Source organism: Paraflavitalea sp. CAU 1676 (assembly GCF_029223285.1).
Classification (GTDB): Bacteria; Bacteroidota; Bacteroidia; order Chitinophagales; family Chitinophagaceae; genus Paraflavitalea.
Window position 1 is genome coordinate 403,699 of sequence record NZ_JARHUJ010000002.1, and the last position, 653,472, is coordinate 1,057,170.

The following is a 653,472-nucleotide window of genomic DNA, read 5'->3' on the forward strand; positions in this document are numbered from 1 at the left end:
GCAGCATCGACTCCATCATCGCGTAATAATCCACCGGTCCTTCGGGCCAGCGGTATACTTCATCACTATTCGCAAGCGCCCAAATGGCACAGCCGATCGCATTGCCGCCATAGCTGTTGCGAACGGACAGCGAAGCCCCACGGTCCATCAGCAATTCAATAATGGCCGCATGGCCGCCTACCAGTCCCCAATGCAGCCCATACATACCATCTACCGCCATATTGGGATCGAGGCCACGGTCGAGCAGGAAGGCCACCACTTGCGGATGGCCATATTCACAGGCCCAGACAAAGCCATTTTCCAACTGATGGCGGGTAGCATCGGGCTTCAGCGTACCATCGGCATTGAAATACTCCTTTACCCGGTCCAGTTGTCCCGTACCGGCCGCCCCTTCCAGATCGGTAGGCGCTCCTTTGCGGAGCAGGTAATCGGCCGCTTCGGGGCGGCCGTTGTGCAGGCATCCGTTGATCAGCGAATCGCCATTACCGGCTATGCGTGGGTGCGAGAAGCTCGCACCGGCTGCTATCAGCAAATCGAGCATGGGTATCAGTATACCTGCCTTGGCAGGATGAATACTCGTAGCTACCAAACCAAAAGTGGTGCTGCCGCCATACATATCGGCCACGGCGTCTACTTCCGCACCTGCTGCCAATAAAAGTTGTAATACTTCAATGCCATTGGCCGGATACTTTTGCCGGTATCCCTCCACACCGTTGGTGCCACAATAATGCAATAAGGTGGAGTGATGAGAACGCACCGACCTATCACTGATCAACGTGGGATTTGCCTGCAACAAGGCCTTCAGTAAGGAAATGTTGCCCTCCACGATGGCGTCTACGGCCTGCTCAAATACCTGAACATCCGAACCCCTGGTCGTGACGGCTGTATTCCAGCTCACCAGTTCATCCCAGCTTTCAAACGAATACAACCAGGCCACCACCAACTGAATATCGGCGGGTGTTACCGACAAACGCAGAAATTCATTGTCCGTCAAACGCCACCATGCCGGGTGGCCTTCCTTAACCTGGCGCATAGCCTTTTTATCGCCGGCGCCATAGGCAGCCAGCAAGGCCACACCCTGTGCTTCGTACTCGCCGATACGGGCCGTAATAGGTAACGCTTCGAGCCTCATGGTTATTGATGCGTTTATGATTGGGCGCCTGCTGCACGCAACAGGTTGCCAATATGTACATGTCCTTTATGGTTGGCCCAGGCAAGTGGGGTAGACCAGGGTGCCCCGCTTTTGTTAGGGTCGGCGCCGCTATCGAGCAACAACTCTACCATTTCGGCCTGTCCCCAGCGCGCAGCCAAGCCCAGTGGGGTCGACTGGTATTCATCGTCTATGTCATCGAGCCTCGCGCCATGCTTCAGCAGCAGTTGTGCTTTTTCCAGCTCTCCCTTCTGCGCCATATCGTGCAATACCGTTACATGATGCCAGCTCATGGTGTTGGGGTCCATGCCCCTTTCCAGCAAAAAGGCTGCCTGCTCGTAACGCTCCAGGTAATAGAACTGCGCCCACTTCAGCACTTTGGGCACCACCGCGCCGTACTGCATCAGCAATTCAATCATCGGATAATTGCCATCTTTGGCCGGCATGGTCAAAATACCTTCACTCCAGAAAAAGGTAAGGTCCTGCGCCAGGGCGGGATTGCCTTTCAATAGGTCAGCCACTTCGTCGATCCTTCCTTCGTCCACGGCTTGTTCAAAAGCGTTGGCCTCTTCGCTGCGGTTATAGTGTATCTCACCATGATCACCGCGGTACTTTACATGCGCGTCATCGTGCAGGTATTCCTGTAAGAGCGCTGCAATATGATGGTGGTTCCTGTCGAGGGCGATGGTGAGCAGGGTATCGAGAAAAGGATAAATTCGGTAGGTGAGGTCAAGCGCTCCCTGGTTCAATAGATACTCCGTGAGGGGCAGGTGCCCTTCCCGTACGGCAAAATGAATGGGCGGGGTATAATTGTATTGGGCGTACAGCAGTCCGGGTTCTGTAGCCGCCAGAGCTTTTACCTTGTCGAGGTTACCGGCATGACTTGCCTCCAACACCTCCCATACCTTGGTGGTAGTAGACAGGCCGCCCGGAATGCTCATGGGCAATTCAACACTCAATTCGATGGGCTTGATCATATGTACCGGTTAATCGATGGGGCAAATGGCGGCAAGTTTCTCCAGGTCGGGCCAGCCATAGCCTCCGTGAAATTCGCCTTTCTTATCGTACAGGCGCTCACCGCGCAATGTTTCATAGAAACGGTTGGAGGGGTTCTGCGGAACGCCAAAAAGGACCATGGAGCCGATGCCCATGCCGAGGAATTTGCGGGCAACATGACCCATCAGCAGACGGCCAAGACCCAGGCGCTGGTATTCGAGCAACAGGTAGATCTGGCTTAGCTGACCGCTGAAATCGGGCAGGTCTTCATGCGCGTACTTCACACCGTGTGCAAAGCCGATGAGATTTCCTTCCCGGTTTTGGATTACAAAGCAAAACCAACTGCCATCCTTGTTGGCGAAAATTTCCCGCCACTGGCTTTCCCTCGTTTCATAAGTAGGTGGGTTGCGGACGGTCCAATAGGTATCGGCCCAGGTTTGAACATGCAGCGCCACCAGGGCCGGGATGTCTTTAGCTTCTGTTTCGCGGATCGTGAACGATTCAAGGGTATTGCCCCATTCGCGCAGCCTACGCAGACTGCTTGCTTTAGTAGGGCGCTTAAGGCCCATGATGAATCGGCCGATGCTCATTTGTATGCGGTTCATGACTATAACGTAACAGCTTTTAAATGCAATAGCGGTTACTTTAAAGTTAACCAATTGCCGGCACCGGTACGCTTTTCGAATGGGTAAAAGGCAATAAAACAGGGCTGCCCGGCCGGGCTGTTGAGCACTGTTGATTGGCTATACTTTCCCTTTACAGTCTGGCCAACCGATGGCAGCAGCCTGTATCCTGAAGTTGGTGCTTAGCGGCTGCTCAAAAAAACATTTTTGATGCCCGGACCGGTTTATTACGTGAACAGCCCGATTACCGGGAAATGCGGAACAGGCGCCAAAGATGGGCACCGGGTGTAGGTCTTTTTCAATTAGATTTACAATGCAACCGGCTAACGCCGTTCCCCTCACCTAATCAATCAACGATGGGTACCACACAGGCGAATCAAACCATGGTATTGCGCAATGCAGACAAAGAACAACTGGAACAGGCCGTGGCCGACAATCACCGTCAATTGTTTTCCTGCAACGCGAAAGCGGTCGGTGGTTTTGTTAATACCATCGATGGGCTTTCCTATTCCTGGACGACGGCCAACGGATCGGCGGTAGCATTCCCTGAACTCTCTACGGGCAATGTGGGCAGCCACCTTGATGCTATGATGGAAGATTACCGGGCGCACGATGCGACAAATATCGGCTACTGGTCGCTCCAGCCGCCGAAGCCTTCCAATATCGGCATCTATTTGTTGGCACGGGGCTTCCAGCCGGGCTGGCAGCCCTGCTGGATGGCGGTCGAGCGACCTGCCCTCCAAACTGGTTTTGCCATGCCGGCCGGACTGGAGATACGTGCCGATAATGACACCAACATTCATGACGTGGCCGGACTTCCTTACGGAGACAATCATGGCGCTTTTTCGGATGCCCTGTTCAAGGCTTATCCCGGCCGGGCGCAAAGATTTGTTGCCTGGCTCGATGGCGTGATCGTGGGACAAACCTGCCTTTTCTTCACCACGGGCGCACTGGGCATTGCGGGCATGTACAATGTGGGAGTATTGCCCATCTTCCAGCGCCGGGGTATCGGCAAAGCGATCGTAGCGGCTGCCTGTCAGTTTGCTTTTGCAAAGGGCTATCACTATGTAATGCTCAATGCCAACCATATCGGCCGGCGCACCTACGAGCAGGTAGGCTTCCGATTCATCAGTTTTGGATGCACGTGGTGGCTGCTCGACAGGAGCTATATTACAAGACCACCATCGCCCGCAATAGTACTGCTGGCTGAAGCCACGGGCAAGGGAAATATTGCTGCCATGGAGACGGCAGGCAAGGAACTTACAACACAGGATCTGGATGAGCCACTGGCCAATGGCATGACCTTGATCCAACTGGCTGCCCATTTCAAACAACCGGCTGCCGCCGAATGGTTATTGCAACAAGGCGCAGCCTGCACGCCGCTGAATGCCTGGGACCTTGGTTGGAAAGATCGCGCTGCCGCCTTATTGAATAACGACCCCGCTGTCGTTAATAGAACCTATTATGATTTTAAAGGCACCCTGTTGCATATAGCTGCAGAAAGGAACGATACGGAACTCGCCAAACTGGCGCTGCAGGCAGGCGTCGACCTGTCAATAAAAGACATACACCATGACTCTACCGGTATGGGCTGGGCCCAGTACTTTGGACGTTTCGCCATCATGGCACTGATCAAAGACAGGCAGCTTAAAGCGGGAGAAACCCAATGATAGCATCAAAAGCAAACGGATTGCGAACGCTCTTTCAAAAGAACAACCTGTTCCATTCCATCTTCTGGCTCATGTACATCATCTGCAGTCGTCACCACGCGTGAGTCCGGGAGGCTACGCCAAAAACTCAGGGGCCGCTCCCCGGGTTTATCCGGATTACGACCCCTGCATAGTGAAAGGTTATGTGGCTGGTTAATGATTAACTCATCACGCCGATCTTCTGTCCCTTCCATTCGGGAAACAGCACCGTATCGTTGTTGATGCGCAGGTGCTTGTCGGCCACTTCGCTAAATACGGCCCTGAAGTCGGTGGTAACGGCCAGGTCGCGACCGTCTTCGAGATTCTCTACGGCCAGTGGATTCACCAAACCATGCACTTTGCCCCCATTTACATCATTGCCCAGGATGAAATTGCAGGAGCCACGGCCATGGTCGGTGCCGCCGGTGCCGTTCTGTTTTACGGTGCGGCCAAACTCGGTCATGGTCATAACGGTAACCTCATCCTGGTAGGCTGCAAGATCGCTCCAGAACGCCTGGATGCAATTGCTGAGGTCCATCACGTTGCGGGAGAAGATACCCGTCATGGCGCCCTGGTTGAAATGGGTGTCCCATCCGCCGGATTCGGCAAAAGCTACTTCCATGCCCACTTCCATCTTGATGAGCTGGGCGATCTGCTTGAGCGAATTGCCCAGCGCACTGGCTGGATATACTATGCCGTTAGCCGGCTTGTAATTCTTGACATCTGTTTTCTGCAACAGCTTGATGGCGTCAAAACTCTCTTTGCCGGTTTTGTTGAGCAGGGCAGAGGAAGTTTGATCATACAGGTCTTCAAAACTTTTAGCAGCCAGGTTGGTACCTGCCGGGTTACCACGCATCTGGATGGCAAAATCCTGCAGGTTGCTGATGGCCACTGAAGGGTTATCGCCGTAAAAAGAACGTGGCATGGAAGAGGTAAGGCTCACGGCGCGGAAGGGCGTGGCATCGTGCCCCAGCAAGCCTACCGCGCGGTTGAGCCATCCGCTCGAAGTGCCCTTGTTGAAAGGGGTACCCGATTCCATGTAATCCTGTGCATCGAAATGCGAACGCGTATTGTTGGGCGAGCCGATGCCATGCACAATGGCCAGTCTTTTTTCGCGGAACAAAGGCTCAAATACCGACATGGATGGGTGCAGGCCAAAGCGCCCGTCGAGGTCGATCAATTGCCCGTTCATGCTGGCCTTGGCGGCTGTCATGAACAGGGTAGGGCGCGCAGCCTTCAGGTAGTCATCCGTAAAAGGCGTAACGGCCATGAGGCCATCCATCGCGCCCCGTTGAAATATGCAGACAAGTATCTTGTTCTTCTTATAAGGACCAATGATCTTCTGGCTTTCGGCTGCCCGGGCAATGAACGTAGGTACGCCACCTACGCCGATCCCAAACAAGGCCAGGCCACCTGATTTCAAAAATGCTCTTCTGTTAGACATAAGATGATGGTTTATTATTTGCGTTGAAATTCCGGTGAGCCAATAATGATACCTACTACCTGCGACAACATCGTATTGTTGCCTTTCGCCATGGGCAGGACAGCATAACTGCTCTTATTGGGGTTCTTCGGAATTTTGTCGGGATTCTTACGAACCTTGTTGCCGTTGCCTTTTTTGGCAAGTTCACCAATTTTGCCAGGTGCACCGGCCTCCGATGCCTCTTCCATCACGACTGCTTCTTCATTAGCCTGCATCATGTTGGCCTGTTGCGAGCTGGTCGTTCTGCCGGCGGCTTCGTCTACTTTTTTATCGAGGTCGGGCGCATTGAGCAATGGCGTCAGTAATTTGATCGAGGGCGCGAGGTTGCGCTCGGGCATGATCATTTTGCCATACGTGCTCAGGGCTGCTTCAGCACTTTCAGGTTCGTGGTGATCGTTCAAGGCATACAGGTCGACTGTAATGCCGGGTATGCGGTTAGAGGCAAGCGCCAGGCCGAAGTTCATGCGGTTCAGCAGAGAACCGGTATTGATCCAGTATTTACCATTGTCGGGGAAGCCCGTAGGCGCCTGGTAATAATAAAGGCGCTGTCCCATCTTGTTGATCCAGTTGTACAATTGGTATGGCTGCCTGATGGTGGCGTTGAGGTTGCGCACCGAACTGATGGCCAGTTCAAAGGGCGACTTCGTTTTCTCGCGCAACGCTTCTTTGCTCCAGAATTCGGGCGCCGTAACCATCGTGATCAACACTTCCCGGATATTGCCATCCTTGGCGAGGAAGGTCTTCGCCATTTTATCGATGAGACTTTTGGGTGGATTGTCGTTGACAAAACGTACCGCGATCTTTTTAGAGATAAACTTTGCAGTAGAAGGATGATGCGCCAGCATATCGAGCAATTCAACCCCTTCTTCATAACCACCGCCATTGAATTTTTTACCCAACACTACTTTGTTGCTGATGTCGTGCCGGTTGGCGGCAAAAAGGAAATCACCGTCGCGCACATATCCCTGGCGGGCCATTTTTTCTTCACCCAATCTTTCCAGTTGTTTGCGGGCAGCATTGGCGCCGTAGTCGTTGAAGGGATAAACCGTCCAGCCGGTCAGTACTTTCGCAGCCTGGGTAACATCCTGTTGCGAATATCCGCCATCAACACCCAGCGTATGCAGCTCCATGACCTCACGCGCATAATTCTCATTGAGGCCACGGGTCTTGCGCAGTTGTTGTTGCTTTTTAAAAGCCATTGCTTTGGCTGAAGTATCCGATTCCATTTCTTTAGCACGGGCTTCCATAGCCTGTTGCAGTTTTGCGGCACGCGGATTGGCCGCCGCCACCTCTTCACCCATACTGGTGAAGTTGTCGAGGTAATACAACATCGCCGGCGATTTGGCGGTAGCTACCAGCATCTTTTCAAAATCACCCAGCACATTGGGGCGTATCACATCCCGCTCATAGGGCAATACGTACGGACCGCAATCATTTTTCGTGAGCGAAACATTGAAATGGTTGAACCAGAAATCGGTGAGCACTTCCTGCAATTGGTTCTCAGAATAAGTGGCCCTCAGTATTTTCTGGTTGAAGAGTTGCGTATACAGGGTTTGCAGGGGTTTCATGTTCTTCTCCTTCATATACGCCTGCAATTTCTCGCGATAAGCCTTCTGGTCCGTATCGTTGACGGAGTCTTTGTTGATGTATCCATCACGCACCGCCATGCGCACGAGCTGGCCTCCCTTGGGATAGATGTCGGAGATCTCTTCGTTGGTAAGCTGGAGAGCGTCGAAAGGAACAAGCAGCTGGCGCAGCGTATCGCTGGTGAGGCCGGCTTCCAGTTGTAGTTTCAGCCATTTTTCGAGGCCCATATCTACCACGCGGTCCACATCGCCAGGCCTTGGCCCGAAGGTAAACCGGTTGAGCAGGTGTGCGGCAGCCTGTCTTTCGGTAAGGCCGGCTTTCTTATACGGTAAACTGAAGTGAACATTCTCCGCAGCAGGTCGCAGCGCAAAGGAACAGGCGATGGCGCCCATTACCAATACCAGGAAGCTGTTGCTGAAAATGCTGATCGCTTTTTTCATATGAGGATTTATTGCTGGTTGAACTCAATACTGTCGGTTGCTGATCGGGGTCATTGTATAGGCGACAAAAAAGAAGCCACAAATGAATAAAACACACTTCCGGTCTTACCCGGACTGTCTTTAACGCTTGCCACTCACTTCAGACCCTGCCCGCTGGGAGAAGTTTAACGTGATTTTAAATTTAATTATTGGGCTGGCCTTATTAACCGCCTGTTAACCAGGGGCCGCAAATGAGAATATCAAACCATGGTTGCCAAGTAATAATGAGGTATCTTTAGGGGGTCGCTGCAGCAATCTTCCAGATGCAGCGGTGAAGGGTCGACAATAGATTTCAAAAGTCTTATATTCAACCAGTAGTGCATGTTGATAGATGCTTATAAGAGGGTTCATGATTATCTGAGGATCTCACTTACCGACAGTTGCAACCTGCGGTGTTTCTATTGTATGCCCGATGAAAAGATATCCTGCATGCCGCACAAGCACCTGATGCAGCCCGATGAGATCGATCATATTGCGGCCTTGTTCGTGCAACTGGGCGTAAAGAAGATCAGGCTCACCGGTGGCGAACCGCTGGTGCGCAAAGAAGCCGGCACCATTATCCGCCACCTTGGTAAATATCCGGTGGAGCTTACCATGACCACCAACGGAGTGCGCCTGCACGAGTTTGCCGATGACCTCCGGGACGCCGGGTTACGCTCTATCAACATCAGCCTCGATACACTGCAGGAAGAAACGTTCAAATTCCTTACACGCCGCGACCATTTCCATCAGGTATACAAGAATATCCTGGAGGCCGCACAGCAGGGAATGCGCGTAAAGGTGAATGTAGTGGCCATGAAAGGCATCAACGATGGCGAGATCAACGATTTTGTGGCACTCACCAAAGACCTGCCGCTGCACATCCGCTTTATCGAATTCATGCCCTTTACCGGCAACCATTGGGATCATGCCAAAGTGATCGGTCTGGATGAGATACTCGAAATTGTCGGCAGGCAATACGCCTTTGAACCGATCAAGCATAAAAAGCACGATACAGCCAAGAACTTCCAGGTAGCTGGTCATACAGGCACCTTTGCGGTGATCAGCACCATGACCAAACCCTTCTGTGATGATTGCAACCGGATGAGGCTGACGGCAGATGGCAAAATGAAGAACTGTCTGTTCTCCAAAACCGAGACCGACCTGCTGGGCGCCCTGCGCAGAGGAGAAGACCTGGTACCCCTCATCAAAGAATGTATCGCCAACAAGGCTGCCGAAAGAGGCGGTCAGATGGGGGAAGACCTTGATCATCTCGATCCGGATCGTATACAGAATCGCTCCATGATCGCTATTGGAGGATAAGCCTGTATCCAAACCATAAATAACCTGTACTGCATGACCAAACCTACCATTACCATTGAGTACTGCCCCAAGTGCGGCTGGATGCTGAGAGCCGCTTACATGGCACAGGAACTGCTCACCACCTTCAGCGAAGAACTTAAAAGCGTAACCTTATTGCCTTCCGAAACAGGCGGCCGCTATACTGTATACATCAACGACGAGGTCGTGTTCGACCGCAAGGAAACCGGCCACTTTCCCGAGATCAAAGAATTGAAACAACTGGTACGTGATGTAGTGAACCCCGCCAAAAGCCTTGGCCATTCCGATAAGAAATGATGAACCCAAAGCAAGAAACACCCGGAATGCTGCCCGTGCAGGAAGCGCGGCAGCTGATATCGTCGCATACATCACTGCGAACAGCGGTCAATACACCGCTCGAGCAAACCCTGGGCCGCGTATTAGCCACCACCTTGTACGCCCCGGTTTCCATACCCATTTATGAGCAATCGGCCATGGATGGTTATGCACTGCAGTTTGATGGATGGCAACAACAGGAGCACCTGGAAATAGCAGGCGAAATGGCGGCAGGAGCCACCAGCAGACTGTCCATCGCCCCGCACCAGGCTGCGCGCATCTTTACTGGTGCACCGCTGCCCGATGGAGCCGATACCGTCGTGATGCAGGAGAAGGTAAGGGTGCATGGTGATCGCCTTCTCATCGAAGATGCCGAACTCGCCAAGGGATCGAATGTACGGGCGGTGGGCTCCGAGATCATCGAAGGGGCGCTGGCTTTGCCACAAGGCGCCTTGCTGACGCCGGCAGCCATTGGGTACCTCGCCGGCATGGGCATTCGCGAACTGCCGGTATATCCTGCACCACGCATTACCGTCATTGTAACGGGCGATGAATTGCAGGCGCCCGGCAAACCCCTTCAGTTTGGGCAGGTATACGAATCCAATTCCTATACCCTGCGCATGGCGCTGCTGCAAATGCAGATCCACCACATTAACTTCCTGTCGGTAGCCGATGATTTCGACCAGCTACTGCACATCATAGCGCAGGCGCTCGGTAATTCCGATATGGTATTGCTGACAGGCGGCGTAAGTGTAGGCAATTACGATTATGTGGCAAAAGCCCTCGAAACCTGTGGCGTAACGCCCGTGTTCCATAAACTAAAACAAAAGCCCGGTAAGCCGCTCTTCTTTGGCGTACGTGATCAGCAACAGGTGTTTGGCTTGCCCGGTAATCCCTCCTCGGTGCTCACCTGCTTTTATGAGTATGTATATCCCTGCATCCGCGAGCAGATGGGGTATGGGCAAACCAACCTCACCACGGTGAAGTTGCCCCTGCTGAACGATTACAGCAAGAAAGCGGGACTTACACACTACCTCAAAGGATACGTAAATGACGAGGGGGTTAAAGTGCTGCAGGCGCAGGAATCGTACCGCATGCATTCGTTTGCCGTTTGCAATGGATTGATCGTGTTGCCCGAATCGATAGAAACGGTGAGTGAAGGCGACCTGGTTGAAGTACATTTATTGCCGCAATAACTGAAGATCTATCTACACTTATGGGAGCAACGGAAATCCTCTTTTACTGCCTGTTATTACTGGTCGCTTTTTTATACGCTTCGGTAGGTCATGGTGGCGCCAGTGGCTACCTCGCCCTGATGGCCCTGTTTGGCGTAGCGCCGGCAGTGATGAAACCAACAGCGCTGGTATTGAACCTCTTTGTAGCCGGCGTATCCTTTTTCCAGTTTTACCGCGCAAAGCATTTTCGAAAAGAGATCTGCTGGCCGCTGGTACTGGCATCCATACCAATGGCATTTATTGGGGGCATGATCACCATCGACGCACACATCTATAAACGAATATTGGGCGCAGTATTGCTGATCTCTGTAATCCGGTTCCTGATGCCCGATTCGAAGTACGGTGGCAAATTAAAGGAAGCCGACCGTACCTGGCTCTTCATCATTGGCGGTGCTATCGGATTGCTCTCAGGCCTTATCGGTATTGGCGGAGGCATTATTCTATCGCCTGTTTTACTGCTACTGCGGTGGACCGACGTTAAGCAATCGGCGGCCATCAGCGCCATCTTTATATTCGTCAACTCCCTGTCTGGTCTCGCTGGTCAGCTCACTAAATCGGTGTCCTTCACTCCGTCCATGTATGCCTATATTGGCATCGCCTTTATTGGCGGCCTCGCAGGGGCCTGGCTGGGTGCTGCGCGATTCAAAAACAGTGTATTGAAATACATACTGGCAGCAGTATTGCTGCTGGCTGTATTCAAACTCCTGTTTACCCAGGCATAGTGGGGAGAAACAGGTCTCCGTCCGACCGCTATAAAGTAGTAGTTTTGTGGGGCAATGGAACAGCAAGCAAGCGTACATACCAATACCATCAACATCCGGCTGTTTGGCCAGTTTGCGGAAATGGCCGGCAGTCAGTCCATCGACGTAGACTGGGTGGCTGATACCGATTCCTTACGCCGCGTGCTGGAAGCCCGGTTCCCTACCTTGCAGCAACTGCCTTACCTGGTAGCGGTCGATAAGGATATTGCATCCGACAATATGGTCCTTCATCCTCATGCCGTCGTTGCCTTATTACCTCCCTATTCGGGTGGCTAACCCTTTCATCGCAATCATTATGGAAAAAAAGGTGAAGAATATATTTGTGCAGGGACCCATTGCGGCATCCTTTGTGGCCGACAGCATCCAAAAGCACAACACGAAAACAAATATTGGCGCGCACAGCATCTTCCTGGGGCAGGTGAGGAATGATGTGGTGGATGGCAAAACAGTTGTAGCCATCGACTATACCGCCTACGAAGAAATGGCGCTGGAGAAAATGCACGTGATCCGGGAAGAGATCTTTCAGAAATATCCGCTTACCTGCATGCATATACACCACAGCCTCGGCAGGATCGAAGCGGGAGCGCTTTGCCTCTTTGTATTTACCTCTTCTGGCCACCGCAAGGCGGCCATCGATGCCTGTGAAGAGGTCGTAGAACGCATCAAGAAAGAATTGCCCATCTGGGGAAAGGAATTGTTTGACAACGCCACCCACCAGTGGAAGGAAAATAGCTAAAGCATGGTCAACATCACACACAAGGTTAGCAGTTTGCGCATCGCAATAGCAGTAGCGCGCCTCAAAGTATCGAAGCCCGAAACGATCCACGCCATACAGAACAGGCTGGTGCCGAAAGGGGATGTATTTGAATTTGGCCGGGCAGCCGGACTGCTGGCCGTTAAGAAAACCAGCGATGTGATACCCGATTGTCACCCCCTGCCGGTCGAGTACACGGCTATTACCTATGCTATCGAGGACCTGACGGTAGTTATTTCGGTAGAAGTACACACCATCTATAAGACCGGGGTAGAAGTGGAAGCCATGCACGGAGCGTCCGTAACGGCGCTTACCATGTACGATATGCTCAAGCCCATCGACAAAGGCATCGAGATTACTTCTATAGCCCTGCAGGAGAAGAAAGGCGGCAAAACCGATTTCAAACAAAGCCTCACCGGCAGCCTCCGCTGCGCCGTGATCGTATGTTCCGATAGTGTGGCGGCGGGTTCCAAACAGGATGCTGCCGGTAAAGCGATCATCGATAAACTGCAGCAACACGGCCTCGCTACAGCCACCTACGAGATCATCCCCGATGAGTTTGCCCTGATACAGGAAAAAGCCGGCGCCCTCAGCAATGAAGGGTATAACCTCATATTGTTTACCGGTGGTACCGGGCTTTCACCGCGCGACGTAACACCCGAAGCCATCACACCACTCATCGATCGCAATATACCCGGCATCATGGAAGCCGCCCGTAGCTATGGCCAGGAGCGCACACCCTACGCCATGCTCAGCAGGGGCGTAGCAGGTTTTATCGGCAATTCGCTGGTAATTACCTTGCCGGGCTCTACCCGTGGCGCCATCGAAACGATGGACGCCCTGTTTCCCTATATCATTCACATATTCCGTGTAGCAGAAGGAATGCGGCACGATTAACCGGGCGGATTTTAATAGCTTTATACACGAACCAAATACAAAACGACCGATCATGGTGGGTGTAGTATTATCTGGCGGACAAAGCTCCCGTATGGGAACCGATAAAGGCCTCATCAGGCTCGAGGCGCGCAACTGGGCGCAAACGGCCTGCGAAAAGCTGACAGCCCTTTCCCTGCCTGTGGTAGTATCGGTGAATGCTGCCCAGTACGAAACCTATGCATCCATATTTGTTGAAGAACAGTTGGTGAAAGATGATGAACAGCTTGCGCTGAAAGGGCCTTTACTGGGTGTGCTGAGTGCGCATGAGCTGTATCCGCAGGATGACCTGTTCGTACTCGCCTGCGATATGCCACTGATGGAGCAGCCCGTGCTGGAACAATTACTGGTAGCCTGGCAGGCCTTATGTGAAGAAGGTTCAGATGCGCCCTCGAAAGATGCCTGCCTGTACACCAACCACGACCAGGCCGAGCCGCTTTGCGCTATCTACAGCGCCCGGGCATTGGCAATTATCTTACAGCTTTGTCAGGCCCGGCAATTAGAAAAGTTCAGTATGAAATATATGCTGCAACAACTCGATGGGCATTACCTGCCAATACCACCCGCGCAGGAACGGTCGTTCCGCAATTTCAACGCGCATGCTGAGTTGAATGGGCTGTAACCGGCGCACCGGCAATTCCCGGTCAGGCCAGTTGCACACCCGGCTTCGTTACCAGCTTGAAATCTTCCTTGCCCGATTCACATACAGGGCAGCAATAACCGGCCGGCAGCTGCGCAAAAGCTGTTCCCTTCGGAATATCGTTGGCTGGTTCTCCAAAAGTCTCGTCGTATACCGAGAAACAGTGCTTGCATTGGTACACCTGTGCCTTGCGCTCGCTCACGGCAGGAGCTTCCTTCTTGGGCGCAGCGGCTTTTTCACTGGCAGAAATGGAGTTGAGTTGCTGGCGATAGTACTGTAAGATGGCCCGGCGTATCTGTTCGGTGAGCAGGAACTTCGGGTTATTCTGGCTGAACACCGTGCCGGTACGTTCGTTGGGGTTGAAGTCTTGCGCACACAAAATATCGTATACGAAAAACAATTCTATGCCCGCAATGCGCACCAATGGCCGGCGCCTCACGAGAATGCTACTGAACACCTCGCTTTTGCGGCGGGTCTTGATGCCGATACAAATACCGAAAGTGCGGGTGTCATCATTGTTCAGTTGACGCAACAGGTAATGCTTCAATTGCAACCCTTCCTGGCAGTTGTCCTCCACCTGGAAGTTGAGCTCATTGGCAGCATGGCGCACATTGATCTGGTGCTTGGCCAGCAGGTTGTTCCACAGGTGACGATCCTTTTCCGTAATGTTTTTTATGATCAGCGATTTCCAGGGGGTCGAGCACAGCAAACCGATCTTGGTCTGGAGACATAAGCGGCAAATATCTTTCAGGAACGAAATGCTGAACAGTTCATCCCTGCGGTAAATGCCGAGCCAGTATTTGTCGTGGTAGCGGTTCAGCCCTTCATAATAAGGCAGGTTGAACGAAGGTAGCCTGGCCGGCGCCCCGGCGGTTTTGGTGATATAACTTTCCCGGGTAACCAGTTTGAACAGCTCATCGCCATTGGCCTGCGCGTTGTCGTAGAATTGACCGGCATGCTCAAAGATCAATGCTTCTATATGCTTCGACATGCGCGCCACATCGTTGGTATACACCATTTCGCTCCATTCATAGATCACGTTGGTGCGTGGAAAGCGGATGAACAGGTGCCAGAAATGCTGGGCATCGGCAGAGGCTACCCAGTTTATATTACCGGTTAGCAACGGCGTAAAGCTCTGGTTGCTGTCGGAGATATTGATCTTCAGGCGCGGCTGATAATCGACCAGGTCGAAGATATCTTTGTACACACCCTCACTCAACCAGGTTTGGTTGATGAACACCTCTTCGGCAGGGTAGGAGCTCACCATATTGGGAAAGCGGTCGCCGTCCACTTCATAGTCCACGCCCAGCTGCAGCAATTCAGCCTGCAATAGGGCATAGTCTTCGTCGACCACGTCAAACAACAACTGCTGCCGCAAGCCAAAACGTACGTCGGTAATACCGGCTTTGCCGGCAGCGATCAGAATGTTCAGCAGGTCGCCGGGAGAAATGATGCCTCCCCGGAAATTGATCTTGATGGTATGGGTGTACTTCATGAGGTAAGTTCAGTTGGTTGAGCGATCAGCTCCAATTGTTTGTCAAGAATAGCCTGCACTTCAGGGCGGCAGCTGCCGCAACCGAGTCCGGCGCCGCTGCCCTGGCACAAGGCCTTCAGTTCGGTACAGCCTTCCCTGATCTTGTTCACGATATTGCCTTCGCCGACATTGCCGCAACTGCACACCAGTTTGCCGATCACTGCTTCGGCCTTCTTGCCCGAGCGCAGCAGCTGCAGGCGTTTATCACTCAGCTCCATCTTGTTCTGGATGAGGTCGCGGAATTCGAGGAACTCCGATTTATCGCCGATCAGGATAGCGCCTACCAGGCGGTCATTGTGAATGATACATTTCTTGTAGTATCGTTTCGCCTTGTCGATGAATACCACTTCTTCATAAGCGGGATCGGCAGGGCATTCGGCCAGTCCGAGCGACACCAGGTCGGTGCCATGCATCTTGAGAATATTCATCAGCAGCGAGCCATCGTAGAACTTAGAGATGTCACCGGCCAGGTAACGGGCCACGATATCGGCCTGTTGTTCTGCCGCAGCAGTAATTCCATAGAGAAATCCTTTGAATTCGGCAATCTCACCCACAGCAAACACATGCGGATCACTGGTGCGCAGGTATTCATCCACCACTACACCGCGTTTGCAATCCAGACCGCTGGCACGCGCCAGTTCAATATTGGGCACCGTACCGATCGCCATAACGATGGCCTGACAATTGATCATCAAACCACTCTTCAGGCGAATGCCTTCAATCTGGTGTGTACCCAGGAAACGTTCTATTTCATCATTGTAGTAAATGTCGATGCCTTTGTCGGTGAGCTCTTCATGCAACAACTGACTGCCCAGCGGATCCAGTTGGCGGTCCATAAGACGGGAGATACGTTGAATAACGACCACCTCTACATTCACTTCGCGCAAAGAAGCTGCCAGTTCTATGCCGAGCAGACCACCGCCAACGATCACCACCTTGCCATTCTCAGCCTTCACGTGGTGTTTGAAATTGTCGGCATCCACGCGGCTGCGCATCGTGAAGATGCCTTGTATCTCAGGAATGTCGCGCAGCATGGCAGCCCGGCTGCCCGTAGCCATCAGCAGCAGGTCGTAGTGATGCACCCGGCCATGGCTGTCGGTAACGGTTTTGGCGCCCCTGTCTACCTGCTCCACACTTACACCACGGTGCAGGGTGATATTATAATCATATTCTTCCTGGTCGGTCATCTTCACCAGCTGATGCCATTCTTGTGTGCCGCTGATATAATCGGGCAGCATCACCCGGTTATAGAACGGGAAATTCTCTTTGCTGAAGATCACGATCTCGTCCTCCGCATTCAGGGCCCTGTAGCTCCTTACAAAACCACAGGCGCCGGCGCCCGCACCGATCACGATGATCTTTTGTTTGGGCTTGCGATAGCGTTGAACCTGCACAGCGCTGAATTTGAAATCGGGCTCCTTGCTCTTGGGGTCGATCAGGTTATTGGTGAGGTTATTGGCGCGGTTGAGATCGCTGTTCAAAACCTTGCCCCAGTGCATGGGGAGGAAGACCACGCCGGGTTTGATATCGGTCGTGAGTTTTGCCTTTACCCTTACTTCTCCCCGGCGGCTATGGATCACTACCACTTCATTCTCCCGGATATTACGGGCGTCTGCATCATCGGGATGTATCTCGAGGAAAGATTCACCCATATGCTGTTTCAGCTTATTGACCTTGCCGGTCTTGCTCATCGTATGCCACTGGTCGCGGATACGCCCGGTCGTAAGGATCAACGGGAAATCGTCGTCGGGCAGTTCCGATTCATTGCCATCAGCTACCGTATGAATGATGGCCTTGCGGGAGGGCGTGTAAAATTGTTTGTCCGCAAATAGACGGGGTGTGCCATACCCATTGATCGCCTTGGTATAAGGCCATTGTACACTTCTCTTGTCCTTTAAAATATCGTAGTTAAGGTCGCTGATATCGATACGTGTGCCGGCGGTGAGGGCCGCATGCTCGCGATAGATGTCTGCAAATCCCGGATAATCGAAACCTTTATAACCCATCTTACGGGCAAAGCGGCAAATGATCTCCACATCGGGCAAAGCCTCACCCGGCGCGTCTACCACTTTTTGCAGGTAACTGATGCGGCGCTCGGAATTGGTCATCGTTCCTTCCTTCTCTGTCCACGCTGCCGCCGGCAAAACCACATCGGCATAAGCGAGCGTTTCAGGTTTATTGCTGATGTCCTGCACCACTACAAACTTCGCTTTCTTCAATCCCTCCTCGGCCAGCCTTACATCGGGCAAGCTGATGAGCGGATTCGTACAAACGATCCAGATCGCCTTGAGCCGCCCGTCGTTCAGCGCTTCAAACATTTCTGTAGCGGTGAGGCCCGGTTTCGGCGCAATCTTACCGCCACCCCAAAAGCGCTCTACCTCTTCCCGGTGTTGCGCATTCTGCAGGTCGCGGTGCGCCGGCAATAAGTTCGATAAGCCACCCACTTCACGGCCGCCCATGGCATTGGGCTGTCCCGTCAGGGAGAATGGCCCCGAGCCGGGCTTGCCGATATGCCCGGTGATCAGGTTGAGGTTGATCAGACTGAGGTTCTTGTTGACACCGATCACACTTTGGTTAAGGCCCATTGTCCACATCGTGAGGAAACCTTTGGCCTTGCCGATATAAGACGCTGCCAGACGGATATCCGATTCTTCTACGCCGCAGATCACGGCCGCTTCCGCCACACTGCGCTCGAATACGCTGTGGCGGTACTTCTCGTACCCCTCGGTATGCTGACTAACGAAACTATGGTCGATCTGGTCTTCTTCAATCAGGCAGCGGCCAATAGCATGGTGCAGCACCACATCGGTACCGGGATTCAACTGCAGGTGTACATTGGCCAGTGAACAGGTTTGTGTTTTCCGCGGGTCGCTCACGATGATCTTCAGGTTGGGGTTGGCAGCCCGCGCGGCTTCAACCCGGCGCCACAGGATGGGGTGGCACCACGCAGGGTTGGCGCCTGCCACCAGGATCACATCGGCCAGTTCAATATCATCGTAACAAATAGGTACACTGTCTTCACCAAGGGACATCTTATAACCCACCACAGCACTGCTCATACACAGGCGGGAATTGGTGTCGATATTGTTACTGCCGATAAACCCTTTAATGAGCTTGTTGAGCACATAATACTCTTCGGTAAGGCACTGACCCGAGGCATAAAAAGCCACTGAGTCAGGACCATACTTCTCGATAAAGGTTTTGAAAACGGCGGCGGTACGGTCAAGCGCATCGTCCCACGACACCCGTTGCCTGGGTTGGTGCCGGCTATAGCGCATTTCAGGATAAAGCAAGCGATCGCTGGTGTCCATTACGGTGTAATGCAGGTTCATGCCCTTGCTGCACAACATGCCCTTGTTCACCGGGTGCGAAGGATCGCCCTCTACCCGGATGCTGCCATTCTTCTCCTTGTGTACGACAATGCCACAGCCTACACCGCAATAACAACAGGTTGATTTGAAAGATTCAGTCATAAATTATATATCGGTTCCAATTCGTTGCACAACTAGTCCTTGCTCAAATACTACTTCAAAGGTTGCAGGGCCGGCGCCACTTCGGCTTTCGGCTCTTCCTTGCTCACCAGTCTATAGATCAAAATGATGACGCCTACCGCCAGTACACCGGTACCGAGGTAAAAGAAGGCATCCGCATAATTCATCGATTTAAACAAAAAGCCGATCAGCATCGCGCCCACATTACCGCCAGCGCCTACTATACCAGCTACACTGCCAATTGCTTTGGGATTGATGAAGGGTACAATGCTATAGGTGGCGCCATTCGCCATCTTGAGGCAAAGGCCAAAAAAGAACATGAGGGTGATCGCCAGCGTGAGGTTGCCAGCTTTAGCAAATAAAATGATGCCGACGCCTTCCAGCAGAAGCAGGATCGTAAGCAGGTTTACCTTGCCGGCAAAACCAAAACGGTTGCCCACCTTATCGCTCACGATGCCGCCCACGGCGCGGGCAAAGATGTTGAGCCAGCCAAAGATGCTGGCCATCAGTCCGGCCATGATGAGGCTTGCGCTGTATTCGTCATGGAAATAAGTAGCTGCAAAATTGTCGATCGTGATCTCTACACCAAAGCAGGCCGCGTAAGCGATCGTAAGGACCCAGGTACGGTAATCTTTCGCCGCGAGCAGAAAAGTATTTTCCTTCTTGCCGGTGTTGCGGTCGATCTCATCAAAATTGCCTTGTGGCGTATCCTTGGTATAACGATAATAGAGAAAAGCCATCACCAGCAGGAAGAATCCGGGAATAACCATCGCATAACGCCAGCTGTCTTCTTTACTTACCCAGCCAAAGCCTACTAAGCCCGCAGCGATCAGCGGCATGATGATCTGCGTGGCGCCGCCACCCGTATTGCCCCAGCCACCGGCTACCGCATTGGCCGTACCCTTGATATTGGGGGCAAACATCACGGAGGTATGGAACTGTGTCAATACGAACGAAGCACCGATCACGCCAATGGCCAGGCGGAAGATCAGGAAGCTCGTATAGCTGTTGGCCAGGCCGATCAGCATCACCGGAATAGAACATAGAACCAGCAGCACCGTATAGGTTCTGCGTGGACCCCAGGCGTCGCACAAACGGCCAACGATCAACCGCGCAATAATGGTGGCCGACACCGAAGCGATCCCGATATTCCCCTTTTGTGCCTTGGTAAGATGCAATTGTTCGCTTACCAGTGGCATCAGCGGAGCAATGCCAAACCAGGCAAAAAAACAGAAGAAGAACGTGAGCCAGGTAATGTGAAAGGTTTTCATCTGTACCCCTTTCAGCGAAAAGATGTTTAATGTCGAAAGCGGTTGATTGTTGGCCATAGTCAGTATTTAAATAAGTTCATTAAGCGTGAATGTCATCAATGGAAAACTTCTCGATCAGCAGGTTCAGCAGCCGGTCGTGAATACGGATATACTCCGGGTCATGTACGATCTCCTTTTTGTTGCGCGGCCTGGGCAAAGGCACGTCTACGATCTCGCGGATGGTGGCGGCCGGGCCGTTATTCATCACCACCACACGGTCCGATAAAAAGATCGCTTCTTCAATGTCATGGGTAACCATCACGATCGTCTTCTCCCGGTTATCGAGGTTCCAGAGCTTCAGCAGCTCCAGGTGCATATTGCTCTTGGTGAGCGCATCCAGCGCACCGAATGGTTCATCGAGCAATAGGATAGAGGGGTTGATGGCAAAAGCCCGTGCAATCGCCACCCGTTGTTTCATGCCGCCCGATAAATGCGCGGGCAGCTTGTCTTTGTGTGGCAACAGGTTCACCATTTTAAGGTTGTGCTCTACCAGTGCTTTCTTTTCGCTGGCCGACTTGCGCGGCAAAGCAGCATCAACCGCCTCATAGATGTTGCGGTACACGCTCAGCCAGGGCAGCAGCGAATAGTTCTGGAAAACGATGCCCCTGTCGGGCCCCGGTTGTGTAACTACCTGTCCATTGGCGATGACGGTGCCCTTGCTGGGCTTCACCATGCCGCTGATGGTGCCCATCAGCGTCGACTTGCCGCAACCCGAGTGGCCGATGAGGCTCACGATCTCACCTTTTTTGATGGTGAGTGAAATATCCTGAACGGCCGTATACAGGCCTTTGGCTGATTTGAAACTTACCGTAACATCCTTCACTTCGATGCAGTCCTGGTGCAGGGCCGGATTGATGATCTCCTGGTCGATCGCCGCCAGCTTATTGTCGGCAGCAGAAACGGGAAATTGACGCATACTGATCATTTTTGTAGGTTGATAATTGGTGTTGGCTGGTTTATTTATTGAGCATAGGAGAACCGCTTTTGCAGGCTCATAAAGAATTTATCCAGCAACAACCCCACGATACCGATGATGATGATCGCAACGAGGATCTTCGCCACGCTGCCACCATTAAACCCTTCTTCCCAAACAAAATACCCCAGACCGATACCGCCCGAAAGCATTTCGCCGGCAACGATCACCATCCAGGCCACGCCGATCGAGAGCCGCAATCCCGTAAGGATATGCGGCAGGCTGAAGGGTAATACGATGCGGGTTAAATATTTCCAGGCGGAGAAACCGAATGCTTTGCTCACGTTCTTATGATCCTGTGGGATATGCGAAACGCCAAAAGCGGCATTGATCAGCGTGGGCCACAAAGAGCAAATGAAGATCATGAAGATGCTGGCTTTGGGCGAATCCTGGAAGATCGCTAGTCCCAGCGGAAACCAGGCCAGGGGAGACACAGGACGCAGCAATTGCACCATAGGATTTATGATGTTCATGACCGCTTTGCTCGAGCCCATGAGGAGTCCGAGTGGAATGGCCACCAGGCTGCCCAGGCCGAAGCCCGTAGCTACCCGGCCCAGTGAGCTCAGTAATTTGGTGCCGATACCTTTATAGTCAGGGTCGTCCTGGAAGGGATTGTTCATCACTTCCTTAAACACGGCCCAGGTCATTTTAGGAGAAGGGATCTCATTTTTGGTGAGGCTGGCGATCAGTTCCCAGATGCCGCCCATCAACGCTATGCCTGCAGCGAAGTAGAGAATAGAGACCAGCGTTTTATAGGAGAATATGCTTTTCATACCTGTTGTTTTACGGTGATCATCTTTTGGTGGCTTTTAAATAGGCGCCCACGTTATTAGGATCGAATGAAATGTCGTAGTTCGTTTTAAAGGCCTGCATGTCGGGCTGTACCGGAACACTCATTTCTTTGGCTACTTCACTGAACACGTCATCCAGGATCAGCTTCTCGGCAATCCCTTTGTAGTCTGGGTCGGTCTTCAGCATGCCAAACCGTACATACTGCGCCAGGAACCAGATGCCATGCGACTTGTGCGGCGTGTTCACCACACCATTGTTGTAAAAGGTCATGTAATCGTCGCGGTATTTTTGAACGCCCAGTTCGCAGCCGATGTCATAAGAACCAGCCAGTCTAGCTTCTATCACCTGCAGGGGAGCATTCACGTAGTTGGGTTTGGTAAGCCAGCCAGCCGCTTTCTTGCGGTTGCTCATATTGTCGAGCCACTTGCAGGCTTCAATAACAGCCTTCATCACTTTCTTGAGGTCTTCTCTATCGGTAGCGGCAAAGTTGGCATTTACGACCAGCGCTTTTTCCGGGTGGTGTTTCCACAGGTCTTGCGTAGCCAGGTGGGTGAAGCCGATGTTCTGCGCGGCCGCCAGCCCGTTCCAGGGTTCGCCTACGCAATAGCCTTCCATATTGTCAACCCGCATATTCGCTACCATCTGCGGAGGAGGGATGGTGATGATGCCTACGGATTTTTGATTGATGCCGGCCGCTGCCATCCAGTAGCGCAGCCATATATCGTGCGTACCGCCAGGGAAGGTCATAGCGAAGGTCACTTCCTTCCTGCCTTGTACGTTCTTCACGGCCGCCGCCGCCTTGTTCACTTCGCGGAAACCGGTAAGTCCGCAGAAATCTTTGGAGAGGGTGATAGCCTGACCATTATTGTTAAGCACCATCGCGATCTTCATTTCCGCCCCGGCTTTACCGCCGATGCCGGTGTATACCGAGAAGGGCATGGAAAAAAGGCAATGGGCGCCATCGAGTTCGCCATTCAGTATTTTATCGCGCACATTGGCCCAGGAGGCCTCTTTCGATAACTCAACGTCTACGCCATACTTGGCAAACAAACCCAGTTCCTTTGCTGCCACCAAAGGGGCGCAGTCGGTGAGGGGAATAAACCCCAGGCGGATCTTACGGGCAGGAGTAGGTAGTTTAAAAGAACTTACGCCCGAGAATAAGACCACCAGGCCGATGAATAGAATAGTATGTTTTATAATACGGTTCATGTTGTTGCATTTTTTCATCCTGAATCTTGTTTTCTTCGCAGCAGTGGTTGATTACTGCTTAATGGCTACCGGCTTGGTAAAGAAAAAGTCGGGCCTGATGTTCAGCATCGCGTAAAACCAGGTGCCTGTGCGGCGATACGTATCAGCCACTGCATCGGTAGTAGCTTGTCCTTTTGCAAAGGCCATGCTGCTGGTAGCTTTCATCACAGAATAACCCAGTTCGATATTGGTAAACTTGTTCAGGTTGTAATTCAGTAGAAAATCCACTTCTGTGCCGAGGTTTTTGTCGATCACGCTGCCATCGGCTTTCTTCATATCCTTGTTAAGCCAAAAGCCATGAACATCTACACCGGCACTCCAGGCATTGGCAGTATATTTCAGCTTGCCATACAGGTTCTGCAAACCACCTGCGGGCGAACCGGTACCTACGTAGAAATAATCCATATAACCCCAGTGGCGGTGAGGTGTACCATATAAAGGATCAAATCGGTTGTTTTTGCCGGAAGGGTTCACCGCATCATTGCCAGAGAGAACATCATAACCGGGTCCGATGCTCCATTTGCCTTTTTGATACAGACCGGAGATCGTATAGTGATAGGCATCGAGCGAAACTCCATCGCGGTCCTTGCCCGATTGCGCATAATACGCAGCCTGCAGGGCGATCTTACCAAAGCCCGAAGCATTGCCGAGGGTATGGTTGATCATCAGTCCATAAGTAAATCGGCTGCTGGTGCCGCTATAGTCGAACGCATCTTCTTTTCCGGAAGCGGCGAAACGCCGTCCGTAAACGTAACCACCATTGGAGGTTACAGAATCAGTTTTGTATTTGCCAAAATTGTCGTTGAAGAAAAGAGCAGAGAATTTGGTCTGGTTGAACTTACGGCTGATATACAGGCTCGTAAATGATTTGTAATCCTGGGTCGCAGCATTGGTGCTGGGCGGATTGGCGAAAACAGGGGCGCCACTCTTCACGCTGTTGTTGGCAAGGCTGCCGCCAGCAGTAAGTGGTATAAGGCCGGCCGGGGTAGGCACGAGGGTGCCGGCAGAATTCTTGATATATGCAGGCACATTGCCGGGAACATAGGACGTGCCCGTGGTGCCAAAGGCATCGGTGTTTTGATTAAAGGCATAGCCGGCATCTACCTGCCATCCTTTGTGTAGTAATTTTACCAGCACCATGTCATGACGACGGCCCTGTTGCAGCCAATCGAGGTTGCCGATCAGGCGCACATCATCATATACCAGTTCCTGGCGGCCGATCTTCACCGATAGCTGATCTACTAATTTGAATTTGATAGTCGTGTCCGCCTTGTTGGCGAGCACAATGTCGGCCCAGCCTTCATGCAGCATCAGCCGGTTGCCATCGGCATTGGAAATGGACGAAGCATCCTGACCCCATACACGTACATCCTGGATCGAAACGCCAAAGGTTACGCGATCCCATTTGTAACCGAAATTGAGGCGGGTGCGTTGAGAAGTGAAAACAGCTGTTTTTGACCCTACCGGAACCAGGTTGCCCAGTCCATTACGTACCTCGGTGCGGGTACGCAATTGCCCATTCAGGGTAAACTGGCCCCGTGTAACGAGGCTGCATAGGCCCAGACAAACAAAAAGGGTGCATTTTGCAATGAAATTCTTCATAGCTTTGTTTTGGTTTTAGATTGTTTGCGATTTAAGATCATTGCCCGTGTGCGACGCCAATCTGCACGGGCTTTTTTATTGGTAGCGGGTCATGTAAGCAGTTAGGTCATGACCCAATAACAATCATTCTTCCACGCCAATGTATACCAGTCCGTTCTCCACTTTCACAGGATAGGTCTTGATCACATAGTCATCGCCACTTAAACATTCACCCGAACGCAGCGAGAAGGTTTTCTTGTGAAAAGGACAGGCTACTTTAGGCTCCTCTTCGTGCGAACCGATCATGCCGCGGCTCAAAGCCATTTGCTGACGGTGCGGACAAAGGTTTTGAGTGGCATACCATTCTTCTCTGCGGGTAAAGTGGAACAAAGCGATCTGTTCGTCTTTGTACTTCACGCATACACCGCCGTTCTCCGGAACGTCTTCCACGCGGCAGGCGGTAAACCAGGTCATTGTTTGATCGAGTGTGAGCATAATTGTAAAGTTTGGTCAATAAGGGCCTTGTACCCGGTCCCGCACAGGTTGCGGGACGGTACTAAGTAGGCTAGCTGGCAATCATTAGAGGAATAATATGTAAAAGCACTGCGGCAGGAGGGACATCAAAGGAAGCCGCAGGCGATGGCAATCACATTATTTCCATTCAGTGGCTCGTTTCTGACTTCTCATGGGTTGAAATTGAATGGTAGGATCTTTTTCTTCCGGTGCGTTGACGAAATGGTTGAAGCGTTTGCGCAGCGCAGGATCATCCACCACCTCTTTCCATTCGCACTTGTAGTTGTCTACCAGTAACTGCATTTCTGCTTCCAGTTGATCGGCAATGCCCAGACTGTCATTTATAACCACATTCTTCAGGTAGGAAATGCCGCCTTCCATTTTGTTGAGCCAGGTGGCTGTTCTTGTCAATGGATCGGCAGTCTTTATATAGAACATGAGAAAACGATCGATGTATTTGAGGCAGGTAGCGCTGTCCACATCGGTAGCCAGCAACAACGCATGTTGTGGTTTTGAACCGCCGTTACCGCATACATAAAGGTTCCAGCCCTTCTCGGTAGCAATGATGCCAAAGTCCTTCGACTGTGCTTCGGCACATTCGCGGATACAACCCGACACGGCCGACTTCAATTTATGGGGAGCGCGCAGGCCACGGTACCTTTCTTCGATCTCGATGGCGAAGCTGACGCTGTCGTGCAAACCGAATCGGCACCAGGTGCTGCCAACGCAACTCTTCACCGTACGCAGGGCCTTGCCATAAGCATGGCCGCTCTCAAAACCAGCCGCGATCAGTTCTTCCCAGATAGCCGGCAGGTCACTCACGTGTGCACCGAAAAGATCGATACGTTGACCACCGGTGATCTTGGTGTAGAGATTGTATTTCACGGCTACCTGGCCGATCACGATGAGCTTTTCAGGCGTGATCTCACCGCCCGGAATACGGGGCACTACCGAGTACGTGCCGCCTTTTTGAATATTGGCGAGGTAACGGTCGTTGGAGTCTTGTGCAGTGGCATTGCCCTTTTGCAGGATCATCTCATTCCACAAGCTGGCAATGATAGAAGCAACCGCAGGCTTACAGGTCTCGCAGCCATCGCCCTTGCCCAATTTGTCCAGCACAGCGTCGAAGCTCTTCAGTTCGTGCACTTTTACAAGGTCAAACAGCTCCTGGCGGCTATAGGAAAAATGTTCGCACAAAACATTGCGTACATATTTACCGGTGGCTTTCAATGTATGGTTCACCAGGTCTTTCACCATGGGTACACAACCACCGCAACCCGTACCGGCCTTGGTGCATTTCTTCACGGCATCGAGGGTTTCGCATCCTTTCTCGCTCACCGCCTGGCAAATGTCGAGTTTGCTGATGCTTTCGCAGCTGCAAATAAGTGCATCATCAGGCAGGCTGGTAACACCGGCGCCACCTTCCACAGCACCGCCGCGGGCGCCCAGGATCACATCTTCCGGATTGGGAGGTAAAACGACTTTATTCTTACAGGTCTGCAACAACATATTGTATTGGTCGGCATCTCCTACGAGGATACCGCCCAGCAAATGCTTGCCGTCCTGACTGATGTTGATTCTTTTGTAAACGCCTTTGAGGGTGTCTTCCCATACAATGGTGCGACCGTCTTTGTTAGATACAAAGGGATCACCAAAGCTGGCAACATCCACACCGATCAGCTTGAGCTTGGTGCTCATGTCAAAACCGGTAAAGGACTTGGCGCCGCCGCAGAGATTGGCAGCTACCACATCGGCCATATCGTAGCCGGGAGCCACGAGGCCATAGATCATGCCTTTGTGCAAGGCACATTCTCCGATAGCGAATATATAGGGATCGTTTGTTTCGAGATGGTCGTTCACGACGATACCGCCGCGATGTCCTGTTTCCAGACCGCTGAGCTTAGCCAGCTCATCCCGGGGTTTGATACCCGCAGAGATCACGAGCATATCCACGTCGATCTTCGTGTTGTCGGCAAACTCCATGGCGGTGATGCGGTCATCACCCAAAATGGCGGTGGTATTGGTGTTGGTGCGAATGTGCAGACCAAGCGATTCAAGTTTGGTGCGAAGCGTGTTGGAACCGGCATCGTCAATCTGCCGGGGCATGAGACGGGGGGCAAATTCGATCACCTGCGTGTCGGTAATACCCAGGTCGAGCATCGCCTTGGCAGCTTCCAGACCAAGCAGGCCACCGCCGATCACCGCGCCTTTCCTGGCATGGCGGGCATAATCGGTCATCATCTCCAGGTCCTCGATAGTGCGGTAAATGAATACGCCCTCTTTTTCGACGCCGGGGATAGGTGGCACAAAAGCAGCCGATCCGGTAGCAAGCACCAGGTAATCGTAGCTTTCGGTGATACCCTTAAATGAATGTACTGTCTTGTGAACACGGTCGATACTTTGAACTGGATCGCCCAGGTGGAGCGCAATACCATTGTCGACATACCATTTGGCAGGAGCGAGTGTCAGTTCGTCTGCTGATTTGCCGGCAAAGTATTCGCTGAGGTGCACCCTGTCGTAAGCAGGCCTCATTTCTTCCCCGAATACTACCAGTTCAAAAGACTGGGTCCCTTTCTTGGCGAGCAGTTTTTCGCAAAACTTGTAGCCCACCATTCCATTACCAATAATGACGATTTTCATTGCAGTGCCCTGATTTTAAGTGTTAAATGGCAACTAACAAACAAGCATTAGAAAAAGATACATATAAGACTATGGCAAGAAATCGTCAAAGAACTATGTGAAATGTGTTACTTATGTCATAAATTTAGGAATAATTAATGATTGATACAAAGAAAAATATTTCACGGAACATATAAATAATTAAACGATATATGTCAATCCCTCAATTAACCCTTGTTGGAGCTGGACCCGGAGATCCGGAATTGATAACCCTGAAGGCCGTAAAAACCCTTCAGCAGGCTGATGTAATATTATATGATGCCCTCGCCAACGACGCCCTGCTTCAATATGCCCGCCCCGGCGCCATTACCCGATTTGTAGGCAAAAGATATGGCTGCCACGCCCTTTCTCAACAGGAGATCAACCACCTCATCATAGAAATGGCACAAAGGCACGGGCATGTAGTGCGCCTGAAGGGCGGTGATCCCTTCGTGTTTGGCCGGGCCCAGGAAGAGATCGAAGCTGCCCGCGCCGTCGGCATCCCGGTAGCCGTAGTGCCCGGCATTTCCAGTGCCCTGGCCGTACCCGCCAGTCAGATGGTCCCGTTAACCTGTCGCGGTATCAACGAAAGCTTTTGGGTAACTACCGGCACTACCCAATCAGGTGAGATATCTGCCGATATCAAACTGGCCGCCCAGTCATCCGCCACAGTTATAATATTAATGGCCATGAGCAAGCTCGAAACGATCATGGACATCTTTGCCGCCAACGGAAAGGCCGAAACGCCCGTCGCCATCATCCAGGAGGGAACCACCACCCGCCAAAAAATGGTAACAGGTACAGTAAGGGACATTGCCTTCAAAGCCCAATATGCGGGCCTGGGCAATCCGTCCATTATTGTAGTAGGAGAGGTGGTGAGCCTGCAGGCATCCAACATAAAAGCGCAGGTACAGCACGAGCTGCTGCGGGTATCCGCAAGATGATTTATCTTCACGGCCTATGAAGCTGGTTAAGACTACTTGTGATCAACAGAGCTGTTTCCTGTGCAAGCGTTGTTTAAAAGAATGGATCCCGGCCATCGAGGCCAATAAGAAAAGCTATCAGTTTAAGAAAGGGGAAATCATCTTCCACGAAGGTGAGCCCGTAACCGGCATCTATTTCCTGTACGACGGAAAAGCCAAAGTGCACAAGAAATGGGGGGAAGAAAAAGAACTCAACATACGTTTTGCCCGCAAAGGCGACATCATCGGTCACCGTGGACTGGGCAAGGAAACCACTTACCCCGTATCTGCCACAGCACTCGAAACCTGTACCGTCTGCTTCATCGATCTGGCATTCTTTAAGACCACCCTCAAAGTCAATACCGATTTCACCTACGACCTGCTGATGTTTTATGCCGAAGAGCTGCAGGAATCGGAGAAGCGCATGCGCAACCTGGCCCACATGCCGGTAAAAGGCCGCATCGCCTACGCCTTTTTAATATTAAAGGAGAAGTTTGGCCTCACCCCCGAAGGGTTCATCAATATATCCCTCACCAGGCAGGATATAGCCTCCTATGCCGGTACTACCTACGAAACAGTATTTCGGATCGTCACCGAACTCACGCAGTCCAACATCATCACCATCGATAATAAGGACATCACCATCCTCGATGAAGAGGCCCTGCGCCGCATCATGCAGGAAGCAGAGAACGGCGCCTAGTTACCTTGCCTTCATCATCTCATTTGCCCCGCTCGTCTACACATAAACAACGAACGGGAACTTAGCGCTACATTGCAGCCATGAACACCCGCTCCAGCTACATGGGCCCCGGATTGCACATCGCTATATGGGCAGTCGTGTTCACGGTGCCCGCCATCGTGTTCCACAGCATCGCTGTCGACACCGGTTTGCCTCCATCGTTCTTTATCCTGGGCAATCTCTACCATATCGGGCTGTTCTATTTCAACGCATATTACCTGTATCCCAGGCTGCTCACCCGCCGCTATTGGCCACTCTATATAGTGGCGCTGGCCATTGTGGTCATAGCCTCTTATTTGATCAAGACTTTGCTCATATACTGGTTTGCCCGCAATATCCTGGTGCATGGCTTAAATCCCTATGTGCTGTTTTTTCCACCCATTCCGTTCCTGGTGGCCTCGGTCATTTACCGCCTCATTTACGATCGCATCAGGGCCGATAAGGCCAAGAGAGAAGCGGAGGCAGAAAGGTTGTCCACCGAACTAAAGCTTCTGCGCTCGCAGGTGAGCCCGCATTTTCTATTCAATGTATTGACCAATATGGTTTCCCTGGCCCGGCAACGATCTCCCTTGCTCGAGCCTGCACTCATCCGCCTGTCGGATATGATGCGGTATATGCTTTATGAAACCAATGGCGAACGCTTTCCACTCGATAAGGAAGTGGAGTACCTGCGCAACTACATAGAACTGCAGCAGATGCGTTTTGGAGAAGATGTGGAACTGCTCACCACCATCGACGTGGATGCACAACCCTATACCATCGAACCCATGTTACTCATTCCCTTTGTGGAGAACGCCTTCAAGCATGGCATAGGGTTGGTAGATCACGCTTATATACACATCAGTCTGGTGGTGAAGGAAGGTAAACTGGAGTTCCGCGTTCTCAATAACTACAATGGCGGCAACCGGTCCAAAGATGCCGTGTCCGGCATCGGGCTGGCCAACGTTCGCAACCGGCTGCAGTTATTATATGGAGAAAAGCATAACTTGACAATACAGGATCATGGATCCATATACGATATAACCCTAAAGCTGGTACTCTCATGATGAAGTGTATTGCGGTAGATGACGAAAAACTGGTACTCGACCTCCTGGTCGATAATATACAGCAGATGCCTTACCTGCAACTGGTAAAGCGTTGCCGCAATGCGATGGAAGCAGCTGAAGCCCTGCATGCCCATGATGTTGATCTGATCTTTCTCGATATTCAAATGCCGGGATTAAATGGATTGCAGTTCCTGCAATCATTGAAGCATCCGCCCAAGGTGATCCTGATTACGGCATACCCCGAATATGCCATCGAAGGATTCAACCTCGATGTGGTCGATTACCTGTTGAAGCCAGTGTCGTTCGAACGTTTCCTGAAAGCCTGCAACAAGGCATTGGAGCTTCACCGGCTGCAGCAAAAGCCTGTAGCGAAAGAAGACCTGCCCGATTATTTTTTCGTGTACGTGGAGTACATACAGGTAAAAGTGTCCATCCCGGCTATCGTCTATATCGAAGGGATGAAAGACTATGTGAAGATATACCTCGATAATACCACGAAGCCTGTCATCACCAAAATAAGCCTCAAAGCCATACAGGAAAAGCTCGCTGGTTTCCGTTTTGCACGCACGCATAAGTCCTACATCGTTGCAGCCGATAAAGTAACAGCTGTTAAACGCGATCTCGTTTGCCTGGGTGGGCTAGAGCTTCCCCTCAGTGAAAGCTACAAAGCAGCAGTCGGCGACATGCTGACACTCTAAGCGCGGTCTCCTCATCTCCCTGTTTGGTCTACACCTTTCCTGCAACATATCTATTCTACGGTGGCCGCTCCGGTCCGTGCTGATACTTTTGGGTCCTATTTATCACGCAAAAGGAATCAGCCATGCCATCCACCTGCAGCATCATCCCGCTTATACTGTTCCTGTTCGTTGGCGTACAACTACAGGGCCAGACAAGCCTGCGCGGCCGCCTGTCAAATGCACAAGGACAGCCAGTGGTCGCCGCCAGCATCCAGGTAAAGCAGGGCCGCTCCGGCGCCACCACCGACTCGGCCGGATGCTTCAGGCTGCCATTGAGCACCAGCGGTAACGTGATACTGAAAATATCGTCGGTGGGTTATAGATCAAAAGATACGCTGGTCAATACACTCGATACAGCCTTGCTGGAGATCGTGCTGGAAGAAGCAGGCGTCAACCTGGGTGAAGTCGTGGTAGTAGGCGCCGGCACATTTGAAGCGAGCGATAAGGCGAAAGGCGCCTCGCTCACACCCATCGATGCTGTAACCGTGGCGGGCAATGGAGGCGACATCGCCAATGCATTACGATCGCTGCCCGGGGCCCAACAGATAGGGGAGACCGAAGGCTTATTGGTAAGGGGCGGCGCCGGCAATGAAGCAAAGCAATTTGTCGATGGAGCACTACTGCCGCACCCCAACTTCTCTGCCATACCCGGCATCCCACAGCCCGCCCGCCTCAATCCATTTTTGTTTAAGGGAATCCTCTTCAGTACAGGTGGCTACTCTGCCTTGTACGGCCAGGCCATGAGCAGCGCCCTCGTACTGGAAACGGTCGACCTGCCCGATCAGTCATCCGCCAGTGTGCAGTTGTTTCCTATGATGGTGGGCGCTGGCATTCAGCAACTGTCCCGTGATCATAAAAGCAGCTACGGCGTCAATGCCCGCTATGGCAATTCAACAGGCTACAACAAACTCATCGATGCAAGGCCCGATTTTACGCACGGTCCGGAATATGCCAGCGGTGATGCCAACTTTCGCATAAAGACAGGCAAGGCAGGCATGCTGAAGTTCTATACCAACTACGGATACAATCATACCGGCATCAACAATCCCGATGCCGACAGTGCCGGCTGGTGGAACAGCTACGTCCTGAAAGGCATCAACAGTTACAGTAATCTGTCCTGGCGCAGCCCCGTGGGCACGGGCTGGAAAATAGAGGCCGTTCTCGCTTATAATTATTACAAGGAAGATGTGTACCATCAACTACTGGATGCAAAGAAATCCCCTGTCGTTTTACCTGGTGATTGGGCGGCTAAAAAGAATGCTGTCCATCATACCCGGAGCGATCTCGCGCAGGCGCGCACGGTCCTGAGCAGAACTTACCGCCGTCGGCAGGCCCTCCGGGTCGGTGCCGAATACTTCTACGCCAAAGATGGATACCGCGTCGATGATACGGCACAAAGCCTGCAGGATCACCTCGTCGCCTTATTCGCAGAAACCGATCTCTACATCATCCGCAACCTGGCGTTTAAGGTCGGATTGCGTACCGAATCCTCCACCTTGCTGCAGCAGCTCAATTGGGCGCCGCGCATCGGCCTTGCCTATCGCTTCAAAGAAGGCGGACAGCTCAATGCAGCTTATGGCATCTTTTACCAGAAGCCCGAAAACAGGTACCTCCTGCAACAGGAGGCACTGACATATACCCGGTCCGATCATTTTATCCTTAATTACCAATACAAATTCAGCAACCGCCTCCTGCGTCTGGAAGCCTACTATAAAAAATATTACGACCTCATCACCACCACGCCCGGGGCGAAGAATGAAGGCGACGGATACGCAAAAGGGGTAGAACTGTTCTTTCGCGATAAGCGCACTTTCAAAAATGTCGATTACTGGGTCTCCTACACCTACCTCGATACCAAAAGGCAATACCTGGATTATCCCGCACGGTTGCAGCCGGCATTCGCCACACCACATACTGTATCGTTGGCGGTGAAGCGCTTCTTTCGGCAACTCAACCTGAGCGCCAATGGCAGCTTCACCTGGGCCACCGGCCGGCCTTATTATAACCTGCAAAAGGATGCTACCGGTACTGCTTATGTATTTGATCAGGGAACAACCAATCAGTATGCGGCACTCAACCTGAGCTTTGCCTACCTCTTCACGATGTTCAAAGGATGGAAGAACAAAGACTTCTCTGGAATTGGCTTTGGTATGAACAATGTATTCGGCAGGCAACAGGTGTTTGGGTACAACTACAGTTTCGATGGATTGACCAAACTGCCCGTCACCCAACCCGCGCTGCGCACCTGGTATGCCGGACTCTTCATGAGTTTTGGCATCGATCGCCGCGATGACCTTATCAATGAAAATCTATAACAAACCATAAAAACAGAAAAGTATGAAAAGATCACTCCCTGTATGGCTCATAGCTAGTCTGATGACAATAGGCGCAATAGCGCAGGACAAAACAGAAGCATCCCTGCAGGCGGCAGTGGGAAAACTCGATAACGCCACCACGGCCAAAGAGTATCAGCAACTGGCCACCGAGTTTGCCGCCATTGCCCGCCAGTCGCCCACATCCTGGCTGGCCTGGTATTATGCCGCGTACAGTAATGCGAAAACTGGTTGGCTGTATGAAAATGACGGCGATAAAATAGAACCCTTTGCCAGGCTGGCCGAAGAGCAGGGCAAAAAAGCGCTCGCGCTGCTCGATACCGCCCGGCAAAAAGAGGAGACCTCCGAATTGTATTGTGTGCTCAGCATGGCCAACCGTGCCTGGGTATTCATCAATCCCATGAGTTATGGGCGCAAATACGGACCCATCGCAGGACAGTATGTACAGAAAGCGAAAGCAGCGAACCCCGCCAATCCCCGGGCGCTTTACCTCGAAGGCTGGGAGAAATATGCAACGCCCAAAATGTGGGGTGGCGATAAAAAGAAAGCAAAGGAGTTGCTGGAGCACGCACAGCAAGAGTTAACGGCCCGGTCGGCTACCGGCAATGCACCACACTGGGGAAAGCGGGAAGTAGAAGAGCTGTTGTCGAAACTTAAGTAAAAGGGTGGGGCGGAAGCCCCACACCTATTCAATCATCTTTAAATCATGCGTTATGCCATTCGTATTCATCATCCTGCTACGCATACTGTTTGTAGCGTGCATGGTATTCATCATCGGTTATGTATTCGGAGGATTCTCAAAAAAGCCCGCGTTGGTAACCATCACCAAAGTAGCCGTCATTATGGCCATCCTCCTGTTTATTACCACGAACTTCCTGTCGATGCGGGCCGGATTCCGGCACCAGCGCTATGGACAGCAGGCGGATTGCGGCTGGTACCAGCGCGATTCGGTCAATGCGCCGCACCATTGATCAGGCGGCCAGGACAAACTCCGATAACAGGAACTCGATCCTGATGGAACTGCCTTCGGAGGAAGAGTCTATATGCACTGTTCCTCCGAAAGGTTCCATGCGCTGGGAAAGCCCCCGTAAGCCTAAGCTGCCGCCTGCCTGCAACGAGGCCGGGTCAAACCCCTTGCCATTGTCTTCAACAGTAATGGAGAACATATCCCGGAAGAAGGAGAGCTGCACGATCACTGCAGAAGCATTGGCATGTTTGATTACATTGTTTAGCAGCTCCTGGATCGTATGAAAGGTGAGCAATTCAAAATGATACTTGAAACGTTCTGGCTGTCCATGCGATTGAAACGAAACAGAAAGCTGATGATTGCGCCCGATCTTGTCGCAATAAGCCTGCACCGCATCTCGGAGGCCCTTATCCTGTAAAATGACTGGCTGTAGATTATGGGCCGCTTCGCGGATGGAAGCGGTGGCATCCTTCAGCAGGCCCAGGGATTCCCGGTAAGGTGCCAGTGCAGATAGATGACCTTGTTGTATACCAAGCGCATCCATCTTGAGTCGCGCAGCCGATACGGCACTGGCAACGCCATCATGCAGGTAGCGCGCTATGCGGCCTCTTTCTCTTTCTTCACCTTCCATCATCGCCTGCATAACCCGCAGATCATATTCCCGTTGTAAGGTCAATAATTTTTGCTGTTGCAGCAGTCTTTGCTGGCGGTAGTAGAACCAGCCGACTGCGCCGGTGATGAGTACTACCAAAGTGATACACGCCCAGATGAGGGTCCAGGTATCCTTTTGTTTCAGGGCCAGGTCACGCTGCGCAATAGCCAGCTGTTGCTCTCCGATGGCTTTGTCTTTTTGCAGGGTCCGGAATCTCGTTTCAAGCGTGTTGACCTGGTTGGTCACTTCTTCATTGCGCAGGCTGTCGCTGTACAACTGGTATTTTTGGAAGGCATCGAGACTGGCAGCCTTCATGCCCAAAGAAGTATACACGATGGTGAGGTAGTCATAAGCGCGCTGCAGGTTTTGTTTTTGATGAATGGGAGTGGCAATGGCGACCGATTTCAGTAGATATTCCTTGGCGCGTGCATATTGCTTCAGCCCCTTATACGCTTTGGCAAAACCCAGGTAGATGCCGCTAAGGTAATAGGGATCGCCCGATCGAATGGCCAGGGACTCCGCTACACGCAGGTAATTCAGGGCCGGGTCGTACTGGTTGAAATTACACAGGTCGTCCGATAGGTTCAACCTCGTCAGGTACCTGCCCACCAGATATTCCTTCCGGTCGCTCAGGTGCATGGCAGCCTGCGTGGTTTCAAGAAATGCAGGCCTGCGGCCGAGCGTCTTATAACTGACCGCTTTGGCGATGAGCGCAATCACCACACGAACAGTATCCTTGTTCTGCCGGGCAATAGCTTCCGCTTTATCGATGTATTGTAAAGATTTCGCCGGCTGATCCAGCTTTTGAAAGATCGTGCCGATATTACAGTATACCGGAGCCAGTAGGTGGCGTGTTGACGTTTTTTCCAACAGCGAGGCTGCCTTCAGATAGCCGTCCATGGCTTCCTGCAGCAAGCCCTGGAAATTGTACAGGTTGGCCATATTGTTATAAACCTTCCCCAATTCAATATCGTTGTGCAATTTTTCGAAATATGGGATTGCCCGGGTGAAGAGTATCTTGGCGCTGTCGTACAGCCCGCGGTCCGATAAGATCATGCCTTTGAGTAAGTGCGACCTTGCGATGCCATACGGATAGTCGAGTCCCGTGCTCATCTCGTAAGTTCGTTCAAGCAACCGCAATGAACTGTCTCCCTCCACATCCATCAGATCGTAGCAGTAAGCGAGCAGGTGATTGATGGAGGCTGTATCATTCCTGATATCGGCTGTCTGCGCCCGGTATTTGTCGTGCACAGCTTGCGGAGTTTGGGCATTAGCTGGAGGTAAAGTAATAATACAGGCCAACAGCAGCACTAAACTGCAGCAACCGGGTCGCACGGCTATCAGCAAATGGAATGGGCGCATAGCGTGCAAATTAAAAAAGCCGCTTCGCCCGGCGAGCTCCACCGCTTGCCGTTCATCCGCTTTCGGCATTTTGGCGGTCTGAACGACCTGATAGGGGCGCTGAAATGCCTTATTCAATAGTTCGATTACAACCTTCTGTCAAAGGTCTTATGTCTAACAGCGCAGTAGGTCGCCCTGCTGCGCTGTTACCTTATCTGTAAGGCATTTCGCTATTGATCTGGTACAAAATCGGTAAGCACTTTTTTACCCGTTGGTCGGCAGACTCGTTCTTATTTTCCAAGCGCCTTGACGATCGCTTCCCCAACGCCCTTGGCCGATTGCGGGTTTTGGCCAGTGATCAACCGCCCGTCTACCGTAACATGAGGCTGCCACAAACCCGATTTCTCAAATTGACCGCCACGCTCGATCAGTTTGTTCTCCAGCAGGAAAGGAACAACTTTCTCCAGCTTTACCGCAGTTTCTTCTTCATTGGTGAAGGCATTGATCTTTTTACCCTTTACCAGGTAATCGCCATTGCTTAATTTGATATTGACCAGCCCGGCAGGGCCATGACATACCGCACTCACAATACCTCCTTGTTCATAGATAGCGGTAGCGATCTTTGCGAGGACTGTATTGTCGGCCAGGTCCCACATAGCGCCATGCCCGCCCGCATAGAAGATCGCAGCGTACTGGCTGGCATCTACCTCGTCCGGCTTCATAGAATGTTCGATCTTATCGCGGTATTTCTTGTCTTCCCAGAAAGCCTTGTTGGCGGCATCGTCCAGGTTGAACCCGTCGACCGGCGGTTTACCGCCCTGCGGGCTCACAAAATCTATTTCATAACCCGCTTCCTTTAATACTTCCCAGGGATGTGAAACTTCGCCCAGGTAATAACCGGTCGGCTCGCCGGTGCTGCCTTTTTTGTCGTGGCTGGTAACCACAAAGAGGATCTTCTTTTTCATATTTACTGATTGACGCGTTTGAGCAACAGTCTGTCCCACGCCAGTGGTCAGCAGGGCCAGGACCATTACAGAATGAAATAATTGCTTAGTTGATAGTTGCATAATGTGGTAATGAATTGACCACACAAAGCTCGGGAAGGGGAAGGGCCCGGCACAGGAGCCAGCGCACAAATTTGGTGTGATCTATATCACACTAGGCGCCATGTAAACGGCTGAGGGTTTCACGCGACACGCCCAGGTAAGCGGCGATCATCGTTTTGGGCAGGCGTTGGGTAAGGGTAGGGTACTGTAGCAGGAACTGTTCGTAACGTTCTTTGGCGCTGCTGTCGAGCAGGCTGATGATGCGTCGCTGTAAAGCTACATAACCGTTGCTGGTCTTTACGCGGAAACAATGCTCGATCTTATGCAGCTCCGAACACAGCTTTTCGCGATTGTGCAGCGACAAACACAGCACTTCCGTTTCTTCAAGGCAGTCGATATTGATGGTGGCGGCAGCCTGGTTGAAATGCGCCTGGTAATCGGAGATCCACCAGTCCTCCATCGCAAATTGCAGAATGTGCTCCTTGCCGTCTTGCGAAGTATGCGTAGCCTTGAGCAATCCCTTCAGCACAAAGTGATCGTTGGGCACCGCGTTGCCTTCCTGCACCAGGAACTGGTGTTTCTTCAACTTCTTCGTCGTGAAGTGAGACAGGATATAATCGAACTCCGCATCGCTGAACGGACTGATTTTCTCCAGGTGTATGCGTAACGGGTGACTCATATTCGCTCCTTTAATGCCGTAAACAAAGCTAAACAATTGGGTCCTGGGCTGGTTGCGCTGGCTGTGTTTGCAGGTGGATCTTCCCCATCATCCACAAAATGATCACGCCCAGCAACGACATCAACGCAAACGACCACCGCAGGTTCGAAGCCTGAGCAATAAAACCCACCACCGGCGGCACGATCAGGAAACCAAAATAGCCCACTGTCGATACTGCAGCAATCGCCGGACCTCCACTCATATTGGGCACCTTGCCCGCCATGCTGAACGCCATAGGCACCACACACGAAACGCCAAAGCCTACCAGCAGGAAGCCAAAGGCGGCAATATAGGTATAGGGCAACAGCGCCGCCAGCAACAAGCCGGCAAACATCAGCGAACCACTGTAGGTGAGCAGTTTCCGGATACCGATCTTGTTCGCTACCCGGTCACCGGCAAACCGGCCCGTCGTCATCGCGACCATATAAATAGCATAACCGGCAGTAGCCAGACCAGGCGCCGCGCCCGTCGCTTTGCGCAGGTAAATGGCCGCCCAATCGTACATCGTGCCTTCGCAGGCCATCGAGGCAAAACACACCAGGCCAAATTTCAGCATCGTACGGTCGGGCATCACAAAACTGCCCTTCCTTTCATGGGGCGAGGGCAATTGGTGCACACTGTCCTTGAAGAAATAACAACATAAGCTCGTCAGCACCACGCTTACGGTAAGCAGATGCCAGGAAGTGGCAATACCAGCCGATACCGCCAGCGTACCCATCGCGGCGGCTGCAAAACCCGCGGTACTCCAGATGCCGTGCAACGAGGCGATGATTGATTTGGAGAACATGGCTTGCACACCCAATGATTGGGCATTGGCCGAAATATTGAAGAGGTTGCGCGAAGAACCAAAGAAGAACAACACCAGCACCAGTTGCCAGGTCTCATTTACAAAACCCACCAGGCACATCATCAGGTTAAAAAGGATCGCCCCACCCATCATCACATAGCGGCTGCTGATGCGGCGCAACAGGAAACCTGTCAGCGGCAGCGTCAGCATCAACCCCGCCGGCATGGCAAACAGCACAGCGCCCAGTTCGGCCTCATTAAGATTCAGATGGTGCTGGATAGACGGAATACGCGAAGCCCAGGAGGCAAAGCCAAAGCCTGATACGAAAAAAAACACGGCAATTGCGATACGGGCCTGTCGGGGAGAAGCTAAATCCGGGTCACCAGTCATCATTACAATTATGCTTAATGTGAAGGTGCTAAGATAATCAAAACCAGCCAGCAGGAGGGAGACATTAGCCCCACCTGTCGAATTATCTTGCTCACGTGCAATCGTTTGAGCAGATCCCGGCAAAACGCAAAATCAAAGATTGCGCACACGGTTGTACAGCCAACACAATCGTTTGCAATTAAGATGTGCATTTTTCACCATGCATGGCGAGCCGGTTTATCTTCTAAATTCAAGGCGTATTTAAAAGGATAGCAGCAAAAAAACGGAAACATCAACACCTGCTATTACGCCAAATAAACAAGCTTATGAGATTAAAGTCGCTATTGCCAGCGAAAAGCATCGCTTTTTGCGCCTTGCTCATTGTGAACGCCCGGCCCGCCGCAAAAGCCTACACTGGTTACCAGGCAGCCCCACCCGCAAGCAACGGTAAGGACACCATCCCGGTTACCGACACCACGCTGGCAGCAAAAGCAGCACCCCAACAGATCGCGACCCAGGCTACCTTCTCCAAAGATGGAAAGGTCAACGTTCGCACCCTCAGTTTCACACCCTTTATTTCGGTTCAGCAGTACGTAAAAGGCAATTTGGCCGGCGTATATGTACAAGAGCCCTCCGGCGAACCCGGTACCGAACAGAACCTATTTATCCGTGGCATCTCGATGCCACTCCTCAGCAAAAGGGAACTCTTCGACAACCAGGCAGCCGTATACCTCAATGGAGTACCCCTGGCCGCCGACAATCCTTTTGCTTACGAGATACAGCAATACGATTTTAACCGCATTGGCCCCGCCACCAACCTGCTCGCGGCATTGAACATCGATAATGTGGAGTCCATCGAGGTCATCAAAGATCCCGCACGACTCGCCATCCTGGGTCCTGTAGCAGCCAATGGCGCCATCTGGATCACCACCAAAGCCGCGAAGTCTGGCCGTCGCCAGATCAATATCAACGGCTACGTGGGTTTTGCACCACAGCAACAGGTAACACCTGTTAATGGCGTATACGAAAACAATTTCCGCCTGCCTTTCTATAATAAATACGGCACCCTCAACGACCGCTTTAATTATCCAGCCTACCTGAAAGATTCATCCAATGCTGATTATTACGGTCGCTCCAACTGGACCGATAGCTATTACAAGAACCAGGCGCTGTACAACCTCGACCTGAGTCTCACAGGTGGTTCCGAAAGGGCCAACTTCCGCTTCTTTGGCGGCGCCACCCGCAACGCCAACACGGCCGATGAAACAGCCCTCCAGCGTTACAATGCTTCGTTCTCGATCAACGTGCTGCCGCTAAAGTGGGTCACCGCTTCAGCCATGATCAACGCCACGCACATGATCCGCAACCGCAACCGCAATTTCGTCGATCGCCTCGCCGAAGCACGCTACCTGCCCGACGTATCCAATCCGTTACCGCCCAATAAATCGGTGTACGAACAATACCTCGGCCAGTTCGATGAGAATGTAAAGGACGATAACAAGACCACCGCCGTACAGGGTTACTTCAATATCCTTGCCCAAATGAAAGGATTCCGCTACACCGGTGGCCTCTCTTTCGATTATAACGAAGGCACACGCGATGTGTTCTATCCCACGCAACTGCTCGAAGGCAACAACTTTGTATCGAACTATTTCGGCTTCAACCAGCGCTTCATATTCAGCAATGCAGTGGGATATACCTGGAACATCGATACGCAGAACAAGCTCGATTTCGAAGCCGGACAAACCTACCAGTCAACCCGTAATAAGTTCGAGTATGCCTATGGATACAATGGCCCCAACAACTTCATTAAGCTCAATATTGTAAACGGTGATCCCAATGCCACCGACTACCTCCAGTCCAATGGCTTTGATGTATTTTACCATCCTTCCAACCAGAAAGTAGCAATAGCCGCATTCTTCGGAAAGGCCAACTGGGCATACAATGATATCCTCGACGTTACCGCTGTTGTACGCCGCGATGGAGCATCCGTCATGCAGCCCGACAATCGCTGGTACACCGGCTATGGCCTTACAGCCACACTCGATCTGTACAAGACCGTAGTAAAGAATGCCGATTTCCTCAGCAACCTAGACCTTACAGCATCCTATGGCAGAAACGGCAAACTCCTGTCAGATGATCGCTTTGCAGGTGGTCCCAACTACCGCTCCGATCTTTCCTGGACAGGCGCCCCCACCATCGGTAGCTTCGCGGGTCTGCCTGGCCTTTCCCGCCCCTACAACTCCGGTTGGGTAGGGTATGGCATACCTTGGGCCTATGTAGAACAGCTGAGCGCTGGCATCAAAGCAGGCTTTCTGCAAAACAAACTCCAGGTAGGTATCGACGTATACAGCAAAACCGATAAGGACATGATGCTGCCCGTACCGGTACCGGCTGAATATGGTTACAAAACAGCCTATGCAAGCGGCCTCGATGTAAACAACAGCGGCGTAGACCTTACCCTGCATGCAGGCGTGTTGACAGAAGCTGCCAATAAACCAGGCCTCAGCCTCCATGCCAACCTGAACTACAATAAGAATGAACTGAAGGCACTGCCCAACGGACTGCAGCGCCTCGTGATCAACGATCACCTGCTGCAGGTGGGTCAACCCATCGATGCCTTTTGGGTATATAAGAATGAAGGGATCTACAACACGAATGCAGAAGTGCCCGTTAAACCCGGCACATCGCAGCCCCTCACATACCAGGGCGTAGCGCTCAAAGCAGGCGATGCACGCTGGCAGGATGTGAACGGCGACTATACCATCAATGAAGATGACAAGGTAATGGTGGGCAACTCCCTGCCTAAGATCACCGGCGGATTTGGCGGCAACCTGGCATACCGCTCCTTCAACCTCGATTTCAACTTCTATTTCGCACTCGGCCACAAACTGCTCAATAAATATGCGGCACAAAGGCTCGACTTCATCAATACCGATGCCAGCAGCTCGATCGACGGCGTAAAGGAGATCACCTTCTGGGAAAAGAAGATGGACCTCGGCGCCTATCCCATGTACAACCCCTGGAGCAACACCATTCCTTACCGCCTCGATCAGGACCTGTTCCTCGACAAAGCATCCTTCGTGAAGCTGCGCTCCGTGACACTGTCCTACAACCTCGTTAGCGGCTGGAAAGGAAAAGGCAAGAGCAATGTGTTCAAAGAAGCAACGGTATACCTCACCGGCGCCAACCTGTTTACCATCACCTCGTTCAAGGGCGACGATCCCGAGCTGGTACAGTACAATGGCTTGTACACCGGCGCAGGATTGCCCATCCAACGCTCCTTTATCCTCGGTTTCAAATTAGAGTTATAATCATTCAACATATTAATATCCCCATAGTATGATAGGGAAAAAAATAGCAACTGTTTCACTCACCGCCCTGCTGTTCGCCGGAACGCTGCCGTTCACAGCCTGCAACAAACAGCTCGACGTAAATTCCACCCGCCAGTCGGATGAAGCCAAAAGCTGGAAAACCATCGACGATGCCCGCTCAAGTCTCATGGGCATCTACGGACTGTTCCGCGCAGCCGTAGCCGACAACAACGCGCATTGGCTTTTCGGTGAACTGCGCAATGGCGACTTCACCGCACTTAAGCGTCCCGATCTCAAAGCCATTATAGAAGGGAAACTCAATGCATCATATCCCGTAATCGAAAGTATTGCCAACTGGCGCCGTTTCTATGCCGCCATCAATGCCTGCAACCTCTTCATCGAGCGTTCGGGCGAAGCGTTGGCCGATACCCGCTACACCGAGATCAACCACAAGGTCGATGTAGCCCAGGCCAGGGTACTGCGCGCATTCATGTACTACTATATCGTACGCATCTGGGGCGATGTGCCCTTGCTCACCAAATCCTACGATAACGGATCCTTCAAACAATTTCCCCGCAGCAGTAAGGAAGATGTGCTGGGATTTGCCGTGCGGGAGATAGAAGAAGCAGCACCCATGCTGCCGTTTGCCTATGGCGCTGCCGATCCCAAAATGCCCGGGGAGGTGTACCACACCAAAACTTATACAGAATGGAAGAACATGCTGATCAATAAAGTGTCGGCTTACGCCATTCTCGCACACATCACCGCACTGCAGGGAAACTACTATGCAACAGCCGGCTATACCGACTACGTGATGCAGAACTACAACCGCATCGCCATCAACTACCTGTCGGTAGGTGACCTCACCGGCAGAACCGGTATATTCAACGAGCTGGCCGATGACCTGGGGACCGATCAAAATCAGTTCATCTCCTTCAATTTCCTCCGGGGAATGGGAGAGTTGTCCGTATCAGGCCACATCGAGCAACTCACCCTGGCATACCCGCTGGTATCAAAACAATCGCCCGATATTTACATTACAAAAGATACACTGGCATCCATGTTCCCCACCAGCAACGGACAGGATCTCCGCTTTGGTACCGATACCTCCAGCGTCGATCAGGGAACGCCTACCTTATACCGGAATGCCTACATCACCAACTACGGTGAAGAAATTCCCATCTTCAGCAAGGTTAAATCCATCAACGCAGGGGTAGCCGGCGAACAACAGTTCAACGTGTTCACCAGCGCCATCCTGTTTACCCGCCTTGAAGAAATAGTCCTGTTGCGCGCAGAAGCACTCGCGGTGCTGGGCCACGAATCAGATGCAGCCACCCTGCTCAATAATATCCGTTCCCGCCGCAACGTAAAAGCCTTCGACGGTGAAGAGGCCGGAGCCGATCTCATCAAAGAAATATTCGAAGAACGTCGCCGGGAACTGGTAGGAGAGGGCTGGCGTTGGTATGACCTTGTACGGTACAATAAGATCAAAAAGAACAACCCCGCCTTCAACGCCCTCATCAGCAATGGCGGCATCTATTGGCCCGTATCGAGAGACGTCCTCAACAACAACGCACTCATCACCCAGAACAATTACTGGAAATAATTGCCGCAACGACTTCACCTGAAAAAGAGAACGATCATGAACATCAACTATAAAAAACTCGCACTGGCCGCAGCCATCGCCTGCATCGCCATCGTAGGTTGTAAAAAGGATGAAACCTGGTACAACTACGACAAAGAGACCAGTGTATTCAATGGAAACAGCTACCAGTACCTGCAGAATGGCAACGGACTGTTCGATTCCATGCTCCTGGTCATCAACCGCCTGTCGGGATTGAAAGATTCCCTCACGAAAGGCAATGTGACCCTCTTCGCGGTCAACAACAACAGCTTCAACCTGGCCATGAAGAACCTCAACCTGCGCAGGGCCACCATGGTGCCGGCAAGGCCGCCACTCACCCTGGCCACCCTCGATTCCACCCAACTCGATACGCTCGCCTGCCGATACATTTTGGCTGGCATGTACAATACCGATCGCGTGGTCGACAATGCCGATGGTGTCCTGGCACCCGCTATCAAATACAGTTACAATATGAACCTGCTGTACGAAAGGATCAATGCCGCCGGTTACCAGGGCGGTGGCCCGCAGCAGCTGTTCTTCAGCGACCCCAAACAAACTCCCTTCGAAGTGTTCTGGGTAACCACCAAAACACAGATCGTGAACGTAAAGACCAGCAATGGCATCGTACACGTGCTGTCATCGGGGCACGACTTCGGTTTCGGGAATGAATTCGTAGAAAGAATGAACCGCTAACCCCACAAACACTCATCCCAAAACAAACGACTTATGAATAATAAACAATGGCGGCTCTTCACTGGCACCCTGTTGGCTGGCGCCTTCCTGCTGGCCCTCACTGCCTGTAACAAATTGGTACCCACCTACCGCGATGCACTCAGCGCAGAGGCCGGCTTCTCCCAAACCACCTTCGAGCCGGTGGTAGGACGTACCACCCAGTACTCCAACGTATTTGTGAACCCCAACAACGGGTCTACCTATCCCATCGACTTTACCATCGTGAATGCCCGTCGCTTCAGCGGCGAAGCAGCGCCCGAACTGTCAGATATATTTCCCGTAAAGGTCTGGAAGCAGGCCTACACCGGCACCGAAACCAGTATTGCGGAGATCGAAGGCAAACGTGCAACCGAATACCACAATGTATTTGAAGTGCGCAAGCATTCCGGCGACTTTGTATTGTGGTCCTCATCAACCTCGCGCATCCTGCGTTGTCAGGCCGACTCCGGATATGTATTCGATGTAGAAATGAGCAATAGCGGCGGCCGTCGCTACTTCCGCAACATGCGCCTCATGCCATTCCGCGAACGCCCTTATGAACCATCCAACCTCAACCCGGTCACCGGCCAGTCGGTATCCAATGGTATCTATCCTTCTTATATGTTGAATGTAAGAGGCGATTCCTCCAACAACTACCTCACCGCCGCCGATGTGGATGTGTATATCCGTAAATCATCGGAAACTGGTAAAACGCCGGGCAATACCATATCCTTCATGTTCCTGGACAAATACTTCAAGCCCATCGATCCGGCAAAGTTCGCCCTCACCGACTGGAATAATCTCCTGCACGGTTTCAACGTGAAGAAGACTGCTACCCGCGTAACCTACGATGTAGCATTCCCCGTTCCCCTGGCACAGTTACCTACCCGTTTCACAACGGCTGATGGAAGGAGAACAAGCGTAAAGTTTGGTTACTCACGCATCGGCTTTGGTGGCTTCCGCCAGGATGCGGTGATCGGACTTGACTTTGCCATTTATGAACCCGGCGATTGGGAGATCGTATTCGCCTTTAAAAATGACAGCCCCAAATTCTCCAATGACTAATCCAAACGCTATAACAATGAAAAGTAATACCAACATAAGGACATCATACCTGGCCTGCATCCTGTTGTTACTGCTGGTTGGCATTAGCCCGTTGGGAGCCTTCGCACAGGAAAAGATCAAGGTGCAGGGCATCGTGCTCGGCAAAGGCGACAATGCCCCCAAATCCGGCGTAACCATCTCTGTTGGAAAAAAATCGATCGCAGCTACAGATAAAGACGGCCGATTTACCGTAATGGTAGATCCCGGCGCTACACTCACGTTCACGTTCAGCGGTTTCGGCGCTGAGAAGAAAGTAGTGCAACGCGCAACCGCCAACCTCGAGATCGTCATGGCGCCCAAAGACGAAGCCATGCGCGAGATCGTGGTACAGGGCTTTAAGAGAGCCACCCGCGAAACCACCACCGGTTCTACCGTAGTGATCAGCGGAAAGCAATTGCAGGACGTACCCGTATCCAACGTACTCGAACTGTTGCAGGGAAAAGTAGCGGGCGTTAACATCCAGAACAATACCGGTTCACCCGGCGCCATGGGTACCATCAACATTCGCGGTGTATCCAGCGCACAGGTAAACTCCAGCGGCTTCCTCACGCCAACATCACCACTCTTCGTGATCGACGGTGTACCCGTTGACATGAACACCAACTATGAATACGGATTTCAGGGCGGTGGTCCCGGCATCAGCCCCCTCTCACTGATACCGCCCGAAGACATCGAGTCGGTAGAGTTCCTGAAAGACGCCGCCGCCACTTCTCAATACGGTTCAAGAGGCGCCTACGGGGTGATCATCATCACCACCAAGCGTGGCCGTTCCAAAGTGCCCATCGTATCTTATTCAGGTTCTTATTTCGTGAGTTATGCTCCCGCCCAGCGCAAGGTAATGGGCGGTAATGAAGAACGTCGGTTCAGGATCAACCAGATCCTCAATTACGATACGTCGTACGCCCAGGGAATGAGCCTGATCAATATTACGCCGTTCCTGGCCGACTCGCTCAATCCTTACTTCAACAATTCAACCGACTGGCAGAAGCTGTTCTTCCGCACCACCAACAACCAAACGCACAACGTCAACATATCTGGTGGCGACCAGACCTTCAATTACAAGACCAACCTCAACTATTATTCAGAGGAAGGTATCTTGCGGAATACTGGCTTCAAGCGCTATACCCTGGGCATGGACGCACTGTACCAGCCGTCCGATCGCTTCAGGATGGTGGCCAACCTGAAAGGGGCCATGGGGCAGCGCAACAACGGTAGCGGAATGGGATTGCAGCAGGTCAATATCAAGAATGCCTCCAACCTGTCTTCTCTCGTGTCCCCGGCCTATTATGCCGATTTCAACCAGGCAGCCGACGGCAAAGAGGTACGTGATGATAATAAGAACATCAACGTGTCCACATCACTCGACCTTCAATACGAACCCATCAAAGGATTGCGCTTCTCGAACCTGTTTACCTACAACATTATCACAGGCAGCTCCAGCAAGTTCAGCCCATCCTTTATCAATGATAATATACCGGAATACTACGCCTACAACGATAAAACCTACAACCTCTACGACCGGGCAGCCATCAACTATATCCGTTCTATTGGCAATCACAACCTGAATTTCTTTGTATTCAACGAAGTATCGTCCTATGGATTCCGGGCCAACGCGTCACTGCTCACACAAACGGCCAATGACCAGATCGAAGGTCCTGTTGGGTACAGCTGGTACCGCTCCAAAGGAGGTACCCTCGACAATGCCAAGGATACACGTATCCATGGTTTTGGTGGAAGCATCTCCTACAACTACGATACAAAATACGTGGTCGATATTAGCTATCGCCTCGATGGAACCTCCACCAACGGACCCTCTACCGGTTACACCGTCAACCCGTCCATCAGCGCACGCTGGAACTTCAACCGCGAGAATTTCCTGTCAGACCTGCCCTGGCTTAGCTATGGATCGATCCGCGGTAGCTGGGGTCGCAATATTGTACCAACAGGCAGCATCTTCGATGTGTTCGGTACCTATCGCATCGGTAACAACTACAACGACGACCCAACGGTATACATCGACTGGGGTAATATTCCCAACGATGCCTTCAAGCCGGTCACAAAAACCAAATTCAACCTGGGGTTAGACCTCGGCTTGTTCAACAATGCAATAAGCACGGTCATCGAACCCTACTATGAGACTACGGATAATGAGGTGATGGATGTAAGCCTGGCCAACGTCAACGGCTTTACCAAGATCAAATCCAACGCACGCAGCGTCGCCAACTATGGAATCGATGCGTCGCTCACCTGGCGCGTGTTGCCGCAGAACCGTGCAGTCCAGTGGACAGTGTCTGGAAATATAGCATGGGTGAATCCCATCCTGAGCAAGTTGCCCAATGGTGAACGCCAAACGATCCTCTCATTCACCGATGCAGACAACGCTAAGTTGCCCCTCGTCTATCGCCTGGGTAAAGCACCTTTCGCCAACCAGTTGTACAATAATGAAGGCGTATATGCCAGCACGGCCGATGTACCGGTGAATCCCCAAACAGGCCTGCGCCTGCAGAATGGCCGTAACACAGGGATCTTCTTCCAGGGCGGCGATCCCATCTGGACCGACATCAACGGTGACTACATCATCGACGAGCAAGACCTCGTAACGGCGGGTAACCCCTGGCCAAAATTCACCGGTGGTATGAACTCCATGTTGACCTATAAGAACTGGACCTTCAATATGAACGTTTCTTATACCCTCGTAAGAGATGTTTTGAACATACCATTGGCGCAAACCTTCCAGAATTTTTATAACCCAACCGTGCCCCAGGCCCTGGTGCCCATCAATGAGTATGATATCTGGAAACCAGGTGGCTCCAAAACATCAGGCAGCCTGAACGCCAAATACCCCAATCCTTTCGATTTCAGAAGGGCAGGGCAGATCAACCCGTACCGCGCCGATCAAACCCTCTTCCAGGAAGACGGCTCTTACTGGAAGATCAACCAGATGACGTTCAAATACAATTTCAACAGGACCTGGACCAAGCGCATAGGAGTAACCTCAGCCGCAGTATATGTAACACTCAACAACGTCTATACTTTTTCAAACTATTCCGGACCCGATCCCGAGTTGGTGACCCAACTGGGCCGCGACATCTCCGGTGGTTATCCCAACCGCCGCAGCATGGCCCTCGGTGCAAACATCCAATTCTGATCTGCCATAACCGGCATCAACGAAAACAAGAAAAAGAAGAACATGAAAAAGACGCTCATCCATACCATCGCAATAATAGCCCTGCTGTTCACTGGAACGGGTTGTAAGAAATTCCTCAACCTCGATCCGCTCAGCAACCTGTCGGGCAATAACTTCTGGCAAACAGAAGCTGATGTGGACAATTACACCAACGGATTATTCGAATTGTACCGGGCAGCCACCTTCCGCAGCAATATGAAAGCAGGCGGCGGTACCGACGAATTTCCCTTCTTCGCCTTTAGTGGCGACATGCGCTTTGCGCCGATCTATGAACCCTCCAATAGTGGTTGGAACCGAACCTACGTACAGTTCCTGCGCACCAACAACCTCAATCCCATCGTACGGGGTAACTACAACTGGGGTGGCAACAACTGGTCAAGCATATTCACCACTTCCCGTTTCATGAACTGGGACCGACTGTTCAAAGTGGTAGCCGGCGCCAATATCCTGGTAGCTGAGGTAGACGATGTGCCTGGCCTTACCCCCGAAAAGAAGGCAAAGTATAAAGCAGAAGGTGTGTTCATGCGTAATATGGCTTACTTCACCATGGTCAGGATCTTTGGTGACGTTCCTTATTATACCAACGCATACAACGCTACAGCATTACCCAGAACGCCGATGGTGGAAGTGTTGAAGAAATGTGTGGAAGATATGGCCGCTTATGAAAAAGACCTGCCCTGGACCTATGATGATGCAGCCCGTCGCGCCGTTCGTGGCATGCGTGGTGGCGCCCTGGCCCTCCTCATGCACATGAAAATGTGGCTCGCCTCCTTCGATGGCGCCAATGCATTCAACCATTACAACGATGCCATCGCTTACGGCGAAGAACTCCTCAAAGAGAACAAAGGCGCTTATGAACTGATCCCATATGTTAACCGCGGGTTCCGCACCGTATTCCGCGGCCGTTCCAAAGAAGGGCTGTTCGAAATGCCGCAGAACTCCAACTACGGCGAGAGTTTTGGCTGGTCATTCTACAGCGACCACATTACCCGCTACCGCGTTAACGCCACCGAAACGCGAAATACCTATCTGTACTACGCGCAAACTTATCTCGATGAGATCTATCCACCCGGACAGCCCGACATTCGCCGCAGCGAATGGTATGTAGATATTTATTCCACTACCGGCCGTTTCTGGCTCACCAAGTACAGCAATATCTTCCAAACGGAGAACAACTCCAGCTATGTCGACGATAGCCAGATCGTATTCCGCCTCGGCGAATCATACCTGCTGCTGGCCGAAGCTTACGCCAATGTTGACCGTAACACGGAAGCTGTAGCTGCGCTCAACGCCATTCGCGATAGGGCAGGCGCTACGCCGTATAGCGGACAGTCTGGTGATGAATTGAAGAAAGCTATCTGGTACGAACGCTGCAAGGAACTCATCGGCGAGGGACATTTCTCGTACGATATGATCCGTACAAAGAATGTGCTCGATCCGAAATTGTCCTTCGGGAATTCCATTTCTGTAGAAGACTACAAGAACGGAGCCTGGACCTGGCCCCTCAGCAATGCCGTACGGGCCAACAATCCTACCATTACTTTAAATAACTACTGGAACTGATCCGGCTTAACAGATAAACTATGATCTCGATCAAAAAGATACTACCACTCGCCGCCTTCGGGCTGATCCTGATGAGCAGTTGCTCCAAAAGTAACTACCAGGATGGTGGAACACTCGACCCCGCTTTTAAGGGCTCCTCATTCGACTACCTCGTATCGAGGCCCGAGTTGTTTGATTCCCTCACCAAAGTGATACGGCTCGCTGGAATGGAACAGATCCTTCGCCAGGAAGAAGTGACCTTCTTTGCGCCGCCTTCTCAATCCATCATGAAAAGTGTGACGGTGCTCAACGACGACCTCAAAAGGGTAGGCGCAGATACCGTTTATAACCTCCGGCAGATCAAACCCGCCGTGTGGAAGAAGTTCCTGAACCGATACCTCTTCAAACACAAGAAATCGCTCACCGATTATCCGCAGGTCGATTTTGAAAATATCCCGGTATATCCCGGACAGCCCTACGTATCCTACGGCAATGATGTCATGAACATCGGAGTATCTTACAACGATGCAAGTGGAATACAGTATGCCGGGCCAAGGTTCCTGTACCTCTCTTACATTCAATCATTGTCCTCACCAACCACTTCCTGGCTCAGTACGCCGGTGGCTACATCCAATATTCTCACTACGAATGGCTATGTACATGTGTTGAGGTATGCATCACCCATTACCATCACCGGGGTCGATATCATCAACCTCACCGAGCACCATTTCGGCTTCAACCCGTTCCAGTTTGAACTCGAAGCCTTGAATGCGGGGATAGACAGATAGCCAGCAGAAAACAACTAACACATTTAAAGGAAGCTTATGAAATTTGTACGAAATCCTTATAACAAAATAAACTGGCTGATGCCGGCCCTGGCAATCTGCCTCTTTGTAGCCTGTAAGAAAGACGACCCGGCAAGGGTACAGATCTATCCCGATGGCCCCAAAGCCGAAGTACAGTTCCTCGATGGAATACCTTCCCCTTCTCAAGGCAGGGCGGGAGCAGTGGTTACATTCAAAATAAAGGGGTTGAAAGGGAAAGAAAATAAATTCAAGTTCCTCATCGGTCAACTGGAGTCGGAAGTGTTGAGTGTGGCCGACAGTACCGTGTCGGTGCGTGTACCGGCCGATGCCATCACCGGTGGTGCTGCCGTAATATTTGACAATCAGTATTATTTCGGACCCGAATTTCGCGTTCGGGGCGATCTGATAATAGATCCCACATTTGTAGGGTTCAATGGAACCAATGGACCAATAAATGATATCGTGAATGCCACCAGTGAACTGGGCTCCTATGTGATCGCCGGTAGCTTTAGCAACTATAATAACCAGTTCACCCTCACAAACCCCATCTTCGATATAGCCAAGATCGATAAAACGGGCAATATTGCATCCAGCAACCGGTTCATCACCCGTGCAGGCACAGGAGGGGGCACCATTTATTCACTCACGCGCCTTGCGTCGGGCAACTACCTGCCCGCTGGATTCTTCACCAAATACAATGACCGCACCGGGCCCAACTCCATTACCAGGGTATACCAGCGCGGCCAGCTCGATACCATGACGGTTGATCTCGTAAATCCCGATCCCATCAACAACCCCAACGACAATAAGGATACGGTGGCTACCTTCAACGGCGGCGTAAATGGCATCATTCAGTACGCCTATGAAACGGCAGGCGGGCAAATCGTTGCAGTAGGATCCTTCACGGAATATAGAAGTATCTACTACACCAGGTCAACCAAAGCCAGTAAGATACCGAATCGCGTATTGATGAACCAGGTGCTCAAAATGAACGCCGATGGATCGCTCGATTCTTCCTTCAACTACGACCTCACCCTGCACAAAGGAAAGCCCGGGCCCAACGGACCCATCCTGGCGGCCATGAAAATATCCAACAACAGGATCGTATTGGTAGGCGCCTTCACCAACTACAACGGTGTACCGGCCCGCGGCATCGTTTGTATTGATGAGTCCGACGGTAAAGTGAGCCCCACTTTCTCTACTGGTTCAGGACCCGATGCGCCCATCGGTACGGTAACCTTCAATGAAAAGACCAACAAGATCCTGGTCACCGGAGGCTTCCGTTCATTCAATGGAATACCCGCCGGTGGAGTGGTCATGTTAAATGCCGACGGCAGTGTAGACGAATCATTCTCGATAAAGCCGGTTAGCGGCGGTTCGATCAATTACGCAGCGCAATTGAATTCCGGCAATATCATGATCGCCGGCAGCTTCCAGCGCTATAACGATAAGGTCCGTCCAGGTTTCGCATTCCTCGATGCAACCGGCGTTGCAACCCCGGCTTATAACACCACCGGAACCTTTACCGGCAATATATACAAGATGCTCGAACGCACAACCGACCTCGGCTATCCCGGTGTGATCCTGGTAGGTAGCTTCTCGAAATTCGACAATACCGACGTACGCAATATTGTTTACCTCGAGATCAGGAAATAGCCTCATTACAGACATACAACAACATAAACATGCAAGCAAAGAACAAAACATACAAAGGCCGCGCTGCAAGAAGATGGTGGTCTGTAGGACTCCTGGCAATCCTGGGGGCAACCTCCACCCTGATCGCCTGCAACAAAACATTCGAAAACACCCTTGAGCAGGATTATGGCGCAGATGGTGGTGCAGGAAAAAAACAAAAGACCCTCGTGATCATCGTCGATGGGGCGGTCGGTCTCGAAGTGCAGAAAACACGCGCGCCTTACCTCACCGTATTGGCCGATAATGCCATTTATTCCTGGAACGGACTCACCGATACCCGGAAGGATGCCGTAACCAACGCACTGGGCTGGACAACCCTCCTCACAGGCGTAACATCCAACAAACATAAGGTGACCGGTGAAGATTTTGCCGGCAACGATCTGCAGCAATACCCCACGTTGTTTGCCCGTATCAAACAGCAAAAGCCCACTGCAAGAACCGTGGCCATCGGAGCATCTGCAGCCTTCATACAAAACCTGGCGGCCGATGCAACCGAGAAAAAGACATTGGCTACTGATGCCGCAGTAAAGGATGCAGCAGTAACCGAACTTACTACTGGCAATGCCGACCTGGTAGTAGCCCAGTTTCATGAAGTGGATGCCGCGGGTGTAGCTGGCGCTTACGTCGCTGAAGATGCCGGCTACAAAGCGGCTATCCTTCAAACGGATGAGCACGTTAAAACGATCGTGGAAACACTGGCGCGCCGTGCAACCTATACGCTGGAAAACTGGATGATCATCGTTACCTCTAACAAAGGTTCCATATTGGCATCCAACCCCGCAGCGGCCGATAAACTCGCCTATGATGATTCCCGTCGCAATACATTCTTTATTTGCTATGCACCTAATCTTAAGGTCTCCTACAAGCCTGGTTCATTGCCCTTCTCCGGCACAACACCGGCCTATCAGGGATCATCGGCTGCGGCTACCAAAGCACAGGGCTCCAACATCGGCAACCTGCTCGATATTGGCGCATCTGGCAGCTACACCATCGAATGCAAGGTGAAAATGCCCACCGGCAACTTTAACTATCCGGCATTCCTCGGTAAAAGAGCTTCGTTTACCAGCGGAGTAGTTGGCTGGGTACTCTTCCTCGAAGGCAATTACTGGCAGATCAACTTCGGACAAACCAGTCTTGGCAACAGGCAGATCAGGGGAGCTACAATCTCTGATGGTAAATGGCATACCCTGACCGTAACCATCCGTCAGGTGGATGCAACTACCCGCCGGGTTGAAACATTTACAGATGGTGTGTATTATGATGGAGGGATCTCCGATGCAAACCGGAACATCAACTCCTATGGCAACCTCAACAGTCCTGCGCCTTTCCAGATCGGTCAATTTGGCACCGACAATACGACCAGCCTCACCAACTACAACGTAACCGATGTAAAGATGTACGACACCGCCTTTGGCCGCGATTACATCCAGGCCAACAATTGCCGCACATCCATACCAGCCGACGATCCGTATTACAAGAACCTCATCAGCTATTGGTCGGGCCGCGAAATAGCAACCCTCGGTGGTAAAAAGGTATTGGCTGGCACATCAGGCAAATACAAGAATGGAGAGAATGGCTTTACCAACGATAAATTGGCGCTCACGCTCAGTGGAAACTATGGCACCAGCAGTTTTGTGGAAGTAGTGAACAATATCTGCCCCACACCCGATGCCAACTCGTATAAAGTGGTGCCCAATTCAGTAGATCTGGTAGCACAGACACTAGCCTGGCTCGGCATCAACCAGGAAGCGGGCTGGAACCTCGACGGCAGCACCTGGCTGACCTCTTTCATGAATTTATAACAACGAAACACTACGACTATCTATATGAGAAAGAATATAATGCTGATAGCCTGCACAACAATTGTCCTTGCGCATTGCGCAAAGAACAAGGAAGTATTTCAGGACGGCAGGGACGAAGGTGGACACCCTGAGCCCAAGGTAACGGTAGATACCAGCAGCGCCGTGGTAGACGTGAGCAAGTATGCCCAGGCAAGGGTATTCCCTGGCCTCATCTGTAGCTCGGAGCCGCGCCTGAAGAACCAGGCCCTCACCATGAACCTGAACTACAACTACGTAAAGGAAAACCTGCGCATACAGGTGGCACCGGAGCCAATGTTCAGCACCGGGTTCTATGCAGCGCCCGGCGAACTGGTCACCATCGATGTGCCCGCCGACTATTCCTTGTCGGTACAGGTAGGCGCCTGGGACGATAACCTGCAATCGGTCCTCAACGCACCACGTGATCCGTTGATCTTTACCCGCATGCAGTTGGCGCCCGGCCGCAACTATGTGCGCAACCTATACGGAGGCCATATCTACATCTTTGCCGCAAGACCCGTAGCAACACCGGTTACGCTCACCTTCTCGGGAGTGGTCAAATCACCCGACTTCGTATTGGGTAAAAGCACCAACGCCGAGTGGACCGCAGCCATCAAAACATCCTGCGTGCCTTACCTCGAGTTGAGGAGCAAGAACATCATCTTCGTAGTACCCCGCGACTATTGTGTAACCTATAATGTAACCGATCCCGAAGCCATCATGCAGGAATGGGATCGTTCCATCGATCTCGATTATTACCAGTGGGAAGGCCTGCAGGAGAATCCTGCCGAAGCCTACGACCTGGCGCCCATCTTGCCATGGCGCGTGGTACAGGATATCAAGCCATCTGTAGGATATGGACACAGCGGCTATCCTGTAGTTACCTACAACGACTTTGGCTGGTTCAACGAGTTCACCAACCTTACCAATATCCGTAAGGGCTGGGCATGGGGCACCTACCACGAGATAGGCCACAACAACCAGCAACCCCGTTACTGGAGCTGGGGCTCATTGGGCGAGACCTCCAACAATCTCTTTAATTTTAAAGCAGCCCACCGCCAAAGCATCGAACACGGCAATCCGGCTGCATGGCCTCCATACCATCCTGCAGTGAACAGCATGTTCCCACAGGCACTGGCATTCGCAGCAGCAACTGGTACAAAGGATTTCGACGGAACCGATGCCCGCATCAACGATCCCTTTGCCCGCATCACGCCATTTGTACAGATATTCGATAAGATCCCTGCCGACTGGGGTTATCCCGGACAGCCCGATGGCTGGTCATTCATGGGTGAACTCTACAAGAGGGCACGTCGTGCTAAGTTTCAGTCAAACAACGATCAGGATAAACGTGACTTCGTATACGAAACACTCTGCGATTTCACCAAAACCGATTGGCGCTTGTTCTTTAGTGCATGGGGCATCAACATCAGTTCCGTATCGCTCAATGCCATCGAAGCAAAGGCCTACAGGATGCTGACACAGGAGATATGGAAATACAATCCCATCACACGCACCGGTGGTGATACCTTCCTCGATCTCTATGCCCGCGCCAACTGGACCGTTACCGTGAACTCGGTAAACCCCGAAGGTGGTGGTAAGGATGTGATCAAAGATGGCGACGTAGCCACCTACTGGCACAGCGCTTATGGCCCCACGGCACCAGTAGTCGGAACGATCGATATGGGGCGGAAGCTGGAGATCAAAGGATTCAAATTCACCCAAAGGCAGGGAGGCGCCCGTAACATCAAGAACCTGAAAGTGGAAGTGAGCAATGACAATACCAACTGGACGCCCATCGCCGGTAGCCCGCTCCTGTTGCAGAAGATGGACGCACAGCAAAGCTTTTTATTGCCATCCAGCATCAGTGTACGGTATTTCAGACTCACCATCAGTGCTGCAGCAGATACCTATAATACAGACGGATCGCTCAATACCAGTTTGGCCGAGGTCGATGTGATCAAGCCATAAACAACAAAACAACTTTCCTTTACTGAATCATATACGAACATGAACAACAGGAAACAAATTACAGGGATAGCATTGCTGGCGGCGGCCGTTATCGGCAGCATCTCGATCCCCGCATGTAAAAAGTACGACGATCCGCCTCCCTTCTTCGAAGAAGATGATACCACAGTAGTGTTGTCCTCGCGGAAAACATTGCTGGTCGTGATCGATGGGGGAGTGGCCGAAGCTTTCCGGACCATCGCACCGCCAAGCATCACCACCATGCTCACACATGGCAAGTATACCTATACAGGCCGCACGGAAGATGTATCGACCGACGGGGCCTCCTGGAAATCCCTGGCATCGGGCGTATCCTATACCCGCCACAAGATATCCGATAGCTCGCTGGTATTTTCGGCGCCCTCCGGCGGCGACCTCCACGATGCTCCTGCCAACTTTCCATCCTTTATGCAGTTCATATTAACCTCCAGCCGCTCCGATATCCAGACGACGGTGATCAGCCCCTGGGGTTATATGATCAATAAACTGTTCCCCGAAGCGGAGAAGCCGATCGCAGTAACAAGCGACGCAGCCGTAAAGGACAGCGCAGTGGCCCAGTTGAAGAATGGCAATCCCGATCTGATGATCACCCATTTCAATGGCATCAGCGCAGCCGGAAAGGAATTCGGATTCGATGCAAACGTAGCCGAATACAAAGCAGCGGTGCTGAAAGTAGATGGATACATCAATGAGATCATGACCGCCCTCAAGGCGCGTAAGGAGTACAATAAAAAGGAAGAATGGCTGGTGATCGTTACCACCTCGCATGGTGGCCTCGGTAAGTCGTTTGGGGGTAGTTCAGCCGCTGAGACCAATGTGTTCACGCTTTACTACAACGAGAACATCAAGAAGCAGGAACTGATCCGCGGCGGATATGTAGGGGTGCAGATGAAGGGAAAAGATGCCACAGCTATTGCTGCTAGCCTCGCCGATGGAACCCAATACAACCCCGAGCGTAACCAGCAAACGGTACAGATCAGGGTAAAAGGAACATCGGGCGCTTATCCGCACTTCTTCTCCAAGATGCAGCGCTGGCCATCTACACCAGGGTGGTCGATGTTCTCCTCCGGGTCCAACTGGTCGATATCTGTACGATCTACCACCAGTGGAGAGCTTCGTATACAGCCGGGATCACCTACGGTGTTCAATAACCAGTGGCATACCATTACGATCGTGTTTGCTGATAGCGCTTCCAAGCGTTGGCTGAGAAGGTATACCGATGGCGTGCGCCACGACCAAACGGAGCTCACGTCCCAATATGCGAATGGTGGCACGTACACGAATTCCTCACCGCTCACAATAGGATTCGGATCCGATCCTACCTATACCAGTTCCGTGTTCTATTCCGCCGACGCGATGGTATTCAATACCGCGCTCACGGATGCGGAGATCAAGGATAATATTTGCCTGCGCGATCTTACGAAGCATCCGCAGTATGCAAGCCTGGTGGGTTACTGGCCCGGTTCGGATGGTTACGGCGGACAGTTTATCAACAAGGCGCCCAACCAAACCAACAACTTTGTCCTGAAAGGATCCTATAAATGGGATGGTCTCAGCGATGTGCCCTGTACCCTCGATCCGCTCACGACTACCCAGGTGGCAGTACAGCCCGCCAACGTAGATGTGGTAGCGCAGATCTTCTACTGGATGCGTATTACCATCAAGTCCGACTGGAGCCTCGATGGCGGATCCTGGATCAAGTCCTTCGAAAGAGAGTTCATCAAGCTATAAGATTGTGTTGTGCTGTTAGTAAGGGCCTGTATCATAGATACGGGCCTTTTTGTTGTTGGCCGGTCCGGTGGTCCCTCCGGCCCACACTGTTGGGCCGCCTAAGTCGCCTGTTTCCCCGGTTTTGCATCTTTACCCACGTGCATGCTGGCCTCCCTGTTCGTGCCCCACAGACCCTCCACCACCGCTATATCGCCATACAACACCCTGCCTCCGCCCCACATGGAGGTATAACCTTTTTTTAGTAAGTTCGACACCAGTTAAACAACCGGAAACCCCATAAGCCTTATGTCATTCTTCAAGAAACTATTCGGCAAAAAAGAAAAGCCTCAACAAGAGGAAGTCGTGCTTCCATGGCTGGAGGCCGCGAAAAGTCCCTGGGGTGTCAGGCTGCTTGACCTGCGGCCCTATACGCATCAAATGATATCCACCACAACGGAGAAGCGGCTGGCCGAAAATGCGGCCTCTTACATGTCGGATGATGGCTTGTCATTTGTAGGCATCCAGCCTCCGGAACAAGAGACGATTGCGGCAGACATTTGCTTTAAACTCGAAAAGTCGCTACTGCCGGGAGTCTTATTTATTCCGGCAATGATGGAGCACAAGTGGGCAATCTACTATCATGGGGAGAAAATAATCTTTGTGCGGAGTTGGCTGCGGGAGGTGTGGGTTACTGCGGAGACAGTGCAGGAAAACGGTCAGTTAAGAGTGACCTCCATTACAGGGAAGTTTCTGGAAAGTGAACCACCGGAATTTACCCGGCGGCTGTTGAAAGCAATTCTGGCAACGCATGCGATGCGGGAAACGGTACCGGTACCATTACCTTCGGAACTGGTTGAAGAGCCCATAGAGGCAGCGCAATGGGCTTTTTCGGTATTGGGCAATCTGGCCGATTGCGGAGTGTTTGAGGACGATTTCGATTATGAACTGACCAGACCGTTACGTTCCAGTTCTTTAATGCATATCGCAGTAGCAAGAGGCGATCTTCACGAGGTTCATAAGTTCATACAACAGGGAATTGATATCAATACGCTGGCGGCGGATGGTATGTCAGCCTTGCATTGGTCAAATGCCCCCCAGGGCACGGAAGCGATGAGCACGCTGTTGGAGCTCGGAGCCGACCCCAATGTTCGGTCAGCCGAAGGCGCAACGCCATTGATGAATGCGGTGCAGTCGAACAAGGCAGCACATGCCGGCGTGCTATTAAAAGCCGGAGCAGATGTGAACGCTAAAGACATCCGCGGATTCACGTCCTTGCACAGGGCGGCCGAAATGGGGCATGTTGACATGGTGAAGTTGCTACTCGCTGCAGGCGCCGATAAAGCGATAGCCGCAGGCGGCTACACCGCCCTTTCGCTGGCAGAGCATCGTGGAAACAGGGAGATCATCAAGTTGCTGCGGGGGTGACGCATCCGAAAAATGGATAATATTGTGCGAGTAGGTGTAGGTGACAGAACTTTAACACAAAATAGCTGACAGGAATTATCATGTCTCAGCAAATTTATGTAATATGATTTTCGATGAGTTGTCATTCCATGATGCGCGGATCCTTGAAGTAAAGGAGGATACTGCTACACAGACTTTGGATTTCGTGCTTTATTTTCCAGTTGACTGGGAGAATAACAAGTTCGAAAAGAAAGTGCTTCGGTTTAAAGATGCCATTGTGTATGTCAAAAAAGAAATCCTGTTTGCTGGTTGTCCCACAATCATGGAGGTGAAGGAGCAGCATTCACACAAGCATACTTATACATTTGCAGATGGCATTACCGTAAGTTCAAAATACAAAATCAAAATTGAAACTAATGCAGGCGATCGCTTTGTAGAGTTTAATGAAGCTGAATTGTTAGATGTTTGAGGCAAATCCACAGGTTGCACTTGAAAATAAACCATAGATGTCATCAAAATCGGATAAAGCTAAAGGGGCGTTTTTCGGCTCTACGGAAAGGGAGCTGGAACAATTCTTTGTGGGACTTGGAGAAGTCTCATTCGGCGAAGACGCTGTGACTTTCAAAAATTATCCGTTTGATAAATCGTCTGCTTCAGTCAAAATTGAAATTACTTCGAAAGACATAATAAATATTTGCACGAAAACTGCTCCGCCGACGATTAGGGTGGGCGACGAGTTGATATTTGTTTCAGCCGAACACCGGCAGGAACTTAATGATTTTGCGGTTCGCCATAAAATTCCGGTAGTAGACAGAGTCGAGCTGTGGGATTGGATACTGGAACCATTTCTTGACACGGAATTTCCAAAAGAACAAGAGGATAGGACATACTGGTTGTTAGAAAGGTATGCCCTGAGTAGGCAGGAGGTTGATCTACTAAGGAAGACAGTGAAAGATCAGATGATGAAGTACAATTTTGACACAATGATTTGGGAGTGGGTAACGTTTGGCGCATTGGATGTGTTGACAGCAATGAGGCCGAAACTGACTCCTGAAGATTTTAATTCGTTTTACAAGCAGGTCATTGAAATTGCGATACGGCCAGATTCAATGAATAAATGCGATATAACTAATTCGTGACAACCATAACAAGCCTTTCTTTTGTATGGCAAAAGCTGTGATAGTGCTTTTCTTGTTATTCTTTTTAACAGCAAACTTTTCGTTTGCCCAAACTTCTCCGAAGTTGGATGCGACAATGGCATTCATAAAATCAAAAGGAATCAGGTTGAATACAGTAACACCGCCACCTGGGTTTACTGTCTATTACGATTGTGACTCTTTATTATTTATGAAGGGTATATTCGGCGATACCATTAAGATCTGGACACCAGCAGTGGATTCGCATCAGGAACTCGAAGATTTTCATGGCATTATTGAGAATGAAAGTTTTGGGGTGACGCAGTTTGCAAAAAACATAGACAATGATGGTCGCATCATTGTATCATCCTATTATCAGACTGACTTTATATACAGGAATGATTCCTTGTTTGAGATTCGGAATTCAAATCCGGCACGACCAGGGACCCTGATCAAACTTTTTGACGACTACTTTAACAAGAAAATAGACAAGGATACTTATGAAACCCGGTTGGATAGCCTTAACAAGATCGAAGAAAGTCAGGCAGTCTACACGCCGAAATTGATATTTGCGAAAAAGATGTTTCAAAAAGGCAAAAAGGTAAAGCTGCCAAAGAAATTGAATTTCGAAAGAGATGAAATTGAGTTGGAAAGTCAGTGGCAGGAAAACGGCAAAACCTGCTACCTGGTAAGGATCAATAATAAGGTAGATGGCCAGGAGACTACCTATGCTTATGCCATTGATCAGGATATGAAATTTGTCTACTGGGAAGGCTGCGCCGGACGGTCATCGCCTGGGGGCAGCAAATAAGGAGCGACCACCCTCAATTCCCCATCGGGTTTGTGTATATTTATGGATCGCAAACCAATTAACTGCAACCCCTTTTTATGACAGCAAAGACCACCATCGAAATCCCGCTTAGCAAAGTAAAACTGACTAAACTTGTGTTTTACTGCGTTTTGTTCCTGGCCGGTGGACTTTGGATGATTATATCCAACCCGCAAACAAGTAATCCTGTTTTTAACAATCCTTTTGTCAAGGCAGTATCCGCCTATGGTGGCGTATTAATGGGGATATTGGGGATCATTTTCATAGGCAGGAAGTTATTCGATAACGAACCGGGTCTCGTGCTTAGCGAGCAGGGGATCATTGATAATGCAAGTACTTACAAATTCGGGTTGATCCCCTGGTCAGATATTTCTCAGATATATGACAGAACGGTTCAGGCATCCATAACTTCGAAGCAACGTTTCGTGACAATAGGCCTGGAAAATCCTGATAAATACATTTCCAGAGAAACAAATGTTCTAAAGAGGAAACTATTACAAGCAAACGCCAAAAACTATGGTTCGCCCATTCACATTTCAACAAATGGGCTAAAGACAAGCCATAAAGAGTTACTGAACTTAGTAAACTCTTATTTTGAAAAATACAAACAGGTTGATTGATAGGGTAGGGGCGTCTCAATAGTTTCATAAACCACTGTTGTGCAGGCGACAGCATAGTTGCCTTATTGGCTGAGTTCCTCCTGCATTTGTTCTAGTTCACTAAGCTGAATGCTAAGCTGATTGATACCGGCCTTGAGGATCTCTTTAGCCTTTTTCTTGTTGGAAGAGTTATGGTCGATATAATTGGCAGCATCGATGTAGGCGTTCAGGTATAAATTGCTTAATGTCAGAAAGCTATCATAAAGAGCTTCGATGTCCTCGGGTTCAAATTGCTCTGCAACAGTAGGGTCGCTGGCAAATTGCAGGGTGTGTGCGAACGTTAAAGTTAGAATCGAATTGTTTTTAGAATCCTTTAGCTGATTTGCGTACTTCAAAATGGCTTCGTCAGCACTGAGGGAATAGGTTGCTTTAACAAATTCTAAAACGGCTTTATTCTGTATGATGAGGTTGTTGATAGAATCCTTAAGCGTCATCTTGCTGAAAGTTTAGTTAGTTATTTCACGTTCCCTCTTTACGTAGATTTTATCTGGTAAATGACCAAATACAAACTCAGTTACCTCGCATAGCCACATTGTTATGTTTATCTCCTGGCCTTCGTAGGTCCACATTTTATAGTATCCGCCACCGATCATAGGGTCACATATTTCGATAAGGTCAAGCAAGTCTGAACCTTCAAAAAACTGTGTGGAGATTTGGAGGCTGACAGACGTCGAGTTTTCTGCCATCAGATCAAGCATGGTGTCTGCGCCATCCACCATTTGCAGGGCGCCCATGCTGCCTCCTTGTTCGAGGTAGGCTGGAAGGTCAATATACCACTCGTCTCCCCGTTTAATAAACTTGTAAATGCTCATGCTGAATTGAGGTTTAGTACATTTCACCGCGTAGGCTCCCAAACATAGTTCCCGGTTTTATCGAACTCGTCGGAAAATGAAGTGACCGCGTCAAATTCAAAATCTATGACAACCTTACCTTTGCAGTCGATAAAACCCGACTTACCATCTTTAGTAACGGGAAACAGGTCCTGATGAGGATCTTTCATATTTACCTTTACTGATTCGAAATAGATGTGTAAGTCTATGCAAGCTGTAAACAATTGATCTACACCTCAGCCGATTCAATAACTTCAAAAAGCTGTGCCTTGGGACTTGTTATAACGGTGCCTTGAACCTTATTCCACAAAGTCTGTAACTTCTGTAATGTTAGCTCCGCCTCAGCGGGATTGTCAAATTCAAGGTCCACCACAACATGGTTGGGGTCGGTCACTGATCGGTATACCGTGTACCTTCTTACGCCCGAGGCCTTTCTGTCAATCGGGTCAGCGTCGAATGTCTTTTTCCAGCCGTCATAGCTGGGAACCGGATGTTCGATATGAAGAACTACCATAACATGAGTTTGAGAGTTTTATTGCCCAGGTTGGTACGCTGGAGTATTGAGACATATAGGTATATGATATAATAACTAAAGGTAATTTATAAACGGGGTTTGTAATTAATTATTCAGTAAAAGGCGTCAAATCCTGACCCAATTGATGGAGCATTCCGAGAAAATCATATTGATTCCAGGCTTCGGCAACCCTCCCGTCTTTGATCCTCACCATACAAAGGCCCGAAAAGTTAACGGTCTTACCGGTTTTTCTATGCAACGCAGTTACCTCCGTCAGAGCGCATTCCATATCATCCTGGGATATTACATCTTTAGTGGTGACATGAATATTCTCGAACTGCTGCCTGAAACCTCTGTAAAAAAACTTGAAGCCTTCAGGTCCTCTAGGTTGTTCTGGAGATAATATGCCATGCGCATAGGAGTCTGGTGTCATAAGTTCGTCTATCGACTCTTCGCGGTTTTGATTCCACACCTCTTCAAACCAGCGATTCAGGAGTGTTGATTTGATGTCTCGCATGACGTTAATTCTACTTGAAAAATTGGCAGCTGTCGATATGTTTCAAATCTACGGGCAGTAATCAGAGAATCGGATATATCATTTCACTATTTCGTCAACAATCCACTTGCTAGTGATCTGATCGGACAAAAATTACAAAAAAACCAGCTGCTTGCCAACTGTATTTGCCGGATGCCGGATTAAATTGGTCCGTTGGTCGCTGGATTGCTGGCGTCACTACATTGTTGAGCGTAGGAGGCCTTAAGAGTAATAAAACGATTCAGGTTCCTCCTTTCTGCCTCTTAAATTCGGAAATCTGGCTTCGGTGAGCTTCCGATTGCGCGGTTTTCTCCCAATGATCGATAAGGTCATTGATCTCCTGGTCCTTCGGGTCGAGGGAGTAGTAAAGAAGCGCAGCATTGATCCTGTGCGTTTCTTCAAGTGATCCTGTTAATTCTTCACCGTCAATGCTGAAGGTTTCATTTCCGGCCTCGTCATATGATAGTATGGCACCATCAAGTAGGGGAGACCTGTCCTCAATGTCTTCGCCTTTTGCCAGGGCTTTGATGAATGATAGTTTTTCGATTGCCTCCTGCGGATAGTTGATGGATAATAGCCTGAGTATAGCGAGCCCATCGATGGGATCGTCTGCTGAATACTCTTCAAAAACAGCAAGCATGATGCTGGGTACTTGTTTATTGCCTGGAATGGAAGACAGCGATGCTATTGATGGAAATACCGCTTCATACCTGAAAGACTGTATTTTTTCGCCAATATCATTAATTATATTGTCGGTTTGTATTCCTTCTTTTGCTAGCCGGCACAATACATGAATTGCCTTATATTGTGTCCAGTCGTATTCCCCAAATCCAATTGAATATAAGGTAGGGATCGATTGTTCTTTATAGTTGAATAAGATCTCAAATACTGCGTTCTGGCAAATATTCATCCATACGCCAAACAGTCCATACTTGACCGTTTTGCTTTTCAGGTGTTCAGGTTCGGGCGGATTTTTATGAAAGAACCTGGTAAGGCCTTTGGCCTCATTGAAACTCAGACGGGAGGCTACCTCTTGCGCTTTTGTTCTGAACCGATCCTCGTCCTCGAACTCCTGGGCTACCTCTATCAGTAATTCCCCTGGATCTAGCCGTTTATTAGACGCGTCGAAGGATGGATGCCCGCCCTTCTCTGATGGCTCTTTATCATCGGTCTTCCTGGTGATTCCTAATTTTTCTAGTATCCTTCTGATCATTTGAAAGATGTTTTTGAATTGTTCATTGGGTATGCGTCCACACCCAACTGCATGGCTAAGAATGCCAGTCTGAGGCTTCAAAGAAAAAGCCCTTGGCTCCGGTTAGAAGGTATCGCCTGCCGCCCCAGCCATTCAGTGGTCCTTTTTGGTACATACCGGCTACCCGGATAACGATATGTTGCTGAATTCCGTCCCTGTCGAATATTTTGCAACGTCCTTTTTCAATCAGTTGGTCTAGCGAAATGGATGAACCTAATCCAACTTTGTTAAACGTATGTTGCGACACATATAGAGTATCCTGCTTCGAGATCAATCCCCTGGCAGAGCGATACATGGAATCTAAAACACGCCAGCGTGGCTCATAATCCGGATTGATGTATTCTCCGGGCTTGGCGCTTGTTACATATTTCATTCCGTTTTTATAGTGTTTCCACAAGGGTTGCAGGTCTTTGATGTAGTCCTTGTAGTTGATGTAAATGGTGAGGCCCAATAGCGTATAAGACACAACTTTTGAATCTGTTGCTGAATTCAGTCGGAGAGTGTCGACTCTATACTTGTCGAGGCCTTGGTTATCGTAGTTTATAGCCGGGGCATGGCTGGGTATGGGCTACCCGCGGGAATAGATACCGGTCAGCAACAGGGTAAATAGGAAGATCAATCGCATAAGTAAATAGTTTGAATAGAACGCTGCTTTGCTTACTGTTCAATGATTCGTGGGTAAACGAACTTCACAGGTCTCATACGCGGGAGTTCCGATGCCGAATAGCCAAAGTATTTTCGTTGCATGATCACCACAGGAAGTGATATTTTCCTGGCTGAATCGGAAATATAAGAATTGAGAATGGAAAGGTATCTGTCCAATTGGCTTTTTATTTGTGCTTTACAATTTTGGTCGAACTGCTCTTTCGTACTATCGGTCCATTCATTCGGTAACTGGAAGGTGGCCCGGAACTGAATATCATTAAATACTGTTTTGGAACCGCTGTAGTATTTTGATACATTCTTAAAGCCCTTCGGCGGATTCTTCCGAAGCCCACGACTGATTTGGTCGAACTGTGTGCTGTCAATATCGATTACCCAAAAGAGGAAATTTGGATTAGGATTGTCGTGCGCGGAAGAGAAATATACCTGCGCCGGGGTTATGGAAAGAATATAATAGCCGTCAGTGCAGTCTGAGTTCCAGTTGAATTCGATCGGCCTTGTCTTCCTGCCTGTCTTGTTGTCTATCATTGTTGGGTGACTAACTCCATGAACTGAGTCTGCCAGGGCAGATGGCGGAATATAGAAGTAACTTCCCCGGTCTACAGTTTCAACGATTACAGGGCGGTCGCTCGTCTGCCCATACAGTCCTTCAACCGATAGTAATAACGCTACCAGCATAAGACTGACTATTCTGATTGAATAACGCCGGGCAAGAATCTTGCGGATTAAAATGGTCGTCATAGTTTAAGTCTGTTGTGGACCTTCAACGTCATACCTGGTTTCAATTTTCCAATTGAAATTCAATGCCCCGCATTTTGGACAATGCATGTATTCGTCATCGAGTTTGTCATAGCGGCACCGGTTGCATCGGCCGTATTGTTTATTGATATGTAAAGCGGTGTATTTTGCATCTCTTTGGCTTAGGTTAAATTGGCTGGTCAGGTACTTTATAGAATGAATAGGGGAGTTGCACGCCAATTCATGAAGTCGCATTTTGTCAGTTTGACTAAATGCTGGAATGTCGATTCCCTCTTCTGGCAAACAATGTTTGCAGGTAACTTTCATGTCTTATTGGAATTGGTTAAAACTTACTGACAGCACTTTGGGTATTAAAATGCTTGATTTACCACGCCCCCATAGGCGCTTTCATATAGCGCTTCCAGCCATCGTCGTTCCGTTGATAAAAGAACAGGTAGTCGAATCCTCCGGATGCGTCGAGCATTTCAGACAGCCTGAAAACTGCCATGGAGCTATCCCTGAAATAGACGACACGGCTAAAGCGAAAATATCTTTTGTATTTCTTCCCGTTTTCCGATGGCAATAGTTTCTGTTGGTAGTATTCAATGGAATCCGAAGAAGTCCTGACAGAATTGGCAAACATATGCGCTGGCCATACAAGATCGGTTTCCTTCTTGAACTCTCTGTTTAGCCATTTGATCTCGTCTTTTTTCAAACGAAGCACAACTTTGGTATTGTCCAGGTAGCCGGTAATAAACCCTTTTGACGGTCTTCTGCCAATCTGGTGGTAAATAGTCGTCCCCCGGTCAATATAAAGAATGGTGTTTTGTTCTTGTAAACTGAGCACTGCATCTTCAATCATAGAAGCCGCACTGTCCTGTTGAGCAAAACTAGAAATGCTTATTGTAAATGTTGAAATGATGATAATAAGAGTCTTCATAGTAACAGTTTACTTTTTCGCCTTGCCATTCTCTTCCCCCACAGCTTCGCCACCTTAGTCACAGATCGTAACTTAAGTGCCGACAGGGAACCTGTGTCCTGGTCTTTCACAAATGTACATCACTCTTTATCGCGCAAAAAAGCGTTCTGCATTCAGGTAATATACCTTGTTTTTTTGTTCCTTCGTCAGAAATGCAAGGCCTTCAACAGCACGGGTCACCTTGTCTATTTCGCCATTGTCTGTGCCGAACATCAGTCGGTCCTCCAATCCCTCTTTGATAAAAGCCTGCATAATTTCGGCGAGGCGGGCGGCTGGTACAATATCCGGATTGGAGATCACTGAAATATCGGCGTATAATGTAGCATATCGCTTCATGAGCGTAATAGTCTCTTTGTAATATTGGTCTCCCGCATGCATGATCCATATTTCAAACCCGGAAACCTGTATATTAAAGGTTCAACAAATAGCGGGTTGCCCAGCTTCAGGTTGAAATTCGGCGCACCATGATTGGGGCCAGCTCCCCCGGTGTGAATGCCTACGGGTAAACGATACTTCACCGCCAAAGCGTAATAAGGTAACATGGAAGAATCTCCCGGGTATATTCCAAAATACTGCGTCAATACCTCTCCGATAAAATCTATTTTGCCGGCTTTTATCTGAGCTTCTGTCCACGCAAGGCCAGGCCACGCTGCACCGTTTGAATAACAGGGTTGAAGGCTGTAAGGCACCTTGCCATTCGGACAAGGAAGCATAAGCCCATAGAGCAACTTTACCTTTGGATCATTATAAGTTACTTGCTGATCCCAGGAAGTACTGAGCGCTGCTTTGTAAACATGAGCGCGGCCCAATTGCTGCAATTGACCTGCAGGATCCTTACTCCCATGAAGGTGAACATCAAAGATCTTTTGGGAGTAAACAGGCCGGTAGCATAGGTGTAACAAGAAAAGAACCAACAGGGGAGCAATCGATCTCATGTGAAAGCACCAATTTTTATAACGTTATTTAATAATTCAGTAGGTCGCATCGAAACAAAATGTACTAAAAAGCAACGCATTGGCCAAATGCTTTTACCAGCTTTTTGTCTCAATACCCCCGTTGAATTGTCTCAATACCACCCGGTCAGCTACCACGGTAGACACTAGTTTTGGCTACCAGAATAATAGCCATGACAAACACGATAGTCCTTAAAGGCCGGATGAAGCCTGCGGAATTCATTGCCTTAAGTGCCAGTACCATGATGCTCACAGCATTGGGCATAGACATCATGCTGCCTGCCCTCGCGCAGGTTCGCCACCACTTTGGGTTGACACCCGAATCAACCGATGCTTCGCAGATCATCACCTTCTTTTTCACCGGACAGGTAGCCCAGATCATATTCGGTATCCTGTCAGACCGCTATGGACGCCTGCCGATCCTGCGTCTCGGGTTTCCGCTGTACATCGTGGGAGGCATCGCAGCCACCTATGCGCCCAGCCTCACCGTGATGTATGTAGCCAGGTTCATCGCTGGCATGGGCGCCTCCGCAGTACTGATGACCACCATCGCCGGCGTACGCGATCGCTTTGTCGGCGATCAGATGGCGCGGGTAATGTCGCTCGTCTTTACCATATTCCTTTTTGTTCCCATCCTCGCCCCATTCCTGGGGATGGCAATACTGTCCGTAGCATCCTGGAAAGTGGTATTCCTCACGCCGCCGCTGTTTGCCGTCCTCATCTTCGCCTGGTCCCTGAGGTTGGAAGAGTCCCTGCCCCGCCACCAGCGTACCACCCTGAAAGGAACGGTCATCCTCCAATCGATACGACAGGTTCTAAGTAACAAAACTTTCCTCCGCTACACAATTACCACCACCATCCTGTTCAGCACCCTTAGCTCCTTTGTTTCCAGTTCCGAGCACATGGTGGGAGAGATCTACGGCAGGCCGCAATTGTTTCCCTGGATCTTTGGAGGCATCGGGCTGTTGATGGCCTGCTTCACGCTCATGAATGCCCGCTTTTCGGCCCGCTTTGGCGCCCGCCGCAGCCTCAAAACCTTGCTGCTGGTGTATGCGGCTATCGCTACGCTGTTGTTTGCGTTTACGCTGGCGACGGGCGATCCGCCGCCGATGGGCATTTTCTTTGCCGCTATAGCCTTGCTCATGGGCATTAACCTCGCCATCGAACCAAACAGCAGTGCCCTCGCCCTCGAACCCCTGGGCAATTTGGCCGGCCTCGCTGCCTCTGTCTATGGAACCATATTCTTTTTCATCGGCGGCTCCCTCGGGTCCATCATCAGTGTGCGGCTCACCCACGGCGTATGGCCCCTGGTGCTGAGTTATTTCATTATCGGCTTCCTCACGATAGGCCTGGTGTTCAGCGACCGTAGACCTTTGCAATAGGTCCACTTTCGCCACATCCAGGGGTTCCCTGGCGTCGCCGGGTATCACCTTAGCATCCTCGTGGATCTTCATGGCGCCGCCAGGTATCACCTTAGCAACCTCCAGTATTTTCATGACGCCACCCGGAATCACTTTGGCCGATCCAATGGCTGCCTGTTGGTAAAACACAATTCCGGTAGTCAGGAACAAGCATCCATCTGCCAGGGGGGCCATCGTATCCTCGAGCAACAGGCGTTCGGTTTCCACCGCATCGAGTGGCAGCAATCCCGATTCTTTACTATCCCACTTGAACGACTTTTTATCAAATTGGATCACCGCCGTATTCATCACCACTTTGAAATGCGTGGCGCCTTTCGGAGCAATCAGCCGTTGCTGCGGATTAAACGGCTCAATGAGTAACGACATGGCTCCCGTATCGGCATCGATCCTGCTTTGAAGATCCATCATCGCCACCGATGCAAACGCAGTCTCCTCGAAGAACTCAAACTCCTTCACCAATGCTATTTGCCCGTTCGAAAAAAGCCGCTCGCCACGCCAACTCACCGGGTCCGATTTCACCACGCGGTGCATAATGCCATTCACCCTACCCGATAATTCACCATCTGCCAGCTTGTAACCTTTGATCAGGGTATACAAACACCGTCGCAGCAGCGTGCTGCCCTTGATGGCACGGCCAAAATCGGAGGAGTTTTCACGCGTACGCACAAAGTTCTTACCCTTCAAAACCTGCTCGCGGGTCGGACCGCCTTTGGCCCGTACATAATACTTGTCTTTCTTTTTGTACCCAACAGTTCCGTCGAGAGAACCCACGTAAGGGTGTTTACCGGCTTGCCGTGCCATAGCTTTTTAATTTATTGGTTTTAAATATGATGTCGATCGGGTCAATGCAGCCTGTCTTCTTGGTCCAAAGCCTGGATCACGCCCGGAACTACACCACGACTCCTACGCATACTAACAGGCCGTTAGTGCATATACGTAGGGTGTCTGGTGCATTCGGGTAGAATGTCCAGTGAGTAGAACCCGAAGAATAGATGAATACCCCTTACTTATAAGATGCAGAAACCCCGCTTTTTCCATACCGAAAAGCAGGTAAAATGTAGGCGGGACGCGGTTTTTTCAACGCGTCGGAGTGGTGATGGTGCGAAGTTTTGGAGAGTATCGACCGATTAAAGCTAATGACGACCGTTATGTGGTCCGGGGAGCGTTTTGAGCTGTTTTGTGGCTGGTCCGAACGGCTTAGAGCGTCGTCTCCCAGCTCCGGCACCGCGGTTTTTGCGTCGTCCCTGATCATCCGCTCATATCCGTCTGATGGCCGCCTCATCAGCCGCTCATCGCCCTCTAAGCTACTCCCGGTCATCTCCTCAGTAAGTCGTGGGTAAATCCCGGGCATGAGCAGCCTTGTAGTAGCCATATAGTAGCATAGTAGTAGCCTCCTAGTAGCTGGAGGCCTGGTGCCGCTAAGCATCAACCCGGCCGAATGGCCGGGTTGATGCAGTATCAAACCACTATGGTGATAGGTCAGTTTCATCTCAAAGCGAAGAAAAAAGCGCCCGACAGAAAGCCGGAAACACAGCTAATGCTTCTACCATAATGTACGAAAAAAAGAGGGCATCTCATCACTTTAAGGAGGAAATATTTAGCTGGTCCCCGATGATGCGGTTTACGAGATTGGCCCCGCCTGGTTTAACACCGGCATCGCGCGAAGCGTCCATTTCCGCTAACATGCTCAGGTAGGCAGGATCGAATTGCTCCGGCAATTTCAACACCGCATCCGCAGCCTCCTGCTTCAACAACCGTTTACAATGCTCATAATGATCCACGAAGATCAGGTAGTAGCGCGAATCCCGGTCCTCACTCAAAAAATCGTGCAGGTAAGGCAATTGCACCAGTTTCTTCCACGCAAAGTCCGGCGCGGGCGGAATAGGAGTGTCGGGCCTCAGTTGAAGTCCCTGTTCCGATGTCGACAATCGTCCGATAAACAATTCCTTTTGTTTTTGCTGCACCGCCTCCTGGAAAAACTGGCTATTGCTGATATCACGATACTGCTCCTCATATTCGTTTCCCAATGCCGTGAGGTAAGCGATCATATAGTGCAGGCTCACCCGTAGCTTCGCCAGCATGTGATGGTCAACCGAATTTTGGGAATCGACCAGGCTACGTTTAATATCATACAGGGTAGTGATGGAGGGCAGGATGTTTTCACGCACCCGTTCACCATAAGTCTTGGCCGACCGGTGTGCTTTGATCAGCAACCGGCTCGCGTCCACCGCATCGAAAGTGCCGCGCAACCGCGTCAGCAGGTCCCGCCTGAACTCCTTCCTGCGCGTGTACTTCCTGCCTTCTTCCTGGTACGAGTCAACGAAGAACTTGACCAGTCCGCCAATGATGACCGACATGCCCAGCGTCAGTACGCCTTCACCCACTTCCTTATGCCAGTCGGTGCTCTTTTTGTGATTGATCAAGACCCACGACAGGGCGACAAACCCACCGGCTATTGCGATCAATAACAACAGTATGACGAATTTCCTGTGTTTGTTGAACATGATAGACCCGTTTAACGGTGAAGTGAACAAGGCCGGAACGAGCGGGGGAGAGGAATACACTAATATACAAAAAAATAGCCGGGAGTAAGAATACACCCGGCTTGTGCAAGAAATCAAAAGTCAAGAAGACTGGCAGATAGACCAGTGAAAAGAAGCATCTTTATCAGTTGTTATTACTATCGGCGTTTACTTTCTTTTCGAGGATCGAGATATAGTTCTGTGCATCCTTATTGGCGGGATCGATCTCCAGGATCTTTTGCAGGTGCCCGATAGCATCAGCATAATCTTTTTCCTGGTTGGTTTCATAGGCCGCGATATATCCATACGCTTCTACCAGCCACTTTTTCGTGGTAGCGGTAGCATTCGCACTGTCTTTCTCCAATTTCTCTATGAGGTTGTTGTAGTGTTGAATGGCCAGCCCTTTTTCCATGGCCGAATCCTTCAGCGAATTGGCCCTGGCCCGCCAGTAGTAACCAAAGCTTTGCTCCGGATACTTGCCGATATATTGACCAAACACCGTATCGGCCATATCATATTGCTCAGCTTTAAAATGGGCAATCCCCCAATTGAAAAGATCGATATTGGTAGCCTTCGCATTGTTGGTGTAATACCTGCCCAGCCAGATAGCCTGGTTGGCATTGTCCTTTTTCTCCTTATACAGATCGCTTAACTTTTTGTAATAAGTAAACAAAGCAGCAGAATCGGTGATCTTCGTTACCGCCGTTTGGTAAAATACCAGGGCCGAATCTTCTTTGCCCGGCGTAGCATTGTACAGGTCGGCCATAAGCTCATAATCCTTTACCACGAAATGGCTATCATCCTCCTGCGCAAAATAAGCGATCATCGAAGTCAGCGCGCTCGCCGTATCCTTGAGGCCGGAATAACTATAAGCCATCAGCTTGTGCAGGCGGGGCATCGAATCTGCCGGTAAACCCGCCAGCGTGGACTTCGCCATAGCGATGGCCGAGTCGTATCGCTTGTTCAGGTACAACAGGTCAATAAGCTGATAATGATTTTCCGTACTGTAGTCACTTACGGCGAGGTATTGACGAAAGTAATCCAATGCCTTGGCCGCATCCTTGAAATAAGTGTCGTAATACAACTCATACCAGGCCGGAGCATACAAAGGATCCGCGGCGATCGTTTTATTGAAATACCCGAGATAGCTTTCTGCATTTTGCTGGGCCAGGAAGATCTTGCCCATCTGGAACAACGCTTCGGCATTTTTGCCATCCTCATTCAACGCTGCCTGGTAAGCTCGATACGCTTCAGTACCATTGGCCAGCTTGCGATAAGCATTACCGCGCACCACATTCATAGCAGGCGCGTCGATATCTTTCTTGCCCGCCTGAGTCAAAACCTGCAACGCCCTATGGGGATCGGCATTCTTTTCACTCACATAGGCATTCGCAACAGCCAGCAGGATAGCGGCATCCTTTTTCCGCCCATCGCCAATGGCCTGGTCAAAGTACAGTTTGGCACTGTCGGGTTTTTGACTGGCCAGCAATAATTGTCCGTACGCTACTTTATAATAAGGCTGTTCCTTCACCGCAGCAGGCGCGCATTGTAAAGTGTCCAACAAAGCACGTGTTTGCTTCAAGGGCAGGTAGGCCTGCGACAACCGGTACCAGGCCTCGGCATTGTTGGCGTCTGCTTGCAGGATCGTGTGCAGCGCCGCCTGCGCACTGTGATACCGTTCGTGGTAAAGGAGTTGCGTGGCGTCGGGCAGGGTTTGAGCTGCCAGCGCAGCCGATATACAGAGCCCGCTCATCAGTAAGTACGTCTTTTTCATTGTCTGTTAGAGTTGCCCACAACTTAAAATGTCCTCATTAGGCATTCATTAGGGCCGTATTAGAATAATATTAGAAATGCGCGCCCTGTATGCCGCCAGCGCTGCGCCAAGGCCCGTCAGCGCGGCCGGCCCGGCCTCCGCCACACCGCAGTTCCGGCATTTGCTCGTACCTTCGGGCCCGTAAACATATCAGTAGCAGCCTATGGAGGAAAGGAAGATACTTATTGTAGAAGACGAACATAAGATTGCCGATACGTTGAAGACCGGCCTCGCAGAGAATGGATATCATGTAGAAGTAGCGTACGACGGGAAGATAGGGGAGCGCCTTTTCATGGCGCACGATTTCAACCTCGTGATACTCGATATCAACCTGCCCGGCATCAATGGCTACGAGCTCTGTAAGATCATCCGCAGCCGCAATGCCCACGTGCCCGTCATCATGCTCACCTCGCTGGGCAGGCTCAACGACAAAACGGAGGGCTACGATGCAGGCGCCGATGATTACCTCGTAAAACCCTTCGAGTTCAAAGAACTCCTGCTCAAGATCAGGGTGCTGCTGCGGCGTACCATGAACCAGCAGCTGCCCGTTGGCAATGTGCTCAGCGCCGCCGACCTCACGATGGACCTCGACCGCAAGGAAGTCATGCGCGCCGGTAATGCCATCACCCTCACCATGAAAGAGTTCCAGTTGCTCGAATACTTGTTGCGCAACAAGAACAGGGTGGTGTCGAGGGCCGATATAGCCGTAAACGTATGGGAGATCGATTTCGATACCAATACCAATGTGATCGACGTATACATCAATTACCTGCGCAATAAGATCGATCGCAAATACGAGCAAAAGCTGATCCAGACGCAGGTAGGAATGGGATATGTTCTAAAAGAAAGCTGAAGCCAATGCCGGTTAGACTGAGGATCACCCTGCTGTTCGGATGCATCGTATTGTTCATACTGCTGCTGGTATGCGGCTCGGTATATTATTTCTCCCGTACAGAGCGCACCCGCGATACCCGCCTGCGCCTCGTGAACCGCGCCATCACCCGCGCCCGCCTGCTGGCACACCCCACGTATTTCGATGCAGAACAACTGCGCATCCTCGATTCCTCTACCATGATGGCCCTGCAGGACAAATCACTCCAGGCCTACAACTACAAAGGCGAAAAAGTATACAGCTACAGCGAAGAGCCGGAAGATACCCTCGCGGTCGACAATAAATTATTAGACGAAGCCCGCATAAAAGGAACGGTCTATTTCCGGATCGGTAAAAAAGAAGCCGTGGCTTATCACCACGTCGATAGTAATATGCGGGTAGTGGTAGTTGCGGCCGCCTACGATGAAATGGGTCTGAAGAAGCTGCACGAGCTCGAGAACATCCTGCTCATCAGCTTTATCACCGGCAGCATCGTGGCATTTGCCGCAGGGTATATATTCTCGGGCCGCCTCCTGCGCCCCATTAAGAAGATCGCAGACGATATACAGGTCATATCTGCCCAGGAGTTGAACCGCCGGATAGACGGAGGCGATGCCAACGACGAATGGCGCTACCTCTCCGAAACGATCAATCAATTGCTCAACCGCCTGCAGGAAAGCTTCGACATGCAACGTCGCTTTATTGCCAACGCATCACACGAACTCTCAACGCCGCTTACCTCCATCTCCAGCCAGTTGGAGGTATCGCTCTCGCGCGACCGCGAGGCCGATAAATACCGTACCGTGATGCAGAGTGTGTACCAGGATGTACGCCACCTCGGCAAGCTCACCCAAACCCTGCTCGAATTTGCCCAGGCCTCCGGCGATCCCGGTGGACTCACCATACAACCCGTGCGCATCGACGAAATATTACTCGAAATGCCGGCCGATGTCAACAAGCTGAATCCCGAATACACCGTGTCGCTCGCCTTTGGCGACATGCCGCCCGAAGAAGAAGCGCTCATCGTGGTAGGTAATAACGAACTCCTCTCGCTCGCCGTGCGCAATATCGTCATCAACGCCTGCAAATATTCTCCCGATCATAAAGCCAATGTGCACCTCGAAGTGGCCGATCGCCAGCTGGTGATCTCCATATCCGACAAAGGCGTCGGGATACCCGAGGCAGACCTTAAATACATCTTTCAACCCTTTTACCGGGTTAACCACACCGGACCCGAATTGGGTTTTGGCCTGGGCCTCTCGCTGGCCCACCGCATCGTCAAACTGCACAAAGGCACCATAGAAGTGCAATCCACCCCCGGAGAAGGCTCCCTGTTCACCCTCCGGCTACCGGCTGCGCAATTCTAATCAGATTCTAATGTCATACTAAGGGCCGGCTAATCACCCGGTTACAATTTGCTTCCGAAAGAAGGCCGGGTATGAAAATCAATTATTCTTTGTTCCTGATATTCGTCATCATGGGGCTGCTGGCCCTTAGCGGATGCCTTTTTAAACAAAGCACCACCTACCGGTTACACAACCGGGAACTGATACTGGAAAACGATTCGCTGATCTCCGTGACCATCGAGCTCAGGAAAGAATTGGAGAAGGTGCAGCACGGTGGAGCACCGCAACGCAAAAGATCAACAGCAAGTTCAAAATAACATTGTTTCATGGTCCCATAGACTGAGCGTATGATAAAGAACATCGTGGTGCCCATCGATTATAGTGAAGCATCGCTCAACGCATTGGAAACTGCCGGCTACGTAGCAACACAGCAACGTAGCCGGGTGCAATTGCTGCATGTGCAGGAAACGGATGAGGCCTACCTCGATCAGGCGGCCCTTACCATGCCCTCACATGCCCGCAGTGTGGCCGATGCCATCGCGGCAGGCTTTCATCAAAAGCAGGGCATTAACCCAAGCATTGTTTTCAGGACCGGATTTGCCGGGCCTACCATTGTCAAGGCTGCACACGACCTCAAGGCCGACCTCATCGTATTGGGCGCGCATGGCGCTTCTGGTATGCGTGAGCAATTCATTGGCACTACGGCTTATTATGTTGTGAAGTATGCCAATTGCCCCGTACTCATCATACCCGAGGGCAGCAAGTGGCCGGGGTTCAGTAAAGTGCTGTTTCCCCTGCGTACCAGCTTCGGATCCTATAAACGCTACGAGTTCATCAAAGCCCTGAGCGGTGACCGTGGCGCACACCTGGAAATATTCGCCCTCTCGCTCGACCGTGATCCTGTAGAAGGCCAGGCACTAGAGCTCATGCGTCAGCGGCTCAATGCCGGCAACCCCAAAAACGACATTACCCTTTCCCTTCACCACAGTGAGCATAAGAATATATCCAAGGAAGTGCTGGACCGGGCCGATCGTACGCTCGCCAACCTCATCGTATTATCGCCGGCAGTAGATGTAGTGAATAAACAATTCTTTGTAGGCCCCTTCTGTCAGCGCATTATTCACCATGCCCGGGTGCCGGTGCTATATGTGCGTTAACGGCATAATGGCGAGGTATTAATACATAAGTGGTACCTTTAACGGGTCGGCTCATGGCCGCAGATACTAACCCGTTATGCGATTGACCAGATTGTTCAATGAGTTTTTTCACAGCGAAAAGGCCGGTGGTCTTTTATTGGTTGGCTGCACACTCATCTCGTTGTTGATAGCCAACACCGCTATTGGCGATAGTTACATCCATTTCTGGCATACCAACCTGGGGCCAAAGCCTGTCGAGTTTTGGGTGAACGATGTGTTGATGAGCATCTTCTTTCTGCTCGTTGGCCTGGAGATCGAGAGAGAACTCTACATCGGTGAAATGTCCGACCTCCGCCGGGCCATGTTGCCGGTGTTTGCTGCCATTGGAGGTATGGCCGTGCCAGCGCTCATTCATTATCTGTTTAACCACGGTACAGCGTCTCAGGGTGGGGTAGCCATCCCCATGGCCACCGATATCGCCTTCTCACTGGGTATCTTGTCGCTGCTGGGTAATCGCGTGCCCGCGGCACTCAAAGTATTTCTCACCGCCCTGGCCATTATCGACGACCTGGGTTCCATACTCGTAATTGCCCTGTTTTATGCACACGGCATATCTACAACCAACCTGCTCATCGCCGGAGGGATCTATGCCGTAATGCTGGTGCTCAATAAATTCAAAGTATACCGTACCTGGATATATCTGCTGCTGGGAGTAGTGATGTGGGTCTTTATGTACCGTTCTGGTGTACACGCTACCATCACCGGCGTATTGGTAGCCGCCGCCATACCGTTTGGCAATGGCGATGAGCATTCACCATCCTATCAACTGCAGCATCGTTTGCACAAGCCGGTCGCTTTTGTGATATTGCCCATTTTTGCCCTCGCCAATACCGCCATCGCCATTCCCGCTACCTGGATGGATGACCTCGGCTCGCCCAACAGCCTCGGTATCATGCTGGGCCTGCTCGCCGGCAAGCCGGCAGGTATCTTCCTGTTCAGTATGATCCCTTTTTGGCTGGGCCTGGCCAGTTTACCGGCGGGTATTAAACGGGTGCACCTCCTGTGGACGGGCTTGCTGGCTGGCATCGGCTTTACCATGTCCATCTTCATCACCCACCTGGCCTTTGCCGATGAAACCCTGGTGGTAAGCTCTAAGATCGCCATTATGCTGGGTTCGGTGACAGCTGGCCTGCTGGGTTTGCTGCTGCTGAAAGCGTCACTTAAACAGGCAGCCGACCCGCTTTCGGAGGCCGAAACCACCTGAGCAGAATTACCAGCGAATAAATCGTTTTACATACTACCTTTGCTCTCAATTATTTCAACTATGGCATTACCTAAATTCATGATCGCCGACGACCCGGTGACCGATCCCGACAACGAGTATATCTTCCACACACAGGAGCCTCGCTTTATTGCGAAAAGGGTGGAGGATGATGACGAGAATGCGCATATCGACATCGTGGAAGAGATCGATGATGTGGCCGGTTTCTTCAACAACGATCCGGTACAGCTGCAGGTATTGCTCGATGAGCTCGGAGAGTGGTACAGCGACTATATGGACTGGCTCGAAGAAGATGAACTGGACGAAGAAGGCTAATCCGGCCGGGCTGGGCGAAGCAGCGGTTTGGTATATCCTTTTGTCAGGGTAAATAAAACCATGCGCGCCCGCCATATTTTCTCCTGCATACTGGCAGTCTCCCTGGCCCTCACTGCCTGCAAAAAGGACAAAGAAGGATATACGCAATCCTGCCAGGACGTTAAGGAAGCCCTGAAGAATGAAAGTAAGGAGGTTTTGAGAGCGCAGATAGACCGGTTGATCGGTCAGTTAAGCGACAAGCACCACAACCAGGCCAACCTGGAGGCGCTGGTAACGGCGATCAATGGGCAGTGTGGGTTGCAGGCCGCCATCCTCTGCGTTCAGTGTATAAAGACCCTTCCTCCACAATCAGAAATATCCATCACCTTCAGCGAAAACGGTAGCCAGATCAGGCGGACCATCGATATCAGTTCCACCCAATCGGATGATATGCGGTTTAGCAGCGTACACCAGTGATCGGTTTATTCCGATCTCAAACTCTTTACCGGGTTCGCAACCGCCGCTTTAATAGCGTTGAAGCTTACCGTGATCAATGCAATAAGGATCACCAGCAACGCGCCCAGTGCCAACATCCACCAGCTCATATGAATGCGGTATGGATAATTCTCCAGCCATTTATTCGCAGCGAACCAGGCCAGCGGCAGGGAAAATACCAGCGCCAGCGATACCAGCTTCATGAAATCTTTGGAGAGGATCGCTACTACATTACTTACAGAAGCGCCCAGTACTTTGCGCACACCAATCTCCTTCACGCGTTTCTCGGCCGATAGTACCGACAATCCGAACAAGCCAATACAGGATACGAAAATGGTGAGCACAGCACCAAAGAGAATAATGTTCTTCCAGCGTGCTTCCCATTCGTAATACTTGAGGTTCTCATCATCCTTGAATACATAAGCATAAGGGTTGAGCGGGTAGAGGCTTCTCGATACCTTTTCAATATGCCGCAACGCAGCGGTGGCGGTGCCAGGTTTTATCTTGATATAGGCGCGTCCATAGGAGTGCGAAGGTTTCATCGTGAACAACTGCGGTTTGATCTCCATCGACAGCGATTCGAAATGATAATTCTTGACCACGCCCACCACGGTGTATTTCTCATTGTTGTTGTACCAGAAATTCACTTCTTGTCCGATCGGCGATTTCCAGCCGGCACGCTTTACAAATTCTTCATTGACTACCACCGCTTTTGTCGAGTCCGAAACATGAGCGCCCGAGAAATTCCTGCCCTGTATCACCGGTATCTTTAGCGAAGGAATATACGTGTCATCGATCGTTTCATAGGCAAAACTGGTCTCTTTGTCTCCATTTACTTTGGCAACCGTAAACCAGCCACCGCCGTTTTTGAACGATACCTGCGTAATGGCATTGTTCTTCAACAACTCGTTGCGGTACACCTGTGCTTGTGCGCCATGGATATTGGGCAGGCCCACCCATACCAAGTTACTGTCGTCATAGCCCAACGGCTCCCTGGTAAGGTAATTGAACTGTGTATAGATCACGATAGTGCCCACGATCAGAAAAGAAGCCAGGCCGAACTGCAATACAACCAGGCTCTTCTGCAAATAGTTCTTACCCGCCAGCGTAAACCGGCTGTATAGGGTTTTGACGGGATTGTAGGCCGACAACACCAGCGAAGGATAGAAACCGGCGAGCAGCGTCGTCACCAAAAACAAACCGATAAAGCCAGCCACCAGCTTGAAGTCGAGCAGATACGAAAGCGACAGCGCCTTGTTGGCCATCTTATTGAACATAGGCAAAGACAGTTGCACCAGCGCAATGGCCAACAGAAAAGCTAGCAGGCTCAGGAAAAACGATTCTCCCAGGAACTGGAAAATAAGCTGCCGCCGCTCGCCGCCGATCACCTTCCGGATGCCAATTTCTTTTGCCCGCTTGATCGAGCGGGCCACCGTCAGGTTCACAAAATTGATGCAGGCGATCAGCAGAATGAACAACGCGATGCCGGATAGTATATAAGAGTAGGTAGGATTGCTGGCGTCGGTGAGCCCGTTCTCTGCCTTATAGTCTTTGCTGAGGTGAATATCGGTGAGCGGCTGCAGATTGTAAAAGGTCGCCGAGTTGTCCCCGTAATCTTTGGCGGCCTGTAGGATCGCGTCTTTTGCGTCGGCCTCGTACACCCGCTTCATCTTTGCTTCCACGGCTTTCGTATCAGCGCCGGGCTGCATCACCACAAACGTGTTCAGGAAGAAGTTCAGCCAGTTCATGCCCTGCGCTTCCTCTTTGGCCGATACCACGAGCGGCAGCAGCACCTTGAACTTGAGAGAGGAGTTTTGCGGGCATTCCTTTGCCACCCCCGTTACGGTATAGGGAATCAGTTTGTCTTCCTCGTCTCTGATCATGATGGTTTTGCCCATCGCCTCAGTGGTGCCAAACTGCCGCTCGGCAATCTCCTCCGTGATCACCACCGATTGAGGATCCCGTAATGCTGTACGGGGATTGCCGCTCAAAAGCGGGAAGGAAAATACCGAGAAGAAATTGGAGTCGACCAGGTGTACCCCTTGCGATTTCATATCCTGACCGGTTTGCACGTCGCGCTCGTTGGCTTGTACCCGCACAAAAGCCCGGATCTCAGGAATATTGGCTTTGAAACGCGGACCGGGAAAATAACCGGTATAACCACCCATGCCGTCAACAGAACCATCGGGTTTTATCCGTTTCATGCCGATCCGGTAGATATTATCTTTCTGAACATGGAAACGATCGAAACTCAGTTCGTCCTTCACATACAAAATGATCAGCATGCCGCAGGCCAGGCCAATACTCAAACCAAGAATATTGATGATCGAATAGGCCTTGTTGCGCCGGAAATTGCGGAAAGCAGTTTTAAAGTAGTTCCTGAACATGTAATGAAGTTATGGTTGTCTTAATAACACAAAAATTGTGGCACATTTTAGGGGTATGGTTTTCAGTAGGTTGCAAACAACCAACTTTTTCCACTGTTCGGTTTCGATACACCGTGTGTACGCGTCCAAACATATAATTCGATAATTTAGCCCTTCGTCGCTGGTGGTGAGTCTATTAGAGAGTCCAACCCGCTGTCCGAACAAGTAATTTACTGACCCAAATCAATGACTGTCCCTGCATGAAGAAAAGAACCCTGGCATTGGCTATTTGTTGCATCGCCCTGGCCGAATTCTCAACGGCCCAGGAAGTTTTTTTTAAGAATGGATTGATCGCCAACCTGCCCAGCCGCTATGGCCGCGAAGCCGTGTACAGCGATGAGCTGGCTTACCGCCTCTATACCGGAACCCTGAAAACACCCGTGGCCGGCGACACCATCGGCACCACTGAAAGAAACCAACCCATCGTATGGATGCCCATCGAAGCCGATAGCACCAACCGCCTGCGCGTACGCGGCGGCAATTTCCGGGGCGGGGCACCAGCCGGTCCCGGCGTAACACCAGGCGCCATCCGGGGCGGACTCGGCGCTGGCGGCAGCTATATCTACCTCACGTACACCTCACCCAAAGCACAAACCGCCCTGCTCAACATCAAAGGCAATAGCGGCGTATTTGTGAATGGCGCCCAGCATACCGGCGACCCCTATAGCATGGGGTACCTGAATATACCCGTGCAACTGAAAAAGGGACTTAACGAGTTCTATGTACGCGGCGCAAGCGCGGTAGCAAGCCTCCTCTTTCCCGCTAAACCCGTATTGGTCAACACCGACGACCCTACCTTGCCCTTCGTGGTGCCCGGCCAGCAGGCCGGCGTACAGCAGGGAGCCGTAGTGGTGATCAATACCACCAACAAGCCCCTCAAAGGATTCCTGATCATCAGCAACCTGGAAGGCAAAGAGGTATCGATCGGCGTGCCCGAGATACCCGCATTGGCCTCCCGCAAAGTGCCCTTCAGCTTCGATGGCAGCAACATCACCACAAAAGGCAAATACCCTTGTAAAATTATCCTCACCAACAAAGGCGTAATAAAGGATGTAAATACCGTCAACATAGAAGCCGTGAACCCCGGTGAGCAATACAACAGCACCTTCACGAGCGCCATCGATGGCAGCCTGCAGTATTATTCCGTAACACCGCAGTCCGCCACCCCCAACGCCAACAGCGCACTCTTCCTCAGTGTGCATGGCGCCGGCGTAGAAGCCATCAACCAGGCACGTGCCTACAAACCGAAAGACTGGGGCACACTGGTAGCAGCCACCAACCGCCGGCCAAGGGGTTTCAATTGGGAAGACTGGGGCCGCCTGGATGCCCTCGAAGTGCTGGGCATCGCCAAACAACGGTATCAACCCAATCCACAAAATATCTACCTCACCGGCCACTCCATGGGCGGTCATGGTACCTGGTTCCTCGGCGTAACCTATCCCGACCAGTGGGCAGCCATAGCCCCCTGCGCCGGTTACCCCACCATGAAAGGATATGGCTCGGCAGATGGCCTTATACCAGACAGCAGCGGCAATCCGCTCGAGCAACTGCTCCTGCGCTCCGGCAACCAAAGCGATGTGCCCAAGCTCGCCACCAACTACAAAGCACACGGAGTGTATGTGTTTCATGGCGATGACGACCGCACCGTACCCGTTACCTATGCCCGCCAGATGCGCAAGCAGCTGGGCGAGTTTCATCCCGACCTCAGCTACTATGAATATCCCGGCGGCAGCCATTGGTTTGGCGACCATAGCGTAGACTGGAAGCCATTGTTCGATTTCTTTCAATGGCACCACCGCCTGCCCGATAGTAGCGTCAATACCATTGATTTCAGTACTGCGAGCCCCGGCATATCAGCCACTTTCCGTTGGGCTACCATCCTGCAGCAAAGCAATGCACTCGCTTACAGCCGCATCCAGTTGCGCAGGGATAAGGCAGCCGGTACCATCACCGGCACTGTAGAGAATACACGTTTGCTGAAACTGCACCTGAAAGATTTTGCCACAGGCAAAGCCGTAAAGATCACCCTCGATGGCGCCGCCGCTGTGAGCTATACAGTACAGGGTGCACAGGACAGCATCGTGTTACAAAAGGAAGGCAATAGCTGGACCCTGGCAGCACAGCCTGGCTTGCAGCAAAAAGGACCGCACCGCTATGGCACCCTGAAGGATGCATTCAACAATCGCATGATACTGGTATATGGCACGGCCGGCAATGCAGCCGAAAATGCCTGGAGCCTGGAGAAAGCCCTTTTCGATGCGGAAACCTGGTACTACCGCGGTAATGGCGCTGTAGATATCATTGCCGATAAAGACTATTCCCCCGGGAAATACAAAGACCGTGGGGTGATCCTCTATGGCAATAAGTCGACCAACAGTGCCTGGAAAGTATTACTGGAAGATTGTCCCGTGCAGGTAGACCGCAACCTGGTGACCGCAGGTGCCAAACGTTTGCCCGGCGACGACCATGCAGCCTATATTGTATGGCCCATTAAGAACTCCAACATCGCATCCGTAGCGGTAATTGGTGGCACTGGACTTAAAGGCATGCAAGCCGCATCGGCCAATCAGTATTTCGCCGGCGCCAGCGGATTCCCCGACTTCATGGTCTTTAACCTCGAAATGCTGCACAGCGGCGCCGGTTCGCTCGAAATAGCCGGATTCTATGATCACAACTGGCAGATCGATACTGTCAATACTGCTTACAAACCATAACCTGATCAATTGCACGAAATGCGAATCAACTATTACCTGTTCCTGCTGCTGTTACTTGGTAACAGCGCAGTATTTGGCCAGAATACCATCCATCCGGTTTCCATAGCCTACGAAGCACCCACCGATCCACAAGTGAAGGCCAAGCTCGATAAATGGCAGGACCAGAAGTTCGGGATGATCATACACTGGGGTCTGTATGCCGTGCCCGGCATGATCGAGTCCTGGGCCCTCTGTTCCGAAGACTGGATCGACCGCGACAGCAATACCGCCTACGACGATTTCAAGAAATGGTACTGGGGACTCAGCAAAACATTCAACCCAACAAAGTTCGATCCCGCTTCCTGGGCCGCTGCCGGAAAACAGGCAGGCATGCGCTACCTGGTGTTTACCACCAAACACCACGACGGGTTCAATATGTTCGATACCAAACAAACCGATTTCAGTATAGCGAAAGGACCTTTTGCGAATAACCCCAAAGCCGACGTGGCCAAATATGTATTCGAGTCGTTCCGCAACGAAGGTTTTATGATCGGGGCCTATTTCTCCAAGCCCGATTGGCATACGGAGTACTACTGGTGGCCTAAATACGCAACCGCCAACCGCAATAACAACTATGATATCCGTCGCTTTCCCTGGCGCTGGAACAAATACAAGGAATTTACCTACAACCAGATCCAGGAGTTGATGAGCAATTATGGAGCGGTAGATATACTGTGGCTCGATGGAGGCTGGGTGCGCCCCCGCGAATCCGTAACCGCAGAAGTGCTGTCCTGGGGAGCGCCAATCCCCGATTGGAGCCAGGACATCGATATGCCGAAGATCGCAGCTATGGCCCGCAGCAAGCAGCCGGGCATCCTCATGGTCGACCGTACCGTGCATGGACCGTATGAAAATTACCAGACGCCCGAACAACGCATTCCCGACAAACAACTCGACCATCCCTGGGAAAGCTGTATGACCCTGGCCAATAACTGGGGTTGGGTGCCCAACGATCAGTTCAAGTCGCCTACCAAGGTGATCCATTCCCTGATAGAGATCGTGGCAAAAGGCGGAAGCCTCTTACTGGGTGTAGGCCCCAAGGCCGATGGCACCTTGCCACAAGAAGCCATCGACCGGCTCGCGGCCATTGGTGAGTGGACAAAAGTAAATGGAGCAGCCATCTATGGCACACGCACCGTACCCGACTACCAGCAAGGCAATATTTACTTTACCCGTAGCAAGGACAATACTAACCTGTATGCACTGGTGTGTGTGAAGGAAGGAGAAGCCATACCGGCATCGGTAGAATGGAAAGGCAACCTGCCGAAGAAAGGCAGCAAAGTAACATTATTGCAAACCGGCCAGTCTGTTAAATGGAAGATCACCGATGGGGTAGTAAAGGTTGAACTCCCCGCAGCCTTGTTGAAGAAAGAAGTGCAAACACCCGCACTGGCTTTTGCATTTAATCCTGCACAATAACCATGAAGAAGTTACTGATAGGTATATTGATCGGAGTGCCTTATTGGCTGATGGCACAGTATCGTACTGAACTGAACAAGGGTTGGCAGTACGCGCGTGCCGACAAGGTGAAGGAAGGGGGAGCTGCCCTCTCTCAACCAATCCACGCGTTGGCTGGCTTCCGGCCTGCACAGGTGCCCGGTACCGTGCTCACCAATATGCTGCGCGACAAAGAAGTGCCCGATCCCTTTTATGGCATGAACAACGAACGCATCCCGGATATCTACCATACGGGTCCTGCTCATTATACCTATTGGTTCGTCAACGATTTTAAAGAGAAAGCGGTGCAGGGCAAAGATGTCTTCCTGCACCTGCGGGGCGTAAACTATGCCTGTGATGTATTCGTCAACAATAAGAAGTTGAACGACGCTACACACAAAGGCATGTACCTGCGGCAAACCTATAATATCAGCAGCCTGCTCAATGCCAATGGCAATAACCGGCTCGCCATCATCGTATATCCGCCCGATCCGCCCGGCAATCCCAATGGCGGACAGGGAGGTGATGGCAGGATCGCCAAAAGTGTATCGCACCAATATGTGGCAGGGTGGGATTGGATACAACCCATCCGCGACCGCAATACCGGCATCTGGGACAAAGTGTACATCGAAAGAACGGGGATAGTAGATGTGCGCAATCCGCATGTGATAACGCTGGTGCCCGGCGTGCGCAAGCCCAACGGCCCACAGCAACCGGCCACCCTCAAAGTGTCTGCCGAATTGTTGAACAATGCCGGCCGCGAGGTAAAGGGCAGTCTGCAATACACCATTGCAGGCAAAAAGGTCTCAAAACCCGTGTCGCTGTCTCCACATGAATTGAAAGAGATCCAATTGCCCGACCTGAAGATGGAGAACCCCAAACTTTGGTGGCCCGCCGGTTATGGTAAACAGGACCTCTACAAACTCGACCTGCAGTTCATAGAGCAAGGTAAGGTCACTGATAAAGAAGTCGTGAATGTAGGCGTGCGCGAAATACAACGGGTTTGGAATGCTACCACCCTCAGCAGTGAGTTTCGCGTAAACGGACAAAAGATATTCATCAAGGGCGGCAACTGGATCATCTCCGATGCCATGCTGCGCCTCAGCGATGAACGCTACGATGCAGAGATACGCTATCACCGCGACATGAACCTGAACCTCATCCGTATCTGGGGTGGCGCCCTGCTCGAAAGGCCGGAGTTTTACAAAGCCTGCGATAAATACGGCTTGCTCGTGTTCCAGGACTTCTGGATGTCGGGCGATTGCAATGGCCGCTGGGTGGATCCCAAGAAAGCGGAAGACCAGGATACCCGGCGCAAATACCCCGATGATCATGGCCTCTTCCTGCGTTCAGTAGTCGATGGTATAAAACTCATTCGCAATCATCCCTCGCTCGCCATTTGGTGCGGCGGCAACGAGATCACCCCGCCCGATGATATCCTCGCTGCTATGCGCGATTCGTTATTGCCACAGCTCGACGGCACGCGGGTGTTCTTCGACTATTCCAACTCCGATAGCATGTCGATGAAGATACTCGGCGGCAATGGCGATGGTCCGTACAATATTCAACCCACCGACACCTTCTGGAAGTTCCGCACCTATCCATTTAATTCTGAAGTAGGTTCCGTGGGCACCGGTGACTATGAATCGTTGAAAAGATTCATCCCGGCTGAGAATATGACACCGCCAGTCTATACACCGGCGGCCGGCGATCAGCGTGCCCGCGAGAAAGCCGATTCTGTATGGGAATACCATAAGTACATTGGCTACAGCAAATACATCAGCCCCTATGGTCCTGTAAGAGATGTACCCGACTTTGCCAACAAAGCGCAAATCGTCAACTACGATCAGTACCGCGCCCTCATGGAAGGCTTCAGTGCACACATGTGGAGCTGGTACACCGGCACCATCATCTGGAAAACACAGAACCCCTGGACAGCCTTGCGCGGACAGATGTATGATTATTACCTCGACCCCAATGCCTGCCTATATGGCTTGCGCGCTGGCGGAGAGCCAGTACACGTAATGTACAATCCGGTGGAGGGAAATGTAATGGTCGTCAACAATGGGTTTACCGATCTTAACAATGCGACTGTACGTTTCGAAGCCTGGACCATGAATGGAGAGAAAATACCGATAGGCCATAGCCTGGCACAATTGCCGGCCACCTCGGTCATCACCTCGTTAAACATTAAGGCTAAGGTCGATGAACTCCGCGCACAACAGGGCATCTTTCTGCGCCTTCAGTTGGAGAATGACGCGAAGAAAGGGTTGAGCGAAAACATTTATTGGTTGCCCGATGCCAGCGGTGAGTACAGCGGCCTGCAACGCATTCAACCTGCCGCCCTGGCCGTAACAGCCCGGCATATAAAAGCCGGTAAGGTAGAAGTGATGCTCTCCAATAAAGCAGGCAACCCGGTGTCCTTCTTCAACAGGATATCTTTACTGCATCCGGCAACGAAAGAAAGAATATTGCCGGCCTTCTATACCGATAACTATATCACCGTATTGCCAGGTGCAACGAGAACGATCCAGGTTGAGTATGATGAGCATGCCATCAAACCCATCCTAAGCGTAGAAGGATGGAATTCACCAATAAAAACCGTTATTCCAGCAAGCCCGGTTAACCCCAAATGAGTAGCTTTGTGGTCCTATGCAAGACATACAGAACCGGGAAGACATAACCTTGCTCGTAAATGAGTTCTATAAAAAAGTGATACCCGATCGCATGATCGGGCATTTCTTTACCCGGGTGGTCCATTTCTCCTGGGAATCGCACATACCCATCATGATCAACTTTTGGGAGTCGGTATTGTTTGCGGAACCTTCCTACAAAGGCAATCCGATGATCAAGCACCTCGACCTCGATGCCTTGTATCCCCTCGATCCGCTGCACTTTGATCGGTGGCTCTACCTGTGGCAGGAAACTGTACGGCAAAACTTTGCCGGCGATAAGGCCAACGAGGCCATCGATCGCGCACAATCCATCGCAAAGATCATGAAAGCAAAGATCGCCGCCCGGCGTGGATCGGAAGGTTGAACTACCGCTTCCTGTAAGCTTCTATAAAAGCCTTGGTCTGATCGGCGTAGATACCGGTCTTATGCGTCCGCACCAGGTTGGCATTGGCTTCCGTTTTGTCTTCTTCTTTTAAAGAGATGGCGCTCGAAGGCAGCGCAGGCATATGACAATCGATACAATTGCTGTTGATCGCATTGGCAGGTAGCTGTTGGGTAAAGCTATGCGTTACGGAAGTGTGGCAGGTGGTGCAGCGTTGCGACAAGGCAGCCAGGTTCTCTCTTTCCTGCACGTGCGGGTCGTGGCAGGAGGTGCAGGTCAGCACATCGCTCTTGATATAACAGGCGCTGGCGGTCATCAGTTGGTACTGGTTGCCATGTACGTCGAGGTTACCGGCCTTGGCGCCCGTTTGCACGGCAGAGGAAAAGTACTGCGACAGAGAATCGCCTGGTTTGAAATAGAAGATGGAATTATGCGAAGTATGGCCGCCGGAATGGCATTGGGCACAAAGATCAAGCTGTTGCTGCCGGGGCAGTTTCTTGTACAGCGCAATATGCTGCGGCTGTTTCTCTTCCGGGTGGGCAGTATGAAAGTTTACATGGGCGGCCGCAGGTCCATGGCAGCGTTCGCAGTCCATACCATAGATTACTTTGGATTTGTCGAAATAGTCTACCTGCCGGTTGCCTTCCTGTTGTGTGCCCTTGCGTTCGATATAAGAACCATGACATTCAAAACAGCCGATATTGATGAGGCGGTCGAAGCGAACCTTGTCGGCCGGATAGCTCGGACTGTTCACCCAGGCCGCTGCATTGACCGAATAGGAGACTGGTAACTGAAAGGCATTATCATCGAGCCAGTACAGGTAGGTTTGCGCCTTGCGGCCCGAACCGACTACCACACCAAAAGGGAAAGCCTGCTTTTCTACATCGTTCATATAAGCTACCTGGTACAAGCCAGTGGCCCGCTGTTCCATCTGCACCTTCACGTTCTGCCTGTAATGAAAAGCATTCTTTCCCGGCTCGAAAGAGCCTTTGATCGTGGCGGGCGAAGGAGAGGCGGATGTATTCCGGTGGGCGGTGGCTAACCAGCTTTGGTGAATGTCCTGGTGACATTTATTACAGGCATCGGCGCCCGCATAAGCTGCGCCGCGCAGGTCAGATAAAGCCGATTCTGGCGGCGCATCCATGCACTGAGAAAGGCCCAGGATTAGCAACACAAAGCAGGTGGCAATAAGAAGTTGGGTTCGTTTCATGGGTTTAATAAAGGAAGAAAACCCCTTGTAAAAACAAGGGGTTTACCAAAACTAACTGCTATATGAGTGATTGAGTAAGCCATTATCTGTAATCGGAGTTCTGCTGCAGGTTGGGGTTCTTGTCGATCTCCACCTGCGGAATGGGGAACAGGGTACGTGGCTTGCCGTCGAGTTTAGGACGGTGGTTAAACCAGATCTTGCGACTATAAACACCAAAGCGGATCAGTTGCTGACGACGCTGGCCTTCCGCAGCGAATTCCCAGCCCAGCTCATCGAGCATGCGGCCAAAAGGAATATCGGCGCCTCCTTGCAGGTCGGCAATGGAGCCATCCACATTCTGCCAGCCGTATTTGTAAGAGCTGCCCAATTGTAATTGAGCACCGGTTACAGTTGCTTTTGCAGGAGTGGCAAGGAAAGCCCTTTTGCGTACATCTGTAACCAGCACGGCTGCTTCATCGGGCTTCCCGGTACGCAATAGCGCTTCCGCTTTCATCAACATGATACCGGCCAGGCGGAATACAGGGTAGTCCACACTCAGGCCACCGCGGGCGCCTGCCTTGATCTCATACTTTCCAATGCGGAAGCCGTCGAAGAACTGGGTATTGTCGATGCTGGGTACAGCCTTGGTATAGGTAAGGATCAATTCACCAGTCCTTACGTTACGCTGAGGTCCCTGTATCCAGGTATCCTTCATACGGGTATCGTCCGGATCGTAGGTGTCGATGAACTGTGGTACAGCGCAGTTGCCGCCCCATGGTTGCGCAGCCAGGTCGAGCACGTTACGGTGAGCCGTGGCGAGCGTTTTCATGTGGATGCTGTTCTGCGTAGCGAAGATCTCATCAAAAGGAACCGCGAAGATCAGCTCCTTGGACGTGTTATTGGTAGTCGTGAAATTGTTCTTAAAGGCAGGTTCCAGCACAAAGGGACCTTTGGTGATGATCTCGTTACATTGGTCGATACATTTCTGCCACTGTGCGGTACCGGTGTATACTTCAGCATTGAGATAAAGCCGGGCCAGGGTGGCATGGGCAGCCCACTTGTTCATCCGGCCATAGTTGCTGTTATCAGACTTGGTACTAAGCTTTGGAAGCGCTTCCGTCAATTCCTTCTCAATGAAGGTGTACACTTCCAGCCTGGTACTTTGTTTAGGACGTACGGTGTCGGTAAAGCTGGTTACGATAGGCACATTTCCATGGTTGTCGACCAGCATGGAATAATAGAAGGCCCGGGCCGCCTTTAACTCGGCGATCACTTCATCCTTACCGTTGGTGACGGGGATAGAACCACCTTCAATCTGGGCAATGATCCTGTTTACCGTGTTGATGCCCCTGAAATTCTGGTTCCAGGAATTGATGGGTTGCCATTCGTCGGCCCTCCATTCGTGCTTGTGCATCCGTTGGTAAGTACCACCGTCGTACCATCCATTGGGGCGTACCGGTGTTACAATAATATCAGCCGGCTCTTCCTGCAGGTCGAAATCTCCCTGCCAGCCTACCATCACAGTGCGAAGGGGAACATAAGCGGCGCCTAGAATAGAAGGAAGATCTGCTTCTGTAGGTTTAAAAGAAGTTTCCAGTACCTGGTCGTACACATGTTCGTCCAGTTTGGTACACGAGCCCAGCATGAGCGAAACGCCCATCGCCATATATATCGCTGTAAAGAATTGTTGCTTTTTCATATAGTGAGTTGTAAGCTTGGATTAGAATGTCATATTTAAACCCAGGGTAAATGTGCGCATCGTAGGATACTTATCCCTGGAGTCATTACCCGGATCGAGCCCCAGTCGCGTAACTTCCGGATCGAGGCCCTTATAGCCGGTAATGCTGACCAGGTTAAGGGTCGATACATATACGCGAAGATTCTTCAGGTATTTAGCGCCGCCGTTGATGACATTGTAGCCAAGGGTTACGTTGTCGATCTTCCAGTGGTCACCATCCTCGATGTAGTGCGATACATAGGCGAGGGGAGAGTTAAGTCTCTTCTTGCCATACACGAGATCCATCGCACTCTTCAGCATATTATATTCTTTCACACTTGGGTTTTCATAATACATGCGCTGGAAATTGAGGATCTGGTAATCGAATGCACCACGCATACCGATAGCCAGGTCAAGTTTCTTGTAGCGGAAATTCAGGTTTAAGCCGGCAGTGTGCTTAGGGATACCATTGCCCAGGTATTTTTTGTCATTTACTTTCGCATCCTTGATCGGCTTGGGTTTTCCATCCTCTCCTTCAATGATCCATCCGCCGTTCTCATCAACATCGATCGAACGGTATCCGTAGAACATACCAACCGGACCGCCTACTAAAGTACGGTGTGTAGCTGTTTGGATGGGCTCACCGGTATATCCCGCCTCAAGAAACTGACTGGCCAGTTGGAATTTGGGATCAGATGAGATAGAAACCAACGTGTTCTTGTTGTATGACCAGGTGAGATTGGCATTCACTTCAAAATCGCGGGTACGGTAAACCTCAGCATTCAATAACACTTCGAAACCGGTATTCTTCATTTCGCCGGCATTGGCGGTGGTGAAGCCGTTCAGGTTGGGTGGCACAGGCACGGGGAAGTCATAGAGCATGTCGACCGTGTTACGTTGATACCAGTCGAGGCTACCGCTGATACGGTTCTTCCAGATCGCAAAGTCCAGACCAACGTTGTATTCTGTTTTCTTCTCCCAGCGAAGGTCCGGGTTGGGATTACGGGCTGGTTCAATGGGCTGTATCCACTGACCGTTGTACAGGAAACGGTTATTGCTGTAAACCATGCTGATCAGCGACAGGTACGAAGCAGTAGGCGTGGTACCGGTTACACCGACACCAGCCCTCAACTTAAGATCGTTGATGAAAGTGGCATTGGCCATGAAGTCCTCCCGGTTGATGCGCCAGCCGATAGAAGCGCCGGGGAAACTACCCCGTTTGTAATTCTCTCCGAACTTGGTAGAGCCTTCATTCCGTAAGCTCAGCATCACCATATACTTATCGTCAAATACATAATTCGCCCGCGCAAAGAAACCGATCAGGCGGTAATTATTCTTATAACTGCTCATGCCCACAGCGCCATTCTGCAACAGCAGGGCATCACCCGATTGTAATACGTTGTAAGAGTACAGGTCAGTAGGGAAATTGGAGTTGTTGGCACCGAAACCTTCATTGGTCACACTTTGCCAGCTATAGCCACCCAGCAGGGTCACCCGGTGCTGGTTGAAGCTACGGGTATAGTCGGCCGTGATCTCCATCAGGTTGTCGCGCATGTAATCCGTGCCACGGGATGCATAGCCGGTCCTTCTCAAGGTTTCAGAAGCCCGGTGTTTGTTGTTTTCAGCATAGCCGCTCAGCCCCGTCTGCTTAACGGTTGAAAGAAGCAGTTTGGCATTCAAACCTTTGATGGGCGAGTAGATGACATTGGCGCTATAACGGGTTTCATTCTGGACCGTTTCGCCGTCCACTTCCATAATGGGGCGAAGCGGGTTGTCGTAGTTATAGGCATTTGGATCTTCGCGGTAAAACCCGGCAGCATTGTATACACTATCTGTCGGGTTGCGGATTATAGCCTGCCGGTATATATACGCATAGTTGGGCGCAGCAAAGTAAGTACGGTTGCGGCCAATGATGTTCAGGTTGAACTTCAGCTTATTGTCGAGCATGGAATGGTTTACATCCACACGGCCGAGCAGCTGTTCGTTTTCGGAGCGCTTGAAGAAACCCTGCCATTGACGCACATTCACCGAGGCGATATAATTGGTTTGTGCGTTGCCGCCCTGCAGCGACAAGTTATGGGTATGACTTACAGGATTCCGGCTGATAACATCGAGCCAGTCTGTGGAAGTACCTTTGTCGAAGCTGGCGGGGAAAATGCCGTCTTTAATACCCTGGCGATATCCATCGGCATCCAGGAATTCCATCTTACGGGCAATGGTTTGAATATTCACCTGGCCTTCGTAATTAACGGTAGCCGGGCGGCTTCCTTTCTTGCGGGTGGTGATCAATACTACACCATTGGTACCCCGTGTGCCATAGATCGCCGCAGCCGATCCGTCTTTCAAAACGTCGATGGCTTCAATATCTTCCGGCGCTACGGTATTCAATGCTCCAGGGATACCATCGATCAAAACCAGTGGTTGGGTGGATGCAAAGATCGTGCTGTTGCCGCGAAGAGAGATCTGGGTGGTAGAGTTGGGATCACCGCTGGCAGTAACTACCGCTACACCGGCAACCTTGCCTTGTATCAACTGGCCCGCATCGCGGGCAAACCCCTTCGTGAAGTCTTCGGCCTTAACGCTGCCGATCGAACTGGTTACATCTCCTTTCCTTTGCTTGCCATAACCTACCACCACCACCTCATCGAGATTGCCGGTACGGTTTTGCATGGTTATCGAGAGCGTGGTTTGGGTGCCCACCTTCAGCTCTTGAGTGGCAAGGCCAGTTGCCGAGAATACCAGGATACTTTCGCCGTCTGTTACCTCGATAGAAAAAGCACCTCTGGCGTCGGTATAGGTGCCGCGCGGAGAATCCTTCACCTGTACCGAAACACTGGGAAGTGGAGTGCCCTTTGCGTCTTTTACAGTACCGGTAACCGTAATGGCAACCTTGCCCTTCTTGTGGAGGGGCCGGTCGGAGGCAAATGCGCTGACAGTGGCCGGTGATAAGCATAGCCAGGACGCTATGCCTACGCCAGCAATTAGCTTGATCATAAGCAATTTGATTTGTTTGTTTAGTGTTTATGTACAATCGTCACTTTCTGCTAGGAAAGGGTGTTATAGTTTATTTACTAAATGATTAGGGTACACTAAGTGATCGGGGCGATAAGGCGTATGGCAAAATGAGTCCCCGCCGGGTTTCACGGCCTTTGATTCAATGCATTTATAAAGGATATAACGAAAGTATTCCTTAGCAACAAATTATCGTTTATGGCATTTAACCGGCTATTGTCGGAAATTAACTTTAATTGTAAACAAGACAATTAATGAGCTGCCTGTGGGGTACTACCCTGGTTATACCGTTATGCTAAAACGTGATAGTGTGTTCTTGATGGGTATTTGCAAACGTTTCCGTTAATAAACAGGCAGTTGTGTAAAAAAAGATTGAACTTGGTATAGGTCTTCTAACGACCATACTAACTAAAACTATTGCTATGCCCAAGACAAGATTACTATTGGTGATCCTTGTATTGTTGGGGGCCATGAACGTTATTGCCCAAAACAAACAGGTATCCGGGAAAGTGCTTTCGCCCGACAACAAACCCCTCGCCGGTGTAACCGTGCAGATCAAAAACGCCAACCTCTTTACGACTACTGCCGACGATGGCAGCTTCACCTTGCAGACAACCAACGATAGGGTTGTGCTTCGCTTCTCCATGGTCGGCTTCCTGCAGCAGGAGTTGACCGTCAATGCCGGTTCGCCAGTTACCGTGTCCCTGAAAGAGGAAGTAAAGGACCTCGCCGATGTGGTTGTGGTGGGCTATGGAACGCAACGCAAGACGGATCTAACGGGCGCTGTAAGCTCCATGCGGGGCGATAAACTCCGTGAAATGCCCGTGGTGAGTGTTGAGCAGGCCATGCAGGGACGCATGCCCGGCGTGCAGGTACAGCAAACATCCGGACAGCCCGGCGCAGGGATCAGTATCCGCGTTCGCGGAGTATCATCCATAGCAGGCGGCAACGAACCGTTATACGTTATTGATGGATTGCCGCAGTTCAACGACGATGTGCGCGGCGCCAACGGCCTCGCCACCATCAATCCCTCCGATATAGAATCCATCGAAGTATTGAAAGATGCATCGGCAACAGCTATCTACGGCTCCAGGGGCGCCAACGGTGTGGTAATGGTTACCACTAAATCCGGTAAGGCCGGTCAGCCACGGATCGTATTGGAGAGTTCCTTCGGATTGCAGCAGGTACGCAAGAAGTTGGAAATGATGAACAGTACGGAGTATGTTGACTTTGCCAAAAGGTATTACGTCAATTCCGGTCAGGCGGCACCGGCAGAGCTCGCCAACTTCACGCCAACGATCAGTACCGATTGGCAGGATGAGGTATTCCGGACCGCCCCCTTGCTCAATACCAGCCTCAGCGTATCGGGCGGCACCGACAAGGGCCGGTATTATATATCCGGTGGATATACCGATCAGCAGGGCATCGTGCTGAATAGTGGCTACAAACGCGGCTCCATACGGGTTAATCTGGATAATAAGCTCAGCGATCATTTCAGCATACAAACACGCTTCACCGTATCCCGCGCCATACAGAACGGTTTTTCTCCTGCCGTAGGAGACAATACCCGCAACTTCGGCAAATCGGGTATTGGTTCCGTACTTCGTTCCATCTCTACCGTGGGTATTCAGAATGCCGATGGAACCTATACCGACACATCGCCTTTCGGCTTTAACGGTATCGATGTCGAAAACCCGGTGGCCGTGGCAAAAGAAGTGCTCGACCGCAATACCACCACCCGTATACAGGGGGGCATCGATATCCGCTGGACGATCGCGAAAGGACTTACCAACACCGCCAGGATATCCGGCGACTTCTACCATATTCGGCGCGATCTTTATTTCCCGCGCATACTTCCCCGCCTGGGTAATAATATTGGTTCAGCTGAGTTGGGCCAGTATGATAAGACCTCAGCACTGGCAGAGGATTTCCTGGAATACAAACACAGCTTCGGTAAAGACCTTACTATGGAAGCGATTGGAGGGGTGTCTTTTCAACGCGACCGCTACAACCAGACAGACCTGGCCGCCTCGGGTTTTGGCAGCGACGACCTCAAGAACTATAACTTCAGTTCGGCCAATACCGTTAGTAAACCCCTTACCGATGTTACAGAAAACACCATCATCTCCGCCTTCGGTAGGGTGAGGTTCAACCTGAAGGATAAATACCTGCTGGCCGCCAGCATACGCCGCGACGGTGCCTCGGTATTTGCCGAGAACAATAAGTACGGCGTATTCCCTTCCGTATCGGCCGCCTGGCGCGTTTCGGGCGAAGAGTTTATGGAACGCTTCGGTTGGCTGTCGAACCTGAAGCTGCGCGCCAGCTGGGGACAGGCAGGCAATCCCGCCATCAAGCCCTATCAGTCGCTGTTGCTCGGCAAAACGGTCAATACCGGTCAGGGAGCCGGTTCCGGACTGGCCGTGGGCGTGGCGCCCACTTTTCCCAATCCCAACCTGAAGTGGGAAACGACCGCCCAAACCAATATTGGGGTGGATCTTGGTTTATTGAGCGATCGGTTCCGGTTCACCTTTGATTACTATATCAAAAAGACGACCGACCTGCTGGCCCTGGTACAATTACCGCCGTCGGCAGGGGTTGGCTCGGGCATTGGTACCGGCCCCGGACAGATCATCGACAACGTAGGAGAAGTGGAGAACAAAGGCTGGGAGCTGTCGCTGGGCGCCAATATTATCAATTCGGAAGACTGGACCTTATCCGTTGATCTCAATTTCTCACAGAACAAGAATAAGGTCACTAAAACAAAGGACAACAAAGACATCCCCACCATCGCCGGCGGTAACGATGCCTCGGGTTCCAACAGTATCATCCGCGCCGGTCAGCCACTATCCGCGTTCCTTGGACCCAGGTTCCTGGGCCTCGACAAGGACGGCATACCCCTGCATGAAAACCTAAACGGTGATAAAGACAACAATGGCCGCGACATCATCAATGCGCTCGACAACCAGATACTGGGAAGTCCGTACCCCGATCTCTATTACGGTATATCGCCAACGCTTCGGTACAAAAAGCTATCCTTTAGCATGATCTGGGCTGGCGTAAGTGGTTCGCTGATCAATAATGTTGCGCTCTTCGAACTCACTACGCCGGTTATCTCCAACCAGTTCAATAAACTGAAAGCTGCCAATGAGTTTTATCCCAAGCCAAGTCTGTTGGCGGGTAACGCACATTTACGCTCCTCACGGTTTATGGAGAAAGCCGATTTCTTCCGCATGCGCAATATCCGGCTGGATTACACCTTCAACCTGAACAGCAGGGCTATTAAGAGTCTCAATGTGTATGTGAGTGGACAAAACCTCATCACCATCACCGATTATTCAGGATTCGATCCGGAAGTAAACACCTTCAATGGCAACGACCGGCGTCAGGGGGTAGATCTCGGCGCATACCCTTCTGCCAAAACCTATACCCTCGGATTCAGTATCAGTTTTTAACACCCTCCAATACCATAAATTTTTAAGATATGAGACCGACTAATTTATATGTGCTACTCATAACGCTGCTGTTGGTTGGCATCAGCCAGACCGGCTGCGATAAAATGCTGGAAGAAAAACCCAAAGCCACCTTGACCCTCGGACAGCTCACGCCTGATATCCTTGACCAAACACTCACCGGTGTGTATGAACCCCTCACCAGGAGCCGTGGCCGGCTTTGGGAATCAACGGTTGGCCTGGGAATAGAGCTGATGAGTGAGTATGCCGATGGAGGCCCTACGCAGGTAGCCTGGAGCAACTATAACAATATCATGAACAATCCAAACAGTCTGGGACAGCCGTGGACAACCCTGTACGAAGCAATAGGGCGTGCTAATTACCTGCTGGTGGCGCTGGATGCCAATACCACCCTGAGCAAGGATATCAAAGACAAGGCATATGGAGAAGCACGGTTTGTACGGGCTATCTGTTATTATTTTGCCGTACGGGTTTGGGGTAAAGTGCCATTGCGGTTAACGCCGATCGTCAACTCAAGCGATGTGGCGCTCGCCAAATCGGAAGTGCCGGTGATCTATAAACAGATCGTGGACGACCTGCAGTTTGCAGAAGGCGTACTGCCCAACAAAACCAGCGCGCCGGGACGTGCCACCAAAGGGGCTGCCAAAGTAGCCCTGGCCGATGTTTACCTCACGCAGGGAGATTACCCAAAAGCCAGGGAGAAAAGCAAAGAGGTCATCGATAACAAAGCCGTCTATGGTTATAACCTCGAAGCATCGCTGGCAACGGTCTATTCACCAACACTGCCCACCAACCTCGAAGATGTATTTTCATTGAAGTTTTCGCAGGTATTGGACAGGGGCGCATTCATGGCATCTTATTGGGCTGATTCTAAAGCAAAAGCCGCCGGCTATTCCGTGAGTGGCAATAAATTCGGCGGTATCATATCACAGGCGCCTTTGATCAAGAACTGGGATACCAAAGACCTGCGCCGCCAGTTCAGCCTGTATGATTCATACATCATCAACGGGGTAGTGACCAAAGCCGAAACAGAGTTGGATATGTACGAACTGCGCATGGGTAAATACAAAGATCCCAATGCACCTATCGATACCGGCAATGGCAATGACTTTTACCTGTACCGCTTTGCCGATATACTGCTGATCTATGCAGAAGCAGAAAACAAGGTGAATGGACCTACAGCCGCCGCTTACGAAGCGATCAACAAGGTACGCAGAAGGGCCTATGGAGTGCCATTTGATGACCCAAGCCTGCTGGCCGATCTGCCCGCCGCTTTGTCACAAACGGCCTTTGACGATATGGTCTTCCGCGAAAGAGGCTATGAATTCATTGGCGAATCGAAGCGCTGGTTCGATATGGTGCGTACCGGTCGCGCTGCCACACTGATTACCGAAGTGCGTAGCGTGATCAAACAGCCGGTTCGCAAACCAACACCCAATAAAACCATATTTGCATTGCCCGATGTAGAGTTGCAGAACAATCCATTGGCAAACTGATCGCACGAACAGAAAAAACATAGAATGGCTTGCGGCATTTTGCGTGCTGCAAGCCATTTTAGTGTAGGGTATTTTCGATACATTTAAGCAACGGTTGTTCACCACTCAATGCTATATGTAATGAAAATACCTGCTATCCTTTTGTTGTTCATTTGTTCCTTCGCCAACGCCCGGCAAACAGCCATCAATCCTGCACTGCTCAAAGATCAGTGGAAAGCCAGCTGGATAACCTGTCCGGATATCGCCGGTCGCGCCTATGGTGTCTATCATTTCCGGAAGACCTTTCAGGTAACCGCCAGGCCAGCCCGGTTCGTAGTGCATGTATCTGCCGATAACCGGTATCGCCTGTTCGTAAATGGCAAAGCCGTTTGTAATGGCCCGGCCAGGGGCGACCTGTACAACTGGTACTATGAAACCATCGATATCGCACCCTTCCTGCAGGCGGGCGCCAACACCATCGCAGCGCAGGTATGGAATATGGGCGAGCACGCCGCTGTAGCACAGATATCCAATCAAACCGCTTTCCTGCTCCAGGGCGACGCCGAACAGGAGCAGGTGATCAACACCAACCGCTCCTGGAAGGTATCGCAGAACAAAGCCTATTATCCCTGTTCCCTGGATAATGGTCCGCGCCTGCACACGTATATGGTAATAGGGCCGGGCGATAGTGTGGTGGCTGCGCAATACCCCTGGCAATGGGAAGGAGCCGGTTACAATGATGGTGCATGGACAACGGCAACTACGATCACATCACCGGTACCTGTGGGATATGGTACCGATAATTTGTGGACACTGGCCCCGCGCAACATACCCTTGATGGAAGAAAAGCAACAGCGTATACCATCGGTGCGGAGATCGGCAGGTATAGAGGCTTCCGGGGCATTCCTCGGGGGCAATCAGCCGTTGATGATACCTGCCCATCAAACAGTGAGCATACTCCTCGATCAAACGTACAATACAGTAGCCTATCCCGAACTCGTACTCAGCCGCGGCAAAGGCGCCCGGGTAAAACTCACGTATGCGGAAGCCCTCTTTGGTCCCGGTGGCAAAGCCAACAGGAATGAAATAGAAGGCAAACAGATCCAGGGGAATTTTGATGTGTTTGAAACCGATGGGGGAGAGAAGCGCCTGTTCAGACCACTTTGGCTGCGCACCTATCGTTACCTGCAGCTGGATATCACCACGAAAGAGGAACCCCTGGTGCTGGACGATCTGTATGGCATGTATACCGGTTATCCGTTCGAAGCAAAAGCCTCCTTCAGCAGCAATGATGCGTCCTTGCAGGAGATCTGGAAGGTGGGTTGGCGTACCGCGCGACTCTGCGCAGGAGAAACCTATTACGATTGCCCTTACTATGAGCAATTGCAATATGAAGGTGATACGCGAATACAGTCGCTTATATCACTTTATGTGGCGGGCGACGACCGGCTCATGCGAAAGGCCCTGCTCGACTTTTATTATTCGCGGGTGCCCGAAGGATTGACACAGGGGCGTTATCCCAGCAACAGGTTGCAGGTGATACCACCGTTCTCACTCTATTGGGTGTCTATGGTGTACGACTATTTCATGCATCGCCGTGACGAAGCCTTCCTTGGTCAGTTCCTGACAGGGGTTGAAGGAGTACTGAATTGGTACGAGAAACATATCGACAACAGCCGGCAGATGCTTGGCCCTATGAAGTGGTGGAACTTCACCGACTGGAATCATGCCTTCCCCATGGGAGTGCCCGATGGCGCCACTGATGGCAACTCCTCCATCCTTACGCTGCAATATGTGTACACCCTCAGGCAGGCTGCTGAGCTGTTTACCTATTTTAAGAAACCGGTCCAGGCGGCTCGCTACACGAAAACTGCGGCTGATCTTGCGCGGGGCACCTTCCAGGCATGCTTCGATACCAGCCGTCAGCTGATGGCCAATACACCTGCACGCAATACCTTCAGTCAGCATGCCGGTATTATGGGTGTGCTAACCGGAGCCGTGCCGGCACAACAGCAGCAGGCGGTGATGAACAAGGTGCTATATGATAAGTCGCTAAGTCAGGCTACCTTTTACTATAGGTTCTACCTCACCCTCGCATTAAAAAAGGCAGGCATGGGACAGTTGTATTACTCCCAGTTGAAGCCCTGGCGCGATATGCTGACGAACGGGCTCACCACCTTTGCTGAAAATCCCGATCCCACGCGCAGCGATTGCCATGCCTGGAGTGCAAGCCCCAATTATGATTTCCTGGCCACCATTTGCGGTATTACTCCGGGCGAACCGGGTTTTAAAAAGGTTCAGGTGATGCCACAACTGGGCGAACTGCAACAGGTAAGCGGTCGCATGCCACACCCTGATGGTGAAATTGTCGTGATGGTGCAGCGAAAAGGAAATAAGGGTGTACATGCCACCGTTATACTGCCCGGCACATTGACAGGCACATTTATTTGGAATGGCATTAAGAAAACATTGCATGCGGGATCGCAGGAAATAGACCTGTGATGCCCGGTTAGGCTTCGGTTATGGGTTTGCGATTGCAATTCGGTACACTGAAATTGTGCCTGATTACATTAATCTGCTGGTTCGGTCGGCTTGCGATTCAAATTGACGTGGAAAGTTGTCTATTTGGTTTAATCTTTTATTAACCAAAGCACAAGTTCACATGTCAAGAATCCTATCGCTATTTACCCTGCTGCTTATGTATGGGGTGATGGCCGTGGCTCAGACCAGAACCGTTACGGGGAAGGTCATCGATGAGAAAGGAGCTCCCATCCCTTTTGCCTCGATCCTCATTGAAGGTACCTCGAAAGGTACATCTACCAACGAACAAGGCTCTTTTTCAGTCGAAGCACAGCAGGGCGCTGTACTGGTTATTTCTGCCGCCGGCATGGAGTCCGAAAGGATCACGGTAAAGGCAGCCAATACCTATTCCGTTAGTCTTAAGAAGAGCGGAACGCTGGATGAAGTAGTTGTTACGGCACTTGGTATTCGTCGTAAACCCAAAGAATTGGGTTATTCGGCTTCCACGATCAAAAGTGAACAGATCACTGCCGCCAATAACCCCAACCTCGCCAGTGCATTGACCGGCAAGGTTTCGGGACTGATGATTACAAACGTTAACTCCAGTGTGCAGGGCAATACGCGGGTGGTTTTACGCGGCAATCGTTCAATCACGGGTAATAACCAGGCGCTGATTGTGGTAGACGGTGTACCGGTACCCAATAGCACGCTCGATTACCTCAATCCGAATGATATTGAAAGCGTAACTACCTTGAAAGGTGGTCAGGCGGCCACTTTGTATGGTTCGGATGGTGTTAATGGTGCCATTGTGATCAATACCAAGAAGGGTCGCAGCGGCCGTAATGTGGTAACCCTTACAAGCTCCGCGAACCTGGAACAGGTGAGTTTTATGCCCGAGTTCCAGAACGAATTTGGTAACGGTTCCGGATATGCTTATACTCCTGAACAGAATTTCAGATCATTCGAAAACCAGTCTTATGGAGCCAGATATGACGGTTCCCGGAGACCTCTTGGAAGGGTTACTGAAGATAATGACACCCTGATGGTGCCCTACACCGCCCGCCCCAATGAAAAAAGAAAGATCTGGGACCTGGGCAATGTGGTTCAGAACGATATATCTGTTTCCGGCGGAGACGAAAAAAGCTCTTTCTATATGTCCTTTCAGGATGCGTTGATTTCAGGTGTAACGCCTGGAGATAACCGTCGCAGGGATGCATTCCGGTTCAACGGAAGCAGAACTGTTGGCAAATTGAAGGCTGGCTTCCAGGCAACCTATGCACAGGATCGTTTTGATCGTACCAACGCAGATTTTTATAGTGCTGTACTGAATGCCGCAGCCCACGTTCCTTTAACGGAGCTGCGCGACTGGCAAACCAATAAGTTTGCAAATCCCAATGGTTATTACAATGACTATGTAAACAACCCCTGGTTCAACCTCGATAACCAGAGATGGAGAGGTAATACCAAGAGCTTCAATGGAAGCTTTGACCTGCAATACAGTCCAGTTAGCTGGTTTGGCGCCACTTACAGGTTGGGCCTTACGAATACAAACCTCGAAGAGAAGATCACAACCGGACAGTTCCTGTACTCCAACTGGGCAAAGAACGACGCTTATGTGCCTAAACCTTGGTCCAACGATTATGACGGGATCGATAGGGCTGGTGCCGATATTCTTGGCGGCGTGAGAGACAGGATCAATTCTGCCAACAGGGTTAACTCCGATCTGTTGGTCACATTCAAAAAGGATTTTGAAAATATTACTACCAGTTTGATCCTGGGTAACAACATCCAACAGCGTACTACCAATTACCTCAACGTTCAGTCAGGTTCAATTGTAATTCCAGAACTGTACAATATATCCAACAGGACTGGTGAGTTAGTCGGTGACCAAACTTACACCATGCAGAGAAAGTATGGCTTCTATGGCGACCTGACGGTTGGTTTAAATGATTACCTCTTTTTACATACCGCTGCCAGGAGAGATGGAACTTCTTTGTTCTTTAAGGAAGGTGCCGACAAATCATCTTACCAGTATTGGTATTATGGAGCAGATCTTTCGTTTGTCGTTACGGACGCGATCCCCTCACTGAAAACAGGCATACTTGACTATTTAAAAGTAAGAGCGGGATACAATAAGAATGCCAACGATAATATTGGAACGTATTCACTCGACCTGGTATATAACCTGGGTGCCGGCTTCCCCTATGGATCGTTACCGGGAACTACCGTTGACAATACATTTCCATCTGCTTCCTTGAAACCTGAGTTTGTAAAATCATTCGAGGGTGGCTTTGAATTGCAGTTGTTGAAAAACAGGATCGGTCTTGACTTTACTTACTACTACCAGGTATCCGACGGACAGATCATCGATGTCGATATGAGCGCTGGTACCGGTTATCGTCGTGCCCGTCTCAATGCAGGTCGTATGGACAATAAGGGTTTTGAAGCAGAACTGAAGGTACAGGCAGTGAAGACGAAGAATGTAAGCTGGGACGTGAACATCAACTACAGCTACAATGACAATGTGGTGAAAGAACTGTATGGTAATATGTCTGCGCTTTCACTCGGCACCAGTTATACAGAGTCCGGAGTTGTCACAGCCAATACGTATGCGGAAAAAGGAAACTCTTATCCATACCTGAAGGTTACGGCTTTCAAAAGAGATAGCCTGGGCCGTATTGTTGTGAATGCAACTACGGGATATCCGGTCAGGTCTACGGAAATGATGTCTATCGGTCGCACCATTCCCAAGCACAACCTGGGCATTACATCACGGGTTACTTATAAGAATTTTGCCCTTTCAGCGACCGCAGAGTATCGTGGTGGTCATTATGTTTTCCATGGTCTTGGCTCTACTATGACCTTTACAGGTGTTGCGGCGGTAACTACAAAATATGGTCGTGAGAACTTCGTGGTTCCCAATTCTTCTTATGATGATGGTACCGGTAAGTTTGTACCCAATACGTCAATTGCCGTAGCCGATGGTCACTGGGCATTTTGGGATAGCCATTTCAAATATGCGGGCGAAAACTTCGTGACCAAAGGTGATTTCTGGAAGTTGCGTGAAGTAAACCTTACATATTCACTTCCCGCTGCCATTGTGAACAAAGTTCGTTACCTGAAAAGCGCGTCCTTCAGCCTGATCGGTCGCAACCTGCTGACCCTGTTGCCCAAAGACAATGTCTATACCGATCCTGAGTTTGCCAGCACAACAGGTAATGGCGTTGGTATCAACAATACACTCAATACACCTCCTGTGCGTTCCTATGGCGCTACATTGGCGCTCACTTTCTAAAATGCACTTGATTAATCAACCTTGTATAGATAATAAAGAAACTAAGAGTATATGAAACTATATAAAAGTATTTGGGTTGTGGCAGCCTTAGCCGGGATGGCCGGTACCGGGTGCCAGAAATTCATCGATGTGAATAAGAACCCGAACCTGGCAACAACAGCAGATCCGGCATTGGTGTTCACCAATGCGCTGAATCAAACAGCCTATTTTGCTCCCCGCGGCGGTAATTTGCTCGGAAGTTATTGGAGCGGCTATTGGGGCCATTCTACCAGCTATACAACCGGTACGCCGGAAAAGACGTACAGTTTTTCGAATGGTGATTTTACCTATTGGGGAGATATATTCGACAACCTGAATGATTACCAATTGGTGATCAATTCGGCCGATGCGAAAAAAGTATCATTTCTGAAGGGGCCGGCCAAGATCATGAAGGCATTACGCTATCAGGAATTGGTTGACCTGTATGGAAACGTTCCTTATTCAGAAGCTTTCAAGGGTATCGAACTGTTTCAACCTAAATACGACAAAGCGCAGGATGTCTACGATTCGCTGATCGTCTTGCTGACCGGAGCGATCGCTGATCTTAAGGCGAACGCACTGCCCGCTTCCCTGGGCGCTAACATCTTTTATATTGGCGGTGGTAAAACTTCTGCCGATTGGATAAAGTTTGCCAACACACTCAAGCTGCGTATCCTCATGCGCCAAAGCCTGGTGACTGCCCGCCAGAATTTCATAAAGGATGAGATCCAGAAGATCCTGACAGAAGGAAGCGGATTCCTCACGGAGGGGATGGATGTAGCTTGTCAGCCCGGCTATGCAAAAACATCCGGAAAGCTGAATCCTGTTTACGCGTATACTGGTTTCGACCAGAATGATGCATCTGTTCAGGGCCGGGACTTGTATAGGATCAGTAAACACCTGATCGATACGCTGATCGCTTCAGACGATACTGTCCGCTTAAAGTACATTGCAGATGTGGCACCCGGAAAAAGGCCCGCCAATGCACCTGCCTTCTACCAGGGACTTAAAGAAGATTACGTTGGTGTAGAATTTGGTGGAGAAGGTGATGAATACCTGGCTCCCAAAACTTCGCCCATCGGTCCTGGTCTGGTGGTTAGAGGAGAGGGAACAAAAGCACAGGTCGTGTTCACGGCTGCCGAGAGTTATTTCCTGCAAGCCGAGGCTGCCGAGCGTTTGGGTATAGCGGCATTGGGTAGCAGCAAGGCTTTGTACGAAAAAGGGATCAGGGAGTCCTTCCGCTTATTAGGAGCTCCTGCTTCGGCTGCCACAGAACTCATAGGAGGAAGTGCAGATTTCGATGCGGCAGCAAACAAGATAGAAGCCATCCTCTATCAGAAATGGGTAGCCCTCGCAAACTTCAATGGACTGGAAGCCTGGGCCGAATACCGTAGAAATGACTATCCGGCTGTACCATTCTCGGTCAATAGCGGTCAGATTGGCAAGAAACCTGTGCGTTTGTATTATCCGCAGGACGAAGTGGCGACCAACGGCGATGTTGTAAAGGCACAGGGAACCATAGATGTATATACGTCTCGCTTATTCTGGGATGTACGATAGAAATTACCAAAAAGTTAATAAGGACAATCATGAAGATCAAACACATAATATTCACGATGTATATGGGGCTGGCAGCCTCCCTGCTCACAGGTTGCTTAAAAAAAGTCGACAATTTTGCAAACGACCTGATCGATACGCCAATGCCCAATATGGTGGAAATGCTGCGCAAAGGCCAGCAACAAGCCTTGAATGCGACCACTTATAGCATTGCCCTCACAGCCAGCTTGCCGGAAGAGGACGTACTGGTAGGTTTTGTACGTTATGCATCGGTTGATTTGCCAACTGCCCCTGTTACGGTAAAGCTCAAATTGAACAATGCGCTGCTTCCGGCTACCGCTACAGCATTGCCGGCAGACGCTTATACCCTGGTTAAACCGTTGGATCAAATAACGGTGCCTGCTGGCGGTCGCATGGCAGAGATCAGGATCGTGTTGAAGAAATCGAAGCTCACACCCGGCAAAACCTATGGCCTCGTGTTCGAGTTCGAAGAGCCTACAGCTGGCTACACGATCAATGGAAGGGCGAAAACCTTCAAAACCACCTACAAGGTGTAATGGCCGAACGGCTGGCGGGATAACTGCCAGCCGTTGATAATGGCGATAGAATCCCGAATAGCACGATGAAATGCGGCGGCCGCATTCATCGTGCTATTTTGGCGTTGGTAGGTCTTGGGCGGTGTAAGAGGTTGCTGCAGGGTAATTTGCATTGTCATCTATCCAAGTAACAGAAGCACTTTAGCCATGCAACAAGAAACCAACACCAGGACCGCTCTGCCAATCACGCATTTGAAGGGAAAAAGCGATCCGCCCGCCGATGAGACTTCCTCCGATCAGGAAATAAACCAGCTGTTCCATAAACTGAAATCAATGGAGCCGGAATTGATACGACGGCTCCTGAAATCATGTGCCGCCATGTTGTTGCAGGAGCATCAGCAGGGTAGTGGGTACCAGGCAGAAAAAGAACGGTTCCTGGTGAAAACAGGCAGGCACCTCACTTCCATTCACATTAACCAGGTGGCGTTTTTCTATTGCGAGAACAAGACGGTGTACCTTAAAACCAAGGATGACAGAAATCATATATTGAAGGCGAGCATCGAAGAGATCGAACATACCGTATCTCCGCGCGACTTCTTCCGGATCAGCCGGCAGATCATAGTGAGCAGGTCATCGATCAAAAAGATCGTGATCTGGTTCAATGGAACGTTGAGGATCGACCTGGCTCCCGGCGACCACGCGAATATTATCATCAGCAAGTTGCGTGCACCCCAGTTCAGACAGTGGCTGGGTGAGTAAGTGTTTTTTATAAGCAGTCTAATAAAAAGTGCCCCTGGTAAGGCACTTTGATCACAAAACAAGGGTTTCAAATTTTTCTCATGTGCAAAGTTTTTTGCTGCGGAGGGCCATTCATGGCCCTCTTATGTTTTTATAAGGGTGATCAGTGGCCATCTGCACAATTTCAACAAGTTAAGCTCGTTGGCTGCCCGACGGTCCTACAATTTTAACCCCTCTTTAAACTTTTTGTCCCCGGCACGGTCTGAATTGTTCAGGAACCACGGGGTAAAAAGGTCACCCGGACTGTAACAAGCGTTTACAGACGTAAATGATTCCCTTAACTTAAAAGCAAACGTATTACCATGAAGAAGTATGTTATTGCATTGTGCGTTGTCCTGCTTACAGGATTGTCCATGGTCCAGGCACAGGATCAGCCGGCCGATAAAACGGCCGCTGCCAAACGTATTACGGATTCCATGACGGTAAAACTACACCTCACCACCGAACAGGTGCCGAAAGTGCAGGCCATCAATGAAAGCTTTACCGCAAAGGCTGCTGTTGTCAAAACCGAAGGAGGCGATAGAGCCACCAAGATGAAGAAACTGAAGGAAGCCAACCAGGAACGTGAAAAAGCACTCAAAGAAGTATTGACCAGCGAGCAGTTTCAGGCGTACAAAGAAAACAAGAAAGAGATGCGGTCCGACGCCCGTGAAAGATACAAGGGCAAAAAAAGAACTGCCTAGCATTAGTTACAGATGATGATACAATAGAAAAAGCCGCGCCAGATGGGTCGCGGCTTTTTGCTGTTAGGGTGGTTTTTCTTAGTCTTTCAGAAACCTTGCCACCTGTTTCTCCTGGTGCTCGTCGATATACTGCAGGAAGTAGATGCCCGCAGGCTGTTTGGCCACATTGATCTCGAGCAGGTTATTGCCGGTGTTGAATCGTGCGGACTGGCGGTGCACGATCCTGCCCGCCGCGTCAACGACCACTAGCTGACTGGCAAAGGCTCTTTCTGCGCGCAGGAACAACGTAACCTGGTCGCGTGCCGGGCTGGTTACATACTGCAATCCACTGCGGGTGGCGTCGCCTATAACGACCCTTACCATTTTTGAATACGAGTAACGGCCATCAAGATCCACTTGCTTTATGCGGTACCATGCCGTGGTATAGGGCACGCTACGGTGGAGGAAGGAATAGTGCTGCTCCAGGTCAGTAGTGCGGGCGCCGGGTACACGGCCAAGTTCTGTAAAGTCGGCCCCATTGGGAGATACTTCAACAGCGAAATACTCATTGTCCGTTTCATTGGTCGTTGACCACGAGATCAGGTTATCGCGCCCCTTGTTCTCTGCGCTTACGGAAAGCCAGGTGACCGGCAAGGCCAGGTTCGAACTAACCGCAAAAGGTGAGAAACTGGTAAAGCCCGATCTGCTGAGCGTATAAGGATCGCTGCCACTGGCCGACAAGCTACTGGAACCATATTCCCAACCGCCTGTCCAGAAGTGTGCCAGCCGGCTTACAGACCGCAGGAAGGCCGGCAGTTCAAGTACACCTGGCCACTGCAATGTGATGGTAGCGTTGGAGCCGCCCGGTACCGCTTCACTGACCAGCCAGGTAGCATCCACAGCACCATTGGTAATCACACCGCCCGTTTCGCCCTGCGTATAAGCATGGTCAAGCACACGCACCGAAATATTGTCGGTAGTGGCTCCACCAGCCTGTGCCACAGTAGCCGGTATAAAATGATTGGCTGTACCCACCGGATAGGTTTTCGTACTGCCTCCGTTGATCGTTTGCACCAGCGCGCCGGAATTGTCAGCTACCAGGTAATTGGTAGCGTTGGCGCCCGTAACACTGGCAGCCGTGCCCAACGTAAGGTTGTTATTCTTCAACCACAGACGGCCGCTGGTAAACGTAAGTGTGCCATTGATCGTAACGGGGCTGGCCAGCACCGAAGGGCCGCTGCCTTTGTTGATGGTGAGGTTGCTGAAGGCGCCACTCGAAGCGATATACTGCGTGTCGACGCCATTCAGCTGAATGGTAGTGCCTGTATTGGTGTAGGTGCCACTGGTCATGTTCCAGTCGCCCCCCAGCAGGTGGGTAAAATTGCCGCCTGTAAAAGTACCATTGCTTAGGTTGAAGTCATGCAGCAAGGTAAGGGCAGCTCCAGGTGTCTTGATGCCTGCAGCCGATACGGTTAAGTTGCCATAGATAACATTGGTGGCAATGCTTTGCGTAGAGCCGGCATAGTCGACCGTGCTGAGGGTGTCGAGTACGTATGAATCAAAAACAGGTAAGGTATTCGTGCCGCCAATCTTTAGCGTGGCACTGTCTTCGATCAGCAACTCTCCGAGGTCAACCGCATCCTGGGTAAGTGTAAAGGTGCCGATATCAAAAGTGCCGCGGCTGATGCGAACGCTGCTGATGTCGGCCAGGTTGCGCGCCAGCGTTACAGGGATATTGTATCCTTTGTTGATGATCACCTGGGCAATGTTCGAAGGGTTGGTAGTGCCGCCAATACTGCCCGGTGTATTGCCCGTCATCACCAATTCTCCTTCCGTAGCGTCGATCGTTCCATTATTGGTGAAATCGTGCGAAACCTGAAAGTTATTGTTTGCGGTAGCATTACCGGTAATGGTGAAGTTGTAGAAGTTGGTACCGGGACTGCCCGTGAGGAGGCCCGTTGCGGAGGTCATGATGAAAGTAGATGTGCCACCGTTCAAAATGCCATTGCTCTCAATATTGCCGCCAACCGTATAGGTGTTGGCACCCGCATTGAAGATTGCATCACTGTTGACGGTGAAGTTGCCATTCATCGTCCAGCCCGTGGGTGGCGTAATCCCGGCCGTACTTTCAATATCCACATGCTGCAGCGAAGTGGGCGTGCCTTGCAGGGTAATGACGCCAGAACCATCGAGGATCAAGGTTCCGGTACTTGAAAAGGAACTACCCACATTGACGGTGACTGCAGTGGCTGGATCGAATAACAATACCCCCGAACTGGTTACCGAGCCATTGTTGGTGAAATTACCTTTAATGGTGTGGGTAAGTGAGCCGCCATTGAACGAGGCACCGCTACCGATGGAGAAATTGCCCAGTACCAGCCAATTCACACTGGGGTTAACCCCGCCGGTATTGTTGATATTAAGATTAGCGTAAGTGGGCGTACTGGTCGAGTTTAAAATAGGAGAAACCGTGCCGTTGAAGTTGATGACACCCGATGAGTTGGAGACGAGCGCATTGAGAAAGCGGATCGTTTGTTGTGTAGTGCCGCTAAAGGTAGTGACCCCATTGCTGATCAAACTGCCACTATTGATAAGATCGCCGCTTACCGTTGCATTGCCTGCCCCTCCGTCATAACTACCGGTACTGGTAACATTCAGTAAGCCATTGTAAGTGATATCACTTCCGCTCACGGCATAACTTCCATATACCGTAACCCGGTTAAAGGTGGTATTGCCGCTGATGGTTTTGGACGAACCAAGCAGCAACACAGTACTGGTAGCGGGCGCGAAAGTGCCATTGTTGACCCAGTTACCGTTAAGGCCGATATTATAAGTGGCGCCATTAAAAGTAGCCCCGCTGCCAATCGTTAAGTTGCCATTCACGGTAGTATTGCCCGCCAAAGTTTTGGTGCCACCGTTGGATAGCTGCAGGTTGCCATAATTAACACCTGTAACCGATTGGGCGGAAGCTGCATTGTAATTGACGGTGCTGCCTGCGTTGATATTGTAGGTAGTATAATTGCCTGGGAAGTTGGCCGCGCCGCCTACGGTGAGGGTGGCGCCCGCGCCGAGGGTGAACGTGCCGCCGGGCGCACTTCGCGACGCACTGAAGCTGCCTATATCGAAACTGCCTGTTGTGACAGCCAGATCATTGTTGATCGTGCTGATACCGGTAAGGGTAGCCGTACCTCCGCTCTTGGTGATCGTGAGGTTATAGAAAGGTGACGCGGAAACTGACTGCGCTCCGCTGCCATTGAGCAATACCGTGCTGTTGGCAGGCATGAAAGTACCGCCGTTGCTCCAATTGCCTCCCGTGGTGAGGGTAATATTACCCGCACTCAGTATGCTGCCGGCATTGATGGTAGCGTTGCCGGTTACGGAGGTGTTGGCATTTAGATTCAGCGCGCCGCCCTGCAACAGAAAGTTGCCTGCAATAGTGGTGGCCGTAGCTGCTGCAGCAATGCCCCCGCTTTTGTTGATGGTTAGGTTATTGTAACCCAGACCGGCAACAGTTTGCGCATTGGCGCCATTGTAAACAACAGTCCCTGTTCCCGGCGTAAAGGTGCCACTGCTATAAGTGTAATTGTTGCCGATGGCCAACGTTCCACTGCCGGCGAAAGTAACATTGGCGCCGCCCGATTGAGTGAGATTACCAGTTACACTTACATAGCCGGTGCCGATGGATAAATTGATGGCATGCCCTGCGGTGCCATCACTCAGCGTAAGATCGCCATTTACGTTGATGGCCTGGCCGCCTGCGTTGATGGTGTGCGTATTGTTGGCAGCCCACATGCCGCCGATATTACCAGCAGTGGTGAGAGAGCCGCCGGCATTAAGGGTAAGGGTAGCAGCCTGGGCACTGCCAAACAAAATGCCTTTGGCATTGGCAGCCGTGCCGATAGCGGGTTGATTGGTGAAAGCAACAACACCGATTTCAACAATATCGTTGGCGGTGGGTACGGCGCCCGGGCTTCCCTGAATAGCTGTCCAGTTCCCGGGGGTATTCCAGTCGCTGCTGGCAGCACCCGTCCATCGGGTTACATTGGGCGCATCAGAAAGCGTCCACCGGGTGTCAATATTGGAGAGGCCACCCAACTCTACATAATTATTGGTCGTGTTGTTGGTAGTCTTACCCACATTGGCCCAGGCGCTTCCTGCATAATTCCACAATGGCATACTTGATTCCGCATTGCCATTCAGTTCATCATCTTCATAGTGAAGCCTGAGCGTGGCCGTATAGGTACCCGAAGGGATGGAAATATTATAAACCCGGTTGATGGAACTGCCAAAAGGGAAATCTCCCAGAGCACCCGGGGTTACCGCTACCGTAACATTGGTCACCGGCACCGTGATGGAGTTGAACGTGATCGTATTGTTGGGGCTTTCAAAGGCATAGGTTGTGCCGGCCACAAAAGCATGCAGTCGTTGAATAATACCGGTGATAATGCCGTTACCGTTCCTGGTATTGGTGATGGTAAGGGTATTGGCACCTGTACGCACAATGCCCGAAGTCATATTGATGATGGCGGCGGTGGTACCGTTCAGTAACTCAACAACAGTGGTCGGAGATGTCTTATTGATCGTAAGGGTGTTGAACGTATTGGTGCCTGATATGGAGGCGGGGGATGTGCCGGTTAGTGCGATCGTGCCGAGGCCCGCAACAAAACTACCCTGGTTGCTCCAGTTGCCCTGCACGGTATGAATGCTTCCGCCGGCAGCGAAGGAGGCGCCAAGTCCGATGGAAAAGTTGCCATTGGTGGTAATAGCGCCGCCGGCTGTTTTTGCGCCAGTGTTCGTTAGTTGGAGGTGGTGATAAGTGCCTCCGTTCACGGATTGTGGAATGGTGCCATTGAAGTTGACCGTGTTGGGTATAGTGGCCGTAACATTCAAGGTGCCGGCAGTAACCGTGTAAGCACCTGCAATACCCAGCGTAGCATTGGCTGCCAGTTGCAGGGAAGTTCCATTCAGTGTAACATTAAATAGGTTGGCGGTGCCATTTACCGTAGAGGTGCCGGCGAAAGTAACGGTACCAGCGGTGGCAGTGACGCTGCCACCTACATCGAGGCCGCTATTGATGGTAAAGTTCACGGCGGTAGTAACCGATCCCGGGATCGACAGGGTAGCAAATGTTTTGGTGCCGGCGCCACTGATCGTTTTGCTGGCGCCATTCATGGTGAACGTACCGGCCGTTTGGTTCAGTGTACCGGCTACAGCGAGATTGCCGGTTACAGTGAGCGTGCTTGCTGTGGTGATGCTGCCGGATACGGTGAGGTTGTCGAGCGTAATGCCGGTGCCGCTGACGGTTTTGGAGGTGCCGGATAGGGTAGTAGTGCCTCCCGGCAGATGGGTGAACACGCCGGCCCCTGTAGTGCTGAGATCGCCCGACAAATTGAGACTGGTCGCGGCCGCTGCTGTAATGTTCGAAGCGGCCAGGTTGAGATTGTAAAAGTTCTGTGCGCCGCTGCCGCTCACCACCGTACCCGCACCATTGAGCGTAATGGTACTGGTATTGCCGGTAAACGTGCCGTTGTTGGTCCAGTTGCCGGAGACGATATGCGTGGCACTACCGCCGTTAAAAGTGGTAGAAGCGCCAATGCTGACCTGTCCGTTGATGGTCAGTGCGGCGCCGGCTGTAAAAGAAACCGCGGTTCCTGTGCCAATGGCACTGGTAAGGTTGCCGGCAATGGTGAACGGCGTTGCCGGAAATGTTTTGGTGACTGAGCCACCCGAGCTGGTCAGCAAGAGGTTCCCATAAGTCAGTGCGGCCACCGTTTGTGCGGTACCACTGTATTCAACGGTGCTGGTGAGGCCCAGGTTCTTCGTGGCATAGTTGGCGGGGAAAGAATTGGTGCCACCTATTTTTAAGGCTGCGCCGTTCAGTACGGTAAAAGTGCCGCCAGTTGTGGTGGCCCCTCTGTTGGCGGTAAAACTGCTCAGGTCCAGCGTGCCAGCTGCCACATAGATATTTCCATACGCGGCGGCACTGGAGGCGAGCGAGGTCAGGTTGCCGGCAAGTGTTTTCGTGCCGGATCCGCTGATGCGTAAAGTACCATAAGTATAGGAATTGCTGACAGTTTGATTGCCGGCGGCCGCATATTCAACGGTGCTGCCGGCATGCAGGGTGGTAGTACCTGTTATGGTATAATTGGCGGCGAAGGTGGCGGCATTGACCTTCAACAGCGAATTGATATCCGTCGTTAAAGCACCGGCAGTAGCCAGGAAGCCGGCACCGGTACCCGGATCAAAGGTTCCTTTTACAGTGAGCAGACTACTGGAGCCGGTCACATTAACTGCGCGACCTAAGGTAACTACGCTGCCCGCATTAACCGTCAGTCGCCTGTACGTAGTGGTAACGCTGCCGCCAATTATTTGCGCAATGCCTGCCATTACAGTGAGCGAACTGGTGGTGGTAGCTGCATACACGCCATTGTTGGTCCAGTTGCCGGTAAAGGTAACCGTTCCTTTGCCGTGCGACATCGTACCGTTGCTGTTGATGAGGATGGCCCCCGAAACTGTGAGGTTGCGGCTGATGGTCAAAGTAGATGCTTTAGTGCCGCCAAGTGTAAGCGACCTGGCTGTTGCCGATCGGGAAATGAGTGGCTGAAAGGAGCCCGTAAAATTCGCGTCGCCAATGATGGCATCTTTGGTAGAGGACGGGATGCCGTTGGTCCAGTTGGAAGTGCTTCGCCAGGAGCTGCTGTAGGTTCCTTTCCAACTGGTAGATTGTGCAAATAATAGAGTAGGGCAAAGCAATAGCATGCTTAGCACCCTTAGCAGCGTGTAAATGTTCACCATGGATCAGTGTTTTTTATTGTGCAGATACCTACGGAGAAAGGGTCGGAGTATGGTAGGAAAGTGCATGCACATGACGTGCCGATCACTCACCAGTTATATGTCGGTGTAAATAAAAGTTGACGAACTTGCTACTAATTGAATGGGGCTGCAATAAACCAACAACGGTTATGATTGGGAAGAGGCGCTTTGTTGTATAAATGTAAATAAATCAGGCATTCGTTATTCAACACCAACCATTATTTTTTTATTGCAACAATATATTGAACGGATTCGGGTACTGGTACGATGAATGGTCAGTTGTAGGAGTGATCTGATTCAGGTATATGAAAGTTGCGTGGCTGGTCGTATGCGTGATCGGATTTGGGTACTAGTGAACGCCATACCCGATCATGATCTTTTTTACCAGGGCAATGCGTTCTCTCAAAAATCCGGTATTGAAGAAGTGAGTGGAGAAATCATCGAAGTTTTCATAGTGAAAACCCAGGTAAAAGATCCAGAAACAAAAATTAAGGTAGGGGATCGCCTGTACCTCTTCATTGCTTAATGGACGATACTCTCTGTATGTATTCACAAACAAATCGAAAGCCACATCTGCTTCGTCGCGTGTCATGCGACCCATTACCGTGTACAAAGCAAAATGAACCCAATAGGTCATGAGGTCGTTGACGAGCCAGCCATGGCCGGCAAAGTCGAAGTCGAAAAAGGTAAGTTCGTTCTCTTCACCGAAGTGAAAGTTTTTGGGCATAAAGTCGTAATGGCAATAGCCAGCCGCAAAAGTGTCGGCGTGCAGGCTATTCAGTTTGTTCATCACGAGCTGTGCCGTATCCTGGATATATTGGTATTCATCCGGGAGTTCATGAAAGGCGGGCGCCAATAGTTGGATGGGATTAATAAGTATGGACTCGTAATTATATATGGGGCGTGTATGGGATAGCTTTATACTTGAGCTGATGTTGTGCACCCTGGCCATTTCCCGGGCTGTAAGGATGATCTGCTCAGTGGTGGGCTTAAGGGAAGGCTTGCCTTCAGCATAGCTAAACAATACGCCATAGCGAGTACCCTCTGCCGCTTGAAAAGTTTGGATTTGATGGCCTTCCCGATCAGCAATGGGATAGGAGACACGCGCACTTCCTTCCTTCAAAATATTTAGCAGCTCCACCTCGCCTTTTATCTGCTCTAGGCTGCGGTGCATGTCCCGGTAAATCTTCAATATGAACTTGCCACCCTGTCCTTCGATCTTATAAGTATCGCTTACACCACGCAAAAGGTATTGGCAGGTAGCACCTTTCAGGTTATACTGATTGGCAACAAAATTACCCAGGGCTTGGGCGCTCAACGTAGAGTATTGCGTAGGGAAGATGTTCATGATAAAAGGATAGGTGGGGCGCGAATGTAGGGAAAAGGGGGCAAAATGCAAACAGGCGACATCGTAAGGTGCCGCCTGTTCAATTTATGGTGAATATGTCTTTACTTATTCCCCTCCTCCTTGATCCACACGGCCGACTGTGCCGTGCGGTCCATACGCGCCTGTGGAGGCTCGTTCGGCCGTGTAGGGGCCGTCTGGTTTTCGTTGGATGGTACAGGTGTAGTCGCCAGTCTGTTCAGCCGTGCATAGTTGGGTATGGCGATCAGCGGCGTGCCATCACTCCAGGTGCCTTTGATCGTCATCACACCATTGAGGAAAGTGGGTTTCCACTCCATCGTGAGCGGACCTTTTCCGATCGCCCGGTTGATGTCGCCATTGTTATCCTGTGTTTCTACATTGTAAATGAGTGGTCCCACACGCAGTGCCACGCGGCCCCTGTCGGCCTCGATCTTATCATCGGCCCTGATCTTCTGGATATCCATCGGCAGTACCACTTCAATCTTATCACCCGCCTTCCAGGTCCGGGTAATGGCAACGTAACCATTTTCAATCTTCACCGGCACTGCTTTGCCATTTACCTTGAGCGATTTTAAACCGCTCACCGCCGGCACAGGTGTATACAGTTCGCTCGTAGTGCGGTTGGGTACGCGCACATATACCGTGAAGCTTTTGGATACTTTGGGATTTACAGTGATCGCTACATGTCCACTCCAGGGATAATCGGTTTTCTGCACCATCTCTACATCTGTACCCACCACCCTTTCAACTTTGATGGTGCTGCCTACGTACATATTTACATAGATGCCTTTATCGCCGGTTACATAGGTCCAGGTAGGGATCATCAACAGCGTACGGGGAATATTTCCCACGCAGCATGGACACACATGCCACTGGTAGCGCGCCTGCGCCGAGGAGAGCGGGTTGGTATACAGGAAGTTCTTACCCTCGAGGTCAATGGAACCCAATAAAGCATTGTACATGCTTTCCTCGTACAGGTCGGCATATTTGGCATCGTGGTAAGCGAGGTTCATCTTGTATTGGAAGAAGATGAGGCCCGCACTCGAGCAGGATTCGCAATAAGCACTGTTGCGCAGCGAATAGTTTCCGCCAAAACCTTCAGATGTTTCACCGCTGCCAATGCCACCCGTGAGGTAATACTTCTTGTTGATCATATTGTCCCACAGCGACATCACCGCGCTCTGATAATCTACATCTCCAGTCTCTGCCGCTACATCAGCCATGGCGGAATAATTATACGTCGCACGCACGGCATGACCTACTGCTTCATATTGTTGCTGCACCGGCACATGGCTTTGATCGTATTCACTGCCATCTTTACGGTTATCCAGCAGGAACTTTGCCAGGTTGATATAGCTGTCACCATGGCTGCCCTTACCTTCCATGTCATTCACGAAACGGCCAAAACGTACCAGCGCCTGCTCCATTTCCTGGTGTCCATCGTACCAGGCCTTTTTACCCGGACCAATATTCGCCACCCAGCAGTCAGCCAGTTTCTTTGCCGCATCATACAAGCGTTTATCCCTTCCTTCGGTGAGTGTATAATGGTTGATAGCACTCTCGATGAAATAACCCGCTACATATCCTTCATGGTCGCCACGGTTGCGCACCGCCCACCTTTCTTTCCAGCGGGCAGTGTCTCGCAAGGTATAAGCAGTGTGCAGATAGCCATCAGGCTCCTGTGCCGCGAGTATAATAGGGATCCATTTCTCGAGGGAGGCTTTCATGCGCTCCTGCGAAGCGATCACAGCAGCATCGCCTTGCGGATCAACCATCAAAGCGATACAGATGGATTCGATCGTTTGGTGCACCCAGGCATTGGAGAATACATAGCCCTTGTGCTTCGCGTGTGGTTCGCCGCGCAATGCTTTCGCTGCTTCAATAAAGTTGTCCAAACCGCCTTCACCGGTGGTGAGGTCTGTACGCTCGCACTGATCGATACACCAGGGTATCCAGTTTACGATCATCGCTTTCGCGCGGTCGCTCCACAGCTTGCTGTCGATCTTGTATCGTTTGGTATACACCACATCAAGGCGCTTGTCTTTCGGTGGCATATGCACCTTCACCTTGATGGTGGAGGAGGCAGCCAGCTTTCCTTCTCCGGCCGTCAGTTGCAATACATAATTACCCGGTGAGGTGAAAGTAGCTGTACCGTCTTTCCCGGCGGAATTGCTGAAGTTGACGGCACCCGGACCGGAAACCTTAATCCAGGAAGTTTTACCAACGGGGGTAACCGATTTGATGGTAGAAGACAGCCAGGTGCGTCCACCCACCATTACGTCACGATCGCCATTGGCGAGTACCACCGGGGCAGGTGTGGGTGAATTGGGCGATTGATATACGGCCCATTCGAGTAGGGTAGCCGTAGCCCGGTCGGCCGAGTCCAGCTCGAGCCTGATCTTCGTCGTCTTTATTTCATCGAAGCTGGTCTTGTTGTATTGATTGTTGGCGAGGCCAAGACCCGATGCGTTCTTAACCGGTACATAGGCATTACCATCCCAGTATTGAATGCGGTAGCCTTCAGGTAACCGGAGGTTGCTGCTGTAATCCCACCAATACACAGCGATCTCGCTGGTAGTAACAGGCTGCGCCCATTGGTACTCTACCCAAAATTGCGAGCGGGGGAATCTCCTGCCGCCGCCGCGGTTATTACCGGAAGGGGTAGGTGTAAGTCCATCATTCAAGGCGTCGAGTGAAGCACCAAATCTACCGGAAGCAGCGGGTGTGGCCACAATAGCCAGGTTGGGCTTGGGTGATGGAGCTGCAGCCGGTGTGGGCTGACTAAAGCCATCGGATGAAGCAGCGCCTATAGCAATCAGGGCTGCCAGTGAGCCCCGCTTAACAGTACGTGTTATTAGCATGGTACAAGTCGTTGTGGTGAATCATTGAGAAACCTGTTCAAATGTAGGTTAGTGCAAACGATTGCTATACGCCGATTTTAACCAATGAAAGGTGTTTATTAACCTGCCGGAAAATGCTAACTTGGTGCCGCATGACGTTTTCAGGTGTATTGAATACAATTATAATGCTGGGTGCGATCCAGGGCTTTATCGCCGGGGGATTATTGTTTTGGGGCGCGCGCAACCGGAAAGCCAATCGCTTCCTGGCCATCATGCTATGGCTGTTTTCTCTGGCCAGTCTTGAACTCCGCATGTACCAGGAGTCTTTCCTGTATACGACAACCATCGGCGGCTTTATCGACGCATTCATACCACGCATGATCATCATGCCCATCGGCCCGCTCCTGTATTTTTATATCAGGGCCAGTGTGGAACCGGGTTTCAGGTGGGAAAAGAAATACCGGAAGCATTTCTACAGTGTAGTACTCGACCTGATGCCTCATATGGTAGCGATCATTTATGTCTGTGGCATCGTGATCGGGTTTGTAAAGAAGGCGATCCCCCTCGGCTACTATACCGATGTATATAACATTTATGTCGACATACCCCGCTGGCTATCGTTGACACTGTATGTATGGTGGTCGGCCAAATACCTGGCGGCAAACAAACCCTCACAGGCATCTCCATCCAATACAGCCAATTCCAACAGTATCTCCTTCCGCTGGCTGCAACAATTCGTGCGCCTGTTCCTGGTGATGCAGGTAATATGGTTCCTTTACCTCATACCATACGTGATCCCTGCCTGGAGCGACAAACTATTGAATGCGGTGAGCTGGTACCCCGTTTATATACCCCTCGCCATCCTCATCTATTGGGTAGGCATCAAGGCCCTGGTGGTCACCTACAATGTTCCCTTATTGCAGGCAAAGAACACCGCTCGCACCCAACCGCTCCCTGCCGATACAGTCGCGCAGTCGCTGGAGATACTCAAAAAAGCCATGGAGCAGGAGAAGCTCTACCTCGATCCGGCACTTAGTTTAAGTTCCCTCTCACAGCATATGGGCATCGCCCCCAAAAACATTTCCGCCATCCTCAATCAACACCTGCAAACCAATTTCAACGAATTTGTAAATACTTATCGTGTCCGGGAATTTCAGCGGCGGGTGCTGTTGCCCGACTTCCAGCACTTCAACATCACCAGTATCGCCTTCGACTGCGGCTTCAACTCGCAGGCTACCTTTCAGCGAACCTTCAAGCAAATGACCGGCATGTCACCGACTGAATATCGCAAATCGGCCAACAGTCAGCCGCAGTAGGCAATCATTTTGAGGCAGAACACCATCCAAATCGCGATTTGAATAGGTTAAAAGCCTCTTTTTCAGGTGTTTTGCCCGTAAAATATTCCTCTATATGAAAATGATCGCGATAGCCATCTACTTGTCCCTGTCCGCGTTCTCCGCTGCCGTTGCCCAGTCAAAAGAAGTCCACCTCGTGGCGAAAGGCCCGTCAGGGGACCATGCTGCAGACAAACCCGCCACCAGAACACTTCAACGCGCTGCAAATCCAGCGGGCAATATCGTCAGCCAATCATCAGTCACTTCGCTTCCAAACACCGTCAATACAACCGGTCAACACGTCATCAGTTCGTCCACCACCTCCTATGCAAGTCCTGCCGAACCCGCCGTCACCAAATCCCTCGACTCCCTCCTGCGCCCCGCCTTTAAAGACGATGAGCCGGGCATCGTCGTTTTTGTAGCCCGCAAAGGCCAGGTCATTTATGAGAAGGCCTACGGAAGCGCCAACCTCGAACAGCAGGTGCCCCTGAAGCCCGATATGGTATTCCGCATCGGCTCCATCTCCAAACAGTTTACCGCCATCGCCATCCTGCAACTGGTAGAGCAGGGGCGGCTCCAATTGTCAGACAGCGTGCAGCAATACATTAAAGATTTCCCCTCCAAAGGCCATACCATCACCATCGAGCAGCTGCTCACGCATACAGCCGGACTGCCCGACTACATGCAGATCGACCATCCCGATCACTTTATCATGCGGCATGATGTAACACCTCAATTCATCATCGACCACTTCAAGCAGGCCCCCCTGCAGTTTACACCCGGCACCCGTTTCGCCTACAGCAATTCGGGGTATGTGCTGCTGGCGAATATCGTCGAAAAAGTGAGCGGTAAGCCCTATCATGATTACCTGCAAAAGGAGGTGCTGAAAAAGGCAGGCCTTGAGCATACGTACTATGCAAAAGAAGAAACCATCGTGCCCGGCCGCGTAAATGGCTACACCCGCGATGCAGGTTATTATCAAAATACCTATTACCAAACCCTCTCCATTGGTTACGGAGCGGGCGACCTGTTGAGCACTGCGCAGGATCTTTACAAATGGACCGCTGCCTTGTGGGCGTATAAACTGGTGAAGAAAGAAACGCTCGTTAAAGCTTTTACCGCTCACCGCCTGCCAAACGGTCAATCCACTGGTTATGGATATGGCTGGTACGTTAACGACCGGTTTGGTACCCGTTGCATAAAACACGAAGGGTCGGTGAGCGGATTTATCTCGAGCGAAACCTATTTTCCTGACCATGATGTTTTTATTGCGACCCTAACGAATGTGAAGTCTGGCGAAGACAGGACCAGCTTCAGCGATGAGCGCTTCATGTTATTTGGTCAGATACCCCGCCTCGTGCTGAGCAGCACCATGCCCCCTGCCTTGCCAGTACCTGAAGCCATCCAATTATCCTACATCGGGAAATACAAAGTACAGAATGGCCAGAAGGTGATTGCGGTTAAGCGAGTGGGGGATCAGCTGTACCTTGTCGATGGCCTGGATTTCAAATTGCATCCCCTTACAACCTCCAGGTTCAGCGTGTACGATGTGCCCATGGAAACGACCATCGAGTTTACAAAAGATGGGGCAGGAAAGGTAACGGGCCTAACCGCCATCCAGGCCGGCGGCGAATACAGATGGGTGAAGGTCGAATAAGCGGCATGCCCTCGGCCGCCCTGGCAAAAAAGGTAACTTTCAAATATCAGGCATGGGTAGTATCTTGTAGCAAGTACAACACTACCCATGCCAAACTGCCCTACACCCGGTCGGAAATACCACAGCATATTGTTGTTGTTGGCGCTTATGCTCTTTTCCTGCCAATTGATCGCACAACCCCTTATCAATAGTCTCAGTCCGTTGGCTGCACCTGTCGGCGCAACCATCACGATCACGGGTAGTCAGTTCAATACCGTGGCTGCGAACAACATCGTTTATTTTGGCACCGTGCGGGCTTCTGTGGAATCCGCCGGTGCCAGCTCCCTGACAGTTAAGGTTCCTGCAGGCGCCTCGTACAAGCCGGTATCTGTAACGGTGAACGGACTTACAGGCTGGTCGGCACAATCATTTAGTACCACCTATTCACCCACCGCCGATTTCGGCCCCAGTAGCCTCGAGTACCATTCCGGTACTCCAACCGGCCTATATTGTTCAACGATCGCAGCGGCAGATTTCGATGGCGATGGCTCGCCCGACCTCCTTACCGGCAATAGTTTCAATACGGCCGGGGCTGCTTCCGTATCTGTGCTCAGGAATACCAGCACGGGCAATACCATTTCATTTGCGCCAAAGCTGGATCTAACCACAGGCGCCCTTTCCGGCGCAGTGGCCGTTGCCGACCTCGATGGTGATGGAAAGCCCGATATCATAGCCGGCTCGGTAGTCGATCAGAACATATCCGTATTCCGCAATACCAGCACTACGGGTAACCTCTCATTTGCCTCGAAGGTGAATTTTGCAGCAGGTGACGCTCCACAGCAAATAGCCGTAGCCGACTTCGACCGCGATGGCAAACCAGATCTCGCCATCGTACACACATTCTCTAATGCGGTTACACTTCTCAGAAATACCAGCACAACCGGCAATTGCTCCTTCACCGCCAAAGCAGATTTAGTCACCGGACTGGTGCCCATCAGCGTGGCCAGCGGCGATATCGATGGCGATGGAAAAGCCGATATAGCCGTAGTGAGTGATGTAGGTAAAAAGATAGCCGTGTTTCGCAACACCAGCACAACAGGCGCTCTCTCGTTTGCAGCGCATGTTGAATTTGGGGCCGGATTTTCGCCCAATGCTATCGCGATAGGCGATGTCGATGGTGACGGCAAAAGCGATGTGCTGGTATCCGACAAATTAACCACTGCATTTTCCGTATTCAGGAATACCAGCACCTCAGGGGCAGTTTCATTTGCTACAAGAAATGATTTCCTCTCCGAATCCGGCAGGGCCATCGCATTGGGTGATTTGAATGGCGATGGCAAACCCGATGTCGTCCTGGCTGGTTTAAATGCCGCCCTACACCAAAACAACAGTAGCCCCGGCAGCATCTCATTTGGCGCAGCGGTGAAACCGTTTTATGAACCGGACCTGTTCGGTGCCACCATCGTTGACCTCAACGGCGATGGGAAGAATGATTTTGTAGGAACCATGCTTTCAGGCAGCAAACTCCTGATACGCCGAAACAGGAACAACGAACCTTATATCGATAGCTTTACACCCGCTATAGCGGGCGAAGGAGCCGAAGTGACCATTAGTGGTAAAAACCTGCTGGGCACTACCTCCGTTAAGTTTGGCGGTGTTGAAGCCGCTTCTTTTACGATTACCAATGCAACGACCATAAAAGCCATCGTGGGCAAAGCCACCTCAGGCGATGTGGAGGTCGCCAATCCGCAGGGATCGCACTTGCGTACAGGATTTACCTTCACCGGTCCGCCCGTTATTCAATCTTTCACACCGGTCAATGCAGAACTCAATACGGAAGTCACGATAACAGGGCTCAATTTCTACGGTACAACGGCGGTATCTTTTGGCGGAGTACCGGCTAAGTATTTCACCATCGTATCTGCCACTACCATCAAAGCAACCGTTGATGCGGGCGCTTCGGGTAGTATAAAGGTCGTTAACCCCTGGGGAGAGCATAGCCTGGCAGGCTTTGGCATGTTGCCATCGCTGTATTCGTTTAAGCCGGAGACGGCGCCCTCTGGCGCAACCATCACCATCACCGGTAATTACCTTAATTCAGTAACAGGCGTCAACTTCGGTGGAACCCCAGCCGCATCCTTCGTCAAAGTATCCGACAATACGATCACTGCCGTAATCGCCAATGGGGCGTCAGGCAACGCAGAGCTCGTTAACGCACACGGAACTGTTGCTAAACCCGGCTTTACTTATATCGATCCACCGGTTATAACTTCCTTTACGCCCGATAAAGCAGGGAATAGTGCTACGGTTACCATTACCGGTAATTATTTTACTGATGCGTCGCAGGTGTGGTTTGGTAACTACCAGGCTGCTTCCTTCACCGTACAATCTGCCACTACTATCACGGCCAGGATCGGGCCCGCAACATCAGGCAATATCAAGGTAGTAACGCCCGGCGGCGTCGCAGAAAAAGCAGGCTTTACGTTCGTGCAGCTGCCAACGATTACCGCCTATTCACCCAATATTATAGGCCCCGGCGTTAAAGTAACAATCACCGGTACCAACCTCGACAATACCACCGGCGTGTTGTTTGGCGAAACGCCCGCAGCGTCCTTTACAACGATCAATGCCAGCACCATCGAAGCCATCGTAGGAACCGGCAGTGTTGGATATATTACTGTCAAAACGTTGGGGGGCACGGCCACTTCGGCAAGAACACTCAACTTCACTACCTATCCGCTGATCAATTATTTCACGCCGGCTGCCGGTAACGTAGGCGCTACTGTTACCATCAATGGCGCAAATTTCAGCACCAGCGCTGCGAACAATACCGTTTACTTCGGTACGCTGAAGGCAACGATCTCCTCAGCCACGGCCAATCAGCTGGTGGTGAAAGTACCGCCAGGCGCTATTACGCAGCCCATCACCGTCAGCGCCAATAATAACAGCTTTACGACAGAGCAGGCCTTCCGTGTCACCTTTGCCGGAGGCGGAGCCTTTACGCCCGAAGCCTTTGCCGGCAGGGTCGATTTTCCCACAGGCATCAAACCATACAAGATGGTGGCCGGTGATATCGATGGCGATGGCCGCGCCGACCTCGTCGTGGCTAACCGCGGCTCGCATAACTTGTCTATCTATAGAAACACCAGCACAGGTGGAAAATTATCCTTTGCTGAAAGGGTGGATGTGATGGCAGGCGACCAACCCTGGGGGCTCGACCTGGGCGATCTCGACGGAGATGGTAAACCCGATATCGCAGTAGCTGACCTGGGTGGCGATCAAAACGGAAGAGTGCTTCATATATTCAGGAATACCAGCACCTCCGGAACTATCGCATTCGATCAGCCGATCGTGTTGCCCACGCTTACCGGACCGTATAATATTGCTATCCGCGATATGAGCCTCGATGGTAAGCCCGACCTGGTGATATCGAACCACGTAAGCCGTACCTTCAGCACGTATGATAACCTGAGCACGCCGGGTGCGATCAGTTTTCGCCAGCGTTTCGATGTCTATCTTCCGCCCGGGCACCCCGAAATGACCTATATCGGATCGTTTACCGAATTCGGTATCTGGGATATGAACAATGACAATATACCCGATATAGCAGCGGGTAACGGCGGTACCGATCTCATGATATTCTATGGCACCTGGCCTTGGGCACGCCTGGAAGCCAAAGCGCTCGACTGGCATTCATTTGGCGATGGATACCGCGACCTGCTGGCGGCAGATTTCAACAACGATGGCCGCACCGACATCGTTACAACCCACAAATGGGGCACGAATAAGGCTACAGGTTGGGATTTGGCAGATCATATCTATTTTGGCCGTGCCAATGCGGCCGCCGGAGACCTTGATGGCGATGGGAATGTAGAATACATAAAACCGATTGAAGAAAACAATACGGTGATGGTGCACAAAAATGCCAGCGGATCCGGAGGAGCCCTATACCTGCTCGATGGTGTAAGCTATGGCACCGGCAAAAAGCCCGGCGCTGTTTGCGTGGCCGATTTCAACCAGGATGGAAAACCGGATATGGCCGTCACCAATTTCGACGACAATACCGTTTCCATACTGCTTAACCAAAACGGCGCAACACCCGAAGCGGCCATCACATCATTTGCACCGGCAACTGGCCCGCAAAACACCGAAGTGGTGATCACCGGTAACGGATTTACCGGCGTTACCCAAGTGTACTTCGGCGATAAACCGGCAACATCTTTTACAGTAGTGTCATCAACACAAATAAAAGCAACTGCAGGAGCAGGCGCCACCGGCAATGTGCGTGTAGTGACCGGTACACAGGATCTCGCGCTCGGCTGGTTTGAATTTGTGCCACCAGCGCCCACGATCACTTCCTTTACACCCACGACGGCGATCGACTGGGCAACGGTGACCATTACAGGAACCAACTTCATAGATGTCAAAAGCGTTAAGTTCGGTACAGCCCTTGCCTATACCTTTAAAGTAAATTCCCCCACCAGCATTACGGCCACCGTTTACGGAGGCGCAAGCGGCAATGTTACCGTTACCACAGCAGGCGGCACAGCTACTGCACCCGGAACATTCACATACATCAATCCGCCCAATATTTATGAAATGAAGCCCAACAGGGCAGCTTCGCTCGATACGGTAATATTGAAAGGCGGCTTCCTGACAGGCGTTAAGTCGGTCACTTTCGGAGGTGTTCCCGCCGAATCATTTTTGATCAGGAACCCGGAAGAAATTGCGGCAGTAGTGGGGGCTGGCGGCAGTGGAACCGTAAAGGTGAGCGGCGATCACGGTATCGATACCCTGCAGTTTTTCACTTACCTCAATACACCAGCCCTCAAATCATTTACACCTACCAGCGGACCCGTAGGAACAGTTGTCACGATCAGTGGATTCAACCTGCAAAATGTAACAGTGGTAAAGTTTGGCGGTGTAGCGGCGACATTTACAATTGTAGACGATAAAACGATCAAGGCAACGGTGCCACTAGGGGGAGACGGAGCGATCAGTATCACCACCACATTCGGGACCGTTTCAATACCAGGTTATGCGTTGACGGTAGTCACAGGTATTGGCGATCCTACGACAGGAGAGGAGGGTATTACGCTGTTCCCCAATCCGGCAACCACCCCATCGGTGGCTGTCAACCATCCGGCATCGGCATCGCCCGCCATCATTCGCGTGGTAGATTTTACCGGCAAGACCTTAAAAACAATTGCCTGCACAAGGCAGGCAACGCAAACGATCATATCAATCGGCCAACTGGCCCGGGGAGTATACAGTATTGTTTGGAGCAACGGTAAGAAAGAATTGTCGAAGACCCTGCTGGTGCCTTAGCAATAAGGCGCCGGTTAGGCGATCTCCATATCTTCTTCCGCCATCAGTTTAAAGACGGCGCCGCTCATGTGCTCATCCACCCGCAGCTGGCACGCAAGCCTGCTGGTTGGGGTAGCATCGGGCAGGGTATCGAGCATGTCCAGTTCGGCATCGCTGTGCGAAGCCATATTGTCCATACCTTCCAAAACCTGTACATGGCAGGTGCCGCACATGGCCATGCCACCACAGGTAGCCAGCACATTGTATTCATTGGCTTTGAGGATCTCCATCAGGTTCAACCCCATGTCTTCCGGTACTTCCAGTACCTTTTCTTCACCAACCTTGTTGAGTACGGTAATGTTGATCATAATTTTCCTTTCTGATTAAAATGCGTTCACCCCGTTTACAGTCGTATACTTAAAGCTCAAACGCTGGTTGGGATAAACGTGCTTGAAAGCGCTTTGCGCCATCAGGGCCGATTCATGAAAACCACACAGGATAAGCTTCAGCTTACCGGGATAAGTATTGATGTCGCCAATGGCATAAATACCTTCTACATTGGTAGAGTAGTCGAATGTATTTACACTGATGGCCGATTTGTCGATGTTGAGTCCCCAGTCGGCAATAGGTCCCAGTTTGGGGCTCAGGCCGAATAAGGGAATAAGGTAGTCTGTACTCATCGTAGTGATCGCCTTATCAGCGCCCTCGATATGCACTTCATTGAGTTTACCATTGCCGCCGATCTTCACGATGTTCGATTTCAGCACCAGGTTGATCTTGCCGGCTTCTGCCAGGTGAAATACTTTCTCCGCAGAATCGGGTGCACCACGGAATGTTTCACCACGGTGAACAAGTGTTACCGATTTAGCAACGTTAGAAAGGTAGATCGTCCAGTCGAGGGCAGAGTCGCCGCCACCGGCTAATACGATATCCTTATCGCGGAAGAGTTCGGGGTCTTTAACCATATAGGTTACGCCCTTGCCTTCAAACTGCTCGAGTTGCTCGATTGCAGGTTTGCGGGGCTCAAAGCAACCTAAGCCACCGGCAATCGAGATCACTTTACAGTGGATCTTAGTACCGTCGGAAGTAGAAACGATAAACGATTTGTCTTCCTGGCGCTCGATGGTCTCCACGCGCTCGCCGAGGCTGAAAGTGGGCGCAAAAGGCTCTATCTGCTTCATCAGATTATCGACGAGCTCCTGGGCTTTGATCTCCGGGGCACCCGGAATATCATAGATCGGTTTTAGAGGGTAGATCTCGGAAAGCTGACCGCCCACCTGGGGCAAAGCGTCCACGAGATGGCATCTCATCTTCAATAAACCTGCTTCAAAAACAGAGAACAAACCTACAGGGCCGGCGCCAATAATACAGATATCAGTAGTAATCATTATGTATAATGCTTCTAAAATTTAACGAAATGCGAACCTTGATCACCAAAGCTCACCGCAAGCACTCGTTGTAAAAATCCTGGTTAAACCTTTTTAACCGGGTGCAAAATTACGACGCAGATACTTCATTATCAACCCAATTTGGAAATCCTGTTTACGCAATCAGAAAAAACACCTGAACCGCTGCGTCGCAAACCTCCATAATAACATCTCCCGGAGCAGTTAGTTCGCTGATTGCCAAACGCTTTACACGCAGGTGACAGAGTTACCACCCGTGAAAAAAGCTTTAAGTGTACTCACTTAAAGCTTTCACAATTTTTTTCCGGAGGCTTCTTGCCGTCTTTTACTTGCGACGGCTGTGCTACCCTTACGAAGGCCCGGCGTTGATCGCTTCCAAAGAACGTCAATATCCGAACGCCCTGTTTTATTCCTGGTCGATGAAAGTAATAATGTCCTTTGCTTTTTTGACAGCCGCCTCATAGGCCCTGATGTTGACCTGGAAATTTTGAGAGGCCAGCATCAGCAGGGAGCGCATCCTGCGGGTCGACGCAAAGGCGGTGAGTGAAGTGGCGTCGTTGCGATCGATGGCCAGGTCGATGATCTTGACCTGCACCGAGTTCACATAGTTTTCGCCATAGTTGATATCGGGAATGTTTTGCTGATAATACTCCAGGATAGTTTGCTTCAGGTGCTCGTCTTCGATGCTGCCGATCTTGCCGCTCGATTTGAAACCTTCATAGCGGCCGACGGCCGGACGGGTAACCGGTATTTCAAACACGAGGTTGCGCGATATGATGCTGTCGTTGAAAGGGCCAGCATGCGACGGGCCTTCGATGCGGAGGATGGATTGAAAGTTGTTGTCCAGCCCGCCAATGATGCCTTTCTGCTTTTCCAATAAGGCGATGTCTTTGGCAAGGTCTTCCTTGAGTCCTGTCAAAAAGGCTTTTACCTCCTGCTGCTCATGGCGGTGTTCGGACCAGCCATGGAACCAGATAGAAAGCGAAACGGCAAATACGATAATACAAATTTCAATGAGGATCTCTTTTGCCTTCTCGGTGAAGGTGTGACTGGATGATTTCATGGTGTGAAAGATCTTGCGGCCGTGTTTAGTTAATTCTTCCTGCATAAACTATTGTTACCGGCGATGCGCCGGTGGGCGACTAAAATAGGAAAAATTACCAATTGCACAACACATGCAATCATTGCACCCATCCAAACACCTGCTTGCAAAACCACAAGTAAAGTACAGTGGCTTATTTCTTCAGCAACCCATCCTTCACCAATTGCTCCACGAGTTTTTTGGGATAATCCCGCACGAAGTTGTCGATGCTGCCCGGATTCACCGTCTCTGACTGGGCACTCCACAACAGCTTCTCATTGCTGGCATCATACAGGTTGGTTTCCATGAAATAGGTTTTATCGGTGGTATAATAACCCGGGTCCCACAGGTTGGGATACCAATAGTTGTAGTAAGTGTACAGACCGCCATACCAGCGGTAATTGGGGTAGGGGGCGTAATAGCGGTTATTACCCGGCACATACCGTGTTTCACTTTCCTTGTTGATCAGTGAAACGGTGAGCACCGCATCCACTCCGGTTTGTTTGATCTTGTCGAGCACTTCTTCGCGGGGAGGCAGCTTTTCATAAAAAGTGGGCGCAAAGAACTCCGTGCTTTTAACCACCTTGATATTGCGCATGGCAGCCTGCGCGGCCAGGGCATTTTCCAGTTTGGTGCGCACTTCCATATTTCGGCTCAGGGAAGCAATGAAAACGCTGGCGTTTTCTTCGACATGTCCCTTGATATCCGGGTCGATCCAGGAACCTGTAATACGCGTGTTGGAGCCGCAGGACAATACAACAACGAAGAAAGCGGTGAGAAGGACCGCAGGTAGAGATCGTTTCATAAGCATATAGCCTGGTTTGATGAAGAATACAGCTGATCGTTTCCGCTGCCGGAAACCTACGGTGTAAGAAGAAAGGGGAGGTAATAGCCGGGCGTCGCTGCCGGTTAACTCGCTAATTATGTGGCGCTAAACAAATATACATAAACAAAATGTAAAGGTAATTGTGGGTGGTGATCGCTTTTGTAAAAAGCAACCAGAGGCGCCTCATGACGACTGCAGCGGCCTGCATCCGAACAGCAGTTTCCCTCTCTTTGCAAAGAAAATGGGCGTGGGTGAAACTTTTTGAGGCCGGGTTCCGTACATATACAGCATCTGATTACTTTATCACTTTTGAAAGGCGCACCCACATATACGGAACAGGAACTGGTTGGTTTGCTAAAGCAACGTACACAAAAGGCTTTCAGCTATCTGTACGATCATTATGCACCTACGTTAAACGGCATCATCCTGGGTATTATCCAGGATCATGAAGTGGCCGGTGATGTATTACAGGAAGTGTTTGTGAAAATATGGCGGCAGATCGAGCAGTATGATGCAGCCAAGGGGCGGCTGTTCACCTGGATGTACAATATAGCCCGCACTACCTCGATCGATATGCTGCGCAGCCGCGACTGGAAGAATAGCCACCGCAATCATTCGCTCACAGAAGATCATGCGGAATTGCCCGATCGGCGAACGAACTACGGGGAAGAACTGGGCCTTCGGAGAATCATTCAAACATTAAAAGACGATCATAAAATATTGGTGGAGCTTTCCTATTTTCAGGGGTATACCCAGGAGGAGATTGCGGGCATGTTGAACATACCGTTGGGCACAGTGAAGACGAGGATACGCGCAGCCATTGTTCTATTAAGACAACAGGTTAAATTGTAAAGTGGATATTCAGGCATACATACAAAGCGGAGTCATTGAAAGCTATGTGTTGGGCATAGCCAATGAACAGGAGGTGGCCGAGCTGCAAAGGTTGCAGCACGAGTACCCCGATATCGCCGCCGCTGTGGCCAAATGTGAAGCCTGGCTTTCGCAAACGCTGCCCTCCTTTGCAGAACCGGTAGCGCCTCCCGACAAAGAAAAAATATGGGCGGCCCTCCAGGAACCTGCGGCAGTCATAAACAAAGGCGCCCGCGAGATACCTATGCAGCCCGCTGGCGCAAAAAGGGTAGCAATGCCAGCACGTTATGTAGCCGCAGCCTCCGTGGTGCTTTTACTCGCCAGTGCAGCCTTCAATATCTACTTGTATGGAAAATACACGAAGGCCAACCAGGAATACCTGGGCCTGCTAAACGAACGCACCAACCTCTTATCGGATAATAAGATCTATCAAACGAAGCTGAGCACGCTGCAGGAGAATATGCAGCTCATGACCGCCCCCGAAATGCTGAAGGTAACCATGCCGGGCATAGCCGGTAAGGAGCAAAGCCTTGCTACCGTTTACTGGAATACCAGCAACAAAAAGGTATACCTCATGGTCAATAACCTGCCTGCCGCGCCTGCGGGTAAGCAGTATCAATTATGGGCACTCGTAGATGGCAAACCCATCGATGCCGGTATGCTCGAAGATTGCAAAAACCTCTGCCCTTTAAAAACCATTGAAAGGGCTGAGGCATTCGCCATCACCCTCGAAAAAGAAGGCGGCAGCCCCATACCCGATCTTTCACAACTCTTTGTGATGGGCAAAGTACAATCCTAAAAGTCTGGCTCTAAAAACTTCCCGGTTTAAAACTTTCGCGGCTACACACATCGTATATATAATACACCACACAACTACAATTCGTACATAAAGCAGGTTATGATCATTGCAAGGCTTCTTGCAATTCGATACACCGCTACATCATCATTTTTCATATTAAATCATCAAACAATGAAAAGGACAATTCGCCTGATGGCTATTGGCATGCCTCTACTTTTAGCATCGTACACTGGTTTGCAGGCTGCCGCTACAACAACGCCCGCAATTACATACACCATTACGGTGGGTGATTGGATGAAATCGACTACCGGAACCTGGCCCGGCATGAAAGACGGGGCTACCTATTGGTATAAGCTCGATAAAAAGGGCGGACTGTGGTGGAGCACCGACGGTAAGAAATGGGCTGCCGTGAAAGAAGGAGCCTGGGCCGATAAGGATGGTAAATGGCTCAAGATTCACGACAAGAAACTCGTGTGGAGCACAGATGGCAACACCTGGGCAGAAGTGCCGGAATGGAAATGGCTGGGATCGGATGGTAAATGGTACAAGTTCGATAGCAATTGGACATTGTGGGTGAATGGATAAGGGATCCTTATGAGACCGTTCCCTTGTCAACAGCCCGTTAGGCAAACGCTTAACGGGTTTTTTATTGCCACCCAACATCAATAGGAAAAGCGCCCCGTTGAAAGAGCGCTACCCTCTATTCGCCATTGTGTAATCTGCCCGTTCACGGTACACCGCTCAGTGATAAGGATTGGTCAATGGTACAAACCGGTAAAAGTCTTACAGCAAGGAGTCAGGAAAAATCCTTGTCGAATAGTTTTATGATCAAACTGCAGGGAACGTCCAGCAGCTGGCTCATTTGTTTAATATCCTTATAGCGGAGATCGATGGGATTGGCAATAATATCGTCGATCCGGCTGGTATTTTTTCTTAATGCCCTTGCCAGGGTTGATTTGGGAAGTGTATCGAAGATCTGTGCAAACTCTGTTATGCTGCCAGTTCGGATAAGGTCTCTGATGGCTTTGTAACGTACATCCTTATGCATTATCGAAAGTAAAATAAGTCGATGGCTTTCTATGGTACATTTTAGTATTTTCTTTGGTACGACACGTACCTTATTCAATACAAAGTGTACTGTATGGAATACAGATAGTCTTATGCAACGACACCATCAACGATTAAAGGGCTTCCTGCAGTACAGGAAGGTCTTCATATACAAAGGGAGCAGCCGGATCGATGGCCTCCCGGAAGTCCTTGGCAATGCTATAGGCGGCCATTTGTGCCGGAGGGTATTGATAACGCGCTATTTCAAGGATACGCTCTTCTGAAAGATCACCGAGTAGCCATTCAAAAGCCAGGTCTTCGGGTAGTATGGTGGGCATACGGCGCTTACTGTTGTGCACCTGGTCCATCAGGGTATTGGCAGCAGTAGTGATAATTGCAAAGGTCTCCACGTATTCACCGGTCGATTGATCGGTCCACGGTTGCCACACACCAGCCATGAAGAAATAGGGCTGGTCCTTCACGGAGATATGGTAAGGATATTTCACTGCCGTTTTTACCGGCTTACCTGTCTTCTTACTGAGCGGAAACAGGTGACGCCATTCGTAGAAGCCGGTTGACAGTACCAGGCAACGACGCTGTAAGGCTGCCTGCCGGTAGATCTTGCGCGGTTGCAGCAATTCTTCCGAAACAGCATTCAGCGTGGTGATCATGGGGTGAAACACGCCCTGCTCGTCTTTGTAGCCAAAGCGCATCTTGTTGGCAGCATCGCGGTCTTTGATATAAGAAGGGATGAAGCCCCATTCCATTTGCACCAGGTCGAAATCTTTCCCTTCCGCCTGTTTTTTCAATACGGGGTGGGGGGCATACTCAAAGCCTACATGGAGGGGATTGCTAAGGAAGTCATAGTTGGCGATCAGTTTCTCCAATTGCTTCAGCCTGATATATTCGATGCGTGTCACCTTCACGCCGTTGTAATAACACATACTATTTGTTTTTTTGGAAGTGCGCTTCGATCAGTTGGCCGATGGATGCTGCCAGTGCCTGCTGGCCTTCGGGGATAGAGGTCCAGAACACCTGGCCCTCTGAACCGGTAGCTGTCGTGATCACCAGCGGCTTTTTACCCGCTACCGGCACCACAAACATCGGCCTGCCCGAAAGTGATAACTCCTGTATCACCAGCGGCCTGTCCTGGTAGATGATCTCAAAACTGTTTACAGCATTCATGCTAAATGATTGTAGGCGCACTTACTGAACCATAAAAATACGCCATACTAAAGTAGTTAGCAAGTCGGCGGGCCAAAATATCCGGGCGCATCGTTAAACCTTTGAATGTTGCGGCCAGTCTCAGGAATACTATAGAAGCTGCTTTTCCGTTTATAGGAGCAACTGTAATATATAAAGTGCAAAACATGAACCCACTGCAAAGGAAGAAGAATACCTGTTATGTTCTGATGGCTGTCATGGTAATGGGCCTTTCAAGCGCCTGCGACAAGCAAAAGGATGACGACGGTAAGAAATACCAGGTGGGTGGAACCTTGCAGATCGATGGTCTCAGCCGCACTTATTGGCTCAACCTGCCACCGGGGTTCGACAAAGGAAAAGACTATCCCCTGGTGATTGCCCTGCACGGAGGAGGCGGATCGGGACAGCAGTTTGAAACTTCTTCAAGGCTCACCGAAAAGGCGGATGCAGAAAAATTCATCGTTGTGTATCCCGATGGGGTAAAAGGCGATGGCTTGCTGCAGGCCCGCACCTGGAATGCCGGCAACTGCTGCGAATATGCGGTAGAGCACAATATCAACGATGTAAAGTTTATCTCGACACTCATCGATGAACTCGTTGCCAAATACAAAGTGAATGCGAAACGTGTGTATGCCACGGGCCACTCCAATGGTGGAATGATGTCATACCGGCTCGCGGCAGAATTATCCAATAAGATTGCAGCTATAGCCCCCAATGCCACCACGATGGTGATGAAGCAGCCCATAGCGCCTGCGAGAGCCGTGCCCATCCTGCACATGCATTCGGTGCTCGACAACAATGTACCTTACCAGGGTGGGGTAGGGGATGGATTTACGAAGGTCCATTTTCCACCAGTCGATTCCGTGCTCAATGTATGGTCAACAAAAAACAGCTGCTCTACGAAGGCGCAGGTGGTAACGAACAATGCTAGTTACAAACTAACTCAGTGGACCAACTGCAGCAACAGTGTAACCATTCAGTATTACCTTACACAGGATGGCGGCCATGCTTGGCCCGGCGGACTACCCGGCACCATTACCGGCGATAAGCCTTCGAAAGTGATCAATGCAAATGATCTGCTGTGGGAATTCTTCAAACAGTATCAACTACCCTAACTTTATCCGTTCACCGGCATTGAAATTCTTGCTCCTGTTTATTACTTTTACCGCCTCATATGGCAAGGAACAAGTATGTGCGTCAATGGCATCGTCAAATCAGTGTACCCAAGGAGATCTTTTTGGCATCCTTTCATCAGGTAATAACGCCACTATCCAGGGATTGGCGCTTAGTAACGCGTTCTGGTTTTGGAATGGATAAGCAACGGGATTTTGAAGGGGAAATAAGAGATGGCCAGGTCTTCATAAAAAGGGTACCGGGCTTATCCGATCGAAAGCCTGTATTTTCTCTCCGGGGCGAGTTTTCCAATCAGGGCGGTTTATTGACGTTGAGTATCGTAAAACAGGGATACGTTGGCCTGGCGGGAGCAATATTTCTATTTTCGCTTATTGGCACCGTTTTGTTGTGGGATCTTAGCTCAACTTCTTTGGATAATAGGGATTTACCTCCGTTTCTAAACATCAGCCTGTTAATTGCGCTTTTTTTGTCGCTTTCCTATGTAGGATGGCGTGCGTACAATTGGTAGATCAGGCGAACTATTGAAAAGCTTTACCTGGTGTTCGATTCGATTATTACAGATATAGAAGCAGTTGCCAGCGATCATCATCCACAACTTTAATCATTTTACAGTTCTGGCGGGAGGTCTTGGTTATCTCCAAAATGCTAAGTAATTTAGCGTCGTGAAAGGGGAAATAACAGTACGTATCGAGGGTTATATGCGGCGTTACCCGGTGGAGCGGATCAACGCCACGCCGCGCTTTGAGCAGTTCCGGGTCATCGGCCGCAACGGTTCTATCGTATTCCAGAGCAACCGCCCTTTGCTCCGCAGCAATGGCCTGCGTATGAAACGCATTGAATGGAAGCTCATCGAAGGCACCCTTCGCAGCATGAGCGCCAAAGACGCCCTTGCCAACAGTCTCGACGAATACGTGAAACGCCTCGAGAAAGAAGGCAAACTTTAGAAAACAATTCGCCTCATGTCCCGTCTCCATTAACCTTCCACGAAGTCCTTCCCCGCACCAATCCACTTTAACATCGCTTAAAGGTATCTTTTTCTAAATTGATCCCGAAGCCAGGCTTATAAGCTGCTACCCCTCAATGATGCGCCTACTCTCCTTTATCTGTTTGCTATTACTGGCAGGTTATTCCTGCAAAACGCCGGGCAAAACCCAAAATGCTGCCAAAGACTGGTATTCTTTTCAGTCGAACCTGGTGGATCTTGCCTGGAATGAGGATACCCTGCAACCAGTTCAATTCAGTTATTTTCGGGACCTGACTTTTCTCTATACGATTCACCAGGCAGATGAGGTGACTGGTCGGTCAATCCGAACGCAATACGAAGGGAAAGTTGAGTTTTCGGGTGATACGCTCTTTTTGCATTACTGGAAAAACAAGCCGGCGAACTGGGCAAACTTTCTTATCCAGGAAATGTCCGGCGGATACTGGATCCAGTATTCATCGGACCATACAAGTCGTTTCTTCCTGCGAAGGTTCGGTTTTGGACAACATGGGATGCTGTTTCCCCGATAGATGACTAGAAGTCATTGTTTCTCCCCGACAACCAGTAAATTTACCGGTACTAATCTTTATTGCCATGTCGAAGAACTCTCTCATGATCCTCGTTGCCGGACCTTATCGCTCCGGAACCAATGACGACCCCGCGCTCATTGCCGCCAACGTAAAACATATGACCGATACCGCTCTCGAAATATACCGCATGGGGCACCTGCCCGTACTCGGCGAGTGGTTTGCCCTGCCGCTCCTGGAAGCAGCCGGCAGCAAAGCCATCGGGGATGCTGTTTTCAATGAGATATTCCATCCTTCGGCCATCCGGCTCATCGACCACTGCGACGCCGTATTGCGCATCGGAGGGCCTTCTGGCGGGGCCGATGAAATGGTCAACACCGGCAAAGCCAGGGGCAAGATCATCTTCCTCGACAAGGCAGAAATTCCCCCGCCAAAGTATTGACACGAACATTTGTTAGTTTATGTGGTAAATTCTATTATTTTTGTCCCTTATCACATTAAAAACAGACAGGCCATATGCAATTCCAGCTTTCCGAAGAACACCTCATGATCCGCAATGCCGCCCGCGATTTTGCACGCCAGGAGTGCCTGCCGGGCGTTATTGAAAGGGACGAACACCAGAAATTTCCCAAAGAACAGGTCCTCAAACTCGCCGAACTGGGATTCATGGGCATGATGGTCGACCCCAAATACGGTGGCAGCGGCCTCGATACCCTCAGCTACGTGCTGGCCATGGAAGAGATCAGTAAGATCGACGCCAGCGTAAGCGTATGCATGAGTGTCAACAACAGCCTCGTGAGCTGGGGCCTGGAAGCCTACGGTTCCGAAGAACAAAAACAAAAATACCTGACCCCGCTGGCCCAGGGCCGCAAAGACGGCGAACTCTATATCGGCGCCTTCCTGCTTAGTGAACCCGAAGCTGGCAGCGACGCCACTTCCCAGCGCACGACCGCCGAAGACAAAGGCGATCACTATTTACTGAACGGTACCAAGAACTGGATCACCAACGGCTCCTCCGCCTCGGTTTATCTCGTAATGGCCCAAACCGATGTATCGAAAGGCAGCAAGGGAATCAATACTTTTATTGTTGAAAAGAGCTGGCCCGGTGTAGTAGTGGGTGCTAAAGAAAACAAACTCGGCATCCGCGGCAGCGATACCCACACCATTATGTTCAACGACGTGAAAGTGCCCAAGGAAAACCGCATCGGCGCCGATGGCTTTGGCTTCACCTTCGCCATGAAAACATTGGCCGGCGGACGTATCGGCATTGCCTCGCAAGCCCTCGGCATCGCCAGCGGCGCCTACGAGCTTGCATTGAACTACTCGAAAGAACGCAAGGCATTTGGAAAAGAGATCAGTCAGCACCAGGCCATCCAGTTCAAACTGGCCGATATGGCTACCCGCATAGAAGCAGCCCGCCTGCTTTGCCTCCGCGCAGCGTGGGATAAAGACCAGGGCAACGACTATGCACTCAGTTCTTCCATGGCAAAGGTGTACTCCAGCGAAACAGCCATGTGGACCACCGTAGAAGCCGTACAGATCCATGGCGGTTACGGTTATGTAAAAGAATATCACGTGGAAAGACTCATGCGCGATGCCAAGATCACACAGATCTATGAAGGCACTTCCGAAGTGCAGCGCATCGTGATCAGCCGATCCATCCTCAAATAGGTTTTAGCCAACACTATCTGTTAGTTCCTGCCGGTGGCGATATGCTACCGGCATATTTTTTTGTGGAATACATTAGTTTTGACACCTGTTTCAACACAACACCCGGAATAAGCATACAAACCATGGCGATCAACGTAGAGCAATACAACCAGATCAAAGAAGCATTAGGAGACAAAGCAGTACTCGTAGCCGTATCCAAGACCAAACCCGCCGACGATATCCTCGAACTCTATAAACTCGGGCAACGGGATTTTGGAGAGAATTACGTACAGGAACTGGCAGAAAAGCAACTGGTGCTGCCCAACGATATCCGCTGGCATTTTATCGGCCACCTGCAATCGAATAAAGTAAAATACATCGCTCCCTTCGTGCACCTCATTCACGGAGTCGATAGCTATAAATTATTGCTGGAGATAGACAAGCAGGCGGGCAAACACAAACGCATCATCAATTGCCTGTTACAGGTGCACATAGCACAGGAGGAAACCAAATTCGGTTTTAGCCAGGAGGAACTGGCCGAAGCCATGAAGAGCATCAATGCCAGCCAACAATCGGGCTTATTACAAAACATCCGGGTGGCTGGTCTCATGGGCATGGCCTCCTTCACGGAAGACCAGCAACATATTCAAAAGGAATTCATATACCTCAAAGGCCTGTTTGACGAATATTTTCCGGCTAGCTCAGCACCCGATGCGGTACTTTCCATGGGCATGAGCAGCGACTACGCACTGGCCGTCAACAATGGCAGCAATATGGTGCGCATCGGCAGCCTGCTTTTCGGCGCCCGCTCCAAACCTTGAAAAAAACACGACAACGGGTAAATCACCCCATTCAACTCCTCTTTACCGTCAAACACCGAATAAATTGCGAATACCGCCCCCCGGGCGGTAGTTTTACTATGCAAATCAGGATATAAGATAGTGTTTTTCATAGGTTATTGATTAATGGTTAAGGGCTGTGTCTACAGCCTTTTTTTATTTCCCGCCAGCCATACCTCCTCCGCCCCAAAGCCGGTTCTCCCTATGTTCTTCTTTGAGTTTCGCTCGGGACTTCTTCGTGTTTCATTCGGTGTTAAAGCGCACTTTCCTAAGCAAACACCGAACAAATACCGAACGAGGGACGAATAAAACAATAACAAATCCCTCCCTAAAATCCCAAAAACAGCTCAACCGGTTCATTCATCCGGCAAACCGTTTCAGCCGTCGAATAGATTATGAAAGCGCCCCTTTCGCGGGTAGTTTTACAGCGTATTAAAGGCAAAAAGATAGTGTTTTTCATAGGTTATTGATTAATGAATACAGGGGCTGTTTCTACAGCCCTTTTTTCGTGGGATAACCCGGGATATTTAATCCCAGCACGATATCGCGCCTTGCCACCAGCATACCATTTTCCTTCACCGGCTTCAGGATACCGCTGCCGCCATACAGGGGCTGTTTACGGCGCTCTTCGGCCGAAAGCAGCGGATCGTCGTCAAACAGGAATTCATCGACATAATAGGGCTGCATATCGCTCTCCTTGAGCACCGGGTGTATATGGGCAGGGATCTTTTCGCGCGGATAAGCTGCCGGGCGAAGGGTATAGAAAGAATACCGGCCATCGGCTCCGGTCCTGATCCATCCGCGTATATACCCGTGGCGCTTCGCCCAGCCTTTTTCATCGCCCTTTTTGGCATAGATGCCATACTGATCGGTATGATAGATATACAGCACCACATTATTCGCCGGTGTTTTGCCATCCGCTTCATAAATGATGCCTGTTACCAGCATTTTGGCGCCGGCATCGTTGAAATCGGGTAGGGTATCCACCGCATTGAGCTGTTCCCAAGGCACGGTACTTTCGAAGATCGCCTCACAGCCCTCGCAGTTCAGCTTGAAACTACTGCGTGCATTCGTTTGTGCGCAACTGGTAAAGACTGCCAGCATCAGCGGGAGGAGATAGAATAGCCGTTTCATAAAACCTTATTTTGGGTGAACTGATTGTTTACTCAAAATGACCACATCGGCACGGAGCGCTGAAAAAACTTACACCTCAGGTATTAATCCCTTGATGAAAGGCTTGAATAGATACCTGCAATGTATCCAGAAAACAGCCGGAATTGCTCCCGCCTGTAAAGTTCTGTTCAATAAGACTGTAACCACTACCATAGCATTGATCGGGCCGCAAGCGTCTTTCCCTGCATTTCATGTAGCCATACCCCCGGCATGTGTAAGAAAAAGCGCCGGCTGGTTTTTGTATATTTATTTTGAAGTATGAATCAGACATCTATATTCAGGCGCTACAAACTGGACCACCTGCTGGGCTGGCTCCTCCTGTTTGGCGCCTGGCATTTTTTCCGTTACCAGGATTATCCGCGCAACGTCAGCTGGCTTATCTCCGCCCTCAAAGTGGTCGACCTCGCCATTATGGTGTACATCACCAATTACCTGCTCATACCGCAATTGCTGTATAAAAGAAAGTATGTATTGTTTGCCATTGTTTACCTGGTCATGATCACCGGATTCAGTTGGCTGAAAATGTACGTGCAGGGGCAGCTGATCAACAGGCCGTCCCTCTTCAATGTACTCGACAAAGGCCGCTTCTACGATAACGTGATCCCGCACATCCTGCTGGTGAGTACAGGCGCTGCCATCAAACTGTTGATAGATCACGCCCGTTCGCAACGCAGGCTGGGGGAGCTGTCGAAGGAAAAAGCAGAAGCCGAACTCAATTTCCTCAAGTCACAGATCAATCCGCATTTTCTCTTCAACTCACTCAATGCGATCTATTTCCTGATCGATAAGCAGAATACGACGGCGCGGCAAACACTGCTACAGTTCTCCGACCTGCTCCGGTACCAACTCTACGACTGCAATGCACCCGTGATCGAAATTGAGAAAGAAGTGGCCTATCTGCAGGATTATATCCGGTTGCAACAGCTGCGCAAAGACCATCACTACGATGTAAATGTAGCTGTGGATGCCGGTGTACGTGGCTTTAGCATTACCCCCTTGCTGCTGATCCCCTTTGTAGAGAATGCTTTCAAACACGTCTCGCACCACCCCGATCAGCCCAATTTTGTACATGTAAGCATGGGGCGCGAAAACGGTTCGTTCCTTTTCCAGGTGGAGAACTCCAAAGAAACACATCAGCGTACCACCGAGCCACCCGGCGGCATCGGACTTAATAATGTAAAGCGGAGGCTCGAGTTGCTGTACCCCGGCAAATATGAATTGCAGATCGATAATAATGATACTACCTTTAAAGTAGCGCTAAACCTTCATTTGTCATGACACTACAGTGCATCATCATCGACGATGAACCAATAGCCCGCACGGGCCTGAAGGAGTATATCCAGGACACTGCTTTTCTGCAACTGGCCGGCGAATTCGACAATCCCATGAAGGCCATCGATACGTTACAGCAACAAAAGATCGACCTCATCTTCCTCGATATACAAATGCCCCGGATGACGGGACTGGAATTCCTGAAAACGCTCAGCCACCCGCCCCTGGTCATATTCACAACGGCTTATCCGAACTATGCAGTAGAGGGATTTGAACTCAATGCCGTCGACTATCTCCTCAAACCTTTCTCTTTCGAGCGCTTTTGGAAAGCGGCAACCAAAGCGAAGGCGCAATGTGAAGCGGCAGCACAACCGGCAACACCCGCCGGCGCAGAGCCCGATTACTTCTTCATCAAAAGCGACAGCAAGCTCATCAAGATCAAATACGACGAGATACTGTTCGTGGAAGCCTTGCAGAATTATGTGGCCGTCTACACGACCGACAAAAAATACATCACTTACCTCACGTTTCGCAGCATCGAGGAATACCTGCCCGCCAGTCGCTTCGTACGCACCCATAAATCGTTTATCGTGGCCGCCGCCAAAGTAGAAAGCATCGAAGGCAACGATATCCGCATTGGCCAGCACCATATCCCCATCAGCCGCACCGAGCGGGAAGCCGTACTGCAACAGCTTCTGCAAAACCGCCTGCTCAAGCGGTAAAAGGTCACATTTTCAGTCATTTATGACCCGTCAAATCTCCGGCCATCCTTCCCCGTCACGGAATTTTTCGTACATTCGCGTTTACCATATGCCACGGGCGTCGATAGACCGTGGCATATTTGTAAATACCGGTACAATGACTGAGATTAAAAAGACAGAAGAAAAAAGCCTCAATTTCATCGAGGAGATCGTCGAAGAGGACCTGAAGGCGGGGAAGTACAAAACCATCGCTACCCGTTTTCCGCCGGAGCCCAATGGTTACCTGCACATTGGTCACGCGAAGAGCATTTGCCTCAACTTTGGTTTGGCCCTCAAATATGGCGGCACTACCAACCTGCGTTTCGACGACACCAACCCGATCACAGAAGACACAGAGTATGTAGAAAGCATAAAGGCCGACGTGCAATGGCTCGGATTTCAATGGGCCAACGAATTATACGCCTCCGATTATTTTGAGCAACTCTATGGCTTTGCCGTTGCGCTGATCAAAAAAGGACTGGCTTATGTAGACGACTCTACTGCCGAGCAGATCGCTTTGCAAAAGGGAACGCCAACCATGCCTGGTACCAGGAATCAATTTGCCGATAGAAGCGTTGAGGAAAACCTGCGCCTGTTTGAAGACATGCGTAATGGGAAATACAAGGATGGCGAAAAAGTGCTGCGCGCGAAGATCGATATCACTTCGCCCAACATGCACTTCCGCGATCCCATCCTGTACCGCATCAAACATGCTCACCACCACCGTACCGGTGATGCCTGGTGCATTTATCCCATGTACGATTTTGCACATGGTCAAAGCGATTCCATCGAACACATCACGCACTCAATCTGTACGCTGGAGTTCATACCGCATCGCCCCTTGTACAACTGGATGATCGAGCAACTGGAAATATTCCCTTCGCATCAATATGAGTTTGCGCGCCTCAACCTCAATTACACCGTAATGAGCAAGCGCAAACTGAAGCAATTGGTGGAAGAGAAATTTGTAACCGGTTGGGATGATCCCCGTATGCCTACCATCAGCGGATTTCGCAGAAGGGGCTATACGCCGGAGTCGATCCGCGATTTCTGCGACCGCGTGGGGGTGGCCAAGCGTGATAATATCATTGAATACTCGCTGCTGGAATTCTGTATCCGTGAGCACCTTAATAAGATTGCACAACGCCGCATGGTGGTGTTCGATCCCTTGAAGGTAACCATCACCAACTATCCCGCCGGAGAAGTCGAAATGCTGAAGAGTGAAGACAATCCCGAAGATGCCAATGCGGCCCACCGCGATGTGCCCTTCAGCGGGGAGATCTATATCGAGCGGGAAGACTTTATGGAGAATCCTCCCAAGAAGTTCTTCCGCCTGGCGCCCGGTTCGATGGTGCGCCTCAAGAGCGCTTATATCATCAAGTGCGAAGAGGTGATCAAAGATGCCGAGGGTAAAGTGATCGAACTGAAATGTTCTTATTTCCCCGAAAGCAAGAGCGGATCGGATACTACAGGGCTCAAAGTGCAAGGCACCCTGCATTGGGTAAGTGTGGCACAAGCCATCAGCGTAGAAGTGAGAGAGTACGACCGCCTGTTCAAGGTAGAAGATCCTGCCAGCGAAGAGGGCGACTTCAAAGACTATATCAATGCCGATTCGTTGAAAGTGGTGGGTACGGCTTATGCCGAGCCTGCATTGAAAACGGCGAAGTTCGAGGAGCGCTATCAGTTCCTGCGCAAAGGTTATTTCTGCCTGGATCGCGACACGTCCGAAGAGCGTATGGTGTTCAACCGTACCGTTACGTTGAAAGACGCGTGGGCGAAGGAACAGAAGAAGCATTAAAGAGATATCCTCTATAAACGAACAAAGTCAGGCTGCATCGTCAGCTTGACTTTTTTTATGACCTGTAATGGTCATCATACATTGTTAAATACTTGGCCGGTTAAGGCGCTGTAGCTGATTTCAAGACGCTACTACTACACTCGTAACATCAGAGTTATCAATCACCACCACCTCCGCATCCACCACCACATCCGCTGCTGCATCCGCCATCACCGCTGCAACCGCTTCCGCCTCCGCCGTTACAGCCGGTATTACCGCCGCAACCTGCGCATCCACCGCCACATCCTCCGGCTTTATGATTACGATCCCTCCGGTAAGCATCCCAGGTACCTTCACCGTAAGTGTCGAATGACATGTTCCTGAGCACATATTGAAGTAGCAGGATGATCCCAGCGCCCCCAAGTATGATGAGGAACGCAAAGTTCCAACTAGCCAGGCTCACCAGTATTCCCAGCACCACCAGGGCGATCCCGGCGATATGCCGGTGCCAGGGTTGCTTAAGGATGATCCAGTGGGTGATCTTGTTGGCCCTTACATAATCATCATCGCCAAATCGCTTGTGCGTGGGTGGCCAGATGTCGTCGGGAGGTTCGTGGCCAAATTTGTCGCGGTAAAGTTGTAAGGTCGCTTCGTAGTAATTCGTGAACTTGTCTCTTTCGGCGGAGCCGCCTTCGGTGGGCGTGTGGTGGATGTCTTTTCCGAGGATGTCTTTGCAGAGGTCGTTCCAGTAGGATTTGGTGTACACAAGGTGCAGGTGCCAGGCCTGGTCTACTTCATCGGAGGGCGTTACGGGGTGAGGGCTGATCATGCATAAGAAGAGGAACTTTTTGTACTCTGCGATCACTCGCTCCGTAAAGAAGATTGGCCATCCATTTTCGCGGGCCAACCTCTGAGAAAAACTGAATGCATCAGTTGGGTTGTCTGGTGAGTAAGCCTCCAGCTTACTCCACAGTTGGGTTTCATTCATTAACATAAAGAACTCTTTTTCAAAAATAGCTCGCCAATATTACCCCAATGTTAAGTGTTATGCCGTCTGCGAAAATCTCCCACACATAGCATCGGCTTAAATACATACGCCCTTCTGGCTGAAGCAGAAGGGCGTAGAAAAATATTCCAGGTATCAGAACCCTCTATTGGAAGTAGTCTTACCGGCGGCGCCACCTTTCAGGCGGGCATAATCGAATACCAGCTGGCAAAATGCTTTGACGCCCACATCGAGGCGACTATCATCGATATAAAAATCGGGAGTATGATGGGGTGGAGCATTTTCCTTTTTCGTTCCCTTGGGCATGCCGCCAAAATATACAAATAAAGCCGGGGCCTTGGTGCCGAAGTAGGAGAAGTCTTCGGAGCCGGTAACCCATTCACGCTCGGTTACATTGCCTTTGCCTGCTGCCGTTTCGAGCGAAGGCAGCATCAATTTCGTTAGCTCAGGATCATTGTAGGTAACCAGGGTTTTTGTATCGATGCTCACTTCAGCCACCGCGCCCATCGCTTCTGCAACGGTCGTGGCTACCTTTTTGATGCGCTCGTGGGTTTCCTGTTGCATCTTGCTGTCGAGCGTACGGATGGTGCCTTCCAGTATCGCTTCTTCCGGAATGATATTGGGCCGCACGCCACTATGGAATTTACCCACAGTGATCACTACGGGCGCTTTGGTAAGCTCCGACTGGCGGCTCACGATCGTTTGCAACGTATTGATGATCTCTGTAGAAACTACGATAGGGTCGATGCCTTTCCAGGGCTGCGAGCCATGCGATTGTTTTCCCTTCACTTTGATGGTAAACCAATCGGAGGAAGCCATGAAGGCGCCGGGCTTATATTCGAATTTGCCGATCTCAATATCGGCCTCGATATGAAATCCGAAAACGGCATCTACTTTTGGATTGTCCATCACGCCTTCCTTCACCATCAGGGACGCACCACCTTCTTCCGTTCCGGGCGGACCTTCTTCAGCAGGCTGAAAGAAGAACTTCACCGTACCCGGTACGTCTTTCTTCATCGCTGCCAGCACTTCTGCCGTTCCCATCAGCATGGCCACATGGCTATCGTGACCACAGGCATGCATCACCGGCACCTTTTGTCCGAGGTAATCAGCCGTAACGGTCGATTTGAAGGGAATATCCACGCGCTCCTGTACCGGTAAAGCGTCCATGTCAGCACGCAGGGCCACCACGGGGCCTGGTTTGCCGCCTTTCAGAATTGCGACAACACCTGTTTTGGCCACGCCGGTTTGCACTTCCAATCCCAGTGCTTTCAAATGGGCGGCTACAAACTCGGCAGTTTTATATTCACGGTTCGATAATTCGGGGTGCTGGTGCAGGTAACGACGCCATTCTATGATCTTAGGAAGTAAGGCAGTTGCTTTTTGTTCAATAAGCGGGGCCAGGTTTTGCTGGGCAATGCCCGAAGCGGAGATCAATAGCAGTAACGGAATTAATAGTTTTGGTACTGAACGCATGCAGGAATGTTTAAGCATTCAATTTAACCAATAAATCCTTACCGCCAATCCCAGATCACCATATTCCAGGTATCTGTGCTATCTGTATAGGTATGTACGGTTTCAAAGCCCACCCGGTTATGCGCCTGTATAGAGCGATAGTTGGAGGTGGAAATTTCGGTGATGATAAAATCAAACCGGGGACTGTACACCTCTTTATGGTGTTGGTACAGCATATCAAAGAGGCCCTTGCCGCGATGCTCCTTGCTTACACACACCTGTCCCATAACATAGAACCGATAATCGTGCAGCGGCTTGCCTTTCCATTGCAACCGCTCGAAGCTGGCAAACATGGCCTCCAACAATGCGTATTCGGCCCGGCTTTCCAGCAGCACCGTCATGGCATAAGCCACCACTTCACCGCCGTGTTTGATGATGATGCTGGGTGCAATGGCATGTAGCTTTTGCAGCATGGGCAGGTCGAAGGGAATGGTGAGGAAGCCCTGCGCATCCTTTTCTTCCTGCGAAATGAATTGCTTGAGGTTCTTGCGTTGCAATTGCAGTATCTGCTCCAACTCCTGGTCGGTCGAGACGGTGGTGGCGGTATACATACCACAATATTACGAAGAAGCAAAGAAAAGAGGCCACCGCCTGAGCCAGTGACCTCTCTTATTGATAGAACAAATTAAGGCTGTTCGTTGCTTCATGGCTGCTGCCCGTAGCCTTTGTCCGGCGCCGGGCTATCAGCCTATTTGTATTCCCCATAAACCTCGCGCAACGTGTCGGCGATCTCGCCCAGTGTACATTTTTGCTCCACCGCTTCAACAACGGTAGGCATAATGTTCTCATCGCTGCCGGCTTTGTCGGCCAGTAACTGCAACAGCTGATCGCATTTGGCATGATCGCGCTGGTGACGAAGGCGATCCAGCTTCTCGCTTTGTACCTGCCGAATGGAATCATCGATCTTGAACGGGGGAGGAGGGTTGTTGTCTGCCGCCTGGAATTTGTTGACACCTACAATGATCTTCTCATTGCGTTCTACCTGGCGCTGGTAGTCGTACGCGCTGCGGGCAATTTCATCCTGGATAAATCCTTGTTCGATGGCACTCACGCTGCCACCCATAGCATCGATCTTGCCGATGAGCTTCCAGGCTTCTTCCTCTACCTGTTTGGTAAGCGATTCTACATAATAAGAACCCGCCAGCGGGTCCACCGTATCGGCTGCACCGCTTTCGAAGGCAACGATCTGTTGTGTGCGAAGGGCAATTCGTGCTGCTTCTTCGGTAGGCAGACTCAGCGCTTCATCGTACCCATTGGTATGGAGCGATTGCGTGCCACCCAGCACCGCGGCCAGGGTTTGTACGGTAACCCGCGAAATATTGTTGAGCGGCTGCTGCGCCGTGAGCGTGCTGCCGCCTGTTTGCGTATGGAAGCGCAACATCATCGCTTTGGGATCGGTGGCGCCCAGTTCTTTCATCATCGTAGCCCACATGGTGCGGGCGGCGCGGAACTTGGCCACTTCTTCAAAGAGATTGTTGTGCGAATTGAAGAAAAAGGAGAGACGTTTGCCGAATACATTGATGTCGAGACCTTTTTCCAATGCGGCTTTAACGTAGGCTTTTCCATTGCTAAGCGTAAAGGCAATCTCCTGCACGGCCGTGCTGCCCGCTTCGCGGATATGGTAGCCCGAAATTGAGATGGTATTCCACTTGGGAAGGTCGGTACTGCACCACTCGAAAATATCGGTAATGATGCGCATGGATGGCTTGGGCGGATAGATATACGTGCCCCTGGCCGCGTATTCTTTCAGGATGTCGTTTTGAATAGTACCGGAGATCTTTTTGAGATCGGCGCCTTGTTGTTTGGCCAGCGCCACATAGAAACTAAGGAGGATGAAGCCAGTGGCATTGATCGTCATGGAGGTAGAAACATCTTCCAGCTTGATGCCCTGGAAGAGCGTTTGCATGTCTTCGATGCTGTCGATGGCTACGCCTACTTTACCTACTTCGCCTTCGGCGAGGGCGTGGTCGCTGTCGTACCCGATCTGGGTGGGCAGGTCAAAGGCCACGCTAAGCCCCATTACGCCCTGCGACAATAGGTAATGATAACGTTTGTTGCTTTCTTCGGCCGTACTGAAACCTGCGTATTGACGCATGGTCCACAGTTTGCCGCGGTACATATCGGGTTGTACCCCCCTTGTAAAAGGAAAATCCCCGGGAGGCGGCAGGGGAGGTAGCCCCTGCAGGTTCCGGGCATCATACAGTTCATTGATCTCAATTCCGCTGTCGGTAAAGACCTTTTTTTCTGGCATAAGCAAGCATTAATTTCTAAATAGGGAGGGTCTTTGTCAGACCATCAGTTTGCGGGCCTCATAGCTCAGCGCATCGGATACGATGGTGTGCAGGGAGGCTTTGGGATTTTGCATCAGCATCTCAAGGATGCTCCGGTTAAGGTCCTGTGCAGTTGCCTCGGCAGGCAGGAATGAGGTGATCTGGTTTACGATCAGCATATTCTGGTCTTTCAGGTTACGTATTGCTTCCCAGGCTTCCTGGGTTACATACATTTGCTGAGTAACGTTGTATTCGAATTCGGTCTTGATATTATGGATCAATACGGCCTGCATTTCGCGGGCGCTAAGGCCGGGCTCATTGAGGCGGGCTACCAGGTTGGGCAGGGCCAGGCGGTCGGCCAGCAGGATCAATCTTTCATAAGATTGCAGCTGCATCTGCTTGGTGGAGGTGGCAGCGGCTGTTTCCTGGGCTTCGGCCAGTTTCTTTACATCCTGCGCCATCTTGATTTCCTTCCGTTGTTTCCAGAACAGATAGGCAAGGGTACCCCCCAGGGCAAAGGCGATGATCAGTTGCCAGATAAGTTCATTAGGGTTCAGGGTATTCCGGAGTAAAACAAACAAAAAAGCCATTCGGGTTAGTTTTTTGAGTCAACAAATGTAGTGAATAGATAATTGAGTTCTCTTTAACGGATTTTATAGGTATTATAGTCTGCCAGGTCGCATGATTGTCAATTGTTTGTCGAGCCATTGACGAAAAGGGGCATTATTTGTAAGTTTGCTCAAAATTGGTGAACATGGAAATAGCTACACCCCCCGTACAATTTACGCCCGGTGCCCGTACCGAGTTGCTCCGGCTGATGAACGATCCCGGTTTCGATACCAGCAAACACCTGCGGATCGGCGTAAAAGGGGGCGGCTGCTCGGGTCTTAGCTATGTGTTGGGCTTCGACGACAAGCAGAGCGAAGATGAAGAATATGAGGTGGACGGACTTCGGTTTATCATGAACAAATCCCACGGACTCTACCTGATGGGCATGCAGGTTGATTGGCTCGATGGCCTCAGCGCCAGAGGGTTCTCCTTCACCAATCCCAATGCCAGCAAGACCTGCGGTTGCGGAACTTCGTTTTCGGTATAGTATCGGCTAAACGAATTAGGCTTATTTCAGTGTTTGCTGGTAGGTCTTACTCACCTGGTCCACGCCTTCCTTTTTCAGCTTTTCATATTCTTCGTCGCTCACCATATTTGGGCTGAAAAGGGAGATGCTGCAACAGCTTCGCGCCATGCCATCTACTTCAACAGCTTCTTCGTAAACGCGGCGCTGCGCTCCACGCAGGCAAGGTCATTGGGCACATAATTGTTGCCTTGCTCCACATACATATGTTTTACGCCAGCATCACCGGCATAGGGGATCAGTTTGGTGAAGTCGATATCGCCGTCGCCCATGGTGGTATGCAAATCCGGGTTCTTCCTGTCTTTGTCTTTAAGGTGCCACAGCGGAAAGCGGCCAGGTTGCTTTTTGAAGAGGGCAGGAAGATCCTGCTTCATAAAGGTAGACCAGTATAGATCGAGTTCCAGTTTTACATAGTTGGGATCACTGTCGCGCAACAGGATGCCGTAGCCGGTTTCGCCGTTCTGCTCAATGAACTCGAAGTTGTGGTTGTGATAGGCGAACTGCAACCCTGCTTTGGTCACTCGTTCACCAACTTTGTTCAACGCAGCAACCACTTCTTTGAATTGCTCGATGGGGCGCATTGGTTCATCCACCCAGGGCCACACGATATAGGTTTGTTTCAGTATGAGCGCTCCTTGAATGCAATCATCCACATAGCGCATCAGCTCGTCGGGCTTGGTGCCCGGACCAATGTATTTATTGAGCTCATAATGTCCACTGGGACTGGTGAGGTTATTATTGTTGAGTAGTGACTTGAATTCAGCTGGTGTGAATTTGTAATACTGGCGATTGTAGCCATAGGTCTCTACTTCCTCATATCCATAAGAAGCGATCTTAGTCAGCGTGCCTCTGGTATCATTGGCCAGCGCTTCACGGATGGTATAGAGTTGAAGGCCCAGTTTATATCTTGATTTAAGAATGCTGGAAGGGTCGATCATCATACCGGCAGCGAATACACCGGATTGGCGGATAAAATCTCTACGGTTGGTCATGCAATCTGAATTAGGCAGTAAGGATACAAAATTTAATTAAGATTTCTTTCCAACAATCAGTTAATCTGCATCTTAGTCGGGAGATTATTCCTGTTTACCGAGGCATTGGCGGCTGGTAAAAAAATACAAGATGTTTTTGCTGCAAGAAGTATCACTGCCTCGAAGACCACTTGGAAATTGTTGCGTTGCTGTATTTACGCGTAACTGATAGGTTGCCCGAAAGACTTGTTTACCCCCTCGTTTTGTCGCACCTGCACCGCACCTGAATGCAGCAATAGCATTAAGTTTGTGGTGCCTTCCGTACCCGCCCAACTTTCCACCAAACACCACATCATACTATGCTTATGAAATCTATTGCTACTGGATTACACTTGCTGATTCCAATCACCTTAATTATCTTCTTTATGAGTAACGTCAATAATGCTATGGCGCAGGGCCCCACCTTACAGGTAGAACTTACCCGTCAGTTTGATGCGCCGGTGGCGCGGGTGTTCAAGGCCTGGCATGATTCAGTCGATGTAAAGCGCTGGTGGCAACCTGATGGTTTTACGACACCCGTCGCCAATATGAATTTCAAAGAAGGCGGAAAATCCTTACTTTGTATGCGTTCGCCCGATGGACAGGATATGTACAATACCTGGACCTATTCGAAGATCGTACCCAATGAGCGCATCGAGTTTGTGCTAAACTTTTCCGACAAGGATGGTAAGGCGTTTGATCCTGCGCAGGTTGGCCTGGCGGGAATACCGAAAGATGTACGACATGTGATCACGTTCAAGTCGCTGGGCGCCAACAAGAGTGAAATAACGGTTACAGAGTATGGTTATACCTCACCCGAAGTGGTAGAGATGTCGAAGGCCGGATTGATCCAATGTATCAATAAGATGGCTGCAATCGTACAATAAACCCTCGCACGATATGGCAAAAACTGCTGGTACTACGAAGAACAAAGCGGTAAAAAAGGAAGCTGCTAAGAAACCAACCAAGCGGGCAGCGCTTTCAAAAGCTTCACCAGCTAAAGGGGCTCCGGCTAAAAAGAAGGCGCCGCCGGTAAAGGCAGTGGCGGCACGTTCGTCAGCTACTAGCTCATCAGGGAAGCCGGCGGTTGCAAAGAAAACTTCAGTTGTGCGGGCTGCTTCGCATGGTTCTCCTGCGAAGAAAGTCTCGCCGGTCAAGGTTGCGGTAGTCCGCTCAACATTGAACGGTTCTCCTGCAAAAGCTTCAGCTGGTCGTTCACCCCGCCCCTCAATCCGCGTAGCGCCCGCTGGCCGCGCCGAACTTACGGCCAAGGCCTTCGTAGAGGTATTGATGACCTACCAGTCTAATGCCGAGCTGAAGAAATATGAGCGTTACTTTAGCTTCAGCGATGACAAGCCATTGGTGGGAGATCAGTTTGTTGGCGTGCGTATGGGGCATGTGTTTGAAGTAGCGAAACTCTTTGTCGATATGCCGGTGAAGGAGATCGAGAAACTGATGGAAAGTCCGATCCATGAAGTCAGAGCCGGTGCGATGAGCATCATGGGTAAGGCGGCCTCGGCCAAAAAAGTGTCACCCGAAAGATTGAAAGAATTATACGACCTCTACCTGCGCCGGCACGACCGGGTAAACAGTTGGGACCTCGTAGACCTTGCAGCGCACCAGGTAGTAGGTCATTATCTCAACGATAAGCCGCGAGAGGTGTTGTATAAGCTGGCGAAATCAAAAAGCCCGTATGAAAGACGTACAGCGATACTGGCCACGGCGCATTTCATCAGGCAGGGCGAGGTAGGGGAAACGTTTAAGATCGCCGCGCTGCTCATGAAAGACGAAGATGAAACCGTGAATAAAGCTTCCGGCTGGATGTTGCGTTATGCCGGCAAGGATCGTCAGCAGCTGAAGAAGTTCCTCGATCAATATGCGGCCACCATGCCGCGCTCGGCTTTGCGCAATGCGCTCGAACATTTCGATAGCAAGGAGAAAGCCCATTACATGGGATTGAAGAAAGGGTAGGGAGGATAGCGGGCGCCACGTGGTTGAGGTGCAATCCTGGGTCTACGAGTTAAACACCGGGCACAATTAATAGTTCGATCAATGAAGAACCACCTCTATAAAAGAGAAAGCCGGGCACTCACCCGGCTTTCACATTATATCAATTGCATTTTGGCTACTTTGGGATCGACCTCTACGCGGTCGTCTTCGAAGTTGAGTTTGATGCGCCACTTTTGCATCGTGGCCGCACCGAGGATGATTTCTTCACTTAAACCTGGGACCACCAGGAATTCATCGCTAAGCAATATGTCATCTACATAGAAGTCTAATCTTACAACTTCCTTAACCTCGATGTAATGCCCTTCACTGGCATTGGCGATTTGCCTTATTCGGCCCAAAGGTTGCGCCTCGGTTAAATCTTCCACAAAATCTGGACTAATGCACGACAAATTAGCACCGCTGTCAAACAGCGTATACAAAGTTCTCTCTCCTTTCGATCCTACATATAGTAGTGGATGTTTCAAAATCGACATTGGTTAATCTTTGCCGAAGATACGAAAATTCCCTATGGCCGGATGTGGGCAGGTGCCAAAGCAAAAGCCGGGCACCAGGCCCGGCTTCCACCAATATATCTTACTGATTATTATTTCAGCTTCGCGAGGGCAGCGATGATGCGCTTCCAGGCTTCTTCGATCTTCTCCATGCTGTTGGCAAATGAGATACGGATCGCCGTAGGCTCACCAAATGCACGACCGGTTACAGTGCTCACATGCGCCTTGTTGAGGAGGTACATGCAAAGATCATCCGCATCCTTGATCGTCTCTTCGCCATCGCTCTTGCCAAAGTACTGGCTCACGGTGGGGAATACATAGAAAGCACCATCGGGTTCAGCATACTTGAAACCAGCAATGCTGTCCATCAGTTCCAGTACACGCTTCTTACGACGCTCGAACTCCTTGTTCATTTCCTGAGAAGGACGGAGGTCGCCGGTGAAGGCAACGATCGCAGCGCGCTGGGTGATACTGTTGGTACCGCTGGTCATCTGACCCTGCAGTTTTTCGCAAGCCTTCACCACATCGGGGTGAGCAGCTACGATACCCAGGCGGTAACCAGTCATGGCGAAACCTTTACTCAAACCGTTCACGATGATCACACGGTCTTTCAGGTCTTCGAACTGGGCAATACTCTCGTGCTTGCCTACGAAGTTGATATACTCATAGATCTCGTCGGAGAGGATGAACACGTTAGGGAACTTGCGCAGTACTGCAGCCAATCCTTCCAGTTCAGCCTTGCTGTACACAGAACCACTAGGGTTGCAGGGTGAAGAGAACATCACCAAACGTGTCTTCTCAGACAGTGCTGCTTCCAGTTCTGCAGGCGTGATCTTGTATTTGTTGTCGATTGAGGTAGTAACCAGTTTCACCACACCTTCGCCCAGCTTAACGATCTCGGAGTAAGTAACCCAGTAAGGAGTAGGGATTACTACTTCGTCGCCCTTGCTGATCACTGCCCATACCGCGTTGGCCAGACTTTGCTTGGCACCGGTAGAAACGATGATGTTTTCTGGCTTATAGTCGAGGTTATTGTCGCGCTTCAGTTTCACGCAAACAGCCTCGCGGAGGTCGAGGTAACCGGCTACAGGCGTATAGTGGCTGTAGTTGTCGTCGATAGCTTTCTTGGCAGCGTCCTTAATGTGTTGCGGCGTGTCGAAATCGGGTTCACCCAAACTAAGGTCGATCACATCGATACCTTTGGCCCTTAACTCACGTCCGAGTTTTGCCATCTTCAACGTTTCAGGTTCGTTGAAAAGTTGTAATCTGGTTGATAGTTGCATAATTAAAAGTGTCGTTGCTTGCTTTTTTTAAACGAATGGCGCAAAAGTAATACAGTTTGAGGTTATTGTCGATAGTTTTTAGCGTATTCTCTGCCCCCCGAAAAGGGGAGGGCAGCGACACAAAAAAGCCCTGCTTCCAACTGGTAAACAGGGCCACTATAGGAAAATAGAAAGGCTTATTCAGAACGCAGGCTGGCCGAGGGCTTTACGAGCGCCGCCCGGATGCCGTGAAAGCTCACCGTAGCCACCGCGATGAACGTTACCGTCAATCCCGCCACGGCAAACATCCACCAGGCCAGACTGATGCGGTAATCCCAATTTTGCAGCATCGTGTGCAGGGCCCAGCCCGCCAGCGGAGCGGCCAGCAGAAATGCCGCCATCACCGGCTTCAGAAAATCCTTCGACAAGATCAGCCAAACCTGGGCAACATTGGCCCCCAATACCTTGCGCACGCCAATTTCCTTTTGGCGGCGTTCGGCCAGGAAGGCCGACAGGCCAAATAACCCCAGGCAGGAAATAAAAATGGCCAGTATGCCCACTAAATTGGTGAACTGACTGGTATACCGGATGCCTTTGAGCCGCTTTTGAAACTGCTCGCCCACAAAATGATACCTGAACGGGGTCTGACTATCCACTTTCTTGATGGCCTGCTCTATCCGGTCAACGGTACCCTGCCACTGATCATCGTTTGTGATGCGCACAAACAGGTGGTTTACATGAGCTCTTGTTAATTTTATATACATCGGTTTGGGAGTCGCCAGCGGACTGTTGTACACAAAGTCCTTCACCACGCCGATCACCGTAGAACCACCCACCCGGGTTCCTACGACAGGTGATTTCAGCCTCATTTTCTTTACAGCTACTTCGTTGAGCAAAACAGCATTCGAATCGGTTCCATAGGCCGGATCAAACTCCCTGCCTTCAGCCATGGTAAGCCCGGCAGTTTTCACCCAGCCATATTGCACATCCGTAAGGGTAACCCACATCCTTTCATTGGTGCCGCGCCCCGGCCAGCTGATGCCATCGGTGGCTCCGCCAAAGTTGATGAGGTTGTTGCCGCCCCCCGACACACTGACCACACCGGGCACCTGCTTCAACTCACTGCTGAGCAGGGCGTATTTATTCCCAATCTCACCCCGCAGCGGGATCTCCAGCAAATTGGAGGCTTCGTACCCGATCGGCCTGTTCTCTGCATGGCGCAATTGTTTATAGATAACGATGGTCGCTATGATGAGGAAAATGGAAATCATGAATTGGAATGTCACGAGCCCCTTCCGCAATGCCGAGCCACCTTGCCTGTTCCCGATAATTCCCTTCAATACCAGCACCGGCTTAAAGCTGCTGAGGAAGAAGGCAGGGTAACTGCCGGCTACCAGGCCGGTAAACAGTACCATGGCCAGCAGGGATACCCACAGTTGCCACTTGGTGAAGTCGAACTGCATTTCCTTTTCGGTAAAATAGTTCAGCATTGGCAAGGCTATCCTCGCCAGCAATAAGCCCAACACAAGAGAGATAACCGCCAGCAGCATCGCTTCGCAGAGGAACTGAATGATCACCTGCTTGCGCATGGCGCCCATCACTTTTCGTACGCCCACTTCCCGTGCGCGACGCTCCGAGCGGGCGGTGGAAAGGTTCATGAAGTTGACACAAGCTACCAGCAGTACGAAAATGCCAATGATACCAAACAGGTATACGGCGTAAATTCTGCCTCCACTGGGTTTGCCGTTCTGGAAATCGCCATACAACCAGACATCGGCAAATGGATAAGCAAACAGACCTGCCTCTTTATCATCTAATCGTGCCTGGATCAGTTTGGCCAGCTTTTCATTGACGGCGGTAAGATTGGCCGTTGGCTGTAATTCAAGCCAGGTCGCGATCTGGTTATTATCCCATTTGTGGATCCATCCCAGGTTTTGCTGTTCGAAGACACTAAAGGGGATCGCCACATCAAATTCCTGGCTGCTGTTTTCCGGAATGTCTTTGATAACAGCCGCTACCTGCAGCGGGATCTGGTTATTATAATTGATCAATTGACCGATGGCATTCGCCTTGCCGAAAAGCTTGATAGCCGTGCGTTCGGTGATGACCACCGAACCAGGTTGTTCCATAGCTTTAACAGGATCGCCCACCAGGGCAGGGAAGGTCATCATCCTGAAATAATCCGGCTCTACAAAGACCGCGTTTTCATAAATGCCTTTCTCACTGGTATTGAGCAAGGCATTTCCTCCGGTGGCCAAACGCGAAATATGTTTTATTTCGGGAATATTGGCGCGCATGTCCGGCGCCAGGGGTACCGGCACCGAAGTACCTACGCCTATATCACCACCCACCTTGATGCTCTTCATGAGGGAATACAGGTTGGGCAGGTTTTTATGGAATTTGTCGTAACTGATCATGTCCAGGATGGCCGTCATGATCAGGATGCTGATGGCAAGTCCCACAGCCAATCCGCTGATATTAATAAAGGAGGAAACCTTATTCTTGGTGAGGCTGCGCCAGGCGATCTTAATGTAATTTTTTAGCATATATGGATGGATCGGGTTTCATTACGGATTCAAGCCCGATGCCAAAAATATAATACCTTAAGTATTAATAGAATGGATATGATGTCGAACTGACAACTGTACTGTTTCGATACAAAGACTGTTCGTTTTGTTCTGGCTCTCTGGTGGAAACTTTTCATGCAGATCGGCTACTGACCAAATGATTAGCGCTTGGCAGGTACATAATGCGCTTGTTTGGCCAGCGCTCCTGGCAAGGTTTTCACCGCCTCGTTGAGCCGGGCAATAAGACCTGGAAACACTTTTTTATCATTACGATGATAGGCATAATTGATGAATAGGTAATATATAAGAATGCGGTTGTAGCTGTCGAGTTCGGAGTCCCTGATCATGTTCAGCATCAACTCCTCCATCCTGGTCGTATCCTGACTTTCAGCAAGGGCCCGGCCCAGCCTGTTGATGGAACCGAAGTAGTGATGCTGGGCAGGATTGTCGACCCGCAAACTGATGCCGAGCATCAGATCGGGTACGTTGATATCAAGCACTTCCAGTTCTTTTATATAGGTCTCCCGTTTCGCCCAGGCATAACTGCCGTCGGACACCCGCTCGAAACGATCGTTCATGATGTCGAGGTGTGCACGAAGGAACGTCTCCCAATTCACAGTTTCGGCCGAAAGTCGCGCAATAGCCTGTGCGTGATACCGTGGACTTTGATCCTGGCTGCATCCACCCACCACGATGCGGTTGCGCTTCAACGCAAGGCTCGCTTGGGGAGAAATATAGGTTTCCACATATTCTTCAAGTTCGTCGAGCGAGTTGCCTATTACCTTTGCCTCCTCGAAAGCAGCGGTCAGCAATTCCCGGAAAGCCGGTTGATGGGCGAGTGTGTCCCGTATATAGATCGCTTTACGCAGTTCCCACTTTTTATGAGCATCAAAATAGGCTTCTGTTTGCGCCCTGGACCCCTTAATGGGATACTGTGGACCGGGAGGCACTTCCTTATGAAGGAATTGCATGAAGCGGGGCACATTCATTAGTTTGGCGCTACCACTGTCTTCATACAGGTATCTATAAATGCCGCCGGTGTATTTGGCACCCTCCAAATAAATACCGGTAGTCGTATCGACGAGGCAGTCAACATATTGAACCAGTCGGGCGTATCGATCGGGCAGGAGAGGGGTTTCGAATTCTGTCAGGCAATAGATCGCATACAGGGAAGCTTCGCCATAGGTCTTCTTGCCATAATACTTATAAATCCATTTCCCTTTCAGGTTCGACAGGTATTTGGCAGAATCTCCCGTAAGGTCTACCCTGGGGTCGCTATTAATATCGAATCGCTGACAGGAAAATACCGTTTCCGTATCACGCTCTCTTCTATAAACCGACCGGGTCACCAGGAGGTCTTTTATGGTTTTGGCGGTAGGATATTTGGCCTGAAATTCAGCAAAAGGCAATTGTGCGTCCAGATCCTGCCTCGCTTTTGTCGCCAGGGGCCCTTCTAGCGTCACGTAATGCCCGGTGGCCTGCGGTAAAGCCGTATAACGCCGGTTCAGTTCGCATACTTTAAACTTCAGGTTCAACGAGTCGACAATATGCTTCAGCTGCCGGATGGTATTGTCACCATAGATAAGTCCGTTTTCCGTACTGCCAAATTCAGTGGAGGTTTTTGCAGGCTGTGCCTGGCTGCCGGCAATAATTGCCAGCAGGCAAATTACAGTGAGGGAATATCTCATAGCGATGGTTTTATAGCTGTTAGATGCAGAAAAACGAAAAATACATATTGCTATTTCCTAAAAATTGTTAAATTGAGGCCTTTACGACCTGATACCATAAGTATTTAATTAAGAGATTTTTATGTTTGATTGTGAGAAAATCGATGCTTGCCCGCTGCGCAGAAGGATGATCCTGAACGAACCCACTTCCTCCAGGTACCTTATACCCATCCACTCCTGAATGCATAAGGCCCGGGTATCCGTAAACGCCCGTGGAAACCTCCTATAAGCCTCATTTTCAGGCTTATTTTGCAGTTTCGGATTCTGTTTGAAAACCCTATCTTTGCCAACTCCTAAAAAATAAACAACATTGCAATGAGAGCACTGGTTAGCATTTTTGCTGGATTATTGATCCTGATATCCCTTTACCAGCTATCCTTTACCTGGTTCGTGAACAAACATGAGAGTAGTTTGGAGGCCAAAGCTGCTGCGTACATCAAGAAGAACTACACTGCTGCCGCTACAAAATATCCTGGCGACAAAGAGGCACAAGCCGCTTACCAGGATTCTCTCGATACTTACAAGACCGACTATTACGACAGCCTGCGCCTTGCTACCAAAGACACCAAGATCACCTGGTGGGGACAAAGCTACCAGAAAGCCAAAGAGAGCGAACTGCTCCTCGGTCTCGACTTGCAGGGAGGTATCAACGTAACCATGGATATCGCGTTGGACGGTTTGATCAAAGGCCTGAGCAACAATCCCAACGATCCCCAGATCAAAAACGCCATTGCAGAAGCACAACGTTTGAAGCTGACCAGTGACCAGAACTTCATCAACTTGTTTGTGACTGCCTTTAAGAATGTAAATCCAGGTGCTAAACTCGCTCCTCACTTTGCAAAACCAGGTTCTGCCCTTACTGCCGCTTCCAGCGACAACCAGGTTGTAGCCTACATCAATGATAAAGCCAAAGCGGCGATGTCTCAAACCTACCAGGTTCTGAGAAAGCGTATCGATAAATTCGGTGTTGCCCAGCCTACCATCAGCCTTGATGAGAATAAAGGTATCATCACCGTAGAACTGGCCGGCGCCAGCGACCCCGAGCGTGTACGTAAATACCTCCAGTCTACTGCCAACCTGCAGTTCTGGGAAGTGTACACCCTCAACGATAATGTAATGCAAACCGGCCTCGTAAATGCCGACAAGGCATTGGAAGCCGCTTTATATGGTGTACCTGTTGTAGATTCTGCCGCCCTCAAGGCGATCGACTCTCTGCAGGGTACTGCCAAAGATTCAGCCCGCAAAGCACTGGACAGCATCACAGCTGCCAGCCGCCAGAACCCCCTGTTCCGCGTGTTGAACCCTGCCCGTCCTTACCAGAATGGCGGCCTGCCCGGTTATATCGGTCTGGCAATGTTGAAAGACACTGGCAAAGTCAACCAATACCTGGCCCTGCCTGCTGTTAAGAACAACTTCCCCGGCAATGTAAAATTCGTCTGGGGAAAACAGGAGCGCGACGACAAAGGTGTGTTGAGCCAGGTGCTCACACTCTATGCCGTGAAGACCATCCCCGGTAAAGAAGGTGCACAACTCGAAGGCAGCGCGATTGAAGACGCCCGCCAGGAGTTTGACCAAACGACCAACGAAGTACTCGTTACCATGGATATGAACGATGCCGGCGGCCGCGTATGGTCTTTGATGACCGAGCGCAACATCGGTAAGCCCATCGCCATCGTACTCGATGATATTGTTTATACAGCTCCCAACGTAAACCAAAAGATCGACGGCGGCCGCTCACGCATCACTATGGGTGGTGGCAATGCCAAGAACAGGGCACTCGTTGTGGAAGAAGCACAGGATATCGCCAACATCCTGAAATCTGGTAAAGTAGAAGCTGCTGCTAAGATCGTTCAGGAGCAAGTGGTAGGTCCTACACTCGGTGAAGAAGCCGTAAAGGGTGGTATGATGTCGTTCGGCATCTCCTTTGTGGTGATCTTCCTGCTGATGATCGTATATTATAATACCGCTGGTATCGTAGCCAATATCGCCCTTATCCTCAACCTGCTCTTTACGATCGGTGTGTTAAGTGCCCTGGGCGCTACCCTTACCGCTCCCGGTATTGCCGGTCTGGTACTGACCATCGGTATGGCGGTGGATACCAACGTAATCATCTTTGAGCGTATCAAGGACGAGCTGGCGCATGGTAAATCGCACGAACAGGCAGTTAAAGACGGTTACCGCCGTTCATTGCCGCCCGTACTCGATGCGCACATCACCACCTTGCTGACTGCGATCATCCTTGCTGTATACGGACTCGGTCCGGTACTGGGTTTTGCAACTACGCAGATCATCGGTATCCTGCTGTCACTGTTCTGCGGTATCCTTGTATCCCGCCTGATCACTGACTTCTACACCAACAAGAACCGTCACTTCAAATATTTCACTGGCCTTTCCAAGAAGATCTTCGCTCATGCTGCTTACAAGTTCATCGAGTTCCGTAAGATCGCTTATGGTATCTCTGTGGTGGTATTGATCCTCGGTGTGGCTGCTATCTTCAATGGCTTCGACGAAGGCGTTGAGTTCAAAGGCGGTAGAAGCTATGTAGTGAACTTTGGTAAACCGGTTGACGAAGAAAAGGTGCGTGAATCACTCGACAAGGTTTTCGAGAAAACACCTCAGCTTAAAACTTACGGTAGCCCCAACAAACTGGAGATCATCACCGACTACCGTATCAATGAAGAGGGACTGGCCATCGACTCAGCGGTACGCAATACCCTGTTTGCCGGACTGAAACCTTTCCTCCCCACAAACATTACAGCGGCAGAATTTGCCACCAACAAATATGTAGAAGGAACCAAGAAAGTAGATCCCACGATCTCCGATGACTTGAAATCAGGTGCACAATGGGCTACCTTCTGGTCACTGCTGATCATCGCGATCTATATCTTTATCCGTTTCCGCGACTGGCGTTATTCACTGGGTACCATCGTGGCGCTCTTGCACGACGTATTGGTAACCCTCGCCGTATTCTCGTTCCTGAAAGGCGTGGTGCCCTTCCCGCTCGAGATCGACCAGCACTTTATCGCTGCGATCCTGACGGTGATCGGTTTCTCGATGAACGATACGGTAATCGTGTACGACCGTGTACGGGAGTACAGCCACAGTCAGCATAACATGACCAAAGAAACCCTCATCAACAAGGCCATCAATGATACGCTGAGCCGTACCATCATGACCTCGCTGACGGTGTTCCTGACCATCCTGATCCTGTTCCTGGTAGGTGGTGAAGTAACCAAGGGATTTGCCTTTGCGATGCTGATCGGTGTGGTAACCGGTACTTACTCTTCTATCTTCGTAGCTGCCCCCATGCTGGTTGACCTGGCTAAGAGCAAGCCCCTCGGAGAAGCGGATACCAAGTCTGGCGCTGCTGTGCCTGCTGCCAAAGCAAAAGCACCTGCTGCTGCCGCTAAAAAAGCATAAACCAATTGCTTAAATACTCGAAAGCCTGTGGCGACTGCCACAGGCTTTTTTTATGGGTCTACAGGTCGCCCGCGAACAGCGACAAGAAATATCAAAACGCCGGTGGATTTTCGCCTGGACAAAACGTTTCCATTCACGTCAGTCTCCACCTTACTACACCTGAAACCGTTTCACCCCCTTCTGCAGTACCTCCAAAAAGGGAAGGGCACCTGATCACGGAAATCCAACACCCGTAGCTGCCTCGCAAACCCGGGCGGTTGCCCAAAAATGAAACCACATCCACCCAAAAAAATCAAACGTTCCAAACCACATTAATAACTACCCGTTTTTCCCAAAAAGAAACAACGTCCGTTCACGCGCAAAAAGAAACGTCGCCTTCCTCGAAAAACAACGTCCTAACCTTATCACCCGGTTCCGGCACCCGCACCTAAAAAAAGAAACGCAGGCCACTCCGAAACCCAGGGCTCAATCTCACCACGTCGAACCCGCAGCCATTCCCAAAAAAAGAAACGTCGTCCACCCACGGACGACGTTCATAAACCCTAACAAAACCGACCTTGCTTTATCTAAATCGTCACGATTGCTTGGGAGCTTTCGTATGTTTTTTATGGTGATGGGAGCCGGACTTCTTGGCATCCTTCGTTTTATCATCCTTGGCTACTTCGCCCTTCGCAGGAGCAGTAGCTTCCTTCTTCTGAGGTGCCTTCGCGGCTGGTTTGGGGGTTGTTTGAGCCATTGTGAGCCCTGTAATGGCAAACGCCAGAGCAGCTAACAGGAAAACCTTTTTCATTGCATTGACATTTATGTGGTGATGAATAATTGTTGAATAAAGCTATCTATTAAAAGCCACCGCAGTACATTTTTAGGCATGCTTAACCGCCGTTTAACTTCTGTTAATGAATTGTTCATGAGGGGCCAACTATTTTGTAACTTCCCTTAACGATCGGTTAACCAGATAAAAAATAATAGATAGATAATGCATAGCAAATTTGCCGGAGGTATTTATGTAAAAGGTATGCGGTCATCAACCCTCAGGTGGATTATATTGCTGGCGTCTTTCCTCATTGCCCTGATGACAGGGGTACAGTTGTTCTGGCTGAACAAGATCTATTCGTTCGAACACAAGACTTTCAACACCAATGTGGTGAAAAGCATCCGCGGTCTCTATGAAGACCTCCCCATTGCCGATACGCCTGCCAACCATCTGCAGGACCTCATAGAACATCCTGCGCCCGATTATTTCCTCTTCCGCGTCGATACCGATCACCTGCATTACGATTCATTGGTGTATTACCTGAAGCATGAGCTGAATGATTTCGATGTACTAACGGATGCGCATATAGGATTGTACGACAGTAAGGCCGGCAAGTATGTTTCCGAACAGTACATACCGGCTGCGGCAGCACGCTACGATCCATCGCATACCGTATTGCCCAATTACCACCGCAATAACGATTATGTAGTATTGTATTTTCCGCACCGCAATAAATACGTACTGGCCCAGATGAATTTCTGGTTCATCAGTGCGGGCATCCTGTTCCTGGTACTGATCGGACTGGCCATCATACTGTTTTACTTTTATCGCCAGAAATTCCTGGCCGAGGTACAAAAGGATTTTGTCAATAACTTTACCCATGAATTCAAGACCCCGCTGGCGGTGATGAAGATATCGGCCGAGGTATTACTGCAGGAAAAGATCGTGCACCAACCCGACAGGCTCTTTAAATACGCCAACATCATCCAGCACCAAACCGAGCACCTGCAAAGCCAGGTAGAACGGTTGCTGCACATCGCCTCCACCGACCGGCGCGATATACCGATCGAAAAGGTGAAAGTGCCGGTAAAAGAGATCATCGAACAGGCCGTAGCGAAGGTCCAACCCCTGGTAGACGACAAAGGCGCCCAGGTAGAGATACAGGCCCCCGAAGAACCGGGATTTGCCATCCTGGCCGACCGCGTACACCTCGAGCTGGCCGTGGTAAACCTGCTCGAAAATGCCCTTAAATACTCCACCAAACCCCACGTGATCATCAGTACCGGTGAAGAAGACGGACACCTGTTCATTTCTGTCAAAGACAATGGAATAGGGATCGAAAAGAAATACCAGAAAAATTTGTTCAAAAAGTTCTACCGTGTGCCCACCGGCGACGTACATAATGTAAAGGGATTCGGTCTTGGACTGAATTTTGTAAAACGGATCATCGATGCCCACCACGGCACCATCCGGGTTAACAGCCTCCCGGGCATCGGAACCGAATTCAAAATGCTATTCCCGCTCTAACAAAAACTATACATGTCATGGCAACAAGAAAAGGGAAGGTTTTATTGGCTGAAGACGATCTTGCCTTAAGCTACGTGATCAAAGATAACCTCGTAGATGCCGGCTACGACGTAACCGTATGTCCCGACGGCCAGTCGGCCATCGACCAGTTTGAAAGAGGCCGGTACGATATCTGTTTGCTCGATGTGATGATGCCCTTTAAGGACGGATTCACCGTGGCCAAGAAGATCCGCCAGCACAGCGATGTGATCCCCATACTCTTCCTCACCGCCCGCTCGATGGAAGAAGACCGCATCAAAGGGTTTCTCTCCGGTGCAGACGATTATATCACCAAACCATTCAGCATGCAGGAACTCCTGCTGCGGATGGATGTGTTCATGCGCCGCACCCGCAAACTCTCGGCCGATAATGTACTGCAGTACCTCATCGGCAAGCTCAGCTTCTCGTACTCCGACCTCCGACTGGATGCCCCGGGCGAAAGCTTCACCCTCACCCAAAAAGAGGCCGACCTGCTCAAGTTCCTGTGCGAGCACGCCAACCATATCCTCAAGCGGGAGGAAGTGTTGCTCAATGTGTGGGGTAAGGACGACTATTTCCTCGGCCGGAGCATGGACGTATTCATGACCAAGCTCCGCAAATATTTCAAAGCCGACCCCGATGTGGTGCTGGAAACCATTCATGGCATAGGTTTCCGGTTCAATGCCGCCGTACAGGTGCCGGCTTAATTAGTAAATCGAAACAAGGCAAGTAAACACCACTAAATCAATAGTAAAGCCTCCGCAATACGCGGAGGCTTTTGTTTTGGCGGATGGGCTGGTGTAGGTTGCTGCCGGTATCCGTTGTGGCCTGTGAGGTACATTTTGATGTACTTCGTTGTGACTTTGGGATGAATTAAAAGATGTGCCGTATTTAAGCCGATCATGTCAGGTTGTTGTCCCGTAGATATCCCGTATCTATAAGAGACGAGACATATACGAGACATCTACGGAACATAAACGGGACATATACGAGACATCTACAATTTCAGCGACAAGTAGTGGAACCTGCACGATACAATACGGCAGGAGCCGATACGTTTCACGCAAAACCGGCAATAAATCATCCTTTCGGAGGAGGCAGCCGGTCATTCAGATTGCTATTTTTGTAGCGATAAAACCTACCAACATGACCCTCTCAACAGTAATGAAGGAACTGGAAGCCAAGGGCAGCAAAGACGCCAAAACCCGGTGGAGTAAACACGGGGCCCGGGAACCCTTCTTTGGAGTAAAGGTGGAAGACCTGAAGAAAATAGGCAAGCAGATCAAAAACGATCAGCAGCTGGCCATGGACCTGTACGCCACCGGTAATGCTGATGCGATGTACCTGGCCGGCCTGGTGGCCAATGGCGCCAAAATGAGCCGGAAGGAACTGCAAACCTGGGTCGAGACGGCGCCCTGGTACATGATCAGCGAATACACCGTACCCTGGGTTGCGGCAGAAAATGAACACGGCTACGAACTCGGCCTGGAATGGATTGAATCGAAGGAAGATCATATTGCCGCTTCGGGCTGGTGTACGCTGGCCGGATTGCTTGCGCTGAAGTCCGACGAAGAGATCAATACATACGAAATAAGAACCCTGCTGACACGGATCGCACAAACCATTCACCAGTCATCGAACCGCACAAAATATGCCATGAATGGCTTTGTAATAGCAGCCGGAGCCTATATTCCTGCACTCACGAACGAGGCCATAGCCATCGGCAAAAAGATCGGGGCGGTGCAGGTCAATATGGGCGACACGGCCTGTAAAGTACCCTCTTCGCCCGAGTATATCCAGAAAATGAAAGACAAAGGGTATATCGGTAAAAAGCGTAAGACCATCAGGTGCTGAGCCATGAGGGGCGTGTTTACCATTTAACTGGAAGAAGGTTTAGGCGGCCTGCGTGCCAGGAAAAGGCGGTAGCCACAGGAGGCAGGGAAGCGCATGGCGCTCCCTCACTGGTTTTTGTCGTTCGTAAACAACCCATTGATGAACGCAGCCATCTCCTCTGCCGGCAGGATATGATGCGCGAGGCCCTGTTCAATAGCCTGGGCCGGCATATAACTTACTTCAGCTGTTGAAGGATCCTGTACCACACAGGTGCCGCCATTCGACCGCACCCGTTTCATGCCCGCCACTCCATCCGCGTTAGCCCCCGAGAGCAGGATGGCCACCAGGCCTTCTCCATATACTTCAGCCGCCGACTCGAAAGTGATATCGATACTGGGCCGGCTATAGTTCACCTTTTCCGATACATCGAGCGAGAATGTAAAGTCCTTTTCAATGAGCAAGTGGTAATCGCTGGGCGCTACGTAAATAGCATGCGGGGCTACCGGCTCTTTCTCTTCAGCCTCCCGCACGGGCCAGCTGCCACGGCTGTTCAGCAGATCCACGAGCAGGTCCTCGCTGGAAGCCTTGCGGTGCGTAACGATCAAAATGGCAACAGGCAGGGAAGGCGCAAGAGCCGGCATCAGCTTCAATATCACGTCCAGGCTGCCCGCGGAGCCGCCAATAACGATCAATTGAATGGGTTTCACTATGCTATTTTGCGCCATATCCTTTCTTTATTCTCCAGTTGCTTATACTTACGGAAAATGGTGGAGTACTTCAGGTTCTCCTTGGCGCCAAGTGCCAGGAAACCCAGGGTATCGAGGCTGTCATCAAACAACTGCAGTGCCCGGTTTTGCAGGTTGCGGTCGAAGTAGATGAGCACATTGCGGCAAAAGATGAGCTGAAACTCATTGAACGACCGGTCGCTCACGAGGTTGTGCGTGGCCACCACCATTTTGGCGGTCAGCTGCTCATCAAACTTGGCCCAGTCGTATTTGGCGGTATAGTACCGCGAAAAGTCGTCCTTGCCGCCCGATTGTATGTAATTCTCCGAATACTGCTTGATGAAACGCAACGGGAAGATGCCTTTCTTCAATCGCTCCAAAACTCCCGGGTTGATATCGGTTGCGTACAGCAGCGATTTCTTCAGTAAGCCTGCTTCCCGCAGCAGAATGGCCATCGAATACACTTCTTCGCCCGTTGAACATCCTGCATGCCAGATGCGGATGAAAGGATGCGTAGCCAGCACCGGCAGCACTTCCTCCCGAAGGATACGGTAGAAGGAAGGATCCCGGAACATTTCTGTAACGTTGACCGTTATCTCTTCTACGAAACGGCGGAAGTAGATGCTGTCTGTTTGTATCTGTTTCCGGAACAGGGCAAACGAAGGGAATTTGTCGAGCGAATACAAGCGGTTGATCCTGCGCTTGAGCGAGGCTTTTGAATAATCCGTAAAATCATACCCGTATCTTTCCTGCAGGTCCTGCAGGAGTAATTCTATTTCATCATCTTGAATCTCAAACTCCACAGCTATTGTTTTTGATTGATCATTTTCCTGCATCGTACAGCCAAACCCGTAGTAACGACAGCAACTGATCTATATCTACGGGTTTACTGATATAGTCGGATGCCCCGGCCTCGATACATTTTTCGCGGTCGCCGGTCATCGCTTTGGCTGTTACGGCGATCACCGGCAATTTACGGAAGGCAGGATTGGCTTTGATCCGTTTGGTGGATTCGTAACCGTCCATTTCGGGCATCATCATATCCATCAGCACGATGTCGACTTCCGGATGTTCCTGCAATTGCCTGAGGGCCTCCTTACCGTCTACTGCCGACACCACTTTCATCTGGAACGTTTCGAGGGCCTTGGTAAGGGAATAGATATTGCGTACATCATCGTCGGCAATGAGCACTGTTTTTCCTTTCAATACCTCCTGCAGTACACCCAGGTTGTTCGATGGTTTGGACGGAGCTCCTTTTTCTTCCACGAGGTGCAGGAAAAGCGATACTTCATCCAGAATGCGTTGGTAGGAGTGGGCCGTTTTAATCACGATCGAATCGGCATACTGCCTGATCTTCGCTTCTTCGGGGCGCGACAGATTCTTGCCTGTAAAGATGATGATGGGAATATTTTCCAGTCCGGGTGTCTTCTTCACTTCATCGAGTGTGTCGTACGATTTCTGGTTGGGGATGCCCATATCGAGGATCACGCAGTTCACTTCTTTCCGGAGCAGGGCCTGCACACTGCTGTTGACCGTGTTCTTGATCTCGGTATTGACCTGGAAATTCTCCAGGTAGTAGGCGAGGGCCTTGGCATGTTTCAGGTTCTCCTCTACGATGAGCACCTTACGCGGGTTGTTGGCGAGCATGTACTCGATGCGCGAGAAGATGTCCTGCATCTGCTCAAAGGCTACCGGCTTGTTGATGAAGTCTACGGCTCCTTTCGAGAGGCTCTTGTATTTACCATCATAGGCACTCATCATATGCACCGGGATATGCCGGGTCGCAATATTGTTCTTGAGTTCTTCCATGATCTCCCAGCCGTCTTTCACCGGCAACTGGATATCGAGCAGGATGCCCACAGGCATGTATTCCAGCGTGAGGGGCAGGGCTTCATCGCCCCGCACACATACCACCCCTTTGTATCCTTTGGCGCGGGTATATTCCAGCAACGATTTGGCAAAATTGGTATCGTCTTCCACGATCAGGATCACCTTATCGCGATGGCCGATGGTGAGGCGATCGTCGGGCACATTATCGGGGATCACTTCACTGAGGTATCGTTGGCGCAATTCAGGGGCGGGGGCTGCAGCGGCTAACGGCACCGGGGTAACCTCTACTGCTTCGACAGCTTCGCTGGTGCGAACGTAAGTTGCGATGGCTTTGGACGCGGGAATGCATAGCGAGAATGAGCTGCCCTGTCCGGGCTCGCTCTCCAGCAGTATTTCACCGCCCAACAGGCGGGCCAGTTCGCGGCTGATGGAGAGTCCCAGGCCCGTGCCGCCATATTTACGACGGGTAGAGCCATCGGCCTGCTGAAAGGCTTCGAAGATCACCTGTTGTTTATCGCGCGAGATACCAATGCCGGTATCTTTCACCGTAAACATGACCCGGTGATCGTTGCTGGCCGGCATGGTGATGCTTAATTGTACATATCCTTTAGACGTGAACTTGAGTGCATTGGCAATCAGGTTCTTCAGTATCTGCTCGAGCCGCAGTCGATCGGTCTCTATGATGCCCGGTACTTCGCTGCCAATTTGTGCCTTGAATGTGATGCCCTTCTCTTTGGCGATAGGGTCGAAGAGGGCAATCATACCCTGCACCATATCCTGGACGGCCACATCGCCATAATGCAGTTCCATTTTACCGGCCTCAATGCGGGACAGGTCGAGTATCTCATCGATCAGCGAGAGCAGTCCCTGCCCGGAGCTTTGTATCACCTTAGCATATTCTATTTGTTCGTTGGAGCGGTTGGTTTCATTGTTCTCCGACATGAGCCTCGACAGCAACAGGATGGAGTTGAGCGGCGTGCGCAGTTCGTGCGACATATTGGCGAGGAACTCCGATTTGTAACGGGTGCTTTGCTCCAGTTCTTCCGCTTTCCGCTGTATCTCGAGGTTGCGTTCGAATACCAGTTGGTTCTTTTCTTCAAGCTGGCGGGCCCGCTCTTCGAGTTCGCCATTGGCTTCCATGAGTTCTTCCTGCTGTACCTTCAGCTCTTCTTCGGAGGCCTGCAATCTTTCGGTCTGCGCTTCCAGTTCGCTGTTGACGTTCTCCATCTCATTGTGCTGTGCCTGCAATTCTTCCGACTGCGATTGGGTCTCTTCGAGCAGCTCTTGTAAGCGGCGGCGGTTTTCGATGCCGTTCACCGCTGTACCGATGTTGTGGCCGGCTGCTTCGAGAAAAGCAATTTCATTGGCGGTATAGGGTTTGATCGACGCCAGCTCTATCACACCCATGATTCTCCTTTCGTGAAACAGCGGGAAGGCAATGATCTGTAGCGGACTGATGGCGCCAGTAGCATGCGTTATTGTGAGCAGGTTGGGCGGCACTTCGGTGAGGTGGATAATGGCGGCGCTTTCGGCAGCACGTCCAGGCAGCCCTTCGCCAAAAGCAAAGCGGCTTTTGGTTTGGTGCTGGCCCAGCGCAAACCCCTTTACGAATCGCAGACTGGAATTGTCTTCTGCTACGTACAGGGCGCCTACCTGGCTATGGGTGTAGTTGGCAATATAAGCAAGTACCTGGGCCGACATGACCGGCAATTCGTTTTCGCCCAGCATCTTTTCGCTGAGGCTGGCGATGCCGGTTTGCAACCATTCCTTATCGGCCAGCGTATTGAAGGAGTAATCGAGACTGGAAGCCATTTTATTCAGCGAAACGGATAGATTACCCAGTCCGTCGGCTCCTTCGTCCTGCACCCGGATGGTATAATCGCCGGCCGAGATCTTGTTGGCTACTTCCTGTATGATACCGATGCGCCGGGTAATATCGACATCCTTATCGGCCAGCTCCTGCTGCAGGCGTGATGTGCGTTCATAATCGCTGTTTACGCGCGCAAAAAACACAACAGTAATTATTAGCGAAAGCAATGCCGCCACCAGTACCAGTATGGGCGTGTAGGTAGCGAACCGGTTCATTTCTGCCGTTCGTTCTGCCAGCAACCTTTCTTCTTCGTCGATCATGGCATTGACCACGCCGCGGGCTTCGTCCATATGCTTCTTGCCTTCCAGTAATTTCTCGGTGCTTGGGGCGATGCCGTTCTTCTTTTCCAGGATACGGCTGCCAAGGCTGGTCATGCGTAGCGACACGATCTCCTGCAGGCGATTGGCCCGTGTAAGCTGATCGTTGTTGTCGCTGACCATTTTCTTAAGACTTCTGACATAAGCTCCGGCACTATCGATGGAGCCGGTGTACGGACCCAGGAACCGGTCGTCGTCGGTGAGCAGGTAACCACGCTGGCCGGTCTCTGCATCTTTCAGTGTCGACATGATCTTTTCCACCAGTTGCTTTACCTCATTGGTGTGCCGTACGTCGCTGGCGCTGCTGAGCAGGTTGCTGATGCTTACGTAGGAGGCCACAGAGCTCACGATCACCAGGAAAAGGGAGACGCCAAAGCCGATGAGCAGGTTACGTTTAAAGCTTGATTTCATGAGTTATGAATAGATGCCTTTATAATGGTCAATGATTGTTGAGTTGTTTGCCGGGCAACAGCATAATAAAGGTGCTGCCCTTTCCTTCTTCGCTGCGCGCGGTGATCACCCCTCCATGCGTATCCATGATCTTTTTTACGATCGCCAGTCCGATACCGGTTCCTTCGTACTCCTCTTTCGAGTGCAGGCGCTGGAAGATGGAGAATATCTTATTGAGGTAAACCTCATTAAATCCTATGCCATTATCGCTCACGGTAATGCGGCACCAGGGGCCGCTGCCAGCCGCATCGCTGTGTGGTTCCTTGTCGGTAACCCATTCGGAGCCGATGTGGATCTCCGGCTTGCCTTGTTTGCTGGAGAACTTGAGGGCGTTACTGAGGATGTTCTGGAATACCTGCCGTATCTGGGCGGGTATCACTTCCAGCGTGGGGATAGTACCGGTGTGGATGATGGCCTGCTTTTCCAATATCAGCAATTCCATATCGTCCAGTATCTCCTGGATCACCTGGTTGATATTGGTAGCTTCAAATACACCGGTGATGGAAAGACGGGAGTAGTTGAGTACATCGGTGATGAGCTTGTTCATCCGTTCGGACGAATGAATAAGCCGGTTGATATAGTTGACGGCATCGTCGTTGCCGGTAAGGAATTTGTCTTTGATGAGGTGGCTGAACACCTGGATCTTGCGGAGAGGTTCTTTCAGGTCGTGCGAAGCTACGTAAGCAAACTGCTGCAACTCGTGGTTGCTGCTTTCGAGTTCCTGGTTGGCCAGCATGAGCTCCTGCGTGCGTTCCTGTACGCGTTGCTCGAGCAATTGATTCGCCAGGCGTTGTTCATGGATATCGGAAAATATGCCTACCCATTTGAGTATCTGGTCATCCTTTTTCACCGGCGTAAGGGTTAGGAGGTGGATGCGGTATTCTTCCGATTTCAGGGGCCTGATGCGGAGTTCGGTTTCCTGCTGCAACCCGGTAACGATGGCCCTGGCTATACAGGATGCCACGGACGTTGAATCGGGTGGTGTTTGCGGAAACATGTCCTTGCCAAAGGAATATTGGTACCAGTACCGGTTTACGAACTCTATATGTCCTGATGTATCGCAGGTGAAAGCTATTTGCGGAACAGATTCCAGCACCGATCTTAATTCTTCTACACTCTGGTGCAAGGCTGTTTGCGCTTGTTTACGCACTTCTATTTCCTCGCGTAATGTTTTTTGAATGTCGTTGAGTTCCCGTGTCTGCAGATGAAGGCGATAAAAGGTTTTTACTTTCAACAGCAGGATATCGGGATCGAAGGGTTTGGTAACATAATCGATGGCGCCCGAGGAATAACCTTTGGTGATGAATTTCTTGTCGGTGTTGACTGCTGACAGGAATATGATAGGGATGTCTTTCGATTTGCTGTAACCACTAATGGCTTCTGCTACTTCGAAGCCATCCATGCCCGGCATCTGCACGTCGAGGATGATGAGAAAATATGACTGCTTGAGTACCTTGCGTAATGCTTCCTCTCCGGAAGCAGCAGTGTCTACCTGGAAATGATGCAGCTCCAGTAGCTTTTGTAATGAAAAAAGGTTTTCAGGCCGGTCATCGACAATGAGTATCATAATCAGCTAAATAAGAGCAAATCGCCCAGATAATAATAGCTGCTATGAAAAAAAGCATGTAGAAATATATCTACATGAAACTGCCTGGCACCCACTAAAATTTGATGCCACCAGTAATGACGCGTATTACAGCGGATGGAAAGGAGAGCGTACGAATTTTCAGAATGCGATGCTTACTTCGTTTACTTCCATGTAACAGTTCATGAAGCATCTTTCGTGGAGATTTTGGATGGCCATGGCGCCTGCTTTATTGTCCATTTCTATATAACCACAACCGAGGGATTGACGCGTATCATCGTCCATAATGAGGCGAACTGAATTGACTTTACCAAATTGCAGGAACAGTTGGAATAGCTGGCGTGCAGTCGTCTTTTTGTTAAGATTAGTAACAAAAATGTTCATAGAAGTGGCTTTTGAAAGTGGTTAATGATACGGAGAAGGTGCTATAGGGGGTGACTATTGAAGTTAATTAAATAGTATGCACAAACCTAATTTGTTTTGAGGAAGAATTTAATCAGTAGCCAAAATTGGCTTGAAAAAGAATTAGTTAGATATGATATTATTTAATTGTTTCGTGTGGTGGGGTGCTGCGCCGGGGCTACTATTTCAGTTGGCTTTCGGTTCGATGGTGCGTTATTGATGCCCCGAAACTGGCAACACCGCGATCATTTTAAAGTGGCGCCATCCTGGTCTGGCCAAAGCCGCGCTTCCCGACGGCAGGGGAAACAGTGGCTGCGATCCGATTGCACGTATGCGAAAGGGATATGGCTGTATGTTATATTTTTCAATTGCCAATAGAGCTTAGTAAACTGTTAATCGGATTAACCTGTATTTGACATTTATGGTGTTATTTCATAAAGTGAACGATTGTTAAAACCAAAAACTGCCACTATTATGAAAAAATGCAACTTCGATTGTTCCTGACCGGGCCATGATTGCCCCAAAACGCCACTGAATTCCTGTTGTACCTTCGATCAACTCTCCGCAATCAAATCCCTCATGTATTCTTCAAACGGCTGCAAACAGGAATCCGGGATTACCATGCTATAAGTGAATAAGACGCGCCGGGCTGTGCTATAGCCCTTTACATTACTGCTGCCTTTGCTGCAGGGACCGCTATTCCCTGCGGGAAACTTTTTTGACTATGCCTGAACGCCTGGCCGGTACAGACATGGATTGCCATATCCATGCGCTGCCACCGGTACGGGGGCAGATCAGGGTTCTATTCACTTATAAAACCTAATTATGAGACAATTCTATGCACTTTCCCTTTTGCTGTTACTGCACATTGCCATTAACGCACAAACTACGCTTAGTGCCGATGGTCCCGGCAACACTTATGAACTGATCGAATCGAAGGGATTTGGAGTAGAGAATCCCGATTGCGTACATGGTACGTTTGGTCCACACGTTACAGAAGTGTTCGACAACACGCTGAATAAATATGTATTCGTATTTCATAGCCATGCAGAAGCCGATAACGACCGCTGCACCAATTTCGACCGGGTACGTATGGAGATCAAAGGCGGCAGCGGATCGCCTGCCGATATGCAGCATACGTCGGGGCAAACTGCTTATTACCGCTGGAAGTTTAAGCTGGATGCCGGCTTTATTCCATCGAGTCGTTTCACCCACATCTTCCAGATCAAAGCGATCGATGGGGATGACGGTGCTCCGTTGATCACCATCACACCACGAGCAGGTACGCCGCAAAAGATGCAGATCATCCATAGTGCGGGAGAAGGAAGCGGTAGCCTCGGAACCGTGGAAGAAGTTGACCTGGCTCCTTTTAAAGGCACCTGGGTAGAGGCCTATGTAAAATACAAGAGCAGTGAAGGAAGCGCCGGTACAGTAGAAGTTGTTCTGAAAAGGTTAAGCGATGGTGCTACTTTATTGTCCTACACCAATTCCTCACTCGATATGTGGCGTACGGGCGCCAGTTACAACCGGGGCAAATGGGGTGTTTACCGTGGTAAGGACGCGGTACTGCGTGATGAGCAGGTACGGTTTGCCGACTTCTGCGTTACGGAAACCGGTGCCAGCCTTTGCCCCAGTGATGTCGGGAGCAACCAGTCGCCAACCGTAAGCGTTACTGCACCAGCCAACAATGCCAGCTTCACAGCACCGGCCAATGTAACGATCAACGCGACAGCGGCTGATGCGGATGGTATAGTGAGCCTGGTCGAGTTCTACAATGGCAGCACCAAGATAGGGGAGGATGCCACGTCGCCCTACAGTTTTACCTGGACAGGTGTAGCGGCCGGCAGCTATGTGCTAACGGCCAAAGCTACCGATAACAATAATGCTGCTACCACATCGGCAACCGTAGGTATTACAGTAACGGTGCCGCCAACCTGCCCGGCGGTGATAGCCAGTGCCGACGATGGCAATGTGCCCGCCAATGTGCTCGACAATAACCTGGCCACCCGCTGGAGCGCAAGCGGTGATGGACAGTGGATCCAATTTTGCCTGAGTTCTCCGGCAACCGTGACTGGCGTACAGATCGCTTTCTACAATGGCAATGCCCGCAGTTCTACTTTCGATGTACTTACGGGCAACGACGGCAATACCTGGACCACGGCTGCAGCAGGACGTGTAAGCAGCGGCACCTCGCTCAACCTGGAAACCTTTACGTTCCCGGCGCAATCGGCCAAATACGTGCGCATTGTTGGCCATGGCAACAGTGTGAACTTATGGAACAGTTATACTGAAGTAAAAATACAAACCGGTTCGGGAGGCGGACAAACGCTTACCCTTGCTCCAACACATGATGCCTATGTACGCAATGGCACCAATGCCGATGTTACCCATGGTACTACCGATGCTGCTATCCTCATCACCAAATTGAATGCCACGGCATCTGCGGGCAATGACCGGCATACCTATCTGCGTTTTGATGCATCTACCGCTGGTGCTTCCATCAGCTCGGCAGTATTGCGGCTCTATGGAAAGATCGACGATGACCGTGCCTCCAATATACCGGTGAGTGTGCAGGCTGTCTCCAATACAAGCTGGACAGAATCTGCCATCACCTGGAACAATAAGCCGGCAACGGGAGCGTCCCTGCAAACAGCTACCGTAACCGACGCCACTGCCCGGTACTATACCTGGAATATTACCGCTTATGTACAATCGGAACTGGCGGCAGGGCGTACGCAGATCTCGTTGGCACTGTTAAGCGGCCTTGCGACCGATCCGCGGATTACCTGGAACTCGAAAGAAACAGGGAGCAATGCGCCCGAACTGGTGATCACAACGGCCAGCTCGCTATTGGCTGAACAAACCCGTTCGCTCACTGCCGGTAACGAAGTGACAAACACAAAGATGCTGCAGGTTTATCCCAATCCATTCCGCAGTGTCAATACAGTATCGATCAACCTGGAAAAGGAAGGTCATACCCAGGTAGCTGCCTATGACCTAACCGGCCGACTGGTGGCAACGCTGGTAAATGGCCGCTTATCGGCTGGGTTGCATCGCCTCCATTTCGATGCCAGCGGAATACCAGCCGGCCTGTATATCCTTCGACTTACCGCCAATGGCAAAACCATTACCCAAAAACTGATCAAAGAATAACACGTCAACACCAGGACGAACAGAAAGCCGTACCCGTTCGTCCTGGTTAACCATTAAACATTTATCAAAACCAATCTGTATGAAAAAGATCTTTCACCTGAACAAAATGTGGCAACTCCTGCTATGCTGTTGCCTAATCCTGTTTCATCAAAAGAGCATTGCTCAAACATTACCCACCAATTTTCAACGCGTACTGGTGACGGGCAGTTTGACCAACTCAACGGCGATGGCCTTTACGCCCGATGGCCGCGCACTGGTATGCCAGCAGAATGGGCAACTACGCGTCGTGAAGAACGGTAGCCTGCTGTCAACGCCGGCGGTAACCCTTTCGGTCAATACCAGTGGTGAGCGCGGGCTCATCGGTGTGGCTGTAGATCCCAACTTTGCCACCAACCAGTATATCTATCTCTACTATACACATACCAGCGGACCACACAATCGCCTGAGCCGGTTTACTATGAGCGGCGATGTGGCGGGATCGGAACTGGCGCTGCTCGATTTTCCCACGCTCGTAGGCATCTATCACAATGGTGGCGGCCTGGCTTTTGGCAATGATGGTAAGCTTTATGTAGCCATCGGGGAAAACCAGGTGGGCTCCAATTCGCAGAACCTGGATACCTATTTGGGTAAACTCCTGCGCATCAACAGCGATGGTACCGCGGCTGCAGGCAACCCCTTTAGTGGTAATGCCGTGCGCAGCCGCATTTGGGCCTATGGCTTGAGAAACCCTTTTACCATCGCATCCGATCCGGTGAGTGGTAAGATTTACGTGAACGACGTGGGCAACGCCACCTGGGAGGAGATCAACGATGCCACAACAAGTGGTAAGAATTTTGGCTGGCCCGATAAGGAAGGCATGTGCACCAGCGGATGTACAGGCTATACCAATCCTATCTATGTTTACGCCACCAACCGTACCGATCCGCCGCCGGCGGGCCAGGGCTGTGCCGTCAATGGCGGCACCTTCTTTAATGGCGCCATCAGCAATTGGCCTGCCGTGTATGGAGGAAAGTATTTCTTTCTCGATTACTGTGGCTCCTGGGTCGATTATATCAATCCTTCTTCTCCATCCAGGGTGTCGTTTGGCACCAGCCTGGGCGGAGGCATGGTGTACCTGAAGCAGGGTACTGATGGCAATCTCTATTTCCTCAACCGCGACAACAGTTCGCTGTACAGGATCGTGTATACGGGCAACCAGGCGCCTACTATTACCGCGCAGCCGCAAAATGTATCGGTACCTGTAGGTGGCACGGCCACGTTTACGGTTAGTGCTACAGGTAGTCCGGCCCCCACTTACCAGTGGCGAAAAGGAACGACCAATATTGCAGGTGCTACGGCCAACAGTTATACGATCACCAATGTACAGGCATCCCAAGCGGGTCAATACAATGTGGTGGTCTCGAACAGTGCCGGATCTGTTACCAGCAGCAATGCAACCCTTGCCGTTACGCAGCCCAATACCTTACCGGTAGCTACGATCAATACGCCCGCCAATGGAGCGCTATTTCGCTCGGGTAATGTGATCAGCTTTAGCGGTAGCGCTACGGATGCAGAAGATGGTACAGTACCGGCCGCCACTTTTGAGTGGTGGGTCGATTTTCACCATGCTACCCACGTGCATCCGGGGCCACAACTTACGGATGGCACCAGCAGCGGCTCTTTTACGGCCGACCTTTCGGGTCACAATGAAACGAATATCTGGTACAGGATCTACCTCGCGGTGCAGGATAGTCAGGGTGGACGGGATACGACTTATGTGGAGATATTCCCCGTTACGTCCAATCTTACGCTGCAAACACAACCTGCCGGCTTACAGGTGAGGCTCGATGCTGTTCCCTTCACGGCCCCCTATACCACAGAAGCTATATCCGGTGCTTCGAGGCCCATTGTTGCCATATCCCCGCAAACCCTGAATGGAGTTACCTATATATTCGATCACTGGAGCCAGGGCGGCGCTGCGGCGCAGAACATTGTTATTACCGACAACGATGTTACCTATACCGCTCACTACCGGGTAGCACCACCACCCATCAACCTTATGCCTACCCACGATGCGTATGTACGTGACGGCACCAATGCATCCATTACACATGGAACCACCGACTCCACATTACTCATCACCAAGGTGTCGCCCGCTGGCCAGCTCAACAATGCCCGCGAATCGTACCTCTTGTTTGACCTGGCGTCCATTGCCGGCAATATATCATCCGTTTCGCTGAAGGTGTACGGTAAGGTAGATCTTACCACGGTGCCTTCTGTGCTGGTGGGTGTTTATCCGGTGGCCAACACGACCTGGAATGAAAACACCCTTACCTGGAACAACAAACCGGCAGCAGGCACCACCGAGTTGGCCAATAATACGGTCACCAATACGGCCTACCAGTATATCAACTGGGATGTAACCAATTATGTAAAAAGTGAACTGCTGGCCGGACGCACCAAGGTCTCCTTTTTGATGAAGAGCCTTGTTGCTCATGATCCACGTGTATTCTGGAATTCATCAGAGTTCGGTTCCAATCCGCCGCTCCTGTCGGTCATTGCCGACGGTGGTAACGTGCCGCCGACTGTGAGCATTACGGCTCCGGCAAACAATGCCAGCTTTACTGCGCCGGCTTCCATCACTATCAATGCAACGGCAGCCGACAGTGATGGCACGGTGACAGGGGTTGAATTCTTCAATGGCACCACCAGCCTCGGTGTCGATAATACTGCTCCTTATTCCTTAACCTGGAACAATGTGCCAGTGGGTACTTATACCATCACGGCCAGGGCAACAGACGACAGCAGTGCTGTAACGACATCTGCACCAGTAGCCGTTATCGTACAGGCGGCTCCCAGCTGTACACCGGTTACCGCCAGCGGCGACGATGGTAATGTACCGGCCAATGTGCTCGACAATAACCTGTCCACCCGCTGGAGCGCCAACGGCGACGGGCAGTGGATCCAATTGTGCCTGGATGATACGGTCAATGTGACGGGCGTACAGATCGCCTTCCACAATGGCAATACCCGCACCTCTACGTTCGACGTACTGGTGGGGAATAACGGTACCACCTGGACCACCGCGGCTGCAGGACGCGTAAGCAGTGGCACTTCGCTCAACCTGGAGACATTCACCTTCGCGACGCAAAGCGGTAAATACGTTCGCATCGTTGGACACGGCAACAGTGTGAACTTATGGAACAGCTACACGGAGATAAAAGTGCAAACCAGTCAGGGAAGTCAGCAGTTTACCCTGGCACCAGCGCATGATGCCTATGTGCGCAACGGCACTTCTGCAGACATTACGCATGGCACTACCGACGCAACCATACTGATCAGTAAGCTCAATTCAAATCCTGCTGCAGGCAATGACCGCCAAACCTACCTGCGTTTCGACGCCAGTGGCGTAAGCGGCGCTGTAAGTAGTGCGGTAGTACGGATATATGGCAAGCTCGATGATAACCGCAATACCAATGTGCCTGTCAATGCTGTTGCTGTATCCAATACTACGTGGACCGAGTCGGCGATCACCTGGAACAACAAGCCGGCCACGGGGGCCATTTTGAGTAGTGCCACGGTAACTGATTCGATTGCCCGTTATTATACCTGGGATATTACGTCGTACGTACAGGCGGAACTGGCGGCAGGCCGCACTCAGATTTCGCTGGCTTTGCTGAGCACGATCGCTACCAGTCCGCGGATAACCTGGAACTCAAAAGAAACAGGCAGCAATGCACCGCAACTGGTGATCACTGCGGGCACCCAATTGCTGGCCGGCGGTACCACGACCGGGCTGTCCATCGGGGATGTTTCCGCAACGGCTGGCGGCATGAAGCTGAACAGCTATCCCAATCCATTTGGCGCCAGCAGCACCATTCGTTTCTCCCTGGAGCGCGGTGGTACTACGCGACTGGCAGTATATGATCTGCAGGGCAGGGAAGTGAGCCTGTTGCTGCAGCATAACCTCGCAGCCGGTGACCATACCGTGCGCTTTGAACCCGGCCAACTGGCTTCGGGGGTATATGTATTGCGACTGATGCAATCCGGAAAATCAGTAACGAAAAAACTATTGAAAGAATAGTGCAGGGCTATGGACCGGTGGTAACACTGCCGGTCCTTCCTATTTGCACCAGTAACCTTTTATTCACTAAAACAATCACAATGACCAGAAATTCTAACTCTTGTTCGGCTTTTATGAGATCGGCTTGGCTTAAAACGATTGCATGTTCCATTTTTCTTTCCGTTACCTGGGTGGGTATATCGTGGGCGGCAACGATCAACGTATCTTCTTTATCGGCTTTGCAAACAGCCATCAATAATGCCGTTGCCGGTGATGTCATCATACTGGCCAACGGTAACTACACGGCATCAACAGACATTACCATCAGCAAGCAGGGTACAGCTACACAACCCATTACGATCAAAGCCCAATCGATCGGCGGTGCGGTGATCGGCGGCACGGCAGGGTTTAACATTGTTAGTCCGGCCAAATACATCATTATACAAGGATTCAAATTCACCCACAATGCCTCGCAGGCCACCATGGCCAGCGGCACCAGTTTTTGCCGGTGGACGAGGAATATATTTGATACGCCGGGTACGGGCGAGCATCTGTTGTTGAATGGCAATGATCATGAAGTAGACTACAACACCTTTCAACATAAAAATGCGCTGGGACGCTTTATCGCCGTACGCGGAAGCGGTAGCCAGATCGCGCAGCGGTTATACATTCACCACAACTATTTCTTCGATCAGCAACCACAAACCGCCAATGGCGCGGAAACCCTCCAGTTTGGATTAAGTGGCTACAGCCTCTCTTCCAGCAACAGCATTGTGGAATATAACCTGTTCGAGGACTGTCAGGGTGAAAATGAGATGATCTCGGTGAAAGCGTCGGCCGTTACATTACGGTATAATACCATCCGGGACTGCAATTCTCAGTTTACTTTGCGTCATGGAAATTTCTGCCAGGTGTATGGCAACTACTTCCTGAATACGCAGGGTATCCGCATTTTTGGTGATGACCACAAAGTGTTCAGTAATCATTTCGAGAATTGCACGCCGGCCATCAATATCGGTAACGGTGATGGAGAAGTAGCCGATGGTGATGCGTTGACGGTGCATGACCGGCCCGACCGTTGCCTGATTGCTTACAATACCCTGGTCGATAATCCGTCGAACATTACACAAAGCGGACGTACCAATGGCCTGGGGGCTACAGCCACTACGGTTGCAAATAACATTATACAGGGTGGGGGAGCAGCGGCTTCTATTGCGGGGCCGTATACCGGTGCTGTGTGGAACGGTAATATGCTGTACAATACGAATGGCGCCGGCTCGATGCCTGCGGCGGGTTATACAACCGCCAATCCACTGCTGGCGAGGGATGCCACAGGTACCTATCATTTACAGGCAGGAAGCCCGGCCATCAATACAGGAACGGGCTCATACCCCTCCGTCACCTTCGATATGGACGGGCAGCCGCGCACATCGCCGCTGGATAAAGGGGCCGATGAAGTATCGGCGGTAGCGCCGGAGGCGCGTATCCTGACCCCTGCCATGGTGGGCCATAACGGAAACTACACCCCGCCAACACCAGCCTGTGTGCCGGTGAGCGCCAGTGCCGATGATGGCAATGTACCTGCCAATGTGCTGGACAATGATCTCAATACCCGGTGGAGCGCGAATGGCGACGGTCAGTGGATACAGTTCTGCTTAAGTGATACGCAACTCGTCAATGGCGTGCAGATCGCGTTCTATAGCGGTAATACACGTACTTCCACTTTCGATATCCTCACGGGCTTGGATGGTGTTAACTGGACTACGGCAGCCGCCGGCCGGGTGAGCAGTGGTACGTCACTGAACCTGGAAACTTTCTCTTTTACTGCAAGGAATGCTAAATATGTACGGATCGTAGGGCATGGCAACAGCGTGAACCTGTGGAACAGTTATTCCGAGGTGAAGGTGCAGACGCAAGTGCCCGGAGGCACCACCACGCTCAACCCCACGCATGATGCCTATGTGCGCAATGGCACCAATGCCGGTGTTACGCATGGTACTACGGATCCCGCGATCTTGCTTACCAAGCTGAATGCCACTGCCTCTGCAGGCAATGACCGGCATACTTACCTGCAGTTCAACACCAGCGCAGCAACTGGTACGGTGACCTCAGCGGTGTTAAGGTTATATGGTGCATTGGATGATAACCGTGATAACAATATACCGGTGAATGTGTATGGCGTGAGCAATACCACCTGGACCGAATCGACCATTACCTGGAACAATAAGCCGGCTACCGGCGATTCCCTGCAACGGGTAGTGGTTACCGATTCCATAGAACGGTATTATACCTGGGATATTACGGCGTATGTGCAGGCAGAGAAAGCCGCAGGCCGCCATACGATCTCGCTGGCCCTGCTGGCGCGGCTCGCTACCGACCCACGCATAGCCTGGAATTCGAAAGAAACGGGCAGCAATCCGCCTCAACTGGTGATCACTACAGGTTCTGGCGCCCGGAAAGCGGTCACTAATCTTCCGGCCGTTAAATCGGCTCCTGTGCAACAGAAAGGTTTGATCGTTTATCCCAATCCATTGAAACAATACAATACGATCAGTTTTATAGTGGAAAAGGCGGGCCACACACAAGTGGGCGTGTATGATCTGCAAGGGCGTTTGGTGCAATCACTGGTCAATAATTATCTCGAAGCCGGTCAATACCGCCGGGCTTTCAATACGGCGGGTCAGGCAGCAGGTATATATATCGTGAAGCTGGTTCAGCATGGAAAAGTAACTACACAGAAGATCGTAAAAGAACAATAGTCAAACAATCAAAATCAACAGACATGAAGATCAAGTTTCCAGTTTCCACATTACTAGTTGCGACAGCACTTTGCGGGGCATTGCCCTCACAGGCTCAATTGGGCAGCGGCTGGGTTTCCTATTCGCCTACGAAGAAGATCCACCTCGATAATGAGTCGGGTTTGCAGACCTTCAACTGGAGTGCTTACCAATCGGTATGCAGTCCGGCTTGTGCCGACTATACCTATACGAGCAGCGATGACACGGAGCAGTTCAGGCTATTTGACAACCGCACCAACCGTGCGGAGATCAGGCTGCAAAATGAGTATTCCACCGGAAGCCGCCAGTTTGAGGGCTATGTGACGATCTATGCGCCCCTTGAGGACGAGAGCCTGATGCAGATATTCGGCAGCTCATCCGGTGCCACACAGATGATGATCCGCGGCTATGCAGCCGATGGGGGATCACTACGCGGTGCCGGGCAAACGCTGGCTACCGGCATATACGGGGTAGAGCTACGCATCAATGTTATACATCTGCAGGAGGACGTGGGTAACAAGATCATTATTTATGTAAATGGCATCAAGAAGGCCGAGATCGCCGACAATGAAGCTGTCACCAATTACCACAAATATGGTAATTATGGCACGCTTACCACCGACGAAGCCGTGGTGAAATGGCGTAAGGCCCGGTTCTTCCGCGATGGCGATGCGCCTTCGACTGGTACGGTGACGAACCTGGCCTTGAACAGGCCTGTTACTGCTACCTCACAGCCGCAGCCCGAGAATCCGGCCAGTTCGGCGGTGGATGGCAACACAGGCACCAGGTGGTCGGCCACTGGATATCCTCAATCGCTCGAGGTAGATCTCGGTGCTGTATATGTGCTGGATCATTCGGAATTGGTTTGTTACCTCGACCGCGCTTATCAATATACGATACAAACCAAAACAACGTCGGGCGGTACTTATTCGCAGGTCGTAAACCGCAGCAGCAATACTACGCCGGGCAGTGTTGCGGCGCCGATCACCGATCAACTAGGCGGGGTGAGCGCCAGGTATGTTAAGATCAATGTAACCGGTGCTTCGGGGTACACGGGTCCCTGGGCCAGTTTATCGGAGTTCAGGGTATTTGGGTCTAACACCGCTTTGAATGCATCTGGTAGCACAACGTTGTTGGCTGCCGCTACTACCGATGAAGCGGCGAAAGATGCAGCAACGGAATTAGTCGTGAGTCCCAACCCGGTAAGCGGAGGGCTAGCGACGATCAGGTACGTGGTGAATAAAACAGGCCGGATACGCCTGGCTGTTTATAATGCAAGCGGTCAACCAACCCTGTTGCAGGATGAACATAAAACACCCGGCACTTATGTGGCAACATGGAATACGGCGGGTAAAGCAGCCGGCCTGTACATTGTGCAATTGACCGGGGCAGACCAGCGCAGCACTGCGCGGCTACTGGTGAAATAACACCCACTGATTTAATAATTACCATTAACCAACCTTTTCCTCATCATTAAAAATGAAATCCTCATGAAAAAAAGAATCCAAGGGTTCCTGCACGTGATGAGCCTACTATGGCTTCTACTACTTGCTGCGGCACCTGTTAAAGCGCAAACTCCGGTAGCCAAGAATGGGCAACTGCGGGTTATCGGTTTGAAATTATGCAACCAGTACGGCAACCCCATCCAGTTGCGGGGTATGAGTACGCATGGTATCCAGTGGTATGGCTGGAACAGCTGCCTTACCGAGGCATCGCTCGATGCCCTGGCGAATGACTGGGGCGCCGATATCCTGCGCATCTCCCTGTATGTGCAGGAGGGAGGATATGATACCGATCCCACTGGGTTTACCAACCAGGTTAGCCGGTTGATCGATGAATCAACAGAACGGGGGATGTATGCGCTGGTTGACTGGCACCAGCTTGATCCCGGAGATCCCAACGACAACCTGGCCAAGGCCAAAACCTTTTTCACGGCCATTGCCAACGCGCATAAGAACAAGAACAACATCATCTATGATGTTTGCAACGAACCTAACGGCGTTACCTGGGCCAGGATCAAGACCTATGCCGACCAGATCATTCCGGTGATCCGCGCCATCGATGCCGATGCCCCGATCTTTATCGGTACGCATGGTTGGGCCTCCTTCGGCGTGTCGGACGGTCGTTCGGCACAGGACATTGTGAGCAACCCGCTTAGTTTTTCCAATATCATGTACACGTTCCACTTTTATGCAGCCTCTCATGGACAGGAATACCTCGACGAGCTCAACTGGGCTTCTGACCGATTGCCAGTGTTCGTGACCGAGTTTGGAACACAGACTGCCTCTGGCGACGGGACCAACAATTTTACCAGGAGCCAGCAGTATATCGACCTGATGCGCACCAAGAAGATCGGGTGGACCAACTGGAACTACTCGGATGACTTCCGCAGCGGGGCGGTTTGGAACACGGGAACCTGTTCGGGTGGTCCGTGGACGGTGGCCAACCTCAAGCCGGCAGGCGCCTGGATCAGGGACCGTATGCGTACACCGGCCGATGATTTTCCAGGCGGGGGTACGCCCACCTGTGAGCCTGTTACCGCCAGTGCCGACGATGGTAATGTGGCCGCCAACGTACTGGATAATAACCTGGCTACGCGGTGGAGTGCCAGTGGCGATGGCCAATGGATCCAGTTCTGCTTATCCGATACCATGAATGTAACCGGTGTGCAGATCGCATTTTACAACGGTAATACCCGGACATCGTCCTTTGATGTGTTGGTTGGCAACGACGGAGCCACCTGGACCACCGCATCTGCCGGCAGGGTGAGCAATGGTACTTCCACCAACCTGGAAACCTTCAGCTTTACCCCCCGCGATGCCAAATATGTGCGGATCGTGGGACATGGCAACAGCGTGAACTTATGGAACAGTTATACGGAAGTGAAGATACTGACCGGTAGTACTGGTGGTCAGCAATACACGCTGGCCCCGCTGCACGATGCGTACGTGCGGAATGGTACCTACGCTGCCATTACACACGGTACAACTGATCCTGCCATTTTGATCAGTAAGCTGAACAGCAATCCGGCCACCGGCAACGACCGGCATACCTACCTGCGCTTTGATGCGGCGGGTGTGAGCGGCGCTATTTCATCGGCCGTATTACGGGTATACGGAAAGCTGGACGACAACCGGAACAGCAATATCCCCGTGAATTGTCATTCGGTTTCTAACACTACCTGGACCGAGTCGGCCATTACCTGGAATAATAAACCCGCCACAGGCAGCTCGCTGGTGAGCGCTACGGTAACGGATTCCATCGGCAGGTATTATACCTGGGATATTACGGCGTACGTAGCGGCCGAGAAGGCAGCAGGCCGCAATGGCATCTCTCTGGCATTGCTGAGCACGGTAGTTACCAGTCCGCGGATCACCTGGAACTCGAAAGAAACGGGCAGTAATCCGCCTCAATTGGTGATTACAACGGCTTCATCGCTCAACGCCGGCACGCTGGTGCAAAATGGCCTGGCGGGAGAGGATGTCGCGGCTTCTGCCGTCATGCTCAAGAGCTTTCCCAATCCTTTCCGGGAAAGCAATACGATCAGTTTTTACTTGGAGAAGGGTGGATTTGCCAACCTGACCGTATTCGACCTGCTGGGCAGGCGGGTAGCGGTGTTGGTGAATGGCAATTTACCGGCGGGCCAGCACCGGGCGATCTTCAAACCAGTGGGTATGGGGCCGGCCGTTTATACGATCCGGCTGGTGCACGACAGGAAGGTGGTTACCCGGAAGCTGGTGAGGGAGTAGGCGTTCTTATTTCACATATAGCAATTAACGGCCGGGTACGTCTGTACCTGGCCTTCTTTTTTGATCGGCATGGCCTTGTTGTACCGGGCGACATTGGCGGCTGACTTTGGTTGCCCGGATACCCTGAAATTCCCCGTTCGGGCATGCACAAGATGACGTCAACTCGCCCGGCTTGCCTATCTTTGCGAAAAATCAATAGTATGGGAATCGCAGATAAATTGTTCCAAATGAAGAATGAAAAAGCAGCTGCCAACCTGAAGGCTGGTCAGGATTTTTTAGAAGCCAACAAGCAAAAGCCAGGAGTGGTGAGTTTGCCCAGTGGTTTGCAATACGAGATCATGACGGAAGGCACCGGGCCAAAGCCTTTGGCTACCAATAAAGTTACTTGTCATTACCATGGAACGCTCATCGATGGTACGGTATTCGACAGTTCCGTAAAACGCGGACAGCCGGCTACTTTCCCGCTCAACATGGTGATCAAGGGCTGGACTGAGGGCTTACAGCTGATGCCTCAGGGTAGCAAGTGGCGTTTCTTTATTCCTGCCGATCTTGGTTATGGCGATCGCCAGGTTAGTGCACAGATTGGACCGAATAGTACGCTCATTTTTGAAGTAGAGTTGCTTGGTATTTCTTAAATAATTTTATCATATGCAGGTTCCGATTGCAGGAACTTTGCCACGAATCGCACAAAATCCTGTGCGATTCGTTTTTTTTAGATATTGGTGGCAAGTATTTGGTTATATTTAAGTTGGAAGTCTGAAAATGATTTGCAAACATTAAAATCAAATGCTATGCTACACAATTCTACTCCGCGAGTGGTTGCTATACTGCTAGCTGCATCGTTGCTATTTGCCTATTGCAAAAAGGGAGATGAAGGTCCAGCCGGACCAGCGGGTCCCGCCGGACCAGCCGGCCCAGCAGGCCCAGCGGGAGCGGCTGGCACAGCTAATGTGATTTACTCTAACTGGCTCGATCTTGACTTTCTTCCTGATAAGGATCCGGCTACCGGGGATACCCTGGGATATTTTGTCGACATTACTGCTTCGAAGCTTACCGCCGATATTCTGACAAAGGGTGATATGAAGGTATTCGTCAACGTAGGTACACCAACACAGCCCCAGATCTATGCTTTGCCATATTGGGACCCCTGGTTTGGGATCATCATTGATGCTGCCTACCATACGCAGAAGATTACACTGTATTCGAATATTGAAGCAGATTCCTATACTGAAGGTGGCGTAAAACGACAGCAATATCGTTATGTGCTGGTACCGGGAGGTACGCAAGCCCGTATGGCTATTGACTGGAGTGATTACAACAAAGTGAAGGCTGCGTTGAATATTCCTGATTAGGCCATTTTCTGAAAGACGAACCGTAGTTTTGCCATATGTTGACCCGGACAGCCTTAACTGTCCGGGTTATTTTTGAACCCACCACAATAGCCAGTATCACATGTACGACCAACTCGATGCTTCGGTAGCTAAATATGTGCAGTTAAATGATGAGGAGCGGGCTTTGTTCCACTCGATGTTCAGGCACAAGCAGGTGAAGAAAAAACAATTCCTGCTGCAGGAAGGAGAGGTGTGTGCTTTCGAAGCTTATATTTTGAAGGGGTGCGTACGGGTGTATTTTATCGATAAGGAGGGTGTAGAAACCATCCTGCATTTTGCCGTGGAGAACTGGTGGGTGAGCGATCTCATTAGTTTTATGGATCAGCAACCATCGAACCAATTCATAGAGACCCTGGAAGATTGCGAATTGCTGGTATTGGACTACCGCTCGAAAGCTGAATTGCTTGAAAAGATTCCCAAGCTTGAAAAGTTCTACCGTAACTTATTACAGCGCAATCTCGGCGTATTGCAACAACGCTTTTATGCTTCCGTATCACAAACGGCAGAAGAGCGGTTCAAAGCCTTCATAGAAAAATACCCGCAATTGGTGCAGCGTGTTCCGCAGCACCAGATTGCAAGGTATCTTGGTGTTTCCCCTGAATTTTTAAGTAAGGTAAAAAGCAGTCTCTATAAAAAATCCTGACCTCCTAAGCTCCCGGAACTGCCAATGCCGCTTCTATTTCATTCTCCAATAGTCCACTTCCTCCTCCATAATGCCTGATCACTTTCGTCATGGGGTTGATCTGTGCTATCTTGTTCCTCAGGTTCTTTTCCGCTTCTTCATCGATGCCAGCACAAAGCATCACCAGGTCGAACGTTTCTTTTTGCCATGCTGCCTCTGCTTCTTCATCTGTTGTAACTGCTACGCCTGATCTTTTGTCGGGTACGTTGATCAACCTTTGCATTACCTCCATGATCTCTGCATTACGGCCAATGGCCAGGATCTTTATAGGCTGCCTGCTCATGAGTACGGAATATTAATTCATTAAGGATGTAAATTCTTCGAGGGCCTTGCGTGTACGCGGGCTGATCTCCCGGCTCTTGTAGGGCTCCTGCAACTTTTCAGCGGCATCTGTATAACCCAGCGCCATAATGCTCACGGCTTCTTCATTCTCTGGCAGGTTCAGCAACTCTGCCAGCTTACGTTTATCGAATCCAGCCATCAGGTGGCCATAAATATTCATCGATTGCGCCTGCAACAGCAGGAATGAATTGAACATGCCTACATCGTGCAGGTAATAGGCATTCTTTTGTTGTGTATCGGGCAGTTCTTTTATGCCGATGCTTACCACCAGTGCAGCCGCGTCTTTCGTCCACGGTTGGTTACCAGGTAACAGTGTATTCCATATCTTTTCAAACCCTTCTGTACCCTTGAAGGCATATACATGACGCCAGGGTTGTGAGTTGTTGGCACTGGGCGCCCAGGAGCCTGCTTCGAGGATGGTCAACATATCCGCTTCAGCGATGGGTTTGTTCGAGAAAGAGCGAGGACTCCAACGTTTTTTGATAAGGTCAATTACGGGGTATTGTGTATTGGCTGTTTTTATCGTGCTCATAGCTTGTTGTTTTATTGTTATTCAAAGTTACTACCGGTGCAAAGCCCGTTCCATTGAAGTAGATTAAGAAATCGGCTGCCAGTTTGGGCTTTCTTAACCGGGATACGGCAGTCGCCGGCGTCAATTTGACGATGGCTTCATAGGTACTTCAATGATCAGGAGTTCGGCTTTGTCGCTTGTAGCTACTATGTTCACCGTTGCAGGGTTCTCTATGGCGAGCGCATCACGCGCGTCCAGTAAATGGCCATCTACGGTGAAGCTGCCGCTGATGACGAATGCATACACACCGTTGCCGGTACTGTGCACGTCATAACTGGTCGTTTTACCGTTGTCGAAGATGCCGGAACTGAACCAGGCATCCTGTTGAATATAAGTGCCTCCGTCAGCCGATTCCGGACTGATAAAGGGCAGGAGGGTATTCTGCATCCTGGTGCGATCGAGTATTATCTGATCGTAGCGTGGCGCTATATTCAATTGTTTAGGGAATACCCATATCTGCAGGAACTGTGCTTCCTGGTCGGCGTTGTGATTGTACTCGCTGTGGAATACGCCGGTGCCGGTGCTCATCACCTGTACCTCACCCTGGCTGATCACCCTGGTATTGCCCATGTTGTCTTTGTGCTCCAGGGCTCCCTTGAGGGGGATACTGATGATCTCCATATTGTCGTGCGGGTGCAGGCCAAAACCTTTACCGCCTGCCACGACATCATCGTTGAGCACGCGGAGCGCGCCAAAATTGATACGCTCAGGATTGTAGTATCCCGCAAAACTGAAACTCTGATAGCTGTTGAGCCAGCCATGATCGGCGTGGCCTCTCGTATTGGCTTTATGTTCTATATAGGTTGCCATGCTCTATGTTTTATGGTTTTGTGCTTTATTTCTTACACAAAGGTGCAGCCAGGCAGGGCGAGCATCCATTAATCTGGTTTAAGAAATGGACTTAACCTACATTAAGTACATAAAACAGGAGATTTAAAAGTCCGGGCAGGAGGGGACCGAAAACGTATCCGAAAACGTTTCAGTAAATAAATTGCTAATTTCTGAAAACGATTCCAGCTTTTTTTATCAAGTTTGAGTTAGCTATATTCTAACATATAAACTGATTGCTTATGCCACAGACTCTCCATCTGCGGACGAAGGTTCCTTTGTCCGTGATCCAGCTGTTTTGTTTGTTTTTTCTACTCCCCCTTTTTTCATTAGCACAACTGAAAACGATTTCAGGTACCGTAAAGGACGAAACCGGCGCTCCTTTGCCTGATATCACCGTCATGGTGCGTGGTGCCGCTGCAGGCACCAAAACCGACGAAAAGGGTGCTTTTACGATCAGCGCGGCCAATGGCGCCGAGCTTATTTTCTCCTCTACCACCCACGAAACGGTTACGTTGAAGGTAGACGAGCGCGCCGAGTACAATGTTGCGCTGAAATTAAAGGTGACCTCCATGACCGATGTGGTAGTGGTAGGTTATGGCCGCCAGAAGAAGGTGAACCTGGTGGGAGCCGTTTCCACCGTAACAGTCGATGAAAAACTGACCAGCCGTTCGGTACCCAACGTTTCCTCGGGCCTGAGTGGTCTGGTGCCGGGTTTACAGGCTACCCAATCGACGGGTATGGCCGGCCGTAACGGCGCTTCCCTGGTGATCCGCGGTTTGGGTACGGTCAACAATGCCAGTCCGCTGATCGTGGTGGACGGTATGCCTGATATCGATATCAACCGCGTGAACGTGAACGATATCGAATCGGTTTCGATCCTGAAGGATGCGACCTCTGCTTCGGTGTATGGATCCCGTGCGGCGAATGGTGTTATCCTCATCACGACCAAGTCGGGCAAGGGCGCCAAGAAAACCGCCATCAATTTCAACAGCAATATGGCGTTGAATAAGCCAGTGAAGGCTTATTCGTTCATGGCCGATTATCCCCGGGCGCTGCAATTGCAAAGGCAAAGAACGGCTGTCAACACACTGCCCAGCAACCAGTTGTTCAGGTTGGGTACCATCGACCAGTGGATGGCCATGGGTATGATCGATCCGCTGAAATTTCCCAACACCGATTGGTGGGATGTGATCACCCAGGACGGTGCTTTCCAGAACTACAACCTGTCGGCTTCCGGTGGCAGCGATAAATCGAACTTCTTTGCTTCTGTGGGCATGCGTGATGAAAAGGGCCTTCAGATCAACAACAACTATAAGCAATACAATGCCCGCTTCAACTTCGATTACAAAGTGAAGAACAACATGAACACGGGCGTTAAATTCAATGGCAACTGGTCCGAGTTCCTGTATGCCCTCGAAGAAGGGTTTACCGATTCAGATCCGGCCAATACAGCAGGTACCGATATGCAATATGCCATTGCCGGTATTACGCCTTATGATCCCGCTTCCAATAAGTTTGGTGGCGTTATGGCTTATGGCGAAGATCCCCAGGCATACAATCCGTATACCGTGTATCAGAATATGCTGAACCGCCAAACCAGGCAAGAGATGAATGCAATGATGTACTGGGACTGGACACCGTTTAAAGGGCTGACCGGTACTATTGATTACTCACTTAACTATTACAACCAGTTTAACTGGCAGGCCAATACCCCCAACCAGGCCTTTAACTTCCAGACAAATACTTTCGGTAGCCGTGTGTATGTAGGCCCCAATGCTCCCATCGTCAACAATACCTTTACCGGTTATAAGACAATGCTGAATGGTCGCCTGAACTATCATACCACCATCGCTGCCGACCACGACATCAGCGCATTGTTTGTATACAGCGAAGAGTTCTGGTACGACCGTTTCCAGAACAGCTCCCGCAACGACCGGTTGAATCCCGGATTGCATGAAGTAGATGCAGCATTGACCAGTCTGGTAGGGACCGGCGGTAACTCGAGCCGTGAGGGTCTGCGTTCGTACATCGGACGTTTGAACTATACTGCTTACAATAAGTATCTCCTGGAAGCCAACTTCCGCGTGGATGGTTCTTCGAAATTTCTGCCCGGCAGCCAATATGGTTTCTTTCCTTCTGTAGCCCTGGGCTGGCGCTTTATCGAAGAAAATTTTATCAACAAGTTTACCGGTAACTGGCTTACCAACGGTAAGCTCCGGGTTTCTTATGGTACACTGGGTAACAACAGTGGAGTAGGGCGCTATGAGCAACAAGCCACACTGGGAGCCTATCATTATGTGCTGAACAGTGATGTGCAACGTGGTTTAATCAACAACAAGCTCCTCAACCAGAGCCTGACCTGGGAAGAAACGGCGGTGTTGAACGTTGGCCTTGAACTTGGTTTCCTGGACAACAGGCTGACCGCTGAGTTTGATTACTACGATCGTTTGACGACGGGTATGAACAGGCCTTCAGAGTTATCGATCATGCTCGATGGAGCTTTCAACGCACCCCGTACGAATATCGGCAACCTGCGCAACCGCGGTATCGAGACCACCATCGGCTGGAAAGACAAAGTGGGTAACATCAACTATGGTTTGAGCCTGAATGCATCTTACAACAGGACCAACCTGGAGAAATGGAATGAATTCCTGACGCGCGGTTGGGTATTCCTCGATATGCCTTACCATTTTGTGTACACCTATGAAGACAAAGGGATTGCACAAACCTGGCAGGATATTTACAACAACACCCCGCAGGGCGCACAACCAGGCGATATCATCCGTAAGGACATCAATGGCGACGGCCGTATCGATGGTAATGATATGACAGCCGACGTCAACAGTCAGCGTGACAGGCCTACTACTTTCGCAGCCCTGAATGGTTATGTATCCTGGAAAGGATTTGATGTAAGCTTCCTGTTGCAGGCAGCTGCGGGAAGAAAGGATTACTGGCTCAATGCTTTCAACAATACCAATTTCGCAGCATCGCGTTATGCAGCAACCTGGGATCACTGGAACAATCCTTGGTCTCTTGACAATCGCAACGGTGCGTGGCCCCGCCTGGGTGGCAGCGGCAACAACAGGGCGGAAACCACTTTCTGGCTCGACAACCTGAACTATATGCGCCTGAAGAATGTGCAGGTAGGTTACTCTGTACCAGGCAACCTGTTGCGCAGGGTACACCTCAACAGTCTGCGCATTGCAGGTTCTGCTGAGAACCTCGCTACGGTAACCAGCTTCAGAGGTCTTGATCCTGAAAAAGGTGGTAGCGCCAACAACATGTACCCGCTTGTTAAATCCTATGCCCTGTCTGTTCAACTGGGCTTCTAAATTGCTGCAACATGAAAAAGATAACAAATCATACTATACTAACTACGATATTGATCCTTTCCGGTGCGATGCTGTTCATGCCCGCCTGCCGGAAAGGTCTGCTGGATCAGTCGCCGACGACTGAAGTATTGCAAAATGAATTCTGGCTAACAGAAAGCGATGCCACAGTAGCATTGATGGGTGCATATGCCGCTACACGTCCGTGTTTCGACCGGGACTATTACTTTGATGGGCAAGGCGAGTTTGTGCGTGCCCGCGGCACCAGCACCACCAGCGGCAACCTCCGCCTGGGTGATGCTTATAACGGCGGCAACTTTGGCCCATCGGGTTATGCCTCCAGCTTCGACAAAATGTACCGCTACCTGTATGGTTCCGTAAACAGGACCAACTATGTGGTGAACAATATCAACCGCATGATTGAATCGAATGTCGGTAACCGCGCTACACTGGAAGTGTTGATCGGAGAGGCAAAGCTTTTGCGTGCGCTGACTTATTTCAAGTTGATCTCCATGTATGGTGACGTTCCTTACTTTACCAAGACAGTGAGTAATGTTGCTTCGGAGGCGAATAAAGATATGTTGAGCCAGACAAGGCTTCCGATTGGTCAGGTGAAGGACTCTATTTTGCTGGATATCGATTATGCCGTAAGCAAACTGCCGGTGAAGGGTGCTGCCCTGGGCCGCTTGAGCAAGCCTGCGGCTTTATCGCTTCGTGGTAAAGTGAACCTGTACTGGGGTAGCTGGAAGAAAAACGGCTGGCCCGAACTGGAAGGATTTACCCAGGATATCTCGGCTGCCAATGCAGCTTTCACTGCAGCAGCGGCTGACTTCAAATCTGTGATCAATGATTTTGGCCTCACCTTGTACATGGGCGGAGATCCTGGTTACCTGGGTCAATTGGGTACTGCCGATTCTTTGCCCAACTATTATCACCTGTTTACTCCCAAGGCCAATGGCAATCCTGAAATGATCTTCGTATTTACCCACGGAGGCAATGCCACCAGCCAGGGGGAAGAGCTGATGCGTGATTTCGCCGGCCGTTCGCACGAAGGCTCTCAGTGCTGGGTATCTCCCCGCTACGAGATCGCCGATAGATACCAAACACTCACTACGGGTGAATTTGCTACCAAACTCGTGGGCATGAATCCGACGACCAATGGAAGTGCGCGTACGGCTCCCAACTCCGCTGTAAATCCACAATCCTATCTGAACCGCGACTATCGTTTGAAGGCTACCCTTCAATGGGATTATGAAGTGAGTGTAGGAATGGTATCCCTCCAATCTACGGGTATGTGTCCCTTTATTTATCAAACATGGGGCGCCAATGTTACCATCAACGGCACGCCTTACATCACCTATAATACCGATGGTGTGAACTCGGGTTACGTGTTCCGCAAGTTCGTTCGCAACTACTCGGGTCAGGGCCGCAGCGATGGTGACTTTGCCTGGCCGGTTATCCGCCTGGCAGACGTGTTCCTGATGTATGCAGAAGCGACCAACGAAGTGAATGGCCCGCAAGCAGATGCGATCGAAGCTGTCAATAAAGTACGCCGCCGGGGTAAACTGCCGGATCTGACGCCTGCGATGATCGCAGACAAAACCGCTTTCTTCAATGCTATCGAGCAGGAACGCATCGTAGAGTTGATCGGAGAAGGTCAGCGTTCTTTCGATATCCGCCGTTGGAGGGCCATTGAAAGGATCTGGGGTGCTCCTGGTACCGCCGGTGTGTGGAGGAGAGATACCTGGGGTGCAGATCGCGAGCGTTACTACCAGAATGCTTCTGACAGGACCTACGAGCAGAACTACATTTTCCGTATTCCACCGTCTGAGCGTGACCTGAATCCGAATCTTACCCAAAACACGCCCTGGCGTTAAGTGGCTGAACCATTAAAGAGAACTTTAAATGTTTGCAACAATGAAAAAGTATATCAATATAGCATGCGCCGTTTTACTGATGACCTTCGTGATCACGGCCTGCAAAAAAGATAACCCGATCGACGAGGATGGTTTGCTGATCACCTCGAGACAAGAATGTTTCGTGAGCAACTTTGAATTACTGGGCACCGACTTCGTGACTGTGCGCACCAAAGCTGCCACCATCGATACTACGGCTCAGACCGTCAATGTAACCGTGATGTTCGGCACCGACCTGAAAAACCTGTATCCCCAGTTCACACTGGCGCAGGATTGTAAGCTGGAGCCCAAGATCACCGGCAGGACCGACTTTTCGGACCTGGCCAATCCAAAGGTATACACGGTGGTATCGGGCAACCGGAAGATCAGGAAGGATTATAAAGTATTGATCACCGTACAGCCCCGCTAATTCATTCTTACATTATTAAATCAGCAATCATGAAACGTAGTCATAAATATATTCTTCCCCTGGTACTTCTGGGTGTAGCGCTTACCGGATTGACGAGTTGCGATAAAAAGGACTATGCGTTACCAGCAGCCAAAGATGTGTTGCAGAATGATGCCATGAAACGCACGTTGGGTCCGAGCATAGTAGCAGATACCGTTGAGTTTGTATACGCCATGGGTATCCTGCCTTCGAAGGGCAAATTGGTGTCGGCCGAAGTAGAAGCTACCATTGAAGGTGCTACCGGCACGTTCCTGGAACACCGCTCCTTCTATACCAATAACACCGGTACGGATATTCCCGTAGAAGTAGGTGCGCCCAGTGTTAGCTCGAAGGGTATCACTACCGTTAATTTCAATAAGGATACTTCCGCAGCAGCATTAAGGTATTATTACATCGTTCCGGAAGCTGCCCGTGGTAAAGAGGTTTCTTTCACCTTCCGGGCAAAAAGCAGCAATGGAGAAACTGCCACTTACAAGCTGGGACCCTATAAGGTTTCCAAGATGGATATGAAGCGCCTGATTCCCGTGAGCGATGGCAACAATATGTACATCTCCATTGAAGACATGGCTGTCTACAATACTGCCGGAGCAACCGCGAACCCCGGCAAGATCGATCTGGTATACCTGTACCGCACGTTTACCAGTACATTCAAGCACGCACTGGTGGCACCTGCGGCAGATCCTATCTACCTGCCGGGTGTTACCCTGCCTACGGGGGTGAACAGGGATGCAAAGATCCAACGGGTGTTTGGGTTACAGGATTATAACCTGGCCCGTCTTCAGTTTGGTATCTACATCGACGACAAGGATTTCGAAACGCTCGATATTTCCAATGGCGTAAACTATGCCGTCAACATGAAGGCGGAAGCCGGTATCTGGATCCAGACGGCAGATAAGAAATACCTCGCTTATGTGTATTTCAATTCAGCAAACGACAACAACAAGAACGCGGTGATCAGCATCAAGCGTTATGCGTTGTAATGAGCAGGGCCGCAACGATGCCTTTCGAGGCAGATGTTGCGTTCAAGCCCTTCCCGCTGGCAGCAGTTAGTTATTTTATAGCAAGAACGAAGGATAGCCCTCAAGGGGGCTATTCCTTTTTACAGCATAAACGATCTATTAAAGCTTTTATCCATGCAATTCATTTTACGCGTAAGTATCCTGGCTATCGTATGTACCCTGACTCTTTTATGTCCGGTATCGATGCGGGGGCAGGCATTCATCCATCCAGGGATCGATCAAACGGCTAAGGACCTGCTCCACATGAAGCAGCAGGCATTGAAAAGCTCCGGACGTTGGAAAGATGCTTTCGACCGGTTGAAGGCTGCTACCGATACTGCTTTTACGCCGGCTGCCCATGCCTATGTGTTGCGCGGGCCCTATGGTAAGCCCAATATCGGCGGCAATGAACTCTCGCGCAGCGCCTCCATGGCGTATAACTATGCGTTGATATGGTATATCACGGGTGAGAAGAACTATGCGCATAAAGCTATCGCCATACTCGATAGCTGGTCGCCCGCATTATGGCAGTTTGATTATAACGACGCCAAACTGCTGGCGGCCTGGACGGGTCATCAACTGTGCAATGCCGCCGAATTGTTACGTTATACCGGTGCCGGCTGGAAGACTGAAAGTATCGACCAATTTAAAGAAATGCTGACCACCGTTTACTATCCTTTGCTGCGTTATTATTATCCGCAGGCGAACGGCAACTGGGATGGCGCCATTATCCATTCCCTGGTGGCAATGGGCATCTTTCTCGATAACAGGGCTATGTTCAACAATGCCATTGATCATTTTCTGCATGCACCGGTGAACGGCAGTTTATTCAAATACATTTATGCCAGTGGTCAGTGCCAGGAAACCATGCGCGACCAGGGACATGTGCAGCTGGGGCTGGGGGAGTTTGCCGGCGCCGCACAAGTGGCTTTTACGCAGGGGGTAGACCTGTTTTCTAACCTGCGGCTGGCGTTGGGTTACGAGTATACGGCCAAATTCCTGCTGGGAGAGAAACCGCACAGCTATGGACCGATCTCCGAAAGAGCCAAAGAACTGCGGGACGATTACGAGTATGTCTATTGGCACTACAAGGCTCGCAATATTAATCTGCCTTTCACCGAAAGGGCGGCCGACAGTGTAAGGCCACGCGCGTCGCGCAGTGTGCTCACCGCTGTGCGGGCGCCATTGGGTATTCCCGTTACAAAAGGCAAAACCCCTGTAGCAGGTGTATGGGCTTCCGTAAGGGGCGCCACTATAGCTGATGTGTTTCCCGAAGATGCTGTTTTCGTTGCGCCGGGGCAATCTCTGCAGCAGGCTCTCGATGGTGCTGCTGGTACCAGGCGTTGGGTGGTGGCGCAAGCTGGTGTGCATACCCTGCCGGCACCACTTAGAATACCAGGCGGTGTGCGTCTATCGGGCGTGGGACTGGCGACGGTGCTGTTTCTCGATCCGGCCTCGGGCGCCCGGGAAACCATCGTGAACGGTTCCGACAATATGAGTAATGTGGTGATCCGCGACCTCGTCATAGAGGGTTCCAATACTACCTCCATACCCAGCGATCCCAACAGTTCGCGTTCGTACCGGGGTGGTTATAACCGCGGTGGCATCCTGTTCAGGGCACCCAAGGAAGGGATGATGCAGGACGTTGCGCTGGTCAATCTTACTGTCCGCAACTGTACTTTCAATGGGGTATTGATCAGTGGCGCAACGGGCGTTGAGGTATCGGGTTGCGACCTGAGCGAGAATGGTGTGAGTGTACCGCCGGGTCAAAAACTTTTGCACAACCTTCAGCTGCTTCATTGCCAGGACGCCAGGGTAACTAAGTGCCGGTTGGTAACTTCTCCTTTAGGCAGCGGCATTGCGATCGATCAAAGCACCAAAGTCATCATAGACTCCTGTGAAATTGCACGTAATGGTTATTACGGCGTATTGATCGCCGAAAGTAAGCATGTCTCTGTCTTGAATAGTCTTATTGAAGCCAATGACCGCAGTGGGGTAATGGTGGAATTTCTTTATCGCGGATCCACGAACATTACTGCCACCGGCAATAAGATACAGTTCAATGCCGGTTATGGTATTGCTGCTTATGGCGCCGGTAATACGCGTTTCGAAAAGAATACCCTGTTATCAAATGGAAACAGCACTGACCAACAAAAGATCAGTGCTGCAAGATCTATCCAAATGGAATAAGTCAGGGCTTCCAGGTGGCCGTGGCTCCGGCATAAGGGGGAGTGGGCAACGCGATATCGATGGTCTTTTCTTGTATTGTCTTATCGTGGTTTTCTGCTCCTCCACCTGGTGAAGCTTTACGTTGTTGTTGTAAGCTTAGCCGGAGTGTTCCGAGTTTTTGCGTAGGATCACTGGCTGCTATCTGCATTACCTGGCCCGCTCGCATACTCACCAGCAGGATACAGGGCTGATCGGCTGTCAAGGTGATCTGTTCAGTGAGCTTGATCTGACCGGGGGTGTAGAACACAATACCTGTTTGCTGAAGCGTTTTGTGGCGTACAGCCTGCAATGACGGTGTATTGCTGATGATCTCTATTGCTTGTTGTTTTCTATAGGCCTCGACATCTTTAGCGGCGATGGCCGGCACGGCTATCCAGGCGTAGCTGGCTTGCTGTGGTTGCGTGCCATGATCGAGCCAAAGCGTGAATGTCTTCTTTGTTACCGGTTCGTCGGTTGCCCAGGCCTGGTGGTTGATCTGGCGCCAGGATCCGGTAGCTTCTGCGTTCCTGAGCTGCACGGCGGCCGGCTGCGGGAAGATATAGGCAATGCTATCGTGCCATACCCAGTTTACGGTTGGCAAGTTGTGCGCGCCGTTGGTGAGCGTAGTGATCTTGCTGCCGGCAGCTACTGTCACCGATCCGTTCAGGTAGCTTTGGTTGAGGGTGGTGGCAACGTCTAGCGCGGAGTCGGTATGGATACCCGCACCGAGGCAAACGACTTCTTTATCGAAGAGAAACCAGGCTTTATGGGCTTTCAATGGCTCATGCACGCTGGCGAAATCAAACGCCGCTACACCGTTACGGCCGTCTGTAGCTCCGCCGGCAAACTCCGTAAGTCCTTTCTTTGCCAGTTGTTTGAAGTGCGGAAAGCTACTGCGTTGAATGGTGGTGGTGCCGGGCACCTTGCGCCAGTCCCACACGGGAAAGATATTGTTGTACTCGTTGGTGCTTCTTGTGATGAAGAGCGCCCCGTCGCCGTAAAAATGATTCTTAACTCCTTCTTCATTGTGCGGCTCTTCCATATTGTTGGCCCTGGAGGAGTGCATCCTTACCGACGCAAAATAGTTTGGACGCTGGTGGGTATAGTAATGCGAGTAATAGAAATAGCGGTCGCTGGTGATGTCGGGTTTCATTTTCCCTTCTCTTATTGCGATCACCTTTTTCAGTTCGGCTGCCCGGTAGCCGGAGGCTGCCAACAGGTTTTCGGCCAGGTCTACGTCTTCAGGCGCAAGGGCATTGCGACGGCTGATATCGCGGTTCATGGCGCCGGGATCGGGCCAGGTGGAATATACGAGCGATTGGCAGATACCGTCGAGGAAATAGTCTGTTACGAGGCGTAAGGAACTATCAGGAAAGGAAAAGCCGGCGCCTTTGATCCTGGCTGCCCAGTATGCAAAGGAACTGGCATAATTGGTGCCATAGGTGAGGGTAGAGATCACGTTGTCGGTACGGTGGTGAAAGCTCTTGTCGGGCTTCATGCCGCGGCCTGTGCTGGTATGCATATCCGATGCCATCGCTGTCAATGCCTTGTTGAGGGTATCGGCATTGTTGAGGAATAATCCCTGCTTGGCAAACATACCGGCAATGGGCATCAGATCGCCTCCCGGGCGCGCACCAAAGGTTTCCATATTGGCGCGGTGCGCGATGGCAGTGCCACCTGTCCGTTGTTGTGCCGTGAGGTCGCTGTCCATCACCAGGAGAATATTGACCATGAGGTTGGGCGTTCCCATTTCATTCCACCACCAGTTCTCGCAACGGTAATCCTTTTCGATCCAGTGATCGAGTGCGGGTCCGAAGGCCCTCATTACATTAGCATCGTGGTATAGCGGGCTGCCCGGCTTTTTGTAGGCGCGGGCCAGCTCGAGCATGTTGTCGAGGTGTTGTTTGTGCTGAAAACCGGTGCGGGACACGTCCTTGTAATCGATGCCCGGCCAGGTGCCATCGGGCCGGATGGTTTGAACGATCGACTGTATGGCGGTTTGGTTGACCGGTGGTGCGAGCAGGTCATCGACCACCCGTTGTTTGATCAGGGAGGTATTTTGTGCGTAGGTGCTATGCGCGGCGGCCAGCAAGGTAAAGGCTGCAGCATAGCGGGCTATTCGTTTGTTGAGCATAGTTTGTAGTCGTTGGTTATCGAACTGGTACAGGATGTTGGGTTGATGGTGTCATATCGTAAGGCAGCTGATATACCTGCCCTTTGTCGTTGGTAAAGTATAAGACCGATTTCGAGAGACTGTCTGCGTTTCCATCGGCCCAAAATGCATAGAAGCCTGGATGAGCATTTAATGGCCGCCGGGCATAGGAATGATTTCGTTGACTATGATGCGTAAGCACTTGCGGTCTTCTCCAGGTTTGTCCATTGTCGGCACTTTCCCACTTCACCATTTCGCCGCCGGTACCCCAGCGTTGCGGACCGGTTTCGGTGGGACCAATGATCGTCCACCGGTTCTTGTCGAAGTACAAGGACCCCATATCGTAATTATGGGTGGAAGTGGTAATGGTGTTGAAATGCCACTTCCCCTTTTTCCAGTGCATGGTAACCCATTCGCGCGGATCGCCTTGTGGGCCGGGTGCGTGATGCCGGCTAATGACAGCCAGTATTACGGGGTTGCCTTCGGCATCGAAGTTGAGGTCGTTGAGGTATACCATTTTGCCTTCCGCTTCATAGTCCTTTACCAACGCCGGGTGCTGTTTGTTGGTGAGCGGTGTTTGAACGGGCTTGCCATCGATGGTGGTCCAGGTGTTGCCCATATCGGCGCTTTTCAACAGGTAACAATTGGTACGCTTGTCGACATTTCCACCAGGATGGTAATTGAAGACGGTATATAGTGTTCCGTTGTGCATGTTGGAAACCTGGTAGTGTCCGCCCATGCCGGCGAGTTTTTGGTCGGGCGTCCAGGTGCGTCCATCAGCGCTCGTTGACCAGTAGAGTTCCCGGCCTTTGGTGTATTTGGTGAACAGGTGGATGAAGCCTTTTCCGGTTACCCACCAGGGCTGGGGGTAGGTGATCTCAGCTTCCCGTATCTGCTCAAAATCGTCAATGCTATAGGGCTGTTTGCTTTTGAATATAAGTCCGAGTCGGGAAGTATTGCGGCCGCTCACATAGACCCAGATGTACCCCTGCTCATCGATCGAGAGTGAGGCATTGTCGTGCGGATCATCGACTCCCTTCTTGTCATACACGATCACGGGTTTAGGGACTTCGTTTTTTGCATGATCATAATAGGATAACATGATCAATAGGTGGCGATCTTTCTCTCCGGTGGTGCCGCCGTACACAAAGAATGTTTTGTCAACCGATTTGGCATAAATGGCTACCGGCACGTGGCTGGAGGTGTAGGTACCCAATCCGCCGGAGTATTTATCGCCATACTGTGTTACCTGACCAAGGGTAAACCAAATGCCTTTATAGCCATCGGCGCGGGGCAGTTGTGCCAGTAAAGTGGCCTGACAGTTAAGGAGCAGCAGGGTGACAGATAATTTCAGGTATTTCATCGCCTCAATCCTTTTTCCAGTTGTCCAATGGGCCTAATGTTTTTGTCTTTGCCTTTGCAGCTTTTATAGGCTTCATCGTAGTAACGATGGTAGCCTTGGTGTTTGCCGGCAGGGTGAGTTCGAAACCGGTGAGTATGGTGCCGGGATTGGGTGCATCGTAGCTATTGGGCGGATCGGTTGACCACGTTTTCATGGTGAGCTTGCCGGGCGCGTTCACTTCGAGTTGCAGTTGTTTGCCGTCTTTCGAAAGCAAGGCGGTATTGTTGCCTGTGATCTTCACCTCTGCAGGGGTGAGTAAGGTGAACCGGATGGTGGTGGGCGTATCGAGCGTTACTACTTCATCCTGCACCACGACATATGCTTTATCGACGATAGCGATACCGCGATTGGCTTTGGCGAGTGCTCCCTTGTACACAGGCGTCATATCGGTTGTGGCCTGCATGAAGGCTGGCAGGGTAGATGTGCTGGTGATGGGCGCATAACCCACTACGCGCTGGTGCTGGTTGTTTACGGTAAGGGTGTTGTGTACGAGGTTGGTGAGGCGGAATACCGTCCACCGCTCGGCATCCTGGGTGCGTCCAAACAGTTTGATGCCTTTCGACTCAAGCGATTCGTAGTCTTGCATACCAAAGTCCATGGCCCAGCGTACCCCGTCTGCTTCCATCACAAAGGAGCCGATGTCCATATGCGCGTGGTTCACGGATACCGAACCGCCTTTCATGCCTACAAAGAGGGCATTGGGATCGGTCCAGGAGCTGCGCATCAGGGCTACGGGGTTCTTGCCTTTGCCTACCCACATGGTAGTGGCGGGTGCTTTCGCTTTATCGATACTGATACCGGCGCCCCAGAGCATGATGGCGGGCAGCAGGCGATTACTTACATGTGATTGTGGATCGGTGTTCTGTAAACGGCTTTTCTCCACCCACAACAGGGATGGATCTTTTTGTTTGTTGGCAAACCAGAACATCGCAGGTTGCAGGCCGCCATTTCCGCCTGCATCGGAGTAGTTAAATGGTTTACCCGAGGGGCCGGTCATATTTTCGAGGTAGCCGGCAGTCTTCAGGAAACCAGGCTGACTGTTGAGGCCAAAGTCTTTGCCAAACAACTTTTCAATGGCACTATTGAACATTACATTGAAGCTGGTGCCATAACCCCAGTAGCCATAACCTTCGGGATAGGCGCCATCGGGGGCGTAATCGGCCATGGGGCGGGTGATGGTTTCGATGGCGCGGTTGATGATCTGCCGGGCCAGTGCTGGTTCATCTTCGTAGATGGCCATGGCGCCGTATGTCATGCCTGCATTGCAGACCTGGTTCCAGTTGTGCTCCGCCTTTAACCAGCTATTGTATTTGGCCTCCAGGGATGGTTCTATACCTTTCTTGAGTATGGCTTCTTTGATGGCTGTGCGGGAGGTGGGCGATAGCTGATCATATAGCCAGTCGTACCCAATGGCCATGGCCATCGTCATTTCAGCCACGTCGAGGAAGTGGGTGGGGTTCCAATCGGAGAAGGCCGCGATGGCGAGCATTTCCTTTTCGGCTCTTTGTTGATACACAGCTTGCTGCGTGAGGCGATAGGAGTAGGAGAGGAAGAAGAGCCGGCGGATGGCTTCCCTTGATTTATCGAGTAGGCGGCGGCCGATCTGGATACGTTCTATGGGCGCGGCTTTTACGATGATGTCTGATTCATTCAGGATGGCCTGGTGCAGACGGCTCCAGGTTTGATCACCACTGATGGTGGCCTTGATCTTGCTTTCTTCGCCCTTTATCAATAGTATACGTGGATGTGCGGGAGCGGTTTTAAAGCTACCAAGATGGTCTGTTTGTGCGTTCGCTGGTACGGTGGCCATGAACGCCAGGGCCAGCAGGCCAGGCAGTAATGTTCTTATTCGCATACGGCAATCGTGTTTCGCAGGTGGTGAATACTTTCGGTAAATTAGACATTCTGTGGGATTGGAAACCTTCGCTGCGGGGGTATATATTTACGAAAACGTTTCAGTAAATAAAAAGTGTCAAACTGAAAACGATTCCAGCTTTTTTCCCCAAGTTTACCCGGCTATTTGTTAACCCTAAAAAACGATTGCTTATGCTATTGACTTCTCCACGTGTAAACACTGGTCCTGCAACTCAAGTGGCAGCCTAAGCACTTCACGGAACGCAAATTGCCCGGATAAACTGGAAACGATTTCAGCAACTATTAAACCTGCGGGTTTATATGGTATCCTTACCGTGAATGCCTGCCGACTATGAAGAAAAAGAACAACAAGAAAAACTCTATTCAGGATATTGCAGAGGCCCTGCAATTATCGCCCGCCACCATATCGAGGGTGTTGAACAATCACCCGCATGTGCACGAGTCAACCCGTTCCAAGGTGATGACCATGGTGGAACAGGTTGGGTATAAGCGCAATATTATGGCTTCGGGCTTGCGTACCAACAAGACGAATACCATTGGCTTGATCGTTCCGCGTATTTCCATGTTTGTACATACGGAGATCATTACGGCCATCCAGAATGGTTTGCATACGCAGGGGTATAACCTGATCATTTGTCAATCGAACGATTCACTCGAGATCGAGAAAGACCTGGCGCATACCTTGTATGCGTCGCGGGTGGATGCCGTGATCGTTGCGTGCACCCTGTTCACGTCCGATTTCAGTCATTTTGATATACTTACACAAAACGATATTCCCGTTCTGTTCTATGACCGGGTGCCGGTGAAGCCTTATCCTGCCTGTATTATCAAAGGCGATGATTCGCGTGGCGCCTATCTGGCCACTTCTCACCTGATCGAGCTGGGAAGCCGGCGCATCGCTTATATATCGGGCCCGATGAGCTGCAATATCTACATTGACAGGTATGCCGGTTTTCAGCAAGCGATGCGGCAGCATGGTATAAGTATCCAGCAGGAGTTGGTATTCTATCACGAGCTGACGGTCGACAATGCGCGGAAGACGCTGCATAAGTTGTTTGCCCGCGAGCCCTATCCGGATGCCGTATTGTGTGCCAATGACCTTACCGCATTGACGGTTTTGAGCTTTGCCAAAGAGAAAGGTATGTCTGTGCCGCAGGACCTGCGGATCGTGGGTTACTCGAATGATCCCCGGTCGTCGATCGTTACGCCTTCCATCACTACCGTAGAGCAGTTTCCGGGGCGTATCGGCAATGTGATCGTGAGTGAAGTGCTGAAGTTGCTGAAGAACGGGTACGACATGGCCGCGTTGGATACCACGCCGATCGTTACGCCGGTGGAGTTGATCAGGAGAATGTCGACGTAATCACTTATTTACACTACACTACTTAATAATTTATATGAAAAGGTTTAACCTGGCCCTGGTGGGTCTGCTGGCTGCACACCTGGTATCGGCGCAGAGCGATAAGAAAGCCATGAAGCTGCTGATCGACGAAAATATGCAATTTGCTGCGAAACAGTACAAGGTGCTGGCTTCTAAAGTACCGGCTACCCTGATGCCCCGCAGTTACAATGCAGAGAAAGATTCACTGGTGACGAGCAACACCAAATGGTGGTGCAGCGGTTTTTATCCCGGCACTTTGTGGATGATCTACGATGGTACGAAAGACGCTGCCATTAAAGAAGAAGCCGAGAAAAGACTGGGCATCCTCGAAAAGGAAAAGACCTATACCGGCAACCATGATCTTGGCTTCATGATGTTCTGCAGCTTTGGTACTGCTTATTCCATTACCAGGAATCCTGCTTACAAGGACGTTGTGTTTACCGCTGCCAATTCCCTGTCGACAAGGTATCGCCCTTCTATCCAGGCTATCCAGTCGTGGGATTCGAGCAGGAATTTCAAGTGTCCGGTGATCATCGATAATATGATGAACCTCGAGTTGCTGGAATGGGTAACAAAGAATGGTGGTGAAAAACGTCTCCACGAGATTGCCGTGACGCATTCAAATACTACTTTAAAGAATCATTTCCGGGCTGATAATAGTTCGTACCATGTTATCGACTACAATCTCTCTACCGGCGGCGTATCGCGCAAAGTAACCCACCAGGGTTTTGCCGATGAATCGGCCTGGGCGCGGGGACAAGCCTGGGGTTTGTATGGCTACACCGTGATGTATCGTTTTACCAAAGATCAAGCGTACCTGGCTCAGGCACAGAAGATCGCAGCGTATATGCTGAAGCATCCGAATTTACCGGCCGACAAAGTTCCTTACTGGGATTACAACGCCCCGGATGTTCCGGGTGCAAAACGCGACGCTTCTGCGGGTTCTATCATGGCATCGGCCTTATTGGAACTCGCCCAGTATACCAAAGGGCAGCAACGCAATGAGTACATTGGTGCTGCTGAAGTGGTGCTGAAGGCGCTGGGATCACCTGCCTACCGCGCGCCGCTGGGTGCCAACGGTGGTTTCATCCTGTTGCACAGCGTAGGTTCTTTGCCGCATAAATCGGAAGTGGATGTTCCGCTTACGTATGCCGATTATTATTTCATCGAAGCATTGAGCCGGTACAAACAATGGTACTTGTAATATAAGCGGTCCTTAAGATGTTATAGCGGGGCCTCCGCTGGCAGTCAGATACTGCTGGTGGAGGCCCTTTGTATGAGGGATGACTTGAAGACGATGCTTTCATTGGCGAGCGGCGCGTGTTTCTTCTCCAGGTTGTTGAGCAAACGGGCAGCCGCTTCCTTGCCAATATCGAAGGCTGGTTGCGTGATGGTTGTGAGTGATGGGTTGAGAAAGGAGGCAATGCGGAGGTTAGAGAAGCTGAGCACTTTTACATCCTGTGGTATGCGCAGGTTAAGGCGGCTGCATACTTCGTACCCATCCATGGCATAACGTTCTACGGCGGCAAATATGCCGTCTGGTTTCTCCCGCCTGAATAGCTCTTCGATCATTTCAATATCCCTGTCGTCGTCATTGATGCATTCCACGATCAGCGAATCGCTGACGGGTAAGTGATGATCTGCCATTGCCTGCAGGTATCCGCGCTTTCTTTTGTTGCCGATGGAGAGTTTACTGGAAATGGCGAAATGGGTGATCTTTTTGCATCCCTGGCCGATGAGGTGTTTGGTAGCCAGGTAGCTACTCTCGAAATCGTCTGTCGTTACTTTCAGCGTATCGATCTCGTCACATACACGGTCGAAGAATACAATGGGCAGGCCTTTATCGCGCAGGTTCTTGAAATGGGTATAGTCGGTGGTGGTGCCGGCTACCGAGATCAATGCTCCATCGACACGGCCATTGAACAGTTCACGGGCAAAGGCCACTTCCCGTTTATAATCTTCGTGCGTAAGGTAAATGAGTACATGGTAGCCTTTTTCCTGGGCAACGCTTTCGATGCCATTGATGGCCAGGGTGAAATAGTTGTTGGCGATCTCCGGTATGATCACCGCTATGGTTTTGCTTTTATGCTTGCGCAAACTGCTGGCATGGGGATTGGGCTGGTAATTGAGCTCATTGGCGAGCGCCACCACCTTTTCCTTGGTTTCCTTGCTGATGTCATAGCTGTCGCGCAATGCCTTGGATACGGTTGCTATGGACAGGTTGAGCAGCTGCGCGAGTTTCTTGATGTTGACTGGCTCCATATGTTTTACTCAAACGATTGCGCTGTAAGCTAAGCATCTTTTGAATACGTAACTGTCCTATCAGAAGCTATGTGGAAAAGAAATAGTGTATCATTAACGCTTTAAGAATTCGATCACTACATTGGCGAATTGTTGACTGGAAGCTGCATTGTTGTGGTTGCCTGGTACGGATGCCAGTGTTGCACGGGGAAACAGCTTCGCGAGATCGGCTGCAGAGCCACTGTCGGCGTCTTCTGTGCCGCATATCACGAGTATGGGTTTCTTGATCGTAGCGAGTGTTTCCTTACTGGTGGAGGGTTGTTCTTTCTGTAGTAACGCGAGCGCTGTTTGATCGAGGCCCGACTTCTGTACATATTCCACCAGTCCTTTTAATTCGGGAATGGAGTCGCCGGAGAGGGCGCGGTAAAACATAATGCGGCGTGGCCAATCGGGGTTGGTGAAATCGGTGCCCATACCACCGAGTATCGCTTTGTTGATCCGTTTATCGAGGGTAAGCAAGCGCGCTGTGATGATGGATCCGCGTGAATAGCCCAGCACATCATATTTTTTAATACCGAGGTGGAAGAGGAGACCGATGAGGTCTTTGGCTTCCGCATCGTTCGCATAAGCCGCAGCTTCATGCGGCTTGTCGGACTTGCCATTGCCGCGCAGATCGGCGGTGATGACCTGATAACCGGCTTCCTGCAGACTTGTGTATAGGGCCGCTTTTTTCCACGTGCTGCTGTTGACGATGAACCCATGTACCAAGAGGATAGGTTTACCGGTGCCTTTTACTTCGTAGTAGATCTTTGTACCATCAAAAGAGGTAAAGTAATCAGTGGAGTCGTGTTGGGCATATACGCTGCCGGCAACAAGTAAGGCGGTCAAGTGCGTGATTAGCTGTTTCATGTGTTTTGGTATTGGCTTTTAGTTGAGTGTATCGGGGCGTGCCAATGGCCCGCCGGGCGCGGATCCTGACAATTTATGGGCCTTTCCAAACGTTAGTAATATGCACAATTCCTATCAATAAACCCAACCAAACATGAGAAAAATTGTCATATCGGCACTATTTCTAATAGCTAATGCTGCTCATGCACAATCCCTTCCCCGGGAATTTGAGGGTGTCATCACCTACAAAACGACCATCGTTCTCAAAGATAAAAGTCTCAATTTGGATAAGTTGTACGAGATGTTTGGAAAAGAAAGGCAGTATTTCTTCAAAGCCGGTAAATACAAGTGGGTGCCGAAAGCCGTAAAGCTGGAATACGAGATCTTCAATCCTGTCCTTTCGCCCTCCCTGATCATTGACAAATATCATTCCACCGATACGCTTTACTACCGGGATGCGAAAAAAGATCCTGACACGGTGCAGAACGTTTATGAGGGAGCCTCCAAAACGATCCTGAATATTCCCTGTCATTCGAGCGTGTTTACCGTATACAATACAGTGAGTAAAGATGAAATACGCAGAACTATCTATTACCCTTCAGACTCCCTGCAGTATGCACGACCTTATTACGACCAGCATGTTGCCATGGGGCAGGGTTTTATTGCGCGATACACCAAGGCGTTGCCATTAAGGATGGAGCTTGATATGAAAACAGTTCCTTTCACCATCATTTATGAAGCCACGAAGATTGAATGGAAACCTGTTTCGGATAGCGAGTTTGCGGTTAATGAGCGGCTGCCGGTCAGGAAGTAAATGAACAAACTAATTCTAAATAATCTGCTATAAGTAAAAAGGCAACCCAAACGGGCTGCCTTTTTTGTCTTCACGGGACCGCGATTCTGGGTAACCGGATGTTTCCCGACGGGTACGAGATCGCGGGTACAGTACTTAGTTATCCTTAGGGTTTCAATAACATGTCTATCTGAAGCCGCAGCTTCATTTCTACATCAGGACCTTCAAAGCCGATATTCGCAAACTGGATATTGCCGGAAGGGTCGATCACGTAGGTGGCGGGGATGACGGTAAACTTGAATTTGTCGCCCACCGCTGGATCATTGGTGTAATACACCGGGAAGCTGTATTTCTTATTGCCAAACCAACCCTGCGCATCGGCCAGCGTATTGCGTGCGCCGCTGTTCACGATCATGAACTGCACATTGGGATTGTCCTTGTACTTATCGTACAACTTCTGGATATAGGGCATTTCCTGCATACAGGGCACACACCAGGTGGCCCAGAAGTCGATGATCACTACTTTGTTCTTCCAGGTGCTTTCCGGCACTGGTTGTCCTTTCAGGTCAACGAAAGCGGCGAGGGAAGGAGCAGGGCGGCTGATGCGCTGCGTTTTTACCTTGGTGAGCATTTGTTGTTCGCGCAGGGATTCCAGCTGCTGTAGTTTGGCTGTGTTGCCGGTTTGCCTATAGAGAGTCCCGACATTGTCCAGCGTTTCTTTGTCCGTTGACTTTTGCATGGCCGCTTCCATATGCCCATTGGCATCCGTAAGGCGGTTCTGCTTCAGGGCGATCAAGCCCAACATAGATTGCACATTACCGGCTGCTTTATTGTAAGCTGCCTGCCTGGTGCTATCGTCTACGTAGGGATAGATGTAGCCTGTTTCCGGGAAGTAACGAATGACGCCGACGGGGAATTGATTGCTGAGCGCAAGCGTACGTTCTGCATAGGCGCGGGCTGTATCAAGCGCCAGTTCATTATCCAACAGTGTTTGAGCGATCTCCTTCAGCGTTAAAGGACGGTACGGGTTTTCATCATCTACCGCAATCTTGCGGGCATGTAACAAAGCCTTGGGGCCGTCTTTTCGCGCTGCATAGATATTGAACAAGCGCTCATGCATTTCAATGAATGATTTTGCATTGGCTGCCTTTTCTTTCTTCAGTTCCTTTTCGAACAACTGTATCTGTTCTGCCGTATCTTTTTCTTTGGCGATATAGCTGGTGTAGAGTTCACGGCCCAGTTCAGTATCGGGATACTTCTCCCGTACTACTTTGCGAATGGAATCCAGGCGGCTGTTCTCGCCGATGATCAGGTAGCCCATGGTCACCTTATTCATGTTGCCTGCTACAGTAGGGGCACTGTTGAATTTATCGGCGATGACCTTCAATGCCTGCTGCCTTACCTTTTCTTTGTCGGCGCCGTTGGCCTTGTTCATTTCATAAGTAAGCAAGCGTAGTTTGGCTTCATAATTATCAGGATACAGGGCCAGCTCTTCTTTGTATTGTGCTGCCTGCCTTTCGCTCAGGTTGGGTGCTTTACCCATTTGCGCGCTGAGGCTGTACCCTTTGTACAAATGGCCGTCGCGTACGGTGCGTTGACCGTCGTACACAGCCAGTTCATAATGCCGGTCGGCGGCCGGCTTATCGATGGCTTCACCGCTTTGCAGGTAGAAGGTGGCAAAGGTGGCATAGCGCGCCAGTTTAAAACTGGTGGTCCACACGGCGCCCTGTTGCTGCATCGGTACCCGGTAGGCTACATCGTATAAGTTGGAATAGGAGAACACCAGGGTTACCGCTTTCGCGCCGGCGGGGATGGTGGCGCCTGCCTTCGCAGGATCGTAAGTGATGGTAACTGTCGTACCGCGTTCCGGCTGCAACGGCGCTATGGTAACCCGATCCTGCGCCTGCATGCTTATGCAGGAAAGGGCTACCACGATTGCCATTGTTATATGTCTAACTGTCTGCTTGTTCATTTCTATATGCGATTAAAGTTGCCCCGGCCCGACCGGCTTCCGCAGCCTTGCTGTGTGCCAGGGCTATGACTTTAGTTATTTGTATCCATCGTTTTGGTCGAGGTAAATATTCGTCCTTCTGGCGTCGCTGGGGATCGGGTAGAGGGTATCGGTAGTTTGCCAGTTGGGTGCTTTAAGCGGACCCAATACTGCATTCGCCCGGTTGGTACGTTTAAGATCGAACCAGCGATGGCCCCATTCAACGAACAATTCTACTTTGCGTTCCTGCTCCACAGCCAACAACAATGCTGCTTTATCAAGCGACGCATCCAGTTTTGTCAGGCCCGCACGTACCCGGATGGAATCGAGGTCGGCCCGGCCATCGGCCAGTTTATCCTGTTGTATCCGGGCTTCGGCACGGATGAGGTATTGCTCTGCCAGGCGCATCACCATGGAGTATTCGGTAACAGTCGTTACGCCTGTTGCATTGGTACGTATCTTGTATTTCCAGGGGAAATACACAGTAGCTCCTGTAGTTGTTTTGCGCCAGCCGGTCCAGTTGGCCAGGCGGAGGTCGCCTGCTTCGAACTTCTTAATGAGGTTGATGGTATCCAGTCTGAAGGCGGGTTGCGCAACAGCTGTGGCCGGCGTAGAGGTGAATCCTTCCCAGGTATTTCTGCCGCCGGCTACGTTTACCGGCTGCAATTGCCAGATCGCTTCTTTGCTATTGGCCAGGAACACGGTATTGAGGTCTTTCAGCAAGGCATACTGGCTATTGTTGAGTACAAGACCTGCTTCTGCCTCAGCCGCTGCCCATTGCTTGTTGTACAGGTAGACGCGTGCGAGCAGGCCAGTGGCTGCTGCCTTGTTGGGACGTACCCTGTTGGCGCTCGGATAATTATCGGCCATCAGTTTTTTAGCTTCCAGGAGGTCTTTGATGATCTGATCATATACCAGCGTTGCCTTGGTACGGGGCATTACATTGTTAACGGTTGTATTGGTGGTAGTGATCAACGGTACATCGCCATACATGTTTACCAGGTAAAAGTGCAGGAAGGCGCGCATGAAATAGGCTTCGCCGAGTAACTGGTCTTTTACAGATTGGGAAAGGGCCTGCGCTTGCGTCAAACCTTCTATACATGCGTTGGCATGGAAGATATAGGCATACTGATCGCGCCACATGCTTTGCACGTACTGGCTATTGGGCAACAGGGTGTTGTTGCGAAACACATCATAGTTGGCAAATGCGGCGAGGTAATAGAGATCATCTGCCTGCATGGCAGTAAGGTAGTTCATGAGCACATTCGCATAAAAGTAATTGAATGAGTTCATGTCACTGTATAGGCCCACCATGGCAGCGGTGGCCGTTTTATCATCTGTAAACACGAGGCCCGACACCAGTTCGTTCTTAGGCAGGGGCGTGTCTACATACTTTGTGCACGACAGCGAGCCAGCAAGGGCCAACACTGTTATATATAGATGGATGCGTTTCATTGTTTTTTCTTTGGGTTAATTAAAAGGAGAATTGCAGGCCTGCGGTAATGGTCTTCATGGGCGGCATCACGAGTCCCTGTGTTTCGGGATCAAAGCCGTCATAATTGGTGATCGTTACCAGGTTCTGTCCCAGCACATACACGCTCAGGTTGCTGATCTTGTACCGCTTCACGAATTTGGACAGGTCGTAGCGCAGGGAAACATTCTTCAGCCTGATATACGACGCGTCGCCCCACACAGCTGATGACAGCCTGTACTGATCGTACAGCACGTTGGAGGCGAGGGTGGTGGCTTTGGGTACCGGCGCATAATCGCCGGCCTTCTGCCAACGGTTGAGCGCGCTTTCGTCTTTGTTCTTCATGATGCCGTATACATACGAGAGGTACCCGTAATTAACACCGGGCCCTTCCTGCTTCACGAACTGAACAAGGAAGTCGAGTTCGAAACCTTTATAGCTGAAACTATTCTGGAGACCGCCATAGTAGTCGGGCATGGTTTTACCCAACACCACATAATCAGAATTCTCCGTCAAACTGGCGGGGTTGCCGTCGATATCCTGGAAGGTGGCTTTACCGGTTTGCGGATCTACTCCGGTAGACTTGTATCCTTTCATGATCGTCAATGATTTCCCGATCACGTAGTTATTGGTATACGCAGAAGATTCGAAGTTGTCGAATTCCTTGAGCTCGTTCTTGTTGACGGTGATGTTGAAGGAGGTCTTCCAACGGAAACTCCTGTTGTCGATATTGGTGGTGGTGAGGTCAAATTCCCAACCGGAGTTCAATACGGTGGCGGGGAAGTTGGCTACCAGCGATTCCCAACCTGTTTGCGGACTTACTGCATATTCGACCAATTGGTTCGTCGATATATTGCGGTAATAGTTGGTGTTCAACAATACGCGGTTCTTCCAAAAACCGAGTTCCAGGGCAGCTTCCAGTTTGCGGTTCTCTTCCCAATGATAGTTGTCGTTGAACAAGCGCGACACCGACAATCCGGCTATACCATCGTAGGGATAGGCAGTAGAGGTCCAGCTATCGAGGTATTGGTAGTCACCCACCAGGTCGTTGCCGGTAGTGCCATAGCTGCTGCGCAGCTTACCAAACGTAAGGATGTCGGTAGATGGGAAGAAGGATTCGTTGGTGAATACCCAGGCTGCACCAATGGCGCCGAAATTACCAAAGCGCTTACCGGGGCCGAAGCGGGTAGACCCATCGCGGCGGGCAGTGGCGTTGAGGATATAACGCTCGTCATAGTTATAAGTAACCCTTCCGAAAAAGGCGTTGTACCGGTAGAAGCGATAGGTTGAAGGCCGGGCGGTGAGTTTGCCGGCTGCTTTGATGTCTTCCAGCAGGGCATCGCTTGAGAAGTTTTCGCCCGTTACCCCAGTGCCTTCGCGGATACTCTCCTGCCAGGTGGCGCCTGCCATGACCGACAGGTTGCCTTGGCCAATGGCACGGCGGTAGTCTACCTGCGGCTCCACGATATAGGAGTTGGTGCTGGCATCGCCAAAATAGGTCATGCTACCGGTTGACGTGGTGGGGTTAAAGGTGGCGTTGGGATATACCTGTAATTGATCGAGGGTAGTGCGGGTGTAGCCCAGGTTTACTTTAGCATCCAGACCGGGTATAATGGTATACCGGATGTTAGCATTGCTCACCAGGTTATTGGTACGGTTATTTGACCTTCTCAATAAGTATGCAGCTGGGTTCTGTTCGTTCAGGAACCAGTAATACTTTCCATTGGCATCGTACAAAGGATAGTTGGGCGCCAGGTTGTAGAAGGAGGTAAGATCGCTGGCCAGTGAATTATCGCGGGTGTTGGTATAGTTGACCGAGGCGCTTACATTGAATTTTCCATCGAACGCAGTATGATCCACATTGAAGTGTACACCACCACGTTTCCAGGCCAGGTCGTTGGGGAGTACGGTGGTTTCGCGGCGATAGGATCCACTGAGGAGGAAACGGGTTTTGTCGTTGCCACCCGATACGGAGCCCTGCACATCGGTAATGCCGGCAGTGTGGCCCATCATATAGTCCTGCCAATCGGTTGTTTTGTTTTGATCCCAGGTTACGAGATCGGGGGCCGTGGTAGCGTCGTAGGTTTTACCATCGTTGGCAAAGGCTTGCTTGCGCATAGCGATGTATTCGGGCGTGGACAGCATATTGAGCTTGTTGACCACTTTGCTACCACCAGCGTAGGCGTTAAAATTGAAGCGGGTGGTGCCTGCTTTTCCCTTTTTGGTGGTAATGAGGATGACCCCGTTGGCGCCTCTAGATCCATAGATAGCAGTAGCGTCTGCATCCTTCAGGACGTCAATCCGTTCAATATCGGCCGTGTTGATGGACGACAGGGGGCTTTGGTTGCCATTGGCTGTGGTGAACTGGTTGAGTGGCTCGGAGAAGAAGGGGACACCATCGATGATATAGAGTGGTTCATTGCCACCGCCGATGGAGTTTTGACCGCGCAACATTACTTTAAAGCTGGAGCCAGGGAGACCGTTGGAGGAGGCTACAAAGAAACCGGATACGCGGCCCTGCAGGGCTGCCAGTGGATCGCTCACGGGCTGTGATACCAGGTCCCTGCTTTTTACGGTTGACACGCTTCCGGTATTGCTACGGCGGATGGCAGTTCCGTAACCAATCACTACCGACTCATCGAGCTCGCTGTTGGCGGGGGTGAGTTGGACGTTGATGGTGGCGGAGTTGGCTACTTTCACTTCCTGTAACTGGAAACCGACGTAGGAGAATACAAGTATTTGACCTGGATCAGCGTGTAGTTTATACACACCTGCTGCATTGGTTGCAGTACCATTAGTTGATCCTTTGATATTGATGCTTACGCCGGGTAATGGAACGCCGGAAGGATCGGTGACGGTACCGGTAATCTCCTGGCGAACGGGTGCGGCAGCACTAAGGGGAATGGGTATTATTGATGCTGGCTGTGCCCGGCTGATGATGATTGTTTTTCCTTCAATAGCATAGTCCAGGGGTTTGCCGTTCAATATGTTCCTGAGAAAACTCTCGAGGGGCTGATTGACCGCCTGAACGCTGATGGGCGCCATTCCCTGCACCTGCTTATAGTCATAGAATACAACGAAGCCGGTTTGCTTCTTGATGGCAGTAAAGACCTTTTCCAGCGAAGCCTCGCGGGCGGTATAGGTAATGGTTTGGGCGGTGGTTTTGGCACTCACCTGCAACATGGTAACAGTTAATAAGAGAACAGTCAGCTTCATCACTAACAGCATTTGTTGGTTGACCACAGACCCGGGCAAAAATCTCCTGCCGGGCCCCTGATCGAAAAGAGCCTTTAATTGCATACTTTCGTAGTGTTTTGGTTTAACAATAAACATCCTTACATCCCGATTCTTCGGGACATTGTTTAACCCGCCTTTCTTTGGTGTTACAGCGGGCTGTTAACCGGAACGATCCCCGGAAAGTGCCGCGAACACTTTCCGGTTTTTTTTATCCGGTAATTCGTTTCCATACCGATGGTATGAGGCTGTATGTTCCGGAGATTACCGGAACAGCAATGTTGATGTGCTTTCTTAGGATAGATCCTTTGTTCTATTGTGAGGTGCGGACGAGGTTCAATGGCTTAGTGTACGATCAACTTTTTATCTTCTATCGAGCATTCAATGCCCATTCGTTTCAATATCTTAATGACCTGCGACAATTGCAGGTTGCGTTCTATTTCGCCCCCGAATAAGCGGTCGGGTACCGGTCCGCGGTACTGCACTTCCACATCGTACCAGCGCGCCAGTTGCCGCATGACGGTGGGCAGGTCGGCTTTTTGAAAGTTAAACAGACCATTCTTCCAGGCAACTACCTGGTCTACGTCTACCTGTTGAATGCGGATAGCACCGGATGCCTGTTGACCTGCTGATGCTATCATGGCCTGCTCGCCGGGTTGCAGTATCTTTTCCTGCGCGAGCGTTTTTCCTGCTGTTGCCTGAGCCCTTACCCTCACTTTCCCTTCGAGCAAGGTTGTTTTGATGGAAGGCTCATCGGCATAGGCGTTAATATTAAAATGTGTTCCCAGCACTTCTACTGCCATGCTGCCGGTTTCCACGATAAAAGGCATTTTATGCGTTGCGGTTAACAGGGTGGCGACTTCGAAATAGGCTTCTCCTTTCATAGTAACCTTTCTTTCGTTACCGGTAAAGGCAACGGGGTAGGTAAGGGAGCTACCGGCGTTGAGCCATACCCTGGTACCATCGGGTAATACTACCTGGAACTGGCGGCCCCTGGGGGTACTGATGGTATTGGTGGCCGTGAGGGACGGTGTTTCTTTGGAAGCCTGCTGGTAATTAAGTTGTCCATCGTGCAGCAACACCTGTGTGTTGCCCTGGGTGGCTACGGTTCCCTGACCGGCACTGTCCAACACGAGTTGGGATCCGTCGGCAAGGGTGAGGATGGCGCCAGATTTACCAGGGGCGGCATCATAAACGGGAAATGATGGCCGCCCCTTGACGGTAATCGCATTATTATGCTGTTGGAGGGAAAACCAGGTAATGGCGCCGGTGAGCAGCAGGAATACGGCGGCTGCGGCCCAGCGGTTACGTCGAAGCCAGTTCAGGCGTACTACCCGCTGTTGAGGCTGCGAGATACGCTGCCGCAATTGCTGCAGGATGATCTCCTTTTCGCCGGGTGCTGCGTTGCCGGTTGTTTCTTGCAATAGCTCATCGATCTTATGCGGCAGGGGGCTATCGTTTTCCCTGATCAAATGCAGGAATTCGGCGAGTTCTGCTTCTGTAAGCAGTCCTTCCCGGTAGCCCTTCCATAATGTTTCAAATCTATTCATACGATGTGCTGTTGGTAAAGACGGGGTTTATGAGGGCTGGTATGACAAGCTGGAAAAATATTTTTTTACTGCCATATTTCCAGCAGGGTCATGATGAGCAAAATGCCCTGCGCATGGGTGAGCAGGTATTCGCGAATGGCAGTCAGGGCGCGCGACATATGGGTTTTCACGGTGTTCTTAGACACCTGCAGGTGTTGGGCGATCTCATCCTGCGTCCAGCCACTTTCGCGGGTCAGCAGGTATACCTGGCGTTGTTGTTCGGGCAGTTGAGCGATGGCTTTGTGCACGAGCGTCTGCGATTCCTGGTAGAGCAGGCGTTGATCGGCCCCGAGGGGACTTTCTGTGAACCAGGTTTGAAGGTGTGTGGCGAACGGTTGTTCGTTCAGTTTCTTGCGGAGCTCGTCGTAGATATGGTTGCGGGCAACGATAAACAGAAAGCCGGTAAAATTGTCTTTGTGGGGCAGTTCTTCGCGCACGAGCCAGAGCTTGAGGAAGATCTCCTGCACCATATCCCGGGCGATTTCGCGCGATTTGGTGAGGGTAAAGGCTACTTCATAGATGCCCTGCCAGTAATAGTCGAAGAGTTGTTCAAAGGCCGCCCCATCGCCGCCTGCAATGCGCGATAACAATTCTTTTTCATTATGTAATGGGTTGATAGGCACGGGTTACTGTCCTGCAATTGAAAATTAAGGCTTGATGAATATATGTTCCAGGACAGGTTTAGGCTAAACGGTAAAGATACATAAAAGCAGGGTTTTTATCCGTGCAATAGGGCAGGGTAGGCAAAAGCACCAAAAAATGATTATCTTGATCCGGTTTCGTATATAGCTAACTGTTCCATAACCCACACCCTCAACGTGAAACAGCTCCGCATTAACCAGGCAACTGCCGCTTTATCCGGCGCCCTTATTATTATTCTATTTACGTGGTTTGGCCTGAAGGGTCAACGATACTTTCCGCAGGCATCCCTGACAGCAACCACTGCGCCATCACTGACAGATCCCGATATGACGGCGACTGTGTTGCCACAGATAGATCCCGCTATTGATGCGGAGATTTTGCCGCCGGGTACAGCTCCTGTTATTACCTCTTTTTCGCCCTTGTCGGCTCATGTTGGAAGCACTGTGACCATTGCAGGCAGCGGGTTTGACGCGGTGCCGGAAAGCAATGTGGTGTATTTTGGTGCGGTGCGTGCCGTTGTTCAGTCTGCCTCTACCAGCTCTCTGGTGGTAACCGTGCCGGCGGGCGCCAGCTATGCACCGATAAGAGTTACGAGCTTTCAATTGAATGCCTGGTCGGCCCAACCCTTTGTGGTTACGTTTGCCGGCGGCGGCAGCATCCATGCAGCTTCCTTTACAGAGAAGATTGCGCTGAACCTTGCACCGGCTATTCCGCTCCATATTACACAAGGCGATATCGATGGCGATGGTAAAACCGACCTGGTGGTAACGAAGGCGGTGCTGGGATCGGCAGCCGATAGCGGTTTCCTGGTATTCAGGAATACCAGCACCACCACCACGGTTTCATTCGCGAACCCTGTTGCCTATTCCATGCGCCAATGCCGCGCTACTGCCATGGAGGATGTGGATGGTGATGGGGTGCCCGATGTAGTGGCGGTGGGCGGCGATTCGATCTATCTATACAAGAACAATTCAACAGCCGGCAATATTTCGATTAGCCTACAACACCGCAAGGTGAGTTATGCCGCCCTGCTGGATGTGGCGTTGCGCGATATGGATGGGGATGGTAAAACCGATGTGATCGTTCATAAAATAGGGGCGGAGGAATTTGACTACTCTTTTGTCTTTGCTTATCCTAATACCAGCACTGCCGGTACGATCAGTTTTAGCAATTTTACCAATTCCAGTTCCCTATCGGGGCAGAGCCGCTTTTTACAGGTGGCAGAACTTAATAATGATGGCAAGCCTGATATGCTGGCAAATGCGATCATCCGCAATAAAAGCACGAAAGGAAATATATCGCTGTACGACCCGGTAGGGTTGAGTCTGCCCTGGCATGCTGCTGCTGCCACCGGTGATATCGATCAGGATGGATTGATCGACCTGGTGTACATCGACAGCATTGCGCACAAAGTGAGTGTTGCACGCAATGTGTCTTCGGGCGGCACTATCAGCTTTGCCGCACCTGTAGAGCTCATCGCTACAGCGTCGCCCGATGGGGTGGCCATCAATGATCTCGATGGCGATGGCAAAGCCGAGATCATCCTGGCGTTGAGCAACTATAACTATGGCGTATTTAAGAATATCAGTACGGCTGGTTCGCCGGCATTCTTACCCATGCAGGCCTTTAAGGCTGGCAACTATCGTGGGCGGCGGCTGGTGGTAGCTTCAGATATCAATGGAGACGGGAAAGCAGATGTAGTGACGGGCTCTGCTGAAGGCAGGTCTGTAAACGTATTTATCAATGAGGTAAAGGCTGCTCCTGTTATCTATGGTTTTACCCCGACGATTGGTGAAGCCGGTACTGAAGTGACGATCAGCGGCGCCAATTTCGATGGCAGTACGGGCGTGAGCTTTGGCGGGGTGGCTGCGGCTTCTTACCAGGTTGTTTCTTCTTCGACGATAAAAGCCACTATAGGAACAGGTGCTACCGGTGCCGTGGTCGTGACCAACGCGCAGGGCGCTGGTGAACTGGGCGGCTTTGTATTTGGACTGCCTCCCCGGATAAGCTCCATCGCTCCCTTGCAAGGCCCCATTGGCGCTACGGTTACCATTACGGGCGATCATTTCAGTCCGGTGGCTGCAAGCAATATTGTTTATTTCGGAGGCGTGAAAGCGAAGGTGAATAGCGCGACCGCCAATGCTATACAAGTAACTGTACCGGTAGGGGCAGGCTATCGTCCGCTTTCTGTTACTACCAATGGCAGAACAGCCAGTTCGACCCAGGTCTTTACGGTGACCTTTCCCGGCGCCACCGACACTTTTTCGCGTGCATCGCTCGCGGGGCCCTGGGAAAAAAATGTCGCCAGCACCTATGAAATGACCGATATGGATGGCGATGGTTTACCCGATATGGTGGGCACCTTGTCTTTTTATGCAGGGCAGGGCGTAAGTATTTTGAGGAATATGAGTGTGCCTGGCAATTTTGCGTTTGGCAACGCCCATATATTTCCCACTGCGGCGCTGAACCGGGTGATAACGGCCGACCTGGATGGAGATGGGCTTCAGGATGCGATTACCACAGGTTCTTCCAATATTTCGGTGCTGCGCAATACCAGTACACCCGGCAATTTTGTATTGAGTGCCCCTACCTATTATAAGACCGGACATTTTGCTACCCGGCCGTGGAATGTACGGGTGGAGGATGTAGATGGCGATGGAAAACCGGATGTGATCGTGGCCAATGACATCAGCCGAACCGTTGCGATCCTGAAGAATATCAGTACAGAAAATGCCATTGCACTTGCGGAGCCGGTAGAGTTCGTTACGCCTGCCTATCCCGATGATGTTGAGTTCGGTGACCTGGACGGCGATGGTAAGCCCGAAATGGTCGTAGCCTCGCCCAGCTATAGGTATGAAATATATGTTTTCCTGAATACCGGAAAGCCGGGTACGATCGCTTTTGCGCCGTATAAGGCCATTCCGATCGGTTCTGCCGGTATAGACGTTTCAGTAGCTGATATGGATAACGACCAGAAAAACGATATCCTGGTGGAGGGGAGTCTGGCGATGTCCGTGCTGGCCAATCAAAGCACGGCAGGTAATCTCTCGTTTACACGCTTGAATTTCCCGGCAGAGAATTACGGGAATGCTAAGGGCATCGGTGATCTCGATGGAGACGGCCGGCCCGAAGTGGTGACGGCGAATGCCTGGTTGGGCTCGAATAAGTGGTTTACCGTTCTCAAGAATAACAGCACGCCGGGTAACCCTTCTTTGCTCAAGCCTACTGTATTTACCCCCAGCGACGAGTACGGTCAACCCATTGTGGTGGATGCGGATGGCGACAGCCTGCCCGACCTCATTCTTCCCTGGGGCAGTGCGACCATTATTTACCGCAATATCATTGGCAAATCGGCCCTGGTGCGGTATTGTGTCAATGGCAATACTTCCATCAAGGCCGGCATCACCGGCAGCGGCTATCAATGGCAGCAAAAAACAGGCAGCGGGTATGTCAACATTGCTGATAACAGCAATTTTGAGGGCGCCAATAAAGAGCAGCTGCAGGTTAAAAGTATTCCGGCCGACTGGGACAGCAAACAATTGCGTTGTATCATCGACGGGAAACATGAAGGGGTTGTGTACAAACTGGTAGCAAGCCCAGCAGTAACGCCTGCGGTGACGATCGCTGCAACAGCTACGACTATTTGCACCGGGGTGCCGGTGACTTTTACTTCCACCATTGCGAACGGGGGGAATCAACCCACGTTTGAGTGGGCGAAGAACGGGTCAACATTCGGCAACAACTGGCATACGGTCACTGTCGATAAACTGGTGGACGGTGATGCCATTACGGCTAAGCTATATAGTAATGCCTTGTGTGCGACCAGTAGCCAGGTTACCAGTAATACGATCAAGATCAGAGTCAATGCGGCTGCAGCCTCTGTGTCTATTGCCGGTAATACCGTGGTAGAGCAGGGCAAGAGCGCCGATCTGACTGCCACGATCGTTAATGGGGGCAGCTCACCGGCAGTTCAATGGCAGGACAGCACCGATACACGTGGCTGGGTCAATATAGCCGGCGCCACCAATAATGTTATTACCTACAAGCCAGCCGTAACGGGCGTGCGGTTGCGCGCCCAGCTTATCAGTAATTCCAATTGCGTATCGACGAATCCGTGGTTGAGCAATGTGCTCCAATTTACCGTAACGGCGGTGACGGCGATCGGGCCGGAGCCTGCAGCCAATTGGGGTATCCGGTATTATCCCAATCCGGTTACGACAGAATTGATCATCGATAGCCTGCGCCGGCAGGATCAGTGGGAATCTGTTGCTGTGACGGGGGTGAATGGCAAGCAGGTCATTTTAACGAAGGCTGTTAACGGACAAAGCAGGGTAGTGGTGCCCACCGCGTCGCTTGCCAAAGGTTACTATGTGGCGATCCTGCGGCGCAAGCGTGGCGCGCCGGTATACTTCCGGTTCATGAAACTATAAGGTCGTCTCTTAAAAAAAACGTCTGCAGGACTTGCGTGCTGCAGACGTTTTTATTTATTGCCGGTATAATTTCTATCCGAGCTTTTCGAGGCGCAGGTCCATGCGCTTATCTTTCTTAAAGTATTCAAGGATCATGACAGAACCTGCCTTGGCCGGGAATACTTTCATGTTGCTGGCCTTGGACTTCAGTTCGATCTTGTCGGTACTGAACTTGGTGCCGTTGAAGCGAATGGCGTTGAAGGTTTGGCCTTTGTATTCTGAGCTTCTTACCCAGTCGCTGTAACAAATGGTGAAGGCGCTGTTGTCCTGTTCGGCTGTCGTGAACTCATAATCGAACGAACCCCACATCTTGAGGTACATGGCGATGGCATGCTGGCTATTGTAGTCGCTGATATTACTCAACATGGCATCATTTTGTTGCTTCTCATAGATCTTAGCGTTGGACACTTTATACTTCTCATTGAACTCCATCAATACCATGTCGGTGATCACGATCTTGGTAACGCCTGCGGTGCTTCTGCCGCCGGCCAATACGGTAAGACCGATTCCCAGTGCACTGGCTTTTCTCTTATAGCCTTCGCCCACCACATAGAGTTTGCCATTGGGCGCTTTGATCAGTTTATGGATAAAGAGGAAACCAACATCATCGATCTTTCCTTTGGAATTCGTAGGGAGGTATTTGGCAAAATCGCCACCCCAGGAGTTGTAGGTTTTGTTAATGATCTTGCCTTTGCCATCGACTTCATAAATAGCGAGGCCGAGGCTGGCATCTTTGGCAATATTGGCATTGCCGGGAAAGTAACTGCCCATTACCACCATTTTACCGGTGCCTGGCAGTTTGATCACGCTGGTAGGCAGGAATTTGTATTCGTTGTCTTCGGTTTCTTCAATTTCAAACTCTTTCTTTTTAGTGACGAAATTGATGCCGATGAGGCTGGCGCCTACTTTACCGCTCAACATTCTTCTTTTCTTCATTACTTCCAATACGATCAGGCTGTCGGTGCTGCCGAGGAACTCCGCCTGCGCATATCTTTCTTCATCATCCGTGGGAACATAGGTCCACTGCTTTTTGTTGGTGGCTGAATAAAAATCCACTTCGTAGGTTCTTTGTTTACCATCGCGCAGCGGCAGTACGGATGCATATCCCTGTTCGCCCAGGTCGAATACGTTCTGATTGGTGCCCTCATCGGTACGGAGGGTTTCATATTGTTTCATCAGATCGTCGGTCCTGCTGTCGTATTCACGGGTATAGGAATATTTCAACTTGCCATCGAGGGTATACAATTTCATCTCCAGCACCTTGGAATCTGTGTTCTTGAACAGGAAGGCCAGGGTAGCGCCATTGTAGGCAGCTTCGAGCAGGAGGATGTTCTTCGAGTCCTGGAATTTGATGTCCTTCACCTTGTTGAGGTTCTCATCCAGGATCTGGAGGGTGTATTCGTTGGTGCGTCTGTCTATTTTATCGCTCTGGTACAGGAAGAAATAACCACGGATCTGGTTATTCTCCATAATGGTACCGCTGTTGCGCAAATAGGTGGAATACACTTTGTCGATGCTCAGTTTCTGCTGCGCATACAAGGTATGGCCGGCAGAACCGAAACAGAGGGCGGCGATCAAAAGCTTTTTAATCATTTTCTGTTGTTTAGGTGGTTCGTTTTGGGTGTTTAATTACTCTTTTACTATCTGGGCGCTTTTACTATAGGCTTCTTTGAAGGGAGCGTAGGCAGTTAGTGTGGCCTGATGACGGCCCAGGAAATGATAGCCGATGGCGGCCATATCTTCCCGGTGCAGGTTTTGTACGAACTGCAATACCAGATTATAGCTGGATGCATAACCAGGTGCGGGCAGGTCGATGCTTCTGCCGAGTGTATGTGCTTTTTGTGCATCGTACATGGCGTTGAACAGGTTGCCGGCGTGGGTTATGAGCCAGGGATCGGCCGGGTTTTCTTTGAGCACCAGGATGGTGAGGTAAAGACTACGGGTGTAATTGTTTGCTTTGTAGGTATGCGCTACCATCTCATACCGGAACTCCTGCCGCAGTTTATTGAACGTGCTTTTGCTAATGACATCGGTTTGGCGGGCCCTGGCAGCCTGCCCGGCCAGTATGGTTTGTACTTGTTGAATGCGCAGCTGGCAATCGGGGTGAGTCTTGAGTGAATCGGCCAGGGGCTCCTCTTCTTTGAGCTCGGCATGGCCTCCCAGCAATCCCTGCTGCTTTGCGATCCATTTCTTTTGAAAAGGATAGCCGGGGCTATGGAACGCGGACTGCAGCGCTTCGGCGGTATTGAACCGGTCGACGTCGATGGTATCGAGCAGGGCGAGGGTACCGACGGCTCCCTGCGGATCAAAGCGGGTATTGCTCATGAGCGCTACCGCTACGGAATCGGCTTCGGATTCGTGGTCGCGGCTATGGCGGCGGTTGCTGAACGTGAGCCCTTTTACGAGCTTCTCAAACTGCTCACGCTTGCCGTACTCGCTGCCTTTTATTTTGCGCAGTTCTTCCTGTATCTCTTTCGAGTTGACCCTGGTAACATAATTATTGATGGCGTTCTCGCTGTGGTTCATGAGGTAGTGCGCTATTTCGTGGGCGATGACGAAGGCTGCCTGACTTTCATTATCGAGCCGGTGAAACAGGCCCATATTGATCAGTATGATGCCTTGCCCGATATAGCTGGCATTGGGTACTGAGGAGCGGGAGAAATAGCAGCGGAAATCCTTGTGCATGAGCACGGGATTGCTCTGGCGGATCTCATTGACGAGCTCATCGAGGTATTGCTGGGCTGCTTTATCGGTATGGATCTCCTTATCATCGAAGCGGGCCTTGATATTTTCCCAGCGGCTCTGGTAGATCTTTTTATAATCATCGCGGTATTGCGTGGGCAGGCTGGCCAGGCGGGCCTTGTGTTGGGCTTCGTATTGGGTGAAGAGTTGCTTCAGGAGGCTTTCATCTTCCTGCGCCGGCTGATAGGGCAGGTTTTGCGCCTGTACCGTCATGTACAGGGTTATCGTACAAACAAGTGAAAGCAGACGTATCCTTAACGGATACCAGGTTTGGCTGGCCGGTTGGCAGGGTTTCATAACGAGGGGTTGGTTGCTATTGCTGCAAATAACGTTAAAAAATAGCTGGTTTCGCCAATCTGGATTGAATAACGTTTATTGGTAGTATTTATTATTGAATTGCCCTGTATGGCGTTTGAATTGTTGTGCGGGTTAACCAACTGTTTTTGGATGGTCTGGGCCTGTAGCTGGTGGGCGGCTGGTGTGCCAATCGCTGGTTCGTGTTTATATTTAGACCAAATTGCCCTTTATTTCGACAAACGGTAAAGATGGGGGCTTTGTGACGCCTTTAAATTGCCTAACTTTATTGCACTCAAAATGAAATCCTTATGGCTCTTTTTAAGCTTACTGTAAACGGTAAAGAACGGCAGGTGGACGTAGAAGCCGATACCCCGTTGTTGTGGGTATTGCGCGACAGCCTGCACCTGGTGGGTACCAAATACGGTTGTGGGGTTGCACAGTGCGGCGCCTGTACCGTGCATATGAATGGTGCGGCCGTGCGTTCGTGTATCCTTCCGGTATCGGCCGTTAAATCGCCTATCACTACGATCGAAGGTTTGTCGGAGAACGGCGACCATCCTGTGCAGCAGGCCTGGGATGAGGTAGACGTGCCGCAATGCGGTTATTGCCAGGCAGGACAGATGATGACTGCTGCCGCCTTCCTCAAAACTAATCCGAAGCCTACCCTGGAAGAGGTAGCCAGTGCGATGCACGGTAATCTTTGCCGTTGTGGCGCCTATCATAGAATCCGCGAAGCCGTTTTAGTAGCCAGCAAAAAAAAGTAACACATGGAAAGCACTCAACAACATACTAGCAGAAGGGACTTTCTTAAATGGTCCACGTTCACTGCCGGGGGCCTCGTACTGGGCTTCAAATGGAGCGGCGCTGAGGCACAAACTGCCGAGGTGTTTGCTGCCGCCCCCAGCGCCGCGCCGGTGGCGATGAACCACTATCTGTCGATCGGTACCGATGGTATCGTTACGATCTTTTCGCCCAATCCGGAGCTGGGGCAAAACATCCTGACCTCTTTTCCGATGATCGTAGCCGATGAGCTCGATGCGGACTGGAAGCAGGTGAAAGTGTTGCAAGCTCCTTTCGATAAACGCTTTGACCGCCAGTTGACCGGTGGCAGTGGTGCGGTGCCGCATTCCTGGCCCTTGCTGCGCAAGGCCGGCGCCACCGCACGCGCCATGCTTATTGCTGCTGCCGCTAAACGCTGGGGTGTTCCTGAATCGGAATGTACAGCCAGCGACAGCTTTGTGATCCACACACCCAGTGGCAAGAAGCTGGGATATGGTGAGCTGGCAACAGAGGCTGCCGCTATTCCGGTGCCCACTACGGTGAAGCTGAAGGATAAGAAGGATTTCAAACTGATCGGTACTGCCGTGAAGAATGTCGCGAATAAAGATATTCTAACCGGTAAGCCATTATATGGTCTTGACTTTTACCGCGAGGGGATGTTGTATGCGATGATCCAGCGGCCACCGTCTTTCGGTACCAAGGTAAAATCGTTCGATGCGACGGCGGTGAAGGCTATGCCAGGCATTATCGATGTGGTGCAGACTCAGAATGGCGTTGCTGTGGTGGGCAAATCGACCTGGCAGGTGATGAAGGCTAAGAAAGCACTGAAGATCACCTACGAGAAAAGTGGCAATATTGAATCGTCTGCCGATCATGATAGAATTTTCCTGGAGCAACTCGATCATGGCAAAGCTGTTGTTAAAAGACAGGATGGCGATGTAGAGGCTGCTTTCAAGAATGCGGCTAAGGTGGTGAAGAAGGATTATCAATGTCCGTTCCTGCCACACAACCCGCTGGAGCCGATGAATTTCTTTGCGCATGTGAAAGAGGATGGGGTAGAGCTGGTAGGCCCTTGCCAGATCCCGGGCAGTGCACGTACAGCTGTTTCCAAACTGCTGAATATTCCGGAAGACAAGATCACGCTGGAGCTTACCCGGTTGGGTGGTGGTTTTGGTCGCCGGTTGTACAATGACTATGTGGTAGAAGCTGCTGAGGTTTCTTCGCTGGTGAAGGCTCCGGTAAAACTGATCTGGTCGAGAGAAGATGATATGATGGGTGGCACGTACCGCTCGGCCATGCGGTATCGCTTTGAGGCGGCGCTGGATGATAAAGGCAATATGATCGGTTATAAGTTGCGGGGTGTTGGTATGAACGACAACAACACTACCCGTGAACATAATTTCCCTTCGGGCGCTATCGACAATCTGCTGATTGAAACGATCAACAACCCTACGCCTATCACCACTGGTGCGTGGCGTGCACCAGTGACCAACTTCCTCGCGTATGCTGAACAAGCTTTCATCGATGAGGTGGCGCAGGCGGCGGGTAAGGACCCGGTTGAGTTCCGCCTGGAGTTATTAGAGAAAGTTAAGGCCAAACCTGTTGGCCGTACGGACTATAATGTAAACCGGATGATCGATGTTACAAAGCGCGTAGCTGAACGTTCGGGCTGGGGTAAAAAGAAAGGTGTGTTCCAGGGTTTCAGTGTTTACTATTCGCACCGCTCTTATGTAGCACAGGTGGCGGAAGTTGTGCTTGAAAAAGGTAAGCCTGTGGTGAAGAAGATCTATGCGGTAGCCGATTGCGGTCAGGTGGTGAACCTGGGCGGCGCCCAGCAGCAGGTGATGGGTGGTATCGTGGATGGCATGGGCCACGCGTTGTATGGCAAGTTCACCTTCAAGGAAGGTGCTGCCGAACAAAACAACTTCCATAATTACCGGCTGATCCGTATGAAGGAGATCCCTGAGATCGACCTGTTCTTTGTAGACAGCGGTTTCGACCCTACGGGATTGGGAGAACCTGCCTTGCCGCCTACTGGTGGCGCGGTTGCTAATGCCATCTTCAAGGCTACCGGCAAGCGCATGTATTCGCAACCCTTCCTTGAGACGGATGTGTTTACCAGCACGAGTGGAAAGAAGACATTCTAAGTCAAGGTTGACATAGACAGTAATAAACAGGGCGGCTGGATAGCCGCCCTGTCCTTTTATCTGCCATTACAGCCTTTCGTACAATTGGCTGGCTGGCTTCATGATAATCAATAGACCATTTTCTGCCTATAACTTGCAATCAATCTGTTGTTTACGGATCAAGAAAAGGATAATACAACAACTATTCATGTAGACCGACATTCGTACAACGAAAACCTTCGTTCATGGATCGGACCATTTCCCCAATGTACACACTGAATTTGTAACCGCCTGTTTACCGCAGCTATTGCGGCAGCTATGGCCCTGAATGGCTCATCAGCAAACCTTTCCTGATCCATTTGGGACGATGTAATACTGCTTCTGCCAGCGGATTTGTCTGGATAATTTCAGGGTAGACAAAAACTAATCATTATGAGAAGAGTTCTATTCTCTCTCGTGGCGATCTTGTTTTTCTGTACCTCCCTACAGGCGCAAACAAGATCGGTAAGCGGTAAGGTCACCGATTCGAAGACCGGCAATCCTATCCAGGGCGCCACCGTTACCGTGCAGGGCAGTGCAACTGCTGTGCAAACCGATGCCAACGGACGTTACACCCTCAATAATTTTCCTTCCAATGCCACGCTGTTGTTCAGCATTGTTGGTTATGGGCAAAAAGCATTGAAGCCGGGCGCTTCGGCCACCTTCGATGTTGCGCTCGAAGAAAGCGCTACACAGCTCACCGAGGTGGTTGTTACTGCGCTGGGACAATCGCGCGAAAAGAAATCGCTTGGTTATTCTACGACCACGTTCAAGACCGACGATATCAACCGGACCTCGCCCGTGAGTATGTTTGATGGCTTGCAGGGCAAGGTGGCCGGCGTGGATATCTCCAACGTGAGCGGTAACCCGGGTGGCTCGACCAAAGTAATCCTGCGTGGCTACAGTTCGCTGGGTGGCAACAACCAACCACTCTATGTGGTGGATGGGGTGCCGGTGAGTGATGTGCGGCCGGGTTCGGAAGGCATCGATCCCGATGGTACCAACAATAAGGGTACCGGGCAGGATATCATCGGCGTTCCGGGTTACGATTTCGGTAATACGGCCAACGATATCAACCCCAATGATATTGAAAGCATGACGGTGCTGAAAGGCGCTGCTGCTACCTCTTTGTACGGATCGCGGGCCAGCAATGGGGTCATCATCATTACCACCAAGAAAGGGAAGAGCGGCCGCCTCAAGGTCGACTTTAGCTCTTCGGCCATCTTCTCCGATCCGTTGATATTGCCTAAGATGCAGGATCAATTTGGTCAGGGATGGGAAGCCTCTTTTATCCCTTCTGAAAATGGCAGCTGGGGTCCACGGCTCGATGGCGTTAATCGCTTGTGGGGTGCCCCGGTCGATAATTCGCAATTGCTGAAACCCTTCTCCTTTGTGAAGGATAATTTCCGTGATGCGTATGAAACCGGCCGCGAGTTCAACAACACGGTCTCGTTCCAGGGCGGTAATAACAATACAACGTTCTTCTTCTCGTATGGCAACGCTTTCAGCGATGGTATTGTGCCGAGCGACAATGACTCGTACCGGCGTAACTCGCTTTCGTTGCGTACCACTACCCGCATCGACCGGTTTACCGGTGAGGGTTCTTTCAACTACGTCAACAAAGCACAGCGATTTGTGGAAGTGGGACAGTCGGCCAGCGGGGTAGGCGGTTCCTTCTTCGAGCAGTTGCTGCAGATACCGGTTGACATTCCAATAAAGGATCACCGCGACTACAAGAACAAGTTCTTCAATGTAGACAACTTCTTTACACCTTTTGCAGAGAACCCTTACTATACATTGTTCGAGAATGGCGGCCGCAGCCGCAACGACCGGTTCTTCGGCAATATCAACCTGCAGTATAAGATCATGGATGGTATTACGATCCAGGCACAACAAGGTATCGACAATTCGAACAGTACTACCAAAACCTGGCGCAATAAGAATGCCCCCACACCGGGTAGCTGGAATGCCGGCAATAACCCGGAGAGTGCGGCACGTTCGGCCGATATCGGCAGCGTACAGGAAGGCTCGCAGAAATATTATGAATACGATACCAAGCTGGATGTGCTCGTCAAGAAACGCATCAATGACGATTTCGATATCGACGCCATTGCAGGGGCTAATTACAATGAACGGGGCAGCGATGTGTTGTATACCTATATTGAAGACCTGGCCCTGCCTGGTTTCTTCGATATTTCGAATGGTGTAAACCCGCCACAAAGTTCGCATTACAAGAGCAAGCAATCGATATTTGGGGTGTTTGGTTCGGCCACCCTGAACTACAAGGATTTCCTCTATTTAACGCTCACCGGTCGTAACGACTGGAGCTCCACGCTGCCGAAGGGCAAGAACAGTTATTTCTATCCCAGTGCCAACGTCTCTGTATTGCTCACGAACCTGCTTGACCCCAGTGTGAAGGAGATCGTGAACTATGCCAAGATACGCGCCAGTCTGGGCCGCACAGGTAAAGATGCTCCCATCTATCGTGTGTATGACGTGATCTCTTCGCAAGTCGTGTTGCTTCCTTTTGGACAGATCAGTTTCCCGTTCAGTGGCGTACCTGGTTATACATTGAACGACAGGTTGGGTAATCAGACGCTGAAACCGGAGATCAGCCGGGAATGGGAACTGGGCGGTGAATTCAAGCTGTGGGACAGCCGCATCGGTATCGATATCGCTTACTATCATAAAGTATCTGATGGGCAGATCATCAATGTACCGATCGCGCCTACCACGGGCTATACTTCTGTAACCCTCAACTTTGGTCAGGTGCGCAACCAGGGTATTGAACTGAGTGCACAGATCACCCCGGTAAGGCTGAAACAATTTACCTGGGATATCAATTATGTGTTTACCCAAAACCGTAACGAGGTGTTGGAACTGCCCACCGGCCTCGATCGCGTTACGCTCAACAATGCGTATGACGCGAACCTGGAAGCGAGACTCAATCAGCCCCTTGGTGTTTTCTATGCGCCATCGGTACGCAGAGATCCGGAAGGGCGTGTGATCGTGGATGCCAATACAGGTTTTCCGGCAGTAACTACGGAAGATGTGTATTTCGGTACCGCGCAAAGAGACTATACCATGGGCCTCTCCAATACTTTGACGTATAAGAACCTGCGGCTCGGCTTCTCCTTAGATTACCGTAAGGGTGGTGTGTTCTATTCCAGCACTTCGGAGCTGTTGCTGTTTACCGGCAACCATTACAGCACAGTGTACAATGGCAGGAAACCTTTCATTATTCCGAACTCGGTCAACGAATCGTTCGACGCGCAGGGTAAGCCTGTGTATACCGAGAATAAGACCGTATTGGACGAAGTGCACCAGGATGATTACTACTATCAGAATTCGAACAGAGGTATGTTTTACGACCGCACGATACTCGACAAAACTTTCCTGAAGCTGCGGGATGTAACGTTGAGCTACACCTTGCCGAGTACCTGGGCCAAGAAGATCTCTGCAGACCGTATCGTGGTGACTGCTATAGGAAGAAACCTGTGGGTTAGTTTGCCCAAGAGCAATAAGATCGTCGATCCGGAGTCGTCGAACTTCGGTCGTGATATTGCCAGTGAGTTTGGTGAGTTTAGGGTTGGTCCTACTCCACGGTCTTACGGTGCCTCTGTACGCATTTCCTTCTAATCTAAAATGGTCTTTATGAAACTGATCAATCAATATAACCTGTACATCTTGTTGCTGGCCTGCGGGCTGATGGCTGGCTGCAGCAAGATCACGGAAGACAATATCGACCCCAACAATCCTTCGGTCGATAAAGCCACTCCGCAGTTGCTGCTGCCTTCGGCCTTTATGTGCACGGCGGGACAAATAGGCGGAGAGTATGCTATCACGGGCGGACTTTGGTCGCAGTACTATACGCAGAGTGCTTTTGCGAGCCAGTACCGTACTATCGATGCCTACAATATGGTTTCTTCTGATAACAATATTGCTTACCGGGAGGTTTTCCGCAATGCCCTGATCGATTATAAGAAGGTCCAGGACCTGTCGGAGGAAGCAAGCAACTGGCCTTTTTACATGATGGCTACGGTGATGAAAGCATACACGTACCATGTGGTCGTTGACCTGTATGACCAGGTGCCTTATTCGGAAGCGCTTGGAGGCTCTACCAACCTGCAGCCAAAGTTTGATGATGGCTATTCCATCTACACAGGTTTGCTGGGAGAGATCAATAACGCTATGTCGAAGAATTACAAAGTGGGTGTTTCTGCGAGTGATGCAGTGAGCGACATCATCTTTGGCGGGGATATGGCACAATGGGAACGTTTTGCCAATACGCTGAAGCTGAAATTGTACCTCCGTATGGTGAATGCCAAAGCGAGTGAAGCGCAAACGGGTATTACGGCCCTGTACACGGCCAATGCTCCGTTTTTAGAAGATGGTGCAGGGATTACCATTTTCGAGGACAGGCCCAATTACAGCAATCCTTTCTATGAACAGAATATACGGCGCCTGAACACCAATGACAACCTGCGCGCCAGTTATACGTTCGTGAGCTGGCTGCGGAAGAACAATGATCCGCGGGTGGTGAGTTATTTTGGTTCGGCCAACCCCGGTACTATTCACCAGGGCGACTACACGAGCAATAACCCAGCTTATGCTTCGGCGGCGGTGTTTGTGCAACATGCTACCGACCCGGTTTGGTTTATCTCTAAGGCTGAGTCCTATTTGATGCAAGCAGAAGCGCGGGCGAGGTATTTTGCCGGCGCCGGCGCGAAGGCTTTGTATGATGAAGGTGTGACAGCTGCTTTTGCCCAGTTGAACCTGACACCGGGTACTTTGCTAACGGGCGCTTATGCTTTCCCGGACGGCGGTACGCTGGAACAAAAGATCGAAGCCATCAGTACGCAAAAGTGGGCTTCGTTTCCCGGTACGCACGACCTGGAAGGGTTCTTTGAACAGAACCGTACGGGTTATCCAAAGAACAGTCCGGTTTATTCCACTGCTCCCACGTATGTGGCTGGTCAGTTTGCTTATTCGGCCAACGGTGTTACCGGTGGGTTGTTTCCCAAACGACTGTTGTTTCCCGAAATAGAAAGAAGCCGCAATATCAATACGCCTGGGGAAGAGCCGATCACTAAGAAAGTATGGTGGGCGAAATAATCAACTCAATCAAACTGTATGAAACAATCTATCATAAAGCTGTCTATGTTCATGCTGGTGCTGGTGTTGTTACAGGCCTGCGCCAAAGAGCCCGACTTCAATTATCCCGAAGGCTATGTGGGTATTTCGAAGGTGGTGGACTTTCCTTCTATCGCGATCAAAGGAGAGCGGCTCATTATCCAGGACCAGGGAGTGCCTTATACGGAGCCAGGCGCCGAGGCATTTTTGAAAGGGCAGTCGGTGACCTATGCTACCAATGGTACGGTCAATACCAGTACGCCGGGTGTGTATGAGCTGGAGTATTCTGCCAGTTCGCCCGATGGGTTTACGGCTACCGATTTCAGAACGGTGGTGATCATGTCTACGGCTGCTGATGTTACCAATAACAATTTTGCAGGCACCTACAACCGGGAGCTGACGGGTTTGAATTCTACCTGGACGAAAACGGGTCGCGGCATCTATGATGTAGAGAATCCTGGCGGTGCGGCGGCTGGCGTGGGCTTCGTGGTGAAGCTGGTGAACTATACAGGAACAAAAGTGTCCATTCCCAAACAACAGGCCTTTGATCCTTCTATTGGAGGTTTGAACACGATCAAGTCGACAAGTGAGGTGTACCGCGCTACAGCGGTGCCGGTTACAGTAGACTGGATCTTGCTGGCGGGTGGTTATGGTAATGGTCTGCGTACTTTCAAAAAACTCTAAAACTTTATTATATGCTCAGGCAATCTTTTACGGTTTTGCTTTTGGCAATGATGGCTGGCTTTACGTTATCCAGCTGCGAAAAGGATGATGAAATTGGTGGTACTGCCGTTGAAAAGTTATCGGGGGAGTGGTGGGTGCAGCTTTCAGTAGACAATGCCCTGGTGGTACCCAATTTCTTTGAATTGCGGACTTACAATACGGCGGACAACGTAGGCAACAAGATGTGGCTGGATGATAATGAGGACCTGTGGCCTTATAAGTTCAAGGTGGATGTGGATCCAACTGCACAGACCTTCTCGGCGACCGATGCGCAGAGCGAGTACACCAATATCAAGGTGACGGTGAAGAATGGTAAGGTATTGTCGGGCGTGAGTAAGGGACCAGTGTCGCAGGCGGTTACCGACAGTATCTATTTCGAGGCCGAGTTCTCGGACGACCCGGGTACTACTTATCAGCTGCATGGGTACCGGCGTACAAGGTTTACGGAGGATGATCATTGAGGGAAGGCAGTGAGGCAGCAAGGCAATCCCGACATGCGTCGGGACATCGAGGTGTTAAGGCATTCCCGACATGCGTCGAGACATCGAGGCAACTGAAGAAGAAAGGCAGCGAGGCTGGAGCAGGAAGGCAATCGCGGCGTGATGACAAAATAGTTAGATTTCGTGTTTGTATTACCGGTTATGTAACCGATTTATGCCAATAGTTTTTCGTATCTTAGGAGGAGCTGGCCAGTTATACGTGGCCAGCTTTGTTTTAGGCTTTCTTTTATGTCTGCGACTCCAAACTATATTATCTCCATTTCGAGCAAACCCTTTGTGGGCTTGCTTTCGCCATTTTACGGCGCAATAAATCAGCGTCTGTACTGGATTTGAGGCCGATCGGCCCGGTGTTGGCCCGGACTTCTCCCGGCATTGAGCCGGCCTTCCTGGGGAATTGATCACGAACATCTCATAAGGTACTATGGAGTAACTATGGAGCTACTATACGAGTGCTCCTGACGGCCTGTTTGGGCACTTTTCCTGAAGACTCCGGGGCCGACAGGGAAATTCTGTACGAGACCTCGACGGCTTTTTCGGGTGTTGGTGCAGGGACTAGTGTATGTGTTGGAGTAATCGGTTTCGATGAACATTTGTGCCAGAAAGCTACCTGTATGGGTTGCTTTTTTCGTTGGGAATACACGTTAACGTCAAACAAGACCTGTCATGTCATGACAAAATATGACAAATGCGCCATTATGAACATGAACATTTTGAAACGACATGGGAAGTTCGGAAATTTATAGAAATCTAATATTTATGGCAAGATATTACGGTCCGGTCAAGATCAGGGGCTCCGTTGGCGGCCTCACTTATTATGAAAACGAGGAAGGGCAATTCGTTAAAGAGAAGGGCAGTCCGCGGGAGTGCAGGATGCAATATGGTGAAGAGTTTATGCGCTCGCGCCGGTATGCAGCCGAATTCCAGGGTGCGACGGCGGTTGCCCGGCAATTGCGGGATGCCATGGGCAATCTGACCATCGGTGTGCGATCGATGCGTGCGTCGTCGAACATGACGACCTGGCTGTTATCTGTGGCGCATACGGACCCTGTGAGCGACTGGGGCGAGCGGAAGGTATGGTTGGGTGATCTCTCGCTGTTGCAAGGATATGAGTTCAATAAAAACAATAAGCTGGACGATGCGCTACCGGTGCCCTTGTGGGATAACTGCCGGTTGGTGGATGGAAAGGCTACGGTGAAGCTGCCGGGTTTTCGGTTGCGCCGCAAGAAAAACCTTCCTGACAATGCCTCTCATTTCAGGATGGTGAGTGCAGTATTGTACCTGGATGCGGGAAAGAAGACCTATAAGCGTGATTTGAAGGAGGGGACGCTATGTGAGATCGGCAATAAAGCGGGGCCAGCCTTTGAAGCGGAGCATGAGATCGCCGCTGGTGAGGGCCAGCTTGTTTTGTGGCTGGTGGGTATTGAATACCTGGGCATGGGCAAGAAGAGAATGGAGGTGTTGAAAGGTGGAGCGATGCGCGTGATGGGATGTGGGCTGGGAGGATTGGTGGATTATGAGCGGCTGGGGGAGGATGTGGAAAGTGTAGGAGAGGTGCGTGGTGAGCGAGTGGTTGAAAGGAGGGATGAGGATGTGGTTGATAGTGAAGCGTTGGCAGCTTCCATGAATAGTCAAATCAATGAGGCAGACTTGAATAGGAGTTCATCTACATCTGAATGTAAGCATTGCAATATGATATCTGAAAATCTGGGCACAACCATTCAAAAAGTCAGCAGTTATTGGGAAAGCCAGGGCATCAAGCTCGAGGTCGTGCCTCCGCAAGCAATTGTGAACACTATTCAGGAAAATGGGTTGTCTGTACCGGATGACTTCAAGCATTTTTATTCGGTCGTAAATGGGATGCCTTTTTGGCCCGGCTACAGCGAGACGGATGAAAATTGCTTTTTATTTTATGAATTAAAGCAAATAACAACCCTTGAAAAGGACTTGAATAGGATTTCCTGTCTCCCGGAAAAAGACAATGTCTATGTGTTTGCCGACTATATGACCCGATCCTGGTGGTATGGTTACCGGTACATCAACGAGCGCGAGTATGTAATTGGGATCATTCCATACCATGATACATTTACGCCTATCACTAACTCTCTTGAAGAGTTTTTACAGTTGTACCTGGAGGATTCGGAGAGGTTATACCAGTATTAGTGTTATCCTAACATGTTCTCAGCGCAGTTTGGTCAAACTCTTGCTTTCCCATTTACCTAATCCCGTATTGTATTGAATACTATATGCGTGTGATCCATCGGATACAACATAAAAATTAGACGGGGCTGGCAACTTCGGTTCGCCGCCTTTCGCATATGCGGCATTCCCTTTAACTGCGAATATTAATATCGATACGGAAAGGATAAAAGCAGAAATGCTCATGATGATTTTGAAATAATTTGTCATAATAAACTTTTGCATGATTGACATTTTATTAGATGATTGAATAATCCAGAACTCCCAGTAAAGGTAGGTGTCAATATTTCCACCGATAAGCGTCTTTGTACGGGTAAAAAAAAGGTGTTTTCACTGCCAGGAACTAGTATTGAGAATTTCTCTGGGCAACGCCAAGCAACTGGTTAAAGGAAGCGTTCCGTCTCTGGGCATAATTTTGCACGTTGCTGCTACCTCGCCTGATGACCTAAGAAACGCGCTGATTGATTTTTCGAAAATTCAAGACGTTACAGGTGTGGTGACCATGTATATCCGAAATACTTAGATCAAGAAATAGCTCCTGATGCGAACGCTGATTCTTTAGACTTACCGAATTACTGCAACTGCTCCACATTGAAAATGCCCCTGGTCTTTAGTGTGCCATATATTAAAAGCAGATCCCTTCATGGCTGAAGGGATCTGCGAGTAGTTTTCAATATGTATATACTGTTACCAGTTCGGACTTTGTTTTAATGTGGGTGCATTGGAAAGCTCACTGACTACCAGCGGCCAATAATAATTCTTAGATGTGAACACCCTGCTCTCCAGTTTGAAGCGCTGCATTTTATAATTCACTCCCCCTACTACCATTGTGCCGGTAGGATCGGCTACAGGCCGCATTCCATGCGCAGCTCTTTGCGTTCTGGCATAAGGCCACACATCGGCAGGTGTAGGCGACGCTTTGTAGGCTGCTTCCTGGGCGAGCTCCGAAGGTGAATCAGACTCGAGGTTCCAACGGGCATAGAAGTAGCGTTTGTTCTCGTAGAAATGTTCTACGCGGCGTTCGCGCTGTATGTATTTGTGTAATTCTTCCTCATTAAGTCCGGGTGGTACAGGGGCCATGAATGAACGTGCGCGCAAGGCATTGAGGATCGTATAGATCTCTGCGCTGGGGCCACTGTACTTATTCATAGCCTCGCAATAGATCAACTGGATCTCGGGCAGGCGGATGGAAGGAAAATGGAGGGGCCAGCTGCCACTTCTTTTCCAGTCTTCATGATAAAACTTGCGTAAGTAGTAACCGGTAGAAGTAGCATTGCTAGCCCCGATCTTATCGGCGCCGGTGGCTGTATTGATAATCTTGTTTTGATACGTACATCCGTGGTACATGATATCGGAATAAAAACGGGGGTCGCGTTTGTCATAAGGCAGGTTGGGGTCCCATCCTTTGGCGACCGCCTGCGGGTCGTAGGTAGCATAACCAAATCCGTCATTGCCGACAAATTCGTATTCATCCACCTGTTCCTGCAGGGGTTGGAGTCGTGAGCCGCCGCCATAGGAGGGAGGTATGTGATCACCCTGCCAGGACTCTGCCTTGTTGTTGGAGATGATCAATATCCATTCGTTTTGGATCGACGCCCCATCGATATAGATCTGCTTGATGCGGGCATATACCTTGTTGTTACTTTCGGCCTGAAAATCGCTGCCTTTGCCCATATACAAGCTATACCTGGAGTTGCCGTTGTGCTTGAGGTCCATCAAGGCTTTGGCGGCATCGGCTGCCAGTTTCCATTTTCCCTTATCGTAGGACGCATACTGATCCTTACCTGCCCGGGTATCATTTCCCGGCAATTTGCCACCATTGTAGAGCGGGCTCGCATTCATATACAGCACGATTGCTTTCAGGGCCATAGCTGCGCCTTTGTCAATTCTTCCATATTCAATGTCACGGTGACGAGCGGGCAATTGTTCTATAGCGAAGTTGAGGTCGGCAAGGATTTTCTTCACGAACTCGGTCCAGGGCTGCCGAACGAATTGTTCATTAGCTGTGAGGTCGGCCACATGGTCCATGTACACAATGTCTCCATACCAGCGTGCTGCGAGCCAGTGAAAGTAGGCACGGAAGAAGTGTGCTTCGGCTACCCTGTTCCTGAGGTCGCCCGTGTCGAGCGGATTATCGGGTGATTTGTATTTTTCCACGCCGGTGATGAACACGTTGGCTTTGCGGATAGAGTTGTAGAAATCGTTCCAGTACATACCATTTGCCTTGCTGGGCATGCCAATGGAAGGACCGAAGCCACCGAAGTTGAATTGATCGGGTATGGCTTGTTCAACCTGTGTTCCCTTACATTCATCCGTGATACCGGAAATGGAAAAGTCTTGCAGGCCTACGATGCCGCGGTCGCGGTCGCGCATCTCGCGGTAGAGTTTGTTGGCTTCGCCGTTTACTTTGTCCCAATTGCTAAAGACGGTTTCTTCATTTATTTTATTGTCGGGCTGCCTGTCGAGAAATTTATCGCAGGAGGTCGCCATTACAATAAGACTGAGCCCTATATAGGAGATGTATTTTCTATTTTTCATAATACGCAGATTAAAAAGTTACGTAAACACCCATGTTAAATACTTTCTGAATGGGATACCAGTCGCCGCCCGAATTGGTTTCGGGATCTACATCGAATTTTGATAATTTATCAAAGGTGAGGAGGTTCAATCCCTGGAGGTAAAAGCGGGTTTTGGTAAAACCAAACTTTTTGAGGAACGTATTTGGGATAGAATACCCTATCTCTACACTTTTTAGCCGGATGTAGGAGGCATCCATCAGGAATAGTGAGCTATTGGGATTTTTGTTGTTCAGATAGGTGCCGTAATGCAGGGCTGGATAAGTAGCTGTAGCGGCTGTAGACGGCGTCCAACGATCGAGGTGGATCTTTTTTACCCTACCAATGATGTCCTGGCCATAAGTAGGAAAGTCGTAAGCAGCGGCCTCTGTCAACTGTACGCTAGTTCTGGTTGAGCCCTGGAAGAGCAAGCTAACGTCAAATCCCTTGTAGGAGGCGCCTACTGGAATGCCAAACTGTATTTCGGGGTTGCGTGGGTTGCCCATCGCTACGCGGTCTTCCTGGTCGGTGATCTGACCGTCCCCGTTCTGGTCTTTGTACACCACATCTCCGGGTATCAACTTATCATACCATTTCTGGTAACCGCTGGCATTGAGCTGATCAGCTTCTGCCTGATCCTTTATGAAGTGATCAAATACATAGACGAATTGCTGCCCGATGCGTTTTCCGGTGCGACGTGCATAATCCACATTCTTCCCATTTGGTGCAATACGATCTATTTCATTGATGAAGATGATCTTGTTCCTGGCGAAGGACACATTGGGTTTGATGTAATAGCTGAAATTCTTTCCAATTTTATCGTTCCAGCCTACCTCGAGGTCGAAGCCTTTGTTGTCTACGATGCCGAGGTTGAGTTGGGGAGAGCTTTGACCGACCACTGCCGACAGGTTCCTACTGCCATTAGTGCCGGGCTGTGTAAGGATATCGTACCGGTGCTCCTTGAACACATCTAAAGTAAAACTAAGTCTGTTCTTCAAGGTCCTTAACTCCAAGCCGATATTGGCCTTTTTGGCTTTTTCCCAGGTGAGATCGGGATTGGCGAGCGGACCCTCAAATACATTGGCTGGTACTCCGGAGATGAGGTCCATGCCCAGGTTATAGGTGTTGCCATCCACATTGAAGAATTGCAGGTAGCCAAACCTTTCTCCCGGCAGCTGATCACTACCTACGAGTCCAAACGAACCACGGAGTTTGAGGTAGTCGATAGCCCAGGATTTTTTCATGAATGCTTCGTTGCTGATGACCCAGCCAGCGGCAACTGCAGGGAATAAGCCATAGCGGCGACCTTTGGCAAAGTTTTCGGAGCCATTGTAGGCTGCATTCACTTCAAAAAGGTAGCGTTCATCGAAGTTGTACGTGGAACGGAATGCCAGCCCCTGGTTGGTGAATGGTACGTCGTTCTGATAGGTGCGTTTTTGCTGGGTTCCCAGCAATAGTCCGGATACATTATGACGGCCGAATGAACGGGCATAGTTTAAGGTAACCTGTACATTATTCTTGCGTTGCGGTGGAGGCGTCGAGGCATTGTAGCCATTGTTCATGGTATTGTTCTCAACGCGACGGGGTGAGCCATAAGCGCCCTGGTAGTGCCCGCCATTCATGAACACATCGACTCCGTCTTTGGGAAAGAATGTAGCATAACCTCCATATTCCCGGTAGCCTTCCGTTTCGTGTGGGATGGTTCTGTCGACGGTATTGCCGGACTGTATATCGTATGAATATTGTACTTCAAAAGTGAGCCCCTTGGTGATGAAGTCGAGCTTGTGGCCCAGTGCAAAACTTCCATCCATGAATGTTTTGTACTCGTTGATGAAACCAGAGTAGGCTAACTCACCGAGAATATTGTAACGATAGAACTGTGTACCGAAGAGCAAGCCTTCGGGATGTTTGGTGATGTACGATTTATTGAGAGGGTTATCGTTGTTCTCGAGTATAACCGGATAAATCGAGGGTTGTGTATTGGCTATGTTCACCACCCTGGCGGCTGTGGTGCCGGGTGCGATCCTGTTCTGGATACGACCTCCAAGGTTGAGCTTTGCATATAAATTATCGGTGATGTTGATGTCGATATTGGACCTGAAATTGTAGCGCTTGAACACGGCGTTGGTATTATAGTTTCCCTCTTTGGTGTGCTTATAGTTACCATTCTGGTTCATATAACCTGCCATTACGAAGTACTTGACGACCTTGTTGCCTCCCTGGATGCTTAGGTTGTAGTCTTGCTGCATACTTGGCTTAAAGGCATAGTCGAACAGGTCGATATCGTATCCGAGCCCATCAGAGTTATCGCCTTTGGCTTTCCGGTAATTTTCTATTTGTTCAGGTGTAAAAAGAGTGACCGACTTTTTATCATTCAACATTGCTTCATTATACAGCATGGCATAGTCGGCCGAACCGAGGTATTCCGGAAACTTGATAGGAGAGGAGAGGCCGGTAGCGGCTTTGAAAGTAACGTTGGCTTTGTCCATGACCTTACCCCTGCGGGTGGTGACCAGGATAACGCCATTGGCTCCTCTTACTCCATATACCGCTGTGGCTGATGCGTCTTTGAGAATTGTAAAGGTTTCCACTTCTTCAGGGTTGAGGTACTGGAAATCCCTTTCAATGCCATCGACCATTACAATGGGCTTTTGGGCATTGTTGCCGGTATTGTAGGTAGACATGCCACGGATGAAGATCTCACTCTGGTCGACACCTGGTTCGCCACCTATGAACTGGTTTACCATGAGGCCTGCCATACGACCGGCCAACGCGTTGGATAAATTGGTGGTGGGGCTTTGCCTCAGCTCGGTAGTGCCAATGGAAGTAATGGCGCCAACCACGGATATCTTTTTCTGTGTTCCAAAACCTACGACCACAACATCGGCCAATGCCTCTGCATCGGGTTTCATAGCGATATCCAGCAGGGTTGTGTTCTTTCCGATCCGGACCATTTCCGGCTTGAATCCTACGAAGGAGAAGGTTAATACTCCATTGTCGGGAACATTGATGGTGAAGTTCCCATTCTCATCGGTAGTGACGCCGGTTTTAGAGCCTAATACCGACACGGATACACCATGCAGCGGTTTGCCAGCCTGGTCCTTTACCTTCCCTTTGATCTCAACAGGAGGAGCAGGTGGCGGAGCGTTGGGCGTTTTTATTTCTTCCTTTTTCTTGATGGTGATAGAGTTCTCGGTGATCGTAAACATCAGCGGCTGATCGCGGAAACAGATCTCCAGTACCTGAGGTATTGTGGCATTTTTGACCTCGACGGTGACTTTTTTGGCCTGACTCAACAGTTCATCCTGGTAGAAAAACTGGTAGCCGGTTTTGCGATGAATCTCTTTGAATACTTTTTCCAATGTAGTGTTGCGCTGAGATATGGTAACAGTTTGCCCAATCGTTTTAGCACTTACCTGTAAAAAGGCAATGAGCATGATTGCTGTTAATCTCATCATCAGCCATGTTTTGGTGAAAACCCGTGCAGGTGTCTGGGTTAATGCAAGTGGTCGTTTTTTCATATTGTTTAGCAGTTGATGTGCAATGAGCAGTCGATGTTTGCCGGTTTATACAAAAGATTTCCTGTGCATGTGGCACATGCATGCGCAACCTGGTGCTGAACCTGGCTATATTCTTATTTACTGTTTGGTGTTACTGTGGATTGCTGGTAACTATTACCTTTCTGCCATCAATACTGAAGTGCACGCTGCTTCCCTGCATGATCTTCAATACCTGGGCGATGTTATTTTTGCGGCTTACTATGCCGGAAAAATGCCCGGCGGGGATTGGTCCTTTGTAGACTACGTCTACATCATACCATCTCGCTACCTGCCGCATGATCGTTTCAATGTCTGCTGAGTTAAACAAAAACCAGCCGTTCTTCCAGGCCATCACTTCTTCTGTATCGGCTTCTTTTATATTTATCTGTCCTGATCTTGTTATCTGAGATTGTTGTCCGGGCAGGAGCAACTTTTTCTGACCACCCTGGTATATTTTTACCGATCCTTCAAGCAGGGTGGTATTGAGTGTATGTTCATCCTCGTAGGCCATGACGTTAAAATGCGTTCCCAATACCTTCACCGTGGCATCCTTTACGGTAACTGTAAATGGCATCGCTGCATTTTTTGCCACTTCGAAATAGGCTTCGCCTGTAATGGATACATTCCTTTCTTTACCGGTGAAGGTTACCGGAAACCGTATGGATGATGAGGCATTGAGCCAGACATTCGTTCCGTCTGCCAACTGCAACTGGTATTGTCCTCCGCGAGGGGTAGACAATGTGTTGTATACAATTTCTTCGTTACTATCGCTTCCTTCATTGTAGGCCAATACAGCCGCATTCACATTAATGACCTTAGCGTTTCCCTGTTGGGTGAGTGTTCCCTGCCGGGTAGTATCCAAAATAATCCTGGAGCCATTGGCCAGGGTGAGTACGGCTTTGTCGCTACCTGGAGCAATGGCAGTTTGTGCTACAGGCTGGTTGCTGGTTGATGATTGTCCTGCTTGCCTGCCCGTTAGCCAGAAATAACCACCTGTGCCGATAACCAGTAGAATAGCTGCTGCGGCTGCAACCCTGCGCCACCCGATCGAAGCGGACTTTGTGGCAATAACCGGGGCGACCTTGCCTGACCTGCTTTGCTGCAGGATGGCAGATAGCATTTCCTCACCCTGGCTTTCGGTAAATGGCTGGCTTTGGCTGCTGTACTGCTCCCAGGTATGGGACAACATCTCTTTTGCGCGCTCCTCATTTTCTGGTTGTTCCAGCCATACCATTAATTCATCCTGCTCTGCTGCTGTTGCAGTTTTATGGATAAAAGCCTGAAATAGATAAGCCAGCCTTGAATGATTCATAGTATAATAACATGATAAGACAACGGAAATATCCCAAAGAGGTAATGGATGGCCATATTTTTTTTAATGGCGAAAAGAAGTGGTGATAATCAGGATGAGGATATTGATATTGGTGCGGAGATGGGTCTTCAAAAACCTAAGGGCCAATACCATATGCTTTTTGACGGTGCCATGGGAAATGTTCAGCCTTTTGGCTATTCCTTCATGGCTGATGCCTTCCTGCCGGCTGAGGAGGTATACATTTTTTTGCTGTGGTGGCAGTAATTCAACGGCTTCTTCGAGGAGCTTTCCGGCATCGGGTGCTGTATTACCAGACATTGTTTCGTGTTGGCCGCTGACTGCCTGGTGTAAGACGGTGTCGGTCCATTGTTTCTGGCGGCTTTTTTCGCGGGCTATCTGTTTGAGGCAGTTGTAGGCATGGTTCCTGGCCACTACCATAAGATAAGCTTTAAAGCAGCTTATGGCAGGCAGGGTGCTGCGGTTGATCCATATTTTCAGGAAGACATCCTGGACAATTTCCTGGGTAAGTGGCTTTGACTCTGTAATGCGGTAGATGAAATCGCCCAACTGGTTGTAGTGCAATTTAAACAGCTGCGCGAAGGCTTGTTCATCGCCTTCGGCTACCTGCACGAGCAGGCTTTTTACATCATTGATGGAATGAGTAGACAAGCAGTTAGTTTAGTTCGTTTCCGGGTAGACCGGGACTAAATTAAAGATTTTTGGTTAAAAAGAAAGCACCGGGGGAATTTCTAAGTATCTGGGGCTAATACTGATTTTTGTGAAAAATTGAACCCTCAGTTGATAATACTCATGATTGAATGTACATTCAATGACTGTATTCATTAAATATGCCAACACTAAAAAGTCTTAAAAACGCCCTGTCCGTATTAATTGCGGTACTGTTGACGAACAATTTCTGCGTTGCCCAATCAAAAGATACTACGGACAAAGTCTCCGTGACGGTTGAGGTGATATCCAAAGGCAGTTCTGATTATTATAAGGAGAAAGCAGAAGGCTATTTTATCAGAGCATCTGTATCAAATACACAGGACACGGCCATTAGCTTTGTAGTTATGACTTGTTCGTGGCCAAGTGATAATTGGGCAACCAATAATCTAGCTATTTTAATGTCGGGGCGTGGGTGTGATAGCAACTCCCCGGAAAGAATCACGCTGGAGCCTCAGCAATCGATCAGTTTCAATGGGTTCATCATGGATACCCATCAAAAATTAGCGGGCAAAAAATTCAGGTTCGCATTCTTGTATTATGACAATTTCGATGACCTGTTGGTGTTTTATAAAGAAAGAAAGCCCAAGAAAGAAATTCCAGCATTTTGGAGTAATGAAGTTCGATTGGAAGACAACATCTTTAGCTATAAGGTTGATACTGTTACAATTTCGGCTAATCCGAAATTAGCTAAAAAATAAGGGGCTGTTCACCTGTGATATTTTCCCTGGCCGTGCGAATAATGATCAGCGCAATCATTATTTATGGGAAAATATCTTCTACCGATCTCCATTTGGCTTTTAACCGTTTTGTTAAACGGCCCCCTGGCACCTCCGGTTTCCGCTGTTAGGGATGCTGTGAGCGAGATACCCCTGTTTTTCCTTATTTTGGCAGCGCCAACGAGCCTGTCAGGATTCCTTACCATCAATCTATTACGATGCCTGTAGCCAGCAATCCCCCATCTTTTCTCGACCTGGTGGAGGCGCACAAGGGCATCATCTTTAAGGTTGCCAACGCCTATTGCCGCGACGCCGAAAACAGGAAAGACCTGATCCAGGAGATCATGGTGCAGCTGTGGCTATCCTTTTCCAAATATGATGATCGATATGCCATCACCACCTGGATGTACCGCATTGCCCTGAATGTGTCTATTTCCTTTTACCGTAAGGAAAGCCGTCGCGGCGACATCAATCATCCCTTACCAAATCAGCTATTAAGTTTGAAAGAAGAAGAGCAACCTTTCGATGGGCAGGCTGCTATCGATCAGTTGTACCGCTTTATCCGTGATCTAAAAGAGATCGACCGCGCCGTGATGCTCCTGTACCTTGAAGAGAACGATCAGCAAACTATTGCAGACATCCTGGGCCTTTCCGTATCGAATGTTTCGACCAAGGTAGGCAGGATCAAACAGCAACTGCGGAAATCATTTACTCAACACAAAATCGATCAAGATGGAAGATAAAGACATTCTCACAATGTGGCGTTCGTACGACGAAAGGCTGCAAGAGAGCCTTACCCTGAACAGGAAGAACGCCGAGGAGATCACGCGTATGAAAGTGCAATCATTCCTGGCCTCCATGAAGCCGATGAAGATCTTTACGCTCATTGCAGGTATCCTGTGGGTGCTGCTCGTTGACTTTATCCTGGTGGCCAGTTTCCGGTCGGCCAGCCCGTTCTTTTATGTGTCGATGGGCATCCAGGTGTTGCTGACCAAACTGGCTATTGGTGTTTACATCTATCAGCTCTATTTATTGAATCGCGCAGATATCGGCGAGCCGGTGCTCGAGACCCAGGAAAAGATCGCCCGTCTGCAATCTTCCACCATTTGGGTTACCCGCTTATTGTTCCTACAACTGCCGGTGTGGACCACTTTCTTCTGGAGCAAGCGCCTGTTTGCAGATGCGAATGCTTTGCAAATCGCTATCCCGGTGGTGATCGCAGCATTGTTTACCTGGGCGGCGGTATGGCTGTTCATCAACATTCGCTTCGAGAATAAGGATAAAAAATGGTTCCGCCTGATCTTCCGCGGCAAGGAGTGGGACCCCATGCTCAAAGCCAATGACCTGCTGCACCAGGTGCAGGATTACAAGTGATTTACTTCGCTTCTACGAGTTGCTTGATCTGGTCGAGGATCGGCTGCCAACCCAATCCATTGTTGTATGATTCTTCGTAGCGCCTTTGTCCCTCCGCTACTTTTGCATAATCGCCCTGCGTTACGGTGAACAGTGTTTGCCCGTTCTGTGGCTCGAGCGTATAGGTTACGGTGAGGTAATTCTCGGAGGTGTCATCGATATTCGAGTTGGGATCGATGGTGGTATAAGACAGGAAACGGTCGGGTTCGATCTCTACGATACTCCCTTTTACAAAGACCATGGATTTGCCTTCGTATTCGCCCACCCAATCGAGAGAACTGCCGGGCTTCCAGTCGGACACGGTTTCGCATCCAAACATATATTTCTTCGTTTGCACCGGGTTGACGAGGGCATCCCAAACGATGTTGGCAGGGGCATCGATGGTAATGGTGTTGGTAATAATTAGTGGCTGGCTCATAACTGTTTTGTTTTTATTGACTACACAAACCTAGAAAGAATATAGGGGGGCGGATTGCATTTTACGGATTATTTCTTGCGGTAGCCGGAGTAATGCCAAATTTCTTGCGGAAGGCATTGCTGAAATGCTGGGGGGTGGCATAACCCAGCTCGTACGATATCTCGGCAGCTGTTTTGCGGGTGTCGCGCAGGTAACGGTGCGCCAGGTGCAGGCGCTGCTCGGACAGGTAACCAAATACGGTATTGTTGAACACTTCCTTGAACCCGCGCTTCAGTTTGTATTCATTAAGGCCAACGATACGGGCTATCTGGGTAAGGTTGGGCGGATCCTGTACCCGTTCGTTGATGAGGTCGCGCACGGCGATCAGTTTTTCCTTATCGGCCTTATTCTTTACAAACTGCTCCTGCTGCGTATGCTCATAGGCTTCGGCGCAAAGCACCAGCAGTTCAATGCTCTTGGACAGCAGAAAGAGCTTCTTAAGATCGTCGTTGTACTTGCAATGGATGATCTGCTGCAGTACTTGCTGTATGGGGGAGTCGATAGCGCCCCAGCGGCTGGACAACATTACATCTTTACCAGCCAGTATATCGGCAGCAAAACGTTTGAGGCTATCGCTCGCGTTTTGGGTGAACTGGATGAATAACTGCGTGGGGAACTGTATGCCGAAGGTTTCCAGCTTCAGCGTCTTATTAAACACCGTGATATCGAAGTCTTTCGAGTACATGATATTGTGGTGGCCGCCGATGAGGTCGTAGGTTTGCCCCAGTTGCTTATAGGTAAACGCATAGTTACCCTTCATGCCAAAATGCATACGTACCACATCCTTTTGGCTGCTGCCGCTAAAACTGGTGAGTTCCTTAAAAGTTTGCACGCCATGCCCCAATACGATGCCATCGCACTCCCAGGTTACGCTGGTCATGCTGCCGTATTCGTTGCTGATGGTCTTCCTTTCTTCCATGGAGGCTTAAAGGTACAGGCTTATGGCTGCAAGGACATCAGCCTCTACTTTAAATCTGGTGGGATGGGTCGCTCGGTGCCTTTCTGCAAAATACCACCCATTAATGGATCGGTTTTGGAGTTGCGGCCTGTTTCCACGCGTCCGGCATAGCGGCTTTCGAAGTCGGCCAACCCTTTTACGGTGATGGTGATATCGTACCAGCCATGGCTGGTGGCCAGGTCGAGTGAAACGACATTCCTTTGTCCGCCTTTCAATACCACGGTTTTGGCCGCTTGTTTATAGGCATTGTCCTTTATCTCGATGGTTTGCGCCGCTTTGGTGTCGTTGTGCAGTTCGAGTATCAGTTTATTGGCGAGCTGACCTTTTGCTGCGGGAGAAGCCTGATAGGTTGCTTTGATGGCTGGCGCGCCTTCCTTGCCGTTGCCTTTGAATTGCCGGAAGAATCCATTGGGTCCATAGACCTGCAGGAAATAATGGTCCTGGTCGAATTCGGCGATGCGCCAACGATCGGCCAATGATTTGCCGGCGGCCACGGCATAGTTGCGCGACAGCATGGTCTTTCCCTGGTAGCTTTCGGGTGTATAGACCAGGAAGGGTGAACCCACTGCATTTTTTAGGAGCCCGTTGCCGGCTGTAAACTCCAGTTCGAGCGTTTGCCGATCGGTACTCAGCCGGCATTCCGCATACAGTTCATAGGGCAGGGCATTGGCATTGCGGATGCCTTTTTCCTGGTGGGGCATATAGGCGGCCTTCAGCGGATTCGTGTTTGCCTGTGCCACTTCTTCTGCGCTGAGTTTGTAGAAGTTGGAGGGCAGCGGTTTGAATTTTGCTTTATGTATGCTTTCTATAAAAGGATCGCGCTCGATGGGAGCCGGTGTGCTAAAGTTTTCGCCATCATAAGGACGGAATATCGAGGTAAGGTCGCCGCACACGGTGCGCCGCCAGCTGCTGATATTAGGTTCGGTAACAGGCTTGCCCAGTTTGTGCGACAGGAATTGCTCCAGGAACTGCAGGGCAGAGGTGTGGTCAAACACCTGCGAGTTCACCCAGCCACCACGCGACCAGGGGGAGGCGATGACCAAGGGCACCCGGTAGCCGAGTCCGATGGGGCTTTCGCGCATTTCATTAGCGCCAGATGACTGCTGGGCTTTGGTCACGTATTCCACGCCTGTATCGATACCGGGAGTGGTGAGGCCGCTCTGTTTATCTTTGGGATTGGGTGCTACGAATGGCGGTACGTGATCGAAGTAACCATCGTTCTCGTCGTAGGTGAGCACCAGGATGGTCTTTTTCCATACTTCGGGATTCTTAGTGAGGATGTCCATTACTTCGCTCAGGTACCAGGCGCCGTACCAGGCCGCGCCGGGGTGGTCGGAGAAATTTTCCGGGGCCACGATCCAGGATACGGTGGGCAGTTTGCCTTCATTGACGTCGCTGCGGAACTGGTGCAGGATATCGCCTTTGGGCAATTGTACCTCGCGATCCGTATCGCCATCCTTATACTTCAGGGTGGCGAGCTTGTGGTAATCGGGATCGTGCCGGTTGGTGGTAAAGGCTTTTTCGTGCAGGGCCTTTTCGCGTGCCGATAGCTGCCCGTATTTTTCGAGGGTAAAGTTCTTTTGGTCTTCGAGGTTCTCGGTGAGGCGGCGTCTCAATCCGTCGAGTCGCTTTTGTGCTTTAGCGGCCTGCTCTGAACCAGCCACCAGTTTGCTCAATTCTTCTTCCTGTTTGCTGATGGCCGCCTTCAATTTCTCCGCATCTTTTGGGAGGTTATTGATGTAGCCTGCAGCCAGTTTTACATGGTATTGAGAAAAGAACTCGAGGGGGTTGTCGGTAAAGTTGGCGAGCCAGGCATCTTCTTCGCCTTCAAAACCTACACCAACGCTGATCTCGTTCTGGTACACTTTCCACGACACGTTCTGGTCTTCCAGGCGCTCGGGGAAGGTGGTCCAGTTGGCCCAGTTGCCATAATCGGCATCGCCATTCCATACGCGGGCCAGTACATTTTGATCGGGCTTTTCGCGGATGGTGCCCGACCAGAAGTAAAGCCTGTTGGGCGTGGTGCCGGTGAGGGAAGAGCAGAAGTTCTGATCGCATACCGTGAAGGCATCGGCCAGGGCATAATAGAACGGAATATCGTGGCGGTTGTGGTAGCCCATGGTGAGGGGCATTTTTTTATAGTCCTGGTTGCCGGATCGCTTTGCCTGCAGCCAGCCATCGTATTTACCGTCGTTGCGTGCATCGACCTGGTTGCTCCAGGAGTGGGGGAGCGAGTTCATCCAGGTTGCTTTGGTATTGCGGATATCGAGGTGAAAGGGGGCGTAGGTTTCGCCGGCGGCATTGGTTTGCAGCCATACCTTATTCTTGTTGGGTAAGGTGATGGCGCGGGGATCGTTGAAACCCCGTACACCTTGCAGGCTTCCATAAGTATGGTCGAAGGAGCGGTTTTCCTGCATGAGGAAAACGACGTGTTCAGCATCGCGCCAGGTGCTGCCCGGTGCGGGGTTGATGGCCATGGCACGGGCGATGGAGGCCGGTAATACCTGTAACATGCCTGCGCCGCCTGATAATAACGATGCCTTCTTTAAGAACGATCTCCTTGTTTCCATAGTGGAATAGCAATTGGTGAATGAAATGGTTGAAGCGATAAAAGTATTCGATCGTTACCGAATACATCTGAGCAATTTAAGATTTAAAAGGAAAGTAACATTGTGCAATCGTTAGCCCATCAACTTTTTATAGTCGGCCGGACTGAGGTATTCCAGGATATCACCGGGCTGGCATTCGAGTGCTTTACAGATCTCTTCGAGCGTAGAAAAGCGGATGGCCTTGGCTTTACCGCTTTTGAGGATGCTGAGGTTGGCCATGGTGATATCTACTTTTTCACTCAGTTCGGTGAGCGTCATTTTGCGTTTGGCCAGCATTACGTCGAGGTTGACTACGATGGGCATGGGTGCTGGTTGATTAAATGGTTAAGCTTTGTTCTTCTTGCAGCATGCGACCGCGTTTGAAGGCGCGGGCCACGGCCCAGAATACTAAACCTCCTACGATGAATGGTTGGTAGTTTCTCAATGTCTGAATGGGCATCAGCTCAACATCGTCCGTAATGTATCCATGAAACAGCCAACTATTTATATATTGTATAGCTATAATGATCAATGGCGGCAACAGCCAACAGCGGGCTGCCAGCAATAAACGGCTTTCGTTATAGGCAGTAAATATCTCGCCTTTTGAAATATAGATAAGAATCCTTATTGGTACGAACAGTCCAAAGTAAACCAACAGGAGCGCGGCAAGTGTTATTATAATACCCCAGGGGATGGCTGCGTATTTGTAAAAGGAAGCGCTGATGGGAACCATGATACTTATCTCGCGTCTTTCACCAATTTCTTCGCTTTTCATGCGCAATCGGGCTGGTAGTTTCTTGTAGGCAAATTCATTCCAGGGGTCAACACTGTCTGACTTTCCTTGCCAGCCTTGCCATTTTCTGTAAGCAATCCAGGGCTCTCCTTTGCTCACAAACACATTGTTTTCTCCATTGCTTAATGTGAACCCGGGCAGCAATAAGTAGTAGGAAATGTCTGGGCTACTATGCTCTCTTTGATAAAAGGAGTCGACCGATGTGCAATCATTACATTCCTCCAGCTTTGTAAATCCAACTATAGGGCTTTCGATAGAGCTGCCCGACCTGCCTTCATTGATCCTTTTCTGAAGATCTTCTGCCTCGGAACGTTCGTTTAAAAGTGTTTTCCATTCCGAATAGGTGATCGGTTTTTGAGAGCCGTATTCGGGATTGGGCTGATAAGCCATGATATCGCCCTGGACTGGTACCGCCATCCCATCATTATAATGGTCTACCGTTAGCCAAAGGTAGAGGTTGGCTAGTGCAACTATAATAACAACCACAGAAATAACCGGCTTGTTGATGCGGTCAATGAATTCACGGATCATTGAAAAGGAGGTTTAGGCCCCAAGATATCATTATTTATCGATTATCGATAAATAATGGTTGCTTATCGATAGCGTTAGACACCTGTTGCCGAATAAACTGACGGCGGAACACCGGTATGTGTAAATAAATTGCGAAATAATCGATAGCAGGCAGAATATTATTCGGAATAATTCTATCTTTACGAAAATTAATTCTGTATGACTGTTGAACTGGATGACATTGACCTGCAGATACTGGACCTGATGCAGGCCAATGCCCGCATTTCCAACGTAGACCTGGCCAAGCAATTGTCGATGGCGCCGTCGGCCGTGCTGGAAAGGGTCAAAAAGCTGGAACAGAAAAAGGTGATCCTTCAATACAACACAGCGATTAATCCACAAGCGATCAACCAAAAATTGCTGGCCTTCATTTTCATCAAGACCAAGGAGCTCGAGTCGGACGCGAAGATTGCCACTTCGCTGGCAAGGATCCCCGAAGTGCAGGAAGTGCACATCATTGCCGGTGAGGATTGCTTTCTCGTGAAGGTGCGCACCGAAGATTCCGCTTCCCTCATGGCCCTGATGCGGAAGGACATCAAAAAGGTACCTAATGTGATCTCCACTAAAACAACCATTGTTCTCGAAACCGTGAAAGAGCAACAACAAGTGGTCATCCGCAAAACTTAACTTTATGTCATTAGCCGAAAAACAAAAACAATCTTCCTTACTCATCCTTGTCGCCTTTGCCACGGTGTACATTGTATGGGGTTCTACGTATTTTTTTATCGCCAAAGCCGTTGCGCATATCCCTCCTTTCATTCTTGGTATGATGCGCTATATGGCAGCAGGTATTTTATTGCTCCTTTGGTGCGCCATCAAGAGAGAAAAACTGTTCGATCTTAAACAGCTCAAGCACGCTTCCGTGACCGGCATTATGTTGCTGTTCATCGGTAATGGCGCTGTGATCTGGGTAGAGAAAACGCTTCCCAGCTCGCTGGTGGGCGTACTGATCGCCTCACAGGCCATCTGGTTGGTGCTGATCGATAAGGACAACTGGAAAGTGAACCTATCCAACCGCAATACGGTTATTGGCCTGCTGATCGGCTTTGCCGGTGTGGTGCTGCTATTCTTTGAGAGTGCCGCTGATGTGGTGTCTCATGCCGGTGGCGCCGGTTCGGTGATCAGCTTTATTATCCTGCTCGTGGGTATGTTGAGCTGGTCGGGCGGTTCTGTTTATTCCAAGAAACACTCCAGCGGTTCTACCACGGTCAACTCGGCCTGGCAGATGCTCATTGCCGGATTGGTCTTTATACCCGCCACCTTTATCAACAACGAATGGGCTTCCTTCGACGTGAGCGCTGTGCCTGCCGAATCGTGGTTTGCTGCTGCTTACCTGGTCGTGTTTGGTTCTCTCGCTGCGTATAGTGCCTATGTTTGGTTGCTGAGTGTGCGATCGGTTACCCAGGTTAGTACCCACGTGTATGTAAACCCCGTAGTAGCCGTGCTGCTCGGTGTGCTGTTTGCCGGTGAGCACATGAGCTGGGTGCAGATCGTTGGTTTGGCGATCATCCTGACCAGTGTATTGCTGATCAATTTATCCAAATACCGGAAGTCGGGCAATAGCAAGGCCACTGCGCCCGCTAACCAATTCAAGATGGCCGGGCCGGCCGGTAAAGTAGCCTGTGCCGACTAGCCTCTAACATAGTTTTAGTATAGCGATGAAAAACAACGGAACGCATCAGTATTGCTGCTTTTAGCCAGGCAGCTGCACCTACACTGTTCGTTCAACAAAAAACGGGAGGCCTGTTGGTCTCCCGTTTTGCGTAGAATGATGTGTGCCGGCTTGAGAAGCGCCGCATAATGTTAAGCGCCAACTCCCCCGAAACGGCTATCGTCCGCCCGACAACATATACGCCATCACGATATTCCTGATATCATTGGGTAATTTGTTTTGCCGGAAGGCATTGGGTTTACAGTAGCTATAATTCTTCAGGAACTTCAGGTTGTCTTCATTGCCCGCAGCCAGGAACTCGGGCAGCAGGATGCAATAGGTTCGCTGCGGTTTCATTTTCTTCCTGCCTACATACCAGGTCCCTTTCTTTTGGGTGATGTTGATGCGTTGGATAAATCCGCCGGAACCCCGGTTGATGCCGTCGCTGATCGTTAAGATGCTATCGAGCTGTGCGCCGGTGAGCTGCATCAATACGAGCGGGCCGCCATAGGGGAGGGTGCGCAACACCGAGTACTGCGTGACGTTGCCCCTGAGTTCATCATCGAGCCGGATCGATCCGCTGTTGTACATAGCTGCATCGACGCCGGGGGCTGCAAACAGGAGCGAGCGGCTGATGAGGTTGGTATAGTTGGTGGTATCGTTGCGGACTTTACTCTCGCGTCCATCCAGGGGCACGGCAGTAGTCATCAATACTTGTTCGGGTATAAAGCCGTTCCTGCGGGTGATGGTATCTGCCCGCTTCATCCATTTGTCGACGATCGCTTTAGTGGCTTCATCGGAAGGGATGGCGTCATCGATCATCTTGAGGGTCGACTGCACGGTTACCTGTTTAGTGGCCGGCGTAAAGCTGATGGTGTGTATGTACACGGACTTTACGTTTGCATCGGCCTTGCAAATAGTGAGGTTGCCCACTGGCACTTTCATATTCTCGTGTTCGTGCCCGCCCATGATGAGGTGCAGGCCGGGCACCATGGTGGCGAGGGTTGAGTCGGAACGCCGCGCGAGGTGCGTTAAACCGATCACTACATCACATTGCTCACGGATATTCTCGTACACGCGTTTGAAGGTGCTCAGCTCTTCATCGTAGGCGATGTAATCCTTTTTCGTGAAATCGATGGTACTGCCGATGAACCCGACGCGCACTACCTGGCCATCGGGAAATGGAACAGCGCGTATCATATAGGATGGTATCCGGTTGGTGATGCCGTTCTGCGTTTTGGTGAACGGCTCCCGGTTGCCGTTTACCACATGGTAAACATTGCTGTTGATCCAATCGAATGCCGACTCGTTGATGCGCTGTTGCAGGTCGTTGAAGGATACATCAAATTCATGGTTGCCGAAGGTAACCAGGTCGACGCCGGTTTGGTTGAGCACTTCCACCATGTGTTTGCCGGCGATGGGCACTTCAGGGCCACCGGCAGGATCCTTGTATTTGAGCGTGGCGATGAACGAGGGGCTGAGAAAGTCGCCCGCCAGCACCATCATCGTATTAGGATCTTTTTCCTGCAACTGTTTACGCACCGTGGCTACGCGGGCCAGTCCGCCCTCTTTGCCCTGGGCCAGCGGTATGATCTCGTACACGTCATTGATCTGCAAAATGGTGAAGCTGTGCGGCTGCGTGGGGCCCTGGGCCAGGGAACCCATTGGCTGCAAGGAGAACAGGACAATCGATAGCCAGCACGCTGTGCGGTAGCCCTTATTTTTCATAGCATTGATTATTTGGCTAATGTATTGTTTTCGCGGCTGGATGAAAAAGGTTTTTTATACCTTTTTTTAACAGTGAAATGTTTTGGCGGCTGACCATTTTTATTACTTTCACCTCCGCAAATGGAACATACCCGGTTTCATTTTCCGGTCGGTAATCTAAATTATGCAGAAAGCTCTGCCAATTTGTTTCCTTTTTTCGCACGATTAACGACCAATCCTGTACACCTTCCAGGCGCCCGTTCAAAAACAGTACTGTACTTATCCTTATATGAAAGTTTTACGCTCCCTACTGAAACGACACTTCTCCGGATCAAATGGTATTCCCGTATTTTCTCCAGCAGGTGACTCCATAACCTGACCTGCCGGAATGTATAGGCGTACCGGATATAGCAAATCTCCAATTGTTCACTTTAAATTCAGGTTTATGAGTATTAATGAATCAACAGCTGCAGAAGCGCAGGCAAACAACATTGCGCCTACTGCTCCCAAAGGCTACGGCAAATGGTTCACTGCCGAGTACAAAGACATTCCCACCGAACCCACCATTAGTCAACGCAAAGAAGCGATCGAAGCTTATTTCGCTGGCTATACGGCTTGTTACAATGAGATCAAGGGCCGGGAATATACTCCCTATTTCGAGTGGACAGATGAGGTAAGTCTGCTGGCAGATTGCAGGACTTACACGCTGCACGTGTTCGTAACGCCGCCTCCCACCATTATCAAATCGGGAACCCTCAGCGCACTTGCTTCGGCCCCGATCACCGGTATGTCAAGTGGTGATGGTGACGGTATCGATCCGCCCACGCCGCCGCCTCCGCCGCCTCCACGTCTCTGATCAACGTAATCGGATAATACTAAACAGGAATATGTCCCGGAATGCTGCCCTCCCCAGGGTTGGCTTCCGGGACAATATGTTTATTATGACTAACTTTAACCGCCATGGTAAAGAAAGTCAGCCTCCTGTTTTGCAGCCTTTTAATGATCCTTATGCTCCAGGGCCAGTGCCCCAACCGGGACTCCCTTTGGCAGCGGATCGGCGAGTTGCGGAATGATGAGGTGATGCCACCACAAACGATCCGCAGCCGGTTATTCGAACTGGAGCAAAAAATGATTCCCTGCGATGTCTGGCAGGATTCTACCCGGGTATTCCTGTACCGCGCCATTGCCAGCACCTATATGGCCCAGGGCAATTACCTGGAAGTGATCCGCTATCTGGGTCAGGCAGCCGACTTCATCAAAACCACTCCCCTTAAAACGGCCGTGAAGGAAGCTGATCTGGCTACGCTCTACTATTATATTTCATTCTGCTATCAACTGATCAATAATGTGCCGGAGCGGATGAAGGCGCTGGAAAATTGCATTGCCGTGAGCCGGCGTTTGAATTTCGTGGACCGCACCATTTTACTCGCGCTGTACAACCGTGGCGAATACTTTTTCGATCTGGGCGATTATCACCACTGTATCGAATACTTCAAAGAGTGCAATGCACGCTCCATTCAGCATCTTCCTGCCGCGATCGATCGGGAAGACAGTGCCGATCTCGTTTCCTATAGTCTCAGCAGTTTCGTGTGGCAGGTGAATGCCCATATACGGCTGCGCGAATATGAAACCGCTGAAACCTTGCTGAACAGCCAGGTGGGGCAGCACGGGATGCCGCAGCTGGCCGCCTACAAGGGTACTTTCTATGGCGTGCGGGCAGAAATGGAATTGCACAAAGGCAACTATGAACAGGCGATCAGCAGTTTCAGGAAGGCGCTGTCGGTAGAGAAAAGCAATTTCAGCCGCAAGCAACTGCTCAATACGATGGCCAACGAAGTGTATTTCCGGCATTATCAACAGTACGATAAGGCAATGGCGATGTTCCGGGAGGCGCTTGCCCTAAAGAATACCGACAAGGCCAAGCAGAAAGTAGATGCTTTCGAATCGCTCAATATCCTGTCGAACATGGGAGAGCTTTACGCGCGGCAGGGCAACTTTGACCAGGCCTTTGTTTGCTATCGCAAAGCCCTCGATCATATCCAACCGGGCATTACCACCGCAGAGATCGTATCGAGCCCGCCGGCTGCTTTTGTAGACAAAAAGAAAACACATTACCTCACCGGACTTTTTATTGAGCAGGCCAATACCTGGCAAAGGAAGTACGGCCATACGCGTAATCCCGACGATCTCTATAAGGCCATTGCCGCTTACAAAGAAGCTGACAGGCTGGTAAACCGCATCAAGGGCGAGCAGGCCAACCTCAACTCTAAATTATTCTGGCGCAGCAACAGTCATGGTCTATACGAGCAGGCCTTACAGGCCTGTTATGCCTCGGGCAATATGGAAGATGCTTTTTACTTCTTCGAGAAAAGCCGGGCTGTGTTGCTCAATGATCAGCTGGCCGATCAACGCTGGATGGGAGAGCAGGACATCCAACAACAAACGCAGGCCCTGAAGCGGATCAGTACGCTCAACCGCGCCCTGGAGAGTCCGATCCTGCCGCCGGCCACCCGCAACAGCTATGAAGCGGAGCGTGCGGAGAACCAGCAATTGCTCGACCGGCTCACGGCCAATATCAAAGAGCGCAACCCGTTTTATTATCAAAACTTCCTCGATAGCAATTTCGTGAGTTTGCAACAGGTAAAGTTGTCGATGTTTAAAGACTATGGCGCTTTGATCGAAGTGTTTGCGGGCGATAGTGCCGTTTATGTGATGGTGGTGGATGCCGGCAATACCCGTTTGCGCAGGATCGACAAACAAATCTATGAAGGGCTGGCCAACGAGTTCATCCGGTACCTCACCAATTACGATCTGCAGAACAACCGGTACGAGGATTTTGCGTCAATCTCCCGGCAACTATACCAATTGATCTTCGATCAACTGCCGCTGCCGAAAGGCCGCCTGATCATTTCGCCGGACGGTGCTTATTTCCCCTTCGAAGCTTTGCTGACCAGCGATCGCCCGGGGGCTTTTCTGCTCAGTAATCATGCGATCAGCTATACTTATTCGGCCCGCTACCTGCTCAACGATTTTTCGGCCAATGCCAGCCGAAAAGCACGCCCCTTTATGGGCTTTGCGCCTGTTCAATATGCCGGTACTCAATTGCCGGAATTGCTGGAAAGCGACCGATCGCTGCAGTCGCTTACCAGTTACTTCAGCGGAGCCGATAATTATATAGGTAAAGAGGCTTCGCGCAGGAATTTTCTACAGCATTTTACCGACTACCGCATTATTCAGCTCTATACCCATGCGATGGACAACAAGGAGCTGGGGGAGCCGGTGATCTATTTTGCGGATTCGCTGCTGTACCTGTCGGACCTGGTGAGCAATAAGCGGCCGGCTACGAGCCTGGTGGTGTTGTCGGCCTGTGAAACGGGGGCGGGTAGATTTTACCAGGGCGAAGGGGTGTTCAGTTTTAACCGGGGATTTGCGGCCCTGGGCATTCCAGCTGCCATCACGAGCCTGTGGAAGGCAGATAATAAGAAGACCTATGCACTCACTTCTTTGTTCTATAAATTCCTGTCGGCCGGTGAGCCCGCCGATGTGGCGCTGCAACACGCCAAGCTCGAATTCATGAAGGGATCGAAAGAAAATATGCTGCCGTACTATTGGGCAGTTCCTGTTTTGACGGGAAAGATCATGGAGATTCCGCCTCCGGAGGGTATGTCTTTGTGGCTGATCGTGCCTGCTATTGCATTGGGGATCATCTTGCTGATGGTGGGCTTTCGCTGGTGGAAGGGAAGTCGAGCGGCCCGCCGCTTGCAGCAACCGCTCGTAGAATAACGTTCATTCTATCACCGGGCCTGTATGCCCAACGCTTCCTTCATGGCTATAATCTGTTTACAAATGGCTAATATTTCACGGGGATGCTCGAGCAAATTGAGCTCCTGTAGTTCGGCTTCCAGTGCCTTGAGTTTTGCAAGGTGATGGTCGCGCCTCGCTTCGTGTGAGTCGTACGGCAGGCTGTCCTCGATCATCTGCATGTTGTCCACTTTCATAGAAGGTAGTCTTGTACTGTCTGGTTAAATGTTGTCGGCTGCTTGACCGTGGTCAATATTACTGTCTGGCAGTATGGCTATAAAGCCCTCGCAGAAGCGGGGGCTTTATGATATAGCACTGCAAATCCCTGCCGCGCAGTAATTTTACAATAGGCTTTGTTCAGGTTTAATGGCAATGGCGCTTCATTTCTTGCTCTACTGGTTTAGTCCGGAACACCGGCATGGCTTGTGGGTTGAGATCAGCTGAAACGCAATGGGGTAACACTTTTATCAGGAATGTGACAAAACTGTTACAAATGAATGACTGCTTCAGCTCCTGCTTAGATAAGCGTTAATGGCAGAGGGTTAGTGCGATCCTGTAATATTGGTCGTAGAATGGATTAAGTGGGGAAACAGTAGAGCTGAATTAATTTTGGGAGTATTTTTGCTATCTTACATGTAACTGCCACATTTCTATAATGAATGAATCTAAACATTTACCTGCCGCAGATCTCCGGATACTGGAAAATCTCACCCGCGGCGGTATTGATCGAAGGAAGGGCGAAGAGGAGTTATTCACCACATATATGTATTTCATACAGGAAGGCATGCGCAAATATCCGCTTAGCGAGGATGAGTCGTTCGATGCCTTTTCCGACACCATCCTGTCGGCCATCGACAAGATAACCGATGGCAGCTTTGAGCGGGCTTCCTCCCTCAAAACCTGGCTTTATAAAATATTTCAGAACAAATGCGTTGACCTGCTGCGCAAAAAGACGACTAATAAGAATAAGGTGCATCAAACGGTTTCTATCACGGACATGCTGATGCATGTTTCGGATGCCGCCAAATCCGTCGTGCAAAAGCTCGCAGATCAAGCAGATGAACAGTTGCTGAAGCGAAGACTGGCTGAAGTAGGAGATACCTGCCAGCAGTTATTACAGCTCTCAGCCGAAGGCCATACAGACAAGGAAATAGCTGCCCTGATGGAATATAAGACAGCCGATGTGGTAAAAACCAGCAGGCTCCGTTGCCTGGAAAAGCTGCGCCGATTATACAATCCGACATAAAGGTCACATGAAACACCTGGAATACATTGACGATTATTTCAAGGGGGCTCAAACCGGCACCCTCAACCGGCAATTCGAACAAAGATTGCTGGACGATCCCGCCTTTGCTGAAGAGGTAGCTTTTTACCTCACTGCACAGCGCGTATTTCAACAGCAGGCCCGGGACGAAAAGGTCGCCCGCTTCCGGAAGCTCTATGTAGAGAGGCCTGCCACGCCCGTAGTGGCCATGAAACAGCCCCGTCGTGCCTGGTATTATGTGGCAGCCGCGGCCGTTGTGATCGGGATCATCTTCACGGTTACCCTTTTGTCGCCGCCTTCCAAGCAGCAACTGGCCGACCGCTACATTCGCCAGGAGCTGAGTGACCTTGGCATCAGCATGAGCGGCACCGTAGACAGCATCGAACTCGTACGCACTTTATACAACAAAGGAAAATTCTCTGAAGCCCTCGGTATTTCGGAGGCCATCATCAACCGCAGTCCGGCCAACCTGAAAGCCCTTGAATATGCCGGCGTATCGAACCTCCGCCTCCAGCAATACGACCGGGCGCTCGCCTGGTTCAAACAAATGGCGGCACATAAAGGATACAGCAATAAAGGCACTTTCTACCAGGCGCTCACCCTCATCAAAAGAGACAAACCCGGCGATCTTCCACAGGCTAAGATCCTGCTCGAGCAAGTCGTGCATGAAGACCTCGAAGGCAGAGAGATTGCCCGCGAATGGCTGGCTAAATGGTAAAAAGCAAACAGCTCCTTAACGGAGCTGCCAGCGATTGCGTTCTTCTTTTGGAGTAGCCTGTTTATCTTTCATGACTGTAAAAGAAAAGCGTCGTCCCGTCGATGCGGCCGCCCTCAATACGGCATCTATCACCTCTTTGATCTCCACTGTTGCTTTTCGTTTAAAAGTGAGGTTACCCGTGTAACCTTCCTCGTGGCCGGTAATGAACAATTCCCGTTTCATGGCGCGGATCAATTGCCGGTAGTCGTCTGCCCCGGCCTGGTGCAGTTCTACCTGTGCGGTAAAGTACTTCATGGACTGATTTTTTACGTTAAGAATGCGGGAGATAATCCCTTTGCACCGGTAAATCAGACCTGAACGACTTGTTATTTAAGAAATGTACTATTTCTTTCTCGATCACTTCAAACTCCAGCAGGAATCCATCGTGGCCATACAGCGAATGGATCACCGAAAAGCGTGCGCCCGGTATGTGTTTGGCCAGGTACTCCTGTTCGGACAACGGGAATAAGATATCCGTTTCTATACCGATCACGAGCGTACGCGCGGTGATGCGCTGCAAGGCTATGGCGGCATCGAAACGGCCGCGCCCCACATGGTGACTGTCCATGCTGCTGCTAAGCCGGTGATAACTGAAGGCATTGAAGCGCTTCGCCAGCTTTTCGCCCTGGTAACGCTGGTAAGATCCCGCTTTGTACTCCGCTGTACCAAATGGTGCTTCATCGTTTTGGAACAGGTCGTAGGTTTGGTAATGGCGATAGGAGAGCAGGGCCATACTGCGTGCCACCTTCATGCCCTGCATGCCCGCCTCGGGATGTTCGTTGCGCCAGGTGGTATCGCTCTCGATGGCCCAGCGCTGCGAGGCATTGAAGGCCTTTCCCCAGGCACTGTGCCAGGCATTGGTGGCAATAGGGACAATATGCTCAAAGGTGCCGGGCTCTTCGATGGCCCATTCCAGCAGCTGCTGACCGCCCATCGATCCGCCAATGCCCATATAGATCTTCCCGATGCCGAGGTACTGACGCAATACCTGGTACATGTGCACCATATCGCGGATGGTGAGTTCCGGAAAATCGTGCAGGTACAATTCTTCACTGGCCGGCTTTTTCTCCAGCGGCCCCACACTGCCGTAGCAACTGCCAGGCATATTGACGCACACGATATAATGCGTGGATGGATCGAATAACTTACCCGTGCCTACCAGTCCCGGCCACCAACTGGCTGCATCGCTGTTGGCGGTAAGGGCATGAAATACCCATACCACGTTATTGCGCTGCTCATTCAACCGGCCATAGGTGTGATAAGCGAGGTGAAAGCCCGCCAGCTTTTGGCCGCTTTCGAGCTGAAAGGGTGTATTGTATACAAATAATTGTTGCTCACTCATGATGGATCTCTTCATTATAGGTATAGCAATCACCCGGCGCCGTTACCAGCGCCAGGTGGTTAGCGACACCTTATATCTACGATACAAGTTCTTTAGCAAATACTTTTTCAATGGCTTGTTCGAAATCGGCGATGATATCGCTGATGTGCTCGATGCCTGCACTTACGCGGACCTGGTTGGGGCGTACACCCGATACCAACTGTTCTTCCGCGCTTAACTGTTCGTGCGTGGTAGATGCCGGATGAATGACGAGTGTTTTTGCATCGCCTACATTGGCGAGGTGACTGGCCAGTTTAAGCGCATCGATCAACTGGCTTGCTTTCTCTTTACCGCCCTTGATGCCGAAGTTGAGGATGCCACCAAATCCATGCTGCAGGTATTTCGCTGCCAGTGTATGATAGGGATCGTTCTTGAGGCCGGGATATTCTACGAACTCCACCTGCGGATGTTTCTCGAGCCAGGTGGCGAGCGCCAGCGCATTGTCTACAGTACGTTGTACACGCAGCGACAGTGTTTCAAGTCCCTGCAACAGCAGGAAGGAGTTGAACGGCGCCAATGACGGACCGAAGTCGCGCAGACCTTCTACCCGTGCACGGATGGCGAACGCTACATTGGGCAGGCCGAGGGGATTGCCTTCTCCAAACACTTCCCAGAACTTAAGGCCATGATAACCTTCGGAGGGTTCGGTGAACTGCGGGAACTTACCATTGCCCCAGTTATAATTGCCGCCATCAACGACTACGCCACCGATCGAGGTGCCATGACCGCCGATCCATTTGGTGGCCGATTCAACCACTATGTTGGCGCCATGTTCGATAGGACGGAATAAAAAGCCACCGGCTCCGAATGTATTGTCTACCACCAATGGCAGGTCGTACTCGCGCGCCAGCTGGGCAAACTTTTCGAAATCAGGAATATTCAGTCTTGGGTTGCCGATGGTCTCCAGATAGATTGCCTTGGTATTCTTATCGATGCGGCGGGCAAACTCATTGGGATCGTCGCCATCTACAAAACGGGCTTCAATACCGAGACGCTTAAACGCTACTTTGAACTGGTTGTAGGTGCCACCATATAAATAGGAGGTAGAAATAAAATTATCCCCTGCCTGCAGGATATTGGTGAGCGCCAGGAATTGTGCTGCCTGTCCCGAACTGGTGGCCACTGCCGCTACACCACCTTCCAGCGCTGCGATCCTTTGCTCAAATACATCGGTGGTGGGGTTCATGATGCGGGTATAGATATTACCAAACTTGCGCAGGCCAAACAGGTCGGCCGCATGCGCTGCATTGTCGAATGCGTAGGAGGTGGTTTGGTAAATAGGTACGGCTCTTGCTTTGGTGTGAGGGTCAACCTGTTGACCGGCATGCAATTGTAAGGTGTCGAAGTGCCACTGCTGACTCATAAGAATACTATTTTAATAAGTAATGGAATACGTTAAAAGAAGTCGATGATGTATGGGTATTGGACGGGTGTGCTTATTCGCAGCAGCAACCCATCATTGGCTGACTGCTACAACAGCACGAAGTATGATATGACTTAATTAATAGCAGGAGGAGTTCTTATTAGTCCACAAGATAAGTGGGTTAGTAGATACCTCCAAAATTATTTTATCATCATCCTGTTAAAGGTACAGGCGATGCATTCCGTTACGTTACCCTATTGAGTTGAAGAAGGTGCTCCTTGAGTGCAGGAAAACTTTTATTGAGCAGAGGGGCCACGATGGGCCGTTCAGGCACACCGGGCAAGCCATTTATCTGATCCAGGAATTACCACTTAGTGGTAGTTGATGGGGGGCAGTTGTTGCTTGCGCAACTCGCGTTTATAGTGCTTTATGTATTTCTTGTTGCTCTTGGCGCCAATGCTGGTGCCGGCGCCGCTCAACAACATCTTGATCATATAGTTGAATATGGAGCGGTCGCGCAGGCGCTCGAAATAGATGATACCCGTTTTACCCCGGTTGCGGCTTTTGATCACGAAGGCGTTGGCTACGAAAGTGATGGCCTTGGTCATGAAGTTCTTCTTCTCCCCATCACCACCTTGCAGGAATTCGACGTTTAGCTGTCGATACATCATGTGCATTTCCCCATATGACAGATATTCCCGGCCAATGGCGCGCATGGTGAGCGTATCGAGATAACCCGAACGGATGCGCACGGAGGCCAATGGCTCTACGGCACTATTGAGCAACAATAGGTTGGCACGCCCGATGCGGGTGGTCATCAGGAAGGCCGCCAGGCTGTCGGAATAGGATTCATGCAGGCGGAGCGACACTTCGATGGAATCGAAGAGGGCGGCGCGGGCCTGTAGTTTGAGGCTATCGTGCTGCTCGTGTGCATAGCTTTTCACATTCAATAAGGTGGCATTCAGGCGCCCGATGGGTATGATGCCCGATTTATTAGTCTTCTCACTATGTTCTTCATACTGCACTTTACCCTCCGCTACGATCACGCTGTCCATCTTCAATTTGAACGGCAGTCCTTTGAGCTGGTTTACAGGGAGGTCGCGGATCACGTTGGGTTGCCGGGGCGGACGCTTGTCGCGGTACACCGATATAAACGGCGACTGCACTTTAACCATCGAGATATGCACCATTGAATCGTTCAGCAACCGATGCAGGTCAAGCCGGTGCAGGTCGATACGGCCAGTGTTGAGTTGTATGTAATCGGTTTGCCAGGGCTGGGCCGCTACCCAGTCATCCCGTTCCAATACAGGCCGGTAGGCGAATGAATCGACCTGCAGCAAGCGTTGCTGCTGGTGATACCGCAGTCCCTGCCAGCGGAAGTCATTTTTGGTGGAATGCAGGTCGCCCGAGAGGTCGCGGAGGTAGAAATGCGGACTGTTATCGAGCCATTCCTGCGGCTTCTGGCCGGCCTGCAGGTGCAGCTGCTCCAGCGTCAGGGACGCGAGGTTGAGCCGGCCGCTGTCTTTGCCAATGCCATCGAGGCGCAGATCCCGGAGGTCGAAATGGCTAACGATGGTTGACCAGGGAATGTCGTGGTGCGTGCCTGCTGCCAGTTTGGTATTCGTGAGCACCAGCTGAATACGCTGGGGTTTTAACAACAAGGATTTGGCCGAATGACGGGTGAAGGATACATCCGTACCAGAAAGGGCCAGTTTGCCGATGGTAAGGGGCTCCTTACCATTATGTTTAATTTCTTCGACGACCCACTGGTTGTGGGCCGGGTCCTTCCCCTGGTTCCACTGTAACCGCAAGGCATGCGAATCCTTTTCCTGTTCGATATGGATGACGGGCTGCGCCAATGTTATTTTCCCGATATGCAGTACGGGCAATGGTTTTGCGGTAGGAGGCGCTGATGCGGCCTTGGCTACCGGCGCACTCAGTTTGGCCCATACCGAGGGAGTTTGCAGCGATACGCTGCCAGCCACGATATGCCCCTCCAGCAGCGCCGCTATATCGGGTACCAGGTCTACCCGCGGCACGGCTGCTATAAAAGAATCGCGATCGTTCTGGTGCGTGATGCGCAGGTTATTGATATACGATGGCGCCCGGTCGCGCAGGGCATAATCGCCGGTATTGCATAGCAGGTCTTTGCCGGTAAACTGTAAATGCTTTCCTTCTATGATCACGGCACCGGTCTTTATCGGTGTGCCCGCGTTGCGCGCTACATCACGCAATGATAGCTTCGTTATCAATGTGTGGAGGGTACTGCCAGGTGTAGTGAGCGATAATTGGGTATTGGCCCCCTCTATGCGGCTGGCCAATACACTGAGTGCGGGTGGCGCTGCTGTTTTTTCTGTAGGGGCCCCGGTTCGGATCGCTACGTTGGCTTCTTTCCAACCGAGTGACCCGATCGAAATATGCTCGCTGCTGTCGTTGATGGCAATATCGGCCATGTGCAGGCCTTTGGCCCGGATGGTGAGGTTGCCGGCCAGGTTGCGAATGGTAGCGTCCTCAGCCTGCAAGCGCGTGCCATTGCCGGTAAAACTTCCATTGGTAATGGAGGCCTGTAGTTTGCCCGTATGGATGCTGCCGGTTTTGAAATGCAGGGAATCTACGGCATCACCCAACATGCCGGTACTGCGTGCAGCGAGGAAGCGGTTGGTTTGCACCGTGAGGTCGACCTGGTGCAATTGCAATTTGGTCGTTGGATTGGGTTCGAAGAAGACGTTGCCATCTATGATCCGTATGCGTTCGAGCGACATTATCTTGTCGATCGAATTGAGCATGGAGTACAGCGACAATTTGCGGCCGCTCTTTGACCTGATCATTTTTGTATAGTGGATCTCGGGGCGGTACAGGATGGCCTGCTTTGCCTGTACGTGGCGGTGGAAGATCAGCTCTTCCCACGAAAGGCTATCCAGCTCGAGCAGGGGCAACTGGTGGTGCCTTACCACAGGCGCTTTTTCGAGGCTGTTGATAGAGAAATTGTTCAGCAGGATGTTGGAGTTGACAATGCGGATGCTGTCGAACTTGAAGCGATAGGTACTGTCTTTGTTCAAACTGGTATAGCCCCTGATGGCCATATCGAAGCGGCCCACCGATACCGGTTCTTTTGCATGGCGTTCGATGACGAGGTCGCGCATCTCGAAATCATCGCCATTGGTTTTGAAGGTGGCCGATTGTACGCCGTGATCAGTGACCACGGAGGTGCTCACGTTTTTGACCCCCATATACTTCAGGCGCGTATTGACTCCGAGGTGACGAAGCAGTGTGTCCATGCGCACGGGTGGTGCGTTCCGTTGCCGGGTGCTATCGATCTTCACGTGCAGGTTGAGCACGGGGTTGGTAGCATACATCGAATCGGCCTGGATCATCCCATTGCCATACAGTGCGGGGAAATCGATATTGATGAAACGGAGTTTATCGAAGAACAGGTGAACGTCTACGGCCTGTTGGCGCAAGCCGGTTGTTTTGATGGTACAACTGTCGAGAGCTATTTCACCATTCCTGACGTGTATCCTGAATTTACCAAAGGACATGCGGTAGCGCTGGTCGGGGAAGGTGATGACCTGGTGATCGGTGCGGAATTCTATGTCGTCGGTGAAATGGAAAACGTTGTCATCTTTTTTGCCGCCACCTACCTGTATATGGTTGATGGCAAAGAATATATTGGAAATGCTGACTGGCTGCCAGTCGACCCGGGCGCGGTTATCGAGCGAGAAGCGGCCATTGGCGATGCGGAAATGATCGATCTGGAAAAGGTTCAGCGCCTGTTGGATGGAGTGGTATACATCGCCGATCTCGCGGGCGAGGGAACCGTGTCTTTTTTCGGCGGTATCGAACTTCATGACGGAGATGTCGGGATCGTTGATGAGGATGCTGTCGATGACCAGTTCGCGGTGCAGCAGCAGGGGCCTGAGTTTGTGCAACTGCAGACTGAGGTTTTTGACCTTGATCCGGTAGGCGGTTTTCGTGCTGACGGAATCGGTATTGAAGATGATGGCCTCTTTGAGGTTGAGCCGGCGTTCGCCGAAGTTGTAGGTGATGCTTTTAAGCGTAAGATCGACGGTGCCATTGGATTTGGACGAAACGATCTCACGGATGATGCTCTCGGCATGGCGCACAAACCAGAAATAGGCCACCACCAGCAACACCAGCAGGATCCCCATGCCTATTCCAGCTATCTTCAACAGCTTCCTTACCAATGGTTTAACGGCCATATTGTAAGATACGTTTTTTTTATATCTTACAGGAGGTAACAAATGATCCGTACCGTTGATATACGCACAGATACCTTAAACGGCTGAACATGATGAGACGAACCCGACTGCTGATGCCGGTGATGAGCATACTCCTGTATGCCCTGCCGGTAGTAGCCCAGATCAACGATACGCTGCCCGCAGTGGTGGAACCACAGATAGAAGACAACCGCGTGAAGTTTACTTCCCAGCTGCGTGCCCTGCGCGGTGTGGCGGGCGCCCCGGCGCCTTTTTATACCTATTTCTGGGAGTTTGGCGATGGTACCTACAGTTTTGAGAAAGAGCCGGTACATGTGTACCGCGATACCGGCGACTATCCTATACGGCTATATGCCACCAATAATTACGATGACGGCAAGAAACCACCTACGCGCCTTAAGAAGATCAAAGTAGGGAAGAAGAGCATGCTGGCGGCCAATACGGCGCCTCCTTTCTTCAAGGGGGCCGGTTCGCTGGAAATGATCACCAACCAGCTGGCCAAACCGGGCGAAGACATGGTGTTGCTGCTGGGCTATCGCAACAAGGAAGCCCATGCACGCCCCGTAAGCGGCTCGGTGATGCTGTTGTACAATGAAAAGCAATTTGCCCAGAACAGTTTCGACCTGGCCGAGGCCCGTATGTACCACGAAGAGAGGAGCATCGGGCTCGACTCCCTGCTGGCCTATGCGCCGGCAGAAGCATGGCGTACTCCTGAAGAAGGCAGCCGCGCAAAGGGTTTGTTCGTGGCGGGTGGCCAGCAAGCGGCTATTGCCGATGCCAGGCCGCAGTTGCGTCAATTACTGAAACAGCAGATGGAGGGTTTTCGCAAACACCATATCTGGCGCATCGACCAGGTGGAGCAGGGGCAGCAGCAGTTCATGTTCCTGCAATTGAATACCCTGCCCGAGATGATCAAAGACACCAATGCGGTGGTAACGATCACCGGGCTGTTCATTCCCGACGATCCATCGCAGGATGTAGAGCAATACAACCTCGAATTACAGATCGTGGCCTCGCACGACCCCAACCGGCTGATGCTGAAGAACCGCCGGCTTAATTATCGGTTCACCGGCAGGAACCGGGCTAATATTTACAAAGTGCAGTTCCAGAATACCGGCAAGGGGCCCGCTAAAAAAGTGGCGGTCACGGTGACCATTCCGGGTATGCTCAATACCGGTACGGTGGAGCTGGTTGATATGAAGCCGGCCTGCGTGTGGTGCGATTCGGCCTATGCCAACCAAAGCTGTATCGATACCATCCTGACGAAAGACAGTATTCAATTTGTGTTCCGGAATATCTACCTGCCGGGTACGCAGCAGGAGGGCATCAATGATCCCGATTCGACGATGGGTTATATACGCTATAAACTACGTTTCAATAAAGGCATGAAGAAGCTGCCCTTTACCAGCAGCGCCTCCATCGTATTTGATAAAAATGAACCCATCTATACCAACCGATCGGTAGGGCGCTTCAAGCGCGGACTTTCGCCGGGTGTTGTGCTGGGGTATAATTTCCTGCCGGGCAGTAAGCCGTCGGATATACTGCCGCAGAACTATGTGCTGGGTTTTACGTTATCGGAATACAAGGCCTACCGTAAATATTTTCAATGGGAGTTGTACCTGCAAAAGTCGCGCAGCTATGAATCATTTGAAGGGCGGCGCACGGGCGGTGATACGGTGATCAATGGAGCGGGGTACAAGGTCGAGTACCGCGATGCTTACCTCAAACAAAAAGTATTGGCGCTGGAAGCCATCCCAGTTTTTCTGCGTTATAATATCAATAGCTTTCTCGTAGCGGGCGCCGGAGCATTGGTGGGTGTGGAAGTGGAGCGTTCGACAGAAGCGAGGGTAGAGACCTATGTGCAAAGGCCCAATGGTCAGGGGTTGCAACAACTAACAGGCACCCGCGGTCCGCAAACAGAATCGTTTACCAACTGGCGCGGGGCACTCTTCGCCGACCTGCAGATAGGACTGGTGCGGGCCGGACCTGCCGCCGGTATCCGCTTCCTGCAATACAGCAACCCATCACACCAACGCTTATTCCTCTATGCCAGCTGGAAGCTATAGAGCGCAACATACCCGCTTATTTTTACGCTGCCTGTACCGGGCAGCTTTGCTTTTTTATATACTATGCTATGGTGCACCGACAGTGCAGGGGGCAGATAGCCTCCAGCTGCCGGCTTCGTTGCAGCAGCAGTTAACGATGCTGCAGCAGCAAGACAACCTGGAGAAATGGTTGTATGCCCGCATCGATTATGTGGATGCGGCGCCGGTGGCGCGCATCGGTTTCCTGATGAATACGCAACAGGCTGCCTGGCGATCGTACAAGAGCTACGATGAACGGCTGGCCTGGTTCAACCTGCTGATACTACAAGGCTATTATCAATTGCAAACGGGCAATATCCTGTCGTCTATCAACGGTTACGAGGCGGCACTGCAGTTCTACGATGCCTATCCTTTGCCCGATGCCGATAATGTGACGGATTACCTGTTAAAGCCGTTGGGCAACAATTATACAAGACTCGGCGATTACAATACGGCGTTATACATTCATGATAAAGTGTTGCAGCTTGCCCGGAAAAAGGGCCATCAACAGGAGGTAGCGGCAGCTTACAGCAATATGGCCACCTGTGCCCGCTGGAAGGGCGACCTGGCGGCTGCCAGCCAGTACGCGCAGGCCGGTTTGCGGGCGGTATCGCGGCAATCGGCCCTGTATGGTTTACTGTTAAGTACCCGTGCAGAAGTGCTGGCCGAAGAAGGGCGGTATGATACGGCCGCCCTGGTGAGTGCACAGGCTTTGCAATGGCTGGCAAAGCATCGCCGTGAGCCGGAGGCTGCTTATTGGTATGGCAGTGCCCTGCAGCTGGCTGCTCAGATCGCACTGAAGCAACAGCAAGTAAAGAATGCTGTAAGGTTTGCGCTCGATGCCCAGCGATGGCTGCAGCAACAATATCCCAACACCCGCCAGCGCGAGAAAGCCAAAACGGCTGTGTTGCTGGGGGCTGTTTACCTGCAGGCGGGCGATCTGAAGCCTGCTTTGCTGGCTTACCAGGCCGCTTTGCAAGGTTTGCTGCCGCAATGGAATCCGCCAAACCCCGATGCTGTGCCTGATATGCGATTACTCTACAGCGAGAGCCTGCTAACGGATGCGCTTGCCGGCAAAGCGGCCGTACTGGAGCGGATGCAGCAACCTCAAACAGCACTAGCACATTACCTGATCGTATTTAATGCGGTGCATAGGTTGCAGGGCGTTTTTTACACCAATGCGGCCAAACTGAAAGAGCAGGAACTGGCCAAAGCGAGGGCAGGGGCTGCGATGCAACTGGCTTACAGGCTTTGGAAGAAGACCGGTGCACCCGGCTATAAAGAACAACTGCTGCTGATTGCAGAATGGTCGAAAGCGCAGCTGCTGGCGCAGGAACGCTCGCTGCGCGCGCCCACGCATGCGATCGATGATAGTGTGGCCCGGCGGATTCAACAACTGGAAGAAGCAACTGCCTATTACCAGCGCGAACTGGCCACCAATCCCCGCAACAATACTATTGCCGGCAACCTGCAGTCTACCGAATATGAACTATCCCTGCTGCGCAAAGGATCGCAACAGCCCGCAGGACCTTCCGTTGATCATACGGTGCTTACTGCAGAAAGTTTGCACCAATATTTACAGGCACTGCCCGCGGGAGTAACCTTGCTGGAATTCTTTGCAGGGCGCGATACGAGTTTTATTATCGAGGCCAATAACCAATCCATCAAAGACATTCGTGTAATTGCGCACAGCGCGCCGCTGCAGGATACCATTGCACAATTTGTGCGGCGGTGGTATTTACAAGGCGCGGGGGCCATGCTCAATGCGCCCAGGAAGTATTTTGAGGAAAGTGCTGCGCTGTACCGGGCGCTGTTTGGCGACTATGCCTGGCAGGCAGGTAAACGTTATCTCCTGATACCGGACGGACAATTCAGTTACCTGCCCTTCGATGCGTTACCGACAAACGATCGATACAGTCATCAGTTTGGCGACTGGCCCTTCCTGATGAAACAAGTTACCCTATCGCAGGCCTGGTCATTGCAGACCTGGTATCAGCAGCAGAGCGCCACTTATCCCATACACCGGTTTACGGGCTTTTTTGTGGCGAAGGGAAAAGACCAGCCCCAGCCGGCGTTGGCGGTGGAGGAGGAATACAAGGCCATACAGGCTTTGGTGCAGGGAGACTATTACCTCGACACGGCGGCTACCTGGCGACAGTTTACCCGGCAGGCCGGCACGCTCGGTGTGGTGCACATCAGCAGCCATGCTGCCGGAGCGCCGCAGGGGGCCTATGCTTACCTGCAGTTGTACGACCAGCCCTTTTACTTATTCGATCTGCGCAACCGGCATTTTGCCCCCTCGCTGGTGGTGCTGGGTGCCTGTAAAACGGCCGATGGCGCCTGGCTCGATGGGGAAGGGGTTAACAGTCTGGCCCGGGGCTTTACGGCTGCCGGTGCGGGTGGAGTAGTGGCGGGCCTTTGGAATGTGCACGACGATGCGGCCCGCGTGATACTGCAGGAGTTTTACGGCCAATTGGGCCGGCAGCAGGACGCTGGGCTTGCCATGCAGCAGGCCAAACTGCATTGGTTGCATGCGCACCCGGAGCAACCTGCCTTATTGTTGCCCTATTACTGGGCGGCTATGCAATACAGCGGACACCTGCAGCGGGTGCCGTTGCAACCTCCTGCGCGACCGATTTCCTGGCTTTATTGGGTGGGAGGGATTGTGTTACTAACGGCGACCGGCCTGTTCTTAAAAAAGAAGTATCTTGCCTGAGCACATTGTTCGTCCCGATGTTCAACACCACCCGAACCAATTACTTACTGCTCTTACTGTTACTGCTATCTGCAGAATATACTGCCATTGCACAAACAAAACCACAAAGAGTATTTACCTCTGCCACCGTACGGGATACGATTTATATAGAAGGCGGTAAAGTGGTGTACCATGAACGTATTTCATCTACAGGCCAATTACCAGCTCAACAGCAAGCGCGTTCTTTACCGGCCGGCAGGAATATTGCGCCCTCTGCTACTGCGCGGTCAGCAGCACCACTACTCATTTCAGCCAGCAGTACACCGGGTACCTGCCAACGCTATACGGGACAGGTCACCATCACCGCCTCGGGGGGTACGCCGCCTTATACTTACAATATGGATGGGGCTTTTTACCAGAGCAGTGCGGTATATTTTGTATCAGGCCCTTCCACGCATGTTATGGGTGTTAAGGATGCCCTCGGCGCCACGGCTACCACGACTGTTTCTGTGAGTAATAATTTCCTGGCGCCCACCGTCAACATACAGAGTGCCGTAAACCCAACGGGTTGTGCTACCAGAGATGGCTCCGTTACGGTGGCTGCTTCTGGCGGTGCTGCGCCGTATACCTATTCACTGGATGGTATCAGTTTTCAAACATCCAATGTATTCACCGGCCTTGCGCCAGGCACCTATTACCCGATCGTAAAAGATGCCAATGGATGCACAGGCGTCTATCCTTTCATTTCTTCTTTAAGTGCCCCTGGTTGTTCGAGACCCCTTGGTATGGGCTATAGCCAATACAGTTGCACGAACGAGGGCAATATTACCATCACTCCATTTTGGGCAGATGCCCCATTTATGCTCTCGCTGGATGGTATCAGCTATCAGTCATCCAACACCTTGAGTAACCTGCCACCTGGTATGCACACGTTCTATATCAAAGGCAATTCGGGCCAGGTGAGTCTTTGGACCATCGCTATCTGGCCCAATTGCGACATGGTCTTAAACGCTACGGTTACCAAAGCAAGCTGTGGCCTGACCGATGGCAGCATTACAGTCACCGTAAGTCGTGGTACTGCACCGTATCAGTATTCCATCGATGGCCTCAATTTTCAATCGTCGAATGCATTTACCGGTTTGGCTACCGGGTATTATATCGTCACGGTTAGGGATGCTAACGGCTCCGTGCAAACCCAATTCGCTGAAGTACAGGATGATTGTCCGCAGGTGACCACCGTCGTTAACGATGCGCTTTGTGGCGCGTCGGATGGGGTGATCACCGCTTCGCCGGTAGGTGGTGTGGGTCCTTATACTTACAGCATCGATGGCGGTAGCAATTATCAGGCAAGTACGGTATTCAGCGGACTGGCTCCCGGCAACTATACAATCATGATCAAGGATTCGCGCGGACTCGCCGGTAGCACGCAAGCTACCGTGAAGGATCGCTGTATGCAATTTACCCTTACACCTTCCAGTTCTATCTGTGGCAACCACAATGGCAGCATTGTAGTAAACGTAACTAACGGCACCGCACCTTTTCAGTACTCGCTCGATGGCAGTACCTGGCAGGGCACTCCTATATTTAACGGCCTTGCTTCGGGCAACTATATGGTCACCGTAAAAGATAATACGTCACTCACTATTACTAAATCCGTTACGGTGGCCAATATTGCAGGTCCGGGTATCCAGGTTACTCCACAGCCAGCCGGTTGAAATGGCCAGGGCGGTTCGCTGACGATCACGGGCACTGGAGGCACAGGGCCTTATACCTATGCGATCGATGGTGGATTTCAATACCAGGCAAGCAATCAATTCAACAACCTGAAGGCGGGCGACTATACAGTATTGGTGAAAGACGCTAATCAATGTACGGCAGTAGGTCAGGTCAAGATCGTGCCGGATATGTCGAACACACCAACGTTGACAGCCACTACCATCGCTGCGGGATGTGGCAACAATGAGGGAGCTATTCAGTTGCAGCCCGCCGGAGGAACGGCGCCTTTTGAATTTTCGCTATACGGCACCTTGTGGCAACAGGATCCTTCCTTCAGCAACCTGCCATCGGGCAATTATATGATCAGGGTGCGTGATGCGCGTGGCTGCCTCAACAATCAGCCGGTATCGGTTCCTTTTGTGAATACGGTTACTTTGGAAGCCGGTAATGACCTTACCATCTGCGAAGGCAAATCGGTGACCTTGCCGGTGCAAACCAATGCTTCGGCAGGTTCGTTCAGCTGGTCGCCGGCCGCAGGGCTCGATAATACACAGGCCTGGCAACCCAAAGCGTCTCCCATTACGACGACCAAATACTACGTTACGCTGGGCATCGGTATTTGTCAGGTGAAGGACTCTGTGGTGGTACGCGTAAACCGGGCACCGGTAGCGGATGCAGGAGACAAAATTACCATCTGCTCGGGCAAGTCGGTTCAATTGAACGGCAGCGGCGGGTTGACTTATCAATGGCAGCCGACTACTTACCTCGACAATGCAGCGACCGCCGGGCCTACGGTGCAAGCGCCCGCGAAATCTATTACTTACTACCTTTCCGTCACCGATGGCAATCATTGCACATCGCTGGCGGAAGACGCGGTTACGGTGACGGTTACACCACCCGGGGTAATATTTGCCGGAAAAGATACCGCCATCATGGCGCGGCAACCGCTGCCCCTGTATGCGCAGGACGTGAACCGTAGCGGCTTTACCAGTTACAGCTGGTCGCCAGGCACGGGACTTGACAACGCATCGATACAAGCGCCCGTGGCGACGCTCAACAACGATATCACGTACAAAGTAAAGGGCACTACGCCCGAAGGCTGTCAGGGTGAGGGTACGATCGCTATTAAAGTGTACCAGGTAGCAGACATCTTTGTGCCCAATGCATTTTCGCCCAATGGCGACCGCAACCATGATACCTTCAAGGCCATACCGATCGGCATGAAAAGTTTCAAATACCTCATGGTCTTTAACCGCTTTGGCGAACAGGTGTTCTTTACGAGCCGCGCCGAAAGGGGATGGGATGGCCTGTACCGGGGGGCATTGCAAACGGGCACGTTTGTGTGGGTGGCTGCCGGCTTTGACCTGATGAACCGCCCGGTTCAACGCCGGGGTACGGTTACCATTGTGCGGTGATGGAGTGCTGTCGGCTTCAGCTGCGCCGCCCGGTCTACTTTCTCGTCATCAGGGCTTTTTTGATCACTGCTTTTTCGTCCAGCATTTCTTTATCGGTTAGTATAATGTCAGGCACCAGTCGGTTACCATCTTTGGTCTCCTTGCCGGCCGGCCTGATCCATTCTTTGACGCCAAAGCGCAGGTCGATCTTCGTATGCGGGAGTTTGGTATTGTACATTTCACCAAAATGATTAGGGTGACCATCTGCGGGCTCCTGACCGGCAATGGGGGCGATCGCATTGTCTTTGATCAGCGTAGCGAACAGGATAGCGCTGGAGAAGGTATGCTTGCCTACCAATACCATCACTTTGCCGGTAAAAGGGTAGGGCACTACTGGTGGTGTAACGGTGCCGGGTTGAAATTGTATGGTCTCACCGATGGGTGTATTGTTGTATTGTTCATTCTTAAAGCCCCATGACTCGTACAGGCGCTGGTATTCGGCACTGCGTTTCCAGGTAGATCGATAATCCTGATAGGGCTTTCTGTTGATGTATGCGATGAGGTAATCACCCACTGCTGAATTACCGCCTTCGTTATTGCTCACATCGATCACCAGGTTCTTTATGCCTGTCTCTTTGATGACATTGAAAATGCTGTCGATCCTGGCGCGGATGGTATTGAGCGTGTAGGGCCCGGTTTTCTTGGCATCGAAAGAGCAGGCATCGATAAAGCCGGTGTTGCCGGTTTGGTGATAGCGTATCCTTTCTGTGCAATTGGTTTTGCCGGCCTGCTGATCGTAATAAACATTCCAGGCTTCGAGGTCAACGCCGGCTACGCGGTAGGTTTTACCTTCCAGCAGGCGGATGCTGAAACTGGTATCGTTGCGGGTGTTGGCCCAGCCGAAATAGTAGCCAAAACGACGCACGACTGTTGCTGCTCTTTGATCGGCATATCCGCTGGCAAAATTGGCGCAGCGATCTATCCAGGTGTTGATGTCTACCCCGTTTATCTCTGCGATGGCCTGTCCTGATTTCACCAGGTGATTGCCTGCCAGGAGATCTGCCACGTAGTAAAAAGCTCCCTTTTTCTCCAGGGTAAAAGGCAGGAATACCGGCTGCACATTGAGCGCCGCCGTAAGCCGGCTTTGCGGCATGCCGATATTGGCATGTTCATCGGCCAGGTGAGCGATGGCAGGTTTTAAAAGGCGCAGGAAGGCGGTGGCGTTCAACGGATGGGTAATCTGCGATTGGAGGCTATTGAATAGCTGATCGTATTGTGCCCGGTTGTATTCAGTATGCGGAAACGCGTGCACATCATATACCTGTTTTTTAAGATAGGCGAGGTCTTCCTGTAAATGCGCTACGCTGTACAAACTGTCGCTGGGAGTAACCTGCGCGTGGAGGGCCTGCCATCCGGCGAGGCAAGTCAAGAATAGAAGGGTTGTTTTCATTGGAAACAGTGAGGCTTGGTGTTACAAGCGGTTATGCTTACAAGATAATGCCTGTACCCATATCTGTTGCACCGCCTCAGACATATTTAACATTCTAATGGAAGTCATGCCAGCTCATGATCAGTTGGTGGGCTTGCGAAATGCACGGTCTGCTGTAACTTCGACGAGTAACCTGCGACTAAAGGATTACTGAAGTACCTATGACCCCACGATCCGAAAAATATAAATATCTGTACTGGCCATTTGTGATCATCCTGTTCACCTGCATTGGCGGTTATTCATTGTTGCACTGGCTATGGGTTTCGGTATTTGCCTGGAGCGATCCGCACATTCAACTCTCTCATTGGGTGTTGCCTATCATATTGGTGTGGACTGTTTCAAGCCTTTATTTCATCAAACGGGTTAACCTGCTGGAGGGCCCTAAAAAGTACCGCAATGACCGTTCGGGCTATTTGGCGGTGATCGGCATCCTGGTTGTGGGCCCGATGGTGTCCAGCCAGTATCTACTGATGGATATAGCAGGGCAACGCAAGCAGCTGAATGATCCATCGGAGGTGCTGAGTCAGCAAGGCGCCAGGTATTATACGATCAAGGATCATAAAGCCGATCGTTACAATACCTATAGAAGGGAATTCATCACTTATTCAGGCGGAAGAAGAACCAGCACGAAAAATACGCTGGTGATCGTATTGCCCGTATATGCAACCAAGGATTTCCCCCTACAGTCGCTTCAAAAAGATGCCTGGCAGATCGATACTGCCTCCAGGGAGTTTCAAACAGGCAATTTGTATGCTAAAAATGAAAGTGCCGGAAATGTTAAAAAGCCTCAACCCGGCACAGTTTCAGCGATATGGCTTTGCTTTATGTACGATACTTCTATCAGCCGGGATATAAGTGAGTTCAGGCGGAAAGCGGCTATGGAGCGATTCATTCAACATTCGATCGAAGACTTCCAGCGACACGATCCGGATAACTTCTCCTACCTGGTGCGTCCTGCTAACAATGACGATCGCTTACAACTGGAGGTAACAGTACGGGAAGCCTTTCGTGACTACGAGCAAACACCTTTCGTGGTGATGCCTGTATTCGAACCGTATCATAACCGTTATTCGACGTCGATGGGGTATTTTGTCATATTCACTGCTGCGGCTTTGATTTTATGGCTACTGCAATTGGCCACCGTAAAGGTCGATAAAAAAGGATGGCAACAATACGTTGCAAACCGCAGGCGCGCACCTTTACGGGGAGCAACCACGTATAGCTAACCCAGATCGCGCCCGGTAGTAGATTCCCGCACCACCAGTGCCGATGGCACTACGACCGTCTCGGCCTTGAGTGTTACATTCGTTTTCTTCAGACTATTGAACAATACTTCCGCAGCCAGTTTGCCCATCGCGAATGCCGGCTGGGTAATGGTAGTCAGTGAAGGATTGAGTATGGGCGCCGTCGTCTGGTTCGAGAAGCTGATCACTTTCAGCTTACCCGGTATAGCGATTTTCAATTCTTTACAGGCCAGGTATACCGCCGCCGTTAATTTCTCTACCGAAGCAATGATGCCATCGGGGCGATCCTTGCGTTGCAAGAGCTCCTTGATGATCCGCAGGTTCTCTTCCTCATTATCTGTACACATCACCAGGTTGCGCTCATTAAAAGGGGTACGATGCGCTGTGAGCGCCTGCTTTACGCCCGCCAGCCGGTTGCGGCTGATGGACAGGCTGCCGGAGATGGTGAGGTAGGCAATGTTGCGGCAGCCCTGGTCTATGAGGTGCTGGGCGGCGAGCTGTCCGCTTTCGCGGTCGTTGGTAGTAATGCGGGTGGTGGCCGTTTCTTCACAAACGCGGTCGAAGAATACCACGGGTATTCCCCGTTGCATCATATCGATGATGTGCTCGTCGTTGGTCGTTTCGTTCGAAATGGAGATCAATACACCATCTACCCGGCCGCTCTGGAAGTCGGACAGGATGGCCTGTTCGCGTTCCATCTGTTCATGGGTGAGATAGATCAATACATGGTAGCCTTTTTCGCGGGCGATGGATTCTATACCATTGATGGCCATGGAAAAGAAGCTGTCGGCCACTTCGGGCAATACCACGGCAATGGTTTTGCTTTTCCTTTTGCGCAGACTGCTGGCATAAGGGTTGGGAACGTAATTGAGCTTTTTCGCAAGGGCCAGCACCTTCTGTTTGGTTTGCTCACTGATCTCATGACTGTCAGTGAACACCTTCGACACGGTCGATACGGAGAGTTGCAGTTCCTTCGCTAATAGCTTCATGCTGATATTAGGCATAGGGCGCTGAGTATGATTCAAATGTAACCATTTCCCCGCAACCGGTTTCGTAAATAAATAGGTAAAAAATTGATCATATACTCCGAAATCGGTGCAAATTAGAGGTAGCGATCCCGCCTTATTATATTGAATAAACCATCATTTGCCGTATGACACCAGTCAACAAATTAACGGAAGCCGAAATCAATCCTTTGAAAAGTCTGGACGAATGGGAAGACGCCGTACTCGAGCGCTATCCCGATCCGGATTCAATTGCCACCAGCAAGAAGACCGAAGAATACCGTAATTATGAAGCGCCGGTACGCGACACCGTGCGTGAATTCTACCGGCTCAACCACACTTACCAGACTTACGATTTCGTACAGGATAAAAAAGCGAACTATCTCAAATTCGATAAAAAGGAAATGCCCGTGTGGGACGCCTTCCAGTTCCTCAACCAACTGGTAGATGATTCCGATCCCGATACGGACCTCGATCAGTTTCAGCACCTGCTGCAAACATCTGAAGCCATCCGTGCCGACGGGCATCCCGATTGGATGGTGATGGTGGGTCTCATGCACGACATGGGTAAAGTGCTTTGCCTCTTTGGCGAGCCGCAATGGGCGGTTGTGGGCGATACCTTCCCGGTAGGTTGCGCCTACTCGGATAAGATCGTGTATCCCGAGTTCTTCAGCAACAATCCTGATTATGCCGACGAACGTTTCAATACAAAATATGGTGTTTACAGTGAAGGCTGTGGTCTAAGGAATGTAGACATGTCATGGGGTCACGACGAGTATGTGTACCAGATGATGAAAGACTACCTGCCCGAACCAGGTTTGTACATGTTGCGTTATCACTCATTTTATGCCTGGCATAGAGAAGGGGAGTACGACCACCTGCTCGATGACCACGACCGCGAAATGCTGAAATGGGTGAAACTCTTTAATCCATACGACCTCTATTCCAAGAACCCGACGCCGCCCAACTGGAACGAGCTGCGTCCCTATTACCAGGAACTGGCGAACAAGTACCTGCCCGATAGACTAAAGTTCTAAGCTGCCTCGCAATGGCAAAGGCCCAAGGGGGATATAGCTTGCCATTGCCGGGGCCGCCCGCTCTCCCGTCTTCAATCTGTTTTCAAAGGTCACATAAGATCAGAACGACACTGAAGGACCGGTTGCAGCTATAAGTTTATTAACTTGTAGCTGCATCGGACCTCAGTAATACTGCTGTATGAATAAACTACAAACTGCTGACTACATCGTCTTCCTGGTGTATTTTGTCCTCGTTACCCTCTACGGACTTTACATCTATACCAAAAAGAAAAAAGCCACTACCGATTCCAAAGATTTTTTCCTCGCCGAAGGGTCGCTCACCTGGTGGGCCATCGGGGCCAGTTTAATTGCCTCGAACATCTCGGCCGAGCACTTCATCGGCATGTCGGGCTCGGGCTTTGCCCTCGGCCTGGCGATCTCCACCTACGAATGGATGGCTGCAGCTACACTGATCATTGTAGCTGTTTTTTTTATACCCCTGTACCTCAAGAACAGGATCATTACCATGCCCCAGTTCCTGGCGCAACGGTACAACGATAAGGTGAGTACCATCATGGCGGTGTTCTGGTTGCTGGTGTATGTATTCGTGAACCTTACCTCCATCATTTACCTCGGCGCCATTGCCATCAATTCCATTACCGGCATCGGTTTTGGCTGGTGTATCGCAGGGCTAAGTATTTGCTCGGTGATCGTTACGCTGGGCGGTATGAAGGTGATCGGGTATACCGATGTGATACAGGTGCTGGTGCTGATTGCGGGTGGCCTGATCACGACGTATCTCGCGCTTACTTTATTGTCGGAAAAGTTTGGCTATGGTACCGATGTGCTGAAAGGACTTTCGTTGCTAAGACAGGAGGCCGACAGCCATTTCCATATGATCTTTAAGGATGACCATCCTTACTACAAAGATCTCCCTGGCTTATCGGTACTGATAGGCGGTATGTGGATCAACAACCTGGCTTACTGGGGATGTAACCAGTACATTACGCAGCGCGCATTGGGCGCCGATCTGAAAACTGCGCGCAGCGGTATCCTCTTCGCAGCATTCCTTAAACTATTGATACCGGTGATTGCTGTACTGCCGGGCATTGCCATGTACGTGATGCACCAGAAAGGGATGTTCCAGCAGGAGATGGTGGATGCGGCCGGCAATATCAAGCCCGACCATGCGTATCCTACGTTGATGAACCTGTTGCCTGCCGGCCTGAAGGGCATGGCATTTGCGGCGCTTACGGCGGCGGTGGTAGCATCGCTGGCTGGTAAAACCAATAGCATTGCCACGATCTACTCGCTCGATATCTATAAGAAATTTTTCAACAAAGAGGCATCGGAGAAACAGGTAGTGCGTACCGGCCGCTGGGCGGTAATCATTTCTATGCTGATTGCAGCGATTGTGGCGCCAGCATTGCGTACGCTCGACCAGGCCTACCAGTTTATACAGGAGTATGTAGGCTTTATATCGCCGGGTGTACTGGCGATCTTCTTATTGGGGTTGTTCTGGAAGCGCACTACGGCCGCTGCTGCGCTGGCGGGTACACTGCTCACGATCCCTATTTCCACCGTTCTAAAGTTCCTGCCTTCCTGGACCGGCGGCGCCTTCCCGGACTATCCTTTCCTGGACCGTATGACGATCACCTTTGGGCTCATCATACTGGTAATGGTAACCATGAGCCTCGCTACGCCCAGGCAAGCCCATCACGAAGAGGGCGTGGTAATCGATAGATCGATGTACAAGGTAACACCGGGTTTTATGATCGGCTCGGTGATCATTTGCGGTATTCTCGCGGCTTTGTATACGGTTTTCTGGTAACATGGGGTGCGTTTAGGAGTGAATCAGCCAGCAGCATTTAGTTTTGCTATCAACCTGGTGAGCAGGGGGGCTATATATTTGTTATGCAGCTTTTCATTTTCGGGGACGTACTCGTTGAAATCGGCCCATTCATGGAAGTAGTAGTGATAGCCGCCTTCTCCTTTAATACCGGGCACCGCTGCATCGGGAATATCTTTGTTGCCCGAGCCAATCGCTCCCAAATATATGATCTTATAGACGCGGTCGGCCATGGAATCGTCCATTGAGCCTTCTTCCACGTCGTATTCGGATACCAGTTCTACCAGGTCGGCTAAGGCTACCAGTGGTGCATATTCACGTTCGCAGGAAGCGGGAAATGTTTCATCAATATCTTCCAGCCACATAGTAAGCTCAGCAAGCTGTTCATGAACTGCTTCCAGTTTATCGACCAGTTTGCCGGAGGCCAGCGATGAAAACTGTTCATCGGCGATGGTGCGCAATAAAGTAAAGGATTTCTGAATGGCCTTTTTCGCATTGATGCGAATATCCCGATCGGCCATTTCGGCCTCAAATTCTTCTTCAAATTGTGTTATCCATTGCAGCAGGCTTGCTTCGTGAATCGATACAAGCCGGTACATTAGTTGAAATTTCTGTGTATCAGGGAGCTTGAAAAAAGTTTCTTTCATAATAATCGGTAAAGCAGGGGAGAACCCGGGGTACCGGATGGCCTTCTTTAACCGATGTATGAACGTTTATACGAGCCCCGCATTATGAGGTATACTGCTTAACCTGCCTGAAGTGCCAGGAACGATGATTGAAATAACACCTCACAACCCCGTTTTTCCATCGGCCCAGTAGGCATCGGTACGTATCTGTACCGCATCCACGCCTTTTCCCAGCAGGTATTTCCTGAAACGGTTTATTGACAAGCCTCTACCAGTGAGGTAAAACGTAGCACCCTTCCAGGCGGCCCAGCAATCGGGGTGCATGTCTTCCATCCAGTCGATGGCATTCACAGCGGGCGCATCTGCCAGGGAATGTACATTGTCGACCATGATCTTCAAGGAGCTCAGGGCTCCTTCGTGCTGCGGATGCAATTCCAACACCCCGAAGTACTCATGACTGCAGGCCAATGCCGTCGTTTTATACCAGTTGAATAAGCCGAGACTGGTTTCATCTCCAAAGAAGAAATGATGTTTGGCTTCGTCATTGTAACGAAGTGTTGCTTCACCGGCGCGGAACTTTACAGGCTGGCCGGTACGCAGGTTGGCTGCCCACTCGCTGCCGGGTCCTTTGCCGTGTAAGTAGAACAATACGGAGCAGGTGCTGTCCTTTTTGTTGAAAGCCGACAGCGTGTACTGGCGGAAGTTGGACTCATCGACTCTGAACTGAACGGTTTTGCCTGGTAAGAAGTTTTCATGATCGAAGTCGCCCTTGAAGGTGATCAGCTTGAGTTCGTCGGAGACCATGGAGGTATGCGTCACCACTGCATTACGCAACCAGGGGTTGGCTACTGAAGTCATAGTATCGGCCAACCATTTGGGTATTTGACACATGTTGTTATGGTATTTATCAATGGTTGATTAACTTTACAAAATTATCGTTGCCGTGTATAGCCATTTTTATACGAAACGGATAATGATTTACACTAAACGGATTTTATGCAAATCAGCGTTAGTGATGGTAAAGGCACCGACTTTATCCTGCATGACACTTTTTACCGTGACAACATTGGAAATCTACTCGTAGCAGAATTGCGCGAGGTCTACAGTTTCCCCTTTGGCGATGCCGAGTTGGTACGCCTTACGTTTCCCGGCATCTATATTGTTTATGGCGACATGGTGATGAAAGAAGCACGCCAACTGCACTTTAGTATGGAAGACCATACGGAACTGGTAGAAATGCACTTCAGCCTATTGGGATCGGGCGTGGTGGTGAACGATCTCAATGGTGGAACATACGATTTCAGGCCCAATGAGCACAATATGCATTATACGCCGGACTTCAAAGGCTCTGGTGAATATGAAGAAAATGCCCGCTATAAATTCTTCGAGGTACATTTCACCAAGCAGTTCTTTCTGGAGCTAGCGCAATCGGGAAGTCCGGGCCTGCGCCGCTTTGCCGAAATGATTGCTGCGGGAAAAGTCTCGCAGTTCAGCCGAAGCAATATGCCCATTTCTTTTGCGATGCACCAATGCATCCGGGATGTAATGAACTGTAGCTGCGAAGGCGGTCTCAAGTTATTGTTTCTCCAATCAAAATGTATAGAGCTGCTCACCCTGCAGGCGCAGATGTATGAGAATACGGAAAGGAAGATCGTTGTATCACCATCGATCGTTGATAAGGACCGCATCTGTTTTGCGCGTGACTATTTGGTGGATCATGTTTTGCAGCCGCCGTCCTTAACCGAGCTGGCGAAGATTGCCGGCATCAATGAGTTCAAGCTGAAGCAGGGCTTTAAGCAGGTGTTCAACAATACCGTATATGGCTACCTGAGTGATTACAAACTGGAGCAGGCGCGTGAGCAACTGCTCGGCGGACATATCGCCATCAAGGAAGTGGCCGATCACCTTGGCTATTCGTCGGTGCAGCATTTCAGCAATGCCTTCCGCAAGAAGTTTGGCCTGCCACCGGGGCAGGTGAGGAAGTAGAGGGAGCGGCAAAGCATCAGGCGACAGCCTATTATTCAAGCGTATGGATATTCAATATAGTTTTGACAAACGACCAACGGCAGACCAGATCATTGAGTTATACGACAATGCGGGTTTGCCGAGGCCTACCAAAGACAAGGACAGGATCCAAAAGATGTTTGACAACTCCAACTTAATTGTAACTGCCTGGGACAATGACTTATTGGTTGGTGTTTCACGCTCTATTACCGACTGGGTTTGGGCTTGTTACCTATCGGACCTTGCAGTGCGGCATGAGTACAAAAAAGAAGGTATCGGCAAGCAACTGATCAATCTGACCAAAGAAAAAGTTGGTGAACAATCCATGGTGTTGCTTTTATCGGTTCCAACGGCCATGGACTATTATCCCAAAGTGGGATTTGTTAAGCAGGAAAGCAGTTTTATCATCAACAGAGCTGACTGGTGGTAGATACCACAAAGCTTTTTGAGGTTGGAAATCTGCAGCGGGCCGGGTTTACCCGATCACGTTCGACTGCAGGTAACGAAGCAGGACCACTACCTGTTACTGCTCATAAGTGGGAGGTTCGTTGCCGAAGATGTACAACTCATTGGAGAACCATGCATATCTTTTTACTCCGAGCTCCTGGATAGTATTTAATAGATAGTATACATCGCCAAAGGTGATCTCTTCTCCAAATTCCACCTTTATCACAGATCGGCTATTGTTAGTAAATGTGACACGTTCCACTTCTCGGCGGATCAGGTTTAACTTGCCTTGTTTTATCATTTGGTGGTGGTGGCCAGGAAGGAACTCATGGAATGAAACTGTCGTTATTAATTTCCCTTTGAAGTCATCCTTTATAGCACATTTGTCGAAATATCTAACGTGAGGTCGTACTATGCAATCATCCATTGGCATAAACAACCTGATCATTTTAGGCGGTGACACAGAAGGGGCATCTGAGATCAGCCAAAATACCAGCAGCGGGAACCCCAACAGGCTCACCATGCCCGGATAGTAATAACGAAGCAGTTTATTCATACTATAAGGATGCAGCCAGGTTCATATTCCACAACTAGATTTCCCGGATTCCGATATTGGGAAGGTCGAAGCGCAGCCACTCTGTTTGCTAGTATACTCCGTGTGTTATTCGGGTGTCCTCCTCTCATAACGGCACTGATATCCACTACAAACCGCACTGGCATCCACTAAACAGTGCAGTTACTGCTATTTACCGGTGCTGGTGTTGTAGGGATAACGTGCATATAGTCAGGCAGTTGGCGTGAATAACATATGGATAACGCAAGAACCCCAGTGCCGTTCTGCACTTATTACGCCTTACAACTAATTAAGAGCCTGCTACTTATGAGTAAGATTCAAAATTAAAAATTCAGTAACTAAGTCGGTTTAACGGCCAATTCCGTACATCCTCTTCAAAACAGAGATTTCTATGCCGCGGAGAAAATCAAATCCCCTGACCAGAAAAAGGCTGTTGAAAGATCCGGCCTTTGAACGTAGCCGTGAAAACATGGCCGACTTTGCCCGGGCGGGCAGTGCCAATAAATTATTGAGGAGAGCCCTTAGACCAATTATCCCATTATGCGCCGACAGGTATCTATCGGGCCGCTTAACCAAAAGGATGGCTGCGATCGTATACAGCGATCCAGCGGGATCAAGGGGAGCCCAAAAGATAACCCGTGAAGCGCTGCCCATACTAACTGGCTTCAATTTAAACAAAGCAAAGTATCTGCAGGACGCTTTCTATGCCTGTTACGAAGTAACAGCTGACCTAGATAACGGAAAAATTGAATTGTATGTCCCTTACCTGATGGCGTCCACCATGTTCAATGCACCATCGTCTACACACCAGGTCGAAGTGATGGCCTGCGCGGCCAGTGTTGATTTCGATCGTCAGGAAATCCATTACCTCGAAACCGCCAGGCAGCAGTTCGCCGTCAACGATACAGCCATAAGATCTGTCCGGCTTGCGATAGACGTTGGTAAAGAGACAACAGACCCAATCATTGTTTTGCTGGGCATTAATTACCTCACCGCAGTATGCGACAATAAAATGGCCATCATCGACAAAGCCCTCAATGCAATGGCGGTAGTGAAAGTGTTCACCTGATCACGATCGACTGCAGGTAATGATGATCACCGCATAGGATGGCGACCTTGTATACGCCACTGCGTATGTAATGCGGTAAGTTGATGGTGTGGGTGGAGAAATGATCCTTATGCGCCACGAATGCCTTAAACAGCATGTAACCACTCAGGGTATAAAAGTAAATGGCCATCACGCTGCGGTCCATATTGTACAACTGGAGCCAGAACCGCCTTTCGGTAACCAGGGTAGGGTACAGGGTAATACGCTGGGATCCTACTAAAAAACGAGCCGCCGGAAGTAAAGCTTCTTTCATAGGGTAACACTTGTATTGGTTTGTACGGATGGGTAGGGGCTCCACTGTCCGGCCCATGCCGGTGAAAGGGGCGCTCAAAAGTAATTCCCCCATCCCCTGATTGCAATAGTAGAGTTATGAAGCTGCCCGGTAAAATTACCGTGTCGGAAATATCCTAACTCCCACAACTCGTCGGCGATTACCTGCATTCTGTCTATTCTACCCCTGCTTTAACCACTGATTAAAGTATTATCAACTATATTGCCAACCGGGAAATTCAGCCGGTATGCCCATGGCCTTACCGGTTGCTGCAATGAGGCTCTTTATGTTGAAAAGTAATACTATCTGCAACGAAAGGTGGCTTTTGGGGGTCAATACAACTATGCGTTCAAGTGTAGCCGTTTTCGTATTGATCTTATTGCTATCCAACCGCTTACAGGCCCAAACCTGCACCACCCTGGGACAAACCCCGTCTACCGCCTTTCCTGTTTGCGGCACCAGCGCTTTTTCCCAGGCCAACGTGCCCATCTGCGAAAATAGTCCCGTTGCGGTACCTGGTTGCAACGGCAATTTGGGCTACACCGATAAAAACCCGTTCTGGTACCGGTTTACCTGCTACAGTTCCGGCACACTTTCGTTCCTCATCACCCCCAACGATCTCAGCGACGATTACGATTGGATGCTGTATGATATTACCGGTAAAGATGCCAACGATGTTTTCACGAATGTCAACCTCATCGTAACCGGCAACTGGTCGGGTTCATCGGGGCTTACCGGGGCTTCTGCGAGTGGCGTGAATTTCATTCAATGCGGCTCCAATCCCGGTGAGGACAAACCAAGGTTTGCCAAATCGCCGAATCTTATTGAAGGGCATACCTACCTGTTGCTGGTAAGCCATTTTACCGACTCCCAGAGCGGCTATAAGCTCGATTTTGGCGGTGGTACAGCAGTGATCACCGACCCCAAAGATCCCGCCCTGCAGAGCGCTTCTGCGGCCTGTGGCGGCAGCATTCTGCGGGTGAAGCTCAACAAGAAGATGAAGTGCCCAACGCTGGCCACCAACGGCAGCGACTTTATCCTTTCGCCTGCTGTAGGCACCATCGTGAGCGCCATGGCCATTGGTTGCAACAACAGCTTCGATATGGACAGCGTGGAGCTGCGGGTTGACCGCATCCTGCCACCCGGCAACTACGATATCGTGATGAAGAAGGGCAGCGATGGCAATAGCCTCAAAGACAATTGCGATCGTGAAATACCCAACGGCGACAAAGTAGCAGTGACCGTTTTCCCGATCTTCCCTACACCGATGGACAGCATCAAGCCGGTTGGCTGCGCACCCATCGAACTGCAATTGGTTTTCAAGAACAATATCCGTTGCAATTCCATTGCCGCCAACGGCAGCGATTTCATGCTTGCGGGCGCACCGGTCACGATTACCGGGGCTTCGGGTGTTTGTAACAACGGGCTTTCTTCCATCATCAAATTACAACTATCGGCCCCGCTTCAACGGGCAGGTACCTGGACCATTCAACTCGTACGCGGCAGCGATGGCAATACCATCATCGACGAGTGCGGTATGGAAACACCGGCTGGTGCCACCATTAGCTTTACCACCGCCGACACGGTCAATGCCGACTTCATGTACAACGTACTTTGGGGCTGTGTAAAAGATACGGTGCAGTTCTATCATCCGGGCGCCAACGGCGTCAACGACTGGACCTGGAGTTTTCACAGCAATGGTTTCAGCAAGGACCAGAATCCTTCGTATGTATTTCCCACCTTCGGTGAAAAGATGATCCGCTTAATCGTTACCAACGGCGTATGTTCCGATACAGCCAATACGGTGGTGAACCTCGACAATGCGATGGAGGCAAAGTTTGGTGCGCCGGAATATCATTGTCCGGAGGACATGGCGGTTTTCACCGACAGCAGTACGGGCAAGATCATGAACTGGAACTGGTCTTTCGGTAATGGCAGCGGCAGTTCGCAGCCAGTGCCGGAACCGCAACGGTATGTGCGACCGAGGCCGAGATCGCAGATAGTCACCATTCAGCTCATCATAGAGAATGATAAGAACTGCTTCGATACCGCTTACCGCAAAATGGAAGTGGTAACCTCTTGTTATATTACCGTGCCAAGCGCCTTTACGCCCAATGGCGATAACAACAACGATTTGCTGTATCCCCTCAATGCATTTAAAGCTACCAACCTCGAGTTCAAGGTCTATAATCGTTATGGCCAGATCGTGTTTGAAACGACCGACTGGAAGAAACGGTGGGATGGGACGGTGAACGGACAGAAGCAGGCCAGCGGTACCTATGTGTGGACGCTCCGATTTATTCATGTAGATACCAAGCAGCAGATCTTTCAGAAGGGGGCTACGCAATTGATACGGTAGAGGTGCGCAAACCATTGCGCAACTAATTCACATAGGGGGCTGACGTTGGTCAAAATTGTACATTTGTCGCCAATCTTCCGATTCGAACGAAACTATTGAGCTCAAGTATGAAAAAGACCCTGCTGCGCGCCTCCGGCCTATCGTTATTGCTTGCCTCTACAGTCCTACAACCTGCCCGGGCGCAGGTGAATATTCATCCCGATTCGATACGTACGAAAATGCAGTGGTTTGCGGATGCCAAGCTGGGCATCTTCATTCATTGGGGCATTTATGCCGTGAAGGGCATTGACGAAAGCTGGAGTTTTCACAATAAGAAGATCAGTCATGCCGACTACATGAAGCAACTCGATGGCTTCACGGCTACCAAATACGACCCCAATGCCTGGGCCGCCCTCATCAAAGAAAGCGGCGCGCGCTATGCGGTGATGACCACCAAGCACCACGATGGCGTGGCGCTGTGGCCTACTGCCGAAAACCATTATAGCGTTCCCAAAAACACGCCGGCCCGCCGTGATGTGCTGACGCCTTTTTACCAGGCGCTCGACAAACAGGGCATCAAACGGGGCGCTTATTTCTCCCTCATCGACTGGAGCCATCCGGACTATCCCGGCTTTTTGAAAGACAGCTCGCGCTACAAGGTGGCCGACGATCCCCAACGCTGGCAGCGTTTCCAAACCTTCATGCAGGCACAGATCAATGAGCTCAACAAGGGTTACCATCCGGCGCTTTGGTGGTTTGATGGCGACTGGGAACACAGTGCAGCAGAGTGGGGGGCAGCGGGTGTACGCAGCAGCATTCTGCAAGGTACTCCCGGAGCTATCTTAAACAGTCGGCTGCAGGGCTATGGAGATTATGAAACGCCCGAGCAGAACTTCCCGGTTACCCGGCCGAAGTACAATTGGTGGGAGCTGTGCATGACCAGCAACAACAACTGGGGCTACCAGCCACAGGATACGGCCTGGAAAACGCCTTATGAAGTGATCACCATTTTCGCGGACGTGATCTGTAACGGGGGCAATATGTTGCTGGACATGGGTCCGAAGGCTGATGGCACCATACCGACACAGCAGGTGCATATTTTAAAAGAGCTGGGCAAATGGAATAAGAAGCATTCCGAAGCGATCTTCAGTACCCTGGGCGGTTTGCCGCAGGGGCATTTCTATGGACCCACGACCCTTTCCAAAGATTCCTCGACCCTCTATCTCTTCCTGCCTGGCAAAGTGACCGGCCAGGTGGTGATCAAGGGATTGAAAAACAAGATACAGGACATCAAAGTAGTGGGCGGTGGTCAAAAGCTGACCCATAAAATTGTGGGCAAGATTTCCTGGAGCCCGGTGCCGGGTTTGGTTTATATTACAGTGCCGCCGGCCGTGCAGGATCAATACATGACGGTGCTGGCGGTGAAGCTCGATGGACCGGTGCAATTGTACAAAGGGCATGGAGGTTTGCAATAGACGGGGAGGTATTGTGCGAAAGAAGTCGGCCCATATTGTCGTCTTATGCCGGTTATCGATCTCTATACCAAACCGCGCAAGAACTCAATTATGTCAGCTGGAAAAATCAGGGCCATCATTACCGGGGCTACCGGGATGGTTGGCGAGGGCGTGTTGCACGAATGCCTGCAGCACCCGTTGGTAGAGGCAGTACTGGTCATCAACCGCAAACCGGGTGTTGTTAGTCACCCGAAACTGAAAGAGATCGTCCACAAGGACTTCTTCAACCTGACGGCGATCGAAGACCAGTTGAAAGGTTATAACGCCTGTTATTTTTGTCTGGGCATTTCTTCTGTAGGCGTTAAGAAAGACGAATATTATAAGATCACTTACGTGCTTACCATGCACGTGGCCGGCACGCTGGCGCGGTATAATCCCGATATGACCTTCGTGTACGTATCTGGCGCTGGCACCGACAGCAGCGAAAGAGGCCGGGTGAACTGGGCCCGTGTGAAGGGCAAAACGGAGAACGACCTGATGAAGCTGCCCTTCAAAAAGGTGTTCCCCTTCAGGCCCGGGTTTATGAAGCCTACCAAAGGACTCAAGAATACGCTTTCCTTTTACAAATACATTGGATGGTTATACCCGCTCGGGCGAGCCATTTCTCCCAACAATTACTGCACGCTACGCGAAGTGGGGTTGGCCATGATCCATGTGGTCAATTCGCCCGACAACCGCAAGATCATTACCGGCCGCGATATTATTGAGTTGGCGAAGGCGGGATAGTATTTCATTTTCCGAATAAAACAATAAACAGGTCTTGCAAGCAGCAACCAAGTATTTACTTGTTCTTTTATGTTGTTATGGATGTAATCCAGCCAAATTTACCCAAATGGTGCCCAAACAACCGGTACCCGATTCCTACCATCTAAGTCGTGAGGTAGGCTCCGGACCGGTAGGCAGCCTTGATACCGCACATGTATATGTATTTGAAAATGATGTTATTTGGAATTACCCGAATGGCAACTTTGAATTTGTCCATACCTATAAGTATTTGAAGTTTTCTCCTCGCGGGATCGCTTTATTCAGCGCCGATAGCCGGGATTCAATAAGTTCAATAAATGTTGTGGGCATTGCGGTGCAATATTGTTTTTACAAAATTGCCGGAGACAACCTGACTTTAGAGTTCTACGATGTTTTGGATAGGAAGTTTCATCTTTGGTATGGAAAGGTCTATCCCGATAAAATACAATTTTACAAAGACAAATTAAGGGTGTTCAATGGCGGGAGGAGTAAACTGGATGGTAAGTACTACAAAAAAAACATCCGGTACAACTGGCCTATCAAATGGCCGGAATAACACATAGTTATGGGTTTGCTATTGACAGGAAAGGCGAAATGCTGTTATTTCGCGGCATGAATCGCTGCAACCGACTCCTGATCCTCTTGATGTTCCTTGCAAATTGCGCACAAAGTCAGCAAGAAAAACCCGACTACCTGGTCACTTTTCAGGGTGATACCGTTTATGGTACCCTTAAAAGTGATTTGTTTGACCGGGTTCGACTGATCACGCCCAGCGAAAAGTTTGTTTGCGATCCAGACAAATGCCGCGCACTCTATGATTCAACGGCTCATGCAGTATACCGGTCGGCACTGCCGGACGCGGCACTTTCGCGGGTCTGGCTGCGTGTTGTCGAGGACGGTACTATTAAACTGTACAATCAAGTGACCTCTATCCGGTCCGGCGCCAGTGGGGCCGGGGATGTCTGGTACATATCGAAAGGCGACAGTCCGGTGGTGAAGGTGAAAACACTTGGGATAGGAGGTAATCGAAGCAAACAACAAACCTATCTTGCTACTTTCTTCGGGGATGACACGTTAGTGCTCCATGCTTTTGAGGATATGCGGTCGTTCAATATGGAAAATATCTGGTCGCTCATCAGGACCTACAACCGACGCGGCAACAAGGAGGACAAGACTGCGACTTTGCCGATCAATTTGCCCCCCATGCACACCCGGTATGGGAAAAGAGACTTTGTTATCAACTCAAAAGGCGACACCCTGTACGGAGTCATTAAAACCGATCTTGCATTTGGCCGTACCAGGTTATTTACCGGCACCGACACCATCACGTGTCGCCCGCCGGAATACAGGGCATTCTATACAGCGGTCGACAGTAGTTACTTTGAAACCATTCTGTCAGCTTTATCTGGAGCCCCTGCCTGGATGAAAGTAGTAAGCCGTGGCAGCATCACCCTGTACCATATTCCCAATGAGGCCCCGGAGCAATTATATGCCCGTAAATACCTGACAGATGAAGTGGTCGACATCACGAGTGGGGCGCTTGGCGGCAACAGGGCCCGTAAGGACCGCATCCGGATGCTGATTGCCGATGATAAGGAGGTATTACAGGAATTCACCGCCAATGGCGAGTTGAACTATGCCTACCTGCTTGAATTGATCAGTATCTACAATAAACGTGCACAGCAACGGGCCGACAAGCAGGCTAAAACTGCGTCAAGGTAGCTTCATTGATTTCCTTACGCATTTCAGACAGTTTGATGGCGTAGGCCTGCAGCTTCTTTTCTTCATCGGTTTGCGGTACCCAGGCTGGAACGGGTACCGTTTTGCCATCATCATCTACGGCAGCAAAGACGATCACGCAATGCGTTGTTTTGGTTTCTTCTTTCGTGCGCGGATCGATCGCTTTGATGTCGACCGCTATGTGCATGCTTGTGCGGCCGGTATAAATGATCCGGGCTTGCACTTCCACAATATCACCAATGCGTATGGGGTTCAGGAAACGGATGCCGCCCACATACACGGTTACACAGTACTGGCTGCTCCAGTTTACGGCACAGGTATACGCCGTTTGGTCGATCCATTTCATCACGGCGCCTCCGTGCACTTTACCACCAAAATTTACATCCGAAGGCTGACTCAAAAAACGGAACTTAACGATAGGGTCTGTCATGCGGGCAACAATTGATCACGTAAGGTAAATAAAATAAAAGTTCCAGTCCCCCGCTTCGTCAATCTATAGGGGCCGGGAATGCTGCTGGTTTGTTAACACGGGGGTATGCTGTTGGTTAGCTTCTTTTCTGCTTGCTTAACTGTTGTAAGATCGCCTGAAGCTTTGCGGGCGAAGAAAGATAGGGAGCCAGGTCAAACAACTCCACTTTCCTGAATTCAACCGGATGGCTTTCACTTTGCAATGAGATGGTGCCCTGTTTTATGGTTTCACCACCTTTCAGGTTGGCTTTTTTTACCCATTTGTCGTTGGGATCGTATTGTGGTTTAGAATACACCAGCACCGTATCGCCTTCCACGATGTGCTTGATGATAGAATCTTTGATGACCAATACCGCGGCGCGCACCCATTGGTCGCCATGATAGGTTTTAGAGGTAGAATTCACGCAGTGTGGCGTAAACAGGTTTCCGTTCATGATCACATTGGTACCTGGTGTGCACAGATTATTCGTTGTGCGCTCATCCTTCCCATTGCCTCCCAACAATTGTGCTTCCATGGAAATGGGGAAATCCTGGTCGAGCGCCATGCTTTCGGGTGTTTGCCCGTGCAGCATCATGCCGCTGTTGCGAATGGCCCAGCCGGGGCCATCTTTTATCTGCTCGCCGGTAAACCGGTATTCCACCACGAGGAGGTAGGCGCTGTATTGCTTTTTATAGAATATATGCCCAAACTGGCTTTTGAACTGTCCGCCGTACTGATCGTAGCTTACTTTAAGCACTCCATTTTCCACCCGGAATGTATTGCCCCAATTGTCGCCTACGGGATGATCCTGGATCTTGACGGTCCAATCGTTGAGGTCTTTTCCATTGAAGAGTTGGATCCATTTACCGTTCTTCTCCTTTTGGGCTGAAGTTGTCAGGGCAAGGAGCGACAATACGGTAAACGTTACTATTTTCAGGGCACCGGTATAGGCCGCGTGGTAGGGCTGACTTAAAAACCTGGACTTTACGATTGGATCTGTCATGATTCCTTTATTTATTTGCGGAAGATAATTAATAACAAAGAACATATCGCCAATATTAGATCTATATACCCATGAAAAAGCAATTATTCAATTCTCTATTCGCCATCGCTTTGTTAAGCAGCCTCCATGGCACAGCCCAGCAACCGAATTCTATGGCACAAAGCATCCAAGCTGCGGCTGGTTTAGAGCTAGACGTGAACGATGCCGCCAACCGTCAGTTAAGCGGCCTATCAAACCTGGAATTATTTGATATAGACGGTGACACGCTCTTTATCGTCAACAAAAACAATCTGGTACAGGTAAACCTTCGTACGGGCGTAACGAGCACCCATGTCAAAGTCTCGGCTTTCCTCGCAAAACAATTACGTAAAAACCATTGGGCCAGCCAGCTGGTTCGTTCTGGCAACGGCTTTTATATAGCATTTTTTAATGAACTGTATGAAGTATCCGGGGGAGGAGATGCCCGCATGATCTACGACAATAAAAGCCTCATTGCCGATCTGCATCTAACCACTTCGGGAATCCTGACGGCTTCGCTGGATTCCGTTAAAGTTATCTCCCCGAAGGGGAAGCTGTTGTCTTCAGCTGCTTTTAGTTTTACGAATACAGGATTCGCCAGGACTTCGCGTGGCATCTGCTATAATTCCGTCTATCAGGACGATGTTTATGTCTTTACCGAGAAGCCAGGCATCGAGCTGAAGCCTGCCATATATCCATCCTTAAGTCTCAACAAGGAAATGGCAGAACCATTTATGGCTTATGCTTCGGAAGATTATTTGTTTGCGTTCGACTACTGGAAAAGAAAGGCTATCTACGTGTTGCGAAAGGAGAGTAAGGTCAACAAACTCACCAAAACAGTCTCTCTAAAACCCCTGCAATATGCTCCCACCATGGCAGAGATGGAAAAAGAAGAAGGGATACCCAATTTTAAAGTCGGATTCAGCAATGGCACTTACTACGTGATCGCGTTGCACAAAAACAAACTGAAGATATTTCCCTTTAAGTTGTAATACCTTCTGCCTACCCAAAAATACAAGAGGCCATCTGCTTTCGCAGACAGCCCCTTGAGCAAGTGCAACACCAAAAAAAACAGTTGTTATGCTATAGCTTGATGAGCTTGATGGTTTGTGTATTGTTACCTTGTTTAACCTGCAGGAAATAAGTACCTGGTGCATAGCTGTTACCCAGCGTGAGTATTCCGCTTGGCGCTACGCCGGTCCTTGCTTCTACTACGCTTCCCGCACTATTCGTTACCTGGATGTTCAGCGGCTTCAGCGAGGTACTTACTGTGAGCACATAGAACTGGCCGGGCGATGGGTTGGGGAAGGCCTTGATGGTGAGTATACCATCGGGGAACGGATTGTTGGGCAGGCGCGGTACCGTTACCTGCACATTTTGCGTACTGCTGTTGCCAGCCGTATCGGTAGCAGTGATGGTAATGGTATAGATGCGGCCATCTCCGAATACGCCTCGCTCCGCACGCAGCTTCACGTGATGATTATCGACCACTACCCAGTCGGGCGCGTTGTTGTAATAACCGGTACCGGTTACGGGCTCATTGCTGGTTACAGTCAGTGAGGTGGTAACAGGTCCGCAGTTGTCGGTTGCTTCGTAATCGACCGTTACATCCTTCAGCTGGAAGTTTGGCGGCCACAGTTCGGCCGGGTTGGCAGCTGCGCTGGTGATCAGCGGTGCTTCTTCATCCGCTACAGTTACTGTATAAGTAAAGGTGCTGGCATTGCCGGCATCGTCGGTTACCGTCCAGCTTACGAGCGTTGCGCCGGGCTGGAATACCACGCCCTGCAGGCTGGTGGCTGTTACCGGCGCCGAGGTAGTGCCTTTGTAGGTAAGGGTATACGTAAACGCTAAGGACGCATCACAACCATCGAGCGCCGTGATGTCGAGCTGCGTGCCGGCGGTGAAGGTGCAGGCTGCAGAATCGGTGGCAAACAATTTCGCTCCACCGTTTACGATGCTGTTGTCCAATGCGGTGATCAACGGCGCTGTTACATCCTTCACCGATACGATGAATGAACAGGTACCCGTATTGCCGGCTGCATCGGTTGCCGTCAGTGTGATCGTTACTTCACCACTGTTGTTCAGCACGGTGCCTGCTGCAGGACTCTGCGTTACGACTACACCCGGTACAGCAGCTTGTCCGTTCACGAGTGCCTGCGACGTATAATCTGGTAGTATAGCAGCGCAAGTGGCATCGAGGTTAAGCGTTTGCGCCTCCGGACAAGTGATGGCCGGTGGCAGGTTAGATGTGGTATTGGAGGCTCCGCTCTCATTATGATAACGATCGAGCGATGTTACGGCATAATAATAGGTGGTGCCGGCTACGCCGCTTTTATCGGAGAAATTGGTGGTATCGTTGTTGGTAATGGCCAGGATATTGTTCGCGTTGGTAAAGTCGATGGTTGGTTCTTCCGAACGGTATACCACGAACTGGCGTACTTTATCGAGTACTCCGGTGGCGGCAGGCTTCACCCAATTCAATACTGCTGAATCGCCGGGATATTTCACCACGGTGAGCGCTGCAGGTGCTTCGGGCGCTATGCTATCCCTCCAGGGCATACGCGGCAACAAGGCCGGCTTCTGGTAGAAGAACAAACGCAGCGAATCGCGGAAACCCAACCGGGTGGTGGCGCGCATGCTGCTGGTATTGTAAATGGCCTGTCCGTATACATTGGGGAAAGTTCTGTTGAGGCGCATTTCATTGGGTATCTGCGAAGGGTTGGCCCAGTTGGCGCCCTGTGCTGCATCGTTTACTTTGTAACCGGCCATGCCGATATAAATATGACGGCCATTGTTGGCCTGGTTGTTCCACCAGGGTACGATGGCGGCATAGTTGGCGCCCGGTTGTCCGATGTACCAATACACCTGTGGGGCGATATAATCCACCCAACCTGCCTGCAGCCATTTCTTCGTATCGGCATATAAGGTAGTATAGTGTTCGAGACCACTTGTAGGCGTACCGATCTCAGGATTGGTGCTGTTGCGATAAATGCCGGAAGGTGATACGCCAAACTTCACGGCGGGCTTCAATGTCTGGATGGTATCGTTGAGGCGCTTGATGAGCATGCTCACGTTGTCGCGGCGCCAGTCGCCCCGTACGGTAAAGCCACGCGGATCGAGCGTGTAGGACGAATCATCATTGTAAGGTGTAGTACCTGCGGGCGCTGCGGGTGGATAGAAATAATCATCGAAGTGAATGCCATCTACTTCGTAGCGGTTCACGATATCGACGATGACACTGGTAATGTAATCGCGTACTACGGCCAGTCCGGGATCGAGCACCCGAAGTGTGCCTTGCGTCAATAACCAATCGGGATGCGCCTTGGTTACGTGGTTGGCCGCAAAGCCGGGAATGTTGTTGGAGTTGCCGGCTGCGCGGTAAGGATTGATCCAGGCATGGAACTCGATGCCGCGTTTGTGGCACTCATCGATCATGAATTGCATGGGATCCCAGAAGGTGCTGGGTTCTTTGCCCTGTGTGCCGGTAAGGTCGGCCGACCAGGGCTCAATGGCGCTGGGGTACATGGCATCGCACTGACTGCGTACCTGGATGTAGAGGGTGTTCAACCCGGTCGCTTTGTGGTGATCGATGATGGAGAGGAAGGCGGCACGCTGTTGAGCGGGTGTCTGCGTGCGGTTGGGCCAGTCGATGTTGGAGTAAGTGGCTATCCATGCTCCGCGCATTTCGCGCTTGGGAGGCTGCTGGCCAAATACCAGCATACTCATGCAAACCAGCCATACAGCAAGTAAAGATCTTTTCATAAACGTTTAGTTTTGCAGGTTTATGCTAAAATTAGCGAAAGCGCGTGCAAAGAATTGCGAGAATAGGGGCATGTGGATATTAAAATATCCTGCAAATACACGCATGAGTAGACGCTGTAATATCAGAGATCCCCAGGAGGGAATCCGTTGGTATGCTGCAATAGGTAGCGATGCCGCCTGAGTGGAGGAGCGTGCTGACAGTTGGGCCGTGAATAATGTCGTTTAGACCACCGATTTAGCCAGATTGGGCGAAACGTTGGAGATGAAGACATCCAGGCCGGTATCTTCCAGGAACTTATTGCTGAAGAGTTTGGCCGTCTTCTCGTTCAGTAATGCGCTCCGGTGTTCCATCCAGGTGATGGCCTTGTTGCCATACATATGTTGTACCAGGCCGGGAAAAGACCAGTCGGCATTTTTACCCCAATGGATCGTAAAAGGTATGTTAGCGTTCTTCAATACTTCTATGGTGCGGGTGCAAAACTCTTCCAGGCTGATGAGTTTGTTCTTCTTCCCCTTCCAGATCAATCCATCGATCTCCAGCATACACGTAACGGGAAACCGTGTAAAGGCCATCGTGGCTTTGGATTGCTTCACAAAACGCATGGCATAGATGCCGGGTATGGGACCTTCTTCCCGCGCCAGTTTGCAGAGCAGGTCGAGGGCCCTGGGCGCATTGGCGTTATCGATACCCACTGCGATCGCATAGGCAGGGCCCTGGAAGGGTGCATCCCAGAATATTTCGCCCAAGGTGCCGGTCACTTCCAGATCTACCGGTGGCAATACCGATGCCTGCAATACCTTGATCAGCTTGGGTATGCTGTTCTTGAACTTCTCGGCGATCTTCATGAAGAGTATGATGAGGTCGCGATAGACAGCGGTCTTTATGCGTGGCAGCGGATCGGGATAAGCCAGCACGAAGGGCTTTTTGTAGATCGCCTCTACCACATACTCCGGATCATCTACATACGGGTTGATGAATATCTTGTAATGGAAGGGGCGATTGCCCTTGCCGTTGGCATCGGTTTCGCCCGGTATGGTAAAGGTGGAATTGGCAAAATCCATGGTGGCAGCCAGTTGCAGCGCTACGTCTTTGTTGATCCGTTTTACATAGCGCTTGAGCAGGTAACGATCTTCGGTATGGATCACTACGCCGTGTATGAATCCGAAGGAGCCCAATCCTACGAGGGCGGCGTTGAAGAGTTCATCGTTGCGGATCACGCGGGCTTTGATGCGCCCGGCAAATACGGCATTGAGCGCGGGATCGGTATGACGTTCGAGGTACACGATATCGTCCGGATTGGGACCAATAATGAGGTTCAACCCCACGACCCAATCCTGTACGGCGCCCACATCGAGGGCCGATCCATGCACGCCGGTGGAGAGGCAGCCGCCGATGGTTTGGCCGTTACTGGCTCCGGTACACCGGAGTGATTTACCATGGTCGAATGCGAACTGATGCAGGTCTTTAATCACGTTGCCACATTGCACAAAGAACAGGTTGGCGAACTGATAGACTGAGCCTGCTTGCATTTCATCTTCCAGCACCGGTTTCTTCAGGTTCATCAGGGCATTGAAATGCATATTGTCTTTCTGGTGGGCGATATTATTCATCGACCAACGCGATCCGAAGGCACGGAAGCCTTCGCCGGCATCGAGTGCGGTTTTGAGGAGGCGCTGCATTTCGGCTGCCGCATCGTTGTAACGGTCTATGAGGGAAGGCATGTTACCCTTGCCTTCGAGAGAGGTATTGTACTGTACTTTAGTGGGGAAGGGCCCATTGTGGTGGAATGTATCCCAGGTGCCAACCTCGTGTTTGGTGGTGGTAGCCATACTATCGGGTTATTGAGTGGTAGGTAAATTATTTGCTGATTGGTGCTTGCGGGCGCTTTATTGCTCTTTCATGCACACGTACTTGATGCGCACCTGCCGCTTACGCCCGAAGGTGATGGCGCTCAGCAGCACTCCACCGAAGGTAACGCGGTATTGAAAGGCATAAAAGCCACGTGCATTACAGGACTCCAGGAACATGGGGTCGCCGAGGTGGGGTTTGAGCGTTATCGTGGTGTCGAGTGTGGTCACTTTTAGTCCCCTGAAAAAGGGATCATCCGATGTACTGAACGGATCGGGTTCGCCGGTGCCGCGCTTATCGACGAAGCGGACGGAGTAGCAGGAGGTCAGCAGCAAGCCGCAGGTGATAACGAGCAATAAGAACTGGATGGAAACCGGGCTTTTGGCAAATGGTCTATGCATGATGAACAGTTTTAGTAATGGTAGCAGGTGCGGAGTAAGTTTGATCGCGCGGGAGGTCTGGTTGGGATGCCTGGTTAAATATCCGTATTATTTCTCTATCTACCACTACCACAAAGTGGTAGTTAGTTACCTTGAAGGGGCATTTTCGACGACCGAATGACGCCAGATCGCGTATATAAAGGGCCGTTCCGGACAATATAAGGGTGTATCTTTAGCAAAAGTACCTAGCCATGAAACATGTATCCATCCTCGTGCTGGAGGGTCAGAACAATATCAGCAGCATGATCGGTCCGTATAAAATCCTGCTACGCGCCAATGAATATTGGAAGAGTCTGGGCCGTGAATCGGTATTTCGTGTAGAGATGGTAGGGTTATCAAAAGAGCTGGAGCTGTACGACGGGCTGTTCACCATCAGGCCCCATGCCACCCTCCACGAGATCAAACAAACCGACCTCATTATTATTCCCTCCCTGCACCGCGATTATCCTACCAAGGTGCAGCTCAACCTGCCGTATGCCGAATGGATCAAGGATCATTATACCAAAGGCGCTGAAGTGGCCAGCATCTGTACCGGGGCTTTTATCCTGGCTTCTACCGGTCTGCTCAATGGCAAGAGTTGTTCTACGCACTGGGTGGCGGCCAATACCTTCCGGCAGTTGTTTCCTGAGGTGGCCGTGATACCCGAAAAGATCGTGACCGATGAAAACGGGATTTATACCAATGGCGGCGCCTATTCTTTCCTGCACCTGATGATGCACCTGGTGGAGAAATACTTCGACCGGCCTACAGCCATCTGGTGTTCGAAGATCTTCCAGATCGACCTGGACCGTTATAGCCAAAGTCCGTTTGCGATCTTCTCCCCCCAAAAGGATCACGAAGACGAGCTGGTGCTGCAAGCGCAGTTGTATATGGAAACGCATATCGGCGATAAGATCTCCGTGGATCAGTTGGCGACCAGTTACCATATCAACCGCCGCAGCTTCGACCGGCGCTTTATCAAAGCCACCGGCAATACCCCGCTCGAATACCTGCAGCGGGTACGTATAGAAGCTGCGAAGAAGAGCCTGGAGACCTCGCAGCATTCGGTCAACGACGTGTTGTACGAGGTAGGCTATAGCGATATTAAATCCTTCCGTGAAGTATTCCGGAAGATCACCGGACTGTCGCCGCTCGAGTACCGGGCGCGGTATAATAAGACGGCGGCGGTGCAGCATGGGGCCTATCCGATAGTTTGATGAGGGAGCGGACGTAAAAGAAAGTTAAAAGCGTTTAACAGTGTGGGCTACCGCAGGAGGATTCGGTACATTTAAGTATTCACCAAACCTCCTGTCATGAGAACGATACTATCGCTTTGCTTTGCCCTCATTAGCTACAGCGTGATTGGCCAGGATAAACTGACCGAATATGTTGCCTACAGAAGATTGATCGAGATGACCGGCACCGAGTATGTACTTGCTGCGGTGCAGCAGCGCACGAAGGTGCGTAGTGAAGGAGAATATTTGTTGTTCATCAACACCAAAACGGGCGAAAACCTACAGGTCAATATTCCGCCGGATTCCTATATAGAAAAGATAGAGCAGATCAAACTCGACACCCTGCAGATCAACCGCGTGGTTGTTTCGGGCAGGATGGTGAACCTCAACAATGATAAATCGATCGACTACTACGATCCCGAGCAGATCATGGTGCTTTCTACCGACGGGAAGGAGCAGATCAAGATAACGCCCGACAATTACTTTGTAAGCAGTTACGCCATCAACCGTCAAACGGGGGTGATCGTCGTGACGGGACATGTAGACTCCAATAACAATAAGAAGTGGGATCGTACAGATAAGAATGAGATCTTCCTGTACGACCTAAAGGCTTTGAAGCTCGTGGCAAAATTATAAGGAGGAGCGCCTCAGGATGGTTTATCCTTTGTGTTCCTGATCAATCCCATGCCCGTAAAGAAAAAGATGGCGCCCAGTACCGCATAAATGACGATGCTCTTCACGTTGCGGGTGCCTTCACCGCCGTTGATGAAGTTTACAGCCGCCATGATAAGTCCCACGGCGCCCAGCAGGGTGAACAGGATGCCCAAGATCCGTTTTTCCATATCAACTTTTGTCATATCCATCGCAATTCACGTGCCCGGGGGCTGCACGGCACCTAACGACCTGTTTTTCCTCATTTAGTAAACGAATTTTCCGATCGAGTCCTTCATCCCGATCTCATTACAGGAATTTTGCACCACAATTCTATTTACTAACTGTAATGATGGTCATGACAAAACACCTTTCACTGATCGCAATTCTTAGCTGCCTGGTAAGTTTTCTGCAGGCACAGGATAATCAATCTAAAAACGCCACGGTTCAGGGCACCGTTACCACCAGCGATGGTAAACCAGCCGCACTCGTTACCCTGCGTATCGAACGTACCAAATGGGCCACTACCGCCAATGAGCAAGGCGAATACCTTTTGAAGAACGTTAAACCCGGCACTTATACCCTCAAGGCTACGGCCATTGGCACCATCACCCAGGAAAAGTCCATTACAGTGGCTGCCGGTGAGTCGGTGACCATTCATTTCACCCTCAAAGAAAACGCCAGTCAGCTGGCAGAAGTAGTTGTTACCACCCGCAACCTCAACAAGGAAACCAGGACGGTAGCCAAAATGCCGCTGAAGAACCTCGAGAACCCGCAGGTGTACAGCACCGTTTCGTCCGAAATTTTGAAACAACAGGCCATCACCAATTATGATGAGGCACTGCGCAACGTGCCTGGTATTTCCCGCACCTGGGAGTCGACCGGCAGGGCAGGGGACGGCGCTGCTTATTTCGCCTTGCGTGGTTTTGAAGCACAACCAACGCTCGTAAACGGATTGCCCGGTCTCGTGAGCGGCAACCTCGATCCCGCCAATATCGAAGAGATACAAGTACTGAAGGGACCTTCGGGCACTTTGTTCGGCGGCAGCTTTTACGCTTATGGTGGTATGATCAACACCATCACCAAGAAACCCTACTTCACTACTGGCGGAGAAGTGGCTTATAATTTTGGCAGCTTCGGACTGAACCGCGTAACCGCCGATTTCAACACGCCGTTGAGCCAACAGGAAAAGATCGCGCTGCGCGTGAACACGGCTTACCATAGCGAGAACAGTTTCCAGGACGCCGGTTTCAAGAAGTCTTTCTTCCTTGCACCTTCTGTTGCCTATGAAGTGAACGACCGCCTGAGCTTTCTGCTGGTGACCGAGTTCCTCGATGAGGAAAGGGCCGTTGCGCCGGTGTTCTTCCACTCGGACCGCTCATCACCCCTCGACTTCAAGAATATTGGAGAGCTGAACCTCAACAACGAGCTGTCCTTTACCAGCAATGATCTTACGATCAAGAATCCCCGGTTCAACCTGCAGAGCCAGATGACCTATAAGCTGTCGGACAAATGGACATCGCAGACGGTGTTCTCCCGCGGTACCGTAAAATCGAACGGCATTTATACCTATATCTGGGACGATGTGGCGGGCGACAACTGGTTCAGCCAGTATTTCCACAAGGAGCAGCAAACGCTTAACACCACCGATATCCAGCAAAACTTCAATGGTGATTTCCATATCGGCAAGATGCGGAACCGTTTGCTGATCGGTTTCGATTATTACAACCGGAATATCGTTGACAACGGGTCGGGCTGGGCCTGGGCGCGTAATGTAACACCACAGGGCGATGTGAACTACAAGGATCCGTTCACCGGCGATGAGCAAGCCCCTGTTTATCTTACCAAAGAAGCCATCGGTAACCTGCTGGCTTCTACCCAACCCGCGAGCAGCAATATCAGCAACTATTCTTACAGTGCTTATGTGTCGGATGTAGTAAACATTATTCCGGGTGTGATGGCCATGGTGAGCCTGCGTGCCGATTATTTCGACAGCAAAGGACAGCGTGGTACGAAAGACGACGACTATGATCAGTTTACCGTTTCGCCCAAGTTCGGATTGATCTACCAGCCCATCCAGGATAAGGTGTCGATCTTCGCGAACTATATGAATGCGTTCATCAATGTGGCGCCGCAGCAGGTGTCGGACCCGGACGGTTCCAATACGCATGTAAAATCCTTTAAGCCTGAGCATGCCGACCAAAAAGAGTTTGGTGTGAAGACCAACCTGCTGGCCGGTAAACTGAGCGCTACCGTTTCTTATTACGATGTGAAGGTTTCTAACCGCGTGATGCCCGACGCCAGCAACCCCAACAGCGTAACGCAGGGTGGCAAAGTAGGCAGCAAGGGTTTTGAATTTGACCTGAAGGCTAACCCGGCCCCCGGCCTCAGCCTCATTGCCGGCTATAGCTATAACCATACGAAGATCATCGAGGGTGCGCCGTTGGATTTTTATGGTCAGCCAGGTCGTGCGCCTGGTGGTCAGGGTCCGCAGAACCTTGCCAACCTGTGGGCTACCTATAAGTTTCCCGAGCGGCTGCTCAAGAATTTTGGCGTGGGCGTAGGTGGGAACTATGCGAGCGAGTACCGGGTGATCGACAATGCCGAGACCGGTATCTTCGACCTGCCCAGCTATACATTGATCAATGCGAGTGTGTTTTACAACTCCAACCATGTGCGTGTTTCGCTGAACGTAAACAATGTGGGCAATGAAACCTATTACATTGGTTACTGGTCGGTGAATCCGCAAAGGCCCCGCAATTTTGTGGTGAGCATGGCGTATAAGTTCTAACCCAACCAATCTATAGAGGAAAGGCCTCCGGCAACGGGGGCCTTTCTTTTTTGCACAAAAATTTGCAGAGTAGTATAGAATAGGATAGATTTGCCTTCATCGACGGTGGTATAGCCACCGCGAGCTCACTACAAACGATGCCATATGGATGATGTATATAAGCAGATCTATGAGATGGAAGGGGTAAGCAGCCTCTCCAAACACGAACAGCTCGTTAATGGCATTCTTGGCGCCATTCAGAACAAATCCCTGTCGCAAGGCGATCCCCTGCCTTCGGTCAATAACCTCATCAATGAATTTGGCTTTGCCCGCGAAACCATCGCCAAGGCTTACAAGGACCTCGTAAAAAGGGGCATTGTGGAGTCGAAGAACCGGGTAGGGTTCTTTGTTTCCAATAACAATGTGAACCAGCACCTGCGGGTGGCGCTGGTACTTTTTGCCTTCGACGCCTTCCAGGAAACCTTTTACAAGACCTTCCGCTCGCGCCTTGGCGCGGGGGTGCACATCGATGTTTTCTTCCACCACAACAATATCAACGTGCTGGAGAGCATTGTGCAAACGATCCGGGGCCGCTATGGCATGTATGTGGTGGCGCCCATTCCTCATAAAAAGACCGCTTCTATTCTCGATACCCTGCCGATGGATTCGTTCCTGATGATCGACCGCTACGAAAAGCTGTCGGGCGAGTTCTCTTATATCGCGCAGGAGTTTAAAGACACTTCGTACCGCGTTTTCTGCGAACTGAGTGATACCATCAAGCAGTACGACGGCATGATCTATTACCACCGGCCGAATGCCGATACGCCCATCGAAATATTGCAGGCGTTCAAGTCCTTTGTGAAGGATTATAAGATCAAACACGAGATCCTCGACGAATACCTGCCCGGTACGCTCAAGAGAGGCATGGTGCATTTTACCATCAACAATACCGAGCTGTGGAGTATGCTGAAGGATTGTAAAGTGATGAAGCTGAAACCCGGTAAAGATGTAGGCATCCTGTCGCACAACGATGAGGTGGTGAAAGAACTCATTTTCGATGGCATCACTACCTACACGGCCGACTTTAAACGCATGGCAGAGCGGGCCGCCGCTTTTGTGCTGAAGCGTGAACAGATACAGGAGATATTGCCGATGGTGCTCATCCGGCGTAAGTCTTTGTAACCCGTTTCCCATCTACCCGATACTCCATGAACCTGACAGGATTTATCTGCTTTTGGCTGTTCCTGGCCCTGGTGGCTTCGATCTCCTTCCTCAAGGCGAGGAAGATACGATTGAACACGACGGCTGCCTATTTCATGGGCAACCGGACGCTGGGCTTTTGGATGGTGGGGTTCTCGCTCTTCCTCACCAACCTGAGCTGCAACCAGTTTGTGGGCGAAAATGAGTTTGTGTATGTGAACGATATGACCGTCATGGCCTGGGGCATGAGCTCCATACTCGCCATGCTGGTAGTGGCGGAATTCTTTTTACCCATCTACCTGAAGATGGGCGCGGTGACAACGCCCGATTATCTGGGGCATCGATTTGGTCCGCGGTTGAAGAAGCTGGTTTCGCTCATCTTTCTCATTAGCTACCTGGTTACACTTATACCCACGATCTTATACGGCAGCGCGGTGGCGCTTAACGGCATCTTCCACATCGATGAAGCATTGGGCATTCCTTATTTCCCGGCCATCTGGCTGCTGGTGGTAATGGTGGGCGTAATAGGTTGTTGTTATACAGTGATCGGCGGGTTTAAGGCCATTACCGTGTCGGACCTGGTACAGGGTGCCGGACTCCTGGCAGGCGGCATTGCGTTGATCTGGTACAGCCTGCGCTACCTGGGCGGGGGTGATGCGGTGCATGGCATTCAAACCATACTGGGTTCTAAGAAAGAACACTTAAATGCGATTGGCAGTGCACAAGACCCGATACCCTTCAGCACGTTGTTTACCGGTATGTTCCTCATCAACCTGTACTACTGGGGCATGGAACAATACATTATGCAACAGGCGCTGGCGGCTAAGAGTTTGTCGCAGGGACAGAAAGGTATGTCGCTGGCAGCTGTTGGCAAACTGATCTCGCCTTTGTTGCTGAATGTGCCGGGACTGATCGCGGTTCATCTCTATCCCAATATTACGAATACGGCAACGGTGTTTCCGCGGCTGGTGGGCGATGTGTTGCCGCCGGTGATGACAGGCTTTATTGCCGCCATTATTTTCGGCGCGGCCATCAGCACTTTCAATGCGGGCCTCAATAGTTCGGGTACGTTGTTCATCATGAACCTGTACAAACCCTGGCGCAAGGAAGCGAAGGATCGTGAGCTGGTGAAGGCGGCGCGTATTTTCCAGATCAGCATTTGTGCGGTGGCCATGTGCTTTTCGCCCTTTATCTTCTATTTCGACGGAGGATTCTATCACTATATACAAAAGATATCGAGCTTCTTCAGTGTGCCGGTGTTTACGGTGATGATCGTGGGTTTCCTGACGAAGCGTGTGTCGGAGAAAGCGGCGCTGATCGGCTTGGTTTTCTTTATCGTGACCTATACGCTGAGCCAGTTTGCCATCGAGGTGCCGATGCATTACCTGCATGTGGTGGCCATCCTGTTCGTTGTAACTATTGTGCTGATCCTGGGCATCAGCCGTTGGATGCCGCGGCACGAACCTTATTCCACGCCGCACCTGGCTGTGGTGGACCTGAAGCCCTGGCGGCACCGGCATTATTTCTTTTTCCTGCTGATCGTGTTGATGGCAGGGGCCTTCCTGCTGTTCTCGAAAGCGGGGATCGCCGATTAATAGAAGCTAATTACCCTGTAGGAATAAAACCGTTAACTATGTTACGTTTTCGTATTGCTTTCCGAATTGTAATTGTTCTACTTACACTCGTATTGTTCGCCTGTTCAGCCGGACGAAAGACTAAACGAGGTGAACAGTCACCGGTAATAAAAAAGGGAATCAATTCAGTTAATGAAAAAATGGTAACCATTCCATTTGGTGGCAACGATGGGCAAATCCTGTACGATCTGCAAAAAGGAAGTTATTTGGTCACCTGGCGTAATGATACCATTATTTATGACGCCTATGCTGCTTATGCAGGCAAGGACTCTTTGTTTTCTACGGGAAATTTCATTCGTCATTATTCCTCCGTTGTTCCAGCTGATAGACCCGGCGTAAACAGTTTGCATACTATTGAATGGGAAGCAAATGGACTGCGATTTCAGCAAGTATTCAACACCTCTCGTTTCAAACCTTTTTTCTTTACGCAACTGAAGGTGAGTGGAAAAGGTGTGGCATCGGCTTACATTTCACCTTTGACTTCCAGGAAGGTAACCGCTCCTGGTATACAAGTGGTTCCCTATGCCCTGGCTGTTCCGTTCGACAATGATATGTGGGTTCGCTATGACGTTCAGTCACTTCGTGCTGCAAACTTTACCAGTAGTGAAGTAACTGCTGTCTTTGATAAGATGACGGGCACGGGATGCATACTTGGTTCGCTTGAGCATACCCTATGGAAAACAGGCATTCAGGTGTCGGCCGAAAATGGAATAAAAGTTTACGGCGGATTTGTTGATAGTGTGACCACCCATGATAAAATCCCACATGGAAAAGTGTCTGTTAACGATACCCTGTGTGCCTCGCCACAAATATTTGTAGGCATGTACACCAACTGGCGCATAGGCATGGAGGAATATGCTGTAGAAAACAAACTTATGGAACCGTCTGCTATTGAACCCAGGAAGAAAGCCACGCCTATGGGCTGGAACAGCTGGGGTATGATGCAAACCAAACTTACGCTTGAAAAAGCCAAACAGGTTGTTGATTACTTCCATGATTCGCTGAAGGGCTTCCGCAATGAAAACAATACCCTATACATCGACCTTGATTCGTATTGGGATAATCTCGTGAAAGGAGGATTAAATGGCGATGTGAGTCAGTTGAAGGAGTTTGCCGTTTATTGTAAGAGCAAGGGCATGATCCCCGGCATCTATTGGGCGCCCTTTGCGGATTGGGGTAAATATGATCGACCGTTCGAGAACAGCAATCATCGTTACGGCGATGCCTGGATAAAACAAAAGGGAAAACCGGTTGACCTCGATGGTGCGCTGGCCCTTGACCCAACGCATCCCGGCACACAGGCGCGCATGGCACTGCACATCAATAAGTTCAAGGAGCTGGGCTTTGAAATGATCAAGATCGATTTTCTGGGCCATGCAGCGCTGGAAAGCGATCGCTTCTATGACCCCAAAGTGACCACGGGCATGCAGGCCTATAAAGTGGGCATGGAATACCTCAGCAAACTCATCGACAATAAAATGCTCACCTATGCGGCTATATCGCCTACCATGGCTACCGGTCGCTATGTGAACATGCGCCGCATTGCCTGTGATGCTTTCAGTGCTATAGACAATACCGAATATACCATGAACAGTACAGGTTACGGGTGGTGGCAACAAAAGCTATACGATTATATAGATGCAGATCATGTGGTATTCAATAAAGAAAGGCCAGGTGTGAACCGGGCCAGGCTGGCTTCGGCTTTGGTGACCGGCACGCTGATCACCGGCGACGATTTCTCGGTGGCGGGCGAGTGGGGGGAGGCGGCCAAAACACTGCTTCAAAACAAAGACCTTTTGCAGGTAATAAAACAGGGCCGGCCATTTTGGCCACAAGAGGTTGCTGATGGCAAGAAAGCCCCGGAGGTTTTTGTAAAACTCAGTATGGAAGGCGATCGTTATTATATGGCGGTTTTCAACTACGACCAGCAAGCTAAAACTTATCCGGCGGAAACATTATTCGGCACAAAGGCCGAGCACGCCAAACTTTTTATATTCACTGAACTTTTTTCTGGCAAGCAGCTTGACCTGCAAACGCAATCATCCATTGTAGTGCCTGGTTCAGACGTGATGCTTTTTAAAGTCACGATGCTAAAGTAGTAGTGTTTGGAAGTCCAGCATCGAAAGCCGAATTAGATCCATCCCGATCTTCATTGATGACGCCTATCCGCGAAACCGGTTTCGAAATACGGCAGCACCTTAATCTAAGATTGCATGGCAGCAATACCATGTTGAAACTGTCTGCTTTGTATCTATTATGTATCATTCACATGGCTTATTCTCCCCAATTGTTAACGGACACTAAACCGGGAATATTAATCCCCGAAATATTTTGGCCGGTAAAAAATAACCCTATATTTGTGGTAGTATAGTATAGGATAGTACAGATCACCCGTTAAGGCTCTCCTGTACGTATTTGGAAAAACTAACATTGCTTAATTTATGACTACAAGATCTGCTTGCCGTATGGGACATCCCCGTGTCCATCCGCGCAATTCCCTATTTGCTCTTCCGGTCTTTCTACTGCTCTTCCTGCTTTCGGCAGTCCGTTCGCAGGCGCAGGACATTTCAGGTACCGTCAGCGACAGTACTTCTCTTCAACCCATTTCAGGCGTTTCGGTGGTGATCAAAGGCACCAAACAAGGTACCAGCACCGACGACAAAGGCCGTTTCTCCCTCGACATTTCCGGTGCCCAGGCGGTCCTCGAGATCTCCTATGTTGGCTATCGCACCAAGGAGGTGTTGGCCCGCAAAGGCGTGCCGGTGCGGGTACAACTTGCCCTGGCAGTCGACACTACCGGCGATGTGATCGTGGTGGCTTATGGCCGACAGAAAAGACAAAGTCTGGTGTCGTCCATCACCTCCATCAACCCCAAAGAACTGCGTGGCCCCACCAGCAACCTTACTTCGATGCTGGCCGGCCGCATTTCGGGCGTTATCGCTTACCAGCAGAGTGGTGAACCGGGGGCCGACAATGCCGCCTTCTTCATTCGTGGTGTAGGCAGTTTTGGCGCCGGTAAACGCGACCCGCTCATCCTCATCGATGGTATGGAGTCGTCGAACACCGACCTGGCCCGCCTGCAGCCCGATGACATTACGGGTTTCTCGGTGTTGAAAGATGCGGCAGCTGCTTCGCTGTACGGCGCCCGCGGCGCCAATGGCGTGATCCTCGTTACCACCAAGCTCGGTCACGAAGGCAAGGCGAAGTTCAATATCCGCCTGGAAGCACCCGTATCGACCAACACGCGCAACTTCAAGTTTGCGGACAACGTGACCTACATGAAACTTGCCAACGAGTCCGTGCTCACGCGCGATCCGCTGGGTGTGTTGCCCTATTCACAAAACAAGATCGACCATACGGCAGCCGGTGACGATCCGCTGCAGTATCCCAACAACAACTGGATCGACCAGCTGATCAAGGATTATACCGTGAACCAGAAGGCAAACATCAACGTGGCCGGCGGTGGTAAAACAGCTCAATACTATATTGCCGGTACCTGGAATATCGACCGCGGTATTCTGCGCACCGTGCCCGGCAGCAGCTTCAACAGCAATATCAAGCTTAATAACTACAGCGTACGCTCCAACATCTCTATCAACATTACACCCAGCACCAAGGCGATCGTAAGGACCTCCGGCCAGTTCGATGATTACAACGGGCCTATCGGGTACCGCGATGGCGATGGCAACTGGGTGAACGGTGGTAAGGTGGTTTTCAACAGCGCCATCTGGAGCAACCCGGTGATGTTCCCCGCTTATTTCCCTTCGAGCTATGCGCCGTTCAGCAACCACCCGTTGTTTGGCAACGCCTTCATCGGTAATACCAATTCGCTGTACAATAACCCCTTCGCCACCATGGTGAGCGGTTTTCAGCAATACAATACTTCTACCCTGAACGCACAGATCGAACTGAACCAGAACTTCAACTTTGTAACACCGGGTCTCTCTGCCAACCTGATGGCCTTTACCCAGCGTTACTCGTTCTTCGATGTGGCGCGCAGGTACAATCCGTTCTACTATACCTTGTTGCCCGACCCCAATGGCAAGCTCACCGTACTCACCCCGCTCAACAAAGGGCAGGGCACCGAGTACCTGAACTATATGCCCGGCAGCAAGATCGTGAACACCGTTACGCATGCACAGATGTCGCTCAACTATAGCCGTACCTTCAAAGATAAGCACGCGGTATCGGGTATGCTGATCGGGTTGATCCGCAATTTCCTCAGCGCCAATGCGGGCGACCTGCAGTCTTCCCTGCCACAACGTAACCTCGGCGTATCGGGCCGCTTTACCTATGGCTACGACAGCCGTTACTTACTCGAAGCCAACTTCGGCTACAATGGTTCGGAGCGTTTTGCCGCCAACCACCGCTTCGGTTTCTTCCCTTCTGCGGGTTTGGGCTGGGTGGTATCGAACGAACCTTTCTTCGAGTTTGCGAAAGATGTGGTGTCGAACATGAAATTCCGCTTCACGTATGGCCTGGTGGGTAATGACCAGATCGGTAATGTGAACGACCGCTTCTTCTACCTCTCGAATGTAAACCCCAACAACGACGGACGTGGTTTCCATTGGGGTACCAGTCAGAACTATTATGTGCCGGGCTATTCCATCAGCCGTTACGCCAACAGCGATATTACCTGGGAAGAAGACGTGATGGCCAACTATGGACTTGACCTGTCTTTTGCCAACGGCATCAACCTGACCATTGACGGTTTTAAATCGACCCGCCACAATATCCTGATGGACCGTACCACTATTCCTACTACGATGGGATTGGAAGCCGGTATCCGCGCCAATATGGGTAAGGCTTCCCGTACCGGTATCGATGTAGCCCTCGACTACTCAAAGACTTTCAATAAGAACCTCTGGGTGCAGGTGCGTGGTAATATGACCTATGCTACCAGCAAGGTGATCCTGAACGAGGAGCCCGATTATCCCGCCGGTCTGGAATACCTGTCGCGCATCGGCAAATCGATCAACCAGCCTTATGGTCTGCTCGCCGAGCGTTTGTTTGTAGATGATATGGAGGCCAGCAAATCGCCTTTCCAAAGCTTTGGCGGTACGCAACCTGTGCAAGGCGGCGATATCAAATACCGGGATATCAATGGCGATGGGGTGATCACGGGTCTGGATTATGTTCCCATCGGTCATCCTACCAATCCCGAGATCACGTATGGTTTTGGATTCTCGATGGGCTATAAGGGTTTTGACCTGAGTGCTTTCTTCCAGGGTAATGCCAGGGTATCGTTCTTCATCAACCCTTACAATATCTCTCCTTTCGTACAGAATGGCGGATCGCAGAACGGTTTGTTGCAGGAGATCGCAAACAGTCATTGGAGCGAAGAGAACCAGGACCTCCATGCCTTCTGGCCGCGCCTGGATCCCCGGTTCAACGACAACAACTCGCAAACCTCCAACTGGTGGCTGCGCAACGGGGCCTTCCTGCGCCTGAAGACGGTGGAACTGGGTTATAACCTGCCCAGCAAATTCCTGAAACGTTTTGGCTTCTCGAACTTCAGGGCTTATGCCAACGGTCAAAACCTGTTTGCCTTCAGCAAGTTTACACTGTGGGATCCTGAAATGGGCGGCAATGGGTTGGGTTATCCTGTACAAGCCGTGTACAACTTCGGTCTCAATTTCGGATTCTAACGATTTGCGATTCATCTAAACAAGAAACAATGAAAAAACGATTTTATATACCGGCGCTGCTGATGATGCTAACGACAGCAGCCTGCAAAAAGAACTTTCTCGATGTAGTGCCCGATAACGTGCCTACACTCGACAATGCTTTCACCATGCGGTCGGAAGCCGAAAAATACCTGGCTACCTGCTACTCGTACCTGCCCAATGATGGCGACCCGGTGGCGAATGTGGCCTACCAGGCTGGTGATGAGTTCTGGCTGGCTTATCCGCCCGCGAGCTTGACGGCTACCAACTGGAATATTGCCCGCGGCAGCCAGAACGTGGTGCGCCCTTATGGCAATATCTGGGATGGTGATGGCGTACAGAATGTGGGTTACGATAACCTGTTCACTGCCATCCGTACCTGCAATACTTTCCTGGAGAATGTGGGCGACGTGAAGAAGATACCCGACCTGCCAAGCGACGAACGCACGCGCTGGCTGGGTGAGGTGAAGTTCCTGAAAGCTTATTACCATTTCCTGTTGCTGCGTCAATACGGACCTATCCCCATCATGGATAAGAGCATCCCCATCAACGCGCCGCTGGAAGAAACCAAGGTTCGCCGCCAACCGGTGGATTCTGTGGTGAACTATATCGCTGGCCTGTATGACAATGCAGTGGCCGACCTGCCGGTGAGCCTGCTCACGCCTTCTACCGAACTGGGGCGCATTACCAAGGCCGTTGCCTTAAGCATGAAAGCAAAGGTGCTGGTGCTGGGTGCCAGTCCGCTGTTCAATGGCAACAACGACTACGCTACATTCAAAGACAAGCAGGGTACACAGTTGGTGAATACTACTTTCAGCGCTGAGAAATGGCAACGTGCCGCTGCTGCGGGTGCCGCCGCCATCAAGGCTTGCGAAGAAGCCGGCATCTACCTGTACAAGTTCATCAATACCACGGGTTTCAACCTTACCCCGCAAACCATTACGCAAATGAGCATCCGCAATGCGGTGTGTGAAAAATGGAACCAGGAGTGGATATGGGCCAGTGCAGAATCATCCACGTGGCAGTTGCAATACTCGTCGATGGCGCATATTGACCCCAACAACAGCGGTAACTCGAGCATCTACGGTACCCTGGGGCCAACGATGCAGGTGGTGCGGCAGTTCTACAGCAAGAACGGGGTGCCCATCAGCGAAGACAAAACCATCGACTTCTCCAATGCCAATAGTTTGCGTACCGCCAACCACGACGAGCGTATCGATTTCGTAGAAGGCTACCAAACCGCGCGCATCAACTACGACCGCGAGCCCCGTTTCTATGCCGACCTCGGCTTTGATGGTGGCAGGTGGTATATGCAGAACAGTCCGAGTAAGACAGACGAGAACACCTGGAGCGCTCAATTGCGTCTTGGCCAGTTTGGTGCGGGTGTAGCGGTGACGATCACCACTTACTATCCCAAGAAACTGGTGAACTGGAAGTTTGCCTACCAAAGCAATAACAGCAGCCATATCGAAGATTACCCGCTGCCCACGATGCGCCTGGCCGACCTGTACCTGTTGTATGCGGAAGCGCTCAATGAAGCCAGCGGTCCCTCGGAAGAAGTGTACAAATACCTTAACCTGATCCGCGAAAGAGCCGGGCTGCCGACGGTACAAAACAGCTGGACGAATTTCTCGAACCAGCCGGGCAATTACCTCAGCAAGGAAGGCCTGCGCAGCATCATCCGCAACGAGCGCAATATCGAACTGTCGTTTGAAGGGCATCGTTTCTGGGACCTGCGCCGCTGGAAACTCTCGGGTCAATTGCTCAATGGCAATATTACGGGCTGGGACCGCTCAGGAACGGCTGATCGTCCGGATCTGTTCTATACGCCCACTACTTATTTCAACATGAAGTTTGTGGTGCCGCGCGATTACCTGTGGCCGATACGGGAATCGAACCTGACCGTTAACGAAAACCTGGTACAAAACCCGGGCTGGTAATTCAACTATTTAACTGATTGCAAACAGACAGATATGAAAAAGCAATTACTGATCCTCTCCACCTTCTGCGCGGTGACCGGCCTGTGGAGCTGCACCAAGGAAGAAGAAAATGGCATCAAGGAAAACAATTCCAATCCTCCTGGCCTGGTGAGTAATGTGAAAGTGACGAACGAAAACGGGGCTGCGACCATCACGTACACCATGCCGGCCGACCAGGACCTGCTGTACGTTAAAGCGATGTACACCCTGGCCAATGGCACCAAACGCGAAGTGAAAGCCTCTACCTATACGAATGCGTTGCGGGTAGATGGTTTCTCTGATACCTTAAAGCACACGGTACAACTGATAGCGGTGAATAAAAGCGAAGTAGCATCGGCTCCTGTTGATGTTACCGTTGAGCCGCTGGTGTCGCCCATCCAACTGGTGTACCGCAACCTGCAGGTGACGGCTACGGCTGGTGGTATCCGCATCAAATCGCTCAACAAGTTCCGCGGCAATGTGGTGATCGTGCCGCTGATGGATTCGCTGAGCAAGGGCGATTTCATCTCGCTCGACAATATCTATACCAGCGATTCGATCATCGCTACGAGTATCCGTGGTTTGACGCCGGTGCAAAAGAAGTTTGCCTTCTTTGTGCGCGACCGCTGGCTCAACACCACCGATACTTTGTACCTGAACCTTACACCAGCCAAGGAAGTATTGTTGCCTCGCAGCGGCTACTCGTCGTTCGTGTGCGACAACGATACCAAGATGTCGTTCAATACCACGGTAGAAATGATGTGGCAGGGTTTGCTGAACAACGAATGGCCCTGTACTTATACGGATGAGAGTTCGGGTGTACCTACGACCATTACCTGGAGCGTTGGCCCTCAGCCGGTGAAGCTGACACGCTTTAACCTGCTGACCCGCCGTGAAGGCAGTCTGTATTATGCAAAGGGTAGTCCGCGCCGCTTTGAAGTGTATGGCGCCAATGAGCCTACGCGTGATGGAGACTGGAGCAAATGGACCAAGATCCAAACCTTCGAGGTGATCAAACCTTCGGGATTGCCGCTTGGCCAGGAAACCAGTGCGGACGCTGCAGCCGGGGCTTCCGGTTTTACCTTCGACTTCAGCGAGGATACGCCGAAGTACCGGTACCTGCGCATCAAGTGCCTGCAAAACTGGATCGGCTCTTATTTCATCGTGATACAGAATATGAATGTGTGGGCGACGGAGTAATTCATTAACAATTTAAAAACAGGTTCATGAAACGAACTATTGCCAATATAACGATCTGCAGCGCCGCCGCCCTGGCTATTCTGGGCATTGGCGCCTGCCAGAAAATGGACGAATACAAGAAATTCGCCGAAGGCGGAGAGATCACTTATCCCTCGACCTTCGACTCGCTGAAAGTGATTGCGGGTAATAACCGCGCCATGATCACGGGTATATTGAAAGGCGATCCAAAAGTAACCAGGTACCGCGTGTTCTGGAACAGCGGGCGCGACTCGCTCGAAACGACTATGACCCGCTCGGGCGAGGTGGATACCATCAAACAAGTGGTGCCGAATCTGCCCGAAGGGCCCATTACCTTTACCCTCCGCACGTATGATGCCAAGGGTAATAAATCGATCCCGATGATCGTAACGGGCAATGTGTATGGCGCCAGCTTTCAAAGCTCGGTCGACCAGCGGGGTAACCGCGTGGTGCTGAGCACGAAGTACCTGCAGGATGGATCGGCCGTGATCAAATGGGCCAATGTGGATGCGTATGTTGGCGTGTTTGGCATGCAGATCATTTACCAGGATGGCGATAACAAACAACGCGATACCATCGTGCCGGTAAAACTGCAGGACCAGGAAACGACGGTGCCCAATGTTGGTATCAAGCAAGCCCTTAGTTATAAAACCCTGTACCTGCCCGAAGCGGTAGGGATCGATACGTTCCGCGTAGCGGCCAAAACCCTGGGTGCCTTTACGGAAGTATCGCTGCTCAACAGCATCAAGCCGATTGCCAATGCAGGCAATGATGGCAGCCGCTGGGCCAATATGCGTGATTGGATCACTAATAGTGCCGCGAAGAACCACAACGGTTATGGCGGTACGGATATCGGTGGCGACCCGAAGATCTATTTCGAAGCAGGCTGGGGGGCAGGTGCTATCCAGAACGGTAAGATACACCAGGTGGTTACGCTGCCTCCGGGCAAATATAAGTTTGAGGGTTCGGTAGACTGGTGGCACCGCAGCAACCGCAATGATGTGTACCTGATGGCAGTGCCTGGTGCCGGTGGATTGCCCAATATCGACAACCTGGGTGCAGCGATCTCCTACGGCAAGCTGGAAGGCGGCTGGTGGTGGGATACCCAGTTTGAACTGACACAGAAGACGACGCTTTCGATCGGTATGCTTTTGTATATGAGCGACCAGGGTGAAGCGACCCGTTTGAATAGTTTGAGATTGTATATTGTGAATTAATATAGGATGATGCGTTGTAATGGTTTTAAAAAGTTTGGTGTTTTTGTTTTAGCCTTTTTTGTATTCCTGCCCTTTAACAACCAGGCGCAGCAAAAGCCGGGGCAGCCGGTTGACCCGGTTGCCTCGCGCCTGCGGCTTTGGTATGATAAACCGGCTAAGCAATGGGAAGAGACTTTGCCATTGGGCAATGGCCGGTTGGGTATGATGCCCGATGGCGGGGTGGTGGAAGAAAATATCGTACTGAATGATATTACGCTGTGGAGTGGGGCGCCGCAGGATGCCAATAATTACGCCGCCTATAAGAAACTGCCCGAAATTCAGCAGTTGTTGCTGGATGGGAAGAACGACCAGGCGCAGGCGCTGATCGATAAGGATTTCATTTGTACGGGTAAGGGTTCGGGCGCCGAGCCTTTTGGTTGTTTTCAAACGTTGGGTAAGCTCAGTATTCAATACCGCTATGGCAATAGCAATGCCGCCCAGGAGCGCGGGCTTTATATCCGGACTTTGTTCCTGAACCATGCGATAGCCCGTACCGAATTCAAATTGGACGGCGTAAAATATGAACGTGACTATTTTACCAGCTTTAGTGATGATGTAGGTATTATTCGCATCAAGGCTGATAAGCGGCGCGCCATCAGCCTCGCCGTGGGGTTGAGCCGCGAAGAGAAAGGCACGGTCACGACCATAAATAACACCCTGGAGATGTATGGCCAACTGGACAATGGTACGGATGGTAAGGGGATGGAATACCTGGCTGCCATTGGTATTCGCCAAAGCGGTGGCCGGCTGCGTAGCCTCGACAATAAGCTGTTGGTTGACAGTGCCGATGAAGTTCTTATTTATATTTCGAACAAAACCAGTTTCAAAGACCATGACTTTCGTCAACAAGCCCGCCGGTTGCTGACCAGGGCCCTGGCCGGAAACTATAAAGTACAGTTTGACAAACACTGGCGCCAGTACCGGCAACTCTTTGCCCGCACTTCTATTTACCTGGGTCCCGGTCCCCGCTACGAGATGCCCACCAACAAAAGACTCGAAAAATTCTACAACGCCACTACACCCGATAATGATTTAACTGTGCTGTTCTACCAGTTCAGCCGTTACCTCACCATCAGCAGTACGCGGGTAGGTTTGTTGCCGCCCAATTTACAAGGGTTGTGGGCGCACCAGATCCGCACGCCGTGGAATGGCGATTATCACCTCGATGTGAACGTGCAGATGAACCATTGGGGCGTTGAGCCGGGTAATCTCTCCGAACTCAACCTGCCACTGGCCGAACTCGTGAGCAGCCTGGTGCCGCATGGTGAAAAAACGGCCAAAGCCTATTACAATGCCGATGGCTGGATCGCACACGTGATCACCAACCCGTGGATGTTTACGGAGCCGGGCGAAAGCGCTTCCTGGGGTGTTTCGAAATCGGGCTCGGGCTGGCTGTGCAATAACCTCTGGGACCATTATGCGTTTACCCACGATAAAAACTATTTGAAGAAAATTTACCCGGTGCTGAAAGGATCGGCGCAATTCTATGCGGCCATCCTGATTAAGGATCCGAAGACGGGATATATGGTGACCTCGCCCTCTTCATCGCCCGAAAACTCTTTCTTTATGCCTGATGGCAGCGGCAAACATGTGAGCATTTGCATGGGCGCTACCATCGACAACCAGATCATCCGCGAGCTGTTCACCAATGTGATCGAAGCGGCCAACACGTTGGGCATCGACGCGGACTTCCGCGATCAACTGGTGGCGAAACTGGTGCAGATACCTCCCGCTGGCCGTATTGCGCCCGATGGCCGCCTGATGGAGTGGCTGGAGAACTACCAGGAGACCGACAAAGAACACCGTCATATTTCGCATTTATACGGCCTTTACCCGGCTAACCTGATCACCCCTTCCCAAACCCCTGCGCTGGCAGATGCCTGCCGTAAATCGCTCAATGTGCGGGGAGATGATGGTCCGAGCTGGGCGATCGCCTACAAACAACTCTTTTGGGCCCGCCTGCACGATGGCAACCGTGCGTACAAACTGTTTCGCGAAATCATGAAACCTACGCGCAAAACGGATATCAACTACGGCGCCGGCGGTGGCGTATATCCGAATTTGCTGAGTGCGGGTCCGCCTTTCCAGATAGATGGCAATTTTGGCGCCGGCGCCGGTATTGCCGAGATGCTGCTGCAAAGCCATGAAGGATTTATCAACCTGATACCCGCTATTCCTGATGCCTGGAAGCCCGAAGGTTTTGTGAAGGGCATGAAGGCCCGGGGCAATATCACGGTGAGCTTTGCCTGGAAAGCAGGTAAGGTAACCAGCTATTCCCTTACATCGCCTGTAGCGCAAATTGTGCCAGTGAAAGTGAACGGCCAGCTGCTCACCGTTAAGACCAAACAATCAACCAATCTTTAGAACTTATATCAGAACTCCTCGTACCATGAAACGAACGCGCGCAACCGGATGGATCTTTAGTACCGCTTTATTTTTCCTTGCCCAGGGGGCGAGGGCACAGACCGTAACGATACCCGTGGAGACCCGCAACAATGCCCTCGTATTCCAGGCAGACGCCAACCGGAATGTAGGCATCGTGTATATGGGCGCCCGTCTGCAGGACAAAAACGAATATGCCCTTGCGACTGGCATGTACAAGCAGACCAGCGATTACAGCGGTGTGGCCAATGCGGCCTATGCCACGTCGGGCACCCGCAACCTGTTTGAACCGGCTTTGTCGGTGACGCATGTGGATGGCAACAACTCGCTCGACCTGCAATATGTGCGGCATGAATCCAAGCAACTCGACAACAATACCAGCCTGCTGAGCATCTACCTCAAAGATCCTGTCTATAATTTCGAAGTAACCTTGTTTTGCAAGAGCTGGTTCAATGAAGATGTGACCGAACAGTGGAGCGAGATCAAACACAACGAAAAGGGCAAAGTGACTTTGCACAAATATGCTTCTGCCGGTTTGTACCTCAAGGCCAGCAGTTATTGGCTGCGCCAGTACCATGGCGACTGGGCCCGTGAAATGCAACCCGAAGAGGCGAAACTGACACATGGCATCAAAACCGTCGATAGTAAACTGGGTACAAGGGCCAACCTGTTTCAGCCCTCTGTTTTCATGGTGTCGCTCGATAAACCGGCCACCGAAGATGAAGGCACGGTATTGTATGGCGCGCTGGAATGGAGCGGTAATTTCCGGGTAGACCTGGAGCTCGACAACCGCGATAACCTGCGCATTATGGCGGGCATCAACAATTATGCATCGCCCTATACCTTGCAACCTGGCGAAGTGTTCACCACACCTGCCTTCCTTTCTGTATTATCTACTAAAGGCAAAGGCGCCGCCAGCCGTCAGCTGCACAACTGGGCCCGCAACTATAAAATATTAGATGGTAAGGGTACGCGTCTTACGCTGCTCAATAATTGGGAGGCTACTTATTTCGACTTTAATGAAAACAAGCTTAAGGAGCTACTGAAAGATACCCGTAAGCTGGGCGTTGACCTCTTCCTGCTCGACGACGGCTGGTTTGCCAACAAGTATCCGCGCAACAACGACAATGCGGGCCTGGGCGACTGGGGCGAGAACAAAAAGAAACTGCCCAACGGTATCGCCACACTGGTGCAGGAGGCACAGCAGAACCAGGTGAAGTTCGGCATTTGGGTAGAACCTGAAATGGTGAACCCCAAAAGTGAACTCTACGAGCAACACCCCGATTGGGTGGTGAAGCAGGTGAGCCGGCCGGAGCATTATTTCCGCAACCAGTTGGTGCTCGACCTGAGCAACCCGGCGGTGCAGGACTTTGTGTTTGGCGTGGTTGATAACCTGTTTACGAAGAACCCTGCGCTGGCGTATATCAAGTGGGATTGTAATGCAGTTATCTATAATGCACATGCTGCGAAGCTGGGCAATCAATCGCATTTCTATGTACAATACGTGCAGGGCTTGTACAATGTACTGAAACGCCTGCGTGCTAAATATCCCACGGTGCCGATGATGTTGTGCTCGGGTGGGGGCGGCCGGGTGGATTATGCCGCCTTGCAATACTTTACGGAGTTTTGGCCCAGTGACAATACCGACCCGCTGGAGCGCATCTTTATGCAGTGGGAGTATTCTTACTTCTATCCTTCTGTGAGCATGTCGGCCCATGTGACTGACTGGGGCAAGCAGCCGATCAAATTCCGTACGGATGTGGCGATGATGGGGAAGCTGGGTTTTGATATCGTAGTGAGTCATTTGAAGGAGAAAGACCTGCAGTTTTGCCAGGAGGCGTTGAAGACCTATGAGTCGCTGAAGCCGGTGATCTGGCAGGGTGATCAATACAGGCTGCAGAGCCCGGCCGACCATGATGTGGCCTCCCTGTTGTATTTGAATGAGGCGCGCAGCCGTGGCGTTGTTTTCAATTACCTGGTAAATAACCGGTACGAAGCAGGTAGCGTGCTGCCCATCCGTTTAAAAGGACTGGATGCAAAAAAACGTTATACCCTGAAAGAAGTGAATGTGTTTCCCGGCACCAGTTCCGGCATCGATAGCAGCAAAAGCTATAGTGGTGAGTTTTTAATGACGGTGGGTTTTAACCCCGATGTGAAGCAAGGTCGCAACAGTGTGGTGATAGAAATCAAAGCAGTAGACTAAAGTATGTAATTTACGAAAGGCAAAGCCGGTTCCTGGGGGAGCCGGCTTTTTTGTTGGAAACCACCTGATCTTATGCGGCGGCTGGCACTTTTATTTACAAGCGATCTATTATTGCTTTACCAGTTTACCGTCTTTGATGACCCATTTCACATCGAAGAGTGCTTTCTGGAAATCCTTTTCCAGGTCGCCGTTGAAGATGACCAGGTCGGCTTTGGCGCCGGTGCGGAGTGCCCCTATTTGGTTGCCGAGGTCGAGCGCTTTGGCGGCATTCCAGGTGGCAGTTTGCAGGATCGTTGCTGGAGACAACCCTTCTTCGAGATAGGCTATCAATGTTTGTTTGGCTGCATTGCCCCTGGTGGATCTTACCTCAAAGTACGCATCGGAGCCTGCTACGATCAGGACGCCTTTTTGCTGTGCCCGCTTTAAGCGGTCGGAGAGGGGAGCCAACATGCTCTTGATCTGCGCCGTATCGTGTTTTTGTATATGGCGTGCTTCTTCTACCTCGATGATGCTGTGCGTAGAGGGATCGGTGGGCACCAGGTATACCCCTTTCTTTGCCATTTTCTCCAGGATACTATCGGCCATATAATAGCCATGTTCGATGCCGTCTGCACCGGCTTCGAGGGCAAGGTTGATATCGTTATCGGATGTAGCATGTGCGGTTACTTTGAGCCGGTGGCTGTGGGCGGTTTGCACGATGGCTTTCATTTCTTCGGCGCTTACCCCCATGCGTTCGCCAAATACTACGACCTTAATGACGCTTACCCCGTTGTTGGCATGTTCTTTCACGGCGAGGGCGGCATCCTGTGCGCCATTCACGACGCGGTATTCCAGCTTCGTAATGCGCTCCTGGTCTTTAAAAGGCAATTGGTAAAACTGTCCGTCCATGGCGCTGATGATAGGTCCGGAAGTCAACATGCGTGGCCCCGGGATAAACCCACGGTTGATCGCTTTGGCGACTTCTACATCGAGGTACTGGCCGGAGTTGCCGAGATCGCGAACGGTGGTGAAACCTGCCTCGAGGTAGCTACGTGCCAAGCCCGCGGCGCGCAATACGCGGTATTCGCTGCTGTGGAGCAAGGCATCGGTGGCGAGGTTGTCATCGAGGCGTTGTACCGTGAGCAGGTGGGTATGGGCATCGATGAGGCCGGGTGTGATGGTGGCTTGTGGTACATTAAACTCGGGGGTGCCTTTGGGCACGGACAGGTTGGCGCCTACGCCTTTGATGGTGCCGCCCTGCACATAGATGGCCTGGTTGGTGAGGAATACTCCTTTTTCGGCGTCGAATATTTTGCCTGCCTTGAGCAGGTAGGTATCACCGGTGGGCGACTGTGCCAGTGAATACAAGGAGAGCAGTAAGATACAGAGCAAGGAATAGCCTGATTTGAACATGGGATCGATTTAATGAATTGAGTGCCGCGAAAATAGGAAAAAGGGAATTCTGACTGTAAAATATTGTGCATCACTCCGCTTCGCAAACACCCCGCTATAAGGTCGCAATCAACCCCCACAAAACATTTGCGCAACCCGCAGGTTGCATGTATATTTGCAACCAGCGAGTTGCATATTAAAGCAGAACACGATGAAAAAAGATGTATTCCAGGCCATTGCCGACCCCACCCGCCGCGCCATTCTGACCCTTATGATGACCCAGGCCATGACGCCGAATGCGCTGGCACAACATTTTGATACCAGCAGGCAGGCTGTATCGAAGCATATCAAGGTGCTGGCAGAAGTGGGGCTTATAAAACAAGAGTTATCCGGACGCGAAATATATTATCACTTCAATCCTAAGAAAATGAAACAAATAGCCGATTGGTTAGAACCTTTCCGTCAACTGTGGGAATCCCGTTTGAACCAGTTAGAAACTGTATTGAAAAACATAAAACCTAAAAAGTCATGATTATCAACAAAGAGGTGCAGTACACCAAAGACGTGAATGCCAACAAGATCGTTGCCATCAAGGAATATGATGCGCCATTGGAACAGGTGTGGAGTGCTTTTACCGAAAGTAGTATCCTGGACCTTTGGTGGGCGCCCAAGCCCTGGAAGGCTGAAACCAAGAGCATGGATTTTAAGGAAGGCGGTAAATGGGTGTATGCGATGGTGGGACCAGCCGGTGAAAGACACTGGGCTTTCGTGAGCTATAAAAAGATCGACAAGCACAAACGCTTTACGGCCATTGATGCGTTCTGTGACGAAAACGGTGTTATCAATACCGAGTTTCCCCGCATGGACTGGGTGGTAAGTTTTGCCGAGACATCCGAAGGCACCACCGTGACGATCGATATTACCTTCCCCGATGAAGCCGGTATGCAAAAGATACTCGAGATGGGTTTCGAGCAAGGATTTGCTATGGCACTCAGCAACCTCGACGAGATCTTCGACAAGCAATAGCATTTTGTGTTTCAATAGCCATGATCACAACAAAGTCCTCCCTACGTGGGGGACTTTTTCTTTTGGGGGCGGGGGGGCGCTTAATTTTACTCGTTTTTGATGGGCGTTGACTTAGTATACACTGTATCGAGGCGGTATGTATCCACCCATTTTACCTTATAGGAATCGGTATACATTTTACAATTCCATCTACCGGTGATGGTGCCTGCCCGCGTATCGAAGACCGGATTGTACAGGTCCTTTATTTCCTCCATTTCGGTGAACTCTCCGGTGACGTCGCCTAAATATAAAAACAGGCTGGCAAATCCTGCCTGGCAATTGCCATTCACTGAGTAGGTCCTCACCAGCAGATCAAGCTCGTGATCGCCATTTACGTCGAAGAGGCTGTCGCTTTCATAACCAACGACGGGCGTTTGGTATTCCAGGTACAGGGTGTATTTTTTAAGTGGGTCTGTGCCCGGCTCTATGTGCCGTGCCCAGGTCCAGAAGAGGTAGGTCATATACCCATCGTGTATGGTACGGGTGATGCAGGACCGGGGATCCATGGCGTAGGGCCTGAATATCTTAAAACTATCGCTTTCGTGGTAGCGCGCCGTATCGAGCAGGGTGTACCCAAAATCGCCGTTGATGTATTGTAGTTTATCGAGTGCGGCTTGCTGGTAAGGGGGCAGTGGCTTTTCGGGTGGCGCTTTCGCTGCGGCTGGTTCATCCCGTTTCACCGTGAGGGAACAGGCCGAGCTCATGCACCATTGGCCAACAATGAGGAATAGCACCAGGGGTGTGAGGGTTAATTTTCTCATGTAACGAAGGGTTTCTGCCTCCCGGCGGTTGCACCTATCCGGGATGGTTTCCCAATATAGTGTTTGCCCGTTAGATTGACAAATGGGGCCCGAAAGGTCTTTTGAGGCTGCCCTGCAGGAGTACCGCGGCGGACAACTCCTTTTCGTGCCATGTTGGCGCGCTATTCGTACCTTTACGGAAACACCCGCCGATGCCCGAAGAGCAATATCCGCGTATATTTCTTTACCGCCGGTTGGTGCAGGCCAAACTGTATATCGATACGCATTATGCCGATGCCATCGACCTGGACCAGATTGCCGGCGAAGTGTACAGCTCCAAGTTCCATTTCATCCGCCAGTTTAAAAGCATCTACTTCAAAACACCCCATCAATACCTGATGCACGTGCGCATCGACAAGGCGCAGGACCTGTTGAAGACGGGCGCAACCGTTACGGCAGCCTGTTACCTTTGCGGCTTTGAGAGCCTGGGTAGCTTCAGCACTTTGTTCAAGCGCCTGACCGGCATCACCCCACAGGCGTACCGCCTGCAACACGAAACCCTGCGGTTACAGGTGGAGGCTTCTCCGTTTAGTTTTATACCGGCTTGTTTTGCGCGCCAGAGCGGATGGCTCTGAAGGGTGGTCACTTGTGGGTGGTTAGTCGCCCGCGAGGGAGCATTGCCCGCGGCAGCGTGGGTGGCTGTGAGGAGTGGCCACTTGTGGCGGTTCCTGAAAACAGCAATTTTTGAGAAACGAGGCGTGGGCCAAGCGGCTTTCTTTGTGTTAAAACGCCATGCAAACCATTTTTGATGAAGCTACGCGGCAGGCACTCATCCACCGCATCTCGCAATTGAAGGCACACAATACCCGCCAATGGGGTAAAATGAACGTGTACCAGATGCTGAAACATTGTACCTTATGGGAAGAAATGGTGCAAAGCAACCGGCCTTATAAGCAAGTATTGCTGGGTAGGCTCTTTGGCCGGGTGGCCCTGCGCAGTATGCTGAAAGATGAGAGCCCGCTGCGGCACAATACCCCCACCATCGCCGAACTGAAGATCACCGGCAACGGCGATGTGGAAACCCAGAAAGCGGCCTGGATCGAGCGCCTCCGCGTGTATGCCCATTGGGACATCAACGGTTTTGCGCATCCGTTCTTTGGCAAGATGACGCGTGAACAGGTTGGCTATCTCGCCTATAAACATTGCGATCATCACCTGCGGCAATTCAATGCTTAACGATAAATACCTTCAACATGATCACCCGGGTTACCCATTTCAGTGTATACGTATTGGATCAAAACAGTGCGTACGATTTCTACATCAACAAACTGGGCTTTAAGGTCGTTACCGATGTGCCGCTGGTGCCGGTGGGCAATGGCTTTCGCTGGCTCACGGTGGCGCCGCCGCAACAGCCGGAGCTGGAGATCAACCTTACCCCCATCACCGAAGGCATGTGGTATACCAAAGAAACGGCCGACACCCTGCGCGACCTGGTGAAGAAAGGTACATTTGGTTGCGGCGTGCTTACCTGCGATGATATTTATGCTACTTATGAAGAGTTAAAAGCCAAGGGCGTTCACTTTATGAAACCGCCGAAGAAGGAGTTCTATGGCACCGAGGCGTTGTTCAAAGACGATAGCGGCAACTGGTTTTCGCTGGCGCAGCTGCATAAATAGAAACTACCGTTCTCTCACGTTCGCGGGCACTGATTATGTGTCAATAAGCGACACAGGGTGCCGGGTTCCATTGCGCTTAGGGTTGCCACCATGCTGGCGAAGACAAAATATGTATTGACAAAAATCAAGTGCTGAGTAGTTCTTCCAGGACCTTTAAGCTCCGTGTATGGAGGGAGCGGACTTTCAACCCTTAGCTTTTCGGTTTTTCAGTCCGTCATTCCAATAATAATAACCTGAAAAGATCTTACATTTAGATTGAATTAACCGTTCTCCCTCCCGCACTAAAAACAATCAAATGAACGACCGAAACACAGAAGTTGTCACCGTAGTACTTGACAACGGTGAAGAATTCCTGATGGAAGTTACTGCAACAGATGGCCGGGAAAAGGTAGCTGATTTAGGAGTGATATCGATGTCGGACCTTACCAGGTCCATCCGTTCGATCAGTACTACGATCGTTGATACGCTTAAGGAAATAAGTCCCGATAAATTCGCAGTTGAGTTTGGCGTTGAGGCATCCATTAAGTCTGGAAAGCTACTGGCTTTGTTATGCAATGCGGATGGGAAAGCCAATCTGAAAATCACCTTAGAGTGGACAAAGAAAACCAAGGAGTAGGTAACCTATCTGGCCCCATCACCGAACTACTGGCATTCTGCTGTGTCAAGTTGGTTAACGGGAAAAGAGGCACAGGCTGTTTTGTTGCACCTGCTTTGGTGTTGACCTGCGCGCATGTAATTCCCGATAACAAAGTAAAGGGAGATGTAGTATTCATTCAACCTAAAGACGCTGACAGAGAATTCGAAGCAACCGTCATCGAACTTTCCCGCGACGATGATGAGGACTATTGCTTGCTTTCAGTAAAAGAATATCGATCAAAGATTTCATTGATAATTGGTACCGATGTACTGGCCGGCGACAAGGTATTTGGATATGGGTATCCAGTGTATGACAATCAGCAACGATCAGATGGTTTTTATGGCGAATATGAAGCGCTGACCGGGGCACCCGATCCTGTCAGATATCCCCACGGGTTCCATAAAATAAAAAATACCCAGATCATGCCGGGATTCAGCGGGTCACCTGTTATCTCGCTCAGAACGGGGCAATGCATCGGCATTATGACGGAATCCCGGAATCGAAACGATGCATTGGGCGGCTGGGCTATTCCAACCAGTCTATTACTGGAACGCCTATCGCAAATTGAAGGCTTTGGAAAAGCGCCGGCAGAACTGGTAAGTCTTTGGAATACGGCGTTGACTACCTACAAATCGCTACGCGAAATAGTCCCTTCGCCAACGGTTCCCAGGGATGATATCCTTTATTCGAACGCCCAACTCATCATTGAAAATTTCATTTATTCTTATACAGGCGATCCATGTAAACCAACGCCATTCGGTGGAAGAAAGGAAGAATTACTCGGGTTGGATACCTGGCTGGACGATGTTGCCGAATCGCCGTATTCATTGTATACAGGTCCCGCAGGTCATGGAAAATCAGCCTTACTTGTGCATTGGCTGATGAACTTGCAAAAAAGCATCGAAACCGGCGAACGCACTGCGCTAACCATCATTTTTGTACCAATTTCAATCCGTTTTGATTTTAACACGGAAGAAAGGGTTTTCGCTTATATCCTGGACAGGTTGCATGCATTAAATACCCAGGCTAATACGGCAACCAATACCACGAGAGAATACATAAGGCAATTCTCCCGCCTGATCTGGTCCAACCAGCGGTATCAAACAAAAGTACTGCTCATTATGGACGGCCTTGATGAAGCTGCCGGTTGGGATGTGAACGCAAGCATGTTCCCGCTTAATTGCTCGCCCGACATTAAGGTCCTTCTTTCTGCCAGGGATATGGCCGGCAGAGCCGGTCGCCAATGGCTTGAATGCCTTGGCTGGGAGAAGACAGACAACGCGAAGCATTTTCAGCTTGCTCCTTTGACTATTCAAAAATTGAAGGATGCGTTGGAGGAAACCGGCGCCATTTCAGTCAGTAAGAAGGGGGGGCAAAAACTTTATCATGACTTGTTTCAACTGACTGGGGGTGATCCATTGACCCTGGGGCTGATACTGGAAGAACTAATAGCTAAAAAAACGACGATTGATTCCCTTAAACTCGATGCGCTGGAGCCCGGGCTTGAAGGTTTTTTTAACCGGTGGTGGCGTGAACAGGAACAACTTTGGGGGAAGAAGATCAACCAGATGGCTCCTACAGCAAATTTTATTCTACATAGCCTGGCCCTTTTGTTTTCTCCGATTTCGATTAAAGAATTCAGTGCGCTGGTGCGCCGCTACGATGCGAACATTGACGGATACGGTTTGGATGAAATGATCGCTGTTCTTGGGCGTTTCGTGCTGCGAACTCAAAACGGGAAGGCTTTAACGATAAGCCATCCAAAATTCAGCGAATTCCTCGTCAATAAACTGCGCCGTTACGATGATCTCAAGAGATACGAAGACAGATTCCTCGACTGGGGTTCCGAAGTAATTACATCACTTTCCAGTCCCGGCAGTTCGCCACCTCCTGCGTATATGATCCGTAATCTTGCGCTTCATTTGTTACGCGCCGACGCGCCCATCGAACGGTTTGAGGAATTGTTGCACACTGGATGGGAAAGCGGTTGGAAAACTATCGATGATAGTTACGGAGGCTATTCTCGCGATATTACAATCGTATATGAAAGGCTAAAGGCTCATGATCTTCAACTGGTCAACAAAAGTAATGTCGCCGACAAACTGGATAAAACAATTCAATGTGCTTCGCTGCTATCCAATGCCCTATTTGAAGAAGATAACATAAAGCCAGGCCTTTTAGGATCACTTTTAAAATACCAGCTATGGTCAACAGATAAAGTGTTGAATTTTATCGCGCGTGTTGAACATCCTTACAACAGGGGGCTGTTTTTGGAAGTGCTTTTTGAACTTATTGAAACCAGTAAGCTCGAAAAAGCTGCCGTGTTAGCAGAGCAGGTAGTATTAGACCCAAACGGAGATTATGGGGCTGCGATGGCTACTTACGCCTGGATGAAACGGCTTGGAAAAGAAGAGCGTTTGAACGAAGCGATAACTGTATTATCAAAACTAGCGGAGCCTGAGAGAAAGTCATTTGGCTATTTGGGATTAGCGGCAGCTTTACCGGCCGATCAAAGAGGTGACGCCATAACGACTGCCTTCTCAAACACTGAAGAACTAGGTGGACACTTTCTGTCAAGCCTTGTTGATTTATTTACAAAGGAATTTATTCCTTACGCTCAGAAAACAGGTATCGATCAACGCCAAAAACTAACAGAGGAGGAGTACCAATCCATTAGAGAGAACATAATCGCATGGATATCTGAGAAAACAGGCACTCCTTTCGATTCGAAAAGCTTCGATACGGCCTACGACACTCAATACCTTGGATATCTATTTCCATTTATCCCAGAAGCTGAATTGTTTGAGTACATGACCCGGGTGCTACGAGAAATGTCGAGGGGAAAGGTAAAAATGTACGCTGATGATTATTTAATATTCTCACGGGGTTTCCTGACACCACCGATGCTGCCTTTGATTGAGCCGGCTATCGAAAAACTGAAATCTGACGAACAGATTCTGGGTATCCTCGCCTGCTACCCTTTTATTGAAGACCAGGCATTGAAGAAAAGGTACAAAGACCAGATAATTGAAAATATTGGAGCGTTTGAAAAAATGCCCTCTATTAATGATAGGAAAACTTTTTTTGATCTTCTGGGCCGCAGTGGATTTACTGCGGCTGGCGTAAGAAAGATCCTTCAAACCGATAAGGATGACTGGTATATTGACAGACCTATTGCGGGCATTGCGCCTTACCTATCCATTGAGGAATGTGAAGTTTTGCTTAAGTCTCAATCCACCTGGAGAAATGAGCTCAGGGATCGAATCATCGGTCCGGTTCTGGAGCGGTACGCCTCCTTCAGTCCGAGACTAGCGAGTTTGTCTCTGCAGTTGCTGAATGTTTCCTTTTCCCGGGAGGAGTGGTTGCGCGGGCGCCTCGTTCTCGATGCCTACAGTGCCGGGAAGTGGACATTTGCCGACAATATAGACCGGCTTAACGAGATCGGCGAATTGAGTGCCAGGATTGACGTTGCCTGCTTGCTAGTAGGTGGCACACCAGATAAGACCTGGGAATTAATCACTCATATCTTAATCTCGACCATGGAAAGTATTCCCGACAAATGGTGGCCGGCTATGGAGGTGCTGGACGGGATTTCGGCTTATTTACCAACGGAGGATTGCAATGACGCAGACACCCTGGCTGAGCTGGCTTACGTGATCGCTCGTAGCGGGCACGAAGAAAAGCACCTGATTGTACGCAAGTTCTTTAATAGTTTGATCAGCCGGGGGAATGACGCCATGGTAGAAAAAATTGCTATAGCGACCACCTCTCCCTCGTTTGATCTACCAGCACTTTGGGCCATACAATGTTTTTCGCAATCTAAGGAGCAGGATAACAAGGTACGGATCGAGCGCTTGATGTCTTATGTGGTTGAGCCTGATACAAGACTCCAGGCGCTTGCCGCGACTCATTACCCAGAACAGTTGAATGAGTTTGAAACTTTGTATGTGGACCTGATCGGCCTGGATCCAACAAGCAGTACTATTGAGTACTATGCTTCTAACCTGTCAGACACCTTGCGTTTTTTAGACGCGACTTCGCGTGCGAAGTATAAGGAACAGATTGTCAATACGGAATATTGGAGAAAAGGGCTGTTACGAGCGGATTCTATTGCCTATCTATGCAAAATGCTTGACCACGATGATCTCGTTTTCTTGAATCATAGCATTGCTCGAAAGTTGTCTTCCGCTACCGATCGTTACATACTGACGTCAGCCATTGCCGTTCGTTTTACAGAATTGGGAGATATTGAAATGGCTATTCAATCTCTTGCCAGTGTATCCGGCGCGGATAGATTACTTGCCAAGACCCTGGGACGAATGTCCTTGCTATGCAGAAAAGAAGATGTACTAAGTATTGTAAAAAAAGCTGAAAATACCCTGTTCGCCAACAATCGTTTGCACTTTTACCGGCTTCTATTGGAACGGATAGAACAGCTGGATAGATCCGTCGCCCTGACTATATGCCATGGTTGGCTGGATCTAATCACAAAAGGCAATAAAGTGGATATCTACACAAGCCTGCCTGCTCTCTTCGACTGGTTTAAGAAGGCACAAGATCGTGATATTGTCAACTTGCTGGATGCACAATTTTACGGTCCAGACTATGCCGGCCGTGATTAATACTCCTCTTCAGAAAATGGCCCGCTATATACAGCCAGCACCCGGCCAAAAAGAAAGGCGCAGGTCTCATCCTCCTGCGCCTGTTCACTGCTTTCTGATGCACTACCGGGTTTTCGCACCGAGTGACCGGAAAGCTATTTGCTACCAATCAAAATCACTGTTGCGGCGTGGTGCCGTCGGTCTTGGGCGCCTGGCCTATCAGCTCCATGAACTGATCGAGCTTGGGCGTAATGATGATCTGCGTACGGCGGTTCTTGTTCTTGCCGTCTTCCGTATTGTTATCCGCTACGGGGTTGTATTCGCCCCGGCCACCGGCGGTGAGGCGCTTGGGATCTACCCCATACTGGTTTTGCAGGGCCTGCACCACCGAAGAGGCGCGCAGGGTACTGAGATCCCAGTTGTTGCGGATATTGGGCTTGGATATGGGCACATTGTCGGTATTACCTTCAATGAGCACATCATAGTCTTTGTAATCCATGATGATCTTGGCAATCTTGGCCAGCGTAGCGCCGGCTTTATCGGATATTTCATAACTGCCCGATTTGTAGAGCATGTTATCGGCCAGCGATACATAGACCACTCCTTTCAATACCTGCACATCTACACCGCTCAGCTCTTCGCGGCTCAAGGAGCGGGTGAGGTTGTTGGTGAGCACCATGTTGAGCGAGTCGCTCTTGTTCTTGGTATTCACGAGGTGCTGGATATACTTGTTGGAGGCGGTGATCTCATCGACCAGTTTGGAGATATTGACATTGCCCTGGTTGGCGCCGGAGAGACATTTCTCCAGCGAGGCCTGGAGGGCAGTGATGGCCGCTTTACCCTGGGCGATCTGCTCTTCGAGGCTGGATACGCGGGTGGTGGCGGCTGCGAGGTTCTGCTGGCAGGTTTGCAGGTTGCTATTGGCCGATGCACTGGAAGCCCGCAGGGTTTCGTGATCTTTGCTCAACGCATCATATTTCTTTTTGCTGATACATCCCGTGCCTACCATGGCCAGCATGAGCAGGCCTACTGACAAACGAATTATTCTCATATTAAAATGGTTTAAGTAACAAAAGCTTAGGACCATTCTGCGGCTGGAGCAAGGGGTGTAGTCGATTGATGACAGAGAAGATACTTTTTTTGTGCCAGCAGCCGGCCGAGTGTTAAAGAGCGGCTGGCCAATTTGTATGCTTTTAGGAACATTTGGCAGGGTTGGCGGCCGCGACTGCGGCACCGTAACGATGCCCGTATATCGCGAATAGCGGACAGAGCCTACTGATTGCTAATTCATTAGCCCCGTGTTATTAAAATCTCCTTAAAGAAGGCGCTGTGGCATTTTAGTGAATCGATTGCGCCCGCTGATGCTTACCGCTTTTGCTTATTTTGCGATCCGTCAAAAAAATACCCTTCTTGTCAAAGCCCCTTGTTGTAGAAAATATGGAACAAAAGAAGGTGAGCTTCCGACTGATGGATCGATGGTCGTTCACGTGGAAGTTTGAGCGTTAGGCGGGGAAGGAAGCTGTAGTAACGGGCAAAAAAATAGGGCGCAACGTTGATACGTCCGCCCTTTCTCCCATTAAACCCCTTAGGGCTATAAACATTTTACCATTTTCGTTTTAAGTTCCAGACCACACAATTGGGTGAGTTCTTTGGCCTGGAAAAATGAAAGGTGTCGATGACCTGGCTGCTGTCGTAGTTCATTACTTTGAATACGTATTCCGCTTCGGCGGACACGCGCACGTATTCAAACAAACTGTCTGTACACAGGGGTGCTTTTTCGGCATACCTGATAGGGATATCCGCGCCGTCGTTGACGAGCAGCATACAGTTTTTTGCCATTAACGAATCTGAAGAATAGAACCGGACATTGATCAGGTATTGTGCCGGCAAAGGAGAAGAAGCAGAGCCTGAACCAACTGAGCCACCACTATAGTGGCCATATTCTTTGGTGCATCCAAATAGTATTAACAGTACCAGCGCGTATTTCATACAATGGTTTAATGGATTAATGGAATAACCATGACCCTATGGGAATAACAACCTGTTAAGGCGCTTGCTGTACGATATCACTATTTGGTTGGAGAGATAAGATTAACGCGAATCAGTGGGGAACGTTGCGTCGGTAATGACAATACTAATTTAGGAAGAAAACTTAATACAAAATTCACTTGCCGCTTTTTTTCTAAATAAATTTCTGCTCTCCCGATTTTTCTTCCACAATCGCATCTAAGCTCATGGGGTGTTTCGTATGTTACCCAAAACAGCTGCTGCGCTGTTATCCAATAAACATACTATGAAATACCACAAGATCTCTTTTTGTACGGTATGCATGAACCGTACTATGCACCTGAAGTCAACGCTGCTGCGTAATATCGAAGACAATCTTCACTATCCTCACCTTGAATATGTTTTGCTGAATTATGGATCGAAAGACGACATGCACGACTGGGTGCAAACGCATTTCGATGCCTACCTGCAATCCGGCCTCCTTAAATATTACCGCACGGATTTTCCGGATGTATTTAAAATGAGCCATGCGAAGAACATGGCCTTCCGCCTGGCTACCGGCGATATATTGTGCAGCATCGATGCAGACAATTATACCGGCGATGGTTTTGCGTTGTACGTGAATCAACTGTTCCGGAAAGACCCGGCCATCTTCCTGGCGCCGCCCTGGATTGCACCGGGCAAGAAGTGGTGGGATGTGCAGGGCCGTTTGTGTTTATGGCGGGAGGACTACTACCGGTTTCGTGGCTATGATGAAGGTTTTATAGACTATGGTTACGAAGACCAGGACCTGAAGCAACGTATGATGCACGCGGGCCTGCGCAAAGCGGTGATCCGCAATACCAAATTCCTGCAGGCCATTCCGCATACGGATCAATTGCGCATGGCGGGCGGCATCAGCCGGAAGTTGCTGGCCAATTTATTACTCACGTCTATCGGTCGTCATGAATGGGAGCTGTATTACCTCCGCACCGACAATACTTATGAACATTACCGGCTGCATGCACCGCAGATCCGGATAGAAGATGCAGGAACGCTTTATTGTTCGCCGGCTATCCTCACGAATTTGCGGCTGCACCACGTTGACACCGGCCGTTACCTACTTCATGAAAAGGGCCTAACGCTGCGCGACGACAACCGGCCGCAGCCTGAAGACCTGGAATACCGGATCGCCCAGCAATTTAGCAGCCCTGGCGGCCGCTTGTATTACCGGCTGGGGCCGGGCAGCCTGATGGACCAATTGTTACTGCACCGCTCCTGTTACCTTGGCCGGCAACGCCTGTTGCAGAACCGGAAGGAGCCCTGTATGGTGAATGCGCAGGGATTTGGAGAAGGCGCGGTGACGGCGGTGAGCGGCCGGAAGATGCCCAGCATTTTATGTAGAACGCCATAAAACTTTACGATGAACCATTTCCCGGACGATCTGCTTTACACCAAAGATCATGGCTGGATGCGGGTGGAGGGCAAGGAAAGGAAGAGCCCGATATGGTGAACACGGATCCATACGGGGACGGCTGGATCATAAGGATACAGATCACCCATCCCGGTCAGCTCAAGGACCTGATGAGTCCGGCAGAGTATGCAGACTTCGTGAAGCAGGAAGCGGCTGGGTAAGGGAGGGCTGGTTTTGTGACGGCTTGGGAGTTTGTATGACCTGTTGCCTCAGGCGGCTTTTAGACGCATGATGGTACTGCAGAGTGGCAGTAAGCCGAAGGAGACTGCTATGAAAATGCCTACCCGGATACAGTTGAGGAAACGCCATTGATGGGCCCTGGCGACGAGGCCGGCGGGCTCCGGGGCTCCGTTTGCGATGGCCTGGAAGGCGATGATGTTGGGCGCGAAGTAGGTGAGGGTCCATACGCGCACGGCGAAATGGATGGCGAAAAGTACGAGCAGCCAATTGCGGATGGGATCGATATGCCAGCAGAAGACGATGGCGAGAATAAAGGTGATTTCGTGCAGGGAATGGATGATGATCCAGAAAGTCTTTAGATCGAGGTCGTAGGGCGCTTTAAAATAGTGCAGGGAGGCAGGTGGATGCTGTGACCATTTGGGCACGATGACGGCCGTTTCGAAGAGCTGGGCGCCGTTCATGAGGAAGTAGGCGAGGGTAGTGATGAGTAACCAGGTTTCGCCGCGGGCGATGTAGGAGGCGGTTAATGTATTCATGGCTGTGTAGATTGGGTGGTGTCGTTGAGTTGTTGGGTGATATTGGTCATGATGTCGATGGCGCCGCTGAAGTAGCGCAGGATGACCTGCAGCTCATCGGCGGAGAAGGTATCATAAAAAGCCAGGGTTTGCTGCTGGAGGGGGACAAAGAGCGGCTCCAGGAGGGTTTGGATATTCTCTTTGTGGGGCACGATGTAGACCTTGCGGCGATCGTGCTTATCGTACTGTCGCTTGACGAGCTTTAGCTTGACGAGGCGATCTACCAGTCCGGTAATGGCCCCGGTAGTGAGACCGGTTAGTGTGGCCAGTTCCCCGGCCGTTACCTGCCCTTGCTGCATGATGAGGCCAAGGTATTTGTGGTCGGTGCCCGAGAGGCCGGCCTTGCGGGCGATGGCTTCGTGCATGAGCAGGGAGGCGTCGGAATAGGTGCGACTGGCTGCCCGGAGCGATTGTATGGTATCCTGACTATCTGGTTGCATTATTTTCGGGATTAAACTTATCAGCTAATTATCTTACCCACTAAGATAATGCTTTACCGACGAATAAACCAAATAGGGGCTGCATTTCGTGGACCAAAACGAGGGGTCGTGAAAGGTTAATTTTGCGTGCTAATCCCTTCTAAATCATAGAAAAGAAAATTATTTCTGTAATTATTTTTGGTAGATATGATTCAAATACTACTTTTGCCGCGGAGAGATGGCAGAGCGGTCGAATGCGGCGGTCTTGAAAACCGTTGACTGTCACAGGTCCGGGGGTTCGAATCCCTCTCTCTCCGCTGATAACAATTAGGTTAAATAAGCTTAAAGCAATAAAGCCTGCAAAATCAATGATTTGCAGGCTTTTTGCTTTTTAACCCTTCCTGCATTTTACTCCATTTTATGACAAGACTCCAGCGCGTCATTCGTGTACGTTGACCTCTCTTTACAAAGACGCGCTAAACTTGACGCAGACGGCTGTTTATTAACACTTTGTAAGAACTGAACTCGATTTTACCAGCACCATTCTGGTGTAATTTCAAAACACAAAAACGTGAAATCATGGAAAAGAGTTTCGGTTTGATCTTCTTTATCAAGAAGCCCAAGACGGCCACCGTCAGCCAGTATTTTGTTTACATGCGGATCACCACCAACGCCTCCTACTGCGACGTAAGTACTAAAATGAAATGGGACCCGACCAAATGGAATGCCCAGGCGGGTAGGGCGGAGGGCCGAACGGAAGCCGCTAAAACCCTCAATTCGTACCTGGACGTGCTCCAACGGAAAGTGTACGATATACGCAAACGACTGGCTGACCGGGACGATCCGGTCACGGCAGAAAACATCAAAGCACTGTTACAGGGCGATGAGATCAAAAGGAAGAAGTATATGCTGCTGGAAATCTTTCAGCAACACAATGACCAGATGACGGCACTGGTTGGTCAGGAGTTCTCCCGAAAAACGCTGGAACGGTATCAAACTGCCTTCCGGCATATCCGGGCTTTCCTACAATGGAAATACAAGATTGATGATATAGATATTACCGAGCTCAACTACGAGTTTGTGACGGAATACGAGTTCTGGTTAAAGAGCGTGCGTAAGTGCAGTCACAACCCGGCTATTAAGTATATCGCCAATTTTCGGAAGATCGTCAACCGCTGTCTTCGGAACGGCTGGTTGCAGAAAGACCCGTTTGTTGGGTTTAAGATGACAAAGAAAGAGGTAGAAAGGACCGCACTCACCGAGTTTGAACTGGAAGCTATCTCAGCCCTGACCTTCAAGGCTGAACGGCTAAGGCTTGTACGGGATATCTTCCTGTTTAGCTGTTATACCGGTCTTGCTTATGTCGATGTGGCCAAGAGTAAGCGGTCGGAGGTCTTTATAGGTGTTGACGGCGAGCAATGGTTATTGAGCAAGCGGCAGAAAACGGATATCTCCGCCCGTATCCCCCTGCTGCCACCTGCACTGAAGATACTGGAGCAATACAACGGCCATCCCCAATGTCAGCACCAGGATCGATTATTGCCGGTACTCAGTAACCAGAAGACAAACGCCTACCTGAAAGAGATCGCCGACCAGGCCGGCATCACTAAGAACCTGACCTTCCATATAGCCCGGCATACATTCGCCACCACCGTTACCCTTAGCAATGGGGTACCCATCGAAACAGTTTCAAAGATGCTCGGCCACCGGAACCTGCGGACGACTCAGCAGTATGCGAAGATTTTGGATAGGAAGGTGAGTGAGGATATGATGAAGTTGAAGGGAAAATTCAAGTAGAAAATAAGATTGCCTAATACTAGCAAACATCCAAAGGCATACCCGAAACAGGTCGGATACAGCAGTCTTATTTGACTTCGCTCAATATTATTGCTTCTATATACCGTTATCAGGGTATTTACCGTTAGTCAATTAATCGCCAGATTTGCTGACTAAATGTTTGTCCAATGAAGCTTCTAATATTTTGCTCGCTTTTCCCTTTTATCACCATTGCCCAAAACAAGGATTCAGTCGTCACATATACAGGCGTAGTTAACATTGATTCAGTTAAAAAAGAAGAGTTGTATACCAGGGCCAGACAATGGTTTAACAAAAGCTTCAAAGACTAAAGGTCAATAATTAGGGTGTCAGATAAAGAAACTGGTGAAATATTAGCAAAAGCTATTGTGCAATCAAATCACTGGTATCAGGCATTAGGAAAAGAGTCAAAAATCCCAATCAGTTACAATTTTGACATCTCTATTTACCTGAAGGATGGGAAGTACAAATACGAATTCACAAATTTCATGGAGAGTGGCGATCTCGCTTCATATTCCGGACCATTATTGGCCACCAATGAATATCCCACAAAGGGATATCGAAGCAAAGATATTATGGATAAAATTTGGATCAGCCAACGCGAAGAACTAAATACCACAATGTCGCAAATTGTTGCCGGGTTAAAAGAGTTCATGACGAAGTCGACCCTTGATTTTTGACGCTTTGCAACCGGCCGAACGCAAACGGCATGTCGCCCTTTCGCTAACCTTTAAAGCTGAACGTTTGCGGCCACCACAAGACACGACAGTCATATGATGAACTTTTGATCCATTTTAATACATTTTACGATCATTGGAGAGCTATTCAATTTTGCCATTTGCTACTTCAGTTACCATAACCAACCTAAACAATGTGCAATATGAAGCACCTAATAAAACCTCTCGTTGCTTGCTTACTGCTTGCATTAGCATTTTCATCATTTGCACAGAGGGACGTTACTGTTCTGAACGGCTACAAGTACATCTACCTTCCGCCGCTAACTTATCAAGACGGCACAAGTGATCGATGGGGGATCAGGAATTCTGTAAAAGAAAAATTAATGGCCTCAGGCCTTGCCGTCTTAGACGCAGTTACCCTTACTCCACAGGGTACTCCTGCTAACTGTCTTACAGCCGTTTGCACCATCGATCATACAAATAACGCATACCAAGCGGCATCCGATTACTTATACTTGAAAATACTTAACTGTCAAGGTCAGACAATATATACTTCGCAAGGAGCAACGGGAGCGTTAGTGTTAACCTTTCAGCAAGGTTGGAGAAAAGCAACCAAAGAATCTCTAAGAGATTTCAGCTCATATAAGTACAAATTTGACGAAAAGTCAACTTTTGAATCGAAGCTCTTTGGGAGCTTACCTCCAGTTGAAAAACTAAATGAAAATGAAGAGACGCTTAAGAAGTATTTTTCCGAAACAACAATTGACCCACTAGAAGGGATATACAAATCTTACCAAGCCCAAGGAATGACATACTACAAGGTGGCGATCAAAAAATTTGGAACGACCTACAAGATGATTATTATAGATGCCGAATACAGAGCATGGCAGCCAGGTGAAGTAAAAGCTTATTTTGAGCAAAGCTCAATGACTGGATTATTCTCAGTAAAATGGTACATGGGAGACAAAAGACCATACGAAACCTTTGGATCCTTTGACGATGACGCTATTTTGACTATAGAATTAAAAGACAACCAAACTGGTCAAAAAAGGCAAGACAAATTTGTTAAAATGTTTCCATTAAGTTCAAACGGCGGAAATGTTAATGCTGGAACTAAAATTAAGGCATCAGGAAGTGGCTTTTTCATCTCGACTGACGGATTGGTAGCGACAAATGCTCATGTAGTCGAACGAAGTCAAAATATAACTGTTTCAATTTCACATGAAACCGGAAATTCTAAATACAAAGCAAAGATTTTGCTTATTGACAATAAAAATGATGTCGCCATTCTGAAGATTGAGGATGAGAATTTTACTAGTCTTGCCAATTTACCGTTTGGAATAATCGAAGACGCAGAGATCGGAGAAAAGGTGTTTACTATTGGCTATCCTTTAAATGATATAATGGGTTCCAACTACAAAGTAAATGATGGCATAGTTAGCTCCAAATCCGGCATCGCTGATGATATCAGGTATTATCAAATTTCTGTACCGCTTCAGCCCGGAAATAGTGGAGGCCCCCTTTTTAATAAACAAGGCAACATCATTGGCATCACATCTGCGCGGCTAAATAGCAAGGCAGTTGGAACTGAAGTCGAAAATGTCAATTACGCAATAAAATCAGCATACTTGCTTAATTTATACAACATGTTGCCAAGCCGGTCAAAAATCAACAGCTCCTCCCAAGTTGCTGGCAGGGAACTGAAGGATCAAATTAAAGTCTTAAAAGACTTTGTCTGTTTAATTGTTGTGAACTGATATTTGTGACTTCTTGAAACTTTGGTCTCTGGGGGAAACCTGCATTATCAAAGACTAATCCCAATTTTTTAAGAGTTGTGAGTTGAGTTTACTTTTTCATCAGTAATAGTACCCTGAAAACGTTCATGGATCTTTCGAAACATCATCAGATTTACTGTATATTCATGACCTGAATAAAGGTGCAAAAAATGACTGTTAACTTCATGGAAAGTAGCAAGTGTTAATTGGGCCGGGTCAACCAAAGATCGGCGCCTAGTGTCCTGAACGGTTACGAAATTCAAAACAATACTATTGTTATCGTCCCTAAAGTCCATAACACCTTTATATGTCGGGTGCACTTTTGTAGATGCCCAGATATAAAAGGGCCTATAACGACCCATTTCTGCGGCCTCTTCAATCGCGAGAAAATTCCCCTTTCCATTCAAGAATGGTTTAGCCCAGGAATAATCATTGTCAAAGAAGTCCTTTTGGTAGTTACCTTTGGCTTCTTCATATTCCCTCATAACGTCGTTAACAAGTTCCTCGCTGATAGCAGGAAACTTCAATATTTCATGGCGCTTAATGTAGCTCTCGACTGAGCGCTTATTTTCTTTATATGTCACATCCCGAAATCTTTCGGCGAGCTCATTCGAGTTCTGTTTCATTAAAAAGACTGCTACTACACAATGCTCGTAGAAGATCCGCCAGAGGCGAAGGGCCGCATCCGGATATCCATGAACTAGCTCTAAACCTATTTGATCAGCCATTCTACAGAGATTACCGTAAAAGGTTAAATTTAAGGAGTCTTTAAATTCTAATTTCGATGGTTCTATCCTTGACTTCTGCAGTTTGTCGATAAATCGCGAGTATACAAGGTTTGAAGTATGTATGTAAGAAAAAAAATGGTGAAAAAGCTCCTCGTGCAATTCGACAATTTTCTTTGAGTTTCTTTCAACGATTCCATATTGTTGACGAAATTCTTCAATTGTGTATTTATTGACAAAGAACTCGGCGCACTTATCTTCCAAGATGTCAAAAAATTGATCGCCACCTTCTCGCATGAGTTTGTCCATTTCCTCATGTGAAACTTTAGATTCTGTTCGAACTTTCTCAAGAACTTTATCTAGCAGGGGAATAATATCGTCTGAAATTAAACCTTGAAATTCCATGTTCATTATTTTAAACTCAACATTTATCAAAATAAGATCATTAACTAACCTTCTTTTTAACAAAACCCCACATAATCCATAGTTGCCCGAAAATGCATAAAGGCTCTTTTTTTGCTCTGTCCCAAGGAGATTTTTTACATGATTCGTCAGTGATATCAGGCTGGCCGGCAGCTTTACTACTGCAGTAGGGATAAATGGTGCAATGGCTTTCCCGTAAGGCTATGATAACAGCTTCTATCCCAAGGAGGTAAATCATATGGTCATGAACTGGGCTGTTTTTGGGCGGAATGACATATGTGTTACCATTTTTGTCCGTAATAATTGGAGTTCCCAGCGCTCTTACAAATCTATTAACTCGCCTTGCCAATATCTTGGGTTCTGTGCCATAATCCAATAATTCGACAAAAGAAAATTTACTTCTTTTAACTTTAATCGAATTGCCAATTATAGATTGGGCCCATTCTTTAAGCTTGACTAGCTTGTCGTGGATAAATATTGCTTCGAATCCTTTCCTAGTCGTGATGGCATTGGCAAAATAGAAATTGTCGAACTTGAATTTGTGGCCTTTCCACGAAATTGAATATGTTGCTTTGAACTTATTAATTGACAGCTCGTCGAATGAAAAATTATTATTGATACAGAATAAATGAAACTCAAAATAATACCTGGCTGGGTCATGAGACTCAAGAGCAGCCTCCATAATGAGGATTAGATTTCTGTCGGAGAAATTTCCTGAAATAAATATTGACCGTGTTAACTTCTCAATAACCTTATAGGGAAAGATTACAGTCTCGTCCGCTAAATAATTTCTTCTAACTAAAAGATCAGTCATATTCTCTAGAAAGTGCACGGCTCCCAAATAGAACGCGTCTTCCTCAAAATTGTCTGTGTAGAGGATTCTAATAGACACTAATTCATGATTAAGTTTGGGATTCAATGTAAATGCTTCTAAATCCATCCCAACAACTACAAAATCCCTGTCATCATTTCCTAATTCCGATGTCCCCCACAGCAATCGAAACAATTCGGTCTCAACTTGAACATGGGGCAGCTTCGACGTGAATGGAACACTAAAAGATGGTTGAGGTGAGTGGATGATTTCATGATTAATTTGAGAATATTCGCTAAGAAGGCTGGCAATATTCCGCAATCCAAAGGATGTCAGGAAGTCCTGGAGGTAATGAATATATTCATGAAAAAAGATACTCGAAAACTCCTCCTTAATCTGGTTCTTTTCATTTAAAATCTGCTCATCATTGATCAATATAGAAAACATCGTTGGTTTGTATGTGCCATAAATGTCTGCTTTCAATAAATGCATACCATTGAAGGAATTAGTGAAATAATTATGAACAATACTAGGAAGGCATCTCCAACAATCCCTCATCAACACCATAATGGAACAACGATAATGTGTGTAAAGCTAAAAACAGAGAAAAAGAAATTGGAATTGGAAGCCATTCCCCTGTCTCGATTAGTGTTGAATATTAAGCTATTCATAGCAAACTGACATCAATTCCCGCTTAGTTCAGCCTTTAAACCTCCCTAAAACATGCGAGTATTAACCCTTGCATCACCTATCTAGGTAATAGGGGGGCTCAAAGATTCGTCGGCAATCATTCTTGAGCTTGGCGATAAATGTATCTAATTTCTCCTCTGTAATCACATGAATTTTAGGAATTACGCCCATAATATTCTCCTTTATATGAATCTGTGCCTCGTTTATTTCTCGACAAATGACTTCTTCATTTCTGTCAAGTTTAGCTTCAATAAGTTTTCCCTTAATTGCGATTATCGGCACAAAAATATTATGGTCTGAACCAGCACCAAATCTTGCTGCTCCGTCACTAGATTTTAAAAAATTGAGAACTCCTTGAATTGCAGCAAATGCATTGTTCTTTACTTTTTCAACCTTATGTTCGTTTTTACCATTTTCTTGATTCCCTTGCTGAGGCTTAGGCTTGCCTTCACTTGTCACCATCCCGTACCCGAGATTTCTTTCACATTCAAAAAACTCCTCAAAAAAAGGCTGCGTGACTAAGTGATCTAGCCACATCTTACCATTCTGGTTATGTACGTAGCATTGCGGAAAACCTTTTGTTATGGAGGAGAATATTATCCAAGGGGTAGCAGCATATTTGCATTCAAGTATAAAAAAGATGTTGAAGTTAACCCCACCTTTGTTGAAATTGGACATTGCAAGCAAATCGATTTCCCTAACATTGTCGGTGTAAGGGTCCGCAAAATATATCGACTGATGAATACCAAATCCGGCAGCTTGGAACTTATGAGCAACCTTCATTTCAAAAGGGTATCCATTCCTCTCTAAGTATTCAAGAGCTATATCTTTAGGGTTATTACTCATTGAGGGTTATTTTTGATTGCTTATGTTGTGCGGGAATAATATTGCTAAATTTGCACCATCTCCACTGGCGTTACTCCCAAGCCCTGCGCCAATTCAACAAGTGTAGTGTAAGTGATATTCACCTTTCCCTGCTCTATCTCGATTATTCGGTGGTGTTCCAAGTTACAGGCGGCGGCAACCTGCCGGTGAGATAGCCCTTTTTCCTGCCGTATTTTTTTAACATGTAAGCCTAACTGCTTCAACAATTCTATATCCTTTTCGCTCTTCATAGACGAAAGGTGCTGAAGATTCAAAAAAATAACGGTACCAAACTTGGTACCTGTTGAAAAGTTATCTATCTTCGATTTACATTTGCAGCCTTAAAACATTAAGCTGCTTCTGGATTCTCGCCTGGGAACGTCGGAACTTCAACAGGGATGAGATGAAAGAAGAAAGCTCACGTTACGGCGTGGGCTCTTCTTTGTCTGTCCCTAACCCTCCGACGGGTCCCAGGCAGCAAGGTCGAGACCTGCGCCTCTTCTTTTTAGGCAGTCTCCACTATTTCCATTCTCGTAGACGGCTCTGTTACAGGAATTCCTTTCGTCATCTGATTACCGCGCTGGTTAGCGGCAAATATCTTTTTGTCACCAATTTTCATTTGACTATGAAGAAGGAACGCCATTGCCCGAACGATCAGGAATTGATCGACCTTTTGTATAGACGCGATAAGGATGCCTTTCTACAGCTTTATGACAAGTATTCTGCAAGGCTGTATGGCTTCATTATAGATTTAGTGGCCCAAGAGGAATTAGCCGCCCAAGTTTTACTGGAGGCATTTGAAAGTGCCTATCACAAAATCGACAGCTACGATCGGACCCAGCAGAGTCTCTTTATCTGGCTGTTTCACCTTGCACATAGCATTTCCCTTCAACACCTGCGTAAGAACGACGCCTGGCCTTCCGATAACACACAAACCAATTACCAAGGAGCATTTCGCGCCATCCTCACCATGATACCTGTAGCATCAAAGAAGATCATTGAGTTGATCTACTACCATGGATTGACCAAGGGGCAAATCAGCCAAATCCTTGACATTCCGGTTGCGAATGTCGAAAGTCAATTTTATACGGGAATGAAGCTGATTGAGGCTATCCTGAACAGTAACTCTACCTGTGGACTGAAAGAGCCCGACATATAGGGCAACTTCAACAAAAGGCGAATACATGAGAGGATTCAAGGCATGCAATACTTGCTTAAAACAAAATAGTCATGAAAACAAAACATCGTCATACTAAAGAAAGTAACAGAATACTTCGGCTAAATCCGCAAGAAATCACCGACCCCAACCTCGTCGTTGTCGATTTCTTTATGAATTACCATCTGAAGAATGTTAAGGAAGCCATGTGGGAATGGTTGTCGGCTGGCCTGACAAGTTCAAATGAATATTTCAACACCGGCAGAGAACGTAGTAATCTGCTATTCTTATACGAAAACATTGAAAAACTGATCGAGGCCGCCTACCTGCAGAAACGTAGGGCAGACCGCCGTGCAAAGAAATTGAATAAAAAAGCACTGCTTTCTAACTGCACTAAATCGGCTACGAACCAGCCCTGAATGTGCAAATAGCCATTGGGGGATTTACTCAGCCATCTATGAAATAACAAATAACCTCATGTACAATCACGAAATTAACCTTCGGGCCGGATGCATATACCAATGCCGCATTGTTGACCAATATGATCCCTGGAAAGCAATTGGAGCTGTCTTCTCCAGATATGACGTTAATCAAATGAAAGTTGACTTTTACAAAATGTTTAAAGTAGCGGCATTGAATCTCCGGCGATACATTACGGAAAATGACGTCCTGGACTTGAGCTACACTTATGAGCACCTTAATGACCTCATTGAAGGATTTTTTTTTGCGGCAAAGGAAAAAGGTGTGATTACCGAAATAGCAATTGAGTCTCCGCTTTTTCCCCGCCAGTGGGTTGACAGGCGTCAGTCGGCTCAAGAGAGTGTTTTCTGCTTATGTTCTGCCTATGAACCCTACGAAATAAGGGAAGATCTGTGGGATATGTTTCAATGGGGGTTATCTGAAGAATCTGCCAGACAAACCAAAAAAGGAAGAAGGCGCATGATCGCCCTTTTTGAAAATATAACCGACCTCGTGAGTGCGGCGTATTATATGTACTACCACGAGAAAAAATCTGACGAAGTCAATGAGTAGGCAATCTACAATGCGAAGGTAATTAGAATCCGTTCCCTGGGTATCACTGAAGCCCATTCTTGGGAGGAGGGTGGGCTAGAAGGGGAGTGGTCAAAATGGCCATCCCCTTTTTCTTTCAGCATGGTGCGAGTTCCGCTCCAGTTTCTTCAAATCTTCTGGTTTTACTGAAATGCTTAAATAACGAATTGACTTAGAATCTTTTCTTTAGTTTAGCGCAGTATAACCCTATCATTCGGCATGCAGCAATTTGAACTACAGATAATTCCTACAGGTTTACTGAGCGCCTACCAATTTGAGCTTTCTGAGGATGAGTTGGCAACCGCATTTGAACTTCTACACGATGCCCGATTGTCTACAGAAGGTTTTAGCTTCTATTCCGCTGTTGCGGCTGTTTATTCGACAAAATAGAGGGAGAGCCAATAGAGCTTGATTCTTATATTAAGTATAAGCGGTTTCATATTGAGTTTCAACCCGATTTTACCCGTAAAATAGATGATTTATACCTAGCTTATCAGTTTGCATCGGCTAGCAGGCCTGACAAAACCTCGATCGCAGAGATGCATGCACAATTAGCCCAGCATATAATGCCTGCCCATTGTTTGGGAAAACTCAGAAACCAAAACATGTACGTGACTACCAAAGACGGTCGTATTGAATATGTCGCTGCCTCACCGTTTGAAATATCTGCAGAGATGGATAAATTCTATGCTGATTTGGAAAGGCTATTGGATGCAAAAATGTCCATATCCGAAGCCTTTTACTTTGCCAGCATGGTACACCTGGTATTTGTAAAGATCCACCCATGGAACGATGGTAATGGGCGAAGTGCCCGTTTGCTTGAAAAATGGTTCCTTGCGGAGAAGTTAGGCCCACAAGCCTGGTTTTTGCAGTCCGAAAAGTTCTACTACTTACACCACGACACTTACTACACCAATATTAGGGCGTTAGGATTGGAATACCCTTCCCTGGATTATACTAAATCGTTTCCCTTTGCTTTGATGTTACCGAACTCGGTATTGCATTCGGAATAGGATATTAGTATTTCCAGTTCCTTTGCCACACAGAATCCATCTTTCGCCAGTTGGCCTTACTTTCCTTTTGATATAAGTCTTTCCAGGCTTGCTGGTAGCGGAAAGATTTCAATTCCTCGCGCCTTGTCCATTCCCGCTGTCGACCAATGCCAAAGCCATTTGAGCAGAAAACCTAACACAAATAACCACAAGTAGCCATCTACTTTTTGGATACAAATCTATCGAGCATAAAGGAAACTATTTTTTCCTTCGAATAATCTATTTCTCTATCAAGGAATCTAGTAATGTCTTCTTTGGTCGGAGAACAAGGCTCGCTGTTTGAATTTTCCGAAGAGTCAACATAGTTTCGAATAAGGCCAGAGAAGATACTTTCGTACTCCTCCAACCACTCTTTTTCTGGCAGCGATGACAAGAGATTTTTTCTATATTCAGATAATTTCCACATGGTCGTCATCGTCTTATAGTAGTCTTCATCGTTTTTGTCTGCAACAACAGTTTTTAAATGAATGTCCCCCTCTATTTTTTCAAGTAATGTTTTTTCAGGAATTATCGGGAGGGCCAGAGAGAAACTCTCCTCCTGGTTAAACTCGCCGGTTTCAACTAATGTATTAAATCTCTCAAAATATTCACTAGCAAATCGCAATGATCCGACAACTCCCTCATTTCTATCTACAAAAACAAATGTAAAAAAATGAATACCTGTCTCAGTAAGTTTATGCAGTCCCATCGACAGATCAAAAAGGTCATTTTGTCGCTTGTTCGTAAGATCGCAACCCTGAACAGCAATGCCAACGCTTCTCAAATTATTCTCTTCGATTATCTCGGTGGGTAAAAAGAAGGTAAACGGCGATAATTCTTCATAGCCTTTTATGATCGCATGTAATTCTGCCAAGTTTTCCTTCAGTTCTGCCTCCCACCATTGCTTTACGGAACGCATTGTATCTATTATCTTTTCTGTGCTTCCTGTTTTGACATAGTTAACATAAAACTGTGCTGTATGAGAGAGCCGAGTATACCATTCTTTTTCCTGTCCAACAATCGACTCGAACGGGAAATAACCATAACTATTATCAGTTATATTATTGAAAGCTGACTGCATTTCTGGAAGTTTATACACAGCATCCTTAAGGTTGACAATGGGCAAATTTCTGTCTTGTTCCTGCCGGGGCGAAAAAATGCCTGTCATTTGGTTGAGAAAATTCCTGAAAGAATTAAAGAAGCCTTCTATCTTTCCTTCTTCCTTCGTAAACTTTTCCTTTTCAAAATATTTGGGGTTATAGGATGGATATTTCTTTAAAATTTGGTGAATAGAAAGATGCCTATTTGCACTATGCTCCCAGTCATTGATTACGGTTTTAAGCCTTGATGAATTCTTTGTTAGGATGCATTCAAATATCCTAACGCATAGCCTGACGACCTCAATAGAATTTTTTCTGAAATCAAAATATTGCCGCTGCCACTCATAGACTGAAGTCGATGTGTAATTCATCAGGACAGTCTTTGACCATATCTGATTGATATGTATGTCGAAGTCGTCAAAGAGGTTTTCTTTAGGTATCGCTTTTCTTCCATTTTGTATAACTACATTAAAGATTTCCTCGTATGGGAAAGGCAGAACTTTTACTTCTGTGCAGTAATGCGCATAGTCCGGAAAGAAGGAATGGACAATATTTATCCGATAGACGCTGTACTCATTAGCTTTGTCTGCGTTTTCATCCAGCAGGTAAGTAATATGAATGTCATTGCCTACTTCACTAATTGCAAGGGTGTTTGTTTTTCTTTTTATCCAACCAATGATTGTTTCACGGTGTGAACCGATCATCTTTTTGTATGCTATAGGTTGTGTAATACTGAAAAACTGAAAAAGATCCGCGGACTGGCCTATTTCTTTCGTTGGCAATACCCCCAATAGCTTTTGTTCGTTTAAATCAAGGATATCCGGAAATTCGAATCCTGCTTTTTTAAACCATTTGGATAAAAAAACAATTCCCTCTAAATTTTGTATATTTTTCTTTTCATTTAATGAGGCATGGAGATGCCGTATCAGGATTAAAACATCTGACTGGGAAAAGTTATAACTACTGAGCTCCTTAAGTTTTGTTACAAGAAAATGAATATTGTTGCCTAGGATGTCCCCAATTGATCCGGATAATTTTTCTAAAGTATTCAACTTTTTGAAAGGAACCGAATCATAAACAAATAACTGAATCCCACCTGTTGCAAAGACTTCGTCATAAATATCTTTGTTCTCCCTCCAATAACGGGCAGGTTCATAATGCATCAACCCGTCGATTGAGTACACCATTGCTGAAAAGTCTCTTTTAGCCAATATAACAGCAACCTCTCTGTAGTAGCGCTCTTTAGTTGTTTGACTCAGAAAGGTGGGAGCCTCTATGAAATAATCGTAAATGCTTTCATCGTCAATAAGCTCTAATAGAATTAGGAGCGATTCGTATACTTCAATATTTGTATGAAGTATATCAGTAAGGTGTTTTGACCTGACAGGATGCAATCCCTCAATATATTCCAATCCAAATTTTAGATAGTATTCTTTTTCCAGTTGCCTGTACACTTCGTTGCGATCTGTCTCAAAGCGGACTGAATTATTGATATAGTTGGTCAGTTTGCTTGTTCGAATCTTGATATTCATAACATCAGCCAATGATACCAATCGAAGGATTTCAGTTTTTGCAGGAGCACTTAGTTCTTTTTGTAACTGCGCCATTTGGTACCCAAGCCGATCACTGAGCATCTCACCACTGGTAAGTAGGTAAACATATTCTAGTAATAAACCTTTCTGTCCAATTTTTTCCCAAGCAGGCTGCCATAAACGTATATCCTTGTGAGTCTTATTATTCTTATGCAGCTCTTGGAAAATATTTTCAGCTTCAGTCATCGTCAATTTAATATTGACCGTATTCAAGCTTGCCTTTGATACATCAGCTCCGTAACGAACCCAATCTTCTTCTCGTGCTGTTATTAATACTTTTACCGGCTTATCTAAACAAAGTTTTGCCAATACTTCCCACCCGGCAACAGAGCGATTCAGCCCGTCAACAATAACCAAAGGTGTTTCCCCGATTTTCAATCTCGTCTCTACAAAATCGAATACAGCGGTTGCCTGTTCCCAATCGGGGCAGTAATTAATCTGGTATACTTTATGATCTTGTAAACTAAGCGTTTGCCCAACCTGCCAGGCAAGTGTTGACTTACCTTGGCCACTTGAACTTTTAATTACAGTAATATTGAAATCCTCCAGGCTTCTTTTGATTTCTGATTCCCATATTGGTCTTTTTACTGGCAAGCCAAGGGCTATATGCACGGGTCTTGCAGCTTTGCCTTCAAAATAATCTTCTGCCGATATAGAACTGCCGGAAGAATAAGAAACTTCAGTAATCCAGTTGTGTTGTAACGCAGGATTAGAAGGAAATTTGGCATATCCGTCTCTTACAGACTGGATTAACTGGTCAAGATCATTGACAGATACTAATTTTCTGCTTTTTGACCATTGAAAGACATTATAGAAAAGGGCCTTGATAAAATTTGAGTCGGTATCTTTGTTGATCGAATATCTCTTGTATAAAAGGGTTACAATTTCTCCATATAATTTGTTTTCGCTGGAGGCTTCTATGGTAACTTGTTTAAAAAAGGTCTTTACATTTTCGGAAGAAATCGAATACCCAGCTTCCTCAAACTTCTCCCTCCAAAATTGCACAGTGGTTTCAGACGCATGGGAAGCAGTAATTATATCCAGGTTGCCTTTAGCAAATTTTGTATTGTGTACTAGTCGGAATAGGGAGGTTGGTTCCTTACTATATACCTCCAAGAAATTCTGAAATACATTTAAGCCCCACAGTTTACCTGCATCAATCTGATTAACGGATGATTTCACTTGGACATATTCTTTGTAAACGTCCTCTAGAATATCTATATCTTCAATTCCTTCTAAATGAATATATCTATCACTGTCAGGCGTGAGTTTAAAAAGAAGGGTATGCACAGCATACAACAACTGAAATTCTATTCCTCTAAAATTGATCGAGCCACCTATTCTCTTAGTTCTTAAATCAGCAATGCTGCTTTCTTGTACAACTAACGGAGTGCCATTGCTTTTCTTCGTCTTAATCTTTTTATTCATCGATATCGAATTCAGGACGCCAATTTAGCATTTCCTTTAGATTCACACCAAACTATCGAGGCATTTTCCAGCTTCTGATTTACCGTTAGCCTAAAATTGGTTACTCCGGCGTAGAGGCCTAGAGGGTTCAAGTACGCTTAATTAATTCGGAATACTGCAATTCCTAATGCCTTATTGTGACCAAACTCGGTATTGCATGCTGAACAGAATATCAATCGTGCCAACTCCGCTGCCATACAGAATCCATCTTTCGTCTGTTAGCCTTGCTTTCCTTTTGATACAAGTCTCGCCATGCTTGTTGGTAGCGGAATGTTTTTAATTCTTCCCGTCTCGTCCATTCGCGCTCGTCGCTCCAATGCCAAAGCCATTTTAGCAGGAACGCCCCAAATAATACGGCCAACAGCCATAAAGCCAGTCTGCCGTAGATGAAATTCACAAACTGCTTCATGTTATGTTCCGGGAAAAACAGGTACCGCTTTTCATGGACAACCGATTTGCGCTGCTCCTGGACGAGGGCATGGATTCCCCTCAAACCTGCCTGCAGGGTGACCTGATCGCCTTTCCGGTCATTCAGCCGGCTTCTTTCCATAATTTCCATTTTTTCTTCCATCGCTGCAAGCTGCCGGGAAATCCGATCTATTATGATTTTTTGCTCCCGGACCTCGTTTATCAGATTTTCCTGGTTTTCGCCAAATTCGGCCAAAACGAGCTTTATGGATGACTCGTCCATATCTTCCATGTTTTCAGTTTTTGTCATGGTTTCAGCATTTTTATCGTTTACTTAATTTTAGGCTTGTGCTGCCTCTTTTTCCGATCTTCAGCATAAGATGGTATTTGTCCTTCGTACTGCTTTTGCAGTAATGCTAAAAGCATGTCGTTAGCCACTATCGGAGCCTCAGTTTCGGAAGCCTCCTTTTGATCGACAGGTGAGTGAGTTGGGGCACTTTGTTGTTTTTGCGCAAAACCACCATTGTTCTTCAAAAAGCCGCTAATTTTTGCTTCTTCTGAGTTTTGCGCAGTATAGAGCAATTGCCGCTTTATTGTCGGAGATTTTATAGAAAGTATCCGCTCGATCTTAGCCAGTGAAAAGCCGACTTCGCTGCCTTTTATCTTCACCTTCTTGTTATCAATAAAGGAGATGCCCCGCGCCCTAATTACCTGGTACCCGGCAGCTTTCATGCCTTGCTCGAATTCGCTGTAACTGGTAGCTTTCTGTAACATCCCTTTAATTTGAGTTTTCAGCTGTTCTTTGCGCAGATCCTGCCGTGGAATCAACCTTTGCTCTTTTGACAAAAACTGCCTCGGACTAAGCACTTGTTGCAATTCGTGCTTCAGTTCCATTTTCCGGCAGTATTGGGCAACTTTTCTATAACTGTTGCTATCGCTTACAGTTTTCCTGTCGAACCCAATTCGGTTGACTACAATGTGTAGGTGCTGGTGGTTGGTGTCTTTGTGCAGAATGCCCACATACTGATTATTGGCAAATCCCATTTCCCGCGCGCATTCTTCGCACAAGTCCATCAGTTTGTCCTTTTCCAGTTTTTCACCGGGCGCCAGGCTAAGGGTAATATGAAGCACCGGATTCGATAGTTTCGGGTTTAATTGGCGGACCTCATTAAATTGCCTGATCAACTCCTTTTCTGTTCCGCCGCATTGATTGAACATGATCACCTCAGCACGGTCTTTCATGACCTGCTCATTCTTGAGTTCTTCAACTTTATCATGCAGGCAGTAACTTAGGCACCCACGAAAGGATTTTCCGGTTACAACTTTTGCTATCATTGGAGGTAATTTTTGATATCCCAGACAATCTGTTTGAATTGTCCAGCGAGTGTTTGTAGTATGGCTCTATCAATGGCGTTAAGCGGTTCGATCCCATTTCTCTTTTTAGCAATCTGATTGAGGTTTGCCGCGCTGTGATTGAGGGTACCCATAAGCTGCAAAACCTCGGGCGGCAAGCTCTTTTCACGCCTGTCAATTTTACCGGTAAGGCCCATGTGGCGGAGGTATTCTGAAATAGAAAGATTAGCCAGCTTAGACTTTTCTTCAATCAGTTGTCTTTCTTCCTGGGTGCATTTTACACCCAATAGGCAGCCTTTTTTGTTGGCCGATTTTGGCCTGCCTCCCTTACGATTACCTGTATGTTTGTTTACCTCATTTTTCATGATTTCTGGTTTTCGTTTTTCGAATCCCGCGCTGAGCGGGATGAGAAAAACGACCTTCCGAATCCGCCAGGATGAGGAAGCCAGTGTTTCGGTTATACCGAAACATAGCTGGCTCCCGAACGACTAAGCGCGCAGCCCCCTACGAGCGACCTGTTGGTGCTTGGTGTTTCTATTGACCAGGTATTCGTTAAAGTCTTTAAACCCGACGTAGATTTGGCTCTTGTCTATATACCTTTCTTGGGCCCGTTGAATAGCCTGGAGCGCGTGTTTCTGGCCCGGCGGATCTCTGTCAAGGTATAGGTGTACCTGCTGGTGAGCGTCCATTGTTAGCCTGGCCGATTGGAAGAAAGAAAGGCTATTGAGTACCAGAAAATTTGTCAGGGCAGGCTTTTGATCCTGTATCATTATTTGGAAGGAAAGAAAGCTGAAAACGCCTTCGAATACGGCAACAACCTGGCTGCCATTATTAATAAATGTAGGAGCTTTGGGAGAACTGCTTCCCTTGAAATTATCACAGCGTAACTCATAGCCTCCTGCATTATTTTTAAACCCGATGGCCGAATGCCTTTTCCCGTACAATTCGAAAGAAACCTCCTTGCAGTAGGCATGTGCGATTTTAAGCGGAATACACCGCTTTTCACAATACTCCACGAGCTGGCCAGAAGTGAGCGGGCCGACCTCCAGAACGATTAATTTACCGGGACGCTCTGTTTTCTTTTCACCAGCCTCCTGGCCGGCGAGCGCGGCCAGGGCTGAAAACGCGGAAATGGGCTGGTGAAAGGAAAGGGTAGGGCCGAAGCCCATACCCTGTAACTTTTGCAAAAGCTCGCTAACGGTACACCTGAAATAAAGGACGCCGAAGTCAATCAGGTTACCGCCTTGGCCTGTCCCGAAATCAAACCAACAATTCAGCTTTTTGCTCACTTTGAAGGAAGCGGTGTTTTCCCCCCGGAGCGGCGATTTATACCAGGAATCGTCGTTTCTTAATTTTTCGGGCCGGTAGCCCAGTTTTGCCAAAAATTCAACCAAGTCGATCTTTTTGGCATCGGTACACGAAAGCTTCTTTTCCATACGGAATGGTTTAATGGTTGAATAATCCACCAAATTCGTTTGAATAGGGGTCAGCCCGTCTGGATGAGCTGTTGCACATCCTGTGAGAGAAAGAAGACCCTTGAGCGGACTTTGAAGGGTTTTAGCTTTCCGTGCTTGATCCAGTCGTAGATGGTGGGTTTGGTGACCTGGAAGAGTTGGCACACCTCAGCAATCTTTAGAAGCGGTTTGTGAGTGAGCCCCGGAGTTTCTAAAAGGGGCGGGGCAGGAGCGGGAATTTGGGCTTCCAGCTTTTTGACCTCTTCGCGGATAATGAGACGGACTTGTGCCCAGAATTGGGCAGGCTCGATGGGGAATAACATCGGGGTAGCCTGGTTACTTGGTTTCAGAGATTCTTGCATGGCAAATGATTTAGGCATGCAACATACCCCTGCGAGCCAGGCAAAAACAAGCTAAGTATACTTAGACTTCCGGGAAGCCGGAAGATAGTATGCGGAAAAGTTGGCTATTTGCTGGAGTCGGTGAGTTTGGAAGGCGCTTGACTGCTAAACTGGATTTCTAGTAGGTGGAGCTCCTTTAAAGCGGCTGGGTTATTTAACTGTTGGAAGAAGGTTGCGGCCTCCTCGATGGCTTTTCTCATTTCTGCCCGTTCCCGGTCAGAAATCCTGGCCGGCCGTTCGAGGCGGCTAAGGTTGTCTTTTAGGCTTTTGTTGGTGACGCCGAAAAGTTGGTTGAGGAGCGCTGCGGACTCGTCATTTGTAGGCAGAAAAGAGGATTTGCTGATTTTACAGAAAACGTAGAAGATGACCGTTAGGGTCGGGATTGAGAACTGGGTTGTTTTGCATCGCTTTATCGGCTCTTCTTTGATTTTGATCAATTGAGCCTCCTTTTTTGAAATGACCGTTTCCAGGTATGGCAGGAAGGTAAACTTATAAGCAGGATAATATATAATGCCTGTTAGCGTTAGGAAAGTAATCGCCCCTACTAAGACAAGGGCGGGCAAAGCCTGGGACCATTCAGAAACAAACAATGTCGACACCAAAGCCCCGCCCGTTAGTATAGCCGCAAAACTCGCTAAAACATGGCGAAACCAGTATTCCGCCGCCATTTTACCGCGCGTGGCCTGAAACGGCCAGTCCTGATCCTGTACCTGATGATATTCGTGTAGCCGCGAAAACTCCGTGGAGATGTAATTTGGCGACAGAGGGAGGTCGAACATCATGACCGAGATCAATCGTTTAGGATGAAGACGACGCATAAACGTAGTTTTACCTGAAGATACAAATAATAGGATAAAATAGTTGGCAGCCAAAATAAGATTCTCTATTTTATAGCAATACTTTATGTTTAAACTTAATCGATGAAATTTAACAATCTAAACCTAGACCAAGGGTGTGACTGCATACTAGATGCACTAGCAGACGATCAAAACTTTTTTGCAATTAAGACAATGAAAAAAGACCTTCGGATACAAGATTTTAAATCTTATTGGGAAAAGGGCCGTAACCTTCCTGCAACTGACTGTGCTACGGTGTGCTCGTACAAGGGTGTATCAATTTCCATTTACAATTCCAATACGGAGGAAACAGTTGTTAAAATTTACAAATCGCTATTCCCTTTGGCACCAATGTACAAACCTTTTATCAGCATAATAAAGTTTAATGAAAACGCAGGCGTTGTGAAACACACGCCGAGCAATACAAATAATTATCATCATGACTTCTATAAATGCGATACATTTGACCTATCAATGGTAAACCTTATAACTGTTAACGAGTTGCATAATGTTTAGCTTACTAAATAAATACCCGTACCCAGAAGGGTTATACGACATCGTTGACGACTTTATTGGTTTATTAAACGATGGAAGTAACAATCTCCTTTATACAGGCACAAATAAGTACGGCACTAAACTATTAGGATCAATTCTTTTTGAGGACGATGAAGAGTTGTATCTAAGGTACACTCACACGCTTGTGACAGATGTAACCCTATTTGATTTTATTAATCAAAGAATAACTTTAAGAGATATCATTTTAAGTAGCCAACTTGTATTTATTGTAGACAGAAGCTACAATAATGAAATACTCAACAAAGCTCTGGTTCCACTCTCTGAAATACCAAGTACCTTTCTTCCATTACCCGAATCATATTGTCCCCCATTTATAAAACAAAATTCCTTAGAGTATACGTTTAGCCTTAAAGGGGCGCTCGCTGATTCAAATAAGGCAGAACCTTTAGTAATGAGCAATACTAATAGCATAGTTTATTCATTGCTCGATTCCGCTACAAAATTCCTTCCCGACCTACAAATTACTCCATTAATATATTCAGAAGTTGCGTTAGCCGGAAGTTTTAAATTGAATTTTAGAATTGAACTTAAAGAAACATTCGGCCTATTTACGAAGTCATCCGAGGATATACGTCAGTTTCTTTACCGATTTCTGACATATCTGTTCGAAAGATTGCCTAATGAACCCAAAGATGCGTTAAAAGACGTGAACAGCGCTACTGATAATTTTAGGAAGCTTTTTAGCGAATTCCAGTATCTGTATACAAGTAGAAATTTCACAACTACGGAGGCGATTTCTGAACAAAAAGTAATTGACCTTATCACTTACTCGGTAGATTCTGTAAAACGTTTAGATTACAAAGGATTTAATAGAATTGAAATTAGCAACAATCTTGGAAACGGAGAAGCGATCCCTGTAGCTCTAATAAATACCGACTTTTACAACTCAGTGTCCGATAAAGTGTTCAGACCGGAAGATAGCAACATTGTTGATATTATAAAATTTGATGAAACAGATAAACCTTATAGGATCCGGGTATATTCGTTGAATAGGGAATCGGGAAACGGAAGCGCCTACTTTGAGTTTGACAATCGAACAATTAAGATTTCTCTTCATCTTAGAGGGAAAGGAGATTATCATGGTACGATTTTTACAAAAAGCTTGGATAACAATCTCTATATAGAAACAAAAGGAATTGGAAAATGGGTAAATGGGATTCTTAAACAAGTCACAGTAAACGTGTCTGATTTCCCCACATAATTCTCTAACAACAACGAGCTTCGTAAGAGCGCCGACAGTATTTGACAGATTAAAACAAATAATGAATACCGAACAATTTGACTCTTTCGTTGAGGACTTGCTTAGCGAAAGATTACCAAGACCGATCATAATCGTTGGCGCTTCCAAAATCGACGATTTACTTTACAATATTTTGTCGAAATACCTTTTGGATCCTTTAGATAAAAAGAATGACGATTTACTTAAGGGTGACAATCCGCTAACAACTTTCTCGGCAAGGATTAAAATTACATATAGGCTTGGTATTACAGATTTGTCCACCTACAAGACTTTAGAAAAGATAAGGGCGCTACGGAATCTTTGCGCTCATAGTATAGAGTTCGATGTTAGCAAATCGCCTGTTAGAGAACATTGCAACGACTTAAAAAACATGTTGATTAGTAGAAAATCATATCGACTAACCAAGTCTAGGTACTTTAAAGACCCTTTATCATTTATCCAGGAACTACAATGCTATTTTATTACAATGTGTGTAATTTTGGAGTCAATAAATGAATCTGTTTCACGAACATCCGGAATAATTAAAACGTTAAAAATTTCAACTAAATAAGATGCCAAAAATCAAAAAAACTATACAAGATTTATTGGTCTTCCCAGTTATTAGAGGAAGGGTGCTGGGCGTGAATGTCTACAGAGGATATGCAAAATTATCAGATTTGTCAGAAATATCCAAAGCTGACATCTATGATCAACAAAAAAACCCAAAAGGGACGCAGCGCGACTTAAGCCCCAAGCATGCAAAGGAGGCATTTGAGTATGTAAAAAACAGCGACCTTGGTTTTTGGCCAGAGGTATTCTTATGTGCGAGAGCGAAAGATGCTCTAACCTTTAAGACGCTGTCAGACGAATACGATGATATCGGAATTCTGGAGATTGACAAAGCTAAACTCTCGGCTCAAAAGGGTATTGTAATTTCAAGAATAGATGGCAACCATAGGCTGCATTTTGCAGATGGGAAAGAGAAGGGATATACTAAAATCGAAAAGCTTGTTTCGTTTTGTATTGCATTTAACCTAACAAGAAATGAGGAAATTCAACTATTCAAAGATATTAATAAGAATCAAAAGCCGATGAACACCAGCCACCTTGACGGCATTGATGTCAGGCTAACTCCCGAGCAAGAACTAAAACAAAGAAACCCCGCTTTATTTATTGCGCAAAAGTTAAGCCAAGACTCAAAAAGCCCTCTGGCCGGGAGAATTTTTGAAGGAGGTAAAAAAACTATTGGAGCCGACATACCGCTGAGAGCACTTAAAACAGGACTCGAGTACATGTTATCAAGATCGACACAGTTACCCAGACTAAGTGATGCTGAAGCACAATACAAAGTAATTAAAAACTATTTCCTTGCTGTTAAAAAATGGCAACCTCAAGCATGGTCAAAACCAAAAGAATATATCATTCTCAGGGGAGCTGGTTTTTGGGCGATATGTTTTTTGGGGGCTCAAGTTATTGACCGAGTCTTGCTAAACAACAAATTTGACACTAAAACCATGTTAACAACACTTGAGTCAGGAAAAAAATGGGACTGGTCAAATAAAGGTAGCTTCCCTGGAATGTCGGGTCGAGGTGGCGCGCTAGAAATAAGTAACAAAGTAGCCCGGCACTTAAAAGATGTAAATCAAATTTCTACAGACGAATTATTTACACAAATAATGAATGGTGATTAGATAGCACAAATTGATACAATTTGTATAAAAACTACATACCAATTCTTCTTATAAGTACAGATTCAATATGTTAAATTGGATACCAACCCTTATTACCAATTCAATTTTCCTCACTTGGATAGGCGCCTTATGTGGCCACGTCTTATCAATATATTCGAAAGATTTCCTTGGTTCAAAACCTTTTTTGGAACGCATCCTTCCCAATAAATCGGATACACTTTATTTTCGAATTGATTTCTTCCTATTACCAGTTATTGGTGCATTACTGGCCTACGTGTTGCTCGAACCTACTAACCTCCGCACTTCAATATTTGCTGGATTAAGTTGGAGCGGAAGCCTTACAGCCATGCTTGGAAAGAACAAAGGCAAAACCTCTAAATCTTAGTTATGATTCCTATTCCCGACCTTTTATTTATCGCTTCGATATTGCTCCTTATCACAAGTGTTACAATGATTGTGTTCTTGGGCAAAAAATTCCAAACCCAATCTGGATCAAATCTCAAAAAACTAGCGCCACTATTCGCTGTTGGAACCATCCTATTTTCTGTTATCGTTCTCACTTATACATATTCTAGCCAACTGGATACCGAAAATGAAAAATATGCAGAACTGGAATCAAGACTTCGAGCTTATGATATTCTCATAAACGACAAGCGAAACCCGACGCTAGACAGCCTAAAATATTACAAATCACAAGTCGCTTTCTTGATAAAACAAATTGAAAAGCAGGAATATGTTTCTGGCAAAAAATCAGAAGTCCTTGGCAAAGCAAATGAGCTTCTAAAGGCAACAAATGCAGAGATTATAAATGTAAGCCGATACAATGAAGTTGTAAATATTAATGACCTATTCCCCAACCTCAAAGGAACAACCTCGTCGGCACATAATAGCTCAAGTTTCCAATTTAGTTGTCCAACAGATACAACATCTTCAGAGATAGAACTAAAGATAAATATCACAAACCCTAAATTAATTAAAGAAATTTCATGTCTATATTTGCAGATAGTAAAAGTAAAATCGGAGCGAGAATACGTAAATATATTCACACAAAGTTATAAGCCAAAAATTGGGATTAATTATATAGGGATCCCAAACTTTTTTAAAGAAAGCGATATCTTGCTCTCAATAGGTTATTTGACAAAATTGGACTCGAAAAAAGAGTACCCTTGGTTTGAGAAAATCAATTGCCATTCCAACAGCAATACCTTCAATGACGATTTTAATGATGACTTTAATCGCTAACAGGAAAATTCAGATTTTAAACTAGCGGACACTTAACCGCCCTATTTACGTCCATTATACTCCCCCAAATGTCATCAAATCCTTACAATAATCTCAAAGAAAAAAGCGTGCGAAACAAATGACAACAAGGCAAAAACTTAAAGACCACTACGCGCTGTACGCTTTTAAAATTGCGAACGACGTATATGTCAAGAAGTTACGACACAGTGAGGGAAAGGCAATTCTTGTGTCTAACTACGGCTTCAACAGCAACACTGCAGGCGATCTAATAAACGACTTTCGGTATTTAATGGAAGGTGAATCGTTCGAGCGCACGCTGAATGCATTCTATGCGAACTGTTTCCTAGAGCACATCCACGAACTTTACGGAAAACCTCACCTACAGAAAGCCGTAATTTCTTTAACAAAACATATCGCATACTATGAAGGACATTACAGAAAAAGGCTTCTAAAGTTAAGAGAAGTACTGCAAATGTTCTATCAAATTTCAAACGACGGGAATGACGGCGGACTTGAGCAAGAGCTATTACAACGCCAGATTGACAAGAATATTGACGGTCTAGATCAAGGAGAACTTCTGAAGAAAATAAGGCAACTTGAGAGTGAAAATATTGAATTAGTTGAAGTCAATGGTGTAAAATATAAGCGTAACAACTACATAATAACTCTAATCAAGAAGTTGGGAAATTATCAATGCCAAATCTGTAACCATAAAATCCTTAAAAGGGACGGATCTAGCTACATTGAAGCGGCCCATATACAAGCAAAACACAATCATGGTCACGAGACATTGGAGAATATAATCTTACTTTGCCCAAACCATCATAAAGAGTTTGATCTTGGAAGCACAACTATAGATAGAAAGAATAACACGTTAGAAATTACACTTAATGGAACCACCTTTACAATTCCGCCCCTCGGAGGAGCTAGAGCTTTTTGAGTACTAATTTAAAAACCGAAACAATGGAAATTAGCGTTAAACCAATTGATACGGCAATCGAAGTCGCTAAAGCATTCATACAAAAAGTAGTTTCTCCACCACTAGAAGAAGTTGGTGGCTTGCTAGTAGACACCGTTAGATCTTGGCGGTTAAAAAACCAAATTAGAATAATACAAAACGCCGAGAATATTTTAAAGGAAAAAGGCATAAGTACAATGCAAGTTTCGCTAAAAGTAATGGCCCCACTTCTTGAGGGATGCTCACTTGAGGATGATGAGGAGCTGCAACAGAAATGGGCTTCCTTACTCGTAAATACCATTGCAAGTGATAGCAAAATCCAATCAACACTTTTTTCGGGTATTCTAAAAGAAATGTCAAAACAAGATGCTCAAGTATTCGAGGTCATCCTTGAGGCTTGTACTACCCGGATCCCTTTTCAGGGCAGCACTAGAATTGAATTAAACGGTCGTACAACAATACCCATGGCATTTACTAATATTCCAGAAATTGATCTAACATTCGATAATTTAAAAAGGCTTCGTCTAATTAGAGAATTGCGAGTCAGTCATTCCAATGAGTCGCCTGTTATACCAACTGGGTTAGGGTTAAAGTTCATCGAAGCATGTCGTGTTCAGGATTAAATTTCTATTTTGGTGTATTTACTCTACCTTTATTTGTTCTTACAAATGGACACCTCGCGTCATCCATGGAGCACCCTAAATCAGCAGGCTAACCGAAATTGATTATCATAGAGTAGGAAAGGAGTTCGCCTCCCTCTCTCTCCGCTGAAAATTAAAAGCAGGTTGCCCCCGACAGGGGGCAATTTTCATTTCGGAACGTTCCGAAAGCTTGCTTTCGGGAAAGTGGAGAAAGGAAAATTGCGGGGCCATGAGGAGCGTGGCGGCAACCTGGTTTTAATTTTAGCCCCCATCCAGGGATGGCCGGAGCGCAGCGGAGGCAATCCCGGTTTCGTCGGACTGCCGAGCGGAGCGAGGTAATTACGGAGTTTTTACAATGGTCAAACCCTGAGCCCAATGAGTACGTTCTATCCAGTAAAAGTCGAAAACGTCAAATATACCGACGAATACGACGGCATTGTCACCCTATTATTTCCTTCCGGCGATACCATTGATGCCTGCTTTTGGGGTGCCACATTCGATATCGGCGATGATGTGGATGTTGTATTTGATGGTGGGGAAACCAACTTCAGCTGGGAGAATACTTTTTCCAGAAACAAGGACCATCAAACAGGCATGCATAAGGCTTCGGAGCGGGCAGCCTACCATTGTTACGGGAAGATAACAGGCGTCAATCCGGTTATGGCTGATTTTGGGCTAATGACACTGAAACTAGGAGATTGGACACATGATGAGCAGGTTATTGGTGAGTACATTTATTGGGAAATCGGGTGTCTGGTTGCTTTCAAACGAGTTACATAGAGATATACCTCAAAGGTGTCAGGTATCTTTAAGAACATAATTCGGTATACCTGAAACGGACCAGACATAACAGTCTTATTTGACTTCGCTCAATATTGTTGCCCATCTATACCTTTATCCAGGTATTTATCGTTAGTCAATAAATCACCAGATTTGCCAACTAAATGAGCGTTCAATGAAATGCCTACTCTTTTGCTTGCTATTCCCTTTTATTACTGCTGCCCAAAACAAAGATTCAGTTGTCACATACACCGGCGTGGTCAATATTGAATCTGTAAAAAAGGAAGAATTATACATTAGAGCCAGACAATGGTTTAACAGGAGTTTTAAAGACTCAAGATCTATTATTCGTGTTTCGGATAAGGAAACCGGTGAAATATTGGCGAAAGGCGTTGTTCAATCGTACCACTGGTATAAGGCTTTTGGAAAAGAGTCAAAAATCCCAATCAGTTACAACTTTGATATCTCAATTTACCTGAAGGAAGGAAAATACAAATATGAATTCACAAATTTCATAGAGAAAGAAGATCCCGCTTCTTTTAAATACTCCGGACCACTATTGGTCACCAATGAATACCCCACTAAGGGCTATCGCAGTAAGGATATTATGGATAAAATTTGGATCAGCCAACGCGAAGAACTAAATACAACAATGTCGCAAATTGTTGTCGGATTGAATGACTTCATGGAGAAGTCAACTTCAGACTTCTGATCCTATGCGCCTGATCAAATTTGAACAGATTGCCACCTCTGCGTTACTCTATCATCGAGCTGTTGCGACTTCCACAAGGTTTATGACATTTTTAGAATATTTAGTATATGCTCACCGTTTTCTAAACACATTTTTCAGTTCTATCATTTGCTAGCTCAGCCAATTAAACCGACCTAAACAACGTTCACATGAAACATTTAATAACACCACTCGTAACTTGTATACTATTTGTAGTATCATTTTCAGCATTTGCACAGAGCGACGTTAGTGTTCTGAATGGCTACAAGTACATCTACCTTCGGCCATTAACGTATCAAGACGGCACAAGTGATAAATGGGGGATTAGAAATGCTGTAAGAGAAAAACTAATGGCCTCGGGGCTTACCGTATTAGAAGCAGTAACCCTTACTCCACAAGGCACACCTGCTAATTGTCTTACAGCCGTTTGCACTATCGATCATACAAATAACGCATACCAAGCGGCGTCTGATTATATATACTTGAAAATATTTAACTGCCAAGGCCAGACAATATATGCTTCGCAAGGAGCAACGGGAGCGGTAGTATTATCTTTTCAGCAAGGTTGGAGAAAAGCAACCAAAGAAGCACTCAGAGATTTCAGCTCATATAAGTACAAATTTGACGAAAAGTCAACTTTTGAATCGAAGCTCTTTGGAAGCTTGCCTCCAGTTGAAAAAATAGATGAAAATGAAGAGACGCTTAAAAAGTATTTTTCCGAAACAGCAATTGACCCAATAGAAGGGATATATAAATCATACCAAGCCCAAGGAATGACATATTACAAGGTGGCAATCAAAAAATTTGGAACGACATACAAGATGATTATTATAGATGCCGAATATAGAGCATGGCGGCCAGGGGAAGTCAAAGCCTATTTTGAGCAAAGCTCAATGACTGGATTATTCTCAGTAAAATGGTACATGGGAGACAAAAGACCATATGAAACCTTTGGATCCTTTGGGGATGATGCTATTTTAACTATAGAATTAAAAGACAACCAAACTGGGCAAAAAAGGCAAGACAAATTTATTAAAATGTTCCCATTAACTTCAAACGGCAGGAATGTAAATACCGGAACTAAAATTAAGGCGTCAGGAAGTGGCTTTTTTATCTCGACTGACGGATTAGTAGCGACAAATGCTCATGTAGTCGAAGGAAGTCAAAATATAACTCTTTCAATTTCACACGAAACCGGAAATTCTAAATACAAAGCAAAGATTCTGCTTATTGATAATAAGAATGATGTCGCCATTTTGAAGATTGAAGATGAGAATTTTACTAGTCTTGCCAAATTACCATTTGGAATAATCGAAGACGCAGAGATCGGAGAAAAGGTGTTTACTATTGGCTATCCTTTAAATGATATAATGGGTTCTAACTACAAAGTAAATGATGGCATAGTCAGCTCCAAATCCGGCATCGCTGACGATATTAGGTATTATCAAATTTCTGTACCGCTTCAGCCCGGAAATAGTGGAGGCCCCCTTTTTAATAAGCAAGGCAACATCATTGGTATTACATCTGCGCGACTAAACAGCAAGGCAGTCGGAACTGAAGTCGAAAATGTCAACTATGCGATAAAATCAGCTTACTTGCTTAATTTGTACAACATGCTGCCAAGCCGGTCAAAAATCAATACATCCTCCCAGGTTGCTAACAAGGAACTGAAGGACCAAATAAAAGTCTTGAAAGACTTTGTTTGCTTAATTGTAGTGAACTGATTTTGCGTAACTACTTGACATCTTGTTCGCCAGGAAAGTCTGCATTGTCAAAGATTAATCCAAATGTTTTAATAAGTTGCGAGTTGAATTTACTTCTTCATCAGTTATCGTGCCTTGAAAACATTCATTAATCTTACGAAACTGCATCATAATTAACAATATATTCATGGCCTGGATAAAGGTGCAAAAAATGACTGTTAACTTAATGGAAAGTAGCAAGTGTTAGTTGGGCCGGGTCAACCAAAGATCGGCGCCTAGTGCCCTGAACGGTTACGAAATTCAAAACAATACTATTGTTATCGTCCCTAAAGTCCATAACACCTTTTATATGTCGGGTGCACTTTTGTAGATGCCCAGATACAAAAGGGCCGATAACGACCCATTTCTGCGGCCTCTTCAATCGCGAGAAAATTCCCCTTTCTATTCAAGAATGGTTTAGCCCAGGGATAATCATTGTCAAAGAAATCATTTTGGTAGTTACCTTTCGCTTCTTCATACTCCCTCATAACGTCGTTAACAAGTTCCTCGCTGATAGCAGGAACCTTCAATATTTCATGGCGCTTAAAGTAGCTCTCGCCCGTTTCTCTACTATTGCCTGGTACTAAATAAGGGAGGACCTCAGTTAGAGATTTTTCTATAACCCCAACTGGGCGAATTTCGAGGGAGTCGACATGCTAACCACTTTGTATTTTGCTAATGGATGAGTCTTGATTGTATTCATTAAATCCTGTCGGTATCAGTAATAAATAAATTAGCGTTTCTCATGCTTCAGCTTTTATGATGATTAGTTCGTGTACCCTTAATAGCCAAATCCTTTTTCGTGACTTGGGAAATGGTAAGAAAATAACTCATTGAGTATACTATAATACTCTGAAATTTAGCTTGTAAGAAAACACGACAGCGAACGAAAGGTGATATTTCGCTCAATTCCAAAAAGGTACGAATGATTATTCCCAAGCAAGGAATTCAATTTTTGCAATTGGAATTTACATTGTTTAATCAGATACCTAAGGCTGAGGAAGATGTTTATTACTCATAGTAACCTAAGATACGGTGAATATCCAACCATAGTTTGCTGAGGTTTTATTCTACAGTACTATAGTTCAACCACAAGTACTTCTCCTTCTTTAGGATAGGTTGTGGTGTATCCATACCTTTTCTTTAAGTTCGTGTTGTCCCAAATTTCGTTATAATCAGAACGATAGTTAAAAACAAGCATAGGGGGAACGGTGGACCTTTTAATAACCCAGGCGACCGCTTCCGGGTTTGGATGGCCATAATTACTTCCGTTAGTAGAAATCACAAACTTATTACAAAGCAATTTTTCAATAAGGTCGGGACTAGTGTTTTTTTTACTGCCATGATGAGATAGCTTTACAAGCTCGAATGGCGCTTGATTCTTATAGATTCTATCGAGCGATTGTTTTACTGTTGATGGAAATGCATCTCCACAAAGCAAAACAGATTTTTTATTATACGTTGCAATGAAGGCAATACTACTCCCATTCGCCTCGCCACGGTCTTCCTCAAACTTTGTACTGTTTAACTTTTCAACATCGGGGCTGGCAGGAGGACCAAAGCTTTCCATTTCTTCATTATCTATCTCTGGGTCGATCAGTCCATAGCCTGGTTGCAGTCCATTCTTTCTCACCTCTCTTTCCCAAACAGGTCTTAGTTTTTGTAAATGTTTCCAATACGGCGATAATATTGTTATCTCCAGGCCCAGCTCCAACTTTACAGTTAGTAGCGCATCTGCTTCATCTGCAAAAGCAGCAGCATTGCTAAATGCTTCGTTCCAGGGAATTTTATGTTTTATCAGCGCAGCGGATAGTCTTTCGCCCTGATCCGGGCCAAATTGCTCCGACTCATCTTTTTCTTGAAGCTGTGCCCATCCATTAAACCAAAAGTCTGATATTGTAAAACCCAGGGTATCGTTTTCAAGCAGGGCAAGGATTCCCTCGATATGATCTCTATCGACATGAGTAACAACAATCAGCTCAAAGTGCCGTTTACCCAAAGGTAATGTTTCGATGAAGCCGCTGATATCTACTTTTGTTCCCGAAGTGCCACCATCTATGAGGATATTTTTGAGCTCTCGTTCGTTCCCATATTCTATCCATATGCAATCTCCATAACGGGCGGGTAAGAAATGAATATTAAAGGCCATATGTTAGGTTATTAATGTAAATTCAACTGTTAGTTTTTTGGATGGAAATCAATGAGAGTGCAGGTGGGCCGACTCATATTTGCCTTGGCAACATAAGCCCTTACAGTGCTGAGCGCCGAATTGACAAATTTGTCCCGGCCTTCAAGGAAAACAGCTATTTTTTCAAGACCATCATGGAGCAAGCGCAAGCCTTCTGTGTAGATCGGGATACCTCGTCTAAACCCCTGCAATAACCGCTTTTTAATTATTATGATGTCTTCGTCAGTTTTTGGGGTTTTGGACATCAGAAACCATGCGTCTATGATTGCGCCATCTGGCATCCAAAGAAACCAGTTTGCCAAGTTATTAGTCCAGTCGTGCATTCTGTCCCATGCCTGCATTTTAAGGAGGTAATATCCACCTATCGCCGCTCCTGCAGGATCTTCCTTTTTATTTTGCAGTAAAAACTCTGCACTGATTGCATTAAACAGCGTTTCTTCTTCCACTACGGGGCCACGGGTCAACATTGTAAGGAGTGCATCATTCGCCCATTGGCGGGTTTGGAAGTTGAACTCATAGGGCGTTTGATCTGATCCTTCAGTTCGCACTCGCGACACGGTTACAAATAATTTATTCGTAGGAGGAATGCAGACAAAATTCGAGGGCGCATTGGGAATGGCAACCTCAATGGCAAAACTTTTCTTTTCATAATTTTCCCAGGTAAAACCAGTACCTGTTACATCAGGAAAAATCCTTTCGTCGCTCCAAACTCTGCGTAACCACTTACCTCGCGGAAGTCTTTCCCAAAGAATTATTCTATCGAGGAGCCGGAAAATATTTGTTGGAAATCCTTTATAAATTGCGTCATAAGGCCCTTTTATCAAGGATCTATGTTTGGGCTGCCATCCAACATGAGTATCAGAAAGCACGATGGTGCGCGTATTCTTATTGTTAACGGTCAAAAGTTCGTCGATTGGAGTTTCTCCATCAACTGTGATTACTCTATCAATTTGCTGCCCGTCTAACAGGATAGCCCTGATTACATATGTTCCCTTTTCCTGAGCTGGCAGGTTAAAATATCCGTCTTTGCTCCAGATAGAAGATAAAAGGCTAAGATTTTGATTCAGGAGTTGTATCTGAATTGGAGAAGCGAGGTCATCCCTAAAGCGGTAGCCCTCAACATCTACAAATCCTGATATTTCAGATAAATTGTTACTAGATGACATTCAGGGATTTTTTAACTGATGGAGGATTGGCGGTGACAAAGTCTTTTTGCGGCTTAAATTCATTAGCGTTGAAGTCAGCACTGACCTCATAAATGCCAGCCTTTACATTTATTTTCCAAGGGGCGGGCGTTGGTGTTCGTCTTTCAGTAAAGGATGATTTTGAATGTCTATAAGAAAGCTCAGCCACACCGAGCGCCGATTCAGGAAGACAGGTCAAATTCATAACGACTTGCGGAGGTTCTGCGAATCCAATAATCTCAGTTGACCTATTAGAATACTGTGAACAACGTTGCCTGTCACCCTGCCCCGGTTTAATTAGTTCCATCAGTTCATAGATTCTGCTGGCAATAAGGCTGGTATCAACTCTCCATTCATCTTCAACGCCTGTGGCCCCTTGGCCGGTCAACGCCAGTATCAGCGCACTGCTATAAACGGACACCTGGTTAGGATCGCCGAATGCTTTTTCGTTGTGAGCAGACGCTTTCAGTGTCAGGTTGTATTTGCATTCTGAATCCAGGTAGGCAGCATTGTCCAGTCCCATAACGCTAATATCCTTGTCCAATAACTCATAGGGAACCATCCGGCATGAGTCTATAAAAAAAAGCTGCGTTTGAGCTTTGCAGCTATGAAATGCTCGTCTCGTATGATCAAAATTAAAAGCTTCCCGCCATGGCATTTCAGGCATACTGCCAAACCCTTCCGTTAGCAGGTATTGATCTGCTTTTTCAAGACCGTGGCCACAGAAATAAAAGATGGCAACATTGTCTTCATTAGTATCACACCTAGCCTTCCAGTCAACATATCCCTGATAAATGTTTTGCCAGGTTGCCTTGTCGCAGGTAGGTTGTTTGGGAGTGGCTGAGTCTGAATACTCTGAAATCAGTAGTTCTATCGAGCCCAAAGGTTTGAGCCATCTACCGGTCTGATCTCCGTTATGAATTCCAATTACGGTTTTATAGAACGCCAAAGCTGAAACAGGGGCCGAAGTAAGCTGTCCCATCGAACCTAATAACTTGTTCTGACCCTGTCTGTAATGCGCGCCATCTTTAAGCCATGGATAACTACCTACACCGATTATGAAAACATGGGTTTGGGGATTATCATTTATTTCGTTGAAAACTAATGACATTTGGGACTTTTTAAATCATGTACATTATTATTCAAATTACTAAAAAGATCTATAATCAGAACATTTGTTAGCCCAATGGGCAATTTTTTAACTATCCTTCACCTTGCCTATCAATTATGTATTCGATACGACTTAGTGTAGGTTCACTTGTACGTCGAAGCGTGGCGGAGCGCCGATAAAGGTTAGTCATTCATCGTTACATGTATTAAAACCGCTGTTCTCAAAAAGGAAGCTTGTTAGGTAAACGCGGAAACACCTACCTGCACTACTTTCGCAACTACACGTACCTTCACCTAGTAGTGTACAATATCATATTTTATAATACCTTGATTCTTTATAACCAAATGCATCACTGCGGTTTAATGGATGATTTTATCCCAAGAAAATCCTAATCCTTAAATTGAGAGTAAAGTATATTTAGTAATGATACAGCATTGGAAATGCAAGTGCGGTTACGGCGACTTTCAGGTAAGTATTGGGTGACCATAGTTGTAACTCCATGCTAACGAGCTCTGGGTAAAAGTTACCTATTCCGAATGAATTTGCTATTATTAATAAGCGAAGTGGAAATTTTGAGCGCTATCTGAGGCTTTAAATTTCTTTGAGACCAAAATCAATACGAAGTTCATTGATAGCGTCAGTCTCATATTTATAGTAGTTTGCCGAGTTCGTTTGTGCTTGGCGCCAACCTTTATTTAATACTTGGGCAACAGAGAGGTGACCGGCTTGTGCTAACTCAGGATAGGAAACGAGGTCCGCATTTTGGTAGAATGCAAAGAACTCATCAATCACATGTTGCAATAAATAGTCCGGGTATAGTAACGCGTGTTCTTTAGGCACCTGTGGATGTGTTTCTTGCAAAAAGATCTGCCAGGCTAACTCAATCTCCGCTTTTTCCTGATGAAGTCCCAGCTTATCAAGCATACAAATGATCAAGCGCATACGAGCCTCATCTGCCGGGTGAGATTCGTTTCGCTCATATATTTTGCCGAACCCACGTCCGGTAGAGAGCAACTTAAGGTTGGTCCAGCCATAGGCTGCCCCGGTCATATAGGCACCTACCAGATCACAACTAAATTCTTCCAGCCAAGATTCCTTCCATAAATACTTTGCCTCATCTATTGCATCTGCATAGTGAGCTCCCAACCCTTCATCCTGGATGCGGACTAGCTCTCGATCAAAATGTTGTTCAATTACACCGCTGGATATTTCACAACTTTTCCCCTGGAACATGGAGTGAAGCAAATGCCCAATTTCATGATACATGTCTGGCAGATTCAATAAGCTGTATTCTTCCCCACATGGCAATGCGATGATTTCGAAATAGGGTACTGCCCAGTAATAGGAATCATGATTGCTAATAGTTGATACAATAGGCGGGATGGCAGAAATGCGATGTTCTGAATAAATCTTAGAAATAAGTTTAAAAAAGAAAATTTCGGGGTCGTCATAATTCCTGATAGCCAGATAACGATAAGAGTGAATAGCCATGAAAGTCCTGTAAAGACCATTGAATTTATACAAATTGTTGCCTTCCATTTGTGGTAAATCCAGGTCCCCTCCATTGATAGTGCTTATTATTTCATCCCGAATATCGGAAAATTGTTTATTCGTTTCAGCAATAAAGCGATTTCTTATATCTGGATGGATGCTACGACCATTAATGTCAGCCACTACAATATCAATCCGGTGTAACAAATCCACGTACAAGGCCTTAATAAAATCTTTCATCCTCTGCTGGTTCGTAATTTTTTAAACAATACGGATGCTTCGTTATCCAGAACTGATATGAATCTATCTACGTTGAGAAGATCCTCAATGGTGAGTTCTGTTTGGGTATTAAGCTTATTAAGTGCAGTATTTATCTGCTCTTTAAACTCGATATTTTGCAATACCTGGTTCTTAAATAACTGATTGGTCATTAACTCATACAGCTCATTGTGGATATCCTGTTTGTTGTAAAACTGTTCCAGTAAGGACAGGATGCTGTGAAGCGTTTTTTTTGCCTTTTCTGTATCTTCTTCGCTTACCTTTAACTGCGCAGCTGCCTGGTTATTCTGGTTTATTAAATTTCTTTTTTTAAGTGTAATAATTGCGTTGTTCAAATCATTTGTAAGATTTGAAACAGAATTATATTTTTTATATAAATGACTAAAGTCGCTCATAATGTTGCTTTTAAGCCACATGGGCGTGAACAATATTGCTTTCTTTCTGACGAATCGTAGCCAGATCATTCTCATGGGCGACATCCCGGATCAGCGTATCAATCAGTTTCAATGGTAACGGCAGGGATGTGGGACGGTCGGGTGATGAGAACGTTATTTGTGTCAGATTGAAAATGTCCTGTAGCGCCTGCCCAAAATTAATATTTCCGCAACAATAGCTAATATGAATAGGCTGCGATGTTCCCGGAACCTGATAAGGATACCCTGTATTAAATATAAACGCATCCTTTTTATTTTGTTCATTCGGATAAAGGTAGGTGCCACAGTCGGGGTTATGCAAGATACGTCTTGAATCATCGTATGTAGTCACGCGAATAGGAATTGCAGATGTCTTTGCGACGTTGATTACCCCGGTTTTTACAGCACCAGCATCAAGCAATTTCATTTCTGCGAGCTGATGCAGTGCATTTTGTAGCGCTTTTTCTTCTTCGCCAAAACTAACACCATCCCGAAGAATAACGATGCTGCCTGGCTTGTCTTTACTAACCTTCAGGTGGCGGGAAAGCACACTTACAATCTTATCTGATATCACCCGGTGATTAATCTTTTCGTTTCGGGAAGAGCCAACGGCTTTAGCGACAGGATCTATATCAAAGACAATTTTTTCTCCATTGCCAAAGAAAAAGCAGAACCCGGCATAAAAGTCATGCGCATCAATTCCAATGTAGATATCATGATGGAGTGGCTGAGCCAGTGCAAATGGCCATTTACGATTAATAATCAGACATTCAAAAAGGGTGTAAGACAAATAGGAGCGGAAGCTGCGCATCAAATCGTCAGGAACTGTATATGATAAGGGTTCCCGTCCGTCCGTGCCTAATTTGAGAAAACTTTTAAGTTTATCAGCACTTACGCACTTAACTTTTACGGTGTTAAATAATTCTTTCTTGAGCATTTGATGAAATACCCTATTAAAGCGACCTCCATCACCATTGTCTTCGGGAAGGACCAGCAAAATACTGGTGCCCGCCAGGTTATGTTTATCAATATACTCTTTAAGGTCCTGGAATACCTTATGAGCATAGGGCGCCGAGCGCATTGAATATTGATGCAGGGAACACTTTGGAAATTGGGGTGCAATCTGTTTCATCCCCTTTTCAAAGTGATACTTTAACCCTTGTCCAAAGTTTAACGGAAGGTTGTCTGGAAACAGGATATGCTGGGCGTTAAATGCACTTTGGTTGATAATGCCATACTTGTAAACAAATTCGCGACGTCGCTTTGCAAAGTCCTTAAGGGCTTTTCCGTATTGGCTGGCATCTTGCTGTACATCCAGGATTTGGCCTTTACCATACATAAGCGCAGGTAGCGGAAACGTACCGCACTGTTTAGACAGCGCTTTTTTTGCAACCTGTAATGAAACACCGTTAAATTGTAGCGACTGGAAATAGTATTTTACGAAGCTTTCGATTCGGGTAAAGCGCTGATTGGGTTCATTAATTGAGAATTTGTGAAGGTTGTCTTCTGGGTATCTGATGCGTTTGGCAAGGCATGCAGCACCGGCTAAAATGCGCTCTGAATTATAGCCATTCGTGTGAAAGAAAGTCGGAGACTTCGGACGAAGTGGTGCTTTATGAGTAGCTGTACTGTACTTACCTTTGTGTTGTATGTACTGAAGAACGGTAATGTTCTTGCCCTGTATGTTGATCACATGCTGATCAATTGGATTACCTGGCGATTTCCCTTTCACGGTATACCAGTTATCACCGTTTAAATACAAAAAGTTACGGTCGCGTATGTATTCGATCTGCAGTTGCTCGCTCATTCCGGCAATTGCTTCGTCCAAAGTTCTTTTGTCAGCATACCGGTAGGCGAGATCAATGCAGAAAAATGCATTGTCTTTATCCAGTAGTACTACCTTAAATTTGAATCCAGGGAATATATCTGTTTCGATATCGCCGCTTAAAGGTAATGGGCTTTTTTTCAGGAACGTGTTTATTCCACCATCCCATAAGTCACGTCTATTGCCCAGTTGCCAGTTAACTGCGCTTTCCAGGAATCGTTGTACAAGTTCCAGGTTTGAATTATCGATGTTTTTACAATTCAGTTGAAAAACACCATCCAGGGGGCTGAGCTCGATATTAAGGGGGCTTCCGGCAATCACCTCCCGTTTCAGAACTGCATCAGCTTTAACCGCCACATATCTTCTGCCATTGTGCATGGCGATTGCAGCAGGGCCTTTAGTGATATCTGACAGATGGCTCACAGCATGGTGAAATGCCTTGTGTGCTTGGCGTTCATCATGACCTGCTCCTTGTACACTAACATTTACCAGTTGGTAACTGAGTTTAAGGTCATGCCAGTTGCTGATTCTGAACCAATTGATAATATTCGCGCTCATCATACCTGAAATTATTGAGAATTAAATGAATACAGAGTGGTTTAAACTTACACAAAGCACAAGTTTCCTTCTTATCCGTGGTTTGGTAATCTTCTATATTGAGTTCGTCCCATTTTTGAACTGAGGACAATTGTTCCTGTTCATTGCGAAATCTGTAAACATAATCAAGGGCAGCCGCTGTGCTTTCCCTGCTGAAAGCATGCTCTTTAATGTTGCCATTCATGAGATTAATTTCAAAAAGAGAAACATCTTCCATCTTCGGTAGATCCCACCCTTTGGCCTGGAAGTCCTTTTTAATATTATGGTAAGCTACGATACCCGCCAGGTATAGCTGCATAGAGTAATCGCTACTGTCACTGTCAGAAACCTTCCAGTCGATTACATGGATAGCTTTCCCACGGTAACGTACCAGGTCAATCTGCGGTTTAATTCGCATGTCCTCAAATTGGTAATGCCAATAATTAATATTAGGTCGCAGAAAATTAGAAGTCATTAGATATTCATGAAGCGATTTTCCTGCTTCAGGGCTGCCATATTCAGGAATTTGCATGATTATATCACTGACAGTAGCATAAATCTCCGAAATATCGTCTTCGCAATATGGTAATCCGCGTTCGTGAATATCCAACACCAGAAATTCTTCGCCAGCTTTGGTTTTAGACATGCCTTTTTGTCTGTAAAGTTGTTTTCGTGAAAACTCATACTGGAGTGAGGCAATATCGGTGATCTCGTTGGCAAGAGCTGAAAAGTCAGGTACCTCCTTATTTTGGTACATTGCAATAAGTATCTCACTAAATGCAAAGTCAACCAATGAACCTTGCCACATTTTCAGGCTTTTTGATTGAGTCAGTTCAAAAGCTTTTCTTCGTACAGGGTGTGTAAAATGGTGGGAAGCTAGTTCATGCGCAAAATAAAATTTGCGATGGCATTGTCTGAGATTTAACAATTTTGAAATACTCCAATCCATTTTACACCTTATTTATGCTTGTTGATAAAGTTCTGACAGTCGTTGAGTGTATTTATCCAGTGCCTCTTTGTTTTGGTATAAATAGCTTTCATCTTGTTTTAGGTGTCTAAAATCACTTTGCTGAGCGTGCTGTGATATGCCTTTTTTAAAGGCTGGTTGAATTTTTGTTGGCATACTTGAAAATATCCGGCTTTCAGTTTGCAGTTTTTCGAATGTCGCGGCAATGCCAGCAGTGGCCTTTGCCAATGAAATGTTTAAGATTTTAATCAACTTGAGAAGGGATTTTACTGGTACGCTATTGGTAAAAACCATATCGTTTTTTATATTTTCCAATAGAGACGGAGTTAAACCAGTGGCCTGGTGTAGATCTGGCAGTGGCGTAACACTGGTATTCATTGCATCCTTAACCAACGCACCAAGCGTTTCTTTAGTTAAGGAGTTGGTGAGCTTAGCGATCAACAGTTCGGTCTTTTCGCTAGAAAGGGAAGCGATAGCAGCTCTTGAGAATACGATTTCCGCTTCTTTTTCCAGGTTACCCCCAGTTGTGCCGAGCTCGTTTTCATTGATAACAAGTGTCATCAACAGGTCATTAAACGGTTGTGTATGTTGGTTCCCTTTCATGATAAACAGTCTTTAAGGATTTCTAATGTTTTCTTTTTTACTCTGGCTTTAGCCCTATTGAATTTTACTTTTAATTGATTGTTGGGGATGCCTATCATTTCTGCAATTTCATTGTAACTGTAATTATTCATTCTTAACAGAAGAAGTTCCCGTTCTGTATCGGATAGTAGCAACAATGCCTTTTGCATGGCAAACATTAGTTGGCTTTGAGCTGATGCGTTATTATGAGGACCACTGGTCGAAATGCTCTCTATAACATCCGCAAATTCTTCCAGTGAAAAGTCGTCCTCATCCTCTTTCGCCTCTGCGATCCAATCTTGCATACTTACAGTCGGCAGTTCTTTGCTTTTCTGCGATCGAAGTATCTGTAAAATATTATTCTTATGAATTTTGAACAACCAGTTTCGAAAATGACTTTCTGAGGTAAATTCATACCGAGTAATGACTCGTCCTACGGTCTCCAGGGTTTTATAAAGCACATCATAGCTGGCGTCCTCATCCAGGCGCCACTGATCAATACCATAGCTGTACAATTGTGGCCCATAACACCTATAGAGTAGAGCCACCCCTGTTCGTAAATCCTGCTGAAATTGTGATATGATTTCTTGGTATTTCACTTTCAATATTTGTTCGTCTATATATTAATATGCTAAGAGGTTACAATAAAGTAAACCGTATTGATATTCAGTAGTTTATAGTGGATTGGGTTGACAATCTTTTGTTGCTGATCTCTAGAGATTGATTTTTAAAACTGAAAAATAAGCTTCTTACGCATAATTTTGTTGACAAACAAATATTCGAAGAATTGGGAATGATTATAAGCAATGAAAGGAATTTAGGCAATCACCCATAAAAGTTGTAATAAGTTTTATGTGGAATTGGAGAGAAACTTATGATCAAAACCAACTGTATTAAGAATTAACCAAATTTAATAACATCATTTTGCTCACGATATCTTGTAATTTGTATTATGATACCATTGAAAAGTGGAAAAGGAAGCTCGGTTTATCCAGTCTGAAAAAAATATTTCATTCCCCGACATCTTTATACCTATATCAGCGCACTTGGAGCGGAATTCGGTAAGTTGAATTATGTCCATGCTATGTCATTTTTATTGAGTTGCCAGGCTCTGTGACAGATGTAAAGTGATAATGCAGCAAAATTACTTGCAATTCAATTATTCATTATATTTAGGTAAGATTTGCATTGAAGTATAGAAATGTTGTCAGTGAGTGATTTTGTGAGTGATTTGAAAGTGTCTACGTAATTGATTGAATAATAATTATTCGCAATAAAAGTAGGAGACCCTCTCTCCGCCAGCTCAAAGCAAATTGTGCCCCGGTTTTACCGGGGCATTTTTTATGCCCGGACGCGAGGCGAGCTCGCTCGGCCGAGCGGAAGGGGAGCGCACACTCCCACTTCGCCAAGAAATCTAGCTATCGACCACTAACAACACTAAGCTGTCCATCTAAATCACACCCAAAGCCCCACCTGAACAGGCGGGGCTTTTGATTGGGCATTAACATCAACCGACCCAGAAATCTCTACTTACTATCCTCAGACGTCGTGACGGCCTGGCTAACGGCACCAGCCACGGCCAGGTAGCCGGCGATCTCCGCGAAGATATCCGGCAACTCCACCGGAGTAGACAAGATCACCCCGCTGATGGCGGCCAGCGTGACCGAGAAATTGCTCAGCTTCTGGAAAAAGGGCGGCGTGGGCGCCTTCATCCTCTCTTTTATACTCATACGATTTGCTTTTTACGGTGAACGATGATGATTTCCTGGTTTCTCATAGGATCTCCGCGGGCCCTTCCTGCCCCGGCAATGCTGCTGCAGCAACGCTACCGGTATAAGACGTCTGCACGCCGGACGGCTTAACGGGGCAGGAAAAGGGACGGCGGAAGGGAAGGGGACCAAAGAGCGGCCTGGCGGGCGGACTTGCCGGCATAGTGCCGGTGTGGCTGTACCGGGCTCTGGTTATATACTGGTGTAGCGCCCTACAATTTGCCCGCGCTATTGCCGGCCGGCTTCCTTAGCCGCCGGTGGCCACTTCATTGAGATCTACCTTCACCAGCCCCATGGCATTGAACGACTTGTTCAAAGGATAGAGCTTGCTGTTGGTACTGATATAGTACTGAATACCCACCACCACGAACAAGGGCAGGGTAGAAGCGGCTGTCACCTGGGGCGAAAGCGTGATGGCTGAAACGCTTTCATCCGACAGATCGAGCTCGGTGGCATACTTGATCTCACTGACATAGGTGAGGGCATTGAAGTCGAGCAGGGCAGCGCCGGCGAATATGCGGGCATAGGTGGCGCCTTCGGGCAGGTCGATGCCATCATTGATCTGAAAGGCCGGAATGCTGATGGTGGTCAACCCAGTAACGCGGTTCACCGTAGCCGTATAAGGCGGGTGAAATGCCGTGGTGAAATCCTTGCCAGATTTTAAGGCGATTTAGGCACACTTACCCCTGTTTTGGGATAGCAACAGGCAGGGACCTGTAAAGCTATTTCCGTAGTGCCGAGAATGCCTGTAAAGCCTATTCAGGACAAGGCGCCGACCTGTAAAGTTTTTTACCCACCAGAAAGTGTCGACCAGACCCTAACCAGACCCTGACCAGGAGTTGACCAGGAGTTACTCAGACCCTCACGAGAGGTGGACCAGACGGGTACCAGACCCCGACCAGAGGGGGACCAGGACTTTACCAGGGAATCACCAGGCAAATACCAGACAACTATCAGGCAAACACCAGGGAAAACATCCTAAAAAATGAGGGTTTAGGCCCTCAAAAAAGGGCCGGAGCCCTTAATGATACAACCGGAGCTGCACTGGAGGCAGCGCCTGACGATTTTTGCTGGCCTGGAGGATGCGGCCTGCGAACTCCTTTTCGAAGGCCGCCCGGCGGGACTTAACAACGATGTACACCACGCACTGCTCAATACCTACCAAACAACAAGACGAGGAAGCCACGAGATAATACTTCATAAACAAACATTTAAAATTAAAAAATAACAGCAAAAGCTGCCCGCAGCATTCAATGCGGCATGGGCGATAGGCCAAGTGGCAGCGGAATAAATGCGCGGATTGCTGTCGACGCCTGCGTGTTTATGGCTGGTGCGGGTAATACCGCTGAGCATGCGTACTATCGCTTTATGCCGAACCAATTGGCGGCCGGTGGGCGTGGGGTATGTGCCTAGGGTGCGATAGCATGCCGCATTAATTTGCGGGAGCGCCTTTTGATGTTTTGTGGAGAAGTGGCGAGGAGGAAGGGTTGGTAGGTGAGCAGGGGGGCGTTCGTGGAAGTAGCTGGGATGGTGGGGCTGCTGGTTCGTTGGGCGGATCCGCCCCACGCCAGAAAGGCTCCGATGTGGAATTCATGACGCCTCAGCGTTCGCCCCGCGTTTTTACGTGGGGTTTTGATTTTTAGGCAGCAAGCGCGTAGTTTTGACAGCACAGGATGAATAGCATTTGCCATTTTTTCACGGTGTTGCCGTCTGGCATTGGGCTTGATCGCACGCAGTAAACATGATTGCCTTATGCACTCTTGGTTATTTTCCCTGATCGTTTTATGCTTTATTATCCTGCTGCTGGTGCCCCTGCTGAAAAGGTTCCACCTGCCTTACCTGATAGCTTATATACTGGCAGGCATTATCATCGGTCCGCATGTATTGGCGGTCTTCGATGAGCCGGGACCGATTGAGCAAGTGGGCGAGCTGGGTGTTATGTTGCTGATGTTCTTTTTGGGGATGGAGATCGATATTCCGGATAAGAGAAGCGCCTTGTTGACTCCCGTGGCAGCACAATTGGTGCGTACCCTGCTCAGTGGAGCCGCTGCCTTGGTGGCTGGTTATATATTAGGATGGTCTGCCCCCTCTGTTATCCTCCTGATTGTTCTATTATCCTTTAACAGCACCGCTGTGGTAAGCGAGTTTTTAAAAAATCATGGAGAGCTGCAGACGGAACATGGTAAAATGGTTCTCAATATTTTGCTTTTGCAAGACATTATGCTGGCCCCCGTGCTGACCATTTTTCAGGTTTTAGGCGGTCAGTCTATCGATGTGCTAAAACTGGTGAGTGCAGCTGGCGCTTCGGTGCTCATCTTCCTGTTGCTGAGGGCTATCAGAAACCGCAATCTTTTTCAGTTGCCAATAGTACGCGAGCTTGAGCAAGACCACGATTGGCAGGTTTTTGCCGCGGCCTGTATTTGCCTGGGGTTTGGCGGCCTGGCTTCCCTTATGGGCCTCACCAGCGCGATCGGCTGTTTTGCCGCAGGCCTGTTCATTGGTAGAACAAAAGCGTTTCACTGGTTGGGCGTAGTGCTGCACCCCTTCAGGGTATTCTTTACCGCTTTATTTTTCGTTTCGGTGGGCATCCTGCTCGACCTGAATTACTTGCGGCAAAATATATGGCTGATCGTATGCGTCACCTTATTGGTGATGCTGATCAACAGTCTGCTGTCTGCGTTAGTCCTGAGACTCTTCAGGCTTTCGTGGAGCAAGAGCCTGTACACCGGTGCCTTACTTTCCCAGACCGGTGAGTTTGGCCTGCTTGCCTGCTCGCTGGCGGGCCAGATGGGGATCATCAGCGCCGATGTACTGAAGGCCAGCATTGCGATCACCGGCCTTAGCTTGCTTCTTTCGACGATTTGGATGGAGTTCGTACGACGGTACATTCAGCCTATAACGACCTGACTCCGGGTTCATTTTATTTTCATATTGGCCTGATTGAAGATCTCTTTACTGATGACGCGGCAGTTATGAGCCAATTCATCGAGGGTGCAACTGATTATCTGCAGATTGACAGGAAGCCCTTTGACCGTCTCCATCAGCTCCATCGATAGAAAATCCTGCTCTTTAACATCCGGGGATCCTTTCAACTGACGGAATACTTTTGCCGCCGCCTCGCGGTCATTGCCCATACAGAAGTGGCCGTAGCTCTGTGGCCCTTCCGGTGTCTTTACGTTGAACTGGATGAAAAAAATACTTTCCATAATGGTAATGATTTTAGGTCCAGGATTGTACCGTTTCAACTTCAATGCCAGACGGAAGTTCTGAAAAAATGTCGCTTGGCAGTGTCAGCACTCAATGTGATTTGCCGGTAAATAGAAAAAAAATAAAGACAACATTTGGTAAAAAAAAATCTCCTCATTAATTTAGTCGCGCCTTTTTCGAGAAAGTTGCTTTTACCATTTATTAATGAATACTTAACCTCTATTTATTAATTGTATGTTAGCGCTTCATTCTAATCCAAAGCGAATGCAGGGCCGACGGCTTTTACGCCCATTGCTTGTTTCGGCCATTATTTTTTCTCTCTTCTCGTTTATTCCGCCATCACGTGGCAAGACATCGCCGAGTAATCCATCGACATTAACGGCAAGACTTATCAATCTTGAGGGGACGGCCAAGGAGACATTCCGGTTCAATGCTTCCCTGCACAATGCCCGGTCGCAAGCGACCATCTACACATTCCATGCAGCTATACCCAGCGGGTGGAACCTGGCTTTCAGGGTGGATGGCATGCTGGTCACTTCATTCAAAGCGGACTCTGGCCGTACGCAGGACATTGGTATTGAATTGACGGCTATGCCGGATGCAAAGCCAGGCACGTACAGCATTCCTGTAACGGCTATTGGGGGGGCTGACACTCTTTTACTAAACCTGGAAGCGGTGGTAAAAGGATCTTATGCCCTGGAGCTAACGACTCCAACCGGCTTACTGAGTGGAGAGATCACCGAGGGTAACCGGGAACCGATTCACCTTACGCTTAAGAACACGGGTACGCTGCCTCTTGAAGGGCTGGAGCTTTCTGCGCAGGCACCTACCAAGTGGGATGCCATTTTTGAACCGGCGAAGGTGGAAAGGCTGGAGCCAGGCAAAAGTATCGACGTGGTTGCCAACCTGAAGGTTCCTGACAAAACCATCGCGGGAGATTATGTCACCACTTTTACGGCTCGTAATAACAATTCCAACGCTTCGGCTTTATTCCGCATGACCGTAACCACCTCCTGGCTGGCCGGCTGGATGGGCGTAGTTGTGATCCTCGCAGCCGTTGGCATTATCTATACGTTGATCAAAAAATACGGAAGAAGATAACCTACCTCATTTTATGGAACAACCGATCATTGAACTGGCAGGATTGACGAAATGCTACGGTTCTTTGAAGGCTGTAGATCAGCTTGACCTGCAGATCAGGCCTGGTGAGATCTATGGCCTGCTTGGACCTAACGGGGCCGGTAAAACCACGACGATCCTGATGATGCTGGGTCTTACAGAACCTAGTGCAGGCGTTGCAAAGGTATGCGGCATCAATGCTACGCATCATCCGATAGCTGTTAAGCGAAAAGTTGGGTACATGCCCGATAACGTCGGCTTTTACGATAGCATGACGGCTTTTGACAACCTGCAGTATATCGCACGCCTCAGCGGCTTGCCGGAACGCGAAGTGAAGAACCGCACCCGCGACATGATGGAACTGGTAGGGCTTGGCGATGCCCTGCACAAAAAAGCCGGGGCTTATTCGCGTGGCATGAAGCAAAGGCTTGGCCTGGCTGATGTGCTGATCCGCCAACCCGAAGTTATCATCCTGGACGAGCCAACCCTGGGCATCGACCCCAGTGGGGTTAAAGACTTCCTCGGGCTCATCAGGCAACTCAGTCGCCAGCAGGGAATTACCGTTCTATTGTCCTCCCACCATCTACACCAGGTACAACAGGTTTGCGACCGGGTGGGCATCTTTGTTGGAGGCAAGTTGCTGGCAGACGGCAATGTAGAAACGCTTTCCCGGCACCTCTTTTCGGGTGACCAATTTGTAATCAGTATTACACTGGCCAACGCACTGCCCGATACTTTGCAGGTATTGACTGCTTTGAAAGCTATGGAGGGTATAAAAGATGTGAGTGCCGAAGGCCGAACCATCGAGATAACTTCCGCGCGGAATATTACGCCAGACATCGTACGCTTCTTTGTTGCAAAAGAATTGGATATCATGGGCGTGCACAAAAAGGAGTACGGCCTCGAGGATATCTATCAACGTTATTTTGAAAATAATTTAACCGATCATGAAAAGGATGGTAAATCCAGCGGTTTATTTCAACGATCTTTTTTCCGGAAAGTTAAAAAATAGCGGCTGGTTAAAAAGTACCGGCAGCCTTGTCAATCAACAGCCAGGGCCACTTAGCATTATGGTGCGAAAGGAAGTTGCGGATCATATCCGTAGCTGGCGCTTCATCGTACTCCTGGCCTTGCTTTTACTTACTTTTATCGCAACGATGTATGTGTCGCTGACCAATCTAAAGGCTGCTGTGGCGAATGAAAACGATCCCGACCGTTTATTCCTTTACCTCAAACTGCTTACTACTTCGGATGGTTCGCTGCCCACCTTCCACATTTTTGTCAGCTTTCTGGGTGCGTTGCTTGGCATCAGCCTGGGCTTTGATGCCGTCAATGCAGAACAGAACAACGGCACGATGACGCGGCTGATGGCGCAACCCGTTTACCGGGACCAGTTGCTGTTGAGTAAGTTCCTGGGGGCACTCACGATCGTATCTGCTTTGTTTCTTTCTTTGGCGCTGCTGATGATCGGGGCTGGTCTTCTTATCACCGGCGTAAGCCTTGAGGCGGAGGAGTTTTTCCGGATCATGAGTTTCGTTGTGCTGACCGTACTGTATGTCGGTTTCTGGCTTGCGCTTTCGATCCTGTTTTCGGTGAAGTTTCGCCAGGCGACGACTTCCGCGCTTACTGCCATAGGCGTTTGGTTGTTCTTTACCATTTTTTACCGAATCGTCATCAGCATGGTAGTGAAAGGATTTTTCCCAGATCCAGTATATCTTTCGGAAGCAGATGTGCTCTGGTACAATAATCTCCTGCTGGACCTGCTGCGTCTTGCTCCAAGCCAGTTGTATACCGATGCAACGACCACCTTGCTGATGCCTTCTGTACGCAGTCTGGGGCCGCTGACCGTTGAACAAATGGCTGGCGCTATACCCAAACCGCTGCCTTTCAGAGAAAGTGTGCTGATCGTGTGGCCACAGGTTTGCGGACTTGTTGCAGCCATCGCCGTGTGCTTTACCCTAACCTATTACTGGTTTATGAGACGTGAAATACGGAGCTAGGGGCCTACACAGAGCGCCTTAAGGCGGCAAGATCGTTGACTGGCTTTTGACCCGGGTTATTCCGCAGCCAACGATCCTGCCGCCCATTGTATGGCGCGTGGGAGATGTGCGTGGGGTAGGATAGCAAGCCGCATTAATAGGTGGGGGGCGCAGGTCACACCAACGCCAATACCGAATGCTGTGATCTGGCCATGATCGGTAAGCCTGCTATTTCGTTCTTTTGTAATGCGCGTTCCAACGCTTCTTCATCAATATCCAACACCGGTGCAAAAGCTTTAATGAATTCTACCTCCAACGTAAAAGAGTTCAACAGGCCGATGCCTGCCACCGCTCTCGTGAGTTCACCATCGTATCCAAGCAACCCATGAATTCCCAGCTCCCGGACCTGCTTAAACGCCTGCGGCCAATCTGCTTCGCGGGCATTAAGGGTGCATAATGGACCGTACAGATGTTCCTGCACCGTCTTTACCTGTGGGGATACGATATTCCAGATGGTATTTACCAGGCCATCACTATCGAGCTTCCGGGAGATGGTCTCAAAAAGGCCGTCAGAGATATCCTTGTTGGCGACATGTCTTTTGGCGAGTTCCAGATCCCGGTCTTCAAACGCACCAAACGACGACAGTAAATAGGTGCGCTGACCGATGCCAAGTATGGACAGGAGGCCATGTGCCTTGCGACCGGCCATGATGTACAATTTTCCTTCCCGTTGATTCGCAAGTTCCGGTGAAACTGTAGTATAAATATTTTCGCCTGTGTCCTTATTGATTACCTGGACGGTATGATCAGCATCGGCTTCCAGGCGCACCTCCATGACCCCTAATACACATTGCGCACGTTCTTCCAGCAGCATATAGGTCCAGGTCGCCAGATTTTCGTAATTGGCGCCTTTTGTAAAATCTTCCACTGTTGCTTGTTCAAAAATAAAATTAGCTTCTTCCTCTATTTCACTGTTCGAATTGATGCTGGCGACATCCACTTTTCCCTGTTCTGCGGAGTCAATCCATAAGGCTACCTTACTTTCAAGATCTTGAAACGACAATAGGCTGGCGACCCGATTCAATAAATAATTGGAGATGTTCTCCGCCGCATGCACTTCGCTGTGAGCCGGCTTCAACAACGCCAGCACCAATCCGGGATCGTCGTAAATATAGCTCCGGAGGTAGGAAAGAAACAGATCACGGTCAACAAAGCCATTATACGCCCCGGCCATCTGTTTCCACAATGATTTAATCGAAAGGTATCCGATCGCATATGGATCAAAACCTGTTTTGGCATAAATGCCTGCTTTCCGTTCCACCAAGTGAGGACTTCGCCGCAACTTTTGCAACATGCCCTGGAGAAGGATCTCCGGGCGGCCGTCTGTATCTACAGCAGGTGCAAAAAACAAGCACGATGCAGTGAGTGTCTGCGACATAAAAGCAGACGCTCCCGGATAGGCATCAAACTCCGCGAACAGGGAAAGTCCCTCGGTGATCGGTTCCAGCAACAACATGGCTGTCATGCATCGAACATAATCGTCAAAAGCGGAATCACCGGAAAGGACCCGGTTACCGGCTCTTAACCTAAGAAACGCAAGGGCAGCTCCCACACGCGAGTCGAAACACCAGCGATGCGTCCACTCGTGCAGAAAATTTGCCAGCAGCTCACTGCCAACGACCGGCCGTGCTTTTACCCAATTCAGGTAATCGGGTAAATCAAAATCAGCGATCAGCATTTCGTTGGTAGAAGGATCTACATAACTACGAAGCCGTTCCTTTTGATGATCCATCGAGTTTGCTTTTTAGAATCGATTCAATTTGAGAAGCACTCGCAGCCCCTTCGTCGTAGGATGATCGACTAAAATCAATGGATTCCGAAGTACCATCTTTCGATACTTTCTTGTAGGAGAAGGTCTCCGTGCGCTTACTCTTTTGTTTGGCCAGCCAAAGTGCCACCAGCGAAAGTACCGCCGGTGTTACCTGGAGTACTACCTGGAGCAAACTTGGTTCTCCCAGTTTTGCACCTGCGAGGGCAGACGACGACGAGTCCATTATCCCGTCCCCTGCACCTTTTCCTGTAAGCTCGGCTTTCAGCTCTTCGAGTTGCAAAGCCGACAGGCCATCGATTTTCAGCATTTCGTTGTCATTCATTATTGAAAGTTATTTGAGGTTGCTCCTGGTGGTTACCGGCCTGATCTAGTTGTTTACTAGCCGGTTTCGTGTAAATCATATTGTCCTTGTTCATGCGTTCATACAGTCTGCGCAGGCAACTGGATCCATCGGGGTAATGATCCCAATAATGCTGATGCGCTTTTATGGAATACATGGTCATGTAATCGAGCCAGTTGAATTGGCTCATATTGGTTAGTTCATAGTAAATGTTGGATGGAAGTACGTGGTGTTTAAGAAAACTGTATTCCGCATCACCTTCGGTATTGCCATGCCTGAAATTGGACGCCAGCGCATCGGAGTTGGAGTATATGTTGTACCAGTGAACCAGGGAATTGGCGAGCAACTCCGTTCTACCGGTAAAATAGACCGGGTAATAGTTGGACAGGAATTCATACGGACAACCGATGGTAATCAGGGCTTCTACATCCTTCAGCCGGCCGGCAGGATCATTACCATAGGGAAATAACGCATCGATGCTGAGAATGGTACCAAAGCTATACGAATGAAAATGGATCTTGCATCCCTTTTCGCGCTCTGCAATGTGCTCAATTAATTGTTCGAGCCTTCCCACCAGTATCTGCCGCCTTTCGCCAAAGCGGAGATAATAATCGACACAAACAAATTCCGTAGCGAGCGAGGTGATCAATGATTTCGATTGCGGTATCAGCGCAAACAAACAGGCAGAAGCTGACAGGATGAGGGCCGAGAGGCTGGTTATCCAGGCAGGGATTTTCAAGTCGCCGAAGGCTGCGACCTCTTTCAACTGCGTTATTTTGACGAGCACGCCAATGGCGGAGGGTATCAGCAAAACGCCCAATATGGCAATCAGCAGGAATATGGAGAAGGCATACAACGATTGAAGCCTTAAGCGGAAGGAATAATTCTTGTGTTCGGCGGGCTTAATGAGTCGCCACACCATCAACGGGAACATTCTCAGCACGGTCATCAATATTAACCAGGATTTGTTGACGATGGTGCTGTTCTTAAAGGTCTCGGTGAGGATACCGGAATATTGGAAGTCGTATAATATGTATTCCAGCTTATCCTTGTCGCCGGTACGCGAATAGATGGATACTTTGGTCGTTTGACAAACTTCATCACTCTGGTAGCGATCGGTTTCTACTTTGGTGAAAAAGGTGAGGGAAGCATCGCCGGCGTTTTGGTCCATTTCGTTCTTTAGCCGGGTAGCATATTTAACCACCGACTCCTGGCGAAATGATTCCCCGAGCCCGGGAATGTAGAGACCTACTTTCATGATAGAGGTTTAGTTAGCTTGTTGAAAGTTGAGTCAAATCCCTGAACCTAACCACGTGAAAAACACGGTATTTGGGGAGGAGAGGGGGATCGGTTGGGTAGATAGCGGGGAAATAGGGGGTAGGGCCGGAAAAAGGGATGGAGGCCTTATCTGATAGAGCCGAAGCTCGGCCTGGCGGCTTTTGCTGGTCTGGCCCAGGTTGATGCCATTATTATGGGAGCTCTAAAACACTTGATTGGGATGCCTGGTCTCTTTAATATGCGCGTGACCATCTTTCGGAGGCACGATGCTTCTTATCTTTTTCGACAACTCCTTACTACATCCGATAACTCCATCATTAAAAATGTGAACCTTGTCGCCCATGGTCAGTATGTACAAATCTCCTTCAGGTACAGCAGAGGAAAACACCCCTTGAAACCAGACCCTGATCTTCCCGCACTTATCACACATGAAATACGCTTTATCTATATCTGCTTTTATTAATCTTCCCACCTTCGCCGAATCTAACAGTTGGATGTTACAATCATCAAGAACTGCTATATCGTCCAAATAAATTGATAAAGTATCCTGTTGCAGTGTTATAAACTGAAACACTTCCTTCTTGTCATTATGTTGCGCTTCTATACTAAAAAAAGATAATAAACAGGTCGCTGCCAGGATTAAGCACCTCATAGAATGTCGCCCATTAGTAAATGCAAGCGTTCGAAATATACGGCTATTTCTTCGAAGATCGGAGAAGCTTCACCATCTGCGATCTTTTGCACTCAGCACAAACATACATGCTTCTTTCGAACAGGCCCGCAGCACAAATACGCACAAAATGCTATGTGTTAATTTCCTAATTTGCACTGGTTGCCTGGAACCATTTCTGCCTGGCACTTTTGGTAACAATGAAACTCCAAACATTCAAGAAGATGAGATCTATTTCCATACTTTTTCTAGCCCTTCTCGCGATCAGCACTACTACCTGTACAGCACAAGGAACTTCGACAAAGCAAGGCGCTTCTACAAAGCGGGGCATTATTACCGGTGCCGACCAGACTGAAAAATACTTGCGCTACCTAAAAGGAAAGCGCGTTGGCCTGGTGGCCAACCAGAGCTCTCAGATCGGCAACAAAAGCAGCGTAGACAGCCTACTGAGCCTTGGCATCAACATTGTAAAAGTATTTGGACCCGAGCATGGCTTTCGGGGTAATGCCAGTAATGGCGCCGTGGTGAACGATGAGAAAGATGCCAAAACCGGCATCCCCATCATCTCTCTATATGGCAAAAACGAAAAGCCCACCGCAGCACAGCTGGCGGATATCGACCTGATGGTCTTCGATATTCAGGATGTAGGCTGCCGCTACTATACCAACATCAACACCCTTGAGCATGTGATGGAAGGGTGTGCAGAAAACAACAAAGAACTGCTGATCCTTGACAGGCCCAATCCCAACGCCTATGTTGTCGACGGACCGGTCATGACGGAGGATAGATTTAAATCGGCCATCGGGATACACAATACGCCTATGACCCATGGCATGACCATAGGCGAATTTGCACAATACCTGAATGGCGAAGGGTATCTTGAGAAACCGTGCAAAATACAGATCATAAAAGTTGCCAACTACGATCATGACATGCCTTATGTTTTACCGATCAATCCCTCCCCGAATTTAAATACACAACAAGCCGTGATGCTGTTCCCGAGCTTATGCATGTTTGAAGGAACAGCTATCAATGAGGGCCGGGGAACTTATATGCCATTTACGATATTGGGGGCACCTGCGTTGAAGGACAAGTATACTTTCTCTTACAAACCAGTGAGCATTCCCGGCATGAGTGAGCGGCCACGCCACAAGGATTCTGTTTGCTATGGCCTTGACCTGCGCAATTATGATATTGCCAAGCTTCGGAACAGCCGCCAGATCGATTTAAAATGGTTAATTGAATTGTACAATGCCTATCCCGACAAAGCTAATTTCTTTACGCCCGGAAGAGCGAACCAGGATATTTCAGCGTTTGACCTGCGCATTGGTACCGATCAATTGAGGAAACAGATCATAGCGGGCGTTTCGGAAGCAGACATCAGAAAAAGCTGGGAACCCGGTTTGCAGAAGTTTAAAGCCATCCGGGCGAAATATCTGCTATACCCATAATCAAATAATTTGACCTTTTCTACCCAGCCCTACCTTAACAGGTGGGGCTTTTGTTTTGGGCGAACATCCACCCGGCATAGACCGTTACTTGCTTTCCCGGCATATGGAAACATTCGCAGGAATGCCATTGGGTCTTTTGTGAAGGAATTACAAGGGGGGGAGAAACGTTGGTGGGCGCGGAGTGGGAGAGTGACCATGATAAGCTGGGGGCACAGCTGCTGTAATTCTTACCTGACTGTTCACGGTTTGGCTATTGACCCAAGCGGGTTCCTGACGGAGATTTGTACAACAACAACCTTTGGCGAACAGGATCGTGTCCTTCACTACTAAAATCAACTGTATGATACAAGGTAAAAAGCAAACCCAGGGTTTAGGCATGCCCTGGGAAAAAGAATATGGATATGCCCAGGCCTTAAAATATGGTAATACGGTTTGGGTGGCCGGGCAGGTAGGGCATGATGAGCGTGGCCAATTACAGGAAGGCATGGAGGCCCAAATGAAGCAGGCTTATGTCAACATAGAAACCCTATTGAAAGGCTTCAACATGACCATGGAGCATGTAATGGAGGAAGTGGTGTATGTGACCGATCTTGATGCTGCCTTTATCGCCCGGAAAAACCTGGGCCGTCTGGTTTTTCCAGATGCCATGGTAGTTCCCAGCACGCTCGTTGAGGTGAGGAAACTGGCCCTGCCTGGACAATTGGTTGAAATAAAGATCGTTGCCCAGGAATAGGGGGTCATGCTGCCGGGGCTTTCCTTCCGTTTCACGCCTACAGCGATCTGCCAACAAGCTGGCTGGGTGCATAGCCGAATTGTTTCTTGAAGGCAAACGAAAAATGCGACAGATTTTCAAAGCCCACTTCGTAACAGACGTCCAAAGGTTTTCTCTTCTTTTCCGTTAGTTGATAATGCGCCAGCTCCAGCCGCTTTTGCGTAAGCCAGCGTTGTGGTGTTGTGTTGAATGCCTTCTTAAAATCCCTTTTAAAGGTCGTAAGGCTTCTGCCCGTGAGGTAACCGAATTTTTCGATGGGCAGGTTGTACATAAAATGCCTTTCCATATAATCGACCAGGTTGATCTTGCCCGGCTCTTCGAAATTGGCCAGCACCTGATCAATCTCTTTGTTCAGCGTTCTGAGTATACTGATGGCTTCCGTGATCTTTATGGAAGCTATATCCTCCGGCAGTTCCTTCATATCGAAGTAGGGCAGGAGTGAAGCCAGGCAACTTTCCAGCAAGGGGTGATTGTTGAACCGGTAGATCTTCGGAGTGGTCAGCGGCTTTGTTCTTATATTCTTATTGGCATAAAACTCCCTGAGCCTATCCAACGATAAATGCATGACAACCGTTTTATGCGGCTGTCCATCCTTTGGATAGTTGATGATGGTAGCCAATTGATTTCTGGGGATCAGGAAGATATCGCCCTTTCCAAAATAATAGGTCGCATCCGCCTGTACGATCCTTGTTTCGCCCGAAAGGAACCATACCAGCATGTGGTGGTCGAACATCATGTCGGACTTGAAAAACCTGTCCTCATAGCTGGAGAGCTTTATGTCGTCGGTTATGTACCGGGCTTTGTATTCCATATTTTTCTTTTTACGAAGAATTCCAGCAACACAAAAATAGACAATAGCTGATTAAGGATTGAATCTCAAACCTGTCATTTCCTCCGTCCATGTCCATAGTCTTTTTGCACTGGCCTCCTCCAAAGACCAGGGGTTAACACCCATTTGGCAGGCAATATCTGCGCACACCGGGGCAATGTCTCCATCTTCACAATACACGCCGCCAATTTCGTTCAACAGGGGGCTGGTTGCACACCAAACTGTCGTAGCAGCACCTTGCGGTACTGTCTTTAAGGATGCCGCCACTTCGGGCAGCAAATTGCCGGCAGCATCCACAAAACCCATTTGTTGAAACAATTCCAGCGGGGCTTCCCTCCCCAATTCTGTGCCACCGATAGAGCCGGGATGTAGGGCATATACCCTTATGCCCGATGACTGGCCACGATGATCCAGTTCCATCGAAAAGAGGTTGAGGGCCGTTTTTGATTGCCCGTATGCCTGTAAGGTTTCGTATGGCCGGTGCCGGAAATTTGGATCATCGAAATTGAAAGCGGCAAAATGATGTCCGTGTGAGGATACATTGACCACCCTGGCGCCGTTGGCTTTTGTAAGGGCCGGCCACAATTTAGCAGTGAGTTGGAAGGGTGCCAGGTAATTGGTGGCCAATTGCGACTCGATCCCCCTGCTATCCCTGCGTAGCGGTACCCACATGATGCCCGAATTGTTGGTCAGCAGGTGCAGCGGCCTGCCGGAAGCCAGGTAACTGTCAGCAAACGCGTCTATCGATTCCGGGGACATTAAATCCAGTTGCGCTATCTCGATATTAGGAATATCCTGCAGGTTCTTCTTTGCCTTATCCATATCCCGTGCAGGAACGATCACCGTTGCTCTGGCAGTTGCCAGCGCCCGGGTAGTTTCCAGTCCGATACCTGTGTTGCCACCGGTTACGATCGCAAATCTTCCCGTAAGGTCAATGCCTTTGATGACTTCATGAATAGTTGAGTTCGCGTTGAATCCGGAAGCAATTGGTTTTTGTAACACTCCCTGGTAATTGTTCTGTTCCATTTCGTTTTGTTTTTGTTGGAACAAAAGTAGAAAGCCTGCCAACCAGCGGCTTTGTTCAAAAGTCCGAATATGCTTTGTTCACAGGGCCGGGGTCATGGCCGGCCAATGGAGACATTGTTAGCGAATAAACATCCACCCCACAGGTAACCGATGCTTAACCCGTAACCAACCCGTAACGGTTATAAATTTGCGCAAACAGGTGATTGCAGATATATTTGTCATCACCTGTTTGCGTTTCTTCATCAAAATAGCCAAAGCCATGACTAAACAATTTTCATTACTCCTCATCACTTGCCTTGCCATAGCATCGGTAAGCCTTGCACAACAAAAAACAGCTGGCTGGTTATTAGACAGCATGCCGGCCAGCCTTGAAACAGACTATGCCCTGAGCGCGTTGCCTCCCCATTTACGGAGTGCAGCCACGGTGTATTTACTTGACCCGAAAAAAGGATATTACCTGGCGCGTAAGGGAACCAACGGCTTCTGCACCTACGTAAACCGTACTGAATGGGAAAGGGCAGAATTTGTACAGGATACCTATGCGGCCATCAGTTATGATTCCGTAGGTTCCACCATTTATTTGCCGGTGGCATTCGCTGTAGCAGCGATGAGAGCTTCCGGAAAATATTCTCCCCAACAAATAAGAGATACTATTGTGCAGCGTGTAAAAGCAGGTATCTATAAAGCTCCTGCAAGGACCGGCATTTCTTATATGCTCTCTCCGCTATTGCGTACCCGGTTGGATGAAGGCATTGTAAACCACATCATGCCTCACTATATGTTTTATGCGCCCAACCTGGAGAATGTAGATGTAGGTGGCAAATGGGTAAGTGGCGGACATCAACCGTTTGTTATCAACAGCGGTGAGGTGCTGGACAAAGCGCATTCCATTTTCAATTTCATCATTCTTGCTGCGGGTGAATCTGAAAAAGCACAGATCATCGCAGACCATCAAGCGTTATTGAAAAGATTGGCTGACTATAAGCCCATCCTGGCTTTAGCCACCAACAAAACAATGGAGCATGGTCATTAAACAAGATAGGTGCCTGGACTTCTAAACCACTCTTATGTACGTTTTACTGGCTATCGCTTTTTCACTGGTTGGCTTTTTGCTTTCTTTCCTCCGAACGGGAAGGCATCCCGTTGCGATGCAAACCTTATCGCTTGTGGTGCTTTGGCTGGCACTGATCGTAACCGCCGCCAATGCCCTCGTATTCTTTGCCGGTTTGCCTGCCGGCATTTTGAAAAACGGCTTGCTGATCATTTACAATGGGGGGAAAGCTATTTGGTTCCTTCCTGCTGTTTTGCTCGCTTCCTTACTGGCCCGGGGCAGGGGAGCGGACAACCTTTCTGTGCTGAGACGCCCTATGCTTGCCGCGGCTATCCTGTGCGCGGGTTTCTTTTTTATGGTCACCATCGGCAAATGGCGCCACCTTGACGAGATGAAAACTTTCTTCCTTCAATCAGGGTACCCGGTCTATTTCCTTTATCTTAATATGGGGGTCGAATGCCTGGCTTCTGCAGGCTTACTGCTCCATCGTAGCTGGAGATGGGGTATGGTATGCGCCATTGTTCTTTTGCTGATGATGCTGGCTGCCGTGTTTACGCACGTCAGGAACGGTGACCCTATTACAGACTCCTACGACGCCTTCATGCAGCTACTACTATTATTACTGTTAACGTTGTTGCTTATCCTGGAAAGGAAATATAAGTTTCTCAAAAAGGCGTATGTTGCCTGAACCTTCAAATCCCGGTGATTCATTTCGCTGCGAGCAGCACCTATGCTGCTTTCCTCTTCAAGCGCGCCAGTGAAATAGCACTCAGCAAGGTGGCCACGAGCGCTATTACCAACGCAACGATGGCGCCTGCCCGTCCGCCCCCCGTACCAAAATCGCCCCTGTTGTAGAACAGGTGCAGCAGACTGAGTAAAATGCCTGCCATCCCGAGCAACAACGCAAGGCGCAGTTTGTTTTGCCGGGGCTTCTGACTGGCAGGATCGCCTGCCCCTGGCCGGGCCCTGATCGAGAGGATCAAACTGGTAATCGCCACCGCCACCCCCACGAGCGACTTAACCCGCGCGCTGGTGAGGCCGGTTACAGGTGTGTTATTCTGTGCCCATACCCATACAGGCAACGATATTACGAATAAGCATACACTTACTGTACGAAGTCTTTTCATACTGATTGTTTTTGATTGTTAGCGGGCCTGGTTTTTAAGATCAGCGAACTGATGAATGCCACCACCAACCCAACCGGCAGTACTTCATAATAGGTGATCAACACCACGAATAAGGGGTGCTTGTACCTTTCCCTGAAAAGAGCCATTTCCTGCGTCCGGGCAGCCAGCCTCGAAGGGGAACTGTTTTTTAGGACATGCTCCGTATACACATCAAGGTAGTCGGGCACAAACAAGTAATAATATCCTACCCATACCAATACATATAGGCTGGAGCCTACCAAGGCAATCAGGCAGCCCATTTTGAAGGCCCTGCCAAAGGAGATGGTTCCCTGAAGGTGCTTGTCCCGGTAATTCCTGATCCCAAAGTAGACCAGTGAAAACATGACCACCATAGCGGTATAACCAATGACCACTTTGGCCTGGTATCCCGGATTCGAATACAATTTGCCCACCTTGACAACCATATGCGCTGAAAAGATGAGGCCTGTTACGAACCCATATATCAAAACATTTCTTTTCATTTTTGTGTAGCCGGGATTAGTACAAAGCTATGGGCTGATCGAATGCCCGTATTCATACTTTAGTACCAATCTGTAATTTCCTACCAAAGTATGAGTATTATCAATGGATGATTTTCAGGCGTTTAGATTTTTCGATGGCCTGTGTACGACTTTTCACGTCCATTTTTACAAAGAGGTTGGATACATGGGTCTTGATCGTACTGACCGAGAGGTATAAATGGCTGGCTATTTCCGCATTACTATGCCCTTTGGTGAGCAACTGCAGCACCTCGTATTCTCTTGCCGAGAGGTTCAGTTTCTTTAATTCGGTTTCATTAACGGTAGCTTGCTCCGTGTTGTTAATGATGATCTCCTTTTCAATGACGATCGTTTTAACCCGCGTCCTGACAAGTTGCCGCGCCATCCATACGCCCAACACGGTAAAGAACACGGCGATGAGGCCTACGTACACGTCGACTGCGTTGTCAAGTATCAATACCTTCCACTGCAGCCATTTGAGGGTGAAGATCAACACGGCCAGGCATACGCCATATAACAGAATATGCCTGATGTCTTTCCTTGATGTCATGCCCAAAGGTATAAATTCAGAAATATTTTTGCGCAAGCAAATACTTGCCTATATTCGCAAGCAAATACTTGCATATGATGGAAGCCAGGCGGGATGTATTTCAGGCTATTGCCGACCCTACAAGACGCGAAATAATCAATTTGGTATCTCAGGAATCAATGAACCTCAATGCCATTGCAGACAGGTTTGACATGACCCGGCAGGCTGTTTCGCTGCACATCAAGATCCTGCAGGAATGCGGCCTTATCATGATCAATCAACAGGGCAGGGAACGATTTTGCGAGGCCAAACTAACCCAGTTAAAGGAGATATCTGACTGGGTAGACCAATACCGACAGTTCTGGCAACAAAACTTCGATTCGCTCGACAAGTACCTGCAGAAGATTCAGTCAACCAATAAATCAACGGGTAAGCCAACCAAAAAGTCAACCACTCAGTCACCCAACAAATCAAAAAGGAATAAAAATGGAAAGTAAACATCCAACCAGCGAGGCGCCGGAACTCTTGATCACGCGGGTGTTCGATGCGCCGAAACAATTAGTATTTAATGCCTTTGCCGAAGCTGAAGCTTTGTCACAATGGTGGGGACCTCCCGGAGTGCCCATTACCGTGGTGCAATTGGATTTCAGACCAAAGGGTTCTTTTCTCTACAAAGCGACCATGCAGGGACAAACCGCCCATGGCAAATTTGTGTACGGACAGATCTCGAAATACGACCTGTTGGAATTTACCAGCTCCTTCTCCGACGAGGCCGGCCGTACCATCCGGGCGCCCTTCAGCCAGCAATTCCCCCTGGAGATCTTTAACCGCCTGGAATTTTCAGAACTAAACGGTAAGACGACCATTACCATGAAAGGCTATCCCGTGAATGCCAGCGAAGCGGAGACCCAATTCTATACCGCTATGAAGAACGGTATGCAACAAGGTTTTGCCGGAACCTTCGCTCAACTGGACCATTACTTATCAAAGCTTCTTTAAAATTCATCGCCATGAAAAAAACAACAACACTTTATTGGATCTTCACCAGCCTGTTTGCAACATTTACCCTGCTCACTGCTGTTACGCAAATCGCAAAGACACAAAGTTCCCTTGAGGTCATGAACATCCTCCGGGTGCCCCTTTATCTTTTACCATTTCTTGGACTGGCTAAAGTGATGGCTGTAGTCGCCATCCTGGTGCCCGGTTTTCCGCGCACCAAAGAGTGGGCCTATGCAGGCATGATCTTCGACAATGCTGGCGCCACCTATGCCATGATCGCCGTTGGCGGTTCGGCAGACAAGTGGGCTTTTATGGCTGTTCCCATTTTACTGTGCGTATTTTCTTACCGCTATTATCACCAACTGTTGAAACATAAAAATCAACCGGTGTCGCTCAACCAGCTGGCTATTTAATGGACCAGCAGCCGCCGGACTATTTCAAACAGGCGCGATACCCTTCCTCCATCTGTATATAGATCTTCTTTTGCGGCAGGTTCTGCAATCCGCTTAGGGGCGTGGTGAAAAACCAGGCTACCTGGTATTGTTTTATGGCTGCCTCCAAAGGCGGATTGCTTTTCTTCCTGACAAAAGACAGCATTTCCTGCAACGTGTAGGCGTTCTTTGGGGGCTCGCCCTTCACCAGCTTGCCGATATAGGCGTTGAAGTCAAACTCTTTGTCGCGGAATGGATATTCGGAGAAACGCATCAGGTGTGCTGCCTGGTAGAATTTGGTGCGGAAGGCTTCAATGGTACGAATGGCTCCATCCTGCAAGATATTCATGGCCAAACAGGTCATGTACAGCTCCTCATTACTATAGTTATTGATGAAGTGATAATACACATCGCCCCAATAGGGCGTCCACTGGTTCAGGGAGATCTTTTTATCAATAGCGAGGAAGCGTGTAAATCCGGTGATGCCTGATGCTGCCATGGTCTCTGCCCTGGTACTGTATAACAATGCCGGGCTGCAGGTCAATATGATGTCTGGCGCAAATTCCTTGATCTGCTTTTCGATCCTGGCCTGCTGTCCGGCACTACTATCCTGGTAGTTGACAAAGCCGATCATGATTTGCTGCGTTTGGTTACGCGGAGCACGGGTGGTCAACAATAGCCCTTGTGCACCCTGGTTCTCTTTTGAGCGAATAGATTTTACCGTTGGCCTGGCCGGTTCCAGATAACACGGTATCATTTCCTGTAAGGAGTGGAAATGAGCGGCACCGGCCTGGAGGTATATCCTAACATACCCCGGCAGCTCTCTTTGCAGCACCTGCAGCAGCCGCTGATCGCGCAACTGCGTAAACCGGCTATCGCCTTGCCGGCGGGCCTGATCATGTTGTACAGCGACCTGTTGTGCAGCATAACAGCTATCAGCCGGCAGGAGCAAGGGCTGTTTGTAGTATCGTTGAAAGATCTGCCGGTAATAGACGTAGGATTGCTGGGCAGGTGTCAATAGGCCGCCATTCAGTTGAAAACTATACCGGAACTCTCCATATTCCTGTTCCCCGCGTTGCGAATGGAGTCCATAATCTCCGATGGAGTTTAAGAACATCACCAACGCACTATCGTGCCCATATTGCGGGATGAGCTGGTTATATACTTCCGCCATCTTGTCCCAGCTTTTGATCCTGACTTTATTGGTCCGGGCAATATGGCTTACATAGCCAACATCGGCCCCTGTTGTAACGGCTGTATTGAGATCCTGGTCTTCCGCTGCATAATAGTTCTCCACCAGGATAAGCTCCGGTTTAAGGCCGGCCATCACCGAGTCTATTTTCCGGTATAAGGGCCATCCGATATCGGCCGAATGAACGGTGCCCATGAAATACAGCTGCTTCTCTTTCGTCCTGTACAACCTATTCGTATTGGCAACAAAGGAGACTGGAAAGGTATCCAGCTGTTTAAACCGATCCCAGAATGTGGCCAGGTGCTTTTCTACAGCAGCGGGTCTGCAGGGTTGAGCCATGGTCACCTTACCAACGATCAACCCTGCCAGGGTATACAGCAATAAGGACTTCTTCATACGGCTTACTTATTGGGGTTGCGTTGACCTGTTTTAAGCGGGCCCATGGGCTGTCCATTACAATCGGTTACCTGGCAGGTGGTACAGTTGCCTTTTCCCGGTCCTGCATATTCGCATTCCCACCTGATCTTTTCCTTCACACTATCAATGAACAGTATCTTTCTTTCCAGGCTATTGGTAGCGGCATTGGTTTCCCAGGCGGTGTATTTTATGATGGTCAGTGACAACGTATCGGCCAGCAGCTGCTCTTCCGTGATCACCCCCAGGGTGTCCATCTTAGCGTAATCGGCCGGCGTTATCACGGGCGCCTGCACTTTGCGAAAAAACGCCCTGTTTCTACTACCCCCGCAGCTGACTTTAATTTTATTCCAACAACTATCGGAAGTCTGTGCAGGGGCTTCGGATGCAGGGTTTTCGGTAAATGAAAAAGCGACGATCGTCACCAACAGGCAGGCAAGGCGAATAAGCATGAAACAATCTTTTAATGAGTTATGGGGTGCGGTAGACACACCACCCAACTAGTAGTATAGGATAGTATAGAATTGAAAGCAATGTAAGCAATTCCTCCAAAAGCAAACAATATTCCCGGCAATGTTTCGCTTGTTGTTTTGTTAAATGACCAAAGCCGGCCTCACCTTTTCAGGCGAGCCGGCTTCGGCATGGCTGTATGCGTAAAGTGTTAACTGAAGGGAACATAATCCCATCGCTCACGGCGACGGACCTTACAATTGCTCATACCAGTTCAGCACATAATCCGCTACGGCTTCCCAGCCGGGTTCGCCGCAGATGAAATGGCTTTTGCCTTCAAATATCTTCAGGTCTGTTTTGCTGTTGGCATCGCTGTACTTTTTGGCCAGGGTAGTGGTGAGCGATGGCGGGAATATATGATCGCTGCCACCACCAATGAACAGCAGGGGCGCATGAGGCCTTTTAAAATCTATGTTGGAATAGGCGTTCAATACCAACTGACGGCTTACCTTATAACTTTCCGGTACCGCAAACTGATCAAAGGCTGCTGCCCTTTGCGACTCGGGCAGGGTGTTGAAGAAGGCGTTATCGTACCACTTGCGGCTGCCCATGTAATATTTGGTGCCCGACAAAAAGCCAAAGGCCGGCAATACCGTCTTGAGTGTTTGAAAGGGCGGGAATACATTCTTGGGGGGCGCGCCATCGATGCTGACGCCCGCCGCTGCTTTGCCCAACTCTACCAACTTCATCACCGCCATGCCTGCCATGGAATGGCCTATAATTAATGGCTTCTGGGGCAGCGTATCGATCAATTTGCTGATGTTCTCCACCACATCTATGAACCCTGTTTGAACGAGGTCGGGATGTACTTTTTTGCGCAGGTCGGCCGGCTTGCCAGCGTGCCCGGGATTTGTAGGCGTATACACGGTATATCCTTTTTCTTCATAGCGCCTTTTCCAGTCGGCCCAGGTTAGTTCGTTTACAAAATTGCCATGGATCAGTACAATTGTTTTTGATTTGCTCATACAGGATCACTTGTATAGTTGTTGAATGGAGTGTTTACTAAAGGTACTGATGTTGGGGTAGTTTACTTAGCGCGTTGGAGGCAGCAGGCCGTAAAACGCGGGATTGTACAACAAAATACGGGGTTTCGCCAATAAGTTCTGCAGCCAGGAAAGCTGCCGCCATAGCCCCCGGCCCAAAGCCATGAACATTGAGCCTTGATCATTGTGCCCCAGGCACGCAAACAACCTTTCACCCCATAAAAAAGCCGGGCCCCAATAGAGCCCGGCCAACCTGGTTCAATCTTACCAAGCAGGAAGCTGGATTTCGAATATGATTTTTATAGGGTAGCGCTTCGTTGTATGGTTACGTTCCTCGCGCGCATAACCGTGTTGCCCGATGGGCCCGGTGTGCCGGAGGATCCTTCCATCTGCAGGTCGATGATGAGGTTGAGCGGTTCGTTCACGAAGTTTTGACCCGTTTGGTTGGATACATTGACGCCATCGGTCCAGTATTCGATATTGACGTTGTTGGTAGTACCGATCCTGGTTAAATAGGCGGTATAGGTATGCCAGTTGGCCGGGTTGGAGATGACGGTGCCCACGCTCGACCACTGTCCGTTTTGATTCTTGTAGGTGTTGGTCCAGTTGGTAGTACTTCCCTTAAACTCCATGATATCGCTTTCGGGCGGCCACTGATTGGCGCCGTTTAACCAGAAGGCCGGCCAGGTGCCTTTTACGGAAGGGCATTGGAACTCGCCAGACACCCGCCACTTGGGCCAGGAGGCGCTAACGGTAACCTGTTGTTTCGCATAGCAGGTACCTGAGAAGTAATGGATGCTGGGCTTATCGGCCACGGTGCCGGGATAGGCCGTCATCGTGAGCACGCCCCCCGAGGTAGCTATATTCTGTGTTCTCATACGGGCGGATCCATTGTGATCGATGCCCCAGGGATAGAAATTGTTCCAATAGGTACTGTAGGCATTAAAAGAAGACGTAGGCAGTACCGTTACCCAGCTTACGGCGTTTGTTTCTACTTCTTCTGGTGTTGCTTGCGGTGCAGGTTCGTTGGCAGTTTGCTTTTGACAGGATGTGCTCACTATAAGGCACAGTGATGCAATCAGGAGGAGGTTTGATCTTTTCATAATGGCTTGTTGATAATGTTTAAATGGCAGCTCCCTGGTTCATGTTGAACAGGCATTTCAAATCTCCTTTAATATCTATAGAAGCAGGGGGTACACATTCGGATTATTTCGGGGGTATTTGATCTTTATCATACCCGATCGCATTAGTATAGTCCCAAACGCTCTCAGTAGGCTTACGGGAAACCCAGGACTTCTGCCGGGTCTGCCAAAGGCTGTCCCCCTATAGGGTTACCTATCATGATGATAGTCAATAAATCGACCTATCCGGGACTTATTAATCGCGCGTCACTTCCCCATTAAACCTATTTAGTATATATTGTCCGGCAATCTAAACCCGAAACGCCGCCCCTACATGAAGATCTTCGTACTCTCGTTGAGCCTCCTCCTTGGCGCTTATGCGTCTGCGCAGCAAAGACCCACCGGCATGATCTTCGATCCGCCGAGCCTGCGTACCATTCCCTATAAAGCCAAACTCACTACCGACAGTTACCAGGCGATGCCGGCCTCGGCTTCGCTCGAAAAATATTGCCCCACACCGGGCGACCAGGGTCAATATGGTACCTGTGTAGCCTTCGCCACGGCCTACCACCTCCGGACTATTCTGTATAATAAACTGCAAAGCGAAATGGCCCATGGCAGCATGGCCAATATCAATACCAATGCCGCCATCTTTTCGCCGACGTTCGTGTATGAACAGATCAAGAACCAAAGCGATAACAATTGCCAGGAGGGCGCCAATCCCGTCGATGCGTTTATCCTCATGAAGAAATTCGGTGCGGCCAAAATATCCACTGTGCCTTACAGTTGCGGTGCTTCCATTCGCCCCAATGCCAAACAGGAAGGCCTTAACTTTCGGATCACCGATTACCAGATCCTTTATTCCGTGGATGAAACGGACGCCGACCTCAAAATAAAAGCGACTAAAAAAGCAATCTCAGAAGGCTATCCCTGCGCATTGGGTTTCATCGTGCCTGAAAGTTTCTATAACCCCCGCGGGCCTGTATGGCGCGAAGCCAGTACCGATAACGGACCTACCGGTCAACACGGCCGCCATGCCATGTGCGTGGTGGGGTATGATGACAACAAATATGGTGGCGCCTTCCGGGTGCTCAATTCCTGGGGCACCAACTGGGCCGATAAAGGCTTTGTATGGATTCCCTATGCAGCATTTGCCCGCTACTCGATGATGGTGATCCAGGCTTATGGCCCTGCGGCCCCCAAGCCCCAACCAGGCCCTGCTAAACCCGACGTGCCTGTGCTCGATGTTTTGCTGAAAGGCAGGGTGGCTTTCCAAATGAATACCGGAGAAACCATGAGCGCTGTGAAAGTCGCCGGCAGCAGCCTTGATGCCGGCAATAAAAGCACGACCGGGGAGGAACTGGTTGCCTATAAGATGGACAAGGCCTATGCCAGCGGCACCCGCTTCCGGTTTATGATCACGACCAGCACCGAGTGCTTTCTATATGCATTTGCGACCGACCTCAGCGGGAAAGTGAATAAAATCCTGCCGTTTGCCGATAATATGTCGCCCCATATCGGCAGCAACAGCACGGTTGCCTTCCCCTCTGAAACCAAAGTGGTAAAGATGGATGAAAACCCGGGCACCGATTATTTACTGATCCTGTACGCGCAGCAAAGGCTGAATGCTGATGAGTTGCTGAGTACCCTGAACAGCCTTTCCGGTGGGCTTACCCAAAAGATCAAAAAGGCCCTGGGCGATCAACTCATATCGCCGGCCAGCATCAACTATCACCCCAACGATATTGGCTTTGATTTGAAAAAGGGCCACCAGGGTACCGTAGTGCCGCTCATGGTCGAAATCAAACACCAGTAATTATTTATCACGTACACTTTAGCTACCCCTATACATCACGCTATGTTGAAAGCTTACAGATACCTCGCCGTATACCTGACACTGATAGCCCTCTACCCGGTCAATAAGGTGCAGGCCCAGGATGCCAGTCTTTTTACCAAGGATGGGCATTTATTTAATGTCTATACCATGTCTATTTCGCCTGATGGAAAGATACTGGCCACGGTGGACATGGCGAACTACTGCGTGCTGTGGGATATTACTACCGGCAAGCAATTTCAAACCATTACCAATATAAGAGCCGCATCCTTTGCCGGGAGTAATGAATCAATGTGTGTGGTGACGAAAGACGGTGATGTAAACATCATCAGCCTCACCGGCAAAGTGATCAAACAGGTTTCGCAAAAGAAGATCAGCTTCAAATACCGTCGCTATTGCAATCTTTACCCGGAAGACGGGATCCATATTGAAGGCGCCGACGTCTTCGATATCAACAAAGGGCGTTTGCTAACCCTGGACGTACAGTTTGAGCAGGAACCGGTGTATTCGCCTGCTACCAAACAAATAGCCCTTAGCAGTTATTTTGGCGACTCGATCGTACTATTTGACCTCAAGAGCCGTAACAAGGTTTATACCATTAAGCCGGAATCCAAAAAGTTTGGAACAACCCAGCTGAGTTTCTCTGCAGACGGAAAGCTGTTGGTGGTCACTTCCAGCGATGAAGTGAAGGTATTGGATATGAACAGCAAAAAATTCATCCGTTCTTTTCAATGCCCCACGAATACTTCTTTTGTGCGGTCATCAGCGATATCTCCGGATGGTGGAACGGTGGTGTCCTGGACGCGTTCGAAAGATAATTATCGCGAAAAAGTGTCATTGATCAATATAAGAACGGGGAATACGATCTGGACAAAAGAATATGCAGGGCAGCAATATAAGGCCGATAAATGCTTTACACGATTTTCCGATGATGGCCAAAAGCTCCTGCTGGGAACCTATGAAACGATGTATGCCCTCAATACAACAAATGGCAGCGAGATCTCCCAATTTGTTTCTTACAGGGCCAACAGCTTTTATGGAAACTATCCGTCAAAGAACAGCTCCATCATGACCGGCCTCATGCACAGCGATTCAGCCTGGGTTTTTCGCTGGAACCTGGTAACCGGACAATTGGAAAATATGACCGGTATTGCTTATGGTAAATCATTTTTTCATAAAGGATTGGTGGAGCCCTTACCTGACAGACGGAAGATACTGGCGGTAACGGGTGACAAACTGGTGGAAGTGGATACTGCCGGCAAGCTGCTTTTTACCTATCCGGCCTCCCCAGGTTTAAAAAGCATCACTGGTATTGATGTTTCTTACAACGGTCAATTCGTGTTGCGTAAGAACTATAGTGAAGGCGGGCCCTCTCTGGAAGTGTTTGATTGCTCCACGCATAAAAAGGTCATGACCAGAACTGGTAGGGTTGGATCGGCCGTATTCGCCCATACGCAAAACGTCATCGCCTTACTGGAAGGCGCTAACCAGGAGTTCGTCAGGCTTTATGAACTGCCATCCGGTAAATTACTGCAACAAACGAAAGTGCAGGCTGAGGCCCACAACCTGCTATATGCTCCCAACGATGTTTACCTGACGCTTTTCACATCGGGAGCCTCTTCCCTGAGCCCCAATGATGACAAAGCTACCGTCATCGATGTAAAAAAGAATACTGTCACCCACTACGATCACCCCAAGGCCCCGAACAATGAATGGGCGCTTAGTCGCGTAGATTTCAGCCCCGATGCACGCTACCTCATCTTTAAGGAAGACGGTGATCTGGTCTATTTGGACCTGCAACAAAAAAAGTTTGCAAAAACGGTCGCGCTCTCCAAGATCCCGGGTGCCAGTTTCTTTGATATATCCTTTTCCAATGACGGCAAACTGGCTTTCCTGGGGGGGAGACATGCTACCATTACCGTTGTAGACCTGGAAACACCAAAGATCGTGGCAAGAATGTATCCCGACATCTACCGAAAAGACTGGGCCGTGGTAACCCCCGATGGGCGCTTCGACGGCAATACCGGAGCGCTCGAAGGCATGTATCATGCAAAGGGCAATGCGATTGTGCCGCTATCGGCCATGTACGAAAAATTCTACACGCCACGGCTGTTGGCGAGGCTGCTGGCCGGTGAAACCTTCGAACCGGTGAATGTGGATGTGAACGACCTCAAAAAAACACCCCAGCTTACGATGGAGTTCAAAGAGAACAGCCGGAACCTGGTGGTAGAAGATGATATCAAAACGATCAGCTCCAAATCGGCCAGTGCCACCATTACCGTTAACGCCTCCTGCCCGCAGGATGCCGTGACTGAAATAAGGCTTTATCAAAATGGTAAACTGATCGAAACTACCCGTAACCTGGAAGTAGATGACGACAATATCGCCAACAAAAAACTTACCCGCAGTTTCCAGATAAACCTGCTGCCTGGCAGCAACCGGTTCCGCGCCATTGCTTTCAACAGTCAGCGTACGGAAAGTAAGCCACTTGAACTCATGGTGCAGTATGCCCAGGAGAAAACGGGCCCAGCCTCCCCAACAACGGCTGCCCAATTGCATATCGTAGTAGTAGGCATCAACATTTATAAGAACTCCCGGTATAACCTCAACTACGCTCAGGCCGATGCGGCCGCCTTTAAAACAGCGCTCGAAGCCGGTAGCGCCGGTATTTTTGCGAAGGTCAACACACACTATATCAAAGATGCCGACGCCAGTAAAGCCGGCATTGCCAGTGCACTGGAAAAGGTAAAGCAGGCTGCCCAACCGCAGGACCTCTTTGTGTTTTACTATGCCGGTCATGGCGTGGTGAACGATCAAAAAGAATTCTACCTGGTGCCTAGTGATGTAACACAATTGTATGGTAATGATAACGCGCTTGCCCAAAACGGTTTGAGCGCCGCCGTCTTGCAGAAATTCTCCAAAGAGATCAAGGCACAGAAACAACTGTTCATCCTCGATGCCTGCCAATCGGCCGGTGCGCTGGATAATATTGTGGCGGCGAGGGGAGCGGCGGAAGAAAAAGCGATCGCTCAGCTGGCGCGGTCTACCGGCACGCACTGGCTCACTGCCTCGGGCAGTACCCAATTTGCGGCGGAGTTTGCCCAACTGGGTCATGGCTCCTTTACCTATTGTTTGCTGGAAGCCCTGACAGGTAAAGCAGACAATGGCGACAAAAAGATTACCGTGAAGGAGTTGGATGCTTATCTGCAGACGCGCGTACCGGAAATTACCCAGCAATACAAAGGAGCCGCTCAATACCCGGCCAGCTTTGGTTATGGTAATGATTTCCCGCTGCTGATCGTGAAATAAAACAGTTCGAACAAGATGAAATTAAAAGGCAGAGAAAAGTTCTTTTGGGAAAGGAACTTCAACATCAAGAGCCTGTCGGCCATTCCTTCTGCCATCAGTGGGATCACGGGGATCGATTCATCACACGATGATGAATTCTTTTATTACCTGAGCTCCCGCGTTCAGCAGGTTGGCAGCATCCACCTTAGGTGTACCGACCTCACGGTAACCCAACTCAAAAAGCTCCAACAGCTTTTCATTTCATCATCACTGAAAGGGGAGGAGTTGGATGCGATGGTCGGAAAACTGCAGCATCATTTTCCAGACTGTGCCATTACTGTTTTCTAAATCGTCGCATTGACATTAGTCCATTTGCAAACCATACAATAGACCATCTTTCCCGGAGATAACCCAAAGGCGGCTGCCCTCCAGGATGGCCTGGTGCGGTTGCCAGGCAGACAGGTCAATGCGCTTTACCAGCTTCTTATCCTTTAGGTGGTAAACGAGCAGTTGGTGGTTATAGAGGATCGATACCTGGTCGTCGGTAACTGATAAAAGCTGAAGCGGCAGGTCGCGGTCGTACTCCAAATCATCCGACAAGGTCGCGAGCTCTACCGACATTTTCTCCCGGAGCTTATTACCTAACGCATACAGAAAACCTTCCTGCAGGATGAATGTTTGATGCGCGGTGGTGCTTATCGCTGTGGGTCCGGCTTCGGTCAACCTCATTTTCTCCGCCCGCTTCCCTTTGATCTCTTCCCGGTCGTGCGTAAGCGCGATGAACCGTTTTACGCAGGGTAATTCGGACGGGAAGGCGTCGGCATTGGCCCCACAACCGGCGCTCACAAAAGCTCCGTCGTACCTGAACTCGATCCACTGGTCGGCTTCGGCATTCACCACCATTTTCTGCGGCCAATAATAAGGCGCTTTGGAAGAGCCATGCGCAATGAAACGTTTCCATACGACGGTATCTGCTTTCAGGTCATAAGCGATGATACTTCCTCCATCCTGTATACCGGTAAAATACAGGATGCCGTTCCTTACTACAGGCTGTGTTTCGATCGTTTTGGCGTCCAATTTCCTGAGCTCATTGCCGGTCGCAGGATCCAGCTTAACGACCTGCTCCCGGGCCCAGGCCCAGATATAGCCGCCCGCAAAAAATGGGGCTGTATTGGACTTCCTGTCGAGCGGGCGCGTCCATACCATATGGCCTTTCGTTTTGTCGTAGGCATATAGTTGATAATCGGGCGCATTAAAGATCACCAGGCTGTCGCCGATGTTCACCGAGGCATAAAATGCCTGCAGTTGTGCAGCAGTATATTGTTGGGAAGATGTAAAGAATACCGTTTGAGCACTGGCTGTTATGGCCAGTAGGGTAGTGATTATTAATAAAGCAGGGCGTTTCATAAAGTAGTAGGGTAATTGTGTTGCATGATAGGTATCTTTTCCCGTACCTGCAACTTATTCCTTGCACGGCCGGCAGGCATGCAGCAGCCCCTGCAGCTGCCACCGGCTCATTCGTTTTAACCATCTGCGCATTCGGCTCCGGTATACCTGCTATTTTCTGTAGACTCGTACCCGGTTTATTTTCTACTCCTTAAAACCATCCATCATGAAATCGTTTACCAATCTAGTTTGTGTGGCACTATTGCTATCAGTATTGCCAGCTGCCAGTCAGTCGCTTTCGCCCAAGGTGCAGGAGCAACTGGATGCCGCGGAAAAGGCCATGTTTGCCGCCACTTCTAATGGCGACTCTTCCGCTTTCCGGAAGTTATCCGGCCGGGATTACTTTACCATTAATGCAAACGGTGTGTCCCAGACACTTGAAGAGGCGCTTCCCTATGTACCCCGGTTTAAAGGTTCAACCGTCCAGCTTAGCCAGCAGCAACAAAGGATCTATGGCAACCTGGCCTTACGGACAGGTTTATTGAAGGCTTTTATTAATGGACAACTGGTAGCGGAGGCCCTTTACACGGCGGGCTGGGTTTTCCGTGACGACCGGTGGCAGTTCATTCATTGGCAGGGTACACCGACCGGTATATTGCTGGAAGGGAAGGGGCTAAGGGAGCCGCCGAAGAATGAATGAGTTCCTATAGCAGCCGGTGAAAGCCGGCTGTGCTCCATTTGCTGTGCAGGGTTATACGCTTTCTATTCAATTCAGGTGTTTTTCACGTTTTTTGAATCGGGTCAACTCTTTACATTAGCTCTATTCCTTCGCGTAAACCCCGCGACCTAAACCCGTCTTATGGAGCATGTAAAGTATGGTATTTTCGACCTGTTTGTATTTGTAATACCAGGCGCCTTCTTTCTCTTCTCAGGCTATTATATTGAGTCCTTCGACCTTTGGCATCCTGCCTCGATGCTCCGCCGGTCTTTTTTCTCCGAACCGATTCCCCTTTTTCAGGGTTTGATCCTGGTGGCTATCGCCTATGTTGCCGGCTTTATCCTGTCTGCCCTCGGCAACTTCGGGCTGAAAGGCTATGCGTTGATCACCCGGCAAAAAACGGGGAAAGGGGAGGATAAGGCGAAAAAGTACGTTATGGTGCGTCATTTCTCCAAAGCGAACCTGAACTATATCGAAATGTGGAATATGCTCAAGAACCTGTCGGCCACCCTGGCGGCTTCGGTCATACTACTGAGCATTTACTTTCTGCTAAAATTTGATTCTTTTACCTGGCTGCATTTCGCTACCGGCTTCCTGTTATTCCTCTTTCTGTTAAACAGGGCGTCGGTGTACCACCGATGGGCCATAGGCGATCTGAATGCCGCCGACCAAAACCTAACCGAGTTACGTAAGTCACCCCCACTATGAAGCGCATATCTACGTTCAGCGAGCTCATACAGATCGTCAATGGTCAGGACTGCCTACTGCACAAGTTGCTGCCTTTAACGCATCTTCCCCGGCAATCGTCCCTATCGCAGATCAACTATACGAGGGTGCTGGAACCCAAAGAGGGCAGTTTACATTATGAAGATGAAAAACTGGTGTTCTTCTCGTATGGGAAAGCAGGCTTTATCCCCAAATCGAAAGCGAACCGGCGGAATGATATTTATCCCCCACTGGTGTTCGTGTTTGACCTGATGAAGATCTGCGATCCGGACAATCAACCGATCAACCCGGTACGGCTGCTGCCTTTTGATTCCGGCGGCTTCAGCATGTACGAAATGGAGGATGGCTTTACCCCACACCATTTTGAGATACCCAACCCTTCGGATGAGGACATCAAGAAACTCATGATCATTCTCTTCCAATCAAATGCCAACTATTTCGAGAACACTTTCGAATTTGAGAAACTGGTGGAAGAACACCTCTTAATTCCAGAGCTCAAGGAACTGCATATCCTCTATACCGACGCCGTTAAGAGAAATTCAGAGGTCGATACGCGGTGCAAGATCTTCGAGATCCATTTCAACAAGCACATTCCGCTCGACCCGCTTTGTATCTTTTATCCCAACAGCTATACAACCGCACCCAGCGGCAAAACGCAATTGAAGATGCAGTACCCGGGTATTCCTACCCGGCCTTACATCAACCACAATGACCCTATTCAAAATATCAACAACATTAACAAAGCCCTCGCCAAATATTTCGACAAACACTTAAAGGCCATATGAAATCTGTTTACGGATATATCAACCCCCCTTTTACGGTGAACGATTTTGTACCGATCGTGTACCGGGAAAACGACGACTACTTTGTTGCCGAGATCAAGGATTTCAAAATTGCTGACTTTATCACTATCGATGAAACGGGTTTTGTGATCGAACCCATTACCTGGATAGAAAATAAAGTGGACATAAACTCCCCTGCGCTGTTTGGCTTTCTGAACGACATGAACGTGCTGCGGGCAGATTGGCCCAATACCCTGTTCGACTTCTACATAAAATCTTTACGCAGGGCAACCCACAATGTGTACACCAAACTTTCTATCGCAAACCTGCTGGACCTGGTGGGCCTTAAATACAAACTGATCGAAAAGATCAATGGGGGCTTCAGTATCCAGGAATACGACTACACCTATCCTTTCGTGGACGAAGCCCCGTTTGAACCCTATACCGACGATAAAAAGCAGGCGGTAGCGGAAACCATTTATATGCTGAACCAGCTTGCCCACCAATACCACCTCCAGCTTACCTGGAATGACCTTATTTATATCTGGAAAGACCATGTATACGTAGGTGCATTTAAAATAGACAGCAAGCAGTTCAAACGCGATTTTCCCGAGGCCAAATCCATCCTGCTCGACTACTGCACGCCGCAATCGCTCACGGAGCAGCTCAAGACCATCAAAGCCAACAAGGAAACTTTTATGGAATGGATACCCGCTGCCAAAACAGCTTTAGCCGATACCCATCACCATGAGGTGTTGAAGGACTACTACATCGAGAAACATTCCCCCGAGCGCGTATCGGAATACGGCCAGCGTCTCTCGGAGGTAGCACTAAAACATCTTACCAATCAATTCAATTCAATCCTAGCCTTTTGCAATGCCGAATAAACAGCAATACAAGGTTTTCCTCAACTTATCGCTACCGGAAATAGAAATGGTTTCAGAAGACCTGGAACTCTATTTCGAAGGATTTACCTTTTACTACGCCATCGATACTTTCGACCTCGTACATTTCTTTCTTCCTTACCTCGACAAACTTGAGTTTACCGAAGAACACCTTACAGCCCTGGCCCATCAGGCCATAGCCTATGAACATTTCTTTTCGGACACCAACCTGAGCTCTATCGTACTGATGGAAGCCTACGATGAGGAGATCGAGGGCGTGAAGCGGCTCTTTTTACATAAGATCAAATCGGCCTTTGAGCTGGCCAAGAACATCGACAACCTGCGGGAGGAGATCGAGCAGATCATCAATACCGGCAAAGCTTCTTCGGAAGTGTACCGCACCAACTACGACCTGTTCTTTCTGCTGGTCATCCTATCGCAACGCAAAAAAGAGCTCAAGGAAGTGACTTTCTTAAACTTCCTGAAACAGAAGGCCCATGTGTATTACCTGGAAACCGGCAACGAGGAATTCGATATAGTGGCCAATGATGCGATCGAGATGGACCTGCCGCGTGCCTTTTGCCTTCATTTACAGGATCAGTTCGTGCAACATTCGGCAGAATTTCTCCGCACACTTACCGAAGAGGAACTGTTCCGGTATATGCACAATACCTATACAGATATTGAGGTAATACAACGACTGCTCGAAACCAACGAAACGATGTTCAATGATGAGCGGTTTCGAAAAACCGTTTTCTTTTATTTATCCTCCACCCCCAGCAAATCGCCCGTATTGTTTGAACTGGTAGAAAAACATTATGGTGGAAAATACACGTTCATGGAGCGGTTTGCCGACAAACAAAGAGGCATACACCGCAATATCTTCCAGGTTTACCTGTTGAGGATGCTGATCGAGGAATACAAGGACCCCGAAATGCCCAGAAAGATCATGGAGCTGATAAAGATCATCAAGCAGGCCGGGGATGCTTACACGGGAGACGACGGTGCGGGGCCTGCCATCCAGGGAGAGTTGGATAAACTGCTGGACAAGTATTCCAACTCCATAGAGAACCATTTTTTCATGAAACTGCTTAACCAGGGTTACAGAGAAACCCTGGAAGAATTAATATCGCCCGCCGCGGACGGCCCTAAGAACCTGCAAAAGGTAGTTACCAATTCTTTCAAAGGTTTTGTAGACTACGAGGAAAATGAACTGGAGAGTCTTGATATCGCCTATGCATTGGCCAAGTTTGGTCAATTGAACAAGTTGAAGGAAGCGATCCTGATCCATGCGGAAAAGGGAAATGTCATTAAAGTGCGGTACGGTCTCGATATTGTAAAATTCAATTACCATCACCTTCCTTACTTACTGTATCTCTATGATAACAAAACCCATCGGGAAATACCTTCCTTCTTTACCGCCATGGGTGTCATCAGTGAGGCTGCCCAGGAAACGGCGGAAAATAATTTCCCGATTGAAATGTTCCTGGCAGAGATCCTTGCACACAAAGAGAAGCGCCTGATCAACCGGAAAACCCTGGAGTTCCTGAGCCTGATCTTTATTGATTTCTTGTCGATCGAGGTATTTCCCGATCAGCCACAGATCCGTCATTTTGAGATGTCGCTCATCAAGATCTTTGAAAAATGGTTAAAGCGCATCGAGCAGATCGATTCGAGAAGGAAGAACGTGCGAAAGGACTATAAGAACCCTTTAACGACCGAGATCCATTATGTACTCCTCTGGTTATACCGGCGCAACCTGCGATTTATCAAAATATTCGACCTCGAGCGCGACCTCAGGCGATTCAAACAGGACGCCCGGTTGTCGCATGGATTCGGACTGGCCTATGTATCGCGCTTTTACCATGAGGGTAAAAGAGACACGCTTTCCCTGCACAAGGCTGTTTCCAATTTCCTCAGTGCACTGGATGGCTACTCCGGCATGGTTTGGTCTATTTACAATCCAGACCTCCGCAAATTGCTCTTAAAGAGTATCATCGGCGTATATAATTCTATTTGCGATTGCTATATCCGGCTTTATGTGATCGAGGGTAACCCAGGTTACATTGTAAGCGGCCGATTTCATTTGAACAAGATGAAGCAACAGATCGCCAAGGTTTGTCCGCCCAATGTGGTACTATCCATCCCTGCCTTCACTGAATCGGAACTGGAGTATTATGAAAGCCGCATTTTCGGAAACGCGCAGGATACCCGCAATGCCCTCATCAAGATCGACCACGCCATCCGGAAGTTTGACCTGGCCAACGCGCAACAAACGTTGATGGATGCCCGGTTTAAAGATATTGGAGAACTGATGACCCAATACAAAGACGAACTGGTGAAAAAGCAGGCCCTGCAGTGAAAGGCAGGCGTTGTTTGCATTTTTAGTACCGATTTTATTGAAAACTCAGTCCCGTTCTTTCAACCTACCTGTGTACGGTGTTTTCACCGTATTTTATATTTCATGTCCCTTCACGATAGTTTTACCGTAATTTCACTCAAAAGGGTGAGCCCAGTCAACGCGCTATTGGTCTACCTTAGCTGTATTGCATCTTCCCGCCGCACGTTAAACTTCCCGAACCGATTGCTTATGGCATCTGTAAGTAAACTTACAACTATACAGCAGGCTGATACTGGCCGTTAGCCTTGCTCGCTGCATCCATACCCGGTTGGCCAGCCTGTTTTGCACAGTTCTTCTCACACCAAATGGATTGACATGACTCTCGACAAAATCACGGAAGCGCTTTTGCGTATGCTGGCGCCGCTGAAAGACTTTCCGCAGCAGGATCCTGCCCCTGCCAACAAGCTGGAAGATTTTCTGAAAACGGCACTTACCCAAAACAATTTATTTGTCCTCTGGGATAGCCTGCAACCGCCGCTCCTGGAAGGTCCATCGCCCGATACCCTGCAACACCTGCAGGCACTTGCCCAATCTATTTTGGCAGCCACTCCCTTACGAAACCCCAACGAACCGGTATACTGGATGCGCGAGAGGAGCTTCCCCCGGGCGCAAGCGCCAGATGGTACCGCTGCCAGCCAAATGGTGCCGGTGTTTTCCTTTGGGCCCTTACAGAAAAATGCACATACCACTACCTGGATCGATGTATACCACACCGCCAATCAATTGGCTTTTTATACTACCGCTGCAGCGGCCTGGCCCTACCTTGTTGTACATTTCGACCATCCCTTCAATTTCCGCCTGCCGGAAACCAACCTGCAGCCCGGCAACTGTACCCTTTGGTTACAAAACAGTGCTGTATGTGATGGTCCGGCCCCGGAACAATCCTATTCGGCTATTCGTGCCACGCAATGCGCTATCCGGTTCCAGGCTCCCGTAGTCATTACCGATGTGCGCCGTATCGTGGTGCCGCCCGCCTTTACCGTCAGCTTTGCGCCGGAGGCTTTACCAATAAACGATCCGCAACCCGGCGATGGGAATGATACGAAGGCCGATCTACCGGCCACTGTGCGCATCCGCTTCCAGGGCGGCAAAGGGATCTTCGAACAGGTGGCTGCTGCTGCTGCCACCCTGTTGGGGGTTGATATTGCATTGCAGGAAGCCATGGAAGTAAAAGCACGCTACCTGGCTACGCACCAATTGCTGCACCTGCCACTGACCTGTTTACAAACCAATTGGCAAGCAGGCCCCCTTCAATCAGCTACCTTGCGCATCAGCGGCAGCGCCTTTATCACCAATGCCGGCTGGTATTTTCAAAGTATGCCCATTGTTACCGAAGCCGGGGTGGCTATCCTCGGCGATGCTGCCACAGCTGGCTTCCTGGGCGTGGAGACCGGGGCAGGGCAGTCTTTACGTTGGAACGGTTTGGAGAACGGATCCATCAAAACAGTCACCACGCTTTTTGGCGGATGCCCTGGACGTATTAGTTGCTGGCATACCGATCATGCTAACGAGCTAACGGAACAGATGGTGCACTTGTGGCCGGAACAGCCGGGTAAACCTTACCGGTCAGCTATCACCTGCACGCCAGCCGAAAAAGTACCGCACGTATTTACGGCTGATGCGGCCGGTTATGAATGGCACCGACTGTTTGTGCATACGAAAGGTGATCTCGACCGACCTTTATCCGGCCAGGGCAAGCGGTTTGAAACGGCTATGTTTGGCTGGCTGGATACCTTATACTTCCAGGAGCAGGTTTCCCTGCATTTGTTTGCCGTCAATGACCCCGCCGAAGAAAATGCGCTGCCCCTGGACAAACAACTCAAATTATTACACAGCATTGCACTGGAAAATGCCCTGCTTACTGTCAAGTCCCCACGCATTCAAATAGTGAGCGCCAGGGGCGCCAACCTGAACCAGCTGCAAACAGTCTGTTGCGTGCAATACCTCCCCATTCATCGCATTATACATACGTTACCCGATCCCTATATTACCAGCCAGCCTTTCGAGATCAATGAAAACCTACAGGGCCTGCCTCCACGCATTGCCTTGCTGGCCGCTGTTACTACCTGGAGCCCGGATATGCCGGTGCAGCTGGATATGCAATTGGCCAACTCTTTCAACCACCTGATCATTCCCGTGCCACGGATTGCCGACATCCAGCTGCGCCGTCATTTCAGGGGTAATATCATGCACCCCTGCCAGCTGGCGTATAACGACCGGGTGAATGCCCCGTTGCGCGACCCGGATGTGCCCAATGGTTTATCGCCCGGCTATCCTGCCGGGTTGGCTACCCAGGCCGATCCCGACAACCTGATTGGCTCCTTTGCCTTTTTGCAATGGCTGCCGGGCGATACCTGCCTGGTAGATGTATCGGGCAGGTCCTCGCAAATGGGAGTCGCTTTTTCATCAACCAATGCTTCTTTCAGTGGTCTCGACCTGGAACAACACCTGCCCAATACGGGTTACGATGAAAAATTTCCCTTCCGTGCCAAAGGCATGGAACTCGTCAGCTCGGGCCGGTTGGTAAGGGCTTTCACGTTGCCACATATTCAATGGGAACCGCTTACCTATATACGCAATCCAACTGCTGAACCTGATGATGCCGATGCGGCCATCCTTAACGAACTGAGCATTTTCAAATCGAACGGTGCGCCTACCCGCATTGCCAGCAGCAACAAACGGGATGTAGCCCTTACCCCTAAAAAAGTGGTGCATTTCATTCACCAGTCGTACCACCAGGAAGATAACCCCCATGCCGCTGCTGCTCATTTCAGCCTGCCCTTTGGAATGTGTGCGGTGGCTTATTTCAGGCCGGAGGCCGACCCCGGTGCGCCGCTGCCTTTTGCAGAATTACTCCTGAACCAACCAGCTTTTCATACTGCCAAACAAGGCAGCCTGGGTGGCGCTATGCAGGTAGCTGCCCGTGCCCGTTACAAAGGCGACGAAGTAAGGGTACCCGATCCTTATTTTCATGGGTCGACGCTGCAGGTGGTGGTAAGCCGCAAAACCTATCCGGGCATGAACCTCAGCCTTCCGGAACAATCCGTACTGGGACGCCCCATTACCAAACAATTCAATGAACAATTCTTCGGCGCATACAATGCAGGCCATACCACCATTGAAGCTTATTCCGTCAACGCCAAAGTGCCGCTGAAGCGGATCGACTTTTCCGGTTATGGCGCCAGCATCTTCAGCAACTGGCAGGATAACCTGGCCAACTTCGGCCTGGTAAGCCAGGTGCAGTTCAACGTACTGCTGGGCCGCACGGCCCATGAAGTGGTGCAGATCAGGAGCATCATTATACCCTGGGGCATTCCCGTGGTACGCTCTGTGATCATGCACCGGCAAAACCATGCGCTGGTTACCCGCTACGATACAGGCTGGCAGGCAACCGGCGATGGCCTTTTTGATTTCAGGGGAGATGCCAGCGTTAACCCGTATGCTTTTCACCCCGGTGTTGTAAAAGGCATCTATGCCGTAACCAATATCACCGACACAGGCCTTTCTGAAAAAATTAAAACACTTACCCTGGCAGGTGTTTACTTCAATGGCAATGTGCGCCTGGAGAATGTACAAAGAGGCGGCCTGCGATCGATGGGTACCGATAAACTGGTTAGCTCCAAAGGACAGTTTGGTTATGTGCTGCTGGCGGATGCTTCCAAACCGCTTCCTGCGAGCATTACCGGCCTGCTGGCCCCCAAAGACTTCCAGGATCTGTTGCTCAAAACAGGCCCCTTGGGCGGACCGGTGGATTGTGTGGTGAATGTCGGCGGCTCAGGTCAGCTCATGCATATCTCACGGGTAGAGGTGTCCGCGACCAAAACAGGCACCGCTCCTGTATTCATTGCTTCGGCGAATGGTACGCCGGAATTCTCCCAACAAGGCTCCTGGTCGTTGGTGAAATGCATCAACAACAAAGATGTGGTGCAACTGGCGCCGGGCGAATCGACCCCATTGATCAGGAAAGGACTGCTGTCGTTTGATGCGGGCCCCGTTCCAGTGCCCCAGGTCGCCTACAATGGATCGCCGCACGCGCTGGGGATGCCTGCCGACATCCTGCTCTATGATAAAGTGACCAGGCTGCCGGGCGACTTCTCCCTGCACTATGCTTTTTTGCAGAATACGCCGACACAGAAATTATTGTTCAGGCGACCCATGTATCAATCACAAGCGGGCTTTACGCCGCAAGGCATTTCGAATGGCGACAAGGCTTTGTATACCCTGGAACCTTTTCTGGCCGATCCTTTCTGCCTCCTGCAAAGCAATAGCATCTTCCCATCGCTCGATAAAGCCTTTAAGGTGGGTAAGGACCTGCTTGACCAACTGACCTTATCAAACCTGGGAGACGGTTTCACCTTTCCCAACCCCGGTATCTTTGAAAACCTGCGGCCGGAGAATTTCGATGCGCTGAAGAAAATGGATATCGTTAACGAAGCCGGCTTCAAAATTTACATAGAGTATGACGATAGTGGCGCCGGTCCCTTCCAGCTCGACCTGAGTCATGATGCCGGGGGCCGCAAGCCCTGGGAAATGACCAACCGGAAGGTTAGTATAAAAGTAGATGTGGGTCCGCTGAAACCACTGTTAACCGTAACCGGTAATTTCCATGCCGATCCCGGTGCCGTGCCGAAACTGGAAACGCCCGAACTGATCTGGGGAGGCGATCCCGGCCTGCAATGCATGATACGCATCCTCGAACTGTTGAGCAGCCTCAGCAAATTGTATGGCCGCCCGGATGCCACTACTTTTCCCGATGGTATTAGGTTTGCGCCCGCCAATGCACCCGATAGCTGGCAATATAAATGCAGCATAGAGCAGAAGATACCCGTGCTGCAGTTTCCCGATACGCAAATGGTGACCCTTACCGGGCCGCCACCCACCATGATCACGGCCTCCCTTGGGCTGGCTGTGTTCTTCAGCCTTTCGTTGAAGCCGGGCGACCCATCTCTGATCAAACCATCGGCCGGCGTAAGTTTCATTTTTGAAGGTTCGTTACAGATCATGATCGTTACCCTGGAGATCGCAACCGCCTATGCCGTGGGCAGCGCGCGCGTGCAGGTAGACATCGATATCCTCGATCCCCAACCGAATATTCTGTTAACGGCCGGCTTTGGCGCCACGGTGGCCATTCAGTTGCCGGTGATCGGCGTGGTTTCCATTACCCGTACGGTAACCCTTACGGGTTCTGTTACCGACAAAGAATTTCTATTGATGGCCGGCACCATGATACGCGGCGTATTGTCGCTGGCGGGTGGATTGCTGATGACATCGATTCAAATAGAAGGCAGCGCAGGCGTTAGGAAAGCAGGAGGGGAGGAGGTGAGAGCCCGCCTCGACCTCATCTTTACCCTCAATGTTAGTCTGGCCTTCGTGATCAGCTATGATTTCTCCAAGCCCTTTACGCATGAAATTCCTTTTTCTTCCATTACCAATGCTATATCATGACACCAGTAAGTCCCAAATTATTCATCCTGCCTTTTCCGCAATCGCTTGCAGTAGGCGATCAGGCGGTATTGACCTCCAACCTGCTGGTGATGCCCAGGTTCAGCCCACTGGATACGTTGCATACCGACCCTGTGGCAGGCGATTTCCCTGCCTTTGCCACCGGCGCCCTGCGGTTGAAACCCGCGCTTTTTGCCGGTGATACGCAAGGCGCGCCAAAACCAGGTGATATCCCGGCGGCCGTAACAATGCTACCGGATACCATTGGCCGCATAGACGACCGCACAGATGCTTTCAACACCATCAACTCTCTTTTCGAGATCAAGGATGGCGCCAACCGTACTTTCAGCGAAGGGAGTATTTACAAATACCTCAGCACCCAATACCGCGATGCTTTCAACTTCACGCAACCGGCTACGCCCTTTGCCAAAACCGATGACAGCTATTTCTGTATGCTGCAACAATCGACGGCGGGCGCAGGCGCCTTTGTACCCAACAACGAGATCAATTGGGCGCAGGCCCTGGCTTTCTGCCTGCAGCATCCTCAACTGGCCGAACAATTAGGTATCCTGTACCGCGGTATTCAAATAACCCACGATGACCCTGCCTTCTTCGCAGCAGGCGGCTGGCTGTACTTTGATTTTGAAGCGGCGAATGGAGATACTACCTACGATAAACTACCTGTCGATGAAGTGCTGTGCTATGCTGCCTATATACCCGCCACCACCAATACGCGCCATCTCTTTGCGCCGGTACTTTTCCCCGTAGTGGCAGGCGCCACCCAACCCTTCGATGGCGCTTTCAGAGACCTGGTGCGGTATGACGATGGCTTTGCGAAGATCGTACATGCCAGTCAGGCCATCAGCGCCAACGAGCTCGCCGAACATTACGATGGCAACCCACCGGTGATGGATACAGGCATCCGGCTGGGATGGGATGAAGAGCAACTACTCATCTGGCTCAACAATAGTATGAAAGCCAAAGCCGGCGGCAACCCGGTACCGGCACCGGTTTCGGGCATAGGCCGTTACCGCGTGGACGCAGCGGTGAAAGAAGGCGAACCGGCCCCCACGGACGAAGACGATCTTGATTGGAAGTCGCTGGTAGCGGTGGAGGCCGCCGCGGTGAACATCGATACCATTACGTTGGATGGGTTTACCGGTGACCTGGGGGTGGAAGTAGCACCGGTGAAACATGGTGGCAGCAAAGACTACTGGCTGCCCGTTTATTTTGCCAACTGGAACGGCCATCCGCTTTGCGTAAAAGATGCGTTGGATGAAACCATACGGCAGTCTGAACAGCATGCAGAAGGGTTGAAGGCGTCCCTTGCTTTACCGCCACCAGCCCGGCAGCCTGAAAACATCTACGCTCCGGCTGCTGACGACGCGTTATCATTACAGTATGGCAACCGCTATGCATTCCGGGTAAGGCTGAGTGACCTTACCGGCGGTGGACCGGCGAAAACCAATAACAGCTTAAATACCGGTGCTCATAAAATAGCCTATTGTGATTTTCAACGGCATGTAGCGCCGCAGCCCCCGGTTATGCTGACAAGTGCTGCTGAAAAACTAAGCATTGGCCGCGCCCGGCTCAGTTATCCTGCCATCACCTTTACGCGCCTGAATAGAAATGCCGTAGTAGCCGCCTTACTGGATGATATCAATGCGTTGGACGACATTTATGTTCAGATAAAAGAGGTGCAGGCGATCGACCCCGGCAACACGGCCGAAGTGCATAGGCTACTGACCACCCTGCGGGCGCCGGGATTACCCGATCCTGATATCAGCAAAATACAGATCGTGGTGGAAGTGAAATCACTCGACATGGATGTGGAAGGTTCTTACCATGCCAGGAATGGGATATCGCCAAAGGAATCGTATGTTCATTTGTATACCACCACCCGCGATTATCCTGCCTATCAGCTTTCGCATGCACCCATCGACGACCTCATTGAGCTTGACCTCGCTTTCCGGGATATACCAGTCATCAACTTCAATGAAGATGCCAGTTTGCTGGGCTTTGCCGAAGACGTATTGGCCGGCAATGGTCCGCTTATCCTGCCAACCGGCCGCGAAGTGCGCCTAAGTATACGAAGCTATTGCAGCGAACAGGCCGATGATTATTTTGCCCACGAGCATTACCGGTACAGTACCGCGTTGAAAGCAACGGTGCGGAAAGACCCGGCCATACCGGAACCTTTGCCTGTATTGCGAACGCCTGCCGGTAGCGATCGATTGGTGAGCTTTTATTTCAGGCCGGTCAACAAACCGGCTGCCCAGGAATATGCCGCCGCCGCTGCGGCCGGTAAGGGCGCCCAGCTCGATATCGATATCATGGAAAGGCTGGCTGCAGAAAGCGGGCTGGCCTGCCGTGACCTGTCTGTATCCGGCAAAGAGAATATGCGCACCCAGTTTGGCTGCAGCCGTTTGCTGGGCCACACGCTTTCACCCGATGCTTCTTCCATCACTTTTGCCGGGAAACAGGATTTGCTATTTAAATGGATCAACGTACTGCAATTTGACCTGCAGCGCGACTGGACCTGGGACCTGCTGCAACCTGTTGCCTTCAAAGTCTTCCGGCGTTGGGGATTTGAAGCGGGGGCCCTGGGTGACAAAGAACTGGCCGGCACGATCACCCTTAGCAAAGGATTGAACTGGCAAAAGATGCAGGGACCGGACCGCTCCTTTACCCGGCTGGTATTTATCGATGCACTCGACCCAAAACAAGGGGCCAATACATTGCCCGATAAAGTGGTGGTGGAATATTTTATGGAACCACAATGGATCGGGTCACTGCCGCCGGAAGCAGAACATGAAGCGCGCGATGCATCCAACACATTGCCCATAACCATACCGCCCCGGCAGGTACCTGAAATAGTGGCCGTGGGCCTGGCCATGACGCCGGAGGAAGATGAGCAAACGCTGTTCAACAATCAGTATTCGGAAACTGCCGCACGCAGGTCCTATTTGTGGATCGAGTTTGCCAGGCCCATTGAAGATCCGAATGATACCTATTTTGCGCGCGTATTGGCCTATGCAGCCGATCCTATGCTGGCCGATCTGGCCACCAATCCACAGCCGGCACGCGAAATGCCCGAACCCGAAATAAATCTCGATGCGGAAATTGTGCGTGCTATCAGAGAGGGACAAACGGAAGATCAATCGGGCCTCGAAGCCATGCAACCAATGACGCCGGCACTGGCGGCGGCAGGAAAACCAACCGTGCATTTCCTGCTGCCATTACCCGAAGGGCTTACTCCGGAATCGATGGAGTTGTTTGGCTTTTTTACCTACGAAATAAGATTGGGGCACCTGAAGAAGTGGAGCACGGCACAAGCCCGCTTTGGCAGGCCATTGCGGATGACGGGCATTCAACACCCGGCCCCGCCTATGCATGTGCATACCCTGCGCGACAATGATGCTGTGCTGATAAGCACCAGCTTTGCACAATCGTACCAGGATGGAAAAGACTGTACGCCCCTGCAGCCCCGCACCGATATATTTGGTTTGTTGTATGCCCAGGTATTACAGGCAGATGGAAGCCAATACAGGAATATACTGATCAGCAAACAAGTTTTGCTTAAACCGCAGTATGTGCGGGAAACAGCGCGGCGTGAAGCCTTACAGAAAGTACAGCAACACGCACACCGCGTTATTGCCGGCCCCGTAGAGCCCTATGCATTGGCGCCGGGCGATGTACCGAAGGGCAATACTTTTTGGCGCATGAAAGATATCCGCCGCATCTTGTTGCATATGGGTATCGATGTCAATGCTCCGCTGAGTGTGTTGGTGGTGGAGTTGATGCCACCGAACAACCATCCCGATTTTATCACTGCCCGCCATATTGAAGCCGGATTACTGGCCACGCATAATCCAGGTCTTGCGCTCGATCAGGCAAGGATTTTACGTACATCGAGGCTGGTGAAAATTGCAGATGTATGTTCGGTGGTGTAATCGGATCAGTGAATCTGTAAAATAAACTTTGCCAAAAATCATCCGAAACGACAATTTATTATGGGTAACGGCAAAAAATGATTGTAGCTTTAACAACGAACGACTTTTTATTAACCATTTAAATTCAATTCAATGCCAACAGTTAAAAGAAAAGCTGTTAAGAAAGCAGTGAAAAGAGCGGCTGTAAAAAAGGCCGTCAAAAAAAGGGTCGTAAAAAAAGCAGTGAAGAAAGCTGTCGTTAAAAAGGCAGTTAAACGCGCTGTAGCTAAAAAAGCGGTGAAAAGAGCAGTGGCCAAGAAAGCGGTGAAAAAGGCTATTGTCAAAAAGGCCATCAAACGCAAAGTGGCGAAAAAAGCGCTGGTTAAAAGAGCCGTTAAGCGCGCCGTAGTAAGAAATGCCATTCTCCGGAATGCGCTTGGCAACCAGGGAGACATGTAACGCTGGATGTACTTTCTTGAAAAGTCCTGCTCACCGCGGGACTTTTTTTATGCCCCTACCTCCGGTACGGATCCTCCCCGCCAACCATCCCCAATATTTTTTTCAGGCCCTTGTAAGTAATTGGCCAGTTTTTGTTGTCCCTATGGGTAGCTGACTGCTGATTGCTTATGAATGGAAGGGGCCTTAAGCCCTCCCCGGGCCAGGTACCTGTGTAAAATCTGGTAGCAAATCCTGCAGACTGATTATCTTACAACGATTGCTGATGCGACCAGACGACTTACATATCAGAACCCTGCAGACCCAGATTGCCAGCAGCAACCAGGCTGCTTTTGCCAGTTTGTTCCGGCTCTTCTATCCCCGGCTGCACAGCTTTTCCCTGCAATACGTGCATGTGCATGAAGTTGCGGAAGAGATCACCAACGATGTTTTTGTGAAACTCTGGAACCGGCGGGCCGACCTGCTGCAGATCCAGAACTTATCAACCTACCTCTTTGTTGCCGTCAAAAATTACTCGCTCAATTACCTGAAGCAGTATTCCCATATCCATGTGGTGATCGAAGACCAGGAAGGGGCTGCCGGGTTGATCAACCGCAACAATCCAGCGCAGGAACTGGAATGGAAAGAGATCTGCTTTGAACTGAACCAGGCCATCGAGCAGCTGCCCGATCAATGCCGCACCGTTTTTAAACTGGTGAAGGAGGAAGGGTTCAAATACAAAGAAGTGGCCGAAATATTGGGCCTATCGCCCCGCACGGTAGAGACCCAACTTTTCAGGGCCTTGAAAAAACTGCAGGCCGTTGCCAACGTCTATCTCGAAAACGCCGGCCGCAAGCCGCGGAAAAATCCGCCTCCCATCAGCAGCCTGGCATTTCTTCCACTCCTTTCACTTTTCTTTTAAACCGCTGTACGTATTTCCCCGGTATTCACTGTCCTTAGTATTGTAACACCGCCAAAAATCTACCAGATGAACGAGAATCGCTTTTTGCTGCTCATGACCCGAAAATTGTCCGGCGAGGCTACACCCGAGGAATTGACCGAGCTGGCCGCGTTACTGACGACCGATACAGCCTTACAATCAGAAGCCGATCTATACGCCCGTTATTGGGAACAACCATTACCCGCGCAAAATGCCCATACCGAACCTGCCTTACAAAAGGTATTGAGCCTGATCAACCAGGATATGGCCATCGAAGAATCGCCTTTGGCAGCTCCCGTTAAAAGGATGCCGGTTTGGAAAAGGATCAGCCGCATCGCCGCGGTACTTGTCGTTGCGGCAGGGGTGGGGATGGGGGCTTATTTGTTATTGAATGATCAATCCGCGACAAAACCCGATGCCGCGAACCTGGTTCAAAAGCAAAACAGCAAAGGCGTTAAGAGTACCATCGTGCTCGCCGACGGCAGTAAGATCTGGTTGAACGCCGATAGTAAGGTGCAATATCCTGCTCTGTTTACCGGCCATACGAGAGAAGTATACCTTAATGGAGAGGCTTTTTTCGACATCGCTAAGAATCCCGAAAAGCCTTTTATTATTCATTTATCGAAAGGAACAGTGCGCGTACTGGGTACGTCCTTTAATATAAAAGCCTACGACAACCAGCCTGTGGTGGAAACCTCGGTGGCAACGGGCAGGGTGGCGTTCATTCCGCGATTGAAGAACAACCAGCCGGCCGATACGGTGTTCCTGAGCCCCAATAATAAAGTAGTATACCGCCCGGAAGAAGAGAAAATAATTACAGCCGCCACCGTCAGTGCCGATGACAAAGCCTGGACCGAAGGCAAGATGATCTTCCGCGGCAACACCTTTGAGGACATCGCCATCGAGCTGGAAAGGAATTTCGGCAAGAAGATCGTGTTCAATAATGAAGAAGTGAAGAGCTATCGCCTTACCGGATCGTTCCAGAACAATACGCTGGCCGAGATCCTGGACTACCTGTCAAAGACCAAAACATTTTCCTACACCATATCAGACGAAGCCATTGTTATTTCCAGGTAATTTCTTTCATATTCCAAAACACCTGCCGCCAATGAAACAAATGATAAACGATTGCCATTACAGGAGACTATTATGTCCCAAAACGGTGAGAAGCATCTTCTCGACCTTCCTGCTGACCATTCTCTATTTTTCGCTGAACGCCCAAAGCGGTTTTGCTTTTAACCAGAAAAGCGTCAACCATTTTTACCAGCAAAAAAAGGAGCAAAAAGTAGCTGTTAAAGTAAAGAATGAGAAACTCTCTTCCGTGCTGCTGCAGATAGAAAAGCAGGTACGCTATGTGTTCGTGTACAGCGACGACGACATCAATGCCGGTCAGCGCATCAGCATCGACATCAAAGGAGAGCTGAGCAATGTGCTGGAAACCCTGGCCAGGCTCACCAATATCAGCTATGAGATCATCAATGACAAGATCATCCTGCGCGGAAAGGTGACTGCAGAAAAGAGCACCGCCGGAGATAACCCTCTGGCCAGCGCCATCACCGTTGCCCCGGAAGCCATCCTTGCCCGGGTAGAAGTGATCATCACCGGTCGCGTGACCGATGAAGAGGGCGCCCCGATTGCGGGCGTGAACGTTACGGTGAAAGGTACACCGCTCGGCGGCACCACCAATCCCAACGGGAATTTTTCCCTCACAGTGCCAGACAATACCAACGATGCCGTTTTGGTGTTTTCCTATATCGGTTATATCAACCAGGAAGTTGCCGTGAGTGGCAGAAGGACCATTAACGTAGTATTACAGAAGGCCGATAAAATATTGGCCGATGTAGTGGTGGTGGGCTATGGCACGCAACGAAGAACTTCCGTAACCGGTTCGGTGGATGGCATCAATAAAAAAGCCATCGAAGGAAGGCCCGTGACCAATGTATCGCAGGCTTTGCAGGGCGTTTCTCCTAACCTTATTATTCAACAAAGGAATTTTGAACCCGGTCAGGGTGTCAATATCAATATCCGCGGTCTGGGTACCCTGGGCGACAATACACCGCTGGTAGTGATCGACGGTATTCCCGGCGGTGATATCAACCTGCTCAACCCTACGGATATCGAGAATATTTCCATTTTGAAAGATGCCGGTTCGGCCGCTATCTATGGATCACGCTCGGCCAATGGGGTGATCCTCATCACTACCCGCAAAGGCAAGAAGAACGAACGGCCAACCATCAGCTACCATGGCATTTATGGCGTGCAAACACCCCGCATTACCTATGAGCCGGTACACGCGTGGGAGAACGCATATTATAAAAATGAATCGCTCAGCAATTCGGGCCTGCAACCCATTTTCTCCCCTACACAAATACGGGAATTCCAGGAGAAGGGCGATGGTGACTGGCGGGTGAGTTCGATACTGCAAAATGCAGCCCAGCAATCGCATAACCTGAGTATCAGCGGCGGATCGGCCAATGCCACCTACCTGCTGAGCCTTGGTTACCTCGACCAGCAAAACAGCTTTATCGGCCCCAACTATGGCTATAAGCGCTACAATATCCGCTTCAACCAAACTACCGAACTGGGCCGCCTGAAATTGAATACCATCCTTAGCTACGCCAAGGTGCAGGGGAAAGACCATTCTTCATCGGCCTCGACCCTCATCGTGGATGCCGGCCGTGTTCCTTTGTATTATTCCCTGCAGGACACCGCAGGTAATTACCTGACCAATGCGGTCTCTGCCGAACTGAATCCCAAAGCGATCCTGGAGAAAGGTGGTTATCGCCAATCGGACAACGATGAGGTGTTTGGTAATGTAAACGCCGAATACACCATTGTGAAGGACCTGAAAGTGCGTGGCGTATTTGGCGGTGCGCTGCGTGCCAACCATGGTTATGGACGCAGATTGCCCCTGACCTTTTCACCCGGCGGCTCTTACGGCAACGACCGGGAGGTATATGACGACAACTTCAAATCGCTTTTTACCAACCTGCAATTACTGGTAGAGTACGACAAGGATATCCAAAAACATAGCCTGAAACTGTTGGTAGGGGCGGCGAATGAATCGTACAAAGAAGAAGCGAATGCCTTATACAAAACGCTCACCGATCCTGTGTTGGGTATTCCGACTACGGGTACCGTGATCGATCCCAAAAGAAGCTTCAACAGCAATGGCACCCGGCCCGACAATCGCCCGGCCACCATTGAAACGAGCATCAATTCCGTTTTCGGCCGCGCTGGTTATTCTTACAACGACCGGTACTATGCCGAGTTCAACTTTCGCTATGATGGCTCTTCGAAATTCACAAAAGATAACCGCTGGGGCTTTTTCCCTTCGGCAGCCGTTGCCTGGCGTGTAATGCAGGAAGAATTCCTGGAAGGTTACCGGGATATCGTCAACGACCTCAAGATCCGTGGTTCGTATGGTATACTGGGCAACCAGAACGTGGATGCGTATCAATACCAAACCGTGTTCTTCAATTATGCCAATGCCTACGCGTACAACAACAATATTGTGGGCGGCTCGGGCTATTCGCTGGGTAACCCCGACCTTACGTGGGAGAAAGCGACCACCTTCAATATCGGTTTTGATGCCACGGTGCTGAACGGGAACCTGGACTTCTCTTTCGACTACTTCAATAAAACCACCAAAGATATCCTGTACGCCCGCCGCGATGTGCCCCAATTGTTCGGGGCAGGTTTTCCGGACTACAACGTAGCGGAGGTTAAGAACCGCGGCTGGGAAATAAAGGTTACCTATAACTGGCGGAGCAAGCTTCTCCATCAAACCTTCAGCGCCAACCTGGCCGACAACCTCAATGAGCTGTTGTCGCTTACTTCGGGCGCTACCGAACAGGTAGAGCGTAAAGAAGAATTCGAACTGGTACGCCGCGTAGGTTATCCCATTACGATGTACCAGGCTTATCGCCGGGATGGATATTTCCAAACCCTCGACGATATCAACAAAGCGCCCCGTTTTGCCGGTTCCACTGTTACTGCCGGCGACATTAAGTTTGTCGATAAAAACCAGGACGGCGTAATCGATGACAAGGACAAGTATATCATGGGCAATCCTTTCCCCCGGTATACGTTCGGATTTACGTATACCGCTGCGATCAAGGGCTTTGATGTTTCCCTGTTCATCCAGGGTGTAGGTAAAAGATCGGCGATGCTGCGGGGTGAACTGGTGGAACCTTTCCACTTTGGGTATGGCGGTACGATGTACAGGCACCAAACCGATTACTGGACACCTACGAACCCCAATGCCAAGTATCCACGCCTGGCAGAAGCGGGCTCTCCTTCGAATACCAACAATTACAGAACCGGCAGCGATATTTATTTATTCGATGCAGCTTACGCACGCTTAAAGAATGTGCAGGTGGGCTATACTATCCCCGCCTCGGTGACCAAAAGGGCGCATATTCAAAAAGCGCGGATCTATTTTACCGGGCAGAATCTTTTCACCATCAGCAAACTTAATTTCTTCGACCCGGAGATCACCGAGTTTGACAACAGTACCCGTTTCAACACGGGCGCCAACAGCGCGCGAGCGTATCCCTTACCGGTATTTTATGGCGGTGGTATTGACATTACTTTTTAACGATGCTAATTGCTAACGATATGCGTACTAAATCAACAATATTTATTTCCCTGTTTGCACTTCTTGCTGCCGTTGCAGGCTGCAAGAAGCTGGACCTGGCCCCCTCGGACCGGTTTACCGAACTGAATTTCTGGGAGTCGACCGAAAATGTCAACAATGCCCTGAACAATGTATATGCGGGCATGTACACCAGCGGACCTTTCTTTTACAATGAAGCTTTGTCGGACAATGCCTTCACCAAACTGGGCATCAACAGCGGGCAGCCGGATGCCATTGCCAGCGGCAACTTCACCACCTCATTGCCGCGGTTTCAAAATGATTGGGCCTACTACTATGGCGGCATCAAATCGTGCAATATTTTCCTGGAGAATGTTGATCAAAACAAAACGGTGAGTGACGCCGTCCGGAACCGGATGAAAGGAGAGGTGAGGTTTATCCGTGCATTACATCATTTCAACCTCAGCAAATGGTGGGGTGATGTGCCAATCCTGAGCAAGGATGTTACACCCGATGAAGCAAAGACCATCGCCCGCTCACCCAAAGCCGATGTACTCAAGTTTATACTGGACGAATTAGATGCCGCTGCGGCCGCTTTACCTTCCAAAGAACAATATGCGGCCGGCGATAATGGGCGCATCACCAGGGGCGCTGCGCTGGCATTGAAAGCAAGAGCCTTATTGTACGAAGGCAACCGCATGGCAGAGGTGGTGACCATTTGTGAGCAACTGATCAATAACGGCGCACAAAATGGCAACTACGCGTTGGTAAACTCCTATACCGATCTGTTCAGCAACAGCGCTATCAATAAGAAGAACGATGAATCCATCCTGTCGCTGCAATATGTGCCCGCCCTCAAAATGTGGGGTGAGTATATCGACTTCGCGCCGATATCGGCCGGCGCCCGCAGCAATAACCTTTCACCTACGCAGGAGTTGGTGAACAATTACCTGATGCTGAACGGCAAGCGGATCGGGGAAGCTGGTTCGGGGTATGATGAGAGCAATCCTTACGCCAACCGCGACCCAAGGCTTACGGCCACGATTGTCTATGACCGCTACAATTGGGTAAATCCGAATGGATCGGCGCAGATCATTTACATCAAACCCGGTACCGGCCCGGCAGGCCAAACGGCCAATGAATACAGTGCCGCCGGCCAGGGTACTGCCACCGGCTATTACTGGAGAAAATACTGGGATCCTGCCATGTCGGCTCCCGGCATCAGCTCGGGCCTCAATATCCATTTGATCCGCTATGCAGAGGTATTGCTGATGTATGCGGAAGCGAAACAGTCATTGGGACAAATGACGGAAGAGGTATGGAACAAAACCATCAAAGCCATACGGACACGGGCTGGCTTTACCGATGCCGGCGCGTTGAATTACCCCGGCGCCGCGAATTTGACGGAGACCATACGATCGGAGCGGAGAAGCGAACTGGCGATGGAAGGCATCCGTATCGACGACATTCGCCGCTGGAAGATAGCGGAGACCGTATTGAACGGCTGGGCGCATGGCGCCAAATTCGGCGAGGCTTCGGTCGACAATGGCTACCTGCGGGTACAACTGCGGGCCTTTGACAAGAGCAAACATTATCTGTGGCCTGTGCCTCCATCGGAGCGGGCATTAAACACCAATCTTTCTCAAAACGACAACTATTAACTCTTAAAACGCTTGCATATGAAATATACTTTGTTTGGATGTATTGTGCTACTCGCCCTGACTGGCTTTTTGCTGACAGGCTGTGATAAAGATGAGCGCGCTATCAATATGGATGTAACGGAAGTAAAATCATTCTTTGGTCCGGCAGACAACAGTTCTATTAAACTGAACCCGGCCGGTGGTGAGGTAGTGGTATTTGAATGGGAACAAGCCAAAGCAGCCGATGGTTCTCTGGTGTTGTATGAAGTGGCCTTTGACCAGGCGAATGGCGATTTTTCGAAACCTTTTTATACAGTTGTATCGGACAATAAAGGCGTAATGAATAAGCTGTCGTTATCGCATGGCGACCTGAACAATATTGCCAAGATGGGTGGCTCGGCCTTTTTTGAGAAGAAGAAATTCAAATGGACGGTACTTTCCTCCAAGGGAACGAATGTGAAGCAAGCCGCCTCATCCCGCGTGATCGAACTGGAAAGACCGGGCGGTTTTGAAGTATTGCCGGGTAACTTGTACATCAGCGGTTCGGCCACCGAAGGCGGCGCCGACCTGGCCAATGCGTTGAAGATGCGCCAGGTTTCGCCCGGTGTGTTTGAGATCTACAGCAAACTGAAAGCCGGTACCTATAAATTCCTGGATGCGAATACCGGTACGCCCAAACAATACCATGTATTTGACAAGGACGGCATCAAGGCGATTGGCGTAAACGGCGAAACGACGTTTACCGGCGCCGATAAGATCATGCGTGTGCGGCTGGATTTCAATAACATCAATGCCTCTTATCTGGAAGTGAAGGAAGTGAAGTTGTGGTATTGTGCCGGCAATGAATTCTGGGCTACGCTGCCTTATACGTCGAATGGGGTGTGGCGCAAGAACGCTCATACGGTTAACTACACACAAATGCCCTGGGGCTTTGAAGAGCGTCATAAATATATGATGGTGGTCAACGAAGGTGCCGGTGATAAGAACCTTTGGCTGAATTCGAATTTCGGTGATCCTGCCGGTCAGGATGGTCAATACCCCAGTTCGGTTACTTACCGCACCGTGAACCTGACCACCAATAATGGCAGTCAGTGGGATTGGGGCTGGAAGTTTGACCGCACCTACCTCCCGCAGGGCGCTGTAGCCGATTTCTGGATCTCCCTGCGTGGCAGCGAGGCGGCATACACCATGAATTATCAAAAACCATAACAGTTCATTAAGCGAATAATATGCTTCAAACAATTAGCCTGCGTGCCGCTCTTTTGATCGCCGTATGTTTTTTTACGGCCTGCCTCAAGGAAAAAGAGGATGTGGGTACACCGGCACCTCCTGCTGGCATCAACGGGCCAGTGTATGACTGGACTAAAATTGCAGATTCTGCCCAGTCGTCCTTAACCTATTTCTGGTCGGCCTCGGGCAAGGTCTATTTAACCAGCAACAGTTCGACCGATTGGGGCCAGTACTGGCCCAATGCGCATGCGTTGGATGTGCTGATCGATGCTTATGTGCGCAATCCTTCGCCGGCGGTAAAAGCGAGGATGGATGAGCTGGTGAACGGCGTGAAAGCGAAGAACGGGAATACCTGGATCAATTATTATTACGATGATATGGAGTGGATGGCATTGGCCTGTCTGCGTGCCTACCAGGCGACCAACGATGCGCAGTATAAGACGATCACCGACCTGTTGTGGGCGGATATCAAAGCGGGCTGGAGCAATGACCTGAACGGCGGCCTCTGGTGGAGAAAAGATTACTCTTCCAAGAATACGCCTTCGAATATGCCGGCCGCAATATTAGCAGCGCGCTTGTACAAGGCATTCAACAATGCTGATGACCTGGCCTGGGCCAATAAGATCTATGACTGGCAGAAGGCGACATTGTATGAGGCGGCCACCGGATGGGTCTATGACAATATTGATAAGAACGGCAATAAGAACACTACCTGGAAATTCACGTACAACCAGGGCACATTTATAGGGGCGGCGCTGGAGCTATACAAGATCACCAATAACCTCAGCTACCAGAGCGATGCGATCAAGGCCACGGAATTCGCCGTTAGTTCGGGCCAGCTTACAGCCAATGGCATTTTGAAAGATGAAGGCGGTGGCGACGGCGGACTGTTCAAAGGTGTCTTTATCCGCTATTTTACCCGGCTGATCATAGACGGCAATTTGCCGACAGACAAAAAGAACAATTACCTGCAGTTCCTGAAGAAGAATGCCGAATCACTGTGGAGCAAGGGTACCAATAAGAGCTTAACACTATTTGGCAATGCCTGGGATAAGGCGCCGGGCAACACCACGGACCTTACCACGCAATTGAGCGGCGCCATGCTGCTCGAAGCGATGGCCGAGCTGAAGAAACTGGATCTTTTGCCTAAGTAGGGGAGGTGAGGAGTGTTTCCCCGCCTGTTGCATGATATCTGCATCTGCGACAGGCGGGGAATTTGTTTTCTGGCACTTACCAGATGTACCTGGATGGAGAGAAATATTGCTACAAATTTCTATTTTAGCTTATACTTTAAACCGCGATATGAAACTTTGTAAGATATTAGTCCCTATGCTGATCTGCCTGGCGTATTCAGTATCGGACACATTCGGACAACGCAGCTTACAACCTGTAGCCAATGGGATTACCACAGACAGTATCAATAAAATCCTTACGAACATCCGAAAGAACTATACCAATATCAACTCGAAGTTAACCGGGTTAAAAATTGTAAAGGATGAAATAGAAGGGGAATCCACCGAGGGTGGATCTATCGAAAAGTTTTATGACGGCGATTCATTGCGGAAGGCAATAGTAATATACTATGGCGAACTTGGAAAAGCTATCCTTGAATACTATTTTGTCCGGGACGCAGAACTATTTTTCGTATACGAAAGGCGCGAGAATTACGACAAACCAATAAGTGCCGGGAAAATCAATATTGCCAAAACTGAAGAGAGCCGCTATTACTTCAATAATCAACAATTGATCCGCTGGTTAACGGAGAAGGTAATTGTGAATGCCAGCCAATATCAGGCTAAGCAGGTCGAAATACTGGAAGATTTGAAAAGAATAAAACGCAAGGCTATTTAAACAACGTACGGCATTGCCGGGGTATTGCGAGGTAGAGGATAATTTTGAAACCCTTTCTGGAACAAAAAACTCAAGATAATAGTATCTTACCGGCCCTTAACTCCCTTGCATACCAAATGAAAAAAGAACGTACCGACCTCCAGCACCTGTTCAGTATCCCTGTGATCGTTGCCGCCCTTGGCTATTTTGTAGACATATATGACCTCCTGTTATTTGGCATTGTAAGGCTGGAAAGCCTTACCGATCTTGGCCTGAGCGAAGAAGAGCTCTCCGCCACCGGCGCCTCTATCCTCAACTGGCAAATGACCGGCTTGCTGCTCGGCGGTATCCTCTGGGGCATTGTGGGCGATAAGAAAGGCCGGTTGTCGGTATTGTTCGGTTCCATCCTGACCTACTCACTCGCCAATATCGCCTGCGGTTTTGTGCAGGACCCTACCACCTATAAGATCCTTCGCTTTGTAGCCGGCATTGGCCTGGCTGGAGAACTCGGTGCAGGCATCACCCTCGTATCAGAAATTCTCCCCAAGCGTTTAAGGGCCATCGGCACCTCATTGGTGGCCGGCATTGGGCTGTTTGGGGCAGTGGTGGGCTATTTCACCGTAAAGCTGTTTGCGTGGCGCCATGCCTATTTTATCGGCGGCGGTATGGGTTTCTTACTGCTGCTGCTGCGCCTCGGCGTTTTTGAATCGGGCATGTTTAAGAATATTCAAACGGAGAAGCATGTAGAGAAGGGCAATTTCTTCGCCTTCTTTACCAGCAAACGCCGTTTCTTCCTGTACCTGAGATGTATCGCGCTGGGCTTGCCTACCTGGTTCGTGATCGGCATCCTGGCTACTTTCTCCAATGAGTTTGGTAAGGCGTTGGGCATCCAGGAAGCCTTGAAACCCGGCCTGGCCATCATGTGGTGTTATGTGGGCCTTGCCATTGGCGACCTCTCCAGCGGTTTCATTAGTCACGCCTTGCATAGCCGCAAAAAGGCGGTGGCCTATATGATGTTGTTCACCTTGGTTGGTTGCGCCCTCTACCTGTTTGCCGGTATTTCGACCGCTACGGGTATGTACGCCCTTTGTTTTTGGATGGGCCTTGGCATAGGCTATTGGGCGATGTTCGTAACCATCGGGGCGGAGCAGTTTGGCACCAACCTGCGGGCAACGGCCGCCACCACCATTCCCAACATGGTACGCGGCATGGTGGTACTGATGACCACGCTCTTTGGATTGGCCAAACCTTCTCTGGGTGTATTGCTGGCAGGCGCAGTGGTCGGATTGCTTTGCTTTGCCGCCGGTTTTTATTCAACACTCACCATTCCTGAAACGCATAACCGAGACCTCGACTTCCTGGAGGAGTAAGTGCTCCTTAATTAGCTCAATAACCTTTCATCATGAAGTCATTCTTAGATAACATAATGCCCGAAAATGATGTTCCCCGCAAATGGGTGGCTATCGGGCTTACGGTGATCATTGCCGGCGTGTTGACTATTTGGGCGATCTATGGGGCGGGAGACTATGGAGTCGCCTTGTTTGTGCTGGTGCCACTTTTCATTGGTGCCAACGCCACTGTTTTATACGGTTATGATAAGGATCTCAAGCGAAAGGAGGCTTTCCTATTAGGTTTTCTGGCCCTTGCTTTTTACCTGGCGGGATTGATCCTCTTCGCCATCGAAGGGCTAATATGCATTGCAATGGCTGCACCGTTTGGGATCATACTCACCTGGCTTGGTTGTTTATTGGGTCACGGTCTGATCAGTAAGGTGCCCAATGGTGGGCCTCCCACTATGCTGTTGCTGGCCCTGGCGATTCCTGTCGTTTCATTTATCGAAAGAGGCAGCGAGCCGGAACTCACGGCTGTGGTTACCTCCATCGAGATCGAGGCCGATCCGGAGACCGTTTGGAAAAATGTAGTGGAATTTCCCGAGCTCGATGAGCCGAACGAACTACTGTTCAAAGCGGGCATTGCTTACCCGATCAATGCTAAGATCGAGGGTAAAGGAGTGGGCGCCATCCGGAACTGCAATTTCACCACCGGAAGTTTTGTGGAGCCCATCACGGTGTGGGATCAGCCAAGGCTCCTCAGCTTCGATGTTCAGGAACAACCGGCGCCGATGAAGGAGATCAGTTTCTGGGATGTGGACGCGCCGCACCTGCACGATTATTTCGTATCGAAGAAGGGGCAGTTCAAGTTAACGAAACTACCCAATGGCCATACGCTGCTGGAAGGCACTACCTGGTACTACCACAACATCAATCCGGCTTTTTACTGGCGCTTGTGGAGCAATGCGATCGTACACAAGATCCATGAACGGGTATTGAAGCACATCAAACGCAATGCTGAACGATGAGCTACCAATTATTCCTCGACGACATCAGGACTGTTGAGATGGTATATCCCAAACTAACAGAGCAGGATTTTGCTGTGATAAGAAATTTCAATGATTTCAAGTCGGTGATCACCAGCCAGGGACTGCCGGCGTTTATCAGCTTCGACAACGACCTGGGTCTCGACGACAACGGCGAGGTTGCACCCGACGGATATGCCGCCGCAAAATGGTTGGTCTATGAGTCCGGCCTAGACTTATCAAATCTGAAATTCCATGTTCACTCCGCCAACCCGGTCGCCAGCGTACAGATCCAAAGCCTGCTTGATAATTACATAAAGCATTTGAAAGACGCAGGAAACGATGAGTGATGCCGTCACGGCCGATCTCTTTAAAAGAACACGAACATCTCTAATCCATACCCACGCTCTAATGCGAATACTGATCCTTATAACACTGTTCATAGCAAGCACTTCCGCCTTATGTCAGCCTATCTTCGTGACCGACACAAGCTCCGCCGGCATTGATTCCATTTTCAACAGATTGAAATCTGCCGTTGCTGAAGTGCGACAATATCATACAGACGTTACACCTTTGTCGAAAACATATAGGACGGTAGTAAGAAAATATGCAAAAGACTCTTCTGTCTATCTCTTTTCAGATACCATGGGTAGACTTTTGTTCAAAACAATAGACAAGTACAATAAGTCAGGCTTCAGGTCGTGGCAATCTATAGAGGTTTATTCACTAACAGGTCAGCTATACTATCGGGAAGGATGGAAATGGAATTACAGACGTCCGGGTGAAAAAATAGAAGATGACTACATCTTTATTGACGCATGGATGGCTGAAAAAAGGAGATTCACCTACGATAGTTTAGGGCGAATAAGTACCGAAAACTGGTGGTATGCCCCCATAAGGTTACTTGAATACCGCTACACCTATAGCAATAGTGACACACTGGTAACTACTATCCGCAAGGACAGTATTGATTTATTTTGGAAATAATGAGCTAACGCCCCTCAAATCGTAGTAGAACTCTTCACCTCCTTACCGGTTGCATCGTAGAATACATATTTACGCTCGATGCCTTTTTTGAATTCGACCCGGTAGAGTTTTTCGTTGTGGCTGTTTTCGAGATAGGCCGTTGACAGTATTTTCCACTTGGCAAACCGGCTGTTCTGCACCGATGTTTTGACTTCAGACGGAAATTTTTCCATGGCCATCAGTTCCTCCGTATAATCCCAGGTGCCATCGAGGTGGTAATGGGCGGTGTGTTTGCTGTTATTAAGGACAAAGCTGGCGTTATAGCTTACTGCATTATTCTTCCATTCCACCTGTGCTGCCTTGGCATATTTTTCGGCAAAATGTTTTTTGGACTTGTCGGGAATGTTCACCACCTGGGCACTCAGCTGCAGGGAACCGAATAGGACAACAATCAACCATGCACATGCTTTCATAACCTGTTTTTTTGAGTTTGATAATCCGGCATGGGAGGGGAGGCCTGGTAGAGGGGCTGGCGTAATAGCCAGTAGATCGATCAATAAATTTAACAATTTTCCGGCAATGCCAGAAATAAAGAACCCGGATACTAATCCGGGCTCTTACCAGGCTCTTTAAAAGGTTGTCCACCCTATGCCAAAGTAGGACCAGGCACCTGGTTTTATGGCATAGCTCTTCACTTTCACCGTCAGGGTTTCTCCCCCCTTTGCGATGTAATCTACAATTTCATAACTGTTGTCGTAGCTACTGCTCGCAGCCACCAGCGTACCTTTTTCGTCGTATACCAGGAGGTCGAAATCCATATCCAGCGTTGTATTCTTCAAAAATTCGAATCCCCATATCTTGAAATAGTTCGTAGTGCTATTCCAGGCCAAGGTTACCTTCACGTGCTTTTTATCTTTTGGAACGGTTATTTTCCAAACCCGGGTGGAGAACTTGTCCGGACCAAACCCTGCCGCATCGAACCTGCCACAATCCCAACCTTTGTCCAGCGCCACTTTTTTCGGCTGGTAAGGCTTCTTCGCAATCTTGATCGATTCATAGATATTCAAGGCCCCGGTGCCGTCCTTTTGATCCACCTTGGGTGTTTCCTTGAGGTCCGCATACCACAGCCCGCCATCTACATTTCTTTTGGCCCCGGCCATCAGCACCGCTCTTATCGCTTCCGGATACACTTTCAATTGTGGCGATAGCGATTGCAGTATCGCTGCAGAACCAGCCACCGCAGGCGATGCAAAACTGGTGCCGCCCCAGTTCACCAATCCAACAGCCGTAATGTTTTCACCCAAGGCACATATCTCCGGCAATTCCCGGTCGCTACGGGGTGATGTAGGATTTCTGAATGTTGAAAAGGTAGATATCTTTCGCTCCGTTTGTTCATCATGACTGCCCACCGCTATTGAATTGTACCCCTTGTGATTAACGTATTCATTGGTGGATGGAACGATGGCAGTGTCGTCGCCCTGACCCGTGTTGCCAGACGCCTGTACGATCATGGGATAGGGCCACAGTACCGCCAGCGAATCGGTAATAAAATCGCTCAATTGCATCCCTCCATTTACCTGGTCGTCGGCTACATGAAAACTTCTGTTGATGACCGAACAGCCTTGTTTTACCGCCCACTCCAAAGGCGCATGCAGATCGCCCGTGCCAAAGTTGGCAGAATACAGCTTGCAATTAGGGGCATAGCCCTTGGGTTTTCCGGTCTCTTTATTCTTGATGATCGCACTCACCAACCGGGCATGCGAGGAAGTGGTGGGCGTAGTACTGTCAAAATATCCTTCGATGGTCAGGTTGGTCAGCACATCCGGCGCATCTTCCCATACCGCTACCTTGATGTCTTTTCCCAGGTTGCTAAGCCCTTCAGTTTGCGCCTCCGCCGCTCCCGATCTGCTCAGGGACGTATCCAGCGACAGAAAATATTTCTTGTCATTGTAGAAGATACCCAGCACCAGCGGATCATTCTTGATCAGGTCAATGGTTCTCCTGGATGCCTTCGCAAAAAACAACGGCAGCAATTCCGATACCCGCAATACCTCTATGCCTGACCGTTCGATGGTCACTTTTCTTACCGTCTCTTTGATCATGGCGGCCATGCGCTGGCGGTAACCCGCTATTTCGGCCGGCATGGTGGCCAATTGCGCCGCCGTATAATTGGTCTTGGCTGGTTCGTTGATATCCAGGGCCAGCCACACGGCTATATCGATGCCCGCTGTATCGGGTAATGCGGGCAGCCGCGATGCCAGCCCGGGGTGTATCTTGTTGTTGACATTGCTGGTAGTTTCATGTTCAAGGGTTGTTACTTCGGCCTCCGACAGCTCATTGCCCTGCTCATCATAAGTTTCGCCCAGGAATTTCTTCGTGGCTTTATCATAGCGCTTGTAAAATGTTACCCTTCTACCGGAATGGGGTAGCTGTTTTTCCGTACGGGCCAATACCACGGGCAGGTCGGCTGGCTGTATATTTTCCCAGTTCATCGTTTCCGCATCCTGCTCTGTATCCGTTTGCTCGTCCAGGAACGCTTCGTGGTCCGCTTCCAGATCGGGGACCGTTTCTTCCAGGTTGCCATTTAACCAATCTTCGTATTGCACGTCTTCCTCCTCCGATTCTGCAGCCATTTCAGGTTCTTCTTTCTTGATAAGGGAAGCAGATTTATTGCCCCAGGTGCGCCAGTCGGCCAGGATCGTGTTGCCATCACCGCATTTGAAGGATGCTCCGCCATCGGTGAGCCCCAGTTTATCGATGGCCCATTGCCCTACGTTGAACCAGATATCCGGACCGGGATCATTTTCCCGGGAAGCCGAACCCTGGCGATGGGCCAGGATATGGGTGGTATTCAAAACCGCTTTTAAATAACGGGTCAGGAATTGCCCGGCGTCATACTGCGCCTGCGTGGGTACATCCCTGTTCTGTACTTTCGAGTCTTTGTCGATCCACCATTTGCCTTTTATATTGGGGAAATTTCCTTCAAACTCGACCGCCACGCTACGCGGGCTCAAACAGTTGCCATGCCAGATCATCCTAGACAGGGGATGCAGTTGAATGATGCGTCCGTCGAGCATGATACAGAAGTGAGCGCCGGTATTGACATAACCCTCCGGTGCACTGTACACGTTTTTAGGTCCGCCCCGGCGCTTGAATGCCATATGGTGTAATACGAAGGCCCATACCGTTCTTGGATCGCGAAAACTATTGAGTATATGTTGCGGCTTATTCTTTACTCCATTGGCCTGCCCTTGTGCCGTCCAGTCTTCTACACGCGTTTTTGCTTCGGCCATCATGGTAGCTGCCGCAGCCCCCAATCGTTGAACAGCGTCTGCTTCCAGCAGCGCCCGCTCGGTTGCAAAATCGATGGACCTGGTGAGAGAAAGTCCTTTTTGCTGCTGAAAATCGCCAATGGCTTTTTTGGTGGCTTCGTCGGGCGTATTGTTCAAGGCAAGGTTCAGCCCCAACTGTTTATTCAATATGCCTTTTGCCCAGCAGGTACGGCCCTCACAGGCTTTCACTGGCTTGGGCGCTTCGTACATTATTTCATCCTGGTCAGCGGCCTCGTTGCCATAGGCTGTTTCCTGGGTCGATGCATCCTGCTCCCACTGATAATTTTCTTCCCTATCATCACTTTCTTCATTACCATATCCTGTAAATTGATCCTGTTCATTGACGGGTTCCTCTTCGTCAAACTCATGCGCAGCAAAGGAAGGAGCGAAGGTTTCACCCGGTTCATGGGGCTGCTCCATCACGAGCCCCTCTTCAAAAGCCTCCTCGCTTAGTTCTGCCATTTCCAGTTCCTCTTTGGTCCTGGCATCGTAGGGATCTTCTATTTTCCGGAGTAGTCCTGGCAACACCGCTACCAAATACCTGATCGCTGCCAGGATCGCTACCTGGCCGCCCACCAAATTGATCGCAGCCAGCAGCGAGGCGGCCATAGGGCCACTGCTGAAAAATTTTGCCACTTCACCGGGCAAGGCCTCGTCGATATCCAGCACGTCAGGATCCGGTTTGTACACTTTCCAATGGCTGATCTTGTCGTACCGGCTGCTGAGCGTCTTTACAAAATCATTGGTGTACGGCGGCTCATTAAAGATCACCGCAGCCGTTTCACTATCGTGGGTCATGGAGCGCCTGGAGCAATTGGCAGAACCAATGATCGCCAGTTCATTGTCGACGATATACAGTTTCGAGTGCACTTTATGGTGACCGGGAAATGGAACAGCGGTATCCAGTACATAGACCCTGATCCTGGTGTCGCTACGGGGTATCGTTCCATACAACGTGTCCATGAATGCCTTGCGCATTCTTTTGATGATATGGATGTCGGCCCGGGCGTATTTATCTTCCTGGGTAAGGATAGTGACCTTGAAGTTTTTATTGCCCGCTACTTTATCATGCAGCAGCTTGGCTATTTCTACCGAGATCATGTACTGGCATTCGAAATGAACACTCGATTCGGCATTGCGAATGGCTCTTTCCACGTTGCTATAAATGCCATGACTGTAATCAACGCCGTTCTTTGCATTATAGGTGTGTACGATCTTCACATTGGAAACGCCCTGGCCCGCACGGGCGGGTGGGGGCGGCTTCTCGGCTTCTCCTTTCAGTTTTGTGTACATGGTGGGATAGGAAGTGCCGCGGTAAGTTTTGAATTGGTTCCAGCGCCATAGAAACCGTTGCAACAGGGCATAAGCCCCATGACCGGTAAGGCGGCAATGCACATCGTGCAGTATTTCGAGCGGGGGTTTGAAATCGACCGTAGGCCACCGCACCGGCAATGCCTGCTCATTAAACCCTGTAATGGGTAGGGCCATATTGGAGGTGGTATAGGCGCCAATGCGATCGGGATTGATGTCGATGCCACCGCAAAAACCAGTGACCCCGTCACCGTTTTTGACGATGATCAACTTCTCATGGTGGCTGCCCTCATTGGTAGCAATGGAGTACTTCTTGATGTCGTTCCAAACGCCTATATCCATCCGGTCAAGCACCAGCCTCACCGCCGTAGGTACACCAGCAATGGTTTCCCTGAGCGTTTGCAGGGCACTTGCCACAGAAGGCGATCCGTAGGTCACATTGTCCCGTACCACCAGTGTATTACCCCTCCCTGTGAGCGCTTTTTCCGCCTGCGTGAGTTCTGCACTGTAATAGGGATTGTTCCAAATCATGAGCCTGATCTCTACACCCCGGTCGGCCGCCTCCTGCAACAGGGCTTTCATCGTAGCCCGGGTGTCATTGGGGATCAGGGGAAAGTTGATATCGAACATCCACCCCAGTATATAAATAAAATGTTCTTTGCCCTTGGTGGCTCTTATCGCTTTGACCATGGCATCGTAGGTATCCTTACCGTATACAAATGGCTCGGCGCCACAAAGCACCGTGTTCTTGATATACTTATGCCATTTTGATCCCTGCGCCAGCTTTTGTACCTGGGGGGCGATTGATGGCACATAATCTTCTACCGTCTCCGGATCCTGCAGCGGGCTATGGAAGTTTTCAACCGGAGTAAAGTTGTCCGCTTCCGGGCTTACTGCTACGAAATCGTTGAATGGACTGTTCATAGTAAACAGGTATTGTTCCTGGTCATCCAGGAATGTTTATAGAAGAAAAGGCATGTTGCCTGACATTGCCAGTTTGCAACACGCCTTACTGTATTAATTCATAACGGGGGGCAGTTTGGCGCCAACGCCATTCTGTTGCACCTTGACGGTGCCGGTGATATTGGCTTCCGGATTTTTGATGCGGTGGCCGGTGGCCTTCTCCCAGTTGTTGATGATGGAGAGGATATCCGATAAGGCCTGCAATTCGTCGGGGTCGGCGGCCGGCGTAAGTGCCGGCGATTGCGCTTCAATGATCCTTCTTACATTGGCTTCGTTGGGCAGGTTGTAATCGCCGAGTTCGATGCGGCGGAGCAAGGTGTTCATGACAGGTGCTATATCGAGCAGGCCTTCCGATTTACTGTGCGCGGGCAGGCCCACTTTGTTACCGATATTGATCAATCGCTCACCCGGTGTATTGCCGTTGCACCGCAAAAATTCCACCACAGGCGAGTCGTACGAAACGGCTTCATAGAACCAGGACATCATCACTACCGACGCATATTCTTCCTTCGACAGGTTGAAGTACCGGTAGTTCGTGAAGTCGGCATCGGTGGTACGCCTCGACATCAGCATTTCCTGTATCTTCTGGGCCGTATCCACGATGCTGAACATATCCGTGGTATTGGACCCCACCTGGTTCCGGGCATTGGTGTAGGCCATCCAGATCTCGGTCAGGAATTTCTCAAAGAGAATAATGAATGGCTGGTTGTTGAATTCGGCTTTTATGAATGGCACCGGCGCATTGGCATTGGCATCGCCAAAAGCAAGGTCCATCCCCAGTAGCCTATAGTAGGCATTCCTTCTCGTAGCGTCGATCGAAGACCGGATATTACTGGCAATATTCCGGTACGAGTTATTGGCCAGGTGTTTGAAGAACAGGTTTTCCGTATTCATGATCCACTGAAAGGCCAGCCGGTTGGGCGTGGTGGCCTTTCTCAGTTTTTCGTCGTGGAGATAGAGGAACACCAGCTTTTCGAAGATCTGCGCGGCACGCGTATTTTCTACCAGGTAGGCATATATGAGGTGATAGGGCGGTATGCGCTGCCCGGCGGCGCCAACGAAGGTGGTCACAATATCCCCTCCGGGAACGGTATAATTTTGCCTGATCACCATATCGGCCCAGTGTTTTTCAATGGAATCTTCGATGACACCGGGATCATCCAACGCGCAAAACTCTTCAATCGCCGTAATATTGTACGCAATGACCCCGCCTAGGTTGGTGGGTTGTGGAGGCCCGGTAAGCGCCGGTGGGGTAGGGAAGAAATTCTGTTGAAGGGGGCCAAACCCGCCCACACTGTTCAGTGCCGTAAAAACCAGGTTATTTATCAGGTCCATAAAATAGTTGTTTGTTATGATGGTTGATCATTCCGTGGTACTTTCCTGACGAGTTGAGCAGCAACCTTTCTCTTCACCGACGAGGAGCCGATGATAAACTGATTCTTTTTGAGATCGGGCCCAAATTCCTTGTCGGATCCCTTATTCCGGTCGCGTTCTTTTTCCAGCAACTTCAACTTATCCTCCAGTCGCTGCTTTTCGGTAAACAAAGCCCCCGTAGGCTCTTCCTTTTTCCTGGCAATGGCAATGTCGTCCAGGATGTTCTTGATTTCTATCTTCAGCGCTTCGATCTCCTTGTTGCAATCGTCGAACCTGCGTTTGCGATCCCGTTCCTGTTGCTCTTGCTGGCTCTGTGGCGCCGCTTTGGCTTCTTTTTCCTGGTTGCCCATAATGCATGATTTTTTGATGAATGATTTTCGGTTGTTTAGTTGAGTTCTACCGCAAACCCCAGTTTCGTCATCCATTCTTCCTGTTGTTTGTATAGCGCCGGCAGGTCGCCTTTGCCCAGTCCTATCTTATAGCCTCCCAGGGCCAATAGCCGCAGACATTCTTTCCATATCCAGGCATGAGAGGTGTACAAGGCAGGGCCTGCCTGTTGTTCCAGTTTCTCCAGCTCCCGCGGACTAACCCGCTCCGGCAGTATCACGGCCGACAGCGATCGCTCGCCAAATGCCCGGAACTTCCTTTTCAGTAGTATGTTCACCACATCGGGCAGGGCGCTCACACATAGGTTGATCAACCCCACCGAAGGAACAGCTATCATGTTGATGTCGTATGTATCCTTGAATGCTTCCTCGAGATCATCCCAGGGACCAGCCCCATAAAATTGCCGGCACATTTCAATATTCATGAGCACCCGCAGGTAGGAGATGGGGTGCGGATCGTGCTGGTGATAGGCAAATACCGCGTGGGGCATACCGCTCACCACATCGTGCAGGGCTGCCACGGCTGCAAAGCCGGTATGCACAAAGGCAAATGCATCCGCCGCCATTTCACTCGACCACCTCGAAAAAGCTTCCCCTACCATCGGGGCATGATTGGTCAACTCATTGTTGAGGGCGGCAGACAGCTCCTCATTCCAGTTGAGGATATGCGCCATCTGGTGCCCTGTTTCGTGTATGATGGCCGTTGGCCGGTAGAGATTGTGCTGGGTTACTTTAATGGCCGCCACGTTGCTCACATTGCCATCCCATAACCTCAACCCGGCTTTCAGGATAGAAGCACCCACGCCCTTATCGATATAGGTGAGTACGGGTGGCGTGGCTTTCGCCAATGGTTTCAACAATTCCTGCATGCTTCTTACACAAAGAATATCACAGCCACGCAACAGGGCCGAGATGCCCGGTGTGGTGCGCGAATTGATGGCCACGGTATAAAAGTGGATCGATTCCTCGGCCTTGAGATACCTGTTGCGCAGGTCCTGCACACCTCTTTTCGCAGCACTCAGCGATGCCTGTTCGCCGGCATTTTCCAACTGGCGCTGCAGGGAGGTAGCCTGTGCCAGCACATCATCGATACTTTTTTTGAACGACTCCCGCAGCATTACCCCTATCTGGTGGTCGATGCCCTGCCAGGCCTGGGGCGAGGCAAGATGCTCGACAACCGACAATTTGGAGGCTGCCATCAGCCAGTGATTGACCTGGCGCATCAGCGAATTGTATATGGAGATCGTAGTGGCCATTTATTAATCGAATCTTTTATCGGCTTCAATGGTCAGTTCAGGTGCGGAGAAGGAAGGAATGGTGAGATCGGAGAGGTTGCCAAGCGATAAATTGCCACGGATCGCGTTGATGACCGTCCTTATCGTTGCCATACCTGTTATCTTAGTCCAGGCTAATTTTATAGTTACTCCATCCTGCGGTTGCGCCTGTGCCTGTTTGAATTCGGTGGATCTTGCTTTGAAGAAATTGACAACGGCTTCGTAGGCATTGCCGGAGATCTTCTCTACCAGTTTTTCGATCAGCTTCGCGATGATCTCTTTGCCGGTTACCGAACCGATGATATCCCTGGGAGAAAATTGCTGCTGCTGATCGCCGATATGCTCCAGGTACAGTTCGGGAATGGCTTCGTGTACAATTTTTACTTTGGTATGAACATTCTTCAGCAACATATCGTTCAACACCGTCTTTACCGATTGGCGGATACTCATGGCGGCACCCAGAAAATCGTTGCTGTTCAGTTTCTCGACAACCGCCTTGGCATCTTCTTCGCTGAAGTAGTAGTTGAGCTTTATTTCCGATTTGATGAAGTTGATCACTGCCTGGATATCGGCCGACCGGCTTTCTATGCCCGGTGCAGGCTGCTTATTGTCGGCATGTTTGTGTTTGCTTCTGTTTACCGGTGGTATACGCAACCTGGCACCTTCTATTTCCAGGTAATAGTAACGTTGGCCTGGCAAGGCTTTGAAGCGCGTAGCTATTTTTTTAGGATCTGCCTCTTTACCCATACCAGGCTCCTTGAGCAACAGCGTAGCTGCCTGCGTAGTAAGCGGCAACAACTGCACCCACGACTTTGGCTGTTGGGCATTGAGTCCGGGCAGCTTTTCCCACTTGCCGATCATGCTCAGTCGGCCGCTGCGGCCGATCTCGTACACATGTACTTTTGCCTTCAATGGCTTCGAGGGATCGAGACCGTATTTATCGCGCAGGAAATTGGCCAGCGGCAGATTCCTGAAAGTGGTAACGGTAGAGGCCGTTTGCGGCTCGATGGTGATATCGTACACATGGGTGAACTTCTTGTACACTTTCACGGGCTGGTTTCTCGGCATCGCCACCCAGGTAGCTCTTTGTTTGGTGGGGCGCAACTCTTCCCTGATGTATTGTGGAGGAAAGTTATTCGCGGCAGCCTGTTCGAAAGCCTGCAGCAGGTGCATCGTTAGCTCCTGGCTGTCATTCACGGTGGTTTCATTCAGTGGCTGCATATTTTGCATCGTTTCCTGGATGGTGTTGGCTATGGCTTCATAGCCCAGATCGGCATTATTGGTTTCATGTACTTCAAATCCAATAGCGCTCATGCCCACGTCGATGATATTGGCCGCCAGTGGTTTCACTACGGCAGCAGGAACATATTTGCTGATGAGGTTGGCGAGGATACCTGCCAGGAAGTTGATCACTTTTTGCCGGCCCACGATCGAGATGGCGATCTTGATGGCTGGCTGCAGGGCGAGGATGGCAGCAGGCAGGAATTTTTCGATGGCCGGGGCAGGACTTTCTCCTGCCTGGAGGTTCTTAAGGTCATTAATGAATACTTCCCGGGCGGCATCCAGCGAAGGAGCCTGGACATAACCGGCTTCATAGTTAGCCGTACGTTCCAGTGTTTCATCCGAACTTTCATAGTCTACGGTAAGGTGCTGTGCATCGGGTTCTGTGGGTGCAAACAACAGCTGCGCCACATAATTATTGAATTCCGTTTGTATGCCGTCCAACTCATTTTCGGTGGGGGAGGCCTCGTCGCTTACCGCTTCTGTGGTTTCGAGATTCAGGTACTTTTTGGCGAGGCCCTGCGCATGTGGCTGCAGGTTTTTGGGAAGTTTGGCAATCGCAAACTTCAGCACTTTATCGAGCAGGGGTTTGATGAGCCCTTTGATCTTACCCAATACGAGGTCGATGGGTAGTATCTTACCTACGACGCTAATGCCCTTTTTCACCAGGTCGGTCCCTTTCTTGACCACCTTTTTGACCGAGTTGATGATCTTTCCAAAGAACTGTTCCTGCACGGGTGAATACTGACCATGGTTGAATTCGAGGTTGTCGAAAAACTGGTCTATCTGTGTTTCGGAGTGGTCGCCCAGGTTGTTGCCTGAAAAATGTTGCGTAACCCGATCGATGATGCTTTCCGATTCGCGGAGCATCGGCGCGAAATAATCCCTGGCCTGTTTGGTGGCAAAGGGAATATAGTTATTGCCCATGGCCAGTTCATTGGAGACCTTATTGCGCCAGGTATCTTCCACCTCATCGGCCATTTCATACAATACCTCGTTGAACTCCGGATCATTCAGCTCGGCAAGCAGATCAACATACTCTTCGCCGGCGGGTGACAACGCCTGGCCATTCGAGGCCGTTTCATACGTTCTGGAGAAAGGGCTCTCGGCCTGTTGAAAGAGATCGGCAAAGAAACCTTCGGCGGTCATTTTTTCCTCCGGCTGCTCTTTCCTCAATGGCATATCTGCAAAGGGCGTTTCAAATTGAGCCAGCCCGGCTTCCATACCATTGGTACTGTAATTATTCATACGTGGAAAATTGAGGTTATACTATACTGTAAATGTAACCTTTGCACGAAACCGTTACCAATCCCCCTTTAGGGGGATTTGGCTATCTATGGAAACCATTATTTTTCAAAGAAGGTTTGATGGTAATAATTGATGAGAGCAGCCGTGTTCTTTGCTCCGGTCTTTTCCAGGATGTTCTTGCGGTGTGAGCGAACCGTTTCAAAACTGATGAACAGTTTTTCGGCTATTTGCTGGTTGGTATAGCCCTGCATGATGAAACCCAGTATCTCGATTTCCCGGATACTGAGCTTTTGATTGTTGATCTGTATCTCGGTGTGTTGTTTCTTTTGAATGGCGAAAGCGGCGGCAGATACATCGTTTACATTCACGTTTACGATGATATCGATCTGCTCGGCAAACCTTCTTATCAGGAATAATAATTCCTGGACCCTTGATAGTAGTTGCTTTTCAGCCTCAGGCGTCCAGTCCTCCGACTCAAAAAAAGGAATCTCCTGTTTTGTAGAAGTATGGGGGGAAGATATTTGTATAGACAGACTACCTGGCATAAATGATTAGGTCAGACAAAAATGACTGAGCCGAAACCAGGTTAGTTGCTCCACAAGGCGGGATTGATGTGGACAGTAAATGTAACGCTATTGGCAGCTGTGGGCAATACCGCATTGTGGTAGTAAGGCATCCCCGGATTTGGTGATAGGAAATGTGTTGTAACACCGATCAGGCTTGTTACAGGAGAAGAAAGAGATGGGGATCACTCATTTGAGTAGAGTGGGGAGGGAGAGGCTTGTGCGGACGACGAGTTAAACTATAGACTCTAAAAATGGGTGTTTTCACCTTTTACAAAAACAGGCATTATTGTAAATAGTCATGGAATAATCTTGTTTTAATAACAAGAAGGTAAACACCTGACAAAGGTGCTACCCTTTTTGCCAGAGCAATTTGCCTGCAACGACTTCGGGCGCTTTCAGTGATTGCATACCTGTAGTTAGTCTAAAACTTGATCGACAGTTTCTCTGCCAGCAGCTTGCCCTCCTGGTAGTATTCAAAGACCCAGTCGCCTTCTTTCTTAAAGACGATGCCGTGAATAGACCCTTTCTCGGCCAGGAAGATTTCGGGAGCAGAGGTTTTAAGTATGGTAAATACTATTTGCGGTTTGGTATCGATCAACTGATATCCATTGGCGGTGGCCTGCGCATACAAAGTGCCGGAAGCCGATGTGGCAGCGGTACTTACTGCAGGAGTGGGAGGATTAGCGGGCGGTGTTGCAGCAACAGTTGCTGCAGGCAGGGCAGTGGTGGTCGCTGCGGTTTGGCGGGCACTTACCGGGGGCGTTCCATTGTAAGCATAAGCCACATCATTCAGAGAATTGAGCGTCGCATTCATCGCCTCTACGTACGCCGTATTGTATTCCTTTTCCCGGCTTTTACCTTCTTTGCCTTTAAACACGATATTGCCCTGGCAATCCTTCAGAAACAGGGTAAGGTTGGTGGTGAAGATCGCTTTCCGGTCTGTAACCTCAACTTTCAGTGCATTGCACCTGTCTCCAGCCAGTTCTTTCGGAAGTTCCTGGTTATCGTAATACACGGTAAACCCTTTGCTTTCGAGGAATGATTTGGCTATTAGGTTTAACCCATACTGGTTGGGCGACTTTTGGAAGTCGAACTTCTCAGGCAGCAGCACCACCTTGTAGTTGTTGAGGGTGGTTTGAGCGCCTGCCGCGATGGAAACGAGCATTAATACGAAGAGGAGGTTCTTTTTCATAACTGTTGCGGTTCTTTTTTTGTGCACTTGGAAGCCATGCAATACCCTGCGAATGTAAGAAAAGGGGGTCAATCGCGGTTTGCCTCCTTACGGTTTCTGAAAGTCTGCGTCTCCGATTTGCTGAAACGGTAGGTAAACCCGAGCCTGAACCTGGCGGCATTGAAGTTGCTGACGCGATCGATTTGATAATTGGCCGCAGCTATCGTGGTCTTTCGTTTATTAGAATTCAACACATTGGTACCGTCGACAACTACCGTGGCTTTTCCTTTAAACATTGTCCTGCTCAGTCCCGATGCGAGGTAGTAATAGGGCCTGGTCCGGCTTTGGGCATCGTTATCTGGCCCTTGCGCGTCCAATCTACATTGAAAAGTAAGTTTCCAGGGCAGTTTCAGCCGCACATTCAGCCGGCCGTTCCACGACCGATTCGAAAAACTAAAATCGGTATCCCGGTAGAAGCCGTATTGACGAAACAGGTAGCCGGTTAGCTGGCCGTTTAACGAGAGCCACGGCAGCGGGTTATAGGTCGCGGAAAGCTCCGCGCCGTACCGCTTTTCGCTGGCGAGGTTAAACGGCATGGTGATCATCACCCCCTTGTCACTTTGAAAGGTATATTGCAGGATGGGTGCGGTGGTAAAATGAGCGTACACGGTCGGGTTCAAGGTGAATTTGTTCCATTGCCGGGATAGCACCAGCTCCGCTACGTGCGTGAAGGATGGGTTCAGTCCCGGGTTTCCGACAAATTGCGCATTGAGGTCGGTCACCTCGTTGAACGGATAGAGACTCCATAACGACGGCCGGCCTATTCGCCGGGAATAGTTAGCCTGGATCGTCATCCCCTCCTGCAAACCATAGCTCATGTTAACAGTCGGGAACAGGCGTCCGTATTGCTTTTCGCTGCCGAAATCACCTTTTCTGTCGTGAATGTCTACCTGCGTGTACTCATAGCGCAAGCCTGCCTGGTAACTCAGCTTCCCCCATTGGCTTTTGTATTGCGCATAAACCGCGCCGATATTTTCCTTGTAGTTGAGTTTGTTATCAATGCCGTCCAGCACTGCCCATCCGTTGTTCCCGTATTGCCCGGCTTTGTAATCACTTAGCACCGACCGGGTTTCCATTTTGAGACCTGCTTCGAAAGCCGATTGTTTGGAAAAAGGATATACGAAGTCGGATTGCATCACCAGGTCCCGACTATCGCCCCGCGAAAGCGTGCGGATAGCAGGTAAGGAAGCTGGCAAAGGGAATGTTTTGCGGGTGAACAGGTCCCAGGTCTTATCACTGTCCCAGAAATCATATTGCACGTCGATAGTCAGTTTTTGGCCTTCCCGGTCAAAGGTCCGGGTGTAATTCGACTCGAACTGATTATAGCTACGGTTTTCCCGCGAATTACCCTGGCGTGTGAGGAGGCTGTCTGCACCCGCCGGCCCGAAGGCATAATCCAGCGCTGTTTGGTCGATGTCTCTGGTCGCATTTTTGAAATAGGCCAGGGTAAAAGTATTTTTGGAATTGGCCTGGTAATCTCCCCCGAGGTAGATCAGCCTGCCGTCGTCGTGGCGGTTTTCGTGCTGTACTTTTTCCAGCGAAGCGGCGCCATTTCGGGTCGCGATTTGCCTGGTGGAATAAAATCCAACATAATCCGAATAGCGCCCCCCCAGCGTGGCAAAAAGATTCCAATGTCCGGCTTTATAGTTCATGTTGGCATTCAGGTTGTAGTCATTCGGATGCCCGAAGGATACGCGTGCCTGGCCGCCGAATTTATCCTTACTATTCTTTTTGAGGATAATATTGATAGTCCCGGCCGAACCGGCCGCATCATACCGTGCAGACGGGCTCGTCATCACTTCAATCCTTTCGATACTGCCGGCCGCGATTTGGGTGAGGATGTTGGCCGGTGTGAGGCCGGATCGACGTCCGTTGACCAATATGGTCACATTACTGTTTCCCCGGAGCCTGATGGTTCCGGTGGCGTCGGCCGTAACGGAGGGGATGCCGTTGAGTACATCGGCTGCTGCGCCACTTTCCGAAAGGATGTCTGTACCTATGCGGTAAACCTTCTTGTCCAACTGTACGTCGACTGCCGACCGTTTGGCTGTAATCCTCACTGCAGGAAGGGAAATGGTATCGTTTTTCATCGGCGGCGTCCGGATCGCGCCCGTGGAATCGCGCGGGCGCATTACCGGCAACGCCTGACCGTGAACTTCAATGGCCATCAGGCTGGCAACAGCGAAGAGGCAGGTCTGGGCAAATCCGGATCGGACGGGCGCCATTTTCCAATGGGGGCCAATATGGAGTTTGAGCATGCAAGATAATGACACGGCGGTTCTGTTTGGTTCGATGCAAATGAACGCCATCGCAACTGTTGCTCCCCGGCTTTTAGCCAAAGTGCGGATCATGCCCTGTTTAAAACCGGAATCGACCGGGTTCACCGAAAAGGAGGAAGAAATTGTCGAAAGCTGCTTGAAAACGGATGTTGGTCGAATGTTAAAAAACCGAAGGTTTCAAAGGTTAACTTTGATACCCAACTCAGCATCACATACTTCACCAGCCGAAGCATGACCCAACGTTTTTACATGGCAGGCAATCGTTTACTAACGCATATCCTCTTCTGGATCGGATACGTGTTCGTATACACGGGCGTGCACGCGGAAGGGGAAGACGGTCTTTGGGTTTATTTCCGGATAGAACTACAAGGATTACCTGCCGCGATGCTGGTTACCTATGTCAATATTTACTGCCTGTTCCCACGCTTTTTCAAACCGAAAAGGTATATAGCGTATGCGGCCAGTGCGGTGGTGCTGCTGTTCACGGCCGCGCTGCTGAACCGGATCCTGATCGAGCGCTTTATCGAGCCACAGTTTTTCCCGGATACGACTTATTATGAACCCATTTTTGTCTGGTACCTGCTTTTTAAAGGAATGGTATGGTTTCTGGCGCCGGTCCTCTTGTTCACGTTGCTGATCAAGGCCGTGGAGCATTGGGTTGATCAGGAAAGGATTCATCAGGACACCAGGCGGGAAAAACTAGCCGCCGAACTGAACCTGCTCAAAGCGCAGGTACATCCGCATTTCCTTTTCAATACCCTCAACAACCTGTACGCGCTTACGCTGCAATCGGCCCCGGCTGCGCCACAGGTCGTGCTGAAACTCTCCGAACTGATGAGCTATATGCTGTATGAGTCGCAGTCGGAGCTTATTTTGCTGGAAAAGGAAATCGCGCATATCAGCAATTATATGGCGCTCGAAAAACTGCGGTACGGCGATCGGCTGGACGTTTCGCTGACCGCTTCGGGGGAAACGGAAGCCAAAATGATCGCGCCCTTGCTGCTGATCCCTTTCGTCGAGAACGCCTTCAAACATGGGGTAAGTGACGAGATGGATGATGTTTGGGTAACCATCGACCTCAAAGTGAAGGATGGCTGGCTCAGCGTGAAAGTGGAAAACAGCCATGCGGGAGGAGAAAACCGTGACAGCAAGAATAACACTACGGGAGGAATTGGCCTGCAAAATGTAAAACGCAGGCTGGCTTTACTGTATCCGGATGCTCACCAGCTTAGCCATACAAAGGAAGCAGCACATTATACCGTGGACCTTAAAATAAGAATGTAACAACGAATGACGGCAAGTAAAATCAGGTGCCTGGTCGTAGATGACGAACCATTGGCGATATCGGTATTGCAGGATTACATCAGCCAACTGGAAACGCTGACGTTGGTGGGCACCTGTAGGAGTGGGGTGGAAGCATTGCTTTTTTTACAAAAAAACAAAGTAGACCTGCTTTTCCTCGACATTCAAATGCCTAAGCTCACCGGTATCGACTTCCTGAAAACCTTGTCCAACAGGCCAAAGGTGATCTTCACCACGGCCTTCCGTGAATATGCATTGGAAGGCTTCGAATTGAATGTACTGGATTACCTGCTGAAACCGATCCCATTCGACCGATTCCTCATTGCTATCAATAAGTATTATCCGGCTGGTAATGCCGCCCATTCGCTTCCAACAATGCTAATACCAGCCGATCAGGGCAGTACGGGCGAGCCCTTTATTTACCTGAAATCGGATAAGAAAATGGTGAAGGTGTTCCTGTGGGAAATTCTCTACATCGAAAGCCTTAAAGACTACGTTAAAGTAAAGACCGTATCGGGAGAAGTGGTGAGCTACCAACGGATCAGCTACCTGGAAGAGAAATTGCCCGATCGCCGCTTCCTTCGCATCCACCGTGCCTACATTATTGCGACAGACAAGATCCGGTCGTTCAACAGTTCGGTGATCGAAGTGGGTGGCCAGGAGTTGCCCATCGGGCGTCAGTATAAACCGGAGGTGATGAAAGCATTGGGTATGCAGGAATGAACGGCGGAAAGGGCATCCAGGAGGGCACTAAAAGAAAAAAGGTCCACTGTGGAAACAGCTGACCTCTAACGATTGCTTGCCATATGAAAAAAGGTAAAAATCTAAGGAAGGGAGGGTTGCACTTGTCTATCTTTCACTTGTTCTCTCTATCATTTCCTCCGATGAAACAAAGATAGAACAGGAAAACACCCCCACAATACCAAATTGTGGGTCATTTCATGAGCGCAAACAGTACTCCGCCAACCCTAAATGCTTGCCCAGACTGCGTTTCCTGCGCCGAACACCATGACCACCAACCCATTTTCGCATTACTTCAACCGATTGCGCAAGTTTCCGGCACCGCCGGCCCCCAAAAGCCGGTACATTTGAGAACCATGAAACGATACCTCCTTTTGCCAATCGCCTCGCTCCTCTATATCGCCGCAGGTGCGCAGAATGCCAGCCAGCCAACCACATCACGATCAGGCACTTCAAAAGCTGCCCATACCGCTTCGTGGGGCAGCCAGCGAACTGCTGTACAGGTCAGTTTTGCCGGCAGCAGTCAGCGGTTCGACAGGAATACCCTTCCGGCTGTCAAAATCAGCCAAAAATGGACGGCAGCCGGCTGGAAAGGCGAAAAAGTACAAACCCAGCTGCTCATCTGGAGCGCGGGCGCCGTAGCCGATATTCGGGTAGCCACCAGCGACCTGAAAGATAAGCGCGGTAATACTATCTCCAAAAATAACCTGAGCACCGGCTTTGTGCAGTACGTGATGACGGATGAGTTCAGGAATGGATGCGGATACCGCAAACCGGCCGATTTCGACTCTTCGCTCGTGGCCGACATCATTCAAACCGGTAAACCCAGCACGAGCCTGGAGGCCCAAACCGTACAACCTGTTTGGATAAGCATATCCATTCCGGCATCCGCTAAAGCAGGCATTTATACCGGCACAGTTACCGTAGTGGCCGACAAAACCTATAAGCTGCCCGTTTCTCTCACCGTCGTTGACCGGACCCTTCCGGCGCCTGACCAATGGACCTACCAGCTGGACCTTTGGCAACACCCGGCTGCGGTAGCCCGCGTGCACCAGGTAGCCCTGTGGAGCGATGCCCATTTCGACCTGATGAGAAAGTATTATACCATGCTGGCGGCTGCAGGCCAAAAGAACATAACGGCCAGCATCGTACACGAACCCTGGGGCCATCAAACGTATGATGACTATCCAAGTCTCATCAAATGGACGAAAACCCGGGAAGGCAAATGGCAATTCGATTACACCCTGTTCGATAAATACGTGTCGTTTGTGATGAGCTGTGGCATCAAGGGGCGCATCAATTGCTACAGCATGGTGCCCTGGAAGATAGCCTTCACGTATTATGATGAAGCCCTCGGCAGAGATTCGATATTTACGGGCTCTATCGGATCGCCGGAGTACAATGCGTTTTGGCGGCCGATGCTCACCGACTTTACCCAGCACCTCAAAGCAAAGGGCTGGTTCAACATAACCGCCATTGCCATGGACGAAAGGCCGCTGGCAGCCATGCAATCAGTGATTGCGCTGCTGAAATCGGTCGATAAGGACTGGAAGGTGGCCCTGGCCGGCAATTACCACGGCGAGATCGAATCGGACATCGAGGATTACTGCATCGCTTCAGAACAACAATTCCCGGCCGCGGTATTGGCAAAGCGTAAATCGGCCGGTAAGCTGAGCACCTGGTACACCTGCTGTTCGGAGAAATATCCCAATGGCTTTACATTCTCACCGCCCGACGAACACGTGTGGATGGGCTGGTATACGGCTGCTACCGGTATGGACGGTTACCTGCGTTGGGCTTACAACAGCTGGACCAAACAACCGCTTACCGATAGCCGCTTCACGGCCTGGCCGGCGGGCGATACCTACCAGGTATATCCCGGTCCGCTGAGTTCTATCCGTTTCGAGAAGTTGATTGAAGGCATCCAGGATTATGAAAAGATCCAGATCCTCAGGAAGGAATACCGCACCAGGAATCAAACTGCCAGACTGAACGAGCTGGAAACTGCCTTGCAGCAATTCAAGATCAGCAGCCTGGCAAAGACGCCTGCGGCGGAGATGGTGGCGAAAGCGAAAGGGTTGCTGAATCAGTAAAGTCAAGAGCAGGGTAGTGGTCTATGAAATTTGTCAACATGCCAGCTTTTAGCGGTAGTGCCCCTGGATACTGATATATATAAAGAGATTATCTTTTCTTCAAAATAAGTGCACATCGATTTATTACGCCGATGCCGTTTTGTTGTTTCTATTGAAAAGGTTGAGGCTTTATAGATAAAGAAATACATTAGTATCAGCCCTGCAAATTCATGCGGGGCTTCTTTATTTTTTAGGTGCTTGCAAGCGATTAACGCGCATATGTGGCGGCTCTTTATCAGGCAGTCGCCCTTCGAAATAATTTAGTACTAGAATTGCTTTTAACCGAAAGTTTACGTATAATAGTGGTAACTACACCGACAAGAATCTTATATGGAATACATTTCGACATCAGCGCTCGCAAATGAACTAGACATAAGATCAAGTGACTTGTTTGACAAACTGAAAGCGTTTGGTTGGATAGAAAGGAAGAATGATAAATGGACGCTTACCGAGCTTGGAAAACATAAAGGCGGACAGGTACGAAGCAGTCCAAAGTTCGGAGACTACATCGTTTGGCCCGAAAACATTGTCCTAGACAATGGGCAACAACAAGAAAAACCAAAACTGCTTAATGCCACAGCACTTGGCAAGTACTTCAACGTTTCTTCCCAACGAATGAATTTGATTCTATCGGAATTTGGGTGGATAGAAAAAGATATTGCAGGCTGGATAATTACTAAACTCGGCAAAAATGTTGGAGGCAGGCAACTTGAACATGAAACTTCGGGCGGCTCCTATGTTTTATGGCCTGCGAATATTTTGCAAAACAAAAGTTTAGCCGGTGTTTTCAATGAAACTCCGCTAGAAAAAGAAACAACCAAGCCTGTTATATCAGTCCAGCAGCAACAGACACAGGTGCCTGTTTCAACCTCAAATAATTTCAGGGACAAGTTTGAAGCTAAACACAGAACCAAGGATGGCCATTTTGTGCGTTCAAGAGCCGAAGTAATCATTGATGACACACTGTATGACTATGGCTTGGTGCATGCCTATGAAAAGAAAGTTCCGATTGAAGAGGAATTGTATACCGACTTCTATTTACCAAATGGTAAAGTCTACATCGAATTTTGGGGCATGGAAAGTGATCCACAATATGTAGAAAGGAAGAAAATAAAATTAGAGATTTATAAGAAATACGATTTGAAACTAATTGAGCTCGACGACAGCGACATCGCCAACCTTGACGACCATTTACCGAGAAAATTATTAAAGTATGGAATCAAGGTATATTGACGGAAGCAACCACTTTATTTTTCCTTCAGCAGATTAAGAATTTCCTGATTTTGCTGGATCATCTTCTCAACCTGTTGATTAAGGCGCTCAACAGTTTTGTTAAAGTCTACCTTCGCCCCATCAATACAGTCTTTACCCTCCAATAGTCGGATTAGGGGTGCTTGTAAAACCTTTGCGATGTCGAGTAACTGGTTAATGGAAAGGCTTGTGCGGCCACTTTCTATAGCACAGTAGCCGCCTTGTGTGATACCCAGCTCAAAAGCCATATATTCCTGGGTGAAATTTTGTAACAGTCGTTGTTCTTTGATACGTTGAATAATGAGTCGGCTTTCAGTTTTCGTTGTTTGCATGACAGCATCCCTTTAATGTTAAAAAAACGAATCGCCCACTGTGGCGACTACATGCCATGCTGTTCAATTATCTGTGGAGCATTCAAATATAAGTCAGCCAATCGAGCTGACAATAATTTAACGCAGAAATCACCACCCGTGAACTTTCACAATCAGTAGGCTGCCTGGCAACTACTCCGCGGGCGGGCCGCGTTCACCCTTATCTTCAGGCCCTCGTTTTGAGATAAGGGTAACTTGTGTATATTTAAGAATTGAGCAACCCCAACCTTATGCAGAACATTGACAAACCAGGGTTATAATATTACCCTTCATTTCAAACAAGAAGCGCTTATGAAAGTACTTACTGAAAAACTGGCTGAATGGACTGATATCGATGGCGCGGAACATCAATTGGCATTGACAATGGGATTAATTAAAGAAGAAGTCGGTTCGTTTCAAGTAGATTTCAAATGGATCTACTGGACCAACAACAGGTATGGCAACGCACTACACGACATACTTATGAAAATGGTTGAAATTGGATTGCTCGAATATGATGTGGAGGAAATGAGGATCAGAGCTGTTCGGGACTTCAAGCTTAAGGGGCAGGGACAAGCATAAATAGGCGAACATTCTACATATCACGCCTGGATACCCGCCACCAACAAATACTTGGAGCCATAGCAGTAATGCTGCGGAGAAAACAAACACAAAACAAACACGAGGAATAAAATGACAAGAAGCTATTATTCAAATTCAATTTTCAACTTCTTGACAGATGACAGTGACAGAATACTGGGACAACTAATCAGAAACCACCATTTCGCAGCAGAAAACTTGCAAAGGAATGCTTGGATAAAGCAAATTGAAATCCTTAAGACTGCGCTAACACCCTTTGAACGGGGGAAAATCTACTTCGAATTCTCCATTCCGAGAATGGGCAAACGCGCTGACAATATCCTCATCATTGAAGATACTATATTCGTGATTGAGTTTAAGATTGGAGAAAGTGAATACCCCAAATATGCCCTAGAACAAACCATTGACTACTGTTTGGACCTACAAAATTTTCACGAAGGGAGTCATCATGAAAAGATAGCACCATTACTTATTTCCACTAAGGCTCCAGAGGTAAATAATACAATTGAATTAAAAGACAACTTATTCGATCCCCTAAAAGGAAACCAAAGCAATATTGCTCACATAATCACTCAAACACTTTCGTTAAAAAGAACAAAAGCAATTAACCCTACGCTTTGGGAAAACTCAATTTATAAGCCAACCCCGACAATTATTGAAGCATCTCAGGCACTTTATAGAGGACATGCTGTTTCTGAGATATCAAGAAGTGATGCGGGGGCGATAAATCTTTCAAAGACGACTGAATGTTTAAATCGCATAATCGAGCACTCAAAAGTAACTGGCGCAAAGTCTATTTGCTTTGTTACAGGGGTTCCGGGAGCTGGCAAGACTTTAGCAGGACTAAACATAGCAAACGAAAGAAGGAAAGCTCACAAAGATGAAAATGCAGTATTTCTATCTGGCAATGGTCCGTTAGTTTACGTTTTGAGAGAAGCATTAGTTAGAGACGAAGTTCAACAAGCAAAAGAAAAAGGAGAGAGATTAACGAAGCGGGAATCCGCAATAAAAGCCAAGGCCTTTATCCAGAACATTCACCACTTCAGGGACGATAATTTAATTTCCACCAAAGCTCCAGATGAAAAGGTTGTAGTTTTCGATGAAGCTCAAAGAGCTTGGTCAAAAGACAAAGCAACATCATTCATGAAATCGAAAGGAAAAGACTTCACCATCTCTGAACCCGAGTACTTAATAGAGGTAATGAATAGGCATGAAACCTATTGTACTATAATCTGCTTGGTGGGAGGCGGACAAGAAATCAACACAGGGGAAGCAGGCCTATCAGAATGGGTAATTGCATTGAAAAGCAAATATCCTGATTGGAATATATTTTATTCAGACCTAATTACTGAAGACTCCAATTATTTAAATGATGAATCACTAAAAAAGTGGATAAAGGATAAAGGGTCCCCAGAGAATGATCTTCATTTATCAGTATCAGTTCGTTCATTTCGTTCGGAACAAATATCACATTTTGTCCATGCAGTTATCGATGGCGATGCGTTGCGGGCAAAATCAATTTTATCTGAAATTGACAACCTATTCCCAATACATGTAACAAGAGATTTTAATATTGCAAAAGATTGGCTACGTAAAATGGCAAAGGGCACTGAAAGAATTGGACTGATTGGTAGCTCTGGCGGCAGAAGACTAAAGCCTTTAGGCATAGATGTAAAAAATGAGATTACAGCAGAAGATTGGTTTTTGAATGGATCTACCGATGTCCGTTCTTCCTATTATTTGGAATTAGTGGCGACAGAATTTGATATACAAGGACTGGAGATTGACTATGCTTGTTTAGCATGGGACATAAACTTCCATTTCGAAGATGGGAAATGGAATTGTCAAACTTTCGAAGGCACAAAATGGAAGAGGATTAATAGCGAAATCGACAAATCATATTTAAGGAACGCTTATAGGGTTTTAATGACAAGAGCAAGACAGGGATTGGTTATCTTTATTCCGCACGGTAACAAAACAGACCATACAAGGCCAATCGAACTCTACGACAGTATATTCAAATTTTTAAGGTCATGTGGTGTAGCTGAAATAAAGTAACAATAATTGCATTTGCAAATCACCCAAACGTCGCAGCTGACCTTACATAAGGGTAATAAAAGAATTCATGCTCAACAAACATATACTTGCACCAGATAAGCTGAACCTGATTATCAAACGATTAACGGCCCTCCTGAGAATCATTTTGATAATCTGCATTTCCTTGTCAATGGCAAGTTTGGTTACCATCATTATCACAGGGGCACAATTCGATGGGGGTTCCGACACGTTTACCTACCTGGACGGCATAGCAATCATCACAGTATTTGCTGGCTTCTATTCATTGTGCTACGGAACTTTTCCGGCTATTTTTGTATTAATTGCCCTCTACTTTCACAATAAACTTAATAAAAACGATTCCTTTCAGCCTATTAAGACGGAGGCAAAATTATTGATACTTAATATGATAATTGTTCTAATGGCAGGATCTGTAATGGCATTCAAATACTATACCCTCCTGGAATGATAAACAGATCGGCTCAAGCGCCCTTCGTTTATAGTTATCAAATTCTGCGCAACCGGTTGAACGCCGCTTTCAATCGATTGCGTGCTGTTACAACGCGCATGGCTACCAGCGTTCGCTATCCATGATCGGTTTTCTTTATTTATCTTATGGTACATTAATAACCAAAACCTATCTGCTCATGAAAAATCTTCAACCCTGCATAGCAGCGTGCCTCCTGCTGCTTTGTACGGCATTTTCACAACGCCTTCACGCACAACAACCCGACAGCACCAAACTTCCCAACTGGGTCAAAATGATGGACGATCCCAAGGTCAATTACTTCGAAGCCGTAAAAGCTTTTGAAACGTACTGGAAGGATAAAACCAAACCCGTAGAAGAAAAAGAGGTCTTCAGCAATTACACGCAAAAGAAGGTAGTAACCATCCGTAAAACCGAGCGGGAAGCCAAAGAGTATGCCTTCGAGTACAAAAAATTCCTGTTCTGGCAACAGCAAACCCTGCCTTATGTGCAGCCCGATGGCAGCATCCTCTCTACAGAAGAAAGACTCCGCATCTTTGAACAGGAAAAGAAAGACCGCCAACGTCGCAGCGGCGGTTCCTAGTTAATCACCAACATACCCATTCCTTACATCATCAGGCCAGGCGCTAAGTCTGTTCACCTGCCCTGTACGCATTGCCGGCTACCTGCCGGGAATCGGTATCTCCATTCCTTAACGGTTCAAAACAATTCAACGATGAAACTTATTGCTTCGATACTCTTGTTATGCCTGCTGTCGTTCCACCATTCCACCCTGGCCCAAACCTGGTCGGAAGTAGGCCCTAAAGCGTTCCCCACCAATATCTCCGGACAAATACATGGCATCGGCCGCGTATGCCAGCTTAAATTTCACGCCACCAATGCCAACCGGTTATACGCCGTAAGTGCCTCCGGTGGCCTATGGATCAGCAATGACGCCGGCGCCAACTGGGTGCGCACCGGCAGCGATACGCAAATACCACAAGGCAGCTCCGCTTCGGTGTGCATCGATTATACGAATGATAATATCCTCTATCTCTCCAGCGGCGATCCCAATTACTACGGTAATGGCTTCGGCATCTGGAAAAGCACCGATGGCGGTACCACCTGGGCTGCTTCCAACGCCGGCATCGGCAACAGGATGGCCCTGGAAATACTCATGAGCCCCACCGATCACAATACCCTCATCGCTGCTACCACCGATGGCATCTGGAAATCGACCGACGCCGGCGTTACCTGGACCGTCAAAAAAAGCGGAGGTGCTTTTAAAGACATGATCTATAAATCCGGTTCCTCCACCATCCTGTATGCAGCAGACAATGCCAGCTTCTGGCGATCGGCCGATAACGGCGAAACCTGGAGCCAGATCACCAGCGTGGCGCCTGCCGCAGGAAATGGAGGCCGCATCGCCGTATCGGCGGCCAACACCAATGTGGTCTACGTTGGCTTTATCGGGTCTAACAACAGTGTGGGAGGTATCATTTACCGGTCTACCGACGGCGGCCTGAACTTTACCCTGCGTAAGGGAGATGTGTCGCCCAACCTGGTAGGTTATGATGCCGGCTCGGGCGGACAGGGCAACTACAATTTTACCATCTTTGCCGACCGCGCCAATGCCGATATTCTTTACCTGGGCGCCCACTGCAACTGGAAAAGCACCGATGGCGGTGCTACCTGGACCAAACTCACCAGCTGGTGGGAGAAATGCCATACCGACATGCACCACATCGTTACCTCGCCCTACAACAACAGCCGCTTATTCAATGCCAACGACGGCGGTGTCTTTTTAAGCACCGATGGCGGTGTAAGCTGGTCTCCCTCGGCCAATGGGTTAAGCGCTACAGAGATCTATCACATGGGCAGCAGCAAGCTGTCGCGCAACATCATCGGCATTGGCACACAGGACAATGGCGAACTGTATTACAACGGCACCACCTGGTATTGCAACCGCGGGGGCGACTGGGGTTCGAAATACGAATTCGACTACGCCAATACCAATGTCGCTTATTATATAGAGAATGCCACACGCCGCGATCTCGTGCTCAATGGTGGTTCTACCGGCATTGGTCTAAGCGTACCGTCGAATAATGATGTATATGCCGTAACGGCCCTCAATACGAGCCTCGCATTTGTGGGACAGGCTACCGCGCTCAGGCGCAGCACCAACCTGCTGACCGCTTCCCCCACCTGGAGCAACCTTGCCACCTTTACCGCCAATATCAAGGCCATTGCTATTGCACCCGACAACAACAACGAAGTATACGTGCTGACCAGCGATGCCAAACTGTATTACTCCAGCAATGCAACAGCAGGCAGTCCGAGCTTTGCACAGGTGTCTACCGTACCCAATAGTGCCGCTACCTTTGGCAACCTGCAGGTGATCAACAGCAATACCAGTATCGTGTACGCAACTGCAGGGGCCAAAATTTACCGGTCAACCAATAAAGGCGTAAGTTGGACAGATGTGAGCGCCGCCTTGCCCAGTGTGAATATCATTGACCTGCAGCACGACAAATTCAGCACCAATGAAAGCATCTACATAGCCACCGCCAAAAGCGTGCAATACCGCAACAGCACCACGGGAACCTGGCAAAACATCTCCGCCGGACTTCCCTCTATTGCCAATATCACCAATCTCCGGCTATTCAATACCACCGCCAACAACAGCGTATTGCGTGTATCCTTCTACGGGCGGGGCGTATGGGAACTGCCGGTCAACAACGATGGTTCGGGCAATCAGCCACCAGCAGTAAGCATTACAGCGCCGGTCAACAACAGTAATTTTGCAGCGCCCGCCAACATTAATTTCACCGTGAATGCCACCGATGCCAATGGCACCATTGCCAAAGTAGAATACTACAACGGGGGTGTAAAGATCGGCGAGAGCAGCACCGCGCCTTTTTCATTTACCTGGAACAACGTAGGCATCGGCTCTTACAGTGTAACAGCCTTCGCCATCGACAACGGGAATGCAGGCACCAACTCGGTACCGGTCAATATTTCGGTGAGCGAATCGCAGGAGCCGTGCCACGCCGCCATTCCCCGCACACAATATAGCGTATACCAGTTCGACAGCCAGGAAACCGTCGGCGAAACAGCACCCGCCACCAATGCGATCGATGGCGACAACAACACGGTCTGGCATACCCAGTGGTACAACGCCACGGCTGCTATGCCACACCATATCTCTATCGACCTGGGGGGCACCTATAACCTCACCAAATTGAGGTACCTGCCACGCCAAAGCAGCTCCAACGGGCGCATCAATGCTTACCAGGTACATACCAGTATCAATGGCAGCTCGTGGACCCTCGTGGCGACCGGCAATTTCACCAACACATCCGCAGCGCAGGATGTTGTATTGAGCGCACCGGTACAGTCTCGCTATGTACGACTGACTGCCACCTCCGAAGTAAGCGGCAATGCCTTTACTACCGTTGCAGAACTCACCTTCTTCGGTTGTCTGGTACCTGCCACCTGCACCACCACCAGCATACCGCGCAGCAATTACAGCGTGAACGGGTTCGACAGCCAGGAAACCACCGGCGAGTCGGCGCCAGCTACCAACGTCATCGATGGCAATAACGCCACCATCTGGCACTCGCAGTGGTATGGATCAACAGCGCCCATGCCGCATTACATTACCATCGACCTGGGTGCCGCCAACCAGCTCACCACCGTAACTTATGTGCCCCGGCAAAGCAGTGCCAACGGAAGGATCAAAAATTACAAGATAGAAGTGAGCGTATTGGGGCAGGCATGGTTTACCGTAGCACAGGGCACCTGGCCCAACAACGCCACTACCCAAACGGTAAGCTTTGGCGCTATACAGGCCAGGTATGTACGATTAACGGCCACTTCCGAAGTAAATAACAACCCCTGGACCTCCGTAGCAGAGTTGTCCTTTGCAGGATGCGGCGCAGCTGCACCGTCGGCGCCTATTGTGTTCAGGACCGTGAAGGGGGACGACCTCGTTTCTTATCCCGTTCCCACGAAAGGTATGGTTACTGTTAAGCTACCTTCTTTACCCGGACGGCGCATCGACCTGGAAGTATTTGACATGCAGGGCAAACTGATGAAAAAAGAGTCGCTGGGGGCAACCAGCCCTACTGTGCAGGTAAACCTGAGCAATATGGCCAGCGGGCAATATATACTGGTGGTAAAAGATGAAAGCGGTACTACTTATACTACGAGACTGCTCAAAGAATAAGCAGCTACCGATCGCAGCATAACGTTATTGAACGTTTGTGCTTTGATTCATTGCACAAACGTTCAATTTCCATTCGCATTACTGATCACGATTTTCGGAATTGATAACACCGGCCCGTATCGTTTATGAGTATTTGTTAGTATATTATGTTTCCAAAACCAAGTCACATGAGAAAATTAACCTTACTCCTCCTGATGGTGGTGCTATGCGGTACTGCCTATTCCCAAACAGACATTTTCACCTTGATGGAAAGAACCGGTTTGCCGCTGCATGTCATTGAGCGGCTGGCGAATCGTTATTTCGACAGCGTAGGCACCGGCAGAGGTACCGGGTATAAACAGTTCCAACGCTGGCTGTATGAAAAGAAATTCCATACCGACGATAAAGGATTTCTCATCGATGCGGAAACGGAAGCCGAGCGCTACAAAGCAGCAAAGGCCATAATGAAGACCCGCACGCAGCAAGCTGCGAGGGGTACGTATGGCACCTGGCTCGAACTGGGCCCCAAAGGCTGGACATACACCAGCGGCTGGAACCCCGGCGTAGGACGTATCACCTCCGTAGCCGTTCATCCTTCCAACCAGAACGTTATTTATGTAAGCTCACCGGGTGGGGGTATCTGGAAAAGCACCAACGCAGGCTCGACCTGGACATCGCTGGTCGATTTTACCTCATCGGCCTGGATGAACATCTTTCATCTTCATATCGATCCCTCCAACCAAAGCAATGTGTACGCAGCCCTGCAGGGTGGAGCCGTCATTAAATCAACCAACGCCGGCGTTAGCTGGTTGGCAACAGGAACCGGCCCTACCTCCGCGAAGAAAGTATTGGTGCATCCTACGAATTCATCTATCGTTTTTGCTACCGGCAGCAACGGTATATTCCGCTCCACTGATGGCGGCACCAACTGGACCACTGTTCATACCGAGGCAAAAGAAGACATCGAGTTTCATCCCACCAATCCCAATATCATGTATGCATCCGGCTCGGGAGGAACAAGCTGTGTATGGCGGTCGACGAACAATGGCGTAACCTGGACGGCCATCACCGTAGCCAACGGTATCACCAACACCGGCCGCACATTGATTGGCGTATCGGTTGCCAATACTGCCGTCGTATATGCGGTGCAGGCAAATGGCAGCCTGTTTGGCAGGATGTATAAATCTACCGACACCGGTAAAACTTATATTACCACTGTAGTAGGCAGCCCGGGCAGCGGCACCAATTATTTTGGCTACGAGACCAATGGCACCGGCACATCGGGCCAGGCTACTTACGATATGGCCATCTGCGTAAACCCTTCCAATATCAATGAAGTGATGATCGGCGGTATCATTTGCTGGAAGAGCACCAATGGCGGCACTTCCTTCGTAGCACAAACCGCCTGGAGTTATCCCAACAGCACGGGCTATAACCACGCCGATGTGCACGCGCTGGAATGGATTGGTACCACCATTTTCTCCGGCAGCGACGGCGGCGTTTATAAAAGCACCAATAGCGGCGGCGACTGGACCGATCTTTCGGCAGGCCTGGGCATCCGGCAATTCTACCGCATCGCCTGCGCCAAAACCGATGCTGATGTTATTACGGGCGGGGCGCAGGATAATGGCTCTTCGTATCGAAGAACAGACAGCTCCTGGAAAGACTGGCTGGGCGCCGATGGCATGGATAATATCATTAGTCCCACCAATGCCAATATATCCATCGGCACATCGCAAAATGGTTCCATTTACAAAACGACCAATGCAGGCCAAACCTATTCCAACCTCACCAAGCCTTCCAACGGCAACTGGGTTACCCCGCTGGTAATGCACCCCACCAACCACAATACGGTGTACGGCGGCTGGACGGGCATTTACAGGTCTGCTAACGGCGGCAGTAGCTGGACAAACATTTCCGGTGGGGTTATCACCGGCATGTTAACCACCCTGGCGGTGGCACCCAGCGATACGCAATATGTGTATGGTTCCATTGGAGCCACGCTATACCGTACGCACAACAACGGCGCTACCTGGGTTACCGTTACTGCTCCTGCCACGATCAACGCCATTTATGTAAGCCCGGTAAATCCCCGGAAAATTTACCTGGCCTGCAACAGCACGACCAACCGGGTGTATGTATCGTCCGATACGGGAAGAACCTTTCAGAATATATCTGCCGGCTTACCAGCGCTTAGTGCGCGATCGGTGGTGGTAGATGACAATGTGCTGGAAGGCATTTATGTGGGCATGAATGTGGGCGTCTATTACCGCGACAATGTCGATACCAATTGGGTAGAACATGCCAGCGGATTGCCCCTGGTAGCCGTGAATGAAGTGGAGATACAAAAATCATCCGGCAAATTACGGGTGGCTACCTATGGCAGAGGCGTTTGGGAAACCAACCTGTGGACGCCCATCCTGGCAGGCACTGTCGATATCACCGACGATGGTGGCATACTGGATGCGCAATATACCAGCGGCTCACCGGCAGGCGAAGAGTTTACCAAAGTGATCGATAACAACAATGCCACCAAGTACCTCACACCCAATTGCTCGGCCTGGATACGCTACACGGCCACGAACAATTATATACCCAAAGGCTATAGCATTGTATCGGGCAACGACTTCCCCGATAGGGACCCGAAGAACTGGACCTTGCAGGCATCTACCAATGGCAGCACCTGGGTAACACTGCATACCGTTACCAATGAGTTCTTCCCTGGTCGCGGGCAGGAAAAGGTGTACACCTTCAACAATACCAATACCTACAAATATTACCATATTACTTTCACCTGCAAAACAGGCAGCACCCTCCAAGTAGCAGAGCTGAAGATCTATGGCGTGCAACAGCCATCTCTGCTGGCCAGGGGATCCACACAGCCCAGCGAGATCGTCGTAGCGCAAAACGAGGCATTGGCAGCATCCGGCATCAAAGCATTCCCCAATCCGGTATCGGGCAGATTAACGATCACCGGATTGAAAGATGCCCGCATGATCGCTTTGTACGACATACATGGTAAGCGCCTGAGGACGGAGCGGGTAGCAGGAACTACTAAAGAACTGGATATGCGCAGATTTGCGACAGGCACTTACCAGTTGATCATTACAGGCCATGACCAGCAGCAAACCAGTATCAGGATTGTAAAGCAATAACAAACAAACCACTCAATCAACGACATGAAATATTATCTGCTCATCCTGGCAGCAGGATTGTGGGCGCCCGTCTATGGCCAGCAAACATCTGCCGACACCACCGGATTATTGGAAGAAGTGATCGTGACAGCCAATAAATTCCCTGAAAATAAAAAGTACGTGGCGCAGCAAACGATCGTGATCGGCAATAAAGAGATTGCCGGGTCGCTCTCGAACAATACGGCCGGACTGCTGGAGCAATCCGGAAAGGTATTTGTGCAACGAAGTCAATTGGGAGGGGGAAGCCCCGTCATCAAAGGATTTGAGGCGAGCCGGATTGTGCTCGTGGTGGATGGCGTGCGGATGAACAATGCGATTTATCGTACAGGGCATTTGCAGAACGTGATCACCATCGATGATGATATACTCGAAAAAGTAGAGATCTATTCCGGCCCGGCCTCTACCATCTACGGTTCCGACGCATTGGGAGGCGTGATCTATTTTCAAACGAAGCAACCGGAATTGGGCCAACTGCGCACCCAGGTATCTTCCCGTTACAGCAGCGCCATGAAAGAGTTTACAGGCCATGTGGATGTAAATGTGGGGACGCGCCGGTTTGCCTCGCTCACATCGTTCAGTTACAGCAACTATGGAGACCTGCGGCAGGGGAGTCACCGAAGAAAAGAATACGGCGAACTGGGGTTGCGCAGGCAATATATTACACCGATCAACGGCATCGATTCCATTATACAAAACGACAATGTCAATCTTCAAAAGTTCAGCAACTACCGCCAGTACGATCTGCTGCAAAAATTCCTGTGGCAGCCGCAGACCGGGCAATCACACGAATTGAACTGGCAATATAGCAATAGCAATGATATACCACGGTACGACCGTTTAACGGACGTGAGGAACGGTAAACTACGGTGGGCGGAGTGGTACTATGGGCCGCAGGAACGATTGATGGCATCGTATCAATTTAATACCCAACACCTGCAGGGCTTCTTTGATCAGCTGAGAACGGGCGCCAGTTACCAGCACATAGAAGAAAGCCGGATGCAGCGAGCCTACAGAAACCCATTACGCGAGAACAGGATAGAGAAAATAGACGTATGGGCATTGAACCTCGACCTGCACAAGACCGCCGGAAATCATGACCTGAGCGTGGGCGCCGACGGTCAGTTCAATTTCCTTCGTTCAACCGCCTTTAACTACAATGTAGCTTCGGGGGCCAAAACGACCGGTATCACCACCCGGTACCCCGACGGAAAGAACAATATGAACTATGCCGGCATCTACGCACAACATGCGTACAGGATTGTACCAGGCAAACTGATCCTTAACGATGGCATACGTTTCAACTACAGCAGCCTCGATGCTAATTTTAAAGATACCTCGTTGCTGCACCTGCCGTATACGAAAGCAACGCAACGTCATTTAACGTATAGCGTCAATGCAGGATTGATCTGGTTGCCCGACGCAGGCAGCAGGATCTCGTTGAATGTCTCCACCGGTTTCCGCTCGCCCAATATCGACGACCTCGCCAAAGTGTTTGAATCTGCCGGCGGCGTGCAATTGGTGGTGCCCAACCCCGACCTCAAGCCGGAGCATACCTGGCAGTTTGATCTTGACCTGAGCAAACGATGGGGGAAATGGCTGGAGCTGGAAGCAAATGCTTTTTATACGATCTTCCGGGATGCCGTAGTGATGGACAGGTTCACGCTGAATGGAGCGTCCAGTATCCTGTATGATGGGAAAATGACGCCTGTTGTAGCCAACCAGAATAAAGCCAAGGCATCGTTGTACGGCGTTCAGGGAGCAGTAAGTCTGCGGCCCGCGCCCTGGCTCAACCTGTATTCTCACCTCACTTTTACCCATGGGCGCTATGAGCAGGCCGGTAAAGCGGAAGTGCCCCTCGATCATATACCGCCGGTATTCGGGAAAACGGGCATTAAGGCCGGTTACAAGATCCTGGAGGCCGAAGTCTATATGCTCTACAACGGAAAGAAGGAACTAAAAGATTACAATCCTTATGGAGAAGATAACCTGCAATACGCCACCCCCGAAGGAATGCCTGCCTGGCAGATACTGAATATAGCTGCCAGTCTGCACCTGCCCGGACAATGGACCTTGCAGTGCGCTGTTGAAAACCTGTTCGACCAGCATTACCGCGTATTCGCTTCCGGTATCAGCGGCGCCGGCAGGAACCTGGTGGTGAAGGTGAAAAAGTCATTTGGTGACCCTGAACCCAAACGACGCAGGACAGAACCTTAGCGTATCTCTACTTAACAACATAGGTAGTTCCACGGTAGGTGATACTGAAAATATTAAGAAGCTTTACTAACCTCGTACCTTGTTTATCGAAATAATCAACTACCCCCCTTTGAAACTGTGTTTGCAGAAATCCAGTTCCTGCCCAATCGCTTATTCTTTTCATGCAATAATAGATCGTATTAAAATGGACTGCTATGACCAGGGAAGTCACTTGTTATATTACCAATAACACGTCTCAGCAAATCAATCTCTTGAACACCAACCTTCAGCATGGTGAATTCAACAATGGAGGGATCAGCCCGCAAACGATTAGCCTAAATGCTGCTGATCAGGAAGTTTTTTACGCGCATAAAACTACAGGATCGGTGTATGGTGTAACCGGGTCGGTTACTTATTCTTTGCCAGATCAGACGCAGATGCAGCTTACTTTCAATTGCCCATTTGCGTCGCAGGGCCCTAACGGCAATTCCAATTGCTGGTTTTATGCGGGATTGCTATTGAACGGTAATTCCTGGACATCTTACTTTCTCACCTGCAGCGTGTTGATCGATGGCCAACCTATGAGTGACGGATTGCCTATCGATGCCTCGTCCGTTGTTGCCAATATAACTATTAATACCAATTAACTTTCCTGACATGGCAGAACCTATATCGGGCCCAGCGAGTATTACCGTAAATGTTACCAACAACACGGGCGGCTGTATCACTTTTAACACGTTGTCTTTTCTATCCGGCAACAATGAGTTTAGCCCCTCGGGCTATCCCCCCATCGTACTCAATACGCTCCAGGCAGGAGGCAGCGCCACGATCTTCTACGCAAATTCCCTGTCAACCTTAATTTTCGTCGGACAGGGCACGCAGGAACAAAATGCTAATCCTATTACAAAAGGTACGGCTACTTTCAACCTGCCGAACGGTTACCCACTGACGATCGATTGGGACCTGGACGCGTCTCAGCCCGAGAGTCCAACGCCAACTATTTCTTCTACCACAACCGATTATGCGTTCACCGGCCTTACGGATCCGGTTAATGAAGGAAGTACCTTCATTTTCAATGTGAGCATCTCAGTGCAGAGCTAATCAGGAACCATGTCAATCAATACATCGAACTGCTGCCGCATGCTGCTTTTCTTAGGGGCGTGCGGACTCGTTACTATTGCCAATGCTCAGCCAAAGAAAACCGTCCCGCACACCTCAACCATTTACAGAGGCCGGGTAAATGGTGATTTCTCTTACAATGCCAACGGCGCTGCCCAATACACCATTCCGCTTCAAATACCCCCTGGTACGGCAGGGGCTCAGCCAGACCTTACCATCACGTACAGTAGCCAAAACAGTAATGGCCTGCTCGGTATGGGTTTTTCTTTAACCGGCTTGTCGGCTGTAAGCCGTACCCGGGCTTCCATAGCAGAAGATGGTTTTGCAGGGGGCATCAATTACGATTCCTGCGACCGGTTTTCGCTGGATGGAAATCGTATGATGAATACCGATCCGGGTGCCGCGACTTATGCTTCGCCAGGTTCGGTATTTATGACCGAACTGCAAACCTGGACAAAACTACAGGCATTCGATAGCTTGGGCAGTGGACCGGCTTATTTCAAGGCATGGCTTAAAAACGGTGCGACTGCCAGTTATGGCGCTACGGCAGATGCCAGTGTTGAGGCCCAGGGGCCTCGTTTTGTTAACGGCCCGCTTACGGGATCTATTAAGAATTGGCTCATCGATCAACTGACAGATCGCAACGGGAATACCATTCGATACACCTATAGCTATTCGCCCACCAATTTAACAGGTAATTTGTTGACGGGTAGTTCAAACAACAGTACTGCCTACCCCAATGCCATATACTACAGTGGAAACCTGTATACCTCATCCAGTGAGCAAAGAAAGATCCAGTTTTATTATGAACCGAGGCAGGACACTTTGTTGTATGGTAGCGGCGGAGCCGAAACGTCGGTGTATTTGCGCTTAAAGGCCATCAGGACCTTTGTTGTGATCGCCAATGATACCGTACCGGTATCGACTTATCTGTTAGGCTACGATAATACGAATTCCGACAAAGTAAGCCGTGTCACATCCATCTACCGGGTAGGGCAGAGGGGCGATTCCACCGTGCCGTTATCGTTTAAGTGGTCGGATGGACCCGATGGTTTGGTGCAGGCGCCCGGTCAATGGACAGGGCCTGGCGCAGCTACCGGAGGATACGTTGCCGACTTAAACCGTGATGGTAAAACAGATCTGATACCTGCTCAGCAAAACATGATCAATGCCATCTATTTATCGACAAGCCGGGGATTCTCCCAAGTTTCATTAAGTCAGCCGTTGCTGGTTAATAAGACCAGTTACCTCGCCGACTATAATGCTGATGGCTATCCCGACTTATTGGTGGCCACCGGCGGAGCCGGCAATATTTATTATGGCAACGGTGCGGGTTTTGCTCCTGGCGTTGCAGTGAACGGACTGCAAATAGACCCTGCTTGCACCAATTGTACCTGGACGGCCGATTTCAATGGAGATGGCAGGGCCGACGTGCTGACAGTTTCCGGTAACCTGACCACGCTACACCTGGCAGATACCGTAAACTTTCTTCCTCCCATCAATATCAGCGGCCTGTCATTGACCCCATCGCAGATATGGGTGGCCGATTTCAACGCAGACGGGCAGGCAGACGTTTTGTCTACCGGCGTGAATGCCGGTAACCTGTATCTGTCGGATTTTTCACATTCGGGGAGTTTCAGGCCTGTCATTGCTACCGTGTCCATGAATGTGAGCCCACAGCCTGCCAATAACCTCGTGGCCGACTTTAACGCCGACGGCCTGGCAGATATACTCACCCATGTAAATAACCTGTACAGTCTCTATTTATCGAACGGGTATGGTTTTGATTCAGCGCGTTCTATCACCAACGTTAACCTCAATATCAGTCAAAACTGGCTGAGCGATTTTAATGGCGATGGCTGCATGGATTTTTACGCGTTGATGGGCGATTCCGCCGCTATTTATTATTACTACGGAACCGGTTTTACCCGCCGTAATGCGTCGTCTCCAGCCTTGATCGCTACTGGTACCTGGTCGGGCGATTTTAATGGTGATGGCATTGCCGACTTATTTGCAGCCAACACCAATACCATGTACTTTGGTGCGGGTACCCAATCGGCAGAGCCCGCACTGGTTAACCAGGTGCCTGGTTTACTTACCCGGATTGACAATGGTATACATGGCTCCATTAAATTTGAATTCCGGCCCATGTCCGATTCCCTGATCTACCGCCCGACCGGCATACAACAAGCGAGCGGATTGGAAGGACTTAGTACACAGAATAATTTTAATGCCGTGCCGCTGTCTCCGGTGCAGGTAAGCCAGTATCCATATGTTCAAACACAGAATTCGCTGTATTTGCTGGCCGCCTATCGTCTTTCCGATGGTTACCATGACAGTTATCACTATAAATTCAATTACCAGGGGTCGCTGCAGGATCTTGACGGGTACGGGTGGCTGGGGTTTTCATCAGTCACCGAAGTTGACAGCGCCGCCAACAATATTTTCCAAAACAACTACCTGCAACCTTACCCATTTACCGGAAAAAAAGCTTCGAAGGTCAAAACGGATCTCAGCGGCCAACTGCTTCGCGTGGTGCGTAACCAGTACAGCAGTTCGAATAACCCGGTTTATAGTGGTTCTCCCGTTTACCAGGTTACGCAAAGCCAGGCAAGGCAGGATTTTTATGAAAACGGCGCGTTTGCCTTTACGCTCGGTACCAATTACGGCTATGATCGTTTTGGCAATGTCGTCCGGGAGGCCCTGTTGAATGATACCTCCGAACCCCTCAATACGATCTATACCAACTCCATGTATGTGAACGATACCCTGGGTTGGCATATCGGGTTTACAAAGTCGTCTGTTAAATCGCCCGATAGCCTTGGCGCAACGCCGCTGCAGCAATCGGCATTTCAGTATGATACGGTAAGGTATAACCTGCTGGCAGAAAACCAGTGGCTCAATACCAATAATTCCTGGCTATCGCATCAATACCAGTACGATGCCTATGGCAACCGGAGCTGGCAGGTGAATGAATCGGGCGACACCACCTGGATGTATACGGATTCTATCTATCACAGTTTTACCGATAAGGTCGTTTCTCCGCCCGATGCATCGGGCAAGCGGCTGGTGATGTATGCAAGATTTGATCCGGCTTTTGGCGTTATGACGCAATCTGTGGATGCAAATGGCAACCTCTTTACCATTGGGCTCGATCAATTTGGCCAGGATAGTTTGCGCACCGGGCCTGCGCCATCGGGAACGCAAAAAGTGATCACCCGGGTGATCTATCAATTGCGGGATACCGCAGGATTTATAGTGCGGTCGTTGTCCAGGAGACATTGGGAGGGGAATAGCTGGGATTCTACCTATAAAATCTATGACGGTTTGTCGCGGGAAATTGGCTATGGCTGGAGGGGAAGCCAACAGCAGGCAGTTTTTGAGAAAAAAGAGTACAATAGCAATAACCTGGTTACCCGCCATAGCTTACCTTATTTTGCCGGCGCAAAACCGAAATGGGTTACCAATACCTACGACCCGAACCAACGAATACTTACCACCAGGATCCCCTTCACGGATAGTGCCGATGTAACAACCCAATATGCCTATAGTGGGAAGCAGATCAGCATGACCGAAGCGGCCGGAACAAAAGAGGCAGCACAGAGCAGCCGGGTTTTTGATTACTTCAATGGCAACCAGGCCATCGTTCAGGTGAAGGATGCCAACGGTTTGTTGACGGTGCTGAACTATGATCTGCTGGGCCGCCTTTCCATGGTGACCGACCCCGGGAAACTTGTCACCGGTTATGGCTATAATTCTATTGGTGACATGGTCAGTTTATCAAATCCTGCTTCCGGCAATACAGCCGTACTCTATAATTATGCAGGGCGGCAGCGAACCGTTGTTATGAACGCCGGTGATAGCATTTGGCTGGAGTACGATGCACTGAATCGAAAAACAGCCTGGTATAGCCGGTCAGGGGCCTATTATTATCAGTATGATCTTGCCGGGTCCCAAAACGGAAACGCCAACCTGTGCAGGGTATACATGCCTGATAGCAGTTGTTATTATTCTTTTGGGTACAATGCATTTGGTCAGCTTACCAACACCCGAATGCATATTGCCGGTAAGGTATTTGATCAAAAGATGCGCTACCTGCCGGATTTGAGTCCCGATCATTTGATCTATCCCGACAGTTCGCAGTTGACGTATCACTATTATCCCTATGGTTTTCTGGAGAAGGTGAAATGGAAGCAAAAACTTCCCCATGCGCAAAGCGAAAAGGAGATATTCCGGTTGAATAAATTCGATGCAGCAGGAAACATCACCAACATGGTGTATGGCAATGGTGTTAGAAAGATTGCCGGATTTTATCCATTTGGGATACTCAAGGCGTACCAGGTGCTGTCGCCTTTCGGTATGCCGGTCACCAGCATGAAATACCGGTGGAACTTTCTTCATCAATTGAGCGGCATTGAAGATCAATTGGATCATAGCAAATCCGAACACTATCACTTTCAGCCCAATGGTCAGCTCGACAGTGCCCGGGGACCTTATGGGCTGGAGACATATAGCTATGACTCCTCCGGCAGTTTGGTGCAAAAAGGGGCCGACCAGTTTATCTACAACAATTACCAGGTTCAATCGGGCATGCGGGGAGGCAAAACGTTCTTTAACCTGACCTATGACGGCAATGGTAACCGTTATCAATTAACCAGGACCGACAGCAGTAGTCCGGCTACGACCCGCTATGTCTTTGACAATTGGAACCGGCTGAAGGCGCTTGTGTCCAATGCCGATACGATCTTTAGGTTTACGTACGATATGCAGGGTCGACGATTAAGCAAAACGGATGTCCGTTCCGGGACCACCACCTACTATATATCGCCCCAATTTGAATGGAATGCAGGAAGCCAACGCAGCTCCCAGACCGCCTATATATCGACGGGAGGAGGGAGAGTGGCAGAGATATCCAGCAGTTATCCTGCCTTACCGGCAGCAAAAGGGAAACAATATAGGATCTCCGATGGCCTGTTTTATTACCACCAGGATTTTCTTAATAACACGAAACAGGTAACGGATGCCACCGGGAAAACGCGGTACAAAGTTTCTTATAAGCCCTATGGAACACAGTACGGGGAAAGCGGTAAAAACCTGGTACGTTACCATTTTGGCGGAAAGGAACTGGATGAAAGCGGTCTTAATTATTTTGAGGCGCGCTATTACGATACACTGACCGGTAGGTTTATATCGGCCGACGACCGTACGGGTGGATCTCTTGGAATGCCGGGCATCTATAATCGCTATGCGTATGTTTCCAATAATCCGGTCCAGAACATGGATCCTACCGGTCACTTTTTAAGTACTGTAGCTATTAACGTGCTAATGGGGATTGTGGATCTCGCAGATCCGGAGGGAGCCCTGGCCCTTACCGCCATCGAACAAGACCTGACCTGGCATGAATTGGAGAATATGGGTCGTCACGAAATCGGCCACGATTTTTACAATGAACTTAGAGCTACTTCGCTCCACGCACCGCAGGAAATGCGTGGAACGTACAGAGAGGCATACATGGCGCAGCGGGCGATCTTGCACGATATAGCCAATCTCCCCGTTGCGCCAATGGATCACGGTTACCTGAATGTAGCCAGATATGGGAGAGATGCCTTTGGAACCAGGGTGTTTTTTAATACCGCGCCAAATAATTTGGAGGCCGAAATATTGACCAGGAACATAGGGTTACATAATCCCGGTAACATTTGGCTGCACAATATAGAGGAGGTAGGACAGGCGATCAACACCGGCAACCAGTTCAAGTTTACGCTTTCGACAGAGGATTTCAGGATCAAGATTAGCAATGATTTTATGACTCACGCGGCGCTGGAAGGCAATGGCGGGCCAGTGTATACAGCCGGGATGGTACAGCGGGTGGGCAATGTATTAAGGGTGCTGAATCACAGCGGACATTATCGACCAACCCTGGAGTCTTTACGGATGGCGGATGCCTGGTGGAATGTGATGAGACAAAATGAGGATTTGCAATTTCAAATTATCGAGCATGCACTTCATAACTAAATCACTTCCCGTACAACGGCTTCCGGTCATAGGGCGTGGCGCCCATGGAGTAGCCTTGGATGCAGGAGCGGCCGTGCTTAAACTCACCAACAGTGAGAAAGAATATGCAGCAGCGTGTCGGCTCATGGAAGAAACTCCGTCATGGTCATGTCGCATCTTCGATACCTGGCGCTATCAAACTGACATGTATGGAGTCTTAAAGGAAAAGGTAACTCCGGTTAAATTTGGAACCAGCTATCCATCAGACGAAGGTTGTTTTCATGGTATGCCCTGGCATGCCGGTGAATTTGAAAACCTGGCGAGTTGCCCGGCGGAGTACAATGGAGAGCCCAGACGGCATCTGGGGAACCGTGTTTTCTCTATTCAGCGGCTGGAAGCCGAAAAAATAGATTTTCTGGCATCTCTTTACCCAAGTGAAAATGAGCAGGCCTGTTTTCGCTGGTTTGTGAACGCATTCTGGCAGGTAAAAGAGGCCGGCTATGCCACGGGCGATCTCTGGTCCAACATCGCCCGGACGGATGCTGGAACATTTGTGTTCTATGATATCATGCTGTTGTGATCATTACCGTATCCTCAACTCTTCAAACTTTCTCCCCAATCCATCCCAACTTATCATCAATTAGTGCATCTTGCGCCCAAATGGGGGTAATAGGAATTATCTTGCCCCCCGCGCGCGAGACATGGCATGGAAACTTCCTCAATATAGTGGCAAAGATTACTTCGTACTGGCTTTGTGCGTGGCACCCTTTGCCGTGATCATCAACGCCCTCATGCTGGGCACCCGCTATTTTACCGACTACAGGATCCTGCTGACGGCCACTCCGCTCGCCGCCGCCGATTTTTCGATCGGCTTCGTACTGTGCTGCATCATCGGCGTGTGGCTGCGCCGCCAGTACAAGCAGGAAGAAGGCATCAGCCACCGGATGCTCGTCATGATCGCCCTTTTCATGGTCATGACCGTCATCTTCCTCTTCATGCTGTTCAAGGTCTATGAGCAGATTGCCCTTTATCAATACCATTTCGACCTCACCGACTTTGTTTGGGCCTGCATCGGTACCGGCATCTTCGTCATCTTCATCACCTTCGTGCTGGAAGGTATTGCCCGCTACGAGATCTGGAAACTCAAGATGGAGGAGAACGAACAACTCAGCAGGGCCAGCACGCAAAACAGGCTCCAAAGCCTCAAAAGCCAGGTGAACCCCCACTTCCTGTTCAACAGCCTCAACTCCCTCTCGAGCCTCATCGATGAAGACGAAGACAAAGCCGAGAAGTTTCTCGATGAAATGAGCAAAGTATATCGCTACATGCTGCGCAATGAAGAAGGGGAGATGGTGACCCTCAGCGCGGAACTTCGCTTTATCAACTCTTATTACTACCTGCTGAAAACAAGGTATGGCGATGGCCTGCAGATCGTCGTTGATGCAGGTAACGAACAACTTCACCAATGGCTGCCGCCGTTGACGCTGCAAACCATTGTCGAAAATGCCTTCACCCAAAACGTGATGACCCGCCAGCATCCGCTGCGCATCGACATCACGACGACCAATAATACCGTGATCGTGCGCAACAACGTGCAGCCCAAACTCAGGACCAATGAACACGATACCGAAACCGGCATCGACAACCTCGTAACCAGGTATCAATTGCTGCACCAGGCCCAGATCGACATTACCGACAACGACCAGGAGCGGATCATCCGCCTGCCCCTGTTCGATCATCAACAGGAGGTGCCCCTATGAGCCTGAAACCCTTACCTCGGCTGAAGCTATACACCTTCCTGCTCTCTATGCCGGTGATAGACCTGGCGATCAACCAGATACTGTACGGCGCCCGGCTCTGGAGCGAGTGGCGCATATGGGCGCTTTCGTTTCCGCTGGTCTTTGTTTTGGGTGGCCTCTCCTGGTATTCCCGCATCACGGCTTCAGGTAGGATCGACAAACGATTTCCGGAACTTGACCAAACCTGGAAACGCCTGCGCTATAAAATGTTGCTGAGCGTACTGTCGATGATGACCTCCGTAACGGTGGTGCTTACGCTCTACAGCCTCTTGCACATTCATGGTTATCATTTCCGTCCGGCCGATGTATGGAAGGGAGCGATCCTGGCCCTTTCCGTAAATATTCTGTTTGAGACCCTCTATGATGCCGACCATGCGATTGCCCGCTACAAAGCGGCGGAAGAAGAAAAAGAAATGCTGCGGCAAGCCAATTTCCGGGAAGAGCTGGACGCCCTGAAGAACCAGGTGAACCCCCACTTTCTGTTCAATTGCTTCAATACGCTTTCGTCACTGATCCACGAAGACAAGCCACGGGCCGACCGCTTCCTGAATGAACTCAGTAAAGTATATAGGTATTTGCTGAAGAATAACGAGGTAGGGCTCAGTACCGTAGCCAGTGAACTGCGTTTTGTGGACTCGTACTTCCAACTGCTGCAAACCCGTTATGGAGAAGGTATACAACTACAGGTGGAGCCCGATGCCCGCTATACCAACTGGCTGCTGCCTTCGCTGAGTCTGCAATTGCTGATCGAAAATGCCGTCAAGCACAACATCGTTTCCAAAACACAACCCTTGCTCATCCGACTATATTTCCGCGACAGCCGCCTCATAGTAACCAACAACCTCCAGCGCCGTATGGCCAAGATGCCGAGCAGCAAGATCGGCCTGCGAAACATTCAACTCAAGTACGCGTTGCTCCAATACCCCAGCTTTACACTCACGGAAACCGAAGGTGCCTTCACCGTGAGTCTGCCCCTGTTGCCCGAACAACTGGGCCTGGCCCTGGGCAGTCAGAAAAAATAATTGTCCTCTTTCGGAGCATTGGAGAACTTGTGTATATTTAGGAGTTGGTGGCTATGCAGATGGAACATTCGAAGAAACATAATAAGACAATACAGACAGTTTTCTGGACAGCAGTCATATCCTCCTGGGTGATGTTCCTGTTTTTCTTTTCCATTCCGTTCGGCCTTTTGATCTGGATTGGTGCATTGATTTGTTTGTTCATCAAAAAAAGCAAGCTCAAATGGTATTTACTGCTGATATCTTCATGGACACTTATACCCGTTTGGAGTTTTGTATCTGGGACTAGAGACTACTTTCAAGGTAATGCAGCTATTGAAACTTTCGGACTGCCAGGTAGAGAATTTTATAACCTTGACCCAGACTTAAGAGTATGGAATTCTACTTCCGGTTGTATTGTTATGGGGTTTGAACCGTTTACACAAATACCGAATAATTTAGCCGTAAGGTTTTGGACATCATTGCTAGGGATACAGAAAGGAGCTTACACAGGGGCTTACCCGACAAAGGAGCAGGCAAAAGAAATGGTAAGCAATGGCGAACAGGCAAGTGTGTCGAAACAGGTTGATGTTTACGTTCTTTCCTATAAGAACCAATATTTAACTTTGCGATCGCATCATTATAGTGACATAGTCGTGCTTCAAAAAACTTCGACTGTAAGAGCTACTGTTGTCAATAACGAATGCTTGCTAATAGAAACAACACCTGATAGCACTCAACGAGTAATCATGCTTGCCGAAAAAAGCAACGGAAGGATATTTGCAAGGTATTATGAGAATCAAACACGCTAATGTGTAAACACCGCCACACCATGCAATTTACGGTTGACCAATTAACAAAGAACATAACCAACGTCGACATCAGTGAAATACTCACTTGCTGGCGTTGGAAGGTGGCAGACATGAAAGCTGTAGTTTCCATTTCGTGCCTGGGCGACATTTTCTTTTTGGGGAATGATGACAATCTATACTGGCTTCAAACGGACACGGGCGACCTCACGAAAATTGCCAACTCGATCGAACAGTACCAACAGTTCCTGGGCGACGAAGAGAAGATTGACAATTGGTTTCTTCCCTTGTTTATTGGAGAACTGCAATCCGCCGGGAAGACCTTACAGGAAAACGAAGTTTACAGTTATATAAAACCTCCCGTTTTAGGCGGTGAATATTCAATCGACAATATTGAAGTGACCGACATGAGTGTCCATTTTGCTGTAACCGGACAAATATATGAGCAGATCAATGATCTGCCGGACGGAGCTCGCGTTAAAATCAAATTCGAATAGTGAAATTGTGTCGCATAACTACTTAATTTCAATTAAACCATAAAAGTGATTCAAAAACAAATATTTACTTTTCTTCTTTTGCTATCGGCAACATTGTCATTTGCCCAGGATTCGGGAATACAAAAAAAGTTAATAGGAAGTTGGATTTATAATGGACTCGAATATCCGGAATCTCTTGACCTAACTGATAAAGTCAAACTTGAAAAAGCTGACATGGATAATCGAAATTTGATTTTGACTTTCTCCAACGACGGCAAGTATGTAGTATGGAATAAAACTAAAGGAAAAGACCGTCCTTTCGCAAAAGGTATATTGAAGTTGACCAACAAGGGACGACATCTGAAGATCGATGGATTGGAAGGCGATATCGTGACCATAGACCAGGAGTTTCTTACATTAAGTCACCCTGATCGACCAAATATGAAATTTAAAAGATATACGCCTTAGAGCCTATTTAATCATTAACATATGTCGACCAACCACGAACACAACTGCAATGACAATAAAGATTTCGGCTCCGACATTGAAAAATTCGGCTGGGTAGTTATAATGATTGAGGCAACAGACTATCTGCCTTCCTTCGCTTACACGATCGGACTTTGGAAGAACTACCGTCACCCGGAAATTATTTCGTTCGGACTAACGATCCGGACCTTACACCTAATTCTCAATGATGCAGGAGCCATAGCAAAAGCAGGACAGGCAATAGAGACCGGCAAATCCTATAGCGACTTTTTTAAATGCGGCGAAACTCAATTCTTACAAGTTGACAACAGAAATATTGCCGACTATTTTGGTCAGGCAATAAACCTTTACAATACTGAAGACTTCCCGGCCTTACAACTTGTTTGGACCGACAGAAACGGCAAATATCCCTGGGAAAAAGACTATGAAGAGGAATTTGAGTTCAGACAACCACTGCTTGATAGAAATGCTGACTTCAAGTTCCGTGAGGCAAAAAACCTGGGCATTTTTACGACCCGTCAGTGGTTGGATCTTAAGCGCCCAATTCTTCGGGTGGTGCACGATCACGACGGCGACTGGCAATTCCTGACAGACGACCAAATGCCCGAGGATGCAAGACTAGTTGCATTGGAGCAAATGACCATTCGCGACAAAACGCTCAATGAGGTTTTCAATCTTGACTATGGAGAATCAGCAGAGAGAGAGTACATCGGCGGAGAATGGACTCGTTCAAAAACTGAGGAGGATGAAGAAGAGGAAGTCGAAGAATAAGTGGGCAACCCGAACAACTGGACTGGGCTGCTTCCCAAATCCCTCTTGATTTTTTAAAGACCACATCTTAATTTAGACATCAATGTCAAAACTTGGTTGTGTTTGCGGACACACAATTGCTGATACATCAGACAATATCTCTTACAAAGCTGTATTTTATAGAGATCAGGACCTCAATACGCTATCGGACGAATACGCCTCCGACATAGATTCGTTCATCGAAGCAATAAAAAATAACAGAAGGGAGGACTGGATTAGAGCATATTTTTCTGATCGTTATCCAGTGGACCTACTTAATTCATCTATTATTGTTGATATTATTTCAAAATGCGCCAGGCCTTTCGAGAGCGACATTTATCAATGCGAGCATTGCGGGCGTATAAAAATTCAGGTGCAGGACAAAAACCGGTTTACATCGTTTTTGCCAGAAGACGATCATCATCGGGACATTTTCAAAAGTTTTAGAAAAGCTGGTGACGCAACTTAGTTCGCCTTTTACGAACTGGGCAATAATTTGTTGGGAGTCTACCAGAGCGACAATGAACAATTATAGCCTCGCCCCCGGCAGCCATAAAAGTGATCACCTACCATACAACCCTGCATGGCTATATCAACGGGAGGTGATCCTGAATAACAAATTGGTCGCCGTCAGTTACTCACAACCCCAGAGCAATCCGCTCCGCTTATAATCGCCCATTTTGTAGGTGATGAGGTTTTTGAGGATATGATAGTTCGACCCGCCAAAAGGAGCACGGTTGAAGTTGAGCAGATCGTCGGGATGCATGGCCGTCATCACCGTCATCACTTTTTGGGTATTCCAGGGGTTTACCCAACTGGAGAGCAATGCATAACCTTTACCCTCGTACATTTTTGTCCCGATGACACCTTGTTCGGTGATCTTGACCGGCAGCTGCTGCATCACCTTTTCCACGATCGAATTGCCCGAAGGGGTGCCCACTACAAACAGGTTGTACTGGCTCAGGTCATAGTGCTGAACCTCGGCATCGGTGATCAGGGTTCCTTTGGCCATATTGGGGATGATCTTTACAAAACCTTTGATAAAGGTCTTCAGCCGCGCATCGGCCGCTGTATCGCTTTCGTGCGATGAGAGGATGATCAATACGCTGTCTTTCCTGAATACCTCGGAGATCGTAGGTATCTTGTCGACATCCGGTTTCCGGATAGCTTCTGTAGCAGCCATCCACTGGTCGATATCGGCAGGGGTTACTTTCGTTAGCGCTTCCACAATGCGCGGCATAAAGTCTTCGAGGGTTGGGTAGGTGGCCCTGTTGGCCTCGTATTCCTTCAACGCGTCGAGGATGGGGTACAGGTAGATCCAGCGGCGGCCCTTTTGAGGTCGCACATAGTTCTGCTCCGCAAAAGCTTCCCCAAACTTCTGCGCCGCCAGCCGGCAGGCGATGGCTTCGGTTAGATGTTCTTTAACCACAGCGCCCCAATCGGCATAAGCCTGCGCTTTCATAGATTCTTTGATGGGTTCATGTAAGTGAGAGAGCGCCGCCAATTGATCGGCATAAGGCTGCTTTTCGCAAGCCGGGTTGGCAAAGGAATGACCAAACTCGTGCCAGATGAGGTTGTACAACCTCGACTGATCGAAAGTAGGTATGCGCATATAACTCTTCTGTGGCGCGATCACCGCATACAATTCCCGGCCTTTGGCCGTGCGCATACGGGGACCGAAATTGCCCCAGCCAAAGAAATTGAGGATGAGGTTGAACTGCACCTGCTCCTTTGAGTTTACGCCATAGTAGTTGAGCACCCGTTCCTTTTCTTTGAAATTGTCGAGGTTGAATTGCAGGTTGCGGAGACTGATATTGTAAAACGCTTCATTGCTATTGAAGAATTGTACATAGCTGGTCTCTTCCACAAATTGCTTCATCAACAAGCGGAAAGAATCGAGCTTGCTATCATTGCGCCGTTCGTACACCAGGTCGCTGCGCCATTCGAAAGTATTCGTGAGGTGCAATAAGAACCAGATGGGCGCGTCGATGGTATTGAACAGTTTACCGCTCTTCAGGTTTTGCTCCGCATACACCATTAAGGGATGTGTTTTGTATTTCGATAGCTCCTGGTCTACCTTCAACTTATAGTCGATGTCGACATAATTGGTGAGCGGCATACCAGAGGCCAGTACAACGGCCTGGTACAATTCGATACGCGGATCGACACTGAACTTCACCCCGCCATAGTCGAAACTAAAACTCTTGAAACGCTCCCTTTGACCGGGATCCGAAAACACCGGCCCTGATAATGCCAAACAAAGGGCCATGGCCAGCCAGTTCCTGAAATTGTTCATGCTATACTTTTTTTTGAAAATGAAAAGATGCCGGCATTGGTTGCAGTAATGCCAGTAAGACCGGTCGCAAATGTAGCCGATACACCAGGGCTGAAATTGTAAAAATCATGCATTTTTACCCGCGTGGTATCAGGATCAGTTCGTTTTGCACCAGGGTGGTGATTTGGGGAATGAGGCCCGGATTGTAATCGGCGAACAAGGTGAAGTCTTTGATAAAATGCGATTGATCGTAATAGCCGAGCTCATGCGCCAGGTCGGTAAGGCTGCGATAGCTACGCTGCTGCAGGGCCCGAAGCGCCCGGCGGAACCGGATCACTTTGAGGTATTCTTTGGGCGCCTGACCAACATACTGTTTAAACTGCCGGTATAAGGTGGAAGTGTCTTTGTATTCTGTGGCCGCCAGCGACACCACGCGTGCGTTGGGTTCCTGGCATTCGAGGTGCAACAAAAAGCGGTCTACATAAGGCTGCCGGTTGCCACACTGCAGCGCCTTGCCTAGAAAGCCATCCAGTATCCCTACACGATCATCGGGCTGATCGGTAGCGAAGACTTGCTCTATGAGGTCGTTGGCCAGCCGCCCGAAGATCATCCCCAACACGTCGGTCTCTGGCAACAGCTCCGCATAGGGGATCTTTGTAAATCGTCGCAGACCACCCGCCGGGAAGATCACCGATACCTGGTCCATTTCGCCTTCTACGAGCACATCAAAGGGTCTTTTATGAAAACCCCAGAGGCGGCTATGCACCTGCCTGCCTGGTTGTATTTGGCAATGGTTTTCGGTGGGGGAGAGCTGCCGGGTGATCGTATTGGCCTTGTAGATGGATAAGCAAAGGTTGGCAGCGGGCAAAGACTGGTAGTGGTAGTGTTGAGCAGCCCGTTGGGTAGTAAAGATATAGTACAGGCCCAAATCCTGTAGCGCTTTCACAGCCGGGTACTTGATGATGATGTTCATGGGTTACGAATCGAGCTTCTGTAAGAAATGCCTTGCCTTTGCTGATGAGGGATTGTTTGCCTAATGACAGGCTAAAGTAACAAATGTTGCACGGGTATCCATTTCCAATACGCAAACCGGCTACGTAGTGCGCATCACTGGGTTTCTGTCTTACATACTAAAGATCTTCTCCAGTTCAATGACATGTTTACCGTCGCCCAGTACTTTCGGCGCTTTGGCCATTTTGCCGGCAAGCACATCGGTAGGCATAGGTTTGAACTTCCGGATGATCCCCACGGCATTCAGGAACTTCAACATACCGGCCATCATCCGCTCGGCCACCCGGTCGGAATCTTTCCGCAGTAACAAGCCTGGCTTGAAAATAATGAGCTGATCAAAGGCCAGGCCGGTCATCAGATCTTCCAACTGGCCCTTCATGCGGGAGTAAAAGACCTTGCTGCTGGCGGCGGCACCATAGGCCGACAATAACACGGTGCTGCGCACGCCGTTCTGTTTGGCGATCGCGGCAAACCGGGCGGGTATCTCGTAATCGATCTGCCACTGTTTTTCTTTGGTGCCTGCTGTTTTGAGGGTGGTACCCAGGCAGGAAAACCAAACATCGCCCTTGATGTGGTCCGACACTGCTTCAAGCTGGTCAAAGTTGGTAATGATCTCGCTCAGTTTAGGGTGCTTCAATCCGCTGGCGCGGCGCACAAACAACACCACGGCCGTGTAATCCTTATCTTCCAATAACACCTTAACCAGGTCTTTTCCGGTGGCGCCGGTGGCACCGATGATCAATGCTTTCATTCAATTGGTTTTTAGTCTGCTCTTTTCTTTTGAACTCCTCCGCCAGCTTTCCTGACATTTTCCAAATTTCCCACCATTGCCTCAATAGTGCAAAAATAAACATAGGAGGTTGCTTATGGAATTTTATGGCTGCTGCATCTCATGTCCTTCTTCTACAAACCTCCCTTCCTCGCACAGGTACACGTAGTTATATGCTACATTTTTCTTTGTTTTAACAAAAATTGTGTGGTTATTTTTTGAATATATTATTTTTTCTGATCAACTTTATGACGGTATCGAAAACGTTCATGAACCAACGAAATCCGGCATCAGGCCAAACATATACAACCGCCGGACGCAAAAAATACCCGAATAAGATCAATTAAAAAATAGTTTACTATTTCTTATGGATTCTTTCAAGGGCAGCATCTTATAAATAGGACACCGGTATTCTCTACTTGCACCAATCCTTTTGACTAAAGTTTTACGCGTCTCTTCTTCTCTTCTCTCGCCCGAAGCCGGCAGTTAGCCAGGTTTCAGGCTCATGGCTAAGACTCTCTATTAGTAGCATTTCAGCACAACAGGCGGCCCGCTGCCCATAGGGCATGCAGCACCGCATCTGACCGATGTAATACCATCTGAGTAAACCGTTGCATAAACAGCGGGGTCGCACTGTTGTGCCTTTTTAAAACACTTTTATTCATTAAAAACTGTAATGTATGAACCAACTTCAACCACGCGTTCGCTTGTTTTCTGAAAGACATGGTCTGGCCCCCGAAAAAGCACCCTACCAGGAAGATTCGCTGGACGATGAGCTGCGGCACGCCTTATGGAATGCTGCATTCAAACACATTTTTTTCCTGTTCGAGCCCGATGTCAAGGAAGAATACAAACACCGTACTGCCATCTATCGTGCTATCTTACTCGACTTTCATTGGCACGGAGCACATTGTGTAGAAGACGAATACAAAGATGAAGAGTATGACGAATTAATCGGAGGCGTTCAGGAGGTGTATTATGATGATGAATGGAACAAGGTGTTCGATTTCATCGAATTCATGATCATCCTGGCTTCCCAATACGAAATAGATGTACTGGCCTTTATCGAATCCTGCAATGCTGCCCTTGAAAAGGAATGTTCGGTATACCGGGTGGTAGACGGAAAATTGATACGCGCGTGGGAACCGCCGTCGCCGTCACAGAGTTAATGATAGTAGCAACTTCTCCAGGGTTATTTTAATTATTAACTTAAAGAAACAGCTATGATTTTAAGTGTGCCTTTCCTTCAGCAACTCAAAGAAAGTTTCATTGAACAACTCGATGAAACGGAGCAGCAGGCTGGCGACGAGCTGGATTATGCTGACAGAAGGATCAACTATTGCCAGGATTTTATGGAGCAACTAAAGGAGTTGATCCAGACCGGGGAATTCGACGATGAAACTTCCGAAGTCTTTTTCTTTAAAGAGCTAAAATCCTTCGCGTGGGGCCGGCAGATCTTCTACATGAAAATGTACAAAATGCACGCACGCCTTCTTACCGGTTGCGCCTCCAAAGAGAAAGAGCAACTGATGGACGCTGTGGGCAAAGAGATCACTTTTCTGGAAGAACATTACGACCTGCAAGCCTACCACCATACCGGCATGCGGCATTTTGACCGGCTCTATTTTACACGCGGCGCATTCGACTGGAAGACCTGCCTGGATCCCTTTCAATACGACAGCGGCTTCTCTACGAGTGCCGATAGTACGCTGGCAGCAGTAATGGCTTCAAGCGATTTCATTCATTACTTGGGTAATCTACTCCATGAGCCTCCCTTATTGGCTCAAACCGAAGCTGCTAAAAAAAAACGAAAATTAAAGTGGGCCTGCTCACGCGTCGATTTTGTCGAATTGGTGTACGCGCTTTGCATAGCAGACTGTTTCTCCCACACCAGCATCAAAGAAGCCATGGAAGTTTTGTCCGACGCATTCGGCGTCGACCCTGGCAATTTTTACAAATCCTTTGACCAGGTTAAAGGCCGCGTAAAGGAAGTCGCCCGGTTTCTCCGGAGTCTCGCAAATACCCTCGAGCGACATGTAGAAACGGCCATTGGCTAAGTCATTGATAATTCCACACAGGCAATCCGTAGCCTATCTATAGATACTTTCAGCGCAATTTCGTATGACAACTTTCCTCAGGCTGTACCGGGCAACCGGTGCAGCTTTTTTTATGCCCATACCACCCGGAAATCTGATCACCTGTTGCAAAGAAAAAGTAGTACTCCATCCATATTTCATCTATAAATATAGTTGCGCATATACCCCAGCTTTGTGATTGTAAAAAAACGAATAGTATGACACACGCAGCAAACATACCCGAACTTGATGGCAACCTGGTGGTACCCGTATTTACCGAACAGGGTACCCTGCTAGCCTGCCTGTTGCCTGCGCATAGCCTGGATATGCACAGCAGTTTCCCTCTCATAGAGGCCTTGTTCAGGCAATGTGCAGGCAATATGCAGGCAATAAACAAGTTTAGCGACATGCACCGGGAAAGCAGTCCGTACGAACGTACCCTGCATACTCCCGCTATACATACCGATGTTCACAGTTGGGCCGGCCAACTATTACAATCACTTAAAAAACAAATCAAAATGGCTAACGAACAACAAAAAGGGGTTGCCTCCGACAGGATACTGACCGATCCAGCCTTCGAACGCACCCGGGAGAACATGTCGGAATTTGGCAGGTCGGGCAAAGCAGCCAGCCTGCTGCGCGAGATCTTTCGCGACATGACAGTCTACGCAAAGGACCAGGTGCTTCAATCGAGGCTGCTCAAATTCTTTTCGCAGATCATTTCAACTGATGGTATCAACAAGCGTGGCGAACGCACCATTGCCAATGGGGACCCATCGCTGCTAAAAGGATTCAACTTCAATCAGCGAACAGGTATACGCGACAGCCTGTACGCAAAGTGTCCGGTTTCCATCAATCGTACGACAGGCGTAGCACAGGTGACGATCCCTTCTTTCGTTCCCAACATAATGGTGAAAGCACCGAGAGGTACCACTCATTATCGCATTGTAGCAGGAGCAACAGCGGTCAACTTCGACACAGAACTCTACAGCTATATGCGTACAGATACTGGGGAACTTCCCTGGGGTCAGTTGCCTACGACCGCCAGCAACCTGTTGCTGAACTTCCCGGCCAACTCGCCAGACACGGTGATCGTGGCACTCAGTATTGAATTCGGTCAGCAGGTAAATGGACACAGCTATCCTTTGAAAACCACCAGCGCAAATGCAACCACTATCGTGGCAGTGGACAAACTGGTACTCCCCGGCTAAAGCAACACACTCAACCATCGTGGAGCGGCCAGCCCGCAACAGGCTGGGAGAGGCGCCAGGGACCGGCTTACCACTTCTCCTGAAGTAAAGGTCGCTGTCATTACAACGACCATCAAACAGAAGCCCGTCGTCCTTGAGCGTCTACCACCTGACCATTACCCAACGGTTCGCCCTGGTGGGTTCGTGCCCCTGCATGCCCGAAGCTTCCATGCAGTGTTCGAGCTCACCCTTTCCGGTTGGCGCCCTGTGCGCAGGGGTGCTGACCGGTAAGCCGCGGACCGGAAGGATGGGAGAGAGGCCTGATTAGTAGTTTGGTATCGTTATTCTTAACCAGTCAATCGTTCTTTATGAGTAATATCATCAACCGCGTGCAGAACAAAACGCCGAAGTTCTTCAAACTGCTGCGCACCATCGGGATCTCTCTGGCAGCAGCCAGCGCCGCGGTGTTCGCGTCGCCGATAGAACTTCCCGCCATTGTCAACGAGATCGCAGGCTACGTGGCGGTAGCCGGCAGCGTGATGGGCGGTGTAAGTCAAACTGCGGTATTGAACGAGGAAGAGTAGGGTTTGCATTTTTCAGAGCGCCTCCGTATGGGGGCGCTCTTTTGGCGAGTGCAGTATGGAAGGCTGTACTGCGATTGAACGGTTTAATACGGTTCAAGCATGAAAAAAGTGGCTTGCACCGTTATCTACAAACGCATCCGATAAATGTTAATAACTCATTATACAGTCTTAAGGTATATGATCAATTTATCCCTTTACTTTGCGCCCCCATTGCAGGATTGATACAGTGGCTGGTGATGAGTTGCCTGGATGAATGGCTGCACATTTATCGGCGATTTCGACACACTTATCGGTTATTCCTGCACAGTTACGAGGTTGTGCTAGGTGCATTGATTGGAATTACTGTTCTTTGTGTTCACTATTTCCAGCACTACCGCTACCCTGGGATTCATTTACATGATATACTAATAATTACCTCACCTAAACCCGGTTGCGTTTATGGGATTACCATATGCGTATAGAAAATTTTGTGCTGCTTTAAAATTCAAATTCATGGATTTACCTGTTTTTGAATGTTTGATGTGCCCGCAACTCCGCGCCGGCCTGGTTTCAATCTTTATTTTCCTTTGTTCAACTTGTTATAGTCAATCCGATAACCAATTACAAAATCCGGTTTTCGGGGTTCATTATATATTAAATGATTTCAAATCGGCCCAGGCAATTCAGGCTACTTCTTTGCGAACAGCCTTGCGCAATAAGCAATTCGGTCAGTTGCGGCATATGTCGCAGGGACTCGCCTTGAATTATTTTACCGGAGTGGGCCGGCACTTCGATCTCAGTTCCACGTTAACCGGCTCTTTTCCCGACTATGCGGTTAAAAACAATTCGCAAGCCGGGAAAGGCAGCCTGCTCATTGAATTGGACGCCTCCATCAGGGCCAGGCTATTTAGTTGCCGGTATTACGTGACTCCCATTTTTCAGGCTGGTGTCGGCGGGTCATATTATAAAGGATACTGGGGAGGCTTTATTCCCCTTGGTATAGGATTACAGGCAGAAATAATACCCGAAACTTTCCTGATAGCCAATGCCCAATACCGAATGGGTATTGGCGATAAAGGAAGTCATCATTTCTTCTACAGCATTGGTCTGGCCGGCACCATAGGCAAAAAGAAAAGCCCAGCCAGGGCTGTTCCTCTGCCGCCTACGCCTATGCCTATCCCACCATTGGATGCTGATGGCGACGGCATCGTTGATAGTGCAGATCATTGTCCGTTTCAAAAAGGGCTGGTGGTTTTTCATGGCTGTCCAGACCTGGATGGCGATAGTATTCCCGATAAAGATGACCATTGTCCGCACGAAAAAGGATTGCTTAAATACCAGGGCTGCCCTATACCCGATACAGATGGCGACGGCATTCATGATGAAGCCGACAAATGTCCGCAGCTGCGGGGCCTGGCAGCATACCAGGGTTGTCCGCCCCCGGATGCTGACAATGACGGCGTTCCCAATGACCAGGATAAGTGTCCCGAACTTGCGGGAACAACCGGCAATCAGGGGTGCCCTGAAGTGCGGGACGACATTCGAAGGAAGATCAATGTTGCGGCGCAGCATATTTTCTTCGGTACGGGGAGCGCCACTTTGCTTCAAAAATCTTTTAAATCGCTCGATGAGGTGATCAAGGTCATGACAGATGACCCACTCATCAAAATAGATATCGAAGGCCATACCGATAATATTGGTACAGCGGTCAGCAACCTGTTGCTAAGCCAACGGCGAGCTATGGCAGTGAGGACTTATTTTATTAATAAAGGAATAGCCGTAGAGCGCCTTAGCGCCAGCGGTTTTGGGGAGGATAAACCAGTGGCGGATAATAATACGCCCAATGGTCGAACAGCCAACAGAAGGGTAGTGCTGAACCTGCGCTACCAATAGTGCTGTCGTTTTTTATGTTGCACAGTTATTGCCGATTTCGACGCACTTATCGGTCAAAACTGCACACTTACGGGTTTGTGCTTGTTGAAATAAAAGGATTGCCCGTTATTTGTGCCCGCAACTTACGAATAGCAACTCCCCACTTAGCGATTCACTTACCGTTATGACATTGTTGTCATAACCCCTAATCATTATTGTTAACTCAACCTAAACCGGCTGCGTGTATGGGACTGCCATATCCGTATAGGATATCATATTGTTTAATCGTTCTGTTGATCAGTGTGCTGACTTCTGTCGGCGTGATGGCTCAACAGGGTGGCACGGTTGATACCTTGAAGAAGGCTCCCAGGTCCTCGCATACGGTAAGCGATACGCTACGTTCTGTAAAAGACTCCACGGTTAAGGCTGTCAAGACGCTTGCAGGTTACCAACGCAGCCAATTGCAATCAACGCTCACCCCTAAAAAACAAGAACTCACTTCTCTTCCGGGTAAGGCAACTGCTGGTTTTACAGATTCCAGCGGACTGAACTTTAAGAAAACCTTTAAAGGTATTTTGAAGGGCAAGCCTTCTTTATTACGTGACGACTCGCTGCGTATCAGCCTCAAAAATCCCTTCAATGATCTGCTGAAGGCCAAACCCTTGGTTAAACTGAACAGTGGATATGTTAGCTACCAGTTCAACTACCGGTCGGCCATCGATACCCCCTTTGTAGAGAAAGATATTACACAGCACAATTTAACAGGCCACTTAAATGTATCGGTGGCGGGTCACCTGCCCGTGCGGGTTACCTTTTGGTCGCGCCAAAGCAATTCGAGTGTATTTCGGGATATTACTGATGTGCAGGCCTCTTTCGATGGTGCGGCCTTTCAGCAGCAGTTACAGAGCAGCCTGAAGAACCGCCTGATGGTGCTGGCGCCCAGCCTGCGCGACTCGCTGGCTGGCAGACTTTATGCGTTGAAGAAGATGGATCTTAACGGCCTCAAGTCTGATCTGCAGCAATTTAAGCCACAAGACCTCGCCGAAGCGCATGAGATAATAAATGTACCACGTATTACCTGGAACCCTCAGTTGCCCGACAGCCTGAACCGGGCGCGGGAAGACTCGCTGAAAGTAGCCGCCAAACTACTGCTCGATCTGTATGGTAACACCAAGGGCGCCTATGATAGTTTGTCGAAGAAGGTGGACTCGCTGAAGACGGTGTATGATGAGAGCCTGGCCAAAGTACAGCGCTTCAAAAACATGCTCAACGGTAAGTGGGACGAGCTCATCAACACCCGTCAATGGACGGACCGTTTGAAAGACTATGGCATGAGCAACGTGCAGGTACCCGCTAAATACCAGTGGCTGATGGGGCTGCGGCAGTTCAGCCTGGGACGGAATGTTTCCAACTACAGCGAACTTACTATCAAGAACACCAGTATCAATGGTATCAATTTCGAGTACAATTCCTGGTATTACCTCGCGGTGACAGCCGGCCTGGTCGACTATCGCTACCGCGATTTTGCCATCAATGGGTTTAATAAAAAGCCCCAATACTTTGCGATGCTACGGGCAGGTGTTGGCCGGCTGGAAAACAATTATCTTATTGCTTCGGTTTTCCAAGGGCAAAAACAGTTGTTCCCTTCCAACGGCTCTAAGATCTCCAGCATCACGGTTACGGGCATCAGCCTGGAGGGACGTATGCGGCTCAACCCCACCACTTTTGTAACGGCTGAAGTGGCTAAGTCTTTATCCCCGGATTTTCGTCACACGCCTTCACAAGGAAGTACCAAATTGTCGCTCGGCGACAACAGTAATCTCGCTTATGCTTTCAAAGCACAATCGACTTTGCCCGCTACGGGCACCCGGTTGGAAGGCTATTATAAACATACCGGCGCCAATTATCAATCCTTCAGCAGCTTCCAGACCAATGCGGCGCTGGAAAGCTGGAGTGTAAAGGCAGAACAAGGTTTCTTCAAACGCAGGTTGCGTCTTACGGCTTCGCTGCGAAGGAACGAATTCACTAACCCTTTCCTGCAACAGGATTACAATAGCAATACGGTGTTCAAAAGCCTTACCGCTTCGTTCCGCATGCGGAAATGGCCGGTGATCACGATCGGTTATCAGCCGATGAGTCAGCTGACGGCTATCGATAGTCAGGTGGTGGAAAATAGATTTCAAGTTTTGAATGCTACCGGATTTCATACTTACAAGCTGGGTTCGTTCCGCACGGCTTCCACGCTGGTGATCGGTCGCTTTTACAATACCAGCCGCGATACGGGTTTCGTGTATTACAATGCCACCAATGTGTTCTGGGCGCAACAGTTCTTCTTCACTGCTTTTGCCGCGCAGACGTCGGTGTCGTTTACGCAGAACTCGGGTTACCGACTGGTGGTGCTGGAGGAGGGAATTCAATTGAATCTTAAAAAGCTGGGTTCGGTAGGCCTGGGTGTCAAGATCAATAACCTCAATGATGAGGTCTTTAAATCGGGCGCCTATGTCAATGCCAATATCCGGGTCTATAAACAGGATTTTATCACCTTGAGTTATGACCGGGGTTATTTGCCGGGCTTTCATAAAAATCTAGTCCGCAACGAGATGGCAACGGTTCAGTTTGTCAAGAGTTTCGGCTTTCAATAACACAGTAACTAAGTACTATGAAGAAAATATATCTGATGAGCTTATGGCTGCTGGCCTTTCAGTTGGGTTACAGCCAGGTAGTGTTGAATCTGCAGCTGCCGCCAATGGGATTAACGATCAAACCGCAATTATGGAACCTTTCGCTGGTGAATACTTCGAAGGTGAACATGGAAGTGCGGATCGAAATGGTGATGACCAATGTTACGACCAACCAGCGGGTGCTCACGGGTACCTCCAAATCGGTGCTGTTGATGAAGGGCATCAAGCAATTTCAGCTGCAGGACCTGATGCCCATCACCTACAATGTGGGAAGTGGCGGATATGGAATGGATCCATCTCCGGAAGGCTTTTTGCCAACGGGTGTGTACACGATCTGTTATTCGGTGCTGGCCGTGCAAAATGAAGGGGTCGAAAAGATCGCCGAGGAGTGTGAAACGATCGAGATAGAACCGATCAGTCCGCCCCAGCTGATGATCCCTATGGATGAAGAAAAGGTAGAGATCACCCGCCCTTTCTTTGCATGGATACCGCCATCGCCAATCGCTACTTTAAACTCGATGTTGTACGATTGGGTGTTGGTGGAAGTGCAGCCTACGCAAAGTGCGGCGGATGCGGTGCAGCAGAATGTGCCGCTGTTGAGCCGGTCAAATCTTTCGTTCACCAATTTTCAGTATCCCTTATCCTCGCCAGAGCTTGACACATCGAAGCTGTATGCCTGGCGGATTACCGCCAAGAACAACCTGACGCCTGTCGGGAATAGTGAGGTATGGAGTTTTAGAGTGAGGCTGTTTGGCTTCGACAGCACCCTTATCAAAACCGGTGGAGAATATTTTACCAAACTCAGGAGAGAAGAAGATGCGGCCTATATCATTTGCTCCGGCGTTTTGCACTATGAGTACCTGAACGAGTTGAATGACACGCAGGTCTCTATCAAGTTATTTGATATCAGCGATGCGCAACGTAGAGAAATTGGACTCGACTCTGCGAGCAGGCCGGTGCAGTTTGGTCAAAACTTCAACCTGCTCGATCTGCGCCAGCTTTCGGGCATGAAGGATAAACATATGTACCTGCTGGAAGTCATGAACGCCAAAAGAGAGAAATGGTACCTGAAGTTTGAGTACCGGGAGTAATGGTTTTCTGATATATGGATGAAGAAGATGAGCGCAGGGCGATCGGGCAGGATGTGCTTCCCCTGTGGCAGTCAGTATAATTTAATGAACGATTTAGTATTAACTACAGTATAAACAGCATTTCATGATAGTTTCCCTTGTCCGATACCACAAACCGATTGCCTGGTTATTTACGGGCCTCTTTTACCTGGAGCTGGTACTTACCCCAGTGGCGGCCAACGCGGCTATGCGGAAGTCGATACCGCTGCCGCACCGTTATAGTGCTCCGGCTGCAGACAATCTGCGCATGGCAAAAGCGAACAGTCCGGCCAATGGCCTGTCTGCTTTAAGCCTTTCTGATCCTTCTGCAGCCATCGAGCCGAAGTCGGCTTCCGCTACCGGGGTAACTACACCAGCTTCTGCTGTGGCGTTGACGCCGCTGACCGGATCCGTTTCAACGGGGCAGCAAGCTCCTGCTGCTGTTCGCCAGCCATTTACAACCGGCCCCACGCAACCGGAGATGCAGAGCTTTCAATCCGTGAACGCCAGTAATATGGTGGACCTGTTCACCGGAGATTTCTCGTATAATATTCCTCTTTTGGATGTAGGTGGTTACCCGGTGAACCTGCACTATAGCAGTGGTATAACCATGGACCAGGAGGCCAGCTGGGTGGGGCTCGGGTGGAATATCAACCCCGGCACGATCACCCGGAACATGCGGGGATTGCCGGACGACTTCCAGGGTAAGGAAGATGCCGTGACAAAAACAGTGAGCATGAAGCCGAACAAGACTTTTGGCGTTACCATCGGTGGCAACATTGAGCTGCTGGGTAAAAGTCAGTTTGCCGGGGCAAGCAAGGTTGTTGACAGCTCGAAAGGCAGACTGGGTTCGCTGGGGGCATCATTCGGATTGTTCCACAACACTTACAAGGGATGGGGCACGGAAACCGGCCTCAACGTGAGCATCAACTCCGGTTTGGGTGCTGCGGGCGGGCTTACCAGTTCTTTGTCTCTGACCAATAATTCGCAAAGCGGCCTTGATATAAGCCCTTCTTTCAGTTACCATATGGGAAAAAATGAAAGCAAAACGAGGGGGGAGATTTCCATAGGCACCAATTATAATTCGCGGCTTGGCATACAGGAGTTACAGATCACCGGGCAGGTGAGGCAGCATATTTTCAGTTACCAATCGCAGAGTAAAAGTACAGGCGTTGCGCTTCCGTCCTATATTTCATTTGCAAAGCCTTCATATACACCAACAATCACTGTTCCATATACTTCAAACCAGCAGTCTTATACTGCTAAAGTGGGTACGGAACATTGGGCCCTGCACCCGAACGGTTATATGCGGGGATATCTGTCCAAGCAGGAAATTGATCCGAAGGACAGAGAGCTGGCTGTTCCTTCATATGGGTATCTATACTACGACAAAAAAGGAGATGACGCCAATGTGCTGCTGGACTTTAACCGGGAGAAGGATATTTCCTTTAACCAGGAGACGCCGCATATAGCGATGCCTATTTATACATATGACACCTATTCGATCAGTGGTGAAGGTACGGGAGGCATGTTCAGGCCTTACCGGGGGGATATTGGTTTTGTGCACGACCATATCATGTCGACAAAAAGCAAAAGCGACCGCCTTTCAGTGGATATTGGCCTGGGTACGGTGGTGCATGGCGGAGTAGATTTTACGCATAATGACAGTAAAACCACCAGCGGACCATGGTTGAATGATAATCATTTGAAAGATGTGGTCCGTTTCAGGGCGCAGGATGCCAAATTTGAGAACGTATACTTTAAGAACCCCGGAGAGAAAACTGTCGTCAATAGTACATTTCTCAACAGCATTGGTGGTGATAGCCTGGTTCGCGTTGACCTGTCGCCCCTGAATGCACAGCAGCTACCGACCTTCCAGGCGACGCGTAACCTGTCGGTGTTCAGCAACAGCAAGCTGGCGCGCAAAGTGCCCATTACCGATACAACCTATCGCCGGGAGCGTGACAAGCGTACGCAGGTGATCTCTTACCTGACTGCTTTCGAAGCTTCGAAAGTGGGGTTGGATACGATGATCAAATCATTTGGGTTAAATCAATTTCCCGGAAACACCTGCAGCCCCAGTTATAGCCTGACCCACCGGGTGGGATCGATACGCAAGGCCCATCACCTTTCGGAGATCACCGTTTTGAATGGAGACGGCAGGCGTTATGTATATGGTATTCCTGTGTATAATAAGTCACAGACGGAAGTAACGATGTCTGTGGACAGAAAGGGAAATGCCAGTACAGGGCAGGTTGAATACAATGAAGAAGAAAATTCAGTCGACAATAAATCCGGCAAAGAGGGATACTACAACAAGGAGTTAATGCCGGCTTATGCGCATTCGTTCCTGTTGTCGGGTATTTTATCGCCCGACTATGCCGACCTGACCAATGACGGTATTACTGAAGACGATAACGGCGAAGCCATTAAGTTCAACTATACACAGATCTATACGACCGATAATCCATACCGGTGGCGGGCTCCTTATGGCTCCGTAGCTATGCAGGCGGCTTACAATGAAGGGCTGAAGACGGATTCCCGGGATGAGCGCGCCAGCTTTTCCTACGGCGAGCGTGATGTATGGTACCTGAACTCCATCGAGTCCAAAACAATGGTGGCCACCTTTGTGGTGGAGACGGACTCGTTGCGCCAGGATGGGTTTGGTGTTAAGGGACTGAATGGGGAGCAAGATCTTACTCAAAAATTGTACAGGCTTAAACAGATCAACCTGTATACCAAATCAGATTACTTAAAGAACGGCACCAACGCCAAGCCCATCAAGACGGTTCATTTTGGCTATAGTTATGATCTTTGCAAGGGTAACCCGGGATCTGCCAATACCGGCAAACTGACGTTGACGAAAGTTTGGTTTACCTATAATAAGAACAACAAAGGTGCGTTGAACCCCTATGTATTCAAGTACAGCGGTAAAAATCCAGGATTTGCGCCCGGGCAGGCCGACCGGTGGGGCAGCTATAAAAACCCCGCTAAAAACCCCGGCAATGGCACCGCGCTTACCAATGCGGATTATTCGTATACCCTGCAGGAAAGCACTACCTGGACTGCAGACAGTGCGGCCGCCTATGCGGCTCCGTGGACGCTGACGGATGTGACGCTTCCTACGGGTGGCAATATCAAAGTGAGCTATGAGAGCGATGACTATGCTTATGTGCAGAACAAGCGGGCGATGCAGTTTTTCAATATTGCCGGTTTCGGAGCTACACCAACGGGTGTTATTACGCCTAATCTTACTAAATGGGGCGAGACAGAGGACTACTTCCATGTTTTCATTAATCTCAAGGACGCCGTAAGCTCCAGGGCTGATTTTGAAAGAAAATACCTGGAGGGAGTAAATCAGCTCTACTTTAAAATAGCCGTAAATGTACCGGGGGATACCTGGGGCAGCGGTTATGAGTTTATTCCCTGTTATGCTGAAATAGAGAATTTTGATATCAAGCCTGGTACTGAGAATAAAACTGTCTGGATCCAGGTGAAAAAGACGCCGGAAGGATACAGCCCAATGGCAACAGCGGCAGTGCAGTTCCTGCGACTCAATCTTCCGAGTAAGGCTTATCCCTTCTCCGAACCAGGTGACAATTTCAACCTCAAGAATGTATTGGGTATGCTGGCTTCGGTGGCAGCAAATATCAGGAACACGGTTGCCGGCTTCCCGGCGGCCGCGCGCCGTGGTAACCGCATGAATGTGGTTGAAACAGATAAATCCTTTGTGCGGCTCAATAACCCGGTGTACAGGAAGTTTGGTGGTGGGCTGCGTGTGAAAAGGGTAGAGGTGAAAGACAACTGGAAAAAGATGACGGACTCTGCGCAGGTAGAATCGACCTATGGTCAGGACTACACGTATACTACCGAAGTTAAGGTGGACGGAACGCCGGTGACGATCAGCAGCGGGGTGGCCAGTTACGAGCCAACCCTTGGCGGTGATGAAAACCCATTCCATGTTCCCCTGAAAGTGTGGAAGGAGAAAACAGGCAAATTGGCGCCTACGGATTACCTGTATTCCGAAGAGCCGTTTGGCGAAACCTTTTTCCCGGCCCCGATGGTGGGATACAGCAAAGTAAAGGTCCAAACGATCCACAGGAAGAAGAAGTCGGCCAACGGATTTGATGTGTCGGAATTCTATACGTCGAAAGACTTCCCTACGATCGTCGAATACACGCCGATCGATAACGAAACCAAGAAGACCTTTAACCCGCCGATCAACAATGTATTCAAGTTCAATGCCCACAATGATGTAACCCTGTCGCAGGGCTTCAAAGTGGAACTGAATGACATGAACGGGAAGTCAAAATCGCAATCATCCTTTTCGCAAACCGATTCAGTTCGCCCTATTAACTATACTTATAATTACTACCGGCTCGAGAACGACAATGCTTTTCAACCGAAATTGTCGAACAGGGTGACGGTGGTCGATAGTGCGAATGGCGTGCTTCGTTCAAATGCAGAAATAGGCAAGGAAGTGGACATCATGATCGACCTGCGCGAACAGATCTCTGTGGCCGAGGGCGGTAATGTGGAAGCCAATGTGGACTGGGTGCATGCCTGGCCACCGATCTTCTGGTTCCCGATGGTGCCTTTGCCTACCAAGGAAACCAATATGTACCGGTCGGTAGCTGTTACCAAAGTGGTGAACCGATATGGTATACTGGATAGTGTGATACACCTCGAAAAGGGGAGCAGGGTCACTACCCGCGACCTGGTATACGACGCTGAGACGGGCGCTACTTTGGTAAACCAGACCAATAACGAGTTTGACGATCCGATATACAGTTTTAACTATCCGGCACATTGGGCTTATAGCGGTATGGGCTCGGCCTATAAAAATATCGGGGCGACCCTCACCCCAAAGACCGTTAAGCAGGGTATCATGTATAACCTGGACGGTAGCCTGTTTGATGCTGCCGGCTATTTCGAGAGCGGTGATGAAATGTTGGTGGCTGCCCGGGATGAGCGTAATAGCTCAACGACCGATGACTGCTCACCACTGTATTATATCTACAACAACAAAACCAGTTATAAGCGACTATGGGCTATTGACGCATCTAAAGGCTACCAGAACAAGAAGGGGGTTTATTTTATCGACACGGCCGGCAGGCCCTATAACGGCGAGATCGCGACCCTGAAGATCATCCGGTCGGGCAAACGGAATATGCAGGCAACAGCGCTGGGGTCAGTGACATCGCTTATAAGCCCCATCAAAAACGTGGGAGGCAAGGACCGTATCGTCATTGACTCAACGGCTGAAGTAATAGCTTCCAACGCGGTTCGATTCAAAGACCTGTGGAAAGTTGACAATGTGTGGAAGATGTATGATAGCTGTGTAACGGAATATAAGAGCTTCAGCGACGGAGAATGGTCGAACCGCCACATTAAGACCGTCGCCCTGCTTCGTCAGCATATAAAGGACAGGACGATTACTAACACGATCGACAATAGCTACAATAAGATTGTCGTCAGCTGGCAACGCTTTAATAAAGATGAGTTCAGGACCAGGAGCCTGATCCAGCTGGACCTTTCTGATGTACCCACAGGGGCTATTATTACCCATGCCCGACTGGATCTTTTTGGAGACCCTCCGAAAAATATGTGGCAGCACAATCCCTGGGTTAATCCAACTGTTTCCTATGAGGGCATAGGTGAGCGCGTTGAAGGAAGAGTGTCGCGGTATCCATTCGCGTTCTATGGGAATGAATTGAATTTTCCTTGGGTCACAGAGAAAAGCATCCATGATGCCGCCGGCACCACGGCACGCCTTCCTTGGCGTGGCTTTTTCAACAACTGCTATAATGATACCGTGAACATTACTTCCATTATTCAGAACATGCTCACGCTTTCTCCTGAATATCAAAGCCTTATTGTAAAGCTGGATACTGAAGCCCCTATGGGAGATGGCAAGTATCCCGTTCGTTATATGAGTTATAAAGGCAAAACGGCTGTGTGGAACCCCTATAAATGTAGTCAAGTCCCTTGCGTCGACGCCTGCGGAGCGTCGGTCATACTGAGCTACACTTATCCTGTCCAGAGATGTTACCAGGTATGCCGCTCGGAAGTGATCAATAAAGATACCCTGAACCCTTACCGGTATGGCATACTCGGCAACTGGCGGGTAGATACCGCTTTCACGTATTACGGCGCAAGAAAGCAATCTGTTACGGCAACCGCTACCAATATCCGGACAGATGGCGCTATTAAGGATTTCCTGCCCTATTGGAAGTTCAACTCCAGTAGTTTACAAGCCGCACCAGACTCTACCCGCTGGGTATGGAACAGCAAAACAACGCTGGTGAATGGTAAAGGCGCGGAAATTGAAAGCAAAGATCCACTCGGCCGCTACAATGCGGGACTCTATGGTTACAACAATACCTTACCGATCGCGGTGGCACAAAACAGCCGTTTGCGGGAAATAACCTTTGAGGGTTTTGAAGACAGGGATTACAAGAGTAATCCGTGTGTTAACTGCAGCGACAACGGCTGGATCAAGGCAAAGCAGGGAAGCATTTCGCCAAATATCAGTCATAGCGGCAGCGCCAGCTTCCGGGTGAATACCAACGGCCGGGATACTACAAAGGTTGCCATCGGTACAGCAGCATCGGACACCGTGTCTACCAAAGTCTCTCTGCAGGTTGATTCGATACCAATCGTGAAACAAACTGTGACGCCTAAAGGCAATGGTCTTCTTACACAATACGGAACATTTTATGCTTCCTGGGGGCGCAATATAAACAGGTGTGTGGGCCATGATATACCCTGGAACCAGACTGAATGGTCTTCCCAAACGGCCATATCAACCCCCAACCAGCAATGGCCGGAGAAAAAAGGGCCCGGGCCCCTTTGTGCGGGCTGGTACTATACGGTAAAGTGGACGGGCAAACTGCAACCGGAATTAAGCGGCGCATACCGGTTCAAAATCGATGTGGATGACGAAGTGGTCTTTAAAATAAACGGCGCCATCATCCTGGCGTATGAAGGAACTGGACCCAAAACTATTGAAACCACTACACGGGTCATGCTCAATGCCGGTCAGTTATATGATGTGGAACTGATCGTGAGAAACAATCGTGGTCCGGGTGGTATTAATCTGTACTGGGCAAAATCCTGGGTTGAAATAGACCATCCGGTGCCTGTTACTTCCTGGTACCAGAATGCGACGCAGGCCAACGGTTCGGTGGTTAATGATACGACCTGGTGTGTGAAATTCAGGAACCCGGTACCGGTGAACGCTATCCACCAGAAATTTACTCCTGTGCAGGGCAGTAAAATGGTGTTCAGCGCCTGGGTAAAAGAGGAAGTGCCTTGCGCGGCCGGCAGCAGCTACAACAGCGGCCAGGTACGGCTCACCTTCAACAACGGCAGTGGTGTAAGTTATGTGCTGAAGCCTAAAGGTAATATCATCGAAGGATGGCAGCGGATAGAGGAGGTCGTTGATATACCAGCCAATGTAACGGAGATGAATGTGTTCCTGGAAACTGGCGGTATAGCAGCCTATTTTGATGACTTGCGCATGCATCCTTTCAGCAGCAATATGAAGTCGTTCGTGTATGATCCCGTAAACCTGCGCCTGATGGCTGAACTGGATGAGAATAACCATGCTACCTTTTATGAATACGACGACGAAGGAACGCTGATCCGTGTCAAGAAGGAAACCGAACGGGGTATCAAGACGATACGGGAAACCAGAAGCGCCACTCTTAAACCTATAAACAATTGATGTCATGAAAACACTATTATATACCATAGTTACCATCCTACTGATCTCCACAGGCGCTACCAGTGCCTGTGGAGCCGACCGGGAACGGCCGCTTACCGATACCACCAGCGCTTATCCTGCACTGAGGGAATTGGAGGCCATATATGAAAACGGTGCGTTCGCTATCGCGGGTTATTACGTTCGGAAAACGACAGATAGTATTGGAGTGACCACTGATTCTATGAGTTATGGTTTTTCAAACTGGCGTAGCCTGTTCGCTGTGAATCTTTTCAATATCCTGACGCCAGGCCCCAATTATGACATTTATACTATCCAGACTGATCTTGAAAATGCCGTCATAGACCGGGCTAATCAATTCATTACGATCAATAAACGGATATCGATCATGGAGGCGCTGTTTCAGTTGAACCTGTTGGATCCTTGGTTCCAGGAAGAACACGTGCAGCGGATGTATATGGTGGATACGCTGGATGGTTATGCCAGGGTGATCAAGCTAGACTTCAAACCGGAATCACCTTATTCGAAATTTGAACTCTGTTTCAGCGCCGTAGCTAAACAGCCCTTGGAGCTGACTGTCGTCACGAAAAAGGCAAATGAAAACGGTACGGAAGGTTACGACCAAATCAAAATTACCTATACTTCTTGGTTCGAGTTCGATGTGGATGGCGATTACTCTTCCGCTTACACCACCGAAGTTTTTTACACCCGCATCAATGGACAATATGTTCTAAAACCTTTTTACGCGAATTACGATTTCCTGAACACCAGTATATACTAATTAAACCTAAGTCATGAAGCGTCTATCTCTATATACCGGTTTGTTGTTGGGTCTTTGCCTTTTGCTGCAAACCAACCTCTATGCCACCAATGAACCCTATGCTGCCAAACCGCTCAAAGGGAATCAGCTACGGGTTGATTCTTTCAGTATTGTTTCAGATACGACTTACATCAGGCCCGAACTAAGGCCAACGCAAACAACCTTCAAGGTGCGCAACCTGATCACTTTTAAGATCAATGAGTTTGCCAACCTGTTGTTGCCTAATAGTTTTAGCTGTACGATCAATCTGAAGATCAACTATACCAAAAACGGATCCAATAACCAGCCTGCGTCCGACTCCTTTGTCAATGTTCCCTTGACAATCGGGTACGACAAGAACGGCGTATACCAGCAGAAGGCCATTTATACCTTTTTGGGCGGCCATGAGGTGAAAGTGAAGATCACCAATATCAGCGCGAACTTTGCTACGTTGGCGCAAATTGAAAACTCCCTGATGCTGGAGAATGAACTATTCGTTACGCGCGAATATAATTTCAGCTGCACCGACAATGCCATCAAGACCCTGAATAGCCCTAGCTTTAAAAATGATAAGGGGGAGCTGGAAGTGAGCTGGATGGGTGATCGCAGGGCAGATGAGTATGACCTGGAGTGGACGTACATCGACGAACTGGCGCTCGCCAATTACCGGAATCCTTCGGATACCACGCAGTATTATCGCGACCAGATATTCAAGAGGAATGCTACCCGGGTAAGTATTACCCAGACAAAGTACCTGGTTCCCATGGTCTATGACGGTGCCGGCAGGTTGTGTTACCGGGTACGTGCTGTTCAAACCAAGGCCAACGGACAGCGGATCGAATCTGCCTGGAGCACGGATTATACGTCGGGCTTTGGCATGTTCCCATTCGGCGGGCATGAAAATAAATACAACTGGCAGGCTACTACCAGTTTTGCAGAGGAAGGTAAAAGGAAAACCGTGGTGCAGTATTTCGACGGCTCTCTGCGTAACCGGCAAACGGTGACCAAGGACAATACGACCGATACCACGCTGGTGGCCGAGACCTTTTATGATTTTCAGGGCAGGCCGGCCATCCAGGTACTGCCTACGCCGACCTTGAGCGGCATCATTGGCTTTACGCCCAATTTCAATTCACCCCTTAACGTAGCGGAGTACAGTAAAGATATGTATGATGGCGATCTGGAAGACTCCTGTTATTGTAAGGAGGGGGCGCCGCAAATGGATACGTTGAAAGGTGCCTCCCGGTACTATTCACAGAACAACCCGCTGGTGAATACGGGTATACATAAGAATATTCCGGAGGCGAAGGGTTTTCCTTTTGCGGAAACCCGTTATACGCCCGATAATACGGGGCGGTTGAGTATGCAGAGTGGAGTAGGGCCGGCTTTCCGGATCGATTCCGGCAGGGCTACCCGTTATTACTACAGTTCGGCCGAACAGGAAGAGCTGGATGCTTTGTTCGGGACGGAAGTGGGTAATGCTGCTCATTACTTCAAGAACATGGTTAGGGATGCAAATGGTCAGTACAGCATCAGTTATGTTGACATGCATGGCCGTACCATTGCCACGGCGTTGGCAGGTATGCCAGACGCTAAGTTGGATCTGCTGGCATCAAACCAACCCTTGTCCATTAAAAAGAAGTTGATCGATAGTTCAACGAATGTAATCAAGGGTACCAGTATCGTGTCGACTAAAGGGTTGATCGTAGCCAAAAGAGGTAAACATGTGTTTTATTATTCCTTATTACCCGACAGTATCAATATCAAGGATAAGAACAATGTAAATGTTTGCTACGATTGCAGCTATGATCTGGAGATCACCATCACAGACGACTGCAACAATTCGACGCTTCCGAATGATCAGCCATATATTATCAGGGCAAACAACCTGACCCTCGATACGCTTTGCAATCCCAATACACTTTTCCCGGGTGCACAGGGACTTAAGGATTCGCTGGTCCTGGATCCTGGTAACTATACGATCACAAAGACGTTGACCATCAGTCAGCAATCGATGGACCGTTACCGGGAAATATTCATTCGCCGCAATACCGTCAAAACCCTCGATCAGTTCATTGCCGAACAAAAGGCCTCTCTTATTCTGCAATGCCAGCCTAGCTGCGAGTCGTGTAAAACGGCGCTGGGCACCTGGGATACCTTCAGGCCGGATTATATGCAGCGTATGGGTATTCCTACTGCCGATACTGCCAACTATCGTACGGCCGCCCTGAACGCCTGGACAAATTTATCGCTGGCTTGTGAGGACCTTTGCCTTGGTCGCACGATCGACAAAACGTACCGGGCGCAAATGCTGGCAGACATGACTCCGTCCAGTGGGCAGTATATGGATCCGGCAAATGATGATGATCCATACTCTGTATTATTTGCTCATGGTAAAATGAGTTACAGAAACATCCAATTCAAGGATGAAAATGGTAATCCGGATGCCCTCAACCCACATAGACTCCCGGTAGCCGACTTTGTCGCAAAGTTTAAGGCTTCCTGGGCGGAATCGCTGTTGACCATACACCCGGAATACCATAAGTTGACATTGTTTGAAAGCTGGAAAGCCAGCCATGAATGGGATCTTCGATTTGAAAATACGGAAACCTACCAGGCAGCTGTCGATAGTGGCTACCTGAACCCGGCCAATTTCTCCGGCTTACCTGCACATGCCCGCTACGCCTATGTTTCACAAAGGGCTGATCCCTTCTTTACAAGCTTGCGGACAAGTGCTAAGTCCGTAATGAGCGACTCGCTGTTCAATGCTGCGAAAGTAGAAGGTGAACCGGCCATCAGCGCCTGGGCGCTGGCGACCATCATGGCACATTGTAAAGATGGAGATGAAAGTTGCCGGCAAACATATTCGTCGTTGAGCCAGGCGTTCACGATGGATGCTGCCTGCAGTGGAGAACTGGATGTTGCCTGGCGGTATTTCCGTGAAATGTACCTCCAGAAGAAGCGGGAGATCATGGACAATATCATGACAGCCTATGCACTGGATCAACTACGTGGCCAGGACAACTATTACAGCAAGCTGGTGGAAGCTGGTCACGCCCTTGTATTCCCCAGCAAAGAGATGCTGAAAACTCCGGGTGAAGAACCTATGCCCGAAACGCCCCAGCAGGGCCAGGCAGGCATCGAAGCTTTCGTGCTTGATAATTGCACTGCTTATGCATTGCAGTGGTGGAATGAGATGAAGCCTTGTAATTTCAGTGTGACCGATTCGGTGAGCATCATCACGCGGCTCATCCAGGTATGTAAAGAGGGGGGTGATGAGAACCATATGTTTGGCGCCAGTACGGTTAAACCTTCCAGCACGAACCTCGACAGGAGTTTCGAACAGGTCATGAAAGCTTATGCCGGCAGTAACTACGGCAAAGCCTGTAACGTGTACCTGATCACTGCTCCCTTGCCTTATGAGCGACAACCTATCTTATATGAAAAGCCGCTGATGCAGAAACCCGACAGCTGCGAATGCGCTACTATCGGCAAGCTGTACGATAAATACCTGGCGGCGGCGGCAGACGCCAATTTCTCCGACTTCCTGTATCGCACAACCAGTACGAGGATCTACCAGGGTGTGTTGGATACCCTTCGAATGGCTTGCAATAACCAGATCAATTGCAACATGCTGAAGGAGCCGCTGAGCCTGCCGCCTGTATTGCAGTGTGGCGGTGGTGAGGAAGTTTGCGTAACCTGCGTAGGCATCGACACCCTGTATACAAAATACAAACAGGAGTTCCCGACTGCTTTGCCGGTGTACGCACCGGCTGATGACGCGCAACGTGCTAATAACCTCTTGTTCGAGCGGTTTATGAATTCCGCCTTGGGATTTGCCAAAAACAGCGCGGAGTATCTTGATTTTATAGCCTCTTGCGGACCTATTGCCAATGACGAATACTGTAATGTGGCCCTTGCTTATGGTGGCAATGCTGCCAAGCGCCGGGTGACCATCCCAGTTCGCAATAGGAGATTAAAACTGGGTAAAGGCGACTTTACCATCGAGGCGCGCATAAAGCCCAAAGCTAATGGTTCCATTAACCAGATCATGTCGAACCGGACCTATGTGAGCGGTTCCAATGCAAACGGGTTCAGCTTCCTGGTATTAAGCAATAGCCGGCTGTTGTTCCAGCTGCAGGGCTGCTTCAATTACCAGGTTACGACTACTGCCGGCATTGACATGTATGATGGCAAGCCGCACCATGTGGCAGTGAGCAGGAAAGGAGATTCTTTAGGATTTTATATGGATGGCATTAAACTGCCCTATTCCTACGACTGTACGGATGGGGCGCTGACCACACCGCCATCTCAACGGGATATCAGTACGGATGGCCCGTGGTATATCGGATTCGATTCTGCCCACAATAGTTCGACCACTTATGGCTTCAATGGCTGGATCGATGAGGTGAGGATGTGGAATGTGGCCCGTACCCAAGAGCAGATCAATGCAACCAGGAATGTGAAGCTGTCGCCGCAAGCGAACCTAGTGGGTTACTATTTGCTGCGCAGCAAGGATACCTGTACACAAGTGCTTACCGACTATTCTATTATCGACACTGTACTCAAAAACAATGGTTATCTGGGCAAGTCATCGGCGAAAGACAACTATGATGCCATTTGGCAATCTAAAACGCAGGTGTCGTATGTAGCTGCTGATCCTGTAGGAGTTACAAACACCTGTAACTGCAGCGGGCCGACGCCTGATCCTGAAAAGGAAACGTTGCGCTACCTGCTGGATGAGTACAAGAAGTACGGTGGTATACCGCATCTTGATGCCAGTGGTGCAGATACCACGCGCTGGAGGCCAAACTTTGGAGGGATCAGGTACAAACTGGGCGTTCCGTTTGCCGACGTAGTCAGCAATGGCGTATTATCCTTACCCCGGAACTATTCCGATACTTTGCCCGATGCATTCCCATATAAAAATGTTGATTTGGACTTTTATGACACGCTGTGTTTCGATCCTGCCGGGTTCGACATTGAATGGCGCATCAAACAGCCAGATAGCGTAGATATAACCAACAGCTATCATGACAAGTTCTGGCTTTTTGCGATTTCCAAAAATCAGCCTAGTGGCACAGTGTTGGGTTCCATTAAATACGCGGACAATGGGGCTGCCATTTGTACACACCACGGTTTACCGAGCATGGTCTGTACGCCCGAGATGGTGCCCATACAATCGTTGGAAGACTGGCGACTGCTCAAATTCGAATTCCGGGGAACCCGTTTCCGGTTCTATATCGACAATACGTTACTCGGCGAAAAAACACTGGACGCGCCGATGACTGTTTTCGAAGGTCTTTCCACCGTGTGTTATTCGCAGCGTACCCAGATAGACTTTATAAAGATCAGGGATGTGCAGGGTAGGCTGATCTACAATGAAGAGTTCAATGACCCATGGCACCTGGCGATCCCTACCCGCTCGGTGGAATGTGAAGGTTGCGAGCCCAATTTTGCGGCTTACTACAATCAAAAACGTAGTACCAGCTTAACGTACAGTCAGATTGCAACGCTGTATCAGCAGGCTGGCATTCGCCTAGCGGCTTGTACGCCGGAGGAACTCACCCTGTGCGGACGTGCAGAACCTTCCTTCCCGCCGGTGAAGGTGGTGCAGCATACCGCCTGTGATGATTCTACTTTGTTTGCGGTATCGAAGGGCACTTTGCTGTATGAAGCTTACCGCGATTCTTTGATCGGTAGTTTCAATGACAAGTATCTCGCGAAGTGTCTTAATGCGCGGTATAACGAGACCTTTACGGTGGACCAGCCGGTAAGCGAATACCACTACACGCTGTATTACTATGATCAGGCCGGCAACCTGGTGAAGACGGTTTCACCTGCTGGTGTTGATGTAAGCAAGTTTGCCTGGGCAGCTGCTTACAGCGATACGGTGAGGTTGGCCCGCCGCAACAGGCAATCGAAAACGCCCAATCACAAGCTCTATACAGATTACCGGTACAATACGCTAAATCAGGTGGTTCAGCAAACATCGCCCGACGGCGGCACAACCAATTTCTGGTACGACAGGCTTGGGCGCCTGGCTGTATCGCAGAATGCGAAGCAGAAAGCTGTAGGCAGCAGTAATGACCAGGACAGGCAGTATAGTTATACCCAATACGACAATATCGGGCGTATTGCGGAAGTGGGGCAGGTGAGCAATACGAGTGCCAATGGTGCGATGACGAATGTAAAAAGCCGAAGCCAGGAGCAATTGAATGATTGGATGCTGGCGTTGATCAATCGCCGGGAGCAGATCACCCAAACGGTGTATGATTTACCATGGTCGGGTTTTGTAGGCTCACCAGATCCAAATACGATCAACCAACGTAATCTCCGCAACCGGGTGAGCTACGTGAGCTTCACCGACAACAGTAATCCCGCTGCTTTCAATCAGGCTACCTTCTACTCGTATGACATACTGGGCAATGTAGACACTTTGCTGCAGAACTATGGCCACAGTAGTATGAAGCCCAATATTATGAACAAGAACCTCAACAGCTCGAAGAAGTTTGTGTACCAATATGATCTTATCAGCGGGAAGGTAAATATGGCCATGTACCAGCCGGGTTGGAATGACATGTTGTTGCACCGCTATACCTATGATGCCGAGAACCGGCTGACGTTGGTAGAAACCAGCATCGACAGCCTGGTATGGGAGCGGGACGCGCGCTATGAGTATTACCGCCATGGGGGCCTGGCGCGGACCATCATTGGTGATCAACTGGTGCAGGGCATTGACTATGCCTATACGCTGCAAGGCTGGCTGAAAGGCATTAACAGTACGAAGACCATCGCAGCCAATGATATGGGGGAAGATGGGAATCTGACAGGCATTAACAAGTATGTAGCACGAGATGCTCTTGGTATCAGTCTCAATTATTACAACGGCGATTATTCGACGATCAGCAAGCAGGTGACTCCCTTCCCGCAATATGTGGGACTAACCAGCGGAGGCCTGCCAGCGACGGAGTACCGGCCATTGTATAACGGCAATATCAGCAGCAGCCTCAATACGCTGCGTTCGCTGGGCAACTATACTTATCTGTACAATTACCGGTATGATCAGTTGAACCGACTCACGGGGCAGGACGCGTGGAGGGAGCAGAATACTACGGCCAACAACCTGAATAGTCTTGTGGCTACGCTTTCGTACAAAGAGCGGGTAAGCTATGACGCCAATGGCAATATCCTGAAATACCTGCGGGCCAACCTGGGCGACTGGGATAATGATATGGATAGTTTGACGTATAATTATTATCCAAACACCAACCAGTTGAAATATGTGCGGGATGCCATTGCAGACAGCAAATACGGCAGTCAAAGCTATGAGGTGATAGAGGATATCGACAACCAACCTGATAGTAACTATGCCTACGATGCGATCGGAAACCTGATCCTGGATAAGAAAGAGCGAATTCTCGATATCAAGTGGAATGTATATGGCAAGATCGCGGAGATCAAGCGTGATGGCCAGACAACCGAGAAGATGGCACGGCCGATGTACTGGATGAAATACACCTACGACGCGCAGGGCAACCGGATCGGGAAAACGGCTAAAGTGTACAATAAGGGGGCGAGCCGCTTTGAGCTGGATTACACCTGGTATGTACGCGATGCGCAAGGAAACCTGATGTGTACTTATAATGCCACGGGATTGGATACATTGGGCGATGACATGCAGGACCTGTATATGGAATACAGGGACCACCAGATATATGGCAGCAGCCGGTTAGGAGGCATGGGTGATTATGGAGATGTGAAAAATGGCCCCGTAAGCCGCCAGACGACCATGCCTAGCGGTTACAGCCGTGGGGTGCGAGCCTACGAACTGACCAATCACCTGGCCAATGTGCTCACCACGATCAGCGATAAGAAAATCGGTGTATCTTCGGGAGGCATCGGTTCTTTGATAGACTATTATGAGCCCGATATGGTGGGCGGGCAGGATTACTTTCCCTTTGGGATGATCAGCCGGTATGCACCGCCAACGACCGGGAAGGGGTATAAGTATGGGTTTAATGGGAAAGAGAACGACAATGAGGTGAAGGGGAATGGGAATCAACAGGATTATGGAGCTAGAATGTATGATTCAAGGATAGGTAAATGGCTTAGTGTTGATCCTCTATTTAGAGAGTACTCCCATATCAGCCCTTATACTTTCATGTCAAACGATCCCATTAATCGAATTGATCCCACTGGAATGGGTGATTACTACGGGAGAGATGGAAAGAAACTGGGAAGTGATGGTAAGATGATTACTGTTGGAAAAGGTAAAAGTGCAAAACAGGTTAGCGATGATAAAGCATATACAACCTCACAATCAATCATAAATCAATTTACAAAAGATGGAGTGACTGATTGGGATCAGGTGCTTGCAAATTCAGGAACGTCTGAATTAAGTGTGAGTAATTCTACTCTGAACATGTTTGCTAATACTGTTGCTGGTGAATCATCAGGAGATAAACTGGAATCATATGCATTAGCAAGCGCAGTCGTAAATATATCAAAGCATCGAAATAAAACAATATTGCGAACGCTGCAAACCGAAGGTATTTATGGTTATAGAGATGGTGGTAATAGTCCGGCGTATAAAAATAATGTTGAATATGGTATGGAAGCTGCTATAAATGCTCTTACTGGAGGTTTTGACTATTCATATGGCGCAATTAGATGGGATGGTTTTGATCTAGCTGCAAAAGGTTATAATCATATAAAGCCCACTACTTACGGAGTTGAAATTTCTCATGCCCATTATTCAGCATTTAAAAATGCTTGGCCGAATGCAGTTATCAAAGCATTTAGTGGTGGAAAGTATACATCATTTGCCTCTAACTTTTCTTCTGGTATACATCTTGCGTCTTCCGGCGATAATAAAGGTCGCTGTTTATTGATGTCTACTGCAGTTCATGGCAAAACAATATTTTGGGGAACTAATCGAGATCCTGTGCAATTAATTCATGAATCGCCACCGGGCATTCCGCCCTATGAGTTTATGCTAAATTATACTCCTAAAGTGGTGGGAGAAAAACATATTAATGCAGGATTTAAGGATTGGAAAGGTTTATAAAAAAAAATATACTATGTATGCATTTATTTCAAAAACGATGTCATTGTGGTTTTTCGTATTAATGTCATTTTCCTGTATTAATAGCACGCATGACAGTAGTATACCAAAAGAAAACTTTTCTGTAGATAAAGTGGAAAGTAAGTATGATACATCGTTGTTAAGAGGATGCATCCCTCAGAGAGATACAGTTGTCGATAAAAATAATTCAATGCAGTATATTATTGTTGATTCTTTTTATACTGTAAAGCTAAAGGTGGGGGGTATTGACACACTTCTCAGTTATAGATTTGACTGCTCCGTACCAAGAGGGTTGGTGCCGGCTTTTCATTCATACTCAAAAAACATGATTTGCTTAATAAGAGGTTCCGGTCAGCATTATCGGGAATTTATAATAAGCTATGCTGAGGATAACAAGATTATTATAAAGCAATTTGAAACGGCTTTAGCTACAGATATGGATAATACCACAGTAGTTTATCAGGATTATAGTGAGCGAGAAAAGATAATAGTAGAAAATATTCGGAATGGGCGTAGAAAGACGTTTAAAATACCCTCAAAATATATAACTGATATGCCGAGGAGCTCTATTTCAAATGGAAAATTGAAACTAGCTTTTTCAGATGAAAATGTAATTAGTTTTTCGCTGCCCCGCAAAGACTTAGAATGAATAAGAAAAAAATGGCAATGCCACTTCGATAGGAGAGAATGGTATTTGCCGTTTTGGGTTTAATGGTAAGGAAAATGATAATGAGGTGAAGGGGTTTGGAAATCAAATTGACTACGGGTTTAGAGTGCACTGCAACCTTCACAGCCTTTTGATAATGAGCCATCCGGATATCCGGATGGCTAAAAAATAGGTTTTGATCCTTCAGGGGCATTAAGCTAATGCGCCTCTACAAGAAAATAATGACCGGCAAAAAGAGTAGCTACATCTCTTTCTGTCGGTCATTTTTGTTTATATCTCGGGATATTAGGGGCACCTTTGTCAGAAACTATGGCAGCAGACCATTTTTTTGTTGGCCTCCATCCGGTTGGCCCTGGCAATAGCGATCTGTTGGTGATACCCTATAAGATCATAGCTCTCACCGTGTAGCACCTCCATCGGAGTAAGGCCGTTAAGGACTGATTGTGGCCGATTGTTGTAATCTTCTACGATGCAACGTTCACGGCCTGATTACAATAGGCGATCCGGATATCCGGAAAGCGAAAAAATAACATCGGGCTGGCAATCTCATTCAGAATAACATAGGTTGACAATACAATGGGCGGCGAAGAAGATGCGTATGTATCTTTTTCGTCGGTCCTTTTTGAAAGATATGTAAAGGATACTTGGGGATGTGTTGAATAACCTTATGCAACCTTCACAGACTTTTGATAATGAGGCTTCCGGATATCCGGATTGCAGAACAATACGATTTGATCAATAAGGGCGAATAAACTATTGGACCCTTATAAAGACAATGACCGGCAAAAGGAGTTGCAGGAACTCTTTCTGTCGGTCATTTTTGTTATTACCAATTTAAGGGAAGCAGTAATGCTTCCTTTTTTTATTTAAAACTGTAACCATGTCAAACAAAACTGAACTCAATACAGATAACCCTGAATATTTCATCTGGCAATATGAACAATTGCAAATAGGCATACTGGGAGGGCTTAAAATTGAAGAAATGGACAGGATGCGGGTAACCCTGAAAATAGAATGGAAACAACTGGCTGTAAGGCATAACCTGGATTTGTACAATGACACGGCTTTGGATAAGCTGGTGAGGAAATGCGCGGAAAGGTTTTCTTTAGGCTCTGCTTATATGGCTGACGTATTTGCAATCCTCATCACTACTTTGGAAAATTACCGGCTCCATGAGCTTAAAAAGCAGGTTAAAACGGAGACCAGAGACCCAATGAGGCTGGAGAGAAGGAGGGAGGTGGAGTTATTCTTGCAGCAGCCGGGATTATTACAAAAGACCAATGACCTGATAGGGCAGAGTGGAGTAATAGGGTAGGAAAATAACAGGCTCCTGATGTTCCTCGTATTCACCAGCCGGAAAAGGGAACAGCCATTACACATCATCAGTCTGGGCAGCAGTGGTACAGGCAAAAGCCACCTTCAGGAGAAGATAGGAGAACTGATGCCCCCGGAAGATAAAATCGAGATCACAGCTTTGAGTGAAAATGCTTTTTACTACTTCGGCAAGCAGGAGCTTAAACACAAGCTGATACTTATAGAGGATTTGGATGGAGCACAGGAGGTATTATATCCCCTCCGTGAACTGCAAAGCAAGAAGGTGATTAATAAAACAGTAGTGTTTAAAGCTGCCAATGGGGAAACCCAAACCACCACATTAAGAGTGGAAGGACCAGTCTGTGTAGGAGGCTGTACCACCAAAGAATCGGTATATGAGGATAATGCCAACAGGAGTTTCCTGATCTATTTGGATGAAAGCCAGCAACAGGATAGCCGGATCATGGATTATCAGCGTAAAATGAGTGCAGGGAAGATCAATACAGCCGTGGAGAACCAGGTGAAGCAGTTTTTACAGGATGTACAGCGCGTATTACAATCTGTAGCAGTCAGGAATCCCTATGCAGAAGATTTACAGTTGCCGGTGAGTGTATTTAAACCCCGCAGGACCAATGTTGCTTGGCTTTTAACACCAGGCCACGGCATACTGCAATAGTCACACTCGCAGCCTTGAAGGGTTTGACGGAACTAATGTTTTACTTACCTTGGGAAAGCCCTATATAAAAAATAAGTTGTTTATGCATATTGTCCTTGGAGGAACTCAACAATGGTATACACAAATTCAATCATTTACGCTTTACTAATGGCTATTATAAGCACTTTATCCTGTAAACAACCCAAGTCGCCTTGTAAATTAAAGGAGATAAAAACACTTTTTACAACGGTTGGCATACATCCCGGGTATGATACTGGATATGCTCACTATGTATTAGTTAAAGAATATGGAAGGGAATGTATGGATAGCGCGGGAATGGTGAAAATGGCTTTGAAATATAAAGACACTGTTTGCATAGGAAATCCTGTGAATGTGATCATGTTTTTCAATTCGGATGAAAAATTCATACCCAACGAGACTTCACAGGACATGGAAGAAATCAATAAAAACTGTTTGGTAACCATCATTTTCGAAAAAAAAGCAAAAACTCCCCATCAGTTTGTTTTTTACGACAAAAATGGGGAAAGAGTATATTGGGGAAGTGAATGGAAATTAACCTCCCGATAGCCGGCAATGTTTCAATCGCCACCTGCGATAAATTAAGAGGTGTAAGGGAGTCGATCACCAATCAGCAGCTCCTGAGCAACCTTCACAGTCGCCTATCTTTCGATACTAATTGCATTTCGAAGCTCGTGCGCAGGAGAATCTCTTATACATAATCGAAAAAGATGATAACCAATAGAATACTATTTATGACTGCCTTATTATTGACTTTGCAGTCTGGCTGGCTCTATGCGCAAGAACAATTGCAGGCAAACGCAACCGACTTGTGTGCCCAATCTTTGCCTGCCAACATAAAAGCAGGAGTGAAGTATTCAAATGATAGACTTTATCCAGGATTTGCCGTTTTACTACGTGACACCTGTACGCCAATGAACAGGTTTACCAATTGCTATATAAAAAGACTAAACAATTGCCCGGTAGAATCCTATTATGCAGCTTTATCGGCAGACACGAGTAACGTAGTTAAAACTGAGGCCTTTTTGGGTGAATGGCTTAATATTCAAAAAGAAAAGTCTGTAAAGTTTATGAATGTGCGGGGATACTCTTTTGCGAATTACATTAGACTTTATGGTGGATGTATGGATGAGCGTGGTGGCAAGTATATCGTAGTACAATTTATTACTAAACAAGAGTATAATCGAACCCCATTATATGGCAAGTCCTTCAATTTGTTCGCTAATCGTTTACACGATAAACTTCGTTTTGCAATCATAAAAGTTGAGGAAGGGCAATACACAATGAATGGCTATTTTCTTTAACCAACTCATGCTGTATAAAACAATAGACATATCCGAGCTTTCGTTAAGAAAACAAAGGCATCAAGCAATGAATTATCGACTTCGGACACATTATGTTTTTATCCCCATAATACAAATTGTCTTTTTTATTGCAGCCTATGAATTGACCAACTACATGGCGCATAAAATGGACTTGGTATACTCGAGAGGAGTCGCCTGGGGGATATCTGCTGCTGATTATCTCATAAAATATGCGCTGATCATCATCGGATTGACGATCGCTAATTTGGCCATAAACAGGATCCATCTTTTGCTATCGGCAGCCGCAGCAATACTATTTACCATTTTTGGTTTTCCCCGTACTATCCAGCTATCCTTATCGGGGTGGTCTGGTAATTTTAATCGGAGTATCGGGGATTTCAATTAGTTATTTGTGTCGCATCCTGTTCAAAAACAGGCTGGACAGCAATTGATCAGGCGCCGCAGCCGCCGCCCCCTCACTCCCGGTCTTCCTCCAGGTCGTCATGGTTATCGCCGCCCAGGCTATAGTAGTTGTTTTCTTCATCTTCTTCGCCAATGGCTTCGTCTTCGTCGTCCAGCTCCGACCCGGGCACATCGAGGTCATTGTCTGCTTCCAGCGGCCTTCCTTTCACCACTTCACCCTGCTCGTCCAGCGGCACTTCCTCTCCATGGTTATAGATATCTTCCTTCTTGTCGTAAATCGGCAAAGGGAATTGCTTATCTTCTTCCGGATTGGCTTCCAGCTTCTTTACTTTCTTGCTCATAAGGCTCCATTTACTGGTTAATGAATAATCAGGCTTTCTCGAGTCAAAATTAGCAAAATTGCGGCCTGCCCACCGCCCCATTTGTTGTAGACTTTATCGTACTTGTTGTACATTATACCCCGACCGCTAATTTGCCGGCTGTTCCACAAAATCCAATGCCAGAATCAGTTATATTTGGAGACTTATCCTGCTTAATCAATTTCGACACCTGTATGAAACAACTGATTGCCTGTTGCCTGCTGATGGCACTGCTCAGTCCGGACGCCAGCGAGGCTCAATCCGGCAAAACCACCACCCAACGCACGTTTACCAATCCGCTGTCCGTCGACTTTGGCGATCCCTATGTTTTGTACGTTAAAGGCGACAAATACTACATGTACGGCACCGGCGCCGGGGCCAACAAAGGTTTTGCTGCCTACTCATCCACCGACCTCGTAAACTGGAAAAACGAAGGACAGGTCTATTTTCACGACAATAAGAATGGCTGGAGCGACCCGGCTGCCGCCTGGGGCGGCGCTTACTGGGCGCCCGAAGTATACGCAGTAAAGGGTAAGTTCTACCTGTTCTACAGCGCCCAATGGAAGGAAAACCCAACCAAAGAATTGGAGAACTTCCGTATCGGAGTAGCAGTAGCCGATAAACCAACCGGCCCCTTCATCGACTTAGCCCAACAACCCATCTTCGACCCGGGTTATCCCATCATCGATGCCAATGTACTGTTCGATGCAGACGGCAGGGTCTATCTCTATTATTCCCGCTGCTGTTACAAACATGCAGTAGAAAGCGATGTAGCCACCTGGGCCAACAACAAAGGATGGTTCAAGGAGATCGAAGAAAGCTGGGTATATGGGGTAGAACTGAAACCCGATTTCAGCGGTGTGATCGGTGAGCCGGTGCTCTTGTTGCGCCCACCCGTAAGCATGAACGATAAACAGGCCGAATGGGAAAGCCGCTCGGTAACTTCCCAGGAAGTGAATCGTCGCTGGACGGAAGGCTCTGTCGCCTTCAAAAAAGGGAATACCTACTTCATGATGTATTCGGCCAACTACTTCGGCGGCAAGAATTATGCCGTGGGTTATGCGACCAGCAGTAGTCCGCTGGGACCTTATACCAAGGCCGCCAACAATCCGGTGCTGGAGAAGAATGTAGAAAAGGGTGGGGTAGTAACCGGTACCGGCCATAATAGCATCACCTATTCGCCAGATGGTAAAGAGATGTTTTGTGTGTACCATGGCCGCACGTCGGCCACCGGCGATCAACGCGTGGTCTTTATCGACCGCATGAAGGTTTCAAAGAACGGGCAACTGGTGGTAGACGGTCCAACGACCAAGGCACAGCCAATGCCATCAGGAACAGCCCGGTAAGATCTCGGAATTACAAATTACCTGATAGATACCGCAGCTGAAGGAGCCAGCCTCAAACGCTTCTTGCTGCACGCCAAACAACCAACGCATATGAAAAGGAATCGATTCGTTAACATCACTCCCTCCCGCTGGAAAATGGTCCTCGCCATTCCAGCCTTGCTTTTGTTCATTCATTGTTCGCATAAGCCCGTCGGCACATCGGCCGGCAATAGTGGCACGCCCAAAGAAAACAAGATAGACGTATTCAGCTCCCGCTATATCAAAAGGGCCATGGAGCAGGTGACCGCCTGGCAATTAAGTCACCCCAAACACGCGCCCACCGATTGGACCAATGGCGCCTTCTATGCCGGCGTAGTGGCGGCCTATCAAACCACCGGTTCCCGCGTGATCCTGGACTCGCTGATGGCCCTGGGCCAACGCACGTCCTGGCAACCGGGCCGGCGCTATGACCATGCAGATGACATCGCTATTTCGCAAACCTATATTGATATGTACCGCATAAAAGGCGACCGGTCTATGATCACCGCCACGATCGATACAGTCCAAAAACTGCGTACCGTACCCGGACCCGAAACCAAGAAAGGATTGATGTGGTGGTGGTGTGATGCACTCTTTATGGGCCCGCCTACGATTGTAAAACTGGGCGTTAGTTTACAAGACCCTTCTTATTTCGCCCTGAGCGATTCGCTGTTCAAACAAACCTACGATCTGCTGTATAACAAAGAGCAACACCTGTTTGCCCGGGATGCCAGCTACCTCATCAATGCGAATGGTGAAGGCAAGAGAGAAGCCAATGGTCAAACGGTGTTTTGGTCACGCGGCAATGGATGGGTGATGGGCGGTCTGGTACGCATTCTCGAGGAGTTACCAGCCAATTACGCCACCCGTTCATTCTATGAGCAGTTGTACAAGGATATGGCGGCCAAGATCCTTACGCTGCAGCAGGAAGATGGATTGTGGCGCGCCTCCTTGCTCGATCCCGCTTCTTACCCCGGCGGTGAAGGCAGTGGCAGCGGGTTTTATTGTTACGCTCTGGCCTGGGGCATCAATCATGGCTTGCTGGATGCAGCTACCTACAGTCCTGCTGTACGTAAAGCCTGGCAGGGACTCAATACCCTGGTATCGGCCGAAGGCAGGGTAGGCTGGGTGCAACCCATCGGCGCCGACCCCAGGAGAAACTTCAATGCCGAGAGCTATGAAGTGTATGGTGCCGGCGCTTTTCTGCTGGCAGGATCGGAGGTCATAAAACTGAAATAAATATGGAGGAATCAAATAAAGTATCCGGGAAGTGGAGAGTGCGTCTGGACAGGTTAAAAAGAATCTTTAACCCTCCGGATAAGAGAACGCTGATCCAAAACGAACTCCTGAAACTTAATTCAAAACTTATATTACAGGGAACTTCAATTATTGACAAAAACAGGCAATCTCAAATATTCACTGGTCTTGAAGATGGTTCAACAAGTATTGACTTTTGGGAAAACGGGATATGCTGGCATTCCCAATTATTAACCAAAGTTACAGACGCCGCGCTGGCTGCTTATTTATGGAACGACGTTAGGGCAAACAGTACCTTTATTGAAAAAGAAATTTCAACCATTTGTTTCATAGAAGGAAGAAAGCAGATTGAAATTAGTAGCCAGGAATACATTAAGTGGCGTTGGGAAAATCTTGTTTATTCAGAAAACGATCTTGAAAATGAATTAATCTGTTTGTTGAAGAGAGACGACCGGATCAATAGGCTGATGACTTTTCATCAGTTGTGGGATTTGGGGCTAAGCAGGTATATCGGGCATTATGGCGATCAATTAAAAAACGACCTTTTGAGAGCCAAAGTGCAAAACGGTACCATTGAGGTACGAACCGAGGAAATGGCTCGTAAAGATTATAGCAATGGCGGCTATCAATGTCTTGGAAAAGGTGACGCAAAAACGGCGTATAAGGCAATCCTCGACAATTTACCGTCCGACATAGATTGGGCGGAATACCAAACACTGGAACAATATATTGCCAGGACCGGCGCGCCTGCATCCTGATCAAGACTCCACAGTAACACTTTTTCCCATGACAAGCATCATCGTATCCAAATCAGTAACACCGACGGTCATCATCGGCTTCCTGCAAAACCGCTTGCGGGAACTCAATATTGCCGATAGTGAAATTGAACACAGTCTGCACAATCTTTCTCGGGAGGCGATTAAGGTGATTGATGTTCATTTTGAAAACAGAGACCATCTTTCTTCAGAAGACCTGTATTACGATGAAGTAACTTACGAATACAACCAATTTATTCTTCAGCTCCAATCGATCAACTTAAAGCATGATCAGCGCCGGAAACTGTTTTTTGTTGTCACAAAATTGTTTGACCAAATAGCTTTGGAAGCCAGGCAGGAGCAAATCCCCCTTTTGGCAGATATCGCCTTTGAATCGATAAGAAAAATCCTTGAACTTAATGATGCAACGAGTAATACCTGAATCACACAAGTAAGCATGAGCAACTTACAAACAGGCAGCCCCGCATAAGGAGCTGCCTGTTTTGTTTGTCCGACCTGTTAAAGAACCTCCCTATGGTTTTATCCAGGAATCTTCGTACGCATTTTTCATGATGGTCGTATAGAAAGTAAAGCCGTTGTTCAATGCATTGGTGAAGAAGACCAGCTCAACATCGCCGGGAAATTTCATGATCAGGGTCTGCAAGCCGGGATCGGGATTATCGGCCTTTTCGTTGGCATTGACATCGTTCATCAACGCGCCGTCCTTACCATACGATTGCCCCTTACTGGTATTGGGGCCGTCTTCTGCATCCAGTCCATAGCGATTGGTGAGCAATACTTCCTGCTGGGACTTGGTAAGCACTTTTTCGGAGTGGAATACATAGGCCATCACTTTGGCCACCTGAAAAGCAGACATGTAGTAACCACCGCCGCCGGCGATCAGTTTCCAGTCGCCCAGGGTACGGCCAGCCGTCGCAGGCGTCGTTTCATTGTACATGAGCGTTACAGTAGACCGGTCTTCCGGTGAACAAAAGACCATGCCGGTTTCTGACGGCGTGAAGACCAGGTTTTGCATCAGCTGCGTATAGCGTACAGCGAGGTATTCGGCAAAACTGGCGGTATCCTTATTGCTGAGGTTATAAGACTCCGTATTGGTAGCACCTGCTTTATCATTGATGTAGGTGAACATGATGCGGAACAAGGCAAAGTTCACGTTGCTGTAGTTGTATCCTTTGGCTTCATTCACAACACCGGCAGCGATGCAGGTTTTGAGTGAATTATAGTCTGTACCGTATCGGATATCGTCGGTAGTGAGCCCTGCCTTGTGGGTGAGCAACTGGTGAAAGGTGATCGATTTCACTTTGTTGCCCAAGGTCCAGGATTTGGGCAGCCATTTGTAAATAGAGTCTTCCAGTTTGATCTGTTTGTAATCCAGCAGTTTCACTGCGCCTACGGCGGTGAGCCACTTGGTGACGCTGGCGATATTCATTTCTTTGTATACACTGTGGGGCACGGGGCCATCCTGGCTCATACGGGCGAATCCGCGGGCAGCGCTATCAGCCCATTGGCCTTTGTGGTTGATCATGAAGGTATACCCGACGGCTTTGCTACCCAGGGCCGTAATGATGTTTTCCTTGAACTTTTTGGGACTGAATACCTTGTCGTTCGATTGGATGTCATCGATCGTTTTTTTCTGGCAGGCTGTAAAGGCCAGGGTGAGCGACAGTGCGGAAACAGCGAGGCAAAGCGATGTTGTTTTCATTGTTAGTGGCTTTGATTTGTGGGTTCAAAACTAACAAGCGGCAGCGGGCTGCCAGGGGCAGTTTAACGGATGGGCTGTTTGACTTAATGGATAGAAGGGGTGAAGACTACGCATTCAATTCAGGTGTTTTGACGGTCGGAGATGCAATTATAGGATCGTAGCTTACCGGTGCGGCAAAACGTGTTCCTCACAAAAAAACTTATTGTATGAACAGACTTGAATCGCTCCAGAACGATCCCGTTTTAATGGCCGAACTGACGCAACGCATCAACGATGGCAGAACCTTTGCCCGGGGGCAAAACATCGGCGCCCGCGACGGCCAGTTCAAACGCTTTGTAGAAGGAACCTTCATCGAATCGGGTGGCATTACGCAAGGCAGTCTCGAAGCCGTGATACTCGACTTCTTACGGCCCTGCCTGCTCATCAAGAACAATAATTTCCAGGTTCCCGAATCGGATACCTGGAAAAGCCGGCTTGAACCCTATCGCCGGGTGATTGAACAACGTATACCCAGCATCGGCCGGGTGGAACTAAAATTCCACCCAAAAATGAAATGGGCTGGTACGGCATGGCTCATCTCTCCCAACATGATCGTCACCAACCGCCATGTGGCCGCCGAATTCGCCCGCAATGGCAACAATGGTCCTGTGTTCCTGCGCAACTCCCTCGGCGTTACTCTCGAAGCCTCCATCGATTTCCGGGAAGAATACGATAACAACAACGGCAGCCCCATAGAAATTGCCGTAGAGAAAGTGATCTATCTCGCCGATGAAGCACAACCGGATATTGCCATCCTGAAACTAGCCTCCAATACGTTCGCGCTGGAACCCATACCGCTGCTGACTACGCCCGTTAAAGCCAACAATGAATTGGTGGTCATAGGGTACCCCGCGTATGATCCGGTACGCAACCCCCTGAAGCCTGAAGACGTTAAACGCATCTTCAACGATATCTTCACGTTCAAACGCCTGTCGCCGGGCCTGGTATTGAATGAAGAAGTACACCCCAAGGTATTCAGTCACGATGCTACCACCCTGGGCGGCAATTCCGGATCGGCCGTACTGGACCTGCGGACCGGACAGATCGCCGGCCTCCACTTTAGCGGCGTTTTTCACGAAGCCAACTACGCCGTGACCGCCACGGCCATCCTGGAAGCCCTCACATCCGTGCACGTACAGGTACCCTCCGTCGTTACCCCCGTGGTAACCATTCCCGATCCGGTGGATGAAGAAGATGCGATTGAACTATCTACCAATGAACTAACGGCCACAGACTATAGCGACCGTGAAGGATATGATGAAACATTTCTCGGCGACGATGCCGTCGTTCCGCTGCCGGTAATAAAGGATAGCGACAACATCCTGAAGTTTGGCGATGATGAATCAGTGCTTCACTATCATCACTTTTCCGTGACGATGAACCAGGCAAGAAGGATGTGTTTCTACAGTGCAGTGAACATCAATGGCGAAGAGTCGCGCAAAACCAAACGTCCCGGCTGGAAACTCGACCCGCGCATACCCAAAGCGATGCAGATCATGAAAGAGTGTTACGGCAATCCGCCCAAATTCGCGCGGGGACATATGACGCGTCGCGAAGATCCGGCCTGGGGCACCACCGTTGCCCTGGCAACCCTGGGTAATGCAGATTCCATGCACGTTACGAATACGGTGCCGCAAATGCAGCCCTTCAATGGAGGGATATGGCTGGGCCTGGAAGATTATGCCCTGCAAAATGCCCGCGGCGATGCCATGAAGATCAGCGTATTTACCGGCCCGTTCTTTACCGATCATGATCCCACCCGGTATGACGTTGCTATCCCCGTAGAGTTCTGGAAAGTCATCGCCTTTATCCACGACGAAACCAATGAACTGTGCGCTACCGGCTATTTCATGTCGCAAAAGAGTTTCCTGCAACCAGAGGAATTTGTTTTTGGCGGATACAAAACGTATCAGACAACGATCAGGAGCATCGAGCAGCGGGCCGGTATCAGTTTCGGGAACCTGGCAGCGCTGGACCCCTACCGGGGTGAGGAACTGGCGCTCTCATCGCTTGAAAACTTTTCGCAAATACGGTTCAAACGTTGATGACATGCCGTGAACCATCAATTGTTGTCGATCTCATTACTGATGGCCGCGAAATGTTGCTGCAGGTGATTGAATAGGTCGATGAGGGTGGTTCCTTCATTTATCCAGCCAACTGACTTTCCCTGGTATTGAACACCCTCTACCAGTTGACTGGCGCGATGGAGGGCGATTACCTGCCAGTTGTCGTTGAACACCGGTGAGCCCGATGAACCTTTCTCCGTATCGGTGAAATAACGCACAACAGGCGCTGTACTTTCATAAATATGATTGTTGCGGATGGCCACCTTCTTGGCGTGCCCAAACGGATGCTGGATGATATTGACCGATTGGGGATTGGTAACATTCACCAGGATAGCGTGCGGAAAACGCGCCGGGGCAAAACGGTTCACCGGATTCTTCAACCGAAGTATGGCATAATCGAGCGCGGCATCTGAAGCTACTACCTCCAGTGCGGCTACGGCAACGCCCATCACATTGTCTGCATTGTAGTCGAACTCCACAATGGTCGCCTTGCCCTGTAACATAAAATCGGCTGGCAATGCATCCGGTTCATTTTCATTCCTGGCTTCTATTACGTGGTAATTGGTAATGATGAGTTCTTTTGTCAGCAACCAACCGGTACCAGCATACACGATGGGAGAGCCGTCGCCCCGCTTGGCCGGCACGCCATTGTCGTACCGCGGCACCTGCATCCGGGCAACCCCTTCGCCGGCTTTGACGCCCGCCTGCAGCCAGGCGTAGGATACCATATCATCCTGGTGCACGATCCTTTCTTTCACGATCTTATCGATCATCGGTTGGGCCGGAGCCTGTGGATGAACGATTGGCGCTGTTTTACCGGATTGTGCCTCCACTTTTGCCATCGCTTTCTGGACGATCTCAAACTCCGCCGGAAATGACCGGGTGTACCTCGATGCATAATACAACCAGCTATAGAACGGTACAGAACCATCCGACAAAGCCACCGTATTGTTCAACCGGTCGAGGTCGAGATCAAGTTGTACTTGTTCGGAAGGATCGGCCCATAACAATCCCTTAAACAGTTTATTGACATCCGAAAGAAAGATCTTGCGGATCGACTGGGGGTAGCCGATGGTTGTTAAGATAGCGTCCGCTAATATATCGCGTTCCGCACTCGTCAGAAATGCCATAGGCCGTGGAGGTTGAATTAAACAGTAAATGATTGCATGTCGTTATCATCCTTATACCGGTACTTCAGGTCATCTACATTCAATGGTTTTTTAAGATCGCCGCCTCCACCAGTGCCTCGTTTTGGGGAAGCTTGTTTAGGCTTCGCCTCGTGTTGCAACACCTGCTGCAGTTCATTAATCACCTCCGTCGAAAATTCGGCGGCATAGTAGGATGTCAGCATTTCCTTTGCGTACTCTTTGGCTTCTTCATAGCGCTCCAGTTGAGAAAGGGCACGCACTTTCAACATCCCCAATATTGCGTTGCCTTTACCCGGCATCGACGGTTCTACCAGGTTCAATGCCTGCTCTGCCCGCCCGGAGTTCAACAGGTTGGCCGCCTGCCTGGCAATATGCCTGATCTGGTCTTCGGCATCGGCCGATTCCCATACGTCTTTCTTCGCAGATTCAATACCTGCTTTCCCAAGAATAAAAGCCTGCGCTTTGTCTGGCAATTCTTCCAGACCGGTCAATAGATATTTTTGTACCCCATCTAACCAGCGTGCCTCTACCGAGCGGGGCGACTCACCCAATACCAACCGGTGATAGATCTCCTCTGCCCGGTTCACGACCCCTTCCTTGTCCTTATAAAATTCAACAGCGCGGTGGTCGATCTCCTCCGCAATCTTCCCCTCTTCCGATTTCCGCACCAGCTTCAGCATTACCCGGCGCACATCTGGTCGATGCCTGAGTTCGTTGGCGTTCACCGGTATGATCAGGGACAACTCCTTTTTCATTTGATCAAAAAGCTTGCGGGCATCTTCTATACCCCCGATGGCGAGCTGGCAGGGCCCTGCCAATACTTCCAGTATGATCTCCGGCGTGATCCTTCTCAGCACCATACCCGGGTTGGCCAGTTTTTTGAGTTCTGCGTTTCCCAAATGCCGCAATATGCGTTGATAAAGCATGCCTTGTATTTCCTGTTCGGGCAGGCGTTCATTAAGTATCCCGTATTTCTTTTTAGTGATCCGAAGCGTTTTCAGTTCCTTTTCTCCAAAGCCCTTTACCAGCTCTGCCGCCAGTTTAAGTGTTAGGGGATTGCCCCCGATCATAGCAGCAATGTTTTTGGCAATGGCGGCATCCGTAATACCGCAGCGCTCGAGGTAGCCAGCTGCAGCCTCCCGATCGAGGTCACCCAGCTCCAGCGGTGTTGTTTTGAGGTGCGTGATGGGAGCCCGGCCTGCGATCACTACCCGTAAGCGCGCATATTGCCGCCGCAGCAGGGTCATAAAATCATACAAACTGGCGACATAATCTTCGCCCTTGTACTGCACTTCTTCGAAGGTATCCAACACCACCAGGAAGGGCTTGTTGCCATCGGTGGCCAGGCGGCTCACCAGGCCAAGAAATTCTTCCTGTATCCCTGCCCGGTCGGCCTCTTTTTGTTGTCCGGATTCCAGCGAGCGAAGGATAAAGCTGGTAGAACTGCTGTTGTCGATGAGGGAGCCATACACCTGGTTCCAGTATTCAAAAAAAGACTGGAAGGCGGCGGAGAGCTCGGGCTGGTCACGATATTGAATGCCGAGTTGCCGCCCGGCTTCTATTAATAGCGTATCGGGTTCCAATGCATTGAGCTGGGGGCGGTCGAAATCCAGGTATACAAAGGGAAACTTGTCCTGGGTGTGCGCCTCATAATGCTCCAGGATGAAATGCGCGAGCAAGGTCGACTTACCAATTCCACCTACTCCAAAGATCAACATAGGGTCTTTGCTGTTGGAAAAAATGGAATCGGCCAGGTTGCCGATACCCCTTGAAACGGATTCCAACAGGCTTTTGGGAGGCGCCACGCCTACATAGGTGCGCAATGCGGTCGTCTCGGCATGCCTGCCCCTGAATGTTGACCGGAAGATACCTTCTTCGTACACACCTGTCAGGTGCCTGAGGGGTGTAAGCATTTCCCGTATTTCTATGCGCGCATGCAGCGTCTCGGCCGGAGGCAGGAATTCGTATCCCGGAATATTTTTAAGCCAGGCGGTTACCTGGATCAACGCATTCAATTCTTCGAGGTTGAGGAGGTGGATGTCGGGCGTTTTTTTCTGCAGGCAGCGGGTGAGCATCTTTTGCAGTACATTCTGCTCATCGAAAGCAATGGTGGGGTTGGCCTGCAGTGCTGCATCGATCTTTCCTTCCTGTACCAGCGCCTGCAGGGTGGCTATGCGCGCATCGTCGCGCAGACTGAGGAAAACGGTATCGCCGGGTTTGGTTTCTTTATTAGCGGCCACCGCGGCAACAACGATGTCGGTCAGGTACAGACTGCAGCCTATCAGGCAGTTCACCATGCCCATTTTTTCCTTGTCATCCATAACCTGTTCCTGCGGCAGGGGATTGAATTTATCCAGGTCGAAATAAGCGAGTACGGCCGCTGCATCGACAAAAGCGTTGCGCTGTGGCCGTTCCTCCATCACTTTTACGGGCGGAGCTGGCTTGGGCGTATCTTTCAACGCCTGCAGCTTTTGCTTTACCAGTTCCTTCGATATACGTTCATTGGCCCCTTCCATGGGATCTTTTTTTGCCGTTAAATTTGAATAATAGCCTTGGCCACCTCCAATGCTTTTTGTGCCAGCTTTCTGGTGCGATCGGGATCGTTGGGATCATCCTCCTCAAATACGGTGTCCACCATATCGGTGAGCCCTTCTTCATCTATTTCCTTTTGATGAAAACCGGCATAGTTGACAAAATACTTCCTGATATCATTTTGGGTAAGTGACTCTATATTGTCGAAGCGTACGCGGTTTTTGTGATTCACGACGGGCTGTTCAAATCCCAGCAACACCACGCGCAGCTGATCTTCACTGATCTCCGGTTTTTCGGCCCCCGTTGCTATCGCCACCAGTTGGAGGATCATATCGATGGTTTCGCGCGGCAGTGGTTGAAACTCTTCCGGCTGGGTGGTCTTTTTACGATCATCCAGGCCATCCAGCACGATGATGTGTTTTACGCCGGTATTGACGATCTGTTCTGCGAGCATCGAGCAAAGCTCGATGATCCAGCGCGCGGGTTGTTGGGCATCCAGCTCGGGAATATGCACCTGGTCGGCCTGCCAGTTTGGATTGATCTGTTCCAACAGCGAAATGGCCAGGTGTTTGGGACCAAAACGGCTGATCGCCTGCTTTTTCAGGTCGACCCAGATGGTCTTGAAATTGGCATTGCCGAGAAAGGAGGTAACGTACCGGATATAATCGTAGGTGAATGTTTTGCCTGACTTTTCGGGACCTTTTACGACCAAAGCGCGTACGCCGGCAGGCTTGGCGCCGGCCAGCAGGGGATAGGTGAAGTATTCCATGGCCTCGCGTGTCTTTTCGCGGTTCATAAAGGGTAGGTCCAGGGCCAGCAGGATGGTGTCCCAGATCTTTGGTGGAATATGGAACCGGGGTGGCTGACCGCTCTGCAGTCGAAGTATGGCCGCCTGGATGGGCGGGAAGAGGGCAAATTTCTTCAACAGCTGGATGATGAGTGCGGGCTCTTCTACCCAGGCAGACATTTCGCAGTAGGTAAGTACGTTCTGGGCATATTCTTCGGGAACTGCATCCGATTTGATGCGGATAAAATGCTGGCTGGGTATTACTGTGGTTAGTTTGGCCGGGTTGCCGATCATGAAAAGGGCAACTTCTTGCCGGAGTAAATCCCGCTCGTTGATGGTCAGCAGGCTCATAGTATTACGTTAAGGGTAATAAATAGCAGCCTTTCCTGTCAGAAACGCTGAAACTGCTTACAATTTAAACAATTTGGACAAGTGTTGATACCGTTAAAACACCCTACAAAAGGAGGCCTGCCGTCGTTGATCGATTTTATGCCTCCTATTCAGACCACAGTTAGTCAAACAGTTACCTATTTAGCGCCTCGTTATATGAGTACTAATAAAAAATTGCTGGTCACACGCTGATCTCCACAATGCCTAAGCGCTTACTGCGTTAACAGGTGCATACTTACCCCTTAAGCCATCTCCATGCAAGGACCAACAAACCGAATGCTTTTAGCATTTCTATTCCTGACCATCTTTTTGTCGGGTTGTAATAAAGAAAAGGACGAGCGCGTAGGGCCGCCGCCAAATACAACAGGCAAAATAACCTTTACACAGCGGGCTGCCCCCGGGGTCGATTTCACCATCAAAGGGAAAAACATCGTTGTTGACTGGGGAGATGGGCAGGTGGAGAACGTGGGGGTGCCCGAAAACGGCGATGTAAGACATCTTTACAATGACAATAAGTCTCACCAGGTTACCATTACCGGCGTGGATTTGACTTTCTTTATGTGCTGGGCCCGTTTACTGACCGCACTGGACGTTAGCGAAAATCCTGCCTTGCAGGAGCTTCATTGCAACATGAATGAGATCACCCACTTTGATATTTCCAAAAACAGCTATCTGTATTGGTTAAACTGTAGTGAAAACGCGATCAATCAGCTGGATGTTTCGCATAACCCACAATTGGAAAGACTCCTTGTAGCCAGGTGCAATATTTCAAACATAGACGTTTCCCAAAATAAAAGGCTGATGGAACTCTATTGCTGGGGCAACAAACTTACCTCGATCGACGTATCACAAAATCCAGCCCTCAAGTCTCTTAAATGCTACAGCAATCCCATCACTTCTTTGAACCTGGCAGCCAATCCAAAATTGTACGAATTGTATGTCGACTCTTGCCGGCTCACCAAACTGGACGTATCCAGCAACAAAGAACTTGGCGGGTTGAGTTGCGGCAACAATCAATTAACTTTCTTAGACCTCTTGGCCAACAAAGGGATCGCTACGCTTGCATTCCACGACAACCAAATCAAAAACATCGATCTTACGGGTCTATCAAACTTACAGCGACTTTTTTGCTCAAAGAATCAGCTGAGCCAATTGGATGTTTCGCAGAATGCTTCCCTTCATGAACTCTCTTGTGATGAAAATGCGCTTACCGCGCTGGACGTTTCCGTTTGCCGCAACCTGTATACGCTCAACTTCAATAAGAACAAACTGACTACGCTCGACCTCTCGAAAAATACAGTACTTAGAGAACTCAATTGCAGCAACAATCAATTCAATACCGAATCGCTCAACGCGCTGTTCACTTCCTTAAACAAAAACACCGGCAGCAAAAAATACCTGGAGTACGGCGGCAATCCAGGCTCCGGCACCTGCGACCCGTCTATCCCCAACGCCAAAGGCTGGCTCTACCGGTAACCGTGATAATTTTACAGCAGCTTCATTTTGCTGAGGACTTGCTTCTCCCGTTCCGGCAAGGAGCCTTTCACGGTAATCTTCGGTACGTCAATATCGTCCAGCCATTCTTCCAGGATGGCGTTAACGTCCTGCCGAAGGGCGGGAAACTCATTGTTGGGACAACCAATAAGGTCGGGCGTTTCGATAGGTACCCAAACCAGCAGATCGATCACAGCCAGCGAATGCTGAACCCGGTCGTACAGATTACGCACCTGATCACCGCCGTTCAATGCCCCGATATAAGCAAGCAGGTCGAGGGGACATCTGTCGAAGACAACATCCTTATCTTTTGTTGCCAACAGTTTCTGCGACCGCTCCAGCTGGGTCAGAAAGTCGTCGATAGTAGGCGTTTCCGCAAATACATACCCTCGCTCTTCCAAATCGTAATAAGGTTCCTGGTAATAGACATAATGTTCAAGAACGCCCGACAGTTTTTCGGCCAGGGTTGTTTTGCCAACCCGATGGGCGCCTGTTACAGCGATTTTCATATGGCTGCAAAGATGCACCAGGGAGCGGATGCCGCAAATACCAGTGATCACTTATTTCCAATCCCTTGCATACATTCTCACCGGGCGGGTGAGCGGAGGCAGGCGTTGTGCCAAATGGGAATGGTCCATTCATTTAACGGTGTAACGGAACAGCTTCGCGGGCAACATGGCGGAAAAACTATGGCGGCCGTGTCGTTTACAGGACCAACAAACTACGCCCATGTTATCCAAAGCAATCCTCTACATCATATTGATTACCGGTACGGCTCAGGCCTTTGGCCAGGCCTCTGATGCAGAACTAGACGCCATGATCAACCTGCTGGGGGTACAAAAGAAAGAAGCGGTGGCCCAATTGGTAAATGTATCCGGAAACGACTCGGTATTATTCTGGAAGATCTACGAAGAATACCAACAGGAAAACAAGAAAACGGCTGCCGATCGGGTGAGGCTGTATGAAGGCACCGCCATGGCTTACCGCAATATGACGCCGCAAATAGCAGATTCCCTGGCCAACCTCTATTTTTCGAACCGGATACAACAGGAAAACCGGCTGCAAGCTTATTACAAGAAATTCAAATCGGCCATCAACCCCACCATTGCCTTTGAATTTTACCAGGCCGAAGTGTACCTGCTCACTATGCTGCGAGCCCAGATCATGCAACAGATACCCACCTATGGGCAACTGCAGCTCATGAATAAAAAGAAGTAACGGGGTTACTCACTGAAGGCTTTCCAGTTGACGGAATACCGGGATCAGCGATTGACCTTTTTGAGAAAGGTTGTATTCAATATGAAGCGGTTTCAATTTAATCACTACTTTCTCCAGCAATCCGTTTTCTTCCAGCTCCTTCAAAGCCACAGCTACAGATTGTTTGCTGGCGCCTTCCAACTGCCGCAACAGGCCATTGAAACGAACCGGCCCCTCCACGGCTATCCGGAATATTTGTGGCTTCCATTTACCCGAAAGCATCTTCAACAATCCCTCTGCGGGACAACTGTTCGCACTCTCCATCATGATTTTAAGGTAGTCATGTTTTTCTGACTAATTGTTTGGCAGCAGCCGCTTTGGCAATTTTGTGCAGCAAAATTAACCTTTAAACCACATGAAAAACGAATCAGGCAATCCTCTTTTGTGCGACGTAGAAAGCGGTCTCTGCGAACTGCCTTCCACACACGACAACACACAAGGCCAGTCTATAGCAGCCGGCCCGAAACCCATCAGGGTCATTTATTTTACCGACCCCATCTGTTCTTCCTGCTGGGGCATCGAGCCGCCACTACGAAAGCTGAAACTGGCCTACGGTCACCTCCTGGAATTCGACTACCGGATGGGTGGTCTGCTGCCCGATTGGAGCTACAATAGCAGCGGCATCAACAAACCATCCGACGTAGCGCATCACTGGGATGAAGTGAGCGTGCATTACGACATGCCTATTGACGGCGATGTATGGCTCGAGGATCCACTGTCTTCGTCTTACCCGCCCTCCATTGCCTTCAAGGCTGCGCAATGGCAGCACCGCGACAAGGCCATTCTATTTCTCCGCGCACTGCGTGAAATGGTTTTTCTGCAAAAGAAGAACATCAACAAATGGGAATACATCGCACAGGCGGCAGCGCAGGCGGGACTGGATTCCAGCCAACTGAAAACTGATTATGCAGGTTATGCCAGGACATTGTTTGCCGGCGACCTGGAACTGGCCAGGCAATTGGGGGTAAGAGGTTTCCCGACCATGTTCTTTGTGGATAGTGTGGGCCGGCAGGAGAAAGTATATGGCAGCAGAACATTCGCAGATTATGTGAGCGCCATCCGGAAATTGCAACCATTGGCCCAGCCATACCCCTACCAAAACGATTGGCAGCACCTGTTTGCCCAATACCCAAGCCTCACCACCCGCGAATTCACCGAACTTTCGGGCATCCCAAGAAGCGATTGGGACAAGCATTTGAACACGTTGCATGAAGCTGGCATCCTGCATAAGCTGACGACGAAAAATGGCGTATTGTGGCAACTGAAGGGCTCAGGCGATGCCTGTACCCACTGATGCCTGGCCGATGGCGCTTATCGTTCGGCCTGCAACCATTCGAAGGCAGCCCCATCTGCTTCCAGCACCGCTTCGCCACCTTTTACGGCTTTGAACTTCAATGGTACAACAGCCGTGGCCCGTGGCGACACGCGCTCATCGGAATGATGGGTGTGCACGACGTAATACAGCTGTCCTTTTTGACCGGCAAATACATCTCCATGGCCCGATCCGTTGTGCCCCACGGTTTGACGGCTGATGATCGGGTTGCCGGCATACTTTTTCCAGGGACCGGTAGGGGAGTTGGACGTGGCATATCCTACCGCATAATCCTTGTTCCGGAAATCATTGGCGGAATAAATGAGGTAATAGGTATTCTTATACTTCAGCACGGTTGGGCCTTCTGCCACCGGCCATTCGGACTTCGCGGTGTTCTCCCATGCTTCGGTACTGGCTATGCATTCCTGCTCCGTGCCGGGGATCACGTCTGACAGATCGGGTTTCATTTCCGTCACAAAGATCCGGTTACCGCTCTGCAGCTTAACATGATAGAGATACACTTTGCCGTTGTTGTCGAAGAAGACAAACGGATCGATCTGCTTGCCGGTACCGCTGAGCGCCTTCAGCGAATCCTGCGTGAAGGGGCCGGCCGGACTTGCTCCTTTGGCGATTGCAATCTGTTCATTCGCCGTATAGGCCATATAATAACTGCCCCGATAGTGAAAAACCTGGGGCGCCCAGAAACCGCCGGTGCCAAATGCATCGCCGCGTTTCAAAGCCAGGTGCCGGGCGCTGTCTGCCGGTTGCTTCCATGTCTTCCCGTTGGCCGATTCATACACCAGGAATCCCCGGTTGCTGCCCGTGCCATATAAATAAAAGTTGTCCTTGTCTTTAAAGATCGTTGGGTCGGCCAGGAATATGGATGGTTGCTGTGCCATTCCGGGCTGACACGAATGTAGGCCGGTGATTACCAGGATCGCCCGGATTACCGTTTTCAAGTAGGTCATAGCTGATAAATATAGAAAAATATCCTACAACGGGGGCGTCGTACCCTTCACGAACAAGCCCGTGCAAAATCGGCCATGTGGGGCTGGGGCGCCGGGGCGGTTATCGTCATCTTATCTTTCATGATCTGGGGGCCACTGGGCTTCATCAGCATCTTCGCAGGCCTGCTCATGGGCTTTTTAGGTACGCATCTGATCGAAAATCGCCTGGCGCGCGATAAAGGCATCTTCACCAAACTGGATGGCGCCAAACGAAACGATGCCGTACAGGAACTGGTGATAGGAGGGTGGTCGTTCAGTCAGCCTTCAGCATAACATACATTACACAACCGCATACATCTCCCATTGCCCCGTAAGGGGCATTGGCATTTTTACAGGACAACCAGCTACTCGCCCAACAAACGCACGAATCCAGTCGTTTGTACCAGGTGCTGCAGTTGCTTTTGATCGGAAGCGTTTTTCTTCAGCAACAATTTGAGGGTGAGGTGCAGGATGGTCATATACTGCTTCGATAAAAAATGGAAATTGGTGGGATTGATGATCTCCAGCAGTTCCCGGGCTACTGTTTTTTCGCCCAGGTGGGCCATGGATATTGCCTTGAACAGGTAGATAGCCTCCAGAAAAGAGGTATCGGGCCAGGAGGTCACGTATTTCTTCTTATACTTCAGCAATTCACCCACATAGAACAATGACTCCTCATACTGACCGATCAGCACCAGCGCCTGCGACATCACAAATTGAAATACGACCACCGAAAGCAGATGCTCTTTTGCGGTAGGTATGGTGGTATAGAATTGCCGGGCTTTGATCAATATACTTTCCGTTTCTTCTCCCGACACGCTGGCATGATACAGTTGGGAAGCATAATAAAAGCCCGCCCAGGATGGCTGCGCTTTTTTATCGACCACCTGCTGCATCACGATCCGGTAATGCCTGTCGAGGTTCTTATTGTCCATCGTAAGCCAATACCGGAAGCAAAGCAGGTAGTTGCCAAACAATTGCGAATGGATGGTTCGTTTTACATGCAGGTAATAACGCAGCCCGTCGCCGTAAAAGGAGTTCAGGTTATCGACATTGATGAATTGTTCGAAATAAAACTCCTGTCCATTCTTGGTACGGGCTATCTCACGCTGGAACTGATCGATCAACTGTGGATGATGTTCGAGAAAGAGTATGGTTTCCCGCACCAGGTGGTTGTACGTATAATCATTGGGCCCCGACACTTCCGTTTTCCGGAACAGCATAACGAGGTAGTTCAACAGGTCGCTATTGTTATGGTTAAGCTCATTCCCTTCCGCCGGCTGATGCTTCAGCGAAGTGACAAAATCATCATACGAAGCAAAACCGCAATACATCGACAGTGTGTTCAACGTATAGATGGATTGCTCATGTTTCGCGTCCATGAGGTTAAAGAAGCGTCTTAGTGTATTGAAGCTGATCGTTAACTGCATCTGGCTGGCGATGTCATTGTGCAGATAGTGACAGTCTGACGAGGACAAAATCCTCCGCCCCAAAGTTTTCTCAACTTGCAGTTTCAGCTGACTGATATGTTCTGAATCCATAAACGAAAAAGCTAATTGCCCCCGGCTTTGTTCATTAATTAATTTCGAACATTTCCCAGTATGTAAGATTTGAGGAATTGATTTCAAAGGGGAAACGATTCATGTTCCCCACAGGATATTAGTGCAAGCTGGAATTTCAAAAGGACATAGTAGAGGAAGAATTGGGGCCGAACCGGTGATTTGTCTATGCGAATATATAATTAAAAGCTATACATTGAAAATAGTATTTATTCAAATAGGATGCTATTCCTGAATAGCGTTCAACAAACGTGAATTAAATTGTATTGATTACAACTTGTCCAGGTTTCACTTGTACAGGTAAACAAAACTGCTTGACGGAGATCAATCATTGCATGATTACCTGCTCAAACAAGCCCAGTGGGCAAAATTGGGCATTCTTTTCTTAGGTTAGAATGTATACTTTAGATATTGTAATTGGCTTTTATATAGTCAATTGATCTTTCCCTGCTGAACGTAATTCTATTCTTTCGTAATTACACCCCCTTACCCGCGCCGGAAAAATCTAATTTCCACTGCGGTATTCAATATCCATTGACAGAATAATTCTTCGATGCCTGCATGTTAAGGCGAAGTCCGATTGGGGGCCTTATGATTTAATTCAATTTGCTGTTTTTTTCTTGACTCTGTACAGCCTGTAACTGAGATCGGCGCAGCCTTTACCTGGCGATCCTTATTCGCAGGAACGGAACCCTCGTGCATATTTCGTTGCTGTCAATAAGCCACTTAAACAACTATCATGAAGATAACGCTACTAATTTTGTTGCCTGTCGTTCTGCTTGCCATCTCCTGTTCCAACACGAAAAAGACTGCTTACTTCCTGAATCAGGGTAACGCCGAAATGATATCTACAATACAGGCACCCAGGCAGTTGATTGAGATCAACGATGTGCTCAGTATCACCGTCACCAGTTTAAGTAGCCAGGCGGCCAATGCGTTCAATATGCCCAATACATCGGGCACTGCTTCCTTTATTGCACCTACCTATGGCGGCGGGGCGCAGCAGGCCGGCGGTTACATGGTGGGGCCGGATGGCCATATCAAGTTCCCGGTATTGGGAAAAGTGAAAGTTTTGGACCTTACCACCGGCGAACTGGAAGATGTACTCACCCGGTTGTTGCTGGAAAAACAACTGCTGCTGGAACCAAGCGTTACCGTACGCAACCTGAACTTCAAAGTGACCGTACTCGGTGAAGTGGCCCGCCCCAATGTGATCTCCGTTCCCAATGCCAAAATTTCCTTACTCGAAGCGATTGGTATGGCCGGCGACCTTACGATATACGGCCGGCGGGACAACGTACTACTCATCCGGGAGGAAAAAGGAAAGAAGTTAACGGTACGGATCAATTTGAACTCCACGGAGTTGTTCAGCTCACCCTATTATTACCTTAAAGCCGGCGACGTTTTGTATATAGAGCCCAACAATGCACGGGTAACGAGCGCCAGTAAGAGCAATTTGCTGCTACCCGTTATTTTCAGTGCCCTGTCTTTTACCATTATCGCATTAGACATCCTTACAAGAAACTAATATGGGAATGCAAGTAAACTCTGACAATGGTCTTAGTAATAAGAACGGGTTGGACTTCTACCAACTGTGGCTCAGGTACGTTGTGTACTGGCCCTGGTTCCTGGTACTTTTTCTGCTGGCCGTTGGCGGCGCCTGGCTCTACCTGCACTATGCTACACCTATCTATGCCGCCACCGCCAGGGTGCTGATCAAAGACGAATCGAAGGGGGCCGAAGATTCTAAAGAGATCGAGTTCCTGAAGATCGCCAACTCGAAAAAGCTGATCGAGAATGAAAGCGAGGTCCTGGGTTCCAAATCGCTGCTGCAAAACGTAGTATTGCAGCTGGGCCTCTATGCCCCTGTTTATACGGAGGGGCAATTCAGGGATGCTTCCGCTTATACCACTTCCCCCATCCGCATAGAGGTGAAAGAGCCCGAAGCATTGACCGAAACGGATAAGATCGCCTTTACCTACGACAAAGGCAGGAAGACGGTCAATATCGGGGAAACCCGGTATCCGCTTGGGCAATGGGTGGCGCTGCAAAACGACACCGTCCGCTTCCTCACCAACGAAAAATACGACGGCACGCCCGGTACTGATTATTATTTCACCCTGGTACATCCCACGAATATTGGCTGGTTCTTCAAAGAAAACCTGGAGGTGTTACCCACCAGCAAAGTATCCACCATTTTACAATTGACCCTCGAAGATGAAGTGGCCCAAAGGGCCGAAGATGTATTGAACGGATTGATGACGGCTTACAACGAAGCAGCCCTGCAGGATAAGAACGTGATGGCCCGCAACACCCTGGCCTTCGTGGAAGACCGGCTGAAGCATGTGGAGCAGGACCTCAGCAGCGTTGAATCGCAGATCGAAAACTACAAAACGAATACCGGGTCTATCGATATTGGCACACAGGGAGGTTTGTTTTTAAAGAATGTAAGCGATAATGACCAGAAGATCGGCGAGATCAACATGCAGCTGGCTGTGCTGGACCAGATAGAAGCCTATGTACTGGCTAAAAACAACCGGGCCAGCATTGTGCCCTCCACGGTGGGCATCAACGATCCCATCCTCTCGAACCTGTTGAACCTCTTATATAACGCAGAGCTGGAGTATGAAAAACTGAAGAATACGGAAGGGGCCAATTCACCCTCCCTAACCTCTCTCACCAACCAGATCGCCAAGATAAGGCCGGGCATCCTGGAGAATATAGAAAGTCACCGGAAAACGCTGGCCGCCACCAGAACTAACGTGCAATCCACCAACCAAACGTATTCCTCTGCCATACGCACGATCCCCGAAAAAGAAAAGAAACTGATCGACATCAACCGGAAACGGAATATCGTAAGCGGTATCTATACTTTTCTGCTGCAGAAAAGAGAAGACCTTGCCCTCTCGTACGCCGCCTCCATTCCGAATATTACGGTGGTAGATAAGGCAGAAGCCTCCGACTACCCGGTGGCTCCCAAACGTAAAAAGGTTTACCTGTTTGCCTTCGTGATCCCCTTCATACTCGGCATTGGCGCTGTGACCATGAAGGAAACCTTCACCGGTAAGGTCCTCTTCAGGCAGGAGATTGAAACGGCTACCGTATATCCTGTCATCGGTGAGATCGTGCACAACCGGTCCAAAAAGCCGATCGTGGTAGGTAAGAACGAACGTACTTTCATTGCCGAACAGTTCCGGCAGCTGCGGGTGGCCATTTCGGTGAACAATAAATACAATCCCCGCAAAAAGATACTGGTCACCTCCTCGATCCCTTCAGAAGGCAAAAGCTTCGTGGCATTGAACCTCGCCCTCAGCTTTGCGCTTACCGACAAAAAGATCGTATTGATGGAACTGGACATCAACCATCCCAATATCAGCAACAAGCTCGATATACCCCATAGTCCGGGACTGGCCGATTACCTGCAGGGTACGGTAGGGCCGGAGAAGATCATCCGCCAGTCGGCTCTGTTCGACAACCTCTTCGTGATCCCTGCCGGCGAACTCTCGGAGAACAGCTTTTCGGAATTGCTGGAGAATGGCCGCATCCAGCGACTGCTTGATTACCTGGGCGATCTGTTCGACTGTGTTATCATCGATGCCGCCCCGGTCAATTCGATTACCGATGCCTATATTTTGTCGCCGGGCTGTGACCTGACCTTGTATGTCGTGCGCCACAAGTATACCCAGAAATTATTCCTCGCCAGATTGGATCAAAATAGCCACCTGAAAGACGTGGCCATCGTGTTCAATGATATCCATTCCCGTGGTTTCGGGAAGCACCATTTTGGTTATGGCTATGGTTATGGATACAGTTACCGTACCGCATCTAAGTGACCCTTTAAATACTATCCATCATGAATTATGAGAAGCATTGGCTGGCGGTGTACACCCGGCCGCGTTGGGAGAAGAAAGTGATCAAATTGCTCAGCAACAAACACGTCGAGAATTATTGTCCGCTGAACCGGGTGGTGCGGAAATGGGCCGACCGGAAAAAGGTCGTCCTGGAGCCTTTGATCACTTCTTACGTCTTTGTGCATGCCAGTGAACCGGAGTATGTCGGCATCAAGGAAACGGATGGGATCCTCAATTTCGTACACTGGCTTGGTAAACCCGCTATCATCAAGAACTCGGAAATTGAAACCTTGCAAAAGTTCCTGCTCGATCACACCACCGTTAGCCTCGAGAAGATCGAGGTGAATGTGAACGATGAGGTGAAGATCATCCAGGGACCGCTGCTGGCGCAGGAGGGAAAGGTGGTAGAGGTTCAGTACAATTATGTAAAAGTGATGCTCCCTTCCCTGGGCTATTCGCTGAGCGCCCAGGTGCATAAGTCGCATATCGAGAAAGTACCCCTGCGCGAACAATACGAAGACAGGCGCTACGCTCCCTTATTTCAATTCGCGGGTGAATGAAGGTGGCCTATATTACCCACTACGACTCGGGGGATGTGAGGAACTGGTCGGGCCTGGGGTATTACATAGCGCATAGTCTTGAACAGCAGGGTATCGAGCTGATCAGGATCGACTGTTCGGTAAAATTTCCGTTGCTGCAGCGGATCAAACGGCGATGGACGAAAACTTTCCGTCGCCGCATCCGGCAGCTCGAACGGGAACCCCGCCACCTGAAACGGGTGGCTGCGCGGATCAGCGATCAGTTGCGCGGGCTGGACTATGACCTGATCTTTTCGCCCGGCTCGCTGCCCGTGAGCTATCTGCAGACCACCAAACCCATTGCATTCTTCACGGATGCCACCTACGATTGCATGGTCCGGCAATTGGGCGGACCTACAGCACTTGCCCGCTACAGCATGGTACAGGGTCACCAGGCAGAACGGATGGCCATCCAAAAAGCCTCCCTGATCTTTTACACCTCCGAATGGGCCACCCAGAATGCGATCTCCGTGTATGCCGCCGATCCGGGCAAGATTATGCCCCTCTATTTTGGGCCCAACCTCCCGGTGTATATCTCCGAAGGAAGTATCGAAAGGACACTCACGGCCAGGCGCGAAAGAAAGACAAAGTCTTTCCTGCTGATGGGGATAGACTGGCACCGGAAAGGAGCAGGGATCGCGATCGAAGTGGTACGCAGGCTCAACAACCAGGGCATCGCTGCCCGGCTCACCATCGTGGGTTGTGCGGTACCGGCCGGGGTGGTGCTGCCAGACTTCGTTACCCACTATCCCTTCGTGTCGAAAAACAACGAGCAGGGGATCGCCTTACTACAGGAGCTGTTTACCCGGGCCGACTTCTTCATCCTGCCGACCCAGGCAGATTATACGCCGGTTGTTTTTTCTGAGGCCGCCTCTTATGGACTGCCCGTCATAACGACCAATGTGGGCGGTTGTGCTTCGGTGGTATTGGATGGTGTGACCGGTTTTTGTGTGGCCAGGGAGAATTTTGTGGAAGCAGCGGTAGAGAAGATCCATTGGCTTTGCCGAAACCAGGCCATCTACGAATATTTTTGCCTGGACGCCTTCTATCATCATAAACGCACCCTGAATTGGGAGGTAACGGGGAGGAAGGTAGCGACAGCTTTGCGCCAACTGGTCAGCAAACACCCTTCGTCTCCACTTTCTGTTGCCTGATATCCATAAACAACACTAATGATCGGACTACTTTGCCTGGTGCTCGCCCTTTACTTTTTTGCCGGTCCCAGGCGGTATCTTTCGATATGGTTGCTCTTCTTCCTGGCAACCGCCGGGTTTCAAATGATCCCGGTAAACTGGATCGTACTGCCCAAAGCGGGCGTTTCAAAAGCCTACGACTGGGTGCTGGTGTTTACGGCCATCGCCTTTTTCTTTCAGCCACGATACTTCCTGCAGTCGCCCGTGTGGCGGCATTTCAGGCCTTATTTGGTCTTTGGTCTATTGCTGGTCGTATTATTTTGTTACAGTATTTTTATCCGGGATATAGAGATCGGGGTAACGGTGCGGGTGTTCAGGAACTTCATCATCTTTATCGTGCTCTTCCTGTTCGTGTTGCTGGAATTGCCTGAGTTCCGGAAGATCTTCCGGGGGATCGTGTACGCAACATCGCTGGCATCGCTGGTCTATTGCCTGCAGCCTTTATTGCACACCGGTTTGTTGAACAGGATCACTTCCGACCTGCCGGAAACAGCGGCACTTGGCGCCACGAGGTTCTACAACGTACCTGTGTTCGTTTACCCGGTGGTCTTTTTCCTGTTCTATTCCAGACATGTTTTCTCTATACCCTTTAGCAGATTGTTATTGTGCATCAACCTGCTGGCCATCGTGCTCACCCAGCACCGCAACCTGCTCCTGGCGATTGCCCTCTGTTATTTTCTACACCTCTTTCTACAAAACAGAATGAAGCTTCAACATTCGCTGATCTACGGGCTGCTGGGCATCGGAATCTTCCTGGGCGCCGATGCAATCATGGACAAGCGGCTTTCGAAAGGCGTTGAAAATATCTCCACGCTCTCGCTCAATACAGAAGACGTAAGGTTCAACCAGGTAGCGCTCAGCGACCTGAGCACCACCCGGTTCAGGCACCTGATACTCGCTGAACGCTTCCAATATATCATGGCCAGTGAAACCAGGGCTACATTTGGCATCGGGCTGATGACAGACGATTCCAAAAAAGCAAAACCACTACAGTTCTATATCGGCATCCCGGACGACGACGGTAATATTTCACAGATCGCCAATATCGACATTGCCTGGGCCTCTCTGCTATTACAATTGGGGCTACCCGGTACGCTGCTCTTTTGCTGCCTGCATCTTTTTCTGCTGTACAGGTTCTGGCCCTGGAGAGGTGATGCCGTGCTACAGGTGGGCATCCTGTACATCGTGAGTCTGTTGATCACCTCGCTGTACGGAAGTACGATCTCGATGCCTTATACGACCTGCCTGCTGATGTTGTTTGCCGCTTACTATTACCAGCTTACCCAGGAACCTACCGCTAAGAAAAGTATATGAACTCCATTAAAATCTCGATCATCACTTCTTTATACCGCTGCAGCGAATTCCTGGAACAATACCTTTTTCATGTATCCAGGATCACCAACCTGGCAGAATGTGAAGTGATCCTGGTACACAACGACCCCACCACCGAAGAACTGGCCATCCTTGACAACTGCGTCGATAAGCCTATTCACCTGGTACACCTCCGGGTGCCCCGCGAAGGATTGTATACCTCCTGGAACAGGGCTATCCAGGTGGCCAGGGGAAAATATCTCGCCATCTGGAATGTAGATGATATCAGGACTCCCGACTCGCTGGCCGCTCAACGGGATGCATTGGACAACAGCGATGGTGTGATGTGTTATGGTGACTTCTTTGGTACGCGGCGGTATGGCATTTTTCCCGACAAACTGTACCAATACCAACCTTATGCACAAAGCCGCAAAGAAGCACTAAAAAGGCATATAATCGGTTGTTTTCCCATGTGGCGAAAAGACCTGCATGATACCGTAGGTTATTTCGATGAACAGTTCCGGTTGGTAAGCGACTACGAATTCCAGTTGCGGGTGGCGTCGGGCTATCCACTGGTCAAAGCGGATGCGCTGCTGGGATATTACCTCGAGTATGTTGGCCACAAGCTCAGCAGCAACCGGAAATTGCAGCAAAAGGAACGGACAGCTGTGGAACTGCGTTACCGCCAATACGACCGGTTGCTGATCCATGTGCTGCCATTCATTTCCACCTACCGGATCAACAGCATCCGGAATTTCGGCCAATGGATCGATATCACTGCCATCATACCGGGGTTGCGCAGACTGAAATTGCCGGAGATGCTTTCCCTGCTGCGTATGCCTTTTGCCTATACCTGGTGGTTTGTAAAAAGGAGTGCAAATGCCGTACATCACCGCCTCACGCAGTAAGGCGCCCCTGGCCGGGTTAAACTGTTCATGGACATGATCACCATCGTAATCCCCACCTACAACAGGGCCCTGGAATTGAAACGGTGCCTGGAAAGCATCCTTCCGCAAAGTTATGCAGGGTTGAAGGTGATCGTTGTAGATGATGCTTCTACCGACGCTACTCCCCAGCTGCTGGCTACGATGCAACGGGACCATGCAATCCTCCAGGTGATCCGCAACGAAAAGAATGCAGGCGTCAATTATTCCAGGAACCGGGGCATTGAACAGGCTTCCACCCCGTATATCCTGTTCCTCGACAGCGATGAACAATTGTTGCCGGGCGGTTTGCTCGAGATCATGGTAACCCTTCAGGCCAACCCGCACTGCCGTTTTTTTCTCTTTCTGCAGGCCGACCGCTGGAAGGCCTTCAGCAACAGCAACGCCATGAGGTCCGTTAGCTACCAGGACTGGATCTGCGAAACCATCAGCGGCGATTTCATCCACGTTGTAGACACTGCCGTCATGAAGAAATACCGCTTCTTCGAACAGTTCAGGATGTTTGAATACCTTAATTGGCTCCGCATCAAAAAAGAAACAGCGCCGCAATTGCTGAAGCCGGTGGTGGTGGCCGAACGGGAAACCGCCCGCCCCGATAGTTTAACGGTGAGCGCGCGGCTCAACAACCCCCGCGCCATCCAGGCCCAGTTTGAATCGAGGCAACTGTATTATACCCTGTACCATGATGATCTGCAACGTTACTACCAGCGCTCGCTGCGCTACCCTTTGCTGAAAACTGTTTTACTGGGGGTAGCCTGCAACCGGAAAGCCGAATGCAGAAGGCTCATCAGCAATGCCGGGAAGCTGCCTGTACGCCTGGCGGGCAGGTTGCTCACACTGCTACCCGCCACCTGGGTGCGAAAATCGATACTCCGTTATGCGGCCTTCAAATAACCCTGCAGCCTTGAAAAAGATCGTACACCTGAATTTTTCGCTGACGTCCGGGGGATCGGAAAACCTGCTGATAGACATCGCCAATGAACAGGCTCAATTCGCCAGCGTAACCATCATCATCATAAACAACAGGTACCAGGAAAACCTGTTGAACAGGATCGACCGGGAAGTGCGCGTTCATACCCTCAACAGGCAGGAAGGCAACAAGCGGTCGATCCTTTTCCTGATCAGGCTATGGGCGCTGCTGTTACGGATACAGCCCACAGTGATCCACTGCCATCACCACGCGCTCATCCGGTTATTACCGGGCTTCCGGCAAAAGGCCGTACTGACGGCCCACTGCCTCGGCATAGCCACCGCGCATTTGAAAAAGTACAAGCAGGTATATTCCATTTCGGGCGCCGTTGCCCAGGATATCCGGCAGCGGTGTGGCATCGTAGCCCCGGTGGTACCCAACGGTATCCATTTTATTCAGGTGACCCAAAAACAGGATTACACGATAGACCGGAACAGAACGGTAAGGATCGTACAGGTGGGAAGACTGGTGCATTTAATAAAAGGGCAGGACCTGTTGTTGCAGGCGCTTCAACAGGTTGTAGCAGACAAACGCTACCAGCATACGACGGTGGAATTTATCGGCACGGGCCCCTCGCAAGACTATCTCGAAGCAATGGTTCATACATTATCTCTGGAAGGGCATGTCCATTTTCCCGGCGAGCGATCGCGCCACTGGATCTACCAGCACCTTGGGTCTTACGACCTGCTGGTGCAGCCTTCGCGCTCGGAAGGATTCGGACTCACCATTCTCGAGGGCATCGCAGCCGGGCTTCCCGTCATCGCTTCCAACCACGCCGGCCCGCGGGAGATACTGCAGGATATGCCTGGCTGTTATTTGTTCGAACCCGGCGATGTGGCTGCACTGTCGGCCTCGATCCGTAACCTGATCGACCATATACGCGAAAACGATGTGCAATCTAAATGCGAAACTTCCCGCACACTGGCTGGCCGGCAATATTCGATCCGCAACACCGCCAAAGAGTACCTAAGACATTATGCCATGGATCTTTAACTGAGTAAACCCCTTCACCATGATACCCCGTTCCGTAGCCAAACACGTATTGCTGATAGGACCCGATCATAAAGACCACCGGGGTGGGATAGGGGCCGTGATCGGTAACCACAAGGATCAGTATGAAGTGTTCAATTTCATTCCCAGCTTCAAACCGTACAAAAACAACTTGAGCAAATCGCTGTATTTCATCCGTCAGTTTATCAGGATCAGCATTCAACTAACCATGAACCGCGATATCCGTATTGTACACATCCATTCTTCGAAAGGGGGCAGCCTGTACCGGAAACTGCTGGTGGCCTGCCTGGCCAAATTCATCTTCCGCAAAAAGACCATCAACCATATCCACACCGGCAACCTGGAGCGGTTTTATGATGGCAGCCGGCCGCTGGGCAAAAAGCTCATTCGATATTTTCTCCGCCTGAACGACGCCACCATTACAGTTTCGGATTCATTGAAGGATTATTGCGAAAGGGTTTTCCAGCTGCGATCCGTGTATAAGATCAATAATATGGTAAGCTTCTTTGCCAACTATCCAACCGGCGTAACCATCGATAAGAAAGACCGGGTAAACCTTCTTTACCTGGGGTTGATAGACAAACATAAAGGGATCTTCGACCTGCTCACTGTGCTCGCGGAAAACAAAACCCTCCTGGCAGGAAAGGTGAAATTGTTTGTGGGCGGTAATGGCCAGGTAGCCCGGCTGCAGGAGATCATCGCAACCTACCACCTGGAAGGGCTTGCAGAATATGCAGGCTGGGTAACGGGCGCGCGGAAACATCAATTGCTGGAAACTGCCGACGTGTTTGTATTGCCGTCTTATTATGAAGGCATCCCCATGGCTATCCTGGAAGCCATGAGCTATGCAAAACCGGTGATCGCCACGCGGGTAGGGGGCATTCCCGAACTGGTGCAGCAGGACATCAACGGTTATCTCATCACGCCCGGCGATCATCCGGCCTTGCTGGAAGCGCTGATGTGCTATGTAAATGATCGGTCGACCATTGGCCGACACGGCGCCTGCTCGGCCGGTATGGCTAAAAATTATGGCCCTGAAAAGATCATGCCTCAACTGGCAGCTATATACACCACTTTATTATGAACACCTGGTATTTACAAAGGCTACGGTCCATGAACTGGCGCGAGCTGGTGTACAGGGCAGAACAGTGGGTACAGTCCCAATCGCTCAAAAAGGAAATGGGTACCCGGCATCCGGCATTAACCTGTATCAGCATCCCGAGTATACTGCCCTCTTTGCGGTACCGTCCTGTTATCGATCCTGCTTTCGATGTGCTGGGCGTTCCCATCGACCCTGCCGCGATCGATAACTGGTCGTATGATGTGCTCACGAAGAAAACATTCCCGTCCCTGTATGCCAAAGAGATCAACATCAGGACCGATGAGCATGGCAGCGCCAAACATGTATGGGAAATGAACCGCATGCTGTTTTTGCCGCGCCTGGCGTTGCAATACCGGCAAACCGGCGATGTTCAGTACATCACGGTGATCATGCGCCTGATCAGCAGCTGGACAGTCCAGAACCCGTACCTCACCGGCATCAACTGGTACAGCAATATCGAGGTCAATATCCGCCTCATCAACTGGTTCCTTACCTGGGAGATACTGCAACTGGAGGCCTTACAGGAAAGAGAACCTTTCGTGCACGAATTTGTGCAGGACATCTGGATACCGTCCATCTACCAGCATTGTAAATTTTCTCATAGTCACCCCTCCCTGCATTCATCGGCCAACAATCACCTTATTGCAGAATATGCAGGCCTGTTCATTGCTTCGGCCAAGTGGTATTTTCCCGGCAGCAGCGAAGCGTGGCATTTGCAGGCCCGGCTGGGACTCGAGCAGGAGATACAGCGCCAGCATTCGGCCAATGGCGTCAATAAAGAAGAAGCGGCAGAATACATCCAGTTCATCACCGACTTCCTGTTGTTATCGATGGTGGTGGGTGACCGCATCTTAAAACCTTTCTCTGCCCAATACAAGAACACCTTCAGCAATATCCTGCATTATATCCGGGAGCTGCTCACCATCAACGGGCAATTTCCCAAATACGGCGATGAAGACGACGGACGTGTGTTTGCCCTCAATACGGCACTGCACGATAACAACTTCCAATCTCTGCTCGAATCGGGCGCCATCTATTTCACCGACCCCATGCTGGCCACAGGCGCTACGGAACCGGATCAAAAGAACCGGCTGCTCTTTGGCGAAGCCGCCGTGCATACGCTGGTAGCCCTGGAACCAGCCGGAAACCGTCGCGGCAGCAAATTCTACCCGGAGGAAGGTCATTTCATCTTCAGAAAACAGGACGAGGATGGCCGGGAGATCTACTGCCACTTCGATGCAGCGCCTCTGGGCTACCTGTCGATAGCCGCTCACGGGCACGCCGATGCGCTCTCCTTCGTATTGTACGTGGATGGCCAGCCTGTGTTCGTGGACCCCGGCACTTATTGCTACCATACCAATGCCGAATGGCGTCGCTATTTTGTAAGCACCAGGGCCCACAACACGATCTGCATCAATGGCCTGGATCAGGCACATTTCGTTGGCCCCACGCTCTGGCTCAACCATTACCGAACTACCGTGCAGGACTACCAGCTATCTGACGACTACGATTTTGTGGTGGCCCGCCACAACGGGTATAAGAAGGCCCATGTATTACATACCCGCAAGCTGGAATTCGATAAACCAGCCAACCGGATCCTCATCACAGACCATATCACCAATACCACCGGCAGGAACGGCACCCTGGAAATGCCTTTCCACCTGCATCCCGGCACCCGCTATTCGATAGAAGGTTGCCAGGCTACGCTGACAACCGGCGGCCGGAACATCGTGGTGAAACTCGATGACCAGTTGCAATGGACCGTAGTGGAAGCTCAATCCGACCCCTTCCTGGGATGGTATTCGGAATCATTTTACCGCAAAACACCGGCTCCCGTGTTCATGGGCACCCTGCACATGAACCAATCGCTGGTATTGAAAACAGAATTATTGATCAGCTAACTCATAAATCATACTGTATGAACATCAGCGTATTCGGATTGGGCTATGTAGGTTGCGTGAGCGTAGGCTGCCTGGCTAAAAATGGTCACAACGTGATCGGGGTCGATGTAAGCGAGATCAAGGTGAAACAGATCAACAGTGGTCTGGCCACGATCATCGAGAAAGACATCGATATCATCATCCAGGAAGAACATTCCCGCAAAAAGATCGTCGCCACCACCGACTATGCATCGGCCATCCTGAAAACGGATGTTTCGATCGTAGCGGTTGGCACGCCCACCGGGCTGAACGGACACCTGAACCTTTCTTACATTTTTGATGTAGCCGATCACTTTGGCAAAGTGATCAAAAAGAAAAAGACCTTCCATGTCATCGCCATCCGCTCTACGGTGTTGCCGGGCACTGCGGAAAAGTTTGCCAGGATCATCGAACACAGCTCCGGCAAAAAGAACAATACCGACTTCGCCGTGGTATCGAATCCTGAATTCCTGCGCGAGGGAACGGCCGTGTATGACTATTACCATCCCCCCATTACCCTCATCGGGGCATCGAACAGCAAGGCGGCCGATATCATCGTGTCCTTGTACAGTCAGTTGCCGGGCGAGGTGATCGTAACGGATATCCAGGTGGCCGAGATCATGAAATATGTGAACAACTCTTTCCACGCACTTAAGATCGCCTTTGCCAATGAAGTGGGTAATATCTGCAGCGCCATGAAGATCGATTCGCATAAGGTGATGGAGATCTTTTGCACCGACCACGAACTAAACATTTCCAGCTGTTACCTGAAACCCGGGTTTGCCTACGGCGGCTCCTGCCTGCCCAAGGACCTGAAAGGACTGCAGACCCTGGCCCATGACCTGTATGTGCGCGTGCCCGTGATAGAGAGCATCGACAAAACGAATGAACTGCAGATCGCCCGCGCGATCGAGCTGATCCAGAACACCGGAAAACGGCGGATCGCTTTTCTGGGTATCAGTTTTAAGCCGGGCACCGACGACCTGCGCAGCTCGCCCGCCGTTACCATTGCCGAAGCGCTGATCGGCAAGGGATACGATGTAAAGATCTACGATAAAAATGTGAATCTATCCAAACTGAACGGGGCCAACCGCGAGTACATCGATATCCATATTCCCCATTTATCCAAACTGATGGTGAACCAGCTCGGTGAACTGATCGATGATGTAGATGTGATCATCGTCTCGAACCGGGAAGCAGAATACGTGGATGTGCTGCTGGAAACAGAATCCTCGGCCATCATCATCGATATGGTCCGGTTGCCGGATCCTATCCGGCTCAGAAGGAATTATGTAGGCATCAACTGGTAAATCCCCCAACATGCTCAATGGTAAACATATACTCATTATAGTGGAAAATCTGCCGGTTCCTTTCGACAGAAGGGTATGGCAGGAGGCGAGCACCCTGACCGAACAGGGCGCCCGGGTGTCGGTGATCTGCCCCAAGATGAAAGGATACACCCGTTCCTTCGAATGTATCGACGGCATCGATATCTACCGGCATCCGCTGCCCTGGGAAGCTTCGGGTGCATTGGGTTACCTGCTGGAGTATTCTACGGCCTTGTTCTGGGAGTTCCTCCTATGCTGGAAGATCTATTTCAAGAAACGTTTTCACGTAATACAGGGCTGTAACCCGCCCGACCTGATCTTCCTGGTGGCGCTGTTCTTTAAACCGCTGGGCGTAAAGTATATTTTCGACCACCATGATGTAAACCCGGAGCTCTTCATGGCGAAATACGGAAGGAAGGGTTTGTTGTACAAGGCACTGCTGCTGATGGAGCGGTGGACCTTTGCGGCGGCCGATTACAGCATCGCCACCAATGAATCGTACAAAGAGATCGCCATCCGCCGCGGAAAAATGCCGGCGCACAAAGTGGCCATCGTGAGGAGCGGTCCACGGCTCGACCGCCTGAAACTCACTGCCGGCCATCCTCAATACAAGCGCGGGCGTTCTTTCCTCGTAGGATATATCGGCGTTATAGGCGCCCAGGAGGGGTTGGATCTCCTGCTCGACTCCGTGGCTAAGATCGTTGCCCAACGCCAGGATATCCAGTTTGCCATCATCGGCGATGGTACCGAGCTGGAAAAGATCAAACAACTGTCAACGGCGCAGCAACTTGACGGGTTCATTGATTTTTATGGGCGGGTAAACGACGACACCATGGTCGACATTCTCAATACAGCCGACGTATGCGTGAATCCCGACAGGCCTACGGAGATGAACAACCTGTCTACCATGAACAAGATCATGGAGTATATGGCCCTGCAAAAACCCATTGTACAATATGACCTCAAGGAGGGCCGGTTCTCGGCCGGTGAGGCATCCTTATATGCTACTGATACCAGCGACTTTGCCGATAAGATCACCTGGCTGCTCGACCATCCGGAGGAGCGGGCAAGGAGGGGAGCGTTTGGTTATGACAAAGTGATCCATGAATTATCCTGGGATTTTGAAAGCCGTAAACTGGTGAGCTTTTACGGCCGGATACTGTCCAGCAAAAAGATGTTCCTGAAAGAAGGGGGCATACATAGCAATCCTGTATGAACACATATTTCAGAAAATTGATCAGGGCCTGCGTAGTGTTCCTGGACCTGCTTTCGCTGAACGCATCGCTGGTCTTGAGCGAATTGCTGTTCAGAACCATTTCGGCCACAGCAACAACGGCATACGTGTATTTCTGGGTATGGATGAACATCAGCTGGCTACTGGTAACCTGGATATGCAGTGTATACCATGAAAAACATATTTTCTCTTTCGAATCACTGTCGCGGCTCACGATGCGGGCGTACTTCTACTGGCTGGTGCTGGTGCTGGTATACCTGTTCTTCGCCCGGCAGTTTGAGCTTTCCCGACTGTATATTGCCGGCGCCCTGATCATCTTCGGGGTACTGTTGCTGCTGAACCGTTTCCTGCTGCTGATCCTATGGTCTTATTTCAAGCACCATCCTTTTATGGAACGCAAAGTGATGATCATCGGGTACAACAACATGGCCAAGAAACTGGCCTCCTACCTCGAGGAGGGCATGAATACCGAGATCGTAGGTTTTTGTGAAGAAGCTGAAAATGTAAATGAGCTGTCCAACTATCCGATCCTGGACTCGGTCAGCAATTCAATCGTGGCTTCGCGGCAGCACCAGGTTACGGAGATCTATTCCACCATTGCCCCCGAACACAATGCAGGCATCTACCGGCTGATGCAGGATGCGGACCAGGCCTGTATCCATTTCCGCATCATTCCCGACCTGAGCTATTTCGTAAAACGTACCGTGCACATCAATTACCTCAAGGATATACCGGTGCTTTCGTTGCGGCAGGAACCGCTGAGCGATGAAGGGAACCGGCTCCGGAAAAGATGTTTCGATATTGTCATCAGCTTACTGGTTACCATCTTTTTGCTTTCCTGGATGGTGCCCCTGCTGGGCATGCTCATCTGCCTCGAATCGGGCGGGCCCATATTCTTCAAACAACCGCGTACCGGCAGGAACAAAAAATCCTTCAACTGCCTCAAGTTCCGCAGCATGAGGGAAAACAAAGATGCGCACCTGAAATCGGCCACGGTCGATGACAACCGTTTCACCCGCATTGGCCGGTTCATGCGCCGGCACAACCTCGACGAATTTCCTCAATTCATCAATGTATTGAAAGGGGATATGAGTGTGGTGGGTCCACGCCCGCATATGCTGAAACATACCGATGATTTCTCGAGGCTGATCGACAAATACATGGTGCGCCAATTCCTGAAACCCGGTATTACGGGCTGGGCGCAAGTACATGGCTACCGCGGCGAGATCAGGACCGTGGAACAGATCCGGGAACGGGTAGACTATGATATCTGGTATATGGAGAACTGGGGATTGTGGCTCGATGTGCGGATCATGTTCATGACTGTTCTCCATATGTTCACCGGCGACAAGAATGCTTTCTGATTTTATCAACTATCAAATGCACGGCTGTTTATGAGCGATCGTATTCCACTATCACCTCCCGTCATCGAGCCCCTGCAGGCTGCCGCGTCCAGGCCGTTGTGGTCGGTGATGATACCCGCCTACAATTGCATCACTTACCTGCGCCAAACCATGGAAAGCGTGCTGCGGCAGGATCCGGGACGGGAGAAAATGCAGATTGAAGTGGTTGATGACGGTAGCACCGATGGCGACGTGGAGGCCCTGGTGCAGGAAGTAGGAAAGGGCCGTATCGGATTCTTCAGGCAGGAAAAGAACCGGGGCAGCCTGCGCAATTTCGAGACCTGCCTCAACCGATCGAAAGGTTACCTGGTGCATCTTTTACATGGAGACGACCTGGTGCTGGACGGTTTTTACACGGAAATGGAAAAGATGTTTCACCAGTTTCCGCAGATCGGCGCTGGGTTCACCAGGTACCGGTATATCGACCACGCGGGTACGATGACACTTCCCGGACCCGTGCTACTGGAACAGCCAGGCATCATTAAAGATTTCCTGTCACAGATTGCCCAAAAGCAAATGGTACAGGCAGTAGCGATGGTTGTAAAAAGGGAAGTATATGAACAGCTGGGAAGTTTTTTTGCGGTTCATTATGGCGAAGACTGGGAAATGTGGATCCGCATCGCGGCCCATTACGAAGTAGCCTATTCGCCGGCCTGCCTGGCGGTGTACAGGGGCGGCCAGGGGCATGCAGCCAGCATCACCAGCAGTTTCCTGAGTACGGGCCAGAATATCCGCGACATCACCAAAGTGATCGACATCGTACAAAGCTACCTGCCCCGTGAAAAAAGAAGGGTATTGAAGAAACTGGCCAGGATGAACTTCTCCCGGCATTATGCCAAGGCCTCGCACAACATCTATCACTACAACCCGAAGGCTGCCTTCGTGCAGGCCAACGGAGCACTGAAGATGAATCAGAACATCAAAACTGTTTACTGGGTGGTGAAACTATACCTGCTTCATTGCCGCAAACTCATATCAACTTTCAATTACTCACTATGGCAGACGAAATAAAATGGGAATGGGAGATCAACAAACGAACCACCTGGCTGGGTGCCAGCCTGCGCGAATTATACCAATTCAAGGACCTGCTGTTCCGCCTCGTGCGCAAAGACTTTCTCTCTTCTTACCAGCAAACCCTGCTGGGCCCTTTCTGGGTGCTGTTGCAGCCCATACTGACGGTACTGACCTCCGTACTGATCTTTTCAAAGATCATCGGTGTATCTACCGATGGGGTGCCTCCACTATTGTATTACCTGGCAGGCATTACTTTATGGAATTTGTTCTCTGAGATATTCTTAGCCACGGCGGTGACGTTTACGCAAAACGCGCAGGTCTTCAGCAAGGTGTATTTCCCCCGCATCATAGTTCCGTTATCGGTAGTGATGCTGAGCGGTTTGCGGTTCCTGATCCAGTTGTTGTTGCTCTTCATCGCGCTGATGTATTATTATTTCACGGGCGACATTTCGTTGCCGGGCAGTATCATATTGCTGGCCATTCCGGTGGTGATCGCTACGGCCGGCATCGGCCTGGGCGCCGGACTGATCTTTTCCATCTTCACGGCCAAGTACCGCGATTTCCTGGGCCTGCTGCAGATCATCCTGCGTTTGCTGATGTTCGTGTGCCCCATCTTCTATCCCATGTCCATTGTTCCGCAAAAACTAAAATGGATCATGAGCCTCAACCCGCTTTCCACCCAGTTCGAGTTGTTCCGGTACGCCGTGCTGGGCAAGGGACTCTTCACCACCGGAGAGGTGCTGTACAGTATGTCGTTTATGGTAATACTGGTGGCAGGCGGTCTTTTATTATTCAATAAGATCGGCGACAAACTGATCGACGTCGTTTAACCCAACACTTTTCTATATGTCAGACACCATGATCCAAATCGACAACATCTCTAAATTATACCGGCTCGGTACCATCGGCTCTGGTTCGCTGCGGCGCGACCTGCACCAGTGGTGGAAAAGCCGGGTCATTAAGAAAGATGATCCATTTTTTAAGCCCGGTCAATCAGCGGATAATATCAGTGCAGAGGGCAATTACCTGTGGGCCTTGCGCAACATAAGTTTCGAGATCAAAGAAGGGGAGGTATGCGGTATTGTGGGCAAGAACGGCGCCGGCAAATCGACCCTCCTGAAAGTATTATCGCGCATTACACGCCCTACCGAAGGCCGGGTGCGGGGCCGTGGCAAGATCAGCAGCCTGCTGGAGATCGGCACCGGCTTCCATTCCGAACTTACCGGCCGTGAGAATATTTTTATCAGCGGTTCGATGCTGGGCATGAAGAAAGCCGAGATCCGGAAAAACTTCGATGAGATCGTTGAGTTCTCGGGCATCTCTCAATTCCTGGACACACCGGTTAAACGATACTCCTCGGGTATGTATGTGCGCCTGGCTTTCGGCGTGGCGGCACACCTCGATCCCGATATCCTCATCATCGATGAAGTACTGGCGGTGGGGGATGCAGAATTTCAAAAGAAATGCATGGGGAAGATGAAAGATGTTTCGAGCCAGAAAGGACGCACCATCATTTTCGTGAGCCACAACATGCAGGCCATCAACAACCTTTGTACGCGCGCCATCTGGCTGCAAAAAGGAACGATAGGTTGCAGCGGCGACACGCAAACCGTGGTGAACAAATACCTGGGCGCCTTTCAAAAGAAATTGTGGAAGGAAGAATGGAAGCCCAACGAGCAGGCGCCCGGTAATGAGTGGATCAAGATGTTGTCGGTAGAGCTGATCCCGCAATTGCCCGACCCCACGGCACCCATCGATATCCGCACGCCATTAACCGTTCGCTTCCGTTTTCAGAATTTCAACGACCAGATCAATCTCTCTACCAACCTCGTATTGTTTTCTTTAACCGGCGAATGCATTTTCGATGTGCCTTCTGCCTCGGCCGACTTCGACAAGGGCATCATTGAAGGCGAATGCATCATTCCCGGTAAGTTCCTCAACGATGGGGCCTATTATTTTTCGCTCTTCTTTTTGAAGGATTCGTCGAGGGCCATCTTCGAATACGAGGAATGCCTTCACTTCGATGTGGAAGATTACCGGGAAAACATCAACTGGTACGATAAGTGGGTAGGCTCTGTGCGGCCGCATTTCCCCTTTGCGCTGAAAGAATACAGGAATGGTGTTTACAATAAAGTGGTATGAAGAAAGTAATTCCCTATATCATCGGCCATATTCAACTGGAAGAATTACCTGGCGGTGAGGCATTTGCCATAGCGCCGGGACAGGCCTACTTTTTCTCCTGCTGGTGGCGGCAGGTGCCCCTGGGACAATTCTTCATAGAACAGGAAGAGGTGTTTGACGCGCAGGTGCTGGAGAAAAAGATCTTCGATGCCATTGAGCCGGCCCTCCGCTGGTATTGTGCTGCAGCAGGCCTTGCACCAACTGACTATCGCTCTCTGCTTCTTCAAAAACGATACACTGATTTTGCCATGCTTTTGGATACCACGCTCGCCGCCTATGCTGCTGTTGCGGCAGACACGGTGGATGTGTCGGTCATTATCTGTACCCGGAACAGGCCCGATGACCTGCAACGTTGTTTGCAATCGCTGGCCACACAAACCTGTCAACCACGGGAGATCATTGTAGTAGACAATGCACCTTCGGACGATAGTACCCGGCTGTTGGTGGAGCAATACCCGGCTATCCGCTATTACAAAGAGCCAAGAGGCGGTCTGAGCATTGCCCGCAATGCCGGCCTCCGGATCGCCACCAGCCAGCTCGTAGCCTTCACCGATGACGATGTATCCTTACACCCGTTGTGGCTATACCATGTAGCGGAAACGTTCAGAAAACCCGGCGTCTATGCCATGACAGGGTTGGTGCTGCCGGCCGCTCTCGATACGGAAAGCCAGCAATTGTTTGAAAAGGAGTGGAGCTTCAACAATGGATATTGCGACCGGAGTTATGACAGCGCCTATTTCAGAGGCAGCCTGGCCAAAGGGCCCAAGGTATGGGAGATCGGGGCAGGCGCCAACATGGCCTTCAGAAGAGGGGTATTTGATACAGCCGGCTTTTTCGACGAACGGCTGGGCGCGGGCGCAGCCGGCTGCAGCGAAGATTCGGAAATGTGGTACCGGATACTGGCCGCTGGCCTGGAGATCCGATACAATCCGCGGGCTGTGGTATACCACGAACACCGGAAAGAATTGACGGCGCTCTTCCGCCAGCTCTTCAGTTATATGCGCGGCCATACCGCTGCGGCCCTCATTCAGCAGCAACAGATACAGGAAGCCGGCTATCGCCGTTACCTGTACCACAAGCTCACGAAGAGCTACCTGCCGCTGTTGGTCAAAAATGTCTTCCGCCATCCCTTCCGTTACAAAATGCTGCAGATACAGGTGCGGGGCATCTTCTCCGGCGTGCTTTTCTATATGCGAAACAGGAACAAACCACCGCAAACAAATCTTACCTGATATGGAAACCCCTGCAACGACTACCCATTCAGACCTCGTATCGGTTATCATCCCTTGTTATAACCATGGCAAATACCTGGCAGATGCCATCGACAGTGTGTTGTCGCAACGGCACAAGCAGGTGGAAGTGATTGTGGTGGATGATGGCTCAACGGATAGCACCAAAGCAGTGGTAGCGGAGCGATACGGGCATGTAGACGCCGTGAAATACATCTATCAATCCAACCAGGGCTTATCGGCAGCCCGCAATACCGGCATTGCCCACAGCACCGGCCATTATTTTGTGTTTCTCGATGCGGACGACTGGCTGGTCGATGACCATGCATTATCTACCAACCTTTCTTATATCCGGCAAAACAGCGCGGCAGGATTTGTATCCGGCGGGCACGTGATCCTCAACGAGCTGCAGGGCTACCGCGAGCAAAGGAATGAAGCCATTGAAGGCAATAATTACCAGGAGTTCCTGCAGCGCAATTACATCGGCATGCATGCCACCGTGATGTACCAGCGATGGGTATTTGATGAGTTTCACTTCGACACCTCGCTGCGGGCATCGGAAGATTACGACATGTACCTGCAGGTGGCCCGCAAACACCCGGTCATTCATCATCCCCAAACCATTGCCGTGTATCGTTTTCACGACTCGAACATGTCGGGCAACGTGTATAAGATGCTGAAGTATACCTTACTGGTATTGCGGCGGCAAAAGCAGGCACTCCGCAATGCGGAAGAAAAGAAATGCCTGAACCGGGGTATCCATACCTGGAAAAGTTATTACAGCATGGAGTTGCTGAAGACACTACCGCACAAACCTACCTGGCCCCTCACCAAAACCATGATCAAAGAGCATTCCATAGCATTCCGCTACCAGACAAAACCCTATTATGAATACATTAAACAGAAACTTTTTATGGGCTTAGAAAAAACGAGCAAGCGGTTCCGGTCGATCGTGAAAATCAATTCACCGGCTTTTGTGCGGCAGTGGTTCCATAAGAATGGCGTGCCTCAAAGCGACGCACCTCCACCTGGAAAAGTACAGATGGGCGACTTCAATCGAACAACCCCTTTTGGTACCGATTTCGGGTACGACCGTGGGGGGCCGGTAGACCGTTATTACATCGAAACATTCCTGGAAAACCAAGCAGATAAAGTAAAGGGCAGGGTGCTTGAGATCGGCGACAATGAATACACACTACGCTTTGGCAGCAAACGGGTACAGAAGAGCGATATCCTCCATATCGACGATACCAATCCCAAGGCAACGTTTGTCGGCGACCTGAGCCAGGCACCCCAATTGCCCGATAACAGCTTCGACTGTATCATCCTTACGCAAACCCTGCACCTGATCTATCACGCAAAGGATGCCCTCGAAACCTGCTATCGTATCCTGAAGCCGGGCGGCACTTTATTGCTGACCGTACCGGGCATCAGCCATATTCATCATGGCGAATGGGGCCAGTACTGGATGTGGTCTTTTACGAGTGCTTCTATCGACAGGATGCTGGGAGAAGTATTCGGAAAAGGAGCCTACGAGGTACAAACCCATGGTAATGTACTGGTCGCTACGGCCTTTTTGTATGCGATGGGGTTGCCTGAACTGACGAAGGAGCAACTGTCCTATACCGATCCCCAATACCAGGTGATCATTACCGCAACAGCCACTAAACCCGTTTAAGATGGTGCCGAGCAAATGGGTACGTCAAATCAAACGCTTCTTCGAGCCGAAGGCAATCGTATTGATGTACCACCGGGTGGCCGACCTGCCCGCAGACCCCTGGCAACTCGCTGTGCAGCCCAATCACTTTGAGCAGCAACTGAAGGTACTGCACAAGAAGTTCAAGGTAATACCGGTGCAGGAGCTGGTGACGCAGCTCAATAGCCGAACGGTGCAGTCCAGTACGGTCTGCATCACTTTTGATGACGGGTACAGCGACAATTTCGTGTATGCAAAACCTTTACTGGAGAAATACGCCTGTCCGGCCACCTTCTTTATTGCCTCGCAGTACATAGATCGTAAGCAATTGTTCTGGTGGGATGAGCTGCAGCATATCCTGCTGGACTCTCCGGAGCTGCCGGAGAACATCCAGCTCAGTATTGATGGTACTACCTACAGCTATCACCTCGAAGCGGAGACCGTGCTGACCAAGCGACGGTCGATGCAGCAAAAGGCCTGGGTGGCGCCGGAGCATCCGCCCACCCGCCGTTGTGAATTGTACCTGCACCTGTGGGAGCGTCTGAGGCCCTTGCCGGATGCGGAGTTGCAGGACATGCTCGCGATGATCCGTACCTGGGCGCATTACCACATGAAGCCTGAAAAAATAAACTGGCCTATGACGCGTGCCCAGTTGCAGGGTATAGCGAAACATCCATTGTTCGACATTGGGCTGCATACAGTCACCCACCCGGCGCTGAGCTTTCATCCGGAAGATACCCAAAGCCGGGAGATACTGGACAACCGCGATTCGTTGAACAAGATCTGTCACCACCCATTGAACATGCTTACGTATCCTTATGGAGATTACAACGATGCTACGATCAGCGTCGTAAAAAAAGAACACCTGTCTGCGGCCTTCACCACCACAGAACAGGTTGTCACCAGGCGATCGGATCCTTATTGCCTGGGCAGGTTTCAGGTGAAGAACTGGGGCAGGCGCGAATTTGAAGCCCGGCTTTCGCAGTGGGCTAAATCCTTTTAAACTTACAAACATGGAGGCAACTCCCGTAGTAACCGTAATCACCGCTTTTCTCAATGAAGAGCGATTCCTGGAAGAGGCCATTGAAAGCGTGCTCGGCCAGCAGTTCGACAATTGGGAAATGATCCTGATCGATGACGGCTCTACGGATAACAGCACGGCCATTGCGCGGCGTTATGCCGCCCTTTATCCGGGAAAGATCATTTACACAGAGCATGAAGGGCATGCCAATAAATCCACTGCCGCCAGCCGTAATCTCGGCATTGCGAAGGCGCGGGGCGAACTGGTGGCTTTTCTCGATGCGGACGATGTGTGGAATCCGGCTAAATTAAGGATCCAGGTGAACATCATGCGCGACCATCCCGGAGCGGCGATGCTGCTGGAGGCCTCGGAATACTGGAACAGCTGGCAGAACACCGGCAAACAGGACATCGTAGTACAGGTGGGAAAAATCAGGGACCGGCTATTCCAGGCGCCGGCGCTGGCCGAAACATTGTATCCGTTGGTTCCCGTGGCGGCGCCTTGCCCATCGGCGATCATGGTACGCAGGGAGGCCCTGTTAAAACATGGCGGTTTCGAGGCAGGCTTTACCGGTAAATATCAGCTTTATGAAGACCAGGCATTCCTCATCAAATTCTACCTCAACGAGCCGGTTTATATTTCTTCTCAGTGCAACAACCGTTACCGGCAGCGCATCGGTTCCTGTGTTCAATGGGTGCGTAAAGAAGGAAGCTACCATGTAGTGAGAAAATATTTTCTGCAGTGGTTGCAGCAATATATGTTAAGCCATCATATCACCCACAAAAATGTGCAACGCCTTTTCAACCGTGCGCGGGAGGAATACAGTCGTCCGGTACTTCATTTTTTCCGAAAGGGATTGATGAAGGTGCAGCAAACCATCATGAAAGTATAGCTTATGCCATTGGAAATAAACTACCTTATCCTGGCCCACAAAGGTCCGCGGCAAATGGCCCGGATGTTCGAAAAACTCGAAACGGGCTGCTCGAACTTTTACATTCATATCGACAAGGATGTAGACATAGCGCCGTTCAAAAAGGAGCTGAACCACTATGCCAATGTCTATTTTTTGCAGGAGGAGCAGCGTGTCTCGGCCATCTGGGCCGATATAGGCATGGTGCAGGCCACCATCAATTGCATGCGGCAGGTAATAGCGCACCAGCGCACCGGCTATTGCGTGCTGATCAGCGGACAGGATTACCCCATCCGGAGCACCCAATACCGCAGTGAATTTCTGACGGCGCAGTATGGTATCAATTTTGTACAGGGACATCCGATACTGCCCGATGGCTGCCCGGAACTGGGTTCCCGGCGTATCAACCGGTATAAGGTCAACTTATCAAAATCCCGGAACGACCTGCTGGTGTTTCCGTCTATCTATGACAGGGAGTTTTACCGGAAATTCACCTTCAAATCATTCCTCACCCTGGCCAAAAGAAGGGATATCAAAGCCTGCCTGGAACTGATCCCCAAAACACTGCAGAAAAGGAAATTCCCCGCTTACCTGCAGCCCTTTTCAGGAAGTCAATGGTGGGCGCTGCCCATGGAGACCATTTACCTGATCGAGAATTTTATCCATGAACATCCTGACTACCTCAGTTATCACCAATATACCTTTGCGCCGGACGAGATCTTTTTCCAGAGTATTATCTATTCGCTGGTCAACAGCGACCTGATCCGGGAAGAGATCACTTATGTAAACTGGTCGCAAAATACCAACGGCCCCTTGTTACTGCAGGAGGAGCATTTTGAAGAGATCATTTGTCAGGGCGGCAACAATAAACTGTTTGCCCGGAAATTCGATATCGACCTTGATTCCAGGATCCTGGACCTGATTGACCGGGAAAGCCTGTAAACACATTCAAAATAACCTATCTCCCATGAATACTCTTATGAACCTGTTGATCCCCACTCAACGACGGGAAGATTTTCTGAAGATACTTCCCAGGCATTCGGTAGGGGCCGAACTCGGCGTTTTCAAAGGAGAGTTCTCCGAGCAGATCCTGAAGAAAGTAAAGCCCCGGGAATTTCATATGATCGATGTGTGGTGGCATACTTATGGTGATGTATTTCCCGACTGGGGAGCGTATACCGACTTTGGAAAACTCCGGACCCGGGACGCCTATGAACAGGCTAGCAAAACAGCGGCAAGGTTCAAAACGCAGACCGAGATACACGTGGGCGAGGACCTCGACATTCTACAGGGTTTTCCCGATCAGTACTTCGATTGGGTATATGTAGATTCTTCCCACGCCTATGAGCATACCTGTAAAGAACTATCGGTCATTGACCGAAAAATAAAACCGACCGGTATGATCACCGGTCACGACTGGCAGCCTGACCCCGCCCATATTCACCATGGCGTATACAAAGCGGTGCGGGAGTTCTGTGACCAGTTTCAATGGAAAATATTCTACCTCGACAGGCATACCCAATGGGCGTTGAAAAAAGCAACGCCCGGAGGTGATGCCCGATAACTCGCTTGTGTTTCATAGTTTAAACGGGATGATTAATTACCGGCTGGATGCCGGCGTGAAGGATGATGAGTAACCAAAAGGCCGGTAGGGATGCCGGCCTTTTTCTATTTAACCTGGTGAAACATTATCGTGGTGATACTTCCTCCAGCGAGGAAAATTGATTTCCGATTCGCACTTCATCATAGAATAATACCCGCTTGTCTTCCTGCGAATAAGAAGCCCATCCTTTCCAACCCCATTTGTAGATCCCTATTTTGAAATAGGGATAATACTTATCGTTGAAAGAATTGGGTCCCTGCATGCTGAGTACTTTTTCCTTGTTTTTCCAAACCTCCAATATGCCGTCCTCCTTCCAGGAGAAGCGGATATGGAACACCCAATCGTTCCATTGCTGTTTATCGACAGGTCCCAGGTCGATGACCTTTTCCCCATCTTTAGTGCTATTGCTATTCACGGGCGCAGCCGCCCACAACACCTTCACATAATATCGATCCTTTTGAATACCCATCGCGATGGGCGGGGATCGCCAGTTTTCGCCCAGGTCCCAATCGGGTATTTCATGCCATTGGGCAATATTCTCCGCCAGCTCATCGGGCCCAAAATCGGCCGGCAGGTAATTGCTGAAGCCATACCAGCGCTCGTTGTCGGTTTCACTGCCCTGGTGTATCTCTGCCCGCACATAGCCATCATAATTCAGCACATCAGTTTTAGCAAATTCAAATCGCGCAGACCCTCTGCCTTTACGCGCCACTTCACGCGAAATGACAAGGGCATCGGGCCGGCATATCTCTTTGGTCCATTTGTCGAAGTCGGCGGTAGTTTCGAAAGTAGATACCAGCAATAAACTACCGGCCGCCGGTCGATGACCGGCGCCGGCAGCTATTGTCTCCTTTTTACCGGAGGGCATTGATGCAAGCAACCATATCGCGATCATGACGAAACTGCGTAATACGACAATGATCATGTCATCTCCTTATAAGTTTTAATGCAGCCTTTCGGTCGCTGCTGGTGAGTTGTAACATATACACACCCGACTTCATCGCTTCCCGCGAAAAGTCCAGCGGCAGGGTTCTCCGGCCCCTTCGACCTGCTGCCGGCAAGATGCCTTTCTTCAACAACACGCCGGATGGTGATAGCAGATCATAAGACACCTGATCGCTCATGGTGGATGGCAGGGTTACATTGAACATACCATTCACAGAGGGGTTCGGATAAGCCCGCGGGAACCCTTGATTGAGCGCGTTGTCGACGCTATCCAGCGTATTGATGATGCCTGGTGTTGATAGTCCTGGTACTACGGTGAGCGCCGGATTCCGGTACACTTCGATCGCAGACAACGTCGGTTTGTTGACACCACCATCACTGAGCAGTGAACTGAATGTGATATTGAGGGTGCCATCCGTAATGGTCTTCGAGAAGACCTCTGCGGTTGCGTTGTTGGCGCCGGCCTTTTTGAAAATATCGAAATTGTCCTTGACCAGCACGCCTTCTATGAATATATCAAATACCCGGCTGCCAACCGTGTTGAAATTGACCTCGGCGAAATACAGGTTGACGGTATAACTGCCGCTGGAAACCGGGAATGCGTAGCTGAAACTACTATTCACCGCAGTGGTACTGCGTTGGTCCTGGAACATGGCATCGGCGCTGGTTCCACCGATGGGGTTGGTGCTGGTGACTGTAAAGCCCGGCACCGGAGAAAACAGGTTGTCGGCTGAAAAAGTGCCGATAGCATTAGTAACCTGTGGACCACCCGAATTGATGCGGTACACAAAACCAGGACTGGTAGAAGCCACCACGTTCACCGTAACCTGATCGCCCACACTGGCTGCCCCCAGGTTGTCGGTAACGATCAGCTGGAACACCGATACACCCTGGGTGAGACCTGTAATATTGGTAGTGGCACTGGAAGGCGTCGCGATGGTGCCGCTGCCGGAGATCTTGGTCCATGCATAGCCAGCCACGGTTCCGTCCGCATCGGTGCCCGAACCAATCAGGGTAGTTGTAGTAGCTGGCGCAGTAACTTCCTTATCGGCCCCTGCATTGGCTACCGGCGGTTGATTGCCCGTGCCGGAAGTAAGTATCTCGATCGCGGAGATCTTGGGCCTGTCTACACCGCCATCACTCAGTTGGGCACTGAAGAGAATGTTCAGCGTACCGTCCGATACGATCGCGTTGAAGGTTTCCGTGGTAGCGGTGAAAGCACCTACCTTTTTGAAGATATCATAGTTATCGAGCACCTTGACTCCTTCCAGGCTTACATCGAACAGGCGGTTGCCGACGGCTGTCCAGTATAGCTCTGCAAAATGCAGCTTGACCGTATACGTGCCGTTGGCGACCGGGAAGGCATAACTAAACGTACCGTTATCGGTGGAGCTGCTCCGTTCTGTCTGGTAGATGGCATCGTCGGTAGTACCGGCAATGGCATTGGTGACGGAATAAGTAAAGCCGGGTGACGGCGCGAAGTAATTATCGGCTGCAAAGGTGCCAATGGAATTGGTAACCTGCGGGCCACCCGCATTGATGCGGTACACAACACCAGGGCCGGTAGCCGGGTTGACGGTAACCGTAACCTGGTCGGCCACACTATTGGCGCCCAGGTTGTCGGTAACGATCAATTGGAATACCGATACCCCTTGCGTGAGCCCGGTGATATTGGTAGTAGCGCTCGTGGGTGACTCGATATTGCCGCTGCCGGATACCTTCGTCCAGGTATAACCAGTCACGGTTCCGTCCCCATCCGTGCCACTACCGGTTAAGGTAGTGCTGGTGGCGGGCAGGGTAACCACCTTATCGGCGCCTGCGTTGGCGACCGGTGGCTGATTGGCGGATCCGGTGCTGAGTATCTCGATGGCCGAGATCTTTGGCCGGTCGGCTCCACCATCACTCAACAGTGCACTGAAGAGGATATTGAGGGTACCATCGGTAACATTCAAATTAAACGTTTCGGTAGTGGCATTGAAAGCGCCTGCTTTTTGGAAGATATCATAGTTATCCAGCACCTTGGTGCCTTCGATGCTCACATCGAACAGGCGGTTGCCTGGCGCCGACCAGTAGATCTCGGCAAAATGCAATACCACGGTGTACGCACCATTGCTTACCGGGAAGGCATAACTGAAGGTGCCATTATCGGTAGCCGAGCTGCGCTCGGTTTGGTACAACGCATCGTTGGTGGTGCCGCCAATGGCATTGGTAACTGAATAAGTATAGCCGGGCGATGGAGAGAAGTAGTTATCGGCGGCAAAAGTGCCAATAGTAGTACTAAGCTGCGGACCGCCGGCATTGATGCGGTATACAGGCGTAGTGGTACCCGGCGGGTTCACTGTAATGGTTACCTGGTCGGCTGTGCTTGTTGCGCCGAGGTTGTCAGTAACCACCAGCTGGAATACGGAGGAACCCTGCGCCAGCCCGGTAATAGTGGTAGTGGCACTGGAAGGAGTGGTGATGGAGCCACTGCCCGACAGTTTAGTCCAGGCATAGCTAACCACTGTACCATCGGCATCTGTGCCACTACCGGTGAGGGTTACGTTGTTGGCAGGCGCAACGATCGTTTGGTCAGGTCCTGCGTTGGCGACCGGCGGCGAATTGGATGGCGATGCATCGTTGACACCAGAAGCCCACAGTATAATCCGTTGTGCAAATATTTTATTTTCGACCTCACTCAGGTTAGTGCCTGATCCGCCATTCCAGAATGTGTTGCGGTCGAAGTAACCGAATACCCGTCCCTGCCCGATCTTGGCCACAGACATCGCCGCATCGGCCGGCGTGATTGCCCCATCGAGTGGGTTCAGGACTGCACAACACGACGGAATGAAGGCCAGGATGGTGGCTGGCAGGCTGGTGCGAACGGCACTTACCCCTTCAGCTTTGATGGTGACGCCGCCATTCTTATTGAACTTGTTGATATAATGATCCACATTCCATTGGTTAAGGGTAAGCGTGACTGTTCCGTTATCCCGCATGAACTGCATGCCGAACTGTTGCGTAAGGTCATTATCGCTCAATAAACCAGCGGTACTACTGAAACCTCCGTTCTGCGCGCCAAAGTCTCCATCGGACCAGGCCACGAGGCCGCCTCCTGCATTGACCCAGGTAGCAACGGCTGCCTGTTCTGCAGCGGTGAACCTACGGTTGTTGGAAGCGAGTATCAGTACCTTGTATTGGTTTAGCAGGGTAGCATTGAGGGTAACGCTGGCATCCAGCGCCTGAGACGGTACAAACCCAACTTCCTGCAGGGCCGTATTGAACTGCGACATGCCGGTGCTGGTAACGTCGGTAAGTTTCATATCAACTACTCCGGGCGGCATACTACCATAGAGGTACAGCACTTTCGGATTGGAGAGCGCTACGGTTACTGAAATATTCAGCGTAGCATTCGGATAACCGGGTGCCGTGGCCGTTACAACTGCCGTATAAGTGCCGGCGGCCAGGCTGGTCGCATTTACCGTGATCCTGATCTCGGTACCACCCAGCAGATCGATGTTGCCGGAAGTTGGTGTTACGGTGAGCCAGGCTGGTAACCCACTGGTGTTGATCGTAAAGGCGGGTGAGCCGCTGAGCGTCCAGAGCAGCACATCTTTATTAGTGGTGCTGCCAGTGGCTACAGAGAGGTTGAGGGACGTGGGCAGGAACCCGATCTTTAGATTGGGTATCCTGGTAATGCCTCTCTTACGGGTCGTTGTTTGCGGAGTGCAGCAATCATTCAAACCACCGTTCGATACGATCAGCTCGGTACCGATCACTTCTGCGGCCGGTCCGAAGAGGGTAACACCTGTTGGCAGGGGTACATCTTCGGTCCAGGTATCGGTGGCAGGATCGTACACGGTTACATTGGCGAGGATATTATTATCGGCTCCGCTGCGGCCGCCGATCAGGTACACTTTGCCTTCCAGCACGAAGGTGGCAGGCTCGCTGTGTGAACGTACATATGGCATGTCGTTCAACCGGGTCCAGGTATCGGTAGAAGGATCGTATACATGAACATACTTAACATCCTGGTAGGGACCATCGTGGCCAGTTTGCCCACCGAAGGTATAGATCTTCCCGGCTACGCAGGCGGAAGCGAAATGACAACGGGGGAGGGGGGCCGCTGCCGCGTTGATCCAGCCTGCAGCGGTATTGTTAAGGTCCAATACATAATGGGCAGTGGCGCCGGTTTGACGGTCTTCGAGTAAACCGCCAAAGGAATGCAGCTTCTTACCAACACGCACCAGTGCATTTCCTCCGCTCTTAGCCGGCAGGTTGGGCCCGGTACTCCAGGTATTGGTGGTGATATTGTAGATCTGCAGCAGGTTACTGTTGGGGTCGCCCACGAGGCCACCCAGGAAGCCACCGGATACATACACTTTGTCTCCATCCTGTGTAATACCTGCGTGCGTTACCGGGAATGGCATATCTGCGAGGTAAGTCCAGTTGTTGGCAACCGGATCGTATACTTCTACTTTAGGAGTGGTGTGTACCTGTGGATTATCGAAGCCGGAGAACACGTACATTTTATTGTTGTACATGATACTATACCCAACCCATTTGGGCGTATTGGAAGGGGCTACCGTGATCCAGGTGGTACTCGGCGGATCAGCCGTTACGTTGACAAAATCCCAACTGGCCGTGAAGGCCGGGCCGTCTGTTGAAGTAGCGATGATACCTACCGCTAATGCAGCAGCGCCCTGCAATACACTCAGCAACTGACCGCTTACGGTAACCGGCGTGCCCACGTTAACGGGTGTGCCGCCGTCCTTGGCATATTTAGCCTGTACGGTGCCGGTGAGCGGATTTACGGAGAGATAGAGATCGAGGGTAGAAACGCCTGTCATACCGCCAACGATACTATACTGGCTGGTTACCGGCACATCGCTGTTCTCGGTCACCACTTGTATGCCCGGCGAACTGCCATTGGCATTGAGCACGACCTTGAGGTAATTGCTTTGATCGCCGGTGCCGATAAAGATGCCCTGTGATTGTTTATTGACGGGGTTTTGGTTGTTGAAGAAAGGACCAGTGAGCCGTGCATTGACGGTAAAGGGACCGGTATTGGTATTGACCTTTACTCCAAACTGGAAGGCATATTGCTGGTTGTTCGTGGTGCCCAATGCATCGGTGGGCGGTACCGAAACAACAGACAGTACGCCTACAGCGCCTCCTGCGATGAGGTTGTTGGGATTGAAGGTATTGAGGTAATTGTTGTTGGGTTGCTTATTGCTCATGAGGCCGGTGAAACCGAGACCGAAGAATCCTGTTCCCGGATTGTTGTTCAGCAAAGGATAGTTGACCGGCAGGTTGGTGGACAATCCATTATTGGCGTCGATGGGGAAATAGTCGGTATTGTCGGCGATGCCATCATTGTCATCGTCAGTATCGTTGAGGTCCGACACCAGATCATGGTCATTGTCGTTGGGGCGGCTGGAAGCCGAGCACGGGCTGGTACCATTGTCTACTTCATCAGCGTTGGTATAGCCATCGGCATCATCATCCTGGTTATTGTACAGGCCGCTGCAGGTCACCATGTCCTGCGGTTCGAAGATGGTGATGGCATTGGACCCGTAAGTGGCGGCCCAAACAGTGCCGGGAAAAATATCGTTGTCGCCCTGCGCTGTAATGTCGAGGGGAATCGATCCAAAACCGGACGCGAAAGCTGTTTCCTGGTTGAGCTTATTGCTGGCTGATTTAGCATTAGTGACATCCGTACCCGCCGTATTGAAGGATATCTTCCAGATACTTCCTTCATATCCGCAGGCCAGGATACTTCCCTTGAGCACATTGTTGAAATTGGAGGCGGTATATTCTGCCAAGCCATTGGTGGAGTTGGCAAAGGTGAGTATAGCACCGGAAGCGCTGCTGCCCGGTGATAAGTAATCGCCTTCTACGGGATTGGCAACGGGCACCGGCGGCCAGTCGGCTGGCAGGGGATTGCCACCGGAAGTACTGGTGCGCCATACACCGGTGGTGCCATTGTGGGTAAAGAGCCCCGCACCGGATGGGTTGGCGCGGATAGGGGTGGGGTGCCCTCCGTAATAAGAGCCTGGCGTGTAGGTGGCCAGGTTACCGATATAATGTAAGTTATCGAGGTTGTTGACCTGTCCTTCATTGACGCCGGGGCCGGTAGAACCGGGCTCGCCCGGTACATAGTTATTGGTAGCATTACCGGCGGGACCTTCATTGGCCGGGTAACCGCCCCAGCCCTGGTTGGAACCGTTGTCGATGGTATAGATCCTGCCGGCTTTGCCGGGTGTTTTGGTGATGACCAGGTCATACGCATTGCGAAAGCCCGGTGAGAAGATCTTCACAGGTCCACCAGTTACGATCTTCGCCTGGTTCAAACCGTCATTACCCCCAAATGGGTCATTCACATCTTTACCAGCTGTGTTGGTACGGGTGGGGTCATCCACAGTAGGCAGGTCATATTTAAAAGCAGTGTTACCGCTTCCTTGTGTAGGCAGTGCGTTGATGGCGTTGAGGTTTATGGAAAGAATAGCGGCGGAAAGCGCATATTCATTGGTATAGGCGAAATTGATGGAAGGCGAGCCGGCATTGGTGATACCACCTACCGCCAGGTAGAGTGTATTGGTGGCATCATCGATCTGCATACCGTTGGTGGAGTGGTTCTCTTCCGACCGGGGCAGGCCCCGTACCAGGTCGGTCTTGACCCAGGCGGCACCGTTCCATACGAGCATGGAAAGGATCCCCGAATTGGTATCGAGGTTAAGGTCGCCTTCGGGCCCGCCGATGCGGCTATCGCTGGAGGTAACATAGATAATAGGTTGAGCAGCTGTACCTTTTACGAGGATACTGGTTACCTGCCGGGTATTGACCGATGGCGCCAGGGTTCCATCGTCGTTGTGATTGGGTATCTGGTTAATGTGGGTGATCGTCTCCGTGGCAGTAACGGCATAGTGGTTGGCTGATTGCCGAACGACGGTAAAGATCTTGATGATGCCGTTTTGCTGGGATACGTACAGGCGCCCATCGGGCCCAAATTGCAGAGAAGTAGGATTGGTGAGTGCCGCGCCAGCAAGGCCGCTGGGGGAAAAATTGAATTGGGCAGTAGTTTTCAGCGGAGAACAAATGATCGCCAGTAATACGGATAATACGAGCGACAATCCCATTCCTGAATGGTAGACATGTTTCATGAGGTCCTTTTTTTGTGGAGGTAAAAGGTAAAAACGTTAACAACAAGCTTGTGTCATTAACAGCCTACAGGAATAGTGAAAGATGAGGATGGACATCGGATCTAGTGCCGGGAAGTATCGATGGGATGAGTTCGATAAGCGTACAAATAAAAGTATACAAAATACAGGGTGTACAGATTGCCCAATTTTGCCCACAAGTGGGCACAAAAAAACCGGAACTTAACGTCCCGGCCTTTTGATCTTGCCAGATATACCTTACAATTTTAAATTACTGAGGAGAAACTTCATTGAGATTGGAATTTTTGTTACCAATTCTAACTTCATCATAATATAATACACGCTTGTTCTCGGGCGAGTAAGATGCCCAGCCATTCCAGCCCCACTTGTAGATACCGATCTTGAAGTAAGGATAGAACTTGTCATTGAAAGAGTTGGGACCATACTGGCTGTATACTTTCACTTTGTTCTTGAAGATCTCCAGGATACCATCGCTCTTGTAGGAGAACTTGATGTGAAATACCCAGTCGTTCCATTTCATTTTGTCAACCGGACCGAGGTCTACTTTCTTTTCACCATCTTTTGAATCGTTGGTGTTGACAGCAGCGGCAGCCCACAGGATCTGTACATAGTAGCGGCCGTTCTCGATACCGAATGAAATGGGCGGTGAGCGCCAGTTTTCGCCCAGGTCCCAATCGGGAACTTCATGCCATTGGGCGATCTTTTCTGCGAGCGGGTCAGTTACGAAATCGCCGGGCAGGTAGTTGCTGAAGCCAAACCACTTTTCCTGTTCAGCATCGCTGCTTTGGCGGATCTCCGCACGCACATACTTGTTGTAATTGATCACATCGTCCTTGGTGAATTCGAACCTGGCAGCGTACTTGCCTTTTCTGGCCGGTACTTCGCTGCTGATCTGCAGCGCTGAAGAGCGGCAGATCTCCTTAATCCATTTGTTGAAGTCGGACGCGTCTTCAAAAGAGGAATAAAGGGCCACGTTGGCACCAGTAGATGGTGCTGTGGGTGTGGTTGGAGTGGTTGGTGTGGTTGGATTGGTGGTAGTGGGAGGCACCGTTGTGGCCACCCCGCCCGACAATTCAAACCAATTGAAATTCCAACCTGCGGTCAGCGCAACAATGCGCAGGGTTTGTTTACCAGCTGGCAAGCTGATCGTTGCGCTACCTGTAGCGTAGATCTGACCGCCTGCTGTTACTGGCAATGTTACTGTTGCCAGAACGGTTCCGTCCGCTTTTTGAACCCGGAGCTTTCCGCCGGGGCCAGCAACCCTGAAACTGATCGTCTGGCTTCCGGCCGCGGCGGGCGTGATGGAATAATCCATCCAGTCATTGACGTGGATGTAGCCCACGTTTTTACCGCCTTCCCGGCAGTCTTCCGTTTGTACACCGCTCATGCCACTGTAGCTCTCAGCTTCAATGCGCATGGCTGCGACCCTGGCGGAAGTGGTAACAGCTTCGGTAGCTGTTGTAACCTCATTAGCTTGTGAAAGATCTGCTGTCGAATCAAGATCGTTTTTGGCACAAGACACGAATTGGATAGCTGCAGTAAGTCCTGCAAGGTACAAGAGACTTTTAGTTTTCATTATTGGATTACTTTTTTTTAATACATGTCCGTAAACATATATCTGGCGACGCACACAGTAACCAATGCTGTGCCAACACTGGATTTCGGCGGAAGAAACAATAACCGTGTAAGTTTTTCTTTTGCCCGAATACAATAAGCGTATATTCCTTTCAGATAGCCAGCAAAACCGCTATAGTACTGGCTTCTGGCTCATCTCTTAAATACAAGCAGATTATTAGACAGGCTAAGTAAATACCTATAAACCAAGGTATATCTCTGTATTGAATGGCTAGCCTCCACCTACAGGCAGCTACAGATATGCTGCAGGATCACGATATACAAAACTCAGTATACAATTAAAAGTACTCTACCGGTCGAGTAGAATATCAGGCCTGCGAGATACCTGTCGGGCATGGTTTCCATGAGTTTCATTCATCATAGGTTGCATCATGAAGTCGTTTGAGAAACGTACAGGTACTATCCATTGTTATTAGTTGCAGCGGACATTTTTTTAACCCGGCACGACATGCATGGTGAAGATTATAGGGAGAATTAGCTGTATCAGACATTTTCGGGCGAACGCCTTTTCAACGCTAGCTGTATCCGACACGCTGCCGGATACAGTGTATCACCCAATAGCTCATTTGAGGTACGACTTGTATTACCCTGTAAATCATCTGTTTCTAAAATGGGTATAATCACTCTTTTTTATCTCGGTATAAGCACCGAATTTTTAACGCTCGAAAAGGCCACACTGCATCCGGTGAAGAGCATTCGACGGTGGTAAAAGATTTGTGTAGTTTTAACACTTCCAACACAATAATCACATTGTATGAACCGGTACTTTTTTACGCTATGCGCTGCAATATCTTTCATTGCCTGTAATGATGTACAACAGGCAGACAAAACCACTCAGGCGGATAAGTCAGCGGCGGCCATAGGCTGCGCGACACCCGCCACGACCGATCAGGCATGGTACACATCCGGCAAGAAAGCGCCACTTTTCAAAGACCTCGGGGGGATACATTTTAATATCACCACGGCAAGTAAGGAAGCACAACAATATTTCAATCAGGGCATGATGCTGGCCTATGGCTTCAACCATGCGGAAGCCGCCCGGTCGTTCTATGAAGCCACCCGGCTCGACAGTACCTGCGCCATGGCCTTTTGGGGATACGCCTATGTACTGGGGCCGAACTATAATGGAGGTATGGAAGCAGACAATTATCAACGGGCCTATGCAGCAGCCGTAAAAGCGAAATCCCTCTCACAAACTTGTACACCGAAAGAGAAAGCACTCATCGATGCTTTGAGTACCCGGTACACACAAGAACCACCGGCCGACCGCAAGCCGCTGGATATTGCCTATTCAGCTGCCATGAAAAAAGTGTATGATCAATTCTCTTCGGACCCCGATGTCGGCGCTTTGTATGGTGAGTCGCTGATGGACCTGCATCCCTGGGACCTCTACGACAAGCAAACCAAAAAACCGAGAGCCTGGACACCGGAGCTCGTGGCCGTGCTGGAGCACCTGATGAAGTCAAACCCCAAACATCCGGGCGCTCATCACTTTTACATCCATGCATTGGAGACCTCGGCCACGCCCGAAAAGGCATTGCCCAGTGCGGCCCTGCTGGATACGATGGTGCGCGGATCGGGCCACCTGGTACATATGCCTTCTCATATTTATATCAATACCGGTGATTATCATCTGGGTTCTATCTCGAACCTGCGGGCCGTGGAAGCAGACAGTATATATACTACAGCCTGCCATGCCCAGGGCGCCTACCCGCTGGCCTATTACCCGCACAACTACCATTTCCTCGCTGCCACGGCCGCGCTGGAAGGCAATTCCAAACTGGCCTGGATGGCAGCCAGGAAACTGCAGCAGCATACAGCTACCGCCATTATGGAAGAACCGGGCTGGGGTACCCTGCAACACTATTACACGATTCCGTATTATGTAGCCGTCAAGTTTGCGCTTTGGGATACGATCTTAGCGCTCAAGGTAGTGCCCGGGAAAAACCTGGTATACCCGCAGGCCATCGAACATTACGCAAGGGGCATGGCTTATCTCGGCAAGCAGGATCTGGCCAATGCCCAACAGGAGGCCAACAAACTAAAGACGCTGGCTGCCGATACCACCCTGCAGCAACTGACCATCTGGGGTATCAATACCACCGCCGACCTGGTGCAGATCGCGCAAAAAGTTCTTTCGGCAGAAATAGCCGCCCGGCAAAATCAACTGGATGCTGCCATCGCTTTACTAAACGAGGCCGTTAAGATAGAAGACCACCTCAACTACAATGAGCCGCCCGACTGGTTCTTCTCTGTGCGTCATCACCTGGGCGCCATTTTACTAAAAGCCGGTAAAGCCAAAGAGGCCGAGCAGGTATACCGCCAGGACCTGCTGACCTGGAAGAAAAATGGCTGGGCTTTGATCGGTTTGTACAATGCGTTGGCAGCACAGCAAAACAACAGGGAAGCGGCAAAAGCAAAAGCAGCTTTTGATGAATCGTGGAAGTGGGCAGATGTGAAGATCAGCGCCTCAACTGGTTTGGCTCAATAAGCGTGGTCTTGTAAGTCTGGCTTTGCTGCATGCCAACCGTACGCTGCTGAATTTTTATATTTGCGGTGCTACATCAGTTGGTATTATGAACAGCAAGCTGGAAAACTATTATGCAAGCAAGCCCGAACCTTACCAGGGTTGCCTGCTGGCTTTACGCCAGTTGATCGAACAGGTACATCCTGCCATCGTTCATGAGCGGAAATTTCAGATCCCTTTCTTTACCTATAAGAACTACAAGCTGGGCTATTTGTGGCTCAACCGGAAGAAACTGATGGTGGGCTTTTGCCTGGACAAAAGGCTACTGACCTGGCCGGATGGGGTAAAAGCAAAAGACCAGTACGAGTCGATGGAGATCGATCCGGATGCGGATCTGCCGGTAGAATTGATCCTGCAAAACATACAGGGACGTCTGCAACGCATTGACCATGCGATCGCCGGTGGTACATTTTAAGCACACCGTCGGTGGTTATTTGGGTTCACCCAACAGCTTCGCCGCCTCCAGGTCTTTTAATATCCATTCAATGGCAGACTGCGTAACGCGGCCGGCTATTTTGCCTTTATTCATTTTGAACAGCCATTCCAGTACACCACTGCCGATGCGGCCAGTTAGCTTCTTGAACCAGTTGCTGCGATAGTATTTGCTCATCCAGGCTGCCGTAAGCGGATGTTCGGGACCCGCTACATTGTTGTTCATCTTTTTATACGTAAGGTCGAGCATCAGCTTCACCCTTGCCTCCATCTTATCCTTCAGGGCAAAGAGTTTTGCCGCATCGTATTGCGGCCATTGCGGTACGCTGCGGTCGAACGGGTTGCGCTCCTTACCGCCTGCCCACTTTTCCTTCAGCATATACAGATCGGGGACGATGGGCAGGTAAATGCTGCCATCTTTACCCGGCCGCTTGAACAGGTTGACCATGTCATCGGTCCAGCTGGCATGGATAGGGTGTACAATCCCTTTTGCTTTGTTGTATTCTAGGGTGAAATAGGTGCGGTAGAAGTTGCGGGCATTATCGCGCCCGAGGAAGAAATCGTGGTGTCGGAAAGCAATATCGAGAAAGCCACTAAAAGCCATCGCGGCGCCGCAGGCGATGGGGTGGTGCTCGTCGTCGTTCCGTTTTTTCCATCTCACCGGGAATATTTCCCCGCGGTAATACTCTGACGAATAGGCGTCCAGCATTTCGGCTCTTTTCACCTTTGACTGATCATACAGGGTTCCTATAATAGCCGGCACCACGGAGAACAGGTCGTCGGGGTGTTTATAAGGTTCACCCGAGGGAACATCGGGAAAAGGATCGATCATGATCAACGCATAGTCATAATCTTTATCGGCTTCCTTTTTACCATAGCGGCTTTTTAAGATGGCCAGCACTTCGCCAAAGGGTTCGTTGTTGATGGCCCCGCCATCAACACTGACAAACGGGTAGGAGGCGGGAAAATCATCGGGCCAATCGATCACCGGCACTTCTGCCGCAGGTATATCGCTCAGCCTGTTGAAAGCGATCTTCGTAGTGATATGTTTCAGGTAGTCAGCAGACAGTTCATCTTTAAAGAACTCCCGGTATTTGAGTCCCACAGGGAATGCACCGGTGGCCATGGTGGCCAGCTTCATAGCAGCGGCGCCTTTACCGAAGGGATCCAGCGGGAGGTATTTGCCCTTATCCCTTGCGTCGTCGTAGTCGAGCTTGAAATGCGACACGGTAAAATGCTCAAAGGTGCTGTGCTCCGGGCTTTTCCGGTTACGGCGGTGCTGACCGCCCGGCGTCGTAAAATCGACCGCCAGCGGAATGCTCCGGATCATGGTGTGCGACAGCACCAGCTCGAGGTTGTTGGCAATAAACGGAAACCTGGATGGTCCTTGCGCCTGGCCGGGTTTAAATGCGTTATCGCAGATAGCGTCTATAAAATCGGAATTGAGCAATGACTGGATCTTTTCTTTGCCCTCGAGATCGGAGGTGCTCAATGTTTTCTCCAACACGCCTGGCTGCCCCGGCTGATCGCCCATGAGCACCCAGCTATCGTACATGACATTGTTCTTTGGCTGGTCTTTTTGTCCGGGATCGCTGACGGGATTCAACTTGCCCTGCAGGGCATAGATGGCAGACATCATGGTCGTCATGCCGCCGGCAGAGGTTCCGCCCATGGCATCGATGATCACCTGGTGCTGCGGCACCATGGCCAGCATAGCGGCATCCCAGCCGGCGGGCAACTTTCCATTTTTTGCCTCTTCCCAGAGATAAAGGATCTCGAAAAGGTAATCCATGGCGCCTGCGGTATAGCAGCCGGCAGAAGCTGCGCCGGCCATGGTGAGGCCAATATGAAAGGTAGCTCCGTTATGGGTAGTCTGCGGCATGCGGTATCATTAAGTGGTGAATAGAAGCAATATGAATGTAAATTCAATTCACCAGCCGGATACCCGTTAAAACACCTTATTTGGGACTTGGGGTGGGGTTGACAAGCGGGTCGTTACAGCAACCCCTGAACGCGGGAATAGGTTGCAATAGGGGGAAAGCAGCGGCACTCCGGACGCAGTGACTATTGGCCAGCCTGCTGCTGCAATGATCGTTGGGTAATGTATTGCATGAGTTGTGTGGCGCTGTTGAGTGCCGGGCTGGCCATGGGCTCACTAAACAGTACGTCCAGCGGGCCTTCGCCGAAATACAATCCATCCGATACCAGGAAACTGATGCGGCAATTACCCCTGGAGGGCTGAGGGCGCCGGGGTTTATCCCATGGCCCGATCTGCTGTACGATTTGCCCGCTTTTTGCAAACAGGGCGCTCGTGATCTCATTGGCGGTGGCGTCATCTCTTGTTTCCCAAATGAGGATCTTTCCGGTATGGTTGATGTACCGGGCAGTACCATCGACGAAGGAGGCCAGTACATCCAGGCCGTTGTCAAGACCAACTTCAACGATCACGGCAAAGAGTTCCTTCTTTCCCGGCTGGTGGCCGGCGGCCAGCAGTTTGTTGGCGGCCAGAACTTTTAACCTTGGGTCGGCCTGGGTATCGTCGAGTATCTTTTGCAGATCGTTCGGAGCGGTCGTTTCAGTAAACAGCACATCGAATGGATAGTTCCAGGGCGGCTGCGTATTGGCCTTGAACAGTTCCAGGCTGTCACAGAACAACAGGTTGTAGATAAGATTGGGGGCCTGATCCCGGTAAGGATGGTGCACGGTTAGTGATGCTCCTGGCTGGGGATCAGCTGACTTTTTAAAGAAGTTGAAGAGGCCCATGGTCGGCAGAGTTGGAATTGATTTAATACTTTAATCAATTACCCTGGTTTGTAAAATCGTTAAAGACTTCAGATAGGAGAGTAATTGGAGGTCAATATACAAAATCCCCGATCATTCTACCAGTACATAACTTAATAGAACAACCGGTAACCAGAAAAGAAGTCAATGCACTACGAAATTAAATATTCCGGTAGGACAGAAGGCTCACTGCAACTTATTTATTACATTTCGATAGAAGGATAACTTAAATATTTACTACCGATAATTCTTCACGGCAGGATTGTAAGCAGGAGCGTAGCCCGGCACAAATCCCGGATTATAAGAAGGCGAATAACCATTATTAAAGCGGTTATTCCGGCCAACACCGATGCTTCCGGAGATGGAGAATGTGCGGTCATCATTGACGTATAGGAGACCCATGCGGGCGGCCGTATAAACGCCGAAGTTATTGGCATTCATGAAACCGTTATTCTTGGTACCGCCGGGCTGGTAGAAAGCGCTGTTGTAATGCAGAAAGGTGGGAGCCACTTCAAGACCTGCAAAGGCATACAGGTTATTCGTCAACTGACGATTTAGTTGCAGCCCCACGGGCGCAGACAAATAACTGGCACTGCCGCCCCTAAAGGCAATGAATCCCGTAGACAATCCACCGAATTTGGTTAGCGACCATTTCTTTTGAAGGCTGTTCGAGTCGGTCTCCCGGCTAAAATGCGGGAAAGCAGACTGCCCGCCATACATACCCCCAAAGGATAGGGGTGCCTGGCTCATGGCAGCCACAGACAACACAACCATCGCGGCAAAAAGGATTATCCGTTTCATCACCATGAAGATAACCTACTTTTTCAATTATCAGGCGCTGGATCCAATATTTCGGGGTTGTGCCACCAGCCGGGCCATCGTCTTAACAATTTGTTGACCAATTGGCCGGGAAAACGGCCGTTTCATGCACCTAAATAACCGGCGCCGGCAGGGCTTTACCCCCTCCCGTCAGCGCACCTGGAACCTGAACTCACCGGCTCCCAGCGAACCATCGTCGCCCATCCCCTCAGCGATGCCTATAAAGCCAGCCCGGATATCGGAACAATAAAAACGGATGGTCGCTTCGCCCTTTTCGTCGGTAACGACCAGCGGTGACCAATACAACGAATTTCGCATGTCCGGAATATTCTTGTCTTCCTTCCGGTAATCGGGCGAAATATAGGACCGGGTTTGATAAAAGCCCCTCGTCATGATCATCTTAAATTTCTTGAGCAGGTCTTCTTCCGTATAGACAGGATAATGATAGGCCTGCCTGCGTACATCCTGCGTTGTGATACGAAAAGGATGCGTGCTTACCTGGCTTCGCCGGGGCTCCACGAGTTCGGAATAGGTTACCCCTTCCACAGGCTTTTTGCCACTGCCGCAGGCCGGACAATTCAACATACCGCATTGCCCCACAAAATCAGTATTACCTTCAAACTTTGCAATGCTGTCGAGGTACCCAAGGTACCGATCTCCAAAGGCCCTGCCCGCTGCTTTCACCACCACCTCCTGCAGCAAATTACCATACTGAAGCCCGTTGCTGCTGTCAACACCCGGCCGGTCGCTTACCATCGTACTCTTTTCGGCGGTATAGATGACCGGCTTATCCGATTGCTCTATGGCAGCTATCGCTTCAAACGGATCGGATACCTTGATAACATGCTCCTTCTCCGCAAAATGCCTGAGGTAAAATCGCCGGCCTGTCCACAGGTGATCGGGCGTGAGGCAGAACCTGCCATTGCTATCGGCCAGCACTACCTGCGTATTTGTTTTATTGTGATTGAATACCATGAGCGACTGGGCCACCCGTTGTTTATCATTTTTGTATACCGGCGCCACCATCGCCTCCAGGCTATCCGACAATACCGGCTTGCCATGCCCCCGTGCACCGTAATACCGTTGAAAGCCGGCCGTTTGCAACAACAGGTCAAGGCCAACAGCCCGATCGGCGTTGCTGCTATCGAAATACCAGGCAGGATCAGCGAGGTTGCCGGCAAGCTGGGTGGACAATTGATAATGATTCAGGATATCCTTCCCGTTCTTTCTGTCTGCAAATAATTGATCAAACACGCGCAAACTTACCATACCCCGCACCGGCCTTCCGTCGCTATCCGTTGTTTTGATCCTGATTGTCACCTCCTCTTTCTGGGCATACACGTCCTTTACCTCACTAAACCGGAAATTCAGCCGCTTTGCCGGCTGAATAAAAGCCAGACGTTTCGCCAATACCTGCAGTTGCTCATTGTACAGCGATACTACCGCCACTCCTGCAGGTATTTCAGCCACGGGCACCCTGATCACGATACTATCTTTCAAAACACCTGTCGCTATGGCCTGCAACATGCCACGGCTTTGAATGCTCAGCAGTACCGTTTGCGCAGGAAGGCCATTGGCCAACACCTTCAGCCAAATGCTGTCGCGGCTATTCTTTTCGATCCGCATCAGCAAGCCCTTTGGTACAACTACCGGCAACCGGAAAACACTGTCCGGCGCCCCATCGATCGCCACGGAGTAGCGAACCTTTGCTTCCGGTTTAAAAGTGAACTGACCCATGCCCGCATGCAAAGTGCCGAAACGCAATAAGGGGGTTCCATCTTTCAATAAAGTGCCCTGTACATCCAGTGGTTGTCCATTTGCATCTGTCGCAATAAAAGCTATAGAATTGTTGATCCCTTCTACCAGTTCACCGGCTTCTGGTTTCATACTCCATCGTATACCTGCAGACGCGTGAAAAGGCAGGGAAGCTACCAATTGGCCGTATCGTTTAATGGACCTGGGAGCTTTTACCACCTCTACCGGAGTGGCGGCCAAAAAATAAGGCAGTCCCGCAAAAAAGGAATGCGCCGTATATACTTTGAGAAAGTATTTTCCTTCGTTGAGTGTATGCGGCAAATAGACATGGCCGGCAGCTATACCATCGGCTATTGCGTAAAGCTCTTTCCACATGACACTATCATCTGCCTGCCGCACCAGCTGGAGATAAAGTATCTTATCCTGAACGGAAAGTGCCGGCATGCCGGCATCCAATACAAACGCATGAAACCAACAATCTTCCCCCGCCACATAGATATCCTTATTGGAACGGAGGTAAACGGTTGTTGCCGGATGATGGGAACTTTCGGCCTGCAGCTGACTGGCCAGCTTTTCAATGAGTGCCCGGTCCTGTTGCGAGAAGGAATCAAAGGAAAAGGTCAGGAGCCCAATCAGGAGGAATGCAATCGACTTCATGCTATTTTTTACGTTGACACTGACAGATCACTTTTCGCAATCTAAGAATAATGCCGGTAATAAAGCTCTCTAAATATGATAGACTAAATAGCGGTAATATGATCGTGGGGTGACTGGTAGTGTATGAACGGATCAAAGTTTTCTTTACCACTATGGTGCATGATACTCGCTGTTTTTACGGGCCACACGCAAACCACCAGGCTATCCTTGAATAGTAACAACCCGCAGATCGTTTGGCAGGTAAAACCGCAGGCCGACGTGCCACAATCGGGACAAGCGCTTTCGACACCGGGCTATCCGATGCCCGGCTATGTAAAGGGCATTGTACCCGGCGCTGTCTTCACTGCTTATGTAGAAGCTAAAAAAGTACCTGATCCCAATTATGCTGATAATATCTGGAAGGTCGACGAATCGTTCTATAACCGCCCTTTCTGGTACCGTACCGAATTTGAATTACCGGCTTCGTACCGGGAAGGGCAACACGTTTGGCTGCATTTTGACAATACCAACCGGTATGCCGACTTCTACTTCAACGGCAACAAACTATCCGGTACACCTACCTCTACAAAAGACGTTAGTGGCCATATGCTGCGCACGAAATACGACATCACCAGTCTGGTCAGGACAACCAGTAAAAATGCGGTAGCGGTGTTGATCACCGACGCCGACCAGAAAAAAACGCGCAACTCCAAAGAAGGTTTTGGCGTTACGGCAAGCCCCACTTACCTGGCTGCAGCCAGCTGGGACTGGATGCCTTATGTGCCGGGACGGCTCGCGGGCATTACCGGCAACGCCTATGTCGAGATCAAGGGAGCTGTAACGATGGAAGATCCCTGGGTGAGATCTCAACTGGAATCGAACGAAGTAGCTTACCTGTCTATATCTTCTACCCTAAAGAATGCGGCTGCCACTACCAGGGAAGCGATACTCTCGGGGGTGATTCAGCCAGGCAATATCCGTTTTTCGAAGAAGGTTACACTGGGCGCCGGCGCTTCCATGAAGGTGGAACTTGAACGAAAGGATTTTGCTCAGTTCGTGCTCCATAACCCCGCGCTCTGGTGGCCCAATGGGTATGGCCAACCGAACCTGTATACCTGCAAGCTAACCTGCAGTGTCGGCAACTTTGTGACAGACGAAAGAGAGATCAGCTTCGGCATCAGGCAATACGAATACCAGTTTGTGAAGAATGCTGCCGGCTGGCCGGTGATGAACTTCTTCATCAACGGGCAAAGGATCTTTCTTAAGGGCGGCAACTGGGGCATGAGTGAATACCTGCTGCGTTGCCATGGTGCGGAATATGAAACGAAGATCAGGCTACACAAGGACATGAACTATAACATGATCCGTACCTGGACCGGCTGCGTAACCGACGATGAGTTCTACGACTATTGCGACCAATACGGTATCATGGTGTGGGATGATTTCTGGTTATATGTAGCCTACAACGATGTGGCCAATGATGATGATTTCAAGAGAAACGCCCTCGATAAAGTAAAACGTCTGAGGAACCACCCGAGCATTGCCCTCTGGTGCGGCGCCAACGAAACACATCCGAAACCTGCCCTCGACAATTACCTGCGGGCTATCGTTGCCGAAGAAGACCACAATGACCGGATGTATAAATCTTCCTCGAACCAGGATGGCCTCTCGGGTAGTGGCTGGTGGGGCAATCAACCACCCAAACACCATTTCGAAACATCGGGCAGCAACCTCGCCTGGAACAAACCGCCTTATCCTTATGGGGCAGACCGGGGTTACGGCATGCGCTCCGAAATAGGCACCGCCACCTTTCCTACGTTTGAGAGTGTAAAGCTATTCATACCGGAAGCTCAGCAATGGCCGCTGCCCACCGATGATCAACTAAAGAATGAGGACGACAATGTATGGAACAAGCACTACTTTGGTAAAGAAGCCTCCAATGCCAGTCCGGTCAATTATAAGTCCGCAGTGAACACACAATTCGGCGAATCGAAGGGGTTGGAAGATTTCTGTGAAAAAGCACAATTCCTGAATATAGAAGTGATGAAAGGCATGTATGAAGCCTGGAACGACAAGATGTGGAACGATGCCTCGGGAATGCTGATCTGGATGAGCCAGTCGGCCTATCCATCCTTCGTATGGCAAACCTATGATTATTATTACGACGCCACCGGTGCCTACTGGGGTGCCAAAAAAGCCTGTGAGCCCGTGCACATTCAATGGAATGCTTCCAACAATAGTATCAAAGTCATCAACGCTACTTCCCAAGCGCTGAAAGGCGCGACCGCCATTGCTACTGTCTATGACCTGCACGGTAAAGCGCTTTCGGGTTATGGCCGTAAGGCGACAGTGAAGGTTCCGGCCAGCAATCAATCAGAAGCATTTACCCTTAATTTCAATCCACATAACCTGGCAACCGGTAAAAAAGTATTCGCTTCCTCATCGACAACAACCGGACAGGCCGCCTGGTCGGTTGACGGAGCGGGTGGCAGCCGTTGGGAAAGTGACTATAGTGATGCACAATGGATCTATGTAGACCTGGGCAAGCCAGAGAAGATACAATCGGTGGTCATAAAATGGGAGAATGCCTATGCGCAGGCCTATGCGTTACAGGTATCGGACGACGCCCAAAAATGGAGAACCGTGTACAGCACAGCAACAGGTAAAGGCAATACCGAAACAGTTGACCTGAAGCCACAAACAGCGCGTTATGTGCGGATGAATGGCCTGCGGCGGGCTACCCGGTTCGGCTACTCGCTTTATGAGATGGAAGTATATGGCGACAAAAAAACGGATAGTGACCTTACCCCCCTGCATTTCATTAAGCTGGAGCTCAAAGACGCAGACGGCCGGTTATTGGGCGACAACTTCTATTGGAGAAACGGCGTGAAGGACCTGGATTATACGCCGCTCAATAGCTTGCCGGCGGCAAATGTCACCGTGGAAGTGACCGGCAAAGAGGTGGTTGACGGGAAGGGCAGGCTAGCGGTAATGTTGAAGAATCATTCGGGTACAGTAGCCTTCGGAAACCGGTTGCGGTTGGTCAACAAAGCTACTGGCGAAAGAGTATTGCCTGTGATCATGTCAGACAACTACCTTACGCTGATGCCCGGCGAAGAAAAAATCGTAGCGCTAGAAGCTGCTGCTGAATTACTGACTGGCGGCGTGGAATTATTATTGAAGCAGTACGGGCAGGCAGAAAAAAGCAGGGTAACGTTAAAATGGTAATGAGCGCTATGCGCTCACTGCCTGAGCCGCTTGTAGTAGATAATGGTTCCCGTGAGCCCGCCGTGGGGCTTGAGGGCAAAGTCGGGGATGATGCCCACCCGCTGGTAGCCCAGTTTCTCATAAAACCCACCGGCGCCTTCCTCTTCCGCAGTATCGAGATTGAGGATCGTTTTGCCGTGGGCAATGGCCAGCCGTTCTGCTTCTACCACCAGTGCACGGGCAATACCACGGCCGCGGTAACGCACGCTGGTCATCATCTTGGCCAGTTCAGCACGATGGGGTTGATTGGGCGGACATTGCAGCAGCAGCGTCAACGTACCCACCAGCGTATCGTCCTCAAAAGCGCCGAGTACGATCCTTTCGCCCCGTTCAGCAGCCGCCAGGGAGCTTTCCCAAAAGCCGGTGGCTTCCTGCAAAGACATCGGATGCATAAAACTTACAGAACCGCCGTTGGCCACCGTTTCGATGATGATCGTAGCGAGCGCAGAGACGGTATAAGGATTGTTCGTGAGCGGAATGATGTGTAGAGCTGCCTGCATGATGCCGATAAAATTAAGGGATTCCACCGAAATGAGCAGGCTGCTATCGCCTGCAGGATTTTGTATATTTATACTATGAGCTTCAACAAGAAATCCGCCATCGTCACCGGCGCCGGTAAAGGGATCGGTTACGAGATCTGCCGGCAACTGGCCAAAGAGGGAGTCATTGTGGTGCTAAACGACATCGATGCAACGCTGGCCGGCGAAGCTGCGGCGAGGATCATGCAGGAATCCGGCGGGCAGTGCATTGCCATGGGCGGCGATTCAAGCGACCTTACATTTATTCAACAAATGGTCGACAAAGCGGTCTCCGTGGCCGGGCGGCTGGACATCGTGGTGGCCAATGCCGGCATCACGCTGTTTGGAGATTTCTTCACCTATAGCCCGGATGCCTTTTTCCGCGTAATGCAGGTGAACCTGGGCGGCAGTTTTTTCCTGGCCCAGGCGGCGGCCAGGCAGATGAAGCTGCAGTCAGCAGGCGGTTCGATGTTGTTTACCTCTTCCGTCACCGGCCACCAGGCCCACAAAGACCTCGCCGCTTACGGCATGAGCAAGGCCGCGCTGGAAATGCTGGCCCGGAACCTGGTCATCGAACTATCACCTTTCAAAATAAACGTCAACACGGTGGCGCCCGGCGCCACATTAACCGAACGTACCCTGGAAGACGTGGAGTACGCCCAGACCTGGTCGAATATCACACCAATGGGTCGCCCGGCAACAGTAGCCGATATCGCCAGCACAGCCTTATTCCTGGTGTCGGACCAGGCCAAACACATCACAGGCCAAACGATCGTTGTGGATGGAGGCTGGATCTGCATCAGCCCCTCGCCATAGTATGTAGCGTAACAATCCCACTGCATTTGCCCACGATTGGCTTATATTCGGTATTCAGAAACTTTCTGCACCCATGCCTCGTCAATACCCTCACTTGTTTATCGGCGTACTGGTTGTACTCCTGATGGCGACCTTACTGCCACTCTCTTCCGCACACGCTCAGTTGCGTAAAGTATATAAGGACGAAACGGAGCCCGATAATGAGATCGAAAAGATCAGCTTTTATTCACCCGCCGCCGGCTATGTAGCTTTCCGTGACTGGATCGGGTTTACGACCGATAGTGGGCGCACGTTCATCAAAAAGCCTGTCACCCTCACCAATGTGAACTATAATGGATATGGAGTTAACCTGACCTTTGGATTTGGTATCAACGGCGTTAAAGCCTTCGACCAAAATACCCTCATCGCCTATGGCGATTATGGACTGGTGCCCGCGATCCTGCGTTCCACCGACGGCGGCAATACCTTCCTGCTGGTGTACCATTCCCAGTTCGACAACCTCAAGCTCAGCACCGGCATCATGGATATGGTATTCGCCAATAATGGTAATACTGGGATCGCTGTAGACGCCGACAGGATATTGCGCACTACCGACAAGGGCCTTACCTGGAATGTTGTCTATACCAATGCCAATCGCTATTTCAGTCATGTGGACGCGATCGACAACAATACCTTCTTCGCCTTCAGCACCAGATACACCACCAGTGTTTATTACCGGTCGATGGATGCAGGCGCTTCCTGGACTCCCTACATGGCGCCCGGCGGACACCTGACCAGTATCACCTTTCTTACCGCCACCAAGGGCTGGGCCAACGCGGATGATAAGATCTTTTACACCTCCAACAACGGATCGCAGTGGACGCAGAAGAATCATGCAACGATCACGCCCATGAGCTCGCACAAGATGAAGTTCATGAATGACCATACCGGCTATGCGCTGGGCGAATTATTCGAGCTGTATAAGACCACAGACTCTGGCAGGATTTGGGAAAAAGTGCCGCGCGATAATGACTTTACCTATCTGGGATATAGTCTTAATGACCTGCAGGTATGGAACGATGACCAGCTATGGACCGGTGGCGGCCACGGGTTTCTGCAGCTAAATACCAACAGCAGTGCCGCGCCATTACCCGGCGCTTATTTCCAGATCGATACGGCAGGCATGTCGGTGGCCAACGTAGTGCAACTCAAAAATTACTCTAAAACAGGATATCAATACCAGTGGATCGTAAACGGGGTAGCGGTCAGCACATCGTTCCACGCCAGCTATGTGCATGATATTTATCTCGGCGCCGACACGGTGCAACTGATCGTGAGCAATGGCGCCCATTCCGACACCACGGAGAAACTGCATTATTTTGATGCCGTACCTTATCCCGCACCCCTGGTAACCGGTTTCACCCCCAGCTCGGGTAACGCCGGCACCGAAGTAACCATTACCGGTAACTTCTTCGCCAAAGTAAGTGGTGTTTACTTTGGAGGCATACCAGCCAGCTCGTATACAGTGCAATCAATTGGTAAAATTGTTGCCGTTGTAGGTGCAGGAGGCAATGGATTGGTCACCGTTACATCGGCTACGGGAAGCGGTTCCAAACCTGGTTTTATTACCAACCAGCCGCCCGTGATCACAGGGCTATCGCCCGTATTGGCGCCAGTGGGCGCAACCGTGACTGTAAATGGCAATCACTTCGGCGCCACGCCGGTAGAGAACACCGTATTCTTCGGTGGGGTGAAAGCTAAAGTATTGACAGCCGGGCCCGGCCAGCTTACCGTACAGGTGCCTGCTGGCGCAGCGTACGGCCCTGTATCAGTAACCGTCAAGGGCCATACGGCCCATTCTCCGCAATTCTTCAGCATAACATTCCCGGCTACCTGTGGATTCACCGAATATACGTTCGCTCCTTCACAGGCATTTCCCGGCAGTAACCTCTCCCTGGGTGCTACCATGAGTATCGGAGACATCGATGGGGATGGTAAAAACGATATCGCGACACCTTCTTTCTACGGCACATTTGTGCTGCACAACAAAAGCACCGCAGGGAAGATCGACTTTCAAAAAGTACTGGCCTACGAAACGGATCAGGCGGCAGTAGCAGGCGCAGGCCTGGCCGACCTGGATGGCGATGGCAAACCCGACCTGGTGGCCCTGAACTATCATTGGAATACCCTGGCCGTTTACCGCAATACCAGCAGCATCGGCGCCATATCGTTTGCCATGCCTGACGTACAAACCGTAACGGGCGGCCCCACCGGCGTCGTTTTTCACGACCTCGATGGTGATGGCAAGCAGGATATGATCATCATCAACGAGGCTGCCAATTTCAATTACCTCTCGGTTTACCGCAATATCAGTTTGCCGGGCCAGATCGCTTTCGAACCGAAGCAGGAGATACCGGTGGGCCTGAGCGATAACAAAGTGAGCATCGGCGATCTCGATGGCGATGGCAAGGCCGACCTTTTTGTAGGAGACGGAGGCATCCTGAACGGTAATCAATACTCCTTCACGATACTCCGTAACACCAGCATCATGGGTAGTATTTCCTTCGCCCGTACGTTGATACCTCATCATGCCTTTACCTACATGGATGGGCAGCTGGGTGATATGGACGGGGATGGCAAGTTGGACATCGTCGTCACCTACGATACCCGATACTATACCGGCACGCAAAAGGGCATAGCCATCCACCGGAACCTGAGTACGCCGGGCAACCTGTCATTTGCGATGCCTGTTTCATTTACGGGTTGTATCGATCATACGAATGTATCGCTGGGCGATCTCGATGGGGATGGCATGCTGGACCTGTTCAGCACCTGTAGCTTCAACACCAACGTAACACTCCTGAAGAACACCAGCACGCCGGGTAATTTGTCGCTGGTTGCGGTGAACAGCCCGTATATCAGTATGCGCGGCGGTGGTGGCACCACGGCCATTGCCGATCTCGACAATGATAGCCGGCCCGACCTCTTGTTTGCAGGCTCGAATGATTTCCGGGTGTTCAGGAACATACTTGAGCCAGGAGCATTGGCTGGTAAAGATACAACCATCTGCCAGGGACAATCAGTGACGCTGGGGCAACTGGATGCTGTAGACCACCAATATGCCTGGACATCGTCACCAACAGGGTTTACTTCCACGGCGGCCAGGCCAGTGGTGAGTCCGGCCGTTAGTACAGATTATTATGTTTCGGTCACCAATCCGTCGGGCTGTATTTCTAAAGACACCATCCGCATCACCGTGGGAGGGACGGGCCCGCTTGCCCAGGCCGGTGCAGATGCAACAGTTTGTATGGGTAGCTCAAAGCAATTGGGTATGACAGCCGTGGCGCCCAATTCCTACTCCTGGACATCGGTACCGGCTGGTTTCACATCAGCGCTAGCCAATCCTGTCGTAACACCTTCCGGCTACCAGACCAGCTATATACTTGCGGTAAATACCGGAAACTGCATCGCCCGGGATACTGTAACGCTGTATACGACCGCGTTGCCAGTGGCTGATGCGGGGCCCGACAGGAATGTTTGCCTACCCGGCGGCACCAATATTGGCACTGCGGCCACTGGCTCCAATACCTACAGCTGGACCTCCAGCCCGGTGGGCTACAGTTCGATCCAGGCTTTCCCGATCGTGTACCCAACATTGTCCACCACCTATTACCTGGAAGTAACCAGCCAGGCGGGTTGCAAGACCTATGATACCGTACAAACGCGGGTAGACCAATCACTGCCTGTACCTACAGTTACTGCCGGGGGAGCTACTACATTTTGTCAGGGTAGTTCGGTGGTGCTGACGGCCTCCACTACACAGGGCAACCAGTGGTACAAGAACGGAGTGGCCATCAACGCAGCCACCGCTACAAACTATACGGCAGCCGAAGCAGGTACGTACACCGTGCAAAATACATTAGCGGGAAGCAGCTGCTCCCCGGTTATGTCGGCAGGTGTCCCGGTTGTTGTTAACGCGGTGCCGGCGGCACCGGTCATAACGCAGACAGGCAATAGCCTGATCTCTTCCGCAGCTGCGGGCAATCAATGGTACCTGAATGGCGTGGCGATACCGGGGGCTGTGAACAATAGCTATCGGCCGGTAACGGCCGGTCTATATACCGTTATCGTAACGCAGGCTGGCTGTAATAGCCAGACGGCTGCCACGTTCAACTATACCATAACGGCGATCAATGAACCCACCTGGGGCAATAGCCTCGTGGTTGCACCCAATCCCGTACACAGCGACGTCGCCATCCGCTATACCGGCAACAGTAGCCGCTTTACTGCTTCGATCACCGACCTGCATGGCCGTCAGCTCAAAATTCAGCCGCTTTTCCGCACCAGTTGTGTATTTGATCTGCGCTCTTTAAGTGCGGGAATGTACATTGTGAGGATAGGGAATATCGGCACCGGCGAGTTTGTGAACCGGGTGATCGTGAAGCAGTAAGTGGAAGTCCAAAAATCTCTATTATCTTACAGGCCTGTTCGGGTAAACAAGTCCGGCAGAACAGCTATTAATCGCCTAACAGGAACAGCCATGAAGCATCTTTTCTTCATCACTCTCTTTGCTACATTATTGACCGGTTGCTCGAAGCAAAATGACGGCCCCAATGATCCGCCCGCCAACACCAAAGGGAAGATGTCCATCTTACTGAATGTTTACCCAACCGTCAATCTCATCTTATCCGGGAAAAATATTGTCATCAACTGGGGTGATGGCCAGGAACAGCAATACACCGAACAGGATTTTGGACAGCTGAGTCATACCTATACCCAGCAAACAACGCATAAGGTAACCATAACAGGAGTGGACGTAACAACCTTTATCTGCATGGTGCAGGAGGTGACGAAAGTAGATGTGCGGGAGAACCCGGCATTGCAGATATTGGATTGCAGCTCCAACGAAATTGATACACTGGATGTGTCGAAGAACACCTATTTACACGAAGTTCGCTGCGACTACAACAAACTCAAAAAACTGGAGCTGCCAACAGGAAATGCCCTCGAACATGTAGACTGCGACCACAACAACCTCACTGCGCTTGATATAACGGCCTGCGCTAAACTGCAACGCCTGTCTTGCGGAGACAATAAACTGACTGCGCTCGATGTATCGAAGAATACGGCGCTTATTTTATTGGAATGCGGCAACAATGCTATTGGATCGCTGCAGTTGACCGCCAACACGATGCTACAGGGTCTGATGGTGAACGATTGCCAGCTGAGCAAACTCGAACTCACCAACAACAAGGAGCTCAACGCACTGGAGTGTTCCGGCAATCAGCTTTCGGAGTTGAACATTTCAGCCAATCCGAAGATCAGTTACCTCACTTTGGGCAACAACCAGATCAAGACACTCGATCTTTCACATCAGCCCGTACTCGAAGATATGAATTGTGCCGTCAACCAAATCAGCAACCTGGACCTTTCCACGAACACGAAGCTAATCCGGGCAGACTGCCGGGAGAATAAGCTTGGCGCGCTCGATGTATCCAAAAATACGGCCCTGACCTATCTGAACTTTGGAGGTAACACGATCACCTCGATAGACCTCCCTAAAAACACGGCGCTGAATGATCTGCGTTTGCGCAACACGCAATTCACAGCGGCATCCCTGAACAATCTATTTGGCACGCTGCACAGTAATACGGGCACTAAATACATCGATTATTTTGGCAACCCAGGCACCAGCACCTGCAATTCCTCCATCGTTACGGGGAAGGGATGGACGATCAGGTTTTAAGCAGAGATAATGAGTCGGCCTGGAGATAGGCCTTGCTGGTTATATCCATAAAAAAAGGTCCGCGGTTACCCGCGGACCTTTTCTTTTAAGCTATTACCATTTGCGCCTGGAAAAGCCGTTATCGCTTTTAAAGGGGCTGGAGTTGAAGGATTTTTCGGTTTTAGGCCTTGCTTCCGCTACTTTGATGGATCTGCCATCCATGCTGGTCTGATCCAATTGCTGGATCGCCTCGCGGGCGGCATTGTCATCTTCCATTTCCACAAAGGCAAAACCTCTGGAACGGCCGGTTTCCCTGTCCATTACCACTTTAGCAGAGGTAACAACACCGTAAGTAGAAAATAAGTTTCTCAACGCTTCTTCCTGGACACTGAACGCCAGGTTTGACACATAAATGTTCATATATAATCAATTAAAAAAATGATATCTGAGAAAGGCAAGAAGTAAGGAAATAAATGCACTGTTGAAGCAGATTAATAACAATTACTGATGCGAAGCTCAAATGAATAAAACCAAAGGTACAACTAATATTTGTTAATACCATGTTTATTTTAAAGGTACCGGCACATTAAGTGTGTAACTAAGCATTATATTGATTAACTTCCCTAAAAGAGCCTATGATCGCCAAAGCGTTTTTGTCTCTGACCGAATATCCCGCCTTCCGCCGAATAATCTGGAAACCAATCTACGAAAATCTAGCCAAACACTTCAAGATCAACGACTGGCACTTCATGAACTACGGATACGCGCCAGAGTCTTCTGTATCTACCGTACCACTTCATCCGAAAGACGAGATCAATCGTTACCCGATACAACTGTATCATTTCCTGGCACAAAAAACCGATATCAAAGACAAGCAAGTGCTGGAAGTGGGCAGCGGCCGGGGAGGGGGCGCCAGTTATATCAGCCGGTATTTGAGTCCGGCAACGATGACGGGCGTCGACATTGCCCGCAATGCTATCCGGCTGGCCAGGAAAAACCACCAGGAAAACAACCTTCACTTTTTACAGGGCAATGCCGAGAAACTCCCGTTTGTGAATGAAAGTTTTGACGTGATCATGAACGTTGAAAGCTCTCATGCCTATGGTTCCGTTCCGCGCTTTTTGTCCGAAGTGAAGCGATTGCTAAGGCCCGGCGGCATCTTTTTATGCACCGACCTGCGTGCGCCTGAAGGCATGACGCTCCTCAAAAGTCATTTTGAAGCCAGCGGTCTGCACATGGTATCGGAAGAGAACATTACCCCCAATGTAGTAGATGCCATTGAAAAAGAAGACACCATCAAGCAGCAACGCATCAATCAGCATATCGCGCGGTGGATGCGACCTACGTTCAGCCAGTTTGCCGGCACCAAGGGTTCCCGCATACACCTCGACCTGCAATCGAATGCCCTGATCTATTATAGCTTTGTGCTTCAAAAGAAAGCAGTCGTCAACGAAGCCTGATATAGCCCCATCTATCCCAACACCTCTTTCTCCTTAAGCCGTTTGCGGGTCCGTTGCGGCAGCTTTCGTGCAGGGATCAGCGCCAGCAGGATCAGGCCCGCTGTTGCGAGAAACCCATCCTGCAACGCAAAATGCTCCGCCAGCCTTTCCGTGCCGGTCTTCCCCTGGTAGTATGAAAACAAATGAGTATGCAGAGCGCTGCTGGCGGCAATACCAATGGAACCACCCAGTTGCAGCATCAGCGTATTCATAGAAGTGGCTGCAGCCGTTTGCAAGGCGCTGACCGAATTAAGCAGCGCAGTAGATACGGGAGCAATCAGAAAGCTGATGCCAAGACCACGCAGGATCATACAACCCACGATCAACCCCGCCGACGTGCCTGTATCGATGCGGGAGAACAAAGCAAAGGAAACCGACAACAATAGTATACCCAGCAGGGATATATTACGAATTAAACCCTGGTCGGCCAGCTTGCCCGATATCGGCCGCGTTACCAGCATAATGAGGGCATTCGGCAACAGCAGCAAAGCGCTTTCCATCTCGGAATATCCGAGATAACCCTGCAACAGGAAAGGCAGGAAGAACATGCCGCCAAACAAGGCGACAGAACGAATGCCAACGATAATAAAAGGACGGGTAAACGCCGGCAGACGGAATATAGACAGATCCAGCAGTGCATCTGGCCGGCGGGCAGACCGCAGATATCCCCAAAACACCAATATCGTAACAGATAACCCGCTGAGAAATTGCCAGGATAATACGCCATAGCGCGAGGCAAAAGGTATGATCGTTGCCTGCAACAGCAGTATGAAAGCAGCCAGCAGCAGGTATCCCTTACTGTCAAATGGCGGGCGGCTCAGCGGCAGTTCTTTCAGGAAACGCAGGTGCCGCATGCCCATACCGATGGTAATAATTCCGATAGGGATGTTCACGTAAAAGATCGACTCCCAGCCGAGGTATTCAGTAAGTATCCCCCCGAGCGTGGGTCCAAGGGCCGGCCCCATTACATTGCCGATGCCCCACCAGCCAATGGCGCTACCCCGTTTTTCTTTGGGAAAGGTTTCGCTGAGGATGGCCAGCGAGGTGGGCGCAATTGATCCGCCACCTATAGCCTGGACTACCCGGGCGAGGATGAGAAATGTCAGGCTATCCGCCAAACTACACAACAGCGATCCGATGGTGAACAAAGCGATGCTGAACATATACAGTTTGTAATATCCGATGCGGTTCTTCAGCCAGCTCGTAAGCGGTATGAACAGGCTATACGTAATCATGTAAGTAGTGACCACCAGGGCTACCGCATCGAGTTGCACGCCAAATTCGCGCTGTATCACCGGAAGCGATACGTTAACGATACTGCTGTCGATGGCCGCCATCGACGTGCCGATCATCAATGTAACCAATACCATAGACCTGTTAGCAACCATATGGACTTCGTATGATGAATTTGAGGTTTGATGGGCGGGAAGGGGAGGAGGCACAAAGGTGGCGATTTTTACGCGGCTGGCAAAGCGCCCTCCCGATGAACACCAAAGTTTTGTTAAATGGACGGCAGGTGCTCTCTAAATTTTCCGGCAACTACTACTTTTAGTGCCCATCCCTTCCTGTTATGAAATATACCTTTACGCTTTTTACCGGCATTTTATCTGTCTCTATTGCGATGGCCCAGGCGCCCCGAAAAGTGGCCGCCGACAAGATTGTGGCCATCGTTGGCGATAAGATCATCCTGCAATCGGATATCCAGAATGAAATATTTGACCGGCGCAGGCACGGTGAAACTGTTCCGGATAACTTCAACTGCGCGATCATGGAACAAGCGCTTACCCTCAAAGCATTGGTATTACAAGCCGAAAGGGACTCCATTGAAATAAGCAATGATGAAGTGGAAGCCGAACTGAACAACCGCATTCGTGCCAATATCAGGTCGTTCGGATCGGAAGCGGCATTGGTCGAGATAGCAGGCCGTTCCATTTATCAACTCAAAGAAGATTTCCGGCCGCGCATCCGGGAAAGGCTCCTGGTGAACCGGCTAAGCTTAAACGTGGTGGCCAACGTAAGCATAACTCCGCAGGAAGTAATGAAGTATTTCTCTTCTAAGAACGCCGATAGTTTACCGTACTACGAATCGACGGTTGAAATGGGCGAGATCGTACTATATCCTACACCCAACAGTGAACTGGAAGACCTGGTCAAATTTGAACTGAATGATTTTAAGCAGCAAATAACCGGCGGGCGGCAGAAATTCGATATCCTGGCCAGACTGTATTCGGAGGACAAGGATACCAAAGACCTCGGCGGTGAGCTCAAAATAAACCGCACGGAGAAAGGGGGATTGCCGGGTTATGTCGACCCCTCGTTTATCGGACAGGTGTTTCGCCTGAAGCCAGGACAAATATCTTCTGTATTCAAGTCAAAAGCGGGCTACCATATCGTTCAACTCGTGGAGAAGAATGGGAATGATGCTACCATACGACATATTCTACGTATGCCGAAGATCACGAATGAAGAAATTACCAGGGGCATCAACAAACTCGATTCGGTGCGGTCCAGGATCATCGCGGGTGTGCTTACCTTCAATGAAGCGGTAGCAAGGTATACCGAAGCTGAAACCAAATCGACTGCTGGTATGCGACTTTATTATGATGGCTCCACCTATTTACCGATCGCTGAACTGGACAAAGACCTGGTGGTGTTGCTTGACCAATCCAAACTACAACCAGGACAGTATTCAAAACCCGCTGCTTTTACCGATGCAACCGGCAAACAGGGTGTACGCCTGATCTTTTTCAAAAGCCGTACTATACCCCACCGTCAGAACCTGAAAGACGACTACGACCGGATTGCGGAGGAAGCCCTCACCATCAAAAAGGAACAGGCGATGGATGCCTGGCTATCTGCCAAAATACCTTCTTACTATCTGATGATTGACCCGGAATACAGCAACTGCAGTATGCTTAACAAATGGACACAAAAGAGTGCAACAGCCAATAGATAGACCTGAACTGCCAGGCATTACAGCTTTTCAATTTTCTTATTCACCCATTCTTTCGTGGCGGCTGTCAGCAGGGCAATGGTGTCCGTTTTGCCGGCCTTGAAGGAATGGTCGGCTCCCTCGAACTTTACGAGTGAAGCTTTCTTCAGTGATTTGCAAACAGACTCTATAAGATCCCAGGTGGCTAGCGTGTCTTTGGTGCCTTGCAGCAAGAGCATGGGTACCTTTACCTCTTTCAGGTGTTCGGCTCTATCGATCGATGGTTTACCGGCCGGGTGGAGTGGAAACCCGTAGAAGACGATCCCTTTCATAGCTTTCGGATGATTTGCTGCGAGGTATTGAGAAGACATTCGACCGCCGAAGGACTTACCGGCCGCGAACAATGGCAGCGTGGGATACAACTCCTGCGCTTTACCAATCGCCGCTTCGATCGTTTGATGGGCTACCGCCGGAGTATCGGGCCTTCCTTTCTTATGTTCTGCAAAAGGAAAATTAAAGCGGAGCGTAGCGATACCGGCTTCAGCCAGGGAGGTAGCGAGTTTTTCCATAAAAATATGATCCATACCCGCACCGGCTCCGTGGGCCAGGGTTAAGATCGCGACTGGTTTGGCAGGAGCCATCACTATACCGGATACTTTACCAATGGCGGGCGACACGGCAAACTGAATAGACCTGGTGCTCATACATTTTTTCTTTGTGGCAAATGTAAATCAAATTGCTACTTACAATGCGGCTCGCGGAAATAGGCAGCCACTTTATCGATCGAAGCCTGGGTTACCTGAATATGGGTACTGCATTCGCGGGCCGATCGTTCGATGACTGCTTTGTTTTGCTCGAAGCTCAATGGGGTAAACAATTGCGTTACGTCGCCTTTGCGGCCGGAGGAGAGGTTCAGGGCTGGGGGGGCCGACGTATTACAAGTGAAATCTATTTTATAAAAATCTACCTGCTTGCGTTGTGGTTGCTGATCGGTGATACAATACACTTGCAGATTGGTGATATCGTACACGATGCTCCAGCGCGTATAACCCTTTTGTGATACTTTGTCGAGGATAGTAAATGCATAGTCAACGGAGTTGGTATTGTTGCTGCCACCCTGGTATTGCTTGATCATACTGCAGGCAGTAGCGAAACGCTCAACGGAGTTATCGTACCCCGCCGGCTTGTTCTTATCAACCTGTTTCACCGCATCTTCATACACGGTATTCGTAAGCACAGGGTAGGCGAGGCTGCTACCCCGGTGAACGATCATCTTACCTTTGATGAATTCTATGGTCGCGGCATTGCCACGTGCGTCGGCCACCAGGTAGTGCAGCGGTGCAGCGCCTGTCCGGTCTATGCGGATCTGGTGATCGCTGGCTACCACCTCCTCGATCGTGGTGTAATTATCGAGCTGGTACTGTATCCACTGCAATTCATTCAGACAGGCACGGCCGTCGGCCTGGGGATAGACAGTTTCGTTCAACCACATCAACTCCACCACCAACCCTTTTTCGTTCATGCCGCCATGCGGAAACTCCTTGCCAAACTGGTTGAAGGTTACGCTGCCATAAGCAGCGGTCCAGGAGATCGTTTTACCTTCATCCTGCCGGAAGGAGGTTTTAAGAACGCCCCGGGCATTGACCATCATCATCCCATTACCGCTTACCCAATCATAATTACGGCCAAATACATGCCGGCCATCCTTGCTCAGCAAAAACGTAGAGCAGGCGAAGGAGGCGACAGAAAGTACGATAAGGAGCAGAAAGGTTACAGTTTTCTTCATACTACAATTTACTGATTTTACAGGCAGGAACCCCTAATTTTGAAGTATGATCTCCGCCTTCGAAACATACCTGCACACACATGCGGGTCTTACCGGGGAAGAAATTAACCGGATATCTTCTGCTGCCACTGCCAGGTCGATCCGACGCAATGAATTGATACTGCAGGAAGGCCAGGTATGCCGGCATAAGACCTTTTTAGTGAGCGGCCTGCTACGTACGTATGGCATTGTAGCCGATGGCAGCGAACACATATTGCAGTTTGCCAGCGAAAATACCTGGACCCTCGATGCCGAAAGCTATGATCATCAGAAACCGACACTTTTCAACATTGCGGCCGTAGAACGCAGCGAGCTCTTACAGTGGACGAAGCCCGCATTTGACCGCTTGCTACTGGAAATTCCAGCACTTAAAGCCTTCTCGGAGCAATTGATCGCCAATAGCAATCACCGCAGCCGTCAACGACTCTTCACCTCCCTGAGTGCGACCCCCGAAGAAAAATATGAAGACTTTGTTCGTCTCTTTCCCGATCTGCTTGCCCGCCTGCCCCTCCACATGATCGCGGCCTACCTGGGTATATCTCTCAAAACACTTACCCGCATTCGCCACGCACAGCTGAAAAGATAATATCCTACACCGCAATATTGTGGTCAAATGACCATTTTCATAAAACAGGAGCCGCTGATTTTTGTACCCTAAAACTCAGTGAATCTTTATGCATGTATTTGTAACTGGAGCTACCGGCTTTGTAGGCTCCGCCATTGTGCAGGAATTACTACAACACGGCCACCAGGTAACCGGACTGGCACGTAGCGAAGAAAATACCGGAATCCTAAAAAAAGCAGGCGCAAGCGTTTATCGCGGCAACCTCAATGACCTGCCAGGCCTTATAGCAGGAGTAGCGCAGGCCGACGCGGTGATCCACACTGCCTTTAATCATGACTTCACCCAATTCAAAGCCAATTGCGAAGCCGACAGCCGGGTGATCCAAGCATTGGGGACGGCATTGGCAGCTTCCCGTCGCCCGCTGGTGATCACTTCTGGTATTGGTTTGCTCAACTATGGACGGGTGGTCACGGAAGCTGATGTTCCGCCAGGTGCTGAGAAGGTACCCCGCGCAGCATCTGAAGAAGCTGCTCATACAGCCGCTGCACAAGGAACAAACAGCTATATCGTAAGGCTTCCGCCAACGGTTCATGACAAGGGTGACCATGGCTTTATCCCCATCGTGATAGGTCTGGCCAAAGACAAAGGCGTATCGGCCTATATCGGTGAAGGCGCCAATCGTTGGCCTGCGGTGCATCGTCTGGATGCTGCGGAGCTGTACCGGCTTATCATTGAAAAGCAACCTGCACAACAGGTATTCCATGCCGTGGGTGAAGAAGGCATCCCTTTCAAAGATATCGCCAATGCAATCGGTCTGGAATTGAGTGTTCCTGTCGAGGGCAAAGACAACGCGGCCGCTGATGCGCACTTTGGATGGTTCAGGTATTTTGCCAGTATTGATTGTCCCGCCAGCAGCGAACAAACCAGGACCAGTTTAGGCTGGAAACCGGTGGGGCCGGGATTGCTGAAAGATATCCATACGGCGGGGTACTTTTAAATTACCAAAGCAATACCACCGGGATACACTTTGCTATACAGCCGCACGGGAGACCGGTTATTCAACCGCTAATCCGTGCGGCTGTTTTGTCCTCCTACCAGCTCCATCTATTTCACTGCACAACAGACTGATAATCCATCCACTTTTGCAGCAGACAGAAAAAAGAATTTATAATATTTGGCAGAAGATGTTCTTTGCCCTATCTTTAGTCTACTAATATAGTAGGTTAATGTACCGCACTTATCTAACCGCACACACTACGCATAACGCTTCAACCAGCTTACATCAGTTGGTCAGCCACCGGCCTGCTTCCTGGAGTTGTTGTCGCTAACCATATTTCTGTCGACAACTTCTATTCTTTATCTATTCAATCATTTCATCTATGAGTACTTCACATAGTGCAGGATTTCTCCTGGGTCAAAGGGTGACCCGGGAACAGGAAACCTTTTTCCAACGCAACGGATACATCCAGTTTAAGCAGTTTCTCAACGCAGACCAATTGGCCGAGATACTTCACGAGATCAGGTCTGTGCAGCGCTATCTCATCTCCAACAATATCGATAAGGTAAATGGTATTCCGCTTAAGTTTGGCCGGGATACCGATGGCAGTCTGATGATCCAACGAATAGCTTTCGCTTCGCAGTACAGCCAGGTGTTGAGCAATTTGCTGAAGGATCCAAGATTCACCTCGATCACTCAATTACTGCAACCTTACCAGGGAAGGATCGGTGAATTTGAGAAAGATGGGCTGGTCGTTAATCATTATGTCAACCACGAGAACAGCGCTTTCAACCGCATGGGTTGGCATACCGATAGCCCACGGGACCTGTTCCTGGGAAGCCGCATTCTTCCCATGCTGAATGTAGGCCTGCACCTGGACGATTGCCCTTTTGAAAATGGCGGCTTGCGCGTATTGGCAGGCACCCACAAACAGGGCTTATTCCGCCTCTTGTTTCGTAAGAAGTATTTCATCGATAACAATCCGGACAAAGAAGAGACGGGGTTCAATGTTCAGGCGGGGGACCTCACCATCCATGATGGCCGCTTGTGGCACCGGGTGCAGCAATCGCCTTTTGAAGGGGAGGCAAGCCGCCGGCGGGTGATGTATATACCCATCGTCACGGGGGCCTACCAACCCAAACACGCCGATAGCGCCACTCCTTTTTATCATAAACTGGCTGCCTTGCAGAAGAACCGGAAGACAAAGATCAACTGGTCGCCTGCCGAGGGGAAAGCAGCCATTGCGCAGAATAATATTGCCTAATCCAACAATCATATCAACCCATGAGTTATGCGCTCGTTACCGGCTCTGCCAAAGGGATCGGAAAACATATTGCCATTGAGCTGGCCAGGCGGAACTATTCGATACTACTTACGGATATCGATGCTCCCGCACTACGTGATACTGCTATAGAGATAAGACGCGATTACGGTGTGGATGTACAGGAACTGGTACAGGACCTGAGCAGATCTGACGCAGCCGCAAAACTAAAGGCCTGGTCGGCTTATTACCATGACCGACTGACGGTAGTGGTGAACAATGCAGGTTTCGGACTCAATGATCCGTTCGAGGAGTTATCGCTGGAGGAGCAGTTTGGCATCATCGATGTAAACATCAAAGCGCAGCTGGCTATTACGCATGCCTTTTTGCCGGTACTGAAATCTTTTCCCAGATCTTACCTGCTGAATGTTTGCAGCACCACGGCCTTTCAACCGGTGCCCTACCTGGCGGTATACGCCGCCAGCAAGGCCTTCGTGTTATCGTTCAACCGGAGCCTGCACCACGAGCTGCGGCATTCAAGTGTTTCGCTGAGCTACCTGAGTCCAGGCTCTACCGACACGGCCTTTGTAGAAAGAGCACGGATGAAACCGCATACCTTGAAAACCGCTACCCATTTCAATATGTCACCGGCTGAAGTGGCCAGAATCGGCGTGCGTGGCTTGTTCAGGGGCAAAGAGCACATAGTGCCAGGATTCCTGAATAAGCTGAATGCCGTGTTGCCCAAATTCTTCCCGGTATCATTTGTTCGGAGGATCGCCGGATCGATCTATGAGCCACGACCAGCTACTGTGCCAGAAAGGCCAGGCGAAAGTACGCTCACGCAACCATCCTAATAAAGTAACAAGGGCCCCCAAACAGGCCCTTGTCGTTTGCAATAGAGGCTCCTTTCGGCATACCACAGTTTTTCCCACCCCCTGGCAGAGGAGTAGTTGAAAGGATATTGGAGCATCACTATTTAAAAATTGCAGCTAGTTTTTTATCGAGCGCTTCGTCGTCTTCCCCTTCGCCACCATACCGGCCAATGATAATACCCTGCGGATCGATCAGTATCTTGGTAGGAAGGCTGTAGATACCATAGGCTTCAGATTTATCTTCCGCACGGTCATATCCGCCTTCCGTTTTTTTCAGGCCGCGCAAAACATGTTTCCACACGCCAATACTGTCCTTCTGCACGGCCTGCCGCCAGGCCTTTGGGTTCGAATCGTCATCGGCAATGCCGATGATCTCAAAGCCCTTGTGTTTGTAGGCGCTGTATATGCGGCGCAGGTGTGGATTGCCCCTGCGGCAGGGCACACACCAGCTTGCCCAGAAGTCGACCAGCACATATTTCCCCCTGAAATCCTCCAACCGCAACGGTTGACCGTTGATGTCTGCGCCTGAAAAGGAAGTTGCCTTACTACCTGGCGAACCCAGCAGCAACCTGTTCATGTCCCGGGCAATCTGCTTGCCGTCGGGTGATTGCTGTACGGCTTCGCTCATTCGTTGGTAGATGCGCGCCACCTGGTCGTAATTCATTTGACCAACAAAATACCTCAACTGCGATGCTGAAATGAAGGAATTCGGATTTCGTCCAATGTAATCCAGTTGGATCACCCGTATCTGCTCATAGAAAGGCTCCATGCTATCATGAACCAGTTGCAGATAGGCTTTCATCTGCTCCAGTTCTCCCTCCGGTTTGTTCGCTTTCTTCGCTTCCATATATTCAAGGTTTTTCGCTTCGTACCGGTCCGATAGGGGTCGGATCGCTTCCCTGGGCGCGATTGTCAGCCTGTCAAAGGCTTCCAGTTCCGCCTGCACCTGTCCTCCCTTGATCACCAGCGATTGGATATTGGATATATCACCGCTGATGTCGGTTAAGCCGGGTTCAATGAACATACTACGGAGTTGCGTGAGCCTTGGCCCTTGCATAACTGCTTCCGTGAAGGTCAAAAACAGCCTTTTGGGATACCTGGCTACTCCCCGGTATTCAAAAGCACCCGAAACCAATAGTATACTATCGTGCTTTTGTTGATGCTCTTCGTCGTAGTAGAGGAAATGCGCAAAAGTACCGTCTACGGCGCCGGAGATATTTCCCCTGATCAGAAATGCCTCGCTATCTGTTGACTGGAGACGAAACGTATCGGGTTGTTGCGCCATCGTAGCAACAGTTATCCAGCACCCCGCCAGCAGCATGAGTAATTGTTTCATGAAAACTCTTTTAGAGAAAGCCGGGCCCGGTACGGTGTTTCAGGGCCCGGCCATTCTGATTAACGATTGATTATTGCTTGGGATATCCGGGGTTCTGATCACCAAAACCAGGGTTGAGCTGGAACTCGGTGGCCGGAACGGGAAGTATGTATTGCTCCTTGCTGGTAATAGTTGGCCGCAGGGCTTTTACCGTTTCGAAAGGCAGCCTTAACAAGGCAAACCATTCTATTCCATCTTCTGCTGCCAGGTTTCGAACGTATTCGAGATAGAGCTGGTACAACAGATCAGGCGCAGTGTTGGCATTGTCAACAGCTGTAAAATTGGTGACCCCTGCATGTCCCATCACCTCTTTCAGGATATTACGGGCATCGACCAGTGAACCACCCGAACGAACGATGGCTTCAGCCTTCTGCAGGTAGACTTCCGTGAGACGAAATACATAAGCATCTTCATATTTGGGGCCGGTATACTTGCCGATGTACAACGAATCTTTCAGGAAAGACATGGTGCCAGGCGGCGGTACACGCAACATCCAGGTGGCACGCGGATCATTCGCCAACAGGTTTTTAAAATACGAAGTGGCGAGGAATACACTCGACTGTATAAACTCGTAGTTCATTTTCCTGGTTCTCTGGTTGGGGTAGGGCGCAATACCCAGGATCACCTCTTTGCTGGTAAGGCCCTTGGTAAGGAAAAGATCCTTGAGGTTAGCCTCCAGTGCATAGTTATTATTTCCGATCAATGCATTGGCGACGTTTATGAGTTCTTTGTAATCGGCAGTCTGCCCCCGGCTCATGAGCACCCTTAACTTCAGCGCTTGTGCTGCGGCCTTATTGGCATAATGCACAGGCCTGTTTTCGGGACCGTTGGCAATGGCATAGTCGATATCTTCCATAATGAAGTCATAGCTTTCCTTTACCGTGCTTCTTGCACCGGCCGATCCATTTTTGAAGGTGAGCGGTTCTTTGCGCAGCAATACGCCAAACTTACTATCAGGGGTGTGCCATTCGCCAAAATACGATAAGAGAAAGAAGTGAGCATAGGCCCGCAGAAAACGGGCTTCCGCAAGTATCTCCTTTTTACGGGCGCCGATAAAGCTGCCATCGGGCAATGCTTCTACACCCGCGATGGTGCCATTGGCCGCATTGAGTACAGCGTAGGCGTATCCCCAATCGCCCGTTTGGGTTGGTGTGAATCTATGTGTTTGGTAGTAAACGGCCCCAAATCCATATTGCATCGAACCAGCCATCATGGCGGGTATGATCTCATGCGGGAACGACCAACCGGTTGAGAGTACAGAGAGTACTGTTGTAGCTTTTGCAAAACGGTAATAAGCCCCGTTCAAAGCAATTTCCGCACTTTTCTGATCAACCACGACGTTGCCGTCGACGATGGCCTGTGAAGGCAACGCATTCAGCTGTTTTTTACAGGATGTCTGTACCAGCAGGGCGACTGCGATGGTCAGTAATATCGGGAGTTTTCTTAGTTTCATTGCAGTTGATTTTTGGGTTAAAGTCCAATGCGCAATCCAATTGTGAGTTCACGGGTTGAGGGGTACATGCTGAGGTCGCGGCCGCCGCCGATGACGCTGCGGGGATCATCACTTACTTCGGGATCGAGGCCGGGGTAGGAGGTGATCACGAACACATTAGTGGCGGTGAGATAGAAATTCGCCGAACGTAGGCCAATTACTTTGGCTGCCTTCTGTGGAAGATCATAGCCAAGGGTCAATGACTTCAGCTTCAGGAAGGATCCATCATATACACTTCCCGATGTGAAAAACTCTGGCCGGTCATAGATAAGGCGCGAACGGGTGGTACTGGGGCGATCGGGTGTATAACGTTCCAGCACGCGTATGCCCTTGTTGTAGGTATTGGACACATTCCGGTCACGGACATCGCCCTGGTAGAGGATATCATTGCCATACGAAAAGTTGAAATGGGCAGTAAGGTTAAAGTTCTTATAGGCAAACGTGTTCGTAAAGCCACCATAGAATTTAGGGTTCATATTACCGATCACATCCTGCTTATAATCCACCACCCGGAAACTGCCGATCTCCATCAGGAGCGCAGTATCGAGCTTTACATCGCCAGGGCCAAACCAGGGGTTGAATATCGCTGCATAGATAACTGCATTGAGGTATTCGTCTGCTTCCTTCTGGCTGTTTACCATACCCAGCACCGGCCGTCCATAGATCAGTCCGAGCGGATCGCCTTCGCGCACGATGCTGGTGCCGAGGTTTAAGGCATTGCGGTCATTGGGATCGGAGAACGGTCCGCCATTCACATCAGTCACTTTAGAGCGGTTACGGGATATGTTGAAAGCCAGATCCCAGGAAAAGTCTTTTGTTTTGACAATGCCGCCGCGCAGTTCCAACTCAAGACCAGTGTTCCGGATACGGGCAATGTTCATGATCACACTAGGGAAGGCATAGCTGGGCGGCAGACTCGTATTCAACAACAAATCATCGGTACTTTTTTCATAATAACCGAAGGAGCCACGCAGTCTGTTGTTGAAGAGCGCGAAATCAAGACCGAGGTCCTTCTGCAGCGTTCTTTCCCATTTGATGTCTTCATTGCCGAGTTGCGAGGGAACATAGGCATTCGTGCCCGCATAGGCGGAAGGTATATACAGGGATCGATACAGGTAATCACCGATACTTTGCGATCCTGTATAACCGGCACTGGCCCTGATCTTCAATTCATTTACCCATGAAACGTTTTGCATAAAGCCTTCCTGCGAGATACGCCAGGCGATGGCACCGGAAGGGAAATAAGCGGAGCGGTTCCCCTGTGCGAACTTGGAAGAAATGTCATTGCGACCGGTAAACGTAAACAGGTATTTTTCGTGCAACGCATAGTTCGCACGCATGTAAAAGGAGAGCAGGGAGTACTCGCCGGCGGGATCACTGCCTTTTACCGAGAGCGGAACAGCAGCCGAGTTGAGGTTGTTGAGGAAATTGTCATTGGGATAACCTCTTCCTTCCGCGGAAAAGAATTCGGTTGTATATTTTTCCCAGGAAGTTCCACCCAACAGGGTTAACCGGTTGTTTGCATTGAACTGTTTATCCCAGGTCAAGGTATTCTCAAAGAAGGAGTTGACCGTGGTGCTATTCGATTGAGAACCCACACCGCCCTGCGATGATTGACCACCCTGGCTGGAATTATCGGCCATTTCCAGGTAGCTGGGAATGTAATTACGCTGGCGGTAATTGCTGTAGTTGAGTGAAGCGGTTGATTTGAGACGCAGGTCTTTCAGGATGTCGTACTCCAGCGAGAGTGAACCCAGGGCAGTGATATTGCGTCCCTCATTGATGGCAGAAGCCATCGCGAGTGGGTTCTGCAGGCCAAGATCGAACCCACCGCCGGCAGATGTAAGCGCGGCCAATTGTGCATCAAAATCGGTATAGGAACCATCTGCATTGTAGGGCTTAATAATGGGAGGTGCCATTAGTGCGCTGCTATAAACGCCATTGGTAATATTGGTGCGGGAGAACCCATAGTCCACATTAGTGATCACCCGCAGGCGGCTGTTGATCTCGTTGTCGAGGCTCACCTTGCCAGCCACTCTGCTGAAATCGCTACCCAACAGGGTACCTTTTTGGTTGGTGTACGCCAGCGACGTATAATAACGGGAGCTGCCGCCACCACCTCTCACCGAGATATTGGCATTCTGCGTAAAGCCGGTGCGCAGTACCTGGTCCAGCCAATCCGTATCGACGCTGCCATCTCCCAGCAAAGCCGGGTTGTCGACAATGGCTTTTGCAACGCCGTCAGTAGGGTAGCCAATGCGTTTGTCTTCATTGACACGGTTGGTAGCCGCCTCGGTCATGATCATCTTGTATTGTGCTGCATTCAGCACTTTTTCCCGGCGGGCTTTACTGAATCCGCTATAGTAATTGACTTCCAGCAAGGGCTTCTGGTTCACCTTTCCTCTTTTCGTGGTGATGATCACGACGCCATTGGCGGCTTTGGAGCCATAGATGGCAGTAGCAGACGCGTCTTTGAGGATATCGATGGATTCGATGTCTTCCAGGTTCAAGCCGGCGAGATTATTGAGCCCACGGGAAAAAGACCCAGAGATAGCAGAGTTGAAATCGGCTTGTCCGCCAAACATCTCGATGGGATTGGTCATATCGGTAACGCCGACGTATTTATTTTCTACCAGTACCGGTACACCGTCGATGATGTACAAGGGATCATTGGCGCCGATCAATGAGGAACCTCCGCGGATACGCATACGCACGGCACCGCCGGGTGATCCATCGGCCTTGGTGACCTGCAGGCCAGGCGCCTTACCAACGAGCGCGGCATCCAGCGTCAAGAATGGTACGTCACGGATCTCGTTGGGATTGACCGACGAAACGGAACCTGTGAGGTCCTTTCTTTTAACCGATCCATACCCTACCACGACCGAACTGGATAGCTCGGTGGGGGCTACTTCCATCTTCAGAACGATCTTGTCTGTGTTGGTGATCTTTTGTTCAAGCTTTTTGTAGCCGACAAAGGTGAATTCCAGTATATCGTTCAGCACGGCATCGATTGTAAAGTCGCCGTGAGCATCTGTCATTTTGGTTTCGCGCGTACGCCGGTTGCGCACGGTAACACCGCTGAGGGGTTTGCCATCATCACTGGCAACATGCCCGCCAAACTGTACCGGCAGCGCAGGCGCCTCATCCTGCGGTGCCTGAATGACCGGCCTTGGTTGCAGGATGATGATCTTGTTTTCAATGAGATAATAAGTAACGGGTTGATCTTTCAATACCGTAGTGAGAAATTCCTCAAAAGGCATGTTGCTGACCTGGATCGATACGGGTTTCGTTTTCCGCAGCAATTCGTTGGTGTAGACAAAGTTGTAACCGGTTTGTTTACACGCTTCCCGGATCACTTTTTCGAGCGGTGAGTTTTGCCTGTTCATGGTGATGGTCTGGGCCTTGCCGGAGGCATAAACCTGAAGGCAGGCGGTGAACAGGAGTGCAGTGGTCAGTTTCATAACCAGCAGTGTTTGATGAAGGAGGCCTTTTTTGCAACGCAATAAGCCTCCGTGCAAAGTCAATTTCATACTTTTGCAGTGTTTGGGTTATAGTTGATATGTCTCGAACGCATAAAACCGGCTCAAACGCAGCCGGAAGTGTTCCCGCACTTCCGGCAATTTTTTGCCTGGTCGTTTGCTCTATGTAGCCTGATTAGCTGCCCATAACAATCACTTTTCTTCCATCCACGATAAATGTTACTCCTTTCGTTAGCTCCAGCACTTTAAGGGCCGTTGAAATATTTACGTTCATAGGAATCGATCCGGAGAAATGCAGGTTGGGCGTTTGCTGGTACACGACCTCGATGTCGTACCACCTTTCCAATTGACGCATCACTTCTTCTATACCTGCATTATTGAAAGAGAAGAGGTTGTTGGTCCAGGCCAGGGCTTCTTCCAGATCGGCTTTCTGGGTTACGATTCGCCCGCTGTTGCTGTTGAGGATCGCCGCTTCTCCGGGAGAAAGTCTTACTTTATTTTCAATCGTTGCAGCGATTCCCGCTACCTGTACGGCGCCTTCTGCCAGGGTGATCCTGGTTTGACCGTTGTTGGTATAACTATTCACATTGAAATGAGTGCCCATGACCTTCACTTCCAATAGTTGCGTCTTAGCCAGGAAGGGCTTATTGTTCTTCGCCACTTCGAAATAAACCTCGCCGGTTGTCGTCACTTCGCGGGCTGCACCTGGAAAGGCAGTAGGGAACGTGATAGACGATTCAGCATTCAGGAGCGCTACGGTACCATCGGCCAGCCGGAGTCGGAATTTGCGGCCTTTAGGGGTCGTCAGCGTGTGGTAGACCGTGGCGGCATTCGCAGGCGCCTGGTAGCTCAGTTGTCCGCCTTCTTTTATCATTACGGCCTTTTCCTTAACCGGGATGCGGCCATCGGTTACGCTGTCCAACAAAACTTTAGCTCCATCGGCCGTCGTCAGTACGGCGCCCTCCTGACCCGGGGGAACGTCGTTCCTGAACCGCTCTACTTGCGACAGGGGTTGCGGGATATCGGGCCGCGACACATACCAATAGCCAATCCCGATCACCAGGGCTGCTGCAATCGCCGCTGCCCAATAATATCGCCTGCGGGGCCGCAGCGGGATCACCGTAGCCTGGTTGGCGGCTTGTTCCGATTGAAACCTGGACCAGGCCGCTTCCTTGTCGGCGGCTACCATCAATTCCAATTGTTGTCCCAACCATTCCGTATTTGTGAGCCTGTCGAATGTCGATTGATTGCCGGCCGATGAATCGCGCCAGCTGAACAGGAACACGCGTTCCGTTTCCGACAATTCGCCTGTCAGGTATTTGATGATCAATTGATCCAACTGCATCTGTTCCGCCATAGATTAATTTATTATAGGAGAGGTTTCTATGGGTAAACGGGAGGTGTGCCTGTTTAACCAACAGAATGCAGAAAAAAAATAAGAATTATTTAAAGAGGCCGGGGAATGCGAATAATGCAACGGGGAATATGCCGTTCTTTTTAACGAAAGCACGGAGGTGCTGTACGGCTCTTGCCTTGTGATTGAGAACGGTTTGCGAGCTCAGGTTGAGTGCAGCGGCAATCGATGCGGTATCCTTTCCTTCAAAGAAATAGGCCTTGAATACGGTTGAACATTGAATGGGTAACCGTTCAACTTCTTCATAGATGAGCTGCAGCACTTTGGCTTCCAACATACTTTGTTCTGCCTGCTCATCGGCAGTCTCGTACGCCTGCTCTTTTACATCCTGGAGGTACCGTTGGTGCGTGTGCTGTTTCCGGAGGTAATCGATGCCGGCATTTTTTACAGTCGTATAGAAGAAGGACCTGATAGCTGGCAGGGATTCGAATTGCGACCTGCTTTCGAGGTATTTATGAAATGCACGGATAGCAATATCTTCTGCTTCCTGGGTATCCTTGACAATATCGATGGCAAAATACCTCAGAGAAGGATAATACAGGTGAAAAAGGTGGCGAACCGCCTGTTCTTCCCCTTCCCGCAAGTCATCCAGCAAAAGTTTATCGTCGTTATAATTGCTCATCTTATTTTCAACTGACGGGACAGTCCATGGTGCGGATTGCAGTCAAAAATAATGATTTTCAGTCATGATGAATTCAACCTGTTGAGCAATGCTTTCAATTCGATGAGCTACCCTTATAGACGCCATAGATAGCATCCCGGAAATTCTTGTGCATTTTTACTTTATCGAAAGGCACTTCCTGCGTAAAAAATACTGCGGTGAGTTCGTTCACGGGGTCAACCCAGAATAAAGTGCTGGCGGCGCCATCCCAAAAGAATTCGCCTACCATTCCATTGTTTTCTTCTTTATTGGCGGGCGGACGGGTGCGCACAGCAAAGTCGATCCCAAAACCAACATTGCCTTTGCTGGGCAGCCACATGCGTTGGGAGACTGTGTCGGACAAATGGCTGGTGGCCATCAGCTGCACGGTGGCCGGTTTAAGGATCACGGCCTTGTCGAGCGAGCCCTTATTGACCAGCATACGGGCAAACTTCATGTAATCATCCAGCGTCGACGTGAGGCCCCAGCCACCGGGTTTAAGCGCCCATGCTTTCGTATTGAAATTATTGGCTTGTGCATCGGGCACGCGGCTAAGTGTGCCGTCTTCGCTGCGGTTGTATAAGGCTGCAAAACGCGACCTGTCACTGTCAGGAATAAGATAGTGCGTATTGTTCATTTGTAGCGGCGTGAAGATCGCTTCCCGAAGGTATTGATCGAATGGCCTGCCCGACAACTTTTCTACCAGGTAAGCCTGAACATCGACGGAGGAGCCATAGTTCCATTGATCGCCGGGATGAAAGAGCAGTGGGAGCGTGGCGAGCCTTTTGGCCATTTCGCTCAGGGTATTCGTTTGGCTCATGTATTCCGATTTACGAACCAACGTAGCCAGCGCAGGCACATCCATGCCCGGGAACCCGGCGGTATGGCGGGTGATATCACGAATGGTGATGGGCCTTTTGGCAGGCTCGGTAAGTATGCCACCATTCGCATCCACCCCTTTGTACACCTTCATATCGGCAAACTCCGGGCAATATTTGGAGAGAGGGTCATCCAACTGAAAAAGCCCTTTTTCATACAGCGTCATCAATGCTACGCCCGTCACCGGCTTGGTCATAGAAAAAATGCGTACGATGGTATTGCGGTCCATAGGCCGGCCGGCTTCGCGGTCAGCATAACCAAAAGCATTATAATAAACTTCCTTCCCTTTTTCGAATATGAGCGCGGATACGCCTACTGTTTTACCCTCATCGACATAGCCCTTCAGGGTAGCGTCAATGCGCGCTTTAACAGCTGCATTAACGATGGCGGCGCGTGCGAAGGCAGGTTTGTGGGGAATGGAGATTCGGAAAGCAGTGACTATCAATAGTACCGGCAATGCGACAAGCAGGATCCGTTTCATGAATGCAATAATTACAGGATTGGCAAAATGATCAAACGCATCCTGAATATAAGAAGAATCGGGCAGATGCCGATCGGGGATGTGACCTACAGGCCTTGGAGAGCGCCAGCGTCAAACGCTTCACCAACCCGTGTCTTCCACCCACATGGCGTGGTAGCAGGAGCCTCCGGATAAATTTCTATCGAGCTTTAGTTATCCTAGACATGCTTATCGTATCAGTCCTTATTGACAGGACTAAACTTCTTGCGATAGGCGGAAGGACTCATGCCTTTTGACTTTTTGAAGGCGCGGTTGAGGTGACTTTCATCGGTATAACAAAGTTCTGAAGCGATCTCGCCAATCCTTTTTCCGGTATGCAGGAGCCTTGTTTCTACCAGTCGCACTTTATACTGATTAATGTACTGCTGTAATGTTTCGCCTGTTTGGTTTTTAAAGTAGCGGCCCAGGTAATGGGGCGATATGTTCAATTGCCTGCTGATGCGGGAAGCCTTGAGCTCATTAGGCTGAAAGATATGATCCTGGATATACTGTAATATATCGAGCACCACCTCACCGGTAGTTTCCTTTAGTTGTTTGGGTAATTTGAGGGCAATGTTGCGGGCCACCACTAATATCAGCGTATTGACGATCTGCTGCACCACGCGCGAATGGTATAGCTGTTGTTGTTCAAATTCCTTGCTGATCAGATCAACCAGTGAAGCAACCATGGGCTTGTCGGTTTTATTCTTTAAGATGCAACCTGGCCGGTGACTGGCGTTCTGCAAGATAAACTCCATCCTTTGCACCCAATCATGGTCCTTTTGCCCGGCTGTTTGCACGTACAGCGGATTGAAATATAGAAAGAAGAATTGCGTGGTGGCTTCAATCGAGAAGTTGTACCGGTCTGCCGGCGTGATCAGAAAAAGGTTACCCTTTTTGTATTGAAAGAAATGATCGTTGGTGAATTGTCGTCCCGTTCCTTCCAAAACATAGATCAGGGTAAAATAATGCTGGCGGTGCGACGGACGAGGGAACTGATCCAGCCGCCGGTATTCAATGGAAAATGGCTCATATAATAGATCCTGCATGTTCCCTAAAACTACTGAAATAATGCAAAATTGTACAGGAAGAGCATCGTGCAAGCAGATAATTTCGGGCCTCAAACATTCTTATGCGATTACACGTATTGGCACTTATTCTGGTCTTGAACACCTCGTTGCTGAATGCACAGCAACCGGCAAAACAGCGGGACACCGCCTCCGCATTGGCGGGCACCTGGCAGCTCGTATCGGTCGTGAATATTTATCCCGACAGCAGCCGGGTTTATCCCTATGGCAAAGACCCGAAGGGTTTGCTGATCTTTGACTCAAAAGGGAACTACGCTATACAAATATTGACATCAACAAGGTCCCGCATTGCTTCGGGTGATAAAAACAAGGCTACACCGGAAGAATATGCAGCCATGGTACAGGGCAGCAATGCTCACTATGGCTCTTACAGCGTGAACGTGGCTGCCCGCCTGATCACCTTCTCTATCCAGGGCGCCAGTTTTCCCAACTGGGAGGGTACCCGCCAGGAACGGCGCTATACCTACGAAGACGGCTCATTACAGTACGTGGTAACACAAACGACGCAGGGCGGCCAGTCGGTTGTAGCGGAAGTGAGTTGGAGAAAGCTTTGAGCTTGATGATCAACTTGCACCTTCAAGGTATCTGGCAATCAAATGCTACAGCGGCCACACGGCGATCCTCCCGTCGTACGAAGAGCTTAGCAGCGTTTCCTGACCGATCAATTCGAGCGATTGTACAAAATTATGATGTTGTAATTCCCTGATACATGCTCCGGTTTCGATGTTCCATATCTTCACGAGGTTATCTTCTCCGCCACTGGCGATGTGAGTACTATCAATATGCAGCAGTGTACGAATAATGCCTTTGTGCGCCTTGACAATTACCCGGCTTTTTTCCAAAAAACCAGGATGGAGTTCCATGATCAACAGCTCGCCAGCCAGGGTGCCGCCAGCGAGCCGGTTCGTTGCCGGGTCATAACTCAAACATATCACAGGGCTTTCCAGGGTGAAAGTATGCCCAACAACACCCGTACGGTAGTTCCAGATCTTTACGGTACTATCTTCTGAGCAGGATGCTATCCAATCGTCTTGCAGGTGAATTACCTGCCATACCCAGCCGGCATGCCCGCTTAATGTTTGCACCACAGCTCCCGAAACATCACAGATATTGATGAGATTGTCGCCGCCGCCGGAGGCAAAATGCTCGTCACTCAACCGGCACAGCGTGAGCACTACAGCGGAGTGCGCGCTTATCCGGCGCACGAGGTTGAATGGTCCGTTTAGACACGCTCGTTCCCAAACGATGATCTGTTGATCTCTGGATCCCGACACAAAGATCCGGTCATTGATCTTTTCGATACAGAGTACAGAATTGGCATGGCCGGCCAGACTGTGTAACAACTCGCCCTGTTTATTCCATACATTGATCACTTTATCCCTTCCGCCGCTTAAAATGGTATCCTTATCCTGCATCTTCACTTTCCAGTTGTAACCCAGGTGGGCTTCAAATGGCTGACGGCTATTGCCCGCCTCCTCGCGGCTGTAAATGATATCACTCCTCAATACAAATTTTTCTCCGCTGCGCAGCTCTTCACCTTCGTGCCATACATTATGGTCGAATACAATGAGATCGCCTTGTACCGGAATGTACTCCGCCCAGGGCTTTGTGGCTTCTTTGGTTTGGTAAAAAAGCGTTCTGCCCCCTTCGAACTCGGTAGCGCTGTTGAGATAGATCATGAAAGTGAGCTTTGACTGGCTGGCGGCCGACTGATAATGGATGCCATCGAGGTGACGATGAAAGTATTGATTGGCCGAATACTTACAAAACCGCAGCCGGTCGTTCAAGCCTGCCAGGGCCCAGACGCCATTTTCGGATTCGATAGCCGCGTTCGTCCTGATCGTTTCCGGCAAATAGGGCTTCACTTTCTCAAACAGCCAGGCGGAAAGCGCTTTGTCGTCGACTACCTGCCGCTCATTGTTACGGTAATAAACCGGGTAATTAGCGATGGCCTGTTGAAAGGAATGCCGGATGTTCTCATTCAATAACGCTTCACATTCGGCTTTGGAGAAGAGGGCAGGTATTACAAAACAGGTAAAGGAACTATCGGGCAACAGATGACATATTTCGATCTTTTGGGGCATGGTTATCGCGCTTAGAAGGTTACGTGTAACTAACGGTTCCAAACTTATAGAAAAATACGATACATTGCAGACCACTTTCACTACCCCTCATGCACAAGTTAACCTGGTCACTTATTGTTTTTTTAATATACCATACCGCCGCTGCTCAAACTCCTGAAAAGTACATTGCCGAACTGTTAAAGCCTGGCGTTTATTTGGCTGGCTTCTTATCGTTTGATCAACCGGCAAAACCGCCTCGACAAGTAGAATTGGAAAGAAAAGTGCAGGCAGCAACACTGCGAAACCTGAAATGGTTTACCGACTCTATTTCGCAGGTAAAAGATATTTCAGCCCACCATGACAAATTTGGTCTAACGAAAGACGAAGCAACCGAATATTTTGCAATGGAACAGCCTAAACCTGTTGCGAAAGCGGCTACCACGAAAAGAGACACGCTCGAAGTATATCCAAAGATGACCGACTGATGTTTCGCGGCAGCCGGCGACTGGCGGCCTTCGATTCCCTACAAATTGACCTGAAAAAGAATGTGGTCTATTTCCGCGGAAAGGAATTACTGTATGAAGAATCCAAAAGTGGAGATACTGGCAATAATACCAACATGGGCCCAGTAAGCGGCCAACTCTACAAATTTGAAGAGGGGACACCTGTTAACACGACCGCCTTGAGTAGCATCAATATTTTGCAATACTCACTGACGATAGGTAAAACGGAGCGCGATGGGAAGCCTCTCCTTTTTCTCATGGCCGTGAAACTTGAAAAAGGGATGCCCGTATTGAATATTGCACTGCCTGTTCAACTGGATTAATAAGCGGCAGAATATTCCTTCTTGCTTATTTTTGCCGCAAATAGCGTCCGATTCCATATGGTAATTTTGCACCTTGATTTTGGAAGTGATGATCAGGCCTGTTCAGCCGATGTAGAACTGGAAGGCATTGCCGATTCCTGGGATGCGCACGCCACCATCGTTGGCCACCCAACCGTTCACCAGTTGCATGTCAAATTCTGGCTCGATCAATTTATGTTGCCGGTTTTCAGTTCGAAAAAGGAAGCCATGTTCTTCGAGCCCCTCCTGGAAGCCATCGACCAGGCCGCCAAAAAGCAATTGCCAGCCGAGTTCAATGATTAAGAGGTAATCGCTACCAGGGTCACTCCACTTTCTCCTGAAGGTCTTTAAATAACTTTTTCCGGTACAGCTTCCGCAATTTCTTTGCCAGCCTCCAGTCGCTTACATCTTCTGCCACATTCATACCCGAAAAATACACGCGTGTTTTGCCGGGCTTCATGGTGCGCATCGTTATATCCACATTATTCAGCGTATCGCTATCGATGATGAGCTGATTGATCTTGTACAACCTCAGCTCGGGGTGGTTGATCACTGAATCCTGATAATCCGTAGTCAGGAACGGCTTAATAGAATCGAACTCGAAATGCTCCGCTTTCAATTTTTGAACGATCTCATCCTGACTGAGTTTGATAGTAACATAACAATTGTAACATCTCAGGTTGCCTTCACTTCGATTGTACCGGTAATAGAGGGGTGGAGAAGTGGCCATGAACGCAACCATGCAAGGCAGCAGCACCAGCGCAGGGTGAAGCCGGGTGATAGCCATCGCCCGCAACCGATCCGGCTTACTGATGATATACGCCGGCAGCGGCAACAGGAGCAGCACCCACCCATCGGAATAATCTACTACCCGCGTGATCTGAATCGGAGCGATGCTATTGTACGCTTCGATCAACGCGCCCGACAAAGGCGATTTCCACCAAATGAAAAAGACGGCACTCAACCACAACACGTGAAGCCCCAGTCGTGGAAATATGTACAGCATCAACAATGGCAGGAGGATAATGCCCGCGGCGTCAGATAATTTGCCGGTGAGGAAATTGCTATAGGTGCTTTTCAACAGGTGGTCGTTCAGGACCAGCAATAACAGGCAGCCAATAAACAAATAATTCAGGATCAGGAACCGGTTGCGGGTAGGGCGCATGATCGTGTTGGTTTTCCACCAAATTAAAGCATGAACGGCAATCGCAAATGTTAAAGACTCAGGGAGCCTGCCGCGGATATTGCTTTTCGCGCCGGTTCAGGGTATAGCTGAAGTCTTCGTTGCCCACGAGCAAACTCCCATCGGGGCGGATAAAGAACAGGATATTATCATCGCCTTTCAATAGCCTGAGTGTGTAGCTTCCCTTATTGGGCGTAAGCTCATAAATGATGCGGCCATTAGGCTCGGTTTTCACCTGCCAGCTGCCTTTATCCATCGTTTCCTGCCGGTAGGCAATACCGCCTTTGAGGTAATAAGAAGGTTTGCCAGTGAGACTATCGACAAATAGGAGGATATACCATTTCAATTTGAAACAGGCATCGCTTTTATTTAATCCGAGAAAGGCCGACAATTCCTGGCAGGGCGTTCTGCCTTCAAAGACCAACGGGTATGGTTGACGGTTGGGCCGTGCAGTGAGGGCAAATACCTTGCTGGAGGAAGGACTGGTATTGTTCAATACAAAACTGTATCCTCCGTTGCCTACCAGCATCTGCCGGGATTGATCGAGCAAGTGCAACAGGTTATCATTGACCGCCATCAGGTGTAGTACCGTATTGGCCCTGGTGAGTGAATACACATGATCCTTCTCCGTCACTTTTCCTTTCCACTGTACACGCTGCTCATTGGAGAAGCCTGGCGTATTGGGCTTTGACAATCCGTATTGGCAACTTATCTCATACTCGGCTTTATGCATGATCAACTTCCACCGGATAAAATCGATCGAGTCCGTAGCTGAAATGCCCAGGAACGTGCGCACCACCGCATGGGCTGGTGTGCTGCCTACAAAAGTGCGCGTTTGGGCGGAGGCCGTAGAGCAAATGCTACCCAGACAAAACACCAGGATCAATAGTTTCATGATTACCAGTTTGTTGTTAAGAACTCAATCCCGAAGTTAAACAGCCTGCCGTTACTTTAGGCCGTTTTTGACCAACTCCCCACTTTGCTACACCACCTGCACAGATTTTGATTCGCCCCCCGAAATGTCTGATTCGGCACCCCCTTCGCCTACATAGCCGGATTACCCCTTGACCCGGGGCCCCTTCCACCGGTACTTTTACACTTTCAAAAACAGAACAACATAAATAGCAATGAAAAAGACAAAAAACATTCTCGCAACAGCAGCCCTCAGCATAGGATTACTGCTGCCAGGAACACTCACTTTCGCACAAGGAAATTCCTATTCCATCTCTAAACCCGCCGATTCCATCCGTCCGTTCAAGATCCATTTTTCGGATGCCGCTTTAAAAGACCTTAAGAAACGGGTACAAGCTACCAAGTGGCCACAAAAAGAGACCGTTACTGATGCCACGCAAGGGGTACAACTGTCTACCATACAAAAGCTGGCAAAGTATTGGACCACTCAATATGATTGGCGTAAAGCGGAAGCCAAATTGAACAGCTACCCCAACTTCATCACCAATATCGATGGTCTGGACATTCATTTCATCCATGTTCGTTCCAAACATCCCAATGCCCTGCCCATTATCCTTACCCATGGCTGGCCCGGTTCTATCATTGAAGAACTCAAGATCATCGATCCGCTCACCAATCCTACGGCCTATGGTGGCAAAGCAGAAGATGCATTTGATGTGATCATACCCTCCTTACCGGGTTATGGTTTTTCAGAACAACCCAAAACAACCGGCTGGGACCCTACGCGTATCGCGCATGCCTGGATCACTTTGATGAAAAGGCTTGGTTATAAACGCTATGTGGCCCAGGGTGGTGATTGGGGAGATGCCGTTACAGAACAGATGGCCGTGATAGCACCGGCTGCACTGGCAGGCATTCATACCAATATGCCCAGCGCTGTGCCTGCTGAAATTTCCGGAGCTTTGTGGTCACGCCAAGCTGCCCCCGACTCTCTGAATGCCGATGAAAAACGCGCGTACGAACAACTGGATTTCTTCTTTAAACACGGACTGGCCTATGCACAGGAAATGGGCAATAAACCACAAACCCTGTATGGCATAGAAGATTCACCGGTTGGCCTGGCCTCCTGGATCCTCGATCATGATATCCGCAGCTATGAACTCATTACCCGCACTTTCGATGGTGTGCCCGAAGGCATCACCAAAGATGATGTGCTCGATAATATCACGCTCTACTGGCTCACCAATACAGCCGTTTCTTCGGCCAGGTTATACTGGGAAAACAAGCTGATATTCTTTCAACCCATGAATGTGAAGATCCCTGTAGCCGTGAGCGCTTACCCCGACGAACTGTACCAGGCGCCGAAGAGCTGGGTTGAAAAAGCCTTCCCCAACCTTATCCACTACAACAGGCTTCCCAAAGGCGGTCACTTCGCAGCCTGGGAACAACCTGCATCCTTTAGCCAGGAAATACGCACAGCCTTTAAATCGCTTCGTTAATTCATAATAAGTGTAGCTATAAAAACAAAAGTCATGAAACAACAAAAGATCAGCAACACAGGCACCAAAGTGAAAGCAGCAGCGGTGCAGATCAGTCCGGTCCTGTATAGCCGTGCAGGCACGGTAGAAAAAGTGGTAAACAAGATCCGTGAACTGGGCAGCAAGGGAGTTCAATTTGCCGTGTTCCCGGAAACAGTGATCCCATACTATCCATATTTTTCATTTGTTCAGCCGCCCTATTTACAGGGCAAACAACATCAGTTGTTATTGGAAGAATCGGTAACCGTTCCTTCGGCAGAAACACAGGCTATTGGCGAAGCAGCCCGTGAAGCGAATATGGTGGTATCGATCGGCGTCAATGAACGCGATGGGGGAACTATCTATAACTCGCAACTACTTTTTGATGCAGACGGCACCCTGATCCAACACCGGCGCAAGTTAACGCCCACCTACCACGAACGTATGTTGTGGGGCCAGGGCGATGCTTCAACCCTTCGTGCAGTAGACAGTACTTATGGACGCATTGGTCAGCTGGCCTGCTGGGAGCATTACAATCCATTGGCACGTTATGCGCTGATCGCCGATGGTGAACAGATCCATGCAGCAATGTATCCGGGCTCCATCTTTGGCCCCGTATTCAGCCAGCAAACAGAAGCCAACGTACGCCAGCACGCCCTCGAATCAGCCGCTTTCGTAGTAGTCTCTACCGCCTGGCTCGATGCCGATCAGCAGGCGCAGATCATGAAAGATACCGGCAGTCCCATCGGACCTATATCGGGCGGTTGTTTTACAGCCATTGTAGCGCCCGACGGACAACTCATCGGCGAGCCATTGTTATCGGGAGAAGGAGAAGTGATTGCGGACCTCGATTTCAGTTTGATCGATGCGCGGAAACGACTGATGGATGCACGTGGTCACTACAGCCGGCCCGAGTTGCTGAGCTTACTGATTGACCGCACACCAGCACAGCATGTACATGAACGCAATGCACCAATCCAGCCTGAACAGCCGGTCAATAATGGGTAATCAAGGTAACCGCTAAGTGCCAACTACAAATCATCTAAAAACAACAATCGTGATTCAATCAATAAAGCTCCTCGTAATAGCACTGTTCTTCGGAACATTGCTATTGCAGGGCAAACCAGTCCACGCGCAAGGCGCACAGCCGGCTTCAATCGCGGCGACGGAATCGATCCGCCCCTTCAAAGTAAAGATACCTGCAGCGGAAATCAAAGCATTGCGTCAACGCATCCGGGACACGCGCTGGCCCGATCAGGAAACGGTCAGCGACCCATCGCAGGGCGCCCGGTTGGCTCAATTGAAACCCCTGGTAGCCTATTGGGGTAGAGACTATGACTGGCGAAAGGCAGAAGCAAGGCTCAATGCACTGCCTCAGTTTACCACGACCATCGATGGGGTAGACATTCACTTCATACATGTGAGGTCGAAGGAAGCCAATGCGCTGCCCATCATCATCAGCCACGGATGGCCGGGATCTGTATTTGAATTGCTCGGCGTCATCGATCCGCTCGCCAACCCTACCGCACACGGCGGCACGGCGGCAGAGGCTTTTGATGTAGTGATCCCTTCCTTACCAGGCTTCGGGTTTTCAGGCAAACCCACCGATACCGGCTGGGATCCGGACCGCATCGCAAAGGCCTGGGCGGTATTGATGAAACGACTGGGCTATCACCGTTATGTAGCGCAGGGTGGCGATTGGGGCGCAGCGATCGTGAATGCGATGGGCAGGCAGGCTCCGGCAGAACTGGTAGCCATCCACAACAACCTGCCAGCTACGGTACCTGCAGAGGTCGGTAAGATCATAAGCACGGGCGGTCAGGCCCCGGCCGATCTATCAGCACAGGAGCGTGCCGTATTCGATGTCCTCAGCAAGTTTTATAAAGACGGCAGCACTGCTTACAATACGGCTATGACGGCCCGGCCGCAGGCCATTGGCTATGGACTTGCTGATTCGCCTGCCGGACTGGCCGCTTGGCTGTTGCTGCATCCTGGCTTTGCGACCTGGCGATTCGGTAATGATGCAGCACAAACACCCTCGAAGGACGAGGTGTTGGATAATATTACTTTATACTGGCTCACCAATACAGCTGCATCATCGGCCCGCATATATTGGGAAAACAAAGGCAAACCGGTGATTAGTGCTGCCGCTCAAAAAACGCAAGATATTAAGATCCCGGTTGCCATTACCGTTTTTGCGGAAGATATATACCGGGCCCCGGAGTCATGGGCCAGACGGGCTTATCCCAATCTTGTTTACTTCAAAGAAGTAGCTAAAGGCGGTCACTTCGCGTCGTGGGAACAACCCCAACTCTTCAGCGAGGAAATGCGCGCCGCCTTCAAATCATATCGTTAACCAGTATTTTTTACACCCATTAAATTCAACACAATGAAACTTTCAGTAAAAATCATCGCAGGCGCTATCGCCATCATAGTCATTACGATCTTCAGTATTACCGGTATTGCCTCACCCAAACAATCGGGCATCAAACGCACCGACCTGCAAAGGCACGACCTTAGTGCGCCGGGACGCGAAATGATCCAGGCACTGGTAGAGCTGGCGCCGGGCGCTGCCTTTGGCATGCACAAACATCCCGGAGAAGAGATCATCTATGTAACGGAAGGTGCGCTGGAATATGACGTGGAAGGCAAAGGTGTCGTTAAACTCAAGGCAGGAGATGTATTGTTTGTTCCCGCAGGCACTTACCACTCGGCACGTAATAACGGTCAGGTAAGTGGAGCCGAGCTGGCCACTTATGTGGTAGAAAAAGGCAAGCCGCTGATCGAGTTCAAGAAATAGGCTCACCGCAGCCCGAAGGCGCTGGCTGGCACCACTATTCTTCACCCGATCCGCAAGGTGGCAGCCGTTTCGTCCCGCAGGCGAAGGCAAAGTCCGGTCTCTTGCTGCAGGGAAATGCCGTACGATGGAATGATCGCTTGAAGTTGGGTACGCCAGCTATCGTTTTTGAAGCGACCGGCAAAACAAGTCTCAAGCAGCTCAAGCATGATGGCTACTGCCGTCGAAGCACCGGGCGAGGCGCCCAGCAAAGCCGCGAGGGTTTTATCGGCCGAACTGATCAGCTCCGTGCCAAACTTCAATACGCCACCATGATCATTGTCCTTTTTGATGATCTGCACCCGTTGACCCGCCTGCTCCATGCGCCAATCTGCCTCCTGTGCCAGGGGAAAGAAAGCCTGCAACGCATCGAACCGCTTCTCATCCGATTCGAGCAACTGGCCGATGAGGTATTTCTCCAGCGACCAGTTATCAAGTCCAACCGCCAGCATGGGAAGAATATTGTGCAGGTCGATCGAGCCAAAGAAATCAAAAAAGGAACCGTGTTTGAGGAATTTGGTGGAGAAGCCCGCATAGGGCCCAAACAACAAAGATTCTTTTCCATCCACATACCGCGTATCGAGGTGGGGTACCGACATCGGCGGCGCGCCAACACCGGCTTTCCCGTACACTTTGGCTTCATGACGAGCCGTAAGGCCAGCATTATCTGTACGCAACCACAAACCGCTTACCGGAAACCCGGCATAGCCTTCCGCTTCCGGAATATCCGACTTCTGCAACAAGGGCAACGCGCCACCACCGGCGCCGATGAATACGAAGCCGGCTTGTACCTGGTATTCTTCGTCCGATTGTTCATCACGGATCTCCACCAGCCAGCCTTTACCGGCCCGTTTCAAATCGGTTACGCGGCTAAAGAACGAAATAGAGAATCCCGCAGTTTGTTGCAGGTGGGCAATATAATGATTGGTGAGCCTGCCATAGTCAACATCCGTACCGGTATCCATACGCGTAGCCGCAACGGGCTCCTGCGGATCGCGCCCTTCCATTACCAAGGGCAACCAATGCGCCAGTAGGGCCCTATCCTCCGTATATTCCATGCCTTTATACAAGGGATGTGCAGTAAGTGCATCGTACCGCTTTTTCAAATAGGCGATATCTTCTGAACCGCGCACAAAACTGTAATGAGGAATGCCATGGATAAAGGTTTGAGGATCCTGAATGATGCCTTTGCGCACAAGGCAGGCCCAGTACTGGCGCGAGAGATCGAAGGCAGTATTCACCTCCAGGGCTTTGTCGATACCGATGCTGCCATCTTCTTCTTCGGGCGTATAGTTAAGCTCGCACAGCGCTGCATGTCCGGTACCGGCGTTGTTCCAGGCATTGGAACTTTCCTGGGCCGCCGTGCCCAACACTTCATAAATAGCAATTCTTAAAGAAGGATCGAGCTCGCGCAACAGCATCGCGAGGGTTGTGCTCATGATACCGGCGCCTATCAATAGAATATCGGTTTGCTTTTTCGCACTGTTCATAGTGGTAGACTTAATGATCCGCAAAAGATAGGTATTTATGGTCGGAAAGTGACCGGCTGATTAACCTGCCTGCACGAACCCCGGTATTTTTCGTGACGCGTTGTGTCTGTTTCACCCCTCCGATTGTCCGCCTGCCCGTGTTCTTCGTAGGTTGTAGCTGCCTGGGAGTCTACATTTGATCTCAGAAAGGGACACGGTCTAAAAACGACTCCCGGAATAAGCGAATCAATCATTACCAATCATCATTCAAACATTCATACCATGATAAAGCTCAACAATTATAGCCGCCGCAAATTTTTACAGTCAGCCGCCATGTCGCTCGGAGGATTTGAGCTCGCCTTAATGGGACTCGGCAATAAAAGCCTGGACAACATCATTCCATCCTATTCCGGCAATACATCCGACAATGCCCGTACATTGGCAGCGTCAATCAAACAAATAGACGCCGGCGTTTTGAATGTAGGCTATGCGGAAGCAGGCCCGGCGGACGGTCCGGTGGTTATATTGCTGCATGGCTGGCCTTACGATATTTACAGCTTTGCCGATGTTGCCCCCATACTGGCAGATAAAGGTTTCCGGGTGATCATTCCATTCCTGCGTGGATATGGCACCACACGTTTCCTCTCCGACAAAACCCTGCGCAACGGCCAACAATCGGCCCTGGCCTTCGATGTTATACATCTGATGGATGCGTTGAAGATCAAACAGGCGGTGATCGGTGGCTTCGATTGGGGTGCACGTACCGCCAATATCGTGGCAGCCCTTTGGCCCGAGCGGGTAAAAGCCATGGTATCCGTAAGCGGTTACCTGATCGGCAACCAGGCAGCCGGTAAAGCGCCCCTGCCACCCGCGGCTGAATTGCAATGGTGGTACCAATATTACTTTTCTACCGAGCGCGGTGCAGCCGGCTACAAACAATACACGCATGATTTTGCCAAACTGATCTGGCAGCTTGCTTCGCCCCAATGGAAGTTTGATGACGCAACCTTCGACCGCAGCGCCGCCTCGCTCAATAACCCCGACCAGGTAGCGATCGTGGTGCACAATTACCGGTGGCGGCTCGGACTGGCAGATGGAGAGAAAATGTATGATGAATACGAGAAGAAACTGGCAACCGGTCCGTTGATCACAGTGCCTACCATTACCATAGAGGGAGATGCGAATGGCGCCCCACACCCGGATGCCAAAGTATATGCAAAGAAATTCTCCGGCAAGTATACTCACAAATTATTGACGGGAGGAGTTGGACACAATCCGCCGCAGGAAGCACCCAAGGCATTTGCCGATGCGATCATTGAAGTGGCCGGATATTAAGTGAGGCCGCCGGCATCTTAACAAAACATAAAGGATAGAATTTGGAAACCGTATACCGATCGGTATATATTTGCAATACCATGAAACACAAACTAACATTCGCCCTGATCATGGGCATGATCACCACAGCCATTATCTCTTTTACATTGATTGCCCTGAACCTGGGGTTCAGCGAGAAATTCCTTACGACCTGGTTGCGCTCCTGGTCCATCTCGTATGTACTGGCCGTAACAGCCATGCTGACGATCGCGCCCAGGGTGCAGTTGCTGGTAGGTTACCTGCTCGGCAACCCAGCCTCCAGGCAAGAGAAGAAATAGCCAGGGACAGAAAAGCAGCTGCCCCCGCCCCCCATGTGGGTAATGCGCCCCCAACACTCCCAAAAAATTCACGACATTTGCAGACTTTTCAATTATGAAGGTTTGCATTGCGGAAAAGCCCAGCGTGGCCAGGGATATTGCCGCCATCATCGGCGCCAAAGATCGTAAGGACGGATACCTCGAGGGTAATGGTTACCAGGTAACCTGGACCTTCGGGCACTTCTGCACGCTAAAGGAACCGCACGACTATACCGACCAATGGAAATACTGGCGGCTGGAAGACCTGCCCATGATACCACCCAGCTTCGGCATCAAACTTATCAACAACGACGGCGTAGAAAAGCAGTTCAAGGTGATCGAGCGGCTGGTGACCCAATGCGAAGAAGTGATCAACTGTGGAGATGCCGGCCAGGAAGGGGAGCTGATCCAACGATGGGTACTGCTCAAAGCCCAATGCAAAGCCCCCGTTAAAAGACTTTGGATATCTTCCCTCACCGAAGAAGCCATCCGCGATGGATTTCAAAAACTCAAAGAAGCTTCCCAATACGATAACCTGTATGCGGCCGGCAGCGCCCGCGCCATTGGCGACTGGCTGCTGGGCATGAATGCCACCCGGCTATTTACCAAGAAATTTGCCCAGGGAAAAACCATCCTGTCTATTGGCCGGGTACAAACACCTACACTGGCCATGATCGTGGCCCGGCAAAAAGAGATCAACGCCTTCCAGTCGGAAGAATACTTTGAACTGAAAACGATCTACCGCGATACGGAATTCACGGCCACCATCGACCGCATCAAAGTGAAGGACCGGGCCGATAAGGGACTGGCCTATCTCAAGGAGCTTCCGTTCGAGATCACCTCCTTCGAAAAGAAAGAAGGGAAGGAGGGCAACCCGCGTTTGTTTGACCTTACCGCTCTGCAGGTGGAAGCCAATAAGAAATATGCCTACTCGGCCGATGATACGCTCAAGTACATCCAGAACCTGTACGAGAAAAAGCTGGTGACTTACCCCAGGGTAGATACAACCTACCTCTCCGAAGACCTGCATCCCAAGATCGAGGGCATCATGAAAGACATGACACCATATGCAGCCTTGATAGCGCCCATACTCGCTAACCCGATCCCAAAGCTGAAGACGGTGTTCGACGACAAAAAGGTATCGGACCACCACGCCATCATTCCGACAGGCGTGTACCCCGGCAACCTGTCGCCCGAGGAAAAACGCATTTACGACCTGGTGGCCAGGCGCTTCATTGCCGCTTTTTATCCAGAATGTAAGATATCCAACACCACCGTGCTGGGTAAGGTAGGCCAGGTACCGTTTAAGGTAACGGGCAAGCAAATCCTCGAGCCCGGCTGGAAGGAAGTGTACGCCAATGACGTAACGGCCAAAAAAGAAGGGGAAGAAGAAGAAAAGATATTACCGGTGTTTGTAGCAGGAGAGAGCGGACCACACGAACCACGCATTCACCAGGGCAAAACCACGCCACCTAAGGCTTTTACCGAAGCGACATTGCTGCGCGCCATGGAAACAGCCGGCAAGCAGGTTGACGATGAAGAGATGCGCGAGTTACTGAAAGACAATGGTATTGGCCGCCCGTCGACCCGCGCGAATATCATCGAGACCCTGTTTCGCCGCAAGTACATCGAAAAAAAGAAGAAGAATATATACGCTACGCAAACCGGTATCGACCTCATCGACACCATCCAAACGGAGTTATTGAAAAGCCCGGAGCTGACGGGTATCTGGGAACGCAAACTGCGCCTCATTGAAAAAGGCGAGTATGCGATGGAAACCTTTAAGCAGGAGTTGATCCAGATGGTGATCGACCTCACTAAGGAAGTAAAAACGGCCACTTATAAGGTGATCTCCGTTGCTGCCGACCAACCGGCCGCCAAAGAAAAAGAAGGCGCAGAAAAGCCTAAAAAGGAGCCCAAACCGAAGGAGCCCAAGAAGGTAGTGACGGTCGAAGAACAACAATGTCCCAAGTGCAAAACGCATAAGCTGATCAAGGGCAATACAGCCTACGGATGTGCCAACTTTAAAGTGTGTGGTTTTAAACTACCATTCGAAGTATTTGGCAAAAAACTCACCGATAAACAGGTTACCGACCTGCTCAGCAAGGGCAAAACCGGCAAAGCGAAAGGATGGAAGCTACCAGGCGCCACCGACGAAACGGAAGGCAAACTGAAGTTTGACGCCGGATTCAACATGGAGATAGGAGAGTAGTTACAACGACACACCAATACTTCACAGATCAGCCTGTGGTTGACAACAAACCATTCACCCGTTCACAAACATCCCTCTTCGGTAGCGAGGTAATGTCCGTATTCCTGCAACAGGTCGAGAATGGGCAATGCTTTTAATGCACGGTCGGTAAGTTGGTATTCTACCCTCGGTGGCTTCTCCACATACGCATGGCGGGTCACCATCTTTCTTTCTTCCAGTTCCTTCAGTTGGGTGAACAGCATTTTATCGGAGATATGCGGTATACTTTCTTTCAGGTTGCCGTAGCGAACGGGCCCATTGCGCAATGCCAGCAAGATGGGCATTTTCCACACACCGCCAATATGGGCGATGGCAAACTCAATAGTGCTGTAGTATTTCTTTTGCTGGTGGAAGAACTCGCTCATGCACAAATGTAGGGCAGCCCTTCCAAAGCCTTTGCTTTACATACCAAAATGTAGGTAACCATGGCCGGCAAGGCCCGCGAACTTAGTTTTGTTGCCCAAAAAACGAACCTACTATGCACCAACCCGGTAATCAGCCTGTCTGGACTTCCATTCCCCTGCTTCACTGCCTCGCCGTAAATGAAACATTGAAATTCTGGAATTCGCTTGGCTATTCCATTACCCACCAGCAAAGCCGTCCTTACCAGTATGGGGCGATTGAGCGGCAAGGCCACCAACTGCATTTTTATCGCTTTAAGGACATAAAGGCGGACAATAACCAGCAGGGCACCTGCCTGGTGATCGTCCCCGATGCGCAGCAGGTTTACGAGGATTTCACCCGGCGGTTAAAGAAAGCGCTGGGCAAAGTGCCCCATACGGGCCTGCCGAGAATATCGAGGATGAAACCCGGCACTACACGGTTCACGCTGACGGACATAGCAGGCAATTCCGTGATCTTTATTACGCTGGGTGTGAAGGACGCAGCGACCTGGGAGAAAGCGGAAAACAAAGAGCAAACCATGCTGCAAAAAGCGATCGCCATGGCCATCCGGTTCAGGGACTACAAGAATGATGACCCGGCAGCGGCCAAAACCCTAGACGCTGCGCTGAAAAAAAGCCAGCAGGAACAACCGCAAGACCTGGCCGAAGCCTTGATCATACGCATCGAGCTGGCCGTCTTTTATGAAGACAAGGAAAGAGCAGCACAGTGCGAAAAGCAGCTGGCCAACCTGGGAATATCGGAGGAGTTCATCAAGGCGTTGAGAAAAAAACATTTCCCGGCGAGATAAGGCTGCTTACACCAGCAAATGCTTTTCGCCGAATCGTTCGAATTTGAAGAGGCGTGATTTCAGTTTTCCGAAAGAGAGAACCTTCGCCAGGCGGAATAGAAGGGATAGCACTGGGTATTCCTTCCAGGAGTTTCCAGACTTTGATCTCGTACCAGAGCAGACTTCCTTCGGGAGGCTTTTGGTATTTGGGGGAGCATTGCCTTATATTAGCGTAACTATCCGGACATTGGTAAGCACCGGATAAGGATTCACGTAACCCCAAATCATCTGATGCATGTTTTCGTTATTCAATAGTAAAAAAGTTACTATCCATTCATTATCCATTCCCGACATTGGTTGGCGAAAGGCGCAGGATCAGCCGGACATTATACAGTGGTACAATCCCGAAGAAACGATGGGATTGTCGGTCAATTACTTTAATCTACGCCCCGACATTCCCGCTATAAAGGATATCCACGCCTTGCGCCAATTTTACCGGCAGCGAATCATGAATGCCGGGGGCGGGGTTGTCGAGATTAGTAAACTACAGATACAGCATTGGGAGGCCATCAGGACAATATTCAAATTTCGTCAGGAACCTTCGGGTATTATGTACCTGGCTTCAATAACCATTCCATTCAAAACCTGCAGTTTCGTGGTTAAGATACAAGCCATGGAGGTTGGTCATACGGGCATGCGGGAGGCGATCGTTGCCAACAAGCTCCTTTCCGAAAACCAGGGAACAGACATTGAAAGTATCTGGTCGGCCGCTCCGAATGATCATTCATACAGCCAGGAGTGGGTGATGAACGTTTCGGAAGGTTCGGCTTATGATCTTGAATTTCCCAATCACCACCTTTCAAAAGCAAGGGCTTTGCTGGCTCAAATTGAAAAAGGAATCGTGTTTAAAAAGGAACTGGAAAAACAAAAGCCGTTTGATCGATAGATAACTAATTACAGCCGCGAGTTGGACACAATAGTGAACATACAATACCAATGCAGGTCCTGCCTACTTGGCGGCGCCATCGGCGATGCCTGGGGCAGCAGTTATGAGAACGAAGCACCGCCTGCCTACTCCAACACGTTTTACCTGGTTCCACCCAAGGAGATCCCGCCAACCTGGACCTTCACCGACGACACACAGCTAACGATGGCTACCTGCGAAACGTTGTGTATGCCGGGAGCATTTGAGGCAGGCCAATTGGCAGATAGGATGTTGCAGTACTACCTGGCAGGCAAGTTGACCGGCATCGGCGCCAGCACGCTGAAAGCGATCAACGAGCTACGGGAAGGAGGGCACTGGAGCCAGGTAGGTCGGGGAGGGGAGTTTGCCGCCGGCAATGGTGCTGCCATGCGCATCGCACCATTTGCTTTTTTCAGCAACATAACAAGAGAAGATATCCGAAATGCCTGCCGCATAACCCATAGAAACGACGAAGCATATGTTGGCGCCTTGGCAATAGTGCTTTGTCTTAAGTCTATAATCTCCGGCGCCTGGAATGGAGACAACAACCTGTTTGACCTGATCATTCCTGAATTACCCGACACACGGGTACGAGACCGGCTGATCGAGATCAATGCGATCGGGAATACAGAGATTGCTGCTGTTGCCCGATTGGGTTGTGATGGCTATGTGGTAAATTCTGTGCCGTTGGCAATCTTCGCGGCCAAGCAGGCGCCCAAATTGGGCATTCTTCAAATGTTTCAATCGCTCATGGAGGTTGGTGGAGATACTGATACCAATGCATCGATGGCTGGACAGATTGCGGGCGCATTGATCGGACTCGACAACTATCCCCGGAAGTTGGTCCAACAATTGGAGGAGGTATCGGGATATAACTGGGTAAAGCCCATCATTGACAATACGGCACCACACTGCAGCCATAGCTAAATGTTCACAAAGTTTTAACCCTGCCGGACAGCCTAACCGATAAATCGGCTTCCGTGAAAACAGGAAGTATCCTATCTTTAAGGGGCAACCGTTGAACTTCCTGCACGTCCATCACTAAAAAACAGCATATGAGACCATTAATGATTGCCCTCCTCATGGCCGCTTCATTCTATGTTAATGCGCAAGTGCCTCCCCCCAAAAAGACACCCTATATTTTTGTCATCAACGATACCATTGCGACCAGTGATCAATTGAAGCAAATTGTTAATGCAGCGGCGGTCAAATCTTTGGAGCGTGGGGTATCGGAAGAGAAAATGAAAGTGCTGAAAGAAATTAATGGCGACAAGATAGGGGACGACAGGAACCTGATCATGACAATCACCTTACTCACAGAAGAGGAAAAGAAACAACAGGCCCTTCAACCCAGGGTCAAGGCGCCCGGGAACGCAACTGACGAAGGCTATATCCTAAAAGTAGACGACAAAGCGGCCGACTTCACGGTACAATTGCTGGACGGCGAAAAGGTAAAACTATCTGCGCTGAAAGGCAAAGTGGTATTGCTCAACTTTTGGGCAACCTGGTGCAGCCCCTGCATGATGGAATTTAATGAGCTCCCATCAAAAATATTGCAACCCTTCAAAGACAAAGACTTTGTGTTCCTGGCAGTGTCGAGGGGTGAGGCGAGGGCGGTGGTGTCAAAAACCATGGTAGAGCTCCGGAACAAGGGCATCGACTTCAACCCGGGCATCGATACCGATAAAAGCATCTGGGGACTTTACGGCACGGTGGGCATTCCCAAAAACTACCTGATTGACAAAGAAGGTGTGATCCGCTATGTGTCAACCGGCTATACCGAATCCGGCGTAGACTACCTGGCAAAGGAGATCAGCAAGCTCTTGAAGCAATAAGCAGGTTTCCCGAATCCAGGCCGTAGACCACCAGCCAAGAAGATCGCTAAGCTCTTGAAGGAAAAATAAAAGCTATCGGGCTCCCAGTAGGTGACGCCTCAAAATGGCCCCCTGCCTGTCGGGCAAATCTGGGCCGCGAAACCCACTACTGTCGCTGGTTCCAGCGCGTTCGGGGAAGCAACCCACAGGTCTCCAGCTGCCGCTTGACACCAAGTCGCTAAAATATTCCGCTGGCTTATGCTTTTTCGCGGCCGTTTCCGTACATTTGTCGCCCTTTTTACCACCGAAGTACCGGGTTTACCGGGAACCAAACGGAGAGATGCCAGAGCTGGTTGAATGGGTCGCACTCGAAATGCGAAGTGTGGGTAACTGCACCGGGGGTTCGAATCCCTCTCTCTCCGCTCTTTTTTTAGAACCTCAATACCGGTGCGGGTTTCAGCCAATACAAGGCTGAACCCGGAACTAAAACCGGAACTAAACAAGTTTCGCAAAACGAAGGAAACGCCTTCAAGTCCTTGGACTTGAAGGCGTTTTTGTTCAATACCGTTCCTCAGATATATTACTACCTTGCTTATTCTAATTCAATTGCAAGATTCTTATTTCCAATTGCTTTTTGTCTGACCATGTCAACAGTCAGTATTTCGTGTTCGTCGATCCAGGCATCAGATACCTCAGAAGCAATAATTACATCAACAGCTTTACAAAGATTAGATATTTCTTTTGCTAGATTATTAAAGCTATAGCGCTGGTCCCCATTGCTCGTGTAGGAAAACCATTTTAGAGAGGCATCGAATGCAATGAGACTAGGGGCAAAAAAATGCAAGGTCAATTCACCTTTTTCCAGCAAAGCTAAATCTTCAACACTCCATGCATTTTTAAGAAAGTATTCAGCCTTTCTGAGCCAAAGTTCAATTAAAACTTGTTTGTTGATTGTTGGCACAGTCCAAATCCATTCTCCTGCAACATTTTCATTAAGTGAAGTGTTCAGGATCCTTGGAATCTCTAAAACCCCTTCAGGCGTCAATCTATGTTCTATTAAAGCTTGTACTAACTGTCCCATAATTTTTGCTTCGTAAAAAGTATTGAGTTTACAAGTGTCAACCCACTGTTGCCAATACGAGGTTGGTGAACTGATTCATTTACGCAAATCTCATCGTAAACACCACTCTATGCTCGCCTGCACCAGAATAATCCTTGACTACTTTTATTCCATTGCCATTTTCAACACCTGTCATTTCCATGCCGAGACTCAAGTGAAAGTTTATCGATTGTTGGTTGGTGGGCGTTGTGATAGCTTTTAAATGTTGAATACCGATGCTCCTGAGGTATTCCATAAAATGGCCATATAGGATTCTACCCAATCCTTTTTTCTGATAATTGGACCGTACACCTATCAGGTGCACGTAGCCTGTGTGCGCGGTCTGCGACACAAAACCAAAAAGATAGGCAATGACAAGGTCGTTATCCTTTATAATAAATGCAGTATTACCGAATTCGTTAATAAACATGGGGTGGTGGTAGCACAGCGTTCTGTTGCTGCCCCAAAAATCTTCAATGTCTGTGAGGATCTGTAAAAAATCTGGATGACTACAAGTAGATATTTGTCCCATTTTCTGTTAATGGATAAATAAGTTACTAAACTAAACCATTCTTTCGAAAGGCGATAAGCAACGCGCTTCAAACGCCAAACCGCACCATTCATTAGCAAAATACTACCACCCACTCATTGCAATTTCATGCTCCCACAGACCATCGATACATTGCGGTCTCCTGCCCTTTGAAGACTCAGCAACAGGCTAAAAACAATAAAAGCAGCCACCGGGAGTTTATTTACATGATTTCCTTCATTAATATATTGAATATATCGTATGCGTACACCTGCTCAGCGTCTTAAAATTGGCGAAGGTAAAATAAGCGGCTATTCGTCGATATTCCTTGGTTTACTTTCCCTCACGGGCGTTATTTGTTTTAAATATCCGGAGTGGCTCACCACACCCCAATTCAGGGAAGTATATACGGGGGAGTCTATGAAGATAGTGCTGACGTCTACCATCATCGCGTCTTTTCTCTTTGCGCTCGTCAGCTTTATGCTTAGCAAACAAAAGAAATGGGCCCTCACAGGACTGCTGATCTGTACCCTGGCCATTGTTTTTGGGGGCTTACAGGTACAGGGGCGGCCGGTAGAGAAGAACAGTTGGTCCCTGGGTGTTGACTGGTTATTGCTCGACCTGTTGCTGATGGCCGTGATCTTTGTCCCTATCGAAATGGTGTTCCCCAAAAATAAGCAACAAAGCAAATTTCACGAAGAATGGAGAACCGACCTGCTCTATTTTGTGATCAGCCATTTGTTCATTCAGTTCTTTGGGGTAATTACCCAGAAGCCAGCAAAGTTATTCTTTGGATGGATCGGACTGTCGGACCTCCAGCATTGGGTGCAACAGCTGCCCTATGTTATTGAGCTATTCTTCGCCTTCCTGATCACCGACCTGTTTCAATATGCCGCCCATCGCTTTTTCCACTCCCATACCTACCTGTGGCGCTTCCATTCTGTGCACCATTCCACCCAAAACATGGACTGGCTTGCCGGATCCAGGACCCATTTTGTAGACATCTTCGTCACCCGGTCCATGACCTTTATACCCCTGTACATATTTGGCTTTTCGGAGATCACTTTTAATACCTACATTATTTTCATGGCCATCCACGCGGTGCTTATTCATGCCAACACCCGCATCAACTTTGGCTTCCTGAAATATATTTTTGCTACGCCCCAGTACCATCACTGGCACCATTGCGAAGACCCCAGGTATTATGGAAAAAACTTCGCCACCATATTCCCCTTCATAGATAAGATATTCGGCACCTACTATCTGCCCGGCAATACCTGGCCCGAAGGTACAGGGCTGCGGGAGGCACATTTCCCGAAAGGGTATGTGAACCAACTGGTGTACCCATTCACCAAAAGTCCTTTTGATGAAAACCTCGATATGGAGAATGAGACCAAGCGGTAGCGGGCGCCGAACAATCCTATGCCTATCTTTGTAAGTGTTATTGTACCACTGAAAAGAGACGTATGAAGAAAATAGGATTCTTATCATTCGGACATTGGTCTAACCATCCGGCCTATAAAACCCGTACCGCGGGCGACACCTTACTTCAATCGATCGACCTGGCTGTCGCCGCCGAAGAGATCGGTTTAGACGGTGCCTATTTCCGGGTACACCATTTCGCCGCCCAGCTGGCATCCCCATTTCCTTTGCTGTCTGCCATCGGTGCCAAAACAAGCACCATAGAGATTGGAACAGGTGTTATCGACATGCGTTACGAAAATCCCCTCTACATGGTGGAAGACGCCGGAGCGGCCGACCTGATCTCACGCGGTCGATTGCAATTGGGCATCAGCAGAGGGTCGCCCGAGCAGGTAATTGACGGTTGGCGTTATTTTGGATACGAACCGGCCGAAGGAGAAACGGATGCCGATATGGGACGCAGGAAGGCCATGCAATTTCTCGATAGACTCAAAGGCGTTGGATTTGCGCAACCCAACCCAAACCCCATGTTTCCCAATCCACCGGGCCTGTTACGGCTGGAACCGCACTCCGCGGGATTGCGCGAACGTATCTGGTGGGGAGCTGCATCCAATGCAACAGCCATTTGGGCAGCCGAAAACGGCATGTACCTGCAAAGCTCTACCTTAAAGTTCGATGAAAGCGGTAAGCCATTCCATATACAGCAAGCAGAACAGATCAGGCTATACAAAGAAGCATGGAAAAAAGCAGGGCATACCCGCGAGCCAAGGGTGTCAGTAAGCCGTTCTATTTTTGCATTGATGAATGACCAGGACAGACTTTATTTTGGGCAGGAAACCAACAGAGTCGATAAAATTGGCATGATCGAAGCCGACAAACGCGCCATTTTCGGAAGAAGCTACGCAGCCGAACCGGATCAACTCATCAGGGAGCTGGCCCAGGACGAAGCCATTCAGGAAGCAGATACGCTGCTATTAACTATACCCAACACGTTAGGAGTAGACTACAATGTACACGTGCTGTCGTCAATCCTGAAACATGTGGCACCCGGGTTAGGTTGGCGGTAGATGGTAGCCTAATTGGTGACCTTAATCGGTTGAAACTCTATGTGTGTAGTATTGTAAAATATCGATTGTCGAGTCCTTTACTATAATGAATCCGAAATTTGAATATTGCTGCATAGCAGAATCGATCATTTTTCCGCCCGATGCTTCAAAGGTTATGATGTGTTTTTTGTTTGCCGTATCATAATACCAACGACGCATTTCTATAGATCTGTCTAAAATTGGCTGAACCAGCAATAAACTATCATCCTTGTGTGTAACAAGGTTTATTGAAGAATCATTATTAACAATTGTAAAAAGACTGTTATTACGCAGAAACGTATAAACAGGCACGTTGTATTGACTGGCAAAACCACCGTACACTGCCAACCCCGATTTACGTATACTGTCTCCCAATATTTCATAATCCTTACCAGATGAAACCGAGAGATGCTGGTAAAGTATGCATAACTTCTCTGCTTCAAGCTGGCTTACCGCTATCAGTTTCGTAGGATCTGCAACTTTCCTAAATCCAGGTGAAACTTGATAATTGCCTTCTTCCACTATCAAATACCCTTTTTCCACTTTCACTATTTGTCTCGGAGACCAGGACCAGGTAGCATAGGTTCTTAAAGTCGACTTATTTCGAAAAAAGACCAGACATCCATATTGACCAATATTATTTGCATACACATCATAAACAGTATCCTGATACATTGCCCGACTATTGACTGGCCAATTTGAAGGCTCCAATAAATACTTCCGTTTCTCTACTTTAAACTTATTGGTGAAATAAAACTCCGCTTCGGGGTATCCCAATCGATCAGGTTCATCCTGCGTCAAAAAAGCAGTATCCCCGTTCTTGTATATAAAAGAAATGGGAAAAACATTTAACGAATCTTCCAATCTCCTGACCCGCTTATAGCCTGAATCAAATACTGCAAGTTTATGATTAGCTTGCACACATAGAAAATAACCGTTTGAAAAAACTGCACTGGTGATAGCAGTATCTGCGTCCAGTTGTTTGTAAATAACTTTATACGGAATCTCATCCCTTTTTACTTTTGCACTACAAGAAAAAAGAAAAACCAAGAACCCATATAGGCATAGTATTTTCATTCACAATCGAATTGAGGGCTAGTCTTAATCTGAAGTATTGCTAAGGCTTAATTCTTCTCAAGTCATCTATCAGGATACCAATTGTCGATTTCCGTTCTTCCCATTCCAGTTTTAACGTGCAAATACTCCTTAAAACGCGAACTGTCCCGAAGTTGTACGCCTACTAAAGCAAGCTGTTTTGTCGCAGCATTTCCGCAATGCAAAGGAGCCCACCTTGTAAGTATATTGTATTTACCATTTTCAATTGCTTCAAATGTCCATATCTCACCATCTAACCCGCCACTGCAGGTTGTATCCTCAGTTATTCTCCAAAAGCCTATTTGATGAAGCTTTTGAGAAATCGAATAATATAAGCTATCCTCAAATTGTTTAGTAGCAACAAAGTCTAAATAACCAGAATAATAACCACCGTGCCCATTTGCCATTTTTAAAGTCAGTGTGCTTTTTCCTGCCATCTGTTCAAGAATTAGGCAGTAGGGGGTTCTAAAGACAGGATTGATGGAAATTCTAAACCACCTTTTAACACTATCAATTTTAGTTGTATCAATATACTCCTCATCAAAACCCAGCATGAATGGATCGGAGATATTTTTCGCTTTTGTTCCAGACATTATGTATTTGGAAAACTTATCAAAATCATTAAGACTATCACCTTGCCCCATCCGTCCATTGTACATTCTATGCGCAATACTATCCTTAAAGTATTTCCTTATGCTGTCTTGCGACCAATTTATATTGCCCGGTAAATGAATTATTTCTTTGGCTTCTTGCCTGCAAGAAAAGACAAGCAACAGAAATGTAACTATAGAAATCAATTCCTTCATAAGACTGCCGCCACTATTATAGTGGCCCCATTGAATTTGTTGATTGAATAAGCTAAATCCCCAAGTATCGAACCTAAAACATTTTATCAATGCAAATTATCATCTTGAAATTTGTTGCAGGTATTTATTGAACACCTCGTAATACTGATACTTGTCAAACTCAAACCTGAGAGATTTGCCACTGTCATTAATAACCCAGCGAACGCACTCATCAGTTCTCTCTATCAATACCGCAATACCGCCACAGTCGTAATCACCACATTCCGCGCAGCAATAAATCAACACCTCCGGATTTGCTAATTCCTCTCTATGCTTCTCCAGATACCATTCGAATTCCTCTTCAGTCCAAGATCCAGGATATATTTGCCTGATCTCCGCATCTGCAACTTTCTTTCCAAGCAATTGCTTTACTTTAATAATATCGGTCTTAGGATTTGAACCTAACGCACCAATCGAACTATCCAATATGCTCGTTTTGTCGTTATAGAACCTATCAAGAAGTTCCGACAATGAAAAATCATTAATAAAGTACTCCAGGAATCGCAAGTCTTCTTTTGCAGGCCGGCTGCCTGTTACCGCACCATGACCTGAAGTCACCTTCTTTTTACTTGCAACTTTTTTCAGTGGATTGCTTTTGATGTCCGCTACCGAACCGTGTATAGAATATGTTTGAAGTCTTATGCGATCCATCGTCCAATAATTATCATTTGTTAATAACCGCCGCTAGTTTCAGTATAGTTCGGCATTTTCCAATTACCGTCCGGGTTGTTTGAGAACTGCCACGGAACGAGTGCCTCTCGAATTCTGTTATGCATATCAGTATAAATCATTTTCTATTGGCACTACATCCTGCAATTTGGGCAACGGCCGAATCAGAATTTTACGCTTTTTATTACTCAGTATTTTGGTGATATCGTATCGTTCACTTCTCTCAATTCTTACTCCCGTCAAAAGGTTAAAATCTGTAGTAGTCACAACACCGCGCCCATCCGAAAAACTCATTGAAAAGCCAATCAAATCAAAACATCCATGCTGATACCTGAATTTATGTTCATAATGCCCGCGCAGTAACTCAACATACACACTCAAAACTCCATTTGTAATGGCAACATGCGAAAAACCGTCCCCAGTAATATAGGCGTCCCTGCCGTTTGGATATTGGGCCTCGATTAACTTTAAGGAAGATACTATAAGCTCCCATTGACCACCAGGCTCTTTAAAAAACACCTGCAATTGATAGGGCGCATTTTCATGCAAAGTATCCTGGGTAACAACCACCTTATCGGATAAGCTATCCTTATTCAAGTCACCTTCAACCTCCATTACCAAACGGCTAAAATTAAAGGCAACTGAATCAGTTTGCCCGAAACCATCCAGGTAAAACACTATCCAAAATATTGTAATCAGTTTTTTCATTGCTCCGGCATGCGTCACAAAAAAGAGGAATATAGTTACCCTCATAACGCTATATTACACCCCTTTTGCGGGAAAAACAATTGCAACAGGGGCACATCACCGGTTCGATACCCTGCTTGCACCGAAACCGCACAATGTCAGCGTACCATTTCGAGAGCCTCCAGATGGGTCAAATCCAAATAACCTGGTAAACCTTTCCCCAGCCTCTGGTTAGTAATTTTATTGGAACCAGGACGGACCGTATCAAATTATGGAATATTTTTAGTGTCATGATTACACTTGCCATCCTCAACACGCTCCGGACCAACCGCTCTCTGCTCATATTATTTTTTTCCGTTGTATTTCTCTCCTCCTGCCGTCAGGAGGATGCCGATAAGCGCATCAAACAAATAGAGCCTGCCAAAGCAGCCAGGATGGCCGCGGCGGTCGACTCGGTTTTCAAACCCCTGATCACGGACACCAACCTGACCCTGAAATTGTGGGGCATCGATTCTCTCGTAATATCTCCCATCGCAATAGATATCGACGATGACGGCAGTCTCTACTATACCACCACCAACCGGCAAAAGCATTCCGAATTCGATATCCGGGGTCACCAGGATTGGGAGATACCCTCTATCCAGCTGCAGTCGATTGAAGACAAGCGCGCTTTCCTGCACAAATACCTCGCACCCGAAAACAGCAAGCAGAACACCTGGCTGGACGACCTGAATGGCGACAGCTCACACGACTGGCGCGATATGACGGTGGAAAAAGATAATGTATACAGATTGAAAGATACAGATGGCGACGGTGTAGCCGATCAGTCGCAACTGGTGGTGGATGACTTTCACGACGAGGTGACTGATGTAGCAGGCGGCGTTTTAAAGGATGGGGAGAACCTGTATGTGGCAGTAGGCCCCGACCTCTGGAGAATGAAAGACAAGAACGGAGATGGTATTGCCGATGAAAAAACGTCGATCTCGCATGGGTATGGCATTCACATCGGATTCAGCGGGCATGGCATGTCGGGCGTTGAAATGGGGCCCGATGGAAGGATCTATTGGCAGATCGGCGATATCGGATTCAACGGGGTCGATCAAACAGGCAAACTATGGTCTTATCCCAACTGCGGCGTTATAGCGAGAAGCAATCCCGACGGCAGTGATTTCGAGATCTTCGCTCATGGCCTTCGCAATACACACGAGTTTGTATTTGATGACTATGGCAACCTGATCAGCGAAGACAACGATGGCGATCATGCAGGAGAAGAAGAAAGGCTGGTATATGTAGTGAATGGGGCCGACGCCGGCTGGAGAAGCAACTGGCAATATGGTAAATACCGCGATCCACTGAACAACTCTTATAAAGTATGGATGGATGAAAAGATGTGGAAGCCCCGGTGGGAAGGACAGGCCGCTTATATAGTGCCTTGTGTTGCCAATTATGTAAGTGGTCCGGCCGGTATGGCCTACAATCCCGGAACAGCCTTAAGCCCCGCTTATAAGAATATGTTCTTTATAGCCAAGTTTGTCGGTAACGCCGCCCAATCGGGCGTCTATGGCTTTAAGCTGAACAGCAAAGGCGCTGGTTTCGAACTCGGCGACGATACCCTGGTAATGGGTGGCATTCTGCCTACCGGTCTTGATTTTGGTCCCGACGGTGCCCTATATATAGCCGACTGGATCGACGGCTGGGGTACACTCGGTTATGGACGCATCTGGAAACTGGATGACAAACGGGGTGCGGGGCAAGCTGCTCGCAAACAGACGCAAGCGCTGCTGGCGGCCGATTTTTCTTCCAAAAAGACGGAGGAACTCGGCACCCTGTTGCGTGACGCCGACAGACAGATAAGATTGAAAGCACAGTTCGAGTTGGTAAAACGCGCCAAAGCCGGCGAAGAAGCGTTCACCAAAGCGCTGTCACAAACCGATCATCAACTCGCAAGGATACATGCCATTTGGGGCCTGAGCCAACTGGCGAGGAAGGACGCTTCCTATGCAAAGACGCTCTTGGCGTTATTGAAAGACAAAGACCCCGAGATCAGGGCACAGGCAGCCAAGTGGTTGGGCGACATTAAATTCAAAGATGCCGGCGCTCAGCTGGAGCCATTATTGAAAGACCCTACTAGCAGAGCGAGATTCTTCGCCGCCGAAGCACTTGGAAGGATCGGATACACACCAGCAGTGAATGGTTTGATCGACCTCGTACGCCAAAACAACGACGAGGATGTCTATATCCGTCACAGTGCCAGTCTTGCATTGGCGCGCATCGGCAACGCTGGTCCTCTGGTGCAGCTTTCTAAAGATCCTTCGCGTGCTGTGAGGATCGCGGCCGTGGTTGCCTTGCGCAGAATGGAGAATCCCGGCATAAAAGCTTTCCTGCAGGACGAAGATGAGTTTATCGTAACAGAAGCCGCCCGGGGCATCAACGACGATCTCTCAATTCCCGATGCATTACCCGCCCTTGGCGAAATTCTCACTACTACGCGATATACCAACGAAGCACTTTTAAGGCGCACCATCAATGCAAATCTACGGATAGGCACCAATGAGGCCATGACCCGCCTGATCACATTTGCAGGTAAAGAAGGGGCTCCTGCAGCCATGAGGGCCGAAGCGATCGACGCGCTGGGCACCTGGGTTAAACCTTCCGTGGTTGACCGGGTGGATGGCAGGTACCGGGGTGTTGTTACCCGGGATTCCACCGAAACGAAAGCAAAGACTGGTGACGCGCTTACCAGCTTACTGACCAATAAAGAGCAACTGGTACGACTGAGTGCTGTCAAGGCAGTAAAAAGACTGGGGATATCGCAAAGCGCTTCTGTATTACTAGGATTGCTAAAAAATGACAAGGAGGCCGCCGTCAGAAAAGGCGCTTTACAAGCACTGGCATCCCTGCAATTTGCACAGATAGGAGAGGCCATCAGTATAGCCGTCGCCGATAAAGATAAGTCAGTGCGGGTAGCTGGTATCGACCTCATCGCCAGGATGAATATGTCGAAAGAATTAATGGTAACCTTGTTGACCAATGTTATCAACACGAAAACGACCGAAGAACAGCAGGCAGCGCTATTGACCCTGGGCAATCTGCCCCTGCAATACTCGCAACCGGTATTAGAAGGCCTGATCAATAAAATGTCGGCAGGCAAGCTGTCACCGGTCCTCTACCTCGAACTGGCTGAGGCTATCGATAGCAGCCGCTCTTCGGACCTGGCAGCCAAATATAATACGATCAGCAAGGGATTGTCGGCAGATACATTGGGGGCTGCATATGCCGGAAGCCTGTATGGAGGCGATCCGCAGAAGGGGAGAAGGATATTTTATTCGAATCAAACGGCACAGTGTATCCGTTGCCATGCGTACGACGATTATGGAGGCAATGCGGGTCCGCGCTTAAACGGTGTTGCCGACCGGTTAAAACGGGAACAATTACTGGAAGCCCTGGTGAAGCCCAGTGCGCGACTGGCGCCGGGTTACGGCACCGTGATCCTGAAGATGAAAGACGGTAAAACGAAATCGGGTATCCTTACGGCTGAAAATGACCAGCAAATTACGCTGAAGGTGGGTGATAAAACCGAGCTGGTCGCTAAAGCGGATGTATCGACCCGTACGGATGCTCCGTCCAGTATGCCGGAAATGCGCTACCTGCTCACTAAAAAGGAGATCAGGGATGTAGTGAGTTTCCTGGCTGAACTGAAAGAGGAGAAAAAGGCACATTGATCAAGCTGCCATACTAAGCCTATAGCAGAAACCAATTAATGACGATAGCAGTCAACAAGACCAGGAGCATCGTTCGTTGGGTAATATTGCATATTTTCCGAATCCCGGGTCTGCAGAGGGTGTAGAGTACGCCAACCCAGAAAATGGAAAAGGAGGCCGCGGTAACAGGGTCTGCGACGAACGTTTTTCCGTCACTGTTTAATGCAGCCTGTTGAAATATCCAGACCAATGTTACCACACTTCCCAGCACCTGGTATATTAGAAGGAAGTTCAGCAAAATCCAGCCAGACTTTGTTCTTAACCAAAAGAAAAAAATAGCAATCGGAGTTAACCCGATAAGCACAAGGGTTCGCAAGTGGATGAAACGGAATCGTGCATAAGGAGAGTCAAGGCCTGCTACCGCATCCGGTGCAATGGTGACAGCATTCCAAAGCCACATGATCCCCAACACGATCGCAATCAACCGGATCATTTTTTCCGGACTCGCTTGCGACCCTTCCGCAGGGTTGATCATATCCAGCAGTGTTCGGCCTCCGCTCCTGATTTTCTCCTCCATTTTTTCTACTGCATCCTGCTGGTAGGTTTCATCTTGTATAGACTGATTGGCTATTGCCAACTCAGCTTCGCTCAATTGCCGGGCGCTCAACTCCTGTTTTGCAGCAGCAATGGCTGCAGCCTGGTACCCTTCGGAGTTCTGGAGAATCCTGAGCAGTTCACTATCGGAGATCGTCTTGTAGTATTCGCTAAAGTTGGCAGGAGCATCCATTGTCACCCTTTTTGTTGATTAGTCAGGCAATATACGCTATGGCCTGAAAAACAACAATTCAAAACTAAAGTATACGTCTACCTATCACCGTACTCAATTCATTTTACCGGAATCGGGTCATATAAAATCAGGATACCCTTGTAATTTTTGTAACTTTGCGCGCCTTTTACATCCAGCAACCGTGAAGGCGCCCAAATAAAAATAATCCATGAGTACAGTAATCACTTCCGCTTTGAAGGATCGCAGCAATGGCCAGTGCGAATTATGCACCAACGAACCCGCCACCAACGCCTATGCAGTGAGCCCACGGAACAACGACGCTATTGAAAACGAAGTAGCCCTTTGCAATACCTGCCTCGCCGCCCTGGAAGGCACCGACAACGCTTTGCATTGGAATTGCCTGGCAGGCAGCATCTGGAATGCAGAACCCGCCGTACAGGCGTTGAGCTACCGCATACTGTACAAATACAAAGACCAGGAATGGGCCAACGAGATCATCAGTTCCGTCGAGCTGGATGAAGCAGTTGTTAATTGGGCAGTGAGCGCTTACGAAGTAAAAGCCATTCACGTGGACAGCAACGGCACAGAACTCACCAATGGTGACACCGTTGTACTGACCCAGGGCCTCAATGTAAAAGGCGCCAACTTCATGGCCCCCAAAGGAACCATCGTCCGGAAAATAAGGCTCGTACCAGACAACACCGAACACATCGAAGGGAAGATCAATGACCAAACCATCGTGATCCTGACCAAATTTGTACGAAAATCCTGAACTTGACCTCCTTGTTCGCGGCTCAATAAGGCATCTTCCATGTATACTCCTGATTACCAGCGCATTTGAAGCATAGTAACCTGTCACGTCCTGAAATCGCTTTACAGTTTTGGGTAGTAAGTCTGTAACTTAAATTTACCCAAGTATGAATCTAAAGAAAGAAGGCCGGGATTCGATTTATGACAGCAGTTTGAAGATCACGGT

The 653,472-nt window shown here is 49.7% G+C and carries 495 protein-coding genes and 2 tRNA genes (1 of these 497 only partly in view); 295 read left to right on the forward strand and 202 right to left on the reverse strand.

Going from position 1 to position 653,472, the window contains the following annotated elements; translation table 11 throughout:
- The 3 genes in view from P2H89_RS06375 to P2H89_RS06385 are tightly spaced (at most 14 nt apart) and all read right to left on the reverse strand, a layout consistent with a single transcriptional unit that may run on beyond the window.
- On the reverse strand, positions 1-1,132 hold the 5' portion of the coding sequence (locus P2H89_RS06375; RefSeq protein ID WP_275825744.1) for an ankyrin repeat domain-containing protein. The gene continues 119 nt to the left of window position 1, outside the view; only the first 1,132 of its 1,251 coding nucleotides appear in the window; its start codon is at positions 1,130-1,132; its stop codon lies beyond the left edge, outside the window.
- A gap of 14 nt (positions 1,133-1,146) precedes the next feature.
- Complete coding sequence (locus P2H89_RS06380) at positions 1,147-2,127, reverse strand: ankyrin repeat domain-containing protein (RefSeq protein WP_275825745.1); 981 nt, start codon at positions 2,125-2,127, stop codon at positions 1,147-1,149.
- A gap of 9 nt (positions 2,128-2,136) precedes the next feature.
- Positions 2,137-2,751 carry a GNAT family N-acetyltransferase gene (locus P2H89_RS06385; protein WP_275825746.1) on the reverse strand — a complete coding sequence of 205 codons (615 nt, stop codon included), beginning with the start codon at positions 2,749-2,751 and terminating at the stop codon, positions 2,137-2,139.
- A 374-nt stretch (positions 2,752-3,125) separates the two neighbouring features.
- Between P2H89_RS06385 and P2H89_RS06390 the strand changes: the two genes are divergently transcribed.
- Positions 3,126-4,439, forward strand: coding sequence for a GNAT family N-acetyltransferase (locus tag P2H89_RS06390; protein ID WP_275825747.1), 1,314 nt, complete (start codon positions 3,126-3,128; stop codon positions 4,437-4,439).
- A gap of 199 nt (positions 4,440-4,638) precedes the next feature.
- Here the strand turns inward: P2H89_RS06390 and P2H89_RS06395 are convergent, their stop codons facing one another.
- Together P2H89_RS06395 and P2H89_RS06400 are read right to left on the reverse strand one after the other, a co-directional pair.
- Positions 4,639-5,901: a DUF1501 domain-containing protein gene (locus tag P2H89_RS06395; RefSeq protein WP_275825748.1), complete on the reverse strand. Its 1,263-nt coding sequence runs from the start codon at positions 5,899-5,901 to the stop codon at positions 4,639-4,641.
- Between the two features lie 14 nt (positions 5,902-5,915).
- The gene (locus P2H89_RS06400; RefSeq protein WP_275825749.1) at positions 5,916-7,967 is read right to left on the reverse strand and encodes a DUF1800 domain-containing protein; all 2,052 of its coding nucleotides are present in this window, start codon (positions 7,965-7,967) and stop codon (positions 5,916-5,918) included.
- A gap of 360 nt (positions 7,968-8,327) precedes the next feature.
- On the opposite strand from P2H89_RS06400, the gene moaA reads away from it, so the two are divergent.
- The 8 genes from moaA to P2H89_RS06440 are packed head-to-tail and all read left to right on the forward strand — an operon-like array spanning position 8,328 to position 13,946.
- A complete protein-coding gene (moaA, locus tag P2H89_RS06405) occupies positions 8,328-9,308 on the forward strand; it encodes a GTP 3',8-cyclase MoaA (RefSeq protein ID WP_275825750.1) in 981 nt (326 codons plus the stop codon).
- Positions 9,309-9,341: 33 nt separating this feature from the next.
- Positions 9,342-9,623 (forward strand): Rdx family protein, encoded by a 282-nt coding sequence (locus tag P2H89_RS06410; RefSeq protein WP_275825751.1) that lies wholly within the window; start codon positions 9,342-9,344, stop codon positions 9,621-9,623.
- Positions 9,620-10,837 (forward strand): gephyrin-like molybdotransferase Glp, encoded by a 1,218-nt coding sequence (glp, locus tag P2H89_RS06415; protein ID WP_275825752.1) that lies wholly within the window; start codon positions 9,620-9,622, stop codon positions 10,835-10,837. The genes P2H89_RS06410 and glp overlap by 4 nt, the downstream gene beginning before the upstream one ends.
- Before the next feature lie 20 nt (positions 10,838-10,857).
- Complete coding sequence (locus tag P2H89_RS06420) at positions 10,858-11,598, forward strand: sulfite exporter TauE/SafE family protein (protein WP_275825753.1); 741 nt, start codon at positions 10,858-10,860, stop codon at positions 11,596-11,598.
- Positions 11,599-11,652: 54 nt separating this feature from the next.
- A complete protein-coding gene (locus P2H89_RS06425; RefSeq protein WP_275825754.1) occupies positions 11,653-11,913 on the forward strand; it encodes a MoaD/ThiS family protein in 261 nt (86 codons plus the stop codon).
- A gap of 19 nt (positions 11,914-11,932) precedes the next feature.
- Positions 11,933-12,373: a molybdenum cofactor biosynthesis protein MoaE gene (locus tag P2H89_RS06430; RefSeq protein WP_275825755.1), complete on the forward strand. Its 441-nt coding sequence runs from the start codon at positions 11,933-11,935 to the stop codon at positions 12,371-12,373.
- Positions 12,374-12,376: 3 nt separating this feature from the next.
- Positions 12,377-13,288: a bifunctional molybdenum cofactor biosynthesis protein MoaC/MoaB gene (moaCB, locus tag P2H89_RS06435; protein ID WP_275825756.1), complete on the forward strand. Its 912-nt coding sequence runs from the start codon at positions 12,377-12,379 to the stop codon at positions 13,286-13,288.
- Between the two features lie 52 nt (positions 13,289-13,340).
- A complete protein-coding gene (locus P2H89_RS06440; protein WP_275825757.1) occupies positions 13,341-13,946 on the forward strand; it encodes a molybdenum cofactor guanylyltransferase in 606 nt (201 codons plus the stop codon).
- Positions 13,947-13,968: 22 nt separating this feature from the next.
- Here P2H89_RS06440 and P2H89_RS06445 read toward each other — a convergent pair whose 3' ends face one another.
- From P2H89_RS06445 to nirB, 9 genes are all read right to left on the reverse strand, one after another.
- On the reverse strand, positions 13,969-15,459 hold the full coding sequence (locus tag P2H89_RS06445) for a rubredoxin (RefSeq protein ID WP_275825758.1): 1,491 nt from the start codon (positions 15,457-15,459) through the stop codon (positions 13,969-13,971).
- Positions 15,456-18,971: a nitrate reductase gene (locus P2H89_RS06450; protein ID WP_275825759.1), complete on the reverse strand. Its 3,516-nt coding sequence runs from the start codon at positions 18,969-18,971 to the stop codon at positions 15,456-15,458. Before P2H89_RS06450 ends, P2H89_RS06445 begins: the two co-directional genes overlap by 4 nt.
- Before the next feature lie 50 nt (positions 18,972-19,021).
- Positions 19,022-20,317: a NarK family nitrate/nitrite MFS transporter gene (locus tag P2H89_RS06455; protein ID WP_275825760.1), complete on the reverse strand. Its 1,296-nt coding sequence runs from the start codon at positions 20,315-20,317 to the stop codon at positions 19,022-19,024.
- Between the two features lie 22 nt (positions 20,318-20,339).
- Positions 20,340-21,215, reverse strand: a complete 876-nt coding sequence (locus tag P2H89_RS06460; RefSeq protein WP_275825761.1) for an ABC transporter ATP-binding protein — start codon at positions 21,213-21,215, stop codon at positions 20,340-20,342.
- Positions 21,216-21,259: 44 nt separating this feature from the next.
- Positions 21,260-22,045, reverse strand: coding sequence for a nitrate ABC transporter permease (ntrB, locus tag P2H89_RS06465; RefSeq protein ID WP_275825762.1), 786 nt, complete (start codon positions 22,043-22,045; stop codon positions 21,260-21,262).
- 19 nt (positions 22,046-22,064) lie between these two features.
- Entirely contained in the window at positions 22,065-23,273 is a 1,209-nt protein-coding gene (locus P2H89_RS06470; RefSeq protein WP_275825763.1) for a CmpA/NrtA family ABC transporter substrate-binding protein, read from the reverse strand.
- Positions 23,274-23,324: 51 nt separating this feature from the next.
- Positions 23,325-24,914 (reverse strand): alginate export family protein, encoded by a 1,590-nt coding sequence (locus tag P2H89_RS06475; RefSeq protein ID WP_275825764.1) that lies wholly within the window; start codon positions 24,912-24,914, stop codon positions 23,325-23,327.
- Between the two features lie 123 nt (positions 24,915-25,037).
- Positions 25,038-25,388, reverse strand: coding sequence for a nitrite reductase small subunit NirD (gene nirD / locus P2H89_RS06480; protein ID WP_275825765.1), 351 nt, complete (start codon positions 25,386-25,388; stop codon positions 25,038-25,040).
- A gap of 156 nt (positions 25,389-25,544) precedes the next feature.
- Entirely contained in the window at positions 25,545-28,046 is a 2,502-nt protein-coding gene (gene nirB, locus P2H89_RS06485; protein ID WP_275825766.1) for a nitrite reductase large subunit NirB, read from the reverse strand.
- Between the two features lie 191 nt (positions 28,047-28,237).
- Here nirB and cobA point away from each other — a divergent pair, with 191 nt between their 5' ends.
- From cobA to P2H89_RS06520, 7 genes are all read left to right on the forward strand, one after another.
- Complete coding sequence (gene cobA, locus P2H89_RS06490) at positions 28,238-29,008, forward strand: uroporphyrinogen-III C-methyltransferase (protein WP_275825767.1); 771 nt, start codon at positions 28,238-28,240, stop codon at positions 29,006-29,008.
- Positions 29,009-29,024: 16 nt separating this feature from the next.
- Positions 29,025-29,726: a Crp/Fnr family transcriptional regulator gene (locus tag P2H89_RS06495; RefSeq protein WP_275825768.1), complete on the forward strand. Its 702-nt coding sequence runs from the start codon at positions 29,025-29,027 to the stop codon at positions 29,724-29,726.
- 80 nt (positions 29,727-29,806) lie between these two features.
- Positions 29,807-30,811 carry a histidine kinase gene (locus tag P2H89_RS06500; RefSeq protein WP_275825769.1) on the forward strand — a complete coding sequence of 335 codons (1,005 nt, stop codon included), beginning with the start codon at positions 29,807-29,809 and terminating at the stop codon, positions 30,809-30,811.
- Positions 30,808-31,509 carry a response regulator transcription factor gene (locus P2H89_RS06505; protein WP_275825770.1) on the forward strand — a complete coding sequence of 234 codons (702 nt, stop codon included), beginning with the start codon at positions 30,808-30,810 and terminating at the stop codon, positions 31,507-31,509. Before P2H89_RS06500 ends, P2H89_RS06505 begins: the two co-directional genes overlap by 4 nt.
- Before the next feature lie 122 nt (positions 31,510-31,631).
- Positions 31,632-33,863, forward strand: a complete 2,232-nt coding sequence (locus P2H89_RS06510; RefSeq protein WP_275825771.1) for a TonB-dependent receptor — start codon at positions 31,632-31,634, stop codon at positions 33,861-33,863.
- 22 nt (positions 33,864-33,885) lie between these two features.
- A complete protein-coding gene (locus P2H89_RS06515; protein ID WP_275825772.1) occupies positions 33,886-34,542 on the forward strand; it encodes a hypothetical protein in 657 nt (218 codons plus the stop codon).
- Between the two features lie 52 nt (positions 34,543-34,594).
- Positions 34,595-34,852, forward strand: coding sequence for a hypothetical protein (locus P2H89_RS06520; protein WP_275825773.1), 258 nt, complete (start codon positions 34,595-34,597; stop codon positions 34,850-34,852).
- On the opposite strand, the gene P2H89_RS06525 is transcribed toward P2H89_RS06520, so the two are convergent.
- The 4 genes from P2H89_RS06525 to P2H89_RS06540 form a co-directional block, all read right to left on the reverse strand.
- Positions 34,853-36,862 (reverse strand): tetratricopeptide repeat-containing sensor histidine kinase, encoded by a 2,010-nt coding sequence (locus P2H89_RS06525; protein WP_275825774.1) that lies wholly within the window; start codon positions 36,860-36,862, stop codon positions 34,853-34,855. It lies immediately after the preceding gene.
- Between the two features lie 269 nt (positions 36,863-37,131).
- A complete protein-coding gene (locus tag P2H89_RS06530) occupies positions 37,132-37,806 on the reverse strand; it encodes a type 1 glutamine amidotransferase domain-containing protein (protein WP_275825775.1) in 675 nt (224 codons plus the stop codon).
- A gap of 193 nt (positions 37,807-37,999) precedes the next feature.
- Positions 38,000-38,566, reverse strand: a complete 567-nt coding sequence (locus P2H89_RS06535) for a Crp/Fnr family transcriptional regulator (protein WP_275825776.1) — start codon at positions 38,564-38,566, stop codon at positions 38,000-38,002.
- A 28-nt stretch (positions 38,567-38,594) separates the two neighbouring features.
- Positions 38,595-39,785 carry an MFS transporter gene (locus tag P2H89_RS06540; protein WP_275825777.1) on the reverse strand — a complete coding sequence of 397 codons (1,191 nt, stop codon included), beginning with the start codon at positions 39,783-39,785 and terminating at the stop codon, positions 38,595-38,597.
- Between the two features lie 302 nt (positions 39,786-40,087).
- Here P2H89_RS06540 and P2H89_RS06545 point away from each other — a divergent pair, with 302 nt between their 5' ends.
- The 16 genes from P2H89_RS06545 (at position 40,088) to P2H89_RS06620 (ending at position 63,270) form a co-directional block, all read left to right on the forward strand.
- Positions 40,088-43,075: a SusC/RagA family TonB-linked outer membrane protein gene (locus P2H89_RS06545; protein ID WP_275825778.1), complete on the forward strand. Its 2,988-nt coding sequence runs from the start codon at positions 40,088-40,090 to the stop codon at positions 43,073-43,075.
- A gap of 28 nt (positions 43,076-43,103) precedes the next feature.
- Positions 43,104-44,681: a RagB/SusD family nutrient uptake outer membrane protein gene (locus tag P2H89_RS06550; protein ID WP_275825779.1), complete on the forward strand. Its 1,578-nt coding sequence runs from the start codon at positions 43,104-43,106 to the stop codon at positions 44,679-44,681.
- 36 nt (positions 44,682-44,717) lie between these two features.
- Positions 44,718-45,392, forward strand: coding sequence for a fasciclin domain-containing protein (locus tag P2H89_RS06555; RefSeq protein ID WP_275825780.1), 675 nt, complete (start codon positions 44,718-44,720; stop codon positions 45,390-45,392).
- Between the two features lie 33 nt (positions 45,393-45,425).
- Positions 45,426-46,475 carry a DUF5007 domain-containing protein gene (locus P2H89_RS06560; RefSeq protein ID WP_275825781.1) on the forward strand — a complete coding sequence of 350 codons (1,050 nt, stop codon included), beginning with the start codon at positions 45,426-45,428 and terminating at the stop codon, positions 46,473-46,475.
- 16 nt (positions 46,476-46,491) lie between these two features.
- Positions 46,492-49,662 carry a SusC/RagA family TonB-linked outer membrane protein gene (locus tag P2H89_RS06565; protein WP_275825782.1) on the forward strand — a complete coding sequence of 1,057 codons (3,171 nt, stop codon included), beginning with the start codon at positions 46,492-46,494 and terminating at the stop codon, positions 49,660-49,662.
- 42 nt (positions 49,663-49,704) lie between these two features.
- Positions 49,705-51,264 (forward strand): RagB/SusD family nutrient uptake outer membrane protein, encoded by a 1,560-nt coding sequence (locus tag P2H89_RS06570; RefSeq protein WP_275825783.1) that lies wholly within the window; start codon positions 49,705-49,707, stop codon positions 51,262-51,264.
- A 20-nt stretch (positions 51,265-51,284) separates the two neighbouring features.
- Positions 51,285-52,031 (forward strand): hypothetical protein, encoded by a 747-nt coding sequence (locus tag P2H89_RS06575; RefSeq protein WP_275825784.1) that lies wholly within the window; start codon positions 51,285-51,287, stop codon positions 52,029-52,031.
- A gap of 36 nt (positions 52,032-52,067) precedes the next feature.
- Positions 52,068-53,705, forward strand: coding sequence for a DUF5008 domain-containing protein (locus tag P2H89_RS06580; RefSeq protein WP_275825785.1), 1,638 nt, complete (start codon positions 52,068-52,070; stop codon positions 53,703-53,705).
- Positions 53,706-53,734: 29 nt separating this feature from the next.
- The gene (locus P2H89_RS06585; RefSeq protein WP_275825786.1) at positions 53,735-55,546 is read left to right on the forward strand and encodes a DUF4983 domain-containing protein; all 1,812 of its coding nucleotides are present in this window, start codon (positions 53,735-53,737) and stop codon (positions 55,544-55,546) included.
- Between the two features lie 24 nt (positions 55,547-55,570).
- Positions 55,571-57,535 carry a M60 family metallopeptidase gene (locus P2H89_RS06590; protein ID WP_275825787.1) on the forward strand — a complete coding sequence of 655 codons (1,965 nt, stop codon included), beginning with the start codon at positions 55,571-55,573 and terminating at the stop codon, positions 57,533-57,535.
- Between the two features lie 39 nt (positions 57,536-57,574).
- Positions 57,575-59,302, forward strand: a complete 1,728-nt coding sequence (locus tag P2H89_RS06595; protein WP_275825788.1) for a DUF4983 domain-containing protein — start codon at positions 57,575-57,577, stop codon at positions 59,300-59,302.
- Between the two features lie 285 nt (positions 59,303-59,587).
- Positions 59,588-60,706: an ankyrin repeat domain-containing protein gene (locus tag P2H89_RS06600; protein WP_275825789.1), complete on the forward strand. Its 1,119-nt coding sequence runs from the start codon at positions 59,588-59,590 to the stop codon at positions 60,704-60,706.
- A gap of 103 nt (positions 60,707-60,809) precedes the next feature.
- Positions 60,810-61,154, forward strand: a complete 345-nt coding sequence (locus tag P2H89_RS06605; protein WP_275825790.1) for a hypothetical protein — start codon at positions 60,810-60,812, stop codon at positions 61,152-61,154.
- Between the two features lie 37 nt (positions 61,155-61,191).
- Complete coding sequence (locus tag P2H89_RS06610; RefSeq protein WP_275825791.1) at positions 61,192-61,824, forward strand: hypothetical protein; 633 nt, start codon at positions 61,192-61,194, stop codon at positions 61,822-61,824.
- 25 nt (positions 61,825-61,849) lie between these two features.
- On the forward strand, positions 61,850-62,632 hold the full coding sequence (locus tag P2H89_RS06615; protein ID WP_275825792.1) for a hypothetical protein: 783 nt from the start codon (positions 61,850-61,852) through the stop codon (positions 62,630-62,632).
- Positions 62,633-62,709: 77 nt separating this feature from the next.
- Positions 62,710-63,270 carry an STM3941 family protein gene (locus P2H89_RS06620; RefSeq protein ID WP_275825793.1) on the forward strand — a complete coding sequence of 187 codons (561 nt, stop codon included), beginning with the start codon at positions 62,710-62,712 and terminating at the stop codon, positions 63,268-63,270.
- 62 nt (positions 63,271-63,332) lie between these two features.
- Here the strand turns inward: P2H89_RS06620 and P2H89_RS06625 are convergent, their stop codons facing one another.
- From P2H89_RS06625 to P2H89_RS06670, 10 genes are all read right to left on the reverse strand, one after another.
- Complete coding sequence (locus P2H89_RS06625) at positions 63,333-63,743, reverse strand: hypothetical protein (RefSeq protein ID WP_275825794.1); 411 nt, start codon at positions 63,741-63,743, stop codon at positions 63,333-63,335.
- Positions 63,744-63,755: 12 nt separating this feature from the next.
- Positions 63,756-64,121: a DUF6717 family protein gene (locus P2H89_RS06630; RefSeq protein ID WP_275825795.1), complete on the reverse strand. Its 366-nt coding sequence runs from the start codon at positions 64,119-64,121 to the stop codon at positions 63,756-63,758.
- A 23-nt stretch (positions 64,122-64,144) separates the two neighbouring features.
- Positions 64,145-64,309, reverse strand: a complete 165-nt coding sequence (locus tag P2H89_RS06635) for a WG repeat-containing protein (RefSeq protein WP_275825796.1) — start codon at positions 64,307-64,309, stop codon at positions 64,145-64,147.
- 59 nt (positions 64,310-64,368) lie between these two features.
- Entirely contained in the window at positions 64,369-64,653 is a 285-nt protein-coding gene (locus tag P2H89_RS06640) for a hypothetical protein (protein WP_275825797.1), read from the reverse strand.
- A gap of 109 nt (positions 64,654-64,762) precedes the next feature.
- Positions 64,763-65,170 (reverse strand): ester cyclase, encoded by a 408-nt coding sequence (locus P2H89_RS06645; protein ID WP_275825798.1) that lies wholly within the window; start codon positions 65,168-65,170, stop codon positions 64,763-64,765.
- Between the two features lie 259 nt (positions 65,171-65,429).
- Entirely contained in the window at positions 65,430-66,401 is a 972-nt protein-coding gene (locus P2H89_RS06650; RefSeq protein ID WP_275825799.1) for a hypothetical protein, read from the reverse strand.
- A gap of 55 nt (positions 66,402-66,456) precedes the next feature.
- Positions 66,457-66,906 (reverse strand): hypothetical protein, encoded by a 450-nt coding sequence (locus P2H89_RS06655; protein WP_275825800.1) that lies wholly within the window; start codon positions 66,904-66,906, stop codon positions 66,457-66,459.
- A gap of 191 nt (positions 66,907-67,097) precedes the next feature.
- Positions 67,098-67,844, reverse strand: a complete 747-nt coding sequence (locus tag P2H89_RS06660; RefSeq protein WP_275825801.1) for a hypothetical protein — start codon at positions 67,842-67,844, stop codon at positions 67,098-67,100.
- A 382-nt stretch (positions 67,845-68,226) separates the two neighbouring features.
- Positions 68,227-68,781, reverse strand: coding sequence for a hypothetical protein (locus tag P2H89_RS06665; RefSeq protein ID WP_275825802.1), 555 nt, complete (start codon positions 68,779-68,781; stop codon positions 68,227-68,229).
- Positions 68,782-68,907: 126 nt separating this feature from the next.
- Positions 68,908-69,198 (reverse strand): amidohydrolase family protein, encoded by a 291-nt coding sequence (locus P2H89_RS06670; RefSeq protein ID WP_275825803.1) that lies wholly within the window; start codon positions 69,196-69,198, stop codon positions 68,908-68,910.
- 847 nt (positions 69,199-70,045) lie between these two features.
- Here P2H89_RS06670 and P2H89_RS06675 point away from each other — a divergent pair.
- Positions 70,046-71,155 (forward strand): MFS transporter, encoded by a 1,110-nt coding sequence (locus tag P2H89_RS06675; RefSeq protein ID WP_275826339.1) that lies wholly within the window; start codon positions 70,046-70,048, stop codon positions 71,153-71,155.
- Between the two features lie 1,616 nt (positions 71,156-72,771).
- Here P2H89_RS06675 and P2H89_RS06680 read toward each other — a convergent pair.
- Positions 72,772-73,698, reverse strand: coding sequence for a hypothetical protein (locus P2H89_RS06680; RefSeq protein ID WP_275825804.1), 927 nt, complete (start codon positions 73,696-73,698; stop codon positions 72,772-72,774).
- Positions 73,699-73,861: 163 nt separating this feature from the next.
- Positions 73,862-75,490, reverse strand: a complete 1,629-nt coding sequence (locus P2H89_RS06685; protein ID WP_275825805.1) for a tetratricopeptide repeat protein — start codon at positions 75,488-75,490, stop codon at positions 73,862-73,864.
- A 202-nt stretch (positions 75,491-75,692) separates the two neighbouring features.
- On the opposite strand from P2H89_RS06685, the gene P2H89_RS06690 reads away from it, so the two are divergent.
- The 7 genes from P2H89_RS06690 (at position 75,693) to P2H89_RS06720 (ending at position 80,935) form a co-directional block, all read left to right on the forward strand.
- On the forward strand, positions 75,693-76,382 hold the full coding sequence (locus tag P2H89_RS06690; protein WP_275825806.1) for a response regulator transcription factor: 690 nt from the start codon (positions 75,693-75,695) through the stop codon (positions 76,380-76,382).
- 5 nt (positions 76,383-76,387) lie between these two features.
- Positions 76,388-77,767: a HAMP domain-containing sensor histidine kinase gene (locus tag P2H89_RS06695; protein WP_275825807.1), complete on the forward strand. Its 1,380-nt coding sequence runs from the start codon at positions 76,388-76,390 to the stop codon at positions 77,765-77,767.
- 71 nt (positions 77,768-77,838) lie between these two features.
- A complete protein-coding gene (locus P2H89_RS06700; RefSeq protein WP_275825808.1) occupies positions 77,839-78,063 on the forward strand; it encodes a hypothetical protein in 225 nt (74 codons plus the stop codon).
- 30 nt (positions 78,064-78,093) lie between these two features.
- The gene (locus P2H89_RS06705; RefSeq protein ID WP_275825809.1) at positions 78,094-78,903 is read left to right on the forward strand and encodes a universal stress protein; all 810 of its coding nucleotides are present in this window, start codon (positions 78,094-78,096) and stop codon (positions 78,901-78,903) included.
- Positions 78,904-78,979: 76 nt separating this feature from the next.
- Positions 78,980-80,146, forward strand: coding sequence for a Na+/H+ antiporter NhaA (gene nhaA / locus P2H89_RS06710; protein ID WP_275825810.1), 1,167 nt, complete (start codon positions 78,980-78,982; stop codon positions 80,144-80,146).
- 60 nt (positions 80,147-80,206) lie between these two features.
- Positions 80,207-80,479: a hypothetical protein gene (locus tag P2H89_RS06715; RefSeq protein WP_275825811.1), complete on the forward strand. Its 273-nt coding sequence runs from the start codon at positions 80,207-80,209 to the stop codon at positions 80,477-80,479.
- Positions 80,480-80,539: 60 nt separating this feature from the next.
- Positions 80,540-80,935, forward strand: a complete 396-nt coding sequence (locus tag P2H89_RS06720) for a hypothetical protein (protein ID WP_275825812.1) — start codon at positions 80,540-80,542, stop codon at positions 80,933-80,935.
- A gap of 5 nt (positions 80,936-80,940) precedes the next feature.
- Here the strand turns inward: P2H89_RS06720 and P2H89_RS06725 are convergent, their stop codons facing one another.
- Positions 80,941-83,340, reverse strand: a complete 2,400-nt coding sequence (locus tag P2H89_RS06725) for an ABC transporter permease (protein WP_275825813.1) — start codon at positions 83,338-83,340, stop codon at positions 80,941-80,943.
- A 239-nt stretch (positions 83,341-83,579) separates the two neighbouring features.
- Between P2H89_RS06725 and P2H89_RS06730 the strand changes: the two genes are divergently transcribed.
- Genes P2H89_RS06730 through P2H89_RS06745 form a run of 4 tightly spaced genes read left to right on the forward strand, consistent with a single transcriptional unit; the run spans position 83,580 to position 90,608 of the window.
- Positions 83,580-86,093 carry a prolyl oligopeptidase family serine peptidase gene (locus P2H89_RS06730; RefSeq protein WP_275825814.1) on the forward strand — a complete coding sequence of 838 codons (2,514 nt, stop codon included), beginning with the start codon at positions 83,580-83,582 and terminating at the stop codon, positions 86,091-86,093.
- A gap of 18 nt (positions 86,094-86,111) precedes the next feature.
- Positions 86,112-87,551 carry an alpha-L-fucosidase gene (locus P2H89_RS06735; protein ID WP_275825815.1) on the forward strand — a complete coding sequence of 480 codons (1,440 nt, stop codon included), beginning with the start codon at positions 86,112-86,114 and terminating at the stop codon, positions 87,549-87,551.
- Positions 87,552-87,553: 2 nt separating this feature from the next.
- Positions 87,554-90,205 carry a glycoside hydrolase family 2 TIM barrel-domain containing protein gene (locus P2H89_RS06740; protein ID WP_275825816.1) on the forward strand — a complete coding sequence of 884 codons (2,652 nt, stop codon included), beginning with the start codon at positions 87,554-87,556 and terminating at the stop codon, positions 90,203-90,205.
- Positions 90,206-90,221: 16 nt separating this feature from the next.
- On the forward strand, positions 90,222-90,608 hold the full coding sequence (locus tag P2H89_RS06745) for a group III truncated hemoglobin (protein WP_275825817.1): 387 nt from the start codon (positions 90,222-90,224) through the stop codon (positions 90,606-90,608).
- Between the two features lies 1 nt (position 90,609).
- Here P2H89_RS06745 and P2H89_RS06750 read toward each other — a convergent pair whose 3' ends face one another.
- The 3 genes from P2H89_RS06750 to P2H89_RS06760 form a co-directional block, all read right to left on the reverse strand.
- Positions 90,610-91,836, reverse strand: coding sequence for a multiheme c-type cytochrome (locus P2H89_RS06750; RefSeq protein ID WP_275825818.1), 1,227 nt, complete (start codon positions 91,834-91,836; stop codon positions 90,610-90,612).
- Between the two features lie 82 nt (positions 91,837-91,918).
- Entirely contained in the window at positions 91,919-93,514 is a 1,596-nt protein-coding gene (locus P2H89_RS06755) for a RagB/SusD family nutrient uptake outer membrane protein (protein ID WP_275825819.1), read from the reverse strand.
- A 21-nt stretch (positions 93,515-93,535) separates the two neighbouring features.
- Positions 93,536-96,526, reverse strand: a complete 2,991-nt coding sequence (locus P2H89_RS06760) for a SusC/RagA family TonB-linked outer membrane protein (RefSeq protein ID WP_275825820.1) — start codon at positions 96,524-96,526, stop codon at positions 93,536-93,538.
- Between the two features lie 440 nt (positions 96,527-96,966).
- Here P2H89_RS06760 and P2H89_RS06765 point away from each other — a divergent pair, with 440 nt between their 5' ends.
- From P2H89_RS06765 to P2H89_RS06800, 8 genes are all read left to right on the forward strand, one after another.
- Entirely contained in the window at positions 96,967-99,996 is a 3,030-nt protein-coding gene (locus tag P2H89_RS06765; protein WP_275825821.1) for a TonB-dependent receptor, read from the forward strand.
- Between the two features lie 29 nt (positions 99,997-100,025).
- The gene (locus P2H89_RS06770) at positions 100,026-101,510 is read left to right on the forward strand and encodes a RagB/SusD family nutrient uptake outer membrane protein (RefSeq protein WP_275825822.1); all 1,485 of its coding nucleotides are present in this window, start codon (positions 100,026-100,028) and stop codon (positions 101,508-101,510) included.
- Between the two features lie 120 nt (positions 101,511-101,630).
- Positions 101,631-103,991: an alpha-L-rhamnosidase N-terminal domain-containing protein gene (locus P2H89_RS06775; protein ID WP_275825824.1), complete on the forward strand. Its 2,361-nt coding sequence runs from the start codon at positions 101,631-101,633 to the stop codon at positions 103,989-103,991.
- A gap of 160 nt (positions 103,992-104,151) precedes the next feature.
- A complete protein-coding gene (locus tag P2H89_RS06780; RefSeq protein ID WP_275825825.1) occupies positions 104,152-107,304 on the forward strand; it encodes a SusC/RagA family TonB-linked outer membrane protein in 3,153 nt (1,050 codons plus the stop codon).
- A gap of 51 nt (positions 107,305-107,355) precedes the next feature.
- On the forward strand, positions 107,356-108,882 hold the full coding sequence (locus P2H89_RS06785) for a SusD/RagB family nutrient-binding outer membrane lipoprotein (RefSeq protein WP_275825826.1): 1,527 nt from the start codon (positions 107,356-107,358) through the stop codon (positions 108,880-108,882).
- A 29-nt stretch (positions 108,883-108,911) separates the two neighbouring features.
- Entirely contained in the window at positions 108,912-109,436 is a 525-nt protein-coding gene (locus P2H89_RS06790; RefSeq protein WP_275825827.1) for a hypothetical protein, read from the forward strand.
- A gap of 186 nt (positions 109,437-109,622) precedes the next feature.
- Positions 109,623-110,174 (forward strand): LytTR family DNA-binding domain-containing protein, encoded by a 552-nt coding sequence (locus P2H89_RS06795; protein ID WP_275825828.1) that lies wholly within the window; start codon positions 109,623-109,625, stop codon positions 110,172-110,174.
- Between the two features lie 341 nt (positions 110,175-110,515).
- Positions 110,516-110,896, forward strand: a complete 381-nt coding sequence (locus P2H89_RS06800; RefSeq protein WP_275825829.1) for a hypothetical protein — start codon at positions 110,516-110,518, stop codon at positions 110,894-110,896.
- 78 nt (positions 110,897-110,974) lie between these two features.
- Here the strand turns inward: P2H89_RS06800 and P2H89_RS06805 are convergent, their stop codons facing one another.
- From P2H89_RS06805 to P2H89_RS06815, 3 genes are all read right to left on the reverse strand, one after another.
- Positions 110,975-117,670, reverse strand: a complete 6,696-nt coding sequence (locus tag P2H89_RS06805) for a hypothetical protein (protein ID WP_275825830.1) — start codon at positions 117,668-117,670, stop codon at positions 110,975-110,977.
- A gap of 367 nt (positions 117,671-118,037) precedes the next feature.
- A complete protein-coding gene (locus P2H89_RS06810) occupies positions 118,038-119,036 on the reverse strand; it encodes a phosphotransferase (protein ID WP_275825831.1) in 999 nt (332 codons plus the stop codon).
- 101 nt (positions 119,037-119,137) lie between these two features.
- The gene (locus tag P2H89_RS06815; RefSeq protein WP_275825832.1) at positions 119,138-121,915 is read right to left on the reverse strand and encodes a beta-L-arabinofuranosidase domain-containing protein; all 2,778 of its coding nucleotides are present in this window, start codon (positions 121,913-121,915) and stop codon (positions 119,138-119,140) included.
- A 131-nt stretch (positions 121,916-122,046) separates the two neighbouring features.
- Between P2H89_RS06815 and P2H89_RS06820 the strand changes: the two genes are divergently transcribed.
- The 3 genes from P2H89_RS06820 (at position 122,047) to P2H89_RS06830 (ending at position 130,192) form a co-directional block, all read left to right on the forward strand.
- Positions 122,047-123,210, forward strand: coding sequence for a helix-turn-helix domain-containing protein (locus tag P2H89_RS06820; protein WP_275825833.1), 1,164 nt, complete (start codon positions 122,047-122,049; stop codon positions 123,208-123,210).
- Positions 123,211-123,304: 94 nt separating this feature from the next.
- Entirely contained in the window at positions 123,305-124,885 is a 1,581-nt protein-coding gene (locus P2H89_RS06825) for a serine hydrolase domain-containing protein (RefSeq protein ID WP_275825834.1), read from the forward strand.
- A gap of 87 nt (positions 124,886-124,972) precedes the next feature.
- Entirely contained in the window at positions 124,973-130,192 is a 5,220-nt protein-coding gene (locus P2H89_RS06830; protein ID WP_275825835.1) for an IPT/TIG domain-containing protein, read from the forward strand.
- A gap of 14 nt (positions 130,193-130,206) precedes the next feature.
- On the opposite strand, the gene P2H89_RS06835 is transcribed toward P2H89_RS06830, so the two are convergent.
- From P2H89_RS06835 to P2H89_RS06850, 4 genes are all read right to left on the reverse strand, one after another.
- On the reverse strand, positions 130,207-130,539 hold the full coding sequence (locus P2H89_RS06835; protein ID WP_275825836.1) for a 2Fe-2S iron-sulfur cluster-binding protein: 333 nt from the start codon (positions 130,537-130,539) through the stop codon (positions 130,207-130,209).
- A 15-nt stretch (positions 130,540-130,554) separates the two neighbouring features.
- On the reverse strand, positions 130,555-131,559 hold the full coding sequence (locus P2H89_RS06840) for an NAD(P)/FAD-dependent oxidoreductase (RefSeq protein ID WP_275825837.1): 1,005 nt from the start codon (positions 131,557-131,559) through the stop codon (positions 130,555-130,557).
- A gap of 424 nt (positions 131,560-131,983) precedes the next feature.
- Positions 131,984-132,685, reverse strand: coding sequence for a hypothetical protein (locus P2H89_RS06845; protein ID WP_275825838.1), 702 nt, complete (start codon positions 132,683-132,685; stop codon positions 131,984-131,986).
- Positions 132,686-132,812: 127 nt separating this feature from the next.
- A complete protein-coding gene (locus P2H89_RS06850) occupies positions 132,813-133,463 on the reverse strand; it encodes a hypothetical protein (RefSeq protein WP_275825839.1) in 651 nt (216 codons plus the stop codon).
- A gap of 330 nt (positions 133,464-133,793) precedes the next feature.
- Here P2H89_RS06850 and P2H89_RS06855 point away from each other — a divergent pair, with 330 nt between their 5' ends.
- The 3 genes from P2H89_RS06855 to P2H89_RS06865 all read left to right on the forward strand — a co-directional run bounded on the left by P2H89_RS06855 (position 133,794) and on the right by P2H89_RS06865 (position 135,738).
- Positions 133,794-134,336 carry a sigma-70 family RNA polymerase sigma factor gene (locus P2H89_RS06855; RefSeq protein WP_275825840.1) on the forward strand — a complete coding sequence of 181 codons (543 nt, stop codon included), beginning with the start codon at positions 133,794-133,796 and terminating at the stop codon, positions 134,334-134,336.
- Position 134,337: 1 nt separating this feature from the next.
- Entirely contained in the window at positions 134,338-135,153 is an 816-nt protein-coding gene (locus P2H89_RS06860) for an anti-sigma factor (protein WP_275825841.1), read from the forward strand.
- Between the two features lie 171 nt (positions 135,154-135,324).
- Entirely contained in the window at positions 135,325-135,738 is a 414-nt protein-coding gene (locus P2H89_RS06865) for a hypothetical protein (RefSeq protein WP_275825842.1), read from the forward strand.
- A gap of 211 nt (positions 135,739-135,949) precedes the next feature.
- Here P2H89_RS06865 and P2H89_RS06870 read toward each other — a convergent pair whose 3' ends face one another.
- From P2H89_RS06870 to P2H89_RS06880, 3 genes are all read right to left on the reverse strand, one after another.
- Positions 135,950-136,201 carry a hypothetical protein gene (locus tag P2H89_RS06870; RefSeq protein ID WP_275825843.1) on the reverse strand — a complete coding sequence of 84 codons (252 nt, stop codon included), beginning with the start codon at positions 136,199-136,201 and terminating at the stop codon, positions 135,950-135,952.
- Between the two features lie 133 nt (positions 136,202-136,334).
- Positions 136,335-137,144, reverse strand: coding sequence for an SOS response-associated peptidase (locus P2H89_RS06875; protein WP_275825844.1), 810 nt, complete (start codon positions 137,142-137,144; stop codon positions 136,335-136,337).
- Between the two features lies 1 nt (position 137,145).
- Positions 137,146-137,385 (reverse strand): hypothetical protein, encoded by a 240-nt coding sequence (locus tag P2H89_RS06880; RefSeq protein WP_275825845.1) that lies wholly within the window; start codon positions 137,383-137,385, stop codon positions 137,146-137,148.
- Positions 137,386-137,570: 185 nt separating this feature from the next.
- Here P2H89_RS06880 and P2H89_RS06885 point away from each other — a divergent pair, with 185 nt between their 5' ends.
- The 7 genes from P2H89_RS06885 (at position 137,571) to P2H89_RS06915 (ending at position 142,517) form a co-directional block, all read left to right on the forward strand.
- Positions 137,571-138,518 (forward strand): PHB depolymerase family esterase, encoded by a 948-nt coding sequence (locus tag P2H89_RS06885; RefSeq protein ID WP_275825846.1) that lies wholly within the window; start codon positions 137,571-137,573, stop codon positions 138,516-138,518.
- A gap of 59 nt (positions 138,519-138,577) precedes the next feature.
- Positions 138,578-139,045, forward strand: coding sequence for a hypothetical protein (locus tag P2H89_RS06890; protein WP_275825847.1), 468 nt, complete (start codon positions 138,578-138,580; stop codon positions 139,043-139,045).
- Positions 139,046-139,199: 154 nt separating this feature from the next.
- Entirely contained in the window at positions 139,200-139,481 is a 282-nt protein-coding gene (locus P2H89_RS06895) for a hypothetical protein (RefSeq protein WP_275825848.1), read from the forward strand.
- A 136-nt stretch (positions 139,482-139,617) separates the two neighbouring features.
- Entirely contained in the window at positions 139,618-140,049 is a 432-nt protein-coding gene (locus P2H89_RS06900; RefSeq protein ID WP_275825849.1) for a hypothetical protein, read from the forward strand.
- Positions 140,050-140,113: 64 nt separating this feature from the next.
- Positions 140,114-140,488 (forward strand): hypothetical protein, encoded by a 375-nt coding sequence (locus P2H89_RS06905; RefSeq protein ID WP_275825850.1) that lies wholly within the window; start codon positions 140,114-140,116, stop codon positions 140,486-140,488.
- A 74-nt stretch (positions 140,489-140,562) separates the two neighbouring features.
- Positions 140,563-141,717, forward strand: coding sequence for an acyl-CoA dehydrogenase (locus P2H89_RS06910; protein ID WP_275825851.1), 1,155 nt, complete (start codon positions 140,563-140,565; stop codon positions 141,715-141,717).
- 122 nt (positions 141,718-141,839) lie between these two features.
- Positions 141,840-142,517 (forward strand): YggS family pyridoxal phosphate-dependent enzyme, encoded by a 678-nt coding sequence (locus P2H89_RS06915; RefSeq protein ID WP_275825852.1) that lies wholly within the window; start codon positions 141,840-141,842, stop codon positions 142,515-142,517.
- Between the two features lie 510 nt (positions 142,518-143,027).
- Here P2H89_RS06915 and P2H89_RS06920 read toward each other — a convergent pair.
- Positions 143,028-143,669, reverse strand: a complete 642-nt coding sequence (locus P2H89_RS06920) for a hypothetical protein (RefSeq protein WP_275825853.1) — start codon at positions 143,667-143,669, stop codon at positions 143,028-143,030.
- Between the two features lie 297 nt (positions 143,670-143,966).
- Between P2H89_RS06920 and P2H89_RS06925 the strand changes: the two genes are divergently transcribed.
- The 3 genes from P2H89_RS06925 to P2H89_RS06935 all read left to right on the forward strand — a co-directional run bounded on the left by P2H89_RS06925 (position 143,967) and on the right by P2H89_RS06935 (position 147,518).
- On the forward strand, positions 143,967-144,986 hold the full coding sequence (locus P2H89_RS06925; RefSeq protein WP_275825854.1) for a histidine kinase: 1,020 nt from the start codon (positions 143,967-143,969) through the stop codon (positions 144,984-144,986).
- Complete coding sequence (locus P2H89_RS06930) at positions 144,983-145,702, forward strand: LytTR family DNA-binding domain-containing protein (protein ID WP_275825855.1); 720 nt, start codon at positions 144,983-144,985, stop codon at positions 145,700-145,702. The genes P2H89_RS06925 and P2H89_RS06930 overlap by 4 nt, the downstream gene beginning before the upstream one ends.
- A 136-nt stretch (positions 145,703-145,838) precedes the next feature.
- Entirely contained in the window at positions 145,839-147,518 is a 1,680-nt protein-coding gene (locus P2H89_RS06935; protein WP_275825856.1) for a glutamine--tRNA ligase/YqeY domain fusion protein, read from the forward strand.
- A gap of 157 nt (positions 147,519-147,675) precedes the next feature.
- Here the strand turns inward: P2H89_RS06935 and P2H89_RS06940 are convergent, their stop codons facing one another.
- The 5 genes from P2H89_RS06940 to P2H89_RS06960 all read right to left on the reverse strand — a co-directional run bounded on the left by P2H89_RS06940 (position 147,676) and on the right by P2H89_RS06960 (position 152,878).
- The gene (locus P2H89_RS06940; RefSeq protein ID WP_275825857.1) at positions 147,676-148,491 is read right to left on the reverse strand and encodes a hypothetical protein; all 816 of its coding nucleotides are present in this window, start codon (positions 148,489-148,491) and stop codon (positions 147,676-147,678) included.
- A 147-nt stretch (positions 148,492-148,638) separates the two neighbouring features.
- Positions 148,639-149,979 (reverse strand): amidohydrolase, encoded by a 1,341-nt coding sequence (locus tag P2H89_RS06945; RefSeq protein WP_275825858.1) that lies wholly within the window; start codon positions 149,977-149,979, stop codon positions 148,639-148,641.
- 38 nt (positions 149,980-150,017) lie between these two features.
- A complete protein-coding gene (locus tag P2H89_RS06950; RefSeq protein ID WP_275825859.1) occupies positions 150,018-150,569 on the reverse strand; it encodes a GNAT family N-acetyltransferase in 552 nt (183 codons plus the stop codon).
- A 137-nt stretch (positions 150,570-150,706) separates the two neighbouring features.
- Entirely contained in the window at positions 150,707-152,269 is a 1,563-nt protein-coding gene (locus tag P2H89_RS06955) for a methylmalonyl-CoA mutase family protein (protein ID WP_275825860.1), read from the reverse strand.
- Between the two features lie 36 nt (positions 152,270-152,305).
- On the reverse strand, positions 152,306-152,878 hold the full coding sequence (locus P2H89_RS06960; protein ID WP_275825861.1) for a hypothetical protein: 573 nt from the start codon (positions 152,876-152,878) through the stop codon (positions 152,306-152,308).
- Between the two features lie 164 nt (positions 152,879-153,042).
- On the opposite strand from P2H89_RS06960, the gene P2H89_RS06965 reads away from it, so the two are divergent.
- Positions 153,043-153,384, forward strand: coding sequence for an iron-sulfur cluster assembly accessory protein (locus P2H89_RS06965; RefSeq protein ID WP_275825862.1), 342 nt, complete (start codon positions 153,043-153,045; stop codon positions 153,382-153,384).
- A 21-nt stretch (positions 153,385-153,405) separates the two neighbouring features.
- Here the strand turns inward: P2H89_RS06965 and P2H89_RS06970 are convergent, their stop codons facing one another.
- The gene (locus P2H89_RS06970) at positions 153,406-153,531 is read right to left on the reverse strand and encodes a hypothetical protein (RefSeq protein ID WP_275825863.1); all 126 of its coding nucleotides are present in this window, start codon (positions 153,529-153,531) and stop codon (positions 153,406-153,408) included.
- A 5-nt stretch (positions 153,532-153,536) separates the two neighbouring features.
- Positions 153,537-154,412, reverse strand: a complete 876-nt coding sequence (locus tag P2H89_RS06975; protein WP_275825864.1) for a sugar phosphate isomerase/epimerase — start codon at positions 154,410-154,412, stop codon at positions 153,537-153,539.
- Positions 154,413-154,816: 404 nt separating this feature from the next.
- Here P2H89_RS06975 and P2H89_RS06980 point away from each other — a divergent pair, with 404 nt between their 5' ends.
- Positions 154,817-155,317, forward strand: coding sequence for an SRPBCC domain-containing protein (locus tag P2H89_RS06980; protein ID WP_275825866.1), 501 nt, complete (start codon positions 154,817-154,819; stop codon positions 155,315-155,317).
- Between the two features lie 13 nt (positions 155,318-155,330).
- Positions 155,331-156,401, forward strand: coding sequence for a DNA alkylation repair protein (locus P2H89_RS06985; protein WP_275825867.1), 1,071 nt, complete (start codon positions 155,331-155,333; stop codon positions 156,399-156,401).
- A gap of 134 nt (positions 156,402-156,535) precedes the next feature.
- Here the strand turns inward: P2H89_RS06985 and P2H89_RS06990 are convergent, their stop codons facing one another.
- From P2H89_RS06990 to P2H89_RS07005, 4 genes are all read right to left on the reverse strand, one after another.
- Positions 156,536-156,778, reverse strand: coding sequence for a hypothetical protein (locus P2H89_RS06990; RefSeq protein ID WP_275825868.1), 243 nt, complete (start codon positions 156,776-156,778; stop codon positions 156,536-156,538).
- A gap of 245 nt (positions 156,779-157,023) precedes the next feature.
- A complete protein-coding gene (locus tag P2H89_RS06995) occupies positions 157,024-158,163 on the reverse strand; it encodes a pyridoxal phosphate-dependent aminotransferase (protein WP_345799362.1) in 1,140 nt (379 codons plus the stop codon).
- 227 nt (positions 158,164-158,390) lie between these two features.
- Positions 158,391-160,739, reverse strand: coding sequence for an ABC transporter permease (locus tag P2H89_RS07000; protein WP_275825870.1), 2,349 nt, complete (start codon positions 160,737-160,739; stop codon positions 158,391-158,393).
- A gap of 182 nt (positions 160,740-160,921) precedes the next feature.
- Positions 160,922-162,448, reverse strand: coding sequence for a hypothetical protein (locus tag P2H89_RS07005; protein WP_275825871.1), 1,527 nt, complete (start codon positions 162,446-162,448; stop codon positions 160,922-160,924).
- 354 nt (positions 162,449-162,802) lie between these two features.
- On the opposite strand from P2H89_RS07005, the gene secDF reads away from it, so the two are divergent.
- Positions 162,803-165,907: a protein translocase subunit SecDF gene (gene secDF / locus P2H89_RS07010; RefSeq protein ID WP_275825872.1), complete on the forward strand. Its 3,105-nt coding sequence runs from the start codon at positions 162,803-162,805 to the stop codon at positions 165,905-165,907.
- A gap of 574 nt (positions 165,908-166,481) precedes the next feature.
- On the opposite strand, the gene P2H89_RS07015 is transcribed toward secDF, so the two are convergent.
- A complete protein-coding gene (locus P2H89_RS07015) occupies positions 166,482-166,697 on the reverse strand; it encodes a hypothetical protein (protein WP_275825873.1) in 216 nt (71 codons plus the stop codon).
- A gap of 186 nt (positions 166,698-166,883) precedes the next feature.
- On the opposite strand from P2H89_RS07015, the gene P2H89_RS07020 reads away from it, so the two are divergent.
- The 3 genes from P2H89_RS07020 (at position 166,884) to P2H89_RS07030 (ending at position 170,060) form a co-directional block, all read left to right on the forward strand.
- On the forward strand, positions 166,884-168,188 hold the full coding sequence (locus P2H89_RS07020; RefSeq protein WP_275825874.1) for a HAMP domain-containing sensor histidine kinase: 1,305 nt from the start codon (positions 166,884-166,886) through the stop codon (positions 168,186-168,188).
- Between the two features lie 17 nt (positions 168,189-168,205).
- A complete protein-coding gene (locus P2H89_RS07025; RefSeq protein ID WP_275825875.1) occupies positions 168,206-168,913 on the forward strand; it encodes a response regulator transcription factor in 708 nt (235 codons plus the stop codon).
- 439 nt (positions 168,914-169,352) lie between these two features.
- Positions 169,353-170,060 (forward strand): DNA alkylation repair protein, encoded by a 708-nt coding sequence (locus tag P2H89_RS07030; RefSeq protein WP_275825876.1) that lies wholly within the window; start codon positions 169,353-169,355, stop codon positions 170,058-170,060.
- 104 nt (positions 170,061-170,164) lie between these two features.
- Here P2H89_RS07030 and P2H89_RS07035 read toward each other — a convergent pair whose 3' ends face one another.
- The 5 genes from P2H89_RS07035 to P2H89_RS07055 all read right to left on the reverse strand — a co-directional run bounded on the left by P2H89_RS07035 (position 170,165) and on the right by P2H89_RS07055 (position 177,200).
- Complete coding sequence (locus tag P2H89_RS07035; protein ID WP_275825877.1) at positions 170,165-170,764, reverse strand: chemotaxis protein CheB; 600 nt, start codon at positions 170,762-170,764, stop codon at positions 170,165-170,167.
- A complete protein-coding gene (locus tag P2H89_RS07040; protein WP_275825878.1) occupies positions 170,746-171,567 on the reverse strand; it encodes a protein-glutamate O-methyltransferase CheR in 822 nt (273 codons plus the stop codon). The genes P2H89_RS07035 and P2H89_RS07040 overlap by 19 nt, the downstream gene beginning before the upstream one ends.
- Positions 171,568-171,586: 19 nt before the next feature.
- Positions 171,587-175,192 (reverse strand): response regulator, encoded by a 3,606-nt coding sequence (locus tag P2H89_RS07045; protein WP_275825879.1) that lies wholly within the window; start codon positions 175,190-175,192, stop codon positions 171,587-171,589.
- A 28-nt stretch (positions 175,193-175,220) separates the two neighbouring features.
- Positions 175,221-176,798 carry a response regulator gene (locus P2H89_RS07050; RefSeq protein ID WP_275825880.1) on the reverse strand — a complete coding sequence of 526 codons (1,578 nt, stop codon included), beginning with the start codon at positions 176,796-176,798 and terminating at the stop codon, positions 175,221-175,223.
- A 159-nt stretch (positions 176,799-176,957) separates the two neighbouring features.
- Positions 176,958-177,200 carry an RNA-binding protein gene (locus P2H89_RS07055; RefSeq protein WP_275825881.1) on the reverse strand — a complete coding sequence of 81 codons (243 nt, stop codon included), beginning with the start codon at positions 177,198-177,200 and terminating at the stop codon, positions 176,958-176,960.
- Between the two features lie 843 nt (positions 177,201-178,043).
- Between P2H89_RS07055 and P2H89_RS07060 the strand changes: the two genes are divergently transcribed.
- The 8 genes from P2H89_RS07060 (at position 178,044) to P2H89_RS07095 (ending at position 192,973) form a co-directional block, all read left to right on the forward strand.
- Positions 178,044-180,371, forward strand: a complete 2,328-nt coding sequence (locus tag P2H89_RS07060; RefSeq protein ID WP_275825882.1) for a DNRLRE domain-containing protein — start codon at positions 178,044-178,046, stop codon at positions 180,369-180,371.
- A 79-nt stretch (positions 180,372-180,450) separates the two neighbouring features.
- The gene (locus P2H89_RS07065; RefSeq protein ID WP_275825883.1) at positions 180,451-184,434 is read left to right on the forward strand and encodes a PQQ-dependent sugar dehydrogenase; all 3,984 of its coding nucleotides are present in this window, start codon (positions 180,451-180,453) and stop codon (positions 184,432-184,434) included.
- A gap of 113 nt (positions 184,435-184,547) precedes the next feature.
- Complete coding sequence (locus P2H89_RS07070) at positions 184,548-187,172, forward strand: chondroitinase-B domain-containing protein (protein ID WP_275825884.1); 2,625 nt, start codon at positions 184,548-184,550, stop codon at positions 187,170-187,172.
- Positions 187,173-187,195: 23 nt separating this feature from the next.
- A complete protein-coding gene (locus tag P2H89_RS07075) occupies positions 187,196-188,617 on the forward strand; it encodes a discoidin domain-containing protein (protein WP_275825885.1) in 1,422 nt (473 codons plus the stop codon).
- A gap of 63 nt (positions 188,618-188,680) precedes the next feature.
- Entirely contained in the window at positions 188,681-190,939 is a 2,259-nt protein-coding gene (locus P2H89_RS07080) for a cellulase family glycosylhydrolase (RefSeq protein ID WP_275825886.1), read from the forward strand.
- A 200-nt stretch (positions 190,940-191,139) separates the two neighbouring features.
- Positions 191,140-191,574, forward strand: a complete 435-nt coding sequence (locus P2H89_RS07085) for an FKBP-type peptidyl-prolyl cis-trans isomerase (RefSeq protein ID WP_275825887.1) — start codon at positions 191,140-191,142, stop codon at positions 191,572-191,574.
- Positions 191,575-191,730: 156 nt separating this feature from the next.
- Positions 191,731-192,291 carry a hypothetical protein gene (locus P2H89_RS07090; RefSeq protein WP_275825888.1) on the forward strand — a complete coding sequence of 187 codons (561 nt, stop codon included), beginning with the start codon at positions 191,731-191,733 and terminating at the stop codon, positions 192,289-192,291.
- A 100-nt stretch (positions 192,292-192,391) separates the two neighbouring features.
- Complete coding sequence (locus P2H89_RS07095; protein ID WP_275825889.1) at positions 192,392-192,973, forward strand: Crp/Fnr family transcriptional regulator; 582 nt, start codon at positions 192,392-192,394, stop codon at positions 192,971-192,973.
- A 4-nt stretch (positions 192,974-192,977) separates the two neighbouring features.
- On the opposite strand, the gene P2H89_RS07100 is transcribed toward P2H89_RS07095, so the two are convergent.
- The 3 genes from P2H89_RS07100 to P2H89_RS07110 form a co-directional block, all read right to left on the reverse strand.
- Entirely contained in the window at positions 192,978-193,295 is a 318-nt protein-coding gene (locus P2H89_RS07100) for a hypothetical protein (RefSeq protein WP_275825891.1), read from the reverse strand.
- A gap of 12 nt (positions 193,296-193,307) precedes the next feature.
- Complete coding sequence (locus P2H89_RS07105) at positions 193,308-193,886, reverse strand: nitroreductase family protein (RefSeq protein ID WP_275825892.1); 579 nt, start codon at positions 193,884-193,886, stop codon at positions 193,308-193,310.
- Positions 193,887-194,006: 120 nt separating this feature from the next.
- Positions 194,007-194,735, reverse strand: coding sequence for a pirin family protein (locus P2H89_RS07110; RefSeq protein WP_275825893.1), 729 nt, complete (start codon positions 194,733-194,735; stop codon positions 194,007-194,009).
- A 260-nt stretch (positions 194,736-194,995) separates the two neighbouring features.
- Here P2H89_RS07110 and P2H89_RS07115 point away from each other — a divergent pair, with 260 nt between their 5' ends.
- The 5 genes from P2H89_RS07115 to P2H89_RS07135 all read left to right on the forward strand — a co-directional run bounded on the left by P2H89_RS07115 (position 194,996) and on the right by P2H89_RS07135 (position 203,637).
- The gene (locus P2H89_RS07115) at positions 194,996-198,088 is read left to right on the forward strand and encodes a TonB-dependent receptor (RefSeq protein ID WP_275825894.1); all 3,093 of its coding nucleotides are present in this window, start codon (positions 194,996-194,998) and stop codon (positions 198,086-198,088) included.
- A gap of 11 nt (positions 198,089-198,099) precedes the next feature.
- Positions 198,100-199,962, forward strand: a complete 1,863-nt coding sequence (locus P2H89_RS07120; RefSeq protein WP_275825895.1) for a RagB/SusD family nutrient uptake outer membrane protein — start codon at positions 198,100-198,102, stop codon at positions 199,960-199,962.
- A 40-nt stretch (positions 199,963-200,002) separates the two neighbouring features.
- Positions 200,003-200,410: a hypothetical protein gene (locus P2H89_RS07125; protein ID WP_275825896.1), complete on the forward strand. Its 408-nt coding sequence runs from the start codon at positions 200,003-200,005 to the stop codon at positions 200,408-200,410.
- Positions 200,411-200,439: 29 nt separating this feature from the next.
- Positions 200,440-201,429, forward strand: a complete 990-nt coding sequence (locus P2H89_RS07130) for a DUF4466 family protein (protein ID WP_275825897.1) — start codon at positions 200,440-200,442, stop codon at positions 201,427-201,429.
- Between the two features lie 153 nt (positions 201,430-201,582).
- Positions 201,583-203,637, forward strand: coding sequence for a right-handed parallel beta-helix repeat-containing protein (locus P2H89_RS07135; RefSeq protein ID WP_275825898.1), 2,055 nt, complete (start codon positions 201,583-201,585; stop codon positions 203,635-203,637).
- 1 nt (position 203,638) lies between these two features.
- Here P2H89_RS07135 and P2H89_RS07140 read toward each other — a convergent pair whose 3' ends face one another.
- Genes P2H89_RS07140 through P2H89_RS07150 form a run of 3 tightly spaced genes read right to left on the reverse strand, consistent with a single transcriptional unit; the run spans position 203,639 to position 209,064 of the window.
- A complete protein-coding gene (locus tag P2H89_RS07140) occupies positions 203,639-205,789 on the reverse strand; it encodes a polysaccharide lyase family 8 super-sandwich domain-containing protein (protein ID WP_275825899.1) in 2,151 nt (716 codons plus the stop codon).
- A gap of 16 nt (positions 205,790-205,805) precedes the next feature.
- Entirely contained in the window at positions 205,806-207,170 is a 1,365-nt protein-coding gene (locus P2H89_RS07145) for a BNR-4 repeat-containing protein (RefSeq protein ID WP_275825901.1), read from the reverse strand.
- 4 nt (positions 207,171-207,174) lie between these two features.
- Complete coding sequence (locus P2H89_RS07150; protein ID WP_275825902.1) at positions 207,175-209,064, reverse strand: heparinase II/III family protein; 1,890 nt, start codon at positions 209,062-209,064, stop codon at positions 207,175-207,177.
- Between the two features lie 351 nt (positions 209,065-209,415).
- On the opposite strand from P2H89_RS07150, the gene P2H89_RS07155 reads away from it, so the two are divergent.
- Both P2H89_RS07155 and P2H89_RS07160 read left to right on the forward strand, forming a co-directional pair.
- A complete protein-coding gene (locus P2H89_RS07155) occupies positions 209,416-210,447 on the forward strand; it encodes a LacI family DNA-binding transcriptional regulator (protein ID WP_275825903.1) in 1,032 nt (343 codons plus the stop codon).
- Between the two features lie 34 nt (positions 210,448-210,481).
- Entirely contained in the window at positions 210,482-211,669 is a 1,188-nt protein-coding gene (locus P2H89_RS07160; protein WP_275825904.1) for a glycoside hydrolase family 88 protein, read from the forward strand.
- A 44-nt stretch (positions 211,670-211,713) separates the two neighbouring features.
- On the opposite strand, the gene P2H89_RS07165 is transcribed toward P2H89_RS07160, so the two are convergent.
- Together P2H89_RS07165 and P2H89_RS07170 are read right to left on the reverse strand one after the other, a co-directional pair.
- Entirely contained in the window at positions 211,714-212,727 is a 1,014-nt protein-coding gene (locus P2H89_RS07165) for a LacI family DNA-binding transcriptional regulator (protein ID WP_275825905.1), read from the reverse strand.
- Between the two features lie 93 nt (positions 212,728-212,820).
- Positions 212,821-213,615 carry an alpha/beta hydrolase gene (locus P2H89_RS07170; protein ID WP_275825906.1) on the reverse strand — a complete coding sequence of 265 codons (795 nt, stop codon included), beginning with the start codon at positions 213,613-213,615 and terminating at the stop codon, positions 212,821-212,823.
- Between the two features lie 133 nt (positions 213,616-213,748).
- Between P2H89_RS07170 and P2H89_RS07175 the strand changes: the two genes are divergently transcribed.
- Positions 213,749-214,408 (forward strand): hypothetical protein, encoded by a 660-nt coding sequence (locus tag P2H89_RS07175; protein WP_275825907.1) that lies wholly within the window; start codon positions 213,749-213,751, stop codon positions 214,406-214,408.
- A gap of 145 nt (positions 214,409-214,553) precedes the next feature.
- Here P2H89_RS07175 and P2H89_RS07180 read toward each other — a convergent pair whose 3' ends face one another.
- The 5 genes from P2H89_RS07180 to P2H89_RS07200 form a co-directional block, all read right to left on the reverse strand.
- Positions 214,554-216,329, reverse strand: coding sequence for a redoxin family protein (locus P2H89_RS07180; protein ID WP_275825908.1), 1,776 nt, complete (start codon positions 216,327-216,329; stop codon positions 214,554-214,556).
- 105 nt (positions 216,330-216,434) lie between these two features.
- The gene (locus P2H89_RS07185) at positions 216,435-217,832 is read right to left on the reverse strand and encodes a RagB/SusD family nutrient uptake outer membrane protein (RefSeq protein WP_275825909.1); all 1,398 of its coding nucleotides are present in this window, start codon (positions 217,830-217,832) and stop codon (positions 216,435-216,437) included.
- Positions 217,833-217,851: 19 nt separating this feature from the next.
- Positions 217,852-221,148: a TonB-dependent receptor gene (locus P2H89_RS07190; protein ID WP_275825910.1), complete on the reverse strand. Its 3,297-nt coding sequence runs from the start codon at positions 221,146-221,148 to the stop codon at positions 217,852-217,854.
- Positions 221,149-221,426: 278 nt separating this feature from the next.
- Positions 221,427-222,632, reverse strand: a complete 1,206-nt coding sequence (locus P2H89_RS07195; RefSeq protein ID WP_275825911.1) for a FecR family protein — start codon at positions 222,630-222,632, stop codon at positions 221,427-221,429.
- Positions 222,633-222,697: 65 nt separating this feature from the next.
- Entirely contained in the window at positions 222,698-223,294 is a 597-nt protein-coding gene (locus tag P2H89_RS07200) for an RNA polymerase sigma-70 factor (protein ID WP_275825912.1), read from the reverse strand.
- Between the two features lie 195 nt (positions 223,295-223,489).
- Between P2H89_RS07200 and P2H89_RS07205 the strand changes: the two genes are divergently transcribed.
- On the forward strand, positions 223,490-227,743 hold the full coding sequence (locus tag P2H89_RS07205; RefSeq protein WP_275825913.1) for an FG-GAP-like repeat-containing protein: 4,254 nt from the start codon (positions 223,490-223,492) through the stop codon (positions 227,741-227,743).
- Between the two features lie 72 nt (positions 227,744-227,815).
- Here P2H89_RS07205 and P2H89_RS07210 read toward each other — a convergent pair whose 3' ends face one another.
- Complete coding sequence (locus tag P2H89_RS07210) at positions 227,816-229,375, reverse strand: DUF6770 family protein (RefSeq protein WP_275825914.1); 1,560 nt, start codon at positions 229,373-229,375, stop codon at positions 227,816-227,818.
- 36 nt (positions 229,376-229,411) lie between these two features.
- Positions 229,412-230,821 (reverse strand): M48 family metallopeptidase, encoded by a 1,410-nt coding sequence (locus tag P2H89_RS07215; protein ID WP_275825915.1) that lies wholly within the window; start codon positions 230,819-230,821, stop codon positions 229,412-229,414.
- Between the two features lie 308 nt (positions 230,822-231,129).
- Here P2H89_RS07215 and P2H89_RS07220 point away from each other — a divergent pair, with 308 nt between their 5' ends.
- The 7 genes from P2H89_RS07220 to P2H89_RS07250 all read left to right on the forward strand — a co-directional run bounded on the left by P2H89_RS07220 (position 231,130) and on the right by P2H89_RS07250 (position 242,282).
- Positions 231,130-231,585: a (2Fe-2S)-binding protein gene (locus tag P2H89_RS07220; protein ID WP_275825916.1), complete on the forward strand. Its 456-nt coding sequence runs from the start codon at positions 231,130-231,132 to the stop codon at positions 231,583-231,585.
- A gap of 3 nt (positions 231,586-231,588) precedes the next feature.
- Positions 231,589-233,748 carry a molybdopterin cofactor-binding domain-containing protein gene (locus P2H89_RS07225; RefSeq protein ID WP_275825917.1) on the forward strand — a complete coding sequence of 720 codons (2,160 nt, stop codon included), beginning with the start codon at positions 231,589-231,591 and terminating at the stop codon, positions 233,746-233,748.
- 411 nt (positions 233,749-234,159) lie between these two features.
- Entirely contained in the window at positions 234,160-237,405 is a 3,246-nt protein-coding gene (locus P2H89_RS07230; RefSeq protein WP_275825919.1) for a SusC/RagA family TonB-linked outer membrane protein, read from the forward strand.
- Positions 237,406-237,420: 15 nt separating this feature from the next.
- Positions 237,421-238,881 (forward strand): SusD/RagB family nutrient-binding outer membrane lipoprotein, encoded by a 1,461-nt coding sequence (locus P2H89_RS07235; RefSeq protein WP_275825920.1) that lies wholly within the window; start codon positions 237,421-237,423, stop codon positions 238,879-238,881.
- 18 nt (positions 238,882-238,899) lie between these two features.
- The gene (locus P2H89_RS07240) at positions 238,900-239,583 is read left to right on the forward strand and encodes an immunoglobulin-like domain-containing protein (RefSeq protein WP_275825921.1); all 684 of its coding nucleotides are present in this window, start codon (positions 238,900-238,902) and stop codon (positions 239,581-239,583) included.
- An 11-nt stretch (positions 239,584-239,594) separates the two neighbouring features.
- Positions 239,595-240,083 carry a lipid-binding protein gene (locus P2H89_RS07245; RefSeq protein ID WP_275825922.1) on the forward strand — a complete coding sequence of 163 codons (489 nt, stop codon included), beginning with the start codon at positions 239,595-239,597 and terminating at the stop codon, positions 240,081-240,083.
- Positions 240,084-240,878: 795 nt separating this feature from the next.
- On the forward strand, positions 240,879-242,282 hold the full coding sequence (locus tag P2H89_RS07250; protein ID WP_275825923.1) for an SMI1/KNR4 family protein: 1,404 nt from the start codon (positions 240,879-240,881) through the stop codon (positions 242,280-242,282).
- An 18-nt stretch (positions 242,283-242,300) separates the two neighbouring features.
- Here the strand turns inward: P2H89_RS07250 and P2H89_RS07255 are convergent, their stop codons facing one another.
- From P2H89_RS07255 to P2H89_RS07275, 5 genes are all read right to left on the reverse strand, one after another.
- Positions 242,301-242,543 carry a hypothetical protein gene (locus P2H89_RS07255; protein WP_275825924.1) on the reverse strand — a complete coding sequence of 81 codons (243 nt, stop codon included), beginning with the start codon at positions 242,541-242,543 and terminating at the stop codon, positions 242,301-242,303.
- A gap of 462 nt (positions 242,544-243,005) precedes the next feature.
- Positions 243,006-244,856, reverse strand: coding sequence for a RagB/SusD family nutrient uptake outer membrane protein (locus P2H89_RS07260; RefSeq protein ID WP_275825926.1), 1,851 nt, complete (start codon positions 244,854-244,856; stop codon positions 243,006-243,008).
- A gap of 10 nt (positions 244,857-244,866) precedes the next feature.
- The gene (locus P2H89_RS07265) at positions 244,867-248,331 is read right to left on the reverse strand and encodes a TonB-dependent receptor (protein ID WP_275825928.1); all 3,465 of its coding nucleotides are present in this window, start codon (positions 248,329-248,331) and stop codon (positions 244,867-244,869) included.
- Between the two features lie 193 nt (positions 248,332-248,524).
- The gene (locus P2H89_RS07270) at positions 248,525-249,724 is read right to left on the reverse strand and encodes a FecR family protein (protein WP_275825930.1); all 1,200 of its coding nucleotides are present in this window, start codon (positions 249,722-249,724) and stop codon (positions 248,525-248,527) included.
- Between the two features lie 63 nt (positions 249,725-249,787).
- Complete coding sequence (locus P2H89_RS07275; RefSeq protein WP_275825932.1) at positions 249,788-250,393, reverse strand: RNA polymerase sigma-70 factor; 606 nt, start codon at positions 250,391-250,393, stop codon at positions 249,788-249,790.
- Positions 250,394-250,572: 179 nt separating this feature from the next.
- Here P2H89_RS07275 and P2H89_RS07280 point away from each other — a divergent pair, with 179 nt between their 5' ends.
- The 3 genes from P2H89_RS07280 (at position 250,573) to P2H89_RS07290 (ending at position 252,543) form a co-directional block, all read left to right on the forward strand.
- Positions 250,573-251,151, forward strand: coding sequence for a hypothetical protein (locus P2H89_RS07280; RefSeq protein WP_275825934.1), 579 nt, complete (start codon positions 250,573-250,575; stop codon positions 251,149-251,151).
- A gap of 236 nt (positions 251,152-251,387) precedes the next feature.
- Complete coding sequence (locus tag P2H89_RS07285; RefSeq protein ID WP_275825935.1) at positions 251,388-251,912, forward strand: sigma-70 family RNA polymerase sigma factor; 525 nt, start codon at positions 251,388-251,390, stop codon at positions 251,910-251,912.
- Positions 251,902-252,543, forward strand: coding sequence for a hypothetical protein (locus P2H89_RS07290; protein ID WP_275825937.1), 642 nt, complete (start codon positions 251,902-251,904; stop codon positions 252,541-252,543). The genes P2H89_RS07285 and P2H89_RS07290 overlap by 11 nt, the downstream gene beginning before the upstream one ends.
- Before the next feature lies 1 nt (position 252,544).
- Here the strand turns inward: P2H89_RS07290 and P2H89_RS07295 are convergent, their stop codons facing one another.
- From P2H89_RS07295 to P2H89_RS07315, 5 genes are all read right to left on the reverse strand, one after another.
- Positions 252,545-253,000: an SRPBCC domain-containing protein gene (locus P2H89_RS07295; protein WP_275825938.1), complete on the reverse strand. Its 456-nt coding sequence runs from the start codon at positions 252,998-253,000 to the stop codon at positions 252,545-252,547.
- 61 nt (positions 253,001-253,061) lie between these two features.
- Positions 253,062-253,958 (reverse strand): AraC family transcriptional regulator, encoded by an 897-nt coding sequence (locus P2H89_RS07300; protein ID WP_275825940.1) that lies wholly within the window; start codon positions 253,956-253,958, stop codon positions 253,062-253,064.
- Positions 253,959-254,002: 44 nt separating this feature from the next.
- Positions 254,003-256,567: a phospholipase C, phosphocholine-specific gene (locus P2H89_RS07305; protein WP_275825941.1), complete on the reverse strand. Its 2,565-nt coding sequence runs from the start codon at positions 256,565-256,567 to the stop codon at positions 254,003-254,005.
- Between the two features lie 111 nt (positions 256,568-256,678).
- Positions 256,679-256,909 carry a helix-turn-helix transcriptional regulator gene (locus P2H89_RS07310; protein ID WP_275825942.1) on the reverse strand — a complete coding sequence of 77 codons (231 nt, stop codon included), beginning with the start codon at positions 256,907-256,909 and terminating at the stop codon, positions 256,679-256,681.
- Between the two features lie 13 nt (positions 256,910-256,922).
- On the reverse strand, positions 256,923-257,909 hold the full coding sequence (locus P2H89_RS07315) for a DUF2975 domain-containing protein (RefSeq protein WP_275825943.1): 987 nt from the start codon (positions 257,907-257,909) through the stop codon (positions 256,923-256,925).
- 198 nt (positions 257,910-258,107) lie between these two features.
- Here P2H89_RS07315 and P2H89_RS07320 point away from each other — a divergent pair, with 198 nt between their 5' ends.
- Together P2H89_RS07320 and P2H89_RS07325 are read left to right on the forward strand one after the other, a co-directional pair.
- Entirely contained in the window at positions 258,108-258,575 is a 468-nt protein-coding gene (locus P2H89_RS07320) for an Lrp/AsnC family transcriptional regulator (RefSeq protein WP_275825944.1), read from the forward strand.
- 4 nt (positions 258,576-258,579) lie between these two features.
- Positions 258,580-259,581: an EamA family transporter gene (locus tag P2H89_RS07325; protein WP_275825945.1), complete on the forward strand. Its 1,002-nt coding sequence runs from the start codon at positions 258,580-258,582 to the stop codon at positions 259,579-259,581.
- A 195-nt stretch (positions 259,582-259,776) separates the two neighbouring features.
- Here the strand turns inward: P2H89_RS07325 and P2H89_RS07330 are convergent, their stop codons facing one another.
- Positions 259,777-261,327, reverse strand: coding sequence for a bifunctional metallophosphatase/5'-nucleotidase (locus tag P2H89_RS07330; RefSeq protein ID WP_275825947.1), 1,551 nt, complete (start codon positions 261,325-261,327; stop codon positions 259,777-259,779).
- A 424-nt stretch (positions 261,328-261,751) separates the two neighbouring features.
- Between P2H89_RS07330 and P2H89_RS07335 the strand changes: the two genes are divergently transcribed.
- Both P2H89_RS07335 and P2H89_RS07340 read left to right on the forward strand, forming a co-directional pair.
- Positions 261,752-262,162, forward strand: coding sequence for a hypothetical protein (locus P2H89_RS07335; RefSeq protein ID WP_275825949.1), 411 nt, complete (start codon positions 261,752-261,754; stop codon positions 262,160-262,162).
- 104 nt (positions 262,163-262,266) lie between these two features.
- Positions 262,267-265,089 (forward strand): CHAT domain-containing protein, encoded by a 2,823-nt coding sequence (locus tag P2H89_RS07340; RefSeq protein WP_275825950.1) that lies wholly within the window; start codon positions 262,267-262,269, stop codon positions 265,087-265,089.
- An 11-nt stretch (positions 265,090-265,100) separates the two neighbouring features.
- Here the strand turns inward: P2H89_RS07340 and P2H89_RS07345 are convergent, their stop codons facing one another.
- On the reverse strand, positions 265,101-265,304 hold the full coding sequence (locus tag P2H89_RS07345) for a hypothetical protein (protein WP_275825953.1): 204 nt from the start codon (positions 265,302-265,304) through the stop codon (positions 265,101-265,103).
- A 458-nt stretch (positions 265,305-265,762) separates the two neighbouring features.
- Here P2H89_RS07345 and P2H89_RS07350 point away from each other — a divergent pair, with 458 nt between their 5' ends.
- Both P2H89_RS07350 and P2H89_RS07355 read left to right on the forward strand, forming a co-directional pair.
- A complete protein-coding gene (locus P2H89_RS07350; protein WP_275825954.1) occupies positions 265,763-266,353 on the forward strand; it encodes a sigma-70 family RNA polymerase sigma factor in 591 nt (196 codons plus the stop codon).
- Positions 266,354-266,360: 7 nt separating this feature from the next.
- Positions 266,361-267,089 (forward strand): hypothetical protein, encoded by a 729-nt coding sequence (locus P2H89_RS07355; RefSeq protein WP_275825956.1) that lies wholly within the window; start codon positions 266,361-266,363, stop codon positions 267,087-267,089.
- Positions 267,090-267,104: 15 nt separating this feature from the next.
- Here P2H89_RS07355 and P2H89_RS07360 read toward each other — a convergent pair whose 3' ends face one another.
- From P2H89_RS07360 to P2H89_RS07375, 4 genes are all read right to left on the reverse strand, one after another.
- Positions 267,105-267,383: a hypothetical protein gene (locus P2H89_RS07360; protein WP_275825957.1), complete on the reverse strand. Its 279-nt coding sequence runs from the start codon at positions 267,381-267,383 to the stop codon at positions 267,105-267,107.
- A 16-nt stretch (positions 267,384-267,399) separates the two neighbouring features.
- Positions 267,400-268,485 carry a homoserine O-acetyltransferase gene (metX, locus tag P2H89_RS07365; protein ID WP_275825959.1) on the reverse strand — a complete coding sequence of 362 codons (1,086 nt, stop codon included), beginning with the start codon at positions 268,483-268,485 and terminating at the stop codon, positions 267,400-267,402.
- Between the two features lie 61 nt (positions 268,486-268,546).
- Positions 268,547-269,872 (reverse strand): O-acetylhomoserine aminocarboxypropyltransferase/cysteine synthase, encoded by a 1,326-nt coding sequence (locus P2H89_RS07370; protein WP_275825961.1) that lies wholly within the window; start codon positions 269,870-269,872, stop codon positions 268,547-268,549.
- A gap of 371 nt (positions 269,873-270,243) precedes the next feature.
- Positions 270,244-274,092 carry a hypothetical protein gene (locus P2H89_RS07375; RefSeq protein ID WP_275825962.1) on the reverse strand — a complete coding sequence of 1,283 codons (3,849 nt, stop codon included), beginning with the start codon at positions 274,090-274,092 and terminating at the stop codon, positions 270,244-270,246.
- Positions 274,093-274,181: 89 nt separating this feature from the next.
- On the opposite strand from P2H89_RS07375, the gene P2H89_RS07380 reads away from it, so the two are divergent.
- The 4 genes from P2H89_RS07380 (at position 274,182) to P2H89_RS07395 (ending at position 282,020) form a co-directional block, all read left to right on the forward strand.
- Positions 274,182-276,176 (forward strand): PKD domain-containing protein, encoded by a 1,995-nt coding sequence (locus P2H89_RS07380; protein ID WP_275825964.1) that lies wholly within the window; start codon positions 274,182-274,184, stop codon positions 276,174-276,176.
- A complete protein-coding gene (locus tag P2H89_RS07385) occupies positions 276,157-278,910 on the forward strand; it encodes a CHAT domain-containing protein (protein ID WP_275825965.1) in 2,754 nt (917 codons plus the stop codon). The genes P2H89_RS07380 and P2H89_RS07385 overlap by 20 nt, the downstream gene beginning before the upstream one ends.
- A gap of 17 nt (positions 278,911-278,927) precedes the next feature.
- The gene (locus P2H89_RS07390; protein ID WP_275825966.1) at positions 278,928-280,604 is read left to right on the forward strand and encodes a SprB repeat-containing protein; all 1,677 of its coding nucleotides are present in this window, start codon (positions 278,928-278,930) and stop codon (positions 280,602-280,604) included.
- Between the two features lie 135 nt (positions 280,605-280,739).
- Entirely contained in the window at positions 280,740-282,020 is a 1,281-nt protein-coding gene (locus P2H89_RS07395; RefSeq protein ID WP_275825967.1) for a gliding motility-associated C-terminal domain-containing protein, read from the forward strand.
- Positions 282,021-282,054: 34 nt separating this feature from the next.
- Here P2H89_RS07395 and P2H89_RS07400 read toward each other — a convergent pair whose 3' ends face one another.
- Positions 282,055-283,428 (reverse strand): S41 family peptidase, encoded by a 1,374-nt coding sequence (locus P2H89_RS07400; protein WP_275825968.1) that lies wholly within the window; start codon positions 283,426-283,428, stop codon positions 282,055-282,057.
- A 221-nt stretch (positions 283,429-283,649) separates the two neighbouring features.
- Between P2H89_RS07400 and P2H89_RS07405 the strand changes: the two genes are divergently transcribed.
- The gene (locus P2H89_RS07405; RefSeq protein ID WP_275825969.1) at positions 283,650-284,714 is read left to right on the forward strand and encodes a hypothetical protein; all 1,065 of its coding nucleotides are present in this window, start codon (positions 283,650-283,652) and stop codon (positions 284,712-284,714) included.
- Here P2H89_RS07405 and P2H89_RS07410 read toward each other — a convergent pair.
- Entirely contained in the window at positions 284,711-285,736 is a 1,026-nt protein-coding gene (locus tag P2H89_RS07410; RefSeq protein WP_275825970.1) for a LacI family DNA-binding transcriptional regulator, read from the reverse strand. The genes P2H89_RS07405 and P2H89_RS07410 overlap by 4 nt on opposite strands.
- A 149-nt stretch (positions 285,737-285,885) precedes the next feature.
- On the opposite strand from P2H89_RS07410, the gene P2H89_RS07415 reads away from it, so the two are divergent.
- Positions 285,886-286,773, forward strand: coding sequence for an inositol oxygenase family protein (locus tag P2H89_RS07415; RefSeq protein ID WP_275825971.1), 888 nt, complete (start codon positions 285,886-285,888; stop codon positions 286,771-286,773).
- 178 nt (positions 286,774-286,951) lie between these two features.
- Positions 286,952-288,583, forward strand: a complete 1,632-nt coding sequence (locus P2H89_RS07420; protein ID WP_275825972.1) for a sodium/sugar symporter — start codon at positions 286,952-286,954, stop codon at positions 288,581-288,583.
- Positions 288,584-288,606: 23 nt separating this feature from the next.
- Here P2H89_RS07420 and P2H89_RS07425 read toward each other — a convergent pair whose 3' ends face one another.
- Both P2H89_RS07425 and P2H89_RS07430 read right to left on the reverse strand, forming a co-directional pair.
- Positions 288,607-289,200 carry a hypothetical protein gene (locus P2H89_RS07425; RefSeq protein ID WP_275825973.1) on the reverse strand — a complete coding sequence of 198 codons (594 nt, stop codon included), beginning with the start codon at positions 289,198-289,200 and terminating at the stop codon, positions 288,607-288,609.
- Between the two features lie 189 nt (positions 289,201-289,389).
- Positions 289,390-290,118, reverse strand: a complete 729-nt coding sequence (locus tag P2H89_RS07430) for a siderophore-interacting protein (RefSeq protein ID WP_275825974.1) — start codon at positions 290,116-290,118, stop codon at positions 289,390-289,392.
- Positions 290,119-290,223: 105 nt separating this feature from the next.
- On the opposite strand from P2H89_RS07430, the gene P2H89_RS07435 reads away from it, so the two are divergent.
- Both P2H89_RS07435 and P2H89_RS07440 read left to right on the forward strand, forming a co-directional pair.
- Positions 290,224-291,213: an AraC family transcriptional regulator gene (locus tag P2H89_RS07435; RefSeq protein WP_275825975.1), complete on the forward strand. Its 990-nt coding sequence runs from the start codon at positions 290,224-290,226 to the stop codon at positions 291,211-291,213.
- Positions 291,214-291,256: 43 nt separating this feature from the next.
- Positions 291,257-291,661: a GNAT family N-acetyltransferase gene (locus P2H89_RS07440; protein ID WP_275825976.1), complete on the forward strand. Its 405-nt coding sequence runs from the start codon at positions 291,257-291,259 to the stop codon at positions 291,659-291,661.
- Between the two features lie 93 nt (positions 291,662-291,754).
- Here P2H89_RS07440 and P2H89_RS07445 read toward each other — a convergent pair whose 3' ends face one another.
- Positions 291,755-292,234 carry a hypothetical protein gene (locus P2H89_RS07445; protein WP_275825977.1) on the reverse strand — a complete coding sequence of 160 codons (480 nt, stop codon included), beginning with the start codon at positions 292,232-292,234 and terminating at the stop codon, positions 291,755-291,757.
- Positions 292,235-292,643: 409 nt separating this feature from the next.
- On the opposite strand from P2H89_RS07445, the gene P2H89_RS07450 reads away from it, so the two are divergent.
- The gene (locus P2H89_RS07450) at positions 292,644-293,321 is read left to right on the forward strand and encodes a hypothetical protein (RefSeq protein WP_275825978.1); all 678 of its coding nucleotides are present in this window, start codon (positions 292,644-292,646) and stop codon (positions 293,319-293,321) included.
- Here P2H89_RS07450 and P2H89_RS07455 read toward each other — a convergent pair.
- Positions 293,314-293,613 (reverse strand): hypothetical protein, encoded by a 300-nt coding sequence (locus P2H89_RS07455; protein WP_275825979.1) that lies wholly within the window; start codon positions 293,611-293,613, stop codon positions 293,314-293,316. The genes P2H89_RS07450 and P2H89_RS07455 overlap by 8 nt on opposite strands.
- 361 nt (positions 293,614-293,974) lie before the next feature.
- On the opposite strand from P2H89_RS07455, the gene P2H89_RS07460 reads away from it, so the two are divergent.
- The 5 genes from P2H89_RS07460 to P2H89_RS07480 all read left to right on the forward strand — a co-directional run bounded on the left by P2H89_RS07460 (position 293,975) and on the right by P2H89_RS07480 (position 299,949).
- Entirely contained in the window at positions 293,975-295,990 is a 2,016-nt protein-coding gene (locus tag P2H89_RS07460) for a gliding motility-associated C-terminal domain-containing protein (protein ID WP_275825981.1), read from the forward strand.
- A gap of 107 nt (positions 295,991-296,097) precedes the next feature.
- Entirely contained in the window at positions 296,098-297,444 is a 1,347-nt protein-coding gene (locus tag P2H89_RS07465; RefSeq protein ID WP_275825982.1) for an alpha-L-fucosidase, read from the forward strand.
- 90 nt (positions 297,445-297,534) lie between these two features.
- Complete coding sequence (locus P2H89_RS07470) at positions 297,535-298,209, forward strand: NAD-dependent epimerase/dehydratase family protein (protein WP_275825983.1); 675 nt, start codon at positions 297,535-297,537, stop codon at positions 298,207-298,209.
- A gap of 34 nt (positions 298,210-298,243) precedes the next feature.
- On the forward strand, positions 298,244-298,783 hold the full coding sequence (locus tag P2H89_RS07475) for a hypothetical protein (RefSeq protein WP_275825984.1): 540 nt from the start codon (positions 298,244-298,246) through the stop codon (positions 298,781-298,783).
- A 56-nt stretch (positions 298,784-298,839) separates the two neighbouring features.
- Positions 298,840-299,949, forward strand: a complete 1,110-nt coding sequence (locus P2H89_RS07480; RefSeq protein ID WP_275825985.1) for a hypothetical protein — start codon at positions 298,840-298,842, stop codon at positions 299,947-299,949.
- Here P2H89_RS07480 and P2H89_RS07485 read toward each other — a convergent pair.
- Together P2H89_RS07485 and P2H89_RS07490 are read right to left on the reverse strand one after the other, a co-directional pair.
- Positions 299,930-300,397, reverse strand: coding sequence for an acyl-CoA thioesterase (locus P2H89_RS07485; protein WP_275825986.1), 468 nt, complete (start codon positions 300,395-300,397; stop codon positions 299,930-299,932). The genes P2H89_RS07480 and P2H89_RS07485 overlap by 20 nt on opposite strands.
- Before the next feature lie 115 nt (positions 300,398-300,512).
- Positions 300,513-301,418, reverse strand: a complete 906-nt coding sequence (locus P2H89_RS07490) for a DUF1080 domain-containing protein (RefSeq protein ID WP_275825987.1) — start codon at positions 301,416-301,418, stop codon at positions 300,513-300,515.
- A gap of 71 nt (positions 301,419-301,489) precedes the next feature.
- Here P2H89_RS07490 and P2H89_RS07495 point away from each other — a divergent pair, with 71 nt between their 5' ends.
- Positions 301,490-302,428, forward strand: a complete 939-nt coding sequence (locus P2H89_RS07495) for a hypothetical protein (RefSeq protein ID WP_275825988.1) — start codon at positions 301,490-301,492, stop codon at positions 302,426-302,428.
- A 91-nt stretch (positions 302,429-302,519) separates the two neighbouring features.
- Here the strand turns inward: P2H89_RS07495 and P2H89_RS07500 are convergent, their stop codons facing one another.
- The 3 genes from P2H89_RS07500 to P2H89_RS07510 all read right to left on the reverse strand — a co-directional run bounded on the left by P2H89_RS07500 (position 302,520) and on the right by P2H89_RS07510 (position 307,448).
- Positions 302,520-305,198: a family 10 glycosylhydrolase gene (locus tag P2H89_RS07500; protein ID WP_275825989.1), complete on the reverse strand. Its 2,679-nt coding sequence runs from the start codon at positions 305,196-305,198 to the stop codon at positions 302,520-302,522.
- A 222-nt stretch (positions 305,199-305,420) separates the two neighbouring features.
- On the reverse strand, positions 305,421-307,028 hold the full coding sequence (locus tag P2H89_RS07505; protein WP_275825991.1) for an FAD-binding protein: 1,608 nt from the start codon (positions 307,026-307,028) through the stop codon (positions 305,421-305,423).
- Positions 307,029-307,085: 57 nt separating this feature from the next.
- Positions 307,086-307,448 (reverse strand): hypothetical protein, encoded by a 363-nt coding sequence (locus tag P2H89_RS07510; protein ID WP_275825992.1) that lies wholly within the window; start codon positions 307,446-307,448, stop codon positions 307,086-307,088.
- 230 nt (positions 307,449-307,678) lie between these two features.
- On the opposite strand from P2H89_RS07510, the gene P2H89_RS07515 reads away from it, so the two are divergent.
- Positions 307,679-308,683 (forward strand): helix-turn-helix domain-containing protein, encoded by a 1,005-nt coding sequence (locus tag P2H89_RS07515; protein WP_275825993.1) that lies wholly within the window; start codon positions 307,679-307,681, stop codon positions 308,681-308,683.
- Between the two features lie 96 nt (positions 308,684-308,779).
- Entirely contained in the window at positions 308,780-309,337 is a 558-nt protein-coding gene (locus tag P2H89_RS07520) for a hypothetical protein (RefSeq protein WP_275825994.1), read from the forward strand.
- A gap of 11 nt (positions 309,338-309,348) precedes the next feature.
- Here the strand turns inward: P2H89_RS07520 and P2H89_RS07525 are convergent, their stop codons facing one another.
- Positions 309,349-309,543 (reverse strand): hypothetical protein, encoded by a 195-nt coding sequence (locus tag P2H89_RS07525; RefSeq protein WP_275825995.1) that lies wholly within the window; start codon positions 309,541-309,543, stop codon positions 309,349-309,351.
- Between the two features lie 167 nt (positions 309,544-309,710).
- Here P2H89_RS07525 and P2H89_RS07530 point away from each other — a divergent pair, with 167 nt between their 5' ends.
- The 10 genes from P2H89_RS07530 to P2H89_RS07575 all read left to right on the forward strand — a co-directional run bounded on the left by P2H89_RS07530 (position 309,711) and on the right by P2H89_RS07575 (position 329,639).
- Positions 309,711-312,143 carry a TonB-dependent receptor gene (locus tag P2H89_RS07530; RefSeq protein WP_275825996.1) on the forward strand — a complete coding sequence of 811 codons (2,433 nt, stop codon included), beginning with the start codon at positions 309,711-309,713 and terminating at the stop codon, positions 312,141-312,143.
- Positions 312,144-312,287: 144 nt separating this feature from the next.
- The gene (locus tag P2H89_RS07535; protein ID WP_275825997.1) at positions 312,288-313,304 is read left to right on the forward strand and encodes a GntR family transcriptional regulator; all 1,017 of its coding nucleotides are present in this window, start codon (positions 312,288-312,290) and stop codon (positions 313,302-313,304) included.
- 26 nt (positions 313,305-313,330) lie between these two features.
- Positions 313,331-314,917 carry a solute:sodium symporter family transporter gene (locus tag P2H89_RS07540; RefSeq protein WP_275825998.1) on the forward strand — a complete coding sequence of 529 codons (1,587 nt, stop codon included), beginning with the start codon at positions 313,331-313,333 and terminating at the stop codon, positions 314,915-314,917.
- Positions 314,918-315,096: 179 nt separating this feature from the next.
- Positions 315,097-317,055 (forward strand): hypothetical protein, encoded by a 1,959-nt coding sequence (locus P2H89_RS07545; protein ID WP_275825999.1) that lies wholly within the window; start codon positions 315,097-315,099, stop codon positions 317,053-317,055.
- 342 nt (positions 317,056-317,397) lie between these two features.
- Positions 317,398-320,604: a TonB-dependent receptor gene (locus tag P2H89_RS07550; protein WP_275826000.1), complete on the forward strand. Its 3,207-nt coding sequence runs from the start codon at positions 317,398-317,400 to the stop codon at positions 320,602-320,604.
- A 29-nt stretch (positions 320,605-320,633) separates the two neighbouring features.
- Positions 320,634-322,562, forward strand: coding sequence for a RagB/SusD family nutrient uptake outer membrane protein (locus P2H89_RS07555; protein WP_275826001.1), 1,929 nt, complete (start codon positions 320,634-320,636; stop codon positions 322,560-322,562).
- A 33-nt stretch (positions 322,563-322,595) separates the two neighbouring features.
- Positions 322,596-323,780 (forward strand): DUF5000 domain-containing lipoprotein, encoded by a 1,185-nt coding sequence (locus P2H89_RS07560; RefSeq protein WP_275826002.1) that lies wholly within the window; start codon positions 322,596-322,598, stop codon positions 323,778-323,780.
- Positions 323,781-323,806: 26 nt separating this feature from the next.
- Positions 323,807-325,015: a DUF4998 domain-containing protein gene (locus tag P2H89_RS07565; RefSeq protein ID WP_275826004.1), complete on the forward strand. Its 1,209-nt coding sequence runs from the start codon at positions 323,807-323,809 to the stop codon at positions 325,013-325,015.
- 6 nt (positions 325,016-325,021) lie between these two features.
- Positions 325,022-327,418, forward strand: a complete 2,397-nt coding sequence (locus P2H89_RS07570) for a glycoside hydrolase family 95 protein (protein ID WP_275826005.1) — start codon at positions 325,022-325,024, stop codon at positions 327,416-327,418.
- Positions 327,419-327,443: 25 nt separating this feature from the next.
- The gene (locus P2H89_RS07575; RefSeq protein WP_275826006.1) at positions 327,444-329,639 is read left to right on the forward strand and encodes an alpha-galactosidase; all 2,196 of its coding nucleotides are present in this window, start codon (positions 327,444-327,446) and stop codon (positions 329,637-329,639) included.
- A 108-nt stretch (positions 329,640-329,747) separates the two neighbouring features.
- On the opposite strand, the gene P2H89_RS07580 is transcribed toward P2H89_RS07575, so the two are convergent.
- Positions 329,748-331,031: an amidohydrolase family protein gene (locus tag P2H89_RS07580; protein WP_275826007.1), complete on the reverse strand. Its 1,284-nt coding sequence runs from the start codon at positions 331,029-331,031 to the stop codon at positions 329,748-329,750.
- 190 nt (positions 331,032-331,221) lie between these two features.
- Here P2H89_RS07580 and P2H89_RS07585 point away from each other — a divergent pair, with 190 nt between their 5' ends.
- Positions 331,222-331,542, forward strand: a complete 321-nt coding sequence (locus P2H89_RS07585; RefSeq protein WP_275826008.1) for a metalloregulator ArsR/SmtB family transcription factor — start codon at positions 331,222-331,224, stop codon at positions 331,540-331,542.
- A complete protein-coding gene (locus P2H89_RS07590) occupies positions 331,539-332,036 on the forward strand; it encodes an SRPBCC domain-containing protein (RefSeq protein ID WP_275826009.1) in 498 nt (165 codons plus the stop codon). The genes P2H89_RS07585 and P2H89_RS07590 overlap by 4 nt, the downstream gene beginning before the upstream one ends.
- An 86-nt stretch (positions 332,037-332,122) precedes the next feature.
- Here the strand turns inward: P2H89_RS07590 and P2H89_RS07595 are convergent, their stop codons facing one another.
- Positions 332,123-332,836: a hypothetical protein gene (locus tag P2H89_RS07595; protein ID WP_275826010.1), complete on the reverse strand. Its 714-nt coding sequence runs from the start codon at positions 332,834-332,836 to the stop codon at positions 332,123-332,125.
- Between the two features lie 191 nt (positions 332,837-333,027).
- On the opposite strand from P2H89_RS07595, the gene P2H89_RS07600 reads away from it, so the two are divergent.
- From P2H89_RS07600 to P2H89_RS07620, 5 genes are all read left to right on the forward strand, one after another.
- A complete protein-coding gene (locus P2H89_RS07600) occupies positions 333,028-333,450 on the forward strand; it encodes an AraC family transcriptional regulator (RefSeq protein ID WP_275826011.1) in 423 nt (140 codons plus the stop codon).
- 157 nt (positions 333,451-333,607) lie between these two features.
- Positions 333,608-334,051, forward strand: coding sequence for a DUF1569 domain-containing protein (locus tag P2H89_RS07605; RefSeq protein WP_275826012.1), 444 nt, complete (start codon positions 333,608-333,610; stop codon positions 334,049-334,051).
- Between the two features lie 17 nt (positions 334,052-334,068).
- Positions 334,069-334,491: a VOC family protein gene (locus tag P2H89_RS07610; RefSeq protein WP_275826013.1), complete on the forward strand. Its 423-nt coding sequence runs from the start codon at positions 334,069-334,071 to the stop codon at positions 334,489-334,491.
- Positions 334,492-334,786: 295 nt separating this feature from the next.
- Positions 334,787-335,107, forward strand: a complete 321-nt coding sequence (locus P2H89_RS07615; protein ID WP_275826014.1) for a CU044_2847 family protein — start codon at positions 334,787-334,789, stop codon at positions 335,105-335,107.
- Positions 335,083-339,750, forward strand: a complete 4,668-nt coding sequence (locus P2H89_RS07620; RefSeq protein WP_275826015.1) for a serine protease — start codon at positions 335,083-335,085, stop codon at positions 339,748-339,750. The genes P2H89_RS07615 and P2H89_RS07620 overlap by 25 nt, the downstream gene beginning before the upstream one ends.
- A gap of 154 nt (positions 339,751-339,904) precedes the next feature.
- Here P2H89_RS07620 and P2H89_RS07625 read toward each other — a convergent pair whose 3' ends face one another.
- The gene (locus tag P2H89_RS07625; RefSeq protein WP_275826016.1) at positions 339,905-340,780 is read right to left on the reverse strand and encodes an OmpA family protein; all 876 of its coding nucleotides are present in this window, start codon (positions 340,778-340,780) and stop codon (positions 339,905-339,907) included.
- A 551-nt stretch (positions 340,781-341,331) separates the two neighbouring features.
- Complete coding sequence (locus tag P2H89_RS07630) at positions 341,332-341,718, reverse strand: hypothetical protein (protein WP_275826017.1); 387 nt, start codon at positions 341,716-341,718, stop codon at positions 341,332-341,334.
- A 304-nt stretch (positions 341,719-342,022) separates the two neighbouring features.
- Between P2H89_RS07630 and P2H89_RS07635 the strand changes: the two genes are divergently transcribed.
- Together P2H89_RS07635 and P2H89_RS07640 are read left to right on the forward strand one after the other, a co-directional pair.
- The gene (locus P2H89_RS07635; protein ID WP_275826018.1) at positions 342,023-343,129 is read left to right on the forward strand and encodes a glycosyltransferase; all 1,107 of its coding nucleotides are present in this window, start codon (positions 342,023-342,025) and stop codon (positions 343,127-343,129) included.
- A 92-nt stretch (positions 343,130-343,221) separates the two neighbouring features.
- Positions 343,222-343,350 carry a hypothetical protein gene (locus tag P2H89_RS07640; RefSeq protein WP_275826019.1) on the forward strand — a complete coding sequence of 43 codons (129 nt, stop codon included), beginning with the start codon at positions 343,222-343,224 and terminating at the stop codon, positions 343,348-343,350.
- 48 nt (positions 343,351-343,398) lie between these two features.
- Here P2H89_RS07640 and P2H89_RS07645 read toward each other — a convergent pair whose 3' ends face one another.
- Positions 343,399-343,905 (reverse strand): transposase, encoded by a 507-nt coding sequence (locus P2H89_RS07645; protein ID WP_275826020.1) that lies wholly within the window; start codon positions 343,903-343,905, stop codon positions 343,399-343,401.
- On the reverse strand, positions 343,902-344,384 hold the full coding sequence (locus tag P2H89_RS07650) for a MarR family transcriptional regulator (RefSeq protein ID WP_275826021.1): 483 nt from the start codon (positions 344,382-344,384) through the stop codon (positions 343,902-343,904). Before P2H89_RS07650 ends, P2H89_RS07645 begins: the two co-directional genes overlap by 4 nt.
- A gap of 211 nt (positions 344,385-344,595) precedes the next feature.
- On the opposite strand from P2H89_RS07650, the gene P2H89_RS07655 reads away from it, so the two are divergent.
- From P2H89_RS07655 to P2H89_RS07670, 4 genes are all read left to right on the forward strand, one after another.
- Positions 344,596-344,680 (forward strand) — tRNA-Ser (locus tag P2H89_RS07655).
- Positions 344,681-344,942: 262 nt separating this feature from the next.
- Complete coding sequence (locus P2H89_RS07660; RefSeq protein ID WP_275826022.1) at positions 344,943-346,160, forward strand: site-specific integrase; 1,218 nt, start codon at positions 344,943-344,945, stop codon at positions 346,158-346,160.
- A 344-nt stretch (positions 346,161-346,504) separates the two neighbouring features.
- Entirely contained in the window at positions 346,505-346,858 is a 354-nt protein-coding gene (locus tag P2H89_RS07665) for a hypothetical protein (protein ID WP_345799363.1), read from the forward strand.
- Positions 346,859-347,058: 200 nt separating this feature from the next.
- Positions 347,059-348,612 carry a trypsin-like peptidase domain-containing protein gene (locus tag P2H89_RS07670; RefSeq protein WP_275826023.1) on the forward strand — a complete coding sequence of 518 codons (1,554 nt, stop codon included), beginning with the start codon at positions 347,059-347,061 and terminating at the stop codon, positions 348,610-348,612.
- A gap of 68 nt (positions 348,613-348,680) precedes the next feature.
- On the opposite strand, the gene P2H89_RS07675 is transcribed toward P2H89_RS07670, so the two are convergent.
- The 4 genes from P2H89_RS07675 to P2H89_RS07690 form a co-directional block, all read right to left on the reverse strand.
- Positions 348,681-349,760 carry a DUF5677 domain-containing protein gene (locus P2H89_RS07675; RefSeq protein WP_275826024.1) on the reverse strand — a complete coding sequence of 360 codons (1,080 nt, stop codon included), beginning with the start codon at positions 349,758-349,760 and terminating at the stop codon, positions 348,681-348,683.
- A 40-nt stretch (positions 349,761-349,800) separates the two neighbouring features.
- Positions 349,801-351,081 (reverse strand): hypothetical protein, encoded by a 1,281-nt coding sequence (locus tag P2H89_RS07680; protein WP_275826025.1) that lies wholly within the window; start codon positions 351,079-351,081, stop codon positions 349,801-349,803.
- A gap of 252 nt (positions 351,082-351,333) precedes the next feature.
- The gene (locus tag P2H89_RS07685) at positions 351,334-352,125 is read right to left on the reverse strand and encodes a hypothetical protein (RefSeq protein ID WP_275826026.1); all 792 of its coding nucleotides are present in this window, start codon (positions 352,123-352,125) and stop codon (positions 351,334-351,336) included.
- 44 nt (positions 352,126-352,169) lie between these two features.
- Positions 352,170-352,394 (reverse strand): helix-turn-helix transcriptional regulator, encoded by a 225-nt coding sequence (locus tag P2H89_RS07690; RefSeq protein WP_275826027.1) that lies wholly within the window; start codon positions 352,392-352,394, stop codon positions 352,170-352,172.
- Between the two features lie 152 nt (positions 352,395-352,546).
- Here P2H89_RS07690 and P2H89_RS07695 point away from each other — a divergent pair, with 152 nt between their 5' ends.
- The 4 genes from P2H89_RS07695 to P2H89_RS07710 all read left to right on the forward strand — a co-directional run bounded on the left by P2H89_RS07695 (position 352,547) and on the right by P2H89_RS07710 (position 355,362).
- The gene (locus P2H89_RS07695; protein WP_275826028.1) at positions 352,547-353,302 is read left to right on the forward strand and encodes a sigma factor-like helix-turn-helix DNA-binding protein; all 756 of its coding nucleotides are present in this window, start codon (positions 352,547-352,549) and stop codon (positions 353,300-353,302) included.
- 71 nt (positions 353,303-353,373) lie between these two features.
- Positions 353,374-353,718 carry a hypothetical protein gene (locus tag P2H89_RS07700; protein ID WP_275826029.1) on the forward strand — a complete coding sequence of 115 codons (345 nt, stop codon included), beginning with the start codon at positions 353,374-353,376 and terminating at the stop codon, positions 353,716-353,718.
- A gap of 58 nt (positions 353,719-353,776) precedes the next feature.
- Positions 353,777-354,331, forward strand: coding sequence for a hypothetical protein (locus P2H89_RS07705; protein WP_275826030.1), 555 nt, complete (start codon positions 353,777-353,779; stop codon positions 354,329-354,331).
- 548 nt (positions 354,332-354,879) lie between these two features.
- Positions 354,880-355,362 (forward strand): Fic family protein, encoded by a 483-nt coding sequence (locus tag P2H89_RS07710; RefSeq protein ID WP_275826340.1) that lies wholly within the window; start codon positions 354,880-354,882, stop codon positions 355,360-355,362.
- Positions 355,363-355,561: 199 nt separating this feature from the next.
- Here the strand turns inward: P2H89_RS07710 and P2H89_RS07715 are convergent, their stop codons facing one another.
- The 7 genes from P2H89_RS07715 to P2H89_RS07745 form a co-directional block, all read right to left on the reverse strand.
- Positions 355,562-359,500 (reverse strand): dsDNA nuclease domain-containing protein, encoded by a 3,939-nt coding sequence (locus P2H89_RS07715; RefSeq protein WP_275826031.1) that lies wholly within the window; start codon positions 359,498-359,500, stop codon positions 355,562-355,564.
- Positions 359,501-359,711: 211 nt separating this feature from the next.
- On the reverse strand, positions 359,712-360,257 hold the full coding sequence (locus tag P2H89_RS07720) for a hypothetical protein (protein WP_275826032.1): 546 nt from the start codon (positions 360,255-360,257) through the stop codon (positions 359,712-359,714).
- 20 nt (positions 360,258-360,277) lie between these two features.
- The gene (locus P2H89_RS07725) at positions 360,278-361,282 is read right to left on the reverse strand and encodes a relaxase/mobilization nuclease domain-containing protein (protein WP_275826033.1); all 1,005 of its coding nucleotides are present in this window, start codon (positions 361,280-361,282) and stop codon (positions 360,278-360,280) included.
- The gene (locus tag P2H89_RS07730) at positions 361,279-361,665 is read right to left on the reverse strand and encodes a mobilization protein (RefSeq protein ID WP_275826034.1); all 387 of its coding nucleotides are present in this window, start codon (positions 361,663-361,665) and stop codon (positions 361,279-361,281) included. The genes P2H89_RS07725 and P2H89_RS07730 overlap by 4 nt, the downstream gene beginning before the upstream one ends.
- Positions 361,666-361,788: 123 nt before the next feature.
- The gene (locus P2H89_RS07735; protein WP_275826035.1) at positions 361,789-362,766 is read right to left on the reverse strand and encodes a toprim domain-containing protein; all 978 of its coding nucleotides are present in this window, start codon (positions 362,764-362,766) and stop codon (positions 361,789-361,791) included.
- 20 nt (positions 362,767-362,786) lie between these two features.
- A complete protein-coding gene (locus P2H89_RS07740; protein ID WP_275826036.1) occupies positions 362,787-363,116 on the reverse strand; it encodes a helix-turn-helix domain-containing protein in 330 nt (109 codons plus the stop codon).
- A gap of 104 nt (positions 363,117-363,220) precedes the next feature.
- A complete protein-coding gene (locus P2H89_RS07745) occupies positions 363,221-363,973 on the reverse strand; it encodes a hypothetical protein (protein ID WP_275826037.1) in 753 nt (250 codons plus the stop codon).
- A gap of 526 nt (positions 363,974-364,499) precedes the next feature.
- On the opposite strand from P2H89_RS07745, the gene P2H89_RS07750 reads away from it, so the two are divergent.
- The 8 genes from P2H89_RS07750 (at position 364,500) to P2H89_RS07785 (ending at position 373,552) form a co-directional block, all read left to right on the forward strand.
- Positions 364,500-365,768, forward strand: coding sequence for a hypothetical protein (locus P2H89_RS07750; protein ID WP_275826038.1), 1,269 nt, complete (start codon positions 364,500-364,502; stop codon positions 365,766-365,768).
- 590 nt (positions 365,769-366,358) lie between these two features.
- Entirely contained in the window at positions 366,359-367,477 is a 1,119-nt protein-coding gene (locus tag P2H89_RS07755; RefSeq protein ID WP_275826039.1) for a DGQHR domain-containing protein, read from the forward strand.
- Between the two features lie 387 nt (positions 367,478-367,864).
- Entirely contained in the window at positions 367,865-368,719 is an 855-nt protein-coding gene (locus P2H89_RS07760; protein ID WP_275826040.1) for a hypothetical protein, read from the forward strand.
- Between the two features lie 118 nt (positions 368,720-368,837).
- Positions 368,838-369,659 (forward strand): HNH endonuclease, encoded by an 822-nt coding sequence (locus P2H89_RS07765; RefSeq protein WP_275826041.1) that lies wholly within the window; start codon positions 368,838-368,840, stop codon positions 369,657-369,659.
- A 23-nt stretch (positions 369,660-369,682) separates the two neighbouring features.
- Complete coding sequence (locus P2H89_RS07770) at positions 369,683-370,300, forward strand: Abi-alpha family protein (RefSeq protein ID WP_275826042.1); 618 nt, start codon at positions 369,683-369,685, stop codon at positions 370,298-370,300.
- A 393-nt stretch (positions 370,301-370,693) separates the two neighbouring features.
- Positions 370,694-371,098 (forward strand): hypothetical protein, encoded by a 405-nt coding sequence (locus tag P2H89_RS07775; protein WP_275826043.1) that lies wholly within the window; start codon positions 370,694-370,696, stop codon positions 371,096-371,098.
- A 175-nt stretch (positions 371,099-371,273) separates the two neighbouring features.
- A complete protein-coding gene (locus P2H89_RS07780; RefSeq protein ID WP_275826044.1) occupies positions 371,274-371,810 on the forward strand; it encodes a DUF4468 domain-containing protein in 537 nt (178 codons plus the stop codon).
- A 188-nt stretch (positions 371,811-371,998) separates the two neighbouring features.
- Positions 371,999-373,552, forward strand: a complete 1,554-nt coding sequence (locus P2H89_RS07785) for a serine protease (protein ID WP_275826045.1) — start codon at positions 371,999-372,001, stop codon at positions 373,550-373,552.
- Between the two features lie 1,096 nt (positions 373,553-374,648).
- On the opposite strand, the gene P2H89_RS07790 is transcribed toward P2H89_RS07785, so the two are convergent.
- The 12 genes from P2H89_RS07790 to P2H89_RS07845 all read right to left on the reverse strand — a co-directional run bounded on the left by P2H89_RS07790 (position 374,649) and on the right by P2H89_RS07845 (position 387,195).
- On the reverse strand, positions 374,649-375,719 hold the full coding sequence (locus tag P2H89_RS07790) for a hypothetical protein (protein WP_275826046.1): 1,071 nt from the start codon (positions 375,717-375,719) through the stop codon (positions 374,649-374,651).
- 29 nt (positions 375,720-375,748) lie between these two features.
- Complete coding sequence (locus P2H89_RS07795) at positions 375,749-376,924, reverse strand: hypothetical protein (protein ID WP_275826047.1); 1,176 nt, start codon at positions 376,922-376,924, stop codon at positions 375,749-375,751.
- Positions 376,914-378,053, reverse strand: a complete 1,140-nt coding sequence (locus P2H89_RS07800) for a caspase family protein (RefSeq protein ID WP_275826048.1) — start codon at positions 378,051-378,053, stop codon at positions 376,914-376,916. The genes P2H89_RS07795 and P2H89_RS07800 overlap by 11 nt, the downstream gene beginning before the upstream one ends.
- 591 nt (positions 378,054-378,644) lie before the next feature.
- The gene (locus tag P2H89_RS07805) at positions 378,645-379,784 is read right to left on the reverse strand and encodes a hypothetical protein (RefSeq protein WP_275826049.1); all 1,140 of its coding nucleotides are present in this window, start codon (positions 379,782-379,784) and stop codon (positions 378,645-378,647) included.
- Positions 379,781-380,218 (reverse strand): hypothetical protein, encoded by a 438-nt coding sequence (locus tag P2H89_RS07810; RefSeq protein WP_275826051.1) that lies wholly within the window; start codon positions 380,216-380,218, stop codon positions 379,781-379,783. Before P2H89_RS07810 ends, P2H89_RS07805 begins: the two co-directional genes overlap by 4 nt.
- Before the next feature lie 10 nt (positions 380,219-380,228).
- Entirely contained in the window at positions 380,229-382,622 is a 2,394-nt protein-coding gene (locus P2H89_RS07815; protein WP_275826052.1) for a hypothetical protein, read from the reverse strand.
- Positions 382,573-383,586 (reverse strand): PD-(D/E)XK nuclease family protein, encoded by a 1,014-nt coding sequence (locus tag P2H89_RS07820; RefSeq protein ID WP_275826053.1) that lies wholly within the window; start codon positions 383,584-383,586, stop codon positions 382,573-382,575. Before P2H89_RS07820 ends, P2H89_RS07815 begins: the two co-directional genes overlap by 50 nt.
- A gap of 12 nt (positions 383,587-383,598) precedes the next feature.
- On the reverse strand, positions 383,599-384,207 hold the full coding sequence (locus P2H89_RS07825) for a hypothetical protein (RefSeq protein WP_275826054.1): 609 nt from the start codon (positions 384,205-384,207) through the stop codon (positions 383,599-383,601).
- Entirely contained in the window at positions 384,204-384,824 is a 621-nt protein-coding gene (locus P2H89_RS07830; protein ID WP_275826055.1) for a sigma-70 family RNA polymerase sigma factor, read from the reverse strand. Before P2H89_RS07830 ends, P2H89_RS07825 begins: the two co-directional genes overlap by 4 nt.
- A gap of 927 nt (positions 384,825-385,751) precedes the next feature.
- Positions 385,752-385,955, reverse strand: coding sequence for a hypothetical protein (locus P2H89_RS07835; RefSeq protein WP_275826056.1), 204 nt, complete (start codon positions 385,953-385,955; stop codon positions 385,752-385,754).
- A 286-nt stretch (positions 385,956-386,241) separates the two neighbouring features.
- The gene (locus P2H89_RS07840; protein ID WP_275826057.1) at positions 386,242-386,604 is read right to left on the reverse strand and encodes a hypothetical protein; all 363 of its coding nucleotides are present in this window, start codon (positions 386,602-386,604) and stop codon (positions 386,242-386,244) included.
- A gap of 411 nt (positions 386,605-387,015) precedes the next feature.
- Complete coding sequence (locus P2H89_RS07845) at positions 387,016-387,195, reverse strand: hypothetical protein (RefSeq protein WP_275826058.1); 180 nt, start codon at positions 387,193-387,195, stop codon at positions 387,016-387,018.
- Positions 387,196-387,746: 551 nt separating this feature from the next.
- Between P2H89_RS07845 and P2H89_RS07850 the strand changes: the two genes are divergently transcribed.
- The gene (locus P2H89_RS07850) at positions 387,747-388,901 is read left to right on the forward strand and encodes a cation:proton antiporter (protein ID WP_275826059.1); all 1,155 of its coding nucleotides are present in this window, start codon (positions 387,747-387,749) and stop codon (positions 388,899-388,901) included.
- An 8-nt stretch (positions 388,902-388,909) separates the two neighbouring features.
- Here P2H89_RS07850 and P2H89_RS07855 read toward each other — a convergent pair whose 3' ends face one another.
- Complete coding sequence (locus P2H89_RS07855; RefSeq protein ID WP_275826060.1) at positions 388,910-389,200, reverse strand: hypothetical protein; 291 nt, start codon at positions 389,198-389,200, stop codon at positions 388,910-388,912.
- Positions 389,201-389,465: 265 nt separating this feature from the next.
- Between P2H89_RS07855 and P2H89_RS07860 the strand changes: the two genes are divergently transcribed.
- From P2H89_RS07860 to P2H89_RS07870, 3 genes are read left to right on the forward strand one after another with little or no spacing between them, the layout of a single operon-like run.
- Entirely contained in the window at positions 389,466-390,302 is an 837-nt protein-coding gene (locus P2H89_RS07860; RefSeq protein ID WP_275826061.1) for an NEW3 domain-containing protein, read from the forward strand.
- 13 nt (positions 390,303-390,315) lie between these two features.
- Positions 390,316-391,332, forward strand: a complete 1,017-nt coding sequence (locus P2H89_RS07865) for an ABC transporter ATP-binding protein (RefSeq protein ID WP_275826062.1) — start codon at positions 390,316-390,318, stop codon at positions 391,330-391,332.
- Positions 391,268-392,320 carry an ABC transporter permease subunit gene (locus P2H89_RS07870; protein ID WP_275826063.1) on the forward strand — a complete coding sequence of 351 codons (1,053 nt, stop codon included), beginning with the start codon at positions 391,268-391,270 and terminating at the stop codon, positions 392,318-392,320. The genes P2H89_RS07865 and P2H89_RS07870 overlap by 65 nt, the downstream gene beginning before the upstream one ends.
- 154 nt (positions 392,321-392,474) lie before the next feature.
- Here P2H89_RS07870 and P2H89_RS07875 read toward each other — a convergent pair whose 3' ends face one another.
- From P2H89_RS07875 to P2H89_RS07890, 4 genes are all read right to left on the reverse strand, one after another.
- On the reverse strand, positions 392,475-394,091 hold the full coding sequence (locus P2H89_RS07875) for a hypothetical protein (protein WP_275826064.1): 1,617 nt from the start codon (positions 394,089-394,091) through the stop codon (positions 392,475-392,477).
- Entirely contained in the window at positions 394,063-394,452 is a 390-nt protein-coding gene (locus tag P2H89_RS07880) for a hypothetical protein (RefSeq protein WP_275826065.1), read from the reverse strand. The genes P2H89_RS07875 and P2H89_RS07880 overlap by 29 nt, the downstream gene beginning before the upstream one ends.
- Complete coding sequence (locus P2H89_RS07885; protein ID WP_275826066.1) at positions 394,445-395,728, reverse strand: hypothetical protein; 1,284 nt, start codon at positions 395,726-395,728, stop codon at positions 394,445-394,447. The genes P2H89_RS07880 and P2H89_RS07885 overlap by 8 nt, the downstream gene beginning before the upstream one ends.
- A 222-nt stretch (positions 395,729-395,950) precedes the next feature.
- On the reverse strand, positions 395,951-396,400 hold the full coding sequence (locus P2H89_RS07890; protein ID WP_275826067.1) for a hypothetical protein: 450 nt from the start codon (positions 396,398-396,400) through the stop codon (positions 395,951-395,953).
- 242 nt (positions 396,401-396,642) lie between these two features.
- On the opposite strand from P2H89_RS07890, the gene P2H89_RS07895 reads away from it, so the two are divergent.
- Entirely contained in the window at positions 396,643-397,869 is a 1,227-nt protein-coding gene (locus P2H89_RS07895; RefSeq protein WP_275826068.1) for a DUF1343 domain-containing protein, read from the forward strand.
- 340 nt (positions 397,870-398,209) lie between these two features.
- Positions 398,210-398,602, forward strand: a complete 393-nt coding sequence (locus P2H89_RS07900; RefSeq protein WP_275826069.1) for a Rid family hydrolase — start codon at positions 398,210-398,212, stop codon at positions 398,600-398,602.
- 37 nt (positions 398,603-398,639) lie between these two features.
- On the opposite strand, the gene P2H89_RS07905 is transcribed toward P2H89_RS07900, so the two are convergent.
- Positions 398,640-399,452, reverse strand: a complete 813-nt coding sequence (locus tag P2H89_RS07905) for an AraC family transcriptional regulator (protein WP_275826070.1) — start codon at positions 399,450-399,452, stop codon at positions 398,640-398,642.
- 51 nt (positions 399,453-399,503) lie between these two features.
- A complete protein-coding gene (locus P2H89_RS07910) occupies positions 399,504-400,496 on the reverse strand; it encodes an SDR family NAD(P)-dependent oxidoreductase (protein ID WP_275826071.1) in 993 nt (330 codons plus the stop codon).
- Positions 400,497-400,755: 259 nt separating this feature from the next.
- Here P2H89_RS07910 and P2H89_RS07915 point away from each other — a divergent pair, with 259 nt between their 5' ends.
- Both P2H89_RS07915 and P2H89_RS07920 read left to right on the forward strand, forming a co-directional pair.
- Positions 400,756-401,529, forward strand: a complete 774-nt coding sequence (locus P2H89_RS07915) for a hypothetical protein (protein ID WP_275826072.1) — start codon at positions 400,756-400,758, stop codon at positions 401,527-401,529.
- A 34-nt stretch (positions 401,530-401,563) separates the two neighbouring features.
- The gene (locus tag P2H89_RS07920) at positions 401,564-402,235 is read left to right on the forward strand and encodes a DoxX family protein (protein WP_275826073.1); all 672 of its coding nucleotides are present in this window, start codon (positions 401,564-401,566) and stop codon (positions 402,233-402,235) included.
- Between the two features lie 40 nt (positions 402,236-402,275).
- On the opposite strand, the gene P2H89_RS07925 is transcribed toward P2H89_RS07920, so the two are convergent.
- The 3 genes from P2H89_RS07925 to P2H89_RS07935 form a co-directional block, all read right to left on the reverse strand.
- Positions 402,276-402,674 carry a DUF6223 family protein gene (locus tag P2H89_RS07925; protein ID WP_275826074.1) on the reverse strand — a complete coding sequence of 133 codons (399 nt, stop codon included), beginning with the start codon at positions 402,672-402,674 and terminating at the stop codon, positions 402,276-402,278.
- Positions 402,671-403,195, reverse strand: a complete 525-nt coding sequence (locus tag P2H89_RS07930) for a DUF4199 domain-containing protein (RefSeq protein WP_275826075.1) — start codon at positions 403,193-403,195, stop codon at positions 402,671-402,673. The genes P2H89_RS07925 and P2H89_RS07930 overlap by 4 nt, the downstream gene beginning before the upstream one ends.
- Before the next feature lie 100 nt (positions 403,196-403,295).
- The gene (locus tag P2H89_RS07935; RefSeq protein WP_275826076.1) at positions 403,296-403,763 is read right to left on the reverse strand and encodes a response regulator transcription factor; all 468 of its coding nucleotides are present in this window, start codon (positions 403,761-403,763) and stop codon (positions 403,296-403,298) included.
- Between the two features lie 74 nt (positions 403,764-403,837).
- Between P2H89_RS07935 and P2H89_RS07940 the strand changes: the two genes are divergently transcribed.
- The 3 genes from P2H89_RS07940 to P2H89_RS07950 are packed head-to-tail and all read left to right on the forward strand — an operon-like array spanning position 403,838 to position 405,154.
- Entirely contained in the window at positions 403,838-404,239 is a 402-nt protein-coding gene (locus tag P2H89_RS07940) for a metalloregulator ArsR/SmtB family transcription factor (RefSeq protein ID WP_345799364.1), read from the forward strand.
- A complete protein-coding gene (locus tag P2H89_RS07945) occupies positions 404,229-404,741 on the forward strand; it encodes an SRPBCC domain-containing protein (protein ID WP_275826077.1) in 513 nt (170 codons plus the stop codon). The genes P2H89_RS07940 and P2H89_RS07945 overlap by 11 nt, the downstream gene beginning before the upstream one ends.
- An 11-nt stretch (positions 404,742-404,752) precedes the next feature.
- On the forward strand, positions 404,753-405,154 hold the full coding sequence (locus P2H89_RS07950; RefSeq protein ID WP_275826078.1) for a DoxX family protein: 402 nt from the start codon (positions 404,753-404,755) through the stop codon (positions 405,152-405,154).
- 19 nt (positions 405,155-405,173) lie between these two features.
- Here P2H89_RS07950 and P2H89_RS07955 read toward each other — a convergent pair whose 3' ends face one another.
- The 4 genes from P2H89_RS07955 to P2H89_RS07970 form a co-directional block, all read right to left on the reverse strand.
- Complete coding sequence (locus P2H89_RS07955; RefSeq protein WP_275826079.1) at positions 405,174-406,760, reverse strand: hypothetical protein; 1,587 nt, start codon at positions 406,758-406,760, stop codon at positions 405,174-405,176.
- 5 nt (positions 406,761-406,765) lie between these two features.
- On the reverse strand, positions 406,766-407,230 hold the full coding sequence (locus P2H89_RS07960) for a hypothetical protein (protein ID WP_275826080.1): 465 nt from the start codon (positions 407,228-407,230) through the stop codon (positions 406,766-406,768).
- A gap of 252 nt (positions 407,231-407,482) precedes the next feature.
- Positions 407,483-408,253: an alpha/beta hydrolase gene (locus P2H89_RS07965; RefSeq protein WP_275826081.1), complete on the reverse strand. Its 771-nt coding sequence runs from the start codon at positions 408,251-408,253 to the stop codon at positions 407,483-407,485.
- A gap of 317 nt (positions 408,254-408,570) precedes the next feature.
- Entirely contained in the window at positions 408,571-409,374 is an 804-nt protein-coding gene (locus P2H89_RS07970) for a glycoside hydrolase (protein WP_275826082.1), read from the reverse strand.
- 352 nt (positions 409,375-409,726) lie between these two features.
- Here P2H89_RS07970 and P2H89_RS07975 point away from each other — a divergent pair, with 352 nt between their 5' ends.
- Genes P2H89_RS07975 through P2H89_RS07985 form a run of 3 tightly spaced genes read left to right on the forward strand, consistent with a single transcriptional unit; the run spans position 409,727 to position 414,862 of the window.
- A complete protein-coding gene (locus tag P2H89_RS07975; RefSeq protein WP_275826083.1) occupies positions 409,727-411,208 on the forward strand; it encodes a C1 family peptidase in 1,482 nt (493 codons plus the stop codon).
- A 42-nt stretch (positions 411,209-411,250) separates the two neighbouring features.
- Positions 411,251-414,535 (forward strand): caspase family protein, encoded by a 3,285-nt coding sequence (locus P2H89_RS07980; RefSeq protein WP_275826084.1) that lies wholly within the window; start codon positions 411,251-411,253, stop codon positions 414,533-414,535.
- Positions 414,536-414,550: 15 nt separating this feature from the next.
- On the forward strand, positions 414,551-414,862 hold the full coding sequence (locus P2H89_RS07985; protein ID WP_275826085.1) for a hypothetical protein: 312 nt from the start codon (positions 414,551-414,553) through the stop codon (positions 414,860-414,862).
- Between the two features lie 15 nt (positions 414,863-414,877).
- On the opposite strand, the gene P2H89_RS07990 is transcribed toward P2H89_RS07985, so the two are convergent.
- Complete coding sequence (locus P2H89_RS07990; RefSeq protein ID WP_275826086.1) at positions 414,878-415,921, reverse strand: PQQ-binding-like beta-propeller repeat protein; 1,044 nt, start codon at positions 415,919-415,921, stop codon at positions 414,878-414,880.
- A gap of 205 nt (positions 415,922-416,126) precedes the next feature.
- Here P2H89_RS07990 and P2H89_RS07995 point away from each other — a divergent pair, with 205 nt between their 5' ends.
- The 19 genes from P2H89_RS07995 to P2H89_RS08085 all read left to right on the forward strand — a co-directional run bounded on the left by P2H89_RS07995 (position 416,127) and on the right by P2H89_RS08085 (position 444,800).
- Positions 416,127-416,600: a nuclear transport factor 2 family protein gene (locus P2H89_RS07995; RefSeq protein WP_275826087.1), complete on the forward strand. Its 474-nt coding sequence runs from the start codon at positions 416,127-416,129 to the stop codon at positions 416,598-416,600.
- Between the two features lie 159 nt (positions 416,601-416,759).
- The gene (locus tag P2H89_RS08000; RefSeq protein WP_275826088.1) at positions 416,760-417,326 is read left to right on the forward strand and encodes a hypothetical protein; all 567 of its coding nucleotides are present in this window, start codon (positions 416,760-416,762) and stop codon (positions 417,324-417,326) included.
- On the forward strand, positions 417,323-418,129 hold the full coding sequence (locus P2H89_RS08005; protein ID WP_275826089.1) for a hypothetical protein: 807 nt from the start codon (positions 417,323-417,325) through the stop codon (positions 418,127-418,129). The genes P2H89_RS08000 and P2H89_RS08005 overlap by 4 nt, the downstream gene beginning before the upstream one ends.
- Positions 418,126-419,013, forward strand: coding sequence for a hypothetical protein (locus tag P2H89_RS08010; protein WP_275826090.1), 888 nt, complete (start codon positions 418,126-418,128; stop codon positions 419,011-419,013). The genes P2H89_RS08005 and P2H89_RS08010 overlap by 4 nt, the downstream gene beginning before the upstream one ends.
- Entirely contained in the window at positions 419,003-421,372 is a 2,370-nt protein-coding gene (locus tag P2H89_RS08015; RefSeq protein WP_275826091.1) for a hypothetical protein, read from the forward strand. The genes P2H89_RS08010 and P2H89_RS08015 overlap by 11 nt, the downstream gene beginning before the upstream one ends.
- Before the next feature lie 354 nt (positions 421,373-421,726).
- Positions 421,727-426,856: a hypothetical protein gene (locus P2H89_RS08020; protein ID WP_275826092.1), complete on the forward strand. Its 5,130-nt coding sequence runs from the start codon at positions 421,727-421,729 to the stop codon at positions 426,854-426,856.
- Entirely contained in the window at positions 426,853-430,806 is a 3,954-nt protein-coding gene (locus P2H89_RS08025) for a hypothetical protein (protein ID WP_275826093.1), read from the forward strand. The genes P2H89_RS08020 and P2H89_RS08025 overlap by 4 nt, the downstream gene beginning before the upstream one ends.
- Positions 430,807-430,938: 132 nt before the next feature.
- Positions 430,939-431,244: a hypothetical protein gene (locus P2H89_RS08030; protein WP_275826094.1), complete on the forward strand. Its 306-nt coding sequence runs from the start codon at positions 430,939-430,941 to the stop codon at positions 431,242-431,244.
- A 262-nt stretch (positions 431,245-431,506) separates the two neighbouring features.
- Positions 431,507-432,142, forward strand: coding sequence for an RNA polymerase sigma-70 factor (locus tag P2H89_RS08035; protein ID WP_275826095.1), 636 nt, complete (start codon positions 431,507-431,509; stop codon positions 432,140-432,142).
- A 66-nt stretch (positions 432,143-432,208) separates the two neighbouring features.
- Complete coding sequence (locus P2H89_RS08040) at positions 432,209-433,237, forward strand: FecR domain-containing protein (protein WP_275826096.1); 1,029 nt, start codon at positions 432,209-432,211, stop codon at positions 433,235-433,237.
- A 31-nt stretch (positions 433,238-433,268) separates the two neighbouring features.
- Positions 433,269-436,760 (forward strand): TonB-dependent receptor, encoded by a 3,492-nt coding sequence (locus P2H89_RS08045; protein WP_275826097.1) that lies wholly within the window; start codon positions 433,269-433,271, stop codon positions 436,758-436,760.
- A gap of 20 nt (positions 436,761-436,780) precedes the next feature.
- Positions 436,781-438,418, forward strand: a complete 1,638-nt coding sequence (locus P2H89_RS08050; RefSeq protein WP_275826098.1) for a RagB/SusD family nutrient uptake outer membrane protein — start codon at positions 436,781-436,783, stop codon at positions 438,416-438,418.
- Between the two features lie 18 nt (positions 438,419-438,436).
- Positions 438,437-439,606 carry a SusE domain-containing protein gene (locus P2H89_RS08055; RefSeq protein WP_275826099.1) on the forward strand — a complete coding sequence of 390 codons (1,170 nt, stop codon included), beginning with the start codon at positions 438,437-438,439 and terminating at the stop codon, positions 439,604-439,606.
- A 20-nt stretch (positions 439,607-439,626) separates the two neighbouring features.
- Positions 439,627-440,781, forward strand: a complete 1,155-nt coding sequence (locus tag P2H89_RS08060) for a glycoside hydrolase family 76 protein (protein ID WP_275826100.1) — start codon at positions 439,627-439,629, stop codon at positions 440,779-440,781.
- A 31-nt stretch (positions 440,782-440,812) separates the two neighbouring features.
- Positions 440,813-441,478, forward strand: a complete 666-nt coding sequence (locus P2H89_RS08065) for a hypothetical protein (protein WP_275826101.1) — start codon at positions 440,813-440,815, stop codon at positions 441,476-441,478.
- A 116-nt stretch (positions 441,479-441,594) separates the two neighbouring features.
- Positions 441,595-442,827 (forward strand): MFS transporter, encoded by a 1,233-nt coding sequence (locus P2H89_RS08070; RefSeq protein ID WP_275826102.1) that lies wholly within the window; start codon positions 441,595-441,597, stop codon positions 442,825-442,827.
- A gap of 32 nt (positions 442,828-442,859) precedes the next feature.
- Entirely contained in the window at positions 442,860-443,816 is a 957-nt protein-coding gene (locus tag P2H89_RS08075; RefSeq protein WP_275826103.1) for a hypothetical protein, read from the forward strand.
- The gene (locus P2H89_RS08080; protein WP_275826104.1) at positions 443,813-444,163 is read left to right on the forward strand and encodes a cyclic-phosphate processing receiver domain-containing protein; all 351 of its coding nucleotides are present in this window, start codon (positions 443,813-443,815) and stop codon (positions 444,161-444,163) included. Before P2H89_RS08075 ends, P2H89_RS08080 begins: the two co-directional genes overlap by 4 nt.
- Positions 444,164-444,224: 61 nt before the next feature.
- Positions 444,225-444,800 (forward strand): hypothetical protein, encoded by a 576-nt coding sequence (locus tag P2H89_RS08085; RefSeq protein ID WP_275826105.1) that lies wholly within the window; start codon positions 444,225-444,227, stop codon positions 444,798-444,800.
- Between the two features lie 14 nt (positions 444,801-444,814).
- On the opposite strand, the gene P2H89_RS08090 is transcribed toward P2H89_RS08085, so the two are convergent.
- The 9 genes from P2H89_RS08090 to P2H89_RS08130 all read right to left on the reverse strand — a co-directional run bounded on the left by P2H89_RS08090 (position 444,815) and on the right by P2H89_RS08130 (position 460,003).
- Positions 444,815-445,252: a hypothetical protein gene (locus tag P2H89_RS08090; protein WP_275826106.1), complete on the reverse strand. Its 438-nt coding sequence runs from the start codon at positions 445,250-445,252 to the stop codon at positions 444,815-444,817.
- Between the two features lie 156 nt (positions 445,253-445,408).
- Positions 445,409-450,346 (reverse strand): S8 family serine peptidase, encoded by a 4,938-nt coding sequence (locus tag P2H89_RS08095; RefSeq protein WP_275826107.1) that lies wholly within the window; start codon positions 450,344-450,346, stop codon positions 445,409-445,411.
- A 93-nt stretch (positions 450,347-450,439) separates the two neighbouring features.
- Positions 450,440-451,720, reverse strand: a complete 1,281-nt coding sequence (locus P2H89_RS08100) for a hypothetical protein (protein ID WP_275826108.1) — start codon at positions 451,718-451,720, stop codon at positions 450,440-450,442.
- A 14-nt stretch (positions 451,721-451,734) separates the two neighbouring features.
- A complete protein-coding gene (locus P2H89_RS08105; protein WP_275826109.1) occupies positions 451,735-452,109 on the reverse strand; it encodes a hypothetical protein in 375 nt (124 codons plus the stop codon).
- Between the two features lie 35 nt (positions 452,110-452,144).
- Positions 452,145-453,401, reverse strand: a complete 1,257-nt coding sequence (locus P2H89_RS08110) for a hypothetical protein (protein WP_275826110.1) — start codon at positions 453,399-453,401, stop codon at positions 452,145-452,147.
- A gap of 3 nt (positions 453,402-453,404) precedes the next feature.
- A complete protein-coding gene (locus tag P2H89_RS08115; RefSeq protein ID WP_275826111.1) occupies positions 453,405-455,948 on the reverse strand; it encodes a hypothetical protein in 2,544 nt (847 codons plus the stop codon).
- Positions 455,949-456,046: 98 nt separating this feature from the next.
- The gene (locus tag P2H89_RS08120) at positions 456,047-456,493 is read right to left on the reverse strand and encodes a LuxR C-terminal-related transcriptional regulator (protein ID WP_275826112.1); all 447 of its coding nucleotides are present in this window, start codon (positions 456,491-456,493) and stop codon (positions 456,047-456,049) included.
- Positions 456,494-456,935: 442 nt separating this feature from the next.
- On the reverse strand, positions 456,936-457,706 hold the full coding sequence (locus P2H89_RS08125) for a hypothetical protein (protein WP_275826113.1): 771 nt from the start codon (positions 457,704-457,706) through the stop codon (positions 456,936-456,938).
- Positions 457,707-457,774: 68 nt separating this feature from the next.
- Entirely contained in the window at positions 457,775-460,003 is a 2,229-nt protein-coding gene (locus tag P2H89_RS08130; RefSeq protein ID WP_275826114.1) for a TonB-dependent receptor, read from the reverse strand.
- 252 nt (positions 460,004-460,255) lie between these two features.
- Here P2H89_RS08130 and P2H89_RS08135 point away from each other — a divergent pair, with 252 nt between their 5' ends.
- The 4 genes from P2H89_RS08135 (at position 460,256) to P2H89_RS08150 (ending at position 465,432) form a co-directional block, all read left to right on the forward strand.
- A complete protein-coding gene (locus P2H89_RS08135) occupies positions 460,256-461,308 on the forward strand; it encodes a histidine kinase (RefSeq protein WP_275826115.1) in 1,053 nt (350 codons plus the stop codon).
- A 6-nt stretch (positions 461,309-461,314) separates the two neighbouring features.
- Entirely contained in the window at positions 461,315-462,049 is a 735-nt protein-coding gene (locus P2H89_RS08140; RefSeq protein ID WP_275826116.1) for a LytTR family DNA-binding domain-containing protein, read from the forward strand.
- Positions 462,050-462,423: 374 nt separating this feature from the next.
- Complete coding sequence (locus tag P2H89_RS08145) at positions 462,424-464,160, forward strand: glycoside hydrolase domain-containing protein (RefSeq protein ID WP_275826117.1); 1,737 nt, start codon at positions 462,424-462,426, stop codon at positions 464,158-464,160.
- A gap of 369 nt (positions 464,161-464,529) precedes the next feature.
- Positions 464,530-465,432: a hypothetical protein gene (locus tag P2H89_RS08150; RefSeq protein ID WP_275826118.1), complete on the forward strand. Its 903-nt coding sequence runs from the start codon at positions 464,530-464,532 to the stop codon at positions 465,430-465,432.
- Between the two features lie 14 nt (positions 465,433-465,446).
- Here P2H89_RS08150 and P2H89_RS08155 read toward each other — a convergent pair whose 3' ends face one another.
- Positions 465,447-465,782: a helix-turn-helix transcriptional regulator gene (locus P2H89_RS08155; protein ID WP_275826119.1), complete on the reverse strand. Its 336-nt coding sequence runs from the start codon at positions 465,780-465,782 to the stop codon at positions 465,447-465,449.
- A gap of 330 nt (positions 465,783-466,112) precedes the next feature.
- On the opposite strand from P2H89_RS08155, the gene P2H89_RS08160 reads away from it, so the two are divergent.
- From P2H89_RS08160 to P2H89_RS08245, 18 genes are all read left to right on the forward strand, one after another.
- Positions 466,113-466,382, forward strand: coding sequence for a hypothetical protein (locus P2H89_RS08160; RefSeq protein ID WP_275826120.1), 270 nt, complete (start codon positions 466,113-466,115; stop codon positions 466,380-466,382).
- 111 nt (positions 466,383-466,493) lie between these two features.
- Complete coding sequence (locus P2H89_RS08165; protein WP_275826121.1) at positions 466,494-468,458, forward strand: DUF2075 domain-containing protein; 1,965 nt, start codon at positions 466,494-466,496, stop codon at positions 468,456-468,458.
- Between the two features lie 67 nt (positions 468,459-468,525).
- A complete protein-coding gene (locus tag P2H89_RS08170; protein ID WP_275826122.1) occupies positions 468,526-468,924 on the forward strand; it encodes a hypothetical protein in 399 nt (132 codons plus the stop codon).
- Positions 468,925-469,102: 178 nt separating this feature from the next.
- A complete protein-coding gene (locus P2H89_RS08175) occupies positions 469,103-469,525 on the forward strand; it encodes a hypothetical protein (protein ID WP_275826123.1) in 423 nt (140 codons plus the stop codon).
- A 132-nt stretch (positions 469,526-469,657) separates the two neighbouring features.
- The gene (locus P2H89_RS08180) at positions 469,658-473,149 is read left to right on the forward strand and encodes a discoidin domain-containing protein (RefSeq protein ID WP_275826124.1); all 3,492 of its coding nucleotides are present in this window, start codon (positions 469,658-469,660) and stop codon (positions 473,147-473,149) included.
- Positions 473,150-473,316: 167 nt separating this feature from the next.
- Positions 473,317-476,283: a T9SS type A sorting domain-containing protein gene (locus P2H89_RS08185; protein WP_275826125.1), complete on the forward strand. Its 2,967-nt coding sequence runs from the start codon at positions 473,317-473,319 to the stop codon at positions 476,281-476,283.
- A gap of 24 nt (positions 476,284-476,307) precedes the next feature.
- Entirely contained in the window at positions 476,308-478,536 is a 2,229-nt protein-coding gene (locus P2H89_RS08190) for a TonB-dependent receptor (protein WP_275826126.1), read from the forward strand.
- 194 nt (positions 478,537-478,730) lie between these two features.
- Complete coding sequence (locus P2H89_RS08195; protein WP_275826127.1) at positions 478,731-479,162, forward strand: aegerolysin family protein; 432 nt, start codon at positions 478,731-478,733, stop codon at positions 479,160-479,162.
- Positions 479,163-479,172: 10 nt separating this feature from the next.
- Positions 479,173-479,616, forward strand: coding sequence for a hypothetical protein (locus tag P2H89_RS08200; protein ID WP_275826128.1), 444 nt, complete (start codon positions 479,173-479,175; stop codon positions 479,614-479,616).
- Positions 479,617-479,625: 9 nt separating this feature from the next.
- Positions 479,626-485,649 (forward strand): FG-GAP-like repeat-containing protein, encoded by a 6,024-nt coding sequence (locus P2H89_RS08205; protein ID WP_275826129.1) that lies wholly within the window; start codon positions 479,626-479,628, stop codon positions 485,647-485,649.
- Positions 485,633-486,208 (forward strand): hypothetical protein, encoded by a 576-nt coding sequence (locus tag P2H89_RS08210; RefSeq protein WP_275826130.1) that lies wholly within the window; start codon positions 485,633-485,635, stop codon positions 486,206-486,208. The genes P2H89_RS08205 and P2H89_RS08210 overlap by 17 nt, the downstream gene beginning before the upstream one ends.
- Before the next feature lie 121 nt (positions 486,209-486,329).
- Complete coding sequence (locus tag P2H89_RS08215; RefSeq protein ID WP_275826131.1) at positions 486,330-487,388, forward strand: histidine kinase; 1,059 nt, start codon at positions 486,330-486,332, stop codon at positions 487,386-487,388.
- Positions 487,385-488,449, forward strand: a complete 1,065-nt coding sequence (locus tag P2H89_RS08220) for a sensor histidine kinase (RefSeq protein WP_275826132.1) — start codon at positions 487,385-487,387, stop codon at positions 488,447-488,449. The genes P2H89_RS08215 and P2H89_RS08220 overlap by 4 nt, the downstream gene beginning before the upstream one ends.
- A gap of 131 nt (positions 488,450-488,580) precedes the next feature.
- Complete coding sequence (locus tag P2H89_RS08225; protein WP_275826133.1) at positions 488,581-489,237, forward strand: hypothetical protein; 657 nt, start codon at positions 488,581-488,583, stop codon at positions 489,235-489,237.
- Positions 489,238-489,257: 20 nt separating this feature from the next.
- Complete coding sequence (locus P2H89_RS08230; protein ID WP_275826134.1) at positions 489,258-489,731, forward strand: T6SS immunity protein Tdi1 domain-containing protein; 474 nt, start codon at positions 489,258-489,260, stop codon at positions 489,729-489,731.
- A 45-nt stretch (positions 489,732-489,776) separates the two neighbouring features.
- Positions 489,777-490,178: a hypothetical protein gene (locus P2H89_RS08235; RefSeq protein WP_275826135.1), complete on the forward strand. Its 402-nt coding sequence runs from the start codon at positions 489,777-489,779 to the stop codon at positions 490,176-490,178.
- Between the two features lie 21 nt (positions 490,179-490,199).
- Positions 490,200-490,967 (forward strand): DUF4262 domain-containing protein, encoded by a 768-nt coding sequence (locus P2H89_RS08240; protein ID WP_275826136.1) that lies wholly within the window; start codon positions 490,200-490,202, stop codon positions 490,965-490,967.
- 82 nt (positions 490,968-491,049) lie between these two features.
- Positions 491,050-491,454 (forward strand): hypothetical protein, encoded by a 405-nt coding sequence (locus tag P2H89_RS08245; protein WP_275826137.1) that lies wholly within the window; start codon positions 491,050-491,052, stop codon positions 491,452-491,454.
- 165 nt (positions 491,455-491,619) lie between these two features.
- On the opposite strand, the gene P2H89_RS08250 is transcribed toward P2H89_RS08245, so the two are convergent.
- The 3 genes from P2H89_RS08250 to P2H89_RS08260 all read right to left on the reverse strand — a co-directional run bounded on the left by P2H89_RS08250 (position 491,620) and on the right by P2H89_RS08260 (position 495,022).
- Positions 491,620-493,281: a DUF4932 domain-containing protein gene (locus P2H89_RS08250; protein ID WP_275826138.1), complete on the reverse strand. Its 1,662-nt coding sequence runs from the start codon at positions 493,279-493,281 to the stop codon at positions 491,620-491,622.
- A gap of 115 nt (positions 493,282-493,396) precedes the next feature.
- Positions 493,397-494,233 carry a helix-turn-helix domain-containing protein gene (locus tag P2H89_RS08255; RefSeq protein ID WP_275826139.1) on the reverse strand — a complete coding sequence of 279 codons (837 nt, stop codon included), beginning with the start codon at positions 494,231-494,233 and terminating at the stop codon, positions 493,397-493,399.
- 150 nt (positions 494,234-494,383) lie between these two features.
- Positions 494,384-495,022, reverse strand: coding sequence for an NAD(P)H-binding protein (locus tag P2H89_RS08260; RefSeq protein ID WP_275826140.1), 639 nt, complete (start codon positions 495,020-495,022; stop codon positions 494,384-494,386).
- A 698-nt stretch (positions 495,023-495,720) separates the two neighbouring features.
- On the opposite strand from P2H89_RS08260, the gene P2H89_RS08265 reads away from it, so the two are divergent.
- The 16 genes from P2H89_RS08265 (at position 495,721) to P2H89_RS08340 (ending at position 526,528) form a co-directional block, all read left to right on the forward strand.
- Positions 495,721-496,209 carry a hypothetical protein gene (locus P2H89_RS08265; protein WP_275826141.1) on the forward strand — a complete coding sequence of 163 codons (489 nt, stop codon included), beginning with the start codon at positions 495,721-495,723 and terminating at the stop codon, positions 496,207-496,209.
- A gap of 54 nt (positions 496,210-496,263) precedes the next feature.
- Entirely contained in the window at positions 496,264-497,097 is an 834-nt protein-coding gene (locus P2H89_RS08270) for an RteC domain-containing protein (RefSeq protein WP_275826142.1), read from the forward strand.
- A 236-nt stretch (positions 497,098-497,333) separates the two neighbouring features.
- Entirely contained in the window at positions 497,334-498,326 is a 993-nt protein-coding gene (locus P2H89_RS08275) for a hypothetical protein (RefSeq protein ID WP_275826143.1), read from the forward strand.
- Between the two features lie 347 nt (positions 498,327-498,673).
- Complete coding sequence (locus tag P2H89_RS08280; protein WP_275826145.1) at positions 498,674-498,889, forward strand: hypothetical protein; 216 nt, start codon at positions 498,674-498,676, stop codon at positions 498,887-498,889.
- Positions 498,890-499,564: 675 nt separating this feature from the next.
- Positions 499,565-500,761, forward strand: coding sequence for an OmpA family protein (locus P2H89_RS08285; protein ID WP_275826146.1), 1,197 nt, complete (start codon positions 499,565-499,567; stop codon positions 500,759-500,761).
- A gap of 281 nt (positions 500,762-501,042) precedes the next feature.
- A complete protein-coding gene (locus P2H89_RS08290; protein WP_275826148.1) occupies positions 501,043-503,382 on the forward strand; it encodes a hypothetical protein in 2,340 nt (779 codons plus the stop codon).
- A 17-nt stretch (positions 503,383-503,399) separates the two neighbouring features.
- Positions 503,400-504,512: a hypothetical protein gene (locus P2H89_RS08295; protein ID WP_275826150.1), complete on the forward strand. Its 1,113-nt coding sequence runs from the start codon at positions 503,400-503,402 to the stop codon at positions 504,510-504,512.
- A gap of 124 nt (positions 504,513-504,636) precedes the next feature.
- Positions 504,637-512,259 carry a PA14 domain-containing protein gene (locus P2H89_RS08300; protein ID WP_275826152.1) on the forward strand — a complete coding sequence of 2,541 codons (7,623 nt, stop codon included), beginning with the start codon at positions 504,637-504,639 and terminating at the stop codon, positions 512,257-512,259.
- A 4-nt stretch (positions 512,260-512,263) separates the two neighbouring features.
- The gene (locus P2H89_RS08305; protein WP_275826154.1) at positions 512,264-513,037 is read left to right on the forward strand and encodes a hypothetical protein; all 774 of its coding nucleotides are present in this window, start codon (positions 512,264-512,266) and stop codon (positions 513,035-513,037) included.
- A gap of 13 nt (positions 513,038-513,050) precedes the next feature.
- The gene (locus P2H89_RS08310; RefSeq protein ID WP_275826155.1) at positions 513,051-522,125 is read left to right on the forward strand and encodes a LamG-like jellyroll fold domain-containing protein; all 9,075 of its coding nucleotides are present in this window, start codon (positions 513,051-513,053) and stop codon (positions 522,123-522,125) included.
- A 13-nt stretch (positions 522,126-522,138) separates the two neighbouring features.
- The gene (locus tag P2H89_RS08315) at positions 522,139-522,792 is read left to right on the forward strand and encodes a hypothetical protein (RefSeq protein ID WP_275826157.1); all 654 of its coding nucleotides are present in this window, start codon (positions 522,139-522,141) and stop codon (positions 522,790-522,792) included.
- An 898-nt stretch (positions 522,793-523,690) separates the two neighbouring features.
- Entirely contained in the window at positions 523,691-524,125 is a 435-nt protein-coding gene (locus P2H89_RS08320) for a hypothetical protein (protein WP_275826159.1), read from the forward strand.
- A gap of 18 nt (positions 524,126-524,143) precedes the next feature.
- Positions 524,144-524,800 carry a hypothetical protein gene (locus P2H89_RS08325; RefSeq protein ID WP_275826161.1) on the forward strand — a complete coding sequence of 219 codons (657 nt, stop codon included), beginning with the start codon at positions 524,144-524,146 and terminating at the stop codon, positions 524,798-524,800.
- 147 nt (positions 524,801-524,947) lie between these two features.
- Positions 524,948-525,367: a hypothetical protein gene (locus P2H89_RS08330; protein ID WP_275826163.1), complete on the forward strand. Its 420-nt coding sequence runs from the start codon at positions 524,948-524,950 to the stop codon at positions 525,365-525,367.
- A gap of 185 nt (positions 525,368-525,552) precedes the next feature.
- Entirely contained in the window at positions 525,553-526,122 is a 570-nt protein-coding gene (locus P2H89_RS08335; RefSeq protein WP_275826165.1) for a hypothetical protein, read from the forward strand.
- The gene (locus tag P2H89_RS08340) at positions 526,106-526,528 is read left to right on the forward strand and encodes a hypothetical protein (RefSeq protein WP_275826167.1); all 423 of its coding nucleotides are present in this window, start codon (positions 526,106-526,108) and stop codon (positions 526,526-526,528) included. The genes P2H89_RS08335 and P2H89_RS08340 overlap by 17 nt, the downstream gene beginning before the upstream one ends.
- A 70-nt stretch (positions 526,529-526,598) precedes the next feature.
- Here P2H89_RS08340 and P2H89_RS08345 read toward each other — a convergent pair whose 3' ends face one another.
- The gene (locus P2H89_RS08345; protein WP_275826169.1) at positions 526,599-526,886 is read right to left on the reverse strand and encodes a hypothetical protein; all 288 of its coding nucleotides are present in this window, start codon (positions 526,884-526,886) and stop codon (positions 526,599-526,601) included.
- A gap of 212 nt (positions 526,887-527,098) precedes the next feature.
- Here P2H89_RS08345 and P2H89_RS08350 point away from each other — a divergent pair, with 212 nt between their 5' ends.
- The 4 genes from P2H89_RS08350 to P2H89_RS08365 all read left to right on the forward strand — a co-directional run bounded on the left by P2H89_RS08350 (position 527,099) and on the right by P2H89_RS08365 (position 530,722).
- The gene (locus P2H89_RS08350; RefSeq protein ID WP_275826171.1) at positions 527,099-528,250 is read left to right on the forward strand and encodes a glycoside hydrolase family 43 protein; all 1,152 of its coding nucleotides are present in this window, start codon (positions 527,099-527,101) and stop codon (positions 528,248-528,250) included.
- Between the two features lie 90 nt (positions 528,251-528,340).
- Entirely contained in the window at positions 528,341-529,507 is a 1,167-nt protein-coding gene (locus P2H89_RS08355; protein ID WP_275826173.1) for a glycoside hydrolase family 88 protein, read from the forward strand.
- Between the two features lie 2 nt (positions 529,508-529,509).
- Complete coding sequence (locus P2H89_RS08360) at positions 529,510-530,283, forward strand: hypothetical protein (protein ID WP_275826174.1); 774 nt, start codon at positions 529,510-529,512, stop codon at positions 530,281-530,283.
- A 28-nt stretch (positions 530,284-530,311) separates the two neighbouring features.
- Entirely contained in the window at positions 530,312-530,722 is a 411-nt protein-coding gene (locus P2H89_RS08365; protein ID WP_275826176.1) for a hypothetical protein, read from the forward strand.
- 90 nt (positions 530,723-530,812) lie between these two features.
- On the opposite strand, the gene P2H89_RS08370 is transcribed toward P2H89_RS08365, so the two are convergent.
- The gene (locus P2H89_RS08370) at positions 530,813-532,003 is read right to left on the reverse strand and encodes a serine hydrolase (protein WP_275826178.1); all 1,191 of its coding nucleotides are present in this window, start codon (positions 532,001-532,003) and stop codon (positions 530,813-530,815) included.
- A 206-nt stretch (positions 532,004-532,209) separates the two neighbouring features.
- On the opposite strand from P2H89_RS08370, the gene P2H89_RS08375 reads away from it, so the two are divergent.
- Positions 532,210-534,087, forward strand: a complete 1,878-nt coding sequence (locus tag P2H89_RS08375) for a DNA/RNA non-specific endonuclease (RefSeq protein ID WP_275826180.1) — start codon at positions 532,210-532,212, stop codon at positions 534,085-534,087.
- A gap of 17 nt (positions 534,088-534,104) precedes the next feature.
- Here P2H89_RS08375 and P2H89_RS08380 read toward each other — a convergent pair whose 3' ends face one another.
- The 3 genes from P2H89_RS08380 to P2H89_RS08390 are packed head-to-tail and all read right to left on the reverse strand — an operon-like array spanning position 534,105 to position 538,926.
- Positions 534,105-535,238: a trypsin-like peptidase domain-containing protein gene (locus P2H89_RS08380; RefSeq protein ID WP_275826182.1), complete on the reverse strand. Its 1,134-nt coding sequence runs from the start codon at positions 535,236-535,238 to the stop codon at positions 534,105-534,107.
- A 17-nt stretch (positions 535,239-535,255) separates the two neighbouring features.
- Complete coding sequence (locus P2H89_RS08385; protein WP_275826184.1) at positions 535,256-537,772, reverse strand: ATP-binding protein; 2,517 nt, start codon at positions 537,770-537,772, stop codon at positions 535,256-535,258.
- 17 nt (positions 537,773-537,789) lie between these two features.
- Positions 537,790-538,926: a hypothetical protein gene (locus P2H89_RS08390; protein ID WP_275826186.1), complete on the reverse strand. Its 1,137-nt coding sequence runs from the start codon at positions 538,924-538,926 to the stop codon at positions 537,790-537,792.
- Positions 538,927-539,241: 315 nt separating this feature from the next.
- Here P2H89_RS08390 and P2H89_RS08395 point away from each other — a divergent pair, with 315 nt between their 5' ends.
- A complete protein-coding gene (locus P2H89_RS08395) occupies positions 539,242-540,441 on the forward strand; it encodes a hypothetical protein (RefSeq protein ID WP_275826188.1) in 1,200 nt (399 codons plus the stop codon).
- 11 nt (positions 540,442-540,452) lie between these two features.
- Here the strand turns inward: P2H89_RS08395 and P2H89_RS08400 are convergent, their stop codons facing one another.
- A complete protein-coding gene (locus P2H89_RS08400; protein WP_275826190.1) occupies positions 540,453-540,968 on the reverse strand; it encodes an ATP-binding protein in 516 nt (171 codons plus the stop codon).
- 220 nt (positions 540,969-541,188) lie between these two features.
- Here P2H89_RS08400 and P2H89_RS08405 point away from each other — a divergent pair, with 220 nt between their 5' ends.
- The gene (locus tag P2H89_RS08405) at positions 541,189-541,677 is read left to right on the forward strand and encodes a hypothetical protein (RefSeq protein ID WP_275826192.1); all 489 of its coding nucleotides are present in this window, start codon (positions 541,189-541,191) and stop codon (positions 541,675-541,677) included.
- Positions 541,678-541,686: 9 nt separating this feature from the next.
- Here P2H89_RS08405 and P2H89_RS08410 read toward each other — a convergent pair whose 3' ends face one another.
- Positions 541,687-541,983 (reverse strand): helix-turn-helix domain-containing protein, encoded by a 297-nt coding sequence (locus tag P2H89_RS08410; RefSeq protein WP_275826194.1) that lies wholly within the window; start codon positions 541,981-541,983, stop codon positions 541,687-541,689.
- A gap of 88 nt (positions 541,984-542,071) precedes the next feature.
- Here P2H89_RS08410 and P2H89_RS08415 point away from each other — a divergent pair, with 88 nt between their 5' ends.
- Positions 542,072-543,010 (forward strand): DsbA family protein, encoded by a 939-nt coding sequence (locus tag P2H89_RS08415; RefSeq protein WP_275826196.1) that lies wholly within the window; start codon positions 542,072-542,074, stop codon positions 543,008-543,010.
- Positions 543,011-543,027: 17 nt separating this feature from the next.
- Here the strand turns inward: P2H89_RS08415 and P2H89_RS08420 are convergent, their stop codons facing one another.
- Complete coding sequence (locus tag P2H89_RS08420; RefSeq protein ID WP_275826197.1) at positions 543,028-543,996, reverse strand: glycoside hydrolase family 43 protein; 969 nt, start codon at positions 543,994-543,996, stop codon at positions 543,028-543,030.
- Positions 543,997-544,071: 75 nt separating this feature from the next.
- On the opposite strand from P2H89_RS08420, the gene P2H89_RS08425 reads away from it, so the two are divergent.
- On the forward strand, positions 544,072-544,308 hold the full coding sequence (locus P2H89_RS08425) for a hypothetical protein (RefSeq protein WP_275826198.1): 237 nt from the start codon (positions 544,072-544,074) through the stop codon (positions 544,306-544,308).
- Between the two features lie 71 nt (positions 544,309-544,379).
- Here P2H89_RS08425 and P2H89_RS08430 read toward each other — a convergent pair whose 3' ends face one another.
- Positions 544,380-545,492 carry a hypothetical protein gene (locus P2H89_RS08430; RefSeq protein WP_275826199.1) on the reverse strand — a complete coding sequence of 371 codons (1,113 nt, stop codon included), beginning with the start codon at positions 545,490-545,492 and terminating at the stop codon, positions 544,380-544,382.
- Positions 545,493-546,312: 820 nt separating this feature from the next.
- On the opposite strand from P2H89_RS08430, the gene P2H89_RS08435 reads away from it, so the two are divergent.
- The 22 genes from P2H89_RS08435 to P2H89_RS08540 are packed head-to-tail and all read left to right on the forward strand — an operon-like array spanning position 546,313 to position 572,032.
- On the forward strand, positions 546,313-547,101 hold the full coding sequence (locus P2H89_RS08435; protein ID WP_275826201.1) for a polysaccharide biosynthesis/export family protein: 789 nt from the start codon (positions 546,313-546,315) through the stop codon (positions 547,099-547,101).
- Positions 547,102-547,108: 7 nt separating this feature from the next.
- Positions 547,109-549,406 (forward strand): polysaccharide biosynthesis tyrosine autokinase, encoded by a 2,298-nt coding sequence (locus P2H89_RS08440; RefSeq protein WP_275826202.1) that lies wholly within the window; start codon positions 547,109-547,111, stop codon positions 549,404-549,406.
- A 20-nt stretch (positions 549,407-549,426) separates the two neighbouring features.
- Positions 549,427-549,984, forward strand: a complete 558-nt coding sequence (locus P2H89_RS08445) for a UpxY family transcription antiterminator (protein ID WP_275826203.1) — start codon at positions 549,427-549,429, stop codon at positions 549,982-549,984.
- Positions 549,981-551,156, forward strand: coding sequence for a glycosyltransferase family 4 protein (locus tag P2H89_RS08450; protein WP_275826204.1), 1,176 nt, complete (start codon positions 549,981-549,983; stop codon positions 551,154-551,156). Before P2H89_RS08445 ends, P2H89_RS08450 begins: the two co-directional genes overlap by 4 nt.
- 18 nt (positions 551,157-551,174) lie before the next feature.
- Positions 551,175-552,509: a hypothetical protein gene (locus tag P2H89_RS08455; RefSeq protein WP_275826206.1), complete on the forward strand. Its 1,335-nt coding sequence runs from the start codon at positions 551,175-551,177 to the stop codon at positions 552,507-552,509.
- Positions 552,506-553,414 (forward strand): glycosyltransferase, encoded by a 909-nt coding sequence (locus tag P2H89_RS08460; protein WP_275826207.1) that lies wholly within the window; start codon positions 552,506-552,508, stop codon positions 553,412-553,414. Before P2H89_RS08455 ends, P2H89_RS08460 begins: the two co-directional genes overlap by 4 nt.
- 33 nt (positions 553,415-553,447) lie before the next feature.
- A complete protein-coding gene (locus P2H89_RS08465; protein ID WP_275826208.1) occupies positions 553,448-554,344 on the forward strand; it encodes a glycosyltransferase family 2 protein in 897 nt (298 codons plus the stop codon).
- A 10-nt stretch (positions 554,345-554,354) separates the two neighbouring features.
- The gene (locus P2H89_RS08470) at positions 554,355-555,413 is read left to right on the forward strand and encodes a glycosyltransferase (protein ID WP_275826209.1); all 1,059 of its coding nucleotides are present in this window, start codon (positions 554,355-554,357) and stop codon (positions 555,411-555,413) included.
- Between the two features lie 19 nt (positions 555,414-555,432).
- Positions 555,433-556,515 carry a glycosyltransferase family 4 protein gene (locus P2H89_RS08475; RefSeq protein WP_275826211.1) on the forward strand — a complete coding sequence of 361 codons (1,083 nt, stop codon included), beginning with the start codon at positions 555,433-555,435 and terminating at the stop codon, positions 556,513-556,515.
- Positions 556,512-558,434: an alginate lyase family protein gene (locus tag P2H89_RS08480; protein ID WP_275826212.1), complete on the forward strand. Its 1,923-nt coding sequence runs from the start codon at positions 556,512-556,514 to the stop codon at positions 558,432-558,434. The genes P2H89_RS08475 and P2H89_RS08480 overlap by 4 nt, the downstream gene beginning before the upstream one ends.
- A 17-nt stretch (positions 558,435-558,451) precedes the next feature.
- Positions 558,452-559,762, forward strand: coding sequence for a nucleotide sugar dehydrogenase (locus tag P2H89_RS08485; protein ID WP_275826213.1), 1,311 nt, complete (start codon positions 558,452-558,454; stop codon positions 559,760-559,762).
- 10 nt (positions 559,763-559,772) lie between these two features.
- Positions 559,773-560,996, forward strand: a complete 1,224-nt coding sequence (locus tag P2H89_RS08490) for a glycosyltransferase family 4 protein (protein ID WP_275826214.1) — start codon at positions 559,773-559,775, stop codon at positions 560,994-560,996.
- A complete protein-coding gene (locus P2H89_RS08495) occupies positions 560,993-562,378 on the forward strand; it encodes an undecaprenyl-phosphate glucose phosphotransferase (protein ID WP_275826215.1) in 1,386 nt (461 codons plus the stop codon). The genes P2H89_RS08490 and P2H89_RS08495 overlap by 4 nt, the downstream gene beginning before the upstream one ends.
- Positions 562,379-562,408: 30 nt before the next feature.
- A complete protein-coding gene (locus P2H89_RS08500; protein WP_275826216.1) occupies positions 562,409-563,428 on the forward strand; it encodes a glycosyltransferase in 1,020 nt (339 codons plus the stop codon).
- Positions 563,413-564,261 (forward strand): ABC transporter permease, encoded by an 849-nt coding sequence (locus P2H89_RS08505; protein WP_275826217.1) that lies wholly within the window; start codon positions 563,413-563,415, stop codon positions 564,259-564,261. Before P2H89_RS08500 ends, P2H89_RS08505 begins: the two co-directional genes overlap by 16 nt.
- Positions 564,262-564,277: 16 nt before the next feature.
- Positions 564,278-565,573: an ABC transporter ATP-binding protein gene (locus tag P2H89_RS08510; protein ID WP_275826218.1), complete on the forward strand. Its 1,296-nt coding sequence runs from the start codon at positions 564,278-564,280 to the stop codon at positions 565,571-565,573.
- Positions 565,570-566,844, forward strand: a complete 1,275-nt coding sequence (locus tag P2H89_RS08515; RefSeq protein WP_275826219.1) for a glycosyltransferase — start codon at positions 565,570-565,572, stop codon at positions 566,842-566,844. The genes P2H89_RS08510 and P2H89_RS08515 overlap by 4 nt, the downstream gene beginning before the upstream one ends.
- A gap of 1 nt (position 566,845) precedes the next feature.
- Positions 566,846-568,519, forward strand: coding sequence for a glycosyltransferase (locus P2H89_RS08520; RefSeq protein WP_275826220.1), 1,674 nt, complete (start codon positions 566,846-566,848; stop codon positions 568,517-568,519).
- Between the two features lies 1 nt (position 568,520).
- Positions 568,521-569,540 carry a polysaccharide deacetylase family protein gene (locus P2H89_RS08525; protein ID WP_275826221.1) on the forward strand — a complete coding sequence of 340 codons (1,020 nt, stop codon included), beginning with the start codon at positions 568,521-568,523 and terminating at the stop codon, positions 569,538-569,540.
- A gap of 10 nt (positions 569,541-569,550) precedes the next feature.
- Entirely contained in the window at positions 569,551-570,450 is a 900-nt protein-coding gene (locus P2H89_RS08530) for a glycosyltransferase family A protein (RefSeq protein ID WP_275826223.1), read from the forward strand.
- Positions 570,451-570,453: 3 nt separating this feature from the next.
- Positions 570,454-571,410, forward strand: a complete 957-nt coding sequence (locus P2H89_RS08535) for a beta-1,6-N-acetylglucosaminyltransferase (RefSeq protein WP_275826224.1) — start codon at positions 570,454-570,456, stop codon at positions 571,408-571,410.
- A 25-nt stretch (positions 571,411-571,435) separates the two neighbouring features.
- Positions 571,436-572,032, forward strand: coding sequence for a class I SAM-dependent methyltransferase (locus P2H89_RS08540; protein ID WP_275826225.1), 597 nt, complete (start codon positions 571,436-571,438; stop codon positions 572,030-572,032).
- 124 nt (positions 572,033-572,156) lie between these two features.
- Here P2H89_RS08540 and P2H89_RS08545 read toward each other — a convergent pair whose 3' ends face one another.
- From P2H89_RS08545 to P2H89_RS08555, 3 genes are all read right to left on the reverse strand, one after another.
- On the reverse strand, positions 572,157-572,996 hold the full coding sequence (locus P2H89_RS08545; protein ID WP_275826226.1) for a polysaccharide lyase: 840 nt from the start codon (positions 572,994-572,996) through the stop codon (positions 572,157-572,159).
- Between the two features lies 1 nt (position 572,997).
- The gene (locus P2H89_RS08550) at positions 572,998-580,158 is read right to left on the reverse strand and encodes a malectin domain-containing carbohydrate-binding protein (protein ID WP_275826227.1); all 7,161 of its coding nucleotides are present in this window, start codon (positions 580,156-580,158) and stop codon (positions 572,998-573,000) included.
- Between the two features lie 268 nt (positions 580,159-580,426).
- The gene (locus P2H89_RS08555) at positions 580,427-581,752 is read right to left on the reverse strand and encodes a heparin lyase I family protein (protein ID WP_275826229.1); all 1,326 of its coding nucleotides are present in this window, start codon (positions 581,750-581,752) and stop codon (positions 580,427-580,429) included.
- 813 nt (positions 581,753-582,565) lie between these two features.
- Here P2H89_RS08555 and P2H89_RS08560 point away from each other — a divergent pair.
- Both P2H89_RS08560 and P2H89_RS08565 read left to right on the forward strand, forming a co-directional pair.
- Complete coding sequence (locus P2H89_RS08560) at positions 582,566-584,302, forward strand: hypothetical protein (protein ID WP_275826231.1); 1,737 nt, start codon at positions 582,566-582,568, stop codon at positions 584,300-584,302.
- Positions 584,303-584,387: 85 nt separating this feature from the next.
- A complete protein-coding gene (locus P2H89_RS08565) occupies positions 584,388-584,753 on the forward strand; it encodes a DUF1801 domain-containing protein (RefSeq protein WP_275826233.1) in 366 nt (121 codons plus the stop codon).
- A gap of 15 nt (positions 584,754-584,768) precedes the next feature.
- Here the strand turns inward: P2H89_RS08565 and P2H89_RS08570 are convergent, their stop codons facing one another.
- From P2H89_RS08570 to P2H89_RS08585, 4 genes are all read right to left on the reverse strand, one after another.
- Positions 584,769-586,652 carry a hypothetical protein gene (locus P2H89_RS08570; protein WP_275826235.1) on the reverse strand — a complete coding sequence of 628 codons (1,884 nt, stop codon included), beginning with the start codon at positions 586,650-586,652 and terminating at the stop codon, positions 584,769-584,771.
- 182 nt (positions 586,653-586,834) lie between these two features.
- Complete coding sequence (locus tag P2H89_RS08575; RefSeq protein WP_275826237.1) at positions 586,835-587,533, reverse strand: hypothetical protein; 699 nt, start codon at positions 587,531-587,533, stop codon at positions 586,835-586,837.
- Between the two features lie 255 nt (positions 587,534-587,788).
- Entirely contained in the window at positions 587,789-588,352 is a 564-nt protein-coding gene (locus P2H89_RS08580; RefSeq protein ID WP_275826239.1) for a hypothetical protein, read from the reverse strand.
- Between the two features lie 168 nt (positions 588,353-588,520).
- Positions 588,521-590,782, reverse strand: a complete 2,262-nt coding sequence (locus P2H89_RS08585; protein ID WP_275826240.1) for a hypothetical protein — start codon at positions 590,780-590,782, stop codon at positions 588,521-588,523.
- A gap of 159 nt (positions 590,783-590,941) precedes the next feature.
- Here P2H89_RS08585 and P2H89_RS08590 point away from each other — a divergent pair, with 159 nt between their 5' ends.
- Complete coding sequence (locus P2H89_RS08590) at positions 590,942-593,989, forward strand: discoidin domain-containing protein (RefSeq protein WP_275826242.1); 3,048 nt, start codon at positions 590,942-590,944, stop codon at positions 593,987-593,989.
- Between the two features lie 14 nt (positions 593,990-594,003).
- Here P2H89_RS08590 and P2H89_RS08595 read toward each other — a convergent pair whose 3' ends face one another.
- Positions 594,004-594,528: a GNAT family N-acetyltransferase gene (locus tag P2H89_RS08595; RefSeq protein ID WP_275826244.1), complete on the reverse strand. Its 525-nt coding sequence runs from the start codon at positions 594,526-594,528 to the stop codon at positions 594,004-594,006.
- Positions 594,529-594,603: 75 nt separating this feature from the next.
- On the opposite strand from P2H89_RS08595, the gene P2H89_RS08600 reads away from it, so the two are divergent.
- The 3 genes from P2H89_RS08600 to P2H89_RS08610 all read left to right on the forward strand — a co-directional run bounded on the left by P2H89_RS08600 (position 594,604) and on the right by P2H89_RS08610 (position 601,087).
- Positions 594,604-595,362 (forward strand): SDR family oxidoreductase, encoded by a 759-nt coding sequence (locus tag P2H89_RS08600; protein WP_275826246.1) that lies wholly within the window; start codon positions 594,604-594,606, stop codon positions 595,360-595,362.
- Positions 595,363-595,435: 73 nt separating this feature from the next.
- A complete protein-coding gene (locus P2H89_RS08605; protein WP_275826247.1) occupies positions 595,436-599,791 on the forward strand; it encodes an FG-GAP-like repeat-containing protein in 4,356 nt (1,451 codons plus the stop codon).
- A 90-nt stretch (positions 599,792-599,881) separates the two neighbouring features.
- Entirely contained in the window at positions 599,882-601,087 is a 1,206-nt protein-coding gene (locus tag P2H89_RS08610) for a hypothetical protein (RefSeq protein ID WP_275826248.1), read from the forward strand.
- Between the two features lie 93 nt (positions 601,088-601,180).
- Here the strand turns inward: P2H89_RS08610 and P2H89_RS08615 are convergent, their stop codons facing one another.
- Positions 601,181-601,486, reverse strand: a complete 306-nt coding sequence (locus P2H89_RS08615) for an RNA-binding protein (protein ID WP_275826249.1) — start codon at positions 601,484-601,486, stop codon at positions 601,181-601,183.
- Between the two features lie 215 nt (positions 601,487-601,701).
- Between P2H89_RS08615 and P2H89_RS08620 the strand changes: the two genes are divergently transcribed.
- Positions 601,702-602,526 carry a class I SAM-dependent methyltransferase gene (locus P2H89_RS08620; protein WP_275826250.1) on the forward strand — a complete coding sequence of 275 codons (825 nt, stop codon included), beginning with the start codon at positions 601,702-601,704 and terminating at the stop codon, positions 602,524-602,526.
- A gap of 11 nt (positions 602,527-602,537) precedes the next feature.
- On the opposite strand, the gene P2H89_RS08625 is transcribed toward P2H89_RS08620, so the two are convergent.
- Entirely contained in the window at positions 602,538-603,935 is a 1,398-nt protein-coding gene (locus P2H89_RS08625; RefSeq protein WP_275826251.1) for an MDR family MFS transporter, read from the reverse strand.
- Between the two features lie 200 nt (positions 603,936-604,135).
- Here P2H89_RS08625 and P2H89_RS08630 point away from each other — a divergent pair, with 200 nt between their 5' ends.
- Positions 604,136-605,521 (forward strand): peptidylprolyl isomerase, encoded by a 1,386-nt coding sequence (locus P2H89_RS08630; RefSeq protein WP_275826253.1) that lies wholly within the window; start codon positions 604,136-604,138, stop codon positions 605,519-605,521.
- Between the two features lie 17 nt (positions 605,522-605,538).
- On the opposite strand, the gene P2H89_RS08635 is transcribed toward P2H89_RS08630, so the two are convergent.
- Both P2H89_RS08635 and P2H89_RS08640 read right to left on the reverse strand, forming a co-directional pair.
- The gene (locus tag P2H89_RS08635) at positions 605,539-606,201 is read right to left on the reverse strand and encodes an alpha/beta family hydrolase (RefSeq protein WP_275826255.1); all 663 of its coding nucleotides are present in this window, start codon (positions 606,199-606,201) and stop codon (positions 605,539-605,541) included.
- Positions 606,202-606,236: 35 nt separating this feature from the next.
- Complete coding sequence (locus P2H89_RS08640; RefSeq protein WP_275826257.1) at positions 606,237-607,283, reverse strand: linear amide C-N hydrolase; 1,047 nt, start codon at positions 607,281-607,283, stop codon at positions 606,237-606,239.
- Positions 607,284-607,329: 46 nt separating this feature from the next.
- Here P2H89_RS08640 and P2H89_RS08645 point away from each other — a divergent pair, with 46 nt between their 5' ends.
- The 4 genes from P2H89_RS08645 to P2H89_RS08660 all read left to right on the forward strand — a co-directional run bounded on the left by P2H89_RS08645 (position 607,330) and on the right by P2H89_RS08660 (position 610,999).
- A complete protein-coding gene (locus P2H89_RS08645; RefSeq protein ID WP_275826259.1) occupies positions 607,330-607,908 on the forward strand; it encodes a Crp/Fnr family transcriptional regulator in 579 nt (192 codons plus the stop codon).
- 88 nt (positions 607,909-607,996) lie between these two features.
- The gene (locus tag P2H89_RS08650; RefSeq protein ID WP_275826261.1) at positions 607,997-608,884 is read left to right on the forward strand and encodes an SDR family oxidoreductase; all 888 of its coding nucleotides are present in this window, start codon (positions 607,997-607,999) and stop codon (positions 608,882-608,884) included.
- A gap of 382 nt (positions 608,885-609,266) precedes the next feature.
- The gene (locus P2H89_RS08655; RefSeq protein ID WP_275826262.1) at positions 609,267-610,148 is read left to right on the forward strand and encodes a phytanoyl-CoA dioxygenase family protein; all 882 of its coding nucleotides are present in this window, start codon (positions 609,267-609,269) and stop codon (positions 610,146-610,148) included.
- A 20-nt stretch (positions 610,149-610,168) separates the two neighbouring features.
- Positions 610,169-610,999: an SDR family NAD(P)-dependent oxidoreductase gene (locus tag P2H89_RS08660; RefSeq protein ID WP_275826264.1), complete on the forward strand. Its 831-nt coding sequence runs from the start codon at positions 610,169-610,171 to the stop codon at positions 610,997-610,999.
- Between the two features lie 118 nt (positions 611,000-611,117).
- Here P2H89_RS08660 and P2H89_RS08665 read toward each other — a convergent pair whose 3' ends face one another.
- The 7 genes from P2H89_RS08665 to P2H89_RS08695 all read right to left on the reverse strand — a co-directional run bounded on the left by P2H89_RS08665 (position 611,118) and on the right by P2H89_RS08695 (position 621,844).
- Positions 611,118-612,353 carry a TlpA disulfide reductase family protein gene (locus tag P2H89_RS08665; RefSeq protein WP_275826266.1) on the reverse strand — a complete coding sequence of 412 codons (1,236 nt, stop codon included), beginning with the start codon at positions 612,351-612,353 and terminating at the stop codon, positions 611,118-611,120.
- A 70-nt stretch (positions 612,354-612,423) separates the two neighbouring features.
- A complete protein-coding gene (locus P2H89_RS08670) occupies positions 612,424-613,845 on the reverse strand; it encodes a RagB/SusD family nutrient uptake outer membrane protein (RefSeq protein WP_275826268.1) in 1,422 nt (473 codons plus the stop codon).
- A gap of 17 nt (positions 613,846-613,862) precedes the next feature.
- A complete protein-coding gene (locus P2H89_RS08675; RefSeq protein WP_275826270.1) occupies positions 613,863-617,345 on the reverse strand; it encodes a TonB-dependent receptor in 3,483 nt (1,160 codons plus the stop codon).
- Positions 617,346-617,538: 193 nt separating this feature from the next.
- The gene (locus P2H89_RS08680) at positions 617,539-618,720 is read right to left on the reverse strand and encodes a FecR family protein (RefSeq protein WP_275826272.1); all 1,182 of its coding nucleotides are present in this window, start codon (positions 618,718-618,720) and stop codon (positions 617,539-617,541) included.
- 85 nt (positions 618,721-618,805) lie between these two features.
- Positions 618,806-619,399 carry a sigma-70 family RNA polymerase sigma factor gene (locus tag P2H89_RS08685; protein ID WP_275826273.1) on the reverse strand — a complete coding sequence of 198 codons (594 nt, stop codon included), beginning with the start codon at positions 619,397-619,399 and terminating at the stop codon, positions 618,806-618,808.
- A 94-nt stretch (positions 619,400-619,493) separates the two neighbouring features.
- Positions 619,494-620,777 carry a serine hydrolase domain-containing protein gene (locus tag P2H89_RS08690; protein ID WP_275826275.1) on the reverse strand — a complete coding sequence of 428 codons (1,284 nt, stop codon included), beginning with the start codon at positions 620,775-620,777 and terminating at the stop codon, positions 619,494-619,496.
- Positions 620,778-620,992: 215 nt separating this feature from the next.
- Positions 620,993-621,844: an AraC family transcriptional regulator gene (locus tag P2H89_RS08695; protein ID WP_275826277.1), complete on the reverse strand. Its 852-nt coding sequence runs from the start codon at positions 621,842-621,844 to the stop codon at positions 620,993-620,995.
- Between the two features lie 83 nt (positions 621,845-621,927).
- On the opposite strand from P2H89_RS08695, the gene P2H89_RS08700 reads away from it, so the two are divergent.
- Complete coding sequence (locus P2H89_RS08700) at positions 621,928-622,437, forward strand: lipocalin-like domain-containing protein (RefSeq protein WP_275826279.1); 510 nt, start codon at positions 621,928-621,930, stop codon at positions 622,435-622,437.
- 45 nt (positions 622,438-622,482) lie between these two features.
- Here P2H89_RS08700 and P2H89_RS08705 read toward each other — a convergent pair whose 3' ends face one another.
- Positions 622,483-623,967, reverse strand: coding sequence for a 2OG-Fe(II) oxygenase (locus P2H89_RS08705; RefSeq protein ID WP_275826281.1), 1,485 nt, complete (start codon positions 623,965-623,967; stop codon positions 622,483-622,485).
- Between the two features lie 89 nt (positions 623,968-624,056).
- Here P2H89_RS08705 and P2H89_RS08710 point away from each other — a divergent pair, with 89 nt between their 5' ends.
- The 3 genes from P2H89_RS08710 to P2H89_RS08720 are packed head-to-tail and all read left to right on the forward strand — an operon-like array spanning position 624,057 to position 625,093.
- A complete protein-coding gene (locus P2H89_RS08710; protein ID WP_275826283.1) occupies positions 624,057-624,431 on the forward strand; it encodes a hypothetical protein in 375 nt (124 codons plus the stop codon).
- The gene (locus P2H89_RS08715; RefSeq protein WP_275826284.1) at positions 624,431-624,772 is read left to right on the forward strand and encodes a hypothetical protein; all 342 of its coding nucleotides are present in this window, start codon (positions 624,431-624,433) and stop codon (positions 624,770-624,772) included. The genes P2H89_RS08710 and P2H89_RS08715 overlap by 1 nt, the downstream gene beginning before the upstream one ends.
- 57 nt (positions 624,773-624,829) lie before the next feature.
- Positions 624,830-625,093 carry a hypothetical protein gene (locus P2H89_RS08720; protein WP_275826286.1) on the forward strand — a complete coding sequence of 88 codons (264 nt, stop codon included), beginning with the start codon at positions 624,830-624,832 and terminating at the stop codon, positions 625,091-625,093.
- A 19-nt stretch (positions 625,094-625,112) separates the two neighbouring features.
- On the opposite strand, the gene P2H89_RS08725 is transcribed toward P2H89_RS08720, so the two are convergent.
- Together P2H89_RS08725 and P2H89_RS08730 are read right to left on the reverse strand one after the other, a co-directional pair.
- On the reverse strand, positions 625,113-625,955 hold the full coding sequence (locus P2H89_RS08725) for a hypothetical protein (RefSeq protein ID WP_275826287.1): 843 nt from the start codon (positions 625,953-625,955) through the stop codon (positions 625,113-625,115).
- Between the two features lie 58 nt (positions 625,956-626,013).
- The gene (locus tag P2H89_RS08730) at positions 626,014-626,868 is read right to left on the reverse strand and encodes a hypothetical protein (RefSeq protein ID WP_275826288.1); all 855 of its coding nucleotides are present in this window, start codon (positions 626,866-626,868) and stop codon (positions 626,014-626,016) included.
- Between the two features lie 232 nt (positions 626,869-627,100).
- Between P2H89_RS08730 and P2H89_RS08735 the strand changes: the two genes are divergently transcribed.
- From P2H89_RS08735 to P2H89_RS08750, 4 genes are read left to right on the forward strand one after another with little or no spacing between them, the layout of a single operon-like run.
- The gene (locus P2H89_RS08735; protein WP_275826290.1) at positions 627,101-628,384 is read left to right on the forward strand and encodes an epoxide hydrolase family protein; all 1,284 of its coding nucleotides are present in this window, start codon (positions 627,101-627,103) and stop codon (positions 628,382-628,384) included.
- Positions 628,385-628,417: 33 nt separating this feature from the next.
- Positions 628,418-629,410 carry a nitrilase-related carbon-nitrogen hydrolase gene (locus P2H89_RS08740; protein WP_275826292.1) on the forward strand — a complete coding sequence of 331 codons (993 nt, stop codon included), beginning with the start codon at positions 628,418-628,420 and terminating at the stop codon, positions 629,408-629,410.
- 49 nt (positions 629,411-629,459) lie between these two features.
- The gene (locus P2H89_RS08745) at positions 629,460-630,758 is read left to right on the forward strand and encodes an epoxide hydrolase family protein (protein ID WP_275826294.1); all 1,299 of its coding nucleotides are present in this window, start codon (positions 629,460-629,462) and stop codon (positions 630,756-630,758) included.
- Between the two features lie 33 nt (positions 630,759-630,791).
- Positions 630,792-631,202, forward strand: coding sequence for a cupin domain-containing protein (locus P2H89_RS08750; RefSeq protein WP_275826296.1), 411 nt, complete (start codon positions 630,792-630,794; stop codon positions 631,200-631,202).
- Positions 631,203-631,243: 41 nt separating this feature from the next.
- On the opposite strand, the gene mqo is transcribed toward P2H89_RS08750, so the two are convergent.
- Complete coding sequence (mqo, locus tag P2H89_RS08755; protein WP_275826297.1) at positions 631,244-632,752, reverse strand: malate dehydrogenase (quinone); 1,509 nt, start codon at positions 632,750-632,752, stop codon at positions 631,244-631,246.
- A gap of 237 nt (positions 632,753-632,989) precedes the next feature.
- Between mqo and P2H89_RS08760 the strand changes: the two genes are divergently transcribed.
- The 3 genes from P2H89_RS08760 to P2H89_RS08770 all read left to right on the forward strand — a co-directional run bounded on the left by P2H89_RS08760 (position 632,990) and on the right by P2H89_RS08770 (position 636,589).
- A complete protein-coding gene (locus P2H89_RS08760) occupies positions 632,990-634,042 on the forward strand; it encodes an alpha/beta hydrolase (protein ID WP_275826299.1) in 1,053 nt (350 codons plus the stop codon).
- Positions 634,043-634,122: 80 nt separating this feature from the next.
- Entirely contained in the window at positions 634,123-634,359 is a 237-nt protein-coding gene (locus P2H89_RS08765; RefSeq protein ID WP_275826301.1) for a DUF2798 domain-containing protein, read from the forward strand.
- Between the two features lie 94 nt (positions 634,360-634,453).
- Entirely contained in the window at positions 634,454-636,589 is a 2,136-nt protein-coding gene (locus tag P2H89_RS08770; RefSeq protein ID WP_275826303.1) for a type IA DNA topoisomerase, read from the forward strand.
- 62 nt (positions 636,590-636,651) lie between these two features.
- Here P2H89_RS08770 and P2H89_RS08775 read toward each other — a convergent pair whose 3' ends face one another.
- Positions 636,652-636,993, reverse strand: coding sequence for a helix-turn-helix domain-containing protein (locus tag P2H89_RS08775; RefSeq protein ID WP_275826304.1), 342 nt, complete (start codon positions 636,991-636,993; stop codon positions 636,652-636,654).
- A gap of 113 nt (positions 636,994-637,106) precedes the next feature.
- Here P2H89_RS08775 and P2H89_RS08780 point away from each other — a divergent pair, with 113 nt between their 5' ends.
- The 5 genes from P2H89_RS08780 to P2H89_RS08800 all read left to right on the forward strand — a co-directional run bounded on the left by P2H89_RS08780 (position 637,107) and on the right by P2H89_RS08800 (position 640,999).
- Positions 637,107-637,820: a hypothetical protein gene (locus P2H89_RS08780; RefSeq protein ID WP_275826306.1), complete on the forward strand. Its 714-nt coding sequence runs from the start codon at positions 637,107-637,109 to the stop codon at positions 637,818-637,820.
- A 274-nt stretch (positions 637,821-638,094) separates the two neighbouring features.
- Positions 638,095-638,745 carry a hypothetical protein gene (locus P2H89_RS08785; RefSeq protein WP_275826308.1) on the forward strand — a complete coding sequence of 217 codons (651 nt, stop codon included), beginning with the start codon at positions 638,095-638,097 and terminating at the stop codon, positions 638,743-638,745.
- A gap of 21 nt (positions 638,746-638,766) precedes the next feature.
- Positions 638,767-639,690 carry an ADP-ribosylglycohydrolase family protein gene (locus tag P2H89_RS08790; RefSeq protein WP_275826310.1) on the forward strand — a complete coding sequence of 308 codons (924 nt, stop codon included), beginning with the start codon at positions 638,767-638,769 and terminating at the stop codon, positions 639,688-639,690.
- 128 nt (positions 639,691-639,818) lie between these two features.
- Complete coding sequence (locus P2H89_RS08795; protein WP_275826312.1) at positions 639,819-640,598, forward strand: TlpA disulfide reductase family protein; 780 nt, start codon at positions 639,819-639,821, stop codon at positions 640,596-640,598.
- A 313-nt stretch (positions 640,599-640,911) separates the two neighbouring features.
- Positions 640,912-640,999, forward strand: a tRNA-Ser gene (locus P2H89_RS08800).
- Positions 641,000-641,169: 170 nt separating this feature from the next.
- On the opposite strand, the gene P2H89_RS08805 is transcribed toward P2H89_RS08800, so the two are convergent.
- Together P2H89_RS08805 and P2H89_RS08810 are read right to left on the reverse strand one after the other, a co-directional pair.
- On the reverse strand, positions 641,170-641,658 hold the full coding sequence (locus P2H89_RS08805) for a hypothetical protein (RefSeq protein WP_275826314.1): 489 nt from the start codon (positions 641,656-641,658) through the stop codon (positions 641,170-641,172).
- A 79-nt stretch (positions 641,659-641,737) separates the two neighbouring features.
- A complete protein-coding gene (locus tag P2H89_RS08810) occupies positions 641,738-642,208 on the reverse strand; it encodes a GNAT family N-acetyltransferase (protein WP_275826316.1) in 471 nt (156 codons plus the stop codon).
- Positions 642,209-642,466: 258 nt separating this feature from the next.
- Between P2H89_RS08810 and P2H89_RS08815 the strand changes: the two genes are divergently transcribed.
- Positions 642,467-643,609, forward strand: coding sequence for a sterol desaturase family protein (locus P2H89_RS08815; protein WP_275826318.1), 1,143 nt, complete (start codon positions 642,467-642,469; stop codon positions 643,607-643,609).
- Positions 643,610-643,671: 62 nt separating this feature from the next.
- Positions 643,672-644,694: an LLM class flavin-dependent oxidoreductase gene (locus P2H89_RS08820; RefSeq protein WP_275826320.1), complete on the forward strand. Its 1,023-nt coding sequence runs from the start codon at positions 643,672-643,674 to the stop codon at positions 644,692-644,694.
- 21 nt (positions 644,695-644,715) lie between these two features.
- Here the strand turns inward: P2H89_RS08820 and P2H89_RS08825 are convergent, their stop codons facing one another.
- From P2H89_RS08825 to P2H89_RS08840, 4 genes are all read right to left on the reverse strand, one after another.
- Entirely contained in the window at positions 644,716-645,789 is a 1,074-nt protein-coding gene (locus P2H89_RS08825) for a hypothetical protein (protein ID WP_275826322.1), read from the reverse strand.
- Between the two features lie 62 nt (positions 645,790-645,851).
- A complete protein-coding gene (locus tag P2H89_RS08830) occupies positions 645,852-646,613 on the reverse strand; it encodes a hypothetical protein (protein ID WP_275826324.1) in 762 nt (253 codons plus the stop codon).
- Positions 646,614-646,712: 99 nt separating this feature from the next.
- On the reverse strand, positions 646,713-647,303 hold the full coding sequence (locus tag P2H89_RS08835) for a hypothetical protein (RefSeq protein ID WP_275826326.1): 591 nt from the start codon (positions 647,301-647,303) through the stop codon (positions 646,713-646,715).
- A 126-nt stretch (positions 647,304-647,429) separates the two neighbouring features.
- On the reverse strand, positions 647,430-648,074 hold the full coding sequence (locus P2H89_RS08840; RefSeq protein ID WP_275826328.1) for a hypothetical protein: 645 nt from the start codon (positions 648,072-648,074) through the stop codon (positions 647,430-647,432).
- Between the two features lie 224 nt (positions 648,075-648,298).
- On the opposite strand from P2H89_RS08840, the gene P2H89_RS08845 reads away from it, so the two are divergent.
- A complete protein-coding gene (locus P2H89_RS08845; protein ID WP_275826330.1) occupies positions 648,299-651,730 on the forward strand; it encodes a HEAT repeat domain-containing protein in 3,432 nt (1,143 codons plus the stop codon).
- A 19-nt stretch (positions 651,731-651,749) separates the two neighbouring features.
- On the opposite strand, the gene P2H89_RS08850 is transcribed toward P2H89_RS08845, so the two are convergent.
- A complete protein-coding gene (locus P2H89_RS08850) occupies positions 651,750-652,496 on the reverse strand; it encodes a hypothetical protein (RefSeq protein ID WP_275826332.1) in 747 nt (248 codons plus the stop codon).
- A 208-nt stretch (positions 652,497-652,704) separates the two neighbouring features.
- Between P2H89_RS08850 and P2H89_RS08855 the strand changes: the two genes are divergently transcribed.
- Entirely contained in the window at positions 652,705-653,268 is a 564-nt protein-coding gene (locus tag P2H89_RS08855) for an alkylphosphonate utilization protein (RefSeq protein WP_275826334.1), read from the forward strand.
- Positions 653,269-653,472 lie beyond the last annotated feature (204 nt).

What these genes read in the sequence shown, in the direction of transcription:
- P2H89_RS07585 (WP_275826008.1), top strand. Translation starts at nt 331,222, where the DNA reads ATGAAAAAAGATGTATTCCAGGCCATTGCCGACCCCACCCGCCGCGCC.
- P2H89_RS07075 (WP_275825885.1), top strand. Translation starts at nt 187,196, where the DNA reads ATGAAGATCAAGTTTCCAGTTTCCACATTACTAGTTGCGACAGCACTT.
- P2H89_RS06980 (WP_275825866.1), top strand. Translation starts at nt 154,817, where the DNA reads ATGAGTAACGTCAATAATGCTATGGCGCAGGGCCCCACCTTACAGGTA.
- P2H89_RS07005 (WP_275825871.1), bottom strand. Translation starts at nt 162,448, where the DNA reads ATGAGATATTCCCTCACTGTAATTTGCCTGCTGGCAATTATTGCCGGC.
- P2H89_RS08595 (WP_275826244.1), bottom strand. Translation starts at nt 594,528, where the DNA reads ATGCAGGCAGCTCTACACATCATTCCGCTCACGAACAATCCTTATACC.
- P2H89_RS08415 (WP_275826196.1), top strand. Translation starts at nt 542,072, where the DNA reads ATGAAAAACGAATCAGGCAATCCTCTTTTGTGCGACGTAGAAAGCGGT.
- P2H89_RS08795 (WP_275826312.1), top strand. Translation starts at nt 639,819, where the DNA reads ATGAGACCATTAATGATTGCCCTCCTCATGGCCGCTTCATTCTATGTT.
- P2H89_RS07190 (WP_275825910.1), bottom strand. Translation starts at nt 221,148, where the DNA reads ATGCAATTAAAGGCTCTTTTCGATCAGGGGCCCGGCAGGAGATTTTTG.
- P2H89_RS08605 (WP_275826247.1), top strand. Translation starts at nt 595,436, where the DNA reads ATGCCTCGTCAATACCCTCACTTGTTTATCGGCGTACTGGTTGTACTC.
- P2H89_RS06790 (WP_275825827.1), top strand. Translation starts at nt 108,912, where the DNA reads ATGAAGATCAAACACATAATATTCACGATGTATATGGGGCTGGCAGCC.
- P2H89_RS07490 (WP_275825987.1), bottom strand. Translation starts at nt 301,418, where the DNA reads ATGACAGATCCAATCGTAAAGTCCAGGTTTTTAAGTCAGCCCTACCAC.
- P2H89_RS07050 (WP_275825880.1), bottom strand. Translation starts at nt 176,798, where the DNA reads ATGATACTCATTGTCGATGACCGGCCTGAAAACCTTTTTTCATTACAA.
- P2H89_RS06420 (WP_275825753.1), top strand. Translation starts at nt 10,858, where the DNA reads ATGGGAGCAACGGAAATCCTCTTTTACTGCCTGTTATTACTGGTCGCT.
- P2H89_RS07925 (WP_275826074.1), bottom strand. Translation starts at nt 402,674, where the DNA reads ATGAAAAGACTTCGTACAGTAAGTGTATGCTTATTCGTAATATCGTTG.
- P2H89_RS08335 (WP_275826165.1), top strand. Translation starts at nt 525,553, where the DNA reads ATGACTGCCTTATTATTGACTTTGCAGTCTGGCTGGCTCTATGCGCAA.
- P2H89_RS08445 (WP_275826203.1), top strand. Translation starts at nt 549,427, where the DNA reads ATGAATTATGAGAAGCATTGGCTGGCGGTGTACACCCGGCCGCGTTGG.
- P2H89_RS08295 (WP_275826150.1), top strand. Translation starts at nt 503,400, where the DNA reads ATGAAGAAAATATATCTGATGAGCTTATGGCTGCTGGCCTTTCAGTTG.
- P2H89_RS07610 (WP_275826013.1), top strand. Translation starts at nt 334,069, where the DNA reads ATGATCACCCGGGTTACCCATTTCAGTGTATACGTATTGGATCAAAAC.
- P2H89_RS06775 (WP_275825824.1), top strand. Translation starts at nt 101,631, where the DNA reads ATGAAAATACCTGCTATCCTTTTGTTGTTCATTTGTTCCTTCGCCAAC.
- P2H89_RS06935 (WP_275825856.1), top strand. Translation starts at nt 145,839, where the DNA reads ATGACTGAGATTAAAAAGACAGAAGAAAAAAGCCTCAATTTCATCGAG.
- P2H89_RS08495 (WP_275826215.1), top strand. Translation starts at nt 560,993, where the DNA reads ATGAACACATATTTCAGAAAATTGATCAGGGCCTGCGTAGTGTTCCTG.
- P2H89_RS07465 (WP_275825982.1), top strand. Translation starts at nt 296,098, where the DNA reads ATGAAAAAGACCCTGCTGCGCGCCTCCGGCCTATCGTTATTGCTTGCC.
- P2H89_RS08230 (WP_275826134.1), top strand. Translation starts at nt 489,258, where the DNA reads ATGCAATTTACGGTTGACCAATTAACAAAGAACATAACCAACGTCGAC.
- P2H89_RS07630 (WP_275826017.1), bottom strand. Translation starts at nt 341,718, where the DNA reads ATGAAATACGCGCTGGTACTGTTAATACTATTTGGATGCACCAAAGAA.
- P2H89_RS07855 (WP_275826060.1), bottom strand. Translation starts at nt 389,200, where the DNA reads ATGGAAAGTATTTTTTTCATCCAGTTCAACGTAAAGACACCGGAAGGG.
- P2H89_RS08340 (WP_275826167.1), top strand. Translation starts at nt 526,106, where the DNA reads ATGGCTATTTTCTTTAACCAACTCATGCTGTATAAAACAATAGACATA.
- P2H89_RS07900 (WP_275826069.1), top strand. Translation starts at nt 398,210, where the DNA reads ATGATACAAGGTAAAAAGCAAACCCAGGGTTTAGGCATGCCCTGGGAA.
- P2H89_RS06900 (WP_275825849.1), top strand. Translation starts at nt 139,618, where the DNA reads ATGATGCGCCTACTCTCCTTTATCTGTTTGCTATTACTGGCAGGTTAT.
- P2H89_RS07810 (WP_275826051.1), bottom strand. Translation starts at nt 380,218, where the DNA reads ATGAGCGACTTTAGTCATTTATATAAAAAATATAATTCTGTTTCAAAT.
- P2H89_RS06555 (WP_275825780.1), top strand. Translation starts at nt 44,718, where the DNA reads ATGAACATCAACTATAAAAAACTCGCACTGGCCGCAGCCATCGCCTGC.
- P2H89_RS06535 (WP_275825776.1), bottom strand. Translation starts at nt 38,566, where the DNA reads ATGAGTCACCCGTTACGCATACACCTGGAGAAAATCAGTCCGTTCAGC.
- P2H89_RS08190 (WP_275826126.1), top strand. Translation starts at nt 476,308, where the DNA reads ATGAAATATTATCTGCTCATCCTGGCAGCAGGATTGTGGGCGCCCGTC.
- P2H89_RS07705 (WP_275826030.1), top strand. Translation starts at nt 353,777, where the DNA reads ATGTACAATCACGAAATTAACCTTCGGGCCGGATGCATATACCAATGC.
- P2H89_RS08350 (WP_275826171.1), top strand. Translation starts at nt 527,099, where the DNA reads ATGAAACAACTGATTGCCTGTTGCCTGCTGATGGCACTGCTCAGTCCG.
- P2H89_RS07670 (WP_275826023.1), top strand. Translation starts at nt 347,059, where the DNA reads ATGAAGCACCTAATAAAACCTCTCGTTGCTTGCTTACTGCTTGCATTA.
- P2H89_RS08150 (WP_275826118.1), top strand. Translation starts at nt 464,530, where the DNA reads ATGGAATACATTTCGACATCAGCGCTCGCAAATGAACTAGACATAAGA.
- P2H89_RS07105 (WP_275825892.1), bottom strand. Translation starts at nt 193,886, where the DNA reads ATGAGCACGATAAAAACAGCCAATACACAATACCCCGTAATTGACCTT.
- P2H89_RS06995 (WP_345799362.1), bottom strand. Translation starts at nt 158,163, where the DNA reads ATGGCAAAACTCGGACGTGAGTTAAGGGCCAAAGGTATCGATGTGATC.
- P2H89_RS08265 (WP_275826141.1), top strand. Translation starts at nt 495,721, where the DNA reads ATGAACCAACTTCAACCACGCGTTCGCTTGTTTTCTGAAAGACATGGT.
- P2H89_RS06910 (WP_275825851.1), top strand. Translation starts at nt 140,563, where the DNA reads ATGCAATTCCAGCTTTCCGAAGAACACCTCATGATCCGCAATGCCGCC.
- P2H89_RS07920 (WP_275826073.1), top strand. Translation starts at nt 401,564, where the DNA reads ATGTACGTTTTACTGGCTATCGCTTTTTCACTGGTTGGCTTTTTGCTT.
- P2H89_RS07025 (WP_275825875.1), top strand. Translation starts at nt 168,206, where the DNA reads ATGGCAACAAGAAAAGGGAAGGTTTTATTGGCTGAAGACGATCTTGCC.
- P2H89_RS08535 (WP_275826224.1), top strand. Translation starts at nt 570,454, where the DNA reads ATGCCATTGGAAATAAACTACCTTATCCTGGCCCACAAAGGTCCGCGG.
- P2H89_RS07890 (WP_275826067.1), bottom strand. Translation starts at nt 396,400, where the DNA reads ATGAGGTGCTTAATCCTGGCAGCGACCTGTTTATTATCTTTTTTTAGT.
- P2H89_RS07875 (WP_275826064.1), bottom strand. Translation starts at nt 394,091, where the DNA reads ATGGATCATCAAAAGGAACGGCTTCGTAGTTATGTAGATCCTTCTACC.
- P2H89_RS08005 (WP_275826089.1), top strand. Translation starts at nt 417,323, where the DNA reads ATGAAGCGCATATCTACGTTCAGCGAGCTCATACAGATCGTCAATGGT.
- P2H89_RS06425 (WP_275825754.1), top strand. Translation starts at nt 11,653, where the DNA reads ATGGAACAGCAAGCAAGCGTACATACCAATACCATCAACATCCGGCTG.
- P2H89_RS07800 (WP_275826048.1), bottom strand. Translation starts at nt 378,053, where the DNA reads ATGTCATTAGTTTTCAACGAAATAAATGATAATCCCCAAACCCATGTT.
- P2H89_RS06495 (WP_275825768.1), top strand. Translation starts at nt 29,025, where the DNA reads ATGAAGCTGGTTAAGACTACTTGTGATCAACAGAGCTGTTTCCTGTGC.
- P2H89_RS06825 (WP_275825834.1), top strand. Translation starts at nt 123,305, where the DNA reads ATGAAAATGATCGCGATAGCCATCTACTTGTCCCTGTCCGCGTTCTCC.
- P2H89_RS06525 (WP_275825774.1), bottom strand. Translation starts at nt 36,862, where the DNA reads ATGCGCCCATTCCATTTGCTGATAGCCGTGCGACCCGGTTGCTGCAGT.
- P2H89_RS08300 (WP_275826152.1), top strand. Translation starts at nt 504,637, where the DNA reads ATGATAGTTTCCCTTGTCCGATACCACAAACCGATTGCCTGGTTATTT.
- P2H89_RS08095 (WP_275826107.1), bottom strand. Translation starts at nt 450,346, where the DNA reads ATGAACAGTCCATTCAACGATTTCGTAGCAGTAAGCCCGGAAGCGGAC.
- P2H89_RS06865 (WP_275825842.1), top strand. Translation starts at nt 135,325, where the DNA reads ATGAAAAGGACAATTCGCCTGATGGCTATTGGCATGCCTCTACTTTTA.
- P2H89_RS07340 (WP_275825950.1), top strand. Translation starts at nt 262,267, where the DNA reads ATGGTAAAGAAAGTCAGCCTCCTGTTTTGCAGCCTTTTAATGATCCTT.
- P2H89_RS08045 (WP_275826097.1), top strand. Translation starts at nt 433,269, where the DNA reads ATGAAACAAATGATAAACGATTGCCATTACAGGAGACTATTATGTCCC.
- P2H89_RS07085 (WP_275825887.1), top strand. Translation starts at nt 191,140, where the DNA reads ATGGGAATCGCAGATAAATTGTTCCAAATGAAGAATGAAAAAGCAGCT.
- P2H89_RS08640 (WP_275826257.1), bottom strand. Translation starts at nt 607,283, where the DNA reads ATGAAGAAAACTGTAACCTTTCTGCTCCTTATCGTACTTTCTGTCGCC.
- P2H89_RS07850 (WP_275826059.1), top strand. Translation starts at nt 387,747, where the DNA reads ATGCACTCTTGGTTATTTTCCCTGATCGTTTTATGCTTTATTATCCTG.
- P2H89_RS07065 (WP_275825883.1), top strand. Translation starts at nt 180,451, where the DNA reads ATGAAAAAGATCTTTCACCTGAACAAAATGTGGCAACTCCTGCTATGC.
- P2H89_RS06735 (WP_275825815.1), top strand. Translation starts at nt 86,112, where the DNA reads ATGCGAATCAACTATTACCTGTTCCTGCTGCTGTTACTTGGTAACAGC.
- P2H89_RS07290 (WP_275825937.1), top strand. Translation starts at nt 251,902, where the DNA reads ATGGAAGATAAAGACATTCTCACAATGTGGCGTTCGTACGACGAAAGG.
- P2H89_RS08480 (WP_275826212.1), top strand. Translation starts at nt 556,512, where the DNA reads ATGAACACCTGGTATTTACAAAGGCTACGGTCCATGAACTGGCGCGAG.
- P2H89_RS07255 (WP_275825924.1), bottom strand. Translation starts at nt 242,543, where the DNA reads ATGCAAAAGTTTATTATGACAAATTATTTCAAAATCATCATGAGCATT.
- P2H89_RS07565 (WP_275826004.1), top strand. Translation starts at nt 323,807, where the DNA reads ATGAAACGAACTATTGCCAATATAACGATCTGCAGCGCCGCCGCCCTG.
- P2H89_RS06580 (WP_275825785.1), top strand. Translation starts at nt 52,068, where the DNA reads ATGAAATTTGTACGAAATCCTTATAACAAAATAAACTGGCTGATGCCG.
- P2H89_RS08080 (WP_275826104.1), top strand. Translation starts at nt 443,813, where the DNA reads ATGAGCTACCAATTATTCCTCGACGACATCAGGACTGTTGAGATGGTA.
- P2H89_RS08805 (WP_275826314.1), bottom strand. Translation starts at nt 641,658, where the DNA reads ATGGGACAGTTAGTACAAGCTTTAATAGAACATAGATTGACGCCTGAA.
- P2H89_RS07310 (WP_275825942.1), bottom strand. Translation starts at nt 256,909, where the DNA reads ATGCCCATCGTAGTCAACCTCGACGTAATGCTGGCCAAACGCAAAATG.
- P2H89_RS06680 (WP_275825804.1), bottom strand. Translation starts at nt 73,698, where the DNA reads ATGTTCAACAAACACAGGAAATTCGTCATACTGTTGTTATTGATCGCA.
- P2H89_RS08155 (WP_275826119.1), bottom strand. Translation starts at nt 465,782, where the DNA reads ATGCAAACAACGAAAACTGAAAGCCGACTCATTATTCAACGTATCAAA.
- P2H89_RS07345 (WP_275825953.1), bottom strand. Translation starts at nt 265,304, where the DNA reads ATGAAAGTGGACAACATGCAGATGATCGAGGACAGCCTGCCGTACGAC.
- P2H89_RS07225 (WP_275825917.1), top strand. Translation starts at nt 231,589, where the DNA reads ATGGAAAGCACTCAACAACATACTAGCAGAAGGGACTTTCTTAAATGG.
- P2H89_RS08760 (WP_275826299.1), top strand. Translation starts at nt 632,990, where the DNA reads ATGATAAAGCTCAACAATTATAGCCGCCGCAAATTTTTACAGTCAGCC.
- P2H89_RS08090 (WP_275826106.1), bottom strand. Translation starts at nt 445,252, where the DNA reads ATGAAAGCATGTGCATGGTTGATTGTTGTCCTATTCGGTTCCCTGCAG.
- P2H89_RS07895 (WP_275826068.1), top strand. Translation starts at nt 396,643, where the DNA reads ATGAGATCTATTTCCATACTTTTTCTAGCCCTTCTCGCGATCAGCACT.
- P2H89_RS08740 (WP_275826292.1), top strand. Translation starts at nt 628,418, where the DNA reads ATGAAACAACAAAAGATCAGCAACACAGGCACCAAAGTGAAAGCAGCA.
- P2H89_RS07350 (WP_275825954.1), top strand. Translation starts at nt 265,763, where the DNA reads ATGAATGAATCTAAACATTTACCTGCCGCAGATCTCCGGATACTGGAA.
- P2H89_RS07930 (WP_275826075.1), bottom strand. Translation starts at nt 403,195, where the DNA reads ATGAAAAGAAATGTTTTGATATATGGGTTCGTAACAGGCCTCATCTTT.
- P2H89_RS08275 (WP_275826143.1), top strand. Translation starts at nt 497,334, where the DNA reads ATGACACACGCAGCAAACATACCCGAACTTGATGGCAACCTGGTGGTA.
- P2H89_RS07135 (WP_275825898.1), top strand. Translation starts at nt 201,583, where the DNA reads ATGCAATTCATTTTACGCGTAAGTATCCTGGCTATCGTATGTACCCTG.
- P2H89_RS07720 (WP_275826032.1), bottom strand. Translation starts at nt 360,257, where the DNA reads ATGACAAAAACTGAAAACATGGAAGATATGGACGAGTCATCCATAAAG.
- P2H89_RS08520 (WP_275826220.1), top strand. Translation starts at nt 566,846, where the DNA reads ATGGAAACCCCTGCAACGACTACCCATTCAGACCTCGTATCGGTTATC.
- P2H89_RS06920 (WP_275825853.1), bottom strand. Translation starts at nt 143,669, where the DNA reads ATGAAACGGCTATTCTATCTCCTCCCGCTGATGCTGGCAGTCTTTACC.
- P2H89_RS06915 (WP_275825852.1), top strand. Translation starts at nt 141,840, where the DNA reads ATGGCGATCAACGTAGAGCAATACAACCAGATCAAAGAAGCATTAGGA.
- P2H89_RS08385 (WP_275826184.1), bottom strand. Translation starts at nt 537,772, where the DNA reads ATGGAAGGGGCCAATGAACGTATATCGAAGGAACTGGTAAAGCAAAAG.
- P2H89_RS07570 (WP_275826005.1), top strand. Translation starts at nt 325,022, where the DNA reads ATGATGCGTTGTAATGGTTTTAAAAAGTTTGGTGTTTTTGTTTTAGCC.
- P2H89_RS08330 (WP_275826163.1), top strand. Translation starts at nt 524,948, where the DNA reads ATGGCTATTATAAGCACTTTATCCTGTAAACAACCCAAGTCGCCTTGT.
- P2H89_RS07145 (WP_275825901.1), bottom strand. Translation starts at nt 207,170, where the DNA reads ATGAAATACCTGAAATTATCTGTCACCCTGCTGCTCCTTAACTGTCAG.
- P2H89_RS07550 (WP_275826000.1), top strand. Translation starts at nt 317,398, where the DNA reads ATGACTACAAGATCTGCTTGCCGTATGGGACATCCCCGTGTCCATCCG.
- P2H89_RS07870 (WP_275826063.1), top strand. Translation starts at nt 391,268, where the DNA reads ATGAAAAGGATGGTAAATCCAGCGGTTTATTTCAACGATCTTTTTTCC.
- P2H89_RS07775 (WP_275826043.1), top strand. Translation starts at nt 370,694, where the DNA reads ATGAGTACGTTCTATCCAGTAAAAGTCGAAAACGTCAAATATACCGAC.
- P2H89_RS06675 (WP_275826339.1), top strand. Translation starts at nt 70,046, where the DNA reads ATGCTGCCTGCCCTCGCGCAGGTTCGCCACCACTTTGGGTTGACACCC.
- P2H89_RS07845 (WP_275826058.1), bottom strand. Translation starts at nt 387,195, where the DNA reads ATGAAGTATTATCTCGTGGCTTCCTCGTCTTGTTGTTTGGTAGGTATT.
- P2H89_RS08815 (WP_275826318.1), top strand. Translation starts at nt 642,467, where the DNA reads ATGCGTACACCTGCTCAGCGTCTTAAAATTGGCGAAGGTAAAATAAGC.
- P2H89_RS08645 (WP_275826259.1), top strand. Translation starts at nt 607,330, where the DNA reads ATGATCTCCGCCTTCGAAACATACCTGCACACACATGCGGGTCTTACC.
- P2H89_RS06785 (WP_275825826.1), top strand. Translation starts at nt 107,356, where the DNA reads ATGAAACTATATAAAAGTATTTGGGTTGTGGCAGCCTTAGCCGGGATG.
- P2H89_RS07380 (WP_275825964.1), top strand. Translation starts at nt 274,182, where the DNA reads ATGATGAGACGAACCCGACTGCTGATGCCGGTGATGAGCATACTCCTG.
- P2H89_RS06665 (WP_275825802.1), bottom strand. Translation starts at nt 68,781, where the DNA reads ATGAAGACTCTTATTATCATCATTTCAACATTTACAATAAGCATTTCT.
- P2H89_RS06870 (WP_275825843.1), bottom strand. Translation starts at nt 136,201, where the DNA reads ATGCATAAGGATGTACGTTACAAAGCCATCAGAGACCTTATCCGAACT.
- P2H89_RS07415 (WP_275825971.1), top strand. Translation starts at nt 285,886, where the DNA reads ATGACACCAGTCAACAAATTAACGGAAGCCGAAATCAATCCTTTGAAA.
- cobA (WP_275825767.1), top strand. Translation starts at nt 28,238, where the DNA reads ATGTCAATCCCTCAATTAACCCTTGTTGGAGCTGGACCCGGAGATCCG.
- P2H89_RS07820 (WP_275826053.1), bottom strand. Translation starts at nt 383,586, where the DNA reads ATGGATTGGAGTATTTCAAAATTGTTAAATCTCAGACAATGCCATCGC.
- P2H89_RS07485 (WP_275825986.1), bottom strand. Translation starts at nt 300,397, where the DNA reads ATGACAGACCCTATCGTTAAGTTCCGTTTTTTGAGTCAGCCTTCGGAT.
- P2H89_RS08850 (WP_275826332.1), bottom strand. Translation starts at nt 652,496, where the DNA reads ATGGATGCTCCTGCCAACTTTAGCGAATACTACAAGACGATCTCCGAT.
- P2H89_RS06475 (WP_275825764.1), bottom strand. Translation starts at nt 24,914, where the DNA reads ATGAAGAATTTCATTGCAAAATGCACCCTTTTTGTTTGTCTGGGCCTA.
- P2H89_RS08105 (WP_275826109.1), bottom strand. Translation starts at nt 452,109, where the DNA reads ATGGGCAACCAGGAAAAAGAAGCCAAAGCGGCGCCACAGAGCCAGCAA.
- P2H89_RS08855 (WP_275826334.1), top strand. Translation starts at nt 652,705, where the DNA reads ATGAGTACAGTAATCACTTCCGCTTTGAAGGATCGCAGCAATGGCCAG.
- P2H89_RS08695 (WP_275826277.1), bottom strand. Translation starts at nt 621,844, where the DNA reads ATGCAGGATCTATTATATGAGCCATTTTCCATTGAATACCGGCGGCTG.
- P2H89_RS06505 (WP_275825770.1), top strand. Translation starts at nt 30,808, where the DNA reads ATGATGAAGTGTATTGCGGTAGATGACGAAAAACTGGTACTCGACCTC.
- P2H89_RS08525 (WP_275826221.1), top strand. Translation starts at nt 568,521, where the DNA reads ATGGTGCCGAGCAAATGGGTACGTCAAATCAAACGCTTCTTCGAGCCG.
- P2H89_RS08785 (WP_275826308.1), top strand. Translation starts at nt 638,095, where the DNA reads ATGTTTTCGTTATTCAATAGTAAAAAAGTTACTATCCATTCATTATCC.
- P2H89_RS06720 (WP_275825812.1), top strand. Translation starts at nt 80,540, where the DNA reads ATGCGCGCCCGCCATATTTTCTCCTGCATACTGGCAGTCTCCCTGGCC.
- P2H89_RS08025 (WP_275826093.1), top strand. Translation starts at nt 426,853, where the DNA reads ATGACACCAGTAAGTCCCAAATTATTCATCCTGCCTTTTCCGCAATCG.
- P2H89_RS06530 (WP_275825775.1), bottom strand. Translation starts at nt 37,806, where the DNA reads ATGAAAAAGAAGATCCTCTTTGTGGTTACCAGCCACGACAAAAAAGGC.
- P2H89_RS07450 (WP_275825978.1), top strand. Translation starts at nt 292,644, where the DNA reads ATGCCGCGGAGAAAATCAAATCCCCTGACCAGAAAAAGGCTGTTGAAA.
- P2H89_RS07645 (WP_275826020.1), bottom strand. Translation starts at nt 343,905, where the DNA reads ATGAATACATTAACCGCCTCCTACATCGCCCGCGGCGAAACCTGGTTA.
- P2H89_RS06705 (WP_275825809.1), top strand. Translation starts at nt 78,094, where the DNA reads ATGATAAAGAACATCGTGGTGCCCATCGATTATAGTGAAGCATCGCTC.
- P2H89_RS07700 (WP_275826029.1), top strand. Translation starts at nt 353,374, where the DNA reads ATGAAAACAAAACATCGTCATACTAAAGAAAGTAACAGAATACTTCGG.
- P2H89_RS07100 (WP_275825891.1), bottom strand. Translation starts at nt 193,295, where the DNA reads ATGAGCAGGCAGCCTATAAAGATCCTGGCCATTGGCCGTAATGCAGAG.
- P2H89_RS06390 (WP_275825747.1), top strand. Translation starts at nt 3,126, where the DNA reads ATGGGTACCACACAGGCGAATCAAACCATGGTATTGCGCAATGCAGAC.
- P2H89_RS08725 (WP_275826287.1), bottom strand. Translation starts at nt 625,955, where the DNA reads ATGCGCCCTACCCGCAACCGGTTCCTGATCCTGAATTATTTGTTTATT.
- P2H89_RS07375 (WP_275825962.1), bottom strand. Translation starts at nt 274,092, where the DNA reads ATGGCCGTTAAACCATTGGTAAGGAAGCTGTTGAAGATAGCTGGAATA.
- P2H89_RS08650 (WP_275826261.1), top strand. Translation starts at nt 607,997, where the DNA reads ATGCATGTATTTGTAACTGGAGCTACCGGCTTTGTAGGCTCCGCCATT.
- nirB (WP_275825766.1), bottom strand. Translation starts at nt 28,046, where the DNA reads ATGAAAATCGTCATTATTGGTAATGGAATGGTGGGCTACAAGTTTTGC.
- P2H89_RS08780 (WP_275826306.1), top strand. Translation starts at nt 637,107, where the DNA reads ATGCACCAACCCGGTAATCAGCCTGTCTGGACTTCCATTCCCCTGCTT.
- P2H89_RS06805 (WP_275825830.1), bottom strand. Translation starts at nt 117,670, where the DNA reads ATGGTGAACATTTACACGCTGCTAAGGGTGCTAAGCATGCTATTGCTT.
- P2H89_RS07480 (WP_275825985.1), top strand. Translation starts at nt 298,840, where the DNA reads ATGAATCGCTGCAACCGACTCCTGATCCTCTTGATGTTCCTTGCAAAT.
- P2H89_RS08390 (WP_275826186.1), bottom strand. Translation starts at nt 538,926, where the DNA reads ATGAGCCTGCTGACCATCAACGAGCGGGATTTACTCCGGCAAGAAGTT.
- P2H89_RS06795 (WP_275825828.1), top strand. Translation starts at nt 109,623, where the DNA reads ATGCAACAAGAAACCAACACCAGGACCGCTCTGCCAATCACGCATTTG.
- P2H89_RS08775 (WP_275826304.1), bottom strand. Translation starts at nt 636,993, where the DNA reads ATGAGCGAGTTCTTCCACCAGCAAAAGAAATACTACAGCACTATTGAG.
- P2H89_RS06445 (WP_275825758.1), bottom strand. Translation starts at nt 15,459, where the DNA reads ATGAAGTACACCCATACCATCAAGATCAATTTCCGGGGAGGCATCATT.
- P2H89_RS08200 (WP_275826128.1), top strand. Translation starts at nt 479,173, where the DNA reads ATGGCAGAACCTATATCGGGCCCAGCGAGTATTACCGTAAATGTTACC.
- P2H89_RS08220 (WP_275826132.1), top strand. Translation starts at nt 487,385, where the DNA reads ATGAGCCTGAAACCCTTACCTCGGCTGAAGCTATACACCTTCCTGCTC.
- P2H89_RS08270 (WP_275826142.1), top strand. Translation starts at nt 496,264, where the DNA reads ATGATTTTAAGTGTGCCTTTCCTTCAGCAACTCAAAGAAAGTTTCATT.
- P2H89_RS07905 (WP_275826070.1), bottom strand. Translation starts at nt 399,452, where the DNA reads ATGGAATACAAAGCCCGGTACATAACCGACGACATAAAGCTCTCCAGC.
- P2H89_RS08580 (WP_275826239.1), bottom strand. Translation starts at nt 588,352, where the DNA reads ATGAAACGGATAATCCTTTTTGCCGCGATGGTTGTGTTGTCTGTGGCT.
- P2H89_RS06925 (WP_275825854.1), top strand. Translation starts at nt 143,967, where the DNA reads ATGAATCAGACATCTATATTCAGGCGCTACAAACTGGACCACCTGCTG.
- P2H89_RS07785 (WP_275826045.1), top strand. Translation starts at nt 371,999, where the DNA reads ATGAAACATTTAATAACACCACTCGTAACTTGTATACTATTTGTAGTA.
- P2H89_RS08215 (WP_275826131.1), top strand. Translation starts at nt 486,330, where the DNA reads ATGGCATGGAAACTTCCTCAATATAGTGGCAAAGATTACTTCGTACTG.
- P2H89_RS07910 (WP_275826071.1), bottom strand. Translation starts at nt 400,496, where the DNA reads ATGGAACAGAACAATTACCAGGGAGTGTTACAAAAACCAATTGCTTCC.
- P2H89_RS07835 (WP_275826056.1), bottom strand. Translation starts at nt 385,955, where the DNA reads ATGAGTATAAAAGAGAGGATGAAGGCGCCCACGCCGCCCTTTTTCCAG.
- P2H89_RS08360 (WP_275826174.1), top strand. Translation starts at nt 529,510, where the DNA reads ATGGAGGAATCAAATAAAGTATCCGGGAAGTGGAGAGTGCGTCTGGAC.
- P2H89_RS07245 (WP_275825922.1), top strand. Translation starts at nt 239,595, where the DNA reads ATGCTCAGGCAATCTTTTACGGTTTTGCTTTTGGCAATGATGGCTGGC.
- P2H89_RS07825 (WP_275826054.1), bottom strand. Translation starts at nt 384,207, where the DNA reads ATGAAAGGGAACCAACATACACAACCGTTTAATGACCTGTTGATGACA.
- P2H89_RS06600 (WP_275825789.1), top strand. Translation starts at nt 59,588, where the DNA reads ATGTCATTCTTCAAGAAACTATTCGGCAAAAAAGAAAAGCCTCAACAA.
- P2H89_RS08685 (WP_275826273.1), bottom strand. Translation starts at nt 619,399, where the DNA reads ATGAGCAATTATAACGACGATAAACTTTTGCTGGATGACTTGCGGGAA.
- P2H89_RS06985 (WP_275825867.1), top strand. Translation starts at nt 155,331, where the DNA reads ATGGCAAAAACTGCTGGTACTACGAAGAACAAAGCGGTAAAAAAGGAA.
- P2H89_RS06620 (WP_275825793.1), top strand. Translation starts at nt 62,710, where the DNA reads ATGACAGCAAAGACCACCATCGAAATCCCGCTTAGCAAAGTAAAACTG.
- P2H89_RS08840 (WP_275826328.1), bottom strand. Translation starts at nt 648,074, where the DNA reads ATGAGGGTAACTATATTCCTCTTTTTTGTGACGCATGCCGGAGCAATG.
- P2H89_RS08635 (WP_275826255.1), bottom strand. Translation starts at nt 606,201, where the DNA reads ATGAGCACCAGGTCTATTCAGTTTGCCGTGTCGCCCGCCATTGGTAAA.
- P2H89_RS06560 (WP_275825781.1), top strand. Translation starts at nt 45,426, where the DNA reads ATGAATAATAAACAATGGCGGCTCTTCACTGGCACCCTGTTGGCTGGC.
- nirD (WP_275825765.1), bottom strand. Translation starts at nt 25,388, where the DNA reads ATGCTCACACTCGATCAAACAATGACCTGGTTTACCGCCTGCCGCGTG.
- P2H89_RS06515 (WP_275825772.1), top strand. Translation starts at nt 33,886, where the DNA reads ATGAAAAGATCACTCCCTGTATGGCTCATAGCTAGTCTGATGACAATA.
- P2H89_RS08505 (WP_275826217.1), top strand. Translation starts at nt 563,413, where the DNA reads ATGGCAGACGAAATAAAATGGGAATGGGAGATCAACAAACGAACCACC.
- P2H89_RS07440 (WP_275825976.1), top strand. Translation starts at nt 291,257, where the DNA reads ATGGATATTCAATATAGTTTTGACAAACGACCAACGGCAGACCAGATC.
- P2H89_RS06385 (WP_275825746.1), bottom strand. Translation starts at nt 2,751, where the DNA reads ATGAACCGCATACAAATGAGCATCGGCCGATTCATCATGGGCCTTAAG.
- P2H89_RS06955 (WP_275825860.1), bottom strand. Translation starts at nt 152,269, where the DNA reads ATGCCAGAAAAAAAGGTCTTTACCGACAGCGGAATTGAGATCAATGAA.
- P2H89_RS08620 (WP_275826250.1), top strand. Translation starts at nt 601,702, where the DNA reads ATGATCGCCAAAGCGTTTTTGTCTCTGACCGAATATCCCGCCTTCCGC.
- P2H89_RS07640 (WP_275826019.1), top strand. Translation starts at nt 343,222, where the DNA reads ATGGTGAACACGGATCCATACGGGGACGGCTGGATCATAAGGATACAG.
- P2H89_RS06850 (WP_275825839.1), bottom strand. Translation starts at nt 133,463, where the DNA reads ATGAAACGATCTCTACCTGCGGTCCTTCTCACCGCTTTCTTCGTTGTT.
- P2H89_RS07160 (WP_275825904.1), top strand. Translation starts at nt 210,482, where the DNA reads ATGAAAAGGTTTAACCTGGCCCTGGTGGGTCTGCTGGCTGCACACCTG.
- P2H89_RS06745 (WP_275825817.1), top strand. Translation starts at nt 90,222, where the DNA reads ATGCAAGACATACAGAACCGGGAAGACATAACCTTGCTCGTAAATGAG.
- P2H89_RS07790 (WP_275826046.1), bottom strand. Translation starts at nt 375,719, where the DNA reads ATGGCCTTTAATATTCATTTCTTACCCGCCCGTTATGGAGATTGCATA.
- P2H89_RS07555 (WP_275826001.1), top strand. Translation starts at nt 320,634, where the DNA reads ATGAAAAAACGATTTTATATACCGGCGCTGCTGATGATGCTAACGACA.
- P2H89_RS06945 (WP_275825858.1), bottom strand. Translation starts at nt 149,979, where the DNA reads ATGCGTTCAGTACCAAAACTATTAATTCCGTTACTGCTATTGATCTCC.
- P2H89_RS08810 (WP_275826316.1), bottom strand. Translation starts at nt 642,208, where the DNA reads ATGGGACAAATATCTACTTGTAGTCATCCAGATTTTTTACAGATCCTC.
- P2H89_RS06440 (WP_275825757.1), top strand. Translation starts at nt 13,341, where the DNA reads ATGGTGGGTGTAGTATTATCTGGCGGACAAAGCTCCCGTATGGGAACC.
- P2H89_RS07780 (WP_275826044.1), top strand. Translation starts at nt 371,274, where the DNA reads ATGAAATGCCTACTCTTTTGCTTGCTATTCCCTTTTATTACTGCTGCC.
- P2H89_RS06760 (WP_275825820.1), bottom strand. Translation starts at nt 96,526, where the DNA reads ATGATCAAGCTAATTGCTGGCGTAGGCATAGCGTCCTGGCTATGCTTA.
- nhaA (WP_275825810.1), top strand. Translation starts at nt 78,980, where the DNA reads ATGCGATTGACCAGATTGTTCAATGAGTTTTTTCACAGCGAAAAGGCC.
- P2H89_RS08550 (WP_275826227.1), bottom strand. Translation starts at nt 580,158, where the DNA reads ATGAAACATGTCTACCATTCAGGAATGGGATTGTCGCTCGTATTATCC.
- P2H89_RS08085 (WP_275826105.1), top strand. Translation starts at nt 444,225, where the DNA reads ATGCGAATACTGATCCTTATAACACTGTTCATAGCAAGCACTTCCGCC.
- P2H89_RS07760 (WP_275826040.1), top strand. Translation starts at nt 367,865, where the DNA reads ATGATTCCTATTCCCGACCTTTTATTTATCGCTTCGATATTGCTCCTT.
- P2H89_RS07915 (WP_275826072.1), top strand. Translation starts at nt 400,756, where the DNA reads ATGACTAAACAATTTTCATTACTCCTCATCACTTGCCTTGCCATAGCA.
- P2H89_RS06960 (WP_275825861.1), bottom strand. Translation starts at nt 152,878, where the DNA reads ATGGCTTTTTTGTTTGTTTTACTCCGGAATACCCTGAACCCTAATGAA.
- P2H89_RS07150 (WP_275825902.1), bottom strand. Translation starts at nt 209,064, where the DNA reads ATGCGAATAAGAACATTACTGCCTGGCCTGCTGGCCCTGGCGTTCATG.
- P2H89_RS06875 (WP_275825844.1), bottom strand. Translation starts at nt 137,144, where the DNA reads ATGTGTTATTACAACGGCGTGAAGGTGACACGCATCGAATATATCAGG.
- P2H89_RS07130 (WP_275825897.1), top strand. Translation starts at nt 200,440, where the DNA reads ATGAAACGTAGTCATAAATATATTCTTCCCCTGGTACTTCTGGGTGTA.
- P2H89_RS06400 (WP_275825749.1), bottom strand. Translation starts at nt 7,967, where the DNA reads ATGAAAAAAGCGATCAGCATTTTCAGCAACAGCTTCCTGGTATTGGTA.
- P2H89_RS06890 (WP_275825847.1), top strand. Translation starts at nt 138,578, where the DNA reads ATGGCAAGGAACAAGTATGTGCGTCAATGGCATCGTCAAATCAGTGTA.
- P2H89_RS08260 (WP_275826140.1), bottom strand. Translation starts at nt 495,022, where the DNA reads ATGAAAGCATTGATCATCGGTGCCACCGGCGCCACCGGAAAAGACCTG.
- P2H89_RS08515 (WP_275826219.1), top strand. Translation starts at nt 565,570, where the DNA reads ATGAAGAAAGTAATTCCCTATATCATCGGCCATATTCAACTGGAAGAA.
- P2H89_RS07385 (WP_275825965.1), top strand. Translation starts at nt 276,157, where the DNA reads ATGCCAGCTGGAAGCTATAGAGCGCAACATACCCGCTTATTTTTACGC.
- P2H89_RS07070 (WP_275825884.1), top strand. Translation starts at nt 184,548, where the DNA reads ATGAGATCGGCTTGGCTTAAAACGATTGCATGTTCCATTTTTCTTTCC.
- P2H89_RS07240 (WP_275825921.1), top strand. Translation starts at nt 238,900, where the DNA reads ATGAAACAATCTATCATAAAGCTGTCTATGTTCATGCTGGTGCTGGTG.
- P2H89_RS08205 (WP_275826129.1), top strand. Translation starts at nt 479,626, where the DNA reads ATGTCAATCAATACATCGAACTGCTGCCGCATGCTGCTTTTCTTAGGG.
- P2H89_RS08675 (WP_275826270.1), bottom strand. Translation starts at nt 617,345, where the DNA reads ATGAAACTGACCACTGCACTCCTGTTCACCGCCTGCCTTCAGGTTTAT.
- P2H89_RS07445 (WP_275825977.1), bottom strand. Translation starts at nt 292,234, where the DNA reads ATGAATAAACTGCTTCGTTATTACTATCCGGGCATGGTGAGCCTGTTG.
- P2H89_RS08375 (WP_275826180.1), top strand. Translation starts at nt 532,210, where the DNA reads ATGAACAGACTTGAATCGCTCCAGAACGATCCCGTTTTAATGGCCGAA.
- P2H89_RS08765 (WP_275826301.1), top strand. Translation starts at nt 634,123, where the DNA reads ATGAAACACAAACTAACATTCGCCCTGATCATGGGCATGATCACCACA.
- P2H89_RS06975 (WP_275825864.1), bottom strand. Translation starts at nt 154,412, where the DNA reads ATGACCAACCGTAGAGATTTTATCCGCCAATCCGGTGTATTCGCTGCC.
- P2H89_RS08400 (WP_275826190.1), bottom strand. Translation starts at nt 540,968, where the DNA reads ATGAAAATCGCTGTAACAGGCGCCCATCGGGTTGGCAAAACAACCCTG.
- P2H89_RS08735 (WP_275826290.1), top strand. Translation starts at nt 627,101, where the DNA reads ATGAAAAAGACAAAAAACATTCTCGCAACAGCAGCCCTCAGCATAGGA.
- P2H89_RS08730 (WP_275826288.1), bottom strand. Translation starts at nt 626,868, where the DNA reads ATGAAACTATTGATCCTGGTGTTTTGTCTGGGTAGCATTTGCTCTACG.
- P2H89_RS08530 (WP_275826223.1), top strand. Translation starts at nt 569,551, where the DNA reads ATGGAGGCAACTCCCGTAGTAACCGTAATCACCGCTTTTCTCAATGAA.
- P2H89_RS08540 (WP_275826225.1), top strand. Translation starts at nt 571,436, where the DNA reads ATGAATACTCTTATGAACCTGTTGATCCCCACTCAACGACGGGAAGAT.
- P2H89_RS07090 (WP_275825888.1), top strand. Translation starts at nt 191,731, where the DNA reads ATGCTACACAATTCTACTCCGCGAGTGGTTGCTATACTGCTAGCTGCA.
- P2H89_RS07120 (WP_275825895.1), top strand. Translation starts at nt 198,100, where the DNA reads ATGAAAAAGATAACAAATCATACTATACTAACTACGATATTGATCCTT.
- P2H89_RS06815 (WP_275825832.1), bottom strand. Translation starts at nt 121,915, where the DNA reads ATGCTAATAACACGTACTGTTAAGCGGGGCTCACTGGCAGCCCTGATT.
- P2H89_RS07590 (WP_275826009.1), top strand. Translation starts at nt 331,539, where the DNA reads ATGATTATCAACAAAGAGGTGCAGTACACCAAAGACGTGAATGCCAAC.
- P2H89_RS07860 (WP_275826061.1), top strand. Translation starts at nt 389,466, where the DNA reads ATGCAGGGCCGACGGCTTTTACGCCCATTGCTTGTTTCGGCCATTATT.
- P2H89_RS06625 (WP_275825794.1), bottom strand. Translation starts at nt 63,743, where the DNA reads ATGACGCTTAAGGATTCTATCAACAACCTCATCATACAGAATAAAGCC.
- P2H89_RS06615 (WP_275825792.1), top strand. Translation starts at nt 61,850, where the DNA reads ATGGCAAAAGCTGTGATAGTGCTTTTCTTGTTATTCTTTTTAACAGCA.
- P2H89_RS07995 (WP_275826087.1), top strand. Translation starts at nt 416,127, where the DNA reads ATGAAATCGTTTACCAATCTAGTTTGTGTGGCACTATTGCTATCAGTA.
- P2H89_RS07575 (WP_275826006.1), top strand. Translation starts at nt 327,444, where the DNA reads ATGAAACGAACGCGCGCAACCGGATGGATCTTTAGTACCGCTTTATTT.
- P2H89_RS06765 (WP_275825821.1), top strand. Translation starts at nt 96,967, where the DNA reads ATGCCCAAGACAAGATTACTATTGGTGATCCTTGTATTGTTGGGGGCC.
- P2H89_RS06455 (WP_275825760.1), bottom strand. Translation starts at nt 20,317, where the DNA reads ATGGCCAACAATCAACCGCTTTCGACATTAAACATCTTTTCGCTGAAA.
- P2H89_RS07300 (WP_275825940.1), bottom strand. Translation starts at nt 253,958, where the DNA reads ATGGAAGAAAGGAAGACCATCAGCAACGAATACGGCAGCATGACCAGC.
- P2H89_RS07305 (WP_275825941.1), bottom strand. Translation starts at nt 256,567, where the DNA reads ATGGAAACAAGGAGATCGTTCTTAAAGAAGGCATCGTTATTATCAGGC.
- P2H89_RS07765 (WP_275826041.1), top strand. Translation starts at nt 368,838, where the DNA reads ATGACAACAAGGCAAAAACTTAAAGACCACTACGCGCTGTACGCTTTT.
- P2H89_RS08575 (WP_275826237.1), bottom strand. Translation starts at nt 587,533, where the DNA reads ATGGGCCTCTTCAACTTCTTTAAAAAGTCAGCTGATCCCCAGCCAGGA.
- P2H89_RS07520 (WP_275825994.1), top strand. Translation starts at nt 308,780, where the DNA reads ATGAGAACGATACTATCGCTTTGCTTTGCCCTCATTAGCTACAGCGTG.
- P2H89_RS07170 (WP_275825906.1), bottom strand. Translation starts at nt 213,615, where the DNA reads ATGAAACAGCTAATCACGCACTTGACCGCCTTACTTGTTGCCGGCAGC.
- P2H89_RS08040 (WP_275826096.1), top strand. Translation starts at nt 432,209, where the DNA reads ATGAACGAGAATCGCTTTTTGCTGCTCATGACCCGAAAATTGTCCGGC.
- P2H89_RS08835 (WP_275826326.1), bottom strand. Translation starts at nt 647,303, where the DNA reads ATGGATCGCATAAGACTTCAAACATATTCTATACACGGTTCGGTAGCG.
- P2H89_RS08370 (WP_275826178.1), bottom strand. Translation starts at nt 532,003, where the DNA reads ATGAAAACAACATCGCTTTGCCTCGCTGTTTCCGCACTGTCGCTCACC.
- P2H89_RS08195 (WP_275826127.1), top strand. Translation starts at nt 478,731, where the DNA reads ATGACCAGGGAAGTCACTTGTTATATTACCAATAACACGTCTCAGCAA.
- P2H89_RS06410 (WP_275825751.1), top strand. Translation starts at nt 9,342, where the DNA reads ATGACCAAACCTACCATTACCATTGAGTACTGCCCCAAGTGCGGCTGG.
- P2H89_RS07545 (WP_275825999.1), top strand. Translation starts at nt 315,097, where the DNA reads ATGGTAACCATTCCATTTGGTGGCAACGATGGGCAAATCCTGTACGAT.
- P2H89_RS08240 (WP_275826136.1), top strand. Translation starts at nt 490,200, where the DNA reads ATGTCGACCAACCACGAACACAACTGCAATGACAATAAAGATTTCGGC.
- P2H89_RS07325 (WP_275825945.1), top strand. Translation starts at nt 258,580, where the DNA reads ATGTCATTAGCCGAAAAACAAAAACAATCTTCCTTACTCATCCTTGTC.
- P2H89_RS06395 (WP_275825748.1), bottom strand. Translation starts at nt 5,901, where the DNA reads ATGTCTAACAGAAGAGCATTTTTGAAATCAGGTGGCCTGGCCTTGTTT.
- P2H89_RS06885 (WP_275825846.1), top strand. Translation starts at nt 137,571, where the DNA reads ATGAACCCACTGCAAAGGAAGAAGAATACCTGTTATGTTCTGATGGCT.
- P2H89_RS08010 (WP_275826090.1), top strand. Translation starts at nt 418,126, where the DNA reads ATGAAATCTGTTTACGGATATATCAACCCCCCTTTTACGGTGAACGAT.
- P2H89_RS08570 (WP_275826235.1), bottom strand. Translation starts at nt 586,652, where the DNA reads ATGCCGCAGACTACCCATAACGGAGCTACCTTTCATATTGGCCTCACC.
- P2H89_RS07460 (WP_275825981.1), top strand. Translation starts at nt 293,975, where the DNA reads ATGCGTTCAAGTGTAGCCGTTTTCGTATTGATCTTATTGCTATCCAAC.
- P2H89_RS07430 (WP_275825974.1), bottom strand. Translation starts at nt 290,118, where the DNA reads ATGTGTCAAATACCCAAATGGTTGGCCGATACTATGACTTCAGTAGCC.
- P2H89_RS07695 (WP_275826028.1), top strand. Translation starts at nt 352,547, where the DNA reads ATGAAAGAAGAAAGCTCACGTTACGGCGTGGGCTCTTCTTTGTCTGTC.
- P2H89_RS08655 (WP_275826262.1), top strand. Translation starts at nt 609,267, where the DNA reads ATGAGTACTTCACATAGTGCAGGATTTCTCCTGGGTCAAAGGGTGACC.
- P2H89_RS06725 (WP_275825813.1), bottom strand. Translation starts at nt 83,340, where the DNA reads ATGTTCAGGAACTACTTTAAAACTGCTTTCCGCAATTTCCGGCGCAAC.
- P2H89_RS06570 (WP_275825783.1), top strand. Translation starts at nt 49,705, where the DNA reads ATGAAAAAGACGCTCATCCATACCATCGCAATAATAGCCCTGCTGTTC.
- P2H89_RS08365 (WP_275826176.1), top strand. Translation starts at nt 530,312, where the DNA reads ATGACAAGCATCATCGTATCCAAATCAGTAACACCGACGGTCATCATC.
- P2H89_RS08820 (WP_275826320.1), top strand. Translation starts at nt 643,672, where the DNA reads ATGAAGAAAATAGGATTCTTATCATTCGGACATTGGTCTAACCATCCG.
- P2H89_RS08345 (WP_275826169.1), bottom strand. Translation starts at nt 526,886, where the DNA reads ATGAGCAAGAAAGTAAAGAAGCTGGAAGCCAATCCGGAAGAAGATAAG.
- P2H89_RS07250 (WP_275825923.1), top strand. Translation starts at nt 240,879, where the DNA reads ATGGCAAGATATTACGGTCCGGTCAAGATCAGGGGCTCCGTTGGCGGC.
- P2H89_RS08100 (WP_275826108.1), bottom strand. Translation starts at nt 451,720, where the DNA reads ATGGACCTGATAAATAACCTGGTTTTTACGGCACTGAACAGTGTGGGC.
- P2H89_RS07755 (WP_275826039.1), top strand. Translation starts at nt 366,359, where the DNA reads ATGCCAAAAATCAAAAAAACTATACAAGATTTATTGGTCTTCCCAGTT.
- P2H89_RS06950 (WP_275825859.1), bottom strand. Translation starts at nt 150,569, where the DNA reads ATGTATACCGCCACCACCGTCTCGACCGACCAGGAGTTGGAGCAGATA.
- P2H89_RS07530 (WP_275825996.1), top strand. Translation starts at nt 309,711, where the DNA reads ATGACAAAACACCTTTCACTGATCGCAATTCTTAGCTGCCTGGTAAGT.
- P2H89_RS07815 (WP_275826052.1), bottom strand. Translation starts at nt 382,622, where the DNA reads ATGATGAGCGCGAATATTATCAATTGGTTCAGAATCAGCAACTGGCAT.
- P2H89_RS07865 (WP_275826062.1), top strand. Translation starts at nt 390,316, where the DNA reads ATGGAACAACCGATCATTGAACTGGCAGGATTGACGAAATGCTACGGT.
- P2H89_RS07030 (WP_275825876.1), top strand. Translation starts at nt 169,353, where the DNA reads ATGACCCTCTCAACAGTAATGAAGGAACTGGAAGCCAAGGGCAGCAAA.
- P2H89_RS07650 (WP_275826021.1), bottom strand. Translation starts at nt 344,384, where the DNA reads ATGCAACCAGATAGTCAGGATACCATACAATCGCTCCGGGCAGCCAGT.
- P2H89_RS08425 (WP_275826198.1), top strand. Translation starts at nt 544,072, where the DNA reads ATGTGGGGCTGGGGCGCCGGGGCGGTTATCGTCATCTTATCTTTCATG.
- P2H89_RS06840 (WP_275825837.1), bottom strand. Translation starts at nt 131,559, where the DNA reads ATGATTACTACTGATATCTGTATTATTGGCGCCGGCCCTGTAGGTTTG.
- P2H89_RS06500 (WP_275825769.1), top strand. Translation starts at nt 29,807, where the DNA reads ATGAACACCCGCTCCAGCTACATGGGCCCCGGATTGCACATCGCTATA.
- P2H89_RS08670 (WP_275826268.1), bottom strand. Translation starts at nt 613,845, where the DNA reads ATGAAACTAAGAAAACTCCCGATATTACTGACCATCGCAGTCGCCCTG.
- P2H89_RS08175 (WP_275826123.1), top strand. Translation starts at nt 469,103, where the DNA reads ATGAAAAATCTTCAACCCTGCATAGCAGCGTGCCTCCTGCTGCTTTGT.
- P2H89_RS07625 (WP_275826016.1), bottom strand. Translation starts at nt 340,780, where the DNA reads ATGAGAATAATTCGTTTGTCAGTAGGCCTGCTCATGCTGGCCATGGTA.
- P2H89_RS06565 (WP_275825782.1), top strand. Translation starts at nt 46,492, where the DNA reads ATGAAAAGTAATACCAACATAAGGACATCATACCTGGCCTGCATCCTG.
- P2H89_RS07140 (WP_275825899.1), bottom strand. Translation starts at nt 205,789, where the DNA reads ATGCTCAACAAACGAATAGCCCGCTATGCTGCAGCCTTTACCTTGCTG.
- P2H89_RS06575 (WP_275825784.1), top strand. Translation starts at nt 51,285, where the DNA reads ATGATCTCGATCAAAAAGATACTACCACTCGCCGCCTTCGGGCTGATC.
- P2H89_RS07270 (WP_275825930.1), bottom strand. Translation starts at nt 249,724, where the DNA reads ATGAATCATTCAAGGCTGGCTTATCTATTTCAGGCTTTTATCCATAAA.
- P2H89_RS06670 (WP_275825803.1), bottom strand. Translation starts at nt 69,198, where the DNA reads ATGCATGCGGGAGACCAATATTACAAAGAGACTATTACGCTCATGAAG.
- P2H89_RS08120 (WP_275826112.1), bottom strand. Translation starts at nt 456,493, where the DNA reads ATGCCAGGTAGTCTGTCTATACAAATATCTTCCCCCCATACTTCTACA.
- P2H89_RS06430 (WP_275825755.1), top strand. Translation starts at nt 11,933, where the DNA reads ATGGAAAAAAAGGTGAAGAATATATTTGTGCAGGGACCCATTGCGGCA.
- P2H89_RS08665 (WP_275826266.1), bottom strand. Translation starts at nt 612,353, where the DNA reads ATGAAACAATTACTCATGCTGCTGGCGGGGTGCTGGATAACTGTTGCT.
- P2H89_RS08610 (WP_275826248.1), top strand. Translation starts at nt 599,882, where the DNA reads ATGAAGCATCTTTTCTTCATCACTCTCTTTGCTACATTATTGACCGGT.
- P2H89_RS07935 (WP_275826076.1), bottom strand. Translation starts at nt 403,763, where the DNA reads ATGACATCAAGGAAAGACATCAGGCATATTCTGTTATATGGCGTATGC.
- P2H89_RS08210 (WP_275826130.1), top strand. Translation starts at nt 485,633, where the DNA reads ATGCACTTCATAACTAAATCACTTCCCGTACAACGGCTTCCGGTCATA.
- P2H89_RS06640 (WP_275825797.1), bottom strand. Translation starts at nt 64,653, where the DNA reads ATGGTAGTTCTTCATATCGAACATCCGGTTCCCAGCTATGACGGCTGG.
- moaCB (WP_275825756.1), top strand. Translation starts at nt 12,377, where the DNA reads ATGGTCAACATCACACACAAGGTTAGCAGTTTGCGCATCGCAATAGCA.
- P2H89_RS07280 (WP_275825934.1), top strand. Translation starts at nt 250,573, where the DNA reads ATGCCAACACTAAAAAGTCTTAAAAACGCCCTGTCCGTATTAATTGCG.
- P2H89_RS08000 (WP_275826088.1), top strand. Translation starts at nt 416,760, where the DNA reads ATGGAGCATGTAAAGTATGGTATTTTCGACCTGTTTGTATTTGTAATA.
- P2H89_RS07605 (WP_275826012.1), top strand. Translation starts at nt 333,608, where the DNA reads ATGCAAACCATTTTTGATGAAGCTACGCGGCAGGCACTCATCCACCGC.
- P2H89_RS08715 (WP_275826284.1), top strand. Translation starts at nt 624,431, where the DNA reads ATGTTTCGCGGCAGCCGGCGACTGGCGGCCTTCGATTCCCTACAAATT.
- P2H89_RS06460 (WP_275825761.1), bottom strand. Translation starts at nt 21,215, where the DNA reads ATGCGTCAATTTCCCGTTTCTGCTGCCGACAATAAGCTGGCGGCGATC.
- P2H89_RS08600 (WP_275826246.1), top strand. Translation starts at nt 594,604, where the DNA reads ATGAGCTTCAACAAGAAATCCGCCATCGTCACCGGCGCCGGTAAAGGG.
- P2H89_RS06695 (WP_275825807.1), top strand. Translation starts at nt 76,388, where the DNA reads ATGCCGGTTAGACTGAGGATCACCCTGCTGTTCGGATGCATCGTATTG.
- P2H89_RS07685 (WP_275826026.1), bottom strand. Translation starts at nt 352,125, where the DNA reads ATGAGTAATAACCCTAAAGATATAGCTCTTGAATACTTAGAGAGGAAT.
- P2H89_RS08660 (WP_275826264.1), top strand. Translation starts at nt 610,169, where the DNA reads ATGAGTTATGCGCTCGTTACCGGCTCTGCCAAAGGGATCGGAAAACAT.
- P2H89_RS07950 (WP_275826078.1), top strand. Translation starts at nt 404,753, where the DNA reads ATGAAAAAAACAACAACACTTTATTGGATCTTCACCAGCCTGTTTGCA.
- P2H89_RS07080 (WP_275825886.1), top strand. Translation starts at nt 188,681, where the DNA reads ATGAAAAAAAGAATCCAAGGGTTCCTGCACGTGATGAGCCTACTATGG.
- P2H89_RS06450 (WP_275825759.1), bottom strand. Translation starts at nt 18,971, where the DNA reads ATGACTGAATCTTTCAAATCAACCTGTTGTTATTGCGGTGTAGGCTGT.
- glp (WP_275825752.1), top strand. Translation starts at nt 9,620, where the DNA reads ATGATGAACCCAAAGCAAGAAACACCCGGAATGCTGCCCGTGCAGGAA.
- P2H89_RS07195 (WP_275825911.1), bottom strand. Translation starts at nt 222,632, where the DNA reads ATGAATAGATTTGAAACATTATGGAAGGGCTACCGGGAAGGACTGCTT.
- P2H89_RS07435 (WP_275825975.1), top strand. Translation starts at nt 290,224, where the DNA reads ATGCAAATCAGCGTTAGTGATGGTAAAGGCACCGACTTTATCCTGCAT.
- P2H89_RS08630 (WP_275826253.1), top strand. Translation starts at nt 604,136, where the DNA reads ATGAAATATACCTTTACGCTTTTTACCGGCATTTTATCTGTCTCTATT.
- P2H89_RS07425 (WP_275825973.1), bottom strand. Translation starts at nt 289,200, where the DNA reads ATGTACCGGCTTGTATCGATTCACGAAGCAAGCCTGCTGCAATGGATA.
- P2H89_RS07095 (WP_275825889.1), top strand. Translation starts at nt 192,392, where the DNA reads ATGTACGACCAACTCGATGCTTCGGTAGCTAAATATGTGCAGTTAAAT.
- P2H89_RS07965 (WP_275826081.1), bottom strand. Translation starts at nt 408,253, where the DNA reads ATGAGCAAATCAAAAACAATTGTACTGATCCATGGCAATTTTGTAAAC.
- P2H89_RS08355 (WP_275826173.1), top strand. Translation starts at nt 528,341, where the DNA reads ATGAAAAGGAATCGATTCGTTAACATCACTCCCTCCCGCTGGAAAATG.
- P2H89_RS06585 (WP_275825786.1), top strand. Translation starts at nt 53,735, where the DNA reads ATGCAAGCAAAGAACAAAACATACAAAGGCCGCGCTGCAAGAAGATGG.
- P2H89_RS07125 (WP_275825896.1), top strand. Translation starts at nt 200,003, where the DNA reads ATGAAAAAGTATATCAATATAGCATGCGCCGTTTTACTGATGACCTTC.
- P2H89_RS08455 (WP_275826206.1), top strand. Translation starts at nt 551,175, where the DNA reads ATGATCGGACTACTTTGCCTGGTGCTCGCCCTTTACTTTTTTGCCGGT.
- P2H89_RS07220 (WP_275825916.1), top strand. Translation starts at nt 231,130, where the DNA reads ATGGCTCTTTTTAAGCTTACTGTAAACGGTAAAGAACGGCAGGTGGAC.
- secDF (WP_275825872.1), top strand. Translation starts at nt 162,803, where the DNA reads ATGAGAGCACTGGTTAGCATTTTTGCTGGATTATTGATCCTGATATCC.
- P2H89_RS08225 (WP_275826133.1), top strand. Translation starts at nt 488,581, where the DNA reads ATGTTCCTGTTTTTCTTTTCCATTCCGTTCGGCCTTTTGATCTGGATT.
- P2H89_RS07210 (WP_275825914.1), bottom strand. Translation starts at nt 229,375, where the DNA reads ATGATTAAAAAGCTTTTGATCGCCGCCCTCTGTTTCGGTTCTGCCGGC.
- P2H89_RS06605 (WP_275825790.1), top strand. Translation starts at nt 60,810, where the DNA reads ATGATTTTCGATGAGTTGTCATTCCATGATGCGCGGATCCTTGAAGTA.
- P2H89_RS06470 (WP_275825763.1), bottom strand. Translation starts at nt 23,273, where the DNA reads ATGAACCGTATTATAAAACATACTATTCTATTCATCGGCCTGGTGGTC.
- P2H89_RS08380 (WP_275826182.1), bottom strand. Translation starts at nt 535,238, where the DNA reads ATGGCATTTCTGACGAGTGCGGAACGCGATATATTAGCGGACGCTATC.
- P2H89_RS06750 (WP_275825818.1), bottom strand. Translation starts at nt 91,836, where the DNA reads ATGAAACGAACCCAACTTCTTATTGCCACCTGCTTTGTGTTGCTAATC.
- P2H89_RS07730 (WP_275826034.1), bottom strand. Translation starts at nt 361,665, where the DNA reads ATGAAAAATGAGGTAAACAAACATACAGGTAATCGTAAGGGAGGCAGG.
- P2H89_RS06380 (WP_275825745.1), bottom strand. Translation starts at nt 2,127, where the DNA reads ATGATCAAGCCCATCGAATTGAGTGTTGAATTGCCCATGAGCATTCCG.
- P2H89_RS06635 (WP_275825796.1), bottom strand. Translation starts at nt 64,309, where the DNA reads ATGAAAGATCCTCATCAGGACCTGTTTCCCGTTACTAAAGATGGTAAG.
- P2H89_RS06800 (WP_275825829.1), top strand. Translation starts at nt 110,516, where the DNA reads ATGAAGAAGTATGTTATTGCATTGTGCGTTGTCCTGCTTACAGGATTG.
- P2H89_RS06660 (WP_275825801.1), bottom strand. Translation starts at nt 67,844, where the DNA reads ATGACGACCATTTTAATCCGCAAGATTCTTGCCCGGCGTTATTCAATC.
- P2H89_RS07535 (WP_275825997.1), top strand. Translation starts at nt 312,288, where the DNA reads ATGGATGATGTATATAAGCAGATCTATGAGATGGAAGGGGTAAGCAGC.
- P2H89_RS08050 (WP_275826098.1), top strand. Translation starts at nt 436,781, where the DNA reads ATGCGTACTAAATCAACAATATTTATTTCCCTGTTTGCACTTCTTGCT.
- P2H89_RS07330 (WP_275825947.1), bottom strand. Translation starts at nt 261,327, where the DNA reads ATGAAAAATAAGGGCTACCGCACAGCGTGCTGGCTATCGATTGTCCTG.
- P2H89_RS07635 (WP_275826018.1), top strand. Translation starts at nt 342,023, where the DNA reads ATGAAATACCACAAGATCTCTTTTTGTACGGTATGCATGAACCGTACT.
- P2H89_RS07970 (WP_275826082.1), bottom strand. Translation starts at nt 409,374, where the DNA reads ATGAAAAGATCAAACCTCCTCCTGATTGCATCACTGTGCCTTATAGTG.
- P2H89_RS08545 (WP_275826226.1), bottom strand. Translation starts at nt 572,996, where the DNA reads ATGATCATTGTCGTATTACGCAGTTTCGTCATGATCGCGATATGGTTG.
- P2H89_RS08125 (WP_275826113.1), bottom strand. Translation starts at nt 457,706, where the DNA reads ATGAAAAAGAACCTCCTCTTCGTATTAATGCTCGTTTCCATCGCGGCA.
- P2H89_RS07805 (WP_275826049.1), bottom strand. Translation starts at nt 379,784, where the DNA reads ATGAAAGATTTTATTAAGGCCTTGTACGTGGATTTGTTACACCGGATT.
- P2H89_RS08405 (WP_275826192.1), top strand. Translation starts at nt 541,189, where the DNA reads ATGTTATCCAAAGCAATCCTCTACATCATATTGATTACCGGTACGGCT.
- P2H89_RS06820 (WP_275825833.1), top strand. Translation starts at nt 122,047, where the DNA reads ATGACGTTTTCAGGTGTATTGAATACAATTATAATGCTGGGTGCGATC.
- P2H89_RS07725 (WP_275826033.1), bottom strand. Translation starts at nt 361,282, where the DNA reads ATGATAGCAAAAGTTGTAACCGGAAAATCCTTTCGTGGGTGCCTAAGT.
- P2H89_RS08500 (WP_275826216.1), top strand. Translation starts at nt 562,409, where the DNA reads ATGAGCGATCGTATTCCACTATCACCTCCCGTCATCGAGCCCCTGCAG.
- P2H89_RS07500 (WP_275825989.1), bottom strand. Translation starts at nt 305,198, where the DNA reads ATGAAAAGATCTTTACTTGCTGTATGGCTGGTTTGCATGAGTATGCTG.
- P2H89_RS06650 (WP_275825799.1), bottom strand. Translation starts at nt 66,401, where the DNA reads ATGATCAGAAGGATACTAGAAAAATTAGGAATCACCAGGAAGACCGAT.
- P2H89_RS07945 (WP_275826077.1), top strand. Translation starts at nt 404,229, where the DNA reads ATGGAAAGTAAACATCCAACCAGCGAGGCGCCGGAACTCTTGATCACG.
- P2H89_RS07795 (WP_275826047.1), bottom strand. Translation starts at nt 376,924, where the DNA reads ATGTCATCTAGTAACAATTTATCTGAAATATCAGGATTTGTAGATGTT.
- P2H89_RS07110 (WP_275825893.1), bottom strand. Translation starts at nt 194,735, where the DNA reads ATGGCAACCTATATAGAACATAAAGCCAATACGAGAGGCCACGCCGAT.
- P2H89_RS08075 (WP_275826103.1), top strand. Translation starts at nt 442,860, where the DNA reads ATGAAGTCATTCTTAGATAACATAATGCCCGAAAATGATGTTCCCCGC.
- P2H89_RS06610 (WP_275825791.1), top strand. Translation starts at nt 61,192, where the DNA reads ATGTCATCAAAATCGGATAAAGCTAAAGGGGCGTTTTTCGGCTCTACG.
- P2H89_RS08510 (WP_275826218.1), top strand. Translation starts at nt 564,278, where the DNA reads ATGTCAGACACCATGATCCAAATCGACAACATCTCTAAATTATACCGG.
- P2H89_RS06740 (WP_275825816.1), top strand. Translation starts at nt 87,554, where the DNA reads ATGAAGAAGTTACTGATAGGTATATTGATCGGAGTGCCTTATTGGCTG.
- P2H89_RS07580 (WP_275826007.1), bottom strand. Translation starts at nt 331,031, where the DNA reads ATGTTCAAATCAGGCTATTCCTTGCTCTGTATCTTACTGCTCTCCTTG.
- P2H89_RS08485 (WP_275826213.1), top strand. Translation starts at nt 558,452, where the DNA reads ATGAACATCAGCGTATTCGGATTGGGCTATGTAGGTTGCGTGAGCGTA.
- P2H89_RS06690 (WP_275825806.1), top strand. Translation starts at nt 75,693, where the DNA reads ATGGAGGAAAGGAAGATACTTATTGTAGAAGACGAACATAAGATTGCC.
- P2H89_RS07600 (WP_275826011.1), top strand. Translation starts at nt 333,028, where the DNA reads ATGCCCGAAGAGCAATATCCGCGTATATTTCTTTACCGCCGGTTGGTG.
- P2H89_RS07155 (WP_275825903.1), top strand. Translation starts at nt 209,416, where the DNA reads ATGAAGAAAAAGAACAACAAGAAAAACTCTATTCAGGATATTGCAGAG.
- P2H89_RS08700 (WP_275826279.1), top strand. Translation starts at nt 621,928, where the DNA reads ATGCGATTACACGTATTGGCACTTATTCTGGTCTTGAACACCTCGTTG.
- P2H89_RS07390 (WP_275825966.1), top strand. Translation starts at nt 278,928, where the DNA reads ATGTTCAACACCACCCGAACCAATTACTTACTGCTCTTACTGTTACTG.
- P2H89_RS07940 (WP_345799364.1), top strand. Translation starts at nt 403,838, where the DNA reads ATGATGGAAGCCAGGCGGGATGTATTTCAGGCTATTGCCGACCCTACA.
- P2H89_RS07495 (WP_275825988.1), top strand. Translation starts at nt 301,490, where the DNA reads ATGAAAAAGCAATTATTCAATTCTCTATTCGCCATCGCTTTGTTAAGC.
- P2H89_RS07515 (WP_275825993.1), top strand. Translation starts at nt 307,679, where the DNA reads ATGAAACATGTATCCATCCTCGTGCTGGAGGGTCAGAACAATATCAGC.
- P2H89_RS08135 (WP_275826115.1), top strand. Translation starts at nt 460,256, where the DNA reads ATGACCCAACGTTTTTACATGGCAGGCAATCGTTTACTAACGCATATC.
- P2H89_RS07315 (WP_275825943.1), bottom strand. Translation starts at nt 257,909, where the DNA reads ATGATCCGTGAATTCATTGACCGCATCAACAAGCCGGTTATTTCTGTG.
- P2H89_RS07960 (WP_275826080.1), bottom strand. Translation starts at nt 407,230, where the DNA reads ATGCTTATTCGCCTTGCCTGCCTGTTGGTGACGATCGTCGCTTTTTCA.
- P2H89_RS07675 (WP_275826024.1), bottom strand. Translation starts at nt 349,760, where the DNA reads ATGGAATTTCAAGGTTTAATTTCAGACGATATTATTCCCCTGCTAGAT.
- P2H89_RS07980 (WP_275826084.1), top strand. Translation starts at nt 411,251, where the DNA reads ATGTTGAAAGCTTACAGATACCTCGCCGTATACCTGACACTGATAGCC.
- P2H89_RS08325 (WP_275826161.1), top strand. Translation starts at nt 524,144, where the DNA reads ATGTTCCTCGTATTCACCAGCCGGAAAAGGGAACAGCCATTACACATC.
- P2H89_RS07335 (WP_275825949.1), top strand. Translation starts at nt 261,752, where the DNA reads ATGAGTATTAATGAATCAACAGCTGCAGAAGCGCAGGCAAACAACATT.
- P2H89_RS08185 (WP_275826125.1), top strand. Translation starts at nt 473,317, where the DNA reads ATGAGAAAATTAACCTTACTCCTCCTGATGGTGGTGCTATGCGGTACT.
- P2H89_RS07885 (WP_275826066.1), bottom strand. Translation starts at nt 395,728, where the DNA reads ATGAAAGTAGGTCTCTACATTCCCGGGCTCGGGGAATCATTTCGCCAG.
- P2H89_RS06545 (WP_275825778.1), top strand. Translation starts at nt 40,088, where the DNA reads ATGAGATTAAAGTCGCTATTGCCAGCGAAAAGCATCGCTTTTTGCGCC.
- P2H89_RS08130 (WP_275826114.1), bottom strand. Translation starts at nt 460,003, where the DNA reads ATGCTCAAACTCCATATTGGCCCCCATTGGAAAATGGCGCCCGTCCGA.
- P2H89_RS07230 (WP_275825919.1), top strand. Translation starts at nt 234,160, where the DNA reads ATGAGAAGAGTTCTATTCTCTCTCGTGGCGATCTTGTTTTTCTGTACC.
- P2H89_RS08255 (WP_275826139.1), bottom strand. Translation starts at nt 494,233, where the DNA reads ATGAACATCATCATCAAGTACCCGGCTGTGAAAGCGCTACAGGATTTG.
- P2H89_RS06770 (WP_275825822.1), top strand. Translation starts at nt 100,026, where the DNA reads ATGAGACCGACTAATTTATATGTGCTACTCATAACGCTGCTGTTGGTT.
- P2H89_RS07595 (WP_275826010.1), bottom strand. Translation starts at nt 332,836, where the DNA reads ATGAGAAAATTAACCCTCACACCCCTGGTGCTATTCCTCATTGTTGGC.
- P2H89_RS08705 (WP_275826281.1), bottom strand. Translation starts at nt 623,967, where the DNA reads ATGCCCCAAAAGATCGAAATATGTCATCTGTTGCCCGATAGTTCCTTT.
- P2H89_RS08615 (WP_275826249.1), bottom strand. Translation starts at nt 601,486, where the DNA reads ATGAACATTTATGTGTCAAACCTGGCGTTCAGTGTCCAGGAAGAAGCG.
- P2H89_RS07405 (WP_275825969.1), top strand. Translation starts at nt 283,650, where the DNA reads ATGACCCCACGATCCGAAAAATATAAATATCTGTACTGGCCATTTGTG.
- P2H89_RS06780 (WP_275825825.1), top strand. Translation starts at nt 104,152, where the DNA reads ATGTCAAGAATCCTATCGCTATTTACCCTGCTGCTTATGTATGGGGTG.
- P2H89_RS07180 (WP_275825908.1), bottom strand. Translation starts at nt 216,329, where the DNA reads ATGGCAATCGTGGTAGCCCTTTCCTGCATAAGCATGCAGGCGCAGGAT.
- P2H89_RS07680 (WP_275826025.1), bottom strand. Translation starts at nt 351,081, where the DNA reads ATGCATTTATTGAAAGCAGACATTTATGGCACATACAAACCAACGATG.
- P2H89_RS07355 (WP_275825956.1), top strand. Translation starts at nt 266,361, where the DNA reads ATGAAACACCTGGAATACATTGACGATTATTTCAAGGGGGCTCAAACC.
- P2H89_RS06540 (WP_275825777.1), bottom strand. Translation starts at nt 39,785, where the DNA reads ATGATGACTGGTGACCCGGATTTAGCTTCTCCCCGACAGGCCCGTATC.
- P2H89_RS07360 (WP_275825957.1), bottom strand. Translation starts at nt 267,383, where the DNA reads ATGAAGTACTTTACCGCACAGGTAGAACTGCACCAGGCCGGGGCAGAC.
- P2H89_RS08170 (WP_275826122.1), top strand. Translation starts at nt 468,526, where the DNA reads ATGCTCAACAAACATATACTTGCACCAGATAAGCTGAACCTGATTATC.
- P2H89_RS07740 (WP_275826036.1), bottom strand. Translation starts at nt 363,116, where the DNA reads ATGCAAGAATCTCTGAAACCAAGTAACCAGGCTACCCCGATGTTATTC.
- P2H89_RS07455 (WP_275825979.1), bottom strand. Translation starts at nt 293,613, where the DNA reads ATGAAAGAAGCTTTACTTCCGGCGGCTCGTTTTTTAGTAGGATCCCAG.
- moaA (WP_275825750.1), top strand. Translation starts at nt 8,328, where the DNA reads ATGTTGATAGATGCTTATAAGAGGGTTCATGATTATCTGAGGATCTCA.
- P2H89_RS06880 (WP_275825845.1), bottom strand. Translation starts at nt 137,385, where the DNA reads ATGAATGCTGTAAACAGTTTTGAGATCATCTACCAGGACAGGCCGCTG.
- P2H89_RS08475 (WP_275826211.1), top strand. Translation starts at nt 555,433, where the DNA reads ATGATACCCCGTTCCGTAGCCAAACACGTATTGCTGATAGGACCCGAT.
- P2H89_RS08690 (WP_275826275.1), bottom strand. Translation starts at nt 620,777, where the DNA reads ATGAAACGGATCCTGCTTGTCGCATTGCCGGTACTATTGATAGTCACT.
- P2H89_RS07470 (WP_275825983.1), top strand. Translation starts at nt 297,535, where the DNA reads ATGTCAGCTGGAAAAATCAGGGCCATCATTACCGGGGCTACCGGGATG.
- P2H89_RS07745 (WP_275826037.1), bottom strand. Translation starts at nt 363,973, where the DNA reads ATGCGTCGTCTTCATCCTAAACGATTGATCTCGGTCATGATGTTCGAC.
- P2H89_RS06700 (WP_275825808.1), top strand. Translation starts at nt 77,839, where the DNA reads ATGAAAATCAATTATTCTTTGTTCCTGATATTCGTCATCATGGGGCTG.
- P2H89_RS07420 (WP_275825972.1), top strand. Translation starts at nt 286,952, where the DNA reads ATGAATAAACTACAAACTGCTGACTACATCGTCTTCCTGGTGTATTTT.
- P2H89_RS08310 (WP_275826155.1), top strand. Translation starts at nt 513,051, where the DNA reads ATGAAGCGTCTATCTCTATATACCGGTTTGTTGTTGGGTCTTTGCCTT.
- P2H89_RS07990 (WP_275826086.1), bottom strand. Translation starts at nt 415,921, where the DNA reads ATGAAACGCCCTGCTTTATTAATAATCACTACCCTACTGGCCATAACA.
- P2H89_RS07510 (WP_275825992.1), bottom strand. Translation starts at nt 307,448, where the DNA reads ATGCATAGACCATTTGCCAAAAGCCCGGTTTCCATCCAGTTCTTATTG.
- P2H89_RS08625 (WP_275826251.1), bottom strand. Translation starts at nt 603,935, where the DNA reads ATGGTATTGGTTACATTGATGATCGGCACGTCGATGGCGGCCATCGAC.
- P2H89_RS06810 (WP_275825831.1), bottom strand. Translation starts at nt 119,036, where the DNA reads ATGAACATCTTCCCTACGCAATACTCTACGTTGAGCGCCCAAGCCCTG.
- P2H89_RS07370 (WP_275825961.1), bottom strand. Translation starts at nt 269,872, where the DNA reads ATGAGTCAGCAGTGGCACTTCGACACCTTACAATTGCATGCCGGTCAA.
- P2H89_RS07055 (WP_275825881.1), bottom strand. Translation starts at nt 177,200, where the DNA reads ATGAACATTTTTGTTACTAATCTTAACAAAAAGACGACTGCACGCCAG.
- P2H89_RS08110 (WP_275826110.1), bottom strand. Translation starts at nt 453,401, where the DNA reads ATGGCCACTACGATCTCCATATACAATTCGCTGATGCGCCAGGTCAAT.
- P2H89_RS07615 (WP_275826014.1), top strand. Translation starts at nt 334,787, where the DNA reads ATGAACGACCGAAACACAGAAGTTGTCACCGTAGTACTTGACAACGGT.
- P2H89_RS08720 (WP_275826286.1), top strand. Translation starts at nt 624,830, where the DNA reads ATGGTAATTTTGCACCTTGATTTTGGAAGTGATGATCAGGCCTGTTCA.
- P2H89_RS08165 (WP_275826121.1), top strand. Translation starts at nt 466,494, where the DNA reads ATGACAAGAAGCTATTATTCAAATTCAATTTTCAACTTCTTGACAGAT.
- P2H89_RS08070 (WP_275826102.1), top strand. Translation starts at nt 441,595, where the DNA reads ATGAAAAAAGAACGTACCGACCTCCAGCACCTGTTCAGTATCCCTGTG.
- P2H89_RS07880 (WP_275826065.1), bottom strand. Translation starts at nt 394,452, where the DNA reads ATGAATGACAACGAAATGCTGAAAATCGATGGCCTGTCGGCTTTGCAA.
- P2H89_RS08450 (WP_275826204.1), top strand. Translation starts at nt 549,981, where the DNA reads ATGAAGGTGGCCTATATTACCCACTACGACTCGGGGGATGTGAGGAAC.
- P2H89_RS07060 (WP_275825882.1), top strand. Translation starts at nt 178,044, where the DNA reads ATGAGACAATTCTATGCACTTTCCCTTTTGCTGTTACTGCACATTGCC.
- P2H89_RS08140 (WP_275826116.1), top strand. Translation starts at nt 461,315, where the DNA reads ATGACGGCAAGTAAAATCAGGTGCCTGGTCGTAGATGACGAACCATTG.
- P2H89_RS08590 (WP_275826242.1), top strand. Translation starts at nt 590,942, where the DNA reads ATGATACTCGCTGTTTTTACGGGCCACACGCAAACCACCAGGCTATCC.
- P2H89_RS08245 (WP_275826137.1), top strand. Translation starts at nt 491,050, where the DNA reads ATGTCAAAACTTGGTTGTGTTTGCGGACACACAATTGCTGATACATCA.
- P2H89_RS07750 (WP_275826038.1), top strand. Translation starts at nt 364,500, where the DNA reads ATGTTTAGCTTACTAAATAAATACCCGTACCCAGAAGGGTTATACGAC.
- P2H89_RS08055 (WP_275826099.1), top strand. Translation starts at nt 438,437, where the DNA reads ATGAAATATACTTTGTTTGGATGTATTGTGCTACTCGCCCTGACTGGC.
- P2H89_RS08115 (WP_275826111.1), bottom strand. Translation starts at nt 455,948, where the DNA reads ATGAATAATTACAGTACCAATGGTATGGAAGCCGGGCTGGCTCAATTT.
- P2H89_RS07020 (WP_275825874.1), top strand. Translation starts at nt 166,884, where the DNA reads ATGCATAGCAAATTTGCCGGAGGTATTTATGTAAAAGGTATGCGGTCA.
- P2H89_RS08160 (WP_275826120.1), top strand. Translation starts at nt 466,113, where the DNA reads ATGAAAGTACTTACTGAAAAACTGGCTGAATGGACTGATATCGATGGC.
- P2H89_RS07000 (WP_275825870.1), bottom strand. Translation starts at nt 160,739, where the DNA reads ATGCTAAAAAATTACATTAAGATCGCCTGGCGCAGCCTCACCAAGAAT.
- P2H89_RS07525 (WP_275825995.1), bottom strand. Translation starts at nt 309,543, where the DNA reads ATGGAAAAACGGATCTTGGGCATCCTGTTCACCCTGCTGGGCGCCGTG.
- P2H89_RS07260 (WP_275825926.1), bottom strand. Translation starts at nt 244,856, where the DNA reads ATGAAAAATAGAAAATACATCTCCTATATAGGGCTCAGTCTTATTGTA.
- P2H89_RS06590 (WP_275825787.1), top strand. Translation starts at nt 55,571, where the DNA reads ATGAGAAAGAATATAATGCTGATAGCCTGCACAACAATTGTCCTTGCG.
- P2H89_RS08420 (WP_275826197.1), bottom strand. Translation starts at nt 543,996, where the DNA reads ATGACCTACTTGAAAACGGTAATCCGGGCGATCCTGGTAATCACCGGC.
- P2H89_RS07320 (WP_275825944.1), top strand. Translation starts at nt 258,108, where the DNA reads ATGACTGTTGAACTGGATGACATTGACCTGCAGATACTGGACCTGATG.
- ntrB (WP_275825762.1), bottom strand. Translation starts at nt 22,045, where the DNA reads ATGAAAAGCATATTCTCCTATAAAACGCTGGTCTCTATTCTCTACTTC.
- P2H89_RS07540 (WP_275825998.1), top strand. Translation starts at nt 313,331, where the DNA reads ATGAACCTGACAGGATTTATCTGCTTTTGGCTGTTCCTGGCCCTGGTG.
- P2H89_RS06755 (WP_275825819.1), bottom strand. Translation starts at nt 93,514, where the DNA reads ATGAAAAAGCAACAATTCTTTACAGCGATATATATGGCGATGGGCGTT.
- P2H89_RS08770 (WP_275826303.1), top strand. Translation starts at nt 634,454, where the DNA reads ATGAAGGTTTGCATTGCGGAAAAGCCCAGCGTGGCCAGGGATATTGCC.
- P2H89_RS06730 (WP_275825814.1), top strand. Translation starts at nt 83,580, where the DNA reads ATGAAGAAAAGAACCCTGGCATTGGCTATTTGTTGCATCGCCCTGGCC.
- P2H89_RS07035 (WP_275825877.1), bottom strand. Translation starts at nt 170,764, where the DNA reads ATGGCGCAAAATAGCATAGTGAAACCCATTCAATTGATCGTTATTGGC.
- P2H89_RS07660 (WP_275826022.1), top strand. Translation starts at nt 344,943, where the DNA reads ATGGAAAAGAGTTTCGGTTTGATCTTCTTTATCAAGAAGCCCAAGACG.
- P2H89_RS06835 (WP_275825836.1), bottom strand. Translation starts at nt 130,539, where the DNA reads ATGATCAACATTACCGTACTCAACAAGGTTGGTGAAGAAAAGGTACTG.
- P2H89_RS08395 (WP_275826188.1), top strand. Translation starts at nt 539,242, where the DNA reads ATGCTTTTAGCATTTCTATTCCTGACCATCTTTTTGTCGGGTTGTAAT.
- P2H89_RS08030 (WP_275826094.1), top strand. Translation starts at nt 430,939, where the DNA reads ATGCCAACAGTTAAAAGAAAAGCTGTTAAGAAAGCAGTGAAAAGAGCG.
- P2H89_RS08410 (WP_275826194.1), bottom strand. Translation starts at nt 541,983, where the DNA reads ATGATGGAGAGTGCGAACAGTTGTCCCGCAGAGGGATTGTTGAAGATG.
- P2H89_RS06510 (WP_275825771.1), top strand. Translation starts at nt 31,632, where the DNA reads ATGCCATCCACCTGCAGCATCATCCCGCTTATACTGTTCCTGTTCGTT.
- P2H89_RS06520 (WP_275825773.1), top strand. Translation starts at nt 34,595, where the DNA reads ATGCCATTCGTATTCATCATCCTGCTACGCATACTGTTTGTAGCGTGC.
- P2H89_RS08830 (WP_275826324.1), bottom strand. Translation starts at nt 646,613, where the DNA reads ATGAAGGAATTGATTTCTATAGTTACATTTCTGTTGCTTGTCTTTTCT.
- P2H89_RS07235 (WP_275825920.1), top strand. Translation starts at nt 237,421, where the DNA reads ATGAAACTGATCAATCAATATAACCTGTACATCTTGTTGCTGGCCTGC.
- P2H89_RS07265 (WP_275825928.1), bottom strand. Translation starts at nt 248,331, where the DNA reads ATGATGAGATTAACAGCAATCATGCTCATTGCCTTTTTACAGGTAAGT.
- P2H89_RS07185 (WP_275825909.1), bottom strand. Translation starts at nt 217,832, where the DNA reads ATGAAACGCATCCATCTATATATAACAGTGTTGGCCCTTGCTGGCTCG.
- P2H89_RS07175 (WP_275825907.1), top strand. Translation starts at nt 213,749, where the DNA reads ATGAGAAAAATTGTCATATCGGCACTATTTCTAATAGCTAATGCTGCT.
- metX (WP_275825959.1), bottom strand. Translation starts at nt 268,485, where the DNA reads ATGAAGAGATCCATCATGAGTGAGCAACAATTATTTGTATACAATACA.
- P2H89_RS08750 (WP_275826296.1), top strand. Translation starts at nt 630,792, where the DNA reads ATGAAACTTTCAGTAAAAATCATCGCAGGCGCTATCGCCATCATAGTC.
- P2H89_RS08020 (WP_275826092.1), top strand. Translation starts at nt 421,727, where the DNA reads ATGACTCTCGACAAAATCACGGAAGCGCTTTTGCGTATGCTGGCGCCG.
- P2H89_RS08180 (WP_275826124.1), top strand. Translation starts at nt 469,658, where the DNA reads ATGAAACTTATTGCTTCGATACTCTTGTTATGCCTGCTGTCGTTCCAC.
- P2H89_RS06685 (WP_275825805.1), bottom strand. Translation starts at nt 75,490, where the DNA reads ATGAAAAAGACGTACTTACTGATGAGCGGGCTCTGTATATCGGCTGCG.
- P2H89_RS07285 (WP_275825935.1), top strand. Translation starts at nt 251,388, where the DNA reads ATGCCTGTAGCCAGCAATCCCCCATCTTTTCTCGACCTGGTGGAGGCG.
- P2H89_RS08145 (WP_275826117.1), top strand. Translation starts at nt 462,424, where the DNA reads ATGAAACGATACCTCCTTTTGCCAATCGCCTCGCTCCTCTATATCGCC.
- P2H89_RS07560 (WP_275826002.1), top strand. Translation starts at nt 322,596, where the DNA reads ATGAAAAAGCAATTACTGATCCTCTCCACCTTCTGCGCGGTGACCGGC.
- P2H89_RS07165 (WP_275825905.1), bottom strand. Translation starts at nt 212,727, where the DNA reads ATGGAGCCAGTCAACATCAAGAAACTCGCGCAGCTGCTCAACCTGTCC.
- P2H89_RS08490 (WP_275826214.1), top strand. Translation starts at nt 559,773, where the DNA reads ATGCTCAATGGTAAACATATACTCATTATAGTGGAAAATCTGCCGGTT.
- P2H89_RS06965 (WP_275825862.1), top strand. Translation starts at nt 153,043, where the DNA reads ATGGAAATAGCTACACCCCCCGTACAATTTACGCCCGGTGCCCGTACC.
- P2H89_RS08465 (WP_275826208.1), top strand. Translation starts at nt 553,448, where the DNA reads ATGATCACCATCGTAATCCCCACCTACAACAGGGCCCTGGAATTGAAA.
- P2H89_RS06845 (WP_275825838.1), bottom strand. Translation starts at nt 132,685, where the DNA reads ATGCAGGAAGAATTAACTAAACACGGCCGCAAGATCTTTCACACCATG.
- P2H89_RS08440 (WP_275826202.1), top strand. Translation starts at nt 547,109, where the DNA reads ATGCAAGTAAACTCTGACAATGGTCTTAGTAATAAGAACGGGTTGGAC.
- P2H89_RS08315 (WP_275826157.1), top strand. Translation starts at nt 522,139, where the DNA reads ATGTATGCATTTATTTCAAAAACGATGTCATTGTGGTTTTTCGTATTA.
- P2H89_RS06970 (WP_275825863.1), bottom strand. Translation starts at nt 153,531, where the DNA reads ATGGCGCGAAGCTGTTGCAGCATCTCCCTTTTCAGCCCAAATATGGTG.
- P2H89_RS08015 (WP_275826091.1), top strand. Translation starts at nt 419,003, where the DNA reads ATGCCGAATAAACAGCAATACAAGGTTTTCCTCAACTTATCGCTACCG.
- P2H89_RS08060 (WP_275826100.1), top strand. Translation starts at nt 439,627, where the DNA reads ATGCTTCAAACAATTAGCCTGCGTGCCGCTCTTTTGATCGCCGTATGT.
- P2H89_RS06645 (WP_275825798.1), bottom strand. Translation starts at nt 65,170, where the DNA reads ATGCGAGACATCAAATCAACACTCCTGAATCGCTGGTTTGAAGAGGTG.
- P2H89_RS08250 (WP_275826138.1), bottom strand. Translation starts at nt 493,281, where the DNA reads ATGAACAATTTCAGGAACTGGCTGGCCATGGCCCTTTGTTTGGCATTA.
- P2H89_RS07770 (WP_275826042.1), top strand. Translation starts at nt 369,683, where the DNA reads ATGGAAATTAGCGTTAAACCAATTGATACGGCAATCGAAGTCGCTAAA.
- P2H89_RS08065 (WP_275826101.1), top strand. Translation starts at nt 440,813, where the DNA reads ATGATATCTGCATCTGCGACAGGCGGGGAATTTGTTTTCTGGCACTTA.
- P2H89_RS06715 (WP_275825811.1), top strand. Translation starts at nt 80,207, where the DNA reads ATGGCATTACCTAAATTCATGATCGCCGACGACCCGGTGACCGATCCC.
- P2H89_RS07295 (WP_275825938.1), bottom strand. Translation starts at nt 253,000, where the DNA reads ATGAGCCAGCCACTAATTATTACCAACACCATTACCATCGATGCCCCT.
- P2H89_RS08035 (WP_275826095.1), top strand. Translation starts at nt 431,507, where the DNA reads ATGCGACCAGACGACTTACATATCAGAACCCTGCAGACCCAGATTGCC.
- P2H89_RS08680 (WP_275826272.1), bottom strand. Translation starts at nt 618,720, where the DNA reads ATGGCGGAACAGATGCAGTTGGATCAATTGATCATCAAATACCTGACA.
- P2H89_RS08825 (WP_275826322.1), bottom strand. Translation starts at nt 645,789, where the DNA reads ATGAAAATACTATGCCTATATGGGTTCTTGGTTTTTCTTTTTTCTTGT.
- P2H89_RS06940 (WP_275825857.1), bottom strand. Translation starts at nt 148,491, where the DNA reads ATGTTAATGAATGAAACCCAACTGTGGAGTAAGCTGGAGGCTTACTCA.
- P2H89_RS07690 (WP_275826027.1), bottom strand. Translation starts at nt 352,394, where the DNA reads ATGAAGAGCGAAAAGGATATAGAATTGTTGAAGCAGTTAGGCTTACAT.
- P2H89_RS07975 (WP_275826083.1), top strand. Translation starts at nt 409,727, where the DNA reads ATGAAGATCTTCGTACTCTCGTTGAGCCTCCTCCTTGGCGCTTATGCG.
- P2H89_RS08320 (WP_275826159.1), top strand. Translation starts at nt 523,691, where the DNA reads ATGTCAAACAAAACTGAACTCAATACAGATAACCCTGAATATTTCATC.
- P2H89_RS08565 (WP_275826233.1), top strand. Translation starts at nt 584,388, where the DNA reads ATGAACAGCAAGCTGGAAAACTATTATGCAAGCAAGCCCGAACCTTAC.
- P2H89_RS07015 (WP_275825873.1), bottom strand. Translation starts at nt 166,697, where the DNA reads ATGAAAAAGGTTTTCCTGTTAGCTGCTCTGGCGTTTGCCATTACAGGG.
- P2H89_RS08555 (WP_275826229.1), bottom strand. Translation starts at nt 581,752, where the DNA reads ATGAAAACTAAAAGTCTCTTGTACCTTGCAGGACTTACTGCAGCTATC.
- P2H89_RS07215 (WP_275825915.1), bottom strand. Translation starts at nt 230,821, where the DNA reads ATGAAACCCTGCCAACCGGCCAGCCAAACCTGGTATCCGTTAAGGATA.
- P2H89_RS08845 (WP_275826330.1), top strand. Translation starts at nt 648,299, where the DNA reads ATGATTACACTTGCCATCCTCAACACGCTCCGGACCAACCGCTCTCTG.
- P2H89_RS06830 (WP_275825835.1), top strand. Translation starts at nt 124,973, where the DNA reads ATGCCAAACTGCCCTACACCCGGTCGGAAATACCACAGCATATTGTTG.
- P2H89_RS08560 (WP_275826231.1), top strand. Translation starts at nt 582,566, where the DNA reads ATGAACCGGTACTTTTTTACGCTATGCGCTGCAATATCTTTCATTGCC.
- P2H89_RS08435 (WP_275826201.1), top strand. Translation starts at nt 546,313, where the DNA reads ATGAAGATAACGCTACTAATTTTGTTGCCTGTCGTTCTGCTTGCCATC.
- P2H89_RS06595 (WP_275825788.1), top strand. Translation starts at nt 57,575, where the DNA reads ATGAACAACAGGAAACAAATTACAGGGATAGCATTGCTGGCGGCGGCC.
- P2H89_RS07115 (WP_275825894.1), top strand. Translation starts at nt 194,996, where the DNA reads ATGCCACAGACTCTCCATCTGCGGACGAAGGTTCCTTTGTCCGTGATC.
- P2H89_RS08710 (WP_275826283.1), top strand. Translation starts at nt 624,057, where the DNA reads ATGCACAAGTTAACCTGGTCACTTATTGTTTTTTTAATATACCATACC.
- P2H89_RS08585 (WP_275826240.1), bottom strand. Translation starts at nt 590,782, where the DNA reads ATGAAGTCGATTGCATTCCTCCTGATTGGGCTCCTGACCTTTTCCTTT.
- P2H89_RS07045 (WP_275825879.1), bottom strand. Translation starts at nt 175,192, where the DNA reads ATGAAATCAAGCTTTAAACGTAACCTGCTCATCGGCTTTGGCGTCTCC.
- P2H89_RS06905 (WP_275825850.1), top strand. Translation starts at nt 140,114, where the DNA reads ATGTCGAAGAACTCTCTCATGATCCTCGTTGCCGGACCTTATCGCTCC.
- P2H89_RS07505 (WP_275825991.1), bottom strand. Translation starts at nt 307,028, where the DNA reads ATGGCTACCACCACCAAACACGAGGTTGGCACCTGGGATACATTCCAC.
- P2H89_RS07955 (WP_275826079.1), bottom strand. Translation starts at nt 406,760, where the DNA reads ATGAAGAAGTCCTTATTGCTGTATACCCTGGCAGGGTTGATCGTTGGT.
- P2H89_RS06630 (WP_275825795.1), bottom strand. Translation starts at nt 64,121, where the DNA reads ATGAGCATTTACAAGTTTATTAAACGGGGAGACGAGTGGTATATTGAC.
- P2H89_RS08305 (WP_275826154.1), top strand. Translation starts at nt 512,264, where the DNA reads ATGAAAACACTATTATATACCATAGTTACCATCCTACTGATCTCCACA.
- P2H89_RS07985 (WP_275826085.1), top strand. Translation starts at nt 414,551, where the DNA reads ATGAAATTAAAAGGCAGAGAAAAGTTCTTTTGGGAAAGGAACTTCAAC.
- P2H89_RS08280 (WP_275826145.1), top strand. Translation starts at nt 498,674, where the DNA reads ATGAGTAATATCATCAACCGCGTGCAGAACAAAACGCCGAAGTTCTTC.
- P2H89_RS08460 (WP_275826207.1), top strand. Translation starts at nt 552,506, where the DNA reads ATGAACTCCATTAAAATCTCGATCATCACTTCTTTATACCGCTGCAGC.
- P2H89_RS06550 (WP_275825779.1), top strand. Translation starts at nt 43,104, where the DNA reads ATGATAGGGAAAAAAATAGCAACTGTTTCACTCACCGCCCTGCTGTTC.
- P2H89_RS07410 (WP_275825970.1), bottom strand. Translation starts at nt 285,736, where the DNA reads ATGCCTAATATCAGCATGAAGCTATTAGCGAAGGAACTGCAACTCTCC.
- P2H89_RS06930 (WP_275825855.1), top strand. Translation starts at nt 144,983, where the DNA reads ATGACACTACAGTGCATCATCATCGACGATGAACCAATAGCCCGCACG.
- P2H89_RS07715 (WP_275826031.1), bottom strand. Translation starts at nt 359,500, where the DNA reads ATGAATAAAAAGATTAAGACGAAGAAAAGCAATGGCACTCCGTTAGTT.